Below are 915,021 nucleotides of genomic sequence, written 5' to 3' on the forward strand. Positions count from 1 at the left end.
TGGAGGCTGTACAGCACGTTCATGGAGCAGTGCTTGATGCCGTCCTCGTTGCCGGTGATGAGGCAACCGCCCACCTTGGGGTAGAACGCCCACTGGCCCTTGCTGTTCAGCTGGCCCGAATGGGCATACAACCGTTCAATGAGTTTCTTGGTCATGGAGGAGTTGTCCCCCAACCAGATGGGGCCGGCAATCACCACAATGTGGGCATCGCGGACTTCAGGGTAGATTTCCGGCCATTCGTCGGTCTTCCAGCCGTGCTCGCGCATGTCCGGGTAAACACCAGAGGCAATGTCATGGTCGACGGTCCGGATGAGCCGGGTGGAGACGCCCTGCTTCTCCATGATGTCCCGGCTGATCCTGATGAGGCCATCGGTGTTGCTCAGCTGCGGCGAAGGTTTCAGCGTCCCATTGAAGAAGACAGCCTTGAGGCCCTCATAGCCTTCCGGTTTGAGGTGTGTGTTCACTTTCGGCTCCTTCTGCTGGCGGGCGTGGAACGTGCAGTGAGACCCCGGCTCAGGAGACCTTGTGGAGGAAAGCCGAAGCGTGCGCCTCCAGGGCTTTGCCGCTGGCAGCGACGTCCCAACGCCACAGGAGGTTGCCGTCCACCAGGCCAAAGATCCGCGTAGCTGCCGTGTACTCCTTGGAGTGGCTTCCACGCATCACCATGTCGGTACTCAGCTGGATCTGGGGTCCCTTGATTTGGCCGTAGTAGAGCTCTGTAATTCCACCAGGGTGGGAAATCGATACCGAGATATCGAACCCGCCCTCCTTGTTACGCCGCTCCTCGACCTCGTCAGCCGTCTTCAGGACCGGGACAATGTCAGCGGGAATCAGGCCGGGGCCGCCATCGCCCTCTTCCAGCTTTCGCTCCAAGGCCCAGAACCCGGTCTCAACGGTCAGGGGCCGCAACTTCTCGCCGGCGTCATCACTGATCCACGTCTCGGCTCTGTACTGCAAGTACGGCAGACCGTTGTGGGTGAAGGAGACATGCTGGACGAAATGCTCCGAGTCCTCGTCTCCGCTGCCGAGCCGGCCGCGTCCTTCCCACTCACCAATGAGCCAGGAAAGAGGAACGAGTTCAGGCGTCAGATCTGTAGGGATCTCAATAGGCACAACGATTACCTCTGTTGGGCTGCAGGGGCAGAAGGTTTACTTCTGGCCCTTGAAAAGGCGGTAGACAACAAAACCCGCAAACCACGCCATGGCTACGCTGGCCAGGCCCAGGAGAACGAGGAAGAAGATTTCAAATGCGAGAACAGACATGATGCAATCCTAACCGTTAGTAGATGAGTAGTTTGTCTATGAAGTAAGCCATGGCCCCCACAGCCCAAACGGGTGCCACACCCATTCCGACCGCTGCCGGGATGTTCAGCCGCCCCCGGCGGAGGGTAGTCATCCGGCGGAAGCACACCAGGACTGATCCCACCACAACGCCCACCAAGGCTGCGGGAAGAACGGCGATGTCCGAGAAAACCAGCCCTGCCAGGGGGCCCATGAGTCCGGCCGTCACCACTCCGAGCGGAGCCACTATGCGGTCTGGCCAGCGAATGATCCCCACCAACAGCGCGGCTGCCGCACTAAGGCCGGCAACGAGGACCATTTCCTTGACGCCATTGAACCGCGCACTGGCGATCCACCCCGCGCCCAGGCAGTTCAGCAACACTCCGGCAGAGCAGCCAAGGGTTGACTCCAGGCGCTGCGCCTGCCCTGTGCCCCTGATCAGCTGGACCACGAACACGGCCATCACGCCCAGCGCCACAAAAGCCGGGGTGCCGTCAAGGAACCCAGGCGCCGGCATGTAGGCAGCAGCAACAGCCGAGCCCGCACCGGCAAGTCCAATAACCGCGGCCAACGTTTTCTTCGCCGGAACTGCCAGGAAGTGCGGCCAGCCGATCCCCACCGCCGCGGATGCCGCGATGCCTGCACCCACCATGGCCTCCCGGGAAACGAAGGTGCTGGCCACGATGGCTGCGAGCGCCACGAGTCCAAATACCCCGATGCTCCAAGACTTCACTGTGTGCCGACCTCAATCCGATGTGCCTTACGACCTCTCGACAATCCTGCCTTAACCCGGCCCAATATGTCGTAATTCCTGCTCTGGCCCGTCACGAATCCATGTGTCCCAAGGCACTGATGGGTATACTCAGACTTCAACAGCGCACTGCGTTTGCTGCGATCCCGTTACAACGGGGACGGCCGGCCATGCGTTGTGACCGACCGGTGAGACTCCGGTTTCGACGCCCGATGATGCGCGTACAGCCCATTGGAGGAACTATGTCGCACATCCTGCTCCTAACGAACAGCACCGGCTCTTCGGTGGACATTTTGCCTGCCTTGGAGTTGCTGAACCACCGCGTGCACATCCTCCCGGCAGAACCCACCGCATTACTGGAAACAGACCCCACGGACATCGTCTTCCTGGATGCCCGCAAGGATCTGGTGGGCGCCCGCTCACTGACCCAGTTGCTGAAGGCCACGGGCCTTAGCGCACCGCTCATGCTGATTCTTACTGAGGGCGGCATGGCAGCCGTCTCATCAGCGTGGGCCGTCGATGACATCGTGCTGGACTCTGCAGGTCCCGCGGAGGTCGAAGCCCGCATCAGGCTGGCCATGGCGCGCGCTGTACCCGGCGAAGAGGAAACCCAGACCGAAATCCGGGCGGCCGGCGTCGTGATTGACGAGGCAAGCTACACCGCCCGTGTCAGCGGCCAGCCCCTCAACCTGACGTTCAAGGAGTTCGAACTCCTGAAGTACCTGGCACAGCACCCGGGCCGGGTGTTCACCCGCCAGCAGTTGCTGACCGAGGTGTGGGGCTATGACTACTACGGAGGAACGCGGACCGTGGACGTCCACATCCGGCGGCTCCGTGCCAAGCTCGGCGTCGATCACGAGAACCTGATCAGCACGGTCCGAAACGTTGGCTACCGGCTGACCTTGGTGCGCCTTACGGACGAGGAGTTGTCCGAAGCCTGAACCTGCCTGCAGGGCAAGCCGGGGCAAAAACCCCAAGCAGAACAAAAAACCCAGGCAGAACAAAGAAGGCCAGGATCCACACGGATCCTGGCCTTCTTTGCTTCTTGGTGGAGGACATACGGGTCGAACGTATCGAGGCCACCCCACTGGTGGATCCCCCCTGCGCTGACTTACGGACAAACCGCAAAGCCGAACGAGATAACGAGACTACCTGCGATTTCCGGGGATTACAAATCACGCCGCTTGCACCGGACGTATAGCCTTGCATCATGAGTCACGCGCACCCGGAAAACTGGCCCGTACTGATCATCGAGGGCGCCTTGGACGCCGAGCTCCTCAGGGACGTCAAGGCACTGGCCGCTGCCGCCGGGGAGTCGGACGGGAATCCCCCGTTCTCCGAGCAGACCTTGGTCATGCTGCGCGGCGTTGACGCCGGGGACCACTCTCTTTTGTCCTTCATCCTGTATGCCCCGGATGAAGATTCCGATCCGGCCACCGCAGAAGACCTGGCGGGCGTCGCCGTCGTCGTCGGAAGTGAGGACGGAAGCGGCGTTCTGGAGCTGGCGGTCCATCCCGCCTACCGCAACCAGGGCGTAGCCGGAAGGCTGCTGGACGCGCTGCAGGGCAAGCGGGGCCTGAACGGACTCAGTGCTTGGTCGCACGGCAACCACGAGGCCGCCGCGGAGCTCGCCACGCGGTTCGGTTATGGGCCGGTGCGTGAACTGTGGAAGATGCGGCTGATGTCTTCAACCGCGGAACTGCCCGACGCCGGACTTCCGGACGGTGTTTCGCTCCGCGCGTTCGTGCCGGGCCAGGATGAGCAAGCATGGCTGTCAGCCAATAGGGCCGCTTTTTCCCACCACCCGGAACAGGGTTCCATGACGCTGGCGGACCTTGAGGCCCGTAAGGCTGAAGATTGGTTCGATCCCGAAGGCTTCCTGTTGGCTGTGGGTGCCGAAGGTGAACTCCTGGGATTCCACTGGACCAAGGTTCACCCGCAGCAAGGCCCGCACCCGGCGATCGGTGAGGTGTACGTAGTGGGCGTCACGCCCGAGGCGCAGGGCTTGGGGCTGGGCAAGGCACTCACCGTGGCAGGCATCAAGCACCTCCAGGGCCAAGGCCTGCATGCTGTGATGCTCTACGTGGATGCGGACAATGAGGCTGCAGTAGCTCTATATCAGAAGCTCGGATTTGTCCGCTGGGACACCGATGTCATGTATGGGTCTTTAACCAAAAATTAACCTGACGGGATCACTTGCCCGAAAGCACGTGACATCTTGGATTCGAGCGCCGTAATTGCTTGTAATGTGGGAGGAAACCCCGTCCTGAGCTTAGGAGAACCCCATGCAGCCGGACCCCGTCGGCACCGCCGGATCCACATCGAAGGGCGCAACACTGCCCCCACGCTTCGGATCATCGGAAGTGCCGGCCTCGCGAGCCACCCAGGACCGCATCGATATTCCGGAATTCGCCCCAAGCCTGGAGCCTGAAGGCGACATCTCGCCGGACCGGTTCCTGGACCGCGAACTGAGCTGGCTTGCGTTCAACTCCCGGGTGCTGGAACTGGCCGAGGATCCTGACCTTTTCCTGCTGGAGCGCGTCAACTTCCTGTCCATCTTCGCCTCCAACCTTGACGAGTTCTTCATGGTTCGGGTGGCTGGCCTCAAACGGCGAATCGCCACAGGGCTCGCCGTCCCCTCCCCTGCGGGCCTGAGCCCCATTGAGGTGCTGGAACAGATCAGCGAAGAGGCCCACAAGCTGCAGGAACGGCACGCACGGGTGTTCGCTGAGCAGATCCGTCCCGCCCTGGCCTACGAGCACATCCACATCATGCATTGGCATGAACTGGATGAGGATGCCCGCCACCGGATCAGCATCATGTTCCAGGAGAAGGTTTTCCCCATCCTGACGCCGCTGGCTGTGGACCCGGCGCACCCCTTCCCCTACATTTCAGGCCTGTCCCTGAACCTCGCGGTGATCGTCAGCAATCCGATCAGCGACAAGGAACTCTTCGCCCGTGTGAAGGTGCCGGACCAGCTGCCCCGCCTCATCTCCGTGGACGGACCGCGTGCGGGCGCCATCCCGGGCCGGGTGGCCAGGTTCATCGCCTTGGAAGAAGTCATTGCTGTCCACTTGGACAAGCTGTTCCCGGGCATGGAAGTCCTGGAGCACCACACCTTCCGCGTCACCCGCAACGAGGACCTGGAAGTGGAAGAGGACGACGCCGAGAACCTCCTTCAGGCCCTGGAGAAGGAACTCCTGCGGCGCCGTTTTGGCCCGCCGGTCCGCCTTGAAGTGACCACGGACATCAACCCCAACATCAAGGCATTGCTGATCCGCGAGCTTGGTGTTGAAGAGTCCGAGGTCTACTCCGTCCCTGCACCGTTGGATCTGCGTGGCTTGTCCGCAATCAGCGGCATCGACCGGGCGGACCTCCATTACCCCAAGCACGTGCCGCACACCTCGCGCTACCTCAACGAGTCTGAAACGTCCAAGGCGGCGAACGTCTTCGCGGCCATGCGCCGCCGTGACATCCTCCTTCACCACCCGTATGACTCCTTCTCCACCTCTGTTCAGGCCTTCCTGGAGCAGGCCGCAGCAGATCCCAAAGTGCAGGCCATCAAGCAGACCCTGTACCGGACGTCCGGCGACTCGCCCATTGTTGATGCCCTGATTGACGCTGCAGAGGCAGGCAAGCAGGTCCTGGCACTTGTGGAGATCAAGGCCCGTTTTGACGAGCAGGCCAACATTTCCTGGGCGCGGAAGCTTGAGCAGGCCGGTGTCCACGTGGTGTACGGCATTGTTGGCCTGAAAACCCACTGCAAGTTGTCCCTGGTGGTTCGCCAGGAAGTGGACGGCCTGCGCCGCTACTGCCACATCGGTACGGGTAACTACCATCCGCGCACCGCACGCTATTACGAGGACCTCGGTTTGCTGACCGCCAACGAGCAAGTGGGCGAGGACCTCTCCAAATTGTTCAACCAGCTCTCCGGCTACGCCCCCAAGTCAACGTTCAAGAGGTTGCTCGTGGCGCCCCGCTCGGTGCGCGCCGGTTTGGTGGACAGGATCGAAGCCGAAATCCGGAACGCCCGGGCCGGGGCTCCCGGATTGGTGCAGATCAAGGTCAATTCCATGGTTGACGAAGCCATCATTGACGCCCTGTACCGCGCCTCGCAGGCGGGTGTGAAGGTGGATGTGGTGGTCCGCGGCATCTGCTCGCTGCGCCCGGGAGTTCCGGGTCTTAGCGAGAACATCACGGTCCGGTCCGTGCTGGGCCGGTTCCTTGAGCACTCGCGCGTCTTTGCCTTTGGCAACGGTGGCGAACCCGTGGTGTACATCGGCTCCGCTGACATGATGCATCGGAACCTGGATCGCCGGGTTGAAGCTTTGGTTCAGCTGGCCAGCAAGGAAGACACAGCTACGGTCATGGACCTGATGCGGCGCTACGTTGACGACGGAACAGCCAGCTGGCACTTGGACAACAGCGGACATTGGACCAGGCACCACTTGGACGACGAGGGTAAGCCATTGCTGGACATGCAGTCCTGGCTCCTGGCTTCCCGCTCACGCCAGCGCGCTGCGGCCCGGCGGTAAGGACACAGTTGAACAGCGATACTCCCGTGGCGGATCAAACAGACCACCCCGGCGAGCCGGTGGCCGTAGTAGCCGCCGGCGCCATTCCATGGCGCGTCACCAAGGGCGCCCTTGAGGTCCTGCTGATCCATCGTCCCCGCTACGACGATTGGTCATGGCCCAAAGGAAAGCTCGACGCCGGGGAAACCGTTCCCGAGTGCGCGGCCCGTGAAGTGTGGGAAGAGATAGGCCTGCAGGCCCCGCTGGGCATACCTCTTCCGGCCATCCACTACCACGTCAGTGCCGGTTTGAAGGTGGTCAGGTACTGGGCAGTGAAGGTCAACGGGGCGCAGCTTCGTCCCGACGGCAAAGAAGTGGACAGCGTCATGTGGTGCAGTCCTGAGAGGGCAGCCAGCTTCCTGAGCAACCCAACGGATGCGGAGCCGCTGGAGTATCTGGCAAAAGCGCACGTCCGCGGTGAACTGGATACGTGGCCGCTGATACTGATCCGCCATGCCAAAGCGAAGCCGCGGTCCTCGTGGACCAAGGCCGAGGGCGATCGCCCTTTGGCCGCCACCGGCCAGAGGCAGGCAGTTGCTGTCCAGCGCCTGCTGGAGGTGTGGAAACCACAACGGGTTGTCACCAGCCCTTGGGCGCGTTGCGTTGCCACCATTGCCCCCTACGCAAAGGCCAGCGGAGCGAAAGTGAAGTTGGTGGAGGCGCTTACCGAGCACACCCATCAGCGCTCACCCAAGAAGACTGCCGCCGCGGTTGAGGCATTGTTCGACAAGCAGTTGCCGATCGCGGTGTGCACGCATCGGCCGGCTTTGCCTACGGCGTTGAAGCAGCTGGGCCAGCACATGCCACAGGCACTGCGCGCGCAGCTCCCCTCAACGGATCCTTTCCTCACTCCCGGTGAAGTGATCGTGTGCCAGGTAGCGCGGGGATCCGAGCGGAAGATTGTGTCCGTGGAGCAGCTCAAGCCGTTCGACGACTGAGACCAAACGTTTGACCCCCACATCTTTGTATCAGTAGATTGATACAAAAGATGTGGGGGTCTTGACGTGGTTGCTCTTCCAACAGTGTTTTTCCTGGGACCGGCAATCGGTGCCATCATCGTGTATCTGTTCCTGAGGATGCAGGTCTGGTCAAAGCCGGATGCCCAAGCCGTCGCCTCGCATGGCCTGTGGGTGGGCATTATTGGCTGGATGGCCAGTTCCCTGCAGGGTGCCATGAGCGCCGGAACCATCCGTGCCAACTCCATGGGATCGAACGCGCCGGTAACTCCGGACCAGATCGCCAACGCACTGGCTTGGCCGATCGTGGCCAGCCTCACCGTCCATGCACTTGGTCAGCTCAGCTACCCTGCGCCGAAGGCTCCACGACGATACGCAGAGCTCAAGATCCGAAGAATCCGGGACTTCCTGCCCCGCAAGCTGGCCTGGACCACGGCAGCGATTTTCGGATACGCCGCGTTGGCTGTTGCTTGGATCGCAGCGCTGCCCGCACACACGCCCGTCCCGCCCGCACCACCGCCGCCCCCGGGGCAGCCCACGGCACCATCAGGCCCCGGTCCCTTTCCCGGGCAGGACGGCCGGATTCCGGGAACCGAACTGGCTCTTTGGCTCGGTGGGGCCCTCTTGCTGCTGGCCGCGGGTACCTGGTTGGTGCTCCTCTTGATCGCCCGACGCCGGCAGCTGGAAACACTCGACGGCGACGACAACCGGATGCTCCGGACCATCGCCACCAACCGCTTGCTCCGAACAGTTTCAACCATCGCTGCGGGCCTGGCTGCCATCGCCGGCAACTTTGCATCTCAGCCGGCACCCGGTGCTGCGTGGCAATCGTCCTGGTTCAACGTACTGGCGCTCATCAACATGGCAGTTCTCGCAGCAATGTGGTGGTGGCGGGTTCCCGCACTTCCCTCCAGCCTCAAAGCCTCGCAAGCCACGAGCGCAAAAACACTACGCAATGACCCCCTCACCCATGGAGCCGTACGACTCAGCATCTCCCTCGGCACAGTACTGGGCCTGGTGGGCGGACTTGCAGTGGTGGCGGGTGTAGCGGTGATCCTCGCAGCTTCAAGCCCTCTGGACCCGCGGGCTTTTCCCCTTGTGACAGCCCTTGCCGCTACCGCCCTCCTCATTGTTATTGCGGCCGGCGAGCTGCTGATGGCGCGAAACTACGGCCGGCCGCATGCCCCGGCCCGCTGGCCCCGTCAACCTGTTTCGCGAGGCTTGCTCTCCTTCGCGATCGGAAGCGCCTCGATTCTCGCCGTGGCCGTGGCTTTCGCCGTGGCCGCGGAGACCCAGCCCTTCACCCCCAGGACATGGCCTGCGGCTCTCCTGCTCTCCGCGCTGGTTGCCGCTGCAGGTGCAGCTGCCGTCACTGCCGTGCGTCGCCGTCGTGGTATCCCGGAAAGCGAAGCTGAGTCCGGATTGGACGCCGCGCTGAGGGCCATCAGCCTCTACAGGATCGTGAGGACATTGGCAGCGTACTGCCTGGGCCAGTCAGCGGCACTGCTGATGATCACCGGCGATGCCTGGTACAGCGTATTTCCACCAGGAGACGGCGTGTATCCCTTGGCGCCCAGCCCGGCCGTTACCGTGGGCATGGTCTTGGCTGCCATTGCCGTGATCGTGGCGGTGGTACCGGTCCGCAGCCTGTTGGGCACCATCCCCCGGGGTGAACGCGCCAGCCTGGAGGGACGGGCTCAATGACTGCAGGGATCACGGTTGACCTCGCCGATCCTGTTCCACCGTACGAACAAATCCGCCGGCAACTCAGCTCTCTCATAGCCGTGGGCATGGTGGAACCCGGAAGCCGCCTGCCCACGGTCCGCAGCCTGGCCGCGGACCTGGGTATTGCGGCGGGTACGGTGGCACGCGCCTATAAGGAACTCGAACAGCAGGGATTGATTGAATCACGACGACGAAACGGGACTGTGGTGCTTGGCCCGCCTGACGCTCCGCGCGGGGCGAGCGGGGAGGCTGCGGTGATGGACGCCGTCGACGGTTTGATCCGGACGGCGCGGGCGGCCGGCATTCGTGACGACACTCTCATAGATCTGGTGCGGTGCAGGCTGAGCAGTAAGCTTGAGTCGTGATCCCCACACCTTATGAAGACCTCCTGCGCGACGTCATGGCCAACGGCACACACAAATCGGACCGCACCGGAACCGGAACGCGCAGCGTTTTCGGCCGCCAGTTGAGGTTCGATCTCGCCGGGAGCTTCCCGCTGATCACCACCAAGCGGGTCCATTTCAAATCCGTGGCAGTTGAACTGCTGTGGTTCCTCCGCGGCGACTCAAACGTGAAGTGGATGCAGGACCAGGGCGTCACCATCTGGGATGAGTGGGCCGATGCCGACGGCGAGCTGGGCCCCGTGTACGGCGTGCAGTGGCGAAGCTGGCCCACCCCCGACGGTGGACACATTGACCAGATCTCCGAGCTCATGACCAATCTGGCAGCCAACCCCGACTCCCGGCGCCACATTGTGTCCGCGTGGAACGTATCCGAGCTCAAGGACATGGCGTTGCCACCGTGCCATGCGTTCTTCCAGTTCTACGTGGCGGACGGCAAGCTTTCCTGCCAGCTGTACCAGCGCTCCGCGGACACGTTCCTGGGCGTCCCCTTCAACATTGCCTCCTACGCCCTGCTGACCCGCATGGTGGCGCAGCAGCTTGGGCTTGAGCCGGGTGAATTCGTGTGGACGGGCGGGGATGTCCATGTATACGACAACCACGTTGACCAGGTTGCCGAGCAGCTTAGCCGCGAGCCGTACGAGTACCCGCAGTTGAAGATCCTGCGTAAACCGGACTCGATTTTCGATTACACCCTGGATGACTTCGAGGTTGTTGGTTACCGCCACCACCCCACCATCAAGGCGCCGATCGCAGTATGAACACCCCCACTCCAGAGACCCCCTCGCAGCTTCCCGGCGTCATCTTTACCCAGGAGACCGCCGCCCGGATGACGGGCATCGGCATGGTCTGGGCACAGACCAAGTCCGGTGTGATCGGCAAAGACGGATCCATGCCGTGGCACCTGCCCGAGGACCTGAAGCACTTCAGCCAGCTCACCACCGGGCATCCCGTCATCATGGGCCGCAAGACGTGGCTTTCATTCCCCGAAAAGTACCGTCCGCTTCCGGGCCGCACCAATATTGTGGTGACCCGCAACGCTGAGTGGGCTTCCACGCCCGAGGCCGAGGGCGCCGTCGTGGTTTCCTCCCTTGACGCGGCCCTGCTGGAATCGCAGTTCGCACCCGGTGGCCAGAAAGTATGGATCATCGGTGGCGGAGAAATCTTTGAGCAGTCCATGGGCATCGCCAACCTGGCGGTCATCACCATCATTGACGCCGATGTGGACGGCGATACCTACGCCCCCGAACTCGGTGACGACTGGACCTTCGATGCCGTAGCCCCATCCGAAGGCTGGCTCACCGCCAAGAACGGCACCAACTACCGGTTCACCACATGGCGCCGGAACGCAAGCCAGAAAAGCCAGGAAGACTAAGCATGCTGAAAAAACCTGAAACCCTGTTCGTGCTGGGCTATATGCTGCTGCCGCTCTTCGCCCTGATCTCCGCCATTGTGGGACTGACCATGATCCTGGGCGGCAACAAAATCGCGGGAATCATTGTGCTGATCGTGGTCACGCAGGTGTTTACCTTCGGTGCGTTTTTCGCCCTGCGCAAGCGCAAGGCCCTCTTGCTCCAGGAACACGACGCCGGCACCCTCTAGAACCGCTTGAACAGCTGGCTGGATCCGTCCCCGGGCGAGTGCTGTTTGTGGTGCGTTGAATGCGTGACGTAACCAACAGCGGCACTTCGCTCCGAAAGTTTAGACTTGGTCAATGACTACAGCAGCTAATCCGTCCGTTGGACTGGTCGGTTGGCGTGGCATGGTCGGCTCCGTCCTGATGCAGCGCATGCAGGACGAGAACGACTTCGCCAACATCAACCCGGTATTTTTCTCCACCTCGAATGCAGGAGGTGCCGCCCCGTCCTTTGCTGAGGGGAGTGGCAAGCTCGAGGATGCGTTCGATCTTGAGACGCTGGCCAAGCTGCCCATTATTGTCACCGCCCAGGGTGGCGACTACACCAAGCAGGTCCACGGCGAACTCCGCAACCGCGGCTGGGACGGCCTGTGGATCGATGCTGCCTCCACCCTGCGGATGAACGACGATTCCATCATTGTGCTGGACCCCATCAACCGCGATGTCATTGATGCCGGCCTGTCCGGTGGCGTGAAGGATTTCATCGGCGGCAACTGCACGGTTTCCTGCATGCTGATGGGCCTCGGCGGCCTCTTCAAGAACAACCTGGTGGAGTGGGGCACCTCCATGACCTACCAGGCTGCCTCCGGTGGTGGCGCGCGGCACATGCGTGAACTCCTCAATCAGTTCGGCACCCTCAACAACGAGGTCAGCAGCGAACTGGAAGACCCGGCGTCGGCCATTCTCGAAATTGACCATAAGGTCCTCGCGGCACAGCGCACCGGCGTTGACGCCACCCAGTTCGGCGTGCCGCTGGCAGGCTCCCTCATTCCCTGGATCGATGCCGACCTCGGCAACGGCCAGTCCAAGGAAGAGTGGAAAGCCGGCGTGGAAACCAACAAAATCCTCGGTACCGGCAATGGCACTGCGGGCAAGGACCACATTGCCATGGACGGCCTGTGCATCCGCATCGGTGCCATGCGTTCACACTCCCAGGCCCTCACGCTCAAGCTGCGCGAAGACCTGTCCGTGACGGAAATCGAAAACCTCCTGGCCAAGGACAACGAGTGGGCCAAGGTTGTGCCCAACACCAAGGAAGCCTCCATGGCGGACCTGACCCCCGTGGCAGCATCCGGCACGCTGGACATCCCCGTGGGCCGCATCCGGAAGCTCGAAATGGGCCCGGAATACATCAGCGCCTTCACAGTGGGAGACCAGCTCCTGTGGGGTGCAGCCGAGCCGCTGCGCCGCATGCTGAACATTGTGACGGGCAAGCTCTAGTCCTGCCCATCCGGCTAAGTTCGTCTTCAACCCGCTCTTCCGTTGCTGCCCAGCGACGGAAGAGCGGGTTTTCGACGTTCCGGACGGGTCAAGGCGGCCTTCAGGCGGCGTTCCACCTCCCACGGCCGGCTGAGGTCAGCCCACTCAATGCGGATCACATTCCACCCCAGTGCCGTTAGCGCCTTCTCGCGGCGCCGTTCCTGGAACACCACCTCATCAGTGGGCGCGAAATCGAAATACTTGGACCGGCCATCGAACTCGAGAATAACCTTCGAGTCCGGCCAGCCGAAGTCTCCGCGGTAGCGTCCGTTGGGCGTATCAACTTCCAGTTGCGGCACTGCTCCCTTTATTCCCAGCTTTGTCAGCAGAGCACGCGCCCGGGTCTCCCCCACGGACTCGGACCTGCCATCAACGGCGTCCAGTACCCGCCGTAGTCGGCGCGCGCCCCTGATCACTCTGCCGGTGTCCACATAGCCCCGCATGAGAAGCGGATCAGCTCCCTTCCGAACCGCTTGGTCCGCAATTACCAGGGCGCTTTCAAATTCAAGCGTCCGGGCACAGTCCACAACCGTCCGCTCCAGACTGGTGATTTTGGTGGGTCGCCGCCAAGGAGCCAGGACCTCGGTGATCTCCGCACTCGCCAGCAGAGCACCATGCGCCACCACGTCCTCTCCGGAACTGGCTTGCGAAGGTGAGAACGGCGTAGTTATGTGCACCAGCGGCCCACCATTCCACGTGGAGCAACCATGGAGTCGTGCGGCACTGACGTGGCTGTAAGCGGCGCTGGAACGTGAGCTGAGCTGATGAGCTTGGATTCCCAGCAGGTCCTGCTCCCATGGCTTGAGGTGCCGCCAATCGTCAGTACGGGCATACACTCCGCGTCTTAGCCGTTTGAGCTTTCCAGAGCGCGCACCGGCTGTCAGCTCACGGTCCCCCAAGCCATTCGCCGCGAGATCCGATGTGACGGCAAGGATGGCATTTGGCCACTTGGCAGTGAGCAGGGAATCGAGTTTTTGTGATTGCATGCTTACGTCCCTGCCCCGCACACACGTCGCTGCCCAACAACGCGATAGCGGGCCAACCACGGAACTGTGGGCTCAGGCGGCCATGAACTTCAGGTAGGCGCGGCCCTGGGCTTGGAAAGACCGTTCAGCGGCCGGGCCCAGCTCCCCCGCGAACGGCTCCGGAGCAACCCCCACACTCTTTCCGTTCACTGTCCTGGCCCACGTTCCCACCACTTCGCCGCCGGAGACCATAATCCTCTTGAACACCCCGTTCTTACCCGGCACCACCAGTTCCGCGTGCTCAGGAGCCAGCACCAGGCCGCGGTCCTGGTAACCGAGCAGGAATTCGTCGAACCCCGGGAGCGCCAGCATAGGGCGGGAGCCGGGGACGGCGTCGTCGAGCATTGCTGCCGTTTCCGGCGAGAGCCAGTAGCTGCTGCTGCCGAACTCCAGCTCAACCAAACGGTCTTTCACCGCATGGAGAGCGGCACGGGCCTCGGTGAGGGGCACTTGGCTCCACCACGCAAAATCCCTGATGGTTGCCGGGCCATGACTGCGGACATAGCGGAACAGCAGCTCCGCAATCCCTTCCTCGCGGTCCAGGTCCCTAGAGTCCGGAATCCACTCGTCAAAGGGCACGAACAGTTGTTGCACACCCACTTTGCCGTTGCTCCCCGCCATGGGTCCTTGCACCAGCCAAGCACGCTGGCAAAGACTTCCCAACAGGTGGATGCCACGCTGGGCCTTGGTGGTTTGGCCCGCGTCTTCGAAAGCCTGAAACAGCTGTTCGCGGCTTGCTCCCGGCGCGCCCCCTGCTTTGAGTGCTTCTGTAGTTTTGAAAGCGATGTCCCGGCATTGGCTGATGTCCCCGGACGTGATGCCCAGCTCGCGGTGGCGTGCCGCTACCGATTTCATCAACCGTTCACCGGTGATACCCAGAATCCAGCGGAGATCTTCAGGGGCGAGTAAGTGAAGGGTGCCCCGCATGGGCCACGAGCGGACCACCGTCCCGGCGTCGAGTGCTGCCCTGACATCTGAAGCAGCAGTCCCTGGCACGCGCTGGCCCACCGCCCACAACGCTGAACCAAGGTCCTGCGCCTGCATGCAGGTCATCCAACGGACCGCATCAGCGACGGTAGCAAAGCCGCCGCCCAGCAGGCCCTGACTGGCCAGCCGCAACCGTCCCATGATGCGCGGAGTAAGAGTGGCTCTCTGGGAAGGCATGCTTCATCCTAAAAGCACCAGCCAGTACAGGGAACCTTGCCGCGCCTCCCAGCCGTCACCCAGCAGCAGATCCTAGGATGGGTTCATGCTTTTTGGTGATCTTGCTCCGTTCGTGCGGCCGATGAGCCGGTGGTTGGCTACCGCCGGCTGGTTCTGCACGCTCGCCGGGCTCGCCGCCGGGCTCATCGTGGCAGTTGGAACGGGTGTGAGCCTCTCCCCCGCAATGCAGGCGGTTCAGTCGGTCAGCCTGGTGGCCACCGCGGCCGCCGCAGTCCTCATAGGAACCGCCGCCGCCACCCAGCCCGTATCAGACCGCGACGACGACGCCCCCGAGACCTGGTTCTACCCGGCAGCGGCAGCGCAGGTCCGCAGCTTCCTCCTTGGAGCGATCGTCCTGCTCCTGGGGTTGGTGGGATTCGCCACGGCCGGGCTGTTCATGCCCAGCGGACCGTCGCCGCAAAGTATCGCCTTCAGCCAGATTTTCCTGTTGGGTGCCGTCAGTTGCGGGCTCACGTTCCTGCTGCTCAACAAGGTCCTGCCCATCGCGGAGCGGCGCACGCGCTGAGTTCGGCTATAACTTCACGCCGATCAGCAACGGTTCCGGGTGCAGTTCAATGCCAAACCGTTCGACGACGCCTGCACGCACCTCACGCGCGATGGCCACCATGTCCGAAGCCGATGCTGAACCCCTGTTGGTGATGGCAAGAGTGTGCTTGGTGGACAGGGAGGCCCGACCACCGGACACACTGGATTCTTCCAACCCGAAGCCCTTGCCGAAGCCCGCCTGATCAATCAGCCAGGCAGCGGAGAGTTTCACCAGGCCGTTGTCCCCTGCAGGGTACTTGGGCGCGTTCTCCGGAAGGGCGGAGGCGAGCTCCGCGGGGACTATCGGGTTGGTGAAAAATGATCCGGTGGAATAGGTATCCCTGTCAGCAGCATCGAGGACCATGCCCTTGGATGCGCGGAGCCTCAGGACTTCCCTGCGCACATCATTGGAGTAAGCACGCTTGCCGGCTTCCACGCCCAGCACACGGGCCAGTTCCGCATACCGGATAGGGGCACTCATTCGTCCCAGCGGCAACTGGAACTCCACAGTGAGCACCACGTAGCGCGGCGAGCCTTCAACGGTGGTTTGCTTCAGGATGGAGTCGCGGTATCCGAATTTGAGCTCGGAGTTGGTGAAGGTCTGCACCGCGTTGCGTTCACGGTCCCAAGTGCGCACAGCTGCAATGGTTTGGGAAACGTCCGCGCCGTAGGCTCCCACGTTCTGCACTGGGGTTGCGCAGGTGGCTCCCGGGATTCCGGACAACGCTTCCAGTCCGGACCAGGCGTGAAGCACCGCGTATTCCACCAGTGCGTCCCAGTTGTGTCCTGCCTGCACAACTACGGACACACCTCCGCAGCTGTCCTCCGAGTTCACGGTGAACCCCTCGGAGGCGATCTTCAGGACGGTCCCTGCGTAGCCGTCGTCGGAGATCAGCAGGTTGGATCCGCCGCCGATGATCAGGAGTTTTTCTCCTGCTGCATCGGCAGACCGGACGGCGTCAATGATCCCGGCCTCAGTGCGGGCCTCAATATAGTTACCCGCGGGGCCGCCAACAGCAGCAGTGGTCAGTTCGGAAAGCAGCGTTTGGGTCACCAATCAAGCCTAACGGGCTTCGTTGGGCTGTGCCGACTCCACCGTTTTCCGGCCGGCCAGCGGTGCCAGGAAGAAGCTGACCACCAGCAACACCAAAGGGGCCAGGAGGGAATGCAGGATTCCGAAGTGTTCAGCCAACAGGCCAAGCAGCGGAGGGCCGCACAGGAAAGCACCGTAACCAATGGTGGACACCACCGATACCCGGGCCGCGGCATGAACCGGATCATCGGCGGCTGCGGACATTCCTACGGGGAACCCCAGCGAAGCGCCCAGCCCCCACACCGCCAACGCCACGAACGCAAGCCACGGAACCGGAGAGAACACAAAAAGCGAAAGGCCCACGACGGCGGTGGCCGAGCACCAGCGCATCACCACCACACGCCCAAAGCGGTCAAGGATGACCGTTCCTGCGAAGCGGCCGATGGTCATGAACGTCACGAACAACCCGTAGCCCACAGCACCTGCAGCATCGGACTGGCCGTAGCCGTCAGCTAGTGCCAGCGCTACCCAGTCCCCCGCGGCTCCTTCGGCCAGTGCCAGGCCGAGGACCAGTACGCCGATCAACAGGGTCCGCCGGTCGCGCCAGGCAAGAGCCACCAGGCGCTTGTTGTCCAACGGAGCGGCAGCTTTGGATGAGTCCGCCTGGGCGCCGGCCGAGTCGGTGGTGATGATAGGAAGCGGACCTGTGGACGGATCCTGGAACGTATCGGTTTCCCGCGCACGGTAGCTCTGCGTAGCGGCAGCGGTTTTCTCAGCGCGGAACCAGAAGGTGGCGGTAACCACCGAGGACGTCACAACCACGCCCGAGATCAGGAAATGCCAGAACACCGGCATGTGGATGGCAGCCGCCCAGGCCCCAAAGCCGGCAGCGGCCACAGTTCCCAAACTGAAGGCCCCGTGCAGGTGAGGCATGATGTGCCGTTCCAACCCGCGCTCGAGCGAGGCACCTTCCACGTTGGATGCAGTGTTCCAACTGGCCGTACCCAGGCCCAGGATCACCAGACCTGCGGCCACCACCAATGGATTGGCCATCAGGGAGGTACCAACACCCACCGTGACCAGGCCTGCACCCACCATGCTGCTGCCGATCCTGGTGGTCAGTTTGGGGCCAAGCCGCAGCACAATCAGGCCCGAGGCCGAGATCGAGATGAAGGAGGCAACCGTCATGCACATGAGCAAGAGGCCGATGCCACCCGGCGTGAGGTTCAGGCCGTCGCGGATGGCGGGCAAGCGGGAAACCCACGTGGCGAAGGCGATGCCACTGGCGCCGTAGGAGGCAAGAACAGCGGCGCGCCACCGCGACATGTCTGTCGATGTGGCGCGCGGTTTGCTGCGGTCTTGGCTGGTGTTCGCTTGGTTCAAGAGACCTTCACAACTGCCTGTGACTTCATGAGGACCTTCTGGCCGCCCGCCACGACGGTGAGGTCGATGCGCGCGGTGCGGGCATCGGCGTCGAGCGCTCCTACAACACCGGTGACGTCAATAACAGCGCCGGGCTGATCGGTACCGGTGGTGTCCGTAACCAGGACGGGCTTGGTGAAGCGGGTCTGGTAATCAACGACGGCGGCGGGGTCGCCGGCCCAGTCGCTCACCAGCTGCACGGCCGCGCCCATGGTGAACATGCCGTGGGCGATGACCCCGGGAAGTTCCACGGAGGTGGCGAAAGCCTCGTTCCAGTGGATCGGGTTGAAGTCTCCCGATGCTCCGGCGTACTTGACCAGGTCCTGGCGGGTGACATCAATGCTGCGGGTGCCGATTTCCTGGCCGACCGTCAGTTCTTCGAATGCAGGGCTCATGGTTACTGTCCCTCTCCGCGGACCAGGATGGACGAAGTTGTGGTGGCCACCTTTTCGCCCTCTTCAGTGGAAATTTCGGAGCGGGTGGTGATCATGGCTCCCCCGCCCATGGCGCGGACGCCGTCGACGTGCAGCTCGGCAACAAGGCGGTCGCCGGCCACGATTGCACGGTGGTGCGTGAAACGCTGGTCAGCGTGGACCACCCGCGAGAAGTCGATGCCCGACTCCGGATCCTGAACCAACTGGGCGTCGGCACGCTGGGCGACGATGATGGCGAACGTTGGCGGGGCAACGAGGTCGCTGTGCCCCAGCGCCTTGGCTGCTTCAACATCGAAATGCGCCGGGTTGCTGGCTTTTACAGCGTGGGCGAATTCGCGGATCTTTTCACGACCGACGTCGTATACCTCTGCGGCAGGGTAGCTTCGGCCCTGCAGGTCCGGATTGATACTCATGCACCAACCCTATCGGCCCCGGGAGCCCGGATGCAGCGAGGGGCCCGGGTGAAGACGTTACTTCTTGTAGCTCTTGCGGATCTTCTGGCCCCGCACCACCAGTCCAGTGACGTGAAGCAGCAGGCCGGCACCGATGACTGGCAGCGAAGCCATGGCCAGGCCCTGGTTCCCGGAGGTGTTGCCCACAATGGACAGGACCAGCCCGATGGCGATCAACCCCATGGCGCTGAAAACCAGCACTTTGTACGACGTGGGGGCAGTAGCCCAAAATTGTTCCAGCACCGTTCCAGTCTACGGGGTGCGTTGCGGGGCCCGCTTTGCGCCCTCAAACCCGGGAATTGCCAGCAAAGCAGGCCTCACAACGTTAGAGGAGCCCGCAACGTGAGAAAAGCCCACAACGTCAGAAGAGGGAGTCCTGCAGCGCGGGGATCACGGTTGTGTGGGGGCCGAACTCGATCTTGCGGCCCTTCAACGCGCCAAGGTCTGCCACGAAGCTGCCCTCGACGTCGTTTCCTGTTGCGTCAGGGAGGCCGGCCAAGGTGATCGCCCCGGACAGTGAGCGGATCCGCAAACCGTGCCCGCCGCCGTCGAACGTTGCCGGGTAAGGATGGCGGCGACTCCCCTCGGCACCGGCACCACAGAGCCGCTCCGCCAAAGCCGGCCGGTCCCACTCTTCCTCAACAACGGCATAGCCGGTCATGGCCAAGCCACCGAGCAGCTCGCGCACCCGGCCGGCATGCTGACGGTTCAAAGCCAGGAGTTCGACGGCGGCACGCGGCTCCACGAGGCCCGCTGCCTTGGACGCGGAACGGACTTGTTGAACCAGGCCGAGCTCGCAAGTGACCATGTCCTCCAGGACACGAACAACGCGGCCATCTTCGGCGTGCGCAACATAGGAGGCATGAACAGCGCCCTGTTCAGCAAGCCGGTTCCATTTCCGCGGGGCCGAGGCCGTCCCCACTTTGGTGGCACAGTTGGCAAAGGTGGCCACATAAAGCCAGTGGGGCTGCATCAGGTAAGCACGCAGGCCTGCAGGAACTGATGTGCCACGGTGGAAGTCGTGCATCAGCCGGGAGTCGTCCCGGGCAAAGCAGGCCCCGCACTGCTTTCCACGCTCGGCAGGTGAAGACCCGGGGCAGGGAATATGCGTACGATCCCCAGGCCCGTGGACCTTCGTGTGTCCGAGGCACCACACACCGGGGATAACACGCAGGCCCAGGGCTGAGCCCAGGGCCAACGCAACATCAAGGAACTCAGCATCCGGCGTGAACAGCCGAAGCGAAGGGGAAGGGGAATCCCACGAGACTCCGTGGACAAGCATCCCTACCTGACCAGCGTGCATCTTCACCTGACCAGCATGCCTACAGGGAGGGCTGGACTCCGAAGGCCACTGCGAGCTTCATGATCTTCTCAGCACGGCCCAAACGCGGAAGGTCCGAGCCATCGCGGATCACGCGGCCGTTGGCTTCGAAGTCGCTCATGAAGTCCGTGGCCCAGGCAACGTCCGACGGTGTGGGGCTGATGACCTCGTTGATCACGGTGGTCTGATCGATTGCCAGGCACAGCTTGCCGGTCATGCCCATGGTCACCGTGATGCCCGTCTGCTCGCGCAGGATGGGGTGGTTGGTGCCCACGGTGGGACCGTCGATGGGGCCCGGGAGGTTACCAACGCGGCTGGCGACAACCAGCTTGGCGCGGGGGTAGGCCATGGCCTCCGGGGTGGCCGCCATGCCGGTGTCGCGGCGGAAATCGCCGGAACCGAACGCAAGGCGGAAAGCGCCCTGCGCACGCGCGATGTGGTTGGCTTCCTCGATGCCCAGAGCGGACTCGACGAGAGCAACAACGGGAGTCTTGCCGTCCATGCGGTGGTAGGACTCAGTGACTTGGTCAGCGGACTCGGTCTTGGCGAGCATGACGCCCAGCAGGCCCGGGGTGCCGCGGAGGCCAGCGAGGTCGTCCGCCCAGAACTTGCTGGTGGCGTCATTGATACGGACCCACGCCTTGCCGCCGGCAGTGAGCCAGTTGACCACGTTCTCGCGGGCCATGTCCTTCTGGGACGGGTCAACGGCGTCTTCAATATCAAGGATGATGGCGTCTGCCCGTGAACCCGCGGATTCGTCAAAAAGCTCCGTTTTCATGGCATTCACAAGGAGCCATGAGCGGGCGATGTCGGCGGGAATATTGCGGGTAGGCCGAACTGATTCGGCGGCGATGCTAGACGTCATGTATCTACCGTATCCGCCCTGCAGCCCGCACAGCGAAGAATTGCGCTCCGTTGTGAGGATCAATACGAACTAAACCCCATATGACTGTGGGGTCCGGCAGTATGAACGCCCGACGCCGGTACGCGCCAGTCATATCCGGCTCGCCTGTAGCTGTTGTTCACAGGGCTCAACACGGCGTCTTTGTGTCCCCGGGTTGCCGGGAATGGCCCCGGATTTCCTCCCGTTTCGGGCTGTTTCGCAGCGTTTCCGGGCGTTACCGCAGCACTTTCCACCCGGCGTCGGGATGGGCTTACATCGTTCCCAAGCCGTTGCACGGACATCCCAACAGATGCCCCTGCCGGCCACCCAACACATTGCAACCCATCGAAAGTAGCTCCCATGAAACTGCACCTGCCCCTGCTGAGCGTCGCGGCCGCCGTCGTACTAGCGCTGACGGTGTCCGGCTGCGGCGGTGCAGCTGAAGCCGGACAGGGCGGCCCGGCCGGCACCGAAGTGAAAGAGCTCCGGTACCAGGGCTCGGCCAACAACGTCACCTTTCCTGAACTTGCCGCGGACCTGGGATACCTCGGGGACCTGAAGTTGAACTGGGTGGGAAACACCACCAGCGGCCCCCAGGACATCCAGTCGGCAGCAACCAACCAAACGGACGTGGGCGGTGCCTTCTCCGGTGCGGTGGTCAAGCTCATTGAAGCCGGCGCACCGGTCAAGGCCGTCACCAACTACTACGGCTCTGATGAGAAGACGTTCAGCGGCTACTACGTCAAAGCTGACAGCTCCATCAAAGAACCCAGGGATCTGATCGGCAAGAAGATCGCGGTGAACACGCTCGGCGCGCACCACGAAGCCGTCATCAACACCTGGTTGACCAAGAACGGCCTCAGCCAGGACGAGATCAAGCAGGTCCAGTTGGTTCCGCTGGCACCGAACGACACTGAGGAAGCCATCCGTCGCGGCCAGGTGGATGCCGGGACACTGGGCGGGGTGCTGCAGGACCGGGCCATTGAGGCCGGTGGACTGAGATCGCTGTTCAGCGATGTGGAACTGTTCGGAACCTTTGCCGGCGGACAGATTGTGCTCCGCAATGACTTCATCGAGAAGAACCCGAACACCACCCGCACGTTCACCACCGGTGTTGCCAAGGCCATTAAGTGGGCTGCGGAAACACCCCGTGAGGAAGTCATTGCCCGCTTCACCAAAATCATCGAAAGCCGCGGACGCAACGAGAGCACGGCCAACCTGAAGTTCTGGAAGAGCCCGGGAGTCCCGGACGCAGGAGTGATCAAGGACGAGGATTTCACCCGTTGGGAGGCCTGGCTCAGTTCAGCGGGCATCGTCAAGGACAAGCTCACCCCGTCCAAGTACTACACGAACGAGTTCAACGAGCTCGCTGCAGCGAAGGGATAGCCATGACCGCCAAAATCAGCCTCCGGAACGTTACCAAGGAATTCACGGTCCGGGCCACCAAAACAGCCGCCGCCTCGCGGCTGACCGCCATCGATACCCTCAGCCTGGACGTCCGCGACGGCGAGTTCCTCACCCTGGTGGGGCCCAGCGGTTCAGGCAAGACCACCCTCCTGGACCTCCTCGCGGGCCTTTCCACTCCCACCTCCGGTGAAGTCCTGGTGGACGGCAAGGCCGTGACCGGGCCTGGTAAGGACCGGGCCGTGGTGTTCCAGCAGTATGCGTTGTTCCCATGGCGGACTGCCTCGGCAAATGTCTCGATCGGCCTTGAAGGCGTGGGGCCAGACGGCAGGAAGCTGAACCGGAGGGAACGGGCCGCGAAAGCCAGTGAATACCTGGCGTTGGTGGGACTGGCGGGCTTCGAGGACCGCTACCCGCACGAACTTTCCGGTGGCATGAAGCAGCGCGTGGCGATCGCCCGCAGCCTGGCTTACGAACCGGATGTGCTGCTGATGGACGAACCGTTCGCTGCCCTGGATGCCCAAACCCGCGAGCAATTGCAGGATGAGCTCCTCAGGATTTGGAAGGCCACGGGCAAGACGATCGTTTTCATCACGCACGGCATTGACGAAGCCGTGTACCTCGGCGAGCGCGTGGCCGTGCTGAGTGCGAGGCCGGGCAGGCTCAAGGAAATTGTGGACATCAACATCCCGGACCGCGACGGCGATGAGGACATCCGCTCCCACCCGGCGTTTGTTGAGCACCGCCATCAGGTGTGGACGCTCCTTCATGACGAGGTCCGCCGTGCCCAGGACGCCGGCCATCGCAAGATCCTGCCCGATGGCAGCGCACCGGACGAACCGGCAACCACCATTGAAAGGAGTGCCGCCTGATGAGCACCACGTTGACGCAAACAGAAGCCGCGCCCACGGCGGGCCATGCCCCGGAGCCCGGCGCCGCCGTCGAACGTTCCCTTACCCCGGCGGTAACCACAGAACGCACGACGCCGGCACCTGGCCTGGTGCGGAGAGTTACCGGGGCGGTGGGGTCCGGTTTGTGGAAGTCCGCAGCGATCCTGGCCTTCCTGGCGCTGTGGGAGCTGGGACCGACGTTCCTGGCCAGCCCCTCCACCCGGGTGTTCCTGCCGCCGCTGCACGAGGTACTCCTGGCGTGGGGGAAGCTCTTTGAAGCAGGCACCATTCAGGGCCACATTGCGGCCAGCCTTACCCGATCAGTCACAGGGTTTGGCGCGGCGTTGGTGGCAGGTGTCTCCCTTGGCCTGTTGATTGCCTGGTACGGACGCCTGAACTCGGTCCTGAACCCGCTGCTGGAGCTCTTCCGGAACACCGCAGCGTTGGCCCTCCTCCCAGTGTTCACGCTGCTGCTGGGCATCGGCGAGGAATCCAAGATCAGCATTGTGGCCTACGCCGCGTTCTTCCCGGTGCTGCTGAACACCATTGCCGGTGTGAAGACCGTGGATCCGCTACTGATCAGGGCAGCGAGGTCACTGGGTCTGAACAGCTTCAGGCTCTTCCAGAAGGTCATCCTGCCCTCGGCCGTGCCCACGATTTTTACCGGCATCCGGATGGCCGGCACCGCATCCATCCTGGTGTTGATTGCCGCTGAGATGGTGGGAGCCAAAGCCGGACTGGGATACCTGATTGTGAACGCGCAGAGCAGCTTCCTCATCCCGGACATGTATGCGGGCATCCTCACGGTGTCTTTGCTGGGGCTCGGCGTGAACTTCCTGCTGGTAGCCCTTGAACGGCATTTCTCCCGCTGGCGGACCGCTGTTGGCGCTGCCGCTTCCTGACCCACCCCGCGGCACCTGCCGCAACCAACACAACAAGATCCAACACAACAAGATCCAACACAGCAAGATCCATCACAACAAGATCCATCACAACAAGTAAGGAACATGTCATGACTGTCATTACAGAAACCAAGCTCGAGTTCGCCAAGCTGGGCTCACGCATCGGTGCCGAAATCCGTGGCCTGGATATCAGCGGTGACCTGAGCGAAGACACGGTGGCTCAGATCCGGGCAGCGCTCAACGAGCACAAGGCCTTGGTTTTCCGCGAGGCCAACATTCTCACTGACGAAGCCCAGGTGAAGTTCGCTTCGCATTTTGGTCCGCTCACCAAGGCACACCCCACGGTTGCTTCAGTGGACGGCGAAGAGAATGTCCTGCCCGTGGACAGCGAGAACGGCTCGGCCAACAACTGGCACACGGACGTCACTTTTGTGGTCAACCCGCCGCAGGCTTCCACCCTGCGCAGCATCGACCTCCCGGCCTATGGTGGCGAGACTTTGATCGCATCCTCCGCCGGGGCGTACAAGGACCTCCCTGACGAGCTGCGCAGCTTTGCGGACAACCTGTGGGCCATCCACACCAATGACTACGACTACTCGGTGCCCAAGAACCTTGAGCATTCAAACGCGGAGGAGCGTCGCAAGGAGTTCACCCGCCTGAAGTTCGAAACCGCCCACCCCGTGGTGCGGGTCCACCCTTTGACCGGCGAGCGCGGATTGTTTATTGGGGGCTTCGCGCAGCGGCTCAGGATTGTGGGCTTGTCCAACACCGAATCGAAGGACATCATCCGCCTGCTCCAGGCGTACGTGACCCGTCCGGAGAACGTGGTGCGGGTGAACTGGGAACCCAACCAGGTGGTGTTGTTCGACAACCGCATCACCCAGCACTACGCGCCGGATAACTACGACGGCCAGCCGCGCAAGCTGAACCGTGTGACCATTGCCGGGGATATTCCGGTAAGCATCGATGGCAAGCCCAGCCAGTCCTTGCAGGGTGATTCGAGCACCTACTCCGTGGTGGCACCGGTCAGCAACGCCTCGTAGGCGCACACCATGTGTTGCTGTCCTCACCCAACTGAGTCGCAGGTCAGGAACGTTTTGAGTCCTCAAAACGCCCTGTACTGCGACTCAGTTGGGTTAAAACCCGTGCTAGGGGATGTTGTTTCCCCTGGCTGCAACCCACAGCCCGTACCACTGCGCACGGGTCATGGTGGCAGCAACGGAGGCGGCGTCGGCGCACGCCTTAATGCGTTTGCCGTTGGTGGTTCCAATCACCGGGGAGATCCTGGCCGGGTGCTTCATGAGCCACCCCAGCAGTACTGATTCCGGCGTGGTGTCCTTCTCCGCCGCCAACTGTTCCAGCATGGCCGCGGTAGCCGCTTCAGCCGGCGACAACTCTTCGGGGTTTGCCCCGGTGTAGCGTCCTTGGGCCAGGGAACCATATGCCTGCAGTTCAATCCCCTGGGTCATGCAGTGCTCAAGAGTTCCATGCGGGAAGCTGTACTCCAGCCCCTCCGCGTGGTTGACCAGCACAGTGCTTTCCAGCCAGTCCCGCCGCAGCAGGCTCATTTCCAGCTGGTTTGCCACGATAGGCGTCTCCAGCTGGTTCTGAAGGTATTCGATCTGCGCAGCAGACATGTTGGATACACCCAACTGCCGCACTTTGCCTTCCGCCATCAACTTCCCGACGGCGTCCGCCACCTCGCGCGGGTCCAGCAGAGGATCGGGCCGGTGCAGGAGCAGCACGTCCACGTAATCCGTCTGGAGCCGCTTCAGGCTCTGGTTGACCCGTTCAAGAATGGCGTCCCGGCTGAGATCGTAATGGGTCTCGAGGCCGCGCTCACCCAGCCTGATCCCGCATTTGGTCTGCAGCAGGATTTTTTCGCGCAGACCCTGCGAACGGGCAAGGACTTCACCAAAGACGGCCTCGGACTTTCCGCTGCGGTAGATATCCGCGTGGTCGAAAAGCTCTACGCCAATTCCCTGCGCGGCTTCGATCACCGCAGCGGCATGATCGATCTCCGCGGCCCCATAGGATGTTCCGTCCCACGGACCGCCAAGTCCCATGCAGCCATAAATAAGGCGTCCCCGCCCGTTCGCACTGGTCATAATTCAGTATTGTCTGCCGCGTCAGTAACTTGCCGCAGCCGCTTAGGCGTTGCTGACAATCCAGGCGGTGGTGTCAGAGGGCAGCTTTCCGTCCTCCAACGGGCCACTGGATACCACCACGTTCCCTTCCGGGAGCTCCACGGGGCTGCTTCCGAAGTTGGTTACTGTGTGCCAGCCGCCGGGACGGCTGAAGTGCAGCACCTCCGGGTTGCCGGTTTCAACCCACTGCAGTTCCTCGTCCGTCTGGAGTTCGCTGCGCAGGCCCAGCGCCTTCCGGTAAAGCTCCAGGGTGGAACCTTCCGCCCCCTCCTGCTTGGACACCGCATAGTCCTTGAACCACGCCGGCTGCGGGAGGTGTGCTTTGCCCGCACCGAAGCCGAAGGACGGGCCTTCCTCGGTCCACGGCAGAGGCACACGGCACCCGTCCCGGCCAATCTCCACGCCCGGGTTGCGGAAGAAGGACGGGTCCTGGCGTTCGGAATCAGGAATTTCCGCGACTTCACGCAAACCGAGCTCTTCACCCTGGTAAAGGTAAGCAGAACCGGGGAGCGCCAGCAGCAAGAGCGTGGCGGCGCGTGCACGACGCAAGCCAAGTTGGACGTCGAGCTCTTCGGCCGGAGCACCGGCCAGCAGCCAGCCCTTGCCGTCCTGGCCCTTGGGTTCTCCCCCTGTGATGTCCTGCGCCGCATTGGTTCCCTGGGCTACGGAACCGCCCTTGGGAAGGCCGTAGCGGGTGGCGTGGCGCACCACATCGTGATTGGAGAAAACCCAGGTGGAGGAGGCGCCGGATTCTTTGGCCGCCACCAGGTTGTCCGTAATGATCTTCTTGAACGAGGCAGCATCGAAGTCGGACTGCAGGAGATCGAAGTTGAAGGCCTGTCCCAGTCCTTCGGGGCTGGCGTAGCGGGAGCGGCGGGACTCATGGACCCAGGCCTCGGCGACGGCGGTGCGCGGCGGGTTGTACTCGTTGAAGAGCTTGCGCCACTCAGCGTAGACCTCGTGAACTTCATCGCGGTCCCAGAACGGGTGGGAACCGTCGGTGAACCCATCGGTTCCATGGGCTTTGGCTTCCAAATCAGCCTTCATGGGCAGGGGCTCTGAAAGGTCCTTGGCCATTCCGTGGGCCACATCGATCCGGAAGCCGTCAACGCCACGGTCAGACCAGAAGCGAAGGGTCTTCAGGAAGTCCTCGCGGATCTCCGGATTCTCCCAGTTGAAGTCCGGCTGCTCCTTGGCGAAGATGTGCATGTACCACTGGCCCGGCGTGCCATCGGGCTCGGTGATCCGATCCCAGATAGGTCCACCGAAGACCGAGTCCCAGTCCGAGGGCGGCAACTCGCCGTTCTCTCCCCGGCCGTCGCGGAAGATGTAGCGCTCACGTGCTGCGGATCCCTTGGGTGAGGCCAGGGCTTCCTTGAACCACTCGTGCCGGTCCGAGGAATGGTTGGGGACGATGTCCACCACGATCTTGATCCCTGCGGCGTGCAGGGCTGCGGCCATCTCGTCGAAGTCCTCAAGGGTGCCCAGCTTCGGGTCAACGTTGCGGTAGTCATCGACGTCGTAGCCGCCGTCCGCGAGCGCCGAGGGGTAGAACGGACTCAGCCAGACGGCGTCGATCCCCAGCTCTTTGAGGTACGGAACCTTGGCCGTGATGCCCTTGATGTCTCCGAGGCCGTCACCGTTGGCGTCGTAGAAGCTGCGCGGGTAGATCTGGTAGACGGCCGCCTGGCGCCACCAGTTCGGATCGGCCATGCGGTCTGCGTCTGTACGGTCTGCCTGAGTGGCGGAAGTGCTCACGAAACTCCTTTGATTTAGAATCTAAATTTATCTCCGGGACCAGTATGAAACGCCGGTCCGCTGAAGGTCAACAATCCTCAGCCCTTTACAGCACCCTGTGTCACACCCGCCATGACCCACCGCTGGGTGAACAGGTACGCAACAATCGCCGGAGCCATGGCCATCAGGTAGGACGCGAATGAGACGTGGTAGTTGTTGCTGAACTGCGTCTGGAAAAGGTTCTGCCGAACAGGAAGCGTCTGCATGGCCGGATCGGAAATAATCAGCGACGGCATCATGAAGTCATTCCACGCATAAAGGAAAGCGAAAATACCAACTGTGGCACTCATGGGTGCCAGAAGCGGGAAGATCAGTTTCCAAAACGTTTGCCACGTGGTTGCGCCATCAATCCGGGCGCTCTCCTCCAACTCCATGGGAATGGAGCGCAGGAACGCGGTGAAGAGCAGCACGCTGAAGCTCAACTGGAACATGGTGGCCAGCAGGATGACGCCCAGGGGGTTATCCAGGCCCAGGCGTCCGGTGAGCTGGATCTGCGGCAGTGCAACAACGGGGAACGGAATGAACATGGCCCCCAGAAGGTAGAAGAACGAGTACCTGAACAACCGCCGCTCCCAGTTGCGAACGATCGCGTACGAGGCGAAAGCAGCCAGCACGATCGTGGCCAGGACGGTCCCCGCCGTCACCAGCAAAGACATGGCCGCACCTACGGGAAAGTTGGTTAAGGTCCATGCCTGAACAAAGCCGTCGAGGCTGAACGGGGCCGGAAAGGAAAAGGCGTTCCCGTCAACAGCCTGCCCCTGGGTCTTGAACGCCATGGAAACCGTGACGTAGAGGGGAAGGAGTACCGTCACCGCACACAGCACAAGAACAGTGGTTGCCGGCCAGTTGACGCGCTCTACGGTGTTGCCGGATTTTCTGGTGATGGATTTGTTGGTGGTGGGTTCGATGGTCATGGATTGGTTGGTCATTACAGTGCATTCCGTCCGCGAGTCAGCGAGAGCTGCAGGAGAGAGATCAGGATGGCCACCACAAAGAAGATGGTGGCGTTGGCCATTTGGTAGGCGTAGTCACCGCCGTTGAAGCCGGAGATGACGGTCATGGCGATACTCCTCGTCGAGGTCCCCGGTCCACCGTTGGTCAGTCCCACGATGATGTCGTAGGCGTTAAGGAAGCCCTTGAACCCAAGGATGATGTTGATGACCACATAACCGGCAACTAATGGCAGCGTGATCTTCACCAGCTGCTGGAATTTGCCCGCGCCATCAATTTCCGCGGCTTCGTAGACGTCTCCGGGCACCGCAACCAGGCCGGCAATGTAGATGAGCAGGGCCCCGGGCACTGCCTGCCAGGCCGTGACAAGCACAATTGCCACCCAGGCCAGGTCAGGGTTGGCGAGCAAGCTGCTTTCCAGCCACGGGATTCCTGCAGCAGTGCCCAGCGCGGGCAGCGAGTTCGAAAACAGGAAGTTGAAAACGTAGGCAATGATGATGCCGGATACCACCATGGGGATCACAAAAATGGTCCGCAGGGCTGACTTCATCCGGATGCGCGAGGTCAGTCCCACGGCCAGCAGGAAAGCCACCACGTTAACGGCAATCACCGTGACCAGGGAGAACCCGAAAGTGAAGAGGTAACTCTGCAGGATGGCCGGGTCACTGAATATTGCGATGTAGTTGGTCAGCCCAATGAACTTCCAGTCGCCAATGCCAATGGAGTCCGTGAAGCTGAAGAAGATGCCAATGATGCCCGGGATGGTGATGGCCAAGGTGAAAAGGATGAGGCTTGGCACAAGGAAGAAGTAGAAGATGGGCTCAACGCGCCGCTTTTTGTGCTGGCCTTTGGCGCTCCGATCTTGAGAGCTCCTGACCTGGCTTTTGCGCGGCTGGGGACTCTTTTGGCTGTTCTGCCCGGAGGTGGTTGAGGTGCTGATACTGGACATATGTCTGACTCCCTATGGCTGCACTACTGGCGGAAGGCCAGGCGCGCCCAATCTGCGTCGAGGGTGCGAAGGGTGGCTGCAGGGGACGCGCCGAACACGATTGCCTGCGTGTAGTTCATGATGGGGATGGTGCGGGGAACCAACACCGACGGCCCCTGATAGACCTTTGCCTCGTTGTAGTACTCCACCATCCCTTCAATGCGGGGATCGGGGACGTTCGCTGCATCCTTGGTTGGCGTGAAACCCAGCTGGGATTTGTTGTAGGCATCAATCACCTCAGGCCGGTACAGGTACTCGAGGAACCCACGGGCAGCATCCTTGTGCTTGGATGCCTCAGGAATCCACGCCGCGAGGTCCACGTTGACGCGGACGCGCAAGTCATCAGGGTCCTCGGTCATGGGCAACGGGAAGGTTCCGAGCTGTAGATCCGGGGCGGTCTTGGCGATCTCGCTGAAGGCCCACGGTCCCTGCAGATACATGGCAGCCTTGCCCTGCGAGAACGCCAGGTTGCCATCGCCGTACGCCCGGCTGGCAGCATCCTTGTTCACGTAACCCTTTGCCAGTGTCAACATCTTCTGGACGGGCTGGTCAAAGTCCTTCTGGAAAGATGCCGATGACTCCGGCCCCACATTCACCCCTTCGGCATCAAGTTTCCTGAAGAAGTCCAAGGTGTCCAGCTGCCCGCCCACGGAGTAGTCGAACCACCCTTGGGCGATGGTCCAATCGTCCTTCCATGTGGCATAGAACGGCGTCACACCGGCAGCTTTGAGCGCTTCACACGCTGCGATCAGTTCGCTCCAGGTTGTGGGCACTTTGATGTTGTTGGCCGCGAAAATCTCTTTGTTGTAGATCACCGAGGATGCCATGACGGAGTACGGAAGCGCACTGGTCCGGCCGGGGTAAGAACCGTACTGATCCATGAGCGGCTTAAGATCCTCCCGGATGCGGGACGAAGCAGCCGTTCCGGAGAGGTCGCTCAAGGCTCCGCGCTGTACGAACCTGGAGGTTTCCATGTTGTAGTTGGCCAGTGCAATGTCCGGCGGATTCCCGCGAACGAAGCTGGCGGACACCACGTCCACTCCGGAAGTGTCCAGGACTACCTCAGTGTCATCCTGCGAAGCGTTGTAATCGGCAACCAGTTTGGTCATGAACCCTATGGCTTCACGTTTGCTGAACGTGAAGCGGATGGTCTCTTTCCCCGGCTCCCCCGCGCCCGAATCCCCCGAGCCTGCATCTCCCGTGCAGCCGGAGAGAAGGCCAGCAATCAGCGCCAAGCCCAACCCCACAGCCGCGAAGTGTTTTCTGCGTGTCAATTTCACAGACACCGTAGCCCTTTCCTCTTGCGGACCTCAGTGGCCGCCTTTCATGGTGCAGCGGCATGGACAGCTGCACCTGAAGTTTAGATAGTCCATAAATTTATGACCTATCGTTAAACATGGTGAGTGATTCGCGCCACAGGGTCAAGCGTTCGGGGAAATGCGTCGTCATCTAAATTTATGCACTAAATTTAGAGAGACAGCTCTATCGTTCGGATGGGGCCTCTGGGAAGTGGGAGCCTCACATGCAGTCCGGGACGGCACCGTCAACACAACTGGTCCGCAGGGTCAATGCCGGCGCAATGCTCAAAGCGATGCGCGGCGCAGGCATCGTCACCGGTACTGAACTCATGGCCGCTACCGGGCTGTCCCGTGCCACCGTCATCTCCATCTGCGACGAACTCGTCCGGCTTGGCTGGCTTCAGGAATTGGAGAACCAGCGGGGAGCGGGCGACTACGTCAAGGGCAGGCCTGCACGGCGCTTTGTCTTTGATGACAGCGCCGCCAGTGTGATCGGGATCGACATTGGTGCCACCAAGATCACCGCGATCGTGGCCGATATGGCAGGCACTTCCTTGTCCCAGGTCACCATGCCTTTCCGCGCCTATAACGTCCCCGCCGATGAACGCGCCGACGTGCTGGACCGCATCGCCGCTGACGCCCTGGAGAAAGCCGGCGCCTCAGCGGATTCTGTTCTTGCCGTATCCGTGGGCGTGGCCGCCCCCGTGAGCCGTCAAGGCGAAGTCCTGAGGGCGCAGGAATTCTGGAAATCCTTTGATGTGCGCCGGATCGTATCCGAGCGCCACGGCTGGCACGTCCTTCTTGAGAACGATGCCAACCTCGCAGCCCTTGCAGAACGATGGCAGGGCAGCGCGCAAGGGGTGGATAACCTTGTTGTCATGCTTGCCGGCGATCGCCTGGGATCCGGCATTCTCGAATCAGGCCGCTTGCTCCACGGCCAGGTTGGTGGCTTTGGCGAACTGGGATACCTGGACACCGTGGACGGAGTGGGTGATACCTACGGGATCGCCCACTACGCTGCCCTGTGGGGCCGTGAGCTCCTGGACGCGGGTGCGGAAACTGCGCTGCGGACATTATGCGGCGGCAACCCTGAAGCCCTCACCGCCGAGATGGTTTTCCGGGCAGCAGCGGACGGCGACACTGCAGCCAGCGAGATCCTGGACCGCATGGCATTGCGCATGGCCCGGGTTGTTGGGTCCATCAGCACGTTGGTCAACCCTGAGTTGGTGGTCATTGCCGGAGCCGTGGCAGCATCCGCCCAGGCTTTGATCCCTGCCATGGAAAAGCAAGTGCCGGAGTTCACCTTCACTCCCCCGCGCCTGGCAACCTCCAAGCTCGGCGATGGCATTGTCTCACTCGGCGCAATTCGCCATGCCCTGGACTACGTGGAAGAACATGCGCTGGATCTCTACCCGGCGTCGCTGGCCAAGCAGGAGGAGCCGCTGCCCAAGCAGGAGGATCCGCTGGCCAGGAAGGTGACAGCAGGCTAGTCCGGCATGGACATGGTCCGCAGGTCCAATTGCCTCAGGACCCTGTCCGCTACCTCGGGATCGGTGCCCGGCTCGTTGCGGGCCGCCACTACCTCCTGGCGGGCGGCGTCCAAAGCAATGGTTTGCACGGCGATGGAGAGTTCCCGTCCGCGCTTGCGTTTCTGGGCAACGGATTCATTCTTGAGGGTGCCGTCCAACAGTTCCGCGTGGAGGCGGCGCATCTTCTCCTTGACCAGATTAACTTTCTCGGCAGGGAGTTCCTTCATGAGGTCATGTTCCTTAAGCGCAGCTACGGCAGCGGACTGGGCCCGCTTGGCCAGGACCTTTGCGGCATCCTGCTCATGTGATCCATCCTCTGTTGCATCCAAAACCCGCATGAGCCATGGCAGCGTAAGTCCGGGAAGGACCAGAGTGGCCAACAGCACCGCGCAGGCAATCACCAGGATCTCGTGGCGTGCCGGGAAGTCGCTGCCGTCCGGCAAGGTCATGGGCAGTGCCAAGGCCAAAGCCAACGTGGCCAGGCCGCGCATGCCGCACCAGGTGAGGATCAGTACTTCCTTGGGCGATGTTGGCTGCAGCAGGTTCCTGCGCTTGCGTGCAGTGAGCGCAAGCAACCCCAGCCACAGGAAACGCACCACGAACACCAGGACGCAGATCACCACAGCCATGCCGATCATGCCAAAAATGGCAGTGCCTTCATCGCGGATGACGTGACGGATTTCCAGGCCAACCAGGCCAAAGGCCAGCCCGGTTGCCAGTAGCTCCACAACGTCCCAGAAGGCGGTTCTGGTAATACGTTCAGCGGCATCCTGCGGCCGTGTATGGCGCTGCAGTTCCAAAGCGGTGACGACGACGGCCACCACACCTGAGGCGTGCAGCTCTTCGGCGAGGATGTAGGCGGCGAAGGGAACCACCAGGGTGACGGCACTGCGGGCAACCATGGATGTCACCAGCGTGGTGATGAACCTGGTAAACCAACCCATCGCGATGCCAATCACCACGGCCAGCGCAGCGCCAATGACAAACTGCGGAATGACCTCAGGGCCAACTTCCTTGCCGGACATGGTTGCCGCCACCGCGGCCTGGAAGATGACAATTGCCGCAGCGTCGTTGAAGAGTCCTTCGCTCTGGAGGACGGTGATAAGCCGGCGGGGCATATGCACGCGGCCCGCCACGGACTCCACAGCAACGGGATCCGGCGGGGCCACCATGGCACCCAGGGCGATCGCGGCGGGAATGCCGATTCCCGGAATCATGAGCCACGCAGCACCGGCCACCACCGCAGTGGAAACTACCACCAGTGCCACGGCCATCAGCAGCAGTGTCCGCCAGCGGACACGGAACACGGCCCAGGAACTCTTCTGCGCCGTTGCGAACAGCAGCGGCGGCAGGAAGATGGGCAGGATCAGTTCAGGCGAGATCTCAAACTCGGGGAAGCCCGGAATGAACGTGAGCCCAACGGCAAGGAGCAGCATCAGCACAGGGTAGGGAAGCCGGAGCCTGTCCCCCAGGCCCACTGCCACCACCGTGGCAAGCAGCAACCCGACAATGAGCGCCAACTGATCCATTTTCCTGCTTCCCCTGACGTTGCACGGCACACCCGTGCCCCGTGAAAAAGTTCCCTACCAACATATCCCGGCGGGATGGAAGCGCCCGGTCAGTCCTCAGTGAGGGCACTCACCACATCTTTGTTTCCGTCGGTGAATGCGATGGTCCGGTGAATGGTCCCCGGCAGTTCAAGCACGGCGGCTGTCACCAGTGCAACGTTGGCCCGGGAAGTGTCCGTGCCATTGCCGGGGTTCTCCGGGTCGGTCCGGATCAAACCTGTGGGAGGTTCATTGGTGAGGGTTCCCGGGCCCAGCACGGTCCAATCAAGCTCAGTAGCGCGCAGGTAGTCATCTGCAGCTGCCTTGGCCTCGGCGTAGGCGAAGAACGGGTTGTCCGCAGGCACTCCATGGTCCTTGGCAGCGCCGATGTAGGAAACCATCACGTACCGTTTGACTCCGGCCTGGGCTGCTGCGTCCATCGAACGGATTGCCGCGTCGCGGTCCACGGCGTAGGTCCGGTCAGGATTACCTCCACCCGCACCGGCTGACCAGACCACGGCGTCATGGCCCTTGAGCGCGTGGGCGAGTTCCGCCGTCGTCGAGTTCTCCACATCCAGCACCTCCGCCGAGGCGCCGGTCTCCGTGACATCTGCCACATGTTGGGGATTTCGAATGAAAGACGTGACGTCGTGACCTTCGCCACTCAGGATGCGGGACAGATGCAGGGCCACTTTCCCGTGGCCGCCAATGATTGCGATTCGGCTCATGGACCCATTCTGTCTTACGACATGAAAAAAGACCCCGCAGGCGAAAAGCTGCGGGGTCTTGCTCTGTAGCGGTGGGGAGGCTCGATCTCCCGACCTCACGATTATGAGTCGTGCGCTCTAACCAACTGAGCTACACCGCCACGAATGAGAAAAACCTGTGTCAAGCCGGTCAAAACCGCCTTGACACAGGCCCTCATTCAGAGCCCCCCACCGGAATCGATCCGGTGACCTCGTTCTTACCAAGAACGCGCTCTACCACTGAGCTAGGGGGGCAACGAGTAAATACTCTACCGGACGTTTTCAGAAGCTACAAATCGGCGAAAAAACGCGGAAAAGCGGCGCCGACACAATTTGCGAAGACGGGCATTCCTTGATCTATTTTTGGCCCGGAATCAGGAGGTTTCAGGGCAGCCGCAGCACCTGCCCGGGGTAGATCCGGTCAGGATTCGGCACGGTGTCCGCATTGGTTGCGATCAACGCTCCGAGGTCTACGCCGTACTGCGCAGCGATCCCGCTCATGGTGTCACCCTGCTCCACCACAACCTCCGTGACCCTCGGCGCCACCGGTCCTGGCTGCCCACTCCCTGCGGCAGCCTCAATGGCGGCTTCCTCGGCCTGTGGGCGGACTTCCGGGGCCTCCGGGTCCAGGCCCTCATTCGCGGCCTCCTGGGCCGCTGCAGCGTCCGCAGCCTCCTGCTGCCGGGCTGCCTGAGCAGCAGCAGTTTCCGCTGCAGCCCGCTCTGATGCAGAAACCTCGACGGCGGCTGCGTCCTGCGCTGCCTGGTTCACCGCGGTCCGGTCTACCGAAGTTGCTTCGCTTCCCTCGTCTGCGCCCTTGCCGCCGAAGCCCAAATTCTTCTTCACGTTGTCCAGCAATCCCATGGAGCACCCTCCTGCGTTCTGCTTGCGTTCAGCCGTCCCTCGATCGTACGGCGGGGCACGGTCCCACGGAACCCCGTTAAACACGTCAGGGGGCCGGCTCGAAAGCCGACCCCCTGACGGGAACTACTTAGTGATTACCACCAAGGAAGTGTTTACCACTTACCCTTGCGGTTGAAATCGCGGTGTCCGCCTTCGCCGCCACTGCGGGGCTTGCGTGCACCGTCGCCGTGACCGCCAAAGCGGGAACCGCTGGCCTGGCCGCGATCGCGGTCGCCAAAGCTGCCTGCAGTGCGCTCGGAGCGGTCGCTGTAGGAGCGGCCACCACGGTCAGCGGAGGTACGCTCGCCATCGGACTTGCGGAAGTCCTTCTTGAATCCGCCGGCACCCTTGAAGTTGCCGCCGCCACGGTTTTCGCGATCGCCGTAGCCACCACGTCCACCAGCGCCGCCACCTTGGTAGCTGCCACGGTCGCCACTGGGCCTGCGGCCGTTATCCAACTCGAGGTTGATCAGCTCGCCACCAATGCGGGTGCGGGACAGTGCGCGCAACTGATCGGCGCTCAGGTCTGCCGGGAGCTCCACCAGGGAGTGATCCGAGCGGATGTCAATGCCGCCGATCTGTGCGGAGGAAATGCCGCCTTCGTTGGCAATCGCGCCAACAATGGAGCCCGGCATGACGCGCTGGCGGCGTCCCACGGAGATCCGGTAGGTGGCGTTGCCCTCGGTCAGTGCACGGGTGGGGCCACGTGAACCGAAGCCATCCTTGGAGCGCTCGCGCTTCTGGTATTCCGGAGCGGCGGGCAGTTCCTTGACCAACAGCGGCTGTCCACCCTGGGCCATAACGGCCAAGGCTGCAGCGATTTCCGAAGCCGGAACGTTGTGCTCTTCCTCGTAAGAGGAGATGAGATCGCGGAATGCGGCAACATCCTCGGACGCGAGGGTCTCGGTGATTTTCTCAGCGAACTTGCCCAAGCGAAGCGTGTTCACGGTCTCAGCAGTGGGGAGGTGCATCTGCTCCACCGGCTGGCGCGTCGCCTTTTCAATGGAACGCAGCAAGTACTTCTCACGCGGGGTCATGAAGAGGATAGCGTCACCGGAACGGCCTGCACGGCCCGTACGGCCAATGCGGTGCACGTAGGACTCGGTGTCGTGGGGGATGTCGTAGTTGATCACGTGGCTGATGCGCTCAACGTCAAGGCCACGGGCCGCGACGTCGGTGGCCACGAGGATGTCAATGCGGCCTTCCTTCAGCGCGTCAACAGTGCGCTCGCGCTGCTGCTGCGGGATGTCGCCGTTAATGGCGGCAGCCTGGAAGCCGCGGGACTTCAGCTTGTCAGCGAGGTCCTCGGTAGCCATCTTGGTGCGAACGAAGGCGATGACGCCGTCGAACTCTTCAACCTCGAGGATGCGGGTGAGGGCATCGAGCTTGTGCGGGCCCATGACCTGAAGGTAGCGCTGCTTGGTGTTGGCGCCGGTGGTGGTCTTGGACTTCACCGAGATCTCAGCCGGGTTGTTCAGGTACTGCTTGGACATGCGGCGGATCTGGCCCGGCATGGTGGCAGAGAACAGTGCAACCTGACGGGTATCAGGGGTCTGCTGGAAGATCTGCTCCACGTCATCGGCAAAGCCCATGCGCAGCATCTCATCAGCTTCGTCCAAGACCAGGTACTGGAGCTCGGACAGGTCCAGGGAACCCTTGGCAATGTGGTCGATCACACGGCCGGGGGTACCCACTACAACCTGGGCGCCGCGGCGCAGGCCGGCCAGCTGCGGGCCGTATGCCGAGCCACCGTAAACGGGCAGAACGGTGAAATCGTCAATGTGCTTGGCGTAGGAGGTGAAGGCCTCCGCAACCTGGAGTGCCAGTTCACGCGTCGGAGCCAGGACCAGGGCCTGGGTCTTGCGGGACGGGCCGTTGAGGTCGTGAAGTTCAGCCAGGCGGGACAGCGCAGGAACAGCGAAAGCCGCGGTCTTGCCGGTACCGGTCTGGGCGAGGCCAACAACGTCGCGTCCTTCGAGGAGCAGCGGGATGGTGGCTGCCTGAATGGGGGACGGCTTCTCGTAGCCGACATCCTGGAGAGCGGCCAGAACGCGTCCATCGATGCCAAGATCGACGAACTTTACGCCTTCTTCTTCCTCAACGTCTGCCTTGGGAGCAGGAGCTTCGGTGAAGGCGGGGGCTGCAGTCTCAGCTGCAGGAGTCTCGACGGGGGCAGCGGCAGCAGCCGGTGCTTCAGCTTCGGCCGGAGCGGAGGTCTCTGCTACGTCAGCGGACGCTGCATCGGTGGTCTCGGCGTCGAAGTTTTCGTTGAGATTTTCGGTCATAGGGGGAAATTCCTCATCCATAGGGCAGTCGGCGCGGCCCGGTTGGGCTGGCCGCATTACTCGTCGCGAGAAACAGGAAAAGGTGCCCTGCTTTCGCAAGAAGTCCGGCGCTATCGCAATCCCATGGCAGGACTTCCCGCTGCATCTCTTGGCTGCTATCCCAGCAGTCTGTACAGCGTTTTCTTTAGCCGGCTCTCCCTATGAAAATGCCCGCACACATTTGCGGGCCCCAACACTTACCAGTCCTGCCTCAAGAATTGGGCAGGATAAAGGGATTTCCGGAGTGGGGGATATTTCAAGTGTAGGGCACAGAGGCCCATCAGCGCGACTTGGCAGAGGCACAAGCCCGGGTGAGCTTGTTCACACCCGCATCAGCCGACGCCTCGGCAGGGCTTTACAGCCCGTTTCTGCGCAGGACCTTCTCGAACACCGGGTGGTAGTCCTCCTGCAACCGGATCTCACCATCAGCCTCGGCATCGAGCAGGATCTGCACCAGTTCCGGGCTGGGTTCGCTGAACCATTGGCCCACGGTAACCCCGTGCTTGGGAACGAAGGTGCGGTGGACGTGGTCTCCCGCGGAAACGCTGCCGGTCTTGATGACCCGGAGGTAGGCACCAACCCTGCCTGCCTGCGTGAATCTCTTCACCCATTGCGGCTCACCGATCACCCGCTGGAAAGTGGCACACGGAACTCGGGGGGACGTGACTTCAAGTTCAACATCCAGGCCGATCCTCCAGCGTTCACCGATGACAGCCCCGGTGGTTTCGATTCCGGTGACCCGAAGGTTTTCGCCAAAAATCCCGGCTGGCATCTCCCGCTGCAGTTCACCGGACCAATAGTCCGCATCTGCCTGCGAATACGCGTACAGGGCTTGATCTTCGCCGCCGTGATCCACCCGGTTTGCCTGCACATCCCCGTGAAGCCCCAACTTGTGAACCTTGACAGGCCCCTCCACCGGACGCTTATCCATGCCGGTGACGCCCACGTTTCCCTGGGGGTCGGGCAGCAACTGATGCACACGGCAGACGGCAAGGAGAGAGGCTGTGTTCATGGACACCAGTGTACGGACGCGCGCGGCCAAGGCTAGGGATCGAAACGGTAGCCCATGCCCGCTTCAGTATGCAGGTGCCGGGGCTCGGCAGGATCGCGCTCCAGCTTCCGGCGCAACTGGGCAATGTAGACGCGCAAGTACTGTGTTTCCTTCGCGTACGCTTGCCCCCAAACCTGGGTGAGGATCTGCTGCTGGCTTACAAGCTTCCCCTTATTACGGACCAGCAACTCCAGAATGTTCCACTCCGTGGGTGTCAGGCGCACTTCCGCGCCGTCCTTGACGATCTTCTTACCCGCCAGGTCCACCATGAAGTCCGAGGTAGCCAACGTTGGTTCCTCAAGGCCGGTAACAATGCGGCGGGAGGCAACCCGAAGCCGCGCAAGCAGCTCATCCAAACCGAAAGGCTTGGTCACGTAGTCGTCCGCACCGGCGTCGAGCGCTTCAACCTTGTCCTCCGAGGCATGCCGGGCGGACAGCACAATGATGGGCATGCTGCTCCAACCGCGGATGCGCCGGATGATCTCAACCCCGTCCATATCCGGCAGGCCGAGGTCCAGCACCACAATCTCCACAGGTTGCTTGGCGGCTGCCTGCAAAGCGTCGGCACCGTTTCCCACAGTCAGCGCCTGGTATCCGTGGGCTTGCAGGGTGATCTGCATTGCCCTGGCAATACGGGCTTCGTCCTCCACTATGAGCACCAACGTCATTGCGGACCTCCTGTCCACAGCGGCAAGGTGACCACCATAGTCAGGCCGCCGCCCGGCGTCGGCTCCGCAGCGAGCCTGCCACCCATGGCCTCACTGAACCCCTTCGCGACCGCCAGCCCCAAACCGATCCCGCCGCCGGCGCCTGTTCCTCCGGACACCGGCGAGGACGAATCACCGAACCGCTGGAACGGCTGGAAAATATCCACCACTTCCTTGTGGCCAACTCCCCTGCCGTGATCGATGATTCTCAGTTGGCCGGCCGGCATGTCCCCCAAAGTAATCCCCTCACCCGCGCGGGCAGTCAGGACAACATCGGAGTCCGGCGCATATTTCAGGGCGTTCTCCACAATGTTGGCCACCACACGCTCCAACATCCCGGCATCGGCCTGCACCGGAGGAAGGTTGGGCGGCAGCTCATTGCGCAACCGGTCCTTCGGAACCCCCCGCAACGCCTGCGGCAACACCTCCGCCCACGCAATGCCCGTCAACAGCGGATTGACCGCGTCCGCCGTAATGCGGGACATATCCAGGAGGTTGTCCACCAAATGATCCAGGCGGTCCGCATACTCCTCAATGGTCTCCAGCAGCTCGCGTTCCACCTCCGGCGGGAAATTGACGTCCTCCTGGCGCAGGCTGCTGACCGCGAGCTTGATCCCGGCCAACGGGGTCCGCAGGTCATGCGAGACAGCACGCAGGATGGAGGTCCGCATCTTGTTGCCCTCCGCCAGGCGCACGTTGTCGCGCCGGCTCTCCACCAGCTGCTGCCGATCCCGGACAGCCACAACAAAAGCCCCGAACGCAGCCAGCATCCTCTGCTGTTGGCCTGACAACGGCCCGCCCCGCAGGAGCAAGGTGTAGTGAGGATCGACGACGGCGGCATGGTCTGCGGCGGCATGGGTCACCGGCGGGTTAGGCCCGGCACTGGCCAGCACACGCCACTCGGTTTGGGCACGTGCCGGACCCTGCGCTGATGGAGCCTGCGCAGATGGAGCCTGCGCTGATGCACCCAGGAGGGTCACCGCCTCCATGCCCAGGTTGCCGCGCACTTTCTCAAGAAACGATTCCAGGCTTCCATCCGAACTCAGGATGCGCAGGGCAAGCCCACTCAGGGCAGTAGCCTCCGCCCCGGAACGGGCCGCTTCCTGGGCCCTGCGGCTGGCAAGGCCCACCGCGAGCGCAACACCGCAGGCCACCGCCAGGAAAACCACCACCGTGAACAACGTGGTGGGATCGGCGATGGAAAGCGAACCCACGGGATCGGCTGAAAAGTAGTTGAGGAGGAAGCTGCCCAGCACCGCGGCAACCACGGCAGGCCACAACCCACCAATGGCCGCCACAGCAACAGCCACAGCCAGTTGCAGGAGCATGATGATCGCGAAATTCCGGAATCCAAGGACCGTGACCAGCAGTTCGATCCCGGGTGGCAGCAGGACAGCCAGGACCATGCCCGTGATGACCCGTCCGGTGCCGATGCCGCGGACCGGCGGGAGCCGCAGCAGCACGCCGTCGTCGCCGTAGCTGTTTGCCTCAGGTCCCGCCATGGCTACATCCTTACATGCTTCCGATCATGGGGAGTTATCCCCATTTACGGTTGCGGGCCGTGCCTGCGGGGCACGCAGCGACTAGGCTTGCTCTCAGTATTCTGGTCCGGCGTGGCGCCGGACACTTCAACGGTCTATCCAGGGGGATATACATGGGCCCGAAAGACAGCCCTGACGCAGCCGGTAATAACGGCGGCAGCAGGGATAACAACGGCGACTTCGCGGCGGGCAACAATCCGCCCAAGCCTCCTCCGTGGCAGGTGCCAAAACCCGAGCTCCACCCTGAGCTGTTCACTCCGGTTGAAAAAGAACCGGCCCCGGCACCGGGTGGCAAGCGAAAGCAAAAGCCCGCAGGAGCGCCCCAGGCAGCGCCGGCACCCCAGCCCGGCCAGCCCCTCCCGGTGATCGATCCCTTCGCCAAGGAACGCGAGCGCGGTGAGGCCGAGGCCGCCAAGAAGAAGAAGCGCTCGCATCGCCGCACACTGGTGGTGGGTCTGGGTGTAACTGCCCTCCTGGCCGGAACCATCACTGCGATTGTGGCCAGCAACAAGGATGAGGCTGAGTACGCGCAGGTCTGTTTCAACGAGGAAACCGGCGAGCGCGTTGATGACAACCAGTGTGACAACAGCAGTTCCGCGGGCCGCAGTTCAGGGGTTTACGCCTGGTACTTCTACTCCCGCGGGGCGAGTGTGCCTGCCGTGGGCCAAAACCGCAGCTCCTACCCGAGTTACACCAAAAATGTGCCCACGGATGCCAAAGCATCCAAGGGGTACAGCACCAAGGGCGGCACGGTCAGCCGCGGCGGCTTTGGCAGCAGCTCCAAAAGCGGCGGAAGCTCGGGAGGCTAGGCGTGCGTCGACTCCCCTCCGAGCCCAGGCCGGACTGGAAGCAGAAGATCGAAGAACAGGGCCTGGTATTTTCCACTACCACCATGCCCGATGGCCGGAACATCGAGTACTGGAACGAATCGGCCTACTACGAATTCACCGAAGACGAAGTGGAAACCCTCGAGAAAACCGCCGAGGACATGCACATCATGTGCCTGGAAGCCGCGAAGTACCTGGCCACCGGGGCCATGGGCGATATCGGCATCGGGCAGCAGGCTCTGGAACTGGCCGGGGAATCGCTGCAGGCCGGGGACATGGATATCTATGGCCGCTTCGACTTCATCTATGACGGCAAGGGTGGTCCGGCCAAGATGCTGGAGTACAACGCCGATACCCCTACAGGGCTGATCGAGGCATCGGTGGCCCAGTGGTTCTGGTTGCAGGACGTCTTCCCGGAGAAGGACCAGTGGAACGGAATCCATGAGGCCCTGATCCGCCAGTGGAAGAAGCTCCAGTTCCGCACCGGCATGAGTACTTTGCATGTTGCCCACTCCGAGGCGGAGGAATCCGGCGAGGACTGGATGACGGCGGCGTACATGCGCGACGTTGCGAGCCAGGGTGGTTGGACCACCATCGGGATCAATATGTCCGATATCGGATGGGACCCCAACCTGAACCGGTTCGTGGACCTGGACAACTTCATGATCAGCACCATGTTCAAGCTGTACCCGTGGGAGCTGATGATGAAGGAGCCTTTTGGGCACCGTCTCCTCCAGCGTGCCCACAACCCCCGCTGGGTTGAGCCGGCCTGGAAAATGCTGCTGTCCAACAAGGCATTGCTGGCTGCCCTCTGGCACCTCTACCCCAACCACGAGAACCTGCTGCCTGCCTACCTTGGCGATCCCGGTCCTCTTAAGGAGTGGGTGGCCAAGCCCCTGCATGGCCGCGAGGGAGACAACATCCGCATTCACGCCCCGGGCATCGAGATCCAACAGCCGGGTGGTTATGGTCGCGAAGGCTGGTGTTTCCAGCAGTACCACTCCCTCCCCGACTTCGACGGCAACCATCCAGTCCTGGGTTTGTGGGTAGTGGATGGCGAATCCGTGGGTTGTGGAATCCGCGAATCCGACGGACCCATCACGGACTACTTCTGCCGCTTTGTCCCCAACACCATTGACGCCCCGGCGCCCATCGCGCCCCCTGCTACTTCCTACGGAGCTGCACTATGAGCACAGAAACCTCGACGCCGGGTGGCGGCTCAGCGGGCGGCGACCGTACCGCCGTCGTACCTTCCAAAGGCCTCCACGCAGGGATCCTGGACCTGGGTGACTCGGTCATGCTCGGCCTTGCTTCCACAGCGCCGGTCTATTCCCTGGCCGCAACACTGGGGCTCATTGTTGCCGTCAACGGCAACTACACTCCCCTGATCCTTATCCTCGGGTTCATCCCCGTGCTGTTCATCGCCTATGCGTTCCGTGAGCTCAACAGCGCCATGCCGGATTGCGGCACCACGTTCTTCTGGGCCCGCAAAGCCTTCGGTCCGTGGGCTGGTTGGCTGGGCGGCTGGGGAGTGGCACTGGCGGGTGTGGTGGTGCTGGCCAACCTCGCGCAGATCGCGGGCAAGTATCTGTGGCTGCTGATCGGCGACGGTTCCCTGGCGGACAACACGTGGCTGGTGACCGCCACTGGTGTGCTGTTCATTCTGTTCATGACGTACGTGAACCACCGCGGCATCCGGTTGGGCGAGCATGTTCAGCGAACCCTGACCTACATCCAATACATTTCACTGGGCATCTTCGCGGTAGCCATTGTTTTCCGGATCGCCGGAGGGGCCCCTGAAGGGCAGGCCTTCGACTTCGAGTGGTTTAACCCTGCCGGCGCTTTTGCCGATCCCGGCGCCGTGGTGCACGGTGTGCTGCTGGCGCTGTTCATATACTGGGGCTGGGACACGTGCCTGGCGCTGAATGAGGAGACGGAGAACCCTGCCAAAACCCCCGGGCGCGGCGCTGTAATCTCGGCCACCGTCCTGCTGGCGATCTACGTCTCCGTGGCTCTCCTGGTGATGATGTACGCAACGATCGGTACTGACGGTATTGGCCTGGGCAACGAAGCCAACCAGGACGACGTCTTCCTGGCCATGAAGGATGTTGTGCTGGGACCTTGGGGCTGGCTGATCATTGTGGCTGTGCTTGCCTCCGTCCTGTCCTCCACACAAACCACCATCCTGCCCACTGCCCGCGGAACTCTTTCCATGGGTGTCCACGGCGCGCTTCCTCCCCGGTTCGGCAAGGTCCACGAGCGCTTCATGACTCCGGGCTTCTCCACCCAGATCATGGGTGCGGTAGCGGTGGTCTACTACGTTGCCATGAGCTTCCTGAGCGAGAACCTGCTCTCGGACTCCATCAGTGCCATCAGTTTGTTCATTGCGTTCTACTATTCGCTGACCGGTTTCTCCTGCGTGTGGTTCTTCCGTTCCACGCTCCGGGATTCGGCCCGTAATTTGTGGTTCCGTGGCATCCTGCCGTTCCTGGGCGCACTGTCTCTTGCCGCCGCGTTCTTCATCTCCGCAGTCCAGATGTGGGATCCGGCCTACGGGGACACCCAGATCTTTGGCATCGGTGGAGCGTTCGTCAGCGGCGTGCTGTTGTTGGCTTTGGGCGTTGTTTTGGCGGTCGTTTGCCGCTTCGCACCCTCCACCCGGGGTTACTTCACCGGTGAGCGGGCCGAGATTGGAGTGGTGCGCGGCGAGTAGGCCGCGCTCCTTCCCGGTTATGTGTCCCGAAAGGGCCGGAACCTCCGTGTGACACGGGCGTTTCCGGCCCTTTCGCGTGGGCGCGCCGGAACCAACCGGGGAGGAACGCAGCGTTGGCCGCTTAGGATGCTGGAATGAGCGATTCAACGGCGAACACCTCCGACGTCCTTGCCCTCGATTCCCTGCTGACCGGGGACGAGCTGGCCCTCCGCGAGCGGGTCCGGGACTACACCGTGCAGCGGATCCGTCCCAACATTGCCCGCTGGTACGAGGACGCTCATTTCCCGCGCGAGCTCGCAACGGAGTTGGGCGAGCTCGGCGTCCTCGGTATGCATTTGGAGGGCTATGGCTGCCCCGGCCGCACCGCCGTCGAATATGGTCTTGCAGCCATGGAACTGGAGGCCGGAGATTCGGGGATCCGCACTTTCGTCTCGGTTCAAGGTTCACTGGCCATGACGGCCATCCATAAGTGGGGATCTGAGGCGCAGAAGGAGCAGTGGCTGCCGCGGATGGCTGCCGGCGAACTGATCGGCTGTTTCGCCCTGACGGAACCGAGTGCCGGGTCTGATCCATCCTCCATGACAACCTTTGCCCGCGAGACGCCCGATGGCTGGGTTCTGGACGGCGCCAAACGCTGGATCGGCCTGGCATCCATGGCGGACGTCATGGTGGTGTGGGCAAACACTGAGGACGGCATCCGAGGTTTCCTGGTCCCCGCCGGAACATCCGGTGTGACCGCGACGCCCATTGAGCCAAAGCTCTCCATGCGCGCTTCCATTCAGTGCGATGTAAAATTCGACGCCGTGAGGTTGGGTCCTGAGGCGATCCTCCCGGGTGCTTTTGGGCTTCGGGGACCGTTCTCCTGCCTGAACGAGGCGCGCTACGGGATCGCGTGGGGCGCCATGGGCGCGGCCCGGGATTCCTATGAGGCTGCGTTGGAGTACGCCGGGAACAGGCTCCAGTTCGGCCGTCCGTTGGCCGGCTACCAACTGACGCAGGAGAAGCTGGTGAACATGCTGGTGGAGATCCAGAAGGGCACCCTGCTGGCTCTCCATCTGGGCCGGTTGAAGGACGCCGGCCAACTTCAGCCGCAGCAGATTTCACTGGGCAAGCTGAACAATGTCCGCGAGGCCATCAGGATTGCCCGGGAGGCCCGCACCATCCTGGGCGGTAACGGCGTCACGCTGGATTACTCGCCATTGCGGCACGCCAACAACCTGGAGTCGGTGCGGACGTATGAGGGCACCGATGAGGTCCACACGTTGATACTGGGCCAGCACATCACGGGCATCGGGGCCTTCCGCGGCTAGCCCGCCGGGCGCATTTCAGGCCGTTCTAAGCGCTCAGGACGGCCTGAGCTGCTACGTACTTGGGGGCTCGGGGAGGATCACCAGGTTGAAGTAGCCCCGCAGTCCCTTGACCACATCCACCTCGTCGGGAGCCAGCAGCCATTGGGTCTGCAGGCCGTCCCATAGGGCAACCAGGGACATGGCCGCCAGGTCAGGATCGACGCCGGGCCGCAGCCTGCCTTGGGCAGCCAGCTCGGCAAAGCGCAGTGCGTAACTCTTGCGCAGACGTTCAAACCGTTCAGTGAAGTAGACCCGCCCTGGGTGGGAATCGGTGACTGATTCGGCGCACAGAACGATGTACAGCTCAACAACGCCGGGAATGTTCTCGTTGAAGAGCGCCGTCCGGATCACTGAATCCACCAAGCCTTCTTCCATGTCATCAGGGAAGGCATCGCCGGTGATTTCGTCACGGCGCTCCAGGACTGCCATCAGCAGATCACGCTTGGACGGGAAGTAGTGCAACAGGCTGGTTTGGCTCAACCCCACTTTGTCCGCCACGCCTTGGAGTGAGCCCCCGCGGTAACCGTGGGCAGCAAACACCTCGTGGGCGGCATCAAGGATGGTCCGCCGCCGTTCCTCGGATTTTGCGTAGGGGCCCCGCCGCGCTGCGCGGCCCACGTCCTTTGTGGTCATGGCTAGCCAGTGTACATGCGTGCCAGGACTCAAAACTGAAATTCGAGTAACCACTCGAATTTTCTGTTACCGTGGTCACACTTGCCGCGGCGGGACCTTCGAATCCAAGCCTGCGTCATCGTCAACCTGACACGAAGAGGTGAAGGCTCATGACCCGATTCACGCGAAGACAACTCCTGGGCGCAGGCCTGGGAACAGCAGCCATGGGCCTGCTGACCGGGTGCGCAACTCCAGGAACACAGTCCGTCAACGCTGCACCCACCATCCCTGCCGCTGGTGCGCCCGTCCGGCTCACCTACTGGGCGTGGCTGAAGGATTTCCAGAACGTCGCTGACGTCTGGAATGCCCAAAACCCCAACATCCAAGTAGATGTGGTGTGGATTCCGGGCGGCAATGCCGGCGGTTACCAGAAGCTCTACTCCGCCCTCGCAGCTGGCGGCGGGCCTGACCTGGCACAGGTGGAGTTCCGGTCCATTCCGGAATTCATGCTGGTCAACGGGCTGGTGGACCTGAGCCGCTACGGCGCCAATGACCACGCCCATCTGTACGATCCCACGCTGTGGAAGCAAGTCAGTTACACCGGTGGCGTCTACGGGATCCCCCAGGACGCAGGCCCCATGGGGATGTTCTATCAGCCGGCCATCCTGGACAAAGTGGGCGGGTCCGTTCCGAAAACCTGGGACGAGTGGGCTGCCGTTGCCGCCGAGCTTCGCTCCGTGGACAGCTACCTGGACTGCTTCCCCATCAGTGACGCCTCTCCGTTTGCCGCTTTCGCCGGTCAAGCAGGAGCCCAATGGTTGCGCCCTGAGGCTGATGGCTGGGTCATCAACATGACCGACGACGCCACGCTCAACACCGCGCGCTTCTTCGACAAAGCGATCGACGACGACCTCGTCACCACCGCGTACGGGGCCTTCTCCCCCGGCTGGTTTGCAGCTGCTGCCAAGGGCGGTATTGCCTCCACCATTACCGGCAGCTGGGGCGATGCCCTGGTCCAGGGCGTCAGCGGTTCCGAAGGCAAATGGCGCGTCGCCCCCATGCCCACCTGGAACGGTACAGGGTTCGGATCGAGCTATCTTGGCGGCTCCACCGCTGCAGTCCTGGCCAACAGCAAGCACCCCAAGGAAGCACTCGAGTTTGCGGTGTGGCTGACCACAACCAAGGAGGGGATCGACGCCGGAATCAAGAACAGCGGCATTGGCTGGTCCCCCAATCCCGACTTCATCGGCACGGATCGGCAGCAGCCATCGGCGTTCTTTGGCGGCCAAAGCTACAACGAGGAAGTCTTTGTCCCCGCTACCCGGCAGCAGAACCCTGACTGGTCCTGGTGGCCGATTACCCAGCAGTCCTTCAACATCCTCAGCGACGGTTTCCGCAAGAAGGCCTTCGGCACCTCACTGGTTGACTCCGTTGCAGCTTCCGAGCAGCAGATCATGACCGTCTTCAGGAACAAGGGCCTGACCATTCGAAAGGAAACGGCATGACCACCACCCGCACCGCACCCACCGTGCAGCGCCCCGCCGCCCCGGCTGGCGGAGGCAAGCGTAACGGTGCTGCCGCCCGCGCCCCGTGGCTCCTTCTGGCACCGTTCCTGGGGCTCTTCGTCCTGACCTTCCTTTTACCCATCGTGGTGGCCATCATGTCCAGCTTCACCAAAGTGACCCGCAACGGGCTCTTCGGCGAGGCGGGCGTGACCAGCGAGTTTGCCGGTTTCAGCAACTACGCCCAGGCCTTGGCCGACGGCAGCTTCGTTGCCTCCATAGGCCGCATGCTGCTGTTCGGTGTAGTCCAGGTGCCTGTGATGATCGTCCTGTGCACGGCGCTGGCCCTCATGCTCGAATCGGCGTCGGCAAAATGGCCGGGCTTCTTTCGTGCCGCCTACTTCCTTCCCTATGGCGTCCCCGGCGTCATTGCCACCATCCTGTGGTCCTTCCTCTACGTGCCGGGGCTGAGCCCGCTGTTTGACGTGGCCAAGGTGGTTGGGCTGACCCCGGATTTCCTTGGCGCCAACAGCGTGCTGTGGTCAATCGCCAACATCGTCACGTGGAGTTACACGGGGTACAACATGCTGATCATCGTCGCGCAGCTCAAAGCCATCCCGGTGGAGCTCTACGAGGCAGCCAAAGTGGACGGCGCCTCCACGTGGCGCGTGGCCCGGAGCATCCAACTTCCGTTGATCCGCCCGGCCCTCATGCTCACCACGGTGTTCTCCATCATCGGAACCCTGCAGCTTTTCGCTGAGGCCCAAGTCCTCAAAACGGTGGCACCTGCAATCGACAGCCAGTACACGCCGAACCTCAGCGCCTACACAACAGCTTTTGCTTACAACGACTACAACGTCGCTGCAGCCCAGTCGGTCATCATTGCCGTGGCCGCGTTTGCCCTTTCCTTCGCCTTCCTTGCCCTGACGAACAGGAAGTCCTCATGACCGCCACAGCCACGAAGCCCACCTCCGCACCGGTCCGCAGCAAAGCTTCTGTGGGCCCGGACCGTTCAGCCGGACGACGCCGGTCATCCACCATCATTGTCACCGCACTGTTGGTGGTGGTTGCTTTGTACTTCCTGATACCCGTCTACTGGGTGTTCGTGGCGTCCACCAAGTCCACGGCCGATCTTTTTTCCACCAACGGTTTCTGGTTCGCCCCCACGTTCTCTTTGTGGGAGAACATCGGGCGCGTGCTCAGCTACGACAACGGCATTTTTGGCCGCTGGTTCCTGAACTCTGCAATTTATGCGGGAGTGGGCGCTCTTCTGGCCACCTACTTTGCCGCAGCCGGTGGCTATGCCTTGGCCAAGTACCAGTTCCGCGGCCGCAACCTGGTGTTCGGCACCATCCTGGGCGGCGTCCTTGTTCCCGGTACAGCCACTGCCTTGCCGCTCTTCCTGCTGTTCAGCCAGATGGGCCTGGCCAACACGTACTGGAGCGTGCTGCTGCCATCGCTGGTGTCCCCCTTCGGCCTGTTCCTTTGCAGGATCTACGCCCAGGCCACTGTGGACACCTCGCTGATAGAGGCCGCCAGGATTGACGGTGCGGGAGAGCTCCGGATCTTCCACACCATTGGCCTTAAAGTCCTGACTCCTGCTCTGGTGACAGTGTTCCTGTTCCAGTTGGTGGGCATCTGGAACAACTACTTCCTGCCGCTTGTGATGCTGTCCGATTCCGAGCTTTACCCCATCACGCTTGGCCTGAACAACTGGTTGAGCCAGGTTGACCGTTTGCCCGAATTCTATGAACTGACCACGGGCGGGGTGCTGCTTTCCATCATTCCGCTCAGCATCGCCATGGTTGTCCTGCAGCGCTTCTGGCGTGGCGGGCTGACAGAAGGAGCCGTTAAATAATGACCACGTCATTGGACGCCAGCTACATCACTGACACAGGTCCGGGCACCGGCAGGAGACTCCCGGCCCGCTCATGGTTGCACACAGATGCACCAACCCTGTCCTTGAACGGGCAGTGGCGCTTCCGACTCCTTCCGGGCGCTCCCGGTACACCCGGCGGCCGCGGTGTTCTTCCCCCGGGTGAGGCTATCGAAGGCGTGGGCGAAGAGACCTTGGACCACTCCGGCTGGGAGCAGATCCCGGTCCCAGCACACTGGGTCTTGCAGGGTGAAGGCCGCTACGGAAGCCCCATCTATACCAATGTGCAGTTCCCCTTCCCCACGGATGCGCCCCACGTCCCGGATGAGAACCCCACGGGGGATTACCGCCGAAGCTTTGATCTCCCCACGGATTTCAAGGACGCCGAACGTCTGGTGCTGAGGTTCGACGGCGTCGAATCCCGTTACAAGGTTTGGCTGAACGGCGTTGAGATCGGTGTGGGAACCGGTAGTCGCCTGGCCCAGGAATTCGACGTCACGGAGGTGGCGCGCCCAGGACATAACGTATTGGCTGTCAGGGTCCATCAATGGTCGGCCTCGAGCTACGTGGAGGACCAGGACCAGTGGTGGATGCCCGGCATCTTCCGCGACGTCACTCTGCAGGCCCGCCCGCGGAAGGGCATCGACGACGTCTGGTTGCGAACGTCCTACACCGACGGTTCAGGCATCATTGACCCTGAAATCACCGCAAATAACGCCGCCTACCCGGTTCGGCTGTCAGTTCCGGAACTGGACGTCGACGTCGTCTGGGACTCCCCTGCCGACGTCGCCCCGGTGGCGATCACCGGCGTCGAGCCCTGGTCCGCAGAGGTTCCGCGCCTTTACAACGCAACGGTGCAAAGCCAAGGCGAAACCATTTCGCTGCGTCTGGGTTTCCGCACGGTGGAGATCAAGGGCGATCAGTTCCTGGTGAATGGAAAGCGCGTGGTGTTCCATGGGGTGAACCGTCATGAGACGCATCCGGACCGCGGCCGGGTGTTTGATGAAGACTTTGCCCGTGCAGACCTCGCGCTGATGAAGCAGTTCAACGTCAACGCCATCCGCACCAGTCACTACCCGCCACATCCTCGTCTGCTGGATATCGCGGACGAGATGGGTTTCTGGGTGATCCTCGAGTGCGATCTTGAAACGCACGGCTTTGAGCGGCACGGCTGGGTAGGCAACCCCAGCAATGATCCCGCCTGGCGCGAAGCCTACGTGGACCGGATGGAGCGCACGGTGGAGCGGGACAAGAACCACCCCTCAATCGTCATGTGGTCCTTGGGCAACGAGTCCGGAACGGGCGCCAACCTCGCCGCGATGTCCGCATGGACCCACGCCAGGGACGCGGGCCGCCCGGTCCATTATGAGGGCGACTACACCGGCGCCTACACGGATGTTTACTCGCGCATGTACTCCTCTGTGCCTGAAACCGAGGCAATAGGCCGCGACGATTCCGGCTCGCTGCTGCTGGGCTGCTCCGCGGCCGAGTCCGCACGTCAGCGCACCAAGCCGTTCATCCTGTGCGAATATGTCCACGCCATGGGAAACGGGCCCGGCGCCATTGACCAGTACGAGGACCTGGTGGACCGCTACCCGCGGTTGCACGGCGGATTCGTCTGGGAATGGCGGGACCACGGCATCCGTACCACCACGGACGACGGCACAGAGTTCTTCGCCTATGGCGGTGACTTCGGCGAAGTAGTCCACGACGGCAATTTCGTGATGGACGGCATGGTCCTCTCCGATTCCACGCCCAGCCCGGGGCTTTTTGAGTACAAACAGATCGTCGCTCCCCTGCGCCTGGGCTTCACCACGGAAACCCACGACGACGACACTCGCCGCTTCGTCTCCGTCACCAACCTGCGGCACACCGCCGACGCCTCGGACGTGGTGCTTCGGTGGCGCACGGAGGTGGACGGCGTACCGGGTGCCTCCGGCGAACTCGACCTTGTCGCTGCCTCCGGAGAGCCGCTTCCCGCAGGGCATTCGGCGCTGATCGAGTTGCCGGAGCGTGCCGTTGCGGAAGTTGATGCATCGGGCGAGCACTGGCTGACCGTAGAGGTGGCGCTCCGCAAGGACGCACCATGGGCTGAGGCCGGGCACGTCATCTCTGCTGCGCAATTGCAGCTGGGCACAGCGCTTCCCCGTCGGAGCGCTCCTCGCCCCTTGTCTCCGGCCGGACGGGCGTCCTCCGCGGATTCGGGAACCATCACCCTGGGCACGGCGGTCTTTGAATCCGGCCGGCTGGTGTCCCTCGCAGGACTGCCCGTGTCCGGGCCGCGCCTGGAGTTGTGGCGCGCACCCACGGACAACGACGCCGGGGCAGGCCGCGGCAGCTACGACCTCGCCGATCCTTGGCTCAACAACGGCGATGGCGTTGCCGCGCCTTCCATGGAAAAGGTGTGGCGCGATGCCGGCCTGGACCGGATCACAGGCCGGGTGGAGGAGATAACCGCCAGCGATGCCGGCGTTGTGGTCCTGACGCGCTATGCCGCAGCTGACACCGCACTATGGGTCTCGGTAGAGGAGAAATGGCAACTGTCCGGTGAGGACTTGTGGCTCAGCCTGGACATTGTTCCCAGCTCCGGCTGGGACATCATCTGGCCCCGGGTGGGCGTGCGTTTCGACCTCCCCGGAACGGTGGATGGCGCCTCCTGGTTCGGCGCCGGACCCCGGGAGTCCTATCCGGACAGCATGCACGCAACGCTCGTTGGCCGTTACTCGGCGGGTATCGACGAACTTTCGGTGAACTACGCCAAACCACAGGAAACCGGGCACCGCAGCTCTGTCCGGTCCCTGGACCTTCAAACGGCCGGCGTCCCATGGCTGGGGCTGGAGGCCCTCCCGGACTCCCGCGGACGGCTTCCGGGTTTCACGCTCTCCAGGCACACGGCGCATGAGATCTCTTCCGCGGCGCACCCGCACGAGCTACCGGCAAGCACGGGCAGCTATCTGTACCTCGATGCCGCCCAGCACGGGCTCGGGTCCAGGGCTTGTGGGCCGGACGTCTGGCCGGACTACGCGCTGCGTCCTGAAGCACGGACGCTCACGTTCCGGATCACCGGAGCAGACTAACCCCTGCGTTGTGAGGCCCGCTTTGCGCCCTTCCACACAGGAATACCCCGCAGAGCGGGCCCCACAACACGCACCCCCTGCGTTGTGAGGCCCGCTTCGCGCGCTTCCACACCGGAAAACCCCGCAGAGCAGGCCCCACAACACTCACCCCCTTGCGTTGCGGGGCCCGCTTTGCGCCCTTCCACGCAGGAATACCCCGCAGAGCAGGCCCCACAACGATCACACGACCGGGACGGGTTCCTTTTTCACGGCGTCCTTGCGGATGGTTGCACTGATGACCGCAGCCACGGTGCACATGGCAGCCGCTCCCAGCCAGGCGTAGTTGTAGTGCCCGGTGGCGTCGCGGATGAACCCGGCCAGGAGTGCGGCCACTGCGGCTCCAAGTTGGTGGGCTGCGAACACCCAGCCGAACACCACAGAGCCGTCAGCGCCGAACACCGAACGGCAAATCGCCGCAGTAGGAGGGACGGTGGCAACCCAGTCCAGCCCATAGACCACCACGAAAATGATCATGCTCGGCTCCACGGACGAGCCCAGCAGCAACGGCAGCACCAGCAGGCCGATCCCCCTGAACTGGTAGTACACGGCCAGCAGGACTTTGGGATTGAACCGGTCCGTCAGCCACCCGGACGCAATGGTCCCCACGATGTCGAAGATCCCGACGACGGCCAACAGTCCTGCCGCCGTGGTTTCGGGCATGCCGTGATCGTGTGCAGACGGAATGAAGTGCGTGCCGATCAGTCCGTTGGTGGTTGCCCCACAAATCGCGAAACCCGCTGCCAAGGCCCAAAAAGTGCGGACCTTGCTGGCACGTTTGAGGACCTGCAAGGCGCGGATTGCCGCGTTCGGGGAATCCCCCGAGCCCGGCAACGTCACCACAGCGGCGGGTTTGCCTGGCGTCGTGCCGGTTGTCCCGCCGTCGGCCGCTGAAGCGGCAGTCTTCGGGGCCGCAGGTTCCGTGGCCGCAGCCTCCGTGGCGCCATAAGGCAACACCCCGACGTCGGCGGGCGAGTTCCGCAGCCACCGCAGCACCAGCGGGACTACGGCGAGCGCCCCTGCTGCGATAAGCAGCGAAGCACCACGCCACCCCGGGTTCTGGGCAAGCGCCGCAATGAAGGGCAGGAACACCAGTTGGCCGGCCGCACTGCCGGCGGTGAGGATGCCGATCACCAAGCCGCGGCTCTTGGCGAACCACGTGTTGGCGATGGTGGCGGCGAAGACGAGGGCCATGGAACCTGTGCCCAGGCCGATCAGCAGCCCCCACGTGAGCAGGATCTGCCAGGACTGATTGACGAAGACGGTCAGGGCGGAGCCGAGCCCGATCAGGCACAACGCCAGCGAGGTGACTTTGCGGATACCGAAGCGCTCCATCAGGGCGGCCGCGAACGGTGCTGTCAAGCCGAAAAGGACCAGGTTGATGCTCACGGCCAGGGACAGCACCGTGGTGGACCAGCCGAACTCCTGCTGCAGCGGGACCATGAGCACGCCCGGCGCCGCCCGGAATCCTGCCGCCCCCACCAAGGCCAGGAAGGCAACGGCTGCCACGATCCATGCCGGGTGGAGGCGGCGGGTCTTGCGTGTTTTGCTGCTGGGCGTCTTGGTGTCCTCGGGCGGTGTGCCTGTGACTTCGGCGGTCATGCGGGGATCTCCGTTTCACGGGGTGCGATTGCAGTCGGTACGGCTTCACGTGGTGCGATTTCACGTGGTGCGACAGCGAGTGGGACTGGGTGCCCGCTGCGTTTGAAGCTGTGCCAGCTGGTGTTGGCCGCCGTCAGCGGGGTGCCGCAGTGGGTGCACGTATCCGCCGAGAGTGTGGCTTGCCCGCAGTCGGTATGGATGACTTTCATGTGGGACACCTCGTTGGGGGCGTCCAGGTGTTTCTCGGCCCAGATGATGATGGCGTTGAGCACGGGAAGGGCGTCCTCCCCTTTAGGTGTGAGGACGTATTCCTGCCGTGTCCGGGCGCCATCCTGGTAGGGGCGCTGGGTGAGCAGCCCGGCGTCGAGTAGCCATCCGAGGCGTTTGCTGAGGACGGCATCGGCTACTTGGAGTCGTTGCTTGATGGAATCGAACCTGCCGTTGCCGAAGAAGATCTCGCGAAGGACCAAGCTCCCCCAGGGGTCGCCAAGGACATCCAAACCACGGGCAAGGCTGCACGTGCGGGCAGACCAGTCAGAACGAAGAGGCATGCGCCCAAAATTAGCTGACTTCTCTAAAGAAAGCCAGATGTTACTTCGAGCCCGCGGCAAGACACCCCCGCCGGTTTGCTTCGCTTTCATCCGTGGTTCACCGGGCATGCCTACGCTGTCCCAGTCGACTCAGACCACGAAAGGCACCCCTGAATGTCCCCGAATATCCCAGACATGGTGAATCGTTCTACCAACGGAAGCGACGGCCTCTCCCGTCGAGGCTTCCTGGGCACGGCAGCAGCAGCGACGGCGCTCGCGGCAGCCGGCTCGCTCCTTCCGCCATCAGTGCAAGCCGCAATGGCCAAGCCGGTCCCGCCCGGAAGCCTGCAGTCCATCAAGCACGTGATTGTCCTGATGCAGGAGAACCGATCCTTTGATCACTACTTCGGCGCGCTGCGTGGCATCCGGGGCTACGGCGACAAATCCGTAACCCGCCTGCCCAACGGCAAATCCATGTTCGAGCAGCCCCGGGCCACCGGTGAAACCGTCCTGCCCTTCTCCCTCCGCAAGGCCGCGGAACTCGCCGGCAGGCCGGGCTCGGACATCCAGTACCTGGGCGACCTGGACCACTCCTTCAACGGGACAACCACCGCCTGGAACAACGGTTGGTGTGATAAATGGATTCCGGCGAAGAGTGCCTCCACCATGACCTTCTACGAGCGCCAGGACATCCCTCTGCAGTACGAGCTGGCAGACACTTTCACCATCTGCGATGCCTACCACTGCTCGGTCAACGGCTCCACCAACCCCAACCGGAACTATCTTTGGAGCGGCACAACGGGCAACGAGCCTGGCAGCACCAAACGCGCCGTAACCAACGCCGCCTACAGCTATGATCACAGCGGCTACGACTGGACCACGTACCCCGAGCGTCTGGAGAAGTCCGGTGTGTCGTGGAAGATCTACCAGGACTGGGACAACTTCACCGACAACGCCGTGGAGTATTTCCAAACGTTCAAAGCCATTGGCCGTAAGATGCTGGAGGCGGTGGACGGGAACCTCAGGACCACCGAAGAGTTCTATGACCACCTCGCCGGGAAATCTGCCGCCGAGCAGGACCGTCTCCTCGCCCAGCTTGAGCAGGGCCGCGCCGCCCTCACAGAGGCGGAGCGCTCGCTGTTCGATAAAGCCATGTGGCGTGGCCGCCCGGACACTCTCTTGGAACGCCTCGGAGCGGACATTGCCGGGGGCACCTTGCCGAAGGTCAGCTGGCTGGTGCCGTCCGCAGCCGACTCCGAACACCCGGGCGCTTCCACGCCCTTGGGTAGCGCCAACTTTGTCTACCGGCTCCTGGACACCGTGGCCAGCAACCCTGACACTTGGGACAGCACCGCCATCTTCCTGAACTTTGACGAGAATGACGGCTACTTCGACCACGTCCCGCCACCTGTCCAGCCGCGTCCAGCGTCAGGCGAGTCCACCGAGTGGACCACAGCACGTCCCATCGGCCTGGGACCCCGGGTGCCCATGACCGTAGTTTCACCATGGACGGTGGGCGGCTACGTCAGCTCGGAAGTTTTCGACCACACCTCGGTGCTTCGGTTCCTGGAGCGCTGGACAGGAGTAGAGGAACCAAACATTTCCCCGTGGCGCCGTGAAGTGTGCGGCGATCTCACAGGTGTCTTCAACTTTGATTCCCCCGGCACGCCTCCGAGCCTTGAGCACCCCGCTGCAGTTCCGGCCAAGATCAGCCGCTGGCGGCCCATTCCCCCGGCCGTCCAGGAAACCCCGATCCAGGAACCCGGTAACCGCCCGGCCCGCCCGCTCCCCTACAGGCCCCGGGTCTCGGCCACGATGCAAGCCGGAAAGCTCGCCCTCACATTTGCCAACACGGGCAGCAGCTCCACCCACTTCACCGTGTATGGGTATGCCGGCGAAGTCACCGAGCCCCGGCACCTGGACGTCCTGGGCAAGCAGAACCTGGACCTTCCAGTCAGCTCGGGCACCTTCGACGTCGTCGTCACCGGTCCCAACCGGTACCAGTACGAGCTCAAAGGCACGACGGCGGGCGCGGCGTCCGGCGTCGACGTCGCCGTCAACGGTGCTCGCGGTAAGAGGGACGTTGAAGTGGAGCTGCGCAACACCGGCGCAGCAACGGTGACCCTGGCAATGAAGTCGTTGCAGTATTCAGATGCCAGGGAGACCGTGAAACTCAAACCGGGACACAGCAAAAAGATCGGTTGGGAGACTTTGAACGGCTGGTATGACCTGGAAATCACCTCCGCCGAAGATCCCACGTTCCGCCGGCGCCTGACCGGCCGCGAAGAGGACGGCCGAGAGGGAGTTTCCGGCTAGAGAGTCAGCACCGGCAGCAAAAATCCGGCTCTTGTTCGTCGCCCTCGCCGTAGAACGGTGAGGAGTGCGAACAAGAGCCGGATCCCTGTAGGTCCTAGCTGATCTTGGCGAAGGCCTGCTCGAGGTCTGCGATCAGGTCCTCAGCTTCTTCAATGCCGCACGACAGGCGCAGCAGGTTGACCGGGACGGCCAGCTCAGTGCCTTTCACCGATGCGTGGGTCATCTCGGACGGGTAGTTCATGAGGGACTCGATGCCGCCCAGGGATTCGGCCAACGTGAACACGGACGTCGATTCGGCAACGGTACGCGCCGCAGCCTCGCCGCCCTTGAACTGCACGGAGACCATGCCGCCGAACTTCTTCATCTGCTTGGCTGCGAGCTCGTGCCCAGGGTGGTCCGGCAGGCCTGGGTAAAGAACAGCTTCCACCTCGGGACGCTGCAGCAACCATTCAGCCACAGCCTGCCCATTCTCGCTGTGGCGGTCCATGCGAACGCCCAGGGTCTTCAGGCCGCGGGTGGTCAGGAAGGCATCCATCGGACCGGACACGGCACCCACCGCGAACTGGATGAAACCGATCTTCTCGGCAAGTTCGGCGTCTTTGACCACAATGGCACCGCCCACAACATCGGAGTGTCCGCCGATGTACTTGGTGGTGGAGTGGACCACAACATCGGCACCCAGGGCCAACGGGGTCTGCAAGTAGGGAGACGCGAAGGTGTTGTCCACTACCAGGAGGGCACCGGCGTCGTGCGCCACGGAGGCGAGAGCCTCAATGTCCGTGATTTTCATCATTGGGTTGGACGGCGTCTCCACCCACACCAGGCGCGTCTTGTTCGCAGCAACCGCAGCGGTCACGGCGTCGAGATCAGACATGTCCACCGGGGTGTTGCCGATGCCCCAGTCCCCCAGCACCCGGTTGATCAGGCGATAGGTACCACCGTAGGCGTCATTGCCCAGCACAATGTGGTCACCAGGCCGCGCAACCGCACGGATCAGTGAATCCTCTGCTGCCAGGCCAGAGCCGAACGAGAAAGCAGCGGTGCCACCTTCCAAGGCAGCGAGCTGCTCCTGCAGGGCGTCGCGGGTGGGGTTGCCACCACGGCCGTACTCGTAGCCTGAGCGGAGGTTGCCGATGCCGTCCTGGGCGTACGTGGTGCTGAAATGCAGCGGGGGCACCACGGCACCGGTCACCGGTTCGAAGGCCTGTCCGGCGTGGACGGCGCGCGTATTGAACCCGGCGTTGTTGCTGGCAGACATGGAAGCTCCTAAAGATTCGTTCAACGGATAGGTTCGTTCAGAAATTGCAGGGGTCAGCGCGTGACGCTCAGTTGCTCAGGTACGCCAGGAGGTCGTGGCGCGTCAGGATGCCCACGGGCGCTCCGGCGAAGGTCACCATGACGGTATCGACGTCGGACAGCAGCTCACGTGCGGCGGAAATGGATTCCAGGGATCCGATGACCGGAAGCCGTTCACCCATGTGTTCGGAGACCTTGTCCGCCAGCTTCGCTTCCCCGCGGAAGAGTTTGCTGGTGAGGCTGCGCTCGTCCACTGCCCCCAAGACTTCACCCATCACCACGGGTGGCTCCTGGGAAAGCACCGGGATGTGGGAGACGCCAAACTCGTTCATGATGTTGATGACGTCACGAACGGTTTCGTTCGGGTGGATGTGGACCAAATCCGGCATCTCGCCCGTCTTGGATTTGAGGACCTCACCCACGGAGGACTCTTCACCGCCGGAGAGGAAGCCGTAGGAACGCATCCATTGGTCATTGAAGATCTTTGCCAGGTAGCCGCGCCCGGAGTCCGGGAGGATCACCACCACCACGGCTGACTCGTCCAGGTCCTTGGCAGCGTGCAGCGCAGCCACCACGGCCATGCCGGAGGAACCGCCCACCAGGAGGCCTTCCTCACGGGCAAGGCGGCGGGTCATGGAGAAGGAGTCCGCATCAGATACGGCGATGACGTCATCCGGCACTGAGGGATCGTAGTTGCCGGGCCACATGTCCTCGCCCACCCCTTCGACGAAGTAGGGCCGGCCGGTTCCGCCTGAGTAGACCGAACCTTCCGGGTCTGCGCCGATGACCTTGACCAGCCCGCCGTCGGACTCTGCGCGGTCAGCCGAGACCTGCTTGAGGTAGCGGCCCGTACCGGTGATGGTGCCACCGGTGCCCGCACCGATGACCACATGGGTGACCCGGCCGTCGGTGTCCTGCCAGATTTCCGGGCCCGTGGACTCGAAGTGGCTACCGGGGGCTGCGGGGTTGGAGAACTGATCCGGTTTGAAGGCGCCCGGGATCTCCTTGACCAAGCGGTCGGAGACGCCGTAGTAGCTCTGCGGGCTGTCGGGTGCCACGGAAGTGGGCGTAACAACAACTTCGGCGCCGTATGCCTTAAGCACCGCGCGCTTATCCTCGCCCACCTTGTCCGGCACCACGAAAATGCACTTGTAGCCCTTTTGCTGGGCCACGAGCGCCAGTCCAACTCCGGTGTTGCCCGACGTCGGCTCAACGATGGTTCCGCCCGGCTTGAGCCGACCATCCCTTTCCGCGTCTTCGATCATCTTTACGGCGATCCGGTCCTTGATGGATCCGCCGGGATTGATGTATTCGAGCTTCACGAGGACGGTGGCTTTGATCCCCTCCGTGACGTGGTTGAGCTTGATGAGCGGCGTATTGCCGATGAGGTCCAACACGGACTGGGCATACTTCATGGATACAAAGTTACCGTCTGGTCGCCCCGGAGCCTGACGCGGGGCAGCGAGGGGTTAAGTCCCGGCAGAGGTGTCGTTTTGCCACACGCCCAAAATGTTGCCCTCGGTGTCCTTGAAGTAGGCGTACCAGCCCATGGTGGGTACGGCGTCCTTGGCCTGGACCACGGTGCCGCCGGCGGACTCGATCTGTGCCAGTGCGGCGTCAAGATCGTCAACATCGATGGTGAGGATGGGAGTCTTCAGATCATCCGTGCGCGGAAACAGGGCTCCGTTGATGGCACCTGGCTCGTTGGGGGCGCCTGTCTCTTCATTGGAGGGCGCGGTGATGGCCGCCGTGTACTCCATGCCTTCCATGGGGATCAGGCTCCAGCCGAAGGCAGTCTGGTAGAAAGTGTTGGCCCTGTCCTTGTTGTCCGTGGGAATCTCGAAATGCACTACGCCGGCCATGGTTCGCGCTCCTTGTTCCTGGAATTTGTTCCTTGGATGCGGCGCGGACCACCCACGCCACATCAGGGAGTCTAGCGGCGGGTGGTTGCTGCCGTAAGGGGTTCCGGCTGCAGATTGTCAGCAGCACGTGGGACCATAAAAACATGACCATCGCAGAAGCCCCGCCCCTTGTTGCGGCCGCGGCAGATGCGGCAGTCCGGTGGCATCCCGGGGCTTCGTTCCGCTTGGATCAGACCATGTTTCCGCTCATGCGCGGCAACGCGGATCCTTCTTTCGCGGCGCACACCAGCGGTTTCTGGTTGGCTTTCACTACCCCTTCGGGCCCGGTGACACTGCGGCTCTCGGGAGGCGGGCTGGGGGCCGATACTTTTGTGGATGCCCAGGCTTGGGGACCCGGGGCCGAGGATGCCGTGGCCGGCGTTCCGGGTTTGTTGGGAGCCAATGATGATTGGTCCGCCTTCGATGACCCCGGATTCCATGCCACCCTTCCGCGCCTGGTCACGGAATCACGACGCCGGAACCTGGCTCTGCGGCTGCCCTCCACCGGGCGGATGGTTGACTCACTGGTGCCCACCATTTTGGAGCAAAAGGTCACCACCCTGGAGGCAAGGCGCGGCTACCGCTACCTGATGTACCGCTATGGAACACCGGCACCGGGCAAGGCACCCGCAGGACTCTTGGTCCCTCCCACTGCCAGGCAGTGGCTTTCCATCCCATCGTGGGAATGGCACAAGGCCGGGGTGGGTCCACAGCGCTCGGCCACGGTAATGCGGGCGCTGCAGTCCGCCGTCGCGCTTGAACGGCTGGCGGATCTCAGCTCTTCGCAGGCTGGGGCCAAACTGCAAACCATTCCTGGCATCGGGGTGTGGACCGCAGCCGAAGTGGTCCAACGGACCCATGGCTGCCCGGACTCGATTTCCGTGGGCGACTACCATCTGGCTGCTTATGTGGGGTACGCACTGACAGGTCAAAAGACCGACGACGCGGGCATGATCGAACTGCTGGAACCGTGGCGCGGGCACCGGCAACGACTGGTCCGGATGCTGTACCTCAGTGGCTTCCGCAAACCTGCTTTTGGGCCCCGGATGACGGTTCAGGATCACCGGGGCCACTGAGTTTTCATTGCGGACGGGAGCTGTCCGCAGGGGCATGGACGCACCTTCATTCACGGGTATAGCGTGGCGCTTGGGAGACATCACCTGCCAGCCATGGAGTGACCGTGATCCACACCAACAAGCTCACTAAAACCTTCACTGTGAAGAAGGAAACCGTTGAAGCCGTCAAGGGCGTGGACATCCACGTGGACCCAGGCGAGCTGGTTGCCTTCCTTGGCCCGAACGGCGCAGGCAAGTCCACTACCCTTCGGATGCTCACCACCTTGTTGAAGCCCACGTCCGGCTCGGCAACGGTGGCCGGCGTTGACGTGGCCAAGGACCCGGCGGGAGTCCGGGCCAGGATCGGCTACATAGGCCAGGGAAACGGCGGCGGCCACAGCTACCGTGTGATTGACGAGCTCATCATGCAAGGCCGGTTCTACGGCATGAACACCACGGATGCGAAAGCCCGGGCCGAGACACTTATGGCATCCCTGGACCTGAGCGATCTCGCCAAGCGCACTGTGATCAAACTTTCCGGCGGGCAACGGCGCCGCATGGACGTGGCTTTGGGGCTGATGCACTCCCCTGGTTTGCTGTTCCTGGATGAGCCGTCCACCGGGATGGATCCCCAGAACCGGGCCAACCTCTGGGAGCACATCATGCGGATGCGCGAGGAACACGGGACCACCATTGTGCTGACCACCCACTACATGGATGAAGCGGATTCCATGTCCGAACGCGTCATTGTGATCGACCACGGCACCATCATTGCCGATGACACCGCTTCACGGCTCAAAGCGAACCTCGCCGGGGACCTCCTTGCCGTTGAGGTTGCCGCCGGTTCCGCGTCCGAGGTACGGGGCTTGCTGGGCCGCGCCGCTGCCGAGGGCGACGTGGAAGAAAATGCCTACGACGGCGTGGTCCGCTTCCGCCTTCGGCTGGCTCAGGGTGCCCAGCTGGCGCCGCGTTTGTTGAAGGAAATGCACGACGCCGGTGCTCCCGCCCAGTCTCTCGAATTGAAACCGCCCACGCTGGATGATGTCTTCCTGGAATTGACCGGACGCAGCCTGCGGGAAGGAGCTGAAGTCTGATGATTGAGCAATCCATTGCCCCGGGGGTGGGCCTGCAAGAACGTGGACCACGCAGCGTAGTCACTGATACGTGGTTTGTGTTCTGGCGTGAAATGTTGCTGCCGCTGCGGGATCCTTTCTCACTGATTTTCTCCCTCATCCAACCCCTGGTGTTCCTGGGTCTGTTCGGGCCACTGCTGGGCTCGGCCGTGGGCGCCCCGGCCTTCGGAGGCCAATCGACGCTGCAGTGGTTCCTGCCTGGAGTGGTGGTGATGATCGCTCTGTTCGGCACGTCCATGACCGGTTCCAACCTTCAGTACGAGCTCATGACCGGGTCCTATGAACGGATCCTGGCCACTCCGCTCTCCCGGTCTTCCCTCATGATTGGCCGGGCCTTGAAGGAATGGGCACCCTTGGTGTTGCAGGGCCTGCTGATTTCCGTGGTCTGTATTCCATTTGGTTTCGTTTTCTACCCGATGCACGTGGTGTTGGGCTTGGTCATCCTGGGCATCTTCGGCATCGGGCTGGGTGCTTTGTCCTACGCCCTTGCCTTGGTCTCGCAAAACAAGGAGTGGATCTTCTGGGGTGTGCAGCAAACCCTGTTGTTCCCGCTGATGATCCTGTCCGGCATCATGTTGCCCATTGAAGCCGGGCCTGGGTGGATGAAGGTGGCCAGTCTGTTCAATCCCCTGACTTACCTGGTCAATGCTGAACGCGAGTTGTTTGCCGGCCGCATAGGTGTGGACACCCTGTGGGGCCTTGTGGCCGCTGTGGTGACGGCCGCCGTCGGACTTGCAGTAGGAATCCGGACCATCAGCCGCAATACCAACTGACTACGTGCCCTGCGCTCCCAGGTGCAGCCGGGAGACCGCCTCCTGGCGCATGTCCACCTTCCGCACCTTTCCGGAGACGGTCATGGGGAACGACTCCCGGACATCGATGTAGCGCGGAATTTTGTAATGGGCCAGCTTCCCACGGCAGTAGTCAGCGAGGTCCTCGGCGGTCAGGGACGGTGCGCCGGGCTTGAGGATGATGCAGGCCATCAGCTCTTCGCCATACTTTTCGTCCGGAACCCCAATGACCTGCACGTCCTGAATGGAGGGGTGCGAGAACAGGAACTCCTCGATCTCACGCGGGTAGATGTTCTCCCCACCACGGATCACCATGTCCTTGATCCGGCCCTCGATCACCACGTAACCGTCTTCGTCCATCCGGGCAAGGTCGCCGGTGCGCATCCATCCCTCAGCATCGATTGCTTCAGCTGTTTTGTCCGGCTGACCCCAGTAGCCCTGCATCACCGAGTACCCGCGGGTGCAGAGCTCGCCGATCACGCCGCGCTCCACCACTTCCCCAGACCCCGGATCAATGATGCGGCTTTCCAAGTGCGGCATTGTCCGGCCTACTGTGCTGGTCCTTTGCTCCAAGGTGTCGCCCGCGCGGGTCATGGTGGACACGGGCGAAGTTTCTGTCATGCCGTAGCAAATGGCCACGTCAACCATGTGCATCTCATCAATCACCCGGCGCATCACCTCCATGGGACACAAGGAGCCCGCCATCACCCCTGTCCTGAGTGTGGAGAGGTCATAGGAGGTGAAGTCCTCCAGCGCGAGCTCGGCAATGAACATGGTGGGCACCCCGTACAGGGACGTCCCGCCAAAATCCTGCACCGCTTCCAACGCCGCCGAGGCACTGAACCCACGGCCCGGAATGATGGTGGCCGCACCGAAGCTCAGCGCATTCAGGTTACCGATCACCATGCCGAAGCAATGGTAGAACGGCACGGGGATCACCACTCGATCATGTTCGGTGTAGTTCAGGAGCCGCCCGATCGAGTGCCCGTTGTTGAGGATGTTGTGATGCGTCAACGTAGCTCCCTTGGGGAACCCCGTGGTCCCGGAGGTGTACTGCAGGTTGATGGCATCATGCGGGTCAAGTTCCGCCATGCGGTCCCGCAGCGCTGAAGGCCCGACGCCGTCCGCCCGGGTGAGGAGTTGACCGTACGTCAGCTCGTGGTTGGCTTCCGGGACACCCGTGATGAGCCCCAGCTCCGGCGCTCCCGGAAGGAAGACGATCTCCCGGAGATCGGGACAGTTGCGGGCGGCTTCCCTTGCCATGCCCACGTAGTCGCTGAACTTGTCCGTTGGTGCTGCCACCAACATCCGCATGCCGTTCTGCTTCACCACGAACTCCAGCTCGTGGCTGCGATACGCCGGGTTCACATTCACCAGCACCGCACCGATCTTGGCCGTGGCGTATTGGAGGATGGTCCACTCAGCGCAATTGGGGCTCCAAATGCCTATCCTTTCGCCTTTGATCACTCCCATGGCGAGCAACGCGCGGGCGAGGTGATCGACGTCGTCGTTAAGTTTTTGATAGCTCCAGCGGCGGGCATCACCACCGGGCGCGGCTGCGGCCTCAATCAGCGCATCCCGCAAGGGAAAGCGGGCCGCGATGCGCTCAAAATTGGCACCAATGGTCTCTTCAAGCAGCGGGACGTCAGTGTCTCCGGCAGTGTAGGACAACATGACGGAACGCTACCAAGGGACTGCGCGCAACAGAACCGTAACCGCCTCCAGCCACGGCGTGTCCTGCCGGTAGGGTTGGAGCCATGAGTGAACCCATCGACCTGCAGGCCACCTTCATCCCCAACGAAGGCGAATTCTTCCGCGTGAAGCTCGCTTTGGAAATCGCCATCGATGAGGTGGTCAACGAGCCCGGATGCATCCGCTACGAGCTGACCGAAGCCACCGAGGAAAAGCTCGTCCTCACTGAGCGTTGGGAATCCGATGAGGCCCTGGAGAAGCACTCCAAGGGCATCGCGGTTCAGGATCTCAACGAATCCCTGAGTGCACTGCTGGCCGAACCGGTCAAGCTTGAACGGATCTGATCGCGGCAGGACTGCGAACACGCCTTTAACACACCGAGGTCGCCGGAATTTTCCGGCGACCTCGGTGTTTTTCGGCGGTTTCGAAGCCGCCGGGTGGTCTTAGTTTTCCTGAGCCTCAGCGCGGGCCTTGGCAACGTGGGCGTGGACCTCTTCCATGTCCAAGCCCTTCACGGCCTCGATGACCTGCTCAAGCTGCGGACCGTTGAGGGCACCCGGCTGCGAGAAGACGAGGACCTTCTCACGGAAAGCCATGAGCGTGGGGATGGAGGTGATTCCGGCCTCAGCGGCGAGTTGCTGCTCAGCTTCGGTGTCAACCTTCGCGAACACCACGTCAGTGTGCTTCTCTGAAGCGGCCCCGTAGGTGGGGGCAAACTGGCGGCAGGGGGCGCACCAGGCCGCCCAGAAATCCACCAGGACAATGTCATTGTCCTCGATGGTCGATGCGAACTGTTCTCCAGTGATGTCAACTGTAGCCATGCTTCCACGGTACGCGACCCCGTTCGCGAAGTCCCGTGGAAGGGCGCCCTGTTCGCTCGCCGCGTCACCGGGAATAAACGCTGATCCAGCTGATTTCCGGGTAACAGGTCCACCCCCTTGTCCTGGGTTGAACAAGTGTTTAGTGTTTGAAACATGCGTTCAATCGCAGAGGATCTGACCACCCGGGCGCGCATCCGCGACGCCGCCATTGGGTTGTTCGGCCGTGAGGGCTTCGCCCGCGCCACAGTAAGGGCCGTGGCTACCGCCGCCGGCGTGAGTCCCGGCCTGGTCATCCATCATTTCGGCAGCAAAGCCGGGCTGCGTGAAGCGTGCGATCACCACGTCCTTTCCCGGACCGCTACCCAAGGCCGCGAGAAAACGGATCCTGGATCCACACGCCAGCTGATCCAGGACTACATGAACCACCCGGAGCAGTACGCGGACGAAATCACCTACATCCGACGCACCCTGAGCGACGAATCCGCGGCCGGCGATGCTTTCTTCGACGCCGTCGTGAAGCAAACCGAGGACATCATCCGCGCCGGGATGGAAGCAGGAACCATCCGGGAATTCGGAGACGTCCGGTCCACCGCCGTCGTCATCGCCTCCAACAGCCTCTCCATCCTCATGCTGGGCCGGCACCTCTCACGGACTTTGGGCGGTAGTGCGGCCGAATCCCAGGAAATCGGCCCCGATCTCCTCCGGCAACTGACCCTGCCCGCCTTGGAGATCTATACGCACGGCTTCTACACCGGCACACAGTTCCTGGACGCCGCCCGCGAGGCCTTAGAGCACAGCACCAACACCGGAAAGGAGCATGCCCCGTGAACCAGGCAATTGTGGTGGAGGGTCTGCGCAAAAAGTTCGGGTCCCGCGAGGTCCTGCACGGGCTAAACTTTGCAGTGGAACGGGGCACAGTGTTCGGCGTCATCGGGCCGAACGGAGCGGGCAAAACCACCACCATGCGCTGCTTGCTGGACATCATCCGGCCCAGCGCCGGGTCCGTTTCCGTTCTGGGACAGGACCCGCGCTCGGCGGGAACAGGGCTCCGCCGAAGAATCGGCTACCTGCCCGGCGAGCTCCATCTGGAAAACAGGACTACAGGCCGCCGCATGCTGGAGCATTTCGCAGCGATCAGCGGGCCCGTGGAGCCCAGGCACGTCAACGAACTGGCCGAACGGCTGAACCTTGATCTCGACCGTCAGACCCGGAAACTATCCAAGGGCAACAAGCAGAAACTCGGACTTTTGCAGGCCTTCATGCACAAACCCGAACTCCTGGTGCTGGACGAACCCACCAGCGGCCTGGATCCTTTGGTCCAGCAGGTGTTCCATGCGATGGTCCGCGAAGCCGTGGATGATGGCGCAACAGTGTTCCTCAGCTCGCACGTCCTCAGCGAAGTACAGCAAGCCGCCGACGCCGTGGCCATCCTCCGCGACGGCGAAATCGTCACCGTCTCCACGGTGGAAGCACTCAGGACCGCCGCGGTCCGGCAGTTGCGGTTCAACAGCACCGGAACGGAAGCGCACGACGTCGATGCACTGCTGGCCCGGGTGCCCGGCGTCGCCAACGTAGCGGTACGGGAGCTTAAGGCCGACGGGCACGCTGCTGGAACTGTGGAGGCCACAGCGACGCTCTCCGGCCATGTACAGCCCTTGATCCAGGAGCTGGCTACGTTGAAGCTCACGGAGCTGGTGCTCGAAGAGCCCGATCTTGAGGAAGCGGTTCTCAACCTCTATTCAGGTCAGTCGCCTCAGCTTGGCCGGCACGCGGAAGGAGCACACCGTGCCTAAGGTCCTCCCCCTGTTTACCAAGGCCCTCACCGACTCGTGGCGATCAACACTGGCGTGGGCTGCTGGATTGTCTGCGGCATGCATGTTGTATCTGCCGCTCTATCCATCGATCGGAGGAAGCGCGCAAATGCAGGATCTGATCAACGCGCTTCCTCCGGAAATGACCAAGGCCCTGAACTACGATCAAATCGCCTCGGGACCCGGCTACACCCAAGCCACCATGTTTGGGCTGATCGGATTCCTGCTGATGTCCATGGCCTCCGTGGGATGGGGTGCAGCGGCTGTGGGCGGGGACGAAGAATCCGGGTTGCTCGAGCTGACACTCGCCCATAGCGTCACCCGGGTGCAGGTAGTCCTTGAGCGCGCCCTGGCAATCGTGGTCCGCATAGCACTGTTGTCCCTGCTCGTCTTCGTGTTGGTGCTGGGACTGAACGGTCCCGCCCAACTGGGCATCGACGTCGGGCATCTGGCTGGAGCAGTGCTGCTGTTCGCCGCCCTGGCCCTGCTGAGCGGGACGGCCGCACTGTGCGCCGGCGCGCTCAGTGGCCGGAAGGTGTACGGGATCGCGGCGGGCGCTGCCGTGGCTGTCCTCGGGTATGTGTTCAATGCGGTGGGACGGCAGAGTCCGGATGTGGAGTGGCTGCTGAACCTTTCGCCGTACCACTGGGCTTACGGCAATTCCCCCGTGGCAAACGGCGCCGATGTGGCGGCCACTCTTGGACTGTACGGGATCTCGGCAGCACTCATTGTGCTGGGAGCGGTGGCCCTGCAGCGACGCGATGTGGGGGTCTAGTTCCAGAGGTGTGGTGCCGGACGCCGTGATCCTGGAAGCGCGTTGTTCTCGCGCCACTCGTGGATCCACTCCGGCAGCTCAAGCCCGGCCGGTGGCGCTCCAAATTCAGCGATGATCTCTTCCTGCGTAACCGGCCTGCCCTTGGTGACCAGGCGGGTGGCGATGTGAGCCCGCGCGTAGATTTCACCGTCCACCACCATCCGCTGTTCAAAGTAGATGGCCTTGGTGTCCAGCCCGATGATGCGGGTTTCGATGGTGTATTGCTGCCAGAGTTGCAGGGATTTGCGGAAGGCAATGGTCTCCCCGGCTGCCACCGGACTCCACCCGCGCTTGCGCATCCTCGTCCAGATGCCGCTACGGACCATGAGGTCGAAGCGACCAAGGTCCATCAGGGAGAAGTACATACCGTTATTGACATGCATGGCGATGTCGATGTCAGTGGGAAGAACCCGCAAGGGCAGCGAAGATTCTTCCCAGACGCCCAATGGCGAGCGGTTACGGGATGTGAACAGCAGCATGAGGGTACGGAGAAGCAGGTGCATGACTCAATGTTACCCGGCGGTAACTTTGAGCGGAATACTCCGACCGGATAGTGGACCCGGTTCCCGGCCTGCGCGCGTTTATGTCCAACGTTTGCACTAACGTTTACCGCCGGTTCACTAAAGACGTGCACAATATCTGAAACCCATATTGATGGAACGTACAAGGGGGACCCCATTGAGCACACTGCAAACCACCAGGCCGCAAGGCGACGTCTGGCCTGAACTTGCCCGCCACCAGCACGTGGTCCTCCGGGACGCCCGCGGCAACAGGATCGAGGGCACCATTGATGGCATGACCGAGGATCGCAGCACTCTGTGGATCCAGCTCAAGGGAGGCCTGGGACGCCAGCTCATCCACCACCTGGACGGATACTGGCTGGAAACCCCGCCCTCCTGAACCGGTTCATCCCCGGGGCCGGCGTGCACCATGGCTAGTATTCCCCCTATGACACAAGCGCGATACCGGGACCTCGTTGAATGGCCCCTCATGGCCACGGCACTGGTTTTCCTCACTGCCTACGCCTGGCAGGTCATCGGCCGGATCAGCGGGGACGAGGCGCTGCCCTTCGAGATTGTCCTATGGATCACCTGGGGAATTTTTGCCCTGGACTATTTCGTCAACCTCTGGCTTGCCGAAGACCGCACCCGATGGTTCTTCTGGAACTTGCATGAACTCCTGATCGTGGTGCTCCCCTTCTTCCGCCCCCTCCGACTGCTGCGGCTGGTCACTTTACTCTCAGTCCTGCAGCGCACCGTCGGCGAAACCCTGCGTGGCCGGGTGGCCACCTATGTGGCGGGAGCAGCGGCCATGCTCATCCTCATCGGCGCATTGGCGGTGTTGGATGTGGAGCAGAACGCCCCGGACGCCAAGATCACCACCTTCGGCGATGCCGCTTGGTGGGCCGTCACCACCATCACCACCGTGGGCTATGGAGACCTTTACCCCGTGACCCCCATAGGCAGGATCGTCGCGGCAGCCCTGATGATGAGCGGGATCGCGGTCCTGGGTATCGTCACGGCCTCCATTGCCTCCTGGCTCGTTCAGCGGATCGAGGAGAACGCCGAGGATGTGGCAGCGGCAGCCGAGGTCAAAGCCGCCAAGGCCGAGGAACCGGTTCGCGCCGAGATGGCGGACCTCGTCACGGAGATCGCGGCATTGCGGATGGAAATAGCTGAACTCCGGCAAGCCACGGAGACCAGACAAGCCACACAGATCAAGCAGGAGCGCGAGGCATAGTCCAGGAGTCGGACTCACTCCCGTGCCGTCACCACCTTCTTTGACCACGAATCAGGCGTGACGCGCCGGGGTTTGCGGCGTGTTGGCCGGCTTGCAGAATCAAAGTGGGTGGTAGCCGCACCCGCGCGACACCTGGATCGTGGCGTCGATGACGTGTTTGCGCGGGCCAAATGAATATGGGTGCCCCCAGGAACACAAAAAAATCCCCGGAACCAGTGGTTCCGGGGATTTTCCTTGGGTGGCAGATGAGGGATTCGAACCCCCGTAGGCGTTGCCAGCTGATTTACAGTCAGCCCCCTTTGGCCGCTCGGGTAATCTGCCGAACTTCAAAAGAAGATCACTTCCGGAGACCGTTTCTTTTAGATCCGGTAACCGAAGGCAGAGACAACCTTACAGAACTTTCTGCGAAGAATCTAATCGGGGCTGAACGCTTGGGATTTAGCGGGATTTCAGGCTTCCCCGAGGATCCGGCCGGCCAGTTTCGCTTCAAACTTCTCGGCCTGCTCGGCAGTGATCTGGTTCAGCTGTACAGCGCGCAACAAGTCCGCGTGCACTCCGTCCATCCGCGACGTGGCGTCAGGCACCGGGCTCAGGACGATCGATGCTGCCACAGCCGCGGCAGCTACGGCACTGGCTGCGGCAACGGCGGCCGTGCCAAGTGAACCTGCTGCCGCTGAGGCGGATTTGCTGATGGACTGGACGGCCTTGCTGTTCATGCTGATCCTCCGTGGATGCGTTCTTCCAACTGATACAACTCTCAACCAGCTGCCTCTGTTCCAACCCTGCATGCGCTGTGAGCGAACTGTGAAAGAACTCCCCCGTCCCAACCGTCGCCTTCCGTACTAGGCTGGATGCCAGACCAACCCGCCCTCACAGGGCCCCCAACCTAAGGAGAGTCATGGCAGGCGAATCAACATTCGACGTCGTAAGCAAAGTAGACAAGCAAGAGGTTGCCAACGCACTCAACCAGTCCCAGAAGGAAATCGCCCAGCGATACGACTTCAAGGGCGTCGGCGCTGAGATCGATTTCAGCGGTGAAAAGATCCTCATGAAGGCAAACTCCGAGGACCGCGTCCTGGCTGTTCTGGATGTCTTCCAGTCCAAGCTCATCAAGCGTGGCATTTCCCTGAAGTCGCTGGATCAGGGCGAGCCGTTCCCGTCCGGCAAGGAATTCCGCCTGGAGTGCACCATCAAGGAGGGCATTGCCCAGGACATCGCCAAGAAGATCAACAAGATCATCCGCGATGAAGCCCCCAAGTCGGTCAAATCCCAGATCCAGGGCGATGAGCTCCGCGTGACCTCCAAGTCGCGTGACGATCTTCAGGAGACCATGAACATCCTCAAGAAGTTCGAAGAGGCCGATCTGCAGTTTGTGAACTTCCGCAGCTAGCATCCCCGCAAAAAGCACCGAGGCAATCAACGGCCTCGAAGCCGGGACGCACGCTCACCAGGGCGCTGCGTCCCGGCTTTTGTTGCCCCCGCCTCCATCGATTGTCGTAATGAGCCAGCGCATTAGCACACGAACAGTTTGCGTAATAGTCAAGTCACAGTATTCTTCTTCCTTAGGTGAGCCTAAGTACGGCGCCCCTTAGCGAAAGAAAATCCATGACCGCCAACTTCTTGATCGGCCTGCGCGAAGGCCTTGAGGCATCACTGATCGTGGTGCTCCTGATGGCTTACCTGATCAAGACCGGCAGGCCGCACTTGATCCCCAGGGTATGGATGGGCGTTAGCCTGGCAATCGCCATATCGCTTGGCTTCGGTGCCTTGCTCACCTTTGGCCCCCGCGGTCTCACGTTCGAGGCCCAGGAAGCGATCGGCGGCGGACTGTCCATTGTGGCTGTTGCGCTGGTGACCTGGATGGTCTTTTGGATGGCACGTACCGCACGCAGCCTCGGCGGTGAACTCCGTTCGCAAGTGGATAAAGCGGCCGACGGCGCCGCCTGGGGCCTTGTGGTGGTTGCGGCACTCGCCGTGGGCCGGGAAGGCCTCGAAACCGCCCTGTTTATCTGGGCAGCAGCCCAAGCCACCGGCGAAACCACCCTCCCGCTGCTGGGCGCCCTCCTTGGCCTGCTGACGGCAGCCGGTTTGGGGTATCTGCTCCACCGGGGTGTGCTGAAGGTGAATCTTGGCCGCTTCTTCACCTGGACTGGCGTAGGCCTCATCATTATTGCCGGGGGCGTCCTGGCGTACGGAATCCACGATCTCCAGGAAGCCGGCATTCTTCCCGGCCTGAACAACCTGGCCTTCGACGTCTCAGCCGCCATCCCGCCGTCGTCCTGGTACGGAACCCTGCTGAAGGGAACCCTGAACTTCTCCCCCGCCACCACGTGGCTGGAGGCAGCCGCCTGGCTGCTCTATGTTGTCCCGGTGCTGTTCCTCTATATCCGGGCGAATCGTTCATCGTCACCCGCGAATTCCAGCACCACCGCGGCTTCCACTGTGGCAACGCAGGCTTAGGCCACCACCGTCATTCCGGGTAACTCCCGTCACGCCCTTCAACATAAGGACCCATCATGCTCGGATCCCCCAAACTTCGCAGGACCCTCGCCGTTATTGGCGCCGCCACAGCAGTGCCGCTGGTACTTGCCGGCTGCACGGACAACAGCAAAACCACCGGAGCCACAGACGGTCCCATCCAGGTGAGCAGCACCGCCACTGAATGCAAGGTGTCCACCGGAACCGCGCCGAGCGGCAACCTCACGTTTGCCGTGAAGAACGAAGGCACCGAGGTCACTGAGTTCTACCTCCTGGCCGAGGATGGCCTGCGCATCCTGGGCGAAGTGGAGAACATCGGCCCGGGTATCACCCGCAACCTGGTGGTCACCGCCCCGGCCGGCAAATACAACACCGCTTGCAAGCCGGGGATGCAGGGCGAAGGCATCCGTGCTTCGTTCGAGGTCACTGAGTCCGGAACCAAACCCAGTGTTGACGCCGACTTCCAGAAACTACTGGACAACGGATCCCAGCAGTACGCCGCCTACGTCAAGGACCAGACCGAGCAGCTCATTGTTGGCACCAAGACCTTCGCCGAGGCCTTCGCCGCAGGTGATGCCGCCAAGGCCCGGGAGCTTTACGCCTCCACCCGCATGCACTGGGAGCGGATCGAACCGGTAGCTGAGTCCTTCGGCGATCTGGACCCCAAGTTGGACGCCCGTGAGGCAGATCTCGAGCCCGGACAGGAATGGACAGGCTGGCACCGTGCCGAGAAGGACCTCTTCCCGCCGGCGGAGTACACGGCCATGACACCGGCCGAGCGCACGGCCATCTCCACGCAACTGGTGGCGGACACCGAGGACCTGGTGACCCGTACCCGCACGGTCGAACTCACACCGGACAAGCTCGGCAACGGTGCCAAGGAGCTCTTGGACGAAGTTGCCACCGGCAAGGTCACAGGCGAAGAGGAAATCTGGTCCCACACCGATCTCTGGGATTTCCAGGCCAATGTTGATGGTGCCCGCATTGCGTTCGAGAACCTGAGGCCGGCCCTGGAACAGAAGGACCCCGAGCTCGCCAAGTCCTTGGATGAGAAGTTCACGGCCCTGCAGGCCGAGCTCAAGAAGCACGCCAAGGGCGACGGTTTCGTGTACTACAACGAGTTGAGCCAGGACCAGGTCCAGCAGCTCGCTGCCTTGGTCGATTCGCTGGGTGAGCCCCTCTCCAAGCTCACCGCAGCCGTGGTGCTGTGAGCGGCTGCCCCTTCGGGCACACCGACGCGGACGCTGAGCGCCCAAGCGAGGCTGCCGCCGTCGTAAACTCCCGGGAAGCGGCCGACGGCGGTGCAGCGTCTACCGCTGAAAGTCGCCGCAGTGGCGTCTCCCTGAAAGGTGTCTCCCGACGGGGACTGCTCTCGCTCGCGGGAGTAGGCGGCGCGGGTGCGGTTGCTGGCTTGGCTGCCGGGTTCCTGGGACACGATGCACTAAATGCCGCTGCTGCTTCCGCCACGGACACCAGCACCGGCGAAGCGGTGGTCCCGTTCTTTGGCGAGCACCAGGCCGGCATCACCACCCCGGCCCAGGATCGCCTGCACATGGCCGCGTTTGATGTCACCACGGAAGACCGCAAGGAACTCATCAAGCTCCTCAAAGACTGGACTGCAGCAGCAGAATCCATGACAACCGGCCAGCCCACCGGCCGGACCGGTGCCGTGGATGGGCCGTACGATGCCCCGCCTGAAGACACCGGCGAAGCATTGGATTTGGCGGCTGCGAAGTTGACGCTGACGTTCGGTTTTGGCGTGGGGCTTTTCGAGAAAGACGGGAAGGCGCGCTTTGGTCTGGAGGGGCGCCGTCCGGAGGCCCTGATCGATCTTCCACATTTCCCCGGGGACGATCTTCAACCGGGCCGCACGGGTGGGGACATCGTCATCCAGGCTTGCGCTGATGACCCCCAAGTGGCAGTCCACGCTATCCGGAACCTTGCACGGATCGGCTTTGGCAAGGTCCGGGTCCGGTGGTCTCAGTTGGGCTTTGGACGTACGTCCTCCACGTCCCGGGCGCAGGTGACTCCGCGGAACCTGTTCGGTTTCAAGGACGGCACCAACAACCTCAAGGTCGAGGACAATGCGCTGCTGGATGAGCACGTGTGGGTAAGCTCCGGGCCCGCCGGCGAACAATGGATGACCGGCGGCAGCTACCTGGTGGCCCGCAGGATTCAGATGCACATTGAAATCTGGGACCGGACTTCCCTGCGCGAACAGGAAGGACTGATTGGCCGCACCAAGGGAGTTGGTGCTCCGTTGTCCGGCGGGGACGAATTCAGCACGCCTGATTTTGCCATGGCCGGCCGAAACGGCGATCCGCTGATTCCCATGGACGCCCATGTCCGTTTGGCCCATCCGGATCAGAACAATGGTGTGAGGATGTTGCGCCGGGGCTACAACTTCACGGACGGCTCGGACGGGCTGGGACACCTGGACGCCGGGCTGTTCTTCATTGCTTTCGTCAAGGATCCCCGGACCCACTACGTTCCCATGCAGCTGACGTTGGCCAAGAGCGACACCCTGTCCGTGGAGTACCTGAAGCACACCGGCTCCGGGCTCTTTGCGGTGCCCCCGGGTGTCCAGGCGGGCGGTTTCATCGGCGAAGGGTTGTTCGCCTAGGAGCGGTGGCCCGCACCGCCGTCGTGAAGCCGCTGATCCGTTGTTGGCCAACGACGGAACAGCGGGGATGCGACGTACTCAGCAGGAACTTAGGAAAGCGGGCGCCCGGCCATCCGTTCCAGCCGGCTGATCCGTTCCTTCATGGGCGGGTGCGTGGAAAACATGCGCCGCATGCCGCCTCCGCGGAACGGGTTGGCGATCATCAGGTGCGAAGCGTTGACCAGCCGCTGGTCCTGCGGGAGCGGCAACTGGCTCACCCCGGATTCGATCTTGCGCAGTGCTGAGGCGAGCGCCAAGGGGTCGCCGGTGAGCTCCGCGCCGTCCTCGTCGGCGTCGAATTCCCGGGTGCGGGAGATGGCCATCTGGATCAGTGAGGCCGCGAACGGCGCTAGCAATGCCATGGCGATGGTGGCCAGCGGGTTGGCGTTGCGCCGGTCGCCGCTGCCGAAGATCAGCAGCATCTGCCCCACGGAGGTGATGACACCGGCCACGGCTGCGGCAACGGAAGAAGTGAGGATGTCGCGGTTATATACGTGCATCAGCTCATGACCCAGGACGCCCCTGAGTTCGCGGGCGTCCAGCAGGTGGAGGATGCCCTCGGTGCAGCACACGGCAGCGTTCTTGGGATTGCGTCCTGTGGCGAAGGCGTTGGGCGTCATGGTGGGCGAAAGGTAAATCCGCGGCATGGGTTTGTTGGCCCGCACGGAAAGCTCCCGAACAATCTGGTAGAGCTGCGGCGCCTGGGCCTCGGTGACGGGGTAGGCAGCCATGGAACGGATGGCAATCTTGTCGCTGTTCCAATAGCCGTAAGCGGTTGTGCCAACACCTATCAACGCCATGATCCAGATGGGCGTGGTGCTGCGCGTTCCGGCTGCAATGATGGCGCCCAAACCCAACAACACCGCCCACAGCACACCAAAGAGCGCCGCGGTCTTGAGTCCATTGTTGTGTTTATGCACGGTTGTTCTCGTCGCTTTCCTCGTCTGTGGCAGGGGTTCTGTACGCGTTAACGCCGACGCCGCCCGTCGTGTTCCGTTGCCAGCCTACGTTGGCGCTGTGGCTGACACAGTTCAGGCGGGGTCAGGGCGCAGGGTGCTTGGCATCGTAGGCGACGAATCCGGGCTGCATTCGGGAGGCCACCCACGCCAGGACAATGCAAAGCAGTCCGCCAACGAGCAACACACCGCCTTCACTTAGGAACTGGGTGACTCCGCCGGCAAGCATGTCCCCCACCCTGGGACCTCCTGCCACCACCACAATGAACACACCCTGGAGCCGGCCCCGCATGTGGTCCGGCGTGGCTGACTGGAGGATGGTGGTGCGGAAGACGGCACTGATGGAGTCCGATATCCCGGCGAGGGCGCAGCAGAACGCTGCCGGGATCAACCAGGCTGTCACCCCCTCACGGCCTGAGTCACCGGCCAACAGCACCACCAGGCCAAAACCTGCAATGGAAGCACCCCAGCCAATAACGGACCACACCACGGCGCTGCCCTGCTTGCGAACCCTTCCCAAAGGCCCGGAAAAGAGCCCGGCCAGGAAAGCACCCACGGCTGTGGAGGCGAGCAGCACACCCACCGTGGTTTCGCCGCCACCGATCATCACCGCCCCGATGGCCGGCATCAAAGCTCGCGGTTGGGCGCAGATCATGGCGATGAGGTCAATGATGAACGTCATGCGAACATTGGGCCTGGTCCCCAGGAACCGAAAGCCCTCCACCACGGATTTCAGCCCCGGCCGCACGGCGTCCTTGGATGGCGGCAAGGGCGGGAGTTTGAAGAGACCCCACAGGGCGAAAGTGAAGCTGATGACATCAATGGTGTACGTCCACCCGAATCCTATGGTGGCCACCAGGACCCCTGCCAGGAGCGGACCGGCGGTCATGGACAGGCCAAACGTCAGCATGCTCAACGCGTTGGCCGCGGGCAGCAGGTCCTTGCGGACCAGGAGCGGGATGATGGCGCTGCGGGCCGGTCCGTTGATCCCTTGGGCGCCGCTTTGGATGGCCACCAGCGCGTAGAGGAGCCAGATATTGCCCACTTCCAGCCAAGCCTGCAGAGCCAAGGCTGCGGTGGTTGCCCAAAGGACCAGCGAGGCAATGAGGGCAACTTTACGGCGATCATAGGCATCAGAAACGGAGCCACCGTACAGACCGGCGATTACCAGGGGCACCAGGGCAAAGATGCCAAGGAGGCCAACGTAAAAACTCTCCTCCGTGAGCCGGTACACCTCCAGGCTGACGGCCACCAGGGTCAGTTGTGTGCCGACTGCAGCTACGGAACCTCCCAGCCAGAGCCGCCGAAAAGCGGGGCTCTCCTTCAAGGGGGTGATGTCTGCCAGTAGTTTCGCCACCGTCCTACCTTAACGACCATTGCAGCAAGCACCCGCAACTCTCCCTCCCCGCCGCTACGGCTTGGTAGGCTCACCCCGGGGAAGGAGTTGACATGGGCTTGGAGCGACGTTTGCTGTACCGTTCGGGGTTTTGGGAGATCGCCCGGCCACGCCACCCCCTCACGGCCGGGCACATTTTGATCCGGCTTTCCGATCCATCCACCGAGTTCGCGCAGGCTTCAGCGTCCGACTGGCTTTTTTGCCATAATCTTGTGCGCGCCGCCCTTCATGACGTCCTCGGGGCAACTCGCTTCGCGGTGATGTTCGCCCATCAATGGCACCCCATCGGCTCCGCAATCGGCGAGCCTGTTGCTGAGTCTTCAACCCCCACGTTTCACGTGTTCGGCCGCTGGGACGGAGAAACCACGACGCCGGGAGCGCAGCTTTCGTTGCCGGCCCACCGTCGGCCCGGGGAACCTGGTCATCCGATGGACGCTACCGACGCAGCCATCCGTGAGGCGCTGCAACGACGCCGGCCCGAGGCGGGGGTGAGTTCCGCGCCCGAGGCGGGTGACGCCGTCGGGCCTTCCGCTGCCTCAGCCCCGATGGTCCGGGCGGTGCAGGTGGGGCCGGTCCATACCGTGATTGAAACTCTCAGGCCTGTAGCCTCAATCCGTGACATCCTGCCCACGGAACTGCTGGCCATGGGTGCCACGTTGGCAGGGCTCCCCTTGAGCGGCGGCCTCAGCGGATTCAGTTGCCTTGCCCTGGAACGGGAGTCAGAGGATGGCCCGCTGCGTGTCCATGCGCTGGGCAGATCAGCCGCTGAAGCAGTCAATCCGCTGGAGGACCTGATTCGTTCACCGGAAGTTAGCCTTGCCTTATTGTGAACTCCTCAAAATAAGTGTTTCAATGAATGCATGACAGATCACACCGCCGAGCAAGCAGAATGGGCAGCCGCCCTGCATGCCCATGGCCGGCGTGTGACCAAACAGCGGCTGGCAGTGCTCGCCGCAGTCCAGCACCATCCGCATTCCCCGGCAGAAGGCATCCTTGCCGCTGCCCGCAAAGAGCTTCCTGAACTGACGGCGCAGTCCGTTTATGTGGTGCTTAGCGACCTCACGGACCTGCAGATGCTGCGCCGCTTTGAACCTCCGCACTCGCCGGCACTCTATGAGACCCGGGTGGGTGATAACCACCATCACGCCGTCTGCATCAGCTGCGGCAAGGTGGAGGACGTGGATTGCGCCGTGGGCCACGCACCGTGCCTCACCCCGCACTGGGATGAGAACTCCAAGCCCATGACCATCCAGATCGCCGATGTCCTTTACCAAGGCATCTGCCAGGACTGCCAGTCCAAACAACAGCTTCCCGTAACTTCCGTAAACCAGAAATAAGAAAAAGGAGAACAATGACTGCCATTTCAACAACTCAGTCAGGTGCCCCCGTAACCTCCGACGCGCACTCGAAGTCCGTCGGCGCTGACGGTGCCATCATCCTCACGGACCACTACCTGGTGGAAAAGCTCGCACAGTTCAACCGCGAGCGGGTCCCGGAGCGTGTAGTGCACGCCAAGGGTGGCGGCGCATTCGGTACGTTCAAGACCACCTCGGACGTTTCGGCCTACACCAAGGCAGCCTTCCTTCAGCCGGGCGTCGAGACGGACATGCTGATCCGTTTCTCCTCCGTTGCAGGCGAGAACGGTTCTCCCGATACCTGGCGCGACCCCCGCGGTTTCGCCGTGAAGTTCTACACCTCCGAGGGCAACTACGACCTCGTTGGCAACAACACCCCCGTCTTCTTCATCCGCGACGGCATCAAGTTCCCGGACTTCATCCACTCCCAGAAGCGCCTCCCGGGCAGCCACCTGCGTGACGCTGACATGCAGTGGGACTTCTGGACCCTCTCCCCCGAGTCCGCCCACCAGGTCACCTGGCTCATGGGCGACCGCGGCCTCCCGGCTTCCTGGCGTGAAATGCAGGGCTACGGCTCGCACACCTACCAGTGGATCAACGCCGCCGGCGAGCGTTTCTGGGTCAAGTACCACTTCAAGTCCAACCAGGGCGTCAAGACCATCACGGGCGACCAAGCTGAGCAGCTTGCAGGCTCGGACGCGGACTTCTACATCCGCGACCTCCAGGAGAACATTGCCGATGGCAACTTCCCCTCCTGGGAACTGCACGTCCAGGTCATGCCTTACGAGGACGCCAAGACGTACCGCTTCAACCCGTTCGACCTCACCAAGGTTTGGCCGCACTCTGACTACCCGCTGATCCACGTGGGCACCATGGAGCTGAACAAGAACCCGGAGAACTACTTCGCGCAGATCGAGCAGGCCACCTTCGCGCCGTCGAACTTCGTACCGGGCATTGCCGCTTCCCCGGACAAGATGCTGCAGGCCCGCATCTTCTCCTACGCCGACGCACACCGTTACCGCGTGGGCACCAACCACGCACAGATCCCGGTGAACCAGCCCAAGAACCAGGTCAACAACTACAGCCAGGACGGACAGGGTCGTTTCCTGTTCAACTCCCCCTCCACCCCGGTGTACGCACCGAACTCCGTTGGTGGCCCGGCTGCTGTTGAGCCCACCTCACCGGCCGGTGGCTGGGAGAACGACGGCGAGCTCACCCTCTCCGCCCACACCCTCCACGCTGAGGACGACGACTTCGGCCAGGCCGGTACCCTGTACCGCGAGGTTTACGACGACGCCGCCAAGGCCCGCCTCCTGGACACCATCACCGGTGCCGTTGGCGGCGTGAAGAACGCCGACATCAAGGAACGCGCCATCCAGTACTGGACCAACGTTGACTCCGAGCTTGGTGCCAAGCTCCGCGCCAACCTCGGTGCAGGCCAGACGCAGTCCGACGCCGAAGCAGCCAACAAGCTCTAAGCGTCTTTGCTCTCCAGCATTTCCAGGAACACCCCGTTGCGGATTTTTCCGCGGCGGGGTGTTCTTTGTTTTCCACATACGCTTCTTTGGCTATGGCTGGGCGGATCTTCGGGTCCCTAGGATCCTTTTATGAGCACATTCGAAGGTATCCCTACTGCCGCATTCCGCTTTTACGCCGAGCTTGAAGAGAACAACAACCGTGAGTGGTGGCTGGAACATAAAACAACGTACGACGCCGAGGTCAGGGAGCCGCTGACCGCTCTCCTTTCAGAGTTGGAGCCGCAGTTCGGGCCAGCCAAGATCTTTCGTCCCAACAGGGACATCCGGTTCTCCCAGGACAAGTCACCGTACAAGACCGCCCAAGGCGCCTTCGCAGCCAAACAGGAGGGCGTCGGCTTCTATCTCCAGATCAGCGCCGATGGGCTGCTGATCGGCGGCGGCTACCACTCGCACACTCCGGCGCAGCTGGGGCGTTTCCGGACCGCAGTGGATGCGCCTGGCAGCGGGGAAGAACTCCAAAGGATTGTTGAGGCTGTGGCGGCGGCAGGCTTCACCATTGAGGGCGAGAAACTCAAGACCGTTCCGAAGGGCTTTGATAAGGAGCATCCGCGCGGGGAGCTGCTCAAGCACAAGTCCCTCTCAGCGGGCATTGAGGTGGGACAGCCGGAGTGGTTGTCCCGTCCTTCAGCCAAGGACGAGATCGCTTCCCGTTGGGAGGTGCTGAGGCCGCTGGTGGAGTGGGTCGGTTTGCATGCAGCGCCGTAGAGACGCCGGCGTCCGGTGCACCACGCAAAAGCGCCCGGAAACCGATGGTTCCCGGGCGCTTCGTGGAGCTAAAGAGTGCAGCTGTCTGACAAGCTGCGCACATTGGTCTATACCTTGGTGTAGGTATCTTCGTCCTCATCGCCCTTGGGCTGGCGGATCCCGGAAGCGCCGTTTACCGAGGCCTTGGCTTCGGCGAACTTTTCATTGAGGCGCGAGTGGCGCTGGCCGTAGGCAAAGTAGATGGCCATGCCGATCACCAGCCAGATCGCGAAGAAGATCCAGGTCTCCACGGCCAGGTTGGTCATGAGGTAGAAGCAGAGAACGGCTGATACCCAGGGCAGGACCTTGCCGAACGGGACCCGGAAGGCGGGCTTGAGGTCCGGACGCTTCTTGCGGAGCACCAGGATGCCAAGGCTCACCATCACGAACGCTGACAGCGTTCCGATGTTGATCATTTCCTCGAGCAAGTCCACCTTGGTAACGCCTGCTACGAGGGCAACTGCTGCACCACAAATGATCTGCAGGCGCGCCGGCGTGGAACGCTTCTCGCTGGTCTTGGACAGCGAGCGCGGCAGGAGTCCGTCGCGGCTCATGGCGAGCACCACACGGGACAGGCCCATGAGCAACACCATGATCACGGTGGTCAGGCCCACCAGGGAGCCGAATGCGATGATCTTGGCAGCGTCCGTGTTGCCTACGGCCTCGAAGGCAGTAGTCAGAGTGGGGTTCTTCACCTCGGCCAGTTGCGTGTAGGAAACCATGCCCGTCAGAGCCAGGGAGACCAGGATGTATAGCAGCGTCACCACTGCGAGCCCGCCGAAGATACCGCGGGGAAGGGTCTTCTGCGGGTTCTTCACCTCTTCTGCGGAGGTTGCCACCACGTCAAAGCCGATGAAGGCGAAGAACACCAGGGCTGCACCGGCGAAGACACCCAGGGTCCCGTACTGGGCGGGAGCGGCGCCGGTGAGGAAGCCGAAGAAGGACTGCTTCATGACGTCGGCTACACCGGAGTCCGTGGGCTCGGAGGCAGGAATGAAGGGAGTGTAGTTGGAGAACTTCACATAGCTGAAGCCCACAACGATCACGAACAGCACCACGGCGATCTTGATCAGGGTGAAGACGTTGCCAACGCGTGCGGACAACTTTGTCCCCAGCACCAGCAGCACGGTGAAGATCGCGACAATGAGGAAGGCGCCCCAGTAGAGGTCAATTCCGGCCACCTGGATTGACGGTGGCATCTCCACGCCCATCAGGCCGAACACGGTACTGAGGTAGATGCCCCAGTACTTGGCAATCACGGCCGCGGCGGTGAAGAGCTCAAGGATGAGGTTCCAGCCGATGATCCAGGCCAGTACCTCGCCCATGGTGGCGTACGTGAAGACGTAGGCGGAGCCTGCCACAGGGATTGCCGTGGCGAACTCGGCGTAGCACATGATGGCCAGGGCACAGGTGACGGCGGCGATGGCAAAGGAGATGGTCACGGCGGGGCCGGCAAAGTTTGCGGCAGCCTTGGCGCCCACGGAGAAGATCCCGGCGCCGACAGCAACGGCGACGCCCATGATCATCAAGTCCCAGGTACTGAGGCTGCGCTTCAGCTTCCGCCCGGGCTCGTCGGCATCGGCGATCGACTGCTCGATCGACTTGGTCCTGAAAATGTTCATAATTTTGCCTCATTCTGGATGGGAGTGGTATAGGACTCATCAAGAATAGTGTCCGGCCCTTGGACGACCATATTTATCCCAGATAGTGAGACGAACCACGAAATGCTGTGACAGGTGTGACTGGTGGGACGGGCGCACGTAGCCCCCGTCACACCAGTCAGCTTCCGCTAAATGCTTGGCACGTCCCAGTCCATAAGGGTAGAGCGGATCAGGAACCGCTTGCCCTCAGGTGACTCCACCGAGAACCCGCTGCCGCGCCCCGGAACCACATCAACTGTGAGGTGCGTGTGCGACCAATAGTTGAATTGCTCCTTGGACATCCAGAACTCCAAGGGCTGGGATTGACCTGCATCGCCAATATCGAAACGTCCCAGCAGGACATCGGCGTCACCGGTCAGGAACTCCCCCGCCGGATAGCACATGGGAGCGGAGCCGTCGCAGCAGCCTCCGGACTGGTGGAACATGAGTGGCCCGTGCTGGTCCCAGAGCTTGCGGAGCAATTCCACGGACACCGCGGTGAGCGCCACCCGGGAGAAATCCTCTCCGGGCAGCGTCACCGCAGCTTCCAGGCTGATGTTGTTCATCAGAATTTCAGGACCACTCGGCCGTCGATCTTGGCGTGCTTCATTTCATCGAGGACCGCGTTGACTTCGGAGAGTTCCCGGGTGGAGACCGTTGGCTTGATCTTTCCCTGGGCGTAGAACTCCAGCGCTTCCTCGAGGTCCTGCCGTGTTCCCACGATCGAGCCACGGACGGTAAGGCCCTTGAGGACGATCTCGAAGATCGGCGCCGGGAAGTCTCCTGGCGGCAAGCCGTTGAACACGATCGTTCCGCCACGACGCGCCATGCCGATCGCCTGACCGAAAGCCGAGGGGTGTACGGCCGTTACCAGGACGCCGTGGCAGCCACCGGTTTCGCGTTGGATGACCTCCGCCGGATCTTCATGCAGGGCATTGACGGTAAGCTCGGCACCGTGTTCGCGGGCCAGGGCCAGTTTGTCATCGGCAATGTCCACTGCTGCTACCCGGAGTCCCATGGCCACCGCGTACTGGACTGCAATGTGTCCCAGGCCGCCGATGCCGGAGATGGTGACCCACTGCCCCGGCCTGGCCTCGGTCATCTTCAAGCCCTTGTAGACCGTGACGCCTGCGCACAGCACGGGCGCAACTTCCACCGGATCCGAACCTTCCGGAATCCGCGCAGCAAAACGGGTGTCCACCAGCATGTACTCCCCGAACGAGCCGTCAACGCTGTAGCCGCCGTTCTGCTGCGACTCACACAGGGTTTCCCAACCGGTCCGGCAGTACTGGCAGTCTCCGCAAGCGGACCACAGCCAGGCGTTTCCTACGAGGTCGCCCACTGCAACGTCCGTGACGCCCTCCCCCAATGCCACTACTTCGCCCACTCCCTCATGGCCGGGTATGAACGGCGGGGTGGGTTTGACCGGCCAGTCGCCTTCGGCGGCATGGAGGTCAGTGTGACATACCCCCGATGTAATGACGCGGACCAGCGCCTGCCCGGGACCCGGCGTCGGCCTTTCCACTTCCTTGATCTCGAGGTCGGTACCGAACTTCGTAACTACTGCTGCTTGCATGGTGGTCATGTGAGGATCTCCTTTGATCTGAACGAATGATGGGAGTTTTTGTACAGCTGATGCCCTTAAAACGGCTCCATCAGGGCATCTGCTGTACAAAAACTCCTAGAAGAAGCCGAGCTTGTTCTCGTTGTAGCTGACCAGGAGGTTCTTGGTCTGCTGGTAGTGGTCCAGCATCATGGCGTGGTTCTCACGGCCAATACCTGAGGACTTGTAGCCACCGAAGGCGGCCCCTGCCGGGTAGGCGTGGTAGTTGTTGACCCACACGCGGCCTGCCTGGATTTCCCGGCCGGCGCGGTAGGCCACATTTCCGTTGCGCGACCATACGCCGGCACCCAGCCCATAAAGGGTGTCGTTGGCGATGCCGATTGCGTCGTTGTAGTCGCTGAACCTGGTGACGGAGACCACCGGGCCAAAGATCTCCTCCTGGAAGATCCGCATCCGGTTGTGGCCTTCAAAAATGGTGGGCTGAACGTAGTAGCCGCCAGCCAATTCACCGGAGAGTTCTGCCCGGCCACCGCCGGTGAGCAGCTTGGCGCCTTCCTGCTTTCCGATGTCAATGTAGGACAGGATCTTTTCCAGCTGGTCATTCGAGGCCTGGGCGCCTATCTGGGTCTCGGTATCCAGCGGATTGCCCTGGATGATCTTGTTGGTCCGGGCCACAACGTCCGTCATGAAGGAGTCGTAAATGCCCTCTTGGACCAGAGCACGGGACGGGCAGGTGCAGACTTCGCCTTGGTTGAAGGCGAAAAGCGTGAAGCCTTCCTGTGCTTTGTCGTAGAAAGCATCGTTCTGCTCCGCAACATCGTCAAAGAAGATGTTGGGGCTCTTGCCGCCCAGTTCAAGTGTGACGGGAATGAGGTTGTTCGACGCGTACTGGCTGATCAAACGGCCAGTGGTGGTTTCACCCGTGAAAGCGATTTTGCGGATCCGGGAGCTGGACGCCAGCGGCTTGCCCGCCTCCACACCAAAGCCATTGACCACGTTCACTACACCGGCCGGGAGAAGGTCACCGATCAGTTCCATGAGGACCAGGATGGAGGTGGGCGTCTGCTCAGCCGGTTTGAGGACTACGGCATTGCCGGCCGCGAGCGCCGGAGCCAGCTTCCACACTGCCATGAGGATGGGGAAGTTCCACGGGATGATCTGGCCAACAACGCCCAGCGGCTCCTTGAAGTGGTAGGCGGTAGTGTCCTCATCCAGCTGGGAGAGGTGGCCTTCCTGCGCGCGGACGGCGGATGCGAAATAGCGGAAGTGGTCCGCCGCCAACGGGATATCGGCGTTGAGGGTTTCGCGGACGGGCTTGCCGTTGTCCCAGGTCTCAGCAACTGCAAGGAGTTCAACATTTTCATCAATGCGGTCCGCGATCTTGTTCAGAATGGCCGCGCGCTCCGTGGCGGAGGTCTTGCCCCAGGAGGGTGCAACCTTGTGTGCGGCGTCAAGCGCCAGCTCAATGTCCTCAGCGGTGCCGCGGGCTACCTCGCAGAAGGCCTTGCCCGTGACGGGGGTGATGTTCTCAAAGTAGGCACCCTTGACCGGGGCAACCCATTCGCCGCCGATCCAGTTTTCGTAGCGGTCCTTGAAAGTAACCTTCGAACCCTCGGCACCCGGCTGTGCGTAAACAGTCATTGCTAGCTCCTTTGCTGCGAATCACGGTGGCTGTCGCCATTGATCCGAGCCTAAGAGCGTGGAGGTTGCAGCTACGTTGCAACCATGTGAGTCAGCTCACGCTTTGAGCTCCGTTTCGATCCGCTCGAGATCCGCGACGACGGCGGCGCGCTTGGGCGAGCGCGGCGGCAGCAGCTTCAACACCGCAAGGCGGAGGTCGACGTCGTACTTCGCCTCGGGCAGCTCAGCGTACTTCAGGAGCGAATCAACGCTGCCGTCGCTAAGCAGCGCCTCACGCAGCAGATGCGAGACCCTTTCACGCAACTGCACGACGCCGGGAGCCTCCGATCGGGGCAACAGCCCACCTTTGTAGATTTCCAGGGCTATGCGGTGGGCACCGCGCTGAAGGCAACTCAGGACCTGGCCGGAATCCGGAAGGAGTTCAACCGGCAGACGATAAGGACGGGACCCGGGGACCGCATCCGGGCTGAGTTCCTGGATCACTTTGCGCAGGCGCACCATTTCGGCCCGAAGTGTCACGGCAGAGCCATCACCGGGATACAGCTGGTTGCAGAGGTCTTCAGCGCTGAGCCCGGCGGGGTGGCTGCTGAGGATGGCCAGGATTTCGCTGTGGCGGGCAGAGAGCGAAACCGTCCGCCCATCGATGCTGAGCAATGCCTGGTCGCGGCCCAACAGCTGCAGGCTGTTCCGGTACAGGGCCTGCCCGGACGTGGCCGCCCCGCTCCGGCGTCGAGGCTTATCCCTGACCGCGGCAGCAAGCGTGAGCCGTTCAATACGCAGCTGCGCCTGAGCTGCAGCAACCGTAGCCTCCACCAAGGAAAGGGTGTGTGCGGCAACCGCTGTTTCCGTCCCGGTGATATCCACAACCCCCAGAACCGCGCCGGAATCGGGGTCATGGAAGGGAACCGCCGTGCAACTCCACGGATGGACGGAACGTTTGAAATGCTCCGCACCGGAAATCTGGATGCTACGGTCCAAAGCCAACGCAGTCCCCGGAGCGCTGGTGCCCACCGAGGCTTCAGACCAGTCAGCGCCGGCCACGAACATCATGCCCTCCGCGCGGCGCTGCATCACGGGATCGCCATCAACCCAAAGGAGCCGGCCAACGTCGTCCCCCACTGCCACCAGGAGCCCACTGTCATGGCTGGGTTGAACCAGGAGCTTCTTGATCACAGGCATGATGGTGGCCAAGGGATGCTGCCGGCGGTACTCCTCCAGCTCATCTCGGTCCATGGCAAGAGGCGCTTCGGCAACATCAGGGTTTGCCTGCAGGCTCGCCGAACGCTGCCAGGACTCACGGACCAAGCGGCGCAACCCGATGATGTCCTCAGGCACCCCAAGACGCAAAGAATCCATGCGTTCATGGCCGGTGAGGGCACGCTTCTGCAACAACGCCGCGGCATCGCTGCCAGGAACGGGTGGATGGACTGGATTCCTCATCGAACTCCCTGATAGTCCGCAACAACAGTGCGCTGCACGTGTGGTGGGCGGGACAGTACCCAGCAGTCTAGTTCCAGGGCTGGAGTTTTTGTACAGGTAACGCCCTCATGGGCCCGGTTTAAGGGCGTTACCTGTACAAAAACTCACCCGTTAGCCGCGGGAGATCCGGATCATTTCCTCCCGCGGAACAACCTTGATGCGCTCGCGGACCACACCATCACCCTCGACGGCGGTGCCGTCACCGGACGTTTGGGCGGAAGTCCATGCCGCACCGAGGGCGGCTTCGTGGGCATCGAGCCTGTTCCAACCCTCCCACGTGGTGTACTCGATTCCACGTTCCTCAAGGAGGTCGATGATGGCCTGCGGATCCGGGTTCTCCGCCGGTGGCAGGTTCAGCCTGTCCTCCAAAAGGAAGCCAATGGTCTCCAAAGCATCGCCCTTGGTGTGCCCGATCAAACCGACAGGCCCGCGCTTGATCCAACCCGTGGCGTAGATTCCCGGCACCGGTTCGCCGTCGGCACCCAGGACGCGACCGCCGTCGTTCGGTATGACGCCACGGCGGGCGTCGTACTCCAGCTCCTCCAGCGGCGAACCGTGATAGCCGATTGCCCGGTAAACCGATTGGACCGGGTACTCGATGAACTCTCCAGTGCCCTTGACGTTGCCTGTTCCGTCCAGCTGCATTCGTTCGAACTTGATGCCGGAGGCCTTTCCGGGCGTCTCAGCTGAGTCAAGAATCTCCACCGGGCTGTGCAGGAAGTGCAAGTGCAGGCGGCGTGAGGAAGGCTGCTCCGATTCTGCATGCTCCTCCACCAGCCAGTTGGTCATAGTGTTGACCATGGTCTTGATCTGGTTGTTGGTTTTGATGGCTTCATCCGAGGCTTCGTCGAATTCGAAGTCCTCCGGGTACAGGACAATGTCCACATCTTTACAGTGGGACAGTTCGCGCAACTCCAACGGAGTGAACTTCACCTGCGCCGGGCCACGGCGGCCGAAAACATGGACGTCGGTGACCGGTGACTTCTTGAGCCCGGCATACACGTTGTCCGGGATCTCCGTGACCAGGAGTTCCTCCGGGTGTTTGACCAGCATCCGGGCCACATCCAGGGCGACGTTGCCGTTGCCGATCACGGCGATTTCCCTGGCATCAAGCGGCCAGTCGCGGGACACGTCCGGGTGTCCGTCGTACCAGGACACGAAGTCAGCCCCGCCGAAGGAGCCCTCCAGCTCGACGCCCGGAATGTTCAGGTCTGCGTCCTTGATGGCACCGGTGGAGAAGATCACGGCGTCGTAGAACGCACGGAAATCATGGAGCGTGAGATCCCGGCCGTAGGTCACGTTGCCAAGGAACCTGATATCACCGCGGTCCAAAACCTTGTGCAGGGCATTGACGATTCCCTTGATGCGCGGGTGATCGGGGGCCACCCCGTAGCGGATCAGGCCGTACGGTGCCGGATATGCCTCGAAGAGATCAATGCTGACCTCCACATGCCCGTCTTTGACCTCATTGGATTTAGTCAGAATGTCCGCGGCATAAACGCCTGCAGGTCCCGCACCAACAATGGCAACGCGAAGCGGACGATTGGGGGTTGTTGCGGCTGAGTTGGACACCGTTAGCCCTTCCGAAGCAGTGAGCCACGCCATTGTTGGGGCGCGCAGATTCCAATTCTAGATGTCAGTCCCACACCCGGCTGCTTATATGGCAGGAGTCACAGAAAATGATAAAGATTGCGGAATATTGCGGCTTCGGACGGTGTTGGCGACAATGTGTCGACTCCGGAACAGATAGCTGCCAACTTCCCCTCTTCAAACCAACCCACGACGACGGCGGGCGGCGGCGGTACCGGCGCTTCGGGCGGCTCCGGCAAACCGGGAGGCAAGCCCGTACGGAGCGAGTCGACGGCGGGAATTCTGTTTGGGATCGGGGCTTATGGCCTGTGGGGGCTGCTTCCCCTGTACTTCTTCGTCCTCATGCCCGCCAGTGCGATCGAAATCGTAGCCAACCGGATCGTCTGGTCCCTGCTCTTCTGCGCACTTCTCATCACCATCACGCGGGCCTGGCGGGTCTTTGGCGCTGCGGTCAAGGACCGCACGGTGTTCGGCCCCTTGGCCCTGGCCGCTGTGCTGATTGCCATCAACTGGCTCACCTACACCTTCGGCGTTACCACGGGCCATGCCGTTGAGACGTCCTTGGGGTACTTCATTAACCCGCTGGTCTCCGTTTTGCTCGGAGTTTTTGTCCTCAAGGAAAAACTGCGTCCCCTGCAATGGACTGCTGTTGGCATTGGGTTCGTTGCGGTGGGCGTCCTGACGTTCTCCTACGGGCAACTCCCCTGGATTGCGCTGATCCTCGCGTTCAGCTTTGGCCTCTACGGCTTCGTGAAAAAGCGCGTAGGCCCCAAGGTTGACGCCCTCACAAGCCTCAGCGTCGAAACGGTGGTGTTGGCTCCCTTTGCCGCCATCACCATGGTGGTCCTGGCCGTGACCGGCGTCGAAACTCTGACCACCCTGGGTGCGGGCCACTTCTGGCTGCTGGTGGCATCCGGCGTCATCACGGCTGTTCCGCTGCTGTTCTTCGGCGCATCAGCCCGCCGCTTGCCCATGACCACCATCGGCTTGCTGCAGTACTTCGCACCGGTGCTTCAGTTCATCGTGGCGCTGGCCGTGTTCAACGAGACCATGACCACCGCCCGCTGGATCGGCTTCTGCGTAGTGTGGTTGGCGCTGATACTGCTCACCATCGACATGCTTCGCACCACCAGGAAAAACTCGGTGCTCAAAAAGCAGGCTCAGCGCAAGGCAACGGCCGCCGCGTAGCACGTCCCGTTAAACGCGCAAGGAGGGCCGGGTCCACAAGTGAACCCGGCCCTCCTTGTGTGAAGCGGCAAAACTTACGCGTGAGCCTTGATGGCTGCGGCGAGGACCTCAAGGCCGTCGATCAGCAGTTCGTCGCTGATGACCAGCGGCGGGAGCAGGCGGATCACGTTGCCGTAGGTGCCACAGGTCAGGATGATGACGCCTTCCTTGAGGCAAGCGGCAGCAACGGCCTTGGTGAGCTCAGCGTTCGGCTCCTTGGAACCGGACTGGACCAGCTCGATGGCCAGCATGGCACCGCGGCCACGGATGTCGCCAACCACGGAAACTTCGCCGGCCAGCTCGCGGAGCTTGCCCACGGCGAGCTCTTCGATGTGGCGGGCACGGCCGTTGAGGTTGTGCTGTTCCATGGTGTCGATTGCTGCGAGTGCTGCTGCGCAAGCAACCGGGTTGCCACCGTAGGTGCCGCCGAGGCCGCCCGGGTGAACGGCGTCGAGAAGGTCTGCGCGGCCGGTGATGGCGGACAGCGGGAGGCCGCCGGCAATGCCCTTGGCCATGGTGATGATGTCCGGGACAACACCTTCGTGGTCAACGGCGAACCATTCGCCCGTGCGGCAGAAGCCGGACTGGACCTCGTCAGCGATGAAGACGATGCCCTTTTCCTTGGCCCATGCGGACAGTGCCGGGAGGAAGCCTTCGGCCGGAACAATGAAGCCACCTTCGCCCTGGATGGGTTCGATGATGATCGCGGCAACCTGGTCGCCACCGATCTGCTTCTCGATCATGGTGATGGCGCGCTTCGCGGCCTCGGCACCGGTGATTTCCGGGTTCTCTTCACGGAACGGGTAGCTCATGGGCATGCGGTAGACCTCGGGCGCGAACGGGCCGAAGTTGGTCTTGTACGGCATGGCCTTGGCAGTCAGTGCCATGGTCAGGTTGGTGCGGCCGTGGTATGCGTGGTCAAAAGCTACGACGGCGTCGCGGCCGGTTGCCAGGCGTGCAACCTTGACGGCGTTCTCCACAGCTTCGGCACCGGAGTTGAAGAGTACGGTGCGCTTGGCGTGGTCGCCCGGGGTGAGGCGGTTCAGCTGCTCGGCAACTGCAACGTAGCCCTCGTAGGGGGTGACCATGAAGCAGGTGTGCGTGAAGTGCGCGGCAGCTTCCTGGACAGCGGCAACGACGGCGGGGTCGGACGCGCCGACGCTTGTCACGGCGATGCCGGAGCCGAGGTCGATGAAGGAGTTGCCGTCAACGTCGCGGATGATGCCGCCGTCGGCGTCTTCAACGTAAACGGGCACGCCCGAGGCAACGCCGGCAGCAACGACGGCGGAGCGGCGCTCGGCCAGTGCCTGCGACTTGGGGCCGGGGAAGGCGCCGTTGATGTTGCGCTTCTGCTCGATGCGGTACGAGAGTTCGTTCGCGGTTGTAGTCATGGGAAATTAGCCTTTCTGGGAAGCTCTGGTGAAGGTACGGGTTACGCGGCTGCGTTATGCAACTGCGTTATGCATCAAGTGCGGACATCACGTGCTTGATGCGCGTGTAATCCTCAACGCCGTACATGGAGAGGTCCTTGCCGTAGCCGGACTGCTTGAACCCGCCGTGCGGCATCTCTGCCGTCAGGAGGATGTGGGTGTTGATCCAGACGGCACCGAAGTCAAGGTCGCGGCTCATGCGCATGGCCGTGCCGTGGTCGGTGGTCCAGACGCTGGACGCCAAGGCGTACTCGACGTCGTTGGCGAGTTCGAGCGCTTCTTCTTCAGTGCTGAACTTCTGGACGGTGATGACGGGGCCGAAGGTTTCCTTCTGCACGATGTCATCGGTCTGCTTGGCGCCGGAGATGATGGTGGGCTCGAAGAAGAAGCCCTTCTCTCCTGCGCGGTGGCCACCGGTTTCGATCTTGCAGTTGGCCGGCAGGTTTTCCACCACGGAGGTCACGGCGTTGAAGTGGTTCACGTTGTTCAACGGGCCGAAGTAGTTGTCTTCGTCGTTCTGCGAACCGGTGTGCAGGGTCTTGGTGTGTTCCACCATTGCCGCCACGACGTCGTCGTGAACGGAGTCTTCCACCAGCACGCGGGTGATGGCCGTGCAGTCCTGGCCAGCGTTGAAGAAGGCGAACTCGGCGATCGCCGCGGCGCTCTTCTTGATGTCGGCGTCCTTGAAGACGATTGCCGGTGCCTTGCCGCCAAGCTCCAGGTGGGCACGCTTGAGACCCTTGGCTGCGCCGCTGGCAACGGCGATGCCGGCGCGGACGGAACCAGTGATGGAAACGAGTCCGGGAACCTTGTGGTCAACCATCATGGCGCCGGTTTCGCCGGTGCCGAGGACAACGTTGAGGACGCCGGCCGGGAAGATCTCACCGGCGAGGCGTGCCAGGACCAGCGTGGATTCCGGGGTGGTGTCCGAGGGCTTCAGGACGATGGTGTTGCCTGCTGCCAGGGCAGGGCCGATCTTCCAGATGGCCATGAGGAACGGGTAGTTCCACGGAGCAACCTGGGCTACAACGCCGATCGGTTCGCGGCGAACGTAGGAGGTGTGGCCCTCAAAGTACTCCCCTGCGGACTTGCCTTCCATGATGCGTGCTGCACCGGCGAAGAAGCGAAGCTGGTCCGCGCCTGCAGCAACTTCCTCTGAAGCGATCAGGGAACGGACCTGTCCGGTGTTGCGGTGCTGGGCTTCGACGAGTTCATCGCTGTTGGCCTCTACGGCGTCGGCGAGCTTGAGGAGCATCAGCTGGCGCTGGCCGGGGGTGGCCTTCTTCCAGGACTTGAAGGCCTGGTTGGCCGCGGTCATGGCAGCGTCTACGTCGGCCTGCACCGAAATGGGCGACTTGGCAACGATTTCCCCGGTGGCGGGGTTCACGATGTCCAGAAGACCCGTACCTGCCGGCGTAACGAATTCGCCGTTGATGAAGTTCTGCAAGGTTTGAACCACGGTGTGCAACCCTCTTTCGGAGTCTGGGCATGGGTTTAGCTGATCAGAGCCTATGCCAGGCAGGGGGGTCAAGGAATAGCCAGCTGCACACAGAAGAACCTTCCGCTTAGTGCGCTTGACCAGTGCCGGGTTACGCTTTTAAGCATGGCAATGTCCCTCGCTTCGCTCGTCGCTGTCCCCTCCTTGAAACTCCGCCAGGCCGGTTTGGCGGAAACCACCTGGAACCAGGACATCAGCTGGGTTGCCGTGACTGAGCTGGAAGATCCACAGCGCTTCCTCAGCGGCGGAGAATTGGTCCTCACCACCGGACTGCGCCTCAAGAGCGCCGCGGACCAACGGCGCTTCGTCCGCCAAGCCCAGCGCGCCGGCGCCGTGGGGATCGGCTTCGGAATCGGGCTCACCCACGAGGCCGTCCCGGAAGCACTCATCGCCGAAGCCAACCGTTGGGGTTTGCCGCTGGTGGAAGTCCCTTACGAGATCCCCTTCATTGCAATCGGCAAACTCGTGGCCGAATCGCATTCGGCTGACCACTATTCCAATTTGGAGCGGCTCCTGGCCGGGCACCAGATCCTGGCGCGCTCACTCCTCACCGGCGGCGGCTTGAATGAGCTCCTCAAACAACTGGGCAGCATGCTCCGCACCGACGTGGTGCTTACCCAGTTCAGCGCGCAGCTTTATAACAGCGTGGCCGGGAAACCGGCCCCGACGGCGGAGGGCTGGGCTTCGTACCCGATTCCCACCGGCCGCAGGGACGCCTGCACGCTCTGGCTGCGGCAACCCTTTGTTGACTCCGGCATTGTCAGCTACGCCCAAAACCTCATCAGTGTTGAGCTCAACAACATGGTCAAACAACGCCAGGCGCAGCGGGCCATGGCCGGGCAGGTGCTGGACGACGTCATTCACGGCACGCTGGAAAGCATCGAAGCCGCCCGTCGACTGGCAGGGGTTGGCATCAACAGCACCCGGAAGAACGTGGTGCTCGTGGCGGAGTCTGCGGCCCACCACAAACAGCTGATCAGCATTTCCCTCCCCCAGGCGCTGGAAGCCGGCGTCAGCGCCGTCGTCGGGAAGGATCTGGTCACGGTCATCAGCGACGACGGAAGCTCGGCCACGGCTCTGGCCAAGAGCCTGAGCGATCATTTGCAGGAGGCCGGTATCCACGCCGTGATAGGCATCGGCGGCGCCTACACGAAGCCGAACGGACTGCGCTGGAGCTACTTTGAAGCGCGCGACGCCGTGGCGCACGGCTTGCCGGTCAACGAGCCGGAGCGCCTGAGCCTGACTTCCCTGTTGCTCGCCAGCGAGGACGTTCCCCTGGCGGACATGGCAAGCGAGTCGCTGACGCCGCTGCGGAAGTTCGATGCTGCCCACGGCGCCGAGTTGGTGGCCACCTTGGAGAGCTACCTGAACCACAACGGCTCGGTGGCTGCGGTGGCCGAAGCGCTGACCCTGCACAGGAATACGGTGCGCTACCGCCTGGCCCAGATCACTGAGCTAACCGGATACGACCCCTCCCAGACGCCGGACCGTGTACAGCTTTGGCTTGCTTTGGCCGTGCAAAGACTGGGTTCGCGCAACCCCCGCTAGGCCTCCCGCAAGTCCCTACTGTGAGTCCCTACTGGTAGCCCGTGCGGAGAGCTTCGCCACAAAACTCTGGACATTAGACGTCAAACGTCTAACCTTTAAACATGGCCGCGACGACTCCCCTTACCCCCAGCACCGGAAACATCCCTACTGTCAGCCCTGCCCAGGTGGCGCCAGCGCTTTCGGCAAGCCCGGCAGTTCCCAAGACGCGCGTCGTCGCCGTCGTCGGCATTATTGCCGTGGTGCTGATCGGCCTGAATCTGCGCGCGGGCATCACCAGCGCCGCAGCCCTGTTCCATGATCTGCAGCAGGTGCTGGGTTATGGCGCCCTGGTAGCGTCCATCCTGCCTTCCATTCCCCTGTTGTGCTTTGCGGTTGCAGGCATGGGAACGTCCTGGCTAACCCGCCGGGTGGGCGTGGAGAAGGCGATCGCCATCGCTTTGGCACTGCTGGCCGGCGGCTTGCTGGTGCGTGGCGTTCCGGTGACGGGCGCCCTCCTTGGAGGCACGGTGCTGGCAATGTCCGGCCTTGCCGTGTGCAACGTGGCCATGCCGTCCTTCATCCGTGAGCACTACTCAGAGCGCACCTCCATGATGACCGGCCTCTACACCTTCACCATGTCAGGCGGAGCCACCTTCGCCGCAGTGGTCAGCGTTCCCTTGGCTCAGGAACTCGGCTCGCCTTCCATTGGGCTGGCCGCCTGGGGCCTCCTGGGCGTCGCGGCTCTGTTGGGTTTCCTGCCGGTAGTCCTGCACACGCACCGGAAGGCCACCAAGACCGATCGTCCACGGGTCTCCATGTGGCCCCTGCTGCGCACCCGTTTGGGCCTTCTGATCACCGCGATCTTCACCTTCCAGGCATTCCTGGCTTATGCCGTGATGAGCTGGTTCGCCTACATCCTGACCTCCCAAGGACTCAGCGCCTCCGAAAGCGGCCTGCAGTTCGGCGTCATGCAGCTGGTCTCGGTTGCTGCCGGCATGATCCTTCTCGCGTTCGGTTCCCGGCCCGGCATGCTGCGGCCCGCCCTGTACCTCGCCAGCAGCTCCACCTTGCTGGCCATCGCCGCCATGGTGTGGCTCCCCACGTCATTGGCCGTTGTTCCGGCCGTGCTGTTCGGTTTCGGCCTGGGCATCTTCCCGCTGGTTCTGGTGATCATCAGCCGCAGCGGACGCTCGACGGCCGAAACCACCGCCCTGTCCACCATCGCCCAATCGCTGGGATACTTGATTGCGGCAATTGGCCCGTTTGGCATGGGGCTGCTCCACAGCGCCACCGGCGGCTGGGTGCTGCCCTTGAGCCTGCTGTCCATCGTGGCGGTGGCGCTCATGGTGACCTGCCACCTGCTGACCAGCAAGCGCACTGCTACCAAGACCGGACCGAGGACAGCATGACCCTGACCCCTTCGCATCGCCCGGCCCTTGCCGAGGAGATCACCGCCAAGCTGCGGGACATGATCAAATCCGGTGAATGGCCGCTTCAAGAGCGGATTCCTGCCGAGCCCGAGCTCATGTCCACCCTTGGAGTTTCGCGGGGAACCCTGCGCGAAGCCATTAAGGCGCTGGCACACTCGGGCATGTTGGAGGTCCGCCGGGGTGACGGCACCTATGTGCGGGCCAACAGTGAGATGTCCGGCGCGGCCCAACGCATGTACTTGGAGCACACGCAGGAGCACATTGTTGAGGTCCGTCTCGGCTTGGATACCCAGGCCGCCCGCCTGGCGACGAAGCACGCCACCGCAGAGGATCTGGCTGAAATGCGCCGCCTCCTCGCACTCCGACATGATGCCTGGCAGGCCGAGGACTACCCCACGTGGGCCAGCGCCGATTGGGAATTCCATGAGCGCGTTGCTTTGGCGTCCGGGAATCCGTTGCTGCACCAGCTCTATGTGTCGTTCGGCGGAGTGTTCCACAACGATCTGCTCCGGCAGCAGCGCAAGGGCGGTTTCAACGGCATTCCGCGCGAAGGCCACGATGAGCTGGTGGACGCACTGGAAGCACACGATCCCGATGCCGCCGTCCGCAGCGTCTACCGGAACCTTGACTACTGTTCGGATCAGGCGCCGCGGTAACGTCTGCGGGGCCATGACGTTGCGAACCCGCAACACCGTTGTTGCCCCACCACGGTTTAGCGGGGCGGCAACGTCTTACGGCACCGTTTCGATCCCGGCCCCGGCTGCGTCCTTGAATCTGGCGTTGATCAGCACCACATCGCGTCCGGCCCGGTCCAGCAGGCTGGCTGCGACACTCGCCCGGTATCCCGTGGCACAGTGAACCCAAATCTTCGTCTCCGGCAGTTCCGTGATCTTGCCGGGAAGCTCGTAAACGGGAATGTTGAGGGCTCCCTTGATGTGCGATGCCCCGAACTCCTCCGGGCGACGAACATCCAGCACCACGTCCCCAGGCGCACGGCCTTTGAGGAGCGCAGTCCACTCCCCGTACGGGTAGCTCGCCGGCGTAGACTCAGGCGACCACTCACCAGGTTGATGCCCGACGGCGGCATCCGGACTGTCGATGCCGATTCTCGCCAGGTCGCGGATCGCCTTTTCCACCTCTCCCCTGGGTCCCAGCAGTGTGAGTGGTTGATTCCAGGGGATCACCCAGCCGAGGTAGCTGGTGAAGTTATCGCCCTTCCCGTACTCGAAGCTCACGCTGCCCTTGAGGTGGCCGTCTGCGAAAGCCACTCTGTGCCGGAGGTCCACCACCCACTCCCCTGCGTCCAGGCGTCGGGTCAACTCTTCAGTATTGACGGAGTCCGGGACAGCAAGGGCTGCAGGTCCCACTCCTGCCGCATTGAGCGGGCTCATGTGGGCGTAGTACGCGGGATAAGCGGTGATGTTCGCCAACAACTCTGACACGAAGTGGTCCTCGTCGGGATCCGTCAGGGCGTGGTTGGACTTGGCCTGCTCGCCGATCGTTGATGATTCCTGGTGGCTTGCGGGGCCGATGGAACAGAACGATCCGAAGCCATGGGTCGGGTAGAGCGCCGCATCAGGATCCGCAGAGTCCACCAACCGGCGGACCGAGGAGTACTGGTCATGAGCCAGCGTCGCGGTGTCATCGGAAGAGACCAGGTCCGTCCGGCCCACCGAACCGTAGAGCAAGCTGCCGCCGGAAAACACGGCCTCAGCGCCGTCGTCGTGCGTGTCATCCCGGACCACGTACGAAAGGTGCGTATGAGTGTGGCCGGGCGTGGCAACCACTCGCACCACGAGCTGGCCAACGCGGATAACCTGCCCGTCCGTGACGGGCACCCGGGTAAATGCGAGGTGATCCTCGGCATTCACCAGGTACGCAGCACCGTGCTTCTCTGCCAGGACCAACCCGCCGGTGACGTAGTCGTTGTGGAGGTGCGTTTCGGCCACGTGGGTGATCCGAACTCCGGCTTCGCGGGCGGCAGCTTCAACCCGGTCAATATCGCGTTGAGGGTCAATCACCAGAGCCACATTGCCGTCGTGCACCAAGTAACTCCGGTCCCCCAACTGGGGCGTTTCAATGACAACGACGTCCATGACTCAGGGTACCGCCGGCAGTTAGACCTTAAGCAGCAGCGGGGCCACTCGAAAGGAGTGACCCCGCCTGCTGTGAAACGGAAGAAACTAGACCTGTGCGGCTACACCGTCACGGGAGATGTTGACCATGTCCTCGCGGGGAACAACCTTGATGCGCTCACGCTTGACCTCAACACCGTGGGAGGTGCCGGCCTCGGTTGCTGCTGCACCGAGTGCGAGCTCGTGGGCGTCCAGGGCCAGCCAGCCTTCCCAGCTGGTGAACTTCACGCCACGGGCGTCCAGGAGTTCCACTACGGCGTCGGCTGCGGGAACCTCGGCAACCGGCAGGTTCTCCCGGTCTTCAAGCAGGTACGTCACGGTTTCGAGGGCATCGCCCTTGGTGTGGCCAATGAGGCCAACCGGGCCGCGCTTGATCCAGCCCGTGGCGTAGAGGCCGGGTACGTGCTGGCCGTCGGCGTCCAGGACGCGACCGCCGTCGTTGGTGACGACGCCCTTCTTGTGGTCGAACTCGACGTCCGGCAGAGCCGAACCGAAGTAGCCGATGGAACGGTACACGGCCTGAACCGGGTAGTCGATGAACTCGCCGGTGCCGCGGGCGTTGCCCGTACCGTCCAGTTCGGTGCGCTCAAACTTGATGCCGGCAACCTTGCCCGGGGTGTCCGGGGAGTCCACGATCTCCACCGGGCTGTGCAGGAAGTGCAGGTGCAGGCGGCGGGAAGCGGTGAGCTCGGAGAGGTCCTCCGGCTGCTCGGCAATCCAGTTGGTGAGCGTACCCACCATGGTCTTGGTCTGGTTGTTGGTCTGGACCTGGCGGTCCGATTCTTCGTCGAACTCGAAATCCTCGGCGTAGAGGATGATGTCTACGTCCTTGGAGTGCGAGAGTTCGCGGAGTTCCAGCGGGGTGAACTTCACCTGTGCCGGACCACGGCGGCCGAAGACGTGAACGTCGGTGACCGGGGAGTTCTTCAGGCCGGCGTAGACGTTGTCCGGAATTTCGGTGACCAGGAGGTCATCGGCGTGCTTGGACAGGACACGAGCGACGTCGAGGGCCACGTTGCCGTTGCCGAGGACAGCGATCTCCTTCGCGTCCAGCGGCCATTCGCGCGGAACGTCCGGGTGACCGTCGTACCAGGAGACGAAGTCGGCGCCGCCGAAGGAGCCTTCAAGTTCGATGCCCGGGATGTTCAGGTCCGCATCCTTGATGGCGCCGGTGGCGAAGATCACGGCGTCGTAGTGCCTACGGAGGTCCTCAATGGAGATGTCCGTACCGTAGTCCACGTTGCCGAAGAAGCGGATGTCGCCACGGTCCAGGACCTTGTGCAGTGCGTTGACGATGCCCTTGATGCGGGGGTGGTCCGGTGCGACGCCGTAGCGGATGAGGCCGTACGGTGCCGGGTAACGGTCAAAGAGGTCGATGCTGACGTTGAGCTCGCCGCTCTTGACGGCCTCGCTCTTGGTCAGGATGTCCGCTGCGTACACGCCGGCCGGGCCGGAGCCGATGACGGCGACGCGAAGCGGACGGTCCGCAGAACCTACGGGGGTGCTAATTGACACGGCTGTGTTCCTTCTTCTTCTCAGTTACTGCGGACGCGGGGACGATTTGGGGTAATGGTGCTGTAATCAGCGGTCTTGAAATGCTGCGGTGCAAAGGGGCTGACGCGGACCACATCGCCGATCACAATGACCGCCGGGTTGGCCACGCCGACGGCTTCCGCCTGGTCCGCGATGGTGCCCAGAGTGCCGATGGTGACGCGCTGATCCGGCAAATACCCGTTCTCTACGATACCTACTGGCGTGTCCAAAGGCAGACCCGAGCCGGCCAGCGCAGCCGCGGAATCACGCAATTGAGCCACACCCATGAGCAACACCACAGTGTGATCGGGGCGTGCGGGGACCTCGGACAGCTCTTCATGGCCGGTTACTACGCTGAAGCCCTTGGCCAGGCCGCGGTGTGTCACGGGAATACCGGCAGCGGCCGGAACCGAGATCGCCGACGTTACGCCGGACACCACTTCAACCTCGACGCCGTTCTGCCGGCAGAATTCCGCTTCCTCGCCACCGCGACCCAGCACGTAGGGATCGCCGCCTTTGAGGCGGACCACGCGGTTGCCCTTGAGGGCTTCGTCCACGAGGATGCGGTTGATCTCGAGCTGCGGGACCGGGTGATGGCCGGGCGTCTTGCCCACCTCGATCACACGGACGTCCGGGGCAAGCTCCTTCAGCAGCTCACGCGGCCCCAGACGGTCAGCAACCACGACGTCGGCCTGGCCCAGCAGGCGCCGACCGCGGACAGTGATTAGTCCCGAGTCGCCAGGACCGCCACCCACGAGGGCCACGGAGCCGGCGGGCGTTGTGCCAGCGGCGTCCGGCTTACGGTGACGGCGAAGTGGAAGGTCGCCGGTTTCAAGTGCGGTGGCCACAGCATTACGAAGGGCCATGGCACGGCGGGGGTCGCCCCCGGCGTTGATGGCGATCTTCACGTCATCCACCACGGCAACGGCCGGTGTCCAAGCAGCTGATGCTTCATGGTCCGAGGCATTGACGCACCAGATGCGCTGCGCCTCGGCGTCGGCGGCTACTTGGGTGTCCACAGCGGCAGCGCCAGTGGCAGTCTGAACGAACCAGACGCCGTCGAGGTCTGAAGTGCGGTACCCGCGCTGTTCCAAAGTAAGCAGCCCGGAAGCGGCGAGTCCGTGGAGGTTTTCGGTGGCAACGGGCGCAACAACGGTGACTTTCGCACCGGCGTCGAGCAGTCCCTTGGCACGGCGTTCCGCAACGGGGCCGCCGCCCACCACCAGCACCGGGCGGCCAAGCAGCCGCAGCGCGGTGGGGTAAATGTCCTGTATTGCCATGAAAAAACTGTAGGGCCGCCCCGTAACATGCTTCAAAGGCTCAGAAACACCCGGTAACGCTGGGTAATCCAACGTCACATACTTCCCGGCCTAGCTCGGGGAAACCCTGTCTTTAAGCGTCAGGTAGTAGGCCCGCTGCTCCTTGCCCAGATGCTCGATCGCGTAACGTAACGCCGTCCGGGGCATGGTGGCGGCGTGGTCATCGAGGAAGGCCAACAAGCGTTCACGGCTGCTGCGCCCGGCGTCCCGAACCCAACCACCTACAGCTTTCTGGATGAGGTCTTCTTTGTCATGCAGCAGTATTTCGGCGATGGCGAAGGTGTCATCCAGTTGGCCTTCCCGGATGAACGCCGACGTGGCAACAATGGCGGTCCGACGCTCCCACATGTTTTCCGAACGGGCCAGTTGGTAGAGCGGATCCCGTGGCTTATCCATGAGCCAGCCACCCACTACCCTGCCGGCTCCGAGGTCCACCAGGTCCCAGTTATTGATGCGGTCGTGCCTGCGGAGATACAGCTCGTAGAGGCTTTGGCGCCTCTCATTGGTGGTCTTCTTCTTCTGAGCCTGCAAGGACATGATCTTCACGGCACCCGCCCGGGCCTCGTGGATGTCCTTCTCCAGCAGCGTCTCAATATCTTCCAAGGTCATGGCCGCAAATTCCTTGGCCAACGTGAAAACCTCGCCCATCCGGACGCCAAGGAAAAAGTCCCCCTCGGCGTAATCACCTCTGCCGGTCTTGAAATACCGCTGGTACTTTGCCTGCTCCACCACGGACTGCCGGATTTCCAGGCGCTCCAAAAATGCGACGGCGGTGGGTTGGGTTCCCGGCGCCGGCGCCGCAGGCTTGCGGTTCTTCGGGGCCTTTCCGTCTTTGGGCGTCATCCCTCCATCATCCGCCTAAAACACCGACCAGCCAGTACGTGTGGTGAATTCGTCCAGGGCGGCCACACCCGCCACGGAATTCCCGGACCGTCCCAAGCCAGGGCTCCACACGCTGATGGAGCACTTATTGGGAACCACAGCCACAATTCCCCCGCCCACTCCGCTCTTTCCCGGAAGGCCCACGCGGTAGGCAAATTCGCCCGCGGCATCGTATGTTCCGCAGGTGAGCATGACGGCGTTGATTCTCTTGGTCTGGGCTGGAGACAGCACCAGCGTCCCATCGGATCCCAGTCCATTGGAGGCGAGGAACCGGGTTGCCAGCGCCAGGTCTTCGCAGTTCATGGCCAAAGCGCACTGCTTGGCGTAGGAGTCCAGGACGTCATCCACCGGATTCTCCAGATTGCCGCAGCTTGCCAGGAAGTGGGCCAGCGAGGCATTGCGGTGTCCCTTGCCCAGTTCGGATGAGGCCACAACGTGATCGGTGTCGATGCTCTCCTTGCTGGTCTCCTGGCGCATCAGTTCCCGCACGGCCTTGGCTGCGTCGCCTGTGAGGCTTAGTAGCCGATCCGTCACCACGATTGCGCCGGCGTTGATGAAGGGGTTACGTGGGATACCCTCTTCGCTTTCCAACTGAACCAAGGAGTTGAAGGGGTTGCCTGAGGGTTCGCGGAAGACGCGCTTCCAAATGTGGTCGCCGTCCGCAGCCAGAACCAAAGCAAGGGCGAAGACCTTGGAGATGCTTTGAATGGAGAACTCCACATGGGCGTCCCCTGCCGAGAACACTTCCCCCTCCCGGGTCACCAGCGATATCCCAAACTGGTGAGGATCCACTGCCCCGAGTTGCGGGATGTAATCTGCTACTTTTCCCTGACCGACGTGGGGTTGAACTGCTCCAACGATGTCCTCGAGGAGGTTCTGGATGTCCATGGGCAACCTTTGCTCTCTGGGTGATTCCTGTCCTCATTGACGGGACTCACAAGTGCTCGCGCGCTCTTGACGCGAGAGCGCACAGCCAGCAACAATACCTGCCTTTCCTCGGCCGTGGGGTCCGTTACTTGGTCAGGGAGGCACTCCATCCGAAGGCCGGCGCAATGTGCTTGGCCACGTTCCCAAGCAGCTTGGCGTTGTAGTCCACTCCCAGTTGATTGGGCACCGTGAGCAGGACAGTGTCAGCTGCTTGCACGGCCGCGTCCTTCGCCAGCTCGTCCGCCAGTTGATCCGGCTCGCCGATGTAGCTCTTACCGAAACGGGACAACGCGCCGTCGAGAATTCCCACCTGGTCCTGGCTGTCCGCTTGGGCGCGGAGCCCGAAGTAGTGGTTGTCTTGGCTATCGACGATGGGTATGACGCTGCGGCTGACGGAGATCCGTGGCTCAAAGTCATGCCCGGCGGCGGTCCAGGCTTCGCGGAAAAGGCTGATCTGCTCCGCCTGTAGTTGATCGAAGGGCACGCCTGTGTCCTCAGTGAGGAGGGTTGAGCTCATCAGGTTCATCCCCTGCTCAGCAGCCCACACGGCCGTTTTCCGGGTTCCGGCACCCCACCAGATTCTTTGTGCGAGGCCAGGTGATTGGGGCTGGATGGGCAGTAGTCCCGTGGCGCCGCCCGCGTAATGGGGATCTGCCTCGGCTACGCCGTGCCCGGCGATGGCTTTGCGGAACAATGCAGTGTGGCGGCGGGCCATGTCGCCGCTGTCCTCACCGTCCTTGGGGACGTAGCCGAAGTTCGCCGCTCCGTTCCGTGCGGGTTCGGGTGAACCACGGCTCACTCCGAGCTGCAACCGCCCATCACTGATGAGGTCCGTGGCTGCTGCTTCCTCGGCCATGTAGAGGCTGTTTTCATATCTCATGTCGATCACGCCGGTGCCCATTTCGATTCTGCTGGTCCGTGCTGCGATAGCGCTCAGCAGTGGAAAGGGCGAGGCCTGCTGCCGGGCGAAGTGATGGACCCGGAAGAAGGCTCCATCGATGCCCAGTTCCTCAGCGGCCACAGCGAGGTCGATGCCCTGTTTCAGGGCATCCCCAGCCGTTGGCACGAGGGAACCCGGGACACGGGCCCAGTGCCCGAAGGAGAGGAAACCAATCCGTTTGTTGTGCATGTTCGGGACAACTCCGCGGGAGTCCGGAGAATTCCACGGACCCCTTGCCCACCACTCAGCGCTTTCCAAAGTGATTCAAAATTCGCCAAGCGCATTAGGTATAGTGGACCCGTGAGCAGTTTATCTATTTGATGGAGTAAAGTGAAATTCGACACGGGGGTTGCCGATCGTTTGATCGGTGCATGTCGAGACGCAGCGCGTACGCTACAAGATCAAAGCGGCGGACGGGAATCGATCTCGACTGCTGCTCTTACGGAATTTCGGGGCGTGTTCTCTGACTGTTTCCGGGAGAACGTTGCCGCTGAACGGGCGGCCCGCTCGGAGCTGGTCCGCATGTTGGAAGATGTTGCCCGTCAGGTCCACGAAGCGAAGGGCGCGGCGGAGGTTGAGCAGCGTCGCTTGGATGACGTGACGGAGTGGGCGCTTGCCTCCGGCTGGGTGCGTGCTGGCGGTGGTGTTGGAGTGAATGTGGGGCCGCGCCCGTCGATGGAGGCGACTGACCGTCCGGTGGTGAGCGTGGACACTGCGCGGCAGGGGTTTCGTGTCTGGGCGAGTGGAAGCACTGCTGGGGCGAGTTCCGCTGATCCGGACACCTTGGAATCCGCAGTGTCAACCTTCAGGATCCAGGACGGCTCAGACCGAGGCGCGGCCAACAGAGTCAGTGCAGCCGGGTCCGAGTTCGAGGACAAGTGCTCCTGGGTGCACTCTGATCTAGACGCTGTCCGTGGCGGGCTGCGACGGTTCCTGGAAGACAACCATCAGGACGCAGCCCGGCTTTCCGACATCGCGTCGACGTTCCGCGCTGCCGGTGGGAGCGGTGACCTCGGGCAGATAACGGTATCGAACGGCGTTCTGGTGCTTGCAACGGTGCCAACGACAATATCGGGTGCGGCGCTGCTGGGCTACTTGTCCACTGCCTCCGAGGCTGACGTGAAGGCATTGGCCACAATACCTGGATGGCAGCAGACCCTGCGAGGCATGGACCCATCGAAAATCGGGGCTTGGTGGGCGGGCATGAAAACGGGAGCCCACCCTGCAGTGAACGATTCCGGGTTCACGCCGGTGCAGGAGCTGCTGCTCGCTGCGGCTCCGGCCATATTCGGCGCTTTGGACGGGATGCCCGCACTGGCCAGGGTCCGGGCTAACCAGTTGAACGCGCCAAGCCTGCTCCGCGCGGCAGAGAAAGACCTGGAAACAGCCAAGAAGTTGTCGGGGATCGGGCAAGCACACCACGACCCGAACCGAACAAAGATGCTGGAAAATGAGGTGGCATACCTGAAGCAGGTGGAAGCCGGGGACGTACAGCTTTACCTCTATGACCGGGACCAGTCCCGGATCGTGGAAATGATCGGCACCCCGGGCCCCGACACACGGCACGTGATCACCTACGTTCCGGGGACGTTCACCGGAATGAACGTCTTCTACGAAGGCGGGGTCCAGCAGGTCTCGACATACCTTACTGGCGCTGTATCGGGGACGGTGGCTTTCGTCTACAAGGATGGGCGGTTCCCCGGAGAGGCGGACACCGCCGGCGGTCCCAACCTGGCGAGAATTGGTGAGGCGAACGATGAGAACCTTGCACGCACGTCAGGGCAGCAACTGGCAGGTTTCGAGGCCGGGATGCGCACTGACCCCTACCTGAACGGTGCCGAACAAACCGGCATCGGACACAGCTGGGGCCTGGCGAACCTCACCAGCTCCGAGGTCGCCGGAGCCCGATATGACAAGGTGATTTCCCTCGCCGGGGCCGGCATGCTCCCGGACTGGAAACCACAGGCAACCACGGAATACTCGAACCTGTACTACTATGATCTGCTCGTCCATGGCCAGGGAGTAACCAACCCCGTCACGAAAAAAGGTGTGGTGTGGGATGGAAATAACCCCATCCATCGCGAAGAGTTTGAACAGCACTACTACCGCGGCCCCCACGACGACCAACTTAGGGCGATCAACACCGTCGAAGAAGGGAACATCCTCATGGAAAACCACAACCTCATTGCCTCCAACAGCGAAGACAACGATAAGGCACTTCGGTACATGAAGAAGTTGGTGAATCAATGAAAGTGTCGACCCATGCTGTGTTGCTGCTGGCCGGTGCGATGGTGCTGGCCGGTTGTGCCGGAAGCCCTGGGGGGACACCGATCGAACCACCAGAGCCCACCGCAACAAAGACTCAGGAGGACCCGATGAATGGTGAACTGACGTGGCAGGAAGCGAAGGCCAAAGCCCAAGCCATGGAATTGGAGATCGCCGCCCTGATCCCACAAGACACGGTTGTCTCGATCGATCAAAAGACGAAGGGCGTGCTCCTGTCCTGCAACAAGACACAGCACAGATGGAAGGGCTCCACGACCATCACGGTAGCCGACGGAACCAAAATCGAGTCAATCGTGAAGGACGTCGAAGCCCACTACCGGGCGAATGGACTCAAGGTGTCCGTCGATATGGATATAGATGAAAAGCTTCTTGTCCAAATTGATCCACCTGCTCCCGGGGAGAATTACCTCGTCGGTGGAGGCGTTAAACCAAATGAGATTTGGATCGATTCGGGTTCGCCGTGCTTCACACTGCCCGAGGGCATCTACCCAGGCGGGGATTTCTAGATCCGATGAACAACCACAACCTCATCGCCTCAAACAGTGAAAACAACGAGCAAGTACTTAACGACATGCGCGGAATTGTGGCTCGATGAGGGCGCGTCGCGGTGCCATGGCGTTGTTGCTCGTGGCAGGTTCGATCGGGTTCGCCGCTTGTGCTGGAAACCCCAACACGGGTTCAATCCAGTCGACTGTGCCAACACCTACTAAAACACAAGAGGAACCGATGAAAGCTGAACTGACCTGGCAGGAGGCGAAAGCCCACACCCAAGCAATGGAATTGGAGATCGCTGCCCTGATCCCAAAAAATGCTGATATTTCCATTGATCAGAAAAAGAAGGGCATGCTTCTGTCCTGCAACAAGACCCAGCACAACTGGAAGGGTTTCACGACCATCACCGTTGCCGAAGGAACCGAAATCGAGCCGATCGCGAGAGCCATCGAGGCCCACTACCGGGCGAAAGGAACCAAAGTATCCGCCGATAGCAATCCAAACGAAGACTATCGAATCCAGATCGACCTGCCTGCGCCTGGGGAGAACTACATCGTCTCCGAAGGATTGGCCCCAAACCAGATTGACATCGATTCAGGCTCGCCGTGCTTCACCTTACCCGAGGGCATCTATCCGGGTGGGGATTTTTAAAACCGGAGTTTATGGGGATGGTTGGCGTTGTCATGATGCCTGCACATTCGTCAGACAGCCCGGCGATAGTGCATCGCCACGGCTCCGTTACTGAGCGGCTCGGCCGAGATCAGCTCAAGGCGCCGGGTGCTGGGCAGTCCGCCTTGGTACAGGGTGGGGCCGTGACCGGTGATCATGGGGTGGATGAGGAATTTGTACTCGTCGATCAAGCCCAGTCGGTCCAGCTCTGTTGCTAGTTTCCCGCTGCCGACAAGCACCCCCTTGGGAGTCCTGTCCTTGAGTTCCTGAACGGCCGCACCCAGTTCGCCGACCAACTGATGACTATTGGTCCAGGGGAAGTCGCTCCGCGTTGTGGAAACGACGTATTTGGGCATGGTTTCCAGTTCAAGGGCAAACTCAAGCAGCGACGGCGGGGCTTCAACCTCACCATTAGCCACCAAGGGCCAGTAGACCTCCATCATTTCGTAGGTAGTCCGGCCCCAGAGCATGGCGCCGCTCTTATCCAGAAGGCGGGTGAAGTGGGCGTGCGTCTCGTCGTCGGCGATGCCCTCCTGGTGGTCCACGCAACCATCGAGCGTGACGTTGATGCTGAACGTTAGAAGGCCCATTTGACGATTCTAGGCCGCGAGGCGCAAAGGCGCAGCGGAAAGCGGAGGATTGCCAAGGATAAGGAGTGCCGCCAGAAAATGAATCACTGGTAGATACCCTGCGGGGGTATACTGTCACCACTGGAAGGGACGAAGGTGGTGAAGCATCGTGAGCAAACTGCTGTCCCCTCAAGCTCTTGCCGCCTCCCTCGGGCGGGCGTTGCTTCTACTTCTGGTGACGGCCGTCATTGCGGGCATATTCGGAATGCACATCATCAGCGGTCCGCATGGGGCAGGGGGAACGCATGGGTCTCATGCGGCATCACCTGCAGTGAGCACCTCCTCATCCCTCCACGCGCACGGCCCTTCTCATGAGGTGAGCGGTGCCTCGGCTGCCGACGATCGCGGCACGGAGTTTGGAAGCTGCTCCTGCACTCAGGCTGCCAGTTGCATTCCATCCCTCACAACAGCTTCCCTGAGCGCTCCCCCGCCCGGCACGACAGGCGAAGTCACCCCTGCATCGTGGGAACTGCCCACCATTTTTCCGTCCTGGTCCTACCAACCCCACGGTCCTACACCCGGGCAACTATGCATCAGCCGTACGTGAGCACTGGATGGTCCGGTAACAGCCGGGACCGTACATCCATTCACCATCTGCTGACTACCGGGCGGCTGACTATCACCGCCGCCCGACATGCAAAGGACTTTTACTCATGAACAGAACTCACTTCACTGTGACCGGAGCGGCTCTCGCAGGTCTGCTTGCCCTGGCTGGTTGTGCTTCCAACTCCGGCTCCGGTTCCATGCCGGGCATGGACCATGGAAGTTCCGGCACTTCCATCAGCCCCTCTGCGAACAGCAGCGACGCCGGGCACAACGCCGCAGACACCATGTTCGCCCAAATGATGATCCCCCATCACTCCCAAGCAGTGGAGATGTCCGACGTCATGCTGGCAAAGGCTGACATCCCGCCCGCAATCACTGCCTTGGCCGTCAAGATCAAAAACGCGCAAGCACCCGAAATCGAGAAGATGACCGGTTGGCTGAAGAGCTGGAATGTGCCTGTCATGGGATCTTCCGGGCATGGCGACCACGGCATGGACGGCATGCTGAGCGAGGCGGACCTGCAGAAGCTCAGGGAAGCCCAAGGCGTGGAAGCGGCCAAGCTCTTCCTGACGCAGATGATCGCGCATCACGAAGGTGCCGTGACCATGGCCAAAGCCGAAGTAGACCAGGGCAAGAACCTTGAGGCTGTCCAGCTAGGCAAGGACATCGTCACGGCGCAGGAAGCAGAGATTCGGGAGATGCGGGATCTGCTGACGGGACTCTAACCTCACCGTCTGGTGACGCAAAGGCTCGACGGCGGGAGGTCGCCGTCGAGCCCTTGCGTGCCGTCCGGAAGTCGACGTTATGCAACGGTCGACGCTTAGTGCCGAGGGCCTAAAGCGTGTCTGGATCAACAACTGTCGTCGGGTATGGCTTGCCCGGATTTTCAGGGGCGATACTGCTGATCTTCCACGCGTCGCCGGTCCTCTCAAGCTCAACGGTTTGGTCGTATACGTACCCCTCGCCGGGGCCTTGCACGCCGTTCACCGGACCGTGTTCCAGCTGTGTCTGCTCCGAGATCTCAACCTTGGCGCCGGTTTTGGTGATGGTGAATTTCTTGATGGTGATCTCCGAGCCGGTGTCCGTCAAGAGGACTCCATAGGGAGCAAACGCGTCCCTGCGTTGGTGGAGTTTTCGGTACTCAAGCTCGACACCCTCAACTGCCGCCGGGACGAAATCCATACTGATTTCCTCCTTGGTGGAGGAGAACCCTGTGACAACTTGATGATTTCTACGGTCGATGGCCCGCTCGATAAGAGACTGAACAGCGGCCTTCGCTTCCGCGTCGGTCTGCGGTGCCGGCGCTGTACACGACGTGACGGCAAGCAGTGCAGCTACAGCGACCGACACCAGCATTCTTTGCTGCATGATCATGAGCTATCACCGTCCACACGATTCCCGGAATCGCCTCCCCCATACGCAAAGGCTGGTCGAGACGTAGCACTTCGTCCGGTCTGAAACCAGATCCGGCCGGGAAGGGCGAGTTTTTGTACACGTAATGCCCCTAAGAAGCACTCTAAAGGGCATTACGTGTACAAAAACTCCGAAGGGTTAGCGGCTGCTGCCCGCCAGCAAACCCCGGCGCTGCAGCAGGCGCTTCTCGATCGGCCCGAACACAAGAAGCTCGATCAGGATGCCCACGAACAGGATGAGCAGGATCGCGGACATCACAATGGTCATGTCGGACAGGAGTCGGCCCTGGTCCAGCAATGAACCCAAGCCGAAGCCGATGGTGCCGCCCACGGCGATGATTTCCGCGGCCATAAGTGAGCGCCACGAGAAAGCCCAGCCCTGCTTCAGGCCACCGATGTAGCCGGGAAGCGCGGCTGGGAGCACAATCTGCAACGCCATCTGAAGCCGGTTCGCACCAAGGACCGTGCCCACGCTGCGGTACTGCGGCGGGATCTGATCCACACCGGAAATGAGTCCGTTGATGATGGACGGTATGGCACCCATGAACACCACGAAGTAGACGGTGGCGTCGGTCAGGCCGAACCAGATGATGGCAGCCGGAACCCATGCCACGGATGGCAGCACCTGAAGGCCGGAGATCAAAGGCCCGAACGCACGGCGCAAGGGAGCTACCTGAGCCAGGATCAATCCAACAGGCGTGGCGATGACTACCGAGATCAGGAAGCCGATCACACCGCGCTGCAGCGAAGTCCACACCGCTTCCTGGACTTTGCCTTCACCCCACATGGTCACGAACTGGGTGAGGACGTCCAGCGGTCCGGGTACGAGGTCACGCCGTTTGAACTCGAGCGAAACGTAGAACTGCCACGCAAGGATCAGGTCCACCAAGGCGGCAACGGGCAGCAATACCCGGTTCCATTCGATGCCGGCTTTGCGTCCGCTGTCCGACTGCAGGTTGTCCAGGCCGGCTTCGAGGTCCCGGAGCTCTGAGGCGTTGCCCTTCAGCGACGGGGAGGTGATGTGCTCTTTGGATTCAGTCACGGGAAGGGTCCGCTCTTCGGTGGTGATGGGGTTACTTGGCATGGCGGCGGATCTCCTCGCGAAGACGGCGGGTGATAACTCCGGTCAGCTCCCCGGCGCGGCCGGCGTCGGTTCGGTGTTCCTCGGTGACATCCCATTCAGCCACCACACGGCCAGGACGCGAGGACAACAGGAGCACACGCTGGCCCAAGCGCACGGCCTCGCGGACGTTGTGAGTGACGAACACGATCGTGCGGCCGGTTTCCTTCCAGATCCGCTCAAGTTCGTCGTGCAGGAGGTCGCGGGTGATCGCATCAAGGGCAGCAAAAGGCTCATCCATCAACAAGAGCTGACGGTCCTGAGCCAAGGAACGGGCCAAAGCAACGCGCTGCCGCATACCGCCGGACAGTTCGTGGGGACGCTTATCCCCCGCGCCGCCCAGGTGCACCAGTTCCAGCAGTTCGGTGGCACGGGCACGCCGGCTCGCCTTGGTGCTGGACTTGTCCGCAAGCTGCAACGCCAGCTCGATGTTGCCGCGAGCCGTCAGCCACGGGAACAGGGCCGCATCCTGGAACATGAAGGCGGCACCGTCGCTGGGTACTTCAAGAGCGCCCGACGTCGGCGGTTCCAGTCCCGCCATAATGTTCAGCAGGGTGGACTTGCCGCAGCCGGAAGCACCGAGGAGGGCGACGAACTCGCCTTGCGCGATGGTGGCGTTGACGTCGTCCAGCACCGGGGCGCCGTCGCCGAAGCGTTTGCCCAGGTTCTCGAGTACGACTGGCATGGTCCCGTCCTTCGTGTTGATTGGTAGAGCTGATGTGGCCAAAGGCCGGCCCGCTCCCCCGGTCAATAGGAGGGAAGCGGACCAGCCTGCTAGTGCTTAATCCTGGCCGAGTCCTGCGGCTGAGGTTTTCTTGCCTTCTACCTCGTTCAGGGTGCGGAGGTCGAAGATGCCGTTGAGGTCGGCTTGCTTGGTGGTGCCTGCTTTGACGCCGTCTTCGAGGAGCTTGTTGTAGGTACCAGCCAGCGGATCGGTGGTGAACTTGATGTTCTGCAGCGCCCGTTCGATCACGTTCGCCGGGAGCGGCTTGCCGGCTGTGTCCTTCAGGACCGCGTTGATGGTGGTGGCCTTTTCAGCTGCGGAAGCGTTGTTGAGCCAGTTCACCGATTCGACGTGCCCTTTCAGGAGTGCCTTCACCGTTTCGGGGTGTTCAGCGGCGAACTTCTTGTTCACGATCAGGACGGTGGTGGTGAAGTCACCGTTCTCCCACAGGTCCTTTTCATCCACCAGGACCTTCGCCCCGGCTTCGAGCACCAGGCGGGAGGCCCACGGCTCGGGCAACCACGCGCCGTCGAGCTTTCCGTCTTGGAAGAGCTTCAGCGACTGGGCGTTCTCGGTGGGGTTGATGTTAACATCACCGCTGCCATCGGTGTTGGTCTTGAAACCCTGATCACCGAGCCAGGCGCGCAGGGCCACGTCCTGGGTCCCGCCGAGCTGCGGGGAGCTGAGGATCTTGCCTTTGAGGTCCGCGGCGGAGTTGATCTCCGGCTTGACCACCAACTGCGCACCGCCTGCAGCGGCCCCGGCGATGATGCTGATGGACTCGCCGTTGCTCTTGACGAAGGAGTTGATGGCCGGGTTCGGGCCGATGTACGTGGCATCGATCGCGCCGGCGTTCAACGCTTCAATCGCGGCGGGGCCGGCGTTGAAGACCTGGGTGCTGAGCTTGGTCTCGCCCAGTTCCTTGGCGATCAGGCCCTTGCTGGTGCCAACCAGCGCCGGGCCGTGGGTGACGTTGCTGAAGTAACCGAGCTTGAGCTCAGCAGCCGGCGTGGTGGTAGGGGCAGGTGCGGCCTGGTTGTTCTGCGAAACAGCCGAAGCAACAGCAGCACCTGCACCGATCAGCAACACCAGGCCAACGGCCAGGGCGATCTCTACGGTACGGCGGCGCTTGGGCTTGGGCGCGGTCTCACCAGCAACAATGCGGGTGGTGCCGGAGTTGGGCGACTCGGGAGTGTTGGCCATGAGAGTGGGTCCTTACGAAGGTGGGATGCGGGCGGGGCGAAGATCAGGCCCCGTGACATCGCCCGTCGAGGGCAAGCAAGGACCATTCCGGAGAGGTCATGCCTTCACAGTAGGGACTGTCATATTTCGGCTTCAATCCCGTAGAAATCAAGGTTCACGAAGGTTCACGTGGCGTCATATTCGCTGCCAGGCCTTCAATATCGCGCGGAGTTGTGCGGCAGCATCCACCTATGAGATGGGCGCCCCGGTCAAGCCATTCTGTTGCGTTTCCGGCCAAGGTTCCGTTGCCCTGAGTTCCCTCCGAAGGGCTCCAGGTTTTAGTCACGGCATCGTAGGTCTCCCCCGAATTCGGGTATGCCACCAGCGGCTTGTCCGAGGACTGCCGCAGTGTGGCCAGCGCATCCGTCACGAGTTCCAGCGGCACACAATTTACCCCGACGGCCGCCACCCGCGGTTCCGCGCTGAGCAGCGCAGCCATGTCCGCAAGGGGCGTTCCGTCACTGATGTGGCCGCTGTCCCGCAGCGTGAACGTAAACCAGGATTCGACGTCGAACTCCGCCACGAGCGTCAACAGCGCCTCCGCTTCGGCGAACGACGGCAGGGTCTCGCACGCCAGGAAATCCGCACCGGCGGCCACCAACGCGGCTATGCGTGGCCGGTGGAAATCCCGGAATTCCGCGGCGGAAAGCGTGTAATCGCCCCGATACTCTGAGCCGTCAGCGAGGTAGGCCCCGTATGGACCCACAGATCCGGCCACCAGGAGCGAGCCGTTCGCAGACCCCTCAGCCAAGGCTTCCTGCCGGGCCTCATCGGCCAGCCGGACACTCAATGCCACCAGCTCCAACGACTCTTCAACGGACAAACCACGCCGTGCAAAACCCTGGGGCGTGGCCTGGTAGCTGGCCGTGATGGCCACGGAGGCACCGGCGTCGAAATAGTCCCGGTGGACCTGCTTGATCAGGTGCGGCTGCTCCAGGAGTACCTTGGCGGACCATAGCGCGTCCTCAAGATCGCAGCCGTGGGCTTCCAGTTCCGTGGCCAACGCACCGTCCAGGACCAGGTCCTTGCCGGCGTTGAGGAGCGTGCTGAGCGTGGTGTTCTGTGGCATGGGTCCTTCCCCAAAAAGAAAACCGCAGCCTGTTCGAAATTCCCGCCGTACAACGTGAGGAGTCGCGAACAAGCTGCGGTTTTGTGACTACGTGTGACCCTAGATGACGTAACGTTCGTCTTCGTGATCGCCCGGGTGGTCCTTCACCAAACCGGCGGCAAGAGTGTTGCCGTCGATGGGATCGATCACCAGAAATGCGCCCGTGCGGCGGTGGTGCAGGTAGTTCTCCAGCGGCAACGGAGCGGAGAGGCGCAACTGTGCGTGGCCGATGTCGTTGAGCTCCAGGTTGGACGCAGGCTCCACGTTGAACGTGGCCAGGTCCAGTTTGCCGGTGACGTTGCGGACCAGTGCCTGGACCGTGCGCGTGCCGTGCTTCACCAGGACCTTCTGGCCTTCACGGAGCGGCTTGGGCGAAAGCCATGCCAGCGACGCGTACAAGTCAGCCGTGCTTTCACGGACCGTTCCGGCAGCGGCAATAGTGTCACCGCGGGCGATGTCGATCTCGTCAGCCAAGCGGACGGCTACCGACTGCGGAGCCGCAGCTTCTTCCAATGACTGGCCAGCGAAGTCGATGCCAATCACCGTGGTGGTGCGCGGCTCATGGCCCGGGCTGATGACGGAGACTTCGTCGCCAACCTTCACTGAACCTTCGGTGATCTGGCCCGCGTAAGCACGGTAATCGCGGTACGCCTCCACATCGAGCCCGGCAGCAACAGCATCCGGGGCCAGGGCACCCTGCGGACGGATCACCAGCTGAACCGGGAAGCGGAAGCTCTCCAGTTCGGCCTCAAGCTCGTCAGCAGCGGGGAGGGTTTCGAGGACCTCCAGCAATGCCGGGCCGGTGTACCAAGGGGTGCGCTCGGAGCGGTCCACCACGTTGTCGCCATCAAGGGCCGAGACCGGAACCACCAGCAGATCTGCTACGCCATCGGAACCAAGGCCAAGCTCGCGGGCAACCTTCTGCACGTCAGCTTCGATGTCGCGGAACACCTGCTCGCTGAAATCCACCAGGTCGATCTTGTTCACGGCCACAATCACGTGGGCAACGCGCAGCAACTGCAGCACGGACAGGTGCCGGCGGGTCTGCTCCAGCACACCCTTACGGGCGTCAATAAGTACGACGACGGCATCCGCAGTGGACGCGCCGGTCACCGTGTTCTTGGTGTACTGAACGTGGCCGGGGCAGTCCGCCAGGATGAAGCTGCGGCGGTCCGTGGCGAAGTAGCGGTATGCAACATCGATGGTGATGCCCTGCTCACGCTCGGCACGCAGGCCGTCGGTCAGGAGGGCGAGGTCGATCCCGCCCTTTTCGCCACCGAAGCCGCGGTCCGCAGAGGTGCGGGCAACGGCGTCGAGCGTGTCAGCAAGAATCGCCTTGGAGTCGTGAAGGAGACGGCCCACCAAAGTGGACTTGCCGTCGTCCACCGAGCCGGCGGTTGCAAAGCGGAAGAGTGTGGTGGGCAGGGCTGTTTCCAGCCCGGCAGCCAAAGTTTCGGTGCTCATTTAGAAGTAGCCGTCCTTCTTGCGGTCTTCCATGGCTGCCTCGGAGATGCGGTCATCTGCTCGGGTGGCGCCACGTTCGGTCAGGGTGGAGGCAGCGACTTCAACAACGACGTCGGCCACGGTGCGTGCGTCGGACTCGACGGCACCTGTGCAGGACATGTCTCCCACCGTGCGGTACCGGACCAGCTTGGTGATGACGTCCTCGTTAGGCAGCGGCTGGGAAACCTCACCCACTGCGCGCCACATGCCGTCTCGGGCGAAGACTTCACGTTCGTGGGCGTAGTACAGGCTGGGAAGCTCGATGTTCTCGCGCTCGATGTAGCGCCAGATGTCCAGCTCGGTCCAGTTGCTGATGGGGAACGCACGGACGTGCTGGCCCACGGTGTGGCGGCCGTTGTACAGGTTCCACAGTTCGGGGCGCTGGTTTCGCGGGTCCCACTGGCCGAACTCGTCACGGAGGCTCAGGATGCGTTCTTTGGCGCGGGCCTTGTCTTCGTCGCGACGGCCGCCGCCGAACACGGCGTCGAACTTGTTGCGCTGGATCGCGTCCAACAGCGGGACGGTCTGCAACGGGTTGCGGGTGCCATCGGCACGCTCAGCCAATTCGCCGCGGTCGATGAACTCCTGGACCGAGCCAACAACCAGCTTCAGGCCAAGGCGCTCAACAGTGCGGTCACGGAAGTCGATGACCTCCGGGAAGTTGTGGCCCGTGTCCACGTGAAGGACCGGAAACGGAACCTTGCCCGGCCAGAACGCCTTGGTGGCCAGGTGCAGCATGACCACGGAATCCTTACCGCCGGAGAACAGCAGCGCAGGCTTCTCGAACTCAGCAACAACCTCGCGGATGATGTGAATGGCTTCGGACTCGAGGGTGTCCAGTGAGCTCAGACGCTCGGCCGAGGATCCGCCGTGCCCGCTTCGCGATGCCCGCCACGCCGCGGCGGATTCCTCTGCCTCGCTCTGCAACTGGTTCAACTCGAGGTCCTCGCTGGTTGTAGAAGTGCTCATGTGTGTAGTCCGCATTCTGTCTTGTCGGATCCTGCCCAGCGGCCGGCGCGGGGGTCTTCACCCGGGGCCACTTTGCGCGTGCAGGGCTGGCAGCCGATGGACGGGTAGCCCTGGCTCAGGAGGGGGTTGACGGGAAGGATGTTGTCCTCGGAATACTCGATCAGCTGATCGAAGGTCCAGTCCACCATCGGGTTCACCTTGACCAGGCCAAAGCCTTCATCCCAGGTGACCACCGGCGTGTTGGTGCGGGTGGGGCCCTCGTCGCGTCGCACCCCGGTGAACCAGACTTCGTATCCGGTCAGCGAACGGCGCAGCGGCTGCACCTTACGCAGTGCACAGCACTGGGCGGGGTCGCGGGCGAACAAGTCCTTGCCCAGCAAACGATCCTGTTGTTCCACAGTGGTTTCGGGAAGGACATCCACCACGTTGACGCGGAGGTTCGCTGCGACTTCGTCGCGCGTCTCGTACGTTTCCTTGAAGTGGTAGCCGGTTTCCAGGAACAAGACGTCGACGCCGGGAAGCTGGTCCGCCACCAAGGCGGGCAGGACGGCGTCGGCCATGGAGCAGGCCACGGTTACGGTGGGCAGCTCGAAGTTACGGGCCACCCAGGCGATGATGTCCCGGGCAGGGGCGTTCCAGCCGAGCTCAGCGGCGCCTTGTTCAGCCAGGGCCTTGAGCTCTTCAGGAGAACGCAGCGCCGGACGCGCTGCCGCGCTGGCGAGGTTGGTGATAGTGACGGGATCTGTCATTGGAGATCTCCTTCATCTGCCGAGTGTGCCCACTCTGCGAAGGTCTGGCCTTCGGCGCCTACGGCGACGAACTTACGGACCACGCGCTCCACATAATCGGGCAGGTCTTCCACAGTGACTTTGAGGCCGCGGACGGTACGTCCCAAACCGGCTTCCTCGCGCTCGTTGTTCGCCAGCCCACCACCAAGGTGAACCTGGAAACCCGGGGTGGGGTCGCCGTCGGGCGTTGGCAGCATCATGCCCTTCAGGCCGATATCGGCCGTCTGGATACGTGCGCAGGAGTTCGGGCAACCGTTGATGTGGAGGGACAGTGCCGACGGCAGCTGCTTGGATTCCACGAGGTCGGCCAAGCGGCGCTCCAGCTCAGCGATGGCCGTAGCTGCCGTGACCTTGGTTTCCACGATGGCCAGCTTGCAGAACTCGATGCCCGTGCAAGCGATGGTGCCGCGGCGGAACACGGACGGACGGGCGGAAAGGCCCAAGGTGTCCAGTTCGGCGATGAGCGGCTCCACCTGCTCCTTGGCCACGTCGAGGATGACGAGCTTCTGGTGAGGAGTAGTGCGCAGGCGGTAACTGCCGTGCTTCTCCAACGTGTCCGCCAGCTGGACCAGTGCTTCGCCGGACGTGCGTCCAACAGTGGGGGTCACGCCGATGAAGAACTTGCCGTCCTTCTGCTCGTGAACGCCGATGTGGTCGCCGGGAGATGTGGGCTTGGGAGCAGCGGGGCCGTCCGGGAGCTTGAAGCCGAGGTACTCGTCTTCAAGGATCTGGCGGAACTTGGCCGGACCCCAGTCGTTCATGAGGAACTTCAGACGGGCCTTGGTGCGCATGCGGCGGTAGCCGTAGTCGCGGAAGATGCTGGTAACGCCGAGCCATACTTCAGCTGCCACATCCGCGGAGACGAACACGCCGAGGCGTTCGGCCAGGCGCGGGTTGGTGGACAAGCCGCCGCCAACCCAGAGGTCGTAACCGGCACCGAGCTCAGGGTGGACCACGCCCACCAAGGCGAAGTCGTTGATCTCGTGCACCACGTCCTGGGACGGGTGGCCCGTGATGGCGGTCTTGTACTTGCGCGGCAGGTTGGCCAGCTCGGGATCGCCAATGAAACGCTCGGCGAGCTCGTGGATCAGCGGAGTGGGATCAATGATCTCGTCCTTGGCGATGCCCGCAACCGGGGAGCCGAGGATAACGCGGGGAACGTCACCGCAAGCTTCAGTGGTGGACAGTCCAATGCCTTCAAGGCGGCGCCAGATCTCCGGCACGTCCTCAACGCGGATCCAGTGCAGCTGAATGTTCTGACGGTCCGTCAGGTCAGCCGAGCCGCGGGCGAAGTCCACGGAGATCTGGCCGATGACCCGGAGCTGCTCAGTGCTGAGTGCACCGCCGTCGATGCGCACGCGCAGCATGAAGTACTTGTCTTCGAGCTCGTGCGGTTCAAGCGTTGCGGTCTTACCGCCGTCGATCCCGGGCTTGCGCTGTGTGTAGAGGCCCCACCAACGGAAGCGGCCGTGAAGGTCCGTGCCGTCGATCGAATCGAAGCCTTCTTTGGAATAGACAGACTCAATGCGCTCACGGACGTTCAGCCCGTTGTCTTCCTGCTTCCAGGTTTCGTTGGCATTGAGGGGCTCGGTGCCGTCAACCTTCCACTGGCCGTGGGGCTTGGCGGCAGGGCGGGTGCGTGCCGGACGCTTGGTGGTCTCAGCCGACGCACCGGCTACAGCTGTATCTGTCATACATCGACTGTAGGTCTGGCCAGTTTTCGCCAGCAAAGGTCCGGAAACGCGAAGTCACCTAGGGAAACATTTCGTCACGAACACGCCAGCGGCCTTGTCCGAAGGCCCTGTTTTATGCAGGTCCGTTTTGTCCCATTTCCGCGTGAATAGAGGTTAGGAGAGCCTTTCCAGCACAGCGTCGTATCTTTCGAGCGCGATCTCGGCGAGCACCTTCGACGGCAGTAATGGAGCCGCAACAATGTCCGCGCCCGCTTTGCCCAGCTGGTCGTGGAAATAGCCGGTAGCCAAGAGGTACGAGGCAATGAAGACCCGGCCTGTCCCACCGTCTTCGGCGAGTTCGGCACGCAAGGAGGCGACGCCGTCGGGCACTGTTGGCTGGGCACTGGCGCCATAGGCGACGCGCACCTTGTTCGGCAGCAGCTCGGCGAGGAGTCGCGCCTGCTCTTCCGAGTCCACCGAACCGTCCGGCAGGGACGATCCCGCGGCAGCCAGCAGCACGCCGTCGTTCTCCTGCAACCCAGCCGCACGAAGGTGGGTGGCTAGCAGCTCAGCCAGCCGCGGGTCCGGCCCCAACGGCCTAGCGGCCACTACTTCGGGCCGGGGCTTGATGGCTTTTGGAACGTCCACTTTGATGTGGAAGCCGGTAGAGAGCAAAAGCGGTACGACGACGGCGGGAGTCCCCTCAGGCAGGCCCTCCACCACACCGCCCAGCTCGGGTTCCTGGACGTCCACGTAGGCCTCAACCACGCGCAACCCGGGGCGGAGTGCTTCGATTTCGGCCATGACGCGGCGGATGGCAGCTTGGCCTTCGGCGTTGCGGGTTCCGTGGGCGCAAGCGATCAAAACGGGGCTGTTCATGGGAGCTAGCGTAACGTTGAGCCAGCACCTGTTGTTAAGCGCGTTAAGAAAGAACCCGTCCACTTGATTTCCTTTGACATTGTTCTTCTTTGGCTTGACCTCATCGGCGTGTTCTTTTTTGCTGTGTCAGGCTCGTTGTTGGCGGCCCGGAAGCAGTTCGACTTCGTGGGATCCATACTTCTCGCGTCCATCGCGGCACTGGGCGGTGGCGTAATCCGTGACATCGTGATCAACGCCGGTCCCCCTATCGCTTTCACCAACCCCGCGTACCTGGCCCCGCCGTTGTTGGCTGCGCTGCTGGTTTACTACTTGTTTTCCTCCGTGCAGCGCTTCACCTCTCTGCTGACCCTGTTCGACGCCGGCGGGCTGGCGTTGTTCTGCATCACGGGCACGCTGAAGGCAATCGGCGCGGGCATGAATCCGGTGGCCGCGATCCTGCTGGGGGTCACCACTGCCGTGGGCGGTGGCCTGCTCCGTGACATCACCGCAAATGAAATCCCTACCTTGTTCAACAACCGCGACATTTATGCGCTGCCGGCCTTCGCGGGCGCCGGCTTGACCACGTTGTTATGGAACCTTGGCTTGTTCAACGGGATTACCGCCTGTGTCATCGCGGGCGTTGTTTTCGCTTTCCGGGTAACTGCATGGCGACGCAGTTGGTACGTGCCGTTGGCTGTGCGGGGATGGCATCGCGCAGGTACTCGCGGGGGCGCAATTTCAGGTCCCCGGGATTAGCTAGGATAAGAGCATGACTGACATGTTCCTCGAGAAGTTCCGCGCGCTGGTCCCAAAGTATCTCGAGGATGAATGGCAGGAAGAAGACGGCCTCACGCCGGCTGAGCTGGACGACGCCTTGGCCGATCACTCCTTCACCATCCCGCTGGTTCTGCGCGAGTTCTACCTTGCAATCGGTGGCTGCGAGGACCTCATGGAGGCTTACCACTACTTCTGGGACCCTGAGGAACTTGAGGTTGATGACGAAGGCTTCCTCATGTTCCTTGAGGACGAGGACGAGCAGTTCACGTGGGGCTTCCGCACTGCCGATCTCAGCATTCCGGACCCCATCGTCTGGCGCCGCAATAACGCCCGCGGCCAGTGGAAGAGCGAAGAAGGTACGTTCTCCGAGTTTGTGTTCGACATGTTCGAGTGGGCATTCAACGACGACGAAGACTAGCCCCCGCCCTTTTTCCGCAGCCCCTTCCCACCCATTCCGGGTTGGGTAGGGGCTGTTTTTTGTAGCCTGTGTGCGGCCACCACCCACATTGATTCCGGAACACCCCTGACACGCCCTTCGCGGGGCGTGTCGCCTGAGTCTTTCGGTCAAAGTTGGTGGTGGCGGTACCACCGTTAGGGGCTCACGACGGCGGAACCCACCCTGGTGCGTATCGTGCCGGAGCGTATCGGCCGACTTCCCTATTGAGCAGGACTGTCAGGACTTCGGCGACCATTCTCTCCGGATGGTGCACGACGTCCACGTAGTAATAGTGGAGCGTCAAAAGGCCTCCCCGCATGCCCGCGTTGTTCCTGTATTGGTCCTTCTTGACCTGTTTTCCCTCAAGGTGAGTCCCGCCGTCGAGTTCTACTATCAGGCATTCATTGATCAAACAGTCCACCTCTCCCACACCGGGCACGTCCACGTGCATACGGACTCGCAGACCTGCTCGCGTGAAGTGTGTATGGGCCAGCACCTCCAAGAGGGAATCGGCACGAGGTAGAACCAAGAGCAAGGTCTCCCGAACCTTACCGTTCCGGTTGCCGGGAAGCTTCGATCTCAGGAATTCCGCTGACAGGAGCGCCTGGCTAACTGCGCTCTGCACCATGACCAGTGCCTCAAGTTCAGGGAGGCATCTGAGGGCGTGGATCACCACATCGGCTACCCCGGCAACTGGTAGATACGGGTGGGCCGGGTGTAGGCGGTCTCCGTGGTGGACTACGCCCCGTCTCGCTAGTCCAGTACTGCAACTGAGATGAAGCGGCGCAGCTGCCGCGAGGGTCCACAGGCGATAGAAGCGCGCTGCCGAGATGCAGGTAATTAGTCCGTCGGATCGAAAGGCGGCCACGACGTCGGGATCTGATTCCTTGGACGTATAGACGCCACGATGAAGGCGGGTCACGCGGCCGTCCCTCACAGCATTTGCGAGCATTCGACGGGTAAAACCGGCAGTCAACAGGGTCTGAGTGATGGCTGCTCCGCTCCGGCTTCGGAGGAAATCTTCGATGTTCATACAGCCATGCTGGCTTTGGTGGGCAGTTTGCGGTTGCTGAGAAGTCCCGTATGTGGACAACTCCGTGTACCTCCACCACCCCCTTTGAACACTCAGAAGGCTGCAACACACCCTTAAATCGGCGTGTCCGTCGCTTCCGAAATTCGAAGTTGATGGCGAAGGACCGGCGATTGGCTGTAAATCGTGCTGCACCATCACGAAAACCGTTGACCTAGAGAGTTGCATATGTGACAGGATTGTCATAAGCTTTTCACGGATCCACTAAATGCCTCCGGTGGGTCTGATGCGAACGGAGATTGTGGTCCCGGTTCGGTGCAGCGTATGACTCGTAACGTTGCAGCGAGCCGGGGCCATTCCGTTTAAGCCCGGAGGTTGTGCGTCGAGCCGAGAACGCCCACCACCCACTTTGAATCCCCAAAGCACCCAACACGCCGTATCCGCCGGCGTGTCACCGCCCCCGGACGGTCAAAGCCGGTGGTGTAGGTACGCCCTCCCAGACCGGCTCGACTAGAACGTGGGCAACAAAAAAGCAGGCGCCCGGACTAAAAGAGTCCGGACGCCTGCGAAAGACCAGGAAAACCTAGCTGCTGCGGTCCACCACCGCATGGGCGAAGTTGGTCAGCGAGGACTTTACAACGCCCTCCGGCAGCGGATCCAGGGCCGCTACGGCTTCGGCGGACCACTGGCGGGCGATCTTCCAGGACTCGTTGGTGACGGGGTGCTCGCGGAGTCCGGCCACGGCCTCGGCAAGGGCAGCATCTGAGGACAAGTCGCCGTCGATCAGTTCCAAAAGGGCGGCAGCGGAGGCATCCCCCGCAGCAGCATCCCGGCGAAGCAGCAGGACGGGCAGAGTGGGTACGCCTTCGCGGAGGTCGGTGCCCGGGGACTTGCCGGACTTGACCTTCACACCGGTGACGTCAATGACGTCGTCGGCCAGCTGGAAGGCCACGCCAACTTTCTCACCGTATTCCACCAGCAGATCCTCGTAGGATTCGTCGGCACCGGCGAAGATCGCACCCAGCTGGCCGGATGCTGCAACCAGCGAGCCGGTCTTGTCGGCGATGACGGACAGGTAGTGCTCCACAGGATCTTCGTCTTCGCGCGGGCCCACGGTTTCGTGGAGTTGGCCCAGGCACAGCCGCTCGAAGGTACGCGCTTGAATACCCAGAGCACGGGAACCGAGCTCGGACACCAGGATGGAGGCGCGGGCAAAGATGAGGTCGCCGGTAAGGATGGCCACAGAGTTGCCCCATACTTCGTGGGCGGTGGGAGCACCGCGGCGGAAGGGAGCGGAATCCATCACATCGTCGTGATACAGGGTGGCAAGGTGCGTGAGCTCAACAACAACAGCGGCCTGAACAACCTCGGGACGTGAAGCATCACCAAGGTGCGCACACAGCAGGGTCAGCAGCGGACGAATCCGTTTGCCACCGGCCTCCACCAAGTGGCGGGACGTGGCGTCGGCCAGAGGGTCCGAGTTTGAGATGGCTTCACGCAGCTTCTTCTCAACCCGGGCGAGGTTGGTGGTGATGGCAGGGCCGAGCTCAGCATCGCCGGCAATGGCAGCGAAACCGGCGGGAAGCTGGAGTCCCGTTGCGATCGCGGTGGTGTTGGGAGCAGGCTCAACAGTCTGCGGCAAGCCGTGCCCGGCGTGCGTCCAGCTGTGTTCGGCAGAGTTCGTCACGGGTTAACCCTAACTAGTTGTTGCGGAAACCGCGGAGTCGGTGCCTGCCGGCGTAAGGGCGCGGGCAGAGGAAGTGTTTGATGTTGCCGGAACCAGCATCTCGAGGACCCTGATAACACGGTCTTCGAAGCCCTTCGCGGAGGGATCCGTGAGGTTCGCGAGCATTCGAACCACAAAGCGCATAAGCACAGGGATGGGCATTCCCGTGCGCAGTGCAAGCTTCATCACGGCAGGCTTCCCAATGAGCGAAGCAAAGAGACGGCCCAAGGTGAAGTGTGAACCCCACTGGTCCCGCACATAGTCCGCGTACCGCGAAAGGTGGGCATCGGCGTCGTGCGCTGACCAACCGGCCGAGGCCGAACGCGACGAAGCGTCAATCAGGAACTCGGCCGCGAACCGCGCTGATTCCATCGCGTAGGAGATGCCCTCGCCGTTGAAGGGTGAGACCATGCCGCCGGCGTCGCCCAGCAGGAGCAGCCCCGGAGAGTAGTGCGGCGTGCGGTTGAAGCCCATGGGCAGTGCTGCGCCGCGGATCTCCCCCACCTGATTTTCGGGCGTGAAGCCCCATTCGGACGGCATGCCGGCGGTCCATTCGCGCAGGACCTGCTTGTAGTCGAGCTTGCCGAATTCCTTGGACGAGTTCAGGATGCCAAGGCCCACGTTGGAGGTGCCGTCGCCAACGCCGAACACCCAGCCGTAGCCGGGCAGCGGCTTACCGGACTTGCCGGGAAGTTCCAGCCAGCCTTCCATCCAGTCATCCTCGTGCCTGGGCGAGGTGAAGTAGGTGCGCACAGCCACGCCCAGCGGACGGTCGTCGCGCTTGTGCATCCCCAGCGACACCGCGGTTCGCGTCGAGTTACCGTCAGCGGCGAGTACGACGTCGGCGTGGAAGTCGCGCGTTTCGCCCGTCTTGCGTCCGGACTCGTCCAGGATGGAGGCGCGGGCGCCAATGACACGGCCGTCGTCGGCAGTCAGCGCGGAGGTGACGCTGTGACGTTCAAGCACGACGGCGCCGGCGGACTCAGCGTGACGGGCGAGGGCTTCGTCGAAACCGAGCCGGGTCCGGATCAGGCCGTAGGTGGGAAAGTCTGAAACCTCGGGCCACGGCAATTCGATGGTGCGGCCGCCGGCAATGAGGCGAAGGCCCTTGTTCCGCCTCCAACCCTCCGAAACATCATGAGGCAGCCCGAGCTTCTGAATCTCGCGGACCGCACGAGGAGTCAGGCCATCACCGCACACCTTTTCACGGGGAAACGAAGTCTTTTCCAGCACCGTGACATCAATGCCCTGCTGGGCGAGGTAATACGCGGCGGTGGACCCGGCCGGGCCTGCGCCAACAATCAGTACTTTCACGACGTCCTAATCAACAGGCTGTGCTGGTTAGCCGGCTTGGTGGCGCGGCTTGATCTGGCGGCGAAGCTTAGCCACCGGAACACTTTCGCGGTGCTCGGCAGGCTTCTGCGCGCGGTGCACGGCAACAATGCCGCCACTGAGGTTGCGGTAGGTGACATCCGTCCAGCCGGCATCCTGAAGCCACTGGGCCAGGTGGTCCTGATCCGGCCAGGCACGGATGGACTCTGCGAGGTAAACGTAGGCGTCCGGGTTGGAGGAGACCTTGGTGGCGATGGCCGGAAGCGCACGCATCAGGTACTCGGTGTAAAGGTTCCGCCACAAGGGAACAACGGGGTGTGAGAACTCGGCAATGACCAAACGGCCTCCGGGCTTGGTGACCCGCAGCATCTCTTCGAGCGCCTTGCGGGGTTCCACCACGTTGCGGAGGCCGAAGGAGATGGTGGAGGCATCAAAGCTGTTGTCAGCGAAGGGCAGGTTGGTGGCATCACCGGCAATGAAATCGATGTCCGGGCGGCGGCGCTTGCCTACCTTGAGCATGCCCAGGGAGAAGTCGCAGGCCACTACGTCCACGCCGGCATCGGCGTAGGGTTCGCTGGATGTTCCCGTTCCGGCGGCAAGATCCAGGACTTTCTGACCCACCTTGACGTCCATGGCATCAACCACGATCCGGCGCCAACGCCGGGTCTGCCCCATGGACAGGACGTCATTGACGACGTCGTATTTTGGGGCGACATCATCAAACATCGTCGCAACTTCGTCCGGACGCTTTTCCAAGGATGCTCGGTTCACCTTGTAATTGTCTCAGACATTCAACCGACTTTGCTGCGCTGTAGAAGTCGGCTCAGATTCTGGCGGACCACGGGAGTACTGTTGTTCCATCATGACGAGCACGCTCCGCACCTTGACAGTCCCCCTCGATGTTGAATCATCCTCCGGGGGGCTGCCGTCATTTCTGGTGCGGGACGACGTCCTGTGCTGGTCCCGCCGCGAGGCCGGCCTGGTTGGCTATGGCGAACTGACCCGCTTCAATGCCACCGGTCCCGAGCGGTTCCTTGAGGCCGATATCTGGTGGCGGCACCTCATTCTTGAGGCGGAAATCACGGACCTGGTGGAGGTTCCGGGCACCGGTCCGGTGGCTTTCGGCTCCTTTGCCTTCTCCAAAACCTCCCCGCACGTCTCCCGCTTGATCCTTCCGGAGCTGGTGATCGGCATCCGCGACGGCCGTGCCTGGGCCACGCAGCTGACGTTCGACGACGCCCCCCTCACGCAGGAAGGCGTCCTCGCCTCAGTTGACCGCTGGCTCACTGAGCCCGAAGCCCTTGGCGAGGATTCCACGGCAGGAGGGCCCGACGTCGGACTCTCACCTGAGGTGATTGCCGCGGATGGTTCCGCCGGTCACCTGAGCAGTGGCTCCCTGAGTGAGGCCGCTTGGATGCAGGCAGTATCCAACGGTGTGGAGGAAATCCGCGCCGGAAAGCTGGAGAAGCTTGTGTTGGCTCGCGACGTCGTAGCTAACCTTCCGGAGGGCGTCAACGCCGCGGAGGTACTTCGCCAGCTTGCCGCGAGGTACCGCGAGTGCTGGACGTATGGCGTGGATGGGCTCGTGGGTGCTACGCCGGAGATGCTGATTCAGGTGGAGGGCCGCACGGCGCAGGCACGCGTGCTGGCAGGAACCCTGGATCGCCGCGACGCGGACGGCATGGACGGATCCCCCATGGAGTATGCCGAACGGGTATTGGCTGGTTCGGAAAAGCAGCGCCACGAGCACGAGATCGCCATTGATTCACTGACCCGGCAGTTGGCTCCCTTCTCGGAAGCCATGAATTCCCACAGCGAGCCGTTCATTCTTGAACTGCCTAACGTGTGGCACCTGGCCTCGGATGTGAAGGCTGAACTGGCCGATATTGAGGGGCACGTTCCTACCTGCCTTGCCCTGATCAACGCGTTGCATCCCACGGCGGCAGTCTGCGGAACGCCCACCTTGGTGGCCGGTGCCTTGATCCGCAAGCTCGAGCATCTGGATCGCGGCCCGTACGCCGGGCCGGTTGGTTGGCTGGACGCTGCCGGCAATGGCGAGTGGGGCATTGCACTGCGTGGGGCGGTCATTGAAGACGCCAACACGGTGCGCCTTTACGCCGGTTGCGGGATTGTCGAAGGCTCCGTGCCGGAAGCAGAACTGGCGGAGACGTGGGCGAAATTCCGGCCGATGCTGGAAGCCCTCGGTATTCGACGCTGAATCTGGGATCCCGGACTGATTGCCGCTTGCGCCGCTTGCCAAAACGCTAAAGTAGTTATCCAATAGTGAAACTTAGTTTCCTGTGATGCACATCTCAGGTTCGGCGCTACACTAAAACCGACTCAGTTCAGCATCCACCGCAACAAAAGGTAAACAACATGCAGATCTCCCGTTCGGTTCTGTCCGGCACCAAGATTGCCGCCGTGCTCGCAGCCGGCGCCCTGGCCTTGACCGCCTGTGGTGGTTCCTCCACCCCCGCTGCCACCAACGAATCGGGCCTCGCGCTCATCAACGCCGGCAAGCTCACGGTCTGCTCGGACGTTCCCTACGAGCCCTTCGAGTTCCAGAAAGACGGCAAGATCGTCGGCTTCGATATGGACATCGCCGCCGAGATCGCCAAGGACGTCAAGGCCGAACTCAACGTGGTGGACAGCTCCTTCGAAGCAATCGAAACCGGCACCGCGCTGACCGGTTGCGATGTTTCCATCTCCTCGATTTCCATCACCGACACCCGCAAGAACGTCATGGACTTCTCCACCCCCTACCTCGACGACGACCTGACCCTCGTGGCAACGTCCGCTTCCGGGATCACCAACCTTGACGGCGCAAAGGGCAAGAAGGTGGGCGTCCAGCAGGCAACCACCGGCGCCCAGTACGCCAAGGACAAGGGGATTGACGCCCAGCAGTTCGAAGACTCCGGCCTCCTGGTCCAGGCGCTCAAGGCCGGCACCATTGACGCCGCCGTGGGCAACCAGTCCGTCCTGGGCTACGCCATCAAGGACGACTCCAACCTCAAGCGCGTTGAAGACTACGCAACGGGCGAGAAGCTGGGTATCTCCATCAAGAAGGGCAACACGGCCATGGCCGACGCCGTGAACGCAACCCTCAAGCGCATCACCGATGACGGCACCCTGAAGAAGTTCGAGACCACCTGGTTCGGCGAAGCCACCAAGTAGTCCGGGCTCCGGCTCCCTAGATCACGCAGGCGGGCCCCGAAACGATCTGTTCAGGTCCTTTCGGGGCCCCACCTGCGCAACATGAATGTGAGAACCCCATGGCAATGACTGCACGTCAACGAGCCAAAGTCAGTTTGTACGTCCAGGCCGGAATCTTCGTCGTGGTTGTGGTCGCAGTGATCCTTGCTGTGGACTGGAAAACCATTGGCAACAGCGTCTTCAACTTCGCCAAGATCGGCCCGATGTTCCCGGATATCTTCCTGGTGGGCCTCAAGAACACCCTCATCTACACGGCCCTCGGATTTATTGTGGGCTTGTCCGGCGGCCTCCTGCTCGCCCTGATGAAGCTCTCCTCCTTCCCCTTGTACCGCTGGCTCGCCACCGGCTACATCGAATTCTTCCGCGGCGTTCCCGCCCTGCTGGTCTTCATCGCGTTCGGCTACGGCGTTCCCCTGGCCTTCGGAATCCAGTGGGACGTCAACATCATCGTCATGGTCTCGCTTGGTATGGTCGCTGCCGCATACATCGCTGAAACCCTCCGCGCCGGCCTCCAGGCCGTGCCCAAGGGCCAGATGGAAGCAGCCCGATCCCTGGGCATGCCGCACTGGCGCGCCATGATCTCAATCGTCATCCCGCAGGCTTTCAAGATTGTCCTGCCCCCGCTGACCAACGAGATCATCCTGCTCACCAAGGACTCCTCGCTGATCTACGTTCTGGGCCTCACCGCCTCCCAGTACGAGCTCACCAAGTTTGGCCGCGACGGCATCTCCAGCCTCGGCGCAGGCCTCACGCCTCTGCTCGTGGCCGGCGCTTTCTACCTGGTCATCACCATCCCCTTGAGCCTCCTGGCACGGAAGTTCGAAAGCCGCTCCGCGCGGACCAAGCGATAGGCAGGACAGTCATGAATAACTCCACCGGGAGCACGTCCACCGTTCAAGCCGCCGGCGTAAGCATCAAGGACCTGCGCAAGTCCTACGGCAGCAACGAGGTCCTCAAGGGCATATCGCTGACCGTGGAACCGGGCCAGGTTGTTTGCCTGATCGGCCCCTCAGGTTCGGGCAAGTCCACCCTCCTGCGCTGCGTCAATCTGCTCGAACAGCCCAACGGGGGCACCATCAACGTGGGTTCGTTTGAAGCCACTGACCCTGACGTGGACCTCAACAAGATGCGCCGGAACGTTGGAATGGTGTTCCAGCACTTCAACCTGTTCCCGCACCTGAGCGTCCTGGACAACTGCACCATCTCCCAGATGAAGGTCCTCAAGCGCTCCAAGTCCGAGGCCGGCCAGGTGGCACGCCGCAACCTTGAACGCGTTGGTTTGGGACACCTCGCTGACCGTTTCCCGGACCAGCTCTCCGGTGGCCAGCAGCAGCGTGTCGCCATTGCCCGCGCGCTGTCCATGGACCCTCAGCTGATGCTTTTCGATGAGCCCACCTCCGCGCTCGACCCCGAAACCGTGGGCGATGTCCTGGCCGTCATGCGCAAGCTGGCCCAGGAAGGCATGACCATGCTGGTGGTCACCCACGAGATGGGCTTCGCCCGCGAAGTTGCCGACCGCGTGGTCTTCATGGACGCCGGTGTTGTGGTGGAAGAAGGGCCGGCGGAGAACGTCATCAGCGCCCCCACCCAGCCGCGCACCAAGGAATTCCTGCGCCGCGTCCTGGACCCCACGCATATTGACGTGGTGGAAGACTAAAGCCTTTCCAGCGCATCCTCGTAGCGCCACTAACGGGAGGGTGACACCCATATTCGGGCGTCACTCTCCCGTTTTGCGTCATTTGGGTGTCCCAGGAACGCACGACGGCGGCGGCGCACCCTTTCACGCCCGGCGCACCCTTTGTTCACCCGCAGCGCACCCCTACGCGCCATCCGCACCAGAGGTTACGGGTGCGATCGGCGGGAACGGTAGCGATACCCCTTCCTACGCCGACCAACGAATCCGCGTGCCCAGTAACGCGCGACGGCGGCGGCGCACCCCTTCGCGCCCGGCGCACCACTCCTTCACCCGCAGCGCACCCCTACGCGCCATCCGCACCAGAGGTAACGGGCGCGATCGGCGGGAACAGTAGGGATACCCCCTCCTACGCCGACCAACGAATCCGGGTGTCCCAGTCAGGCACGACGGCGGCGGCGCACCCCTTCGCGCCCGGCGCACCACTCCTTCACCCGCAGCGCACCCCTACGCGCCATCCGCACCAGAGGTAACGGGCGCGATCGGCGGCAACGGTAGCGATACCCCCTCCTACGCCGACCAACGAATCCGGGTGTCCCAGGAACGCACGACGGCGGCGGCGCACCCTTTCACGCCCGGCGCACCACTCCTTCACCCGCAGCGCACCCCTTCGCGCCATCCGCACCAGAGGTAACGGGCGCGATCGGCGGGAACGGTAGCGATACCCCTTCCTACGCCGACCCACGAATCCGGGTGTCCCAGGAACGCACGACGGCGGCGGCGCACCCCCTCGCGCCCGGCGCACCACTCCTTCACCCGCAGCGCACCCCTTCGCGCCATCCGCACCAGAGGTTACGGGCGCGATCGGCGGCAACGGGTGCGGGTTGGGCGGAGCGGGGTCAACCTGCCGTCAGGACTTTCCCCACTGCGGCCGAGATTGCTTCTTTGATCCGGGCGTGGAGTGCACGGAGATCCGTCCGGTCCACGCGCACTTCCACAATGGTGCGGCCCTTCACCGGTGACTGAAGAGCCTTGGCGAGATCCGCCGTCGTGGTTACTGCTTGGTGTCCGACGCCGTATGCGGCCGTGAGTGCCGCAATGTCCACGGAGTGCGGGGTAGCGAAGAGTCGTTCGACGGCGGTGCCGTAAGCTCCGGAGTCTTCCACGGCACCGTGTTCGAGAAGGCTGAAGATGGCACCGCCGGAGTCGTTGAGCACCACGATCCGGAGGTCCGGCACGGGCTCTCCATGGCCCAGAAGGAGTCCACCGGCGTCGTGGAGGAAGGTGACGTCGCCAAGCAGGACAGTGGTTTCGCGGCCACTGCCCAAGGCGATTCCGGTAGCGGTAGCAATGGTTCCGTCGATGCCCGCCAAGCCGCGGTTGGCGTAAACCGTGGCGATGGGTTCGGTGTGGGGTTGGCCGGCGAGGTCCACGTCACGGATGCCATTGGAGGAACCGAGCACCAACTGCCCGCGGGTGTGCGCCCAGACGGTAGCACCCACCGATGGGCCGGTTGCGAGGTCCTCCCCCGCGAGCACGCCGTCAAGGCCATGTTGGGCTGCAGCGCCCGCGAGGAGCCAGGAATCCAGCCATTCGGCAGAGCCACAGCCAGCGAAATCGGCGAGTTCCGGCAGAGTTTCGAGGGGGGTTTCGCGGCGTCGGCCCGCCTCATACCAAGCAACGGGAACGGGCTGGTAAATGGCGGATTCAACAGACTCACGCGCCAACAAGGAAGCCACGGGGCGGGAGAGAGTCGCCCGACCGAACAGGACAACCCGCTCAATCGGCGCGGGAGAATCCGGACCGAAATGGGCCAGAAGGACCCTATACGGGCCAACGGCATTTGGACCAAAACGTGCGTTGGATGAAGGCTCCGCCAACAAGGGCAGTCCATGGGCGCGGGCGAATGCTTCAGCTACGGGTCCGGCGTCGTGGCCGGCGAGGACCACGGTGCGTCGCTCAGCAAGTTCGCTTGATGCTGCCGGGAGGTCCAATGCCTGGGGTCCGGCGTCGTAATGGAACACGCCACGGCCCGCTGCGGCGGGAAGGGCATCGCCCTCGGCCGGTACCAAGGGATCGCGGAAGGCGAGGTTCACCTGGACAGGACCGGGAGGGGTGTCTTCCAGGGCGCCAGTAGCCGCGTAGAGGGCAGTGGCAATCGCCTTTTGCGGATGGTCACCGGCAGGGACGTCGACGGCGAATCTCACGTGATCGCCGAAAAGGTCCAGTTGGATGGTGGTTTGGTTTGCCCCGGTGCCGTGAAGTTCTTCTGGACGGTCAGCGGAAATCACCACCACGGGGACAGCGGAATGATTGGCCTCCATGACAGCGGGTAGCAGGTTGCCCACCGCTGTCCCGGATGTGGTCACCACTGCCACGGGAGCTTGGGTGGAGAGGGCAAGTCCCAGGGCAGTGAATCCAGCATCCCGCTCGTCAATGCGAACGTGGAGCCGGACACGGCCTGCTGCTTCAGCTTCCGCCAGTGCGTACGCCATGGGTGCCGAACGTGAACCGGGCGCTACCACCACGTGCCGCACACCGCCGTCGAGCAGTGCCGTAACGGCGATCCGTGCGGCACCGATGGATGTCAGAGAGTCCTGGGAAGTCACCGTTCCAGTCTATTGGCGCAGCCAGACCCGTTCGCTCTCTCACATCACTAGCGCTTCCGGCCAACCGTCTCTCACCCAGGTGACGTTAGGCTTCCTTGACGTCCAGGACTACCTCGTTATGGCGGAGGAACCAGGGCTTGAAGGGAGGGCCAAACCGGGCGAACCTGGGTAGACCCGCCGATGTCAGTCCGGACAACAAACTCAAGAAATAGTCCTCATCCGCACCTCGACGTGAGAGAGGGATGGGCTTAAGCACGCGGGACGTGAGAGAAGGATGGGCTTAAGCATGCGGGACGTGAGAGAAGGATGGGCTTAAGCATGCGGGACGTGAGAGAAGGATGGGCTTAAGCAGGCGGGACGTGAGAGCGGGTGCGGAAACGAGAAACTCCCCCACCCGCCGCAGCGGGAGAGGGAGCATTCGTCAGTATTGGAGGAGCCAGCCGTTACTTGCGGAAGACCTGCACCACCGAGGGGCGAGGTGCCCGTGCTGCGCCGGCAGGAGGCGTGGTTCCGGCTGGAACGTAGTCCGGGAAGAAGGAGTTCTGGGCCGCGAACGAGCCGTCTTCACCGGGGTGCTGGACGGCGACGAACACTGTGCGCTCTTCGTCGTGGATGATGGGTCCGCAGGTTTCGGCATCACGCGGAACAGCGAGGAACTGCTCCACCTTGCCGCGCTCAGGACCTTCCAGGGTGACCTTGAACAGGCCGTCCGCGTAGCCGATGGTGCCAGGGGCGCCGTCGGTGGAGATCCAGAGGTTGCCCACGGAGTCGAAGGCCACGTTGTCCGGGCAGGAGATGGGCGAAACCTTATCCGCCGGGAACCCGGAGAAGTAGGTGGAGGTGTTCTTCGCGGGGTCACCGGCAACCAGCAGAAGGTTCCAGTTGAACTTGGTGCCTGTCTGCCCGGGTCCTTCGGTGATCTCCACAACGTGGCCGTCACGGTTCAGGTTGCGCGGGTTGACCTCGGTGGCGCTTTCCTTGCCCGGCTTGCCGCGGTCCGAGTTGTTGGTGCAGGCGACGTAAACCTTGCCCGTGCGGGGGTTCGGCTCTACGTCCTCGCAACGGTCCATCTTGGTGGGGCCAACCTTGTCAGCGGCCAGGCGGGTGTACACCAATACCTCCGGTACGGTCATGCCGGGCACAGCCGACGTTCCGTTGACCACCAGCGGAAGCCACTCGCCGGTGCCATCAAAGGCGCCGTCCGCGGGGAGCTTGCCGGTGCCGTCGATGTCCGCGGGAGAGTCGCCCGTGAAGCGGGCAACGTAAAGATCGCCTTCGGAAAGGAGGCTCATGTTGTTCTTGCGGGCTTCCTTGGAGTCACCGGCCTGGTACTTGCCCTTGGAAACAAACTTGTACAGGTAGTCAAAGCGTTCGTCGTCGCCCATGTAGGCCACTACATGACCTGACGGGGCAACAATCACGTTGGCGCCTTCGTGCTTGAAGCGGCCCATGGCGGAGTGCTTCTTAGGGGTGGAGGTGGGGTCGAAGGGGTCCACCTCAACGATCCAGCCAAAGCGGTTGGTCTCGTTGGCGTAACCGGCGTTGCGGGTATCGAAACGCGGCTCGTCGAGCTCCCACTTGCGGGTGGTCGCCTTGGCGGTGATGCCGTAGCGCTTGTCGCCGTCACTGGTGCCCGGGGCGGCGAAGTAGCCGTTGAAGTTCTCTTCACCGGAGAGGATGGTTCCCCACGGGGTGGTTCCACCTGCGCAGTTGCCCAGTGTGCCCTTGATCCAGCGCCCGGCGGGATCCTCAATGGTCTTGACCAGGTTGGTGCCGGCTGCGGGTCCGGTGAGTTCGTAGACAGTGTCTGTGAGGAAGCGTCGGTTCAGCGGTGCGCCCTGAACGTAGCTCCACGGCTTGTTCTTGTTCTTGCGCTCGAGTTCAACCACGGCCAAACCATGCCCGGCGCGACCGATTGCCCGCGCTTCGGCGGGGTCGAAACCCTCGGGGAGCATGATGTTCTCGTTGGTGTACTCATGGTTGCTGAACAGCACGGCACGGCGATCCTTGGAACCGGGAATCGGCAGGATATCCGTGTAGTCGTTGTTGTAGCCGAACTGGCGGGCCTGTGCTGCGGCGGTCTGGGCATTGAGGTCAAAGGCGGGCGAGTCAGCGAAGAGGGGATCTCCCCAGCGGATAATCGGCTTCCAGTCGAATCCCTCGGGCACGGTAAAGGCATCCACCGCTGCGTCCACGGGCTTGATCGCCGTGAACTTGAGCTTGGATTTCTCAAAGCCCTTCTTTGCAGCATCGGAAAGGCCATTACCCGAGTCGGCCACGGCGACGTCGCCACCATTTACAGCGCCACCGAGGACGATCGCCAGCGCCCCTGCGGCACCGAGCCCCAGGGCTGCGCGGCGGGACATGGCAGTTGAGGCGATATCGCGGAAGTATCCGTTGGCGCTGGTGTTGCAGACATCACCTGAACAGGCGTTGTCGCACTTCAAAGCACACGTGACGGCGCTGCGCTTGCCTTTGGTGTGGCCGAGCATGGGGAGCAGCGGAAGCGTGCGTCCGGTGGTTTCAGACATGGGGGTAGACCTTCCAGAGGGTGTACGAGGTTCCCGCTGAGCCTTTCAGCGGAACCCAAAATTGAGAGGTCTCTCTGGTTAAGACCCGGTGAACAAACCGTGCTGGTTTCGCACTAACACTGTGTGCACGCGGCGTAGCCGGTCCAGCCACCAGTCCCTGCGCTCCCCCGGTGCCGCGTACTGCTCAAGCAGTCCCGGATCGGCAACGGCCTCACGCAAGCCGATGGCGCCGTCGTCGGCCACTAAGGGGCGGAGCGTGATGTCAGAGGCGAAGAGTGAAACTGTGCCAAGGCCGCAGGCATAGGGAAGGGACGGCAGAGCCGCTGCGAGCGCCAATCCGGCACGGATTCCCACGGAAGTATCCAATGCGGAACTTACGACGGCGGGCAGCCCGGCCTGCTTCACAATGTCCAGCGCCCGGGCGACTCCCCCGAGAGGTGCCACCTTGACCACGATCAGGTCAGCCGCGCCGGCCCGTGCAACGCGAAGGGGGTCCTCTTCCTTACGGACGCTCTCATCCGCGGCGATGAGGACCGGCGTTCCCGCTTCACCTAACCGACGGCGGACTTCGGCCAGGCCCTCAATGGTGGGAACGGGTTGTTCTGCATATTCCAGGCCAACCGCGGAGAGTTTGCCAAGCGCTTCCACAGCCTGATCCATGTCCCATCCCCCGTTGGCGTCCACCCGGATGGCTGCCTCAGGCAAGGCATTGCGTACTGCATGTACTCGCGCGAGATCGTCCTCCAACGACTGTCCCCGCTCCGCGACTTTGATCTTGACGGCGTCAACCCGCCCGAACCGCGCCAGCACCTCAGGCACGCGGTCTGCTGGGACGGCGGGAACTGTGGCGTTGACCGGGATCGTGTCCCGCAATGGGGCGGGGAAACCAAGCCAGCCCGCTTCACAAGCTGAGGCCAGCCAGCGGGAGGATTCGTCGTCGTCGTACTCGGGGAAGGGACAGAACTCACCCCAGCCCAATGGTCCTCGCAAGAGGAGGGTCTCGCGCTCCATGATGCCGCGGAATTTCACGCGCATGGGCAGCGAGACTACATGGGCGGAATCGAGGAGTTCTTCAAGGGAGGGAAGTGCAGGCATATTGCCACTGTACCGGCGGCCTTCCACCTGGAATGCAGGGCAATTCGGCTATGTGGAAAAGTCACTCGTCCCAGTACTTCCGGACTCCTGCCAAGGCTTCAGCGAGCTGCTCCCAGGACAGGGAAAGGGTGCTTTCCGGTATTCCCAATGCCTGCCAGCGCACCACCAGCGTGGTGTCTTCCATTGGCAACGGCCACAACCAGTACCGTCCGGAGAACTGGACGAACTCGGAATTATTGCTTCCTCCGCCGCCTCCCAGAGTGGTCAATACGGGGCCGGTGACGTGGGCGTCGTTGAACGCTGACGGCCGGTGGATAGCTGCCACAGCACTGCGTCCGTCCGCGTAGGCCACACCCACTTCCAATCCTGTCCGGGTATCAAGGCTGGACCGGGGATGGTTGTAGCTCTCCTCCACCACCTCACGCCATTGCTGGTCCGATTCACTGCCCCGCTGCACTGACCACACCAAATCCAGCAGGCACCCTGTGGAGTAAACCTCCACAAGTTTCAGCACCACCACCATCTGCGGGCTCTTGTGCACAAACCCGCCAACGCGCGCTATGCCCGGCAGCTCGTCCGACGGCGGCCCGAACCATCCGGGCTGGGCCGGCTGCGGTTCGCGCGGCTGAGCGGGAGGCTCAGGGAGGTCATCGAAGAAGCTCATGGCTCCATCCTTACACCGCCATAAAAGGACCGGGAGGGTTTCATGGCAAGCGAGAGGCCGCAATCACGATATTCTCAGAACCACGACTCAATGCGGGGGAATAATGACTCAATCAATGCCAGGTTCCACGACGCCTCCGGGCTGGTACCCGGACCCTTCGGACCCACGTTTCGTCCGCTGGTGGGACGGACGGGCCTGGACAGCACAACAAGCGCCGGCCCAGTTCCAAGGACAGTTCCAGGGGCAGGGACAGTTTCAGCCACCTGTTCAGGTGCCCCGTCCCAAGCTCAGCCCGGAAACTCCCGTGTACAACCCTTTCATTTGGGCGATCACTTTGTTGCCTCTGCTCTCCGTGCTGCTCCTGCTGACCTGGCAGCCGGAATTCCGAATGATCACCACCCGGCAGGGCGTCACCACCATGGATCCTTTCTCCATGTACACCCCCGGCTACTTCCTGCTCATGGGCGCAGGCTTCCTGTCCTACGGCCTCTCTGTCTTGTTCGCTTTCCTGGACCGTCAGCGCCTGCTCAAGTCCGGCGTCGTCCGTCCGTTCCACTGGGCCTGGGCGTTCCTTAGCGCCGTTGTCTACTTAATCGGCCGCTCGGTGATCGTCAACAAGGTGGCTCCCAAGCGTGGACTGTGGCCTGTGTGGGCCACCATCGCTGTGTTTGTCATCAGCATGGTGATTACGGGCATTTGGATGTCCAACTTCATGCAATCCATGTACTCCCAGTTGGGCTACTCAGTTTCGACTTAGCCTGGGGGGTTGGTGACAGACCGCATCCTCACACGCGTTAGGTAGACTGCTGACTAATCGGCAGGAGAGGACAACACCATGAACCGCAAGGCCACCGCACTGGACGTCGCCAAGAAGGCGGGCGTCTCCAGGAGTGCGGTCTCGCTGGTTCTGAATGGACGCGGCGACGGCAATGTTGCCAAGGAAAGCCAGGACCGGATCCGGCAGGCTGCTCTGGAGTTGAACTACTCCCCCAACGCCATTGCCCTGAGTTTGAGGAACCAGCGGTCCCGCGTGATCGGGATCCTCTCCGACGAAGTGGTGGTCAGCCCCTTTGACGGCAACATTATTGGCGGCGCCGACGACGTCGCCCGCGCCCGTGGTTTCGTCACCGTGGTGATGGACACCGAGCGCGATGCCGCGAGGGATGCGAGCGCTATTGAAACTCTTTTGGACCGGCAGGTTGATGGGCTTATGTACGTCACTGTCGGCCTGAAACCTATCGAGATCCCGCACGGCATGCTCCGCGTCCCCTCGGTCCTGGCCAACTGCTACGACGACCAGCCCCAACCACAGCTGCATCACGTCATTCCGGACGAGGTCACGGGTGGAAGAGAAGCCACTGAGCACTTGTTGGAGCTGGGCCACCAGGACATTGCCCTGCTTGCCGGGTCAGAGGATTCGCCGGCAGCGCCACTGCGGGTTCAGGGCTACCGGGATGCGCACGCCGCGGCTGGCATCTCTGTGCGGAACGACAGGATCTTCATGGCCGGTTGGGACATCGACGCCGGCTTCGGCGGTGCCATGAAACTGCTCGACGGCGTGTCCCCGGTTGAGCGGCCCACGGCCATCATGTGCGCGAACGACCGCCTGGCAGTAGGGGTGACCCTCGCCGCAGCGCGCTTGGGGCTCCGTGTCCCTGAGGACCTGTCCGTCATGGGCTACGACGATGAAACCAGGATCGCCGACACCATGGTCCCCTCCCTCACAACCATGGCGTTGCCCCTTCGGGAAATTGGCCGCGCCGCCATGACCACGCTGCTGGACGCGATCGAGGGCACGGGCGAAGCAGGTAGTGGGACTCCTGTCGAAACGATGGTCCCCTGCCGTTTGGTGGTTCGCGAGTCCACCGGCCCCGTGCCGACTCGCTGATACCCACGTTGCGGGGCCCGCTCTGCGCCCCAAACCAAACCCCAAACCCGCAAAGCAGGCCCCACAACGCACCCCCACCCACGTTGCGAGGCCCACTCTGCGCCCCAAACCAAACCCCAAGCCCGCAAAGCAGGCCCCACAACGGAAGTACGACGCCGGCCTGCCGCCTACGCCGGGAGCGTCAACTCCCACACGTCGGCGGTCGCGCCCGTGGGCAAGGTGAGCTGCCAGCCCTCTCCCGGAGCGGGGTATGCCCTGAGGGTGGTGGCCACTGAACCCGAACGGTATACCTCTACCAGGGATGCATCGATGAAGATCCGCAATTCCTCGCCCGGAGCCACAGTCCCCGAGTAGACCACCTGGGAGTCGGCACCCAAACCAAGCACCAACTCCACGGACCTGGCACCGGCCCCGGGATCAGCACCAGCACCACCCCGCACCAGCACTTCAGCAAAGCCCGGAACCACCACGGAACCAGCGGAACCGGCAGCCACCGAAGCCCCACGATACGCCTCAACCTCGGGCGCAGGAGTCACCACCAGTGCCCCGTCAGCCACGGACAGAACGCGGGGATGGGTCAGCACACCGGACCACCCGGCGTCGTCGATTTCCTCCTGGGTCCGGCCCCGGCGGCCATCGCGCCCGGGACCTTCGTTGGCCCAACCCCACAGCAGCGCAGCAGGCTCAGCAGCGGCAGCATCAGGATCAGGATCATCAACATCAGCTGAACCATAAGCGAGCTGCACAATCTGCGGGGCGTAGAAGTCACGGCCGAAATCGGACTTCCCACCGGAGGAGGGCTCAAAAACCGGCAACCCGGTCTCAGGGTCTGCGGACAGGGAGCCGATCAGGTGCCCTACACCGTTGGCGTGCTCGTGGTCGTCGCCGGAGAGCCACAGGGAGAACATCATCACCCAGGCAGAGCCACCCGAAGCTGAGGGTACTTCCACCAGCTGCGGGCATTCCCAAATCTCAGCGGGCGTATGCTCGGCAGCAACAGGGTGGGCAGTGGTCAGCCAGATCCCCTTGTACTCCCAGGAATTCATGTAGGACACGGAGTACAGCAGCAAGGCGGCGCGTCCGTCGGCAAGACCCGCCCCCTGCATGGCGTAACGTGCACCGCCAAACAAGAAAATAAAAGGGTCCCGCACAGCCGTAACCATGGGATCCTCAGGCATTGACGCAGCAACGTGCCCGTCCTGCTCCCAGGAAACAAGATCGGCGGAGCCGCGGGCGATCACCACTTGCGAGTGCCCGCCGTGGTCCTGGACACCCGAATAGCACGCGGTGGGCACGCCATCATCCAAGGTCACCACGCCGGTCCAGCATCCGGCGGAGTCGGGCCCGCCAACCTGCGGCACAAGGGCCACAGGGTGCTCTTCCCAGCGCACCAGGTCAGGAGAGCTCACGTGCCCCCACTGGATTTGTGAGTGCCGCGCGGACAGGGGGTTGTACTGGAAGAACACGTGATAGCGGCCGTTGATGTAGCTGACGCCGTTGGGATCGTTGATCCAGCCTTGTGCCGGCCGCGGGTGGAAGCGTGGGAACGCAGGATCCGGGTGCATCGAAGCGGAGACAAGGGAGGAAGAGAGTGCAAGGTCCGTCAACGGAACCCCTTTCAAACGATGAGAAAGAAACTATTTGCCCGTGCCTGCGGTGAGCCCGTCCTGCAGCGCACGCTGGCCGAACATGAACACCACCAGCGCGGGAATCATGGACAGGACAACGCCGGCCAGGACTACGGAGATGCTTCCGGTCCCGAGGTTGCCTTGGAGTGAGACCAACCCCAGCGGCAGCGTGAAGTTCTGCTCGGAGATGGTCATGATCAGTGGCCTGAAGAACTCGTTCCAGTGGAAGTTGAACGCCAGGATGCCCACGATCGCCAGGCCCGGCATGGCCAGCGGCGCGTACACGGAACGGAACGTCCGCCAGGGTGATGCGCCGTCAATCGCGGCCGCTTCAGCGAGCTCACCGGGCAACCCCATGAAGTACTGGCGCATCAGAAAGGTGCCGAACGCCGTCGGGATGGCCGGAATGATCAGCGCCAGCAGTGTGTCAGAGAGCCCAACGCCGCGGATGAGCATGAACACGGGAACTATGGTGACCTGCGCGGGCACCATCATGGTGGCGAGCACAATCGAGAACAGTGCGCCGCGTCCGCGGAAGCGAAGGTGTGCAAAGGCGTAGCCGGCCAAGGCGGCCGTGATCATTTGCCCCACTGCGATCAGACCGGTTACCAGCGCGCTGTTCAGCACCAGCAGCACGATGTTGAGTTGCTTGAACACCTGCTCGTAAGAGGTGAAGTCCGGGTTCAGGGGAAGGAAGGCCGGCGGTAGTTGGAAGGATTCCGACGGCGGTCGCAGGGAGGTGGACAGCGTCCACAGCACCGGGCCCAGGATGAAGACGGACGCGATCAGCAAGACGACGATGCGGACGGCCACTGACCAGTCGCGCTTCTTCCGCTTCACTACAGGCGCCGTGGTAGTGACACGTTCTTGAATGGTAGTCATGGCGGGCCTTACTGGTAGAAGACGAATCGTTTGCTGAGCCGGAACTGCGCGGCGGTGATGGCCATGATGATCAGCGTCAGGATCACTCCAATGGCCGAGGCCTGGCCGAACTCGAGGCGCTGGAATGCGGACTCGAAGATGACCATCACGGCTGTGCGCGTTGAGTCTCCGGGTCCACCGCGTGTCAGCACGTAGGGCTGATCGAACACTTGCAGCGCGTTGATGATGGCCATGACCGAGGCCACCAACGTGGTGGGGCTCAGCAACGGCAGCGTGACGAACCAGTGCTTGCGCCAACCCGTGGCCCCATCAATGGACGCGGCCTCGTACGTCTCCACCGGAATGGAGGCAAGGCCACCGATGAACAGCAGGAATGAGAACCCGAAGTTCTGCCACACGTACACAAGAATCACGACGGCGGCGGACCCGGTTGGCGTTGTCAGCCAGGGAACCGCTGGGATGCCCACGATGGAAAGCAACCAGTTCACCACGCCGAATTGCTCGTTGAAGAGGTACCGCATGAAGATGGAGACCGACGCCGCGGAGAGGATCAGCGGGAAGAAGAATGCTGAACGGAAGAACACCCTGAGCCAGGCCGGGAGCTTCTCTTGGACCATGATCGCCAGGCCAAGTGCCAGTCCGAGCTGGAGGGCCACAGCTACCACCACAAACACGATGGTGTTCAGGAATGACACCCGGACGGTGGGGTCTTGTACTACCTCTGCAAAGTTGTCGAAACCCACGAATGTTGGCGCCGAGATGATGTCCCAGCGGAAGAATGCCAACGCGATCGAAGCGATGATCGGCAGCAGGGTGAAGATGCCCATGCCCACGATGGTGGGGGCAAGGAAGGCCCAGGGAAGCCAGCGTTGTTGCACGCGGCCGCGCTTGGATCCTTGCACGTTTTTGTGGACGGCCTGGCGACGGCCCGGCTCGCTCCCCGTTCCTGTTGGCGTACTGGTTGCGGTGCTCATGGCTGCCTCCTCAGGGCCAATTCAAGATCGCGCTGCATGGAACTGAGCGCGTCCTTGAGTTGACGCTCGTCTCCACTGACAGCCAGGCTTACGTTTTTCATCAGGGCGGTCTCGACGGCGGCCTGCTGGGGTGGCGCTGGAATGGGACCTGTGGTGGGGAACCTGTCCAGGGTGTCGTAGAAGACCTTCCAGTTACGCGGACCGGTGCCCGCATAGAGCTGCTCGTTGACCATGGACCGCCGGGCGGGCGTGGTGTTCGGCGTGGGGAACACAATCTGCATGGCTTCTCGGCTGGAGCTGAACTTAACCCATTCCCAGGCGGCGTCCTTGTCCTTGGCGGTCTTCATGATCGCGTAGCCAGCGGTGCCGAACTGGTGGCGCTGGCTCCTCCACTTCGGGAAGAACTGGACGTCAAAGTCGCTCTCTGTCATCCCCGCCTCGTGGAGACCTTGGACCCAATAGCCGCCCGCCGGCGTCGTACCTATCCTGTTGGAGGCGAACAGGCCGATCAGTGCGCTGCCGCCGCCTTCCTCAGGCCGGACACCCAATCCGTCCTTCACGAGTCCGCGGAGGTAGTCGAAGGATTCGAAAACCCTGGGATCATCGGCGTTGGGTTCCAGCCATTGGTAGCCGCCGGAGCGCAGGCCTCGTGAGGGGTCATTGGCGTAGAAGCCGTCCCACAGCCATTCGCCGCCCGGGGACTTGGTTTCCTTGAGGAAGCTGGTGTCGTTGGCGTAAAGCCACGGCACCACGCCGCCGAAGAGCCGGTTGGTCCAGTAGTAAGGGGTGAAGTCCTTGGGGTTGGCCTTCTTCATGGCGGCCAGGGTGTTGCGGAAGTCCGTGTGCGTCCAGTTGTCGGAGGGCCTTCCCAAGCCGGCTTTACTGAGCGCAGTGGTGTTGTAGTACATGTTGGCGGCGTTCCAGTCGATGGGGAGCTGGAACAGGCTGCCTTTGTACATGAACGCTTCCACCAGGCTGGGGTGGACGTCCGCGAAGTACTCACGCATATGGTCGGCGTCGCGGCGCAGATATTCATCCAACGGGTGGGCCAGTTTCTCGGCGAAGAGCTGGGCTCCTTCCGTGGCTACGTACACCACGTCCGGCGGGGTGCCTGCTGCAACCATGGTGAGGATCTTGGTGAAGAAGTCCTTCCAGTCCACTGCCTGGATCGCCTGGACCTTGACCTTGATTTCGGGGTGGACTTTGGCGAAAGCGTCGATGACCTTCTGGCGGGCGGCGGCGTCCGCGGCGGTGCCCATGATGGCGATGCTGAGGCTGTTGTCTCCGCGGCCTGGGATATCGGCCCCTGTCAGGCGCGGCCACGATGCCGCGGTGACTCCAACAATTCCTGCGCCGAGGGCTGTGAGGGCACTTCTACGTGTGAATTCACGCAAAGCTCCATTGGTTCCCGACATGTAGATTTCCTTCCCTAACACGTGTTAGGAAGCCTAAGCCTGCCACCTAACACGTGTCAAGCGTCACAGGAATGTTGCCGAGGTCTCACATTTGCCCGCCACGCTCAAGCCCGGCTCACACCGGCCTTCCAGAGAACTGTGGCAGTCTAGTCAGAATGAGTTCCCAGCAATTCCGCACCAGCGGGAGGTCGAGCAAACGGCCGCTTCAAGGACGCGACGCAGGCAGCGGCACAGGCTTTCTGTTCTGCCTCGCCACGATTGCCAGCGCCATCGGCTTGGCCGCAACGTACTACTTCTTTGTGCGGACCACTGCAGGCCAGTTCATCGACGAGTCCGCGCTGGTTGAAGCCACAGAGTTGGGCGGCACAGCGGGCAGGGCCTCCACTGAATTCCTGGACATGCTTCCCATGTTGTCGCTGGCCGTCGCAGCCATCATGGTGCTTTTTGTCACCGTAGCCCGCCGGCGCTGGACCGCCGCCGGAATCGCCGTGGCAGCCTGCATCGCCGCCAATGCCGCAACACAAATCCTCAAGCTACTCATTCCGGACAGGCCCGACCGCGGCGTCCAAACCCTGGAACTGAACTCACTCCCCTCCGGACACACCACGCTTGCAGCATCCGCCGCGGCCGCAGTGTTCCTCATGGTTTCTCCCCGCTGGCGCCCCCTTGCCGGCTTCCTTGGCAGCACCTTCGCCGTGGCCACCGGCGTTTCCACGCTCATCAACCAGTGGCACCGCCCGGCAGACGTCGTGGCAGCATTCCTGGTGGTGGCTGCCGTGATGCTCCCAGCCGGCTGGCTCATCCTCCGCACCGGCAACAGCTGGAATGTGTGGAAAGGGTACGGCGAACACTGGGCCTCTTCGCGCCTCTGGGTGTGGCTTACCTTTGTGGCACTGGTGATCGCGGTCCTCGTTGCGGGCTACTCGCTCATGCAGGTCCCAGGCCTCAGCACCGACAGCACCATCGACTACTTCTGGGCCGGCACCGCATTCATTGTCATTGCCGGATACCTCTCCGCGCTTGGCGGCACCTGGCTGTTTGGGTTGGCTGCGCGCAAGGGCTAAACGCGGGCTGGCGGGGTGCAACGTTCGGCGCACCCGTTTCCGCCCCACGCACCACTAACGCGACGGCGGCGCACCCGTTTCCGACCCACGCACCAGAGGTTACGGGTGCGAAGGGCGCAAAAGGGTGCGCAACCCCGGAAGCTTAGTCCGCCGGCCCCACGGAGTCGAAGAACCTGGGCTCTTCCGAGGGAGCAGATCCGCGGGCATGCGCCTGCTCCCGGATGAAGTGACGGTCCTCATCCGTAAGGTGCGTGCCACCGTGACCGTCCACGGCCTCGCTCTCCCCCGTTTCGCCATTGATGATCGCCGTGACGGTGCGCGGCACAATCATGGTTCCCGGGTTGTCGATCAGCCATTGCTGCGTGGCCGGAGAAAGCTGGTCCCAGAATTCTTTGATGTGCACAACGATCAGCACTGCCCTTCATTGGTGGGGGTGGATTCGCAAGATGCGGCATGTGTGCGCCGGGTGAAAACTCGGGTATTCGGAGTAGCCGTTCTTCTTCAAGGCTACGCCCGGACCTCCCCATAACAACACGGTTGTTCCAACCTTTTCTGAGGATGACGTCGACCCTCAACTCTTCATGCGTTACAGTTAATCCAATCGATGGATAAAGAGTGGCTAATGTCAGGAGATTCCATGTCGTCAACTTTCACTTCCGCCTCGCGCAGAGGCGCCAGTCCGCGTGCTGCTGTCCCCGCTTCCCGCGATCTTGTGGTGGACTTCATCCGCGTTGCCTGCATGTTTGCTGTGGTGGCCGTTCACCTGCTCATGATGGGAATCAGCGTTGACGAATCCGGCATTGGCGTAGGCAATCCCCTCACGTCCCTGAGCTGGTTTGCCCAGGGCACCTGGTTTGGGCAGGTCATGCCGTTGTTCTTCATCGTGGGCGGTTTCGCTTCGCTCACTTCGTGGCGGAGCCTGCAGCGCAAAGGCGGCGACGGCGGCGACTACCTGAGGAACCGGGTGCTGCGGTTGGTCAGGCCCACAGTGGCCCTTTACATCTTCCTCGCCATTGCCCTGTGGAGTGCGACGGCGGCTGGCGTGCCCGTCGATCTGCTCGCCGTTATCGCTGCGGGCGCCGGAGTTCAGCTATGGTTCCTCGCCGCGTACCTCATCTGCCAGGCAATGGTTCCCACCATGTCCAGGTTCCATGAGGCAGCGCCGTACCGGACCCTTGCAGCGCTGGCCGCGGGCGCCGTCGTCGTTGATGTTCTTCGCCTGGGTTTGGAGCGCAACCCTTGGGGTTTCGACTCGAACCCGATTGGTCTGCTGAACATGGTGTTCGTGTGGGGCCTCCTGCAACAGCTTGGGTTCTTCTACGCCGATGGGTTCTTTGACCGTTTCGCCAAGTGGAAGCTCGTTCTGGCCGCTGCCGGGTGTTACGCCGTGATGGTTCCGCTCACTCACGCCGGGCCGTATCCGGTTGACATGCTGACCAGCCAGAACCCGCCCATGTTTCCGCTGATCCTGGTGGGACTGGCGCACATTTTGTTGGTGAAGGCCGCGTACCCGGTGCTGCAGCGATGCGTCCAGGTTGGCTGGGTGCAGAAGGTGATGTTCGTGGTGGGCAGCCGGGCCATGACCATCTACTTGTGGCACCTGCCCTTGATCATTGCCATGTTTGGCATTGCGTTGGTCCTCCGCCTGCCGTTCCCCGAGCCTGCCGGCACCGAGTGGTGGCTCAGCCGGCCCCTGTTTTATGTAGCAGTCTGGGCCCTGGTGCTGCTGGTTTCCACCCCGCTGGTCCGGCTGGAACTTGCCAGCACCGCGCTGGCACCGGGTGCGGTCCGGCCCGCCATGTGGCGCATCGTCCTCGGAACCGTGTTGGCCATCATTCCGCCGTTCGTGGTGATGAGGTCGGCTCTGGATGTTGGGAACGCAACGTGGGGGTTGGTGCTCTTGGTGATCGCCGTGGCATTGGTGTCCGGGAAGGTTCCGGACCGGGCGTGGAAGACGCCCCGGGTTGTTGCGCCGGGGTCCGTGGCTTCCTGAGAGCAAACAAGTGCTAGTAGTTGCGCCGATGCTTCAGCCGCGGAATGGCGACGGCGAACACCGCTGCCGCCGCGAACCCCAGTACGCCTGTGGCCCAGACGCCGGCCGACAACGAGAATGCAGCCGTTAACCCGGAGAGCAGCACTGGTCCTCCCGTGCCACCCGAGTCCGCCATGAATCGCCAGATCCCCAGAAAGTGGCTCCGCCCGTTGTCCGGCGAGAAGTCAGCACCGAGCGTCATGATCAGCCCGGAACTGATGCCGTTGCCGAATCCGATGAGCAAAGCAACCAGAAGGAGCGGGACGAATCCGGCGGTGAACGGAACCAGAATCAGAGCGCTACCCATGATCAACGTTGACGGGATGGCAACCCACTGACGCCCCTTCCTGTCCATGAGTTTCCCGGCAGGGTAAAACACCAGCATGTCGATCGCTCCGGACAAGCCGAAAATCAGCGAAGCGTGGGTGGCGTCGAGTCCCAGATGATCGGCCCACAACGGGATGACAACCTGCCTCGATGCCCGCAGGGCACTGAGCAGGAGAATGCCGAAGCCCACCGTCAGGAACACCCCGGCATGGGAAACCGCCACGCTCCGCAGGGTGGACGCCGGGGGCCGGGGACCGCCGTCGGACGTTCCGGGGGCCACCAGGTCCGGGATGGTGAGCGACAAAACAGCCGCGGCCATCATGCCGCCAAACCCCACCCAATAAGCACCGCTGATGCCGGCGAACTGCATCACGCCTGCGCCCACGAAGGGCCCTATGAACAGGCCTATCCGGGTAACACCGCCCAGGGTTGAGAGGGCTCGCGCGCGGAACATGACGGGCACGGCCTCGGTGAGGAACTTCTGCCGGGCAAGGTTGAAGACGCTGGCCGACATTCCCACCAGGGTCATGGAGGCGGCCAGCAACCACAGTCCATGTTCCATTTGCGGGGCGAACGCTGCCGCACCAAGGGCAATGGCACCCACGGCTCCGGCCCCCACAATGGACCATCGCTCACCGAATTTCTCCGTGATGATCGACGCCGGGATGTTGAACAACCAGGAGCCCAAACCGATCAGCGTCACGATCAATGCCGATACGGCCACCGATGCGCCAAGGTCGCGTGCTGAGAGCGCAATGACCGGGAGGACAGCACCCTCCCCGATACAGAAGAGCACAGCTGGCCCGAATGCCGGTAGCGCTACGCTGCGGAGGCTGAAGTTCTTGTCTGCTTGGGTGGTGGTCATCCCTTTCATCCTATGACCGCCCTCGAGTGGTGGCGGGCGGTATGACGGTTCATGATTCTTGTCTGGGGTTTCTCTTTTCTGCGGTGCGCCCTTTTCCGCCTCGTGCTCCGTTTGTGGATGTGGATCGCACCCTTTCGCGCCATTCGCACCAGAGGTTACGGGGGCGATCGGCGGGTACGGGAGCGGCGGAGCTCGGGATCGGTCAATGAGGCGGTGCGCTCTGGCATGGGGCGTGTATTGGTGGGCTGGGCGTGTCTCGCGATCCCGTCGCGCACCCTTTTCCGCCTCGCGCTCCCCTCACGGTTCCGGGCCGCACCCTTTCGCGCCATTCGCACCAGAGGTTACCGGGGCGATCGGCGGGTACGGGCGCGGCGGAGCTCGGGATCGGTCAATGAGACGGTGCGCTCTGGCATGGGGCGTGTATCGGCGGGCTGGGCGTGTTTCGCGATCCCGTTGGGCACCCTTTTCCGCCTAGCGCTCCCCTCACGGTTCCGGATCGCACCCTTTCGCGCCATTCGCACCAGAGGTTACGGGGGGGGGCGATCGGCGGGTACGGGAGCGGCGGAGCTCGGGATCGCTCAATGAGACGGTGCGCTCCGGCATGGGGCGTGTGTTGGTGGTCTGGGCGTGTTTCGCGATCCCGTTGAGCACCCTTTCCCGCCTAGCGCTCCCCAAACGGTTCCGGATCGCACCCTTTCGCGCCATTCGCACCAGTAGTTACGGGAGCCATCGGCGGGTACGGGAGCGGAGGTTTGCTTGAACTGGGCCGCCCCTGCAGGGCGCGGGTGTTTGAGATCTGCGGGTTGGCGAGGGGCGGATGATGCTCGCAGTTGTTGCGGCTCCGGAAAGCCGGAGCCGCAACAACTACATGCGAAGTGAGATTACTTCCTTGGCCTAGCGACGGTTAGTTGCTGCCTTGCGGCGACCGACCAATGCAAGCACGAGCCCCATCAGGAGCAGGCCCCCTGCCAAAAGGATCCACTGACCGTTCAGACCGGTGTTGGCCAGCGTGTTGGCACTTACGACGGCGGTGGAGGCTGCCGCGGTCCATGCACCTTGCGTGGCACCCTGGGCCGTTACGTTGCTGGCTTGCGTGCTGGCGCCGGTGTTGGTCATGCCCGCTGCAGGCTGGTTAGCAGCCGGCGAGTTCACAACAGGCGGGTTCACAACCGGCGGGTTCACAACAGGCGGGTTCACAACCGGAGGATTCACAACAGGCGGGTTCACAACCGGAGGATTCACAACAGGCGGGTTCACAACCGGAGGATTCACAACAGGCGGGTTCACAACCGGCGGGTTCACCGTCGAGGTAGATCCCCCACCAATTCCAACCGAGGTGGAGCCCAGGCTGATCGGAGCCGTGATGGGGATGATCAGCTGCGTGCCTGAAAGGATTCCGTCGTTACCGGTGGTGGTGCTGCCGGACGTTGAGCCACCCGGAGCAGTACCGCCCGCGGTGCCAGTGTTCGTAGCCGAGGAATCACCCAACAGACCAGCCGAGGTGGAACCCAAGCTGATCGGAGCAGTAATCGGAGCAACAACCTGCGTACCCGAACCAACACCATCCGAACCGTTGGTGCTGCTGCCGGACGTTGAGCCACCCGGAGCAGAACCACCAGCGGTGCCAGTGTTCGTAGCCGAGGAATCACCCAACAAACCAGCCGAGGTGGAACCCAAGCTAATCGGAGCAGTAATCGGAGCAACAACCTGCGTACCCGAACCAACACCATCCGAACCGTTGGTGCTGCCACCCGACGTTGAACCAGCCGGAGCAGAACCACCAGCGGTGCCAGTGTTCGTAGCCGAGGAATCACCCAACAAACCAGCCGAGGTGGAACCCAAGCTAATCGGAGCGGTAATCGGAGCAACAACCTGCGTACCCGAACCAACACCATCCGAACCCGAAGTGCTGCCACCCGACGTTGAACCAGCCGGAGCAGAACCACCAGCGGTGCCAGTGTTCGTAGCCGAGGAATCACCCAACAAACCAGCCGAGGTGGAACCCAAGCTAATCGGAGCAGTAATCGGAGCAAGAACCTGCGTACCCGAACCAACGCCATCCGAACCGGAAGTGGAAGCACCCGAAGCAGAAGGAGCGGAAGGAGCAGTCCCACCGGTGGTACCCGTGCCGGACGTACCTGTGCCGGATGTGGCGGAGGAGTCCCCGCCCACACCCACGGCAGTGGCTCCGATGTTAACAGGGACCGAAATCGGAGCCACTACCTGAGCGCCGGACGCGATACCTTCTCCCCCCGACGTCGTTGCCTGCGCCGGAGCCGGGGCCGCTGCAGGAGCTGAGCCCTGGGCCGGAGCAGGAGTTGAGGATGTTGCAGCCGAGTCGCCCAGCACTCCCGCGGAAGTGGATCCAACAGTGATAGGAATCGTCACCGGGGCAACAACTTGGGTTCCGGAGGCGATGCCGTCGGAGCCGCTGGTGCCGGCCGCAGGCGCTGGAGCCGCGGGTGCGGCAGGTGCGGCTGAGCTCGCCGCAGTGGAGCCCCCCAGCAGACCCACTGACGACGAGCCCAGGTTTATGGGCACCGTTACCGGAGCAACTATCTGCGTTCCGGATCCGATGCCGTTGGATCCATTGGTGCTGGCAGCCGGAGCCGCGCTGGCAGCCTGAGCCGTGCCCGAACCTGCAGCAGGTGCCGGCGCGGACGTCGTAGCTGCTGAATCCCCCAACAGTCCAAGCGATGTGCCTCCGAGGCTGATCGGCGCTGTTACTGGCGCAACCACCTGCGTGCCGGAAAGGAGTCCATCCTTGCCGCTGGTGGTGTCCGCGGCGTTTGCCGCAGTCGCGCTGAGGACAATCATGCCCCCGGCAAAGCATGTGCCAATGAGGCACTTGCGTATGGTGGTGTTCATTGTGGTTCTCTCCTGAAGACGTTGTTCCCATGGGCGTCCGAGTGACGGATCGCCTGAATGACCGTCTGCCGCGAAGAGCTGCGCGGCTGGCTGGGGAACTAGTCAGGAGAGGAGCCGGGGTCGAAGCACACCGGCTTTGGATGTTGTACATCGCCGGCCGTTGCAAGGCCGGGAAGAGCGTCGACGGGAATGATCAAGGCGCCCTGCAGGAATGCTGCTGCGGGGCTGGGTGGACCGTTTTGGGAGTTCCCGGATCCGGCACCCGTCAGGCTACCGGGCACTGCTGCGGGGTCGGACGGAAGGTCTGCAGGTGTGGCGGGATCGGCGGGTGAGGAGGCGCCGCCGAGCACCGCGGTGATCCCCGTGGGACCGAAGTTTCGGGCCGGATTCAGGAGCGCTGATACACCGGCGTTCACCCCTGGCGGAGTGGCGCGGGACTGAAGCTCGGGAACTGTTGCGTCCGTGGAATGTACGACGCCGGTAGTCGCCGCAGTGCCAGCGTTCGCCGTCGCGCTGTCAACAGCAGCGTCGGTTCCGGTCACGCTGGGGGCCTCAACCGCGGGTGTTGTGACCGACGGTGCAAGCACCGGCGGAACTACCTCTGGCGCGACTGGAGGAACAACAGTTGGCGGAACCACCAGCGGTGGAGCCACCACCGGCGGAACGAGTGGTTCGACGGGTTCCAGCACGGTGTCCACTACGCCAACAATGGGATCCACAACCGGGGTTACCACGTTGGTAATGGGCTCGAGCCGGGCCGGTTCCAAAACTTGATTTACCGGCGGCACAACCACATTGACGGTGTGGTCCACGGTGTTGGTGACAGGAGCCACCACCGTGTTCACCACAGTCCCTGCCGTGTCCGGCGGAACCACCGTGTTCACCACCGGAACAGCTGAAACCACCTGATCAACGGTGCCGCCAACGTGTTCCACCAGGGGTGTCACTGTGGGCACGTGCACGCTGATCTGGTTGGTGGGTACCAGCCCTTTAACCACATTGGGCAGGGGCACGTTCGGCACCGGAATATTTACCGATGTTGAAGACGTGACACTGCCCAAAAGGTGGTTTTCGGTGGTTCCGGTTTCTGCACTCGCGGCTGTAGCGGAGAGTGCCATCCAGATTGCGGTTCCGGCGCCCGCGACCATGACAGAGCGGAGAATGCTGGCAGCACGCGGAAACACGCGTGAACCCTTCATCTCGACACCCCCAGGTAGTCGCGAACCATCGGTCGCCTTCATCCTAGGACGGCATCACGCGGTTAGTCCATGGCTGGGAGTAAACAAAATGACAAATTTGTAAGGAACCTTGTTTTACGAGGGATAAAAGCCGGTCTTATCCGGCCCAAAGTCCGGAGTGCCTAATGAAGGACGCCCGTGGGCGTTGGTTTCCTGGAGCCTCTTGATAAACCAGCGGGATTGTTCCGGCCCGTAAGGCAGAACAGGAATGGCCTTTGTGGCATCGGAAGGCATATCGCGAATGGACTGCGTTGCCTGCCTGACCGCCGTGCTCATGGTGTCAGCCATGGTCTTGACGAATTGATCGCTGACGGGTTCGCCGTGCCCGGGGACCAGGTATTCGTAGCGGTGGCGCAGTGCGGAAATGTGCCGCAGGGCATCCGCCCATTCCTCCGGATACGAGTCCTCGAATGACGGGTGAGCGCCCTGTTCCACGAGGTCGCCTACAAACAGGGTGGAGCTGGTGCCCACCAGGAGGTCGCCGTCCGTGTGTGCCCGGCCCAGGTAGAACAGCGTGGCGGTGATGCCGCCGAGGTCAACCAGGACAGGCTGATCGTGGACCAGGGCATTGGGGACAACGACGTCGACGGCGTCGCCCTCCCCCGCTGCCATCTCAGGTTCGTTGGTGGCCACGAAGCGTCGCTGAGTGTCTGCGTCGCGTTCGATAGTGGCAGCACAGTTGGCGTGCGCCCAAAACTCCGTGACGCCGTCGTCGGCAAATACTGCGTTCCCAAAGAAGTGGTCGTAGTGGGCGTGGGTGTTCACCACCACCAGCGGAAGCTGGGTCTTTTCGCGAACGGCAGCGAGGATCTCCCGGCCCTGGCGCGGGCCGCAGCCGGTGTCGATGACCATGGCGAGCTCTGAGCCCACCACAAGCCCGGTGTTGAGTAACGATCCCTCGGTTTTCAAGACGTAGTTGTCCGGTCCGAGTTCTAGCCAAGCTGACAATTCGTGCTCCGTATCCACTGCAATCCGGCGATGTTCAGGCCTCTACTCTACCCACCGAACCCGTGCGGATGCTGGAAGGAAACGGAAACGGCCCGGAAGCAATCAATGCTTCCGGGCCGTGTCATCAAGTGTTACAGGAAGGCGTTCATGGTGTTCCAGCCGACGCCAACCTGCTCGGAGTACAGCCACCAGCTGTAGCCGTTGCCGGCATACAGGACCAGTTCGCCGCTGCTGGTGCGCCCAAGAACGTCCACTTTGCCGTCGCCGTCAAAGTCGCCTGGCGCTTCAATGGCGTTGAAGATGTTCCAACCGGCACCCACCTGGCTGGCCGCAAGCCAGCCACCGGATCCGTTGCCCGGGTAGAGCAGCAGGGCTCCAGATCCGTTGCGGGCAATGACGTCAGCTTTGCCGTCGCCGTTGAAGTCTCCAACGCCGTCGATAGCTGTCATCACGTTCCAGCCGGCACCGATCTGGCGGGGCTGCAGCCAACCGCCGGTGCCGTTGCCGGGGTAAAGCCACAGAACGCCGTTGCCGTCACGGCCAATGACATCAGCAGTGGCATCGCCGTTGAAATCACCTGTGGACTTGATGGAGGTCATCACGTTCCAGCCGGCACCGATCTGGGTGCGTCCCAACAAGCCACCCCAGCCGTTGCCTGGGTACAGCCACAAAACGCCGTTGCCATCGCGGGCAATAACGTCCGCATAGCCGTCTCCGTTGAAGTCGCCGGGGGCTTCGACGGCGGTCATCATGTTCCAGCCGACGCCGATTTGGGTGCGGCCGCCCCTCCAGTTGCCGTAGCCGGTGCCCTTGTAGAGCCACAAAGCGCCATTGGAATCGCGGGCAACCACATCGCTGGTGCCATCACCATTGAAATCGGTGAGCTTTTGGTGCGGCGCGGGAAGTGGAGCGGCACCACCGAACTTCTTCAGCGCCGTGGTGGCGTCAACCAAACCCGCACCGCAGCCGGCGGCGCAACCGGCCGGAAGTGGCCGGGCCGATTCCTTGAGCTGCTGCTCCAGCAACTGGGGAGTCAGCGTGTTGCCTTCAGCGGCGAAGAGGAGAGCCGCGATTCCTGCCACATGGGGAGAAGCCATGGAGGTGCCCTGCATAAACGCGAACGCGGGCTCTTCCTGGGTGGTGGTTCCGTAGTTCAACGTGGACAAGATGCCATGGGTGACGTCATTTGTCATGTCGCCGCCGGGCGCTGTTATGTCGATGGCGGTTCCGTAGTTGGAGTACGGTGCCCGCGCACCGGCCTTGGTGCTTGCCCCCACGTTGATGACGTTCTCGCAGTTGCCGGGGCTGACGTCCGATGCAGGGCGGTTGGAGTTACCGGCGGAGACCACTACTGCCGCGCCTGCGTTGTAGGCGAAGTTGATGGCGTTTTGGTACGTGGCGGAGCAGGTTGCCACGCCGCCGAGGCTGACGTTGATCACCTTTGCCGGGTTGGGGTTGACGGGAAGGTCGGTCACCACGCCGCCCGCGGCCCACACGATTGAGTCAGCGATGTCCGAGGTGTACCCGCCACAAACGCCCAACGCCCGCACCGGGAGAATCTTGGACTTCGGCGCAACACCGCTGATGCCAATGTTGTTGTTTCCCACTGCGGCTACGATTCCCGCAACGTGGGTTCCGTGCCAGGAGGAACTTTCGGCGGGGCTGCCGGCCTCGCATTCTTCGGCAGGGACCCAGTCGCCCTGGTCAGTGGGGTCCGGATCGCGGCCGGTTCCGTCCCGCGCGTCAGCTGCGCTGGAGATCATGTCATATCCAGGCAACACATTCGCGCTGAGCTCGGGGTGGTTGGTGATGCCCGTGTCAACAACGGCCACCACCACGCCTTCGCCCTGGTTGTAGTTCCAGGCGCTGGGGGTGCGGACGCCGGAGAAGTTATCCCACAGGTTCCACTGCTCCGTGTAGCCGTAGTCTTTCGAATGAGCTGTGGGGTGCATGATGGCGTCGGGCTCAGCGTAGGCAACTGCGGGGTCAGCGCGAAGCGTCTCCACAAAAAGCTTGGCTTCGGAGGGCGTGAGTGCTTCGTCGAGCTTGATGACGTGGCCGCCCGTGGCGTTCACGCTAGCGCTTTCTGCCGAGACTCCGAGCTTGGTTGCTGCCTGGTCTGCCGCATTCTCTGCCTTCACCGCGGCCGCCTGTGCAGCGTTGTCGCGGATACCAACAATGAACTGGTCCGTAGCCGTCTCGGGTGTGGGCTGCAGCGCCTGCGGGGTGCTGGGCACGATGTCGTTGAGATCGGCGGCGGCTGCAGGCTGAACAGCCAGACCCCCGCTGATAAGAAGTGTGGTTACTGCTATGCCAATGGAACTCAGCGGGCGCAGTCGGAGGTTTTTCACCATATGCGGTCATCCTAGGGAAAGCGCGAGCAGCCTCAGTACGGCGGATCGCGGGCAACTGGAGACCACCAGCTGACCCCCAGGAAATTGTAAGCTGACTCTCGCCTGGAACGGGTACACAACGTGTTTGTGACATTTTGGACCGGCTGAACGCGGGGAGTGTCGATGCGTCAGACGCGGCCTTTGATGATCGCGGCGATCAGTTCTTTGCTGCAGCCCACGGCAGCAGCCAAGGCACCATAGGACCACCGTTGGGGATCTTCCTGGCGGGCACGGCGTATAAAAGCATCCCGCTGCTGCCGATGCCTTTCCGCGAGCGCAAGGGCATCGGCAGCGCGGCGGTGATGCTCGCGAGCCTGTTGAATGCTTGAGTCAGATGACACGGGCCGAAAAGTCGTTCAACAAAGTGGGCAATGATGCGTCGAAACCAGCAATGTCCAGCATGCCCGGGTCAGCAGGATCGGCAATGCTGAAGTCCGTGGACGTCAGTCCAACCACAGCCAGCCGGGCATCTATTCCTGACCAATCCCGGTACCTGCGCAAGGCCTCATGCGGGTGAATGCGGCCTGCCCAGGTCTCGTTGTCGGTGTAGATGACGAATGTGTCCACCTTTACCTTGTTTGCCGTAGCCCACAACATCGGCAGCGCACAGTCCGTCCCGCCGAAAGGCAACCCGGAGATTGTGCCCAGCACGTCATCCAGCCTCTGCCGGGGTGAGATTGGCAACGGCGAGATTCCGTCCATTGCCACCTTGCGCTGGAACAAACCCGTCCTGACGGCGCCCGAGTTGGACGTGAAGCCGAGGGTAGTGGTTTTGGGCTCCGTTGCAGCCGTGACCAAAGCCATCGCAGCCGAGACTTCCCGGGCCGTGATGGGCAAACCCGAAACGGGCATGGTCATGGAACCGGATACGTCCAGTGCGAGCAGAGTCCGCTTGTTGGCGGGCGTCACTGTTGCAAAGGAAGCGTAGAAGGCAGCATCCAGAGCATCCACCACCTGACTTACGGGTTCCCACGAGGACTTTCCGCGTGCGGAAGTGCCGGAAGCGTAGGTCCGCGCAGCCACCAGGACGTTGACCGGGTGCACCCTGGCCTTCTGCAGCCTGGTGCTGTCCGTGAGCTGGCGAGTGACGGCGTCGAGCGTTTCCGACATCGGCGCGAGCAGGCCAAGGCGCGTCAGCCGGGGCAGCTGCCGCATGAGTGCCGTCTGCGGGATGCCGTTGTCCAGGAGCTTTGACCAGACAGCGGGTTCCCGAAGGGCAGCATTGGGCAGCATTTCCCACGACAACTGCTGGTAGTCCTCCAAGAGGGCAACCCATTCAGCGGGCGTGGTGGCAGCCTGCACCTTCTCGAATCCCTCAATGAGCTGCGGCCCCTCAGTGCCGCGGCCACAGATCCAATCGAAGAGCTGCTTGCGCTTGGCTTCAGTTGTAGAGGGGTGTGCGAGGCGCAGAAGATCCTTGTGCGCCCAGCCGCCACGCTGCCTGTACTTCACAGCCTGGTAAGCCACCTCGTCCACTGGCTTGGAAACGTACCAGTCAGCAACTGCGCGGCGCAGACCACGGCCCCAACCACGGAACTGCTCAACGTAACCGGCAAAGAGGAACAAGTGCGTTCCGGTGCGCGCCACCTTGGGCAGCGCTGTCAGCGCGGCCTGCCGTCCGTCCAGGTCACCCAGAGCCGCGGCGGCGGCCAGGCAGAACAGCGCAGGGTTGTTCCGCGGCGCGCGCCCGGCATCGGAAATCGCGAGGACTTCGTTCACGAGTTCGGTGGTCCTTTCACGGGCCCACCCGAGTACGACGTCGGCGTTTTCCACCGTTAGCGCGTGTTCGGAGCTGTAGTACGTGCCGCCGTCGGTACCGAGCACCAGAAAGCGGCGCAGGCGTTCCAAAGGCGCCACAGTGAAGGCATGACCGCCAGCGTTGTTGGGAACCTGGCGGGAATCGGAGGGCTGCGACTGGGGCGTAGCCCGTAGGTTAATTGCGCTTAGTGCATCGGCCACAGTGGTCCTCCCATAAGTGAAAGTGGCGGCGGGCGTGTTTGTGAGGTCCGGGATGCCCAATGCTCTACCAATATGAGCTACCGGAGCGTACTCCGGGCGGGATTCGAACCCGCCACCTTTGGGTCCTTAACAGAGGTAACCGGATCTCTCCGGCCCGCCGCCACTTTCAGTTTCGTGTGCGTGGACGTATTTGATAACCGTCGGATCATCTCTTGCCGCCCCGATAACTCAAAGCAGCAAGGGCAGGGATCGAACCTGCTTTATACCAAGTAACCGACGGTTTTCGGCCCACTCACTATTTAGGAGTGTAATGCATTACACCCCCTACGCGAAAGGGTGTAATCCGAAAGTTTGGAAGGGCTTAGCCGACCCGCTCAAACACCATGGTGGCCTGGATCCGATCGCCCCCGCCGATCACGCCCTTGCTCCCACTACTGGCCGTGGTGATGGTGTGCAGCCGGTAACCTTTGGCGGCTTGATCGTTGATGGCCTTTTCCAGGGAGGGAAGATTCCCCGATCCGGCGCCCCACATCTTCTCTTTCAGGATCACTTGGAGAACAACGTACTGCTGCATTTGCGCCACTTCCTTCTGTTGCTGGACGGTTGCGTGCAAGGCTACTCGACGCCGACGGGTCCTCCATCGAGCTCGACGACTGCCACTCCGACAGGAACAAGCACGCCGTAAAAACCCCCAAAAAGCCACCGGCAAGCGGGCCAGAAAATCTGACCGCAATCCGTAAGCATTCTGCGGTGGGTTCGGTAGCATCGAATGACTGAAAGCCATTTGTTGCCGAAATCGATGAGGACGATCATGGGCAAAGTCGCTTGGGGTTTCACTTGTTCACTCGACGGCTTCATCGCGGGACCTGATCATGACATGAGCTGGCTGGCCGCTGCGGAGCCCCTGGCCGAGGGTGTCACTGAACGCTTAGCCGGGGAAGTCGCAGTCATCATCGCAGGAAGAAACGGCTACGACGCAGCACAAGCCCAACGCAACGAGCGGGACGAGATGACGTCCGAGGCATACGGCGGGGCATGGTCAGGAACCGAGATCATCCTTACCCACCGACCCCACGAGATAGCCCACGATCCTTCGATCGTCGCGATGAACTGCGGAATTGTTGAGGCGATAGATCGCGCTCAACAGATCGCCGGTGACCGGAACATACAAATCATCAGCGCGGACATCGCCCGCCAGGCCCTCGAGCACAACCTCATCGATGAGCTGCAGGTCTTCGTCGCGCCGGTGTTCCTCGGTGATGGCATCCGGATCTTCGAGGTATCTGGCGGATACCGGTACGACTGGGAACTCGCAGAAACTTACGAGGGGGCCGAACGCAGCTTCGGCCGGACATATCGCCCAAGACGCCACCGCCCGAGCTAGCGTTCAACGACCAACCTCGTAATTTCAGCGTTCATCGATTCAGCTGCCCGGACTAGCCCGACATACCGCTGAGCTTCGCATCCGATGGCTTCACTTGGCAGTAAGCCTTAGCCGAGAGCTTGTAGGCAGTTACTTTAAGTGCACTGGGATTCGTTTCGCCCTTATCCGCATAGATCTTCTTAATGACGTTGGTCTGGTCCCCGGACTTCATGGCGTTGAAGTCCTTGCAGTTGGTGTTGGCCCCAGGGGTCCCACACGATGTCAGCCCGGCAGCAAAAACCAAAGCTAGGGCCAGCAACCCAGCACGTTTGCTTGCCGATACTCCGGATTTCAACACAGAGATGCCGTTGGATTTGTGTGAAGTTTCCATGGCTGGATTCCCTTCGAATAGAAGAACCGCAATTGCGGAAGTGGTTCAAACTATGAATCCAGGAGGAGCCTTGGGAACCGCTGGAGAGCTGAGTGTCACCACAAATGGTGACCTCACCAAGGGCTCACACCTTCAAACCTTCAAAGTGATACTCCACTTCAGCCCGAGTCGTCTGCCGCAGCTCGAAGGCCGAACATATGCTGGCGTCAAAAGAGTCAGGCTGCATCGCGAGGGGGCTAAATTGAGGCGTCGTGTGGTGAGGGTGGGAGTGGTCGATGACCATGAAGCAGTTCGAATAGGGTTCGCAGCGGCTGCCTCGTTGGACGCTAAAACGGCCGAAGTGCCTGTTGTAGCCGTTCGCCTGGCCGACACTGTGAATTCACTTTTGTCTGGAGGCAATACTGTTTTTGACGTCGTTGCCTTGGACATGTCACTTGCAGATGGGTCACGCCCCAGGGAAAACGTCCGCAGGCTACTCGCGGCCGGTTATCCCGTGCTGGTGTTCAGCGTTGGGGACAGACAAGAGGATTTGCGGGAGGCACTGGCTGCTGGAGCTTCGGGGGTCTCCCGGAAGTCAGAAAATATACGTCAGACTCTGGAACTGATTCGGCAGGTTGCCTGTGGCAAGACCATTGACAACCAGGAACTGGCTGCGGCCATTGATGGTGACCGTGAGTTCGTCGCGGCTCAGCTAAGCGACCGAGAGCAGGAAACCCTCCGCCTGTACGCGGCCGGATTCACGCGATCCCAGACTGCATCGCGGATGAACGTGACCGCCAATACTGTGGGGACGAATATTCGGCGCATTCGCGAGAAATATGCGGCCGCCAACCGTCCGGCGACTTCCAAGCTTGAGCTCTATCATCGAGCGGTCGAGGACGGACTTTACACACCACAGAATGGCCTCGACTAGCCAGACCTTGCAAAGCATCCATGTCACCTGTTCTGATGACGAAAAGCTTGATGGGCGGATCCGCCCTGAAGTTTCTTCCGGCATCCGGATAGTCTTCCGACAATAGTTTGGAGGATCCGCGTTGAGCCAGACAAACGTCGAGAATAGCAACCAACCGTACTCCAGGGCGAACATCGAGTACCTTCTAGCCCGATGCTCAGGTTTGGCGGCCCTGGTTTTGTACTGCCTTGCTCTTCCGGAGATTGTGTCTCAAATACCGCTGCACTCGCCCCTCTGGGATCTGACATTCATGGCCGGGATCCCTATCGCCATTATCGGAACGCTGGTGAGTCGCCGGTCTCTGAAGCGGATCAAAGTCAGTGCCGGAATCGCGGCTGCATTGATCCTTTGCGGCTTCTCATTTTGGCATTTCGGCTTTATCGGAGACGGCAGTCAGGTTGAGTCCAGGCCTTGGTCAAACGGAGCAGCATCCATAGGTGTTGCTTTGGCGGCAGTCGCCGTCCGCCCCGCGGCAGCCACCATCTATAACGTCCTTTTCAGCATGATGCTTGTGCTGGTTCCAGCAACGGGATACGGCAACACCCGGGGTTGGTATGACTCAGCGCAGGATGGACTCCTGTCTCTGGCACTCGGAATTGTGATTGTCACACTGATGTGGGCTCTGCGTGACGCGGCGTCCGCGTCTGACCGTGCTGCAGTGAGAGCTGTCGAAAGATTTGGCCAAGTAGCTCGGTCAGAAGCCATAAGAACGGAAAGGGCGCGGCTCGACGGGCTCATCCACGACACGGTGATGGCCACGCTGATAGTCGCGGCCCAGGCCCGCTCCCAGGAAGTATTCGATGCAGCACGTAAAGCGGCGGCCTTAGCGTTGGCCGAGCTCGCTGCGATCATGTCGGGCCGTGAGGACGACAGCACGTCTATCAGTCGTCAAGAGTTTGTGAACAGACTTCAGGCTGCCACATCCGGCTACTCCCCTGTCTTTACCTGTGAGCCAGGACGAGATCCGATGATGTTCCTCCCACTGGGTTCCGCGCGTGCCATCATTCAAGCCGCCACAGAAGCCGTGCGAAACAGCTGCATGCATGCCCCCGGAACCCCGCCTCACATCGTGGTCCGTTTTGGTCCGTCGCAGCCGATGTCAGTCCGGGAAGTCACTGTGCAGATATCGGATCAGGGGCCGGGCTTCGAAGTATCCCATGTGTCGCCCCGCAGGCTGGGTGTCCGTGTTTCCATCATCCAGCGGATGACCGAGGCCGACGGCGAAGCCCAAATATCTTCCTCAAAACACGGAACAACGGTGCGGTTGACTTGGCGCGAAGGATGTGACGGCCGTGGATAGATCTCTATCAAGGCGTGTCATCCTGGCGTGCAGCATTCCCTATCCAGTTGTCCACATTATTCTCGGCCTTGCCAATCTACATCGAGTAAATTCAGCCGCACCGCCCCTGGCTGCCATGGCTATTTGTGTTGCCGTGATAGTCATCGTTTCCGTCTCGGACGCCCAGCGGCCGCTTGGCGTAGTTGCCGCCTGGGCTGCTACGGCCGGCGTCTTGACTATTGAGGTTCTGGCTAAGAGCGCGCTGCCCGTGGGTACGCATCCCGGCTACGCGGCTTGGCATTGCGGAGCAATCCAGATGCTATTGGTAACCGTTGCCCTCCGAGGCCGAAAAGTAATTGCCTGGTTTGGAATTGGCGTCTTCGCCGTGGTCGATTTCGTGGCTTCCCTTGCGCAGCAGCTGACTCTGAATGCGGCGCTGGCAATGGTAGTGACTCCGCTCCTGTGGATGGGTATGGCGACGGCCCTGAGTTTCATCCTCAGGCGTTGCGCGAGGCAAACCACCGCTTTCACTGAACAAGAACAGTCTTCGGCCAAGACCTTGGCCACCCAAAATGCACGCGACCTTGCTCAAAATGAATGGATGCGTGATCTCAGCAGGGCGGCACGGCCAATGCTGGAACGCATCGCCGAGGGCGCGATTGGGCCGGCTGAGCAGGAAGTTTGCGTCCTTCTCGAAGCCGAGCTGCGGGATCAAATTCGTGGGAGGTCCTTGGCCTCTTCGGCTGTATTGCATGCAGCCCGAGCCGCAAGAGCAAGAGGCGTCAGGGTAGATATTCTGGATGACCGTGCCACTGACCTTCCCGAAGAATTACTCTCAGAGGCGACCGCACAGTTACTCGGAGCCCTTAATCGCGCTGAGGACGGAGCTGTGAAATGCCGAGCCCTCCCTGAAGGCGCTGACGTCGCCGTCACAATCCTGGCCTTCAGCGAAGACGCGGACGAAGAGGCTCTGTTTATGGAAATCCGGCACGAATCGAAGGACGTAGTCAGTCACCAGTTGTAGTGACATTTACAGCTGACCGAGGGCTTGAACTACCTCAGGCACTTAGCCTTCAAGAAGCCAGAGTCAAACGATTCCGGAACGTCCGGTCATCGCCACTCTGAGATCAGAAGGTCGTGATCATCATGTCGGCACAGCCAATCCAGGTTTCTCCCCGACCGGGTACCAGCCATCATGCAGAACTCTCACCCCAAGCCGAGACCACTTTGGCCATGTTCGCCCATCTGAGTGGGCTCTTGGGCATTGTGGGGCCCTTAGTTGTATTTCTCGTTTTGCAGGAGAAATCGCAGTTCGCCCGCAAGCAAGCCCTGGAAGCGATCAACTTTCATATCACGGTGATCCTTGCAGTGCCGGTTGGCATTGCCTTCGTATTCGCAGGGAACCTCTTCGGCTCATACCAACCCATCACGGTCATTGTGGCTGCCGCCTTGATCTTCCCCATAGTGGCAGCGACCAACGCGGGAACCGGCCAGTTCTACCGGTACCCCTTGGCAATTCGCTTCATCAAGATCTGATTCAAGGCTCGAGAGAGAAAACCCATGCCTAAAAAATTTTCACGCACAGCGATCACCATGGTCACCCTCATCGGCCTTGCCTCGTTGACTGCTTGCGCGGCTCCGTCACCTGAGGTGGCCGAGCAACCCTTAGCTGAAGAGGCATCCTCGTCCAGCTATTCGGCGCCCGCTTCTCCAACAGCGACGCCAACGAAATCCATGTCAAGCACCCCTTCAGAGACTGGAACTGCCGCACCTTCTGGATCGGCCTCTGCAAGCCCCACGGCAACTTCCAGATCAACAACCACCACGTCTGGCTCCTACAGGCTTACCGATGTGGCGGCGGCAGCGTGGGGCAACGGTTTCAACACCGAGGATGGAGTGACCATCCAAACCACCAAGTTCGCTGAAGCAATTGTGGGCAGCTATCCTTCCAGCTCCACCAACAAAACGAACACGGCGTCGTGGGCCTTGAAGGGACTGTGTACGTCTTTTACGGTTTCCGTTGGTCAGGATGCTGCTTCCCCTGACGTTGGCGGAAGCACCCACTTCATCGTCTTTGTTGACGGAGCTGAGAAGGCCCAAGAATCAAAAGGCCCTTACGATCAGCCGACTGAGCTGACAGTCGATGTCACGGGCGGCAATCGTCTGGAGCTTCTGGACCTGCGAACCCATCAAGACGGTCATAACGTCTGGGGCAGCCCCCGGATTGCTTGCTCACAAAACCCATCCCCCAAGAAATGACTCCGGACAAGGTAAAGCTCATGGGCAACAAGCTTCTTTCCATACCAGTACTTGCTGCAGCCGTGGCACTTGCGGGGTGCTCAGGGGGTGCCCCTGCGGCAGGCCAACCCTTGCCAGCGTTTGAGTCGACCGCACGGCCAACCGCGGAGACTTCATCGGCGCCGCCACCTTCATCTACACCAACCATTGCCACGCCGCCTGAAGTAATCTCTCCAGCACCCCACACCATGGACTGGAAATTCGCCAACGACAGCGGTTACAGCTACACCATGTCAATCGGACTTTGGGACACTGTGACAGTTCCAGCTAGTGGACCTGTTGCTCACCCTGGGAAGAGTAGTTTCGTCTTGGGAGGCACCTGCACCTACGACCCTCAGCGGGATGCCGTTATTCCCGGCGCCCTTGTAGCCAAAGTGACCACCGAATCCTTTACAACAACAGTAAGTATGAAAGCCATCATTTCCAGTTTTGGGCTGGACCTCGAGAAGTATTCCGGAGCGGGGGTGGCACCGGCACGCGAGGATAAACGCATTCAAATTGCCCAGTCATTCAAATCAGGTCCGAGCTGCCAAGCATTCTCGAGCGAGAACTCTGTGGGCTACGGCGAAGCCGGTGGGTTTGGCGTGAAGTGGGCGGATCCTCAACCGCCGGGCACCACAATGTCGCACCATTTCTTCATCATCGTCAAGAACTACCGGAGTCCAGCTACACCCGCTGGAGACCAAGAACTTCTCAACGCCATTGGTATTCGTCCAATTTCCAGCGGCGACACTTCAGATGCCGCGAGCGTGTTCAAGGAAGTGGGAGAACCAACTCAGGGCAAACGCAGCTACCGAGGGCTAACACTCTCAGGCATGGTCACAAACGGTCCGTGACATGCGGCTCCAGTGGTCCTTCCCAGAAGGGGAAGAACCACTGGAGTGAGAGACCGTCCGGAAAAACCCCACGGGACGTGAGAGATGGTCACATGTCCGCGAGGGCGCCGCCTGGGTTTTCGATTGCGTCGGCTACGTACCGGAGGAAGCCGGCTGCGGTTTCGCCGTCGCATACCCGGTGATCGAATGCCAGGGTCAGCTCGGTGACCTTGCGGACGGCCAGCTGACCGTTGACCACCCAGGGCTTGTCGATGATGCGGCCCACTCCCAGCATGGCCACCTCGGGGTAGTTGATGATCGCTGCGGAACCGTCCACACCAAACACGCCGTAGTTGTTCAGGGTGAAGGTGCCGGAGCCCAGTTCGGCGGGGGTCGCCTTTCCATCACGTGCGACGGCGGTGAGTCGGCGGATCTCTGCGTCCAGTTCGCGGGCACTCAACTCGTGGGCGTTGCGCACGGACGGGACTACGAGTCCGCGGTCGGTCTGGGCAGCGAAGCCAAGGTTGATGCCGTCGAAGCCAACGATCTCCTGCGAACCGTCCGCAGCAGTTTCAAAGCGCGTGTTCAGCGCCGGGTACTTTTTTAACCCAGCCGTGACAAAACGGGCAATGAAAGCCAGCAGACCAGGAGTATCGTGCGGTGCGCGCTTCTTGAGCTCAGCCCGCATCTCCAGCAGCGCTGTTGCGTCCACGTCCACCCACACCGTGGCTTCGGGGATTTCCGAGCGGCTTCGGGTCATGTTGGCAGCGACGGCCTTGCGCACCCCACGGACGGGCGTCCGGGCAGAGACGGACAGACCGGTTCGGCTATCAACGGCACCCGCATCAGCAGAGGCAGCGACAGGCGCAGCAGCAACAGGCCCAGCAGCGGGAGCAGGAGCTTCAACAGAAGGAGCAGAAGGCGAAGCAATCACAGCTTCCACATCCCTGCGCATGATCAATCCGCTGGCACCGGAGCCCTCAATCGCGTCGAGGGAAACACCATGGTCGCGCGCCATCTTGCGGACCAGCGGCGAGATGACGGCACTGAGCTTGCCGGGGATACGCGTCCCGGCAACAGCCGGCTCCATCACCGGCACAGCAACAGGCTCAACAACCGAAGAAGCAACAGAAACACTCGCCTTCCGCGGACGGGTCCGGCCACCGGTCACTCCCCCGGGCGTTCCGTACCCAATGAGCACGTTGCCCGAGCCTGCCTTCTCCTCGGTCCGGTACGTCTCGGCGGCAGCTTCCACCGCGGAGGAAACGTCAAGACCGGAGGACACCGGCGACGGATCAACGGAACCAGCAGGAACCGGGGCCGCGGCAGCGGGCGCACCAGCGGAAGTACCAGCACGAGCGATCGAGATCAGCGGCTTGCCGACGTCGAGCGTTTGACCGGCTTCACCGTGCAGCTCGGCAACGGTGCCGGCGTACGGCGAGGGCACCTCAACCATGGACTTGGCGGTTTCAACCTCGGCGATGGGCTGGTCAACCACAATCTCGTCGCCCACGGCAACGAGCCAGTTCACCAGTTCGGCCTCGGTGAGGCCTTCACCAAGATCGGGCAGTTTGAAGACCTGCATATCTGAGCTCACGGTTAGTCCTCCCATTGAAGGTCGTCAACGGCGTCGAGGATGCGGTCGACGCTTGGCAGGTAGTAGTGCTCCAGCTTGGGAGACGGGAACGGGACGTCGAAGCCGGTCACACGGAGGATGGGCGCGGCGAGGTAGTGGAACGCGCGTTCCTGGACGCGGGCCACGATCTCCGAGGACACGGAGGCGAACCCGTGGGCTTCGGCGATCACGACGGCGCGTCCCGTCTTGCGTACTGACGCGCACACGGTCTCGTCGTCGAAGGGGACGAGGGTGCGGACGTCGATGACTTCCAGCGATCGGCCCTCTTCGGCGGCGGCAGCCGCAGCGGCGAGTGCGGTGGGAACGGACGGTCCGTAGGCGATCAGCGTGGCGTCCGTGCCGGGACGGGCAACAGCCGCGCGGCCCTCGGTGGAGGTGCCGGCGTCGTGCTCTGCCCGCAGCGCACCCAAGTCAACCTGGTCCTTGGACCAGTAGAGCTTCTTGGGTTCCATGAACATCACGGGGTCATCGGAATCGATTGCTTCGCGGAGCATGCGGTAGCCGTCGGCCACGGTGGCCGGGGTGTAGACCTTGAGCCCGGCGGTGTGGGCGTAGTAGGACTCGGAGGAGTCGCAGTGGTGCTCCACTCCCCCGATGCCGCCCGCATAGGGAACACGGATGACCATGGGCATTTTGAGTTTGCCCTTGGTGCGGTTGTGCATTTTGGCTACGTGGCTGACGATCTGTTCGAAGGCCGGGTAGGCGAAGGCGTCGAACTGCATTTCGATGACGGGTCGCATACCGTTGATGGCCATACCCACAGCCATGCCCACGATTCCGGATTCGGCCAGTGGGGTGTCAAAGCAGCGTTGTTCGCCGAATTCGGCCATGAGGCCGTCGGTGATGCGGAAGACGCCGCCCAGCATTCCCACGTCCTCGCCGAAGACCAGGACGGAAGAGTCGGCGCGCATGGCATCGGCCATGGCTGTGTTCAGCGCCTTGGCCATGGTGAGGCTTTGCGGGCCGGTGGCTTCGGCTGTGGCTGCTGCGGACGCGGCGGCGCTGGCGGTGGCTGCGCTGACGTTGCCGTTAGCGGTGGTGGTGACGGTCATTTTGCGCTCTCCGTTCCGGTGTTGTGGGTGGCACCGGCGCTTTCGGCGCGGGCGAGTTCGCTGGCCAGCAGCTCGGACTGTTCTTTCAGCTGCGGCGTTTGCTTGGCGAAGACGTACTTGAAGAGGTCAAGCGGCTGGACGGGGACATCCTCGCCCAGGCCTTCACGGAGCTGGGTGGCCACGGCTTCAGCGTGGGCAGCAATCCGCTCGTTCGCAGCAGAATCCAGCAGCCCCTTGTCCGTGAGGTATGACTTCATGCGTGCCAGTGGGTCCTTGGCCTGCCACTCGGCAACTTCACTGTCCGGACGGTAGCGGGTGGCGTCGTCGGCGTTGGTGTGTGCCTGCATGCGGTATGTGTGGGCTTCGATCAGCAGCGGGCCGGAGCCTTCGCGGGCCAGTTTCACGGCCCGGTCCATCACGGCGAGCAGCGCCACGAGGTCGTTGCCGTCAACGCGCTCACCGGCCATGCCGTAGCCAACAGCCTTGTGGGCCAGCGACGGAGCAACGGACTGGTGGCTGAGCGGTACGGAGATGGCGTACTTGTTGTTCTGCACGAAGAAGATCACGGGCAGGTGGAACACGGCGGCGAAGTTCAGGGCTTCGTGGAAGTCGCCTTCGCTGGTGGCGCCGTCGCCGCACATGGCCATGACCACGGTGTTTTCGCCGCGCAGTTTTGCTGCGTGGGCCACGCCGACGGCGTGCAGCAGTTGGGTGGTGAGCGGGGTGCACTGGATGCCCACGTTGTGCTCTTTGGGATCGTATCCGCCGTGCCAGTCGCCGCGGAAAATGGTCATCACCTCAACGGGGTCCACCCCGCGGGTCATGACAGCGACGGCGTCACGGTAGGTGGGGAACAGCCAGTCACCTTCGCTGAGGCACATGGCAGCTGCAACCTGGCAGGCTTCCTGGCCGTGGCTTGAGGGGTAGACGGCCATGCGGCCCTGCCGGACCAGCGCAGAGTTCTGATCGTTGACGCGACGTCCGACGACGAGCTGCTCGTACGCGGCCATCAGTTCGGAGTCGCCGGGTGTGGGGTATTCGTGGCCGGGTTCGGTGCCTTGCTCGTCATGGGAGCGGAGGGTGCCGTCCGGGTTCACCATTTGAATCTGGTGCCGGGCGGGGAGCATGTAGTCCTCAACGCTGATGCCGAATTTTGTCCGAACGTCAGCAGCTTGGTCCTCTACAGCCGTTTCCGGCGCAGAGTGATCTGCGTGGATCGTCATTGGTCCGTCCTTCTCTAGCCACTATGTGCTTCCAGTATGTTCCCCGGGCTTGTTTCGTATCCAGCTTTCGGCCAAATCATGGAAGCCCTTGCCTAAACTGGGTACTCTGAAAGACGAATTGCAATTGTGAGCTGGGTAACGTGCCCGTGCTGTAGACGAATTGGAGCCTGCTTTGAGTGAGACGGAGGCCGAGCAAACCACGGTGCCCCTGGACAGTGTGGACCGGGACATCATCCGCGAGCTGACCACTGACGGGCGCATGTCCATCACGCAGGTGGCGGAGAACGTCCACATCAGCCGCGCCCACGCTTACTCCAGGATCGCCCGGCTCACCGGTGAGGGCGTGCTGACCAAGTTCACGGCATTGGTGGATCCCATCAAGGCTGGCCTGCGGTCCTCCGCGTATGTGACGTTGAAGGTTCAGCAGCATTCGTGGCGCGAATTGAAGGAACAGCTGCGCGCCATCCCGGAGATCCATCACATTGCTTTGGTGGGCGGCGACTTCGACGTCATCCTTCTGGTCCGTGCCACGGACAACATTCACCTGCGCCGCGTGATCTTTGATCAACTGCAATCCATGGACGGGATCCTGGATACCCAAACTTTCCTGGTGTTCGAGGACGTAGACACCCGGTGACGGTCAAACGAAAGCTCGCCTGGACGCTGGTGGCCAGCGTCTTGGCGGCTCTGTTGTGGCTGATTGCTGCTTTCCAGCTCTTTCACAATCCGCCTCAGGCCACTCCCCAGAGGACCGATGCCATTGTGGTTCTGGGCGGTATGAGCAGCGAACGGCTCCCGGTTGGCCTCGCCTTGCGGGAGCAGCTGGGCATCAAGGACCTGGTGGTTGTCACCACTGGCTTGCCCGCCAACGCCGGCTCGGATGAGTTTTGTGAAGCGCACGACGGCGTTGCTCACCTTGACTGCTTCCGTCCGGATCCGCTGAACACCAGGGGCGAGGCCTCTAGGTTGCGGGATCTTGCCGCCGAGCGCGGATGGGAGTCCCTGACTGTTGTAACGTCCGATTATCACGTCCAACGGGCCGGCACTCTGATGAAGCAGTGCATCGCTGCCGACGTATATATGGTGGGCACCGAACCGGAGCTCTCCCCCGTGGGCTGGGTGCGGAGATTTGTGGTGGAAACCGGTGGTCTTTTGGACGTGTGGATCCGGCCTGAATGCTAAGTGTTCTGCGGCTGCTGGTAGGGCGAAAGCAAGTAGTGTCGTGTCCTTACTGAAGAAAAACGAGTACCCACTACTCTTACCCTCGTCTTGTCTAAAGGGCCAGCATGACAGGCATGACTACCTACATTGTTGAACCAGGCGCACTTGTCCACCGTTGCCAATGCTGCGGGGAACTCGCAGATCGGCTCTTTTGCGAAGATTGCCAGCCGCACGTCAGGAACAACGGCAAGGTCTAAGCACTAATTTTGCAATGCTCAGGTGTCTCCGATGCATATGCAAACTCACCCGGGCGTCAGGCCTTCCCGTCGACCCTCGCTGCATGACTGGGACAGAGGCCCCTAATCCGCGTCCTGAAACCAGCGGTTGTCCGTCAACCATTCGTCCCGGCATTCCTTCCGGATGCTGACCAAATCTCTGGAACGGCTCGACACACGGGCTCCCACGTGGCTGATCGGCTCGTAGCAAAGGCGTCTGATTCTGCCGAGGGAGCGATGCTCCGTTAGGATGACTTTGGTCTTTGCCTTACACCAGCTCGCTCTTTGGGGGATATATCGTGCACAGGATTATGCCAATTTTCGGCACCCGCCCGGAAGCCATCAAAATGGCTCCCATTGTCCGCGCTTTGCAGGAATCAGAGCATCTTCACTGTGTCGTCACGGTAACAGGTCAACACCGCGAGATGCTTGACCAGGTGAACGAACTCTTTGGAATCACGCCTGATCACGATCTTAACATTCTTCAGCCGGGCCAATCACTGACCGACATCATGACGCGAACAATGAGTGGCCTTGACACTCTATTCGCCCGCGAGAAGCCAGACGCAGTGGTTGTCCAAGGTGACACGACTACATCTACCGCAGGTGCTATCGCTGCCTTTTACCACGGCATTCCCGTAGTCCACGTGGAAGCAGGTCTGCGAAGCGGCAATCTCCTTTCCCCATTCCCAGAGGAGGCAAACCGTAAAATCACTAGTCAAATTGCCTCATTGCACCTCGCACCCACCAGCACCAGCCGCGCCAATCTCCTGGCTGAGGGCGTGCCCGCAGAAGACATCGTGGTGACAGGAAATTCCGTCATTGATGCATTGCTGACGACCGTCAATAAGAAGGTTCCTTTCTTGGACCCTAGCCTGGAAGAACTTGCAGATAGCGGGCAGAAAATCCTTCTGGTGACAACGCACCGACGCGAAAATCAAGGCGATGCCATGCGAGGCGTCGGCAGAGCGTTGGCCCGTATTGCCGACTCTAATCCAGACCTGGTTATCGTCCTTCCTGTGCACAAGAACCCACTTGTCCGCGAAGCCGTCCTACCAGCCATTTCAGCAAAGCAAAACGTGCTTGTCACAGAGCCTTTGGCTTACGGTGAGTTCACTCGCATGCTGTCCCTTGCCCACATCGTCCTAACCGACTCCGGCGGAGTGCAAGAAGAGGCTCCGAGTTTGGGCAAGCCGGTGCTTGTCATGAGAGACAACACAGAGCGCCCCGAAGCCGTCATAGCAGGCACAGTGTCTCTGATTGGTACTGATGAGGAACGTATCGTGAATGAAGTTTCGCGACTCTTGAAAGATCCTGAGCACTTTTTGGCCATGGCCAACGCTGTCAATCCTTACGGCGACGGTCGCGCGTCGGTCCGCACCGTCGCAGCTATAGCAGAGTTGCTGGGCGTTGGGCAACGAGTGGAAGAGTTCCGTATGTCCGTGGCGGTCTGAACACACTGGTCACGGCATCTCCGGCTTCCAATCACTCGCGCAACTTTGAGGATGACGACTTAGCTCGTCGATGCTATTCGCAAGCGTGCCCTCAACTGTCACCCTTGCGAATAGCAGCAGGCACATAAACTCGCGCCCCGTCCACCTATCCGGCCCTGTGTCTTCCTTTCGGTCGGGAAGCACAATACACGGCAACCAATAGCAAACTTCGGAGACATTCTGCCGCAACCACAATTCCCGCCATTTTGAAGGCGGTTACCTGACCGGCATATAGGACTCCCCCCAATATGGCAATCAGTTGCGTGGCGCTAATCCAAGCAAAAAAACGTTCCCGTCCGCTAAGCGAGAGAGCGCTGCCGACGGAACTGGTAAGAGCATTGACAAAGGAGGCAACGGTCAGCAGCAGGCTTGGCAGCCAAAGTGCGCTGTACTCGGGGCCCAGCACAGTACCAACCCACGCTGGGCCTGCCAGAACCAGTAAGATTGCCAGCACTCCAGGTATGAATGCAGATGCGACGGCGCTTGAAATGAGAAGGCTCAGGGTCTCCTTTCGACGGTGGGCCTGCAGGTTTGAAGACAGTTTTGGCATGACTGCCGTTGACACTGCACTAACGCTTACAGAACCAGCCGCTTGAAACCGCTGGGCAATGTCGTACTCTCCAGCCATCCGAGCCGATGCTGCGCCAACGAAGAAAATCGGTGATCTGACAGCAAGCGCGGTTAGCGATGAACCAATAGCGATGACAAAAGCTGACTTCCACCGAATCTTGGGCACAGCAACACGGCCCTTCATCACTGGGCGCAACGCAGATACACCGAAGAGCGCTGTTATCGACAGGACCGCTAACCCCTGACCGAGCAGAAACCCATCGGTGCTGTCACGGGGCGAGAGAACGGCGGCAACTATCCCAGCTGCAGGAAGGGCAAGAGACTCGCATATCTGTCCAAATAAAGAACGTCCTCGTGCTACCAAGCTGACGAACCACAATCTTTGAAGTGCCGAAGCTGCGCACGCAATTGCCAAAACAGGAAGTAACACGCCGGATGCACCCCAAGCTACGGTAGCGACTCCCCAGATCAAGACAGCAACCGAGGCTACAGAGCCCCAGATCGCTGTCAGAGCGCGCGTATCCCGTAACGCCACACTCGCTATAAAGGAACCCGAAAGATCACTGTTTGGGTCGGTTGAATCCTTAAGGCCTAAAACCTCAAGACCCAGCGGTCCGGCCACACGAAATATTACAATTGCGCTCCAGAAGATTCCGTTGATTCCTACAACTTCGAGCCCAAAAAGGTACGCCACTGTGGCCACTTGAAGAATTAGCAGCAATGCACCGCCTATGCGGATAGCGAAAAGGCCGGCGGCGCGCCCCAATAGGGAAGGTATTTTCATCCGCCGTCAGTGGCTTTGGAAGACTCAAGAGGTACGGCCAACGGCGCAATCATCGTAACCCCCGGCGCAACGTCTTTAACCACCAAGGCATTGGGGCCAATCTTTGCATCGTCCCCAACCCTGACCTTGCCAACGACCTTGGCACCAGGAAACAATTTGACCCGATTTCCAATGTTCGGAATAGCGCCTGCAACTGATCGCCCCCCTATAACGACCCCAGGGGAAATAAGGCAGTCATTCCCAATGACTGCGCTGGCGTGGACAACAACTCCAGAACCTCCGTAGGCCAATTTGGTACCCGAACCGATGGTGCAGGTGGAGGGAACATAGGCACCGAAAACCACTTGACCTAGCAACGTGCATATTTTAGGAAGAATTGGAATTCCGCGCCGATGGAAGGAGTTACCGAGTCTATAGAAAAGGAGATACATGATTTCAGCTTCCTAGCCTAAGACGACCACGAACGACGTAATAGATGAACTTGGCATTACCCACCAAGTAACGCCGCATCATGCGGCGCGGTTCCTGTAAGAGCCTAAAGAACCATTCGAGACCATAACGTTGCATCCAGATCGGTGCACGGGTCGTCTCTCCAGCCACGACGTCAAATGAGCCACCTACGCCAACGCAAAGCTTGACCCCAAGCCTGTGCAGATTGTCGGCGAGAAAGATTTCCTTGAACGGCGAAGGCACTGCGATGAACAAAATATCGGGAGTAGTTGCAGCAACTTCTTGGCAAATTTCCAAGTCCGATTTGGATTGGCGCCAGTATCCATCGTGATGGCCGACTACCTCCGCGCCGCGCTCTCGGAACGCATTAGCGGTCGCCTCTACCACGTGGCTCTTTGCACCCAGCAGGTAAATTCTAAGTCCGTGCTTCGCCGATTCGTCCACCAAGCGGTTCATGAAGTCGATGCCGGCAACCCTCTCTGGAAGAGCGTCGCCTAACAGCCTACTCGCCCAAACCACCGACTGACCATCAGCGTTGACTATAGAGCAACCGTTAATTGTGCTTCGGACCGCTTCATCCTCAACAGCGGCGACTACTTTTGCGGCATTTACAACAACATGCTGGTGGGGGCCTCCGCTTGCAATGAGCTCCAGCGCTCGTTCCACAGACTCGTCCATGCTTAGGCGATCGACTGTGAGCCCGAGCAAGTCAGCTCTACTAGTTTGATTCTGCAACAGCATCCCTCTTTGCTAGCTTGGCAAGAGCCAGGACTGCATGGCCCTGGTTCCATCTGAGAAAAAGTGGCCCGCGCGGTGAGGACCTGAAGGCACCATTACTGTCTTGTGTTGACAAAAGCACACGCAGTACGGACGGCCTTAATTCTGACAAACCCATTTCAGAGCCATAATCAGCAATAGCACCCAGCACGGTTGCATTGTTATGAATTTCACGGGTCGATGTGGTGTCCTCGGCAAAATACTTAGGCTCGCCGCTGTTGGTGAAGAACGACTCCTTCCAATGCCGAAGACCCCTGGTTGGGGCCTCGTCCACAAGAAACCCGCGACGCCCCAGTTCCGTTAAACTGTCGATGACATAGACAGTGTGAAAGCTGTCCTCCCATTCAAGCCCAGGCGCGTCCCCGTATGCCCAGCCACCATCCGGCCGCTGATGGCTGATGGTCTTCGTGATAGCTTTTTGGACCAAATCCTCATGAAGTCCCAACCGCCCCAAGGACTCTGCAGCCAGAAGGCTGCCATTGTGAACAAGCTTGTCGGATGTGTCGGTGTAGTAAAAGTACCCCCGCTTGTCGTAAAGGTTTCTTAACCATTCGCCAATTGCGGGAGAAACCTCATCTGTTCTACCTACGGAATCAATGGCACGTATCGCGAATGTTGTTGCCACAACGTTCGGAGTTCCTTGCGGATAGTAGGCCCATCGCGTCTGCACATCGAACTCATAGCCCCACGGGCGGCCCGATCCCATGTGCAGAAGGTCATCGACGAGAGAGTTAGCAAGATTGATGTCGCCCAGCTCCTTGGCAGCCATGGCGAACAGCGCCAGACTTTTTGCCATCCGAACAGGCTTAACACCGACCAAGCGCCGAGTTCTTTCGCCTGATCGCTTAAGGAGCTGTATCCAGGCTTGTCGTGTCAGTTTTGTGTTCAAGAGCTTAGCCAGCGGCGAAGATAATCCGTCATAGGGATCTGCGCTATAAAAGTCTTTATTGACTGCCAGCGCTAGACCTGCAGCAGCAGCTCTAGAGACTTCCATACTGCTATTGGTCATTATTGTACCGCCGATCGATTGCACTGCAGTATATTTTATCTAAGCTCCGGCGATAAGTTTCAATCGAGTAGGTGGTCTCCCAAGAACGTCGCGCGTTGAAGCGGATGCTGTCGGAAGCGGATTTTTCCCGAAATGCTTCTTCAATGGCTGCTGCCAAAAGCTCGGCATTATTTACCTCAACTATGATTCCATTACGTTTATGCGTGATGACCTCAGGAATGCTCCCCACTGGGGTCACAACCGGCATCGCTCCGTGCGCCATAGCATCCAGAAGCGACAGAGGCAGTCCTTCGGCATGCGAGGGAAGAGCAAATACGGCAGCTTCGGACATGAGCTCCCCAAGGCGTCTCTGGTCAACCCACCCATGCCATCGGACTGGGGCTGAGCTGTTCTCGATGGCTGCGACGATCTCCGAATCAGGACAATCGCCGGCCAGATCCAGAGACCAAGAGATATCTTCGGAGACAAGCTCTGCGGCACGAAGTAATTCTCGGATGCCCTTCGAAGATACGAGTTTTCCGGCAAAAAGGACACGGTTTTGACGTTCCCCAGGATTCAGGGTGGCCGGACCAGGCACAGCGTTGGGAAGAACACAAACAGCAGACGACTTGACCCCAAGGTCTGAAACAACGAAGTCCTCCCACACGCGACCTAGGACGATAACGAATGCAGCGCCCCGAAAGAAGCGACGGACGACCCATTTCAATGGACGAGGGAGCTTGGCATAGAAGCGCTGATAGCCTCCACCGTGCAAGTGGATGACATACGGAACCCGACGTAATTTAATGATTTCGGTTAGCAGAATCTTTCTAAGACTCGAACCAGAGGAGGCAACATTTACATGGGCGACGTCACAGCGGGGGTTTTTGATTAGCCCTGCGACACAGGCGAGGAAGGACTGCAGTCGACGCTTCCCGGATGCGCCGGTATCTATGAACCGTAACTGCGAGACCTCCGAATATGAAGATTGAACATGACTCATCATGACCCCGATTCCTCCAGCGGATCCTGGCAAGGGACCCAGAACTAGAGCACGAACGATCATTTTTTCACCGCGGATGGGATGTGCTGTTCGATCAGACGGATCTTGGCGTTGGGCGTCGGTGGCAGCGAGGCGACTGATGATGTGGTGAATTTGATCAGGTCGAGGCAGCTCTTTTGCAACTCTGACCCAAAGCCTTGAACATCCTCCGGAGTAGCACCGATCGCTGGAACCACAAGAACTTCGGCCTTGCCTGCCTCAAATTGGCGAATTCTGAATGCAAAAATCTTCTCATATATAGCCGAATGTAAGTTGAGCGCAGCAATAGAGACGGTTCCGCCCGACTCGGTTACCAGGTGCTCTTGAGCCCGCCTTCCACGGATGTCGCGGATTTCGAGGCCCCCAGTCGACACCTCGACCAGCTCGGCAGTGTCTCCAGTGTCATACCGAAGCAGCGGCATAGCTGTTAACCGCAGCCCCGTCGCAATGACTCGTCCTCGCTCACCTACCGCTACTGGACGATCTAAGTCGTCCAGAAGTTCAACGTATCCGTACAGAGGGTAGAACGAATACGTGTCCTTCTGCGGGTTGTACCGTGCCATGGCAACCCGCTCGCTCAGTCCATATGAGGGCAAGAATGTAGCGTTTGGGAATGCATTTTGGATCAAGGCTTGCTGATGGGGCAGCGTTCCCTCAGAGACCGGGAAGATACCCTGCACACTTAATCGAAAGTTGCTGTCGTCAGCTATAGCTGCCTTAGCTAAGGCAGCTATAGCTGACGGATAGCCATGAATGAAGCGAATGCGGTTCTGCTTAGTCAGCTCCCAGTAGTGAGCCGACGTTGCCTCATCCAACCCCATCGCCGAGAGCATTAGCTCCGAGGTTGCTCGCGACCGCTTCCATCTCCTAGGGGGACGCCCACCCAGATGGACTCCTCGGATAACTGTTCGCCAATTGCCCGGCTTGTAGCCTGATTCGCCCCAGGCATGACAAACATAGGCCCATTCTGAGGCAGCACGTCGGCGGTCAAGATAAAAAACAGCTGGCTCTCCCGATGAACCGCTTGTCGTGACCTTGTCAACCATGTCCAAGCCGGTCGCAAGAAACTCCTCGGGCCGGCCTCGGAAATCATCTTTATAGAGAATCGGGAGAGAAGCCAAGACCTTAGCGGGGTCATCGACAGAGGAATTGAGCATCGAGTAGCGAGGATCGGAGCTGTAGGCGGGCACATCACGAGCTCGCAGAAGAAGCGTCCTTAGCAGCTCCAACTGACTCGCGCGGGCGACTTGGGGAGAGCCGAGGGCCCTCGCGATTGACTCACTTGCCACCACGAAGTCTTGACCGTAACGAAGCTTAGGCGGCAGCCACTGAGCAACCAGCCCCAACATTTCTCTGAGTGCAGGCGAGCTGTGAGCGAGGTACTCGCGGATCCTACTCAACAATATGCAATCCCCCATGGTGAAAGTTAGAACCGACATAGAGCAGGTCCAGCATCAGTATCGTAGTAGATGTGGGAACCCGCAAAGAAATCCCTGCAAAAGCGTCGTCACCCGCCGGCTCTGGCGGTCATCGGGCCGAATTAAACGGCTGAATCTCGGATGCCGACCCGGCGGGCAGGGATCCCAGCCCAAATCTCGTAGTCACCTGTAGAGGACATCAGCACCGCATTTGCAGCGATGATCGTTCCATTTCCGATAGACGTTATCCCATCCCCAGCAAGCACCTTAGCGCCTGGAAAGATCACCACATCGTCGCCAACAATCAAACGTTCCATTTTGGACTGTGCGAGCGGCAGGTGTGCGTCTTTTCGACCTAGTGTGACCTGATGGTAAATACGAACATTTGTTCCGATTGTCGTCAACGGGTAGAAGACGGTACCCCGTCCACTGTGAACCAGACGCAAACCTTCACCTACCACCATCTGGGCTGGGCTATCGATACCGAAAACCAGAGACAGAATGGCACGGACAACCCTGAATCGCCGGAGGTAAACCAGTCGTTCTACAAGTGTCATGGGAACAGTTTAGGTGGACGTACACGGTGACCCTGACACTGGAGAGCCGGCCACGCTGAACCCCACGCTTCGACTAAGAAAAGTCGACCCCGCTCCGAAACTTACACAGTTGCTTCTCACGCTGGCGCGAGAAAGTTCAGTCGTTCTCGCCCGCCCTATCGTTGTGGAAGCAACCACATAACGTAGATTTACTCGAAGCGTTTGCGCTCCTCGCACCTTGCCTGTCAAAGTTAGCTTGAGTCATAAGGAGTGACAGAAGAGTCACTCTCCGCGTCACGGTTGGTCCCCGGCGCTTAGACTCACATGCACATTAGCCGTAGGTCTCAAAGCAACGTACGCCCGGGCAGGTTTTCTAGCGACCTGCGCGAGCGAGGTACCTCAGCCTTTGGACGATAGTCCGACGAGCGTCGAAACCGCCAAATCTTTAGCCAGTTCATTAACCAGAAGTATGGGGAGCATTGCGTTGAATACGATCAATCGCGTAGCAGTCATTGGTTTGGGTTACATCGGATTGCCGACCGCTGCCATTTTGGCGACGAATGGCATAGAAGTTATCGGAGTAGACGTCAACCAGCGGACAGTAGACGCTGTGAATGCCGGCCAGGTTCCGTTTGTGGAACCGGACCTGGGAGTTCACGTGGCTGGTGCCGTGAGCCACGGACACCTCACTGCCAGTATTTCGACTCCGAGGGCAGACGCCTACATTGTCGCCGTTCCCACACCGTTCAAAACGGACCGGTCAGCGGACTTGAGCTATATCGAAGCCGCTGCCGAGGGTATCGCACCGCAGCTGATCGGTGGCGAATTGCTGATCTTGGAGTCAACCTCTCCCCCCGGGGCCACAGAACACATGGCGCAGTACATCCTCGACCTTCGCCCGGACCTAAGTTTGGACGGTGCTGATTCCAAGCCTGCGATTCTCGTAGCACACTGCCCCGAACGCGTCCTGCCGGGCAGAGTTATGATCGAACTCGTCATCAACGACCGCATCGTTGGGGGCATTACTCCCGACGCAGCCGAAAAAGCCAAAAATCTATACTCGGTCTTTTGCAAGGGTGAGATTCTAACCACTGATGCTGTCACTGCCGAGATGGCCAAACTAGTAGAAAATTCGTACCGCGACGTCAACATTGCCTTTGCCAATGAACTCTCAGTAATCAGCGATAAACTTGGAATTGATGTTTGGGAGTTAATTCGCCTCGCCAATCACCACCCTCGGGTAAATATTCTTCAACCGGGCCCAGGCGTGGGTGGTCACTGCATTGCTGTGGACCCTTGGTTTATTGTTTCGGCCGCCCCAGAGGAAGCTCGCCTTATCCGCACCGCGCGAGAAGTTAATGACGCAAAGCCGGAATGGGTCTTCCAACAAGTACTGTCGGCCCTCGAACTTCTCCCTCCCGCCGCTGAAGTTTCGGTTCTGGGATTGGCCTTTAAAGCAAACATCGATGACCTACGAGAATCTCCCGCCATAGAAATCGCTGCACACCTAGCGGAGGCCCTTCCGAGTACACGATTCAATGTGGCCGAGCCCCACGTAGCCGAACTTCCCGCGCAACTCTTGGGCCGATCCAACGTGAAATTGGTGCCAATTGACGAGTCTGTCTCACGTTCCGATGTAATCGTCGTTTTGGTCGATCACGACGACGTCAAGGCGATTGAAATTGAGCAACTCGAAGGTAAGGTCGTGATAGACACGCGCGGCGCGCTGCGTCGCGAGCCCGTTCTAAACACACTTGATGCATAAGTTCTTCATTCCGACGACATGCCGTCGGGACGCTCTCCACATTTGCTAGGGGCGGTTCTCAAAGCATGAAAACTGCCCCTAACAAAAGTCTGCCATTCGTGGCTGCGTATAGGTGCACATTCACGCGCCACCGGAAGCCTGGCGCCAGACGTACGCCGGTGCCCTAAGTCGCGCTCCCTGAACCCCTTACCCTTCGGGCTAATGGTTGAAGGGTCATTCACTCCAGTCGCATCGTCCCAACCGAAGAGAGTTCCGAGTTGATTGACAAGATCCTTGGTGTCCACCGACGCCGCTGACTCGGCGTAAGTCTTGAAGGGCTTGGGCAGATGCTCATGCCTCTGCCTGCAGGCCTAATCAAACTAAGAACCGAGCTGCCCCCCAGATACATACTTTCGGCCTTGCAGGTAGTCATGATTGACTGAGGAGCGCAGCGAGCAGCAGCGCGCTCCAATCCCCTCAGTATGAGGGGCTGACGCTAACCACATTATGTACGCCTAGGAATAGCCGCTAGGGCACTATAGGCCTGTCCATCGAGCTGATACCGCCATCACCGGCGCACTCGAACCTGGCCCGCGGGGGGGGCTGTCGACGTCACGGCGTTGAAATCTACCTGTCGGACTAGCCTGCACCGTCAACTACTTCCGGTTCATAGGTGAGTCAAATCTTTGACTCACCCCTACTGTGTGATGGGCTGCCGCCAGTCGATGCGGTAGGCACATCAATTCGCTTCTGCCGAAGGCTAAGAGCTTGCTCCAAGGCGCGCGACGGGCTGCGAGTCCGCTATACCGCTCGGGGAAGAGCCGCCGTTTCAACAGTCCCACTGGCCTTTTGAGCGCGGCCGTGACCGGCAAGATTGGCCGAGTAAATGGCCATACCCCAAAAAACTGCGAGCCCAGGACGGTCGAGCAGAGTGTTGCTAAGGACCATTCCCGCCAGCGCAGCCGTTAGCGCCATCGACCCCACAGGTGACAACATGCGCCTCGTGGCGATTATGCATATGACGAAGAAAAGAAGCCCCACGAGACCAAACTCCATGATCAATGTCACCAGATCGGAGTGTGCGGACTTTTCTTCCCACCACCAAAGGGGTGTCACGCGGTAATCAGAGTAGGCGCCACCGCCGAATAACTGGAAGATAAAGCTCTCATTGAGGAAGATATGCAGCCGCTCATTCCAAGCATCAAGCCGCCCCGATCCCAGTGCGCCTGCGCCCAGTTGCCCCACAGTGCCACCCTCAACTGAGTTCTCATCTCTATAAAGTACCGAGCCTAAGACCATAAGCGAACATAACGCCACAATTAGCCAGCGGGGCCATTGTCTTCTATTTGCCACCCAAAAAATTGCAAAAACCCCAAGCATCAACATCTCGGTGGCACCACCGTAAGCTAGCAGCAAGGCGAAAGCCGTGCAAATAAATACTAGCTTGACTGGCCACCGCCAAGGGGACGTCCAAATGACTATCGCGAGAGCGCTGATGACAATCGCGGACGAATGGAATCCTTCTTCGCCGCCGACAAAGGCTCCTGCTCTTACCACGCCAGCGACTGTCACTCCGGGCGCAGTAATTGCCACAACAGAGGCATACATCAGAATAATGGCTGCTGCGCACGACAGAAGCCTCCTTATGTCGCCCAAGGGTAGGCGAATAAGCACAAACAATGCGGCCAGCGAGATGCAATATCTGGTCAATGCATCCATGTTCTGCGGTATACCTACCCAACTCATGGATAGCCCCATAAACAGCATAAAACCTAGCAGCAAGAGAACTGAGGTCATCTTTCTAGGACACAGCAGGCTGCCGAGCAGCAGGGAGGCAACGACACAGAGAGCCACTAAGCCAGACAAAGCCGGCCGCATCGCAACCAAGGTGTTGAACCCAACAGCGTAGGCGAAGGAGACGGCTACGGACACAACCCCAACAGCCTGCGCCAAAAAATCCGGCTTCACTGGAATGTAGGCGATAGTCGTCTGTGGTTGAGCCATCGAACGCCCTAGCAAGCTTGAGTTCCTGGTCATCAGGGCCTTTCATCGTCCACGAGTCGCTACGAGATCGACTACGTTCCCTCTGTCCTAAACTGGACATTCAAGCGCGACATTGACGCCGTTTGCTCGCCGTCGGGGGCTTAGCCAGGGATACTTTGGAAATTCATTGTGGGAGCCGAGACTTTGGAAATTTCGTGGGTGGCTGAAGCCGGTCGGCTGGAGCGTTCTGTGATGAACGTTTGGTCGTATCAACCGGCCCGAAGTTCCGAATCTCTGGTGACGCACCGTCCGAGTCTCCAGATTTATAACGTCTCTTGCTGATGGGCGCGTCTCGGCCGCTTCGACCGTCACGTGGAGATTCGCGACGTTCGTAGGAGTAGGAGTAAGCATCCGCGCCCTTAGACGGCAATTGGTTCAGAACGATACCAAGTATTTTCGTGTCAACGAGCTCGAGCGCCCCAAGGGAACGCTCAAGGTCGTGGCGCTTGGTGGAGTGAGCACCGACGACAACTATTACACCGTCTACATGTTGAGCAAGCACAGTCGCGTCGGTCACGGGAAGTACCGGCGGCGTATCAATGATGACGGTGTCGAAAGTGCCGGAAAGACGATTCAAGAGCTGCTTCATGTCCGCGGATCCCAAGAGTTCGCTTGGATTCGGTGGGATCTGTCCTGAAGCCAGCACATATAGATTTTCCTCGCCCCAGGGTTGCAGCAAGTCATTCAAATCCGCTGCGCCCAAAAGTGCAGTGGTCAAACCTGCATTGCGATCAAGTCCAAGATACTCACTGACCATCGGTCTCCGCAGGTCAGCGTCGACAATGCAAACGCTATGACCTGCCTGGGCCATTGCGATGGCTAGATTGGTTGCCGTCGTGCTCTTACCTTCACCGGGGAGGGATGAGGTCACCATTACAGTTCTTGCGTGGCCAGCAACGTTGGCAAACTGCAGATTCGTACGCAGCTGCCTGAACGTTTCTGCCCTCCGGCTTTGGAGAGGGGCCTGTGTTAGGAGAGGCTTCTTGACAGCGTCCTGATCAAAAGAAATACCGCCAAGCAAGGCCGTGCTAGTAAGAGCCCTGAGATCAGCCTCTCCACGAATGCGGTTGTCCGTCTTTGCACGAACGATGGCGATCGCCAACCCCAAGAGCAGCCCCGAAGACAGTCCAAGAAGCAAGTTCATACGCACGTTTGGTGCAGAGGGAGCGGAAGGTGCCTTTGCAGGAGCAATGACCGAGAGATTGACGGGTGAATTACCTCCCGTTTGAGGTTTCTCAAGCCAGGCAACCGTCGTGATCAAACTGTCAGCTACCGCTTGGGCGATCGCTGCAGCCTGCACGGCTGAGTTGTCAGTCACAGAGATTGTAATCAAAACCGTGTTCGGGTCCGCCGTAGCCTTGACTCGCGGAGCTAGTTGCTCTGGCGCCATGGACAAACCCAATACATCGATGGCAGGCTGCAGGACCTTCGGAGACTGAACAGTCCGGACGTACGATTGCACCCTTGCTTGAATGAAGGTATTGCCTTGCTGCAGTTCTTGTACAGAGCCGGAACTCTGGATTGCCACAAAAAGCTGCGTCTCGGCGGTATAGGTAGGCTTCGAGAGTAGTGATGCGCCCCCTCCTACAAGTAGACCTACCAACCCGACGGAGATGATGATCATCCAGTTGCGACGCAATATGCGTATGTACTCGTGAAGATCCAAACCGCGTCCCCTATTTCTCTGCACACCTGAAGCCCGCCGCTGCATAGGACGGTGGCGCACGATTGTGTTTTCTCAAGTGTAACGGGCGTGATCAAAGGTTCCGAGTGTCCGAAACGCCAGAACTAGCCGTATCACTACGAACTGAGAGGAGCTGCAGTACGCAGAACAGTGCACCGTTCCGTCACTGATTTTGGTTCTCGACCCAGCAGTAACAGTACACTCAGCCATATGAAAGTCTTGGTCACCGGAGGCGCCGGATATATCGGTTCACACACCGTCCTTTGCCTTCTCAATGATGGCCACGAAGTTGTCGTTCTAGATAACCTGCGGAACTCCAGCCCCGAATCATTGCTCCGAGTAGAAGAACTCGCAGCCAAACGTATCGATCTGCGTCGAATAGACATACTGGACGCCGCTGCCCTTGACCAGGTGCTGGCTCAAGGAGAATTTGAGGCAGTCATTCACTTTGCCGGTCTGAAGGCCGTTGGGGAGTCGGTCGAAAATCCGCTCAGTTACTATAGAAATAACGTTGTCGGCACGCTCAACTTGCTTGAAAGCATGGAAAGAGCTGGAGTAAAGAAGCTGGTCTTCAGTTCTTCGGCCACCGTTTATGGCGATTCGGAGCATGTTCCGCACGTCGAAAAGGCACCCCTTGACGCAACCAACCCGTACGGTAGAACCAAGGAGCAGATTGAGGACATCCTAACGGACCTGGGTGCAGCCAAACCTGAATGGGCCATTGCCCTGCTCCGCTACTTCAACCCCGTCGGAGCGCATGAGTCTGGCCTGATTGGCGAAGACCCTCGAGGCACTCCGAACAATCTTCTACCTTTTGTTTCACAAGTCGCGATCGGACGAAGAAAAAAAGTCACAGTGTTCGGCAATGATTACCCTACCCATGACGGGACCGGAGTCAGGGACTACATACACGTAATGGATCTGGCTTCCGGCCATCTGGCCGCCTTGAACTTTATCGCACCAGCAAATGGCGTGTACCGCTGGAATCTGGGAACTGGGCGCGGATCGTCAGTTCTAGATGTCATTGAAGCTTTCAGACTGGCGTCCGGCCGCTCAATTCCCTATGAGTTTGCGGCCAGAAGACCGGGTGATGTGGCAATCAGCTACGCCGACGCCTCAGCAGCCCTAGCCGATCTCGGATGGTCTGCTGGTAAGAACCTCTCGCAGATGTGCGAAGACCACTGGCGTTGGCAGAGCTTGAATCCGCTTGGATACTCCTAGTAATCGCTGATTTGTGATCATCGGTCGGCAATACCAGCATTCACCACCCGGCCTCTTCGCCTACGCGTAGTGAATGAGGGCTAGAGGATCCGCGGTCTGGATGCCGCCGCTACAAACCGAATTTGCTGCCCTTGTTTCGCATTATGACCTAAGACTCAATTAGGCGGGTACGTCCGCAAACTATCTTCGGTCTCCGCCGAAACAGACACGGCTGCAACAGAACACTGAAAGGAATATGCGTGGTCACCCTGGTCTCACGCCAGCGGAGGTCGCAGCGCGCTCTCTGGAAGACTCTTCGTAATCGAAGGCACCCGGCTCGTGACAATGCAGCATTGCGAATGCTTGCGTAGGCCCATGTATCCTTACGACGGGGTTCTTCCTACACGAACACATGCCTACACTTGGGGATTACACATTGGGGACCGAATCTGATTGGCGACCACGATCATCGCGTCTTCTCAGGTTTGCCGATGCTTTCGTCATAGTCTGGGCTGTTTCAGGTGCCTATGTCATTCGTTTTGGTCTCGAACCGAACTTTCTGGTGACGTCACAGGAGCCGAACTACGTCTGGCTATCAGTAGCGTTGGCCATCGCCTGGTGGCTCATGCTGGGCGCTTGGAACACTCGCCAGAGTCGGATCCTCGGCGCCGGGCCAGATGAATACAAGAGGGTTGCTGCCGCCTCGCTCTGGCTATTCGGACTGATTGCAATTTTCTCGTACGTCTTTCGCATCGAGACCGCACGTGGTTATGTTGGCATCGCTTTGCCAGTTGGCCTGCTAGGACTCCTTCTCGCCCGATGGCTGCTTCGGCAGCACCTTAGCGTTGCTCGACAAAAGGGCAGCAGCATGTCAAGGCTACTCCTTCTGGGCGGACCGAGTGCCGTTGCGCACCTAGCCAAGTCGCTTCACAGTGCCAAGCACGCCGGCTACCTTCCCGTTGCGGCCTTCACGCCAGGCGCGCGAGATCAGCCACGTATCGAACCCAACTCCGGGCTGCCCATATTGGGAAGTGGAACGGACACACGGGCCGTCCTAGAAGCCATCGATGAATGCCAAGCCGATGCGGTTGCTGTCTCCGCTGGTGTGCAGTTACACCCACAGACAATTAGGCACCTTGGCTGGGAGCTCGCCGCACGTAACGTGGGGTTGATTATGGCTCCGGCCTTGACTGATATCGCAGGGCCCCGTATCCATACACAGCAAGTTGCTGGGTTGCCGCTTATTCACGTGACCACACCGACCCTCGAAGGTGGGCAACGCGTTGCAAAGCGTTTGTTTGATGTCCTGGTCTCCGGCTTATTGATCATCTGCACCCTTCCTCTGATGTTGCTAATCGCCGGTTTAGTGAAGGTTGGAAGCAAAGGGCCGATCCTCTTCAGGCAGGATCGAGTTGGCAAGGAGGGAAAGCATTTTCAAATGCTGAAATTCCGGTCCATGGTCGTTGATGCCGAAGCCCGACTCTCAGAACTTGAACACCGGAACGAAGGTAAGGGCCTTCTATTCAAGATCAAAGATGACCCCCGAATCACGCGTATTGGGGGTATCCTCCGGAAGTACAGCTTGGACGAACTTCCGCAGTTATTCAACATACTCGCCGGCTCGATGAGCCTCGTGGGACCGCGTCCACCACTGCCTCGCGAAGTCGCTGAGTATGAGCACGACGTTCGGCGAAGGCTTTTGGTAAAACCAGGACTCACTGGTCTTTGGCAAGTTAGCGGCCGTTCCAACCTCTCTTGGCAGGATTCTGTACGGCTCGACCTTTACTATGTGGAAAACTGGTCTCTGGCCGGCGATCTAGTCATAATTCTCCGCACGGTAAGGGCGGTGTTTCAAAGCAGCGGCGCCTACTGAGCGTTCTGAGAGCGGCGCGCTCCCTGACCGATCAAGAAAACTGAATGAGGCTATAGCAGCAATGTCATCGAGATCTGGCACTACTCCAGTTCGCTCCACGCGCATCCTGCGGAAGCGCATTAAAATCATCAGCGTCTTCACTGCAGCAGCAGCTATTGTTCTGCTCGGAGCAGCAGCATGGATGAGCTCAATAGCAGCGACCATTAACTCGGAACTGCAGAGTGCCACGCGCCTAGTGCCAAACCTAAAGGCTCAGATAGCCGCAAACGATGCGGAAGGGGCAACCCAAACTGTTGAAGACCTAATCCGACACACTGGGGCAGCCCGGGATGCTGCTGATGACCCCGTATGGACTGCAGCCACAGCAGTGCCGTGGCTCGGCCCCAACGTGCAGACGGCCACTGAAGTTGCACGGTCCGCGGATGATGTAGCTCGCCTCGGGGCAGTTCCTTTGGTGAACGCCTTTCACTCCCTCAACTGGGCAACGCTGGCACCATCCCCCTCTGGTATGGATCTTGAACCACTCAAAGATGCGGCTCCACAAGTCGATGCAGCTGCTCACGCAGTTCGCGAGTCGTCTAATCGCTTAAATCAAATTGACACGCAAGGCCTGCTACCCTCCATCTCAAGTGCCCTGGTGGAAGCACGAACGGAGCTTTCGGGCCTAGGTGATCAACTCGACATTGCAGCCGACGCGGCAAGAATCGCACCCGCGATGATGGGTGCCGACACTCCACGACGATATCTGCTTCTCATGCAGAATAATGCGGAGTCGAGAGCGACAGGTGGTATCCCCGGCGCGTTGGCCGTCCTCGTCATCGATAAGGGCTCCATGAACTTGGCCTCCCAAACCAGCGCAACAGCCCTAGGGAGTTTCGTTCCGCCCCTACCCGTTGATGCAGAGCAGCAGGCAATATACTCGCCACGCATAGGACGCTTCATGCAGGACGTGAACCTCACTCCTGACTTCGCCACAAGCGCGGCCACTGCCCAAGCCATGTGGGAGGAGCGAACCGGCGAACAGGTAGATGGTGTACTCTCCCTTGATCCCGTTGCGCTTAGCTTCATACTTGAAGTCACCGGTCCCGTTAATATTTCGGACCCTCTGGTTCAGCAGGCTGGAGCGGGCTTGCCGACCGCACTGACTGGCGGGAACGTAGTCCAAACACTCCTGTCGGATGCGTACAAAGCGATCGAAGAACCGAAGCTCCAGGACGTCTACTTTGCGGGCGCCGCAAAAGAAGTTTTTGGTGCTTTGTCGTCAGGGAAAGCCGATCCCAAAAAACTCCTTACTTCACTCGCAAAAGGCGTCGAGGAACGGCGCATACTTCTTTGGTCCAGCGCTCCCGAAGAGCAGACGACATTAGACCGGTACCCACTGGGCGGAAGGATCGCTGGCGCAGCCGTAGCACCGGCCCAGTTCGGCATCTACTTCAACGACGGAACAGGCGCGAAAATGGACTACTGGGTAAAGCGCTCCGTAAAAGTAGTCAAAGACTGCACTCGTGATGGATACAGAGAAGTCACAGTGAAGGTCACGAGCACCAATACTGCCCCAGTTGACGCCCCGACGTCTCTGCCTAAGTACGTCACAGGAGCTGGAGCCTATGGTGTACCGCCAGGTTCCGTGCAGACAAATATTGTTGTCTACGGTCCTGCTCAATCGAATATTGACACTGTTGTCAAAGATGGAGAGAAGGTGGCATTCGCCGCTCAGAGCCACAGCAACCGAGCAGTAGGAACGTCCACGATCCGCCTCGCTCCCGGCGAAAGCACTTCTTTAGAGTTCAACTTTGGCCACATCGTTCAGCACTCAACGCCGGAAATCGTAGTCACACCCACAACCCAGCCAGCAAGTGATGTGATCCAAGCCACGAGCAAGTCTTCATGTGAATAGGACAGAGGAACTCATGAATCCTTTGTAACGGGTCTGGAATTTCTTTGCTGTCAGTGCACTTTGAATGGTAAGTTCTAAGTGGGCAGCACACTGAGATTTCGCTTACGTTCACGTAGGGTCTCGGAAATCTCCAACCACCACGTCGTAACCACATTAGGTCTCAGGGGGGACACACATGAGGAAATCTCTCGCAGCACTTACGCTTGCAGGATCCATCGCACTTCTCGGCGCAGTACCGGCCGTAGCTAACAATGCCAACTATCCGGCACCCAACACCAGCGTCGCTGTATCCGATGCCTCCGTTGCACCGGGTGAAGCTTTTGTTTTTAGCGGAACAGGCTTCATCCCAGGAGAAGGCATTACAATCACCGTGACTCCTACGGGTACTCCTGCGGCAAGCGCCGGCAGCGTTTCTGCTGGCAGCCTTGCCGTTTCGAGTCGCATACCGCTGGCACCATCCACATTGAGCGCAACGGCTGATGGAAACGGTGCATTCTCCACTCCGATCGTCATTAATGAACCTGGTGCCTATACCTTGACGGCAACCGGCAACTCCTCCGGAGTGACCGTTGGTCCCGTCACTGTAGTCGTCGGCGGCGCTGCCCTATCGAACGCTGGTGGAAACTCTGCCGCCGGCACGGGTACGGACTTGGCTAACACCGGCGGCGTCCCACTCGCCAACACCGGTGCTGACTCAAGCCTGATCCTGTGGTCCCTTGTGGGAGCAGGCGCGCTGGCCGCCGGCACCGCATCTGTTGTCGTTGCTCGTCGCCGGGCAAAAGGCACCGAGGCTTCTGCATAATTCGAGCTTTAAGTCTTTGAGGGTGGATGCCAGCTGAACACAAGCTGGCATCCACCCTCATTTATTGTCTTGGTTGTACCAACAAACGAAGCTTGTGGTATTCATAGAGACTATGGGGCGGCATTGGCGAAGAGGCAGGTGGCATATTGAAATGCATATGCCAGCATTACGCCTACGGTTACCTCCAAATTTTAAACAGTTCGTCCCCATAGTGCTACTAGCTGTTGCAGCAGTAGCGACGAGTGTCTGGGCCCTATTACGATCCTCATGAACACCCCTCATTCGGGACTTAGCGGTGCGCGCAGACCTTGCCGACTTCGGCACTTGAGCCACTAGTCTTATAAGGTGCGGCCCAGCATCGCACTGCTCTCCCACTCGTAATATAGCCAGAATGATGGCTCGTCCATCGAGAATTCTGCAGGCAGCTGACAGGTCTGGACCTGTTAGTCTCAATTGACATATAGGGACCGCTGGTCTTCGCAGAGGGTCGCTTCTCGACCCATCAGTCGTTCGTCACGAATGACCTTGTCTGTGTTTGTAAGGGCTTGTCTGTGTTTGTAAGGGCAAACTTACAATCCAGCTCGGGCGAGAGCCCTCGAGCAAGCAAGCCGGCTACCTGGTACCTTGACCTAAAGCCCCCTGAGGTGCATCCAACTCGGGAGTGCGGCATTGTGACAGAAACACCAAGTCATCGCGATATGGAAAACGGTGCACGTCAGCTTTCTGGATAAGGACCTACGATACGTCTTGCCCCGCGCCTTCGAGCGTCCGACGGCACCACGTACCCCGCCCCGGTCCGGTCCGGTCCGGAAACACCTTGTACTGCGGCTAGCCAGTCACCGGATGTTTAACTGAATCAATAATCGCGAACGTCCAATAATATTCGCACGGCATACGCATTCACCGCTTTCCTCGGAAGAGGCCGCCTCCCGAAGAGAGTACTCGACAGTTCAAGGTGATTCATAAACAAGAGGCACAAATGGAAAGCAGAATTATGATGATCAGGGTGGCACGCCCAAACTTATGTTGCCCAAACGGGCGTGCCGCTGCCAAGTAGTCTGGTTGCAGCACCACTGGCCTCCCGCCATCAGTCACGTTGACACCTTGAGGGGACCGTAAACCACTTGGCCTATAGACGTAAGCCGAAGTAGAACTGGCCCAAGTGAAGCTCACATCAGTCTTCCGGTTCTTCTAACCACAACGGCGACGATGGTGAACGTCGCCGTAGGCCACGCCCTCGGAGCGTAGTTGACCCTTCTCTGGTTCTGTCGCGTCAGCTGGTGGAGGAGCTTGCACCCTGGAGAGGGACAAAGTATTGCAATTGGGGAAGGTCGCTAGAATTCATCTACCTTCTTGCAACATAAGGCAACGAACCCCGAGACGGTGCCTGCGGTGTTGGGTCACGGTCCTACCTGTCAGCCATTTAGAATAGCCGGGACTCTTCCTGAGAGGACCTTACCCCGCCAATTGCGATGCAACTTTTTGACTTCACGCCGCTTATGCTGGATGCGGTTTGCGTACTACCGCGTGACCTGACGATAAATTCTTGGGGGAATCGTGGCCCTTAGCCGCCTCACTCGCCGCCGCCTCAAGCTGGCCGCCTTTAGTCTTGGAGCTGCTCTTGCCGTGGGGGCCGCCTCAATTCCGTTCTACTCAACCTCAGTCGCGATCCAATCGCAGCCTCCGGTGTCTGCACAGGTTGCCGACTATCTTGCGCAGTCAAAAGCGAAACCTTCGCCCCAGCCGATGAAAGTTATGGCCGTGCTCGGCGATTCATTCTCGTTGGACAAACCGGACTATTGGCACCGGCGCGCAGCTGCCTGCATCAACTATCAGCCCTTCGTGTCCGCAGTCGGAGGGTCCGGTTTCGCGCAGCCTGGACAACACCAGCAGCCATTCGACTTCTCAGAGCGCGTTGAGGCAGTGACCAAGAAGAAGCCAGACATCATCATCTTCGCCACGGCATTCAACGATGCTGCCTACACCGAGTGGCAGCCTGAATATGTCAGGACCAGGACACTAGAGACTATTGCGACTTATAAGTCGCAGCTGCCTGAAGCCAAGATCGTCATTATGGGTCCGTTCTGGGCTGTCGACCCCCTGCCGACTAAGATCACCAACAATAGGGACATTCTCGCGGCCGCTGCGAAGGAGGCTGGGGTGACCTATGTAGATTCCTCTACCTGGGTGCGCAAGAAGGAGGATCTGGCAGACAATGACGGCCAGCATCCAACGGCGTCGGGGCATCGGCTCATCGCGGATAACCTACTTGCCAAACTTCGCGAGTCCGGGCTGGTAAGTCCGAACGTCGAATGCGGCATCCTGTAAGCACCCGGGACGTTGGATTTCCCCGTCACAAGGTCAGCTCCGTTGTAATCACACACTCATCGATCCTGTACGGAACCCCAAGCTAGCTATCCCCGCCCAGCATCCGACTCCTTCCGCGACCTCCCCGTGCCCGTACGGTTGAGGTGGGGTCCCCGGGAGGGAAAAGACGGTGCCGTAAGTGACGCTCGAGGCTTGGCTGTGGTGCAGGTCGAGCCATCCGGGGCCTGCTCGTTCTCCGCCAACGGCAAATCCTATGGAAGGCCCGTGCCCAAGGTACACCCGAAGTTGTTATTTATGTGTCACCTCTCGTTCAGGTACGTGGCTGAGAGGGAGCTACGGTTGGTGAGCATCTGCTAACGCGCATAGACAATGTCGGTCGACTTTCTTCACTGCGGGCTCAGACGTCTGGTATGCAGAAAGGATACGTAACCGGCCCTATACGGACCTCGGTCAGTCCATGTGCTTCATCCCATCAGAAGCAAGGCATGTAAAGACTAACTTGCGCTGTCCCACCTCCTTGGAGCGAGACAGTTCCGTAATGGGTCTGAGGCTGCGAGTTATGTCGTCGCTTTCCGCTTTTTCCAACGCGGAGGGATCCACATGTGCGTTGCGAAGAACGAGGTCATGAACCAGCCGGGCAGGGAGTAGGCCCACTCAGGTTGGTAAATAGTGATGGGAGCGGAAAGCTCCGGATCCATAACTGTTACGTCGTATCCCATGGCGTAGCCATACAGGGTCAGTCCAACGCTGAAAATCAGACCGAGCATGGCAATCTCGCCATGATTGATCCACCAATGCCGAATTCTAGGTATTCGGCGCACGGGCCACCCGGCTAAGGACGTCAACACTATTGTCAGCGCGGGGAAGAAACCTAAAGCAAAAAGAACCCCAAGGGGACCGCCTCCGCCTCCGGCAGCCAGCACGACAAAAACTGGCGCAAGTACTGCGTAACCGAGCAGAACCCGACCGCCGCCCACCATCCAGTCGACTCGGGTTTCGTTCCGTCTGCTCATAGGGCGCGGACCCAGCTCCGCCGATTCACCAGTCGGAGTTGTCGGTTCTCGGAAGGATGTCATGGTCATAGAGAATCACACTGGTTGCTTTGCGACTGCACAAGTGAACGTTTCCCGAACTCACGGTCGCTTAGATAGCTCGCCCAGGAAGGTTGTCACGTCCTCTGCCACTCGCTCCGGACACTCCCAAAGAACCAGATGACCGGTGTCCTCGTAGATCTTCAATCGTGCGCCATTGATGCGGCAAGCCAGGGTTTCTTGATGCTGCCGCGGCACCAAGTGATCGAAGGCTCCACAGAGCATAAGGGTTGGAACGGAAATATCTCCGGCTTCGGTGGGAGGAACGGCCTCGTAGAAACCCCTCAGGGAAGCCTTCCAAATCGACGCCGGCATAGCGAGACCGTCTCTTACTCGATCATCGATGTAGGAAGTCGGCACAGGGTGAAGCAACCTGTACCAAGATAGAGACTCGCGCATCCACCTTTCCGAGATGGGCTCCGTGAGCAGCTCGACTTCGTCTGCAAATGGTGGCTTCCCATGCAGGCTCAGCGGTGCACCCACCAACGTCAGGGATGCAACAAGATTCGGACGATCGACAGCGAGTTGCTGGGCAACATAACCACCGCTGGACGAGCCCAGGACGTGAGCTTGTTTGACGCCTATGGCATTCATTAGAGCAAAGACGTCCTCAGCGATTTCGTGCAGCGAATAGCCGTTTGCCGGCTTGTCCGCACCACCATGACCTCGCAGGTCAGGAGCCACAATCACGAACGTCGGAAGTGAGTCAATAAGGCGATCGAAACTCCGCCAGGATTCGCCCCACGCATGCAATAGCAGCAGTGGCGCACCGCCGTCGTCGGCTGTTTGTTCAAGATTGCCTTGCACAAAACAGGGCACGCTGATCCCGGTGTTCAAGGAGACGGTCCTGATCTCGGACTCCATGGGCCCAGCGTACGCTCGCCCCGCCCCAGGCCGGAAGGTGCGTGCTAACCACGCACCCCCTCCCAATCCCTGAACCCATCCGCGACCTCATCCGCGTGCGTGTGGTGGAGGTAGTGCTCGCCGGGTAGAGGAACCACGGTGCCGTTGGTGACGCTCGCGGCCTGGCGGTGGTGCAGTTCGAGCCACTCCGGGGTCTGCTTGTTCTCCGCAACAACGAACAGCAGCAGCGGCAAGTCCTTCGGGAAGGTTGTGCCCAATGCGTTCTGGAAGTTGCTCTTGATATGGCCCATCTCGTTCAAGTAGGTGGGTGAAAGGGAGTTCCTGTTGGCGAGCATCTGCATCTGCTCACGGGCATGATCTGTGTAGGCCACGGTGTCGCTCGCGGAGGAGGCAGCAGTCATGAGTCGGAGCAGGCCCAGGTTCTTCGCTGCCAGCATCAGACCCGTGGGGTACTCGGTGTCCATGCCCGGCTGTCCGGGGACGGACGTATCGATACCCACGAACGCGGTCACCTCCTCCGGGTAGCGGGCGGCGTACTCGATGCCGTAGATGCCGGCGATGGAGTGACCCATCAGGGTGTAGCGGTCAACATCCAGCGCCTCGAGTGCACCGTGAACTTCCTGCACGATGTTCTCCGTGGTCCGTTCCTTCTCAGTGCCATCGCTCAGGCCATAACCGAAGGGCTCCACCACAATCACCCGATGGTCGGTGGCCAGATCCCGGACCAGCGGCCCGAAATCCAGCACCGGGGACGCGGTGCCAAACCCAGGCAGAAGCACCACGTTCTCCTGCCCCGCCCCGGTGATAAGGACATTCATCTTGCCGCCGTCCACAGCCACTCTTTGCCCGTAGGACTCGATCCGGTGACTCTCCCCCTCAGTCGCCACCGCATTCACAACGGTGGTGGTGCCTAACCCGATCGCCAGCACAGCACCAACCACGGTGATCCCCACGAGCAACTTCCTAACAGACTTCCTCAACCGTGCCTCTCCCAGGGCACACGTTGCGCCCCACGCATCCAGCCTCGCGTGTTTGGGGTTCCGTCCGCGTCACCCCCAGGTGGTCACTTGGGTAGTCCTTAGGCGGTACGTGCGGGTCATCCTTGCGATAACACTTCCCGGGTGAAGGAAACGCGATGCCGTCACGCTCCAGGTCGGCGGCATGTAAGACCAAGGAACGGCCGGATAGGCTGTGGCAATGAGTCCGACAACTACCTGGGCGGTTGCCATCGATTTGCAGCTGTTGCCGGACACCGGACGGCACCACCCTTTGCCCGGCGGCAGTTCACCAGAACGTAGATTCACTTACCGGCCGAACTGGGGTCTGCCAGGTTGGCCCGACGGTGAGCAGACTGCAGCTCCCGTGCTGGGCTTCTCTCGTGCAAACCTTCACCCAGGCGAGTCAGTGCGCGCAGTCATAGTGCCGCTCTTCCCGGAGGCCGTACCAGCGTGGTCTGAGGTTCTGCCCGATGATGAGCTCCGAATGTACGAGGGTCTCCGGCTCTGCGGCGTGGGAACCGTGCTCTGGGCCGAACAGGCGACCTTGCCGATGCCTGACGATGAACAGGAACAGCTGCTGTGCCGGCTCGCTGTCCCACAAAAAGGCGGACGGCCATGAAAGTCATATACAGCCCGTTCCTCACCCATGACGGACAAGGAACAAGAGACCCAGGTTCATGGTTGACGATCGACGCTGAATACCACGTGGTCTCGCTGCTTGCTCATCCGGGCCGCGGTGTTAATCTGCAGCTTCTGACCGATGACGGTCGTAGCCTTGCCTGGTTCGACTCAAGGGCCTTCATCACTGTGGATGGAAGTGTGCCGGAGACGTGGGAGGCCCGCATCCGTGAGGGTGGCACACTGGCATTCGCACCGCCCAGCTGGCTCGTGCCGGGCTTCTGGGAGGACTACTACGACGGTGATCCCGCGGCCGTGGAGATCGTCGATACAGAACTGAGCAAGATCACCGGAATCCCACGAGACCCCGGGCTCTCTGATCTCGTGGCGCCGATGGATTCACTCCAACTCCGGTTTGCAGCTCAACAGGTAGCCGACGCGCGTGGAACAGACCCGTGGAAAGGCTTGATGCTGGTGCTGCTGCACTTCATCAAAGAACTTTCTCCGCCAAAGGAACTAGAGCCGTTCATAGCCACAGTTGACGCCTACTGGACGTCCGGCAAGGGAACTCCGGCTACTCTGGAATCACTCAAGGAACGATGCTGGGATTATCTGGATCAGTTCGAGATGTCCACGCACTTGGAAAATTCCGGGACAAGATACGCGCGCACCCTGTTGTGCATTCTGGAACCGTTAGGCGATGAAGAAGCCAGTTCCAACACGGCGGACTGGTTCGCTGGGGTTGTTTGGGACATCTGGTGACTCGCTACGGGGATCAATCCGGTACTTACTCAGCCAACTCGCCGGCGGCGATTCGCTCTGCAGTCTGCCTGTAAGCCTCAGCGATGTAGTCTTCCACGTCGGTAACAGCAATACGCCACACGTTCCGGCCCCCAATCTGGATGCCCCGCAGGTCACCGGACTTGAGCGACGCCCTGATCTGGCTCACGGACACGTTGAGTTCCTCAGCCACCTGCTCAACGGTCAGGAAGCGAGGTCGCTTGATGTCCTCAGGCACGCTTTGCCAACAAAAGCTTGATCGCCTGGACCACAATCCCCACGATGAGAATCAGCATGAAGAGACCAGGGATCCGGCCGCTGGTGGTGGCGTAGTCGAACATGTTGACGGCAGTGAATGTCAGCGCCAAGCCTGAAAGGACAAGCGCGGCAATGAGCGGAAGCTTGGATGTGCTTCGTCGAGCAACAATGTTCCAGATTCCGACGCCAGCCAAGGCTAGGAAGTAGAGAATATTGAGAGCAATATAGCCCACCTGTTCTGATCGTTCAGCATCGGTGAGGGCTTCCAGCTCCGACCCATAAGTTGAGTAGAGCCAGACGAAACCCGCTGCAGTGACCACTGAAAATATAACGAGGCCGACGCCGATGGATGTTCGCGCTTTGCGGGTTTTACTTGGGTCGTGTTCCACGGAGACCGTGGATGCAGGCAGGTCGCCTGGGCGAGGTACTTGAAGGCTCATAAGGGCTCCAGTTCAGAGTGCAGTAGGAACTCTTGTGTGCCCCCATCGAGAATAATGTAGCAGTGCGCACCGTCACATCCAGCCATTCTCTTACTCCTGGTTTCTGCTTCCGTGGGGCGCTAACGTCTATGCGAAGTCGGTTGTGGGACGCTTTACGGGAACCCCGATTTTCAGGAACAGGAAACGAACCATGCCACCGCGCCAAAGCCCTGCCCAAAAATTGGCTGCCAAGCTCCTGCTTGGCGGCGAATGGGCGCCCGTGACCAACAGGATCGGGTTCGTTAAAAGGCCGGTGGACCAGGCCGCCGTCGAGTGGCGTAAGTGGGTCCAGCGCAGCAACCATCAGGCGCGTGACGGCATTGGCGTCACCGAGCATCAGGGCACTTTGACCGAGCTGCTCAGTAAGCTCTTGCCCCTAGGTTATGGGAAGCGGTGGCTGCTTCTGGAGACGGCAAACCCTGAGTGGACCGCTGTCATGCAAAACTCAATTCGTGACGAGCATTTTCATCACCCGCTGCGTCACCACCTTTCTGAGGCCAAGGGAATTCCCACCATTGAGGTCAACGACGAACCCAAGAACATGAAACGTATGGCCACCGAAATGGCCCGGGGACGTTGGGGAGGCCGTGATCTGACGGTCTACGATGAAGCCGGTTTTCGGAGGTCGCTGAGTCTCTATCACTCCGAACCATGGAAATTCAGTCACGGTGGAGAGCCCTACGACTTCGAAAACGTCGAGCAATATTCGGCGCCGCGGCCCCTGGATAGTTTCCCCCACGAGACGTTGGTTAACATCTGCCGCAACTTGGGACTGGATCCCTTCGAGGAGGACTTCTACGTCCCCAACGGACGGGCATTCATCGTGGAGCTACTTTTCGAAGGAAAGAGCTCGGACGAGAAGAAGTACACGCTGGCCGAGGCGAGGGCGGGACGTGAGGACATCAGTGTTCCCCGGGTTGAGGACCCCGTCATCGGCAATGCCCTCTACCCTTCGGGTTCTGCGAACCCAAACCCAGACGAGGTCTTCCCGGTGACAGGATTTGAGCCCTACACCAAGCCGACCCCGTGGGACCAGGCCGTGAAAGAGTTCGAAGAGTGTCTAAAGCGCTATAGCAGCTACCCAGTGCGCGCGTCCCTCAGTGAAGGCCTGGAAGAACTCGGTATCCTCGCCTCACCTACACACGCATCGGGTGGGACTGGCAGCACCAGCATCAGCGTTAGGGCGACGCCCACGTTGTTGGAATCACCATTGGCTGTCCGCGAATACACGGCAGCCTTCATGATCCTGCAATGGAGGCGGGCTGATGATTCGTCCGCTTATGAGTCCTTCTATCCCAACCGCAAGCAGATGGCGGCAATCCGACGGATCTACAAAGAGCAAGGCCTCTACCCCTTCGATGTGGATCCCAACGGCGTCTACTTCAATCTTGCAGTGGACAAGATGATCCGCACCGTTACCAGGCTGCGGCTGACAAAGGAACTCGTAGAGTGGGAGGCTTCCCTCCCGGCACCCGTCACTGAGGAAGCAGCAGCAAGGAGAAACAGATCCTGCGCGTGGGATATCCGGATGCACATTCAAGAGCACGAAGACCAAATCTGGAACTCCGAATTGGACGATCGCGTCCACACGCTCAGCACCATCTGAGGCCCCCTTGTTAGGGCGAAGGGGCCGGACAATTGTATTTGGGTACCTTGTCCGGCCCCGGCCCTGCGGTTCGTCCAACCGCCAACTATTGGGGGTTTATTGGAGGTCGTTCCTGAGCCGCTGAGATCAGTAAAGTCCAGCGCCTAGTGCCTGAACACGAGTAGTAGGTACTCGTCTTTCGGCCTTATCCGAGAGCCGGCTACTTGCTGCGTCGGCCTTTTTCCTTGTGATTCCGGGGTTGAATGCCGGAAGCCTACTGTTTCAGGACAACTGAGCCGGAAAATATTCAGCCAATAATTGGCCGCTCCTCCGGGAGTTGGAACAACCTCGGCCGTGATGCCAATGCGATGGCTGACGCAACGGTGATGGTGCCAATGCGGCCGGTGAACATCAAGGCCATCAGTACCCATTCGGCAGTGGGCGGCAGGTTGTACGTGATTCCCGTGCTCAGTCCCACTGTTCCGAACGCGGAGATGGTTTCGAAGAGCACTTTCTCAAGACTGTAATCGGTGGTGATCAGAAGCAGCATCGTCCCGAGGATCACGGCGCCGACGCCCAGCAGGGCAACGGTAAGAGCCTGGCGCTGGGTGGAGGAACTGATGGAACGGTGTGCAATGGTCACCTGCTCGCGTCCGCGGACTTCATTCCAAATGGCGAATCCCAGCACCAGGAAGGTGGTGATCTTGATGCCGCCAGCGGTTCCTGCGCTGCCGCCACCAATGAACATCAGAACGTTGGTGACCATGAGCGTCTCAGGCGTAGCTACACCGTAGTCGATGCTGTTGAAGCCAGCCGTCCTGGGAAACACACCACCAGCCAACGATCCCAGGATCTTTCCCCCGAAACTCAGCGGGCCGAGGGTCTCGGCACGGTTCCATTCAAAGGCGGCGAACAGCGCTATGCCCCCAGTCAGCAGCAGCAAAGAACCATAAACGGTCAGCCGGAGATGAATGGTCCAGTTCCTGAACCTCAGGGGGTCCCTCATCAATTGGATGATCACAGGGAAACCAAGACCACCGGCGATGATGGCTGCGCAGATGGGAACGATAATCCAGGGGTCCTCGGCGAAGCCGATAAGGTTGTCGCTATACAGCGCGAAACCTGCGTTGTTGAAGGCGGACACTGCATGGAACATGCCGTGCCAAAGAGCCGTCCCCAGGATGTTGTTGTCATAGGCCACCCAAAAACGTGCCGTGAGGACAAGCGCCGTCGCTGCCTCGAAGAAGACCATGATCTTCAGGACCCTGAACAGCACGGACTTAACGTCACCGAAGTTCAACGTGTGGGTCTCGGATTGAGCCACGAGTTGCCCACGCAGGCCAATTGTTTTGCGGACGAACAGGGCCAGCAGGGTTGCCAGGGACATGATCCCGAACCCTCCCACCTGGATAAGCCCCAGAATCACAGCGTGACCGAATGGAGTCCAGTATGTGGCAGTGTCCACGGTGATCAGGCCGGTGACGCAAACAGAGGAGACGGCTGTGAAGAAGGCCGTTGTGACAACATCTTCGCCCTCACCGGTTCGCGATATGGGCAGCATCAAAATGAGCGCGCCCAGGATAATCACGGCCAGGAACGCCAACGGGACTGAACGGACCGGGTGCAGCAGCGCAGTCTTCAGCCGTTCGCCTTCCCGGCCAATTGACTGCAGGACTGGGTTGTGGCGGAGCAGGGAACGTTCGGCTGCGGGCAGCTTTTCCGGGGCGCGCGTCATCTGACCTCCAGCCAAGGATGTCTGATCACTGGTTCCCTTTCCGGGCAGCCCTGTAGCGTCCCACCCGTGCCGAAATTAGCACCGCTGAGCTGCCGCCAGTGGGGAATGAGACATTTCTTGATGATTCCTTAACGCCGGCCGTTAAGAGCGCATCAAGATTTGGGTCGTAGGCATTAAGGAACCGTAAGGAAACGCTTTTCGCCGGGTTAGCAGGAGTTGACTGTCATCGGCCCTGAAAAGGGGCCCTGATGAAAGGACGTTCCAGTGGCCGACGTGGCTGTTGTGGTGATTCTTATGCTGAGCATGGGAATGGTGATGTGGGTTGCCCACCTCTTGGGCAAAATGGTGGACGGCGAAGGCCCGGTGAGTGGGCGATGAACGCCGATGCCATCATGTGGGTCAGCCTGTTCATTCTGGGTTTGGCCGTTGCCGGGTATCTGGTGGCCGTGCTGCTCAACCCGGAAAAGTGGTGACAGAGGGTGGTTTTCAGTACTGCATCTTTCATCACCCAGGTAGCCGTTCTGGTGCTGGCGCTGGCGCTGCTTCACAAGCCTTTGGGTTTGTACATGGCCCGGGTTTTCACCAACACCAAACACTCCAGGCCTGAAAAAATCCTCTACCGCCTTGCGGGTGTGGACTCGGGAACTGAGCAGAGCTGGTCTGTATATCTGCGCAGCGTTCTGCTCTTCTCCCTGATCTCCATCCTGGTGATCTTCGCCCTGCAGCGACTGCAGGGCGTATTGCCCGGCAGCAATTCCCTGCCCGGCGTGGATCCCTGGGTAGCCATGAACACGGCCATCTCCTTTGTCACCAACACCAACTGGCAAACGTACGTACCCGAGGCCACTGTGGGCATCTTCGTCCAGATGTGCCTGCTGGCCGTACAGAACTTCCTCTCCGCCGCCGTCGGAATTGTTGTGGTGGTGGCCTTGATCCGCGGTATTTCCCGCACCGCGACGGACCGCCTGGGCAACTTCTGGGTGGACCTTGCCCGGGCTTCGTTCCGTATCCTGCTCCCCATCGCAACGGTGGCCGCTATCGCCTTGGTGATTGGCGGCGTCGTGCAGAACTTCTGGTCCACAGAGGTCACCAACGCGGCCACGGGTGTCAGCCAGACGATTCCCGGCGGTCCCGTGGCCTCACAGGAAGCCATCAAAGTTCTTGGCACCAACGGCGGCGGCTACTTCAACGCCAACTCCGCGCACCCCTTGGAGAACCCGAACGTCTTCACCAGCCTGTTCCAGGTGTTCCTCATCCTCCTCATTCCCTCTGCCCTGCCCTACATGTACGGGCGAATGGTGGGAGACCAGCGCCAGGGATACACCGTTGCAGGCGTCATGGGCGCACTCTGGTTGACGTCCACGTGTTTGATGGCGTGGGCAGTGTCCTCCGCGCAAGGAGTGGCCACGGCAGAGGCCGGCGGATTGGGTGAAGGCTTTGAACAGCGGCTCGGCCCCGTGGCGAGTTCAATCTTCGCGGCCTCCACAACGCTGACGTCCACCGGCGCCGTCAACGTTGCCCACGATTCCCTGCCCCCGCTGGCCGGCGGCGTTGCCATGCTGAACATGATGCTCGGCGAAGTGGCTCCCGGCGGAACCGGCTCCGGCCTTTACGGAATGCTGATGCTGGCCATCATTGCAGTTTTCATCGCCGGGCTGATGGTGGGCAGGACGCCGGAATTCCTGGGGAAAAAGATCACCCCACGTGAAATGAAGCTCGCGGCCCTGTACATCCTGGTGACCCCCACCTTGGTGCTGGTGCTCGCCGGAATCTCAGCTCTCCTCCCGGACGTGATGGCAAACGCACCGGCCTCGGGACCGCACCAGTTCAGCGAGCTGCTGTATGCGTTCACCTCCGGCGCCAACAACAACGGCTCAGCATTCGGCGGCATCACCAGTTCCGGTCCCTACCTCTCCACGCTGCTGGGACTGGCCATGCTGTTGGGCCGCTTCCTCCCCATAGCTTTGGTCCTTGCCCTGGCAGGATCACTGGCGCGGCAACGGAGAGTGCCCGTTTCCTCCGGAACCGTACCCACCCACGGCCCGCTCTTCGGCTCGCTTCTCCTGGGCGTGACGGTGATCCTCACCGCCCTCAGCTACTTCCCCGCCCTTGCCCTGGGCCCCCTCGCAGAAGGACTCATCAAATGACCAACTCCAGCACGGCTCCGGCCGCGGAGTCCAAAGACCTCACTCACGGCGGCATCCCGTCAGGGGCACCTGAGGGTGTTCCTTCGCCGGAACCACACAAGCACCACAGCAAAGCACCGGCCAAACTCAATGCCGCCACCCTCAAGGCAGCACTCCCGGTGGCCTTCCAAAAGCTGGATCCACGGCAAATGGTCCACTCCCCCGTGATGTTCGTGGTCCTGGTGGGGGCAGCCGCGTGCACGATTATCAGCATTGTGAAACCGGACGTTTTCGGAATCGCCGTCACTGCCTGGCTATGGCTCACGGTCCTGTTCGGCACCCTCTCCGAGGCCATCGCCGAAGGCCGCGGAAAAGCTCAAGCAGACAGTCTCCGGGAAAGCCGCCAAGGCGTCACAGCAAAGCTCAGGTTGGAGGATGGAACCACCCGGGAAGTGCCGGGCACCGATCTGAGGCTCAACGATGTGGTTATATGCCAGGCCGGGGACGTCATCCCCTCCGACGGCGAAATCATTGAAGGCCTGGCCAGCGTGGACGAGTCCACCATCACCGGCGAATCAGCCCCGGTGATCAGGGAATCCGGCGGCGACCGATCATCCGTAACCGGCGGCACCAAGGTGCTCTCAGACAGGATCGTTGTCCGCATCACGGCCGAGCCCGGCGAAACGTTCATCGACAGGATGATCAAGCTGGTGGAAGGAGCCGTCCGCCAAAAGACCCCCAACGAGATCGCGCTCCACGTGTTGCTGGTTTCACTGACAATCGTGTTCCTGGTGGTCACCATGGCCCTGGCACCCTTCGCATCGCTGGCAGATGCCACGCCCTCCCCCATCGTTTTGGTGGCGCTGCTGGTCTGCCTGATACCCACCACCATTGGGGCCTTGGTACCGGCAATCGGGATCGCAGGCATGGACCGGCTGGTTCAACACAACGTCCTGGCAACCTCCGGCCGCGCAGTGGAAACAGCCGGCGACATCACCACTCTTTTGTTGGACAAGACCGGCACCATCACCTACGGAAACCGGCGGGCAGTCAACTTCTTCCCCGCCAACGGGGTGGAACAGGACCAGCTCATCGCCGCCGCCCGGCTCTCCAGTTTGGCCGACGAAACTCCGGAAGGCCGTTCCATTGTGGAGCTCGCCAGCGCCCGCGGCATGGATGGCCCTGACCTCGCCGGGCTCCGCGATACCTCCACGGACATCACCATTGTGGAGTTCACCGCCAGCACCCGCATGAGCGGCGTGGACCTGGACGGGCGCCTCATCCGCAAAGGTGCGGCGTCCGCCGTCGGGAACTTTGTCACCGACGCCGGAGGTCGCCTCCCCGCCGAAGTCCAGCGCCGCGTCCAGGAAATTTCAGCCCAAGGCGGCACGCCGCTGCTGGTAGCCGAGCACACGCACGACGGCGGCGCCCGGGTTTTGGGAACCGTGCACCTTGCCGATGTGGTGAAGCCCGGCATGAAGGACCGCTTCGCCGAGCTGCGCAAAATGGGTATCCGCACAGTGATGATCACCGGCGATAACCCGGTGACGGCCAAAGCGATCGCGGCCGAAGCCGGCGTGGACGACTTCGTGGCAGAAGCCACGCCCGAGGACAAGTTGGACGTCATCCGGCGGGAACAGGGTGAAGGGCGCCTGGTAGCCATGACCGGCGACGGCACCAACGATGCTCCGGCACTTGCAGCCGCGGACGTTGGAGTGGCCATGAACTCCGGGACGCCCGCAGCCAAAGAAGCTGCGAACATGGTGGACCTCGATTCTGATCCCACCAAACTGATCAACATAGTGGGGATCGGCAAGCAGCTGCTGATCACCCGCGGCGCCCTCACCACGTTCTCCGTAGCCAACGATGTTGCCAAGTACTTCGCCATTGTCCCGGCCCTTTTCACGGCAGCATTCCCGGGGCTCGGTTTGCTGAACATCATGGGGCTGGCCAGTCCGGCGTCGGCCATTCTGTCCGCCGTGATCTTCAATGCGCTCATCATCATTGTGTTGGTTCCCCTGGCACTGCGCGGCGTGAAATACCGGGCCGTGTCCGCCAATCAAGCCCTGGGCCGGAACCTACTGCTCTACGGATTGGGAGGACTCATAGCCCCCTTCCTCGGCATCAAACTCATTGACCTGGTGTTGTCACTCATCCCAGGAATCGGCTAGGAGCCACTCATGAACACCATTTCCGGATACCTCCGTCAGGCAGGCACCGCAGCACGGTTCCTGCTGCTGGCAACCATTGTGCTGGGGTTGCTCTACCCCCTGGCGGTGTTCGGCGCAGGACAGCTTGCCGCGCCGTTCCAAGCCAACGGATCCATAGTGAAAGACTCCTCCGGGCAGGCTGCGGCGTCCGCACTCATAGTGCAGGCGGCTGCGGACGACTCCGGAACGCAGAGCCCACAGTGGTTCCACGCCCGGCCATCAGCGGTCACATGGGACCCAAGCTCATCCTCCGCCAGCAACCTCGGACCCAACGATCCCAAACTCCTCGAAGCCGTAACCGGCAACCGTGCAGCAGTGGCGGCGTCGGAGGGCGTCAGCCCCGGCAAGGTTCCCGCCGATGCCCTCACCAGCAGCGGATCAGGACTGGATCCCCACATCTCCAAGGACTACGCAAACCTCCAAGTGCCGCGCGTCTCCACCGCGCATGGACTCAGCACCAGCGCCGTCCAGGACCTGGTGGACAAGCAGACCAGCACCGGTCTTGAAGCGTTTTTCGGCCAACCTTCAGTCAACGTGACACTGCTGAATCTTGACCTCGCGCACCTGGCCGCAGACCGCCGTTAGCAAAGGTTTCGGAGTGGAAGAATGAGGATATGGCGCGGGCAACACTGAGAATCTTTCTGGGGGCTGCACCAGGCGTAGGCAAAACCTACGCCATGCTCGAAGAAGCACACAGGCTCACCGGCCGCGGCGAAGATGTGGTGGTGGCGTTCGCCATGCACCACGGCCGCGCTGACACCCTTGAGCTGACCCACGGACTGGAGACGGTTCCGCCCCGGTCAATGGAATACCGGGAAAGCGTCTTCGAAGAGATGGACCTGGAAGCAGTATTGGCCAGGCGTCCCGGCACGGCGATCGTGGACGAATACGCCCACACCAACGTTCCCGGGAGCCGCAACCAGAAACGCTGGCAGGACGTAGAAGAACTGCTCAACGCCGGGATCAACGTCCTCTCCACCGTCAATGTTCAGCACCTGGCATCCCTGGGCGACGTTGTCAGTGCCATCACGGATGTGAAACAGGCCGAAACAGTCCCGGACGACGTAGTGCGGCGCGCCGATCAGATTCACCTGGTGGACATCTCCCCCGAGCTGCTCCGGCAACGCCTGGGCGATGGAAAGATCTACGAGGCGGACAAGATCGATGCCGCGCTGTCCAACTACTTCCGCATGGGAAACCTCACGGCACTCAGAGAACTGGCACTCCTCTGGCTTGCCGACCGCGTGGACGAAGGGCTGGCCCGCTACCGGGCGGAAAACCGCATCGAAGAAAGTTGGCCTGCCCGTGAGCGCATTGTCATCGGCCTTACAGGGGGTGCGGAGGGAGAAGTTCTGATCAGGCGGGCGGCCCGGATCCTCAAGCGGGTGAACGGCGGCGACCTCCTGGCCGTCCATGTCCGTGCGGCTGATGGGGTGGCCGCTGAGTCGCCGCAGGATTTGGAGGCCCAGCGCACCTTGCTTAAGGACCTGGGCGGCAGCTACCACACGGTGTCCGGTGAGGATCCTGCCAAGGCGCTGCTGGACTTCGCCAGAAGTGTTAACGCCACCCAGATTGTGGTGGGGGTTTCGCGGCACAAGTTCCCTGCCACGCTCATCGCAGGGGGTGTTGGGAGTCGTGTGGTCCGGGGGTCCGGTGATATTGACGTTCACATGGTCTCCCACCCTCTGGGTGGACGTGGCATGGGGCGCACGCGAAAGAGGGACCTTGGGCGTGGGCGGGTGTTCCTTGGATTCGCTATGGCCATAGTGGTTCCCGTGCTGCTGCAGTTGCTCCTTGCCGCTGCGCCGTCGCACAACATTGCTACGGCCGTTTTGGTCCAGCTCTCCGGCTCCGTTGCGGTGGCTTTGGTGGGCGGTTTGTGGCCTGCGCTTCTGGCTGCGGTGTGGAGCAGCCTCCTGGTGAACTATTTCTCCGTCCCACCGTTGGGGACCCTGACCATCAGTGATCCGCAGAACCTGCTCGCCATTTTGGTGTTTGCCGGCGTCTCCTGTGCTGTTGCCATGGTGGTGGACCTCTCTGCACGGCGGTCCAAGGAGGCAGCACGTGCCCGTTCGGAAGCAACCACTTTGGCTGAGCTCACGCGGGGAGCTTCCACAGCTGATGACCCCGTGCAGGATCTCTTGAAACAGGCACTTGAAGTTTTCCAGGTCCAGCGTGCGGCCCTCTATGTGTCCTCCGTTGGGGGCGAGCAGCAAGCTCGCCCGTCCTCGGCCCCGGCGGGCTGGCAGCTGGTGGCTGCGGCGGGCACTGCGGATTCCGTGACGGACACTGCGGGTTCCGTGCCGGACACTTCCGGTTCCGTGACAGGTGTCCCGCCGGAGGAGAACATTGAACAGGTGGATAGCCACACACGGCTGGTCCTTACCGGCCGTGTACTCCCGGCCAGCGACCGCCGGCTCCTGGGAGCCTTCGGCGCACACCTTTCCGCGCTGCTCGAACGCCGTCAACTGGCTGCTACCCGACGCGAAGTGACACGGCTGGCCGAGAGCAACACCATGCGCACTTCCATCCTCCGGGCTGTGTCCCATGACCTGCGTACACCGCTGGCGGGTATCAAGCTGGCCGTTGGAGGGTTGCGTCAGCCGGGTGCCCGCTACACGGAGCAAGAGGAAGAGGAACTCCTGGCCACCATTGATGAGTGTTCTGATCGTTTGGATGGCTTGGTGGGCAATCTCCTGGACATGTCCCGCATTACCTCGGATTCCGTCAACGCCCTGATCAAGCCTCTCCGTTGGTACAACGTCATACCAGCCGCCCTGCACGGCGTACCGGCTGGGCGGGTCCGGGTGGACCTGCCACCCAACATGCCAGAAGTAGACGCCGATTCTGGGATGCTCGAAAGGGTCATCGCCAACATCGTGGAAAACGCGGTGAAGTACGCCCCGGATTCTGAGGTGGTGATTGCCGGTGCCACGGGCGGCTTCAGCACAACAACGTTGGACGGCAGGCCCGCTGGTGAACTGCGCATCATCGACCATGGACAAGGGGTGCCGGCCAGCAACGTCCTGAGGATGTTCCAACCTTTTCAAAGGCTCGACGACGTCCCGGCAGCCGCGGGGGTAGGTTTGGGTCTGGCGGTTGCTCAAGGATTTACTGAGGCCATGGGTGGCACACTCACCGCTGAAGAAACACCAGGTGGTGGGCTTACCATGCTCATCCGGTTGCCCCTATCAACAGGTCCGGCTCGCTCCCCGGGAGCACCACTCTCCTCAGCACCAGCATCCAATGCGTCCCACCGTATTGCAGCACCTGCTTCTGCACTGCCAGCTCCGAAAGGCCCTTAGTGAACTCAATTTTGGTGGTGGATGACGATCCCCACATCGTCAGGGCTCTTGCCATTACCCTGAAGGCGCAGGGGTACGCGGTAGTGACAGCAAATGATGGAGCGTCAGCCCTTCGTGCGGCTGCACAGCGGCCCATCTCCGTGATGGTTTTGGATTTGGGGCTGCCGGACATGGACGGCACCTCAGTCATTGTGTCCTTGCGCGAATGGAGTTCCCTCCCCATCCTTGTACTGTCCGCCCGGCACGGCTCCGACGACAAAGTGGAGGCTTTGGATGCCGGGGCCGATGACTACATCACCAAGCCGTTCGGACTGGACGAACTCCTGGCACGGTTGCGTGTGTTGTTACGCCGGACCAGCGAACCCATGGACGAGGTCACCACGGTGGTAACCAGTTCTTTCTCCGTGGATCTGGCAAAAAGGCAGATCACAAAGTCCGGTCAGGATGTCCGGATGACTCCCACGGAATGGAACATTCTGGACATCCTGCTCCGAAATCCGGACAAGCTCATCACCCAACAGCAGCTCCTCACAGAGGTCTGGGGACCGGCGTACGCCAAGGAAGCCAACTATCTCCGGGTTTACATGGCTCAGCTTCGGCGCAAACTCGAAAGCGAGCCAGGCAACCCCCGGCACCTGATCACCGAGCCGGGCATGGGCTACCGGTTCGTGCCCTGACGCCACACCTTCATTGTCCGGCTCAGTTCTGAGTACATCTTTCGGTGAATACATCTGCGGATGTACTATCGAATTCATGGAAGCTCTCACCCAGGCACCCGTGCTGGCCCGTTTTGGCTACGCCATTTCTGATCCCACCCGAGCCCAGGTTCTGTTGACCCTTGCCGAATCGCCGTCCTACCCGTCTGATCTGGCGGATACCATGGGCGTATCCCGGCAGAGCATGTCCAATCACCTAACCTGCCTTCGCGGGTGCGGGCTGGTGGTTGCTGCCCCGGATGGCAGGCGCACCCGGTACGAGCTCGCGGACCCCCGGCTTGGTCACGCCATCAAGGACCTGATGGGCGTGGTCCTCGCTGTGGACCCCGCTTGCTGCGCACCTGACGGGACATGCCACGCATGAGCACCCTGATAAAGCCGGTCTCCCCCGGCCGACGGCTCCTGCTGATGCGCCGCATCCGAATCTTCGCGGCCGCCACCATCAGCTACAACGTCATTGAGGCTGCCGTGGCTTTATGGGCCGGCGGCGTTGCAGACTCGTCTGCGCTGATCGGGTTTGGACTCGATTCGATCATCGAAGTGACATCCGCGTTAGCCCTGTCCTGGCAGTTTTCGAGCAAAGACCCCGAGCGACGCGAGCACCTGACCCTGCGGATCATCGCCCTTTCATTCTTTGCCCTGGCCGCATTCGTAGCGTTCGACGCCGTCCGCTCCCTCACAGGAGCCGGAGAAGCCCAACACTCCACCCCCGGAATAATCATCGCCGCCCTGAGCCTGGCCATCATGCCCGTACTGTCCTGGGCACAGCGCAAGGCCGGACGCGAGCTCGGCTCAAGAACCGCCGTCGCCGATTCCAAGCAGACACTCCTTTGCACCTACCTGTCCGCCGTGCTGCTGATCGGCTTGGTGCTCAACAGCACGCTGGGCTGGTGGTGGGCCGACGCTGGAGCCGCTTTGGTGATAGCCGGCATCGCCATCCGTGAAGGCATCAACGCCTGGCGGGGCGAGACGTGCTGCGCACCCACCGACGTACCCAACACCTCAGCACTTGCGGTAACGCTAACCACCAAAGCTGAAAGCACGACGCCGGACGCCTGCTGTGCCGGATGTCGGCCGGTTTCCGCGGTGGCGGGTGTTGAAACGACGCCGGACGGCCGGCGGCTTTAGAGACGATGGCCGGCGGCAGCAACGCCGTCGTGCGCGCTCTTCCTGCCTTACGACCAGAAGTTCTGCGCGCGGGCGGCGGCAGCGCTGAAGTTGCGGCCGTCAATTGTTATGGAGCACTCCTCAATGCCGAGCCCCTTCCACTGCGCCAACAGCCGGATTTCCCCGTCAGGCGGCAGCGGCCAAAGCCACAGGTTGCCTGAGGCCGAGACTTCGTCGTCATTGCCGCTGCCACCACCACCGCGGAACGTCAGCGCTGGAGCTTTGGGCTGATGCTGGTGATTCATAAGAGCACCCCAGCCAAAAATGCCCGTCCTGGCGCTGGTGTGATCCGGGAGCTGAACGCCGAACAGCAACTGCACGTCCGCGCTGGTGGGTCCCATGCCGGGACCGTGCTGGAAAACCGATGCGTGAAGAGTGGTCCACTTTTCGTCGCTCTCCTCACCCCGCCGAATGATCCACGCCAGCTGGAACGAACAACCCGTGGCGTAAATTTCAGCGCTCTTGACCACAAGAACGCGTGTGGGACTGCGATATAGGAACTGCCCTATGTGCAACACAGCGGGCAGCTCGTCCTGCGGAGGGCCCATCCAAGGTGGCGGTACAAATTTTGGGCTCTTACCGCGTTCCGTGGGTTCGGGCTTGGGGAAGTCATCAAAGAAGTTCACTCCGTGTCCTCAGTTCGCTGCTGCGACCGACCAGCGGAACGGCGACAACAACTCGCACGGAATCCCCCAATCCGTCCTGACCCGCACAGTCTAGCCCCGTTCAATCCTTGCTTCCGGGACGGCCCTGGCATATTCACAGCGGTCATCCTCTACGACTAGATCACGGAGGTTGCTCCGGACTTGGCTACAGGCAGCCCCCTCGATTTTCCATTCGGTACTCGCCCAATTGAAGGCTATTTCGCCTGTACCGTTGAGCAATGACGATCAACTTTGAGGTGCGTAGTGCCGAGCCTGCCGACGCTTTCAGCATGGCCAGAGTTCACGTTGATACCTGGCGCGAAACGTACCGGGGTTTGATGGACGATGAGGTTCTGGACGATCCGGCGCTCCCTTCATGGCGTGAGAAATTCTGGACCGCAGCGCTGACCGATTCCCGGTATCAACAGAACAACGCCGCCGTCGCTATCCACGAAGACAACTTGATCGGCATCGCCATGTCGGGTCCCGTTTCCGACTCCGACGAAAAGACCCAGGAATTGTTTGTCCTTTACACGGACATCCGAATGGTTCGCAGCATCCAAGCCGTTGACGCCCGCTAGGTTTCGCTTAATCGTTTGGGGGGACAGTGAGTAATCGGCGACGTCTAGTTCTAAGCACTTTAGTTCTCTGTGTCGGAATGCTATCGATTCCTGCTTGCGCGCAACCAGGTGAACCAGCATGTGAAGCGCCTACGCTGGTCCCTTCGGCCAACTCCAATTCAGCCGTCGACGTGCCCGCACTCGCAACTGCTTCACCAAGCCCTTCACCTTCGGACACGTGTATGGACCACACACAAATATCCAAACCTAAGGGGATCCTTTGAGGAGGCGAAGAGGCACTTCCGCCAGGCTTCGGATGGCCCCCTCCACATACTCGTTGCCCGGATGCTCTTCAATGCCGGCACCGCGTCCGGAAAGGCCCTCCATGCGCCCTCGGCAGCTGGCTCCGGACTAGTCGCGACGAGGAACCGGCTGGGGCGGGACGGAAGGGTCCGATACGGGCAGACAGAATCTCAGTGAATCCTCCCAAGTTCCATTGACGATGCAGTACAAGGGCACCTCTTCGCCGTCCTTGTGATGGAGGATGGTGTCGTCTATGCCGTACTTGGAATCATTGAAGGTCAGCATGACTGTGCCATCCGGGGAGGTGCAGCGATAGGCCACATTCCACGGACTCAAGTCTTCGCAGGTGTTGAGTTTCCTGGATACTCCATTCCGATCCACGTACTCCCACAGTTTGTCTCTTTTCTCGCCCACCTGAATGGCCGAATTCGGGGTGGACCGGGCGTAGTCGCGGGTGAAGGGTCGCTCATTGCAGCTCGCTGCTGTCAGCGTCAGCAACGCAAGCATGGCTAAACCTATTCTTCTTCCACGTTTCATTCTGCTGTCCCCCAAAGCACGCATTAACTAATGATCTGCAGGAATGTCCGCACGGCCGGACGAATTCGGCTTCGGCGAACCCCGCAGCTTGCGTAGCTGCATCGCCCGGAATTCCTGGCGGGACAGAACCACCGCATACACGGTGAAGCCACCGGCCATGGCGGTAAGGAACAAACCACCCCACATAGGGCTTTGTCCCTGTCCCAGCGGGGCGAGCAAAATCATCACCGAAAGGACTGTCAAGAACGCGGCAACCACGGCGAGGATGCCCATACCCCACCAGGTGCTGACCTGGGCCTGCCCGGCGCCTGGCGTAAAACCGATCTCATCGGCTGGATAGCTGTGGAGTTCGCCTGTACTGGTGTTGCGGAGTACGCGTTTTTGACCGGCTGCGATAGCCGCCTTGTGTTCGGCATATACGGCATCATTGCGCCGCTCCTGATCGGAGGTCATAGTCACCTTTCATTTACTCGGTCCGGGCTTACAACGTGCTGGGACTTGCCGTGATCAGCCCTAGCAGTACCACTATGGGCAGTGTTGCCAGAATTGGGCCGGCTACCAGAATCCAGCTGGTGCCTGGGTACCGGGCGTACCCTTTGGCCCGCAGCTTAGCGGCCCAAAGAGCACCATAGACGATGCTGGCAATAACGTACGGAATTGTCAGTAGAACTGACCCCAAGGCTAGCCAAAGGGTTGCTTGAAGACCGTTGCGTCCGCCTGCACTGTACATATCGGCCGATCCAGATGTCGCTGTACCTACAAGAAGCACCAGCAGGAGAGCAAGAAGTCCAGCACCGAACAAGAGGACAGTCCGAAACGTCTTTGCCCATCCAGGTAGGAGCCGCCCTGGAGTTGCCCGGGCTGAGGCGGGAAATAGCTGGGAGGGTAGGGGTTCTGAGGTTCCACGATGCTCTCTTCTTGGTGAAATTCCTTGAGCGGTCAAGCCAGTAAATCACTTGCCGGGGTGGCACGTTAACATTGCCTAAGGGCAGTTGTGCCCATTGCGTCCCTTGCCCTTCCACCACATATGCGCAGGTGGAACCCTCTTTTTCGAAAGATTTTCTGTGGCCCCTGTAATCAGCGGCCCCTTGCCGGAAACAAGATGTATGAGCACATGAAGTGCTCCATCACTCCGTGGGGGAAGGAACCCAAGATGAAGTACAACCGATCCGGAACTGCAAAGTACGCCACTCTGGCAACATTGGCCGTGGCAATCACTGTGGCCGTCTGCGCACCGTCTGCCCCGGCGGACACTAATTCATTTACCGCTTCATCAGGAGAAGTAAGCCAGTTCCCTGCAGCGAGCGTTGCAGAGGCCCTTGCTGCACCGATTTCCGAGCAGGTCGCTCCGTCGCAGACCGCTCCCGCCCCTGCCGCCCAACAGGCGGAGGTCATTGTTCCGGTACCGGTTGTCATCACCCCAGCGCCTTCGGTTGCTGCTCCTGCTCCGGTTGTAACCGCTCCTGCTCCAGTTGTAACCGCTCCTGCTCCGGCGGCTCCTGCCGATGTGGAGCCTTTTATTCCCGCGCCGCCGGTTGTTCCCGCACCGCAGGCGACCATCCCGCCGTCGACCGTTGCTCCTGCCGCGCCGGAACCAGCGCCGATCACACCCACCGAACCCTCAACACCGCATGTCTCCCCCGACTTCCCGGTGAGCGGGTTGTACACCTTCCCTGATGGGCACATCTCCTTCCTGCTGCCGGCAGGCTGGACTGCGCAAACCGAAGTAATACCCATGGACTTCTATGGTGACGGCCGCCAAACTGTCGACGCCCATATCTACGACGAAACGGGCACCGAGGTTGCACTGATCGCCAGCGGTGTTTACGGCGGAGTGGTTGCCGGGCCCGTGAACCGCACCATCCTGGACTCCCAGCAGCTGACCAACTTCGACAACCGGGACGGAGTTTCCAATTTCGCCTTCTTCAAGGACGAATACCCGTTCGACCCCGCAGTAACCCGCTATTTCATGGGTGTGGTGACCAATGAATTCATGACTGAGGGCCCGGAGAGCGCCTCGGCCCACAGCTTCCTGATCATGGGCAACGGGGCTTCAATCGCCAGAGCCAACATGGAGGTTTCCATGACCGTGGAGAGCGCCGCTGCCTGGATGGAATCTGAGCAATACAGCAAGCTCAAGGCCCTCCTGACCAGCCTCCAGTACGCGGAATAGTTGATCAGCTATGACATCTTTCGATGCGCACGCCTTGGTGATGTCCGCCGTCCTGTTGGTTCACATCGTTGGCCTGATGATGGTTGCCGTTTCAGCAGTTGTGCTGTTGACGTTGCTGTCCGTAGTGGTTCTGGCCGTGCGCGGGGTCAAGATCACGTGGGCACTGGCCCGGCATGCTGGTGGTGGGGCGCGAGCCTCAGACCCGGTCCATATGCAGCTGCTGCAGCCGCCACTGGATGATCTCTCCGATGAGATCGGTGGGCAGCGGGGCGTTATGGGGCAACTGAACAAGGTGGTCCGTGGTTCCGTAGTGACTCAATTGCGCTGAGAAGTGCGCCATGGCGTCCGGAGTGGGATAAAAGCCTATGTGCTTCTTGGTCGCCGTAAAGAAGAACAAGGGCTCGGTGCCGAGTTTGAAGGTGGGCATGCGCCAACTAATGGACTCTTCAGCTTCGCTTGGCACAGCAGAACGGATCATTTGGTACACGGTCAACAGCCGTTGCCGAACCTCACCGTCATACTGGTGGATGTACTCAATGATGGAACCCGTTGTCATCTAGTCTCCTTTTCGCCGCAAGGCCGATCATATTCCAGCTGGCTGAGACCCTCGCAGTACAACCTTTGCGGTAGTTAAAGAAAGAGATGCAGTTTTGAAAAAGTCAATGTTCGTGACCCTGGTTGCCGCTGCCTCAACGCTGATTGTGGCCTCGGTTGCGTGGGTAACGCTTCTCATCATGCAGGGAGAAGCGCCAAACCCTCTGGTAGTTGCTCCCCTGTCCCTGGTGGGCCTTTTGGGAGGGGCCTTCATGGGCTCAAGGTTCTGGGACGACCGTCAGACGTTGCGTCAGCGTATGACTGAAGATCACGACGGCGTGCTGCCGGCTTCCGGGGATTAGTGCCGTTCGCAGGAGGTGATTGAGGCGCGGTCAGCTTACTACCATGTGGTTGGCTGGCCGTGCCTCGTCAGTTCCTGGATCTTGTGGCTCTGCATTCTGGTCAGCAGCCAGCTCTCCGCCTTTCCTATCCGGCGTCCCTTCAAGGACAGCAGGTCCACCGACACCAGCCAGTCCGTGTAAGGGTAGGCCTCCAGCTGTAACTCCACCAGCTGTCCGCTTCCTATCTGGTCCAAAATCAATTGCCTGGGCAGAGTGGCCCAACCTAAACCCGCTGACGCCATTTCGATGAGGGCGTCATAGTTATCGGCGCTCCAGACCTGCGTGGACTGCAGGTACTCAGTGGTTGGCAGACTGGCCGCATGTGCCGTGTAAACAATGTGCCGGTGCTCCCGTAAGTCATCAAAGCTCACGGTTCTTTTGGCGGCCAAGGGGTGCTCAGCGTGGGCGACGTGTGTGAGGATCAGTTTCCCCATTTGATGAAACTGGATTTCCCTGACATACCGCGGCTGGGCAAAGGCCACGCCCAACGCAGCTTCACCGCGTTGGACGAGGTTGGCCACATCCCCTTTTTCGGGGTTACGGATGATGATGTCCGTGTGCGGAAACTTCTCCGCGAAGTCGCACAGCACGGGCACCAGGTTCTTGTGCGGAATGCCGGCAGCGATGGTGAGGCTGGCCGGGTCACCCTCCGACATCGCATCGGCGTGACTTTCCAGGGCTTGGCACCGATCGTAAACGGCCAGTGCTTCAACCAGCATGGTTTCCCCGGCTGCGGTCAGGGTGGGGATGCGCGTCGACCTGTCAAAAAGCTCCAACCCGAGAGCTATTTCCAGATTGGCCACCGAGGCGCTGATGGTGGATTGGCTTCGCCCCAAGGCTCTGGCCGCTGCGGAGAAGGAGCCCCACTTGCAGCTCATCACAAAGGCTTCCACCTGATCCAGTGAATGCCGCATGCGGGAGCTCCCCTCGTATTCTAACTATCGGATATTCCGATAGTAAATGACTTTGTCCATTCACCGGCCCGGCATAACGTTGCAGCATCGCCACCGAATCACTGGAAGAAGGACCCGCATGAACAAGGATCTTGAACTGCTTCGCCGCGCGATTGCCGTATCAAACGAAGCACGGAACAACGGCAATCACCCCTTTGGCGCCATACTGGTGAACTCCGACGGCGAAATCGTCCTGGAGGCAGAAAACACCGTGATCACAGAGAATGACGTGACAAACCACGCCGAAACCAACCTCGTGCGTTTGGCCTCCCGTTCCATTCCCCACGATCAACTTCCCTCGCACACCCTGTACACCTCATGCGAGCCCTGCGCCATGTGCGCAGGGGCAATCTACTGGGCCGGCATAGGCCGAGTGGTTTACGGATTGGCGGAAACGGGACTGCTGGAAATCACGGGAAGCGGGCATCCGGAGAACCCTACGCTGACCCACCCCTGCCGCCTGGTCTTCGCCGCTGGAGGACGCCCCACCGAGGTCACCGGACCACTGCTCGAAGAAGAAGCAGCCAGGCCTCACGCGGGATTCTGGGCTTAGCAGTTAGAAGCTGCAAGTATTGCACCACCGGAAACCGCATGAACCAAACACCAAGGAGCCCTGTGCCGACTGACATCCCCTGGAACCGCGGCGAGTGGACCAACCAGCCGGCCGCCGTCGTAGAGCAGGAAGGCGATCTGCTGGTCACTGCAGCCGAAAGCAGCGACGCGTGGCGCATCACGTCCTACGGATTCGTCCACGACACCGAACACGCGCTGCTCACCCCCTTCCCGCAAGACAGCGCCATGGAAGTTGAGTTCACAGCCGCGTTCTCCCAACAGTTCGACCAAGCCGGCATCTTTGTCCGCATCAACGCCGAGCATTGGATCAAAGCTGGCGTGGAATACGCCGACGGCGCCGCTCAACTGGGCGCGGTTGTCACGGACCGCTTCTCGGACTGGTCCTTGGCGCCTGTTCCGGAATGGAACGGCGGCAGGGTGCGCATAAGGGTCAGCCGCTCCGGCGACGCCCTCACCATCCGTGCCGCGTCCGGAAGCAACCACCTGCAACTGGTGCGCGTGCTGCCCTTGGCCCCTGATGTGGAGGCCGCAGCCGGACCCTTCACCTGCGCGCCAACACGCTCAGGGCTGACGGTCCCCTTTCACTCATGGCGGGCCACACCGGCGGATAACCAACTCCACTAGGGCATCCGGGCCCGGCGAGCTTGCGGGCATCACCGTTCATGAGATTATGGAGTTTCCGGCAGCCTGGCATTGACAGTGCTGCAACTCAGTTGGCTCCATAACAAGCCTATGGGGGGCACATCACGGTGGAAGAAACTGCAAGTCTTTGGCGCACTGACCCTACAACGTTCCGCGACGTGGTGATCAACCGCCAAGCCGTGGAAGCTGCGCTGGAAGGCGATTGTCCACCCGTTGAACGAGTCAGGTATTTGGCACTACTCGGCCGGGACGCTGAAGCTTTGGACGAAGGTTTCAAGCTGCTGCCCACTTCACCTGACCGTCGTGAGCTGCTGCTGGTTCTCGCCCAGATCAATCAACGGCAATACCGCTGGCATGATGCCGCCGTGCTCCATGAAAAGGCCCTGCGAACAGTCCGGTCAGCCGAAGAGGAAGCCTACGTTCGCCATCACATCGGCCGGCGTCTCTTCGACGAAGCCCGCTTCCGTGCTGCCGCGGACGAATTTCAATGGGCAGCAGACCTCTACCGCGTGGCCGAGCAGCCTGAACTCGCCGAAGAAAACCGCCAAGCCATGCGCCATGCCCTGCACGTTCACAGTGCCGAGCGAGGTCCAGGGCGTTCAGCGTTCGACCTCTCCTAGCCGGGCGGGAATACGAAGCGAGGGCCCGCGGTTACAAAGTGCGCAAACAGCAACACACCGCACTTCTACAAGGGGGTTCACCACCATGGCCACCGATTACGACACTCCCCGAGCCTTGCCTGAAGAAGAACAGGCACTGCCCCTGGCCGAGCTGGCAACGGCCAAAAGCGCCGCGCGCACGGACACGATCGATTTGGACGAAGTGGACCTGGCGGATGCCTTTGAACTCCCAGGTGCCGACCTCTCCGGGGAAGAACTTCAAGTTGAGATCGTCCCCATCCAGAACGACGAGTTCACGTGCATGTCCTGCTTCCTGGTCCACCACCGCAGCCAACTCGCACGCGAAACCAACGGGCAAAAGTACTGCACCGAATGCGAGGGCTAAGAGCTTCACACGCCTGAGCGCTCAAGGCGGGTTCCGCCGTCGGGCCCTGCCGTGAACCCAGCACAACTGCCCAACATCCCTTAGCTCCCCAGGCCTGATGTAGCCTAGTAAGCAAGCTGACTATTTGTGAAAGCCTGGGGAGCCTGAATGCCTGATATGGACCGATGGCCAACAAGCCGGCTGCTGTCAACAGCAGCGCGGCTTGTGGAACTGGCATGGAACGATAAATTGCGGCCTCTGGGGCTGACCTATCCAGCGGTGCTTACCCTTGATGCCGTGGCGACGGCGGGACCAATCACCCCCGGGGATCTTGCCCGGAGCGTCCGCGTACAAGCCCAAACCATGGGCCCGCTACTGACCCGCCTGGAAGCACGCGGGTACATCCTCCGCCAGCCCAACCGCTTTGACCGCCGCAGCCAACTCATCTCCATTACCGACTTAGGCCTGACCCTGCTGGAGCAATCGCACCGCCAGGAGAACAACGTCCTCTCGGTGATCAATCTGGACTCCGAAGGCCTGCGCGAAGAGCTGCTGGCAATAGTGCGCCACGCAAACTTCAACTAGTGCCAAGTAACCCTGCATAGACGGAAGTCCTCCGCGCAAGGCAGTATGGAGGTATCCGCTGATGAAGTCCGGCGTTCAAGGGGAGGATTCTCTCCCCCACCAACACCGGGCAACAAGCACCAATGGTGATGCCCGGACGAGTAAAAGGGCAACATGAGTGATCTTCAGATAGGCGACAGCCTTCCAGTGGAACTCCTGAGTTTCCGCGCAGCCGAATGCCTCGTATCAACCGGCGTTTCGGAAGCAGAGCACGTCTGCGTGCTGGATGCAGGCCATACAGGCAATCATTTGGCTGCGGGTGCAGACATGGTGGTTCGGGCGGTCTGGAGCTAGACCGGTCAGCTGGCCGCTGGCGGCCCGGCCCGGCCGGGTTGTCAGCGCATCAGCGTCCCTTAAGTCCCGCAGAAGGTCCGGTACGGGCCAAAGCTCTCCGGCGCCGGCTCGGCGTACTTTTCCAAGCCGGGACGTTCCGTGAACGGGTCAGATACGGCCACAAGCAGTTGTTCCGTGGGCCCCATATCCCCCTCGGTTGCCGCAGCAAGAGCTCCCTCCACCAAATGGTTGCGTGGAATGTAGATCGGGTTAACCCGGTCCATGGCATCGGCGTCCGGGCTTGCCTCCCGCCACCGTTCCAGCCATGAATCAAACGCGGCCAAATCCAGGACCTGACGGCGTGCAGGTTCAGCCTCCCCGCGGGCAGCTTTGCTGAGGCTGCGGAAGAACGAGGTGTAGTCCGCGCGCGCCTCCTGGGCCAGCTGAAGGAGCTCATCCACCAACGGTGAGGAAACGGCGTCGTCAATATCCTCAGCCAGCCCAAGCTTGGCCTTCATACCGTTGAACCAAGTGGCGCTGTATTCCTTTCGGAACCCATTGAGCGCCTCCACGGCAAGCGTTACCGCCTGCTCCTCATCCTCATGGATCAGGGCCGCAATTGATTCGGCAAACCGGGCCAGGTTCCACTCAGCAATGAGCGGCTGGTTGCGGTAAGCGTAGCGGCCCATCTCATCAATGGAGCTGTACACCGCACCGGGATCGAAACCCTCCATGAAGGCACAGGGACCGTAGTCAATTGTCTCGCCGGAGATTGTCATGTTGTCCGTATTCATGACGCCGTGAACGAACCCCACCAGCATCCACTGCGCCAGAAGTTTCGCCTGGACCGAGATGACCGACTTCAGGAGTGCAAGGTAGCGGTTGCTTTCACCGTCCGACCCCCGGTGGTGGCGTTCGATTGCATGGTCAGCCAAGCGGCGCAGCAGATCCATGTCATTGCTGGCCCGGGCATATTGGAAACTACCCACCCTCAGGTGACTGCTGGCCACCCGGGTGAGAACAGCCCCCGGCAGCAGCGTCTCACGCTGAACCTGCCGCCCCGTTGCCACTACCGCAAGGGACCTGGTGGTGGGAATGTTCAGCGCATGCATCGCCTCACTGACAATGTACTCCCGCACCATAGGGCCCACCGCGGCCAAGCCATCCCCGTTCCGGGCAAACGGCGTCCGCCCCGAACCCTTGAGGTGGACATCGCGGAGCTCTCCGTCAGGTCCGGCAAGCTCTCCTAACAGGAGGGCACGCCCGTCACCCAAACGCGGAGAATAGAAACCGAACTGATGACCCGAATACCCCTGGGCCACTGGAGTGGCTTCCTCCGGGACGGCATTGCCAATCAGCAACCGCACGCCCTCCGGGCTCCGCAGAAAATCAGGATCAAAACCAAGCTCGACGGCGAGTGGCTGGTTGAGCACCAAAAGCTGCGGATCCGGAGCCTCCTCCGCACGCCAAGGAATGGCCAGCTCCGGGAGTTCCCGGGCGAAACGCCCCTCGAAGGCGATGGTGGAATGCGCGACTTCACTCATCTATCAAGGATATAGATGCCGTTCCCGACGAGAAAAGGGCGGTCCATCCCGGCTAGCATGTGAACACTGCCGTTTGGCGGGAGATCCATTGGGGGCGGTTTCGGCCGCGGGTATTATTCATCGAGCAGCGAGGGTCGCAGCGAATCGGCTGGAGAGTGAAGATGACCGCTGTAGATACTCTGAAATATGCAGCCCTTGGACAGCCTAGGCGCGTGAGTCGGTGGGACATCCCTCGTCTCGCTTGGATGCTTTCTTCTGCGCACACACATCGCTTCGGTTGGATTCTTGCGCCGTTCGTCTACCTTTCAAACGTAGAGGCGCTCCGGCAGCGCGCCAGCATTGGAGGAGTATGGCACAGCAACGCGAGACTGCTTTTGCTGGCGCTGCCCCTAGGCGGACCGAATCGCTCAAAAATGTCTCAGCCCTGGTGGTTGGGCATCGCCGTATTGGGCTCATTCGTTGTTGGCATGTTCGACAAAACACTCGGGGCATTCCTGCTGACGGCGTGTATTACTGTTTTAGTTTTCCTTACTGTGCCAACAATTTTCATGCTGCCCAGGCTGTGGTCCCCGGATGCACGTCGGGCTAACGCGGCTCTCAAAGAGTGGTCCGAGTCCTTTGAGTCACAAGCGTATGTTCTCTCATCGCTGGTAAAGGACAGCCGCGTTGAATGGGGAGTAGCGGTGCCGTTCGTAGAGGATGTCATCCGCGCAGCGAAACTGCCGCCCGGAACACCCTTGGCTGCGGTAGCCAACAACGCCAAGCAGGCTCGCTTCCTGCGGGCACTTGGCTTCCAGCCGCTTGAGCACGACGGCGTTACTACTCAAGCCATGGTTCGAAAGACCTGAGCCGATGCCTGCTTCAGGGACACTGCTCGTTGTACGGTGCCCGGGGAAGGGCAGGCAGTTCGTCTATGAGCTCATTCGCAGCGTGCGCCAGCAGGTCTCTCTGTAAGGCCGGCAGCGAGTGGGATGACTGCAGGTAGGCATCCACCTCGTATTCGCCCACCATCCCGCCAATGGAAAAATAGCGCAGCCACAAGTCTTCATCGGGAATTCCGGCGCTTTTCAGGGCTTTGCGCAGACCCTTGAGCTGGAGTTGCTCCTGAAGAGATAGCCCCTCGCAACTTCCCCGCTCAGGTTCCCTCATGGACTCTGTCCCTCCTCCCTCCGCCAAGGATTTCAGCGCTGACCGCTGCCAGCGACTTCTTCGATTCCTGGGACAGGTTCAGAAGCTCCCTGACCGCTTCTTCTTCCGTCAGGCCACGTTGCCCCATGAGGTAGCCCTGTGCGCGGCTTATGGAGTCGCGACTGTTAAGTGCCTCAACAAGCCCTTCGCTGAAGCGCTTTGGCGTCTCGGTGCTCTGAATGTTGTCCAAGAGGATGGCTGCCGAGGCGGCAAGCTTCTCCAGGGAACCGGCGGTGTTTTGGTCGTAGGCATCACCGGCAGCGGAGTAGAGCTTCATGGCTCCAAAACAGCGGGGCCCACGAATCAGAGGAGCACTGATCACTGAAGCGATGTTCAGTTCCCGCGCGGACTCGGCCCATGCCGGCCACCGGTCATCTGCCCCGGCATTGCTGACGATGACGGTCTGCTCGGTTGCCCACGCACTCAAACACGGGCCTTCTCCCAATCGGTACTGGGACTGATCGCCTTGGATCACCAAAGGGTCCGTTGCTCCGGCACTTGTCCTGTTGCCCTGCTCATCAATGAGCGAGACGCCCGCCCCCGCGCTGCCGGGGAAGGCATCGCGGACACCCTCCGCCAACAGTTGTACGGCCCTGTCTACCTTTTCTTCGGTCAGGAGCAATCCCCTGATCCGGGCGAGAGTGAGCGTTAGCTCATCGAGGGGAAGCTGCTGGGACATGATGAACGATTGACCTTCCACGGGATGACAAAACCCGCCGATAATTCCAGGCCGCTTGCTGAACCTGATCCAATCTCAGAATAGGCATAGCAGGATTCCCTTCGTCAACGGCCACGACGGCACTGAGCTGGCACTGAATGTTAGGCTCGGCTTCAGTTGCGCTGTCCGCGTTGCGGGGTCTTGGGGGGAACATGGGAAACTTTCGGTTATTTGCGGTGAAGGCCGCGGCATTCGGTGCCTTGTTGATGGGCTCGACGGCGGTTGGTGCCGCTCCCGCTGCAGCTAACACCCAGGACTGGGTTCCTCCCATGCTCGGCATGCCTTACGTTGGCTCGGAACTGACCATAGGCAAGGCCGACTACGGTCTACAGGACTGCCAACCAACGGCGGATGCACCGCACGGATTCGTCATGGAATGGTTGAGCAACGGTGAACCCTTACCAGCAGAGCGTCAGGGCGAATTCCTGAAGCTCCTTCCCGAGGACCAAGGCAACCGCATATCCTTCAACGTTCACGGCGTGTGCTCTGAATCTGAAGTGTTCCACAGCGGCGAGACCGCGCCCATCGCAGCCTCCACACGCTCCATGGGCTGGACCGGCCGGGGCAACTTTGAACTTTTGGGCCGCACCAATGACGGCAACCTGGTCCTCTACCCTCACGTTTACACCCCGGAGTACTCCATCTGCCCGTCCGGTGCCGGGTGCGTGAACTACACCCACACCTCGGAAGCACCACGGGTGATAGGCCGGGGCTTCAACATTTTTGACATCGTCTTCTCCACGGGCGACTTCGACGGCGACGGCAACAACGATCTCCTGGGACGCGATAGAAACGGAACCCTTCACATCTACCCGGGAGATGGCCGCGGCGGGTGGCTTCCACCGTCGCAAATCGGCTGGGGATGGAACATCTTTGACACCGTGGTGGGGCCTGGAGACTTTGACGGGGACGGCAACAATGATGTGCTCGCGCGGGACACCGCCGGAGACCTGTACCTCTACCCGGGTGACGGCGACGGCGGGTGGCTGGCTCCCTCACACGTAGGCACGGGGTGGGATGTCATGAACAAGTTGGTCACTCCCGGTGACACCGACGGCGATGGCGCCGTGGACATCTATGCCCGGGACCAAGCCGGCCTCCTGCACCAGTACCCGGCGGACGGCAACGGCGGATGGAAGGCACCATCCATTGCGGGCCATGGCTGGGAACTCATGGCTGAGATCAGCGGCGCCGGTGTCTACGAACGGATCTTCGGATTCCGCTACTCCGCCCTTAAACCCCTCAACGACATCGTTGCCATTGACGAAACGGGCGACCTCCGCCTCTTCAGCAACTCGGAGTACGGGGCCGGCCTCTTCGGCAATACCCACATTGGGACGGGCTGGGGAATCTTCAACACCCTGATCTAGGCATGGGTCAACGCTGAGTGATCCCCTGGGTGATCACCCAGGGTGGTCACCGCAGTGAAATCCGACGACGGCGGTCGGTTCCGCCGCGCAGGTCACGGTTGAGCCGGCGGTCGCCATGGTAAAGGATGGACTCCCAGTCCACCTCTTCGGGCGTCTTGGGAACCACCAGCGACTCCGGCTTGCCCTTGGGTTTCGGCGTGACGTAGAGCCAGTTCACTGCACCCAGAACAACATCCACCGTGGAATTCCACAGGCCTATGTACGCCTGGATACACCACATCGCCAATACTGCGTTGAGTGAGGCAAACGCAACGTTGCCCCAGTTGCCCTGCTGAGCGTCCCGCCACACCGTCAGGACGGAGAACGCGACGATTGCATAGGGAATCAGGACGTAGATGGCGGGGGCTGCTGTGCGGTCCTTGACCTTCGGTGTTCGAACAAAGGGAATCTTGTCCCCCGTGAGACCTTGCTGAAGTGATTTCAAAACACCGGCAAGGTTGACCGGCAGCAGGATGAGGTTGAAGCCATAGATGCGGAAAATATCGCTGAAACGGTGCCCACAATCGCGGAGGTCCGAGCCCATGCATAAAAAGTAAGGGAGGGCTGCGATGAAGACGGCCGGGCTGAGGAGCCTGCTGTCATATGGGTAGGCCAGGAGGAAAAGCAGACCGAAGCTGGCCCAGGTAATGGACGCCATGTAATTCACGCGCAGGAGAACCTCGCGGATAAGGATCCGCTGGCGTTGCATCCGCCGCTGCGAGAGCTGGTTCCACAGTTTGGGAAGAATCAGCAAACCACCATTGGCCCAGCGCCGGCGCTGAACTACCAGTGAACCGAAATCGGGTGGGGTGGCGCTGTAACTCAGGCGCTCCGGATAATTCACCAAGGTCCAGCCGTGGGAACCCAGGTCAATGCTGGATTCCGTGTCCTCAATGACGGTTCGGTCCTGGATGTAGGTACGGATTTCAAACCCGCCAACATTCTCCACTTCCACAATGTCCTCAATGGCACATTTGCGGATAATCGCGTTGGCTCCCACCCAGAAAGTGGCTCCGTAGAATGTCATTCCCTGGTGAAGAATGTGCTGAATGTCAGTGGTGGCCCCGGCGATCCTTTCGATCCGGGTTGGGGCGCCACGGAACGATGAATACGGAGTCTGCGTCACTGCCACACGCTCATTGCCCGCGGATTCCAGGAAATACACCAGGCGCAGGCAGTAGTCCCGCAACAGCAGGGAGTCCGCATCCAACGTCAGCAAATAGGTGCTGTCCGGAACCAGCAAATCATCATCGCGCGGAACCAGGGATGGGCGAAGCACCACGCTCCCCGCAGCCTCTTCCCGCCGCCACCGTTTACCCATGAGGGAAATGTAGGCATTCAGGTTCATGGCCTTATTGGCCTCGTGGGAAAGGCTCGCGTACCTCTTACGCTCAAAAGTCTCCGTGCGGACATTGAAAATCCATGTGAGTCTCAGGTAGAGCTGTTCCATCCGCTCCGGGGTGGGAGCCGTGTTCTGGGCCTTTGCTGCATTGAGCGCCAACAAGACAAGCCGGAGCTCACGCGCCAATCCCATGATGACCAGGTCCACAAAGAACTCGTCCACATGGTCTTCCACGGTCTCGGCCTCAGCCATCGCCTCCAACCACTCCACCGCTGCCTCGTACTCGGCGATGAGGAGTGCGAGCTCCCCTGTTTTCTCTGCCGAGTCCGGGTTGTCCTTTTGAGAAGGCAACCCGCGCCTCTCCCGGAAGCTTTGCAGGGCCCTGTTGGCGCGCTCCGCCGGGACGGATAAAGCATCTGCAATCTGCCCCGCCAAAGCCCTGGTCTGTTCAAGCCGGTGAATTTTCTCCGGCTCGGTAGGGTGTGGTGGATCGTCCAGCAGAAGCACCACCCGCAAATCCGGAAATTCCTGAAGCGCCGCAGACCACAGCGTGCCCCTGACCACCTGCGGCTCTTCGGCGTAGGAGGGCACCAGCACCGTCACGGCCTCTTTGTAGTTGGCGAAGTGAGTGTCCAGTTCCCCTCGAGGAACCCTGCGGTGTTCCTTGAACCGGTAAAGCGCCCCTTGCCGCGCCATCAGGTACATCAAGGCCGAGAACGTCAGGAACGTGACAACAATCAGGTAGGAAATTGACTCGAACCCGAATCGAAACCCGGAGTTCGGATTGTCAACAAACTGACGAATGATGGTGGAGACCACGTAATAAAGCCAAGCACCCACAGTGACGAGTATTGCCAGCCGGCCAAGAACAATCTTCCGGGAAGAGGGAGTGGGGTGAACAATGGCCAACGGCTCGGACCGCCGCTCAGACCCCCATTGCCGCTTTCGTCCCGCATTTTCCGGGCGGTCGCCAGGACGCTGTTCGGGATCCCGCGCCACATCGGATAAATCAACCATCTGGTCTGTCATTGTTCCCCATCAGACATGTGATCAGCCTCTTCCGGCCCGATAGCCGGTGAAGGTCAGCCTCCGTAGCAAAGGCGCCGCCGATTGCCCTTATAGTAATCGATACCAGAGTCTTACGTTTTCCGGCGTGGTCTACGGAAATTCCGGGCATAAATCCGGCCTTGTCATAGGGTCTTGCTTCTTCTCTCTGGAAATTTCGGCCTTAATATTGGGGGATTAATGTCCAACCGCTTTCCCGGGCGAAAGCTGTCCTGGATTCGGCTCTCCGTGCTGCTGGCAGTCATAGCGGCAGTTGTAGGGACCGGCGTCGTTTCCTGGCGTAATTACACAGATACCCGTGCCGCGGCAGCGCAACCATCGCACTTCATGGGATACGTGGATGTGACGGCAACACCCCGGTACGCCTTTGAACAGCCGGCTGGAGACAACACAAAAACAGTGGTGTTGTCATTCATCGTGGCTGATGCCAAGGACGGGTGCACACCCTCCTGGGGGTCCTTCTACAGCTTGGACGCCGCCGCGTCAGACCTTGATCTGGACCGCCGCATCGCCCGCCTCCGCCAGACCGGTGGCGAGATTGCGGTCTCCTTTGGCGGGTTATCCAACAAGGAGCTCGCCACCGCATGCACTGATGAGGTCCGGCTGCAGGAGGCCTACTCATCTGTGGTGAGCCGCTACCACCTCAACACCATTGATCTGGACATCGAAGGCAGCGCACTGGCTGACAAGTCCGCCCTTGAACGGCAAAGCAAAGCAATCGCCGCCCTGCAGAAAGCCAGGCAAGCTGACGGCAAGAGCCTCTCCGTCTGGCTGACCCTGCCCGTAGCTCCGGCGGGACTGACCGCAGACGGAACGGCCGCCGTCGAGCAGATGCTCGCAGCCGGAGTGGACCTGGCCGGGGTGAACATCATGACCATGGACTTCGGCGAAAGCCGGGTTGCCGGGCAGTCCATGCTGCAGGCCTCAACTGCGGCCGCCGAGGCAACCCATGCCCAACTGGGCGATGCCTATTCGGCGGCGCAGCAAAGCCTTGGCGCACAAACCCTATGGCGCAAGATCGGGCTGACTCCCATGATCGGCCAGAACGACATTGTGGCTGATGTGTTCACCATGGCTGACGCCCAAGGTTTACACGACTTCGCGCAAAGCAAGGGCGTGGGCAGGATGTCCATGTGGTCCTTGAACAGGGACGCCGAATGCGGCCCCAACTACCCCACTCTGACGGTGGTGTCCGACGCCTGCAGCGGTGTGCCGCAAGGTGCTTCGCGCTTCTCCGATGTCCTGGGCGCGGACATTGACACCACAGCCACCGCCTCCCCCAGCCCGTCGCTGCCCACAGGCACCACCACTGCCGCTGCCGTTGTGGACGATCCGGCAACCAGCCCCTACCCGATCTGGACGCCTGTGGCCACCTACGCGCAGTCGGACAGGATTGTGTGGCAGGGCAACGTTTACGAGGCCAAGTGGTGGACCAAGGATGATGTTCCCAACGATCCCGTTCCGGACCGGGCCGCGGCCCCGTGGAAATTGATCGGCCCCGTCCTCCCCGGCGACCGGCCCCAGCCGGAGGTCACGGTTCCCGCCGGCACCTACCCCGCGTGGTCGGCCACCACCGTGTACCGCAAGGGCGACCGGGTGATGCTGGACCAGCACGTTTTCGAAGCCAAATGGTGGGTTCAAACGCAGAGCCCGGAAGCTGCGTTGCAGGGATCCACAGATTCGGCATGGATGAAACTGACCAACGAGGAACTGACCAAGATTCTTGGCCGGTGAATCCTGCCCTTGTTCGCCCCACTCACCGAACTACCGTGAGATTGGCGGATAAGTGCGGGATTGGCGGAGACGAGCTGTATTCTCTATCTGAGCCACGTCTTGTTGGCCTTTTCTGGTTTGGAACTACGCCCCGCAGGTGCTGAACCATGGACGTTCCTGGGGGAACAATGATTCAGTCCCGCTCCTTGAGATTCCCTGCCCGCATTAAATCGGTGAAATGTGGAATCGCTGCCCTCACCGCCTCAATGTTGCTGTCTGGGTGCACCATGATTCCCCTTCCGGGAAAACCCGCGGCAACCACGCCGCCTTCCAGCCCGGCTCCAGTTGCTCGAAATACAGAAATCGCGACGGCGGCATGGGAAGTACCGCTCGAACCGATCGGTCAGCCTGTGGTTGCCGACGGCGTGGCTTTGGTTTACGCGAAAACTGCCACCGGGGTGAATGCCCATGCATTCTCTGTAGCTGACGGCAAACAGTTGTGGACACAGCCCGTTCATCCCGGATACGAGGCACCTTCGGTTCCCCTTGAACCCGTTATTACCAGGACAGCCTCAGGACGGAGCACCGCAATCTTCCTGCAGGCTGCTACCGCTCCGGCCGGTCTTGAAAGTGACGAAGCCTGGTGGACCGCTCCTGTTGCCTTTGATCTAAGCACCGGCAAGGAGCTGTACCGGGGCCAGCCTGAAGTTGTGAGCACCCGACCCTTCGCATGTGACGGGCTCTTGGACCTGTGCTTTGTTGCTTATGACCAAGAATCCCAATCGATTGAACATTGGGTTGATATCGATTCCGGCGAGGAAACCGGTGGTGCTGACGTCAACCCGCTCACCGGGGTTTTCCGGCCCATAGGAAAAGAGCTTTACTCAGTAGTTGAGGACGGGGTGGAAAAGCTGGCCCACGTCTCCTTCGGCGAAGTCTTGTGGGAAGTGGAAACTGAGAAAATCTTTGGTAAAGGGGCTTCCGCCGATTTTGGCGGGCGCTTCATTTACTCCGAAAAGCTGGATCTGTTCGTCGGCTCAATGTGGATCAACCCCACGAATGTTTCGCCGGACAAGTTTGCCGAGCAAACTTTCACCATGAACCTACGCGAAACCGCTAAGACAGTGGGTTTCCGGGCTTCCAGCGGGCGGGTGCTGTGGACGGCGGACGGCTCCACCCTTGATTGCTCACAAACAATGGGAACCGAGGCCACCACGTTGGAAGATGGCGATTCCTTTCCCCTCCGCTGCGAATTCACCGAGGGCCACATCGAGTTCCCGTCAGGCAAATACCGCAGCGCCAAATCGAAGCTGGTTGGCTACTACCCCCTCACCGGCGACGTCTCATGGGAGACCGAACCCGTGGACGTCGGCTGGAGCACCCGGGAACTCATTCCCACAGCAGGCCACGGCGATCATGCGATTGCAGGTGTCCCCAGAAGCCAAAATCTACTGGACACCAGAACTGGAAAATTCCGCGGCACAAGCTTCGAAGATGTCTTTATCTGTTTGGAACAGGCCATGTATCCCATGCCGCCAGGAGGCCCATACAAGGATGTTTCCGGTTCCGGCTCGTTCTGGGCATTCCCCTGTATGAAGAGTGGGTCCGCGGTTCCTGCACTCACCTACGGCGCCCTCATGGACGTGAGCACAGCCGACCAGGACACCGCAGTCATCTCCTTCGAAGGCAAAGTGGCCGGGTACAAGCTGCTGAAGGACTTTGTCTAAACGAACACCGGAGTAAAACCTGCCCTTGTCCGTCCTACCCAGCGCACTACTGCGAGTGGGGCGAACAAGGGCGGGATCCGGGGCATAATCCAGACTCACCCCTTGAAAACAGGCGCCCGCTTCTCTTGGAACGCACGGAAACCTTCGGCGTAGTCGTCGGTTTTGCACAGCCTTGCTTGCTCGGAGTTTTCCTCGGCCATGGAAGCCCACAGGCCAAGGCGCTGATCCCGAATGTGCGCCACGAGTTCCTTGGAAGCGTTGAAGGCACCAGTGGCTCCAAGAGCAACCCGCCCAACGATCTCCCGCGTCACTTGCAGCAGGGAGTCCGCTGGCATGGCGCGGCTGAACATCCCCTGTTCCACAGCTTCCGCCCCGGACATGAGATCTGCCGTGTAGATCAGGTCCAGGGTCCGGTGCATGCCCAAACGTTCCGTAAAGTACCAGTGACCGCCCGAGTCCAACGTGGCTCCAAGCTTGGCAAAAGGTGAGCCGAACTTGGCGTTGTCCGCCACATACACAACATCCGTGGCCAACAACAGTCCCAGCCCAACTCCGAGGCAGGCACCGTGAGCGGCGGCAAATGTGGGCGCCGGGAACGCAGCCATCTTCCTCAGCAGCGGCTCCACGAGTCCGCCGAGGTACGCCTGGGCATCATCGGTTTCCGGGGTTACCCCGGAAATGTCGCGGCCGGCACAGAAGGCGCGGCCTTCTCCGCGAAGCAGCAGCGCCCGCACTTCAGCGCGGGAGGCGGCGGCAGCAGCGTCGTCGTACGCTTTGTCCAGTTGGGCAAGCGCGTCCTCGTTCAGCGAGTTCAGCTTGTCCGGGTAGTTGAGGACGATTTCGGCAATGCCGTTGGCAATGGAGAGCTCGATCATGGGGGGCTCCTTAGACGTCGAAATCGACCGTGACTTCTTCGCTGGTGGGGTGGGACTGGCAGGTGAGGACGTAGCCCTTATCAAGCTCGTCCTGCTCAAGGGCGTAATTCTCATCCATGGTCACCGTACCGGTGATCAGCTTGGCGCGGCAGGTGCCACAGACGCCACCGGCGCACGCGAACGGAACGTCCGGCCGTACGCGCAAAGCCGCGTTGAGGATGGACTCCCGGGCGTGGGTGGGGCTGGCAACATCGCCGGTCAACCCGTCCAGGGTGAAGGTGATCTTGTACGTGTCCTGCGACTCGTCCTCCACAACCGGGCGGCCGGCGTTGCCCTCAGGACGGTCCGGACGGCCAGTGGTGAACAACTCAAAGCGCACATGCTCAGGCTCCACGCCGCGGGCAGCAAGGGTGTCGCGGCACAACTGGACCAGCTCGAACGGCCCGCACAGGAACCACTCGTCCACATCCTCGGCCCGGATGGCACTGCTGAGCAAGGCCTGCAGTTTCTCGGAATCAATACGCCCGGTCATCAGCGGCGCAATGCGCTGCTCACGGGACAACACGTGGTGCAACGCCAGGCGCGACGGGTACTTATCCTTCAGGTCCGCCAGCTCTTCAAGGAACATGACGTCCATGGCAGCCTTGTTGGCGTACACCAGGTCAAAGGTGGTTTCCGGATTGGCCGCCAGCAGCGTGCGTGCAATGGCGATCACCGGTGTGATGCCCGAACCCGCGGCGATCGCCACGAAGTTGCCCGGCTCCCCCGCCAGCTCCTCCGGGTGATTCATGGAGTTCATGACGTTGTGCTGAACCGAGGCGCCGTCCTTGCCATGCCGGGAAATGAACGCACCCTGCGGGCTCATGACATCCAGGACATCGCCGGCTTTGAGTTCTGCGTTTGCCCACGTGGAGAAGAGGCCGCCCAGGTCCTTTTTGATGGCCACACGGATCTCGCTGCTGCCATCCTCAAAGCTGCGCGGCTCTGCGCAAATGGAGTAACTGCGCCGAACCTCATGCGGCTCACCCTGTTCATCCGGCAACGTGGTGCGAAGGGCCACGTACTGGCCGGGCAAGTAGTCGTACTGACCGGCAAGCTCGGCCGGAACACCAAACGTGACCTCAATGGCATCGTCCGTCAGGCGCCGGACTTCAGAGACGGTCAGGTTATGGAAAGACGCACGACGGCGGCTGGCCGTCTGTGTTTCGGTGGTCATGGCTGCTTCCTTAGAGGACTTTGAAGTAGTCGAACGGTTCCTTGCAGTCCTGGCAGACGAACAACGCCTTGCAGGATGTGGAACCAAAGCGAGTGAGTTCCTTGGTGTTCAAGGAGTTGCACTGGGGACACTTGACGGCGAGGCTCAGCCGCACAGGACCGGAGTGGCCACCTGCGGCAGCCATGCCACTGGGCGGAGCGATCCCGTACTCCTCCAACTTGGCCTTGCCGGACTCGGTCATCCAGTCAGTGGTCCACGCCGGAGACAACACCAGGTTGACGTGCACACTCGCGTAGCCCTCCTTCACGAAGGCCGTCCGCAGATCGTCACCAATGGCGTCCATCGCCGGGCAACCCGAGTACGTGGGCGTGATGGTGACCTCGACGGCGGTACTTGAGGCGCCGCCGTCGTGCTGGCCTGCCGCTTGCGTCGGGAAGACGCGAACGCCGCGCAAGATACCCAGGTCCTCAATGGTGAGGACTGGGATCTCCGGATCACAGACCGTGGACGCGATGTCCCAGGCCCGCTGCTCCTCAGGCTCCAACTGCGTAACTGAAGCTGTTCGCGGCAAAGTAGTCATGCTCATCACCAGCTCGCACCGGGGTGCTCGCGGGCCAGGACCTGCATTTCAGCCAGGATGTAGCCCAGGAACTCGGAGTGCTTACCCCTGCGTCCGCCGCCCAAGGACTGCGGGACGCCGGGGATTTCCAGTTCGGCCTCGGCCATGATGTTGCCGGTGAGCCGATCAAATTCGGCACGGAGGCTGGAGGGCTGAACTGTAACGCCGGCCCCGGCAAGGCGCGTGGTGAGCTGATCGTCCTCGAACAGTTCGTCCACGTAAGGCCACACCAGTTTGAAGCCCTGGATGATGCGTGCACGGGACTCGTCAGTACCGCCGGCAAGCCGAAGCACCCACTGCGCACTGTGATCACGGTGGTAATCCACTTCCTTCACAGCCTTCGCGGAGATGGCTGCGATGGTGGCATCGGTGGACTCCATGAGCTTGGAGTAAAGCTCGTACTGGTAGAAGCTCACAATGAACTGCCGGGCGATAGTCACTGCGAAATCGCCATTGGGCTGCTCAAACAGGTGAGCGGAGCGGAACTCGTGCTCCCGGCGGAAGTACGCGAGGTCATCCTCTGACTTGCCCCAAGCTGCACCGGCGTAGGTCAGGAAGGATCGCGCGTGACCCAACTGGTCCAAGGCGATATTGCCCAAGGCAATGTCCTCCTCGAGCTCAGGGGCACGGGAAATCCAATGGCCCAGGCGCTGGGCGAGGATCAGGCCGTCGTCGCCAATGCGCAGCGCGAACTCTGCAACATCCTCGCTGGGCTTGACCTGCCCTCTTTGGATTTCGAGCGCGATGTCCTCCGGTCGCAGCGCATTGCCCGGGGTGATGCGGGTAGCGCTGGCCGAACCATCACCGGATGCGCCGGCGCCGTGGACGCCCACGGAGATATCGCCATGACCGTCAATTGCGAAGTCGGTGTCTTGAGCAGTCTCTTGAGTGCTCACGTCTTTGCTTGTCACAGGTGCTTCACGCCTTCGCTCTTGGTGTAGTACGTCGCGTGGCGGTAATCCTTGCCCTGCGGGGACTCGAAGAAGGAACCCTTGGAGTCCGGATCGCTGGAAGAAATCGCCTCGGCCGGGACAACCCAGATGGAGACGCCTTCATTGCGGCGCGTGTACAGATCGCGGGCATTCCGCAGCGCCATGGCCGCATCCGGCGCGTGCAAGGAACCGGCGTGCACGTGGGACAGGCCGCGGCTGGACCGGACGAAGACCTCCCAGAGGGACCACGGGGACTCTTCCGTTGCGGTGTGGGAGGTGACGGCAGGGCCTGAGGCGGGTGTCGACGTCGTGCTTTCCTTGTTGGTGGCCGCAACCTTGGGCGCCTCGCGGTTGATCTCGCTGGCGGCGCTGGCCGGTGCTTCCGGGTTACCGTGAGGAGCCATTATGCTGCGTTCTCTTTCTGTGCTTGCTTGCGGGCGTAGGCCACAGCGGCTTCGCGAACCCAGGCACCGTTTTCATGTGCCTCGCGGCGGCGCTCGACGCGCTGCGAGTTGCAGGGGCCGCGGCCTGCCAGGACTTCCTTGAACTCGTTCCAGTCCAAGGGTCCGTGCTCCCACTTCTTGGTTTCTTCGTTGAAACGGATGTCCTTATCAGGCAGGGTCAGGCCGAGGACACGGACCTGCTCCACCATCATGCCCACGAACCGGCTGCGCAGCTCGTCATTGCTGAAGCGCTTGATGTTCCAGGCCATGGACTGCTTGGAGTTGGGTGAATCGTCATCCGGCGGGCCGAACATCATCAGCGACGGCGCGTACCAGCGGTTCACTGCATCCTGGGCCATCTGCTTCTGCGCAGGCGTGCCGTTGGAGAGTTCAAGCAGGATCTCGAAACCCTGGCGCTGGTGGAATGATTCTTCCTTGCAGATGCGCACCATTGCGCGACCGTAAGGACCGTACGAGGCACGGCACAGGGGCACCTGGTTGCAGATGGCAGCGCCATCAACAAGCCAGCCAATGGCTCCCATGTCCGCCCAGGAGATGGTGGGGTAGTTGAAGATGGAGGAGTACCGGGCCTTGCCGGCGATCAGATCTTCCATCATCTGGTCCCGGGACTGGCCCAGGGTCTCAGCGGCCGAGTACAGGTACAGGCCGTGGCCGGCCTCGTCCTGAACCTTGGCCATGAGGATTGACTTGCGCTTCAAGCTCGGGGCCCTGGTGATCCAGTTGGCTTCCGGTTGCATGCCAATGATTTCCGAGTGGGCATGCTGCGAGATCTGGCGCAGCAAAGTCTTGCGGTACGCCGCCGGCATCCAGTCGCGCGGTTCGATGCGCGAGTCCTCCGAAATGATGCGATCAAAGTACGCCTGTCCGGCTGCCTCCCGCTCCTGCTCTTCCGGGGACAGCTCAGCGGGCACTGACTGCAGATTCTGCGATGCCATGGTTGCTCCTAATAAATTACCGACCGTTCGTTCAGAATATGCGGAGCGGATGATTTCAGTCAAGCGTTCGTGCCCTGATGCCGCAGATGATTGGAAGTGTTTGCGCGGCTCTGCGTTGTTGACAAGATCCGCGCTTCCGGCCGTGTTAACTTGGGGTGGGACCTCGGTTGTCCCCCTCACCGCCAGAAAAGAGCCTTACGTGGAATCGCCCCAGCCCTTCAGGATTCTCACCGTCTGCACAGGGAACATCTGCCGCTCCCCCGTGGCCGAACGGTTGCTGCAGGCCGGGCTGAACCAGGTAAGCCCCGGATCCTTCGAGGTCCGCAGCGCCGGGACCCGGGCCATGGTGGGTGAACCCATCCAGCCCCTCTCGGCACAGATCATCAGCACATTCCGCGGCAGCCCGGACGACTTCGCAGCCAGGCAACTAACTCCCCGGATACTCAAGGAAACCGATCTGGTGCTGGCCATGACCTCCAAGCACCGCGGAGAGGTCCTTCAACTGGACGCCTCCCTGTTGAAGCGCACCTTCACCGTCCGGGAATTCGCCCGCATGCTCTCCGTCCTGGAAAACCGTGGAGATACCACCCCTGCCGGCAACATCGCTGAGTTCTGGCGGGCACTCCCGGCCCGCGCGGCGTCCGTCCGCCACCTTGCGCTGCCCTCCGATCCTGCAGACAACGATGTGGTAGACCCCTACCGGCGAGCGGAAGAGGTCTACCACCAGATGGAGGATGAGCTGGCCCCGGCCATCCTGGGCATCCTCCGTTTTGCGCGCCTGACGGCGCCGGCCCAGGTTTCCTAGCCCCTAGTTGAGGGCAATCACCAGCATCTGGCTGGTACCAGGGATGCACGTCTGCAGAACCACTGCAGGGAATCCGCCAAAGACTGCTGCCACATCATTGGTGCTCCCCGGATTGGGCACCTGTCCCCTGCCCGTGGCCGTGAAAGTTCCGTAGCCCGGGATTGAGACGGTCTCGCCAACGGAGATTCCGGAGAACCGCCCCCAGCCTCCGCAGAAATCATGCTCGGTGATGAACGTGGCGTAGGCGTTGGTTGGGGTGTAATGAATGGGCCCAATGCAGGCGTCCACCATGGATTGCCCACCGGCTCCTGCAACGTAAATGGTCCGGACGGCAGGCGCAGGTGCGGGAGCCGGGGCCGGCGCGGGAGCGGGAGCCACGGCTGCGGGGGCGGCTGCGGCCTGGGCTTGCGCAGCCGGTGCGGCCGGAGCCGGTGCTGGCGCTGGAGCTGGGGCGGCCACCGCGATGGGCGGTCCGGTGAGCTTCAAAACCTGTCCGGGCACAATCACCGAGTAAGCGCTCAGACCATTGGCGGCCAGCATGGCCGTAACGTCCACGCCGTATCGCGCGGCAATGGAGCCCACAGTGTCCCCGGACACCACCGTGTAGAGGTTGGGATCCCCGGCAGGTGCAGCAGGGGCAGCCTCCACGGCGGCCGGCACTGGCACTGCAACCTCAGGGGCTGGTGCGGCTGGAGCCGGAGCGGGCGCATCTGCCACCGGTGCAGCTGCCGGAACTTCAGCGGCCGGCACGTCAGCTGGAACCGCGGCTTCTGCCTCCGCGTCCTGGACCGGCAAAGCTGCGGGCGCCTCAGCGCTATCGCCCTTGGAGAATTGTGCTTGCTCCTGGGAGGCATTCCGGTCAACGTCACCGGCAGGCTGAGTGGCCCAATTCACCACACCAAAAAACAAGGGGATCAACGCAAGTATGGCGATCACCGCGCCGGCAATCAGCAGTTTGGCTTTAGTGGACTGCGGCTGCCGAATATTGCTGCCGCTCTTGTTGGACAAGGAATTTTGAAGATCTACGTCGTTCATATTCATGGGAAACCCCGGACTCCATGGCTCTGGACCGCGCACCACGGGCCACTATTGGCCCGAACAAGAAAGCGCAGCTACGTATTGGGAGGAGCACCACCCACAAGTTGCGGGAGTGCAGTCCACCGCTGAGCCGGAGGAACGGAAAAGCAAAACCCCTACGAATTTCAATGGTAGGAAGGGGCCCCTTCCTGCCGCACGAGTAGGAACTACTCGACTTTCCTGCAGAGGGCCCTAACGGTTACTTGGGCATTACGCAGTTTCCAAAAATGAACTACTTGCTTCGGCCGGGCCAGTCCCCGCCGGCAGCCAGGAGTAGCCGATTCCGGGCATGGATCAAACGGATCAGCAATCGGCTTGCCCCTGCTCCGCCGCAGTACGTTGAGCCAAGCCCTCGCTGCTGCCAACGCCAAGGAACACATGACGCTCTCTTCCCATGCCCAAAACCCCTCCGCGGAGAAGGGGTCACGCCGTCAAAAGAGTGCAAAGAAGACCGCACGCAATGTCCTTCTTGGTTTCGCGGCTGCAGTTCTTGTGGTTGGCCTCATTGCCGGGGCGTACGTGTTCAATCTGGTGCAAACCTTCAACGCCGGTTCCACCACAATCGAGAACGCATTTCCCGAAGAATCCACACGCCCGCAGAAAGCCGAAAACAACACGGCAATGAACATTCTTGTGATGGGCAGCGATAGCCGCGGCGCCCAGCTGGAAGTGGAAGCCAATGCATCAAGTGACCAGCGCGCGGACACCTTGATGTTGGTGCACATTCCCGCAGACAGGAAAGAAGTCTACTCAATATCCCTGATGCGGGATCTGTGGATGGACATTCCAGGAAAGGGTGAATCAAAGATCAACTCCGCGCTTGCCTACGGCGGGGTCCCTCTGATGGTGCAGACCGTGGAATCGCTCTTTGACCAGCGCATCGACCACGTGGCCATGATCGACTTCGAGGGCTTCAAAGGCCTCACTGATGCCCTTGGCGGTGTTGAGGTTGACGTCCGGGTTCCCTTCGCGCCAAGCTCAGGACCCACGGCCGGACAGGTCTACAAGGCCGGCAAGCACACCCTCGATGGAGATCAAGCCCTCGCCTTTGTCCGAGAGCGCTGGGCGTTCAGTGATGGCGACTACCAACGGGTCAAGAACCAGCAGACCTACCTCCAAGCCGTGATTGGCAAGATCATTGCCCGAGAAACCCTGACCAATCCGGTGACTATCAGCAACATGGTCTCGGCCGTGTCCCCTTTTGTGGGCGTGGACGAGACCTTCGATGCTGCGGCAATCGGCAATCTGGCCCTCTCCCTGAAGGACGTGCGTGCCCAGGACACTGTCATGTTTACCCTGCCTACCCTTGGCACGGGCACCTCAACGGACGGGCAGTCGATTGTCCTGGCGGACACAGCTGCGATTGCTGACGTGGCAGCGGCACTTTCCACGGATCAGTTGGGCACGTACGTTGCTGCCCTCACCCGCTAAAGAGGTGTTCTCAGCCCCCATTTGCTCAGTGGGAGCACGAACCCGTCCACGCGGCCAATAATGTCTCCCCGGCCAACTGTTTTGGCGCAGCCCGCTGGTGACCCCTCGTTGCGGCAGGCAGTGACGGAATCCTGTGAGTCGGAGCGGTGATCGCCCATCAGCAGGTATTGATCCTCACCAAGGAGGATCGGCCCGAAGCAACGCGGTGACCTTACCGGCGTCGAGCAATCCGTTGTGCCGCTGATGAACGCCAAGTCCTGGAAGACGTATGGTTCCGCGACGGCTGCGCTGTTGACTATCACCTGGCCGGTAACTCCGCAGCATTCCACGGTGTCCCCGGGCAGGCCCACTACCCGTTTCACCAGATATTCGGTGTTGGCGGGGCCAATTCCGGTGAGCTCACCAAAGAAGCCCACACTGGTGCGAAGGACACCATGCTTGGGTGCGGGCCCCCATTGCGTTGGTTTTTTGAAAACTACTACGTCACCGTGTTCCGGGGCTGTTCCCGTGTAAGCGGTGCGGTTGACCAGCAGCCGGTCACCTACGTTCAGCGTCTGCTCCATGGACCCCGAAGGCACGGTGTACACCTTCACCAGGAAACCTTGAACGAGGGACACCACCGTGAGGGCGAGCAGAAGGTGAATCCATGGTGAGCGCAGCGGGCGACGACGGGTGGCGGCTTTTGCCGGCTTGGAACTCATGCTCTTTTTTCACTCATTGTGAGCCGACGTTACGATACCCGGGATGCACGGCAACAGCCGCTGCAGTCAAAAGGGCCAGGCCCGTTCGCGAAGGTTTCTAGCGCAGAACGGCCGTGAGCTTCTTGGCTGCTGCCAGGCCCGCCAAAGCTCCCAAGGTGTTGGCGAGAACGTCTGACAGAGCGGTCACCCTGCCAGGTACCAGCAGTTGGATAACTTCAATGGTCCCTGAAGACGCCGCGGCGAGAAGGGCTAGCGGCCACCAATTCCACAGCGTTGGTTTCAGCAGCCGGACCAACACCCCAAAAGGTACGAACATGACGATGTTGGCGATGAACTCCACGGCAACCCCGGCCGCATCGAAGGGAATGCCCAGCAGGGCAAGCCAGCCGGCAATCACGCCCACGAAGCCCGTCACGGTGCTGGCTTCGCGCGCGGGCAGGAAGACAACAAATGCGAGGGCAATCAAGTACGCCGTGAATAACGCCTTGAGCCATCCTGTGGAGAACTGCCGAGCAAGCACCATTGGCCTTCCTGACACTTCCGCGCCGTCCTGACATCAACCAACAACAACTATAGGAGCGAAGCCGCCGCCGCTTTATTGAACACCACACTTGGTCCATGGCGGTTCATAGTGTGTGATCTACCCCTCATGGAGCCTTTTTCGGCGTATGCTCTCCTCAGCGCAGGGTTAGAGGCGTTGTTCGCTTTTGGTGGGGCCACTTTCTAAGGCGGGGGTTCAGTGGCAGGAGTGAAGCACGGGGTTCTTCCCATGCGCTCAAAACTGCGGCAGGTTTTGCCGCTCTTTTTGGTGCCGGTTGCCGTCTGCATGGTTTTGCTGGTCTATGGTCTGGCGAGCGGTGCGGGGACCACGACGGCGCAACTCGCCGGCGACCTGGCAATCCTTCTGGCTGCGCTCACCGCGCTGACCACCCACACCCTTGCTGCCCGTAAACGCCGGGACAGCAATCCCGGCCGCTGGTTCATTGTGGCCGGGCTGGCCATCTGGAGCGCCGGGCAAATAGTGTGGACCATCAACGGCATCAGCTTGGACCATCAGTACCCGTTCCCGTCCTTCGCGGACATTGGCTTCGTCTGGTACGCGCTGCCCACTTCCATCGGCCTGGTCCTGCTGTTGAAAGGTCAAGGGCGGCGCATTCCCTTGCGCCGCACCATTTTGGACGCCGGAGTGGTGGCAAGCTCCACTTTCTTCATTGTGTGGAGCTCGGTGCTGGGTCCTTTGGCAGAGGCCACAGATCAGGACGCCTTTGCCCATGCAACGCAGATGGCCTATCCCATCGCCGACGTCTTCATGGTCTCCGTGGTGATCATCCTGACCATGCGGGCAGCCCGGGGCCGACGACTGCCCTGGCTGATCCTGGGAGCGGGCTTCTGGATTCTTGCCACCACAGACCTCGCGTACATGAGCTTCACGCTGCAGGGCATTACGGGAGTCACGGGATCTCCGTTGGCCCTGGGATGGGTACTTGCCTTCCTCCTGGTGGGTCTGAGCCCCCTGCTTCCGGAGGCAGGCACCACGCAGAAGGACGGGCGGGCTTACGCAGCTGCCCTTGAGCTGCTCCCCTACCTGCCCGTGTTCAGCGCAGTGTTCTTTTCCCGGACCCGCCCCATCGGGGAGGACCGCATTCTCCTGATCACCGGGCTTGCCGTGATTGTTTTCGTGATCGTGCGGCAGGTGCTGATCGTCGTCGAGAATGTAACGCTAACCCGCGATCTTGAATCCAAAGTGGCCGAACGCACCGCCGAGCTTCAGGGCATGGGGGCCATTGTGAACTCCTCCGGGGACGCCATCATCGGCGAAACCTCAGATGGCGTGATCACCAGTTGGAACCCCGGTGCTGAGCGCATCTTCGGGTATCCAGCCTCTGAAGCACTGGGCAGGAAAGGCGATTTCTTCGTTCCGCAGGACCTGCTGGAGAACGAACGAGCCGCTTTGCAGAGCACGGCACAAAGCGGTGCGGTGCAGAACTATGAAAGTCAACGCCGACGCAGCGATGGCGAGATCATTCCTGTGTCCGTCACCTTGTCCCCGGTGAGGGGTGAATCCGGCATCAGCGGTGTGGCCACCATCTCCCGGGACATCACCGAACGTAAAGCTGCCGAGAAGGAACTCCTCACGGCCCGCGAAGCAGCCTTGGAGGCCAGCCGCCTCAAGTCCGAGTTCCTGGCCACCATGAGTCATGAGATCCGGACACCGCTGAACGCGGTGATCGGCCTGACCTCGCTCATGATGGACACTCCCCTCAGCGAAGGGCAACGGCAATACGCCCAAGGAGTCAAAGGCGCCGGTGAAGTCCTGCTGACCCTCATCAACGACATCCTTGACTTCTCCAAGCTGGAAGCCGGAAAAGTGGATCTGGACATCAACGTCTTCGATCCCCGGGCCTTGGTGGAAGAAGTAGCCGGACTGGTGGTGGAAGCTGCGCAAGGGAAAAACCTGGAGCTCATCTCCTACTGCCACCCGGACGTTCCGGCCCGTCTGATGGGCGATTCCGGCCGTATCCGGCAGATCCTCCTGAACCTGTCATCCAACGCCGTGAAATTCACCCCCGCCGGCGAAGTGGAAGTCCAAGTCTCCGTCCTTGCCCAAGACCCTCACAACGCCTCATTGCGCTTCGAAGTCAGGGACACCGGCATTGGCATCAGCGCCCAAAACCATCAGCGGCTCTTCGAATCGTTCGCCCAAGCCGATGCCTCCACTACCCGCCGCTACGGAGGGACCGGACTGGGACTGGCCATCTCCCGGCGCCTCACGGAAGTCATGGGCGGCAAAATCGGCCTGGACAGTGAGCCCGGTGTGGGCAGCCGGTTCTGGTTTGACCTTGAACTGCCACTTGGCCCTGCCGACTCCGCCACGGAAACCTTGCCTGCCTCGCTGACCGGACGCAGGGTGCTGGTGGTGGACGACAACGCCACCAACCGCCTGGTCCTGGAAACACAATTGGCCAGTTGGGGCATGCTTCCCCTTTCGGTTGCCGACGCCGCCTCCGCCCTGGACGAATACCGTGCCGCGGCCCTGACCAGCCACCCGTACGAGATCGCCGTGGTGGACATGTGCATGCCCGACACCGACGGACTGCAACTTGCCCGCAACATCAAAAATGACGCCAGCGGCTCCGGGGGCCCGGGAATCATTTTGCTGACCTCCACCATGCAGGTGGAAAGAAGCGACCTCACCTCTGCCGGAATCCGCGAGTACCTCACCAAACCCGTCCGGAGCTCCGAGCTCTACAACCGGCTCTTACGTGTCCTGGCCACCAAGACCGCCGGTGCCCCCGCCCCGCCGGTACTCAGCGGTGCTGAACCGTCTTTCGAATCATCGGATCCCGCGCCACGGCTAGGGAAGCTTCTGGTGGCCGAAGACAACGAAGTGAACCAACTGGTGGCCCGCGGAATGGCCAACCGTCTCGGCTATGACGTACACATAGTGGAGGACGGGGAACAAGCCGTCTCCGCCGCTCTCTCCGGAAACTACGCAGCGGTGCTCATGGACTGTCACATGCCCGTCATGGACGGCTTCGACGCCACCCGCGCCATCCGTGCCAGCAAGGACCACTCCGCCCGCATCCCAATCATCGCCATGACCGCCGGGGCACTGGACGAGGACCGCGAGCGCTGCTTCGCCGCCGGGATGGACGACTACATCAGTAAGCCCGTGGATCTTGCCACCCTCGCTGAGGTCCTCTCACGTTGGGTGCCGCAGGAACAGACCCCGACGGCGGATGGCCGGGTTGGCGCTGTTGCTGCGGAAGACGCGGGGCGGGCCCCTGCGAGCGCGGCGGAAGCACCGCCGTCGAACTCTGTTGTCCTTGACCCGGAGCGATTGGAGATCCTGCGCCAGTTGGGCCCCTCCGACGGCCTGGGTTTGTTGCCTGAAGCCGTCAAGGCGTTCCGGCAGGATTCCCAAGGCGCCTTGGCGGCGATGCGCTCGGCGCTGGACACCGGAGACGCCGCAACTTTGGAAGCTGCAGCGCACAAGCTGGCCGGTGCCTCAGGAAACATCGGAGCCTCGGGAGCTGCGGCCCTGTGCAAGGAACTGGAATTGCTCGGACACCGTGAGGGAAAGGAACTTGAAGAGAAAGGACCGGTGTTGCTGGAGCAGTTGCACGCTGAACTGGCTCGTGTGGACGAAGCACTTGAACACTCACTCACGGGGGCACCAGTGCGGGGATCATCAGTGCGGGGATCATCATGAAAATCCTGATCGCGGACGACGACCAAATTTCCAGGATGATCACCAAGGCCGCCGTGGAGCAGTCCGGTCACGAGTGCATTGTGGCAGTGGACGGCGACTCCGCGTGGCAGCTCTACAAGGAGCACAGTCCCGAAGCGGTGGTGACCGATCTGATGATGCCCGGCCTCAACGGGCTGGACCTTTGCCGGGCTATCCGTGCAGGCGAAGAGGACAGCTATACCTACGTGATTCTGGTGACCTCCCACGGTTCGCGCGAAGACGTGCTGGCCGGAATGGAAGCCGGAGCAGATGACTACGTCACCAAACCCCTAGACCCCTTCAGCCTGCACATCAGGCTCCTGGCAGCCCAGCGGATTACCTCCCTGCACGCAGACCTGGCCCGGTACCGCTCTGCGCTGACCGAGCAAGCACGCACTGACCCCCTGACCAAGCTGCACAACCGGTTGAAGTTGGCGGAGGACCTCGGCAAGCTGCACACCGGCAAGGACCACGAATACTGCCTCGCCATGGTGGATGTGGACAATTTCAAAAGCTATAACGACATCTACGGCCACCAGGCGGGGGACGCCGCGCTGCTTGCAATAGCCACCACGTTGGCCGGCCAGGTCCGGAAGACCGATGGCGTCTACAGGTTTGGCGGCGAAGAGTTCCTGCTGGTCCTGCGCGATCAGCAAGCCGACGGCGCACGGTTGGTAATGGAACGTGTCCGATCTGCTGTCCAGGACTTGAGGATTGAACATCTGGGCGATCCCGACGGCGTCCTGACCATCAGTGCGGGCATCTCCGCCTTCACGGACGGTCACCGCGCAGGAACCGAGCAACTGTTGCGCGAAGCTGATCTGGCCCTCTACGCAGCCAAGGCCTCCGGCCGGAACCGGGTTTCGCTGGCCGGTGCCCACCGCTCAGATTGACGTGACGCGGACCATGGCTAGGTGACAAGGGCTTCGCAAGCAACGTTCTTGGCCAGAGTCAGCATGTTCCTGTCTGAATGGTGTTGTTCTGGTTGATGTTGCCGGTGCCGGGTGCGACGAAGATATTTCCGGCTGCACACGCCCTGTTGTTGGTGGCGACCACGTTCGTGATCGGACCATCTGCTATGTGCCCGGCAACGTCCGCGAAGTCATCATGCGCCCGTCATGAGCATGTCCAGGCACAAAGTACGTTTCCGGCTTCAGTGGAATCTCACCGCCAGGAAACAGGGCATCGGCCTGCGAAGCGTATTGCCTGATTCGGCGTGGTTTGCCCTCCATTCCGGAGTCCCACGTCCAAGGGACAAACCCCATCCCGGAGGTATGCGGCTCATCCGGCCCCGCGGCAAGGTTGTAGGGAAAATCCGAGTACATCACCACATGGCCGGGATGGCTCTGTCCCAACTCGCGGATAATGAGATGGTCCACATGTTTACCCACTCCCGCCGGGCAAAAGAGCAGCTCCGCCTTAGTGTGAGCCATCAGTTGGGCAACGCTGCTCCGGAGCTGGCGGATAAGACCCTGATCACCCCGGGAGATTCGTCCCAACGCGATATCGAACCGATAGGTGGGATAACGGTGCGTGAGCTCCGGGAGAAGCCTGTCCCACGCGCTGCTGCCCAGCAGCGCGGGCCTTTGCCGGCGTCGAAACAGCGCATCGACTTCGCCCAGATGGATGGATTGGACGCCCATGTCGTGAAGCACCGCACGGTCCTCCGCGCGTCTGGCCGCAAAAAGTTCGCCTGCGTCAGGGATAGTGCATTGGCGCATGAACGAACGGGCTGCCCGCGTAGAGGAAGTGGTGTTGGCTTCAGTAAAGACTGTGGCCACGATGATTTCACGGCCCTGCGCCTGCGCTTCAATGAGCGCGCCGCAGGAGAGCACTGCATCATCGAGGTGGGGCGAGAGGAACAGCCAGGGCGCGCCACCGGCCATGGACTTTTCGATTCTTGATTGGGGCTGCATTTCAAGCCCTTCCGGGGTAGGCGGCTTTTTGCCGCGCAATCTTGGGATCGTGGAGTTCAGCAAGTGCGGTGTTGTAGGCCTCCGCCTGCATACCGGCGAGGGAATCCCAGTTGTAAAGGGCGGCGAACTCCCGTCCTTGCTCAGCAACCTGACCCAAATCCGGTTGCTCGTAGCGAAGAGCAATTTCCTCGGCCATTGCCCGGACATCGAAGGCCTTCACAAGCCATCCAGTGCCCTTGGGAACGATTTCCCTGAGGCAGGGAATGTCAAAAGCTATGACAGGTGTGCCCGCTCCCATGGCATCAATGGCTACCAACCCGAATGTTTCGTGCCGTGAGGGCACCACTAAAAGGCGGGCATCGGCGATTGCCTGGTGCTTCTGCTCCCCCGAAAGCCATCCAAGCATTTTCACGCGCCCGGAAAGTCCCGCCGTGTGGATGGCCGAACGAAGCTTATCTTCGTCCTGGCCTGTACCGGCGATCAGCAAATTGCCCTCCACACGGTCGCAGCACAAGGCCCAAGCTTCCAAAAGGAGGTCCAAACCCTTGTGTCCGTACTCCAGGCGTCCTACGAAGAGGACATCGTTCCCGGCCCTGGGTTGGGTTTCCCATATGCCGGGATCCACACCATTGCCGATCAGGTCCAGGTGAAGGGCCGGATTCAGTTGAGTCAAACGATCACTGATGCCTTGGGAAACTGTGATGAGCCTGTGGTGTCTTCTGACACCCCACCGTTCTATCCAATGAAGCGGCAGCTTGTACTGCCGGGCCTTGTCCCTGGCATGAAGCCACTGCACCACTCCAATAGTTGGACGTTTGGTCCAGAGGGGCGCGGCCATGGTGGAAAAAGGGGCGAAGAAATCCTCCACCACCAAATCTGTTGACCCATGCCGACGTACCTCGAACGGCAGCCGTGCAATATAAGCCAACAACCTCGAGAGTCGATTGCTGCCCTGTCCCCAACCGATGGGGACGTACCGAACGCCGTCCTCCACGCGTTCCTGCCACCCCGGGTATCTGGTGGTCAGCACTGTGATGTCAAAACCTGCTGCCGCCAAGCGGCGGTTGATTTCGTGTGTCCTCACAGATCCGCCGCCCGCTCCGGGCATGCGGGGATCCTCAAAGCCCAAATGCAAAACTCTCATGTCTATTTTTCCGTCCCGAACTCTTTTGAAGGCTCGCCAATGCCGGCCGCCGCTGCTGCATCCAGGGCAACCGGGTCCACGTGCCAGATAGTGGTTTCACCGTTAGTGAGGCCCGGCGTTGTGACCACGGGGGTCGCGTGGTCCTTCAGCCAAGCCAGCATGGTGGGGTTTGCGTAGCCGTATCCTTGGCTGGTGGGTTTGGACTGCGTCAGGATGTAGCTGACACCGTTCTGTTGCATCAACGGCGCGGAAGGCCATATCCCAAACCGGGAATCATGCATATAGGCAAAATGACCAGTGCTGTTGGTGACGCTGATCCTGGCATCGGCGGGGAGGTTATCCCGCACCCAGTCATTAGCCCTGACAAAGCCGTTATCCACTGCGACGGCTGTGCGCAGCCCCAAAATAACGGTCAACACGACGTAGCAGACCGTGATCACAGTCAGGGTGTTGCGGGTTCTGGGGTATCTTTCCCGGATTTCCACCACCACCAGCACCGAACATATGGCTCCGGCCACCATCACGCCGTAACCGTACTGTTCCTCGAACGTGCCGAACACCGCGCTGTAAAGGCCTGCTGCGCCAAGGGCTGCACCTGCCAAGCCAATGAGGCGCCGGCCAGCGTGGTTGCTGAAGCACAAAAGCACGCCAACCACCGGGCATAGACCCAGCAGGAAGTAACTGGTCCCAAAGTGTCCGCTCTGTTCGATGAGCCTGGAAACGATGCTCGGCGAACCCTCGGAGGTAAAACCCGTGGACTTCTCCACGCCGGACATACGCACCAAGCCGTTGCTTTTTGCCCACACCCAACTTGGAAAGTGACCATGCGCAGCCACCACTAACAAGTAGACGACGTACGGCAAGAAGCCGAAGCCGGTAACCACCAGTCCACTCCGCCAAGGGAACGTCTTCTTCCACACCATCGCAGCCACCACCGGGGCCACGGTACAAATGAAGAAAAAGTCCTTGCAGAGAATGGAATACCCCAACAGCAGCCCTGCGGTGGCAACCCTCATAAAGGAATACCTCTTGTGATGAACATGCCCGGACGGGACCAGAAGCAGCAACCCGGCCAACCCCGGCACCATGGCCGTTGTTTCCAGGAAGGCATGGCTGTTATTCCTCAAGATGAACGGCTCGAACGCCAACAGCACCGCGGTCAGCCACGCTGCAGCAGGGGTGGCAAGTTTCCTCACCAGCAGGAAGCCGAGCCCCACCGTCACAGCACCCATCACCGCATTGAGCCAACGCAACTGAAGCGTCACTTCAATGATTTCACCGGTGATTCCAAAGATCTTCACCACCCCGGCTTCCAGGAGGAAGTATCCCGGGGGGTGCAGGAAGAACGGGCCATCAGGCAACGTTGGGAACTCGCCCGCAGCCACGGATTCGCCTAGCCGGACGTACAACATTTCGTCCACCCACAGCTCAAAACCCCGCTCAAGGCCGAGAGCCCTAACGGCGAACCCGGCGGCAACCACAGCGATGAATGCGGTCAGGTTGCTCGAGAACGCCCAGCGTATCCAAGGGATCACAGCACCATGGGACGCAAGCACAGGGCCAGGGGACGGCACTGCCGTCTTGGCTCGACGGCCGGAGGCTTTACTGCGCCTGCCAACCTGGCGTCGTCGGGAAATCCTGAAGTCATTCCTGTGCGGCAGGAGGCCGCGCTGGTGGGCGAGCACCGCAATGCCGCTCACGGCCGCCACTGCAAACCAGATCAAGGGCTGCAGTTGTGCCGTGACTGCGAGGACCACCATCAGGATGCATGCCAGCACAACGAACTCGCCGGCACTGCGTCCTGGGCGGGCCGTTGCCAGGACAGGCCACGCCAAAACTGACAGGACCACACCAGCTGCAAGGGCGCCAACGGCCGAACCAATGGCCATTCCCGTGACAGCGTTCAGCTGCCACCCCATCCACAGCCCGCCGATAACCAGGAGGCAGGCGCAGGCCAGACCAAGTTGGCAGCGGCGGTAGGCCCGCATGGCAAGGAGGATGGTGGAAAGCACCATCAGCACGGCATAGCCGAGACCGGAAGCCGCCAGCCATGGCAGGAGGTCAAGTGAGCCGTGGTATTTCTGCGGAACAATCAGCCCGGACATCAGGGGTGGTGCTGTAGCGATGATGGCGAAGGCCACCACAACAAGCTGCCCAAAGGAGGCAAAGGAGGCGCCCACCACCTCGCCCACCTTCACGCCGGGAGTCCGCAAAAGCGGAAATGCCACCAATGCCGTGCCCGCAGCTACATATACGGGGCCTTTGGCGATGGTTGCGAGCGCTTGGAATCCCGCTGCGTCCACTGAACCGCCATCCAGGAAGCCGACCACCACCACGTCAAGTCCCACCAGTACGGAGACCACACACAAAACAGACGCGATGTCACTGGTTTCAGCCCATCGCCACTTCTGTTGCAGAACCCGGGGCCTCCAGCGGAGGTCCCGGTAGAACCGCCACGGCACCACCAGCGGGGCCAGGCAACCTACCACGAAGCCCAGGACCGCTCCTCCAGCACCCCAGGCCATGACGATGACCAGCAGGCTGAAAATCAAACGCAGAACTACTTCGCCCATGGTGGACATGGCGTACCAGGTGAAGCGCAACTCGCCTTGAAGCCAGCCGGCAGGGGCATTCACCAGGAAAATAACAAAAGAGGCCAGAGCTACAATTGCGGCCAGATCAGGTGTGGCGATGGCAAGCGTCACGCTGCCTGTGATGATGGCGGCGGCCAGTCCAGCCAAACAAGAGACAAAGACCGAGAAGGCCAAGCCATTCTGCCGCTCATTGGACCCCTGCGGTTGCACGGCAACCACATGGGAGAGCGGAAGCGGTACCAGGGCGTTGGCAACGATTCCCACCACGCCAAGGATCATGGCGGCGGCCGCGAATTGTGTGTAGTCCGCGGTGTCCAGCATGTTGGCCATGAGCAGGGAGCAGGCGTAGCTCACCACGCCTACCAGCCCGGCACACACAGCCAGGAAGCCACTGTTTTGAGCTATATTGACGTCTTGATCCGGCGTACCTTTCCTGCCATCGGCTCTGGGTCTCCGGGTCTCTTCGGGGGTTACTGACTGTTCTATGACGACCACTGAGTAACTACCGTTGCGGTCCGTCAAGGGCATCAGCCGGTGCGAAGACGCTCCCGGGTCCGGCAAGCAGTGTGATGCGTCCTGCGGAGTGGATCTCCGCCGAAGCCACTCCGATGCTCTTCATGGCGGAAAAGGCCTCGAACTCATCGCGGCCCTTCATGAGGATGGAAACGTGACCGTCAGCCAGCGCATACTCGTCCGTTGGCCTCAGCGCTGTGGTGAAATCAAACGCGGAATCCTCAAGCCGGGCCGGTATTTCGAACTGGACCAACGTTGACAAATCCGAGTGGCAGGACCGGGGATCTCCCCCGTCCCGTCGCATCACGGTTTCTTCCAGGATCACGCCCGTGAGCAGCTTGGTGCTGCGGTCCCAGGTGAAGCAACGGGCCCATTCGCGGCACTCGCCTGAGACGATGATGGCAGCCTCGGGTGCAGCGAGCTCCTCGATTGCATCAGCTATTGCACCCCCCAATTCCGTGGGGCTGTCCACCAGCCATCCGGTACGGCCATCCACCACGGAATCCCGAATGCCGGGCACCCGCAAGGCCAGGCACGGCACTCCCCACGCTGCGGCTTCAATAACTGAACAACCCCAGCCTTCTGAGGCGGACGTGGACGCTGTCATCCACGCGCGACTCAGCAAGGAATCCCGCACCTGGTTTGGTTGGTACCCATGAAAAGTCACTGCGTGGTCCAATCCAAGGTCCATGGCCAGTTGCTGTAGCCGGGCCCGTTCAGGGCCGTCCCCGACGATGTCCATGCGCAGGTTGGGAAGCTTCCGCGCCGCAACAGCAAACTGGCCCAGGAGCAGGTCCAATCTCTTGTGGGGCACCAAGCGGCTCACGACGGCGATGGTTGGTTCAGTTGCCCTGGTGGCAACAGTGGGCGGGATGTCAATGGTTCCGTTGGGCACCACATGGATGGGGGCCGCGAACCCGAGCTACCGCAATTCCCTCCGGGTGGAAGGCGATACCGCCACCATTGCCCGCTGCCCGTATACCGTCTTGGCTCCGCTGCTCTCGAGAAAACGGCCCACGGCGGCCATGGGAGGGGAGAACCGGGTGCGGAACTGATCCTGGTGAACATGGTGCACCAGCTGGACGATGGGGATATTCCCGCGCACGAACAGCGGAGAGAAGAACGGGATTCCGTTTTGGCAATCCACCACGGCGTCGAACTGCCCGTTGGTGCGCAGGAGCCTCAGTGCGGCCTGCCCGTAGATGGAGAGGGTTCCGCCGCTGCGCAGGATGCGGATGCCGTCAATGACCTCCTCAGCCGCCTGACCGGCGTCGCGGCCTGTAAACCACGTGACACGAACCCCGTTGTTGACCCACCTGCGTGAAATCTCATGCATGTACTGCTCGGCACCGCCGGCTTGTGAATGCCGGACGTCCCGCCAGTTGAGAACCAGTACGTGCTTGCCGGCGAGCCTGGCGGGAGAATTCATGTCAATTGCGGCGTCAGTCATGATGCTGCTTTCTGGAGTTGAATCACCGATGCGAAGCTGGCCACTCCGTCCTGGAAAGGACGGAACGTGGACTCGGCGCCATCGGTCCATGCCACAGGCAACTCCACAATGCTGGCGTGGTTGTCCTGCAGCCGAAGGAGCAACTCAACATCGAAGGCGAAACCGGTGCTGCGGCACTGCACCATGGCAGCTGTGAGGGCGTCCCGTTCAAAAAACTTGAAGCCGCATTGGGTGTCCTGAATGCCCTTGACCTTGGATTTGGTGAGAACCCTGAACGCCGTGCCACCCATTCGTCGTCCGATGTGTTGGGGCACAACAAAGGTGGATCCTGGGGCATGACGGGATGCGATCACCGCCGCTGCCCCGCCTGCCAGGCGGGACATGGTTTCAGTGAGCGTCTCCAGGGGCGTAGCGAGGTCTGCGTCAAAGAAACCTGTGTACTTGGACGTGCCGCTCAGGAGTCCACGGCGAACAGCGGCCCCTTTGCCCCGACGCGAACATCCCACCAGGGAGATCGGCACAGCGTCTCCCTTTTCCCGGGAGATCCGGTGAACAACCGCTGCGGTGTCATCCACGCTGCCGTTATCCACCACAACAATGCGCGACGTCCATGGTTGTACTGCCAGGAAGTCCACTGTTTGAGTCAGTGTGTTGGAGATCCTTGCCGCCTCGTTATAGGCCGGGATGATGACTTCGAGGTCTACGTGGGAACGACGCAAGGAGACTGGATGTCGCCTTGCCTGAAGGCGACTCCTCCTGCCGGTCTGAACACTATGCGCGTAAAGCGGAACCATCTGAATCTCCAATATCCGGGAACGGGGCGAAAATTGTGCTCGCATATGTGCAGTGGACCTACTGCGCAAGTCATGACGCCGGACCAGGTGTTGTGTCCACAACATGGACTAATTCCGCAGCTTGCACACGCTCCGGCGGCTCTGAGCGAAATTGCTGGTTCTGTGTCAGAGCCCGTCTATAGAGTGGCCACATGAGCCACACTTCTTCCGCGCCAGCCTCTGCCAGGGAATCAACAATCCAGCCTCCTGTCGCCAAGCAGATACCTGTCCGCCGCGAGCATCACGGCGATGTTTTTGTGGACAACTATGAGTGGCTCAGGGACAAAGAATCTTCGGAGGTAGTGGAGCACCTCAAGGCGGAGAACGCCTACCAGGAGGCGGTCACGGCACACCAGGAACCGCTCCGTGAAGCCATGTTCCAGGAGATCAAGGGCCGCACGCAGGAGACTGATCTGTCCGTGCCCAGCCGAAAGGACGGCTGGTGGTATTACAGCCGTTCGGTGGAGGGCAAGGAGTACAGCATCCAGTGCCGTGTCCTGGCCAACAACACCGGTGATCCCGTGGCGGACTGGACTCCCCCGGCTGTTGAAGCGGGCGTCGGGCTTCCCGGCGAGCAGGTGCTCCTGGACGGCAACATCGAAGCAGAGGGCAAGCCGTTCTTCAGCGTGGGCGGCGCTGCCGTGACTGTTGACGGCAACCTTTACGCCTATGCAGTGGACAACTCCGGTGACGAGCGCTTCACCTTGCGGATCAAGGATCTGCGCACCGGTGAGCTCCTCCCGGATGTCATTGAGGACATCTTCTACGGGGTGGCCTTCTCCCCGGACGGCACCAGGCTCTTCTACACGGTGGTGGATGATTCGTGGCGGCCCTACCAGGTGAAGGCCCACGTGCTGGGCACCCCTGTGGCTGAGGACGAAGTGATCTACCAGGAGGACGACGTCGCCATGTGGCTCGGCTTCGATCTCTCCTCGGACCGTCGCCACTTGGTGCTGAGCATCGGATGCTCCGAGTTCAGCGAGACGCGGCTGCTCCGCTTCGACAACTACGACGCCGGCCTCAGTATGGTCATCCCGCGCTCCCACCACGTGCTCTACGAGGCCGAGCCTTTCCTGCTCGAGGGCAAGGAAACACTGCTCCTCACGCACAACAAGGACGCCGTCAACTCCATGGTGAGCCTGGTGGACCCGGAGGAACTTACCAAGCCGCTGTCCGAGCAGAACTGGCGGACCGTCGTCGGGCATTCCCGCGAAGTACGCGTCAACGGCGCGGGCGTCACGTCCACCCATGTGGTGGTGTCCGTCCGCAAGGACACCATTGAGCGTGTTCAGGTACTCCCGCTGCGGGGTTTGGGCACAGCGGCTCAAGGCGCCCCTGTGGAGCCGGAGTTCGCTGAAGAGCTCTACACCGCAGGGGTTTCCGGCTCTGACTATGAAGCACCCGTGATCCGCATTGGCTATACCTCGTACTTCACGCCGTCGCGCGTGTACGACTTCGTCCTGCCTACTGCCGAACTGCCCCGGGGTGAATTGCTGCTCCGCAAGGAAAGCCCGGTACTTGGCGGGTACTCGGCAGCTGATTACGTGGCCACCCGCGAATGGGCAACGGCCGACGACGGCACCCGGGTCCCGCTGTCAGTGCTGCGTCACGCTTCGGTGGCGCAGGACGGCACAGCTGCCGGGCTGGTCTACGGCTACGGCTCCTACGAAATGAGCATGGATCCGGGTTTCGGCGTGGCGCGTTTGTCCCTCCTGGACCGCGGAATCGTGATGGTCATCGCCCACATCCGTGGCGGTGGGGAACTGGGACGCACCTGGTACGAAGACGGCAAGAAACTCACCAAGAAGAACACCTTCACGGACTTCATTGCAGCAACGGACTGGTTGGCAGGCTCGGGCTGGGTTGATCCTTCGCGGATTGCTGCCATGGGCGGCTCGGCCGGCGGCCTGTTGATGGGGGCCGTGGCCAACATGGCGCCGGAAAAGTACGCTGCCGTGGTGGCGCAGGTGCCGTTTGTGGATGCTCTGACCACCATCCTGGATCCCGAGCTTCCGCTGTCCGCCTTGGAATGGGAGGAGTGGGGCAACCCCATCACGGACCCTGAGGCCTACGCCTATATGAAGTCCTACACTCCGTACGAGAATGTGAAGGCGGCGGCCTACCCCAAGATCGCTGCTGTGACGTCTTTCAATGACACCAGGGTGCTGTACGTGGAGCCTGCCAAGTGGGTTCAGGCGCTGCGCTCCGCATCCACAGGTTCCGAGCCGATCGTTATGAAGATCGAAATGGATGGTGGCCACGGCGGAGCATCGGGCCGGTACGTGCAATGGCGCGAGCGGGCATGGGACTACGCGTTCATTGCCGATTCCCTCGGCGCTACGGAACTGCTCCCCGGCGCCGGCCTCAAGTAGGAGTTTTTGTACAGCTGATGCCCTTATGGAGCCCCGTTAAGGGCATCAGCTGTACAAAAACTCTCAGCTTTGGCGAGTGCGGAGCAGCGCGTAATAGCCCGGGATGAGGTCCGGGGACGACGGATTGCTCAACGGCCGGGTTTCTATGCTCGTTGAGCCTTCCTCAACAAGGTTCCAATCCGCCGTCGGGAAGGCTCTGGCCCGTTGCACGGCTCCGAAACGCCCAGGCATGGGCAGTCCGCGGATGGCCCCTTCAAGCGGCGCGGGAATGGACTTGCGTGTGGCCCCGAGGTGACTGACGTAGTCCACGGGCGTGCCCGGGAAGTTGGTCTCGGCCAGGAAAACGCCACCGCGGCTCCCGACGACGGGTACCAGGTTTGCGGCCAAAGCGGCCTGGCCGCTGCGGTCCAATACGTGCAGAACGCCACGAATGAAAACGTTCGCGTTGCCCGTCCAGCCTGCAGCTTCAAGGGCCGTTGCCACGGTCCGCGCAGCGTCCGGTGCCGTCATGTCGCACACGGCGAATGACGCCGTCGTGATTCCCGCCGCTTCCTGCCGTGCGCGGTCCACTGCGTTGGCGGAGTAGTCGAGCCCCAGCGCATGCGGGAAATGTTGGGCCAACAGCCGGGTGAAGCTGCCGTTGCCGCAGCCAACATCCACTATAGGAAGAGTGGGATCCAGCTGCTTCAAGCGCGGAAGGTAGCCCGTCAGTTCGTTGGCGCTTCCCGAATCCCACAGGACATCGCCGGTGGCACCGGTTGAACGGACGTTGCCCCAGTAGCGGTCCCAGGCCGTGAGCGGGTCCTTGGGGGCAGCTGAGGAGAGCCTGATGAGCCGGGGGATCAACAGGTACTTTTTGAGCGCGGAGAACATCCTCCAAATATATGGGGCGCTACGCCTCCACCAGCCACTCCAACGCTTCCGTTTCGGATGTGAAGAACTTGGTAGGACAAGGCGGCTTCATGATTCCCAGGAAGAAGTTGGCAATGACCCTGTCCACCGGGGAGGAACCCCACAGGGCGATCCGGGAAGCCTGGCAGGGCTTGGCAAAGACTGATCGTGCGCCCCTGGTGACGTCGTCCGTGGTGGCCATGTCAACAATCATGGGGTGCCGGTTGGTTCCGCAGAGTTCGTTGACCTTGTCCATGGCCCGCTGGGCATCGGACTCCTTGATCCGGGCACCCCGCGGCCAGGTCAGCCGCAGGATCCCGGGCTCTTCGAGTTCCAGCTCGAAACTCACCTCTTGGTGGTCTTGCGGTGTAACTGGGTGGTCCACAATTCTCCTCGCGCATTCAGGACAGCTGCAGGGAAAACCGGATTGCATCCCCCACAGTCACTCCCTCAAGGCTGACTAATCCCCGAGCCAAAGTAAAGGTGTGTCCCACGACTCAAAAAGCCTATTTGCAGTTGGGCGGCCATTGGCTGCGATGCCGCTGATAGTGTGTTGCCACATCCTGCTTTACTGCAGAGACAATGGTGGAACGGAAGGGGCTCAGTGGGCGAGAGGGTTGCCGGGGAACAGCAAGCCTCGTGTTCGGCTGTCGTGGCGGACTCAGACCGTGACCGTTTGGCGGCCACCACGTCAGCGCTTGATGCTGCAGGTTTCCAGGTGTTTCCGGCCACAGATACCTCCTCCATGGCTTTGCAGCTTCAACAACACCGCCCTTCAGTGGTGGTGGCAGCGAAGTCCCTCACTCATGCACTGGGTAGCCCCGGGGTTCCAGTGCTGCTGCTTCTTGACGAGCAGGAATCCGTTGACCTGGAAGAAATGGAATCCTGGCGGGTTGCGGACTACGTCATCAGCCCCGTGCGTCCCGGGGAACTCGTCCACCGGGTTCAAACCCTGATTGGACGTGCACGGGAACGTGCAAGCTCCCGCGCGGAAATCGAAGCACTGAGGGAAAGCCTGCGGAACGTCTCATCAGAGATCCGGCAAACCAATGACCCGCAGCTGATCGCAGAGCACGTGGTTCGAGGATTCGGCCGGGCGTTGGGCATGGACCACGTGTGGTTCGCTACCTTCCGCGATGAACGCGTCCCCAGCATCCGCGCGCAATGGAACCGCCCGGGCCTTCCCCTGCTGCCCGCAAGGTTGGGCGACAGCGAAGGCGTGATCACCGAGACCGCCAACAGGCTGTGGGCCGACGCCGACGTCCTCGCCGTGACAGACCACAGGGAAGACCCCGATTCAGGAATCGCCATGGCGCTCAGGGAGTGGTCCGGCGAGCTCAACCCCGTCTCCACCGTGCTCCTGCCCGTTGGTGAGGGCGCTTCCGCCATGGGAATCATCCTCTTGTCCACGGTGCAGGAACCTCACAACTGGACCCGCCCCGAGATTGCCCTGATGCAACACGTCGCCGGGAACGTAGCCCACGGTCTCATCCAAGGCCACCTCATCAGCGCCCAGCAGCGGGTCCTGCACCAGCTAAGGCAACTCGATAAGGCCAAAACCGACTTCCTGGCCACCGTCAACCATGAGCTTCGGACACCCCTGACCTCCATCACCGCCTACCTGGACATGATCCAGGACGGTTCCGGGGGCCCGGTTCCTGATGGCATCAGGAAAATGCTGGAAGTCATAGCCCGGAACTCGGATCGCCTGCGCAGACTCATTGAGGACATGCTCACGGTCTCCATGCAGGACGGCAGCAACCTGGACCTCAAACCCGTTGACATCGATAAACTCCTCCAAGTGGTGGTGGCAACGCTCCGTCCACTGGCGGAATCGCGCCACGTGTCCGTGTCCTTCACCGAGGCCACCGAAGAAATTGAAGTCACCGCTGATGAAGCCAAGCTGGAACAGGTGTTCACCAACATTGTGGCCAACGCCATCAAGTTCACCCCCGAGGGCGGCCGGGTGGGCATCACCAGCGCCATGTCAGCCTCCGAGGATGGCGGCCCCGCAGCCTTGGTCCGGATTGCTGACAACGGGCTGGGCATCCCTGAGCACGATCTCCCTCACATCCTGACCAGGTTCTACCGCGCCTCCAACGCCACCTCGGCGGCTGTGCCCGGCAGCGGTCTTGGCCTGGCCATAGCCAACGACATCATCAGCCGCCACATGGGACGCATGGTCTTCGACTCCACGCTGGGATCCGGAACCACGGTGTCTGTGGAACTGCCGGTAGGCGGGCCATAGGACGGTGTGACAGCCCTGTCAATCCAGGACACCCAGGATTTGAGCTTGCGTCACTAATGCACGACATCCAACGAAACAAAACTGATGCCCCGGGCAGAAGCCCGGGGCATCAATTTAGCTCATGAGGCCTCGAGAGGCACTCCCCCATGTTTAGTTCGGCCACCAACCGATGCTGGTGGTGTTGGTCTTACCTGTGGTGGTGCTGTTTGGCCACCAGCCAATTGCCGTGCTGTCCTGCGTAGGCTCGGCGTTGGCCGGGGCAGCGAATCCGGTGACTGCCAGAACCGCCGCCATGAGCAGGGTTGCCGCAAATTTTTTCATCCGCTATGCCCTTTCGTACTGATGCGAATTTGTTGACCGTGACTTGAATAAAGTCACGGGGCAAACTATACGAGCTTTTCTTCCGTAATGACATGGATAATGGGCATATGCAAAGTCCCCACCTGGCCCCCCACCTTGTTGCCGGACTGAATGCACGTGCCAAATGGAAGGCCCGGGACTTTGATGAGGCCTTCAGGCTCGCTGTTGAGGCCGCTGAGCTGGCCCACGACGCCGGCGACGACACCGCTTGGTGGAACATGCGTTACTTGCAGGCCGAATGCCTCCGGGACCAAGGAAACATCGAGGAATACCTGGCACAGGCCTCCGCCCTGAATGATCACAGCCTTACCGCGTCCTCCCCCGAGCTTGGCGCCAAAGCCGGAACAATGGTGGCCATTGGGCTCCAAGGCCTCGGCCGGCTTGCAGAAGCTGCAACCATGGCCGCCGATGCTGCAAAACTGGCAGCCACGGACCCTGAACTCCTTTACGTGCAGGTCCTCGCCCAGCGCGCCTTGATCGCCGCTCTGGCCGAGAGCCGTCTGCTCGATGATGCCTGGCGGGAATGCCTTGTCCTGGAAACTTTGATTACCGATGACGTTGATGAGGACACGGCAGGAAAAGGTTACTGGGTGATAGGCAACGTGGCATTCCTGGCAGACCGGGTGGCTGATGGGGGCCGGTACCACGACCTGGCCGCCGAAAGGCTTTCACCCTCCAAGGACGTTGATTTATGGGCACGATTCAACCGTGCCTCAGCCGAAATGCGACTGCAGGCAAAACTCGCTGACGCTGCCACGCTTCGCTGCATTGAGAGAGCAGAGCTAGCAACGGATATTGTGGGCGGATCCGAGCGGGATCATCTGGAAATGTCCTTGGTCCGCGCCCATTGGAATTACCTCGCCGGAGATATGGAGGAAGCCTTGACGATCCTCGAACCCCTTTGCGCCCGCTCCTCCATTCTTGCCAAGCAAACCTCCGCCGAAGCACATTTCCTTTATGGGCGGACTTTGATGGCCACCCAACGAATTGATGAAAGCCTTGTTGCTTTCGAAGAAGCAGCAAAACTTTTCGAACAAGCGGCCTTGCCCGAGCGCAGCGCAGCCGTTCGCGAGCATCTGCGGCAGAGCGTCCGGCGCCGGGGCGGGCCGCACGGGGAGTGAGCATGCCTGACGCCGAATCGTATTCCGCGAACGACCCCCGGTTGGGGCTGCTCCTGGAGGGCATCGTCAGGCTTGCCGCGGGCGACCTGAACACGAGGATCCCAGTCTCTGATGCCCGCGATGAAATTGACGCCGTGATCATGGGCACCAACCTCCTGGCCGAAGATCTGCAGATCGTCTACGAAGAGCTGGAGCAGCGGGTGCAGGCCCGGACACAACAGCTCAATGAAGCTCACCTCGCCATGCAACACATGGCAATGACCGATCCCCTGACAGGCCTGAGCAACCGTTCCGCCTTCGCCACTGCCCTCAGCGAGGCCCAAGCGAACGGGGCGGAAGGCAACAAACGTCCGGCAATCCTTCTGCTGGATATGGACGGTTTCAAAGCGATCAACGATTCCCTCGGGCACACCATCGGCGACAAAGTCCTGGAGACGGTGGCCACCCGAATCAGCGGGGCAGTCCGTGAACAGGACATGGTGGCCCGCATGGGAGGCGACGAATTCGCCGTCCTGCTTCCGGGAGTCAGCCCCGCCGAGGCAAGTTCCATCGGAAGCCGGATCATCGCAGCCGTGTCCGGTGCCATGGAGATCGAGGGTCAGCATCTGCGCTGCGGCGTCAGCATGGGTCTCCGCATGGCCGACCCCGGGCAGCGGGCCGAAGAGCTCATGATGGAAGCGGACATCGCCATGTACGAGTCCAAGGCGGACGGACGCGGCAAGCTCAAGGTGTTTGAACCCGACATGCTGCTTGCCCGGCAAATGCGGAATCAGATGGTGGGCGAACTCAAAGAAGCGATCGCCGGTTCCCAACTGGTGCTCTACTACCAGCCCATCATCAGGCTGGACACTCGCGAAATTGAAGGCGTTGAAGCACTGGTCCGGTGGAACCACCCCACCCGCGGCATCATCATGCCGGACGAGTTCATCCCCATTGCCGAGGAAACGGGAATGATTTCCGATCTGGGCGGATGGGTGCTCCGCACCGCCGTCGAGCAGTTGAAAAAATGGCGCAGCGACCCCCTCACGGCGGGCCACGACTTCAGCATGCGCATCAATGTTTCCGCAGCGGATCTGCAGCGTTTGGAGTTCATCGAAGACGTACGCGAGGCCCTCGCTTCAGCGGGACTGGATCCATCGCTCCTGGTCCTGGAGCTGACCGAAAGCGCCGTCATCCAAGGCAACGATCTTGACCGTTATACGCTGAACAGCCTGCGGCGCCTTGGAGTGGGCCTGGAAATTGATGACTTCGGCACCGGTTACTCCTCCATCAGTTACTTGCGCCAGTTGCCGGTGGACACCGTCAAGGTGGACAGGACGCTGCTTTCGGCTTTGGGCAGCGACCCCGCCCAGCCGGCTCTGCTGGCTGCCGTCCTCCAGCTGATCCGAGCCTGCGGGTTGGCCGCAGTATGGGAGGGGATCGAAAGCGCAGAGCAGGCCGATTACCTGCTGAGCATCGGTTGCACCAGCGGGCAGGGGTACTACTTCAGCCGGCCGCTGCCTGAGCCTCAACTGACCGAACAGCTGAAGCACTACAAAACCTGGCCCGTCAGTTAATGGTCCGCGTCCACGGGTGATGCCGGGTGCGCCACTCCGAGTCCAGCATTGCGTAGATATTCTCGGTAGCCCACTGGCCTTTGTAGTTCCAGTTATCCACCAGGGTTGCTTCCAGCCGCATGCCCAAGCGCTTGCAGACACCGGCAGAACCGGTGTTCAGTGCGTCCAACTTGGCGTCGATCCGGTGAAAGGCCAGTTTCTCGAAGGCAAGCTTCATCACAGCCTCAGCAGCTTCGGTGGCAATCCCATGGCCGCGCGCCTCGGGGTGGAGGATCCAGCCCAGCTCCCCTTGGCCGGTCCCTTCCAGCCACTTCAACACCACCTCGCCCAAGAGCCCGGGCTGATCCTTGCGTTCAATGGCCAGGCACACCCAATCGCCCTCCTGCTTGAACTCAAAGTTGGCGTACCGGCCCAGGACTTCCATGGACCTGGTTCTGCTCAACTCATTGCGAAAAAGAAACCGGGCAGTTTCAGGAAGGGACTGGTAGCCATGGAAGCGATCAAGGTCCTCCGCTTCGAAGCGGCGCAGAACGAGTCGATCGGTGATGATGGGAAGCTCAATTTCGGGCATGGTTCCGAGGCTACTAGGTGCAGGCGATTCAAGGTCCAGTCCTGGGTCCAGTCTTGACACGTGGCGCGATCTGGGATTACCTAATGAACATTCGGTAAATAAAGCTGGAGGCAATGACGCATGGTTGAAACAACCCTCTCCGGTGCTTCGCACCACATCCTGACCAACGACTACGCGTCTGAATGGATGGGCATCGAGGTCCTCAAGCTCGACGACGGCCACGCCACCATCCGCATGCAGCTCCGCCAGGAGATGCTCAACGGATTCGGCATGGCCCACGGCGGAATGATCTTCGCCTTCGGTGACACAGCCTTCGCGCTGGCCTGCAACCCGGCCAACCCCACGCCCAAGCAAGCCGCCAACATCACGGTGGCCTCCGGCGTCGACATCAACTTCATCAAGCCCGCATTCCAGGGCCAGGTGATCACCGCCGTCGCAAACCGCCGCGCGAGCACTGGCCGAAGCGGCCTCTATGACATCCAGATTTATGCGGCCTCGCCCGACGCCCCTTCCTCCGCTGACACCGGACCCGGGGAACTCATTGCCGAGTTCCGTGGCCGCAGCCGCACCATCTCCAAGAAGTAGGAACCCCCATGACTCAGAACACCGTGGCCGCAGTTTCCACACCCGATGCAGCCGTGCTGGACCGCGAAGAAACCATCTCCCGCGACGAACTGGAGGCCCTGCAGCTCACCCGCCTCCAGCACACCGTGGCCTACGCCTACGATCGCGTTCCGCTGTACAAGCGGAAGTTTGACGAAACCGGCGTGCATCCTACCGACCTCCGCGAGTTGAGCGACCTCAGCAAATTCCCGTACACCACCAAAGAAGACCTCCGCCTGGAGTACCCCTTTGGGATGTTCGCCGTCCCACAGGACCAAGTGGCGCGCATCCATGCCAGCTCCGGCACCACAGGGCGCCCCACAGTGGTTGGCTACACCAAGCAGGACCTCGCCAACTGGGCCACCCTGGTGGCCCGGTCCTTCCGCGCCTCCGGCGTCCGCCCCGGCATGAAGGTCCACAACGCCTACGGCTATGGCCTGTTTACCGGCGGACTCGGTGCGCACGCCGGTGCTGAAGCACTCGGCTGCACTGTCATCCCCATGTCCGGCGGGCAGACCGAACGCCAGATCCAGCTCATCCAGGACTTCAAGCCGGACGCCATCCTGGCCACGCCCACCTACCTGCTGACCATTGCCGACGCCATGGCACACCAGGGCATAGACCCGCGGTCAACGTCGCTCAAATACGCCGTCCTGGGCGCCGAGCCATGGACCGAAGAAATGCGCCACGAGCTCGAAACCACCATGAACATCAAGGCCTCGGACATCTACGGACTCTCCGAAGTCATGGGCCCCGGCGTTGCCGGCGAAGCCGTGGAAACCCAGGATGGCTGCCACATCTGGGAGGATCACTTCCGCCCCGAAATCATCGACCCCTTCGATCACTCCACAGTGCTGGCAGACGGTGAACCCGGCGAGCTCGTCTTCACATCCCTGACCAAGGAAGCGCTGCCCATCATCCGCTACCGCACCAAAGACCTCACCCGCCTGCTCCCCGGCACCGCACGCCCCGCACACCGCCGCATGGGCCGCATCACCGGCCGCAGTGACGACATGATCATCCTGCGCGGCGTGAACCTCTTCCCGTCACAGATCGAGGAAATCGCCCTCCGCATCCCCGAGCTCAGCCCCCATTTCCAGCTCGAAATCACCCGCCCCGAGGGCAAGCGCATGGACTCGCTGACGGTCCGTATAGAGCGGCGCGAGGCTGTGTCTCCCGAGGCAAGCACGACGGCGGCCCACACCTTGCGTGAGCAGATCAAGATTCATGTGGGGTCATCTTGCGTGGTTGATGTTGTGGAGCCGGGTTCCCTTGAGCGGTCCAACGGCAAGCTTCGCCGGATCTACGACATGCGCCCCAAGGCCTGACCTTGGATGAGATCGTGAGAAAATGCCAGCATGCCTACTGAGACCACCACCAAGCGCGGACGGCCCGGTTATGACCAGCAGTCGGTGCTCCGCATCGCCGTCGACGTCTTCAACCGCCACGGGTACGACGCAACGTCCATGGGCATTCTGGCCGAAAACCTCGGGATCTCGAAGTCAGCCATCTACCACCACGTGCCGTCCAAGGGCGATCTTCTGAAGCTCGCCCTGGACCACGCTTTGGGCGGGTTGGAAGCAATTCTGGAGGAGCCCTCCGCCACGTCCGGGCCTGCCGATGCGCGGCTGGAGTTCGTGCTTCGGCAGACCATCGCTGTTCTGGTGGACAGGCTGCCGTTCGTCACGCTGCTGCTTCGCCTGCGGGGCAACACGGAGATTGAGCGCGACGCCCTGGAACGCCGGCGCGCCTTCGACCACAAGGTGGCCGAGCTGATCGCCGCTGCCAGGGAAGACGGATCGCTGCGCCAGGACATCGATCCGCGCACCGTCACACGCCTGCTGTTCGGCACCATCAACTCGATTGTGGAGTGGTACAAGCCGGGCGGCTCGCTGTCTCCGGAGAAGCTCGCCGACGACGTCATCACCATGGCCTTCGACGGACTCCACACCGCCGCCTGACCGTCTCTCACATCCCCAGGCCTTGAGCCGCATCCTCTCTCACATCCCCAGGCCCTTGAGCCGCACCCTCTCTCACATCCCCAGGCTTTGAGCCGCACCCTCTCTCACATCCCCAGGTGACGGGCGTGACGAACCCGGGTAACGCCGTCGTCGTTTGGTTCCTTTGACTGCCCTTAGCGGTAACGACGAAACGCCTTCCCGCAAGAAGCGGAAAGGCGTTTTGTCGTTCCTGCAAGAGGGTCCCGGCCGAACCCACGGGACGTGAGAGAGGGACCGGTTAGGCCCCGCGGGACGTGAGAGAGGGATCGGTTAAACCCCACGGGACGTGAGAGAGGGTTACTTCTCCACGAGGGTCAGGACGTCGTAGGTAGCCACGATTTCGTCGTTCTGGTTGGTCAGGACGGCATCCCAGGCCACCTCACCGTATTCGTCGGTTTCACGAGGCGTGATCTTCTTGGCTGTCAGAGTGACCCGGATGGAGTCGCCGGCGGCAACAGGGGTGATGAAGCGAAGGTTCTCCAGGCCGTAGTTGGCCAGGACTGGACCCGGAGCCGGCTCCACAAAGAGCCCGGCAGCCCAGCTCAGGAGCAAGTACCCGTGGGCCACAATGCCGGGGAAGAACGGGTTGGCCTCGGCGGCTTCCTGGTTGGTGTGCGCGTAGAACGTGTCCCCCGTGGAGTTCGCGAAAGCGGTGATGTCCTCAAGCTTGACCTCACGGAGTTCCGAACGGACGGCGTCGCCGATTCGCAGGGTGGACAGGTGCTTCCGGAAGGGGTGCTCCCCCTCGGTCTCCACGGTGAAGTTCCTGTCGGCGCCGGTGTGCCAAAGGCCCGTGACGGCGGTCAGCATGTTGGGCGAACCCTGGATGGCGGTGCGCTGCATGTGGTGCATCACCGAGCGGATGCCGCCCAATTCTTCGCCGCCGCCTGCACGGCCGGGACCGCCATGGACCAGGTGCGGGACCGGGGATCCGTGGCCTGTGGACGAGCGGGCGTCTTCACGGTTGAGCATGTGGACGCGTCCGTGGTGGGCAGCGATGCCGAGCACAAGCTCCTGCGCCACAGCGGGATCGTTGGTGCAGACCGATGCCACCAATGAGCCCGAGCCGCGGGCAGCCAGGCGGATGGCGTCGGAAAGGTCCGAGTATCCGATCACTGAGGAAACCGGCCCGAATGCCTCCAGCGAGTGCACTTCTTCGGCCTCAGCGTCGGCCCAGCTCAGGAGAACCGGGGACATGAACGCGCCGTCTTCTACCACGCCCACGTTGCCTCCAACAGAGGTGACCGACGGCGAATCGAGAGATCCGTACGCGAGCTCACCACCGGCGTCGAGCATTGATTGCACGGCGGCGCGGACGTCTGCGAGCTGTTCCAACGATGCCAAGGCGCCCATGGTGACGCCTTCGGCGCGGGGATCGCCCACCACCACACGTTCGTTGATACGGGCACCGATGGCGGCGGCCACCTCGGCGGTCAGTGACTGCGGGACTATGACGCGGCGGATGGCGGTGCACTTCTGGCCCGCCTTGACGGTCATCTCGGTGACCACGGCCTTGATGAAAGCGTCGAACTCGGGGGTGCCTGGAACGGCGTCGGGGCCCAGAATTGCTGCATTGAGGGAGTCCGTTTCCGAAGTGAAACGGACACCGCCCTGGACCACGTTTTTGTGGCCCTTCAGCGAGTTTGCAGTGGAAGCCGAGCCGGTGAAGGACACGAGGTCGCGGTAATCGAGCTCATCCAGGATGGTGCGGGCTGAACCGGAAATCAGCTGAAGCGAGCCCGCGGGGAGAATCCCGGACTCGATGATTGCCTTGACCGCTGCAGCCGCAACGTATCCCGTGGGCGTGGCCGGCTTCACGATGGTGGGGACGCCGGCAAGGAATGCGGGGGCGAATTTCTCCAGCATGCCCCACACCGGGAAGTTGAATGCGTTGATCTGTACTGCAACACCGGGAATGCGGGTGTAGATGTGCTCGGCCACGAACGATCCGTCCTTTGACAGCGTCTCCATGGGCCCATCCACAACAACCTGCGAGTTGGGCAGTTCGCGGCGGCCCTTGGAGCCGAACGTGAAGAGCACGCCGATGCCGCCGTCGATGTCGATCATGTTGTCGATCTTGGTGGCACCGCTCTGCGATGAGGATTCGTACAGCTCTTCGCGGCGCCCGTTGAGGTACATGGCCAGCTCTTTGAGTTTGAGCGCGCGCTGGTGGAACGTCAGCTTGCCAAGTTCTGTCTGCCCGGTGGTACGGCCGTAATGCACGACGGCGGCGAGGTCCAGTCCATCGGTGCTGACGTTGGCCAGCACTTCTCCGGTGCTGGCATCACGGACGGGGACTGTCTTGGCGTCGGGCGCCGGGGTCCACCAGGCGTCCTGGACGTAGCTGGGAACGGTTGCAACGGCTGTGGTTTCCGGGGCGACTGCTGTAGTGGTCATCGTCGACGGGTCCTTCCAAGGCACGTGAAATCGGCACGGTCCCTGCTGACTGGAGCCAACATTACTGACCGGCCGTTCGGTAATATATACAGGGTACATGAATGCCCCGTCGAGTACAGCAGGAATTTCCCCGCCCTAGCTCGGGCCGGCCACACCGAGCTTTGCCCGCACTGCCTCCAACTCCGGATCGGAGACACCATGGGCGCTCAGAAACCGCACGACGTCCAGCGATGCCAAGAACACACGCAAGCTCTCGCGCCGCCCGGCCAGCACTGCCCCAAGATCAACCTCCGACAGATACGGATCATGCGCATGCGGTGCCCCGTGGGTGCGATGCCGCTCGTTGATCCCCCGGGCAGCAAGCTCGTATCCCTGCACGATCTCCTCATCACCGGCACCCGCCAACCGCTGCAGCATCACCGCGATCACTCCACTGCGGTCCCTGCCCGCGGAGCAATGAACCACCACCTTGCCCGGCGAGGCGGCAATAACCTTGAAGACAGCCGCGATCCTGTCCGCGAACAGCTCCAGATAATCCCCATACTGGGCCGGGTCCTTGAGGTACGGGCCGAACAGCACGCTGAAGTCCCTATGGTCCGGATCTTCCGTTGGGCAATGTACGACGTCGATCCTCGCCTTCGCCTCGTCCGGCACCTCGGGATCGGTGTCGCGTTGCCGCCGCTCGCGCGAGGCGCGAAGATCGATCACGGTGCGGACGCCGTCGTCGTACATCTGCTGCCAGCCGGATTCGGTGACCCACTCATGGCGACCCATGCGGTACACACCCCCGGCGATACGCCAGGCGTTGACGGCGCCGTCCCAGTGGACATCTTGGTGAGCTGAAGTAGTCCCGTCCATAGGAAGTAGCTAAGCACACTGATGGCCTGCGGTGGGAGGTGATAGAGGGTCAGGCGGAAGCACGCGGGAAGTGATAGCGGGTCCGGGGGAAGCGCCCGGGAGGTGAGAGAGGGTGGGGACGGGCCTTGCGGAGTTGGAGTGACCCATGTCATACTCATTCTCGATGCGCATCGACGATACGTATCGATAAGCCGCAGGAACTGTTCAGCAGAGAGCACGAGGAGGTCAGGACATGCCCACCAGCAAGGACGTAGCCCAGGCCGCCGGAGTAGCTCAAAGCACAGTCTCCTACGTCCTGAGCGGCAAGCGCCCGATCTCCGAGAAGACCCGCAAAAAAGTTGAAGACGCCATTCAACAGCTGACCTATCAGCCCAATGCCGGCGCCCGTGCCCTCGCCAGCCGGAAGACCCGCGTGATTGGCCTGGTCATCCCGTTCATCCCCGAACTGCATATGGCTTCCATCATGGAATTCGTCTCCGTGATCGCCAACACCGCCCGACTCTATGATCACGACATCCTCCTGGTCACCGAGGACGAGGGTGCGCCCGGGTTGAAGCGCGTGGTGGGTCAGCAGATCTGCGATGGCCTGATCCTCATGCAGGTTGAAGGGGATGACGAACGCCTTCCGGTAGTCCGCAGCCTCAACGTTCCTGTGGTGCTGATCGGCATTCCCCACGACCCCTCCGGACTGGTCTGCATCGACGCGGACTTTGAAATGGCCGGGGAGCAATGCGTTCAGGACCTCGCCGCTGCCGGGCACAGGGTGATCTCCGTGATCGGCTGGCAGCCCGAAGTGGTGGAGCGCCACGTGAACTACGTTGAACGCTTCACGTCCGGCACCAACAAAGCAGGCCTGGACGCCGGCGTGAAGGTGTTGCACCTCCCCGGCGGCACCGATCGCGATGTCATTGCCGAATCCGTGGACAAGGCCTTGGCTGAAACTGACGGCGTTCCTGCGTTCATTGCACCTGACGGCACCGTTCAGGACGTTCTTCGCCGGGTATTGAACAGCCGTGGACTGACTCCGGGGCTGGACGTTTCCGTGATTGGCAGCGCCTCCCCTACCCTGGCCGAGCTCCAGCCCATTCCGCTTTCCACCATTGACCTCCGTTCGGCAGAAGTCTCCCGCCGCGCGGTGAAGATCATCTGCGACCTCCTCGAAGCCGAGAACCAGGGACCACACGAATCCCTGGAACTGGTACCCACGGTCATCACGCACCGTTCAAGTACGCTCCGTCCACCCCGCGGCAGCTAAGACCTCCTCTGCAACCACCTGCACTACCTTCGTTTCCGAACTCATCGATACGCATCGTCGATACGCATCGATAAATCGATCCCCAGAAAAAGGAACAGACAATGAAGTCAGCACAAAGGACATATCGTCCGCTCGCCCTGGCCGTAGCCGCCCTGGTGGGCCTGCCGTTGGCCCTCTCCGGCTGCGGTTCCACCACTGCCGCGTCATCCTCAGAGACCGCTACCGAGCTCTCCGTCATGGACTACTACAACAACGAGCCGGACAAGTCCTTTATTGGTGATGCCCTCTCCAAGTGCGGCACCCAACTGGGCGTTACCGTCAAGCGGGAAACTGTTCCAGGAAAATCTCTCATTTCCAAGGTTCTCCAGCAGTCATCCTCCAAGACGCTCCCGGACGTCCTCATGCTGGACAACCCGGATCTTCAGCAGATCGCAGCGACCGGCGCCCTGGCTCCCCTGGCCGATTTCAAAGTCAGCACCGAGAACTTCGCTGAAGGCGTGCTGAGCGCCGGCACCTACAAGGACAAGGTCTATGGGCTGGCGCCCACTGTGAACACCATTGCCCTGTTCTACAACAAGGACATTCTGGCCGCAGCCGGCGTCACTCCCCCCACCACGTGGGAAGAACTCAAGGCCGCTTCGGCGAAACTCACTGCCGGTGACCAGTACGGGCTCGCTTTCAATGCCAACCCCACCTACGAGGGCACATGGCAGTTCCTTCCCGTGATGTGGTCCAACGGCGGGGATGAGAAGAAGATCGACACCAAAGAGACGGAGCAGGCGCTGCAGCTCTGGACGGATCTGGTGAAGAGCGGCTCGGTGTCCTCATCCGCCCTCAACTGGACCCAGGCTGACGTCAAAGATCAGTTCCTGGCGGGCAAGGCAGCCATGATGGTCAACGGGCCCTGGCAGATCCCGGCCCTGGACAAGCAGCCCACGCTTCAATACGGCGTAGTGAAGATCCCCGTGAGGGAAGCCGGACAGACCTCCGTTGCACCGCTCGGCGGCGAAGTGTGGACTGTCCCGCAGACCGGCAACAAGGCCCGCCAGGCGAAAGCGGCAGAGATGGTTGCCTGCCTGAACAGTGACGAAAACCAACTCGCCATGGCTACCGCGCGCAACACCATCCCGTCCAAGACCACGCTCTCGGACAAATTCGCCAGCGACAACCCCAAGCTCGCAACATTTACGGAGCTGATCAAGACCGCCCGCGCACGCACCGGCCAGCTCGGAGAAGAATGGCCCGCCCAGGCCACCAAGATTTACACGGCCATCCAGACCTCGCTGACGGGTAACGCCTCACCGGCTGACGCCCTCAAGCAAGCCCAGGGTCAGTAGGCACCCCTGCCATGTCATTAGCAACGGACTTACCTCACTCAGAGGGGCGGGCTTCCGGCGAGGCCGCGAAGACTCCCGGTACCGGCGCCGAAAAGCCGGCACCCCGGCGTCGTTCCCGTCAACGCCGCGAGCGCCTCTTCCAGTGGCTGTTCCTGGTTCCCGCAGTGGTTTACATGACCCTGTTCTTCGGCTATCCGGTTGTGAAGAACGTGGTGATGAGCTTCCAGGAGTACACCACTTCCACATTCTTCACCGGAGAAGCCCCCTGGGTAGGGTTCACCAATTACGTGACTGTATTGCAGTCGTCGTTATTCTCCACGTCCCTGATCAACACTGCCCTGTTCACCATCGGATCGATTCTGGGCCAGTTTGTGATCGGGCTTGCGCTGGCCATCTTCTTCCAGCGCAAGTTCCCGCTCAACGGCATCCTGCGATCCCTGCTCCTGCTTCCCTGGCTGCTTCCCTTGATTGTTTCCAGTGCTGTGTGGCGCTGGATCCTGGATAAGGACAGCGGCGCGCTGAACCGCTTCCTGGGCGACCTCGGCATCATTGACACCGGCATCCCGTGGCTCACCAGCACCTCGCTGGCACTCATTGCCGTGGTGGGCGTGAACATTTGGATCGGCATCCCGTTCAACCTGACCATTCTCTACGGCGGTCTGCAGGAAATCCCGGATGAACTCTACGAGGCAGGGTCGCTGGACGGTGCCACCGGCTGGAAGGCGTTCCGGAACATCACCTGGCCCATGCTGCGGCCAGTGGTGAGCGTGGTCCTGGTCCTCGGTGTGGTGTACACACTCAAGGTGCTGGACATCATTCTGGGCCTGACCAACGGCGGACCGGCCAACTCCACCCAAACCATTGCCACGCAGTCCTACAACCTGTCCTTCCACGAATTCAAGTTCGGTGAAGGTGCTGCGCTGGGCAACGTACTGGTGATCATTTCCCTGGTGTTCGCGGTCCTGTACCTGCGGGCCAGCCGACGTGCCGTGGACGAGTGAGGAAACCATGACAACCGTACTGAAAGCACCCCCGCTCCGGCGTGCCGGAGGAAAAGCCACCGGCCCCAAAGTCACCGGACGCAAGAACTGGGGATACACGGCACTGGCCATCTTCTTCCTGGCCATCATGCTGTTCCCGGTCTACTGGATGGTCAACGCCTCCCTGCAACCCAACGGCACCACCCTGGAAACCTCGTGGTTCCCGGTGAAGCCCGACTTCACCGGGTACGCCACGGCCATCAACGAGCAAGCCGGCAATTTGGGAACCAGCCTCATCATTTCGCTGGGCAGCGTGGCGCTGAGCCTGGCCATTGCAGCACCGGCGGCCTACGCCTTGGCCTACTTCAAGGTCCGCGGTGCAGGGGTGGTCCTGTTCGCGATCCTCATCAGTCAGATGATTCCGGGGATTGTGGTGGCCAATGCCCTGTACACGGCCTACAACGATCTTGGCCTGCTCAACTCCATCCCGGGCTTGATCCTGGCCGACTCCGCCCACGGCATCCCGTTTGCCATCCTCATCATCCGGGCTTTCATGAACGGCATGCCGGCCTCGGTGATCGAGGCTGCACGCGTGGACGGTGCCGGGCACCTCCGGGCGTTCTGGTCGATCGTGCTTCCGTTGAGCCGGAACTCCCTGATCACCGCGGGGCTCTTCACGTTCCTGTTCGCCTGGAGCGACTTCCTCTTTGCCTTGACCCTCACCACCACCGAAGCCGTCCGGCCCGTCACGTTGGGCATCTTCCAGTACATCGGCGCCTACGTGAACGACTGGAGTTCGGTCATGGCAACGGCGGTACTTGCCTCCATCCCGGCAATCGTCCTTCTGGTCGCGGCCCAAAAATACATTGCCGCCGGCACCACCGGCGGTGCGGTCAAGTAGACCGCTTCCACACCTTCAAAGGAGCAATCATGACTGAAAGCAAGCCCATCCGCGTTACCGTGTGGTCCGAGAACCGCCACGAGAAGCGCGACGAACTGGTGGCCCGCCTCTACCCGGACGGCATGCACGGCGCCGTCAAGGCGGGCATCGAAGAGAACCTGGGGGCCGGCGTCGAGGTCCGTACCGCAACACTGGACGAACCCGAACACGGCCTCACCGAGGAAGTCCTCGCCAACACCGACGTCCTGACGTGGTGGGGCCACATGTCCCACGCAGACGTGGAGGATGAGGTTGTTGAGCGCGTCCACCGCCATGTCCTGGCCGGAATGGGCTTGATCGTGCTCCACTCGGGCCACTGGTCCAAGATCTTCACCAAGCTCATGGGCACCTCATGCACGCTGCGTTGGCGCTCGGAGCAGGACCGCGAACTCGTATGGACGGTGGATCCCACGCACCCCATCGCCAAGGGAATCCCGCACCCTATTGAAATCCCCCAGCAGGAAATGTACGGCGAATTCTTTGACATCCCCACTCCCGAGGAACTAGTGTTCATCAGCTCCTTCAGCGGCGGCGAAGTCTTCCGGTCCGGCTGCACGTTCCGCCGCGGCCACGGCAAAATCTTCTTCTTCAGCCCCGGCGACCAGGACTACCCCGTCTACCACCACAAGGACGTCCGGCGGGTGATTGCCAATGCTGTGGAATGGGCCGTCACCGATCGCCCGGAACGGGCCGTCCCCGAGCTGCTTCGCTACGAAACCAACGATTTCTTTAACGGCAAGAGCTACCAAGGAGCCAACGCGTGAACACCCCCTTCGCAACAATCCCCGACGACGGCACTCCCCTGCGCGTCATTGTTGTAGGCGCCGGGGGCATGGGCCGGGCGTGGCTTCGAACAGTGGAATCCTCACCGTTGGTTGAACTGGCGGGCATCGTGGACCTGGACCTTACAGTTGCCGCTGGCGCGGCGGCGTGGTTGGGCCGCCCTGATCTTCCGGTGGGTGCCGGGACCGCCCAGTTGGCGTCCGACGTCGGAGCCCAGGCAGTCATCAACGTCACCGTCCCTGCCGCGCATCATCCGGTCACCACCGAAGCCCTGGCAGTTGGCTTGCCAGTGCTCGGTGAGAAGCCAGTAGCTTCAACGGTGGCCCAGGGACTTTCCCTGGCAGCTGCGGCGGAGCTTCACGGTCAGCTGTTCATGGTCAGCCAATCCCGGCGGTACAACAGGCACCTGTTCTCAGCCAAGGGTCTCTCTTCCTCGCTGGGCTCCGTGGGGATTGTCTCTGCGGAGTTTTTCAAAGCCCCGCACTTCGGCGGATTCCGGGACGCCATGGATCACCCGCTGCTGCTGGACATGGCCATCCACCAGTTCGACATGGCCCGTTTCCTGCTCGACGCCGATCCTGTTTCCGTGTTCTGCGAGGAGTACAACCCCTCCTGGAGCTGGTACCGGGGGGACGCCGGATCCACGGCAATCTTTGAAATGACCGGCGGCGGGCGCTTCGTGTTCACCGGCAGCTGGTGCAGTCCCGGGCAGGAGACCTCGTGGAATGCGTCGTGGCGGATCAGCGGTGAGCACGGAACTGTCCTGTGGGACGGCGACAACGAACCGGTGTCCTCAGTTCCTGCTTCCGGGGATGCCTTGAACGCCGATGACCTGAACCCGGAGAATCCGGGCCAGGAAATCGCCGGGTCCCTGCGTGATTTTGTAGCTGCTGTGCGCACGGGAAGCACGCCCATGGGACGGGTCCACCAGAACATCATGAGCCTGGCCATGGTGGAGGCTGCCATTCTCAGCGCCTCCACCGGCGTCCGGGTGTCCGTCGATTCCTTATTGGAGGACTCGTACCAACAGGCCATCCTGGCCGAACGGGACCCCGCGGTTCTGGAAGTCCTGAAGTCCTGGACCTCGGTGCGGAGTGTCTTGACCGGGGAGAGCGTGGCGTTGGGTTAGCGCTTGGCCAGCTGGTTCAGCTTCACTGAAGAGAGCAGTGCCGACGCGTAGGCTTGGTGTCCGGCGTCGCTCGGGTGGAAGTTGGCGTCCGCCGCTGCCTGGGTCAGGTCCAGGACGATCCACGGATTATCGGAGTTCACCGCGTGCCCAAGGAACCTCTTGGTCACATCGATGAACACGGCGTTGGTCCCGCTGCTTGCCACCGCCGCTGCAATGGTTGCGTTGAGGGCATCAATAGCTTGATTGACCAGTATCTGGTTCTGGACCGGAACAATGGTGATCCCATTGATCACGATGTCCCCTTGGGATGGATCAAACAAGCGTGGATAGCCAAGGACTGCAATCACTGCATCGGGGGCGCTGGCCTCAATGGCTTGGTACGTGGTGGCCAAGGCGGTTTGGAGGGCTCCGGACTGCAGATTTGCAATGATGCCCGCAACTGTGGCCGCACACAGCTGGGTGTCCGGGGAAGCACAGGCCTGAAGCGCGAGCCCGCTTCCGGCGTCCACGGCACCGGCTGTGATGCTGATCAGCTCAGCACCGGCCAAGGCTTGCTGGCCCGCAGCGATCTGTTGGGCGATTGTGGGGGTCACAACGTCATAAAACGGGCTGGCATCGCTCAAGACGGCACCGTGGCAAGCCAGGTTAACCGTCAGGGTCACTTTCGGTGAGGCGTCAGCAAGGTCCACGTAACCGCCTGGGCTTTGCCAACAAGCAACGGGTGGCCTATACAGCCCGTCAGCTCCGGTCCCCGCCGTATACGAATCACCGAGCGCAACGTAGTCCACCGGTGGCGGTGGCGCTGCGGTTGCCGGACCTGCCGTAAATCCCAAGGTGAGCGCCAGCGCGGCGAGCCCGCCTGCCAAAGCCAGGTTCCGGCGTCGTGCTTGATGAGTTGCCATGATATTCCCCTCGGTACTGCTGGATGGGGCTCCGGCATTCCGCAGGGCGGATGTGCGGCTCGCCCACCATTCGGCCGCGTACCGGGGCAATGTGTGGCCAGATTACGCCTGCCGGTGCGCGGGGAAAAGACCCTGGAGACAGGTCAAGGCATTCGGGTGATCCTATGCGCTGTACTTCGCCAGCCGGAACTCCAGGCCGTTCCGGACCGCTGGCCATTCGTGTTCGAGGATGGAGAACACCACGGTGTCGCGGAGGGCTCCGTCCTCACTGCGTGAGTGGCTCCGGAGCACGCCGTCCTGCTTGGCCCCCAGCCGGGCGATTGCTTCGCGGGACTGCTGGTTCATCCAGTGCGTGCGGAATTCCACGGCAGGGCAGCCCAAAGTTTCAAAAGCATGGCGCAGGAGCAGCAGCTTGGAATCCGGGTTGGTCCCCGTGCCGTGGGCTGATGCAGCGTTCCAGGTTGAGCCGATTTCCAAGCGAGGCGTTTCGGAATCAATGTTCATGTACGTGGTCATGCCGATCAGCTCACCCGTTGCATTGGAGCGGGTAGCAAACGGCAGCATGGATCCTTCAGCCTGCAGGCGCAGGCGACGATCGATTTCAGCAGCCATGCCCTCAGGTGCTGGGACGGACGTGTACCAAAGCTTCCAAAGATCGCCGTCGCGTGCTGCATCCACCAGCCCGTCGTGGTGTTCCTGGCTCAACGGTTCCAGCGTTACGAACTGGCCGGTCAGGGTGATGGGTTCAATAGAAGTCACCCGGTTAGCCTAACGGCTAGTCATTCCACTCGAAGAAGCCCTTGCCTGACTTGCGTCCCAGTTCACCGCGGGCCACTTTATCCCGCAGGATCTGCGGCGGAGCGAAACGGTCACCGAGAGTGGAGTGCAGATACTCTGCGATTCCCAGCCGGACGTCCAAGCCCACAATGTCTGTGGTCTTCAACGGACCGGTGGGGTGCTTGTAGCCCAGGACCATGGCGGCATCGATGTCCTCCGCGGAAGCCACGCCTTCTTCCACCATGCGCATCGCTTCAAGGGCAATGGCGACGCCGAGCCTTGAGGAGGCAAAGCCCGGAGCGTCATTGACGACGACGGCGGTCTTGCCGAGTGCCTCCGTCCAGCTTTTCGCCGCTTCAGCGAGTTCGGGAGACGTTTCCTTGGCCAGCACCACTTCAATGAGGGTGGACGCGGGCACCGGGTTGAAGAAGTGCAGGCCCACGAAGTTGGCTGGACGGCGAAGTTCGTTGGCCAGGCCGGTCACGGACAAGGACGACGTGTTGGAGGCCAGGAATGCATCCGCGGAGAGGTGCTCTTCCACTGCCTTCAGGGCTGTGACCTTGAGATCGTAGTCTTCAGGCACGGCCTCCACTACGAGGCCGCAGTGGATGAAGGACTGGTAATCAGTGGAGGTGCTGAACCGGGACATCGCCGCGTCAGGGGTTTCATTGAGGGTGCCTCGGGCAGCGGACTTCGCCACGGCATCAGCAACGCGGCCCTGTGCTCCGCTTGCTGCCTCATGGTCACGTTCAACCACAATCACCGTGGCACCTTTGGTGAGGAACGCATGGGCTATTCCAGCACCCATCCGGCCACCACCAAGGACTCCTACAACGTGCGGGATGGCGGGGGCTTGGGTCATTTCCGGGTCCTGTCTTGCGTCTGTTCGGGAGTAGTTGAGGTGGCGTCTGTGTCTTGCGAAGCTTTGGCCGATTTCTTGTCCAGGAAAGCCTGCATACGGTCAAACTTCGCCTGGGACTCAAAGAGGATTCCCTGCGCCAGGGTATCGATCAGCGGGTGGGCCTCGGCCGGGGCGTGGAACACGGATTTGGTGATCCGCACGGCCAAGGGGTCCTGACGCGCAATCCGGTCCGCCAGCTTGTGTGCCGCGTCCATCAACTCGGGCGCTTCGTGGATTTCGGTGATGAGGCTGATGCGCAGGGCTTCCTCAGCGCGGAGCACAGCACCGGCCAAGAGAATTTCCTTGGCTTTCGGTTCGCCCACCAGTTCCTTCAGCCGCCAACTGGCACCGGCTGCGGCCAGGATCCCCAAGCCGGTTTCCGGGTTTCCGATCCGGACGCTGGGAGTTCCAATGCGGAAGTCCGCAGCGTAAGCGAGCTCGGCTCCCCCGCCAAGGCAGTAACCGTCCAAAGCGGCGATGACGGGCATGGGCAACTTGGCGATGCGCACAAAGATCGTGGAGTTGATCCCCTGCAAGGCATCATCCCGGCGGCGTTCGCGTAGCTGTCCAATGTCCGCACCCGAGGCAAAAACGCCCTCAGTTCCGGCGATGATCAGCACTTTAGGGTTTCGCTCAAGCTCCGCGCAGACCATGTGAAGCTCGTCCACCATGGTCTGATCGATCGCGTTCCGGACCTCGGGCCGGTTCAGCAGAACCGTAAGCCGGTCCTCGCGTTCCTCCAGCAGGAGGGTGGTGAAGTTTTCCGGATCCAGTGCCATTTAGACGCCCTCCAGCAGCATCGCAGTGCCCTGCCCCACGCCGATGCACATGGTTGCCAACCCGAGCTTAGGTCCGGTAGCTGAAGCGAGTTCCCGCTCCATGCGACCCAGCAGCGTGATGGCAATGCGTGAGCCGCTGGAACCGAGCGGGTGCCCCAAACTGATGGCACCGCCGTCGTTGTTCACGATCTCCGGGTTCAAACCCAGGCGGCGGATGGTGGCAAGTGACTGCGTGGCGAAAGCCTCGTTAAGTTCAACCGCGCCCAGTTGATCCACGGTGAGGCCGGTGCGGGCCAGGACCTTTTGTGTGGCTGGGACGGGACCGATGCCCATGATTTCCGGTTCGCATCCAGCCGAAGCGCCGTCGATGATGCGGGCGCGCGGCGTCAGGCCAAACTTGTTGATGGCGGCTTCGGAGGCCACGATGATGGCCGAGGCGCCGTCGTTCAGCGAGGAGGAGTTGCCTGCGGTGACCACTGATCCTCCCGGAACCACCGGCCGCAGCCCGGCTAGAACATCCATGGTGGTGCCTTCGCGGGGGCCTTCATCGGTATCCACCACGGTCTCTGACTTCCGCGTCTTCACGGTGACGGGAACGATCTCGTCTTTGAATCGCCCACCGGCAATTGCGGCAAGGGCGAGCTCGTGGGAGCGAACAGCAAAGGCGTCAGCGTCTTCACGGGAAATGTTGTCCACGCGGCCAACTTCCTCGGCCGTTTCCGGCATGGAGTACGTCATCTTGCCGTCGCGGGAGAGCTCACCCTTGGTGAACAGCGGATTGGCGAAGCGCCAGCCGATGGAGGTATCGAAGATCTGGCCCGGCTTGGCGAACGCCGTGGTGGGCTTCTCCTGCACCCACGGGGCACGGCTCATGGACTCCACACCGCCGGCCACTACGATGTCCGCAGCTCCGGACTTGATCATGTGGCTGGCCATGATGATTGCGCTCAGTCCCGAGGCGCACAGTCGGTTCACTGTGATACCCGGGATGTGCAGGGGAAGTCCGGCGAGCAGGGTTGCCATGCGGGCCACGTTCCGGTTTTCCTCGCCCGCACCGTTGGCGTTGCCGAGGATCACCTCATCAATGGAGTCAGGATCGACGCCGGCACGCGCCACCGCTTCCCGGACCACCAATGCTGCGAGATCGTCCGGGCGGACGGAGGACAGAGCCCCGCCGTAGCGACCTACAGGCGTGCGTGCGCCGCCAACAAGAAAAGCCTCGACCATGAGAACATCCTTCGCGAAGTGAAAGGGACCGGCCCGGAATAATATACCGACCGTTCGTTCTATAAAGATTACACGGCCCGGGGAGCCGGTCAACAGCTGAAGCGCTCAGTTACGGATCAGCAGAGACCGGCCCCAGCCCGAATCAGAGCACTCGAATTCCCAAATGTCCCGCCAACAGCGGTGCCATGAGGCTCAACTGGTAATCATCGATCACCACTCCGGCCAGCCCCGCCAAGCCGTTGATTCCGCGGAACTCCGAGGTCCGCAGATCCACATCCTTCAACTTGGCGCCCGTGACATCCAGTGTGCCAATGGTGCAGTTCTTCAAAGCCAACCGCGTACCCGTGCATCCACCCAGGTCCAGTTCATTGATGATGCAATCGGAAATCTGGATATCCATGAGCTTGGAACCACGCAGGTTCACATAGTCCAGCTTGCCGCCATCGATTCGGACGGAGCGCCAATTTCCCTCATAGAGTTCGGCCGATCCCCACCGGGGGTTGGAGATCTCCACGTCCTGCCAGGAAGTCCGCGCAGCCATGAAGACCGGGGCGTATGGCTCGGAGAAGATGCACTCGCGGAACGTCGCACCCCGCAGCTGAGCCTCGTTGAAGGAGACCCCGTTCAGCTCGCACTCAATGAAATCGGCGCCGCTCAGTTCCTCTCCGTCGGCAGAAACACGGGTGAGCCTGACGCCGTCGTACCGTTCGCCGCGCTGGAAGTCCGGGGCGTCGTCGTCGCGCAGTTCATCCAACCGCACCGGCGAAATCTTTGGCGCCGCCACCTTCGCTGCCGCCATCAGAGCGATTCCGCTTTGGCTGCGATCTCGGCCAGGTCCTTGCTCAGGGCCTTGCGGGTCATGTTCATACCTATCTTCCCGAACAGGGCCATACCCACCTTGCTGATGAACGAGGGATTGACCATCTCCGCGCCGAAAGTCAGGGTCAGATCCGTACCGCCATCGCGCTCGGTAAGGTTGAAGCGGCTGGTGTAGTCCGCCCCACCCTGAAGCGCCTTGACCGTAGTGCTGCGTGGAGGGTCCGTCTCGGAAACCCACATCTCGACGGTCTCCTGCTTACCCATCATGGTCCGCGTTTCCTTCCAGCGCGTTCCCTCCCCATAAGGGCCTTCGCTGAGCATCTGGATTGAGTTGATGCCGGAGAGCGTGGCGGCCGAGCCGGGAATGTCCGATATGACGGCCCAAACCTTCTCCGGGCTGGCCTTAATGTGCTGCGTGAGGGTGGTGGTGTGTTCCATACATCGAGCCTAGACCCGGGCACTGACACTCCCAACAAGCTCGCTCGTTGCGAGGCCCGCTCTGCGCCCCTCACGCCCGCCCAACCACGCACACCAGGCCCCACAACGCCCAGCCCCCTCCCGTTGCGAGGCCCGCTCTGCGCCCCTCACGCCCGCCCAACCACGCACACCAGGCCCCACAACGCCCAGCCCCCTCCCGTTGCGAGGCCCGCTCTGCGCCCCCCACGCCCCAAATAGCACGCACAACAGGCCCCACAACGCACAGGCGCCCAAACGCAAACGGCGCGTGCCCCCGAAAAGGAGGCACGCGCCGTCGTACGTTTGAAGCGTTTGAAGCGTTTGAAGCGTTAGCTGAACAGCTCGCTCTTGGGCTCGTTGTTCTTGACCTTCTGCCATCCGAGCCACAGCACCAGGGCGAAGAACGGGATGGTGGCAAGGGTCCACAGGCCCAGGAGGAAGACCTCGCCGGTTTCCTTGTCCGTGATGGAGTCGAAACCGATCAACACGGTGATGGCCAGCAGGGCAATGAGGCCCACCCAGCTGGTCCACGGCGAGCCGGGCATCGGCAGGGACGAGACGTTGCCGCGCTTCTTTCGCAGGGCAATCTGGCTGGCGAAGATGGAACCCCAGGTGAAGATCACGCCAATGGAGGCGGTGTTCAGGGCGAGATCGAATGCGTGCGAGCCACCGAGCCAGATGTTGAGGAGGATGCCCACGAGGTACACGCCGCCAATGGCCAGGATGGCCGCATACGGCACGTGGCGTGTGGACATCTTGGTGAGCCACTGCGGAGCGTGGCCGTTGTTGGCCATGGTGCGGAAGATGCGGCCGATCGAGTACAGGCCGGAGTTGCAGGAAGACAGCGCGGCGGTGATGACGATCATGTTCATCACGTCACCCATCCAGCCGAGGCCCATCTGGCCGAACACGGTAACGAACGGCGAGGTGCCGGCAACGTACTGATCGGACGGCAGCAGCATGGCCAGCAGGGTCACGGAACCTACGTAGAAGACCACAATACGGACCACGACGGCGCGGATCGCCTTGGGAACTTCACGTTCCGGGTTCTCCATCTCACCAGCAGTAATGCCGACGAGTTCAATGGCGTTGTAGGCGAAGATCACGGCGTTGAGGACCAGGATCATCACCAGGCCGCCCTTGGGGAACATGCCCCCGTCTTCGTGGAAGAGGTTGGCCACGGAAGCGTTGCCATCGCCCACCTTGGCGTTGGTGACAACCATGAACGTGCCGACAGCCAGGAAGATGACGATTGCCGCGACCTTGAGGCAGGATGCCCAGAACTCGAACTCGCCGAACGCCTTGACGCTGAACAGGTTCACGGCCACCAGCAGCACCAATGCTGCGATTGCGGACAGTTCAATGGGTACGTTGGGGAAGAAGAACTGGAAGTACAGGCCGATCGCGATCAGCTCGGCAATGCCCGTCATGGCCCAGTTGATGAAGTACATCCAACCTGAGAGGAAGGCGCCCTTCTTGCCGAACATCTCCCCGGCGTAGCTCACGAACGAGCCGGAGGTCTGGCGGTACATGATGAGTTCGCCGAGGGCGCGCATCAGCAGGTAAGCGATGACGCCGGCAATGGCGTAGGAGAAGATCAGGGCCGGGCCGGTGGAGGCCAGACGGCCACCGGCGCCCATGAACAGGCCGACGCCGATAGCGCCACCCATGGCGATCATGGTGACGTGACGGCGGCTCAGGGTCTTCTGATATCCCTCGGCGCTGAGGTTGGAGTCCGAGGCTGCAGATGAGGCCTTGGAGCTCTGGAGATCTGTGGGAGTACTTTGCGGCACAGCTGTTCCTTGTGGGTTGGGGTGTTGCTGTAGGTGTTACGCCAGTGCCGGAACACGGGCGGCTTTGGCACACAAAATTCGAGCTTTTCCTCTTTGGAGGTCCCGAAGTGTGACAAAGAACGCAGAACGCCGAAGCTTCGCGCAACCCGTCTATCTTACGGGATTAACCCCCATGCCCGTGACGCAGGCAACAAGGGGCTGTGGAGAAAGGCCTCCGCGCCTATGTAACAACCCTGGTTCCCAGGTACATGGAGCTACGATCCGAGCCCGTGATGTGATCGGCCAGGACAGCTGCCTGCTCCCACAATGGCGCCACCATCCCGTACACCTCGCCGCGGTGCTGGACGCACTCACCCACGGCGTAAATGTCCTCTTCATCCATCACTTTCAGGTGGTCATTCACCACAATTCCGCGCTCCACGGCCAAACCGCTGACGACGGCGAGGCCCACGTTCGGTCTGCTGCCTGCGGTGACCACCACCATCTGACAGTCAATGATGGGTTGGTTGGGTACGCTCACTCCCGTGATGTGGTGGGTCCCCAGGATCGCAACGGCCCCGCTGCCGGGGATCATCCGGACTTCCAGTCCCTGCATTTGCAGACCACGAGCTGCCTCGGGACCAACCGGGCCGCGACCGACCACAGCGGCGCGGTGGTGCTCCTTCTGCCGGGCGAACCCGGTCATCCTGCGCGCATCGTCCAGAGTGCGGAAGGTGAAAACTCCGTGCCGGAGGGTTCCGCTGGGGCTGGTGAGACCGCTCATGGGTGGCAGGTACGGGCTGCTGCCCGTTGCAATGATCAGGAGGTCGTACTCCACCACCCGGCCGTTGGAAGCGAAAACGTGGTGGCTGAACTTATCCACCCGTTCCACCCTGGCACCCGTATGGAGCGTGATGTCATTGTGCCGGTACCACTGCAGGGAGTTGATGACGAGGTCCGTTTCGGCGTCCTCCCCGGTCAGGACGCGGCCCAGCCTGGTCCTGTTGTAATTGCCGTAGGGCTCCTCGCCAAACATGGTGATCTGAAACATTTCCGCGCCGCCCCGGGCAAGGATCTCCTCAACGGCCCTTGCCCCGGCCATTCCATTGCCGATCACCACCAGCCGCTTCTGCATCAGTGCTCCACCATGCCCAGATCCACCACCACGTGTCCCCTGAGTCCGATCGGCGCAACAATGAAGAGCTCAATCACCGAACCTCCTTCGGTGTCCTCCACCACCCGCAACGGAATGTGGACATCACTCTTGGCTCCGATGGGGAAATACCGCATGGGGATTCGGTCACGCATCAGCACCACCGTGATCAATTCCGGGCTTGAGTTGCCTCCGCGGAAGTAGAGGGTCTGGTTGATCACGCCGTCGGGCACGAAGTGGGAGAGCTCGGCGTGGAGCGGAACCGGCTTATCCAGGCCTGCACCTTCAAAGTGGTAGATGCCCTGCAGGAAGAGATTCTGAATGATCACGGAAAGGTCCTTTCGCCTGCTTCCCTCTCCATGGTGCACGGCTGGTGTTTCAGGACGCTCGATTCCTTGTTTCGGCCTGCAGGCCACTGGGTAACCAACACTTTGCCAAGAGCTCACCACCGCTAAAACCGAGCTATACCGGAGCGAGCACTACAGCAATTGGCCGCCGCGCATCCCGTACCGCACCCACGAACCCGTGGCGGTGCGTGCATGGTTGGAAGCACTGTGATCGAACCACTCCCCCAGGGCGCGGTCGTGGCTGACGATCACCACTGTCCCCTCGAACGAGGCAAGCGCTGCCTCCAACTGCTCCACCAGCACCGGTGCCAGGTGGTTAGTGGGCTCGTCCACGATCATGGTGCGGTAACCACCCAGGAGGAGCCTGGCCAGGGCGAGCCGGCGCTGCTGACCGGCGGACAAGCCGCCCACTGGAACATGGAACTCGGCCGGCCGGAACAGCCCCAGCCGCAACAAGCCCTCAGCATGGTCATCGATGTTCCCGCCCAGCCCGGCGGCAAAAGCGGGGAGCAGACGCAGTCCCGGCCGCGCAGGTACGTCGAGTTCCTGCTGCAGGTAGCCCACCTTGCCGCTGACGGTTACCGTCCCCGCAGCCGGCTTCAGCGTCCCGGCAAGGACGGAAAGCAGCGTGGATTTACCGGCACCGTTGGGGCCGGTGATGAGCACTTTTTGTCCGGTTTCCACCCGAAAATCAGTGGGGTTGAGCCGCCCGGGGATGCTCACACCGCTGGCTTCCAATGCGGGAGCGGACGGGCTTTCCGTCACGGCCGCAGCCCGGAGCGGAGCGGCCAGTTTCAAAGGAACCGGGGGCCGGTCCACCGGGTTCTCTTCCAACCGGCGCAGCCGTTCCTGGGCGTTGCGGACCTTGCTGGCTGCCGCGCTTTGCCATGTTCCGGTCTTGAACCCGAAAGCCATCTTGTCGTTGTCGCGTTTACGGCCATATCCCATGCCGTCGGCCACAGTGGCTGCCTGGAGACGTTCGGCAGCCATAGCATCCAGCCATTGGTCATATTCCTGGATCCAGCGGGCCCGCTCGGCTGCTTTTTCGCGGAGGTAGCCCTCGTAGCCGTTCCCGTATCGATTCACGGTGCGTCGCTCAGCGTCCACTTCAATGATGGTGGTGGCCACTTTCCGCAGCAGCACACGATCATGGGAGACCACCACAACAGTGCCGCGGTGCGCCGCCAACCTGGACTCAAGCCAGGCTGTGCCATCGGCATCCAGATGGTTGGTGGGCTCGTCCAGCAGCAACGCTTCTGCGGGGTCGGCCAACAGGCAGGCCAGTGCCACCCGTTCCTGCTCACCACCTGATAAAGATCCAAGCGTTCGACGCCGGTCCAAGCCTCCCAGCCCCAGCTTGTCCAGCGCTGCTTCCACGCGGGATTCGGCGGCGTAGCCTTCACGAAGCTGGTACTCGGTGTGCAGGCTTCCGTAGAGATCCAACTCTTCGGCATCGGCGTCAGCGAGGCCTGACTCAAGCTCAGCAATGCGCGCCTCCAGGGAACGCAGCGAAGCCAGGGAAGTATCAATGGCGTCCCCCACGGTCTGCGACTCGGAGAAGCCGTGGGTTTGCGCGAGGTAGCCCACGCGGTAGCCGGGATGACCCAGCAATCCCGCCGTGCCGTCGTCGGGCGTCTCCACACCGGCCAGCAGGCGCAGCATGGTGGACTTGCCGGCGCCGTTCTCGCCAACTATGGCCACGTGTTCGCCGTGGCCGATGCTGAGGTCAACATTGTGGAGAAGTTCGCGGTCCCCGTAGCCGTGGGAAACGCCGGAAAGGTGCAGGTGGTCAGTCAAGAGGAATCCTCGCAAGTCCGCAGTGAGTGGCAGAAAGCCATGTGGGTACTGGGGATGCAGCCGATGGGAAGGGGCTGCGCTCAAGACTTCATGGCTCCAGCCTGACAACGGAAAACGGATGCGTCAAGCCGGACACCACCTATCACCAGCGGCCGGCCGCGTGACATTGCCATGACACCATAATGGCGTCACAATGGTGTCATGCAGCTCAACCAGTACATCAGTTCGGTGCAGCACCAGTTGGAAACCGCCGCCGAGGCCGGTGGGCCGGAAGCCCGCGCCCTCAGCGAGCGCCTCACCGCCGCCGTCGAATCAACGGTCCGGCTGGTTCTTCTGGAGGCACTGTCCGAGGCAGCGAGCCAGATCACCCTGGAACTTGCTCCGGGTTCTGTGGAGCTAAGGCTCCGCGGCCGCGATCCGGAGTTCGTTGTCAACATCCCCCAGAGCGGAGACTTCGAGGCACGGGTTGAGCAGTCCATCCACAGCGCCATAGCGGAGGATTTCGACGGCGGCAGCACCTCGCGCACCACCCTCCGGCTTCCGGATCAACTCAAACAGCACGTCGAGGAGGCTGCGGCCAAGGACGGATTGTCCGTGAACTCCTGGCTGGTCCGGGCAGTTTCCGAGTCTCTCCGAAGCGCATCCGGAAGAACCGATCGGGAACCCGGCCAGCAAACCTTCACGGGATGGGCACGCTGATGGTGACTTTCCAGACCCCCCAGCCGATCGCCGTCGTGGTTGACGTGTCAATCCGTGGCGAGATTTTGATAGTGGCCCGCGAGCATCACGATACCGAGGTGACGGTTACGGCCCGCAAGGCCAAGCGCAGCCTGGACGTCAAGATGGCTGAGCAAACCACCGTGGACTATGCAGACGGCCGCTTGAACATCAGGCTTCACCCGGGATTCCGCCACAGCTGGTTCAGCGATGGCGGCGCAGTTCAGATCACCGTGGCGGTGCCCGTGGGTAGCAGCCTGGAGCTGAAGACTGCCATGGGAGACATCAGCTGTGAAGGTGAATTCGGTGCTGCCGATCTCAGGACGGACCTGGGCCACATCCGCGTGGACCACTGCGGCGAGCTGCGCGCCCACACGGACATGGGGGACATTGCGGTGGAGCATGCCGCGGGCAGGTCCAAAATCAAGACCGGTTCAGGCAAGATCCGCATCCGCAGCATTGAAGGGGTTGCCACTGTAAAGAACGGCAACGGCAACACCTACATTGCCCAGGCATCCGGCGAACTGAGCGTCAGTGCAGCCAACGGCGACGTTTCGCTGGAGCGGACCGGCCTTTCCACCACCGTCAAAACATCCAGCGGGGACATCACTGTGGGCGAAGTGGTTGCCGGCAACCTCACGGTTCAGACTGCCGCGGGCACACTGACCGTGGGCGTGCGCGAAGGTACTGCTGCCTGGCTTGATCTGAACACCAAGTACGGACGTGTCCGCAACGGCCTTGAAGCCACCAGCGGACCGGGCGATACCAAGGACACAGTGGAGATCAGGGCCCGCAACGCATATGGCGACATCGCAGTGTCCCGCTCCCCCGTCACCGTGGTGTAGGCGGGCACTAGGCCGCGGCGACAGCCCTCTTGCGCCGGGCTTTGGCAAGCCGCGTACCTATCAATCCCTGCCGCGGGCTGAACAGGTACACCACCCCGAACACCACGCCCTGCGTCAGCACCACCATGGCTCCCGAGGCCGTATCAAGGTAGTAGCTGAGATAGATACCCGCTACGGAGCACACCACTGAAATGACGGGCGCAATGACCAGCATCCGGGAAAAACGATCGGTCAGCAGGTAGGCGGTGGCACCCGGGATGATCAGCATGGCCACCACCAGCACCACGCCCACGGTCTGCAGGGCAACCACGGAAGTCAGGGCCAGCAGGCCCAGGAGCAGGGCGCCGAGCCTGCGCGGGGAGAGTCCGATCGCGTGGGCGTGTGTTGAGTCAAAGGCATAAAGGGTGAGGTCACGGCGTTTGAGGATCAGGATGGCAAAGGCCACAACGCCCAGGACCACCACCTGAATGAGGTCCGGAACACTGACGCCCAAAAGGTTTCCGAAGATGATGTGGTTCAGGTCGGTCTGGCTCGGGGTGACGGATATCAGCACCAGCCCCAGGGCGAACAGGGACGTGAAGACGATCCCTATGGCCGCGTCTTCCTTCACCCGGCTGGTGTTGCGAACCACCCCGATCAACGTCACTGCGATCAGCGCGAACACCAGCGCCCCCAGCGCGAACGGCGCGCCCACAATGTAGGCGAGTACGACGCCGGGAAGCACCGCGTGCGAGACGGCGTCGCCCATGAGGGACCAGCCGATCAGGACGAGCCAACAGCTCAGGACAGCGCACACCACGGCAGCTATGGCAGTGGTGGCCAGGGCACGGACCATGAAGTCGTAGCTGAGGGGTTCGAGCAGGAATTCCACGGCCTAGCCCCTGTTCATCACGTCGAGGCCAAAGGCCATGGCAAGGTTCTCCGGCTGGAGCACGGTGTCCGGGCTTCCATGCATGAGCACCTTGCGCATCAGCAACACCGCTTCGTCGCAGAGCTGGGGCAGGGCGTGGAGATCGTGCGTGGAGATCAGGATGGTGGCACCGCTGTCCGCCAGCTCGCGGAGCAGCCTGGTGATGGTGGCCTCGGACCGCTTGTCCACGCCCGCGAAAGGTTCGTCCAGCAGCATCATGGTGGCACCTTGCGCTATGCCCCTGGCAACGAACGCCCGCTTTTTCTGCCCTCCGGACAGCTGGCCGATTTGCCGGTCCGCGTACTCGCTCAGCTCTACCCTTTCCAGAGCATGCTCGACGGCGTCCCGGTCCGCTTTGCGGGGCCGGCGCGTGAATCCCAGGTGCCCGTAACGGCCCATCATCACCACATCGCGAACGGACAGGGGAAAGGCCCAGTCGACGTCTTCGCTCTGGGGTACGTATCCGATTCCCGCGTCCTTGCGCATCTTCACCGGGGGTTCTCCGTGGATGAGCACCCTGCCCGAGTCCGGTTTGACCATGCCCATGATCACTTTGAACAGAGTGGACTTGCCGGAGCCATTCATGCCCACCAGGCCGCAGATCCGTGAATGTTCCAGGCTCAGTGACGCTGAGTCCAGTGCCAGGACTTCACCATAGTGAACGGTGACGTTCTCCACGGTGATCGCAGCTGAGCTCATGAGGTGCCTCCTGTCAGTGCCGAGGTGATGACTTTGGCATCGTGCCGTATCAGGTCCAGGTAGGTGGGGACGGGCCCGTCCGCTTCAGAAAGAGAATCGACGTACAGCACCCCACCGAAGGTGGCTTCGGTGGCCCCCACTACCTGTTGCATTGGGGCATCGGACACCGTGGATTCGCAGAACACCGCAGGAACTTGGTTGTCCTTGACGAACTCTATTGCCCGGGTGATCTGCTGTGGCGTGGCCTGCTGCTCCGCGTTCACTGCCCAGATGTATACCTCTTTGAGGCCGGCATCGCGGGCCAGGTAGGAAAATGCCCCTTCGCAGGTGACCAGGGCGCGCTGCTTCTCCGAAAGCACGGATAGTTTGGAGACCATCTCATCCTGGACGCTTTGAAGCTGGGTGTTGTAGGCCTTGGCATTGGCTTCGAACTCGGCGGCGTGGGAGGGGTCCAGCTTGGCGAATGCCTTGGCCATGTTGTTGGCGTAGATCTGAACGTTTTTGGGTGACATCCACGCGTGGGGGTTTGGCTTGCCCTGGTATGAGTCCTCGGCAATTGGCATCACGTCCACGCCATCACTGACAACTGCGTGCGGCACGTCCAGGTCTTCGACGAACTGCCCGAACCACGCCTCGAGGTTCAGCCCGTTGTCCAGGATCAAGTCCGCTTGGGCGGCTTTGCGGATATCACCCGGAGTGGGCTCGTAACCGTGGATCTCGGCCCCGGCCTTGGTGATTGATTCCACGCGCAGCTTGTCCCCGGCAACGTTCTTGGCGACGTCGGCCAGCACGGTGAACGTTGTGAGCACCACAGGCTTGTCATCCCCACTTGCCGGGGAGTTTCCGCCGCAGGCAGAGACTCCCAGGGCAAGGGCAATTGCGGTCAGGGCAGCAGCGAAACGGCGGACATCTTTGGCGCGCCGAAACGGAAAGTTAGGCATACCGAAAATTGTAGCCAAGCGGGGGCCGCCCGGCAAAGCTAGGCTGGTCACATGGGCACTCTTTCCACCACGGCATCTCCGTACAAGTTCACTGCCCTGGACGGCCTCGCCGTTGCCGTCTACCTGGGTTTTACCGCCTACTTCCTGCTGGCCGGCGAGACGCTCAACCAGTTGATGCTGCAGCTGTTCGCCAACCCGGCGACAGCGTCCTATGCCGTCAACGCGATCTTTTATGCCGGCGTCGGAATATTCGCTGTGGCATCAGCGTGGCGCGTAGCCGGACGCGACCTGAAGATCCTGGGAACCCGGCCCTGGTTCACGCTGGGCATGGTTCCACTGGCCATTGTGGTCATGCTGATAGTTACGGCCCTGCTGGTGGCGGCCTTCGGCGGCGCGCAAAGCTCTGAGAACCAGCTGGGCATCCAAGGCATGCTGCAACAGGTACCGGCGTGGTTGATGGTGCCGTTGCTGGTGATCCTTGGTCCGTTCGTGGAGGAGTACCTTTTCCGGCACCTGCTCATTGGCAAGTTGTCGCGGTACCTGAACATCTGGATCTGCTGCGTGATCTCCGTGGTGGTCTTCGCCTCCATCCATGTGGTGGGCCGCGAGGGCCTTGCCCTGCCCGCCCTGGCCCCGTATTTGGGGATGGCCGTGGTGTTGGTGGCCGTCTATGTGTGGACCGGCAAGAACCTGATGTTCTCCTACTTTGTCCACGCCGCAAAGAACCTCATGGCGGTAGTTCTCATCTACGCCGTACCCCCGGAACTCCTGCCCAGCTAAGTTGCCGGGTAGTTGGGTAACCCGGACGGAAGGTGACCGCAACGCCCTACCCAGGCAACCGCCGTCGGGATTAGTTTGTTGGCATGACGCTGAACATCCAGGTAGTAGTCGATTGCAAGAAGCTCCACGACCTCGCCGATTGGTGGGCTGAAACCCTCGAATGGACGGTGGAACCCCAGGACGAGGCGTTCATCCGGTCCATGATCGAACAGGGGTATGCCACCGAGGACCAGACCATCACCCACAACGGCAAGCTGGTCTGGGCAGAAGGCTGCGCCATTGTGCCGGCCGAGGACAAAGACCCCAAGACCGGCCGGCGGATCCTGTTCCAAACCGATCCGAACCAAAAGTCCGTCAAAAACCGTGTGCATTGGGACGTCCGGCTGGACGGCCGGGACAAGGATGAGGTGCGGAAACAGTTGGAAGCACGCGGCGCCAAACACCTGTGGACCGCAAACCAAGGACCCCACGAGTGGCACACCATGGCCGACCCCGAAGGCAACGAGTTCTGCATCAGCTAGGGCCATAACTAGACTCGGAGTGTGAACAACCAACTCCCTGCCAAGGTTTCCGACGTCTTTGACCCCTCACGCTGGCGCACCGTTTCCGGCTTCGACGACTTCAAGGACATGACGTACCACCGGCAGGTTGAGCGTTCAACAGACGGCACAGTCAAGGACCTCCCCACGGTGCGCATCGCCTTCAACCGCCCCGAGGTCCGCAACGCCTTCCGCCCGGGCACGGTGGACGAGCTCTACCGCGCCATGGACCATGCCCGCATGACCCCGGACGTCGCCACGGTGCTGCTCACCGGTAACGGGCCATCGGAAAAAGATGGCGGACACTCGTTCTGCTCAGGCGGAGACCAGCGGATCCGGGGACGCGACGGCTACCGCTACCAAGTAGAAGGTGCTGCTGGGGACTCCGCTGAATTTATCGACCCCGCCCGCGCGGGCCGGCTCCACATTCTGGAAGTCCAGCGGCTCATGCGCACCATGCCCAAGGTGGTCATCGCCGTCGTGAACGGTTGGGCGGCCGGCGGCGGCCACTCGCTGCACGTCGTCAGCGACCTCACCATCGCCTCCCGCGAGCACGGCAAGTTCAAGCAGACGGACGCAACGGTGGGAAGTTTCGACGCCGGATACGGCTCTGCGCTGCTGGCCCGCCAGATCGGCCAAAAAGCCGCGCGGGAGATCTTCTTCCTGGCCCGTGAGTACTCCGCCGAGGACATGGTCCGGATGGGCGCCGTGAATGAGGCCGTGGACCACGCCCGGTTGGAAGAAGTAGCCCTGGAGTACGCCGCGGACATCGCCCGCCAGTCACCGCAGGCAATCCGGATGCTCAAGTTTGCCTTCAACCTTGCCGACGACGGCCTCGCCGGGCAGCAGGTATTCGCCGGCGAAGCCACCCGCCTGGCGTACATGACGGACGAGGCCGTGGAGGGCAAAGAAGCGTTCCTCCAAAAGCGCGACCCCGACTGGTCCAACTTCCCGTACTACTTCTAGGACCTGTTGTGAACATCGATCCCGTACTCAAAGCCCTGATGGCTGCCCTCCATGGCGAGGGCCCCGCCGTCGAAATCGTGGTGGACGAAACCGGTGAGCCGCAGGCGGTCCCGGTGGAGACCGGCGTCGAGGAGGCAGCCGTGGTGGTCCGCACCTCCGGCTCCACGGGCACGCCCAAGGCAACCATCCTCACCGTTGACGCCCTCGCCGCGTCCTCGGTGTCCACCGCCATGGCACTGCGCGGCGAAGGCCAATGGCTGCTGGCACTCCCGCTGCAGTACGTGGCCGGCGTCCAGGTGCTGGTCCGCTCCCTCTACGCGGGCACACGCCCTTGGGTGGTGGACCAGTCCAACGGCTTCACGCCGGAAGCTTTCACCGCAGCTGCCGAGGAACTCACGGACAAGATCCGCTTCACCTCATTGGTTCCTACGCAGCTGCAACGGCTGTTGGACTCCCCCGCACCGGAAACCCTGGCAGTGCTGCGTCGCTTCGATGCGATTCTGCTGGGCGGCGCTCCCGCTTCTGCTGAACTCCTTGCCACCGCCCACGCCCAGGGTCTGAAGCTGGTGACCACCTACGGCTCCGCCGAGACCTGCGGCGGGTGCGTTTACGACGGCCAGCCGCTGGACGGCGTCGAGGTCCGGATTGGCGAGGGCGAGCTGGAAGGCCGCATCCTGCTGGGCGGAGACACCGTGGCCGCGGGTTACCTGGATGCTGCCCGGGCTTCCAAAGCCGCGTTCTTCGAAGAAGACGGGGTTCGCTGGTACGTCACCGGCGATCTCGGCGAGTTGTCCGACGACGGCAAACTCACCGTGCTGGGACGCGCTGACGACGTCATCATCACCGGCGGCGTCAAAGCCTCCGCCGCGTACATCCAAAGCAAGCTGGAAGAGCTCGACGGCGTCACTGCGGCTTTCGTAACCGGCGTACCGTCCCGCGAGTGGGGCCAGGCCGTGGCGGCCTACGTTGCCGTGACAGATCCTTCGCCCGAAGGCTTGAAGGGTTTCACAACCCGCCGCGAGGAAGCACTGGGTGTCCTGGCGCCCAAGACGGTGTTGGCTGATAAGGAGTTGCCCATGCTCCCCAACGGAAAACCGGACCGCATGGCCATGATTGACCTGCTTTCCAATCTGCATCAGGGACAATAGACAAGTTCTCCTCCCGAGCCTGACTAAAGATCAACCGCGAAATACACGAGGTACTGCACGTGGCGACAGCTGCACAATGGATTCAAGGAGCCCGGCTCCGCACACTGCCCGCGGCCATCGCGCCGGTCCTCATCGGTTCGGCAGCGGCGTACGAGCTCCAGGCTTTCCGGCTGCCCAATGCCATCCTGGCTGCACTTGTGGCGCTCCTGCTCCAGATCGGCGTGAACTACGCCAACGACTACTCCGATGGCATCCGCGGCACGGACGAGGACCGCGTAGGTCCCCTCCGTTTGGTTGGCTCCGGCGCGGCAAAACCGGAACAGGTCAAATGGGCAGCCTTCGCCTTGTTCGGGGCGGCGATGATTTGCGGCCTGATCCTGGTGATCATCACCCAGACCTGGTGGCTGATCCTGGTGGGCATCGGCTGTGTGCTGGCGGCATGGGGCTACACCGGCGGCAAGAATCCCTACGGTTACCTGGGCCTGGGTGACGTCTTCGTGTTCGTGTTCTTCGGACTGGTGGCCACGCTGGGAACTACCTACACCCAAGCCGGACAGGTCAGCCTCGCAGCGGTGGTTGGTGCGATTGGCACGGGGCTCATCGCGTGCGCATTGCTGATGGCCAACAACGTCCGGGACATCCCCACGGACGCTGCCGCCGGGAAGCGCACCCTGGCGGTGCGGCTTGGAGACCGGCACGCCCGTGAAAGCTACGTGCTGATGCTGGCCGTGGCCATTCTGCTGGTGATCGTCCTGGCGCCCACCAAACCGTGGATGCTCATTGTCCTGCTGCTGATCCCGGCATGCCTCATGCCCGCATGGCTCATGGTGAACGGCAAGAAGCGCAAGAGTCTCATTCCGGTACTCAAGCAGACGGGCCTGATCAACCTCGGCTACAGCGTGCTGTTCTCGCTGGGTCTGATCCTGAGCCGCGGCTTCTAAGCTCTACTCATCCGAGTTTTTGTACAGCTAACGCCCCTAAGAAGCCTTCTTGGGGGCGTTAGCTGTACAAAAACTCGTGCCGGAGACCTTAGACGGTGCCGGGGCGTTTGTCGTTGTTGACGGCGATGTCCGGGTTTTTCTCCACCAGGCCGTCCTCGGCAGCGGCGTCTTCAACCTCACCGGCGGTGCGGATGGGCTTGGCCCGCCCGGAGAAACGTTCGCGCATGGCCGCAGTGGCGGCATCGCGCTGTTTCTGGAAGAAAAGATAGCTGATAGCGAACGAGATGAGCCCGGCGAAGACCACGGCCAGGACCCATCCAACGCCCAAAAAGGCGAACAGCACGAACAATGGCACGAACAGCACCAGACGGATAAGGGAATACTTCAGGAAAGCCACCATCCAAGTTTAGCCGCCCGGATGGTTGCACTCTGATCACAGCCGGAGGAGGGCGTCCAGTGATTGGCTTACGGCGACTAGACTTGGTGCATGCTCCGGGTTGTAGGCGTCGTTATTGTTCTGGTCATCTTTGTCTATGCCCTGGTGGACGTCATCCGCACCGACGGACACCAGACACGCGGCATCTCCAAGCCCGCGTGGATCATAGTGATGATCGTCCTGCCGCTGCTGGGTGCAATCCTGTGGTTCATCTTCGGCCGGCCGTACAACAAACCCACGCCCAAACCCGTACGCCGCCAGCCCACGGCCCCGGATGACGACCCCGAATTTCTCCGCAATTTGGAGACCCGCCGCCGTAACCAGGCCGAAGACGAGCGCCTGAAGAAGCTCAAAGCTGAACTGGAAGCCAAGGAACGCGATTCCGGAGAGAAGCCTGCCGACGGCAGTGCTGAGCCCGAAAACAACGGATTCAAGTCCGGTGATGCCAAGCGCAACGAGCCGGATCCCCATGATACGGACGAGCTGAAGTAGGAAACATGGCCCAGCAAGCTGATGGATCACGGAAGACACCCCCCTCCACGCCATCAGTCAGCGGGCCCGCATCATCTTCCCCACCACCACCCCGCCCCGGCATTTCCCTCTCCACGCCCCCGCCCATAGCCGCGGTACCCAAACCTCCGGCACCCGCGAGGGTCTCCCGGTCCTTGTGGGTAGCGAGTTTCCTGGCCGGGATCGCCGTAGTGGCCACTGGCTTTCTGGGCCGTGACTCACACTTCGAACGCCTGAAGGGCGTTATAGGGGGTATGGTTCCTGACGGCGACGCCGACGCTCTGGAAGGGACCACCGCCGTCGTATTCCTGGGAAGTCTCACCATGCTGGCGCTGGTGATAGCCATGGAAGCGATCCTGCTGGCGGTCGTGTTCAAGCGCCGTGTCTGGGCCCGCTGGGCTCTGGCCCCACTGGTCCTCCTGCACGCCGTAGTCACCGTGATCACGGCCGACTTCGTGGTGGCGCCCGGAGCCGACGGCATCCTGACAACGGTGCTGTTGGCAGCCCAGTTCATCCTCGCCGCCGCCGGGCTGATCTTCTTGTTCCTTCCGGCAACCACCACCTGGCTGCTCAGCGAACGGGTGGCTTAGCGGCCGGGTTGTCTTTAAACTTTTATCTGCCGGCGGGAAGGGCCGAATAAGCAGCCAGTATGCCTTCGCAGCTGCGAAGGACCACGCGGCAGGCATCCAGCGCGGCCGGCTCCGTGAGCGGGTTCTCCGCCATCAGACGCCAGCGGTTCAAGCACAGCCGCGCCGCCTCAGTGATGTGTTCCGGGGTTGCCTCCGCATCCAAGCCCAAGCGAAGTGGGGCGGTGCTCCCCCGGCCGCCCACCAGTTGCTCGGCCTCCGCAGTCAGCTCCGGGGTCAAACTCAGGCCTCCCGTCCGGAGCGTTGCGAGGAGTTTCAGTTCCCGGAACTCGTGGGCGCTGGCTTGGAGTTTCTCCAAGTCTGCTTCCAGCGCCAAAGCGTGCTCCCGCGGCGAACCGCGCAACAAGGCTTCCAAACCCACGACGGCGGCACGAGCCTTGAGCGCGTCAGCCCGCGTTTGGAACAAGGAGCTGATATTGCTGAGCAACTGCCCGAGTCCACTGCGCCGTGCCAGCTCATGGGCCAGCTCCGTGGGATTGCTGATCCCGCCCCGGATCAGGGCAACTCCAAGACGGATGCCGAACAGTCCGAACCTTTGTACCAGCGACGCCTTGGCATCACTGCCAAGCCCGGCGGGCTCTGCTGCGCGGATAAAAAGGTTCGCTGAGAGCATCAGCCGCTCCCGTTGCTTCCTGTCCATCTGCGCCAGGACCTGCATGGCCTCAAAGTCCGTTTGCCGCATGGTCCGCGCGCTTTGCGCCAGCAGACCGGCAACCGGGACAACACCCAAGGCAAGCGGCCTGAGGTTCTGGTCCCGGCTGTACCTCTCGGCGATCACGGCTGCGGAGATGAGGGAATCGATCCTGCCTGCACCGATCTCGTCCGCCCTGGACAGGACCGCCAACGCATTCACGGTTCCGGATTTACCCGCAGCTGTGTCCTTGAAGGACTCCAGGAACCTGAGATCCGAGGCGTGAAGATGGCGCAGGAGGTAGATGACGGCGTCGGCCGCCATAGGGGTGTCTTCGGGGAGGAGGAATTCTGTGGACCGTCCTGAGACGTCCTGTGACAACGAGTCAATCCCCGGGGTGTCGATCAGCGTCAGATCCCTCAGACCGGCAGCCGGCCAATCAACCACCAGGCGTTCCACGTCCTCGGCCCGAACATCACCGAGGTTGAAGACCAGGCGTCCGTCCGCACGGGCAACGGGCAGCGCCTGCGGCTCTCCCAGGATGGGATGGAGCGTGATCCTTGGGGTGTGCCCGTGGCGGTACCAAGTGACTATCCGCGTGCATTCCCCGGCGTCAGTGGGGGCGATCTCCTCGCCGATGATTGCATTGAGCAGCGTGGATTTTCCGGCCTTCACCATTCCGGCCACGGCTATCCGTAAAGGCCCTTCCAACCTGCCCTGCAGATCATCCACCACTGCCAGCGCCGCTGCGTCGTGTTGGAAGACCTCCCTTGCTCGCCGGAGCAGCTGGGAGGCGCCTGCGATGCCCGGGTCCATCATCCTGCCGGGACCGCCGAGGACTTGGTGGGGGCTGCTTCCGGACTTGCGTGCGGATCCTGGTGCAGCTGCTGCGCGGCTTTGGCCAAAGCATCTACTGCTTTGAGCTGGTTCCGTATCTCCTTGATTCTCATGTCCCTTTCCACCGCGTAAGTGGCTGCGGCTTTCTGTGCAGCCGCCACGGATTCCGTGAGAGAACGGTGGTGTTCCTCAGCGATCTCCGTGAAGTGGTCCCGTGTGGCCCGCTGGACCATCCGCAGCCTGTCCTTGAGCTGCTTACCCACTTGGAACACAACATCGTCCACGTGTTTCCGGACCAGCACTTTGGCTTCTGATTGCCGCTGCTTCAGGCGCGCTTCTTTATCTTCCCTGTACGCTTTGCGTCCCAGCATCAGGCCGGCTCCCACGGACAGGGGGTTAATCAGGGCCATCCCAAAGATGCCTGTCAGCAGGCCAAACATCAGCACACCGCCGTAGGACCCTCGCATGCCGATCAGGATCTTCTGCATGGGCCCAAGCCTGCCGTCTTCCATGTGCTGGATGTCCGCTACGGGATCCAGAACACCGCCGGTATCTGCAACTTTCAGGGCGGGAAGGGCCACCACTTCTTCGGAGAAGTGCTCTGCAACCTGGGCGGCCAACCATTGGGAACGTTCGCTGGTCCACACGAAAGTGTCCGACACCGCCGCTGCCGTGCTCTGTTCCAGCCATTGCGTGAACTGCTCCCAGGCGGGTCCCGGATCACCTTGGTCTATGGCAATCTCGGCTTCGCGTTGGATCCTTCGCAACCTGTCCCTCAGGTCATACTCCATGTCTGCGATCAGGTCCCCGATGCCGTCGTTGAGTGTTATCTGCCAACGGGCGGAGCGTTTTCGCAGCGAGTCTGCGTCTTCCTTCGCTGCATTCAGGCCGGCGATCATCTGCGGTGTACCGGCCGGATTCTCCAGCGCTTCAAGTTCTGACTGAAGGGCCAACCTGAGGTTCTCGGAAACGGACAAGAGGTCGTTGCTGACAGATCTGCGCTGAATTCTTGCCGCGCCGCCCACAATGTTGTTCCTCAGGTGGGCGATCAGCGCAGGAAACCCTGATTCGGTATTCAGTTCCGGATCCTGCAAGCGTGCGGCGTGGAGCCGCAGTTCCGAGGACACCGGGAACAGCGGAATATCGGGGCCCACTCCAGCCAGGTGCCGTTGGTCCAGCTCAGCGATCTGGCGCCAGCTGGGATAGAGATCTGTTTTGGACAGTACGCACAGGACATTGGGGCTGATGCGCATGGCCTGCCGCAGGAACCGCATTTCAGGTTCGGTGTACTCCTGCGAGGCGTCGGAAACGAACACCATGGCGTGAGCTGATGGCAGGGCAGTCAACGTGGTCAGGGTGTGGGTTGAGCCCAGTCCCCCAACGCCCGGGGAATCAACTATTGTCAGTCCACCCGCCAGCAATTTCCGCGGCAACGCAACCTCGGCAGCCACAATGTTCTTCTTGTTGCCGGGGTTGCCCTTTTCCGACACGTACTCCGCGAGCTGATCCAGATGCACCGGGTGGCGTTCCAGCCTGCTCTCCGGCGCGTTCGTCTCTCCTTCGGTGGCCGACGCGCCGCTGTGCTGAACGGGAACCAGGACAACTGCCGACGCCGGATCCCCCTGCCGTACCACGGTGGGTACGGAGGTGGCGATGTCGTCATCCACGGGGCAGACCGGTGCGTTCACCAGGGCGTTGATGAGCTGGCTCTTACCCTGCTTGAACTCGCCCACCACCATCACCCGGACACTGGGATCGCTCAAGCGCGTGAGGGTATTTTCCAGTCGGCGCCGGAGGTCGTTCCTGTCCCCTGCCAGTGCCATTGCCTGCTCAACCAACGTAGTCATGGGTCCTGATTCGGTCACCGTTTGTCCTTTGTTCCGGCTGCCTCGGCGTTGAGGCCACGAAGTGCCCGGCAGACGTTGTGGCGTCTGCCGGGCACTGCTGGGGTGTTGGTCAACGCCGTGTCCTGGTGGTTACGACGTTCGGATTGTTCTGGTGCTAGTCGATTTCCACATCGTTCTTGGCCACCACGATCGAGTCGTCAATGTCGTTGTATTCGACCTCCACATCCAGCTCGTTGTCTGCAATGACGGTGTTGTCTTCAACGTTGGTGTACTCGACGTCCAGCTCGTTGTCCTGGATAACCGTGGAATCGTAATTGACCTGGACATCCTCGACGTCGAGGTTGGTGGAGTTGTCCACCTCCAATTCGTTGTCCTGAACCACAATGGAGTCGTTGATGAGCTGAACATCTTCGACATCCACATCCGTGGAGTTGTCATTGAAGGAGTCGGAGACGTTCACGGAGTTGTCGGAATTATCCGAGTTGTCGTTGAACGAATCCTCGAACTCTGCATCGACGTCCACATCAACATCCGTGGAGTTGTCCTGAGAGTTGTCGTTGAAGGAGTCGGTGATGCTGGTGTTGTTGGTAGTGGTGTGGGACGAGCTGTCCTCATTGAAGGAGTCCTCAATGTCAACATCCACGTCAACGTCCGTGTTGTAGGAGTCCTCGGTCACGGAGTGATCCGAGTAGTCGTTGCCGATGGCGATGTCGTTGTTGCCCCTGGCGTCCACGGTGACCGAGTTGTCCACCGAGTGATCATCGGTATTGGTTGTGGTGGTTGTGGTGGTGGTATTGCCCGCATTGCTGACGTCGTCGCCGGCAGCGATTGCACCGTCGCCCGAGGCAACCACAGCGTCCTGGTTGAAGAGCTGGGTGACATCGCCGTCAGCCCAGATGTTCTGGTTGACCGATTGGTCGGTGATCGTATCGCGGTCATCAATGGTGGTGGTGTAGGAGTAGTTGTTCACCACGTGTACCAGCTGCTGAACAGCATGTGCGTGGTCGTCCCAGTCGCCGCCGTCATGGCCGCCACCACCGTGGCCTCCGCCGTCATGGCCGCCCCAGTCGCCGCCGTCATGATCCCCACCGCCGTGGCCGCCGTGATCGTCGTCGTCGTCGTGACCACCCCAGCCACCACCGCCGCCGTGGCCGCCACCATGACCGTGGTCATCATCATCATGGTCCGGGCGTCCGCCGCCGCCACCGTGGCCGTGATCGTCATCATCGTCGTGGCCACCCCAACCGCCACCGCCGCCACTGGGGCGATCGTCGTCGTCGTGGCCGCCCCAGGCGCCACCGGTGGAGACGCTGTTTCCGCCCGTGTTGTATTCGCGGTCAAAGGATGAGCGGGCGTTGATGGGTGCGTAGTCGAGGACCACCGGGCGAACGGCGTCCACATCAGCCGAGGAGACGTCATGCAGGCCTGCTGCAGCGAGCGCAGCTTCGGGATCGCGGACGAACTCTTCAGCGGCATCGGGATCGTTGAACAGGCTCATCAGGAACTGCACGAGCTGTTGTGCGAGTGTTGGCATTGGAGTGCTCCCTCAAATTCTGTGATGGATGGTGATTCGCCTGGCACCTTTGCCTGGCTTGCAATCAACGTATTGCCGGCGCCGGTGACCGGGCATCGGGGGTGGTCCCCCTACCGTTCCGTCCACGGTTAGGGGATGGCGGGGTTTCCCATTAGGGGGTGCAGGGGCTTGCCCGCTACGGAGGCGGGTGCCCCTCCCCCAATGCAAGCCGCAGGCGGACCAGGAGTTCGGAGCGGTTTTCCGCCCCCAGGCGTCGACGCATGCGTGCAACGTGGTGTTCAGCCGTGCGGGGGGAGATGTAGATGGCCTCACCGATTTCCCGGTAGGTTTTGCCTTCAAGGATGAGCCGGCCCACTTCACGTTCCCGGGCGCTGAGTACTGAGGATTCAGGCGCACCGGGACCGGCGGCGTCGTGCGTCGCAGCCTGCGCGGGAGTGGCACTGCGGGGATTCTCATGGTGATGGGAGGTCCCGGACGATGGTGCCGTGCCTTGGGGGTGAATATCCCGGGCACACGCCAGCAGTTTCACCATGTCGCGTCGCTCATCCGCGTGCGCTGCGGCGTGGCCCGCCAGGCGCGCCCCCTCCCACGGCATCCCGACGGCGGCCAACCCACGGGCCGCTGTTTCGACGTCGGACGCTTCAAAACGGCCGGCCAGAACGGAGACCCAGGCCTTGCCGCCAGAGGCGAGCACGGAGGCCAAATGGCTGTGCTCAGAGGCGCGCACCAGGGCAGCTGCGTGCGGTGCAAGCCCGGCCGGGTCTTCGCTCAACAAGGCTGCCTGCACTGCAGCCCAATGCAAGGGCACCGACCACAGCGGCGGCTTTCCCAGCCTCCCCAGGAGGTCCCAGGCGTTGTGCAGGTAATGGCTGACCCGCCTGGATTCGCGGAGTCGCGCAGCGGTGATCATGAGTTCGCCCCACGGCAGGAGGCTGTAAAGATCCACGGACACATGCATCATCGCTTCGCGGGCCCTCTCCCACGCCAGCACGAGCTCGTGCACATCGCTCCCGCGCCGGGCAAGGCCCACTTCCAAGGCCGCCAATAAGAACCCGTCACGGGGTGCCAGCGGCCAGTGATTGGCTTTGACGGCCTCGTTGATGGCCAGGCGGGCGTCGTCGGCGTTGTCCTGCTGCATGGCGGACCACGCACGCAACAGGAAGAGCCGCGGACGGGCTGCGTCCCCGCCCTGGCCTGCAGTCAACGCGGCTTTGAGCACCGTGTCTGCCACTCCAGGTTCCCCGCAGTGGAGGGCACAGAGGGCAGCCAGGGCAGCGGGAGTTTCAGGCAACGGGATGGATGTTCCCGCTGCGTTCATCATGTCCGAGGCCCTGATGAGCTCCGGCAGTGCCAGTTCCGGCGCCGGTTCCAATGTTCGGCGGAGCCCCTCCTGGGTCAGGGACAAAGCCACCGCCAGGAGCGTCGGTGAACCGCCCGGCTGGGCCGCTGCCAGAAGCTCCTCGGCAGCCGCTGCGTTTCCCGAGCCAATCATGGCCACAGCAGCAAGCGGGGCCGAACCATCAACCCTGTCCGGGCCAAGCCAGCTGTAGGTATCCGAGCTGCGGGACAACATTCCACGGTGTGCCCAGACGGATGCAGCAACGTCCACCCCCAAGCGAAGATCCGGGGCTCCGGGATCCGCGAGAAGCCGGTCCACTATTCTGCCTGCCGCATCCAAGTCCCCGCTAGCCGCTGAAGCCTGGGCACGTTTGGCGGCCTTGGCACTTTCATCTCCCCCGGCCAAAAGTGCCTCGGCATACAGCTCTGCGGCCAAGCCGGGGTTCGCTTCCAACGCCTCATCAGCGCACTGTTGGAGCTCTGCAACAATGCGGGGATCCTTGTATCCAACCCTTGCGAGGTCACGGGCCAGCTCCCGTAGGGGATGGCCACCCTGAACGCATTTGTCCACCAGTTCCTTTTGCAGGGAACGGATCCGGGCAGGCTGCGTTTCCTTCAGCACGGCGTACCGGGCCGTCCCCGCCACAGTCCCGTCAGCAGAGAGCAGCCCGGCGTCCTTGGCCTCGGCAATCAGCAGTTCCAGTCCTTGGTGGCTATCCCCGCCTAGGTAGTCCTCCAAGCTATCCGGCAAAGGCGACGGGATGGAGAACCCCACGGACAAGGCAAGGAGCAGCTCGTGAACGCCCGCCGAGGGCACCGTGGGCCCGGGCTTATGGTCATGTCCCGTCATGGGTCAGACCGCCGAGATCAGCGCTGGATCCGCGGTAGGGCTGGTTTCGGAAGGTATTGGCGCCGGGTCAGGGACGGCTGGAGCTGTATTCTCCGGCGCCACACTCGGTTCAGGGGAAGGTGCCGGAGGGTCCTGGACCACGGTGGGTGCCGGCTCCGGCGATGGAGGCGGCGGTGGAGGCGGCGTCACGGGGTCCGTGGGTGTGGTGGGCGGCGTAGTGGGTTCACTGACAGGCGGAGTGGTGGGCTCGGCCGTGGGCGGCGGTGTGGTGGGCTGAGTATTCGGATCGGGCGTCGGTCCGCTCGCGGCACCCCCGGTGGGATCGGGCGCAGGAGTGGTTGGGGTTGAGGTGCCCGACCCCGGGGCTTGGGTGCCGGGGGCTTGGGTGCCGGGGGCTTGGGTGCCCGGAGCTTGAGCGCCGGGGGTTTGAGTGCCGGGGTTTTGAGTGCCTGGTGTGGTGGTGCCAGCCGCACCCACACCCGTTCCGGCGGCAGCCCCGGAACCTGAACCTGAACCGGCAGTGTTCCCGGAGCCGGTACCTGCACCACCGGAGCCTGAGTTGGTTCCGCCGGCGTTGCCGTTCTGCTTGGCTGGCGCCTTTCCAGTGGAGCCAGCCCTCGTGACCCCGGTCCTGGCGCTCGCTTGGAGCCCTGCCGCCGGGCCTCCGAGTACTGGGGTGGAACCGGCCGCTCCTCCTGCGCTGTTGCCCGGCTTTCCGTCCGCCTGTGCCCCGGCGGCTTGGGTTCCGCCGTCGCGCATGACGTCAGCCGCCTGGTTGCCGAACATGGTGGCCAGGAGTCCGGAACCGTCCGGACTCTGGGCCGCCGTGGCGGTAGCGATGGTCAGCACGGTGGCAGCTGCAGCGGCCGCAGCAGCCATCCGCACCCGGGACCGCGGAGCATGCCCGCCTGGTGCGGAAGGCCCGGATTTGGGGTGGCGTAGTGCAGGAGCCCGGCCCGGCACGTGAGGCCTGCCCAGCGCAGCGGCCGCACTCGTTTCCGCAGCCCCCGCCACAACTGAAGCGGCCAAGACTGATGCCGAGGGACCCGCCGTCGCGTCCACGGCGCCAGCAGCCGCGACCACTGCGTCCACCCCTTGGGAGCGCAGCCCAGCTACAGCGGCACCAAGGCAGATGGACGATTTTGGATCCGCGTCCACGGCGATCGGCCGGTCCAGTTCCACGGAAATCAGCTCTGCCACGAGGGGAATCCGGGAGGACCCGCCGATCAGCAGCACTGCACTGAGGTCCTGGGCTTCAAGGTTGATGCTGCGGAGGCTGCGTTCCAGAGCGTCCACGGTATCCCTGACAGGGGCCTCAATCATGGCTTCGAATTCGGAACGCACCAGCCTCACCGACAGCTGGGTGCCGGGCAGGGACACGGCCACGCTGGCTTCGCTGTCCAAGGACAGGGCCTCTTTGGCTTCCCGGCATTCCCGCCTCAACCGGGAAAGCGCCGCGAGGGTTTCGCCGGAAGTGGGATCCAAGGACGGGCCGTCACCAAGGTGTGCCATCACGTGGCGCAGGACAGCGGCGTCGAAATCGGCTCCGCCCAAGGTTTCAATGCCGTCAGGACGGCCCAGCAGTTCAAATTTTCCGGCTCCGGCTTTGCGGAGGACAGCGGTGTCGAAAGTGCCGCCGCCGAGGTCATAGACGGCAATGATGCTGCCGTCCTCCACCCGCGTTTGGGACGCGTAGTGGAGGGCTGCCGCTTCCGGCTCGCTGATCAGGCTGATGTCCTTCAAGCCTGCTGCGGTGAGCGCTGCAAGTACCAGGGAGGTGCGGTGCTGACCCCACGCTGCGGGGTGCGTCATGATGATCGACGACGGCGCGGCGCCCTCACGTTCCTGGGCCTTGTCCACCACCCACTGGGCCATGGCGGCGTACACGTCTTCGGGCGCCAACCAGCTCTCCCCAACAGCGAGGGGAACGGAGTCGCCTATGCGTCGTTTGAATTCCCGCACCATGCGCTGTGGATGGTCCAGTCCGCGGCGTTCGGCTGCTTCGCCTACCAGTACCCGGCCGTCGTCGGCGTAGAAAAGCACCGACGGCACGGCGCTGCCATGCAATCCCAGCGGCAGGATTTCAGGTGATGGAGTGGAGCCTTGATGGGGTTTGATGAGGGCTGCGGCGGTAAAACTCGTCCCGACGTCAATGGCGAGAACATAGCTCATGGTTACCTCGAAAAGAACACGGCGCGTCGCTAGCGGGCTGCATCACAAGCGGGTTCTGAACAAGTTAGCACCTGCCCCAGACGGGCAAAACCCTCAGGTGCTACACCAAATTGTCATAGTTGCTACACCAATTTGTCATATTCCAACACCGCTATACACCCCGAGGAGCGAAGCCCCTGTTCAGGACGCCAAGACCCCAACCCGGCCGTCATATTTAGAGGCCGGAGTATGAGTGCAGACCGTTGAAGACCGTGTTGACCAGCGTGAAGTTGATGATGACGCAGGCGTAGCCCACAATCGACAACCACGCTGCACGCGTTCCGGTCCAACCACGCGTGGCCCGTGCGTGCAGGTAGCCCGCGTAAACCACCCAAATCACAAAGGTCCATACTTCCTTGGGGTCCCAGCCCCAGAAGCGGCCCCACGCCTTTTCGGCCCAGATTGCACCGAACATGAGGGTGAAGGTCCAGCCAATGAAAGCGATGGCGTTGATCCGGTAGGAGAGGTTCTCAAGGCTCAGTGCGTTCGGAACCAGGCGCATGAATCCCAAATTGTCCTTGCGGCCCGCAGCGAGGTTCTTCTGGCGGTACGACTGCAGCAGCTGCAGCACGGACATGGCGAACGTCAGGGTGAACAGTGCAGAGGACAACACTGCAATGGAAACGTGGATGATCAGCCAGTAGCTCTGCAGAGCCGGAACCAAGTGGCCCACGGGAGTCCAGAAAGCAGCCGACGCGGCTACGAGCATGATGATGGCCAGGCCGATCACGAACGTGCCCAGGAAGCGCAGGTCACGGCGGATGAGGACAATCAGGAATACAGCCACAGCTACAAAGGCACCGGTGGTGAGGAACTCGTACATGTTGCCCCACGGCACGCGTCCGGCGCCGAAGGCACGGGTCACTACGCCCGCTCCGTGAATGAGGACGCCCAGTACGGTCAACGCCACTGCCACACGGGCGGGTGCGCGGCGTTCGCCCGCGTACTTCATGTCGCCGGCGGCGGTGCCGCCCTCAACGGTGAGGCCCGACGTCGGACGCTCGGCCCGGCCGGCCGGCCCACCGGCGTCGGCTCCTCCCAAACCAGCCGCAACGCGGCCCGCAGCAACGCTCACCTTGGGGTCGGCCGTGCTGGCCGCTGCCTTCTGGTCCACGGCACGGAGCATCTTGCTGCTCTTGGCCAGGTCCCAGGCGAAGGCGATGAACGCCACGGTATACGTGCCGGCGGCCAACAGCATGAACAGCTCGCTGTACTGGCCCAGGGTTTCGTTGATGACGGGCATTACTGGTCCTTCGAGGTTGAGGAAGATCCTGCAGTTTTTGAAGCGGTGTCCGGCGTCTCCGGGACATTCCATTCGCGGGCAAAGATTTCACGGAGGGCTGCTGCTTCGCCGGCGAGGCGGTGGTCTTCGCCGCGGGCCAGCAGGCCGTATTCCACCATGGTGCGGCCGTCCGCGTGGGTTCCGGTGCGGACCCAGACGCGGCGGCGGTTGATGTAAAGGGACATGACCAGGCCGGCGACTGCGAGGAAGCCGAAAATCAGGGCGTAAAGCTGGCCGGGGTTGTGGTGGATGTCCACGCCGATGTACTTCTTGACGCCATCGAACGTGATGCTGCCCTTGCCGTCAGGCAAGTCAACGGTGGCTCCAGGCGTCAACGTGATACCGCCGGCAGCGAGGTCGCGGGCATTGAGCGGTTTCAGGTTCTTGACGTCCAGCTCGAACACGTTCTGGGGCACGCCCTTGTCCAGGCCGAGGTCACCATAGAAGGAGTTCAGGCTGAGCTGCGGGTTGAAAAGTTCCGGCGAGGCGCTGAAGGACGTGCCATTCTCGCCGGAGAATGCCGTGGGAAGGAAGAAGCCCACAAAGCCCAGCTGGTCCGGCTTGGCGTCCGGGACCTTAATGACCACGGACGAGTAATAGTTATCGCCCTGGACCTTGGCAATGACCGGCCCTTCGAAGGAGACGTTTCCCTCTCCATCGCGCACGGTGACCATGGGGGCGTAGCCGTTTCCGGTGAGGTAGAGGCTGGTGCCGCCCAAAGAAACGGGGTCGTTGACCTTCAATATTTCTTTCTTGCCCGCTGAGTCCTTGGTTTCCTTGGTGGTCACTTCAGCGGTGTAATCGATGGGCTGGCCCGCCTTGCCAGGCGATTCACCGCGATCGAACGTGGCCTGGAACTTATCCAGTTGCATGGAGTAGGGCTGGAGCCAGCTGCTCTGGAAGTTGGTGCCCGGGGTGAACTGGTCATAGCCCACCAGGGTGTTGACGAAAGTATCGCCCTCTACCAGGATGCGCTGGCCGCTGTACCCGTACAGGCCCCCAATGGCCACGGACACCAGCACTCCGATCAAGGAGGTGTGGAACACCAGGTTGCCCACTTCCTTCAGGAAGCCACGCTCGGCACCCAAGGACGGCAGGGCGCCGTCGACGTCCCTGACTTCCACGCGGTAGCCGCGCTTCTTGAGCAGCCCGGCGGCATCGGCGATGGCCTTCGACGCCGGGATCCCGGCGTCGGCGGGCACTGCCAGGGTTCCGTACTCCGGCAGGCGCGACAAGCGCTTGGGGGTGCGCGGCGGCTGCGACTTCATGGCCTTGTAGTGGGCGATCGCGCGCGGAGTGACACAGCCGATCAGGGAAATGAACAGCAGGATGTAGATGGCCGAGAACCAGGCCGAGGAGTAGACGTCGAACATCTGGAGGGCATCCAGGAACGGACCCGTTGTGGGATTGTTCTTGATCCAGTCCGTTACCGTCACCGGGTTGGCCGGCCGCTGCGGGAACAAGGAACCCGGAACGGCGCCAACGGCAAGCAGGAGCAACAGGAAAAGAGCCGTGCGCATGCTGGTCAGTTGAGTCCATGCCCACCGGAGCATGCCTTTGAAACCAAGCGCGGGCAGTGCTGCCTCGGACTTGGCCTGCTGGAGTTTTCCTTCCGCTGTCCCGGGGGTTTCAGCGGCAGGTGACTTCTTCTTGGCTTTCACGGACTCGCTCATCAGATTGGCAACTTCACATCGTTTTGGAACCAGTACTGCAACTCGGTCACCCAGGTGCCCCACACGCCGGTGGCCATCAGGATGCCGAGCAAAATCAGAATGCCCCCGCCGATCCGCTGGATAGCCAGCCGATGCTTTCGGAAGAAGGACATGACCCCCATACCCCGGCGCACAGCCAAGGCAATCAAAAGGAACGGGATGCCCAGGCCAAGGCTGTAAACGAACGCCAGAAGAGCGCCCTTGGCCGCCGACGAACCGCCGGACAAACTCAGCAACTGTACCGCGGAGTACGTCGGGCCAATGCAGGGCGCCCAGCCCAGCCCGAACGTCAGGCCCAGAAGCGGCGCACCCCACAGGCCGGCCGGCGGCTTGGCATGGATCTTCGCATCACGCTGCAGCCAGCCGAAGCCGCCCATGAACACCACGCCCATGATGATCACCAGGACACCCAGCAGTTGCGTGATCCACGCGTTCTGCGGACCCGTCAGCAGTGTTCCGAGTTGCCCGAAGGCACCGCCCAGAAGAACAAAAATCACCGAGAACCCCAGGACGAACAGCCCTATCCCGGCCAGCATGCGGCCACGCCGCTGCTTTTGGAGATCGACGCCGGTCAGTCCCGTTACATAGCCAAGGTAACCGGGGACCAGCGGCAGCACGCACGGGGAAAGGAAAGAGACCAGCCCGGCCAGCAATGCCACCGGCACGGCCAGCAACAGTGATCCGTTGAGGATCGTCTCGGCGAAAGGACTGTTCATGGGTGCTACTCGGCCACTGCAGAGGTGATGAGGGCTTTCAGGGTGCTCTTCTCAATCTCGCCCAGCACGCGGGAGGCAACTTTGCCTTCTTTGTCCAGGACCAAGGTGGTGGGAACCGCCCCTGGAGGGACAATGCCGGATACGGACAGCAGCACTGCCCCGTCCTTGTCATTGAAGCTCGGGTACGTGATGTTGAAGGTCTTGTCGAAGGCCTCTGCAGTAGCTTTTTCGTCACGGAGGTTGACGCCGAAGAACTGAACTCCCTGATCCTTGAAGTCCTGGTGCAGGGCTTCGAGCTGGGGCGCTTCAATGCGGCACGGAGCGCAGGCGGCAAACCAGAAGTTCAGGACAGTGACTTTGCCCTGCAGGTCTTCGGGCTTGATGCTCTGTCCGTTGAAGAGGGTTCCCTTGAGCGCCACGGGAGCCGCACGGTCTGCCTTGGCGAACTCGGTCACCGAGCCGTCTCCGGCAACGTAGTTTTTGTTATCGCCGGCCTTGGCTTGCTTGGCCAGGGAGTCTTCCTGGGCGCAGGCGGACAAGCCCATGGTCAGTCCTGCCAGGAGGACGCCACCGGCGGTCAGCACGCCTCGGCGTGAAAGGTTGTTGTCCATGCTTCTATGCCCCCGGGGTGCTTGCCGCGCCGGGGAGCAGCACGGCAGCAGGCTCGGTGTATTCGACGCGAATGATCTTGCCGTCGCCGTCAAGAGTCAGGGATGTCAGGGAGGTCAGGGTGCACTCGCGCTTGCGGGGATCATGCGCCAGGCGGCGGCCCTCGGCAGTCAGCCGGGTAGACCAGATGGGAAGCTGGTGGCTCACCAGAATTGCTTCTGCGCCGTCGCCGCCGAGTTCGATCGCCTTTACGCGCGCGTCCTCAACTGCAGCCAGCATCCGGGCTGCCTGTTCCTTGTACGGCTCGCCCCAGGATGGCCGCAGAGGGTTGCGGAAATAGATCCAGTGCTTGGGCTTCAGGAATTCGCTCTTGGTGGGGTGGAGTCCCTCGAAGTGGTTCTCAGCTTCGATGATGCGCGGCTCCGTGGTGATCTCCAGATCCAGGGCCTCAGCCGTGGCCATGGCAGTCTCCTGGGCACGCGTAAGCGGCGAGGCTACAAGATGCACAATTTTGGCACCTTCGCTGACGCGGGCCTTGAAGTGGTCCGCCAGCATCCGGGCCATCTCCCGGCCACGCTCGGAGAGGTGGAATTCCGGCAGCCGGCCGTAGAGCACAGCGTCGGGATTGTGGACCTCGCCATGGCGAAGCAGATGGACAGTTGCTTGGGGCATGTTTACCAGTTTCTCAAAGAAGCGGGGCGATCCGAAATCTTCTACCGCTAGTAGAACTCAAAGTTTTCCCGAAATGTTCCGTGGAGTTGGAATAAAAGATGCATATGCATGTTTATACTGGATACGAAGCTCGGTTGACGCTTCAAGCAATGAACTCGACCTGGCAAGCAAGCAGTACCCACCACCAGATATAGGAGCAACACCATGATGACTCTCCCCGCTTCCGTCACCACCGGCACCTGGACCCTCGACGCTTCCCACAGCGAAATCGGCTTCACCGTCCGCCACGCAGGCATCAGCAAGGTCCGCGGCCAGTTCAAGGACGCCACGGCCACTTTGGAAGTTGGCGAAACCCTCACCGACTCCAAGGTCACCGCCACCATCCAGACCGCCAGCTTCGACTCCGGCGACGTCAACCGCGATGGCCACGTCAAGGGCGAAGACTTCTTCGACGTAGAGAAGTTCCCGGAAATCACCTTCGTGTCCCGCCACGTCAAGGCCAACGGAAACAGCTTCGACCTCGTGGGCGATCTCACAATCAAAGGCGTCACCAAGGAGGTTTCCATTGAGACCGAATTCAACGGTGTAGCAGTGGATCCCTTCGGCAACACCCGCGCCGGTGTTTCCGGTGAAACCACCATCAGCCGCAAGGACTTCGGCCTCACCTGGAACGCCGTCCTCGAAGCCGGCGGCGTCCTGGTCAGCGACAAGGTTGTCATCAACCTCGAGCTCGCGTTCATCGCACCGGCCGCCGCGTAGTTCAATTGCTCCTCGCCTGAGCCAGCGGATCCCGCTGCTGTTCGTCATCCCCACCGCAGAACGCAAAGGGTGACCAACAAGACACTGATGCATGGCCAAGCTCGCCAAACGGCGCCCTCCACAGTCCATGCTGTGGGGGCGCCGTTTCGCATATGCAGAAGTCACCCCGCAATTGTTCGGTGAAAAGCCTGTATTTAGCTGCGTGTTAGCTCCGAATTTCCTATGCATCCTTCAACCTGCGGTCTAAAGTGATGCCATGAGTACCCCAGACGAAACACCACAGCCACAGCAGCCCGGCGCCCAGCCACCGCAGCCCGGCAATGTTCCACCTGCGGGTCACCAAACACCGCAGCCCGGCAACACTCCACCGTCCGGCTACCAGCCGCCGCAAGGTTACCAGCCCCCGCAGGGCTACCAGCCGCCGTCGCAACCGGGCCAGTATTCACAGCCCGGACCGGCGCAGCCCACAGCCGGCCAGTCCGGATTCCACTTCGAAATGCCCACTGACGGCCCCCGGAACTTCAACGACGTCATGCCCCAAGGCGGATTCTCGGGAATGTTCAAAACCCAGGGCCTGCCCACCGAATTGAAGGTTTCCTACTTCATCTGGGTCATCTCCGGGCTCCTCGGGCTGTTGTTTGGGCTCATCGCATTCTTCGCCGTGATCGCCGCATTCGCCTTCGCCCCAGGATTCGCTGCCATCGCACTGATCCTCCTTCTGCTCACCTTGGCCGTGTCCGCCGCACAAGTAGTCCTGGCCATGAAAATGAAGGAAGGCAAGGAGTGGGCCCGCCTCGCGTTGACCATCCTTGCCGGCATTTCCCTCCTGCTGGCCATCTTCGGGGCAGCCAGTGGCGGCGGTTCCGGGATGGGCCTGGGCGGTAACTGGTTCGGCTTCCTTGTCAGCGCCGTTGCCGTGGTCTTGATGTGGCTCCCCAATTCACAGCTCTGGTTCAAGGCAGTAAAGGGTCACGCCTGAGACCTGCCCGAGTACCGTCGTCGAGCATTAACGGCGGAAATGCGTGCTGAAGGCCGCGGTTGAACCTCCGGGTTGCCGCGGCCTTCATCATGAAGGCGTAAGCCCACATGATGATTTTTCCTGCCAGCTTGAAATAACTGCGTGTGATCGTCTGCAGCGTCCGGACCCGGGATGTACGGTGGTAGCAGAACCACGCTGGGGGCAGGGTCAATTTGCTGATCCCGGCGGCCGCACCAGCAGTCGAACAAGCAAAGGAATGCCATGAGCAACCCTCCGTACCCGCCCTCAAACCCGGGCGATCCCAACCAGCCCGGGACCGACGGTTCCCAGCCATCTGCACCGCAGACCCCGGCACCGCAGTACGGTCAGCCCGCCGCCCCGCAGTACGGGCAGCAGTCCCCCGCCGCACCCCAGTACGGCCAGCCCGCCGCCCCCCAATACGGGCAGCAGTCCGCACCGCAGTATGGCCAGCAGCCTTCCCCCTATGGTCAGCCTCCCGCAGCTCCGCAGTACGGCCAGGACACCAACTGGCCAAGCCAGCAGCCCGGACCCACCACCGTGCCGCCCATGGTTAACTACGCGTTCTGGATGATCATCGCCGCCGGCATCCTTTCCGCCATCAGCTCCTTGCTCCTGGCCACCACCGGCGCCGACGTCTTCATTGACATGATGAATCAGCAGGCCGCTCAACAGGGCACGGATCTTCCGCCGGAAAGCATGGAAGGCATGCGTGGCATCATGGCCGTCAGCGCCATAGTCGGTGCCATCTTGAGCCTCGGCCTGTATGCATTGGTCGCTTTCCCGGTCCGGAAAGGCAAGAACTGGGCAAGGATCCTGGGCACAGTCTTCGCTGCCATCTCGGTACTTGGCCTCACGGGCCTGTTCCAGTTCGGTCCCACGTACGGCTTCATGCAGCTGATCGTGATTCTCCTGGGCGTTGCAGCAATCGTCATGCTCTACCTGCCGGCGTCGGCTCCGTACTTCCGCAAGGCGCAGCCGTTCGGCAATCCTTACCAGAACCCCTACGGCCGCTAAAAACGCAGGCTTTCAAGCACCCAACGCGGGCGCGGACCCCGGCAAAGGCTAAACAGCCTGGCCCGGTGTCTGCGCCCGTTGTGCGTGATAGGCCAGAATCTGTAGCTCGGTTGCCATGTCCACCTTCCGGAGGTTGACGTGGGGTGGAACCTGCAGCAATACCGGGGCGAAACTGAGGATGCTCCGGATCCCGGCGGCAATGACGCGGTCGCACACGGCCTGGGCCACGGTGGCGGGCAGCGCCAGGACCACCATGTTGGTGTGGGTTCGTTCAAGGACCCGCTCAAGTTCGGCCGAATCACTGACCCGCAACCAGCCCACCTCATTGCCGATCACCATGGGGTCGGCGTCGAAGATGGCAACTACGTCAAAGCCGCGTGATTCGAAACCGCCATACCGGGCGAGGGCTTTGCCGAGGTTACCGGCACCAACAATCGCCACTTTCCAGTCGTGGGTCAGGCCCAGAGCTGCCGCGATGTGGCGGCTCAGGTACTGGACCTCGTAGCCCACACCACGGGTCCCGTAAGAGCCAACGTAGGAGAGGTCCTTGCGGAGTGTGGATGAACTGACGCCTGAGGCTTCCGCCAGCGCTTCAGAGGAAACCCGTTCAACGCCCTCGGCCAAGAGCGAGTTGAGCGCGCGCAAATAGAGGGTCATCCGGGCCACAGCCGCGGGTGGGATCTGCTTGGCGGCAGGCTCGTTGTCTCCGGTTGTGGCTTCCGGGGACGGTTCCAGCGCAGTCACGGTATTCTCCATTGCGTCGCTTTGTTGTTCCACTCTATGACCCTCGCCCGGACTCAACAAAAGCCATTACCTGCGGGTAGATCCACCCTCAGCTCTCCAGGACTTTCTTCAAGGTCCGGGTGAGCCGCTCCTCGTCGATCTTCCAGAAATCGCGCTGGATGCCATTGACCAGAACTACTGGAATCTCCTCAGCGAAGCGCTCCTGAAGTTGGGGGTCGCTGTCAATCCTCTGTTCGGTCCACTGCACGCCAAGACTTTTTGTGACGCGCTCGACGGCGGCACGCGCCTCGGTGCAGAGGTGGCAGTCAGCTTTGGTGAGGAGGACGACGTCGGGAATAGCCATGTCTCAAAGGTACCGGCCCAACCATCTCTCACATCCCACCCCCCTCCCGCCCAACCCTCACTCACATCCCACCCCCTCCCGCCCAACCCTCACTCACATCCCACCCGAGGGTTGCCGGGAGTGCGCACCCAACGCGGGACCCGGTGATTGACTAGACTCAAGGCATGCCCGAGGAGAAGAACGCCGCCGTGGTCGCAGATGCCTTGGTGCAGCAGGATGCCGCACAGAGGGATGCGGCCAAAACGGACATCGCCCGGAAGTACGCCGGCGAGGCCGCTTTCTTTGACGTCGACAATACGTTGATGAAAGGTGCAAGCCTCTTCCACGTGGCACGCAAAATGTACGAGCGCAAAGCCTTCACACTTTCCCAGGCTGCTGGGTTCGCTTGGAAACAGTTCAAGTTCGTTATGCGCGGCGAGAACATGGAGGACGTCCATTCCGTGCGTGACTCCGCCTTGACACTGGCTGCGGGCATCACCGTGGAAGACATCAAGGCCTTGGGCGAAGAGGTCTACGACGAAATGATCGAGTCACGGATCTGGCCGGGGACCAAAGCGCTTGCCGAACAGCACCTTCGGGTTGGCCGGAAAGTGTGGCTTGTGACGGCCACGCCCATCGAGGTGGCTACGGTCATTTCCACCCGACTCGGCCTTACTGGTGCCCTGGGTACCGTGGGCGAAGTGGACGAAGGCATGTACACGGGAAAATTGGTTGGCGACATCCTGCACGGACCCGCCAAGGCGATCGCAGTCCAACTCGTGGCAGATCGCGAAGGGCTGGATTTGGACCATTGCTGGGCTTACAGCGACTCCGCCAATGACATCCCTTTGCTCACAATGGTGGGGCATCCTGTGGTCATAAACCCGGATGCAAAGCTGCGGCGGCACGCTCGCGAAAACAACTGGCCCGTTTACGACTTCCGTTCCGGACGCCGTGCCGCAACGCTTGGTCTCAAAGCCGCTACTGTCGGCGGAGCCGTCTACGGCCTATGGCGCGGGTTCTCGAAGTTCCGCGGTCCCCGCCTCTAACGCTCTCTCACATCCTGCCCGTTTAAACCCCACGCTCGCTCACATCCCACCCGCTTAAACGCAACGCTCTCTCACATCCCGCACGTCCCTCAGCAAGCCTGTGGATAACTTCGGATGCCTCGGACGGTTCTGGGCGAGAATGCCGGTATGCAGAATTCCACCGCCTTCCATCCACGACTGACTACTGCGCCCTTCACACTCGAGGAAGCCGGCGCAGCGGGCCTCAAGCCATCCCAGCTGTGGAACAGCGTCAAGATCAGCGGAGTCAGCCGAGGTCTCTACCGGCATACGGATTGGGATTTCGAATTGTCGGCGGCTGCAAGGTCGCTCTCGGCTGCAACTCCGGGTGCCTGGATTTCACATGTAACGGCCGCGAGGCTACATGGCTTTTCCCTTCCGCCGTGGCTATCAGATTCCAACGAACTGCACCTCAGCAAGCCTCGGCACCTTCCGTCCGTTCGCCGGAAAGGGGTAATCGGACACACGGTGATAGCCTCCGCAGATGAAGTCGAGTACGTCCGTGGCATCAGGATGAGCACCAGGTCACGGACGTGGTTGGATCTGGCACGACGCGTGACGGTCCCTGACCTCGTTTGCATGGGCGATGAGCTTATAAGGATTCCCCGGCCAGAGTTCGAAGAACGCGAAACGCCATTCACTACTCTTGAAGCCCTCCGCAAACTGGTAGATAGACATAAGAATTTGCAGGGTGTTGTTCGGGCACGGGAGGCACTGGATCTCATGCGCGTGGGCGCCGATTCCGCGCCCGAGTCCCTGCTCCGGTTGGCGATGCTCGACGCAGGCATCCCCGAACCCGATCTTCAGGTCAAGCTCCGGCCGAGTGATCCGTTCTCTCCCTCGGCGGATCTAGGGTTTCGGGCCCGGCGAGTGGCGCTACAGTACGACGGCGGTCATCACCAGGAGCGGGAACAGATATTTAGCGATCGGCGACGCGACAAAGCATTTGAGGCAGCAGGATGGACGGTCCTCAAATTTGGAAAAGAGGACCTGGCGGACAACTTCTCATCGGCCACAAAGAAGATAAAGAGCGCGCTGCGGTCAGCGTGGCAGGATCCTGCCGTCAGTTCAGGTTTTTCACCAGGGACGTGAGAGAGGGACCCACCAAACCCCACGGGACGTGAGAGAGGGACCCACCAAACCCCCACGGGACGTGAGAGAGGGTGCAAAAATGCCCGCCACCTCGAGAGGCAACGGGCATTCACGCTTGACGAAGTATCTCTACTTCTTATTGCGGCGCTGGTGGCGAGTCTTGCGAAGCAGCTTGCGGTGCTTCTTCTTGGCCATACGCTTGCGGCGCTTCTTAATAACTGAACCCACGAAAGTTCCTTACAAATTAGAAGTTCCTGCCGGTGTGGACCAACCCGCCGAGGCAGACAGTACAACTGACAGATTCTTACATTGACGTAAAACGTTCCTTAACAGAGTACCGCTTCAAAGGGGCTTCCCATGACCACGATCCAGGGGACGGACCCCGGCAGGTCTCAGGCGGTCTCGGATTGCCCGTCCACCACAGCACCTTTGAGGTACTGGGCAACAGCCTCTTCGGGAACCCGGAAGGAACGGCCGAACCTCACGGCGGGCATTTCCCCTGAGTGAACCAGGCGGTACACGGTCATTTTGGAAACACGCAGGACGTCGGCCACCTCGGCCACCGTCATGAAACGCGCATTCGAGAAGTTAGTCTCCGCGGACATTTCCCATATTCCTTTGCTCTCAGACAGTAGGACACCCCCAGTGGAACGGTGTGCCGATGCTGAGCCATCAAACAACCATGTGCTAGATACTCTAGAGGCTGATGGGGCCAATGTGAAAGAGCCCGCGACTGTGATCTCGCCATTCAGGCCACTCCCCGGCCAGCGGGCACGCTATGCCGCGACCACAGCCCGACGCTTCCGGGCGGACGCCGCAAGCTGCTCCAACACCGAGGCCGTAACATCCCACTCCATGCAGGCATCCGTGACGCTTTGGCCGTAAACAAGCTCCTGCTCCCCCGCAAGCTGCGCAGCCACATCCAGGTTCTGCGCGCCACCCACGAGGAAGCTCTCCAGCATGACACCGGCGATCGGCGAGCTCTCCCCTGCCTCAAGCTGCGCACCGATTTCCAGGGCAACCTCAGCCTGGCGGTGGTGACTCTTCCCACTGTTGGCGTGCGAAGCATCCACAATCAGTCGCGGGTTCAGTCCCTTGGCGGCCAGCTTGGACGACGCCGCTGCAACATCCTCGGCAGCGTAGTTGGGTCCCTTGCGTCCGCCGCGCAGGATCACGTGGGTGTCGGGGTTTCCGGAGGTCGCTACGAGAGCCGCGCGGCCGTCGTCGTCGATTCCCAGGAAGGCTTGCTCAGCGGCAGAGGCACCACAAGCGTCGATGGCTACCTGGAGATCGCCGTCGGTGCCGTTCTTGAAGCCGATTGGCATGGAGAGCCCGGACGCAAGTTGGCGGTGAATCTGGCTTTCCGTGGTGCGGGCGCCAATGGCACCCCACGAGACGAGATCGGCCATGTATTGCGGGCTGATGGGCTCCAGGAATTCGGTGGCAGTGGGCAGTCCCAGCGCGGTGATCTGCTTCAGGAATCCGCGGGCGGCACGGAGGCCTGCGGCGATGTCGTGGCTGCCGTCAAGGTGGGGATCGTTGATGAGGCCCTTCCAGCCAACGGTGGTGCGGGGCTTCTCGAAGTAGGTCCGCATGACAATCAGCAGGTCTTCCTTGTGCTTCTCGGCCTGGCTGACCAGGCGGCGGGCGTATTCGAGGCCGGCCTTGGGATCGTGGATGGAGCACGGGCCAACAATGACCAGGAGGCGGTCATCCACGCCGTCCATGATGGCGCGGACCTGGTCACGGCCGCGGTCGACGACGGCAGCGGAGCGGGCGTCCAGCGGCAACTCCGCGATGAGGTCCTGCGGGGCCGGAAGCGGCTCGAAGCGGGCAACCCGCAGGTTGGAGGTAGCGGGTTGAGCGGCGTCAGATGCTGAGTTGAGGGATTCTGCGGCGATGCTGGTCATTTCTGGGTCCTGTTCCGGGATGCGGAGCGGGCCCCTTTTCAGAACCCGCCGGATATGGCGAAGGGCAGAGAATAATCTCTGCCCTGTTGGCTCTGAAGGAAAGTTGGATGCGTGTCAGTTAGACGCGGGCCCCTCCAGAGCCAACGAAAAATACGCATACCAACGGTTTGTCATAGCCACACCATAACCGCGGTTCTTCACACCGGGCAAATCATGTCCGTCATGATGACAAAAGTTTGCGCAGGAACTGCAACTGCTTGATCCAGTGGTGTTCCTGCCCGCCTTCATGGTTGTTGAAGCGGTAAACCTCGATGTCCTTTTCCGGTGCTCCGCCACGTCCGCCGGAGCCTGTCCCGTAGTTGTTGAAGCTCGCGAACACCGTTGATGGCGGGCAGATATCGTCCATTTGGGCTGCGGAAAACAGTGCGGGCACCGTGGCTGCGCGGCCCAAGTGGACGCCGTCGAAGTAGTTGAGTACCGCCAGCATGGGCTCATATTTCTCGCGGTGACGGCCCAGGAATCCGGCGATTTCCGGGTAGGGGCCACGCGGGGTGATGTCGATGGCGCGCGGGAAGTCCTGCAGGAACGGGACATCGGGCAGCGCGGCGATCACGCCGTCGAGCCTTCCTGCGGTTAGTCCGGCAGCAGCTACAGTGATGCCGCCACCTTGGCTCACGCCGGTGAGCACCACTTTTGAGGGGTCGACGGCGGGATGGCTCTGCGCCGCTTCAACGGCACGGAAGGCGTCCACGTAGACGCGGCGGAAGTAGTAGTTGTCCTGGTGATCAGCGCCCCGGGTCATGAGGCCCGCGTAGTTGACGCCACCGGCTGATGGATGCGGATCCGGAGTGTCTCCGGAGACCCCGCCGTAACCTTGCCCGCGTGTATCCATGATGAAGTGCGCGTAGCCCGCCTGAGCCCACCGGGTGTTCTGGTTGGCCAGGCCGCGGCCACCGGAGTAGCCAATGTACTCAACCACCACGGGAAGCTGCTCCCCCGGGTCCGCATGTGCGGGCAGGTGCAGCCAACCCTTGATGCGGTCTCCTCTGAAGCCGGAGAACGTGAGATCGAAGGTGTTGATCACGCTGAGGTAGTTCTCAACGGGTTCAAACACGGCATTGAGCGGCAGTTCCCTGGCTTCGGCGATGCTGCGGTCCCAAAATTGGTCGAAATCGGTGGGTGCTGCTGCTGTGGAGGAATAGTGGCGGAGTTGGTCAAGGGGAAGGTCAAAGAGGGGCATGGTCCGTTCCGGTTCAGGTGGGTCTGGCTGGCTGGTTCGGTGGGAAGTATCCGTGGAGGGCCTACAAGAGGACATCCTACGTCATGGAAACCCCGAAAGGCTCGGATTTGAATCGTTACATTCTGGTGGTGATCAGGCTAAACTGGTCGAAGTTGAGCTGCGGGAAAGCGTTTGCTGAGGTGTAGCCTAAACCCGCTCGAATACTTTTGTGAATACCTGGACGACGGCGTCACGCGCCATCGTTGCCGCGCCGCCAGAGGAGAGTCATGGACACCGCTTCCACCGAGTCCGCCAGCAATCTTGCCCCTATCGCTGCTGCAGGGACCACTGACACCCTGCCCGCCAGGATCGCCCTGGTGGGTGTCCACGGCTTCGGCACACACCACCTCCACAACCTGGAACGGCTCAGCGCCCAGGGCCTGGTTGACCTTGTAGCCGTGGCTGATCCGAATCCGCCGGCCCCCGGAGCCCTGCCGAAGACCACGGCTGTCCATGCAAACCTTGACGAGCTCCTGGCCGGCAATCACAAACCTGACGTCATCATTGTGGCTACTCCCATTCAGACACATGCCCCCTTGGCGTTGTCCGTGCTCGCTTCCGAAGCGGACCTCTACTTGGAGAAGCCTCCTGTGGCGTCAATGAGCGATTTCCTGCGCCTTCAGGAAGCTGCAGCGAAGGCCGGCCGCAGTGTGCAGATCGGGTTCCAGAGCCTCGGCTCCCACGCCCTGACAGAGTTGGAGAAGTTGGCCGCCGGGGAAGCTGCGGACAAGTTGCCGCCAATCGGCACTGTAAAGGGCATCTCCGCAACCGGGCGTTGGGTCCGGGACCGCGCGTACTACAAGCGGTCCCGCTGGGCAGGCAAACGCAGCCTGGACGGTGTGGATGTTGTGGACGGCGTCGCCACCAATCCCCTGGCCCACGCGATCGCCACGGCACTGCGCATTGCCGGAGCACGGACGGCTGATGATCTGGCATCAGTGGAAACGGACCTCTACCGCGCCAACGACATCGAAGCGGACGACACCTCAGTGATCCGCCTGCGCACCACAAACGGCCTGCCCATCACGTGCGCCCTCACGCTCTGCGCCACCGAATCCGTGGAACCCTACGTCACACTGCACGGCTCCGGGGGCACGGCAATTTTCCACTACACCGAGGACAGGGTGACGGTCCGTACTGAAGCCGGCCAAACCACCCACACTTTTGGGCGCGATGACCTCACCGGGAACCTCCTCCAGCACCTGTCCCAAGGAACTGAGCTGCTCAGCCCTCTGGATCACAGCGGCGCGTTCATGCGTGTCCTGGAGGCCATTCGGACCGCAGAGGCACCGGCCCTGATCCCCACCGAATACGTGAACTGGGTGGGCATGGGCGATCAAGCACATGCAGTGATTCCCAACATCGAGGACATCCTGGAACGTGCCACCCGCGCCCACGCTACTTTCTCCGAGCTTGGGCTACCTTGGGCACGGCCCATTCCGGGTGTTGCCGAGGCACTCTTCACCGCCGACGCCGGCCAGGCGCATACTCCCAACGCAGTCCTCCGGAGTGGAAGCAACCTCGCGCCCGAACTCTCCCCGCGGCCCTACCTGCACCCGGTCACCACAGCAGCCGGGACCGTAGTGACGGACCATCTGCCCTCCGATCACGTGTGGCACCTGGGCGTAGGTTTTGCCCTGCAGGACGTCAACGGAAGCAATTTCTGGGGTGGCCGAAGCTACCGAAGGACAGCGGGAAAGTATGTGGATCTGCTGGATCACGGGAGGATTCAAACGGTGGATGTCTCCCGCGAGGCAGACCTCACCACGCTCCATCTCCGCTGGCTGGGGGCAGACGGCAGCGCCCTCCTCGAGGAACGACGCACCCTGACCCGCACGGTACTGGATGAGCGCACGTGGCGACTTGACGTCCAAACCCGGCTTACCGCCGTCGTGGATGTTTCCTTGGGCAGCCCCGGTTCACATGGCGCCGCGGGCAGCGGTTACGGCGGTTTCTTCTGGCGCCTTCCTGTCAACACTTCCCCGCGCGTCTTCTCCTCCACAGCGGAGGGTGAGCCTTCCGTGCACGGCTCGGTGACGCCGTGGCTGGCTTGGACAGCAGAGTTCGACGGCGGCCCTGCCACTTTGGTGTTCGGCGCACCTCCGGAGCGGGCGGACCCGTGGTTTGTGCGGTGCAGTGATTACCCCGCCGTGGGTTCTGCACTGGCGTGGGATGCAGCCGTTGAGTTGGCGGCAGGCGACTCACTCACCCGGACCAACAGGGTATGGATCAGCGACGGAATCCTGGATGCTGCGCGGATTCAAGCCCTGGTGGACGGCGTCGGCAGCTAAGTCCCGCGTTTGTTGGTCCTTCTCGCCGTTGAAAGGTGAGGAGGACCAAGAAGAGCCGGAGCTGAAGAAGGCTAGGCCCGGCGGCGTGCCGAATAGTGCGAATAGCGCCAGAGCAGAAAGCCGATGATGGCCGCGGACACCATGCCCAACGCTCCTGTGACCACCAACCCGGCCCGGACGCCAAAGTCCTCAGTGAGCCAACCGGCCAGCAGGCCCCCCAAGGCGTGACCGCCCAGGAGCAGCGGGAAGTACAGTGCCAGGACCCTGCCGCGCACACTGGCGCCGGCCTCAAGCTGCACGGCGGTTGCTGCGCTGGTGAGGAAAACAAGGGTCATGAAGCCCACCACAATGAGCATCACCACAAACCATTCCTGGGTGGGCATCACGGCTGCGAGCGCTTGCGTCAGCCCGAAAAGCCCTGCGCTGGCCACGATCCCTTTGCGCCCGAAACGCTTGATGCGGGTGGCCACCAACGCTCCTGCGAGTGCCCCCAATGCACTCACAGTGTTGAAGAGCCCAAAGCCTGCGGGACCGCTGTGCCACACGCCATCGGCGAATGCTGCGAGGACTACTGGGCCGTTCATTCCGAAGGCCCCCAGGAGTCCGGCGAGCAGCATGGTCAGCAGCAGCGGCGGCCGGGCTACGACGAAGCGGAATCCCGCCAGGATCTGACCGCGCCGGGCACCGGGCTCAGGCGCCTCCGGCGAATGGTGTAGTTCCCCCGGCCTGATGCAGGCGATCATCACCAGTACCGATACGCCAATCAGGGCGTTCGCAGCGAAGGCCGCTGCCGGACCTGATTGGGCAATGACTACACCTGCCAGAGCCGGTCCTGCCATGGCCCCCAGCTGCCCTATGGCACTGTTGAGCCCGATCGCGGCGGGGAGTCCGGCGTCGCCCACTACCTCGTTGACGAACACCTGCCGTGCCGGTCCATCAATTGCACTGGTAACCCCCAGAGCTATACAGGATGCATAAACCACCCACACGTCCGTGCCTCCCATGGCGTTCCAAACGGCCAGAGCTGCAGCGAGCAAAGCGGCCACGGATTGGCAAACCAGGAGTATGCGGCGTTTGGGGAAAAGGTCCACCAGCACACCGCTGAGCGGACCCACCACCAGCATGGGGAGGAATTGGAGGGCGACGGCCACGCCAACTGCTGCCGGGCTGCCGGTGAGTTGCAGCACCAGCCAATCCTGGGCGAGGCGTTGCATCCACACCCCGCCGCTCCCTACAAGGGAAAGGGTGACGAAGATCCGGTAGTTGTGGTGCCGCAGGGGGTAATGCCAGGTTTCCGTGGAGCGGGTTCGCGGTGGGTTGGACTTGGGGCGCAGTGGGAACGGGCGCGGCGACACGGAGTGTTCTGCTCGATTCAGCGGGTCGGGACGGATTCTTGTGGAGTTTTTGTACAGCTCATGCCCTTAAGGAGGCTCCTTAAGGGCATGAGCTGTACAAAAACTCAACGGTGGGAGCGGATTTTGATGGCGGCTGCGGCCAGGACCAGGGTTCCGGGAACAATCACGAACAAGGCCTGCAGCATCCACACAAACACCACGGCCATGAACACCGCAGCGAGCAACAGGAGCGAGCCGGTCCAGTCGCGCAGGGCGTCGGTTTTGGCTTCAGAGTAAGCAAGCGCCCACCGCTGCCGGCCCGGAACCTCTGCAGGCTCCTGGCCGGACTCGCCGCTCCAGTTCACCCCGCCGCTCCAGTTGGCGGCGATCCGCAGGAACAGCACTGCCCCCGCCGCCGCCAGGATCAGGGTGGCGGGCAGGATCACTCCCCGGCCGGGCAGTTGCCCCACCAGAGCGAGCAACAGGTTAAGGACAATCACGACGGCGGCTACCGCCGTCGTGATTCCCAGCTTCCAGCTGCCGGGAAGCGCCCGCCGGAAATTGCCCCACAGGCTTCGGAGGGAATCATCCCTGCCGCTGAGGTGCCTTTCCAGGTGCGCGACGCCGGCCGCGTAGGCCGCCGGCGCCGTCACCATGGGGATGGAAAGGAGGAGCACGATGACTCCCGCCAGGATGGTCTCGGCGAAGAGGGCAAAACGGTTGACCGGAATTCCGGGGTTTCCCGAAGCCTTGCCTGTGGCGTTCATAGTGCTCATTCCTTTGTTCCTTAACCCTTGAGGCCCTGCGTTGAAACGCCTTCTACGATGTAGCGCTGGAAGACCAGGAAGAACACCAGCACGGGCAGGAGGGCCAGCACGGACATGGCGATCATAGCCCCGTAGTCCGAGCTCTGGGTCTGGTCCACGAAGAGCCGAAGCGCCAGGGGCAGCGGGTATTTCTCCGGGGTGTTGAGGTAGAGCAACGGGCCCAGGAAGTCGTTCCAGCTCCAGATGAAGGAGAAAATGGAGGTGGAAATCAGGGCCGGCTTCATCAGCGGCAGCATGATGGATCCGAAGATCCGCACGTGGCCCGCGCCATCGATCCTTGCTGCTTCGTCAAGTTCGGCCGGCAGGCCACGCATGAACTGGACCATGAGGAACACGAAGAACGCATCCGCGGCGAGGAACTTGCCGATCAGCAGCGGCACATAGGTATCCACCAGGCCAAGCTGCTGGAACACGATGTACTGCGGGATGATCACCACGTGGAATGGCAGGAGCAAGGTGGCGATCATCATGCCGAAGAACAGGCCCCGGCCCGGGAAGTTGATCCGGGCGAAAGCGTAGGCGGAGATGGATGCCGAGAGAACTGTTCCCACCACGGCGCCGACGGCAAGGATCAAGGAGTTGGTGAAGAACGTCAGTGTGGAGACGCCGCCGATTCCTTCCATTGCCGTGACGAAGTTGTCGAAGCTGAAATTGTTGGACCAGAGCGCGTTGTTGGCGCCGCCGATCTCCGAGTTTGGCTTGAAGGACGCGGAAATCATCCAGATGGCCGGGTAGAGGACCATCGCCACCAGCGCCAGGGCAACAATGTGGAAAATGGCGCTCTTGACGCGCTTGGCGGCGGTGGACTCGGACTTCGGGTTGTAGACCGGTGCCGGCGCTTTCGTTGAGGATTGCGTGGGAGTTGCCATGGTTGTCATTTCGAATCACCGCTGTAGTGGACCCAGGACTTGGAGGTCTTGAAGAAGATCAGCGTGATGATGCCGACCACAACCACCAGGAGCCAGGCCATTGCCGAGGCGTAGCCCATCCGGAAGTCGCTGAAACCGCGCAAGTACAGGTAGAGGGTGTAGAAGAGGGTGGATCCGGCGGGGCCGCCTTCACCGTTGGAGATGATGTAGGCCGAAGCGAAGATCTGGAACGCGTGGATGGTTTCCATCAGCAGGTTGAAGAAGATCACCGGGGACAGCATGGGCCAGGTGATGTTCAGGAATTTCCGCACCGGGCCGGCACCGTCCATGGACGCAGCCTCGTAGAGGTCTGCCGGGATCTGCTTCAGGCCGGCCAGGAAGATCACCATGGGGGCACCGAACTGCCATACGGTCAGCAGGATCATCATGGGCATGGTCATGGAGGGGTTGCCCACCCAACCGCCCAGGTTGATCCCGAAGAAGGACAGGCCTTGGTCCACGGGGCCGGAATCGCCGAACATGGCTTTCCAGACGATCGCGATGGACACCGAGGCACCGATCAGGGACGGCGCGTAGAAGGCCGAGCGGTAGAAACCCTGGCCCTTGCGCTTGCTGTTGAGCAGCATGGCGATTGCCAAAGCGGCGGCGAGCTTCAGCGGAGTACCAAAGATGACGTAGTTCAGGGTCACTCCCACCGACTGCAGGAACCGTTCGTCCTGGAAGAGGGTGGCGTAGTTGTCAAAGCCGATCCATTTGGGGGCTTCGAACAGGTTGTAGTTGGTGAAGGAGAGGTACAGCGAGGAAATCATGGGGCCCACGGTCAGGGCGATGAATCCCAGCAACCAGGGCAACAGGAACGTGTAGCCGGCGCGGGCATCCGCCCCCCGGCGCCGCGATTTGCGCGGCTGCGGGGAAGCGGAGGGCGTCGAGCGCCTGCTCAGGGTTGGGCTTTGAGTCACGAGATCAGTCCGTCAGTAGGGGAAGCCGGTATCAGGGGCATCCTGATCAGGCGTTCTGCTTGATGAGGTCTTCGGCTTCCTTGAACCATGCATCTGCTGCGCCGTCCAGGGTCAACTTGCCGTAGTTCAGATCGGAACTGACCCGCTTGAACGAGGCTTCAAGCGTGCCGAAACCGACGATGGGAGGCTCAGGGGCGTCCTTAAGGTACTTCTCGATGGACTTCTCGTAATCCACCACGAGCTTGTCAGTTCCTTCGAAGGTGGTGCCGTCGCGCTGGGTCTTCGACGCCGGGACGCCGCGGGAGGTCTTGAAGATCTGGCCAACCTCGGGATCGTTGACCATGAAATCGATGAAGCGGGCAGCGGCATCCTTGTACTTGGTCTTGGCGCTGGCCACCATGAGCATGGAGGGCTTGAGGAAGAGGCCCAGGTTGTCCGGATCATCGGAGGGAACCGGCACCAGCTTCAGTTCCTTGGCTCCACTGTCGCCAAGGTAGCCAGCCATGAAGTTATCCCAGGTGACTTCGCTTGCGGTGACGTTTGACCCCATGGCGGACTTGGGGGCGAGCTGGGTAACACGCTCTTCAGGAACCAGTGCGGGGGTGCCGCGAAGCTCGGCTGTGGTGTTCCACCACTTCTTGAGGTCATCCTTGGTGAAGCCAAGCTTGCCGTCCTCGGTGAAGGCCTGAATGTTGTTCTGACGCAGCCAGATGTTGAACATCCACCACACACCGGTGTAATCGGTACCGCCGAAGAACGTCCCGTTGGCCTTTTGTCCTACCTCCAGCATGAAGGCGTTGAACTCCTTGTAGGTCCACTGGCCATCAGGCTCGGCAACGCCAAGGCTCTGGAGCTTGGCGGGATCGTAGTACACGGCGAAGGCGTTGGTGCTGGTGGGGATGCCGTAGGTCTTGCCGCGGATCTGTCCGGAGGGAAGCAGGGACTTGTCGAAGGCGTCGGTGTTGATTTTCACGGTGCTGAGGTCAAGGAGCTGGTTCCGCTGACCGTAATCACGCAGGTAGGAAAGGTCCCACTGCATGACGTCCGGCAGGCCGCCGCCGGCTGCTTCAGTGGCACGCTTCTGCCAGTATCCGGCGAAGTCGGTGAAGTTGCCGTTGACCTTGATGTCCGGGTTCTTGGACTCGAACAGTGCAATGGCCTTGCGGGTACGTTCTGCCCTGTCGTCGTTGCCCCACCAGGTGTAGTTGATGGTGACGGGGTTCTCCGCGGAACCGGTCTGTCCAGCGGATGAGGACTGGCCACACGCGGAGAGGAACGCGGCAGATGCAGTGCCGAGAGCCACCGTGGTGAGGAATTTCCTTCTATCGATCATGAGAGCCTCCTTGCTCAGTTGGTGCAAGCTTCCGAGTTCTCTACAACGTGGCAGTGATCTCGCTTACACTCGTTCTGAATCGATACAATATCCCTAATCCGAGATCTGGGCAAGCGTTTTCCAAAGAAGGTGTTTTCACCGATACGCTGCACCTATAGCCTCAGAACCAGCACGGCCAACCTGACGAAGGAGTCCACTTGACCTCCCCGCAAAGCCCCCACCGCCCACCCCTCTGGAACAAACTCCACGGCCTCGCCTACGGCGGCGACTACAACCCCGAACAGTGGCCGGAAGAGATTCGGCGTGAAGACATCGAGCTCATGAAGGAAGCAGGGGTGAACTTTCTGAGCGTTGGCATCTTCTCTTGGGGGCTCCTGGAACCCACCGAAGGAAACTACGATTTCGGCTGGCTGGACACCGTCATGGACAACCTCCACGAAGCCGGGATCAAGGTAGCCCTGGCAACCGCCACCGCCTCTCCACCTGCCTGGCTGGCCCGCAAATATCCCGAAATCCTGCCCGTCACCGCCGAAGGAGTCCGGCTGGAACGGGGCTCGCGACGCCACTACACGCCGTCGTCGTCCGTGTACCGCAAGTACGCCACCGCCATGACGCGCGTGATCGCCGAACGTTATAAAAACCACCCGGCTTTGGCGCTCTGGCATGTGGACAACGAACTTGGCTGCCACGTTGGTGAGTTCCACGGAGAAGAGGACGTCACCGCGTTCCGAGCATGGCTGCAGCGCCGGTACGGCACCATCGAAGAACTCAACGACGTCTGGGGAACGGCCTTCTGGTCCCAGCACTACGCCTCTTTCGAGGAAATCATTCCACCGGGCGCAGCGCCCACCACGCTGAACCCCGGCCAGCAGCTGGACTTCGCCCGCTTCAATTCATGGGTGTTCATTGACTTCTACCGTGAACTGCTGGCAGTGATCCGCGAGGTCACCCCGGACGTCCCGGCAACCACCAACTTCATGGTCTCAAGCGCAACCAAAGCCTTGGACTACTTCGATTGGTCCAAGGACATGGACGTGATCGCCAACGATCACTACCTTGTTGCCGCTGATCCGGAGCGGGAAATCGAACTGGCGTTCAGCGCGGACCTGACCCGCGGCGTTGCCGGCGGGGAGCCGTGGGTCCTCATGGAACACTCGACGTCGGCGGTCAACTGGCAGCCGCACAACCAGCCCAAGATGCCCGGCGAAATGCTCAGGAACTCGCTGGCTCATGTTGCCCGTGGCGCGGACGCCGTGATGTTCTTCCAGTGGCGGCAAAGCAAAGCCGGCTCGGAGAAGTTCCACTCCGCCATGGTCCCCCACGGCGGCCGCGATACCCAGGTATGGCGGAATGTTGTGGAGCTCGGTGACGCCTTGTCCAAACTGGAACCCGTCAAGGGCTCGCGCGTGGAATCGCGCGTTGCGATCGTTTTCGATTACGAAGCCTGGTGGGCCTCGGAGCTGGACTCGCACCCGAATAATTCACTGAAATACCTGGACACCATGCGCGCATTCCACCGCTCGCTGTACCTGCGCGGCATCACCGCGGACTTCGTCCATCCCTCGGCGGAGCTTTCCGGATATGACCTCATCCTGGTGTGCACTTTGTACGCCGTCACGGATGCGGCGGCCGCCTCCATTGCTGCCGCAGCGGAGGCAGGCGCTACGGTACTCATCAGCTACTTCAGCGGGATTGTTGACGAACGGGACCATGTCCGGCTGGGCGGCTACCCGGGCGCATTCCGGGAATTGCTGGGGATCCGGAGCGAGGAATTCCACCCGCTCTTCCCGGGCACCTCGCTCACCCTGGGAAACGGGGAGGTGTTCAACGCAGGAACAACCGGCACCGTATGGAGCGAGCACGTGCACGCCGGCGGGGATACCCAAGTTCTGGCAAGCTTCACCGACTACCCGCTGGCCGATGTCCCTGCCCTGACCCGGCGCAGCGTAGGCGCCGGCTCGGCCTGGTACCTGGCAACCCTTCCGGACTCCGATGGCATTGATGCACTGACCGCGCGGCTCGTGGCCGAGGCCGGGGTGACCGCCGTGACCGAGGCGACTGCCGGCGTCGAGCTTCTCCGGCGTCGCGGTGCTGACGGCAGCAGCTTCCTGTTCGCCATCAACCACAGCCGGGAAGAGGTCACGGTGAAGGCCGACGGCGGCGAGCTGCTCAGCGGCGAACGCTTCACCGGTGTTGTTCCCGCCGGAGCCGTGGCCGTGATTGCGGAAGACTGACGATCTGACTGGCAGTCAGTTGGGTGGGCTCACGCAAAACCGCGCCCCGGGCGGATCACGAATGATCCGTCCGGGGCGCGGTTGGTTGCTGGAGAAGCTAGCTGATGGCGGACTTCATTTCATCCACTGCTTTCTTTCCTGCTTCCTCCGCTGAAAGCCTGTTGAACATGACCTCGGAGGTGTAGCGCTTGATGATTTCCTGGATGGCGCCGGCGCCCTTCGGCGGGGCTGCCGGAGCCTCGCCGAGCTCTTCCTTGATGGCACCGATGAAGTCCACTACCTTGACGTCTGCCTTGGCGAGCTTGGGAGCAATGGCCTCACGGACTTCCGAGTTGGGGTAGACGCCGCGGTCTGCAAGGAGGATCTCGCCGGCCTTGACGTTGTTGGCGAGGAAGTCGATGAACTTGGCTGTCTCTTCAGGGTGCTTGGTGCGCGAAGAAGCGGACCAGAACTGTGAAGCCTTGTACCAGAGGCCGGCATCTTCAGCTTTACCGGTCTTGGACGGGAAGCGGAGAATCTGCAACTCGCCACCGGCCGCCTTCTCGAGGGCGGGAAGCTGGTTGGACCACCAGAACGCCATGCCGTTCTTACCCGTGGCCAGTCCGCTCTGATCCAGCGGGGCGGCCTCTGCCTCAACGATTTCCGAGGCCGTGGGTACGGCCTTGTTTTCGCTCATCTGCTTCAGTTTTTCCCAGTAGCCCTTGATGTCAGAGGGCTCAAAGCCAAGCTTGCCGTCCTGGGTGTAGAGCGACTTGCCATTCTGTCGCAGCCACACACCGAGGGAGGCTTCATCCGTGCCGTAGGCGGCCGCACCGTAGGTTCCCTTGGGGGACTTGGCGGTTACTTCTGCGGCAATACGCTCAAAGTCTTCCCACGTCCACGTCTTATCGTCAGGAAGAGGGACGCCTGCAGCCTGGAAGACCGCCGGGTTGGCCAGGATGGTGGCAGCGTTGATGCCCGCTGCAATGCCGGTCAGGCCGTCCTCACCCTTGCCGGCATTCAATGCCGCTTCATCCAACTTGGACGTATCGATCTTGTACTTTGACAGATCCAGCAGGGCACCGCGGGTGGAGTATTCGGTGATGTACTTTTCGTCCATCTGGATGATGTCCGGAGCATCGTTGGCAGCAACCTGGGTGGCCAGCTTGTCCCAGTAACCGCTCCAGTCGCCGTACTCCGGCTTGATTTTGATGTTGGGGTTTTCGGCTTCGAAAGCGGCAATTGCTTCCTGCGTCAGTTGTGCACGCTTGTCTCCACCCCACCACGAGAAGCGGAGTTCAACTTTGCCGTCGGCACTTTTTGCTTCCGACCCTCCGCCGCTGCCGCAGGCGGTGAGGGCGAGGACTGCAGCTGCCGTTGCTGCTACAAGTGCGGAGGCACGAAGCCTGCGCTTGGCCTTGGGCGCTGAGGGGCGGTTTGCTGCGGCGTGTGCGGGGGCGACTGCTTCACCCTTTGGGTTTACCGGCACTATGGTCTCCGATCTTCTTTGATCCTGATGCGAATTGAGAAAGCGTTTTCCCGTTGGGAATTATGATACAAGTCACATTCTTGTATTACAAGACACTAACTTGTTCTAGTTGTTTACTTGATGCCCGTGGTGGCGATGCCCTTGATGAGGAACCGCTGGCCGAAGAGGAACACCAGGAACACCGGGAGCAGGGACACGATGGACATAGCAAAGAGTGATCCCCAGCTGGTGGCCGACTGCGAGTCAACGAAGGCGCGCAGGGCTACCGGAACAGTGAACATGTCCGGGTCCGTGAGGTAGATCAGTGCGCCGAAGAAGTCGTTCCAGGTCCAGATGAACGTGAAGATGGTGGTGGTGGCAAGGGCCGGAACCATCAGCGGCAGGATCACGCGCAGGAAGATCCTGGGGTGGCCGGCGCCGTCGATGCGTGCTGCCTCATCCAGGTCCTTGGGAATACCGCGGATGAACTGAACCATGAGGAAGACGAAAAACGCATCCGTGGCCAGGAGCTTGGGCACAATCAGTGGCCAGAAGGTGTTCACCCAGCCGATCTGCGAGAACAGGATGTACTGCGGCACGATCACCACGTGGAACGGCAACATGATGGTAAGGAGCATGATGCCGAAGAAGATCTTCTTGCCGGTGAACTGCAGTCGGGCGAAGGCGTAGGCGGCCATGGAGCAGGAGATCAGGTTGCCAAGGATCGAGCCGAGGACCACGATCGCGGAGTTGACCATGTAGTGCCCGAACGGGTGGGTCAGGGCCGACCAGCCATCGGTGTAGTTGCTCATTTCCAGGCTCTCCAGCCAGAGGCCTGGTTCGCGGAAGATGAGGTCATTGGGCCGCAGCGAGGAAACCACCATCCACAGGAGCGGGTAGATCATCACCGCGCCAACGATGATCAGGATGGCGTGCTTGACCAGGCCTTTGATGCGGGCGCTGCGGCTGTAGGCGAGGCTGCCTCGTGATTCGCGGCGTCGGGGGCTTTTGCCCTCCTTGCCGTTCTTCCCTGCGGAGCTACCGGATGCGGCGGGGAGGGTCTGGAGTTTAGTCATCGTAGAACACCCAATACTTTGAAGCGATGAAGTTGATGGCGGTGAAGACACCGATGATGACCAGCAGGAACCAGGCCATCGCTGAGGCGTAGCCCATATCAAACTGGCCGAAGCCCTTTTGGTAGAGATACAGGGTGAAGAACATGGTGGAGTCGGACGGTCCGCCGTTGCCACCGGAGACGATGAACGCCTGGGTGAACGACTGGAAGGAGCCGATGATCTGAAGCACCAGGTTGAAGAAGATGATGGGGCTCAGCATGGGCAAGGTGATCCGCCAGAACTGCTGCAAAGTGGTGGCCCCGTCAACTTTGGCCGCCTCGTAGTACATCACGGGAATCTGGCGGAGGCCGGCCAGGAAGATGATCATGGGGCTGCCGAAGGTCCACACGTGCAGCAGGATGATGGAGCCAAGAGCTGTGTTGGGGTCCGAGATCCAGCCCGGTCCCTCAATGCCAACCATTGCCAGGATCTGGTTGACCAGGCCCGTGGTGCCGAAAATCTGCTTCCACAGGATGGCAACAGCTACGGACCCGCCCAGCAGGGACGGCAAGTAGAAGATGGAGCGGTAGAACGGAAGGCCACGCAGGCCCTTGTCCAGAACCAGTGCGATCAGCAGGGCCACTCCCAGCTGAAGCGGCACACCCACCAGAACGTACGTGAACGTCACGCGCAGGGAGTTGTGGAGGCGGGCATCGCCGAACATGCGGATGAAGTTATCCAGCCCCACCCATTCCGGCGGCTGCAGGAGGTTGTAGTCCGTGAAGGACAGGTACAAGGACATCAGCATGGGCCCCACGGTGATGGCCACAAGACCGATCAGCCATGGCAGAAGGAAGACATAGGCGGCCTTGTTGTCGCGGCCGTTCGCCTTCTTCTCTTCTTTGGTCATGGGACCCTTGCGCCGGGTCATTGAGGAGAGTTCGCCTATAGCGCTCATTGTGTCCCCCTTGCGGGAGCTCGAACGCCTTGCGGCGCCCCCGTGCGTAGTACAGCGGCCATGTGGTCTCCTTTGGTCATCGTGGCCATCCACGGAAGTAAAGAATCTGGTTGGTGCTTGCCGTCCGGGACGCCGTCCATCCAGTGGCGTTACCGGCTTGAATTGCCAGGATGGGGTCCGGACGTTCAGCGGCTCCGTATCAAAGTAAACGTTTTCTTGACCCTTGTACAGCCTTTTGCTAATTTTTGAGAAAGCGTTTTCTTGCGAAGCCGCCCGAACTCGTTTTCCACGCTGACGAAGCCCGGCGTGCACTGCAGCACACCCTCCGCATTCGATAAGGCAGGACACCATTGTTTCCCACCGACTCCGCCTGCCATGACCAGCGCTGACATGGCAGCAGCCCCCATCCGCCCCAGCGCCCTGGCTGGATACGAGGACTGGCCGGCCTACGCTGCCGGGCACCGGTTCCTTGCTGAAAACACCGAAGCCCGCCAGCTGGCTTGCACGCTTGGCGTGCCGGCCGTGACACCGGAGCTTCAGTACTCGGTGCTCTCCGATAGAGAGCACGACGGCGTCATCACCTCGCGTCTGCAGTGGCAGTTGGGCTTCGGCCCGGCCACGTCCGCGTGGTTCGTGCGGCCCGCCGGTGCCACCCGCCCGCTTCCCGGGTTGCTCGCACTGCATTGCCACGGAGGGATCAAGGCTTACGGTGCTGAGCGGCTTGTGCAGTTTCCGCACGGTGTGGATGATCCCGACGACGGCGCGCGCCTGGGCGTCCGGCCGGATGATTTCGCCTCGGGCACCATGGGTGCACCAACTGAGTTGCCGCCCCTCGGCATCAGGGCCAAACTCTACGGCGGCCGGGCACTGGCCACCTGGCTGGCTCAACAAGGCTTTGCCGTCCTTGCCCACGACACGTTCATGTGGGGAAGCCGCCGTTTCGGCCTCAATCCCCTTCCGTGGCGCGCTGCCAACGCTGTAAACGGCCAGCAGGCACTGAAGCGGGAGGCCGGCGTCGAACTTTCTGCGGCGGAACGTTACGACGCAGCTGCGGCCGCCCACGAGGAAACCGTGGCGAAAGCGGCCACTCTCATGGGCACCACCGTGGCCGGGACCGTTGCGCATGACGATCTCGCGGCGCTGCAGGTGCTCGCCTCGTTACCGGGCGTGGATGCGGATCGGCTCGGTTGCCTGGGCTTTTCGGGCGGTGGTGGTCGGGCCATGGTGCTCGGTGCCCTGAGTCCGCTGATTCGCAGCTACGTGGTCACGTGCATGATGACCACCTTCGGCTCGCTCCTGCCCGCACATGTGGACGCCCACTCCTGGTTGCTTCACTCCCCCGGCTTGGCCACTTTGGGCGATTGGCCGGATGTGGCCGTGCGTTCCACCGCCGAAAAGGTGCTGGTTCAGTACGCCCTGGAGGACCCGCTCTTCCCGAAGCAGGGAATGCGCGCGGCCCACCAGCATCTCCTGGAGACCATGCCAGCCCGCTATACAGGCAGTTTCTGGCAGGAACCCCACGTCTTCACCCGGGCCATGCGGGACGAGGCCGCCGCGTTCCTCACCTCCGCCCTGCAGCCACGCAACCCCAGCAAAACTCCCGCACTTGATCCCGCTAGGACAGCCTCATGACACAGCCTTTGACCGCCGGCACCACGGAGGCCCTCGCCCGGACCCCGCGCATCGCACTGGTGGGTGTGCACGGTTTTGGTGAACGGCACTTGGAAAACCTGGCCCGGCTCGGTGCCAAGGGCTCGCTGGAACTGGTGGCCGTGGCAGATCCGCTGCCCCCTGCAGAAGGAACACTCGGGGCAGAAGGAACACTCGGGCCGGAGGTGAAAGTGTTCGCTTCCCTCGATGAGCTCCTGGCATCAGGAATCGCACCGGACGTGGTGATCGTCTCCACCCCCATCCAGACCCACGCCCCCCTGGCCCTGGCTGCGCTCACTGCAGGGGCCAATGTGTACTTGGAAAAACCGCCTGTGGCGTCCATGGCGCAGTACGAGGAAGTCATGGCGGCGGCCGCGCGCGCCGGCCGCTTGGTGCAGGTAGGTTTCCAGAGCCTGGGTTCAGAGGCCCTTCCGGCGATTGAAGCCCTGGTGGCATCGGGCGAAATCGGCGACGTCCGGGGCATCAGTGCCACGGGCCTGTGGCTGCGGAGCAAGGCGTACTTCACGCGATCCCGTTGGGCCGGTAAGCGCAGCCTGAACGGAACGGACGTGGTGGATGGTGTGGCCACCAACGCCTTGGCCCACGCGGTGGCTACCGGGCTGCGGTTAGCTGGCGCCCGGACTGTGGCGGATGTTGAATCCGTGGATACGGACCTCTACCGGGCCAACGACACCGAAAGCGACGACACCTCTGTGGTGCGGGTCAAGACCACAGCCGGAAGTACCGGAGGGACAGTACTGACGTGTGCCCTCACGCTGTGCGCGCCCGTCCAGTCCGCACCGTCGGTCACGGTGTACGGGACGCTCGGGCAGCTCACGTTCTTCTACACGGAGGATCGATTGGAGATCAGCTCTGCTGAGGGCACGCGAACGGAGACCTTTGGACGAACCGACCTTCTGGAAAACCTGCTGGCAGCCCGCACGGAAGAGGATCTCCTCAGCCCACTGTCCGGATCCGGCGCCTACGTCTCGGTCCTGGAGGCGATCCGCACAGCCAAGGCGCCCCAGCAGATCCTCCCTGAATTCATCACCTGGGAAGGCGAAGGCGACGCCGCCCACCCCGTGGTTCATGGCATCGAAGCACTGATCCGCAGGGCGGCCCTTGGGCAGGCCACATTTGCTGAGCTTGGAGCGCCCTGGACAGGCTCCAACGGACCAGCCCTGAACGGACCGGCCTTCAGCGTTGACGGCGTCCCTGTGGCTGCTTTGCAGGATGGTTCGCAGGTCCGGCCAACATCATCCCCACGGCCTTATCTGCACCCAGTGCGCACCCTCGCCGGAACGGTGGTCACCGATCACGTCCCGGAAGACCACGTGTGGCATCTTGGAGCGGGCGTGGCCCTCCAGGACGTGGACGGCATCAACTTCTGGGGCGGGCGAACCTACACGCGCGACGCCGGAGCGTACCTCTGGCGCGAAGATCACGGCCGGATCATCACCGAGTCCGCAGAGTACGGTGATGGTCACAGGCGCGAACAGCTCAGCTGGCTCGGCCCCGACGGCACGCCCCTGCTCGGCGAACAGCGCGAGTGGCGCTGGGCCGGCGTCGGGAATTCAGCGTGGAAACTGACGCTGGACTTCAGGCTGGAGTCAGCCACGGGACGTCCGGTGCTGCTGGGCAGCCCGGGCTCCAATGGGCGGCCGCAGGGCGGTTACGGCGGCTTCTTCTGGCGGCTCCCCAAGGTTGGCGATGCCACTATCTGGACCCCGGACGCCCGGGGTGAGGACGCTGTGCACGGAAGCGTGGCGCCGTGGCTGGCCTGGTCCGGAACGTTCGACGCCGGAACCTCCGCGCCGGGGCACGTGACCGGCGATCCCGGGCTGGGGCACCCCGCTACCCTCGTTTTCCTCGCTTCACCCCAGGCACCGGACCCGTGGTTCGTGCGGCACTCGGGGTATCCCGGCGTCGGGCTGTCCCTGGCTTGGGACACCCCCGTGACCACCGGGCCGGGCCGCCCTGTCCACAGGACCGTCACGGTGATCGTCGCGGACGGCTTCCTGGCAACACAAGACATTGAACAACTCATCTCAACTTTGGGGGAACCGGCATGACCACTCAATTCACGGCCGATGTGACTGCATACAAGGCATCCGCAACAACCCGGACCGCGCCAGGGAACGTAGCCGACCGCGCAGTGAAGCGCCAGCGGGCACTGGACATCCTGGACGCCTCCGGCCGGGATTCTTTGTTACTCACGTCCAACACGGCCCTTACCTGGTACTTGGACGGCAGTCGGGTGCACATCAGCCTGGCCGGTGACCCCATAGCGGCTCTCCTGGTGGACCGCTCAGGCGATCATCTGGTGACGTTCAACAACGAGGCTGGCCGGATGGCGGCCGAGGAACTGCCGGACGGCGTGAACCTGCACACCGTCCCGTGGCATGGCCAATTGCATGCGGCCGCTGCGGATCTGGCCGTTGATGGGCACCCTTTGGTGGAGGCAGCAGTGACCACCGAGCTTCGCGCGGCCCGGCAGCAGCTCCTCCCAGCCGAAGCCGCCCGTTATGCTGAACTTTCCGCTGACGCCGCGGCAGCCATGACCGACGTCCTCACTGCTGCTACCCCGGAAACCACGGAATTCGAGCTCGTTTCCCAACTGGCCGCGAAGATTGTGGCAGTTGGCGCCGAACCTCTGGTGCTCCTGTGCAATGGGGCTTCCCGCAGCGAATTCCGTCACCCCCTGGCCACGCACTCCCCCATCGGCCGCCGGGCCATGGCCGTAGTGTGCGCCCGCCGGAACGGCCTGGTAGCCAACCTCACCCGTTGGGTGGCGTTCGACGCCGGTACTCCCCAGGAGCTCGACGCCGAGGCCCGCATCGCCGCCGTTGAGGCCGACATCTTCCGGGCCACCGTCCCCGGAGCCAGGCTCAACGAAGTCTTCACCGGGATCAAGCAGGCCTACGCCCGGCACGGCTTCGGCGAGGACCAGTGGACACTTCACCACCAGGGCGGACCCGCCGGCTATGCAGGCCGCGATCCCCGCGTCACAGCAGAGGTAACGGACACCATCGTCCTCAACCAACCCTTTACATGGAACCCGTCCGGCCCCGGCGTGAAGATCGAGGACACTGTGCTGCTCACGGATTCCGGTCTGCGCGTCCTGACCACCGACCACCGCTGGCCGGGCACCCAGGTGGATGGCCGTCGTCGTCCGCTGACCCTGCGCCCGTAAGCAAACGCAAAGGGGCGGGGTCACCGTAATGGTGACCCCGCCCCTTTTAGTGTGCGCTTACCCAGGAGATAAGGGGTGGATTAGCCGAGCGTCAGCACGCCATCCACGCGACGCGGAATGCCCAGCGGATTGGAGTCGTGCAGCGCCGGGTGCAGCACAGTCTCCGGTGCATCCTGGTAGGCCACCGGGCGCTGGAAGCGACGGACCGCAGTGGCACCTACGGAGGTGAACAGCGACGTCGTGGCCGGGTACGGGCCACCGTGCTGCTGCGCCCAATTCACGGCCACCCCTGTGGGCCACCCGTCAAAGAGGACCCGCCCGGCGAGGCCGCTGAGCTGCTCCACGAGCGCGGAAACGTCCTCACCCGGCTGGGCGTGGACCGTGCCGGTCAGGCTGCCGGGAACCTTGGCCAGGGCCGCGGCGAGCTCGTCCTGGTTGGCATATTCAATGAGCAACGTGGTGGGGCCAAAGCACTCCTCCAGCAATTCCTCGGGACGTTCCAGAACGTTCGCGGCACTGGTGGAGAACACCACGGGTGCGGCGCCGTCAGCCAGGCTGTCCTGCTGCACGGTTCCGCTGACGACGGCGACTCCCGGCTGGTCTGCGACGTTCCGCAGCCCATCCGGATAAGCCTCTGCGATCCTCTCAGTGAGCATGGCTGCCGTGGGCTTGTCCTTGCTGGCTTCAGCCAAATGAGCTGCGAAGTCCGTGCCTGCGGGGATGAACACGAGCCCCGGCTTGGTGCAGAACTGTCCGGCGCCCATGGTGAAGGAGCCCGCCAAACCGGCGGCGAGCTGCTGCCCACGCTCGGCGAGTGCATCCGCAGTGATCACCACCGGGTTCAGGCTCCCCAGCTCCCCGTAAAAGGGAATGGGCTCAGGGCGGGAGTTTGCGAGATCGAACAGCGCCCGCCCGCCAGGGATGGAACCGGTGAAGCCCACAGCCTTGATGGCCGGGTCCTGAACCAGTGCAGTGCCGGCCTCGCGTCCACTGACCAGCGCAAAAATGCCGTCCGGAGCTCCGGCCTTGGCCAAAGCTTCGCTGACAATCTCCGCCGTCCGCTCAGAGAGCCGGATATGTCCGGAGTGGGCTTTGACAACAACCGGGCAACCCACAGCCAGCGCCGAGGCGGTGTCGCCCCCGGCCACGGAGAAAGCGAACGGGAAGTTTGATGCCGAGAACACCGCTACCGGCCCAATGGGACGCAGGATGCGGCGCAAATCAGGCTTTGGCGGAGCAGACGTGGGATCAGCGTGATCAATGACGGCCTCAAGGTAGGAGCCCTCGGTGATCACCTTGGCGAACAACCGCAGCTGTCCGCTGGTCCGGGCTACCTCACCGGTAAGCCGGACGGTGCCAAGGCTCGTCTCGGAATCGGCAATGGCCACCAGTTCAGTGACGTTTGCGTCCAAGGCGTCGGCGACGGCGGTAAGCCAGGATGCGCGCTCAGCGTCGGAAGCTGCTGCGGTCACCTTCGCAGCTTCCGTGGCGGCTGCCGTGATGGCGGTCAGGTCAAGAGTTGCTGTACTCAATGCGGTTTCCTTTACTGTCAGGGACGGCGCCCTCGGCGATGGCACTTTCGTAGGCTGCGCCCGCAGGGGCGGGCTGCTTGTCAGTGAAGTCGAAGCCAAGCCCAAGCCGGCCCGTGCTGCTGAGCCGGCTTCTGCCGGAACCGGCACTGATCTTTACCGGGGAGGCTGCGGCAAGGAGTCCGAGTTGTTCGAAGGATGCATCTTCCACGTCCTCCACGCTTACTGCCTCGGCCAGGGTCAGAGCCAACTGCCCGGAGAGCTCCGGGAGCAGGTGCGGTGCCAGCCTGATGCTGTTGGCACGTGCCAATTCCACGATCCTGCGGAACGGGGTAATGCCGCCCACACGGACGATGTTGGGCTGGATGATGTCCACGGCTTCGGCCTCGATGAAGTCGCGGAACCGGTAAATGGTGTGGACGTTCTCCCCAAGGGCGATTGGCACGGGCGAATGTTTGCGCAAACGCCGGTAAGCCCAGAGGTCATCGGCGCGGAGGGGTTCTTCCAACCATTCCAGTCCGTACTCCCCCAGAACCTCTAAGGCACGGAACGTGTGGGCCAGGTCCCAGCGCTGGTTGGCGTCGATCATGAGCAAGCGGTCCGGCCCGATCACCTGCCGCACAGCGGCCACGCGTTCGGCATCTTCCCGGAGCTCCGGTTTACCCACCTTGATCTTCACTGCGTTATGCCCGGCTGCAACCCAACGCTGGGCCTGTTCCACCAACTGATCCAGGCTGTAATGCAGGTTCACGCCGGAGCCATACACTTCCACGGACTCGTGGCGCTGGCCAAGAAGGCCCGTGACGGATGTGCCTGCTTGCCGTGCTTTCAGGTCCCACAGGGCCAGGTCCACACCAGCCATGGCTATGGTGGTGAGGCCTCCCCCGCCCGCTTCGTGCAGCCTCTTCCAGAGCTGGTCCCACACCATTTCCGGGTTGGCTTCCAGCCCGGCCACAAAAGGCGCAATATCGTAATCCAGCAGGGCCTTCACTGCCTGGGGACCAATGGTGGGTGTCCACGAGAAACCGTGGCCAGTGCCGCCGTCGTCGTTGGTCAGTTCGGTGACAATCACGTGGTTCTCTGGCGCCTCAACACCCCAGCTGCGCAGCAGCGGGACCGTGATCAGCCGGGTGGTGAGGCCCGTGATGCGGGCCGGCATCAGCTGCCGGCCAGCTCGTGGCCCTTGGCCAGGATGGACTTGAGCTCCAACAGTTGTTCCTCGGAGGGGTCCACCAGGGGCGGACGAACCGGGCCCACCGGCAGGCCGGCGAGACGCAGCCCGGCCTTGATGAGGGAGACGCCGAAGCCCGGGGTCTGGTCGCGGAGCCGTACCAGCGGAGCGTAGAACCCTTCCAGCAGGGCATGGCGGCGCTCCTCGTCACCTGAGACGTAAGCGTCGTAGTACGCCTTGGCGATTTCCGGCGCCATGGCGAACGCAGCAGAGGAATACAGGGGAATTCCGAGTCCGCGGTACGCGCCCTGGGTCAGTTCGGCCGTAAGCAGGCCGTTGAAGAGCGCGAAGTCCGTGCGGCCGCTGGCGTTGATCGCGGAGACGATCTCCTGGGCCAGGCCAACATCTCCGATTCCGTCCTTGAAGCCCACAACCTTCGGGTTGGCGGTGAGGCGGGTGATGGCCTCCGCAGTGAACTTTGCGGTGCCGCGGTGGTACACGATCACCGGCAGGCTGCTCGCAGCGGCGATGGCCTCAACGTAGGCCACCACGCCATCGGTGGGACCGGTCACCAAGTACGGCGGGAGCACCAGGAGGGCATCCGCACCGGCCTCTTCAGCCGCCTTCGCGGCGGCAATAGCGTGACCCAAAGGCCCACCGGCGCCGGAAACAACCGGCACGGCTCCTGCAACAGCCTCGACGGCGGCAGTCACCACGGTGCGGATCTCCTCCAGCGAAAGTGCATGGAATTCCCCGGTACCGCACGCGGGAAACACCCCGCCCGGGCCGAAGGGAAGCCGGGAAGTGATGTGCTCCTTCAGCAACGCCACATCAACGGTGCCGTCTTCAGCGAAGGGAGTGACGGGGAAGAACAGTACGCCGTCAAAGTTCATGGTGTCTCCTTGTGTGCTCCCGCCGGGACCAGGCCGGCGTGGATCTCGTCATTGAGTGCTGCTTTTTCGCTTGCTGCTGTGTCTTCTGCTGCTGCTGCTGTGTCTTCGCCCTCGAATGGCGGCGTAAGCTCAGTGCGCCACGTGCGCTTCGGCTCCCAGCCGAGGAGCTCACGGGCTTTGTCGATGGAGAACGCCGGGCCGGTGCCCGTGAGGTGTTCGGTGAGGGGCGCGCTGCCGGGCAGGAACCGCGGGAATAGTTCAGCCAGGGGCGCCGTAGCCAGGGCATCCTTCGCACCTACAAAGAACACCTCGCCGTTGGGGATGGCATCCATCTTCTCCAGCAGCACGTCCAGGAACTCAGCTACATCCCGGGCGTCCACGTAATTGAACAGAGCCGGCGCGGAAAGTGCCGGATCCTGCAACCGCTCACGGACCGTGTGCCCTTGCTGCGTCAGCGCCCCTTCCCACTCCTCCGGGGAAATCACATAGCAGGGACGGAACGCCGCGTACCTGATCTTGTTGCCCTGCGCCGAAGCGAACATCTGCACGGTCTGCTCGGCGATCAACTTGGACAACGCATACGCGTTCCACGGCTTGGGCGGCGTCTGCTCGTCCAGAGGGAACGACGGCGGCAGCCACCCGGCCGGTGAACCATAGCCCAGGGCGGTGGGGCTGGACGCCGTCACAATCTTCGGTACACCGGCCTCGGTGGCCGCACTGACCACCGCAAAGGCGAGCCGGGTGTTCGTGCTGAAAATGACGTCCTCAGGTGCGCTGAAAGGTACCGCAATAGCAGCGAGGTGGATGACGGCGTCGGGCGCTGTTTCACGGATGAGCCGCTCAGCTTCGCCCGGAGCCAAAAGGTCAGCCGTGTGCTGTTCCGCTCCAGCCGGCAACTGCCCGGCCGGGATGGCATCACGGTCAACCGAGATCACCTTGTGCCCCGCCCCGGCGAGGCCCGCCACTACGCTGCGGCCGAGCCGGCCGGAACCGCCGGTGACAAAAATCCTGCTCATGGTCTCTTCCTTGCTCGGGTAGTGGAGGGTCAGGCCTGGCCGCGGCTGAGATCGACCCCAAGGCCAAGCTCACTGATGCGGACGGGAAGATCGGTATCCAAGGACTTGTTTCCAGCGATCCCTACAGACACCGAGCGAAGTCCATCAATGTAGCCGGACGGACGGCCCAGCGGATCTATGCCCGGGCCGTTGAAGAGATCCGATAGCAGCAGGTTGTCGCCGCCGCCATGGCCGCCCTCACCGTTGATGATCGGAACTTCGTAGGCAGCCTCCCAGTGGCGCTGAACCACCAGGCGCTCGCCGTTGCGGCGCACGGCGTCCTCTTCCTCGATGGGAGTGGCGCTGGGGTCCACCACGGTTTTCTTATCCGTGCTGGACTGGACTGCGGCGCGTTCCACCACTTCGAGTTCAGCCCGGCCTTCTGTGCCGTTGACGGTGACGCGGTAGCCTTCCCACGGGCTGTGGGCGTTCAGGGAGTAGCTCAAGGTGGAGCCGCCCTGATAATCCACTACCAGGGCGAGGTTGTCCTCAATGGTGATGCCCTCCCTGAAAACGTCCTGGTCCCGGATGTAGCCATCAAACTTCTCGTTGTCCAAGTACAGGGCCTTCAGTCGCTCGTCCTCGCGCATATCCAGGCGGAACGGATCGTGCCCAAGGCCGTCCACTGTGCCGCGCTCGGGACGGGCTCCCAAGCCGCGCTCGGCAGCATTCTTGTCCCCGTAGAAGCGCAGCCCGCCGGAGGCGAACACGCGCTCCGGGACATCGTTGATCCACCAGTTCACCAGATCGAAATGGTGGGAGGCTTTGTGGATGAGCAGGCCACCGGAGTTCTTCTTTTCACGGTGCCAGCGGCGGAAGTAGTCAGCACCGTGCACGGTATCAAGCACCCAGCTGAAGTCCACCGACGTGACCTTGCCGATCACCCCGTTCTGGATGATTTCCTTGAGCGCTGTGTTGCGGGGCGAGTAGCGGTAATTGAACGTCACCACAACGTTCCTGCCCGTCTTTGCAACAGCCTCGGTGATACGGCGGCAGCCCTCCACATCAATGGTCAGCGGCTTTTCAACCACGACGTCGGCACCCGCCTCGAGCGCTTCAACGATGTAGTCCGCGTGGGTGTAGTCAGGCGTGGTGACAATGACGCGCTCGATGCCGTTGGCCTGGATGAAGTCCGTAAGCTCCCCGGGTGCAAAAGAAGCTACAGGTTCCGTCCCGCCCAGTTCCTTGATCAGTTCCTGGTAGAAGTCCACCCGGCCCTGGTTGACGTCCGAGAGCGCGATCAGCTCGGCAACGTCCGCGTGCTGCCCGTAGATGGCCCGGATGTACATTTCAGAGCGGCCGCCGGTTCCGATCAGGGCAATGCGGGTCCGCGGGGAGGTCCGGGACGGGAGCGCGGTTTCGGCAGATGTGTTCCGGGTCTCGGCTGAGTCGACGTTGACCATGTTGGCCATGGGAGATGCCCCTTTCAGAAAGGCAGGAGTGAACCGCTTGACGGCCCGGCTTCGTATGGGAAGAATCATGAGAAAGCGTTTTCTCAGAGCGTTATAAGCTTTGTATCAAGACTCTGGTGGTCACGTCAACCATTGCTCCAACGACGGAGTGTGCGGCAGGCGACCAATGGGAAGGGGCCACATGGCACGCAGGAACACCAACAGGCGCGTCGGCATAGCCGATGTTGCAGAGAAGGCGGGCGTCTCACACGCCACGGTTTCGCGCGTCATGAACGGTAATGCCGCCGTGGATCCCGGCATTGCCGCACGGGTCCGGGCAGCTGCCGCGGAGCTGAAGTACCAGCCCAATCCGGTGGGACGCAGCCTCGCACTGGGCAAAACGGACACTATCGGAATTGTGGTTCCGGACCTTGCCAACCCCACGTTCCAGGCAATCCTGCGTGGGCTCAGCATCGCCGCGGCCCAGGATGGCTACCGCGTGCTCATTGCCGACTCCTCGGAAGTCACCAGCGAGGAAGCCATCCTTGCCGGCGAGGCCCGCCGCCGCTGCGATGGCGTAGTGCTCTGCGCTCCCCGCATGAGCGATGCCGAACTTGAAGAACTGGCCCCCACCCTGCACCCGCTGGTGCTGATCAACCGCACCACCATCGCCACCAACACTCCGAGCCTGAGCGTGGACTACGGACAGGGCATCCAGGAACTGGCCCAGCACCTGGTCACCCTTGGCCACCGCCGCCTGGTGTTCCTCTCCGGCCCCGAGCACAGCGCATCCAACCGCCAGCGGCTGGTGGGGCTGGACCAGTTCCGCAAGGAACACCCGGAAATCGAGCTCGACATGCTCTACGGAGGCTCCAATTTCGATTCCGGTCATGAATCCACCGAAGCCATCATTGCCAGCGGCGCCACCGGCATCCTGGCCTTCAATGACCTGGTGGCCATGGGCCTGCTCAGCGGGCTGCACGAGCGCGGCATCCGGGTTCCCGAGGACATCTCCGTGACCGGCTTCGACGACATCCCGTTCGCCAAATACACCACTCCGCCGCTGACCACTGCAGCGGTGCCCATCAACGAGCTGGGAAGCCTTGCCTGGCGAAGGATGCGCGAGCAGATCCAGCAGGCGGGGGACGCTTCCACCCAGGCGCAGGACGAGTTCTCCCCCCGGGTGGAAATCCGCAAGAGCACTGCGGCGCCGGCCCTCAAACCCGCGAGCTGACTCTCACCCCCATGGCTATGGGGGCGGTTATTGGGAGTTGGACCCTACGCCGGCCTCTTTGTAGAAGCCTTGGATGTGGGCGGCAACAAGTTCCGCTGCCTTGCCGCCGTCGTGGTTGTTTACTGCCGAGAGGATGGCGCGGTGCTCGGCACGAAGCCTGCTGGACGTCGCGTTCCAGTCGGGCAGATTTCCCGTCAGCTCGCCGGCGTAGTTCTCTATGGCACCCCGGAGCGAGGCCATCATGGCGCTGACCACCGAGTTCCCGGCCGCCTGAGCCAAGGCCACGTGAAAACGTGCGTCGAGCGCCAGGAAGGTATCGATGTCCGGCGCTGCATCCATCTGATCCAGGAGCTCAGCGGCTTCCTCCAAGGCCGGGACGCCAACGTGAGCCCGTTGGGCCGCCCAGGACTCCAGCAGGACGCGGGTCTCCACGATGTCCGCCACCGGCAGATGCCGTGTGGCCACGTGGAGCCGGAGGGTGGAACCGAGGGCGGAGCCAGGCTCGGCAATCACCACGGTGCCGGCATCCTTCCCCGAACCCACTCCTGCGCGGACCACGCCCATGGCCTCGAGTATCCGCACCGCTTCCCGGACGGAGGTCCGGGAAACGCTCAATTGCTCGGCCATGGCGCGCTCTCCCGGCAGCCGCCCACCCAGGGCGAGGTCTCCGTCAGACAGCTGCTTCTCGATCCATTGCAGGACCAACTCATGGGTACGCATAACGGAATACTAGTTGATGTGGTCCAACCACATGGCTTACAGTGTGGTTAGACCACAGAGGCAGGACCACAGAATTCAAGGGAGAACCGCATGACCGACACCCTCGACCCCAAGATCACAGCCGCGCCCGCCAATGCCGGCAGCGATCAGAACGTAACCCGGCCGCAACAGCCTGCACCCGCCGTCGTGATTCCACCGGCACTGAAGCGCCGGGTACCCAAGGTTTCTGACCTGGCGCCGCTGATGCAGTTCAAGAAGCCCGAATTCAGCAAGACCGCCCGCCTCAAGCGGGCCAGCACCATCTGGGAACTGCGGGATATGGCCAAGCGCCGCACACCGCAGGCACCCTTTGACTACACGGACGGTGCAGCCGAAGAAGAGATCACCCTCCGCCGGGCACGCCAGGCGTTCCAGGACATCGAGTTCCGTCCGGGCATCCTGCGCGACGTCTCAAAGATCGATCTCCGCACGGACATTCTGGGCAAGGAATCCCGGCTCCCGTTCGGCATTGCCCCCACCGGCTTCACGCGGATGATGCAATCCGAGGGTGAATATGCCGGCTCGCAGGCCGCTGAAGCCGCGGGCATCCCCTACACGCTCTCCACCATGGGCACCGCGTCAATCGAGGACGTTGCCACGGCCGCCCCGAACGGCCGCAACTGGTTCCAGCTGTACCTTTGGACGGACCGCCAACGTTCCCTGGAACTGATCGAACGCGCCGCCAAAGCCGGGAACGACACCCTCATGGTCACCGTGGACACCGCCGTCGCAGGTGCCCGCCTGCGCGATGTCCGCAACGGCATGACCATCCCGCCGGCGCTGACCATCAAGACCGTCCTTGACGCCTCCTACCGCCCCGCCTGGTGGTTCAACTTCCTCACCCACGAGCCCCTGACGTTCGCCTCGCTCTCGCGCTACACGGGCACTGTGGCGGACCTGATCAACTCCATGTTTGATCCCACCCTGACCTACGAGGACCTGGACTGGCTGCGCGAAACCTGGAAGGGCAAGCTGGTGGTCAAGGGCATCCAGACCGTGGAAGACGCCCGCAAAGTGGTGGATCATGGCGCCGATGGCATCATCCTGTCCAACCACGGCGGCCGCCAGCTGGACCGCGCACCCATCCCGTTCCACCTGCTGCCGGAGGTCACCTCGGCGCTGAAGGCGGACAACAGCAAGGCCGCGGTCATGCTGGACACGGGCATTATGAGCGGCGCGGACATTGTGGCCGCCCTGGCCCTGGGCGCAGACTTTGCCTTGATCGGCCGCGCGTACCTCTACGGACTCATGGCCGGTGGGCGCGAAGGCGTGGACCGTACCATCCAGATCCTGGAGAAGGACATGACGCGCACCATGGCACTGCTCGGAGTCAGCAAGGTGGCGGACCTGAACCCGGACCACGTGCGGCTGCTCCAGCGCTGACCGCACCCAAGTACGTAGCAGATCAGGTCGTTTTGAGCGCTCAAAACGACCTGATCTGCTATCCAGTTGGGCAGGGGCGCTAGATCAGGCCCTGGGCGAGCATGGCGTCAGCAACCTTGACGAAGCCACCAATATTGGCGCCCACCACGTAGTTTCCGGGCGCACCGTATTCCTCGGCAGTTTCGGCACAACGGTCATGGATGCCCACCATGATCTCTGTGAGGCGCTGTTCGGTGTGCTCGAAGGACCATGAGTCGCGGCTGGCGTTCTGCTGCATTTCCAGCGCAGAGGTAGCAACACCGCCGGCGTTGGCTGCCTTGCCCGGGCCAAACAGGATCCCGGCTTCCTGGAAGACCGATACAGCTGAACGGGTGGAGGGCATGTTGGCGCCCTCGGCTACCGCAATGAGGCCGTTGCTGACCAACTTCGCGGCAGCATCGCCGTCGAGTTCGTTCTGCGTGGCGCAAGGCAACGCCACAGTGCCGTTCACATCCCACACCGAGCCAGCGGAAACGTGGCTCGCTCCCGGACGGCGGGCAGCGTAATCGGTGAGGCGCCCGCGCTCCACTTCCTTGATCTGGCTCAGAAGCGCGACGTCAATCCCCGCCTCGTCCACGATGTAACCGGCAGAGTCCGAGCACGCCACAACATTGGCTCCGAGGGCCTGGGCTTTGGCAATCGCATGGATAGCCACGTTGCCCGAGCCGGAGACCACAACCCGCTGACCATCAAAGGACTGCCCGCGGGTCTTGAGCATCTCCTGGGCGAAGATCACCGTGCCGTAACCGGTGGCCTCGGGACGAACCAGGGAACCGCCCCATGAGATTCCCTTGCCCGTGAGGACGCCGGATTCGTAGCGGTTGGTGATGCGCTTGTACTGGCCGAACAGGTAGCCGATCTCGCGGCCGCCCACACCGATGTCTCCGGCAGGGACGTCGGTGTACTCGCCGATGTGGCGGTACAGCTCAGTCATGAAGGACTGGCAGAAGCGCATAATTTCGGCATCGGACCGTCCGCGGGGATCGAAGTCGGAGCCACCTTTGCCGCCACCGATGGGCATGCCAGTGAGTGCGTTCTTGAAGATCTGCTCGAAGCCAAGGAACTTCACGATTCCCAGATACACCGAAGGGTGGAAGCGGAGCCCGCCCTTGTACGGGCCCAGTGCGGAGTTGAATTCCACCCGGAAGCCGCGGTTTACATGGACGCGGCCGGCATCATCGGTCCAAGGCACGCGGAAGATGATCTGGCGTTCGGGTTCGCAGAGGCGTTCCAAGACGGCGCCTTCAAGGAATTCAGGGTGACGATCATGCACTGGGCCAAGGCTTTCGAAGACCTCGGTAACGGCCTGGTGGAATTCCTTCTCCCCCGGGTTCCGCGCCAACACGGTGTCGCGGACGGCTTCGAGCCTTGAATCCATGGGTCTTCCTATCCTCAGTGCGCCGGCGAGCGGCGAGACGGTCAGTCCCGCTCATGGTTGCACCGAGGGATATGGGATCTCCATCCGGGATCAATGTGACCCGGATCGCTGAGTTAATACAACTGTAGAAAATCGTTGAAAACTCAAGGAAAGCAAAGGTTAACAAAAACTCACAATGTGATGAGGATCACGTTAGATGGGGTACGTCTACCGTTTACGGCCGAACTTCGGAAGGTTGGGCAGGTTGGGTAGATTCGCCAAAAGATCAGCGGCCTTAGTAGCAGCACGGCCCACGGTGCGGCCTATCTGCTGGGGCACAGTATCGTCCGACGCCGGATCCAAGGCCACCGGCGTCCCACTCGCATGAACCTTTACAGCCTGCCCTACCGCATCCGCGCGGGTGGCAGGAACCTCGGGAGCGGGAGCTGCAGCCTCTGCCGCAGCAGGCTCAGCTTTGCGCTCCGTCGCAGGATCTCCTGCAGCGGCCGCTGTGGAAGGCGCGACGACGGCGGGAGCCGGGGTGCCGACGTCGAAGGTTTCCAGCCAGCTGGCGACGCCCGCCAGCGGCTTGGGATTGAGGGCATAGAAGCGCTTCTGGCCCTGAGCGCGCATGCTGACGAGATCCGCCTCGCGGAGCACTTTCAAGTGCTTGGAGATAGTGGGCTGGCTCGCAGCCAACTCCTCCACCAATTCGCCTACAGCTTTATCCCCAGAGCGGAGGGAGACCAGGATATCGCGCCTGGTTGCCTCAGCTATGACGGCAAATACGTCGTCAGTCACCATGCCTCCCACCCTAGCGACATATACGCCAATTGGCATCCCTGTTTCGTGGCGCTACAGGGTGGGCGGCGTCAACGCGCACTCGAACCAGGGAACGCTCAGTCGAACCAGGGATCCAGCCCGTACAGGGGAAAGATCTCCTTGCGTGTGGCTATGACGGTCCGGTCAACCTCGTCCGCGGGGTCGTAGCCCACTTCCCAGGAGCGCCACCAGACGTCCACGTCATCGCCCATGGACTCCGGGGCCCACACTCCGTACGTTTCTTTCACGTACGTCCGCCACGCTTCCGGCACCGGCGTGCGCAGCGGCACCGGGCGCTGGGTCACCATGCCAATCAGGTGGCTCCATGCCCTGGGCACAACGCCTGTGACGTCATAGCCGCCACCGCCTGTGGCGATCCAACGGTTGTCACAGTACCGGGCTGCAAGGCCGGCGACGGCGGAGGCCGCCTCACGCTGTCCGTCAACGCTGAGGTTCAGGTGCGTCAGGGGATCGTCCCGGTGGGAGTCGCACCCGTGCTGGCTGACAATGACTTCGGGCCCGAAGGCGCCAACAAGTTGCGGGACCACTGCGTGGAAAGCCCGCAACCAGGCGGCGTCCCCCGTGAAGGCAGGTAGCGCAATGTTGACCGCCGTACCCGGAGCCTTGGGCCCGCCGGTTTCATTGGCAAAGCCGGTCCCGGGGAAAAGGGTGAGGCCCGTTTCGTGCAGGCTGATGGTCATGACCCGGGGGTCGTTCCAGAAAATACTTTGCGTACCGTCGCCGTGATGGGCATCGACGTCAATTGCCACCACCCGCTGCACACCGCCGTCGAGCAGCCGTTGAATGGCCAGGGCGACGTCGTTGTAAACGCAAAAACCGCTGGCCCGCTCACGCGCAGCGTGGTGCATTCCGCCGCTGAAGTTCACAGCCCGGACAGCCTGCCCGCTCAGGATGGTCTCCGCCGCCACCAGCGAACCGCCGGCCAGGCGGGCACTTGCCTCGTGCATGCCGGCGAACGCGGGATCATCCTCGGTGCCCAGCCCGCGGTCCTCCTCAGGAGTGGAGGGGTCGGCGCTGACCCGCTGAACGGCCGCAACGTATTCGGGGCTGTGGACGGTAAAAAGTTCGACGTCGGTGGCTACCGTAGGTGCCTGGACGGCCACATGATGGTGGCTGAACAGGCCCAGGGATTCGGCGAGGCGCGCTGTCAGCTCAAGCCGCTGCGGCGCCATGGGATGTCCCGGACCAAAGTTGTAAGCAGTCATGGCTGGATCCCACACCACCGTCGTTGGCAGTGCGGACCGCGTAATGCTGGAAGCTGTTGTTCCAAGCCGTGAGTTCATCCAGAACAGGCTACCTGAGCCTGAAGGGCCCTTCCGCCCGGTTACGCCCCGGGAATAGTGGTTTACTACTCAGGAAAGCTTGTTCAACCGAGGAAGAGCGCCATGTCTCAAAGCCAGTCGCGGTCCACCAGCCCGACCAACTGGCAACCCAACCAGCAGGAGCGGGAAGGTCTGTGGATCTTCACGCGCGTGCGCGACTTTGTTGACAACATTGCCAACACCTCACCCGCGCGTTTGGCGTTGACCGTCTTTGCCGTGGTGATTCTGGTTTTCACCGGCTTGCTGTCCTTGCCTGCAGCTTCCGCCGCCGGCACGGTCACTCCCCTGCACCAGTCCATGTTTACCGCCGTCTCCGCCGTGTGCGTCACCGGCCTGACGGTTGTTTCCACCGCCACGCACTGGACCTTCTTTGGTCAGCTGGTCATTTTGGTAGGCATCTTTGTTGGCGGCCTTGGCACCTTGACCCTGGCCTCCCTGCTGGCCCTGATGGTCAGCAAACGGCTGGGCGTGCGCGGCAAGCTGATCGCCCAGGAAGCCATGAACAACGCCGGCAGGCTCGGCGAGGTTGGTACCCTGCTCCGGATCGTCATTGTCACCTCGGTGGTCATTGAAGCAGCGTTGGCAATCGCCCTGATCCCCCGTTTCATGGTGCTCGGCGAGAGCTTCTGGCAATCCGTATGGCACGGCGTCTTCTACTCCATCTCGGCGTTCAACAACGCCGGATTCACGCCCCACTCTGACGGCATCGTCCCCTACGAGACCGATCTTTGGATCCTCATCCCGTTGATGTTGGGCGTGTTCCTCGGCAGCCTCGGCTTCCCCGTGGTGATGGTGCTGCAGCAGAACGGGCTGAACTGGAAGAAGTGGAACCTCCACACCAAGCTCACCATCCAGGTCTCGTTCATCCTGCTGGCGGCGGGCACTGTGTTGTGGGCGTTGATGGAGTGGGACAACGTGCGGACCATCGGCCACATGGATATGGGCGATAAGGTGATCCATTCCCTGTTCGCGTCCGTCATGACCCGTTCGGGCGGCTTCAACCTGGTGGATCAGAACCACATGGAGTCCACCACCATGCTCCTCACCGATGCCCTCATGTTTGCCGGCGGTGGCTCCGCGTCCACGGCCGGCGGCATCAAAGTGACAACCATTGCGGTCATGTTCCTGGCAATCATGGCCGAAGCCCGCGGCGACGCCGACGTGAAGGTCTACGGACGCACCATTCCCCAAGGCACCATGCGCGTGGCCATCTCCGTGATCGTGGCCGGCGCCACCCTGGTGTCCGTGGCGGCATTCCTGCTGCTCTCCATCAGCGGCGCTTCACTGGACCGGGTGCTCTTTGAGTCCATTTCCGCCTTCGCCACCGTGGGACTGAGCACCAACCTCAGTGCCGAGCTGCCGCCGTCGGGCGTTTATGTCCTGACCGCCTTGATGTTCGCCGGCCGTGTGGGCACCGTAACCCTCGCAGCCGGATTGGCCCTTCGCCAACGCAGCCAGCTGTACCACTACCCGGAAGAGAGGCCAATCATTGGCTAGTAGCACAGGGGCAGCAAACCGCCCCGCCCACAATTCACCAGTGCTGGTTATTGGCCTTGGCCGGTTTGGATCCGCCACGGCTGAGCAGCTGGTCAAGCAGGGCCGCGAAGTCCTGGCCATTGAGCGGGACCGCACCCTCGTCCAGAAATGGGCGCCCGTCCTCACTCACGTGGTGGAAGCCGATGCCACCAACATTGATGCCCTGCGCCAGTTGGGAGCCCAGGAGTTCAGCTCAGCGGTGGTAGGTGTTGGTACCTCAATCGAGTCCTCCGTGCTCATCACCGTGAACCTGGTGGACCTGGGCATCCAACACCTGTGGGTCAAAGCCATCACGCCCTCGCATGGCAAGATCCTCACCCGGATCGGCGCAAACCATGTGATCTACCCGGAGGCCGACGCCGGTGTCCGCGCAGCCCACCTGGTGTCCGGGCGGATGCTGGACTTCATCGAGTTCGACGACGATTATGCGATCGTTAAAATGTACCCGCCCAAGGAAACCGTGGGTTTCACGCTGGAGGAATCGAAGGTCCGCTCCAAGTACGGCGTGACGATCGTGGGCGTGAAGACCCCCGGCGAGGACTTCACGTACGCCCGGCCGGAAACCAAGGTGTCCAGCCACGACATGTTGATTGTGTCCGGGCACGTGGACCTGCTGGAGCGCTTCGCAGCCCGTCCGTAACCCCTTGGAGTTTTTGTACAGATAACGCCCCTAAGAACCGCTCTTAGGGGCGTTATCTGTACACAAAATCAGCTGAGCTGTTTGGTGATCTCAGCTGCGCGGGCTGCTGCCGCACGCGCGCCGTCGGCAATGATCCTGGGGATGCCGCCGTCGTCGAAAGCCGCGATGGCACGCTCTGTGGTTCCGTTGGGGCTGGTGACGGCGATGCGCAGGGCGGAGGGGTCCGCGCCCGGTTCGGCCAGCATGAAACCGGCACCCGCAACAGTTTCGCGGGCCAGCATCACGGACAGCTCCTGGTCCAAACCAAGCTCGACGCCGGCCGCAGCCATGGCTTCTGCGAGGTAGAACGCGTAGGCCGGACCGGAGCCGCTGATGGCCGAGAGCGCATCAACCTGCTCTTCAGGGATCTCCACCACCGTGCCCGCGCCAGCCAATGCCTTCTTGGCCCTTTCGAGCTGTTCAGGGGTGCAGTGGGTACCCGCAGAAACGGAGACGACGCCGCGGCCCAGCCGTGCCGGCGTGTTGGGCATGGTGCGGATCACCGGTTGTCCGTCCGGCAGCGCCGCTTCCAGCTGGGCAATGGAAACTGCCGCTGCAACACTCACAACAATCGTCTCTTTTGCCAGTGCCGGGCTGATCTCCCGGGCCAGGTCCAGGATGCCTACCGGCTTAACGCCAAGGATGACCATGCTGGAGCCCTTGGTGGCCAACTTGTTGTTGTCCGGCTCCTCCTCGCCTGCAATGGCCATAACCCCGTGGCGCTGGGCAAGTTCATCGGCCCGTTCTGCACGGCGGACGGTGGCCACGATGTCTGACGGGTCCGTCCCGGCGGCAATAAGACCGCCCAGAATTGCCTCGTTCATGGATCCACAGCCAAGGAATGCGATTCGGTTGCTCATGGCTCCATCATTGCAGTTGGCCGTGGACGGGGTCTAACAGTTTACGGATTCACAGCTTGCTCCCAAGGTTATTGCAGGCAGCACTCATCCTTGGTCCGTAACTTAGTAGTTACCTCATTGAGGGTGCGAGTGATGAAGGCGGGCATGGGGATGTCCGCCAGCAGCACCGGTGGCCGGGCGGGTTTTCCCCCATTTCCCGATTCGGCCGCCGGTGCTTTCGCTTTTAACGCGGGGTTTCACGGGGCCAGCAGTGCGAATCCCGCACTTGTTCGCCTGACTCCCCCTTACAGGGCGGGTCAAACGAACAAGCGCGGGACCGGTGGACTAGTTGTCGACCGAACGCAGCATGGGAACACTGAGATGTTGCCGGGCAAACCGCAGGGTTTCAGCCAGCATCTCCTCGCGCTCCCCCGCCACCTTGGCCTTGCGGGTGGAAATTTCAGCCACAACCACGCCGTCGAACCCCGTGGCTGCCAGGTGCTGCAGGGCATCGGCACACTGCTGCGTTCCTGTGCCCGGCACCAAGTGCTCGTCCTTGCCCGAACCTGAGCCATCAGTGAGATGGACGTGGCGGAGCTTGTTTCCCAGCGCCTTGATGGCTTCCAGACTGTTGGCCCCGGCAGTGGCGGCGTGCGAGAAGTCCCACGTGACGTCGTCGTAATCCTGACCCAACGGGTCCCAGTGCGGCAGGTAGGCCACAGCCTCGCGCCCACGGACCCTCCAGGGGTACATGTTCTCCACGGCGATCCGCACCCGGTACCTTGCGGCGATTTCACGGACGCCTTCTACGAAGTTCTCCGCATAATTGGACTGCCAGCGGAATGGCGGGTGGACCACCACGGTGTCGCAACCGACGTCCGCGGCCATCTGGCAGGACTTCTCGATCTTGTTCCACGCCGTACCCCACACCTGCTGCGTCAACAACAAAGTGGGCGCATGGATGGAGACGATCTCCTGGTGGTACCGGTGGCTCAGCTGAATCAGGGCATCAGGGTTCTGGCTCACCGCGTTATTGGTGACCATCACCTCCACGCCCTCATAACCCAGGTCCTGCGCCACGGCGAAGGCGTCATGGACGCTCAGCGGGTACACGGACGCGCTGGACAGCGCCACGGGAATTTGGCGGTCATTCACTTCAGGTTCGACGTCGTTGCTCATCTCAGGAGGCCAGCCCGCCTGCCACTGGGGCTGGGATCGGTGTTGGGGACGGTGTGTTTACAGGGACCGGGAATTCTTTGAACCCCGGGTGGGGTTCTTCTTCTGCCGCGGGAGCCTTGGCGGCTTCTTTGGCTGCCTTTTTCTTGGACTTGTCCTTTTTGCGCTTCCCCACGTGGGGTGCCGGATCCAGCGCTTCCTCGAAGACCAACTGGTCCAGACGGCGCAGGATCAGGCCTTCGCGGAGGGCCCAGGGACAGATCTCCATCTTGGGGAATTCGAAGAGTTCCAGCGCCGCTTCGGCCACCAGTGCTCCTGCCAGTAGTTGGCGGGCACGGGCGTCCGAAACACCGGGAAGGTACAGCCGGTCCTCCACTGTCATGGCAGAAATCCGCTGTGCCCACAAACCCAGGTCTGCTGCATGAAGCTCGCGCTTAACGTACGGCCCCGCAGCACTGGGGGCTGCACCGGCGATGCGCGCCAAGGACCGGAAAGTCTTGGACGTGCCGGCAACCAGGTTGGCCCGGCCCAGGTCATGGAAGTCCCGGACTACGGGCTTCAGTGTTGAGCGGATGTAGCGGCGCAGTTCCTTCACGCTCTTGGCGCTGGGCGGATCGTCGTGGAGCCAATCCCGTGTCAGACGGCTGGCGCCCAAGGGAACGGACGTGGCGTACTCAGGAAGTTCATCCGTTCCATACGCCATTTCAAAGGAGCCGCCCCCAATGTCAAGGTCAAGAATGGGACCTGCACCCCACCCGTACCAACGGCGTACGGCAAAGAACGTCATGGAGGCTTCTTCACTGCCCGTGAGTTCCTGGAGAGTCACCGTGGTTTCGTGCTTGACCCGGGCCAGAACCTCCGGCCCGTTGGTTGCTTCACGAATGGCCGAGGTACAGAAGGCCAGGAGGTCCTCGGCTTTGTGGCTGGCCGCGAACTCCCAGGCCTCCAGGACAAACTCGATCAGCTCGTGCTGCCCGGCGTCATTGATGTTGCCATCGCCGTCCAGGTACTGCACCAGCGAGAGCGGGCGCTTGTGGGAAGCAAAAGCTACCGGGCGCGCGCCGGGGTGAGCGTCCACCAGCAGCAGGTGGACGGTGTTGGAGCCGATGTCTAGAACGCCAAGACGCATTCTGCCATTATTCACCGATTCGAAGCCTGCGAAGCAACTTGGCCGCGACGTTTCGCTGACGGAATGGTTACCAGCGGCTTGGGCAGCCGCTATTCGGCGGGCTCCCCGGCTTCGTCAGCACGCTTGAAGTCGCGGCGAATGTTCGCAATCCCCTCAGGATCAATTTCGAAGCCGAATTCGCTTCCGGGGTTGATCACCATGCCCAGTTCATCGCCGATGTTGCCCAGGATCGCTGAACCCATGGTGCCCAGGACGTGCGGGGCTGCCTCAAGGAAGCGCTCATCGACGCGGCTGGGGTGGCTGAACACAGCCAGAACGGGCTGGCCGTCGGCGTTGGAAAGCACCAAGGGCTCCACTGAGGAGTCAGGTCCGTCCACGGCTTCGGAGCTGACGAGGTAGACCTCATTGTTCAGGAAAGCGAGGATGACATCCACCGGGTTTGCGTCCGGCTGTTCGGCCGAGGCGAGCTTGGCCTCGAGGTCGTTCAAGGGTTCGTTGTCCGGTGAAACCGTCTGTTCAGTCATGGTTCTACTCGACCACGATGCCGGCCGGGACGCAATTCGCGAGTGCTGTCCCGGCCGTCATGGCTACTACTTTTTGGCTGCGGCCTTCTTCTTGGCCGGCGCCTTACGGGTGGTGGTCCGCTTCACAGGGCCCTTGGCCCGCTTTTCCGCCAAAAGCTCGACGGCGCGTTCCCGGGTCAGCTCCTCAAGGGACGTTGAGCGCGGCACAGTGATGTTGGTGACGCCATCGGTGATGTAAGGGCCGAAGCGGCCTTCCTTCACTACGATGTTCTTCTCAGAAACGGGGTCCGGGCCGAACTCAGCCAAAGGCGGTACGGCGGCACGGGCACCGCGCTGCTTGGGCTGCGAATAGATCTCCAACGCCTGCTCCAAGGTGATCGTGAAGATCTCCTCTTCCGATCCGATGGAGCGGGAGTCCGTACCCTTTTTCAGGTAAGGACCGAAGCGGCCGTTCTGCACCGTGATGGGGTTACCCTCGGCGTCCTCACCCAGAACCCGGGGCAAGCTCATCAGCGCAAGGGCTTCGTCCAAGGTGACTGTATCCACGGTCATGGACTTGAACAGTGAACCGGTACGCGGCTTGGCCTTCACCGGCTTCTTGGGAGGCTTGGGTTTGCCGTTCTTGTAATACTCCACTGGCTGGTTGGCCAGTTGTTCCTCGGTCATCTCCGGGATGATCTCGGTGACGTAGGCTCCGTACCGGCCGTTCTTGGCAACAATGGTGTGGCCGGTGTGCGGATCGGTTCCCAGCACCCGTTCCTCGGGTGCCGCGGTCTCCATGAGCTCTTTGGCTTTGTCCGCCGTGAGTTCATCCGGAGCCAGTTCCTCGGGAACGTTGGCACGGGCGGATTCAACTACTTCGCCGGTCTTCGCATCGAGGGTGGGGATGGAGCTTTCCAGGTACGGGCCAAATTTGCCCACGCGCAGGGTGATGCCTTCGGCAATCGGCACGGAGTTAATCTCGCGGGCATCGATTTCGCCAAGGTTGTTGACGATGCTCAGAAGGCCGGGATCTGCATCCTCACCGTAGTAGAAGTGCTTCAGCCAGGCAGCGCCCACTGCTTGGCCGTTGGCGATCTTGTCCAGATCGCCTTCCATGTCAGCGGTGAACTCGTAGTCCACATAGTCCGTGAAGTGCTGTTCCAGCAAACGGATCACGGAGAACGCGATCCAGCTGGGAACCAGGGCGGAGCCCTGCTTACGGACGTAGCCACGGTCCTGGATGGTGGAAATGGTGGATGCGTAGGTGGACGGGCGGCCGATGCCGCGCTTTTCCAGCTCAGCTGTCAGCGATGCTTCCGTGTAGCGCGGCGGCGGCGATGTTTCGTGGCCAACCGCCACAATGTCCGAAGCCGCCAGGGAATCATCCTTGGCAACGTTCGGCAGGCGGCGGGCTTCGTCCGACTCCTCATCCCCACGGCTTTCATCCTTGCCCTCTTCGTAGGCTGCAAGGAAGCCCGGGAAGGTGATGACCGTACCGGAGGCCGAGAATTCGGCGTCGCGTCCGTCAGCGGCCACTGCACCGAGCCGGATGGTGGCGGTGGAACCCTTGGCGTCAGCCATCTGGGATGCCACGGTGCGCTTCCAGATGAGCTCGTACAGCCGGAACTCGTCACCGCTCAGCTGCTTGGCAACCTGGGCAGGGGTGCGGAAGGAGTCGCCGGCGGGACGGATGGCCTCGTGGGCTTCCTGGGCGTTGGCGGCCTTCTTGGCGTAAACCCGGGGGCTCTGGGGCACGTACTCGGGACCATAAAGCTCCGAAGCCTGACGGCGGGCTGCCGTGAGTGCTTCGTCGCTCAAGGCGGACGAGTCCGTACGCATATAAGTGATGTAGCCGTTTTCATACAGGCGCTGGGCAACCTGCATGGTGCTCTTGGACGAGAAGCGAAGCTTACGCCCGGCTTCCTGCTGCAGCGTGGATGTAGTGAACGGTGCTGCCGGGCGGCGGGTGTAAGGCTTGGTGTCTACGGAGCGGACGCGGAAATCGGCATTCTCCAGGCCGGCCGCCAAGGACGTGGCAAGTTCCTCATTGAGGTGCACCACGTTGGAGGAAGTCAGTTGACCGTTGTCGTTGAAGTCCCGGCCACTGGCAACCTTGGAGCCGTCCACGGCGGCAAGCTTTGCCTTGAACGAACCCGAGTCCGAGCCGAACTGGCCTGTGAGGTCCCAGTACGATGCTGCGCGGAAGGCCATGCGTTCACGTTCGCGGTCCACCACCATGCGTGTCACCACGGACTGCACACGGCCGGCGGACAGCCCACGGGCCACCTTGCGCCACAGAACAGGCGAAATCTCATACCCGTACAGGCGGTCAAGGATACGGCGGGTCTCCTGGGCATCCACCAAGGCCGTGTCCACATCCCGGAGGTTGTCCATGGCGCGGTGGATGGCTTCCTTGGTGATTTCACCGAAGGTCATGCGGTAAACGGGAACCTTGGGTTTGAGGACCTCCAGGAGGTGCCACGCGATGGCTTCGCCTTCGCGGTCCCCATCGGTTGCGAGATAGAGCGCGTCAGCGTCTTTCAGCTGGGCCTTGAGCTCGGCAACCTTTTTCTTCTTGTCCGGAGAAACAACGTAGTACGGCTTGAAGTCGTTTTCGACGTCTACTGCGAACTTGCCCAACGAGGTCTTCTTCAGTTCGGCAGGGAGGTCCGACGGCTGCGGGAGATCCCGGATATGGCCGATCGAAGCCTCGACGATGAAGCCCTCGCCAAGATACTTGGCGATGGTCTTGCTCTTGGCGGGAGACTCCACGATCACGAGTTTCTTGCCGGTTTTTGCCTTGCTGGGCACGGTGCTCCTACAGAAAAAATGTGTAATTGGGCTGGTGCCCATATTGGCCTAGTTCACCATAGTTTGCAGAATCCTGCGTTTTGGTACGGAAACCAGGACGGGCATTCGAGGGCCCGGCGGCAGTTACTGACCGGGCGCTACGCGGTCATCCGGGATCATTGACCACAAGGTTGCCACACGTTCGGCACCTTCGGGTATCTGAGTGGGATCCTCAAGTTCGTACTCCCGCAGAACGGCGCGGATTCTGTCTAAAAGTTCCCTGCGCTGCGGGTTGGTCAGGTACAGCAGGTTGCTGGAAAGGACAACCGCTGCCGGTTCCTCAGCCGTTTCCCCGCGCTGCCGGCGTTCCCCCCGGGCCTTCGCGAAAGCAGAGGCCCTCCGCCGGAAGGCATCGAGCTCAAGATCCACCACTGCTATCTCCGGGCTGGCGACGCTGCCTCCAGAGATGGTGAAGTCCGTTCCGGCTGCCTTCCATCGGCGTTCCCTTGCGTCTCCCGCATTTTCCGCAGGCGCCACAATCCCCCACTTCTGCAGCGCGCGGAGGTGGTAGCTCATGGCACTGGGCGTCAGGCCTGTCCTGGCAGCGAGTTCGGTGGCTGTGTGGCTGACTTGGGTGGCGTAAAGCTCAGAGATCACTTCAAGCCGGGCAGCATGCGCCAAAGCACGGATGGCCTTGGGATCGGTAATCTCAACCGTCTTCTCGGCACGTTTCCGGCGAGGAACGTCTCCCGACGCTTGGGATGTCTCGTTGTTCACAGTCACTTCATCAGTGTAGTCAGGGTCACTTCCAGGAGGTCCGGCCATTGATGAGCGCGCCGTACCCCGGCTCATACGCTGACCTGCTCCGGGTCCGGAAGGAGGAACCCGTCCAGCACCAGATTGGTGACCTCCCGCAAGAGCCCATCACGGAATGCCTCCTCGTCGAAGTCCTCACCCCCGCCCAGGAGAGATACCAGGGCCGAGATGATCTGCCGAACGGACAGTTGGCCATCGCAAGCAGAGACAAAACCGGCGAGTTCAGTGCTGAGCAGATTGGTCCGGCGGAGGCCGGCGCCTTGCCTGAGGAGAATGACTCCCGGATGGGCAGCCCCCGGCCGCTGGTGGCGTTCCTCCGTGACATCCTCGGCAACCACCAGGTGCGCCGTCTCAACCGAATGTGCGGCCACCCAATCAGCGCGTTCCACAGCTGCGCCCACATGGGGTCCAATCGGTTGTTCGATCGGATAGGTAATTTCCTCGAAGCGATGGATCACCGGTCCGGACTCTTGCTCCGGGCGGCGAAGCCAAATCATTCCGAAGCCAATACCTTCAACGTTTCGGGACGCAAAATCATCCAAATAGGCAGCGTACGCTTCCTGGTATTGCCCATCCTCGCGGTTCTGCGAAGCGTCCTGGAGCCAGGTCTCCGCATACTGCTCGGGACCAACCTGCTCACGCTGAATGAACCAAACATCCAACCCTGAATCCCGGAGCCAGGCCTGAGGTCTGTCCTTCCAGTCCGCACCGGAGACCACTTCCCAGTTGCCGAGCATTTGCGCCATCCCACCCGGCTCCAGCACCTCCGCGAGGGACTGGACCAGTGAAGCCACGATCTCGTCCCCGGGTAGCCCTCCGTCACGGTAGGTGAACTGGTCCGACGCCGTTTCGCCGCCCGTCCGCGGGGTGATAACGAACGGTGGGTTCGATACCACCAACCCGAACTGCTCCCCCGCTACGGGCTCCAGGAGCGAGCCAAGCCGCAAGCTCACCCGGGCTTCCAGGTTCCGGGGGTCCAGCTCCAGTTCCGCAGCGTTCAACAGAAGATTGAAGCGTGTAAAGGCAAGTGCCCGCTCGGAAATGTCCGTGGCCGTCACGTGCTCGCAGTGATGGAGCAAGTGGAAAGTTTGGATTCCGCACCCGGTGCCCACATCCAGTGTCCGTTTGCTGTGCTTCCTGAACGTGGTTTGGACCAAGGTTGTTGAGGCCCTTCCGATTCCAAGGACATGATCATGCCTCAACACTCCGGGCTGCTGGTGGGCTGCGAGGTCGCTGGCCACCCAGAGTTCCGCGCCGCCACTGCCATCTGTGTTGGCGTCCCAGCCGTAAGGGCGAAGGTCTACTTTGGCCTGGACCATCCCGGACCCGATAGTGACCAGCCCCAACTCCGCCAGCCCTGCCGAACGTACGCCGGGGAGCGCAGAGTCTATGTCCGCCACGGACTGTGGGACGGCAAGCAGCCACAGGCGGATAACCGCCGCCAAAGACCGGAGAGCAGGGTCCTGCGAGTTCATGAGCCGCTCACTGGCCAACAGCGCGGGAATGAGTTGGTCCCGGCCCAGTGCCTCAGAAGCTGATGCGCCCAGAATCCCAGCGACGCCGTCCACTGTGTAGGAGAGGTTGCGAAGATCCGCAGCGAGTACCGTCAGCAGTTCGGGGAGGTCACTGCGAGGAGCGTCGGCTGTGTTGCCGGAAGTAAAGGAGGAAGCTGTGTCAGTCACCTTGCAAGTGTAGGGGCGCCGTGGGGTGCCCCGGGATGCCGGACTTGCCCTATGTGGACAATTGGGGCGGTGTGGGCAAAGACCCCGTTGGAACCCGGTAGCGTTGGAGGCATGCTCAACCCCTCCTCCACAAGGCGCCGCGCGGGCCTTGTTGCCATCACTGCTGCGGTCCTGCTGGGAGTCTGCGGCTGCCAAGCACCAGCCAACATTGAAGACGCCGACGTTCCGGCGTGGAAGGAAAAGGCCCTTCCCGCGGCGAGCGGGGTGGTGTTGGAGGATTCCGGCAAGATCCTCAACCGGGAACCCCTGGTCAAAGAGTCCCCCAACGTACCGGCCGGGAGCTACACGCTCACCATGGCATGCGACGGTGGCGGCAAAGCCTACTTTGCGGTTTCCTCGGGCGGCAGCAAAATCGCAGACGCGGCCGCAGCCTGCAACGGCAGCCTTGACGTAGTGAAGATCAAAGTGCCCGGGAGCGGTTCTCTCAGCATCTCAACGAGCAGCGTCGATGCCCCGTTGATCTTCGCCTATCACGTGGTGTCCGCGGCCGCTTAGGGCCGGACCAACACCTGTAGTTGGCAGCCCTTTGGCCAGAGTCTTTACGGGCGTAAAGTCAGTCCATGGGCAGCAAGGCAGCTCGCTCGGTGATGCCGCGACGGCCGGCGAGGACCGCCGTCGTGGTTTTCATTGCGCTGGGCTGCAGCCTGACGGCCTGCGAATACACCTATGACGACGCCGGAAGGCCAGCGGCCAGCCCCACTTCCACGTCCAACAATATTGTTCTGCCGCCCGATCCTGCCTTGGAGGACACGGTAAGTGGCGAGGCACTGGAAGAGTGGGCCAAATTGGCGTTGCCCGAGTCCCAGGGGCAGTCTTTCTACTCAAGCCACGGGTATCTGAACCCCGGCGAGTCGAAGACTGAGCAGACAGTGCAGCTGCCGGGCGGGACCTACGCAGTAACCCTGGCCTGCCGGGGGACACGACGCGTGACGTTCAGCGTCGCATCGGGTGAGGCCAAGCTCGTGGACCTGACTTTGGGGTGCGCCAATGCACGCGTGAGTGTGGTCCAGTTGGAAAAGGACGCCGTACTGTCCATCAGCGTGGGTTCACGATCGGACGCCAACTTCGCGTACCGGGTGAGCAGGCTCTGAACAGCCCTTAGGCGGCTTCGCAGCCACCGGGGCAACGGAGTGTTTCAGGGCTGGAGGCACATTCCTGGCAATACAGGGTCAGAGTCCGGCAGCTGAGGTTTGAGCAGTTCTCGAACTTGTTGGTGGGCGCAGCGCAGCGGACGCATTCACCGATGGTTTTGGCTTCATCGCTGAACTCCACATGCATGCGTTTGTCGAACACGTACAGGGAGCCTTCCCACAGGCCCTTGTCCTTGAACGTCTCGCCGTAGCGGACAATCCCGCCATCAAGCTGATACACCTCTTTGAAGCCCCTGTTGACCATCAGGCTGGACAACACTTCGCACCGGATCCCGCCCGTGCAGTACGTGACCACGGGCTTGTCCTTGAGGTCGTCGTACTTGCCGGACTCGAGCTCCTTGATGAAATCGTGGGTGGTGTCCACGTCCGGGACGATTGCGTCCTTGAACTTACCGATTTGGGCTTCGAAAGCGTTGCGGCCATCGAAGAACACCACGTCTTCGCCGTTGGTCTTCTTGGCGTCCACCAGTACATGAAGTTCCTCGGGCTGGAGGTGTTTACCGCCACCTACCACGCCGTTCGCATCCACTTTCAACTCACCCGGCGCTCCGAACGAGACAATCTCATCGCGGACCTTGACGCTGAGGCGCGGGAAATCCGCGGCACTTCCTTCGGACCATTTGAAGTCGATGTCATGGAAGCCCTTGTATTCCCGGGTGGTCTTCACGTACTGCTTCATGTTGTTCAGCTCGCCGCCCACCGTGGCGTTGATGCCATCCTTGGAGATAAGAATTCTGCCGGTGAGACCCAACTTTTCGCACAAGGCACGCTGCCAGAGACGCACGGCCTCGGGGTCGGCGATCGGGGTAAAGCCATAGAAGAGCACAATTCGGTTCAAAGCCACTATTAAAGGGTACTTGGTGCAGTAAAATCGTGGCCTCCCGCGCCGGGTTCCGGGCAGGCGTGCCCGCAGGGCCGCCAGCGGAAGTCACAATTGCATAAGCAACCATCGCCGGGCTGACATGGCTCTGTTGCTTCATGGTGTGCTGGCATACTCTCTCTACATGAGTCCAGACGCCTTGGTTGAAGACATTGCGCACCTCTTGGAAGTCTGGGTGGCCGGCTGGTCCGGCTGCCGCGGCTATGAGTTACGCCAAGAGGGCCGCTTCCCTGCCACACTTCGCGCCGATAAGACCGGTGACTGGGAGTATTTCGCCCACGATCCTTCAGATGATGAGTTCGCCGCCTTGGCCGACAAGACGGCAGAAGCTCCAACACGGATCCTGACGATCCTCACCAATGATGTCCAACGGTATAAATACCTCGCTGAACAGCGCGGGCTGACCGTGACCTCCGCGTCCCAGACCATGATGGTGGTGGACATGGAGACCCAGGATTCCGAGGATCCCTGGCTCCCGGACGACGACTTGGAGCTCGCTACCTCCGAATCCAACGGCGTCCACTATGCAGTGGTGCACTCCGGCGAGCAGGTGGCCGCCAGCGGCCGGGTGTACGTGGTCAACGGCACAGCGATCTTCGACAAGATCGTTACCGAACCGGATTTCCAACGCCGTGGCCTGGGTAGCTTCATCATGAAAGCCCTGGCTGCTCAAGCTTTCGCCCATGATGTGGAGAACGGTCTTCTCCTGGCCTCGCTGGATGGCCAAAAGCTCTACTCCCACCTTGGATGGGATGTGGTGTGCCACGTCCTCATGATGTCCAGTGGTTCCGAAGGATCAGACCTCTCAGGAGCATAGAAACTCCCGTATTAAAGCAATGCCCGACGGCGGCGCCCCAAGGTGCCGCCGTTGGCGTGCCCGCACAGTGACAGAATGATTCGGTGGCTGCACCGAATTCTTTGATCTCTTTGCTGGGCCGGACACCGGACCCTGAGCAGCTGCGCCATGTCCACACCATCCCCGCCCGGAAAGCAATCAACGAGCCCTGGCCGGGGTGGGTCCACCCGGATGTGGTGGCAGCCTACGGTGCACTGGGCATCCATGAACCCTACCGTCACCAGATCCAGGCGGCAGACCTCGCCCATTCCGGACAGCACGTGGTCATCGCCACGGGAACTGCTTCCGGAAAGTCGCTCGCTTACCAGTTGCCGGCCTTGGATGCGATTCACCGGTCCGAGCTGCGGGTCCTGTCAGATCCGGGCAAGATTCACGACGACGGCGCCGTCACGTTGTACTTGTCCCCTACCAAGGCCTTGGCTGCGGACCAGCTCGCGGCAATCCGTTCGCTGAAGTTGCCCACGGTGCGCGCCGAAACCTATGACGGCGATACTGATGTCTCCGCCAGGCGTTGGATCCGCGACCACGCCAACTTCATCCTTGCCAATCCGGACATGCTGCACTTCGGCATTCTTCCCAACCACTCATGGTGGGCACGGTTCTTCCGGCGGCTGCGCTACGTCATTGTGGACGAAGCACATAGTTACCGGGGTGTCTTCGGATCCCACGTGGCCAATCTGATGCGGCGCTTGCGCCGGATCTGCGCTTACTACGGCGCTGGGAGCTCCTTCCCTGAGCCGGTGTTCATTGCCGCTTCCGCCACAGCATCGGATCCAGGGGTTTCCTTCGGGCGGCTCATCGGTGCTCCCGTCCGGGAAGTCTCCGAAGACTGCTCGCCGCACGGTTCCACTACGGTGGCGTTCTGGGAGCCCGCGCTGACCGACGTCAAGGGTGAAAATGGTGCTAAGCAGCGCAGAACAGCAGTTGCCGAGACAGCGGATATTCTGGCCAATCTTGTCTCGTCGCGCGTCAGGACCATCGCGTTCATCAAGTCGCGTCGCGGTGCAGAGTCCATTGCCTCCATCACTAAGAGACTGCTTGACGATGTGGATCCCAGTCTTCCCGGGCGGGTAGCGGCGTACAGGTCCGGGTACTTGCCCGAGGAGCGGCGCGCCTTGGAACAGGCTTTGAGATCCGGCCAGCTGCTGGGGGTCTCCAGTACCTCCGCCCTGGAACTTGGTATCGATATTTCCGGACTTGATGCCGTCCTGGTGGCAGGGTGGCCTGGCACCCGGGCGTCTCTCTTCCAGCAGATCGGCCGCGCAGGTCGCGCAGGACAGGATGCCATTGCAGCTTTCGTGGCAAGCGATGATCCCTTGGATACGTACTTGGTGAACCACCCGGAAGCGATTTTTGACGTTTCCGTGGAGGCTACGGTCTTCGATCCCGGCAACCCGTACGTCCTTGGCCCGCACTTGTGCGCGGCAGCGGCCGAATTGCCGATCGGTCCGGCAGAGCTTGATCTGTTTGGTCTCACGGCCGAGGGTCTCCTTGATCGTTTGGTCATCCAGGGCTATCTGCGTAAGCGGCCTGCAGGATGGTTCTGGACGCATCCGGAGAGCGCCGCGGGGATGGTGAACCTCCGGGCCGACGGAGGTGGACCGGTGAGCATTGTGGACGCTGAAACGGGCTCGCTTCTGGGCACCATGGACTCGCCGCAAACTCACTATCAAGCCCACACGGGCGCCATCTATGTCCACCAAGGTGAGAGCTACCTGGTGGAGGAACTCAACGAAACCGATCACTGCGTCATGGTGCGCCGGGTCAACCCTGACTTTTACACCACGGCCAGGGATGTAACCCAGATTGAGGTCCTTGAAACTTCGCGCTCGGTTCAATGGGGCGATATCACTGTGCACTTTGGCGACGTCAAAGTAACTACCCAAGTGGTTTCCTTCCAACGTAAGGCTTTGATTTCCAACGAGATCCTCGGCGAAGAACCTCTCGATTTGGGTGCCAGGGACCTCTTCACCAAGGCCGTCTGGTTTGTGGTGGACAACCGTTCGCTGCACGGAGCCGGACTGGTGGAGGCTGAGTTCCCCGGGGCGCTGCATGCGGCTGAACATGCTGCAATTGGGCTCCTCCCCTTAGTGGCTTCAAGTGACCGCTGGGACATCGGCGGCGTCTCCACGGCTCTCCATGCCGACACAGGTGTGCCAACGATCTTCGTTTACGACGGTCATCCCGGTGGCGCCGGCTTTGCTGAGCGCGGTTTCGAGAAGGCCAAAATTTGGCTGACAGCCACCCGCGAAGCCATCAAAGCGTGCGAGTGCGATGCCGGCTGCCCGTCCTGTGTTCAGTCCCCTAAATGCGGGAACAAGAACAACCCGTTGGACAAAGCGGCCGCCATCACACTCCTGGACGTTTTGCTGAAGGACGCAAGATAGCGGGTCCGCGGAGCAGCGCCAGCGGGTGTGGCAGTGCCAGCGGGTGTGGCAGCGCCAGCAGGTGGAGCGCTTTGCCTCCTTAGGGAGGAGGTCCCGCCCGCGCGCGGCCAGTGGCGACGCCCCACTGGAAGGGCTGGGCCAGCTCGGTGCCAACCTCCACCACGTCCCCGCCGACCACCGTGCAGGACGTGATCTTTGCCGCGTGTTTCCCTGCCACTTCTGATGCAACGGCACAAGGATCCCCGGGGGTTAGCCCGCGTGCAGCATCGGCGGCGGCAAGAGCTGCAAGATCCGCTGCAGAGGCCGCCCGGGATGCCATTACACCGGCCTGCGCCAGTAAAAGCAGCCCCAGCAGCAGGGCTGTTACCACCGCACCCAAGGCCAGACCGAGAACGGTTCCAGCTCCGCGCTCATGCTGGTTCTCCGGCCGAACCCACTTCATGGGGTGGCCGCTTCTGCCCGGGCTGTTGCCGAGGCCTTCAGCGTCCACGGTATGAGCGGTCCCAAGGCTCCGCCTACTGGCGAGGACGCGGTCACAGTGACCCAGTCGCCGTCGTCGGTCAATGATGTTGTAACGCCCTCCCCGGCAAGTCGCTTGACGATTCCGTCCACCGAGCCGGAGGTTTCACCCCGAGCAGAGGCGCGCGCTCCGGCCCTCGCAGCATCTTCCAGCCGGAGTTGGGTGATCCCCGCTGCGCCGCCTGCCAGCAGGAATGCCAGGAGCAACACGACAGCCGGTAACGCTACTGCGAACTCCGCTGTCACAGCACCCCACTCCTTTTCCTTCCGGAAGGCTCTCCCACGGGCAGGCAGCGGACCGGTCATGGCAGGGACAACGCCGTACGGATCAAGTTGAGCAGGAAGCCGCGTACCTCTTCGCTCCGAAGAATGACCACCAGCAGCCCCGCGAGGCCCACGGCAGCAAGGGTGGCAATGGCGTACTCTGCCGTGGCCATGCCGGCCTCGGAGCCCATGAGCTTTGCCCGTGTGCTTACCCTTGCCAGGAAGCCCTCCTCTCTGCGGAAGCCATCCCGCGTCCGCAAACCCTCTTCCTCAAGTGGCCCGTGGTCGGACTGGGCAAGTTCCTCAAAGCCTGCTCCCAACTGCCAGGTTTCTTCCTCGAGATCGAATGACTCAAGATCGATTGGGTCAAGATCGATTGGCTCAGGAACGTTGTGGTCGAGCTCGTACTCAGAGAGTTCGTCGTACCGGGTGGCCTCTGGCTCCGTGGAAGAAGTTCCACGAACTTCACGGGACGCTTGCCGATCCCGTGGCATGTCCATGAGCAGGCCAGGAAGTGGAGTGGAGAGTGTTTTCACGGTGGGTTCCTTTCAAGAATCGCCGGCTCTTTGCCGGCACAACCGACTCTTCCGCGGTCCGGAGGAGCCCGGAAGAAGGCGATCTTCGCAAGTGGATAACCTGTGCCGTCCGGATGGCTGTGGAGGAATGGTGGTTGCTTCCTCCGCATTTCAACCCGGGCGTTCAGCCAGAAGGAAGCATGGCGATCAGGACAGGGATGATGCCCAGGCAGATAAATGCAGGCAGGGAACAGAGGCCCAGAGGAACCACGAGCTTTACGCCCAAAGCAGCGGCCCTCTTCTCTGCAGCGCGGAACTGCTCACGCCGTTCCCTCGCAGCCTGTGCATAGAGGATGGAAGCCGACGGCGCACCAGTCAGTGCTGCGAAAGCCAACGCATTCTTGAGGCGGACTACTTCAGGTGGGAGCTTGGAGGGTGTTTGCCAGGCAGACTCCCAGTCGGCACCGATGGCCAGTGCGGCAACAACGGGCCGAAGCGACTCCCTGATGGGCGGTGAGGCACACTTGGCGATTAGTTCAAGTGCCCGTCCGATTCCGGCTCCGGCGTCGAGCATCGATGCCACCAACTCCAGCATCATGGCCGTGTCCCGAAGCCCGTCTGCTGCCGGATCCACAAGGGTTGCTGCCGAGGACCTCTGAGTTGCTTCGGCCTCCCTCCCCGGGGGAAGCAACTGCACTCTTGTCCGTAGCGGCGCCACTCTTGTCTTCAGCGGTGCCGCGAAACTCAAGTATGCCGCCAGCACCAAAACCGCCGTCATCGCCCACACCGGAGCGTCGTGCATCAGGGCCTCCCGGTGGCGGACGCGACCAGCCGGGAGGACCAAACGCGGCCGGCTGCAGTAAGAAGGAGTCCAACCGCGAAAGTGGCAACACCCAGGAAGTTGTTCAACAGGATCCCCAGAGGATCCACACCCAGCGCCATTCCCAGCCCCAGCCCGAACACGGGCAGCCAGGACAACAGCCGAACCGTGGCTTTAGGACCTGCGAGCGCCGTTTGACGTGCGGCTTCGGAGTCTTCTTCGGCCTCCAATTGGGCTGCGAAGCGGGTGAGGAGGTCAGCCAACGGGCAGCCACTGGTCTCGGCGATATCCAGGCAGGCTGCCAACTCCATCCATATGCGGCGCTCAGAGCTACCCCGTTGCGGATACGCCTTCACGGAAGCGTCCCGGATGGCGTCGGCTGGAGAATTTCCCACTGTGGACGCTGCCCGCGCTGCTGCGAGAACCTGGAGTGACTGATTGGACAGCCCGCTGTTTCCCTGTTGTGCAGCGGAGCTCTTGGCACCCTCCACGGCCTGATGTGAACCATGGACAATCCATAGCTCTTCCCACAGCCGGAGGGCACCGCGCCCGCCACGTAAGAGGGCCGCGAGCTGTTGCACCAACACCCCGAGAGATAAAGGTGCGTGACGCTTTCGCCGCTCTGGCCGCCCCAGCCATACCGTTGGACGAACAGCGGGGTTCCTGTTCCGGTCCGCGGGTTGACCCAGGCTCAGGCGGAAACGCCGGATACCAAGCCGATGGCCCGTGAACTGCAGCCAAGCCGCGAGTGCCGTTATCAGGACGAATGCGACGATCATGGGCCGTCAACTGCTCGGTGCATACCCAAGTGACCGGACCCGGTTGGCGGGAGGCTACTTATCATCCGGGCCCGGCGCCGAGGGGATCCGGCTAGTGGTGCCGATTCCTCTGGTTCTGCTGGCCCCGATTGTTGTGACCGCCCGGCGTGAACCTGAACCTGCCCTACTTCCGTGGCCCACGGATCGAGAGAGAGCCGGGCGGAGAGCCCGGGCCATGCAGGGCCGGGCTCCATTCCTGTGGGGCGCCAGCTAAGGGCGGCCAGTACCTTTTGCCCCTCACGGGTATCTGTCACAACCCCAATGGACGCTACTTTCCGCCCTGATGCTGTTCGGTCCACGTGGATTACCACGTCAAGGGCGCTGGAGACCTGCAACCGCACGGCTTCGGCGTTCAATCCCGCCAAAGCACCAAGCGCCACCAACCGGGCCGGCACGGCTTCGGCGGTGTTGGCATGGATGGTACCCCCGCCACCTGTGTGGCCAGTGTTGAGTGCGGTGAGCAGTTCGCGGACTTCAGCACCACGGCATTCCCCTACTATCAACCTGTCCGGGCGCATTCGGAGGGCCTGGCGAACCAGTTCACCAAGGTCCAAGGCCCCGCCGCCTTCAAGGTTTCCGTGGCGTGATTCCAGGGTCACAACGTGTGGGTGAACGGGGTTGAGCTCTGCAGCGTCCTCGATCAGGACCAATCGTTCGGTGGGATGACTCAACCCAAGCATGGTGGAGAGCAGGGTAGTTTTTCCCGAGCCTGTTGCTCCGCTGATCAGAAAACTCAGTTTGTTCGCCATAACGGCCCGGAGAACCGACTCGACGTGTTCTGAAAACATGCCGCTTTTCCTCAACTCGGAGAGGGTAAACACCTCATCCCGTCGGATGCGGACGGACAGCAAGGTCCCGGCCGTTGAGATGGGCGCGAGCACTGCATGCACACGGTATCCGCCCTTGAGCCGAACGTCCACGCAGGGGGAACCATCGTCCAATCGCCTTCCTCCGGCTGAAACCAGGCGGGTAGCCAGGGACCTGATCTGTTGTTCGGTGTCGAAGCGCACAGAGGAACGCTCCAGGCCGTTCCCGCGGTCCAACCACACCGAATCCGGGCCGTTGACGAAGATGTCCGTGACAGCTGGATCCTGCGCGAGGGGTTGAAGAGGCCCCAGTCCGTTCAGCTCAGCGTTGATGGATTCAGCTGCCTCCAACGCTCCGGCTGTTCCCAATAATCTGCCGCTCGCCTGAACTGCTGCTGCAACAGTAGACGGCGTTACGGGGCCACTGTTTGCGAGCACGGATTCCCGTACCGTTTCCAGAAGAACCGAGTCCAACCTGCGTCCGTCCCTGCGGCGGTTTACCTCGACGGAGTGGCTCACTGGATTGCGGGTCACTGGATTCCTCCGTTCAGTTCCAGTACAGAACCTGCGAAGCGGCTCACTGCTTTCCGCCGGCCGAACTCCAGCAGCCGACCCATTTCCGTGCCGGCCGCAACACCGCGAATCTCCGGCAAGAGACCCAACAACGGCAATCCCAAGGACTCTGCAATCATGGCTGCATCCACGGACGTGGTGCCGCTTCCCCGGACCAGCAGACCGGCCTCGATGGGCGGGAGTTCGTTAAGAACACGAGTAGCTGCCACCGCGGATCTGAGGTGGGCCTGGGTCAGCAGCAGGATCTTGTCGCAATCCCACGCGAGCGTGGCAAGTCCCTCACCGCTGCGACCGATGTCCACGATGATGAGTTCGAAGCTCCGGCGTGCAGCGTCCACAACAGCAGATACGGCGTCAGCCGCAGGGACATGCACTTGTTCCCGGGTCCCGGGCCAGGACAGGTATGCGAAACCTCCGGCGACCGGAAGTGAGTCCCGGAACTGGGAAGGATCAATACTCCCCCGGGTTTCGGCGAAGTCCGGCCACCGAAGCCCGGGAATTTCCTGGGACGTCACTGCCAGCTCAAGGCCCCCACCCCAGCGGTCGCCATCAATGAGCACGGTGCTGATTCCCTGCCCGGCCGCGGCTTGGGCAAGCCAGATTGCAGTAGTGGTAGCTCCCGCCCCGCCGCTGCCTCCGATGATGCCCATGACTGTTCCTCCAGGGTCCGGGGACCCGGCCATGCTCAGGTGTTCAGCCAGCCAAGCGGCGGCCTCGGGAAGGACAGCAACCCGTTCAGCTCCCAGCGAGGCGGCCAGACGCCATAGGCCGTCACCTTCGGCGGCTTTGCCAAGCAACACGGTGGGAGCCCTTCGCCGGGGCGGTAGCTCGCGGACATCACTGCCCACCAGTACCACGTCAGCGGTGTCCCAGCCGTGGACGGCCCCGGCCACATCCACGGCCGTTCTCAGACTTCCCCCCGCGGCAGCGACTATGCGTTTGGCTTCTTCCTGCAGATAGGGGTCTGCGGAAACGAGCAGTATCCCAACGGCTTCGTGTGGAACCCAGGATGAGTCGGCGGATCCTTGTTCCGTTGGTTTGTTGGATTGCCCGTATCTTTCTGGGGCCTGCCGGCTACGTCGAGGTTGCCTGTGCCCACGATCTCGCTTGCTCATGGCATCCACACTGGTTCAATGGGCGGATCAGGGTAAGGTCCGAATGCCCGTATGTGCACAACCCGGTGAGGCCGGAGCTGTGGAGGAACGGTCACGTCCCCACAACAGCGCGCACACTACAACACTGGAAGCCACAGCACCCCTGTGCACAAGGCAGAATGGACACCATGTATTTGCTGCTCGCCGCCCACCCGGAAGGCGCAGCCATACAACGGATCTCCCCCACCGGCAGGGCAACTGCTGACGCGCGCGTCCTTACCCGTGGTGAGTTGCCAGGCGTCGTACGTGAATTGGAAGCCCAGCGGCCCCGCTGGGTGTGGCATCGCGCCCAGGATTGGTATCCGGAACTGCTGTCCCATGGCATAGAGCTGGAGCGTTGCCATGATCTTGCGCTCTGTGGGGCAATTCTGGCCCATTCGGAATTCACGGCCCACACGGACTACGCCAAGCACGCGGTCAAGCTCACGCAGGACGACGATTCAACACCGCCGCGCGCCCTTCAGCCTCCACCACCGCCGGCCGATCAAGGCGCTTTGTTCGAAGACCTGTCCCCGGCCAGCCCGAAGGCCGGGCTGGACGAACTCAAGGAGGAGTTCGCAGCTCAGCAGCACGCTGTGTCACAGGTCCCCGACCAGCAGAAACAGCGCCTCCAACTACTCCTGGCCGCTGAGTCCGCTTGCGCGATCATCGCCGTCGAGATGCAACACTCCGGTGTTCCCTGGCGCGAAGAGCTGCATCAGCAGATCCTTGCCGATGTTCTGGGTCCCCGCCCGCCGTCTGGCCACCGGCCCCCGGCACTCGAAGCCCTTTGCGCCGAGCTCAGGAGCATCCTCAACTCCCCTGGCCTGAATCCGGACTCCCCGCAGGATCTGATGCGCGCCCTGCACCGGAATGGAATCGAGGTCAAGAGCACGCGGCAGTGGGAACTTCAGGAATCAAAACATCCGGCTATCCAGCCCCTCCTGGCCTACAAAAAGCTATCCCGTCTGCACACCGCCAACGGTTGGTCCTGGCTGGACGCATGGGTGCGTGACGGGCGGTTCCATCCCGAGTACGTGGTGGGCGGCGTTGTGTCCGGCAGATGGGCTTCACGGGGTGGCGGCGCCCTTCAGATCCCGCGCAACATCCGGGCAGCAGTCCACGCTGATCCGGGCCACAAATTAATCGTCGCCGATGCCTCACAACTGGAGCCCCGGGTCCTCGTGGCGCTTGCCCAAGACACAAAAATGGCGGAGGCTGCCCGGGACAAGGACCTTTACGCAGGCATCGCCGCCCAAGGCTTTGGCGGTGATCGGGCCAAGGCGAAGATTGCCCTGCTGGGTGCCATTTACGGCGCCACCACGGGCGAGTCGGGCAGGCTCATGCCGCAGCTGACGCGAACCTACCCGCGCGCCGTCGGATTCGTAGAACAAGCAGCCCGCGAAGGCGAGGCGGGCCGAACGGTCACCACACGGTTGGGCAGGAGCAGCCCGCCACCGTCGGCCGGTTGGTTGCGGAGCCAGCAATCCACCACGGCCGAGGAACAGCGCCGAGCCGACAACCTGGCGCGGTCCCGGGGCAGGTTCACCCGCAACTTTGTGGTGCAGGGCTCGGCCGCTGAGTGGGCGGCTTGCTGGTTGGCGGAATTACGACGCCGGCTGCGAACCTTGCGCGCCGAGGGCTCACCCAGCGGCGAACTTGTGTTCTTTCTCCACGATGAAGTGATGATCCATGCTCCCGAGAATGCCGTGGACGCTTGTATCCGCGCCATCGAAGAAGCGGCGGCATCAGCAAAGGAACTCATGTTCGGGCGGATCCCTGTTGAATTTCCCGTGAGCCTGGCTGTGGTGGATTCCTATGACAAAGCGAAGTAGCCGGACCATAACGTGAAGCCACGGCACTATCCAGTCATATCTCGCCATATGAGCCTCAGTGACCGCACAGCACCGGGTACTGCCAAGTAACTTTAGTTCCTGCCCCGTTGTGGATAGCTTCACTATGTGGATGGTTATTCTGGTCCACCGCAGAATCACATCAGCATCACAAGGGGGAAGCATTCGATGGCTGGCAGGTTTGAAATTCTCAGGGACAACAACGACGGTTACAAGTTCCGGCTCACTGCGGCCGACGGAACGGTGGTTGCAGAGTCACCCACGTTTAAGCACCTGGAGGGTGTGGTGGCGGGCATCAACGCCGTGCGGGAAAACGCGGCAACCGGCCTGATAGTGGACCGCTCGGCCACGGCCCGCAAGGCAGCCTGAAAAGGGCCGCCTGAACACGGCCGCCTAGAGGTCAATATCCCGCAGTTTGGCCTTGTCCCACGGAACGGTCCAGCCGAGTTCGTCGAAAAGTCCGCTGAGGACCATGCCCGTGAAGCCCCATACCAGCACGCCGTTGATGGTGAAACCAGGGCTGGTGTAGGTGCGGCCGAACCGCGTGATGGTGGCGGTGACCCGATTGACGGGATCCAGGAGGTCGCGGACCGGCACCCTGAAGACCTGTGCGGATTCGGCGTAGTCCACCACGCGAACGGGCGATGGCGCATCCCACCATGCCAGCACCGGCGTTACCCGGAAGTTGCTCCGGATGAGGCCGAGTTCCGGTATGACCCCCAGAACCCGGACGCCACTGGCATCCAGCCCGGTTTCTTCCACGGCTTCCCTAAGCGCCGCAGCCACCACGGACTCATCTTCAGGATCCACGCTGCCGCCAGGGAACGCCACTTGCCCCGGGTGGTCGTCGAGGGTGTGTGCCCGTTCCAGCAAGAGAACATCAAGATCGGCCGGCGCTATGGGACGGCCTGACTCGGCAGGGACATTGTCCAGCACACCGAAAAGCATCAGGACTGCCGCTGCACGGTTGGTCTCGGGGGTCACGGGGAGCTTGTCCCAGAGTGCCGAGTGCTGTTGTTGGCCTTCTTCAAAGCGGGTGACCAGTGCGGACAGTTCCTCAAGCGCGGTCACCCGGGCCTCCTTTGCGATTCCATGCGGATCTCAGCAGCCCTGTGCGTCTCGGCCAGGAGTTTCTCAAGCAACGCTTCATTGCCCGGGGCGAGCTCATACTTCAGCAGCTTGGCGGCCTTGACGGGATCTGTTTCGCCCTCGCCATAACTCGGGCAAAGGCTCGCCACCGGGCAAGCACCGCAGGCGGGCTTCCTGGAATGGCAAACCCTGCGCCCGTGGAACACCACGCGGTGCGAGAGCATGGTCCAGTCACGCGGCTCAAACAATTCGGCGACGTCGAACTCGATCTTCACGGGATCATCCGAGGCCGTCCAGCCAAAACGGCGGGCCAGCCTGCCGAAGTGTGTGTCTACCGTGATCCCGGGAACACCGAAGGCATTGCCCAGAACCACGTTGGCGGTTTTGCGCCCGACCCCCGGGAGCGTCACCAAGTCTTCCAGACGTCCCGGGACCACGCCATCGTACTCGTCCACAAGCCTGGTACTGAGCGCCAAAACGTTCCGCGCTTTGGCCCGGAAGAAGCCCGTGGGCTGAAGTATGGTCTCCAGCTCAACGGGATCCGCCTCAGCCATGGCGCGGGCGTCCGGGTACCGGGCAAACAGGATCTTGGTGACCTGGTTGACCAGCACATCAGTGGTTTGGGCCGAGAGGACCGTGGCCACCACCAGCTCAAAGGGGTTGCTGAAGTCCAGTTCCGCGTGCGCGTAAGGATACTTCTCAGCAAGGACCCTGTTGATCTTGCGTGCCCGGCGTTTGAGCGCCAGCAGCGAACCAGCTTCAGCGATGGCCACGGAGTCCTGCTTAGCCGCGTTCGATGTTGCTCAGTTCCCGGAGAACGCCAACTTTGCCGTCGGTGTCCTGAACCAGGAACTCGTGGCCGCGGTCCTCCAGCGCCAGAACCCATCCACCGGGTTCGATGGTGAAGGCGGGGGCACCTGTGCGTTCGTCGTACGCAGTCCGCGGCTGGGCGACGGCGAACCAGAACGCCTCATACTGTGGTGAATCGGATTCTTCCGGACGGCTGGCCGGGTCCACGGTGGCGCCAATGGTGTCGCTCACCCTGCGGGTGTCGCCGGAGACTATGGGAGTTGCCATAGTGGCAGCCCACGGCTGCTGCGCCGCTGCTTGGCCGGCCTGTTGCGCAGCGTGCTGTGTGGTGGCAGGCTGCGCCGCATGCTGGGTGGTGGCAGGCTCTCCCAGGGAACCCTGAGCCGGGACGTGGGCGTCTTTAGCGCCGGACGTACCAACAGGTTCCGTCCTCTCCTGCGATGAGGACGCCGGAGAGGCTCCGGGTGCTTCCGCAGGCTTGGCATCAGCAGAGTGCACGACGGCGGACGCTTCGGTTGCCGGCGACGGCGTGGTTCCGTAGCTGGCCGGCGGAGCGAAGGGGCTTGCGCCCGTGGAGGCTGCTGCCGCGGCGGTACCCGAAACGTGTGACGCAGGGGCTTGGTATCCCGTTGCAGAAGCCTGGAATCCGGGAGTTGAAGCTGTGGCGTCGCTTGATTTCGCCGCCTTGGGGGCCTTCGGCGCTTTTGGAGCAGCCGGCTTGCGGCTGGGAACAGCTGCCTCGCGGGCAACAACGTGCGCCGGCTTTTCAGCGCGGCCCTTGAAATCAGCGGAGAGCCACGGAAGATGTGGGGCCAGAACCGTGGCGGCAAGCAGGCCTACAGAACCAACCAAACCCAGCAACACGCCGCCATTGAAAGAGTTGGCGATGGTCAGGAAGAACAACGGGAAGGCAAAAGAGGCAGCCACTGACGCGAACTGGTCAACGGACAGGGAACCAATGCGGACAATGGTCCCGGGCTGCAGCCTGCGGGCTACGAAGAGTGCCACCACCACCAGGGGCAGGAGGATTCCCAGCAGCAGGAAGAACAGGTTGCCCAGGTTCCAGAGGTTGTAGCGTTCCCCGAACATGGGCAGGAGCGAAGCTACGAACATCAGGAGCGTGGACCCAAAAACAGTGAGGTCCCGGATGGTGAACGGGCCGGCGACGGCGTCGTACGTGGCAGCGTCACTTTCAGCAGCGTCGTTCCGGGCAGCATCGCCAGACGTTACAGAGCCCTTCTTAAGAGGAGCTTCGGACGTACCCTTCGCAGGATTCCCGGCAGCGTTCCCACCTTCAGCGGTGGCCGTTCCAGCCGCGGTGTCCGGTCCGTTCGCTTGTGAGTCGTGCGGGCCTGGGCTCAGCTGGTTCATCTATTTCTCCTTCGTACGGCGGCGTCTTGGACAGTCCGGCCCGGCGACCTCTGCGGGATTCCGCAGAGAACCGGACACGCCAGAAGTGCGTCCCAAGACTTCTTCAGCCTATGTCACCCCACTGACAGGGTTCTAGCTGAAAACGGCCATCCCGCTTCGCCCACAGCAAACTCCAAGGTTCCTTACAGATCCCTGCCCGCAAATGCCCCGCGGGCAGCAACAGTCCGGGGCCGCCGTCGTGCGTCATGTAAACGGTTCCTCACCGCTGCTGCAACCATTCGTCGCTAAATCTGCGCCGCTCACGGCCGCATTTGTGACGACGCACACGTAGTACATCGCTAAGCGATAGTGTTGATGCCGGACAGCACTTTGCGGACCCTTGGAGGGACGCGCCCGACGCCGACGACGGCCCGGGCGGGAATCCCACGCAAGGATCCGCGCAGCAAAGATCGATGAATGATGAGGTTCACCATGTCCCAGGACACCACCGGATCCACGGCCACCGCTGCAGCGTCAACTGCTCAGAACGGTCCGGCCGCACATGTGGAGGCACTTGAAAACCTCCTCCACGAGAACCGCAGGTTCGCGCCATCGGCGGAGTTCGCCGCCAACGCTGTGACAAGCGCGGATGCCTACAGCGAGGCAGAAAAGGACCGTCCCGCGTTCTGGGCCAAGCAGGCGCGCGAGTTGCTGAGCTGGGACAAGGACTTCACCGAGGCCTTGGATTGGTCCAACCCGCCGTTCGCCAAATGGTTCGTGGGCGGTGAGATCAACGCGGCCTACAACGCCTTGGACCGCCACGTGGAGAACGGCTTGGGCGATCGCGTTGCCATCTACTTTGAGGGCGAGCCCGGAGACTCCCGCAGCTACACGTACGCGCAGCTGACCGAAGAGGTCAAGAAGGCCGCCAACGCTTTCGAATCCCTCGGCGTGGCCAAGGGCGACCGCGTGGCCGTTTACCTGCCCATGATCCCCGAGGCCGTCATCACCTTGCTGGCCTGCGCCAGGATCGGCGCCGTGCACTCTGTAGTGTTCGGCGGTTTCTCCGCTGATGCCCTGCGCTCCCGGATTGAGGACGCCGAGGCCAAGCTCGTGGTCACCGCCGATGGCACCTACCGCCGCGGCAAGCCCAGCGCCTTGAAGCCTGCCGTGGACGAAGCCCTGTCCAAAGAAGGTCATACAGTACAGAACGTGGTGGTGGTCAAGCGCAACGGCGAGGACGTCAACTGGGTTGAAGGCCGCGACCTTTGGTGGAGCGACACTGTAGACAGGGCAGATACAGAGCACACCGCCGTCGGACACGACTCCGAGCACCCGCTGTTCATCCTCTACACCTCCGGCACCACCGGTAAGCCCAAGGGCATCCTGCACACCACAGGCGGCTACCTCACCCAGGGCGCGTACACGCACAAGTCCGTGTTCGATCTCCACCCGGAAACGGACGTGTACTGGTGCACCGCCGACGTCGGATGGGTCACCGGCCACTCGTACGTCACCTACGCGCCGCTCGTCAACGGCGCCACCCAGGTCATGTACGAAGGCACCCCGGATTCCCCGCACCAGGGCCGTTGGTGGGAGATCGTGGAGAAGTACAAGGTCTCCATCCTGTACACCGCCCCTACTGCCATCCGGACGTTCATGAAGTGGGGCCGGGACATCCCGGACAAGTACGATCTCTCCTCCATCAGGGTGCTGGGCTCGGTGGGCGAATCCATCAACCCCGAGGCGTGGATGTGGTACCGCGACGTCATCGGTGCCAACGCCGGCAAGAACGGTGAAAAGAAGGAACACCCGGCCCCGATCGTGGACACCTGGTGGCAGACCGAAACCGGTGCGCAGATGATCGCCCCGCTGCCCGGTGTCACGGCTACCAAGCCCGGCTCGGCGCAGGTTCCGCTTCCCGGCATCGCCGTGGACGTAGTGGATGAGAACGGCCAGTCCGTGGCCAACGGCGAAGGCGGCTACCTGGTGGTCCGTGAACCGTGGCCGTCCATGCTGCGTGGCATCTGGGGTGACCCGGAACGCTTCAAGGACACCTATTGGTCCCGTTTCGAAGCCATGTACTTCGCCGGAGACGGGGCCAAGAAGGACGAGGACGGCGATGTCTGGCTCCTGGGCCGTGTGGACGACGTCATGAACGTTTCCGGACACCGCCTCTCCACCACGGAGATCGAGTCCGCACTGGTCAGCCACCCGTCAGTCGCTGAAGCGGCCGTTGTGGGTGCCGCTGACGAGACCACCGGACAGGCCGTCGTCGCGTTCGTCATCCTCCGCGGTGACGCCGTCAACAACGGTGACGAGACAGTCCTGGAACTGCGCAACCACGTGGGCAAGGAAATTGGTCCCATTGCCAAGCCCAAGCAGCTGCTGATCGTTCCGGAACTGCCCAAGACGCGCTCCGGAAAAATTGTCCGACGCCTGCTCAAGGACATCGCAGAAGGCCGCGATACCGGCGACGCCACCACACTGGCAGACCCCGGCATCATGCAACAGATTGCGGAATCGCTCCGCAAGTAGCGTCCCGCACAGTGGAATAACGACGGCGTCGCTCACCTTCGCAGGCGAGCGGCGCCGTCGCGCATGGCCTGCCGTGCTGCCGGTGCCCTGCGCCCTAGACTGGAGCCAGACTCAGCCCCATGTTTGACGAGGTTCCCAGAAAGGCACTGATGCTTCAGGCAGCACGCCACTCCGCCATCATTGACGCCGTCCAACGCGAACGCGTGGTGCGTGTCTCGGACCTCGCCCAACTCCTGGGCGTCTCCCCCATGACTGTGCGCCGTGACATCGAAGCACTCGAAGAAGCCGGCCGCGTTGAACGCATCCACGGCGGAGCGAAACTTCCCGGTGACGCCAGCACCCACGAGCCCGGATTCGAACTGAAATCCACGCAACTGCCTGCCGAAAAGCACGCCATAGCGGTGGAAGCAGCAGCCCTGGTCCAGGAAGGCATGGCTATTGGCCTGGGCGCCGGCACCACCACCTGGGCCTTGGCCAAGGAACTCGTCAACGGACCCCGCATCACCGTGGTCACCAACTCGGTACGCATCGCCGACCTCTTCCACCACGGCTCCTCATCAGGGCCCGCACGCTTCGGCTCCACCGTGATCCTGATCGGTGGAGAGCGGACCCCCTCTGATGCACTGGTGGGCCCCATAGCCACCTCATCGCTGAAGCAACTCCATTTGGACGTCCTGTTCCTGGGCGTCCACGGCATGGATGCGCACGCCGGATTCACCACGCCCAACCTGTTGGAGGCCGAAACCAACCGCGCTTTCATGACCTCCGCACGGAGCACAGTGATCCTGGCAGATCACAGCAAGTGGGGTGTGGTGGGCATAGCCTCGATCGCACGGTTGGAAGAAGCCGACGAGCTGATCACGGACTCGCTGCTAGGCGAGGACGCACGGCGCGTGCTGGCCGAGAACGTGGCAAAACTGCGGATCGCCGAAGCGTAGGAACTACGCTGCAGCCCCCACCCTGGACGAAATAGCCGATCCCAGCAGCAGAACCCTGAACGTACGCTCAGTGGCCTCCTGAAGGAGCATGGCACCCTCTGCTACAGCCCGGTTCAAGTCCATGGGAATGGGAATGATCCCGGCAATGGCATCGATTCCCGCAGCATGAACGTCAGCTGCGTCCTTGCCGATGGAACCGGCGAAGGCCAGCACCGGCACGCCGGCACGCTGTGCTCGCCTTGCTACCTCCGCCGGAACCTTGCCGCGGGGTGTTTGGAAATCTATGGCGCCCTCAGCCGTGACCACAAGATCCGCCTTGGCAATATGGGCATCGAGGTCTATCCCGGCCAGTCCGGAGTCCAGCAAGAGCTCGAACCGTGGCACCAGCCGCGCACCCACGGCTGCAAGACCAGCGCCAAGTCCACCGGATGCACCGGTTCCCTGCCCGTTCCTCAAGAACTCCTCCGGCATGCCAGTGGCCTCAGCCAGCAAACCGGCCCAACGGTCCAGTCCTTGGGACAACTCCTCCACCTGATCCGGCGTAGCCCCTTTTTGGGGACCGAACACCCGGGCAACTCCCTGCGGACCGCACAGGACATTGAACGGGTTCAGCGCCAGCTCCAGTTGGCAAGCGGCCAGCCGGGGATCCAGTCCGGAGAAGTCCACACTTCCTGCGTTGCACAGGGCGGCCCCACCTTCGGGAAGTTCCCTGCCGTGCGCGTCAAGGATCCGCACGCCCAAGGCACGCAAGGCGCCCGCACCGCCGTCGGACGTTCCGGAATCACCGCACCCCACCACGATCCTTTCCACGCCCTGATCCAGCGCCGCAAGGATCAACTCGCCCACACCAAAGGTGGTGGTCTTCCCCGGATTGCGCATGGTCCCCGGCACCAGGCGAAGGCCCGCAGCTGCTGCCATCTCAACTACTGCGGTGGGCCGGTCCACCCTGCCCAGGACGGCAAAGTGCGAATCCACCGGCTCCCCCACCGGCCCGGTAACCCGGGTACGGATGATCTTCCCCGCCGTAGCGCTGGCGAGCGCAGCGGCAGTGCCCTCGCCGCCATCGGCCATGGGTACTGCGTTGATGCTCACTCCCGGAATGACGCGGCGGATGCCGGCAGAGATTGCCGCTGCTACTTCCACGGCATCAAGGCTTTCTTTGAAACCGGAAGGAGCTACCAGAATCCGTTGCGGAATGGACATGACCATGAGGACACCTGTTTCTTATAGGAATGGCGAAGTTGTGGATTACGGCGAAGTGAAGAGCGGCAGACCAAGGAGCGGCCAGAGGAAAAAGCTGAACAGCAGAACCAGCACGGCACTCAACGGTGCCAACCAGGCCGAGAGCCGGAGCAGGTCAGCGGGCTCATAGTTGAGCCGGCCATCCGTTTCAGCGAAGATGGCCACTGGTTTGGCCGAGCTGGTAAGGGTGTGGCAGAAGCCCGCTGCTGCTGTGGATGCGAAGGCCACGGCCACGGGGTCCACTCCCATGGGAGCCGCTGTGGCCACCACCATAGGAATGAGTACCGCCGAGCGGGCCGAACGCGACTGGATCACCAAGTGGGCCGCTGTTGAAGCGAGCACCACCACCACCACAAAGACGTATGGCTTTGCCGCCCCGAAGACGGCAACAGGTCCTACCAGGGAAGCCGCTAACCAGCCCGCCGCCCCAGTGGTCACCAAGCTCGAACCCAGGGCCAGGGTGGCGGCCATGAAAATCAGCATGGACCACGGCACTTTCTTCAGGGCAGCTGCCAACGTGACGGACCCATAGGCGGGCAAGGACACCACCAGCGCGCCCATCAACGCCACCAGTGCCGGATCCAGTCCGTGGATGGGTTCGGTGCACCAGAGTGCCACCACGGCCGCCAGCAGCAACAACGAACGTTGCTCATTCAGGTCCAGCGGCCCGCTGATGCGCTGGGTGTTATCCGCCTGCAACTGGCTAAGCTTCACAGCCAACGGCTCGGCCCGGTCACTGCTGGAGCTAAAGAGCCGCAGCACCAGCTCAGTGGCCATGAAGGACGATGCCAGGGACAGGGGAAGGCCAAGCAGTAACCAGGATGCGAAGTCGAAGCCCGGGTAACCGGCCGATTGAAGGATTTGGCTGGTGATCAGATGTGCGCCTGCACCGAGGAAGGATCCCACTGCGGAAAGAAGTATGACCGTGGGAAACAACACCGCAAGCATCTTCACCAATGATGGCCGGTCCTTGAACACCTTCCGCAGCGTCAGGAAGATAGGCAACACCAGGGCCGCGCGTCCGGACGTGGCCGGAATGGCGAAAGCTGTGACCACCAGCCCGAGGCAGGACAAGTAGGCCAACTGCCTCACCGAACGCGCACCGGAGAGAATGAACGCCGCACCTCTGGCCGCCAGTCCGGTTGAAGCAACGGCACTGGCAATGACGAACGCCGCCATCAGCAGCCAAATGGAGTCCTCACCCAGCGCCGCAAAGAGACTCTCCGTGGGGAGCGTGCCGCTGATGACAAGCACGACGGCGGCGCCAAGGGCAACGTAGGTGTCCTCCACGGCGGAGAAAATCCAGAACCAGATGGCGGCCACAAAGACGCAGAGTGTCACGGCCGCATGACCATCCAGGCCCCAACCATTGACTGAGTTGACCGCCAGGGCCACCATCAAGGCGATTGCCACGAGCAAGGCTATGGCCGCTGAAGGACGGAAGATCCCAAGGACTCTCCGTGTTCCGTCCTGCTCGGATGGACCTTCCGGGGTCTGAGGCACGGAGCTGTAATAGACCTGACTCATGTCAATCGGTATCCCGCACCGCGGATGGTCTCCAGCCGCTCCGCCCCAATCTTTGCCCGGAGCGCCCGGACATAGACGTCCACCACATTTGATGCGGGATCGAAGTCCATGTTCCAGGCATGGGAGATCAGCTGTTCCCTGCTCAACACCTGGCCGGGGTGGCGAAGGAAAACTTCCAGGAGGGAGAACTCGCGGGCTGTGAGGTCGGCGCCGGCTTCACCCACGCGCACCCGGCGACTCCGTAGGTCCAGCACCATGTCCTCATGGGCAAGGGTCAGGACCGGGGCCGAGTCAGAGTCGTCATTCAGACGCAGGCGGATTCGCGCCAGGAGCTCGGCAAACTGGAACGGCTTTGTCATGTAATCATTGGCGCCGCTTTCCAGCCCGTACACGGTGTCCGCCACAGAATCACTGGCGGTCAGCACGATCACCGGCGTCTTGGACCCCTCACTGCGAAGGCGCTCCAATACTTCAAAGCCGCTGAGCATGGGAAGGCCAATGTCCAGGATGATCATGCCGAACTCGCCGGACCTCGCCAGCAGCAGAGCACTGGCTCCATCGTCCACGGTGAGGCAGGTGTAGCCTGCGGCCCTCAAGCCCTTCTCGATGAAATCGGAAATCCGCCGGTCATCCTCGGCAATCAGGATCCTGCTCACTTGTGGTGCTCCTTCAGTTGATCCAGGCGTTTGGTGACACTGCCGTCCACGGCTGCGGCGTCGGCGTCGCCGCTGGTGACGGGGTCGCTGCTGGTGACGTGGTCGCCGCTGGTGACGGGGTCGCTGCTGGTGACGTGGTCGCCGCTGGTGACGTGGTCACCGTTGGTGGCGGGGTCGCCGTCGAAAACCGGCGAGGGCACCGTGATGCCGAACGTGGCGCCGTTTCCCTGAGTACTGCGGACCCAGGCAGTACCGTGATGCGCCTCGGCGATGCTGCGAACAATTGCCAGACCCAATCCGGCACCAGGCCGGGCCCTATCAGCTTCCTGGGCTGCGTGGCCCCGATGGAACCGGCCAAAAATCCGGGCGGCTTCGTCCTCTTCAACGCCCCTGCCGTGATCTGAAACCCAGAGGGTAAAGCGACGGGAACTGCCCTCGCCTTCGAAGCGCGAGCCAAGGCTGACGGTGCTGTCCTCCGGGGAGTACTGGCAGGCATTGGTGGCCAATTGCAGCACGGCCTGGGTGATGCGTTGAGCGTCCACTGTGACGCTTCCCTCCGCGATTTCCAGGATGGGCCACCCCCTTGGACCAAGCACTTGGGCTTTGGCCTCGATATCAAGCAGGAGAGTGGCAGCGTCGGTACGCCGCGGTTGCGCGAAGCCGGGGCGGTCCACTTTCGCCAACAGCAGCAGGTCCGAGACAATCCGGCCCATTCTTGCGAGTTCATCGTCCACCAAGGTCAGGGTGCGGGCCCTGTCGGCTTCGTCATCCTCCATCAGTTCAAGGTGGCCGCGGATCACGGTGATGGGTGTGCGAAGTTCATGCGAAGCGTCATCCACGAATGCCCGTTGAGTTCGGTAAGCCGATTCAAGCCGGTCCAGCATGGTGTTGAAGGTCACGGCCAGCGCCGAAATGTCGTCGTTGCCCCGAACAGGGACCCGTGCGGTGAGGTCATTCTCCGAGATGTCCTCCGCCACCCTTCGGACTTCCCGGACAGGTGAGAGGATCTGTCCGGCCACCAGCCAGGCAATGCCCGCTGTCACGGCCAGGCCGCCAAGGGAGACGAAGAAAATGGTCAACACAGTTCCGGCTACCTGATCCTCCCGGGGTCCCATGTAGGTGCCCACAATGAGGTGCCCGGTTTCACTGCCCGAGACCACCGGGAGGCGAACCCAGTGCATTTCCCCCTCGCTGGTCCGGGCAATACCGGATGAGGCGTTGCCGGTCCGGATGGAGTCCATCAGTGCTTGGTCCCGGGGCAAGTCATGGCCGCCGGTCTGCGAGCTCAAGGCACCGGTAGGCGTATACAGGGTGCGTTGGCCCACGCTGCCAACAATGACTTCCCCTTGTGCGGCCGATTGGCGGCTGAGGAAGATCTCCAGCATCTTCTCTATGGAGCTGAAAGGCTTGGCCGTAGTGGGGTCAACGCCTTCAGCGGCGAACGCACGGAACTCCTGCAGTTCCTGGGTGATGTCCTGATGAGCCTGGGTCTGGGCGCCGTTCAAGAGCAATGACCGCATGGTGAGCATGACCGCCAGCAGCGTCAGCGCCGTGGTGAGCAGTATCCAGGCCGCGATCCGCCAACGGGCGGGAACCCTGGACCCAAGCCGGGCTCCCGGACCTTTGGTTCGGGGGTGCCGATCCGGGACGGCGGGCAGTGCGACCTGTTGGGATGGAGTGTCCGTCATTGTCATCAGTCCTCCACCTCGCCGGCGTCATCGTCGTCGTCAATGACCACCGGGGGCACCACCGGCACCGGGGCCGGCGGCTGTACCGGTGCTGGGGCCGGCGGGATAATCGGCGCCGGAGTTGCGGGCGGCGCCGGAGTTGCGGGCGTCTCCGGTGCTGGGGTTGCAGGCGGCGCTGTCGGTGCCGGCGTGGACGGCAAGGGATCCGGATCCGGCGTGGGTTCCAGGCCCGGCGCAGGCCGGCCGTCCGGACCTGGCCCCAGTTCGATCGGATTCGCATCCACCTCGGGTGGTCCCGATGGAGCCGCGAGCAGGGTTCCGGCCACCGCAAGGAGCACCGGAACCAGGAGCATCGCCCCCAACAGGAGAACTCGTCGCATCGTTTGCATGCATTCATCGTTACAGGCCTGCATGAGGCCTTCATGAAACGAGGATGAAGAAGTCTTCATGTACTGGCCGCGCATCTCATACCCCGGGTGGAGGCCCGCCCGCAGAGTTCAGCCGCGGGACTGACGCCCCGGCGCAGGGCCTGCAGGGATGCTGGATACATGAACGCCATCCTCCACGCCCAGCAGCTCACCAAGCACTACCCCGGCAGCATCGCCTTGGACAACGTCGACTTCACAGCAAGTGCCGGCCAGTCCATTGCGATCATCGGACCCTCAGGTTCCGGAAAGACCACACTTTTGCACTGCCTCGCCGGAATTTTGAGGCCCGACGCCGGAGCCATCACCTTGAACACTCCTTCCTCACCTTTGCGGCTGGATACCTTGGGAGATGCCGCGCTGTCCCGGCTGCGGCGCGAGGAATTTGGGTTTGTGTTCCAGCAGGGCATGCTTCTTCCGGAGTTAACTGCCTTGGAAAACGTGGCGCTGGCCCTGATGCTCAACGGCACAGACCGTGCTACTTCGGAGGCCAGGGCCGCCGAATGGTTGGCGGCTTTGGGATTGGCCGGAATGGAACAACGCCGGCTCGGTGAGCTCTCCGGTGGACAGGTGCAGCGCGTGGCCATCGCCCGTGCCCAAGTCACAGGCGCCCGGGTAGTGTTCGCGGACGAGCCCACCGGCGCTTTGGATTCTGCCACCTCCAAGGAAGTCCTGGACGTGCTCCTGCACTCCGTGGCCGCGAACGGCCGGACGCTTCTGGTGGTCACGCACGATCCCAACGTCGCGGCCCGCTGCGAGCGCGTTGTGGAGTTGCGCGATGGCAGGATCGTGGCAGACAGCGGCACAGTTCCGGCTCCCGGCCCGGCAGCGCCAGCCGCACAGGCAGTGCCAAACCCACCGGCAGCGCCGTCCGCCAACTTCAAGGGTGCCTTCAATGTCTAGTCTCTCCATGGCCCTGCGCCTCACCCCGTACCTCGCCCGAAGCAACGGAAGCAGCTTCCGGGAAGCCGGTCTTCGCGATTCCGGACTCCCCATCCTCGCTTTCGGGACGGTTACGGCCCTACTGCTCACCGTGGCCGGCGGTTCACAGGTTTTCTGGTCCTGGTCTGACGACATCGCCGGCACCTACCAAGCCTTGGCCGTGGTGGCCATGGTGCTGCTGATCATCCCATTGTTGACGCTCGGTGCCTCGGCCGCCCGACTCGCCGCCCGCCGTCGTGATGACCGTTTGGCATCCTTGCGGTTGCTGGGCGCCAACAGCGCCACGGTGGTCTGGATGACCGTCATAGAGTCAACCGTCCTCGCAGCCGTGGGAGCTGTGGCCGGGGCGGGGCTATACGCCTGCGCAGCACCGTTCCTGGGATTGATCCAGTTCCGGGGACAAGCAATCGGAACCCATGCGTGGTTGTCCGTTCCGTCCATCCTCGGCTGCGTGCTGGCCGTCTGTGTCCTTGCAGCGGCGAGTGCCGCGTTGGGGCTCCGGAAGGTTGTGGTGACGCCGTTGGGCGTCCGGACCCGGCAAACGGCCGACGGCGCGCACTGGGTTCGCGGACTCATCGCAGCTGTGGTGGTGGTCATCGGAGTGGTGGCGATGGGGATGCTCAGCAGCTTTGGCGCGTTCATTGTGATCATCGCGGTGATGGGCGGCTGCTTCGGTTTGGCCCTGCTGGCGTTGAACCTCATGGGACCGTGGATCCTGCGGCTGCGGGCCTCCTCGCAACTCAAGCACGCCAAGAAGCCTGAGCAACTGCTGGCAGCGCGGACCGTGCTGGAAAGCCCCAAGGAATCGTGGCGGCAGGTTGGGGGCGTCGCGATGACCAGTTTTGTGGGCGTGTTCGTGGGTGTGGGCATGGCGGTGGCGGACACCATGGGAACCGGCGCCGACGCCGAAACTACTCTGCTTGTCCGCGACATCAACACCGGTGTGATGATCACCCTGTTGGGCTCGTTCCTGATGGTCGCCTGCTCAGCGGGCGTCAACCAGGCTGCCGCAGTGCTGGACCGGGCTTCGACGCTGGTGGCCTTGGACAGGGTTGGCATGCCGCGGAAGCTCATGGTGGCGGCGAGGGTCAAGGCCGTGATGTCGCCGCTGTTCCTCGTGGCAGGCATCTCAGCTGCAGCGGCGGCCGTTCTGGTTCTGCCGCTGACCGGCGCTGCGCTGCTGACCCAGCCCGTGGTCATTTTGACCATCGGTGGCGTGTTCGCTGCCGGGTTCCTGCTGGTCCGGCTGGCTGTTGCCGCGGGTACCGCACAGATCGGCCAGGTCCTGGCCCGGCCCGAGCGCTACGCGAGCATGGATTCGTAGCCGGCCGCCCGCCGTCGTCCTTCCCGGGCTACTTGCAGCCGCAGGACTGACGGATGATCAACTCGGTGGGCAGGATCTGGTGTTGCAGCTCTTCTCCGCGGCCCTTGCCCACCAGTGCCTGCACGGCGGCTTCGGCCATCGCCTTGACCGGCTGCGCAACTGTGGTCAAGGCGGGCCAGCTGTATTCGGCGTCCAGCGATCCATCGAAAGATACCAACGCCATGTCATCGGGCACCCGAACGCCTGCCTCATGAAGCGCCCTGAGGATACCGATTGCCTGCATGTCGTTACTTGCAAAAATCGCTGTGGGCCGGTTGGCCATGGCCAGGAAGCGCTTACCTACCTCGTAGCCACCGGGACGGCTGAACGGGCCGTGAAGCATGGGCCCGTCCGGCAGTCCGGCGTCACGCAAAGTGGCCAGCCAGCCTACCTCGCGCCCGTCCAGCTGGTTCCCGGTATTGGTGCCGATCGCCAAGCCAATGTTGGTATGGCCGTGGCCGATCAGATGTTCCACGGCGGCACGGGCACCGGCTTCCAGATCAACACCCACGCTGTTGATTCCCGGCGGTGAGCCTGCGTTATTCAACAGAACGGAGGGGATTTCGGAAGCTTCGAGTTCCGTAACGTCGGGGTCGAACACACAACTGGCCAGGAACACCCCGTCCACCTGCCGGGCGGCGAGGGTGCGGATGTTCTTGCGTTCGCGGGTCAGGCTGCCGTCCGAGTTGGTGAGAACCATCCCGAAGCCCAGTTCCGCGGCAGCATCTTCCACGGCGTGGGCCAGCTGGGTGAAAAACGGGTTGGTGTTGTCCGGAACCACCACGCCAATGGTTTCGCTGGACCCCAGTTTGAGGGCACGGGCGGCAGCGTTGGGCCGGTATCCGAGGACACGGATGGCCTCCCGAACCTTGGCTTCCGTTGCCGGGGCCACGTTCTTGGGCCCACCGTTCACCACATAACTCACGACGGCGGTACTCACCCCGGCGTACCGGGCCACGTCTTTGCGTGTAACCGGGCCGCGCGAGGTTTGTACCGCCGAAGTTGTCATGAGGTAAATGCTAGCTACTCCACTGGAGCATCACCGAAGTCGCGGATGGGAAGGCGCTCCCCGCCACGGAGTGCGGACTCATGGGCTACGATTCCCGGCACCGTGAAGCGGGCCGCGACCCAGGCGTTAACGGGAGGAAGGCTGCGGTTGTTCACGGCGGTGACAAAGTCGTCCACCAGGAATTGGTGGCTTCCTTCATGCCCGTTGGGCGCTCCGAGGAATTCCTGGGGAAGCCTGGACTGGTCGTGTACCGGAGCCAGCCCGGAGATGAAGGCATCCCGCAGCTCCGGCGCAACGTCTGCCAGGGATGGGTCATCCAGGGACATGGTGGGCTTCGTTTCCACCTGCTCGGACACGTCTTCCACGGTGGACTTGTCCTGCCACACGGTGGTGGTGGCAAGTTGCTCAAAGCTGGCGTCGGTGCCGAAGAAACGGAAGCGGGACTCGCGGATATGGGAGGGGTACCCTACGCGGCGCATCTCGTTGGTGCGCATCGCACCGCCGTCGTTCATTTCGAACAGCGCCGTGGCGTTGGAGAAGTCGTTGGCGAACATGCTGACGTCTTTGTCGAAGACGCCGTCGCCCCGCTGGTCCTTGACGCCGATGCAGCTGACGCTGACGGCATGGCCGGGGACGGCGCCGAGGACCCCGCCTATGGCGTGGGTGGGGTAGAGCATGGGCGGGTAGCTGGCGGTTTCCTTCCACCGGTCTCCGCCGCTGTACTGATACGCCTCGTAGAACCCGAGGTCCATGTCGTGGACGTAATCGCCCTCTGTGTAGAAGATGCGGCCGAACTTGCCTGCCGCATGTTGTTGCCGGGCGAAGACCGTGGCGGGGTTGTAGTAGCTGGTCTCACCCATCGCGTAAACCAGTTTGGTCTCGCGCACGGCCTCAATGATCCGTTCAATTTCCTCTTCGGATATGGCCATGGGCACCGCTGAGTAGACGTGCTTTCCAGCGCGCAAGGCCCGCTCTACCAGTGGTCCGTGAGTCCAGCGCTGCGTGAAGATGGCCACGGCATCGACGTCGGAGTCCAGCAGCTCTTCAAAGCTGCCCATCACGCCGTCCAGTCCCCAGCGTTCCTGCGCCGCAGCGGCCCGCTCAGGGAGTTCATCTATTGCATAAACCGCGCTGACGCCCGGGTGGAGCTTGAACAGGTGGGCGAACTGGCTGCCGAACTGCCCGGCACCCACAACCCCGATCGAAAACGTCATTGTTTACCTTCCCTGGGACTGCCGAAGCAGCCTCCGCTGTGTCCTCATGTGACTGTCCTGTCGAGTTTTGCATTGGAATCTACTCGAGTCAACAAAAGCAACAAAATTGAACATTTTTCATCAAAAAATGGCGACAGCGCTTGCGTTCATCAAATCTACTCGTGTAGATTCATTCCCAGTTGTTACCCACATCACAGTCAGGAAAGGGTCGACGATGACCACGCTAACCAAGCAACCAGGCAATGCCTCGGGGCGTTCCGGGAGCCATAACGGCCGCAAGCCACAGCCTGCCAAACGGAGCATGACCAGCCGTCTCGGCGATCTCAGAATCGCCCTCTTCTTCATCTTCCCGGCCGTCATCGGCTTCGTTGCGTTCTTTCTGATCCCCACCATCCGCGGCATCTACCTCAGCTTCACCGAGTACAGCATCCTGGGCGAGCCAACGTGGATCGGCATCGATAACTACACGGCCATCTTTGCGGACGAACTCTTCTGGAACGCCATGGGCGTCACGCTCCAGTACGTGGGCCTGAACATCGGCTTCCAAACGGTCATTGCTCTGGGACTGGCGTTGCTGATGCACCGGGTGGCAAAGTCCACTTTCGTTCGCGGCGCACTCCTGCTGCCGTTCCTGGTGGCCAACGTCATTGTGGCCCTGCTCTGGTTCTGGATGCTCGACTACCAGCTGGGCATCGTCAACGAGGTCATGAGCTGGGTGGGGCTCCCCCGCGTCGCCTTCTTCGGCAGCGAACAGTGGGCCATCCCCACCATCGCCTTCGTGAACGTCTGGCGGCACATGGGCTACACGGCCCTGCTCATCTTCGCCGGCCTGCAATCCATCCCCAACCACCTCTACGAGGTAGCAAACCTCGACGGCGCGTCCCCCACACGGACGTTCTGGAGCGTCACCATGCCGCTGCTCCGCCCCGTGTTGGTGCTGGTCCTGGTGGTTACCGTCATTGGTTCCTTCCAGGTCTTCGACACCGTAGCCGTGACCACCAACGGTGGACCCGTCAACGCCTCCCGCGTGATCCAGATGTACATCTACCAAAAAGCCTTCGGCGAGTCCGACTTCGGCTACGCCTCCGCCCTGTCCGTGATCCTGTTCGTCATTCTCGCCCTGGTGGCCTTCGTGCAAATGAAGTTCCTCAAGGGCAACGAATCGGACCTGGACTAGGCCGGACAAGGACTAAGGAACCGCCATGACTACTTCAACCCTGCCTCGAAACAACCGCAAGAAGCCGCTCAACTGGCGACGCATCGGCGCCTGGGCGCTGGTGGCCGTCGCCCTCGCCGTGACCATTGCCCCGTTCCTGTGGATGCTGCGGACGGCGCTGTCCAGCAACAGTGCACTGGCGTCCAACGCCGGAAACCTGGTGCCGGCCGACTTCAGCTGGGGTGCCTTCAAGCGCGTCCTCGGGCTGCAAACCACCGAAGAGGCCATCGCCGACGGAGGCTCCGGTGCCGCCATCAACTTCTGGCTCTACCTCCGAAACTCCGTCATCTTCGCTACCATCACCACCGCCGGCCAGGTGTTCTTCAGCGCCATGGCTGCCTACGCCTTCGCCCGGTTGCGCTGGCCCGGCCGGAACAAAGTGTTCGCAGTCTTCCTGACCACCATGATGGTCCCGCCGATCTTCACGGCGCTGCCCAACTTCCTCATGATCAAGAACCTCGGCCTGCTCAACACCATGGCCGGCATGTCCCTGCCATTCCTGTTCATGACCCCGTTCGCCATCTTCTTCCTGCGCCAGTTCTTCCTCAGCATGTCCCGCGAGGTTGAGGAAGCGGCAATGCTCGACGGCGCCAAGCACCTGCGCATCTTCTTCCAGATAGTGCTTCCCAACGCCGCCGCCCCCATCGCCACCCTGGCGCTGCTGACCTTCATCGGCCAGTGGAACGAATACTTCTGGCCGTTGCTGGTGGGCCAGGACGAGAGCGTCCGGGTGCTCACCGTGGGCCTGAGCGTCTTCAAGTCCCAGTCCCCGCAAGGCGCCCTCGACTGGTCCGGACTCATGGCCGGAACCCTCGTGGCTGCTTTGCCGATCTTCCTGCTGTTCATCGCCTTCGGCAAGAAGGTAGTCAACTCCATCGGATTCTCCGGAATCAAATAACCCCGCTGTGAAAACACCCTGTTGAAAGAAACCCCGAAAGGTTCGCTATGAAGAAAACCCTCGGCGTCGCCGCTGCTGCCGCCGCCATCGCTTTGACCCTGTCCGCCTGCGGAGGCTCCTCCCCCGCCTCCACGGAGGCCAAAGGTGAAATCAACTACTGGCTCTGGGACGCCAACCAGCTCCCCGCCTATCAGCAATGCGCGGATGATTTCACCAAGGCCAACCCGGACATCAAGGTCAAGATCACCCAGCGCGGCTGGGACGACTACTGGACCACGCTGACCAACGGCTTCGTGGCCGGTACTGCACCGGACGTGTTCACCAACCACCTGTCCAAGTACCCGGAATACGCAGCCAAGAAGCAGTTGCTTTCCCTGGACGAGGCTGTGGAGAAGGACGGCATTAAGCTGGACGCCTACACCAAGGGCCTCCCCGAGCTCTGGGTGGGTCAGGACGGCAAACGCTACGGCCTCCCGAAGGACTGGGACACCGTGGGCCTGTTCTACAACAAGGCCATGACAGACGCTGCCGGAATCAGTGCAGATCAGATGGCCAACCTGGACTGGAACCCCAAGGATGGCGGCAGTTACGAGAAGACCATCGCGCACCTGACTGTGGACAAGAACGGCAAGCGCGGGGACGAAGCAGGCTTTGATAAGAACAACGTGGCCACCTATGGACTGGGCCTGACAGGTAGCGGTTCGGGACAGGGCCAGACGGAGTGGAGCTTCCTGACAGCAACCACCGGCTGGACCGCGACGGACAAGAACCCGTGGGGCAGCAAGTTCAACTACGACGACCCCCGTTTCCAGGAAACCATCGCCTGGTGGGCAGGACTGGTGGACAAGGGCTACATGCCCAAGCTGGAGACCACCGTGGGTGCCAGCATGCCGGACAGCTTCGGCGCTGGTAAGTCTGCCATCAACACCAACGGGGATTGGCTGATCGGCCAGTACAAGACCTACAAGGGGATCGAAACAGCTTTCGCTCCCACGCCCAAGGGCCCGGACGGCAAGCGCGCTTCCATGTTCAACGGCCTGGCCGACTCCATCTGGGCAGGCACCAAGAACCCCGGAGCAAGCGTCAAGTGGGTTGAATACCTGGGCTCCACGGCATGCCAGGACGTCGTAGCAAGCAAGGCTGTGGTCTTCCCGGCCATCACCAGCTCATCCGAGATCGCCGCGAAGGCCTTCGCGGATAAGGGCACAGACGTTACCGCCTTCACCACCCACGTGAAGGACGGCACCACGTTCCTCTTCCCGATCGCGGACAAAGCCGCCAAGGTTGACGGCATCATAAAGCCGGCCATGGATGCTGTGCTCTCCGGCAAGAAGCCCGCATCCTCGTTGACCGAAGCCAACAACCAGGTCAACAATCTCTTCAAGTAGCCCCACCCGCTTCAACTCACCCGTTGTGGGGCCCGCTCTGCGCTTTATTTTCCGCACGAAGCGCGCAGAGCGGGCCCCGCAACACCCCATGTCACTCTCCTCCCAATCCGAAAGCGACTTCATACATGCACCCGCTCCATCTCCGTTCCGCAGGTACCAGCCTGGTGATCGCCACCCACCGTGGAGAGGCTGAGATCATCCACTGGGGAGCCGACGTAGGAGATACGTTGCCGGACCTGGCCATCCTCAACGAGCCCATCCCGCCGTCCTCCATCGATGCAAACGTCCCCGCCGGGCTCCTCCCGCAGGCGTCGTCGTCGTGGCAGGGACGCCCGGGGCTTCGAGGCCACCGCATCACGGACGGCGTTCCCGGCTTCGATTTCTCAGTACGCCTGCGCGTGGCGAGTGCGACGGCGGATGGCGGCACAGCCGTGATTGTCCAGTCGGATCCCGACGCCGGCATCACCGTGACCAGCAACCTCACCTTGCACCGGGGCGGGCTTCTCGAACTGAAGCACACGGTCAGCAACCACGGTACGTCGCCTTTCCAGGTGGATGAATTGGCCACGATGCTCCCGGTGGCGCGGGACGCCGTCGAACTTTTGGACCTGACCGGCCGCTGGTGCCGGGAGCGGCACCCACAGCGGCGGGCCATTCAGCAAGGAACCTGGGTCCGCACGGGCCGGCACGGCCGCACCGGGCACGATTCCTCGCTGCTGCTGGCCGCAGGAACTGCGGGCTTCGGGAACCGGCACGGCAAGGTGTGGGCCACGCATCTGGCCTGGAGCGGGAATCACGAGCAATTCGCGGACAACGTTGCGGACGGCCGAACCATGATCGGCGGTTCCGAGCTCCTGGGGCCAGCCGAAGTAGTTCTGCAGCCCGGCGAAAGCTACACCACCCCTGCCCTGTTCGCCGCTTACTCAGACCGTGGGTTGGATGGAATTTCCGAGGCGTTCTACGCATGGTTCCGTGCACGCCCGCACCATGTGGGCGCGGTGTCCGGAAAGGCCCGCCCAGTGGTACTCAACACCTGGGAAGCGGTGTACTTCGACCATGATTTGGAGACGCTGATCGAACTCGCCGAGTCCGCTGCGGACCTGGGCGTTGAGCGTTTTGTGCTCGACGACGGCTGGTTCCGCGGGCGCCGCGACGACCACGCCGGGCTGGGTGACTGGTACGTGGATGAGACCGTCTGGCCTGACGGGCTGACTCCGTTGATTGATGCCGTGACCAGCCGCGGCATGGAGTTCGGGCTGTGGGTTGAGCCGGAAATGGTCAATATGGACTCCGACATCGCCAGGGCACACCCGGAGTGGATCGTGGGGCCCTCCGCTGCATCCCACAAGGACGGTGGCCGCCTGCCGCTCGCGTGGCGGCAGCAGCACGTGATCGATCTGGTCAATCCGGACGCCTGGCAGTACATTTACGACCGCATGGACACCCTGCTGCGTGAGAACAAGATCAGCTACCTCAAGTGGGATCAGAACCGCGACCTTCTGGAGCACGGGCATGCGGGGCGAGCTTCCGTGCATGAGCAAACCCTTGCGGCGTACCGGCTGTTCGACGCCCTTCGTGCAGCCCATCCGGGTGTCGAGATCGAAAGCTGCTCCTCCGGCGGCGCGCGTGTGGACCTCGGCATCCTGGAGCGCACGGACCGCATCTGGGCTTCGGACTGCAATGACGCCTTGGAGCGGCAAACCATCCAGCGATGGACCGGGATGGTGGTTCCGCCGGAGTTGGTCGGCGGGCACATCGGGCCCACTACTTCGCACACCACCGGGCGGACGCACGACCTCTCGTTCCGAGCCATCACGGCCCTGTTCGGTCACTTCGGCATGGAGTGGGACGTCCGCTCCGTCGCCGGAGAGGAGCGCGCAGAACTCAAGCGCTTCATAAGTCTCTACAAGGAACACCGTGGCCTCATCCACAGTGGCCGAATGGTGCGGGCCGATGTCCCGGACGAGTCACTGATGGTGCACGGCGTGGTTGCCGACGCTCCACCGGCCGGTGCAACCGCCGCCCTTTTCGCCGTGGTGAAGACCAGAACAGGCTTTGGCGAACAACCCGGACGGGTAACCATCCCGGGGCTGGATCCCACCCGTTCATACCGTGTGGAGGCGATCTTCCCTGCAGTCGGGGATGCCGACTACGGGCATACCTTCATCGAAGCAAAGCCGGCACCTTGGCTGGCGTCCGGGGCTGAAGCTACTGGACGGTTCCTGGGCGAGGTGGGCCTGCCCATGCCGGTCCTGAACCCGGAGCACGCCATCCTGCTGCGGCTCACGACCCTCTGACCCTCGCGCACATCCCTCGGGCTTGAGCCCAACCCTCTCGCACATCCCCCGGCCTTGAGCCCAACCCTCTCGCAGATGCCTCGGGCTTGAGCCCGACCCTCGCTCACGTCCAACAAAAAAAGCCGCCCCGGAGAACACCGGGGCGGCTTTTTCGTAGCTGTTTTAGCGTGAGCGCTGGCGCAGACGCTGCATGTCCAAGATGACCACAGCGCGGGCTTCCAGGCGGAGCCATCCGCGCTGGACGAACTCGGCCAGTGCCTTGTTCACGGTTTCGCGGGAAGCGCCCACCAGTTGGGCCAGTTCTTCCTGGGTGAGCTCGTGGGCAACCAGAACGCCGTCGGTAGCCGGGCGGCCGAAGCGGTCTGCGAGATCCAGGAGGGCCTTGGCAACACGGCCCGGGACGTCAGAGAAGACGAGGTCGGACAGGGAGTCATTGGTGCGGCGAAGGCGGCGGGCCAAAGCCTGCAACAGCTGCGCGGAAACCTCAGGACGCGTGCGGAGCAGAGCGTTAAGGCTCTCGTTCTTGAGTCCGGCCAAGCGGGTCTCCGAAACGGCGGTGGCCGTGGCGGTTCGCGGGCTGGGATCGAACAACGCCATTTCGCCGAAGAGCTCACCCGGGCCAAGAATGGCCAAGAGCGACTCGCGGCCGTCGGGGGACGTGCGTCCGAGCTTTACCTTGCCGGAAACGATGAAGTAGAGCTGGTCACCCTGGTCACCTTCGCGGAACACCGAAGCTCCACGTGAAAGGTCCACCTCGGTGAGTTCGTCCGTCAGCAAGCGGAATGCGTCGTCGTCAAGGGTGGCGAAGAGGGGTGCGCGGCGCAATACCTCGATGTCCATGAAATCTCCTGAATATAAGTTTCGGTCGTGGCGCTCAGGCCATTGTTTCAGAATTTTTAAGCTTCTGTGACGTACTTGGCACGTGAAACGCTGAAATGGCGCGGGTTTGGAGCTGCAGAGCCCCCTACTGACGCCGTTCGCGAGCGTATTGGGTAGTCCGTTTCGTGACCGGGCTAACGGTTAGTTGTCAGGGTGGGCACCTAGAATTGGCGCTACCCGGCTATGAGGAGCATTGGTGTTTGGCTTGACGATATTGGATTTGGCATTGATTTTGATGCTCCTGTCCTACCTGATCTATGGCCTCCGTAATGGCTTCATGGTCACACTTGGCGGAATTGCCGGATTTGTCGTCGGTGCCGTCGCCGCCTTCATGGCCGTTCCGCTCGTCAGCGGATGGGTGACCGATAGCGGCTGGAGGCTGACCGCTACGGTGGGAGCCGCCGTCGTGCTTATCGCTTTGGGGCACGGCCTGGGCACCATGATCGGGCGAAAAGTCCGCCATGCTGTGCGGATCAAGCCGTTGCATGCCGTGGATCGCTTGATTGGTGGCGCAGTCAGCGTGGTGGTGGCGGCGCTGGTGATGTCCATGCTGGCGTTCAGCATCAGTTCGCTGGGTGTGCCGTTCGTGTCACAGCAGTTGGCCGAGTCCCGCGTCATTCGCTACATCGACAACCTGACGCCGACGCCCGTCAAGAGCACCATGGCTCAGTTGCGGTCCACGGTGATCGGCGATGGCATTCCCAAGCTCATTGAGGGCATTGGTCCCGTGACTCCCGTGCCAGTTCCCAACGAGTCAACGGACACTCCAGCCCTGAACCAGGCCGCCGAGTCCGTCCTGAAGATCGCAGGCACCGCCTTTGAATGTGGTCAGAACCAGACAGGTTCCGGATTTGTTGTCTCGCCCGGGCGCGTCGTCACAAACGCGCACGTGGTGGCGGGCGTGTCGCAGCCCGTTGTGGAAGTCCCCGACGGCGGCGCGTTGCCGGGTCGGGTGGTTTACTTCGACTCCCAGCGGGACATCGCCGTCCTGGCCGTGGATGGGCTGCGGTCCAGCCCACTGCCGCTGAGCGCCGACCTCGCCGAAGGCAGTCCCGCAGCATTTGCCGGGTACCCGCACGGCGGACCCTTCCAATCCAAACCGGCCACCATCCAAGGCATTTCAACCATTCTGGTTCCGGATATTTACGGCAACAATCCCTCGCCTGCGCAGGTTTACAGGTTGGCCGGCGATGTTCAGCCCGGCAACTCCGGTGGCCCTTTGCTGACCATGCAGGGACAAGTGGCCGGGCTGATCTTTGCCAAGACAACCACTGATGCTGCCTTGGGCTTTGCGCTCACCATGGAGGACCTGGAACCGGTGGCAGCGCAGGCGCCCGGCCTCAGCAGCCCCGTCTCGGCCGGTCAGTGCACCCGTAAGTAGTCGACGCTCTCTCACATCACGCGGGTGCTGGAGCGTCGCTCTCTCACATCGTGACTGTTTTTGGGGCACCCTCGCTCACTTTGTGGGCGCAATTCCCGGACGCTCCTGCACCGCTATAGATTGGGAGCCATGACTGACGCTACTTCCGCCACCGAAACCGGCCGCGGCACCATCCTTGTGATCAATGGCCCCAATCTGAACCTTTTGGGCACCCGTGAACCAGAGAAGTACGGCACGTCCACTCTGGCTGACGTAGAGCAACTGGCCATGAGCGCGGCCGCCGCCCACGGCTTCACTGTTGACTGCGTACAGTCCAACCATGAGGGCGACCTCCTGGACGCCATCCACGCAGCGCGAGGCACCGCCGTCGGAATTGTGATCAACGCCGGCGCATACACTCATACGTCCGTGGCGCTCCGTGACGCCCTGGCGGCTGTGCAGCTGCCCGCCGTCGAGGTCCACATCACCAACGTGCACCAGCGGGAAGAGTTCCGCCACCATTCGTACCTGTCCGGAGTATGCAACGCGATCATTGTGGGCGCGGGTGTGTTGGGCTACAAACTGGCAATCGATTACTTGGCTGACTCGGTCTGACGTTTCCCGGGAAGTGATAGAGGGACCGGCTTTAGCCCCCGGGACGTGAGAGAGGAACCGGCATAAACCCCCGGGACGTGAGAGAGGGAGCGGGGTCAGCGTTCGCGCTGGGGTTCCCCGGCTACGGTGCGGGCGGCTTCGACCTCAAGCATCAGGATTCCGCCCTCGTCCACCAATTTCGCTTGGTACACGTGGGCTTTGCGCTTGTAGCTCAGGTAGGCGATGCAACCGTTGGCGTTAGCCATCTTTTCGAGCATGATCTCCGAGCCCGGCACCAGAAGCTGTCCGAGCTTGAGGCCCACAGTGTTTTCCTGGCCTATCTCGTCCCCGAGTGCTGAGGTGTCCCGGAGCGCGATGGCTTCGGCCGCGGTAACCCAGCGGCCCCACACCCCCTTGCTGCCCAGGATGCTCGGTTGCTGGTTCACCGGGACTGTGGCGGCGAAGTAGCGGGTGTTGAAACGGGCGTGCGCAAAGTCCGGGCTGAGCCAGTTCACCAGAGGCTTCAAAAGATCCGTGCGGAGGGACAGGCCTCGCTTGCTGAGCATCTCCGTGAAGGACTTCTCCTGGGCTGCCACGGCTTCGCGGGCTCGCATCCAGTCGACGGTGGAGTTGGCCTCAACAGTGGAAGAAGCGTCGGGGCCCGCGAGGAGGACACCCGTTTCTTCGAAGAGTTCGCGGATGGCGCCCACCACGTGACGGCGGGCGAGGCCGACGTCGTCCGTTCCCATCTGCTCAGCCCAATGCTGCGGCGTGGGGCCCAACCAACCTACGGGGTCGTCGTCGGATGGGTCCAAGGAACCACCCGGGAACGCCACAACGCCCAACGGCGAGGACCCTGGCCTGTATCCAAGCCAGGTTTCCAAGCCGGTGGGCGAATCGCGCAACAACACAACGGAGGAAGCGTAGCGGGCGGCCCTGGGGGTCCGCTCGCCAAGCTCAAGCCAGTTCCGTGCTGCCCCTTCGAGTTCCGGGGGCAGTACAAACAGGCGGCGGGCAATCTGCGGCAATTGAGTGAACCGGGTCCTTAGCTGAATTCAGCGATGAGCTCGACTTCAACAGGAGAGTCGAGCGGCAGGACAGAAACGCCGACGGCGGAGCGTGCGTGCTTGCCGGCGTCGCCGAATACTTGTCCGAGGAGTTCGGAGGCACCGTTGATCACGCCGGGCTGACCGGTGAACGTGGCCTCGGAGGACACGAAACCCACAACCTTGACGATCCGGGTAACGCGGTCAAGATCGCCAATGACGCTCTTGACGGCAGCCAAAGCGTTGATGGCGCAGATGGCCGCGTAACGCTTGGCGTCTTCCGGGTCGACGGTGGGCTCGTCGGACGCGGCCAACTCGCCGAGGGAAACCTTGCCCGTAGCTTCGAGTTTGCCGTTAATAAATGGCAGCTGCCCGGAGGTGTAGACGTAGTTGCCGGAGACGATTGCCGGGACGTAGTCAGCCACCGGAGCGGCTACCTCCGGGAGGGTCAATCCGAGCTCCGCCAGACGCTGCTCAACAGCAGACGTGGGGGCTCCGGATTCCGCGGCAGCTGTGGTTTCTGCGGGGGTTGTCATGATTACTGCTTCTCCCTCTTCAGGTATGCAACAAGGCCTTTGCCATCGGGTCCACCGACGACCTGGACGAGCTCCCAGCCGTCCTCGCCCCACTGGTCCAGGATCTGCTTCGTAGCGTGAATAATGAGCGGAATCGTGGCGTACTCCCATTTGGTCATGACAGAAAGCCTAGCCCTTGCCGGTAAAGTGGAAAACATGGTGACTCGCAAGAACCCACTATTCGACACTGCCACCACCCTCGGAAAGATTTTAGGCTTCCTTGGTGTGAGCGCGATTTGTGGCGTCCTCGTGGCGGGCCTTCTGGTCCCCGCAGCCGCCGTATCGGGCAGTGCCGCCAGTGGTTCAATTCAGTTCTTTGACACTCTGCCGGCAGAACTTCAGGTGGATCCGCCCAGCCAGAACACCACCATCCTGGCGAAGGACGGTACGCCGATCGCCTCGATCTACGCAGAGAACCGGACCAAGGTTCCGCTGGATCAAATGAGCCCGTTCATCAAGGACGCTGTCATTGCTATTGAGGACAGCCGTTTTTATGAGCACGGCGGCATTGACACCACCGGCATCATGCGAGCACTCGTGGCCACCGCCCGCGGCAACAAGCAGGGCGCGTCCACCATCACCCAGCAGTACGTGAACAACGTCATCAACGAATCCCTCGTAGCAGCTGACAGGGAAGAGGACGTCAAGCTCAACGGCGGCGGCAAGGGCGTTGGCGACAAACTCCGCGAAATGAAGCTTGCGATCGCCCTGGAGAAGAAGTTCTCCAAGGAGCAGATCCTTGAGGGCTACCTCAACATCGTGTTCTTCAACCGCGACGCTTACGGCATTGAAGCTGCCTCGAAGTTCTTCTTCAGCACCACCGCCAAGGACCTGACTCTTCCGCAGGCGGCGCTCTTGGCCGGCCTGGTGAACAGCCCTTCGGCCTTCGATCCCATTGCCAACCCTGACAGCTCCAAGGTCCGACGAGACCTGGTGCTCGCCTCCATGGTCAACCAGGGCAAGATCACCCAGGCACAGTACGAAGAAGCGGTTGCTACCCCCGTCACCACGCAGGTCACCCCCGCACGCCAGGGCTGCGCTTACGCCACCATGGCTCCGTACTTCTGTGACTATGTGCTCCACCTGCTCTTCAACAATCCTGCATACGGCGACACCCAGGAAGAGCGCATCAAGCGCGTCCAGCGTGGCGGCCTCACCATCCAGACCACCCTTGATCCCACAGCGCAGAACGTGGCCCAGCAGCAGGTTGATGCAACAGCTGGCGCCAACCCGGACAAGTGGGGCGCCTCGATCGTCTCCGTCCAGCCAGGTACAGGCCAGATCGTGAGCATGGCCCAAAACACTGTGTGGCTGCCTCAAGAGGGCAAATTCGATCAGACGCAGAACTTCAACGTGGACGTCCTGGATGCCGAAGGAAACGACCTCAACGGCATCGGCGGCTTCCAGCCCGGTTCAACCATGAAGCCCTTCACGTTCGCCCAGTGGCTGGAGGAGGGGAAGTCGATGAACCAAAACGTCAATGCGGCCGTTCGTAAATACGGGGTGAACTTCCCTTGGAAGAACACTTGTCCCACGCCAACTGACGGTTTCTACGACGCTAACGTTCAGGGAAGCTTCGACCTGCAGAACTCGGACGATGGCTACTACCGGAACATGACGGTGCTGTACGGCCTAAAGAACTCGATCAACACGGCCACGTTCGCCTCGGCAGCCCAAGTAGACCTTTGTGGAATCCAAAAGATAGTGGATGCAACCGGAATCCACGGCGGCCTTCCCGCCCGTGATGAAACCGGCAAGATTACGGACCCGAACCCTCAGGTTCAGATGACCCGTTTGTCCAACCTGATCGGTGCAACGCAGACCGCACCCCTGACCATGGCCTCGGCCTTCGCAACCTTCGCCGCTGACGGCAAGTACTGCGAGCCCATCGCTATAACGTCCGTCAAGGACCAGTCCGGGGCCGATCTTCCGGCGCAGTCCTCCAGCTGTAAGGATGCGGTTAAGCCCGAAGTCGCCCGCGGTGTTGCTTACGCCATGGGCAAGGTGCTGGACGAAGGTTCCGGCTCCCTGATCCGCCCGGCCCTTAACTCCAAGAACTTCCCGGTGGCGGCCAAGACCGGTACTAACGACTCCAACGGCTCCACCTGGGTTGTCGGCTACACCAGCGGTTTGGCAACGGCCTCTTGGTTCGGTGACCCTTTGGGTGATCAGCTTCGCCCGGGTCGTAACCTCACAGTTAATGGCCAGTTCTACAAAGCCATCGACGGTTACATGATCGCCGGCCCGCAGTTCACCAACTACATGCTGGCTGTGGCTCCTGCTTATGGCACCAACCCCTTCCAGCAGCCGCCGTCGAACCTGCTCGGCACGGCTCCCGCCCCGCAGCGCAACAACACGCCGTCCAGTAACCCCCCGGCCAATCCTGCACCGTCCACAGGAAACGGCAACAACGGGAACGGTAACAACGGCAACGGCAACAAGAACTGACCATGACGTTTAGTGATTCATTGGCAAACCGCGTCCGCACTGTCGGGCGCGGTTTCGCCGTCACTGCTGCCTTCGGAGCAGCAGCAGGCACAGCGGCCGCCGCTTACGGGTGGTGGGAGAAGGACCAGTTCGAGGTCCGTCACGAAACCCTGCCCATTCTCCCGGAGGGCTCCAGGCCGCTCCGTGTCCTGCACCTGAGCGATATCCACTTCGTCCCCGGTCAGGACAAGAAGACGCAGTGGCTGCAATCGCTGGCCGATCTCAAGCCTGACCTCGTGGTCAACACCGGCGATAACCTCAGCCACACCAAGGCCGTTGATCCCCTGATCCAGGCTCTGCGGCCCCTGCTGGAATTCCCGGGTGTTTTTGTTCCGGGTTCCAACGACTACTACGCTCCCCGGATCAAGAACCCGGTTGGCTACTTCCGTGGCCCTTCCCGGATGCGCACCGACCCCATTGCCTTGGATTGGCCGAAGCTCCGCTCGGCGTTCGGCATGGGCGGCTGGATAGACCTCACCAACCGAGCCCAGTCAGTGGTGCTGAACGGTTTGCGGTTCGACTTCTCCGGGGTTGATGATCCGCACCTGGGCCGTGAACGCTACGCCGGTTGGCCACGCGGCACCGTTAATCAGGACGCCCGCCCGCATCTGAAGGTAGCTGTCATTCACGCCCCGTATCAGCGCGTGCTGGACCACTTCACTGAGGCCGGAGCGGATCTGATCCTTGCCGGTCACACCCACGGCGGCCAAATCTGCGTCCCTGGTTTCGGTGCGCTCGTCTCCAACTGCGACCTCCCCAATTGGCGTGCCAAGGGCCTCCACGATTGGGAAAGCGATAGCTTCACGACGCCGGTGAACGTCTCAGGCGGCATCGGCACCTCCCGCTTCGCGCCGGTCCGCATCGCCTGCCGCCCGGAAGCAGTGCTGCTGACGCTCACGCCGCGCAGCTAGAGCCGCTCGATCGAAAGAGACGGGGATCATTACGTTTCTCAATAACTGGGTCAAACATTTCACCGGCGTTGCGTTGTCCTGTGAAACGAATCACGCCATGGCATAGGGTAGTTGCTACGGGAAACTACCTCCGCACCATCTGAAGATCCAGCTGTTGAGAAGCGGGCATGTCCAAGCAAACGTCTTTCTTTACCTCCGTCGGCCGCCTGTACCCTCATGTGCGGCCCATCCTCCCCCGACTATTCATGGGCCTGATCTGCGCCCTGCTGGCCAGCATTGTCGCGCTGACCATCCCGCAGGTGTTGCGTGTCTTGGTCAACAACTCGCTGCAGCCAGGCGGTTCCACGGACGCCGTCTGGATTGCCGCCGTCGTGATTCTTGCCTTGGGTATTGCCGAGGCGGGATTGGTGGCCTTGCGCCGGCAGTTCGTGATCAATCCGGCCACCACGGTTGAGACCCGTATGCGCGTGACCCTGTACGGCCACCTGCAGCAGCTCACGGTGGCTTTCCATGATCGCTGGGGTTCCGGCCAGCTGCTGTCCCGCGCCATGACGGACCTGAGCTTCCTGCGCCGCTGGATGGCGTTCGGCGCAATCATGTTGGTGGTCACCACGCTGACGGTGATCATCGGCGTCGGCGTGATGTTCTCCATGAGCTGGCAACTGGCGCTGATCTTCCTGGCAGCGGCCGTGCCGATCATGATCAACTCCTTCCGTTTCCGCCGCCGCTTCAGCTTGGTCACCCGCCTCAGCCAGGACCAAGCCGGGGATCTCGCCACCACCGTGGAGGAATCCGTCCACGGCATCCGCGTCCTGAAGGCTTTTGGTCGGAGCCGCGAAGCGCTGGAGAACTTCAACGGCCAGGCAGAGGAACTGCGCCAGACGGAGATCGCCAAGGCCAAGCAGCAAGCTGGCTTCACGCTGGTGGTGACGCTGCTGCCGGAGCTCGCGCTGGGCGTGGGGCTGGTGGTGGGCATCATGCTTGCTGCGAGCGGACAACTCAGCATCGGCGCTTTGGTGGCTTTCTTCGCAACAGCTGCTGTGGTGGCCACACCAGTGGAATTTTCCGGCATGCTCCTGGCCATGGCACTGACTGCCAAGACGGCCTTGGACCGCCACTTTGAGGTGATGGACACGGAGAACACCATCACCTCACCTGACCATCCGGTGGTTCCGGAAACAGTGAGGGGCGCCTTGCGCTTTGAGCACGCAGCTTTCGGTTTCGACGACGGCGGCACCCTCCTCCACGATGTCACCTTGGACATCCGCCCCGGTGAGACCATGGCTCTGGTAGGCATCACGGGCAGCGGCAAGAGCGCGCTGCTCCAACTGGTCCCCCGCCTGTATGACGTCACGTCCGGCGCGGTGACCATTGACGGCGTGGATGTCCGTGACTATGACATTGACGAACTCCGGAAGATCGTTGCCGTGGCGTTCGAGGACACTACCCTGTTCTCCAGTTCCGTGCGGGACAACGTCCTTCTGGGAGCCCCCGATCCCACGGATGCCGCCCTGGACGAGGCCTTGGACGTTGCCCAAGCACAGTTCGCGTACTCGTTGCCGGACGGCGTGGACACGTTGATCGGCGAGGAAGGTTTGAGCCTGTCCGGTGGTCAGCGGCAACGCATCGCGTTGGCCCGTGCCATCGCCGCGAAGCCCAAGGTTCTGATCCTCGACGATCCCCTGTCCGCCCTGGACGTCAATACGGAGGAACGCGTGGAAGCCCGTCTGCGCGAGGTCCTGCGCGAGACCACCACGCTGATCGTTGCGCACCGCCCGTCCACTGTGGCTTTGGCGGACCGGGTGGCATTGCTCCAAAACGGAACCATCACCGCCGTCGGGACCCATACGGAACTGTTGGCCGAAAACGATCATTACCGCTACGTCATCGCCAGCCTGGACGCCGGTCCCAAGGACCTGGACACCGAACTGGACGAGCTCGAAGAAGCTGAGGAGGCCCGCCGGTGAGTGCCGCAACATTTGGAACCGCCAACGAGGACAACACGCTCCTCAGCAAAGCAGACAGCAAAGCCGTACGACGCCGGTCGCTCACCTTGCTTGCCTCACTCATCCGTCCGGTGCGGTTGCGTTTCTGGCTGACCATTGTGATGGTGGTGATCTCGCAGCTCACCCGGGTTGCCGGGCCTGCACTGATCGCCTTCGGAATAGACAACGCTCTTCCCGCACTGCAGGCCGGCGACAACGGGCCTTTGGTGCTGGCAGGTTCCCTCTACCTGGCGGCTGCGATTGCTACGGCTGGAATGACTGCGCTGTACGTGACATCCACTGCCCGGCTCAGCCAGGCCATGCTGCTGGATCTGCGCCTGCGCGTCTTCCGGCACACCCAGCGGTTGAGCCTGGAATTCCACGAGAAGTACACGTCCGGACGCATCATTGCCCGGCAAACATCTGATCTGGAAGCGTTGCGCGAGCTGTTGGACTCGGGCGTGAGTTCCCTCGCGTCCGGGATGCTGTTCATGGTGTTCACTGCTGTGACCGTTTTCGCTTTGGACTGGCGCAGCGGTTTGATCGTCCTCGCCGCAGGCGTCCCCATGTTCTTCCTTGCCCGTTGGTACCAGAAGCATTCACAAATCGCCTTCCGTGAGTCCCGCGTGGTGTCCGCCCGGCTGATCGTCCACTTTGTGGAAACCATGACCGGTATCCGTGCAGTGAAAGCATTCCGCAAAGAGCGCGAGAACGCCTCCCGATACGGCGAGCTGGCCGAGGATTACCGCAAGAACACTGTCCGCTCCATCAACTTGAACGGCATCTTCCAGCCGGGCCTGGTGCTGATCGGCAACGTGTGCGTGGCCGTGGTCCTGCTCTTTGGCGGCTTCAGGGTGTTGAGCGGAGACCTGGCTGTTGGCGTTCTGCTGGCGCTCATCCTGTCCACCAAGCGCTTCTTCCAGCCAGTGGACCAGATGGCCATGTTCTACAACTCCTTCCAGAGCGCCCAGGCTGCACTGGAAAAGGTGTCCGGCCTCCTCGAAGAAGTACCCACGGTCCGCCCGCCAAAGAACCCCGTGGCGCTGAAGAGTTCCCGCGGAGAGATTGATTTCAAGGGCGTGGAGTTCGGTTACAACGACGGCGCCCTTGTGGTTCCCACGCTGGACCTGCACATTCCAGCAGGGCAAACCATTGCCTTGGTGGGCCAGACAGGTGCCGGAAAATCGACATTGGCCAAGCTGGTGGCGCGCTTCTACGACGTCACCTCCGGGGCCATCACCTTGGATGGCATCGACCTGAGGGACCTCTCCACCACGGACCTCCGGCGCGCCGTGGTGATGGTGACGCAGGAAGCCTTCCTCTTCAGCGGCTCCGTGGCGGACAACATTTCCCTCGGCAGACCCGAGGCTTCGCGGGCCGAAATCGAGGCCGCCGCCGCAGCAGTGGGAGCCCACGAGTTCATCATGAGCCTCCCCGAAGGTTACGACACGGACGTCAACAAGCGCGGCGGCCGGGTCTCATCCGGTCAACGCCAACTCATCGGTTTCGCCCGCGCCTTCCTGGCCGCCCCGGCTGTGCTGATACTGGACGAGGCAACGTCCTCCTTGGACATCCCCTCTGAACGCATGGTGCAGCAGGGACTGTCCAACCTGTTGGAGGGGGTGGCTGGTGGCAGGGGCGCCAGGACGGCGATCATCATTGCCCACCGGCTCTCCACCGTGGAGACGGCCGACAGGGTTCTGGTGGTCCATGACGGACGAATTGTGGAAGACGGAACGCCGGCAGAGTTGATCAGTGGTGGCGGTCGCTTTGCCCAGTTGCACGGGGCGTGGCGGGACTCGCTGGTATAGCTTCCTTTTGGCCGTCAACTGTGAGCAGCCACACCTGCGCCTCGATTTCGCATCACGGGACGTTTCGGCTATTCTTGAACAGTTGCTTTCGCAGCGGATCGGGATGTAGCGCAGCTTGGTAGCGCGCTTCGTTCGGGACGAAGAGGTCGCAGGTTCAAATCCTGTCATCCCGACCAAACACGAAAATGGCGTCGAGAAATCGGCGCCATTTTTGCTTTAAGCAGCTCACCGCGCCCGCAGTTATGCACATGTACCATCCCGGCGCTTGGCGTGCCTGCCGCTTATCACTAGGCTTTCAGTGACTTACCAAACCAGACACAAAGAAACCCCGGAGCATCGCTCGTCACGCTCCGGGGTTTCTTTTACTACAATTGTTTTACATAGGGTCAGGCCAGTTGCCGATGGACATTGTGGTGACCGTCGTTTCGGACTTGTCCTTCTTGGGCGTCGTTGTGGTGGACCGCATGGGGTCCGGCCAGTTACCAATGGCGCTTACTGTGTTGGAATCTGCCGCGGGAGCAGCAGAGACTACACCGGGAGCGGCAACCGCGAGCGTCAGTGCGCCCGCCACGGCCACTGAAGCAATGATTTTCTTGAACATGATGATGTACCCCAATGCGAGTCGGATTCGTTACGGAAATTGCACGGTCCCTGTTGACATACATTGTAAAATGTTTTCCACAGAGACTGTCAAGGTTTTGGTCAAAAGACACCTGTAGGAGGGACCCGTGGGAAACGGATTCGGCGAGAAGCTACGTGCCGAACGGCTCGAACGTGGGTTGACGCAGGCAGAGCTCGGCAAAAACCTGTACTCACCGAGCTATATTTCGCTGCTCGAGACCGGCCGCCGCGAGCCCACGGCCGAAGTCATTGAGGAACTCGCGCGCCGGCTGGAGCTGGCGCCAAAAGCACTTGAAGCGTGGAGCCAACCCGTTTCCGTGAGCGATGCCGAGTACGTCCTGGCCGGCCTGTATGCCCGGCAAGCCTGGGATCTTCGCGACTACCAACTTGCCGCCAGCCACGCAGCCACCGCAGCGCAGATCGCCCTTGAGGCCAAGAACAACAGCGCCTGGTGGAACATGACGTACATGCAGGCCGAGTGCGTGATGAAGCAAGGCCAACTCAAGGAATGCCAGCAGATTGTTGAGCATCTCCTGGAACACCCCATGGCCACTGAATCCGCCGGCCTGGGAGTGCGCGCCTGGCAGATGCTTGCCGCGGTGTGTCACGGACAAGGTCAGCTGGCCACCGCCGTCGAGCATGCAAAGCAAGCCGTAAAGCTCAGCGAACAACTGCCCAAGGGTTCCACGCTCATCATCGGCGCGCACCGCGCGCTGATCGGTGCCCTTGCCGAGAGCGGCAAGCTGGACGAGGCCTGGGAGTACTGCCTGGCCATGATCGAGCACATGGATGAGCACTCAATGTCGCAACTGGCTGGCGAAGTGGCCTGGGTTGTGGGCAACGTGGCCTTCATGCGCCACGACTATGTGGAGGGCATCAAACACCACGAGCGCGCGGCCAGCCTCCTCTCCCCCGCCAACGACATTGAACTTTGGGCCCGTTTTAACAAGGCCTCGGCGGCGGTTCGGCTGTCCTCCGGGATTGTGGAGCCGGAGACCCTGTCCGCCATTGAGCGTGCTGAACTCGCGCTGTCCATTGTGGGCGGCAACAAGACAGACCAGCTGGAGGTCGCCTTCATCCGCGCCCGCTGGCTGTACCTCACCGGGGACATCCCTGCAGCCGTGGAGAAACTCCGCGAGATCTACGCAGACCGCAAGGTGCTGGCCCGTCACACCGCCGGCGAAGTGTCCCTGTTGCTGGGCAAGTCCTTGAAAGCTGCCGGGGAAGCCACGGAGGCACTCCAATTCCTTGAAGAGGCCCAGCATGACTTCAGTGCAGCAGGAGCCTCGGACAGGGTTCAGCAGGCCATGGACGCAGTACTGGAGATCCGCCTGGCCGAGCGTCGCGCAGCGAAGGAACACTCGGAAGCCTAAGCCCCAGACACCAAACTGCCCCGGACCAGTGCGGTCCGGGGCAGTTTGCGTTATGGGCTAGGCGAAGGTGCGGCCCGTCAGTTTTTCGTATGCCTCGACGTAGCGGGCACGAGTGCGCTCCACAACCTCGGCGGGCAGTGCCGGCGGCGGGGTGTCCGAGGACTTGTCCCAGCCGGACTCGGCGGAGGTCAGCCAGTCACGGACATACTGCTTGTCATATGAGGGCTGTGACTGACCCGGCGCGTACGTGGACGCGTCCCAGAAGCGTGAAGAATCCGGGGTGAGGACCTCATCGCCCAGGGTGATTACGCCAGTGGCTGCATCGATGCCGAACTCCACCTTGGTGTCGGCCAGGATAATGCCGCGTTCGCGGGCGATCTCCTCGGCGCGGGTGTAGATCTTCAACGTCAGTTCGCTCAGGCGGGCTGCGATGTCGTCGCCCACCATGGCCACAACGTCGTCGTAGGTGATGTTGACATCGTGCTCGCCCACCTCGGCCTTGGCCGAGGGCGTAAACAGTGCCTTGTCCAGGCGTGAACCGTCCACCAGGCCTTGGGGCAGCGGGATCTCGCAGACCGTGCCGTGTTCCTTGTACTCCACCAGGCCTGAGCCGGTGAGGTAGCCGCGGGCGATGCACTCCACCGGGAACATGTCCAGCTTCTTGCAGATCATGGCCCGGCCCTCAACAGCAGCAGGAACGCCGCCCTCAACCGTGGACGCGAGCACGTGGTGCTCAACGTCCAACTGATCGAACCACCACAGGCTCAGCTGCGTCAGGACGCGGCCTTTGTCCGGGATTTCGCTGCTCAGCACGTGATCGTAGGCGCTGATGCGGTCGCTGGCTACGACCAGCACACATTCCTGGCCGATCTTTTCGGTGATGGCGTCGTCCGCCGGGATGTAAAGGTCACGGACCTTGCCGGAATAGACGTGCGTCCAGCCCGGGAGGTCCAGCGTCTCCGTTTCGAAGCCGCCCTCCGGAAGGAAATCAGTCATGCTCAGGCCTGCACTTTCGGGATGGTTCCGGTGGCCGTGTGCGGCACGCGGATTTCGCCTCGGGCGGCTTTGCCACCAATGTCCGTACGGAACTGTGAGCCCTCAAGCTGAACCAGCTCCACGCCGTCGTACGCTTTTTCGCGGGCCTCTACCAGATCAGAACCGAGCGCGACCACCGCGAGGACGCGGCCACCAGCGGAGACCACCTTGCCTTCGTCGTCCAGCTTGGTGCCGGCGTGGACCACGTGGACACCGTCCAGCTCGTCGACCTTCTTCAGGCCGCGGATGCGGTCACCGGTGCGGGGTGAGTCCGGGTAGTTTTCTGCAGCCACGACGACGGCGACTGCCGTGTCCTTGGACCAGCGCAGCTCTTCTGCGGTGTCCAGTTCGCCCTTGGCAGCTGCCAGCAGCAGCGCACCGAGCGGGGTCTTCAGGCGTGCCAGGACAGCCTGGGTCTCGGGGTCGCCGAAGCGGACGTTGAATTCGATGACGCGGGTGCCGCGGGATGTCAGGGCGAGGCCGCAGTACAGCACACCAATGAAGGGAGTGCCGCGGCGGGCCATCTCATCCACCACCGGCTGGGCCACGCGGTCAATGACTTCCTGAACCAGGCCCTCGGGAGCCCATTCAAGCGGGGTGTACGCGCCCATGCCACCGGTGTTGGGGCCTTCATCATTGTCGAAAATGCGCTTGAAGTCCTGCGCCGGGGACAACGGAACAGTAGTGCGGCCATCACAAAGGACGAACAGCGAAACTTCGGGGCCGTCAAGGAATTCCTCGATCACCACGGTTCCACCGGCGTCGAAGCAGGCCTGTGCGTGCGCCAATGCCTCCGCGCGGTCCCTGGTGACCACAACGCCCTTGCCTGCGGCCAGGCCATCGTCCTTTACAACGTACGGAGCGCCGAACGTATCAAGAGCGTCGGCAGCTTCCTCGGCGTTGGTGGCAACGCGGGCCATGGCCGTGGGAACGTTCGCTTCGGCCATGATCTGCTTGGCGAATGCCTTGGAAGCCTCCAGCTGGGCTGCTTCCTTGCTGGGACCGAACACCGGAATGCCTGCCTCGCGGATGGCGTCGGACACACCGGCAGCCAGTGGCGCCTCGGGTCCTACAACAACCAGGTCCACGCCCAGCTTGGTGGCGAGGGCGGACACGGCTTCCGGGTTGTTCCCGTCAATCGCGTGGGTGGGAACGAGTTTGCTGATGCCGGCGTTGCCCGGGGCCGCGTGGACCTCGGAAACGTTGGGATCTTCAAGCAGAGAGCGGACAATGGCGTGTTCGCGGCCGCCTGGGCCAATGACGAGTACCTTCACAGTCTTCAAGGGTACTTTGTGAAGGGCGAGCCGCCTAAGCTGTGTCATTCACCGGACCCCGCGCGCCCCTAGACTTGGCTGTATGCCCATAAGTTCGCATGAAACGTTCAACGTTGAGTCCGCGGTGGAACTGGCAGTGATCGAACGAAGTGGCTTTATTGAGTCCCGGCACATCGGCGCGGCAGTGGTTCTTGCCGGTGACGGCTCGGTGGTCACCCGTCTTGGTGACATTGATGCTCCCATCCTGGCCCGCTCCACCCTCAAACCTTTCCAGGCCCTGGCCTCCATGCAGTCCGGCGTGCCCCTGCGTGGCGCCCAGGTTGCTGTTGCCTGCGGCAGCCACACAGGGTCCCTGGACCACATGGACATTGTGGAGGGGATGCTCAAAGCCGCGGGCGTGAAGGAAGAAAACCTTCAGTGCCCCACCGCCTGGCCCCAGGACGAGACGGCCCGCAACTGGCTGGTCCGCTCCGAGCGCGGCCAATCCAGGCTGGCTTTCAATTGCTCCGGCAAACACGCAGCATTCCTGTGGGCCTGCACTGAAAACGGCTGGGATCTGCGCAGCTACCTTGAGCCCAATCACCCGCTCCAGCAGCGTGTTCGCTCGGTCATTGAGGAATACAGCGGCGAACCCATCTCCCACCTGGGCATAGACGGTTGCGGCGCACCTGTTGCCGCCATCTCACTGACCGGCCTCGCCCGCGCTTACTCCCGCCTGGCCAAGTCCCCCGGCGACAAATCCTCCAACGCCCGTGCCGCCACCATTGCCACCTCCATGCTGGACTATCCCTGGGCCGTCCAAGGCAAGGGTGAATCCAACACCATCGTCATGGAAGAACTGGATGTCCTGGCCAAAATCGGGGCTGAGGGCGTCCTGGTCCTGGCCACTCCCACCGGCGCAACCGTGGCCGTGAAAATGCTGGACGGGAACCTGCGGGCCACATCCCTGGTGGGGCTCACCCTCCTGGCCGTGAGTGGCGCCGTGGACATCCCGGCAGTTTCGAACGTCCTTGAGCGAGTAGTGGAACCCGTCCTCGGCGGCGGCCACGAGGTTGGCAAGATCAGGCTGGGCCACGCCGTCTCCGCCCTGCTGGACTAGTACTTCTGAGGAGAAATACCCATGGCTGTTGCACGTCGCCGCGTCAATGTTGAGGAAGGCCGCGCCGCGCTGGCAGCCTGGCAGGCCGCCGTCGAGCCTTCCGATGGTGAGCCGGGCGGCCCTGCCGGGCCACCGCCGTCGCGCTCTTTGATTGCGACGGCGGTGCGCTACTCCCTGGAGGAAGTCACCGCCCGCGCACCTGGCAACTCCGTGGAAGTCCGGGTGCCGCCGTTCGGTGTGACGCAGTGCGTGGAGGGGCCGCGCCACACGCGCGGGACTCCCCCGAATGTGATCGAGTGCGACGCCGCCACTTGGCTTTCGTTGGTGACCGGCAGGATTTCCTGGGCGGACGCGGTTTCCGAGCACAAGCTAACGGCATCCGGTTTGCGCGCGGACCTCTCGGACCTGCTCCCCCTCTAAAGAGTTTTTGTACAGCTAATGCCCCTAAGACGACGTCTTAAGGGCATTAGCTGTACAAAAACTATCCGGCTAGTCCGGGCAAATCGGTGTGGACGGTTGGCCTCGCTTGCTCATTTCAAACTGAGGGATGTCCTCGGCTGCCGGGCCGCCCCGGAACTTCGGTGAAGGCTCCTGGCCACCGCTGATGCGTTCGAGTTCCTGCTCCTCAAAGACTTCTTCCTTGCCGAGCATGATGGCGGAATCGTGGTTGGTGATCTCGCCGTTGAAAGCCCGGAGCATGACGCTGCGGTCGAACTGGCCCTCCCACTTGGCCACCACGAACGTCGCCACGCAGTTGCCCAACAGGTTCACCACTACGCGCATGGAGTCCATGAGGCGGTCGGCGCCAAGGAGGAGTGCGACGCCGGCCACCGGGAAGATGCCCAAAGCGGCGGCTGTTGCTGACAGCGCCAGGAAGGACGAGCCCGGAACGCCGGCCATGCCCTTGGACGTCAGGAGCAGCACACCCAGGGCGGCCAGCTGCTGGCCGAGGTCAAGGTTGTGGCCGAAGGCCTGCGCCAGGAACAGCAGCGAAATGGAAAGGTAGATCGCAGCGCCATCCAGGTTGAAGGAATAACCGGTGGGAACAACCAGCCCGGTGGTGGCTCGGGAGCAGCCGGCGTTGGTCAGCTTGGTCATGATGCGCGGCATCACCGCTTCCGTGGAAGCCGTGCCCAGTGCCAGCAGGAACTCTTCCCGCGTGTACTTAAGGAAGGACCACAGCGGAACCCGGGCGAAGCCCCAAGCCACCAGGAACAGCAGGCCGATGAAGATGATCGCTGCGCCGTAGCAGGCGGCTATCAGGAGCGCGTAGGTACTCAATGTGCCAAGTCCGTACTGGCCGATGATGAAAGCCATGGCGCCGAACGCGCCAATGGGAGCAACCTTCATGATCCAGGACATGATCTTGAAGATCAGTTCCAGCACGGTTTCCATGAGGCTGATGACCGGCAGGCACCGTTCGCGGCCAATGACAACTATGGCGGCACCGAAGAAGACTGAGAAAAACAGCACCTGAAGCAGGCTGTTGTTGGCAAAAGCACCGATCACGCTAACTGGAATGACATCCAGGATGAATGCTGCGGCGTCCTTGGGAGGCGCATTGCCGGTCTTGGCATTGAGCGCGTCCTGGGAAAGCGTAGCGGGGTCGATATTAAGGCCAGCACCAGGCTGAACGATATTTCCGACGATGAGCCCGAAGACGAGGGCGAAAAGAGTGGCGCCGGTGAAGTACAGGAGCGCTTTGACCCCGACCCTTCCGACCGCCTTGACGTCGCCCACTGCCGAGATGCCCGTGACAATCACGAGGAAAATCAGCGGAGCGATGATCATCTTGATGAGTTGAATGAATCCATCGCCCAGTGGCCGGAGGGCGGACCCAATGGTCGGCCAAAAATGGCCGATGAGTACACCTGCGACGACGGCGATCAGGATTTGAAAAAAGAGCGACTGGTACAGCCGCTTTTTCTTCTGCGGGGCCGAACTCGCCTTCAGCGCCGCGGAGTCTGGGATCTTCATTGTTCTGAACCAATCAGTTGTGAACAGCCTCACATTTTGTGGGGTTTTTCAAATGTAAGCCTGCTCACACCATTCCGCAAGGGGAAATTCAGTTTCCACAATACGGAAGTCACATTTGGTTTTTTGTACAGATAACGCCCCCATGGGCGACTCATGAGGGCCGGATCTGTACAAAAACTCACGGCCGCCAACCCTGCTTGCGGAGGGCTTGAACCACGCGGGCCACCACCCACTTCCTCCCGTGCTTCATGTCCACCTTGTTGATCTTGACCTGACGCCAGCCGGCCTCTGACACGCGTTGATCCCGGTAAGCATCCAGCGCTTGCTGCTCTGGAGAAAGGTGATGAAGACCCTCGTATTCAAGGCAGGTCCGATACTCCGGGCACCCGAGATCAGTCCACACCGGCCTGCCAAGGGCATCGTCAACCCTGCAGTTAGGGACGAAGACAGGCATTCCGGCATCTTCCAGCATCAAACGCAGCTTCGTTTCAGGAGGAGAATCAACGCCAACACGCAGGAGGTCCAACGCAACGCGGGCCTTGCGGACGCCATGGATACCGTTGGCCTTCTCAACGAAGAGTTGCAGCTCCGGCAAAGAAACCATGGGAACCCGAGGAGGCCCGAACGAGCGTTCGTGTTCGCTGACAATGGCATCGCCCACAACAACCAGATCGTCCAATGGCAGCATCGAGGCCAGATCCACCCATGTCCGCGCAACAGACGTGAGGACAGCGCCCTCCAGGTCTGTGAGATCACCATCCCTTATGGTTAGGCGATGTCCGGCCACTCCCCTGCGCCGAGGCAGCGATCCGTTCCTTGGCCGAGATAGATGGATGAATCGCCCCGGCTCCCTGAAGTGGGGTCCGCTTTTGGGCCCCCAAGGAATAGGCTCGACGACGGCGGTCACCGGGCCGCCGTCGTCGGGCTTGAACTGCGCCCAGGCAGGCAGCGGCAGCCCGAGCACCTCCGCGGCGCTGATATGGCTCAGGAAATCACCCTGCTGAAGGTCAAGATGTGGCCGGGCAACCTCCAGCAGCGTCTGCACTCGCCGCGGCAGGCGGAGTCCCCTGCTGGGCACCAGCAGGTCCGAGGCCCGCAGCCTCTTGGTGGCAACGCCGAGTTCTTCAGCTTCAGCCAAGGTAAAGGCGCGGTCAGAGAGTGCGGGAGGAAGAGAAGATAACGGACGCATGCCCCATTCAGTCATAACGACAGAGGCGTCGGAGAGTTATCCACAGAGCAAACGCTTCAGCCCGGAGTTTTTGTACAGCAAATGCCCCGAAAGGGCCGTTTTAAGGGCGTTATGTGTACAAAAACTCGCTAGCCGCGGCCCACGAACGGCATGCCCGCCGCCGTCACCACCAGTGAACCAACACTGGCCGACGCCGGCATGTTGGCCATCATCAGCACGGCACGCGCAGCGTCATCCACGGGGAACATGGGCTCTACCTTGCGGCTGCCGTCAGCCTGCAGCGCCCCGGATCCGACGCCGATGGTGTCCATGATCTCGGTGCGGGTATTGCCAATATCGATCTGCCCGCACGTGATCCCAAACTTCCGGCCATCCAGCTCGATGCTCTTGGTCAAGCCCGTCATTGCATGCTTGGTGACTGTATAGGCCACGGACCTGGGCCTGGGCGAATGCGCCGAAATGGAGCCGTTGTTGATGATGCGGCCACCCTGAGGCGCCTGGGCTTTCATAGTCCGCACAGCCTCCGCCGCACACAGCATGGAACCGGTGACGTTCACCCGAAGGGTCGCTTCCCACTCGTCCACGCTGATCTCGCCCACGTCCCCGGCCGGGCCGAAGATGCCGGCGTTGTTGAACAGCACATCAACCCGACCCCAGCGTTGGCGAACCTCCCCGAAAAGGCGGGCGACGTCGTCGGGCTCGGTAACATCGCACGGAACCGCCAGCGCGTCCGGGTGATCGCCCGCAGTTTCCAGCAGCTGCGCCTCACGGCGGCCGGCCAAGGCAACGCGGTAACCGTCCGCGAGCATCATCCGGGCAACGGCCCGGCCAATACCGGAACCAGCCCCGGTCACGACGGCGACCCTCGGGTGCGCGGGAGGGCTGGAGTCAGTCATGTGGTTGCCTTTCAAGGAAGTGCGTTTGGCTCGCTTCAGCGTGCGGCGTCAGCCGGCTGGACCGCCGGGGCTGCTGTGGCTTGGGCTGAACTTATCGGCCAGCCTATGACAGTCTTCGGACGCGGTGTGGCATATGTCCTGACCTTGGACGTGGACAATCCAAGGCGGACCAAGGATTCGGCAATGGTGACCGCCGCCGCCACACCGTCCACCACGGGGACGCCGGTGCGCTGGCGGATCTGCTCATCCAGCCCGGCCATGCCACCGCAACCCAGCACGATGACCTCAGCCTTGTCCTGGTGAACCGCCTGTTCGGCCTGGCTCACGATCGTTTCAACGGCACGCTCCGGGTATTCCTCAAGTTCCAGCACCGCCATGCCGCTGGCCCGCACCGAGGCACAGCGGGCGTCCAGGCCCGCAAGTTTGAGGCGGTCCTCGATCAGCGGAACCGCGCGGTCCAGGGTGGTGACCACCGAATACTTGTGGCCCAGGAACATGGCGGTGCTGGCTGCCGCCTCGGTGATGTCAACTACCGGGACGTCCAGGAGTTCCTGAAGGCCTTCACGCCCGTGTTCGCCATAACCGGCTTGGATCACGGCGTCGAACGGTTCCGGATAGTTCACCACCGCATCCATGACCGCGATGGCAGCAAGGTAGCTTTCAAAGTTGCCTTCACAGGAGTCGGCACCGAACCGCGGAGTGATGCCAATGATTTCAGTGCCGGGGGCAGCCGCCGCGCGGGCTTGGGCTGCGATGGAGTCCGTCATGGACTGGGTGGTGTTGACGTTTGCGACCAAGATGCGCATGGGTTTCCTCTCAACGGGCAGCGCCCGCCCTTCGCCGCCAACTCTGGATCCCCTGATGGCAATCAGGGTGAGATCCGGTTGGCTGGGAGGACGGGCAATGCCTTGACGTGTTGGTAAGTCAGTGGGTGCTGGCGACGGCGATCGGCTCGCCGGAGACGTCCTCGTGGACCTGCTTCTTGTCCGCAACAGCGAAGTACGTCAGGGCTGCGACGCCGGCGCCAATAAACCAGGCGAAGGGCGCAGCTGCTGCCAGTCCGGGGATGAAAGCGATGGCAATGGCGAGGCCGGCTGCAGGGATCATCGCGATGATGGCCTTCGGGTTCACGCCGCGCTTGTAGAAGTAGGCGCCCTTGGGATCCTCGGTGTAGAGCTCGGGGACGTTGACTTTGCCGCGGCGGACCAGCCAGTAATCTGCCATGACCACACCGAACAGCGGGCCGAGCAAAGCACCAAGGCCGCCGAGGAAGTACACGATGACGATGGGGTTGTTGTAGAGGTTCCACGGCAGGATGATCAGCCCGATGGTGCCGCTGACCCATGCTGCTTTGCGGAAGTTCAGGTGCCGCGGGAAGAGGTTGGTCAGGGCGTAGACGGGAGCTACGAAGTTGGCCATCAGGTTCACGGCGATGGTCAGAATCAAGAGTGCAAGGCAAGCCAGGACCAGCAGCAGCGTATTGGGGATGCTCTCCACGATGTCCGAGGGGCTCTCGATCACGGTGCCGTTGATCTTGTACTGACCGCCGGCCATCACCACCACAATGGCGCCGAAGAGGAGCATGTTGATGGGGATGCCCCAGAAGTTGCCCTTGACGATGGACTTCTTGGATGTGGAGGAGCGGGTGAAATCGCAGAAGTTCAGGACGAACGTTCCGTAGATGGAGACCCACAGCGCGCCGCCTGCAAAGATGGTCAGCCACATCTCTGTGCCTTCAAGGCCCTTGATGCCGCTCCACTGGATGGCACCCCCGGCTTCAATGAAGACCCACACGGCAATGGCGGCCATGGTCACCAGGATGACGGGACCGGCGAAGGCCTCGTACTTACGGATCATTTCCATGCCGAAGCTGACAATCACCAACTGCACAATCCAGAGCGCCACAAAGGAGAACCAGCCCAGGGTTGAGAGGCCAAGAATGGAGTTGCTGTCCAAGTCCTTCAGGCCCGGAGCCATGGCTACCAGCATGACGCGGAGAACAACCGAGGCCAGGTAAGTCTGGATGCCGAACCAAGCCACGGCAACGGCGCCGCGAACCAGGCTGGCAATTTGTGCTCCCCTGATGCCGAAGCTGATGCGGCTCATGACCGGGAAGGGGACGCCGGTTTTTTCACCCATGAACCCGGAGAAGTTCAGGAGGCCAAACAGGAGGATGGCACCGATGCCCAGTGCTACCAGGATCTGCCAACCACCCAGGCCCAGGGAGAACAGGCCGATGGCGAAGGCATAGTTACCCAGGCTGTGGACGTCATTGGCCCAGAGGGTAAAGATGCTGTAGCTGGTCCACTTGCGGCCTTTGGCCTTGGTGGGCGCAAGGTCGATGTTGTAGAGGCTGGGACTGATGGTACGGCCTGATGCTTCGGAAGCAATGGCGCAGAGGTCAGTGTTTCCCACAACCGGATGGTTGGGGCCACCTGCGCTTGGTTCTCCCGGAGTCTCAGTGACGCCGACTGATGAAGTCGTCTGCATCGTGGATCTCCACTTCGTACTGATTCCACATTGCGGAATCTAGTTATTGAATAGTGAAAGCACTCTATGACTCAGGTCACGTAACGTCAAGGATTCGGGGTGTATGCAGGGTCACATTCGGTTGCTTGAGCGACGCTTTGCCAGTTGACTGTTTTGGTTATGCATTCCGTGTTGACGCTGCCCATCCGCAGACGTAATCTCGAATTGCAGAATTTTATTCTCACAATACGAAATTCCTTGAGCGCCCCCACAGAGCAAGCGCCCAGACATTCAATGAAGAGAGGTTGGACGTGGCTGCAGGAGAAGAGACCTCACACATCCTCAGCGGGTTGACTGCCCAGCTGCCTGATCGTGATCCGGAAGAGACCGCGGAGTGGATTGAGTCCCTTGATGCGTTGATCGCGGAGCAGGGTACCGAGCGTGCCCAGTACATTATGCGTTCGTTGTTGCAGCGTGCCGGTGCGAGGTCGGTGGGTGTGCCGATGGTGACGACCACTGATTATGTGAACACGATCCCGGTGGACCAGGAAGCGGCGTTCCCGGGGAACGAGGAGTTCGAGCGCCGGTACCGGGCGTATATGCGGTGGAACGCTGCGGTGATGGTCCACCGTGCGCAGCGGGCCGATATTGGTGTGGGCGGGCATATTTCCACGTATGCCGGTGCTGCGACGTTGTATGAGGTGGGGTTCAACCACTTCTTCCGCGGCAAGGACCACCCTTCGGGCGGGGACCAGGTGTTTTTCCAGGGCCACGCCTCGCCGGGCATGTACGCCAGGGCGTTCATGGAAGGCCGCCTGACCGAGGAGGATCTGGACGGGTTCCGTCAGGAAAAGTCCAAGGAAGGCCACGCCCTGTCCTCGTACCCGCACCCGCGGCTGATGCCTGATTTCTGGGAATTCCCCACCGTGTCGATGGGTATCGGCCCGATGAACGCGATCTATCAGGCCCAGTCCAACCGGTACCTGCAGAACCGTGGCATCAAAGACACCAGTGACCAGCAGGTCTGGGCGTTCCTCGGTGACGGGGAAATGGACGAGCCCGAGTCCCGTGGCCTGCTCCAGCTCGCCGCGAACGAGAACCTGGACAACCTGAACTTCGTGATCAACTGCAACCTCCAGCGCCTGGACGGACCGGTCCGCGGCAACGGCAAGATCATGCAGGAACTCGAGGCGTTCTTCCGCGGTGCGGGCTGGAACGTGATCAAGGTCGTCTGGGGCCGTGAGTGGGACTCGCTCCTGGAAGCGGACAAGGACGGGGCGTTGGTGAAAATCATGAACGAAACCCCCGATGGTGACTACCAAACCTACAAGGCCGAGTCCGGCGGGTTCGTCCGTGAACACTTCTTCGGTAAATCCCCGCAGACCAAAGACATGGTCGCGGACCTGGACGACGAGCAGATCTGGGGCCTCAAACGCGGCGGCCACGACTACCGCAAGGTCTACGCCGCCTATAAGGCAGCGACCGAGTTCAAGGGCAAACCCACCGTCATCCTGGCCAAAACCGTCAAGGGCTACGGCCTGGGACCGCACTTCGAGGGCCGCAACGCGACCCACCAGATGAAGAAACTGACCATGGAAGACCTCAAAGCCTTCCGTGACCACCTCCGGATCCCCATCAGCGATGACCAGCTCGACGCTGACCTGTACCGTCCCCCGTACTACCACCCCGGCATGGACGCCCCGGAAATCAAATACCTCATGGAACGCCGCGCCGAGCTCGGCGGGTTCGTGCCCGAACGGCGCCGCACCCACACCCCCGTGACCCTCCCGGACGCCAAGTCCTACGAGGTAGCCAAACGCGGATCCGGGAAACAACAAGCCGCCACCACCATGGCCTTCGTGAGGCTCCTCAAAGACCTCATGCGGGACAAAAACTTCGGTGCCCGGTTCGTGCCCGTGGTCCCGGACGAATCCCGGACCTTCGGGATGGACGCGTTCTTCCCCACCGCGAAAATCTACAACCCCAAAGGCCAGAACTACCTCTCCGTGGACCGCGACCTCGTCCTGGCCTACAAAGAATCACCCGCCGGCCAACTGATCCACCCCGGCATCAACGAAGCCGGCGCCGTCGCAGCGTTCACCGCCGCCGGAACCGCCTACGCCACCCACGGCGAACCCCTGGTCCCGATCTACGTGTTCTACTCCATGTTCGGCTTCCAACGCACCGGGGACTCGTTCTGGGCCGCAGCAGACCAAATGACCCGCGGGTTCATCATCGGCGCCACCGCAGGACGGACCACCCTCACCGGCGAAGGACTCCAACACGCCGACGGGCACTCCCCCATCCTGGCCTCCACCAACCCCGCCGTGAAAACCTACGACCCCGCCTACGGCTACGAAATCGGCCACATCATCCGCCACGGCCTCGAACAAATGTACGGACCAGACGCTGACGATGACAGAAATGTCATGTACTACCTCACCGTCTACAACGAACCCATCACCCAACCCGCGGAACCGGAAAACCTCGACATCAACGGACTCCTCAAAGGCATCTACAAACTCGCAGAAGCCCCGCAAACCGGAAACACAGACGGTAACCGGCCCACCGCGAACATCCTCGCCTCCGGCGTTTCCGTGCCCTGGGCACTCGAAGCCGCCCGGATCCTGGCCGAAGACTGGAACGTCGCTGCGAACGTCTTCTCCGTGACCTCCTGGAACGAACTCCGACGCGACGGACTCGCCGCCGAAGAACACGCCTTCCTCAACCCCGGCCAACCCGCCCGCACCCCGTTCATCACCGAACAACTCGCAGGCACCACCGGACCCGTCATCGCCGTCTCGGACTACATGAAAGCCGTCCCCGACCAAATCCGCCAATTCATCCCCAACGACTTCGCATCCCTCGGAGCAGACGGCTTCGGCTTCTCCGACACCCGCCAAGCCGCACGCCGCTACTTCAAAAACGACACCCACTCCATCGTCGCCAAAACCCTCCAGTTGCTGGCGGCGAGAGGTGAAGTTGAGGAGGGCGCGCCGTCGTACGCCATTGACCGCTACAAGTTGCTGGACGTGAACGCCGGCACCACCGGCGGAGCAGGCGGCGACGCCTGACAGCACGCGTAACGAAGGTGGCGGCAGTGTTCGTGAAGAACACTGCCGCCACCTTTTTGCAGCTGCTGGCTTTGTTCACCGGGCCTAGGTGCCCAGGTTCCTTCTATCAACCACAAAGCCGGTTGCCGCATTCTCGCGGACTGCGTTGATACCTGCCACTACTGCCTTCAGACTGGGGAACTGCGGCGACACTGCCACAACCGTTCCATCCTCCGCGGTCAGCCGGAACCGGAATGAGTTGGTTCCTGCCTTGAGAATTTCAAAACTGCCAGCCATTTTCCCCTGTTCTTTCACGCGACGTTGCGTATCCGAGCTGACTTCATAACTCCCTCAAAGACCATAGCGGCCATTTCAGGCCGCCAAAAGCCCTACTGCGCGGTAATTTACAACCGATTTTGGTAGATCTCTTCGAAAGAACCCAAGGAGCTAGAGACCGCATGGATCGCCGCGCGTATGGTGAGGATATGACTGACACCGGCACTGCCCCCACCACGGGCGTGCTTCTTGCTGCGGGCGCAGGAACGCGGCTGGGTCGCGGCCCCAAGGCGCTGCTCCCCTTCCGGGGCAGGACCCTGGTGGAAGTTCTCGCCGACACACTGTTCGACGGCGGCTGCCGCGAGGTGGTGGTGGTACTCGGCGCTGATGCCGACCACGTCCGGAGGAGCACTGATTTGGGCCCTCATGTGGTGGTGGAAAACGAAAACTGGGCCAAGGGAATGGCCGGTTCCTTCCGTGCCGGAATCGAGGCCGCGGCCCCCGGGAACAGCATTATGGTGGCGCTGGTGGACCAGCCCGGGTTAACCCCGACGGCGGTGAGCAGGTTGCTGGGCAGCCACCGTCCCGGCCGGGTCACCGCGGCGGCCTACCCTGATGAGTCCGGCCATCTGAAGCGGAGGCACCCGGTGATTTTCGACGTCGCGCTCCGCTCCGAAGCGGCCGCGGCCGCTCATGGCGACACCGGTGCGCGCTCCTTCCTCAAAGCCCATCCCGGCTTGGTGGACCTGGTGGACTGCAGTGACCTCTGCTCCGGCGAGGACCTGGATACCAAAGCGCAACTGCACCTTTTGGACCACTAGGGGCGGGTAAATTTAGGGACATGATTCGCATTGCCCCTGATGATCCTGCACGCCCTGATGTCCATGCGCTTCTGAGCGAGCACCTGGCTGACATGTTCGCCACTTCCCCGGCAGAGAGCGTCCATGCGTTGGACCACTCGGCGTTGTCGCACGAGTCCATCACTTTCTGGACGGCCCGCGAGGACGGGGTGCTGCTGGGCTGTGGAGCGTTGAAAACGCTGTCCGCCGGGCACGCCGAGATCAAATCCATGCGCACCACTGCCAGTGCGCGCGGACGTGGTGTTGCCACGCTGATGCTTGAGCACATCGTGGCCGAAGCTGCGCGGCTGGGTTACGAACGCCTGAGCCTTGAGACGGGCACCGAGGACTACTTCGCTCCGGCCCGGCGGCTCTACGCCCGGCACGGATTCACGGAGTGCCCGCCCTTTGCCGACTACACCCTGGACCCCAACAGCGTGTTCATGGAGCTCGCCGTCTCAGCCAAGTAGATAGCGGATCAGGCCGTTCCCAAGGCTGGGAACGGCCTGATCTGCGACCCAGTTGGATCTAAACGGGGGCGGTGGTGCGATCCCGGAGCGCAAGGTAGATCTTGTCCCGCGCAATGGGCAGCTCGCCGAAACGGATGCCCGTGGCGTTGCGGATGGCGTTGGCCAGGGCTGGGGCCACGGGGTTGAACGGGCTCTCACTCATGGACTTCGCACCCAGCGGCCCGGTGGAGTCGTTGGTGGTGGCGAAGTACACCTCGCTCCGGGGCACGTCCGCGAACGACGGTATGTGGTACTGCCGCAGGATGTCCGTGGTGACGCGTCCGGCGTCGTCCACTTTCACTTCCTCATACAGCACCGCGCCGAGGGCCTGGGCAATACCGCCCTCGATCTGGCCCCGGCACTGCCGTGGGTTCACCACCACACCGGCGTCGGCAGCCTGAACACTTTGCAGGATCCGCAGCTCGCCTGTGCCAGTATTCACCGCAACCCGGAAGCCGTGGACGTTGAACGCCACAGACCTCGGCGTCCCTCCCCAGTTTCCATCCGTGGCGAGCCGAACGCCTTGCAGCCGGGCGGCGCTGACGATTTCGGTCAGCGGCACCGTACGGTTTCCACACTGCACAGCTCCGTCCACCAGCCGGCAATCGGTGATGGCGGCTCCGGTCAGCGAAGCGGCAACGGTCTGGATCCGGGTGGCAAGCTCCAGCGCCGCGCCGAGCGTCGCCTTGCCTGCCACTACGGTTCCGGCCGAACCAAACGCGCCGGTGTCGTGCTCCACGAGGTCGGTATCGGACTGCCGGACGGTCACTTGTGACGCTGTAGTGGCCAAGGCCGTTGCAGCCAGCTGCGCGTGGACGGTGGTGGTGCCGTTCCCGAATTCGGCCGTACCGACGTCGACGGCGAACCTTCCGTTCGCTTCCAGGCTCACCCGGGTGTGGGCAAAGTGGCCGCGGGGCGGAACGGTGTCGATCATGGACAGGGCAGAACCCTCACCCACCACCCAGTCCGGCCCGAGGTCATCAAGCCCGGCAGCCCGGTAGCGTTCCTTGCCGCGGTCCAAAGCATCCCGGACCAAGGAAACACACTGGTCCAGGCCGTAGCTTCCGTAATGGACGTCTTCCTCCGGCTCGGGCGTGGTGGAGAGCATGTGATCACCCGGGCGGACCATGTTCTTGAGCCGGAAGTCCAACGGATCCATGCCGATGCCAATAGCGAGCTCATCAATGGCCGATTCGATCGCGAAGATCATCTGGCTCAGCCCGTAGCCGCGGAAAGCACCCGCAGGAACGGTGTTGGTGTAAACGGCGTGGGCATCCACTTTCTTGTTCACGCACTTGTACACAGCCAGCGACTCACCACAACCGTGGAACATCACACCGGGAGCGTGGTTTCCGTAGGCCCCGGTGTTGGTGAGGACGTTCAACTGCAGCGCCGTGAGGGAACCATCGCGGCTTGCCCCAGCTTTGAGGTGGATGGTGAACGGGTGCCTGGTGGTGGTTGCCGTGAACTGCTCCGTGCGGGTGAATTCCAGCTGCACCGGCCTCCGCAGTGCCAAGGCAGCAAGTGCCACCAGGTCCTCGGTGAGGACTTCCTGCTTGCCGCCGAAGCCGCCGCCCACCCGGCCGGCCACCACGCGGATGCTCTCCGGCGCCAGGTTGAACACCCGGCTCAGGGTGCGCTTCACCAGGAAGGGAACCTGGGTGGAGGAACGGATCATCAACCGGCCCTGTTCATCCACCCACGCGATGGAAGCGTGGGTTTCCATGGCTACGTGCTGCACGCGCTGGGTTTGGTACGTGTGCTCGTGAATGAAATCCGAGGCAGCAAAGCCGTCTGCCACGCTGCCCAGCTCGGCATGGACCTCGGCTACTACGTTCTGGAGCGGCCGAGAAATGCGGGAGAAAACCCCGTCCTTCTCACCGTGGATAGCCGGAGCCCCGGGAAGGATGGCCTCTTGGGGGGTGAACACCGGCTGAAGGAGCTCGTATTGAACCTCCAACGCCCGGGCACCCGCTTCTGCTGCACCCACTGACTCGGCCACCACCGCGGCAACCCGCTGCCCGATGAAACGCACCACGTTGTCCAGCACGCGGGTATCGTCCGGGTCGTCGGTGTAATTCTCATGCTGGGCGCTGGAGAACAAGAGCTGGGGCGCATCCTCATGGGTGAAGACCGCCACCACGCCGGGAACCGCAAGAGCCGGTGCCTTGTTGATGGACACGATCCGGGCGTGCGCGTGCGGCGAACGCAAGAGCTTCATGTGCAGCAGGCCCGGAAGATCCTCGGCCGGAACATCAAGGGCGTAGCGGGCAGTTCCGGTGACCACGGCGTGGCCGGCGGGCGCGGGAACGTTGTCCCCGAGCTGGCCGGGAGTCGCTTCCACAGCGGCCGGTTTTCCTGCGGCTGGTGCATGCGCCCCCGAAACGTCAGCGCCGGCGTCGTGCTGGTGGTCGCCGCCATGACCGCAGACAGCGTCCGCAATGGAGCGGTAACCGGTGCAGCGGCACAGATTGCCCTTGAGGTTGCGGGGCAGGTTGGCGCGTTGCTCGTCGTCGAACGTTGCGGCGGTCATCATCATCCCGGCGGTGCAGAAGCCGCACTGGAAGCCCTGGGCCTCGAGGAACTGCTCCTGCACAGGGTGAAGACCGTCCGCGGAAGCGAGGCCCTCAATAGTGGTCACGGCCTTGCCCTCGGCGCGGACGGCCGGGTAGATGCAGCTGTGTACAGGTTGGCCGTCCACGTGCACGGTGCAGGCGCCGCAGTCACCCCCGTCGCAGCCCTTCTTGACGCCGAAGTTGCCTTCCTCGCGAAGGAAGGTCCGGAGGCATTGTCCGGGGCGGGGTGTGGCCTGCGAGGCAGAACCATTGATCTCAATTGCCATTGCGGGCCTCCTTCTGAAGGTTCGGGACGGCTGGTTGGGTGGAAGGCTGCGGCGAAGTGGCATGTGGGGGCCAGAAGTCGCCGGATATGGTGATGGATTCGCCCAGCAGCTCGGCCCGGATTTCCTCGGCCAGCTTGAACGTCATGTCCCGCCGCCAGGCACGAAGCCCGTGGATGTCATCGTGGTACAGCGGCCAGGGAATGGAATCGCCGACGGCGTCAGCCAGCATCCCGGCGTCGGGAACCTGCCCGGCGGGGAACCTCAGCTGTACCGGACGTTTGGTGGACGCGGTCACCGTGATGACCAGGCCGCCGTCGGGGTCCAGCCGCCCGATCAGCAGCACACCGGAGCGGCCAAGGTTGCTCAGGGACAAACGCCGGAAAGCGACGCGGGCGGACAGTGCTGACGCAGGCAAATGGATGCTGCGGAGCAACTCCCCCGGCGCGAGCGAGGTCTGCATGTCCCCCGTAACAACGTCCGCCACGGGGACCTCCCGGCTGCTGCCATCCGGGCTGAAGATGGTGGCCAGGCCGTCCAGTCCCGCGCACAGCGAAGTCATGGGCCCGGCGGGCAGGCCAGTGCAGATGTTGCCACCCACCGTGGACATGTTCCAAATCTTGAACGAGGCCACAAACGAGTCGCAGCACGGGCGGATCAGAGCCAATCCAGGCCATTCACGTTTGGCTGCTTCTGTGGATACGGGCAGGGCGTAGAGCTCGGCCACTGTGCACGTTGCGGCCAGTTCGATTCCGGCATCGGAGACAGTAGTGGCAGGCCATTCCGCTTGGCCAAGGTCAAGAAGCCGCTTCAAAACGGTGCTGCCGTAGGAGAAGAGGACAGTGCCTCCGGCGAGCCAGGCGTCGCCGTCGCGCCATTGTGCCGGGTCCGTAGTGGGGACCACGGCCTCGATCGTGTTCATGTCCATGGGTCCTCCTGAGTGAGGTGTTGGGTAGCCGTCGGGATCGGGGATGGATTAACCGGGGCTGGGTGAATCGGTCCGGTGCTGTCCCTGAGGGAAGGGAAGCCGGGGGCCTGGGAAGTATTGGGGCCGGAACCGCGCTCGGCGATGATTTCTGCCGCGATGGACACGGCTACCTCGGCCGGAGTCACTGCGCCAAGGTCCAGGCCGATGGGCGAATGAAGGCGCTCCAGGAACTCCAACGGCATGCCCGCCTCCAGCAAGGCGTCAACCCGTTGCCGATGGCTGCGCCGGGACCCCATGGCCCCAACGTAGGCCAGCTTCAATCCGAGGGCGCTCTGAAGCAAGGGAATATCAAACTTGGGGTCGTGCGTGAGAACGCACACTACTGTGCGGGCGTCGATGCGTCCCGCTGCGGACTCGGCTTCCAAATAGCGGTGCGGCCATTCGGTCACCACTTGATCCGCCCCGGCGAAACGGCTTTGCGAAGCGAACGCGGGCCGCGCATCGCACAGGGTGACGTTGTAGCCGAGGAGCTGCCCGGCAGGGAGTAACGCCGCCCCGAAGTCGTTGGCACCGAAGATCACCATCCGTGCGGCCGGCAAACGGCTCTCAATGAACAGGCTGATCGGTTCAGGCTGGACATCTTCGCGCGGGGGCAGAGCCAGCCTTTCCGTGGTGACCCAGCCGTCGATGCATCCCTCCGGTGGCGCCAGGCGGACCAGACCGGTGCGGCCGCCTTGGAGCAGTGGCTCCACCTGGGCAGCAGCGGCGAAGAGTGTGGAGGGGTGGTCGCCCAACAACCTGGCGAGCTCCTCCGATTCCATGGCCCGGAACCGCAGGGGATCATGGACCACCATGACGCCACCGTGGGAATCGAGCCGACGTATCAGGGCTGCAGGGCGCCGAGCTTCGGAGAACATGGAAAGTTCAGCCGAGCCGGCCTTGAGCGGCTGGATGTGGACTTCCAGTTCCCCTCCACAGGTGAGTCCCGCCGCGAAAGCGTCCTCGGAACTGTACCCGAACGACTCAAGGCGGGGGCCGCCGTCGCGGATTGCTTCCAGGGCGGCCTCCACCACGGCACCTTCAACGCAACCTCCGGACAGGCTGCCCAGGATTTCGCCGTTTTCGGAGACCATCATGGACGTCCCCAAGGGCCGGGGCACGGAACCGCCGGTCCCCACGATCGTGGCCACAGCACACAGTTGGCCGGAGACCGCAGGCCGCCAGCTGCCCAGTGAAGGCATCAGATCCAGCATGGCAACACATCCTTATTCCAGGTGTCCGGCCAGGTAGCCCGGCCGGAGCAGTGCGCGATCTTGCCTCATATTCTCATTTCCAGAGGATGTTGAGGGGTAGTCGCGGTTAATCAGTAAAAGTTCAATCAGTAAGAGTTCATAGGAACGGGGGCAAGGGCTTCATCTCCCTGCCCCCGTTCCCTGACGGAGCGCCCGGTCACCAGCCGCCGCCCGCCGTCGTGCCTTTTCCAGTCCGTATAGTTCGGGAAGGATCACGACGGCGGACGCCTATTCGTGCGGTGGGTACCGGCGGACCGCCGATCAGAGTGCCGGATAAGTACCCGCCGGCGCGGGATGCGGCTCCGGGCTAGACGCCCATCAGCGCGTTGATGGGGCCGCGGGCAAAGTAGATGATGAACCCCGCCGTGACAACCCACATAAGCGGGTGGACTTTCTTTGCCTTGCCCGACGCCGCACTGATCACTGCGAAGGAGATGAATCCCACGCCGATGCCGTTGGCGATGGAGTACGTCAGCGGCATGGTCACAATGGTCAGGAAGGCCGGGAGGGTGATGGAGAACTTGGTGAACTTGATCTCCCGGATCTGCGCCATCATCATTGCACCCACTACCACCAGGGCCGCTGCTGCAACTTCCAAGGGCACCACCGAAGTGAGCGGCGTGAAGAACATGGAGCCCAGGAACAGCAGGCCGGTAACCACCGAGGCCAGGCCGGTCCGTGCGCCTTCGCCAATTCCCGCAGCCGAATCGATGTACACGGTGTTGGACGAACCGGACGTTGCGCCACCCACCACTGCGCCCATGCCTTCAACAATGAAGGCAGACTTCAGCTTGGGGAACGTGCCGTCCTTGTGTGCCACGCCTGCGCTCTTGGCCAGGCCCGTCATGGTGCCCATGGCGTCGAAGAAGTTGGTGAACACCAGAGTGAAGACCAACATGGTGGCTGCCAATCCGCCGATCCTGGCGAAGGAGCCGAAGAGATCAAACTGGCCCACCAGGCTCAGATCCGGGACGGACACCAGCCGGCTGGAAAGGATAGGCACGTTGAGGTGCCAGCCGCCGGGGTTGTCCGCGGAGCCGGGGCCGATGCGGAACACGGCCTCGGCAACAGCGGCGAGGACAGTGGTGGCGACGATGCCGATCAGCAGGCCGCCCTGAATCTTGCGTGCCACGAGGATGCCCATGGTCAGCAGTCCAATGATGAAGACGAGGGTGGGGATGGAGGTGATGGAGCCGTTATCCCCGAGCTGGACCGGCGGGCCGGCCGTTGTTGCGCGAACGAACCCGGAATCCACAAAGCCGATGAAGGCAATGAACAAGCCGATGCCAACGGTGATGGCGGCCTTGAGCTCCTTGGGTACTGCTTTGAAGATTGCCGTCCGGGCACCGGTAGCACCGAAGAGGACAATCAGGATGCCGTTGATGACCACCAGGCCCATGGCTTCGGGCCATGTGACTTCCTGAATGACTGCCACGGCAAGGAAGGAATTGATGCCCAGACCGGCGGCGAGGCCAAAGGGAAGGTTGGCGATCAGGCCGAAAATGATGGTCATGACGCCGGCGGTCAGGCCTGTAACAGCACCTACCTGTGCAGCTGAAAGCCAGCCGCCAGCTACGTCTGTAGGGGCATTTTCCGCTGAGAAGCCACCCAGAATGAGTGGGTTGAGGATGACGATGTACGCCATGGTGAAGAAGGTGACCAGGCCGCCGCGGAATTCACGGGCCAGCGTTGAGCCACGCTTTGAGATCTGGAAGAACTTGTCCAGAAAGTTCGGGGGCTTGCCGTTACCGCCGGCAAGTCCGGTTGCTGTGTGCTTTGCCGCTGTGGGCTCTGCGCTGTCGCCTCCATGGGGGAAAAGCGCAGCCTGCTTCTCAGCGGCTGTCTGCATTTCTGCATTGTCCAGGGTATTCATGTCAGCCACCGGGCCCTAGTAATCAATCCTGGAATCAAGCGTGTTCCATGTGTTGAACGGCTGGAGGGCCTCCGGAGCCTGGGGGTCGCCCAGTTCCAGCTTGGCTACCGGCATCAGCGCGTCCCGGTTGTCGTTCTCGAAGTACTCGTAGAAGACGGCGTCGTCGAAGCCCACGGATGCGGCGTCGTGACGGTCTGCGGCGAAGAACACGCGGTCAACGCGTGCCCAGAGTGCGGAGGCCAGGCACATGGGGCATGGCTCGCAGCTGGTGTAGAGGGTTGCTCCGCTGAGATCGAAGGTTCCCAGTTCGCGGCAGGCGTTACGGATGGCCGTGACTTCTGCGTGTGCGGTGGGATCGTTCGTTGCGGTAACGCGGTTGACGCCTTCGAAGGCTCGTCCGTCCGCGGTGACAATGACGGCCCCGAACGGGCCCCCACTGTTGAGGACATTGGCTGTAGCCAGCTCAATGGATGTGGCCAGGAATTGCTCGGCCGTGACGGTTGTACTCATGTTGCGACTTCCTTAGTGCTGAGGAAGCCAGGTGACCTGTTTGGGGGCGCTACAGAGAGGAGCTCCAGTTAGCTTGGTTACCAGGCTTCAGCATGTGCGATGAAGGTTAAGTTGCGCCTGGTAGATAGCTTCCCGAGGTCCGGGTGCCCGCCTTTGGCAGTTAGAGCGTAGCACCGGGTTTGTGAGCCGCGCCATAGTTTTTTGAAAATTTAATTTCGTCATACGAAATTACTTATGGGGCGGGCTTGCGCCGGCCCTGGTGCCCGAATGTGACCGGAACCCGCCCGCAAGCGTTGACGGCCGCCGTCGACCATTTTACGCTTTTCGGACTGGGCCGCGTTCTGACGGTCCGGCAACCTGGATCAGCAGACAGGGCCTAACTGAGCTGGAACGCGTACACGCCGACCAGACAAGGAACCTGTCATGACCCCACTTTGGATCAAAAACCCGCTGGGTATCTTCACCGCAAACGAGCACGACGCCGGCGGCGGCCTGGTTGTTGCCGACGGCAAAATTCTGGAGCTGGTGCCTTCGGGCGGGCAGCCCTCTTCTCCCGCAACCGTCTTTGACGCGTCCGGCCATGTGGTGCTCCCCGGGCTCATCAACACCCACCACCACTTCTACCAAACCCTCACCCGCGCGTGGGGTCCCGTGGCCAACGCTCCCCTGTTTCCGTGGCTGCAAAACCTCTACCCTGTGTGGGCCCGGCTCACCCCGCGCAGCCTCGAACTCGCTGTGCAGGTGGCGCTGGCTGAGCTGTTGCTGTCCGGCTGCACCACCGCCGCCGACCACCACTACCTCTTCCCCGACGGCATGGAAGACGCAATCGACATAGAAGTAGCCGCCGTCCGCGCCATGGGAATGCGCGCCACGTTGACCCGCGGGTCCATGACCTTGGGAGAGGACGACGGCGGGCTGCCGCCCAGGACCACAGTCCAGTCACCTGAAGCGATCCTTGAGGACAGCGAACGGCTGATTCGTCAGTATCACCAGACCGGCGATGGGGCTGTTGTGCAAATCGCGCTGGCCCCCTGCTCACCCTTCTCCGTGACCAAGGAAATCATGGCCGAGAGCGCCGCCATGGCCGAACGATTCGACGTCCGGCTGCACACTCACCTTGCCGAAACCATTGACGAGGAAGACTTCTGCAAATCCATGTTTGGACTGCGGACCGTGGATTATTTGGAGTCCGTGGGCTGGTTGGGCAACCGGACGTGGCTTGGACACGGCATCCACTTCAACGACGACGAGATCGCCAGGCTGGGAGCCGCGGGCACCGCCGTCGCGCACTGCCCCACCTCCAACATGCGCCTCGCATCCGGCACCGCACGCGTCCTGGAACTTGAGGCAGCGGGCGTTCCCGTGGGGCTGGGAGTGGACGGTTCGGCGTCCAACGATGCCTCCAACATGATCCTCGAAGCACGGCAGGCCCTGTACCTGCAGCGACTCCGTTACGGCGCCTCCGTGCCCGTGGAGCGGGCACTGGGGTGGGCGACCCGTGGATCCGCCGCAGTTTTGGGGCGCTCGGACATCGGGCAGCTTGCCCCCGGCCTGCAGGCGGACCTGGCTCTGTTCAAGCCCGACGAGCTGCGCTTCTCCGGAAGCCACGATCCTGTTGCGGCCTTGTTGCTCTGCGGGGCGGACCGGGCAGACCGGGTCATGGTGGGCGGTGCTTGGCGGGTTGTTGACGGTGCCATTCCTGGGCTGGACGTTGCCGGGCTCATCGCGGAGCACTCAGCGGCGGCGCGGAAGCTGATTGCGGGGTAGCTGCCGGGTAAGGGCGGCGCCTGCCCGATTCGATGGCTTGCTGCGTATTAGACGGTACGAGCCGTCTAATACGCAGCGAGTCGTCTATCAGGGTTTGCTGAGAGCCCGGAGCACGCGCATCTTGAACTCTTGCTCGTGGAACAGATCCCGCCATTTGATGCGAAGGAACGTCCAGCCGAGCTCCATCAGGGCCTTTTCGCGCAGCCGTTCCCGAAAAATCACCTCGTCCACGGGCGCATAGTCGAAGTACTTGGTCCGCCCGTCAAACTCCAGAGCCACTTTCTTCGCGCGCCAGGCCATGTCAATACGGTGCCGCCCCTCAACGGTGTCCACTTCGACCTGGAGTTCCGGTGGCTGGATCCGCAGCCGTTGGAGCAGCTCCCGGCATAACGTCTCACCCGGAGATTCCGAGCGGGCATCGGCATTGTCCAGTGCACGCCGCAGCGCAAGTACTCCGTTTCTCCCGGCAAGCGCTTGGCACTTTTCCCACAGTTTGGCGGCGTCAACTCCATACCGAAGGGCGTGGTCCATCAGTATCAGCGACTGCCGGTAGTTCAGCATCAGGCAGCAGTCAACCACCGTACGTTCGAGAGACGTGCACGCCAGTCCGTCTGCTTGGATGACATCACCAACTCCGAGCAAAGTGGAATGAGCCACCACTCCGGCGGCATGGGAGACGGGTGAGGGCGTCTTCTCCTGAGTTACGTGCACTTGGTCATCCACGTCCCAGAGGAACAACCGGTGGAGGCGCGCAGCAGAGGTGTGGCTGTAGACCAACCCGCCACCCGACGTCGTGAGCGTTCCGTGGGCGTGGGCAGCGATGAGTTGCCGGCTGCGCACCCATGGTTTTTGGGCGGCCCAGATGCTGCCGCGGATGTAGCAACCGCGGCGGAGCCTTACCAGCAATCCTCCCCGCACCAGCGCGGCTATGGCCCGGGCATTGAATCCGGCCTCGTTGAGTTCGGAGGTACGCCACAAATCTTTGCCGGAGGGGAGCTCCCTAAGGTGTGTTTTGGTCATAAACCAAGCTTCGTCAAGCTCCCAGGCCCCGGACAGGTGTGCTCGTCCTTATGTGGAAAAGTCCGCATAGACGGCTTGCTGCGGGTTAGACGACTCCTGCCGTCCAAGGCGCAGCCAGCCGTCTAAACGGCGGGCGGGCAGCGGAAAGGCGGGCAACACCTCCCCAGGTGCTGCCCGCCTCGTTGGCTCTGTTGCGCAGAGTCCGCGCCCGTTGGATGCAGGAAAGATCCTAGGGGCGCTGCCGGCCGAACACCGGGAGTGCGCGCAGCCAACGGGAGAACCCGCCGGCCTTGCGGTCACAGTCGGCCGGAATGTAGAAGTCCGGATCTGTGGCACCGAAGGGCAGGTACAGCTCCTGACCCGGCGCCGGGAATTCCACGACGTTGTTCGTATCCTTCGAGTCCATCTGTTCCTCCTCTTTCTGGTGCACTCAGTTTTCCGTACTCCGGAAATCTTTTATTGTTATGTGGAAAGTGTAGGCAGGCCCGAAACGAGGCGTCAAGACCCCATGCGGAGCAAAGCGAGTTGCCGCGGTCACATTTGGATGCTTCATAACGATCCTTCGAAACCCGTATACACAAGACGAAATAGTGCGCTACTCTCGAATTAGTTCGTGGCGTAGGTCACGTAACCTGAGAGCAGCAGGCAGGGTCGTAATGAGCTGGCATCAATGGATGTCGGCTCTTTTTTGTTGGGTCGGCGCCACCAGAAACGCAGTGGAAACACGCGCTTAATTTCATTGATGGAACCTAGGTTCCACCTCACAGAAGTTGGGATATGACCATGAGCAACAACATCGTCCTCGGCGAAAACCAGTACGGCAAAGCAGAAGTCCGCGTCGTCAAGGTCACCCGGGATACGGACCGCCACCACATCGAAGACCTGAACGTCACCTCGCAGCTGCGCGGCGACTTCCAGGCCGCCCACCTCGAAGGCGACAACGGCCACGTTGTTGCCACCGATACCCAGAAGAACACCGTCTACGCATTCGCCCGTGAAGGCGTAGGCTCACCGGAGTCCTTCCTGCTTCGCCTCGCAGACCACTTCACCGGCGGGTTCGATTGGGTTACCGGCGGCCGCTGGGAAGCCGAAGCCTACAGCTGGGATCGCATCCAGGCCCACGGCGAGGGACACGATCACAGCTTCGTCCGCAACGGACAAGAGGTGCGTACCGCCGTCGTCGTCCGTGATGGCGCAACCACGCACCTGATTTCCGGTCTCAAGGACCTGACAGTCCTGAAGACCACGCAGTCCGGCTTTGTTGGCTACCCGCGCGACAAGTACACCACCTTGCCGGAGACCACCGACCGCATCCTGGCCACCGATGTATCCGCCCGCTGGCGTTACAACACCAACCTGGACTTTGCCGGCACGGACTTCAACAAGAGCTACGAGGACATCAAGGCCCTCCTGCTTGAAGGCTTCACGGAAAACTACTCCCACGCCCTGCAGCAGACGCTGTTCGACATGGGCAAGAAGGTCCTGGAAGCACACAGCGAAGTGGATGAGATCAAGTTCTCCATGCCCAACAAGCACCACTTCCTGGTTGACCTGAGCCCGTTCGGCCTGGACAACCCCAACGAGGTCTTCTTCGCCGCGGACCGTCCGTACGGCCTCATTGAAGCAACAGTCCAGCGCGAGAACATCGACGCTGCGCCGGTTGCCTGGAGCGGCATCGCCGGCTTCTGCTAAACCGCACTAAACCGCACTAAACCCGCATCACCCCAAGGTTTTGTGTGCAGGTCCCCCCAACGGCGCCCCGTAAAGGCCGGACCTGCACACAAAGCCAACCCCAAAACCAAAGATTTTGTTAGCCAGACACAGTTAGCCAGACGAAGACGTCTGCCATGAACCCAGAAAGTCTGCCATGAACATCAAGAAGAAATCCCGCCCTGCGAATACCACCTCCTCGCAGGCCCACAAGCCGGAACGGCCCGAGGATAAGCGTCTCTCCATTGGAAGCACCTTCGCTTACGGCTTCCAGCACGTCCTCACCATGTACGGCGGAATCATTGCACCCCCGCTGATCATTGGTGCAGCTGCCGGCATGTCCTCCCAGGACATCGGCCTCCTCATCGCCGCTTGTTTGTTCGTTGGCGGCCTGGCCACCATCCTGCAGACCGTTGGCATTCCGTGGTTCGGTTCGCAGTTGCCTCTGGTCCAGGGTGTTTCCTTCGCCGGTGTTTCCACCATGGTGGCGATCGTTCAAGGCGGCGGCGGGATCCAGGCGGTGTTCGGCTCGGTCATTGTGGCCTCGCTGATCGGCCTGGCCATCACTCCCCTGTTCTCCAAGATCATCAAATTCTTCCCACCGGTGGTCACAGGAACGGTCATCACCACCATCGGCCTGACACTGATGCCGGTGGCAGCGAACTGGGCCATGGGTGGCAACGCCAAGGCAGATAACTACGGCAGCATGGCCAACATCGGCCTCGCGGCAGCAACCATGGGTGTAGTCCTGCTCCTGAGCAAGGTTGGCAACGCTGCCATCTCCCGGCTTTCCATCCTGTTGGCCATGGTGATCGGCACCATCATCGCGTTCATCGCCGGCATGGCTGACTTCTCCAAGGTGGGCCAGGGCGACATCGTCGCATTCCCCACGCCGTTCGCTTTCGGCGCTCCCACCTTCGAAATCGCTGCGATCATCTCCATGCTGATCGTCATCCTGGTGACCTTGACCGAGACCTCGGCGGACATCATTGCAGTGGGCGAGATCGTTGACACCAAGGTTGACTCGCGCCGCATCGGCGACGGCCTCCGCGCAGACATGCTCTCCAGCGCCATCTCCCCGCTGTTCAACTCCTTCACCCAGAGCGCCTTCGCCCAGAACGTGGGACTTGTGGCCATCACGGGCATCAAGAGCCGGTTTGTGGTCAGCGCCGGCGGCCTCATCCTGGTGATCCTGGGCCTCCTTCCCATTCTGGGCCGCGTTGTGGCAGCGGTTCCGACGCCCGTGCTGGGCGGTGCCGGCGTGGTGCTTTTCGGTACGGTGGCAGCCAGCGGTATCCGTACCCTGGCCAAGGTTGAGTACAAGAACAACATGAACCTGATCATCGTGGCAGCATCCATCGGCTTCGGCATGATCCCCATCGCGGCACCGTCCTTCTACGACGCCTTCCCCTCCTGGTTCTCCACGATCTTCCACTCCGGCATCAGCTCGGCCGCCGTCATGGCAATCCTGCTGAACATCCTCTTCAACCACCTCAAGGCCGGCAACTCGGACAACCAGTCAGTGTTCGTTGCGGGCACTGACAGGATCGTCAGCGAAGAGGACATCAAGTGCCTCAGCGAAGGCGACCGCTTTGAGAACGGCAAACTGATTGATGCCGACGGCAAGGAAGTCCCGCTCAAAACCTCCAGCGCCTCAGAGCACTAACTCCAACAGGCGCAGGTAACAAAAGGCGGCAGTGGTTCCTTGGGGGACACTGCCGCCTTTTGTCGGCTCACAGGGCATGCGGACGCATGCGGTCGGCAGGAAATGTACGACGCCGGAACCCGGCCCCGCGGGCAGCTCACCGTCCCAGCCCGCTCACTTCAAGAGCAGGCCACCGTAGGATCAGGCCATGACCGAAGAGTCCAGGACCCAGCAAGCCGGAACCCCATCGACTGGAACACAGGAAGCGGGCACCCAGCCAGCTCCGTGCTTCCATTCACTGGCCTTCCGGGAGATCCCCAAGCCGGACTATGCGGACGTTTGCCTGGCCACGCTCCCGGACAGCGCAGGCACGGACACAGGCACGGACACAGACCCCACGGAATGGGCGGAGCGGCTGTTCTCCCTGGACTCCATGCCGCGTTGGGTTTCCGCCGCCATGGGTTTGCGCCAGGCACTGGTCCCTTTGATCGGCGTTCCCAAGGCACCACGGGACACCTTCAAAGTGACGGACCAGTCAGGTGAGGAAGCGCTGATCTACGTCCGGGACAAACACTTGAACTTCGCAGCGGCCGTGGGCGTGGACCCGGTGAGCCGGCTGATCCGGGTGACTACCGCCGTCGAGCTTAAAGGGTGGCGCGGGAAGCTGTACTTTGCCGTGGTGCAGCCGGTTCACCCGCTGGTGGTGAACGCGATGCTGAAGAAGGCCACGCGCTCAAAACCCGCGCCGAGGTAGCAGAAACGCCCATGTCCTGGGACATGGGCGTTAAGTGCCAACTGGGCGGAAGCGAACAGAAAAACTAGTTCTGGTTGAGCTCCGCGGAGATGGCCATGGCAGCCTCGCGCAGCATGGGCACGGCGCGGTCGGCGAAGCTCTGGTCCACACGGGTGATGGGTCCGGAGACGGAGATCGCGGTGGGAGTGGGCGCGTTGGGCACGGCCATGGCGAAGCAGCGGACGCCGAGCTCCTGCTCTTCCTCGTCAATGGAGTAGCCGCGTTCGCGGATGAGTTTGAGGTCTGCGAGCAGGGAGTCGATGTCCCCGATGCTCTTGGCCGTGGGGGTTGGCATGCCGGTACGGGCCACGATGCCGCGGACAACCTCGTCGTCCAGCTGGGCCAGGATGGCTTTGCCCACGCCGGTATCGTGCGTGTGGGCGCGGCGGCCCACCTCGGTGAACATGCGCATGGAGTGCATGGAGGGGACCTGGGCTACGTAGATGACCATGTCCGAGTCCAGCACGGCCATGTTGGAGGTTTCGCCGAGGCGTTCCACGAGGGTCTTCAGCTGCGGACGGGCCACGGCACCGAGCTGCTTGCTGGCACCTTCACCGAGCCGGATGAGCCGCGGCCCCAAGGCGTAGCGGCGGTTGGGCAGCTGACGGATGTAGCCCAGGGACACCAGAGTCCTCAAAAGGCGGTGAATAGTGGGCAAGGGCAGGTCAGTGGACGACGAAAGCTCGCTCAGCGTGACATCGCCGCCCGCGTCCGTGATCAGTTCCAGCAGTTCAAAGACGCGCTCAACGGACTGCACGCCTCCGGAGGCTTTTTCAGCCATTCCCTTGTCTCCAATGACTCAGATTCCGACAACTCTTATCCGCAGCGTGAAAAGAATTGCTTAGAACACCCAACATACAGCACAACCGGTACCTGCGCGATGACACCGAACATGACCAAGCAAGGGGTTGTGTTTCCACTTTGTAGATAATAATATCCATAATACGAAAACATTCAGTTTGGAACGGCGGCCCGGGAACGGGCCTTACAGGAGGAATTTCAATGGCGAATCCGAGCCCCGGAAACTCGATCACCCTGCGCGTCGCCGCACCGTCGAGCTTCACAGCTACCAGTGAACTGGCAGCAGCCGTCGGCGCAGCCGGTGCAGCGATCACCGCACTGGACGTCACGGAATCCCACCACGAGACGATCGTTGTTGACGTCACCTGCAACACCACGGACGACGACCACGCAGGCCGCGTGAAGGACGCCCTGAACGCCCTCGACGGCGTCACCGTCCAGCACGTCTCGGACCGCACCTTCCTCATGCACCTCGGTGGCAAGCTCGAAGTCGTCCCCAAAGTAGCCCTGCGCAACCGCGACGACCTCTCGCGTGCCTACACTCCCGGCGTCGCCCGCGTCTGCATGGCCATCGCCGAGGACCCGGCCGCAGCACGCAACCTGACGGTCAAGCGCAACACCATCGCCGTCCTCACCGACGGTTCGGCCGTCTTGGGCCTGGGCAACATCGGCCCCGCCGCTGCCCTTCCCGTGATGGAAGGCAAAGCTGCGCTGTTCAAGCAGTTCGCCAACGTTGACGCCTGGCCGGTCTGCCTGGACACCCAGGACACCGAAGAGATCATCATGATCGCCAAGGCCATGGCCCCCGTCTACGGCGGCATCAACCTTGAAGACATCGCTGCACCGCGCTGCTTCGAAATTGAGAACCGCCTCCGCGAAGAACTGGACATCCCGGTATTCCACGATGACCAGCACGGCACAGCGATCGTCACGCTCGCTGCCCTGGTCAACGCCCTGCGTGTTGTGGACAAGAAGCTCTCCGAGGTCAAGATTGTTGTCTCGGGCGTCGGCGCTGCCGGCTCGGCCATCATCCAGCTCCTCAAGGCCCAGGGTGCGCAGCACATCATCGCCGCCGGCCGCTCCGGCGCCATCCACTCCGGCGAAGAATACGGCGACGAGCACCGCAGCTGGATCGCCGCGAACACCAACGAAGAAGGCTTCTCCGGCACCCTGCATGACGCCCTCAAGGGAGCCGACGTCTTCATCGGCGTCTCCGCTCCGCACGTGATCGGCGAAGAGCAGGTTGCTTCCATGGCAGAGGACGCCATTGTGTTCGCCATGGCCAACCCCACCCCGGAGATCGACCCCGTGATCGCGTCCAAGCACGCAGCCGTGGTTGCTACCGGCCGCAGCGACTTCCCCAACCAGATCAACAACGTTCTGGCCTTCCCCGGTTTCTTCCGCGGCCTGCTGGACGCCGGAGCCTCGGACATCACGCCGAACATGCTGGTGGCCGCTGCCGAAGCAATCGCCAACCGGGTGGCTGACGATGAGCTCAACGCGAGTTACATTATCCCCAGCGTCTTCGATCCTCATGTTGCCGCCGACGTAGCGACCGCCGTAGCCAACGCTGCGCACGCCAACGCCGCCAGCGCCCTCTAGAACAAAGGAATCCGCTCACATGGCTATCACAGTCACTGATCCCCGGCCGATCGATCGCGCCGAGGAAATCCTTAGCCCCAAGGCACTGGCCTTCGTCGAGGAACTGCACAAGCGCTTCGCCGGCACCCGCAACGAGCTGCTGGAAGCCCGTCAGGTCAAGCGCCAGAAGGTTGCCGACACCTCCCGCCTGGACTTCCTCCCGGAGACCCAGGACATCCGCGACGGCGACTGGAAGGTCGCTGAGGCACCGGCAGCTTTGCAGGACCGCCGCGTTGAGATGACCGGCCCGGCAACCCCGGCCAAGATGGCCATCAACGCCCTCAACTCCGGCGCCAAGGTCTGGCTTGCGGACCTCGAAGACGCCAGCACTCCCACCTGGCCCAACGTTATTGACGCCATCCTGAACCTCCGCGACGCCGCCCAGGGAACCCTGAGCTACACCTCGCCCGAAGGCAAGGAATACCGTCTCCGCACCGACGCTCCCCTGGCCGTTGTGGTGGCCCGCCCCCGTGGCTGGCACATGGAGGAACGGCACCTGCTGATCGACGGCGAACCCGCCGTGGGTGCGCTGGTGGACTTCGGCCTGCACTTCTTCCACATCGCCAAGCAGCTCCTCCTCAACGGTCAGGGTCCGTACTACTACCTGCCCAAGATGGAGAGCCACCTGGAGGCCCGCCTCTGGAACGAGGTCTTCGTCTTCGCCCAGGACTTCCTCGGCATCCCGCAGGGCAGTGTCCGCGCCACGGTGCTCATCGAAACCATTCCGGCAGCATTCGAAATGGACGAGATCCTCTACGAACTGCGCGATCACGCCTCGGGCCTGAACGCCGGCCGCTGGGACTACCTCTTCAGCATCATCAAGTACTTCCGTGATGCCGGCGAGGAGTTTGTCCTCCCGGACCGCGCCACCGTTGCCATGACCGCTCCGTTCATGCGCGCCTACACCGAGCTTCTGGTCAAGACCTGCCACAAGCGCGGCGCCTTCGCCATGGGTGGCATGGCCGCCGTCATCCCCAACCGCAAGCAGCCGGACGTCACCGCCGCAGCCTTCGACAAGGTCCGCGCCGACAAGACCCGCGAAGCAAACGATGGCTTCGACGGCTCCTGGGTTGCCCACCCGGACCTGGTCTCCACCTGCCGCGAAGTGTTCGACTCCGTGCTGGGAGACCCTGCCAACGGCGGTAAGAAGAATCAGCTGGACAAGCAGCGCCCCGAGGTGGACGTCACCGCCGAGCAGCTCATCGACGTCGCCTCCGCCGAAGGCCACGTCACCGAAGCCGGCCTGCGCCTGAACCTGTACGTCGCGGTCGCCTACACCGGCGTTTGGATCTCCGGCAGCGGTGCGGTTGCCATCCACAACCTCATGGAAGACGCCGCAACCGCGGAAATCTCCCGCTCGCAGGTGTGGCAGCAGATCCGCAACAAGTCAGTCCTCGCAGACACCGGCAACACTGTGACCCGCGAACTGGTGACCCGGATCCTGGGCGAAGAAACCGAGCGCCTGCGGATCGAATTCGGCGACGAGAACTTCAAGAAGTACTACGAGCCCGCGTCCAAGCTGATTGAGGACATCTGTTTGTCCGACGATTACACGGACTTCCTCACCACCCCCGCGTACGAGCTGGTGGGCTGAGATGGGCTCATTCTCTTCCTCGGACCTGGCCCGCATCGAATCGCAGCTTGAGGCAACGGACCAGCTGCTGGACCGCAACTACCCCGGCGACGACGGCTCACGCCAGCCAATCCACACCGTCTACGTCCCGGCCGACCGCTTCACACCCTCCCTTGCGGCTGAGTGGGGCGAACAGGCACTGGCGACGGCGGAAGCTCACGGCGGCCTGGAAAAGCTCGGGCAGCTGTTGGGCCAGGAGCCTGATTTGGCTGCCGCTGTTGCCTCCCGGGTTGCAGCCAAACTGACCTCCGAACCGATCGAAGACCTCCGTTTGGACTTCGAAGACGGCTACGGAGACCGCGGCGATGAGGCAGAAGACGCCGACGCCGTTGCTGCCGCCAAGGCTGTTGCCACTGCGGTTGCGGCCGGCACGGCTCCGCCCTTCATCGGCATCCGTTTCAAGTGCTTCGAAGCACCCACACGGGCCCGTGGCCTGAAGACGCTGGACCGCTTTGTCTCCACGCTTGCTGAGGCCGGCGAACTCCCCGCCGGACTGATCCTCACCCTGCCCAAGGTCACCACGGTGGCCCAGGTGCAGGCCATGGACTTCGCAGTGTCCCGCCTTGAAGAAGTCCACGGGCTTCCCGCCGGCCGGCTCCGCTTCGAAGTGCAGGTGGAAACCCCGCAGCTCATCATTGGTGCTGACGGAACCTCCCCTGTGGCACAACTCCCCCACGTAGTTCCGGGCCGCATCAGCGCCTTGCACTACGGGACCTACGACTACAGCGCCTCACTCGGAATCTCCGCGGAATACCAGTCCATGGAGCACCCGGTGGCCGACTTCGCCAAGGAAGTCATGCAGCTCGCTGTCGCCGGAACGGGCATCCGTCTCTCCGACGGTTCCACCAACATCATCCCTGTGGGCGATGGCGTGGAAGACGCCTGGAAGCTGCACGGCCGCTTGGTTCGTCGCTCCCTGGAAAACGGCTACTACCAGGGTTGGGATCTCCACGCCGCCCAACTGCCCAGCCGTTTCTCGGCGTCGTACGCTTTCTACCGCGAAGGCCTGCCTGCCGCGGCCCTGCGCCTGCGCAACTACGTTGAACGCACCGAAGGCGGGGTCATGGATGAACCCGCCACCGCCCGTGCCCTCGCTGGCTTCGTCCTCCGCGGCGTCCAGTGCGGCGCAGTGGGGACCGACGAGGTCAAGGCGCTTGCCGGCGTCGAACTTTCACAGCTGACCGCACTGGCGCACCCGCGGCTCGCGCAACCGACTTCCCACTGATAGGAGCATTTCGCATGGGCAAGTACTACTACCCGCAAGGCGGCCTGCCGCCGCAGACCCACCTCACCACTGAGCGGGCAATCGTCACCGAGGCGTACACGGTGATCCCCAAGGGCGTCATGACGGACATCGTCACCAGCAACCTGCCGGGCTTCACCAACACCCGGTCGTGGATCATCGCGCGCCCCATCTCCGGCTTCGCCACCACGTTCTCCCAGCTGATCGTGGAAATCGCACCGGGCGGCGGGGCTCCCAAAGCCGAGTTCGAATCCGGCGTTGAAGGCGTCATCTTCGTCACCAAGGGCCAGGTCAACCTGACCCTCGACGGCGAGTTGCACCACCTCGAAGAGGGCGGCTACGCCTACCTTGCCGCGGGCGCCGAGTGGGGCCTGGAGAACGTCTCCGATGACATCGTTTCCTTCCACTGGATCCGCAAAGCCTACGAGCGCCTGGAAGGGTTCGAAGCCAAGTCCTTCGTCACCAACGAGAAGGACGTGGAGCCCACGTCCATGCCGGACACCAACGATGTTTGGAAGACCACCCGCTTCACGGACTCCAGCGACCTCGCGCACGACATGCAGGTCAACATCGTCACCTTCCAGCCCGGCGGCGTGATCCCCTTCCCGGAGACCCACGTCATGGAGCACGGCCTGTACGTCCTGGAGGGCAAGGCCATGTACTTGCTCAACAACGACTGGGTTGAGGTGGAAGCCGGCGACTTCATGTGGCTGCGCGCGTTCTGCCCGCAGGCTTGCTACGCCGGTGGTCCGGGCGAGTTCCGTTACCTGCTGTACAAGGACATGAACCGCCAGGTGAAGCTCACCTAGGCCTGTTGCTTGCGCCGAGATCGCCGGAAAGCTGCCAGTTCGCTGGAGCTATCCGGCGATTTCGTCGTTTTCCGGCGAACTCAGCGGCGGCGACCCATGGCGAGTCCGGCCCAGAACGCTAGGACCAGCAGCCCAAGGACCGTCACAGCCAGCCCAATCTGCGTGCCTTGGCTGACCATGACTGCACCGTCGGCCAGAAAGACCTTGTCACTCAGCGGTGCATAGGCGAACCAACCGAAGCTGGCGCTTTGGTTGGTCCAGGCCACCATCACCCCCACGATCACGGCGATCAAGCCAAGCAACGGCACGACGACGGCGGCCGCTTTCGGTGCAGGCTGCGGTGTGTTGTGTTCCACTGATGTGTTGTGTTCCCCCATGCGGCAGAGTCTAGCCTGCGTCCCCTAGTTGGGTTTGCGCGTGGCGCCGGCAATTCTGTACGACTCCTGCAGAAGCTCGTCGAGCTCTTCCACGTCCACGTTCTCCAACCGGATCAACATCAGTTGCGGTGATTGATCGTGATGCGGCGTCCAGAAGAACGTGTCCGGTCTCATGGCTGCGAGCGCTTCACGTTCGTGGGTCTTCACCGTGCCCACGCCTTCTTCCCACATGCGTGCCATGAGCGTCTTGGCGAACCACGCGGGCTGCCCCCAGCTGGGCCGCTCGGTCACTCCGGGCATAGCCAGGCAGATGCGCCTGACATCGTCTTCTGTGGCCATGGGTTCACTGTGGCATTTGTGCTCCGCCGAGGACAAGACATGTAAGGCAACTCGCGGCTAGGCTGGGCCGATGTTGACCATCGGCAGCACTGTCCTGGGTGTCAATGACATAGCCCGCGCAACGACCTTCTGGCACGAAGCGCTGGGCTATGTTCCCCGCGAGCCGGGGGACGACACCTGGGTGATCCTGGTTCCTGCGTCCGGCCCCGGCCCGCAGCTGGCCCTCATGCTGAGTGAGACACCTGTGCAGGAGCATCCCCGCATTCACCTGGACCTTTACGCGGACGATCAGGGCGCTGAGGTGGAACGGCTGATCGCCCTCGGTGCCCGGCACGTCGATTGGGACATGTATCCCGAGGAGCCGGACTTCGTGGTCCTCGCGGACCCTGACGGCAACCGCTTCTGCGTGATCGACAAGAGTCCGCGGTAGCAGCGCCGTCGGGGTCTATGCACCACCGCAGTCCCACGTCTCGGGAACGCTGCGAGATCGCTGGAGGTATCCGGGGGTATTGGCTCGTTTCCAGCGAACTCGGTGCCCGGCCCCACCGCCCGGCCCCTTCGGTAGAGTGCTCAGCATGGATGACAAAGCGACGTTGCACCGCTATTTGCAGCTCCGGAGGGCGGATCTGCTCGCGAAACTGGACGGACTGAGTGAGTACGACGCCCGGCGGCCCATGACGCCCACAGGCACCAGTCTGCTGGGCTTGGTGAAACATGTGGCAAGCGTGGAGCTGGACTATTTCGGGGTGACCTTCGGACGGCCAAGTGGCAGAGACTTGCCTTGGCTGGCGGACGACGCCGAGCCGGATTCCGATATGTGGGTCCCTGCTTCCGAGAGCCGGGAGGAGATCCTGGAGCTTCACCACTTTTCCGCCAAACACAGCGATGAGACCATCGAGTCCCTCCCGTTGGATGCGCCGGGCGTGGTGCCGTGGTGGTCTGAGGAGAAGAAGAACGTGACGCTCCACCAAATCCTGGTTCACATGTGCGTGGAGACCGCCCGCCATGCAGGGCATGCAGACATCATCAGGGAGCTCATTGACGGCTCCATAGGACAGAGGTCCGGGGATCCGAACATCCCCGGCCGGACCACGGAAGAATGGGCAGCCCACCGGGCACGCATTGAACAGGCGGCGTTGGCGGCCGGCAACAGGATCTAAACCTTCACAGCCCCCGCATATGTTGGGCAAACCTCCGGCGTAGCCTTGCTCCGTAGAAATGAGGAATGACTCCTCCACAGACTGAACACCGTAAGGGCGGCCGGACACGGCGCGCCGTGATTTCCGCCGTTCTGGCGGTCACTCTTTCTGCCGGTGGTGCTGCAGCTTGGGCCCTCGACCGGTTCGTGGTCCCGCACGCTGAGATCACCAACGTCTCCGAGTACGAGGCAAGCCAGACCGGAACCACCACAACCACGACGACGGACGAGAATTCCGCTGACACGTCGGCGAGCGCCGTGGTCACCGATACCTCGTACACCTCGGGCGACACGGGTGTCACCATCTCAACCGTGACCACCGGCAGCGGTGACGACACCGTCACCTACTACGTTGCCGACGTCGTGCTTGATGATGCCACCACGCTGAAGTCGGCGTTTGCCGAGGACACGTATGGCGGGAACATCACCGAGACCACGTCCGCGATCGCCGAGGACCACAACGCAATCTTTGCCATCAACGGCGACTACTACGGCTTCCGCGACACCGGCATCGTGATCCGCAACGGTGTGGTGTACAGGGATGAGGGTGCGCGGCAAGGGCTCGCCTTCTATAAGGACGGCACCGTCGAGGTGTACGACGAGACCACCACCACCGCCGACCAGCTCATCGCGGACGGCGTATGGAACACACTCTCCTTCGGGCCTTCGCTGCTGGACAACGGCCAGATCGCCTCGCGCATCGAGGACGTGGAGGTTGATACTAACTTCGGCAACCACTCCATCCAGGGCGAGCAGCCCCGCACGGCCGTGGGCGTGATCGATGAGAACCACTTGATGTTCGTGGTGGTGGACGGCCGCAGTCCCGGCTACAGCGCCGGCGTCACCATGACTGGTCTAGCACAGATTATGAAGGACCTGGGTGCCACCACCGCGTACAACATCGACGGCGGCGGTTCCTCCACCATGTACTTCAACGGTTCTATGGTGAACAACCCTCTTGGCGAGAACAAAGAGCGCGGCACCTCGGACATCCTCTACATCGCCCAGTCATGATCATCCTCATACCGGCGTACGAGCCGGACCACCAGCTCACGGCCCTTGTCCGCCAACTTCGGGAAGCCGATCCGTGGCTGATCATCGTGGTGGTGGACGATGGCTCCGGGCCTGACTACAAGGACACGTTCGACGACGCCGCGCGGCTTGGGTGCCAGGTGCTCAGTTACGCCGTGAACGGCGGCAAGGGCCACGCCCTGAAAAGCGGTTTCGCCTTCATCGCCGAGCGCTTCCCGGGCCATGACGTGGTCTGTGCCGACAGCGACGGCCAACACGGAGTGGCCGACATTATTGCCGTTGCCGACCGCGTCCGTCACGTCACGGCTGCAATGGTCCTGGGCTGCCGGAACTTCACCGAAAACGTCCCCGCCCGGAGCAGGTTCGGCAACACAGTAACGCGGGGTCTGTTCAGGCTCGCGACCGGTCAACGGATCACGGACACGCAAACGGGCCTCCGCGGTTACCGGGCGGATATGATCCCCTGGCTGCTGACCGTCCATGGGCAGCGATACGAGTACGAACTCAACCTGCTGCTGGAGGCGAAACAGGCCGGCTACGGCATCGAGAGTGTGGAAATAGCCACCGTCTATCTGGACCACAACTCGGGCTCGCACTTCCGTCCCGTGGCCGACTCGATCAGGATCTACGCACCGCTGCTGAAGTTCCTTGGCTCGTCCGTGTCCGCGTTCGCGGTGGACATGGTCATGTTCCTGCTCCTGAGCGCCGTGACGGACTCCCTTCTGCTGGCGGTGGTGGGGGCCCGGCTGGTGAGCGCCACGGTGAACTTCATGATCAACCGGCGCCTGGTGTTTGAGCACGGCAAGGACACTTCGTTGCGTGCCGCGGCTACAGGCTATGCAGCCCTGGTGCTCGTCCTGTTGTCCGCCAATTACGCCGCGATGTGGACCCTCACTTCACTGGCTATCCCGGATCTCCTGGCAAAGCTCGTCACCGAACTGACCCTGCTGGGCATCAGCTATGCCGTGCAGCAACGGTTCCTGTTCGTCCGGAAGGCGCGGGCCACGCCAACGGAAGCCACCGCCGTCGAAACACATATCCCAGCCTTGGTCCCGGCACAGTTTCAACACAGCCTCGCCGGGAAAAGTGGAGATCAATCCCCCAAGAGATTCCGGAGTAACTGATGAACACCATCATCCTCATAGCGGCAGACCTGGCCGCCATCACCATTTTGACGCTCGCCCTCTACCTCCGCCGGCACCGGCGCCGCGACCTGGTTGTTTCATACCTGGGCATGAACGTCGGCGTCCTGGCAGTCGCCACAGCATTGTCCGGTTCGGCCGCCGGCGTTGGCTTGGGACTGGGTTTGTTTGGTGTTCTCTCCATCATCCGCCTCCGGTCCACGGAACTCGCCCAGCACGAAGTTGCCTACTACTTCTCGGCGTTGGCGCTGGGACTGATCGCAGGCATCGGCGTCGAACCGCTCTGGCTGACCCTTTCCCTGATGGCCTTGGTTCTGCTGGTGATGTTCGTCGGCGACAACCCCCGGGTCCTCCCGGCCTACCGCCACCAGATCGTGGTGCTGGACCGGGCCATCAACAGCGAGCCCGAGCTCTACGCCCGGCTGGAGGAAGTCCTCAACGGGACGGTCCACTCGGCCACCATCCAAGAACTGGACATGGTCAACGACAAAACCATTGTTGACGTCCGGTACGCGGTCCGCCCCCTCCACCAGGACCTGTCCCAGCCGCGGCACTCACAGCTGGGCTTCAACCAGCCGGCCGGCGCGCTGACCCCGGCGCCGGAGGAACTGCCGGCCCAAGCCCCGCAGCCTGCATCGCAGCAAACCCGGCAGTCCGTACCCACCTCGGCCGGTGTCGCATGAGCCGCATCGACGCCCAAGCGATCATCCCGCAGCTGAGCGAGCTGCCCGCCGTCGGGCTTGAAGAACTCACCACGGAAGCCGCGCTGCTGACCCGGGTTGATCGCAAGTATCTGGTTCCATCGGCAACGGCACGCAAGGTCCTCAGCACCTTCAGCACCGAAGCCCGGGTCCTGGAAATGGACGGGAAGCGGACGTTCGATTACGACTCCGTCTACTTCGATACGCCCGGTTTGGACAGCTACATGCTCGCCGCACATGGCCGGCGCCGTCGGTTCAAGATCCGCACACGAACCTATGTGGACAGCGCCGTAAGCTTCCTGGAAGTCAAGACTGAAGGCGCCCGCGAGGCCACCGTCAAGGAGCGCATCCCCTATGAGCTGTGCGACCGCGACCGGTTGACCGAGGAGGGGCTGGCATACGTCAACGAGACACTCGCAGCAACCATCGGCGATGTTGCGTTCGGCCCGTTGGAGCCGGTCTTGTCCACCCGCTACGATCGCACCACCCTGTACCTCCCCGGATCCGGCAGCCGCGCCACCATCGACTCCGATGTCACGTGGCAGGCCCCCGACGGCCAGCCGTGGGTTTTGGACAATGCGGTGGTGGTGGAAACAAAATCCGGTTCCGCTCCCGGCCCCCTGGACAGGCACTTGTGGGCACACGGCGTCCGCCCCTGCCGGATCTCCAAGTTCGCCACCGGCATGGCCGCCCTCCATCCCGAACTCCCGGCCAATCGCTGGAACCAAACCCTTCGGCGCAGGATGCCCCTGCGTCCCCTGCACTGATCGTCCCCTGCTTTGGCCGCCCCTTCCACTGGCTTTCCCTCCACAGACCTAGGAATCCACCATGCGCTCCTTCCGCACTTCCCTTTCCGTTGCCGCCGTCGCCCTGGCCATCTCCTTCGCAGGCTGCTCCACCGCCGCCACGAGTTCCAACTCCACCGGCACCACGTCCACCGGCACCACCCAGCAGGCAGTCACCGCCGCCACCATTGAGGAAGACACCCACTACGACAGCGACGACCTCACGTGGGACGCCGCAACTGAAGTGGCAATCAGCCTGGCCGACGGCGGCAGCAAAGTGACGTCGTCGTCCTCCACCGGGGTGGCCGTTGACGGCAACACCGTCACCATCAGCGCCGCCGGAACGTACCGCCTCAGCGGCTCCCTCAGCGACGGGCAGATCGTGGTGGCAGCGGGAGAAGAAGATACGGTGCACATCATCCTGGACGGCGTGGAACTGGGCAACTCCACCGGCTCACCGTTCGTGGTGCAGAGCGCGGACGAAGCGATCGTGTATCTGGCGGACGGCAGCACCAACACGTTGACGGACGCCACTACCTACGCAGACCAAGGCGAGGATGCGCCCAACGCGGCCCTCTACTCCATGGCAGATCTGACCATCGCCGGGACCGGTTCCCTCACCGTTAACGGCAAGTCCAACGACGGCATCGTGTCCAAGGATGGCTTGGTGATGGCCGCGGGCAAGGTCACCGTGGGCGCCGTGGACGACGGCATCAGGGGCAAGGACTACACCGTGCTGCTGGACGGCGCCTACCAGGTGACCGCCGGCGGGGACGGAGTGAAGGCTGACAACGAAACCGACGAAGGCCGTGGCTGGCTCCTGGTCAGCGGCGGCTCGCTGACCGTCAACGCGGGCGACGACGGCGTGAAGGCTTTCAACACCCTCACCGTTTCCGGCGGAACAGTCAACGTGACTGAGTCCGAGGAAGGGCTGGAGGCGCAGCACATCGCCATTACCGGCGGCGAAGTTTCCGTCACGGCGAACGACGACGGCGTGAACGCCTCGGGTGGCTCGTCCAGCGGCACTTCCGCTGAGGCCGGTGGCGGACCCGGCGGTGGGGGCATGGGTGGCGGCGAAACGGTGGGCGACTACACCGTGGAGGTCTCCGGTGGAACACTCACCATCAACTCGGAGGGTGACGGCTTGGACTCCAACGGAAACGCCACCATCTCCGGCGGCACCGTGGTGGTGAACGGTCCCACCAATGACGGCAACGGAGCGCTGGACGTGAACGGTGAACTGACCGTGACCGGCGGCACCGTAGCTGCGGCAGGAAGTGCTGGAATGGCGGTGACTCCGGGTACCTCATCCACGCAGTCGGGTGTTCAGATGACGTTCGACTCGTCGGTCTCAGCCGGAACCCCGGTACATATTGTTGATTCCGCCGGTGCAGTGGTTGCGACGTTCGTGACCACCAAGACGATCGCATCCTTGGTGTACTCGTCCTCGGCCATCACCGACGGGGCCACATACACCGTGTACACCGGTGGCAGTGCGGATGCTGAGTCCGGGACGACAACGGGGTCCATCTCCGGCGCCGAGGAACAGGGCACAGTGACTGCGGGCCAGTACACCCAGGCTCAGGGTCCCGGCGGTGGTGGCGGCCGCCGCTAAGCCCACCCCCCACCATGCTCAACAGCGCCCGACGACGGCACTCGCCTGCCGCCGTCGGGCGCTTCCGTAGATGCCCTGCACCGTGCGCAAGCCTCCCCCGCAAACTTGATGCGAACTTGAGCCAATCGAAAAGCTTCCTTGATGTACCGGCGCCACGCTGGAAGTACGAAGCACCCATACCCAAGGGGTGCGGCAACGAATTTCAAGTATGAAACACAACGATGTGGGGGAAGCAATGGAACAGGCATCAGCACTCACCGAAGTGGTGGCCGTCAAGGGCATCATCCAGGACCAGCACCCCGTGGATTTCTACGCGTTGGGCGTTGCAGGATGCATCGACCGGCTTGCAGCGCCGCTTCGCCGGGCGGGCGTCACAGTGCAGTGGCACACTCCCCATCACGGCATTGAAATCTCTTCCTCGGCGGCTGCCCTGCTCTATCACGTGGCGCAGGAGACGTTCAGCAACACCCTCAACTATGCCAACGCCAGCCAGCTCACCGTCCGGCTCAACGCCGTCTACCACGGCATCCAGATCACCATCACGGACGATGGCGTGGGCTTCGAGATCCACGCCGCCCCAAGCGGCCGGCGGCACGGCTTTGGACTGCTCCTGATGTCCATAGCAGTACACGACGCCGGCGGGACAGTTGACATCGACTCCGCGGTTGGGCAGGGCACCAGTGTGAGGGTAACGCTGCCGCTGGATTGAGTCCTATTTGGGACCTTTTTTGGGCACCAGACCCGTAGCCGGACAGCCGCGCCGGACGTATTCTGTAGCTACTTTTCAGCCGGGTTATCCCTACGGATTGGCACGAAAATGGCGCGGAACAAGGGTCAAAAGATCGGTCTGGGCAGGGTCCTCTTGAGGATCTTCGGATTCTTCTTCGTGAGCGCGCTCTGCGGGGTGTTGATCATTGGATTCCTGGCACCCGTAGTTGCCTTCACCAGCACCACCGTGGGCGGGTCCGTGGGGTTTTACCAAAAGCTGCCCAGTGAGCTCAACGTCAATTCCCCTTCGCTGTCCAGCACCGTGGTCGCCGCGGACGGCACTCTCATCGCCACCTTTTTCGCGGAGAACCGTGTGAAAGTCCCGCTGGAGGAAATGTCCCCGTTCATTCGTGAGGCGATCATCGCGATCGAAGACAACCGCTTCTACGATCACGCAGGTGTGGACGCCCAAGGGATCATTCGCGCGCTGACTTCCAACCTGACCCAGGGCACCCGGCAAGGCGCTTCCACCCTGACCCAGCAATACGTCACCAATGTGCTCAACGAGTCGCGCCTGTCCGAGGGAAGGCCGGAAGATGTGGTGCTCAGCGGCCAGAAGACTGTGGGCGATAAGCTGCGTGAAATCAAGCTCGCCTTGGAACTGGAAAAGCGCTTCAGCAAGGACCAAATCCTTGAGGGATACCTGAACATCGTGTTCTTCAACCGGAACGCCTACGGGATCGAGGCAGCATCACGGTACTTCTTCAGCACCTCAGCCAGTGATCTGACGTTGCCACAGGCAGCACTGCTGGCCGGCCTGGTCAATGGTCCGAGCATCTATGACCCCTTTGCCTCCCCGGATGCTGCGCTCGCCCGACGCAACCTGGTACTGGACCGGATGCTGGAACAAGGCAAAATCACGCCCGTTGATCACGGAGTGGCAGTAGCCACGCCCATTGAACTGAACATCACACCCTCCCTGCAGGGATGCGCGGGAACAACCTTTGCCACCTATTTCTGCGACTACGTCTCCCACCTGATCCTTAACAACGAGGACTACGGGGCAACCCTGGAGGACCGTGAACGGCTCCTCTACCGGGGCGGCCTGACCATCACCACCACGTTGGACAGCCGGCTCCAGAACCTTGCCCAACAACAAGTGGACGCCTCAGCCGGAGCCAACCCGGACAAATGGGGTGCGGCCATGACAACCGTTCAGCCCGGCACCGGGAAAATCCTTGCCATGGCCCAGAACACGGTGTTCGTTCCTCAGGAAGGCAAATACGACACCCAGCTGAACTTCAACGTCGATGCCAAAGATGAGAACGGCTACGACCTCAATGGTGCCGGTGGATTCCAGCCGGGTTCCACCATGAAACCGTTCATCTATGCCGAGTGGCTCAACGAGGGCAAGAATCCCACAGCCGTTGTTGACGCATCACGCAGGGTATACCCCGTGGGCTTCCAGTGGCGTTCGAGCTGCGGCAAGGTCCTTGGCGGCTACAGCACCGCCCAGAAGGCCCAAAACCTGGGTGCAGATGACGATCTGCAAAACAACGACGACGGCTATTACCGTCCTATGCCCATCAACTACGGCCTGTACAACTCCATCAACACCGCCACTTTCGCCACCGCAGCGCAACTGGACTTCTGCGGGATCCAGAAGATGGTGGACGCCGTGGGCCTGCACAGCGGTTTGGACAACGCGCCCATCAACATGCACCAGATCGGCAACCTTCTTGGTTCCATTGGGGTGGCCCCCATGGTCCTGGCCAACGCCTACGCCACCTTCGCCAATGACGGCACCTACTGCAAGCCAATCGCCATAACCGGGATCAGCGACTCCCAAGGCCGGGAGTATGAGCCGCAAACTCCCGAATGCAGGGAAGCAGTAAAACCGGCTGTAGCCCGTGGCGTGAACGCCGTCCTCCAGGATGTCCTCAAGGTAGGTTCCGGTGTGTACATTGAGCCCAAGGTTCACACCAAGGCCCCCGTTGCAGCCAAGACCGGCACGTCCAACAACAACGGCGCCACCTGGATTGCCGGTTACACCACAAGCCTCGCTACGGCGTCGTTCTTCGGTGATACCTCAGCGGGACAGCAGCGGGCCGGGCAGAACATCACCATCAACGGCAAGTTCTACAAGTCCCTGGACGGGTACATGATTGCGGGTCCGCAGTGGGCCAATTACATGACGGAGGCAGTGGCGCTCTACCCGAGCGTGGCCTTCCCGGCACCGCCCGCTCCCCCGGCGCCCACGCCATCCGTACCGACGACGCCACAGCCCACACGCCGCTGACCCTGCGTTGCGGGGCCCGCTCTGCGCGCTGACCCTGCGTTGCGGGGCCCGCTCTGCGCGCTGATTCTTGACCAGAGCGCGCAAAGCGGGCCCCACAACGATCCCTAGAGGGCGTGCTCCACGTCCGCATGGGTCACGTCCGCTTGGGTGCTGTGTGCTTGGGTGCCTTCCGCTTGGGTGCCGTCGTCCTCGTAGCGCTCCACGCCAGCGAGATGACGGCCCGCGATGTACCCGAAGGTCAGCGCCGGGCCCAGATTGATTCCGCCCGCGGGGTAGTGCCCGCCCATGACGCTGGCCTGATCATTCCCGGCAACGTACAAGCCCTCGATCGGGCCGCCGTCGTGGTTCAGTGCCCTGCTGCGGCTATCGGTGTCCAGTCCGGCGAACGTCCCGAAGCTGCCGGGCACCACGCGCACCGCGTAGAACGGACCCTTCTCAATGGGCCCCAATGACGGGTTGGGCTTGGTGGTTGCGTCGCCGCCGTAGCGGTTGAAAGCGGTCTCGCCGCGGCCGAATTCGGGATCGACGCCGGCACGGGCATTTGCGTTGAACCGGGCCACGGTGCGGCGCAATTCCGTGGGGTCGATGCCGCATTTGCTCGCCAGTTCCTCCAGCGTTCGGCCTTTGACCAGGTACCCGGAGCGTAGGTAGGGCAGGAGCGGTACAGGGAGCGGCTTGGCCATTCCCAAGGGAAACCTGCGAACAAAACGGCTATCCGCAATCTGCCACGACTCCACAGTTTCGCCCTCAGGGGTAGCGGCCAGGAGTGCCTCCACGTAGTCGTAGTAGCCGTTGGCCTCGTTCACGAACCGCTTGCCATCCGCACGGACACCGATGCTTCCCGGCTTGGCGCGGTCCATGATGTGCGGGAACACCCCGGTCCTGCCGTTCCGGTACGGCACCAACGACACCGGGCACCACGCAGCCGGCGACTTCACGTCAGATCTGAAGCGGGCACCCACAGCCTGTGCCAGGTTGATGCCGTCACCGGTGGTTTCGCCCGGCGACAACGTCCAGTGCTCCCGGCCGGTGGGCGTCTTGGGAAAGAGTTCCTTGCGCCGCTGAACATCGTTGGGAAAACCGCCGGATGCCAGGACCACACCGCGGCGCGCCTTGATCTGCAACTCCCCTTCAGGAGAACGCACGACGGCGCCAGTCACCTTCCCATTCCCGTCCTTGAGCAACGCTGTGGCCGGGGTGGAGACGCGGATGTCCACGCCGAGATCGTCCGCGGATTTCATGAGCCTGGCCGTCAAGGCCGTGCCGTTGACCAGTTGCATGTTGCGGCGGTGCGTCAGCAGGTCCAGGAGGTGGAATCCGAAACGCCAACCCGCGTGAAACAAGCCCTTGGGGTTGCCTTGGGATGCTGACAGGAACTTGCTGAGGTCCGGGCCGGCCATAATGCCCATGCCAAGGAAGGAGGTCTCGTACAGCTGGTGCCGCATCTTCGCCCTGAGTCCGGGCTTGATGGTGCGGGCGTTCAGCGGTTTGGGGCCAACGGACCGGTTGCCCGTGCCTGCCCCCGGGAGCTCACCGTAGATGTCATTGATCTTGCTGCCCGGGACGAACTGCAGGGAGGTCTTGTCATGGAAGAAGCCCACCATATGCGGTGCCGCTTCGAGGAAGGCATCCACCCTGCTGACTTGGTACTGCCCGCCAAGAACTTCCCGAAGGTAGGTTCGGAAGGTTTCCTTGTCCTCGTTGACTCCTTCTTCCTTAGCCAGCGGATTGCCAGGCGCCCAGGCCCAACCTCCGGACCAGGAAGTGGCGCCTCCGCAAACATTTGCTTTCTCAACAACCATGACCTTCAGCCCGTGGAACGCAGCCGTGACAGCCGCGGACATTCCTCCGGCGCCGGAGCCGATGACCAGGACATCGCAGTCCACGGTGCGGAGGGTGTTGCCGTTCATTTGCTGCTCCTGGTGAGTGCTGTGTTGCTGAGTTCTGTGGTGTTCAGTGCTGTGTTGCTGAGTTCTGTGGTGTTGAGGACAGCATCTGCCGCCGCTTTGAGGTGTTTGGCCCACGCCAGTTCACCCATCTCCGCCACCCTTTTGTCAGATGGCGTCTCGATGCTGACCGGGGTTTCTGCCGGGAAGGCCGCAAGTATGCTGTGGAGGTCGAATCCGCCCGCCCCGGGAACACCCCGCTCCGAGCGTGACTCTGTGATGAGGGCTTCCCGGCTTCCCGGCGCAACAGCCGGACCGTCGCAGAGCTGGATCAGGGGAACCAGATGCGCAGCTGTTTCGAGCTCGTCCGCAGTGCCACCGAAGCGGTTGAAGTGGAGTGCGTCAACAACAACCTTGCAACCCGCCCGTTGGGCCAGCGTTACTGACTGAGGGATGGAACGAACCGATTGGTAGGCGATGGGTTCCAACGTGGGAATGATTCCGTAGGCCTGGCCATCCTGTGTCATCTGTGCGAGGTGGTCTCCAAAACGGTCAAGGTCCGGGTCTGCGCAGGCAACCGTCAGGGTTGATGCTCCCAAGGCTTGCCCGGCTTCCATCATGAGCAGCCAGGCTTCGCGCTGATCCTGTCCGTTTTGCAGCCCGGTTCCGTCCAGGAGCAGAAACTCGATGTCTTCCACCGTGATTCCTGTATCCGCCATCCTCTCCAGCGTCTCCTTGAGCATGGGAGAGCCAGGCTGGAGGTCATACGGCCGCTCTGTGGTGGTGACAGGACGGACGCGTGCTCCGATGAAGTCGAAGCCCGCCTGTGCCGCGATGGTCACCAAGTCCGGCGGTGCGGTTCCGACGAGGGAGAGCTGGGCAATTCCCAGCCGGCGATTTTGAGTGCTCACTTTCGGGCTCCGTTCAGGGTGAAGGCATGCTCTGTGTCCGCGAGGTCGCTGGAATGCTGCGAATTCGCCGGAACTGTCCGGCGGTCTGGCACCGTTCCCGCGAACTCGGCGGAGGGGGTGCCAAGGGTGTCGGCGGAGGGGGTGAGTGCCAGTGCCGTGGCAATGCGTTGGGCGGCGTCGTAACCACTCTTGACGGCGTTGGACACAATGGCCGGTGTTTTATCGATGACCGTCCCGGCGATTGCGACGGGAACGGCAGCGGAGAGGCTGAGTTGAGCTTCCCGTTCTTCGGCAGTGATCGCGCCATCCATCGGCAGTACCGAACGTGAGACCAGGAGATCGCCCGGAGCATCCAGCCATTCCTCCACACCGGAATGATTGACGCGCACCCGGGCACCGTCGAATTCCTCAATGGTGCTGGACAGGAAGATCCGCACCTTTGGATTGGCTTCGAGGCGCGGCACTGCAAGGATCTTGGCCCGCCGTCCGGATTCCGGAGCCATGGTTTCCTGCGGCCCCACAATCAACACCGCGGTTCCACGTGCTGCAAGAGTGTCAGCCACGCTCATAGCCACCGAGTCCGCACCCCAAATGGTCACAGCCTCCGGCACGCTGCCCGCGGAACCGGACGGCCCGCCGTCGGGGTCCTCCGGGTGCACGTCGAGCACTTCCGGATGTGCGGCGAGCCATTCCCGGATGTCGGAAACACGTGGCGAGTCCCCGCCCACGAACCCGGGAGCGGGACGTACGCCACCGGTTGCGATCACCACAGCATCTGCGCCGAACCCGCGGGCCAGCGCGCCGGCGTCGGACGTGTCAACGTGGGCCCCCAACCGAACCTCAACGCCCAAGCGCTCGTTTTCCGCGGTGGACCAGTCCGCAAAGCGGTGGAAGTCCGGCGTCGACTTCATGCGCTCAGCGAGCGCGAACTGCCCGCCCGGCCGCACGCCGTCGTCCATCAACGTGACCCTGGCACCGGCTTCGGCGAGTTCGCGGGCGGCGGTGAGTCCGGCGGGACCGGCACCGACCACAAGCACCTTGGAAGCAGGGCGAACAGCGGGAGTGGGGACCGGCACGCGGGAACGCCCAACGGCGGGGTTGACTGTGCAGGTGACTTGGCCAAGGCCAAGGTTGTCGATGCACACGTTGCACGCGATGCAGGGCCGGTAGCGGTCACCTCGCAGCACGCCACCAACGAATGCGGGATCGGCGTGGATGGCGCGGGCCAGGCTGACGAAATCGCAGGTTCCTTCGGAGAGCACTTCCTCAATGATCTCCGGGCTGTTGAGCCGGCCGGCCATCCCCAGCGGGAGCCCGAACCGGCGGTAGGCCTTGGCATAATCTGCAAGGATCCCGGGCTTCCACTCCCCGGATTGGACGATCCATTCGCCGGCGTCGTAGCTGCCTGCGGAGATGTCCAGGAAGTCGAGCTTTTCCAGATGGGCTTTGGCGATAATGCCCACTTGCTGCTCGGCGCTGATTCCGTCGGCCGGCCCCTCAACCACTGAGACGCGCATGCCCACGATCGCGTCCGGTACGGCATCCCGCACAGCATCGATGACCAGGTTCATGAAGAACTCCGGTGCCGCGAATTCGTCCGTGCGGTGGTTGGAAATCGGCGACATGAACTGGTGGATCAGGTACCCGTGGGCTCCGTGGAGGTTGATCACATCGAAACCTGCGGCAACCGCGCGGCGGGCGGCAACCGCGTAGGCGTCCACGAGTTCGTAGCACTCGGCTGCGGTGAGTTCCCTCGGAACTTCGCCACCCGCCGTCGGGCATGGAACCGGCGACGGCGCGAGGTTCTTGAACCCGGAAACTGCCGATTGCGCGGTGCGGCCGCCGTGGTTAAGTTCGACGGCGGCCAAGGCACCTTCTGCGTGCAGGGCGTCGGTGAGCCGGCGGAGACCGGGAATCATGGCATCGGTGTGCAGGCCGAGTTGGTGCGTGCGGCCCTTGCCGTCAGCCCGGACGTATGTGGCTTCTGTGGTGACCATGCCCAGTCCGGCTTTGGCGCGGGTCAGGAGGTAGTCGATGTATTGCTCGGTGATGAAGCCGTCCGTGGTGCCATAGTTGCGTTCCATCGGGGCCGAAGCGAGGCGGTTGCGGAGGGTCTTGGGAGTGCGGCCGTTGCGGCCCAAGGTCAGGGGTGATGCTGCAGCTGTTGAAGAAATCATGATTAGCCGGCCACTTTCTGGCGGATGCGTCGTTCCGGGATGGCTGTATGCGCGGGGTGACCGGGTGCGAAGCGGACGGGCGCTCCCGTCCGTGAGGATTCGTAAACGGCCAGCAGGATACGCAATGACTTCAGGGCGTCCTTGCCGGTGATGGCCGGTTCCGTCCTGTTTTCCAGGGCTTGCACGAAATCCTGGACCTGCAGTTTGTGGAACGGGATCAGCTGGCCATTGATGATGGACAGATCAACGTTGGGCTCCACTCCCTCCGGGTGGACGGGCTCGACGACGATTCGCTCCCCTACCGCCCACAGGTCCAGCCGGCCGTCGCTGCCTTCGGGGAACTCCGTGAGGGATGCCGAGGCGCCTGTTTCGCCGGTGATGCGGAGCTGAATTCCAAGATTGGGTGACACTGCGGTGGAGGCCTGCAGTGTTGCCATGGCCCCGGAGGTGAAGGTGATCACCGCAGTGGCGGAATCCTCTACCTCTATAAAGTCGCCGTGACGGTAGGTGTTGACCTTGCCGTAGACCTCGGCCACGTCGCCCAGGTACCACTGGAGGAGATCGATCTGGTGAACGGCCTGGGACATGAGGACCCCGCCGCCGTCGCTTTCCCAGGTGCCACGCCAAGCATCCCGGTTGTAGTAGTCCGGGGCACGGTGCAGCATCACCGAGCATTGGGCCATGATGGCGCGGCCCAACGTGCCGTCGTCGATCGCGGTGCGGATCTTTTGCGACGCCGGCCAGAAGCGGCGCTGGAAAAGTACCCCAAGCTGCACCCCGGCGTTCTCGCAGGCGGCCACCATGCGTTCGGCTGACTCGAGCTTGGTGGCAATCGGCTTCTCACAGAGGACGTTCACTCCCGCGGCAGCGGCTTGCAGCACCACTTCCTCGTGGGTGGGGTGGGGAGTGCAAACGGAGACGATGTCCAGGCCCAGGTTCAGGAGCTCCTCCACGCTGGTTACCGCGTTGGGGACGCCCCAGGCCTCTGCCGTGGCCCTGGCCCTTTCCTCATCCACGTCGCAGACACCCACGATCTTCACGTTCTTCAGGGCGTGGAAGGCTTCCAGGTGGTTGCGGGAAATGGCGCCGCAACCCGCGATTCCAACGCGGAAGGTGCGGGGTGCTGTTGCTGGCGAAGTCATGGGGTTGTCCAACTTTCGGGTCATACGTGGGGGCCAGGGGCGGGAGGCCGGGGATGGGCCCGGGCGGGAGGCCGGGGATGGTGCCGGGCGGCTGGGAGCCGCCGCCCGGCGTCGTGCATTATCGCTTTGCTAGCGCGAAGCGCGGGGTTTGCCGAGGTCCTCGAGCGGGACGTTGTAGGTTTCCCTTGCCGTCATGATGGCGATGGCTGAAGCCGCGAGGCAGAGGATGGTGAAGCCGGCCACCGGCCACCAACCGTTGGGTCCGGGCTGGGCCAGGAGCGTTGCGATTGCGGGCGCGAAGCCGGCCAGGATCAGGCCGATCTGGCTGCCGATCGCCATGCCGGAGTAGCGGACCGCTGCCGGGAACATCTCCGGGAAGAAGACGGTCCACACACCGTTCCAGCAGGAGTAGAACACTGTCATGTTCAGGAAGCCGAACAGGAAGATCATGAAGATGTTCTGCTCGCTGATGGCCCAGAAGTAGCCGATGGTGGTCAGCGCGCAGCCGAGGGCACCCACCAGCAGGACCTTTTTGCGGCCGATCCGGTCAGAGATCATGGCGGAGATGGGGATGGTCACCATGGACAGGCCAATGGTTACGGCGTTGACGGTGAGCATGAGCGTGCGGTCGATTCCCACGGCCGGTCCGGTGGCGTAGGCCAGGGCGTATACGGTGAACGTGGTTTGCATGACCGAGAACAGCATCACCACGCCGACGCGCAGGACGTCGCGCCACTGCGTCTTGAAAACTGCGACGGCGGGGATCGCCTTGGGCTTGTTGTGCTCCACGATTTCTTCGAACACGGGCGGTTCATCCAGGCGGGTCCGGATCCAGTAAGCGACCGCGAGGACCACTACTGAGAGCCAGAACGGAACGCGCCAACCCCAGCTGAGGAGGTGTTCCTCCGGCAATGCGGCCAGCGGAATGAAGACCACCGTGGACAGCACCATTCCGGAGGCATACCCGGTCATCACAAAGCTGGTGAAGAAGGCCCGGCGACCCTCCGGTGAGTGCTCCATGGTCAGTGTTGAGGCACCTGCAGCTTCGGCGCCGGCAGAGAAGCCCTGGGCCAAACGGCCTACCAGCAACAATGCCGTTGCCCAGTAGCCGATCTGACCGTACGTGGGCAGGAATCCGATGCCGATTGAGGCCACACCCATGATCACCAGAGTGATCATCAGGGCTTGCTTGCGGCCGATCTTGTCGCCGTAATGGCTCATCACCAAGCCACCCAACGGCCTGGCCAGGTACCCAACACCAAAGGTGGCCATCGCTCCGAGGAGCGCCACTACGGGGTCACCGCCTGGGAAGAAGATCTTGGGGAAAATCAGGGCGGCGGCGGTGCCGTAGATGAAGAAGTCGTAGTACTCCAGGGTGGATCCAAGGAAGGAAGCCAGGGCGGCCTTCTTGGGCGTTTTGACGTGTTCGGCCGGCGTTGCCGGGTTTACTTCCGAGGGCGAGTGCTGCTGCACGTTTCCCATACTGTCTCCTCATTGAGTGCGCGGGAAGTGGCACCGCCATGGTGCCTTGCCCGGCAAAGAATTAGATGAGTTAGAATCGCCGGCTGCCGCTTTGTTGGGCAGCCCATCCTGTGGCCGTTGATGACGAATTCAGGATGTGTGGTCCGGGTCACTGGCGGTTGTTTCTCTGAGATCGACTGTAGGACGCAAGTCACATGCCAAGGGGAAAGTTCCCGTTCAACGGGACAGGCGCCGAATGGATCCGGCGGGAGGTGAGTGGGCGGGGGCTGAGCAGCGCCGCGCGCTACTGGTCAGTGTTTCCGTGAGTCAGCCACGGACGGGATCCGTAAGGCCTACGCTCAGCGCCCATGGTCCGGGACAGGCCGCGGCCCGCGGCCACCAGTACCGGCAGAATCAGTCCGGCGTCCTCGTCAACGGAAGGCACGACGACGGAAATGGCACCTATGACTGCCTGGCCCTGGCCGAACACAGGCACGGAATAGGCAGTGTTCTCCTCCACGAGGACACCCACCAGCCGGGCGTATCCGCGCTCCCGGATCAGGGCAAGGTTGGCTCTGACTCTTGCGGGATCCGTTTCCGTAGCCGGAGTGGTTTTCTGCAGCTTCCCGGCCAGGAACCGGTCCTGAATCCACCCCGGCATATGCGCCATCATGGCCATCCCGGAGGAGGTGGTGTGGATGTCCAGGCGGCCTGCAACTTCGGCCAGGTTCATCACCGATCCATGCCGGTCCAGCCGTTCAAGGTAGAGCACGCTGTTGGTCTCCACGTCCGGGATGGACAACGCCACGTGTTCCCGCACGGCTGCATGGACGCCTTCCAGGAACGGCAGGCCTCGACGCCGGAACTCTTCCAGGGGGTTGCTGCGTGAGGCCAACTCCCACATTTTCATGCCAACACCAAACTCCCCTGCAGCGTTGCGCTCCAGGAGGCCGTTGGCTGCCAGGTCCATGGCCAGGCGATGCACGGTGCTGCTGGACATCCCGGTGATCCGAACCAGTTCCTTCAGCGGGAGCCACGGCTGGCCCTTGGAGAACGCATCCATGATTTTCACAACACGCTCAATGACGGACTCCCCCGACGCCGAGTTAGCCATGATGCCTCCTGATCGCTCCCGGACCTCCCGGACTTCCCGGACCTCCCGGATGCCAAACCCAATATAGCCTTGCACTTGACGCGGAAAATGTGGGAGGCAACGTGGAACTACGGCAGATCGAGGCCTTCCTGGCCGTGGCTGAGGAACTTCACTTCGGCCGGGCAGCTGAGCGCCTCCGCATGGCCCAATCGCCGCTGAGCCAGACCATCAAGAAGCTGGAAAAGGGCCTTGGTACTGCGCTGTTTGAACGCAACACACGCTCTGTCACGCTGACGGCGGCGGGTCATTCGCTGCTGCCGCACGCCCGGAAAATACTCGATGAAGTGGACTTGGCTCGCCGGGCAGTGAGTGCCGGCACCGAGACCGTGTACGGCAAGCTGGCCATTGGCTTCTCCGGGGCACTGAACCACACCACGCTGCCTCCATTGACGCGCGCGCTCCGCCAGCATTACCCCCAACTGGAAGTAACACTGCACGGTGGACTCCTCACCCAGGAAGCACTCCAGCTTCTGAGCAACAACACCTTGGATCTGGCTTTCATTGGCCTTCCCATCGATGCACCCGCTTTGGCCACCCGTCGTATTGCCACGGAGCGCCTGGGAGTTGCGGTGCCGGCGGACCACCCCCTTGCCGGGCGGGCTTCAGTGGCGATGTCCGAACTCGCCGCGGACCCGTTCATCACCATGCCGGCCGCGCAGGGGTCAACTCTCCGGGACGTCACGTTTGCAGCCTGTGCCGCCGCTGGATTCCGTCCGCGGATCAGCCAGGAAGTGGCCGACCCCTATACGGCCCTTTCCTTGGTTGCCGGCGGAGTGGGCATCACCCTGATGCCTGTATCCATCAAGGAAATCATGCCCGTGGGTACCGCATTCCTTTCCTTGGAAGGCGAGGATGTCCTGCTGTTTTCCGGGCTTGCCTGGAACCCGCAGGCCACGTCTCCGGCAATCCTTGCGGCGCTTCAGTTGGCCGAGGAGGTTCTCCCCACTCCCAAATGACTCGCAGTAGTTCCCAGCACTGGGAGCAACCACTACTGCCTGCCAGTTGGGTGATTATGTGTTTCTCACACATAGTCAGAGAGCAACTAAGTATTGGACAAGAGCTAATGAGTTGCCCAGCATTGAGGAAAGCCACCACCCACTCAATGAAGAGGACAACCTCATGGCCACTTTTGCTGTTACCTACGCGTACTCCCACTCAACATCCGCCGGCCGGGACAAGGTCCGCCCCGCTCACGTGGAATTCCTCAAATCCCAGTTCGACGGCGGCCGCCTCCTTAAGAGCGGACCTTTCGGGCCCGAGGAGTCACCCGGCGCCCTGTTGATCATTGCCGGGGATTCCAAAGCCGATGTTGAAGCCCTCATGGACCAGGATCCATTCCAGCAGGCCGGGCTGATCGAGGAGAGGAATGTGCGCCAGTGGAACATCTTCTTCGGCGCTGACCCCGCGGCGCAGAACTAGGGGGACCCCATGCTTTCCGCAGTCACTGTTTCCAAGCAAACCATTGAATTCCGGGACTCCCCCCAGCCCACCCTTCAACCGGGGTATGCTCTGGTCCGGGTCCACAACGTCACTCTCTGCGGCACCGATCTCCACATCTGGGAGGACGACTACCCCACAGAGTTGCCCCTGATCCAAGGTCACGAGTTCTCAGGGATCGTAGAGGCACTCGGAGACACGGAAGACCACGGCATCAGGATCGGCGAGCGCGTCGCCGTGAACCCCATCATTTACTGCGGCCAGTGCCGTCCTTGCCTCACAGGGCGCTACAACGTCTGCCAGAACGTGGGCTGCCTTGGGTGCTACTCGGACGGAGCCCTCAGTGAACTGATCAGTGTTCCCGTGGATAAGCTCTGCCGGGTGCCGGACGAGCTTCCCTTGGACATCGCGGCCATGGGCGAACCCGCATCCATCGCCATGCAGGCAGTCAACCGTGGCCGGCCGCAAGCCGGGGAAACCGCGCTGGTACTGGGAAGTGGCCCCATAGGTTTGTTGGCCACGTTGTATCTGACGGAGCTGGAAGTCAGGGTTGTTTGCGCCGATACCGAGCAGCACCGGCTTGATCTAGCCCTGGAGTTCGGTGCAACGGAGACCTTGCTGGTCACCCCTGGCACAGAGTTCCCTGATGCATACCAGGCTCCCCGACTGGATGCTTTGACTGATCACTGTGGGCCGGAACTGGTCATTGAGGCCACGGGCGTTCCCTCCTCGCTGGAGAACGCCATCCGGCTTGTGGCCAGTGCCGGACGCATAGTCCAGGTGGGCATCTCCCCGAGGCAAGCCGCCGTATCCATGAAGGACATCCCGTACAAGGAGCTGGACATTATGGGGAGCCGGATGAGCCTGAACCTCATCCCCGATGGCCTCGCGCTGCTGGCCCGTCACCCGGAGCAAGCCCATGCGCTCATGACCCATCGCTTCGCTTTTGCAGATCTGCAGCAGGCCTACCAACTCATGCAGGGACGCACGGAAAAGATCGGCAAAATCCTCATACAAATGCCTGCGGGGAGCGCCGCATGAGCACCCCCATCCTCACCGCAACAGAGCAGCTCAAGTCCCAGTACGACGTCGTGATCATGGGCAGTGGCGCCGCCGGGCTGGTAGCCGCCGTCCGCGCGGCCTACGCCGGGTTATCTGTCCTGGTTGTGGAAAAGGCGGCCCTGCTGGGCGGGACCACCGCTGCCGGCGGCGGGGTGATGTGGGCGCCGAACAACCATCTCGCCAAAGCTGCGGATTACCCGGACAGCCATGCCGACGGCGTCGCTTACCTTTCCGAGGCAGCAGGCCACGTGATGTCGGCTGAGGAGATCGAATGGTACGTGGCCACTGCGCCGCGGGCTGTGGAATTCCTCACCGTGAACACCAAAGTGTCCATGGTGCCCATTGCCCGCCCGGACTATCACATGGAGTGGAAGGGGGCGGCCAATGGCGGGAGGGGCTTGGACAACAACGCTTTCGATCCCCGGGATTACCCCGGCCTTTCGGAACTGATCCGGCCGTCGTCGTATTTCCCGCTGCTCACCATGACAGAACGGGATGAACTCAACGGCCGCGCCGCTGATCCGTTGCTGTTGGAACGCCGGTCCTCCGCAGGGATCAGGACCATGGGCGGCGCCCTCGTGGGGAGTCTGCTTGCCAGTGCCTTGGATCGCGGCGTGCAGATCGTAGCCTCCAGTCCTGTGGAGGACTTGTTGCGGATTGGGGACCGGTGGCAGGTAAGCCTCGGCGGTGTTTCCGCCGACGCGCGCGTGTCAGCCGCCGCCGTCGTACTTGCCTCAGGCGGGTTCGAATGGAACGCCCGGCTCCGCAACGCTTTCCTCCCACACCCGGTGACACCAATCAGCGCGCCGTCCAACGAAGGCGACGGCCTGGAACTTGGGCTCCGTGCTGGCGCCGCTGTGGAGGACATGACCGCCGTGTGGGGCGTTCCTGTCATTTCGACGTCGGCGCATCAGTACGATGGGCAGCGCTCGGGCCGCATGGGAAACGTGGAGATGACACTGCCGGGGTCCATCACCGTGAACAGCGACGGGAAGCGTTTCGTCAACGAAGCCCTCAACTATCACGATGCCAGCCGGGTTTTCGCGTCCATCAATCCGCACACCGGAAGGCAGCAGAACAACCCCGCATGGCTGGTTTTCGACGCGAAATACCTCGCCAAATACCCCGTGGCAGGCTCCACTCCTGGAGAGCCCGCCGAGTGGATGGTGTCCGCGCCGAGCCTTGAACTGTTGGCCAGGGAGGTGGGCATCAACGCGGATGGACTGGGCGCAACAGTGGCCCGGTTCAACGCCGACGCGGCCTTGGGTGTGGACACCGGGTTCGGTCGGGGCGCCACCCCGCAGGACCGTTTCCTGGGCGATGCCGGCAACACCCCCAACCCCTGCCTGGCACCGCTGCTGGCCGCCCCGTTCTATGCGGTCCCCATCCACGCCGGCGTACTGGGGACATCGGGCGGCCTGGCAACGGACTTCCACGGACGCGTACTCGATAGCAGGCAACAGCCCATTCCCGGGCTCTACGCGGCGGGCAACGTCTCAGCTGGGGTGTTCCGCAACAACTACCCTGGCGGGGGTGCCACCCTGGGCTCAGCAATCACGCGTGCCTTCGCCGTTGGGGAAGACCTGGCGGCCCGGCTCAAGTAGCCGGGGCCTTGTGGACTCAAACGCCCGACGGCGACTCCCGCCGTCGGGCGTTCGTGTTGCCCCCCTGCGTTGCGAGGCCCACACTGCGCCCTAATCCCTGCGCCAAGCCCGCAAACCAGGCCCCACAACAAACACACCACAACAAACACACCCCTGCGTTGCGAGGCCCACACTGCGCCCTAATCCCTGCGCGAGACCCGCAAAGCAGGCCCCACAACAAAAACCCCCCCGCGTTGCGAGGCCCACACTGCGCCCCAATTCCTGCGCGAGGGGCGCAAACCAGGCCCCACAACAAACACCCCCCGCGTTGCGAGGCCCACACTGCGCCCCAATTCCTGCGCGAGGGGCGCAAAGCAGGCCCCACAACAAACACACCACAACAAACACCCCCCGCGTTGCGAGGCCCACACTGCGCCCCATTCCGTGCGCCAGACCCGCAAACCAGGCCCCACAACAAACACACCTCAGACAAACACCCGCCCGCGTTGCGAGGCCCACTCTGCGCCCTAATCCCTGCGCGAAGGGCGCAAAGCAGGCCCCACAACAACACACCCCTGCGTTGCGAGGCCCACACTGCGCCCCAATTCCTGCGCGAGGGGCGCAAAGCAGGCCCCACAACGCGCGGGGGGGGGTTTAGCGGGCGTAGCGCTCCGTGAAGTTCCTCAGCACTCGCATGGGCTCCGTGACGGAAGACTGCCGGGCGGTGGCAACGAGTTCATCGGCGGCGTGAGGCGGGAAATACCCGGCGTTCTTGTAGATGTTGATGCGGGTGATCAGGCCCTCGGCGTCGAGTTCGGGGTGGAACTGTGTGGCGTAAAGGTTGTTCTTGATCCGGAACATATGCACCGGGCAGGCATCAGAACTGGCCAGCAGCACAGCGTGTTCAGGAAGTTTGCTGCACGCTTCCTTGTGCCCAACAAAGGCTTCGAAGGTGTGCGGGAGACCTTGAAGCATGGGATCGCGTTCCCCATCGGCGGTCAGGGTGATGCGGGTTGCCCCCACTGCTTCGCCGAATTGACGATCTATCACAGCGCCCTGGTGCACGCCCAGTGTGCCCACGCCGTAGCAAGCGCCCAGGAACGGGAAGTCCTCGGCCACGATTCGATCCAGCAGCGATGAGAGTTCCGTCTCAACCCGGATCTGGGCTGCGCTCTTTTCCTCCACAGGATCGCTGGAGGTGTAGGGGCTGCCGCCGACGATCACTCCGGAGTAGTCGGATAGTTCAAGGGCGGGCAAAGGCCCGGATTCCAGCCGTATGCGGACCAATTCTTCCGGTTTCAGACCGCAGTACCGGAGGTAGGCCTGGTACTCGTCATCGGCTGCGGCGTCTTCGGCCCGGGTGGCCAGCAAAAGGAAGGGCTTCACAGGCCAAGTGTGCGCGAGGAATGGCTGAGGGACAAAGTGTGTTGCTATGCAGAGGGGTTCTGTCAGAGACTCCCTTGCATCACTGTGGCTGCATAACGTTGTAGGAAACCCATGAACTAGCTCATGCCCATTCCAGAGGAGCCATCTTTGAAGCAGGACCCCGTGGTCGTCGGAACGCCATCATCCGAGGCGTCTCGTGCTGAAACTCAGCAGCCGAAAAAGATCCCGTGGGGAGGACTGTTGGTGCTGGCGGCTGCCGGTTTCACCGCAGTGACCACTGAGCTCCTACCCTCGGGTCTGCTCCCCCAAATCAGCCGCGATCTGGGTGTGGAAGAGTCCGCGGTGGGTTCGCTGACTGCGGTGTATGCAGCGATCATCGTTTTTACCGCACTGCCGCTTTCCCGGTTCCTCGCTGGACGGGTTCCCCGCAAGACGCTGCTGATCGCCACCGTGCTGGCGTTTGCCCTCAGTAACGTCCTCCTGGCCTTGAGCCCAACACTGGGTTGGGCTATCGGGGCACGACTCCTTGGCGGGATTGCCCACGGTATGTTGTGGTCCAGCATGGCCCCGTATGTAGCACGCATCGTTCCTGCCCATTCCGTGGGCAAAGCCATGGCTGTGGTCTTCAGCGGTAACAGCATAGCGTTGGCCGTGGGCGCTCCGATCGGAACTCTGATGGGTTCGCTGATGACGTGGCGGGCCTCCTTCCTGGTCCTGGCTGGAGTGGGTGTCCTGCTGGCAGTGCTGGCCTTCTGGCTCCTCCCTGGCGCCCACGACCAAGCCAGCCAGAAGACCCCTTCCCTGAAGGCAGCCATGAAACTGCCCGGAGTGGTGGCCATCGCCATCGCTTGGCCGCTCCTGTTGCTGGCTCATTTCACGCTTTTCACCTACGTGGCCCCGTTCCTCCTTGCCTCCGGGCTCCCCGAATCCGCCACCAGCATCTCGCTGTCCGTGGTGGGCATCGCCAGCTTGGTGGGTATTTGGATTGCCGGCATGACCGCTGACTCCCGCCCCCGCACCTCGGTGATTGCCGCCGTCGGACTCTTAACGCTTGCGTTCGCGTTGCTGCCTGCACTGGGCGGCACCTGGGTGGGCGCGTTCGGGTTGATGACTCTGTGGGGCATCGCGTTCGGCGCGGTGGGCATCTACAACCAGGCTGCGATCCTCCGCGCAGGTGGTGAGCAGAAAGACGCAGCCAATGGGCTCACCGTGGTGACCATCCAGCTGGGTATCGCCGTCGGTGCCGTCTATGGAGCCTTCGCCCTCACCACCGTTGGGGCCCAATTAGTGCCCTTGGCCGCGGCCCTGCCCACGGCCATTGCCTTGTTGATCATCATCGCCAGCCGCCGCGGAGGCTACCCCGCCGGGCCTCGTGAGAAGCGCCGTTAACATCCCGGAAACATGGCAGTGACGTGATCTTCACGAATCAGGGATTTCTGTAACTTAGCTGCAACTTAGCTCTTCTGAGTCCGAAACATAGCTCACCGAATATTGATCGGGGGGTTGGACTCAACGAGAAGGGAACGCAGGTGGAGATCTCTGCGCAACACGTCTGGATGATGTTGTCGGCGGCAATGGTGCTGTTCATGACCCCTGGCCTCGGCCTGTTCTACGGCGGCATGACCCGCGCCAAGGCAGCCCTGAACATGATCATGATGAGCTTCATCTCCGCGGGCATCGTTGGTGTGGTGTGGGTTCTCTGGGGCTACTCGATGACCACCGGCGACGGCTTCCTCGGCCTGTTCGGCAACCCCTTCGCCCACTTCGGCCTGCAGGACCTGATCGGTTCGCCGGATCTCATCAAGGCAGGCTTCGCCGCCACCTTCGCCATCATCACCGTTGCCCTGATCAGCGGAGCCATTGCCGATCGCGCCAAGTTCGGCGCCTGGGCCTTGTTCGTCCCGATCTGGATCACCGTGGTCTACTGCCCGCTGGCTTACATGATCTGGGGCGGCGGCCTCATGAGCGCCGGCGGTGCCGTGACCCAAATCTTCGGCCAGGTAATAGACTTCGCCGGCGGCGCAGTGGTTGAGGTCAGCTCCGGAACCGCCGCTTTTGTCCTCGCATTGATCGTGGGAAAGCGTCACGGATTCGCCAAAGACCCCAACCACCGCCCGCATAACGTCCCGTTCATCATGATCGGCGCGGCCATTCTCTGGTTCGGCTGGTTCGGATTCAACGGCGGCGCGGCATCCACCGCAGAGCAAGCCGGCCTCATCTGGATCAACACCTTGGTCACCCCGGCGGCCGCAATGCTGAGCTGGCTTGTTGTGGAGAAGATCCGTCACGGGCACCCCACCTCGCTGGGTGCCGCTTCCGGTGTTGTGGCCGGCCTGGTGGCCATCACACCTTCCTGCGCCAACATCACCCCGCTTGCTGCCCTGGGCTTGGGACTGGTTGCCGGCGCCGCCTGCGCTGTCTTCGTTGACCTGAAGTACAAGTTCGGCTTCGACGACTCCCTTGACGTGGTGGGCGTCCACTTCGGCGCCGGCGTCATCGGCACGCTCTCCTTGGGCTTCATCGCCTTCCCCGCCGAGGGCACATCTGGCGGTCTTCTGTACGGTGGCGGCCCGCAGCAGCTCATTGCCCAGACGGTTGCCGTGCTGATCACCATCGCCTTGTCCGGTGTGGGCACGCTGGTGATCGGCCGGGTCATTCACAAGACCATCGGATTCCGGGTTCCCCTGGAGCACGAAGTCACCGGGGTGGACCTCACCCAGCACGCCGAGTCCGCGTACGAATTCGGCCTCACCGCCCACGGCCACTTCCGTCAGCAGCAGGCGCACCTCTCCGCCCTGATCACGCGGAAGCCAGCTGCCGCTGCCCCTGAGACCAAGGAAGACAGCTTCGCCTAGAGGCTCCCGGACAAAACAGCAGCCGACGGCGGAACTTAGGTTTCGCCGTCGGATGCTGTTTGTGCGCGTTATTCTGCTGGATCACTCGGCAAGGTAAGCGCTCAGCCCGAGCCGTTCCAGAGCCGCTGCCACCATGTCCGCTTACCCGGCGGCTCGGGTTCGGGCTCCGGCGGAGCGGCCGCGGCCCTGCGTTCCCGCCACTTTTCCACGTCAGCATCCACATCACGGAGCTTGGTGATCACGGGAGGGCCGCCTTGTAGTTGCCGACGGGCTTCGATCACGCGTTTGTTGAAGTCCTCCAGAATGTCCCGGACTTGTTTCTCGGTGTATTGCTGATCCAGTTTGGCGTCGAGCTCCGAGTCCTCAATCCGCAGCAGGATGGCGGGCGGGCCGATCCCGCTGAGCCGTTCGCGCTGGATGAGGCCTTTGACCCACCAGTCGGGGTCGTAGTGCTCGCCCAGGCCGGGGATTGGTTTGCCGGCGTACTTGAGGTTGTCGAACTTGCCTTGGTTCATGGCATCGCGGATGAGGTACTCAACCCTGGCGGCGTCATCTACCTTGCGGCGTTTCTCGCGTTCTTCGGCATCTGCGGCCTCGAGCTCTGCGTCTTCCTCGGCGTTTCCGCCCCAGCCCCTGATGGCACGTAGTTCCGCGCCGCGCTCCAGCTTCCGCCGGAAGGCGTTGTTCTCGGCGTTCACGTTCCCGCCACCTCCTCACACGGCAGCCTTCGCCTGCCGGAATTCGTGGTTCTGAATCCAGTATTCCGCACGTTATCCCCCCGTACCCCCGGGGTGGATGGTTCAAACGCTGCGGAGTCCGTGCCGCCACCACCCACATTGACATTGATACAGCCCCGGCACGCCGCCAGAAGGGGTGTGCCGGGGCTGCTGGCGGCTCAAAGTGAGTGGTGGCCGTCCGTCAGCCGAATCAGGAACGGACCGCCATACTCGGATCCAACTGCTCAATCCCCTCCGGCGTCACCAGGACTACGCGCGCAGTGCAGATGTCATAGAACAGGCCGGTGGCCTGCACCTGACCGGACGCCAGGGCGGGGCCAGTAACCGGATGTTGTTCGAGCTTCCGGAGTTGGAGGGCAACGTTCACCATGCTCAATTGATCAAGCCGGCTGTACCCCTCAGCCGCAGCAGCAACCGCCACAGGGTGTTCAGAAAGCAAGGCGGAGTAGCTCGGCCGGGCGTGCCCCAGCCACGTATCGAACCCAGCGCCCATGTCAGGTGACGTGCCTTCAGCATCCGCGATGACGGCTTTCATCGCACCGCAGTTGGAGTGCCCACAGACGACGACCGAGTCCACGGACAGGCCCTTGACTGCAAAGGACAGTGCAGAGTCAATGGACGCGTCGCTGCTGTCACTGCACACCACGTTGCCGATGTTCCGCAGGGTGAGGAGGTCTCCGGGGCCGCTGCTGGTGATGAGGTTCGGATTCACCCGGGAGTCGACGCAGGCGACAAACAGAGTGTCCGGGTTCTGCCCTTCGGTGAGGTCCTGAACCAGCGGGCGGACCTTGTCAGCATGCCGCCGGTGGTACTTGTCGATGCCCAGGAGGATTGACCGCAGCGGCAGCCGCCCGCCGTCGTCGTCCGCTGGGGTGACCGCTCCGGAAGGCAACCAGGAAGTGCGGGGCGGCAGCGGGAATTCGCGGGGGTCCTGGCGCTGCGGGGCGTTGTCCTCGGCATCACTGAAGGCAGTGGTTCCGTGTTCTTCGAGGGTCACCGTCGCGCCGGTGTTGCGCTGCTGCTTGTGCCAGGCGATCAGGGCTTCGCGGAATGCATGGTCAAGGTAGTCGGCGTTCAGTTCAACCACCACGTCCTGGCCTTCGGGCACGGAATGGAGGACCCGGTTGAGCCTGGGCAGTGCGAAGAAGCTGCACGAGCCGGCGATGGTGACGCGCCATGGCAGCGTCTCAGCCGAGGGAGAATGTGCATGGATCTGTGCCCGAAGCACACGCCACAGCACGCAGAGGGCAGCCAGAGCGAGGCCGATGATGACGCCTTCCAGGAGATTCAGGGCCACCACGCAGACCAACGTGACGCTGTAGACCAGGAGGTCGCCGGTGCGAAGGCTGGTCCGGATATCCGCGACCTTGACGAGCTTGGCGCCGATCACCAGCAGGAGACCGGCGAGCACAGCCAACGGAATCAGTTGGATGAGTCCGGCGAAGAGGGCGGAAAACACCAGGACCCACACGCCGTGCAGGATGGCGGAATTGCGGCTCTTCGCTCCGGCTTCAACGTTGGTGGCGCTGCGGACAATTACACCGGTCACCGGCAGTCCGCCGAGCATTCCGGACACAACGTTCGCTGAGCCCTGGCCTACGAGTTCCCGGTTGAGGTTGGTCCGCGAACCGCCCATTTTGTCCACGGCCACGGCTGAAAGGAGTGATTCGATGCTCGCGATCAGGGCCACCGTGATGACGGCCATGGCAGCCGCGCGCCAGTTTCCGTCGGGAAGGCTGGGAAGAGCGATGGCATCAAAGATGGACCCGCTGAAGCTGATGCGCTCAACGCTTGGCGCGACTGCTACCGAGACTGCCGTCACTACGACGACGGCGGCAAGCGGCCCGGGGATTTTCCGCACCGGGGCGGGGAGGAACTTCCACGTCAGCAAAATGGCGACGACGGCCAGGCCCAGGAGCGCTGAATGCAGCTCAACGTTGGTGATGGCGGCGGGAAGACCGGTGAGGTTGTCTATGGCGGACCCAGCGGCTTGACCGCCGAGGAGCACGTGGAGTTGCTGCAGGATGATGGTGATGCCGATGCCCGCGAGCATCGCTTTGACCACCACGGGCGAGACCGCCAGCGCCGCCCGGCCAATGCGGCTGACGCCCATGAGCAGCTGCACGACGCCGGCAGCAGCGGTGATGGCGCACGTCACCTGCCAGCCGAACTCGTCTACAAGACCGGCAACGACGACGGTCAGTCCGGCGGCGGGGCCGCTCACCTGCAGTGGGGAGCCACCCAGACTGCCTGCGACGATGCCTCCGACGGCCGCGGCAATGAGACCGGCCATGATCGGAGCACCTGAGGCGGCGGCGATACCGAGGGAAAGCGGGAGTGCTACGAGGAAGACGACGAGCGATGCCGGAAGGTCTGCACCCAGGTTGCTCAGGAAGGAGGCCTTCCTTCCTGGCGGGCTGTGGGAGTCGGCTGGAACTGTGGCGGATTGATTGGGCTGCGGCATGGGTTCTCCTAGCTTGGACTGCTGACCCTTCCAAGCTACGGAACCTGTCACCGTTAATGACAACAGGATGTGACAAGCATGACAAAAGCTGTGAAGATGCGCTTCATGTTGAGACCAACGGGAACTTTGCCGGGGGTGGAGCGCGTTGGAGGCCTGGAGCTTTCGGCTGCCCCTGATCAAACATTGGGACCCAGCTCACAATCGGTGTGCGGCGAGCTGTAAACTTCGCTGGTTGAAGCGATAGTCGCGAATCGAATTATTGGGGGTTGAGCCTTGGCTGCTCAGGGTACATGCATGTCTTTTGTCGGTGCCACGGGGAGGCGTCTTGCTGCCGGGCTTCTTGTGCTGCTCACGGCGGCCAGCGTCCTCGTCGGAGTGGGAGCCGGGCCGGCGCAGGCTGACATCCTCACGGATCGAATCCCAGCAGCGAACGATGGTGAGCTGGTTTTCAACAGGGCGACTGACAATGTTTATGTCTCTCAATGGACGGGCACATCAGTAACTAAAGTGAACATCCGCACCAAGGTTGCGACAACCATTCCAGTGGCCGGCTATCCCGATGAAATGGCAGTAAATGAAAAAACCAACAAGGTCTACGTCACCCACTCGGGCCTCGGGCTGATCACTGTCATTGACGGTGCAACCAACGCAACAACAGAAATTGAGACTCCGAGATTACTAAAATCCATCGTGGTCAACGCGGAGACAAACAAGGTCTATGCCTCTCATGCCAACGGTATAACGATCATTGATGGTGCTACTAATTCGGCCACCACCGTGCCGATCGCAATCCCCCGTTTCGCCATATCAATGGCCCTGAATACGATCACCAACAAGGTGTACATCACTGGTGGGCAAGGGGAACTCATAGTCCTGGACGGTGCCACCATCGGAATGACTCACATCGACCTCGGAGACTACTTGGATTCAGTAGTGGTCAACGACTCAACGAACAAGGTCTATATCAGCAGCAAGGCAGCGGACACCATCACCGTCTTGAATGCGACGGACAACACGGTCCAAACTGTTCCAGTCGAGACCGGCACCAATCCAAGCATCATGGCAGTAAACCGCCAGACAAACCGCATCTATGCAGCCAGTCATTCCGGAACACACCTCACGATGCTCGATGGTGCAACAAATACGATCAAATACTTTCCCGTCGCCGAATATAGCTACTTCGCCGATATTGCGGTCAATGAGGCAACCAACAAGGTCTATGCCACCAGCGGAACGAGCAACTATGTCTCCGTCTTCAATGGCTTGACCGGCAGTGAAGGGAAAATTCAGGGCATCGGCTACCCTAGGGAAATTGCGATTGGCGAAGCTAACAATAAAGTTTACGTGGCTGCTGCGCAAGGTAACGTGACCATCATCGATGGCAAGAACGTCAGCCCAATACTAACTTCCGGTACACCCCCGACCAACGGCAGGGTGGGCGACCAATACAGGTTTAGGTTCACGGCGACCGGATCACTTACTCCGCAATTCAAAGTGGCAGAGGGATCCCTCCCCCCCAGGACTGACCTTGGAGTCGTGGAACCCGGACGGGTACCTTTCTGGTATTCCCACCACGGCAGGAGTTTTTACCTTCCGCATCGCAGCCACAAACACGTACGGGCCTGATGCTGTAAGTTCAGCTTTCACGATCACCGTCAGGCCTAAAGACATCACGCACGACTTCAACGGCGATAAGAAGCCGGATGTTCTTTCCCGCGATGGCTACGGAAACCTTTGGCTATACCCGGGACAGGGCAACGGTGGCTGGCTTCCACGAGTTCATGTGGGCCAGGGCTGGAATGCCATGACGTCCATTGTGGCCCCCGGAGACTTTAATGGTGACGGCACAGCGGATGTGTTGGCACGGGATGCCAACGGCGCGCTCTGGCTATACCCCGGCAACGGCAGAGGCGGCTTGTTCGGAAGAGTCCAAGTGGGCCAGGGATGGAACTCGATGAGCGCTATCGCGGCAGTGGGGGACCTCGACTTGGACGGGAATGCAGACCTGGTAACACGTGACGCGAACAGCTATCTCTGGGTCTACCGAGGCAACGGCAAAGGTGGCTGGCTGTCGCCGTTCAGGACCACCGCTGGGTGGCAAGTACTGACGACGATCGTGGGGCCCGGAGACTTCTCAAAAGACGGTGTTCCTGATCTTCTGGCCGTTGATGGGCCGGGAACTCTCCACCAATACGTTGGTTCGTCAATGCTGTACAGCGATTTCTACGGCCCCACCACCGTCGGCATTGGCTGGAACGCCATGACCGCAATCGTGGGTCCCGGTGACTTCAACGGCGACGGCAACGTGGACCTCCTGGCCCGCGACGCTGGTGGTGCCCTCTGGCTCTACCCCAGCAACGGCCAAGGAGGCTGGCTCCCCCGCGGGCTGGTCGGCTCCGGCTGGAACGCCATGAACCTGATCATCTAGCACCACAAAACAACGTAAAGCGAACGACGGCGGGAACCTCCCGCCGTCGTTCGTTTGCTTTCCGCACACATAACCTAAGGTCCCTTAGTTTAGGCTTGGCATCATGAGCTATTCCGAAGCCCGGCCCGTCCGCATCAGTTCAGAGCCTGCGCAACTGCAGGCCCTGGAACCCGTGCTCGAAAAAGTGCAGGCAGCAGTGGGCGACGTACCGGCCCTGCTGGCCATTGCCGAAGACATCGGACGGACGGCCCCGCAGCCCGGCGAGGGAAACACGGCAAAGCTCTGGGAGCTTCTGGCATCTGTCACCGCAGTGGATGTTGCTGCCGGAAGAATCCTGGAACCGCATCTGGACGCCTTGGCCATCCTCACCCAAGCCGGAGCCCAAACCGGCACCCAATCCGGAGATGTGAGGGAACCGCACGGAGCCTGGGGAGTCTTCGCAGCGGAAGGCCCCGGAATGAAGCTCGAGGCCAAACGCACCGCAAACGGTGGCTACGTCCTCAATGGCTCCAAGCCGTGGTGCTCTCTTGCCGCGCAATTGGATGGCGCAGTGATCACTGCGCACACTGAGGAAAACGGCAGAGCGGCCTTTGCGGTGAACCTGAAGCACCAGGGCGTTACGGCGGAAACACCCGCGTGGACCAGCCGCGGGCTGAAGGAAATTCCGAGCGGCACTGTTCACTTCGAGCACGTGGAAGCACAGCCCGTGAACCAAGGAAATTGGTATTTCAAGCGCCCGGGTTTCGCCTGGGGCGGCATGGGTGTAGCTGCCTGTTGGTTGGGCGGCGCGGTGGCCGTAGCGCGCGACTATGCGGATGCGCTGACGAAGGCCGCAGCCAATGGGCGCGAGCCGGACCAGATTGCGCTGGCTTCCCTGGGCGAGATCGACCGAATCCTTGCCACCACCACTGGATACCTCGCCCAGACGGCGGAACGCATCGACGCCGGGGATCTGGAGGGCTCGGATCCTGACAGCCCAAGTCCTTGGCCCGAAGCCCTGCGCATCCGCGGAACTGTTGCCGCCGCCGTCGAGCGTGTCCAAACGCTGGTCTCCCAGAACCTGGGCCCCGGCCCCTTGGCTTTCGACGAAGCGTACGGCAAGCGCATGGCGGACCTGGCCCTGTACATCAGGCAGCATCACGCGATGCGGGACGACGCCCAATTGGGTGCCTTGGCTTTGAAGGGGGACCGACGATGGTAGCTTTCTCGCACACGGACACCGGCACGTCGGAGTCCGAATGGGCAGCCAGCGGAGTGGCCGCCCTGCCGGAGCTGCCTCTGAGCGCGGAGGAGCTCACGGACATGGGCTTTGTAGTGCTGGCCGCCCACCCCGATGACGAAACCCTCGGCGCAGGCGGTTTTCTGGCCACACTTCATGCCGCGGGGGCCGCGGTAAAGGTTTTGCTGTGCACCGCAGGTGAGGCTTCGCATCCGGACTCTCAAACCACGACGCCGGAACAGCTTGCCGCTGTGAGGCTCGCGGAGTTTGGCACGGCTGTGTCCGGGCTGGCGAACAGGGCAGAGTGGCAGTTTTTGGAACTTCCCGATGGGCAACTTGCCGCTCACACGGAGGCCATTAAGGGGGCTGTCAGAAATGCGGTGGCATCCTTTGAGCGGCCTGCAGAGACTGTGACGATCGTTGCCCCGTATCGGAACGACGGACACACGGATCACGACACCCTGGGCAGTGCCGCGGCGGAGGTCGCAACGCAGGGCGGCCACGGGCTTCTTGAATATCCCATCTGGTACTGGCTCTGGGCCCGGCCGGAGGACAGCACCTGGAATGACTGGGTCCGTGTGCCCCTGAGTCGGAATGCCCAAGAGTCAAAGTCCCAGGCGATGCGCGCCCACACCTCCCAGACGGAGCCGTTGTCTGAGCGGCCCGGCGATGAGACGCTCCTTTCGGATACGTTCCTGGAGCACTTCACCCGGCCGTGGGAGACCTTTGCGTGGCATCCCTCCACGGCGGGCACCAACTCCGCGGCGGATGCGGAGCGCATCTTCGACGAAGTCCACACGCGTGAAGATGATCCCTGGGGCTACACCAGCAGCTGGTACGAGCGCCGCAAAAGGGCCCTGACTTTGGCCGCCCTTCCGGAGGAAAGCTACGAGTCCGGGCTGGAAATTGGGTGTTCCATAGGAACCTTGAGCGAGGAACTTGCCGGGCGCTGCCAGCGGTTTCTGGGAGTTGACGCCAGTAGTGCAGCCTTGGCCCAGGCATCGGAGCGGCTTTCACGATTCCCGGCAGCCGAGGTCCGCCACCTGACCATGCCGGGCCAGTGGCCTCAGGGCACTTTTGATCTTGTGGTGTTGTCCGAGACGGGCTACTACTTCTCGCCGGATGAACTTTCCACGCTGCTGGCACGGATCCAGGAGTCCGCCCGGCCCGGTGCCACATTGATCCTGTGCCACTGGCGCCACCCGATTTCGGGCTGGCAGCTGGACGCCGAAGCGGTCCATGCGAGGGCTCGTCACCAACTCGGCTGGCCAACACACGGGCTGTACCGGGAGAAGGACTTTATGCTTGAGGTCCTGCTCGCCCCGGAAGGGGCCCCGTAACCATGCCTGGGCCGGCGGAGATCAAGAGCATGGCGGTGGTGATGCCCGCTCATGACGAGGAGCACCATATAGGCAAGGCCTTGGTGGCGTTGAAAGTTGCCGCCGATGCACTCCACCGTGAATACCCGAACATGGAAGTCAGGATTGTGGTGGTGCTGGACAATTGCACCGACCGCTCCGGGGAGATCGCCGCAGCGCATACCTCCGCCGACAACCGGTTCAGCGTGGTCAACGTCAAGTTGCGAAGTACGGGAGCCAGCCGTGGTTACGGGTTCCGCAAAGCTCTGGAGCAGCTGCCGGCCGAAGATGCCGCCGGCATCTGGCTGGCCACAACAGACGCCGATTCCATGGTTCCCCGGCATTGGCTGACCCGTCAGGTGGAGTTGGCCAACGCCGGGGCGGATGCCCTTCTTGGGTCCGTGGAACCCGATCCTGCGGATATGGATCCCGCTGTTCATCGCCGCTGGCTGGAACTGCATCCGTTCCGTGAGGATCACCAGCACATTTACGGCGCCAACCTGGGCATCCGGGCCTCGGCCTACCTCAGTGCCGGCGGCTTCCCGGGGCTGCGCGCCCATGAGGACCGTGTCCTGGTGGAACGGCTTCGCTACCGCGGGTTCACCGTCACAGCTACGGACAGCGTGCGCGTTCTGACGTCGGGACGCACGCACGCACGCGCCCCGGAGGGTTTCGCGGCGTACCTGCGGTCCCTTGCAACCGAACTCCCGGCTGGGGAGCTTCCGGCAGCAGCAGGCAGCTGACCGGCAGCTATCCCGCCAGCGCCCCCTCCAACGCTGCAACAGCGGCTTTGGTGATGCTCTGGCGATCCCCCGATCCATCAAGGGAAAGCAGAATCCCGCGGTGCAAGTACGCAGTCAGCACCGGCTGGGTCTCGTCCCGGTAAAGCTCAAGCCGGCGTTGGATCACAGGTTCAGTATCGTCCCGGCGTCCTTGTTCCTTGGCCCGGAGAAGCATCCTGGCAAGCAACTCGTGGTCCGATGCTGTCAGCTCCAGGACAACTTCCAGGGTCTGTTGACGGTCAGCCAGCATCTCATCCAGGGCGCCAATCTGGATGACTGTCCTGGGGTAGCCGTCCAACAAAAAGCCTGAGGCGGCGTCGGCCTCTTCAAGCCGCGTCCTCAGCATGGCCGTGGTGACGTGATCCGGGACAAACTCGCCGCGGTCCATATACCCGCTGGCTTCGGTACCGAGTTCGGTTTTGTCCCGGACGTGGGCGCGGAACAGCTCACCGGTCGAAATGGCCGGGATCCCAAAATGCCGCGCAATGTGCTCCGCCTGCGTTCCCTTGCCGGAACCCGGAGGGCCCATGATGATCAGTCGCGCCATGTCACAGGTCCGTTTCGAGAGGCAGCCGGGACTTAACCATACGCCGACGACGACGGGAGGCACCCGCCGTCGTCGGCTTCTTTTTGCTGCTGGTTCAGGGGGTCAGGCGTTGGCTGGCTCCGACAGCACGGCATCGATCTGCTCAAGCGCCTCACGCATGCCGTCTTCCATGCCCATCTCGGCCATTTTCTGCATCTGCTCTTTGGAGTCGAAGGTGGACGTGATGGTCATCCGGGTGCGGTTTTCCAACGGTTCGAGTTTCACGGTGGCGTGAGTGACACCCAGGTCATCCACGGGCTCGCCTTGCTCGTCTGCAAAGCCGTCGTCGAACTCGAGGCGGTCCGGGGAGTTGATGGCGGTGAACTTCCACCAGCCCCGCGCCTTGGTGCCGTCAGGCCCGGTCATGTAGTAGGCGGCCTTCCCGCCCACAGTGAACTCATGCGTCTCAAAAGTGGCCGGCCACGTGGGCGGTCCCCACCAACGCTCCAGCTGCCGGGGGTCTTCCCAGATCCTCCAGACGCGCTGCACGTCGGCATCGAATTCTGAAACAATGCTGAAGCTCAGGGCCTCAACATCTTTGTTTACGCTGACAACAGTCATGGCAGATCCCTTTCATCATCTTGGGCGAGTATGTCCGCAATCCGGCCGGCGCGTTGCCGCCAGATCATTTCAAGTTGATCCAGCAGATGGCGGGCTTTCTGAAGTCCTTCATGGTTTCCCCGCACAATCTGCTCCCTCCCGCGCTTCTCCTTGGTCACCAGGGAGGCCCGTTCCAGGACCGCAACATGCTTCTGCACGGCCGCGAAACTCATGGTGTAGAGCGCAGCAAGCCCGGAGACCGAGTACTCCCCCGCCGTCACCCTCGCCACAATGTCCCTGCGCGTAGCATCGGCCAAAGCCTGAAAGAGCCGGTCAGTTTCGGCGTCAGAGAGATGGGTTCGGAGCTGATCTACAACCATATGGTTGTACGATATCGCCGACCTTCAGGGGTGTCAATGGCTTCGGGACAGCAAGCTCAGGAACTTGAGCGGGGATGCATGATGCGCATCTGGTCCCAGGTCCGCTCCGAAGCGGCGATGTTCTGATTGGATCGTTCGCGATCCAACGAGGCAAGCTCGACGGCGATCGCCTGGACCGCGGCAACGGCACCTGTCAGGGAAGGGAAGAAACCCGCACCTTCAGTGGGCACCACAATCCTGTGGTCGGCGTGCACTGCCACGGGCGAACCGGCGCTGTCCGTAATGGAAACGATGGGCGTGCCAAGATGATGGGCGATTTCCACGGCCCGCATCGTACTGTCGTAAACCCGCCAGAGGCTGATGGCGATCACCAGGTCTTCTGCACCAAGCCGTGCAATGGCATTGGTGAGGGCTGCGACGTCGGCATCAAGGAGCCGGACGTTGTATCCGGCAATGATGGCGTTGTGCTCCAAAGCTTTGCCGGGGATGGCGTAACTTCCCGCAGCAACGATGAAAGTCTGCCGCGCCCCGGAGATCGCCTTCGCAATGTCATGAAGAGCTTGCGCGTCAAGGCTGCGCTCAAAGTGGGCCAGATTCGCCCGGTCGGTGGACACCGCCGCCTGGGCGGGGCTACTGATGTGGCCATTGTGTTCAGCGGCGACTTCCACGGCGCTGAGCGATGCCAGGAAGCGTGAACGCAGCTCAAATTGAAAGTCCGCCCACCCCTTGAATCCCAGTGTTTGCGCGGTTCTGGTGACCGTGGAGGCGTTGGATGCGGCCACAGCGGCAATGTCGCTGACGGAGCCGTAGGAGGCAAGCCTGGGCTGGGACCGCAGGATGCCGATCACCTGCATTTGGCGCGCCGCGAGCTTCCGCCCCCGGACGCGGCTGTCCAGCCACTCAGTCAACGTTGACGAGTCGAAATCTTCTTCCACCTATTGACCTACCTCACACTTTGGCCTTAACTTCAATACATCGCATCTGCACAGACTTGTGCATATTCCTAAAAATGTACAACTCGGCCCACTTTGGCAGGAATCACCATGTCTCTCACAGCACGCTTGGATCGTCTGGCTCTCAGTCGACCACACTACAAGCTTCTCCTCATTGGAGGCCTCGGCTACTCGTTCGACGGTATGGACGGGGCAGTGGTTGCATTCCTGCTCCCCCGCATCCAGGAACTGTGGGGCCTGAGCACCGCCAGCCTCGGATTGGTTGGCTCGGCGGCCCCGTTCGGCTTCTTCTTCGGCGCAATTCTGGCAGGGTGGATGGGCGACCGCTTCGGCCGCAAGAAGGTCATGTTGTGGGCTCTGGCCTTCTACTGCCTCATGTCAGTGGTGGCAGCGATGGCCCCCAACTTCGAAATCTTCCTCATTGCACGGATCTTTGCGGGATTGGGAGCGGGCGCTGAAAGCGTGATCATCGCGCCCTTCCTGTCAGAGTTCATCCCCCCGAAGCGCCGCGGCTGGTTCATTGGAACACTGGCCGGCTTCTTCTCCTTCGGCTTCGTGGGCGCTGCACTCATCGGCCGTTTTGTTGTCCCGCTGGGCGAAGACGGCTGGCGCTGGGCGCAGGTCATCACCGCAGTCCCCATCCTCCTGCTCCTGTGGTGGCGGCGTAGCCTGCCGGAATCACCCCGGTACCTCATCAGCCGCGGCCGCATGGCGGAAGCCACGGACGTGGTGGAGCGATTTGAGCAGAGCGTCGTCAAAGCCACCGGAAAACCCCTTGCGCCTTTGCCGGCCGCCGAAGAAGAAATCACCAAGCACCAGCAGAAGATCAGCATCTGGAATGCACTCAAGTTCATGTGGTCAAAGGCAATGCGCCGCCGCACTGCGGTGATCTGGTTGATCTGGTTCGTGATCACGTTCTCCTACTACGGCTTCTTCTCCTGGATTCCTACACTGCTGGTGGGCCGCGGCATTACCATCACCAAGAGCTTCGAGTTCTCAATCCTGATTTACCTGGCTCAAATCCCCGGCTACTTCTCCGCCGCATGGTTGTGTGACCGGATCGATCGCAAGAACACCATTGCCCTCTACCTTGCAGGATCGGCCGTCAGCGCGTTCTGGCTGAGCCAATCCAACGATTCCGGCATGATCCTCTTGGCTGCCGCCACACTGTCCTTCTTCCTGAACGGCACCTATGCCGGCGTGTACGCCTACACTCCGGAACTCTTCCCCACCTGGATGCGAGCCACCGGTGTTGGCCTGGCCAGCGCTGTGGGCCGTATCGGCAGCATCCTCGCACCGTCCATCATCGGTATTTTCGCCGCGTCCCTGGGCTTCGGCGGAGTGTTCACCATGACTACGGTGGTGCTGACCATTGGCGTCCTGGGCGTGGTGATCTTCGGAGCGTCCACCGCGGGCAAATCGCTGGAGGACATCAACACCCGCGCCGAGCACGACCCCGCAGCGGCAGGGACCACCAGCAAATGAGCGGAAACTTCATGAAAACAGACACCACGTTCCAAGCGGCGTTCGATGCTCTGCAGCAAGAGCCCGGCGTCATCCTTTTCACCGCCCTCCAATGGATCCCGCAACGCTCCAGCCTCAAACGCCTCTTTACCAGCCACCCGGCCGAATATCCGGTGGGGGGCGAGAAAACCGTGGAGATCTCGCCGGGCTGGCTGGGTACGGTCATCGAGAAGAAGGAGCCGTTCCTGGCCCCCGATCTGGCTGCGCTGAGGGAAGTCTTTGCAGACTCCGAACTCATCCAGCAACTCGGGTGCGGAGCCGTCATCAACGTGCCGGTCCTGAACCAACAGCACAACGTGGTTGGCGTGCTGGCCCTCTTGGACGCGGAAGGCAAGTACACGCAGCAGAGTGTGGAAACCGCCGTCGACGTTATTGAGCAGAACCTCGCCAGCCTTGTTCAGGCCTTTGAAGCCCATCCCACAGAGACCACCCGCCCCGACGCCCCAGCGAAGGACACCGTTTAACGTGAGCACCACCCCAGAAACCACCCCACTGGTCATCCGCAACGCAAGCGTCCTGGACGTTGAGGCCGGCACCTACTCAACTGCCGACGTCGTAAGTGTTGACGGGAAGATCAGCAGCGTAGGGCCAGACGCCGAGGCGCCGTCCGGCGCTCAGGTCATCGATGGCACCGGCAAGTTTGTGATCCCGGGCCTGATCGATGCCCACGTCCACGTGGTGGCATCCAGCGCCGACTTCCGTTCGCTGACTTACACGCCCGCGTCTTATGTCTACGCCCAGACGGCCCGGATCATGGGACAGATGCTCCGCCGCGGCTTTACCACGGTCCGCGATCTGTCCGGCGCCGACTTCGGCCTGGCAATGGCGCAGCAGGAAGGCCTGCTGGAGGGTCCGAAGATCCATTTCTGCGGACACGCTCTCAGCCAGACCGGCGGCCATGGGGACATGCGCCTGCCCGGCGAAGACCACGATCCCAATGGTCGGGGCTGCTGCGGCATCGGCCGGGTGGCCGACGGTGTTGACGCTGTCCGCGCCGCCGCCCGCGACGAAATCCGCAAGGGCGCCCACCACATCAAGATCATGGCGTCCGGCGGCGTCTCCTCCCCCACTGACCGCATCGATTCCACCCAGTACTCCATGGAAGAAATGCGCGCAGCGGTGGAGGAGGCGCAGGCCGCCAACCGCTACGTTGCCGCCCACGCCTACACTGCCCGGGCCATCAACCGTGCGCTTGAAGCAGGTGTCCGCTCGATCGAACACGGCAACCTCCTGGACGACGAAAGCCTGAAGCTGTTCCTCGAAAAGGACGCCTTCCTGGTCCCCACACTCGTCACGTATTGGGCGCTGAAGGAAGAGGGCAAGGAGTTTGGCCTCACGGAGGAAATGTGGGCCAAGGTGGACTCCGTGCTCACCAGCGGCCTCGAAGCGATCGGCCGTGCCCACGAAGCCGGCGTGAAGATGGCTTTCGGCACCGACCTCCTGGGCGGGATGCACCGCCACCAGAATGAACAGTTCAGGCTGCTCGGCAAGGTCCAACCGGCTATTGACGCCATCCGTTCTGCAACCACGACGGCGGCCCTGCTGCTTGAGCGCGAAGGTGAACTTGGCGTGATCGCATCTGGCGCAGATGCCGACATGCTGGTCTTGGGCGCCGACCCTGTGGCGGACATTTCCGTGCTGGCGGACATCTCCGAGCACCTTGAGTACCTCATTCAGGACGGCCGGGTGATCTCCTAGCTTCTGTCCCGGCCGCGCAGTCCTTCCCACCCCCCCTTCCGACGCTCTCTCACCTAACGCGCCATTTCCGCCGACGATCTCTCACCCGGTGAGAGATCGTTGGGCGGAAGGGGCCGTTAGGTGAGAGAGCGTTGGGGCTTGTTGGGCCTGTCATTGCCCTGCTCCATGATCAATAATGTAAGTATGCTGATCAATACCGAGTAGGAGGACAGAGTGACCACCAAGGTAAACAAGACCATCATGGTCAACGTTCCGGTCAGTATGGCCTACAGGCAGTGGACCAGGTTCGAGGAATTTCCGCACTTCATGGGCGGAGTGGAACGAGTTACACGGCTCAGCGATGACCGCCTGGAATGGGTGGCTGAAATCGCCGGCGTCCACCGCCGCTGGGAAGCCAGGATCGTTCAACAGGACGTGGACCGCGCTGTGGCTTGGGCCGCAGTCGAGGGTGCCAGGAATGCAGGCTGGGTCGAGTTCAAAGAGGCCGGCCCCAGCCAGACGTCCTTGCACCTTTCCTTGGAATATGAACCCCATGGCGTCCTCGAATTCCTGGGCGACAAGTTGCACATTGTTGAAAGGCAGGCTGAGTCAGACTTGAAGAAGTTCAAGGAGTACATCGAGAAGCAGGCACCGGAGACCTCCGAGCCCACCGCAACTCCGGCCACCACCAGCGGACCGGCAGGCACCGGCGGAACAGCGGCCGCCGCCGTCGACCCTTCACCCGGAGCCTCGGACACAACGCCGATTGTCGATCCCATCACCCACCCCTTCGATCAGACAAACGGCCTGGCCGATCTGGACGGAGACTCGGACGAAACCGCTGACAGCGATACCCGCAGCGAAGCTGAGCGAAAGGCGGATGAGGGCCGCGGCGAAGGCTTCATCCCGCCGCTGGGCGGGCTGCCCGGACAGAGGTAAGCCCCACATATCGAAAAGCCGCCCGGGTCAACGCGACCCGGGCGGCTTTTCGTTAACCGGTGCTGCTACTTCTTGGTGCCGGTGTACTCGACGGCGGGAATAGCCGGTGCCTGCATGCCCTCGCCAATGAAGAAGCTGGGGTGCGGAGGCTGGTTGTAGGCTACGTTCTCGCGTGCCACGGCTGTGCGGTACACAGTGTCATGCATCAAGGTCCGCAAGCGCACCTCGGTGGGAGCGGTGGTGGTGTAAATCCGCAACTCAGTACTGTCTGTGGACGGCCAGGCGATCTCTTCGCGCCAGTCACCCAGGATGTCTGCCTGAATTGAAGGGTTGCCCTTGGTGGTGTTGTTGCTGCGTGCACCCTCTGCCGTCAGCAGCCGATCGCTGGACTCGGTTTCCCAGTTCCACTTGGAGATGGTGGGAACGCCGCGGGACAGGGTGGCGTCGTAGTCGTGATCCACCACTTCGCGGAGCAGGTCACCGTCCCACCATGCCAGGAAGTTCGCGGCCGGGATCTTCCCGGAAATCAGCTCGCCCTTGGCCGATACCAACTGGCCAACGGGTGAATCCCAGGCCGCCGTACCTCCAACAGCCCACCCTTCAGCCCCGGCATAGCGGGGATCAATGTCGCCTGCCGCACCGCGGCCGGTGTCCCGGGCTGCGGGGATGCTCCAGAGGACTTCACCGGTTGCGGCGTCGCGGAAGGTGGCGCCGCGGTTTCCGCTCTGGCTCATGCTCTCGTGAACGGCGAACGTCTCCAGCCCGGGCCTGGACGGATCAAGGTCGCTGGTGTGGATGGCATCGCCGTGGCCGAGCTTGGTGTTGTACAGCGGCTGGCCGTTGTCATCAATGGTCATGGAGCCAAAGACGAACTCATCCTTGCCGTCCTGGTCCACGTCGGCAACGGACAGGTTGTGATTGCCCTGTCCCTTGTATTCATCCCCGGCGAGGTTTGAATCGAAAGTCCAGCGCTTCACGAGCTTGCCGTTGACGAGGTCGTATGTGACCAGGACGGTGTGCGTGTAGTAGCCACGGCTGACCATCATGGACGGGTGCTCGCCGTCGAGGTAGGCCACGCCGGCCAGGAAGCGGTCCACTCGGTTTCCGTAGTTGTCGCCCCAGCTGGCTACAGAGCCGCGCGGGGGCTCGTAGGCCACGGTGTCCATGATGGTGCCTGCCTCGCCCTTGAAGACTGTAAGGAATTCGGGACCGGACAGAACGTAACCAGCACTGTTGCGGAAATCGGCGTCGGCGTTTCCAATGACCGTTCCTGCAGCATCGCGGGTGCCATCTGCTGTCTTGAGGGAAACCTCAGCCTTGCCGTCGCCGTCGAAGTCGTACGCCAAAACCTGCGTGTAATGGGCGCCTGCGCGGATGTTGCGGCCGAGGTCGATGCGCCACAGCTTGGTGCCGTCCAGCTTGTAGGCGTCAACATAGACGTTCCCTGTGTAACCGGATTGGGAGTTGTCCTTGGCGTTGGATGGCGCCCAGGTTTGGATGACCTCGTACTTCCCGTCGCCGTCGAGGTCCGCCACTGTGGCGTCGTTCGCCGAGTAGCTGTACGGCTTCCCATCAGGGGTGACTCCGTCGGCCGGCTTGTCCAACTTGATGGCCAGGTAGTTCTGCGCCAGCGGCGTGACCGCTTCGCTCAGCTTGTCCTGCCCCTGCCCGTTGCCTACGGTTTTGATGACGTAGCTGGATTCTGCGGTGCCCTCCGGGTCCACCAACATGGTGGCATTTCGGAGAGGTTCCGGGGTGATGTTGATGCCGTCGCGCAGGACCTGGAAGCCTATGCTGTCCTTGTCCAGGCCCAGCATGCGCCAGCTCACTGTGACGCCCTGGTCAGTCAGGACGGCCACCGGCGCCCGGTCCAGGTTCTCCACTTGCCGCTTGAGTGCGGATGGATCCTTCGTGGCAGGCACGACGCCGGGAAGTCCGGTTTGCGCTGCCTGCGCAGGTTGAGCGGGGGCTGCTTGAGCCAGCGGGACGCCCGTCAGGGCGATCGCCGCAGCGGCGAGTGACGCCGAGGCTGCCAGCGGGACGGCCTTCCATGCACGGCCACGGGTAGTGCGGTAGGAACATTTTGTGGGGTAAGCCAAAGAACATCTCCTTTGATGCAGGGCGGCAGTGGGTCTGCCATCCTTTTTTGGAACGTTTCAAGCAAACGCCTACAGGACTGCTTCCAAAAGGTGAAGTAGCTGGGCGGGTGCAAGAAAACGCTTTCCGCTCACAAGATTTACCAGTGTCTCGAGAGCTTGGTCAAGGGTTTTACGGGGATTGACTGTCCTTTTCCGTTGATAAATGTTCTGATTTGTTCCGTTGCCTCAACAACAACGGAGGCTGCAGAGTCATGTACACGGGTTGCTTGTGACGGTCCGTTTCGCTTGATTTCGCCGGATTTAGTCCGGTTGAGCGGGGTGACGGACCGGCTTTGGGCTCTGGGCCGGGCTCCGTAGTGTCGTGGCATGCCAAAGCCTCCCGTTACTCCCCTGTCCGTCCTTGACCTCAGCCCGGTGTCGGCCGGACAGACCCCCGGCGAGGCACTACGCAGCACCCTCAACCTCGCAGCGGCTGCCGAGGCTTCCGGCTACTCGCGATACTGGCTGGCCGAGCACCACCTCAACACCGGCGTTGCCGGGTCAGCCCCGCACATCCTTGCCGGGTTGGTGGCCTCGGCCACACAGACCATCCGGGTGGGAACTGCAGCCACCCTATTGGGGAACTACCGGCCCCTCCAGATTGCGGAGAGCATTGGAACACTGGCCGCCGTGTTCCCGGACCGCGTGGACCTGGGCTTTGGCCGCTCAGGTCCGCCAAAATCCCCCAGTGAGCCGGCTCCCGGAGTGGTCCCCGCAGCGGAGGCTGTCAGCGATCGCGTGGTCGACGGACTGCTGGTTCCTGCGCCGCGCCCCATCTTCGGCGCGGTCCTGCCCAGGAAGTTCCGGCTGCAGGGCGAACTGCTGGGCCGCTTCCCCGGAGACACGGACAACTTCGAGAACGACATCCAGGACATCATCGGATTTTTCACCGGCGAGTACAGGACCAAACACGGCGAGGAAGTCACGGCTACACCCGCCCTCGGCCAGGCGCCGCAGTTCTGGGTCCACGGGTCCACAGCCGGCCCCAGCGCCCGGCTGGCTGGCAAGTTGGGCCTCCCTTTCGGCGCGAACTATCACGTTGCGCCAGCAGGCGTGCTGGATTCCGTTGCCGAATACCGGGCTCACTTCCAACCCTCCGCGGCCTTGCGCGAACCGCAAGTGATCGTCTCAGCGGACGTGCTGGTAGCACCGGAGGAACGCCAGGCACAGCGCTTGGCCCGCGGCTACGCCCAGTGGGTTCACGGGATCCGCAGCGGACAGGGCGCCATCCCGTACCCGTCACCCGAGGATGCGCTGGAACTTTCCCTGGACGCCGACGCCCGGGACCTCGTCAAGGATCGCCTTGACACGCGGCTCGTCGGCGACCCCCACCAGGTCAGCGAGGGACTCCGCACGCTGCAACGAGCCACGGGCGCGCAGGAACTGCTCATCACCACCATTACCCATGATCCCGCCGACCGGCAGAACTCCTACCAGCTGCTGGCCGAGGTATGGGGCCTCTAGCTTTTCCGTTTTTCCAACCACCACCTACATAAGGAGCACCATGTCCATCGAAACAACGGTCCAGGAAGATGCAGTCCAGGAAGACAACCAGCTGATCACCGCTGAGGAAGCCGCCAAGCTCATCGAAGAAGGCGCCCTGCTGCTCGATGTTCGCAGCGAAGGCGGCCGCGCCAGCACAGGTACCGTCCCCGGCGCCGTAGTGGTCAACCGCGAGCATGTGGAGGAGGACTTCAGCCCGGAATCCGCCCACCGGCTTGGCCAGGTCAGCGGCACGGACCAGAAGATAGTGGTGTTCTGCGGCTCCGTGAACGGTTCACGGCCCGTCGCGCAGAAACTCAAGGTCCTCGGCTACGCCAACGCCGTTCACGTGGACGGCGGCTTCCCGGCGCTTCGCGACGTCGGCGTCCCCACCACGGGCCCGACGGCCCCACCGGCTTCCACAGCCCAGGCTTCCACCGATTCGGTGACTTCCGAACGCTGAGTACCTGCCGCCGTCCGGCCTTCCGGCGTCAGCACCACCGCCGTCGTCGCGGCTTCCTTTACGGAAGTCACGACGACGGCGCGTGTCTTGGTGCGGTCCCGCGCCTCGCGCAGCCAGTCGAGTCCGCCGGCGAGCAAGGCGACACCCAGCAGCACGCAGCACATGACGATGCCTTGGTGGAAGGCGTCCTTGGAGGCTGCACCGGTGGCCGCGCCGTGCGCTTGAAGGAACATTCCTGCTGCCGCGGCTGAGCAAAGCGCCGCAGCGAACCGCTGGCTGAGTTGGTAGAACCCTGCGGCCACTCCGGCGGCCCCCACGGGCGCATGGGCCAGGGTGAGTGTCTGGTTCGGTGCGACCACCAGGCCGGTTGCCACACCTTGGAGAAGCCCGACGGCGGCCACCGCAAGAGCCGCTGTTCCGCCGTCGAGCCCCTGCACAAAAAGGTCCTTGGCAATCAGGCAGGCCAGGCTGCCGAGAAGCGCGTACACGATCCCGGCCCGCCCATACCGGGCCACGAAACGCCAACTGAAACTGGACGCCAGCAGCATGCCGGCGGCTTGCGGCGCGAGGATGGCTGCCGCTGCCAACGGAGCCATCCCAGTCCCCGCCAGAAAATAGAACGCCGTCACAGCGGCCATTCCCGCCCCCACCCCGAACTGGCAAAGTGCCACCACGGTGCCCAAGGCGTAGCCCTTGGATCTCACCAGCGCGGCGCTGAGCAACGGTGTCCGGCCGCGCCGATGGTAGAGGATCTCCCATCCGGCGAAGGCGAGGAGCGCACCGGTACCGATCGCCAGCGACGTCACTGCAATGGCACCCGCACCGTAGATGGTGGGAATGAGCGAGGCGATCACCACTCCGCCCAGCAGCAGCGCGCCCAAGATGTCGATAGAGGGCTTGGCGTCCTCGGGGTGTTTGCCGGCCGGCCGCGGGAGGAGCCGGAAAGCAAGCGGCACCAGGATCAGCACCAAGGGAACGTTCGCCAAGAACAGGATCCGCCATCCGATGGAGGGCTCGCCCAATGAGAGGACCAGTCCCCCGATCAGCGGTCCGCACACAGCAGCGGAACCACCGGCGGCGGCGTAGGCGCCCAAGGCCTTCGCGCGGTCGTGTCCCTTGTAAATGTCCTGCAGGAGTCCGAGTACCTGCGGGTTCAGGGTGCCCGCACCAAGTCCTTGGAGGAGCCTGGCGATGATGACCAGCGACGGGTCGGTGGCCAGGCCGCCCACAAGACTGGATGCCCCGAAGACGGCAATGCCGGCGATGAAAAGCGTGCGCCTCCCGACAATGTCGCCCAGCCTGCCGGCGGGAACCAAAGCAACGCCGAACGCCAGCGAGTAGCTCGCCAGAATCCACTGCACGGACCCGGAATCGGCGTGCAGGGAGGCGGACATCGCGGGAACGGCAAGGACGAACATTGACTGGTCCAGCAGCGTGATGAATCCGGCGCCCAAGCAAAGCCAGAGGGCGGAACGTTTAGCGTGATTTCCATGGCCCATGATTCTGGACTCTAGGCGGGTTCTGCCGGGTTCCGGGCATCGCGAGACACCCGGTTAAGGTGGGTTAATCCGGGTTACCGCCGGTGACTCGTTTATGACTCTTTGGAGCTTGTTCGCCGGCGCTCCGGTCACGGAAGGACGTAACGGGAAACGCTCTTTTGTGTGGGGCGATGGCGGCGTCCTGGCGTGGCGGCACAACCGTGCATGAATCAATGCTGGAGGCAATCGGCGGCACCCCTGCCCCTCTCCCACATCCCACCCCACTTTTCCCGACGCTCCCCCACATCCCACCCCCTTCAACCGAACCCTCTCCCACATCCCACCCCCTTCAACCGAACCCTCTCCCACATCGAGAATGACGAAAGCATCGGGGGGACTGTCCGCTTATCGGCGGATCCGGGTGTCGACCGGGAATGCCGGCTGGCATGGCGACTGAAAGGAAAAGGGGACGTGAGAGAGCGTCCACAGCAACCCCACGGGACGTGAGAGAGCGTCCACAGCAACCCCACGGGACGTGAGAGAGCGTCAGGAAGCGTCGGCAAGCACCCGGGACCGGGCAGCGGCTTGGCCCGCCCGGAGCTCCTCAGCGGTGCGGCCCTGCTCCCGGCGCGCCACTTCCTGCTTCAACTGCGGGATGACGTGCCGGCCAAACTCAAGGGCATCCGGGACGAAGTCGTAGCCACGGAGGCCGAAGATCTCGAATCCGAGCTCGTGGTAGTCCAGGATCGCTTGGGTGACGGTGTCATAGCTGCCCACCAGCGCCGTCGCGCTTCCTCCCCCGCCGCCCGCCGCTTTGGCGAGGGCCGTCCAGAGGGCGCGGTCGTGGAGCTCTCCCCGTTCAGCAGCGGCGAGGAGGCGTTGGGTCCCGGCAGCTTCGGCCTTCTGGGTGTAGTGACGGACGGGATCAATCACCTCGCCGGCGGATCGTCGCGCCTCAAATGTGCCAAGGATGGCGCGTGCCTTCTCCCACGCCAATTCGTCGGTGGCAGCAACAATGGGCCGGAAAGCGATCTGCCAGCGCAATGGTTCAACCCTGCCCACCGCGGCGGCCCGCGCAAGGATCTGCTCCTGCTGCGAAGCGGCGTCGGCCAAGGGTTCACCGAACAAGGCATAGATGTCAGCTTCAGCGGCTCCCACCAACCACGCGGCTTCCGAGGAACCACCAAACGAGACACCCGGTCTTTTCCCGGCAAAGGGCCCCAAACCGGAGGCGAAGTCATCGAAGCGATAATGCTCGCTGTCCCAACTAAACGAATCCCCGGACCATGCCCGCCGCACGATCTGCATGTACTCCTGTGTCCGGCCGTATCGCGCATCCTTGGCCAGGTAATCGCCCTCGCGGGCCTGATCGGCCTGGCTTCCGCCGGTGATGAAGTGCACCGTCAGCCGCCCTTGCGCAATGTGGTCCAGTGTGAGGAAGGACCGGGCCGCGAACGTGGGATGTGAGACGTTGGGGCGGTGGGCCAAGCGCAATTGGATCCGCTCCGTGTTCGCAGCAACCCACGCTGCATGAACGGAGGGGTCCTGCGTGGTGGAGTTGTACGCGAACAGGACGTGGTCCCAGTTGTTGTCCTCGTGGATCCTCGCAATGCGCGCCGCGTAATGAGGATCGAAGAAGGGCGTGGTGGCTGGCGTAGTCTCGGTGGAGTCATTGCCAGCGCCCATGCCGAGGAACTCGATAGGCATTGGTTCTCCCTTCGGGAGCGTTTGGGCGGAAGAGTCAGCGGCGAAGGATGCGCTGGGCCAGGAAGTTACCCAGCAACTGCGCGGCCTGGACCATGACGATGATGATCAGGACGGTCACCAGGGTGACTTCCCAGTTGAACTGCTGGTAGCCGTACATGATGGCGAAGTTGCCCAGACCACCGCCGCCGATGTACCCGGCCATAGCGGACATGTCCACGATCGCAATGATCATGAACGTGTAGCCCAGGATCAGCGGCGCGAGCGACTCGGGAATCACCACAGCCCACAGGATGTGCAGTCGGCTGTCACCCATAGCCCGGGCGGCTTCCACCACGCCGGGATCGGAGGCCACCAAGTTTTGCTCCACCACCCGGCCAATCACCACACCGGCCATCAGAGCCATGGGCAGGATCGCCGCCGTCGTGCCAATAGTGGTGCCCATGATGATCAAGGTCAGCGGCGCAATGGCCGTGATGAAGATGATGAACGGGATGGGCCGGATGATGTTCACCAGGAAGTTCAGGAACGAGAACACGGCTTTATTGGCAAACAGGTTTCCGGGCCTGGTGGCGTAGAGGGTGACGCCCAACGCCAGCCCGGCGATGCCGCTGAGCAGGACGGTGATGACCACCATGTAGATGGTCTGTTGGAAGGATTCACCCAGAACGGGCAGGAGGGTGGTCCAGTCGGTCATGGCTTTTCTCCGGCGTTTGCGGGGACGGGAAGGTGCGGAACGGCACTGTCGGCTCGCGCCGCCGTCGGGAATTGACGTTCGACGGCGGTGACGTCGCCTAGCTCGGCGAGCGCGGCGTCAATCGCGGCGTCGCTGCCTGTGAGCTCGTAGGTGAGTGTGCCCAGGATCTTGTTCTGGATCTCGGTGACGCCGCCGAACACCACGCTGGAGCCCACGCCGTGGCGTTCGAACGTGGCCGCCACCAGTGGTGTGGGCGCTGCCTCGGAAATACCAATGGAGACAAGCTGTCCCGGGTGCGCGGCGGCGAGGCGGCTGACGGTGTCCGGCTCCGGTGTGCCGTGCACGGCCGTTGAGACAAAGCGCTGAGTGGAGTAGCTCTGGGGGTCGGCGAACACGGCGTAGGTGGGTCCGGCTTCCACTACCCGGCCGGATTCCATCATCACCACGGTGTCGCAGATTTCGCGGACCACGTGCATCTCGTGGGTGATCACCACAACGGTGGTGCCGAGTTCCTTGTTGATGCGCCGGAGCAGGCGGAGAACGTCGCGGGTGGTTTCGGGGTCCAGGGCGCTGGTTGCTTCGTCGGCGAGCAGGATGTCCGGGGCGTTCGCCAGCGCACGGGCAATGCCTACTCTTTGCTGCTGCCCGCCGGAAAGGCGCCGGGGGTAGGAACCGGATCTGTCCGCGATGCCCACGAACTCCAGGAGTTCTTCCACGCGCGGCTTGATCTTGTCCTTAGGCCAGCCAGCCACCTTCAAGGGATACGCCACGTTGCCGAACACGGTGCGGGACTTCAGGAGATTGAATTGCTGGAAGATCATGCCGATGCCGGCGCGGACTCTGCGGAGCTGGCCTTCCGGGAGCGATGAGATGTCCTGGCCTTTGACGAAGACCTGGCCCGCCGTGGGACGCTCCAGTCCGTTCAGCAGGCGGACCAGACTGGATTTCCCGGCACCGGAATATCCCACGATGCCCACCACCGTGCCCTCTTCAATATCCAAGGTGACCTCATCAACGGCGCGCACCGGTTCGGCGTTCCGGGCACGGCTTCCACCTTGGACCGGGAACACTTTGCTGACGCCGCGCAGCGAAACGATCGCGCTCACCGGAGCCTCCTTTGGGGTTGATTGGATGCCCATTCCAACAGCGTCCCGGCTCCCGAATCGAACCCAATGACCCCCTGTGACCTGCGGTTTCTTTCCTTGACGGTGCGCGTCGGAGTGTTGCGAAGGCGTTCGATTCCCACCATGGCAACTGCCTAGCGTGAGGCAGGGGGAACACCCCGTACCTTCCATTCGCATCAATACCCTTTGTACGGAGAAGCATCATGAAGAACCGCCTGTTAGTAGCCGCCGTCGGCCTGATCGCCGCCCTATCGCTCTCGGCATGCGGGGGTGCTTCAACTGGTTCGTCAACCTCCGCGAACACCAAGGTGGTCATCGGTGTGGACGACGGCGCCGAGGAACACTGGACCATCCTGAAGAACAAGCTCAAGGACCAGGGCATTGATCTTGAGGTCAAGAACTTCACTGATGGCGCGCAGATCAACACGGCCACCCAGCAGGGCCAGGTGGACATCAACCTGTTCCAGCACCTGAAGTACCTGTCCCAGTTCAACGTCAACAGCAACGGCACCCTGGTTCCGGTGGGCGCCACGGCCGTTTACCCGCTGGCGCTGTACTCGGAGAAGTTCAAGTCCGTGGAGGAGCTGCCGGCCGATGCAGAGGTTGCCATCCCCAACAACCCCACCAACCAAGCGCGTGCACTGTTGAACCTGCAGACCGCCGGCTTGCTGCAGCTGAAGGATGGCGGCAACTCGCTGTCCACGCCTGCTGAGATCACCTCGAGCAAGATCAAGGTTGTCCCGGTGGACAGCAACCAGACGGTGAACGCCCTCAAGGGCACCACGGATGCCGCGGTAGTGAACAACACGCAGGCCCAGAAGGGCGGCTTGGGTGACGAGAAGATCATCTTCAAGGAAGACCTGAACTCGGAGTCCCTTGCGCCGTATATCAACGGCTTTGTGGTGAAGGCGGACCGGAAGGACGATCCCACGTGGAAGAAGATCGTGGATGCCTATCACACCCCCGAAGTGGAGGCCTCAGTGACCAAGCTCAACGACGGCAACCTGCAGTTCAAGGCTGACTGGACCGCGGCCAAGCTGCAGGAAGTCCTTACCGCCGAAGAAGAAGCCATCAAGAAGACCAAGTAGCACTTGAGGGGCGGCGGCCCTGCGCCACAAAGTGCCGCCGCCCCTCAACCTCCCACCGGAAAAACAGCACCCAACGGAACCGAACAGCACCGAAACAGGCCCATGAACCAGACACTCATCCGTGAACGCCAGCAGATCCACTTCTTCGCCTACCTCGTGGGCACCGGCATCCATCTGGCTTCGTGGCGCCACGAGACCGCGTTTCCTCAGGCGAGCATCGACTTTTCCCACCAGGTGAAGCTCGCTGGCATCGCCGAAGAAGCCAGGTTCGACGCGATCTTCCTGGGCGACTCCCTTGCGATCGATGAGACGTCCAATCCTGGCATTCTTAACAGATTCGACCCCATCGGCCTGGTCACTGCCCTTGGCGCGGTGACCAGTAACATCGGCCTGATCGCCACGTCCTCCACGTCCTATGACGAGCCCTTCAATTTTGCCCGCGCAGCCCTCACGGCGGACCACATCAGCGGCGGCCGTGTTGGCTGGAACATCGTCACCACCCGGGATCTCACCAACAGCACGGCCGGCAACTTCAGTGCCGATGAGCACTTTGACCACAGCCTCCGCTACCGCCGCGCTGAAGAGTTTGTTGAAGTCACCCAAGGGCTCTGGAATTCCTGGGACCCGGACGCTTTCCTCTACAACAAAGTGCAAGGACGATTCTTTGACCGGCGCAAACTCAGCCGGCTGGACTACAAGGGCGAGTTCTTCCAAGTTTCCGGCCCCCTGAACATAGCGCCCTCTCCGCAACACTCCCCTTTGCTGGCCCAGGCAGGCACGTCCGTCCCGGGCCAAAGACTGGGGGCCCGCTTCGCCAACGCCCTTTTCGCAAGCCACCCCGACATTCCACAGGCACGGCAGTACCGCGAGTCCATTCGGGCACAAGCCAAAGCGTTCGGCCGAAATCCCGACGAGATCTACGTCTACCAGGCCATCTCGCCCGTGGTCGCGGACACCCGGGACGAAGCTTTCGAACGCATCCGGGAGTTGGACAGCCTCATCACCGACCAGCAGGTGCTGGACTTCCTGCAGGAGTACTTCGCCGGACAGCTGGATTTCACCGGGCTCGGAGCGGACGCCACGGTAGCCCAGTCAGGCATTCCCACCATCACCCAGCCCAGGACGGACTTCCGCTCCGCCGGGGAACAGATCCGCGGACGCGAGGACGAGGTCACGCTCAAGGACCTCTACTCGATCCTTACCGGTGACAAACGGAACCATGACTTCATAGGGACACCCCGCCACGTGGCCGATTCCTTGGAACGTTGGCATGCAGAAGGTGCCGCCGACGGCTTCAACCTCATGTTCTCCCTGCTTCCCCAGGACCTGGAGCGATTCGCTTCAGGGGTCATCCCCCTTCTCCAAGAGCGCGGCCTCGCCCGCCGAGAGTACTCGGGAACCACCTTAAAGTCGCACCTCGGACTCGGTCCGCAGCCGAAAGGACAACCATGACCACCAGAGTCGCCACCGCCACCTACGTGATTCGCCACGCCCGCCCCGAAGAGTACGACGCCGTGGGGCGGCTGACGTACGAAGGGTTCGGTCATCATCTTCCCGGCGCGCAGCAACCCGACGAGGAACGGCTGGGACTCTTGCTCGATGCCGGGGCCAGGGCCCGCGAAGGCGTACTGCTGGTGGCCGAGGACGTGGAAACCGGACACTTGATAGGCACCGCCAGCCTTTTGCCTTTCGGATCCCATCTCAGCAGGCAGGCACAGGAAGGCGAAGTGGAGCTCAGACTGTTGGCCGTGCTCCCGGAAGCCCGACGTACGGGCCTTGGACAACGACTCCTGGACGAATCCGCACGCCTTGCCGCGGCACGCGGTGCCGAGCGTGTGGTGCTGGACACCGCCGTCGACAATGAGACCTCGCAGCGTCTCTACCGCCGCTTGGGCTACGTGCGCCGACCGGAGCGGGAAAAGGAACGTCCAGCGCCCAAGGTGCAGCTGGTTGTCTACACACTGGACCTGCCTGCCCCGGGTTAAACGGAGTAACGAGCAACGTGTAATCGGTCACACTTAGCCGGAATCGCTTGTCAACCATGGTGGGCAGCATGAACCATGAATGAGGGAATTCGTTCCCATACAAGCTGAATCAGCAATCCTCACCGACGAGGATGCGGCCCCTGCGAAGAAGCTTGGGGCTGTTAACGGCCTGAGTGAAAGTACTGACAATGACGACACATACTGACTCCATCACGCTGAAAATCTGGGACAAATCGGCAATCGACCACACCCTCGATGCCGCCATTGAATCCCTCTCACACCGCGCTGCCGCCGAAAACTGCGGAATCGCCGTAACGCTCAGCGGTCCCAAGACCTTCACGGTCAGCCTGAACCGCTAAGCAGCTCAAGCACAACGCAAGAGGACGACGCCGGGACCTCCCGACGTCGTCCTCTTCCGTTTAAGCGCCTCCCGCCGTTGTTCGGCTCGTGATTCGAACAAGCGCGGGATATATGGCGATGTTTGGCATAAGTGTCCCTTGCACCGCATTCGTGACGCCATTCAGAAAGTCCTGATGGAACCTTGAGACTTCCTTGATGGTTTACCTCCCCTGATCTTGCGTTCGCGTTGGAACTCTAAGTGAGTCAACGCTTCAACGCACGAACGGAGGGATCACAATGCTTACGGAAACAATGGCCGCCACAGCTGCACCGGCCCCGGCCCACGCACCGGACACAGCCGTCAGGCGCCGCCGATCCCACCGTGCGGCAGGCGGGGTTGTCACCGTTCTGGTGCCGGCACACAACGAGTCCGCCGGTATTACCGAAACGCTGCATTCCTTGAACAACCAGACCCACCGCCCGGACCGCATCATTGTGGTGGCAGATAACTGCACCGATGACACTGAAGAACTCGCATTGGCCCAAGGCGCCGAAGTGATCCGGACCGTTGGCAATAAGGACAAGAAGGCCGGGGCACTGAACTTCGCCCTCAGCGAGCTGCTTCCTGACGCCGACCCCGAAGACCTGGTCCTGGTCCAGGACGCCGACTCACAGCTAGCCCTCAACTTCATTGAGAATGCCACCAAAAACCTCTTGGCCGACGAACTGCTGGGCGCAGTGGGTGGAGTGTTCAGCGGCGGACCCGGCGGTGGCTTTGTAGGCCACCTGCAGCGCAACGAATACGCCCGCTACGCACGGGACGTGAAGCGGCTCCATGGCAAGTGCTTGGTAGTGACCGGCACAGCGGCGCTCTTCCGCGTCAAAACACTGCGCGACGTCGTGGCCGCCCGGTTGGAGGGCACGCTCCCTCCCGGCAACGGTAAGGGCGGGGTCTACGACACCTCTGTCCTGACCGAAGACAATGAACTCTCCTTTGCCCTGTTGACCCTGGGCTACCGCATCGCATCACCATCAAACTGCACACTGGTCACCGAGGTCATGCCCACGTGGCGTGAGTTGTGGTCACAGCGCCTCCGGTGGAAGCGCGGTGCGGTGGAGAACTGCGTGCAATACGGATGGACCAAAGTAACCAGGCCTTACTGGGGACGCCAATTCCTCTCAATGATCGGCGTCGTAGTGACTCTGGCCTACTTCGGTTCCCTGCTGTTCGCATTGTTTTCCGGCATGGGCCTGAACCTTCAGCCCTTCTGGATAACCGTCACCGGCATTTTCATCCTGGAACGCATAGTTACTGTGCGTTTCCGGGGCTGGAGGTACATGCTCCTGGCCGCAACCATGTACGAAACAGTGATCGACATCTTCCTCCAGGCTGTTCACGCCAAGGCGTACCTGGATGCAGCATTCAACAGAAAGAAAGTTTGGTAATCGACTCATGTACAACAACCCAGTAGCCCCAGTAACCGGAGCGGTAGCAGCCGGAATGGGCTCCGGAACGCTCGCAATGACCGGAGCCGGGGACCTCTTCTGGTTCGCACTGGCAGCTTTCGCCATGCTGGCTCTCGGCCTCGCCGTCAAGAGGATCGTCCCGGTCCGGGCACAAAAGAACTGACAAGCCCGCCAAGCCCGCAGTTGTGTCGCTATTCCCCCAGCGCGACACAACTGCGGGTTTGGCGCATCCGGACTTCTTACCGGAAGGCCGGTGCCTTACGGAACCACTGCGGTGCTGGCCGAATACTTGGCCACTGTGGTGTACCCCGCTTTGGTACCGGTAACCCTCACGCTCATGGTGTCACCCTGATCAGCACTCACCAGCTTGTAATTCTTGGCTGTTGCACCGGCAACTGCCGCACCGGACCTGAACCACTGATAGGTCAAGGTGGTCCCGGATGTCCACGTTCCAGGGTTCGCCGTCAGCGTTGAACCCACTGCAAGCGTTCCCGTGATGGTGGGGGTTGGGGATACCAGAGTCCCTGCCACCACTGCTGCCGTGGGGGCGGATTCCCTGGTAGCTGTGGCATAGCCGGCCTTGGTTCCCGTCACGCGGACTGTCAGAGTGGCGCCCTGGTCTGCAGCAGCAAGGAGCCGGGTTGCACCGGTTGCACCGGCAATTGCCGTGCCGTTCCGGAACCACTGGTAACTCAGCGCGGTTCCTGTGGTCCACGTCCCCGGAGCCGCGGTGAGCGTAGAGCCAACAGCGGCCGTTCCTGAAATGGTGGGCGTAGGTGCCGTGAGCTGGCCCTGGTTTGCCGGTGTGAAGGAGAAGTCCCGAATGGTGACAGTTTCAGGTGCCACATGGGCAGCATCTCCGCCCCCACCGCCTGTCACCCAAAGATTGAAATGAATTTGTTCCTTGGCCGGAAGCGGGACCGTGGAACCCTCAAGAACAGTCCGCTTCAAAAGCGTTCCGGAGTAGCCCTCACCCGCAAACGTCTCGAAGGTAATTTTCCCCGGTTCCCACACCATCCGGTGAGTCAGGATCGGCGCGTTGGTGACATCAAAGGTGACGGTGTTGTTTCCCTGTCCCGGCGGCAGAGTTGCGTCGAACCAATACCCATGACCTTGCGTCACCGGCCAGTCTTCGCCATAAGCTGCACCCCCACCCCATGCGGAAGCTTCGCACAGATCAATTTCCGTATAACCGGGTACCGCATTGGGATCGTAGGTGAACAGGCATCCCCACACCACTTCCTTTTGGAGGGCACTGACGTCCTTTTCCACGGTGGTGCTGTACGTGCCGTACCCGAAACCTTCGCGCGTGGACTGGAATTCTGCTCCCTTCGGCGCCGATCCCGTGGGATTGCTGATGGAGAGCTTGACGTAACCATCGGCGTCCGGATTGCTCACATTGTTGGCATCCCAACTGGCGTTATACATTGGCGCCCCTCCCCAGAAGCGCTTCTGCCAGTTGAACCCTTTCCACGCAAAGCTGCCCACAGGGCCAGGATCCTCAGCCATGGGCGTGGTGTCCGCCGCATGTGAAGGTCCGATCCCGGTGAACATCGAAAACCCTACCGCCGCGATGACGGCCAACCCCATTGCTTTTCTTCCCCGACGTGGAAGGTGCCTCACTGACAATGCCATAGCTGTTTCCTCCTGCTGATGCGCCCAGACCCGTCAACGGCTGATGCCGCTGACCGCAACCGACGTTCCACCCCCGAAAAACGCCTGTCCTCGATTATCAAGTAGCAAGGCTCCTGCCGGAAGTTAACTGGAGGATTGAATTCCTCGCATTTAACATCGATTGGATAACGGGACCATATGCCGGAGTAGCCTTGACATGACCGCATTCTCTACGCCGGCATTTGACCTTTGGAGGGCACATCACCATTCGCAGCGCAGGGATCCTCCTCCACCGGCGAAACACGGCCGGACAATTGGAGCTCTGGATAGCTCATATGGGCGGACCGTTCTGGGCCCGCAAGGATGAACATGCCTGGTCCATTCCCAAGGGAGAATTCCCGGAGGATGAAGACCCTTTGGTTGCCGCACAGAGGGAATTCAGCGAAGAAATAGGCACACCTCCACCGCCTGCGGATTATCAGCTATTGGGCGTTTTCAGGCAGCCCTCCGGCAAATTGATCACTGCCTTCGCAGCAGAAGCCAGTGACTTCCAGCCTGAGCAAATCGTCAGCAACACCTTTCCCATGGAATGGCCAAAGGGCTCGGGTACCATCAGGGAGTTCCCGGAAATCGATGACGCCCGGTGGTTTGAGGAAACCGTGGCTCGGACCAAGCTCGTCAAAGGGCAATTGCCTATTGTGGACGCACTTGTCCGGCGCCTTGGTGAGAATTCCCTATAGAGCCGACCAACCGCCGTCGGACGCCAGAATGGCTCCGTTAACGTTGGTGCCGTCTTCACTGAGCAGGAAGGTGATGGAAGCCGCCAGCTGGGCTGCAGTTGCAGGGGTTGGAACCGTTGCTTGCATGAGGGGACCCAGGCGTTCGGCAGCGAGCTGCGAACCCCAGTTCGCCACAATGTTGGTGATAGTGGGACCCGGAGCAACAGCGTTGAACCGCAGTCCCTTGGGACCATACATGACTGCCGAATTCTTGGTGAGCCCAACCACCGCATGCTTGGACGCGGTGTAAGCAGCACCGGCAGCCGAACCGCGCAGGCCCGCCTCCGAGGCAACATTCACCACCGAACCAGTACCAGCCTCCAACATGAGCGGCACCACTGCGCGGGTCAGGCGCATGAGGGCAGTTACGTTGATGCGGAAAACGCGCTCCCAAAGCTCGTCATCCACTTCGTGAATGGGCGCAAAGTTGTCCATGATGCCGGCAACGTTAGCCAGGGCATCCACTCGGCCGCCCGCCGCAGCCACAACGGCCGAAACGGTTTCTTCCGTGGAAATATCACCGGCAACAGGCACAAGATCCAAGCCGCTGTTCTCTTCGACCAAGGCATCGAGTCTCTCTTTACTGATGTCCGCCGCGATGACTTTCCCGCCTTCCTTGGCGATTCTCAACGCGGTCGCCTGGCCGATGCCTGAAGCGGCACCCGTGACGATGATGGTCTTGCCGGCAAAGCGGCCAGAAGTAGTGGCCTCCTGCCATGAAGCGTCGTTGCCCATGATGTCCCTCCGATGATCTCGAGATGATTCCACCACTTTATGACACACTGTGTCATTATGGAAGAGGGAATACTGAAGGGATGACTTTGGAAGATGCCAAACCCCAACGGGGCAGCGGTCGGCCAGCCACCATCGACCCCGATGCCGTGGCCGGCCTGGCCCTGGACTTGTTCGCTGAGCATGGGTACGAGAACACCTCCATGGAGGACATAGCCCGAGCCGCCGGAATAGGGCGCAAGAGCCTCTACCGCTACTTCACCAGCAAGGCCGACCTCGTATGGGGTGGTACCGAACCCGTAGTTGAGGCCTCGACGCGGGCCTTTGACTCCTTCCACGGCCAGGGACGACCCGACGACGGCGTGCTGGCCGGGCTGCGCGAGGCAACCATTGCCGGGGTCGCCGTCATTCCGGACTTGGCGGTCACACGAGGTCGCCTTCGACTGATCGCCGAGCACGCCGAACTGACAAGCCGAAGTTATGAGTCTTTGGCGCCGCAGCGTGAAAAGGCTTTGGCCTTTCTCGTCGAGAGCGGCCTCACCGACGCCGCGGCGCGCTTCTTGAGCGCCGCATATCTTGCGGTGACTTTTGAGGCATGGCTGCAGTGGGCTGCCGGTTCGGAGCCGGACCCGGTACCTTACTTGATGGCCGCACTCGAGGTGTTGAACGTCGCCACTGGTTAGCCGCTCTTTCTGGCAATGAACTGCCGGATCCACTCAACCGTCTCAGGATGGTCCAGGTGCAGGCCGTGACCCGCTCCGGGCACACGCACCAGTACCGAGCCACGGATATGCTCCCGCAGAAGGAGCGCATTGGGCAAGGGCGTCAACGGATCTTCAGTACCGTGGAGGATCAGCGTCGGGGCTTGGATTTCGCTGAGCCGACTCCAAGCATCGTGCTCGCGGCTGGCCCTGAAGTGCCGCGCCTTGGCCCACGCCGATGCCCGGGAGTTGAAGAAGGTGTGTGTGGCTTGAGGATTGGCGTGGACCCACTCGGCAGCGAAGAATAGCGGTTCAAGCCGGGACATATCTCCGCTGGTCAATGCGTCCAACGCGGCTGGATTCGGCTGGGTTCCGGGCTCGGGCCACTTCCCCCCGCTCGTTGCGGCGAGGGTCAGGGTGCGGACTTTTTGCGGGTAGTCGATGGCCAGCCACTGGCCGATCCGCCCTCCCATGGAGTGCCCGTACACGTGTGCTAAATCCGCTCCGGCGGCGTCGAGAACGGTCACAGCATCCTCCGCGAGGAGCCTCGTGGTGTAACGCCCCGCTTCGCCCTTCCCACTCCGCCCAATCCCCCGGTGATCGAAGCGGATGACGCGGTAATAGCGGGACAGGAGTGCCGCCGTCGGGCCCCAACCGTCCATGGACGTGGCCTGTCCTGCAATGAGCAGCATTGGCTCGCCCTCGCCTTCTGAGGTCCAGGCGAGTTCAGTGCCGTCGGCGGCCTCAGCAAAGTTCACCGTGCCACAGTATCCGGGCAGCGCTCAAAGCGCTGCGGCGCAGGACACAACGCCTCAATCAGCGGCTCAATCAGCGATAAAGATGTCCTCGATGCTGCAGTCAAAGGTCCTGGCAATCTGGAACGCCAACGGAAGAGATGCATCAAACTTCTCCCTCTCGATGGAGATCACAGTCTGCCGGGAAACTCCGAGCACCGCAGCCAGATCCGCTTGTGTCCAGTGCCGTTCGGCGCGACGCTCCGCGAGGTTGTTCTTCATTTCAGCGGAAGCTTCACTTCAGCGCACGGTGGCGGATGGCCACGTATCGCAGGCCGGCATCAACCGCGCTCAAGGCAACAAGACCTAGAAGGACCGGAAGCGCATCGATCTCGAAGCGGCCGATTACTCATTTCTGAAGTAAAGCACCCTTTACATTGCAGGGCAATGGTCTTCCATCGCGTGAACCAGTTCGCCGGGCACACTAAGCTGGCGATGATGTATGAGCAGAAGCCCAGCTCGTCGCCGGCCATCAACTCCGTGTGGCGGGCCTTCGTTGAAGAACCAGATATCTATACGGACCCGGCCAACGAGTTCTGGGGCCTGGCCTTCACGCGTCACAGTGACGCAACGCTCCGAGCGGAGCTGATCGGCCCGTCATTGCAGCCGCGGGTTCTCGAGAGCATCCAAGGCGACAACTACTGGGGCGTTGAATTCCGGTCCCATGTGGTCATCGATGGCGCGTCGAAGCAAAGCATCCTCGGGGAAACCGTGGAGCTAGCGGTGGACGGAGACTTCTTCGAATTCCTCGGACGGCAGTACAGCATCCCGGAGTACGAAGGCCTGGAGGCTTTCGTTGGGCGCCTGCTCGACGACGGCGCAATCGTCAGTCGCGACGACGTCGGCAGGTCCCTGGCTGGCGACATCGGCGGATACTCGCCGCGCAGTTGGCAACGCCATATCCGTTGGGTCACCGGCCTGAGCCGTAAACAGATCGAACAGCTGGAACGCGCACGCGCCGCCTTCTTTCTGCTTCAGAGCGGGTACTCCGCGAGCTCAGCCGCCGCGGCTGCGGGATACGCGGACCAAGCCCATATGTCCCGCTCTTTGCGTCTGCTCCGATCTGAAACTCCAGCACAGATCATTGCCCGCCACGTCGCGGATTGAGATGGCGTTTTTCTTCAAGCCAACCAGCACAATACGTGGCTGACTTGTAGGTACCACTCACCAACGTCAAAGGGTCACCACTATGAGCATTCCCAAAGCCCCGGAGGGGTACAACACGGTCAACTCCTTCATCATCACTGAGGACGCGCCCGGGATGATCTCTTTCCTCACCACAGTCTTCAGGGCACAAGCGATACCCGAGGCCCACACCCTTGACGACGACGGTCTGATCCTCCATTCCGAACTCAAAGTAGGCGACTCAACGGTGATGGTGGCTGAGAGGAAACCGGACTGGCCGTTCACCCCCAGCCTTTTGCAGGTCTATGTGGATGATCTTGACGCGACACTGGCAAGTGCCATTGGTCTTGGAGCGACCGTGGTGACTGCTCCCACCGAATTCTTCGGCGATCGCCTTTCGCGCGTCGTGGACCCCTGGAGCAATTTGTGGTGGATCTACCAACACAGCGGGGAAGCGCCTGAATGGGTTGACAGTGCCACTGACTGGGGCGACGTGAGCCTTGACAATGAAGACGCCTCCTGGGCCGCAGAAGCCAGCCCGGAACTCGTGTACATCCACGACACCTTGCTCACCACAATGAAGGGCCTGGGGCGCTGATGGCGGTGCGCTCCCAGCCAGCTGGCGCTAGCGTTGGGGGATGACCGCTGACTACAGATACGACGTCGAGGTACTGCACCTTTTGGTATCGCCGTCCCACGCCTACTTTGGCCGCGCCCGTGAGGGTGCCGCGGACGTACCGACTACTGACGCGGATCAGGCAGAACTGGTCGCAGGCAAAGGGATTGTCGGTGACAGGTTCTTCGGCAAAGCCGCCCACATGGATGCCGCAGTGACCTTATTTGCGATGGAAGCCCTCGAATCCATCGCGGCTGAGCTGGGGGCTGGGCCCTTCGATCCTCTGTTGACGCGGCGGAACGTTGTCCTTCGCGGAGTGGAGCTGGCTCCCTTGCTGGGGCACGAGTTCACTCTTGAATCCAGCGGAGATGAGGTGCGTTTGAAGGCGGGGCGCCCGGCCCACCCCTGCGCCTGGATGGACGAAATGCTCGCCCCGGGCGCCCATAAAGCGATGCGAGGGCGTGGCGGCGTCCGATGCCAAGTGGTTGCTGGCGGGATCCTTCACCGCGGTCCGGCCGTCTTGGTCAGCCCTGTGCAGCTCGAGCCGGAAAAGGCCGGGGAGGCCAACGTGCTGCGGCCGTCGCGGTTGCCGTGACCTTGACGCTTACTTTGCTTACTTCCGTGCCTGGAACTCGTCCAGCCTTCGTACCGCCTCGGCCACAACGGTGTCTCGGTTTGCATGAAGCCAGGCCGCCGCACCATCCTCGTCGCTGAACAGACCGTCATCCTGGGCATCCCGGCTCTGCTCAATCACGAACTGCCACAGCCGTCCACGCGGGATGTCGGCGTCAGCCAGGGCGGCACCTTTCAGCAAGGTGGTGCCCACCATCCGCTCTTTGCCGAGCATCTCGGCCTTCGAGAGCCAGGTCGGCAAGTGATTGACGCCCTGCCGGGCCCCTGCCCCGCGTCCTTCTTTGTCCGCTTCCACCAGCCGAGCCCAGTCCTCCAGTGATGGTCCGCCGTTGGCGTGATCCAAGCGTCGAATCAGCCTGCGGACCGCCGAATCACTAATGGTTCCGTGGTGGCCTTCCGGGGTGTGGCACATGTGCTCCCGGATGAGTGGCAGGATCTTGTCTTCGTATCGTCCGGGCGCTCCAATCCTGTGCAGGAAACTCCGCGCCGGCTCAACACCAGTGACGTTGTGCCCGTTGGAGCTGATCCTGTCCTTGGCATCGATAATGGTGGATAGTGCTTTGCCGAGGTCGTGGGTGACGGCGGCCAGTACCAAGGTAGCTGTTCCGTGGGCATCCAGTTGCTCGCGCCTAGCGATGCGGGCTGCTTGGTCTCCGGCCAATCCGAGGTGGGTGTGCACGTCGCCCTCGGGGTGCCATTCTGGATCCTGTGGCACTCCGCGGGTGGCGGCCAGCTCGGGGAAATGTTCCTCCCAACCGGAAATGTGCAGGGTCTCCAGTGCCTTGGAGATGTAGGTGCCCTTGGAGGCCAGCTTGTAAAACTCACCCCAGATCCTCGCTTTGGGCAGGTCGGCAAAAACGGGCGCAAGGCTCCTGCACAACTGCGCAGTTTCCGGGACTAGTTCAAACCCAAAGCGACCGCTTAACTGCATGGCCCGCAGCACTCTGAGCGGGTCGTCTCCAAACGCCGTGCTGGTGTGGCGTAGCTGGCCCGCGGCCAGGTCACGTTGTCCCCCAAAGGGGTCCACAACGTCCCCGCTCCTGTCATCCCAGCCCATGGCATTGATGGTGAAGTCCCGGCGGGCAAAGGCCTCAGTCTCGGACTCTTGGCGAGGTAGTGACACGTCGAAGACTTGGCCACCCACCGTGGCGGAGACGATCCCGAAGTGCTGCCCCACTTCCATGACGTGACCAGGCAGTGCTGCCGTCACCTGAGCGGCGGTCAACCCATAGACCTCAATGTCGATGTCCTTCGAGTCCACCTCCACGCCGCGGGCGCGGGAGAGCAACGCGTCCCGGACGGACCCTCCAACGATGAGTGGACGGCCACCCGCAGTCCGCAGGCTTTCAAGTACTCGCCGGGCTTCGGGAGTGAGGTGGATGAGATCGTGAATGGTTGTGATGGTCTTTACGTCCTAACAACTCACAGTGTCGAAGGATGGGCCTGAGGCCAAGGCATCTCACAAATCTAGACCTCAGAGACGGGCGCCGCGAACTGTGCCTCGTACAACCGGGCGTACGCCCCACCCTCAGCAAGCAGCTCCGAGTGTGTCCCCTGTTCTACGATCTGGCCGGCTTCCATCACCAGGATGAGATTGGCGTCCCGGATGGTGGTCAGCCGGTGGGCGATCACAAAGCTCGTCCGGTCAGAGCGCAGGGCGTTCATGGCTTTCTGCACCAGGACCTCGGTCCGGGTATCCACTGAGCTCGTTGCTTCATCAAGGATCAGCACCGATGGGCGTGACAGGAACGCCCTGGCGATGGTGAGCAGTTGCTTCTCGCCCGCAGAAACGTTGCCGCCTTCATCGTCCAGCAGGGTGTCGTAGCCCTCGGGCAGCGACTTCACGAACCGGTCCACATACGTTGCCTGGGCAGCCTCCATAATTTCGGCTTCTGAGGCAGTTGGCCGACCATACGCAATGTTGTCTCGAATCGTCCCTCCGAACAGCCAGGTGTCCTGAAGGACCATGCCCATCCGCGAGCGCAGCTCCTGCCGCGAGAGCGAGGCAATGTCCACGCCGTCCAGGGTGATGCGTCCGGAGTCCAGCTCGTAGAAGCGCATCATGAGGTTCACCAGGGTGGTTTTGCCTGCACCGGTTGGCCCCACAATGGCGATGCTTTGGCCCGGTTCGGCAACCAGGTTCAGGTCCGTGATCAGGGGCTTGTCCGGCGAGTACCGGAAGGACACGTTCTCAAACACGAGCCGTCCGCGGGAGGGACCGGCCCCGGAGACAGCGGGCTCAGCGGATTCTTCTTCCTCATCCAGCAAGGCAAAAACGCGTTCAGAAGAGGCTACGCCGGATTGCAGCATGTTGGCCATCGATCCGAGTTGGGCCAGTGGCATGGTGAACTGCCGGGAGTACTGGATGAAAGCCTGGACGTCGCCCAATTGCATGGAACCGGCGGCCACCTGCAGGCCACCCACCACGGCGATCCCCACATATACGAGGTTTCCTATGAACGTCATGGCCGGCATGATCAGGCCACTCACGAACTGCGCGCCGAAGCTCGCCTGATACAGCTCACCGTTTTTCGCCCGGAATTTTTCCTGGACCTCGTTCTGCCGTCCGAACACCTTCACCAGCGCATGGCCCGTGTAGGTTTCTTCGATCTGGCCGTTGAGTTCGCCGGTGTTCTTCCACTGCGCCACGAACAGTTTTTGTGAACGCTTGGCGATCAGCAGCGTGGTTCCCAGCGTCAAAGGTATGGTCACCAACGCAATGAGGGCCAACAGCGGTGAGAGCAGGAACATCATCACCAGCACACCCAGCACGGTCAGCAGGGATGACACCACCTGGCTGATGGATTGCTGCAGGCTTTGGGAGATGTTGTCCACATCATTGGTCACCCGGCTCAGCAGTTCGCCGCGCTGAATGGTGTCGAAGTAGCGCAAGGGCAGCCGGTGGATTTTCGCTTCGATCCGCTCGCGGAGGCGGTACACGGTCCTCTGCACGACGCCGCTGAGTACGTACGCTTGCATCCAACCGAACGCTGAAGCCAGGACGTACAGCGCCAGCGCCCACAGCAGCACGGAGGCTAGCGCTGTGAAGTCGATTCCGACGCCGGGCGTGAGGGTCATGGCGCTCAGCATGTCCGCTTTGCTGTCATCGCCGGAGGCACGCAAACCGGCTATGACCTCCGCTTTAGAGACGCCTGCTGGCAGCTCTTTGGATACGACGCCGGCGAAGATCAGGTTGGTGCCTTCGCCCAGCAGCCTTGGCCCGATCACGGACAACGCAACGCTCACCACGGCGAAGGCCAGGACAAGGACCAGCCACATGCGTTCGGGCCGCAGTGTTCCCAGCAAACGCCGGGCCGAGGCCGAGAAGTTGGAAGCTTTCTCGGCAGGTATGTTCATACCGGCAAACGGCCCACCCCGTCCCGGGCCCATTGCCGGCCGCTGCGGCCCACGTGGACCAGCTGACACGGCGCTCATGCTGCCTCGGCCTCGAGCTGGGAGGACACGATTTCCCTATACGTTTCGGACGTTTCCAACAGCTCCCGGTGCGTTCCGCGCCCAACTATCCTGCCGTCGTCGAGCACTAGTATTTGGTCCGCGTCCATGATGCTGGAGACGCGCTGGGCAATGATCACCAGTGTGGCTCCGTTGGTGTGGCGTTTGAGGGCCTGCCGGAGCCTGGCGTCCGTGGCGGTGTCCAGGGCGGAGAAGGAGTCATCAAAGATGTAGAGTTCCGGCTGCTTGACCAGCGCCCGTGCAATTGCGAGCCGTTGCCGCTGGCCACCGGAGACGTTGGTCCCGCCCTGCGAAATCACAGCGTCCAGGCCACCCTCCATTTCCTCTACGAACTCGCGGGCCTGAGCTACTGAGAGCGCCTGCCACAGCTCGTCCTCAGTGGCGTCGGGCTTGCCGTATTGAAGGTTGCTGCGCACCGTCCCGGAGAACAGGTAGGGCCGCTGCGGCACCAACCCAATGTGGCCCCACAGCAGGTCCGGGTGCAGTTCGCGGACGTCCACGCCGTCCATGAGCACGGAGCCGGACGTGGCGTCGAACAAGCGCGGCATGAGGTTCACCAAGGTGGTTTTGCCCGCGCCGGTGCTGCCGATAATCGCGGTGGTCTCCCCTGCCCGGGCGGTGAAAGAAAGCCCGCTCAGCACCGGCTGCTCGGCACCCGGGTAGGCGAATCCGACGTCGCGCATTTCCAGTTCGCCGCGGCGGATACCGCCGGTGACAGGGTTCGACGGCGGCTGCACGCTTGAGTTGGTGTCCAGCACCTCGCCGATCCGGTCGGCAGAAACGGACGCGCGAGGAATCATCACCGCCATGAACGTTGCCATCATGACCGACATAAGAATCTGCATGAGGTAGCTCAGGAACGCGATCAGCGTGCCCACCTGCATGGAGCCGTCCTCAATCCTGAAGGACCCAAACCAGATCACCGCCACGGAGGAAACGTTCATCACCAACATGACCGCTGGGAACATGAGTGCCATCAGACGGCCTGCCCGAAGCGCAACGTCCGTGACGTCGTCGTTCGCTTTGCCGAACCGGGCGCTCTCCATGTCCTCGCGGACGAACGCCCGGACAACACGGATGCCGGTAAGTTGCTCTCGTAGAACGCGGTTCACTGCATCGATCCGGACCTGCATCTTGCGGAACAGCGGCACCATCCGCGTCACAATCAGCCCAACGGCCACCAGCAGCGCTGGCACGCTCACCGCGATCAACCACGACAATTGCACGTCCTGCCGCACGGCCATGATTACCCCGCCGATACTCAGCATGGGGGCTGCGACCATGAGCGTGCAGGACATGAGAACCAGTTGTTGCACCTGCTGAACGTCATTGGTAGACCGCGTGATCAGGGAAGGCGCCCCAAATTTGGTGACCTCCTGCTCCGAGAACTCCCCTACCCTGCTGAAAATGGCGTCCCGAAGGTCACGGCCCATCCCCATGGCGGCCTTCGCGCCGAAGTACACGGCCACCACCGCACAGGCGATCTGCAGCAAGGTGATGAGCAGCATGAGCCCGCCCATGCGCAGGATGTAGTCCGTGTCCCCGGTGGCCACGCCGTTGTCAATGATGTCCGCATTCAGCGTGGGCAGGTAAAGGGATGCGATGGACTGCGCCAACTGGAAGACGACGACGGCCAGCAGCAACCGCTGATGCGGCCGCAGAAAACGAACCAGAACCTTCCACAGCATGCGAACTCCGAGCCTGGACGTGGTGAACCGAAGGCCAGTTTACGTCTGGTTGCTGTGGGCAACTAGAGAATGTGAGGGGTAATGTCAGGGACTCCCTGAGCCTGCCGCGGCCCCATAACGTCGAAGTAACCAACCGGCCTGGAAACAGAGGAGAGCAACCATGGAAAAGCGCACACTTGGCACCGGAGGCCTGGAGGTATCGGCCATAGGCATGGGATGCATGAGCATGACCGGTGGGTACAGCGAACGGCCGGACCGCGCGGAGATGATCTCGCTCATCCGTACGGGAGTGGACCGTGGTGTGACGTTCTTTGACACCGCCGAGATCTACGGACCTTACGCCAATGAGGAACTTGTTGGCGAAGCATTGGCACCGTTCAAGGACGAGGTGGTCATCGCCACCAAGTTCGGCTGGGACATCGACCCCGCTGAGCGGAAGCCAAGCGGCAAGGTCACCAGCAGGCCCGAGGTCATCAAAGAAGTAGTTGAGGGATCCCTGCGGCGGCTCGGCGTGGACGCGCTGGACCTCTACTACCAGCATCGCGTCGATCCCGAGGTGCCAATCGAGGACGTGGCAGGTGCCGTCAAGGAATTGGTAGATGCCGGAAAGGTAAAGCACTTCGGTATGTCGGAGGCAGCCGCAGGGACCATCCGGAGGGCTCATGCAGTCCTCCCCGTGGCTGCGGTTCAGAGCGAGTACTCGTTGTGGTGGCGCCGCCCCGAGGAAGAAGTCCTGGACGTATGCGAAGAACTTGGAATCGGCTTCGTTCCCTTCAGCCCACTGGGCAAAGGCTTCCTTACCGGCACTATCAACGCTTCAACCAGCTTCGAGTCAGGCAACGACATCCGCAGCACCATCCCCCGGTTCACGCCCGAGGCGATGCAGAACAACCAGGCTGTGGTGGACCTCCTCGCCGGAATCGCTGAACAAAAAGGCGCGACGCCGGGCCAGATCGCCTTGGCATGGTTGCTGGCCCAGAAGCCCTGGATCGTGCCGATTCCCGGCACACGGAAACTGCACCGCCTCGAAGAAAACCTGGCCGCGGCCGACGTCGAACTTTCACCTGCTGAACTGGACGAGATCGAGGCGGCCGCCGCGAAAATTACGGTGGAGGGCGGCCGCTACAACGAGGCCGGCGAGCGGATGACCAACCTGTAGGGTCAGTCCCTTACCAACTCCAGTGCTTCGAGCTTTCCGGCAAACAGAAGCGCGGCGTCGCTGAGATCCGCTTCAGCGAGCCGCCTTGTGCCCTCGACGTCCGCGTTGAGCACGGTTGGGGCGAAGCGGATGTGCGTGGCGTCGCTGATCCCTACAAAGTTCAACCAGTCGGCGAAGAAGGTGCTGCTGAAATCGGAACCGAACGCTGCAGGAACTCCGTGAGCATAAACTCCGCTGGTGTGGATGGCTACCGCGTGCTTGCCCTGCATAAGTCCGGTGTAGCCCTGCTCCGGGTGGAATCCGAAGCTCCAGCCCGGCTGGGTGATGATGTCGATCCACTGCTTCAGCACGTAGGGCACGCCTGCGTTCCACATGGGAATGTTGAAAACGTAGGCGTCCGCGGCCGCAAACTGGTCGAACACAGCTCGAGCAGACTCCCAGGCTGCCATCTGTTCGGGCGATTGGTCCCGGCCGGTGAAGACCGCCATTTTCGCGGCCGCTGCGGTCCGGCCGAAAGCCGGCAACGCGCCGTCGTCGAACAGGTTCACAGTCTCCACCTCGAACGTCTCAGGGACGGCAGCTTGAACTGAGTCAAGGAAGTGGTGGGCGAGCCGCAGGGAATCGCTGTGCGCGTAGCGGGGCGAGGCATTGATGTGGAGGATGGAGGGCATGCTTTCCTTTCGATCCGGGGGACGCTTTGCCCCCCGGATCGATCCTCGCCCGGGTATGTAACCCAGCGTAAGAACGCACTTTATTGTGCCCAAGGCACCCCCGGGTGCCTGCGATGATGAGGGCATGACACTCACAGCTGACCAAAGCCGCGAGCGGGAACAGCACCGGTACAACGCCTCCCTGGAGTTCTGCCCTGCACGCCAACTGATGGAAGCCATCAGCAGTAAATGGGTGACGCTGGTGATGCTCGCCTTGGAGGAAGGGCCGCAACGGCACAGTGAACTGCGACGCCGAATTCCCGGCGCCAGCCAGAAAATGCTGACCTCAACACTCCGCACCCTGGAGCGTGACGGCCTCATCACCCGTGAGGTCACTGCATCCGTTCCGGTGCGGACTGACTATGAGCTCACGCACCGCGGACAATCTTTGCTGCCGGTGATTTTCCGCCTCAAGGAGTGGGCGGAGGACAACATGGATGCTGTGGCTGCCTCCCGCCAACACCATGACAGAGTCCGTGCCGGCGTCGCAGCAGGCCAGTAGGCTGGAAACGTTCGTGTTGAACCGCATCGAAGGGACTTGAGTTTTGGCTTACATCACCGTCGGAAACGAAAACAGCACTGAGATTGAGCTTTACTACGAGGACCATGGGACCGGCCAGGCAGTGGTCCTGATTCACGGCTACCCGTTGGACGGTTCTTCCTGGGAGAAGCAGACAGCCGCGTTGCTGGACGCCGGTTACCGCGTCATCACGTACGATCGCCGCGGTTTCGGCAAGTCCAGCCAGCCCACCGAGGGCTACGACTACGACACCTTCGCCGCAGACCTGAAGACCGTGCTGGACACGCTGGACCTGAACGATGCCGTCCTGGTGGGCTTCTCCATGGGCACCGGCGAAGTTGCGAGGTACATCAGCACGTACGGTTCGGCCCGTGTTGCCAAGGCTGTGTTCCTCGGTTCGTTGGAGCCGTTCCTGCTGAAGACCGATGACAACCCTGACGGCGTCCCGCAGGACGTCTTCGATGGCCTCGCCGAGGCCGTGAAGGCAGACCGCTACGCCTTCTTCACCGACTTCTTCAAGAACTTCTACAACACTGACACTTTCCTGGGCACCGACCGGCTCAGCCAGGATTCGGTGGATGCCAGCTGGAATCTTGCCAGCAAGTCCGGCGCGTTCGCCTCAGTTGCCGCCCAGCCCACCTGGCTGACGGACTTCCGTGCGGACATCCCCAAGATTGACGTCCCGGCTTTGATTGTTCACGGCACGGCTGACAACATTCTCCCGATCGACGTCACAGGGCGGCGGTTCAAGGACGCCCTGCCCAGCGCCGAGTACCTGGAAATCGAGGGCGCACCGCACGGTCTGCTCTGGACGCACGGCGCAGAGATCAACGAGGCATTGCTGGCGTTCCTCAAAAAGTAAGTCCCGGGAGTTTTTGTACAGCAGATGACCTTTAGAAGGCGTTTTAAGGGCATTTGCTGTACACAAACTCCTACTTCTTGAGGCGCAGCTTCCGCGCTTTCGTGCCCTTCTGCAGGTACTCCTGCTGCGTGGCTTCGGCAGCGGTGCGTTCCATCGCATGGAGCACTCCATACGTGAACGCACCGTTGCTGATCCCTGGCGCGGAACCCAGCTTCAGCAGTTCTTCACGCGCCATGACGCTGTCCTGATGGTCGCCGAGGATGGATTGGACGTTGTGCGCAGCGTTCCCCAGCTTCACAGCACGCTTACCGTGGATGCCTTCCACGGCTGCGGCGGCAAAGCGCAATTTCTTGGCTGCCTTCCGGACTTCGTGGAACGCTTTGTCGCGTTGAGGCCCGACGGCGGCACTCACCGCTTCGTCATGCCGTTTGCGGAGCCTTTTGCCCGCCTTGTTGACGAGCTTCGCGGTGGTCTTCAATGCCGGCGCCGAACCCTTTGCTGCCAGCGGCGGATGCTCAAGGAAGGCTTCCAGGTTGTCCAGCAAAGTGAAGTAGCGGGGGCTGTTCAAGCGGTTCCTCACCGCTGACATTGCCGTACCGGCCCTTACGCTCATGCGTTCTTCCAGCTCGTCCACCAGCTGACCCAGAACCAGCTTCCCGGGCAATTCATCCAGGCTGCCCTTCAACCGTTCGTGGAGCACCTCCACATCCCGGTACCGGCCCAGGGTTTTGGCAAGCGATTTCAATTCTCGTTCCAGGTCCTTCACGGCATCCGGTTCGAAAAGCGCACTGTACCCATGGAGCACGGCCCGGATCCTACGGATTTGGGACCTCATCTGATGGACCGAATCCTCGCGGTCAAGCCGGACGTGGGAGTCTTGGAGGAGCATCTCGGCCACTTGCTCGTCCAGATAATTGAGCACGGGAACCACCGCCGGGCCCTTGCCGCTGGGCTCCTCACGAACAGTACGTTTCGGAGCCGGCCAGGCCTCGCCCAATGCGGTAGCCAGCTTGGAGGTCCGCTCGCTCGGCTTCGCTCCAGCCTCTGAGAGCTGCCTCGTTATGGACCCCAGCAACGCATTCTCCGCCTCATCCGCGTCATCGGAGTCTGCCAACTCAACTTCCCATTCCCGCCATTGAAGCTCCCGAGGCTCCCGAGGCTCCCCAAGCATGGATTTGGCGCTGACGTGGTCATCCACGAAATCGGCCACGCGGTGACCATCGGTGCCGTACAGGGGGTAGCTGGTCCGTTCCGTGTTCAGTGTGGCGATGGCGCCCACTGCATGGCCACGGGTATAGGCGATTACGCGGTCCATGAGTTCAACGGGGACTGCATCGGCAGTACCCAAGGGTGCCTGGATCTCTGTCCTTCTTCCCGCACTGTGTGGAAGCTTCAGATGCCAGCCGGCGTCCGGACCACCGGTGCGGCGCCGCAACGTGATCCCGCGGGCGGCGAGGGCAAGGTGCCGCGTATCAAAGTAGATGGCTTCCAAGCTGTGGCTGGCCGGTTCTCCCACTTTTCCGATGCTCTCCAACTGGTCCAGAGGCGGCAGTGGGGTGGACGCGTCGGCGTCGAATTTCTGTTCAACTTCCACAGTGCCGGAGGTCGCCATGGCCGCAGGACTCCTATCCTCGGGGGTGCCGCGAGGGCCGGCCCGTTATAGTGGCCGGCCCTCGTTGGAGCTATTTCATTGCATCCATCTCCAGTGTGGGTCAGTTCAGTGCCCCACACCAGAGATCCCCCGCTAGAGGCCTGGTGCGCGTGGCTGCGGCGGTTCGGCCGGCCCTTCATTAGCGGCCGGCGCATTGGCACCGGGGGCATTTGCGGCGGGCGCCGAAAGGTCCGGATCAACAGGTGGGAACTCGGCCGTTGTTACTCCACTGCCAAAGGTCTCACCCGTGTCATCAACGTCTCCGCCGGACACCGTGCCGCGCCAGGCACCGGTTTCATGACCCTGGGCTTCGATGAATTTCTTGAACTTGTCCAGATCTGCACCAACTCGCAGGCTGTCCGCACCAAGGGCTGAACCTGCCTTTTCAGCAAGGCCCTCGGGCTCCCACACGATCTCAACGTTCACCCGCGTCCGGTCAGCGCCCAAGGGCTCGAAGCTCACCGTGCCGCCGTTTCGTGGGCCATCAACGCTGGCCCAGCTGATCAAGGAGTCCGGCACCTGCTCAACGATTTGCGCGTTGTACTCGCGCTTCACTCCGCCCACATTGGTGGAAAAGTGAAGGCCCGTCTCGTCAATTTGTTCTACGGCCTCCACTCCGTTCATGAACTGAGGGAAGGTCTCAAACTGTGTCCACTGGTTGTAGGCGACAGATACAGGGACATCTACTTCAACTGATTTATTGACCGTAGCCATAGGTTGCTCCTTCGATCGAGTCTCGGGTGCTCATGCTGTACTGCTGGGGCGCGCCAGCCGGCTGGCTGCTTAACCAGTGGCGCGCCTGTCTTAAGCGCGCCAGCCGAAGCTCTTAGCCGGCGTCGAAACTTTCTTCGTCATCGTCATTGGGAGCCTCTTCCTGCGGAAGATCGTTGCCGCTGCCGTCCGGCAGGCTGTCGTCATTGCCGTCGGGCAACGAGGACTGCTCGGCGTGGGCCTGCTCCTCGGTTCCGCCGAATCGGCCGGCACCGGGCTCGCCTGCGCTGTCTGAATCCTCCGGATCCAGGTGGCTGAGGTTTGGCGCTCCAGTGCCCTCGCCGAGGGAGGCTTCCTCGATGTCTTCTTCTACGCGGGGCTGCGCCTGGCCTCCGCCGGCTTCCTGCTCGGCGGTAGGAGTGCCGTAGCCTCCCACTTCCTCTTCCGGTGTGGCATTCTGCTTGTCCATGTGAACTGTCCTTTCCCTGAGCGGTGGAACGTGTTAATGGAACACTTCGAACCTATAAGGCCCCTTGGTGGCATGTCCATGCCTTTGACGATAATAGTCAGCAAACTTAGTAAAAGGCTATTCGAGGGCGTAGGGTGCTCCCCTGGGTCATCCCGCAGAGCATCGCCACGGGACGTCAAGTGACATGCGCAGCGGCGCGTGACTGGGCCGCCGTCATACTTCCCGCCAGGTCCACCGCAGGACTGCGGACAGACGGCAGGGGTTACTTACGAGGGTTGTGGAATCTCACAGCCACCTTGCGGATCCAAGCCCGTGTAATTGAGCGGGCCGGCAACAATATTCAACGCAATGGTGGCGATCTGCGAACACTGCGCGGGGGGAGATGTGAAATATCCCCGCTGACCGGCAGCAACGGCACCGATAATGAGCCACACCACCACGAACAACCCGATGATTGATCCAATTCGCATTCATTTCCCAATCGCTAAAGACAACCCAGCAATTAGCGGACAAACCGTGAAACCTGGCCTGCCACAAGAGCGCGGCCGCGTACTGGATTTCTCCTGTTCGCGGCCGCGCTGGTGCCCATCAATCCGTGGGATTGGTTTCGGTAGTCAGACCACGCGTATCCGCGGTCTTCTCGTCCTTTTCTTCTGCCGGTCCGGGCGGACTGGCCGATTCGCTGGGACCGGCATCGACGGCGTCGTCCGGACTTTCCGACGAAGCATCACCTACCGGCACCTGGCTACTTGACTCGGGCATTCCAGGGTCCCTGGGAATAGGGTGACCGGGAGTGGTGGTCCCATCGCGAACCTGGGCAAAACCGGCAACTTCGCTTGGGTCTGTCGTCATACGCGCGACCGGCCTCGGCCCACTACCCAGCCAATGAGGGCCAGCACCAGCAGGATGATTCCAACCCACAGCAGGAAGCTGAGAGCTTGATTGAATCCGCCCACCAAGAGCAAGATGATCGCAATTACACCGGCGATTATTAAGAGTGTATTCATTGAGCTACGCATCCCTTTCAATAACGGTTGTCTATTCAGGAAGGCGTCCGCTGGTACTTCATTTCTGAAGCGCCACCCATGCCAACGGGCACCGATCAGGGAATTTCTCCCCTATATCGCTTACGTACCCCCACGGAATTACTTCAAACGAACACTGGGTCCGCGAAGGGCACGTACATAGCATCATGATAGGCGTGCATTACGTCGTAGCGAAGTAGTTGGACAGGAAACTTGGAAGCCCTTTGAGGTGGACACCCTCAAGGTTCCACTCCTTTCCGGCCCCGATACCCGGCCACCCCCAGGTTGTGATCTACACCTCAACCGGCACAAGTGACGCCCTTCCTGCGTTGTACATGGAACGAGTTGTACAGATGACGAAGGGAGGGCACGTGCTTATTGTTCTGACGGGAATTGACGGATCAGGAAAAACGACGGCGGCCCGCGCCTTGGTCGATTCGGCTCGCGCTGAAGGACGAAGCGCACTGCTGCTGAGCAATCATGCTGCCCGCCGGAGGATGTCCATCCTTTCGGCACGATACGGGTGGACGCTGCCACCACGGGTTACTGACACTATTGAAACAGCCGTCCGGCTGTTCAACGTGCTGCTCAACCATGCACGGGCCCGGCAATTCCACGGCCTGGTAGTGATGGACCGTCACCTCCACTGCCAACTGGCCTTGCGCCGGACCGCCGGACTGGGACGCGGACGGCTGCTTCCGTGGCTGCTGAAGAAGCTCCCTGCAGCTGACCTGCACGTGCACTTCGACACCGACCCTGCCGTTGCTCATGCGCGGGTCATGGCGCGCGGTACAGATCAGGAGACAGTGGCCGATTTGCGGGCATTCCGGGACGCGTACCGTTCGCTGCCCGAATACAAAGACCTTGTTGAAGTGGACGCCAACGGCGAGCCCAGCGACGTCCTGGCCCAGCTGAACCGTGCGATCGCCGCCAGCGAAGAGGCAGCAGTCCCCCGCCCCTAGACCTGGCTTGACTTGTTCCCTGTCGCTTGCCGGGTATGCTCCCCCCATGCCAACTACGGCGTTCTTGGGGGAAGTTTATGAGTACCAAAACCAGACGCAGTCTGCTGATCTTCGTGTTCGGATTCAGGACGTACGCTTCATTGATGCGCCCAGTGGGTGCTGTTTATGCCCTGTTGATCGGCCTCGCTGTGGTTGCGGCTGTTCTGCATGTCGACAGGCTCGTGCAGTCGAAACGTGTGCAAAGGAGTTCTTTGCGCGAAATGCACGGTCTTGGGCGACGCTAAGGTTTCAAGACTGATTTCAGTAGTTAGGATCAGCCGCGGCTCGCAGCAGGTCATCGCAAGCGTCATGGGACTGGCTTGCGTCTTCGTCATCGTGACCGCCATTCCCAGCGGTGTGCTGCTGGTCAGCGCAGGGCTGGTTGCGGCCATTGCCCTCCTGACAGTCTCAGTACTTCACATCACGGTGACCGTTGAAGCCACAGAGCAGAACCTAACGGTCAGATGCCGTCCGTTCTACTCCAAGACGATCCCGCTGGAGGACATCCTTGATGCCTCCCCTGCGCCATCCAGTTCCATGATCGAAGGTTTCGGCGTCCGGTACTTGGGCCAGCGAACGTGGGGGCTGCTGGTCGGCGGTCCGGCCATCGCCCTGGAGACCCCCAGCCGCACCTGGCTGATCTCCACGCCAGACCCTGAGTCCACAGCCGCTTCCATCATGACCCAGGCCGGCAAACTGAGGGACAGCTAACGTCCCCGTTGGCTGTCCCTCAGTTGGAGCGCTTGCTATCCCCTGGTTGGGTGCGCATGTACGTTACTCCCGCGGTCGCATCAGCGGCGGGTTCAGGACCGCGCGCGTGGGCTGGCCCGGCGTCGGACGCGCCTCGGGGGCGAGCCGGAAAAGCGCAGCCGGCCTCCCGGCGTCGCCCGTTGTCATCCGTCCGACTTCTTCCAGGAAGCCGGGCGTCCCAGTAGCTTTTCTGTGGAAGTTCCGCGGATCCAGGCGCGTACCCCACACGGCTTCGTAAACGGTGCGGAGTTGGGCAATGGTGAACTCTTCCCCGCAGAACGCGGCGCCCAAGGGTGAGTACTCGAGCTTGGATTTGGCCCGTTCCAGGGCGTCGTCGAGGATGCGCGCATGGTCGAAGGCGAGCTCAAGCGTCCCGTCGAGGACTTCCCGCACCGGGTACCAGGCAGCCTGTTCGGCGTCGCTGCCGGCCGCCAACACTGGAAAGTCCGGCGCGAGCAGCAGGTGCGCCACAGTGAGGACGTCGCCGCGGGGATCGCGCCCCTTCGGGCCGTAACTCCCCAACTGCTCAAGGTGCCCGGGCAGATGTTCGACACCGGTTTCCTCCGCGAGTTCCCGGCCCGCCGCCTCGAGGAGGTTCTCCCCCGCGAGGACGAAGCCGCCGGGAAGCGCGAGTTTGCCGCGGAAGGGCTCGATGAGTCGGGTGATGAGCAGGACGTTCAGCTCGCCTTCGCGAACGGTGAGGGCGACGACGTCGACGGTCACCGGGAAGCGCTCGGGCGCCGGATGGGATGCAGGCATGCATCAATCGTAAGTAATTATCGTCATGTTGACAATAATGCTGAGCTGCCCCTACTGTAGAGTTATCGTCAAGTTGACGACAACAAATGAAAGCGAGAACACCATGGCCATCATCAAGCGCTACCCCTGGATCAGCCACTTCCTCGGCAGCCCCACCGGTTACGTCGTCCACCTGCAGAAAGGTGCAGTCAAGCACCAAGGAGTTGGACAGGCATTCTTCTTCCGCCCCGCGAACTCCGTCCTCAGCGAGGTCCCCGTCGACGACCAGGAACTGCCCACCCTCTTCCACGCCATCACCCGCGACCACCAGGATGTGAGCGTTCAGGCCAACGTTACGTACCGGTTCATTGATCCCGTGGCCGTGTCCACCCGACTCGACTTTGGACTCCAGACCGCCGGCAAGGCACCTGCAACCGGACGCGAGCAGGTGTCCACCATCATCGGCCAGCTCTGCCAGAGCCACGCGATCGACCAAATCGCCACCACCACACTGGCCGAAGCATTGGCACGCGGAGTCAGCCAACTCCGGCTGGTGCTCACGGAGGCCCTGCGGGCAGATGCCCGTCTCCAGTCCACAGGCATCGAAATCCTCGGCGTTCAGGTACTGGCCATCAGACCCGAGGCCGACGTCGAACGTGCGCTGCAGACTCCAGTGCGCGAACAACTCCAAGCCGAAGCGGACCGGGCCGTGTACGAGAGGCGGGCAGTCGCCGTCGAACGCGAACGCACTATTTCCGAGAACGAAATGGCGAGCCAGATTGAACTCGCCGTCCGGCGGGAGAACCTGGTGGCCCAAGAGGGCGCCAACGCCCGCCGCGCAGCCGAAGAGAAAGCCGCCGCGGGGCTCATCGAGGCACAAGGCTCCGCTGAACGAAAAGGTATTGGCGCAGCGGCCGAGGCCAACCAGATTCGACTCGTCGGTGAAGCCGCCGCAGCCCGCGAAGCCGCCACCATGGAGGTCTACCGGGGCATGGAGCAGGCCACGCTGATGGCGCTGGCACTCAAGGATGCCGCCGGCAGCCTGCCGAACATCGGGAACCTCACCATCACCCCGGACCTGCTCAGCGGAGCACTCGCCGGGCTATTCAAGGAACCCGCCGCCCCCGTTGAAACCGTCAAGTAAGGACCCATCATGGCAACTCCGCGAATCGTCATTGTCCACCGGCGAACCGAACTCCAGGAACTCCTGGACAGGCACGCCACCCGAGGCCAGGCCGAGTTTTTCCTCCGCACCCGTGGTCGCAGCATCCAGGACGTGCAGGACCGCCATGATCGCCTGGCTGACGCGCTGGCAACCATCAGGGCTTCCGTCCCCTCTGATTGGCGACAAGCCGAGGTGGAACGCGCAGACCTGAGCCGCTTCCTGCTCACTGCCGAGGACATCATTGCGGTGGTGGGGCAAGACGGATTGGTGGCCAACGTTGCCAAGTATCTGAACGGCCAGCCCGTTATCGGCATTGATCCGGAGCCCGGCGCCAACCCGGGAGTCCTCGTCCGGCACACGCCCGCAGCAGCAGCTGCCCTCCTCGCTTCCGCTGATGCGGGGCGGCTGCGCTGCCAAGACCTCACCACCGTGACGGCAACGCTCGACGACGGCCAGCAGCTTTCGGCGCTGAACGAAGTTTTCGCAGGGCACGCCTCCCATCAATCGGCGAAATACTCCATCACGGCCCCAAGTTTCACCCAGCCGGGCGGACAAACTGAGCGGCAATCGTCGTCGGGCCTCATCGTTTCCACCGGGACCGGAGCCACAGGCTGGTGCGCCTCCATTGCCTTGGAACGCGGCGGACGCGCCCTTCCCGCCCCCACCGATCCGCGGCTCGCATGGTTCGTCCGCGAAGCATGGCCCTCCCCCATCACCGGCGCCTCGCTGACTGAAGGTGTTCTGGAATCCGGGGAAGTCCTGCGGATTACCGTGGCTTCCGATCAGCTGGTGGTATTCGGGGACGGCATGGAAGATGACCGTCTTACCGCCTCATGGGGGCAGGAGATCACCGTTCAGTTGGGGCAGCGGCCTTTGCGGCTGGTTGTGTGAGCCGGGCTTGCGCCGCCACCACCTACTTTGGATCCCCAATCCGGCCGACACCCCGCTATGAGGCCGCGCCTTCCTGCGTCGCTCCTCAAAGTTGGTGGATGCGGTACGGCCGGAATTAATCCACTCGGTGTACTATTGGTGATCGGTCCACCCGACACGTGGGCGACTCGTCACTTTACTCACCCCGAGGAGCTTCCGTGAGCCATTCCGAGCCCGCAACGGAACAGAGCCATCGGCTGCCCCTGACGCGGCCAACCAAGGGCAGCGACGCCGCACGGGCTTGGCTGATTGGCCTCCTCGCCGGAGTTCTTGGGTTGTCCCCCTGGTGGATCACCGGCGCCCGGCTTCCCTTACAGAACCTCTGGGCCACACAGGTCTGGCCGGATCACATGCCCCTCGCCTTGCTGCCCCTCAGCCAATACGAACTGACAACCATCGTCGCGCTCCTCACTGTGGGTGGCGCAGCGGCAGGGCTCTCCATTCGCATCTGGTCACCGGCCCGACGTCGACTCGTCACCTGGTGCGGCGTCGGCGGCGTTTTCACCGTCCAACTCGTCGCCACCATCCAGTCGTTCTCGGTGCTCCACCAAGGCCTTGCGCCAGGGAGCATGTCCAGCCTCTACTTCGGCGGTCTTCTGGCCGGCGTCATCGGCTCCATGGTTGCAGCGCTCGTTGCACTTGTTCTTATCTCGTCCCGTTCAACAGTCAAGGCCACCATCGGATGTGGACTCATGGCTGTGCCCCTCACATCCTGGGCCGTTGAATGGGTGGTGGGTGTGATGGGTTACATCAACGTCCCCACTGCGGTGCCGTCCATCGCCCGATGGGTGCCGGCAATCCTGGCAGGTTGCGCTCTTGCCTGGTGCGGTTTCCTGCCTGCCCGGCGACTGGTTGCCTGGGTTCTCAACCTTGCCTTCTTGTGGGTGATTCCGGCCCTGTTCACCTCAGTGCAGTACGTCTTGGGAACCAGGGTCTCCGCTGGAGACCTTCCGGAGATGCTGCTGATGAGCCGGCAGATCCTCGCGGCAACGCTAGGTCCCGACGGCGGGGCCTTGCCAACACTGTTGCTTGCGGTTGTCATCGGGCTGCTTGGGGTGGGAGTCCGGGCCGTTGTGTCCCGCAGACGCTCACGGCAAGGCGTTGACAGCACGGGCCTTGCAGCTGACTCTTGACGCCGCACTTGCATTTTGCAAGTATGGCCCGCATGAGCCTCTTTATCACCTGCCCGGTTGAGAACGTCCAGCGTGCCACCGACTTCTACACCGCCCTCGGCTGGACCCTCAACACCGAAATGTCTGATCACAACGTGTCATGCTTCGCGATCGCACCCGAGCAGTACGTTATGCTCGGAAGCCGCGAAATGTATGCGAGTGTTGGAGCTTCCGAGGAACTGGTCGGTGGCCCCGACACTCCATCGAAGGTCACTGTGTCATTCGACCTTGGCAGCCGTGAGGCTGTGGACGAGCTCGTCGAACGTGCTGGTGCCGCCGGCGGACGAATCGGAGACACGGACGACTACCCGTTCATGTACCAGCGCCAGTTCGATGACCTGGACGGCTACCACTACTCGCCATTCTGGATGAAGCCGGACTCTGATCCCACCGCATGAGTGATCTCGCCGCCGCCCTTGAGGTTGTTGGGGCACGGTGGGCCCTGCTCATTGTGGAGCGTCTGCTCGACGGGCCACAGCGCTATGGTGATTTACAGCGCGAGCTCGGAGTGCCTACCAACATGCTCGCCACGCGTCTCCGCGAACTTGAGGCCGCCGGGGTCCTGTTCCGTTTGCCGCTCCGGCACAACACCAGGGCCTATGCACTGACCGATCGCGGGCTGGCTTTGCGCGAGACCGTCGCCGCCTTGGAGCGCTGGGGCAGCGAAGAATGGCGTGGGCGCGGCGACCAACCGCAATGAGTTTCAACGCAGCGCCTTACGCCCAATGCACCAGCATTTCAACCGTTGTTCCACACCTGGCCCCGCGATAGGGTGACCGGACCGTCCACCCACATCATCGTCTGGAACAACTCTGGGAGACACCATGACACATGTGCGACGTCAACTGGCTGCGGTTACGGCAGCCTTGGCACTGACTGCGACGAGCGGCGCGATGGCCAGTCCGGCCTTCGCAGACCCCCGCGAAACAGACAAGACAGCCACGGCCACCGGCTACGGCGGCGCCGTGAGCACCGTGGACCCTGAGGCTTCCGCAGCTGCCATCGAAGTACTCAGGAAGGGTGGCAACGCTGCCGACGCCGCCGTCGCCGCAGCAGCAACCCTGGGAGTTACCGAGCCCTACAGTGCCGGCATTGGAGGCGGCGGCTACTTCGTTTTCTATGACGCGAAGACCAAGCAAGTTGGAACTATTGACGGGCGCGAGACGGCTCCGGCGGGCATGCCGAACGATGCTTTCATCAATCCCGCGGACCCCGAAGGCAAGCCCTACAAGTTCACACCGGACCTTGTCACCAGCGGCGTCTCCGTCGGCGTCCCGGGCACACCCGCAACGTGGGAGCGGGCGCTGGAGCGCTGGGGAACACTGGACCTGGGTGAAGCCCTGAAACCTGCCATCAAGGTGGCGAACCGCGGCTTCGTAGTGGACCAGACCTTCAGGCAGCAGACGTTGGATAACAAGCTCCGCTTCGACGCCTTCACGTCCACTCAGGATCTGTTCCTTCCCGGCGGTGACGCTCCCGCCGTCGGAAGTGTTTTCAAGAACCCCGATCTCGCGGAGACTTACAGGCAACTGGCCAAGGAGGGCACGGACGCCTTCTATGGCGGCCCGCTCGCGGAGGAGATCGTCCAAACAGTCCAGGCTCCGCCCAAAACCGCCACAACCGCTCTTCCAGTGCCGGTAGGTTTCATGACCACACAGGACCTCGCCAACTACAAGGTGTTGGACCAGGACCCCACCGTGGTGGAGTACCGCGGCTACGACGTTTACGGCATGGCTCCTTCCAGCAGTGGCGGCACAACGGTGGGTGAGTCGCTGAACATCCTGGAAAACTACGACCTCAAGGGCATGACGCCTGTGGATGCCCTCCACCACTACATCGAGGCCAGCTCGCTGGCTTTCGCGGATCGTGGTGCCTACGTGGGCGATCCTGCTTTCGTCAATGTCCCCACCACCACGCTGCTGGACGACGTCTTTGCCAAGGAACGCTCGTGTGAGATTGATCCGACGGCGGCCGCTCCCAAGCCCGTAGCCCCCGGCAATGTAAAGGAGTACGACGGCGCGTGCCCGGCTGCCGTGGCGCCCCTCGCCAAGGACTCGGATACAGAGAACATTTCCACCACGAACCTCACGGTCGCCGACAAGTGGGGCAACGTGGTGGAATACACGCTGACGATCGAGCAGACCGGCGGTTCGGGAATCGTTGTCCCGGGCCGGGGCTTCCTGCTCAACAACGAGCTGACTGACTTCAGCACGGTGTATGACCCGAAGGATCCCAACCGGATTGAACCGAACAAGCGGCCGCGTTCTTCAATGTCGCCGACGATCATTCTTAAGGACCAGAAGCCGTTCCTGGCACTGGGCTCCCCCGGCGGATCCACCATCATCACCACGGTCCTGCAGACCATCCTGAACCGCGTCGACCTCGGGATGACAGTCTCGGAAGCCCTCGCTGCGCCACGTACTTCTCCGCGAAACGGTGCCACGGTGACTTCCGAGCCTGCCTTTATTGACGCCTACGGTCCGGCGCTGGAGTCCTTGGGCCACGATCTGATTCCGGCGGGTGACGCCTTTACCTCTGCAGCCGAGATCGGGGCAGCAACCGCCATTGAGTTCAACCCGGACGGATCGATGACCGCAGCCGCCGAGCCTGAACGCCGTGGCGGAGGTTCGGCGATGGTGGTGAAAGGGGCCAAGCCAGGCAAGTAGCGCCTGGATCAGCTCAGGGTTGGCGATTCTTCTTGACCTCCCGGATGAACCTCCACAATGCCACCAAGGACGCTCCCGCAATGACGATCCCGGAAAGGGTGGACCACCACGGTTGATCTGAAGTGGAGACGAAAATGGACACGGCATAGGCCCCAAGAACCAATGCCAAAAAGAGCCAAACCAACGGGCTGCGGTTCATTGCGTATTTCCTTTACTTGAAACTGAATAGATGTCAGGCCAGATCCCGCTTCAGGAACACCCCGAATGCAACCGCTGTAACTACTACAAGCCAGATCATGGCTCCTGTAAAAGAACCTGATGACGTTAAGTGGACAGCTGATTGCTCGGCCCAGTCACCGGCAAGGACAGGGAAGAAGAACTCTTTGACCCGGCCTAATGATCCGGGCAGGAGTTCAGGTACAACCAGGCTCAAGGGCACTACGAAGAGACTTACCAAGTGGCTGCGTATAAGGGATCCAATGGCGAAGCCCCACAGCGCCCCCATGGCGGCCATGCCGGCAAAGGACAGGACGGTTTGAGGAGTGACTCCCCATGCCCGGGCCACGAGTTCCCCAGACAGACCGGACAGGACCCCCACAGCTGCTCCGGAGAGAAGGGCCGTCAGGACAGTGCTGCCTGCCCGGGCAGTGAAGGCCGGTCCACGTTGGAACAGCAGCACCCTGCGTGTGAAGCACCCTGCCCTATAGTCCGATGTAAAGGAGAAGGACCCCACCACCGCAGCGGCCGTGAGCATGAGGGACAACCCTGCTTCCAGAAGAACCCCATCAAACCCCGGCGGCGTTTGGGGTTCCAGGCTTGCCATGCCAATGAGGATGCCCAGAAGCCCCAACACCAGCACGGCGCACATGGCTGATCCGAGCCACAACCAGGGGCGCCTCATGTCCGCGAGGAAAGCGGGAACTACGTGGATCACTGGAACTCCTTGCCTCTGAGAAGCCGTACCGCGCACAAGGCTGATGCGAGGACCCAAGCGAGCGACACAAGAAAAGCCGGCAGTGGGTCCAGGAGGCCATCGAAGGGCAGGGTTGCAATTCCCGCCAAAGCACCGGAGGGAAGCAATCGGGCCAGCTCGGGCGTGCTTACCAGGAGGGGCAGCTCGAGGGCCAGCGGAATGAGCAACGTCAGGATGGTGGTGGCGTAATAGTGCCGGATGATCCAGCCCAGGGAACAACCCCATAAGGCACCCATGGTTGAGGCCAGCAGCACGCCCGGCATGTGCTGCCATGACTCGGCGGTCAGCAGTTGGTCCCTTACAGCAGGGGTCAGCGTGAACGTCATGCTGAGGCCCCACAGCGCTATTCCGGTGATGACAGTGGCAACACCAACCAGCGCTGCGGCCACGTATTTGGCTGTCAGCACCCGCTTCAGCCCGGACATCACAACGCTGCGCCGAAGAGTTCCGTAATAGGACTCCCGGGTGACCAGATAGCTTCCAGCAAACGTTGCCACGGGTGCAATGCTCGCTGAAAGGGCCCAAAATGTTTGGACGTTATCTGCAGAAGTTAGCACTTCCGAATTACCGGGCCAACCCAGAAAATTGGCAACAAACCATGGAATCAGCGCGGTGAATGCCATGATGCCGAGTACTGAATAGCCGCTGACGAAGCGGAGGAGCTCTGAGCGCAGTCCATTGGCCAAGGAGCCTGCCACCCGGCTCATTGGGATCCCTCCAGGATCTTGAAGTACGCCGATTCCAAGCTGCCTCCGCCCAGAGCCTTGGCCTCCTTGAGGGTGCCTCGGAACAGGGTCTTTTGCTTGAGAATCACCACCTCATCGGCAACTTTCTCCAGTTCCATGAGTTGGTGGCTTGAAACCAGCGCGCTCCCTCCGGACGCCGCGAATTCCCGGAGGAACTTCCGCAGCCATTGGACGCCCTGAGGGTCAAGCCCGTTGGCGGGTTCATCAAGGACAAGCATTTCCGGGCTGCCCACCAAGGCGGAGGCAATTCCCAGGCGTTGGCGCATTCCCAGCGAGTAGTCCCGTACCTTCTTGTTCCCTTCGGCTGCGAGATCCACCAAGCCAAGGACCCGCTCTACATTTTCCTTGTCAGACCCGGCGGCCAGCTGACAGATCTGCAGATGGCGGCGGCCCGTCAGTCCAGGCTCCACATCCATGCCATCCAGGTTCACGCCCACTTTGGTGGCAGGTCTGGGGAGGGCCCTGTAGTCACAGCCGAAGACGGTTGCACGCCCGGACGTTGCTTCCACCAGACCCGTCAGCCCTGCGAGCGCGGTGCTCTTCCCCGCACCGTTGGGCCCAATCAGGCCCACCACACGCCCGGCAGGTACGTCAAAAGTAAGGTCTTCAACAGCGAACCGCGAGCCTCTTTTCTTACTGAACGCCTTGAAACTGGCGTGAATTGTCATAAGTGCCCTCTCGTGGCTTGGGTGGTTTGTCCGGGTTGGCCTGGCCATAGCGGCGAGTTCACGGCCGCATCCCAAAGCCATTCCCCCAGGCTCAGCTCGTGTTGGCTTGTCACTTCGGCGCGGCCGGAGGTGGACAGGTTCATCCCTGACTCCAACTCGCTGGGGTAGGCAACAACCGGCAAGGTATTGCCGGGCAGGTTGATGGGGGCGATGGTATCCAGCGGGGCCATGGAGTTCGACGGCGGCGCGTCGTCAATGGTGGCCCGGCCCAGGTTTTCGTGAATGATCATTCCCTGCGATTGCAGAGTGACGCGATCACCAGGTGCGAACGCTTTACCGGAAGCCTGCAAAGGTGCCACCACACGTAATTCGCCGTTTGCATAGGTGTATCCAGCTACGGTCACCGGCTTCACTGGTACCAGCGCAATGAGTGCCCCAGCAGCCACGGCTCCCCCGGTGACGGCGAGGATCCGTCTCCACAGTGGGCTTCCATTCCGCGCTGCCCTGCGGAAAAAGCGGATGACGCTCCGGGAAGCCATCACCAGCAACAAGCAAAGGACACCAAAAACAACGAGGTGCCCGGCGTAGCCCAGCTGCAAGAAGATGGGCACCAGCCGTTGGTAGCCGATCACCATGAAAGTAATGCCCGCTAAGAAGCTAGCCAGCCCGAACCACGGCAGAAGACGTTGGCCTGGCAACGCTCGCCGGGACCCCAGGATGCGTGAGCTGAAGACGTCTGCCAACGCATCGATCGATTTCTTGCGGAGGTGGGGAATGTCCAGTGCCGACATCAAAGCTACATAGCCATCCAATTTGATGAACGGAAATAGGTTCAGCACTGCCACGGCGTAGCAAATCATTCCGTAGAGGACAGCTGCATCCTTCACTGACGAGTCCGGAAGAAACACCTGCACCGTCATGGCAACGCTGCCCAGGGCTACGTGCACCATGGGTCCGGCAAGGGCGACCACCATCCGCTGCTTTGCGGAACTCAATCTCCAACCATCGGTAACGTCGCAGAAGAACGCGGGCGACAAGTAGAAGAGCATGATGCCGATCCGCCTCGGGGTACCCCCAAAGCAGGTGAGCGCCATGCCGTGGCCGAGTTCGTGCAGCAACGTGGACACGAACATCGCCGCCAGCACATACAGGTAGGCCTCCAAGGGAAGCGGTGTTGAGAGCAGACGCCACATACCGGGCCCCGCCAAGAACACGCCGATGAGTCCGCTGAGAAGAAGAAGAAGCAGGGCGATCACCGACCCGGCAGGACTCATCATGGCCGTTACTCCCGGACGGAACGCCTCCAACAGCCGCGTCGGGTTGAAAAGGGTGAACTGCACCGTGAAGGGCGGCCGGAACTGGACCCGCCGGGTCTCAGCCGGCCTCGCGCCGTCGTCGAAAATTCCTGTGTGCGCCAACTGGCGCACAATCCCTTCCACATCCGCCGGCGTCCAGAGGGGTCCCAGCTGCTGGGCAATCTGGGCCGGTTGCAGGTGGCCGTCCAGGGCTTTCAGGACATCGGCGACGTCGGAAGAGACGCGTGCTTTCGGCACACCGCTGATGGCAACTATCCACGGCCCGCCGTCCTGCAGCGGCGCGTCAACGGAAGCGGACGACGCAAGCCGCACCGGCCACTCGATCTCCCTCTGGGCTGTCTTCCCCAACCTGCTCATATCAAGGGGTGGGGGGTTGAAGGGCAGCCAGGCGTGACGAACAGTTCCTTGGTTTCATCCATGGTCAGCGGGACGGCCCCGGGGCAGATGGCCTTGCCGGCCACCCATCCCAGCTCCTGAATGGCCGGTGGAAGCCTGTGGGTGAGGCTGACCCAGTGAGAGCCGATGTTTCGCTGCGCCAAGTACTGCACCAGACTTTTCACCTCGGGCGCGGGGTTGCTCGCAGGGAAGCCGGACGGTTTGAAGGATCCAACCCACTGCCGCAACTCTGCGACCGCCGCTGCGGTTGTCCAGAAATCGGCGCGGGAGTCGTCGTCGATCACTGGCGTGTCCCTCACCGGGAAGGCTTGCCTGACAGACTCCGTGCAGGAGGAGGCGGCCCCGGCGGATTGTGCGCGGCTGAGGAAGAGCTCCCGGATTTGCAGTCCTTCCTGAAGCGCTCCTCTAAGGGCAGTGACCGGATCCGAGGCAGCCTTAAGTCCCACAGCGCCAAATTCCGTGCGTCCCGTGCTTTCAGTAATGATGCACACTGCGGTCAGCAGCGGACTCCCGTCGCCGTCCGGAATGAAGGCCAGGGTGGGCTCCACAGCTGCGGCCCGGGCAGCGACGAGGAGCAGGCTGAGTCCCCGGGCTTCCGGGCCCTGCCGCACTGCAACGGGCATGCTTTCGGCATCGAACTTCTCAAGTGGAATCCGCTGGCGCCATGCTCTCAGAAAGGCGTCCCTTTCCATGACTTCCGCAACGCCGGCAGCTTGCGCGAATTCTTCCGAGGGTCCGGACGCTGCACCGTTGGGTGATGGGTCAAAGTAGCCATCCCAGGAGTTCAGCTGGCTGTGTCCGGGGGTGTAGTCCACAAGAGGGGCGGGCACCAGTGTGGGCTCTCCAGTCAGCAAATCAGTGGCTCGGTACCAAGGAAGATCGCAGGCGAGCGCGGATGCGTGACCCAGTCCGGCGCCTGCAAAGTCGATGCGGGTGTTCAGGCCTCTATCCCGGGAGAGCAGGTGTTCTGAGTCCGACGGCACGGGAACCAACGCGAATCGTTCCACCGCTTCGCCCGCCCCTCTGGTCAGCGATGCCCGCTTAGTGATGTCAAAGGCTCCAACGGCCGAGCCGATCCGAGTACCCGGTGCACTGTTGGCTAGTCGTCCTACGGTTCGCCACAGCCCCACCTCATTGGGCACGTAAATAGAGGCTTCGGACACCAGCCCCAGTGAAGGCTGCAGCGTTCGTACGGCGTCAACGCTCATTTGCCGCACACCCATAGCTCCACATCGTCCAAACCAGGGCTCGGTGAGGCTATTCTTACGGGCCTGCGTTCCAGGATGGTCAGCCCTTCGGCAGTGATTTCTTCCTCCAGGAGGCTGTTGCTCAGAAAGGCGACATCGCTGGCATAGGCAGAAGACCTGTAGGTCCCGTCTACGCCGAAGCTGACATGGATCATGGTGACGTGACGCGCTCCGTTGGCGGGATCACGGCCTTCGGCAGTAATCAGGAAAGAGTCTTCACCCAGAGCTGAGACTGTACAACGCCCGTCATTGCTGGCGGGGGCCTGATGGTTGTCCGCGTTAAGAACCGTCAGCAGGAACTTTCCGTCCGGTGTAAGGCATTCGCGCACCCTGCGGAACAGATCCCAGCGGCCCGCCGGGTCAAGGAGAGTGATGGAACTGGCGCCGAGAACCACGCAACCGAAGCGGCCGTCCACATCAAAGCGGGACATGTCCGCCTCCAGCAATTCAAGCTGCACGCCGCGGGGGTTGAAGGCTTTGGTGGCGGCATTCTCCTTGAGCATTGCCAGCATTTCCGGCGACGAATCCACGGCGGTCAATGGACGGCCCAGGGCAAGGAGCGGACGCGTGATCCGCCCCGAACCTGATGCGAGTTCCAGGATGGGCCCCGAGGTTTTGCGCGCAGCAGCCAGGATTTCGGGAAGCTCAGTGAGATCGTTGGCGGTGATCTGGTCATAGAGGCGCGATCCGGAAACACTGTAAAGATCCTCGGGCGGATCCATGTGTCCAAGGATCCGCAAAATGGCGTCGACGGTCTCATCTGGTGCGGTGCTCATCAGCTCGTGTCCTCCGGGAGTTGGTGTTGTGGTGTGGGTTCACGCGGGTGGCGGCCAACATGGCACCACCCGCGTGAACTGGCTTAGGTGGCGGCGAGGCCGACGACGACGCCGGCAATGATGATGACGTCACCAACGCGGATGTACCACGGTGTATCGTCCGGGGTGTCGAGGTTCTCCAGCTCTTCGATGGTCAGCTGAAGGTTCGGGGTTGCGATCATGACTTCCTCCTTTCTTGCTTCTCAGGACGCGGGCGGAGCTCAGGGTTTTAGGTGATGCTGACGGCTATGACGCCGATTGCGACTCCCTGGGTCACCCCGATGAACCAGTTGTTGAAGTCCGGGGTATCCATCGACTCGATTTCCTGGATGGAGATATTGAGCTGATTTTGCATTCGTTTACACCTCCCCTCGGTGCAAGGTTTTCCCTGGTGGGCGCCGCGATCAGGTGATGGCCACCGCGATGCCCACCAATGCCAGTCCTGCCGTAATGCCCTTAATCCGTTCGTCCCAATCGTCCGGAACGTCCATGGCCTCCAGCTCCTGGATGTTGAGGTCCAAGGCCTTGAGTGCTGTGCTGTTCATGTATTCACCTCCTCTCTCTTGCCCGCTCGTAGATCGCCCGTGGGGCCTGACAAGGCGTGGCGTCCTCTTGCCGCAGCCATGAGGACGTGGTGGATCTGCGCGGCGTCAATGCCGCGCAGCATCGGAAGCGCTCCGCCCCAGCTGCGGAGGGCGGCTTGCGTGGTTAGAACCACCGTTTCTTCGCTGATGGCTTCGAGCCCGGAGATACCCCAGCTCCGCATCAGCCCGTTGATGCCGCGAGCCGGTTCAGGATCCAGGTTCGGCAACGTCTCGATCACCACAGACCAGAGTTGTTGGAGGCGCTGTGGATCTCCCCACGCTGCCGCGCCTAGGCCAATCTCTTCCCAGATGGGACCGATCACGGAGGCTGTCGCCGTCATCTTTCTGACACCTGTGGCGTAGGCGAGCTCGTTCGCGAGGTACCAGTGCCTGGCTCCGTAGGGATTGCGTCCCATGAGGGCCCATCCCGTGTGCGTCTCCATGCTGAGCCGCGCCGCGTTCAGCCGGAGTTCGGGCGAATCGTGGATTGTCAGTTGCTCTCCCAACCGGACTATCCGTTGGATAAGGACGTGGCCGTCGTCGTCAAAGATGCTCTGCCGGCTGCCCACCATGGTCCCGGCCACCCTCAAAAGAGCTTCGAGCAGGCCTTCAAGAACCAGGTGCCGGGGCAGGGTGGCGAGGTGCCCGGCGTCGAGCATGGCAACATCCCCTGCCAGGTTGCGGGAGGCTATCAGGCGGCGTCCGACGGCGGTGTCCAGGCACGCTACCGCGCTGACTTCGGCGCCGGTCCCCACAGTGGACGGCATGAGAATGGTTTTGGGTCGCTCTTTGGGGTTGGTGACGGGCGGCAACACCAACAGGCCTGAGCGTTTCGCGTGGCGTTCCGCAAATATGGTCAGAGCAGGGTCGGCCGTGAAGAGCGCAGCGAGCTTTACCGCGTCCAGGACTGAGCCGCCGCCTAGTCCCACCATGGTCTGAAGACCGTTTTCGCGGATGAAGCCCCCTACGTTCCGCAGCGTCTCCACCGTCACTGGTGCCGCGGTCAACTCCAACACGGCTGATCCTTTGAGGTCACAGGCCAAGAGTCGATCGCGGTGAACGGCAAGGCCGGCGTCCACTACCAAACCCGTCCTGCCGCGGGTGAGGCCACCCACGTACTTGGGTGCCATCCCGTCGTCGGAAATGATGCAGCGGGTCCTCAGCCCGTGGTCCGTAATCATTCGAAGACTCCGTCGCTTTCGGCCCTGCGCAGGCCGGTTTCCATTGCGGTGTGGAGTTCCACAAAGTTCTCCTCGGTGTAGGTCAGCGCGGGCAACAATTGGATGCGCCCGGGCCCCGGTTGAACGATTGCGCCGGCTTGATGGATGCTCCACACCACGGCCAGGACGTCCTCGGAAGAGAGCGGCATGCCGTTTCTGGAGTGGAGCTTGAGGCCACGCATGCAGCCGCGACCAGTGGAGTTGCCAACTCCCGGGATGCGTTGAAGATCCTCAATGAGCCTGTTGAGTCGCTCTGCAACCCGCCTGCTGAGGGTGTGGTGGTCCAGCCGTTTCATCTCAGCGATGGTGCTGAGTATTGCCGCGCACGTTGCCGGGGTTCCAGCCTGGGTTTCCCCGTGGATGAAGATCGACTCAGTGGAGTCAAAGCGTTGAGTTACCCGTTGGGCTATCAGGAGGGCTGCGCATGCGCTGGTGCCGTTGGTCAGACCCTTGGACGTGACAATGATGTCCGGCTGTTGGGGCCATTCATCCGAGGCGAACCAACCGCTCACCCGCCCGAAGCCTGTAGCAACCTCGTCCGCTACCAGCAGGAAACCGTGGTGGTCCCGGTGCTTGATGACCTCGTCGATGAAAGCATTCGGCACCGATTCCGCGCCTGAACCCAGAACAGGTTCCACAATGACCGCAGCTACCCTGTGGCCTTCCCTTTGCATGAGCCGAGTCAGTTCCGCGGCGTAATCGTCAAACCTGACGTGGCGGATGTTCCGCCGGTCCACGCCGTACAACCCCTGCCCCAGTTCGTCACCGCTCAGGGCCTGACTGCCATAGGTCAGGCCGTGATAACTGCCGCGCAATCCCACCACGAGCTTCCGCTCCGGTTGCCCGTTCAGCACGGCGTAGTGGCGGGCGAGCTTCATGGCTGCGTCATTGGCCGCTCCGCCGGAAGTGGAGAACAGCACACGCTGGAAGGTGTGTGCCGGCAGGCTCAGCAGGGCTCGTGAAGCCTCCAAGGCTTTCCGATGGGACGTGCGGAACAACGGAAGATAGGACGCGGTGTGGAGTTCCGTGGCGGTGGCCTCGGCTATCTGCCGGTTCCCGTAGCCAAGGTTGGTATTCCATAGCCCGCTCTTTGCGCAGATCCTTTGCCGGCCGTCCTCAAAGGTGACGTGGACGCCGTCGGCGGTGACAGCCGTGTAGCTCGAGTCATCAAAGCCATGCTGAGTGACCAGCGGTACCCAAAGTGGCCGGTCCATGTTTGGAGTCGCGGTCATCAGCGTGCACCCAAGAGAGGGATGCCGAGCTGCTCAAACTGCGTGACCACTGCTCTGGCGGCCCCTTCAGCCACAGCAGCTGAAACCTTGAGGGCTGGTGCCACCACCCTCGCGGCCGCCTTGATGTCCCTCATATTGGAGACGGCCTCAATGATGGCCGCAGCGTCCGCACCGATTTTGAAGAGCCTGCCTGTTCGAGTGTCCAGCAGATTGTGCTCTGCTGCCGTCTTGAGGATGAAAGGGGCGTTTGCTGGTGCCAGGCCATCGCTGGGATTGGCTCCGTAAAGGCTGATCCCGAATCCCACCAAGCTCGTGTTGGCCCTGTCTTCACGCGGTATGAACTTCCACGCGTCCAAAGCTGCAAGGTACCGCGGGATCCAGGGCTTGGCGGCGAGGGAGTCCTGGGTGTCCCAGGGGTAGTGCACAGCGGCGACGGCGGACTCCGGCCTCAAGGAAGCGGCCCGGACTCTGAGGTCAGCCAGCGAATCACTGACCGTACCGATTGTGGTTCCGTAGGGTCCTGTCCGGACCGCGCCATCCTGGGTGATGTGCAGCCGCGTCAGGAGCAGATTGTCCCTCGCCACCCCGCTCAAGAGTGCACGCTCCGCCAGGACTGCGTTGACTTCGGTGAGTTGCTGGACAAAGTGCCCAGAGAGCATGGCTTCCTCTGCGTCATCGAAAAACGCCTGCCAGTCCTCCTCGGTGGTGACGCGGACTACCGTGACGCCCACGAGGTTCACAAAAGGGATGGCCACATAATCCTGGATTTCCAAGCTGAGCGAGCCGTCCACCAGAAGCTCTTCCCCCGCGATATCGAAGGATCCGGATACCGCAACAATGCCGTCGTCGGCCTTGTCCCCGTTCAGAACCAGAACCGTGGAACCCTCTCCCGCGAGCGTCTTCGCATAGCCGGCGTGCACGGGATTCTCAACGAAAATGACATGGCCCGGTATCCGTCCAGGTACCCCCGTGATCCATTGATCCACAGCGGCGCCAATGCTCTGTTGCTGACTCAGCTTCAATTCCCCAACCCCAATGATTGTCCGAGTGCTTCGGCAGTGATCCCGGCAGTTGAACCGGGGCTGCGTTCTGAGAAGGACACTATGGGCGGGCTGATGTGCCACAGGGTGGAAAGGTGGAACTAGGTGGTGATTTGGCTCAATTTAGGGGTGATTTGGGTATACCTAGTGGGTGGTTGGAGGCGGACTAGGTGCTGGCTCTCCGCCTTCTTTTCCGGCGCACGCACCAAGCGCCCAGTAGCATGCCATATGGAATCATTCACGTGGGCAAAAACCTCTCAGGACGACCCGGGTAAAACCAAGGTGGCTGTTCTTCTTCCCGGTTCCGGATATCCGGTGGAGGGACCGGTCCTCTTCTGGGTTGGTGAAATGCTGGGATCCTTGGGCTGGCATGTTCAGGCTGTCCGGTGGACTCCAGACGATTCACCAGGTACTGCCCCTCATGAGTTTGCGGCTCATGCCGCCCAGACGGCGTTCGCTGCCGCACCCGATGCGGAGCAACGGTTGATTGTGGCCAAGTCATTCAGCACCTTGAGTATCCCTTGGGCCGAGGAAGCCCACATCCCAGGGATCTGGCTGACACCACTGCTCACAGATGAGAAGGTCCGGCACAGCATCAGTGCGTCGTCGAAGGATGACCTCTTTGTTGGCGGTTCACAGGACAAACTTTGGGACGGAGGCCGTAGATCGGAGTTGGCCGGGACCTTCGTCGAAGTACCGGGCGCGGATCACTCCTTGCAGATACCGGACGATTGGAGGGCTTCCCAGCAGGCTCAGGCTGATGTGTTCGCCCGGGTTGAGGACTTTGCTTTGGGGCTTGGCTCAGCCCCCGGGTCCGGGGCACAGCAAAGAGGTTGGACGGGCGCTGACCTGCGCCCTACCCAACCCCTTTGAAAGCTAGACGCCTCTACAGAACCGTGGTCCGCGACAGCGACAGGTCCTTGGTCTCCCGGAAGAACAGGACCACCACAACGGCCGACACCAGTGCCATGCCCATCAGGTAGAAGGCCGGGGCCAACGGCGAGCCGAAGCCCGCTACCAAACCGGTGGCAACAAAGGGAGCGGTTCCACCAAACAGCACGTAGGCCAACGTGTAACCAATGGCTGAGCCGGAGGCCCGAACCGACGACGGGAACATCTCCACCAGAGCCGGCACGTTGGATGTACCGATCACGGCCACCAATGCACCCAAGACGCTCGTCCCCAGGATCGCGAAACCGAGACCCAACGGCATGATCGAGAACGCCGGGATAGTCATCACAACGAAGCCAACACACGCCACCAGCAGCATTCGTTTGCGGCCGTACCTGTCACTGGCGCGAGCGGCCAGAGGACAGACTGCCGTGTACACCAGCATGGTGATCACACTGGTGATCATTGACTCCGCCGACGTGTATCCAAGGCTCGAGGTCATGTACGCGATCATGTAACTGCTCATCAGGTAGTAAGCGATGGCGTTGGTGATGCTGTAACCGAAGAGCGTAAAGATCTGTCGCGAGCACATGCGGATGGCGTCGCCCAAGGGCCGCTTGGCCACTTCGCCCTTATTCTCAAGGCCACGGAACACCGGGGTGTCGTCAACCTTTGACCGTATATACAGTCCGATCAGACCCAGGGGCGCCGCGAGCAGGAACGGGATTCGCCAGCCCCAGGCCTGCAAATCGGCAGGACTCAATGTCGCGGTGATCGCAGCACCCAGCAAAGCACCTGCAACCGAAGCCAGGCCAACAGTGGCCGGGATGATGCTGGCGTACGTGGCCCGCTTACCTTCCGGAGCGTACTCCACGATGAATGCGGACGAACCCGTGTACTCGCCACCAGTGGTAAAGCCCTGGACTGCACGGAACACGAACAGCAGGATGGGTGCCCAAATGCCGATCACCGCGAACGTCGGCAGGATACCTATGCAGAATGTCGCCGCGCTCATGATCAGCACACACAGGCCGAGCATCTTGTTACGGCCGATCCGGTCACCGTAGCGTCCAAAGAAAGCCGCCCCCAGCGGCCTGGCGATGAAGCCGCCGGCGAAGATCGCCCACACGGCCAGAAGGGACGCCGTCGTGGAGTAATCCGGGAAGAAGAGCTTCGCGATGGTGACGGACATGACCGCATAGGCCGCGGAGTCGAACCATTCAACGAAATTTCCGACGGCGGCTGCCGCGGCGACGCGCTTCAGGCTCCGGCGCGGAGAAGACTCGGTGTCAGCAACTTTCTGGGTCATCGTATTCATGATTGTTGTCCTTCGAGGCGGGGAGAGGCTACAACGTGTGGGAGTTCGCGGAGCTGGGCCCGCTGGACTTTTCCGGTGGCCGATTTCGGCAGCGCGGAGACGTATTCAATAAATCGGGGATACGCGAAGCGGGAGAAGTTCTCCTTCACGTGGGCCACGATGGCTTCGCTCAGTTCCGCTCCCCCAGGGTGACCGGGCATCAGTTCTATCCAGGCTTTGATGGACTGGCCGCGAAGCTCGTCCGGCACACCGGTGACGGACACGTCCCGCACGGGATCGAGTTCGCGGATGACTGCCTCCAGCTCGTAGGGTCCAACCCGGTATCCGGACGTTTTGATGACGTCGTCGGTCCTCCCCAGGAACCAGACATAGCCGTCGTCGTCCGCGTAGGCCTGGTCCTTGGTGTGGTACCAGCCGCCCCCGAATGCGGTTGCGGACGCCTCCGGCATGTTCCAGTATCCCAAGGGAAATTGAGGGTTGGATCGCGCACGGAGGCAGATCTCGCCGGTCTCGCCGGTGGGAACTTCCTGTTCGTTTTCGTCCAGCAGTCGGACTTCCCATCCAGGAAGTGGACGCCCCATGGACCCGGGCTTCACCGGCACATCCGGGTAGTTGCCCAGCAGCGGGTAGGACTCCGTGGAACCGTAGTAATCCAGCAGCGTCACCCCGTACTGCCCCTCGAACCAAGTGATCAGGTCCGGCGTTAGCGGCTCATTGGACGAGCAAACCGTCCGCAGGGACAGCGGGAAGCGAGCACCGGCGTCGGGCACATCTTCGCGCATCTTCCGCAGGAACGTCGGGTTGACCAGCGCGCTGGTGACGCGGTGGCGGCTCATGGAGTCCAGCAGGGCTGCGGGATCGAAGCCGCCGCTGGGCCTGAAAACCAAGTGCGTTGCACCAAGCCGGAGCGGGCCCATGAGCTTGGCCAACGACCATGCCCAATCCCCTGCTCCATAGAAGACATCGCCGTCGCCGATCTGGTGGCAATACTTGAACTCGTTGTGGCCCAGTAGCGTCCGGTGCGCGTGGACGATCCCCTTCGCCCGGCCGGTGGTGCCCGAGGTGTAGAAGATGAGGGCGGGGTCGTCGGCCTTGGTTTCGACGTCCTTGAATTCGGTGTCCGCTTCCTTGATGGCAGGCCCGTCGATGTCAATGAACGTGCCTTCGTAGTCCCCGAAGAGGTGCTTCGCGGACTCCTCGGCGATGATCGCTGACGCGCCGCTGTCTTCCAGCCGGAAACGGATCGGCTCAGCCGCCCAGAGCAGGGACATCGTCACAAGGATGGCGCCGGTCCGGAGCACACCGAGGTACGCGGCCGGAGTGTCGGAACGCTGAGGGAGGAGGACGGCGACGCGGTCGCCCTTCTTGATGCCGGCTTTTTGCAGGGTGGCAGCGATTTGCCGGGAGCGGTCCTGGATTTCGCCCCAGCTCACGTCGCGTTGACCTTCGACGGCGGACTCCAGGATGAGCGCGCGCTTGTCTCTTGGGTGCCGGTCGGCGACGTCGACGGCCATGTTGTAGAGCTCAGGCACCTCCCAGCGGTGGCTGTTCAGCAGTTCGGTATAGCGGTCTTGGGTTGCTGTGGTTGTCATGGTTTTGCCTCCTGCTTCTGCTTCGCGGGTTAGCGGCGGCCGGCGAGGAAGCGGGCCATCTCGCGCTGCGGTTCGCCGGTACCGTAGGCCTCTCGGTGGACGCGCTTGGCTTCTGCCATGGCATCAGTGAGTTCGTCGTCTTCCAGGCTTCGTAGCCGGTTCTTGGTCAAGCGGACCGCACCCGGAGGAAGGAGGCTCAAGCGCGAGGCGAGTTCCTTCGCGTAAGCCAGCACGCCGCCGTCGTCCGTCAAGTAATTAAGGAGGCCGAGCCGCTGAGCTTCGGCAGCGTCCACGAGCTCGCCGGTGAGGACGAACTGGGAGGTCTTGGACTTGCCGAGGATGCTCCACATGGCCCATATGCCCGTGATGCTGGGGATGCCGGAGAGGACTTCGGGTTGGCCCATGCGGACTTTGGAGTCGCCGACGCGGAGGTCCGCGAGCAGTGAGTACTGGAAACCGGAGCCGGCGGCAACGCCGTTGACCGCGGCGATGGTGATTTGGTCCAGGTCGCGGACTGCCCGGTAGAGGCGGTCGAATCCGTCGATCCAGGCTTCCGCTGACTCGTGATCCTCGGGGTTCATGGACGCGGTCTCGGCCAGGTCCTGTCCGGCGCAGAACGCGCGGCCGCTGCCGGTGAGGATGACCGTGCGGACTTCGTCGTTGCCCTTGAGGCCTTCCAGATAGTGGATGAGTTCGCTGCGCATCGCCTCGGTCCAGGCGTTGAGCTTGTCCGGGCGGTTGAGGGTGATGATGGCGGTGGGGCCGGTTTGTTCGAAGAGGACGTCCTGGGACATTGGGGAGTTTCCTTTGGCTCGTTGGGGCTTCTTGATTCCCATCTGACCATCAGCGAATGTGACCCGTCTAACATCAATATCTACTCGGCTTGATACCAAACTGATATGGTGCCGCGATGGACCTTCACCATCTCAAGTACTTCGTGGTGCTCTCCGAGGAGCTGCATTTCGGGCGTGCGGCGCAGCGTTTGCACATGGCCCAGCCGCCTCTTTCACAGCGCATCAAGGACTTGGAAAAAGAGCTCGGCGTCCTGCTGTTTCATCGTCGGCGCACCGGCGTGGAGCTGTCCGAAGCCGGAGCGTTGCTGCTGGAGCACGCGCGTGGGGTGCTGGATCACGTGGCCATGGCGCAGGAGTCGATGCGGCGGATCCGGCCCGGCGCTTCGGGCATCCTGCACGTGGCGGTACCGCCGGACACGAACCCGGTTGCCCTGTCCACGATGGTTTCATCGTTCAGCTCGCTTGCCCCTGATGTTCTACTCAACCTGCACGAGCTCACCACCGTTGAGCAGGTTGAGCGACTACGCGACGGCGAACTGGACGTTGCGGTGGTCCGTCACCCTTTGAGCAGTGTCGGTTTCGAGTCGGGGCCGTTGTACTCCCGGGCTCTGGGGGTGGTGCTGAATGCATCTCATCCGCTGGCTTCATTGGAGGCCGTGCGGCTGGGTGACCTGGCCGGGAGTCCGTTGATTATCTTCCCGCGTCACATGGCACCGACCCTGTACGACTCGTTCCTGCACACGTGCCGCGACGCCGGGTACTTGCCCGCGGCGATTGTGCACGCAAGGAATCAGCACTTCACGCACGGGCTGATCATGGCCGGCCGCGGGGTTCACTTCAATGAGGAGCCGTGGACACCGTTGCCTTCGGGGATTGTGTGGCGGCCGTTAGTTGGTGATCCGTTGGCTTGGCGGACGTCGGCCTTGTGGTTGAAGAGTAGGCGATCAGCTGAAACAGACGCGTTTGTGGCCGCCGTGGGGGCGGGGTTGGAGGCAGGTGGGCACGGTAACGGACCGCGTTTGCAGTCCACCCCTTGAAGGTGGTCGCTGCTAAAGCTAACCTGCACACACAAGTAATAGGTACTGCAGGTTCGCTAGGAGCACGGCATGAATTTGCTGAGCCAAGTACTCGCGGGGGCCACCGGCCTTGCGCTAATAAGCGTTGGCGTCCTGGAGATCTTCTTCCATGGCGATCAACGCTTTCACCGGATCTTTCTGATCCGACCCGACGACGTGCGGGCAGTGCGGATGTGGGCCATGAACGTTGGCGCCTACAACATAACCTTTGGCATTGGAATCGCAGTGGGCCTGTGGCTGGTGAACTTCTCCGGCACCCCTGCGAGCGGGACGGCTATAGTCATCTTCTGCTGCGCCTGCCACGTCTTCCTTGGTTTCTGGCTATGGGTCACGGAGAAGCGGCTTCTGTTCAGCGCTATCGGCCAAGCACTCTTTCCCCTGCTCGTGATCGTTTTCTACGTCGTCTTGCACTAGAACGGGGTCGAATGTATCGGGAGCCCTAAGACTCAATCGCGGTAAAGGCTAGCCATGGCCTCGTTTGCGGGACCTGCCATCGTCGACGGACGCAATCCATCGCCAGGAAGTCTGGCGGTAGTGGCCGTCCAAACGAGACCCCAGAATGTCTCGTCGTCCAGGTCGTCATTGGGCGGGCGTCGAATGAACCAATCGAATCCGCGGGGTCTCGGCGGGATACCCGCCTCGGCCAGATAGATATCAATGTCATCGTCGACAGATGCCTGGTCGGCTTCAGTCAGCCTGAACGGCTGTCTTTGTTCTGCACCCCCTGGTAGGCGATGGACAATCAAACCAAAACGGTCAGGCGATGCTCGGTGTACCCTCGCAACGTTGCTGGGGCCAGCAGCCCAGATCACCAAAGCGCCCCAGCCGTTCTCGGTCGCAAGTATCCAGTCCTGAGGAGCTTCCGACAACTCAGCGCACTCCCACGAATCACGTGTCATGCTCACCCCTTTCACTGCTAATCAAAGCTGGCAATACTGTGTCCGGTAAAGGATGGCTTGCGGACAGTAGCGGTTGTAAACACCCTCTGCGAGTTCTAGAGCTGGGACTCGCGAACTGCGTCTTGGCCACGGGAGGGGCCAAACTGTCGGAAGTATCTAATAGATGCTGGCATCCACATCAGCACGGAACCGGCAAACGTCAAGATCAGGACCCCTACTGTTAGGGGCGTCAGGACGACATTGAAAACTCCACCGAGAGCCAAAACAGCCAAGATGGAAAGAACTACCCTCGCCCAGCGTTGACCTCGAAGAAGTCCCAATGCTGCCCGGATCTGAATAACCGTGAATAGAAGGAGGATCAGACCGCCAAGGAACAATACGATGCTTGCCTCCCGCGTGACAATCAAGACGACTGGCTGAATGCAAGCTAGGATCGCGCTTGCCAGCCAGAGGTAACTTGATGTTCGAAGGACCTTTGGGACGCTGCCTGCTGTCCTGTGGGCGACAGGATGGACCATCTTCGCTTCCCTCAATCTTCAGTAGCATGTGGAGACGGCTGAGCCGCAAGGTTTCCAGAGTATATGCGAGCGACTATGTGTGCTTATTCGTTAGGCGGTGCAGTGAGCCACGCAGCGAACCGTTCTTCTTCCTCAGTCTGTAGAGGCAACGTCGTCGGTTCTGTCCAAATGACGGCGCCTTTCCCGCAGATTCGGAGGCCAGGTTAATTCCAAGCGCCAAGGTATTAGTCGGATTCATAGGCACACCTTTTGTACGGGACCACCACAACTTGAACGTCGTCCTCATAAAGAACCACGCCCGGATCGCTTGAGTAGACCGCACTGCAGGGAACGTCATGCCGGCGCAGGAGATCGGTATAGAAATCAATTCTGCCTACCAAGTGGGCGGCTGTGAGTTTGAACCACGCCTGTGCGCCCGGAGCTGCGTAGAATGACGCTCCAGGAGTTACATAAGCCTCGCCATAGAAGTCGTTGGCGCTACGCCATTGACGCCAATCTTCGGGGCTGAGGCTGCCCTCCTTTGCCAATCGGTTCGCGAGGGCGAAGATCCCAAGGTGTCGCCCTTTGGCGTCAGGGGTGGTCGACTGGTAGCGCACAAAGCGTTGTTCCATGCTGCCTAGCCAACCAGCAATGTTGCCGGATCACAGGGATTGACATTGCGGCGTCATCATCAGCCCGAGAGTCCTCCAGCCATTCCGCCCTCCGGACGTTGACGCAGGGACATCAAGGCGAGGGCGTACAGAAGACCGCGGGCCACGCCGAATAACCACGGGAACGGTAAATCGAAACCCAACCAAAACACTGCTTCCACAGGGAGAAGGGCCAACCCGAGTATCAACCCCGACCTGCGCCCCTTCCACGCGAGCCAAGCCGCCCACGCCGCTAAAAGAATTACAACGAGAAACACCATGAGCAGCGACACGAAGGCCCAGCTTCGCAGTCCGTCCCATGGCCCCGCGTACATCGGGAACAGGTCCATGAACATCGGCAGGTACCCGTTTTGCAGGAGATGGATGCTGACGGGGATCGCTGGAATTCCGAACGCAGCAGAGTAGATCCAGGTCAGCACTGCCGCCACACGCGCCTTCTGCATTGCCTTCCTCGATTCGGCAATTTGGGATGATCCGGCTCCGGATAAGTCCAGTGTGGAACAGAGCATTCACCGGCGGAAGTGGCTAATGCTCTAGAGAAGTGCCGCGACCTTCTGGGCAGTTGCCTTGGCTGATCCCGGATTCTGGCCGGTGACCAGGTTTCCGTCCGCAATGGCGTAGGAGACGAACGGGAGCAGGGCTTTCTCATAGAGTGCTCCGCGGCCTTTCATCTCTTCCTCCGCGTTGTAAGGCACCAGCTTGTCGACGCGCGCCAATACTTCTTCCTGCCACGCGAAGCCGGTCACCTTGCGGTCCTTAACCAGGAGGCTGCCGTCCGAAAGCCTGGTGTTCAGAAGGCCGCAGTACCCATGGCAGACCGAGGACACAATGCCGCCTCGTTCCCAGATTTCGCGGGTGATCCTCTGCAATCCTTCGCTGTCAGGGAAGTCGTACATCACCGCATGGCCGCCGGTGAAGTAGATGGCGTCGTAGTCGGCCGAGTTGATGCTTCCCGGAGAAGCGGTGTTTTCGAGCAGGGCCATTCGCACTGGGTTGTTGTGCCACGATTTGGCCGCTTTGTCGTAGCTGGGGAATTTTAGTGAGCGCGGTTCCAACGGGGCCCGTCCGCCTTGCGGGCTGACAATGTCCTGTTCGAAGCCACGCTCCTGGAACACTTCCCAGGCGTGAACCAGCTCGGACAACCATAGTCCGGTCTGGTGTGAAGGGTCCTCGTAGTGGCTGACATTGGTGACGACGTGAAGGATGCGTTTTGTCATGCTCGTTCTCCTGAGGGTGGTGGCCGGATCGGGACTAGCCGCCCGATTTGTTGTTGTTCAGTGCGAAGAGCGCCCCAACCGCGGACTTCACGCGGGCTGCAACGTCGTCGCTGGTTTGAGGCCGTAACTTGCCGTCGAGGTGGAGGAACGCCAGCCCGTGCGCCACGCTCCACAGCGCGATGGATAAGTTGGAGTTGTTCGCGTCCGGGAAAAGGCTCCCTATCGCTTGGTTCAACATATGGTGAAGCTGCTCCGAGGCGTGCACGCGTTCGCTGTCCTCCTCGTCGCATTCGTTGCCGAACATCAACCGGAACACGGCGGGTCGTCTCAGAGCGAACCCAACGTAGGCCACTCCGAGTGCCGTAATCACGTCTTCGGGCGCCGCGGATTCATCGGACCCAGCAAGCTCCGCCGAGCCTTTCAAGCCCGCCAACGCCGCCTGGAGGTCCGCTCTCAGGTCGCGGAATCCCTCGATCGCCACCGCACTGTCCAGCGCTTCCCGGTCCGCGAAGTGCCGGTATGGCGCGGTGGGTGACACGCCCGCGCGTCGGGCAACAGCCCGCAACGAGAATGGCTCGCCCGCTTCCAGGCTCTCAATCGCCGCAGCGAGCAGGGTGGCCCGAAGGTCCCCATGGTGATACGGCTTGCTGGATGTTGACACTGCTAACTTCGCCTCCTACGCTGATGTAAGCAGTGCAAACATATCGCATTGCGAATCCAATGTCACCCGCTAAAGCAAAGGTTGAAATGCAGACCATACTCGGCGCCAATGGCCAGATCGCCGTGGAATTAGCCCGCGAGCTACACCGCTCATACACCTCCGATCTCCGGCTGGTGAGCCGCAACCCACGCAAGGTGAGCGAGTCCGACGTCGTCATAAGTGCGGACCTGCTCGACGCCGGGCAGGCGGCTGCCGCTGTTGAGGGCAGCGACGTTGTGTATTTCACCGCGGGGCTGCCGGCGAAGACTGAACTATGGGAGGCGCAGTTCCCTACGATGCTCCGGAACGCGCTGGATGCGACGCGTCAGGCCGGGGCCAAATTCGTCTACTTCGACAACACCTATATGTATCCCCAGGACGATCGCATCCAGACTGAAGAGACACCGTTCGCTTCCAACGGAAGAAAAGGCAAGGTCCGCGCCGAGATGGCCACCATGGTGCTGGAAGAGATGGCGCGGGGTGACATTCAGGTGCTCATCGCCCGGGCTCCGGAGTTCTACGGGCCGGGGAGGACGCAGAGTTTCACCAACACCCTGATCATCGAGCCACTTAAGGCGGGCAAGAAGCCCCGCGTCCCGGTACGCGATGACCGACTCCGCACACTCATTTGGACCCCGGACGCCAGCCGTGCCCTGGCCCTGTTGGGCAACACACCGGACGCGTATGGCCAGACGTGGCATCTTCCGGTGGCTGAAGAACGGCTGACTTACCGGGAATTCGCCACCATGGCCAGCGAAGCGTTCGGCCAGGAGCCCGGCTACACGGTTGTTCCCCGATGGGTCCTCAGCGCGGCCGGGCTATTCTCTGCGCAGGTACGGGAACTGCGGGAACTTCTGCCGCGCTACGAGCACCACAACCGCTTCGACTCCACGAAGTTCAGCTCGCGATTCCCGGAGTTCGCAGTCACCTCGTATCGCGATGGACTCTCCATCATCTAGCAGGCCTAGAACACAGCATCAGGCTCGGGACACCCTGGACGGGCTAACCCTCGAACCACCCCCGCGCCGGGTTGGACACCTCCGGAGCATCACGGAAAACGCCGGGCTGAGCAACCCAACCCACACCGTTGGCGATGACTTTCTGGATCTGCGGCTGGTGGTACACCGGGTATTCCTGGTCGCCGGGGCTGAAGTAGAAGATCCGGCCCTTGCCGCGGGAGAACGTCACGCCGGAGCGGAACACCTCTCCCCCGGTGAATGAGCTGATGAAGATCAGGTCGTCGGGTTCCGGGATGTCGAACAGTTCGCCGTACATTTCCTGCTGCGGAATGACGATTGGGCTCTCAATTCCAGCCGCGATCGGGTGTGAAGGCTTCACCGTCCACACGAGTTCGCGTTCGCCTTCATTGCGCCACTTCAGCGAGCACGTGGTGCCCAACAATCGAGTGAAAATCTTGGCGAAGTGCCCGGAGTGCAGCACCACCAAGCCCATGCCGCCGAGGACGTGGCGCTGCACGCGCTCCACTACTTCGTCGGAGACCTCCTCGTGAGCAATGTGCCCCCACCAGAGCAGTACGTCGGTTTGCGCCAGGACCTCCTCGGAAAGTCCATGCTCCGGGTCGGCCAAGGTGGCTGTGGTGATGTCGGAGTCCGGGTAAAAGCCGCGGAGACCTGCGGCGATTGCGCCGTGGATCCCCTCCGGGTACATCTCGCCGATGGTCGCGGGCTCGTTGCGGGCCTCGTGAACGGCTTCGTTCCAGACAACAATCTTCAATTTGGAATCAGACATTTCAGAGCACCACTTCACGTTGTTCTAGGGCGGATTTGTAGCAGGCGTCGAGCACCAGGGCGCGGCTGAGGGCCAGTGACCCGTCATGGCTTCCCCACACAGTTTCGCCACCGCGCACGGCGGCAATGAAATCGTCGACGACGGACTGGTGGGCTCGCCCGGGTTCGGCCACCACCTCGAAGTCGGCGTTTTCGCCGTCCTTCTCGGTGAAGACGTGAACATCAGCCACCGGGTTCTCGGAGGCGCCTACTGAGCGCAAGTCCGCTCCGCCGTCGGTCCCGTAAACGGTGAAGTCCATGAGGTCCCGCTCGTCCCGGTACGTGGCCCACCCCGCTTCAAGGATCAAGGTACCGCCGCCTTCCAAACGGATAAACGCTGATGCGAAGTCTTCCACTTCAAATTTATGGCTGGAATTCGAGGCTGTGTAGCGGGCGTTGCCGCCGAGGCCGCGCGGGCCAAGTTCGGAGTGGGTGGACGCGGAGACGGCCAGGACTTTCGGCTCGCCGAGGAGGTGCAGCGAGTAGTCCAGCACGTGGACACCGATATCAGCCAGTGGACCGCCGCCGGCGAGTTCGGGGTTGGTGAACCAGCTGCCCAGCATCGGAATGCCCTGCCTGCGGAGCCAGGATGCTTTGGCGTAGTACGGGCGACCCAGCGTACCGGCGTCGATCACTTCCTTCAGCGCCTGAATGTCACCGCGGCGGCGGTGATTGAACGCGACGTCCAGCACGCGGCCGGCCTTGCGGGCTGCGTCCACCATCTGTTGACCCTCGACGGCGTTGCGCGCCAACGGCTTTTCGCTCAGCACGTGCAGTCCCCGCTCGAGCGACGCAATGGCAATGGGCGCGTGCAGGAACGTGGGCACGGCGACGCTGACGGCGTCGAGACCTTCAAGCTCGATCATGTCTTCCCAGCGGGCGAAGGCATGCGGAATGCTGTATTCCTCCTTCAGCTGGGCAAGGAGCTCGGCCTCCATGCCTGCGACGGCCACAATTTCGACGCCGGGAATGTTGCTGTATGCCTTGAGGTGCTGCTGGCCGGCCCAACCGATGCCCACAACTCCCACCTTGAGGGTTGCGGACGAGGCCTGCTGCTGAATTCTCACGTTGTTCCTGTTCTTTCTGGGTTTACTAGGTTTGGGGTTAGCCCTTGACGGCGCCGGCCGTCATGCCGGAAACGATGCGCTTCTGGCACACGAGCACCAGGATCACCAGCGGGATGGTGATGATCACCGATGCGGCGCTGATGGTGCCCAGGGGTTGGTCGAACTCGCTGGTGCCGCTGAAGAACGCAATCGCGACCGGCACGGGCCGGGCTTCGGGCGAGGTAGTCAGCGTGACGGCCAGAAGGAATTCGTTCCAGACCGAGATGAACACCAGGATCGCGGTCGTCGCCAAGCCCGGGACGGCCAGCGGCAGGATCACCTTGCGGAAGGCGACAAACGGTGTGGCGCCGTCCATGTACGCGGATTCCTCCAGCTCACGCGGGATCTCCTTGAAGAACGACGTCAGCGTGTAAATGGCCAACGGCAAAGCGAATGTCAGCTTCGGGATGATGAGGCCCAGCAAAGTGTCGTACAGGCCGATCTCGCGCCAGATGGAGAACATCGGGGCCGCGATGGCGATGGCCGGGAACGTGGTGACCGAGAGGATCAGCGTCAGGATCATCGCCTTGCGGCGCATCTTCAGCCGGGCCAGCGCATAGGCGGCGAAGGACGCGAACACCAGCGCCACGGTTGTAGTCACGACGGCGATAATCACCGAGTTGCGCAAGGCCAGGAGGAACTCGAGGTTCTGAAAGACCACCAGATAGTTCTCCAGGGTCGGCTGGCTCGGGAAGAGCTCGCCTTGGGACAGGCTCGCTCCCTTCTTAAGGGAGGTGTTCACCAGCCAGTAGAACGGGATGAGCGAGAAAGCCATGACGGCCACCACGAACACCCATACCAGGGGGTGCAGTTTCGATTCCCCACGCAAGCGACGCTTAGGTGCCTTGCCCGCAGTGGCGAGTTCCGGCGTCGGGCGTTCTGCAATCAGTGTGCTCATTGTTCCTCCTTCGCGACGTCGCGGATGTTGCCGCCGGCGAAGCGGACGTAGATGACCGAGACCACCATGACGGTGAGGAAGGTCAGGATGGACAGCGCCGAGCCTTCGCCCACCAGCCGGTTTTCGCGCAGTTGCGTGTAGGCGAGCATGGACATGGATTCGGTGCCGTTGGCGCCGCGGGTGAGGACGAACGGGAGGTCGAAGACGCGTAGGGCGTCCATGGTGCGGAAGATCGCGGCGAGGACGATCGCCGGGCGCAGCAGCGGCAAGGTGATGTTCACGAAGGTCTGCCATTTGCTGGCGCCGTCGAGCTCCGCGGCCTCGTACGTTTCAGCGGAGATGACCTGCAGGCCGGCCAGGATGATGAGCGCCGCGAAGGGCGTGGTCTTCCAGACGTCGGCCATGACGATCACGGCCATCGCGTAGCCGTGCTCACCGAGCCAGACGACGTCGCCGCCCGGCAGGCCCAAGATGGAGAGAACGTTGGTGACCAGGCCCATGTTGGGCTGGAACATCGTTTGCCAGGTGATGGCGCTGACCACGGTGATGATCGCGTACGGCAGCAGAACCACTGTGCGCAGGACGGCGCGGCCCTTGAACGCGAGGTTGAGCAGCAACGCCATGGCCGTGCCGAGGATGAGTTCCAAGCTGACGGAGAGACCCGCGAAGAGGAAGGTCTGGCCGAACGCTGCCCACCACTCTTGGCTTGCCAGGGCGTTGATGTAGTTTTCCAGTCCGACAAAGCGGGACAGGCCGGCGGTGCGGACGCTGTACTGGTTCAGGGAGAGCCAGATCGCGTAGCCGATGGGGACCGCCGCAACCAGGGCCATGATCACCAGCGACGGGGCGGTCATGCGGAACGCGAGCTTGCGCTCGGCGCGGTCGCGGCCGCTTGACTTCGCTGGGCCGCGGCTTGGCGGGATTGTTTTTATGGCCATGACTAGAAGCTCGCCTTGGCGGTGGTGATTTCCTCGGCCATCTTCTGCACGGCTTCCTCAGTGGTGGCGGTGCCGGAGAGGACGGCGTAGACGTTCTTGTAGATCGCCTGCGAGATCTGCGGGTAGACCGGCGAGATCGGGCGCGGCTTGGCACCCTTCACTGAGGCGAGGAGTTCCGTGGCGAACGGCATCTTCTGGAGCACCGCGGCGTCAGAGTAGGCAGCTTCGTTTACGGGTGCCTGGGAGTAGTCCATGGCCACGTGCTTCTGCCAGTCCGGGGTGGTGGCGAAGTCGATGAACGCGACAGCTCCAGCCTGGTTGGTGGAGTGGGCCGAGATCGCCAGGTTCCAGCCGCCCAGCACGCCGGAGGCCTTGCCGCCTTCCCACGCCGGCAGCGGCGCGACCGCGAAGCTGGACGCCAGCGGTGTCGCGTTCAACAACCGGTACACGTGCGGCCAGTTGCGCTGGTATCCGAAGTCTCCGGACTCGTAGGCCAGGCGGGCCGGGTCTTCGTTGTAGGTGAGGACGGCGCGGTCGGCTGAGCCGTTCTTGAGGCCGTCGCTCATGAAGTTCAGGACGTCGCGGGTTTCCTTGGAGTCGATCTTGACGTCGCCCTGTTCGTTGAGCACTTCGCCGCCTGCGCTGTAGAGCATTTCGAGGAAGTTCACTGTGAGGCCCTCGTACTGCTTGCCCTGGTAGACAAAGCCGTTGCCGGGAGCCTTGGCGGCTTCCGCGTAGAGCTGCTGCCAGGACTCGGGCTTGGCCACTTTGTCCTTCTGGTAGTAGATCAATCCGGCGTTGGTGAAGAACGGCGAGCCCCAGTACTTGTCCTGGTACTTGGTGGTTTCCACAGTGGAGGGAATGAGCCGATCCTTGTTGGCCTCCACCAGTTTGGTCTGGTCCAGCAGCCAGCCCTGGGAGGCAAACTCGGAGGTCCAGATCACGTCCGTGATGAAGAGGTCGCACTCCGTGGACTTGCCCTCGAGCCGCTGCACAATCTGCGTGCGGGCTTCATCCGTGGTGGCGCCGATCTCCGTGTACTTGGCCGTGACCTTGCCGTTCGCTTTGGTGAACGCTTCCGCGGTGCCCTTGTAGATGCCGCTCGCGTCCTTGACGCCGCAGATGTTCACGGAACCGCTGGCATTAGCTCCCGACGCCGGATCGGCAGCTGCCGCTTGTTCCGCACCTTGGGGTGCTGCTCCCCCGCCGCACGCGGTAAGGAGGAGGGCTGCTGCTACTGCTGTTGCGGCTCCGAGGCCCTTGCGGTTTCGGGTGGCTTTGTTCTGGAGCGGGAGAGCAGGTCGGTTCAAGTCCACAAGTGGCTCCTTTGGGGTCTGTGGCGGGTGGCGTTCAGTGCGCGATTTGGCTGTCCCGCGCGCTGAGGGTGGCTTCGTTGCCGGTTGTTCTTTTTGGTTCGTGGAATCGATTCCAAACTTGATCAAAAGAATCGGCCTTGCGGCCGTGGAATCGATTCCAAAGTAGTGTGACAGGGACCACTGAAGGCTGTCAACCCTCTTTATTTCGTGGAGTCTCGAATGACGAGTTCGTGCGGGAGGAAGGCTCTTCCCTTGCGATGTGAGCCCTCGACGGTCATTCGTTCGAGGAGTTCAGCGAAGGCCACGAGGCCCATTTCGTACGCCGGCTGGCGGACCGTGGTTAGCTCCGGGACGCACATTTCCGCCTGGGCCGAGTCATCGAAACCGGCCACGGCAATGTCCTCCGGCACCCTTAAGCCCGCGTCCGTGATTTCCCGAACGCAGCCCGCGGCGACCACGTCGGTTCCGCAGAAGATCGCGTCCGGGAGGTCCCTTGTTTCGAGGAGCTTCTTCGTGAGATCACGGCCAGCATGGAATCCGAAGTTGCCTTCGCCGAACAGGACTTGGTCTTCCTTTAAGCCCGCTTCCTTGAGCGCTTGGCGGAACCCTTCTTCGCGCAACCGGCCCGAGCGAGCTCCCCTGTGGGCGAGCATGGCCAGCTTCTTAGCACCGGTGTTGATCAGGTGTTTGGTGATGTCGTAGGCGGCCTGGCGGTCGTCGATCGACACCCCGAATGCTGCCTCGGCGTCGACGATTTCACAGACCTGGACGACGCTCATCTGCTCGGCAACGGTGTTTACGTCGTCGTCCGGCATCGTTGGTGAGAAGATCACCAGTCCGTCCACGGAGCCGTTCCTCAGCATGTCCACGAGCTGCTGCTCGCGATCCAGATCGCCGTCGGTTGCCGCGATGAGGCTGACGTACCCCGAGTCCGCTGCAGCGTCGCCGACACCGCGGAAGACTTCACTGATCACCAACGAGTCCAGGTTTTTAGCGAGGGCGAGGACACGCATTGTGCGGTCTCTTCTTAGGTCTCGCGCCGAGGCCAGAGGACGATAGCTGAGCTGCTTTATGGCGGCGTTGACCTTTTCCTTGGCCGCCTCACTGACAGCAGGGCTCCCGTTCAAAACGCGCGAAACCGTCCCCACGGACACACCCGCCGTTCGGGCGACGTCCTGAACTGTCGGCCGAGCCATTCGATTGTCCTTCCGCGGATGGCGCCTGCCGCCATACTTCTGCCATACCCACCGGCGCTCCTCAGCTTAGCCGGAGTATGGAAACCGACCAGGACTGACGACCGGTCACAGTTCCACCGCTGGTGGGATCGCCGAAAGCAGCCTATGAGTACCAACCTATTGATTGGCTCGGGCCGCGCCAATCAATAGGCGTCATCACGAGTGAACATGCTCCCAATGTCTCGCTAAAGGCGTGAACTCATCCACATTAAGAAAGTCACAATGAGGAAGCTTGCTTGGAAGTCACAAACCCCGGTACAGAATCTTACGGATTCACCGAGGCCTTACGAGAGGCGTCGCGTTAAAGGATACTTTCGCGGGATGGCATTGGCCACGGGCGCCTGCGGTCTATGCGAGTTGCCGGAGGTCCGGAGTCAGCTGCCCCACACAGCGAATGGCTATCAGCAGAACAGAGCCGGCGTGGTGAAAGTCAGCAAACTCCGGGTCTAGGTCGAGCTCTCGAAACCATTGCCCAGATAGATACGCGTCAAGCCCGCGACGTCACGGGCTAACATCGCCCTGACCGGGGTAGTTCAAGTCTCCTGGGGCGGCAACAAGATCCATGTCGTACCAGCCCCAGCCGGCCTGGACCCTGCTGCTTCAGGCACCAGTCCCTTGGTCCGCAGCAACGACGGCGGCTTGCTCTTACGCGCGGGCATCGGTTGCTCCGACATCCGAAGAATCAGGGAGAAGCCAGACCGGATCAGCTTCTCATCGTCAACAAGTACTATCCGAAGCTTGCCGGGCCTCGGAGACGCGTTGAACGGCCGCGTTCGCCAAGCCTTATAGTGGGCCGGCCGAAAACGGACTGTCGACGGCATAAACGTCACCTCCATGCATATGAAGGCGCCACGCCTGTCCCTAAGGTATGTTACGTCCCAAGTAAGAGATGGGCGACTGCGGATATGGTCCGACCGATCCATTGAATGGATATGTACAAGACAAGGTGGAGCGCAATGGCAAACACGGTGGGTTCTGACCGAGACAAAAGGAAAATCTTTGTGGTGCACGGCCGGGACCTTGCTCTACGCGATCAGTTGATAGGTTTTCTGCGCTACATTGACACTTCCCCCATAGGTTGGACTGAGGCTCGCTTCAAGACAGGCCGCCCCTCACCGACAACGCTTGAAATCGTAACCACCGGCCTCAAACTTGCCCAAGCAGTTATCGTCCTGTTCAGCCCGGACGACGAGGCGAAATTGAAAGACGAATATTTGGCGCCTCATGATGGACCAGACGAGCGGCAGCTGACGGGTCAACCCAGACAGAACGTTCTCCTCGAAGCAGGTATGGCGTGGGCTATAGCACCCGAGCGCACAGTGATGGTCCGCGCTGGTCATCCACGTCACATCTCCGACATCGACGGTATTAACTGGATCAACCTCAATAACGACTTTGACAGTCGGAGGAGCTTGGTCGACGCACTAATTAATGCCGAAGTAGACGTCAATGATCGGCTCGACTTGCTTCATCCAGCCAGTGGTAGATTTGACTCAAAAGCAAAACACCCGCAAATTAATTTCGTCTGGGCTTTCAGTTGGCAAAAGAACATGGGCAGATTAGTTTACCGCGGCATTCAGCCGATAACTGACATTCGTGTCCGTTACCACGCTCACGGAGCAAACCATCCCATAGAACAGGAAAGATTAGAACCAGGTGAAAGTATTTCATTACCGCACTTTATTCGTGAAAAGCTGGGTGATGATGTCGAGGAAGACGTTTGGATTTCTTGGTCTGATTCATCCGGACAAGTCCAATATGATTCGGTCAGAGGAACCGTCTAGAAGAGTCGAGGGTACAGCGTCCACGTCCGTGTCGCTCACGTCCTGACTAAAAGGGGTACCGGGGGTGTTATCCATCCGAAGCATGGAGCACCCTTGCTCAGACGATTGGCTAGGGCGTAACCGTAGACGCTGGCCCGGCTGTCCCACATCGGCGAGGCACTCGTGGTTACCACACAAGGCAGCGCCCATGATTTCTATCGCTGCAAAATCGAAGAGCAAGAGTAAAACGCTTCCGGTCCTCAACGACTCCGCAGCCGCTCGCGCTGTGCCGTAAGAAGATCCCGGTCGTTAAGACATCCACGACCAGAGTATCTTGCTTAAGTTCTTGGCACGAGTCGTGAACTCCGGTGCCTAGCACCACGTGCGCTCGACTACAACTGGGAAATCTCGTACCGTGATGTTCGTGACGACAACTTCTAATATGCGCATCATATGGGTACGACGCGATGGTAGTCAGACTCTGCCAGATTCGGCTTTACGCAGACGTGTAGGAGTCGAAGACAATGCCGTCGAAGTCGAGACGAAGACCGTTGGCAGGTGGGGCGATGTCTCCATTGCCGCGGGCGCCCGCGATGAGTTTGGTTCGGTTCTCCCCCTGCTGATCTTGGGATACGAGGTGCTCCCGCCCGAAGGTAAGGTCTTTCTGCTGGAAAATCACTAATCACCCGGTTCATCCCGCTCACACGCCTTCGGACAAGAGGCCCGTACGGACGAATCCGACGTTTCCGCAGCTCACGTCTGGTTTTTGTCGAACAGCAATGTCTTCGCATCGTCGGCTGGAACTCGCACCGGGATCCCTTGCAACTGTAGGTTTTGTGCATCTTTATGCATGATTCTCCTAGTTAGGCTGGCAGGGAGTGGAAACGAGTGCCCGAAGCAAGGTGCACTCGACCAGATAAGATTTCACGCATGGTCGTAAATGTCGTTCGAGGTACTAACAGCAAGCCCGTAGCGAGCGATGCTCTCGTGGCATCCTTTTTGGAGCAGCCTCAGCTCGAAGGTGAGCTGATGATTGGTTTTCCAATTTTGGGAGCATCATCAGGTCCATTCTCTGTTGACGCGCTTTACCTGTCGCTGCAGTATGGCCTCATCATTTTCGACCTCATCGAGGGGCCTGACCTCGGCCCATACCAAGACCGGCAGGACGACGCCGTTCGCCTTCTCAGTTCCAAGCTCTTGCAGCACAAGAACCTGGCCAAGAAGAACCGACTGAGAATCGACATTGAAGCGATCTCTTTCGCTCCTGGCGTGCCACGGCTTGGGCTCAGCGGACTGGATTCCGAATATGCCGTAACCGACGGCACCGACTTACTGCAGGTTGTACAGGAGCTTGACCAGGAACAGATCGACGAAGACCTCTTCTTGGCGACTCTCTCCGCCATCCAGAACATTTCATCACTTCGTCGTTCTCGGAGCCCTCGGATTGTGAAGTCCTCAACTTCTCGGGGCGCAAAGCTGCAGGTTTTGGAAAGCTCCATTGCCACGTTGGATAACATCCAAAATCGCGCCGTCCGGGAGACCATAGAAGGAGTCCAAAGAATACGAGGACTAGCTGGTTCCGGCAAAACCATCGTCCTCGCTTTGAAGGCGGCGTACCTCCACGCCCAGCATCCGGACTGGCGCATCGCAGTTACCTTCAACACCAGATCGCTCAAGGATCAATTCACTCGCCTCATTACAGGTTTCGTAATCGAGCAGACCGGTGAGGAACCAATTTGGGATAACCTACGGATCGTGAACTCGTGGGGCGGCCGAGGTGGACCAGAGCGCTCAGGTATCTACTTCGAATTCTGCGAAGCAAACAAGATTGAATACTGGGACTTTCAGTCGGCAAAACGCGCGTATGGTGCCGACAGCGCCTTTGATGGTGTCTGCACCGCTGCGCTGGCCAATACTGAGACGCCTAAGTCGATGTATGACGCCATACTCGTTGACGAAGCCCAGGATCTACCTCCGAATTTCCTGAAACTCTGCTACTTTTCCTTGACTGAGCCCAGGAGGTTGGTCTACGCGTACGACGAACTACAGAGCCTGTCAGGCTCCGGCCTTCCCTCACCTATAGAAATCTTTGGATTGGACGAGCGTGGAATGCCACGGGTCGACTTTGATGTCGAAGACACGACTATTGGAGCCCGACGAGACATCGTGCTAGAGAAGTGCTACCGAAATTCTCGGCCTGTTCTTGTTACCGCACACGCCCTCGGCTTCGGAATATATCGCCGACCTGCGTCAGATGCCGGAACAGGACTGGTTCAGATGTTTGACCAGCCGCGCCTATGGGAGGACATCGGTTATGAAGTTGTAGACGGGAACCTTCAAGCCGGGACGCAGGTAGCACTACGAAGGACGGAGGAATCGAGCCCGCTATTCCTCGAAAGACACTCACCCCTAGAGGACTTGATTCAATTTCATAACTTCAAGAGCCAAGAGGCGCAAGATACTTGGGTTGCAAATGAAATATCCAAAAATATTAATGAGGATGAGCTGCGTTATGAAGACATCATTGTTATAAATCCAAACCCTCGAACTTCAAGATCCAATCTAAGCCCACTCAGGGCGCGGCTACTGAAAATGGGTATCAACAATCATCTTGCTGGTGTTGATACGTCTCAAGATATATTTTTTAACCATGGAGCCCAATCCATAACCTTCACGGGTATATATCGTGCCAAGGGTAATGAAGCTGGGATGATCTACATAGTAAATGCGCATGAAGGTGACTCTTCCGGTCCCAACTTAGCACTCGTAAGAAACCGGCTCTTTACTGCTATCACCCGGAGCAAGGCATGGGTTAGGGTGATTGGCTTCGGCGACAAAATGGATGACTTGATCAGGGAGTTCGAAATGACAAGGCGAGAGAATTTTAAGCTCCGATTTAAGTATCCGACTGCCGCAGAGCGTGAAGAGTTGAGGATCGTCCACCGGGAGGTAAGCATTGCCGAGGAAACACAAATCAACAGCCGTCGGGAATCAATCAGCGGTTTAATTGATGACCTAGAACGAGGCAGTCTCTACCTACAGGATCTCGACCCTTCCGATCTTGCCAGGTTGTCCAAGCTGCTTGGCAACAATTCTGATGCCAACTGAGCTCGACTCCCGCGAAATTGTGCGGGAAATTAATCGCCTCACCACGGATCTTGTCGCCACGGGGTTGCTCGATGACCAAAACTGGCCGACAGCTAAAACTCACCAAGGCATCGATTACGTGTCTGTGCCAACAAGCGTGGGCAGTGCCGTACTGAAGTACAAGAGCTACGCGAATCTTTACTCAGAGGTTCGCGAAGGCCGAGCCTTCAATTTGCTCTTTCTAGACGGTGCCATGTTGCAGATGGACTATGAGTTTCGAGGAAGCAACATAGTTCGACACCGACTCAGCTTCTTTCCTTCGCCTGACCTGCTCGAATACCAGACGGCCCCTGACACGTATTTCAATGAGCAGCTTTTCTCCGATATCGTGGGCCCTCAGGTTCATCCGGTGGCCCTGCGTTTAGATTTTGATGCCCGTGAAGGGGTATCTCAAAACATACTGCATCCAACGTCGCATATGACACTTGGGCAGTACAGCAACTGCAGAATCCCCATAACGGGCCCCGTCTCTCCCGGCGTCTTTCTTGATTTTATTGTCCGTAGCTTCTATTGGACTCCTTCAGTTACTACTCCGGTCATCATCTCGGATAGTGTCTTCGCCTCTGGCGCCACAATTACTGAAGATGAGCGAAGGGTGCTGCACATCGCTCTTCCCTAATCGGAGCTGAGGTGACTTGCCGCGAATCCGTGGGCTTTTCATGGCTGGGACAACGCGCCCGCGGTTCGAACCATCACCAGCCGGCCGAAGTCACAAGCAAATGAAGCCCAAAGGTGGCCAGCCACACGAGCCCTTCGACTACAGAACCGATGTTTGACGCAGTACGTGCCACTCACCGAAGCCTCGAAGACAGGCACGGACGGCCTTCATAGGATGGCTGGGTGGAAGGTCAAGAGCCAGCACGCTCACGTCCGAATCCCAAACGCGCGACCAGGCACCATCTCCGCGCCCATCCGTCCGGCCTTGGACCGAGCCAAGATCACGCGGTTCAATGTCGCGGCATGCCTCGGAGCACTGGTAACTCCAAGTCCGCCTCGCTTCTTCGACCGCCTTCCAGCGAGCCGTCCACTTCTCCGAGCCTTTGTTCCAGCAGTCGTTGCTTGGAGTCCACAATTGCCAGTTAGTCCCGGCGACAGACGATTGCAAGCGCAGCTTGGGTCTCAGCTTTCCCGATGTTGCTCACTCTCATAGTGGACGGGATGCGATAACAGGACGCAGTATGGAGCCATGAGTTCTCTCGTCGCATTCCTGAAACAGGTCAGCCTCGCAGCCAAAGATACCGAGCTAATAGCCACATTCAACGTCGATGGCAATGTTCCCGCCTCGGGAGCTTACGTTGTAGGTCTTGTCATGGCTACCCCTGATCACTCCCATCAGAGTCGAATAGGAATCGAGTTCATTAACGGGGAAGCAGTTTCCTTCTACTGCTTCCCACATGACGGCTCCGAGGAAAACTTCGATCTGAGCGGTGTTGAGCATTCGGGAAGCTCCATCACCGGGCGGTTTCCTTTGAGTGCAGTCATGGGTACAGGAGAGGGACACCTCGTCACTGCCTTCAGCGAAGCTGACGGGCGAGACTTCCAAGCCAATGTGCCTGTAGAACAATCGTTATGGCCTGAAGGCGACTCATCCCCTCGGTAGGAGGGACTTGAACTAAGGTCGGATGGATCTCAACTGTGTCCAAATCATCCCTGCAGCCGCTTCAGATAACGTCAACGTGGCGGCACCTATAGACCGATCCTCGACTCAAAAGTTCGTAGTTGCTACAGCCTCTGAGTCCTTCAGAAGGTTGCTCCAGGACCCAGCAGACTGCACATCGTTTTGGTAGCAGATGACATAGCCCCAGTTGCTTCCCTTCCAGTCATCGGATTGAGAAAGAATGTTTACCATCTGTCCAGCTGCTTTGCGTTTCGTTTGTACCTTGTCATCAGTCCTGCCACGTTCGTCCTTGCCTTCGATGATCCACGTTATTCCAGCCCGGTCTTGTGCTACAAAGTCCGGGAAGTAAGATTGCCGAGTTGCATATTCGATAGAAGCGCCTTCGTGTAAATACAGGCGCTTCCACCACAGGATGTCGTCGTTGACGTCGAGCAATCGAGCAATCTTCATCTCGGTCCGGAATGCGTCGAAGCTGGCAGCGTCGAACATACCGCGGTTCCAGCCGGAGTAATGCTGGCCACGAACAAAGTTCGACTCTGTAACATCTGTATGATTCAGGAGCTGTTCACCTATTTCCAGCGGGTAGACGGTGTGCTTGGGGAGCTGTAACTTGGTGATTACAAGCTTGGCAGATGCCGAATTTGCCACCTTGCTAGATTCAAGCAACACGAGGGCTCGCAACTTCTCAGCAGCTGACTTCATACGTCGTACTGTCCATTCTCCACCCGCGTACGTGGCAAACCGCCGGGCTAGGTGCTCCGCTTGAGGAAAGTTCTCCTGGCGGCTAGGACCGGACATAACTCGAGGTATAGACCGGATAACTTGCGTGAGGTTCTCTATGACGCTTTCCGCAGTCTGGGGAAAATCATCGACGTCCGCTTGAGTGACTGGGACAAGATCTACCCGCCCTTTGTCGTCCCTAATAATTAGCCGCTCCCGTGTAAGAACGGCGGTATATCGATCCTTCACATCACGTGCGACGTTCCGAACATCGCGGTCGTCGATGCTTGCAAGGTGGAGGACTGGAGTATCCAAGTGCATCGTTGTCTTCGGGAACTCGAAAGTTCCGTTCCTTACCTGCTTGACCGAAACTGGTTGAGGAGTTTCTACTTCATCGGGGTCACCCAGCGCCCGTACCCTACCTCCCATCCCAGCGACCGCGTCCACCACTGACTCGGTCCCCTCTGAGGACGTAGGGTTAAGCGGTAGAAGTTGCTGGTTGTCCCCCACAACGGAGAAGCTCTGGTTGTTACCTCGGTCCAAGGGGCTATCGGGCGGGTTGATGCGGCTTTCTGACGAAATGTCTAGGGAATCTTGGGCGTCCGCGCTAACCTCGTCCATGTCTCTGCCCGTGTCGAGCCCATGTTGGCGTAAAGCTGCCTCTATCGATTCGTGGCTAAGAATATCCAGCTGATCAACCCACTCTCGATTGGTTATCCTTCCAAAAGGTAGCCGTAGCCCGCGACCGATCATCTGCTGCGTTAAGGTCCCCGATTCAAGCGCGCGCAGGGGGACGATGACTGCGATGTTGCGTACATCCCAGCCCTCGGAAAGCATGGCGACCTGCACAACGGCCCGGACCGGTGATTCAGCCTCCTGCACAGCTTCCAAAGCAGCCTCATCTGAAGCCGACATAGTTTTAGAGTCCACCTGTAGGACCGCCGTATCTGAACCAAAGAAGCTTGAGCTGCGTAGCAATTCAGAAATTTGGGTTGCATGCTCTACGTCCCGACACGTGACCAACATGATTGGGTTAACCTGTGCGGCTTCCGGGTTTTGAGACCTGTGCAGTGCGTACTCGAATGCCTTGCGCTCGAGAAGCTTCTTGGCGTCAGCTAGCTGGCCTCGTTCCGGGTCTCCCTCGTATCCTCCAGGTCGAAGCGCTACAACTGGGATCTTGACGTGTCCTTCATCCACCGCCTGCCTCAAGGTATAGGTGTAGACCACTCTGTCGTTCTTCGCTGGGGTTGCCGTCAATCCGACGCGCGCCGCTGGTTGGAGCCGCTTTAGGGCAGCGTTGTAGACCTTTGCGGAAGGCGAATACAAGTGGGATTCGTCGCAAACCATGAAAAGATCTTTAGCGTCGGTCAGGTATTTCAAGAGCGAAGCACCCAGGGTTTCCTGAGGGCGGGCAGTCTTCAAGGAACGCGCCTTCGCCGACCCCGGGGGCACGTATTCGTCGGTGTCTACGCTGGTGAGAAGATCGATGTTGAGGAGGAACAGCTTAACCCTGTCGGCGTCGCCCAAAGCCTGACCTGTTTCAGAATCATCAAAATTAAAGGGGGTGACAAGATACTTCTCGATTTCACCGCCCTCGATATAGCCTGATGCACCAGGGGTGAAGTTGTTAATTGTCTTGGACCTTACGGTCCGTCCGGGAAGGACAACGAGTAGGTTTCGTACCTCTTGAGCGGCGGCATACTCCAAAAGAGCGGCCATTAGATAGGTCTTTCCTACCCCTGTCGCCATATCGAGCACCAACTCAGAGCTGTCCTCTTGAGTTTCCAGCTCCTGTATGACCTTCCTGAGACCGATCTTATTTGGATCTCGGAGGTCGAAGCGAGCTGCGATGTCAGCCAGTTGGCGCCCGTCGTAATCAATAAGCGGCATGCCTTAAGCCTCCTGCGGGTTGAACTTGAAGAGATCGTGAGGGACGAGCAGAATCCGACTCCCCGGGGAACGGCGTCTTAATTCACGATCTACGCCTGGATCAGTGTCGTAGCAGGCGAGCGTTCCGGTGTCACCCTCGGGGATGTTGAAAAGAAGTTCTTCCAACTTCGGCATTGTAAGGATTCCTTCCACGACGGCGAGGCGACTTCTGCCTTTGACTCCAACGAACCATGGATCATCGGGCGTGAGCCTGTAGCGAAGATGGGCAGCAATAGATCGTGCCAGAACATCCCCTGAAGCCTGTGGCGTAGTGAACATGTCTAAACGTCCATATTCATCTGTCTCCACCTCCACCCATTCCGGAGACAGACGTGCGACATCGAAACCGCCGCCGCCATGCCAGACTTGGGTTCGGATAGTCCTCGTTCTCGTTAATTCACGCATGGCTTCGACAGACGATTGGTCAAAGGAGATTCCCTCTTCCGCCGCGATTCTGAGTAGTCGTCCCAAGACAAGGTTGAAACTTCGGGCCTCCTTGAGCGTTGTATTGCCAGGCAGCGGAACCTCTTTTGTATGGGTTTCTAGAATTGTTGCACCCCCCATATCCGTACCGGCTATAACCTTTTCCAGCCGAGGACGGATGTGCTTTTCAACCGTGGAGTCGAGGAGCTCACAAGTAACCCAGCGACGACCGAGCTTATGTGCAACGGAAGCGGTAGTTCCCGATCCGCCAAAACAATCAAGAACTATTTCTCCGGGTTCAGTGGCTACACGAATAATCCGCGCCAGGAGGCGCTCTGGCTTCGGCGTAGGAAAAGCTGGTTCGCCTGGGAAGAGTGCTTTGACTTCTGCTTTTGCCTCACGATTATGGCCAACTTCTTCGTTGGTCCACCAGGTGCGCGGGTTGCTGCCTTGTAGAGGAATATAGGCTTTGCGGCCTAGCGTTCCGCCTTGACGGATGATGATCTCGGGCCAGCTGCCCGCAGCTCGTCTTTCTTCGACTTTTATGCGGGCCTCTTCCAACGGGACGTCCAGGACGAGAGCGTACACGTCATCACTTGTTTTCTCAGGGGGCACACCCTCATGTTTTGCCCGATACTCAGCGTCATGGAGGTTCTCCTTCCGATAAGGAGCCCATTCATTTAGCGAGGCTAAGATCCTATCCTGGCTGTACCTCCAGCTTGCGCTGGTGCCGGGACGAACGAGCTCTCCAGTTATTGGGTTTTGAATGGCGTAGCACATCCCACCCTTGCCATCCCCGTGATTAGCTGTTGGATTGTCATCCCACCAAGGACCATCCGGATCGTTGTCTGGATTGGTGAAGCGCTCGTTGTCCTCGTCGGTACGCTCAGAGCGCTTCGGTGCGAATGCGGCGGTTTTTCCGTATACAAGGATGACGTCCTGGTCCGTCGAAAACCCGGTGCCCCGTCGGGGAGAATCGGACTTTTGCCACACAACCTCTGCTGCGAATTTGTCGGCCCCGAAAACCTCATCGAGAAGGCACCGCATTCTATGATTCTCGTCATAATTCAAATGCACCCAAATTGAGCCGTCATCACTCAACAGTGTGCGGAGCATAGTCAACCGATCTCGCATCATGGTCAACCAGACCGAATGCTCAAGGTTGTCCTCGTAGTGGGAGAAGGACTTCTCAGTGTTGAAAGGCGGATCTATATATACGCACTTGACCTTCCGAACGTAACGCTCGGCGAGTTCAGGCACCCGTGTCAAAGCCTCCAAAACATCTCCGGACTCTCCCCTGACAAGTAGGTTGTCATGAACGCCACCGTCACTGCGGTCACCCACGTGTTCCTCGTCGATCAGGTAGTGGGTCTGGCACGCCCGAGGATCTGCGCGGTCCACCCATGTGTAGCTGTACTTGCCAGTCTCAGCTGGAATGAGCGCCCGGTCCTTGTTCCACCATGTCAGTTCGAGTCGTCCCGCCATCTAGGGCGCAGCTCCTTCCGGCGGGCGCCGAAAGCTGCCCGTTAGTGTGTGAGAGAGTAACCATTGAATTCTTCCATGGCGGAACCAGTGTATCGACGCGCCCTAAGATGCCCCTTGGATGGGGCGACGTGCCAGCCGTGACCGCGACAGGGAAGGGTAACGGCGAGCGGGCTATCAGGCTGGTTGCGAGCGGCTGAGCAGAGTGCTGCGGCGGCGAGGTCAGCGACTGGGCCTGCTCTGGCGTGTGGGGTTAATTGGATTTGTTGTTTGCCTACCTAGCGGCAACCTGTTCTGGTCAGAATAGGGGAGGTCATGCTGATACCTTTCGGAGAACAATGAAGCTGCACACGGCGACTGCGCGCATTCCACGAAGGCATCCCCCAGAATCCATGAGCGGTGATCATTTCAGTCAACCGGCAATGATTTCATTGAGGGGCTCTAATGATTCAGGAACAGTTATGACGCTGGCGTCACTTCAGAGGATTTGAGCGATTCTGCCACCACCCTTGCCCTGCCCGATCGAGACTAAACCAAGACCAGCGCTCACGTCGGTATGACTAGAAAGCCGATAAAAACGCATATGTCGTGTAAGAGCCTGGGCACCTCAGCAGGGGGAGCAGCGCGAGGGGCTTGATTCAGGGCTGGCGGGTGGAGTTTCTTGGTCAGTGGGCCGATGCCCAAAACAGCGCAAGGCTCGCCAGTCCCGCGCGTCCTCTACTCCCGACAAGCAGGCGGGCCGCTCGGCCGCGACAGGACGACCAGCCTCTAACTCGAACTCGTCCGGGACAGAGGCAAGCGCAGCGAACAGTTCCTCGCGCTCCTCTGCCTCAATGGAGGGGGACCGTCCGTCAAGCCGGTTGAAGGCTTTAGCGCAATTACGCCCGACGTCCTCCAGACGCCCCCAGAGATGGACTCGCCTGCCTGGGCGGAGAATGCTTCGAGCACCTCGCTTCGTGTCTTCTTGAATTGCGCCACAGCTTTCTTGAACAGACCAGAACTAATGTGCTCGCGCCCGTCCCAGACGCGGCGCGGATTCTGAGGGTGCTTTGAACGACTGAAACGAAGACCCGCCAGCAGTGCGGCTACATACGTGTAGTACACCAGCTTGGTATCCCAAACCCCCACCTCCCCACCCGCCCCCTTGACTCGCACCCCCACCTTCCCTAAACTTTTCATAAAGCAGAATCTAAATTCCACAAAGCGGAAACTGACGCCAAGCACCAAGGCAGCAGCCAAGCAACCGGAAGATAGATCAAAGCCCCTCCTCGGAAGGACCTACGATGACGTACACAGTGAACTGCTCCATCCTCCTGACGGAGCTGCCCTTGCTCGAGCGCCCCGCCGCCGCGAAGGCAGCCGGTTTTGACGCCGTCGAGTTCTGGTGGCCCTTCGAGACCTCCGTCCCCACCGACGCACAAGTAACAGAGTTTGAAACCGCCATCAAGGACGCCGGTGTTCAGCTCACGGGCCTGAACTTCAACGCTGGCAACATGCCCGGCGGCGACCGCGGCCTGGTTTCCTGGAAGGGACGTTGCTCCGAGTTCAAGGACAACATCGACGTCGTAGCCGGCATCGGTGAGCGCCTGGGATGCAAGGCCTTCAACGCCCTCTACGGCAACCGCCAGGACGAGTTCACCCCTGAAGAGCAGGACGAACTCGCCGCCAAGAACCTCGCCGCAGCAGCAGAAGGCGTCGCCCGCATCGGCGGCACCGTCCTCCTCGAACCGGTCAGCGGCGCACCCAAGTACCCGCTCCTCACCGCCGAAGACGCACTCAAGGTCATCGCCCGCGTCAAGGCAGAATCCGGTGCGCAGAACATCAAGCTCCTCGCCGACTTCTACCACCTGGCAGTCAACGGCGACGACGTCGAATCCGTCATCGAGAACCACGCCAAGGACTTCGGCCACATCCAGATCGCCGACAACCCCGGCCGCGGTGCTCCCGGAACCGGCACGCTCCCCCTCGGCGAATGGATCGCCCGCAGCCGCGAACTCGGCTACGACGGCTACATCGGCCTGGAGTACAAGGAACCGCGGGAATCGGCTTTCAGCTGGGCCATCCGCCAGCGCGCCAACGCCAACTAGCATCCAGCACACCTGAGCTAAAAAAGACTTTCAGAAAGAGAACCACAATGAGCAACGTTGCAGTCATCGGCCTCGGAATCATGGGCCTCCCCATGGCCATCAACCTCGTCAAGGCCGGCCACACGGTCACCGGTTTCAACCGCAGCCAGGACAAGATCGACAAGCTCGTCTCCGAGGGCGGCCAGGGTGCCACGAGCATCGCGGACGCAGTGAAGGACGCCGACGTCGTCATCACCATGGTCCCGGACTCCCCCGATGTTGAGGGTGTAGTCAGCGGCAAGGACGGAGTCTTCGCCAACGCGAAGAAGGGCACCCTCTGGATCGATGCATCCAGCATCCGCCCGGATGTCGCCAAGCGCCTCTCCGACGACGCCGTAGCAGCAGGCATCCGCCCGCTCGACGCTCCCGTCTCCGGTGGCGAACAGGGCGCCATCGACGCCGTCCTGTCCATCATGGTCGGCGGCGAAGCAGCAGACTTCGAGGCAGCACAGGATGTCCTCAACGCAGTGGGCAAGACCATCGTCCACGTCGGCCCGTCCGGCTCCGGCCAGACCGTCAAGGCAGCCAACCAGCTGATCGTAGCCGTCAACATCCAGGTCCTCGGCGAGGCCATCGCCTTCCTCGAGGCCTACGGCGTAGACACCGACGCAGCATTGAAGGTCCTGGGCGGCGGCTTGGCCGGCTCCAAGGTCCTCGACCAGAAGGGTCAGAAGATGCTCGACCGCAACTTCGACCCCGGCTTCCGCCTGGCCCTCCACCACAAGGACCTCGGCATCGTCACCTCCGCAGCCCGCGAAGCCAACGTCGCTGTCCCGCTCGGCGCAGTCGTCGCCCAGCTCGTCGCCGCAACAGTCAACCAGGGCGACGGCGGCCTCGACCACTCGGGCCTCTTCAAGCAGGTCCTCCAGCTCAGCGGCCGCAAGTAAGCACCCCGGCAAAAAGCCGGCAAAGCAACACAAGTAGAGAACCCGCCGTCGTACATAAACGACGGCGGCTCCCTCGCCACACCCAAAAACACCACAGACTTCGCCCGAAAGGGCAAAAAACAAGGAGTACACCATGGCAAAGATGCGCACCGTTGATGCGGCCGTAGCCATCCTGGAAAAGGAAGGCGCAACCGAAGCTTTCGGTCTGCCCGGCGCAGCGATCAACCCCTTCTACTCAGCAATGCGTGCCCACGGCGGCATCCGCCACACGCTGGCCCGCCACGTAGAAGGCGCCAGCCACATGGCCGACGGCTACAGCCGCGCAGCTGATGGCAACATCGGCATCTGCATCGGCACGTCGGGCCCCGCAGGCACGGACATGATCACCGGACTGTACGCAGCCCAGGCTGATTCCATCCCCATGCTCTGCATCACCGGCCAGGCACCCGTTGCCAAGCTGCACAAGGAAGACTTCCAGGCCGTGGACATCGAGTCCATCGCCAAGCCGTTGACCAAGTTCGCCATGACCATTTTGGAGCCGGGCCAGGTTCCCGGCGCGTTCCAGAAGGCCTTCCAGCTGATGCGTTCGGGTCGTCCGGGCCCGGTTCTGTTGGACCTGCCCATCGACGTTCAGATGGCCGAGATCGAGTTCGACATCGACGCCTACGAGCCCCTGCCCATCGAGAAGCCCAAGGCTTCCCGTAAACAGCTGGAAAAGGCACTGGACCTGCTGACCGCAGCCAAGCACCCGCTGATCGTTGCCGGTGGCGGCATCATCAACGCTGGCGCTTCGGCACAGCTGGTTGAGCTGGCCGAGATCCTGAACGTTCCCGTGATCCCCACCCTGATGGGCTGGGGCGCCATCCCGGACGACCACCAGCTGATGGCCGGCATGGTTGGCCTGCAGACCTCGCACCGCTACGGCAACGAGACGTTCCTGCAGAGCGACTTCGTGATCGGCATCGGCAACCGTTGGGCCAACCGCCACACCGGCGGACTGGACACCTACACGGCCGGCCGCAAGTTCGTGCACATCGACATCGAGCCGACGCAGATCGGTCGCGTTTTCTCCCCGGACTTGGGCATTGCGTCCGACGCCGGTGCGGCGCTGGACGGTCTGTTGGAGCTGGCTCGCGAACGCCAGGCTGCAAAGACCCTGCCGGACTACTCGGGTTGGGTTGCCGAGTGCCAGGAGCGCAAGGGCTCCCTGCACCGCAAGACCAACTTCGACAACGTGCCCATCAAGCCGCAGCGCGTGTACCAGGAGATGAACAAGGCCTTCGGCCGCGACACCACCTACGTGTCCACCATCGGCCTCTCGCAGATCGCCGGCGCACAGATGCTGCACGTGTTCGGTGCCCGCAAGTGGATCAACGCAGGCCAGGCCGGCCCGCTGGGTTGGACCGCTCCGGCAGCACTCGGTGTAGTGAGGGGAACCCCGGACGCCACCGTTGTTGCCCTGTCCGGTGACTACGACTTCCAGTTCATGATCGAGGAATTGGCCGTTGGCGCACAGTTCAACCTGCCGTACATCCACGTTGTGGTGAACAACAGCTACCTGGGCCTGATCCGTCAGAGCCAGCGCGGCTTCAACATGGAACAGAACGTTTCCTTGGCCTTCGAGAACATCAACTCCCCGGAGACCAACGGCTACGGCGTTGACCACATCAAGGTTGCCGAGGGCTTGGGCGTCAAAGCCATCCGCGTTGAGGACCCGAACGACCTGCCTGCCGCTTTCGACAAGGCCAAGGCACTGATGGGCGAGTTCAAGGTTCCCGTGGTTGTTGAAGTGATCCTGGAAAAGATCACCAACATCTCCATGGGCGTTGAGATCAACGGCGTGAACGAGTTCGAAGAGCTGGCAGAGACCGCGGCGGACGCACCCACCGCGATCCTGACCAAAGCGTAAGTAAGTAAAGAAGGGAGGCACCGGAATGCGTGTTGTCATCGCCCCGGACAAATTCAAGGGCTCTCTGTCCGCGCCCGACGTCGCCAAGCACCTGGCAACAGGCCTGCAGGCGGGGTTCGGCCAGGGCATTGAAGCAACACGCATTCCGGTGGCCGACGGCGGCGAAGGAACCATCGACGCCGCCATCGGCTCCGGCTTCACCCGCCGGACCACCACCGTCACCGGCCCGCTCGGCGAGCCTGTGAAGGCCGACTTCGCAGTGCGGGACCAGGAAGCTGTCATCGAAATGGCGGCGGCTTCCGGTCTCGCCCTCCTCCCGGACGGCCCCACGTCGGAAACAGCCAGGACCGCAACCAGCATCGGCACGGGCGAACTCATCCGGGCCGCGCTGGACCTTGGCTGCCGCAAGATCATCCTGGGTGTCGGCGGCAGCGCCAACACCGATGCCGGCGCAGGAGTCCTGCAGGGCCTCGGCGCCGTCTTCCTGGACGAGAACGGCAACGAGCTCCCCGGCGGCGGTGCCGCCTTGGCACAGCTGAACAGCATCGACTTCTCCAACTTCGACGTCCGCGTTGAGGCCACGGAGTTCGTGTTGGCGTCCGACGTCGACAATCCCCTTTTGGGGGCCAGCGGAGCCCCAGCCATCTTCGGTCCGCAGAAGGGCGCGACGCCGGACGACGTCACCTCGCTCGATGCGGCACTGAGCCACTTCGTCGACGTCCTTGCAGCCACAACCGGGCAACATGCCAAGTTCGCGGCCAAGGCAGAAGGCGCAGGAGCAGCAGGCGGCGTTGGCTACATTGCCATCGCGGCGCTGAAGGCAGAGCGGCGGCCGGGCATCGACGTCGTGCTTGAATTCACTGAACTCGAGCAGCGGCTCAAGGGCGCCGATCTGGTGATCACCGGAGAAGGCAGCCTGGACGAGCAAAGCCTGCTCGGCAAGACGCCCATGGGAGTTTCGCGTGCGGCGCAACGGAACGGGGTTCCCGTGATCGCAGTGTGCGGCCGGAGTACCCTGAGCCGGGAACAACTCACGGATGCCGGCTTCCACACGGTCCACGCACTGACCGATCTGGAAAAAGATGTCCAAAAATGTATCGCTGAAGCAGGTCCGTTGCTTGAACAATTAGGTAGGCACATAGGCGTGTACCTGGCAGAACGGACCGAAAACAAGGAGTACCTCAATGTCTGAAGCAATCGGCGCCTATGACCTCGTTATCCGGGGCCAGCGCATCCTGACCACCGCCGGGCTCGCAGCACGCGAAGTTGGCATCCGCGACGGCGTGATCGTCGCAATCGAACCCCTGGGCAACGGCCTCACGGGCAACGAGGTCATTGAACTCGCAGACGACGAAACCCTCATCCCCGGCCTGGTGGACACCCACGTCCACGTCAATGAGCCCGGCCGCACCGAGTGGGAAGGCTTCGCCTCCGCCACCCGTGCCGCAGCTGCCGGTGGCGTGACCACCATCATCGACATGCCGCTGAACTCCATCCCGCCCACCACCACCGTGGACGGCCTGGAGCAAAAGCGCGTAGTCGCTAAGGACCAGGCGTTCGTGGACGTCGGATTCTGGGGCGGTGCCATCCCGGGCAACAAGAGCGATCTCCGCCCGCTGCATGACGAAGGCGTGTTCGGCTTCAAGTGCTTCCTGCTGCACTCCGGCGTGGACGAGTTCCCGCACCTTGATGCAGATGAGATGGAAGAGGACATGAAGGAGCTCAAATCCTTCGACTCCCTCATGATCGTCCACGCTGAGGACTCCCACGCGATCGATCGCGCCCCGCACCCCGGCGGCGACCACTACGAAACCTTCCTCGCTTCCCGCCCCCGCGGCGCCGAGAACAAGGCAATCGCCGAGGTCATCGAGCGCGCCCGCTGGACCGGCGCCCGCGCCCACATCCTGCACCTCTCCTCCTCCGACGCACTGCCGATGATCGCCTCGGCAAAGCGCGACGGCGTCAACCTCACCGTTGAGACGTGCCCGCACTACCTGACGCTCATGGCCGAAGAAATCCCCGACGGCGCCACGGCCTACAAGTGCTGCCCGCCCATCCGTGAGGCCTCCAACCGCGAGCTCCTCTGGAAGGGCCTGCAGGACGGCACCATCGACTGCATCGTCTCGGACCACTCCCCCTCCACACTGGATTTGAAGGACTTGGAAAACGGTGACTTCGCCGTTGCTTGGGGCGGCGTTTCCTCGCTGCAGCTGGGCCTGTCCCTGATCTGGACCGAAGCCCGCCACCGCGGCATCCCGCTGGAGCAGGTCGTGTCCTGGATGGCCGAGAAGCCCGCCGCACTGGCCCGCCTGCACAACAAGGGCCAGCTCGCCCTGGGCTACGACGCCGACTTCTCCATCTTCGCCCCGGACGAGGCCTTTGTTGTGGACGTCACCAAGCTCAAGCACAAGAACCCCATCACCCCGTACGACGGCCGTCCGCTGGCAGGCGTCGTCCGCAAGACCTACCTGCGCGGAACCCCCATCGACGGCCAGAACCCCGGCGGCAAGCTGCTCCGCCGCGGCAACGTTTAGGTCAACCGTCATGGCAGTCAATGCCTACGGGCCACCGCCGTCGCGAGGACCTTCCGCGCGTCGGCCCGGTCTCACCGCACACGGCCTGGCTCTTTGGGTCAACCCCGCCGAGGGTGACGAGATGGATCCTGAGGTTTGGGAGCGGGCAGCACGGCTTGTGCTGGCCCGCGCCATGAAACTTGCCCCGGAGGCGGAAGTCCGCATCTGGCCCGCCACCGGGGCAGAGCACTCCGGCGTCGGCGATACTTCCTGGGGCGGCACTCCGCAGGAAGCCGCCGACGCCGGTACCAACGGCCGTTCTCCCGGCACGGTAACGCTCGCCGACGCCCTCGCTGAGGCGCGTTCGGCGAACCGTACGGCCGGGCAGGACGGCAGCGAAGAGGGCGGCAGCACCGCCGTCGAGCCCGTAACGTTGGCCAGCCGCCGCAGCCAACTTGCGGTGGACCTCGCCGCTGAAGTAGTGCTGCTGGACGGCGAGCCCGTTTCCTTTACCGGCATGGAATACAAGCTCCTGCGATACCTCGTGGTGAACTGCTCAAGGGCCATCAGCCGTGAAGAATTGCAACGTTTTTTGGAGTCATTTGACCTCCCCGGCGCGGCATTTCGCTCGATCGACGTTTATGTTGGAAGGGTGCGGCGGAAGCTTGGCTCCGCCCGACACACCGTCGCCACCGTCCGTGGTGGCGGCTACCAGTTCGTGCCAGGGCCCTATGCCACAGTGCGCGGACCTGCGGAATACAGCATCTGATTTGGCTGTTCTGTCTAGAAGACAATCCGTTTTTTGAATGATGAATGCCGGCTGTTTGCCGGTGAAACGTAAAGGATCGCCATGACCCAGAAACTCCTCGTCGGAACGCAAGCACCTGATTTCGCGCTTCTCGACGCCGACGGCACCAAGGTCTCGCTGTCCGATTACCGCGGACGCAACGTCATTGTGTACTTCTACCCGAAGGCAGCCACCCCCGGCTGCACTACCGAAGCCTGCGATTTCCGCGACAACCTGGCCAGCCTCCAGGGCCTCGGCTACGAAGTGATCGGTATCTCCCCGGACGCTCCGGAAGCCCTCGCCAAATTCACCGGTGAATTCGCGCTGACCTTCCCGCTGCTCTCCGACGAAGACCACAAAGTGGCCCTCGCCTACGGCGCGTGGGGCGAGAAGCTGGTTGACGGCGAAATCGTGGAAGGCCTGGTCCGCTCCACCGTTGTCCTGGACGGCGAAGGCACCGTGAAGCTTACCCAGTACCAGGTATCCGCACAGGGCCACGTGCAGGCGCTGAAGGAAGAGCTCCTGGGCGTCTGACCCTCTCTCACATCCCGCGTGCCTGAGGGAATCCCTCTCTCATATAACTCCACAAATCGTGTAACGCCCGCCCACTTTTGTGAGCGGGCGTTTCATGTGTCGTGACTAAACGTGACAAATACCCAGCATCATTAGTTAATGGAGCCATGGTCTCAACCTCGTCCCCTCGCCATGCTGTCGTCGTCGAAGATGACGCTGACATCCGTGGCCTCCTCGTCCTCGTTCTGGAGCAGCTCGACTTTGTGGTGACCGAAGCACCGGACGGTCTCTCCGGCGTCGAGGCTGTCCGCAAAACCAACGCCGAACTGGTCACGCTGGACATCAACCTCCCGGACATCGATGGCATGGAAGTCTGCCGCCGTCTGCGCGAATTCTCGGACGCATACATCCTGATGCTCACTGCCCGGGCGGACGAGATCGACCGACTCAACGGCCTGGACACCGGCGCGGACGACTACATCAACAAACCGTTCAGCCCCAAAGAACTCCAGGCCCGCATCCGCGCCCTCTTCCGCCGGGCCCGCACACCTGCCGCCCCCGCCGAGGACACCGGCCAAAGCGACGAGCTCGCCCGCGCCGCAGTGGTCCAGCAGAGCCTGCTGCCACGCGAGACGGTCCGCCTCGAAGGATACGACGTCGCAGGTGCTTTCCGTCCGTCCCGCAGCGTGGGAGGGGACTTCTACGACTGGTACCAGACCCACGACGGCATGCACCTGACCTTCGCGGACGCCATGGGCAAGGGCATGGGGGCTGCACTCATTGCAGCAACCGTCCGCGCCGTGATGCGTTCCGTGGCAGACACCCCAGCGATAGACGCCGCGTTCGGCTCGGCCAGCGCCACCATCACTTCTGACCTGGACCAGTCAGGCTCCTTCGTCACCATGTTCCATGCGCGGCTGGACAGCGCGTCCGGCACCCTCAGTTATATCGACGCCGGACACGGCCTTGCGCTGCACGTCCCCGCTGATGGGGCCGCTCGCCGCCTGGTTTCCGCGGGTCCGCCCGTTGGGATCCTGGACGGCCAACTGTGGCCTGCTTCGGAGCTGGAACTGGAACCGGGCGATTCTTTGGTGATCGTCAGCGACGGCGTCCTGGACGCCCACGATTCCTTGGAGGAGTTCCAACGGAACGTTGAGAAGGTGGCGCGCAGCGGAGCTACCTCGGACGATGTGTGCGCCGCCCTGCTCGAGTTGGCGCCGGCGTCAACCGCTGAAGATGACGTAACCGCCGTCGTTGTTCGCCGGAAACCAAACACAGCACTGTAAGAAGTAAAAGGGGGGATTTTGTGACACGTTTCTGGACTCGGCTGATTGTTCTTCTCACGGTCATTTTGGGCGTTAACTATGTGGCATGGCGCTGGATGGCCTCGCTGAACTGGGAGGCCTGGTGGATCGCCGTTCCGTTGGTGATCGCCGAAACGTACAGCCTCATTGACGTGATGCTGTTCGGGCTGACGGTGTGGAACATCAAATTCCGGAAACCGCCGCCCCCGCCCCCGGCCGATGCCACCGTGGACGTTTTCATCACCACGTACAACGAGCCCCTGGACCTGGTGATGACCACGGCCCTGGCTGCCAAAAACATCACCTGGCCGCACAGTACCTGGATACTCGACGACGGCGACCGCGCCGAGATGCGCCAACTCGCCGAGACCCACGGGATCGGCTACGTCACGCGCGGCGATGACTGGACCCCGGACATGCCGCGGCACGCCAAAGCCGGCAACCTGAACAACGCGCTCATGGTCACCTCGGGCGAGTACCTGTTGATTCTCGACGCCGACCAGATCCCCGAGCCGGACATCCTGGACAAGACGCTGGGCTACTTCAACGACGACAAAGTGGCGCTGGTCCAGACCCCCCAGTACTTCATCAACGTCCCGGCCGACGATCCCCTGGGCAGCCAGGCTCCCCTGTTCTACGGCCCCATCCAGCAGGGCAAGGACGGCTGGAACGCTGCGTTCTTCTGTGGCTCCAACGCCATCCTCCGCCGCGAAGCCCTGATGCAGCTGGGCTTGGTGGGCTACGTCAAAGCCACTGAGAAGAGCGTCCGGCGCGCCCTCGCCGCGTCCCGCACCGCCATCAAAAAGGCGCGGCGGTCGCCCGAGGCGGAGAACCCCCTGGTGGAGCAGATGCTCAACGAGGTGGAAGCCGCTACGGAAGCCGCGCAACAGGAACTCGAAGCCGGGGCGTCCCTGAGCGAGATCACCTACCGTGTTCGCCGCCAAGTGGACGAGGCCGTGCGGACCCTGGTGGCTGCCGACTTCTCAGCGCTTCAATCCGACCTCGAAGAGATCGCCGCCATGGAACTCGCCCACGTCGGAGAGTCGGGCGTAACCACTGTGGCGAGCGACGCCGTCGACCGTATGTCCGGACGCGACTGGTCCCCGCTGGGTGCCCTCGAATCGGTCCACGCCGTGCTGGATGCCATCTCCGTGGAACGCACTGACGAAGCACAGCCCATCATGCCGCTGGCCACCATCTCGGTCACCGAGGACATGGCCACGTCCATGCGCCTGCACGGCCTCGGCTGGAAGAGCGTGTATCACCACGAAATCCTTGCCAACGGGCTGGCCCCGGAGGACGTCAAGACCATGCTGACCCAGCGCCTCCGCTGGGCCCAGGGCACCATGCAGGTTCTGCTGCGCGAGAACCCGCTGGTTCAGCGCCGCATGTCCTGGGGCCAAAGGCTCATGTACTTCTCCACCATGTGGACCTACCTGAGCGGTTTCGCGGCAGTGATCTACTTCGCGGCGCCCATCATCTACCTGACGCTGGGCATCCTTCCGGTGAGCAGCCTCAGCTGGGACTTCTTCATCCGCTTCATCCCGTTCATGGTGGTAAACCAGTTGCTGTTCCTGGTGGCCGGGCATGGCATACCCACCTGGCGCGGCCAGCAGTACAGCCTTGCGCTGTTCCCCACCTGGATCAAGGCATGTACGACGGCGGCCCGGAACGTTTGGTTCGGACGTCCCCTCGGGTTTGCCGTCACCCCCAAAGCGCGGCAGAGCGGCGGGCCGAGTTGGAGCCTCATCCGGCCCCAGATCATTGTGGCGGTACTGCTTGCCATCGCCTTGGTTGTTGGGGTGATCCGGCTGCTCGCAGGAATGTCCGAGCCTCTTGGCACACTGGTGAACGTGGCCTGGGTTGCGTTTGACCTTGTGGTCCTGAGCGTGTTGGTCAAGGCAGTTTTGTACAAGGGTTTTGAGCCTGAAGGTGATGCACCTGAAGCCATAGGCCCGGACGATGTTGGGCCGCAGCGCCCCGAAGAGAGGAATGCAGATGCAGTTTAGCTATGAAGTCAACGACTCCTACGCGGAGGTGAAGAGCGTGGGCCGGCTGAACATGGTTGCCGCTCCCAAGCTGCGCGAAGTTGTGAACGAGGTTGTGGCCGGAGGCTCCAGCCGTGTTGTGGTGAACCTGGCAGAAACCGACTTCATGGATTCCTCTGGGCTCGGCGCACTCATCGGCTGCCTCAAAGCCGCCCGCCAAGCCGGCGGGGACCTCAGGATCGCCGGCGTTCAACCGCAGGTCAAGATGGTCCTGGAGTTGACCAACATGGACCGTGTACTTACCGCTTACCCCACCGCCGAAGCTGCCTTCGGCGATGACTGAGGTCATCGCCCACCGGGGCTTCCACGGGCCATCCAACGACGAAGCAATCGAAGCAATCCACAACGAGCTGGACGCCCTGTGGCACGATGCTTCCTTTGTGCCGGACATGGACCGGATGACCTTCGCTACGGCCGTCATCGAGGCTGCCGCCAACATCGTCCAGCACGCACTTCCTGTGGCGGAGAAACCGGTGGAGATTGACGTGGACATCAGCGTCCGCACCAGCCGGCTGGTGGCACGGGTGAGCGCGTTCAACGCCCGCGAGCCCTTCGCGGGCGACATGCAGGCCTCCATGCCGGATGAAGACGCGGAGTCCGGCCGTGGTTTGGCGCTCATAGAGGCCCTGGTGACCACGGTGACGTTCGAGCGGCAGGACGGCACCAACACGTGGATCCTGACCCGCAACACCTGACCCTCTCTCACATCCCACCTGCTCGAACCGATCCCTCTCTCACATCCCACCGGCCCAAACCGGTCCCTCTCTCACATCCCACCTGCTTGAGCGCACAAGGGGTGGTTCTCCCCATCGCCAAGCGCAAGGCTGCGTGACAGCATTCGGTGAGAACCGCCGTCGAGCACTAATGAAATTGGGGAGCGAAATGAACCGCCGCATGCACCGTACGGTTTGGGCGCTGGCTGCTGCCCTCGCGGTGGTATCTGTTGCTGCAGGCTGCAGCGACACCCCCGACGGACCACAACGGGAACCCAGTCAGCCTCCAGCCGTCACGTCCGAGCCAGCGTCCGTTCCTGAAAGCGCGGCGAAATACAACGCCCTGACCACCGAGCTTGTCGCCGCACTTGAAGCGAAGATGCCGGACATTACCTGGACGGTGGATGACCCGGCGCGCTTGAGTCGAGCCCAAGACGGCAGATGCATATTGGCCCCGCGCAGCATGAAAAGCAGCGCTGACATCGTGAAGCCTTCAAAGCACTTTGAGGACGTCTTCGCTGTGGCGGATCCTGTCCTGGAAAAGCACGGTTTTCCTGCTTTCGATGGAACCGATCCCGTGCCTGGTGGATGGGTGGTTACCCGCAGCACTGATGCCACAGGGGCTACCGTCACCATCGAATCCAAAAGCCCGGCCTACCTGCGGATGACCGTCCCGGTGCAGTCGGATACCTGCGATAGCAACGAAATTCCTCAGGGGGACAAATAATGGCTGGATTTTACGGAGCTGATATTGCCCAATTGCGGGCGCTCGCCAAGACCATGTCGCGCCATTCGGAGCGGATGACCTCGCTGTCCGTGGAGCTGGGACATCTGATCAACAACGCCCCCTGGGATGGCCGCGATGCCGTCATGTTCAAGGCGAAGTGGGATTCCGAGCACCGCCCCATGCTCAAAAAGGTCTCCAATGAGCTGCAAAACCAAGCCAAAGAGCTGATTCGCAATGCCGACGAGCAGGACAAGTCCAGCTCCGGTTCTTCGGGCTCTGATCGCTCGGGGCGGGGAGATTCGAACCCTCCCGGTGACCCCGGTCCGCTGGATCCTGACAAGCCCGACGTCGATGTGCCCGGCGATGTCCGAAAGGACCCCGACGCCGGCGACCCCAGCGATATCAACCAGGGGCAGATCGGCGACTGCTGGCTGTTGGCTGGAATTGGTTCGGTGGCCCAGGTGCTGGAGCGGGAGGGCAAACTCGACGAGTTCCTAGAAGAACACATGCGTCCGGTGGGCGACCCTCCAACCCATTGGGTGGTCACTCTTTACGAAGACGGCGAACCCGTGGAAGTCACTGTGGAGGCCAAGTCCGTTGACGGTGGAGTCCGTGGCGCCGATGGCGAACCCAACTGGCTTTCCATCTACGAACGCGCAGCAGCCGAGCACCGTGGCGGGTCCTACGACGACATCGACGGCGGGTTCAGCAACGAGGCCATGGAACTCATGACCGGGCAGTCTGCGGACAAGGACGGCGAACTGAACTTCGATGACATTGAGGACAAACTTTCGGACGGCCAAGCCATTTCCGTGGGCACCGAGGACGTCAAGGACGACGACTTCGACTGGGTCTGGGAATCCGATGAGGTCAACCGAACCGACGTCGTACCCAACCACGCCTACGTAGTGGTTGATGTGAAAACCAACGACGACGGCGAGAAAGTCATTGTGCTGGCCAACCCCTGGGGACCTTCCGGCGGTTACATGGAAGGCGACGACGACCTCAAGTCCGGCACACTGGAACTGACCGAGGACGAGTACAAGGAAAACTTTGACTCCGTATACTCCGTGGACGTGAAGTAAGGATGGTCGTGGAACAGCTGGTAACAGTGAAGCAAGGCATGCAGCCCACCTTCGACGGCGTCAAAGTGGGAGTGGTCAAGATCGGCATCGCGGACGGTGCCCCCGCCATCCAATTCTGGATCCGGACCGCCGAACAGCAGCGCAAACAAGCATTCCGCGAAGGCCAGTCGATCGCCCTTCCGGGCGCCGGACTGTTGACGGTCACCTCGATTCGGCCCGCTGACGACAGCTCCGCGGCCTCCGCAACGTTGACGTACGACGGCGGTCACGTCGCCGATTGAGCGTTTGCGCCTCGCCCGGTGATAGAGGGATCACCGAAAGGCCGCGGGACGTGAGAGAGGGTCAGGCGTTGGCGATGGCCTCTTTGAGCGCACCCAGCACCAGGGTCACGGAAGCGCTGTTGGCGTTGGGGCCCATCATGCCGATCCTCCAAACAGTGTCCGCGAACTCCCCCACACCTGAGCCAATCTCCATACTGAAGTTCTTCAAAAGGTAAGCGCGGACCGCGGCCGAGTTGACGCCGTCGGGCACTTTCACCGTGGTGAGGCTAGGCAACCGGGAGCCTTCGGCGGCGAACAGTTCCAGTCCCATGTCCTGAAGCCCGTCCTGCAACGCGGTTCCAGCAGCACGATGCCGGGCCTGCACAACGTCCAGCCCCTCGGCGAGGATGCGGTCCAGCGCGGCTTCGAGGCCGGCGATCATGGTGACCGGCGCGGTGTGGTGATATGTGCGGGCACCGCTGGCCGCGCCGACGTACCCGCCCAGCAGCCCGATGTCGAGGTACCAGGAGCGTGGGTCCTTGATGCGGCGCTCGAAGGCGCGATCGGACACTGTGAACGGCGACAGTCCCGGCGGCACCCCCAGACATTTCTGGGTACCGGCGTATCCGACGTCGATCCCCCAGTCGTCTGCCCGGAGCTCCAGTCCGCCGATGGACGTGACGGCGTCGGTGATCAGCAGCGCGTCACCCTTGCCTGCGCCGAGGGCCGCGATGTCGGAGAGTACGCCCACGGAAGTTTCTGCGTGGACGGCCGCGATCACCTTAGGGTGCGGGTGCGCCGCGAGCACACGCTCGGCATCAACGGGCTGGCCCCATTCGTGATCCACCCGGACCACAGTGGCCCCGCAACGCCGTGCCACCTCGCACATCCGCTCTCCGAAGAGTCCGTTGACAGCGATCACGGCTACGTCGCCGTCGGACACGGTGTTCACAAAAGCGGCTTCCATGCCGCCAGAACCGGTGGCACTCAACGGAAGTGTGCGGGCATTGGAAGTCCCCCAAACTGTCCGCAGGCCCTGGCAGGTGTGGTCCAGCCGTTCGATGAACACGGGATCGAGGTGGCCGAGCACGGGGTAGGCCAGCGCGGCCATGGCTTCCGGGTAGCAATTGCTGGGGCCGGGACCGAACAGGAACCTGGACGTCAGAATGTGCGGCATGTGCGAACTCCTTCAGCTGGTTGAGGTCATTCTGCCCCACCCAACGTTGCGGGGCCCACTCTGCGCGCCAAAACATCCGTAGAGGGCGTAGAGCGGGCCCCGCAACGTTTCCGGCCGATCACCCAGGAACCCGCTCAGCCCAAACTGCTAAGGTTACTCACCATACTGAGGCCGCCACGGATAGGGGACGAGAGTGACGACTGAAGGAAAGACCGACGGAAACGGGACGCCAGAGCAAGGCGTTACCGGCGAGGTAAGCCAGGACCGGTTCGTCGCCGGGCAGGACCTGACGCGTTGGAAATCCCCGGCTGGCCGGGTGCTGGCCGGAGGCGCTGAAAAAGTCACCTCCCTGTTGGGCCCCTATGCGGCACTGATCATCACCCTGGTAGCGGGGCTGGCCATTGCCCTTTCACTGGCCCTGGTATTCGGCGAGGTCTATGAGTCCGTCACAGAAGCGGACGGCGTGGCCGGGCTGGACGATCCCGTGTTGGCAGCCGCCAAGTCCGTGCGCTCCCCCGGGCTGGACATGACAACCACCGCCTATACCAACATCGGCGGCACGGTGGGCATGCCCATCCTTGCCGTGGGAATCATGGTTTTCCTTGCCACGCGAAGGCGTTCGTGGACTCCGGTCATCCTGATGCTCGCAGCCGGGCTGGGTTCGCTGGTGATCACCATCCTGGGCAAGCCGATCTTTGGCCGGAGCCGCCCGGACATTGCCGACGCCATTCCGCCCTATGAACACTCGGCGTCATTCCCCAGCGGGCACTCCCTGAACTCGATTGTGATCGCGGGAATTGTGGCCTACCTGATCATTCTCCGGTTGAAGACCACCAAGGCCAGGGTCATCACGGTCCTCGTGGCGGCAGTGTTCGCTTTCACCATGGGCCTGAGCCGGGTCTACCTGGGCCATCACTGGTTGACGGACGTTCTGGCGGCTTGGGCAATCGGCATTGCCTGGCTGGCGCTGGTCATAACCGCCCACCGCCTCTATCTGACGGTGAGAACACGCCGTCACAGCGCGGTAGCCTCTTGACACCGGGCCGCTCACTCCGCTTAACTAAATTACGTATGCTGAAATAACAGTTCCATGATGCGGAAGCTTGAAGCACGGGCTTCCTCCTGCACCCGCAGGAGTTCCGCATAGCCCACACCATGGATGCCAGCATTTTGCATGAGGATGACACAAGCATGGAGCTTGCAGTATTCAACAGTGTTGACCGGGACGAGGCCATCAGGACGCTCACCCCTTGCCTGGATATCAGCCGCTGGGTTGAGTCCATCGTGGACGCGCGCCCCTACGCCAGCGTCGACGAGCTGCTGGGGCAAGCCCAGCGTGCCGCTGAGCCGTTCACCGCGGCCGAGGTGGAATCCGCCATGGCGCACCACCCCCGGATCGGCGAACGTCCCAAGGCCCAGACCACCGAGGCGGCCATGTCGCGTTCGGAGCAGGCAGGCGTTGATCCCGGCGACAGCCAGGTAACTGCCGCCCTCGCCGAGGGAAACCGGGCGTATGAGGAGAAGTTCGGCAGGGTTTTCCTGATTCGCGCCGCAGGCCGCAGCGCACAGGAAATGCTCGCCGCCCTCCAGGAACGCCTCACCCACACCCCCCAGGAAGAAGACACAATCGTGGCCGGCCAGCTCCGGGAGATCGCACTGCTGCGCCTCTCCGGACTGATCAGCGAAGGAGTCAACGCATGAGCGTTTCACAAGTAACAACCCATATTCTGGACACAGGTTCCGGACGCCCGGCGGCGGGTGTCGCCGTCGTACTTTACGTCCGCGAAGGCGATGACTGGACCCTGGTGGCGAAAGGCGAAACCGACGCCGATGGCCGCATCAAGACCCTTGGCCCGGAACGCATTCCCGGTGGCGCCTACCGCCTTAACTTCGCTACGGGTGCCTACTACGAAGGGCTGGGAACAGAGACGTTCTTCCCCGAAGTGGACTTGAACTTCACAGTTTCGGACGCCGGCGAGCATTATCACGTGCCCCTCCTGCTGAGCCCGTTCGCGTTCTCTACGTACCGCGGCAGCTAACCTCGGGAGTTTTTGTACAGATAATGCCCCTAAAGAGTCGCTTTAGGGGCATTATCTGTACACAAACGCGGAACGGTACGCTTGAAGGCATGGCTTCAGAGGACACCACCCCCAACTCCGCCCGCCGCGAGATCACGGTCCGCCGGGCACCCAAGTTTGTACCCTTCATGATTTTGGGAGCCGTGGTCGGTGCAATCGTGGCCGCAATCATCGCCTACGGCCGCCAAGCCGACCCCGCTTTCGACGCCGGCACCGTGTTCGGCTTCTTCCTGATCGTCTGCGCGGGCGGCGGCGTCATTCTCTTCTCGATCCTTGCCCTGATTCTGGACCGCATCAGCGTCAAGCGCACCCAGCGCGCCGTGGTGGAGCCCGTTCCGGACTCGGTTCCGGACGAAGGACCAGAGAACGACGACGTCCGCTAAGTCAGGCGCCCGGCCCACCCCTTGACCGGGGTACTTAGTGTGAGACACACCGCATTTTTGTGGGAACACGCCAATTCTGCGCCCATTCGGCGGGTCACATAGGCTGCGGGGGAACGTACCACGCCTACATCATGAGACAATCGACCAGTGGCACGTGGCGACGGAAAACTTTCTCATGATCTTCTCCCCGGCGAAAAAGGCCCTCAGGACGCTTGTGGCGTCTTTGGGGTTTGGGCTCCCGGTGAAGAAGTAGCAAAACTCACCTATTACGGGCTGTATGCGCTGCAGCACCGCGGACAAGAATCGGCTGGTATAGCTACCAGTGACGGCAAGCGCATCAACGTCTATAAGGACATGGGCCTTGTGTCCCAGGTCTTCGATGAGACAACCCTGAACACCCTTACCGGGCACCTGGCCGTTGGCCACTGCCGGTACTCCACCACCGGCGCAAGCCACTGGGCCAACGCGCAGCCAACCCTGGGCGCAACAGCAACCGGCACGGTTGCCTTGGCCCACAACGGCAACCTGACCAACACCGCTGAACTCCGGGAAATGATCCTTGAGCGCAACGATGGCCAGCTGACCGGTGAGATGAAGCAGGGCAACACCTCGGACACCGCACTGGTCACAGCCCTCCTTGAAGGCGAAGAGGGCAAGACCCTGGAGCAGACCGCCCTGGAGCTGCTGCCCAAGATCAAGGGCGGCTTCTGCTTCGTCTTCATGGATGAAGGAACCCTCTACGCAGCCCGCGATACCTACGGCATCCGCCCGCTGTGCCTGGGCCGTCTGGATCGCGGCTGGGTTGTTGCCTCCGAGCAGGCCGGCCTGGCCACCGTTGGCGCGAGCTTCATCCGCGAGATCGAGCCCGGCGAGTTCATTGCAATCGATGAGGACGGCGTCCGTTCTCAGCGCTTCGCCGAGGCAACCCCCGCAGGCTGCGTCTTCGAATACGTTTACCTTGCCCGCCCGGACGCAGCCATTGCCGGCCGCTCCGTGTACGAGGCACGTGTTGAGATGGGCCGCCAGTTGGCCCGCGAAAACACGCACGAGGCAGACCTCGTCATCCCTGTACCCGAGTCCGGCACACCCGCCGCTGTTGGCTACGCAGAGCAGTCCGGAATCCCGTTCGCCCATGGTTTCGTAAAGAACGCCTACGTGGGCCGCACGTTCATCCAGCCCTCGCAGACGCTGCGCCAGCTGGGTATCCGGCTCAAGCTCAACGCCTTGGAATCGGTGATCCGCGGCAAGCGCATTGTTGTGGTGGATGACTCGATCGTCCGTGGCAACACCCAGCGCGCCATTGTCCGGATGCTCCGCGAAGCCGGCGCCGCCGCAGTGCACGTCAAGATTTCTTCTCCCCCGGTCCAGTGGCCTTGCTTCTATGGCATCGACTTCGCCTCCCGCGCGGAATTGATCGCCAACGGTGCCACCATCGAGGAAATCTCCACGGCCATTGGCGCTGACTCGCTGGCCTACATCTCCGAAGACGGCATGATCGGCGCTACCCAGCAGCCGCGCGAACGCCTCTGCACCGCCTGCTTCACCGGCAAGTACCCCATCGAGCTGCCGCACGCGGACAAGCTGGGCAAGAACCTGCTGGAGCGCACGGACCTTGGTGGCCTTGAACCGGCCGCTCAGTCCGGGTCTGTGGACGATTCCGAGGATCCTGCCGAGAAGCCGGGTGCCACGGGGTGCGATCCCGGGCCCGATGCCGAATTTGAAAACCTGCTTACCGACGCTGATCGTTTGACCGACGCCGACAAGAAAGAGTCTGTATGAGCTCCGCAACACCCGCCGCTGAGAATAACTCCGGTATCACCTACGCCTCCGCGGGTGTGGACGTAGAAGCGGGAGACCGCGCAGTTGAACTCATGAAGGGTGCCATCAAGGCCACCCACAACTCATCGGTGATTGGCGGCGTCGGCGGTTTCGCTGGCCTGTACGACGTCTCGAAGCTGCTGACCTACAAGAAGCCGCTGCTGGCGACGTCCACTGACGGTGTTGGAACCAAGGTTGCCATCGCGCAGGCCATGGACATCCACGACACCATCGGTTTCGACCTCGTGGGCATGGTGGTGGACGACATCGTTGTGGTTGGCGCTGAGCCGCTCTACATGACCGACTACATCGCCTGCGGCAAGGTTGTCCCGGAGCGCATCGCTGACATCGTCCGCGGTATTGCTGCTGCGTGCTCCGTTGCCGGCACCGCCCTGGTGGGTGGCGAAACCGCTGAACACCCGGGCCTCCTGGGTGAGCACGAATACGATGTTGCAGGTGCCGCAACCGGCATCGTCGAGGCCGACGCGCTGCTCGGCCCGGACCGTGTCCGCGCCGGCGACGTCGTGATCGGCATGGCTTCCTCCGGCCTGCACTCCAACGGCTACTCCCTGGTCCGCCGCGTCATCAACCACGCCGGCTGGGCCCTGGACCGCCAGGTATCCGAGCTCGGACGCACCCTGGGTGAAGAACTCCTGGAGCCCACCCGCGTTTACGCAGCTGACTGCCTGGACCTGGCCCGCACCTTCCCCGTGCACTCGGCCAACGCTGTTCACGGCTTCAGCCACGTCACCGGCGGCGGACTGGCAGCCAACCTGGCCCGCGTCCTCCCGCAGGGCCTCGTGGCCACGGTGGACCGCAACAGCTGGGAACTTCCCGCCATCTTCAAGCTGGTGTCAGAGCTGGGCAACGTCCCGCTGGCAGACCTCGAGCGCACGCTGAACCTCGGCGTGGGCATGGTTGCCATCGTTTCCGCCGAAGCAGCCGACGCCGCAGTTGCCCGCCTCAACGACCGCGGCCTGCCGTCTTGGGTTATGGGTACCGTTTCGGCTGACAGCGACTCGATCGACAAGACCGGCCCGGACTACGTCCAGGGTGCCAAGGGAGTCGACGGCGGCGCTGTCCGTTTGGTAAACGCCTACGCCTAAGCGGATTTCTGCCTTCTAAAGCAACATCAAGAGAGCGGCCGGGCTGATTGCCCGGCCGCTCTTATTTCTCCAACCCTAGACCTGGATCAGGCTCAGCACGCCGCCCTGCGGATCCTGCACGGTGGCCAACGACCCCGTTTCGGGTTTGTCCTCCGGTTCCACCAGAAGCTCTCCTCCCCCGGCAATGGCCGCTTCGGCTGCTTTGCGCAGGTCCGCAACGCCAAAGTAAATCTGCCAGCCGGCTTCATCGCCCTCGTCGGCAGGAACTATGCCAGCCACTTCCTCACCCTTGACCATCAGCGTGCTGTAGCTCCCGCCGTCGTCCTGGGGATATTCGGTGACGTCATGGCTGAAAAGCTGCTGGAAAAATGCGACGGCGGCCTGCGGCTCAGGCGTCAACAGTTCAGCCCACGCCAAAGCTCCGGGCTCATTGAACAGGTGACTGCCCGTGTGGGTTCCGGCTTGCCAAATGCCCGTGGTGCCGCCGCCCGGTGGCTCGATGAAGGCCAGGACGCCTGTATCCGCTACAGCCTCAGGGCCAAATTGAAGCTTCCCGCCTGCGTGGACCGTTTCTTCGGCGATTTCCTCCGTGTCAGTGGCCGATAAATAGATGTTCCACTGACCATGCGTTCCGGCGGCCTCCTGCATGGGGTTTTGGGGAGCGATCACGGCCACCAATTGGTCCTTCACGAACGCCTGCGCATAACTGCGGCCATCCGGCGTGGGCAGGTCCTTGAAAGTCCAACCGAACACCTGCCCGTAGAAGGTCTTGGCTGCCGCAACATCCCGTGTCTGGAGGTCCGCCCAGCAAGGCTCACCACTGGCGTAGTGCTTGCGGGCGGTCATGCTGCGAGGCCTGACATGATGCTGAACGCTGCGCCTGCCGGGTCCATCAGCACGGCCATCCGCCCAACTCCTGGAACATCAAAAGGTGGGGCGATCACGTGGCTCCTCAAATCGACGGCTTGCTCCACTGTTGCGTCAATATCCAGCACGTTGAAGTACGTCATCCAAAACGGCGACAACCCTTCAATAGGCAACTTCAGCGCACCGGCAATCCGCTTCCCGTCCACCAGCAGGCTCGTGTATTCCTGCAAGTCACCGGCCGGTTCCGTTTCGCTGCTGCAACCAGTCACGGCCTCATAAAAAGCCACGGCCTTGGGGACGTCATTGGTCTGCAGTTCATTCCAAATCATGGTTCCGGGCTCGTTCACCAGACCCGCCCCCGGATGATTGCCGGCCTCCCAGAAACCGATCTGCGCACCAGTGGGATCTGTGGCGAAGAACATACGCCCGCTGCCGTTGGGAACAGAGTCAGGAGGGAAAAGAACGGTACCTCCAGCGGCCTCCACACGCCTGGCAGTCTCATCTGCGGAATCAACGGCAAGGTAGTTCGCCCAATAGGACGGCATTCCCGGCGGGGAATCAGGTGTTTGCTGCATCATTCCCGCCACGTACCGGCCCTTCAGTTTGGCCATGTAGTAGGTCATGCCATTTCCGGCGTCCATGGCGTCCAGTTCCCACCCGAAGAGGTGACGGTAGAACTCCTTGGAAACGTCAATGTCGGTGGAGGACAGGTCCACCCAACACGGTGTTCCCTGCTGATAACTCTGGACCTCCGGCATGGATTACCCTTTCGACGCGCTCGAACTCCAGCCTACGCAAAAAAGGGCCCTCAGGGTACGCCAATGAAAGGCGTGGCCTGAAGGCCCTTTTTCAAAAGATATACGGCATCCGGAAATGCACGATGACCTGATGTACGACGGCGGTCCGCAACTCAGTGCCAAGGGCACCTGTTGATTGCGACAGCTATCCGATCCGACGGGTGTCTACCTCGTCGTCGTCATCTTCCGCGTACTTGTCCTCGTAGGCCGAATAATCCGGCTCCGGGGGATCGTCCGGGAAGTGGCTCTTTACACGACTGGACGGACCCGTGAGCTCCCGCTCAAGTGCCGAATAGTCAGTGTTCGGGGAGTAGTACTTGATGTCCCGAGCCTGCTTGGTAGCTTTTGCCTTTTGACGGCCGCGCCCCATGGCGTGACCCCCTTTTGTACTTGGACCGGAGGTGGTCACCTTGGCTATCGGTGAGGCCCCGGAATGTTTGGTCAATTTGTCGTATGTCTAGATTACATGCTTTCGGGAGTGCCTGTGCGCCACCTGGCCCCTGCGTCCGGGTCAACTACAGTGGAAACCTCGCCTGCAGACCTCCAAGAGAGACGAAAATTGGGTAGAGTCTGCCTCAATGCGGCTCCACAGCAGGAAGGCATACCCCGGAATATGAGCCAGGACAACACTTCACCCCGTGACGGTTCACCACGCGAGCAAGGCGAGGATGGAGTACCTTCCGCGCCACAGACACCGCCGGCGCCGGGCCAGCAACCGCCGGCAGCTCCTTGGACGCCTCCCTCAGGACTGCAACCGGACCCCGCCCCGGACCTCGACCCCGACTTCGTTTCCAACCCGGCGGAGCAGCCGGACCCCACACTGCCGCCTGCGGACTCAGCATCCGGCGGGAACCCAGCATCCGTCGAGAACGCTGGTACGCCCGTTCATGTGGGATCTCCAACACATGGAGGGCAGCAGCCGTACGTCAGCCAGCAGCCTTATGCGGGGCCGCAGGCCTACCTGGGCTCGCAGCCATACCCCGGGCAACAGCCTTACGCAGGCGAGCAACCGTACCCGGGCCAGCAGCCCTACCCCGGCCAGGAATGGCCGCCGGGGCCCAACGGACAGCCTGAACCCCACGGGGACCCGGTCAAGCGGCAGCGGCTGGTCATCGGCGGAATCGTGGTGGGCGTCCTGATACTTATTGGCGTTGTAATCTGGGTCCTCCTCAACCTGCTGGGGACCCGGCCTGAAGCATCCGTAGCTTCACCCAGCGCAGCTCCTACGGCCGGCCCTCTCCCCCGCGACGCGGATGCAACGGACTTCCAAGTTGGGGACTGCTTCGCCGACTTTGACGCCAACGCATCAAAAGCCAGAGCTGTAGCTTGCGATACCGAGCACTCGGCCCAACTTGGCGCCGTTTTCAGCTACGGTGCTGACGAATCCTTCCCCGGAACCAATGCCCTGAAGGAGAAAGGCCGCGAGGTTTGCAAAGACGTGAAGCTCAACGATGCGGCCGATAACTACATTCTGCTCCAGCAGAACGTTTACCCGAGCACCTCAAGTTGGGACCAGGGCGACCGCCGCGTTGATTGCTTCATCGTGGTGGATTCAGGCAACACCATCAAGGAGGATCTCCTCAGGAAGTAGCCTGGACGCTACTTCCTGCGGACTGTCAGGCCCGAACCCACCAGCATGCCGCCGCCGGGACCTTCCATGGATTCCAGCCCTTCGATGGTGAGTTCCTCAACGTCAGTCGAGGTGTCCACCAGCACGGTGTCACCGTCCGTGATCTCACCGGCCAGGATCTCCTTGGCCAGGCGGTCGCCAATCTCCCGCTGCACGAGCCGGCGCAAGGGCCGGGCGCCATAAGCGGGGTCGAAGCCGGACATAGCCAACCACGCACGTGCGCCGTCAGTGACTTCAAGCGTCAGGCGGCGATCACGGAGACGGTTGCCCAACTCGGCCACGTGCAGCTCCACGATCCGGGCGAGTTCCTCTACGTTCAGTGGATCGAAGAGGACGATCTCGTCCAGGCGGTTGAGGAACTCCGGCTTGAACGAGGCTTGCACCACCGCCATCACCGCGTCCCTCTTGGCCTTTGCGTCCAAGGACTGGTCCACAAGGAACTGGCTTCCCGAGTTGGAGGTCAGCACAAGAATGGTGTTGCGGAAGTCCACGGTGCGGCCCTGGCCGTCGGTGAGTCGCCCATCATCCAGGACCTGCAGGAGGATGTCGAAGACCTCAGGGTGGGCCTTCTCCACCTCGTCCAGCAGCACCACGGAGTAGGGCCTGCGACGCACAGCCTCCGTTAGCTGGCCGCCTTCCTCGTAGCCCACGTATCCCGGAGGGGCACCCACCAGGCGTGCCACCGAGTGCTTTTCGCTGTACTCGGACATGTCGATCCGGATCATGGCGCGTTCGTCGTCAAAGAGGAAGTCCGCCAAGGCCTTGGCCAGTTCCGTCTTACCCACACCCGTGGGCCCCAGGAACAGGAACGAACCCGTGGGGCGGTTGGGGTCGCTGATTCCGGCACGGGCACGGCGTACGGCGTCGGACACGGCTTGAACGGCCTTGGTCTGACCGATGAGACGTTTGCCGAGTTCCTCTTCCATGTGCAGCAGCTTCTGCGATTCACCCTGAAGCATGCGGCCGGCAGGAATCCCCGTCCATGCCGAGATGACTTCGGCAATGTCATCTGCCGTGACATCCTCGGCAACCATGAGTTCGGGCTTGGAGTCGCTCCGGGCTGATTCTTCCTCGGCAGCAGCGCTCAGCTCCCGCTCCAGTGCCGGCAGTTCCCCGTAGAGAATGCGCGACGCCGACTCAAGATCACCTTCGCGTTGGGACTTATCAGCAGCCGAACGCAGCTCGTCGATCTTCGCCTTCAGATCACCTACCCGGTTGAGTCCGGCCTTCTCAGCCTCCCAGCGCGCGTTCAGGGCACTCAGTTCCTCGTTCTTGTCAGCCTTGTCCGCACGGAGCGCTGCCAGCCGTTCCACCGAGGCCGGATCAGTCTCACCTTGAAGGGCCAGCTCTTCCATGGTCAACCGGTCTACGGCACGGCGCAGTTGGTCTATTTCCTCGGGAGCAGAGTCGATCTCCATACGGAGCCGTGAAGCAGCCTCGTCCACGAGGTCAATGGCTTTGTCCGGAAGCTGCCTGCCTGAGATGTAGCGGTTGGACAGCGTTGCGGCTGCCACCAATGCGGAGTCGGCAATGGCTACCTTGTGGTGTGCCTCGTAGCGTTCCTTCAGGCCACGAAGGATACCGATGGTGTCCTCCACGCTGGGCTCGCCGACGTAGACCTGCTGGAAACGCCGTTCCAGGGCAGGATCCTTTTCGATGTTCTCGCGGTACTCGTCCAAAGTGGTGGCACCGATCAGACGCAGCTCACCGCGGGCCAGCATGGGCTTGAGCATGTTTCCGGCATCCATGGCGCTTTCGCCGGTGGCACCGGCACCCACAACCGTGTGGATCTCATCGATGAACGTGACGATCTGGCCGTTGGAGTTCTTGATTTCCTCCAGGACAGCCTTCAGACGTTCCTCGAACTCGCCACGGTACTTGGCGCCGGCCACCATGGACGCAAGGTCCAACGCGATAAGGGTTTTGCCGCGCAGGCTTTCGGGAACGTCTCCAGCCACCATGCGCTGGGCGAGGCCTTCCACCACAGCGGTCTTGCCTACGCCCGGTTCACCAATCAGTACGGGGTTGTTCTTGGTGCGTCGGCTCAGGACCTGGACAACACGACGGATTTCGCTGTCGCGTCCAATCACGGGATCCAGCTTGCCGGAACGGGCCACGGCCGTGAGGTCCGTGCCGAACTTCTCCAAGGCCTGGAAGGTGTTCTCCGGATCCGGCGAGTTGACGTTCCTGTCGCCCCGGACACCAGGCAGGGCGGCGAGCAGCGCCTCATGGGAGGCACCGGCGTCGCGCATTAACTTGCCTACGGCGTCGCTTCCGGCAGAGAGCCCCAGCAGCAAATGTTCCGTGGAAACAAAGGAGTCGCCGAGTTTGTCGGCCTCGTTCTGGGCAGCCTGGATGGCCTGCATGGACTGGCGGGACAGCTGTGCTTGCTGGACCGAGCTGCCCGAGGATGATGGAAGGGCCTTGATGGCCGAGCTGGCCTGTACGCTCACCGCATCCGGGTCAGCGCCGGTGGCACGCAGAAGGGCCACAGCAACACCCTCGCGCTGGTCCATGAGGGCCTTCAAGAGGTGGGCGGGCTCAAGCTGCGGGTTGCCTGCAGTTGAGGCATTCATGGCGGCCGCAGAAAGGGCCTCCTGGCTTTTGGTGGTGAATTTGACGTCCAAAGAGTGCTCCCTTTCTGGAGTGATGCCTGTGATTACAAAGTTGAGTCTACTACGCTCAACTTTGCTGTGGGGTCCTCTGGCTTCCATGTTTGCCCACGGCGAAACTGCTGTCCAGAGTCCGCCGAAATCAGGGGAAAGTAGGCTGGGGCCATGGAGACCATCTCAACCGCAGAAGAACTCGAAGAACTCATCGGATTGCCCCTCGACCGCACCAGGAAGAAAGTGCGTGCATCCCTCAGTGACTTCGACCGCCAATGGTTGGCAGCAAGCCCCTTCTGCGTGGTCTCCACCACCGACGCTCAAGGGCGGGTGGATGCCTCACCCAAAGGTGATCCTGCCGGCTTCATCCAGGTCCTGGACGATCACACCATCGCCATCCCGGAGCGCCCGGGAAACAAGTTGGCCTTCGGCTTCCACAACATCCTGGAAAACCCGAACGTCGGCATCCTGTCTATAGTCCCCGGCCGCACGGACACCCTGCGGATCAACGGAACGGCAACGATCGTCCGGGACGCCCAGTTCTTCGACCACATGGTGGTCAAAGGGCACCGGCCCCGCGCCGCCATTGTGGTGGCTGTGGAGGAAGTGTTCACCCATTGCGGCAAGGCATTCATGCGGAGCGGACTGTGGGAACCGGAGACCTGGGGCCCCGACGCGCTACCGAGCATCGCCCTACTGGCACAGCGCTACACGCAGCCCGAAGCCCAGCTCGCGGACCTTGAGTCCTACTACGGACCCTCGTACAGGGAACGCATGTACCGGGAGTAGCATCAGGCCGGGTACACCGAGACCATTGCAGACTTGACCACAAACCTGACATCCATGCCAGGCACCAGACCAAGATCCGCGGAAGCGGCCGGAGTGATATCAGCCCACAAAGCCTGAGCCGACGGCCCGCTGCGGGCGCGGACGCGGATCTGATCCCCGTATGGTTCCAGGTCCGTGATGGTCACAGGGAAGGAATTGCGTGGACTTCCGTGGACGTCGCCCAGGAAGACGGAAACGCTCGACGGCGGGAAGGCGGCCACGCCTGCCTGCCCGGGCACCGGTGACCAGTTCGGATCGTGTTGGCCAGCGAAAAGCCGGCCATCCGGCGTCGTTATTCCGTCCCCAGAGATGGTCCCGGCAACGAGGTTCAGCCCTGCGAGGCCGGCGGCAAAGTGGCTTCGTGGCCGCTCGAGAACCTGGCGCGTGGGTCCTTCTTCGGTGATGCGCCCGTTCTCCACCACAATGACGCGGTGGGCGAGCATATAGGCGTCCAGGATGTCGTGCGTGACGATGATGGCTTTACGGTCCTTCAAGACGCGTTTGAGAACACGGCGGAGCAAGGGCGCTGCGTGGATGTCCAGTGCTGCCATTGGCTCATCCAGCAGCAGGAGCTCTGGCTCAGCGGCCAAAGCGCGGGCCACGGCAACACGTTGGGCCTGCCCGCCGGACAACTGGGCGGGTTTACGGCCTGCCAGCTCCAGCGCATCCACTTCGCCCAGCCAGTGGTGTGCGGATTTCAGCGCTGCCGGCTTGGACGCACCCGCACTGCGCGGTCCGAACGCCACGTTGTTCAAGGCGTTCAGGTGCGGGAAGAGGAGCGCCTCCTGGGCCAGAAGGGCAGTCCCCCGGAGGTGAGGAGGGCTCCAAAAGTGGGTGCCGGCGTCGAGCGTGAACAGCTCCCTGCCGCCGATCCGCGCCCGGCCGGAATCGGGCCGCAGCAAACCCGCAATCACGCTCAGCAACGTGGACTTTCCAGCACCGTTTGGCCCCAGAATGGCCAGTGTTTCCCCGTCCGCCAAACTCACCGACATTTCAAAGTTTCTGTCGCGGAGACTGGCCTGCAGCTCGAAACTCATGGGCGAACCTCCGCTGGGATGCTGCGTCGGCGGCCATAACTCAGCCCAACCACCGCAACTGCTACCGCCACCAGCACCAAGGAAAGCGCCACGGCAGCGTCGGGGTCGGTTTCGCGCTGCAAATAGATCTCCAGCGGAAGGGTGCGGGTGATGCCCTCCAGGCTCCCTGCAAAGGTCAACGTAGCGCCGAACTCACCCAAACTCCGAGCGAAGGACAACACTGCCCCGGATCCGAGTCCCGGCAGAACCAGCGGCAGGGTGACCCTCCGCAGGACCGTGGTGGGCCGGGCGCCGAGGGTTGCCGCCACAGCCTCGTATCGGCTTCCTGCCGATCGGAGGGCGCCCTCCAGGCTGACCACCAGGAACGGCAGAGCAACAAAAGTCTGGGCCAGGACCACGGCGGCAGTGGAGAACGCGATCTGGATGCCGGCCAGTTCAAGGGATTTTCCGAGGAGGCCTTGCCGGCCGAAGGTATACAGCAGGGCGAGGCCGCCAACCACCGGCGGCAGCACCAGCGGCAACAGGACGAACGAACGGAGAAGCCTCTGTCCGGGGAACTCCCCACGGGCCAGCACCAACGCCAGAGGAACTCCCAGCACAATGCACAGGACGGTGCTGGCCGCAGAGGTCCTCAAACTCAGGCCCAGCGCGGCGACGGATGAGTCCGAGGTGATCAGCGGAATGAACTGTGGCCAGTTCACCCGCAGGAGCATGGCCGCCAAGGGAAGCACCATGAGGAGTCCGCCCATAGCGGCGATCAGGTAGATCCAGCGCGGAATACCGTGGTAGCCGCCGCGCTTGATCACGCCCGCGTAGCCTCCGCTACGGCGTTCCGAAGCCGGCATCTCTAAGGACCTTCTTGCCCGCTTCACTGGTGACGTTGGCTATGAAAGCCGCCGCGAGTTCCTTGTTCTTGCTGGGGCCAACAGTGGCGATCGGGTAAGTATTGACGGCCTTGTCCGACTCCGGGAAAGGTATGCCAACAACCTTGTCACCGGCGCCCCTGACGTCCGTGACGTACACCAGGCCCGCGTCAGCTTCGCCCGAGGTCACTTTGCCCAGGACATCGGTCACGGACGATTCCTCGCTGACCGGCTTCAGCGTTGTCCCCGCAGCCTTCTCAACGGCCTCCGTTGCGGCACCGCAGGGAACCTGGCTGGCGCAGGTCACCACTTTGACGCCGGGCTTGGCGAGGTCCGCGAAGGAAGAGATCGACGCCGGATTGCCGGGCGGGACCGCGATCTCCAGGACGTTGGTGGCAAAGTTGGTTGCCGCACTCTCCACGAGGCCCTGATCAGCGAGCTTGTTCATGTTCTTCGCGTCCGCCGAGGCGAAAACGTCCGCGGGAGCGCCCTGGGTGATCTGCGTGACAAGGTCTGACGAGCCGGCGAAGCTCAGCGTCACTTTGGTGCCAGGGTGCTGGACTTCAAAATCCTTGGCCAGCTGGGTGAAGGTGGTTTTCAGGGAAGCCGCCGCAAAGACCGTGATTTCTCCGGACATGGAGGACCCCGGGCTGGGCGAGCCGGTGGCCGGACGCGTCGTTCCGGATGCGCAGGCCGTAAAGCTACCTGCCAGGCCTATGGCCAAAGCGCCCGCCACCACCGAGTTTGTGACGCGATTCCGGAAGTTCCTCATATGATGCTCTTTCCCTGCGGTGTTTCGATGATGACAGTGGTGGCCTTGACCACGGCGGTGGCTACCGAGCCCAGTTCCAGCCCGAGCTCCCGGACAGCTTCGCTGCTCATCAGCGACACCACGCGGAACGGCCCGCACTGAAGTTCCACTTGGGCCATGACCTTGTCCGCGGTGATGCCGGTGACCAGGCCGACGAAGCGGTTCCGTGCTGAGCTTGCTGCCCGGGACGGATTGTCCGGGAGGTGCGATTGATCGCGGGCAAGCGTGGCCAGTTCCAATCCGTCCACAGCCAAGCGCCCGGCTGCGTCCTTTCCGGCTGTTAGCGTTCCGTTTTCAGTCCAGCGCCTCACGGTGTCGTCGCTGACACCCAGGAAGCGGGCGGCTTCGGAAATTCGTATTTGCGGCATGGTTTCATCATAGTGCCGCATATGCGGTTGCTTTGCTCGTATGTAGTTGCAAGCGAAACATGACTCTATGGGTGGGGGTGTTTACGTCCGCACCCTTTACCGCCGTGTGCACCCCTTTGGCGTCACTCGTGCACCCCGTGCCGCACGACGCACCCGTAAACTCTGGTGCGCCTGGCGGAAAGTGGTGCGCCGCCGTCGTCGTTCGCCGTTATGCTCTAGCCCCAAGGGACCCGCAGCCGTACCCTGTTCATGGGGAGAGTCTTAGGCGCGGAGGAGCGTCCCATGGAATGGATTCGACCGGACAGTCCCAGCTATGACGACGCCCGGAAACTCTTCAACGCAATGATTGATCGCCGGCCCGCCGTCATTGCCAAATGCTCTGATCCTGGCGAAGTAGCCGAGGCACTGCACTATGCGCACAACCACAATCTGGACGTCGCGGTTCGCTCGGGCGGGCACTCGGTGGCGGGGATGTCCACCAATGAGGGCGGCCTGGTGGTGGACGTCCGTCCCATGAAGTCCATCAGCATAGACCGCGGGATGAAGACTGCCACGGCGGGTGCCGGACTCACTTGGGGTGAGTTCGATCGCGCAACACAGCAATATGGGCTGGCGGTCACTGGCGGACGCGCATCCACTACGGGAGTCTCGGGGTTTACCTTGGGTGGGGGCTCAGGATGGCTGGAACGGGCTTACGGATTCGCCTGCGACAACCTCCTTTCGGTGGACCTGGTCACGGCATCCGGGGATCGGGTGACCGCCAGCCCGGGCGAGAATCCGGAGCTGTTCTGGGCTCTTCACGGAGGAGGCGGGAACTTCGGCGTCGCAACATCGCTGACGTTCAAACTGCACGATCTTGGGCCTTCCGTCATGGCCGGACTCATGCTTTTCCCCGGCGAGGACGCCGCCGGCTTGTCCCGGGCCTACCGGCAGATCGCGTTTGACGCTCCCGACGCCGTAGGTACAGCCCTCGTGTACCTCACCGCTCCCTCGGAAGAGTTCGTTCCGGAAGAGATGGTGGGCAAACTCGCCGTGGGGATGGCCTACATCTACGCCGGCGACGTAGAGTCCGGCGCGGAGCACGCCACGCCGTTCAAGGATCTGGGCCCCTCCGTGGATCTGGTCTCACCCATGGCCTATGCGGACTTCCAGTGCATGATTGATGATCCCCCGGACCTCTATAACTACTGGAGCGCCGACTACCACAACGATCTTTCCGATGATGCCCTGGATCTGCTGGTTGACTCAGCGCAGCGCCTTCCAGGACCGCACTCGCAGCAGTTGGTGGCACGCTGGGGCGGAGCAGTTTCCGGGCCGGCCGCTGCAAACACACCCCTTCAGCACCGGGGAGCCTCGTGGGTCAGCCACCCGTTCGGCCTGGCCGAAACTCCGGAAGGCGGCCAGGAGGCAAAAGCCTGGGTCAAACAATTCCGGCAGGACATCGCCCCGCACACCACGGGAGGCGTATGGCTGAACTTCATCGGCGACGAAGGGCAGGACCGGATCATGGCAGCTTATGGAGAACAGAACTACCGGAGGCTGTCCCTGGTGAAACGCGAATTTGATCCGGACAACGTCTTCCGCGGTAACCAGAACATCCTGCCGGCGCAGCACTGAGTTTCCTGCACTCCTTCCCAGTTGCCGTGATCAGCGCGGGCAGTGAAGCCTGTACTTCCGGGACGGCAGCACGGCGGTAGACGTCCCGATGGCCGGCAACTGGGAAGGATCACATGGGTACACTTTGGCAATGGCCATCTACCTCGATCCGCCCTTGTGGCCAGCGCATGGAACAGTGTTTTCGCATCTGGTTTCGGACTCGTCGTTGGATGAGCTGCACGCATTCGCGGCCGCCGCCGGAGTTCCCGGGCGGGCCTTCGACGGCGACCACTACGACGTCCCAGAACGCCGCTACAACGACCTCGTTTCTGCGGGTGCCATCCCAGTGGAGGCCCGCATCCTGGTCCGCAAGCTCATTGCCAGCGGACTACGTATCCCGGCTCGTGAACGGAGCAAGGCCTTGACAGTACCGTTGATGGAACGTTGGAACAGCACCTACCCAGGGCATGAGGAGCTGGGCCTTGAGTTGCTGGAACGCTGGGGCGAGGAACGCCGGAAGTATCACAGCAGGACACATCTCCTGGCCGTCCTCGAAGCCTTGGATGTGCTGGCGGAACCGGAACAACCCGCCAGAACAGTTGTGCTTGCCGCCTGGTTTCACGATGCCGTCTACGAAGGGGTCGCCGGGAAGGACGAAGAAGAATCCGCACGCCTTGCCGAAGAACGTCTCACGGCCGCTGGTTTGGCTCCGCACGAGGTGGCCGAGGTGGCCCGGCTTGTCCGGCTCACGGCCACGCACAGCCCAAAGACAGGTGACTACGCCGGGGCGCTCCTTTGCGATGCCGATCTCTCCGTGCTCGGCGGTGACCCCCAGTCCTATGCCAGGTACCTTGCCGCCGTCCGCGAAGACTACGCCCACGTCAGCGACGAGGACTTCGCGAACGGCCGCGCCGCCGTCGTACGTCAGCTCCTCAGGCTGGACCCGCTGTTCCACGGCGAACGCGCCAAAGCACTCTGGTTAACGGCTGCGCGACGGAACCTCACCGGCGAACTCGGGTGAGCAGTTCCCCCAAGCCTTCCCCGCTTAGACGACGAGCTGCAGGGTAGACGGCAGGAATCGTCTACCCTGCAGCGAACCGTCTAAATGGGGTGCGGCGGTCTAGCGGTAGGTGCTCACGAACGGCTGGCTGGTGGGCACAATCTGCTTGCCCAAGGGCATCAGCGAGACGGGGATCAGCTTCAGGTTGGCGATGGCCAGCGGGATTCCAATGATGGTGATGGCCATGGCAACCGCCGTGACCACGTGACCGATCGCAATCCAGATGCCCGCAACCAGCAGCCAGATCACGTTGCCCAGGGTAGCGAAGACCCCGGCACCGCCCGGCTTCTCAACCACCATCTGGCCGAAGGGCCACAGGCAGTAAGCCCCGATCCGGAAGGACGCGATGCCCCACGGGATGGTCACAATGAGCACGCAGCAAATGATGCCTGCCGCGAAGTAGCCCAAAGCCAGCCAGAACCCACCGAAGACAAGCCAGATGATGTTAAGGAGCGTTTTCATAGTCCTCATTCTGCCCTGCCGGACCGGCAAAAAGGCTAGGGGTCTGCCCTGAATCTTCCCTGACTTCCAGCTTTACGCACCAGAGCGGGATTACACGCAACGGGCCACGGCTTAGCCAGCCAGGACGCCGTCCAGCTTGTCGAACGAGGTACCCCACCCGTCGCGGGTCATCTCTACCCACTCCTCGGACGCAAACGGCCCCTGCGTGAGAGTCATCCGGGTGCGTCCGTTGAGGTCTTCAAATTCGAGGTGCATTTCCTCGAACTCGTGGTCAGCGTCCGGGGCAGCTTTGGCTTGGGCCACCAAAAGAGCAGGGCTGTCCAGTTCCTTGATGGTGGCTTCAATGGGAGCCGACTGTTCGCCGTTCTCATCCGACCACACCATAACTACTTGCCACACGCCGCCAACGCGGGGTTCAACAATGATCTGATCCCGGGGAGCTTCAACCTCCACGGGCCCGAACCACTGGGTGAGTTTGTCCGGCTCCATCCATGCCTCAAAAACCTTCTCGCGGGGAGCATCGAATTCGCGGCTCATGGTCAGGGTGTGCTGTTCGGTGCTCATTGCTATTACTCCCGGGGTGTCGGTAATGCTCGATGTCCAAGTAGTGATGCGTTGATGATAAATGACGTCAGGCTTTAGCGGCCTCGACGAACGCGCGGATCTTGGCCAGGTCCTTCACACCGCGGGATGCCTCCACACCGGAAGACACGTCCACTCCCCAAGCCCCGGCTGCTGCTGCGGCGAAAGCTACGTTCCCGGTTTCGAGACCGCCGGCCAGGAGCCATTGCCGGCCGTCGAGGTCCTTTGCGCGCACTGAGGCGTAGTCCCAGGACTCCCCTGAACCGGGAACAGCAGCATCGATCAGGAACATGTCTTCGCCCAGATCAGCGAACTCGTCCTGCGAGGCACCCATGGTGACGGCCCGGATGAGCCGCATCCCGGCGTCGTGCACTGTTGTGACGTCCTCAGCCGTCCGGTGACCGTGCAATTGCACCCATTCCAGGCCCGCGGCACGTGCCGTAGCCACGGCGTCGGCTGCGTCCTCGTGCCGGAAAACACCCACAGCGTGAACACCCTCGGGCACCAGCGGCAGCAGGATGCGCACCTGATCGGGGCTGACTTCGCGGGGGCTGGCAGTGAGTACAAAGCCAACCGCGTCCGCGCCGGCGTCCGTCGCTTCACGCACGGATTCGGGCGTGCTCAAGCCACATACTTTGACGAACATTCCCGCGCCTCCAGCTGAACTCGCAACGTTTTCCACATATGACGTTAGCAAGCCGCCAAGCCAACGCAGAAGCCGTGTCCACCACTAGGCTGGTCGAATGGAGATTATCCGCTTTGCCGAGATCCGTCCCGAACCGTGGCGCAACGGAGGCGGGGTGACGCGCGAACTCGCCAGCCACCCGAAGGCCGCCTCAGCACAGGATGGTGCCTGGGATTGGAGAGTCAGCATTGCGGACGTTTCCAAAGCCGGGGAGTTTTCCGCGTTTCCGGGCATGGAGCGTGTCATCACCATCATCGAGGGCGAGCTGCTCCTCCTCACCGTTGACGGTGCCGAGCACCCGCTGGAGAAGTACCGTCCGTTCCGTTTCTCCGGTGAAGCTGCTTCGTCGGCAACCCTGCCCACCGGCGACATCCGGGATCTGAACGTCATCGCGCGCACCGGTGCTTTCAAGGGCTACACCTCCATTGTGGAGATCTCCAAGAAACGCGCGCACCCGGTCTTCGAAGGCCAGTTGGCCGTGCTGCTTGAGGGTAAGGCCACGGTGGCGCCCGGGGCCGCTGTTGACGGGCAGGCTTCCGTGGAAGAAGAGTCCGACGGCGGCAACCCGGCACCCAGCGTCGGCGAGCCTGTGGAGCTGTCCCGTTACGACGCCGTGGTTGGCTCGGATACCCGCAGTCCGGAGATCTCAGGCCGGGGCTTCATAGCCGTGATCTCCATAGATCATGTGGAACCGCAGCACGCCTGAGCTGGTGACGTTAACCACCAGAAGTGGCCACCCCGAGCAGGAGTTGCTAGCCTGAAATGAAGGTTCCGCTCTGGAACCTCCGGACGACGGTTCAGTACCCGGCACGCGACAAGACTGGCCAAAGGAAATGTCATGTCGTGGTTAATTCTCATTTTCTCCGGAGCACTTGAAGCTGTGTGGGCTGCAGCTCTCCACCGCTCCAAGGGTTTCCGCAAACCAGTACCCACCATTGTGTTCCTGGTATCGGTCATCGCCAGCATGGCTGGACTGGCCATTGCGATGCAATCCATTCCCACCGGCACGGCTTACGCCGTGTGGGTTGGCGTAGGCGTGGTTCTCACAGCCACCTACGCCATGGTTACCAAAGTTGAACCCGCGACGACGGCCAGGCTGCTCCTTCTGGCGGGCATTGGCGCGTGCGTAGTTGGCCTGAAGGTGGTGGCATAGCCATGAGTGAGAATACTTCCAACAGCCGGAAGGCCGGCAACGGAATCTTCTGGATCATCCTCCTGGCTTCGGCACTGCTCGAAGCCGTCTGGGCTACGGCCTTGGGCCTGTCCAACGGATTTACCCAGCTCCTGCCCACCGTGGTTTTCGCAATTACCGCCGTGCTGAGCATGCTCGGACTGGGTATCGCGGTGAAACGAATCCCCCTCGGCACTGCCTACGCGGTGTGGGTGGGCATCGGCGCTGCACTGACCGTTGGCTGGGCCATGGTCACGGGAGTGGAATCCGCCAGTCCGCTGAAGCTGCTCTTCATCGCGGGAATCGTGGGATGTGCTGCCGGTTTGAAGGCCCTGCCCGCTGGGAAGCCTGTAGCCAAGGCCGAGTAGCAGGCATTCCCCCGCGGCCCTTCCCGCGTATGCCCCTGTGGCTGCGCGCCCGCTGGGGCATGCCCTCCATTTCGATGGTTCCCTGCGAGACATGCCGTGCGCCCGGCACTTCTGGCAGGGAACCCTCGAAATGGACAGCAAGGCGGGCTAGGCAGGGCCGGGCAAGGACAAGCGCAGGAATACCCGTGCAGACCTCCGGGTTCACCCTTCAAGAGCACCCAAACGCGCATTGGAGAAGTTCATGACTGCAGTTCAGCTCGGCGACGGCCTCAACGTCAGCCCCCTCGGTTTTGGCGGAATGGCCCTGACCCCGGTTTATGGGGGAATCGATCCCGAGGAAGGTCTGCAAACCCTCAGGCATGCCGTGGATGCAGGCATCACGTTCATCGACACTGCGGATGTGTACGGCGCAGGCAGCAACGAGGAACTCGTGGGCAGGCTCCTCAAGGAACGCCGCGACGACATCCAGGTGGCCACAAAGTTTGGAATTGAGGGCAACCCCGCGGACGGGTACACGGGAGTCCGCGGGGATGCGCCCTACATCAGGCAGGCGGTGGAAGCGAGCCTCCGCCGCCTGGACACTGATGTGATTGACCTCTACTACATGCACCGCCGTGACCTCCGCGTTCCGATAGTGGAAACCGTGGAGGCAATGGCAGAGCTGGTCCGAGAGGGCAAGGTCCGGCACCTCGGTTTGTCTGAAGTGACAGCCGAGGAGCTCAGGCAGGCCAACGCCGTCCATCCCATTGCCGCGATCCAGAGTGAATGGTCAATCTGGAGCAGGGATGTTGAGCTCAACGTTGTTCCTGCAGCCAAGGAACTTGGCGTAGGGTTTGTGCCTTATTCGCCGCTGGGCCGTGGCTTCCTTACGGGAACGGTCAGCGCGAACGATCTCGGCGAAAATGACTTCCGCCATAAGATCCCCCGGTTTGGTGACGAGGCACTTGATGCGAACCAGGCCGTGGTGGCCGCAATTCGCGAGGTAGCCAGTGAGCTGGATGCAACTCCGGCCCAGGTAGCCCTGGCTTGGCTGTTTACCCAAGGTCAGCGCCTCGGGATTTCTGTGGTCCCTATCCCCGGCACGCGCAAACCGCACCGGATCGACGAGAACCTGGGGGCACTGTCCCTGCAACTGGGGACAGCACAACTTGAGATGCTTGACCAAGCCGCTGCCGCCGTCGTGGGTTCACGATCCTCCGACCCCAACTGGGTCTCCGAGGGCCGTGAAGCCGGCAACGTAGGCTGAACGAATGGACTCGCTCATTCATTCACTCCGTGACATCACCATCCGCAGTATCTCGGTCAGCGAGATGAACAACAACGTGTACCTGTTGACTTCGAAGTCAACAGGCGCACAGTTGTTGATCGACGCCGCCGACGACCTCCCGGCCATTCAGCAACTTCTGGACGACGCCGCCGCAGATACTGCCGCAGCGCCGAAACTGGCAAGGATCGCCACCACCCACCAGCACTGGGACCACGTCCGTGCTCTGGCTGAACTGGTGGAAGTCACCGGAGCGAGCACCTCAGCGGGAGCGGACGACGCCGATGCGTTGCCCGTTCCAGTGGATGTCCGGCTTGGTCACGGCGACGTAGAGCGTCTCGATGGCTTCGAGGTTACGGCGGTCCACCTGCGCGGACACACCCCTGGCTCGATCGCATTTGTGTACCAGGATCCTGACGGGCCAGCCCACATTTTCAGTGGAGACTCGTTGTTTCCGGGTGGCGTCGGCAACACACAGAACGATCCTTCACGTTTCACTTCTCTGTTGAACGACGTGCAGGAGCGGCTGTTCGACGCTTATCCGGATGAAACCCTGGTGCACCCGGGCCATGGACTGCCCACAACCCTCGGCGCCGAGCGGCCACACCTTGAAGAGTGGCGCGCCCGAGGCTGGTGACTTGCGGGGCCTGCTCTGCGTCCTAAACCCAAGGAATAGCGCGCAGAGCGGGCCTCACAACGGTGCGGCCTGGAGTTGCGGGGCCTGCTCTGCGTCCCAAACCCAAGGAATAGCGCGCAGAACGGGCCTCACAACGCGAGGTTAGCGGCCGCGACGCTCGTTCGAAGCCGGAGCCGATGCACGACGCGGGCCGCTGCGTGCCGGACGACCTGCGCCCGAGCCACCGCGACCGGAGTTGCCGGAAGCACCTGAACCGTAGGATCCGCCGGACGTTGCACCCGTTGCGGAAGACCAAACAGCCTTGTTTCCGCCGGTACGGGTGCTCGTGGTTGATGCCGTGCGAGGAGCCGAAGCTGAGCGCTGGCCGGTAGCCGGACGTCCGCTGCGGCCGTTCTGGCCCTGCGAGCCGGGAACGTCATTGCGGTGAGTAGCGCCGGACTTGCCGCGACCGCGGGGGCTGCGGGCGACGTCGTCGTTCATTGCTGCACGGCGATCGGCACGGTTGGTGTCCGTACGAACCGGCTCAGCCCCAACCTTGCCGCGACCGTTGCGACCACCACGGCCACCAGCGGTGGGAGCAGCCTGCGTGGAACGGCGTGCGCGCTTGCGCTGGGCGTTGGCGCCGGTGGACGTGCCGCCACCCTGCTGGGTTTTCGCGGCGAGGAGGGCCGCACGGGTGCGGGGATCCACCTTGTCAGCGATGTCGCCCACCAGTTTGGAGACCAGAGGTGAGTTGGCCGTCACGCGCTCGAAGCTAACGTCAACGCCGGCAGCCTTCATGAGCTTCTTGACGTCGGTCTGCTGCTCGGGGAGCGTCAGCGTTACCACGGTGCCATCGGAACCGGCGCGGGCTGTACGGCCTGAGCGGTGCAGGTATGCCTTGTGCTCTGTGGGCGGGTCCACGTGGATGACGAGTTCGACGTCGTCAACGTGCACGCCGCGGGCCGCGACGTCGGTGGCCACCAGGACGCGGACGTCGCCGTTGGAGAACTCGGCAAGGTTGCGGTCGCGGGCGTTCTGCGACAGGTTGCCGTGAAGATCGACGGCGGGGATGCCGGCGTCCGTGAGGGTCTTGGCAAGCTTGCGGGCGTGGTGCTTGGTCCGCATGAAGAGGACGCGGCGGCCGGCGCCGGAGGCCAGTTCAACAATGAGCTGCTTCTTGACGGTCTGATCGTTGACCACCAGGACGTGGTGTTCCATGGTGGTGACAGCGGCCTGGGGATCGTCCACGGAGTGCGTCAGCGGGTTGGAAAGGTAACGGTTGACCAGCTTGTCAACACCGTTGTCCAACGTGGCGGAGAAGAGCAGGCGCTGACCCTGGGTGGGGGTCATGTCCATGAGCTTCTTGACTACCGGGAGGAAGCCGAGGTCAGCCATGTGGTCTGCCTCGTCCAGCACGGTGACCTCAACGGCTTCGAGGGTCAGGATCCGCTGGCGGATCAGGTCTTCGAGGCGGCCCGGGCAGGCGATGACGATGTCGACGCCGGCGCGCAGCGCCTTTTCCTGGCGTGCCTGGGAGATGCCGCCGTAGATGACCGTGGTGTTCAGGCCCATGGCCTTGGCCAGCGGCTCGATGGTTGCGTTGATCTGGGTTGCCAGTTCACGCGTCGGCGCAAGGACCAGGCCCATGGGGCGGCCGGGCTTGCGGAAGTGCTTTGCTTCGCGCTCGGCCAAGCGGGCCACGAGCGGGATGGCGAAAGCGATGGTCTTACCGGAACCGGTGCGGCCACGGCCCAGGACGTCGCGGCCTGCGAGCGTATCCGGGAGGGTCTTGACCTGAATGGGGAATGCCTCTTCGATGCCATCTGCGGCGAGGGATTCAGCAATGGGCTTGGGCGTGCCAAGGGCAGCAAAAGTAGTCATAAACTTCATGTCTTTCGGGCGGTGTCCACGTGCGGACATCGGCCCCCGACGCCGGTTGGGCCAGGGGTTCGCCGAGGAAAAGTCAGGTGGTCTACCGATTCGCTTCAACAGCGGTGGCCGGGACCAAATAGAACGCGTTCATCGACGCAGGATGTGCCTCTCACATGAAAAATGCCCCGTCGCGCAGCCTGTCAGGCCACCTGCTTCAGGGCGTCACCGCACATCAAGTGTTCCTAGCTTAGCAGTGTTTCTGTTGCGGGCCTGCATCGGGGCTGCTCAGACCCTCGTTGCGGGGCCCGCTTTGCGCGGCTCACGCCTCTTGAAACACGCAGAGCAGGCCCCACAACTCACCCCCCTCGCGTTGCGGGGCCCGCTTGGCGTGGCTCACGCCTCGCGAAACACGCAGAACAGGCCCCACAACGGGTCAGGAGTGGTGGGTGAGTTCGGGTTGCGCATCCGGGGCGCCCATTCCCGCGCCCGGAGAAGCTGCGCGCGCGGCCACTCGGGGCGCAATGACAACCCCGACGACGGCGATGATCGCGGTCAGCGCGAAGACCGCAGCGAAGGGGCTGGCAGTGAAGGCTGCAAAAACGAGTCCCGTAGCGGCCAGAGACAACGCCCCGCCGAGGGAGTCGGAGATGGACATGGCCGCGCTGTTGAAGCCTTGGTTTTCCTCGGTGGACAGCGCCAGCGTCATCACGGAGAGCCGCGGGTACATCAGCCCCATGCCACCACCAGCGAGGATCCACCCGGCAATGGCCACGGCCGCGGGCAGACTCAACGCCGCTGTCACCAGGGTGGAGATCACCGCTATCAGGACCATAATGGCGCCGATTTTCACAGCGAGATCGTCCGCCAGCCGGGCACCGAGCCGCCCCTGAATGGCCGACGCCCCGGCCCAGGCCAGCGCGGCACCAGTCAGTGTCAGCCCGGCGAAGGTGGGCGTGAACGCGTAGCGCTCGGTCAGCAGGTACGGAAGGTACACCTCGGCCCCGAAGAACGCCGCCGACGCCAATCCCCGCACCAGGATCACGCTGGGCAGCCCGCGCCGGGCGGTGAGGGTTCCCCGCGGAACCAGCGGCTTCACCGCGATCAGGGCAATGACAAGCGCGACGACGGCGATCACCCCGCCGAAACCCGGCACCTCTGCGGACAGGTTCAGTCCGAGGACAGCGACGGCGGCGAGCGCTGCCCATCCCATGCGTCCGAAGGCCCACGGAACAGGCTCAGCTGGGACGGGCTCGGCAGCGGGCTCGGAGTCCATGCCGCGTACGGCCGGGACCACCATCAGCAGTGCCGGAACAACCAGTCCCACAACGCCGAGGAACACCCAGTGCCAGCTGCTGAGCTGGGCTACTACACCTGCGGCGAACGGTCCAACGAGGGATGGAACCACCCAGGAGGCTGCGAATGCGGCGAAGATTTTGGGGTGCAACGCCGGCGGGTAGACGCGGGCCACCAGCACGTAGAGGGCAACGGTCATGGCACCTCCGCCGAGTCCTTGGACCAGCCGTCCCAGCACCAGCATTTCCATGGTTCCGGCCGTACCGGCGATGAGCAGGCCAAGAACGAACAACGCAACCGAGGAGTACAGGGGTGCCGCAGGACCGCGACGATCTGACCAGTTACCCGCAGCCACCATGCCCATGACTCCCGTAGCCAGCGGGCCGGCGAAGGCCAGTGCGTAGAGGCTGGCTCCGTCGAGGTCGCGGCTGACGAGCGGCATGATGGTGGTCACCGCGAGGGACTCGAACGCGCTCAGGAAAACGAGTGCGCACGCTCCCACGGTGGCCAGCAGGTATGGGCGGCGCAGTATCCCTGCCGTTGAGGTGTCAGAGGTCATGGACGCCAGCCTAGAACCTCAACTAATGTTGAGGTCAATCCGCACACAGACCACCGAAAGCAGCACCATGCCGCCAGTCGAAACGCACCGGCCCCTCACCATTGGCGAGCTGTCTGAACGGAGTGGAGTATCGGCGTCGGCCCTTCATTTTTACGAACGCAACGGGCTGATCGAAGCGGAGCGCACAGCCGGCAACCAGCGCCGGTACAGGCGGGACACGCTACGGCGGGTGGCCTTCATCAAGACCTCCCAGCGGGTGGGTTTGCCGCTGAAGGACATCCGCGAGGCATTGGATTCCCTGCCCGATGGCCGCACCCCCACCAAGCGTGACTGGGCCACGTTGTCGTTGCGGTGGCGCAAGGAGCTGGATGAACGCATCGCCGCGCTGCAGCATCTGCGGAACGACCTCGATGGGTGCATCGGCTGCGGCTGCTTGAGCCTGAAATCCTGCACGCTGCAGAACCCATCGGACGAGCTCGGCGCGTCCGGCGCCGGCGCGCAACGGTGGACTTTGCCGGAATAGCAACAGGCATTGCCTTTGGACGCGGCGCCACGGCACGCTTGGTTTATGACTGAACACGCGCACGACGCCGCCACTCACCAGCACGGTCAACACACCCATGAAGGGGCTCAGCAGAGCGGATTGAACCTCCACGAGGATGCGGCCAACGCTGTGGACATGTGGGATGGGATGTACCGTGAACGCACCAAAATTTGGAGTGGCAACCCGAATCCGCAGCTCGTTGCCGAGGTCACTGGCCTGAAGCCGGGAAAGGCACTGGACCTGGGCTGCGGGGAAGGCGGCGATGCCATCTGGTTAGCCCAGCAGGGCTGGACCGTCACCGCCATGGACGTGTCCGCCGTCGCGCTTGAGCGGGCAGCTGCCCATGCAGCGGAAACCGGGCAGGCGGAACGGATCACGTGGCAGCAACAGGACCTCACCGAATGGGATCCCGAGCCGGTCTTCGATCTGGTCTCCGCCCAGTTCCTTCACTCCCCGCTCCTTCCGTGGCGTGATTCGGTGGCTTCGGCCGCTGCGGCCGTGGCACCCGGCGGAACATTGCTGGTGGTGGGACATCACCCGCATGGCCTCCCCTCGTGGAGCCACCACCACGATTCCGGCATGTTCTTCACTCCTGAACAATTGGCGGGTGCTCTGCGGCTGGATCGTGAGCCGTGGTTTGTCAACGTCCTCACTGACCGCGCACGGACCGTCACTGGCCCGAACGGCGAGTCCGGCACCACCCTGGACACGGTCCTGAGGGCGAGGAAGCACGCCTAAACACCCTGGGGCAACAGCTCCCCGTACGGCGCCACAACTGTCCCTGTGGCGGTGGAGTTCGGATTCAGCATCCATCCCACCCGTTTTGCCGTGTTCAGCATGACCACGCTTTCCACCAGTTCGATGCCCGGGATCCGCTGTTGAATGGTGAGCTCCATTTCCATGACGTCGGCCAGCGAGCGCAGCCACATGATCATGGTGAAGTTGGTCCGGCCTGTGGTGGATGCGGCGAAACGGACATTGCGGATGGCGCGCATTTCCGTGGCTGCGGCTTGGTGCTCTCCTGCGGGAACGTTGGCGAACCATTGGACGGTGATGGGGAAGCCGGAGAATTGTTGGGCAACTTCGCAGCGGAAGGACAGCATGCGGCTGTTCAGGACCCTGCCCAGTTGACGTTGGACGGTGGCGGGGTTTCTGCCCAAGGCCCGGGCGATTTCCGCTGCCGTGGCGCGGCCGTCCCTGGCCAGGAACGGGATGAGCGCCAAGTGGTTTTCGGGGAGCGGGAGTACCGGGGCGTCGTGGGCTGATTGTGTTGATTCGGCTCCGGCGAACGCCCTGATCGCTTGCTGTTCGGCTTTGCTGAGGACGTTGAGCCGCCAGGCGTAACCGCTGGTGTGGATCCGCGTGCAGAGGGACGTGTGGTACTTGGTGAGCCCCCTGATTTCCTTGAGTTTGGGCAATACTTCGGTGCTGAACTGTCCCAGGTCCCGGGTGATGACGGTCAGCGTGAGGTCACGGTTGCTGGCCGCTTCTTCAACGGTGATGACCTCCGGGAGCTGGGCCACTGCGGAGGTGACGTCCGGTCTGAGGTGCATTTCGCAATCGATGTCCACCATGGCCAGGCACATGTCTTTGGGGTCGCCCATGAGGTGGGCGGTGGTCCATGCGGCGCCGGCTCCTTTGAGGCGTTCCCATCGGGAGGCCAGTGTGGTGGCGTGAACGCCCAGGACGTCGCCGGCGTCGGACCAGCTGATCCGGGGTGAGATCTGCAGGGTGTTGACCAGACGGAGATCTTCCTCGCTGAGTTCCATAGCTACAGTCTGTCAGATTGATGCATGATTGCTGCTTGCAAATAGACATTCATGCATATTTCCAGTTGTTTCTGAGCTTGTGAAGCACGTCACCTCAGAATGGCATTAGCAACCAGTCGCCTCGGAAAGACCAGGAGAACTCATGACTATCGCCGCTGATGCCAAGGAACTTCAGGAGGACATCGTCCGCCTGCGCCACGATCTTCACCGCGAACCGGAAATCGGCCTGCAGCTCCCCCGCACGCAGGAAAAAGTGCTCAAGGCGCTGGACGGTCTGCCCTACGAGATCACGCTCGGCAAGGAAACGACGTCGGTCACAGCAGTCCTGCGCGGCGGTGCGGCTCATTCAACAGCTGAGAAGCCTGTGGTGTTGCTGCGCGCAGACATGGACGGACTTCCGGTGCAGGAAACCACAGGCGTGGACTACACCTCCCGTGTGGACGGGGCGATGCATGCCTGCGGCCATGACCTCCACACCGCCATGCTGGCCGGCGCCGCCACGTTGCTGGCGGAGCGTAAGGACCAGTTGGCAGGGGACGTCATCCTCATGTTCCAGCCCGGCGAGGAAGGCTTCGACGGCGCGAGCTACATGATCAAGGAAGGCGTCCTGGATGCAGCGGGCCGCCGCGCGGACACTGCCTACGGAATGCACGTGTTCTCCGCGCTGGAACCCCACGGCCAGTTCGTCACCAAACCGGGCGTCATGCTCAGTTCCTCAGCCGGCCTGGTTGTCACAGTACTGGGCGCAGGCGGCCACGGCTCAGCCCCGCACTCCGCCAAAGACCCCGTCACGGCCGCTGCCGAGATGGTCACTGCACTTCAGGTGATGGTCACGCGTCAGTTCAACGTGTTCGATCCCGTGGTCCTCACCGTCGGCGTCCTGCACGCGGGCACCAAGCGGAACGTCATTCCTGAGACCGCACGGATCGAAGCCACCATCAGGACCTTCTCAGAGGAGTCGCGGCGGAAGATGATGGAAGCAGTACCCAGGCTGCTCCACGGCATCGCCGCAGCCCATGGTTTGGAGGCGGATGTGCACTACCAGGAGGAGTACCCCCTCACCATCAACAACGAGGATGAGACCACCACCGCGGAGAAGGTCATCGCCGGAATGTTCGGCGAATCCAGGCACAGCCGGATGGCCACTCCCCTGGGCGGCTCCGAGGACTTCTCCCGCGTCCTGGCTGAAGTCCCCGGCACTTTTGTGGGGCTCAGTGCTGTTGCCCCCGGTGCCGACCATACGACGTCGCCGTTCAACCACTCGCCGTACGCAATGTTCGACGACGGCGTCCTCACCGACGGCGCGGCGCTGTACGCCGAACTCGCCGTATCCCGTATAGCCACCCTCGCCGGCAACTAACTCCCAGCCCCTCCCCATCTTGGAGAATGACATGACCACCACAGTAGGAACGTCCAGCGACGTCAAAGTCCACAAGTCGCACGTGCGTACGCTGGTTGGCACCGGCATCGGCAACGCCGTTGAATGGTACGACTGGGCGATCTACGCAACTTTTTCGCCGTTCATCGCGAGCGCGTTGTTCAGCAGCGCCGACCCCACGTCCGCCATGCTGTCCACCTTGGCGATCTTCGCCGTCGGGTTCGTTGCCCGTCCGTTCGGTGGGTTCGTATTCGGTTGGATCGGCGACAGGGTGGGGCGCAAGACGTCCATGACCGTAGCTGTGGCATTGGGCGCGGTGGGCAGCCTGCTGATTGGCATTGCCCCCACGTTTGAGTCCGTAGGCGTTTTCGCATCGGTAATGCTGCTGATTGCCCGGCTCATCCAGGGCCTTGCCCACGGTGGTGAGCTGCCGTCGTCGCAAACCTATTTGTCCGAGATGGCACCCAAGGAACACCGCGGGTTCTGGGCGACCCTCATCTACACCTCCGGAACGGCCGGGATCCTGGCGGGCACCCTGCTGGGCGCCATCCTTTCCGCGACCCTCAGCAAGGACGACATGAGCAGCTGGGGTTGGCGCATCCCGTTCCTCATTGGTGGCGCACTGGGTGTCTACGCACTGTTCATGCGGGCCAAGATGAAGGAAACCGAGGCGTTCGAGGCCGAGACGCCCAACGAGAAACGCCTGCCGATCCTGCCCCAGATCATCAAGTACCGCAAGCAGGCCCTGCAGGTTATTGGACTCACGGTTGGCCTGACGGTTGTTTACTACATCTGGGGTGTTGTGGCCCCCAGCTACGCCGCGACCTCACTGAAAATGGACCGCGGTGAGGCACTCTGGGCAGGCGTGGTGGCCAACGTGGTGTTCATTGCCGCCCTGCCGTTCTGGGGAAAACTGTCAGACCGCATCGGCCGCAAGCCGGTGATCATCGCTTCAGCCGCAGGCGCCGCACTCCTGCACTTCCCCATGACGTGGCTGCTCAAGGACTCACCATGGCAGCTGGCAGTGTCCATGTCCGTGATGCTGTTCTTCATCGCAGGCAGTGCAGCAATTGTTCCGGCCGTATACGCCGAGCTGTTCCCCACGCATATCCGTACCATCGGCGTCGGTGTTCCGTACTCCCTTTGCGTCGCTGCCTTCGGTGGCACTGCTCCTTACCTGCAGACGTGGCTCGGCAGCATCGGGCAGGCGCAACTGTTCAACGTCTACGCAGTGATCCTGCTGCTGGTGGGCATCGTCTTCGCCTTCACCATCCCGGAGACCAAGGGCAAGGACCTGACCGTCTAGGCTCTCTTTCGTTGCGAGGCCCGCTCTGCGCTCTTCCCTGGGGTTTTGGGACGCAGAGTGGGCCTCACAACGTTAAACGAAGCGGTCCCGGCCTGCCCGGTATCCGAAGAATGCGGCCAAGGATCCGACCACCAGGAACAGGATTCCAGCCGCCGCGAATCCGCCCGTGGCCTGATGAAGTTGCCCCACCATCAGTGTGCCCAGCGAACCTACCCCGTAGCCGACGCCCTGCATCATTCCGGACAGGTGCGCGGCAGTGTGGGCGTCTCGCGTGCGGACCATGATCATGGTGAGAGCCACGGCAGTGAGGGACCCCTGCCCCAGCCCGTTGAGCCCGGTCCAGACCCAGATGAGTTCCGTGGGGCCAAAAATGGTGAGCGCAAAACCGCCCCCGGTCATCAGCGCCACCACCATGTTGATGATCCGCTGGTCCTTGAAGCGCGTGGCCAAGGCAGGGGCAAAGAGGGAGCCCAGCATCTGCAACACGATCGACACCGAAACGATCAGCCCGGCCGTTCCGCCGTCGATCCCCCGGTCACGCAGGATGGGCGCCATCCATGCGAACACGCTGAACGACATCATGGCCTGCAGCACCATGAACATGGTCACCTGCCACGCCACTGAAGACCGCCACACGTTCACACCGCCGTGAACCGCTTGATGTTTCACGGCTGGCTGGCGGATTGCCAACGGCAGGAACAGCAAAAGTACGACGCCGGCAGGAACCGCCCAGAACCACAGCGCCGAGGTCCAGTGGCCGGTTGCCGTAAAGACCGGATAGGTAAAGCCCGCGCCGAGAGCAGCAGACGCACAGATCGCCGTGGTGTAAAGACCACCCATGAGGCCCAAACGGTGCGGAAAATCCCGTTTGACGACGCCCGGGAGAAGGACGTTGCACAGCGCAATTGCGGCACCACACGCAGCTGTTCCGGCCAGCAGTGCGGGCAGGTGACCCATTCCCGGGACCTCAAAGGGCCGCAGGAGCAAGCCCGCCGTGAGGACTGCCATGGCCCCGAGGAGCACACGCTCAGCGCCGAATCTGCGTGCCAGGATGGGGGCGAGTGGTGCGAAGACCCCAAGCAGTGTCACAGGCACGGTTGTCAGGACCACCAGCGACCAGCCCGGCAGAGCGGCGTCGGACGTTATTTCCGGGAGCACCGCGGAGAAGCTGGAGAAGACTGTGCGCAGGTTCAGTCCGATCAAAACCAGACAGATGCCGAGGTACACGAGACCCCTCTTGCCGCGGAGTTGTGTGGGGTCCGGTGCGGGCTCTTCGTCAATCTCAGCGTCCACTGCTATTGCTGGGAGGACTGACTTCTCTGGGTAGCCGGGGGTCTTGGAGGAGGTCACACGTCCTATTCTGTCAGTGCGGCGTGATCAGTGCCCGCTCGGCTGGATATGACCAGTGAGCGTTATATGGCGAGGGGTACATGACCAGCTGCCTTCGCAGAGTTATCCACATAGGAACGGTTTACCCTGCCTCTGCAGCATCGCGATCCATAGCGTTGAAGGCATGGACAAGACCCTGGACCCTTCACCACATTCCACTGCTTCCGAGCTTCCTCTGCCGGCTTGTCAGAAGTCGGACCCAGGAAATTCGCGCCCGCCGGGGTTGAAGGTAAGCATTTGGAGTTTGGCACTGGCCATGGGGGTGCCCATTGTCTTCATGATGGTCTACCCCGTGGGGATGTTCTTCATGTTCGGCGCTGAGTCACCCCCGTACGCAATTGCTGCGCAAACCATTCTCCTGGTCCCCACCGGAGCTTGCTGGCTCGGGGCGGCGGTCTGTGGCCTGACCTGTCTCAGGCTGGCCAAAGACCGCGACGCCGATGGGCAGCGGACCATCGCGTGGATGTTTGGGATCTTCGGGCTTTGTATTGCAGGACTCGAAGGGCTGGTGTTGCTCTTGATGGTGCTTCGCAACTGAACCCCGGCCTAACTACCCCTCCCAACCCAAGTATTCTGGAAGTGATGAGTGAAACCCCAGATTCCCCGCGCCCCGTCACGCCCGGCAGCCAAGCCTCCTTCGGCACCTACGGCGGCCGACCGGTCAGTTTCGTGCGCCGCGGCACCCGTTTGCAGGGACGCCGGCAGGCAGCCTGGGAAGAGCACGCCGAGCGCTGGGCCATTCAAGTCCCGCGCCATGTTGCCAACACCTCCGTCCACCCTGACTACACTTTCGACGCCGAGGCAGTCTTTGGGCGCAAGGCACCCTTGATCGTGGAAATCGGCTCCGGCCTGGGAGATGCTGTGGTTCACGCCGCGGAGCAAAACCCGGACAAGGACTTCCTCGCAGTAGAGGTCTACACCCCGGGCCTGGCCAACACCATCATCAAGATCAACAGCCGCGGTCTGACCAACGTGCGCGTAGTGGAAGCCAACGCCCCCGAGGTCCTGGAGTCCATGCTCCCGGAGGGCTCGGTCAGTGAACTTTGGGTGTTCTTCCCGGACCCATGGCACAAGGCGCGCCACCACAAGCGCCGCCTCATCCAGCCTGCCTTCGCTTCGGTAGCTGCAAAGGCACTCCGAAAGGGCGGCTACTGGCGCATCGCCACCGACTGGTCCAACTACGCAGTGCACGTCCGCGAAGTGCTCGCAGGATCCACTGAGTTCGAGAACATGCACGAAGGCGAGCGCAGCGGCGAGGAGAGCCCGCTGACGCAAGTGTGGCAGTCCGGCGTCGAGTCCGTCGTTGGCGGGGCACCCGTCAGGGAAGGCCGCGCCCCCGTGAGTACCGAGCACACCGGGCCGAACCAGGGCGTGGATGAGGAAGGCGGCTGGGCTCCGCGGTTCGATGGCAGGATCCGGACAAGCTTTGAAAATAAAGCGCATGAGGCCGGGCGCATGATCTTCGATCTCACGTATCGCAAGCTTTAGCCAACGGACTTTGGGGGAATTATGAGCTATCAGCCACCGATCGGGCATTATCAACCGCCGCAACGTCTGGGCAATCCCGGGCTGGGTGCCGGTATCACGAGCATCATCGCAGCCGTGCTCGCTCCCATCGCCGCGGTGGTCAGCATTCCTTTGGGCATCGCCGCCGTGGCATCCGCCATGAGCCGTTACAACGAGGGCAATGACTCGTGGTGGTTTGGTGCGCTGATCCTGGCGGGGATTTCGGTGGTGCTGGCGATCGTTGCTGTGGTGAGTGGGTTGATCGCCGTCTTCCGGGCCGGACGCATGAACGCCGGGCGCATTACGGGGATCATCGGTTTAGCCATCATGGCGGTCAACATCTTTGGCATTGTCTTCATGGTGTTCCTGGTGCTCGGCTCAGGTCAGGGGTTCTAAATGCCACAGGTACGTGCCGAACGATTCATCCGGCTGGATCCGGAGACCGCCTTCGCTCTCTCCCAGACCACCGGGGCGTTCCGGCTGAAATGGGACCCATTCATTTCCGCCCAGGCCTTTCTGGACGGAGCCACTGCGGCTGGCAAAGGCGTCAGGACGCGAACGGTCTCCCGCATGGGCCTGAAAATGGTGAGCGAATACGTTTCCTACATGCCTCCCAGGAATGTGGGCATGACCATGGTTTCAGGGCCGTGGTTCTTTGAGACCTTCGGAGGTGGTTGGAGGTTCACACCGGACAACGGAGGCACGCGGGCAGTCTGGAAGTACACCTTTTCCTGCCGTCCGGCCCTGCTGAAACCCGTGGCCGAAAGGATTGGAAGCTGGGTGCTCGGCCGGGAGATTGAACGCCGGATTGAGGCGTTTGCTCGGGCTTGCGAGGATCCTGCACTCGTGGCAGAACTCCGCTCGCAAGGCGAAAGCGTTCCCGGCACTTGAGTCACAGAGCACTAAGCAATCTACGGCACCGAAATTGAGGCCACAGTCTTTTGGGTTTCATCGCGAAGTTCAACACCAGCGATGCCAGCCAACTGCACCGGTGTGGCGCCCGTGATCTTGATCCGGCCGCTGGCTGTGGCCGTCCATCCGCACGTGCGCTCTTCTGCCCCGTCCCGGCCCTTCACCCAAAGGTAAAGCGTCCCTTCGAGCGGCATGGAGCGTCCCTCCACCTCCAGCTCCGTGCCCCAGTTTTTCTTCACCATGCCCACGGTCAGTTCCAGCCCGTCTCCTGATTGGACCGAGTAGCTGGCATCAGGTTTGGGAGGTTGATTCAGCAGCGGCCCTGCGAGGAAACCAACAGCAAGGCAGGCAGCGGCAACGGTGCCCACCAAAGCTGCCCACCGGCGTCGTGATTTCCGTCGGCGGACGGACAAGTCCACCAGGACCTTTTCGGGTAGCAGTTCCGGTTTCGGATCCAAGGGAGAGAGCGGGTTCGCGCTTCCGGCGACGGCGAGCGCTACTGCGTCAGCGGCGGGGACAGAGTCGAGCAAAGCCGGGAGGCTCTCAAGTTGCTCCAACTCGTGGCGACAATCAGCACAGGTGGCGAGGTGGTCTTCAAACGTGCGCACTTCCTGGAGCTCCAGCCCACCCAGCAGGTAGGCGCCCAGCAACTGGTGGACGGAGTTGCCGTTCATCGTTCCACCTCCATTTCATCGAGGATTGTTCGGAGGGCTTTCACCGCGTAGAAAGCCCGGGATTTCACGGTTCCGGCAGGGATGTTCAGCTGGAGTGCCGCCTCACTGACGGTAAACCTTTGATAGTGAAGGGCCACCAGAACCTGACGGTGCTCGCGACTAAGCCGGAGCAAGGCCTCTTCCATAAGCACCCGGTTCAGAAGTTCATCAACTCGCTCGGTTGCGGGGTGGTCCGGGAGGTCCTGCTCGCCTGATTCGGAGGGCCGGCGTTGGGATTTCCTGTAGTTGTCGATGATGACGTTGCGAGCCGTCCGGAACAGGTAGCTCCGCAGGCTCCCCGTGATCTGCGGGGCGTGCTGCCACACCTTGAGGATGGTTTCCTGAACGACGTCGTCAGCCTGATGAGCATCGGAGGTGCAGCTGAGAACAAAGCGCTTCAGAGCTGTGCCGTGGTCGCGGTAAATCGCTGCCACCACGTCTTCGTCCAACGGCATAGTCACCTCCTTCTTCTGCCTCTCGCTTATACGACGACGCACGCATCGAAAAGGTTCAGCCCTCCAGTCGCCAAAAACGCGCCAAGCCTGCGAATAAGCATCCTGGCACAGTCAAAGTCTGTGCGCTGCAGCGTCGTCGCCCGCAAACCCTGGTGCAAGGCCCGGGCTAGGATCGGGAGATGAGCGAGACTTCTCATGCTAAGGCGGCCAAGACCTGGCAAACCATGGTGGACAGCAATCAGGCGTTGCTTCTGCGCAAGACCGGGAGGGACGTTCACTGGTGGGCAGCAGAGGGCCGAGCCAGAGGCCTGAAGAACGACGCCGAACTCCGGGACTGGATGCGCGAGGACCACGGCGTCACCGGCTACGCACAGTACGCGGTCTCGTGGGAGATGTTCGGCTATCCCGGGTTCATGCTCCGGGATGCCGACGAACTAATCGACGGACAATACGTCAACCACCCGCAGCTGCGTCCCATAGCCGACGCACTGCTGGCCTGGTCCGCCGAAACTGAAGGCGTGGAGATTCAAATGCGAAAAGGCTACGTATCGCTCCACAGCCCTCGTCGGAAGTTCGCCCAAGTCACCCGGGCCAACAACACCACCGTTGATGTGGTCCTCCGCCTGGATGCTCCAGCCGAAGGCAGACTTGAAGCAGTGAAGGTCCGTGAGGGAGACTTCTTCGACCGCCGCGTGCGGCTGAGATCAATGGACGACGTCGACGACGAGCTGCTCGGGTACCTCGCCAAGGCGCTGGATCAGAACAGCTAGACTGCAAGCCACTCATTGGGGGAGAGAACATGGCAGAGAAAACAACAACCAAGAACCCGCCGAACCTGGGGTTCCTCGCGCTGCAAGAAGTTGCGTGGGCTTTGGGCCTGACGGCCATGGTCATCAATGCAACAAGCCGCGGTGTGGACTGGATCTGGATTGGCCTTCTTGCCGGTTGGCAAGTGTCCATCATTTGGGGCTTCGTGAAGCTCCGCCGCGCCAAAACGGCCTAGCCGAGCCCGCCGGGGGTGCCCAGATCGCCGGAACGCGTCCAGATCGCTGGAGTTATCCGGCGATCCTGCAGCGTTCCGGCGATCCCGGCGGTGAGAAGGCTTACGCGTCGGCGAATTCCTCGGACTCTTCGAACTCGACGGCCGCGATGATTTCCTTGGTCTCCGGGTGGATCATGAAGGCCTCGTCGTCGTCCTCGATCATGAGGTAGTCGCCGTGGTCGGTGGAGAAGTGCCAGGCGAGGGTCTTGACGCCGTCGTGCTCGTAGTTGGGGTCGCCCATGGTGATCTTTTCGAGGGCGTAGCCGGCCACGTCGCAGAGTTCGCGGATGATGACCTCGAACTCGGGGGCGTTGGCGAGGGCTTCTTCGTCGGCTTCGGCCTGACGCTCGGCCAGGTCAGGGATCTGGGCGACGCGCTGGGCGATGTGCTCTTCGATTTCTTCGTCGGAGAGAACCAGCAGGGCGGACTGATCGCGCAGGTATGCGGCGCTGAGTTCGATGATGTCCTCTTCTTCCAGCAGCGCTTCAAACTCGCCGTCGAGCTCGTCCAGGGCGACCACGGAAGCTGGCGGAGTTTCGGACTCGTCCAGTTCGCCGTCGAGGTAGGCCTCGGCTTCGTCGCCGCTCAACGTATCAAAGGCAGCTGCGGTGCGGTTGAACAGATCAAGGTGGCGGACGGCGCCCATTCCCTCAAGCCCTGCCCGCACGAAAGCGTCCACTTCTTCACGCTCCGGCGCGGTGAAGACGTACTGGGCGAAGCCGCCTGACAAAGCCTGGGTGAGGTAGAAATCCACGAAGTAGCTGTTGAGCGCTGCGGTGGCGATTTCGTCGCTGTTGAGGAGCTCTTGGTACATGTGGTTCACCACGTTGACATTGGAATCCACCACATCCGCGTTGCCGGCTTCGAAGCTGGTCTTGTTCAGGACAACGGCGTACTCGTTGGTAGTCATGGGAAATCCTCACTGCTGAAAGCTGATGGTGCTCCGGACCCTTTCAACGTACGCGCGGGAGCGGCGCAGCAATCGAGGATGAGGTTAACGGAGGGCGAAGTTTGGGAGCCGTTTTCTGCTGACTAAGATTGAACAGATATCCTCCTGCCGAAAGTAGCCCTGCGCATGCCGTCCCACACAGACGAAAACTGGGAACTGGCCATTCAGACTCCTGCCATCACGGACCGCTCGCTCGCGGCCGGACTGGCTTATGCCATGGGCAGCCGCGTGAACGGGATTTCTTTCGACGCGGCCACGGGCCTCCTGATGGGCAAGGTTCGCGGCACCGGTCCGCAGCCGTATTCGACGTCGGCAAAACTGGTTCGCAAGCCCAGCGGCTGGAGCTGCACTGTGGGTATTTGCAGCTGCCCGGTCCGTAAGGACTGCAAGCATGTGGCCGCGCTGCTCTTCACGGCGGAGGACCACCCCACTATCCGCGCCCAGCTCCTCTCCCAAGCCCCTGGGATCCAGACCTCACGCGCAGGTTCGGGGCAACAGGGCAGTGCCGCCCGTCCTGCCTGGGAACAAGCCCTCAACAGGCTGATCACCAAGCCCGGCACGGCTCCCAGTGCTGCGGGCATCCAGTTGGCGCTTCAGTTCGAGATTGAGGAGCCGGCGGCCCACTTCTCCTACACAGGCCGACGCGATCCCATGCGCAGTGTCCGCCAGCTCAAAGCGCGCCCGGTCATGATGGGTGCCAAGGGTAAATGGATCCGCGGCGACGTCTCCTGGAACAACCTCAGCTACGTCAGCTTCCGGCGTGAATTCAACGAGGTCCACGTCGAATGGCTTCAGACTTTCCTGGCTGCCCACGGTTCAAGCAACGGCCGGCAGCAACCCTCCGGAGCCATGTGGCTGAGCCTGAACGATTTCGCGGCCAAGAACCTCTGGACCCTCCTCGCCGAGGCCACCAAAGCCGGCATCCCGCTCATTCATTCCGCTGGTAGCGAGCCTGTCCGCGTCGAGACGCAACCCGCCGTCGTCGGACTCAGTTTGGCGCGCCTGGCCACCGATCCGGACACCGCAAAGCATGAAGCGCCCGACGGCGGCCTGCAGCTCGCGCCGTCAGTCACCCTGGGTGGGGAAGCCGTGGATCCCGGATCCGTGGGTTTTCTGGGCAAGCCGGCCAACGGAATTTTCTTCACGCACTCCGGAGAAACCCTGCCGGGCGTGCCCCAGCAGAAGAACCTCATCACCCTCGCCCCTATGGAAGGGGGCATCAGTGATGAGTTGCTGGAGTTCGTCATGGATGGCGACACACTTCAGATCCCGGCCGAGGATGAGAGCCGGTTCCTGACCTCGTTCTACCCGAAGCTGCGGCAATCCACGCCCGTGCAGGCCGCGGATGAATCGGTGGAGCTGCCCACGCTGGCTGTGCCCACCCTGTCCCTGCTGGCCAACTACGGCACGGACCACAAGGTCCGGCTGCACTGGGAATGGCACTACAAATCGGGCACCCTTGTCACCGCCCAGCCCTTGTGGAGGCACCCGGACGATCGCGGCTACCGCGATGACCTTGAAGAAGCCCGGATTCTGGAGTCGCTGGGGAGGCCGTGGGACGTGGTGCCCGCGCTCGCCGAATCGGCGACAGGCGGCTGGGGTGCGCCCCGCATCGCTGCCACCGCGGAGCTCAGTGGCCTGGATACATTGGCGTTCACCGAAGAGGTGCTGCCAGCACTCAAGGACCTGCCCGACGTGGTGGTGGAAACCTCCGGCGACATCGCCGACTACCGTGAGGCCGCCGAAGCGCCCGTGGTGTCCATCTCCACCAAGGAAACGGCAAGCGGCGACTGGTTCGACCTCGGCATCGTGATCACCCTCGAAGGCGAACCTGTTTCCTTCGCCGCCGTGTTCTCCGCGCTCGCCGCCGGGATGAGCCGCATGCTGCTGCCCAGCGGCGCCTACTTCTCACTGGATCTTCCCGAGTTGCACCAACTCCGGGCGCTGATTGACGAAGCCCGGTCCTTGCAGGACAACCCGGACAACAAGGACGGCACACTGCAGATCAGCCGCTTCCAGGCCGGTCTCTGGGACGAGCTCGCCCAGCTGGGGATCGTGGACGAACAGGCCGCCGCGTGGCGCGAGGCCGTTGGTGGACTGCTCGACGACGGCGTGACCGGGCTTCCGCTCCCAGCGGGACTTAACGCTGAGCTGCGTCCGTACCAGCTTGAGGGTTTCAACTGGCTCAGCTTCCTGTACAAGCACAGCCTCGGGGGTGTGCTGGCTGACGACATGGGCTTGGGTAAGACCGTGCAGGCCATCGCGCTAATCTGTGCGGCCAAGGACCTGGCTGCGGAAACGGCTGCGGCCGCTCAGGGTGATTCTTCCGAGGTGACCCCGCGGGCACCATTCCTTGTAGTGGCCCCCACCAGTGTGGTGAGCAACTGGGCAGCTGAAGCGCAGCGTTTTGCCCCGGGACTGGTGGTGCGGACCGTCGGTGAAACCTTCGCCAAGAGCGGCCTGTCCCCTGCCGAAGCGTTGGCGGGTGCCGACGTCGTTATTACCTCCTATGCCCTCTTCCGCATTGACTACGATGCCTACGCGTCCTTCCAATGGGCGGGGCTGATGCTCGATGAGGCGCAGTTCGTGAAGAATCACCAGTCCAAGGCCTACCAATGCGCTCGCAAGCTGCCGGCGCGGTTCAAGCTGGCGATCACGGGCACGCCTCTGGAGAACAACCTCATGGAGTTCTGGGCGCTGACCTCCATTGTGGCGCCGGGACTGTTCCCGAGCCCCAAACGGTTCGCGGAGAACTACCAAAAGCCGGTGGAAAAGAACGGCGATTCCGCACAGCTGGGCAAGCTCCGGCGTCGTGTGCGTCCGCTCATGATGCGCCGCACCAAAGAGCAAGTCATCAAGGACCTGCCGCCCAAGCAGGAACAGATCCTTGAAGTGGTGCTGAACCCGCGGCACCAGAAGGTTTACCAGACGCATCTGCAGCGCGAACGGCAGAAGATCCTGGGCTTGATCGATGATGTGAACAAGAACCGGTTCACCATCTTCCAATCGCTGACGTTGCTACGGCAGCTGAGCTTGGATGCGTCGTTGGTGGATTCGTCGCTATCCGGAGTGCGGTCTTCCAAGCTGGACGTGCTGTTCGAACAACTGGAGGACCTCATTTCCGAGGGACACCGGGCACTGATTTTCAGCCAGTTCACCGGGTTCCTGGGCAAGGTTCGCGAGCGTTTGGATGCCGAAGGCGTGGAATATTGCTACCTCGATGGCAGCACCCGCAACCGCGGCGACGTCGTCAGTGAATTCAAGAACGGTGCCGCTCCGGTGTTCCTGATTTCGCTGAAGGCCGGTGGGTTCGGACTCAACCTGACCGAGGCAGATTACGTGTTCCTGCTGGATCCCTGGTGGAACCCGGCGTCCGAAGCCCAGGCCGTGGACCGCACCCACCGTATTGGGCAGGCCAGGAACGTGATGGTCTACCGGCTGGTGGCCAAGGACACCATCGAAGAGAAGGTCATGGCGTTGAAGACCAAGAAATCACAGCTGTTCGCGGACGTGATGGAAGGCGATGCCCTGGCCGGTGGCTCGTTGACGGCGGACGACCTGGCGGCGCTGTTCGCGGAGTAGCTCGACCAACAGCGCCGCGAGGTTCAGATGGCTCGTGAGGAAGCGGACTGAATGACCTTGGCGAGGTCGCCGGGCCGGCTCCACATAGGCCAATGCCCCGTCGGGAGGTCAATGACCTCGAGATGCTCGATGTTCGCGACTTCGGCAAACATGGCATGGCCTGCATGGGCCAACTCCAGCAACTGCGTGCCAGGGATCGAGCAGCACACCAGGGTGGTGCGGACCTTGCGGCGGGCATCGTTTGTCAGCTCGACCGGCTGGCGAAGCACGGGTCCGGGTTCAGGGACTGCACGGGCGCGAAAACGCTCGAGGACCTCTGCGCTCAGGCCTTCGAGGCTGGCCTGCTGTGCGAGGACATCAAGGGACGGCAGCGGAAGCTCCTCCACCCCTTCGGGAAGATCCGGGGCGAAGACGCTCCCTGCGGCCACGGGGCCGGAGTCCACCCACACCACCTGATCAACAAGCTCAGGATGTCGGTCAAGAACAAGGCTGACGGGGGCGTTCGCCCCACTGTGGGCGACGATAGTCGCAGGCTGCTCGTCGGAAACGCCGTGTCGGGCAAAGATGTCCAGGACCGCTGCAGCTTGATCGTCGAGGGTCTTAGTCGCCCGTTCAGGATCATCCCTATCCAGACCAGGGAGCGTCACTGCGACTGCACGGGAGTGGTCGGTTTCCAGGTGTTCAAGGACTTCATCCCACGCCCACGCGCCCAGCCAGTGGCCGGCGATGAGGATGATGGGCTGACTGCTCGTAGTAGTTGTCATTTCCCTACTCTCGTAGCTCTTACGGGCAGGTGTATGTCACTATTTATGTCATGAATTTTGTGGGCCCTGAACGGTGAAGCGAGCAGAACGACTTCTTGCCCTCTCCGAGATGCTGCGTCGTCACGGATCCCGGGGGTGCTCCGCCGATCGGCTGGCCCGAGAGTTCAGCGTTTCCGTGCGCACCATCAAGAGGGATCTCGCTGCGCTCGAAAGCAGCGGTGCGCCCCTTTGGTCGCGCCCGGGACCTGGTGGCGGCTATGGATTGGCCGCCAGCGCTACCCTGCCGCCTGTCAGCCTGTCCCCAGCGCAGGCCGTAGCGCTCATGGCAGCCGTGTCCGCTGCACCTGATGCCCCCTATGCCGATCTGGCAGCAGCCGGGATCCGGAAGATCGTGGATGTCCTCGATCCCAGGACCCGGACCAGAGCCGAGGAATTGGCTGGCCGCGTCTGGGTCAATACGGCTCCACCCTCATCGCGGACCATCAGATCGGCCCTGGAAGAGGCGATGTCCGAGCAGCGGGTAGTGCGTATCCGCTACACATCGGGAGATGGGAACACGAGCACCCGCGACGTCGAGCCCGTGCTGTTCGCCTCAACAAACGGCCAGTGGTATTTGGTGGGATGGTGCCGACTACGCGACGCCATCCGATGGTTCATCGTGTCGCGCATCGAACGAGCCACCGTAACCAAGGCGGCTTGCTGCGGCCATACCATCCACGAGGTAGGAGAGCCCCCGGCGAACGCCAGACCTGTTCATGGTGGGGGCCTGTGAGCCGCTCAATCACAATCTCAGGCGCAAGCCCTCTCACTGGCTCAAGCACTCTCCCTGGTCGGCGCAGTTAGTCGTCCAGCCGCACACCCCTCAGCAGCAACATGGTTCCGCCCACGGCAACTGCGGAGGCCAGGAACACGCCCGCCGCGCCCAGGCCCACCGCCACTACGCCAATTGCACTGGGCAGGACCACTTGCCCCACCCTGTTTCCCGCCAACCTTAAGGCCAGTGCACGCCCGCGTTGGCCTTCGGGGGCTTGGGCCGAGAGCCAGGACATGGTGAGCGGCTGACCGATTCCCAGGCCCAAACCGAGGAACGCCATCACCACGAAGAGCAACCACTCGGGCATCGGAATAGCAGCCACACCTAGCGCCACGGTGGAGATGGCAAGGCTCAGGATCAACAGCCTCATGCGCCCCAGCCTGCGGGATACGGTGCCGAGGCCCAGCCTGGACACCATGGAAAACACCGCGCGGACGGTCAGCATGAGACCCACGGTTGCTGCGGTCAGGCCCCGCTCCGCCCCGAGCGCCGGCAGGTACACCACGGTCAGGTCCACCACGGCCAGGACGGTGGCGCTGGTGGCCAACGCCCGGGCCACGCCGGGGGTCCTCAGCAGCGCCAGCGAACCACCCTTGGCGGCTTCGCCCTTCACTGCGCGTTTCCGTCGGCTGGCCTTTGCGGACATCAGGAACGTGGTCAGGAACATCACCAGGCTCATGGCGGTGGCGAGCAGGAAGATCGCCTGCGTATTCGGACGAATGGAAGCGCCGCCCACCACTGAAATAGCCAACGGTCCGAGGGCTTGGCCCAGCGACGCAGCAAAAGTCAGGTACCCGAAAGCGGAGTCCAACTTCGACGACGCCGCGTTGTTGGCCACCACCGCTTGCTGCCCCACCACACACGCCAACTGCCCGGCGCCCAGAAGCGCCGTTCCGGCCACCAGAGCCGGGACTGACGTCCCCCAGAACAGCAGAAAAGCGGAACAACCCAGTACGACGGCGGCCCCGATCGCCATGAGCCTGCGCTCACCCAGGCGGTCCACCAGTCCGCCGATGGGCAGGGCAAGCAAAAGGGGAAACACTGCGTAGCTGGCGGCGAGAAGACCCAGCGCGAACCCGGGGACGTCCAATTCAAGTGCGCGGTAGGTGGTGGCTGGCCGGACCAGGAACGTGACAGCTTGGATGAGGGTCGAGTGGACAAGGAGTGCTGTGGCCGAACGCCGTCCGAGTTCGCCGATCATTCGACCGCGAGGCCGGACGCCGAGATCACGCGCAGGGTCTCGTCCCGGGCACCGATCACATGGTCGAAGGCGACCTTGGCTGCCTTCTCCTCATCCTTGGAAGCGATGGCCTCGACCAAAAGCCGATGGTTGGCGAGCGCTTCATCGCGACGTTCGGGGGCGTTGTTAGTGAAGTAGCGGTAGCGCTCCACTTGGCTGGCGATTTGCCCGTGGAAGCGTTGAGCCCAGGAGTTTCCTGCGATTCTGGCGATGGCTGCGTGCAGGGCAACCCCGTATTTCATGGCTTCATCAGCGAACTCCACCATGGCAGCGTTGCGGGCCAGGATTCCGCGGAGTTCTTCAAGGTCGGCAGCGGTGGCGTTGGCGCAGGCCTCCCGGGCCATCAGGGATTCCAAGGCGGCGCGGACGTCATACAGCTCGGAGATCACTTTCTCGTCCAATTCCGGAACCAGGACTCCGCCGGTGGGCAGTTGTTCGAGAAGGCTCTCGGAGATGAGACGGCGGATGGCTTCCCGGAGGGGTGTGCGGCTGACCTGCAGGGCCGTGGCCATGGCGGGTTCGTAGATGCGCTCGCCGGGTTTCAGATCGAGGCTGAGGATCCGGCGCTTCAGCTCTCCGTAGACGAGGTGGGCCCCCGTGTTGCGTGGTTCTTCTGCCATACCGTGCTGCTTTCGCGAAAGTGTACTTGTATACATCTATACAGCTAAGTCGAGAGGAAAGGCAAAGTCAGTACAGCTATGACCACTTCTGACTGACCCGGATCGAGCCTGTTCGAGTCCCTTGTTGCTGTCCCGGACGCCTCGTAGGGTCGCTTGTGCCTGGCCTTTCCCGAAGCCGGACACAGCACCCACAACAACCCCGACGATGAGGTTCACCCATGGCGTTTACCGCTCGAAGAATCCGAAGGCCAGTGGCCGTCCTGGCAGCAGCTGTGACTGCTGCCACCAGCTTGGCGCTCATGCCGGCCACCACTCCGCAAGCCCACGCAGCCGATGCAACGGCGGTCACCATCACCCCGAACCCCGCCAGCCGTGGCGAAGCGTTCGAGGGATGGGGAACCAGCCTGGTGTGGTTCGCTAATGCGACGGCGGGATACTCCCCCGAGCTGCGTGAGGAGTTGTACCAGAAGGTCTTCGGCGAAAATGGGCTGAACCTCAACATCGCCCGATACAACGTGGGCGGCGGCAACGCCTCGGACGTCGCCGACTACCTCAATGACGGCAGCGCTGTGGAGGGATGGTGGAAGCCGGTCACTAAAGCGCAACCCGGCCAGCCGGCGTCGAACCTTTACAACCCGGACGGTTCCGTCGACAAGACCCAAGCCAACAAGCTCGCCTTCCTCAATGCCTGGAACCCGGACGACCCCGCGTCCTACAACCCCGACGCCGATCAAAACCAGCGCTGGTGGGTGGAGCGCCTCGCCGCAGACCAGCAAATCACCCACTGGGAAGCCTTCAGCAACTCCCCGCCGTGGTTCATGACCAAGAGCGGCTACGTTTCGGGGCAAGTGAACACCGCCAAGGGCGAGAACCTGCTGCCCGAAGCGGAAGCGAAGTTCGCCGCTTACATGAGGAACGCCGTCGAGCTCCTCGAAAAGGGAAGCGGCATCACGGTGGACACCATCGATCCGTTCAACGAGCCGAACTCGGGCTACTGGGGTACGGACATTGACGCCGCCACCGGCAAACCACCTACCTCGTACACGCAGAAGCAGGAGGGCGCCCTGATCTACCCGGCTGCCCAGGACCGCGTGACCAAGCTGCTGGCCGCAGAACTGGAAAAGGGCAGCACGGACGCCGTCATCTCCGCGATGGACGAGACGGATCCCAGCAAATTCATGACCAACTGGAACGGCTACAGCCAGGAGGCAAAAGATGCGGTAGCCCAGCTCAACGTCCACACCTACGGCACCAATGATCGCCGCAGGGTCCGCGACCTCGCCAACTCCACTGACAAGCCCTTGTGGATGAGCGAGGTTGGGGGCTTCTGGACGGGCAACCCGGCGCTCGGCGACTCCACCAGCGGCTGGGACCGCTCCAACATCACCAACGGCTTGGGGATCGCGGGCCGCATGGTCAACGATCTCCGCGAGCTCGAACCGGACGCATGGGTCTTCTGGCAGCCTGTGGAGGACACGTACAAGCAGGAGAAAGCCGACAAAGGCTGGGGCTCCATCTACGTGGACTTCGACTGCAACTACGAGGGCCGCGAAGGCTTCTCCAACCGCCGCATCAACGACGGCGCATCCCAGGAACAAGCCAAGTGCAAGGTCCTGACCAACCAGAAGTACAACACCACCCGGAACTTCACCCATTACATCCGGCCCGGCGACTTCCTTATCCAGAATGACAACGCCAAGACCGCCAGCGCCCTCCGCGCAGACGGCAACGGTGCCACGTTGGTCCACTTCAATGACACCCCGACGCCGGAAAAGGTCACCATCGATCTCAGCCGGTTCGCCGAAATCGCACCCGGCGCCAAGGTCACTCCCGTGGTGACCACCAAGTCGCCGCTGGATGACATCGAGAAGAACGCGCTCGTCAAGGGTGCGCCGGTGGCAGTGGATGCAACAGCCAAGTCCGCCACGCTGGAGGTTCCTGCCGCATCAGTGGTGACATTCGTCGTCGACGGCGTCAGTGGAGTTTCGGAGGACGCCGCGCCTGTGCAGGACGGCCACAGCTTCCACCTCAGCGGTGAAGCGAGTGGCAAGTACCTGACGGCGCGAGCTAACGGCACGGCCTCCATTGAAGAATTGGGCACCGACGCCGCTGGTGTGGCTCCGCAAATGTGGACGTTCAACGCCGTGTCCACGGAAGATGAATTCGCGAACGATCGTCGCTGGGTTCTGACGAACAAGGACGGCCGAGTGCTCACAGGCAACGGTGGGGTGCTGAACGGCAGCCAGAGCGGTGCGGCTTCGCTGTCTTCACTGACGTTGGAACAGGCCAAGACCACTCCTTCTGCACAGTGGATAGTGACCACGGAGAACGGCAAACAGTGGTCCCTGGTGAACGCTGGCGCCGCGATTGCCCTGCAGGTTTCGGGCAACCAGACAGCGGCGGGTACGTCCGTGGCCTTGGCATCCTCAACCGGAACCACTGCGACAGCCCTGGCCAATCCACACCAGGCATGGGCCTTCACGGACATTGCAGATCTCAAGCTCCTGGGTGTTTCCCCTGGTGAGCTGAGCACCCCCGTAGGGACAGCGCCAGTCCTGCCAGCCACGGTCACGCCCGTTTACGAGGCAGGCCCCGGCAAGCAGTTGGCCGTCACCTGGGCACCGATGGATCCTTCCTCATGGCAGAAAGCCGGCAAAGTAACGGTCTACGGTTCAGGGGTTGACCCGTACGGTCAAACCTTCGAAGCAGTTCTCACAGTCACGGTGGGCTCCTACATCGGCACGGACCCTGTTTCCGTGACCGTCGGCACCGGATCATCGATGGCCTCCCTACAGGCCTTGGCTCCGACCAGCGTTCCTGGACAGATCGCCGACGGTCCCGCCCGGAACCCGCTGGCCGTCACCTGGGACTGGTCCGCAGTGGCAGAATCAACTCTGCACAACCCGGGAACTGTCACGGTGCCCGGAACCGCCAACGGTCTCCCGGCCACACTGACCATCATTGTGGTGGAACGCGTTCCAGTAGCCAACATCTGCAAGGACGACCCCGCCACCACGGCCACCGCAAGCTACACCGAGGGCTCCTACATCGCGAAGAACACCTGCGATGCCAACTCCTCCACGCGCTGGTCCAACTGGGTGAGCGGCGGCCGTGCCGGTGACAGCCTGAGCTACGCCTTCAGCCGCGACTACACCGTTTCCTCCGTGACCGTCACGTCCGCGGAAAAGGCTGCGGCAAGCCTGAGAGTCCAGTACCAGGACGCCTCCGGAACATGGAAGGACACCTCCGCGGGAACCATTACGGGACTCTCCATCTCTTCACCCACCACCGTCCGTTTCGATCCCGTCACCACCCGTGGGATCAGGGTTTCGTTCGTGACCACGGCGTCGTACACGAAGATCGCTGAGGTGGCCATCGCCGGTTCCCGCTTGGCCGACGCCGGACTTGCAGACCTCGGCCGGCTCCTCGTTAACCAGGCCTCGGTAGTGGGCTTCGACCCGGCGAGCACCGACTACCGGGCGCTGACCGCAACGGCGACTCCCGCCGTCGTCGGCTACCCGCTGGACACCAACGCCAAGGTGACGGTTCAGCAGCCCACCGTTGAGAACCCGACGGCGGTAATCACCGTGACGGCGCCGGACGGCACCACAAAGGCCTACCGCGTGACAGTGGCATCGGGCAAGGAAGCGTGCAAGAACGATGGCTGGACGACGAGCCCATCGCCCGTGTTCAAGAACCAAGGACAGTGCGTGAGCAGCTTCGCGGCTGGAAAATAAGGAGATTCTGAGTTAGTGCGGCCCCTCGGGATTTTGATTCTGAGGGGCTTTGCTGTGGCTTTACCGACGCGGGAGGTCCGTGCAAATGAACAGCTAATTGCTGGTAGCTGTTATTTAGAGGATAAAATAACAATAAAGAACACCTTACTAGGCTTTGGAGGCCCTCTTGCCAGCGTGGCCAGCGCATGGAAACAAGGCAATGCCCTGGAAATCATCAGGTCGTCCCCCACGGGAGGACCGCATGTTCACCGAAGTCGAAGTTTCACTTCCGCCCAAAATTGCCGGGCTTTGGTTCGAACCCGGCCGGGAAACGATGGTGGCACTCGAAGAGGCCGCTGTTGCTGTCGCATCGTTGGACGTGTCGGCGGGTTCTCGCATGGCTGCCATCAGCGGCTTTCTGCTGCGAAGCGAAGCGGTTTCCTCTTCAAAGATCGAGCATGTGGACGCCAACCGCAACGATTACGCCCGGGCCATGATCGGTCTGAAGGCCACCGATCAAGCGAGATCCATGGTCGCAGCAGCGGAAGCCGTGCAGAGCATGATCAGCGATGCAGGGGACACTGGCGAGGTCCGTTTGGAGGCTCTGCTTAAGGCCCACAAGGCCCTGATGAAAGACGACCCAATGGACGGGCACAACGCCGGCTCATTCCGGAATGTGCAGAATTGGATCGGCGGAAGTGACTATTCACCTCGAGGAGCCATCCACGTTCCCCCTCCCCCGGCGCTGGTACCCGAACTCATGGACGACCTCATGGCATTCTGTGCCCGGAAGGACGTCCCAATCATGGCGCAGGCGGCCATTGCCCATGCCCACTTTGAGTCCATCCACCCTTTTACCGACGGTAATGGCCGCATAGGACGTGCTCTGATCGGTTCAATTTCACGTCGTAGAAGACTGACCAAGAACACGGTCACGCCCATAGCCTCTGCGATGGTAGCGGACGTGGAGACCTACTTTTCCTTGCTCAACAATTACCGCAATGGTGACGTGGATCCGTTCGTCCTCTATCTGGCAAAGTCAGCTATGCGTGCTTCCCAAGCCGCCAGTGAATCGGTGGCGGCTCTCGATGAGCTCCCGGCATTGTGGACCGACTTACTCCGCCCCAGGAAAAACTCTGCGGAAGCAAAGCTCATCCCTTGGCTGCTTGAACAGCCCGTTTTCGAAGCGCACCGGGCAGCGTATATCGCAGGTGTTGAGGAAACGTCCATCTACAAAACCCTGAACCGAATGACCGAAGCCGGCGTACTGTCCTTGGTCTCGCAATCACAGCGGAATCGCGCTTGGGCCGCGATGGAAGTCTTGGATGAGGTAGATCGGCTGAACAGGCGGTTGGCCGCCAAAGCCGTGTGAGCTCTTAGCCACGCACCCAGCGGTACGGCGTTGTGGTGGAGACCTTGAGCAGGCCGGAGCGTTCCAGGATGGACCGCGAGAATTCGGTGGAATCACTGTGGATGAGGGTCTTTCCCATCTCGAGTGCCGCCTGTGCGCGACGGGCTGTCAAAGCCCGGTAAATTCCCCGGCCACGCCATTCCTCCCTCGTGGCGCCGCCCCAGATACCGGCGAAGTCCGTGCCGGGAACGGGCTCCAAGCGTCCTGCGCTGACAATCCGACCTTCAGCCTCCGCCACCCAGAGCTGCATGCCGTCATTAAGGGAGAGTCTGCGCAACAGGGCATCAGCCATCTCATCTGAGACCGGCTCGCCGAAGACCTCGTCCTGCATGGCGCTCATGGCCCGCACGTCGGCTTCCTCCGTCACTTGCCGGAGGGTCACGCCGTCGGGAAGGGGAACATCCACGGCGAGGGCCCGGGCCTCGCCGATCATGATCGATTCCGGGTCATCCTGAATGAAGCCGTTGCGGATGAGGGCCTCGTGCAAACCCGGGGCGTGGTCGTGCCCGCGGGATTTCCACTCCACCCTGGTGATTTCAGGTTCAGCACGGTAGTAGGCCACTGAATCAGCCACGAGCCGCGTGACGGTTTGCGCATCCGCACCACCGAGGTCCTGGTACGTGACGAAGCCGCGGCCCTTCATGAAAGTCACCCAGCGCAGGGGCCCGTGCCGGGTCACCTTGAGGGCACTCGGTGTCTCAGCGTCGGTGCGCAGGTTGGCGTCGTAGGCTGCAAGGAAACGTGCGCGGTCTTCGCTGTGGCTCATTCCGCGAGCCTACTGCAGCCTGGCTTGGCGCCCGATTCGATGGTTCCCTGCGCACCATGCCGTGCGCGCGGCACGTTCAGCAGCTAAGCATCGAAACGGGCGAGCTGATCCCCGGAGAGGCGCGCGCCGTCAGGGAATTCGAAGTGGCCTTCCCCTTCCCCGGCAACAAACGAGACACCCGCATCCGGCGAAGCACCTCCCGCACCGGCGAGGATCACGACGGCGGCGTAGTCGCCGTCGTGCGCGGCGCCCGAGGTTCCCACCCATGGAATGGTGAGCGCCGAGCCCATCGGGTGGGCACCGGGGCGGGCGAATGTCCCGGACGAGTCCAGAGCCACACCGAATCCCGGCACGGGAAGCACCGAGCTGGCCATTGAGGAGGCAGCGTCCACCGGCCAGCCACCAATCCTTAGCGGGGCCGCAGAACCCCCAGCACCCGAAACGCGCACCAACCTCAGCTCAACGGCACCCCGCGTCACAGAAACCACCGTCACCGAAGGGCCAGGCGTTGCAGTGCCGGCCACCCCGCTGCCGTGATCGGGGCCGGCGTCGGGATCGGGTTCGATCCAGTGTGCCGTGAACCGGGACGCCCCCACCTGGAAGCCGCCTTCGGAGAACGAACCGAGGTGCTCAAAACCCGCCCGATGCGTCAGCCGGCCAGAGGAATCAACAAGCGCCACCGCATTGTCCACGGACTCAGGTGCCAGGTCCGGGAACGTGTGCGTCGAGTACCCGAGCCGTGCGTACAAGGGCGAGTCAGCCACCACAGCCCCAACAACAGCGTGATCCGTGGCGTGGTTCCGGATCCGGACCACGCCGTCGGCACGAGTCCCATCAACCTGCCAACCCGGCGCCACGATCAGTCGCTGAGTGTCGGCAACCTCCACGGGCAGAGGCGCCTCAACGGAGGTCCACGCCGCGTGATCCGCCGGCAAGGCCAACCCCAGCATGCCCTTCGCCGCCCAATAGGGCGAGCCCGCACCGGAGTAGGCCTGCTTCATGCCTGCAAATTCTCCGTGCCAGCCGATAGACAGGAGCCCGTCCTCGGTGATCGCCCCGTGCCGGGCAAAGTAGTGGAGCATCCCGGACGCTGCCCGGCGCGCCATTCCCGGCGCCAAACGCGTGTGCCCGGACAACTCCCCCACCCAGAACGGTGCCGCAGCCGCGAACCTGTAGATCAAGCTCCGGCCTTGGATCAGCGGAGCTCCGTTCGCGCCGACGAGGAACGCGGCGTCGTCCAGAAAGTCAGCCAGCCGATCGCCGTCGAGCTTCTTGCGTTCGGCAACGCGGGGATCGTTGGGCGCCATCAGCGCCCAGAGCTGCGGATACACCTGGAACGCCCAGCCAACGTAGTGGTCGTAAGCGCGCTCGGGCCCGTCAGCGAACCAGCCACCGCCCCGGTACAGCGAATCGTGGATTGCGAGTCCGCCGTCGATGTCCTCGTCCGAGTATCGGCCGCCAACGGATGCCAGGAACGTCTCCACCACAATCTGGAACCACACCCAGTTGATAGGCGGGTACTCCTCGCCGATCACCGTCTCGAACCAGGCAATGAGCTGCTCCTGGACGCGCTCCGGCAGCTTGTCCCACAGCACATCGCGGGTCAACGCCAGGCCAACAGCCAACGACGCCGCCTCAACCTTCGCCTGCCCCAGCTCACCTGGCGTGGGCCACCGGTCAGGGTTGGCGGGGTTGGTCCCGGCGTCGAGGCCAGCGGCATACCACTCGGCGATCCACCCGGTGTTGGCTGGATCGCCGGCAATCCGGAACGAAGCCAGCAGGAACGTCCGGGCGAAGGCCTCCAGTGAGTCACTTCGCGGGCCGTACCGGCTGTTGGCTCCGGGCAGGTGGATGTTGGCGTGATCGTCAGTGGCATAGCGGTGGGCGGAGCGCAGGAGGTGATCCGCATATCCGCACCAGTGCTCACGGGTCAGGCCGGTGAACGGGGAAAGTTTGTGGTCCAGGGGCGGCAACAGCATCAGAGCGAGTCCTCCAACGCAACTCCGGCGAGACCCCGCGGCGCACCCAACGACGAATCGCGCACAATCAGCTCGGGGTTCAAATCAATACGATGCACAGGGCGCATCCTTCCTTCGGCCAGGCGGGCAGCCATCAGCTGCACCGCTACCTTGCCGACGTAGCTTTTGGGCGGCCGAACCGCCGAGATTGCGGGTTCGGCGAGGTAGGCCACTTCATCGTCGTATCCAACGATCGCCATGCTTCCGGGAACATCTACGCCACGGTCCACGCAGTGCTGCACGAACGCCACGGCCTGGGTATCGGAGTGCACCAGCATGGCCGTGGTCCCTGATGAACGGCAGAGCTCCAGGACTCGATCAAAGTGCTTGGCCCGGTCACCGTTGTCCAGTTTGGCCGAGTCCTCATGGATGGACTTTTCCAGCGGAATCTTCAGTGCAGCAAGGGCCTGCTTCCAACCGCGGACCACGTGGGGACTGGTAGGGCTCGTGGAATCAGTGAGGCATCCGATCATCCGGTGCCCCTCCTGCCACAAGTGCCGCACGGCCATCCCGGCACCGAAGGAATGATCCGTGGCCACCCACTCCAAACGGTGGGACGGGATCTCGGACGGTGCCCGACGCTCAGCCATGATCACCGGAATGGGCAGGGCGTTCAGCCAGCGGAGAAGTTCCTTGCCGTGCTCTCCACCCATATCCGGGGCCACAATCAGGCCGTCAATGTTCTGCGTATCCAAGAGAGCCTGGACCTGGCGGCGGTTATCGGCAGCGTCATAGGCGGAACCCCGGACCAGGATACGGAGATTCTGCACCTCGGCCTCTCCACGCGCCCCGGAAATCACCTGCGGCCAGTAATAATCCAACGACGGAACCACCATGCCGATTGAGTAGCTGTGAGCCGACGGCCTCCCCACAGCCGCCGATCGATCCAACGGGCTGGGCAACGTGGCACCGCCGTGAACGCGTGACACCAGGCCTTCATCGGCGAGCGTGTTCACGTCGCGGCGGATGGTCAGCTCGCTGACGCCCAGCTTCGCGGCGATGTCGCGCACGGTAATGGCGCCATGCGCACGCAGCTCCTCCATGAGCCGCTCACGGCGTTGCAACGAAAACAACGACTTCCCGGGTTCCGGGCTTGATTCGTTAGTCATGTGTTGCCTCCACTGTGAGGGTGAACGCGCCGGAAGCGCGGGTGTCTGCGGGCATTCGGAAACGGAGCCTGGTGAGCTTTTCGCCCCAGATATCGCTGAGGAGCGGATCGTCGAGGTGCCATTCGTCAACGAGCACGACGGCGGTGGCCGGCTTCCAGCGAAGATGAAGGCCCTTGGTGGTTTCCGCAGCCGGAACCCCCTCAGGCGTGATGGTGGCCGTCGCGTCTGTACCGACGCTGACGGTGCCGGCAACCAGATAGGCGATGTCGACGTCGTGCGTTCCGTCCGGCGAGTGCGTTCCGTCCGGCGAGTGCGTTCCGTCCGTTTGGTGTGCCGGCAGGTTCCATCGATCGTCAATCACCACGGATCCCTGCTCCCGGTTCATCAAGGAGGTTCGGATCCATTGCTCGGCGTGGCCCAGACCGTAGGCAGCCCCGAGACCCAACGCCAGGGTGGGCTCCTCCGGGGTGGGTTCCTGGAGAACAGTCGCCGCGAATTCCGCGCCGGTCCCCTGTTCCAGCCCGAACGGCGCGGGCACGCTGTGCCAGGCACTCTGCATGGCCCGAATCTGGTAGCGATCAGGTCCGAACGTCTGAGCGGTGTAGGTTGGCTGGCCGGCGTCGACCAGCAGGGGCACACCGTCCACGGCAACAACCACGGAACCGACGTCGCGGTGGTTGTGGTGCTCGCCGTTGTGCCCGCCCTTGGCCGCGAGCGTGAGCCCGTCCGATGAACCCGGGGTTTGCCGCGCCACCATGATCTGGACCGACGGCAGGTACGTCCCCCAACTGGGTAGCAGATCAGGTGATTCTGAGGGCTCACAACGACCTGATCTGCTACCCAGTTGGGTGCGGGAGGCGAGTTGGGTGAGGACGCGGCCCAGCCCGGCGGCTGCGTTGGGTTCAGGCTCGACGGCGGCAAAGGTTACGGCATGCGCTGCCGCCTCAGAGTCCCCCAGCCGGACGGCCCAACGGTGCAGCATTCCCCACGGCAGTCCTTTGTGGGCGCGGGCGGGGCCGTCGGCGACGTTCAGGAACCACCGGTGACCCAGGTGCATGCGGTGCGGGAAGGCCACCAGCGCACGGATCACGGGCAGGTCCGGATTCAGGACACCGCCGCTTGCTTCCTCCAACAGGGCCAGGCCTTCCAGTGCCCGCCCGGCACCATTCCACCAATAGGCGAATCCTTCGTCTATTGCACCGTCGGCCGGGATGGAAGCCAGGAAACGGTCCAAGCCCTCGATGCACCGGGCAATAACCTCCGCCTGCACCTGAGGATCCTCAACCAGCAGCAGCGCAGCCACCATGATGTTGGAGTGGATCCACGGGTTCCAGTTGTGGACGTCCCCGTCGAGGCCCAGCCAGTGCCAGTCGAGCCGGTCCAGGAATGGCCGGATCACCCGTTGGTTCGCTTCCGCACGTATCCGCCCGCGCAGGCCGGGTGCACGCTCATCAAGCGCGTCGCCCAGCACCAGGTCCAGCCAGGCGAGCTGCGCCACCACCTCACCTGCGCCCAGATCCAAGTACGGCCGGGAAAGATCCGGGACCACGTGGCCGCTGCGGGTGAACACGTCATCGTGCGCTGCCCAACTCCACGAGCTTTGCTCACACAGGAGGTACGCGCCATCAATTACTTCGTCGAGCCAGCCGTCACCAGAGGGTCCACCCAAGGCGGCCATCACGACGGCGCGTGTCAGCCGCTGCTGTCGGCTCGCCACAAGTCCCTCGTAGGCAGTGCGGTTGCCGTCGCGGAAGTAGCGCGCGTAGTGGGATACCAAGGGTTGTGGCCACGGGGTTCGCTTCTCCGCTTCCGCCTGGGCGCATAGCTCCGAGACGCGCAGTTCCGAAGGGGAGCGGGCAGCAGCGAGCTGCCATCCGGCGTCGGACGCTGGACGTGACGCTGGGCGAATAGTGAGGCGATCACGGGCGCCGCGGAGTGACTCCATCAAGGAGGAGGCGTCGGCGCTGGAACCCCAGGCACTCAGGAGGGGTGGCGCTTGAACGGCGGCGGTGCCGGTTGCCATAGGAAATTTCTCCCATTTGTTCGAGTTTGAACGTTTCAGATCAAGCACGATTGAGTTGAATGAACTGTCTTGTTTATGAGTATGTACTGATTATTAGATGTGATGCAACACATAAACCATGGTCGAACAGGCCGCTGTTTGCTTCGAAAGGAGGATCCCCTCAATGTCGCTCAAGCCCCAGGCACTGCTGGTCATGAATAGCGGAACCTTTGCTGACCAGTTCGATTCCACGCGACTGGAGCGGCTGGCGGGAATGGTGGATCTCGGTGATCAGCCGTGGACGGATTCCTTGGACGCCCCGGACCTGACGGGCCGTTTGGAAGAGGTGGAAATCCTCCTCACCAGCTGGGGAGTTCCGCAGCTCAACGCAGAGCGTTTGGAGCGCATGCCCAAACTCCGGGCAGTTTTCCACTGTGCAGGAACAGTGCGCAGCTTCGTCAGCGAGGAACTCTGGGATCGTGGCATCACCGTCACCAACGGTGCCGACGCCAACGCGATCCCGGTAGCCGAGTTCACGTTCGCTTCGATAGTCCTGGCCGGCAAGAAGGCCCACGTGTTGGCCAACGACGCCCGCGTATCCAGGGATGACTGGAGCTATATAGCTAACCGGGGCGAGCTGGGCAACATCGGACGGGTCATCGGCGTCATCGGGTTCTCCCGCATCGGCCGCCGGGTGGTCCAGCTGGTTCAGCAACTCCAGGACGTCACGTGCCTGGTGAGCGATCCCCATGCCGATCCACTTGAAGTCGCAGCCCTGGGCGGCAAGCTGGTCACGCTCGGAGAGCTTCTGCCAGTGTCCGACGTCGTCACCATTCACGCACCTGCCCTGCCGGAAACCCGCAACATGATCAGCACCGCCGAGCTGCAGTCCATGAAGGACCATGCCACGCTTATCAACACCGCCCGCGGTTCACTCGTTGACACCGAAGCCCTCGAAAAAGAGTGCGCCACCGGACGGATCACTGCCCTGTTGGATGTCACCGAACCCGAGCCGCTGCCCGCGGAATCCGCCCTGTACAACCTCCCCAACGTCATCATCACCCCGCACATCGCTGGTTCGCTCGGCACGGAAACCAGGCGGATGTCCGATGCCGCATTGGATGACCTGGAGCGCTACCTCGCAGGCAAGGACCTCCAGGCCCAGGTAGTCCACGCAGACCTCGGCCTCAGCGCCTAAACCCCCAAAAGAACACCAAGCCGCACCTACGGCAAACTTGAAACCCAGTACTAAAGGAGAACGCAATGAAGCGCACAACCCTCGCCGCAATCGCCCTTGCGGTGACTGCAGGGCTCGGACTCACCGGCTGCGCCGGCGCTGCCGGTCCCGCCGAACCGCAGGCGGCCGAAGGCAAGACCCGGCTGACCGTCTCGGTGTGGAACTACGAGGGCACCCCGGAGTTCAAGGCCCTCTTTGACAGCTACGAGGCCGCCAACCCCACCGTGGACATTGAACCCGTGGACATCCTCGCTGATGACTACCCCCAGAAGGTCACCACCATGCTTGCCGGCGGCGACACCACGGACGTGCTGACCATGAAGAACGTGATCGACTACTCCCGCTACGCCAATAATGGCCAGCTCCAGGAAATCAACAGCGTGGTGGACAAGCTGGGTAAAGACAACCTTGCGGGCACTGACGCGTTCAACATTGACGGCAAGTACTATGCGGCCCCCTACCGCCAGGACTTTTGGCTCCTGTATTACAACAAGGACCTGTTCAAGGCTGCCGGAATTGAAGATCCCAAGGACCTGACGTGGGAGAAGTACACCGAGATCGCCAAGAAGCTCTCCACCGAGGCCGGCGGCAAGAAGACCTACGGCACCTACCACCACATCTGGCGTTCAACGGTCCAGGCAATCGCAGCAGCCCAGAACGGTGCTGACCAGAACAGCGGCGACTACGGCTTTATGGAGGACCAGTACAACACCGCGCTGGACCTGCAGAAGTCCGGCGCCACCTTGGACTTCGGCACCGCCAAGAGCCAGAAGACCAGCTACCGCACCATGTTCGAGTCCGGGCAGGCAGCCATGATGCCCATGGGCACCTGGTACATCGCCGGCATCCTCCAGGCCAAGAAGGACGGCAAGACCAACGTCAACTGGGGCTTGGCTCCCATGCCGCAGAAGAACGACGACGGCAAGGTCACCACGTTCGGTTCGCCCACGGCATTCGCCGTGAACAAGAACGCAACGCACTCCGATGAGGCCAAGAAGTTCATCGAGTGGGCTGCCGGTGAAGAAGGCGCCAAGGCGATCTCCAAGATCGGCGTGGTCCCTGCCCTGCAGAACGATTCCATCACCGCTGAGTACTTCAAGCTCGATGGCATGCCCACGGACGATCTGTCCAAGAAGGCCTTCACGCCGGACACCACCGAGCTGGAAATGCCCGTAAGCGACAAGTCAGCCGCTACGGACAAGATCCTCAACCAGGAGCACGACCTCATCATGGTGGGCGAACGCTCCGTCAGCGATGGCATCGCCGAGATGGGCAAGCGCGTCACGAGCGAAGTGCTGGGCAAGTAGCTCCCAGTACCACTCCCCCGGTTCCGGTACCAGCGTCCCCGAGGCGCGGTACCGGAACCGGATCTGAACTCTCCGGATCCTGAAATGGAGGAACGCCCCCGCCCCGGGAGCGGTCATCATGACTACAGAAACAATCCCCCAGGCCCCTGCCCCCGTGCAGAGCCGCGGCAACAGGAAGCAAGCCAGGCGTAACACGCTGATTGGCTGGACGTTCATTCTTCCGAACTTCCTTGGCTTCCTGGCCTTCACCCTCATTCCAGTCGTGGCCGCTTTCGCGCTCTCCTTCATGGAATGGACCTCGTTCAGCGCCCCCAAATGGATTGGCTTGGCCAACTTTGAGCGCATGTTCGCATCGGACTCCTTCTGGATCGCCCTGCGGAACACTGTTGTTTACGCCTTGGGTCACGTCCCGCTGACCATGGCCCTGGCGCTGCTCCTGGCCATGCTGCTGAACCGTAAGCTCAAGGGCATCGGCTTCTTCCGGGTTGCCATCTTCTTCCCGTACATCACCTCTTTGGTTGCTGTTGCAGTGGTGTGGAACATGCTGTTCAGCCCGGACAACGGCCCCATCAACCAGTTCCTTGGCGCTATCGGCATCGCCAACCCTCCCGGCTGGACCTCCAGCTCCGACTGGGCCATGCCGGCAGTGATCATCACCAGCGTGTGGCGCGACATGGGCTACTACATGGTCCTGTACTTGGCCGGTCTGCAGGCGATCCCCACGGAGCTGTACGAAGCGGCCGAAGTGGACGGTGCCAGCGCCTGGCAGCGTTTCTGGAACGTCACCATCCCGTCCCTGCGGCCCACCACGTTCTTTGTGGTGGTCATGCTGACGGTCTCCAGTTTCAAGGTGTTCGACCTCATTGTGGTCATGACCAACGGTGGCCCCGGACGGTCCACCACGGTGCTGTCCCAGCTGATCTACCAGGAAGGCATCGGCGAAGGTAAGTTCGGCTACTCCTCGGCCATCTCGCTGGTCCTGTTCATCATCGTGCTGACGGTCACCGTCCTGCAGTTCAAGATCCAACAGCGGAGGGAACGCTGATGACCAACATGGCCGAAGACCTCAAAGCCACTCATATAACGGACGCAACCCCGTCCCCGTCAGGGGCGCCCAGCGCGGAAGACCGCCGTCGTACTGACCGCAAGCGCTCCCCACGCGAGGCGAAAAAGCGCACCGCGAACATGGTGATCTACGGCGTTCTGGTGGTCCTGGTGGTGGCGCTCATGGTGCCGTTCATCTGGATGCTCTCTTCCTCGCTGAAGGAGAACAACCAGGTCCTCACAGTCCCTATCCAGTGGATCCCGCAGGAGTTCGTGTGGAGCAACTACACGGACATCTGGACCCGCATTCCCATGATGGGCTACCTGCAGAACTCGCTCTACCTCGCTGTGATCATCACGTGCCTCCAGGTCCTGACGGGCTCACTGGCTGCCTACGGTTTCTCCAAGGTCCGTTTCCCGGGCCGCGACGTGTTGTTCCTTGCCTACATCGGTACCATCGCCGTTCCGTGGCAGGCCTACATGGTGCCGCAGTACATCATGATGCAGAACCTTGGACTGACCAACAGCTTCAACGCCCTGATCCTGCTCCAGGCCTTCGGCGCGTTCGGTGTGTTCCTGATGCGTCAGTACTACATGACCATCCCGGACGAGCTCTGCGAAGCCGCCCGCATTGATGGGCTCAGCGAATACGGCATCTGGGCCCGCGTGATCCTGCCTCTGTCCAAGCCGGCCCTCGCCAGCCTGGCTCTGCTCACGTTCGTGAATACCTGGAACGACTACATGGGTCCCTTCATCTACCTCACGTCCAACCGCCTCTGGACTGTCCAGTTGGGCCTGCGTTCCTTCGTGGGCCAGTTCGACGCCGAGTACGCCATGATCATGACCGGCTCGGTGATCTCCGTGATCCCCATCCTCATCATCTTCCTCATTGGCCAGCGTTACTTCATCCAGGGCATCGCGACCAGCGGGATGAAAGGATGAGCATTGTGAGCGCTAAACCGCGGCGGTGGGCCGGGCCAGGATTCGAGACCTTCGGGAGCATTTTCGGGTTCATCTACACCTTCCTGGCCGGGAACGTCCTGCTCGCAGCGGCCAACGCCCCCTTGGTCCTCAGCCTTTCGCTGGTGGCCGACCCCGCTGCCTCCTGGCCGTTCTTCCTGGCGCTCTCGGTCACCATTGCGCCGTCGCTCGCCGGCATCTTCGCCGCCTTCAAGGCCTTGAACGACGACGGCGGCGCGGTCAAGCCGGTTGCTGGGTTCCTTCGCGGATACAAGCGCAGTTTCGCCAAGGCCGCGCTGCTGGGCGTGGGGGCAGCGGCCATGCTGATGTTCCTCGGCGTGGACCTGGCCGTCATCCAGAACAACTCCGCCTCCCTTCCGGGTGCAGCGCTTCTGGTGCCGCTGATCGTCGTAGCAGCCGCCGTAACGGTGACCCTTTCGGTCACGGCGATTGCCGGCGTCGTACTCCTGCCTGAAGCGAGGCTGAAAAGCGTCCTCAAGGCCGCGCTGTACCTCGCCGTTCAGCGCTGGTACCTCAGCCTGGCCATGCTGATCCTGCTGGGCATCATCGTCTCCGCCGCCGTGATGCAACCGGTCCTGGGCATCGCACTGGCCCCGGCCCCGCTGCTGTTCGTGATCTGGAGCAACGCCTCGTACGCTTTCCACGCCGTGCTCCGTACCCCGTAAAACTGTTAGGACCTTTCTTGGACACGTTCACCATTGGCGATCAGGACTTCCTCCTGAACGATCGGCCTTTCCGGATCCTCTCCGGGGCCATCCACTATTTCCGGGTTCACCCGGACCTGTGGGCTGACCGGATCCGCAAGGCACGGCTCATGGGCTTGAACACCATTGAGACGTACGTGCCGTGGAACGAGCACTCGCCTGTTCCCGGTTCTTTTGTTGCCGAGGGCGGACTGGATCTCGGGCGGTTCCTTGATCTGGTGGCCGATTCCGGGATGCACGCGATTGTCCGCCCGGGCCCCTACATTTGCGCCGAATGGGACAGCGGTGGGTTGCCCGCATGGCTGTTCTCGGACCCCACCGTGGGCGTGCGCAGCAGCGAGCCCGGCTACTTGGCCGCCGTCTCTGCTTATATGGAGGCCGTGCTGGCTTTGGTGGTGCCACGCCAGATCTCGCGGGGCGGGCCCGTGATCATGTTCCAGATAGAGAACGAATACGGTGCTTACGGCAGCGACAAGGCCTACTTGCAGCACCTGGTTGACCTGTCCAAGCGCTTGGGGGTGGATGTTCCGCTGTTCACCTGCGATCAGCCGTTCGGGACCATGATCGAGGACGGCTCCCTGCCTGAGCTGCACAAAACCGGGACCTTTGGGTCGCGTGCTGACGAGCGGCTTGCCTTCCTGCGGGAACGGCAACCCACTGGCCCACTGATGTGCGCCGAGTTCTGGAACGGCTGGTTCGACAACTGGGGAACGCACCATCACACCACCGACGCCGCTGTTTCCGCCGCCGAACTGGATGCGCTGCTGACCGCCGGGGCTTCCGTGAACATCTACATGTTCCATGGGGGCACCAACTTCGGGTTCAGCAACGGGGCGAACGACAAGGGTATTTACGAGCCCACCATCACCTCGTACGACTACGACGCGCCGCTCTCCGAAGACGGACAGCCCACGGCCAAGTACTTTGCCTTCCGGGACGTCATTGCCAAGCACTTCCCGGTTCCTTCCGAGGTACCTGCCGCGCGGCCGTCGCTGACGTCTTCCGTAGTGTCCGTCTCCGGGTCCACGCCATTGCTGTCCATCCCGCCTGCTACGCAACTGGTTCCCGGCCCGGTTCCGCCGGTGGAAATCACCGGGCATTACCGAGGCTTCTACCTCTACGAAGTGATGCTGCAGGGCGGCGGAGTCTTGTCCTTCTCAGAGGTCCGGGACCGGGCACAGTTCTTCCTGGACGGAGTGCCTGTGGGGGTACTGAGCCGGGAAGCGGGCGAGCGCGCGGTAGTCATCCCCCATGGTGGCCGCCTTCAGGTTCTTCTGGAAGACCAAGGCCGGGTGAACTACGGGCAGAGGATCGGCGAGGCCAAAGGGCTGATCGGACCCGCGTTGCTCAACGGCGTGGAGGTAGTGGACTGGGAAATAGGCGCTGTTGACCTGAAGTCCCTGGATGCCTTCCGTGATGCCGCGCTGCCGTTTCCGGACGGCCACCCCGCCCACGCTGGAGTGGCCGGACCTTCCCTCTCCTTCGCCACCTTTGAAGCCGACGGCCCCGGCGACCGGTTCCTCCGCCTGGACGGCTGGACCAAGGGCAATGCCTTCATCAACGGCTTCAACATTGGCAGATATTGGAGTCGCGGTCCGCAGCGCACCCTCTATGTGCCCGGTCCGCTGATCCGCGAAGGCGCCAACGAGCTCGCCATCCTGGAACTTCACGGAAGCGCGACGCGTGAGGTGAGTTTCGCCGTCGGGCCTGACGTGGGCCCCGACGAAAAGTAACCCTCTCACATCCCTCGGGCCACCCACCAACCTTCTCTCACATCCCCTCCCCCTTTCCCCGATCCCCTCTCACTGCCCTGAAGAAAGTGATAGACGGTCCCGGAAAAGGGAATGGGAAGTGATAGACGGTCCCGGCTAAAGCAACGGGACGTGATAGACGGTCCCGGCTAAAGCAACGGGAAGTGATAGAGGGTGCAAAAAGGGGGCCGGCTAATGAGCCGCGGCAGAGCTCGACGTACTTGGTGCCGGCTTCCTCGAACTCCACGGAAGCGCCACGCGTGAGGTGAGCTTCGCCGTCGGGTCCCCACCAACCTTCTCTCACATCCCCTCCCCCTTTCACCGATCCCCTCTCACTGCCCTGAAGAAAGTGATAGACGGTCCCGGCTAGAGCAACGGGACGTGATAGACGGTCCCGGAAAAGGGAATGGGAAGTGATAGAGGGTGCAAAAAGGGGCCGGCTGATGGGCCGCGGCAGAGCTCGACGTACTTGGTGCCGGCTTCCTCGAACTCCACGGAAGCGCCACGCGTGAGGTGAGCTTCGCCGTCGGGCCTGACCTGGGCCCCGACGAAAAGTAACCCTCTCTCACATCCCCTCCCCCTTTCACCGATCCCCTCTCACTGCCCTGAAGAAAGTGATAGACGGTCCCGGCTAAAGCAATGGGAAGTGATAGAGGGTGCAAAAAGGGACCGGCTGATGAGCCGGTCCCTTTTGTGCGTGTCAGATGCAGTCAGCGCGCGGGCGTCATTAGCCGCGGCAGAGCTCGCCGTACTTGGTGCCGGCTTCCTGGTATGCCTGGCCGAGCTCGCCAAGCTTCGCCTCGTCCGGGGTTTCCTTGGACTGCTCATCCATGTACTCCAGGATGGCGGTGACAACCGGCTTCATTTCGTCCGATGCAACGACTTCGATGGGCCGGATAGCGTTGGCCACACGGTTGGTGGCGGTCTTGCTCGCGTTCTGGGGAATGCTGGAGGCGGCCACACCAACGCGGTCGCAGGTTTCAGCCGTGGTGAGCTGCTGCTGGGCGGAACAGGCGGATGCCGAGGCGATGAGCCCGGCAGCGATCAGGACAGTGGTGAGTTTCTTCATGATTCCCTCAGTGGTCGACGTCCCTTTGATTGTAAACAGAGCAGCGGCCGCATCACGCATTAGGTCGGGCTTGCCCACAGCTGAACCCGTTACAGCGCTGGCGTCCGGGGCGGAGAAGTGCGCCGCGAACCTGTGGCTTCGAAGGCGGCAGCCAACGCCAGCAGAGCAGTATCGTCATAGGCGCGGCCGGCGAAGGTCAGGCCCACGGGCATGCCGATATCCGCCATGGTTCCCATCGGCACAGTCACCGTGGGGATTCCCAGGTGCCTCGGGACGAGGTTGCCGTTGGCCACCCACACCCCGTTGCGCCAGCCGAGGTCCGCCGAATCAGGGTTGACGTCCATGTCCGCCGGCCCCACATCCGCTACGGCCGGGAACAGGACGGCATCCAAACCCAGCCCGTCCATCCACTCCTCAAGGTCCACTCGCCGCGTTTCTTCGAGCCCGCGGAGTCCATGTTCCAGTTCAGGGATCTCAGTAAGATGCGAAACCCCGCGCTCACGGACGTGCTCCGGATAGTCCGCAATGTCGTCGTCGAATCCGGTGTAGCGGTCTGCAAGCGCGCCCTTCGGGTGAGGGAAAATCGCTGCACCATCCACATCGGCAAGCGTGTTGAGTGCGGGGTCGCCGTTGGCACGGAGGAAGTCGTCCCACGCCCAAGCCGACAGGTCCTCGATTTCACGCTTGAGGTACTCAGGGGTGACAAGGCCCCGGGTGGCGATAGTGGGAGCGCCCGGTCGGTCGCCTTCATAGTTTGTGACCACCGGGAAGTCCACCAGCACAACCTCGGCCCCGGCCTCTTCCAGGTCCCGCTTCGCGGCCTCCCACAAGTCAATAATGGAGGCCCGCGTCTCGATCTTCTGCCCGGTGGGACCGCCGATGCCCGGATTGGCGCTGGTGCCGGCTTCGGCGTCGGCGTTGATGTACATGCGCGGCACTCCGAAGCGTTTGCCCCGCAAAGCCAGCGGTCCGTCGTCGGACTTTTCCGGTGACAGCGCGAGGTAGGACTCCGGGCACACCTCGGAAGCTTTGGGGATCTGAACCCAGGGCTGGACGCGCCAGAAGTCGCCGCGGGTCTCGGAGTCGTCGGCCACGATCACGTCCAGCAACTCCAACATGTCCGCCATGGTCCGCGTATGCGGGACCACTACGTCCATGGTGGGGACCAGCGGCCAGTTGCCGCGCACGGAGATGACGCCGCGGGAGGGCGTGTAGGCGCACAGAGCATTGTTCGACGCCGGTGCGCGGCCACTTGACCAGGTTTCCTCACCCAGGCCGAAGGCGGCGAAGCTGGCGGCAGTTGCGGTGCCGGAACCGTTGGAGGAACCGGAGCCGAACGCGGCCGTGAGGAAATCGGCGTTGTAGGGGCTTTCGGCCCGCCCGTAGACACCGCGCTGCATGCCGCCGTTGGCCATGGGCGGCATGTTGGTCAGGCCGATCAGCACGGCACCGGCCTCCCTGAGGCGTTCGATGGTGAAGGCGTCCCGCTGCGCAACAAGGTGCTCGAAGGCAGGCGAACCGGCTGCGGCAGTGAGACCTTTGGCGAGGTAGCTGTCCTTGGCCGTGTAGGGGATGCCATCCAACGGACCCCGGACAGTCCCCCGCGCCCGTCGCTCATCCGATGCCCGGGCATCTGCCAAAGCACTGGGGTTCATGACCACCAGAGCGTTGAGTTTGATGCCGTTGTGGTCGTAAGCCTCAATCCGGTCAAGATACGCCCGGGTGAGCTGTTCGCTGGTCACCTCCCCGGTTTCCAGCGCTGCACGCAATTGGGCGATGGAGGCTTCAACGACGTCGAAGGGAGCCATTACGCTGCACCCCCGGTGAGCTGGGCTTCGCCAAGACGCGGCTGCTGCTGGGTGATGCAGTGGATGCCGCCGCCCCGGGCAAGGATGGGACGGGCGTCTATGGTGACCACGCGGCGGCCAGGGTAGGCCTCGCCCAGGATTTCTGCTGCGAGCGAGTCCGCACGTTCTTCCCCGTACCCACAAGCGATCACGCCGCCGTTGACCACGAGGTGGTTCACGTAGCTCCAGTCCACAAAGCCGTCTTCGTCGCGAAGCGTTTCCGGCGCGGGCAGCGGAACAACGTCGAAAGGCTTGCCCTTCGCGTCGGTCTGGGTTTCCAGGAATGAGTGCAGTGTGCGGCTGACCTCGTAGTCCGGGTGTTCCGGGTTGGTCTGGGAGTGCAGCAGGATCCGGCCGGGAGCCGGGAGGGTTGCCACCATGTCGATGTGGCCCCGCGTGCCAAAGTCCTCGTAGTCGCGGGTTAGGCCGCGGGGAACCCAGATGACCTTGCTGGCGCCAATGGTGCGGGCCAGTTCAGCCTCCACTGCCGCCTTGTCCGCGTAGGGGTTCCGATTTGGATCGAGCTGGACCGTTTCGGTGATCAGCACCGTTCCTTCACCGTCAACATGGATGGCGCCGCCCTCGTTTACCAGGAGGGAGCTGACCAGTTCGGCGCCGGACTTTTCGGCAACAAAACGGCCCAGACGGGCGCTCCTCTGCCATTCGGACCAGGCGGGCGCACCCCAGCCGTTGAAGATCCAGTCCACTGCGCCAAGCACCTCGGGACGTTCATCATCGAGCACAAAGGTGGGTCCGACGTCGCGCATCCAGAACTCATCCAACGGCGCCTCGATCTGCTCGATGCCACTGCCCAGCATGCGGGCGGCACGATCACGCTCGCTGGGGTCCACCACCATGGTGACCGGCTCGAATTCGGCCACGGCGTGAGCCACGGCTGTCCAGGCCGCGTAAGCCTCTTCGGCGGAGGCAGCGTCCTCGCCCAGGGTCACGCCGGTACGGGGAAACGCCATCCAAGTGCGCTCATGCTGTGCGGTTTCGGCCGGCATTCTCCAAGCCATGGGTGACTCCTTCGTCTTAGTGCAGGTTCTTGTTGATCACTCGATCAACAATGATGAAAAGGTAATCTAGACTGGTCCTTGATGTCAAGCACTCCACAGAAGCGCGCGGTCCGGAAGTCTCCCGCAGAGCGCGCCGCAGAAATCACCGAAGCCGCCCGCGAGATCGCTCTCGAGGCCGGGCTCACAGCCCTCACACTGCGAAATGTTGCTGCCCGCGTGGGGGTTGCGTCGGGTCTGGTGGCCCACTATCAGCCCACAATGGACGCACTGGTCTCCACCACGTTCGCCACCATCGTGGCCGCGGAAACGCAGGAAGTTTCAAGCCTGCTGAGCCAGCAGCCCGGCCCGTCCGAACGCTTGGGCGTCCTGGTGGAAACGCTGCTGGACAACAGCCGGCTGGACGTCACGGCGATCTGGGTGGAAGCGTGGACGCTGGGGCGCCGCAATGAAACTCTGGCAACCGCTGTCCGCGAGCAAATGGATGCCTGGCAGAGGGTTTTCCAGGACGTAGTGGAGGAGGGACACGCCACCGGGGCCTTCAACGTTACCGATCCCGCCGCCGTAGCATGGCAGATTCTTGGCATGGTGGACGGCCTGAACGCCCAGGCCCTGGTGCGCTGGGACGGCGTCAACAACCGCGGCACGCATCTTGCCCACGCTGTGGAGGGCATGGTGGGCGCCGCACGAGGCTCACTGGTGACCAAACCGGACGCCTAGGGACGCCTGGTCTTCGGCAGCTTGCAACCCCTGCCCTAGGCTGGGGAGCATGGCGATCATTTACAAGGCAACCCTGTCCCCGTCCAAGCTCGAACTCATCGCTGACTACCTCCCCAAGCAGCCCTGGTTCATCCAGGATGGTTCCCCGGAGCTCATTGGCGCCTACCGCTTTGATGATCCCGACGGCGAGGTGGGCCTCGAGACGCACGTTGTCGCGGCCGGCGAGCGCGTCTACCACGTTCCCCTGAGCTACCGCGGCTACGAACTTGCCGGTGCTGGGGAGTGGCTCATCGGAACCATGGATCACTCGGTCCTGGGTAAGCGCTGGGTTTACGACGCCTGCGCGGATCCCGTCTACGTCAAAGCCCTCGCCACCGCTATTTTGACCGGCCAGGAAGAGGCCACGCAGTTTGTGGACGGCGAACCGGAGCCCCGGCCCAGCACCGTTACGGTGAAGGGCAGCGGAAAGCTCGACGGCGGCGTCCCCGCTTTGAGTGCCTCGGCGCCTGTGACAGGCAGCGGTGTGACCATCATTGATGCCGGCGAGCTGCGCTTGAAGGTAACCCGGGTTCTGGACGTGGCCGCAGATGCTTCGGCCAACACTGCTGCAGCTCCCGAGCTCCACGGGGACCTTATTCTCAACGGACAGTGGGCCGGGCTGGAGGAGCCGGTGGAGTTGGCCTCGGTAGTGCGGAACTGACCTCAAACGCCGGGCATCTGTTGGCCACAGATGCTGCAGCGTAGGCTGGCAAGAGATCGTGTCACTACGTGAGGAGTTCAGCATGTACAGAACGCAAAGCATCATTCCCGCCGCGCAGGATCTTGCCCGTGAGTGGGTAACGCATGCGACGGAGGGCACCTCCGCGCAGACAGATGCAGTGGTGAGGTGGGCTTTGGCCCGGATCAATCACGCCGACGTTCCCTCTGTGGTCCACGGCGTAATGCTCACCTTGACCGGCAACAAAAAGGCCGCCAAGGAAGCTAAGCGCACCGCTGCCAGGGCAGTCAGGAAAGCCACCCAGGCACTCAGCCGGAAGACCACACAGCGCAGCTCCGGCCGTGCCATATGGTTCACTGCCATTGCCGCTGCCTTGGTGGGAGCGGGCGCAGTGTTTGCCTGGCGTACCATGCTGCCGCCGGGCGAACCTGATCCGGTCAAGCAGCCAGAGACCCCCGTTAAACCGCCGGTGCCCCCCGTTCCCTAGTTAACACTCTCCCTGGGAAGCACCCTTCCCTGGGGACCGCCTTCTACAACCGAGGCTCAGGGGGCGGGGTGGTCGTTGTGCCGTTGTATCCGCCTGCGCAGTGACCACACGGCCATGAGCCAATACGCTCCGCCGCTGGCCAGCAGGAATCCCACTACGCCCAGAATGACCAGCTGGGTAATGATCCCGGCAATGACCATGACGAAGCCGGCCAGAACCGCCGTGATGCCAAGAACTGTGCGCGCCACGGCTCCGCGCAGGCGTCCGGACTTCAGCTCATAGGCGAGGTCCGGATCGGTTGAAGCGAGATCCCGCTCCAGCTCCTCCAAGCTCCTGCGTTCTTCGTCCGACAAGGACATCGGAGTTCCTCACCACATGAGCAATCGGTGCTCAGTCCACCAGCACGTGCGCTGCATGCCGTGCCATGCCTTCATTATCTTCCCGTTGAAGCAATTCAGCTACAGGCAGGAAGCCCGGCGTACCGTGCGGCCTGGCCAGATTGTTTGGGTGTTTCAACCTGCTGAAGTGACCGCCGCCGTCGCGGTCAGTTCCACCTTCATGCCCGGGATGCCGAGTTGATTGACACCCAAGGCGCAGCGAACCGGGCGCGGGGCCGAAAAGTACTCACGGTAGAGCTCGTTGAAGACGGCCCGTTCGGTCATATCAGTGAAGTAGATGGTCATATGCATCACGTGATCAAGGCAGCTTCCCGCCCGCTCGAGCGCATAACGCAGGTTGTCCAGCACCTGCCTGGACTGCGCCTCAATACCGTCCGGCATGGTGCCGTCGGGGCTCGTCGGGATCTGGGTGGTCCAGACTACCCCGCCAGCTGTTGCGGTATCTGAGTAGAGGGCAGCTTCCGGATCTGCACCCGGCTCCGGAATGAACGTGACTGCTTGCTGTGCCAGAGCCATTAGCTCGTGTGCGCTTTCGACTCGGTGATCTTGGCGCTCTCAAGGCCCCACTTGGCGAAAATCTCGCTGTACTTCCCGTCAGCGATCAACTTGTTGAAAGCTGCCTGGAACGCGCTGGAGAGCTTGCTTCCCTTGGGCAACGCGATGCCGCCCTCAACCGTGTGGAAGACTTTGCCCGCGGTCTTGAGCTTTCCTTTGGACTGCTGGGCCACGTAGCCGGCAACCTCTGCGCCCATGCCGGTTGCATCGGCACGTCCACTGGTGACTGCCAGGGTTGCCTGGTCCTGCGTCTTGTAGCCTTGGATCTGCACTGCCGGCTTGCCGGCCTTTTCGCATTCCTTGCCTGCGTCTTCGGCATAGGTCATTTCGTATGAGCCGCTCTGCAGGGCTACTGACCGTCCGCAGAGATCGGCAAAGCTGTCGATTGCGCCCTTGCTGTCATCGCCGCGGACCAAGTACTGCGAGCCGCTCTGGAAGAAGGACACCATGTCTACTGCCTTGGTGCGTTCCTCGGTGATCCAGAAACCGGCGAAGCTCGCTTGGTACCGCTGCGACTGAAATGCGGGAACGATCGCGTCGAACGCCACTGTGGTTGGCTTGATGGTGACTCCCATCAGCTCACCGGCGGCGGTCCACATCTCGGGTTCAATGCCCACCATCTTGTCGCCCTCCATGAAGTCCATGGGAGGGTAGGCGGAGTCGACCGCGATCTCGATGGTGCCGCCCTTCTTGAGTTCTTCAGGAAGGAGCGCCTGGATATCGGCGTTTGCCTTGACCTCGGAATTGGCTGCCGGAGCTGCGGCGCCATTGCCGCATGCTGACAGCAGACCGATGGTCAGGAGTGCTGAAGCTGCCGCCATTGGCTTCTTCAGGGCATGACGGGGCTGGGAAATGGCTTTCATGATCTTCCTTCTTGGGGTGGGGGTAAATGCGGGGTGGACCTCTCAGAGGACCTTTGAAAGAAAAGCCTGTGTTCGGGGGTGTTGGGGATTGTTCAAAACGTCGCGTGGGTTGCCGCTTTCAATGACGGCACCGCCGTCCATGAAGACCAGGGAGTTGCCTACTTCCTTGGCGAACGCCATCTCGTGCGTAATAACCGCCATGGTCATTCCTGATGCCGCCAGCTCCCGCATAACGTCCAGTACTTCGCCCACCAACTCGGGATCCAGCGCAGAGGTGGGTTCGTCAAACAACATCACTTTGGGCCGCATCGCCAGAGCCCGGGCAATGGCGACGCGCTGCTGCTGACCGCCGGAGAGCTGACCCGGGTAGTTACCGGCCTTGTTGCCCAATCCAACGCGCTCCAACAGCTCCAAAGCTTCGGACCGAACGTCGGCGCGCTTCCGGCCACGAACTTGCATGGGTGCTTCCATGATGTTTTCGAGCGCGGTCATGTGGGCGAACAGGTTGAACTTTTGAAAGACCATTCCGACGTCAGCGCGCTGCCTGCATACGTCTTTGTCTTTCATTTCGTGCAGATTGCCGTTGCGCTCGCGGTACCCCACGAGTTCACCGTCTACGTGAATGGTGCCGGCGTCGATCTTTTCCAGGTGGTTGATGAAGCGCAGCATGGTGGACTTACCGGAGCCGGAGGGCCCCACTACGCACATCACCTCACCTGCGTTGAGTGCAAGGTTGATGCCGTTGAGGACGTGGAAATCGCCGTAGTGCTTATGGACATCGCTGACCTGGACCATGGGAAGGGTGTTCATCGGTTGCCTGCCTTCAAGAGACGCCGCATAGTGAACAGCTGCGTGAGTTTGTTTCCCTGGCCGGAGATCTGCTGATCGCTGCGGCCGAACTTGCGCTCCAATCGTGACTGCCCCACGGACAGCACGGACGTGGCCAGGAGGTACCAGAGGCTGGCCACTATGAGTAGCGGAATGGTCTGGAACGTTTGGGCGGAGATGAGGTTGACCTGGTACATCAGGTCCGCCACTGCCACGACGCTCACCAACGACGTGCTCTTGAGCATGGTGATGGTTTCGTTGCCAGCAGGCGGGATCATTACCCGGGATGCCTGCGGAAGGATGATCCGGCGAAGTGTCTTTGCCCGGTTCATTCCCAGAGCACTTGCTGCTTCCACTTGGCCCTTGTCCACGGCTGTGATGCCGGAGCGGACGATTTCGGCCATGTAGGCGGCTTCGTTGAGCACCAGCCCCAAGAGGCTGGCGACAATCGGAGTGATGATCTTGTTGGCGTCCAGGCTGGCGAAGACCGGACCTCCGAACGGGATGCCCAAGTTGATGGACGGGAACAGCACAGCGAGGTTGTACCAAAACACCAACTGCACCAGCAGAGGCGTTCCGCGGAAGAACCAAACAAAGGCCCATGCCGTGTAGGAGGCCACCGGGTTGGATGACAACCGCATGATTGCCAGCACCACTCCCAGGGCGATGCCTAGCACCATGGCCACTACAGTGAGCCAAAGTGTCAGCCACAAGCCTTGCATGATGGGCGGGGCGAAAATGTAGCTTGCCACCACCTCCCATTCGAAGTTGGGGTTGGTGAAGAGGACAAGGATGCCTTGGGCTACCAGGACCAGGATGATGATGGCGAACACGATCCGGCCGGGGCGTCGAAGCGGAATGACCTTGCGCGGGGCTGAAGTTCCCAATGGCTTGGTGGTTGATACGGCGCTCATGCCATGACCTCGCTATACAGACGCATCCAGTTTCCGCCCATGACGGCAGACACTTCTGAAGTGTTGAGTCCGCGTCCGGCCAAGCCATCGGCGATTCCAGCGAAAGACTCCATGGACGTGAACCATTGGGGGTCGTCATCGCCAGGGGACACGGCTGAAGCGGCGCCGTAGTTTTCCAGGAGGGTCCAGCGGCCCTGTCGCATCCAAGCCAGGTCAGCGTCCGTGGTGCTGCCACCAAGGTCGGATCCGATCCCTACATGGTCAATGCCCGCGATGTCCGCGGTTTTGAGGACCATGTCGCACCAAGCATCCAGCGACGCACTGTATTCGGGACCGGCAAGGTTGGGGTACAGCGCACAGCCGATTACACCGCCGCGTGCTGACAGTTCCTTGATGGTGCTGTCTGAAACGTTGCGGGGGTGCGAATACAAGCTCGCAGCGTTGGCGTGGGTGATGGCCACCGGCTTGGAGGAAGCGGCAATTGCGTCTTTGCACGTCCGCTCCCCCACATGCGACAGGTCCACCAAAATACCGTTCTTGTTGAGCTCGCCCACCACTTCGTAGCCAAACCTCGTGAGTCCTGCATCGCCGGGCTCGTAACAGCTGGAGCCGACGTCGTTCTGGTTGTTGTAGGTCAGCTGGAAGATGCGTACGCCGAGCTCGGCGAACAGCCGGACAAAGCGAATGCGGCCCTGCAGCGAGGACGTGTTCTGGAATCCGAGGAGGACTGCGGTGCGGTTCTCAGCCCGGAGCCGGCGGATATCGTCGGTATTCCGCGCGATACCCACCACGTCGCTGTTTTCTTCGATGAATTCACGCCATCGTGCGATGGAGTCCAGGGACTCTACGGCGTCATCCCAAAAACCGCACGTGACCGTAATGCAGTCGACGTCACCGGACCGGATGGTCCTCAGCGTCTCGGACGTGAAGTTTCCGCTTTCCATCCCGTCGACGTATAAAGTGTCGGGTGTTTTCATGGTGTGGTAGTTCCTCTGGCTTGTACTAGTTGGCTGGATGCCACAGCGCATGGAGATTGTCGGCGCCGGCTTTGAGCCTGCGGGCGACGTCCTCGATGTCCAGGCGATCCTCGGGTCCAAGGACCCCGAGTGCTGCAACGCAGTAGCCGCGATCGTCCATCAGGGGGACGGCTACTGCCGTGATCATGTCTTCGTCATCGGGCTCGCGCGCTGAAACGGCATAGCCGTTGCGGCGGACACGGGCCAGTTCGGTTTGTGTTGGGAGTTTCGCGCCGGTCGCCCGGAGTTCATCGACGACGGCGGGATCGGCGAACGCCACCAGCGCGCGTCCCGAGGCACTATCGTCCAAGGCCCAGCTCATTTCTGCGCTGATGTCAGCACGGATACGACGGCGTGGTTCCATACGCTCGACAATGTGGGCAGCATCGCCGTCGAGAATCGCCAGGAATGTGGATTCCCGGGTGGCTTCGGTGAGTTGGCGCATGAGGGGCAGGACCCGCTCCCCGATGCTCGATTGCTCCATGGCTGCCCTGCCCACACGGCTCGCCCTCATGGATAAGCGGTATGAGCCGTCCTCCAGTTGCTCCAGCCATCCTGCACTCACGAACGTGACGAGGTGTTGGTGCAAGGTAGCCCTCGACCAGCCCAGTTGGCGCGACAAAGTGGGTGGCTTGACGGGTCGTCGGTGCTCCGCGATTGCTTCGAGCAGGCCAAGGGCCCGGCTGGCTGAGCTAAGGGTCCGGGTTGCGGACTTCTGAGCGGACTGATCTTCGAGGGCTGATGTCTTTTCCATTTGTCAGGAGCATACGTGTGCTGCGACACAGATACAAGACCTCGATTTCTTAAATGAATATTTTTGCCAAAATCCGCTCTATCGCTGGATTTTGTGTATGTGTATGCTGAACACTGTCACGTATGCGTAGACGTACGCTCAGAATCTCGCCCACACATCCGGGCACACCATGAAGCCATTGAATGGAGCAGGAATGATGCAATTGAGGGATCCGGGGGTCGTCATGACACCCGACGCGCTGGGTGCGCTGCAGCCCACGCGCTTCAGCGCCAGCCGAACGCTGGTCAACAAGATGGTCCAGGAGCGCTGGGTCATCTCCCGGGCAGAATTCAATATCGATGCCTCAGGCCAAGGGAACGCCCGCTATCACGTGGCAGTCAATGATGACTGGTCTTTTGAGTTCGTGGTGTTCTCCAACGCACCGAAGGAGGGCGTTGAGCGGACTGACCGGATCATCGGCAGTCACTGGGACATGATGGGCGCACTCATCGAGGGTGCCGCTGGCGACGAACGCATTGAGCAGACCAAGCGCGAACTGCCCAAACTTTACGGCGGACGAGCCGCGCCAGGAACTTTGATCTGGTGCCGGGCCAACCGCAGCATGCGGGCCTTCGACCTCACTGTTGAGGCCTTGTCCCGCGGCGAACAGCCTCCGGCACGAGTGCTTGGTGCTGTTTGCTACCTCATGCGCAACACCGGATTGGACGGGAACGGCACTTTCGGCACGCGTTCGTTCGCTGCCTACGAGTCAGATCACCCCCTGCGGACGCCGTACCACGCACAGATGCTGACGTCGTATCTCATGCGTGAGTTCAGTCTGGATCTCGCGGAACACATGGCTGCGGCCCGGAGCCACGATGCCGCCACACTGAGCCACGATTTCCGCCGCTTCCTTGGCCTGGGCAACGCCTCCGGTCTCGGCCTCGTGCTCTTCGCCAAGAACCACCCACAGATGGTGGACCGCTGGATTACGCTGCGGGAAGCAAGCCTGGCCGAGGCGCGGGACCTGATTCTGGCCCCGGACGCACCCGAATTGGACCGCTTGGACTCACTGTTGGAACGCGCCGTCAGCTACAAGGCCAAAGACCGCATGCGGTACACCTATCAGCCCGCTGCAGAATTGGTCAGTTCCGAGCTCGCTCAACTCCGCTCCCGACTGGCCGGATTGAGGGCAACGGCGGGAGAACCAGGCAACTTGCTCGACTCCATCTACAAGGCATCTTCAGGGCTAACGTCCGAAACCCGGGAGATCCTCGCTGCATTGCTGCTGGAACTGCTCCCGGCGCCGGAAGACATGGCGAGTCTGATCACCGTTGAAGAGTATGCCCCGGCGTCGCCGGCCACGCCAGTGGGCGAGCTCCTGGACATCATCGCCAAGGACTACGCGTGGGCAACGGGCGTGGATCTGGACGACCCCTCGGCACTCCATTTCGGTTGGTACAAATCCGCGAATGCTGAAGAACCCCGCCGCGGGCCGCTCAAGGACCTCCCTTCAGGCTTCGACGACATGACTCTGGACCTGCCGCAGAAGTTGCAGCACCTGGTCCCTCTTCTGCGCGACATGGATCGCTCCACGACCGCCGGATCCGTGTCGCGCAAGTTCCCGGAGTACCGCGCCACCATTGAACGCCTTCTTGCTTTGCGGGATACCGGCTATCACACCGTCCGCGCCAACACGCGCGATGAGCACTTCAATCCAGCCCACATCATCAGGCTCTTCAACAGCGCCTTCTACGGACTGGACAAGACCAAGGAAGACGGGCCAGTGGGTGTTGTGGGCGTCCTGTTCCACGGCGCCCCCACACCCGCAGAAATTGCCGACGGAACCGGCCATGATTGGCTGTTCCCCGCAGAACCGGAGGACTAAACAATGAGCGATTCCAAACTGACACCCCCGCCGGGCAAAGCTGCCATGTCGGTGCGCGAATGCAGGCTGATCCTGGAGCGTCTTCTGGTGGCATCCGGCGCCCTGCCAGGAGAAGTACCTGCCGCCCGCGACGCCCTCTTGGCTGCCGAGGTTCATGGTCTCGGTCTGCTCCAACTCATCCACGCGCAGCCGCTCACTCTCCCCAGCAAGCCTGTGCGTTACGACGAAGCCGGGCCCATCGTCGTCGTTGATGGCTCGGGCAGACTTTCTGCACTCCTGATTCCGGCTCTGCGGGACATCATCCTTGAACGTGGCACGGTGGAAATTTCCGTATCCAACGTCACGGCCCCTGAGTTGCTGCAGGCGTTGGATACTGTTCCTGAGCTCGATTCCCGCCGAATCTCTGTGTCCGTCCAAGATTCCAACACTGTGGTGGTCAGTGCAGAGCCAGCAAACGACACCGAGGCGGCCAAACGCCGCGCCGCGCGTACCCGGCGCATCACCGACGCTCACTTGAACGGCCTTCCGGTACCGGGAGTGGTCTGGCTTGAGCTGTACCAGCGGTCCAACGCGGCCCTGCTGAGCGAATCGGCGGAAACCCGCAGTCACGCAGGGTACAAGGATGTGGACGAGACAGGCCGGATCGTGAAGCAGATGGACGACGACGTCGATGTCGAGTTCGCGCTGCAGCAACTGGCCGGCTGAGGTACTTCACACGCCCTTACGCCCCTGGTTCCCGAAGATGGGAATCGGGGGCGGAGGCATTCGCGGATGAAGCGGGCGGAATCGCAACTTACCAATGGATCTAAGCATGCTTACCATGGTGGGGCAGGACTCTGACGCACCATGAGCACGGACCCCACCGCCGACTGGAAAGTTGATCTCCCATGGCACGACGAAGCGCCACCCAAGCAGCAAACCTCCCTGGACCCGTTTCCAAACGCCGCGGACCCGGACGGGCCATCTGGCTCATCGCCGCAGGTCTCGTCGCGGGAATAGCGGGCGGGATTTTCGGTTTCCGGATGCTGGTACCACCAGGCGAGCCTGAACCGGCAAAGGACCGGCGGCGCCAACCGGATCTCCGCCAAGCAACGGGAGCATCCCGGGTGGAAGCAGCCCCGGCTTCACCACCCCACGTGGAGCAGCCGGCGGAAATCCTGGTACCGGAAGAGCCTGTGGAGATCTCCACGAGGATGCGCCCGGGTGAATGGACTGAAGAATCGCTGCTGGAGCATGTGGAGGACTACAAGCAGCAGATCCGGGAAATGGGTGCCAAGGAGTCGCAGATTGTGGTCAACGTGGAGCGGACCGAGGCTGGCGCTGCCAGGGTTGTGGTCAGCTGGGACAGGACACTGCCCTAGCCCGGGAACCTGAAGCCTAAGTCCTGGAACCGGAACCTTACAGGTTCTCGCCTTGCCGCGGCCGCCACACCACAACGGCCTGCGACCTCGCACGGGGTCGCTGCCCACGGGCAAGGCTGACGACGTCGCCCGCAGCACCTGCCGCGAAAATCCGGGCATCCACCGGTGAACGGCGGCGCGACAACTCCTCCGTCAGCTCAGCCACCCGGTACTGCAGGGCAGCTACCTGGTTTTCGAGGTCCAGAATGCGCTTGATTCCCTCAAGGGAGACGCCGGACTGCGAGAGGCGCTGGACCTCCCGCAGTTTGTTGACGTCGTTCTGCGAATAGCGGCGGGACTTGCCGGGCGCGCGACTGGGCGAGACGATGCCCAAGCGGTCGTACTGGCGCAACGTCTGCGGATGCATGTCGGCAAGCTCCGCTGCGACGGAGATGACAAAGATCGGCTGGTTGACGTCGATTGCCATGATCGCCTCCTTACAACCGGGCCTTCGCGGCCAGGTCCTGACGCGGGTTCGCGTCCGTGGTGGCGGCGGCGAAGGCCTTCACGGCTTCCTCCGCTTCCTTGTTCAGGTTCTGCGGAACTGCGACGTCGATTGTGACCAGAAGATCGCCGGTGGACTTGGACGTCTTCACGCCGCGGCCCTTCACACGGAGGGTACGGCCTGATGGGGTTCCGGCCGGAACACGCACCTTGACGGTATCGCCGTCGAGCGTTGGCACCTCAATGGTGGCGCCGAGCGCCGCCTCCGCAAACGTGACGGGCACGTGGATGCGGATGTTGTCGCCATCGCGGTGGAAGAAGTCATGCGGCTTCACGCTCACCGTGATGATGAGGTCTCCATTACCCGCAGGACCGGCGTTGCCCTTGCCCCGCTGGCGGACTTTCTGACCGTCCTTGATGCCAGCGGGAATCTTGACGTCGATCACGTTGCCATTGCTCTCCCGCAGGCTCACAGTGGTGCCCTTGATGGAACCGGCAAAGGAAATGGACGTAGTGGCCGTCCGGTCCGAGCCCTTCTGCGGTGCACGCTGGAACCCGGTGGGTGCGCCACCAAAGCCGCCGCCGAACAGGTCCGCGAACTCCGGAGGAATGCCTCCGCCCGCAGGCTGACGGGCACCCGGTCCGCCACCGAACAGACCGCCAAAGAGGTCCTCGAACCCGCCATTGGCTCCGGCGCCACCCCGGCCGGCGCCGGCACCCGGAGCAAACCGGGCACCACCCATGGCACGGATGGCATCGTACTGTTGACGGTCCTCAGGATTGGACAACACCGAGTAAGCCTCGGAGATGTCCTTGAACTTCTTCTCCGCAGCAGCATCGCCCGAGTTCGTATCAGGGTGATGCTCCCGGGCTAGCTTGCGGTAAGCCTTCTTGATATCCGCGTCGGACGCGTCCTTGGCAATACCAAGGATCGCGTAAAAATCCTTTTCAACCCAGTCCTGGCTGGCCAAGAGCGTTTCCTTTCTAAAACAAACAAAGCGTACGGCGAGACTACCTCGAAGCCGCAGCGGATGAGGGGGCCCGGGAGTGGCATCGGGCCTGCCGGAGCGTGGCGGCTAAGTCCGTAGGACTAAAGCCGCCACGCGAAGGGGCGGGGCCCCCTCATCCGCGAAGGCGGAAGGTGAGACTACGCCGGAACCGCGACGATCACTTGGGCTGCACGCAGGACCCGCTCGCCTGAGCGATATCCGGAGCGCAGCACCTGGCTGACGGTGTCAACCTCGATGTCTTCGCCGGGCTGCTGGATGAGTGCCTCGTGGATGGTGGGGTCGAATTCGACTCCGGTGTCCGCGATGCGTTCCAGTCCGTACGTCTTCAGCGCGTTCTCCAGCTTGGTGGCGATGGCGGCAAAGGGGCCGTCCTCGAGGTCACCGTGCTGGCGGGCGGCATCGACGTCGTCCAGTACCGGGAGCAGGGAGTTCAGGACGCCGATGACGGCCATCTCTCCTGCTACGGCGCGGTCGCGTTCGACGCGCTTGCGGTAGTTGACGTACTCAGCCTGAAGGCGAAGGAGGTCGTTGCGGAGCTCCGCTGCCTGGGCTTCAGCCGCGGCACCGGAGGCTACCGATTCCTCGGCCGGCACCTCTACCCCGTTGAGGATTTCCTCAGCCTGGGAGAGGGCGTCGCCGTCCGTGGGAGCGGCGTTGCCTTCGGTGGGAGCCGCAGCCTCGTTATCGGGGTGGCGGGCCGCGCCGGTCTCCGGGTCAACCTTGCGGTTGTCCCGGATGACAGGCTTGCGCGGCTCGTTGCCTTCTGAGTGCTCTGCTTCGTTGCCGTGGTGAGGCATGGCTACTTCTTCGCTTCGTCTTCGTCGATGATTTCGGCGTCGACGATGTCCTCGTCAGCCTTCTCACCGGCAGGGGCACCTTCAGCACCGGCACCCGGAGCGTCAGCTGCGGCGGCCTGCGAGTAGATGGCTTCGCCAAGCTTGGTCTGGGAGGCCTGGAGCTTCTCGAACGCAGTCTTCACGGCGGCGTCGTCGGTGCCTTCCAGCGCGGACTTGAGGGCGTCGACGTCGGCCTTGACCTCGGTCTTGACTTCCTCAGGCAGCTTGTCGTCGTTGTCGGCGATCAGCTTGTCCACCGAGTAGGCGAGCTGCTCTGCGGAGTTACGGGTGTCCGTAGCTTCGCGGCGGGCCTTGTCCTCTGCAGCGTGCTCTTCGGCTTCACGGACCATGCGGTCGATGTCGTCCTTGGACAGTGCCGTGCCACCGGTGATGGTCATGGACTGTTCCTTGCCGGTGCCCTTGTCCTTGGCGGACACGTGGACAATGCCGTTGGCGTCGATGTCGAAGGTGACCTCAACCTGCGGAACACCACGCGGTGCCGGAGCGATGCCGGTCAGTTCGAACGTGCCCAGCGGCTTGTTGTCGCGGGTGAATTCACGCTCGCCCTGGAAGACCTGGATGGCCACGGACGGCTGGTTGTCGTCAGCGGTGGTGAAGGTCTCCGAACGCTTGGTGGGGATAGCGGTGTTGCGCTCGATGAGGTGCGTCATGACACCACCCTTGGTTTCGATGCCGAGGGACAGCGGGGTGACGTCGATGAGGAGAACGTCTTTGCGCTCACCCTTCAGGACACCGGCCTGCAGTGCGGCACCAACGGCCACAACTTCGTCCGGGTTGACGCCCTTGTTGGGCTCCTTGCCGCCGGCGAGTTCCTTGACGAGCTCGGAGACAGCAGGCATACGGGTGGAGCCACCAACGAGCACAATGTGGTCGATGTCCGAAACCTTGATGCCGGCTTCAGCGATGACGTCCTGGAACGGCTTCTTGGTGCGGTCCAGCAGGTCCTTGGTGAGGTCCTGGAACTTGGCACGGGTGAGCTGCTCATCCAGGTGAACCGGGCCGTCGGGGGTGACGGAGAGGTACTGGAGGGAGATGTTGGTGCTGGTGGAGGAGGACAGTTCCTTCTTGGCCTGCTCTGCAGCTTCGCGGAGACGCTGGAGGGCAATCTTGTCCTTGGAGAGGTCGATGCCCTTGACCTTGAGCTGGCTCAGGAGCCACTCGACGACGCGGTTGTCCCAGTCGTCGCCACCGAGGCGGTTGTCACCGGCGGTTGCGCGGACCTGGATGGTGGAGAAGTTGTCTTCGTCCTTGCCAACCTCGAGGAGGGAGACGTCGAAGGTACCGCCACCGAGGTCGAAGACCAGGATGAGTTCGTCTTCCTTGCCCTTGTCCAGGCCGTATGCCAGTGCGGCCGCGGTGGGCTCGTTGACAATGCGGAGGACGTTGAGGCCTGCGATTTCGCCGGCTTCCTTGGTGGACTGGCGCTCGGCGTCGTTGAAGTAGGCCGGAACGGTGATCACAGCGTCGGTAACCTTTTCGCCCAGGTAGCTCTCGGCGTCGTTCTTGAGCTTCATGAGGATACGCGCGGAGATTTCCTGCGGCGTGTACTTCTTGTCATCGATGGCGACGTTCCAGTCGGTGCCCATGTGGCGCTTGACCGAAGCGATGGTGCGATCGATGTTGTTGACGGCCTGGCGCTTGGCGATTTCGCCAACCAGGACTTCGCCGGACTTGGAGAACGCAACGACGGACGGCGTGGTGCGGCCGCCTTCTGCGTTGGCGATGACGGTGGGCTCGCCACCTTCGAGAACAGAGACCACGGAGTTGGTGGTTCCGAGGTCGATACCTACTGCACGTGACATATCTTGTTTCCTTTCAATGGCCGATGTTGGAGATTGCCCTTGGCAGCGGTCCGCAGGGCGGTCTCCGTGCCGGAAGCCTGCTCAACAATCGGCTAGTTGAGCGTTCTGCACTCAACTGTACTCAGCCTCAGATTTAAGTCAATCCAAAGTTGAGTGAGGTACGCTCAACTTTGCATGGAGGCCGCCAGGAATCCCCGGAATCACGCGGCCCAAGGGCTGGTTTCGCCCACGGTGAACTGACAGACTGGCGCGATGGAGATCACTGGATACCTGGCTCCGGACGAGTTCTGGGCCATGCATGACCGCCTGGATCAAGAGGTCCGCGACGGCGCACACCAGCTCCCGCTGTTCCACTTCGCAGACTGGAACGGACCGGTGATGCTGGGCAGTTGGCAGATGGACGGCAGCGAAGGCGGAGTGATTCATGCCCATCGCAACCCGCCTCCACCGGAAGCCGTCCGTCTAAGCCGGGTGTCCGACGTCGAACCCTTGCTTCAGGCCCGGCGCGCTGCCCTCAAAGCGATACGCGGCGAAGTCTAGCCACCTCAGCAGGAGCGTCAAGCGGCTCCGGCTTGTACACCCACGCCACCAGCACCACGGAGATGATCATCAGCAGGAACCATGCCAGAAGTTTGTCAATGGAGACCGCCTGCCAGCCCTCCAGCTGGTTCGGATACAGCCATGCCCGGGACCACGTGCCGATGTTCTCCGCAAACCAGATGAACAGCGCCACCAGCAGGAACGAGACCAGGATGGGCATCTTGAAACGACGCCGGAACACCCGGAAGTGCATCACGCACCGCCCGTAGACAAGCACGACGGCGGCCAGCAGCACCCAGCGCGCGTCAAAGATGTAGTGGTGCGAGAAGAAGTTGATGTAAATCGCAGCAGCAACAAGGGCCGTGATCCAGCGGCGCGGGTACCGGTCAAAGCGAAGGTCGAACAGCCGGAACACCCGCACCATATAGGACCCCACGGCGGCATACATGAAGCCGCTGAACAGTGGAACAGCCCCGATCCGCAGGACACCTTCCGCCTCGTACGCCCAGGATCCGACGTCCGTCTTGAACAGCTCCATCACTGTCCCCACCACATGGAAGAGCAGGATCACCCGCAATTCCCGCAGCGTCTCCAGCCTGAAAGAGATCATCAGAACCTGGATAACGACGGCAGCGAGGGTGAGGAAGTCGTTCCGGGCAAGGCCCGCGTTGTCCGGATACCAAAGCCGGGCCGCGATAATCACCGCGAGCAACGCCGCCCCGAACACGCACGCCCACGCCTGCTTCAGCCCGAAGACCACAAACTCGGTCAGCCCGGCCCGCAGACGGCCACCGCGAGTGCGGTCCAGGTAGCGGTGAGCGGCGTCGTCAATGGACTGCTCAACCGAGGTGAAGTTACGCATGGGGCGCCTCGGGCTTAATGTGGCTTAGGTAGTAGTCTTTGGGCCAGTGCCGGAGCCGTTGCGGCAGCCGCGGATACACGCGTCCCACCAAACGCATGGTCTGCTCGAAGCGCCGTGCCTGACCTGGGCCCCAGGTGAATCCGAAACCCTCACGCACGTGCTCCGGCAATAGGCCGGCCGTGAGGAAGCGCGCCAGCGGCATGGCCAAGCGCATCAGTGCCGGGCCCGCGGAAGGGTGCAGCAAATCTCCGGCGATTTTGCGGGCTTTCTCGTCGGGCTGCAGTCTGGACACGTGCGCGTCCCAGTATTCTGCAAAGGCAGCGCGATCAGCAGGCCACTTGTCCGGTGGAAGCTGCAGCGCTGTCCCGATCCGCGCATAGTCCCTATACATAGCATCGGCAGTTTCGTCGTCGAGCGGTCCGTGAACTTGCTCGTAGACGGTAACGGCGGTGTCATACAGGGTGGCGACCACCCACAGCTGCGAATCGGCATCGAAGGCGTTGTACCCTTTGGAATTGCCGTGCGGACCGCGGCGTACCGGCGCGTGGGCGCGGTTGACCGCCCGGCGCACTGCCGCAACTTGGGCTTCGGTGCCGTACACCACTGCGTAGACGTAGCTCAGCGTGGCCCGGAGCCGGTCCTGCGGCCTCTCGGCAAAATTGCTGTGGTCCGCAACGCCATGGCCAACCCTTGGGTCGGCGATTTGCAGGAGAATTGCGCGGCCCGCACCGGCAAGAAGAACACCTTCCGCACCAATGTCTGCCAGTCCACGAACCATCTGAATACTGTAGCGCCCTAGCCTTGGAGCCCGGCGACGCCCTGCAGCACGCCCAACTGATGCTCAAAAAGCTCATCGCGGGCCTTGAAAGTCTCCGGCCCGTACTGCCCGAAAACCTCAAAACTGATAGCCCCGAACACTGACGTCCACACCAGGACACCGCGCGCCAACGACGCGTCAGGGGCCGCGAGATTCATCTCGGCGCGAATGGCCGCCAGGTCTTCAGCCAACGCCGGGGGAATCACGACGGCGGGAGTCACCTCTGCGGACAGGGCACCCGCGCGGTAGGCGGCATCAAAGATCCCGACGAGGCGGACAATGACACGCGTTCCGGGCACAGTGGTGCGCTCCCCCGGCGCCTGATATCCAGGGACGGGGCTGCCAAAAAGCAAGGCGTAGCTGGCAGGCTCACGGATTGCCCAGGCACGGACGGCATTACTCAGTGCCCGGAACTGCCCGGGGAAGTCATCCCCGGGGACGGCGTCTACCGCAGCATCCACTTCGTCACCGAGCTCGTTATATGCGTCGATGAGCAGGAGGGTGAGGAGCTCGTCGCGGTTCTCGACGTACCGATACACGGCAGAAGATACGACGCCCAGGTCCCTCGCCACGGCGCGCAGGGAAAGAGCGGCTGCGCCGTGGACCGCAAGGTGTTCACGGCCCAGCCGGATGATGTCCGCGATGGTTTGCGTGCGCGCCCGTTCCCGCGGCGTTGGTGGCTTGGCCTTGGTCTTAGCTGCGGCGGGTTCGGCAGTCGTCATGCCACCAGCTTGCCATAACAGAGAGCGCTGTGAACAAACGAGAGCAGTGCTCTTGACATTGGCTCTGATGATGGTCATTCTTGATTGAGAGAGCACTGCTCTTGTTTAGCTTTCCAGATAACGAACGCGGGAGAAGGATCATCATGTACGTCGTCACAGGAGCAGGGCCCGTGGGATACACGGTCGCCGAACAACTGGCCGAGCAGGGTCACCAAGTACGCATTTTGACTCGCTCAGGCAGCGGACCGGACCACCCCCTGGTGGAGCGCATGCGCGTGGATGCCGCCGATCCCGCGCGGCTCACTGAAGCAGTGGCAGGTGCCGCGGCGGTATTCCACTGCATCCACGGATCGGCCTACCGTGCAGCGTCATGGGCCGCCGAACTCCCCCGGGCCGAGCAAGTGGTGATGGATGCCGCGGCAGCCGCGGGCGCCGTCGTCGTCTTCCCCGAAAGTCTCTACTCGTACAGCGAGCCTGACCGCGTGATGACCGAAGCAAGTCCCCGGACAGCCACGGGCGGGAAGCGCGGCATCCGGACCGCCTTGCTGGCAGCACGGCAGGCGCATGCCGCCAACACCGTCAGCGTTGTTGCCGGCGACTTCTTCGGACCCCACGTGAAGATGGCACATGCCGGGGAGCGGATGGTGACACCCATCCTGGCAGGCAAGGCAGTGCAGTTCATTGGGTCCATCAACCAGCCGCACTCCTTCACGTACGTCCCGGACCTGGCCGCCGCCATGATCGCAGCAGCCCGGCAGCCCGAGCTGTGGAACACTGTGCTGCACGCCCCCACAGGCCCGGCCGTCACGCAGCGGGACATGGCCGCAGCGCATGCGGAGGCCGCCGGCGTTGCTGCACCCAAGGTGAGCACCGTGCCCGGATGGGTGTTGCGGGTGGCGGGTATTTTTTCCACGGATATGCGCGAGCTCGCCGAATTGCTGTACCAGTTTGAGCGCCCATTCGTGATGGATTCCTCGCAGAGCCAGAAGCTCCTGGGTCTCCAGCCGACTCCCTTAGCGGAAGCTGCTGCCGCCACGGTGGCCTGGTGGCGAGGCGGTGTCCCTCTCAGGCGGTAATCCCGGACGGTCCGCGCTGATGGAGCCCGCCGACAGCGTGCTGATCCTGCGGACCACCACACGTGGGATGTCTGAAAATGTTCGAATCATGGATTTCCTGATGGCTGGCTGAAACGCTGGATGGAGTGCACAGGACGCCTCCGGAAACGTCCCCACAGCACGAATAACACTCTTGGAAACGCCCCACGGGACACTCAATGAGGAGATCTTCCATGTCCACTTTCGCCATCAATCGTCGTCAATTGCTGCAGACCGGGGGTATCGGCGGACTGGCCGCAGCCTTGTCGGCAATGTCCTCTGGAGCCGCCCAAGCCGCGCCAGGCAGGCAGACCACAGGCGCCCCGCAGATTACCGACCTCGGACCCGCCGTCGTTCAGTTTTCCCTCATGAGCTCGCTGCTGGTGGGCGACACCGTCTACATCGGGTCCCGCAACCTGAACCCGGTACGGGTGATTGGATACCACCTCCCCACCGGCACCATCACGTCACGGACAGACCTCGGCTCGGGGTACAGCATCCAGGCTTTGGCCGCCGACTCCACCGGCCGCTACCTGTACGCAGGTGTTCTGCGCGATGGAATCGATGGAAAGCCGAACCTGTACCGCTGGGACCTCAGCACGCCCAACGCACCGGCAGTGGGCGTGGGCGAAACCGGAGACCGCGACATCCGGGCACTGGCCGTGGCCCCTGACGGAAAGGTCTACCTTGCCGGCGGAGGGCTAACCACCAATGCACCCTCCCTGTGGGAATTCGATCCCGCCACGAATGCCATGACCAGCTGGGGCATACCGGACCCCGGAGCCACCATTGCCCAAGCTGTGGCGGCCACTGCCAGCCACGTGTATTTCGGCACGGGCAGCACGCTGGGAGGCGGCAACGGATCAAGTCCCGGCCGCCTGTTCGCCTTCGACCGGACCACGAAGACGTCAACCAACATCCTGCCGGCAGAAGTGGCAACCGGGGTCTCGGTCACCTCCCTCAGCGTGCTGAACGGGCAGCTCGGAGTGGGGGTCAAGGGCCCCGGTAAGTCCGTGCTGATCAACCTTGCCAACCACGCCCAGTACACCATCATCGCCAAGACGGGCGTCATGTTCAGGCAACTGGGCAACGACGTGTTCTTCGTCAAGGAACCGGGCGTGTGGTCTTACAACATGGTCACCAAGAAGATCACTCAAATCCTCACGGAAGATGTGGGCGCCATGTGGGGCTTGGACGTCTACGGCAGCAAGGCGCTCACAGTGTCTTCCTACGACGTCATTGAGATCGATCCCGTGGCGAAGACCGCCGTCAAGCATGACCTCCAACAGGCCGGGGCGCCGGGCGGACCCCAGCTATGCATGGGTCTCGCAGCGGGCGCCGGGGACGTCTATGTGGGCGGCACCGGAACCATTGCCCGGCACCAACTGGCCACGGAACAGGTGTCCTATCTCCGGGCAACAGGTGAAGCCAAGGACGCCGTGATGGTAGGCGGTGTCCTCTACACGGGCCAGTACAACTCGCGAGGAATCTACGCCTACGATCCCGCCACCGGGCAACTGCCCTACCAAGTGGCCGCGTTGCCCGCCGGGCAGAACCGCCCCTTGGATGTCTGCTGGGACGCAGTCAACGGGCTGGTCATTGCCGGAGCCCAGAACGACACCGGAGGTGGCGGCTGCTTCGCCGCCTACAAGCCTTCCACCACGCAGGTCATCACCAAGGTCAACCCGATCGATGCCCTCCAGATGGTCCGTGCCGTGGCGACCAAGGACGGAGTGGCCTACCTGGGTGGCGACAACATCTACGCCACCGGTCCCCGCAGCACCGTAGTGGCCTGGGACCCCGTGGCGAACCAGGAGTTGTGGCGCCTGGATCCAGGACAGCCCCAGGGCATTGCGGCCATGGCGATCCATGGCAAATTCCTTTACGGCATGTCCCGCAAGGCTGCCGGCCTGTTCGTGATCGATCTGGATACCCGGCAGGTGGTTCATCGGGGTGACCTGAGCGCGGTGTGCACGGACTTCGGCGCTCTTCAGGTCAGCCGCGGGATGGTTTACGGCGTCTCCGACACCACGGTTTTCCGCATAGATCCGATCACTTTCGCCGCCTCTGTTGTTGTTGCTGACATCAACGGCGGTTGGTACAGCGGACCGCACATCACGGCGGATGAAGACGGCTTGCTGTATACGCTGCGCGGCCCGAACCTTGTCCGGATTGACGATCAGCAGGCCATGCAAACCATGCGGCGTTAGCCCCATGCAAGTAGCAGCAGATGCCGTTCTGAACCCTCAAAACCACATCTGCTGCTACCCAGTTGGGCTGGCTGTGAACAAGCCAGCCAGCACCGAGCACGCAGCACCCCGCGCCAGGGCCACAGGATCTGCGATGGCTGCATCAAAGAGTGGAGGCGGAGTGTTGGCGTGAAGGTACTGACTCATAAACGCGTGCTTGGTCTGCTCGGCAAACGTCCCCAGATTAGCTTCGGGCGCGAAGCCCACCACCACCTGCTCGGGCCCGAGGACCTTGGCGGCGTTCGCCATGCCAATACCCAGGTGCAAGGCGGCGTCGGCAATCAGGCTGGAATCGACGTCGGGGTCTATGTGCCGGTTCTGGCCGCTTCGCTCCAGCTCCTGCTGCATGCCCCACAGGCTGCCGCGGGTTTCACAGCAATCTTCGGCTCCGCAGTGGCACGGCCTGGCCGGCCCGGGTCCGGTGATCGCACGCGAATGGGCGAAGCCGCCAGCCGCGCCGTTGAAGCCGCGCTGGATACGGCCTTCAATCACGACGGCGGCCCCCAAGCTGGTGCCGACGCTGAAGATGAGCATTTCGCGACCCTTGAAAACGTCGTCGAACAGCAGACCGCGTGCGTAGGCGTTGACGAAACTGTCCACAACGACGGCTTGGCCCACAGCCTCTTCAAGAAGCATTTGGAATTTGATGTCAGTCCAGCCCATCGCCCCGCTATGCCGCACCAGACCGCCGGCCTGATCCACCACGCCGGAAACGGCTGCGCCCACCCCGATCAGCCTGGACTCCATCTGCCCTGCCGCAGATCGAACAGCCCGGGCAGCGGCCGCTGCCGCCTCGCCAGGCTCGGTGGATGCCAACGGCTCGCTGTGCGTTGCCACCACGTCGCCGCGCAAATCGACCACGACGGCGTGCGCCTCCGTGGCGGACAGCCTCACCCCAGCTGCGAAGACGCCTTCGCGCCCCAGCTCCAGGAGACGCGCCGGACGGCCACCCGTGCTGGGCGCAATCTCGGTCTCCACCAGCAGCCCGGAGTGGACCAGCTTGCCGGTGATCCCGGTGACGCTGGCAGCGCTCAAACCGGTTTGGACCGTGATTTTAGCGCGGGATACCGGCGCCTGTGTGCGGACGATGTCCAGCACCAGGGCCTCGTTGATCTCGCGGATCAGGGCCTTGCTGCCTGCGCGTGGCTTCATAGCTCGTGGCTCCTGTTGTTGCGTCGCAAGGGATCTCCCCCATTCTGGCATCCGCGGTCCGGATGTCTTCACACTGTCCATTGTACTTACTTTAGTCATTGACAAAAGATATTGAAGCTGGCAATCTCGGTCACATGAACATCAACAAAGGCGTTGCATCACCCTCCTCGCCCCCCACAGCACTCCGGCTGCGGATCCTGCTGAGCATCCCGGACGCCGAACGGGCAGCGTTCATCTCTCCCGAAACCCGCACTGCCCTCAGCGAGCTGGGCGACATCACTGAAATCGCCCCCGCCGAGCTCCAGTCCTTGGATGCTTTCGCGGCCGCTGCCGCAGACAAGGACGCATTCATCACCGCTTGGGGATTCCCCCGTCTCGACGCCGAACACTTGGCAGCGGCGCCGAACCTCAAGTGCGTCGTCCATGCAGCGTCTTCGCTGCACGCCCTGGTCAGCGACACCTTCTGGGCCGCCGGCATCCCCATCTCCCAGGCGGGCGCAGCCATGGCACCGGCCGTCGCAGAACTATCGCTGACATTCACGCTAAATTTGCTGCGCCGTGTGCACCTGCTCGATCACAGCCTCCGGACGGGTGCCAGTTGGGACGACGCCCGCAACGTCAGCAGGGCCCGCGAAATCTCCGGGGCCCGCATCGGAGTAGTTGGAGCGTCCAGGACAGGACGCCGCTACATCGACGCCTGCCTGGCACTCGGCGCCAAAGTGTCCGTCTGTGACCCCTACATTCCCGCGGGAGATCCCCTCGCAGCCCACTCAGCAACCCTGCACGATCTGCTGGCTGGCAGCGATGTGGTGGCTATCCATGCACCGGCCACTCCGGAAACCGAAGGTCTCATTGGCGCTGCCGAACTAGCCCTGCTTCCGGACGGGGCCGCGTTGGTGAACACTGCCCGCTCCACCATCGTGGACATGGAAGCCCTCTACAAAGAGGTCCACTCGGGCCGGATTGATGCAGCGCTGGACGTCTTCGACCAAGAGCCCCTGCCCACGGACAACCCCTGGCGTTCGCTGCCCAACGTGCTCCTCACGCCCCACCTCGGAGGGGCCACCGTGGACTCCCGACGCCGGGCCGGCGCCATTGTGGTTGACGAACTCCGCCGCTACATCAGCGGCGAACCCCTGGAACACGCCCTCACCCGCACCGACCTCGAACGAATGGGCTGAAAATGCGCAACATCCTCCTGATCCATTGCCACGATCTGGGCCGCTTCCTGGGCACCTATGGAGTGGAGACCGTCTCCACACCCAATCTGGACGCCCTGGCAGATGAATCCACCCTCTTCGAACAGGCCTTCGCCACGGCCCCGCACTGCAGCCCTGCCCGCGCCTCACTGTTCACCGGGACGTATCCGCAGAGCAACGGCGTCCTGGGCCTCACCCACGAGCCGTTCGGCTGGGACCTGAACGAACCCTCCCAGCACATCGCCTACAGGTTGAAGTCGGCCGGCTATCAGACCGAGCTGGTTGGTGTGCACCATGAATCCCGGGTTCTGGCCGACGATGTAGTGGCCAGCAGGCTTGGTTTCGACCGCGCCCGTACGGGAGGTGCGCGGGACGTCGTCGTGCATCGCGCCACTGACGCACTGCGTCGGATGTCCGGCAGCGACCGTCCTTTTTACCTGCAGGTGGGCTTCACGGAACCGCATCGGGTGCCGTCCGAGCGGGACCGCCCAGGCGTCATGGGGTTCCTGGCCGACGGCGTGAACCCGGACGTCTCGCGGGGGCATACAGTCCCTGCCCACCTGGTGGACAACGATGGCGCCCGCGAGGAAATCGCCGAACTGCAGGGCGCTGTGAAGCACATGGACGAAGGCGTGGGCAGCATTCTCGCGGAACTCGATTCCTTGGGCCTCCGAGACCAGACACTGGTGCTGTTCACCACCGACCACGGCCTTGCGTTGCCCCGCGCCAAATGCACCCTGTACGACGCCGGACTGGGCGTTGCGCTGATGCTTCGCCACCCCGGCAACGCGGCATGGTCCGGGAAACGCGTGACGGACATCGTCAGCCACGTGGACGTCCTGCCCACCTTGCTGGAGCTGGCCGGACTGCCCGTCCCGGAAGGCCTGGCCGGGACCAGCCTGCGTCCGGCCGTCGAAGCAGGGGAGGCTCCGCGAAGCCACTGCTTCAGCCAGTTGAGTTACCACACGTATTACGACCCCAAACGATCAGTGCGGACATCCACGCACAAGCTGATCGTCAACTTCTCCAACGCACCACGCGCCATGGATCCCACCCAATCCTGGATTCACCGCAGCCTGCCGGCAGACCTTGGCGGGCCAACCATCGGCACCAGCCCGGCGCTGGAACTCTACGACCTCACCGTGGATCCAGAAGAACTGGACAACATCGCAGGCCAGCCGGAGCAGTCGGAAATCCTCAGGGATCTCTCCGCAACCCTCTTCGACTGGATGCGGGAATGCGGCGATCCCCTCCTTACCGCCCCCGTAGCAGCCAGCCGCCACAAGCTCGCCCTCGACGCGATCCACGAAGCCACCCTCACCCGAAAGTAGCCACCATGTTTACTCGAAAAATGCGCACCGCCACTTTGGCCACAGCCGTCGTCGTTACCGCTGCTTTAACGCTCACCGCCTGCGGTTCATCTGGTTCGTCAACGTCCGACGGCGGCCAGGCCACCGGCAAGGTGACGCTCTGGATGTACCCCGTCATCAAGGACGAGACCGCCAGCAAGAAGTTCTGGCAGGACACTGAGGCAAGCTTCGAGACGGCCAACCCCGGAATCGACCTGACCATCGAGCTCCAGACGTTCGACAAGCGGGACGCCCAGATCTCGGCGGCACTTGCCGCAGGCTCGGGACCCGACGTCGTACTTATTACGCCTGACCAAGCAGCCACGTACCGTAACGTCCGCGGCCTGCTGCCAGTAGATAAGGCGGTTGAGCAGGACAAGGACAGCTTCTATCCCGGTACGCTGGAGGCCGCGACGTTCGACGACGAAGTATTCGGCGTTCCGTTGTTCCAGAACATCAACACCACCGCTTACAACACCAAGATCTTCGCGGACGCAGGAGTACCGCTGCCCAAGACCTGGGATGACCTGCGCAGCGCGGCGCCGGTTCTGGTGAAGAAGGGCGTCGCCGTGATGGACTACGCCGGAAGCCCCGAGCAGACGCTCAACCTGTCCTTCTATCCGCTGCTGTGGCAGGCCGGCGGAACGGTTTTCACCGATGACGCCAAGGACATCGCCTTCGACTCCGAGGCCGGTGTTTCGGCACTCCAGTTACTGATTGACCTGAAGAAGCTCGGCGGGCTTCCCGCGGATGCGGCCACCGATGGACCCAAGGTTGAAGGTGCTCCGATCGCCACCGGCAAGGCCGCGATGCGAGCCACCACGTCGTTGCCGGAATTGAAGCAAATGCGTGCCGCGCTCGGAGCCGAAAACGTTGCACTGGGCGCTCCGTTGCAAGGCAAAGTCCAGGCGACCTACGGCAACCCAGGTTTGCTGGCACTGACCTCCATCAACAAGAAGGAAAACCGGGAAGCCGCCTACAAGGTGATGAGCTACTTGAGCTCGGCCGAGTCCCAGAAGGCCCTCAATGCCGCCGCGGGAAACCTCCCCACCCGGACCGACGCCGCGGCCTTGGGCACAGACCCGGACTCCCTGGCCATGGCAGAAGCTTTGAAGACCGCCAACCCCGGCGAATCCTCACCTGTTGCACGCCAGGTCATGGGTGCCCTCGCTCCCAACATCCAGGCCGCCCTCCGCGGTGATGTCACCGCCAAAGAAGCCCTTGACCGTGCAGCCACGGAAGCCCGCGGCATCCTGCAGCGCTCGGCATCCTAAGCCCGGCCCCACCACCGATTGGTCACCCCATGTCCATAAACACCCGAACCAGAAACACGCTGGCCGGCCGACATCCCGAGTTGACGGCCCCACAGCTCAAGCCTTTCGGGGCCAAGAAAGCCCGCAGCCGCGAGGCGCTGGCCGGCATCCTGTTCGTCCTTCCCACGCTGATCATTTTTGGCCTCTTCAAATTCCTCCCCATCTTTGGGGCCGGAGCCATGAGCCTGACCGAGTACAGCCTCAACGGTGATTTCGAGTTCCTGGGCGCAGATAATTACGTGCGCCTGGCCGAGGACCCCAACTTCTGGCAAAGCTTGCGCGTGACATTCCTGTACGTGGCGATTTTTGTTCCGTTCATCATCGCCGTGTCACTGGCCGGCGCCGTCCTCCTGGACAAACTGGTCCGGTTCACCGGCACCTTCCGGGCGCTGCTGTTCATTCCGTACCTGAGCTCGTTCGTGATGGCCGGCATCATCTGGACCTGGATCTTCTCCACCGACGGCCCGCTCAATGCCGCACTGGGCGGCCTGGGCATGGGACCCGTTCCCTTCACCTCAGGCCCTCAACTGCTGGTCCTCTTGTCCCTGGCCGTGGTCTCAGTGTGGAAAGGCTTCGGCTACTCCATGTTGATCTTTCTGGCCGGCCTTAAAGCCCAGCCCGCTGAAGTCCACGAAGCCGCCCGCATTGACGGGGCCGGCGCGTGGAAATCGTTCTGGTACGTGACGTTGCCGCTCCTGAAGCCCGTGGTGTTCTTTGTCCTGGTCATCGAGACAATCGTCGGCTTCCAGGTCTTCGACACCATCTACGTGATGACCGGCGGCGGACCCGCCCGGGCCAGCCACAGCCTCATCTACTTCCTGTTCGATGAAGGCTTCAAGTTCTTCGACTTCGGCTACGCATCGGCAATCGGCGTGGTGCTGTTCGTCATTGTGCTCATCCTCTCGCTCATCCAGCAGCGCTTCTTCGAAGGTAAGGACTCCAAGTGACCGCCACCCTTTCCACTCCAGCTGGTGGGCGTCACCCCGCCGGACGTCCCGCCCAAAGCCCCGCCGGGCACAGCCCAAGGCGCAATACCGAGAAGCGCCGCCAGCGCACCCTGACCTGGGTGTTGGCAGTAATCTCGCTTTTCACCGTTGCACCGCTCATTGCCGTTGCAGTGCTGGCGCTCTCCCCCGCCGACGCCCCCACGTTGCCGTATGCGCTGCCGTCGTCGCTGACGTTGGACAACATTGTCCGCATCTTTAACGTGGGCGAGTTTCCTCTCTGGCTCTGGAACTCGTTCCTGTACTCGGCTGTGTCCGTGGTGGTTGTGTTGCTCACGGCATCCATGGCCGCCTACGCGTTGGCCCGCAAGAGGTTCCCGGGACGGAACGCGCTGCTGTGGGCCATCATCGCCACCATGATGGTGCCCGTCCAAGCCACCCTGATCCCCACGTTCATCCTCATCTCCAAAATGGGCGGGGTGAACACCCTCTGGGGGCTGATCCTGCCCACGCTGGCTAACGCCCAGGCGATCTTCCTCATCCGGCAGTTCGTGCGGGACATGCCCGAGGAACTGTTCGATGCCGCCCGCATTGACGGCGCCGGTGAATGGCGGACGTTCTGGCAGATCGTCCTGCCGCTGATCCGCCCCGTGCTGGCGACTCTGGCAATCTTCGTCTTCCTGTGGCACTGGAATGATCTCCTGTGGCCCTTGGTGGTGGGCCAGTCGGACGCGGCCAGAACACTCACGGTGGGCTTGGCAACGTTGAACACAGAGACCGCCTCCACGTCCAACGTCATGGCAGCAACGCTAGTCAGCTTCATACCGTGCCTGGTGATCTTCGCCCTCCTGCAAAAGCACATCGTCGCCAGCATCACGCATAGCGGGGTCAAAGGATGACGTCTGCCGCACCTATCCGTTTTGGGCTCATCGGTGTCGACTCCCCGCACGCGCCGTCCTTTACGCGCCTCTTCGGCAATGGCGTGGACGGTGTGGTCCCCGGCGGCACGGTGACGCACGCTTGGAAGGGGGAACCGGCGTCGGACTTTCCGTTAAGCCTCCACCGCATCGACGCCTTCGCGGACGAAGTCAGCGGACTTGGCGTCACCCTGTGCGACTCCCCCGAAGCTGTGGCCGAGGCATGCGACGCGCTCTTGATCGTGGCCTCGGATGCACGCACCCACCCGGAGTACTTCAGGCGGGTTGCCCGGTACGGAAAGCCTGTTTACGTCGATACCCGTTTTGCGCCGTCCCTTGCTGAGGCGCGGAGCATGTTGGCTTGGGCCGAAGCCTCGGGTTCGTTGGTACTGGCGGGTTCGCCGAAGCGCTTTGCGCGCGAATTCCAGACGGCGCTAGGGGCTGCCGACGCGCACCGGGTATCGCTCACTGGACCGCTACCCACTCAGCCTGGCCATCCCGGCTTCTCGTGGTACGGGGTGCATTTAGTGGACCTCGCCGTCGCGTCGCTGGGTTCGCTCGCCACCCGCTCCGGAAAAGTGACGGTCGACGCCGGGCGGTCTGAACCCGCTGCAGGCCAGGTTTCCGTGACGGTCGACTGGGGCGACGGCCGGGTGGCGACCATGAGCGGCGAATCTGAATGGACCCCGCACACGCTGGGCCGGATTGAAACCACCGAGGGTCTGGCCACTTTCTGGATTGAAGCCGGCCCCCCGATGCTGGTGGGCCTCCTTGAGGACATCGTGGAATCGTGCCGCAGCGGCAGGCCCAATGTGCCGCTGCCCGAAATCCTCAGCATCGTGGCCATCGTGGAAGCAACCAACAGGAGCCTCGAAACGGGAGTCCCCGTGACAGTAGGCAGCTAGTTACGCACCCAAAATGTTAGGAAACCCATGGCAGAAATCATCATTGTCCGCGACCAGGCCGAGGCCGGCTCCCTCGCCGCTTCCATCATCATTGGAAAGATCAGTTCGAACCCCGCTACCGTGCTGGGCCTGGCGACGGGTTCCACCCCACTGTCCACGTACGCAGCGGTGGCGCAGGCCGTCCGTGACCATCGGATCGATGTTTCCGGCGTACGTGGCTTTGCCCTGGACGAGTACCTCGGGGTCCCCCCGCAGCACCCGGAAAGCTACCGCTCGGTCATCACCCGCGAAGTGGTTGAGCCGTTGGGATTGAATCCGGATCAGGTCTTCACACCGCGCGGAACTGGCGAACACATTGGCCAGGCCGGGGCGGAGTACGAAGCGTTGATTGCCGGGGCCGGTGGCATCGACCTCCAGATTTTGGGCATCGGTTCCAACGGACACATCGCCTTCAACGAACCGGGCTCCTCATTGGCTTCACCCACCCGGATCAAGGCCCTGGCGGAGCAGACCCGCAGGGACAACGCCCGATTTTTCGGCAACCCTGACGAGGTTCCAACGCATTGCATCACCCAAGGGCTGGGGACCATCCTCCGCGCCAGGCAATTGGTCCTCCTGGCCTTCGGGGCGAACAAGGCCCAGGCCGTTGCAGCTGCCTTGGAAGGACCTGTCTCCTCGGTCGTGCCTGGCTCGGTGGTTCAGCAGCATCCCCACGCCACGGTCATCATCGATGAAGAGGCCGCGTCCACGCTGGCGCACGCCGAGTATTACCGGCACGCCTGGCGATCGGCGCAGGAGCTGGATGCAGTAGGTTTTTAGCGGGGGCAAACGCATCCCGCATTCCATAAAAAGGGGACCGTACATGGGGCAGGACGCACGCACATCCGGCTGGAAAGCATTCTGGAACCGGGGCGGGTGGTGGCGGTCCATTCTCCTGGTGGTGCTCTACATGGCCTTCTATCTGGGCGCCGGCCTGCTGATCGGTGCGATCGCGGGAGACCAGATAGACACGGAGGACATCTTCCGCACGCCTCAGAGTGTGTTCTTCGGCATCACGTTCCCGCTGATTGTTGGCAGCGTGGTGCTGCTGGCCTTCTTGTCCTCCACAGGCTGGCTCAGGCCACTCTTCGCGCCGCAGCCCATCAAGGGGAAGTGGTGGATGTGGGTGGCGCCGCTCTTCTTGGTGGCAGCCATCGTCCTTCGCTTCCTCGGCATCGATTACGGCAGCTATGAGGCCTCGGTGGTGGTGGTCACCCTCCTCACTGGCTTGTTAGTCGGCTTCGCCGAAGAGGTGCTGACGCGTGGCATCGTAGTGAAAATGCTGCGGGACTCAGGGAAGTCCGAGTGGGTGGTCATGGTGCTTTCATCGCTGATCTTCGCCCTCCTGCACGCAGCCAACGCCCTTTCCGGACAACCGATCGTCACAGTCCTGGTGACTGTTGGTTTCACCTTCGGGTTCGGAATCTGCATGTACCTGACCCTGCGCGTCACCGGCAACCTGATCTGGCCCATCATCCTTCACGCACTGTACGATCCCACCCTGTTCCTCGCCACAGGCGGCATTGACCAGGCAGCCGCCGGTCCCCAGAGCCCCTTCCTGGTGCTAGCCGGGCCGGCCAACATGATTTACATCCTGATCGCTTTGGTCGCATTGATTGTGGTTCGTGGAAAGGTACAGCGCGCGCCTTTGTCCGAACCTGTGTTGAGCTAGTTCCACGAAACCGAAGCGTTCGACGGCGGATTGCCACCCGCCGTCGAACGCTTCTGTTGTGCTTGCAGTACTTGGTGCGCTGTTAGGCCTGGCTGATGTCGATGCCTGTGACCGGAGCGCCGACCTCCGAACTCCACCCCTCACCCAGACCTACGGAGAGCAGTACCTGAACTACAAACACAATGTCCGCGGGTGGTGGCCGCGGTTCACGCCGTGGCGGGGGTGACCGCAATTGTTGCCGTACCGCCTAAGTGGGCTCGGCCTGTCCCTCGTCAGGTTCTGCCCACTCGAGGGCAGCGACCAGGTGCCCTTCGGTGGGCAGGGCCTTTTGTTCGGAAGCGGGGAGCTTGTCGTACGTGTAGGCAGCGACTGCCATCGGTGAGGTAGAGCGCCCGAGGCTGTACCTGACGCTGCGGTCGTTCTTGGTGCCGCAGATCAGAATGCCAATCGTTTCGTTGTGATGCTCACGGCGAAGCATGTCATCGACGAGGGTGTGGAAGAACAGCATGTCAACGAAGTCATCGTCGCCTTCGACATCGAAGTGAACCTGCCGACCAACGAACGAGAAACCCGGCCCGAGTTCCCGGAGGGTTTCGGTGATTCGGTGAGTCAGGGCCTGTTCCAGATCCCGTTCGGCAAGTCCCCCGACAAGCCGAGAAACTCGAAATCTTTCCCGTGTCCGGTTCATGATCATGTTCAGCAGGACATTGCGGGACCATCCGTACTCAACTGCGGCACCGGCATACCCAATCCCGATGCTGTCGAGTGTTTGCCTTGTCCAAAAGAACGGTGATATGACCCCACGGCAATTGTGCAACAGCTTGTTGCACAATTGGGTCCGGCCATGCGGTGGCAAAGGCCCGCATGTAAAAGAGCGGCTCCCCCTACTCCACGTCCTCCCCCGGCACGGTGGACTCCCGGATGATCAGTTTCGGGGCCAGGCTCACCCGGCGGAGGGCTGGCGAAACCGCAGAGCCGGTCTTTCCGGCAAGACGTTCCATGCACATGGCGACGGCGGCGTGGCCTACGTCCCGCTTCGGCGGGGCGATGGAGGTCAGGGGCACGGGGGCGAGGTCCGCCACCTCGTCGTCGTAGGCCACGATCGCCAGGTCCTCCGGGACGTCAAGCCCTGCTTCCTCGGCGAGGTTAATCAACGTGATGGCTTCCTCGTCCGGAAGCACCAGGGCCGCGTGCGTCTCAGTGCGACGGCAGTCTCTGAGGAATTTCGCGAACTCTTTTTGGTTGTTGCCTGCACCCACCACTGAACGAACGTATTCCATGATGGGCGCATCAGTTTCGAGCCCCAGCTTGGCCACCATGCGCTCGTGGCTTTCACGGAGCCACGGCGCTGTGGGGCTGGTGGCGATGGCAAGCCCTATCCTGCGGTGGCCCAGGGATGCGAGGTGCTCAAGGGCAAGCTCGGCACCATAGCTGTGATCGGACATCACGGATTCAAACACGCGGCTTGAACGTTCCACGAGCACTACGGGGATTCGCAGCCCGGACAGCAGCTCGAACGTTGGAGATCCGGGTTCAAGGGATCCGGCGGTTGCCAACAGTATCCCGTCCACGGAGTTGGCCACCATGCGTTGGAGCTGCCGGTGTTCGTCCTCCGCGGAGTAGTTGCTGACCCCCAGAATCAGCCGGGCGTTCAGTTCCCTGGCGGCTGATTCCGCGCCGCGGATGACCTCCGGAAAGTAGTAGCCCGTGGTCGGGACAATAAGGCCCAGGGTTGCGAGCGGCTGGCGGGATCTCCTGTGAACGGTGTCGCCTTGCCGTTCGGAGGGGACGGGAACGGCACCGCCGTGGACTCGGCGCAGCAGCCCTTGGGCAGCAAGCTGCGTCAGGTCCCGGCGGATGGTCATGGTGGACAGGCCGGTCTTCTCCGCGAACCCATTGACGGTCAGGGATCCCCGCATTTCAAGCTCGCGCAGAATCTTCTCGTGGCGTTCGCCGCTAAGCATGCCCACCCTCTCCGGAATTCAGATGTTCAAACAAGCATAGGTGACCGTATGCACGTGCGTTGCGGGGCCCGCTCTGCGCGGTAAATACTCGCCAGAGAGCGCAAAACAGGCCCCGCAACGCCGGGCACCTACCGCCGTGGGTGGTCGTTGATCCGCACGAGGTTCCGGCCCCGCATGGTGTAGAGGTAGCCGTCCTCGTCGTTGTTAATGTGCGAGCCGCTGTACCAAGCGCCGTCGATGTCGGCCACCACGGTGGCAACCTCGAAGGTCTTCGGGTCGAAGCGGAAGACGTGGGTGTTGGAAACGCCATACACCGCGCCGCGGTTGGTCACCAGGGCCGCAAAGCCGTAGCTGACTGAGGTGATATCGGCTTGGTGCACCACCTTGCGCTGGGGAAGGTCGATAACGAACACCGTGCCCTTGCGGGACACTCCATAGAGGTACTTTCCCTGCACTGCCAGGGCAGCGACTCCGGAATTCTGTCCGGGATCGATCCTCCACAGTTCCTTGCCTTTCACGGGGTCGAAGGCAACCACGGTCCCCGCCCCTCCAAGGTCGGGGAGCCCGCCGCCCAAGTAGGCCACGCCGTCGCGGCTTGCAACGGCACGAACCAGCTGGGTCTCATCCACCGGGTTGACGAAGAAGCCCTTCTTGCCGGTGCGCGGGTCATACGTCCACAGCGAGCCTCCGCCCTCGGTGTCCGCCTGTGCGACTACCAGGACAAGCTTATTGCTGTCGTCCCAGCAGACGTCCAGGGGCCGGTTTTGCTCCTTGGGAAAGTCGGCCACCTGCGTAATCGGCTTACCGTTCCGGGGGTCGTAACTCCAGATGCCCTGACCGCTGTACTGGCCTGTATAAAGGGCACCATCCACCACGATCGCGTCCTTCGCCTCGCCGGGTGCCCTCATGTTCGTGACTTGGCCATCCTTCAGCGAACGCCGGGCGATGACGCCATTGCCACCTACGTAGACGTAGCCCGCGCCTGCCGCGATCCCCATCACCGATTGAGGATCAGAGGGTGCGCCGGCTTCGCCAAGGTCGGTGGTCTTGGTGGTGCCGGTTACGGGGTCGATCTCGGCGATGAAGCCGTAACCAGAGGTGACCAACAGCTTGCCGCCCAAGACGTCGACGCCCCAGATCTCTCCCAGCGAAGGCCCTTGGTACGGCACCGCCGCGATCGTGTTCGATGCCAGCGAGTAGGCGAGCAGTCCGGTCTCGTTGGCGAAATAGACGTTGTCCCCCATCACCGCGAAACTCTTGGCCACCTTGCCTTCCGAGATCGTCAGTGCGTACGACGAGTGGTTGGCCAGACTGAGAGCGGCCATCTTGGCGTTCTCCAACGATCCTGCGGAACTGACCACAAGCTTGTCCCCCACCACTGCGAGGTCGCGGATGCTGGGATCTGGCAGGATTTCGGACGGAGTCACGTTGGTGAACTTCCTGGATGCTGTGTCGTAGGCGTAGAGGCAGGCCCGGCTGGCGCCGCTTCCGCCGTTGAGCGTGCTGCCCGCGCCGAAGAACACCGTGGCGTCCGTCGCGGCCACGGCGCGGGCCAAGGTTGCTCCCGCGTCCGGGATGCCAAGGCTCGCTACCTGGCCGGTGGCGGGGTTGTATTCCCAGAGTGCCGGCGCGGTGCTGCTTCCGCCGCCAACTGCATAAAGCCGGCCATTGGGTGCAACGCTGATGTCCCGGACATCCCGGTCTCCGATGTAGCCGATCGCCGTAGCCTTGGTGCCGAGACTGTTGAGGTCCCAGCGGAACAGGTTCGGCAGTGTGCCGGTGGACTTCTGGAGGACACCGGCGTAGAGGTACCGGCCTGAAGGATCGGCGGCCAACGTCTGGATGGAGTGGCCGTTGCTGAGTTCGGTTTGGCCAATGACCTTGCCCGTGGGGACGTGGAAGGCAATGATCCGGACCGGCTCCAGGTTGCGGGAACCGATGTACAGAACATCGCCAACCAGCAGGCCGCTCATCAGGGAGAACTGTACGACGGCGGGACCCAGGTCCAGGATTTCCGTCGCCTTCGGCTTGGAGCCCAGAAGGGCGGACGCCGACGCCGGTTGGCCGGCTGCCAGCCCGATGGCCGCGGCGAGCGACGCTGCTCCGCCAACTTGTAGGACTGACCGTCTGCTGATGTTCGATTTCTCCATTGGAATCCCTGTTCTTAGGTAATGGCTTTTCAGTAGTCGCCGTTTCGGGTGTCCAGAATTCATAGCAGCGTGAAGCTGACAGCGTCCAGCTTTTCTGTTCGTTCAAACAGAACTGGCAGTGAGGTTCACAGCCAAGGTCGCCATAAACCTTTGAGTTCGTCACGCGGCAATGTTTGAAAATGTTTGAAATCTTGTAGATGTTCGAAGCAGGGCGGTTACATGGATTCACCTCATGTGGTCCCAACCACACAAACTTTCTTCGCATCGCAAGTCTTCAAAGGAGAACACCATGAAGCGTCGTCATCTCTTTGCCGGAGTAGCTGGCTTGGCCGCCAGCACTCTGTTGCTGGCCGCCTGCGGTACTGGCCCCACCCCAGCGGCAGCGCCCACCCCCACGGAAGATCCCACAGGATCCATCACCTTCTGGTCCTCGTTGGCAGGCATGGACAAAGTGGCCGAAGCGTTCAACGCCAGCCAGGACAAGATCAAGGTCAGCTTCGAAACCATCCCCAACGGTGCCAACGGTGGCTACGCAAAACTCTCCACCGCCATCACGGCAGGCAACGGCCCGGACGTCGCCACCATCGAATATCCGCAGCTGCCGCAGTTCGTCAGCAACAGCCAGGTGATCCCGCTCGATGGCCTGATCAACAAGGCCGAGACCGTGGACAAGCTCACGGACGAGACCAAGGCTTTGGTCCAGTTCGGTGAGAAAACCTACGCACTTCCGTACGACGCAGCCCCCATGCTCATGTGGTACCGCCAAGACATGCTGGCGAAGGTCGGCGTCGAGGTCCCCAAAACCTGGGATGAATTCGAAGAGGCCGGCAAAAAGCTCAAGGCCGTGGCACCTGACTCCTACCTGGCCAGCTTCAACCCCAACGAGGTAGCGGCGAGCGCCGGGTTGGCCTGGCAGGCAGGTGCCAAGTGGTTCGGTACCGAGGGTGACAGTTGGAAAGTGGGCGTCAATGACGAGGCCACGCAGAAGGTTGCCTCTTACTGGCAGAAGCTCATTGACCAGAAGATCGTCAAGGTCAGCCAGGCCTACAGTGACGAGTGGAGCCTGGACCTGGCCAACAGCAACGTAGTTGGCGTGCTGGGTGCCAACTGGAGCGCCACGGGCATCCAGAAGCGCACCGAGGCCAGCGGCCAGAAGGGCCAGTGGATCGCTGCGGAACTGCCGACGTGGGGCAACGAGTCCGGCGCCTTCTATGGCGGATCCAGCTTCAACGTGACCAAGACCAGCAAGAATCCGGCCGCGGCCGCCAAGTTCGTCGAGTTCCTCACCACCAGCCAGGAAGCCATCAAGGCCCGCGGCAACACCGGCTCCGCTTTCCTTGCCTTCCCGGGCCTGACGCCGGTGGCGCAGAAGGCGTATGACGCCAGCTACTTCGGCAACGACATCTACGAGGTCTTCACCAAGGCGTACGGCACCATCACCCCGGGCTGGCAGTGGGGTCCCAACTGGGACATCACCAACACTGCGCTCAAGGATGCCTACGGCAAGCTGACCACCGGCGGCACCATCCATGAAGCCGTGGATACTGCCCAGGACGCCACCGTGGCAAGCCTGAAGCAGGCCGGCCTTTCCGTCAAAGAGTAACTCCGTCACCGAATAGCCACACAGGCAGGGGGCCTCGTGATGAGGCCCCCTCCAAGCTAGGAGAATCCCATGGCCACCCAGGCCCTCACCACCACAGTGCGCCGCCGAGGCCGTGCACTGGCGGGAACCGGCGGAAGGACTGCCGCGCTGTTCCTGGTTCCCTTCTTCGCGGTCTTCGCGATCGCCATGATCGCACCGGTGATCTACTCCCTGGTGCTGAGTTTCCACTCGCAGCAGAAGTCCGGGCTGGGCTTCGGGGAAGCCAAGACGGTCTTCGTTGGACTTGAGAACTATGTGCAGGTCTTCCAGTCCGAAACGTTTGTGGAAGGCATCGCCCGCCTTGGCTTGTACTGCCTGATCTACATTCCCTGCATGGTGGGCGGCGCAGTGGTCTTCGCTCTCCTCCTGGATGCAACGGTGGCCAAGGCGCGCAAGCTCTTCCAGCTCCTGGTGTTCCTTCCCCACGCAGTGCCCGGCGTCATCGCCGCCCTCATTTGGGCCTACCTCTACACCCCGGGTATCAGTCCGCTGGTCCAGGCTCTCCAAGGCGGCGGGATCCAGATCAACTTCCTCGACGCGCACTTGGTTCTACCGTCCATCGTGAACATCGGCGTCTGGGAGTGGACCGGTTACAACGTCATCATTCTGTTCACCGCTTTGCAGGCTGTTCCCCGGGAAATCCTGGAAGCTGCCCGCGTGGACGGTGCCGGCGAAATCCGCGCGGCCATCAGCATCAAATTTCCGCTGATCCTTCCGGCGCTGAGCGTGATCATGCTCTTCACCATCATCGGCACCCTGCAACTGTTCACGGAACCGTCCATCATCTCCAAGGCCACCGCATCAGTCACCAGTACTTGGGTTCCCAACCTCTGGGCCTATGACGCGGCCTTCATCCGTCACAACCTCAACCAGGCCGCAGCTGCCTCCATCATCATCGCCGGACTGGCCGCAGTCCTGTCCCTGGCCGTCACCCGCCTTAGCTCCAGGATGAACAAATCATGAGCGCCTCAACTCTCCCCCGCCCCCGCACCACCCCGGACACAGCAACTCCCCGCCGCGCCGGATCCCGTTCCAACCGCGCCGGATCCAGCTCCAACCGCGGCGGTGGCTTCGCCAGCAAGCTCACCGTCAACGGTCTCCTGATCATCGGCTCCGCCTACATGGTGGTACCGGTTCTGTGGCTGGTGTTCGCCTCCACCAAGAACGCTGCAGACCTGTACGGCACCAGCGCCTACGCCTTGGGGAACTTCTCCTTGTTCGAGAACATCGCCAACGTGGCCAAGCAGGACGGCGGCCTGTTCTTCCGCTGGCTGGGTAACTCCGTGATGTATGCCGGTGTTGGCGCTGTCCTGGGCAGCCTGATTTCGGTGATGGCCGGGTATGCGTTCGACAAGTTCCAGTTCCGTTGGAAAGACTCGCTCTTCGGTTTCGTCCTGGTGGGCGTCCTGATTCCCAACACGGCCACGGTGCTGCCCATGTACCTTCTGGCCTCCCTGGTGGGCATGACCAACACCATCTGGGCTGTCCTCATCCCGGTCCTGTGCAATCCCTTCGGTGTGTACCTGGCGCGGGTTTACTCCGCCAGCTACGTTCCTGCCGAAACCCTTGAAGCCGCACGCATGGACGGCGCCGGACCCATCCGGTCCTTCTTCTCCTTGGGCCTGCCCATGATGATGCCGGGCTACATCACCATTGCCCTGTTCCAGTTCGTGGGGGTGTGGAACAACTTCATGCTTCCCCTGGTGATGCTCCAGGACCAGCAATTGCTGCCGGTCAGCGTCGGCATCTCCATCTGGCAGGGCTACTCGGTACCGCAGCCTGAATTCACACCAATGGTCATCACGGGTTCTCTGCTGTCCATCATTCCGCTGCTGGTGGCCTTCATCATGCTGCAGCGTTTCTGGAAGTCCGGCCTCACTGCAGGGAGCGTCAAATGACCACAACATCACTGAACGTCGCACTGGCCATGGGTCCCGGCGTCGTAAATCGGGTCTTTCCGTCCCGCAGGCTGGAGGCCCTGGGTCCGGGGCTGCGGCTGCTCAGCCCGACGCCCATGGAAGACTTCACCTCGCCGCGTTCGCTGGAACTCCTTGCGGAGACGGACATCCTCATCACCGGCTGGGGATGCCCGAAACTGGACGCCGTTGCCCTGGCCGCGGCCCCGCGCTTGACCCATGTCCTCCATGCCGGAGGCACGGTAAGGCATCACGTGGGCGAGGAATGCTGGGAAAGGGGCATTGAAATCAGCACGGCTGCCGATGCCAACTCCATTCCGGTTGCCGAATACACGGTGGCCATGATCCTGTTGGCCAACAAGAGAGTCCTGCAGATCGCCCGCAAGCTCCACACAGAGAGGGCGGAAATCGAGCCGGACCAGGTGTTTCCGGACATGGGCAACTTCGGCAAGCGGGTGGGCATCATTGGCGCCTCAAGGATCGGCAAGCACGTCATCCGCCTCCTGAAGTCCTACGACGTTAGGGTCTTCGTCTCCGACCCCTTCCTGGACCAGGCCGCGGCGGCCGCGCTCGGCGTCGAACGTCTTAGTCTGGAAGAGCTGGTGGCCACGTGCGATGTGGTCAGCCTCCACGCGCCGTCGCTCCCGTCCACCTACAATCTGATCCACCGGGCGCTGGTGGCGAGCTTCAAACCGGGAGCCACCTTCATCAACACCGCCCGCGGCGAACTGGTTGATCAGGATGCGTTACTCGGGCGCATCGAACAAGGCGACCTCTACGCAGTCCTGGACGTCACTACGCCGTGGGTGCTGCCCGCGGACTCAGGCTTCTATACCCATCCCAACGTGCTGCTCACACCGCACCTGGCTGGTTCACTGGGCATGGAACTGGAGCGCATGGCGGTCAGCACCATCGAGGAAGCGCGCCGGATCTCCCGCAGCGAACCTCTCCTCCACAGGCTCAACGCCAAAGACCTCGCCTTTACCGCCTAACAGCCACGCCAGCCGGACAGCGACAGCCGACGACGACGACAGCGACTTAATGCCGCGCGGCTGGCATACTCATTCCCATCGCACGGCCTGTCCGATGACAATCCCTGAAGCGACCCAAACAACGGGGGAATGAGTGGAACTCGAGAAGGATCAAGCAGGGGAAGTCGTCCGGCAAAAGACGGACTCCACGCAAGGACTGAGTACCGCCGAGGTTGCCGAGAGGGTGGCAGCCGGGCAGACCAACGCCTTCGTCCAGGACACCAGCCGCAGCGTGTGGAGCATCGTCCGCGCCAATGTGCTCACCCTGTTCAACGGCATCATCCTTGCCTGCTTCATTGTTCTGTTCGCGATCGGCCGCTGGCAGGATGCGCTCTTCGGCTTCAGCGCCATCGCGAACGCGGTGATCGGCAGCGTCCAGGAATATCGTGCCAAGAGGGCCTTGGACCGGCTGGCCTTGCTGAACGCGCCGCACGCCCGCGTCTTGCGGGACGGAGCAGAAGCAGAAATCGACCTCGACGATGTTGTCCTGGACGACGCCCTTGTCCTGAGGGCCGGTGACCAAGTGCCGGCGGACGGAGTAGTCACCGCTTCACACGGGCTCCAGGTGGACGAGTCCATGCTCACTGGTGAGTCGGACGCCGTGGAGAAGGCAGAAGGGGATCGGGTGTTGTCCGGCTCAGTGGTGGTGGCCGGCGAGGGCACTGCCGTGGTGGACCGGGTGGGCGCGGATTCCTTCGCCAACTCCCTCGCTGCCGAGGCCAGGAAGTTCTCTTTGGTGGCCTCCGAACTTCGCTCCTCCATTGACCGCGTCCTCAAATGGGTCACCTGGTTTGTTGGCCCGGTTGCGCTGTTGGTTTTGAACGCGCAAATGCTGGCACAGGGCGGGTGGGCCGAAGCCTCGGCGAGTGGAGCGTGGCGTGACGCAGCGACCGCCACGATTGCCGCCGTCGTCGCCATGGTCCCTTTGGGACTGGTGCTGATGACCAGCATTACCTTCGCAGTGGGTGCGGTGAAGCTGGCCCGGCAGCAGGTGCTGGTGCAGGAGCTTCCCGCGGTGGAGGGCCTGGCCCGCGTGGACATCATCTGCCTGGACAAGACCGGAACCCTCACCCAGGGCGACATTGTTTTTGACGCCGCCCATCCCCTGACCGACCGCGCCGGTTGGGAGTCCGTGCTCTCCTGGTACGGAATTCAGAACGACGCCAACGCCACGGCTCGCAGCCTCAACAGCCACTTCACGCAACCACCCGCAGAGGATCCGCTTGACCGGGTGCCCTTCTCCTCCGCCCGTAAGTGGAGCGCGGTGATGTTCGACGACGATATGTGGATCCTTGGCGGCCCTGAAATGGTGTTTCCCGCCCGTGACGCCGCTGATCCCGTGCAGCAGCAACTTGCCAGCCAAGCTGCGGACCTCGCAGCCACTGGCCGCCGCACCCTGGTCCTGGCACATGGCACCCCCACGGACGACGAAACCGTTCCGGTAGATGCCGTGCCCGTGGTGCTCCTGACGTTCAAGGAGAACATCCGCCCCGATGCTGCCGAGACGCTCTCCTATTTCGCCGCCCAGGATGTTGACGTCCGGATCATTTCCGGCGACAACCCTCAGACGGTGGCTGCGATTGCCCGGGAAGTCGGGCTGGATGCACCGCACGGCTTTGATGCCCGCGAGCTGCCGGAGGATGACCGGGAATTTCTGGAGATCATCAACAACAATGTGGTCTTTGGCCGTGTGACACCTGATCAGAAGAAACGGATCGTGGTGGCATTGAAAGCTGCCGGCCGCACAGTGGCCATGACCGGCGACGGCGTAAACGACGCCCTGGCCATCAAGGAAGCGGACATCGGGGTGGCCATGAATTCAGGCGCGGCCGCTACGAAGGCGGTAGCCCGGCTGGTCCTTCTGGACGGCAAATTCTCGCACCTGCCCAGCGTGGTTGCAGAAGGCCGGCAGGTCATAGCCAACATTGAGCGCGTCTCCATGCTGTTCCTCACCAAGACCGCCTACGCCACTTTCCTGGCCATCGCTTTCGGCATCCTGTTGCTGCCCTTCCCGTTCCTTCCGCGACAGCTCTCCGTGACTGATGGACTGACCATCGGCATACCTGCGTTCTTCCTGGCACTGCTACCCAACGCCCAGCGTTACATTCCGGGCTTCCTCCGGCGGTCCCTCACCTTCGCGGTGCCCGCTGGTGTTTCCGTAACGCTGGGCCTGGCCTCCTATGCCCGGCTGGCGGCGAACCTGCAGATCCCGGAAGCTGAAATAAGGACCGGGTCAACGCTGATCCTCACCATCATCGGCATCTGGATCCTGGTGGTGCTTTCGCGGCCGGTCACCCGGTTCAAGGGCATGGTGATCGGGGCGATGATGATCGGGCTGATACTGGTCTATTCCGTGCCGATTGCCCGCGACTTCCTGCAGTTCAAAGATCCCACGCTGCCCACGGCACTGCTGATCCTGGGAACCTCCGTGGCGTGTATCGCGCTGATTGAGGTGGTCCGCTTCGTTCACCGCCGCGTGGCCTACAGGGACGCCCAGGATGCGCTGCGTCACCGGGTTTCGAAGTAGCGGCGACCACGTCCGGTCCACAGCGGAAGCACCACGGCCACCGTTGCAATCGACTGCGAAATCACAGCAGACCAATCATTGTCCGCGGCAATGATGAGGTCCAGCACGGCAAAAGCCAGCCCCAGCAGCATGACCGCCGTGGCACCCCTGCGGGCCGCTTCGCTTCCCCGCGCAACCCCGGAGGCCAGGCTGATGACCAGAAGGCCGAACAGGATCATGCCTGCGCCCAGCAAAGTGATGGGGAGGGCAATGCCGCCGGATTGGGCTTCAGGGGTGTAGCGCAGGAAGATCGTCAGGATCCCCAGAATGATTTGAGCGATCCCCCCGATGTACATGAGCACCACCGAGAACGTCACCGCACCGGGCCTCTTAGGGCTCTCCCGCGTCGTCATGAACTGAGCATAGACGAGCCCCCGGGACTGCCGGCACTGCATCAGGGGCGCTCAACACCCTTTGTCACATAATTAACCATCCATTCACGCTGCTATTGAACCCCGTCAACTAAGGCTTCTTAGTGTCGGCACTATGGAAAACATCTCCCGTAGATCCCTCATCTCAGCCGGCATCGGGGCCGGGCTCGTCGCCGCGTTGCCTGGCACCGCCGTCGCCAGTCCCGCCGTCGCCACGTCAACAGCGGACGACGCCGGTCTCCGCACCGATCCGTTCACGCTGGGCATCGCGTCGGGCGAACCGTGGCCCGACGGCTTCGTCATCTGGACCCGCCTGGCGGTGAACCCCGTGGCCGAGGATGGCCTGGGCAGCATGCCCTCCCGCAACGTCGCCGTCGCCTGGGAGGTGGCAGAAGACCCTGCGATGCGCCGGGTAGTAGCCCGCGGCGTCGAACATGCGAGGATCGAAACCGCCCACTCAGTGCACGTCGAGCTGAGAGGGCTCAGGCCTGGCCGCGAATACTTCTACCGTTTCCGCACCGGACGGCACCTGAGCGCGGTTGGCCGCACGCTGACGAGCCCGGCCCCTGGTGAGACGCCCGCTGCCTTGGCCATGGCATTCGCCAGCTGCGCCCAGTACGAGCACGGCTACTTCACTGCGTACAAGCGGTTGGCCGAGGACCACCCGGACCTGGTGCTGCACCTGGGCGACTACCTCTATGAATACAAGAAGGACAGCTACGTGATCGGCGGCGGCAACCCCCGCGATCACGAAGGCCCGGAAACTGTCAGCCTGGCGGGCTACCGTCAACGGCACGCCCAGTACAAGTCCGACGCCGATCTGCAGGCCGCGCACGCGATCGCACCATGGCTGGTGGTGTGGGATGACCACGAGGTGGACAACAACTGGGCGGACGAGATCCCGGAGAACAACGATCCCGCCCAGCTCAATGACACCACGGAGCATTTCCGGCAGCGCCGTTCGGCGGCCTTCCAGGCGTACTACGAGAACATGCCCCTGCGCCGGTCATCCGTTCCCGCCGGGTTCGACATGAAGATCTACCGCACCATTCAGTGGGGCCAGCTGGCCAACTTCCACATGATGGACACCCGGCAGTACCGGGATGATCAGCTCGCAGGTGACGGCTGGCGGAAGAACGTGGCCGGGCGCTTGGCCGAAAACCGCACCATCACCGGCGCCGAGCAGGAGAAATGGCTACTGGACGGCTTCAAGAACTCCACGCAGCGCTGGGACATCCTGGGCCAACAGGTTTTCTTCGCCGAGCGGGACCGGGACAAGGCGCCGGACATCGACGACGTCTCCATGGACGGCTGGGACGGTTACGCTTCCTCCCGCCGCCGCATCACCCAGGGTTGGGTGGACGCGAAGGTGCGCAACGCCGTCGTACTCACCGGCGACGTTCACCGCCACTGGGCCACCGACCTCAAGGTGGACTACAAAGACCCGGCGGCGCCAGTGGTCGGCTCCGAACTGGTGTGCTCGTCCATTACCTCCACCGGCGACGGCACCGGCTCCATCACCGACCCCACCATGGCGTGGAACCCGCACCTGAAGTTCTACAACGACAACCGCGGCTACGTGAACACGCGCATCACCAATGACGCCATGACCGCCGACTTCCGCGTGCTGGACTACGTCACCACGCCGGGCGCTCCGGTCAGCACGAAGAAGTCGTTCACCATCGAAGACGGCGTACCGGGCCTCGCCTGAGTTTTTGTACAGATAATGCCCTCCTCAGGCGGCTTTAGGGGCATTATCTGTACAAAAACCCGGCCGTGCGCCGTGCACTACGGGCATCTGCGGGAGTAGCCTTGTTCCAGTTGATGTAGTTGATCTCCGTCCGGCTGGGGTTCTGCCGTGGGCCATGTGCGTTCGTCGCTGTCCGATCTCCTGGGGGTACTTTCCGACGCCGTCACCCCGCAGCATGTGAGGTTCGACGACGGGTCCCCCACCGCGGTCGTACCGCCGCCTGACGCTCCGGTCACGGTACGGGCCGTCACGCTCAGCCGCGTGGGAAGGTCCCGGAACGAAGGGCCAGTCCTGGACCTTGAGCTGAAAGTGGCCGTGGAGTGCCATGGCCCTGAGCAGCTGGACAACATGGAACAACTCCTCCTCGCGGTGGAACTCCACAGCCAATACTCGGTGATCTCCAACGGTGAACTCCAGTTCGAGGAGTACTCCGCAGCGATCGAACAGGGGCTGGGTTTCTTGGTGCGCATCCCTGTATCCCTTCCTTTCGAGGAACCCTCGCAGCTGCCCGCCCCGTCTGAAACGGGCACGTCCGGAACCGTGCGGCGCATCCGGGGAAGACTGGTGGACGGCCACAACAAAGGCATCCCGGACGCCTACATCCATGCCCACTCCTCCGCCAACGCCGTGGTCAGTGACGCAACGGGACACTTCGAGGTACTGACCTCCTCGGAGGAACTTCAGCACTTCGCTGTTGCTGTGGACGGCACGGAGCGGGAGATTTCCGCCAGCACCAAACGCCAACCGGTGATTATTCGCTGGCCCTGATTCCGGACTGATTTACCCGGGCAGGCCGGTGACATGAAAAGATCAACCATGCGTCCGATGCAGCACTCCAGCAAACTCCAGAATGTCCGCTACGAACTCCGTGGGCCCATCCTCCAAGCGGCCAAGGCCATGGAGGCCGAAGGGCACCGTATCCTCAAGATGAACCTCGGAGACACCGCGCCATTTGGGCTTGAAGCTCCGGAGTCCGTAGTGGTGGACATGATCCACCACCTTCGAGGTGCGCAGGGGTACAGCGATTCGAAGGGCATTTTCTCCGCCCGCACCGCCATCTCGCAGTACTACCAAACCCGCGGACTGATGACGATCGGCGTCGAGGACGTGTTTGTTGGCAACGGCGTCAGTGAGCTCATCTCCATGACCCTGCAGGCATTCATGGAGAACGGCGACGAAATCCTCATCCCGGCACCCGATTACCCCTTGTGGACCGCGGCAGTGACCCTGACGGGCGGCAACCCCGTTCACTACCTGTGTGATGAGGAGGAGAACTGGTGGCCGGACATGGCCGATGTTGAAGCCAGGATCACCCCGCGCACCAAGGGCATAGTGATCATCAACCCGAACAACCCCACCGGTGCCGTCTACCCCCGCCACATTCTGGAGCAGTTCGCAGCGCTCGCCAGGAAGCACGATCTTGTGCTGTTCTCGGATGAGATCTACGAGAAGATCCGGTACGTGGACGCGCCCCATATCCATACTGCGGCTGTTGCGGAGGACGTCTGCGTGCTGACGTTCAGCGGCTTGTCCAAGGCCTACCGCATGCCCGGATACCGGGCCGGCTGGGTTGCCGTCACCGGCCCCCGGACCGTAACTGCCGCATACCGGGAGTCGTTGGAACTGCTGGCCTCGCTGCGCCTGTGCGCCAACGTTCCGGCCCAACACGCCATCCAGACCTGCCTTGGCGGGTATCAGAGCATCGAAGCGCTCATCCGGCCCGGCGGCCGGCTCCGCGAGCAGCGGGACCTGGCATGGAAGTTGTTGACCGCCATTCCGGGCGTTTCCTGCGTCCCGGCAGCCGGTGCCATGTACCTCTTCCCCAAGCTGGATCCGGAGATCTACCCCATCGCCTCGGATGAGAAGTTCGTCCTCCAACTCCTGCAGGAGCAGAAGATCCTGGTCTCGCATGGAACAGCATTCAACTGGCCCACGCCGGACCACTTCCGCTTTGTGATCCTGCCGGCCGTTGAGGACATCGAAGAGGCAGTACGCCGGATTTCCACCTACCTCGCGGCGTACCGGAACCGCCCGGCGGACGCACCCAACTAAGCAGCACTCCGCTGGGTGGGGAAGCAGTTACAGCGCGGGGTCCACCATGGTCATGCCAGCGGGATTGGCCTTATCAAAACCGGGCAGCAGCACCGCAGCTTCCTCCAAACCAATGGTGCGTTCGATCAGCAGCTGTGGCTGGAGCGCACCCTGCTCAATGAGCGCCATCATGCCCGGATAGTCCACAGCAGCCATGCCGTGACTGCCCAGGAGGTCCAGTTCCCAACCGATCACGCGGGCCATGGGTACCTGCGGGTTGCCGTCGATGGACGGCAGCAAACCGATCTGGACGTGCCGGCCACGCCTGCGAAGGCTCAGGATCGCGTCCGCGCAGGTTTGTTCACTTCCGACGGCGTCTACCGCAACATGGCTGCCTCCACCGGAGAGTCCGTGGATTGCGGCCGGAATGTCAGCACCATCGGCAAGCACAGTATGGTCCGCCCCCAAACGCGCGGCCACAGCCAGGGCTTCGGGGTTGCGGTCCACGGCAACAACCCGTGCTCCCATGGCCTTGGCAATCATCACAGAGCTCAGCCCCACACCGCCGGCGCCCACAACAGTTACCCACTCGCCAGCCTTGACCTGCGCCCGCGCTGCCATCGCACGGTAAGCCGTGGCGAAGCGGCAGCCGAGGCTTGCCGCCGTCGTAAATTCAACGCCGTCAGGGATGGCAACCAAGTTGCTGTCAGCAGCGTGCAGAGCCACAAATTCAGCGAACGAACCCCAGTGCGTGAAGCCGGGCTGCTGCTGGTCCGGGCAGACCTGCGCCTCGCCGGCCAGGCACCATTCGCAGGTGCCGCACCCGCAGACGAACGGGACGGTGACGCGCTGGCCCACTTTCCAATGCTGAACGCCTTCCCCCACGGAGTCGATCACGCCGGCGAGCTCGTGGCCCGGCACATGGGTCATGGCAATGTCATCATGCCCGGCCCAGGCATGCCAGTCGCTGCGGCACATGCCTGTTGCCAACACTTTCACCACCACACCTCCCGCGGGAGCCTGGGGTTTGGCCACTTCCCTGACGTCGGGCTGGGTCCGGACCTCATCAAAAACTACTGCGCGCACGCCACTGACTCTAACAATCCCTGTCACACTTCCGGCGTCCTTTACGACACCCCTGGTGTAAGGCTCCATCACTGAAGGGAAACATCATGCCCCGCATCAACATCGGCCGCAGCAACAAGCTGGGCTACGCCGCTGTCATCGGACTGGAAGGTTACGCCCGCACGTCCGTGGATCCGGACCTGTATGAACTCATCAAGCTTCGCGCCTCCATCCTCAACGGCTGCGGCTTCTGCGTGGATATGCACGCCACCGACGGACGAAAGCGCGGCATACCTTCCCGCAAGCTGCACGCAGTTGCGGCATGGCAGCACTCGAAAGTGTTCTTCGATGCCCGCGAACAGGCCGTACTCGCCCTCACTGATGCATTGACCCAGCTCGGCCCGGACACTGTCACCGATGAAATCTGGAACGCTGCGGCCATGCATTTTGATGACAGCCAAATGGGCGGCTTGATCCTAGCCATCTCCACCATCAACGTGTGGAACAGAATCGCCATCAGCACGCAAATGGAGCCGCCGTTGGATGAGAAGAATCCGCTGGTCTGAACGGTAGCGTTGGCAGCATGAGTCTTGCGGTGTCGGCCACTTCGGCGTGGCTGAGTGAACGGAATCGCCTCCTGGGGATCGCCTACAGAATGCTGGGCGACTTCGGGCATGCGGAGGATGTGGTTTCCGAGGTGGCGATCGATGCTGTGCAGAGGGAACGGAACGCGGACCCCGTGGATTCCTGGCCGGCCTGGCTGACAACCGTGTGTGTGCGGCGCTCAGTTGACCGGGTCCGCCAGCTCGCCGCCGTGCGTGAGGATTACACCGGCCCGTGGCTGCCCGAGCCGGTTGACACCTCCAAGCTCCCGGACGAAGCGGTGGCCAACCGCGAACTCCTGTCCTTGACCCTGTTGCACTTGGCCGAACAACTGGCTCCAGAGGCGCGGGCAGCTTTGGTTCTGCACAGGGCTTTCGGGATGTCCGCCCCGGAAATAGGAGACATTCTCGAAAAGACCCCGGCTGCGGTACGCCAAATGATTTCCCGTGCCGGGCGTCGTTTGGACATCGACCCTGAGGCGCCCGCTCCCCGGGCGAGGGATCGAGTGGCCTTGGAGAAGCTGGTGCGGGCCATCGAACAGGGAGACATTGACACGGTTGTAGCCATGCTGGATGGGGATGCTGTTCTGTGGGCCGATGGCGGCGGCAAGGTCAAGAGCGCCATGAATCCGTTGTTCGGGGCAGCCAGGATTGCGCGCTTCTTCGCGGGCATCCTCGGCAAAGCGGTGGTTTTCGATCCTGTGCAGCCGGTGAGCGTTGGGATCATGGGGGTCAATGGCGAGGCGGCCATGGTGCTCAGGCATCATGGCCGCTCCGACATCCTGGTGATCAACACCGGCCCGGATGGGAGCATCCGGGAACTGCGCCAAGTGTCCAACCCGGACAAACTGACTCGGGTTTCGCTGGAAGGTTAGATCAGGGGTCGTTTCCAGGTGTTTGCTGGGGCAAAGAGGGTCAGAAAGCCACAGCTGCTGCCACCCTTTGCGAGCGCCGAAGGCGAGCCACCAGCGTGGCGGCAAGCAACGCCGTCGTGATTTCCAGTCCGATCACCAGCAACAGTTGCGCTGCCCCGGACGTATCAACAGCGCTCGACGCCGGTCCCCCGCCGTGGGCGTGTCCGGAACCGCCTGCTCCCAGCAGCAGGACGGCATGAAGTCCCACCATCGCCAGGGCTGAGATGGTCACCTGATGGAGTGCGCCCACGCGACTGTGGCGCCAAATGTGGACCGTGCAGGGGACGCAGACGGCGGCCAACGCGATCATGAGGATTCCCAGCCAGGCGTCGTGGTGTCCTGAAGCGGCGAGCCACAGGTGCACCAGGCAAGAGACTGCGGTGAGGGCCGCGCAGATCCGGGGATGGAGGACGGGCCCGGCTAACCGGACCCGTCCCGCCGTCGTGGTCATGGTGTGTCCCGGAGCGGTTCTAGTGGCAGTGCCCGGCGGGTTCGCCGTGCTCGCCGTGTTCACCGGCAGCGGCGCTGTGGCAGCTCGACCCCGAGACGTTGGCGGGCACATCCAGAACCGGGCTGCGATCGAAGAACCCTTCGGGGCGGAGCTTGAAGCCTACGGTGTCCACCGGCATGATCGGCCAGTCCTCCACGCGCGGGAAGTGCGTGAGGCCGAAGGTGTGCCAGAGGACGATATCCTGGCCGTCAATGTCGCGGTCTTGGGCAACGTAGGCCGGCAGCCCGGCACCTCCGGAGTGTTGGTTCACAAAGTCGCCCGTGGGGTAACGCTCCTCGTCGGAGTAGCGGGTGACCCACACGTCCTTGGTGGCGAAAGCCGCGCGCTTGGCAATGGATGAGCCGGGATCGGCCAGCAGCGTGGGCTGGTTCTCTGAGTGGAGCTTGTAGCCGACCGGTTCGCCAAGACGGTTCTTCGACTCCGGGTTGGAAATGATCCACGTCCTTCCCGCGCGGGCGTCTGCCTCACGGACTGCCTCCGACTCCTTGGTCAGGACTGTCCGCTTGCGGGAGAACGCATTGCCGCGCTCGTTGCCTTCACCCATGGCCTGGCGGACCACGTCCTCTTCTTCCACGCGGTTGGTGAAGCCGTCAATGGCCATGTCCAGGCGGGCGCTGAACAGGTGCTGGTGGAAGGGCGCGCCGAGCCCCGGGGCGAGCTGGGAGATGTTGTCCGAGCCGCCCTCCGGGAAGGCACTGGTGAAGACGACGCCGGTTGCCTTTGCTTCGAATTCGATGGTGCCGTCCAAGTAGAGGTACCAGTAGAAGCCGTAATCGTAGTTGCCGATGGTGGTGAAGAAGGAGATCACCAGGCGGCGGTTGCGGCGGGTGTAGTTGATGCCGGTCCAGAGGTCGGAGTGCTTGGACAGGATGCCCCAGTCTTCCTCGTGCATGCAGATGCCGTTGCGGATTTCGCGGGGGTTGCCGAAAGCGTCGCTGATGACCGGGCTGAGGTAGGTGATGTCGCCCAGGCAATCGCAGCCCAACTCCAGGGAGTTGGCGTATTGGCCCACCAGGTATTCGCCGGTGTCGAAGTAGTTCTGCCAGGACCGGATGGGTGAGGGATCGCCGTAGGGAACCACCATTTCGGCGATGGAGGCGCGGTTGATGATGGGGCGCTTTGTCTCGCCGTCCTGGAAGGCCAGGTTGTGGAGGACAACGCCTTCGCGGACGTCGAAGCCCACGTCAACGCTCCACTTTTCCCACTCAATGTGGTTCCCGCCAGTGACAGTGAAGCTTGGTCCTTCCGGCTGCGTGATGCTGATGGGCTTCTGGGTGGTGCGGAGCGGGCCGGTGAGTTCAGGGTCCGTGTAGTTTCCGTGCTCTGCCGGAATCGGCATGACGCCGAGGTCGATGACTTGTGTGACTTCCTTGTTGACCACGTCCACGTAGGCTACGAGTCCATCCACGGGGTGCGCCCAGGCGCTGTCCTCGGGGAAGTCCTGCACAAACGCGAGCCCACGGAGGATGCGCCGGCCCCTTTCGTCGTCATATTCAAAGACGCCGGCGGACAACGGAGCAACACGGACCTTCTCCACGTCCAGATCCCGGGCCGCGAGGGCAGCGAGCCAACGCTCATCGGTGGCGAGGAGCGTCTCCACAACCTCGAATTCTTCCTCTAACACCGGGAGTTCACCGGACACTTTGGTGTCCAGTTTTGTTGAGGAGAGGATCTCGCCGCGGGTTACAGAGACAAGGACATCGGTGGGTGCGCCGCCGGAGATGTCGTGGAGGAAGACCCGGAAACGGCGGTCCTGCTCTGACTGGCCCCGGGCCGGGTCCACCAGCCCCAAATAGGCGATGCGTTTCCCGGCACCAAGGTGGCCGGCGGCCTGCAGGATTCCCTGCACCTGGGAGATTTCGGCGCCCGTTGCCAGGGCGTACTGTGATTCCTCAATGGCGGTGGCGTCGGTTGCTGTCTCAGTTGCTGTGGGCGTCATGGCTGCCTCTTGTCCGGGACCTGTGATGGGTCAGGATTTATTTTCTATAGGTGTAGAGAATAACCAAAACGTAAGATGGGTCACAAGACCTGTCCGCCATTTATTTTTCCGGGAGCCCCTTCAGTGCCAAAGATTGTGGACCACGATCAACGACGCCTCGAACTGGTGGACGCTACCTGGCGCATCATCGCAAAGCTGGGCATGGAAGGTGCCACCATGCGGGAGATCGCGGAGGAGGCCGGCTTCGCCAACGGCGCCCTGAAGCCCTACTTCCCTACCAAAGACTTGCTGCTGACGTCCGCATTCGGCCACGTTTTCAACCGCACCAACCAACGCATCGCCACCATGACCGAGGGACTCTCAGGCCTCGCCGCCCTCCGCGCCTTCTGCGCAGAAGTTCTCCCGCTGGATGAGGAACGCGTCAACGAAGCCCGCATTGTCATTCCGTTCTGGCAGAAGGCGCTCAACGACCCGGACATGGCAGCCCTTCACAGCGAGTCCATGAGCCAATGGCACACCACCATTGCGGCGCATTGCGCAGCAGCCCGCGCGGCAGGCGAGATAAAAGCGCCAATCAGGGACGCCGCCGTCGCCGATCACCTGCTGAACATGATGCTGGGCGCGCAGGTTGTTGTGGCCCTGTCCCCCGCCGAGCATTTCTCGCAGGATCTTTCGGGGCAGCTGGAGAACTACCTGGCGATGCTGGCGGCCTAGCTGGTGGCGCCGGCCTGACCCAATCCCGGATTACATATTCATAGCGATAACGCTAGGATTACGAAATGCCGCTAAGTATCCCAGAACTGGCGAAGCGCCTCAACGTCAACGAGAGCCGGGTAAGGCAGCTCGTCCATTCCGGACGTATACGTGGCCAGCGAATCGGGGGACGCTGGATTATTGAAGAGTCCGACGCCGCCCAGTACCGGCCGGGCAAGCCCGCCGGTCGGCCGCTGTCCGAGCGAAGTGCCTGGCAGCTCGTGTCATGCTTCTGGGATGACCCCCAGCTTCACTCTGCCCTTGATTACTTTGAACCGTCGCCCCTTGAGAAACACCGCCTGAACGAACGCATCAGCCGGCTGCAGAACTCCCCCGGCCCGCTGGAGCTGCTGTCGGCATGGCTGGCTAATCGCGCCGAGAAGTTTGAGTTCTCCTCCAGCCCGGCAGACATCGCCGAGCTTCGGGAGGACAACCGAGTCCGTCCCTCCGGAGTCTCACACCCACGGTCAGGGCTGCTGGCCAACTCAGAACTGGAGGCCTACGTGCGCCGCGACGAACTCAAAGACATCGTCAGGGACTGGCTGCTGGTTGAGCCCGCCCCAGGCAAGAAACCGAATGTCATCCTCAGGGCAGCCGAGCACATCCCGGACGAACTTCCTCCCCTCTTGGTCGCGGCAGACTTGGCCGAACGGCCCGGTGTCCGTGAACAGCAAGCCGCACGCGAAATTCTTTGGAGCATCCATGCCCATCAAGCTTCCCGCGATGTTGGCCGAACAGCAGGAAGCATGGCAAGCCGTCTTCGAAATCCATAGTGCGATGCCAAAGGGCTGGGTTCTGGTGGGAGGCCAGGCCGTCTACTTGCACGCTGTTGAGCGGGGCGCCCCGTTCGTACGGGCTACCAAGGACGCCGATATGGCGCTGGACATCCGCGCATACCCGAATATGCTGCACGACTTCACTGAACTCCTCGTGAAGCTTGGCTTCGAATCCTTGGGCGAATCCCCGGAAGGCTACCAGCATCGCTGGCAGCGTGGCAATGCCCTGTTGGACATCCTCATCCCCCGCCACCTGGGTGACCGGGCCGAGAAGCGACGAGGAGTCACAGGCGGAACCACAATTGCGGCCCCAGCCAGCCAACAAGCGCTCGACCGCTCCGAAACCGTCGACGTTCAAGCTGGTGCATCATCAGGCCGCGTGAACCGACCCACGATCCTTGGCAGCCTCATAGGTAAGGCAGGGGCTCTTACCATTATCAATGACCCCCTGCGGCAGCGGCACATAGACGACTTCCTCACCCTGACCTCTGTTATCCGGGCTTCCGACCTCCGTGGCGTCTCCTTCAAGCGCGCTGAAAAAGATCACTTGGCCAACATGCTTGGTCGCCTTGCAAATGAGCCACAGTTGATGGAACAGGTACCAGAAGGAGTCGAGGGCGTGGAACGTCTGCGTATCTCGCTGAATTAGAGGCTTAGCTGGTGGCGCCTGATGCCACCACGCCCACGCCCAGTCCGGCAATCACGCCGCTGCTGACATGCTCGACGACGGTGCCCACCTTGGGGCGCTTGAGCCACCTCATCGCTTTGAACGCCACCACGGCGATCATGGACAGGTATGCGAAGGCGATCACGGCTACCACCACGCCCAGAATGAGCGAGGTGCCCATGGTGTCCCCGCCGTGGGGAATGAACTGCGGGACCACCGCCAAGTAGAACAGCCCTACCTTGGGGTTGAGCAGCGTGGACATTGCGCCGGCCCCCAGTGCGGAGAGTCGGCTGTACGGCAGCGGCGCATTCGCAGTGGCACCGGCTGCAGTGGCGGCCTTTGCTGCCTTCGCCGTCTTCCGGGATTTGATGAACGAGGAAACACCCAAATACAGCAAGTACAGGCCGCCCGCGATCTTGACCCAGCGGAACAATTCCGCGGACTGCTCAAGAATCGCGGCGAGGCCAACCCCCACCAGTGCTGCCCAGGCGATCGCGCCAAGGGCAGAGCCTGCCGCTGCGGCAATTCCAGCGCTGGGACGGTTCAGCGCGATGCGCAGTACCAGAAAAGTGTCCGGGCCAGGCGTCACGGACAGAACCAGGCAGAGGCCGGCGAAAGCTGCGAGGGATGCAAGAGTCACAGGCTCGATTATCAGGCACGGACGCCGCTTCTGAAAGCGTTCGCTTCCCGTCAAGGGGTGTTCGTGCAAAGACAAGGGACCGATGCGTGAGGCCCACCACACTGGAAACATCGCCGCGCGCCTCACTGGCCGCCAAGACTTACTACCCGAGCGGAGTACCAATGGAGACTTACGACGCCCTCCTGACCTCGATCACCCCGGCCCCCGGCCAGGACAGCCGCACCATTCTGGACCCAGCAACGGGCCAGGCCGTGGGCGAAGCACCTGTTCACACGGTGGAAGACCTCGAAGCCGCCATCGCCGCCGCCACCACTGCGCAGCCGGCCTGGGCTGCCTTGGGCCACGACGCCAGGTCCGCTGCGCTCATGAAAGCAGCCGACGCCGTCGAACGCTCTGCCGAAGAACTCGCCCAACTCCTCTCCCGCGAGCAGGGCAAACCGCTCAACGGGCCGAACGCGCGCTTCGAAGTGGGCGCCTGCGCCGCCTGGCTCCGCGCCACGGCCGCCACTGCCCTTGATCCCGAAACCGTAGTGGATGACGGCGAAACCCGGGCAGAACTGCACTACCGGCCCATCGGTGTGGTGGGTGCAATCGGTCCGTGGAACTGGCCCATGATGATCACCGTGTGGCAGATCGCGCCAGCGCTGCGCATGGGTAACGCCGTGGTGGTCAAGCCCTCCGAATACACCCCACTCTCCGTGCTGGCACTGGCCTCGATCATCAACCAGGAACTGCCCGAAGGCTTGTTGTCAGTGGTCTCCGGCGGCCGCGACGTCGGCGAAGCATTGGCTGCACACGAGGCAATCGGCAAGGTCATGTTCACGGGCTCAACCGCTACAGGCAAGGCGATCATTCGTTCTTCGGCTGACACCGTCAAACGGCTCACGCTTGAACTTGGCGGCAACGACGCCGGCATTGTCCTGCCCGATTCCGATCCCAAAGCAATTGCAGAGGGCCTGTTCTGGGGCGCTTTCATCAACACCGGCCAGACCTGCGCTGCCCTGAAACGCCTGTACGTGCACGAGTCCCAGTACGAGGCTGTTTGCTCCGAGCTTGCTGCCGTGGCGGCTGCGATGCCCATGGGTAACGGCTTGGACGAGAACAACGTCCTTGGCCCGCTGCAGAACCGGCAGCAGTACGAGATCGTGGCCCGGCTGGTAGAAGCCGCCCGCGATTCCGGCGCACGCATCCTGGTAGGCGGAAACCCCGACGCCGAGGCACCGGGCTACTTCTACCCCACCACGCTGGTGGCCGACATCGACAACGACAACCCGTTGGTGGCTGAGGAACAGTTCGGCCCGGCCCTGCCCATCATCAAGTACAGCACCATTGACGAGGCAGTGGCCAAGGCGAACGGACTCGACGTCGGACTGGGCGCCTCAGTCTGGTCCTCGGACCTGAACGCGGCACGCGAAGTGGCCTCCCGCATTCAAGCCGGCACTGTGTGGATCAACAAGCACGGAGCAGTGGATCCCCGCATCCCGTTCGGCGGCGCCAAGCAGTCCGGCTACGGCTTGGAGTTCGGCGCCGAAGGCCTCAAAGCCCTGGGAGTTCCGCAGATCATCAACGGCTGACGCCCCTCCCACCTGACTGGCATTAGTGGCTGTTATGACTTCTCATTCCAGCCACTAATGCCAGTCAGGTGGGTTCTTCGGGCGTATGGCGAGCGCCATCGCGAGGATGATCAGGCCAACTCCCGCGACGGCCACGCCGGCCAAGGAGTGTTCATACTTGGCAACGATTGCTGCGCATATGGCGAGGACTCCCGCTCCTGCAAGGAAAGGCCGCCGGGCACTGGCACCCCACGCGAGGACCGCGACGCCGAAGTACGGGCTGTAGTTGAAACCCAAAGCCACATCAGCGAAAAAGAACGCCACGGCCACAAAGCACAGAAGTCCGGCCGCGCTGGTCCTGTAATTGAGAGCCCTGCAATAGAAAAAGACAATCAGCGCTGACACCAGGCTCAAGCTGAGGGTGGCCACTTGCAACGGTCCTGCTGCCAGAATGTGGCCGCCCACATCAGCCAAAAGCAGGAACGCCCAAAGGAGCGTAAACACTCCAATGATCACGCCTGCAAACCGTGCAACCCGCTGTTCTTTGACGTGGTCCGGCTTGTTCCCTTGAAACGTCGCTGCCGTGGTCATCGGCTGCCCCCAATCCTTCCTGCGAACCTAGAGTCACTGCCTCCCACTTGTCCAGTCACAGGGTGGACCCGGTTGGGAGGCCGGGGGCGTTGCGTGTAACTATGAGCAGCATGTCCCAGAAGATTGCGTACCAAGGTGAGCCCGGAGCCAACTCGGATCTGGCGTGCAAGGAAATGTTCCCCGAGCTGGAAAGCGTTCCGTGCGCAAGCTTTGAGGATGCCTTTGAGCTGGTTTCCACTGGAGAAGTGGATCTGGCCATGATCCCGATTGAGAACTCCATTGCCGGACGCGTGGCAGATATCCACGTTCTTCTCCCGCAGTCCAAGCTTCAGATTGTTGGCGAGTTCTTCCTCCCGATCCACTTCGACCTTTTGGGGATCCCGGGAAGCACCATTGAGGGAGCCACGGAGGTGCACAGCCATATCCACGCTCTGGGGCAGTGCCGCAGGATCATTCGGGAAGCGGGCCTCAAACCCGTGATCGCCGGTGACACAGCAGGCTCAGCGCGCGAAGTCAGGGACTGGAACGATCCGCGCAAACTGTCTCTCGCCCCGCCGCTCGCCGCCGGACTGTACGGCCTTGAGGTCCTGGCATCGGCGGTGGAGGACGATCCTTCCAACACCACGCGATTTGTTGTTCTGGCCCGGGAACGCGAACTTCCCAGCAAGGAAGAACTGCCAGGTCCTGCAATCACCAGCTTCGTCTTCCGGGTCCGCAACGTCCCTTCGGCCCTCTATAAGGCACTGGGCGGTTTTGCGACCAACGGCCTGAACATGACGCGACTGGAAAGCTACATGGTGGGCGACGAGTTCGCTGCCACCATGTTCCTTTCGGATGTCGAGGGCCACCCCGAAGACGCTCGCCTCCGCCGGGCGTTGGAGGAGCTGGAGTTCTTCACCACCGAAGTGCGGATACTCGGCGTTTATGCCGCCGACGGCTACCGCGAACGGAACCCCGTGAGCGTTTGATCAGCTTGACGGCGGAGCCAACTGGACGCCGGAGCGGCCGTGAGCCAAGCCCGTAGGGATGCCCAGGAGTACCGGTTCCGGAGCCGGGCAGCAACCATTGGGCTCTGCCTCCGGGGCTGAAGCAGCAGCAGGAACCTCGCAGCTTGTCCCTGCGTCGGAGGAGCACACCCCTGTCTCCGGCAGTTCAAGGTGAACGGCATCCGCCGCGAGCTGATCCCCCGCAAGGGCGGCAGCCACGGAGCGGACTTGCTCATAGCCGGTTGCCAAAAGGAAGGTGGGTGCCCGCCCGTAGGATTTCATTCCGACGATGTAGAAGTCCTTCTCGGGGTGAGCGAGGACCTTGGCTCCGTGCGGCGGGACGGTGCCGCAGGAGTGGAACTCGGGATCGATCAGCGGGCCGAGCTCTGTGGGCGCTTCAACAGCCGGGTCCAGGTTCAATCGCAGCTCCCGGAGCATGCCCAGGTCCGGCCGGAAACCGGTGCAAGGCACGACGACGTCCGTCACCAGGGTGCGGCCGTCACCGGAGATGACGGTGAGGCCACGTTCAGAGTCCGCCAGCGAGGCAATACCGAAGCCGGTGTGCAGTTGGATCGTCCCGGAGTCAACGAGCCTGCGCAGCCGTGAGCCGAGCTGGCCGCGGGCAGGAAGGCCGTCAGCATCACCGCCTCCGTAGACTTTCTCCGCGGAAGCCCCCCTGATGGCCCAGAGAATCCTGGTGCCTGGCTCCTCCTTGGCCAGCTGGGCGAGGTTGATCAACGTGTTCGCAGCTGAGTGGCCTGCGCCAACCACCAAAACCCGCTGACCGGCGAAAGCGTCTCTGTCCTGGCCCGTGACATCGGGCAGGGGCGAAGAGATGCGGGCTCCTGCACGCTCTTCACCGATGGCGGCCAAGCCCGAGGTTCCCAACGGGTTCCGGGTGGACCACGTGCCCGAGGCATCGATGACAGCTGAAACCGCGACATCGCTCACCTCACCGGCCACGTCTTCAACGCGGACCACGAATGGGGCGGCATCGCGGTTGCGAACATGGGTTTTGTCCAGTCCGGCACGGGTGACTGCGGTAACACGGGCCCCGGTGTGCAGGCGGGAGGCAATGGCCGGGAGTTCCGCCAGAGGGGTGAGGTAGTTATCAACGAGCTCCCCACCGTAGGGCAGGGCTGTGGGCCGGGGCGATGTCCAGCCCGTGGGTTCGAGCAGCCGGACAGCTGCGGCGTCAATGTTGAACCTCCATGGCGAGAACAGGCGAATGTGGCGCCACTGTTCGAGGGCCGCCCCTGCAGAAGCACCTGCTTCAAAGATGACCGGCTCCAGGCCGCGTTCGAGCAGATGAGCTGCAGCCGCGAGTCCAACGGGGCCAGCGCCGATTACTGCGACGGGGAGGTGCTTTTCCATGGTTGCTAGTGTCTTCCGTGGTTGAGATTCAGAAGTGCGTGGGCTCTTCGACCAACGCGGTGGCAATGCTGTGGGCGTCGTCCAAGGCAGCCAGATAACGCTCAGCGTCCAAAGCCGCAGCGCAGCCGGTGCCGGCCGCTGTGATGGCTTGGCGGTAGCGGTGGTCCACGGCGTCCCCGCAGGCAAAGACGCCCGACAGGTTGGTGCAGGTGGTGGGTGAGTCCACCTTGATGTAGCCCTCGGGATCGAGGTCAACCTGTCCTTCCACCAGTTCCGTCCGTGGCAAGTGTCCTATGGCAACGAAGATTCCGGTGGCCGCCTGCTCACGGGTTTCGCCGGTTCGGGTGTCCGTGAGGGTTACACCGGTGACCTTGGTGTCGCCGTGGATCCTGGTGATGGCCGAATTCCAGGCGAAGCTGATTTTAGGGTTGTCCTTGGCGCGCTGGGCCATGATCCGCGAGGCGCGCAGCTCATCTTTCCGGACCACCACCGTGACGGACTTACCGAAGCGCGTCAGGAAAGTGGCCTCTTCCATGGCGGAGTCTCCGCCGCCTACAACGATGATGTCCTGCTCGCGGAAGAAGAAGCCATCACAGGTGGCACACCAGGAAACGCCGTGTCCGCTGAGTTTTTTCTCTTCCGGAAGACCCAGTTCTTTGTAGGCAGATCCGGTGGCGAGGATGACGGCCGGCGCCTGATGTGTCTCGCCCCCTCCAGTGACCACGCGCTTGAGGTGACCCTTGAGCTCAACCTCAGTGACGTCGTCGAACACTATCCGCGCACCGAATTTCTCCGCCTGCTCCTGAAGTCCATCCATCAGCTCCGGGCCCTGGATCCCGCCCGGGAAGCCCGGAAAATTCTCTACTTCCGTGGTGTTCATGAGGGCGCCGCCGGCAGTAACGGAACCGGCCAGGACCAGAGGGCTCAGGCCTGCGCGCGCAGCATAGATGGCGGCTGTGTAGCCGGCAGGGCCGGATCCGATGATGATCAGCTGTTCGGTGCTCACGGTATCTCCTTGGAAGGGTGTGGAAACGGGCTGAAAAGTGGGTTACTGGGCGTCAGCGTGCCGGGCCGGCAAGAGTTCTGTCACGAGGTTTTCAATGCGGGTCCTGATCTCGTCCCTGATGGGACGGACAGCGTCAACGCCCTGCCCTGCGGGGTCCTCAAGAACCCAGTCCTCATAGCGTTTGCCGGGGAAATACGGGCACTCATCCCCGCAACCCATGGTGATCACCACATCGGAGTCCTTGACGGCTTCTGTGGTGAGGACCTTGGGGATTTCAGCAGACATGTCGATCCCGAGCTCAGCCATCGCTTCAACGGCCGCGGGGTTGACTTTGTCCGCCGGCTGCGAGCCAGCGGACCGAACCTCAATGGCACCTTTTGAAAGCGTTGTGAGGAAAGCTGCGGCCATCTGCGAGCGCCCTGCGTTATGCACGCAGACGAACAGAACGGAGGGCTTCTTGGCGGTTTCGGTGCTCACGGGGTTTCTCCTGTGTGGGTTGGGTTGGTCTGGCTGGGATCATTCCGCACCAATGCCGCGATGAGTAATATTGATGTCCATCGATGCATTGAGTATCCGCCTATAGATTGATGATTGTCAATATGTTGAAGTCCCGGTTTAAGCTGCGGTCAGCCGGGGTGCTAAATCATGGACGCGGCGTGAAAGATCGGCGAAGGCATCCTCAAATGCCTCCGGATTGCCGAGCCGCACGGGATCGGGAACGGACCAGTGGATACCTCGAAAATCCGGAAGTTCTTCGTGGGCGTTGTCACAAACAGTGATGACCAAGTCCTGCTCGCTCAAGGCTTGGTCCAGCAGGCAAGGTTTCGCGCCCGTAAGGTCCAAGCCGTGGCGGCGGGCGACGTCCACGGCGCCGGGAGCCACACGCTCAGCCGGATGGGTTCCGGCCGACGCCGAGGGGATGTGGCTCGCGGTTCGCCACAGAGCCGTTGCAAGCTGCGAGCGGGCGCTGTTGCGGGTGCAGACGAACAAAACCCGCCGGGCTCCGTGTTCTTTCCCGGGAGTGAGTCCCTCCAGTGCGCCGGGAGCCAGCCGGACATAGCTGCGCCGCTTGTCACCTTCAGATCTGTGCCGGACCGCCAACCCTGCATCCTCCATGGAGCGTAGATGATGCGACAGCAGATTGGCCGGCATGCCTAGTTCCACCTGCAACTCCGTGGGCGACAAATCACCGAGGGTGAGGAGGTCCCCAATCCGCAGACGCGCAGGATCGGCAAGGGCGGCATACTTGGCGGCCCGCTCCAAAAGGCTCGAATTTTGATCAATGTTCATTGATTCAATTTTGACTGAACTAGTTTCATAGGTCAAGCTGTTTGCCATGACAACTCACTCACCCCGGTTGTGGCGCCGCGGTCTCGCTGAAGCCTTGGGAAGCTGCTTGCTTGTTGCCGTAGTAGTAGGCTCCGGCATCGCAGCACAGCAGCTCTCCCCCAACGACGTGGGCCTGCAGTTGCTCCAGAACAGCACTGCCACGGTGTTCGGACTGACGGTGCTCATAGTCATCTTTGGACCCATCAGCGGCGCTCACTTCAACCCGGCTGTGTCCTTGGCGGACTGGTTCCTGGGCAGGCGAATGGGTGGGGGCTTGTCTCTGAAAGAACTTGGCACCTGCGTCGCATCCCAGACTCTGGGGGCCATAGGCGGCAGCGTGCTGGCGAACGCCATGTTTGACGTCGGCACGTCAATCTCCAGCAAGGAACGTGTAACTCCTGGCCATCTGCTGGGTGAAATCGTGGCAACGGCCGGACTTGTATTGCTGATTTTCTCCCTTGCTGCCACCAAGCGGAGCTCCCTGGCAGCCCCTGCCGTGGGCGCCTACATCGGGGCAGCGTACTGGTTCACTTCCTCAACGTCCTTCGCAAACCCCGCGGTAACAGCAGGGCGGATCTTCAGTGACACCTTTGCGGGCATCGCACCTGGCTCCGCGCCCGCGTTCGTCGCGGCACAACTGATCGGCGCCGCCGCCGGAGTGGGCCTTCTGGTGCTGCTTTTTCCAACAGATTCGCGCGCAGCTCAGGACGTCGTGGTGCCGCAGACAGCGGACAAGCGGGCCTGATCTACGCTTAAGGCCATGGGGGGAAGCGCAGAAGTGAAGAGCAAAAAGAAGAACGGGCGTCGCAGCGAACAGATAATCAATGTGCTGACAGCCGCCGTGATGACGGCAGTGTTCTTTGCCATGGCCCGGGAGTCACTCCCCTGGGCATCAGTCATCTTCACTGTTGCGGCTTGCTACACATTCCTCATGTTTCGAGTGGTCGTCCAGTCGGGCCGCGCATCGGCGGTGATGTTCATCACCATGTTCCTAATATTCTTTTCTCTGATTCACGTTGAGGATCAACTAGGGATCCCCGCGCCGGGATCGTGGTTCCTGGGCCTCTTCGTCGGCGGCATTGTGGGCATCAACAAGTGGACCGGGACGCCCGCCAAGACCAGATCCAGCCGGAAGCCCACGGGCACCAGCAAAGATGGCCTGAAGTTCACCGGCGGGCCGCGACTCGCACTCATCAATGCCATCTGCGCAGCTGTTCTGCTGGGAATAGGCGGCGCGCACTTCGCTCTTCAAACGCCCACGGCGGCAGTTGGGACAGTGTTCGCCGGGGCCTCACTGGGCGGTTGGGCCCTTTTCCACTTCCCCTTATCCCTGAAGCTCAGGAACCTCCTCCTCTGGGTGATACCGGTGGAGTTCTTCCTGCTCCTCTTCCTGGCAGGCAATACGGGTCAAACGGCTCTTCCCTTTGTGTGGGCATACGGGGCCCTCCTCGGCATACTCCTGGGCGGGCGGTACTGGCGCGGGCCCCGGCTCGGCGAACCAAGGCCCCCGTTCAACGCACGTGCCACCACCGGACGGAAACAGAAACGAAAACGCACGCCCCAGCCGAAACCAAAGCAAAAGCAAAAACAATAAGGCCCGTCCTTCTACCCGGGGTTAGCTCTGCAGTGACGAAAACAGACACGTGGCCCGGCCCAAAGTTTTTTGCCATCATGCTGGTAATACCTATGGCCGCTTATGTATGAATGGCCCGCAATTCCCTGCTCGCTGCATCGCCGTTCTTCCTAGCAGGAAGCGGCACCTGACGTCATAACTGGGTAGATTGATGACCGTCAATATAGGCGCATAATGGGTACATGACTGCATCGCCCATACTCAAGCCCGCCATGGCGCAGGACTGCTCCCCGCTGACGGGCCAGCCCTTCCTGAGCGCCGAGGAAGCCAAGCGGAAAGCAACGGTTTTCAAAGCCCTCGCGGACCCTAACCGGCTGCGGCTTCTGTCCATGGTCAAAGCTGAAGATTCGGGCGAGTCCTGTGTCTGTGACCTCACTGAACCGCTCGGCCTGGGCCAGCCGACAGTTTCGCACCACTTGAAGATCCTGGTGGAGGCAGGGCTGCTGCACCGGGAGAAGCGCGGCACGTGGGCCTACTATTCCCTGGTCCCTGGCGCATTGGATCACGTCGCCGGCATACTCGACGCCCTGTGACGGTGACGCTGAGGGCAATGGTGCCGGAAGACTGGCCCACCGCCCGGGAGATTTTTCAGGAGGGCATCGATACCGGTTTCGCCACGTTCGAAGCAGCCGCCCCCGAGTGGGCCAGCTTCAACAGCTCCAAACTTACGGACCACCGGCTAGTGGCGGTCAATAGTGAGGGGATCGTCCTCGGTTGGACTGCTGTCTCGCCCGTTTCCGCACGACCCGCGTACTCCGGCGTGGTTGAACACTCCATTTATGTTGCCGCCCACGCGCGAGGCCAGGGAATCGGGGGCAGGCTTCTGGACGCACTCTCCGCATCCACTGAGGAGAAGGGAATCTGGACCATCCAGTCCAGCATCTTCCCGGAAAACGAGGCCAGCCTGCGTCTGCATTTGGCTCACGGCTTTGCCGTTGTTGGACGGCGGGACCGGATAGCTCGTGTGAGCACCGGCCCCGCCGCCGGGCAATGGCGCGACACCCTGCTGCTGGAGCGCCGCTCGCCCGTCATCGGTTGACGGCTACCGTCCCACCGACGCTTCTTCCTCCTCGCGGGGTGCTGCCGCAGGCAACGAAGATTCACGCGCCAGCTTCCCCGGCCACCAGATCTTGCTGCCAATGTCGTAGGCAAGGGCGGGAACCAACAGCGAGCGCACCAGTACGGTATCCAGCAGCACGCCGAAGGCCACAATGAAGGCCAGCTGCACCAGGAACATGATGGGGATGACACCAAGCGCGGCGAAGGTAGCGGCCAGCACCACCCCGGCCGAGGTAATAACGCCGCCGGTGACGGCCAATCCCCGCAGGATTCCCGGACGCGTCCCATGTTTCAGCGACTCTTCACGGACACGGCTCATCAGGAAGATGTTGTAGTCCACGCCCAGGGCCACCAGGAACACAAAGCCGAACAGCGGCACTGTGGCGTCGGCGCCGGAGAATCCGAAGACGCCGTTGAACACCCAGGCGGAGACACCCATGGCGGCCCCGTAGGAGAGCACAACGGAGAGGACCAGCAGCACCGGTGCCACTACCGATCGCAGCAGGAGCATAAGGATGAAGAGGATGACCACCAGCACGATCGGGATGATCACCACCAGGTCGCGTTGGGCAGTGGTGTTGGTATCCAACGCGGTGGCTGTGACGCCACCCACCAGAGCGCCGGCATCGACCTCTTTGACGGCTACCCGCAGCGACTTCACCGCTTCTTCGGCTTCAATCGAGTCAGCGGCGGAGTTCAGGGTCGCATTAATCAACACCCGGCCTTCGCGAACGGCAGGCTCAGCGGGAGTGCCGGGGGCGCCGGTGATGGGAACGTTTCCGTCAGCAAGCAGGTAGGCGTCACCCACGCCGTCGGCCGCTTTGACCTTGTCCAGCACCTGCTGCGCGGAACCTTCCGAGGCCACCACGACGGCGGGGCTGCCGCTGCCGGCGTCGAAGTGCCGCGCCAGCGCATCCTGGCCGTCTACGGCGTCGGACGCGGAAAGAATGACGTCCGTTTGCGGGACCCCGTTGGCCTTCAACTGCATCAGGCCGGTGGAAGCTGCAAGAAGGAGCAGGACCGAAGCCACCCACACAACGCGCGGCCGCTTGGAGACCAGACGACCCGTGGCGCGCCACAGACCCTTCTGCCCCTCAAGGCCGGTGAGAATCTCAGGTTCGCGTTCGTCGTCGGGCAGCAGCTTGGGCCGGAAGGGCCAGAAGGCGGCGCGGCCCAGCAACGCCATGAAGGCCGGCAACAAGGTCAGCGCCGCAAACAGCGAGCAAACAATACCGGCCGCGGCTACCGGCCCCAGCGCCTTGTTGGAATTCAGATCGGAAAACAGCAGGCAGAGCAGGGCAATGATAACGGTGGCGCCGGAGGCGAGGATCGGCTCGAAGGATGCCTTCCATGCCGTCATCACAGCCTGCGTGCGGTTGGTGGTGTGCGTGAGCGCCTCCCGGAACCGGGCCACGTACAGCAGGGCGTAATCGGTGGCGGCACCGATTACCAGGATGGAGAGGATGCCTTGGCTCTGGCCGTTCAGCTGGATCCAGCCGGCCTTGGCCATTCCGAACACCAACAAAATCGCGGCACACAGGGCGAAAACCGAGGTCAACAGCACCGCCAAGGGCAATACCACTGAACGGTAGACCAGCAGAAGAATTACGAACACGGCTCCGAGGGCAACCAGCAACAGGATGCCGTCAATCCCGCCGAAGGCGTTGACGAGGTCGGCGGTCAAGCCTGCCGGACCCGTGACAAAGGCCTTCATGCCATCAGGTGCGCCGGGCTGCACTACATCGCGCAGCTCCTGGACTTTCTCGCGCAACTCATCCGAGGACGCCATGGGAACCACAAACTGAACGGCCTTGCCGTCTTCGGACGGGATGGGTCCGACGACGGCGCTGCCCAGCTTAAGCGCCTCAATCCCGGTTTTCAGCTGGGCTGCTTCGCCCAGCTGCGCAGGGGTGAAGGGAGAGTCGCTCTCAACGATGACGATTGCCGGAATCTCTTCAGAGTCCCGGAACTTCGCCTGCCAATCCCCGGCTTCCGTGGCTTCAGCGCCGGCTGGAAGGAAAGAGGCTTGATCGTTGGAAGAAACCTCTTCCAATCGACCGAACGTGGGGCCGCCGATTCCTGCGATGCCCAGCCATGTGATGACCAGTACCACGGGTATCAGCCAGCGCAGCCAGAACGGTACCTTCTGCGAGTTCATGAGTCCTTCTTCTGTGGGGATGCTTGACGGCCTTCATTCCATCATAGATTATCTCTATGATGGAACTATTCCACTGCAGAATCAATACTGATGCCGGAATCCGCTACTGCTGGGAGTAATATCCGGAGGGCAGTAATCCCAAGACAACGCTGGCAGGAGGGCGGAGATGTCCAAACCCACAGACCCGCGCCCCGGCGGATACCCCGGAGGCCGCCCGAACAACGCCGCTCCGCAAGAACTCGTGCGCCTCCTCCAGGACTTCACCCTCGAAGCCAACCACTATGTGGACGCAGCGGGCGGCCGTAATGACATGCACCGCACGGACCTGAACGCGCTGGCCGTGATCATGCGCCATACTGCTGCGGGCAAGGTGGTCACACCGGGCGTCCTACGCTCCGAACTCAGGCTCAGCTCCCCCGCCACCACCGCACTGGTTGACCGCCTGCACGCGTCCGGACACGTGGTCCGCGAACGGCTCGGCTCGGACCGGCGCCAGGTCCAGTTGCAGATGACACCCAAGGCGTACCGGGACGGAAGCGCCATGTTCATGCCGCTCGCCATGCGCATGGGCAAAGCGATGGCCGCATACAGTGCCGAGGAACTGGAGCTTGTGACGCGCTTCATGACGGACATGGTGGAGGCAACCCTCGCCGCCCGCGAGGAAGCCACCCAAAGCGGCACACCGCATTCCACCTGATTTCAGCTTCCGGGTTGTAGCGTTTCCCTATGAACGCGCAGCAGCCTGAAGATGTCTACACCCATGGACACCACGAGTCGGTTGTCCGGGCCCACGCCTCACGGACGGTGGAAAATTCCGCCGCGTTCGTGATTCCGCATCTCACCCCGGGGACCTCAGTGCTCGACGTCGGGTGCGGACCGGGCAGTATCACCTGCGACTTCGCGGGGCTGGTTGCGCCCGGGCAAGTGATCGGCTTGGACCGGTCCGCGGACATCATCGCGCAAGCCACCGAGCTGGCTACCGATCGCGGCGTAGACAACGTGACGTTCCAGACCGGCAACATCTACGACCTCGATTTTGAGGACGAGTCCTTTGACCTCGTTCACGCGCACCAAGTACTCCAGCACCTGACGGACCCCGTGGCGGCCCTGCGGGAAATGCGCCGGGTGGCCAAGCCGGGGGCTATAGTTGCCGTTCGCGACGCAGACTTCCACGGCATGAGCTGGTACCCCGAAATCCCCGAGCTGGATGACTGGATGGAGCTTTACCAGAAGATCGCCCGCCGCAACGGTGCAGAACCCGACGCCGGACGTCGCCTGGTGTCGTGGGCCCACCAGGCGGGCTTCACCCAGGTGGCGCCCACCAGCAGCAACTGGCTCTACGCCACAGCCCAACAGCGCGCATGGCAATCCCGGGTGTGGAGCGAACGAGTGCTGCACTCAGCCTTCGCGGAGCAAGCTCTTGAGTACGGCTTCGCCAACGAGGCGGACCTCGCACGGATCGCCGCAGGCTGGCACCGTTGGGGAGCCACAGAGGACGGCTTCTTCCTCATTCCCAATGGCGAGGTGATCGCCCGGGCCTAGTCCCAAAAAAGTTTGCCCCACCATGTAGAAAAGCCCGCCGCAGTTCCGACCCAACAGTGAAAGCACCCACAAAGGGCGCCCCTCACAAGGAGTTTGAGATGAAGTACATGATCATGATGTTCGGATCGGCCGAGGGCATGATGGAGACCGCAGACCCCGCATGGATCCAGGAAATGATCGGGTTCATGATCCAGATCGACAAGGACCTCACCGAGTCCGGGGAAATGGTGTTCAACGCCGGTCTGGCCGACGGCAGCACCGCGAAGCTGGTCAAGCAGACCCCCGACGGTGTGATCACCACGGACGGGCCGTTCGCCGAATCGAAGGAATCGCTGGTGGGTTACTGGGTGGTTGATGTGGCCAGCGAGGAGCGCGCGGTGGAGATTTGTTCCAGCATTGTGAAGTACGCGCAGGTGGTTGAGCTCCGTGCAGTCCAGGAAGCGCCGCCGCAGGAAGCCCTGCCGGAGGTTTAGCTGGACCCGTCACCGGCCACACGCATCGAGGACCTGCTGCGCAGTTTGGCGCCGCAGGTCCTTGGCGTGCTGGCCAGGACGCACGGTCAATTCGATGCTTGCGAGGACGCAGTCCAGGAAGCACTCCTTGAGGCCTCCGTTCAGTGGCCAACCTCCATGCCGGACAACCCGAGGGCTTGGTTGATGACGGTGGCCAACCGCCGCTTGGTGGACATGTTTCGCAGCGAAAGGGCCCGACGATCCCGTGAGGAACGCGTCATGGCCATGGACCTCCAGGCCGGCCCGGCCGCGGAGGCAGACGACACCCTCACCCTCATGTTCCTCTGCTGCCACCCTGCACTGTCAGCGGCTTCGCAACTGGCCTTGACGCTCCGCGCAGTTGGAGGACTCACGACGGCGGAAATCGCCTCCGCTTTCATGGTCCCCGAAGCCACCATGGGACAACGCATCAGCCGCGCTAAACAGGGGATCCAGAAAGCCGGAGCCACCTTCAGCATGCCGCCGCCTTCCGAGCGCAAGGCGAGGCTCGGCGTCGTACTTCACGTCCTGTACCTGATTTTCAACGAAGGTTACGCGGCAAGCTCGGGTCCGTCCCTGCAGCGCGAGGAGCTCACCACTGAGGCCATCCGCGTGGCGCGTCTGTTGGTGGCCGTCGCGCCGCGTGAGCTCGAAGCCGCCGGCCTGCTGGCTCTGATGCTGCTCACCGATTCCCGGCGCGCAGCCCGGACACTGCCGGACGGGACACCGGTGCCGTTGGCAGAGCAGGACCGGAGCCTGTGGAATCGGGGACAAATCCAAGAGGGCATCGCGCTGTTGTCCTCCGTTCTGGGGCGTGGAGCGGCAGGGCCGTATCAACTGCAGGCAGCCATCGCCGCTGTGCATGCGGAGGCGACCTCCGGCGACGAGACCGATTGGCCACAGATACTCGCGCTGTACACAGTCCTTGAAGCCGTGGCACCCAGCCCCGTGGTAACCCTCAACCGCGCGGTTGCCGTGGCCATGGCGCAGGGGCCGGCCGAGGGTCTGGAGTTGCTGGCTGGACTGGATTCTGCGCTCGGGAGGTCGCACCGCCTGGACGCCGTGCGAGGCCACTTACTGGAAATGTCCGGCTCCTTCGCCGAAGCCCGCGCAGCGTACCTTTCCGCCGCCAAAAAAACCGGAAGCCTGCCGGAACGGAAGTACCTCATGGGAAAAGTAGCGCTGATGGATCAGCCATAACCCCATATAGTCGAATCCATGGAACAGCGCATACTTGGCAAGACCGGCCGGCCCGTCTCCACCATCGGACTTGGCACATGGCAACTCGGAGCCGATTGGGGTTCCGTCACGGAAGAGGACGCTTTTGCCGTTCTTGAAGCCTCGGTGGAAGGCGGCGTGACTTTCTTCGACACCGCGGACGTCTACGGTGACGGCCGCAGCGAGCAGTTCATTGGACGCTTCCTCCGCGCCCACCCGGACCTGAACATCACCGTGGCCACCAAGATGGGCCGCCGCGTGGATCAAGTCCACGAGAATTACACCCTTAAGAACTTCCGGGAATGGACCGACCGTTCCCGGCGCAACCTCCAGCAGGACACCCTGGATCTGGTCCAGCTGCACTGCCCTCCCACGTCCGTCTACAGCAACGACGAAGTCTACGATGCCCTGGACACCCTGGTCAGCGAGGGCGCCATCCGCAACTACGGCGTCAGCGTCGAGCGGACCGATGAAGCCCTCGAAGCCATCAAGCGCGGGAACACCGCATCCGTGCAGATCATCCTCAACGCCTTCCGGCTTAAACCCCTGGACGAGGTTCTGCCCGCAGCCAAGGAAGCAAACGTAGGGATCATTGCCCGGGTTCCATTGGCCTCCGGTTTGCTGTCCGGAAAGTACGCCCCGGACACCGAGTTCCCCGAAGACGACCACCGCAACTACAACCGGGATGGTTCCTCCTTCGACGTCGGCGAGACGTTCTCGGGCGTGGACTTCGCAACCGGGGTGAAGGCCGCGCAGGAGTTCAGCGGTTTAGTGCCCGACGGCGTCAGCACCGCCCAAGCGGCCCTCGCCTGGGTGATCGCCCAAGACGGTGTCACCTCGGTCATTCCCGGTGCGCGCTCCGCCTCACAGGCAGCGGCGAACGCCGAGGCGGGTGGGCTGCAATCCGTAGGAGCAGACCTGGCCGGCGGGGTGCGGGACATCTATGACAGCTACTTCCGCGAAGCGATCCACCCGCGCTGGTAGCTGCCGGGCCGCCGTCGGGCGTTCTGCTCTTACCAGCCGCTGCGCGTGGGCGTGTGTCCCTTGCGGGCTTCCTCGGGCATGGGCATTTCTGCACGCAAACCGAGAAGCCGGATAGGGCGATCCGGTTCGATTTTTCCGGTGAGTTCCAAGGCCTGCGCGAGGACCTCTTCCCTGTTGAATGACTCGGGAATCTTCCTCGCGTAGGTTTTGGTCAGAAAGGGTGCGTAGCGGACTTTCAGGGTCAAACCGATCACCGGACGGCCCTCCGCTGCCACATCCTCAAGGACGTGAGCCGTCAATTCCTTCACGGCATCCTGGATTTGGGAGGGCTCGGTGAGGTTCTCCTGGTAGGTGGTCTCGCGGCTGTGTCCGCGGGCCACCCAAGGCGTATCGTCCACCACGCTGGCACCATCTCCCCGCCCCAGTTCCGCGTACCAGGGGCCCATCTTGGGGCCGAACTCCGGGACAAGATCCTGGGGATTGCATGCGGCCAGTTCAGCAACAGTGGTGATGTGGTGCTTCGCCAACCGTTGCGACACTTTGCTTCCAACGCCCCACAGCTCCCTGGTGGGCTTGCTGCCCATGACGTCCAGCCAGTTCTCCTTGGTCAGCCGAAAGATGCCGGCCGGTTTCCCAAAATCCGTAGCATTCTTAGCCCGGACCAAAGTGTCCCCAATTCCAACGCTGCAGTGCAGCCGGGTTTGCTCAAGGACAGCTTTCTGTATCTGCCGGGCAAAGGCTTCCGGGTCCTCCGTTGTCACGCCGACGAAGGCCTCATCCCAACCAAGGACCTGAACCGTGGCCCCCGGCTGCGCGCGAAGGGTGGCCATCACGGTTTCGGATGCTGCAAGATACGCCTCTTGGTCCACCGGCAGAATGATGGCATCGGGCACTCTGCGGGCCGCGATCCTCAGCGGCATTCCGGAGCCGACGCCGAACGCCCGCGCTTCGTAGGAGGCGGTGGACACCACAGCCCGTTCGGTGGGATCTCCCCTGCCGCCCACAATGATGGGCTTGCCCGCGAGTTCAGGCCGACGAAGGACCTCGACGGCCGCAATGAACTGGTCCAGATCAACGTGAAGTACCCAAGGGATTCCGCTCACGGCACCAGTTTGCCCCATGGCGTTGCGTCCGCTGTACCTTCCCCACCTACTTTGAGCTCCTGGAGCACTGGAAACAACCTATTTCGGGTGCATTCAGGTAGGTCAGCCGCCAAAGAGGGTGGTGAAGGCGCGCGTCCAGAGCACCCACCTCACGGGCATAAGCTGAGATGTGCAGTTTTCACTTTGGCTGGCCTTGGTTGGTGCCGGCACCCTGATCAGTTTCACTCCCGGCGCCGGCGCCATCTTCACCATGAGCAACTCGCTCAATTCCGGATTTCGGCGCTCCATCTGGGGCATCCTGGGCCAACAGGTAGCGTTGGTCATCCACATTGTGATCGTCGCTTTAGGCGTGGGCGTGCTGGTGTCCAACTCGCCGGTGATCTTCAACGTTATTCGCTACGCGGGCGCCGCGTACTTGGTGTACCTCGGCATCCGGCAGTTCCTGCACAAGCCGGACCTGGACAAAGAGAAGGTGGACAGCCAAAAGAACGAGTCGGCCTTGTCCATGTTCCAGCGAGGCATCTGGGTAAACCTGCTGAATCCGAAGGCAATCGTCTTCTTCCTGGCGTTCATGCCGCAGTTCATCAGGCCGGACCAGCCGTTGCTTCAGCAATATGCCGTGCTGACAGCCACGGTGCTGTTCATCGACATCATGGTGATGTGGTTCTTCTTCGCCCTTGCCGCCCGGTCCTTCCAGCGGTTTACCCACGACCAGCGCGGCCAAACCATCCTCAACCGCATCTTTGGCTGCCTGTTCGTCCTTGTGGGCATCCTGCTGGCAGTCATCCACTAACTGGCTGTCAGCCACCAAGCAGCCATCAGCCAAGCAACCATCAGCCAAGCGGGCTTCTAGCTAAGCGACGTAGATCCCCGCACCACAAGAGTGCTCTCCAGCGTCACGTGCGGTTCCTCCAGCGGCAGGCCTTCCATGAGTCCCCGGAGCTGCTCCCCCGCCTTGCGTCCCAGGGGCGTCGCGGGCAGGTGCACGCTGGTGAGGCTGGGGTTGCTGGTGGCCGAGTAGGGAAGATCATCGAATCCTGCCACAGCCAGCTCTTCAGGAATCCGGACACCTTCTACGCGGGCTTCCTGCAGCACGCCGTAGGCATGCGTATCGGTACCGCAGACGACGGCGGTCACTCCCTGGCGCTGCCACTGCGGCCACGCTTCGGCGAAGGCGGCGGCGGCGGCACCAACGTCGATTGGGGTGCTGATGACGTGCCCGTCAGCCACCGAGAGTCCACATGTGGCAGCCTCGGCCAAGAATGCTTCGCGTCGCAGCTGGAAGGTTGTTGTGCCAGTGACGCCGTCCATGTAAGCCGCCTTGCTATGACCGGAAGCGGCCAGATGCCGGGCAAGTTCCCGCGCGCCCTGGGCAACATCGAGGTTCACCGAGGGAGCGTAGGACTCCAGGCCCGGGGCATCCAGCAGCACCAGGGGTCCCGCTGCAGACAAATCTTCCAGGAACTCGGCACTGGGGGCGCCCACCAGCAGGCCGGCCGGGCGGAGTGCCAGCAACTTGCGGACGTCATGGGCCTGGGGTGATTCACCGGCGTCGGTCACGGAAAGCAGCAGCTGATACTGGGAGCCAAGGGACTCCCGGACGCCCGCAATAACGTTGGCAAAGAATGGATTGGATACGTCCGGGGTTACCAAAATGACAATGGAGCTGACACCCCGGGCCAAGGAACTTCCAATGCTGTCCACCACATAACCGAGCTCGGCAATGGCAGACCGCACCCGGGAAATGTTGTCATCAGACACGCGGCCCTGGGTTTTGCCATTGGCAACCAGGGAGACGGTGGCCGTGGAAACCCCTGCGCGGGCAGCCACCATCGCGGCCGTCACGCGAGGCGAACGGGGCGCGCGGCCGCGGCGCTGATCCAGGGATTCCATGCATCGATCGTAGCGGTCCGGCACCGCCTTGACCTGCGGGAAGACATCAAGCGCTTGACGCGAGCATGCAATCCGGGCCACTTGGAGAACGTTAAGCGTTTGACGTAGCCCACAAAGCAGTGCCAGAATTCCTCTGAATGCTTAGCGCCCTGCCCCGGGCAAGTACCTGGCAGGCCCCAATGACGTGGAGAGAAACGTGGATCCCAACACCATGACACCGGCACGCAAGAAGATCATTCTTGACTGCGACCCTGGCCATGACGACGCCGTGGCATTGCTGCTGGCACACGGCAACCCGGACATCGAGCTGCTCGCCGTGACCACCGTGGTGGGCAACCAGACCCTGGAAAAGGTCACCCGCAACGCCCTTTCAGTGGCCACGATTGCCGGCATCACCGGCGTCCCCTTCGCCGCAGGTTGCGACCGCCCCTTGGTCCGCACCATCGAAACAGCCCCCAGCATCCACGGTGATTCCGGCATGGACGGCCCGGAGCAGCCCGAGTCTGCAATCGAGCTGGACCCGCGCCACGCCGTCGACCTCATCATTGAAACCGTCATGGCACACGAGCCGGGCACGGTTACCCTGGTCCCCACAGCGGGCCTGACCAACATTGCGATGGCCGCCCGCAAGGAACCCCGCATTGTGGAGCGCGTGAAGGAAGTTGTCCTCATGGGCGGCGGTTACCACGTGGGTAACTGGAGCGCCGTAGCCGAGTTCAACATCATCATTGACCCCGAAGCCGCTCACATCGTTTTCAACGAGAAGTGGCCCGTGGTGATGGTGGGTCTGGACCTGACGCACCAGGCGCTGGCCACTGATGAAGTCGTCCAGCGGATCGCAAAAATCGGCACCAAGCCGGCCAAGTTCGTCATGGAACTCATGGACTTCTTCCAGAAGACGTACAAGGACGCCCAGGGCTTCGACTTCCCGCCGGTGCACGATCCCTGCGCTGTTGCCTATGTGATAGATCCCACCGTCATGACCACCCGCAAGGTCCCCGTGGACATCGAACTCCAAGGCAAGCTCACGCTCGGCATGACCGTGGCCGACTTCCGCGCGCCCGCGCCGGACGACTGCCACACCTCCGTGGCTGTGGACCTGGACCACAAGAAGTTCTGGGATCTGGTCACCGATGCTCTTGAACGGATCGGCGAACCAACGCTCGACGGCGGCGCTGACGCCACCGCTGTTGCAGAGACCGTTCTGGTTGGAGAGGCCAAATAATGTCCACTCCCGTTACTGATACCAAATCCACCCGCGGCAACGTCACCGCCCTTATGGTTGCCCTGCTGGCAGCCTGCGTGGCCTTCCAGCTCAACGCCTCCATGCTCAGCCCTGCGCTGGTCACCATGGGCAACGAGCTGAACACGGATCAGGCCACCATCGGCCTGTCACAGACCTGGTTCTTCACGGCCGCTGCCTTGTTCTCCCTCTTCCTCCCGCGCCTGAGCGACATTGTGGGCCGCAAGAAGATCCTCGTCGGCATGATGCTGCTCATGGCCGTCGGCTCCGTCATCGCCGCGATGGCCCCGGACGTTACCTGGCTCTTTGTGGGCCGGATCATCCAGGGCGTCAGTGGCCCCACGGTTCCGCTCTGCCTGATCATGCTCCGCTCCGCGGTCAGCAACCCGCGAAAGTACGGCACGCTCATGGGCCTCATCACGGCAGTCAACGGCGGCGTGGCCGGCGTGGACTCCTTCGTGGGCGGCTACTTCGCTGAGAACTTCGGTTTCCGCAGCATCTTCTGGCTCATGGTGGCACTGGCACTCATCGCTACCGTCCTGATCGCGGTCCTGGCCTGCGAAAGCAAGCCTGCCGCCGGCACCACCATGGACTGGCTGGGCGTGTTCTTCATTGTCATCGCTGTGGGCGCCCTGCTGACGGCCCTGAACGAGGGCGCCAAACTGGCCACGGCCTTCGACGTCGGAACCTTGACCCTCGCGGTCGTGCTCACGGTGGTTGCCGTCGTCGCGTTCTTTGCGTTCTGGACTGTTGAGAAGCGTGCCAAGCAGCCCATGGTGGAAACCGTGCACCTGCGCCAGCGCTCCACCTGGGCGCCACTGTTGACCACCACCCTGACCATGACTGGCATCTTCGCAGTCATCAACGGAATCGTCCCCGCCTATGTCCAGGCAGCCGATCCCGGCTTCGGCGTTGGCCCCACCGAGATGTCGCTGATCATCCTTACCCCGTACGCCCTCCTTGGTTGGCTGTTCGGACCCATCAGCGGACGTCTGGCACCTGTCCTCGGTTACACCAAGGTCCTGCGCATCGGCCTGATCGGCAGCCTGGTGGCCTTGGCGATCATTGCGTTCTTCGGCCTGAACAACCTGCCCATGATGATTGCGGGCACGGCCTTGCTGGGCATCATGTACGCCGGTACCGTCAACATCATGCTGAACGGACTGGGCGTGGTGCTTTCCCCGCAGGGCAACCCAGGCTTCCTTCCGGGCATGAACGCCGGCGCCTTCAACCTCGGTGCCGGACTGAGCTTCCTTGTCCTTCCGGCGGTCCTGGTGGCCACGGCCTCGCTCAATGATGCCAAGGCTTCCTACCTGACCGTTGTGGTGGTGGGCCTTGCCATTACGTTCGCTGCCTTCGCCGCTTCGCTCCTCATACCCAAGCCGGTGGACGCCGAAGTGAGCGAGACCGAAAAGGTGAACGCATGACCAACGCACCCAAGGCGGGAATCGTCGTCGTCGGCTCCCTCAATGCAGACCTCACCATCTACTGCGACCGCCTCCCCCAGCCCGGCGAGACAGTCCACGGCAACGGTTTCGCGGTGAATCCGGGAGGCAAGAGCGCCAACCAGGCCGTGGCTGCGAGCAAACTGGGCGGCCAGGTCAGCTTGATCGGCGCCGTGGGCGATGACCCCAACGGCACCATGCTGCTGGACTCAACGGCCAGCGCCGGCGTGGACGTTTCGCGCGTCCTCCGAACGGACGTTGCCACAGGTGTGGCAGTCATTTCGGTGGACTCCACGGGCGAGAACAGCATCATCATCTCGGCCGGAGCAAATGGCACGCTCAGGCCTGCGGCCGTCACGCCGGACGCTTTCAAGGACGCGGCTGTGGTGTGCCTCTGCCTTGAGGTGGGGATCGACACTGTGATTGCGGCCGCCCAAGCAGGGCACGACGCCGGAGCCACAGTTCTGCTCAACCTCTCGCCTTACGCGGAGGTACCGGAGCGTTTGGCCAGGTTGAGTGATGTGTTGCTGGTGAACGCGCACGAGGCGTCATTTTTCCTCGGGACGGAGTCCCGCGTGCCGGACCCTGAGGCCATTGCGGAGGCGTGGGAGCCGGTGCGGAGCCAGTTCGCTGACAGGGGCCTGCAAAGGGTTTTGGTGACCCTCGGTGCACACGGCTCCGTGGTGCTCGATTCCTTGGCCCGTGGCACCGAAGACCAGATCACCCGTATTGCCCCGACCCGGGTTTCGGCGGTTGACACCACCGGTGCCGGCGACGCCTTCACCGGTGCTGTGGCTGCGCGCTTGGCCGCCGGCGATTCCCTTGCCGATGCAGCGTCCTTCGCTTCAGTAGCCGCCGCATTGGCTGCAACCAAGAAGGGCACGCAGGCCGCGTACCCGAGCACCGCCGACGTCGAGCAGTTACGGGACGCCTAGCCCCGGCGGGCGGCCCGCTGGGCGGCGCGCTCCACTGCTTTGCGGGTCAGGACGCCGTGGCCGGCCATGAGACGCGGAACCACGACGTAGACGGCAGCGGGCACCACCAGCGCAGTGAGCAACAGGGCGCGGAGTACCGGGTGGAGCGGCTCCATGATGGGCCCCAGGAGCAGCATGCCGATGGACACCAAAGGGAAGATGGCGAGCCAGGTAATGAGGGCACGCATGTGAACGGAAGGTCCCTGCGGGCGGGCTACCGGCGCTGCGGATTCAACGGCGGTTTGGGAGGTTGACGGTGTCGACATGGCATTCTCCAACTAAACGGTTGCTTTTGGCTTGAGATCACCATAACCCCAGCCATCCGGAATTACAACCAACCAGTTGGAAACTGGTAATATGACTCCTATGGCATGGGACACAGAACGAACCAAATCGCTGCTGCTTGAGGCGGCAACGAGTGAGTTTTGCACCCGCGGCCTGGCCGGTGCCCGCATTGACCGGATCGCTGCAGAGGCCGGGGTCAACAAGGAACGGATCTACCAGTACTTCGGCAACAAGAACGCGCTGTTCGACGCCGTAATTGTCACTGCGCTGAGCTCCCTCATGGATGAAGTTCCCATCGAAGGCCGCGGTCCCGAAGCCATGGCGGACTACGCCGGCAGACTTTTCGATCACCACCAGAAGGACGCCACGGCACCACGGCTGCTGTTCTGGGAAGGACTGGAACGCGGCACGGAAGTTGTTGGACTGCCCAAGCGCATGGCCAACTGCGCGTCCAAGGTCAACAGCACCATCGCTGCCTTGCCAGGTATCTCACGGGAAGACGCCGGGGATCTCCTCATCACCATCGTGAGCTTGTGCGATGCTGCTCCGGTGCTCCCTGCTCTGGACGGACTCATGGCCGGCAATGACCCCGGCCGCGTGGAAAGGCGACGCGCCGCCGTCGTACGGACCGTCTATTTGGCGGCCGCAGCGCTGGCCACCGAGGCGCAGAAACCCGCCGCCGCGCAGGCTTAGGAGCCCGCTCCCCCAACGCACCGTGACAGCTTTGACAGGATAAGTGACTCACTTGTGAAGTTGCCCCTAGCCAAGAGGGGGCGCCATGAACCATGCTTGCTGCATGTACTCAACGACGAGCCCATACCGCATCATCACGGTCTGCACCGGAAACATCTGCCGCTCGCCCATGGCAGCGCTCATGCTGACCGAAGCCTTCGAAGCGGAAGGGCTCGGCGAACTCGTTGTGGTGGACTCCGCGGGCACAACGGGGTACGAGGTTGGGCATCCAATCGACCCCCGCGCCGCACGGGTCCTCACGGCCCAGCACCTCGCCTCCGAGGACCACGTTGCCCGCGAATGGCGCCGGGAATGGTACGCCGAACGGGACCTGATCCTCGCCCTGGACGTTGACCATTTCGGCTGGCTCCAGGAAGGGGCCTCGGATCACACCGCCCTCCGCAAAGTGAGGATGCTCCGCAGCTTCGATCCCCACATGGCGGGCCGCAGCTCCCTGGACCTGGGCATCGAAGACCCCTGGTACGGCGGCCACACAGACTTCGACAACACCTGGACACTGATCAAGGCCGCCATCCCCGGGATTGTGCAGCACGTCAAAGCAGCCATCACAGCGTCACAGAACGCACAAGCCGACGAGCCCCAGCAGGTAACCTCTATGACATGACCCCTGCACCCGTGATCATCGCTGTTGACGGCAGGTCCGGCGCAGGAAAAACCACACTGGCCGTTGAGCTGGCGGCCCGGCTGAGGCAACACCACAAGGTTTCGCTGTTCCATCTGGAGGACATCTACCCCGGCTGGAACGGCCTCATGCCCGGCATCGAGCGCTACGTTGGCACGGTCCTGAAACCGCTCAGCGAAGGCATGGCCGCAGAGTGGACAAGTTGGGACTGGGACAAGCATTACGACGGCAGCCTGAACGTTACGCTGCCCGCCGAGATTGTGATTGTTGAAGGGGTAGGAGCGGCAGCGGCGCCGGCCCGTTCCATGCTGAACGCCGTGGTGTGGGTGGAGTCCCCGGGCGAGGACCGCCGTCGTCGTGCTTTGACCCGCGACGGAAGCACCTACGAACCGTACTGGGAAAGCTGGGCCGCCCAGGAAGACGAGTGGCTTTCCAGCGACGAGGTGGTCACCGCCGCCGACGTTCGGGTGCAGAACCCCGCTGACGGCAGCGCACCGGATGACGTCCTGCGCGCTCTGATGTATCTGCCCTCCATTGCTTCGGTTTTGTCGCCCGAACTCAGTGCGCGGCGGGGGTTGCAATTGCGTTCCGAGCGCCTGGAGGCGACCCCCGACGCTGCGCTCCTGTTCGAGTCCCTCTACGGCCAGTCCACCAATGCGGTGTGGCTGGATTCTTCCAACGCCTCCGCGGTGGCCGGCCGCTCCCAGGCCGCCGCGCGCAGCCGGTTCAGCATTTTGGCTGACGACGGCGGCACGTTTGGACAGTCGGTACTGCACCGGTCCGGGACTACTCAAGTAACCGCCGGATCCGCGACCGTCAGCACCTCCGGGCCGTTCTTCCGTTGGCTCGATTCGGTGTGGGGCCGCCGGGCCGTCCGTGCTCCCCGCGGGTACGACGGCCAATTCACCCTGGGCTGGCTCGGCTACCTCGGCTATGAACTCAAGCGCGAAACCGGCGGGAATGATGTCCCCTCTCCCACCCCGGACGCGGCCCTGCTCTTCGCCGGGCGGGCCGTGGTGCTGGACCACCGCGAACAGACCGTCTGGCTGCTGGCCTTGGACGCGCCCGACGCCGGGGACTGGCTCCGCGAAGCCCGCACCGCCGTCGAAGCTGCTGCGGGCGGGACCGCCGCCCCCACGGCGAGCGCTTCCGGAACCGTTCCCGAGTTCGTCAGCCGGGACTCCGCCACGGATTACAAACGCAAGATTGCGGACTCGCAGCACCAAATCAGTGAGGGCAACTCCTACGAAATCTGCTTGACCACCACATTGGAAGCCTCCGCTGGCAACCTGGATCCCTGGGCGAGCTACCTGGCCCTGCGCAGCCGGAACCCTGCACCCTTCGCCAGCTACCTCCGGTTCGGGGATCTGGCGGTGGCCAGCACCTCGCCCGAGCGGTTCCTCCGGATCATGTCCGACGGCGGCATGCGCGCCGAGCCGATCAAGGGCACCCGTGGCCGGTCTGCTGACCCTGACGAGGATGCTGCTTTGCGGCGCGACCTCGAGACCTCGCTCAAGGACCGTGCTGAAAACATCATGATCGTGGACCTGTTGCGCAACGACCTCAGCCACTTCGCCATCCCCGGATCCGTCACCGTCAGCAGGCTGTGTGCGATCGAAAGCTACGCCACGGTCCACCAAATGGTGAGCACCATAGATGCGCATCTTCGGCCGGGCGCCCCGCGGGCAGAAGCCTTGGCCGCGGCCTTTCCTGCCGGGTCCATGACGGGCGCGCCGAAAATCAGCACCATGGACATCCTGGACCAGCTGGAATCCGGACCGCGGGGCATCTACTCCGGGGCTATCGGCTACTTCTCCATGAATGCCGCCACGGACCTCGCCGTGGTGATCCGGACGCTGGTGGTGAACCCTGATGGTGCAGGCGGGCGAACCCTGTCCCTGGGGGTGGGCGGAGCCATCACTGCAGATTCCGTGGCCGAGGACGAGTACCAGGAAATCCGGACCAAGGCCTTCGGTGTGCTGTCCACGCTGGGCGCCGACTTCCCGGGCTGAGTTTTTGCACAGCTACCGCCCCTAAAAACGTCTCTAAAGGGCATTAGCTGTACACAAACTACTGGAGCGTGGCGGTCAATCTGGCTACGTTATCCACATACTTGGCCAATGGGGGTCTATCCATCCAGTCCTCCAGCATAAGCTCACGGGATACCTCCCGGTAAGTGGACTCCACGGCCCGCATGAGGTTCACCGTCTCGGCGCCCAGGAGCATCACCGAGACTTCCATGTTCAGTGAGAAGGAGCGCATGTCCATGTTGCTGGAACCAAGAACGGCCACTTCGTCGTCAATAGTGAAGTGCTTGGCGTGGAGGACATACGGCGCCCGGTACAGGTAGATCCGCACGCCGGCATTCAGCAAGGCCTCGTAGTAGGAGCGCTGGGCGTGGTGAACCAGGAACTGGTCGCCCTTCTCGGAGACGAAGAGTTCCACATCGACGCCTCGTTGCGCGGCGGTGGTGATGGCGTAGAGAAGGGAATCGTCGGGAACAAAGTACGGGCTGCAGATTGAGATCCTGTGCTGCGCTGAATAGATCAGGGTGTTGAACAAGCGGAGGTTATTTTCCGTGGCGAACCCTGGTCCACTGGGCACAACCTGGGCCGTCACGCGGCCCGGAGACGGCTGGGACGGCAATCGCAGCTGGTCCTCAAGGGACTCGTCAGTTTCGCTGAGCCAGTCCGTGGCGAAGACCACGTTAAGGGTGGCCACAATGGGCCCTTCGAGCCGGGACATGAGCTCAACCCATTTACGGCCCACCTTGTGGTGCTTGGGATTGTTGTACGAGGGTTCAATCAGGTTCTGGGAGCCCGTGAAGGCGATCTCGCCGTCAATGACCATGATCTTGCGGTGGTTCCTGAGGTCCGGACGCCTCCATTGACCATGGATGGGCAGCAGGGGAAGCATCCGCTTCCATTGGATCTTGCCTGCCTTGAGCCTCCGGATCAGGCGGCGGTAGCCCTTAACCCGCAGCGTTCCAATGTGGTCAAAGAGCAACCGGACAGTAACGCCCCGTTCGGCAGCTTTCTCCAGTTCAGTGAGGAGTTCGTCCGTCACGGAGTCGCTGCTCATGATGTAGAACTCGGCGTTGATGTAGCTCTTGGCGCCCTTGACCGCTTCGGCCATGGCTTTGATGGATTCGTGGTACCCGGGGATCAGCTCAACCTTGTTGCCATCAACCATGGGCAGTGAGCCGAGGCGGTGATTGAGCTCACCGGCCGATTTCACCCATTCCGGGCCCGAGTAGACGCTCACCGGATCGGCAAGATCGCTCGTCACGGCCCGGACGCGTCGATTCACTTCTTCCTGCTGCTCACGCCTGCGCTTGGACAGCTTGAAATTGCCGAAAAGAAGGAAGAGGACAAACCCTACCGAGGGGATGAGGAACACAGCCAAAAGCCACGCCATGGCGGTGGTAGGCCGCCTATTGCCGGGAATGATGCCCAGAAGGACAATCCGCATGACCACTTCCGCGATGGCCCACGCGCCCAGCAGCCAGGTCCACTCCTGGCCGAACGGAAAAGGAAAGAGCACCCTACAAACCCCCACGCTCCACGATCAACAGTGACCTCAGCCTATCCGCCAAAGTCATCGGCAATGGCACCGCACTAAGCTGGGACCATGACTTCACCTGCTCCCACGGTCCTTGTTTTCCTGGACCCCGCCTTCGAAAACGGACGCATTGCCGATTCCAGCCAGCCCCAACTCATGGCTACGGACCTTGGTGCCACCCGAGGTGATGGCGTGTTCGAATCACTCCTCGCCGTCCAAGGACGCGCCCGCAAGGTGCAGGCCCACCTGAACCGCTTGAGCAGTTCCGCGGCAGCTTTGGACCTGGTGCTGCCGGAGCAGGACGCCTGGCGCAAGGCGATCGATACCGCAATCAACGAGTTTCGCGAGACCCACCCTGCCCCCACACCTGAGGAGGACGAGGTGGTGGTGAAACTGATCGTCACCCGTGGCGTGGAGGGCGCAGCGAGCCCCACCTGCTGGGTGCAGGCTTCGGCTTCCCCCGCGGGCAGTCGCCGACAACGCGAGACGGGCATCGACGTCGTACTTCTGGACCGTGGCTTCGATACCGAAGCCGGAGAGCGCGCGCCGTGGCTGTTGCTGGGCGCCAAGACGCTGTCCTATGCCGTGAACATGGCTGCGCTGCGCTTTGCCCACAAGCAAGGTGCAGATGACGCCATCTTCACCTCCACGGACGGCCGCGTCCTGGAGGGGCCCACGTCCACAGTTTTGCTGGCGCACCTGGAAACAGAGGACGACGGCGAAGGTTCAGTCAGGACTGTACGTCGCCTCATCACGCCGCAGCACGACAGCGGAATTTTGCCCGGCACCTCGCAGGGGGCGCTGTTCGCAGCGGCCAAAGCTGCGGGCTGGGAACTCGGATACGGGCCGCTGGTGCCGCAGGACTTGTTCGATGCCGACGCCGTTTGGCTCATTTCGAGTATCCGCTTGATCGCGCCGGTGAATCACATCAACGGCAAGGAAATCGGCACACCGGCTGTCCGGAAGCAGCTCACGGCCGAGCTCAACGCGTTGTTCGCGGGCATCGAGTAAATCACCGGGCTTCTAAAATTTTCACTTGCGTTGCTCCGCTAGGAACCTAACAGATAGCAAGTAGAGTAATCGCTCGCATGACCCATTGATTAGAACCTCTTGCCCTCAATCATGAGTGGCGTGCGCGTTGAATCGCGTTTCTTAGGCTCCTTGAAATGGTCATTCGTCATGTGATGAATCTTGTTCTCGTGTTAGTTGGATCACGTCCGGCTGGTACTACTTCAGACTTTGCTGGCTAAACTTCCCGGAGGGAATATGGGACTCAGCTCCCCCACAGAAGCCGACGCATCGGCAACCGAGGCGCAGTCGCAGACTGGCGCCTCACACACAGGACTCCGCCGGTCCATGGAGGCCCGGCACCTGGTCATGATCGCCATGGGTGGCGTGATCGGCTCGGGCCTGTTCGTTAGTTCCGGATACACCATCTCCACCGCTGGGCCCTTGGGTGCGGTCCTTGCCTTCCTTATTGGCGCCGTGGTTGTCTACCTGGTGATGGCATGCCTCGGGGAGCTCGCTGTTGCGTTCCCAGTCTCGGGTGCCTTCCACATATATGCCGCACGCACCATCGGGCCCGCCACCGGCTTTGCCACAGCCTGGCTGTACTGGCTCTGCTGGGCTGTTGCCCTGGGCTCCGAGTTCACCGCTGCGGGCCTTCTTATGCAACGTTGGTTCCCGGGCGTCGACGTCTGGATCTGGTGCTTCATCTTCGCCACTGTCCTGTTCACTTTGAACGCCATCTCATCGCGCGTCTTTGGTGAATCAGAGTTCTGGTTCGCGCTCATCAAGGTCGCCGCCGTCGTCGGCCTCATCATCCTCGGCGGTGCCGCGCTGGCGGGTTTCCACCCCCTGGCCCCCGGCGAGTTCCCCGCTTTTGGTGAGAATTTCAATACACCGGACGGGTTGTTCCCCAACGGATTCACCGGCGTGTTCGTCACCTGCCTGGCAGTCTTCTACGCCTTTTCAGGGTCCGAACTGATCGGTGTTGCCGCCGGCGAAACCGCCAACCCGGGCGCCAACATCCCCAAGGCAATGCGGACCACGGTCATCCGGCTCATGATCTTCTTTGTTGGTGCAATTGTGGTCATCGCAGCAACCATTCCGTACGAACAAGTCAGCGTGGACGAGAGCCCCTTTGTCACCGTCTTCTCCATGCTGGGCATCCCGTACGCCGCGGACATCATGAACTTTGTGATCATCACGGCCCTGCTCTCCGCCGGCAACTGCGGTCTGTTCTCCTGTGCCCGCATGCTCTTCTCGCTGGCCGATGAAGGGCACGCACCCAAGGCTTTCCGTAAGCTGACCAAACGCGGAATCCCCATGGTGGCTCTCTGCGTCAGCATGCTGGGTGGCCTGGCTTCACTGATCAGCAGTGTGGTGGCCGCGGAAACCGTCTACCTGGTGCTGGTGTCCGTGGCCGGTTTCGCCACCGTTGGCGTGTGGATGTCCATTGTGGCTTCGCACTTCATCTACCGGCGAACCTTCATCAAGAACGGTGGCGACCTCAGCACCCTGCCCTACAAGGCTCCGCTGTTCCCGCTGGTTCCCATCCTCGCGTTCGCGCTCTGCCTGGTGTCGCTGGTGGGCATTGCGTTCGATCCCAACCAGGTGGCAGCACTGTTCTTCGGCGTTCCATTCGTGGGCGCCTGCTACGCCATCTTCTACTTCAAGTACGGGCGGCGCCGTTCGCTCAAGAAAGCAGTAAGTGGTTCTGCGGCTTCCTGACCCTCTTTGGATGCAGATCAGCCCTTGGGCAACCTTTCCCGGTTGCTCAAGGGCTGATTTCGCTTCAAACAGGGTCAGGGCGCTGGGCCAGGCGGGCCTCCACCACCCACTTTGACATCCAAACCTCCCCGACACGCCAGTCAGGGGGTGTGTCGGCGAGCTCCCGCCGCCAAAGCAGGTGGATGTCGCACGCCCTTTCAGCGGTTGGACCTACTTCTTGGCCACGCGGACCGGGTGCTCGCTCAAAATGGACAGCCGGTTGAAGGCGTTGATCCCAATGGCGGCCATGCACAGCACGCTGATTTGCTCATCGCTGTAGTGCCGGCGCGCCTGGTCAAAGAGCTCCGGGCTGGGCCTCGATGAGCTCATACGTGTGATCTGCTCCGCAATCTCCATGGCCACGGCCTCAGCGGGCTCGAACAACTGCACTTCCTTGTACACGGCAACGAGAGACAGCCGTTGTTCCGTCTCGCCATACTTCAGGGCCCGGCGATGGTGAAGGTCCAGGCAGAAGGCGCAGCCATTGATCTGCGAGCACAAGTAGTTGACGAGTTCCAGGGTGCGGCGCGGAATGCCAAGCCGGTCAGCTTCGTCCACCAGTTGCTGTGAGTAGTGGCTTAGGGTTGCGTAAAGATCCGGCTGCTGCTTGTCCAGATAGCCGGCCAGACGTGGTTTTGTTTCCTGTTCGGGCATGCTTGGAGCCTAGCGCAAGGGAGATGTGCACCCTTAGTGAGAGACGGTCCGGCCCAAACCCGCGGGACGTGAGAGACGGTCCGCGCCAAACCCGCGGGACGTGAGAGAGGCTCCTACTCGCGGGCGGCAGGGGTGTCTGCGGCGAGCCGGATGCCGTGCTCTGCCAGCCACACCGGGTTGAAGGCCTTGCTCATGTAGTTCGTTCCGGCGTCGGGGGCTATGGCTACCACCACGGAACCGTGGGCCGCCGCGCGAGCGACTCGAATGGCCGCTGCGACGGCGAGCCCGGACGACGGACCCAGCGCGAGCCCTTCTTCATCGAGAAGCCGGTGCACGGTGGTGTAGACCTCGTCGTTGGGGATGCGGAGGAAACGGTCCACAATGGCGCGGTTGAATGCTTTGGGCCATTCAGGCTCCGGCCAGGAGTTGCCCACGCCGTCCACCAGGATTTCGCCGGGATGCCCGCCACTGTAGGCCGAGCCGTAGGGGTCGGCGCCAACAACCTCCACATGACCGCCGGGGCGCCGGGCCGCCTGTTCCTTCAAGAATCGGCCGTTCCCGCTGATGGTCCCGCCGGTTCCAATGCCCGCAACAAAATGTGTCACCAGGCCACCTGTCTGTTCCCAGATTTCCGGTCCGGTTGTTTCGTAATGCGCGGCGGGGTTGGCAGGGTTGTCGAACTGCATGGGCCGCCAAGCACCGGCAGTCTCAGCGGTTATCCGTGCTGCCACAGCACGCGCGTTCTCAGGTGACTCAGATGGCGCGTTCCAGTCCGTCAGGATCACGCGGGCGCCATAGTTGTGCAGCGCGGCGAGCTTTTCTTCGGAGATCGTGTCGCCCGTTACCACCACTACCGGGTGACCGGTCAGGTGCCCGATGAGCGCCAACCCGATCCCGGTGTTACCGGATGTGCTCTCCACAATGGTGGCCCCCGGTTTTAGTTCCCCGGATTTTTCGGCCGCCCGGACCATGCTGAGCGCCGTGCGGTCCTTGATGGAGCCACCCGGGTTCTCGGATTCGAGCTTGATATGGATGGTGCTGCCCAGGCCGCGGCCGAGCGCCTCCAACTTCACCAGTGGCGTGTTGCCCACTTTGTCCAGAACTGAGGCGTCCAGCCCGTCAGTCACCGGCTCGGCCGCGTGCACTCCATGTTTCCGGATCCCGGTAGTCATCCCCGGTCCCCTCCCATCACTTCCGGGACCACCACACGCAGTTCACGCCGGGCCCTCTTCACCAGTTCCGGCGCTGACGGCCGGTCCGCCAACACATCGGCCAGGCGGCCCACCACCACGCCGGTCCCCTTTCCGAGCGGCTGCGCGGCTCCGGCTTCGAGCAAAAGATACGACGCCGTCAGCGCCTCGATCACCAGTAGCTTCTCAGCGGCCTCCACCGACTTTTCGAGTTGCTGCAAAGCAAGCGGGGCCAGCGTTGAATGGTCCTCGACGTCGGCAGAGAGGGTTGGTGCGCCCAGCGTCGCCGGTGCTGCCAGGAACTTCAGCTCGGCCAACAGCCCGGCGGCGGAGTACCAGAGCAGTCCGGGCAACTCCTCCTGCACAAGGCCCTCACCGGCGGACGCCGATTGCAAATGACGGGCGCGGATAGCCCGCTGCGGGGGATACAGCTTGGCAATGCGACGCTCACTGGAAATTCCCACGTGCGCCAACGCCAGCCGCAGGCCTTCAAAAGCAAGTGCCAGTTGCATCGGCTGGAAGTTTCCGCCCGACACCATGGCCCCGGACGCAACATCAACCAGCGGATTGTCGCCGCGGCCATTGAGCTCCACTTCCAAGGCACCGCTGAGTTGGGTCACGAGGGCCCTGAAGGCCCCATGGGTCTGCGGCGCGGCCCTAAAGGACAACGCGTCCTGGACAGAGACCTCGGGGCGAACGTCTTCCAACCACCCGCCACGCAGCAGGTGACGCACGGCAGCTGCCGAGTCGCGCTGCCCGTCCACCGCCTTTGCCGCCTGGATGGCCGGCGAAAACGGGCTGAGGTTCCCGCCGCCGTCGTACCTGGCGATTGTCTCCAGTGAGAGGGAAAGCACGACGTCGGCCAGCTCGGCCAGGTGCTGCAGCCGGAGCAATGCGAGGGTTCCGGCGCCCACCGAGTAGGCGTTGGCGCTGACCAGTGCGAGGGCCTCACCGGGCGCGAGGACGAGCGGTGTGAGACCGGCGTCGGCGAGCGCTTTGGCGCCGGAGATCAGGGTGCCGTCCGCGCTGAACGCTTCGCCCTCCCCCATGGCAACAGCGGCGACGGCGGCAAGGTGGGTCAGGTCCGAGGACCCCATGGAGCCTTCGCTTGGGATGGCGGGAAAAACATCATTGTTGAGCATGTGGGCATAGAAAGTTGCGGTTTCGGGCCGCACCCCGGAGCCGCCGCGGCTGAAACCGATGAGCCGGGTGAGGATCACAGCACGCGCAGCGGCGCGGTCCAGATACGAGCCAACCCCGCTGTTGTGATACCTGACAACCTGCACCTGATAGGCATGGAGCGAGTTCTCCTCCACAGCGGTATCCCGGCCGGATCCCAAGAGGGTGTTCAGTCCGTAAACGCGCTGTCCGGAGGCTGCTGTCTGCTCTACGATCTCCCGAGACCGTCCGAGCAAAGACAACGCATCCGGGTTGAGTTCCACGTGAAATCCCGCGTCCTGGGCGGCACGCGCGACGTCGGCGGCACGAACGGGGGCGGCACCGATGACGAGAGTTTTGGATGCTCCCTGCACCATCAGAAGTCCAAGAGGTTCTGCCGGAACCCGCCGTTGCCGTAACTCTTCCTCAACAGGCCGCGTCGCCGCAGTTCCGGTGTGAGTTTGTCCAGAACGCTGTGCACCGTCACCGGGTCCACAAAGCCGGAGAAAAGAAATCCGTCACCACCTACGGCCGAACCGGTTTCCTCGAGGTAATCGGCGATTTCGCCGGCAGTGCCAATGATCGAGTCGCCCGCGCCACCGCTGCGCGCCTGCAAGATCTGGCGAAGCGTTGAACCCGGCGGGGCCGCTTTGGCGAAGTGCTCCAGCGTGCCCTGGTTGCTGTTGGTACTCAGTTCGGGCAGCGGTGCGTCGAGGTCGAACTTCTTGAAGTCGATCACCGAGAGGTAGGAGATGGAGTTCAGCTGGCTGTCGATGTCGCGCTGGCTCAGTTCCCGCCGCTGGGCCCGCAACTCCTCGGCCTCAGCGGGGGAACCCACAACAGTTGGCTTCAGGACGAAAAGTACCTTGACGTCGTCCGGGTTGCGCCCGGCCTTTGCAGCTTCCGCGCGGATCGAATCCCGGTAGGACTTCATGCCGTCCACGCCACGGGCCAAGGCAATGGCTACATCAGCATTGCCGCCGGCAAAGGCCTTACCCCGGGGAGAGGCACCGGCCTGCACCAACACTGGCTCTTCGGGTAGAGGCGCGGTGTTCAGGGGTCCCCGGACTTTGAAGAACTCGCCGTCGTGGTTGATCGGGTGCACTTTGCTGTGGTCCGCGAACACCCCGGCTTCAACATCCTCAAGCACGGCGCCCGGTTCCCAGCTGCGCCAAAGCTTCCTGACGACGTCCACGAATTCCTCCGCTTTCCCGTACCGGAGATCATGCTCAATCTGCTGGTCCAGCCCATAGTTCTGCGCGGCGAGGTCGCTGCCGGAGGTCACAACGTTCCAGCCGAGCTGCCCTTCGGAAAAGTGCTGCAGCGTGGCCAGGAGCCGGGCGGCTGTGAATGGCGGGTAGAAGGAGGCACTGACTGTCGGGACGATCCCAAGGTGCTCGGTGGCTGAGAGAAGGTACGGGACCAGCGCCAACGGATCATGCTTAGGGGCGAAAGAGGCATGAGCCAAGGAAACCTCTGCCGTGCCGCCATAGGTGTCCGGAACGGTGAGGGAATCTTCAATGATGAACAGGTCCAACCCGGACTGCTCGAAGGCCCGCACAGCGTCCTGATACAGGGCGGGTTTCTTCCAGTCGTAGCCCAGAGCATAGCCGGGAGTCCCCCAGCCCTGGACACCGAACCCGTGGCCCACAAACCATCCAAAATGCAGCATGGGCTTGAGTGTAGAACCGCTATGTCCGTTCACCGCGACCTGATTTCATGCGAAGTTACAGGGGGTCGTACTGGGTCAATTATGCTCCCGGGACGTCATATTTGGGCCTGACTCCTGACGGTTGGGATTTTCCACATAAGGGGTCCGCCTTGTTCCGCAAACAGCACCGGTCCGGAATGATCTCTGTATGACCTCAGCCACCCGCACCTCTGCCAAGGACCGTCTCGGGGACATCTGGGCGCTCAAAGGGTACAAGCTCGAATGGTTGCGGCATGATGCCGTGGCGGGTGCTGCTCTCTTTGCCTTGCTGGTTCCCGCCGGGATGGCTTACGCCCAGGCGGCGGGCCTTCCACCCGTCACTGGGCTCTACGCCACCATTGTCCCGTTGCTGGTTTACGCCATGGTGGGCCCTTCCCGCATTCTGGTTTTGGGGCCGGATTCCTCCCTTGCGCCCATGATCGCTGCCGCTATTGTGCCGCTCGCGGCCGGGAACAGTGAAAGGGCGGTGGCCCTCGCCGGGCTGTTGGCTGTGTTGATGGGGATCATCATGATCGCCGGCTCAGCGCTGAAACTGGGCGCCATCACCGGGCTGCTGTCCAAACCCATCAGGCTCGGGTACCTGAATGGAATCGCGTTGCTGGTGGCGTTATCGCAGCTTCCGGCGTTTCTGGGGATAGAGGCCGACGGCGATATCTGGCAGAAGCTTGCAAAGGTCACCACCGGATTGCTGGGCGGGGAGGTCAACATCGCTGCGCTGCTGTTGGGCGTCGGTTCACTTGCCCTCATTTGGATCCCGCGACTCCTGAAATGGAAAGTGCCGGGCGTCCTGCTGGCGGTGGTTGGCTCGTGCGTTGCCACAGCTGTTTTGGGCCTGGACGACGACGTCAAGGTCACCGGCGTCCTGCCTCAGGGGCTTCCAATGCCGGCGCTCGGAGGAATCGGCTGGGCGGATGCTCTGGCGCTGCTTCCCGCAGCCGCAGGCATTGCCCTTATGGCCTTCGCGGACACCGGTGTCCTGTCCCAGTCGCTGGCAGCCAAGGAAGGAAAGAAAGTCTCGGGCAACAGGGAGATGGCTGCGCTGGGGGCAGCCAACACGGCCACCGGACTGCTGGGCGGATTCCCCATCTCCGGCAGCACCTCCCGCACCCCTGTGGCGGTGGACGCCGGTGCCAAATCCCAGATGACCGGGGTGGTTGGTGCCGTGCTGGTCCTTGCCTTCATGCTCCTGGCACCCGGGGTTACCGGATACCTGCCTTCGGCAACGCTGGCCGCGGTGGTCATTGCCGCTGCTATTGCCTTGGCTGACCCTTCCGGCGTCAGACGGCTCCTCAGCCTGAGCCGCAGCGAATCAGTGGTGATGCTGGCGGCATTCTTGGGAGTCCTTACCGTCGGTGTGCTGCAGGGAATCGTGGTGGCCATAGCCTTGGCACTTCTGGACTTTGTCCGCAGGGCCTGGGATCCGTACCGGACAGAACTCGGAGCTGAAGACGGGCTCCCCGGGTACCACGACCTCGAGCGGCATCCTGATGGCGCCCGCATCCCCGGACTCCTGATCCTCCGCTTTGATGCGCCTCTCTTCTTCGGCAACGGGCAGGTTCTGGCCGCCTTCGTCCGCGAACAGTTTGACGAAGCCCCGGAGGGGAATTCAGCACCGGTTACCCACGTTATTCTCGCCGCAGAGCCCATTACCGGGATTGATACCACGGCACTGGATGACCTCGTCACGCTGGACGAGTGGCTGGCCAGCAAAGGTGTGGACCTCGTGTTCGCCGAACTGAAGGGACCGGTCAAGGACAAGTTGATCCGGCTTGGCACAGCCGCCCGTTTCACGCCCGACCATTTCTTCCCCACGGTGGGTGCCGCCGTCCGTGAGTTGAAGGACAAAGTATGAAGAAGCCGCCGGTTACGCAACATGACGGCCGGACAACAGCCCGCAAGTGCAGCCCGAGGCCCGTGGATGTTACGTTTTTCTTGAGTAATGAGTACCAGCGCAAAGCCCTGACTTGCTGGTCGGCAACCCTCTCTCCGGCGGGGTGCCTCAGGTGACTACTCGGCGTATCGACAACTCGAACTGCAAGCGTGACTGAGGAGCACCAGCTATGCCTGAACCCACTGAAGAAAAACTTTCCTATCGCCTGATCACAGGCCCTGACACCCGTGATTTCTGTGAGCGGATCCACAACGCCCTGGCCGAGGGCTACGTGCTCCATGGCAGCCCCGCAGCCACCTTCAATGGCACGGACGTCATTGTGGCCCAAGCGATCGTGCTGCCCGCCGCAATCGCCAATGCCGATGCCGCTGTGGCCAGTGCAGTTGACCAGCTTGAGAACTACGAAGACAACGAAGCATTCGAGGGCCACGCATGAGCTACGCAGGTGACCTGACCCCGCACGATGCGTGGGCCAAGCTCGAACAGGGCGCCATCCTGGTGGATGTCCGCACCGAGGGTGAATGGGCCCACATCGGAATCCCGGACACCAAAGCCACGGAAAACGATCCCTTGTTCATCCAGTGGAACCTCGCCGGCGGCATCCCCAACTCCCGTTTCATCGAGGACTTGCGGCAGCAGGCACCCGAGGACGATTCAGTTGAACTTGTGTTCCTGTGCCGTTCCGGCCAGCGCTCCATCTCCGCCGCGATTGCCGCAACGCAGGCCGGCTATACCTCCTACAACGTCCTGGAAGGTTTTGAAGGCGAACCGGACCGCTACGGCGAACGCACGGTCAACGGCTGGAAGAACCGTGGCCTGCCTACGAATCTGGGGACCGAGTAAGTGACCTTCAATCCTGACGCCGCCGGCTGGAGCCCTGACACCCAGGCCGTCCGCGGTGGCCTTGACCGTACCAACTTCCAGGAAACGTCCGAACCCGTTTTCCTGAACTCAGGCTTCGTTTATGAATCCGCCGCTGCGGCCGAGCGTGCCTTCACCGGTGAGGACGAGCGCTTCGTCTACTCCCGTTACGGCAACCCGTCCGTCGCAACGTTCCAGGAGCGGCTGCGGCTGCTCGAGGGAACCGAGGCATGCTTTGCCACGGCCTCAGGGATGTCTGCGGTCTTCACCGCCTTGGGCGCTCTCCTGGCTGCCGGCGACCGCGTGGTAGCTGCCCGGTCCTTGTTCGGATCCTGCTTTGTGATCCTCAATGAGATCCTGCCCCGCTGGGGCGTCCATACGGTGTTCGTGGACGGCCCGGACCTGGACCAGTGGCGCGAAGCCCTCTCCGAGCCCACTACTGCGGTCTTTTTCGAGTCACCTTCCAACCCCATGCAGGAGATCGTGGACATCGCCGCGGTCAGTGATCTGGCGCATGCCGCCGGGGCCACCGTGGTGGTGGACAACGTATTCGCCACTCCCCTGCTGCAACGCTGCGGTGAGCTGGGCGCCGATGTGATCGTGTACTCCGGTACCAAGCACATCGACGGCCAGGGACGTGTCCTGGGCGGCGCGATCCTGGGCACCAAGGAATTCATTGATGGTCCGGTCAAGCAACTCATGCGGCACACCGGCCCCTCGTTGTCCGCGTTCAATGCCTGGGTGCTGACCAAGGGCCTTGAGACAATAGGGCTGCGCGTAAACCACAGCTCGGCGTCCGCCTTGAAGATCGCAGAGTGGCTCGAGCAGCAGCCTGCCATCAGCTGGGTCAAGTACCCGTTGCTCAAGTCCCACCCGCAGTACGAGCTTGCTGCGAAGCAGATGAAGGCGGGCGGCACGGTGCTGACATTCGAACTGTCCCCCTCGGCCGGGCGGTCAGCAAAAGAGGCTGCGTTCGCCTTGCTCGACGGCCTCCGCGTCATCGACATCTCCAACAACCTGGGCGATTCCAAGTCACTCATCACCCACCCCGCCACCACCACCCACAGGGCCATGGGGCCTGAAGGTCGGGCGGCGATCGGGCTTTCCGATGGCGTGGTCCGCCTCTCCGTGGGACTTGAAGACGTGGAGGATCTCATCTCGGATCTGGAGAAGGCCCTCAAACAGGTCTAACCTTGCTGCCATGAGCGGGAACCATCCCTATCGCCGTGCCGGAGCAGTCATTGTTGCCGGCACGGTGGTGTGGTTCGTCGGCATCTCGCCCGTCTCACGGGTTTACATCACCCCCGACGACGCCGAGCGCCTCCGTATGCTGCAGGCAGGGCATCGCGGCTGGATCACGGGGCAGCACCTTACCGCTGCCGGAACCGCCGCAGTGCCTGTGGGATTCGCAGCGTTCGCCCGCTCCATTCCGGACTCGGGCACCTCAGGCAGGAGGGCGAAGAAGTGGGCTTTCGCCGCTGCGGCCGCACTGCTGGCAGGTGCCCCGCTTTTCGTCTCCAGCCTTGCCCGGCGGGCGTTTGATATTGAGGGCTTTGCCTACCGCCGTGGATCCAACGCCCCGTTCCTGACGTATTCCGGGCTGCATGTTGTGGCTTTGGCAGCGCTCGGCGGCAGCCTGCTTTCCTTGCCTGCCAAACGATGGATAGGAATCACGGCCGCGGCCTCCGCACCCATTTACGGCGCCATCCTGGTAGCCAAGAAGGACATTCCGCCGTTCGCTTTCTACCTGGTTGAGGGGCTTGCGGGAGCATATTTGATGGCGTGGGAGGAGCCGGAAGAAAGCTACGGTCTCCGGACCCGGGACAGTAAGGGCGAACGGTCCTGATGCGCCCCGGCCGCACCCCCGCGGACCGTCACTTTCGCAGCATGCCCAACCACGGCGGCCAATGCTTCGTTGCTCGGAGGACTTCCCGGCTGCCTCTGCCCGTCGCCACGCCTTGTGTTGTAACGGTCCGCGGCTTCCCGTTGCTCTCGCGCACCGTTTCCCCGCTGCAGTAGCTCCGAGATCCCTTCTTTGACCAGCTCCAGCTCCCCTTGGTCGTCCAGGACGGGGCTCAGGTAATCAACCAACGCCCACACCACCTCGGCTGCTGGCTGAGGCAGGAAGTCGCCAAAGTCAAGGAGATCTCCGCGCAGACCTGAGTTGCTGGCCTGCCAGCTGGCCATCCGCAGGATCGCCGTGGGCACCGCGGTGGGTTCCACGCCGTCGAGCATTTCCAGTGAAGCCGTCTCCACCAAGGCCCGCACCAGCACCGCTATCAGTGCCGCGTCCTCAGCACGAAGGCAGACGTCAGCGACCCGGACTTCAACGGTGGGGTGGTCCCGGGAGATGCGGGCGTCAAAGTAGATCATGCCCTCGTCCAGGATCACGCCCGTATCCAAGAGACGTTTGACGAGGCGTCGATACGCCGTCAGCGAGCCGAAAATGGTTGACGGGCCGGATGTCGGCCAGCGGTTCCAGGCTTGCGTCCGGTAACTGTCAAATCCGGTGGGCAGGCCCCGCCAGTAGGGTGAGTTGGCGGTCAGTGCCGTCAGCACAGCGAGTTTGTCCCGGATGTGGTCCAGGACCACCACCCCTTCCTCCGGCGACTCCACGGAGACGTGCACGTGGAATCCACACGTCAATTGCTCCGTGGCTATGATGCCGAAGCGGTCCAGCATCTCCGCATACCGTGGGTCCGGAGTGGTGTGCGTGTTCGAAGCCAAGGGCGAGGTGGCCATCGCAGCAATGCGTGCTCCGTGCCGGCGGGCAGCCTCGTTGGCCATGGAACGGCCACGGCGGATCTGCTCCAGGAGTTCACTGTGACTGTGGCACGGGCGGGTTTGGGTTTCAATTTGCTCCAGCTTGAGCTCGTGGCCAAGACCGGTTGTGGTTGCCGGTTCATGGTGACCGGCCAGCAGCGCGTCCGCGAGGGCCAGTGGCTCACCCGTCACAGGATCGACAATGAGCAGCTCTTCCTCAACCCCGACAGTCCGCATGCTTCATTCTGCGTCAGGAGTCCCGGCCAGGACAGGGCAGGGCCAGAGTCCTCGCGCGGGGACGTCCTCAAGAACAGGACCGGCCGCACTTTGGCCGAACCTAGTCCTGGAAGTACTCGATCTTCGCGCCGATGGTGTTCAAACGTTCGGCAAGGTCCTCGTAGCCGCGCTCAATCACATAGATATTCCGGAGCTCGGACGTGCCACGGGCAGCAAGCATGGCAAGGAGCAGGCAAGCAGCCGGGCGAAGTGCCGGCGGGCAACCGATCTCCGCGGCACGCCATTTGGTGGGTCCGTTGACGTAAATCCGGTGCGGATCCAGCAACTGCACCTGGGCGCCCAGCTTGTTCAGTTCCGTCAGGTAGATGGCACGGTTCTCATAAACCCAGTCGTGGATCATGGTCTGGCCCTCGGCGTTGCCTGCGATCACGGCGAAGAACGGCAGGTTGTCAATGTTCAGCCCCGGGAACGGCATGGGGTGGATCTTGTCCTGCGGCGCGTGGAGTTCCGAAGGCTTGGTGGTGACGTCCACCAGCCGGGTGCGTCCGTTGCGTGCCATGTATTCGCCGGAAATTTCGAGCTTCTGGCCCATCTGCTCCAGGGTGGCCAGTTCGATTTCCATGAACTCGATGGGCACCCTGCGGATGGTGACCTCGGAGTTGGTGACGATCCCCGCGGTGATCAGGCTCATGGCCTCAATGGGGTCCTCAGACGGGAAGTATTCAATGTCCACGTCAATGGCGGAGCGTCCGGTGATCTTCAACGTGGTGGTGCCGACGCCCTCGATCTCCACGCCGAGTCCCTGCAAGTAGAAGCAAAGGTCCTGCACCATGTAGTTGGGGCTGGCGTTGCGAATAATGGTGGTGCCCTCGCGGTGGGCGGCCGCCATGATGGCGTTCTCCGTGACGGTATCGCCGCGTTCGGTGAGGACAAAGGAGCGGTTGAGATCGTCGGCGGGAGGGGCAGTCACGGAGTAGAAACCGGACTTCGCCTCTACCTCAAGGCCGAACTGGCGAAGCGCCTGCATGTGGGGTTCCACGGTGCGCGTTCCGAGGTCACAGCCACCGGCATAGGGAAGGAGGTATTCGCTGGTTTCATCCAGGAGCGGACCCAGCAGCATGATGACGCTGCGGGTGCGCCGGGCAGCGTCCACGTCCATGGACTCCAGATCCAGGACCTCGGGGCGTCGGATGCGGAGGTCGCTGCCGTTGAGCCAAGTGCATTCCATACCGATGGAGGTCAGGACTTCAACGATCCTGTTGACTTCCTCAATCCGTGCCAGCCGACGCAGGGTGGTGGTGCCACGGTTGATGAGGCTTGCACACAAGAGGGCCACGCCGGCATTCTTGCTGCTGTTAACGTCCACTTCACCGGAGAGGGTGCGGCCACCCTCCACACGGAGGTGGGTCATTTGCGGCTTACCCACTTTGACGATGGAACGCCCAAAAATAGCTTCGAGGCGTTCGATCATCCGGAGGCTGAGATTCTGCTTTCCCTGTTCCATCCGGGCGATTGCGCTCTGGCTGGTTCCCAGCTCAGTAGCCAGCTGCCCCTGCGTCCAGCCCTTTTCGCCACGGGCGTCGCGGAGCAGGAGGCCTACATTTTCGGCGGTAGGTTGCGTCATACCAAAAAAATATCACAAGTGAGTTAGAAGTGAAGGGCAAATCGCTGATTCAGCGGTCTACATCACACGGTACCCGTTCTGTGCGATATAAAGCACGACGCCGGCTGCTCACCTTGAGCGAACGCTTTCCCTCAGTTTTCCACAAGGGCAGAGCTCCCCATTGTGCCCGCATTGGAGTTGGCGAAGGATGGACGGGAAAGCTCAGGGGGAAATATGCCTTTCTACGGCGCCGACGTCGATCAGCTCAAAGCACTCTCAAATACCCTTGCCAGCGGGGCCTCGCTGCTGACAACCCGCGCCCGGGAACTCGACTCCTTGATTGCGCAGGGTGGCTACTGGCACGGACAGGACGCCAAACGCTTCGCCTCCGAATGGCAGGGCCACTTACGTCCGCTTCTTGAAAGGACCTCGCGAGGGATAGAAGAAGCGTCCAAGTCTGTGCTCACCAACGCGGACGAGCAGTCGAGCGCGTCCACAGGGAGCGGGAGCGGCAGCGGGAGCGGCGGCAGCGGCGGCTCAGGCAGCGGCGGCTCAGGGAATTCCGGCGACACTGCCAAACCGGCGAATGATCCCACAACAAAGGCCACAGACCCCGCCCAGCCCACACCCCAGGAAATCCTGGAGCAGTACCAAGTCAGCGATGCCGAGACCACCAACTGGCCCGGCGATTGGGATCCGTTGCGGTTCGTGACGGATCAGAGGGTGGTTACCGAGAAGGAAGCGGAACTGCTGAACGGCCTGGGCCCCTTTGAGCTGAACGCTTTTAAGGGCATCCACGACGACGCCTTCAGTGTTGCCGATGAGCGCTTCCCCAGCGAAGACCGCAACGATGACCAGAACGACGCTTTCCGCCACGCCTACTGGAACGCCCTCATGGTCAAGGAGTTCGGCGCTGACTGGGCTGAGGACTACGCCACAGCCCACGAGCAACTCCCCGGAAACCCCGCTCCACGCGAAGCAATGGATCTGTACAACAATGAGGTTGGTCGCAATGTGGCCATCGCCAACCCGGATGCCAGTGCTGAGGAGCTTGCAGACTTGATCGAGGAAGCCGTCAATAACGGAGACACTGTGGTGGTGGGGCCGGACCTGTTGCCGCACCCGTCAAACCAGATCCCTGCGGACCAGACGGGCGACGCCGGCAATGCCGAGCCCGCGCCTGGCGAAGATCCGGAGTTCAACGACGAGTCCAGGACTACTTCGTGAGTCTTCCTTCCGCCAAGAACTTACGACGCCGCCCCAAGACCGGGGCGCCCCGCGTCACCTTGACCAGCTTGCTCATCTTGGTTCTGGCCTGCGCCTTGGCCGCCTGTTCCCTCGGAGGATCCGTCATGCCCGAAACGAACGACCACCTCAACAATCAGGTTTTGGAGTCCGCTACGAACGGCACTGCGCTCAAGCTGGCCGATGCCACGGACTTTGACTGGGACCAAGCAGGTTTTGTCACGTCAGGAACCCCGGCAAAGGACATTGAGGAAGCTTTTGGTGAGCCCCTCACCAAGGAGAGCCGCTACACCGCGTCACCGGCACTCTTCGTCTTCTTGAAGGACGGCAAAGTCACCAAAGCGGTCCGCATCGTCCCTGACGCCTTCTCCGGGGCTGACGCCAGGAAGAAGTATGGACGCGACGTGGTGCTGACGCCGCCGGAGGGGCAAAAGGGCTTCCTTAGCTGGCGCGAATAACCGGCGGAGCGCTAGACCCTCCAGTATCCCAACGCATCAATCCGGTGCTTGTCCACGCCCAGTTCTTTCCTCAGGTGCTTGACGATTGCGCGCGTGCTGGATGCTTCGCTGGCAATCCAGAAGAAGTCCCCTCCAACGGAGACGGTCTCTGCCGTCAGCGCAGCGCAGACTTCCTCCACCAGCGCGGCCCCGTCGCGTTTGCGCGGAAGCCAGGTGACGACGTCGGAATCGGCAGCACGCACCTCAAGGGAGGGATCGGCGTCGTGCTGGTATTCAAGCCACGCCGTCACGGGAGCGGCACCTTTAGCAACACGCTGCCTCTCGTCCAGCAGTGAATTGATGGCCGGGATGGAAGCGGGATCGCCTACCACCCAGATCCGCCGCGGGGCCGGCTGCGGGAAAGCGAAGGAGCTGCCTTGGACAGTGGCATCGATGGTGTCGCCGGGCTGCACTGAGCGGGCCCAATCGGCAGCCACACCCTGGTGCATCGCGAAGTCCATGCTGAACGTTCCCTCAGAAGGGGAGGCATTGGCCAAGGTGTAGGCGCGTTGATGAGCCTTCCCGGAATCGTTGAACCAGAGCCGGATCCACATGGTGGGATGCAGGCCGCTGCGCTCCAGGAGTCCGCCGTCACGCACGTGCACACGGAGGAAGTCCGGAGTGATCTCCTCGCTTCCGGTGACCTCAAGGGTGAAATCCTTGGCGCCCATGACTTTGAGGACGACGCCTTCCCAATTGCGCTTCAAGCAACACTCCTTCACGAATGTCCACGATTTGTGAACGGGGCCAAAGCCATTTATCTTGAGCTTAAGTAAGCCTAACCTAAGCTTGAAAGCGGCCTGAGATTATGACGCCTGCCCCAACGCAGCAACCCGCCCCGGCAGGCGGCCCCGGAACCTACCGGGATCAGTGGGGAATCCCGCAATTGTGGGCTGATTCAACCGACGAACTCGCCTTTCTGCAAGGTATGAATGCCGCGGCGGACCGCTCCTGGCAGATCGAGTTGGAGCGCTGGCGATCTGAAGGCCGCACAGCCGAAGTGCTGGGGCCCGACGCCGTTCCCTGGGACCGCTTCGCCCGCCAAGCACGGCTGGATGACACTGCGCGTCGCTGCTTTGAAAACCTCGACGCCGGCACTCAGCACTGGTGTGCCCAATACGTGGCGGGCGTCAACCAGGCGCTGGAAGACGGGCTCCGCGGCGGCCCGGAGTTCAGCGAATCCGGCTGCGAACCCGAGCCGTGGAATCCGTGGACCCCGCTGGGTGTTTTCCTGGTCCACCACATCCTGTTCTCCACGTTCCCCAACAAACTCTTCAGGGCACACGTGGCACGGACCCTTGGCGAGGACGCCGTGAGCCTGTTCAGTATTGAAGCCCCCGTTTGGTCGGGCAGTAACGCGTGGGCCGCCCACGGCTCCACCACTGCCAGCGGCCTGCCATTGATAGCCGGCGACCCCCACCGGCTCATGGAACTGCCCGGCGTCTACCAGCAAATACGTTTGGCCTGCCCCGAGTTCGACGCCATCGGTTTCGCGTTCCCCGGAGTTCCCGGCCTGCCCCATTTCGCCCAGACCGGCAACACCGCTTGGGCCATCACCAACGCCATGGCCGACTACCAGGACCTCTTCATCGAGGAGCTGCGCCGGATCACCGACACCTCAGGCGAGCGCATCGAGGCACGGGGAGCCGAAACCTGGGAACCCGTCGCTGTCAGTTCCGAGACCATAACGGTCCGCGGCGGCGCGGATGTCTCCGTTGAGATTCTTGAAACCGCCCGCGGCCCGGTCATCTCTGAAACGCCCGACGGCGGCGCCCTGAGTTTGCGTTTCCCGGCCAGGGTTGAGGGGCGGCTGGGTTTCGAGGCCCTCCTGCCGCTGTTGCGCAGCCGGAGCGTCTCCGAGGTTGAGGCTGCGTTCGATGCGTGGGTGGAGCCGGTCAACAGTGTGGTGGCCGCGGACGCGGGCGGGTCTGTCCGGCATTTTGTTGCCGGACTGGTTCCGCAGCGGAATCCGGCCAACAGGCGCTTGCCCGCTCCGGCTTTCTCCGCCCGCCACGACTGGGAGGGCCAGTATGTGATCCTGCCCCGCGCCGAAGTCCGGACGTTGGCAGTGAGCGCTAACGATCGACAGGCAGGGGGCGGTGACGCTGTGGCCATGGAGTTTGCCCCTCCACACCGCGCGCTGCGCATCAGGGAGTTGCTGGAGACGGCTCCGGGCCCCTTGTCCGTGGACACCATGCAGGCTATCCACACCGATACTTTGCTGGGTCCGTGGCCTCTGTTCCGGTCAGTTCTCCTGGCCATGGACACTGGGGACCTGTCCGGGGAAGCGAAGGGCCTGCGGTCTGTGTTGCTCTCCTGGGACGGCCGGATGGACGCCGACAGCCACCCAGCGGCGGTCTTTGCAGCTTGGCGTGGTGCCGTGGTCCAGCGCCTGGCCCGGCACTCCGCGCTGGCTCCCCTGACTGAACCCACCGGCTACTCGCCGTTGTTCGGGCCATGGTTGTCCGTGGCATCCCGCATCGGTTTCGCTGTGGAGACCCTGCTGGTTCGCGGCGCCGAACTTGGAATCACCATTGACGTGGAAGCTGCGGCTGCGCTCGAGGTGGTTGCGCTGGAGGAGGTGCTGCTCAACGGAGCCCTGTGGGGTGAGCGGCACAAGCTCCTGCCCGTACATGTGCTTCCCGGGCCGCTCGCATCAGCTGCGCCCAGTGCTGAACTCAGTGGCGACACCGGCTGCGTTCTATGCACTGAGAGCCTCCCCGGTGTTGATGACCGAAGCTTCCGCGGCCCCGTAGCCCGGTACGTCTGGGACCTGTCCGATCGGCGCAACAGCCGTTGGATTGTGCCTTTCGGCGCTTCCGGTGCGCCGGGTCACCAGCACTTCTCCGATCAGCTCGCGCTCTGGACTGCAGGGCAACTCGCCCCGGTAGTCACTGACTGGCCCGAACTGACCAAAGACATTCCCTGATCCACCCCGACCCCCAGCGAACCCGCAATACTCCGCACAGCCCGCATCAGCCCCGATCAGCCCGCATCAGCCCCGAAGGAAGCCATGACCACCACCACCCAGGACTTCTCCGTCCGCACCACCGTCTACTCCGAAGACCTCGAAGGATGGGGCGCCCTGCGGCTTGTTCCGCTGGTCCCCGGCGAGGACATTGAGCTCATCTACCAATGGGTTACCCAGCCCCGGGCCAAGTTCTGGGGCATGACCGAACACACCCGGGAACACGTGCAGGAAATCTACGAGTTCCTTGACTCGTTGGACACCCACCACGCGTTCCTGGCCGTCCTTGATGGAGAACCGCTGGCTCTGTTCCAGACCTACGAGCCCTTGCACGATCCTGTGGGCGAGGCCTACCCCGCCCGCGAAGCAGATATCGGCATGCACCTGCTCCTGGCCCCCGCCACCCGGCCCATTCCGCATTTCACTCCGCGGCTGGGCACATCCCTGATCAAATACATGTTCTCCCTGCCCGGCAAGGATCGGATTGTGGTGGAGCCGGATTCCCGCAACGCCAAAGCTCTCCGGCGCCTGGAAGCCACCTGCTTTGAGTTGGGCCCCATCATTCAGCTCGCGGAGAAGGAAGCCCAGTTGGGGTTCCTCACGCGTGCGGGCTTTGACGAGATTCAACAGCAGCAAGCACAGTAGCCAGGCATAGCATGCCGCCGGCACCCCCAATCGGCCGGCGGCACGCTGGCGCCGGGGCACACCGCGCTGCATGAAGCCTTAGCGCCAGACGAAGCTCCAGGTTCCCGCCCCTACGGCCGTCAGCACTGCGCCCGCTGCGATGACCGCTCCGCCCAGGAGCACCCACGCATCCAGCATTGAGTACGTGGATTCACGGGCCCAAGTCCTTTGTCCGCCGCCGAAACCGCGCGCTTCCATGGTCACTGCCAGCCGGGAAGCCCTCCTAACCGCCTGAACCAGGAGACCGAAGCTCTGGCCGAGGGTTGCTTTGATCCGTTGGAACGGGGTTCCCCGGGAACCCACCCCACGGGCGCGTCGGGCCATGCCGATTGTCTGCCATTCCTCAGCCATGAGCCCCACCAGCCTCATCGCAGCGAGGGAGCCCAGCACAAAGCGATGCGGCAGCTTTGCCTTCTGTGCCAAAGCATCAGCCAAGTCGGTGGGATCCGTGCAGGTCATGAGCAGAATCGCGGGCAGGGCGATCGCCAAGCCGCGCAGCATGAAACCCAGCCCCAGCTCAAGGGAACCTTCGCTGATGGACCAGAGTCCGACGTCGAGCACTACAGCCCCGCTGTCCGCCGCAACTATTGCGGTGCTCCAGCCGCCAATGGCTGCCGCGATGATCAGAGGCCACGCGCGCTGCCACAAGAGCCTCAGGGTGAGCCCTGCCAACGGAAAGATCGCAAGTTCGGCAAGGAGCGCCGTGGAAGCCGATACCCAGTCGATGGATAAGGCCAGCACCAGGGAAATCAGGAAGACTGACACGAACTTGGCCAACGGATTGGCCTTGGTCAGGAGTGCATGGTTTCCGCGCAGATTCACAGCGTCCCTCATGCTGCACCCGCTTCCTGATGCGTTGCTTCACCCTGTTGGACCGGGCCCATCTGCAACTCGGTTCCACCCAGAACAGCACTGAACTCCTGGTCGTGGGTCACCGATACCACCGCGGTTCCGGCGTCCAGCAACTCTGAAAGGAACGACGCCAACTCTGCCCAGGTATTGGCATCCTGACCGAACGTGGGCTCGTCCAGGACAAGCACTTTCGGATGGGCCGCGAGGACCGTGGCCACCGAAAGCCGCCGCTTCTCACCACCGGACAAGGTGTACGGGTTGGCATCCACCAGATGTGTCAGCCGCAGGCGCTCCAGCAGTTCGTCCACACGGTCCTCGCCATGGCCCAGATGCTTGGGACCGAACATGAGCTCATCCATGACGTTCCCTGTAACAAACTGGTGCTCAGGTTCCTGAAACACCGTGCCGATTCGGGAGATAAGCTGCTCGGCTTTCCATTTGTACGGGTCAATACCGGCGCCCTCGGAAAGCTCGACGGCGGCACTGACCTTGCCGTCCACCGGTGCCAGAAGGCCGGCCAACGTGAGCGCGAAAGTGGACTTGCCGGCACCGTTCGGCCCCGTGATGGTCAACGCCTGGCCAGCCCTGACCTGTGCCGTGATGCCCGTTTGAACCGGCACCGGCGGGACGGTCTTGAAGCCTTTGCGTCGTGGCTTTTCCCGGGAAACCGCCAGGTCCTGTGCCGCGAGGAGGAGCTGGGCGGAAGGGGGTTCATTCCGGCGTTGCCGGGTTGCCGGGACGTACCCCGGCACCCAGACGCCAGCAGAGATCAGCATGGTGCGGGCTTCTGATAGAACTTGATCCGGCGGCCCGTCCAAGAGGACACCGCCGTTTGCCACGCTGCCCGTTCCCGCCGCATTTGCGGAGCCTGGCTGCAGGACCACGATCCTGTCCACCAGGTCCTTCCACACGGACACGCGGTGTTCCACCACAACCAGTGTGGCGCCGGTCTTATCCAGACACCTGCCAACGGCGTCGCGGACCTCCAATACCCCGGCCGGATCCAGGTTGGCCGTTGGTTCGTCCAGCAGGATCAGCCCGGGTCGCATCGCCAAAATACCTGCCAGCGCAAGGCGCTGCTTCTGGCCACCGGAGAGTGCCGCCGTCGGGTGATCCAACGCCAAACCGCCGCCTGCAGCGGTACGCAACCCTACGTCGTCGAGCGCTTCATGGACGCGCTCCCAGATCTCCTCCCGCGGGACGGCAAGGTTTTCTGCGCCAAAGGCAACATCGTCCCCCACCCTGGACAGGACCACCTGCGTTTCCGGGTCCTGCTGCATCAGCCCGGCGCGGCCTCGCTGCTCACGGGGAGCAACGCCGTCGATCAGCAGGGAGCCGGTCTCATCCGAGTCGTCTTCCTCGTCCCCCAGCACACCCGCGAGGGCATGCAGGAGCGTGGATTTGCCGGCACCGGAAGGACCCAGGAGCAGCACACGTTCCCCCGGTTCAATCCGGAGATCGAGGCCCTGAACGGCAGCCTGGGCCCGGCCGGCATGCCGCCACCCCCAGCCCTCAGCTGTGATGGCAGCAGGCCGCACCGTGCCGCTATGCGTGGCGGACATCAGCTGAAAACGGGCTCCGAAGCGGCCTTACGTGAGGCAAAGGAGCTCAGCACGCCGGTCTTGGCAAGGCCTCGGGTCGCAACCCAGGAGAGCGCGCCGGCGATGATCGCACCGGAAATCGTGGTGAAGGTGATGTACGCCAACTTGTCCACGGCTTCGTAGGCGATGTTCCAGCCCCACGGCAGGAAGGAATCGTTCAAACCGCAGAAGAGGCCTGCGCCGGCGCCCGCGAGGAGCGCTGTGGGCAGGTTGAACTTCCTGTACCGGAAAGCGGCGAAGATCAGCTCGGCGCCCAGGCCCTGCAGAACGCCGGAAATGAGAACCGTGGTGCCGTATTGCGAGCCCATGATGAGTTCGCCCGTGGCTGCCACAGCTTCGCAGAACAAGGCCGCGCCCGGCTTGCGGATGATGAGCATTCCAAGAACAGCGGGGATCATCCAGCCGCCGGCGATCAGGCCGGTGAGCGGCGGATACGTCGCGTTCATGGGGATGGAAACCAAGGCCGCGCCCTGGGACCATGCCCAGAAAATCACGCCGCCCGCAATGGCGATCAAGGCCGCCACAACAATGTCTACAACACGCCAGTTATAACTGGCCTTCTTCACGTTTACCGTGGTCATTTTTCTGCCTCCTGAGGTTACAGGAGGGGAAAGTGCTCCCCGGAACCCGTTGGCCTTCGCCGTCCGGATCCGGACACTCTGAGAAGCTCGACTCCCTTGCGCCGGTACTAACCGGATCAGGTTCGAGGGTCTGCGGCTGTCCGCACTCTCAGCGCCCTCGCGTCTTCTGCATCTCTGCAGAGTCCGACGGCGGCGCTCCCCTGTCGTTATCAAATCTGCCCTGATGGGCTGGTTCAGTTTACACCTGCGGGTGTTGCGGGTGCTGATTGATTGCCGGGGGCCGGTCACAATCGGACGTGCCGGGGGCTGCGGGGTGCGTTGCGAGGCCCACTCTGCGCCCTTCCCCTACGTTTTGGCACGCACACCAGGCCCCACAACGGCTGCGGGGTGCGTTGCGAGGCCCACTCTGCGCCCCAAACCCACGTTTTGGCACGCACACCAGGCCCCACAACGAGAACGGGGTGCGTTGCGAGGCCCACTCTGCGCCCCAAACCCACGTTTTGGCACGCACACCAGGCCCCACAACGAGGACGCGGTGCGTTGCGAGGCCCACTCTGCGCCCTTCCCCTACGTTTTGGCACGCACACCAGGCCCCACAACGAGCACGAGGTGCGTTGCGAGGCCCACTCTGCGCCCTATCCCCGCGTCCTGACACGCACACCAGGCCCCACAACGGGACCTGAGAGAATGAACCAGCAGACTTCACCGCGGCAAAGGGGCACATTTCATGACCGACCTTCCCACTACTGACGGCACTGCGCCCCAACCGCGTTTGGCCGCGAGCGTCATCCTGCTCCGTGATGCGACGGGCGGGCTCGAAGCCTTCGTCCAGCACAGGGTCAGCACCATGGATTTCGCTGCCGGCATGGTGGTCTTCCCCGGCGGACGTGTGGATCCCGCCGATGCTTCCGGGTGGGATTACTCCGAGGAACTGCTCCAACGTCACGCAGCCGACTGGAACCAGAGCTCCATCAGCGCGGAGCCGGCCGAAGCAACCAGAAACGCCGGGACAGTACTCACTGCAGCAATACGCGAGGTTCAGGAGGAGGCCGGCCTGAACATCAAGGCGGAGCAGCTCCGCCCGTGGGCCAACTGGATCACCCCCACAGACATGCCCAAGCGATTCGACACCTACTTTTACGTTGCCAAGCCCTCCCCCGGTGCCGAACCCCAGCATCAAACCACCGAGGCCTGGCAATCACTGTGGATGCCTGTGGCGGAAATTCTTGCAGCGGAAGCGGCCGGCACCCTGAAGCTGATGCCACCCACGTATTACCTGCTCAAGGAAATCGCCGGGTTCCGAACAGTGGACCAAGTGTGGTCTGCCGATCACCAGGTTGTTCCGGTACTGGCTCCGGTTGGTTCAATGGCCGCTTTCCTCAAGGAACGGGAAAACCGCCGCTGACACTTGGGAGGGGCCGCAGACGGCTAGGCTGGGGGCATGAACCTCTTCTTCAAGCTGATCGGTGCCGGAGTGAGCCTCGGAGCAGGCTTCGTGGGCACCAAACTCGTGAACAAAGGCTGGGAAAAGGCCACCGGCAACAAGCCACCCCTGGGTAATGACGACATGGAGGCCAGCCTGCGTTCGGCCTTGACCTTTGCGTTGATCTCCGCCTTCGTCAGCACGCTCATCCAGGTTCTGGCGAGCCGGGGCACGCAACGTGCCATCGCGCGCTTCGCCAAAAGCCACGACATCGTCTAGGCCTACTTAAGACAACAGCGACGAGGTCATCCTCCCGGGTGACCTCGTCGCTGTGTTGACTCGTCAGTTAGTTGCTGTTCCCGGGTTCCTGGCCGGCAGCAGCCCTTTGGACCACGGCCTCCAGTTCATCCTTGGTGAGCTTTTCGCGGTGACCATGCTTGGTTCTGTATGCAGAGCGGCCCACCATGTGGGCGGACACGGGGGCCGTGAGGAGCTGGAAAATCCACGCCACCAGCAGAACCGGCCACACCCACCAGGTCCGCATCTGGAGTCCGATTGCAGCCAGCATGAGGAACAGCCCCAGGACCTGCGGTTTAGTGGCTGCGTGCATGCGGCTCATGAGGTCCGGGAATCTCAGCAGTCCGATGGCGGCGCCAAGGGACATCAGGGCTCCCACTATGAGGAACACAGCGGTGACAACATCGATCACGGCGTCAAGGCCGGTGGCTTCAGGACTCATTGCTCTGTTCCCTCCGCTCGGCCACGAATCGGGCAACCGTCACCGAGCCGATAAACCCGATGACGGCCAGCGCTACCAGCAGCATCAGGTTGTTAAGGTGCTTGTTCATGGCCATGTCGATTGCCAGAGCAGCACCGAGGATTGCCAGCAAGACATCCGATGCCAGAACGCGGTCAAGGAGCGACGGACCGATGGCGATTCGGATGATCGCACCCGCGGCGGCGAGGCTGAGGATCACGGCGGTAACCACCAGGATTACTTCTTTCACAGCGCTGCCCCTTCCAGCCCGGGCCGTTGCTCAGCTTTGAGAGCCTCGACTTCTTCACGCGTGCCCATAATGCGGATCAGTCCTGCTTCAATGGCTTGGGTTTCCTGACGGATCTTGTCAATATCCGCCTCTTCGTAAATGTTCAGGGCGTGCAGGTACAACGTGGACGTGGAGCGGTCCACCTCCACCACCAAGGACCCCGGGATCAGCGAGATCACGTGGCCGGTAGCGGTGACCATGAGATCGGAATGACTCCGCAACGGAACGGCGACGACGGCGCTGCGAACCTTGGGGCCCTTGGCTACAGCCAGGTACAGCACCAGGAAGCTCGCTGCCACTACTTTGGCCAGGAACATCAGCGCGAAGGGTATGGCGCGCAGGACGTTGAACCTGCCGCTGAGCTCTACGGGCGGAAGGTAGAAGAACTTAGCCACCAAGACGGCAATCAGGGCACCGAACAGGAGGTTGCCCGGGCTGAAGTCCCGCCACAGCGCACCCCACACAATGACCAACCAAATGAGCAGCGGCAGTTCGGTGCGGAATGAGATCGGTTTACGGCTCATTTGGCATCACCGGTCCGCGCATCTTCCGTTGCAGGTTGATCCTGTTGTTTCTCCTCGGGCTGTGCCACTGGCGGCACAACAACGGAATCTCCCAGGACCGAGTGAATGAAAGCGGAACGGTCCAACATGATTTCGGCCGAGCCGTCAGCAACCTTGAACAGTGGGCCAGCGAACACCGTCAGTGCAACGCCGAACACCACCAGTCCAGCCGTGGATCCGACCATGGTCCGGGGAAGTACTCCTACGTTCCCGGGAGTTTTCAGTACGGGGTCCGGATACTCGGCGTCTTCGGGCTTGCGCCAGAAGGCCCTGTTCCAAACCCGGGCGATAGCCAGCAGGGTCAGCAGGCTGGTCACAACGCCACCTACAACAAGTGTTATTGCCAGCGGAGTGCCCAGCTCCACACCTGCTTGCAGCAGCCCAAGTTTGCCAAGGAAACCGGAGAACGGTGGAATGCCCGCCAGGTTCATCGCGGGAACAAAGAACAGCAATGCCAGCAACGGCGAGAGCTTGGCCAAACCGCCCAAACGGTCAATGGAGGAGCTTCCACCACGCCGCTCTATGAGGCCGGTAACCAGGAACAGGCTGGTTTGGACGGTGATGTGGTGGGCAACGTAGAAGACTGCGGCGCCCAGACCAGCTACGGAGCTCATGGCCAGTCCAAACACCATGTAGCCGATGTGGCTTACCAAGGTAAAGGACAGGAGACGTTTGATGTCGCTCTGGGCCAAGGCGCCCAGAATTCCCACAATCATGGTCAGTAGCGCCACCACCATCAGCGGGACGTTGAGAGTGTCCCCCGGGAAGAGGAGCGTTTCTGTGCGGACCAGGGCGTAGACGCCCACTTTGGTCAGCAAGCCGGCGAACACGGCGGTCACTGGAGCGGGGGCGGTGGGATACGAGTCCGGAAGCCAGAAGGACAAGGGGAACACGGCGGCCTTGATCCCGAACGCTACCAACAGCATCACGTGCAGAAGGTTCTGGGTGCCTTGATCCAGTTCAGCCAACTTGATGGCCAGGTCCGCCATGGTGATGGTTCCGGTGGCCCCGTAGATCATGGCAATCGCTATGAGGAACAGCACTGAGGAGACCACGGAAACCACCACGTAGGTGACTCCGGCACGGATCCGTGGCCCCGTTCCGCCGAGCGTCATCAACACGTAGCTCGCGGTCAGCAGGATTTCGAAACCGACGTAGAGGTTGAAAAGGTCGCCGGTCAAGAACGCGTTGGAGACACCCGCGACCAGGATCAGGTAGGTGGGGTGGAAGATCGAGACAGGGGCTTCCTGGTCGCCGTCGGCCATACCCTGCCCGGTTGCGTAGATCAACACCGCAAGGCTCACCACGGTGGAGACCACCAGCATGAGCGAGGAGAACTGGTCCACCACAAGGACCACACCCCACGGCGGCAACCAGCCGCCCAAAGTGACCGAGGTGGTCCCTCCGTCCCAAACGGAGACCAGGAGCAGGCATTCGAGCAGGAGGGTTGCACTGAGAATGACAATGCTGACCACCCGTTGGGCGCTGTGGTGGCGGATCAGCAGGAACGCCAGGGCAGCGCCCAGGATTGGCAGGAGGACAGCTAGCGGCGACAGGTTTGCGAGGTTCACGCGCTGCCTCCTTCCCGGGTTGGTGCCGTGTTGGGGGTCTCTGTGGCATCGGGTTTATCGCGATCCGCCGGGCTTGCCGGGGTGACTGCGAATTCCGAGGTTTCCAGCGGAACAATGGCGTCGTCTTCGGCATCGAAGCTCGGGGTCTTGGCCACGCGTACGTCTTCGAGGTCATCCTGGATCTCGTCCTGGCGGGCCAGGACCCACGTGCGGTAGATGATCCCCAGCATGAAGGCCGTCACCGCGAAGGAAATGACGATCGACGTCAGGATCAGCGCCTGGGGCAGGGGATCGTTGTAGGTCTCCGGGTCCGTTTCCTTGCTGAACAGCGGTGCCAGGCCGGCATAACCTCCGGTGCTCAGGATCAAGATGTTGGTGGCGTTGGCCAGCAACATCAAACCCAACAACACACGCGTCAAGCTGCGTTCAAGGATCAGGTAGATGCCGCAGGCGTACAGGACGCCCATGACGATCAACAAGGTCAGGTTGATGCTCATGAGTTACCCTTCCCGAGCGCAGCGGACTCGGCGGCTTCGTGGGCAAGTTCCGGATGCTCGGCGGCATCTTCCTCCGCAAGCGGGGCGCCCTTACCTTCAAAGTGCTCGTCAATTTCGGCACCGAGACTGCGGAGGACGTCCAGCGCCAACCCCACCACCACGATGTACACACCGATGTCGAAAATGGTGGACGTGACAAACTTGACGTCGCCAAAGACGGGCAGCCAGAACTCGATGATCGCGCTTTGGAATACCTGACCGCCAAGGAAGAGCGGAACCACTCCTGACGCCGCCGCCGTTGCAAGCCCGGTCCCCAGCAGCGTGCCCGCACTGATGGTGGCTGCCTCGCTCAACTCGAAGCGGCCTCCGGCAAGATAGCGAATGGTAAGGGCCAGGCCGGCAGTGAGGCCTCCTGCGAATCCCCCACCTGGCAGGTTATGGCCGGCCAGGAGGAGGTAGATGGAGAAGACGATCATCGAGTGGAAGATCAGCCTGGTCACCACTTCGAAAATGATGGAGCGGCGCTCGGGCGCGAGTGTTCGTCCGGCCACCAGCCACGCGTCACGGGTGACGTCAGTGAACTTTTTGGCAACAGCCAGCGTGGCGCCGTCGTGCGAATCGCGGTCGACGCCGGTGCGGCGCCCCACGCTGCCTTCCGGCACAGCCTCCGAAGTCTTGATGCGATCGCCGCGGCTGCGGACGAATATCAAGCTGGCGACACCCGTGGCCGCAATGGCCAGCACGGAAATCTCGCCAAAGGTATCCCAGGCGCGGATATCCACGAGGGTCACGTTGACCACGTTCAGACCACCGCCGCCTTCATAGGCCAAGCGGGGGAAATCAAGGGAAATGGGAGTGGCTACGCGTGCGCCCATGGCGTAGATCGCCACAAAGATCATGGTGATACCGAACGCCGCCCCGATGATCACCCGGATCACCCTGAGCCGACCTCCGGTCCTGTCCCTGAGCTCTGCGGGCAGACTGCGCATGGCCAGCACAAACGCCACCAGCACAATGGTTTCCACCAGCATCTGGGTGAGGGCAAGATCCGGCGCACCCTGCAGAGCGAACATCAGGGCAATGCCATAGCCGGTGACGGACACCATCAGAACGGCGAGGAAACGCTTGTTGGCACGGACTGCGGCCAAGGCACCCACCACGATTCCGGCTCCAGCCACCAACTGCAACGGGGAGTTCGGGTCAATGACGTAGATACCGTCCGGCAGTGGCTTGTTGGCCATGATCAAGGCGGTCGCCGGCACAGCGAACGCGACCGTCAGAATGACTGCCAGGTAGAAGTACAGCGAACCACGCTGGGTGCGGCCCGTGACCCAAACCGCTACATCGTCCAAGGCGCCGATGGTGTTCTGGTAGGCGCGGTCGCCGTCCACCCAGTCAGGGACCAAGCTTTGGGCCCGGGAGACGAGGTTGCGTCCATAGAACATCGCAGCGCCGGCCGCAAAAGTTATTGCTGTCAGCCCCAGCGCAGGGGTGATGCCGTGCCACAAAGCCAGGTGTCCGGCGTCGACGGCGTCCGGGCCGTCAGCGAACAGCGCCGCGTAAGGCTGGATCCAGGTGTCGACGGGAACCGGCCATACGCCGTAGGCGATGGTCAGCAGGCTCAGGATGGCCGGGGCGGCAAGGAAGGCAGGCTTGATGGGTTTGAAAGGTGTGGGTTCCACGCCCGGCTTCACGGCAAACGCGCCCCACATGAAGCGAGCGCTGTAGGCGAAAGTGAGGATGGAACCGATGACAAGCCCGATCAGGATCCAGATGCCCCAGGCCGGAGCGTGATCGCCGGTGCCGTAGTGGACAAAAGCTTCGAAGACCGACTCCTTGGCCACAAATCCTGCCAGTGGCGGCACGCCTGCCATGGACGCTGCGGCAATACCGGCCACCACTCCGAGGGCCCGGGATGAACGGAAGACTCCGGACAGCTTGCGGATGTCGCGTGTACCGGATTGGTGGTCGATGATCCCCACCACCAGGAACAGTGCCGCCTTGAACAAGCCGTGGGCGAGCAGCAGGCCCAGCCCGGCCAAGGCAGCGTCCGGCTTACCCAGCCCCACCACCATGGTGAGGAAACCGAGTTGGCTGACGGTGCCATAAGCGAGGATGAGCTTGATGTCGGTTTGGCGAAGCGCCCGGTAGCCACCAACCAGCATGGTGGCCAGGCCCAGCCCGAGAACCACCGGCAGCCAGAATTCGGACGTCGAAAAACCCGGAGCCAGGCGCGCAACGATGTAGATGCCGGCCTTTACCATCGCCGCTGCATGCAAGTAAGCGCTGACGGGCGTGGGAGCGGCCATGGCGCCCGGGAGCCAGAAGTGGAACGGAACAAGCGCCGACTTGGTCACCGCACCGGAAAGGACAAGTACGACGGCGGCGGCCACCGCGCCTTGCATAGGTCCGCTCATGAGCGTCCCGGCTTGATCCAGGATTGCCGAAATCCGGTACGTTCCTGCAGCCTGACCCAGGATGATGAGGCCTACGAGCATGGCCAAACCACCAGCGGTGGTGACCATGAGCGCTTGGAGCGCCGAACGGCGGGCAGCCAACCGGGTGCGCGCATAGCCGATCAACAGATAGAACAGGATGGTGGTGAGCTCCCAGAAGATGAACAGCATCAGGAGGTCGTCGGAAGTCACCAAACCGAACATGGCTCCGGCAAAGGCCAGGAGTTGGGCTCCGAAACCGCCAAGGCCTGAGTCTTTGTTCTTGAAGTAACGGGCACAATAAACCAGGACCAGGGACCCAACGCCAAGGATCAGAAGTGACATGATCCAAGCCAATGGATCCATCCGGAAGGCGAGTTCGAGCTTTAGGGTGGGGATCCAAGGGAGAGTTTCTTCTATGCCTCCACCGGAATATACGGCGTCATACTGAAGGACCAGCCATATGAAAGCGCCTGCGGGAACCGCGGCGAGGGCGTAGAACGCGTTTCTTCCGAGTTTGCTGAAGATCAAGGGCGCCACAGTTGCCGCAACAAAGGTGATGGCGAGAACTGTGATCACTGTTTATCTCCGCAAAGTCAGGAACATGTTGTCAAAAGTTGGAGCAGGCGGTCATACGTTGGGTTCGGTTTACCTAGTTTATCAATGGGTTCGGACAGTTTTAGGCATGGGAACCCGAGTGCGCGCACGGCTTAAAGCCACGTTGTCCACATACGGGGCTGTCATGTGCCCACCGATATCCGCGCCGCTATAGCATTCAAGTTATGAACGCGGCCGCAGTTCCCGAAGCCTCCCACCCGACGTCCGAGCTTGCCTCAGGACCCGTTGCCTCCAAGAAGGCGCAGATACTGGCTTGGGCTTCCTGGGACTGGGGCTCGGCTGCCTTCCAAGCGGTGATGACCACCTTCGTTTTCACCGTCTATTTGACGTCCAACGCCTTCGGTGGAGAGGACGCCGCCTCGGCAGCCCTCGGGGCCGCTTTGGCCATTGCAGGTCTCGCCATTGCCTTGCTTGCCCCGGTCACCGGCCAGCGGTCAGACGCCGGAGGGCGCCGCAAGCTGTGGCTTGGCGTCAACACCGCTGCCACCGCTGTCCTCACCGCTCTATGCTTCTTTGTTTTCCCGCAACCTGAGTTTCTGCTCCTCGGAGTTTGCCTGATCGCCCTGGGCAACATCTTCTTCGAATTCGCCGGCGTGAACTACAACGCCATGCTCGCCCAGATCTCCACCCCCAAAAACATCGGCAGGGTCAGCGGCTTCGGATGGGCCATGGGGTACCTCGGAGGAATCGTGGCGCTTCTCCTGGTCCTGCAATTATTTGTTCAGCCCTCCTTTGACTGGTTCGGGTCGTCCACGCAGGACTCGCTGAATATCCGGCTCGTTGCCGTTTTCTCAGCACTATGGTTCTTCATCTTCGCCCTACCCGTCATGTTCGCCGTGCCGGAAGTGTCCGTGAAAAAAGACACCGCATCCTTGGGTTTTGCAGCCTCCTACAGGTTGCTGTTCCGCCGCATCAGGGCGATCTACAAAACCAGCCCCCACACCATCTACTTCCTGCTGTCCAGCGCTATCTTCCGCGACGGCCTGGCGGCCGTGTTTACCTTCGGCGGTGTCATCGCCGCCGGCACCTTCGGCTTCGAACTCAAGGACGTCATCTTCTTTGCGATCTTCGGCAACGTAGTAGCGGCCGTGGGGGCCATCATCGGCGGCTTCCTCGACGACAGAATCGGGCCCAAAGCCGTCATCATCATTTCCTTGATAGGCCTTTTGATCGCAGGCACCGCAATCCTGGTCCTCGGTAACGGTGACTACGTCATATTCGGAAATGCCTGGCCCGGAACCTCAACCTTCTGGGTCTTCGGCCTGTTGCTCTGCTTGTTCGTTGGACCAGCACAGTCCTCCTCCCGGGCCTATCTGGCAAGGCTTGCCCCCGCCGGGGAATCCGGTGAACTCTTCGGGCTCTACGCAACCACGGGCCGGGCAGTCAGCTTCCTCGCACCCACGCTTTTCACTTTGTGCATCACCATCGCCTCGCCATTGGTTGCAGAAGGTGAAGCTCAACGATGGGGCATCCTGGGAATCATGGTGGTGCTCCTTGCAGGCCTCCTGGTGATACTTCCCGTAAAACCACCGGCCAAGGTGGAAATAGCCGTGGTCCCGCAGCGTTAACTACATAGGACTGGTTGAGCATGAACGCCATACCGGACCTGAACAACAGAGTTAGGGTGGAGCTATGAACGTGGATGAGACTGAACTCCCGGGCCTCGGGATCCGCAAGGATTTCGTCACGGCCTCGGGCCGTCGCATCGGTGTGGTGGAACTTCGTGAGGGCGAGACGGAACTTTTTGTCTCCACCTGGGACGATCCCGACACCTGCCAGGCCTCCATCCCGTTGACAGCCGATGAAGCATCCACATTGGGGAACCTCCTCGGCGGCCAACACATTGCCATGCGCCTGGCCGAGGAACACCGTGAGATCCCGGGCATCGTCACCCGCCAGTTCTCCATCACCCCTGAATCACCCTTTGTGAACCAACCCATGGGTAAGGCGCAGATCCGAACCCGCAGCGGCGTGTCCATCGTGGCGATCATGCGCGAAGGTGAGGTGGTTCCGTCGCCGGCACCCGACGTCGTACTTCACACCGGTGATTTGCTCGTAGCGGTCGGCACACAGGAAGGTCTTGACTCGGCAGCCGACATCCTCCGCAACGGCTGACCGGAATGGATCCGCTCGCATTAGCCCTCGTTGAACTGGGGGCCGTCGTCTTCTGCCTCGGTCTCCTCGCTCGATTAGCGGGCCGAATAGGCATGTCCCCCATCCCTCTCTACTTGGTGGGGGGTTTGGCCTTCGGAGCCGGCGGGTTCGTCAAGCTCGATGGCATGCACGAGTTCGCCCATCTCTCAGGAGAGATCGGTGTGATCCTCCTGTTGTTGATGCTCGGACTGGAATATACGGCCTCAGAGCTCGTCACCGGCCTGCGCCGATCCTGGCAGGCCGGCGTCATGGATTTCGTCCTCAACTTCCTCCCGGGTGCCGGTTTAGCCGTGCTCCTGGGCTGGGGGCTTGTGGGCGCAATAGTGATGGGCGGCGTCACCTACATTTCGTCATCCGGCATCGCCGCCAAAGTGATCACCGACCTCGGCCGGATCGGTAACCGCGAAACTCCCGTGGTCCTTTCCATCCTGGTCTTCGAAGACCTCGCAATGGCCATCTACCTTCCCATCCTCACGGCCATCCTTGCCGGCGTGGGTTTCCTGGGCGGACTGCAGACTGTGGGAATTGCACTGGCCGTGGTCACTGTGGTGCTGGTCATCGCGCTCAAGCACGGGCACAGGGTCTCCCAAGCAGTCCATAGTGAGAACTCGGAAGTTTTCCTCCTCAATGTGCTCGGCCTGGCACTTCTGGTGGCCGGCATAGCGTCTGCCCTGCAGGTATCCGCCGCAGTGGGTGCGTTCATGCTGGGAATCGCCATCTCCGGGGCAACGGCCCACAACGCCACCAGGATCCTCGAGCCCTTGCGGGATCTCTTTGCTGCCATCTTCTTCGTGGCGTTCGGGCTCAACACGGACCCAACGTCCATTCCGCCCGTCCTCGGTTGGGCGCTGGTGCTGGCCGTCATCACCGCAGCAACCAAAATGCTCACCGGAATTTGGGCCGCCAAGCGTGCAGGTATCGCTGTGCCGGGCCGCTTCCGCGCAGGAGCGGCCTTGATCGCCCGTGGTGAATTCTCCATAGTCATTGCGGGGCTGGCCGTTGCTTCGGGCGCAGTGCCCGACGAACTCGCGGCACTCGCTACCGCCTACGTGCTCATCATGGCTATCCTGGGTCCGCTTGCGGCCCGCTTTGTGGAGCCGGTGGTCAAGGCCATCCGAAAGGCGCCGGGATCCCCACCGCGCACCCAAGAGCGTGCACCCGCGTAGCAAACACGATCCGGGCCAATCGAGGGCGGGATCTCAGCCCTAGGACACCCCCAAAGCGCCGAGAGCTAACCCCTCGATGCCCACCCACCACGGATAAGGGCTTCCTTGATGCGGCGGACAACTCCGTCGTAGCCTCGCTCCCGGACCTGCTCCGCCGTGATGACGATGGAGATCCAGCCGTTCGCCGCGAGCAGAGCCTCCCGTCGTATGTCGGATTCTTTCTGCGCTGCGCTGAGGTGATGGCCGCCGTCGTAATTGATCACGACTTTGAACGCCGGGAAGGCGAGGTCGGGCCACACCAGCTCGCGGCCGGATAAGTCGCACACCACGTAGCTCAGGATTGGCTCGGGCAGGAGAGCCCGGCCCATCGCGAGACGCACCTTGGTCTCAGGTACCGAATCTGCCCCTACCCGGGCCAGTTCCAATGCTTCGCGTGCCTTCCGAATACCTCGTGTGCCCACATGCCTTTCAACTTGGCTCCTCAAATCCTCCAGCGAGCAGAGGGGAATCCGGTTGTGTCCGAAGCTCCTGGTCTGGCTACAGATGAAATGGTCGGCTGCGGCGACCAAATCCTCGAACGGCAGCACTGCAGCAAGATCGAGCCAAGTCCGCGCGGCGCTGGTGACTGGAATGCCGTTAACGGAGCCGATGTCAGCCGATGTCAGGATCATCCGGTGCCCGCGGACTCCCCGGCGCTGGGGTCGAAACGTTCCGTCCGTACGGGTCAGATGTACTAAAAAATCCTGTTGCGCGTCCCGAGGCAAGGGACATCCCCATAGCATCGCGGCTGTTTCACGGCAGCAAACAGTTCCTTCGCTCACCTGCGCGAGGAGCCGGGCCGTGTGCGCAGGGTCCTGTTCGCGGCCCCACGGTACCCGGATCCCTCTGCTGGCAACGTGAAGGTCGCTGTTCCATGCCCTGTGGTCGGGCAGACCTGCGGCTCGTTGCTCTGCAAGCGAGAACGAACGGCCCTGGAGCTCGATCGGAAGCGGTGAAGGAATCCTCATCAGCCATTGTTGGCATGGATGGGGACGCCCCCAGAGGTTACCCACAGTGTGGAGGAGTAGTGGGGACGATTCGGGCCAATCGAGGGGCGGGATCTCAGCCCTAAGACACCCCCAAAGCCCCGAGAACTAACACCTCGGCAACAAGCACACAGGTGAGTTACGGCAGACTCAAATCGAGGGGCGGGATCTCAGCCCTAAGACACCCCCGAAGCGCCGAGAGCTAACCCCTCGGCGCCACCGGGGAAGAGGCTAGATGGACGTCCGGTGGAAATTCTGGTGGCTGCGGCTCGCGGTGGGTCCACGCTGGCCTTGGTAGCGGTTGCCGTATTCGCCCGAACCGTAGGGATGCTCCGCCGAGGACGTCAGGCGGAAGAAGCACAGCTGGCCGATCTTCATTCCGGGCCACAGCTTGATGGGCAACGTGGCCACGTTGGAAAGCTCCAGGGTCACGTGGCCCGAGAATCCGGGGTCAATGAAGCCGGCCGTAGAGTGAGTCAGCAGCCCGAGACGGCCCAAGGATGACTTCCCCTCAAGGCGTGCAGCGATGTCGTCTGCCAGGCTCACAGTCTCGTAGGTGGAGCCGAGCACGAATTCCCCGGGATGCAGAATGAACGGCTCGTCACCCTCAACTTCCACCAGACGGGTCAGCTCAGGCTGTTCCTCGGCGGGGTCAATGTGGGCGTATTTATGGTTGTCGAAGAGCCGGAAAAACCGGTCAATCCGCACGTCCACGGAAGACGGCTGAACCATCGCGGGGTCGTACGGTTCAAGAACAATCCGTTGGGAGTCTATTTCGGCACGAATATCGCGGTCAGAGATCAGCACAGCATCAAAAATACCCCATGCATTGTCCATGCCGCCCCATGGGACTATAGTTCCCGGACATGTAGAACCGCGCCCGTACTTGGGGGCAACGAGCATTCGCGGGGTAATTGTGAGAAAACTGGCTGCGCCTGCTGCCATTGTGCTGGCTTGCACCCTGGCGTTGGGGGTGGCGGCTTCCAGCCAGATTCTTCCCTCAACACAGACCATTCCCGGCCCCACTGCCACCCCGTCGGCCAACGCCCCGTCAGCGCTCACGGCACCGACGGAAACCTCGACGGCGGAGCCGGCACCTTCCGCTCCGCTCCCCGCAGCCGGCACGGCGTCCCAGCCCACCTTTGAGCCTGCACCGGATTCGGGGACTTCGGAACCCACACCGGATGCCTCAACGAGCGAGGGCTCAAACGGCGGACCTGTCGCAGTGGATCCCGTCTTTGAAACTCCTCCGCCCCTGCCCAGCATTGGTCCATCATGGGGTCCGGATAATCCCTCAGACCCAGGTGCCAGCGGACCACCCGCAACCGAACCAAATCCACAAACCACCGCCGGCTCGGTACCGAGCGAAGCTCCGCCGAGCGCCCCGGCCGCAGGACCGGACCCGTCGGACTCCCAGGACAACACAGGCTCCTCCACCGAACCGGCAGAGCCCACCATGCCTTCGTCTCCGGCACCAAGCGAACCCGCAGCAACCCAACCGGCACCATCCCAACCCGCACCATCCGAACCCGCAGCAAGCGAACCGGCGCCATCTGAACCCGTCACATCCCCACCACCCCCAACGGCCTCAGACCCAGCACCCGCCACGCCGTTCCCCGGAAAGACCCCCAGCGGCGACATCAACCCGGACAACGGCGCGCTGGCTCTCCTCCCCGACAGCAATACGGCAGCGATCCTGACAGTGTTCAACGCCATCAACAGCTACCGCGCATCCCTTGGCCTGGCGCCGGTGAAGTACCACGCAACGGTGGCTAGCCTGGCCCAGGACTGGTCCAACAACATCGCAACCCGTGAGGTGATCCAGCACCGCGCCAATTTCTGGACAGATCCCCGGGCGCTCAATCCGAACAACGGCGCGGGTGAGGTCATTGCCGTGCGTTGGGACCGGGACGCGGCGCAGCTTGTGGAGTGGTGGAAGGGCTCACCTGGCCATGACGCGCTTTTGCGTGATCCCCGGTTCAACGTCATGGGGATCGGTATTACGTACACGGACGGTAACTGGCAGACCACTCCCAATCGCTTCACTCTCTGGGGTGTGGTGAATTTCTTCGGCTACACGTCCCTGCCCGCGGGGACCACCACCAGCCCCGGAGGAACGGTTCCACCGCCAACGGACCCTGTGGCAGTCTGCGAGCCAGGCAGCAAGCACCAACCGCCCACCCTCAACCTGAGCGCGGCGTCGATCAGCAGCGCAGCAGATCTCGTCTCGATCGCCGGCGACGGTTCCGTGGTGGCGTACCCCTCATGGGGTGGCGGCCGGTACGGAGGCGGCAAGAGAATCGGGCTCGGGTTCACCGGTTTGAAGGATCTTTTCGTCACGGACTGGGACCGGGACGGGGTGTTTGATCTGATCTCCCAAAGGCTGGACGGTGCCCTCTTGTTGTATCCCGGTCTTCAGGGTGGGGGCTTTAAGGATCCAGTGGCACTGGGGCAGGGTTGGGGGACGCTGAACATTGCCGTGGGCACGTGGTGCGCCAATAACCGTCTTCCGCAAATAGTTGCCATGGACGCGGGCGGAAACCTGTACCTGTACAAGAACGCAGGCCCTGCCTACATTCGTTCGCAGGCAGCGATCGGCCCGGGTTTCCCTGCGATCAGGATCAGCATGGTGGATTACAACGCCGATGGCTTCCAGGACCTGCTCACCACGGAGGCCAACGGAACCCTCCGCCTGTACAGGGGCAGCGGTTTGGGCACGCCCAAGCAGGAATCCCGTCCGGTAGTGGGCGCGGAGTGGACGGACTACACGGGGTTGCGCGCGCTGCGTGGAGTGACGGGCGCCGATTCCACTGGCATCGCGGGACTGAACCGCAGCGGTTTTGTTGAGTATTGGGATCTCAATACCGGTCGGCTCACCACGCCGGTGACCATTGGCAACGGCTGGGGTGGGCTGAAGTTCGCCCAGTAGGAAGCTAAGCGCGCCGCCTGACCTGAGTGTCGGCGTCGTACGCCCAACAGCGGCGACCAGCAAACGGCGGTGACTAGCCTTCGGAGTGGGCTTCGATGGCCACTTTGAGCTGTTCCAGCTGCGCTACTTCGCCTTCCAGCGCTTTCTGGATGACGCCGTTCATGAGCTTCCGCAGACCCTTTGGGTGGTACTCAAGGGCGAACCGGAGGCGGGTGGTGTTGCCTTCGGTGCTGAGGTAGAAGCCCCCGGTGGGCCGTGCCGGTCCAGTCACCACGGCGTAGCGGACTTCGGCTCCGGGACGGGCGTCGGTGATCCTGAAGTCAGCAGCGACGGGGCGGCCGCCGGGGCCGGTGACCGTTTGCTGGTAGAGGGCACCTTTTTGGCCGCGAACACCGGAGCGGAGCGCGATGCTGCGCACACCTGTCCGCCACAGCGGGTTGTTCATTCCGTCCATGAGGAATCCGTAAACGGTCATGGCGTCCCTGCTGATCACCACTTCGTTGGCTGCGAATGCCATGGGAACCTCTTTCGGCGTACGGTCGATTGTTCGTAGCCCGGTTCCCCATACGCTGCAGCTAACACCTTCAGAATAGTCAGCGGCGAGCCGCCCGCCACATATGACGGCCGAGCCTTGACCGAATGGTTATCTGCCATTTTTTCGAGTCACTGCTGACATGCGACCGCCAGCCGGGTAGAGTGCCTGCGGCTGGCTACGAGCAAATTGGGGGCGTTATGCGAGAAAAAGACATGTGGGGTTCCGTGAGGAACGCACGACGGCGACGTGCAGTTTGCGCTGCGATCTTCAGTTTGGCGGTGGCTGGCGGCGTTATGGCCGGGGCTCCTGCTAAGGCGGCTCAGCTCCCTGCCACGGCGGCTCAGGCTTCCTCAACGACGGCAGCAGTTCATACCGCTGTCCCCACCGCCGCGAATCCGCTGCCGAGCGTCGATCCTGTGGGCGACCCCGCGAATTTCTCTGTCCTGGTCAACAAGTCCCGGCCCCTGAATCCCGTGAGCTACGCGCCAGGCGATCTTGTCAACGCCCGCGGTTCCGGGCAGTACCTTCGGGCCGAGGCTGCGGCCTGGTTGAACGGCCTGTTCCAGGGTGCGGCTGATGCCGGCACGGGCGGGCTGGCGGTGGTGAGCGGCTACCGTTCCTACGCCCAGCAGCAGCAGGTTTATTCCTATTACGTCAGCATTTACGGCCAAGCCCAGGCGGACCTCATATCGGCGCGCCCGGGCCACAGCGAACATCAGACCGGATTGGCCGTGGATGTGGGCAATGCCAACGGTTCGTGCGGGCTCAGCACCTGTTTCGGGGATACGCCTGCCGGCATCTGGGTTGCCGCCAACGCGCATAAATACGGCTTCATTGTCCGCTACCCCAACGGCTACACGAACATCACCGGCTACAGCTACGAGCCCTGGCACCTGCGTTATGTCGGCGTGGATCTTGCCACCGATATGAAACGCCGGGGCTTCCCCACCATGGAGCAGTACTTTGCTGGCAACCCCAGCGTTTATGCCAGCATCACGTCCGGCGCGGACCTGGTGGCTGCTGACTCTTCCGGCAGGCTCCTTCGCTACCCTGCACACGGTGGTGGCGGCTATGGCGTTCCCACGGTGATCGGCTCCAATTGGCATGGCTTGAAGCAGGCCTTCGTAGTGGACTGGGATTCTGATGGCGTCTACGACATCCTGGCTCAATGGGACAACGGCACGTTGGGCTTGTTCACGGGCTGGCCTGGCGGAGCTTTCTCCACTCAGATCGTGGTGGGAACGGGTGACTGGGACAAGATGACCATCACCGTGGGCAAATGGTCCGCCGCGGAGCGCTTCCCAGGGGTGGTTGGCTATTTCCCGGATGGCGGGCTGCGCTACTACCCCAACACCATGGGCAGGTCGTTGATCTACCGCGTGGACATTGGAAGCGGCTGGGCTGGGATGGGCCTGACCATGGCGGATTGGAACGCTGATGGCGCCAACGACATCCTGGCCACCACAACGTCCGGGCACTTGCTGAGCTACCCCGGAAATGGCAATGGCGGTTTTGCAGGCCTGCCGCTCACTGTGGGTTCCGGTTGGGGGACCATGAAGGCGTTGGTTCCCAGCTTCGGATTGTCCGGGCCGGGAACGCGCAGCATCACTGCCCACACGGTGGACGGGTACCTCGTGGATTACGGCCTGGGAGCCGGGGCCTGGGGTGCCCAGCGCCAGGTGGGCAACGGTTGGAACGGCATGAAGCTGTTCAAATAAGGCCCATGGCGGCACGCGGTGCGCCGGTCATGAGGAGTCCTTGAACTGCGCTAAGCTAGGACTCGCTCGGGGGATTTTTCCCGGGCAATGCGGGCGTAGCTCAATGGTAGAGCGCTAGCTTCCCAAGCTCGATACGCGGGTTCGATTCCCGTCGCCCGCTCCAGGAAAACCCCGGATCCAACGATCCGGGGTTTCTTTTTGCCCCCAAACCGTCACCCATACACAGTGACTCCGGCCACTGCGGCTTCCGGGGAGGTGTATCGTCAGGAGTCAGGAGCCATCGCGGCTCCGCTCTAAGGGAGCCATCATGGGCGACAAATCACCGCGCCAAACTGCATCAAAGAAATCCAGCAAATCCATCAAGGAAAAACGCGCGGATAAGCGGGCTTCCGAGTCTTCCGCCACCGAGGCTGCCAAGCCTTCCACCGGCAACAAGAAGTGACCGTACCCACCGGCCAGCTGAGCGTTGGCGTCCTCGCTTCCTCGCTGAAGCCCAATGAGCGCCGCTTGCCGATCCACCCGCAGCATTTGGAGCGCATCGCCCCTGATGTCCGCCGGCAACTCCACTTCGAGCATGGCTATGGCGAACCCTTTGGTGTCCCGGACAGCGCCATTGAACCTTTGGTGGGCGGACTCGGGACGCGCGAGGAGTTGATCGCCAACAGCGATGTCATCCTGCTCCCAAAGCCGCAGGCCCAGGATCTGGCCGATCTTCGCGACGGTCAAACACTGTGGGGCTGGCCGCACTGTGTGCAGGACCGGGCCATCACCCAGCTGGCCATCGATAAGAAGCTCACGCTCATCGCCTTTGAGGCCATGAATCACTGGGCGGGCGACGGCGGCTTCGGCTTGCACGTCTTCCACAAGAACAACGAACTCGCCGGATACTGCTCCGTGCTCCATGCCTTGGCGCTTACGGGTTCCACTGGCGATTACGGCCGCCGGCTCAGCGCCGTCGTCATTGGCTTCGGTGCCACGGCCCGCGGCGCTGTTACAGCACTGAATGCCCACGGCATCCACGACGTCCAGGTCCTGACCAACCGGGGCGTCGCCGCCGTCGGGTCTCCGATCCATTCAGTACGGATTGTGCAATTCGACCATGACAGCGAGGCGCCGTTCCTCAGCGAAGTCATCACGGACAAGGGGCGGAAACCTTTGGCTCCGTTCCTGGCCGCGGCGGACATCGTGGTCAACTGCACCCTGCAGGATCCGAATGCCCCTTTGACCTATCTCCGCACTGAGGACCTGGCGGAATTCCAGCCGGACAGCCTGATTGTGGATGTTTCCTGCGACGAGGGCATGGGCTTCGAATGGGCACGGACCACCACGTTTGACGAGCCCATGTTCCGCGTGGGCGGGCACGTCAACTACTACGCGGTGGACCACAGTCCGTCCTACCTGTGGAACTCGGCCAGTTGGGAAATCAGCGAGGCGCTGCTTCCGTTCCTGGACACCGTGGTGGCAGGACCGGACGGGTGGGATGCCAACGACACCATCACCCGCGCAATCGAAATTCGCGATGGTGTGATCCGCAATCCGGACGTCCTGGAATTCCAGGGACGTTCAGCGGAGTACCCTCACCTGCCCGCGTCCTAGCTCGAACGCCGCACACCATGAAGCGCCCCTGGTCCACCAGGGGCGCTTCAGGTTTTCAGGCCGTTTGCGGTTCCTGCACAATTTGCAGCACCCGTCGTCGATCCCGCAGGTCCACCTTGATGTGCAGGGATGACTTCCGGGCGAGTACGACGGCGACCACCACCGCCGCGACGGCCGGCACACCACCGGAGATCAGGACGGCCAGGTGGGGGCCGAGGTGCTCGGCCAGCCAGCCCATCATGGGTCCGCCGATTGCCTGCCCACCGATCAACACCACCAGGTAGAGGCTCATGACGCGGCCGCGGATGCTCATGTTGGAGCTGGTCTGCACCATTTGGTTGGCGGCGGTGAGGAACATGAGGCACCAGAACCCGGCGAGGACCATGGTGACGCTGAACCACACCATGGTTGGCATCAGCGAGGACACACAGAGCATCAGGCCATACAGCCCGGCAGAGGTCACCACCGAGCGCAACCGCAGTTGACGACGGCGGGTGGACGCCACTGCGCCGGTCAGCGCACCGAGCGCAACCATCGCGTTCAGCAGGCCGTAGCCTCCGGCACCGGCGTCGTACACGTGGTCCGCGAAGGCGGCCAGCAGCACGGGCAGGCTCATGGCGAAAACTGCCACGAAGCCGGCCATCAACCAGGGCCAGTAAATGGTGGGCTTGCTGAGTGCGTAGTTGAGGCCTTCGCGGAGCATTCCCTTTTTGCGGGGAGTCGGTTGGCTCAGGTGCAGCTGGTCCTTGCGAAGAATCAGCAGCATGGCCACGGTGGAGCAGCAGGCCACGGCATTAGCGGCGAAAGCCCAGCCGGCACCTACTGCGGTGAGCAAAACACCGGCAAGCGCGGGACCTATGAGGCCGCCGAGCTGGAAAGTGGTGGAGTTCACGCTGATGGCATTCCGCAGGTACTTGGGGCCTACGAGCTCGTTGACGAACACTTGCCGGGCCGGCTGGTCCAGGACCGTCACGAAGCCCAGGACCAAGGCAATAACGTAAACGTGCCAGACCTCCACACGCTGGCTCAGCGAGAGCACCGCGAGCAGGGCAGCGAGTACGGCCGCCGCCGACTGGCAGATGATGAGGATCTTTCGCTTGGCGAAGCGGTCGGCAATCATGCCGCCCCATGGGCCGAGGAAAAGTGACGGCATGAACTGCAATGCCACGGTAATGCCGACGGCGGTGACGGAACCGGACAGCTGCAGCACCATCCAGTCCTGGGCGATGCGCTGCATCCAGATAGCGATCACGGCAATGAAGTGGCCAATCGCGAAGATCCGGAAGTTGGGAACCTTCAAGGAGATGAAGGTATGCCGCCAGGGCAGCTTTTCGCTCACGACGGCGAGTGGCTGGGTGACGGTGTCCGCGGGCGGAGGTGCGGACAGGGAATCGATGACGGGCTGGCTGACGTTTGCCGCTGAAGGCGGTGGGGGTGCCAAAAGTAGTCCTCGGATGGAGAGTTTCGGTGGGATGCGTTTAACGCTAGGGTTGCGAGCATCAATTATGGAAGCGTATTGCGCCTATAACTAGCATTGCGGAACGCAATGGCCCACTTGCGGCCCCGGGAAAAGGCGCAGTACTCCGGCCCGGCGCTGACCTGCGCTTTAGGAGTTCCGCGTGTTCGAACCTGTCCAGCTCCGCTCCTTTTTAGCTGTTGCTGAAACACTGAGTTTCACCAAAGCCGCCGAGCGCCTTGGGCTCGCGCAACCCACCGTCAGCCAGCATGTCCGCAAACTTGAGGCCTCGGCCAAAAGGGTGCTGGTTGCACGTGATACGCGCGAAGTCCGGCTTACGGACAACGGCGATGCCATGGCCGGTTTTGCCCGCAACATCCTTGCCGCCCACGACTCCGCCGCCCGCTACTTTTCCGGATCGGCCATGCGCGGGCGACTCCGCTTCGGAACCGCCGACGACCTCGCTATCACCGGCCTCCCCCGCATCCTCCGCGAGTTCCGTCAGCTATACCCGCAGATCAACCTGGAACTCACCGTCAGCCAAAGCGACCAGCTCTACAAACGACTCAACGCCGGTCAACTGGACCTGGTGTTCGTCAAATGGGTGGCCGGTGCCAAGGAGGGCACGGTGGTCCGGCATGACAACTTCGCGTGGGTGGGCGTGGAGCAGACCGTACTGGAACCCGGAGCGCCGGTCCCCCTCATCGCGTACCCGGCACCCAGCCTGAGCCGGAAACTGGCTATCGACGCTTTGGAGGCCGAGGGCCGGACCTGGCGGATCACGTGCAGCACCAAGCAGATCAGCGGAGTGCTCGCCGCCGTGCGGGCAGGCATCGGAGTGGCCGTCATGCCCGCTTCGCTGGTTCCGGAGGACCTGAAGGTAATCACCCAGAGGTTTGGTCTGCCGCCGGTGGGCGATGTTGATTTCACGCTGATCCGCAACCCGCTGGCCAACGCTGAAGTGATCGACGCCCTGACCCAAGCCATCATGGGCAGAACGTTGAGCAAGACGAACTAGTGCGCTTGGCCCGGCTTCGCGCCGCGGCGTCGCCCTGACCACCAGCGGACCAGCCGGAGGTCATTGAGCCCGAAACGCCCCTCGGGAAGTGCCGCCCTGATCCGGTGGTCATCAAAAGGCAGCACGGGACGCAGCTCCTCGGGAAGCCCGGGCGCATAAGGGACGGGCTCACTGACTCCTTCGGCGAGCATTTGAGCTTGCGCTTTCGCCACCAGTGGCACCACCATAATCCACTCCGTTAGCTGGGCGAGCACCCGGATTGCCCACACCGGCGCGCGAAAGTAAACAGGATTCCCGCCCGCAAGCCGTGCGATCCTGCGTACAGCGGCTCCCAGCTCAAGTTCCTCGGCTCCAAGGACAGCAACAGTCGAGCCGGGAATCCGTCCCTCAATGGCGGCCACCAACACGTTGACGGCTTCTTCCACCGGCACCGGACGCACTGTCCGTTCGCGACAACCTACTGTCGCGAAGATGGGAAACGTGCGCACCGCACGGGTCACATGGTCCACCATGTGATCCCCCGGCCCGTAGATCATCCCCGCTTTGAGTATGGTGTGCTCCATGCCGGACTGCCGCACAAGCTCTTCGGCGGCCCATTTGGTCTCATGGTAGGGCGAACCACAGTCAGGCCGGGCCCGGAGGAAGCTCAGCATGACAATCCGCTGCACTCCTGCCCGCTGTGCCGCCTCAATGACGGCCCGGGTGCCATCGACGTGGACACGGTTGAAAGTCTGCTTGCCGATCTCCCGATTGATCCCGGCGCAATGAACCACAACCTCGCAGCCGTCAAAGGCAGCTGCCAAGGCATTCACGTCGTCGATCTCCACGCCCGTCCGCCGGGAGATGACCACTGTGTCCGGGTTGCCGAGTCGTTCTGCCAGGTGACGTCCCACAAAACCGGTCCCGCCTGTAATGGCTACACGCATTATCTTGCTCCTTCGCTTATTAGCAATGAAGCTAAACCGTATATTGCAATTGTGCTATATTGCAAACATGGCAGATACAGCATCCGACATCTTCGCCGCCCTGGCGCACCCCACCCGGCGGCAGATTCTGCAGGACCTTAAGGATGGCGAGCTGGCTGCCGGTGAGATCGCTGCGCGGTTCAGTGCCACCGGCCCCACCATTTCCCGTCACTTGAGCGTGCTCCGCCAAGCCGGCCTGGTGGCAGAACGGCGCGAAGCCAATCGCATCCTGTATTCACTGGTGGGCGAGCGTCTTGCCCTCTCAGTGGGCAACTTCCTCTCCACTGTGTGCCCCGAGCAGATAGTGCTCCGAGAGGTCCGAAAGCGCACTACCTCCCGCCCATCAACCAGCACGTCCGAGGCCTGAGGCGCTGACGTAGTAGGCTCGCCGGATGATTGACGCGCAGCTCACCCCGCCGTCCGCCAGCTTCCATGCCTCCTGGCTGGAAAGTTACGAGGAGTGGGGAACCCTGGATCAGGATGGTGCAGCAGCTTTTGTGGCTGCCAGATACGATCTTGATCTCCACAACAACGGCGACTTCGCCCAGTGGGTCCATGTGTTGCATCAATTGGCCAAGGACGATTTTCAGCCTCCGGAAGGCCTGGCCAACCAGAGCACCATCTGGGTGGTCCGGAATGATGAGTATCTGGGTGCCGTCAGCCTCAGGCACTCCTTGATGAACGAGTATCTGAGCGAGGTGGGGGGCCACGTCGGCTACGGGATACGGCCCAGCGCAAGAGGTCAGGGACTCGCTAAGTTCGCACTCAGGGGCGCCTTGGACCATGCCCGGGAACTGGGGATGGAACGCGTGCTTGTCACCTGCGAACAGCCCAACGTAGCATCCGCCCGCACCATCGAGGCGTGCGGCGGCGTCCTGGAACAAGTCCGCCCTCCGGAAAGCTTCGCCCCGGGTCTGGGCATCACCGAGGCCATCCGTCGGTACTGGATAGATCTCTAGGGCACGGAGGCGCGCGGTCCAGGTCATCACTGACTTGGCCCGTTACACCGCACCCTTTTCCGCCATTCGCACCAGTAACCTCTGGTGCGCACGGCGGGAACGGGTGCGGCGCTGGTGCTTAAGGGGCGCGCGCGGCGGGAACGGGCGCGGCGCTGGTGCTTAAGGGGCGCGCGCGGCGGGAACGGGCGCGGCGCTGGTGCTTAAGGGGCGCGCGCGGCGGGAACGGGCGCGGCGCTGGTGCCGACCACGCCCACACCTAGGCCACCCCATCCTTCGGCAGGGGTTCCAGGCAGCACCCTTTTCCGCCATTCGCACCACTACCCTCTGGTGCGCACGGCGGGAACGGGCGCGGCGCTGGTGCTTAAGGGGCGCGCCCGGCGGGAACGGGTGCGGCGCTGGTGCCGAAGGGGCGCGCACGGCGGAAGCGGGCGCGGATGTGTTCAACAGGCGATACTCCCTTACCGGGTAAGCGCATTCCCGGTATCCTGTGAAGATGATCGACCTCACCACGCTGGCTGACCTCACGCCGGGAATTTGTTCCGTCACTCTTCGCTCGAAAGGGATTGACGAGGTGGTTCACATTTCTTCGGATGCAGGACTGGCAGGCATCGAGTGGGGTACTGACGTCCATGTCAGTGATGCTGATTCAGCCGCGCACGCCAGGAATGCAACTGAAGCAGCCGGGCTCAGCGTGCTCTCGCTCGGCTCGTACTACCGGTGCGGGCAATTCGCGGACTTCGGGCGGGTCCTGGACCTCGCCTCAGAGCTTGGTGCGCCGAGGATCCGCGTGTGGGCCGGGGAACAAGGATCAGCCGAAACCAGTGAAGATCACTGGGACGCGGTGGTGGATGACGCCCGGCGCATTGCTGATCTGGCTGAACACCGTGGCATAGGCATCGCTTTTGAGTACCACGGCAACACTCTCACCGACTCCCCTGCCACCACTTTGGACCTTCTGAACCGGGTGAATCACTCCAACGTGGGCACCTACTGGCAACCCGCCGTCGGGCTTTCAGACCAGCAGACGCTGGACTCGCTCCACCAGGTCCTGCCGCATGTAGTGGGCGTGCATTGTTTCTCCTGGGGGCCGGAGGCCGAGCGCTTCCCGCTGCGGAACCGGAAGTTGCTGTGGCAGACCGTTGCGGATGTTCTGCGTGGCAACCGCAAGGACATGGACATCATGCTGGAGTTTGTTCAGGACGACCTCCCGGAAAATGTTCTCAACGACGCCGCTTTCCTGCACACCATCACCTTGGGCGAGGACTAACTCCAGCCCATCCGGCGGAGCCAGGCGGCACACAGCGCGGTCCACTGCTCGGCTCCCGGAGCTCCGGAAGCCAAACCAAGCCCATGGGTTCCGCTCGGGAACACGTGCAACTCTACTGGAACACCCGCCCGGCTTAGTGCCCCTGCATAGCCAAGGCTGTGGCTGACGGGGACTGAGTGGTCGTCCGCGGTGTGCCACAGGAAAGCGGGCGGCGTGGCAGCTGTGACATGAACTTCCGCGGACAACTTCCGCAGAATCTCGGGCCCTGCACCCGCTCCGGCGAGATTGTCCACGGACCCCTGATGCGCGGAGTCCACAAAGGAAATCACCGGATAGCAGAGGATGCTGAGGTTCGGCGCTGCCCCGGCGATGTCCAGTGCAGGATCGCCCGCGGGCACCTGCACAGACAGAGTAGCGGCAAGATGCCCGCCCGCCGAGAACCCGAGGACACCCACACGCGAGGGATCGACCTTCAGCCCATGCTCTCCGTAGCGGATCCAGATCATGGCTTGCTTCGCGGCGGCTAACGGCGCCGGGTGCCGATGCGGTGCCACTGGATATCGCAGCACGAACGCGTGGATCCCCAGCGCAGCGAGCCACTCGGCCACAGGTTCGGCTTCGTGGTCTGCCGTTTTCGCGTAGCCTCCGCCGGGCAGAACCAGGACTGCGGGCGCCGCCAGACCGGAAGGCCCGACGGCGGGAATCACCGTGAGCGCCCGGGGCGCCTGAGACTCCGCTGAGGTCATACCTGCGAGTCCACCGGTGTTTCGGTGCTGCGGCGGAGCTTGACCGCGCCGCTGACAGGCGGGGTGTCAGGGTCTCCTGCGGCGAGGCGGCCGATGTCCTCGAGCGGCAAATGCACCGTGGACAGGGCGGGCCGAAAGTCGCGCAGGGTCTCAATGTCATCAAAACCGGCGATGGTGGCATCCCGCGGAATCCAGATGCCTTCAGGTCGGAGCGCGGCGGTGACACCAATGGCCATGACATCGTTGACGGCGAAGATGCAGAGCCGTTCTTTGGAGGCCCTGATCCGCGCGGCCAGAGCCGGGCCGGCGTCGTATCCTCCCGCGCGGTTGAAGCCGGTTCGAACAATCTCGGCGGCGGGCCTGCCTGCCTCAGCGAGTCCGCGCTGGAAGCCGCGGACCCTGTCGTCGGAGGTGTAGAGCCCTTCGGGGCCGGCGACGATCAGGAATTCGCCGCGGTGCGTTGCGGCCAGTTCGGCGGCCAGGCCGGCAGCAAGTTCCTCGTTGGGGACCTGCACCACGTGGTACCCCTCAGTGGTGGAGGCCCCAACCACAGGGTGGCCCACCACTCCCACGTGGCCGCCGTTGCGGCAGTACCGGTCCAATTCTGCGGCGAGTTCGGCGTTCCCCTGCTTGTCCTCGGCGCGGACGGAGCGGGAGCCGGCGATCACGATGGAGTCTGCACGACGGGCAGCGAAAGCAGCTACTGCTTCCTTCTCGTCATGCGGAGCTCCGGACGTGCTGGCCAGCAGGACCATGCGGTTTTGCTGGCGGGCTGCTTCCTGGACCCCGCGGGCTATGGCGGAAAAGTAGGGGTCCGCGATGTCGTGAACAATGAGGCCGATCAACCCTGAACTGGACTTTGCGAGCGCCTGCGCCTGCGCATTGGGAACATAACCCAGCTTGTCGGCGGCTTCGCGGACGCGCTCAGCGATGTCCTCGGCCGGCTTGCGGGCGGAGCCGTTAAGGACCCGGGATGCCGTAGCCAGGGAGACCCCGGCCAAACGGGCAACTTCACTCAGTGTGCTGGCGGCCACGGGGCCCTCCTTTTCTGCAAGCGTCGGGACTGGCGCTAAGGAAATTATGGCAGTCTTCGGCGAATTTTGGGAAAGCGCTTGCCAACGCGGCGAGTCATGGTGCATGATCGAATGCAACGGGAATGCGCTTTCCCACACGAAACAGTAAGCACCGGCAACCGCAGAGCGACCGGCACCCAAGGCACTGGAGAAAACATGGGCTACGAAACAAAGACGATCCGCATCGCCATGAACGGCATCACCGGCCGTATGGGCTACCGCCAGCACCTGCTGCGGTCCATCCTCCCCATCCGCGACGCCGGCGGCTTCACCCTTGAGGACGGCACCAAGGTTCAGGTTGAACCCATCTTGGTTGGCCGCAACGAAGCCAAGATCCGCGAACTGGCCGAGCTCCACAAAGTTTCCGAGTGGACCACTGACCTGGACGCCGTGATCGCCGATCCCACTGTGGACATCATCTTTGACGCCTCCATGACCAGCCTCCGCGCTGCCACCCTGAAAAAGGCAATGCGCGCCGGGAAGCACATCTTCACCGAGAAGCCCACGGCCGAAACCCTCCAGGAGGCAATTGAGCTGGCACAGATCGGCAAAGAAGCCGGCGTCACCGCAGGCGTTGTACATGACAAGCTGTACCTCCCCGGCCTGGTGAAACTCCGCCGCCTGGTGGACGAAGGATTCTTCGGGCGCATCCTCTCCATCCGCGGCGAATTCGGCTACTGGGTGTTCGAAGGCGATGTCCAGGCTGCACAGCGCCCGTCCTGGAACTACCGCAAGGAAGACGGCGGCGGAATGACCACGGACATGTTCTGCCACTGGAACTACGTCCTTGAAGGCATCATCGGCAAGGTCAAGAGCGTCAACGCCAAGACCGCCACGCACATCCCCGCACGCTGGGACGAGGCCGGCAAGGAATACAAGGCCACCGCCGACGACGCTTCCTACGGCATCTTCGAACTCGAAACCCCCGGCGGCGACGACGTCATCGGCCAGATCAACTCCTCCTGGGCCGTGCGCGTTTACCGCGACGAACTGGTGGAGTTCCAGATCGACGGCACGCACGGTTCCGCCGTCGCCGGTTTGAACAAGTGCGTTGCGCAGCAGCGCGCCCACACCCCCAAGCCCGTCTGGAACCCGGACCTGCCGGTCACCGAATCTTTCCGCAGCCAGTGGCAGGAAGTCCCCGCCAACGCCGAGCTGGACAACGGCTTCAAGCTGCAGTGGGAAGAATTCCTGCGCGACGTCGTTGCCGGCCGTGAGCACCGCTTCGGCCTGCTCTCGGCAGCACGCGGCGTGCAGCTGGCCGAGCTCGGCCTCCAGTCCTCTGCCGAGCGCCGCACCATCGACATCCCGGAGATCACCCTCTAATGACGTCACTGATTCTTCCCACCAACGACGGCGGCACCCGCGAGTACCGCCTTCAGGCAGCCACCTCGTGGGCCAAGCCGACCGTTCCTTTGACGGCCCGCCGCGCCTACGCAGCCGCTCACGTCATTCCCGAAGTGGCCGCGGACAACACGCCCGGCGCGCCGGCCCAGCTCGACTGGGACGCCACGCTGGCCTACCGGCACGAGCTGTGGTCCTATGGCTTGGGCGTTGCTGACGCCATGGACACCGCCCAGCGCGGCATGGGCTTGGACTGGGCAGCTACGCAGCAGCTCATCAAGCGCACCGGCGCTGAAGCTGCATCCGTTGTTGCAGCAGGAAACGCCGCTGTTGCGGGCAAGTCAGTCCGCGACCTCGTCTCCTGCGGCGCAGGCACCGATCAGCTGGATATCGCAGCACTCCCCGAGGGCGCAGCGGGCATCCAGGCCGTGATCGACGCTTACCGCGAGCAGATCGCCGTGGTCAGCGAAGCCGGTCCCAAGGTCATCCTCATGGCCTCCCGCGCGCTGGCCAAGGTTGCCAACGGAGCCGATGATTACCTGCACGTCTACTCCACGCTCCTTCAGGAAGTGGACCAGCCCGTCATCCTGCACTGGCTGGGGACCATGTTCGACCCCGCACTGGCCGGATACTGGGGCTCCGACGACGTTTCCGTGGCCACTGAAACGTTCCTCAGCCTGATCCGCGAGCACTCGGACAAGGTTGACGGCGTAAAGGTTTCGCTGTTGGATGCCTCGCATGAGGTGGCCCTCCGCGCCAACCTCCCGGAAGGCGTCCGCCTCTACACCGGCGACGACTTCAACTACCCGGAACTGATCGACGGCGACCAAACCCACCACTCGGACGCCCTGCTGGGCATCTTCGCTGCCATCTACCCGGCCGCTTCGGTCGCGTTGCAGAAGTACGACGCCGGCCAAGGTGCTGAAGGGCGCGCCATCCTGGACTCCACCCGCGAGCTTGGAAAGCACATCTTCAGCGCACCCACGTTCTACTACAAAACCGGCATCGCGTTCATGTCCTGGCTCAACGGTAAGCAGCCGGGCTTCCAGATGGTGGGCGGCCTGCACTCCGGCCGTTCGGTCCTGCACCTGGCCAAGACCTTCGAGCTGGCGGACCAGGCCGGTTTGTTGAGGGATCCGTCGCTGGCTGCGTTCCGCATGTCCGATTTCCTGCGGATCAACGGGGTGGGCGCATGAGCGCGGACTTCTCCCGGCTCTCGCTGAACAGCGCCACTACCAAAAAGTGGACGCTTGCCGAAGCCGTTGACGGTTGTGCACGTGCCGGCATCCCCGCGATCGGACCGTGGCGTGACCGCGTTGCCGAGGCCGGACTGGACAAGGCAGCCAAGCTCATCAAGGACGCCGGACTCCGCGTCTCCTCGTTGTGCCGCGGCGGCTTCCTGACGGCGGCCGATCCTGAGGGACAGGCCGCAGCATTGGCAGACAACTTCGAAGCCGTCCGCGAAGCAGTTGCCCTGGACACCCAGGAACTGTTCCTGGTGGTTGGCGGGCTTGCTCCGGGTGAGAAGGACGTCGTGGCCGCTCGCCAACGCGTGGCGGACCGGCTTGAGGAACTGGTTCCGTTTGCTTCAGAGAACGGCATCCGCTTGGTGCTCGAACCCCTGCACCCCATGTACGCCGCTGACCGCGCACTCATCTCCACCCTTGGCCAGGCACTGGATCTCGCAGCGCCGTACGACGCAAAGGCCGTTGGCGTCGCCGTCGACACCTTCCACGTCTGGTGGGATCCGGAACTGCAGGCGCAGATTGAACGCGCCGGCCGCGAAAACCGCATTGCCTCCTATCAGGTGTGCGACTTCAACCTGCCCATCGCTGCGGACGCGCTGTTGTCCCGCGGGATGATGGGCGACGGCGTCATCGACTTCGCCACCATCGGCACCTGGGTCAGGGACGCCGGATACACCGGAGACATCGAGGTTGAAATCTTCAATCAGGAAATCTGGGACGCCGATGGGGACAGCGTCCTGGAAACAATGAAGCAGCGCTACGCGGAGCTCGTGCTCCCGTTCGCATAAGAACGTGATCCTCCCGCGGATGCCCTAAGCTCCGCGGGAGGATCGCTCCAAAACCAGCGGGTCCCTGCCAAGGTCACGGCAGGGGCCCGCTTTTGTGTCAGCGCCACCCATTCTTCAGCTTTGCTGGCTCGGGACTGTGCGGTCACCACCTACTTTGATTTCTGGCATCGGCGGACACGCCGCATTCTGGGTGTGTCGAGAGGCTTTGAGTTTCGAAGAAGGTGGTGACCGCACGCTCGTCTTTTGTGTCAGTTATACGTCGTCGAACGCGCAGGTGAGATAAGTGGTACACAGCCGAAACATTGCGTCGATGCGAGGAAACAATGGCCACCTACGCTGGTTTTACCTGGACAAAGACGTCCACGAAACCACTGAAAGGACACCACCATGATGCTCTTGAAGACCCTCAGCTTTTTCCTCGATGCCAGCGGCCACCAGAACGGCCCCGCCGGCGAATCCAACCCAGACCACTCCCCCGCCATTGCTACCGAACGCCTGACCTCCAGCGCTTGGGAGGGCTGGTGGGATGACGCCGATCAGGGCTTCCCCGCCGAAGCCTGAGATCGCTCAAGAAGCCCGCGCCGTCAGCTGCAGGCGGGCTGTCGGCAGACCAATAAGGGTGACCGATCCGCCGTCGTGGGCTTGCAGTTCCAGGCCGATGTTCCGCGAGCCGTCCTGCGGCATGACGGCTCGGACCTGAAAAACCTCGCCGCCGATCCGGACGTTGTCGCCGCCCTTGATGGCTTTGAGCTTCTTGTGCATCTCAGCGGCCACTGCGGCGATCTCCACGATCTTCCTGCTCGGCCCCGGCACCGTGGTTCTCACGGATTTCTTCGCCGTCCTTAATGACTTCCTCTTCCTTCTCCTGCATCTTGTCGCTCTTCTTGGTATCGCGAGGCGGCAGCTGGATGCTCTCTTCGGCCTCGATGCCGCCCTGAAGTTGGCGTCCACGTTCCATCTCGGCGTCGAACTCCGCACCAAACAGGAGGGACATGTTCAGGATCCAGAGCCACAGCAGCATGATGATCACGCCGGCCAGGGCGCCATAGGTCTTGTTGTAGTTGCTGAAGTTGGCCACGTAGAAGCCAAAGCCCAGAGATGCCAGGGCGAAAATCACCAGGGCAATCAACGAACCCATGCTCATCCAACGGAACTTTGGCTGCTTCACGTTGGGGGTGAAGTAATAGAGCACAGCGATGATTGCGACAACGATGATGATGAGGACCGGCCACTTGGCGATGTTCCAAACGGTGAGGGCGGTCTCCGACAATCCGATAGCACCTCCGATGGCCTCAGCCACCGGCCCGCTCAGGACCAGCATGGCTGCGGCGAGTGCTGCGCCCACCACTGCCACTACGGTGACGGCGAGCATGGTGCCCCGCAGCTTGACGAATCCGCGGCCCTCATCAACTTCGTAGACCCTGTTCATGGCCCGGCTGAAGGCCGTGGTGTAGCCGGAGGCGGACCACAGTGCCACGAGAATACCGATGATCAGCGTGAATCCGGCGGCGTTGGACTGCGTCAGTTCCTCAATGGGCTGCCGCATGGCATCCACACCCGGTCCGGGCGCGAACTGCTGGACTATGTCCAGAAGGGCGGTGGTGGTTTTTCCGGCATCGCCGAAGATACCGATCAGGGAAACCAGCGCCAGAAGGGCTGGAAACAGGGAGAGCACGGCGTAGTAGGTCAGGCCGGCGGCGGCGTCCGGGCACTGGTCCTTGGTAAATTCGCGCAGAGTCCGCTTGGCGATGTACATCCACGTAGGCTTGACCAGATCATTTGGACTGTCCGGCTTACGCGAGTCTTCCGGGGAAGGGGCGGTCTGCGCTTTGGCTGTGCTGGTGTGGGCTGAGTCTTGTGTAGTCATGGGGCACTCGTCCGTGGGGGTAGTTTTCGCGAACAACTGACCCATCAATAGTAAGCATGCTGATGATTACTTCGGAAGAACCCACGCCGAATTAACGCCGGCAAAGCTGCAAATCGCTGACCCGCTGACCCGCTCAGGCCAGCTTACTGGCCAGCAGGAACTCGAATGGCGACTCAATCACGGACCGGATCACTTGGCCCGCAGCGCCGAGAAGCGTTCCGGAATGCTCCAGGCTGGACACCGTCAGATTCTCCGGATGCAGCAAACCAGGGGCGTAACGCGCCAAACTGCCCAGCAGGGCGGGCCGGAGCCATTCCGCCAGCACGGCAAAGTGTCCGCCAAGTACAACGGCTTCAATATCCATCAACCGGGCAGAAGAGGCGAGCGCAACGCCCAAGTACCTCCCGGCGTCGTGAACTGCCTGAGTAGCCTGCGGCTCCCCGGCCGCCAGCGCCGCCAGGAGCAACTGCGTGCGCACTCCGAGCGAGCCCTCAGGGATGCCGGCTGCCTCGAAAATGGCCTCCTGGCCGGCAAAGGTTTCCAGGCAGCCAGTGCCCCCGCAGGAGCAGGACGGCCCGTCCGGATGGACAACGATGTGGCCGAGTTCGCCCGCAGAGCCACCCGGCCCGGTATAAAGCTCCGAGCCGATAATGACACCCCCGCCCACTCCAACCTCCCCTGAAACATAGAGGAAATCGGGTTGCCCATGGCCGTACCAAAGCTCTCCGAGTGCGGCACTGTTTGCCTCGTTGGACAACCTGACGCCAAGCGGGGCGCCTTCGAGCAGGGCCCGGGGATTCAGCTCCTCATGCTCCCAGTGCAGGTTAGGCGCGGAAAGGACAAGGTTGCGCTGCTCATCCACGAGCCCCGGCACCGCCAGTCCGCCGCCCAGAATGGAAATGTCCGCTGCAGCCGCCGCGGCGATGGCCTCGGCTGCCAGGCCGGCCAAGCGTTCCATGACCTTTTCGGGCGCAAGCCCCCTGTTGCGCGATTCAACGGTGGAGTGGAAGCGGAGGTTGCCGCCCAGGTCCACAAGGCCAACTGCCAGGTAGTCCACGTTGATTTCCATGCCCACCACACCACGACGCGAGCTCAGTTCCAGGCCCTGTCCGGGGCGCCCCCGCTCGCCATCGCGGTAGAGGCCAACCTCGGAGACCAGCCCGGACTCCACAAGATCGGCAACCAGGCTGGAGACCGCAGCTTTGGTAAGACCCGTTCCCGCGGCCAATTGCGCACGGCTGGGTTTGGCATCACCGGTCCGCGCGATGGAGTCCATCACCAGGGAAAGATTCCGACGGCGGACGTCGCCTACGCGCCCGGGCGCGGCTTGATCGTTCACTGGCATGGACCTCCCTGCTTCTTCGAAAAATCTTTTCGACTTCCATTGACCATGATCCATCATCCCCCATATAGTTCAGATTGAAAACTAATTGGAATGCACTTCTCCAAGTTCTTCCCCCAGTGCTTTGCAAAGGAGCAAAAATGACCCCGCAGCCCACCCCGCAGGACCGCTTCACCTTTGGCCTCTGGACCGTTGGCTGGACCGGTGCCGACCCCTTCGGCGTAGCCACCCGTCCGGCGTTGGACCCCGTTGAAGCAGTTCACAAGCTCAGTGAGCTGGGCGCCTACGGCATCACGTTCCACGACAATGACTTGATCCCCTTTGACGCCACAGCATCTGAGCGCGAGCTCATCCTGAAGAACTTCAAAGCAGCCTTGGCCGAGACCGGCTTGAAGACTCCCATGGTCACCACCAACCTGTTCAGCCACCCGGTCTTCAAGGATGGCGGATTCACCTCGAATGACCGCTCCATCCGCCGCTTTGCCCTCAGCAAGATCCTCCGCAACATTGATCTCGCCGCTGAACTGGGTGCCGAGACCTTTGTCATGTGGGGCGGCCGCGAAGGCAGCGAATACGACGGTTCCAAGGACCTCTCCGCAGCACTGGACCGCATGAAGGAAGGCGTGGACACCGCGGCCGGCTACATCAAGGAGAAGGGCTACGGCCTGCGCATCGCCCTCGAGCCCAAGCCGAACGAACCCCGCGGCGACATCTTCCTGCCCACGGTGGGCCACGGCTTGGCCTTCATTGCGCAGCTCGAACACGGGGACATTGTGGGCCTCAACCCGGAAACCGGCCACGAGCAGATGGCGGGGCTGAACTTCACCCACGGCATCGCCCAGGCTCTGTGGGCGGGGAAGCTTTTCCACATCGACCTCAACGGCCAGCGCGGCATCAAGTACGACCAAGACCTCGTTTTCGGCCACGGCGACCTCACCAGCGCCTTCTTTACGGTTGACCTGCTGGAGAACGGCTTCCCCAACGGCGGGCCCAAGTACGACGGTCCGCGCCACTTCGACTACAAGCCCTCGCGAACTGACGGTTACGACGGCGTGTGGGAATCGGCCAAGTCCAACATGTCCATGTACCTCCTGCTGAAGGAACGCGCCTTGGCTTTCCGTGCAGACCCGGACGTCCAGGAAGCACTTGCCACGTCAGGCGTGTTCGAACTCGGCGAGCCAACACTGAACGCCGGAGAGACCACGGCCGACCTGCTGGCTGATGCCTCCGCCTTCGATAATTTCGACGCCGATCACGCCGCCGAGCGCTCGTTCGCCTTTGTCCGCCTCAACCAGCTGGCCATCGAGCACCTGCTCGGCGCCCGCTAGATCTCTCCCACCCACAGCAACCCCGCCGCCGGGCCCCGGGGCGCCTCCTTTACTGAGGTTCCCGGCTCACCCGGCGGCGGTCCCCTAAAGGAACAAACGCATGCCTCTCGTAGCCGGGATAGACAGCTCCACCCAGTCCTGCAAAGTGGTCATCCGGGATTCAGTTACTGGCGCTTTGGTGCGCCAGGGCAGGGCCTCCCATCCGGAGGGCACAGAGGTCCACCCGGATCATTGGTGGACAGCCCTGCAGGACGCGATCACCCAGGCAGGCGGCCTTGACGACGTCGATGCCGTGTCCATCGGTGGACAGCAGCACGGCATGGTGTGCTTGGACGAATCCGGCAACGTCGTCCGGCCGGCCCTGCTGTGGAACGACACCCGTTCGGCGCCCGACGCGGAGGAGTTAATCCTTGAAGCCGGTGGTGGCGATGCCGCTGCCGGAGCCTCATATTGGGCCTCCACCACAGGCACAGTGCCAGTAGCATCGCTGACTGCAACCAAGCTCCGTTGGTTGGCGCGGAACGAACCCGCGAACGCCCAACGGACAGCAGCCGTGTGCCTGCCCCATGATTGGTTGTCCTGGCGCCTCGCCGGGCATGGACCCGGAAGCGGGCCAACGTCCCTGGAACTCCTCCGCACAGACCGCTCGGATGCTTCCGGCACGGGGTACTTCTCAGCTTCCAGTGGCCAATACCTGCCTGAGGTCCTCAAGGACACCCTCGGCCACGTTCCCGTGCTTCCAGTAGTGGCGGGACCTTTGGAAGCAGCCGGCAAGACGCCGGGCGGGGCGCTCATTGGCCCGGGCGCGGGAGACAACGCTGCAGCGGGGCTGGGCGTGAGCGCCGCCGTCGGTGATGTTGTTATTTCGATTGGAACATCGGGGACGGTCTTCGCGGTGTCGGATGTTCCAGCGTCGGACGCAAGCGGGCTCGTAGCCGGCTTCGCGGACGCTACCGGCAACTACCTGCCACTGGCCTGCACACTGAATGCAACCCGGATCTTCGACGCCACGGCTGCACTGCTCGGTGTGACCCTCACCGAACTCGGAAGACTGGCCCTGTCCGCCCCGGAAGGCGCGGAAGGCCTGACCCTCGTCCCGTATTTCGAGGGCGAACGGACCCCGAACCTGCCGGATGCCACGGGTTCACTCCACGGCATTACGGTTTCCAACTACACTCCCGCCAACATGGCACGCGCCGCCGTAGAGGCCGTTTTGTGCTCCTTGGCTGACGGGCTGGCTGCCCTGCAGGCGCAGGGTGTGTCCGCCCAGCGCATCATCCTGGTGGGCGGGGGTGCTCAATCAACGGCAGTCCAGCAGATCGCAGCCGCCGCGTTCGGGGTGCCCGTGTTCGTCCCGGAACCTGGAGAATACGTAGCGGACGGAGCGGCCAGGCAAGCCGCAGGCATCCTCACGGGAAAGCTGCCGTCATGGCCGCTTGAGGGTATTGAGGTTCCTCACGCAAATGACACCGGGCATCCGGACTTCCTGACGAGGTACCGCCATTACGCCGCCAAGGTGGCCAAAGGCTGATCAACGGAGCGGGTGCTCTATCGTGACAGGGTGAGCACTGAACAATCCGCATCCACCCGGCCTCCCGTGATGGAGGACGTTGCCCGCGTGGCAGGTGTCTCCCACCAGACCGTCTCCCGGGTGTTGAACAACCACCCCAATGTGAGCTCCAAGACCCGTGAGCGCGTGGAACAGGCCATCACCGAGCTGGGCTACCGCAGGAACACTGCTGCGCGAAGCCTGGTCACCCGTCGGTCCCAGACCGTTGGCGTGCTCGGCAGCGAAATGGCACAGTACGGGCCCTCGCACACTCTCCTCGGAGTCCAGCAGGCTGCGAGGGAGGCGGGCTATTTTGTCAGCATCGCCGCCTTGCGGGAAGTAACACCGGAGACCATCAAGGACGCCATGGCGCACTTCATGGACCAGGGCGTTGACGGCGTCGTTGTCACCGTGCCCCACCCGGGGACCTTTGAGGTTCTCAAGGACATCACAGCGCAGGTACCTTTGGTAGCCGTTGGGTCCATCGGCGATGAGCACCTCAACGGCGCCACCGTGGACCAGCGTCAGGGTGCCCGGCTCGCCGTCGAGCATCTCCTGGAACTGGGTCACCAGCGGATCGGACACCTGTCCGGACCCGCTGATTGGATTGACGCCGCCGCGCGCATCGAGGGCTGGCGGGACGCTTTGGCGGAGGCAGGGATCGAACCGGAGACCCTGATCGAGGGCGACTGGAGTGCTGAATGCGGGTACCGCGAAGGTTTGAAAATCGCCGCGGACCGATCCGTGACGGCCCTGTTCGTCGCCAATGACCAGATGGCCCTCGGCGTTCTCCGTGCCCTGAACGAACTTGGCGTCCGGGTTCCTGAGGACATCAGCGTTGTGGGATTTGACGACCAACCGGAGGCTGCGTACTTCATACCGCCTTTGACCACAGTGGCGCAGGACTTTGAGGAGCTCGGGCAACGCTGCATCGGCCTGCTGTTGGATCGGTTGGAGAGCGGCAGCACCGGCGTGCCAGTGACGGTGGCACCCCGGCTGGTTGTCCGCTCCACCACGGCCCCCGTGGCAAACTAAGCGCCCCCTCCCCCAAGTAAGCAGCAGATCAGGTCGTTTGAAGGGCTTGATACGGCCTGAGCTGCTGCCCGCTTGGGTGCGCCTGCCAAGAACCCGCGTCATGAGCCTCCCTTTCGGACTGCACGCTCTTGACATCAAAGTTGTGAGCGCTAACAATTGCATCAGACCTTCTTCAGTTTTCCACCCCGACCCCCGGCAATGAGGCCTTGGCCAGCCGGATGGAGACCCCATGAATACCTCTGAAAACCTCCCGCTCGACGAACAGTTCGTCATTGGCGTGGACTACGGCACCTTGTCCGGCCGCGCAGTTGCTGTGCGCGTATCCGACGGCGCCGAGATCGGCAGCGGCGTGTTCGAGTACCCGCACGCAGTGGTCTCGGACCGCCTCCCCGGCAGTGGCCAGCGCCTTCCGGCCGACTGGGCACTCCAAGTACCCAACGACTACCGCGACGTTCTGCGCAACGCTGTACCGGCCGCCGTCGCCGACGCCGGCATCAACCCCGAACATGTGGTGGGCATTGCCACGGACTTCACCGCGTGCACCATGGTTCCGACGACGGCGGACGGCACGCCGCTGAACGAGCTGGAACGCTTTGCTGACCGTCCGCACGCGTTCGTCAAGCTGTGGCGTCACCACGCAGCCCAGCCGCAGGCGGACCGGATCAACCAGCTGGCCGAAGAACGCGGCGAATCCTGGCTTCCCCGCTACGGCGGCCTGATCTCCTCCGAGTGGGAATTCGCCAAGGGGCTGCAGCTCCTCGAGGAAGATCCTGAAGTCTACGGCGCCATGGATCATTGGGTTGAGGCCGCCGACTGGATTGTCTGGCAGCTCTGCGGCAAGTACGTCCGCAACGCCTGCACCGCCGGCTACAAGGGCATCTACCAGGACGGAAAGTACCCGTCCGAGGACTTCCTGGCAGCACTGAACCCTGAGTTCAAAGGCTTCGTCTCCGAAAAATTGGAGCACACGATCGGCCGCCTGGGAGACGCCGCCGGTTATCTCACCGAAGAGGCCGCAGCATGGACGGGGCTTCCGGCGGGGATCGCGGTGGCGGTAGGCAACGTTGACGCCCACGTCAGCGCGCCGGCTGCAAACGCTGTTGAACCCGGACAACTCGTAGCGATCATGGGCACATCCACCTGTCATGTGATGAACGGCGACGTCCTGCGCGAAGTCCCGGGCATGTGCGGAGTAGTGGACGGCGGGATTGTGGATGGCCTCTGGGGTTACGAGGCCGGCCAATCCGGTGTGGGAGACATCTTCGGCTGGTTCACCAAGAACGGTGTGCCGCCGGAATACCACCAGGCCGCCAAGGACAAGGGCCTGGGCATCCACGAATACCTCACCGAACTCGCAGAGAAGCAGGCCATTGGCGAGCACGGACTGATCGCTTTGGACTGGCACTCGGGCAACCGCTCAGTGTTGGTGGACCACGAGCTTTCCGGCGTGGTGGTTGGTCAGACATTGGCCACCAAGCCAGAGGACACGTACCGCGCACTGCTGGAGGCCACGGCCTTCGGCACCCGCACTATTGTGGATGCTTTCCGCGATTCCGGTGTTCCGGTTAAGGAGTTCATTGTTGCCGGCGGTCTGCTGAAGAACAAGTTCCTCATGCAGGTCTACGCCGACATCACAGGCCTGCAGCTCTCCACGATCGGATCCGAGCAGGGTCCTGCGCTGGGCTCGGCAATCCACGCAGCCGTAGCGGCCGGTAAGTACAAGGACATCCGTGAAGCGGCCGCCTCCATGGCAGCAGCTCCCGGCGCTGTTTACACCCCCATCCCGGAAAATGCGGCCGCCTACGAGGTCCTTTTCCAGGAATACAAAGCCCTTCACGACTACTTTGGCCGCGGCACCAACAACGTCATGCACCGCCTGAAGGCTATCCAGCGCGCCGCAATTCAGGGCTCGGCAAACGGAGCCACCGTCCTGGAAGGAGCTACAGCGTGAGCGCACTTTTGGAATCCATCGCCAAAGTCCGGAGGGAAGTCTGCGAACTTCACGCCGAGCTGACCCGCTACCAGCTGGTGGTGTGGACTGCCGGCAACGTCTCGGGCCGGGTCCCGGGGCACGATCTCATGGTGATCAAGCCTTCGGGCGTTTCCTATGATGACCTCACTCCCGAACTCATGGTGGTCACCGATCTTTATGGCACACCTGTGCGGGGAATGAACACTGGCAGCGCAGGCACCGTGGACTGGGGCAACCCGGACCTCTCCCCCTCTTCTGACACCGCAGCGCATGCGTACGTGTACCGTCACATGCCAGAAGTAGGCGGAGTGGTCCACACCCATTCCACCTACGCCACGGCCTGGGCTGCACGGGGCGAAGAAATCCCCTGCGTGCTGACCATGATGGGCGATGAATTCGGCGGATCCATTCCCGTGGGACCGTTCGCGCTGATCGGAGACGACTCCATCGGCCAGGGCATTGTGGAGACGCTCAAAGGTTCCAACTCCCCCGCGGTACTCATGCAGAACCACGGGCCCTTCACCATCGGCAAGGACGCCCGCAACGCAGTCAAAGCCGCAGTGATGTGCGAGGAAGTGGCAAGGACGGTACACATCTCCCGCCAACTGGGAGAGCCGCTGCCCATTGACCCCGCGAAAATCGAGTCCCTCTTTGACCGATACCAGAACGTGTACGGCCGCTAACGCGTCCAGTCGGCCGCCGACGCAGCCAACCCGCCATTTACGCAGCCAGCCCGCCCCCGCGAACGCAACAAGCTACTCAGAACCCAGAAAAACCAGGAGCCACCACAATGCCCAGCGCCAACAACTCTTCCGCCAACTCCACCTCGCTGGGGCAGTACGAGGTCTGGTTCCTCACCGGCAGCCAGCACCTTTACGGTGAGGACGTCCTCAAGCAGGTGGCAGCGCAGTCGCAGGAGATCGCCAACGCCCTGAACGCCAGCAGCGATGTTCCCGTCAAGATCGTATGGAAGCCTGTCCTCACGGATTCGGACTCCATCCGCCGCACCGCGTTGGAAGCAAACTATGACGACGCCGTGATCGGTGTGACCGCATGGATGCACACGTTCAGCCCCGCCAAAATGTGGATCCAGGGCCTGGACGCCTTGCGCAAACCCCTCCTTCACCTGCACACGCAGGCCAACAGGGACCTTCCCTGGGCTGACATTGATTTCGACTTCATGAACCTCAATCAGGCTGCCCACGGCGACCGCGAGTTCGGGTACATCCAGTCGCGCCTCGGCGTGCCGCGGAAGACCGTCGTCGGGCATGTCAGCAACCCTGAGGTTGCCCGCCAGGTGGGCGCCTGGCAGCGCGCTTCGGCTGGTTGGGCCGCCGTCCGCACGCTGAAGCTGACCCGCTTTGGTGACAACATGCGCAACGTGGCCGTCACTGAGGGCGACAAGACTGAAGCGGAGCTGCGCTTCGGAGTCTCCGTGAACACCTGGTCCGTCAACGAGCTCGCCGATGCTGTCCATGCGTCCGCAGAGTCCGACGTCGACGCTTTGGTTGCCGAGTACGAGCGCCTTTACGAGGTGGCTGATGAGCTGAAGGCAGGTGGCGCCCGCCACGAGTCGCTGCGGTACAGCGCCAAGATCGAGCTGGGGCTCCGCAGCTTCCTCGAAGCCAACGGTTCTGCAGCGTTCACCACGTCCTTCGAGGACCTGGGGGCGCTGCGCCAACTGCCGGGAATGGCCGTTCAGCGCCTCATGGCTGACGGTTACGGCTTTGGCGCCGAGGGCGACTGGAAGACTGCCATTCTGGTGCGCGCCGCCAAGGTGATGGGCGGCGACCTGCCAGGCGGTGCCTCGCTGATGGAGGACTACACGTACCACATGGAACCGGGCAGCGAGAAGATCCTCGGTGCGCACATGCTGGAGGTTTGCCCGTCCCTGACCGCCAGGAAGCCTCGCGTGGAGATCCACCCGCTGGGCATCGGCGGCAAGGAAGACCCCGTCCGCATGGTGTTCGATACCGACGCCGGCCCCGGCATTGTGGTGGCTCTGTCCGACATGCGTGACCGGTTCCGCCTGGTGGCCAACGTAGTGGACGTCGTTGATCTCGACCAGCCGCTCCCCAACCTGCCGGTTGCCCGTGCCCTCTGGGAGCCTAAGCCCAACTTTGCCACTTCCGCCGCCGCGTGGCTCACTGCCGGCGCCGCGCACCACACGGTACTGTCCACGCAGGTGGGCCTTGAGGTGTTCGAGGACTTCGCCGAAATTGCCAAGACCGAACTCCTCACCATCGACGAAGGCACCACCATCAAACAGTTCAAGAAAGAGCTCAACTGGAACGCGGCCTACTACAAGCTGGCCGGCGGCCTGTGAGCACCGAATTCACGCTGAGCGCGGGCGGTTACACGGCAGTTGTGAGCGCCCGCGCTGCCGCGATTCGCGTCCTGCAGTTTGAGGGCCGGGACCTTGTGGTCCCGTTTCCCCAGGGTGGTCCCATCCCGGACTACCGCGGTGTGATTGCCGCGCCGTGGCCCAACAGGATCGCGGACGGCACGTACACGTTCGACGGCGTGGAACACCGCGTGCCTATCAACGAGCCGGAGCGGGCAACGGCCTTGCACGGGCTCGCCTTTCCGCTTGACTGGACCCTGAAAGAGTCCGACGCCGGTGCACTCACCTTGACGTGCACGGTGGGGCCCACGGCGGGCTATCCGTTTGTGCTGGAGCTTTCGGCGCGCTTCACCTTGGACGAGGCCGGGCTGCACACGTCGGTCACGGCCCGGAACGCCGGCAGCATCGCGGCGCCCTATGGGGTCTGCCCGCACCCGTATCTGGTGGCGGGATCTTCTCCGTTGGATGAGTGGATCCTTGAGTTCGCTGCTGACTCTTTCCTTGAGGTCACCCCGGACCGCCTCCTGCCTGTGGGCCTGGCGCCAACAGAGGGCCACCTCTTCGACTTCCGTTCCCCGCGCGCCATCGGCAGCACCGAGATCGACCACGCCTTCACAGGAATAACGTTCGACGGCGGGCTGGCGCGGCTTTCCGTGCGGGACCCGGCGGGCACCGGCGTCGGAGGGTCCGGCGTCGGGATGTCCTGGGACGAAAGCTGCCAGTGGCTGCAGATCCATACGGCTGATAAGCCGGCACCGATTCCGGGAAGGCTTGGCCTGGCCGTTGAGCCCATGACCTGCCCGCCGGACGCCTTCAACAGTGGAACAGACCTGATCCGTCTGGAACCCGGGGCCGAGCACACAGCATCCTGGAGCATCTACACCCTGTAGCCCGCGTTCCTGCCCAGTAGCCGAGGCCGCTGGGGCAAGAAGCCCGGGTTTCCGCGAAACTGCTCGCGGAAACCCGGGCTTTTTGGGGACTAACAGGGCAGGAGCGCAGCTAAGCGCCGGCTGTGCTTTGGCGGACCACCAGCTCGGGGGTGAACACCACAGCCCTGTGCTTGGTTCCGCCGCTCTCCTGTTCTTCCGCGAGCAGCTCGATCGCGGTCCGGCCCAGCGCCTCGGTGGGCTGGCGGATGGAAGATAGCGGGACAACTGCTGAGATGGCGAAGTCGATGTCGTCATAGCCAATGAGCGCGATGTCCTCCGGAATCCGGACGGTCCGCAGCATGGTCAAGGACTGCATGACGCCCAGCGCCAGAAGGTCATTGGAACAGAACACGGCTTCAGGCCGCTCTTCGGGCGCGCGTTCCACCAGGGTGTTGCCCACTTGCCTGCCAGCCAGGACGGTCTGGCCTGCGGAGTCCACGACTTCAACGCTGGCCCCGGATACCTCGGAGACAGCACGCTGCGCGCCCTTGAGTCGGCTGGCCACCTGACGGATGGACGGCGTACCAACAAAGGCCAGACGACGGCGGCCCAGGTCCAGCAGGTGTTTGGCGGCCAGATAGCCACCTTCCTGGTCATCCACGGAGACCGAGCTGCAGCGATCAGTGTCCGCAAGTTCGTCCACCAGAACCGTGGGCACGCCACGTTCGCGGAGCGTATCAATGCGCCCTGAAACATCACCTACGGGAGAGATCAACAGGCCTTGCACGCGCTGCTCTTGGAAAAGGTCCATGTAGTGCGCTTCGCGGGAGGAGTCCTGACCGCTGTCCCCCACCAGCACCACGCTGCCCAGGGCCGCCGCCGCATCTTCCGCCGCGCGAGCCACGGAGGAGAAGAAGGGGTTCCCAACGTCCAGGACAATCAGCCCGATGGTGCGGCTCTGGCCGGCGCGGAGCTGCCGGGCGGCGTCGTTGCGGACGAAGCCCAGCTCAGCAATGGATTTCAGGACGCGTTCCTTGGTCCGCGGCGAGACCCGGTCCGGATAATTCAGCACATTGGAAACAGTTCCCACTGCTACCTGGGCATGGGTGGCAACGTCTTTGATGCTGGCTGTCTGGGACATGCTTTCCGATCTCCGCTGGCTGACGTCAATGTTTTGGAAACGCCTTGACACCCTCCCGTTTGCGAGGGTAATTTGAATCGTAACAAATGAAACGATTCAAAGACGAGTAACCCTGGAGATCCGCACATGAGGGTTTGTTTCCGCTCTTCAGTCCAGCCTGAACTGATGGCCGAGTACAAGCAGCGCCACGCCGCAGTGTGGCCGGAGATGCTGTCCGCACTGAAGAACGCAGGGTGGAACAACTACTCCCTTTTCCTCGCACCGGATGGTCAACTGATCGGCTACCTGGAATGCGAAGACTACGAGGCAGCCCAGGCCCGCATGGCAGTCACTGAGGTTAACGCCCGCTGGCAGGCCGAGATGGCAACCTTGTTCGCCAACAGTGACCTCCCACCAGACCAGGGCTTCGAAATCGTCGAGGAAGTTTTCAACCTTGAGGATCAGCTCGCCGCAGCAGGCGTCACAGATGCCGCCGGCCCCACACACATCAATAAGCACGCCGCCCACGAATACCAAAAGGAACAAGCATGAACACCACAGAATCGGCCCTGGGCCGTCTAGGGGAACTGGCCATTGAAGTGCCGTCCTGGGCCTACGGAAATTCCGGAACCCGGTTCAAGGTCTTCGGCACCCCGGGTACTCCGCGCACCGTTCAGGAAAAGATCGCCGACGCCGCCAAGGTTCACGAACTCACGGGGCTCGCTCCTACTGTGGCGCTGCACATTCCCTGGGACAAAGTGGATGACTACGCTGCGCTCCGCGAGTACGCCGCAGGGTTGGGCGTAGGCCTGGGAACCATCAACTCCAACACTTTCCAGGATGACGAGTACAAGTTCGGCTCCTTGACGTCCTCCAACGAGTCAGTGCGTCGCCGTGCCATCGACCACCACCTTGAATGCATCGAGATCATGCACGCCACCGGGTCCAAGGACCTGAAGATCTGGCTTGCTGATGGCACCAACTACCCCGGCCAGGATGACATGCGCGGCCGCCAGGACCGCTTGGCCGAGTCCCTCCAGGAGATCTACGCGGGCCTCGGCGACGAGCAGCGCCTTGTACTGGAGTACAAGTTCTTCGAGCCCGCTTTCTACCACACCGATGTTCCGGACTGGGGAACCTCGTACGCTCAAACCCTTGCACTCGGCGAGAAGGCTTTCGTCTGCCTGGATACCGGCCACCACGCCCCGGGCACCAACATCGAGTTCATCGTCATGCAGCTCCTGCGTCTGGGCAAGCTGGGTTCCTTCGACTTCAACTCCCGCTTCTACGCCGACGATGACCTGATTGTTGGCGCCGCTGATCCGTTCCAGCTGTTCCGCATCATGCACGAAGTCATCCGGGGTGGCGGCTTCGGCAAGGACTCCGGTGTCGCGCTGATGTTGGACCAGTGCCACAACCTCGAAGAAAAGATCCCCGGCCAGATCCGCTCGGTCCTCAACGTCCAGGAAATGACCGCCCGCGCCCTGCTGGTGGACACCGCAGCACTCTCCGAAGCACAGCGTGCCGGGGATGTCCTGGCCGCCAACGGCATCTTCAACGATGCTTTCTACACCGATGTCCGCCCGGTCCTGGCTGAGTGGCGCGAATCCCGCGGCCTGCCCGCCGACCCGATGGCCGCGTACAAGGCCAGCGGATACCAGAAGAAGATCAACGAGGACCGCGCAGGCGGCCAGCAAGCCGGATGGGGCGCATAAGCATGACCAGCAAGACTGTTGAAGAGCTGATTTCCCGTTCCAACCGCCTCGGCGCGGACAAGCGGAACACCAACTTCGCCGGCGGCAACACCTCCGCCAAGGGCACCGAGAAGGATCCTGTCACTGGCCAGGACGTCGAACTCCTCTGGGTCAAGGGCTCCGGCGGCGACCTCGGCACCCTGAAGGCTGAGAACCTGGCAGTACTCCGGCTGGACCGCTTGCAGGCACTGAAGTCCGTTTACCCCGGCGTCGAGCGTGAAGACGAAATGGTGGCCGCGTTCGATTACTGCCTGCACGGCAAGGGCGGCGCGGCTCCCTCGATCGATACCGCCATGCACGGACTCGTGGACGCTGCCCACGTTGACCACCTGCACCCGGACTCGGGCATCGCCATCGCCACCGCGGTGGACGGCGAAGCCCTGACCTCCAAGGTCTTCGGCGACAAAGTGGTGTGGGTTCCCTGGCGCCGCCCCGGATTCCAGCTCGGCTTGGACATCGCGGCGATCAAGGAAGCCAACCCGCAGGCCATCGGCACCATCCTGGGTGGCCACGGCATCACCGCGTGGGGCGCCACCAGCGAAGAGGCTGAGGCCAACTCGCTCTGGATCATTGATCAGGCCGAGAGCTACATCAAGGAAAACGGCAAGGCCGAGCCCTTCGGTGCCAAGCTCCCCGGCTACGGCGCCCTCCCCGACGCTGAGCGCCGTGCAAAAGCTGCCGCTCTGGCACCGGTGATCCGCGGCTTGGCTTCCACGGACAAGCCGCAGCTGGGGCACTTCAGTGATGACGCCGTGGTGCTTGAATTCCTCGAGTCCGCCGAACACCCGCGCCTCGGCGCGCTGGGTACCTCCTGCCCGGACCACTTCCTGCGCACCAAGGTCAAGCCCTTGGTCCTGGACCTCCCGGCCGGGGCCTCGATCGAAGACTCGGTCAACCGCCTCAAGGAACTGCACGCCGCGTACCGCGAGGACTACCAGGCGTACTACGACCGTCATGCTGACGAGAACAGCCCGGCGCTTCGCGGCGCGGACCCGGCAATCGTGCTAATCCCCGGCGTGGGTATGTTCTCCTTCGGCAAGGACAAGCAGACCGCCCGCGTGGCCGGCGAGTTCTACATCAACGCCATCAACGTGATGCGTGGCGCTGAGGCCATTTCCACCTACGCGCCTATCGAGGAATCGGAGAAATTCCGTATCGAGTACTGGGCACTGGAAGAAGCCAAGCTGGCCCGCATGCCCAAGCCGAAGTCCCATGCCACCCGCATCGCGCTGGTGACCGGAGCGGCGTCGGGCATTGGCAAGGCGATCGCCACCCGTCTGGCGTCCGACGGCGCGTGCGTAGTTATTGCCGATCTAAACCTTGAGAACGCGCAAAAGGTGGCCGAGGAACTGGGCGGTTCGGACGTAGCCATCGGCGTCCAGGCCGATGTGACTGACGAAGCGCAGATTGCCGCCGCGATTGCCGAAGCCGTGCTCGCGTTCGGCGGCCTTGACCTGGTGGTCAACAACGCCGGCCTGTCCATCTCCAAGCCGCTGCTGGAAACCACAGAGAAGGACTGGGACCTCCAGCACAACGTCATGGCCAAGGGCTCATTCCTGGTATCCAAGGCCGCGGCCAAGGTCATGATCGATCAGGGTCTGGGCGGGGACATCATCTACATCTCCTCCAAAAACTCCGTGTTCGCCGGGCCCAACAACATCGCCTACTCCGCCACCAAGGCTGACCAGGCGCATCAGGTCCGCCTGCTCGCCGCTGAACTGGGCGAGTACGGTGTCCGCGTCAACGGCATCAACCCCGATGGCGTGGTCCGCGGCTCCGGCATCTTCGCCGGCGGCTGGGGCGCAAAGCGCGCCGCGGTATACGGCGTGGACGAGCAGGAACTAGGCAAGTACTACGCCCAGCGCACGCTCCTCAAGCGCGAAGTCCTCCCGGAACACGTGGCCAACGCCGCGTCCGTGCTCACCAGCAACGAGCTCTCCCACACCACCGGCCTTCACATCCCCGTGGACGCCGGCGTGGCAGCAGCCTTCCTCCGCTAGGACCCACAGTGACCAACGGAACCACCACGAGCACCGCCCCGGTTCAGGCCGGGGCGGTGCCCGCTGCTGACAACAAAACAGTGTTTGCAGCCATCGACATTGGCGCCTCTTCCGGCCGTGTGATGCTGGGCCGCGTTTCCCCAGCATCCGGAGTGGCCCTCCAGACCATCCACCGCTTCCCCAACGGGGTGGTAGAGCTCGACGGCGGCCTCCGCTGGGACTTCGACGCCCTGTTCGCTGAGGTACTCAAGGGTCTGGCGGCTGCCGCTGACGTGGCACGCGGGAACGGCGAGCGCATTGTGAGCATCGGCATCGACACCTGGGCTGTGGACTACGGCCTGGTGAACGATGCCGGCGAACTCACCACGGTTCCGTTCAGCTACCGGGACGAGCGCAGCCGTGCCACTGTGGAGCGGGTCCATGCGGTTATTCCCTCGGAGAAGATGTACGCCACCACGGGCTTGCAGTATCTGCAGTTCAACACCGTGTATCAGCTCGCTTCCGAACCGAATCTGGACGGTGTGCAGGCACTGCTCATCCCGGACCTGATTGCGTTCCTGCTCACGGGTCAGCGGCGTACCGAGGCCACCAATGCCTCCACCACCGGGCTGTTCGATGCTGTTGAGGGCAAGTGGGCCACGGATTTCCTGGACGCTCTGGGCCTGCCCCGCAACATCTTCCCGCCTCTTATCCAGCCCGGAGAAACCGTGGGCACACTGTTGCCGACGATCCTTGAGCAGACGGGCCTGCCCGCAGACACCGCAGTGGTGGCCGTGGGCTCACATGACACAGCCTCGGCGGTAGCAGCCGTTCCCGCGCAGGAACAGCACTTTGCCTACATCTCGTCCGGCACATGGTCGCTGGTGGGCGTGGAACTGAACAAGCCCGTGCTCACTGAACCGAGCCGGAAGGCCAACTTCACCAACGAACGCGGCGTGGACGGCACCATCCGGTACCTCCGCAATGTGGGTGGCCTGTGGTTGCTCAGCGAATGCCAACGCGCGTGGGCCGCCCAAGGATTCACCCAGTCCCTACCGGCCCTGCTGGACTCAGCTGCGGCACTTCCGGCTGGTGGTCCGCAGATCAACGCCGACGATCCCGCTTTCACAGCCCCGGACCACATGCCGGACCGTATCCGCGCTGCCGTGCGCAACACCGGTGCCGTGCTCCCGGACCGGCCCGCCGCCGTCGTGCGTTGCATCATGGACAGCCTCGCGGCCGGTTACGCGCGGACGCTGGCCGATGCCGAGCGTCTAACGGGCCTCAGCACCGGAGTGGTGCACATTGTGGGCGGAGGTTCGCAGAACCGGCTCCTCTGCCAGCTGACTGCGGATGCCACCGGCAAAACCGTGATCGCGGGACCCGTTGAGGCGACCGCGCAGGGCAATGTCCTGGTCCAAGCACGCGCTGCGGGCGTGGTGACCGGCGGGCTGGCCGAGCTGCGCGCGCTGGTGGTGGCAGGCGAAGAACTGGTGCGCTACGAGCCAGCCCAGGAGGTCAGCGACGTGGCATCCTGACCGCGAACGTCTGGTACGTCACAGCGCCGGGCGAGGGTGCCGCGCTAAACTGATCGCATTATGATCCGCACAATGTTCAAGTCCAAGATCCACCGCGCAACGGTGACCCATGCCGACCTCCACTACGTCGGTTCCGTCACCGTAGACCTGGACCTCCTGGACGCGGCCGACATCCTTCCCGGCGAGCTCGTCTCCATTGTGGACGTCACCAACGGTGCCCGGCTGGAGACGTACACCATTGCCGGCGAGCGCGGTTCCGGCGTGATCGGGATCAACGGCGCGGCGGCCCACATGGTCCATGTTGGAGACACTGTCATCCTCATCACCTATGCCGAGATGACCACCGAAGAAGCCCGGGCTTACGAGCCCCGGGTGGTCCATGTAGGCAAGGACAACAAGATCCTGCAGCTCGGCAACGACCCCGCCGAGGGCCACACTCCCGGGCTCATGCGCCCGCCCCACGCGCTCAGTAACGCAGCGCACCTCAGCTAAAGATCCACAGCAACGCTCGACGTCGGCACTCACTTAGGTGCCGACGTCGAGCGCGTTCTGGGCTGATTTATACCGCGACTTCAGACGGCCGCGACGCGGGCCTTGAGGTGCAATCCGGCATCATTGCCGAGTGCGGATGCTGTTTGGCGGGCAGCGTCGAGGCCGCTCTCAATGGCACCGTCAATGAAGCCTCCCCACCCGTTGGCGATGTCAGATCCCGCGAGCCGGATCCTGCCCTCCGGCTGCTGGAGTTCGGCCAGATACCGGGTGAGGAAGCCGGTGTAATGCATGGGCCAGGTGGAGCGCGCGTATTCATCGGCCACCCAGTTGTGTCCGGCAACCTCAAGCACTTTCAATCCCGGGACCAGGGCGTCGATGTGCTGTTGAGCGGCCCTGACATCGGCGGTGTCCACTGCCCCGGCGTCGGGACCAAAACAGACCAGGGTGGTGGTCTCTTGATCGATGTACTCGGCCTGGACGAAGTTCAAGGCGGCGGCCTCGGGCCCGAAGGCCACAAACCTTTCCTGATGACCTTCCACCTTGACCCACAATTTTGCCCCGCGGCCTGCCTGTCCCCTTGCTGCCGCTTCCCTCTTGCCGGGAGAGAACGCCGGTTGGACGTCAATGTCATTGAGTGTACTGAGCGGGATGGCGAGCACGAGCTGACGAGCCGAGTACTGCTTCCCCGCTTTGGTGGTCACCAGGACTCTCTCGCCATCCTGGACAATGGACGCCACCACTTGGTTCAGCCGCAGCTGGGCCGTTGAGTCATCAAGGATCGCTTGGGCGAGGCGGCGGGTGCCCCCGTCGATCTTGAAACTGGCGCACGCCTCAAACATCAGCTGCCAGTCGCCGCTGGCCACCGCACACCAGCGCAACGCCTGGGTATAGGCCGCCTGATCCAGCCTGCCGTTGAAATTCAAGGTCCAGAACGATCTGAGGAGTTGACGCTGGTCCTCGGGAAGGCCCAGCTGGTCAATGGCTTCGGCAAGTGTGAGCTGATCAATGTCCGCAATATCAGGGTTTTCCAAAGGCGCCCACGGCATGGGAAAGTAGCGTCGGGAGTCAGCCAAGAGCATCCGGTTGGGGCCATCAAGCAACTCCAGCAAACTTTCTGCAGTGCCTTCGTGCCTCTGGCCGCCCACCGTCCAGAAGGCTTTGGTGAACTCTGGTCCGGCCAGTGCCTTGATACCGTACCGGCCCATTTCTGCCCAAACATACGGTTGGGTCCAGTGCACCCAGGTACCGCCAAGTTCCAGGTTCCGGCCAAGACGTTCGTCCAGATGGGTGCGCCCGGCGATCCGGTCTTTTGCTTCCAGCAAGATGGTGCCGTAGCCACTGCGGGACAATTCCCTTGCCGCTGTGAGGCCGGCAAAGCCAGCGCCTATGACAATGACGTCGGAGGTTTCCACGTGCCCAATCCTCAGCTGTAGACGAAGAATTCGAGGGTGGGCTCCAACACCGTCCAGCGGGTCATGGCGCCCTTGGACAGTGAAGCCATGGAACCTTCCGTCAGCTCCAGGACGCTTCCGCCCTTTACCTCGATGCGGAGGTGGCCGGAGACGATGTAAATGGTTTCATCCTGGTCAATGGGAAGGTCGAAAGGTTCCGGCGCTTCCTCCGGCGAGACTTTCCAGATGCCGCCGCTCAGCACCTCATTTCCGTTCTCCCCCGGACGCCGAAGCCACTGAACGGTTCCGAGGGCAAAGGGTTCAAACGCTGCATGGTCGAGGTGGGCGTGGAAGACCTGGGACATGGGTAGCTCCTCTGGGGTGGTGGGTTGTGCGTGTCAGTGCTTGTGGGTGTCAGTGCTTGTGGGTGTCTTGGGGGTAGCTCGTGGCGTTGAGGACGGTGAGCCTGGAATTGAACGGCAAGGTGACTGGTTGCGCGGCAGGATTGTCCCAACCGAACATCCGGCCGATGGAGCGCTGTTCGCGAAGATCGATCAAAAGCACGGCCTCAACGGTCATCACCTGTTCGGTCCAGAAGAAGATGTACAAATCCTCCGCGACAGCCCATGTCATGCATCGGTCAGTATCAGCCAGTCCCGCCTCCCCTCCCCGGACGCAGTGCCACGTGAAGGTTCCTTGATTCAGGTAAATGTGCTCATAAGACTCGACGTCGCTGTAACGGTAGAAGATGCGCTTGCCCACAAGATCTGCAGACCTCTGGTGCACCGTCGCTTGGCCGCTGGCATTTGAGTGCGTGAAGTGGGTAGTTCCCCGCACCTTTCCATCCGAGACGACGAATCCGGAGACGGCGGTGGTCACGGCACCCGTGGTTTGATCCAGGATGATGGTGACGTTTTGGGCGTCGGCGTCCTTACCGTCCCCCTGCCCACGGACGAAATCGATGATGAAGATTCCCGGGCGGGCCTCAATGGCCTTGTAGTGAGCGGTTCCGGTGGCAGTGCCCTCGGCCCACGCGAGTTCTGAAGAAGTGAGGAAGCTGTACTCAACAGGAGTGCCGTCAGTTGCAACAAGGGCGATCTTTGTGGCGGCCAGTGCTGGAGACGCAGGCAGGGTCTGATCTCCGAAGCCGTCCAGCATGGTGGAAACAGGCGGCCATTCTTCCTCGGGAACGTAGTCCTGCAGTTCAGTGGTAGTCATGAATCAGGTCCTTTATGTGGATAGTTGGTTCAGTATGTGAACAGTTCACGTCAGAGAATTTCTGCGGCGTAATTGATGGCTGGCTTTTGATTTCCCCGAATCAGACCGGCCAAAAAGATCAGCGGGATGCCAAGGAGGAGCCACCGCGCCACCCCTCCTGCACCGCCGAGCAGGACGTCATAGTTCTCCAGGGTCAGGTAACCCACCACCACAAACGCCAGGAAAGAAAGAGCCGGCGCAATCACGGTGACCCAGAGGTTGTCCCGGGTCCCGGATCTGGCGAAGTAGACCAGGACTGCCGCTGAAGTCAGCAGCAGGATGGAGATGAAGCCTGCCGTCCCCAGAGCCACAAACCACGCGAAGACTGTGGCGATCGGGTCCGCTCCTGCCAGGAGGAAGGCGCTGATCACTGCCAGGACAGCCAAGGAATTGACCAAGCCGGCAAAGGACGGGGCGCCCGTTGCGGAAACGGAAGACAACTTGGCCGGGAGAGCACCCGCCCTGCCGAGAGCAAAGAGGTAGCGGGAAAACATGTTGGACAGGCCCAGGAGCATCGCGATGAAGCTCGTCACAACCAGCACCTGCATGGCGATGCTCAGCCAGGCCCCGGCGCTGGATTCCGCGAGCTCGAAGATCATCCCGGAGGGGTTCTCAGTGGCAACGGCCTGAATCCCATCAATGCCCACGGCACCGCTGATGGCCCATGTGGAGACCATATAGAAGACTCCGATGAAAGCGATGACAAGATACGCGGCACGCGGGATGGTACGCCGGGGTTCTTTGGCTTCTTCGGCGAAGACCACTGTGGCCTCGAAGCTGGTGAAGCAGGCAAAAGCGAACAGCAACGAGATCCCCAGACCGGGCCCAAAAATGCTCTCTCCCGTGAACCCGGCCAACGTGAAGATCCCCAAACCCTTCTGCGCCACCAGGGAGATGACAAGCGCGGCCACTACCAACGTTTCGCCGAGGATGAGGACTCCCAGCACTTTCAGGCTGGCATCGACGCCCTTCATGGTCAGCACCGTGGTGATGGCCATAACAACCACAATCCAGAAATAGACCGGCAGCCCAAGGCCGGTGAGGCTTTCGATGAGCTGTTGGGCAAAAACGCCGAATTGGGACCACAATCCGATTTGAAGGCTGAGATAGGTAAGAATGGCGATTCCCGCACCGCCAGTGGCCCATTTGTTGCCTAAGCCCTTGGCAATGTAGGCAACGAATCCGCCGGCGTTGGTGATGTGTTGACTCATCCTGAGGTATCCCACGGAAAACAGAGCTACCAACAGGGCCGCAATCACATAGATCACCGGAGTTCCAGGACCGCTCGCGGAGAAGATGACGGGGCTGGCCCCCACAACAGCGGCCATGGGCGCAGCTGCGGCAATGGCGAAGAAAGCTATGGCCACGACGCCGAGTTTGTTGGCCCTGAGCCGGACGCCACCGGGCACGGCGCCGGCGTTCTGGAGACCGGCATTCTGGGGGTCGGCATCGAGGGGGCCGGAATTGAGGGGTGCAGCGCCCGGCTGACCGAGTGGGGCCGAGGTCTGACTGGATTCGTTCATGAGGCTGTTCTTTCCGAAATGCAGCGGCGCCATCGCCACTGCGGAGGGATAGGGTGCCCCGCGGCCCGACTCGAGGGTCCGGGAGGCGAAGCTGAAGCTGCTCTGGGTTTCGGGTGCTCTGGGTTTCAGGTGATCCGGGTGGCGGGTGATCCGGGCCACACTCAGAACTATACGTTTGTATAGTTTGACGTGTCAATGGGCTCCGTCCCCCGATTTATTCACCGCTAGACTCGCTGTATGAGCCAGGAAGCACGCAAGCTGCCCTACGGAGACGGCAGAGATGCGCTGTTGGCCGCCGTGCTTGAAGTCGTGGCCGAAAAAGGTCTGCGTGGGGCGACCTACAGATCCGTGGCCTCGCGAGCCGGGGTCAACCACGCACTGGTCACTCACCATTTCGGCTCCATGGAAGGACTCCTTGCCGCCACCATGGAATGGTCCGTCCAGCGGTCCATTGACGAAACCGGACTATCCGGCATTGCGGACTTCGACGGACACTTCGCCGACACCCTCATCGCTACAGTCTCCGCAGAACCTGAACTGCAGCTGTTCCAGTTCGAGATGATCCTCGAGTCCAGGCGAAATCCCAGGATCCGGGAAATGGTGGAGCGCCTTTACGCCAACTACGTCAGCACAGTGGAAGAAGCCTTGGCGCGGCGCGGACTGGACACCCGCAACGAAGCGTCCCTCGCCGTCTTCGCCGCGCTCGACGGCCTCATGCTTCAATTCCTCACCATCAGCGATCCAGACCGGATCCGGTCCGCCGTCAATCAGGTGGGACGCTTACTCTCCGCCCTGGAGAAGGCGGATGGCACCTCAGGAGAGACAACCCGGGCATAGGACCCGACGCCGGCACTGACCGAAGTGCCGACGTCGAGCGCGTTGTGGGTCCACATAACGGAACTTCCGCCTGAAAACGCTTACTCGGGAGGCGATTCTGGCTAGGCTGGGAACCGTGATCCACCGAAACCCCACCCGCACGCTGCCATGATCGGCGTCCTGTCCGGGTTCTTCGTGGTGTGGGCCATCATTCTGGTGGGCATGTTTGTTGGTCGGCGGAACATCCTGGGTGAGAACGCCCGGTCCGTGCTGAGTTCGCTGACGTTCTTCGTGGCCAGCCCCGCGCTCCTGTTTGAAACGTTGAGCAAAGCGAAGCTGCACGACGTTTTCGCCGCGCCCCTCCTGGTCACCGCCGTGGGTGCCGTAGCGACGGGCCTGCTGTTCTTCCTGTTGGTGAAGTTCTGGCTCAAGCGCAGCCTGCCGGAATCGCTCATGTCATCCATGAGCGCATCCCTGGCAAACTCAGCCAACCTCGGCATCCCCATCGCGGTGTTCGTCCTGGGCGACGCCAGCTATGTGGCACCGCTGCTGATCTTCCAGCTGGCGTTCTTCACCCCGATGTACCTCATGGCCCTCGATGCCAGCACCAGCTCACACCGCACCACTCCCCTGCGGTTCCTGCTGATGATCGTGAAGAACCCCATGATCGTGGGCTCAGCACTGGGGTTGCTGGTGGCAGGCACGGGATTCCAGGTGCCCGCGCTCATACTGGAGCCGATTCATTTGATTGGCGGCGCGGCGATTCCGGCCATGCTGATGTCCTTCGGCATGAGCCTGAACGGATCCAAGCCACTGCAAAAAGCCGCGGGACGCCGCCTGGATACCCTGCTGGCGAGCGGATTCAAGCTGATTGTGCACCCCTTGATCGCGTACGTGTTCGCTCGCTTCGCGTTGGGCATGGACGGGCACGCACTGTTTGCCGTGGTGGTCACCTCAGCTCTGCCTACCGCGCAAAACGTGTTCGTTGCGGCGAACCGTTACCAAGCAGGAATCACCGTGGCCAAGGACACCGTTCTGATCACCACCATCGTGGCGGTCCCGGCCATGATCGCCGTCGCGTTGCTGCTCGCCTAGCGCCCCCTCGCCCAAGTACTTAATTGGGCTACTCCACGTCGGCGCTGGCCAGGTAATAGTCCAGGAGCTGGGCGCAGCGGATGAAACCCAGATGCGAGTAGGCCTGAGGGTGGTTTCCCAGATGTGTTTCCGTGCCGGGATCGTATTCCTCCGGCAGCAGGCCCGTGGGTCCGAACAATGCCACCAACTGGTTGAACAACTCCAAAGCATCATCAAGGCGGCCAACAGCAAGGTACGCCTCAATCAACCAGGTGGTGCAAATGTGGAAGCCGCCCTCCAAACCCGGCAGACCGTCGTCGTACCTATACCGGAAAACGGTGGGTCCCACGCGCAACTCGCGCTCAACCGCAGTGACGGTATCCAGGAAGCGCTGGTCCTGAACATCCAACAGACCCGAGAGCCCAATGTGGAGGACCGCGGCGTCCAAGTCAGGGCTGTCGTAAGCCACAGTGTAAGAAGCCGCGGAGGAATCCCATCCCTCGTGCAGGACTTCCTCGCGGATGGTTGAGGCAGTCCCAGCCCACTCAGCGTGAGGGGTACGCCCATGCAAAGCGGCCGCCCGGAGGGCCCTGTCCAGGGTGACCCAGCACATCACTTTTGTGTACACGTGGTGCCTCGGGGGTCGCCGTGCTTCCCAAATCCCGTGATCAGGTTCGTGCCAGCGAGCCAGCACCGCATGGGCCATCTGTTCCATCAGGAACCAGTGTTCGTCCGGAAGGTACCCGCGGCGCTCGGCAAGATCGTGGATGAGCTCGGCGATGGGGCCGAACACGTCCAGCTGAACCTGATGATCTGCCGCATTCCCAATCCGGACGGGCCTGGAACCTGCATAACCGGGCAGGCTTTCCACGATTGCTTCCGTGGAGAGCGGCGCCCCGGTCACCGAATAGAGGGGGTGCAGCCACTCCGGCCCCGGCGCATTCTCCAGGATGCGGTCCAGCCAGGCCAGGAATCCATCGGCTTCCTGAGTGGAGCCCAAGGACACCAACGCATTAACAGTCATGGACCCGTCCCGCAGCCAGCAGTAGCGGTAATCCCAGTTCCGGGTCCCGCCGATGCCCTCCGGCAGTGAGGTGGTGGGCGCGGCCAACACCGCCCCGGTGGGCTCGTGAACCAGCGATTTCAGCACCAAAGCCGAGCGGCGCACCAAGGATGTTTTGATGGTGGGCAGCTGAAGTGCCTTGATCCAGTCGCGCGAAGACTGCCCGACGGCGGTGCGCCGGTGAGGTTCGCCGGCCGGGTCTGCCGGTGGCGGCTCGGTGTCACCGCAGCGAAGGTTCAACACCACCGGGCCTTGATTGAGCGGAACTTCCGCCGTGGCCGTGGCATATTTGCCGTCGCTGGTGATCCGGAAAGATACCCCCGGGGCGGAGAGGATGATGGGGTCCGAGGTGCCCATGATGTGAACCTCGTCGCCACGGATCTCCATGCTGAAGGGGGCGTTGGCGTAGTCCGGCCTGGGGGCAAAGACCACCCGCGCAGTGCCCGTCCCTGAGAGCACCCTCACCAGGCTGGTGATGCCTTCGGGTGCTGGTTCCAGGTAGTCGGTCACCGTGACATCAGCCCAGCGCGTCTCCACAATCATGGTGTTATCCACATAGCGCTGAGCCAGCACCTGCGATGGCTTGACCGGCTCTATGCTGAAGTGACCGGCGGGTTCACCGCCAAGTATGTGGGCAAATATGGATCCGGAATCCGGTAAGGGGTGGCTCATCCAGCAGACTTTTGCGTCCGGGGTCAGCAATGCCGTGGAGCTGCCGTTACCGATCATCGAATGCCGTTCCAGCCCTACCGCATCTTCGCCGAACAACCATGCCCGGCGGAGCTCGAACAACAAAGCCAGCACACGCGCAAAGGCTTCCGGGTCCGCAACGGTGTGCGCCGCCGTCGTATCTCCTGGCCCCACATGCAAACCAAGGTCCGGTCCGCGGAGGGTGGCGATCGCTTTCTCGTCACTCTCGGCGTCACCTGCGTACAGGGCCGCGCTCACCCCGAGCCGTGTGCGGAGCTGCTCCAGCGCCAAGCCTTTGGCCGGCTCCTCCACGGTGAGATCGAGGACGGAGCCGTCCACAATGAAATAGAGCCCGCATTCGATGGCGATCTGCTGCGCACGGAAAATGACGCGGTCCACAACTTCCTGCGTTGCCGGGCGGGTATGCACCGCCACGCCCACCGGCTTACGGACAATGCTGATGCCCTTCTCGAAGCCCACCGCCTCGGTCAATAACGTAGCCGCGTGCTGAAGCAGCTGTTCGGTGGCCAGTGAGAGCGTGTACGCGTAGCCCATATCAAACTCCACCCCGTGCGATCCCACCAGGTGAACCTCGGCCGGTAACCGGGAGACCGCCGCGAGGTCACGCAGTGAGCGCCCGGAAATGATGGCCGTATGGGTGTTGGGAAGGGCTGCGAGGGCGCGCAAAGCCACAGCGGCGCTGTCCAAGGGCAGCGTCTCGGTGGAAACCCCCTCGGCGGAGCAAAGTGTTCCGCCGTAGTTGCAGGCCACCAGCAACCCCGGGACCCGAGCGAGAGCCCGCAGTTCCGAGAACAACTGCGGCGTGATGCCGTGCTCCGCGTCAGACTGCAGGACGGTGCGAAGGAGGCCAAGCGGGAGTGATTTCATGAGCAGTGCGGAGTCGGCTACTGCTTGGTTCAAGTGCGTAGGCATGGCGAATCCTTCCGAAGCGGATAGTTACAGTTTCCGCCCGAACGGTTTCGCTTGACTACCTAGTAGATTGCAAACGCGTAAAGCTTTTCCATGGATTTATACCGAGGCTTAAAACCGGGCAGATCCCGCCCCCATATGCCACCTACCGGCTCGGGGAACGGGACCTGCCGCGGTACAGCTACCGCGCGAACGTATCCGCTATATCCAGGACCTCGTCCAGAACGGCCAGCCCCGTACGGGCATCCTCAACACTGATATTGCAAGGCGGAACAACGTGGATACGGTTGAAGTTGGCGAACGGGATGAGCCCACGGGACTTGCAGGCGGCCACGAGTTGGTTCATCTCAGGGCTGGAAGAACCGTACGGAGCCAGGGGTTCGCGGGTGGTGCGGTCCTTGACGAGCTCGATGGCCCAGAAAACACCCCTGCCCCGCACTTCGCCCACGGAACGGTGACGCTCTGCGAATCCGGCGAGCGCCGGGCCAATCACGTCGGCGCCAAGGCTTGCAGCGTGCTGCACCATGCCTTCACGTTCCATGGCGTTGATGGTAGCCACAGCAGCAGCAGTGGCCAGCGGGTGGCCGGAGTAGGTCAGCCCGCCGGGGTAGGCGCGCGTACCAAAGGTGGCTGCAATCTCAGGGCTGATGGCCACACCTCCAAGCGGAACGTAGCCGGAGTTCACGCCTTTCGCGAAAGTGATCAAGTCCGGCACAACATCAAAATGCTCCACGGCGAACCACTTCCCTGTCCGCCCGAAGCCTGCCATGACCTCGTCCGCGATCAGGACGATGCCGTGCTTGGTGCACAGCTCCCGCACGCCCTGCATGTAGTCAACCGGTGGAACGTAGATCCCGGCCGTCCCGGGGATGCTTTCCAACATGATGGCCGCGATGCTGGATGGGCCTTCGAACTCGATGAGCTGCTCAAGGTGTTCCAAGGCCCGTTGGGCTTCCTCGGCTTCGGTGGTGGAGTGGAACGCCGTGCGGTAGAGGTAGGGCGGGAAGAAATGGAGGGTGCCTGTGGAGGCGTTGTCGCTGGCCCAGCGCCGGGGGTCGCCGGTGATGTTGACGGCCAAGTGCGTTCCGCCATGGTAGGAACGGTAGGCGGAAAGGACCTTGTGGCGGCCGGTGTGGAGCCTGGCCATCCGGACAGCGTGCTCATTGGCGTCCGCGCCGCCGTTGGTGAAGAAGATCCGGTTCAGCTCCCCCGGGGTCCGCTCGGCGATCAACCGTGCGGCCTCGGATCGTGCGTCGTTGACGTAGCTGGGAGCAATGGTGCACAGCTTGGCTGCCTGCGCGGCGATTGCTGCAACCACCGCCGGGTGCTGGTGCCCGATGTTGGTGTTGACCAGCTGTGAAGAAAAGTCCAGGTACTTGTTGCCCTCACCGTCCCATACGTGTGAACCCTCGGCGGCTGTGATCACCATGGGGTCCAAAGTGTCCTGCGCGGACCAGGAGTGGAAGACGTGTTTCCGGTCCAGCTCGTAGGCGCGGAGCGCTGCGTCACGGTCCGTCTGTGGTGGTTCAAGGATGGCAGTCATAGTGATTGTCCTGACGTTGGCACTGACAATTTTTCTGGCGCTTAGGAGTTCTGCGGGAAGCCGAGGTTGATCCCACCGTGGCTGGGATCGAGCCAGCGCGTGGTGACGGCTTTGCCCCGGGTGAAGAAGCCCACGCCTTCAGAACCGTGGGCGTGGGTATCGCCGAACAGGGAGTTCTTCCATCCGCCGAACGAGTAGTACGCCATGGGCACCGGGACGGGGACGTTGATGCCTACCATTCCCACCTCAACCTCATTTTCGAAGCGGCGGGCCGCACCGCCGTCGTTCGTGAAAATCGCGGTGCCGTTGCCGTATGGGTTGGCGTTGATGGTGGCCAGGGCGTCGTCGTAGCTGTCCACCCGGACCACCGAGAGGACGGGGCCGAAGATCTCTTCCTGGTAGATGGACATGTCCGTGGTGACGTGATCAAAGAGGGTGGGGCCAACAAAGAAGCCGTCGCCTTCAGCGTCCGGAACTACGCCGCGACCATCGACGACGAGCGTGGCACCCGCCGCTTCACCGGCGTCGACGTATCCGGAAACCTTGTCCCTGTGCTGGGATGTCACCAGTGGGCCCATATCGCAACCGCGCATTCCGTCGCCGGTACGCAGGGTGCGGGCACGATCCGCGATTTTCTCCACCAAGGAATCGGCAATGTCACCCACGGCCAGCAGCGCTGAGACCGCCATGCACCGTTCGCCGGCTGAACCGAACCCGGCGTTGATGGCGGCGTCGGCAGCGAGGTCAAGATCGGCGTCGGGCAGGACAATCATGTGGTTCTTCGCGCCGCCCAAGGCTTGGACCCGTTTGCCGTGCGCGGTGGCGGTTTCATAGACGTACTTGGCGATCGGGGTGGAACCTACAAAGGAGACGGCTTTGATGTCTGGGTGGGTCAGCAGGGTATCCACCGCCACTTTGTCACCGTGGAGGACGTTGAAAACACCATCCGGCAGGCCGGCTTCCTTCCAGAGCTCGGCCACCCAGTTGACGGCCGTGGGGTCCTTCTCGCTTGGCTTGATGATCACCGTGTTGCCTGCCGCGATTGCGATGGGGAAAAACCACATGGGGACCATTGCCGGGAAGTTGAACGGGCTGATGATTGCCACGGGGCCAAGTGCTTGGCGGATGGAGTGGATGTCCACCTTGGTGGAGGCGTTTTCGGTGTAACTGCCCTTGAGCAGGTGCGGGATGCCGCAGGCGAACTCCACCACTTCCTGGCCACGGCTTACCTCGCCCAGAGCGTCGTCCAGAACCTTGCCGTGCTCGGAGGTGATGATGGCAGCGAGCTCATCCTTGCGGGAGTTCAGCAGCTCACGGAAGGCGAACAGGACCTGGGTGCGGCGGGCCAGCGAGGTGTCCCGCCATGCGGGGAAGGCAGCTTTCGCGGCGGCGACGGCGGCGTTGCCGTCCTCCACGCTGGCCAAGGCAACCTGCCCGGTGACCTTCCCCGTGGCCGGGTTGGTGACAGGAGCGGTGCGCTCTCCGGCCGGGACGTAGCTGCCGTTGATCCAGTGCTCGATGGTGTTCAAGAGTTCTCCTTGGTGCGGGTGCTTGGTGGTCTGGATTCAGTCTGTCCGCCGTCGGCCAAGCACAGAAGAGCCATGGTGTAAATGAATAGGATGTGAGCCTTACACTGTGTAAATGCTGCCCACCGTCCGCGCCATCCTTGACCTTCCCGTGCTGCGGGCCGCCTCGCCCACGGTGCTGGGTGGTGCGCAACGCCTGGACACACCTGTCCGCTGGGTGCACGTCAGCGAAATTCTCGACGTCGGCAACCTGCTGTCAGGCGGGGAACTGGTGCTCACCACAGGACTGGAGCTGGAGAAGTTCCCGGAAGAGTCGGCGTCGTTCATTTCCTCACTGGAGGCCGCCGGAGCCGCCGGGCTGATGGTGGAACTCATAGGCCAGCGCCCCCGCAGCCGTCAGGCTTTGGAAAAAGCGGCCCGTTCCGCCTCCATGCCCGTGGTGATGGTGGAGCAGCGGGTGCGCTTTGTCCAGGTCACCGAAATCGTGCACAGGATGATCGTGGCTGAACAACTGGAGCGGGTGGAGCGGGCCCGGGATGTCCACGAAGCCTTCACCGTGCTGAGCTTGGAAAGCGCTGACACCCAACGCGTGGTGGAGCAAGCGGCTGCAATGATCGGCGCTTCTGTGGTGCTGGAGGACCTTTCCCACCTGGTTCTGGCCTATGCCGGCCAGCGGGTGTCCACCACTGAACTTCTCCAGGACTGGGAGCGCCGATCCCGGACCACACCCTTCCCCGCACACACTGCCAGGTCCGGACCGGAACAATGGCTCCAGGCAGCGGTGGGGGTACGTCAGCAGGTCTGGGGCAGGCTGGTGGTGCCCATGCCACCGGCGGCCCTCGATGCCGATGAGGACATGGCCATCATGGTTCTGGAACGTGCGGCCCAGACGTTGGCCATCAATCGGCTGGCAGACCGGGATCAACGCGAGCTCAGCCACCATGCACAAGCCGGACTCCTGAACGCACTACGCCAACCCCGTGGACTCAGCGAAGCGGAGGCCCTGGCACGCGCCGGATCCCTCGGGTTGAAGCGCTCGTCCTACTACGTCCCGCTGGTCTTCAGGTCCGCACTCCCGGCATGGGGCTCGCCCATCCTGCCCGTCGATCCCTTCGCCGGGCAGCAGGACGAGCGCGAACTCCTGGAACGGCTGGCCAAAGGGTTGAAGTCCAGCGCGGGGACGGCCCTGGCGGCAAGCATCCAATCCGGTTCAGTGGGGATGATTCTGGCGCTCCCCGCCCGGCAACAGGAGGAAACCACCCTGCAGGTCCTGGCCGGGGCTGCCGCGGGGCAGTCGGCGGAAGTGACGCCCGCATGGATCATTGGAGTTGGCCGTATGCAGGCAACGCTCCTTGAGGCCGCAGCAGGCATCGACGAAGCAGCGCATGTGGCCGAAAGCGCCGCCACACTCCGGAATACGGGCAAGCTGTACTTCCGGGCTACGGATGTGCGCCTTCGCGGGCTCCTGGCCCTTTTACGCAAGGATCCGCGTGTTCAGCAATTCGTGGAGTCGGAGTTGTCCGCCGTTCTGCAAGCAGACGCCGAGGGCAAGGGCGAATACCTGGAACTGCTGGGACTCTACCTCGGGTCCGGCGGCAACAAGGCAGCCATGGCACGCAGCGGCTACCTGAGCAGGCCCACCCTGTATGCCCGCCTCAGGAAACTCGAGGATCTGCTGGGCGTGGACCTGGAGGACGCGGAATCACGGACCTCACTGCATGTGGCGCTCCTGGCGCACCTTATCCGGGGGCAGTGACTGGGCATTATTGGTGGCACCATGGACGGATGGCCAAGCCCTTCACCCTCACGCAGCTGCGGTACTTTGCCGTGGTGGCCGAGCTCGAGAACATGACAGCTGCCGCCCAGCGGCTGATGGTGACGCAGTCCGCCTTGTCGGCTGCGATGGCACAGCTGGAATCGAGCCTGGCTACGCAGCTGTTCGTTCGCCACAAGTCCCGCGGTTTGCGGTTGACGCAGAGCGGCCGGCAATTCGCCCAGGACATCAAGTCCTTCCTGGAGCAGGCAGATTCGCTGTATGAGTCGGCGCGGGGTCTTTCCACCACCTTGGTAGGTGAGTTGAAGGTGGGCGTCTTTGCCCCCTTGGCACCTTTCCGTCTTCCCGCCATCCTGCAGACCTTCGAAACCCGGCATCCCGGCGTCGAGGTTTCCATTCTGGAGGCGGACCTGGCCACGCTGCAGGACGCGCTGATGGACGGCCGCTGCGATGTCGCCCTGACCTATGGGCTGGGCCTGGGCAAGGGGTTCGCCTACAAGGTGGTGGAGCGGGTTCCGCCGCACATCCTGGTCCACGAAAGTCATCCGGCGGCGGGCCGCCCTGAGCGCGAAATTTCCCTGAAGGAGCTCGACGGCGAGCCTTCGGTGGTGTTGGACCTTCCACACAGCCGGGAGTACTACGAGCAGCTGTATGCCACTGCCGGAGTGGTCCAGAATGTCCGCCACCGGTTTGCCGGCTACGAGACGGTCCGCTCGTTTGTTGCCAAGGGCCACGGCTACGCCATCCTCAATCAGCGGCTGCACAGCGATGTCACATACTCGGGTGGCAAGGTGGTCCCCTTGGCGTTGACGGATGCATTCCCGCCGATCGAGGTGATGTTGGTCAGGCCCGAGGGCGTTCAGGCCACCAAGCGCGTTCTCGCGTTCGAGGAAACCTGTTTGACCCTGTACGGGGCTGTACGCGACTAGATTTTGCTGCGGTTGTCATCAAAGAAGTCGATCGCAGAATCAAAAACAATCAATTGGACAGATGTGACATGGGTCACCGATGGTTGAACAAGTCCGGCATCTGCCGCATACGCAGGAGACCCCCAGGTCCCCGCCGCTGCAGGAAAGTCGCCCTGGCCGGACCCCGGTTTGCCATCTTGATCAGAGGAGATTCGATGGTGCAGAACAGCGTCGAAAATGTCCGCGCGGTTTCCCCGCATGGCCCCGTCCGCAATAACCAGGCAATATTCGCCCACATCAATTCCCACAGCCGAAACACTGAATCGGCAGCAGGAAACCTGAGCAACCTAGCGTGGCAGTCATGACCCTCAACAAGCTCGCCGAACACGATTCGGCCCAGGATCCGGCGGCCTCATCGCCCTCTGCCAATGACAAGTCCACCACCATGCAGAAGCGTGTTCTGGCAGGCGGCAGCGTCGGTCAGTTCATCGAGTTCTACGACTTCACCCTCTATGGCCTTACAGCTGTAGTGTTCTCTCAACTCTTCTTCCCCGGCAGCAACCCGCTGACGGCCATGCTTGCCACGTTCGCTACCTTCGGCGTAGCTTTTGTGGTCCGGCCCCTCGGAGGCCTGTTCTTCGGCGCACTGGGTGACCGGATCGGCAGGCGCCGCGTCCTCACCATCACCCTCATTGCGATCGGCGGAGCCACGGCCCTTATGGGACTGCTCCCCACCTACGCTCAAATTGGCGCCTGGGCGCCGGCCCTCCTGGTGCTGTGCCGGCTCATCCAAGGATTCTCCGCGGGTGGCGAATCCGTTGGTGCGCCATCCTTCGTGTTCGAACACGCTCCCGTCAGCAAACGGGGTTTCTGGCTCAACATCACCATCGCAGCAACAGCGCTGCCCTCGGTGGTGGCCGGCTCCATGATCCTGATTCTCAGCCAGTCCATGCCCAACTCAGCATTCATGGAATGGGGATGGCGCCTGCCATTCCTGCTGGCCCTCCCGCTTGCCTTGTTTGGAGTGTGGATTCGCAGCCGCACCGAAGAAAGCGACGTCTTCAAAAAGGCGCAATCCGGTCAAACCAAGGAATTCAGCCCCATCCGCGAAGCCTTCCGCGAAAACAAACTCCGCATGCTGCAGGTCATCTTCGTCATGGGCCTGACAGCCATGGGCTTCTACTTCCTTTCGGCCTACTTCGTCTCATACGTGCAGACCACAGGAAAGCTCAGCCGCGAGCAGTCACTCATGGTCAACGCCGCGGCCCTGGCACTCTATGCCGTACTCCTGCCGATCGGCGGCCGGCTCGGGGACCGTTTCGGCCGCAAGCCAATGTTGATCGCTGGTTCCGCTGCCTTGGCGTTGCTGTCCATCCCGAGCTTCATGCTGGTCACCAGCGGCAGCCTGCCCCTTGCACTGCTCGGCCAGTCAATCTTTGTGGTGGCGCTCTGCATCTACGGCGGAGGCTGCTACACATTCTTCGTCGAAATCTTCACCACCAAAACACGCTTCACCTCCGCAGCGGTCAGTTACAACGGCGCCTATGCAATATTCGGCGGCACCGCTCCACTCATCGGCACAGCACTGGTAGGCGCTACCGGAGTACCGCATGCGCCAGGCCTCTACATGGCGGCAGCTGCCGCCGTCGTACTTCTCCTGATCCTCTTCACCAAGGTGCCTGAGACCCGCGGCCGAATGGGCTGACACCCAGCTCACCCACCTCATTCCACAGCACCCTAAGGACCTTCATGACTTCCTCAGCTTTTCTTCAGGACTTCCACCATGTGGCCACCATCGGTGCCACAGCCAACAACGGCGTGGACCGCCAAGCCGCAACGCCGGACGATGCAAAGACCCGCGCATGGTTCGGGCAGTGGATTCACGACGCCGGATGGCAGCTTCAGGTGGATGGCATCGGCAATATGTTCGGGCTGCTTGAGTGGACGCCCGGGGCGCCCTTCATCCTGATTGGCTCCCACTTGGACAGCCAACCCCTGGGCGGCCGGTTTGACGGCGCCTACGGCGTGATTGCCGCGCTCCATGCGGCCCGGGCCATTGACCTGGACGTCAGGTCTACGGGCACCGCGCCCCGCTTCAACCTGGCCGTGGTCAACTGGTTCAACGAGGAAGGCGGCAGGTTCGCACCTTCGGTGATGGGCAGCTCTGTTTTCACGGGGCTCTTTGACCGTGAAGAGATGTTGTCCGTGAAAGATCTCCAAGGCGTCTCAGTCCGTGAAGCCCTGGAAGGCATCGGGTACCTCGGCACGGACACAGGACCGAAGGCCGCAGGGTACGCCGAAATCCACATCGAGCAGGGCCGGATCCTGGAGCGGGAAGGGATCAGCATCGGGCTCGTGGACAGCAGCTGGTACACGCAGAAACTGGATATTGAAGTGCTGGGCGAACAGTCCCACACCGGCGCCACAGCCATGGCAGACCGCCACGATGCGCTGGTAGCTGCATCGAAAATCATCCTGATGGTCCACCAGGTCACCAAGGAATTTGCAGAGGAGGCCCTGGTCTCCTCCGTAGGCCAGCTGACCTTGGAGCCCAACTCTCCAATCGTTGTGGCACGCCGTGTGCACTTGGTGGCGGACCTGAGATCCGGTGACCCGGAAATCGTGAAGTCCGCCCGGGCCAGGTTACTGGCTGATATTGCGGCGCTGGCCGCTGAGCATGACATCAAGGTCAACGTTAAAGACTTCGATATCCGCCCCATCCGCCGTTTTCCGGAGGCCGGGCTGGAGCTGTCCGCCAAGGTCGCTGCCAATCTTGGGCTCTCTTCCCGCCGCATCCAGACCATGGCGGGACATGATTCCGTGGCCATGAACACTGCTGTTCCCTCGGTAATGCTGTTTGTCCCCAGTGTGGACGGCGTGTCCCACTGCGAGCGCGAATTCACCACGGATGAGGACATGGTGACGGGTGTTCAGATGCTGACGGGGGTTACCCGGGAGCTGGTGCAGGGAGAATTGGCATGACCGAATTGCACTACCTCGATGCCAGTACGGCCCTGGGCTTGTTCCGACGCCGTGAGCTCTCCCCGGTGGAGCTCCTGCAATCGCTGATCCACCGCATTGAGGAAGTGAACGGAGGCATCAATGCGTTGACGGAGACGCTCTTCGAGGACGCTCTTCCGGCCGCGAAGAAGGCCGCCGTCCGGTATGCCCGCGGACGCGATGTCACTCCCCTTCTGGGTTTGCCGGTGGCCGCAAAGGAAAAGCACGGGCTTCAAGGCCGCACACTCTCCCAAGGCCTCGTGGCGAGGAGGGACACTCTTGCAGCGGCCAACCATCCTGTGATCGAGAGGATTCAACGGGCAGGCGGGATCATCCACGCCCGAACCACCACACCGGAATTGAGTTGCGCCACGGTAACGCACAGCCCGCTCTGGGGTGTCACCCGAAACCCTTGGAATCAGAGATTCTCCCCCGGCGGGTCATCGGGAGGTTCCGGTGCGGCATTGGCTGCAGGCTTCGCGCCACTGGCCACGGCATCAGACATCGCAGGATCAACACGTCTGCCGGCATCGTTCACAGGAACAGTGGGCTACAAGGCCCCCTACGGAAGGATTCCAGGTTTAGCCCCCTTGTCAGCTGACCACTACCGTGGCGATGGGCCCATGGCACGTACCGTGGCGGACACCGCGTTGCTGGCCAACGTTATGTCCGGGCGGCACCCCGGTGATCACACCACAGTGGCAGACGCGGCGCCCATGGCTCCCGATCCTGCATTGGTGGCCGGTTTACGGGTTGCGCTGTGCATACGCCTGGGCAATTACCCCGTAGCACCCGATGTTGAGGCCAACACCCGGCGAGTGGCGGAAGCGCTGACGGCGGCTGGGGCAGTGGTTGAGGAGATCGTCCTCCCGTGGACCGTCGAGGAGATCAGCAGGACCATGTTTACGCATTTCGGATATCTGCTGGGCCCTGCGATGGAGGACGAGACGGCCGGGAGTGAGCCTCAGCTCGCCGCCTACACCCGGCGTTTCATGGCTGATGCCCGCGCGGCAGCCGAGGCCAACCGTTATGTGGACGGGCTGCGGGCCGAGACCCTCCTGCAAGGACAGCTGGCAGAGGCCATGACCGGGTTCGACGCGCTGCTGTGTCCGGCGTCGGCTGTTCCAGCTTTGGATGCCGATGCCCACTATCTCGACGGAATTGACGCCAATGGCCAGTACCTTGGCCATTACTGGCAGGCGCATATGACGGCACCGTTCAACATTGCCAACCGTTGCCCGGTTCTGGCCGTTCCCAGTGGCATGGCTGACTGCGGGATACCCACAGGGGTGCAGATTGTGGGACACCCGTTTGATGACGCCACCGTTTTCCACCTTGGGGCGGCCGTGGAATCCGCGCTCCCGTGGGCTGATCGCCATCCCATGGCTCCCGAATTCGCGGGGCACGCGGGGATTTGAGGCCCTACGCGCTCACAAGCCCCGCAACTTCGGCCACGAGTTCCACGGACCGCAGGCGCTCTTCGGTACCGATGCTCTGGTGCGCCACGATCAGTTCATCGGCGTCGGCGAACGCTGCGAACTCGTCCAGGTAATCGCGCACTACATCCTTGGTTCCCACCGCGGAGAACTTCATCATTTGGGCGATGTGCTGGCCTTGGGGGGAATCAAGCACCATGTCCGCCTCGTCATCGGTGAACTCCCTGCCGCCACCGAAGAAGAGTGAAACGCGGGCGCGCTTCACTGCCAGGTGGATGGCCTGTGCCTCGGCGTTGGAATCAGCGGCTGTAGCGTTCACCCCGGCGATCACATGCGGCTCGGACAACTGATCCGAGGGCTTGAATTCACGGCGGTAGATGGCCACGGCGTCCTGGAGAGCGGCGGGCGCAAAGTGTGAAGCGAAAGCATAGGGAAGGCCCAGCTGGGCGGCAAGTTGCGCGCCGAACAGCGAGGATCCAAGGATGTACAGCGGCACGTTGGTGCCCTTCCCCGGAGTCGCTTCAACACCCTGGATGCGGGTGGGGCCGGTGAGGTAGCCCTGCAGTTCCAGGACGTCCTGCGGGAATCGGTCCGAGGACGTGTGGTCGCGCCGGAGGGCGCGCATGGTGTTCTGGTCGCTTCCGGGGGCACGCCCCAGGCCGAGGTCGATCCGTCCCGGGTGCAGCGTCTCCAGGGTTCCGAACTGCTCGGCGATGGTCAGGGGCGAGTGGTTGGGAAGCATCACACCGCCGGCGCCGAGGCGGATGGTGTTGGTGTGGGCAGCGACGTGGGCGATCAGCACGCTGGTAGCAGAGGAGGCAATCGCGGACATGTTGTGGTGCTCGGCGTACCAGACGCGGCGGTACCCCAGCTCTTCGGCTTTCTGCGCCATGGCCACGCTGCCCGCGAGGCTTTCCGCCACCGTCTGGCCCTTCCCGATGGTTGCCAGGTCGAGGATGGAAAGAGGAACAGTCACAAGAAGGCCTTTCGGTACGTTTTGTGCCCACACGGCTGGTTCCCGGGCACTCTATGGACAACCACCACTCCCCCCGGCTTATTTCTGTGAGTTGCGTCGCGCGGTTCTCCAGCAGAGTTTCCTGACTGTTTTTATGACCCCGTTCGACGCCCGATTAACTGCCGTGAACCCCTGTATCCCCGCGTTTCAGAGCGCTTTGACCCAATCCTTGGAGCTGCCGGATAGTTGCAGCCACACGTACGCATCAGACCTCCCTGTCACTATGACCAGGGGAATCCCAAGGAGAAACAATGGCACGCTTTGCTCTCAAGACCGGCGTCACTGCGGCGCTGGCCGCTACGGCGTTACTGGGGCTGGCTGCCTGCTCCGATCCCGGGGCGACGGCGGCAACGGGGGCCACTGCCCCGCAGGGATCGGCAAGCGCGAACGCTTCATCGAGCTCGTCCACCAAAGAGTTCAACCTGACCCCGCAGCAGGACCGCATCAAGGTGACGGTGGACTCCGCCGCAGCCGCCCTGGTTCCTGACGCCATCAAGGCCGACGGCAAGCTGACCGTGGTGACCACGGGCGGCACTCCCCCGTTGAGTACCTTCGCCACGGACAACAAAACCCTCATTGGCAGCGAAGTGGACATTGCCTACGCAGTGGGCGAGAGCCTGGGCCTGCAGGTTGAGGTGCTGCCGGTAGCTTGGGCAGACTGGCCGTTGGGTGTGGAGTCCGGCAAGTACGAGGCCGTCCTCTCCAACGTCACCGTTACCGAGGCGCGCAAGGAGAAGTTCGACTTCGCCACCTACCGCAATGACCTTTTGGGTTTCTATGCCAAGTCCGACTCGGACATCGGTTCCATCAAAGAGGCCAAGGATGTAGCCGGCAAACGCATTGTTGTTGGCTCGGGCACCAACCAGGAAGCCATCCTGGTGCGCTGGGACGAGGAGAACAAGAAGAGCGGTTTGAAGCCGGTTGAGTTCCAGTATTACGACGACGACTCCGCCTCCCAGCTCGCCCTCCAGTCAGGCCGTGCGGACCTGACGTTCGGACCGAACGCCTCCGCTGCGTACAAGGCTGCGAAGGACGGGAAGACCAAGGAAGTGGGCACGCTGGAAGGCGGCTGGCCGCTGAAGGCTGAGATTGCTTTCACTACCCAGAAGGGCAATGGCCTGGCCGTGGCTGCCCAGGCTGCACTGAACACGCTCATCAAGGACGGAAGCTACGCCAAGATCCTGGACCGTTGGGGCCTCTCATCCGAGGCAATCCCCGCGTCCGAGCTGAACCCGGCAGGTCTGCCCAAGAAGTAGGCTCCGCTATGGCAGGGCAGCCTGCCGACGCCGAATCCCCGCCGGATATCAACCGGCGGGGATTCTTGCTTGCGGCCCGCTTGGCTGTGGTTAGAAGTGCGCGGGATCGGTGTTGGCCCCGCAGAGCACCACCGCCACCGTTTCACCTTCGTGCGGGGTGTACGCGCCGGAGAGCAACGCCGCATAGGCAGCAGCCGCACCGTGCTCCACCACAATCCGGTGCTTCTCCCAAAGAGTTCGCCGGGCGTCCACAATGTCCTCATCGCTGACAAGGACGCTCTGAACACCGGTGCGTCGGGCAACTCCGAAGCCGATCTCCCCGATCCGCCGGGCTCCGAGCGAATCCGCGGCGATGCCGGAAACGGCCACATCCACCGGCTCTCCCGCGGCCAACGCGGTGTGCAGCGTGGGGACGGTCTCCGGCTCAACGCCCACCACCTGCGCCCTGCCCTCCGTGGCTGCGGCGATGCCGCCCATCAACCCGCCGCCGCCTACGGCAACGAGGATAGTGTCGACGTCGGGCAGTTCATCCAGCAGTTCAAGGCCAACACCTCCTGCACCGGCCACGATCTCGGGCTGATCATATGCGTGGCAGTAAACAGCGCCCTTTTCCTCGGCGAAGCTGATCGCGGCGGCATAGGCTTCTGCATACTCCGCGCCGCCTTGGACCACCGTGGCGCCAATGGCGTACAGCTTATGGACCTTGTTTGCCGGCGCCGACTCAGGAACAAAGACCGTGGCAGGGACCCCCAGCTTGGCAGCCGCGTAGGCATTGGCCAGTCCAGCATTGCCACCGGAAGCCACCACGATCCCCACCTCCGGGTTGAGCTCGCCGTTCTCCTTGGCCGTCAGGAGCCTGTTGAAAGCACCACGCGCTTTGAACGAACCGGTGTGCTGCATGTACTCGCATTTGAACCAGAGATGGTAGCTTTCCTGGTCGCCGCTCTCCGCCAGCGGGGTATGGCGAACCCAACCTGCCGTCCTTGAGTACGCTGCTTCTACTTCTTCGCGTGTGACCATCGTGGCTGCACCTTTCCGTCCGTTTCATCCTATGGTTCGCTCGGGCGGCCCCCGGATGTTTCGGCGGGCAGGTGTCCTGGCACGCGGCTGCCCCGGGCTGCTTCATGGAACACATTGCCGTGGTGCAGAACGGCCAAGATCCCTCCAGGACCACCGCATGGCGCGAGCACATTACCGACGCCGAATACAACGGCCGCCAGCAGCATCATAGGCTTGTCCCCATGTCCGTTGATTTCGTCCTCCGCCCCACCGTAGCCACCGATGCCGCGTGGATTGCCGAGCTGCGGGCCGTGGTGATGCGGCCGGACCTTGAACGGTTGCAGCGCTTCGATCCTGTTCGGGTCCGCGAGCGCTTCCTGAACGGTTTCCAGCCCGAGCACACGTACATCATTCATTCCGATGGCGTGGACGCAGGAGTGATCGCGGTCCGCCCTGAGCCGGACAGCCGTTGGATCGAGCATTTTTATGTGGCTCCCGCGCATCAGGGCAAAGGGCTGGGCAGTGCCGTGCTGCGCCACGTGATGTCAGCGTCGGTGGATGAGCGGCCGTTCCGGCTGAACGTGTTGCAGGGAAGCCCTGCGCGCAACCTCTATGAGCGCCACGGCTTCGTTGTGGAGTCCGAGGACCCAGTTGATGTGTTCATGATGGCCCCCGCCAACCCTTTAACCACAGCCCACTGACTAGTGCCCCTGACCCGTACCCCCTGACCCGGAGGTGGGATGTGCGGTAACCTCAGCACACACCACGCGGCTATGACGCGATACTTCCGGGGGGAAATATGGGGATCTTCAAGGCGCGCTCTTTCAGGCGGGCAACCACTACCGCACTTGCACTTGGACTGTTGGGTTCCGGCCTGTTGGCTGCTGGTCCAGCCACTGCAACGTCCCAACCGACGCCGTACATTGATGGAGTCCCGTATGTGGGTTCCGAGATGAGGCGGCAGTACAACTACGACTATTGGGGCTGCCGGAATCCGGACGGTTCCGGGGATGCCATCACGTTGGAATGGTTGCGCGACGGTGTTCCTCTCCCGGCTGAGCGTCAGGGGGAAACGTTGCGTGTCCTCCCTGAAGACCAGGGCAGCCGTATTTCCTTAAGGGTTTATCCGCTGACGCCCGGCGAACCAGGATGCCCTACGGGAACCCAGCTCAGTGCCGAGACCAAACCCATCAAGGCTTCCAGCCGGGCCATGGGTTGGACGGGGCGCGGTAATTTTGAGCCCCTGGCGCGCACCCCTGACGGCAGGCTCGTCCTATACCCGCGCACGTACACCTATTACAAAGGCATGTGTGAGGGCCCTTGCCCGGTTTACTTCGGCTCCTGGGATGAGCCCCGGCAGGTGGGTGCCGGCTGGAACATGTTCAACACGGTGTTCTCACCCGGAGATTTCGATGGCGACGGGTTCAATGACCTCCTGGCCAGGAACGCGTCCGGCCAGCTCTTCCTGTACCCCGGTGACGGCGATGGCGGATGGCTTCCCACCCGCCAAGTGGGCTCCGGCTGGAATGTGTTCGACTCCATTGTGGGTCCCGGGGATTTCAACGGCGACGGCACCAACGACGTCCTGGCCAGAAATGCTGCCGGTGAGCTGTTCCTCTACCCGGGAAACGGAACCGGTGGGTGGCTCGCCCCATCCAAGGTGGGTTGGGGCTGGCAGGTCATGAACAAGATCATCCCGGGTGGCGACATGAACGGTGACGGCACGGTGGAGGTCTTCGGGCGGGACTACAGCGGCGGCCTCCAGCTGTATTCAGCCGACGGCCAAGGCGGCTGGGCCACTCAAGCGTTCATGGGTGGTGGCTGGAACGAGTTCCTTGATGTGGCGGGCCTGGGCAGTTTCGCTCATCAGAAATACAACAATCTCTTCGCCATCAACAGCAACGGCGACCTCGTCACCTACTCCACCGGCGCTGCTACCACAAGCCTTTATGGCCCGTACGGGCCTGTTGGCAACGGATGGAACGTGTTCAGGGAACTGCTGTAGTTCCCTGAACCGGACTACAGCGGCTGCCCTTGGACCGTCAGTTGCAAGGTGACCGTTCCGCGCGAAACGTCGACGACGGCGGCACTCGAGTCGCCGCCGTCGGGGGCTGCTCCGCGTTGGCCCGGCTGGTAGCCGAGCCAACGCAGCAACGTCTTCAGCAGGTGACCTGGCTTCATCAGACCTGCGCCGGATCTTCGGAGCGCGCAGGCGTCTCCAAACCCAGGTTTTCGCGCAGCGTACTGCCCCGGTATTCCGTGGGATACACGCCGCGTTCCTGAAGCTCAGGTACCAGGTGGTTCACAATCTCGTCCAGGCCTGTGGGGATGAGCCACGGTGAAATGTTGAAGCCATCCACTGCCCCAACACGCGCATATTGGGCGAGGTGATCCGCAACGGCGGTGTAGGAGCCGGTGAACGTGGAGTCGATGCGTGCCGTTTTGGATATGACGAACTGGCGGATGGACAGGCCCTTGTCCTTGGCTTCAGCCCTCCACTGGTCCGCGAGCTGACGGGCCTTCGCACCGTGGAAGCCGCTGCCGCGGGTTTCCGAGGTTTCCTCCACCACGGGGTCGATCTCCGGGAGGGGGCCATCGGGATCGTAGGAGGAAAGTTCCCGGCCCCAGAACTGTTCCAGGTAGGCGATTGCCTGCTGCGGGCCGATCTGCAGGCTCCGGACCCAGGCCTTCTTTTCCTGTGCTTCCTGATCCGTGGCACCCAGAATGAACTCGCTGGCGGGCATGATCTGCACTGCGTTGGCACCCCGACCGGCGGCGATGGAGCGGGCTACGATGTCGCGCCGGAACTCCACGGCGGCATCGAACTTGGGGTGGGCGGAGAAGATCACGTCAGCCTGGCGGGCTGCGAAGTCGCGGCCGTCCGGGGAATCACCGGCTTGGAAAAGCACCGGACGGTATTGGGCGCTGCGCGGCAGGCGCGGGGTGACGTCAACGGTGTAGTGCTGGCCTTCGTGGAAGACCCTCCGGGCCGGCCCAACAGCAGTTTCCCACGAGTCCCAAATACGTTTGGCCGTCTCGACAAAGGCTTCTGCGTGCTTGTAACGGTCAGCATGGTCCAGGTATCCACCGCGGCGGAAGTTGGCACCCGTCCAGGCGTTGTCCGTGGTGACGATGTTCCAGGCGGCGCGGCCACCGGAGATCAGGTCCAGTGAGGACAAACGGTGTGCCAGGTCCGCGGGGTCGTTGTACGTGGTGTTTTGAGTGGCTACCAAGCCGATGTTCCTGGTCACGGCGGCGAGGGCGGCCAGCATGGTCTGGGCATCAGGCCTGCCAACCACGTCCAGGGCATGGGGACGGCCGAGGTGCTCACGTAAGCGCAGCCCTTCACCCAGGAAGAAGGCTGCGAACTTGCCTCGCTCTGCGGTTTGGGCGATGTGGCGGAACGATTCGAAATCCGTCTGCGAACCGGATTCGGCTGCTTTCCAGATGGTCCCGGAGTTGACGCCTTGGAAGAAGATCCCGAACTGGATCTGTCCGCTCGGCTGGAAAATTTCGCGTGTCATGGTGTTCCTACTTTCCGGCGGCCACGGTGGCTGCGGCGGTGGTCGAAAAACGGTTCTCTGCCGGAGCCAGCCCCAGCACAGCGCGGAAGGTGCCGTCTTGGACAGGAGCCCGCAAGGCACCGCGGCGGCGGAGTTCGGGGAGGACCAGCCGTGAAAGTTCTTCCAGATCCACGTCCAGGACAGCCGGGTGGAGCCGTACTCCGTCGGCATCTTGGAGCAGCGAGTCCAGCAATTCGGTGAGGGCGGTTGCAGAGCCAACAAACCGCGCATGTCCGCTCTCACTCGGCGGCACCTGCCGGGAAGCTGCGCTTTGCCCACGCGAGTCCAGTACGACGTCGAGCTCGGCAACAATCGCCACGGACGCACCAAGCCTGGACCTCACGTCAACGATCTCGGCAGAGAGCAGTTCCGGCGTCGGAGCGGACACCAGAACGGCATCCACAGCATCGGCGGGCACCAGTCCCTCGCCTACCAATGACGCAGCAGCCAATACCGGCAACTGCCCTTGGAGGGGCCTTGGAATGATGGAGGGGCCCTTCACCGAATAGGCGGTTCCGGCAAAGCCGGCAGGAGTTTCGTAGTCCGCATAGTGCAGCTTGTCCACATCGATGTACCGTCCGGTGGCGACGTCGCGGATCACAGCGTCGTCCTCCCAGGAGTCCCACAAACGCCGGCCAACCTCAATGGACGCGGCAGCCTCTTGGGCCAGCGCCTCACCTTGAGCGAAGGAACGTCCGACGGCGGCGGCAGCCTCGGGCGACTCCGCTGCGGTAGCGATCCACCCGGCCCGGCCTCCGGAGACGTAGTCCAAGCTGGCCAGTTGGGTGGAAACGTGGAAAGGCTCTGTGTAGACGGTGTCCACCTCGGGAACCACAGCAATGGTGCGGGTCAGAGGCCCGGCAAAGGCTGCACGTTGCAGCGCGTTGGTCCGGCCTGCCTCCGGCGTGTCCTTGAATGATGCCGCATGGAAACCGGCGGACTCGGCTGCGAGGACGGCAGTGGCAAGATTTTCATGGCCTGCGCCGTCCAGTTCAATGGCAAGGAACCCGGCCTTGCGTGCTTCGGAAGTACTCACTGCTGGTCCTGACGTTCGTAGGGAATCTTTTCCCCGGCTTCAACGGCCACCGGAAGCCGGTTTTCGGCGGGCGGCAACGGGCAGGTGGCGAGGTCTGTGTACGCGCAGGGCAGGTTCACTGCCCGGTTGAAGTCGAGCTGGACGGAGCCATCGGCGGCAGGGACCACGGAGAGCGAGCGGTTGGCAGCATAGGTGGTCTTGCCGGAGGTCTGGTCAGTGAACAGTACGGACAGCGAGCCCGGCGCGTAGCCATTGAATGCTGTCAGTGCCAGCTCCTTACCGGCCAACTTGAAGCGAATCTCACCCGGGGCCTCGTAGACGTGCTGGATGCCCTCGACGGCGGCACCCACCGTGGTGGGGCGCGGGGCCTCGAAGGGGACGAACCTGCCGGCCACGGCAAACGCGGCATTCGGGGCGTACGCGGGTGTGCCCCGGTACTCCTGCAAGAGTGTGTTGGACGGGTTCCGGGGCCGCACAATGTACTCGCCGCCGCGCTTGGCAACCTCTACCACTGTGTCCCCGGAAACGAGGTTGATCCCACCGCGCTCCTCTATGGGCCCCAGCTCCAGCGTCTTGCCCGGGTCTGTGTTCAGTTCCACGCCGTCCCGTTGCAGGCTTTCGCCCGGTTCCAGGACAACACGCACGACGTCGGCATCCACGCTCCATGTGCCCGGCGCACCTTCCAGCCGGGTTGCTTCGCTGCCGAGCCAGTGCAGGTGGGTCACGGCGAGGAAGCCATGCGGATGGGCGCGGTGACGCTCATGGGCGTCGTGCCATTCGTGCCATTCCTCGTTGAAGGTTTCGAGTGCTGTTTCAGTGCGGGTCGTGGTTTCAGTGTGCGTAGACAAGAGCGTTATCCGTCCTGTTGAAGGCGTGGTCTGCTGCAACGGTTGCTGCTGCGTCCGGTTCAGTGGCTCCGGCGAATTCGGGTCGGCCTCCGAAGGGATCGCTGGATTCCCAGAGGGTGGTGGGCGCCGACGCGCGGACGGCGGGGATGACCTCCAGCGCGAAGCGTTCCAGGATCTCCAGCTGCTGTTCGAAGGGCAGCGTGGTGGGCAAGGAAATGGATTGAAGATCGTGGTTGTACAGCGAGTGGTAGCTGAGAATCTTGTGGATCACCTGCTCCGGGCTTCCTACCAGGGCCGGTCCCTCGGCAACGGCGTGCTGGATGTCCCGGAACGGCGAGTTGTTGCCGGGGACGTTGCGGTTGGCGGTCAAACCCTCGTACACCGGGCCGTACTGACGGATGGCTTCCTGCGTGGTGTCCGCGATGAACACACCTCCAGCACCACTTCCCGAGCCAAGGTACTGGTGCCGTGGATCGTGCCCGTGGCGCTCGTACTCTTCGCGGTAGTGGTCGATCAGGACCTTGTAGTTCTCCCGGGGCTGGATGGCGTTGGCCGTGAACAGCGGGTCTCCCCACTTGGCGGCGAGCGCAGCTGACGTCAGGGTTGTAGCAGAGCCGTGCCAAATCCGGGGCGAACCGGCAAAGGGGCGCGGCGTTGTGGTGGTCGGTTCGGTGAGGGCGGGCCTGAAGCGGCCGGACCAGGTGACGCTTTCCTTGCGCCACAGGGTGCGGAGCAGGGCGTACTTTTCGGCCAGGAGATCCCATTGATCGTCCAAGGACAGGCCGAACAGCGGGTATTGAAGGACTTCATTGCCTTTTCCGATTACCAGCTCCAGGCGGCCACGGCTCAGTTGGTCGATGGTGGCGTAGTCCTCGGCCACGCGCACAGGGTCCAGGACGGAGAGCACGGTGACGCCGGTTTGGAGGCGGATGCGGCTGGTGACGGAGGCAATTGCGGCGAGGACCGTCGTCGGGGATGAAGAGACGAACTCGCCGGCGTGGCGTTCCCCCACGGAGAAGCTGTCGAACCCGAGTTCCTCGGCACGACGGGCCGTCTCCACCACTTGGTTCAGTCGATCAGCGGTGGAGACGATCTCTCCCGTCACCGGGTTTTTCAGGTGGGGGATGATGTCCAGGACCTGGAACTTCATTTGGTGGTCCCTGCCGGGGTGACGAACGTGGCTTCGGTGACCGTCTTGGATTCCGGGATGGCTTCCTCGGAGAGCCCCCAGCGTTCCAGGACCTTGCCGTAGGAGCCGTCCTTGATGGTGGAGTTCAGGGCGTCGGTGATGGCCGGGGCCAGTCCGTTGCCTTTCAGGGTGGTGGCGGCCACCAGTGTTTCTGCGGGCCAGCCGGCGTTGACCTTGCCAACCACCTTGAGGTCGTCGCGGGTGTTTTCGCGGTAGGTCACGGATGGGAAGGGTGCCAGGTTCAGGTCGGTGCGGCCTGAGGAGAGCGCCAGGATGGTGTCCGCGTCTGAGGAGTAGTACTGGAGGGCGGCCGGCGCCTTGCCCTTTTCCTCAAGTTCCTTGTTCCAGGCCAGCAGGATCTTCTCCTGGTTGGTGCCCGAGCCCACGGAGATCTTCAAGCCGGAAATGTCGTCCGAGCCCTTGATGTCATAGGTGGAGCTCTTCTTCGCTTCGAAACCCATGTAGGCGGCACGGTAGGTGGAGAAGTCGAACAGCTTCACGCGCGCGGCGTTGATGCCCACGTTGGAGAACACTGCCTCAAAATCGCCGGACTGGGTTTTGAGCGGCCAGTTTTCCCAGGATGTCACCTGCAGGTCCAGTTCCAGCCCGAGCTTGTCCGCTACGAGCTGGGCAATGTCCACCTCCACACCAATGGGTGTTTTGTCATCCGTGGCGTGGAAGGACAGCGGGATGGAACCGGCCGTGGTGGCTACGGTGAGCTTGCCGTCCTTGGCTATGGCTGCGGGTACGTTGGCGGCCGCGGCTGCGTCCTTTTCGCCGCGGATACGGTTCTGGTCAACCGAGGTGTTGTAGACAATGCCATTCTTGGCAGCCTCGGACTCCGGCTGGGCTGCCGATGCTCCAGGATCGGAGCACCCGGCCAGCACGGGAAGCACGACGGCGGGAAGTACAGCGAGTGCCAGCAGCCTGCCCTTAATTGAGCGCAGTTTTGGTTCATCAGCGGCGAAGCCGTGGGTGGTGCGAGGCATGGTGTGTCCTAGATGTTGAAGGCTGGTTCGATGACTTTGGAGAAGAAGCTGCGGGTGCGCTCTTCGCGGGGGTTGGCGAAAATTTCCTGCGGGGTGCCGGACTCCACAATCTGGCCCTGGTCCATGAACACCACGGTGTCCGCCACGTCCCGGGCAAAGCCCATCTCGTGCGTCACCACAATCAGAGTGGTGCCGGACTTGGCGAGCTCACGGATGACATCCAGGACCTCATTGACCAGTTCCGGGTCCAGTGCCGAAGTTGGCTCGTCAAACAGGAGAATCTTGGGGTCCAGGGCAAGTGCGCGGGCAATCGCAACGCGCTGCTGCTGGCCACCGGAAAGCTGGCGCGGGTAGGCGTCGGCACGGTCCTTCAAGCCCACCCTTTCCAGCAGTTCCAGGCCGCGCTTCCTGGCTTCGGCCTTGGACCGCTTCTGCGCCACGATGGGCGCCTCAATGACGTTCTCCAAAGCGGTCAGGTGCGGGAACAGGTTGAAGCTCTGGAACACCATGCCAATGTGGGTGCGCTGCTTGAGGATGTCCTTTTCACGCAGCTCGTGAAGTTTATTGCCCCGGACCTCGTAGCCCACCAGTTCGCCGTCGATGGTGATGTAACCGCCGTCCACCTTTTCCAAGTGGTTGATGGTGCGCAGCAAGGTGGACTTTCCTGAGCCGGACGGGCCCACAATCACGGCCACGCCACCCGGCGGCACGGACAGGGAGACGCCCTTGAGGACCTCCGTGGCACCGAAAGACTTCCGGACATTGATGATGTCCACCTGGCCGCGGGTGGCCACCGGCGCTGTGCCGGCCGAATCGCGAACCGGACGTTCAACGGCAGGCTGTGCCGCCGTCGTCGTTTCTTCCTTGCGTGCAGCGGTGAGGCTCATCGGGCGTCCTTCGTGGGAGAGGCAGCAACGTGGGTGGTGAAGAATTTCCGGGCCCTCTGCAACGGTGTGAGGGGCAGGGTCCGCAGGGCGCCCTTGGAGAAGTGGCGCTCAATGTAGTACTGGAAGACGCTCAACACCGAGGTGATCACCACGTACCAAAGCGTGGCCACCAGCAGCAGCGGAAGCACTTGCTGGGTCCGGTTGTAGATGACCTGGACCGTGTAGAACAGCTCGGAGTAGGCCAGGACGTAAACAATGGAGGTGCCCTTGACCAGGCCGATGATCTCGTTGAACGCGTTGGGCAGGATGGCGCGCATGGCTTGCGGCAGCACAATCCTGGTGGACCGCTTCCATGCCGGGATGCCCAGGGCCGAAGCGGCTTCGAGCTGGCCTTGGTCAACGGAGAGGATGCCGCCGCGGATGATTTCGGCAGAGTAGGCGGCCTGGTTCAGGGTGAGCCCCAGCACGGCGGCAGCAAACTGGCTGATCAGCGTGGTGGTCTGCGCCTCGAAGAAGCGGACGTCCGTGAAGGGAATGCCAAGGCTGATCTTCTCGTACAGGTAGCCCAGGTTGTACCAGAGCAGGAGCTGGACCAGCAGCGGCGTGGACCGGAAAATCCAGGAGAACGTCCAGGACACCGAGACCAGCAGTGGGGACGAAGAGAGCCGCATCAGGGCCAGGATGAACCCGAGCACAAAGCCAAGGACGCCGGAAATGGCTGTGAGCTTGAGCGTCTCAAGCAACCCGTTGACTACCGATTGCGCACTGAACCATTCGGCCACCACACCCCACTCCCAGCGCGGGTTGGTAACCAGGGACCACGCAATGGCTGCCACGCCGGCAGCTACCAGCACGGTGCCTACCCAGCGCCACGGGTGCCGGGCCGGAACCAGCTGGTAGTTGGAGTAATCCGGGGTGGGCGGTGCAGTTTCCGCCGTGGCAGGCGGTGCGATTGCACTCATGCGCCACCTCATTTCAGATCGGTTGTTCTCTATCGGATGGCTGCCAATCTAGGTGCGCGCGAAAGCCCGCAGCAAGGCGGAAATTTGCACTTCTTCACTGGACTTCGCGGGGCTTCGCAGGAGTTCGCACGGCGTCACAATGGCCGTCACCAGAGGCCATATGCGTCGGGATTTTGCGCTCGTTAACGCTGCGTGACGTGTGGTGAACGGCGGTTACCGCCGCCTCGACCAGCAGCCCCAATCGTCCTTAGATTGGGCATCACAAACCACTGCTTCAGGAGATCCCATGCCGTCACGAGTACCCGCCATCGCCTTCATCGGCGGCGGCCCGCGCACGGCCGGCGTTCTTGAGCGGCTCGCTGCCAACCGTCCCGCGCTGTTTGCCGGGCCCTTGGAGATTCATGTCATCGAACCCCATGAACCCGGTTCCGGGAGGATCTGGCGCTATGACCAGGATCCCGGGCTGCTGCTGAACTCCACCGCCGCAGACGTCACCATGTTCACCGATGCCTCAGTGGCGTGCGAGGGCCCACCCGTTGAGGGACCAGGGCTGTCCACATGGGCGGCAGGGGTACTGGATGGCAGTATCCGCGATGTCCCGGCGTTGGAGCCGCACCTGCTGGACCAGCTCCGCGCACTGACCCCTTCGTCCTTTCCCACACGGCAATTGCAAAGCAAGTACCTTGAATGGTTCTACCGCCGGGCAGTCAGCAACCTTGGCCCGGATGCGAAAGTGACTGTTCACCGCGACACCGCCACCGGCGTCGTGCGTTCTTCCGCGGACAGCGGCGCGGCCTCAACTGAAACGCACGACGACGCCCCTCACCATGTGCAGCTGGCCTCCGGCACCGAGGTGGTTGCCGACGTCGTGGTGTACGCGCTGGGCCACACCGACTCTGTTCCCGATCCCGAATCCGCCCGCCTCAGCGAGTTCGCTGCCCGGCACGGCGGGTTCCATGCGCCGCCGTCGTACACCACGGACGTGGACTACTCCGCGATTGAGCCCGGGCAGGACGTGATCGTTTCCGGCATGGGGCTCGCGTTCGTGGACCTGATGGTGCTGCTGTTCGAGGGGCGCGGCGGCCGCTTTGAGGAAAGGCCCGACGGCGGCCTGGACTACGTGCCTTCCGGCGCCGAGCCCCGGGTCTGGGCAGGTTCGCGACGCGGAGTGCCGTACCACTCCAAGATCTCCTCCGTTCTGCGGGGCGAACCTGTTGCCCGTCCGCGGTACTTCACGGCGTTCGCCATTGATGCTCTGTTGGCCACGCACCAGGAACTCGATTTCCGTACCCACCTGTGGCCCTTGATCGCCAAAGACGCCGGCTACGCCTACTACCGCGAGCTGTTCACCGGCTACCCGTCGCGGGTGGTGGGTACGTGGGCCAGCTTCGAGGCCAGGTTCGACGCCGTTGACTGGTACAGCGCTGAACGGGAAGAACTGGCGGCGTTCTCCGTGCGGGATCCCGCACTGCTTCTGGACCTCGAGAAACTGGACCACCCCCTGAGCGGCTGCGCTTTTGCGGACCATGAGACCGTCCAGCGCTCCGTGGCCGCCTACATCCAGCACGATCTGAACCTCAGGACCAGTCCGGACCATTCCGAGACCCTCGCCCTGTTCACCGCCTTGTTGTACGTGTACATGGACTTGGGGCGGTTGGTCCCGCAGGAGCGGCTCAACGCGCGTTCCCAACAAACCATCCACGGTTGGTGGCACGGCTTCTTCAGCTTTGTGGACTCCGGGCCGCCCGCGCACCGGTTACGGGAAATGCTGGCACTGCACAGGGCCGGGCTCCTGAAGTTCCTGGGCCCTGGCATGTGGGTCCGCACGGACGATTCCATGGGCAGGTTCGTGGCCGGGACGTTCCAGTCCCCCGTTGTGGTGGATGCGTCCGCGTACATTGAGGCGCGGCTTCCCTCTGCCTCAGTGGAACGTTCTGCGAATCCCGCGCTATTGGACCTGCACCACGCCGGATGGGGCACCGAGCAAAGGCTCCTCACCTCCGAAGGCTCCCATTCAACCGGCAAACTGCTGGTCTCCGGGAATCACCAGGTTCTCTCTCCTGTTGCAACTGCTCAGAAGGGCCTGTTCGCGGTGGGGCCGTGGACGTCCGGATGGGGCGCGGGAGCGTTTGCCCGCCCCAACACCAATGCAGCACCCTTCCGGGAAAACGACGCCCTGGCACGCCGGATCCTGTCCACAGTTGCCGCCACCCGCCCAGCTGCGTCGCAATTAACGTCGTTGTGAGCCCTCACTCGACGCGACTTACTACGTTCTTGGGATCCACCTACGAAAGGCCTGACATGACCACAACGCCAACCCTGCCGACGTCGGGCCTCACCGTCCTCAAACTGCCCATGCGCGATCCCCGCGTTCGTCCGCTCCTTGACGAGCTCGCGGTCGAATACAACACCCGCTACGGGGACCTGTTCAGCAGCGAAGGGGCAGCGGAAGAACTGAACCGTTACCCGGCCGAGGAATTCGAAGCCCCGCACGGCGCGCTGATCATCATCCAGGAAAACGGCGAGTCCGTGGCTGGCGGCGCGTTCCGGCGCTACGACCAGCACACCGCTGAACTGAAGCGGATCTGGACGCATTCGGCCCATCGCCGGCGCGGTTTGGCCCGGAGGGTGCTCACGGAACTGGAAAATGAAGCTCGACGCCGGGGCTACCGGAAGCTCTACCTCACCACCGGGCCGCGCCAGCCGGAGGCCAAGAACCTCTACCTCGCCACCGGCTACAAAGCGCTGTTCGACCTCGCCGCGGACCCCGAAGACATCAAGCACTTGGCCTTCAGCAAGGATCTTCCCGTGCAGAGCTAAGCTATGCGCATGGCCAAGAAGACGACTGCCGAAAAACTCGCCACTATCGCCCAGGGGTACACCCTTGAAGGTGCCACCATCGAGCTGGGAGCGGCGATCGTTGACGGCGAGATCCACAAGGAAGCGCAGGTCCGGCTGCCCCTGGCCATGATGAACCGGCACGGGCTGGTGGCCGGCGCTACCGGTACCGGCAAGACGGTCACCCTGCACATGATCGCCGAGCAGTTATCCACCGCGGGTGTTCCGGTTTTCCTCGCGGACATCAAAGGTGATCTGTCCGGCCTGGCGACTCCCGCCACCGGTAGCGAAAAGCTGACCGCACGCACGCAGGCGCTTGGGCAGGACTGGCAGGCCAAAAACTTTCCGGTTGAGTTCCTCTCGCTGGGCGGCGACGGGCACGGGATCCCCGTCCGGGCAACCATCACCTCGTTCGGCCCCATCCTGCTCTCCCGCATCATGGACCTCAACGACACCCAGGAATCCAGCCTCCAGCTCATCTTCCATTTCGCGGACAAGAACAACCTGGAACTGGTTGACCTCAAAGACCTGAGGGCGGTCATCCAGTTCCTCACCTCGGACGAAGGCAAAGCCGAGCTCGCAGACCTTGGTGGACTGTCCAAAGCCACAGCCGGGGTGATCCTGCGCGAGCTGGTTGGTTTGGAAGCCCAAGGCATGGAGAAGTTCTTCGGCGAGCCGGAGTTCGACACCGCTGAGCTCCTCCGCACCGCACCGGACGGCCGCGGGGTCATCAGCTGCCTCGAGCTGCCCACCCTGCAAACCAAACCGCTGCTGTTCTCCACGTTCCTCATGTGGCTCCTGGCCGATCTCTTCGAGGACCTGCCCGAGGCCGGGGACCTTGATAAGCCCAAGCTCGTCTTCTTCCTTGACGAGGCACACCTGCTCTTCAACGGCGCCTCCAAAGCCTTCCTTGAAGCCATCACCACCACGGTGCGCCTCATCCGCTCCAAAGGCGTGGGCATCTTCTTTGTTACCCAGACCCCCAAGGACGTTCCGGCCGACGTCCTCGGCCAGCTGGCCAACCGCGTCCAGCACGCCCTGCGCGCCTTCACCCCGGAAGATGCCAAGGCCCTCAAAGCCACGGTGTCCACCTTCCCGGTCAGCGATTACGATCTCGAAGAGACACTCACCTCCGCGGGCATCGGCGAGGCCGTCATCACCGTGATGAACGAGAAAGGCGCACCCACGCCCGTCGCCCTGACCCGGCTCCGTGCACCCGAGTCCGTGATGGGTCCCAGCACTGATGAACTCATTCAGAGCACCGTTGCTGCGTCCTCCTTACTGGTCAAGTACGGCACCGCCGTGGACAACCTCTCCGCGTACGAAAAACTCACGGGCCAGGCAGCCGCACCTACCGGAGACGCCGCGCCCGGGCTGCCCCCGGTGCCGTCCACTTCCGGGGCTTCTGCGGGTTCACCGGCTTCGCAGGCGGACATCGATGCCGAGGCACGCCGGATCGAAGAAGAAATCCTCGGCCGCCCCAGCTCACGGTCCTCCTCACCGGAGCCCTTCCCCGCACCGTCTGCTCCTCCCGTCCCGGCTCCGGCACCACAGCAATCTCCACAGGACGGAATGTTCGGCGACATCGCCGGCGCCCTCGGTGGAGCGCTTGGTGGAGCGCTGGGCGGCGGGCTCAAAAGCATGGTCCGGTCCATGGGCACACAGCTTGGCCGCGACCTCATGCGCGGGGTCTTCGGCACGTCCTCGAGGCGTCGCCGCTAGTCTTGTTTGACGGCCGGAACCACGACGCCGGGTAGCAGCAGCGGTTGCTGCCACCCGCCGTCGCGCCTTCTCCAATCGGTGGATATAAGTCGTTCGGACGTCTTCCTGCACGGTGTTGGCTGCCGTGGCAGGTAACGTAAAGGGCGTGCAGTTGAGTCAAGCGTTCGTCAAGACCGCAGCCGGATGGCTGCTCGGTCTGATGCTTGCTGCCGCCGGAGCCATCGTGTGCATCAACTTGGTGAGCTCCTCCGTGGCCAGTCCTCAACAGCCCGTCAAGGAATATCTGGATGCCCTGCAACACGGCGAGGGCGAGCAAGCATTGGGCTTGCTGCGGGCAAAAGTTCCCAATGCCAACGCCGCCATGCTGGATGGCACGGCACTCCAGACTGCCGCCTCCAAGATGTCCGATATCAAGGTGGGAAACCCGGAACCCCGGGGTAACAACCGCATGGCCGTGCCGGTGGACTACACCCTGGACGGCAGCCGTCTCCACACCGAATTCCTCATGGAACGGACCGGGACGCAGTGGCTGTTCTTCGCCAAATGGGCCTTTGTCCCCACCACTCTGCCCACTATAGAAGTGACCGTTGTCAACGCCAGCGAGGCCACCCTCAACGGCGTACCCGTGAACATGCCCAACGGCCGCAACAACTTTGCCGTTTTCTTCCCCGGCAAGTACGAGGCAAGCCTGAACGGCACCTACTTCGAAGCCCCTCCAGCTTCGGCACTTGTTTCAACGCGCGACGGCGGCCAGGCTCCCTTGAACCTGCAGACGCGGTCCACCAAAGCCATGAACGAAGCTGTGGCCGGAAAGGTCCGGGAGTTCCTGGACAGCTGCGCAGCGCAAGCCACCGAACAACAACGGCTGCAACCGGACTGCCCGTTCTATCACGCCAGCAACGCCAGGGTGGTGGACGGAACCATCAAGTGGGCCATCAGCGAGTACCCCAAGATCACCATTGAGCCGTTCGGCGGCAAATGGGTAGTGGCCCCGCTCAACGGCAAGGCCACACTGACCGCCAGGGAGATCAACCTCTTCACCGGGTTCGTCAATGACCTCAACGTGGAGCACGATTTCAGCTTCACCACACAGTTGGACGTGGGCCCTGACACCGTGACGGTCACCCCGATGCTGACTTTCTAGGCCCTGGCTTCCCGACTTGGCCCTTTGCGTCACGCCCCGCAACTTATTGGCCGCGCTTGCACCCCAGTTCCTTGGATTCCCGCGGGTGCGCTTCTCCTGACCAGGCAATAACTTGCTCAGCGTGACGGCCTCTTGTGCGGTTTCCCTCGTGCCAGCACCGCCAAGACCTCCTGAACCATCTTTTCAGGGCGATGGACAACGTCGGAGTAGTAGTAGCGGAGCACTGTGTAGCCCTTCACAGCTGAGACATTCCCTCGGCGATGGTCCTTTTTGACCTGGGCCCAGTCAGAGTGGTGACTACCATCAAGCTCCACCAGCAACCAGCCCTCCAGGATCAGATCCACATAGCCCACTCCCTCCAGGTAGAACTGTGTTTCCACCCTGATCCCTGCCTGCCGGAAATGGGTTCTGGCCAACGTCTCCAACAGCGATTCCGCTCCGCGGTCCACCCATGCAAGGACAGCCCGGGCTTTGCCGTTCCTTCTGCCCTCAAGGCGTCGCAGCAGGAAGTCCACTGTCATGTCGCCCCGGCGCACGGCGCACTCCACCATCACCAAGGCCCCGGTCCACGGCAGGCAGCGCAAAGCATGTATCAGCACATCGGCCAGGGAAGCTACGGGGCGGTATGGGTGGGCAGGCAACAGCAGCCCACGGTGAAGAATTGCTGTGCCCCCGGCATCTCCACGGGCCTGGTGCACATGCACGGAATCACTGCTCCCCAGCACCCAAAGGTTGTAGAAACCAGCCGCGCTCATGCACGTGAGCAACTGGCGGTTAACAACCAGGCCGATCTGGGCGGCATCAGCCGAGGCCAAGGCATACACCCCTCGCGCGGGCTGGAGAACGCCTCTGCGGGTGGCGCGTCTCAATTCCGCGTCGGTGACGCCGAGGTTGGTTATGGCCGGCCGACGAGCCACGCCACCCAATCGTCGCAGCGCTTCCTCTGGTTCCATCCCTCCAGCCTGCGGTGCCAGCCATGGGGACGGCACGGCCACAATGAGCTATGTGGACAACCCGGATCCTCCGTCAGCCCACGTTTCAGGGCTCCTTGGGCGCAAAAAGGCCCGGGCAGACCTCCTGGGAGGTCAGCCCGGGCCAATCCAGCTGTGAATTTTTGGTCCAAGCCGAGTGTTTAGTCCAAGCCGAGTGTTTAGTCCATGCAGAGTGTTTAGTCCATGCCGCGCAGGTCCAGCACCAGCTCGGACTCACCATCGGCCTGCAGGATCACGGGAATGCCCCAGTCCTGCTGGTAGAGGTGGCAGGCCGCGTGGTCCGGAATCTCGCCGTCCTCAGTTTCGGGACCATCGCATGCGGCCGCGCGGGCCGTGATGTGAAGGATGCCCTCTGGAACATCAGCAGAGAGTTCAAGGGTACGGAGCAAGCCCACAGAGGTGCCGCCGCCGGAAACCAGGAGTTCCGGAGGGGTGGAAGAGATCTTCAGCTGCGTAGGATCACCCCAACGGTCATCCAGTTTCTGTCCTGTAGGAGCTTTGAAACGCACCGCGAGCTCCAGGGTACCGGGGGTCACCGGGCTCTTGGGACGGTGCGTCTGCGAGGCTCCCTCATCCACTTGCAGGGCTTCCTTGGGAATGGGAACCAGGACCAGTTGGTGCTTGTTGGACTCAACAACCACCAGCAGCGGATCGCTGCCTTCAACCTGGACCACGACGACGTCGCTCGGCTCAGCGAGGCCCCTGGCCAAGGTGGAAACAGACTTTGTGGCGGGGTCGTAGCGGCGTACGGCACCGTTGTAGGTATCGGCAATGGCTACCGAATTGTCCGGTAGAACCGTGACGCCCAAGGGGTGCTGCAGGCGTGCTTCATCGGCCTTGCCATCGCGGAACCCGAAATCGAACAGGCCCTTGCCCACGGCCGTTTCCACGGTCACGCCCGAATCATTGACCACTAAGCGACGCAAGGAGGAGGTCTCCGAGTCAGCAACCCAGATGTTGTCTTCGCCATCGATCGCCAAGCCGGACGACTGGGCGAACCAGGCTTCCTCGGCTTTGCCATCCAGCAGGCCCTCGAGTCCGGAACCGGCGAGGATGGAAACCTCGTTGGCCAAGGGGTCAAAGGCGAAGATCTGGTGGGTTCCTGCCATGGCGATCACTACGCGTTGAAGCTTTTCGCTCCACACAACGTCCCACGGGGAGGACAGTGAAACTTCGGTGCCCAAACCCAGCGCACCGACGTCGATCGCGTCGGCAGCGAAGTCAGCCGGACCGCCGTCGTGATGTTCAGACCACGTTCCGGCACCGGTGTCCGTCACCCGCGCGGGACCGGCGTCGAGCAAACGCTGAACGCCGTTGCCTGCGAGGGTCTGCACGTAGCCGGAACTCAGCGTGACGCCACGCAGGCGATGGTTGACAGTATCGGCAACAACGGCGTCGTAGCCAAGCTTCTCCGCCAATTCCGCCGGCAGAAGAGTCACGCCCTGGGGTTCGTTGAACTGGGCGATCTCCGATTCTCCGTCCAGGAAGCCCTTGGTGCCGGAGCCAATAAGGCGCTCAACCGTTTCAAGGTCGGGACGGAGCTCTACCAGGCGGTGATGGCCGGAATCCACCACAAGGTAGTTGCCGTTGGGCAGCTGGGTGGCCTTCCCGGGGAACCGCAAAGTGCCCGACGTCGGCTCCGGAGCCACGTATGGTCCGTTGCCGCGGTGGAGGGTGCCCTTGGCCTCGTGCTCAGCCACGAGTTCCTCCAGGAGGACGGCAAGACCGCCCGCATGGCCCTCGCCGGAGAGGTGGGCCACGATGTAGCCCTCGGGGTCAATGACCACCAAGGTTGGCCATGCACGGGCGGTGTACGCCTTCCACGTTGCCAGCTCGGGGTCATCCAGCACCGGGTGGTGGATTTCGTAGCGCTCAACGGCAGACGCCAGCGCAACGGGATCTGCCTCGTGTTCGAACTTGGGCGAGTGCACGCCTACGGTCACCAATACGTCCGAGTACTTTTCCTCAAGCGGGCGCAGCTCGTCCAGCACGTGCAGGCAGTTGATGCAGCAGAAGGTCCAGAAATCCAGCAGCACGATCTTGCCGCGCAGGGACTCGAGGTCCAAGGATTTCCCACCCGTGTTGAGCCAGCCGCGGCCCTCCAGTTCGGAGGCCCGGACCCGGTGTTGGGTACGTACGGTTTCGCTCATCAGCGTCCTTCCAGCTTGGTGTTCGGTTCGGCCTGCCCGGCAGGGTCCATGGTGGTGCGTTCGGCGTTGCTGCGTTCGGCCTGGGTAGCCGTGGATGCCTGGGTGGCTGTGGATGCCTGGGGCGTCCTGGCTGCCTGGGTATTTCGATTCGACATCTTGGCATCACGGTCAGCGAGCCGGGCAAACATATCGTTATAAGCACTGAGATCGGCGTCGTTATTCCTGTCGGCGGCCCGATCCACCCGGCGGGTCTCCCGTTCGTCCGAGCGGGACCACATGACAGCGACGCCGATTGCCACCAGCAAAGTGGGGACCTCGCCGATACCCCAGGCCACTGCACCACCCATTTGCTGGTCCCCGATGGCCGACGGGCCCCAGGTCCTGCCGAGGTTTCCAAAGTAGTCAGCAGCCAGCAGTCCGGTGCCGCCCATGATGGCCACGCCGAAGAATGCGTGGAAGCCCATGGTTGCCAGCAGAAGCAGCAGGCGCATGGGGTAGGGCGCGCGGCGCGGCAGAGGATCGCTGCCGATCATGCTCAACACAAAGATGTAGCCGGTCAGCAGGAAGTGCACGTTCATGAGTTCGTGGCCCACGTGCTCGCGCATTGCCAGGCTGAACAGGTCTGAGTAGTAGAACAGGACGATCGAGCCCGCAAAGTTGGCAGCGGCGAACAACGGGTGTGTCACGATCTGCGAGAACTTTGAGTGCACAAACAGCAGCAGCCATTCGCGCAGCCCCCGTGATCCGTGGGCACCTTCGCCTCGGGCCGGCAGTGCCCGCAAAGCAAGGGTTACGGGGGAACCAAGGACCAGGAAGATAGGAGCCACCATGGTCAGGGCCATGTGATCCACCATGTGGGCGGAGAACAGCACGCGTCCGTAGACGGCGGGCGGACCGGAGGTGATGTAGGTGAGCACCACCAGACCGATCAGCCAGTTAGTAGTCCGGAACCACGACCATTTGTCGCCACGCTTACGGACCTTGATGATGCCGAGGATGTAGGAAACAGCTCCGAACAGGGCTACGCCCACCCACAGCCAGTCAAGGCGCCATTCAGTCAACCAGCGTTCCGGGGTGAGCTCAGGCGGGAGTTCGTAGCCGGAGAGAATGAACGACGGTGAAGCATCGGGCGCGTACGTGGTGGGCTGAGGCGGTGCCGAACGTCCGAGGGCAACGGCGAGTCCCGACGTCGCGCCCATCACCAGCAGCTCAACCAGTACCAGCTGCCACAGCACGCGGCGGGCTGACATGGAACCGTTCTTGCCAAGCTGGGGGATAACCCACTGGCGGTGCATGAATCCGATCCCGCCCAGCACCAGCGTGGCCAAGGACTTCGCAATAATGAGCTGGCCATAGGCCGAGCCGAAGAGATCAGCGGGGTTCGTCACCCGGATGGCGGCGTTGATGACACCCGAAGCGAATACCAGGACAAAGGCGAACCCGGCCAGTGCAGAGAAGCGGCGCAGGGTTTGCTCGGTGATGTCCGGTGTTCCCTTGTTCCTGGAACCCGTAAGAATGCCGGAGAGCACCGCAAGCATGATGATGCCGCCCACCCACGTTGAAACACCCACCAGGTGGAGGCCCAGGGAATTGATGGCACCCTCATGGTCACTTGAACTGGAGGAGTGACCTATCAGTGCTGTGGGAATCAGGCCGATCAGTGCCAGCAGGAGGGTGAAGGCCAAACCTGTCAGGGACCGCACTCCGAACAGGGCTGTGGTGACGACGGCGGCGATGATGGTGACCGCGAGCCATGCCTTGCCGGTCTCGATGTCCGTCATGAAGTAGACCAGGGAGCGCGTGAACTCAGCGTCCCCGGAGAGCCCTTGCCCTGCTACGTCTGCGTACGTCAGAACGAGGACCGCGACGGCGGACAGCGTCCAGGCTGCGCCGGCTGCAGCCGCTACCGCCAAGGCCTTGGCAAAAGCGGGGTGTTCCGGCGCGTCAATGTCCTTTTCACGGGACCGGGATCCGCCGATGTTTTTGGGCAGGATCCCTACGGCAAAGATCAGTCCGCCAACAACCGTTGCCACTGACACGTTGTGGATGGCCTTGGCAATGGGAAGGCCCCAACGGACCAGTTCACCGGGGTCCGAGACCTGCCGGGCAGCTGAGGCACCGGAGAAGATGAGGGCCGCCGCGAGGGCCAGGAACAACGCCGCCAGACCCGCCAGTTGCCATGGCAGGGAAATGCCCGCGTCTGTAGTGCCTCCCCGCGCTCCCGGTTTGGGAACAGGCGAAGGGGCAGTAGCGGAGCTTCTTGCTGATGGCACTTATCCATTGTCCGCTACCTGCCGCCGGGCTGCGAATCGGAAGAGGTGCTATGTGCATTAACTAACAAAAGGGACGGCAACCAGTTGGTTGCCGTCCCTTCAAAGGCGTTCGCCGAAGAGTAGTTACTTCTTCTTGGCGACAGCAGCCTTCAGCTTGGAGCCAGCGGTCAGCTTGACGCTGTGGCCAGCTGCGATCTGGATGGTTTCGCCGGTCTGCGGGTTGCGGCCGGTGCGGGCTGCACGGTCGGTGCGCTCAACTGCGAGCCAGCCCGGGATGGTGATCTTTTCGCCAGCGGCAACAGAAGTCTCGAAAACTTCGAACAGTGCATCGAGCACGGAGTTGACTGCTGCCTGGCTGGTGCCAGCCTTGCCTGCTACCTCTGCAACGAGTTCACTACGGTTCTTAGCCATTTACGTCCTCCTGGACTCATACGTTTTTGAGCTTTCAAGCGGAATGCGAGCAAGCCACTGTTCGAAAACTTACCAGCTTGGGCTGGCATGGCCAGCAAATTCCGCGTGTTTCCGCGCCTTTTTGACCAAAATCACCGGATTTTCAGGGTTTTTAGGACTGCTTTACGCCCTTGGCGTACCCTACGGCGTTGGGATGGGCACTTCGCTGGCCGCCGTGCGGCGCCCCGGTTAGAACAGAATGCGTTGGAACAACACGTGGTCCTGCCATTCGCCGGCTATCTGAAGATAGGACGGCGCCACCCCTATCTGCTGGAAAGCCGACTTCCTCAGCACTGCTTGAGAGGCCGCGTTGTGGGGAAGGGTTGCGGCCTGGATTCGATGCAGGTTCAGTTCTTTGGTGGCCATACTCACGACGGCGGCGACCGCACCTGCCGCGAGGCCGTTGCCGGTGCATGCCTGGTCAATCCAGTAGCCGAGGTTGGCACTCAAGAATGGTCCCCGGACAATTCCGGAGAGCGTGACCATCCCGGCTATTCCCCGTGGAGTGGTCACAACCCACGGTACTTCCGTGCCCAGTTGATACTGCTTCAGCTTGGCTTGTATTACCGCTTCCTGCCCCGCGGCGGTGAAGAACTCCTCGGGTCTGGCTGGTTCCCAGGGTGCCAGGTGCTGACGGTTCCGCCGGTAAGCAGCGGCCACGGCGGACGCGTCTGAGAGTTCAACCGGGCGCAGGAGACACTGACGGTCGTCCTCGCCAGGCGATACGCCCAGCGATGAATTGTCCAGGTTGCGCATGAGACTCATCTCTGGACTCTATCGGTGTCCCACGCCGACGATTGCGCACACTTCAACCCAGTGATAGCTTTTCGATGATCGTGATTATTCAACAGGAGGTGAGTCCCATGAACGCTGTATCCACAATGGGCGCTCCCCTGTCCACGATCCCGCGGCTGAGATAGCCGCCACCGGGAGCGCCGAACACGCAATTCGCGAAAGGCGACTCCCATGAACAACACTTCTTCTTCACACTTCACTGACCTCACTGAGTCCCCGGGTTTCAAGCAATCGGGGCTGCACCGCAGCCAAGGAACAGTGGACGCCTCAAACAGGGTGCCAACCGGCCGGCGGGCGCTGATCCTCGGCGGCGGCGGGTCCACGGGCAATGCTTGGCTGATCGGCATTGTCGCCGGCCTTTTCGACGCCGGATTGGACGTCACCACTGCAGACCTCACCGTTGGCACTTCGGCCGGTTCGACGGCGGCGGCCCAGTTGGCGGGTGCAACTCCCGCTCAGCTTTTTGATGACATCCTCGCCACGGCGCCGCAGGCAGCTACAGGCGTGAATGGTTCCGCTTCCGGCTCGGCCGTTCCGCGTGTTGACCGGCACAGCGGATCCCGGGTCGTATCCGACCATATGGAACGAACCCGCACCGTCATTGAGGACTCTACGGACATGGCAGATATGCGGCGACGGTTGGGGAACGCGGCGATGGAGATGGCCGCGGCTATGGAGGGCTGCAGTGCCCGCTGGCGCGCCACCGTCACGGCCAGACTGCCAAGGCAGGAGTGGCCGGAGCGACCGGTGCTGCTCACCGCCGTGGACGCGGCCACCGGCGAACCCGTGGTTTTCGATCGCCACAGTGGAGTGGCCTTGGTTGACGCTGTGGCCGCCAGCTGCGCCAGTGGCTTCGCCTACACGATCAGCAACAATCATTATGTCGACGGCGGCTACCGCACCAATGCCGAGAATGCTGACCTCGCGGCCGGGTACAGCCGCGTTCTTGTGCTCTCACCGTTTGGGGGACGGACGAGGACGCCCGCGGAGTGGGGCATGGAATTATCTGCACAAGTAGACGAACTGCGCCGCAGCGGCAGCCAGGTTGAGACAGTCTTCCCGGACAGTACAGCGGAGCACATGTTCGGCGCCAACGCCATGGATCTCTCGCTGCGACCTGCAGCGGCCCAGGCAGGCTTCCATCAAGGCAGGGAACTGGTCGGTCCGCTCAGCCGGTTCTGGTCATGAGCCGTTAAAGCTCCGGTCTGACCGGTTAAATGCAGAAGGGCCCCGACCTGGTGGTCGGGGCCTTTCTGTAATGGTTGTCCGGCGGTGTCCTACTCTCCCACACCCTCCCGGGTGCAGTACCATCGGCGCTGTGGGTCTTAGCTTCCGGGTTCGGAATGGGACCGGGCGTTTCCCCCACGCTATGACCGCCGTAACTCTGTTACCCGACCCCGTGGGGTGGGAAATCTTTGGTTACAACTGTGGTGTTGTTATTCAGTTGTTGGTTCCTGGAACATTGGTTGTTGTTCGGGAACCACATAGTGGACGCGTGCAGTGTGTTGTGTGGTGTAAGTTGTTGGCCTATTAGTACCGGTCAGCTTCACGAGTCTTTAGTCCTCGCTTCCACATCCGGCCTATCAACCCAGTGGTCTGGCTGGGGGCCTCTCACACATAATGTGTATGGAAATCTCATCTTGAAGCGAGCTTCCCGCTTAGATGCTTTCAGCGGTTATCCCATCCGAACGTAGCTAATCAGCGATGCACTTGGCAGTACAACTGACACACCAGAGGTTCGTCCGTCCCGGTCCTCTCGTACTAAGGACAGCCCTTCTCAAATTTCCTGCGCGCGCAGCGGATAGGGACCGAACTGTCTCACGACGTTCTAAACCCAGCTCGCGTACCGCTTTAATGGGCGAACAGCCCAACCCTTGGGACCTACTCCAGCCCCAGGATGCGACGAGCCGACATCGAGGTGCCAAACCATGCCGTCGATATGGACTCTTGGGCAAGATCAGCCTGTTATCCCCGAGGTACCTTTTATCCGTTGAGCGACGGCCATTCCACAATGTACCGCCGGATCACTAGTCCCGACTTTCGTCCCTGCTTGAGATGTCTCTCTCACAGTCAAGCTCCCTTGTGCACTTACACTCGACACCTGATTGCCAACCAGGCTGAGGGAACCTTTGGGCGCCTCCGTTACTTTTTAGGAGGCAACCGCCCCAGTTAAACTACCCATCAGGCACTGTCCCTGACCCGGATCACGGGCCGAAGTTAGATGTCCAAAGTGACCAGAGTGGTATTTCAACGATGACTCCACCCGAACTGGCGTCCGGGTTTCAACGTCTCCCACCTATCCTACACAAGCCACTCCGAACACCAATACCAAACTATAGTAAAGGTCTCGGGGTCTTTCCGTCCTGCTGCGCGTAACGAGCATCTTTACTCGTACTGCAATTTCGCCGAGTTTATGGTTGAGACAGCGGGGAAGTCGTTACTCCATTCGTGCAGGTCGGAACTTACCCGACAAGGAATTTCGCTACCTTAGGATGGTTATAGTTACCACCGCCGTTTACTGGGGCTTAAATTCTCAGCTTCGCCCGTAAGGGCTAACCGGTCCTCTTAACCTTCCAGCACCGGGCAGGAGTCAGTCCGTATACATCGTCTTGCGACTTCGCACGGACCTGTGTTTTTAGTAAACAGTCGCTTCCCCCTGGTCTCTGCGGCCCACACCCGCTCACGGAGAGCAAGTCTCCATCACGGGGCAGGCCCCCCTTCTCCCGAAGTTACGGGGGCATTTTGCCGAGTTCCTTAACCATAATTCTCTCGATCGCCTTGGTATTCTCTACCTGATCACCTGTGTCGGTTTGGGGTACGGGCGGCTAAAACCTCGCGTCGATGCTTTTCTTGGCAGCATAGGATCACCGGATCCCCCCATACGGGGGTCCCATCAGATCTCAGGATCGTGCTCGAAGCACACAGGAACGGATTTGCCTATCCCTGACCCTACATCCTTAGACCGGGGCAACCATCGCCCGGCCCGGCTACCTTCCTGCGTCACACCTGTTAATACGCTTACCTCCCGGGATCAGGTCCCGCGCTCGGCCAAAACCCACACACCACAAGGGTGGGCGGGCAGGCTCCGGGCGGTTAGTATCCCCCGCTTGGCATGGGCGGTTTTTCGCCGGTACGGGAATATCAACCCGTTGTCCATCGACTACGCCTGTCGGCCTCGCCTTAGGTCCCGACTTACCCAGGGCAGATTAGCTTGACCCTGGAACCCTTGATCATTCGGCGGACGGGTTTCTCACCCGTCTTTCGCTACTCATGCCTGCATTCTCACTCGTGTAGGCTCCACCGCTGGTTTCCACCGCGACTTCACTGCCCACACGACGCTCCCCTACCACTCCACACCCCTGAACCACGAAGGCTAGGGCATTATGTGAAATCCACAACTTCGGCGGTGTACTTGAGCCCCGCTACATTGTCGGCGCGGAATCACTTGACCAGTGAGCTATTACGCACTCTTTCAAGGATGGCTGCTTCTAAGCCAACCTCCTGGTTGTCTTCGCAACTCCACATCCTTTCCCACTTAGCACACGCTTAGGGGCCTTAGTTGGTGGTCTGGGCTGTTTCCCTCTCGACTATGAAGCTTATCCCCCACAGTCTCACTGCTGCGCTCTGACTTACCGGCATTCGGAGTTTGGCTGACGTCAGTAACCTTGTAGGGCCCATCGGCCATCCAGTAGCTCTACCTCCGGCAAGAAACACGCAACGCTGCACCTAAATGCATTTCGGGGAGAACCAGCTATCACGGAGTTTGATTGGCCTTTCACCCCTACCCACAGCTCATCCCCTCCATTTTCAACTGAAGTGGGTTCGGTCCTCCACGACGTCTTACCGTCGCTTCAACCTGGCCATGGGTAGATCACTCCGCTTCGGGTCTAGATCACGCCACTACACTCGCCCTATTCAGACTCGCTTTCGCTACGGCTACCCCACACGGGTTAACCTCGCGACGTAACACTAACTCGCAGGCTCATTCTTCAAAAGGCACGCCGTCACAGTTACTTGTGATTACTCACGACTGCTCCGACGGATTGTAAGCACACGGTTTCAGGTACTGTTTCACTCCCCTCCCGGGGTACTTTTCACCTTTCCCTCACGGTACTGGTCCGCTATCGGTCATTAGGAAGTATTTAGGCTTATCAGGTGGTCCTGACAGATTCGCACGGGATTTCTCGGGCCCCGTGCTACTTGGGATACTCCCCAGGCCGTGCACAACATTACGGTTACGGGGCTCACACCCTCTCTGGCCGGCCTTTCAAGACCGTTCACCTATGCCTGCACCTCACCTCACTGGTCCGGCAGAACCAGAACGGAAAGTCCCACAACCCCGCCCATGCAACGCCCGCCGGCTATCACACATGGAAACGGTTTAGCCTGATCCGCGTTCGCTCGCCACTACTAACGGAATCACTATTGTTTTCTCTTCCTGCGGGTACTGAGATGTTTCACTTCCCCGCGTTCCCCCCACGCACCCTATGTGTTCAGATGCGGGTCACACAATCACCATGACAGCGTTGTGCGGGGTTTCCCCATTCGGACATCCTGGGATCAACGCTCGGTTATCAACTCCCCCAGGCTTATCGCAGATTCCTACGTCCTTCTTCGGCTCCTAATGCCAAGGCATCCACCGTGTGCCCTTAAAAACTTGACCACACAAGATCAAAAACTTACTCGAGAGAACCATGACCACAAGGGCCAGGTTCATTCATAAGAAATTGCTGTAGAAACACACACCAAAAAGGCGTGTGTTTCAGATGCTCGCGTCCACTATGTAGTTCTCAAACAACAACCCCGTCAACCACACCCCCAACCACCACAACCACCCCAACAAAAGGAGTAGCCGCTCAACGGTGACCAGAGGAACCGGCCGCAGGAACAAAAGAAACACCAGAAGTGCCCCCATGCATTGCTGCAAAAAGGTCCTGTTGCCTCAGGACCCAACAGTGCGCCAAACACAACCCCCACAAACCACGCCCCGGCAGCGTTCCACACAACCCACACCCCCACCAAAGCAGGAACACAGGAAGCCGTACTAACACCAGGACACAACCAGGAAAGGCCATGCCAAAGAAACTTTGATTTGTTGATATTCCACCCATGAGCACCCACCGCAGAACATACGCCTGCGCAATGGGCAACACTGACAACCACCACCACACCCATACAGGCACAGCAACCAGTTGTTAGCAGCTCCTTAGAAAGGAGGTGATCCAGCCGCACCTTCCGGTACGGCTACCTTGTTACGACTTAGTCCCAATCGCCGGTCCCACCTTCGACGGCTCCCCCCACAAGGGTTAGGCCACCGGCTTCGGGTGTTACCAACTTTCGTGACTTGACGGGCGGTGTGTACAAGGCCCGGGAACGTATTCACCGCAGCGTTGCTGATCTGCGATTACTAGCGACTCCGACTTCATGGGGTCGAGTTGCAGACCCCAATCCGAACTGAGACCGGCTTTTTGGGATTAGCTCCACCTCACAGTATCGCAACCCTTTGTACCGGCCATTGTAGCATGCGTGAAGCCCAAGACATAAGGGGCATGATGATTTGACGTCGTCCCCACCTTCCTCCGAGTTGACCCCGGCAGTCTCCTATGAGTCCCCGCCATAACGCGCTGGCAACATAGAACGAGGGTTGCGCTCGTTGCGGGACTTAACCCAACATCTCACGACACGAGCTGACGACAACCATGCACCACCTGTAAACCGACCGCAAGCGGGGCACCTGTTTCCAGGTCTTTCCGGTTCATGTCAAGCCTTGGTAAGGTTCTTCGCGTTGCATCGAATTAATCCGCATGCTCCGCCGCTTGTGCGGGCCCCCGTCAATTCCTTTGAGTTTTAGCCTTGCGGCCGTACTCCCCAGGCGGGGCACTTAATGCGTTAGCTACGGCGCGGAAAACGTGGAATGTCCCCCACACCTAGTGCCCAACGTTTACGGCATGGACTACCAGGGTATCTAATCCTGTTCGCTCCCCATGCTTTCGCTCCTCAGCGTCAGTTACAGCCCAGAGACCTGCCTTCGCCATCGGTGTTCCTCCTGATATCTGCGCATTTCACCGCTACACCAGGAATTCCAGTCTCCCCTACTGCACTCTAGTCTGCCCGTACCCACTGCAGAACCGGAGTTGAGCCCCGGTCTTTCACAGCAGACGCGACAAACCGCCTACGAGCTCTTTACGCCCAATAATTCCGGATAACGCTTGCGCCCTACGTATTACCGCGGCTGCTGGCACGTAGTTAGCCGGCGCTTCTTCTGCAGGTACCGTCACTTTCGCTTCTTCCCTACTGAAAGAGGTTTACAACCCGAAGGCCGTCATCCCTCACGCGGCGTCGCTGCATCAGGCTTGCGCCCATTGTGCAATATTCCCCACTGCTGCCTCCCGTAGGAGTCTGGGCCGTGTCTCAGTCCCAGTGTGGCCGGTCACCCTCTCAGGCCGGCTACCCGTCGTCGCCTTGGTAGGCCATTACCCCACCAACAAGCTGATAGGCCGCGAGTCCATCCAAAACCACAAAAAGCTTTCCACCACCATGACATGCGCCAGATGGTCATATCCGGTATTAGACCCAGTTTCCCAGGCTTATCCCAGAGTCAAGGGCAGGTTACTCACGTGTTACTCACCCGTTCGCCACTAATCCCCCAGCAAGCTGGGATCATCGTTCGACTTGCATGTGTTAAGCACGCCGCCAGCGTTCATCCTGAGCCAGGATCAAACTCTCCGTTGAAGTAAAACAAATCAAACAGACACAACCACACCCACCGGAAATAACGGCAAGACACGGCTGCACAAAATTCGAAACCAGCTGAAAACCAGACCACCACACACGGGGGTGCGCGACAATCCGGCCATAATTTCAACCAATCAATAAAACAATCGGCATCAACAAACTTGGCACACTATTGAGTTCTCAAACAACAGACACACCCGGCACCACTCAACCCCCACAAAGGGGCCAAGATCGCTCCGGAGCAACTTTTCAAACTTACCCGATCAACCAGATCTTTGCAAACCGGCGTTTCCGCGGTTTCCGATACAGGTTCCGGCCCCACCCGAAGCAGACGCACTCGGAAGCGCACCGTTTTTCAGGCTGTTATCAAGGGGGTTGGCCTCCGCGGCTCTCAGCTCCAGGCTGTCTCACTCGCGGCGACTCAGAAGACATTACACGGCTACGGACCGCGGCACAAATCCAGCCCCGCACCACCCAAAACCCCCGCAAACACGGGGCGAACAGCACCACCACTGCTCCAATCAACGCAAAACCAGCCAAAATCAGTGCGCGTGAAGCCCGTCACACCAGCAATCATCCCCCCAATCCGACGCCCCGCACCCACCCGACCACCGCCGTCGAATATTCCACTCGAGCGAGCGTCCGGCAAAAACCCGAGGGAATTGAGAGACGGTCCGGCAAGAACCCGAGTGAAGTGAGCGAGCATCCGGCGAAAACCCCCGGGAAGTGAGAGACGGTCCGGTAAACCCATGCTTAAACACAAAAAAGCCGGCAACCATAACGGTTGCCGGCCTTTTCAGAGCTTCGTGATTACCAGGAAGACTTGGTGATGCCCGGGAGCTCACCGCGGTGAGCCATGTCGCGGAAGCGAACACGGGAGATACCGAACTTCTGGAGCGTACCGCGGGGACGGCCGTCGATCTGGTCGCGGTTACGCAGACGGATCGGGGAGGCGTTGCGGGGCAGCTTCTGCAGGCCGAGGCGTGCAGCTTCGCGTGCTTCGTCAGTCGCGTTGGGGTCAACCAGGGTCTTCTTCAGTTCGAGACGCTTGGCAGCGTAACGCTCAACAATGACCTTGCGCTGCTCGTTGCGAGCAATCTTTGACTTCTTTGCCATGTGTTTAGCGCTCCTCTCGGAATTCGACGTGCTGGCGGATCTTGGGGTCGTACTTCTTCAAGACCAGACGGTCAGGATCGTTACGACGGTTCTTGCGGGTTACGTAGGTGTAACCGGTGCCCGCAGTGGACTTCAGCTTGATGATCGGACGTACGTCCTTGTCCTTTGCCATTAGAGCTTTACTCCTCGTGCCAGGATGTCAGCAACGACTGAGTCGATGCCGCGTACGTCGATTGTCTTGATGCCACGGGCTGACAGGGTCAGCGTGACGTTACGGCGCAGGGACGGAACCCAGTAGCGCTTCTTCTGAATGTTCGGGTCGAACCGACGCTTGTTGCGACGGTGCGAGTGCGAAATGCTGTGTCCAAAGCCCGGCTCGGCTCCGGTCACTTGGCAGTGTGCTGCCATGACTCTCCTCCAAAGATTGAATGTAACGGCGTGCAGATGTTCCTGCGTTACCGTGCGACAGGCAGCGTCCGCATCCGGGTCCAAACCATTTCGGTAGTTTCCGCAGCAAGTGCGGCGAAGAAGGTTGGCCTCAGGACCGGACAGTGAAAATCACTGAAACAGATCCTGGGATACCGGGCGAATACAGGAATGCACGCAACTTGAGCCCCTAACTACCGGCCACCGGGACGTCAGTAAAACCAACAGTCACCACCAACCGGAGCAATTGCACACGATCCGCACTACCTAGCGCCTAACTATTCTACGGGTCAGGCCAAATTAAGACCAATCCGGCATGATAAGCCCTGCGCAGCCGGAATTAAAGCGGCCGGATCAGCTCTGGGTATTTCGGGCTCAAGCCATCACCGGACGAGACTCCCCGCACCCGTCGGGCAACCCACGGTGCTGCGGACTCCCGGAACCAGCGGGCGTTGGCTTTCAGGGTCTCCACCCGATTCATCAAACGGACCGGCGCCAGTTCCGGAACCTCAATGACATGCTCATGCTCAAGGACGTCCAGGACGCGCTTGGCCATGTTGACATGGCCGGCAGTGGACATGTGCATGCGGTCCTCGCCCCAAAGACGCCAATCGTCGTACTCGTCGAACCGCCAATAATCCACCAGCAGGGCACCATGGTTTTCGGCGATTTCACGCACCAGCTCGTTGTAGATCGCGGTGCGGCCGCGCATGGCACTGAAAACCTTGGAGCCCTTGGCATCGAAGCCTGTAAAGAGCACAACAGTGGCTCCGGACGCACTCAACTTGGCAATGCCGGCGTCGTACTCTTCCAAAAGCGAGTCAATATCAATCTTGGGCCGCAGGATGTCGTTGGCGCCCGCGTACAGCGTTACCAGCGTCGGCTTCATGGCGACTGCGGCATCAACCTGCTCAGCCATGATTTGCCGGAGTTTCCGGCCGCGGATGGCCAGGTTGGCGTACCCGAAGTCCGTGTTGCTGTGGGCAAGTTGGCCGGCCACGACGTCAGCCCAGCCGCGAACCCCGTTGGGGCGGGTGGGGTCCTCATCTCCAACACCCTCAGTGAACGAGTCCCCCAAGGCAACATAACGGGCAGAAAAATCCATGCCGTCAGTCTGCCACTTCAGCTCGGGAGGCCACAAAGCACGCCTGGAACGGGTCAGGAGTCACGGAGTATCCAGTGGTTGTTGTCCAGGCGGGCCACGATTTTTTCACCGATGCGGGCAAGATCAGCGACGTCGTCGGGGCTGAGGGAATCGAGCATGAGCGTCCGCACGGATTCCACGTGTCCCGGGGCGAGGGACACAATGGTGGACATGCCGGCGTCGGTCAGGTGCGCCACGGTTACCCGGGCATCGCCGGGGTGCGCCTGCCGTTCCACCCAACCGCGTTTCTGCAGCTTGGTGACAACGTGGGAAAGGCGCGACAAGGAGGCACTCGTACGCGCGGCGAGCTCACTCATGGGAAGGTACCGGCCCTCTGTTTCAGAGAGCATTGCGAGCACGTTGTAGTCGAACAAGGACAATTTGCCGGCGGATTGAAGCTGGGTGTCCAACGCCGAGGGGAGCAAGGTGTTGATGCTCAGCAGGGCCAGCCAAGCACGGCGTTCGTCGGCATTCAGCCAGCGGGGTTGAGTCATGTCTCCATCTTATGAGAATCCGCTGCTTCCATAGCTCCAGTGGGCGGCTCTGACGATAGGCTGGCGGCATGTTCGTAGTCTCCTTGACCTACAAAGTTCCCGACGAAATTGTCGACTTCCACCGGCCCGGTCACATGGCTTGGCTTAAGGAAGCGTTCGACGCCGGAACCTTCCTTGCGTCCGGACGTCGCGTCCCAGCCACGGGCGGCGTACTGCTGTCCAAAGTGGACAGGGCAACGCTGGATGCGTCGCTGGCGAAGGACCCGTTCTACAGCAACGGAGTGGCTGAGTTCGAAATCATCGAATTCACTGCCACCAGCGTCGCTGAGGGTTACGAAAACCTGCTCGATACCTGAGGTATCCGGGGTTGTGAGCCCAACTGCTCGGGCAACACTACCGGCATCAGATCGGGCCAGCGTGCCGTGATGTCCTCGCCGCTCGATGTCCCGCGGAGACGCCGCGAAAGCCAAGGTCCGACGTCGCGCTGATCTGTTCCATCACTTCAGTGCCTCTTCCATCAGCTTTTTCAGCCCGCCCTTCCGGGGGACCTTCACGGGTTGGGGCCAGCGCGGGCTGAGGGCATCTCCCAGGGTGACGCCCCTGAGCTTGCGGCCGAAGAGCGGCACCACCCAGTCGTTGACCCAACGGCGCTGCCGGCGTTCCCATTCGCGGAGGGTCAGGCGGGAGGGCGGATCCCATTGCTTGGGCGAGATCTTGTGGGGGACGTTGAGGTGGTCGAGGACCTGCGCCGCCAAATACTTGTGGCCCGCTTTGGACATATGAAGCCGGTCCGGGGCCCACATCCTCTTGTCCTTGTAAGCATCAAAGCACCAGTAGTCCACCAGGACCGCACCATATTTTGCGGCAACCTCGCGGACTCTCTGGTTATAGAGGGTGTTGCGCTTCTTGAACGGCTCCAGGACGGCCGAGACCTTCACGTCGAACCCGGTGAACAGAACCAAAGTGGCCCCGGTTTCACTCAGCCGGGCCACCAGCAATTCATAGTCATTGAGGAGCGCATCCATGTCAGTGCCGAAATCGAGGATGTCGTTGCCGCCTGCGTAGAGCGTAATGAGCGTCGGCTCCATAGCGAGGGCCGGCTCGAGCTGTTCGCCAATGATGTGCCGGAGCCTCTTACTGCGAACAGCCAGGTTGGCGTACTCCCAACCCGGCTGGTCCTTAGCCAATTTCTCAGCGACCCTGTCCGCCCAGCCGCGCACCCCATTGGGCAGGACATTGCTGGGGTCCCCCACGCCTTCGGTGAAGGAATCCCCCAAGGCGACAAACCGCCGTCGAACCTTGTTCCGGTCCCCGAGTTCCTCCCGCACCCACCCGACGCTACCCGCCCCCGGTTACACCCGAGCCAACCCCAAGTGAACTCCCCAAACAAGAGGGAAGTGAGAGACCGTCGGCCCAAAGCCCAGAGGAAGTGAGAGAGCGTCGGCCAAAAACCCGAGGGAAGTGAGAGAGCGTCGGAAGGTGAGGCGCACGGACGGTTGGCGGGTATCCGGCAGCGTGCGTCAAAGCGACGAAGGAGCAGCACGCCGAAGATGGCCGCCAACCGCCCACCCGGCGCTTCTGCGGACTAACGCAAGGGGCTTAGCCTTCGGCTTTGCCCCGGCGCCAGTAACCCATGAACGCAACTTGCTTACGGTCGATGCCAACGTCCCGAACCAGGTACCGCCGCATTTCCTTGATCACGAACGCTTCACCGGCGATCCATGCATAGAACGGCAATGCACCGGCGGGCAGGGTGGGGTTCTTGCTGGCTTCGATGGCCGCGGTGTCCATGCGCTGCGGGGTTTCCCAGAGGATGTCCTGGTCCACGTTAACGTCTTCAGGTTCGGGGCCGGCCGCGGTTTCGGTGCCTTTGATCCCTACCCAGCCCGGCACGGGAATGGCCTTGGCTACGGCTTCTTTGAGGAGTTCACCGTGTGGACGTGAGCGCCCGATGGCTGCACCGCGTGCCAGCCAGGTGATTTCGATGTCCGCTGCCGTGGTGATGTCCTGGAAGTCGCCGGCCTCGGGTACTTCGAGGAAGGCGTGGCCGGTCATATCGGCGGGCAGGCTTTCGAGGATGGCGCTGATGGCGGGGACTGCGGTTTCGTCGCCGGCCAGGAGCACGCGCTGGGCAAGGCCCGGGCGCCATTCGATGCCGCCGTAGGCTCCGGCAGTGGTGCACTGCGCTGCCCTGTTGTTGGGGCCAATGATGGTGAGGGAGTCCCCGGGCCTGGCGGCTTTGGCCCAGTTGGCCGCGGGTCCGCCGTGGCCGGCGTCGTCGAAGTGCATGACGAAGTCGATGTCGATCTCCGGGTACACGGCATCCAGACGCTCGGAGCGGACCGTGTAAGTGCGCATGTCACCGCGGACGGAGGGATCCATGGCCAACCATTCCTGGTACCAGCCGGCTTCTTCCATCTTAAAGACAGGCAGCGGAATGATGTTGCCGGATGCGTCGCGGGACGGGATCATCAGCTTCACGCGCAGGTCCAGGGTGTCGCCCGCTACGCCGAAGTCCCGCAGGGAGTATCCACCGAAGGTGATCCGGCGGAAGTTGGGGCTGAGCTCCTGCACGGCCGTCACGGTGACGTCGAAGGCGAGGGTCATGGGCTCCACGGCGGCACTTGCTTTTGCCTGTGTTGGTTGTGCACTCATGAGGCGATCTCCAGTTCGTTGGTTGAAGCGGTGCGTGCGTGGTGGCGTCCGATGGGGACGATCAGCGGTGTGCCTGAAATGGGGTCCGGAACCACACGGGATTCCAGGCCAAAAACGTTGAAGACCAATTCCTCGGTGACTACCACTGGTGCGGGACCTTCGGCCACGATGCACCCGCCCTTCATGGCGATCACATGGTCTGCGTAGCGGGCTGCGAGGTTGAGATCGTGCAGCACAATTGCCACGGTGGTGCCGCGGCTGCGGTTGAGGTCAGTGACGAGGTCCAGGACTTCCACCTGATGGGCGAGGTCCAGGTACGTGGTTGGTTCATCCAGCAGCAGGACGTCGGTTTCCTGCGCGAGGGCCATGGCAATCCAGACCCGCTGGCGTTGTCCACCGGACAGTGCATCGATGCTGCGCTCAGCCAGTTGCAAGGTGTCGGTGGCGTCGAGCGCGCGCTGCACCGCGGCGTCGTCGGCGGCGCTCCAGCTGCGGAAGAAGCCTTGGTGCGGGTAACGGCCGCGGCCCACGAGGTCCCGGACGGTGATGCCGTCCGGAGCGGCGGGGTGCTGGGGCAGGAGGCCGAGCGTGCGGGCGAGTTCGCGGGCGGGACGGGTGTGGATGTCCTTGCCGTCCAGCGTCACGGAACCGCCGCTGGGCTTGAGCAGGCGTGACAAACCACGCAGTAGCGTGGACTTGCCGCAGGCGTTGGCGCCCACAATCATGGTCACTTTGCCTTCGGGGATCTCAGTGGTGAGCCCTTCCACCACCTTGCGTGCCTCGTATTGGAGCGTGAGGTCCTTGGCATTAAGGATGGCCATGTCAGGCCTCCTTTCGGTTGGAGGTAACCAGCAGCCACAACAGGAAGGGAGCACCGAGGGCGCCGGTAATGACGCCCACCGGAAGGACCGTTCCGTCAAGGATGACGGGAGCGATGTTGGAAGCGAAGAAGTCTGCGAGCAACACGATCAGGGCACCGGTAAGGGCCGACGCCGGGAGGCTGGGTTTGCGGACAACGCGGCGGGCAATGGGGCCTGCAAGGAAAGCGACGAACGCTACCGGACCGGCAGCGGCCGTGGCAACGGCGGCAAGTCCGACGGCGGTGAGCACCAGTCCCAGCCGGGCGGCGTTGACCTTGATTCCGAGGCCGGCTGCGGCGTCGTCACCGAGTTCGAGGATGCGCAACGGACCAGCGAGGGCTATGACGGCCGGGATCAGGATGAGAAGAGAGACTGCGAGGACCCCTGCGCGGTCCCACGTGGAGGAGTTCAGGGAGCCGTTGAGCCAGATGAGGGCGTCGGCTGCGGTGCGGATGTCCGCGCGGGTCATGAGGAAGTTGACCACCGCGTGCAGTGCCGCTGCGATGCCCACTCCGGCAAGGATGAGGCGGTTGCCTGCAGCGTTGCCGCGGCTGCCTCCACCCGCGCCGGTACCGCCACGGGAGATTGCGTAGATGATGGCGGCGACGCCGAGCGCTCCACCGAGTGCTGCCCCGGAGACCACGGCTCCGGAAGCGCCGAAAATCACGATTGCCGTCACGGCTGCCGCGCTGGCACCGTAACTGATACCGATGATGTCCGGGCTGGCCAGCGGATTGCGGAGCATGGTCTGGAACAATGCGCCGGCCAAGCCGAAGGCGATGCCGATCATGGTGCCCACCACTGCGCGCGGCAGCTTGTGCTCCATGACAATGAAGCTGGCTCCGGGGATTTTCTCACCGCCGGTGAGGTGGTTGATCACGATGGTGAAGAAGTCGGCGATGGTCACGGTGTAGCTGCCCAGGAGCACGTACACGGCGAACATGACAATGACTGCCAGTCCCAGGAAGAACGTGGGGCTCAGCACGCGCCGAAGAGTCGTTTGTTGATGGTGCTTCGGGGAAACATTGGCGCTGACTGCCAACTCGGTGGGGAGTTTATGGACAGTGGTCACAGCCCGGCCCCCTTTCCGCGGCGGATGAGCCAGACGAAGACGGGGGCGCCGATGATGGCGGTCATGATGCCTGCAGGGACTTCGCCGGGGAGAAGGATCACGCGGCCAACGATGTCGGCGCTGATCAGCAGGATCGGGGCCACAGCTGCGGAAAACGGCAGGATCCACCGGTAGTCCGGGCCGGTCAAGGAGCGGACGGCGTGCGGTATGACCAAACCGAGGAAGGCAATGGGCCCGGCCACGGCCGTAGCGGATCCGCACAAGAGGACGATGCCCAGTCCGGTGATGCTGCGGGCCAGCGTGACGTTTTGGCCGAGGCCGCGTGCAATGTCGTCGCCCAGGGCAAGGCTGTTCAGGATTCGTCCGCCGGCAAGAACAATCAGCGCCCCGACCGCGAGGAACGGCAGTGCAGGCAACAGGACGGACCAGTCACGTCCGCCTATGGTGCCTACCTGCCAGAAGCGGAAGCGGTCAAAGGTGTCCTGGCTCGAAACCAGGATGACGTTCATCAGGGAGAACAGACCGGCGCTCAGGGCGGCACCTGCCAGCGCGAGCTTGACCGGTGTGGCACCGTCACGTCCGATCGACGCGATGGCGTAAACCACGACGGCGGCCGCGGCGGCACCGATGAAGGCGAACCAAATGTAGCCGGACAACGAGCCGATGCCGAAAACATAGATTCCGACCACCACCGCCAAGGCTGCACCGGCGTTGAGTCCCAGAATCCCGGGATCTGCCAACGGGTTGCGGGCAACACCCTGCATGGCTGCGCCGGCGAGACCCAGTGCGGCACCGGCAAGAAGGCCCAGCACGGTCCTGGGGATCCGGGCGATGACCACAGCGTGGTTACCGTCCTCCGGATTGAAGTTGGTGAGTGCTTCCCAGACGGTGTTAAGGGGAAGGCCGCGTGCGCCGATCGCCAAGGATGCGGCGCACACTGCGGCGAGTACGACGACGGCTACCAGCAGCCAGGCGGTGCGCTTTCCTGCTGTCCGCCTGTCTGCTGTGCCTTCGGAACCGGTTCCCCCGCCGGTCGCCGTGGCCTCAGGGGCGATGCCTCCCGGGCCAGCCGACACCAAAGTGCCGCTGCCCCGCCCCTGAAGTGCCGTCGTCGTACTCAGTTTCATTGCAGTTACTTGCCTGCTGCGTCTGCTGCTTTACCCAGCTGCGGCAGGAAGGTATCCAGTGCCCACGGAAGGCTCAGCGGCGAAGAGGCGGAGATGGAGAGCGTCAGGGTCTGATCCGAATCAGCAACCAGTGCGCCCTTTTTGATGGCCGGGATCTGGCCCAACAGCGGGTCAGCCTTGATGGCATCTGCCGTGGTGGAGTCCGGAACCCAGGTCACGAAAACATCGGATTCGAGCTCGTTGGCCTTCTCAGCGGACCACGGGATGAAGAATTCCGTGTTGCTCTTGGTGTTCTCAGTAACCACCGGGGCCAGCTTCATGCCGATTTCGGAAAGGAAGCGGGGGCGGTTGTCGATTGCCGTGTACACGTTGGCGCCGTCACCCTTGGCGGGCTCGAGGTTGCCGTAGATGAAGGTCTTGTCCTTGATCTGCGGGAACTCGGACACCTTTTCCTTGACGGTGTTTTCCGTATCTTCAATCAGCTTCTTGGCTTCGGCTTCCTTGCCGAGAGCCTTGCCGATCAAGGTGGTGCTTTCCTGCCACGGGGTGCCGTAGGCGAGTTCCGGCTGAGCAACCACGGGAGCAATTTCGGTGAGCTTCTTGTAGTCAGCTTCTTCCAGGCCCGAGTAAGCGGCCAGGATAACGTCCGGGCTGAGCTTGGCGATCTCGGTGAAGTTGATGCCGTCTGCCTCGGAGTACTGAACCGGAGCCTTCTCGGTGCCGAAGCCGGCGCCGAGCTTCTCCAGTGCGGCGTCCTTCCAAGGGGTTGAGCCCTTGTCGTTGTTGCCCCATTCGTTCTTGGGAACACCAACGGGAACAACACCCAGGGCGATCGCGACGTCGTCGTTGACCCACGAGATGGTGACTACGCGCTTGGGCTGTTCCTTGATGGTGGTCTCACCAAAGACGTTCTTGATGGTGACCGGGAAGGCCGAGGATGCTGCCTGCTCAGTGGCGGGAGCGGATGTTGCCGGGCCAGTGGAGCAGCCGGTGAGGGTGAGGGCGACGGCGGCCAATGCGGCCGTCGCGGTTCCTGCTGTCTTCAGCAGGGCGCGGCGTGGGAGAAGGGAAGCCACGGTACTCCTTAAGTAAGTGATGCGAACCTAAGTAAGGCTAGCCTAGCCTGCTGATAATTAAGAAACGTTTGCGTCACCTAATCCGCCACAATAGCGGAATGCGACGCAGATCACACCCCTTCCCGCCGCACCCTCTCTCACATCCCGAGCCCTTCCCACCGCACCCTCTCTCACATCCCGAGCCTTCCCGCCGCACCCCCTCTCACATCCCGAGCCCTTCCGCCGCACCCCCTCTCACATCCCGAGCCTTCCGCCGCACCCCCTCTCACATCCCGAGCCTTCCCACCGCACCCTCTCTCAGTGGACATCGGCCCGGAAGATTTGAAAGTATAGGCGGCAGCGGACTACCGCTTCTTAAGGAATGGAACGAGGGGATGAGCATGCGCACTGGTTCAGTTGCCGCAGCCATGGTGAGCGAGGTGGCCGCTTTGGCCTGCTTGGCACTCCCCCGCACGTCGGCATCCCTCTAGCCGCCATTTCGGGCCTCTTGTATTTTGAGGCCCTTTGCTGCGCCTGCTTTTCTCCGATGACCGACGCCTCCTGCCATTTTCCGCGCGCCCAAGATTCGCGCGGACGTCGACCATTTCCGAAAGAAGCTTTGCCATGCAGAAAATTACTGCCCAACAAATCCGATCATCGTTCATCAACGCCAGCCGCTCCGAGGCCGCCAGGCTGAATCTCCCGCGGGACTTTGAAACCATCGACTGGGAAAACCTGGAGTTCCTGGGCTGGCGGGACGACAAGATGCCCCAGCGTGGCTACCTTGTGGTTCCGCATCGGGGAAAGCTCACCGGGATCATGCTCCGTGCACCTGAAGGCGGATCCGGAAAGAGGCGCGTGGTCCTCTGTGAACTGTGCCGCGACGTGTTCTCGAAGGACGACGTCTACTTGTGGGTGGCCAAGAAAGCCGGCCAATCCGGTAGGGACGGGAACACCGTGGGGACGCTCATTTGCGCGGAGTTCGGCTGCAGCGCCAACGTGCGTAAGGAACCGCCCGCCAACGAGATCAACCCGGACCCGGCCGCCGTCGTTGTTCGACAGATCGCCGGACTGGAGGCTAGGACTGAACAGTTCCTGGACCGCGTCAGGGCCAAGTAGCGCAAAGTAGCTGGCAGTAGTGGTTGTTGTGAGGCCTTCGAACAACCACTACTGCCAGTCAGCTCGAGCCAGAGTTACGCACTTTCCTTAACCAATCTGACGACCTCATCCGGAACAACCCAGCGGTTAGCCGTCGGCCCGAAATCGTATGCGGGCAAGAGCAACCCCCGCACGCCAGGGGGAACCTTGCCTTCCTTTTGCAGCATTCTGGTGTGCCTCGCAACCGGCTTTGTGAAGCCTCGGAGCATCCTCGTCGGCTCAAACTCACAAATCTCGTAGACAGATTCCCGAGAAATAGAGCCATCGTTGGCGACTGCCGCAGCAATTACGGCAGCCTGCTTCGAGCCTTGGTATTCCAGGCTTGCAATTACGGCTTCGTACCCTTCAAGGGTCCACTCCGAACGGCCTGTATCAGCAACCATTTGTTCTGGCTCGGAACCGACAAGTGGATCGTCAGAGGTCAGCTCATCGTCCTGAGAACCAGCATCAAATGCGTCCTCAGGAAGCTGGGTGTGGTTGAGCTCTGCAAAGAGGCGCAAGAAGTCCTGAGGAGTCATCAAGTAGACCTGACCGCCAGATCGTCCGTTGAACTCCTCTACAAGGTCACGGTTCGGCCCCAGGAAAGCGCCTTTCTCGCGCCACCACCAGTCCTCTTTCTGATCGCGAGTGATGACAACCAGCGGTGTGCTCGCCTCACATGCGATGTCACACGCCTGAGACCAGACAAGGTAGTCCCCAGCCACTTTCTCTGGCAAATGCTCTTTATCTGCCGCTTTTTCCTTGAAGCCTGGAGCTATTCCGGCCCCGTGTCGTCGAATTCCCTCCGACACTCGCTTGGACCACTCACTGGCCGCCAGCGGTCCAACTACTCGACCTTCTAGCACTGATTCCAGTTCCTGGAGTATGGGATCCTCGGAAGGCGCCGGATAGTTCTCTGTGTCATCGACATGGAATGACGAAACCAAGTCGCGGCTGCCTTCAACGAAAGACTCCAAAAGCTTAACTATTTCTGCCATATCGGTCTCGGGCATCTGGGTGCGGTTACCCCACTGCCTAAATGCCTGACGCAGCGTCTGATTAGCGCTCCCCAGAGCCCGTTCGATATCGAGCTTGGCCTTTGTTCTGTCTTCCAAGACCGATGTGCGATTTCGCCAAAACTCCCTCATAGCTTGGTGAGTGACGAAAAGCCTGTTATTGAGCCAGCGAAGGGCCACCATCATGTTAGACGTGTAAGCGTCGGAACCTCGGTAGAGGTCGAGCATAACGTTAGCGTCGACGGTGACCGATGCCTTTTCGAGTGCAGATTTGAGCTCAGCCCTATCAGGCACCCGATAGTGCCCAAAGTCAGTGTAAATACCAGCCATGATTCCCCCAAAGCGTGAATGTCCGGACCTGTCCCGGCTGCACAAATGTAGCACTCGAATTTGCTGCGCCACCCGAGTGTCACCAACCTAATGGCCGGTACATCTACCGCAGCACGATGTCCACCGGGTTGGCCTCGGAGCGCCACGCTCCGGGCTCGCCCGGTCCGGCAATGACCGGCGCCGTGAGCACGCCCGAGCGGTTTGTGCGCTTGTCGCGGAGGATTTCCGTGACGGATCCGAGGTGCCGGGACAGGTCGATCACGTTTTCGGGAGCCGCGAGCAGCAACTGGAACCCGAATTCGTGAAGCGCCTTGATGCCGGCGCCAGCGAATTCTTCCGAAGCCAACACGAACGCCTCGTCCATCATCACTGTGCCGTACGTTGTGAACCCCTGCTCGGCGATGCCCAGCTGGTAGCTCAACGCCGCGGCCATGATGAACGCCGTGAACCGCTGGCGCTCACCGCCGGACATGGAGCCGGTATCGGCGTGCATGAAGACTTCGGTCTTCTTCTTGCCGGAGCCGCTGGAGCCGCCTGCCTTGCCCGACTTCGAAGCCACCTCGCGGTGCTCCTTGCACTGGATAAACAGGTGCCCACGAACATCGAGTACCTCGGCACGCCAACGCCGGTCCTCCGGTGTCTGCGAACCCAGCCGCTTCACCAGGGTTTCCAAGGACTTGTAACGCGCGGTGAGCTCGGCGTCGTCGTCCACTTCCGTTGCGGAAGAAGCAGCAGCAGAGCCGCGGGAGGGCCGGGTGTGCTTCGCCTTCAGCGCGTTCTGAATGGCGTCCTTGAACTGCTTGGCCGTGGCCGGCAGTGTCTGTTTGATATCCAGTTCCAGGAAGCTGCCCTCATGGAAGTTGACCTGGGAGAGGATCCCGTTGAGGGGCAGGATGCGGCTGGTGATACTGCGGCGTTCCTCGTCCAGCAGGTGCAGGAGCGTGCTGAACGATTCGTGTGTCCTCTGGTTGAAGAACAGCCGGAACTCGGCCTCCTGAGCAGGCAAACCGTCACTGACGATCGCGTGGTACCGGGATTCGAAGTCCCCGGCGGCGCCGATCGACGTGCCGTGATCGGCGCTGATGGCGCTGCCCCAGTCGCGCACGAACGCTTCAAACATGCGGGTCAGGCGCTCGGCCGTCGCCTGTCCCCGCGATTCCGCCGCATGCAGCTCGTCTAGCAGCTTATTACGGACACTGTTGGCCAGGTTGTCCAACTCGTACAGTTCAGAAACCTCGGCGACGCCGTCGAAGTACGGCTCCAGCGCGGTGACAGTAGAGGCCGACGGCGGTGCTTGCTCCAGCTTGAGCCTCGCCGCATCCAGCAGGCCGTCCGCCGTGGTCATCTTGTGGTCCAGCGCTTTGTATTCGCTCTGCAGCACAGCGGCCGAGCCTGTGGAGGACTGGTGCTTCTCCCGGACAGTTTCGATGCTGGCCCGCAGCGGTTCCAAGTCCGCCTGAGCGGCCAACGCATCGGTCAGGCGCTGCTCGATCCTGGTAAGTTCCTCCGCCGCGACCGCTGCGGAGACCTGCTCCCAAGGCCGTTCATCTTCAGCCACACGGCGCAGTGCCTCGAGCTGCCGGGCCATTCCCTGGTGCGAGTCCTCACGGCTTTGTGCAAGTTCCGCGGCCTTCACGAGCTCGTTTTCCAGCTCCCCCACACGGGCCGCAACGAGCTCGAGCTTGGACGCATTATCGAATCCGAGCACGTAATCCTGGCGGCTCGTGAAGCGATCGTCCTTCTCCACTGTGTGCCGGTTGCGCTTGACCACGCCGCCCAAGCTGAGGCCCTTGTCCATCGAGGCAAGCTCGTCCGGGTCCTCCACGCACGGATAGGCGAAGTCCAAGGCGATCCGCTCCCGAATCCACTCCCCCGCTTCTGCATTGGCGCCTGAGGTGAGGATGCTCAACTTCGTCAAGAGGTCGCCGTCGGACACGTCCTCCACAGCCAGGGCGCCGCCGGCAAGCGGCTTTGAGACATCCACGGCGCGAAGAGCGCCACGGACAGTGTTGTCGTTCAAATAACGGGTGACCGCTGCGAAGTGCTCGCCGGGTACCAGCAAGGTGGTGGCAAGGTTACGCAGCGCACGCTCCGCGGCAGGCCGCCATTGATCCTGCCCCTCGGCCAGATCCATCAACTCGCCGCCAAAGGGCATGCGATCTTCCGGAACCCCGGTAGCCGCTGCGATGGCCGCCCGGTTTTCAATGCTCGACGGCGGCAGCAGGGACTTGCGCGACCGCAACGAAAGCAGCTCTTGCTGGGCCGCAGCGAGCTCACGTTTTTTGGTTGCATGCCCGTCAAAAGCCTCGAACCGCAGTTCCTTGAGCGCTTCCGAATCGTCCTTCAACTCGGCCGAGCGTGCCGCTGCCTGCTCATGCGCCTGGTCCCAGCCCTCGGCCGACCATTCCAGGTTCAGTCCGGCGTCGGCCAAAGCCTTCTTCGCTGAATCCTCAACCTGCTGACGCAGCTTGAGGCCCACCCGCGCGTTTTCCAACGACTGCTCAATGGCCGAAATGGCGTTGCCACCCCGGTTGTTGTAATCCAGTTCAAGGTCCCGGAGCTCCTTGGCCAAAGCGTCCCGCACCGTGCGTTCTGCCGCCAATTCCTGGGCTTTGGCCTGTGCAAGTTCCTTGAAACGGGCCAGCGTCTTGGCGTGGACCGTGACGGCAAGCTGCTGCTTGTAGGCCTCAAACTCCTCGCCGGCCAGCTCACGGAGACGGTTCGCGTCCAGCAGCGCCTGCGCATACTCCTTATTCAACCCCGGAACCGGCGCCAGTTGATCGCGCTGCTGCCGGACATCCTCCAACCGCTGCCGGATGGACATCAGGTTGCTGAATTCCTCCACCACATCATCGGCCGCAGCCAACGTGGCAGGAGCGTCCAACACCTGGTCACGGAAGAACGTATTCACGCTGCCACCCAGACCCTTGCCGGCCTGGATCACGCGAAGCAACGGAAGGGCTTGGTCCGAGTTGATGCCCAGCAAACGCCGGAAACGCTCAGCGAACGCCTTATGCACATCGAAGACCTGGCCCTCAGGGAAGATCCCTTCCAGCGCACCCTTGGTGAACCGCTTCTGGGCAATGCCCTCGATCGCCTCAAGGTCCAACGGTTTGCTGTCGATCACATAGAAGCGCCCAACACTGGACTCCGTGCCGTTCTTGGGGAGGTCGAACAGCGCTGACACCGTCACCTTCGTGCCGGCGGCGTTATCAAACGTCAGGGCGACGGCGGACCATGTGGCACCAGGGCGCTGGAAGGCACTGGCCGAGCTATCACCCACCGCCTTATCACCAACCTTGCCGCGCATATAGGTGAACGTGGTTCTCTTGTCCTCCACAGCACCACCGGACCGCTGTGCAGCAGCCTCGTTCGAGCGCGGACGGGCATCAAAAACACGGAGCATCGCGTCAAAAAGAGTGGACTTACCGACGCCCGAGTTACCCGTCAGGAGGGTGCCCTTACGGTCCACGTGCATGGTGTGAGCGCCATGGAACGTGCCCCAGTTGACCACCTGCACCAATGCCAAACGCATCTGGCCGGGGTTCGTCAGCTCGCCGAGCGGGAGCATGCTTGCGATGGTCACTTGGCTGGCTCCTCTGTTGTTGGGTCGCCGTCCGCTGCGGGGGCAGCATCGGCGTCGTCGTCGGCATCTTCCGGACTCGGGTCGGAGTCCAGGTCCAGGAGGGGTTCTGTTCCGGATTCGTCGGCTGCCACTGCTATCAGGGCCTCTATTTGGGCCGGGATGTCGCCGATGTTTTCGAAGGGAAGGGCAAGCGGGAGGGCGTTGCTGATGGTGTAGGTGTCATCCAGCGGGGTGGGGAGGATAAGTTGGCGGGCCAGGAGTTTGGTGATGGTCCGGGTGACGACGTCCGAGTCACGGAGGGCATCCTGTTGGCCTGCCGGGGTGTAGTTGGCCACGAGGTCCGAGATCTCTTCGCGGGTGATGGTGGGGTCCGTTTGGGCTGTGACGTGGCGGTCCAGCAGGAGACGCAGGCGCAGCAGGACGATGGTTTCCACACGGCTCAGGGCCCGCTGCTGACGCAGGATGCTTGAGCGCGAGCTGGCGCCGACAACCTCCGGATCGACGGGTCGGAGCACGGCGATTTTGCGGTCGTGATCAAGCTGGAGAGTGAGGAACAGTTCGGAGAGGCGGCTGCGAAGGATCAGCTGGTTGTCCAGCAGCGTGGTCCACAACTTCTCGTCACGGCCCCCGTCAATGTACGGGCCTTTCAGCAGCTTCACCAGCGCATGCCGCACTTTCATGGGCAACACTCCGGTGTCTCCTGGGAAGAGCGCGGCGCCGTCCACAAACGTGTCCCGCGGCGTGACCCGGAAGGGGTCAGCGTGGGCAACTTCAGGAGCCGCCTCAAGCCCGGCGTCAGTCCCATCCTCGGCGCGCTGGTCCGCTTCGGTGAGTTCCGTCGTCGTGGTTTCTTCAGTCATCAGAATCCTCATTTAGCGTGACCACCGGCAGGTACGCTGCGCGGGTACTGCCGTCAATTTGTTCGAAGTCGATGTGTTCCCAGGCAGCCCTGTCAAAGGCCGCGCCGGTCTGCAGCGCCATGGAAAGCAGCGTGCGCACGGTGTTGATGTGGCGTTCCTCGGCGGGCAGGTTTTCCCAGGCATCGCCAAGCGTGGTGGCCCCTGCCATGGCGGCCCGGATAACAGCGGGTTTGGCCTTTCCGGTCCGGGCCGACCTTACGCGGTCCGAGTCGCTGAACGCGATGGGGTCAGCCAGGCGTGGGGGCGTGGCAAATTCATCGGGGTCGAAGAGTTTGACCATCGCCAAGGACTCAAACCCTGCGTTGTAAAGCACGGGCCCGCGGACCAAGCCCGGGCGGTCGCGTTCATACGGCATGGATCGGATGGCTTGCTCTGCCTCGGCCAACACCTTCCGGAGGCTGACGGACTGCCTGACGTCATCGCTCTGAATGTAGGTGTTGAGGCTTTCGGAGAGTTTGCCGTAGATCCTCTGGATGTGGCTGTGCTGGGTGCGCAGTTCCGCCACCAGGTTTTTCAGCGTCTCGCGGTCCTCGTGGGAGAGATCGTCAGCGAATTGACGGCTCAACACCTCGCCGATTGCCGAGCGGAACCGGACTTGCTGCTGCGGATCCTCCAGGAACGCGGTGAAGGAACGGAAGGTGCGGCCTTCCGGGCTTTGGCGCAGGCGTTTGTCCGCCTCCAAAACCTGGGCCATGGTGGCGCCTTTGCTCAGGGATTCCTCGATGATCTGGTTGCGGAGCTCGCCCACCAGCTCTTCAATCCGGTCACGCATCTTCTTGTAATCGGCGGGCAGGCTGGCGGCGAGATCAAGAATGTTGCCGGCCGCTTCAACTGCTTCCTCATCATCAAGGAGTCCATCGAACTCCCCTGAGCTGATGTCCTCCACCAGTTGCTGGCGTTCCTGAATTTCTTCTTCGAGGGCTTCCAGGCGCGCGCTCTGGTCAGGGTTGGTCTCGTTGGCGAGCTTTTCAACATCGCCCAGCAGCGTGCCGAGCCGCGATCCGTTCAGTGTGGAACGCTCGCTGGAAAGACTGTCCAGGAACGCGAGCACGCGGGCAGCAGGTTCGGTAACTTCGTAAACGATCTGACCTGACTGGTTGCGCCGGGTCAGGAACTGCTTCCGGGTCCATTCGTCGCCAAAGAGCTTGCCGTTTTGCTGACCACCCAAGGCTGGGTCCTGGCGGCGGAGCTGCTCCAGGAAAGCGTCGACGTCGGCGTGGAACTCTTCGAGCGGAAGCTGCGGCCGGGTGCGGGTAAAGGAGGCCTGCAGCACCGCGATCACCCACGGCGCGGACCGCGTCAGAGCCCAGGCGGGGCCCTTGGTCAGTTGCTCAAGATCACGGAGCCGGGCACTGATGGCATCCGCGGAGGACATGGCTGAACGGGACAACTACTCTCCTTCAGCTGCTGCGAAACCTGGCTGGCAGCGAAAACTGCCCCGTACAAGGTTAACGCAGAGCGTCGCCGGGACGACCGCCGGCCTCAAGTGCCGCCGTCGAGCCCGCTGCCGTGCCGCCGTCGAGCCGGTCCCCTGCCGCTGGCCGCAACCATTCCGTAACCTACCGTCCGGTATGGTTTCGATCCCATATCAACGCTGCCACTTACCGCTTCTGCTCTGGCTGGAAACCGCGCCCGCCCCTAATGTCAGAGCATCGACGCAGCCACGCCGCGCCGACCCACGCACCGTCGCCCCGGGGGGAACCATGAATTTCGACTTCACTGCGTTAGATACTGCAACTTACGTATTCATTGGAACACTGGTGTTCGCTGCAATTCTGGTGGCATTTATTGCCGCGGCAGCACTGGCAACGATCGTTCTTATCGGAGCAATGGGCATTGCCTGGTATGCCGTTAAGTCGGTGCTGGGCGGCCTCGTTCACGGCATTAATTTCGCGTGGGACCGCGTGGTTCACCATGCCGGACAAGTGGAAATTCCCGCCGAATTCCAGCCCCAGGTTTCCCCTAGCACAGGTAGCTACTCACGGGTAGCATTGAGGGACAGCTGAAGGGTTCGCACCCAAGGCGGACCCTGGCTCCATCCGGCACCACCGGCTAGAGGAGTTTTCCCATGACGTCCGCCACTGACAACAGTCTCGCCGCAGCAAGCGTCAACGCCAGCGCAGAAGAAGCCCGGGCCGTAGCCGAAGCCGCACGGGAAACTGAATGGAACCGGCCCAGCTTCGCCAAAGGCCTGTACCTGGGCAGCTTTGACCTCAGCCTGATCCACCCTTGGCCACAAGCCAAAACGGACGATGTCCAGCGGGGCGAAGAGTTCATGGCCAGCCTGCTGAGCTTTGCCAAGACCATGTCCGGACGCGTGATTGAGCGCGACGCCAGGATTCCCGACGAATACCTCAAAGGACTCGCCGATCTTGGCGTCTTCGGCATGAAGATTCCGCGCGAATACGGGGGCTTGGGCCTGTCCTTGGTCTATTACGGCCGCGCACTTGCACTGCTGGGATCGGTACATCCGAGCCTCGGCGCCCTGATTTCCGCCCACCAATCCATCGGCGTTCCGGAACCGGTGAAAGAGTTCGGCACAGCCGAACAGAAGCAGGAGTACCTGCCGCGTTGCGCCGCCGGCGCCATTACTGCGTTCCTGCTGACAGAGCCCGACGTCGGCAGCGACCCCGCCCGCATGGGCGCCACAGCAGTCCTGTCCGACGACGGCGAGTCCTACCTTCTGGACGGCGTGAAGCTCTGGACCACCAACGGGGTGATCGCCGAACTCGTGGTGGTCATGGCAAGGGTCCCCCAACATACCGACCCTGACGGCACAGAACACAAGGGCGGCATCTCAGCGTTCGTTGTGGAAATGGACTCCCCCGGCATCACCGTGGAAAACCGCAACGCCTTCATGGGCCTGCGCGGAATCGAGAACGGGGTAACCCGTTTCCACCAGGTCCGCGTCCCCGCAGCCAACCGGCTGGGACGTGAAGGGCAAGGGCTCAAAATCGCCCTCACCACCCTTAATACAGGACGGCTTTCCATCCCCGGCCTGTGCGTGGCCGCCGGAAAGTGGAGCCTGAAGATCTCCCGCGAATGGTCCAATGCCCGGACCCAATGGGGACGGCCGGTAGGCAAGCACGAGGCCGTGGGCAAGAAGATCGCCTTCATCGCCGCCACCACTTTCGCTCTGGAAGCGGTGTTCGAACTCTCCGCCGAGATGGCTGATGCCGGCCAAAAAGACGTTCGCATCGAAGCTGCCCTGGCCAAGCTGTGGTCCACGGAACTGAGTTGCAGGATCGCGGACGAACTCGTGCAGATCCGGGGAGGCCGCGGATTCGAAACGGCCGACTCCCTGGAAGCCCGGGGCGAACGTGCCGTGGCTGCCGAGCAACTCCTCCGCGACCTCCGCATCAACCGGATCTTCGAGGGCTCCAGCGAGATCATGAAGCTCCTGATTGCCCGCGAAGCCGTTGACGCCCACCTTGCCGCCGCGGGCGACCTCGCCTCAGCGGACGCGAGCCTGCAGGATAAGGCGAGGGCCGCCGTCGGGGCCTCCGGCTTCTATGCCCGCTGGTTGCCTAAACTTGTGGCCGGCGCCGGTATGGACCCGCGGTCCTACGCAGAATTCGGACGCTTGGGCAAGCAGCTGCGCTTCGTGGAGAGATCATCGCGCCGGCTGGCCCGTCAAACCTTTTACGGTATGGGCAGGTGGCAGGCCAAGCTTGAGCACAAGCAGGCGTTCCTGGGCAGGATCGTGGACATCGGCGCTGAGCTGTTCGCCATGGCAGCGTGCTGCTCCCGGGCCGAAATGCTGCTCCGCACCCACCCCGGGCAAGGAGCCGCGGCCTTCGAGCTGGCCGAGGCGTACTGCGAGCAAGCCCGGGTGCGGGTGGACGAGTACTTCGATCAGCTGTGGAGGAATACTGACGACGGCGATCACGACCTTTCGCGCAAAGTCCTCGCCGGGGACTACGCCTGGTTGGAGGCCGGCGTCCTGGATCAATCCGAAGGAACCGGCCCCTGGATTGGCGATGCCTCCCCGGGCGCTTCAATCAAGGAGAACCTGCACCGCAGCTATCGGTGAGAGTTTCCTGCTGCGTTCCTTCCCGGTTAGTGCGGGGAAGACCGGTTATTGCCGCCGGCAACGTGGAGGCAAGTGGGAAGGAGCGCGCTCAACAAACGTCCCCGTCCACGTAGAACCAACGCTTGTCTTCCCGGACGAAGCGGCTGATTTCGCGCTGGACGCCGCGTTCGCCGTCGAGCCTGTAGTGCGCAGCGAATTCCACCGTCCCGGTGGTGTCCAAGGGGCCGCCATTGGTGGTGGAAACGATGTCCAACCTGCGCCACTGCATGTCCGGGTCCAAGTCCATGGATTCCGGCCGGGTGGAGGGGTGCCAGGTGCGCAGGAGGTAGGCGGGCTCCAGGACCACGAACGCCGAATATCTGGAGCGCATCAATTGCTCAGCGGTTGGCGCGTGGGCATCGCCACGGTGGAAGCGTCCGCAGCAATCGAGGTACTGCTCACCGGAAAGGCACGGGCAGGCGCCGTTGCGAAGACGGGCTGAATCAGGGGTCACGGGATCCCAATCTGAGGCTGAAAATGAGAGCTGGGCAACATATTTTCCCACGCCGTATAACAGCTTCGAAACAACCCTGCCGGAGGGTGGGGCGGGACGTGATTCCGTCGGTGCTGGACCTTAGGCTATATATGCAAGCTGGGTGGGCATTGGGCGCATCACAAAACGACGGCCAGGGGAGGCTAACGTGGAGGATCCGACAACACTCGCCATCAACCTGACGTATTTGGGGACACTGGGACTCGCTGTCGTCATGTTCCTGGGTCTCATGTTGATCGTCATCATCACTCTGGTGATCGCTGGAGTTGGACGGCTGCTGTCCATCATCCTCTTGGCCCTGGTGGGAATCTTCCCCAAGAAGGCCAACACCCCCATAGTTCACCTGCCCCAGCACCCTGGGCGGGCGCCTGATCTGGCGGCCGAGGACGACCTCGCACCTGTTGCTGTTGCCGAGCCGGCTGCTGATGCCGAGCCGGCCGCTGCTGGCGCATCGGCTGCTGTTGCCGCGCCGGCTGCCGCTCCAAAGCGAGACTTTTTCGGTGGCACCCGGCGACGGATCTCGGGTGCGTCTTCTGCGCTTAAGGACGGCGCATGGAAGGCCAAAGTAGACCCCCGAAATCTGCCCAAACCTGCTGAGGTCAAATCAGTGGTGGAACATCAGACCGCCCACCACCCGATTGTTGTTGCAGCCGCCAAGGAACCACCCGTCCTCTCCAAGGACTGGGCTGATGCTGTGGCACAAGCGGACGAAAGGGCGGCCGCACGCGCCAAAGCGCAACAACCTCCGGCCATCAAGGTCACTGTCCGCGACCTCGACGAGCCCACTCCGCCTCCCCATGGAAAAACTCCGGCACCCAAGCGTCCCGACGTCCCGCCCAAGCGGCCGGACCACGGACCAGCACAGGCCGGCGATTCCAAGAACCCGGCCTTGGGGAATGGGGCTAAGAAATCGGGCCCGGACACTTCCAAGAATGGAAAGTCTCCGAGCCCGATTCGAAAAGGTTCACTCAGCGGAGCCAGCCGCAACTCCTAAGTCAGCTCCGCGTACCTAAGCCGCCCACGCAACTACGCTGCCAGTGGCCTACGCTGCGAGCTGCCTGAAAGCCGCGCCGTGGTAGATCAAGGGCTTGGTTTCAAGGTTGATGGTGGTGGCCTTGACCTCGAGAACAACAATGGCGTGATCTCCGGCCGGGGTCTCGGAAACAACTTCGCATTCAAAACCCAGCACTGCGCCGTCGATCAACACTGCTCCTGAGTCGCTCACGCTGGTGTCCAGCCCGGCGAAACGGTCGCGCGTCTTGGAGGCCAGCTGGAGCGCCGCAGCTTCCTGGCCCTCCGCGAGCACCGAAACTCCCAGGCGCTGGGCTTGGCGGAGCTTCGGCCAGGTGGTGGAGGAATTCTGCACGGCGAACATCACCAGTGGCGGTTCAAGTGAAACGCCAACCGTGAAGGACGATGCCACCAGGGCCTCCGGCGTGAAATCCACCATGGCGCTGAAGGCTGCAACTCCAGACGGGAATTGCGCGAATGCCGCCTTGATGGCCGCCGTTTCTTCCACTGTGGTCTGTGTCATTCCGGTGTCCCCTAAATCGTGCGTTGCCTGAGTTCCTTTTCCATGATTCACCTGCATCCTGGAACGGCAATATTTGTTGATTCGAAAGACATTTGTGTTGCCGCGTGTCAAGAAATATCGCGAAGTATGGCCTCTTCCATTACCTCGCAAGACGAAAAACGAAGAACTTCTACCATTTGCGTTTATGCCTCCGGTGGCCGTGTGTAGCCTCGATTGAACATCCGCACCGTTTCACCACAGGAAGCCGACATGAGCCTCAACGAGCTACGAACGCTTGGACGCACTGGCGCCCTGATTAGCCCCCTCACACTGGGCACGCTGAATTTCGGCACCGGCGCCGCGCCAACGGGTCCTGCCGAGAGCATCCGCATCATCAAAGCTGCCCTCGACGCCGGTATCACCAGCGTTGACACCGCAGACATCTACTCGCAGGGCGAAGCCGAAACCGTGGTTGGGCAGGCCATCCACAGCCGTCGCGACGACGTTTTCCTGGCCACCAAGTTCCACGGCCAGATGGGCTCCAACCCGGCACACGCGGGCAACTCACGCCGGTGGATCGTCAGGGCTGTGGAGGACAGCTTGCGGCGCCTGAACACGGACAGGATTGACCTCTACCAAGCGCATCGTCCGGACTACAACACGGATTTGCTGGAGACCATCACAGCCCTTAACGACCTCATCCGGCAGGGCAAGATCCTGTACTACGGCACGTCCGTGTTCAGTCCTGCCCAGCTTGTGGAGGCGCAGTGGATCGCGAACACCAACCACTTGACCCCGCCCGTGGTGGACCAGGTTCCCTACTCACTGTTGGTGCGTGCCAACGAACGGGACGTTTTCCCCATCACCCAGCAGTACGGCGTCGGGGTTTTGAGTTACGGACCGCTCGACGGCGGGTGGCTGGCCGGCGGTTACCGTGTGGGCGGGGGCCAGCCGGAGAGTTCGCGTTTCTCCGCCGTTCCTGGTCGCTTTGATGTGAATGCACCGTTCAATCAGGGCAAACTGCATGCAGCCGACGCCCTTGCGCAGCTTGCTGCCCGGCATGGGCTGACGTTGGTTCAGCTTGCCGTTGCTTTCGCTCTGAATCATCCCGCGGTGACCAGCGTGGTCATCGGGCCGCGAACAGAGGATCACCTCACCGACTATTTGAAGGCCGCGGATGTGGTGCTCAGCGAGTCCATTTTGGATGAGATCGATGACATCGTGGCACCGGCCGTGAACTTCCTGGAGCGCGACGCTGGCACTGTTGCCCCCCACCTTGAGTACCCGGAACTACGACGCCGGTAACCCCCTTCCGTTGTGAGTCCCGCTTTGCGCCCCGCGTCCCCGTGTTGGCGCGCAAAGCAGGCCCCACAACGGGCTATTGACGCAGCTCCGGCCGCGGCGTGATCCTTGACCTAAGTGCTGCGGCGCTCCGCAGCGTTTAGCTTCCAGTAGAACGCCGCCGTCCCATGTCCAAACACCACGTCAAACAAAGAGCAACGCAGGACGCCAACCCCGGGCAGCCGACCCAAGGTCCGCTGACCCACGAAGAACTGCAACTCTCCGGGCGCAATCACTCCATGCCGCTTGAAGCCCTGCAGGACGACATCACGCCGGCCGGGCTGCATTACCTGCTCATCCACTTCGACATCCCGCATGTCTCCGCCGATACCTGGCGGCTGCGACTGGGCGGCGCTGTTAATCGGAGCCTCGAATTGAGTCTCGAGGACATCAAAGCCCGGCCCGCCGTCACCATGCCCGTCACCCTTGAATGCGCAGGAAACGGGCGCTCACTGCTAAAGCCCCGTCCCGTCAGCCAACCCTGGGTGCTCGGCGCTGTAGGCACGGCGGAGTGGACCGGAACCCCGCTGGCACCCCTGCTGGAGGAAGCAGGTCTGGCAAGTGACGCCGTCGAGCTTGTCTTTACCGGTGCCGACGCCGGCATTCAGGGCGGCGTCGAAGAGCCCTATGCGCGAAGCCTTTCGGTGGCCGAAGCGATGCACCCCGAAGTCATGCTGGTCTACGCCATGAACGGCAGCCCGTTGCCAATCCAGCACGGGTTCCCCCTCAGACTGCTGGTTCCGGGGTGGTATGGCATGGCGAGCGTGAAGTGGTTGACGTCGATCGAGGCTGTGACGTCAAGGTTCATGGGTTTCCAACAGGCGGTCGCGTACCACTATCTTCAGGGACCAGACGGGCCGGGGATTCCCGTCTCCCACATTCGCGTGCGCTCCCTGATGATTCCGCCCGGAATTCCGGACTTCTATACCCGACGACGCGTGGTGGATGCCGGTCCCGTGATGTTGCACGGCCGCGCATGGTCCGGGCACGGCGAGGTGGAGCGCGTGGAGGTGGGGATCGACGGCGAGTGGATGCCCGCACATCTTGAACCTGCTCTGGGCGACTTTGCCTGGCGGGCGTGGTCCATGGTGTGGGTGGCAAGTCCCGGCGAGCACGTTCTCCGGTGCCGGGCCATGGATACCTCGGGCGCGCTGCAGCCCACTGACCAGGTGTGGAACTACCAGGGCATCGGGAACAACATGGCGCAGGTGGTGCAGGTGACGGTGCGGTAGTTCCTGGGCGCGCCAGTTCCTTGGGCGGGCCCAGATCGCTGGAACGGTGCGTGTTCGCCGGAAGTCTCCAGCGATTTCGGTGGCTTCCCCGCGTTCTCGCAGGCTTCCAGGTTCCTCGCCAGCCTGCCCCGCCCCGATTAGACTCGTTCCAATCATGAGTATCCCGTCTTCATCCCCAGCCAACGTCCGAGTCGACGCCTGGCTGTGGGCGATCCGTGCTTACAAAACCCGCTCCGCTGCCACGGCCGCCTGCCGTGCAGGGCATATCCGCATCAACGGAAACCCGGTCAAGGCCTCGCAAAGCGTGATCATCGGCGACACCATCCGCGTCCGGGAATCCGGCTGGGAACGGATCCTGGAGGTCCGGCGGCTCATCGCCAAGCGCGTCGGCGCCGAAGCGGCCTCGCACTGCTTCACTGACCACACTCCCCCGCGTCCGGTTGCTCCCAAGTTGGGGCTCCCTCAACGCGACCGCGGGGCCGGCCGACCCACCAAGAAGGACCGCCGGGATATGGAGAAACTGCGGGGCTAGCCTCCTGGTGCCCGCGACGACACTTATCCACAGGGCCCCGATTCTGACGTGATTCCTCCATGGCCCTCTGCTTAGACTGGCCGCCACACCGCCAAGCAGCTTCCGGGGAGCCTGTCATGTCACGCCTTTCGTTTGCCCATTCTCGTACCGTTCACGTCCGGACGGCTGCCTTCGGCCTTGCGGCCGTGGTCCTTCTCAGTGGTTGCCAGGCCGCCTCGGCACCGGGCGGCTCCCCGTCAGAAACAAGCTCGACGACGGCGTCGCCCACCTCGAGCGCTTCGGCTCCGGAGGCCTCGGCTACTCCGGTTGCCCCGCCCGCCGTCTACAAGCCCGCCGACGCGTCCGGTAAAGCCCAGAACGTGCCCGTTCCCGTGATGCCGGAGCTGGCGAAAGAGAACTCGAAGGCGGGGCTGGAGGCGTTTATCGGGTACTGGTATGCGGTCAAGAATTACGCAAATCAAACTGGTGAGCTCTCGGTTCTCTCTACGCTCAGCTCAACAGGATGCCAACTATGTGGCCACATGCAGAAAGCAGCAGTCGATAGTTATCGAGACGGTCGTTGGATAGCTGGCGGAACCTTACACCTAGCAACCGTTGAAATGGATTGGGATGCTGACACTAGCCCCCACCTGTCAAGGGCCCAAGTGATACAGGATGCGATTAGTTACTACAACGCGGACGGTACAGAAGGGCGGCCCTCAGACGCAGCCACCAACGACACTTTCGTGATCCTTGCTGAGTTCGAAACCGCGTGGAAGGTTGTGGACACCGGTGTCATTCGCTGACCGAACGCGCCTGTACGCGTTCTCTTTCCCGCTTACAGCCTTACTCGTTTTGACCATTTCCAGCACGAGTGTTGCCGCGACCAACGATGAGTGGATTAGTTTGAACGACTCGAATGGCAGCGTCGACTTGGAGGCGAACTGGTCATTTGATCCGGTAACCGGGAAGTCGACTCCAACCCTCGGGGGTACTTCCGCAGCCGAGGATCCCTATCAGTACAAGCCTGACCTTCGTTGCACCCTTGGCGGTCCGGGTGCTCGGGAGATGGGGTGTCTGGCGCTTGAGTGTCCGCCAACAACACCTGATGGCGAGAAGGGTTCACCGGTCATCTGGATGCAAGCACCGAAGGGCATTACCAACCCGACGTTCACCGATTGGCAGCCTGTCGACGGCAAGCCAGCGTGTCTGTATGACCCCGAGCCCGGGAACGTGCTCGAAGACATCGCCGCCCGGGTCCTCACCGACTTCCAACAACTCCCGGTCAACCCCGGAACCCTCCAAGCCCAACCATTCCCCCACACCCTCAAAGGCGGACCCACCAACTTCTACACCACCACCGGGGAACAAACCTTCGACCTCACCGTCCTCGGCCAAAAGGTCCACCTCACCGCCACACCCACCAACTACACCTACGCCTTCGGAGACGGCACCACCTTGGGACCAACACCCGCCGCCGGTTACTCCATCCCACAAACCGAATGGCTCACCAACCAAACCCGCACCAGCCACAACTACACAAACACCGGCAACTACCCGGCCACCGTCACCACCAGCTTCACCGGCACCTACTCCGTCAACAACGGACCACCACTACCCATCAACGGAAACCTCAACATCACCACACCACCAACAACCATCCACGTCTGGAAAACCGAAAAAGCACTCGTCGCCGACACCTGCCAGGAAAACCCCAACTCCTGGGGCTGCCCCGGAGCAGAGACCGGATAGCCGGACGGCCTCACGTACCGCCACCACCCACTTCGAAGGCGGATCGCCCGGCGGACACCACGCAGGCGGCGAGTCCAGGCCCTTCAAGATTCAAAGTGGGTGGTGGAGGCTCATGAAGTCAGGGATCCATCGCCTTAAGTGGAGAAAGCACCAGTTCCGAAGAACCGATGCTTTCCACCGATTGAAGCTTAGGAGAACCAGGTACCTGGAGGGCCCATGAACAACAGGAAGCTGAAGACGGCGCCCACGGCAACGAGGGTGACAACTACGGCAAGAATCGGGTTCCGAAGAACCCAGGCCTGGGCTTTCTCGAAGCCGCCCCGGGGTTCCTCCCCTCCAGCAGCCAGGCGCCAGTCGCCAGCCAGGAGTCCTCGGCGGTCGAGCGACTTCTCCGTGGGGATGGTGGCGTAGGGGATAACGGCTGAACCGATGGCGAGCAGGCCCGTCCGGGTGGACCACTTCTGGTTGATCCAAGTGAACGCAGCCGTCGCGGCATAGCAAAGGAAGACGAAACCGTGGATGCCACCGGCAATGCTCACACCAACATCGGTGGTGCGGGTGACGTACTTGAGGAACAGTCCGATCAACAGCAGCGTCCATGTCACGGCCTCGGCGAAAGCAACGGTACGGAACAAGGTGCGGGGCTGCATGGAAGTCCTCAGGTAGAGAGCGGGAGTCTCCTCCAATTTACCGTGACTGTAGAAATTCCCTGGTGTCAGGCCATGCAACCTTTAGAAGCAGCTGTGGTGGCCGCGACCCGAGAAGCCGCGGAAGACCGTCGTCGTGCGGGCCAAAAGATTGTCGGGCGTGACGCAGCAACCGCAGCAACCGCAGTGTCACGGCAGCGGGAGCGCCTCCCGGTTCCGGATCTGCGAGTCTCCGAATTCGATGGCCACTGGATCGATCTCCATCTCCGGCTCGTGGCGGGTGCGAGCCTTGCCCACCGCGATGTGGGGCAACCACCGGGGTGACCTGTAGCCGAGTGCCGGTGAGCTGAGAATGAAGTCGTCAATGTTGTCCAGGCCAAGATCATCAAGGAGTACGTGGAGGCCTTGAACCAACAGCGCCTGGTAGTCGTGAACCTCCTGCGGCACGTCCACCTCAAGTCCCATCAGACGGCCGCCACCCAGAGGGATCAGCTTGTCCGACTTCCCAAGAAAACCCTGCAGCACCGGCAACTCGGTCAACCAACTGGCGATCTCCGGAAGTGTCTTCTCCGACGGCGACAACCCCTTGGTCCAGGCAGCAATGTCCCTGCCCAGGTCATCCAGAATGCCAATGTGCAGCAAGGTCATATGCAATCCCTGGGGCTTTCGCAGGGATTGGACGAACCGGTTCAGTCCCTCGTAGTCCGAAGGCCCAGCCCCTACGCGAAGGACGGGCACCTCCACAGTGATGCGGGCTTCATGAGGTTTGCTTCCATGGGAGACAACGGCCGTCATGGTTGCCATTATGCGCCGAACGCACAGCGAGCGGGAGGCCGACGGAGGCACTCGGCTTCCGCCGTCGTACTGCTTGTAGCCGGCGCCGGGTTTACTTCTTTGTGCGGGCCTGAACAAGGTTGGCGAACGGAAGGCGTCCATGGGCGGCCACGAAGCCGGCGTGATAGGCGGCCTCGGCTGCGTTGACCTCGGAAGCCGGGAATTCCTTCCACGCGATGATCAGATCCGAAGCGTCGCGGAGTTGCCAGATGAGCCGCGCATCCCACACCACAGTGGGCCGTCCGCGGCCGTAGTCAAGGAACTCCTGGATCTGTTTGCGGAGCCCGCGGTTGCCTTGGCTTCCAGCGCTGGCTTTGCCGATGTACAGCACCGAAGCTTCGGGCACCCATTCGGATTCCAGGGCGTCGCGTTTGAGCGAGGGGTCCTTTTTCTTGAACGTGCCGGCAGCGCTCTTGCTGAGGAACACGGGCTCAAACTCGGCGGGGCGAAGGATCGCGAAGACGCCGGGGCCTTGGGGAATCCTCATGGGATCGAGTTCGTCGAGGGGCCGGAATCCGGTGAACCCGTCCTCGGTGAGGGACTTTTTGGTGAAGAGCATGAATATAAGGACTAACCCTTTTCAACTACGGAATCGGCAGATGCCGGGTCATTTTCTGCATGGGCGTTTCTGCGGCCTTCGATGCCCTGCGCCACTTGGAGAATTCGGTCCTCAATGCCTCCACCGATTGCCTTGGGAGCAGCGGCGACGCCACCGGCAGCCGCAGTAACCGCCCCTGCTACCGCCTGGCCGGCCTGTTGTCCCAGGCTAAGTACAGATTGGTTCCATTTCGATCGCTCAACGGCGCTCATTTCCGGCATGCCAAAGTTGGCGGCAAACACGGCCAAGAGCCTCTGCAGCTCCTCGACGGCGCCATATAGCTTGGGCATGTCAATGGGATTTGCGACCCGTGTAAGGGCGCTGACATTCACAGCTTTGGCGGCAACATCGGCAAGTCGCTGAAGCTTCGAACGGGTCATTTCCAGACGTGTGTCCTTGGCGGCGAACACATGTTTCACATGCGCCGTGTCCTTGAGCGTCGTTTCAGCGTGGACGATCTCCAATGAATCCAGCCGCACCGCATTCGTCAAAGTGACCGCCGTGATAATAAGCCAATGCTGAAGGTCTCCGTTGGCCGCTTTCTTGGCATTGGCCAGACGGACACTAAAATCCTTGGCGTCAAGCTCATCAGTGAGCGAATCGATGTGGTTGAGTGCAACAGCGTGGGCCTGGGCAAGACTTACTGCTTGGCCAGCCACCTGATCCCACAATGTACTGGTAATTGTGCCCGTTTCCTCAAAATATCCGAACGCCTTATCGAGGATTTGTGTAGTACCTTGAATGTTGCCCATGGCCTCATGGCGGTTGTCACGGATGAGCACATCCACCTTGGCGTCAACCGACTCCATCAACGTCTCAAGACTGTGAATGGCCGTGCGGATGGCGAGGCACGCCGCGAGCACGGGAAGGTTTCCTCCGGCTAAGGATTTGAGGGGCGAAGTCTTCACGAACTCCAGAACGGTGTCTATGCGACCGTCGGATGTACGAGCCAACCCCGCCACCACGCCGGGCTTACTTGCAGTTTGGCCGGCTAGTTCAATATAGCGCTGGAACGACTCTGAAGTCATCGTGAACGCGTTGCCAGATAGTGCAGACGGTCCCGCTTCCTTCGCACCAGCCAAGCCTGAAGCTGCAGCCAACATGTCTGCGACAGCAGAGCCCAACTTTGAGGTGGACGTCTCCGGGACGTCGATAACGCGGAACAACTCGGCGATCGCCGTGGGGTCACCCGCCACGAGGGCGGACTCTCCATCAACGCATATGGCGATTTCCGGGGCTTTTTCTTCCATAGCCACATCTTCACATATAGGTCTGACAGGACTGGTGCCTCTGCACTCGGTTACCTCGATCGCGCCATTCTTGACGCGCTCACGGCGTAGCAATGAGGGAGAGCTTGCAGTTTCAAGTAATCTACATTTTCATCACTCTAAGTATTCGCATAAATAGGGGGACTATTTGCGTACCCAATTCCGGCTGCCCCACAGCCACCGTCCAACTCACGCTACTTCCACGAAAGGCTCTACACCGTGCGGAAGCTAGCAATTGCCGCGGCCACTTCGGTGGTACTCGCGGCCACATCCTGGGCCGTCGCCACGGCAGCTAACGCCGATTCGGGAACTGTCGTTCGGGTGATTGACGGGGACACCGTCGTCGTGTCCATTAACAACATCGATCAGACCATCCGTCTTTTGAACATCAATACGCCGGAAACCAAGGATCCGAACAAGCCCACGGAATGCCTGGGCCCAGAGGCGACGGACCATCTGGAAGAAGTCCTTCCGGTGGGCAGTAAGGTTCGCCTGGAGTTCGACGTCGAGCGCCATGACAAATACGGCAGAACTCTGGCAGGGGTCTTCAATGCCAGTAACAAGCTCGTCAATGCCGAAATCGCCCGCCGAGGGCTTGGCGTTCCAATGGTGGTAGGCGACAACCGAAAGTTCCTCCCTCCGGTTGAGGCCGCTTATCAGGAAGCCCGAACCGCCAAAGCCGGGCTGTTCGCCGAGACCATTGAATGCACACTCCCGGCACAGCTGGCGGCAGCATCGGAAGCACTGACGGCCGCCGAAAACGCCGCGCCAGCAACCACCTCCGCAGCAGCTGGCACCACCGCAACAGGCTTGGCGGCCGCTCTTGTCACGGCCAAAGCCGCTCGCGATCTACTTTCCGCAGCCAGGGATACCGAGCAATCAATCGTCTGGGCGGCCTACGAGTCAGTTGAGGCAGGGTCAAAACTGGCCGCCCTGACAACACGGATCACTCAAGCAGAAAACACGTTGACCAAGGTGAAGGATCAGCAAACATCACTCGCGGCTGCGGAAAAGAAGGCCGAGGAGGAGCGCGTGGCCGCTGCCGCCCGGGCTGAAGCTGACAGGAAGGCCGCTGAGGAAGCCGCAGCAGCTGCAAAAAAGGCTGCCGACGAAGCTGCCGCAGCAGAGCAGGCACGGGCCGCTGCAGCAGCAGCCGAAGCTGAGCGGATCCGCAACATCCCGGCTGCACCGCCAGTTCAGCAGTATGCTCCGCCGGCGCAGCAGTACGTGCCACCGGCCCCGGTAGCTCCGGCGAACCCAGCGCCCGGCTACACCGGCCCCCGGTGCTACGCGCCTGGAGGGAAAACCTGGCGTCCCTGCTGACGCCCTCAAGCAAGCCCGGCACCGCAGATCTGCCGTGCCGGGCTTGCTTCGCACGAGAGTCAGTGAGTGTCCGCCCCTGCCACTAAACTCGCATGAGTGATCACAGGTGAAATTAAGTCCCAAGTAGACAAAGTCTGGAATACGTTCTGGAGCGGCGGTATCTCTAACCCTCTGGAAGTCATCGAACAGATCACCTACCTCTTGTTCCTCAAGCGCCTCGACGAGAACCACACACGGGCAGAGGCACAGGCCAACCTCCTGGGCGAGCCGATTGAGAACGCGATGTTCCCCGAAGGCGTCGATCCTCAGGGCCGCCCCTACTCGGACCTGCGATGGTCGAAGTTCAAAGATTTCGGCCAAACAGAGATGTTTACAGTCTTCCAGCAGAGCATCTTCCCGTTCCTCCGCACTGAGCTGACCAAACAGTCCAATGGGGAGGACTCCACGTACAGCCATCACATGAAGGATGCGCAGTTCAAGATCCCGAACGCGGGTGTCTTGAAGCAGGTGGTGGATGTCATTGACTCCATCAACATGGAGGGTCGCGACACCAAGGGCGATCTCTACGAGTACATGTTGTCGAAGCTGGCGTCGGCGGGTACCAACGGACAATTCCGAACCCCGCGGCACATCATCGACCTCATGGTCGCGATGACAGCACCCCAGCCGCTCGAAGCCATCTGTGACCCAGCCGCCGGCACCTGCGGCTTCCTGGTTCAGGCCGGCGAATACCTCCGCACGAACAACGCCAACCTCCTCACCAATGACGAGACGAGCAAGTTCTTCCACCACGAGCAGTTCCACGGTTTCGACTTCGACTCCACCATGCTTCGGATCGGTTCCATGAACATGCTCCTCCACGGGGTCGAGAACCCGGACGTCTCCTACCGCGATTCACTTGCCGACCTGCACTCCATCGAGGAAGAAAAATACAACGTCATCCTCGCCAATCCGCCATTCGCCGGCAGCTTGGACTACGAGAATGTGTCGAAGGAGCTGCTGAACGTCGTCAAAACGAAGAAGACCGAACTCCTCTTCCTGGCACTGTTCATCAAGCTGCTCAAGCCAGGCGGCCGGGCCGCAGTTATCGTTCCTGACGGCGTCCTCTTCGGCTCCACCGGCGCACACAAGTCCCTTCGCAAGACACTGGTGGAGGGACACAAGCTCGACGCCGTCGTCAAACTTCCGTCCGGCGTCTTCAAGCCCTACGCCGGTGTCTCCACGGCCATCCTCTTCTTCACAAAGACCAACTCCGGCGGCACGGACAACGTCTGGTTCTACGACGTAAAGTCCGACGGCTTCAGCCTCGACGACAAACGCACGCCGCTCGGCTCTTCCGACCTTGAGGACGTCCTCTCACGCTGGAATCAGCGCACGACGGCGGAACTTGAGCGGGCGCGCACGGAGCAGTCCTTCTGTGTTCCGCTTTCGGAGATCGTGGCGAACGACTACGACCTTTCACTCAACAGGTACAAGGAGATCGAGTACGAAGAGGTCGCCCATGCTGCCCCGGAGGAAATCTTGGCAGCGCTCGATGAGCTCGAGGCCGAGATCACTGAGGGAATGAACGAGCTGCGGGAGCTGCTGAAGTGAAGGCCGCGAAGCTAGCCGATGTCTGCGACATCATTATTGGCAGAACGCCGTCGCGAAGTGAGCCACGGTTCTGGGCAGGCGACCTGCCATGGCTATCAATTGCAGACATGAATCAGGGCAGAAACCTCCTACGCACCAAAGAACGAGTTACATCTGATGCGATGCAGGAATGCAAACTTCGAATAGTTGAGGCCGGGACGGTACTCATGAGTTTCAAACTGTCCATCGGTAAAGTCGGGATAGCCCGAACCCGCATGGCAACCAATGAAGCCATCGCAGCTCTTCCTGTGAAGGACTCCTCTCGCCTGGATTCTACGTACCTCTCTCGTGTTTTGGAGTCAATGGATCATACGGGCGCAGCAAATCGCGCTGCGATGGGTGGGACCCTCAACAAGGCGTCGCTGGCGGCCATCAGGATTCCAATTCCTCCACTAGAGGAGCAACGGCGGATTGCGGCGGTTTTGGACAAGGCCGACGAACTTCGCGCCAAGCGCCGCCGCGCCATCGCCCACCTGGATGCGCTCATCCAGTCGATCTTCCATTCCATGTTCGGAGACCCCAGCAAAGCTGAAGATGGTCAGCGGCTGGAGGAACTTTTGGCGTCGATCGATAGCGGAACCAGCCCGGTCTCGGAAGACCGTCCTGCCACCCCCGATGAATGGGGCATTCTCAAGGTTAGCGCTGTCACAAGCCAGACCTACATCGATTCCGAAAATAAAGCTCTGATCAGTTCGAAACCGAAAACCGCTAACGAGGTTTGTCCGGGGGACGTGCTGTTCACTAGAAAGAACACGCCGAAGCTGGTTGCGGCCGTGGCCATAGTCCGTCGCACACGACCTAGGCTCCTTATTCCGGATCTTGTGTTTAGGTTGAACATCCGAGACCGGACACAGCTTGACCCTGAGTACCTTCAATCCGTGATGGCTTACCCAACTCAAAGAGCATCCGTTCAGCGTCTGGCCGGTGGATCCGCTGCTTCAATGTCAAACATTTCTAAGAGCAAGCTGGCAACTGTCAAAATCCCAGTCCCCCCACTCGAACTGCAGCAGACCTTCGCAACCCGAGTTGCCGCCGTCGAGCGTTTGAAGGAAACTCACCGCAAGCACCTGGCGGAACTGGACGCGCTCTTCGCGTCGCTCCAAAACCGCGCGTTCAAAGGAGAACTCTAGTGACCGAATCAGCGGCCCAGGCGCCCTCGACCGAGGTGCCGATTTGGCCAGCGCTCATCGTGCCCGTTCTCCAAGCCCTATCTGGTGGACAGACGCTTCACCGGAAGGAGCTCTTCCATCAAGCTGCGGATCAAGCCGGTCTGTCGGAAGGCGCTCGCGAGGAGACCCTGAACTCTGGCGGACTACGTTACGAGCAACGTATGGGCTGGGTCCTAAGCCACCTGACACGGGCAAGCTGGATCGACCGTCCCGTAAAGGGGTATTACTGCATCACGGATGCAGGCAGGCAGTGGCTTCTGGACAATCCTCAGGGAATCAACTACAGCCAGGCACACACGATCTTTGCGCAGTATTGGCCGAAAGCCGATGGTCAAGTCGCACCCACGCAGGTTGCGCAAGAGACCGGCCTCGCAGCTACGGACGAACTGGAACCAGTGGAGCAGATCGAGGACGCGATAAATCGCATCCAAGACGAAGTGGGAGCATCGCTGCTCAGACGGCTGCACGAAGAACATCCGGACTTCTTCGAAGACGCTGTGGTGAAGCTGCTGCTGAAGATGGGATACGGGGGTGCTGAGCAGCGGGGTCGACGTATCGGTGGCACCGGTGACGGTGGCGTTGACGGGGTTATAGACCAAGATGCGCTTGGGTTGGATCGCGTCTACATCCAGGCCAAACGATACAGCCCAGACAACGCCGTTGGCCGCGAAGCCATCCAAGCATTCGTAGGGGCGCTCCACGGCTTTTCTGCTTCCAAGGGCGTCTTCATCACCACCAGCAGGTTTTCACAAGGCGCGAAGGATTATGCAGGCAGTGTTGGCACCCGGACAATTCTGATTGACGGCGCTCGCCTTGTCAGTCTCATGATCAAGTACCGGGTCGGAGTGCAGGTGAAGCAGAGCTACGACGTCGTGGAACTGGACGAAGACTTCTTCGAATAAATCAAACACTGTCGCCGTACGGCAACACATGCTAAAGTCGGCGTACGGCGACATTCGCAGAAGTTGCCGTACGGCGACAGGAGCTTCCATTGCGCACAGTCCGCGAGGCCGGGCCCCTTGTACGTGAGCTGCGCGAAGAGCGAGGTTGGTCTCAAGCCGAGTTGGCCCGCCGCGCCAGCGTCTCACGCACCTTTGTCATCGACCTTGAATCCGGTAAGGCGTCGGTGGAGACGTCGAAGTTCATGGACGTTTTCCAAGCTCTCGGTTTCGAGATCGCCATACGTGACAGCGAAACGGGCGCGATACGTTGGTGAATACCCGAGCTCTTGATGTCTTTATGGACGGGACGCTCTGCGGCCGCGTTGAACAGTCGCCGTCCGGAAATCTGACATTCCGCTACGACCCCGAGTATCAGGCGGTCGCGAATTCAACCCCGCTTTCGCTGTCCATGCCGCTGGCAGCCACCCTCCATAAGAAGCGCAGCGTGCTCCCCTTCCTGCAGGGACTCCTGCCCGACAGTGAAGGTGCCCTCCAGACCATTGCCCGACGGTTCCGGGTGTCTCCCTCGAACCCCTTCGCAATCCTCGAACATATTGGTGCCGATGTAGCTGGTGCGCTGCAATTCATGACGCCCGGTGCCGGCTCTTCTGATGGCACCCTCTCAAGAGGAGCTGTGCAGCCGGTTTCGGATGCAGACGTGGCGGAGATGCTGGATCATGTGGTGACTGAATACAAGGACGGCACGCCCTACGATGACTCAGCAGGACGTTTCAGCCTTGCCGGGGCACAGCCAAAAATTGCCTTGCATCAACTTCCGAACGGCAAATGGGCCGTACCCGAAGACGCCACTCCCACCACGCACATCCTAAAACCGGCGGCAGGCACCTTCAGTCGCTTGGACGTGGTGGAACAGCTGACCATGAGGGCAGCAGCTTTCCTGGGGCTCGGAGTGGCCAAGTCCGAACTCGCCCGCATCGGTGAATGGGACGTATTTGTGACACGTCGCTATGACCGCCAGGAAGTGGACGGAACGTGGCGCCGCATCCATCAAGAGGACTTTTGCCAGGCGTTGAGCGTTTCTCCAGCCAAGAAATACCAGCACCGTGACGGCGGGCCGGGGGCGAGCGATATGGCCGCCCTTGTCCGATCGCTTCCTTTTGAAGCGGACCGCCGGGCAGCAGGCGAAGGGCTGTACCGGGCCTTCGTTTTCAACACCGTGGCCGGTTGCACCGACGCACACGCCAAAAACTACTCCGTGCTCCTCAACGGCAGCAGGGCCCAACTGTCCCCGCTCTACGACCTCGCTACCTACGCCCCGTATTGGGATGCGGCGTCGAACATCGACTTAGCCATGAGTGTAAAAGGCGAGTACACGCTACAGAAAATCAGCAAGCAGATGCTGGTATCAACTGGCACGCAATTCGGCGTTGATGCAGAAGCGGCCAGGGAAATAGTTGAACACTATTGTGGGGGCATCGTGGAGGCATTTGAAGCTGCCGGGGAAGAGCTGAAATCCCAGCTGGGATCTCTGCCGAAAGTCGCCGAAGACACTCTTACGAAAGTACAACTGCTGCCACTGGTCGAAGCCACCAATCTGAAATGAAGCTTAAACAGTCACAGTCTCATGATTGACTACTTCCAGGACATCGGAACAACGGATCGGAGACGGCTGCATGGGGGCAGTTACCAGCAACTTTGGGTTCATGCTGGGCGAGTGGCCGGAGTTGGCCCAGCAAGCACGCCGGGCCGAACAATTTGCCCGGGTGGATCCCCGCGCTTCCGTGTTCTACGCCCGCTACACCATCGAACGCATTGTTGAGTGGCTGTACCAAGTGGAGCCAGGGTTGGTGACCCCCTACAAGGATGACCTCAACGCCCTCCTGAACGAGCCCACCTTCAAGAATCTTGTGGGCGGCCCCATAGCCAACAAGCTCACGATCATTCGCAAAGCCGGCAACAATGCGGTCCACAATTCCGTTGGCCCCACCATCCAAGGCGCTGAGCTCGTGCTCCGCGAGCTGCACCACGTTTGCTATTGGCTCGCCAGAAATTACGCCAAAACCGGTAGCCAGCTGCCGCCATCGTTGGTTTTCGATGCCGCAGCCCTGGCACCGAAGCCAAAAGCTCCGGTCCAGCAGCAGTCACCCGAAGAGCTCCAGGCACTCGAAAGCCAGCTCAAGGCAAAAGACGAGGCGTTGGCGCAAGCAGCTGCCGACTCCGCGGAACTCAAGGCCCAGCTGGAGATTCTGCAGGCCGAAGTTGCCGAGGCCAAGAAGCAGAACCAGACGGTCCCCGACCACCACGACTATGACGAAGCCCTGACCCGCAGGCACCTCATTGATCTGGAACTCAACGAGGCGGGATGGCCGCTCAGTAACACAGAGGACCGCGAGTTCAAGGTCGACACGATGCCCACGACTAGCGGCACCCTCAACGGCGTCGGATACGTGGATTACGTACTGTGGGGCGCTGACGGACTGCCTCTAGCTGTGGTCGAAGCGAAGCGGACCACTAAGGATCCACATGTGGGAAAGCAACAGGCCAAGCTGTACGCCGACAGCCTGGAACGTCGCTACGGCCGCCGCCCCGTCATCTATTACACCTCCGGTTACGAGACATGGATTTGGGACGACACCATGTACCCGGAGCGCGCGGTGCAGGGATTCCACACACGCGATCAGCTCCAACTTCTCGTCAACCGCAGGCAGAGCCGAAAGCCCCTGGCTGAACAGGCAATCGACAACTCGATTGTCGAACGTCCGTACCAGCACAACGCTATCCGGGCCGTCACGGAAGCCTACGAGAAAGACTTCGAGCGCAAGGCTCTAGTAGTCATGGCGACCGGCACGGGCAAGACGCGCACCGTCGTCGCACTCGCCAAGCTCATGCAGGAAGCCAACTGGGCCAAGCGGGTTTTGTTCTTGGCGGACCGGGTAGCCCTGGTCAAGCAAGCAGCGAATGCCTTCAAGGCCCACCTGCCGGGTTCCAGCCCTGTCATTCTGGGCTCAGGTGATGAAGCGGACAGCCGCATTCACGTGGCTACATATCCGACCATGATGAACCTCATCAACGTAACCGAAGGAAAGCTGGGCCAGCGGACCTTTGGCATTGGCCACTACGACCTCATCATCGTCGACGAAGCCCACCGCTCGATCTACCAAAAGTACAGGGCCATCTTCCAGTACTTTGATTCACTCCTCATCGGGCTGACAGCCACGCCACAGTCAGAAGTGGACCGCAACACCTACACCCTTTTCGGCATCGAAGACAATGTTCCCACGTTCGCCTACGAGCTCAGCGAGGCCATCGAGGCCGGATATCTCGTGCCGCCGCGAGTTGTGCCGGTTCCGCTGAAATTTCCCGACCAAGGCATCTCGTACGAGGACCTCCCAGAGGCTGAGAAAGAACAGTGGGACGAGCTCGAATGGGACGAAGACGGCGAGATCCCGGACTCGGTCGATTCAAGCGTCATCAATACATGGCTCTTCAACGCAGACACAGTGGATAAGGCGCTGGAAGTCCTCATGACGCGTGGTCACAAGGTTGCCGGCGGGGATCGCTTAGGCAAGACCATCATCTTCGCCAAGAACAACCGGCACGCGGAGTACATCGCCAAACGCTTCGACAAGAACTACCCGGCGTACAAAGGCCAGTTTGCTCGCGTCATCACCTATCAGGTGAACTACGCGCAGAATCTCATCGACCAGTTTTCGACTACCGAGAGCAACCCCCAAATCGCAATCTCGGTGGACATGCTGGACACCGGCGTGGACGTCCCGGACGTCGTCAATCTGGTGTTCTTCAAAATGGTCAGATCCAAGACCAAGTTCTGGCAGATGGTGGGACGCGGTACCCGTCTTCGCCCGGAACTGTACGGGCCGGGCGAAGACAAGAAAGACTTTTTCATCTTCGACCTCTGCCGCAATGCCGAGTTTTTCAACGCTGGTATGCCCAGCAACGAAGGGTCTTTGGGCAAGTCACTCGCAGAGACCACTTTTGCGGCGCGCGTGCAGCTCCTGCAGACTTTCACCGACCTCCAATGGGATCCTCAAGCGCCTGTGGTTGCCGACCTTCGGAATACCCTGAAGCACACAGTTGACCGGCTTCCACTCGACAACTTCCTCGTCAAGCCGGCCCGCAAATGGGTAGACCGGTTCACCGAGGAAGCAACGTGGACATCCCTGGCTGCTGAGGACTACCAAGCTTTGCAAACCGAGATCGCCAGGCTCGCTTCCATCGGTGCACCCACTGACACGGAAGAGGCTAAGCGCTTCGACTACCTCATGCTCCAAACAGAGTTGGCATCGCTGCAAGGGTCGGCGGTGGGGCCGTTCCGGATAAAGATCCAAACAATCGCCTCCGCCCTCCAAGACCAACAGAGCATCCCAGCCATTGCCGCTCAATTGCCGTTGCTGGATACCATCCTCCATGACGACGAATGGGAATCAGTTTCTTTGGAATGGCTGGAAGAAATTCGACGCCGGCTCCGGGGATTGGTCCATCTCATCGAGAAGCGGAAACGCAAGGTGGTCTACACAAACTTCCAGGACGAGCTCGGCGTGCTTGAAGAAGTCGAACTGGCTGGGGCAACAAATGGCTTCGTGAATCTCCCTCGTTACAAAGAGAAAATGCGTTCGTACTTGGCGCAATATGAGGAACACGCAACCATCCAACGACTCCGGCGTAACAAGCAACTCACGGCCTTGGACCTCGCCGAGCTTGAACGCATTCTCCTGGAAAGCGGCTTGGGTTCACTCGAAGACTTGAACCGTGCCGCCAATGACGGACTCGGTCTCTTTGTCCGTTCCCTGGTTGGTTTGGACCGCGAAGCCGTTGAGGAAGCGTTGTCAGAGTTTGTGGCTGGTACTACGCTCACGGCCCAGCAGCTTAACTTCCTCAAGGTTCTGACCAGTCACCTGATGGAAAACGGAAAGGTCAGCCCTAAAGCCTTGTTCAAGTCCCCGTATGACGAGCTGGCCCCGTCCGGCCCGGGTGCGCTGTTCGGTGGTGAAAAGATCGGGCAGTTGATCAGCATTCTCCGCTCCATTGAGAACCACGCGAGGGTTGGCTGATGTCCGTCACACTGGCCCACGTCCTGGCCGGCGTGGGGGCTGAGCTGGCTCCGCCAGTTTCCCTGGATGATATCCACGTGATACGCCACTCATTCAGGCCGAATGACGAGGCAGCGCTCCGCGGACCTGAGGACCTGACGGATGAGCGCGTCGCGGCTTACACACGAGAACAAGACATCTCTTCTCGTCGCTTCCCGGCTGATCCTCCACGGCTCTGGGTGATACTCATCGCCGACGGAAAGAATCGATCGCGGCTCTGGGGAACCTTTGAAAACCACGGAGAACTGGTGCATGAGCGCACGGAAGCATGCCGGTACTTCGATCTGAGACCGGTCGAATTCCTGGCTCCTCTCAAAGACCGCCTCGTCATTGACTGGGATAACCCCCGCAGTTGGCACCGGAGCGCCAGTTCAGAGAGCGCAGCCAGGATGCAGGTGGTTGAGATCGCGGACCGCGATAAGGTCCCGTTCCCCGGTTTTGACGGCGTGCTGCTCACACATCACCAACTGCAAGAGATGGTCATCGATCCGCGCTACACGGACTGGCGGGCAGCCCTTGCCGAGGTCCAGGGAATTTACCTGATCACCGACTCCAGTAATGGGAAACAGTATGTAGGCAAGGCCGACGGCTCCGAGCGGATTCTTGGCCGTTGGACGAGCTATGCCCGCGACGGTCACGGCGGGAACGTGGCGCTCCGTGAGCTGGCGTATGAAAGCGTAGGCGAAGCAAAGAGGGTCAAGACAGACCATGCGCGTCACTTCGTTTTCAGCCTTCTCCGTGTGTTTGGGCCCAGTACGCCTTCGTCCGAGGTGAACACAGCCGAGTCGCATTACAAGGCTGCCCTCATGACTCGAAAATTTGGGCTCAACCGAAACTGACATGACGCCAAAGCGTGAAGCGACTCTTTCAGCGTTGACACGCACTTGTGACCCGTGCCATATTCAAAGCGTGAACCTGTCAGACAGCCGGACAGCCGGACAGCAAGGACCCCAGGGTGGGCATACGCCTATCTCACGCATCTCCGCAGCCGAAGCCGTCTTCGCGGCCTTGAGGCGCGCGATCGAGGGCGGCCAGTTCGACATCGGCACCAAGCTGATCTCCGAAGCCACACTCGCCGGTCAGTACGGCGTCAGCCGCTCCGTCATCAGGGAGGCGCTACGGTCCTGCAACACCCTGGGCCTCACCGTCACCAAAACCGGCAAGGGCACTTTCATTGTGGCCAACAAGGTTGCTAATGACCTTACCTTGGGTCAGTACAGTGCGCGTGATCTCAACGAAGCACGTCCCCATATCGAAATCCCGGCCGCCGGCCTCGCCGCCCAAAGAAGGACCGAGGAAGAGCTGGAGCACCTCAAGGAAATCGTCCAGGAGATGCTCACCGAGACCGATCCCGAAGCGTGGGTGAACCTGGATGCCAGCTTCCATTCAGCAGTGGCCCGTGCCAGCGGAAACCGCGTGTTTGCCAGCGTCGTCTCGGATATCCGTGAGGCATTGGCCCACCAATCCGAAACCTTGAACCTCGTTGCAGACCGGCAACACCGCTCGGATGAGGAACACGTAGCCGTTCTCAATGCCATTGAAGCCGGCGACTCTGAAGCCGCAAGCAAAGCGATGGCCGCCCATCTTCAGGCCGTCAGCGTTGCGCTGGACACGATCCTCAGCAAATGACCCACCCCAAGGACAACACCATGCCCGCCGCAACAGCCGCCCCCGCAGCGCAGAGCCTGAAAACACCCCAGCACGTCCCGCTCGTAGAGGTAACCCGGGATGGCCTGGTGGAGAGCATCCACTACGGCTCACTGATTGCCCTCAAAGCAGACGGTACGTCAGCGTCACAGGCCGGCGAACCCGACGCCCCCATGTATCCCCGCTCCAGCCTGAAGCCCTTGCAGGCTGTTGCGCTCCTGAAGGCCGGCCTGGACATCCCCCAGGACCTCCTCGCACTGACCTCTGCAAGCCACTCCGGCAGCAAAAGACACCGCGACGGCGCCACCGAAATCCTGAAACTGCACGGCCTCACCGAAGCGGCCCTGGGCAACAGCACGGACCTCCCCTATGGAGTGAAGGAGCGCGAAGAATGGCTCCGCGCCGGCAACGGCCCTACCCAAATCGCACAGAACTGCTCCGGCAAGCACGCTTCCATGACCGCCGTTTGCGTCATCAACGGCTGGCCTGTGGAGGGATACTTGCACCCCGAGCACCCGCTGCAGGTCCTGGTCCGGGAGACCATCACGGAGCTGACCGGCGAGGATGCTGCTGCAGTCAGCACGGACGGCTGCGGAACGCCTCTTTTCGCTCATTCCCTTCACGGAATGGCACGCGCTTACGGCCGCCTGGCCGCAGCGGATGAAAGCACGGACGAGGGCAAGGTTGCCTACGCCATGCGCCGATTCCCGGAGATGGTGGCCGGTGAGGGCCGCGACGTCACTGCCCTCATGCGCGCCGTCCCGGGTTTGCTGGCGAAGGACGGCTTCGAAGGCCTCCAGCTGGTGGGCCTTCCGGACGGCACCGGCCTTGCAGTGAAGATTTCCGACGGCGGCGATCGCGCCCGCATGCCCTTCACCGTTGAGGTTCTTCGCCGTTTGGGCGTCGACGGCGGCAGCCTGGACACGCTTCAGAGCCCACCTGTGCTGGGTGGCGGCCTTCCGGTCGGCGAACTTCGCGCAGCCCAAATTTTCAGCAACTAAACCAAGGACAGCTATGACCACCGTCGATCAGGCGATCCCCCTCCGTTCCGAACACGACCTTTTGGGGGACCGCAATGTACCCGCGGACGCCTACTGGGGCGTTCACACCCTCCGCGCCATAGAGAACTTCCCCATCACCGGGCAGCCCCTCTCCACCAACAAGCACCTGGTGAGGGGCCTGGCCGCCGTGAAGCAGGCAGCCGCACGCACCAACCACGAGCTCGGCCTGTTGGATGCCGAAAAGGCCGGTGCCATTGAGCAGGCCTGCCAGGACATCCTGGACGGCAAGCTGCACGAGCAGTTCATGGTGGATGTGATCCAGGGCGGCGCGGGAACCAGTTCCAACATGAACGCCAACGAGGTGATCGCCAACCGTGCCCTGGAAATTCTGGGCCACCCCAAGGGCGACTACTCCAAGCTTCACCCGAATGACCACGTGAACCTGAGCCAGTCCACCAATGACGTCTACCCGACGGCGGTGAACCTCGCCACGATCTTCTCCGTGAAGGAGCTCTTGGAAGCCCTCGAAGAACTCGAGCTGGCTTTCGCTGAGAAGGGCCGCGAGTTCCGGACAGTAGTAAAGATGGGCCGTACGCAGTTGCAGGACGCGGTTCCCATGACCCTGGGCCAGGAGTTCGGCGGGTACGCGGTAACCATCGGCGAGGACCGCGCGCGCCTGGACGAGTCCCACATGCTGATCCACGAGATCAACCTCGGGGCCACCGCGATTGGTACGGGCTTGAATGCCCCGGCGGGCTACGCAGAAGCTGCGTGCCGTCACCTGGCCGACGTTACCGGCCTTCCCCTCCTCACTGCTGCTGACCTCATTGAGGCCACCCAGGACGTTGGCGCGTTCGTGCACCTGTCCGGTGTGTTGAAGCGCGTGGCAGTGAAACTCTCCAAGATTTGTAACGATCTCCGCTTGCTGTCCTCAGGACCGCGTGCGGGTTTGGGCGAGATCAACCTTCCGGCCGTGCAGTCCGGTTCGTCGATCATGCCCGGCAAGATCAATCCGGTGATCCCGGAAGTGGTCAGCCAGGTGGCATATGAAGTCATCGGCAACGATGTCACCGTCACCATGGCCGCGGAGGCCGGCCAGCTTCAGCTGAACGCCTTCGAACCGATCATTGTGCACAGCCTGCACAAGAGCATCTCCCACCTGGAAGCAGCGTGCCGCACCCTTACGGCGCGCTGCGTCCGGGGCATCACTGCAAACACCGAGCGGCTACGGCTTACCGTGGAGCAGTCGATCGGTCTCGTCACGGCATTGAACCCCCATATCGGTTACGCCTCGGCCACCGCTATCGCCCAGGAGGCGCTGGCAACGGGTAAGGGCGTCGCGGAACTCGTGTTGGAGCATGGTCTCCTGACCGCTGCCCAGCTTGAAGAACTGCTGAGCCCCGAACGTCTGGCAAATCTGAGCAAATAGGCCGAAACTGGCCTAAGCGCTTCACCCAGCCGTCCCGCCCCATGAGGCATACCCCCACGAGGCCTTGTTCTGCGTGCCCGGATTCCCTGCCGGACGCGCCCAGGACACCCCCAACAGGACACCCCTAAGGATTCAAATGACCAATCCCATCACGGACCACACGGTCCCGGCCCAAGCGCACGCCAGCGAGAAAGCCCTCCACAAGGAGGACTCCGGCTACCACAAGGACCTCAAGCCCCGCCAGATCCAGATGATCGCGATCGGCGGCGCGATCGGCACCGGCCTGTTCCTGGGCGCCGGCGGCCGACTCAACGCAGCGGGCCCTTCCCTCGTTATCGCCTATGCAGTCTGTGGCTTCTTCGCTTTCCTGATCCTCCGCGCACTGGGTGAACTGGTTCTGCACCGCCCGTCGTCGGGTTCCTTCGTTTCTTATGCCCGCGAGTTCTACGGTGAGAAGGCCGCTTTCGTTTCGGGCTGGTTCTACTGGATCAACTGGGCCACCACCACCATCGTGGACATCACTGCGGCGGCTCTCTACATGGAGTTCTTCGGCAAGTACGTTGCCTGGATAGGTGCCGTTCCGCAGTGGGCGTGGGCGCTTATTGCCCTGGTAGTAGTGCTTGGCCTGAACCTGGTCTCCGTGAAGGTCTTCGGTGAGATGGAGTTCTGGTTCGCGCTGATCAAGGTGGCCGCGCTGGTGGCCTTCCTCTTGGTGGGCACCTACTTCGTCATCTTCGGCACCCCGGTGGAGGGCCAGGAAGTCGGCTTCAGCCTGATAGCAGACAACGGCGGAGTCTTCCCCAACGGCGTCCTGCCCATGATCATCCTCATGCAGGGTGTGCTGTTCGCCTACGCATCCATTGAACTGATCGGAACCGCGGCCGGCGAAACTGCCAACCCGGAGAAGATCATGCCCAAGGCCATCAATTCCGTGGTCATCCGGATCGCTCTCTTCTACGTTGGCTCCGTCATTCTGCTGGCGCTGCTCCTCCCTTACACCTCTTATGAGAAGGGTGTCAGCCCGTTCGTGACGTTCTTCGGCTCAATCGGGGTTGAGGGCGTGGACGTGATCATGAACCTCGTTGTCCTCACCGCGGCGTTGTCCTCGCTGAACGCCGGGCTCTACTCCACCGGCCGTATCCTCCGTTCCATGTCGGTGGCCGGTTCTGCACCGAAGTTCGCCCAGCGCATGAACAAGGCAGGCGTCCCTTACGGTGGCATTGCCATCACCGCGGGCGTTTCCCTCCTGGGTGTTCCGCTGAACTACCTTGTTCCGTCCGACGCTTTCGAGATCGTCCTGAACGTCGCTTCCGTGGGCATCATCGTCACGTGGGCCACCATTGTCCTGTGCCAAATGCAGCTCAAACGCTGGGCTGACAAGGGTTGGCTGAAGCGCCCGTCCTTCCGGATGTTCGGCGCCCCTTACACCGGCTGGTTGTCCTTGATCTTCCTGGCGGCCGTGCTGATCATGGTGTTCATCGAGTCGCCGCTGACCATGCTGGTCACCGCCATTGCCTGCGGGCTCATGGTGTGGGGCTGGTTCCTGTGCCGCAAGCAGATTCATGAGCTTGCCGCCACCCGCGATGGCTACACCGGCAGCGCGCCGGTCATCGCCAACCGCCCCATGCCCGGCGGCGATAAGTAACAGCGCCAAGACCCGCCGCTAGTTCACGACGGCGGCACCACCGGTTCCGTAACAATCGGAGCCGAGGTGCCGCCGTCGTGCGTTAACGCCCCCAACTGCGACGCAAATGGGTGGGGACGCGGGTGGAGACAGACATCGGATCATTCGTGGCTACTATTGGTCCATGGCTGTCACAGACGAGGCGATCAGCAAGATCAAAGACATGCTGATCCGCGGCGAACTCAAGGCCGGCGATCGACTTCCGCCGGAAAAGGAACTGAGCGAACGGCTCGGCCTGTCAAGGAGTTCGCTGCGTGAAGCGGTGAAAGCCCTCGAGTTGATCCGTGTGTTGGATGTTCGCCGCGGAGATGGCACCTACGTGACCAGTCTTGATGCGAAACTCCTCAACGAGGCCGTGGCGTTCGTGGTGGATCTGCACCAGGACCGATCCATCCTGGAACTCTTTGAGGTCCGACGAATCCTGGAGCCCGCAACCGCGCACTTGGCGGCGGGCAAAATCACCCCTGATGAGCTCGTGGCCCTGCGAAGCACCATGGACGGCATTGACGAGACCACAGACGTAGAAGAACTCGTGGCCCATGACCTCCACTTTCACAGCATCATCACCGAAGCCGCGGGCAACGACTACCTGGGCAGCCTGCTGGAGGCCCTGTCCAGCAGCACCGTGCGGGCCAGGATCTGGCGTGGCCTGACACAGGAGAAAGCCGTGGCGCACACCTTGGCAGAGCACCGGGCCATCACGGATGCCCTGGAACGCGGCGACGCCGAACTGGTGCGGGCCCTGGTGACCGTGCACATCAGCGGCGTGGAGAACTGGCTGAGGCAGGCGCTCTAACCCTCGGCAAGAGGAGTGACAGCCAAACCGTATGTCCTGATGGCCGTCTCCTCAAGCACGGCATCCTGCTCTGGGGGACTCAGGGTGGAGACAAGTTCCAACAGCACATCAAGAGTCCGGCCGTAAGGTGCGCCCATTGTGCTCACGGGCCAGTCGCAGCCGATCATCAGACGCTCCGGCCCGAAGGCTTCCACCGCGGACTCGAACAGTGGGCGCAGCGCATCCGCGGTGTACTGAACTCCCGGCAGATGCAGCCCGGAGAGCTTGGCCACCGTATTTGGTTCCTGCCCCAGTGCCTGGAAATCGGCGCTCCACAGCTTCATAAGATCAGGATCTGCCAGCGGCGGCTTGCCCAGATGATCCAGCACCACGGTGAGTTCCGGGATCTCCCGGGCAAGCCGCACCGCAGAACCCAGATGCCGCGGAAAGGCATCGGGGATATCCACGGTGAGGCCATGCTGTGCCACCAATGCCAAGGATTCCCGAACGGCCGGAAGATCCAGGAAGTCACCCCGCGGGTCATCGTGGATCAGGTGCCGCACACCTTTGAAGACCGGATGAGCCGTGAAGCGGTGCAACTGTTCGGCCGCTTCCGCCGGCGAGTCCAGCCGAATCCACCCCACAACACCAAACACCCACGGATTCCGTATCCGCAACGGAATCGTCAGCCTGGACCAGCACGGCTCCCCTGACCCCCGCAGCGTCCAGCGTCTCGCGGGCCTCGTCCTCCCCAAAACTGCGGAAGAGCGCACCATGCTGGGGACCAAGCCACGAATAGTGCCGCACACCACCGGCGACGAAAGTGTCCAGGGTCCACAGATGCAGGTGCGAATCAATCACCGCCCGACTCCCTCCAAAGCCTCCCATAGCTCCTCGGGCACGGGCGCGTCCATCCGTGCCGCGTTCGTGGCCACCTGTTCAGGAGAAGTGGCCCCGGCTGTCACATTCACCACAGCCGGATGCCGCAGCGGGAACTGAAGTGCCGCCGTCGGAAGTTCCACGCCATACTCACGGCAGACGGCCGCCAGCGTCCGCGCACGCTCCAGCACCTCCGGCGGGGCCTGATCGTAGTTGTAGTGCGCATCGTCCGGAACGTCGGCCCGGGCCAGGAGCCCGGAGTTGTAAGCGCCAACACTTACGACGCCGGTGCTGCGCTCCACACAGCGTTCCAGCAGCGGGACGTCGGGCTGCTCAAGCAGCGTGTACCGTCCGGCGAGCATCACCAGGTCCAGCTCCGCGGCTTCCACGCATTCCAGCGCTGCCTCGGCGGAGTTGATGCCCACACCGATAGCTTTGACAACACCTTCGGAGCGCAGCTTTTCCAATGCTGGAAGGCCTTGGGAGATTCCGGCCTGAAGATCGTGGACATCGGGATCGTGGAGATACGCGATGTCCACATGGTCCAGGCCGAGCCGTTCCAGTGAGTCCTCGATGCTGCGCCGGATGCCCTTTTCGGAGAAGTCCCACACCCGCCGCGTGGTGGCAGGAACATCGAAGCCCTCCGGGTCCTGGCCGCCGTTGGGGCTGGGTTCCAGCAGCCTGCCCACTTTGGTGGAGATGACGAACTGGTCCCGCGGTTCGTCACGGAGTACCGCGCCCAGCCTCTGCTCGGACAGGCCCAGGCCGTAGTGCGGTGCGGTATCGAAGTATCGGATGCCGGCGTCCCAGGCAGCGAGGACCGTGGCGAGTGCTTCGCCGTCGGGGATGGCCCGGTAAAGGTTGCCGATGCCGGCTCCCCCGAAGCCGAGTTTGCCGTAATTGCCGAGGTCAAGTGAGGTCATGCCAGCTCCCATACTTTGTGGATACCCGTATCCTCCCCTGAGTAATCGTCCTGGACCTCCAAAAGTTCAGCCATTCGCGCTTGCCACGGCACATTGGCCGGATGATCGGCGAGCGCATGCCGCATTGCCTGGTAGTCATCTACGTCCACTACATGGAAGAGATCGAGCCCGCTCCGCCAGATCCGCCAGTTGCGCACACCGGCGTCTTTGAGCGCTGCCACCAGTTCCGGGGGAATGTTGGCGTGGGCGTCAGCGTACTCTTCCTCCGTCCCCGGTTTGAGTTTGGTGTGGAGCGCGATGCTTTCAGGCACCGGCTTCCTCCTTGAGGAACAGCTCCAGCACGGGAACCGCTACGTCCGGCCGTTGAACGGGTAGTTTCACGGTCAGTGTTCCGGCTGGCTGTCCTCCAGGGATGGTGTTGAAGGCTTCCTGGTGGGGGTCTACTTCTTTGAGGAATACCTCGGATGCGTCGTTGAGGAGTTGTGCGTACTCCACCTTCCCTGCCAGGCCGGGGAGGTGGATGTATTCGAACGGCCAGGCGAACAAGTGCACGTAGAGCCTGTTTCCACGCTGGGTGTACCGGGCATCCTGTGGCGCTGTGAGTGTTGAGGGGCCGGCTCCGTAGATGGCGCGGGAGTGCAGTTTCATCCATTCGCCGATGCCCTCGAGGGAGGCCAGGGCGCGGGGATCGATGCTGCCGCGTCCTGTGGGGCCGATGTTGAGCAGCAGGTTCCCGCCGTTGGAGACCCCATCCACCAGCATGCGGATGAGCAGGTCCACGGACTTGTAGTTGAGGTTGTCCCGGTGGTACCCCCAGCTCCCGTTCAGAGTTTGGCACGCCTCCCAGATGACCGGCTCACCGTGGAGCATCATGGGTTCGGTGGGTTGGTACTGCTCGGGCGTGGCTACGTCGCCGGGGATGCCCAGGCGGTCGTTGACCACAATCCCGGGCTGGAGTTCCCGCACCATCGCCAGGAGTTTTTCGGAGTCCCAGTCATCGCTTCCCTTGCCGCCCCAGAATTCGGCGATTTTGGTGTCGGCGTAGGAGAAGTCGAAGAACAGGTAGTCGATTGTTCCGTAGTTGCTCAGAAGCTCCCGCACCTGGCCGTGCAGGTACTCGCGGTAGCTTGCCATATCGCGCCCGGCGTTCAGGCTTTCGACGTCGGCGCTGTTGCGTTGCGGATGTACCCCGTCAATGGTGAAGTCCGGGTGGTGCCAGTCGATCAGCGAGAAATAGAAGCCAACTTTCAGTCCCTCGGCCCGGAGTGCCTCCACGTACGGCGCAATCAGATCCCTGCCTGCGGGCGTGTTGGTTGCTTTGTAGTCCGTCAGTGCCGAGTCCCAGAGGCAGAAGCCGTCGTGGTGTTTGGCAGTGAGGACCACGTATTTCATTCCGGCAGCCTTTGCGGCGCGGGCCCATTCGCGGGGATCATAGAGGTCCGGGTCAAAGCGCCGGAAATACTTGGAGTACTCCTCCACTGTGATCTCTTCCTGGTTCATCACCCACTCGTGGCGTGCCGGAAGGGCGTAGATGCCCCAGTGCACGAACATGCCAAGGCGTGCTTCTTCAAACCAGGGTGCGTGCTGAATCAACGCGATTCCTTCCAGACGGGGCCGTTGGGGAAGCTGTATGCGGCCAGTGTTTCACGGAGCATTTCGTTTCCGGCGCCAGGATTCGACGGCGGCCAGTACGCGCCGCTGTGGACGTCCACGGGCGTGATGAAGTGTTGGTGGAGGTGGTCCACGAATTCGATGGTCCTGTTCTCCTTGGTTCCGGAGATGGCGATGAAGTCCAGCATGGACAGGTGCTGCACGGCTTCGCACAGTCCCACCCCGCCGGCGTGCGGGCAAACCCGCACACCGAACTTGGCGGCAAGCAGGAGGATCGCGATGTTCTCGTTCACCCCTGCCACGCGGGCCGCGTCAATCTGGAGGACCTGCAGTGAGCCGGCCTGCAGCATCTGTTTGAACACCACCCGGTTCTGGACGTGCTCACCGGTGGCTACGGGGATTGGCGCTACCCCGCGGGCTATGGCGGCGTGGCCGAGGATGTCATCCGGGCTGGTTGGTTCCTCGATCCAGGCAATGTCATAGGGAGCAAGGTGGGCCATCCAGTCGATTGCTTCCTGAACGTCCCAGCGCTGATTGGCGTCAACGGCGATCCTGATGTCCGGCCCCACGGCGGCACGGGCAGCCTTGACGCGGCGGATGTCGTCCTCCAAGGACGCGCCGACCTTCAACTTGATCTGGGTAAATCCGTCAGCCACGGCTTCCTTGGCCAGACGCGTCAGCTTCTGGTCGCTGTATCCCAGCCATCCCGGCGTCGTGGTGTACGCGGGGTAACCTTCGGCGCGGAGTGCCGCCTTCCGCGCTTCCCTGCCGGGCTCGGCGGCGCGGAGGATCTCCAGCGCTTCCTGCGGGGTGAGGGCATCCGTGAGGTAGCGGAAGTCCACCAGTGATACGAGCTCTTCGGGCGTCATTGCGCTGAGCAACTCCCAGAGGGGCAGGCCTGCACGTTTTGCTTTCAGGTCCCACAGCGCATTGACCACGGCACCGATTGCCATGTGCATGACGCCTTTCTCCGGCCCAAGCCACCTGAGCTGCGAATCATGTGCCAGCAGCTTCCAGGTGGCGCCCATGTCTGCCAGCAGCGCCTCAGCGTCAGCGCCAAGGATGTGCCCGCGGAGTGCCTCGATCGCCGCCGTTTCCACCTCGTTGCCGCGCCCGATGGTGAACACAAAGCCATGGCCCTCATGTCCGTCTTCGGCGTCCGTGCGGATGATCAGGTAGGCCGCTGAATAGTCCGGGTCCGGATTCATGGCGTCAGAACCGTCCAGTTCCAGGGACGTGGGAAAACGGATGTCAAAGGTTTCCATTGCGGTGATGATGCTCATGCGGCTCCTGAGGTGAGTCCCGGTTTCTCCACCCGACACTAAACATCGGATGTCTACCTTGTCAATGGGTCACATTTACGTATTATGGGTGAGAACACCACACTAGAGCTCGGATGTTAGTACCGAACGCACGGAGGAAGCCATGACCTTGAAATTCGCCAGGCTGGGTACGGCCGGAAACGAACAACCGGCCGTCATCGCCCACGACGCCCACGGCGCTGAGAAGTACTTCAGCCTCGCGGCCCTGACCCATGACATCGACGGCGGTTTCCTCGCCTCGGACGGCATCGAACGCACCCGTGAAGCCCTTGGCAAAGGGGAACTTCCCGAAATTTCCCCGGAAGGCCTTCGCATCGGCGCACCCGTTGCCCGCCCGGGCGCTGTGGTAGCCATCGGCCTGAACTACACCGCACACGCAGCCGAATCCGGAGCGACCCCTCCTGAGGTCCCCGTGGTTTTCCTCAAGCCCACCAACACCATCGCAGGCCCTTTTGACGCTGCGCCCATCCCGCCGTCGTCGGAAAAGTACGACTGGGAAGTGGAACTGGCCATTGTGATCGGCAAGGAAGCGTCATACCTTTCCTCCGTCTCCGACGCCCAAGACTGCATCGCGGGCTACGCCGTGGCCAACGACCTCTCCGAGCGTGACTACCAGATTCCCGGCGCTGCAGGTCAGTGGACCAAGGGCAAATCCCTCCCCGGTTCCACTCCCCTTGGCCCGTGGCTGGTTCCGGCGGGGGACATCGATCCAGGAGACCTCCGCCTCCAGACCCTGGTCAACGGTGAAGCCCGCCAGGATTCCACCACTGCGGACATGATCTTTGATCCCGCCACAATCGTCCACCACCTCAGCCAATACATGGTGCTGGAACCGGGCGATGTGATCGTCACCGGAACCCCTGAGGGCGTGGCGTTGTCCGGCCGTTTCCCCTTCATCCAGCCCGGCGACGTGGTGGAACTGGAAATTGAAGGGCTCGGCCGCCAGCGGCAGGAGTACTTCCGGGCCCAGGCCAGCTCCGGCAACCGGTCCGGCTCCGGCAACCGGTCCGGCTCCCGCAACCAGTCCGGGGCATCGGCTCCCGTCAGCATCAACGCCTGAGTCCGTCATGGCAACCTCTGTGGGCAACGAGTTCCAGGGCCTGACAGCACTCGTTACCGGAGGCGCCTCCGGAATCGGGGCCGCCATCGCGGACCGCCTCGCCGCGGCCGGCGCCCAGGTTGCGGTCCTGGACCTTTCGCCGGACGCCAGCCCGCACTTCGGAGTCCAGTGCAACGTGGCCGATGACGCATCGGTGCGTGCCGCCGTCGAGCACGTAATTCAGCAGTTCGGTGGCCTGGACATCGTGATCAACAACGCCGGGATCGGTGCGCAAGGCGATATATCCGCCAATAACGACGACGAATGGCTGCGTGTCCTCAACGTCAATGTGGTGGGCATCGCGCGCGTCAGCAGGGCGGCCCTGCCGTATCTGCGCCAGTCCCAGGCGGCCGCGATTGTGAACACCTGTTCCATCGCGGCCACCGCCGGGCTTCCGCAGCGTGCCCTGTACTCGGCGTCCAAAGGTGCGGTGTTCTCGCTGACCCTTGCCATGGCGGCGGACCACGTCCGTGAAGGCATCCGTGTGAACTGCGTAAACCCCGGCACGGTGGACACCCCCTGGGTTGGCCGTTTGCTCGATTCAGCGGCTGACCCCGCCGGCGAGCGCGCAGCCCTCAACGCCCGGCAACCGCACGGCCGCATGGTTGACCCCGCAGAGGTGGCCGGTGCGGTTGCCTACCTGGCCAGCCCGCTGTCCGGTTCCACCACGGGAACCTCATTGGCGGTGGACGGCGGCATGCAGGGGCTGCGGCTTCGTCCCGTTCAGTAGCCGCGTCTTCAGCGGGCGTAACGCAACGGGCCCGCAACCTCCTGCAGCGGTGCTTCGCCTATGCTCAACTCCAAGAGATCAACGGCGATTCACTTAGCACTCAGGAGACACAGCCATGAGCAACTGGCGCATCAGGGACTTCCACTCGTCCGATCTGGACGGCATCCTGCACCTTTGGGAGTCACTCAAGGCCGACGGTGTTGAGCCCGTGTACGCGTTGTCCGAGGTCCTGGCGTCCTGCGAGAAGGACCATGCCGTGGTGGCTGTGCAGGGCGAGCAGGTGGTGGGTGCCGCCGTCGGACGTGCCGCACACGATCAAGGCTGGATCGTTTTCCTGGCCACGCTCACTGAGTTCCGCGGCCGTGGGATCGGCACTTCGCTGCTGTCCGCCGTCGAGAACCGCATGGCCCCGCACGGCCTCAACAAGTTGTCCGCGCTGATGCCGGAAACCGAAACGCGCGTGGAAGCGTTCCTCGGCCGCGGCTTCGTGGTGAAGAAGAACCTGCGTTACTTCGAGCGGACCATCCCCGTTCAGCGGCAGGAGCTTGGCGCCTTGGGGCTGCTGGGTGGCCGCATCCTTGCCCGCGATCTGTGGGAGAACGTGGCCGGCATGCGTCGGGAGAAGGAACTGCTGGAGCGTCGCCTGGTCCTGCCCTTGGCCGAGGCCGATCTCGCCGACGAATACGGCGTGGTTCCCCCGCGCGCCGTAGTGCTGTTCGGCCCTCCCGGCACCGGCAAAACCACGTTCGCCAAAGCCATCGCCTCCCGCCTGGAATGGCCATTCGTGGAGGTCTTCCCCTCCCGCCTGGCCGCTGACCCCAAGGGCCTGGCGGGAGCACTGCGCGAGACCTTCCTGGAAATCGCCGAGCTGGAACACGCCGTGGTGTTCATCGACGAAGTGGAGGAGATCGCATCGCAGCGTGCCGGGGACCCGCCGTCGCCGCTGCAGGGCGTAACCAACGAACTCCTCAAGATCATTCCGGCGTTCCGCGAACAACCCGGCCGCTTGCTGGTGTGCGCCACCAACTTCATCCGTGCCCTGGACACTGCTTTCCTGCGCCACGGCCGGTTCGACTACGTCATTCCCATTGGCCTGCCCGATGTCCACGCCCGCGAAGCCATGTGGCAACGGTTCATCCCCGCCTCCGTGGTGGACTCGGTGGACATCGCCCAGCTGGTGGAAAGGACCGAGGGGTTCTCCCCCGCGGACATTGAGTTCGCTGCGCGCAGCGCCTCCCAGCGGGCCTTGGAAAAGGCCGTGTACGACGACGACGACGCTGCTTTGGGCGGTTCAGCGGGCGTTGCGTCCAACGGGCGGAAGGGGCCGGTCACCCAGGACTACCTCGACGCAATCGGGGATACACGGACCACTGTCAGCCCCGAGGTGCATCAGGATTTCCTGGAAGACATTGACGTGCTGGGGCGCGTGTAGCTTTCTCTCTCCGCGAGTTCGCCGGAACAGTGCCAGATCGCCGGAAGTATCCAGCGATCTCGACGCATTCCGGCGGTCTCGGCGAGGAGACATGGTCACCGGTAATCTTTGTGCCATGTCCTCGAATCCCCTTCGCCATGCCCTGTCGCGCATGGGCGGCCGCGATCCCCACGAAAAGCACCGCACAGCAACTCCGCTGGAGCTCTTCTTCGACCTGACCTTCGTCATCGCCTTCGGTGTGGCCGGCAACCAGTTCGCCCACGCCGTGGCAGAGGCGCATTTCTGGCCTGGACTCCTCGCGTTCTCCTTCGCCATGTTTGCGGTGATCTGGGCGTGGATCAACTTCACCTGGTTTGCCAGCGCCTACGACACCGACGACTGGGTGTTCCGCGTAGTCACCATGCTGCAGATGGTGGGCGTCCTCATCCTGGCCATGGGCGTCGAGCCGGTGTTCCACTCCATCATTGAAGGCAAGCACGTGGACAACTTCACCATGGTGCTGGGCTACATCGTCATGCGGGTGGCCCTGATCTTCCAATGGCTCCGCGCCGCCCGTCAAGATCCCGAACGCCGCGAAACCTGTTTGCGTTATGCCAAGTACGTGGCGATCGTCCAAGTGGGCTGGGTTGTTGTGCTGCTGGTGGACGCGAGCGTCCTGAACACCTTCCTCATGGCCGCTCCACTGTTCGTCATGGAAATGGCGGCACCCTACTTCGCCGAACGGAACATCCGTACCCCTTGGCATGCCCATCACATCGCGGAACGGTACGGGCTCCTGGCCATCATTGCCCTGGGTGAATGTTTGATTGGCGCCATTGAAACCCTGCGTGCCATTGTGGCCACCCATCAGTGGTCCATGGATGCAGCGCTGGTTGGATTGAGCGGCACCGGGTTGGCCTTTGCCATGTGGTGGATCTACTTCATCCTGCCCTCAGGCCCGGCTCTCCACGTTCAACGGCACCGTTCATGGGTGTTCGGCTACGGGCACATGCCCATCTTCGCCGCGATTGCCGCTACCGGCGCGGGATTGCACGTTGCTGCCTACTACATTGACCATGAAGCCCACATTCCCGCGGCCGCCGCCGTGGCTTCAATTGCCATCCCCATCATTGTGTTCAAGGTTTCGCTCAGCAGCCTGTACGGGATCATGCTCGGCATGGATCGGGAGCATTTCTGGAGCACCGCGCTGGTGGTCCTGGGCTTGGCGTCAAGCATTGCCCTGGCAGCAGCCGGCGCTTCCGTGCCCGCTTGCATGCTGGCCATGATGCTGGTTCTGGGCCTATCCATCGCTTACGACGAACGACGCGGGCACAAGGGCCGGGCTGCGGCACTCCGTCGCCTGGAAACCGCCGCGGGCTGAGGCATTCCCCCTCGCGTTGCGGGGCCCACTATGCGCCCCAAAACCCCCATCAACCACGCAGAGCAGGCCTCACAACTCAGCCCACTCGCGTTGCGGGGCCCACTACGCGCCCCAAAACCCCCGCCAAACACGCAGAACGGGCCTCACAACTCAGCCCACTCGCGTTGCGGGGCCCACTATGCGCCCCAAAACCCCCATCAACCACGCAGAACGGGCCTCACAACGGGTGGGTTCGGGGCTACTCGGGGACGATTTCGTCAAGCTCTCGGAGCAGGAAAGGGTTGATCCGCTCCAGGATCATCCGGACCTCCTCGCGCGGAACGGCCGTGTACAGCACCGGACGGGCATCGGCGTGTCGGGTTACAGGGGGCTTATCCGGCCACTTTTCCGCGAGCGCCTTGACTCTCTCCGGCAAGGAATTGTGGGCGTTGTCCGCGATCTTCACCAACGTGGCGTCGTGGTCCTCCGCAACAAAACGGATGCCGGCGTCGTAATCATCCGGGTCGTCATGGAAGCGGCGGGTGACGCGCTCGATGATGTCCACCGCCCGCTCCGACACTCCCATTTCCAGCAGGGCTTGCCGGGTGATGGGGGTGTCTTCGGCGATGTCGTGAAGGTAACCGGCGATCTGGATGTCTTCATCAAAATCAGCCAGGGCATCGCCCACGGCCAGGACATGCTCCCGGTACGGCCGTTTGAGCTTGTCCTTTTGCCGGTTGTGAGCCACCTCGGCCAAAACCTGGGCAGTCTCTACGGTAAAGCGTGGTTCGGTCATGCTGGCCTCCGGCTTGAAGAGGGACCGACGGGGATCGATCCTCCCCTTCAGGCTATCCGGTGCAACCGGCACCCAAACACCGGCCCCGGGCCGCGTTTACCAGTCCTGAACTGCGCGCGCGGCGATGGCTACGGTCACGGCCCTCGGCAGACGCTGGGCAACTCCGGCGGTGACGCGGTTGAGCCAACCGGAAACGACGCTGCCGGGAGTGTCCTTGCGATCGAGTGCCTTAAGGGCGGTTGCCACTACTTGCTCAGAGGTTTGCATCTTGCCAACCGCTGCCGTCTCGCCGCCGAGGACTTCGAAGAACTCGGTGCGCGTTGCACCGGGGCACAGGGCCAGAACGTTGAGTCCGGAGTTTTTGGTTTCGTGGGCCACGGCTTCGGTGAAGCTCAGGACGAAGGCCTTGGTGGCACCGTAAACAGCCATGCCGGGAATGGGTTGGAAAGCGGCCGTGCTGGCAACGTTGAGCAGTGCGCCCTTCCCGGAGGCGAGAAGACCCGGAAGGAAGGCCCTGGTGATGTCCACGAGGGCTGCCACATTCAGGGAAATCTCTGCGGCTATGGTGTCCGGGTTCTCCTCAGCCAACGGACCGTGAGTGGCGAACCCGGCGTTGTTGATCAGTGTATCCACGGTGATTCCGCGGCCGGACAACTCGTCAAAGAGCTCACGGCCAACCCCTGGACGACCGAGGTCCATGGGCAACACCGTCACTGTGACACCGTGGCGTGAGCGCAGATCCCGGGCCAGGTCCTCCATACGGTCTGCACGCCTGGCCACCAGGACAAGGTTGGAACCCCTGGCGGCGAATTGACCAGCGAACTCGGCGCCAAGGCCGGAGCTGGCGCCGGTGATGAGTGCAGTGGTCCCTGCGTATGTCATGGTCATGGCTGAATCCAATCGGTTGAGGCGTACCTGATGTAGTCGCTGTCTACATGGTAGGCAGTGTCTACTTTGTTGTCAATGACTACATTGGCCTAGACTTGTTCAATGACTGATCAGCCCTACCACCATGGCAAACTCCGGGAAGCACTTCTGGAACGAGCCATGGAAACAATCGAGGAAGCCGGCGTGGAGGGCCTCTCCCTCAGGCAGTTGGCCCGGGATGTGAACGTCAGCCACGGCGCACCGGCCAAGCATTTCCGCGACAAGCAGGCCCTGATTGACGCCGTGGCACTGGCCGGCTTTGAGTCAATGAACCGGCGTATCCGGGATGCGGCCCAGTCCGGCGCAGACCTGCGTGGGCGGTTCGTCGGCGTCGCCCGGGCATACGTCCACTTCGCCGTTGAGCACCCGGCCTTGCTGACGGTGATGTACTCCACCAAACACCACCCTGATTCCAGCGAAGAACTGCGAAACACCGGGGT

At 62.1% G+C, this 915,021-nt stretch carries 842 protein-coding genes, 5 tRNA genes, 3 rRNA genes, 2 pseudogenes and 3 riboswitches (2 of these 855 only partly in view); of the genes and pseudogenes, 414 read left to right on the plus strand and 438 right to left on the minus strand.

Going from position 1 to position 915,021, the window contains the following annotated elements; translation table 11 throughout:
- The 3 genes from ABI796_RS14075 to ABI796_RS14085 form a co-directional block, all read right to left on the minus strand.
- On the minus strand, positions 1-464 hold the 5' portion of the coding sequence (locus tag ABI796_RS14075; protein WP_141281667.1) for a flavodoxin family protein. 259 nt of this gene lie to the left of the window's left edge; 464 of the gene's 723 nt are visible here — the first part of the coding sequence; the start codon lies at positions 462-464; its stop codon lies off the left edge, out of view.
- 49 nt (positions 465-513) lie between these two features.
- A complete protein-coding gene (locus ABI796_RS14080; RefSeq protein ID WP_105690105.1) occupies positions 514-1,113 on the minus strand; it encodes an FABP family protein in 600 nt (199 codons plus the stop codon).
- A 166-nt stretch (positions 1,114-1,279) separates the two neighbouring features.
- On the minus strand, positions 1,280-2,014 hold the full coding sequence (locus ABI796_RS14085) for a permease (protein WP_141281669.1): 735 nt from the start codon (positions 2,012-2,014) through the stop codon (positions 1,280-1,282).
- Between the two features lie 260 nt (positions 2,015-2,274).
- Here ABI796_RS14085 and ABI796_RS14090 point away from each other — a divergent pair, with 260 nt between their 5' ends.
- From ABI796_RS14090 to asd, 10 genes are all read left to right on the plus strand, one after another.
- Positions 2,275-2,973 (plus strand): response regulator transcription factor, encoded by a 699-nt coding sequence (locus tag ABI796_RS14090; protein WP_141281671.1) that lies wholly within the window; start codon positions 2,275-2,277, stop codon positions 2,971-2,973.
- A gap of 269 nt (positions 2,974-3,242) precedes the next feature.
- Positions 3,243-4,214, plus strand: coding sequence for a mycothiol synthase (mshD, locus tag ABI796_RS14095; RefSeq protein ID WP_141281673.1), 972 nt, complete (start codon positions 3,243-3,245; stop codon positions 4,212-4,214).
- A 103-nt stretch (positions 4,215-4,317) separates the two neighbouring features.
- Entirely contained in the window at positions 4,318-6,567 is a 2,250-nt protein-coding gene (locus ABI796_RS14100) for an RNA degradosome polyphosphate kinase (RefSeq protein WP_141281675.1), read from the plus strand.
- Between the two features lie 8 nt (positions 6,568-6,575).
- A complete protein-coding gene (locus ABI796_RS14105; protein ID WP_141281678.1) occupies positions 6,576-7,544 on the plus strand; it encodes an NUDIX hydrolase in 969 nt (322 codons plus the stop codon).
- A gap of 66 nt (positions 7,545-7,610) precedes the next feature.
- The gene (locus tag ABI796_RS14110) at positions 7,611-9,266 is read left to right on the plus strand and encodes a hypothetical protein (protein WP_141281680.1); all 1,656 of its coding nucleotides are present in this window, start codon (positions 7,611-7,613) and stop codon (positions 9,264-9,266) included.
- Positions 9,263-9,652: a GntR family transcriptional regulator gene (locus ABI796_RS14115; RefSeq protein ID WP_141281682.1), complete on the plus strand. Its 390-nt coding sequence runs from the start codon at positions 9,263-9,265 to the stop codon at positions 9,650-9,652. The genes ABI796_RS14110 and ABI796_RS14115 overlap by 4 nt, the downstream gene beginning before the upstream one ends.
- Before the next feature lie 35 nt (positions 9,653-9,687).
- The gene (locus tag ABI796_RS14120; RefSeq protein ID WP_246095685.1) at positions 9,688-10,449 is read left to right on the plus strand and encodes a thymidylate synthase; all 762 of its coding nucleotides are present in this window, start codon (positions 9,688-9,690) and stop codon (positions 10,447-10,449) included.
- Positions 10,446-11,063, plus strand: coding sequence for a dihydrofolate reductase (locus tag ABI796_RS14125; RefSeq protein ID WP_141281686.1), 618 nt, complete (start codon positions 10,446-10,448; stop codon positions 11,061-11,063). The genes ABI796_RS14120 and ABI796_RS14125 overlap by 4 nt, the downstream gene beginning before the upstream one ends.
- Positions 11,064-11,065: 2 nt before the next feature.
- Positions 11,066-11,290: an NF038396 family protein gene (locus ABI796_RS14130; RefSeq protein WP_141281688.1), complete on the plus strand. Its 225-nt coding sequence runs from the start codon at positions 11,066-11,068 to the stop codon at positions 11,288-11,290.
- 112 nt (positions 11,291-11,402) lie between these two features.
- Positions 11,403-12,545 carry an aspartate-semialdehyde dehydrogenase gene (gene asd, locus ABI796_RS14135; RefSeq protein WP_141281690.1) on the plus strand — a complete coding sequence of 381 codons (1,143 nt, stop codon included), beginning with the start codon at positions 11,403-11,405 and terminating at the stop codon, positions 12,543-12,545.
- A 26-nt stretch (positions 12,546-12,571) separates the two neighbouring features.
- Here the strand turns inward: asd and ABI796_RS14140 are convergent, their stop codons facing one another.
- Entirely contained in the window at positions 12,572-13,570 is a 999-nt protein-coding gene (locus tag ABI796_RS14140) for a hypothetical protein (RefSeq protein ID WP_141281693.1), read from the minus strand.
- Positions 13,571-13,642: 72 nt separating this feature from the next.
- Complete coding sequence (locus ABI796_RS14145; RefSeq protein WP_141281695.1) at positions 13,643-14,773, minus strand: winged helix DNA-binding domain-containing protein; 1,131 nt, start codon at positions 14,771-14,773, stop codon at positions 13,643-13,645.
- A gap of 85 nt (positions 14,774-14,858) precedes the next feature.
- Here ABI796_RS14145 and ABI796_RS14150 point away from each other — a divergent pair, with 85 nt between their 5' ends.
- On the plus strand, positions 14,859-15,338 hold the full coding sequence (locus tag ABI796_RS14150; protein ID WP_141281697.1) for a hypothetical protein: 480 nt from the start codon (positions 14,859-14,861) through the stop codon (positions 15,336-15,338).
- 6 nt (positions 15,339-15,344) lie between these two features.
- Here ABI796_RS14150 and ABI796_RS14155 read toward each other — a convergent pair whose 3' ends face one another.
- The 7 genes from ABI796_RS14155 to ABI796_RS14185 all read right to left on the minus strand — a co-directional run bounded on the left by ABI796_RS14155 (position 15,345) and on the right by ABI796_RS14185 (position 20,885).
- Complete coding sequence (locus tag ABI796_RS14155; protein ID WP_141281699.1) at positions 15,345-16,412, minus strand: UDP-N-acetylmuramate dehydrogenase; 1,068 nt, start codon at positions 16,410-16,412, stop codon at positions 15,345-15,347.
- Between the two features lie 9 nt (positions 16,413-16,421).
- Positions 16,422-17,717, minus strand: a complete 1,296-nt coding sequence (locus tag ABI796_RS14160) for a sugar MFS transporter (RefSeq protein WP_174754474.1) — start codon at positions 17,715-17,717, stop codon at positions 16,422-16,424.
- Between the two features lie 53 nt (positions 17,718-17,770).
- Entirely contained in the window at positions 17,771-18,208 is a 438-nt protein-coding gene (locus ABI796_RS14165) for a MaoC family dehydratase (RefSeq protein WP_141281702.1), read from the minus strand.
- 2 nt (positions 18,209-18,210) lie between these two features.
- The gene (locus ABI796_RS14170) at positions 18,211-18,660 is read right to left on the minus strand and encodes a MaoC family dehydratase N-terminal domain-containing protein (protein WP_141281703.1); all 450 of its coding nucleotides are present in this window, start codon (positions 18,658-18,660) and stop codon (positions 18,211-18,213) included.
- Positions 18,661-18,717: 57 nt separating this feature from the next.
- Entirely contained in the window at positions 18,718-18,942 is a 225-nt protein-coding gene (locus tag ABI796_RS14175; protein WP_141281705.1) for a DUF3188 domain-containing protein, read from the minus strand.
- A 118-nt stretch (positions 18,943-19,060) separates the two neighbouring features.
- Complete coding sequence (locus tag ABI796_RS14180) at positions 19,061-19,981, minus strand: DUF2797 domain-containing protein (protein WP_141281902.1); 921 nt, start codon at positions 19,979-19,981, stop codon at positions 19,061-19,063.
- 40 nt (positions 19,982-20,021) lie between these two features.
- Positions 20,022-20,885 (minus strand): HpcH/HpaI aldolase/citrate lyase family protein, encoded by an 864-nt coding sequence (locus ABI796_RS14185; RefSeq protein ID WP_141281707.1) that lies wholly within the window; start codon positions 20,883-20,885, stop codon positions 20,022-20,024.
- A 378-nt stretch (positions 20,886-21,263) separates the two neighbouring features.
- Between ABI796_RS14185 and ABI796_RS14190 the strand changes: the two genes are divergently transcribed.
- The 4 genes from ABI796_RS14190 (at position 21,264) to ABI796_RS14205 (ending at position 25,142) form a co-directional block, all read left to right on the plus strand.
- Positions 21,264-22,289: an ABC transporter substrate-binding protein gene (locus ABI796_RS14190; protein ID WP_141281709.1), complete on the plus strand. Its 1,026-nt coding sequence runs from the start codon at positions 21,264-21,266 to the stop codon at positions 22,287-22,289.
- 2 nt (positions 22,290-22,291) lie between these two features.
- A complete protein-coding gene (locus ABI796_RS14195) occupies positions 22,292-23,179 on the plus strand; it encodes an ABC transporter ATP-binding protein (protein WP_141281711.1) in 888 nt (295 codons plus the stop codon).
- Positions 23,179-24,099, plus strand: coding sequence for an ABC transporter permease (locus tag ABI796_RS14200; protein ID WP_141281713.1), 921 nt, complete (start codon positions 23,179-23,181; stop codon positions 24,097-24,099). The genes ABI796_RS14195 and ABI796_RS14200 overlap by 1 nt, the downstream gene beginning before the upstream one ends.
- A 110-nt stretch (positions 24,100-24,209) precedes the next feature.
- Complete coding sequence (locus tag ABI796_RS14205) at positions 24,210-25,142, plus strand: TauD/TfdA family dioxygenase (RefSeq protein WP_141281715.1); 933 nt, start codon at positions 24,210-24,212, stop codon at positions 25,140-25,142.
- A 105-nt stretch (positions 25,143-25,247) separates the two neighbouring features.
- Here ABI796_RS14205 and ABI796_RS14210 read toward each other — a convergent pair whose 3' ends face one another.
- The 5 genes from ABI796_RS14210 to ABI796_RS14230 all read right to left on the minus strand — a co-directional run bounded on the left by ABI796_RS14210 (position 25,248) and on the right by ABI796_RS14230 (position 31,268).
- A complete protein-coding gene (locus ABI796_RS14210) occupies positions 25,248-26,207 on the minus strand; it encodes an aldo/keto reductase family oxidoreductase (protein ID WP_141281717.1) in 960 nt (319 codons plus the stop codon).
- 42 nt (positions 26,208-26,249) lie between these two features.
- Positions 26,250-28,004 (minus strand): glycoside hydrolase family 13 protein, encoded by a 1,755-nt coding sequence (locus ABI796_RS14215; RefSeq protein WP_141281719.1) that lies wholly within the window; start codon positions 28,002-28,004, stop codon positions 26,250-26,252.
- Between the two features lie 77 nt (positions 28,005-28,081).
- Positions 28,082-28,957, minus strand: a complete 876-nt coding sequence (locus ABI796_RS14220; RefSeq protein ID WP_373092990.1) for a carbohydrate ABC transporter permease — start codon at positions 28,955-28,957, stop codon at positions 28,082-28,084.
- A 14-nt stretch (positions 28,958-28,971) separates the two neighbouring features.
- Positions 28,972-29,943, minus strand: coding sequence for a carbohydrate ABC transporter permease (locus ABI796_RS14225; protein WP_174754475.1), 972 nt, complete (start codon positions 29,941-29,943; stop codon positions 28,972-28,974).
- 23 nt (positions 29,944-29,966) lie between these two features.
- Positions 29,967-31,268 (minus strand): ABC transporter substrate-binding protein, encoded by a 1,302-nt coding sequence (locus ABI796_RS14230; protein ID WP_141281723.1) that lies wholly within the window; start codon positions 31,266-31,268, stop codon positions 29,967-29,969.
- Positions 31,269-31,504: 236 nt separating this feature from the next.
- Here ABI796_RS14230 and ABI796_RS14235 point away from each other — a divergent pair, with 236 nt between their 5' ends.
- The gene (locus tag ABI796_RS14235; protein ID WP_141281725.1) at positions 31,505-32,770 is read left to right on the plus strand and encodes an ROK family protein; all 1,266 of its coding nucleotides are present in this window, start codon (positions 31,505-31,507) and stop codon (positions 32,768-32,770) included.
- Here ABI796_RS14235 and ABI796_RS14240 read toward each other — a convergent pair.
- From ABI796_RS14240 to ABI796_RS14280, 9 genes are all read right to left on the minus strand, one after another.
- Positions 32,767-34,338 (minus strand): Na+/H+ antiporter, encoded by a 1,572-nt coding sequence (locus ABI796_RS14240; protein WP_141281727.1) that lies wholly within the window; start codon positions 34,336-34,338, stop codon positions 32,767-32,769. The genes ABI796_RS14235 and ABI796_RS14240 overlap by 4 nt on opposite strands.
- Positions 34,339-34,427: 89 nt before the next feature.
- Positions 34,428-35,084, minus strand: a complete 657-nt coding sequence (locus tag ABI796_RS14245) for an NAD(P)-binding oxidoreductase (protein ID WP_141281729.1) — start codon at positions 35,082-35,084, stop codon at positions 34,428-34,430.
- Between the two features lie 66 nt (positions 35,085-35,150).
- Positions 35,151-35,224, minus strand: a tRNA-Met gene (locus ABI796_RS14250).
- A 61-nt stretch (positions 35,225-35,285) separates the two neighbouring features.
- Positions 35,286-35,357 (minus strand) — tRNA-Thr (locus ABI796_RS14255).
- Positions 35,358-35,486: 129 nt separating this feature from the next.
- Positions 35,487-35,966, minus strand: a complete 480-nt coding sequence (locus ABI796_RS14260; protein WP_141281731.1) for a LysM domain-containing protein — start codon at positions 35,964-35,966, stop codon at positions 35,487-35,489.
- A gap of 152 nt (positions 35,967-36,118) precedes the next feature.
- Positions 36,119-38,290: a DEAD/DEAH box helicase gene (locus ABI796_RS14265; protein ID WP_141281733.1), complete on the minus strand. Its 2,172-nt coding sequence runs from the start codon at positions 38,288-38,290 to the stop codon at positions 36,119-36,121.
- Between the two features lie 394 nt (positions 38,291-38,684).
- Entirely contained in the window at positions 38,685-39,341 is a 657-nt protein-coding gene (locus tag ABI796_RS14270) for an MOSC domain-containing protein (RefSeq protein WP_141281735.1), read from the minus strand.
- Between the two features lie 32 nt (positions 39,342-39,373).
- Entirely contained in the window at positions 39,374-40,048 is a 675-nt protein-coding gene (locus ABI796_RS14275; protein WP_141281737.1) for a response regulator, read from the minus strand.
- A complete protein-coding gene (locus tag ABI796_RS14280) occupies positions 40,045-41,589 on the minus strand; it encodes an ATP-binding protein (protein ID WP_141281739.1) in 1,545 nt (514 codons plus the stop codon). The genes ABI796_RS14275 and ABI796_RS14280 overlap by 4 nt, the downstream gene beginning before the upstream one ends.
- Positions 41,590-41,741: 152 nt before the next feature.
- Here ABI796_RS14280 and ABI796_RS14285 point away from each other — a divergent pair, with 152 nt between their 5' ends.
- The 4 genes from ABI796_RS14285 (at position 41,742) to ABI796_RS14300 (ending at position 46,478) form a co-directional block, all read left to right on the plus strand.
- Positions 41,742-42,437 carry a Tat pathway signal protein gene (locus ABI796_RS14285; protein ID WP_141281741.1) on the plus strand — a complete coding sequence of 232 codons (696 nt, stop codon included), beginning with the start codon at positions 41,742-41,744 and terminating at the stop codon, positions 42,435-42,437.
- Between the two features lie 2 nt (positions 42,438-42,439).
- Positions 42,440-43,645, plus strand: a complete 1,206-nt coding sequence (locus tag ABI796_RS14290; RefSeq protein WP_141281743.1) for a glutathionylspermidine synthase family protein — start codon at positions 42,440-42,442, stop codon at positions 43,643-43,645.
- Complete coding sequence (locus ABI796_RS14295) at positions 43,642-45,168, plus strand: APC family permease (protein WP_141281745.1); 1,527 nt, start codon at positions 43,642-43,644, stop codon at positions 45,166-45,168. The genes ABI796_RS14290 and ABI796_RS14295 overlap by 4 nt, the downstream gene beginning before the upstream one ends.
- Positions 45,169-45,302: 134 nt before the next feature.
- Complete coding sequence (locus tag ABI796_RS14300; RefSeq protein WP_141281747.1) at positions 45,303-46,478, plus strand: acyl-CoA dehydrogenase family protein; 1,176 nt, start codon at positions 45,303-45,305, stop codon at positions 46,476-46,478.
- A 51-nt stretch (positions 46,479-46,529) separates the two neighbouring features.
- Here ABI796_RS14300 and ABI796_RS14305 read toward each other — a convergent pair whose 3' ends face one another.
- On the minus strand, positions 46,530-47,150 hold the full coding sequence (locus tag ABI796_RS14305; protein ID WP_141281749.1) for a TetR/AcrR family transcriptional regulator: 621 nt from the start codon (positions 47,148-47,150) through the stop codon (positions 46,530-46,532).
- A gap of 149 nt (positions 47,151-47,299) precedes the next feature.
- On the opposite strand from ABI796_RS14305, the gene ABI796_RS14310 reads away from it, so the two are divergent.
- From ABI796_RS14310 to ABI796_RS14325, 4 genes are read left to right on the plus strand one after another with little or no spacing between them, the layout of a single operon-like run.
- Positions 47,300-48,634: an ABC transporter substrate-binding protein gene (locus ABI796_RS14310; protein ID WP_141281751.1), complete on the plus strand. Its 1,335-nt coding sequence runs from the start codon at positions 47,300-47,302 to the stop codon at positions 48,632-48,634.
- Positions 48,631-49,578 carry a carbohydrate ABC transporter permease gene (locus ABI796_RS14315; RefSeq protein WP_141281753.1) on the plus strand — a complete coding sequence of 316 codons (948 nt, stop codon included), beginning with the start codon at positions 48,631-48,633 and terminating at the stop codon, positions 49,576-49,578. Before ABI796_RS14310 ends, ABI796_RS14315 begins: the two co-directional genes overlap by 4 nt.
- A complete protein-coding gene (locus ABI796_RS14320; protein ID WP_141281755.1) occupies positions 49,575-50,489 on the plus strand; it encodes a carbohydrate ABC transporter permease in 915 nt (304 codons plus the stop codon). The genes ABI796_RS14315 and ABI796_RS14320 overlap by 4 nt, the downstream gene beginning before the upstream one ends.
- Positions 50,489-53,584, plus strand: a complete 3,096-nt coding sequence (locus ABI796_RS14325) for a glycoside hydrolase family 2 TIM barrel-domain containing protein (RefSeq protein ID WP_141281757.1) — start codon at positions 50,489-50,491, stop codon at positions 53,582-53,584. Before ABI796_RS14320 ends, ABI796_RS14325 begins: the two co-directional genes overlap by 1 nt.
- A gap of 219 nt (positions 53,585-53,803) precedes the next feature.
- Here the strand turns inward: ABI796_RS14325 and ABI796_RS14330 are convergent, their stop codons facing one another.
- Together ABI796_RS14330 and ABI796_RS14335 are read right to left on the minus strand one after the other, a co-directional pair.
- A complete protein-coding gene (locus ABI796_RS14330; protein WP_141281759.1) occupies positions 53,804-55,222 on the minus strand; it encodes an MFS transporter in 1,419 nt (472 codons plus the stop codon).
- Positions 55,219-55,773 (minus strand): winged helix-turn-helix transcriptional regulator, encoded by a 555-nt coding sequence (locus tag ABI796_RS14335; protein WP_246095682.1) that lies wholly within the window; start codon positions 55,771-55,773, stop codon positions 55,219-55,221. The genes ABI796_RS14330 and ABI796_RS14335 overlap by 4 nt, the downstream gene beginning before the upstream one ends.
- A 174-nt stretch (positions 55,774-55,947) precedes the next feature.
- Here ABI796_RS14335 and ABI796_RS14340 point away from each other — a divergent pair, with 174 nt between their 5' ends.
- Positions 55,948-58,068, plus strand: coding sequence for a phosphocholine-specific phospholipase C (locus ABI796_RS14340; RefSeq protein ID WP_246095683.1), 2,121 nt, complete (start codon positions 55,948-55,950; stop codon positions 58,066-58,068).
- Between the two features lie 94 nt (positions 58,069-58,162).
- Here the strand turns inward: ABI796_RS14340 and ABI796_RS14345 are convergent, their stop codons facing one another.
- From ABI796_RS14345 to ABI796_RS14355, 3 genes are all read right to left on the minus strand, one after another.
- Entirely contained in the window at positions 58,163-59,326 is a 1,164-nt protein-coding gene (locus ABI796_RS14345) for a cystathionine gamma-synthase (RefSeq protein ID WP_141281763.1), read from the minus strand.
- A gap of 67 nt (positions 59,327-59,393) precedes the next feature.
- Positions 59,394-60,779: a cystathionine beta-synthase gene (locus tag ABI796_RS14350; protein ID WP_141281765.1), complete on the minus strand. Its 1,386-nt coding sequence runs from the start codon at positions 60,777-60,779 to the stop codon at positions 59,394-59,396.
- A 54-nt stretch (positions 60,780-60,833) separates the two neighbouring features.
- Positions 60,834-61,226, minus strand: a complete 393-nt coding sequence (locus tag ABI796_RS14355) for a VOC family protein (RefSeq protein WP_141281767.1) — start codon at positions 61,224-61,226, stop codon at positions 60,834-60,836.
- A gap of 143 nt (positions 61,227-61,369) precedes the next feature.
- On the opposite strand from ABI796_RS14355, the gene ABI796_RS14360 reads away from it, so the two are divergent.
- The 3 genes from ABI796_RS14360 (at position 61,370) to ABI796_RS14370 (ending at position 64,226) form a co-directional block, all read left to right on the plus strand.
- Entirely contained in the window at positions 61,370-62,341 is a 972-nt protein-coding gene (locus tag ABI796_RS14360) for a DNA-3-methyladenine glycosylase (protein WP_141281769.1), read from the plus strand.
- 104 nt (positions 62,342-62,445) lie between these two features.
- Positions 62,446-63,414 carry an ATP-binding cassette domain-containing protein gene (locus ABI796_RS14365; RefSeq protein ID WP_174754476.1) on the plus strand — a complete coding sequence of 323 codons (969 nt, stop codon included), beginning with the start codon at positions 62,446-62,448 and terminating at the stop codon, positions 63,412-63,414.
- Positions 63,414-64,226, plus strand: coding sequence for an ABC transporter permease (locus ABI796_RS14370; RefSeq protein ID WP_141281773.1), 813 nt, complete (start codon positions 63,414-63,416; stop codon positions 64,224-64,226). Before ABI796_RS14365 ends, ABI796_RS14370 begins: the two co-directional genes overlap by 1 nt.
- Here the strand turns inward: ABI796_RS14370 and ABI796_RS14375 are convergent, their stop codons facing one another.
- Complete coding sequence (locus ABI796_RS14375) at positions 64,227-65,918, minus strand: AMP-binding protein (RefSeq protein ID WP_141281775.1); 1,692 nt, start codon at positions 65,916-65,918, stop codon at positions 64,227-64,229.
- 83 nt (positions 65,919-66,001) lie between these two features.
- Between ABI796_RS14375 and ABI796_RS14380 the strand changes: the two genes are divergently transcribed.
- Positions 66,002-66,280 (plus strand): putative quinol monooxygenase, encoded by a 279-nt coding sequence (locus tag ABI796_RS14380; protein WP_141281777.1) that lies wholly within the window; start codon positions 66,002-66,004, stop codon positions 66,278-66,280.
- A 99-nt stretch (positions 66,281-66,379) separates the two neighbouring features.
- Here ABI796_RS14380 and ABI796_RS14385 read toward each other — a convergent pair whose 3' ends face one another.
- Complete coding sequence (locus tag ABI796_RS14385; RefSeq protein WP_091469153.1) at positions 66,380-66,757, minus strand: co-chaperone YbbN; 378 nt, start codon at positions 66,755-66,757, stop codon at positions 66,380-66,382.
- A 153-nt stretch (positions 66,758-66,910) separates the two neighbouring features.
- On the opposite strand from ABI796_RS14385, the gene ABI796_RS14390 reads away from it, so the two are divergent.
- The 3 genes from ABI796_RS14390 to ABI796_RS14400 are packed head-to-tail and all read left to right on the plus strand — an operon-like array spanning position 66,911 to position 69,343.
- Entirely contained in the window at positions 66,911-67,585 is a 675-nt protein-coding gene (locus ABI796_RS14390) for a TetR family transcriptional regulator (protein WP_141281779.1), read from the plus strand.
- Entirely contained in the window at positions 67,582-68,550 is a 969-nt protein-coding gene (locus ABI796_RS14395) for an ABC transporter ATP-binding protein (protein ID WP_141281781.1), read from the plus strand. Before ABI796_RS14390 ends, ABI796_RS14395 begins: the two co-directional genes overlap by 4 nt.
- The gene (locus ABI796_RS14400) at positions 68,543-69,343 is read left to right on the plus strand and encodes an ABC transporter permease subunit (protein WP_141281783.1); all 801 of its coding nucleotides are present in this window, start codon (positions 68,543-68,545) and stop codon (positions 69,341-69,343) included. Before ABI796_RS14395 ends, ABI796_RS14400 begins: the two co-directional genes overlap by 8 nt.
- Here the strand turns inward: ABI796_RS14400 and ABI796_RS14405 are convergent.
- Positions 69,340-69,885 (minus strand): thioesterase family protein, encoded by a 546-nt coding sequence (locus ABI796_RS14405; protein WP_141281785.1) that lies wholly within the window; start codon positions 69,883-69,885, stop codon positions 69,340-69,342. The two genes, ABI796_RS14400 and ABI796_RS14405, sit on opposite strands and share 4 nt — an antisense overlap.
- A gap of 175 nt (positions 69,886-70,060) precedes the next feature.
- Between ABI796_RS14405 and ABI796_RS14410 the strand changes: the two genes are divergently transcribed.
- Together ABI796_RS14410 and ABI796_RS14415 are read left to right on the plus strand one after the other, a co-directional pair.
- Positions 70,061-70,282 carry a hypothetical protein gene (locus ABI796_RS14410; RefSeq protein ID WP_141281787.1) on the plus strand — a complete coding sequence of 74 codons (222 nt, stop codon included), beginning with the start codon at positions 70,061-70,063 and terminating at the stop codon, positions 70,280-70,282.
- 48 nt (positions 70,283-70,330) lie between these two features.
- A complete protein-coding gene (locus ABI796_RS14415; RefSeq protein ID WP_141281789.1) occupies positions 70,331-71,122 on the plus strand; it encodes a potassium channel family protein in 792 nt (263 codons plus the stop codon).
- Positions 71,123-71,361: 239 nt separating this feature from the next.
- Here ABI796_RS14415 and ABI796_RS14420 read toward each other — a convergent pair.
- A tRNA-Tyr gene (locus ABI796_RS14420) sits at positions 71,362-71,443 on the minus strand.
- 128 nt (positions 71,444-71,571) lie between these two features.
- On the minus strand, positions 71,572-71,838 hold the full coding sequence (locus ABI796_RS14425; RefSeq protein WP_141281791.1) for a hypothetical protein: 267 nt from the start codon (positions 71,836-71,838) through the stop codon (positions 71,572-71,574).
- A gap of 182 nt (positions 71,839-72,020) precedes the next feature.
- Here ABI796_RS14425 and ABI796_RS14430 point away from each other — a divergent pair, with 182 nt between their 5' ends.
- The 4 genes from ABI796_RS14430 (at position 72,021) to efeB (ending at position 76,223) form a co-directional block, all read left to right on the plus strand.
- Positions 72,021-72,512 (plus strand): YajQ family cyclic di-GMP-binding protein, encoded by a 492-nt coding sequence (locus tag ABI796_RS14430; RefSeq protein ID WP_017200185.1) that lies wholly within the window; start codon positions 72,021-72,023, stop codon positions 72,510-72,512.
- A gap of 215 nt (positions 72,513-72,727) precedes the next feature.
- Positions 72,728-73,582 (plus strand): iron uptake transporter permease EfeU, encoded by an 855-nt coding sequence (gene efeU / locus ABI796_RS14435; RefSeq protein ID WP_141281793.1) that lies wholly within the window; start codon positions 72,728-72,730, stop codon positions 73,580-73,582.
- Between the two features lie 56 nt (positions 73,583-73,638).
- Positions 73,639-74,811 carry an iron uptake system protein EfeO gene (efeO, locus tag ABI796_RS14440; protein ID WP_141281795.1) on the plus strand — a complete coding sequence of 391 codons (1,173 nt, stop codon included), beginning with the start codon at positions 73,639-73,641 and terminating at the stop codon, positions 74,809-74,811.
- A complete protein-coding gene (gene efeB / locus ABI796_RS14445; protein WP_141281797.1) occupies positions 74,808-76,223 on the plus strand; it encodes an iron uptake transporter deferrochelatase/peroxidase subunit in 1,416 nt (471 codons plus the stop codon). The genes efeO and efeB overlap by 4 nt, the downstream gene beginning before the upstream one ends.
- An 89-nt stretch (positions 76,224-76,312) precedes the next feature.
- Here efeB and htpX read toward each other — a convergent pair whose 3' ends face one another.
- Positions 76,313-77,182 (minus strand): zinc metalloprotease HtpX, encoded by an 870-nt coding sequence (htpX, locus tag ABI796_RS14450; protein WP_062073338.1) that lies wholly within the window; start codon positions 77,180-77,182, stop codon positions 76,313-76,315.
- 121 nt (positions 77,183-77,303) lie between these two features.
- The gene (locus ABI796_RS14455) at positions 77,304-78,575 is read right to left on the minus strand and encodes an MFS transporter (protein WP_141281799.1); all 1,272 of its coding nucleotides are present in this window, start codon (positions 78,573-78,575) and stop codon (positions 77,304-77,306) included.
- 92 nt (positions 78,576-78,667) lie between these two features.
- Between ABI796_RS14455 and ABI796_RS14460 the strand changes: the two genes are divergently transcribed.
- The 4 genes from ABI796_RS14460 to ABI796_RS14475 all read left to right on the plus strand — a co-directional run bounded on the left by ABI796_RS14460 (position 78,668) and on the right by ABI796_RS14475 (position 82,212).
- The gene (locus tag ABI796_RS14460; protein WP_141281801.1) at positions 78,668-79,444 is read left to right on the plus strand and encodes a hypothetical protein; all 777 of its coding nucleotides are present in this window, start codon (positions 78,668-78,670) and stop codon (positions 79,442-79,444) included.
- Between the two features lie 30 nt (positions 79,445-79,474).
- The gene (locus ABI796_RS14465; RefSeq protein ID WP_062073344.1) at positions 79,475-79,951 is read left to right on the plus strand and encodes a Fur family transcriptional regulator; all 477 of its coding nucleotides are present in this window, start codon (positions 79,475-79,477) and stop codon (positions 79,949-79,951) included.
- 14 nt (positions 79,952-79,965) lie between these two features.
- Complete coding sequence (locus ABI796_RS14470) at positions 79,966-81,447, plus strand: catalase (RefSeq protein ID WP_141281803.1); 1,482 nt, start codon at positions 79,966-79,968, stop codon at positions 81,445-81,447.
- Between the two features lie 129 nt (positions 81,448-81,576).
- Positions 81,577-82,212, plus strand: coding sequence for a DUF2461 domain-containing protein (locus ABI796_RS14475; RefSeq protein ID WP_141281805.1), 636 nt, complete (start codon positions 81,577-81,579; stop codon positions 82,210-82,212).
- A 107-nt stretch (positions 82,213-82,319) separates the two neighbouring features.
- On the opposite strand, the gene ABI796_RS14480 is transcribed toward ABI796_RS14475, so the two are convergent.
- From ABI796_RS14480 to ABI796_RS14505, 6 genes are all read right to left on the minus strand, one after another.
- The gene (locus tag ABI796_RS14480) at positions 82,320-83,873 is read right to left on the minus strand and encodes an APC family permease (RefSeq protein ID WP_141281807.1); all 1,554 of its coding nucleotides are present in this window, start codon (positions 83,871-83,873) and stop codon (positions 82,320-82,322) included.
- Positions 83,874-84,040: 167 nt separating this feature from the next.
- Positions 84,041-84,457 (minus strand): DUF779 domain-containing protein, encoded by a 417-nt coding sequence (locus ABI796_RS14485; protein WP_141281809.1) that lies wholly within the window; start codon positions 84,455-84,457, stop codon positions 84,041-84,043.
- On the minus strand, positions 84,457-85,467 hold the full coding sequence (gene adhP, locus ABI796_RS14490) for an alcohol dehydrogenase AdhP (protein WP_141281906.1): 1,011 nt from the start codon (positions 85,465-85,467) through the stop codon (positions 84,457-84,459). The genes ABI796_RS14485 and adhP overlap by 1 nt, the downstream gene beginning before the upstream one ends.
- A gap of 105 nt (positions 85,468-85,572) precedes the next feature.
- Positions 85,573-87,096 (minus strand): aldehyde dehydrogenase family protein, encoded by a 1,524-nt coding sequence (locus ABI796_RS14495; protein WP_141281811.1) that lies wholly within the window; start codon positions 87,094-87,096, stop codon positions 85,573-85,575.
- Between the two features lie 96 nt (positions 87,097-87,192).
- Entirely contained in the window at positions 87,193-88,536 is a 1,344-nt protein-coding gene (locus ABI796_RS14500; RefSeq protein ID WP_141281813.1) for a GAF domain-containing protein, read from the minus strand.
- A 150-nt stretch (positions 88,537-88,686) separates the two neighbouring features.
- Positions 88,687-90,147, minus strand: coding sequence for an FAD-dependent oxidoreductase (locus ABI796_RS14505; RefSeq protein WP_141281815.1), 1,461 nt, complete (start codon positions 90,145-90,147; stop codon positions 88,687-88,689).
- Positions 90,148-90,264: 117 nt separating this feature from the next.
- On the opposite strand from ABI796_RS14505, the gene rarD reads away from it, so the two are divergent.
- Positions 90,265-91,353 (plus strand): EamA family transporter RarD, encoded by a 1,089-nt coding sequence (rarD, locus tag ABI796_RS14510; protein ID WP_141281817.1) that lies wholly within the window; start codon positions 90,265-90,267, stop codon positions 91,351-91,353.
- A 74-nt stretch (positions 91,354-91,427) separates the two neighbouring features.
- On the opposite strand, the gene gabT is transcribed toward rarD, so the two are convergent.
- Complete coding sequence (gene gabT / locus ABI796_RS14515; RefSeq protein WP_141281819.1) at positions 91,428-92,783, minus strand: 4-aminobutyrate--2-oxoglutarate transaminase; 1,356 nt, start codon at positions 92,781-92,783, stop codon at positions 91,428-91,430.
- A 67-nt stretch (positions 92,784-92,850) separates the two neighbouring features.
- A complete protein-coding gene (locus ABI796_RS14520) occupies positions 92,851-94,281 on the minus strand; it encodes a gamma-aminobutyraldehyde dehydrogenase (RefSeq protein WP_026005257.1) in 1,431 nt (476 codons plus the stop codon).
- 144 nt (positions 94,282-94,425) lie between these two features.
- Here ABI796_RS14520 and ABI796_RS14525 point away from each other — a divergent pair, with 144 nt between their 5' ends.
- From ABI796_RS14525 to ABI796_RS14535, 3 genes are all read left to right on the plus strand, one after another.
- The gene (locus ABI796_RS14525) at positions 94,426-95,868 is read left to right on the plus strand and encodes a PucR family transcriptional regulator (protein WP_141281822.1); all 1,443 of its coding nucleotides are present in this window, start codon (positions 94,426-94,428) and stop codon (positions 95,866-95,868) included.
- A gap of 101 nt (positions 95,869-95,969) precedes the next feature.
- Complete coding sequence (locus ABI796_RS14530) at positions 95,970-97,256, plus strand: MFS transporter (RefSeq protein WP_141281824.1); 1,287 nt, start codon at positions 95,970-95,972, stop codon at positions 97,254-97,256.
- Positions 97,253-97,933: a FadR/GntR family transcriptional regulator gene (locus tag ABI796_RS14535; RefSeq protein ID WP_141281826.1), complete on the plus strand. Its 681-nt coding sequence runs from the start codon at positions 97,253-97,255 to the stop codon at positions 97,931-97,933. Before ABI796_RS14530 ends, ABI796_RS14535 begins: the two co-directional genes overlap by 4 nt.
- A 75-nt stretch (positions 97,934-98,008) precedes the next feature.
- Here the strand turns inward: ABI796_RS14535 and ABI796_RS14540 are convergent, their stop codons facing one another.
- From ABI796_RS14540 to ABI796_RS14565, 6 genes are all read right to left on the minus strand, one after another.
- Complete coding sequence (locus tag ABI796_RS14540) at positions 98,009-99,373, minus strand: MBL fold metallo-hydrolase (RefSeq protein ID WP_141281828.1); 1,365 nt, start codon at positions 99,371-99,373, stop codon at positions 98,009-98,011.
- Between the two features lie 87 nt (positions 99,374-99,460).
- Positions 99,461-100,927, minus strand: coding sequence for an FAD-dependent oxidoreductase (locus ABI796_RS14545; RefSeq protein ID WP_141281830.1), 1,467 nt, complete (start codon positions 100,925-100,927; stop codon positions 99,461-99,463).
- A gap of 20 nt (positions 100,928-100,947) precedes the next feature.
- Positions 100,948-102,225: a uroporphyrinogen-III C-methyltransferase gene (cobA, locus tag ABI796_RS14550; protein ID WP_141281832.1), complete on the minus strand. Its 1,278-nt coding sequence runs from the start codon at positions 102,223-102,225 to the stop codon at positions 100,948-100,950.
- Between the two features lie 90 nt (positions 102,226-102,315).
- Positions 102,316-103,107 carry a DNA alkylation repair protein gene (locus ABI796_RS14555; RefSeq protein ID WP_141281834.1) on the minus strand — a complete coding sequence of 264 codons (792 nt, stop codon included), beginning with the start codon at positions 103,105-103,107 and terminating at the stop codon, positions 102,316-102,318.
- A 15-nt stretch (positions 103,108-103,122) separates the two neighbouring features.
- Positions 103,123-104,034, minus strand: a complete 912-nt coding sequence (locus ABI796_RS14560; RefSeq protein ID WP_141281836.1) for a glutaminase — start codon at positions 104,032-104,034, stop codon at positions 103,123-103,125.
- Positions 104,035-104,158: 124 nt separating this feature from the next.
- Positions 104,159-105,202 carry an LLM class flavin-dependent oxidoreductase gene (locus ABI796_RS14565; protein WP_141281838.1) on the minus strand — a complete coding sequence of 348 codons (1,044 nt, stop codon included), beginning with the start codon at positions 105,200-105,202 and terminating at the stop codon, positions 104,159-104,161.
- A gap of 267 nt (positions 105,203-105,469) precedes the next feature.
- Between ABI796_RS14565 and ABI796_RS14570 the strand changes: the two genes are divergently transcribed.
- The 3 genes from ABI796_RS14570 (at position 105,470) to ABI796_RS14580 (ending at position 108,442) form a co-directional block, all read left to right on the plus strand.
- Complete coding sequence (locus ABI796_RS14570) at positions 105,470-107,263, plus strand: hypothetical protein (protein WP_141281840.1); 1,794 nt, start codon at positions 105,470-105,472, stop codon at positions 107,261-107,263.
- Positions 107,260-107,805 (plus strand): hypothetical protein, encoded by a 546-nt coding sequence (locus tag ABI796_RS14575; protein WP_141281842.1) that lies wholly within the window; start codon positions 107,260-107,262, stop codon positions 107,803-107,805. The genes ABI796_RS14570 and ABI796_RS14575 overlap by 4 nt, the downstream gene beginning before the upstream one ends.
- Positions 107,806-108,025: 220 nt before the next feature.
- On the plus strand, positions 108,026-108,442 hold the full coding sequence (locus ABI796_RS14580) for a hypothetical protein (protein ID WP_141281844.1): 417 nt from the start codon (positions 108,026-108,028) through the stop codon (positions 108,440-108,442).
- A 50-nt stretch (positions 108,443-108,492) separates the two neighbouring features.
- On the opposite strand, the gene ABI796_RS14585 is transcribed toward ABI796_RS14580, so the two are convergent.
- Complete coding sequence (locus ABI796_RS14585) at positions 108,493-109,050, minus strand: dihydrofolate reductase family protein (RefSeq protein WP_091326526.1); 558 nt, start codon at positions 109,048-109,050, stop codon at positions 108,493-108,495.
- Between the two features lie 692 nt (positions 109,051-109,742).
- On the opposite strand from ABI796_RS14585, the gene ABI796_RS14590 reads away from it, so the two are divergent.
- A complete protein-coding gene (locus ABI796_RS14590; RefSeq protein ID WP_141281846.1) occupies positions 109,743-110,360 on the plus strand; it encodes a DUF305 domain-containing protein in 618 nt (205 codons plus the stop codon).
- 109 nt (positions 110,361-110,469) lie between these two features.
- Here the strand turns inward: ABI796_RS14590 and ABI796_RS14595 are convergent, their stop codons facing one another.
- The 10 genes from ABI796_RS14595 to ABI796_RS14640 form a co-directional block, all read right to left on the minus strand.
- A complete protein-coding gene (locus ABI796_RS14595; RefSeq protein WP_141281848.1) occupies positions 110,470-111,009 on the minus strand; it encodes a hypothetical protein in 540 nt (179 codons plus the stop codon).
- A gap of 177 nt (positions 111,010-111,186) precedes the next feature.
- Positions 111,187-112,131 (minus strand): ABC transporter permease, encoded by a 945-nt coding sequence (locus tag ABI796_RS14600; RefSeq protein ID WP_141281850.1) that lies wholly within the window; start codon positions 112,129-112,131, stop codon positions 111,187-111,189.
- On the minus strand, positions 112,121-112,852 hold the full coding sequence (locus ABI796_RS14605) for an ABC transporter ATP-binding protein (RefSeq protein ID WP_089595922.1): 732 nt from the start codon (positions 112,850-112,852) through the stop codon (positions 112,121-112,123). The genes ABI796_RS14600 and ABI796_RS14605 overlap by 11 nt, the downstream gene beginning before the upstream one ends.
- 96 nt (positions 112,853-112,948) lie before the next feature.
- On the minus strand, positions 112,949-114,094 hold the full coding sequence (locus ABI796_RS14610) for an ABC transporter substrate-binding protein (protein ID WP_141281852.1): 1,146 nt from the start codon (positions 114,092-114,094) through the stop codon (positions 112,949-112,951).
- A 154-nt stretch (positions 114,095-114,248) separates the two neighbouring features.
- Positions 114,249-115,202, minus strand: a complete 954-nt coding sequence (mmuM, locus tag ABI796_RS14615) for a homocysteine S-methyltransferase (protein WP_141281854.1) — start codon at positions 115,200-115,202, stop codon at positions 114,249-114,251.
- 99 nt (positions 115,203-115,301) lie between these two features.
- Positions 115,302-116,705, minus strand: a complete 1,404-nt coding sequence (locus tag ABI796_RS14620; protein WP_090817197.1) for a sulfate adenylyltransferase subunit 1 — start codon at positions 116,703-116,705, stop codon at positions 115,302-115,304.
- Positions 116,706-117,713 (minus strand): sulfate adenylyltransferase subunit CysD, encoded by a 1,008-nt coding sequence (cysD, locus tag ABI796_RS14625; protein ID WP_141281856.1) that lies wholly within the window; start codon positions 117,711-117,713, stop codon positions 116,706-116,708. It abuts the gene before it with no gap.
- Complete coding sequence (locus ABI796_RS14630; protein WP_141281858.1) at positions 117,710-118,462, minus strand: phosphoadenylyl-sulfate reductase; 753 nt, start codon at positions 118,460-118,462, stop codon at positions 117,710-117,712. Before ABI796_RS14630 ends, cysD begins: the two co-directional genes overlap by 4 nt.
- Complete coding sequence (locus ABI796_RS14635; protein ID WP_141281860.1) at positions 118,459-120,195, minus strand: nitrite/sulfite reductase; 1,737 nt, start codon at positions 120,193-120,195, stop codon at positions 118,459-118,461. Before ABI796_RS14635 ends, ABI796_RS14630 begins: the two co-directional genes overlap by 4 nt.
- Positions 120,196-120,348: 153 nt before the next feature.
- Complete coding sequence (locus tag ABI796_RS14640) at positions 120,349-121,116, minus strand: sirohydrochlorin chelatase (RefSeq protein WP_141281862.1); 768 nt, start codon at positions 121,114-121,116, stop codon at positions 120,349-120,351.
- Here ABI796_RS14640 and ABI796_RS14645 point away from each other — a divergent pair, their 5' ends adjacent.
- Both ABI796_RS14645 and ABI796_RS14650 read left to right on the plus strand, forming a co-directional pair.
- Complete coding sequence (locus tag ABI796_RS14645) at positions 121,117-121,788, plus strand: trimeric intracellular cation channel family protein (protein ID WP_141281864.1); 672 nt, start codon at positions 121,117-121,119, stop codon at positions 121,786-121,788. It abuts the gene before it with no gap.
- Positions 121,789-121,801: 13 nt separating this feature from the next.
- Positions 121,802-122,227: a hypothetical protein gene (locus ABI796_RS14650; protein ID WP_062073394.1), complete on the plus strand. Its 426-nt coding sequence runs from the start codon at positions 121,802-121,804 to the stop codon at positions 122,225-122,227.
- Positions 122,228-122,408: 181 nt separating this feature from the next.
- Here ABI796_RS14650 and ABI796_RS14655 read toward each other — a convergent pair whose 3' ends face one another.
- The 4 genes from ABI796_RS14655 to ABI796_RS14670 form a co-directional block, all read right to left on the minus strand.
- Positions 122,409-123,278 carry a type IV toxin-antitoxin system AbiEi family antitoxin domain-containing protein gene (locus tag ABI796_RS14655; RefSeq protein ID WP_141281866.1) on the minus strand — a complete coding sequence of 290 codons (870 nt, stop codon included), beginning with the start codon at positions 123,276-123,278 and terminating at the stop codon, positions 122,409-122,411.
- 580 nt (positions 123,279-123,858) lie between these two features.
- On the minus strand, positions 123,859-124,962 hold the full coding sequence (locus tag ABI796_RS14660) for a polyprenyl synthetase family protein (protein WP_141281868.1): 1,104 nt from the start codon (positions 124,960-124,962) through the stop codon (positions 123,859-123,861).
- A gap of 9 nt (positions 124,963-124,971) precedes the next feature.
- Positions 124,972-126,315 (minus strand): geranylgeranyl reductase family protein, encoded by a 1,344-nt coding sequence (locus ABI796_RS14665; RefSeq protein ID WP_141281870.1) that lies wholly within the window; start codon positions 126,313-126,315, stop codon positions 124,972-124,974.
- 27 nt (positions 126,316-126,342) lie between these two features.
- Positions 126,343-127,104: a demethylmenaquinone methyltransferase gene (locus tag ABI796_RS14670; RefSeq protein ID WP_141281872.1), complete on the minus strand. Its 762-nt coding sequence runs from the start codon at positions 127,102-127,104 to the stop codon at positions 126,343-126,345.
- Positions 127,105-127,195: 91 nt separating this feature from the next.
- Between ABI796_RS14670 and ABI796_RS14675 the strand changes: the two genes are divergently transcribed.
- The 4 genes from ABI796_RS14675 to ABI796_RS14690 all read left to right on the plus strand — a co-directional run bounded on the left by ABI796_RS14675 (position 127,196) and on the right by ABI796_RS14690 (position 131,203).
- Positions 127,196-128,551, plus strand: coding sequence for an isochorismate synthase MenF (locus ABI796_RS14675; protein ID WP_141281874.1), 1,356 nt, complete (start codon positions 127,196-127,198; stop codon positions 128,549-128,551).
- A gap of 158 nt (positions 128,552-128,709) precedes the next feature.
- Complete coding sequence (locus tag ABI796_RS14680) at positions 128,710-129,507, plus strand: ABC transporter substrate-binding protein (RefSeq protein ID WP_141281876.1); 798 nt, start codon at positions 128,710-128,712, stop codon at positions 129,505-129,507.
- 98 nt (positions 129,508-129,605) lie between these two features.
- Positions 129,606-130,397, plus strand: a complete 792-nt coding sequence (locus tag ABI796_RS14685) for an amino acid ABC transporter permease (RefSeq protein ID WP_141281878.1) — start codon at positions 129,606-129,608, stop codon at positions 130,395-130,397.
- A gap of 11 nt (positions 130,398-130,408) precedes the next feature.
- A complete protein-coding gene (locus ABI796_RS14690; RefSeq protein WP_141281880.1) occupies positions 130,409-131,203 on the plus strand; it encodes an amino acid ABC transporter ATP-binding protein in 795 nt (264 codons plus the stop codon).
- 875 nt (positions 131,204-132,078) lie between these two features.
- Here ABI796_RS14690 and menD read toward each other — a convergent pair.
- The 5 genes and pseudogenes from menD to ABI796_RS14715 form a co-directional block, all read right to left on the minus strand.
- Entirely contained in the window at positions 132,079-133,788 is a 1,710-nt protein-coding gene (gene menD / locus ABI796_RS14695; RefSeq protein ID WP_141286559.1) for a 2-succinyl-5-enolpyruvyl-6-hydroxy-3-cyclohexene-1-carboxylic-acid synthase, read from the minus strand.
- 85 nt (positions 133,789-133,873) lie between these two features.
- A pseudogene (locus ABI796_RS14700) lies at positions 133,874-133,984 on the minus strand (heme-binding protein); the annotation flags it as partial.
- A gap of 247 nt (positions 133,985-134,231) precedes the next feature.
- Positions 134,232-136,319, minus strand: a complete 2,088-nt coding sequence (locus tag ABI796_RS14705) for a PhoX family protein (RefSeq protein WP_141286561.1) — start codon at positions 136,317-136,319, stop codon at positions 134,232-134,234.
- Positions 136,320-136,397: 78 nt separating this feature from the next.
- The gene (locus ABI796_RS14710) at positions 136,398-137,414 is read right to left on the minus strand and encodes an o-succinylbenzoate synthase (RefSeq protein ID WP_141286564.1); all 1,017 of its coding nucleotides are present in this window, start codon (positions 137,412-137,414) and stop codon (positions 136,398-136,400) included.
- 61 nt (positions 137,415-137,475) lie between these two features.
- Complete coding sequence (locus tag ABI796_RS14715; RefSeq protein WP_246095908.1) at positions 137,476-138,078, minus strand: hypothetical protein; 603 nt, start codon at positions 138,076-138,078, stop codon at positions 137,476-137,478.
- 115 nt (positions 138,079-138,193) lie between these two features.
- Here ABI796_RS14715 and ABI796_RS14720 point away from each other — a divergent pair, with 115 nt between their 5' ends.
- Both ABI796_RS14720 and ABI796_RS14725 read left to right on the plus strand, forming a co-directional pair.
- Complete coding sequence (locus tag ABI796_RS14720) at positions 138,194-138,835, plus strand: DUF2510 domain-containing protein (RefSeq protein WP_246095909.1); 642 nt, start codon at positions 138,194-138,196, stop codon at positions 138,833-138,835.
- Between the two features lie 78 nt (positions 138,836-138,913).
- The gene (locus tag ABI796_RS14725) at positions 138,914-139,966 is read left to right on the plus strand and encodes a LacI family DNA-binding transcriptional regulator (RefSeq protein ID WP_141286568.1); all 1,053 of its coding nucleotides are present in this window, start codon (positions 138,914-138,916) and stop codon (positions 139,964-139,966) included.
- Positions 139,967-140,133: 167 nt separating this feature from the next.
- On the opposite strand, the gene ABI796_RS14730 is transcribed toward ABI796_RS14725, so the two are convergent.
- The 4 genes from ABI796_RS14730 to ABI796_RS14745 are packed head-to-tail and all read right to left on the minus strand — an operon-like array spanning position 140,134 to position 144,865.
- The gene (locus ABI796_RS14730) at positions 140,134-141,573 is read right to left on the minus strand and encodes a glycoside hydrolase family 32 protein (RefSeq protein WP_141286570.1); all 1,440 of its coding nucleotides are present in this window, start codon (positions 141,571-141,573) and stop codon (positions 140,134-140,136) included.
- 30 nt (positions 141,574-141,603) lie between these two features.
- Positions 141,604-142,476, minus strand: a complete 873-nt coding sequence (locus tag ABI796_RS14735; RefSeq protein WP_141286572.1) for a carbohydrate ABC transporter permease — start codon at positions 142,474-142,476, stop codon at positions 141,604-141,606.
- Between the two features lie 8 nt (positions 142,477-142,484).
- Positions 142,485-143,450 (minus strand): carbohydrate ABC transporter permease, encoded by a 966-nt coding sequence (locus ABI796_RS14740; RefSeq protein WP_141286574.1) that lies wholly within the window; start codon positions 143,448-143,450, stop codon positions 142,485-142,487.
- On the minus strand, positions 143,447-144,865 hold the full coding sequence (locus ABI796_RS14745; protein ID WP_141286576.1) for a sugar ABC transporter substrate-binding protein: 1,419 nt from the start codon (positions 144,863-144,865) through the stop codon (positions 143,447-143,449). Before ABI796_RS14745 ends, ABI796_RS14740 begins: the two co-directional genes overlap by 4 nt.
- Positions 144,866-144,918: 53 nt before the next feature.
- Here ABI796_RS14745 and ABI796_RS14750 point away from each other — a divergent pair, with 53 nt between their 5' ends.
- Entirely contained in the window at positions 144,919-145,929 is a 1,011-nt protein-coding gene (locus ABI796_RS14750) for a phosphatase PAP2 family protein (protein ID WP_141286578.1), read from the plus strand.
- Positions 145,930-146,071: 142 nt separating this feature from the next.
- On the opposite strand, the gene ABI796_RS14755 is transcribed toward ABI796_RS14750, so the two are convergent.
- Positions 146,072-146,344: a hypothetical protein gene (locus ABI796_RS14755; protein ID WP_141286580.1), complete on the minus strand. Its 273-nt coding sequence runs from the start codon at positions 146,342-146,344 to the stop codon at positions 146,072-146,074.
- Between the two features lie 222 nt (positions 146,345-146,566).
- On the opposite strand from ABI796_RS14755, the gene ABI796_RS14760 reads away from it, so the two are divergent.
- Positions 146,567-147,922 (plus strand): acyltransferase, encoded by a 1,356-nt coding sequence (locus tag ABI796_RS14760; RefSeq protein WP_141286582.1) that lies wholly within the window; start codon positions 146,567-146,569, stop codon positions 147,920-147,922.
- 13 nt (positions 147,923-147,935) lie between these two features.
- Here ABI796_RS14760 and ABI796_RS14765 read toward each other — a convergent pair whose 3' ends face one another.
- The 5 genes from ABI796_RS14765 to ABI796_RS14785 all read right to left on the minus strand — a co-directional run bounded on the left by ABI796_RS14765 (position 147,936) and on the right by ABI796_RS14785 (position 156,561).
- A complete protein-coding gene (locus ABI796_RS14765; RefSeq protein ID WP_141286584.1) occupies positions 147,936-149,153 on the minus strand; it encodes an MFS transporter in 1,218 nt (405 codons plus the stop codon).
- An 894-nt stretch (positions 149,154-150,047) separates the two neighbouring features.
- Positions 150,048-152,021: a cell wall anchor protein gene (locus ABI796_RS14770; RefSeq protein ID WP_303446761.1), complete on the minus strand. Its 1,974-nt coding sequence runs from the start codon at positions 152,019-152,021 to the stop codon at positions 150,048-150,050.
- A gap of 98 nt (positions 152,022-152,119) precedes the next feature.
- Positions 152,120-153,205 carry a hypothetical protein gene (locus ABI796_RS14775; RefSeq protein ID WP_246095674.1) on the minus strand — a complete coding sequence of 362 codons (1,086 nt, stop codon included), beginning with the start codon at positions 153,203-153,205 and terminating at the stop codon, positions 152,120-152,122.
- A gap of 129 nt (positions 153,206-153,334) precedes the next feature.
- Entirely contained in the window at positions 153,335-154,207 is an 873-nt protein-coding gene (locus tag ABI796_RS14780; protein ID WP_246095673.1) for an MBL fold metallo-hydrolase, read from the minus strand.
- A 131-nt stretch (positions 154,208-154,338) separates the two neighbouring features.
- On the minus strand, positions 154,339-156,561 hold the full coding sequence (locus tag ABI796_RS14785; protein WP_141281470.1) for a S8 family serine peptidase: 2,223 nt from the start codon (positions 156,559-156,561) through the stop codon (positions 154,339-154,341).
- Positions 156,562-156,695: 134 nt separating this feature from the next.
- Between ABI796_RS14785 and ABI796_RS14790 the strand changes: the two genes are divergently transcribed.
- Positions 156,696-156,929: a hypothetical protein gene (locus ABI796_RS14790; RefSeq protein WP_170224861.1), complete on the plus strand. Its 234-nt coding sequence runs from the start codon at positions 156,696-156,698 to the stop codon at positions 156,927-156,929.
- A gap of 1 nt (position 156,930) precedes the next feature.
- Here the strand turns inward: ABI796_RS14790 and ABI796_RS14795 are convergent, their stop codons facing one another.
- Together ABI796_RS14795 and ABI796_RS14800 are read right to left on the minus strand one after the other, a co-directional pair.
- Positions 156,931-158,559, minus strand: a complete 1,629-nt coding sequence (locus ABI796_RS14795; protein ID WP_141281466.1) for a TROVE domain-containing protein — start codon at positions 158,557-158,559, stop codon at positions 156,931-156,933.
- Between the two features lie 361 nt (positions 158,560-158,920).
- Positions 158,921-159,133, minus strand: coding sequence for a DUF4177 domain-containing protein (locus tag ABI796_RS14800; RefSeq protein WP_024817767.1), 213 nt, complete (start codon positions 159,131-159,133; stop codon positions 158,921-158,923).
- A gap of 237 nt (positions 159,134-159,370) precedes the next feature.
- On the opposite strand from ABI796_RS14800, the gene ABI796_RS14805 reads away from it, so the two are divergent.
- The gene (locus ABI796_RS14805) at positions 159,371-159,943 is read left to right on the plus strand and encodes a dihydrofolate reductase family protein (protein WP_141281464.1); all 573 of its coding nucleotides are present in this window, start codon (positions 159,371-159,373) and stop codon (positions 159,941-159,943) included.
- 52 nt (positions 159,944-159,995) lie between these two features.
- Here the strand turns inward: ABI796_RS14805 and ABI796_RS14810 are convergent, their stop codons facing one another.
- Positions 159,996-160,313 (minus strand): hypothetical protein, encoded by a 318-nt coding sequence (locus ABI796_RS14810; protein WP_141281462.1) that lies wholly within the window; start codon positions 160,311-160,313, stop codon positions 159,996-159,998.
- A 70-nt stretch (positions 160,314-160,383) separates the two neighbouring features.
- On the opposite strand from ABI796_RS14810, the gene ABI796_RS14815 reads away from it, so the two are divergent.
- From ABI796_RS14815 to ABI796_RS14830, 4 genes are all read left to right on the plus strand, one after another.
- Positions 160,384-161,226 (plus strand): response regulator transcription factor, encoded by an 843-nt coding sequence (locus ABI796_RS14815; protein WP_246095672.1) that lies wholly within the window; start codon positions 160,384-160,386, stop codon positions 161,224-161,226.
- A gap of 289 nt (positions 161,227-161,515) precedes the next feature.
- Positions 161,516-162,565: an ATP-binding protein gene (locus ABI796_RS14820; protein WP_141281460.1), complete on the plus strand. Its 1,050-nt coding sequence runs from the start codon at positions 161,516-161,518 to the stop codon at positions 162,563-162,565.
- A gap of 115 nt (positions 162,566-162,680) precedes the next feature.
- On the plus strand, positions 162,681-163,568 hold the full coding sequence (locus ABI796_RS14825) for a hypothetical protein (protein ID WP_141281458.1): 888 nt from the start codon (positions 162,681-162,683) through the stop codon (positions 163,566-163,568).
- A gap of 122 nt (positions 163,569-163,690) precedes the next feature.
- Positions 163,691-164,080 carry a DUF4870 domain-containing protein gene (locus ABI796_RS14830; protein WP_141281456.1) on the plus strand — a complete coding sequence of 130 codons (390 nt, stop codon included), beginning with the start codon at positions 163,691-163,693 and terminating at the stop codon, positions 164,078-164,080.
- A gap of 155 nt (positions 164,081-164,235) precedes the next feature.
- Here the strand turns inward: ABI796_RS14830 and ABI796_RS14835 are convergent, their stop codons facing one another.
- Positions 164,236-164,370: a hypothetical protein gene (locus ABI796_RS14835; RefSeq protein ID WP_281283968.1), complete on the minus strand. Its 135-nt coding sequence runs from the start codon at positions 164,368-164,370 to the stop codon at positions 164,236-164,238.
- Positions 164,371-164,395: 25 nt separating this feature from the next.
- Here ABI796_RS14835 and ABI796_RS14840 point away from each other — a divergent pair, with 25 nt between their 5' ends.
- Together ABI796_RS14840 and ABI796_RS14845 are read left to right on the plus strand one after the other, a co-directional pair.
- Positions 164,396-164,803 carry an NPCBM/NEW2 domain-containing protein gene (locus ABI796_RS14840; RefSeq protein ID WP_170224860.1) on the plus strand — a complete coding sequence of 136 codons (408 nt, stop codon included), beginning with the start codon at positions 164,396-164,398 and terminating at the stop codon, positions 164,801-164,803.
- A 227-nt stretch (positions 164,804-165,030) separates the two neighbouring features.
- Entirely contained in the window at positions 165,031-165,678 is a 648-nt protein-coding gene (locus ABI796_RS14845; RefSeq protein WP_141281452.1) for a hypothetical protein, read from the plus strand.
- An 88-nt stretch (positions 165,679-165,766) separates the two neighbouring features.
- On the opposite strand, the gene ABI796_RS14850 is transcribed toward ABI796_RS14845, so the two are convergent.
- The 3 genes from ABI796_RS14850 to pdhA are packed head-to-tail and all read right to left on the minus strand — an operon-like array spanning position 165,767 to position 169,568.
- Complete coding sequence (locus ABI796_RS14850; RefSeq protein WP_141281450.1) at positions 165,767-167,269, minus strand: dihydrolipoamide acetyltransferase family protein; 1,503 nt, start codon at positions 167,267-167,269, stop codon at positions 165,767-165,769.
- On the minus strand, positions 167,257-168,345 hold the full coding sequence (locus tag ABI796_RS14855; protein WP_141281448.1) for an alpha-ketoacid dehydrogenase subunit beta: 1,089 nt from the start codon (positions 168,343-168,345) through the stop codon (positions 167,257-167,259). Before ABI796_RS14855 ends, ABI796_RS14850 begins: the two co-directional genes overlap by 13 nt.
- Positions 168,342-169,568 (minus strand): pyruvate dehydrogenase (acetyl-transferring) E1 component subunit alpha, encoded by a 1,227-nt coding sequence (pdhA, locus tag ABI796_RS14860; RefSeq protein WP_141281446.1) that lies wholly within the window; start codon positions 169,566-169,568, stop codon positions 168,342-168,344. The genes ABI796_RS14855 and pdhA overlap by 4 nt, the downstream gene beginning before the upstream one ends.
- Positions 169,569-169,740: 172 nt before the next feature.
- On the opposite strand from pdhA, the gene ABI796_RS14865 reads away from it, so the two are divergent.
- The 3 genes from ABI796_RS14865 to wecB all read left to right on the plus strand — a co-directional run bounded on the left by ABI796_RS14865 (position 169,741) and on the right by wecB (position 172,458).
- Entirely contained in the window at positions 169,741-170,205 is a 465-nt protein-coding gene (locus ABI796_RS14865; protein ID WP_141281438.1) for an Lrp/AsnC family transcriptional regulator, read from the plus strand.
- Positions 170,202-170,750: a YdcF family protein gene (locus tag ABI796_RS14870; RefSeq protein ID WP_141281436.1), complete on the plus strand. Its 549-nt coding sequence runs from the start codon at positions 170,202-170,204 to the stop codon at positions 170,748-170,750. Before ABI796_RS14865 ends, ABI796_RS14870 begins: the two co-directional genes overlap by 4 nt.
- Positions 170,751-171,315: 565 nt before the next feature.
- On the plus strand, positions 171,316-172,458 hold the full coding sequence (gene wecB / locus ABI796_RS14875; protein ID WP_174754466.1) for a non-hydrolyzing UDP-N-acetylglucosamine 2-epimerase: 1,143 nt from the start codon (positions 171,316-171,318) through the stop codon (positions 172,456-172,458).
- 1,389 nt (positions 172,459-173,847) lie between these two features.
- On the opposite strand, the gene ABI796_RS14880 is transcribed toward wecB, so the two are convergent.
- From ABI796_RS14880 to ABI796_RS14905, 6 genes are all read right to left on the minus strand, one after another.
- Positions 173,848-174,282, minus strand: a complete 435-nt coding sequence (locus tag ABI796_RS14880; RefSeq protein ID WP_141281434.1) for a serine O-acetyltransferase — start codon at positions 174,280-174,282, stop codon at positions 173,848-173,850.
- A gap of 4 nt (positions 174,283-174,286) precedes the next feature.
- Positions 174,287-175,042 carry a WecB/TagA/CpsF family glycosyltransferase gene (locus ABI796_RS14885; protein WP_141281432.1) on the minus strand — a complete coding sequence of 252 codons (756 nt, stop codon included), beginning with the start codon at positions 175,040-175,042 and terminating at the stop codon, positions 174,287-174,289.
- Positions 175,020-176,111 carry a terpene cyclase/mutase family protein gene (locus ABI796_RS14890; protein WP_141281430.1) on the minus strand — a complete coding sequence of 364 codons (1,092 nt, stop codon included), beginning with the start codon at positions 176,109-176,111 and terminating at the stop codon, positions 175,020-175,022. Before ABI796_RS14890 ends, ABI796_RS14885 begins: the two co-directional genes overlap by 23 nt.
- Positions 176,077-177,072, minus strand: a complete 996-nt coding sequence (locus ABI796_RS14895) for a glycosyltransferase family 4 protein (protein WP_170224859.1) — start codon at positions 177,070-177,072, stop codon at positions 176,077-176,079. The genes ABI796_RS14890 and ABI796_RS14895 overlap by 35 nt, the downstream gene beginning before the upstream one ends.
- A 56-nt stretch (positions 177,073-177,128) precedes the next feature.
- A complete protein-coding gene (locus tag ABI796_RS14900; RefSeq protein WP_141281426.1) occupies positions 177,129-177,929 on the minus strand; it encodes a hypothetical protein in 801 nt (266 codons plus the stop codon).
- A gap of 719 nt (positions 177,930-178,648) precedes the next feature.
- Positions 178,649-179,083: a hypothetical protein gene (locus ABI796_RS14905; protein ID WP_141281424.1), complete on the minus strand. Its 435-nt coding sequence runs from the start codon at positions 179,081-179,083 to the stop codon at positions 178,649-178,651.
- A gap of 448 nt (positions 179,084-179,531) precedes the next feature.
- Between ABI796_RS14905 and wecC the strand changes: the two genes are divergently transcribed.
- On the plus strand, positions 179,532-180,827 hold the full coding sequence (gene wecC, locus ABI796_RS14910; RefSeq protein ID WP_303409156.1) for a UDP-N-acetyl-D-mannosamine dehydrogenase: 1,296 nt from the start codon (positions 179,532-179,534) through the stop codon (positions 180,825-180,827).
- Between the two features lie 780 nt (positions 180,828-181,607).
- Here wecC and ABI796_RS14915 read toward each other — a convergent pair.
- Together ABI796_RS14915 and ABI796_RS14920 are read right to left on the minus strand one after the other, a co-directional pair.
- Positions 181,608-182,843: an O-antigen ligase gene (locus ABI796_RS14915; protein WP_141281420.1), complete on the minus strand. Its 1,236-nt coding sequence runs from the start codon at positions 182,841-182,843 to the stop codon at positions 181,608-181,610.
- 130 nt (positions 182,844-182,973) lie between these two features.
- Positions 182,974-184,560 (minus strand): polysaccharide biosynthesis tyrosine autokinase, encoded by a 1,587-nt coding sequence (locus tag ABI796_RS14920; RefSeq protein ID WP_409347503.1) that lies wholly within the window; start codon positions 184,558-184,560, stop codon positions 182,974-182,976.
- 183 nt (positions 184,561-184,743) lie between these two features.
- Here ABI796_RS14920 and galE point away from each other — a divergent pair, with 183 nt between their 5' ends.
- The 5 genes from galE to ABI796_RS14945 all read left to right on the plus strand — a co-directional run bounded on the left by galE (position 184,744) and on the right by ABI796_RS14945 (position 192,633).
- The gene (gene galE, locus ABI796_RS14925) at positions 184,744-185,754 is read left to right on the plus strand and encodes a UDP-glucose 4-epimerase GalE (protein ID WP_141281416.1); all 1,011 of its coding nucleotides are present in this window, start codon (positions 184,744-184,746) and stop codon (positions 185,752-185,754) included.
- Between the two features lie 391 nt (positions 185,755-186,145).
- Positions 186,146-187,606 carry a sugar transferase gene (locus ABI796_RS14930; protein ID WP_141281414.1) on the plus strand — a complete coding sequence of 487 codons (1,461 nt, stop codon included), beginning with the start codon at positions 186,146-186,148 and terminating at the stop codon, positions 187,604-187,606.
- Positions 187,607-188,243: 637 nt separating this feature from the next.
- Positions 188,244-189,503, plus strand: coding sequence for a DUF4012 domain-containing protein (locus ABI796_RS14935; RefSeq protein ID WP_246095668.1), 1,260 nt, complete (start codon positions 188,244-188,246; stop codon positions 189,501-189,503).
- A 175-nt stretch (positions 189,504-189,678) separates the two neighbouring features.
- On the plus strand, positions 189,679-190,305 hold the full coding sequence (locus ABI796_RS14940) for an LPXTG cell wall anchor domain-containing protein (protein ID WP_141281410.1): 627 nt from the start codon (positions 189,679-189,681) through the stop codon (positions 190,303-190,305).
- 1,557 nt (positions 190,306-191,862) lie between these two features.
- A complete protein-coding gene (locus ABI796_RS14945; RefSeq protein WP_141281408.1) occupies positions 191,863-192,633 on the plus strand; it encodes an SGNH/GDSL hydrolase family protein in 771 nt (256 codons plus the stop codon).
- A 557-nt stretch (positions 192,634-193,190) separates the two neighbouring features.
- Here the strand turns inward: ABI796_RS14945 and ABI796_RS14950 are convergent.
- The 3 genes from ABI796_RS14950 to ABI796_RS14960 all read right to left on the minus strand — a co-directional run bounded on the left by ABI796_RS14950 (position 193,191) and on the right by ABI796_RS14960 (position 195,541).
- Positions 193,191-193,400: a hypothetical protein gene (locus tag ABI796_RS14950; protein WP_141281406.1), complete on the minus strand. Its 210-nt coding sequence runs from the start codon at positions 193,398-193,400 to the stop codon at positions 193,191-193,193.
- 366 nt (positions 193,401-193,766) lie between these two features.
- The gene (locus ABI796_RS14955) at positions 193,767-194,588 is read right to left on the minus strand and encodes an alpha/beta fold hydrolase (RefSeq protein WP_141281404.1); all 822 of its coding nucleotides are present in this window, start codon (positions 194,586-194,588) and stop codon (positions 193,767-193,769) included.
- Positions 194,589-194,632: 44 nt separating this feature from the next.
- Positions 194,633-195,541 (minus strand): alpha/beta fold hydrolase, encoded by a 909-nt coding sequence (locus ABI796_RS14960; RefSeq protein ID WP_141281402.1) that lies wholly within the window; start codon positions 195,539-195,541, stop codon positions 194,633-194,635.
- A 244-nt stretch (positions 195,542-195,785) separates the two neighbouring features.
- Here ABI796_RS14960 and ABI796_RS14965 point away from each other — a divergent pair, with 244 nt between their 5' ends.
- The gene (locus tag ABI796_RS14965) at positions 195,786-196,205 is read left to right on the plus strand and encodes a hypothetical protein (RefSeq protein ID WP_141281400.1); all 420 of its coding nucleotides are present in this window, start codon (positions 195,786-195,788) and stop codon (positions 196,203-196,205) included.
- Positions 196,202-196,966, plus strand: coding sequence for a hypothetical protein (locus ABI796_RS14970; RefSeq protein WP_141281398.1), 765 nt, complete (start codon positions 196,202-196,204; stop codon positions 196,964-196,966). The genes ABI796_RS14965 and ABI796_RS14970 overlap by 4 nt, the downstream gene beginning before the upstream one ends.
- A gap of 25 nt (positions 196,967-196,991) precedes the next feature.
- On the opposite strand, the gene ABI796_RS14975 is transcribed toward ABI796_RS14970, so the two are convergent.
- Together ABI796_RS14975 and ABI796_RS14980 are read right to left on the minus strand one after the other, a co-directional pair.
- Positions 196,992-197,222: a helix-turn-helix domain-containing protein gene (locus ABI796_RS14975; protein WP_141281396.1), complete on the minus strand. Its 231-nt coding sequence runs from the start codon at positions 197,220-197,222 to the stop codon at positions 196,992-196,994.
- Entirely contained in the window at positions 197,215-197,682 is a 468-nt protein-coding gene (locus ABI796_RS14980; protein ID WP_141281394.1) for a hypothetical protein, read from the minus strand. Before ABI796_RS14980 ends, ABI796_RS14975 begins: the two co-directional genes overlap by 8 nt.
- A 190-nt stretch (positions 197,683-197,872) precedes the next feature.
- Between ABI796_RS14980 and ABI796_RS14985 the strand changes: the two genes are divergently transcribed.
- On the plus strand, positions 197,873-199,327 hold the full coding sequence (locus ABI796_RS14985) for a hypothetical protein (RefSeq protein ID WP_141281392.1): 1,455 nt from the start codon (positions 197,873-197,875) through the stop codon (positions 199,325-199,327).
- A 286-nt stretch (positions 199,328-199,613) separates the two neighbouring features.
- Here the strand turns inward: ABI796_RS14985 and ABI796_RS14990 are convergent, their stop codons facing one another.
- Positions 199,614-201,041, minus strand: a complete 1,428-nt coding sequence (locus ABI796_RS14990; protein WP_141281390.1) for a TrkH family potassium uptake protein — start codon at positions 201,039-201,041, stop codon at positions 199,614-199,616.
- Between the two features lie 374 nt (positions 201,042-201,415).
- Between ABI796_RS14990 and ABI796_RS14995 the strand changes: the two genes are divergently transcribed.
- From ABI796_RS14995 to ABI796_RS15030, 8 genes are all read left to right on the plus strand, one after another.
- Positions 201,416-201,514 (plus strand): potassium-transporting ATPase subunit F, encoded by a 99-nt coding sequence (locus ABI796_RS14995; RefSeq protein ID WP_141281388.1) that lies wholly within the window; start codon positions 201,416-201,418, stop codon positions 201,512-201,514.
- 6 nt (positions 201,515-201,520) lie between these two features.
- On the plus strand, positions 201,521-203,188 hold the full coding sequence (gene kdpA, locus ABI796_RS15000) for a potassium-transporting ATPase subunit KdpA (protein ID WP_141281386.1): 1,668 nt from the start codon (positions 201,521-201,523) through the stop codon (positions 203,186-203,188).
- The gene (gene kdpB / locus ABI796_RS15005; RefSeq protein ID WP_141281384.1) at positions 203,185-205,338 is read left to right on the plus strand and encodes a potassium-transporting ATPase subunit KdpB; all 2,154 of its coding nucleotides are present in this window, start codon (positions 203,185-203,187) and stop codon (positions 205,336-205,338) included. The genes kdpA and kdpB overlap by 4 nt, the downstream gene beginning before the upstream one ends.
- A 9-nt stretch (positions 205,339-205,347) precedes the next feature.
- Complete coding sequence (locus ABI796_RS15010; RefSeq protein WP_141281382.1) at positions 205,348-205,962, plus strand: potassium-transporting ATPase subunit C; 615 nt, start codon at positions 205,348-205,350, stop codon at positions 205,960-205,962.
- Between the two features lie 29 nt (positions 205,963-205,991).
- Complete coding sequence (locus tag ABI796_RS15015) at positions 205,992-208,682, plus strand: DUF4118 domain-containing protein (protein ID WP_141281380.1); 2,691 nt, start codon at positions 205,992-205,994, stop codon at positions 208,680-208,682.
- A complete protein-coding gene (locus ABI796_RS15020) occupies positions 208,682-209,359 on the plus strand; it encodes a response regulator (RefSeq protein WP_141281378.1) in 678 nt (225 codons plus the stop codon). The genes ABI796_RS15015 and ABI796_RS15020 overlap by 1 nt, the downstream gene beginning before the upstream one ends.
- Positions 209,360-209,435: 76 nt before the next feature.
- Positions 209,436-209,762, plus strand: coding sequence for a helix-turn-helix transcriptional regulator (locus ABI796_RS15025; protein ID WP_141281376.1), 327 nt, complete (start codon positions 209,436-209,438; stop codon positions 209,760-209,762).
- Positions 209,759-210,526 (plus strand): cation transporter, encoded by a 768-nt coding sequence (locus tag ABI796_RS15030; protein WP_141281374.1) that lies wholly within the window; start codon positions 209,759-209,761, stop codon positions 210,524-210,526. Before ABI796_RS15025 ends, ABI796_RS15030 begins: the two co-directional genes overlap by 4 nt.
- Before the next feature lie 47 nt (positions 210,527-210,573).
- On the opposite strand, the gene ABI796_RS15035 is transcribed toward ABI796_RS15030, so the two are convergent.
- Positions 210,574-211,191, minus strand: coding sequence for a hypothetical protein (locus ABI796_RS15035; RefSeq protein ID WP_141281372.1), 618 nt, complete (start codon positions 211,189-211,191; stop codon positions 210,574-210,576).
- A 257-nt stretch (positions 211,192-211,448) separates the two neighbouring features.
- Here ABI796_RS15035 and ABI796_RS15040 point away from each other — a divergent pair, with 257 nt between their 5' ends.
- The gene (locus ABI796_RS15040) at positions 211,449-211,790 is read left to right on the plus strand and encodes a hypothetical protein (RefSeq protein WP_141281371.1); all 342 of its coding nucleotides are present in this window, start codon (positions 211,449-211,451) and stop codon (positions 211,788-211,790) included.
- Between the two features lie 390 nt (positions 211,791-212,180).
- Here the strand turns inward: ABI796_RS15040 and ABI796_RS15045 are convergent, their stop codons facing one another.
- Both ABI796_RS15045 and ABI796_RS15050 read right to left on the minus strand, forming a co-directional pair.
- Complete coding sequence (locus ABI796_RS15045) at positions 212,181-212,579, minus strand: hypothetical protein (RefSeq protein WP_141281369.1); 399 nt, start codon at positions 212,577-212,579, stop codon at positions 212,181-212,183.
- A gap of 57 nt (positions 212,580-212,636) precedes the next feature.
- Positions 212,637-213,062, minus strand: a complete 426-nt coding sequence (locus tag ABI796_RS15050) for a hypothetical protein (protein WP_141281367.1) — start codon at positions 213,060-213,062, stop codon at positions 212,637-212,639.
- Positions 213,063-213,762: 700 nt separating this feature from the next.
- Between ABI796_RS15050 and ABI796_RS15055 the strand changes: the two genes are divergently transcribed.
- Entirely contained in the window at positions 213,763-214,782 is a 1,020-nt protein-coding gene (locus tag ABI796_RS15055) for a hypothetical protein (RefSeq protein ID WP_246095677.1), read from the plus strand.
- A gap of 196 nt (positions 214,783-214,978) precedes the next feature.
- On the opposite strand, the gene ABI796_RS15060 is transcribed toward ABI796_RS15055, so the two are convergent.
- Positions 214,979-215,338, minus strand: coding sequence for an iron chaperone (locus ABI796_RS15060; RefSeq protein WP_141281365.1), 360 nt, complete (start codon positions 215,336-215,338; stop codon positions 214,979-214,981).
- A 106-nt stretch (positions 215,339-215,444) separates the two neighbouring features.
- Between ABI796_RS15060 and ABI796_RS15065 the strand changes: the two genes are divergently transcribed.
- The gene (locus ABI796_RS15065) at positions 215,445-215,678 is read left to right on the plus strand and encodes a hypothetical protein (protein WP_141281363.1); all 234 of its coding nucleotides are present in this window, start codon (positions 215,445-215,447) and stop codon (positions 215,676-215,678) included.
- Positions 215,679-215,716: 38 nt separating this feature from the next.
- Here ABI796_RS15065 and ABI796_RS15070 read toward each other — a convergent pair whose 3' ends face one another.
- Positions 215,717-216,631, minus strand: coding sequence for a LysR family transcriptional regulator (locus ABI796_RS15070; protein ID WP_141281361.1), 915 nt, complete (start codon positions 216,629-216,631; stop codon positions 215,717-215,719).
- Between the two features lie 118 nt (positions 216,632-216,749).
- Here ABI796_RS15070 and ABI796_RS15075 point away from each other — a divergent pair, with 118 nt between their 5' ends.
- The 6 genes from ABI796_RS15075 to ABI796_RS15100 all read left to right on the plus strand — a co-directional run bounded on the left by ABI796_RS15075 (position 216,750) and on the right by ABI796_RS15100 (position 219,787).
- Positions 216,750-217,223 carry a nucleoside deaminase gene (locus ABI796_RS15075; RefSeq protein WP_141281359.1) on the plus strand — a complete coding sequence of 158 codons (474 nt, stop codon included), beginning with the start codon at positions 216,750-216,752 and terminating at the stop codon, positions 217,221-217,223.
- 62 nt (positions 217,224-217,285) lie between these two features.
- The gene (locus ABI796_RS15080; protein WP_141281357.1) at positions 217,286-217,867 is read left to right on the plus strand and encodes a DUF1349 domain-containing protein; all 582 of its coding nucleotides are present in this window, start codon (positions 217,286-217,288) and stop codon (positions 217,865-217,867) included.
- Between the two features lie 125 nt (positions 217,868-217,992).
- Positions 217,993-218,505, plus strand: coding sequence for a hypothetical protein (locus ABI796_RS15085; RefSeq protein WP_141281355.1), 513 nt, complete (start codon positions 217,993-217,995; stop codon positions 218,503-218,505).
- An 85-nt stretch (positions 218,506-218,590) separates the two neighbouring features.
- Entirely contained in the window at positions 218,591-218,890 is a 300-nt protein-coding gene (locus ABI796_RS15090) for a DUF4193 domain-containing protein (RefSeq protein WP_141281353.1), read from the plus strand.
- Between the two features lie 147 nt (positions 218,891-219,037).
- Positions 219,038-219,454, plus strand: coding sequence for a MarR family winged helix-turn-helix transcriptional regulator (locus ABI796_RS15095; protein ID WP_141281351.1), 417 nt, complete (start codon positions 219,038-219,040; stop codon positions 219,452-219,454).
- Positions 219,455-219,607: 153 nt separating this feature from the next.
- Positions 219,608-219,787: a hypothetical protein gene (locus ABI796_RS15100; RefSeq protein ID WP_141281349.1), complete on the plus strand. Its 180-nt coding sequence runs from the start codon at positions 219,608-219,610 to the stop codon at positions 219,785-219,787.
- Positions 219,788-219,846: 59 nt separating this feature from the next.
- Here the strand turns inward: ABI796_RS15100 and ABI796_RS15105 are convergent, their stop codons facing one another.
- The gene (locus ABI796_RS15105; protein ID WP_141281347.1) at positions 219,847-221,310 is read right to left on the minus strand and encodes a protein adenylyltransferase SelO; all 1,464 of its coding nucleotides are present in this window, start codon (positions 221,308-221,310) and stop codon (positions 219,847-219,849) included.
- Positions 221,311-221,723: 413 nt separating this feature from the next.
- Between ABI796_RS15105 and ABI796_RS15110 the strand changes: the two genes are divergently transcribed.
- On the plus strand, positions 221,724-222,158 hold the full coding sequence (locus ABI796_RS15110; protein ID WP_141281344.1) for a hypothetical protein: 435 nt from the start codon (positions 221,724-221,726) through the stop codon (positions 222,156-222,158).
- A gap of 13 nt (positions 222,159-222,171) precedes the next feature.
- Here ABI796_RS15110 and ABI796_RS15115 read toward each other — a convergent pair whose 3' ends face one another.
- Both ABI796_RS15115 and ABI796_RS15120 read right to left on the minus strand, forming a co-directional pair.
- A complete protein-coding gene (locus tag ABI796_RS15115) occupies positions 222,172-222,459 on the minus strand; it encodes a hypothetical protein (protein ID WP_246095667.1) in 288 nt (95 codons plus the stop codon).
- Positions 222,446-223,198, minus strand: coding sequence for a GAF and ANTAR domain-containing protein (locus tag ABI796_RS15120; protein WP_303409154.1), 753 nt, complete (start codon positions 223,196-223,198; stop codon positions 222,446-222,448). The genes ABI796_RS15115 and ABI796_RS15120 overlap by 14 nt, the downstream gene beginning before the upstream one ends.
- Before the next feature lie 170 nt (positions 223,199-223,368).
- Here ABI796_RS15120 and ABI796_RS15125 point away from each other — a divergent pair, with 170 nt between their 5' ends.
- Positions 223,369-224,586 (plus strand): VCBS repeat-containing protein, encoded by a 1,218-nt coding sequence (locus ABI796_RS15125; RefSeq protein WP_141281342.1) that lies wholly within the window; start codon positions 223,369-223,371, stop codon positions 224,584-224,586.
- A 46-nt stretch (positions 224,587-224,632) separates the two neighbouring features.
- Here the strand turns inward: ABI796_RS15125 and ABI796_RS15130 are convergent, their stop codons facing one another.
- Positions 224,633-226,996, minus strand: coding sequence for a glycosyltransferase family 2 protein (locus ABI796_RS15130; protein ID WP_246095666.1), 2,364 nt, complete (start codon positions 226,994-226,996; stop codon positions 224,633-224,635).
- Positions 226,997-227,212: 216 nt separating this feature from the next.
- Between ABI796_RS15130 and ABI796_RS15135 the strand changes: the two genes are divergently transcribed.
- Positions 227,213-228,766, plus strand: a complete 1,554-nt coding sequence (locus ABI796_RS15135) for a chitinase (protein ID WP_141281340.1) — start codon at positions 227,213-227,215, stop codon at positions 228,764-228,766.
- A gap of 266 nt (positions 228,767-229,032) precedes the next feature.
- A complete protein-coding gene (locus tag ABI796_RS15140; RefSeq protein WP_246095665.1) occupies positions 229,033-230,472 on the plus strand; it encodes a PQQ-like beta-propeller repeat protein in 1,440 nt (479 codons plus the stop codon).
- A gap of 95 nt (positions 230,473-230,567) precedes the next feature.
- Here the strand turns inward: ABI796_RS15140 and ABI796_RS15145 are convergent, their stop codons facing one another.
- From ABI796_RS15145 to paaA, 6 genes are read right to left on the minus strand one after another with little or no spacing between them, the layout of a single operon-like run.
- The gene (locus ABI796_RS15145; protein WP_141281338.1) at positions 230,568-231,347 is read right to left on the minus strand and encodes an enoyl-CoA hydratase/isomerase family protein; all 780 of its coding nucleotides are present in this window, start codon (positions 231,345-231,347) and stop codon (positions 230,568-230,570) included.
- Between the two features lie 10 nt (positions 231,348-231,357).
- The gene (paaE, locus tag ABI796_RS15150; protein WP_091470592.1) at positions 231,358-232,563 is read right to left on the minus strand and encodes a 1,2-phenylacetyl-CoA epoxidase subunit PaaE; all 1,206 of its coding nucleotides are present in this window, start codon (positions 232,561-232,563) and stop codon (positions 231,358-231,360) included.
- A gap of 10 nt (positions 232,564-232,573) precedes the next feature.
- Entirely contained in the window at positions 232,574-233,143 is a 570-nt protein-coding gene (gene paaD, locus ABI796_RS15155; protein ID WP_174754464.1) for a 1,2-phenylacetyl-CoA epoxidase subunit PaaD, read from the minus strand.
- Positions 233,144-233,148: 5 nt separating this feature from the next.
- Positions 233,149-234,078 (minus strand): 1,2-phenylacetyl-CoA epoxidase subunit PaaC, encoded by a 930-nt coding sequence (gene paaC, locus ABI796_RS15160; protein ID WP_141281334.1) that lies wholly within the window; start codon positions 234,076-234,078, stop codon positions 233,149-233,151.
- 11 nt (positions 234,079-234,089) lie between these two features.
- Positions 234,090-234,518 carry a 1,2-phenylacetyl-CoA epoxidase subunit PaaB gene (paaB, locus tag ABI796_RS15165; protein WP_141281332.1) on the minus strand — a complete coding sequence of 143 codons (429 nt, stop codon included), beginning with the start codon at positions 234,516-234,518 and terminating at the stop codon, positions 234,090-234,092.
- Positions 234,518-235,513, minus strand: a complete 996-nt coding sequence (gene paaA, locus ABI796_RS15170; protein WP_024817856.1) for a 1,2-phenylacetyl-CoA epoxidase subunit PaaA — start codon at positions 235,511-235,513, stop codon at positions 234,518-234,520. The genes paaB and paaA overlap by 1 nt, the downstream gene beginning before the upstream one ends.
- A gap of 199 nt (positions 235,514-235,712) precedes the next feature.
- Between paaA and ABI796_RS15175 the strand changes: the two genes are divergently transcribed.
- On the plus strand, positions 235,713-236,318 hold the full coding sequence (locus ABI796_RS15175) for a low molecular weight phosphatase family protein (RefSeq protein WP_141281330.1): 606 nt from the start codon (positions 235,713-235,715) through the stop codon (positions 236,316-236,318).
- A 3-nt stretch (positions 236,319-236,321) separates the two neighbouring features.
- On the opposite strand, the gene ABI796_RS15180 is transcribed toward ABI796_RS15175, so the two are convergent.
- A complete protein-coding gene (locus tag ABI796_RS15180) occupies positions 236,322-237,359 on the minus strand; it encodes a LysM domain-containing protein (protein ID WP_141281328.1) in 1,038 nt (345 codons plus the stop codon).
- A 414-nt stretch (positions 237,360-237,773) separates the two neighbouring features.
- Between ABI796_RS15180 and ABI796_RS15185 the strand changes: the two genes are divergently transcribed.
- A complete protein-coding gene (locus tag ABI796_RS15185; RefSeq protein WP_170224855.1) occupies positions 237,774-238,826 on the plus strand; it encodes an LCP family protein in 1,053 nt (350 codons plus the stop codon).
- Here ABI796_RS15185 and lepB read toward each other — a convergent pair.
- Together lepB and ABI796_RS15195 are read right to left on the minus strand one after the other, a co-directional pair.
- The gene (gene lepB, locus ABI796_RS15190; protein WP_141281324.1) at positions 238,823-239,527 is read right to left on the minus strand and encodes a signal peptidase I; all 705 of its coding nucleotides are present in this window, start codon (positions 239,525-239,527) and stop codon (positions 238,823-238,825) included. The two genes, ABI796_RS15185 and lepB, sit on opposite strands and share 4 nt — an antisense overlap.
- A gap of 97 nt (positions 239,528-239,624) precedes the next feature.
- Complete coding sequence (locus ABI796_RS15195; protein WP_246095664.1) at positions 239,625-240,050, minus strand: VanZ family protein; 426 nt, start codon at positions 240,048-240,050, stop codon at positions 239,625-239,627.
- 246 nt (positions 240,051-240,296) lie between these two features.
- On the opposite strand from ABI796_RS15195, the gene ABI796_RS15200 reads away from it, so the two are divergent.
- Together ABI796_RS15200 and ABI796_RS15205 are read left to right on the plus strand one after the other, a co-directional pair.
- Positions 240,297-243,740 carry a response regulator gene (locus ABI796_RS15200; protein ID WP_303409155.1) on the plus strand — a complete coding sequence of 1,148 codons (3,444 nt, stop codon included), beginning with the start codon at positions 240,297-240,299 and terminating at the stop codon, positions 243,738-243,740.
- Entirely contained in the window at positions 243,737-244,651 is a 915-nt protein-coding gene (locus ABI796_RS15205) for a diguanylate cyclase (protein ID WP_141281320.1), read from the plus strand. The genes ABI796_RS15200 and ABI796_RS15205 overlap by 4 nt, the downstream gene beginning before the upstream one ends.
- Positions 244,652-244,834: 183 nt before the next feature.
- Here the strand turns inward: ABI796_RS15205 and ABI796_RS15210 are convergent, their stop codons facing one another.
- Genes ABI796_RS15210 through ABI796_RS15235 form a run of 6 tightly spaced genes read right to left on the minus strand, consistent with a single transcriptional unit; the run spans position 244,835 to position 252,094 of the window.
- Complete coding sequence (locus tag ABI796_RS15210) at positions 244,835-245,674, minus strand: PIG-L deacetylase family protein (RefSeq protein ID WP_246095662.1); 840 nt, start codon at positions 245,672-245,674, stop codon at positions 244,835-244,837.
- 1 nt (position 245,675) lies between these two features.
- The gene (locus tag ABI796_RS15215) at positions 245,676-246,818 is read right to left on the minus strand and encodes a glycosyltransferase family 4 protein (RefSeq protein WP_246095661.1); all 1,143 of its coding nucleotides are present in this window, start codon (positions 246,816-246,818) and stop codon (positions 245,676-245,678) included.
- A 2-nt stretch (positions 246,819-246,820) separates the two neighbouring features.
- Positions 246,821-249,940: an oligosaccharide flippase family protein gene (locus ABI796_RS15220; RefSeq protein ID WP_141281318.1), complete on the minus strand. Its 3,120-nt coding sequence runs from the start codon at positions 249,938-249,940 to the stop codon at positions 246,821-246,823.
- The gene (locus tag ABI796_RS15225) at positions 249,915-250,820 is read right to left on the minus strand and encodes a glycosyltransferase (protein ID WP_246095660.1); all 906 of its coding nucleotides are present in this window, start codon (positions 250,818-250,820) and stop codon (positions 249,915-249,917) included. The genes ABI796_RS15220 and ABI796_RS15225 overlap by 26 nt, the downstream gene beginning before the upstream one ends.
- A gap of 27 nt (positions 250,821-250,847) precedes the next feature.
- Positions 250,848-251,375, minus strand: a complete 528-nt coding sequence (locus tag ABI796_RS15230) for a glycosyltransferase family 4 protein (RefSeq protein WP_246095659.1) — start codon at positions 251,373-251,375, stop codon at positions 250,848-250,850.
- The gene (locus ABI796_RS15235) at positions 251,372-252,094 is read right to left on the minus strand and encodes a glycosyltransferase (RefSeq protein ID WP_170224854.1); all 723 of its coding nucleotides are present in this window, start codon (positions 252,092-252,094) and stop codon (positions 251,372-251,374) included. Before ABI796_RS15235 ends, ABI796_RS15230 begins: the two co-directional genes overlap by 4 nt.
- A gap of 266 nt (positions 252,095-252,360) precedes the next feature.
- On the opposite strand from ABI796_RS15235, the gene ABI796_RS15240 reads away from it, so the two are divergent.
- Complete coding sequence (locus ABI796_RS15240; RefSeq protein WP_141281314.1) at positions 252,361-254,580, plus strand: S9 family peptidase; 2,220 nt, start codon at positions 252,361-252,363, stop codon at positions 254,578-254,580.
- A gap of 63 nt (positions 254,581-254,643) precedes the next feature.
- Here the strand turns inward: ABI796_RS15240 and ABI796_RS15245 are convergent, their stop codons facing one another.
- Together ABI796_RS15245 and ABI796_RS15250 are read right to left on the minus strand one after the other, a co-directional pair.
- On the minus strand, positions 254,644-255,453 hold the full coding sequence (locus ABI796_RS15245; RefSeq protein WP_141281312.1) for a class I SAM-dependent methyltransferase: 810 nt from the start codon (positions 255,451-255,453) through the stop codon (positions 254,644-254,646).
- A gap of 19 nt (positions 255,454-255,472) precedes the next feature.
- Entirely contained in the window at positions 255,473-255,856 is a 384-nt protein-coding gene (locus ABI796_RS15250) for an STAS/SEC14 domain-containing protein (RefSeq protein ID WP_141281310.1), read from the minus strand.
- 219 nt (positions 255,857-256,075) lie between these two features.
- Here ABI796_RS15250 and ABI796_RS15255 point away from each other — a divergent pair, with 219 nt between their 5' ends.
- Positions 256,076-257,719: an ATP-binding protein gene (locus ABI796_RS15255; RefSeq protein ID WP_141281308.1), complete on the plus strand. Its 1,644-nt coding sequence runs from the start codon at positions 256,076-256,078 to the stop codon at positions 257,717-257,719.
- Between the two features lie 150 nt (positions 257,720-257,869).
- On the opposite strand, the gene ABI796_RS15260 is transcribed toward ABI796_RS15255, so the two are convergent.
- The gene (locus tag ABI796_RS15260; RefSeq protein WP_017199100.1) at positions 257,870-258,040 is read right to left on the minus strand and encodes a hypothetical protein; all 171 of its coding nucleotides are present in this window, start codon (positions 258,038-258,040) and stop codon (positions 257,870-257,872) included.
- Positions 258,041-258,147: 107 nt separating this feature from the next.
- On the opposite strand from ABI796_RS15260, the gene ABI796_RS15265 reads away from it, so the two are divergent.
- On the plus strand, positions 258,148-259,200 hold the full coding sequence (locus ABI796_RS15265) for a hypothetical protein (RefSeq protein WP_141281306.1): 1,053 nt from the start codon (positions 258,148-258,150) through the stop codon (positions 259,198-259,200).
- 2 nt (positions 259,201-259,202) lie between these two features.
- Entirely contained in the window at positions 259,203-260,756 is a 1,554-nt protein-coding gene (locus tag ABI796_RS15270; protein ID WP_141281304.1) for a bifunctional diguanylate cyclase/phosphodiesterase, read from the plus strand.
- Here ABI796_RS15270 and ABI796_RS15275 read toward each other — a convergent pair.
- Positions 260,749-261,327: a GNAT family N-acetyltransferase gene (locus ABI796_RS15275; RefSeq protein ID WP_141281302.1), complete on the minus strand. Its 579-nt coding sequence runs from the start codon at positions 261,325-261,327 to the stop codon at positions 260,749-260,751. The two genes, ABI796_RS15270 and ABI796_RS15275, sit on opposite strands and share 8 nt — an antisense overlap.
- Positions 261,328-261,447: 120 nt before the next feature.
- Between ABI796_RS15275 and ABI796_RS15280 the strand changes: the two genes are divergently transcribed.
- Genes ABI796_RS15280 through ABI796_RS15290 form a run of 3 tightly spaced genes read left to right on the plus strand, consistent with a single transcriptional unit; the run spans position 261,448 to position 263,891 of the window.
- Entirely contained in the window at positions 261,448-261,912 is a 465-nt protein-coding gene (locus tag ABI796_RS15280) for a hotdog fold thioesterase (RefSeq protein WP_141281300.1), read from the plus strand.
- 8 nt (positions 261,913-261,920) lie between these two features.
- Positions 261,921-263,258 (plus strand): phenylacetate--CoA ligase PaaK, encoded by a 1,338-nt coding sequence (paaK, locus tag ABI796_RS15285; protein ID WP_141281298.1) that lies wholly within the window; start codon positions 261,921-261,923, stop codon positions 263,256-263,258.
- A gap of 30 nt (positions 263,259-263,288) precedes the next feature.
- On the plus strand, positions 263,289-263,891 hold the full coding sequence (locus ABI796_RS15290; protein WP_014922600.1) for a TetR/AcrR family transcriptional regulator: 603 nt from the start codon (positions 263,289-263,291) through the stop codon (positions 263,889-263,891).
- Between the two features lie 336 nt (positions 263,892-264,227).
- On the opposite strand, the gene paaZ is transcribed toward ABI796_RS15290, so the two are convergent.
- Both paaZ and ABI796_RS15300 read right to left on the minus strand, forming a co-directional pair.
- Complete coding sequence (gene paaZ / locus ABI796_RS15295) at positions 264,228-266,327, minus strand: phenylacetic acid degradation bifunctional protein PaaZ (RefSeq protein ID WP_141281296.1); 2,100 nt, start codon at positions 266,325-266,327, stop codon at positions 264,228-264,230.
- A 135-nt stretch (positions 266,328-266,462) separates the two neighbouring features.
- Positions 266,463-267,185 (minus strand): tyrosine-protein phosphatase, encoded by a 723-nt coding sequence (locus ABI796_RS15300; protein ID WP_141281294.1) that lies wholly within the window; start codon positions 267,183-267,185, stop codon positions 266,463-266,465.
- A 232-nt stretch (positions 267,186-267,417) separates the two neighbouring features.
- Between ABI796_RS15300 and ABI796_RS15305 the strand changes: the two genes are divergently transcribed.
- From ABI796_RS15305 to ABI796_RS15330, 6 genes are all read left to right on the plus strand, one after another.
- The gene (locus tag ABI796_RS15305; protein WP_141281292.1) at positions 267,418-268,440 is read left to right on the plus strand and encodes a LacI family DNA-binding transcriptional regulator; all 1,023 of its coding nucleotides are present in this window, start codon (positions 267,418-267,420) and stop codon (positions 268,438-268,440) included.
- Between the two features lie 101 nt (positions 268,441-268,541).
- Positions 268,542-269,777 (plus strand): extracellular solute-binding protein, encoded by a 1,236-nt coding sequence (locus ABI796_RS15310; RefSeq protein ID WP_141281290.1) that lies wholly within the window; start codon positions 268,542-268,544, stop codon positions 269,775-269,777.
- 11 nt (positions 269,778-269,788) lie between these two features.
- The gene (locus ABI796_RS15315) at positions 269,789-270,778 is read left to right on the plus strand and encodes a carbohydrate ABC transporter permease (RefSeq protein ID WP_141281288.1); all 990 of its coding nucleotides are present in this window, start codon (positions 269,789-269,791) and stop codon (positions 270,776-270,778) included.
- Between the two features lie 7 nt (positions 270,779-270,785).
- Entirely contained in the window at positions 270,786-271,658 is an 873-nt protein-coding gene (locus ABI796_RS15320) for a carbohydrate ABC transporter permease (protein WP_141281286.1), read from the plus strand.
- A 29-nt stretch (positions 271,659-271,687) separates the two neighbouring features.
- Positions 271,688-272,461: a ThuA domain-containing protein gene (locus ABI796_RS15325; RefSeq protein ID WP_141281284.1), complete on the plus strand. Its 774-nt coding sequence runs from the start codon at positions 271,688-271,690 to the stop codon at positions 272,459-272,461.
- The gene (locus ABI796_RS15330) at positions 272,458-273,609 is read left to right on the plus strand and encodes a Gfo/Idh/MocA family protein (protein ID WP_141281282.1); all 1,152 of its coding nucleotides are present in this window, start codon (positions 272,458-272,460) and stop codon (positions 273,607-273,609) included. The genes ABI796_RS15325 and ABI796_RS15330 overlap by 4 nt, the downstream gene beginning before the upstream one ends.
- Here ABI796_RS15330 and ABI796_RS15335 read toward each other — a convergent pair.
- From ABI796_RS15335 to ABI796_RS15385, 11 genes are all read right to left on the minus strand, one after another.
- On the minus strand, positions 273,606-274,511 hold the full coding sequence (locus ABI796_RS15335; protein ID WP_141281280.1) for an SGNH/GDSL hydrolase family protein: 906 nt from the start codon (positions 274,509-274,511) through the stop codon (positions 273,606-273,608). The genes ABI796_RS15330 and ABI796_RS15335 overlap by 4 nt on opposite strands.
- A 162-nt stretch (positions 274,512-274,673) precedes the next feature.
- Positions 274,674-275,270 (minus strand): GNAT family N-acetyltransferase, encoded by a 597-nt coding sequence (locus ABI796_RS15340; RefSeq protein WP_141281278.1) that lies wholly within the window; start codon positions 275,268-275,270, stop codon positions 274,674-274,676.
- 16 nt (positions 275,271-275,286) lie between these two features.
- On the minus strand, positions 275,287-276,150 hold the full coding sequence (locus tag ABI796_RS15345; protein ID WP_141281276.1) for a 3-hydroxyacyl-CoA dehydrogenase family protein: 864 nt from the start codon (positions 276,148-276,150) through the stop codon (positions 275,287-275,289).
- Positions 276,147-276,968, minus strand: a complete 822-nt coding sequence (locus ABI796_RS15350) for an enoyl-CoA hydratase/isomerase family protein (RefSeq protein ID WP_141281274.1) — start codon at positions 276,966-276,968, stop codon at positions 276,147-276,149. Before ABI796_RS15350 ends, ABI796_RS15345 begins: the two co-directional genes overlap by 4 nt.
- Positions 276,969-278,195 (minus strand): acetyl-CoA C-acyltransferase, encoded by a 1,227-nt coding sequence (locus ABI796_RS15355; RefSeq protein ID WP_141281272.1) that lies wholly within the window; start codon positions 278,193-278,195, stop codon positions 276,969-276,971. It lies immediately after the preceding gene.
- A 142-nt stretch (positions 278,196-278,337) separates the two neighbouring features.
- Entirely contained in the window at positions 278,338-278,994 is a 657-nt protein-coding gene (locus ABI796_RS15360; protein WP_141281271.1) for a pentapeptide repeat-containing protein, read from the minus strand.
- Positions 278,994-279,452 (minus strand): SRPBCC family protein, encoded by a 459-nt coding sequence (locus ABI796_RS15365; RefSeq protein ID WP_141281269.1) that lies wholly within the window; start codon positions 279,450-279,452, stop codon positions 278,994-278,996. Before ABI796_RS15365 ends, ABI796_RS15360 begins: the two co-directional genes overlap by 1 nt.
- 347 nt (positions 279,453-279,799) lie before the next feature.
- Positions 279,800-281,263 (minus strand): amino acid permease, encoded by a 1,464-nt coding sequence (locus tag ABI796_RS15370; protein ID WP_141281267.1) that lies wholly within the window; start codon positions 281,261-281,263, stop codon positions 279,800-279,802.
- A gap of 220 nt (positions 281,264-281,483) precedes the next feature.
- Positions 281,484-282,377: an NAD(P)/FAD-dependent oxidoreductase gene (locus ABI796_RS15375; protein WP_141281265.1), complete on the minus strand. Its 894-nt coding sequence runs from the start codon at positions 282,375-282,377 to the stop codon at positions 281,484-281,486.
- A complete protein-coding gene (locus ABI796_RS15380; protein ID WP_141281263.1) occupies positions 282,377-282,724 on the minus strand; it encodes a molybdopterin oxidoreductase in 348 nt (115 codons plus the stop codon). Before ABI796_RS15380 ends, ABI796_RS15375 begins: the two co-directional genes overlap by 1 nt.
- A gap of 150 nt (positions 282,725-282,874) precedes the next feature.
- The gene (locus tag ABI796_RS15385) at positions 282,875-284,539 is read right to left on the minus strand and encodes an ABC-F family ATP-binding cassette domain-containing protein (RefSeq protein WP_141281261.1); all 1,665 of its coding nucleotides are present in this window, start codon (positions 284,537-284,539) and stop codon (positions 282,875-282,877) included.
- Between the two features lie 201 nt (positions 284,540-284,740).
- Here ABI796_RS15385 and ABI796_RS15390 point away from each other — a divergent pair, with 201 nt between their 5' ends.
- Both ABI796_RS15390 and ABI796_RS15395 read left to right on the plus strand, forming a co-directional pair.
- Positions 284,741-285,238: a histidine kinase gene (locus ABI796_RS15390; RefSeq protein ID WP_141281259.1), complete on the plus strand. Its 498-nt coding sequence runs from the start codon at positions 284,741-284,743 to the stop codon at positions 285,236-285,238.
- Positions 285,226-286,101, plus strand: a complete 876-nt coding sequence (locus ABI796_RS15395; protein ID WP_246095658.1) for a DUF4097 family beta strand repeat-containing protein — start codon at positions 285,226-285,228, stop codon at positions 286,099-286,101. The genes ABI796_RS15390 and ABI796_RS15395 overlap by 13 nt, the downstream gene beginning before the upstream one ends.
- 7 nt (positions 286,102-286,108) lie before the next feature.
- Here ABI796_RS15395 and ABI796_RS15400 read toward each other — a convergent pair whose 3' ends face one another.
- The 3 genes from ABI796_RS15400 to ABI796_RS15410 are packed head-to-tail and all read right to left on the minus strand — an operon-like array spanning position 286,109 to position 288,651.
- Complete coding sequence (locus tag ABI796_RS15400) at positions 286,109-286,972, minus strand: metal ABC transporter permease (protein WP_246095657.1); 864 nt, start codon at positions 286,970-286,972, stop codon at positions 286,109-286,111.
- A gap of 3 nt (positions 286,973-286,975) precedes the next feature.
- Entirely contained in the window at positions 286,976-287,710 is a 735-nt protein-coding gene (locus tag ABI796_RS15405) for a metal ABC transporter ATP-binding protein (protein WP_141281257.1), read from the minus strand.
- Entirely contained in the window at positions 287,707-288,651 is a 945-nt protein-coding gene (locus ABI796_RS15410) for a metal ABC transporter substrate-binding protein (protein ID WP_141281255.1), read from the minus strand. The genes ABI796_RS15405 and ABI796_RS15410 overlap by 4 nt, the downstream gene beginning before the upstream one ends.
- A gap of 51 nt (positions 288,652-288,702) precedes the next feature.
- Between ABI796_RS15410 and ABI796_RS15415 the strand changes: the two genes are divergently transcribed.
- The 5 genes from ABI796_RS15415 to ABI796_RS15435 all read left to right on the plus strand — a co-directional run bounded on the left by ABI796_RS15415 (position 288,703) and on the right by ABI796_RS15435 (position 293,025).
- On the plus strand, positions 288,703-289,431 hold the full coding sequence (locus tag ABI796_RS15415; RefSeq protein ID WP_141281253.1) for a CPBP family intramembrane glutamic endopeptidase: 729 nt from the start codon (positions 288,703-288,705) through the stop codon (positions 289,429-289,431).
- A gap of 83 nt (positions 289,432-289,514) precedes the next feature.
- The gene (locus ABI796_RS15420; RefSeq protein WP_141281251.1) at positions 289,515-289,952 is read left to right on the plus strand and encodes a VOC family protein; all 438 of its coding nucleotides are present in this window, start codon (positions 289,515-289,517) and stop codon (positions 289,950-289,952) included.
- 21 nt (positions 289,953-289,973) lie between these two features.
- Positions 289,974-290,936, plus strand: a complete 963-nt coding sequence (locus tag ABI796_RS15425; RefSeq protein WP_141281249.1) for a 1,4-dihydroxy-2-naphthoyl-CoA synthase — start codon at positions 289,974-289,976, stop codon at positions 290,934-290,936.
- A gap of 8 nt (positions 290,937-290,944) precedes the next feature.
- Positions 290,945-292,084, plus strand: coding sequence for an AMP-binding protein (locus tag ABI796_RS15430; protein WP_141281247.1), 1,140 nt, complete (start codon positions 290,945-290,947; stop codon positions 292,082-292,084).
- 59 nt (positions 292,085-292,143) lie between these two features.
- Positions 292,144-293,025 carry a 1,4-dihydroxy-2-naphthoate polyprenyltransferase gene (locus ABI796_RS15435; protein ID WP_141281245.1) on the plus strand — a complete coding sequence of 294 codons (882 nt, stop codon included), beginning with the start codon at positions 292,144-292,146 and terminating at the stop codon, positions 293,023-293,025.
- Between the two features lie 88 nt (positions 293,026-293,113).
- On the opposite strand, the gene ABI796_RS15440 is transcribed toward ABI796_RS15435, so the two are convergent.
- Entirely contained in the window at positions 293,114-293,425 is a 312-nt protein-coding gene (locus ABI796_RS15440; protein ID WP_141281243.1) for a DUF4229 domain-containing protein, read from the minus strand.
- A gap of 87 nt (positions 293,426-293,512) precedes the next feature.
- Here ABI796_RS15440 and ABI796_RS15445 point away from each other — a divergent pair, with 87 nt between their 5' ends.
- A complete protein-coding gene (locus tag ABI796_RS15445; RefSeq protein WP_141281241.1) occupies positions 293,513-293,953 on the plus strand; it encodes a PLD nuclease N-terminal domain-containing protein in 441 nt (146 codons plus the stop codon).
- Between the two features lie 5 nt (positions 293,954-293,958).
- The gene (locus ABI796_RS15450) at positions 293,959-294,561 is read left to right on the plus strand and encodes a hypothetical protein (RefSeq protein WP_141281239.1); all 603 of its coding nucleotides are present in this window, start codon (positions 293,959-293,961) and stop codon (positions 294,559-294,561) included.
- 22 nt (positions 294,562-294,583) lie between these two features.
- Here ABI796_RS15450 and ABI796_RS15455 read toward each other — a convergent pair whose 3' ends face one another.
- The 10 genes from ABI796_RS15455 to ABI796_RS15500 all read right to left on the minus strand — a co-directional run bounded on the left by ABI796_RS15455 (position 294,584) and on the right by ABI796_RS15500 (position 308,857).
- Positions 294,584-296,068, minus strand: coding sequence for a dynamin family protein (locus ABI796_RS15455; RefSeq protein WP_141281237.1), 1,485 nt, complete (start codon positions 296,066-296,068; stop codon positions 294,584-294,586).
- On the minus strand, positions 296,065-297,933 hold the full coding sequence (locus ABI796_RS15460; RefSeq protein WP_246095656.1) for a dynamin family protein: 1,869 nt from the start codon (positions 297,931-297,933) through the stop codon (positions 296,065-296,067). Before ABI796_RS15460 ends, ABI796_RS15455 begins: the two co-directional genes overlap by 4 nt.
- A gap of 154 nt (positions 297,934-298,087) precedes the next feature.
- Positions 298,088-299,467 (minus strand): IniB N-terminal domain-containing protein, encoded by a 1,380-nt coding sequence (locus tag ABI796_RS15465; protein WP_141281232.1) that lies wholly within the window; start codon positions 299,465-299,467, stop codon positions 298,088-298,090.
- A gap of 175 nt (positions 299,468-299,642) precedes the next feature.
- A complete protein-coding gene (locus tag ABI796_RS15470; RefSeq protein ID WP_141281230.1) occupies positions 299,643-301,655 on the minus strand; it encodes a LuxR C-terminal-related transcriptional regulator in 2,013 nt (670 codons plus the stop codon).
- Between the two features lie 3 nt (positions 301,656-301,658).
- Complete coding sequence (locus ABI796_RS15475) at positions 301,659-303,827, minus strand: Hsp70 family protein (RefSeq protein ID WP_141281228.1); 2,169 nt, start codon at positions 303,825-303,827, stop codon at positions 301,659-301,661.
- A gap of 214 nt (positions 303,828-304,041) precedes the next feature.
- Positions 304,042-305,109 carry a c-type cytochrome biogenesis protein CcsB gene (ccsB, locus tag ABI796_RS15480; protein ID WP_141281226.1) on the minus strand — a complete coding sequence of 356 codons (1,068 nt, stop codon included), beginning with the start codon at positions 305,107-305,109 and terminating at the stop codon, positions 304,042-304,044.
- On the minus strand, positions 305,109-306,821 hold the full coding sequence (locus ABI796_RS15485) for a cytochrome c biogenesis protein ResB (RefSeq protein WP_141281224.1): 1,713 nt from the start codon (positions 306,819-306,821) through the stop codon (positions 305,109-305,111). Before ABI796_RS15485 ends, ccsB begins: the two co-directional genes overlap by 1 nt.
- Positions 306,821-307,576, minus strand: coding sequence for a cytochrome c biogenesis CcdA family protein (locus tag ABI796_RS15490; RefSeq protein ID WP_141281222.1), 756 nt, complete (start codon positions 307,574-307,576; stop codon positions 306,821-306,823). Before ABI796_RS15490 ends, ABI796_RS15485 begins: the two co-directional genes overlap by 1 nt.
- A 5-nt stretch (positions 307,577-307,581) precedes the next feature.
- The gene (locus ABI796_RS15495) at positions 307,582-308,187 is read right to left on the minus strand and encodes a TlpA family protein disulfide reductase (RefSeq protein ID WP_141281220.1); all 606 of its coding nucleotides are present in this window, start codon (positions 308,185-308,187) and stop codon (positions 307,582-307,584) included.
- Positions 308,188-308,191: 4 nt separating this feature from the next.
- Entirely contained in the window at positions 308,192-308,857 is a 666-nt protein-coding gene (locus ABI796_RS15500; protein ID WP_141281218.1) for a histidine phosphatase family protein, read from the minus strand.
- Between the two features lie 207 nt (positions 308,858-309,064).
- Here ABI796_RS15500 and ABI796_RS15505 point away from each other — a divergent pair, with 207 nt between their 5' ends.
- The 3 genes from ABI796_RS15505 to ABI796_RS15515 all read left to right on the plus strand — a co-directional run bounded on the left by ABI796_RS15505 (position 309,065) and on the right by ABI796_RS15515 (position 311,630).
- A complete protein-coding gene (locus ABI796_RS15505) occupies positions 309,065-309,616 on the plus strand; it encodes a YceI family protein (protein ID WP_024817916.1) in 552 nt (183 codons plus the stop codon).
- A gap of 256 nt (positions 309,617-309,872) precedes the next feature.
- Positions 309,873-310,595, plus strand: coding sequence for a hypothetical protein (locus ABI796_RS15510; protein WP_170224853.1), 723 nt, complete (start codon positions 309,873-309,875; stop codon positions 310,593-310,595).
- A 261-nt stretch (positions 310,596-310,856) separates the two neighbouring features.
- Complete coding sequence (locus ABI796_RS15515; RefSeq protein WP_141281216.1) at positions 310,857-311,630, plus strand: hypothetical protein; 774 nt, start codon at positions 310,857-310,859, stop codon at positions 311,628-311,630.
- 48 nt (positions 311,631-311,678) lie between these two features.
- Here ABI796_RS15515 and ABI796_RS15520 read toward each other — a convergent pair whose 3' ends face one another.
- Complete coding sequence (locus ABI796_RS15520) at positions 311,679-312,386, minus strand: redox-sensing transcriptional repressor Rex (RefSeq protein ID WP_141281215.1); 708 nt, start codon at positions 312,384-312,386, stop codon at positions 311,679-311,681.
- A 76-nt stretch (positions 312,387-312,462) separates the two neighbouring features.
- The gene (locus tag ABI796_RS15525) at positions 312,463-312,717 is read right to left on the minus strand and encodes a glutaredoxin family protein (protein WP_141281213.1); all 255 of its coding nucleotides are present in this window, start codon (positions 312,715-312,717) and stop codon (positions 312,463-312,465) included.
- A 164-nt stretch (positions 312,718-312,881) separates the two neighbouring features.
- On the opposite strand from ABI796_RS15525, the gene ABI796_RS15530 reads away from it, so the two are divergent.
- Both ABI796_RS15530 and ABI796_RS15535 read left to right on the plus strand, forming a co-directional pair.
- A complete protein-coding gene (locus tag ABI796_RS15530) occupies positions 312,882-313,745 on the plus strand; it encodes an HAD family phosphatase (protein ID WP_141281211.1) in 864 nt (287 codons plus the stop codon).
- A 147-nt stretch (positions 313,746-313,892) separates the two neighbouring features.
- Complete coding sequence (locus tag ABI796_RS15535) at positions 313,893-314,855, plus strand: DUF559 domain-containing protein (RefSeq protein WP_174754462.1); 963 nt, start codon at positions 313,893-313,895, stop codon at positions 314,853-314,855.
- A 129-nt stretch (positions 314,856-314,984) separates the two neighbouring features.
- On the opposite strand, the gene ABI796_RS15540 is transcribed toward ABI796_RS15535, so the two are convergent.
- The 4 genes from ABI796_RS15540 to ABI796_RS15555 form a co-directional block, all read right to left on the minus strand.
- The gene (locus ABI796_RS15540; protein ID WP_003792170.1) at positions 314,985-315,083 is read right to left on the minus strand and encodes a 30S ribosomal protein bS22; all 99 of its coding nucleotides are present in this window, start codon (positions 315,081-315,083) and stop codon (positions 314,985-314,987) included.
- Between the two features lie 164 nt (positions 315,084-315,247).
- The gene (locus ABI796_RS15545; RefSeq protein WP_017199160.1) at positions 315,248-315,460 is read right to left on the minus strand and encodes a helix-turn-helix domain-containing protein; all 213 of its coding nucleotides are present in this window, start codon (positions 315,458-315,460) and stop codon (positions 315,248-315,250) included.
- Between the two features lie 171 nt (positions 315,461-315,631).
- A complete protein-coding gene (locus ABI796_RS15550) occupies positions 315,632-316,765 on the minus strand; it encodes a 3-deoxy-7-phosphoheptulonate synthase (protein WP_141281207.1) in 1,134 nt (377 codons plus the stop codon).
- A 220-nt stretch (positions 316,766-316,985) separates the two neighbouring features.
- Entirely contained in the window at positions 316,986-318,005 is a 1,020-nt protein-coding gene (locus ABI796_RS15555; RefSeq protein WP_141281205.1) for an acetylxylan esterase, read from the minus strand.
- 266 nt (positions 318,006-318,271) lie between these two features.
- Between ABI796_RS15555 and ABI796_RS15560 the strand changes: the two genes are divergently transcribed.
- On the plus strand, positions 318,272-320,335 hold the full coding sequence (locus ABI796_RS15560; RefSeq protein ID WP_141281203.1) for a DUF6807 family protein: 2,064 nt from the start codon (positions 318,272-318,274) through the stop codon (positions 320,333-320,335).
- A gap of 71 nt (positions 320,336-320,406) precedes the next feature.
- Here the strand turns inward: ABI796_RS15560 and ABI796_RS15565 are convergent, their stop codons facing one another.
- From ABI796_RS15565 to ABI796_RS15585, 5 genes are all read right to left on the minus strand, one after another.
- The gene (locus ABI796_RS15565; RefSeq protein ID WP_141281201.1) at positions 320,407-321,690 is read right to left on the minus strand and encodes an MFS transporter; all 1,284 of its coding nucleotides are present in this window, start codon (positions 321,688-321,690) and stop codon (positions 320,407-320,409) included.
- Between the two features lie 104 nt (positions 321,691-321,794).
- The gene (locus ABI796_RS15570) at positions 321,795-322,436 is read right to left on the minus strand and encodes a Poxvirus protein I5 (RefSeq protein ID WP_141281493.1); all 642 of its coding nucleotides are present in this window, start codon (positions 322,434-322,436) and stop codon (positions 321,795-321,797) included.
- Positions 322,437-322,456: 20 nt separating this feature from the next.
- Positions 322,457-323,374 carry a carbohydrate ABC transporter permease gene (locus ABI796_RS15575; RefSeq protein ID WP_141281199.1) on the minus strand — a complete coding sequence of 306 codons (918 nt, stop codon included), beginning with the start codon at positions 323,372-323,374 and terminating at the stop codon, positions 322,457-322,459.
- A complete protein-coding gene (locus ABI796_RS15580) occupies positions 323,371-324,324 on the minus strand; it encodes a carbohydrate ABC transporter permease (RefSeq protein ID WP_141281197.1) in 954 nt (317 codons plus the stop codon). Before ABI796_RS15580 ends, ABI796_RS15575 begins: the two co-directional genes overlap by 4 nt.
- 46 nt (positions 324,325-324,370) lie before the next feature.
- Entirely contained in the window at positions 324,371-325,657 is a 1,287-nt protein-coding gene (locus ABI796_RS15585; protein WP_141281195.1) for an ABC transporter substrate-binding protein, read from the minus strand.
- A gap of 197 nt (positions 325,658-325,854) precedes the next feature.
- Here ABI796_RS15585 and ABI796_RS15590 point away from each other — a divergent pair, with 197 nt between their 5' ends.
- Complete coding sequence (locus ABI796_RS15590) at positions 325,855-327,891, plus strand: beta-galactosidase (protein WP_141281193.1); 2,037 nt, start codon at positions 325,855-325,857, stop codon at positions 327,889-327,891.
- Positions 327,892-327,988: 97 nt separating this feature from the next.
- On the opposite strand, the gene ABI796_RS15595 is transcribed toward ABI796_RS15590, so the two are convergent.
- From ABI796_RS15595 to ABI796_RS15605, 3 genes are all read right to left on the minus strand, one after another.
- Positions 327,989-329,359: an ABC transporter substrate-binding protein gene (locus tag ABI796_RS15595; protein WP_141281191.1), complete on the minus strand. Its 1,371-nt coding sequence runs from the start codon at positions 329,357-329,359 to the stop codon at positions 327,989-327,991.
- 113 nt (positions 329,360-329,472) lie between these two features.
- Complete coding sequence (locus ABI796_RS15600; RefSeq protein WP_141281189.1) at positions 329,473-330,414, minus strand: carbohydrate ABC transporter permease; 942 nt, start codon at positions 330,412-330,414, stop codon at positions 329,473-329,475.
- Positions 330,407-331,351 (minus strand): carbohydrate ABC transporter permease, encoded by a 945-nt coding sequence (locus ABI796_RS15605; RefSeq protein WP_141281187.1) that lies wholly within the window; start codon positions 331,349-331,351, stop codon positions 330,407-330,409. The genes ABI796_RS15600 and ABI796_RS15605 overlap by 8 nt, the downstream gene beginning before the upstream one ends.
- A 375-nt stretch (positions 331,352-331,726) precedes the next feature.
- Between ABI796_RS15605 and ABI796_RS15610 the strand changes: the two genes are divergently transcribed.
- The 3 genes from ABI796_RS15610 to ABI796_RS15620 are packed head-to-tail and all read left to right on the plus strand — an operon-like array spanning position 331,727 to position 336,194.
- On the plus strand, positions 331,727-332,983 hold the full coding sequence (locus ABI796_RS15610) for an acetylxylan esterase (RefSeq protein ID WP_170224852.1): 1,257 nt from the start codon (positions 331,727-331,729) through the stop codon (positions 332,981-332,983).
- On the plus strand, positions 332,980-335,073 hold the full coding sequence (locus ABI796_RS15615) for a DUF6807 family protein (RefSeq protein ID WP_141281185.1): 2,094 nt from the start codon (positions 332,980-332,982) through the stop codon (positions 335,071-335,073). Before ABI796_RS15610 ends, ABI796_RS15615 begins: the two co-directional genes overlap by 4 nt.
- Positions 335,070-336,194: a Xaa-Pro peptidase family protein gene (locus ABI796_RS15620; protein WP_141281183.1), complete on the plus strand. Its 1,125-nt coding sequence runs from the start codon at positions 335,070-335,072 to the stop codon at positions 336,192-336,194. The genes ABI796_RS15615 and ABI796_RS15620 overlap by 4 nt, the downstream gene beginning before the upstream one ends.
- A gap of 80 nt (positions 336,195-336,274) precedes the next feature.
- Here ABI796_RS15620 and ABI796_RS15625 read toward each other — a convergent pair whose 3' ends face one another.
- The 5 genes from ABI796_RS15625 to ABI796_RS15645 are packed head-to-tail and all read right to left on the minus strand — an operon-like array spanning position 336,275 to position 342,245.
- Entirely contained in the window at positions 336,275-337,726 is a 1,452-nt protein-coding gene (locus ABI796_RS15625) for an aldehyde dehydrogenase (NADP(+)) (RefSeq protein ID WP_141281181.1), read from the minus strand.
- The gene (locus ABI796_RS15630) at positions 337,707-338,882 is read right to left on the minus strand and encodes a mandelate racemase/muconate lactonizing enzyme family protein (RefSeq protein ID WP_141281179.1); all 1,176 of its coding nucleotides are present in this window, start codon (positions 338,880-338,882) and stop codon (positions 337,707-337,709) included. The genes ABI796_RS15625 and ABI796_RS15630 overlap by 20 nt, the downstream gene beginning before the upstream one ends.
- Complete coding sequence (locus ABI796_RS15635) at positions 338,882-339,787, minus strand: 5-dehydro-4-deoxyglucarate dehydratase (protein WP_141281177.1); 906 nt, start codon at positions 339,785-339,787, stop codon at positions 338,882-338,884. The genes ABI796_RS15630 and ABI796_RS15635 overlap by 1 nt, the downstream gene beginning before the upstream one ends.
- Entirely contained in the window at positions 339,784-340,803 is a 1,020-nt protein-coding gene (locus tag ABI796_RS15640; RefSeq protein WP_141281175.1) for an NAD-dependent epimerase/dehydratase family protein, read from the minus strand. The genes ABI796_RS15635 and ABI796_RS15640 overlap by 4 nt, the downstream gene beginning before the upstream one ends.
- A 29-nt stretch (positions 340,804-340,832) precedes the next feature.
- On the minus strand, positions 340,833-342,245 hold the full coding sequence (locus ABI796_RS15645; RefSeq protein ID WP_141281491.1) for a Gfo/Idh/MocA family protein: 1,413 nt from the start codon (positions 342,243-342,245) through the stop codon (positions 340,833-340,835).
- Between the two features lie 190 nt (positions 342,246-342,435).
- Between ABI796_RS15645 and ABI796_RS15650 the strand changes: the two genes are divergently transcribed.
- Complete coding sequence (locus tag ABI796_RS15650; protein WP_141281173.1) at positions 342,436-343,467, plus strand: LacI family DNA-binding transcriptional regulator; 1,032 nt, start codon at positions 342,436-342,438, stop codon at positions 343,465-343,467.
- Positions 343,468-343,494: 27 nt separating this feature from the next.
- Here the strand turns inward: ABI796_RS15650 and ABI796_RS15655 are convergent, their stop codons facing one another.
- Positions 343,495-344,187, minus strand: coding sequence for a FadR/GntR family transcriptional regulator (locus ABI796_RS15655; protein ID WP_141281171.1), 693 nt, complete (start codon positions 344,185-344,187; stop codon positions 343,495-343,497).
- A gap of 90 nt (positions 344,188-344,277) precedes the next feature.
- Here ABI796_RS15655 and ABI796_RS15660 point away from each other — a divergent pair, with 90 nt between their 5' ends.
- A complete protein-coding gene (locus ABI796_RS15660) occupies positions 344,278-345,609 on the plus strand; it encodes an alpha-hydroxy acid oxidase (protein ID WP_141281169.1) in 1,332 nt (443 codons plus the stop codon).
- 79 nt (positions 345,610-345,688) lie between these two features.
- Here the strand turns inward: ABI796_RS15660 and gdhA are convergent, their stop codons facing one another.
- The 3 genes from gdhA to ABI796_RS15675 all read right to left on the minus strand — a co-directional run bounded on the left by gdhA (position 345,689) and on the right by ABI796_RS15675 (position 349,131).
- Positions 345,689-347,026, minus strand: coding sequence for an NADP-specific glutamate dehydrogenase (gene gdhA / locus ABI796_RS15665; RefSeq protein ID WP_141281167.1), 1,338 nt, complete (start codon positions 347,024-347,026; stop codon positions 345,689-345,691).
- Positions 347,027-347,233: 207 nt separating this feature from the next.
- Positions 347,234-347,809: a helix-turn-helix transcriptional regulator gene (locus ABI796_RS15670; RefSeq protein WP_141281165.1), complete on the minus strand. Its 576-nt coding sequence runs from the start codon at positions 347,807-347,809 to the stop codon at positions 347,234-347,236.
- Between the two features lie 95 nt (positions 347,810-347,904).
- Positions 347,905-349,131: an acetoin utilization protein AcuC gene (locus tag ABI796_RS15675; protein ID WP_141281163.1), complete on the minus strand. Its 1,227-nt coding sequence runs from the start codon at positions 349,129-349,131 to the stop codon at positions 347,905-347,907.
- Between the two features lie 102 nt (positions 349,132-349,233).
- Between ABI796_RS15675 and ABI796_RS15680 the strand changes: the two genes are divergently transcribed.
- Complete coding sequence (locus ABI796_RS15680; RefSeq protein ID WP_141281161.1) at positions 349,234-350,667, plus strand: TrkH family potassium uptake protein; 1,434 nt, start codon at positions 349,234-349,236, stop codon at positions 350,665-350,667.
- Between the two features lie 40 nt (positions 350,668-350,707).
- Entirely contained in the window at positions 350,708-351,346 is a 639-nt protein-coding gene (locus tag ABI796_RS15685; RefSeq protein WP_174754461.1) for a TrkA family potassium uptake protein, read from the plus strand.
- Positions 351,347-351,414: 68 nt separating this feature from the next.
- On the opposite strand, the gene proC is transcribed toward ABI796_RS15685, so the two are convergent.
- The 7 genes from proC to ABI796_RS15720 form a co-directional block, all read right to left on the minus strand.
- Positions 351,415-352,245, minus strand: coding sequence for a pyrroline-5-carboxylate reductase (gene proC, locus ABI796_RS15690; protein ID WP_141281158.1), 831 nt, complete (start codon positions 352,243-352,245; stop codon positions 351,415-351,417).
- 324 nt (positions 352,246-352,569) lie between these two features.
- Positions 352,570-353,403: a sugar phosphate isomerase/epimerase family protein gene (locus tag ABI796_RS15695; RefSeq protein ID WP_141281156.1), complete on the minus strand. Its 834-nt coding sequence runs from the start codon at positions 353,401-353,403 to the stop codon at positions 352,570-352,572.
- Between the two features lies 1 nt (position 353,404).
- Positions 353,405-354,529: a Ppx/GppA phosphatase family protein gene (locus ABI796_RS15700; RefSeq protein WP_141281154.1), complete on the minus strand. Its 1,125-nt coding sequence runs from the start codon at positions 354,527-354,529 to the stop codon at positions 353,405-353,407.
- An 89-nt stretch (positions 354,530-354,618) separates the two neighbouring features.
- Positions 354,619-355,053, minus strand: a complete 435-nt coding sequence (locus tag ABI796_RS15705) for an SseB family protein (RefSeq protein WP_141281152.1) — start codon at positions 355,051-355,053, stop codon at positions 354,619-354,621.
- Positions 355,054-355,119: 66 nt separating this feature from the next.
- Positions 355,120-357,846: a type I DNA topoisomerase gene (gene topA, locus ABI796_RS15710; RefSeq protein ID WP_141281150.1), complete on the minus strand. Its 2,727-nt coding sequence runs from the start codon at positions 357,844-357,846 to the stop codon at positions 355,120-355,122.
- Positions 357,847-357,969: 123 nt separating this feature from the next.
- Positions 357,970-358,677 carry a helix-turn-helix transcriptional regulator gene (locus ABI796_RS15715; protein ID WP_141281148.1) on the minus strand — a complete coding sequence of 236 codons (708 nt, stop codon included), beginning with the start codon at positions 358,675-358,677 and terminating at the stop codon, positions 357,970-357,972.
- Positions 358,674-360,323 (minus strand): methyltransferase, encoded by a 1,650-nt coding sequence (locus tag ABI796_RS15720; RefSeq protein WP_141281146.1) that lies wholly within the window; start codon positions 360,321-360,323, stop codon positions 358,674-358,676. Before ABI796_RS15720 ends, ABI796_RS15715 begins: the two co-directional genes overlap by 4 nt.
- A 111-nt stretch (positions 360,324-360,434) precedes the next feature.
- On the opposite strand from ABI796_RS15720, the gene ABI796_RS15725 reads away from it, so the two are divergent.
- Together ABI796_RS15725 and ABI796_RS15730 are read left to right on the plus strand one after the other, a co-directional pair.
- Positions 360,435-360,878 (plus strand): hypothetical protein, encoded by a 444-nt coding sequence (locus ABI796_RS15725; protein ID WP_246095654.1) that lies wholly within the window; start codon positions 360,435-360,437, stop codon positions 360,876-360,878.
- Positions 360,879-360,943: 65 nt separating this feature from the next.
- Positions 360,944-361,474 carry a hypothetical protein gene (locus ABI796_RS15730; RefSeq protein ID WP_141281142.1) on the plus strand — a complete coding sequence of 177 codons (531 nt, stop codon included), beginning with the start codon at positions 360,944-360,946 and terminating at the stop codon, positions 361,472-361,474.
- Positions 361,475-361,481: 7 nt separating this feature from the next.
- On the opposite strand, the gene ABI796_RS15735 is transcribed toward ABI796_RS15730, so the two are convergent.
- Complete coding sequence (locus ABI796_RS15735) at positions 361,482-362,378, minus strand: rhodanese-related sulfurtransferase (protein WP_141281140.1); 897 nt, start codon at positions 362,376-362,378, stop codon at positions 361,482-361,484.
- A 160-nt stretch (positions 362,379-362,538) separates the two neighbouring features.
- Here ABI796_RS15735 and ABI796_RS15740 point away from each other — a divergent pair, with 160 nt between their 5' ends.
- Positions 362,539-363,231 (plus strand): GNAT family N-acetyltransferase, encoded by a 693-nt coding sequence (locus tag ABI796_RS15740; protein WP_246095653.1) that lies wholly within the window; start codon positions 362,539-362,541, stop codon positions 363,229-363,231.
- Positions 363,232-363,314: 83 nt separating this feature from the next.
- Entirely contained in the window at positions 363,315-365,657 is a 2,343-nt protein-coding gene (locus tag ABI796_RS15745; RefSeq protein WP_141281136.1) for a DEAD/DEAH box helicase, read from the plus strand.
- Positions 365,658-365,736: 79 nt separating this feature from the next.
- Here ABI796_RS15745 and ABI796_RS15750 read toward each other — a convergent pair whose 3' ends face one another.
- From ABI796_RS15750 to ssd, 7 genes and pseudogenes are all read right to left on the minus strand, one after another.
- On the minus strand, positions 365,737-366,099 hold the full coding sequence (locus ABI796_RS15750; RefSeq protein WP_141281134.1) for an Rv3654c family TadE-like protein: 363 nt from the start codon (positions 366,097-366,099) through the stop codon (positions 365,737-365,739).
- Positions 366,096-366,422, minus strand: coding sequence for a TadE family type IV pilus minor pilin (locus ABI796_RS15755; protein ID WP_246095652.1), 327 nt, complete (start codon positions 366,420-366,422; stop codon positions 366,096-366,098). The genes ABI796_RS15750 and ABI796_RS15755 overlap by 4 nt, the downstream gene beginning before the upstream one ends.
- Before the next feature lie 56 nt (positions 366,423-366,478).
- Positions 366,479-366,637: pseudogene (locus tag ABI796_RS15760) on the minus strand (DUF4244 domain-containing protein); the annotation flags it as partial.
- Positions 366,638-367,139: 502 nt separating this feature from the next.
- Positions 367,140-367,757 carry a type II secretion system F family protein gene (locus ABI796_RS15765; RefSeq protein ID WP_246095651.1) on the minus strand — a complete coding sequence of 206 codons (618 nt, stop codon included), beginning with the start codon at positions 367,755-367,757 and terminating at the stop codon, positions 367,140-367,142.
- Positions 367,757-368,554 (minus strand): type II secretion system F family protein, encoded by a 798-nt coding sequence (locus ABI796_RS15770; RefSeq protein ID WP_141281128.1) that lies wholly within the window; start codon positions 368,552-368,554, stop codon positions 367,757-367,759. The genes ABI796_RS15765 and ABI796_RS15770 overlap by 1 nt, the downstream gene beginning before the upstream one ends.
- A complete protein-coding gene (locus ABI796_RS15775; protein ID WP_246095676.1) occupies positions 368,551-369,918 on the minus strand; it encodes a TadA family conjugal transfer-associated ATPase in 1,368 nt (455 codons plus the stop codon). The genes ABI796_RS15770 and ABI796_RS15775 overlap by 4 nt, the downstream gene beginning before the upstream one ends.
- Positions 369,919-369,929: 11 nt before the next feature.
- Entirely contained in the window at positions 369,930-370,955 is a 1,026-nt protein-coding gene (gene ssd / locus ABI796_RS15780; protein ID WP_246095675.1) for a septum site-determining protein Ssd, read from the minus strand.
- Positions 370,956-371,254: 299 nt separating this feature from the next.
- On the opposite strand from ssd, the gene ABI796_RS15785 reads away from it, so the two are divergent.
- Positions 371,255-372,940, plus strand: coding sequence for a bifunctional 3'-5' exonuclease/DNA polymerase (locus tag ABI796_RS15785; protein WP_141281487.1), 1,686 nt, complete (start codon positions 371,255-371,257; stop codon positions 372,938-372,940).
- Positions 372,941-373,126: 186 nt separating this feature from the next.
- A complete protein-coding gene (locus ABI796_RS15790; protein ID WP_141281126.1) occupies positions 373,127-373,327 on the plus strand; it encodes a DUF1508 domain-containing protein in 201 nt (66 codons plus the stop codon).
- A 24-nt stretch (positions 373,328-373,351) separates the two neighbouring features.
- On the opposite strand, the gene ABI796_RS15795 is transcribed toward ABI796_RS15790, so the two are convergent.
- Genes ABI796_RS15795 through ABI796_RS15805 form a run of 3 tightly spaced genes read right to left on the minus strand, consistent with a single transcriptional unit; the run spans position 373,352 to position 376,228 of the window.
- Positions 373,352-374,029 carry a CoA pyrophosphatase gene (locus tag ABI796_RS15795; protein WP_141281124.1) on the minus strand — a complete coding sequence of 226 codons (678 nt, stop codon included), beginning with the start codon at positions 374,027-374,029 and terminating at the stop codon, positions 373,352-373,354.
- On the minus strand, positions 374,026-374,820 hold the full coding sequence (nth, locus tag ABI796_RS15800) for an endonuclease III (RefSeq protein WP_141281122.1): 795 nt from the start codon (positions 374,818-374,820) through the stop codon (positions 374,026-374,028). Before nth ends, ABI796_RS15795 begins: the two co-directional genes overlap by 4 nt.
- Positions 374,821-374,830: 10 nt before the next feature.
- On the minus strand, positions 374,831-376,228 hold the full coding sequence (locus tag ABI796_RS15805) for a hypothetical protein (RefSeq protein ID WP_141281120.1): 1,398 nt from the start codon (positions 376,226-376,228) through the stop codon (positions 374,831-374,833).
- Positions 376,229-376,699: 471 nt separating this feature from the next.
- On the opposite strand from ABI796_RS15805, the gene acs reads away from it, so the two are divergent.
- Positions 376,700-378,745, plus strand: coding sequence for an acetate--CoA ligase (gene acs / locus ABI796_RS15810; protein ID WP_141281485.1), 2,046 nt, complete (start codon positions 376,700-376,702; stop codon positions 378,743-378,745).
- A gap of 149 nt (positions 378,746-378,894) precedes the next feature.
- Entirely contained in the window at positions 378,895-379,683 is a 789-nt protein-coding gene (locus ABI796_RS15815; protein WP_141281483.1) for a DeoR/GlpR family DNA-binding transcription regulator, read from the plus strand.
- A gap of 3 nt (positions 379,684-379,686) precedes the next feature.
- On the opposite strand, the gene ABI796_RS15820 is transcribed toward ABI796_RS15815, so the two are convergent.
- The 5 genes from ABI796_RS15820 to ABI796_RS15840 are packed head-to-tail and all read right to left on the minus strand — an operon-like array spanning position 379,687 to position 385,185.
- Positions 379,687-380,892, minus strand: coding sequence for a glycerate kinase (locus ABI796_RS15820; RefSeq protein ID WP_141281118.1), 1,206 nt, complete (start codon positions 380,890-380,892; stop codon positions 379,687-379,689).
- Positions 380,893-380,931: 39 nt separating this feature from the next.
- Positions 380,932-382,452 carry an SLC13 family permease gene (locus ABI796_RS15825; RefSeq protein WP_141281116.1) on the minus strand — a complete coding sequence of 507 codons (1,521 nt, stop codon included), beginning with the start codon at positions 382,450-382,452 and terminating at the stop codon, positions 380,932-380,934.
- Entirely contained in the window at positions 382,449-383,108 is a 660-nt protein-coding gene (locus tag ABI796_RS15830) for a response regulator transcription factor (RefSeq protein WP_141281114.1), read from the minus strand. Before ABI796_RS15830 ends, ABI796_RS15825 begins: the two co-directional genes overlap by 4 nt.
- A complete protein-coding gene (locus tag ABI796_RS15835) occupies positions 383,105-384,796 on the minus strand; it encodes a cell wall metabolism sensor histidine kinase WalK (protein WP_176587448.1) in 1,692 nt (563 codons plus the stop codon). The genes ABI796_RS15830 and ABI796_RS15835 overlap by 4 nt, the downstream gene beginning before the upstream one ends.
- 5 nt (positions 384,797-384,801) lie before the next feature.
- Positions 384,802-385,185, minus strand: a complete 384-nt coding sequence (locus ABI796_RS15840; RefSeq protein WP_141281112.1) for a hypothetical protein — start codon at positions 385,183-385,185, stop codon at positions 384,802-384,804.
- Positions 385,186-385,344: 159 nt separating this feature from the next.
- Between ABI796_RS15840 and ABI796_RS15845 the strand changes: the two genes are divergently transcribed.
- Both ABI796_RS15845 and ABI796_RS15850 read left to right on the plus strand, forming a co-directional pair.
- Entirely contained in the window at positions 385,345-386,124 is a 780-nt protein-coding gene (locus ABI796_RS15845; RefSeq protein ID WP_141281110.1) for an ABC transporter ATP-binding protein, read from the plus strand.
- The gene (locus tag ABI796_RS15850) at positions 386,117-387,487 is read left to right on the plus strand and encodes an FtsX-like permease family protein (protein WP_246095650.1); all 1,371 of its coding nucleotides are present in this window, start codon (positions 386,117-386,119) and stop codon (positions 387,485-387,487) included. Before ABI796_RS15845 ends, ABI796_RS15850 begins: the two co-directional genes overlap by 8 nt.
- A gap of 28 nt (positions 387,488-387,515) precedes the next feature.
- Here the strand turns inward: ABI796_RS15850 and ABI796_RS15855 are convergent, their stop codons facing one another.
- Positions 387,516-388,535: a LacI family DNA-binding transcriptional regulator gene (locus tag ABI796_RS15855; protein WP_141281108.1), complete on the minus strand. Its 1,020-nt coding sequence runs from the start codon at positions 388,533-388,535 to the stop codon at positions 387,516-387,518.
- Positions 388,536-388,549: 14 nt separating this feature from the next.
- On the minus strand, positions 388,550-389,749 hold the full coding sequence (locus tag ABI796_RS15860) for a Gfo/Idh/MocA family protein (protein WP_141281106.1): 1,200 nt from the start codon (positions 389,747-389,749) through the stop codon (positions 388,550-388,552).
- A 214-nt stretch (positions 389,750-389,963) separates the two neighbouring features.
- Between ABI796_RS15860 and ABI796_RS15865 the strand changes: the two genes are divergently transcribed.
- The 4 genes from ABI796_RS15865 (at position 389,964) to ABI796_RS15880 (ending at position 395,548) form a co-directional block, all read left to right on the plus strand.
- A complete protein-coding gene (locus ABI796_RS15865) occupies positions 389,964-390,926 on the plus strand; it encodes a carbohydrate ABC transporter permease (RefSeq protein ID WP_141281104.1) in 963 nt (320 codons plus the stop codon).
- Between the two features lie 25 nt (positions 390,927-390,951).
- On the plus strand, positions 390,952-391,863 hold the full coding sequence (locus ABI796_RS15870; RefSeq protein ID WP_141281102.1) for a carbohydrate ABC transporter permease: 912 nt from the start codon (positions 390,952-390,954) through the stop codon (positions 391,861-391,863).
- A gap of 47 nt (positions 391,864-391,910) precedes the next feature.
- Positions 391,911-393,251, plus strand: coding sequence for a sugar ABC transporter substrate-binding protein (locus ABI796_RS15875; protein ID WP_141281100.1), 1,341 nt, complete (start codon positions 391,911-391,913; stop codon positions 393,249-393,251).
- Positions 393,252-393,376: 125 nt separating this feature from the next.
- Positions 393,377-395,548, plus strand: a complete 2,172-nt coding sequence (locus ABI796_RS15880; RefSeq protein WP_141281098.1) for an alpha-galactosidase — start codon at positions 393,377-393,379, stop codon at positions 395,546-395,548.
- 162 nt (positions 395,549-395,710) lie between these two features.
- Here the strand turns inward: ABI796_RS15880 and ABI796_RS15885 are convergent, their stop codons facing one another.
- Entirely contained in the window at positions 395,711-396,388 is a 678-nt protein-coding gene (locus ABI796_RS15885; protein WP_011775987.1) for a Crp/Fnr family transcriptional regulator, read from the minus strand.
- 235 nt (positions 396,389-396,623) lie between these two features.
- Between ABI796_RS15885 and ABI796_RS15890 the strand changes: the two genes are divergently transcribed.
- Positions 396,624-397,808 carry a MarP family serine protease gene (locus ABI796_RS15890; RefSeq protein WP_141281096.1) on the plus strand — a complete coding sequence of 395 codons (1,185 nt, stop codon included), beginning with the start codon at positions 396,624-396,626 and terminating at the stop codon, positions 397,806-397,808.
- 129 nt (positions 397,809-397,937) lie between these two features.
- A complete protein-coding gene (gene aroQ, locus ABI796_RS15895) occupies positions 397,938-398,402 on the plus strand; it encodes a type II 3-dehydroquinate dehydratase (protein ID WP_141281094.1) in 465 nt (154 codons plus the stop codon).
- Positions 398,403-398,497: 95 nt separating this feature from the next.
- Here the strand turns inward: aroQ and ABI796_RS15900 are convergent, their stop codons facing one another.
- The 3 genes from ABI796_RS15900 to ABI796_RS15910 are packed head-to-tail and all read right to left on the minus strand — an operon-like array spanning position 398,498 to position 400,121.
- A complete protein-coding gene (locus tag ABI796_RS15900; protein WP_141281092.1) occupies positions 398,498-399,409 on the minus strand; it encodes an NUDIX hydrolase in 912 nt (303 codons plus the stop codon).
- A 17-nt stretch (positions 399,410-399,426) separates the two neighbouring features.
- Positions 399,427-399,963: a RidA family protein gene (locus tag ABI796_RS15905; protein ID WP_141281090.1), complete on the minus strand. Its 537-nt coding sequence runs from the start codon at positions 399,961-399,963 to the stop codon at positions 399,427-399,429.
- A gap of 2 nt (positions 399,964-399,965) precedes the next feature.
- Positions 399,966-400,121 (minus strand): DUF4177 domain-containing protein, encoded by a 156-nt coding sequence (locus tag ABI796_RS15910; protein WP_011775990.1) that lies wholly within the window; start codon positions 400,119-400,121, stop codon positions 399,966-399,968.
- Between the two features lie 37 nt (positions 400,122-400,158).
- Here ABI796_RS15910 and ABI796_RS15915 point away from each other — a divergent pair, with 37 nt between their 5' ends.
- From ABI796_RS15915 to ABI796_RS15935, 5 genes are all read left to right on the plus strand, one after another.
- Positions 400,159-402,450, plus strand: a complete 2,292-nt coding sequence (locus tag ABI796_RS15915; RefSeq protein WP_303542502.1) for a transglycosylase domain-containing protein — start codon at positions 400,159-400,161, stop codon at positions 402,448-402,450.
- Positions 402,451-402,452: 2 nt separating this feature from the next.
- Positions 402,453-403,400: a metallophosphoesterase gene (locus ABI796_RS15920; RefSeq protein ID WP_141281086.1), complete on the plus strand. Its 948-nt coding sequence runs from the start codon at positions 402,453-402,455 to the stop codon at positions 403,398-403,400.
- A 167-nt stretch (positions 403,401-403,567) separates the two neighbouring features.
- A complete protein-coding gene (locus ABI796_RS15925; RefSeq protein ID WP_141281084.1) occupies positions 403,568-405,367 on the plus strand; it encodes an ABC transporter ATP-binding protein in 1,800 nt (599 codons plus the stop codon).
- Positions 405,364-407,196 carry an ABC transporter ATP-binding protein gene (locus ABI796_RS15930; RefSeq protein ID WP_141281082.1) on the plus strand — a complete coding sequence of 611 codons (1,833 nt, stop codon included), beginning with the start codon at positions 405,364-405,366 and terminating at the stop codon, positions 407,194-407,196. The genes ABI796_RS15925 and ABI796_RS15930 overlap by 4 nt, the downstream gene beginning before the upstream one ends.
- 99 nt (positions 407,197-407,295) lie before the next feature.
- A tRNA-Pro gene (locus ABI796_RS15935) sits at positions 407,296-407,372 on the plus strand.
- Positions 407,373-407,572: 200 nt separating this feature from the next.
- Here the strand turns inward: ABI796_RS15935 and ABI796_RS15940 are convergent.
- Entirely contained in the window at positions 407,573-407,797 is a 225-nt protein-coding gene (locus tag ABI796_RS15940) for a hypothetical protein (RefSeq protein WP_141281080.1), read from the minus strand.
- Positions 407,798-407,924: 127 nt separating this feature from the next.
- Between ABI796_RS15940 and ABI796_RS15945 the strand changes: the two genes are divergently transcribed.
- Complete coding sequence (locus tag ABI796_RS15945) at positions 407,925-409,190, plus strand: helix-turn-helix transcriptional regulator (RefSeq protein WP_303409143.1); 1,266 nt, start codon at positions 407,925-407,927, stop codon at positions 409,188-409,190.
- Positions 409,191-409,247: 57 nt separating this feature from the next.
- Here ABI796_RS15945 and ABI796_RS15950 read toward each other — a convergent pair whose 3' ends face one another.
- Positions 409,248-410,186 (minus strand): phosphoribosylaminoimidazolesuccinocarboxamide synthase, encoded by a 939-nt coding sequence (locus tag ABI796_RS15950; protein WP_141281076.1) that lies wholly within the window; start codon positions 410,184-410,186, stop codon positions 409,248-409,250.
- 2 nt (positions 410,187-410,188) lie between these two features.
- Positions 410,189-411,499 (minus strand): phosphoribosylamine--glycine ligase, encoded by a 1,311-nt coding sequence (purD, locus tag ABI796_RS15955; protein WP_141281479.1) that lies wholly within the window; start codon positions 411,497-411,499, stop codon positions 410,189-410,191.
- A gap of 82 nt (positions 411,500-411,581) precedes the next feature.
- Between purD and ABI796_RS15960 the strand changes: the two genes are divergently transcribed.
- Together ABI796_RS15960 and ABI796_RS15965 are read left to right on the plus strand one after the other, a co-directional pair.
- On the plus strand, positions 411,582-412,598 hold the full coding sequence (locus tag ABI796_RS15960) for an asparaginase (protein WP_141281074.1): 1,017 nt from the start codon (positions 411,582-411,584) through the stop codon (positions 412,596-412,598).
- Between the two features lie 21 nt (positions 412,599-412,619).
- Positions 412,620-413,018: a sterol carrier family protein gene (locus tag ABI796_RS15965; protein WP_141281072.1), complete on the plus strand. Its 399-nt coding sequence runs from the start codon at positions 412,620-412,622 to the stop codon at positions 413,016-413,018.
- A gap of 69 nt (positions 413,019-413,087) precedes the next feature.
- Here ABI796_RS15965 and ABI796_RS15970 read toward each other — a convergent pair whose 3' ends face one another.
- From ABI796_RS15970 to ABI796_RS15990, 5 genes are all read right to left on the minus strand, one after another.
- Positions 413,088-414,575 carry a cation:dicarboxylate symporter family transporter gene (locus ABI796_RS15970; protein WP_141281070.1) on the minus strand — a complete coding sequence of 496 codons (1,488 nt, stop codon included), beginning with the start codon at positions 414,573-414,575 and terminating at the stop codon, positions 413,088-413,090.
- A gap of 178 nt (positions 414,576-414,753) precedes the next feature.
- Positions 414,754-415,779 (minus strand): endonuclease domain-containing protein, encoded by a 1,026-nt coding sequence (locus tag ABI796_RS15975; protein ID WP_246095649.1) that lies wholly within the window; start codon positions 415,777-415,779, stop codon positions 414,754-414,756.
- A 113-nt stretch (positions 415,780-415,892) separates the two neighbouring features.
- Positions 415,893-416,660, minus strand: a complete 768-nt coding sequence (locus tag ABI796_RS15980) for an SDR family oxidoreductase (protein ID WP_141281068.1) — start codon at positions 416,658-416,660, stop codon at positions 415,893-415,895.
- Positions 416,661-416,695: 35 nt separating this feature from the next.
- Positions 416,696-417,466, minus strand: a complete 771-nt coding sequence (locus ABI796_RS15985; protein ID WP_141281066.1) for an aspartate/glutamate racemase family protein — start codon at positions 417,464-417,466, stop codon at positions 416,696-416,698.
- A gap of 118 nt (positions 417,467-417,584) precedes the next feature.
- Positions 417,585-419,150 carry an NCS1 family nucleobase:cation symporter-1 gene (locus ABI796_RS15990; protein WP_141281064.1) on the minus strand — a complete coding sequence of 522 codons (1,566 nt, stop codon included), beginning with the start codon at positions 419,148-419,150 and terminating at the stop codon, positions 417,585-417,587.
- 290 nt (positions 419,151-419,440) lie between these two features.
- Here ABI796_RS15990 and aceE point away from each other — a divergent pair, with 290 nt between their 5' ends.
- A complete protein-coding gene (aceE, locus tag ABI796_RS15995) occupies positions 419,441-422,203 on the plus strand; it encodes a pyruvate dehydrogenase (acetyl-transferring), homodimeric type (RefSeq protein WP_373091717.1) in 2,763 nt (920 codons plus the stop codon).
- An 84-nt stretch (positions 422,204-422,287) separates the two neighbouring features.
- Here the strand turns inward: aceE and ABI796_RS16000 are convergent, their stop codons facing one another.
- A complete protein-coding gene (locus ABI796_RS16000) occupies positions 422,288-422,479 on the minus strand; it encodes a DUF1508 domain-containing protein (RefSeq protein ID WP_024818015.1) in 192 nt (63 codons plus the stop codon).
- A 161-nt stretch (positions 422,480-422,640) separates the two neighbouring features.
- Between ABI796_RS16000 and nboR the strand changes: the two genes are divergently transcribed.
- Together nboR and ABI796_RS16010 are read left to right on the plus strand one after the other, a co-directional pair.
- On the plus strand, positions 422,641-423,279 hold the full coding sequence (gene nboR / locus ABI796_RS16005; RefSeq protein ID WP_141281023.1) for a nicotine blue oxidoreductase: 639 nt from the start codon (positions 422,641-422,643) through the stop codon (positions 423,277-423,279).
- A gap of 20 nt (positions 423,280-423,299) precedes the next feature.
- On the plus strand, positions 423,300-423,767 hold the full coding sequence (locus tag ABI796_RS16010; RefSeq protein ID WP_141281021.1) for a GNAT family N-acetyltransferase: 468 nt from the start codon (positions 423,300-423,302) through the stop codon (positions 423,765-423,767).
- A gap of 58 nt (positions 423,768-423,825) precedes the next feature.
- On the opposite strand, the gene ABI796_RS16015 is transcribed toward ABI796_RS16010, so the two are convergent.
- The 5 genes from ABI796_RS16015 to ABI796_RS16035 form a co-directional block, all read right to left on the minus strand.
- Positions 423,826-426,648: a molybdopterin-dependent oxidoreductase gene (locus tag ABI796_RS16015; protein ID WP_141281019.1), complete on the minus strand. Its 2,823-nt coding sequence runs from the start codon at positions 426,646-426,648 to the stop codon at positions 423,826-423,828.
- On the minus strand, positions 426,638-427,573 hold the full coding sequence (locus ABI796_RS16020) for an FAD binding domain-containing protein (protein ID WP_141281017.1): 936 nt from the start codon (positions 427,571-427,573) through the stop codon (positions 426,638-426,640). The genes ABI796_RS16015 and ABI796_RS16020 overlap by 11 nt, the downstream gene beginning before the upstream one ends.
- Positions 427,564-428,826 carry an XdhC family protein gene (locus tag ABI796_RS16025; protein WP_141281015.1) on the minus strand — a complete coding sequence of 421 codons (1,263 nt, stop codon included), beginning with the start codon at positions 428,824-428,826 and terminating at the stop codon, positions 427,564-427,566. Before ABI796_RS16025 ends, ABI796_RS16020 begins: the two co-directional genes overlap by 10 nt.
- Before the next feature lie 346 nt (positions 428,827-429,172).
- Positions 429,173-430,747 (minus strand): NCS2 family permease, encoded by a 1,575-nt coding sequence (locus tag ABI796_RS16030; RefSeq protein ID WP_141281013.1) that lies wholly within the window; start codon positions 430,745-430,747, stop codon positions 429,173-429,175.
- Between the two features lie 6 nt (positions 430,748-430,753).
- Positions 430,754-431,248 carry a nucleoside deaminase gene (locus ABI796_RS16035; RefSeq protein ID WP_011776019.1) on the minus strand — a complete coding sequence of 165 codons (495 nt, stop codon included), beginning with the start codon at positions 431,246-431,248 and terminating at the stop codon, positions 430,754-430,756.
- A 423-nt stretch (positions 431,249-431,671) separates the two neighbouring features.
- Here ABI796_RS16035 and ABI796_RS16040 point away from each other — a divergent pair, with 423 nt between their 5' ends.
- Positions 431,672-433,015: an 8-oxoguanine deaminase gene (locus tag ABI796_RS16040; RefSeq protein WP_141281011.1), complete on the plus strand. Its 1,344-nt coding sequence runs from the start codon at positions 431,672-431,674 to the stop codon at positions 433,013-433,015.
- Between the two features lie 87 nt (positions 433,016-433,102).
- Here ABI796_RS16040 and ABI796_RS16045 read toward each other — a convergent pair whose 3' ends face one another.
- Positions 433,103-434,035, minus strand: a complete 933-nt coding sequence (locus ABI796_RS16045; RefSeq protein WP_141281009.1) for a type IV toxin-antitoxin system AbiEi family antitoxin domain-containing protein — start codon at positions 434,033-434,035, stop codon at positions 433,103-433,105.
- 229 nt (positions 434,036-434,264) lie between these two features.
- Positions 434,265-434,441, minus strand: coding sequence for a hypothetical protein (locus ABI796_RS16050; RefSeq protein WP_014922716.1), 177 nt, complete (start codon positions 434,439-434,441; stop codon positions 434,265-434,267).
- 371 nt (positions 434,442-434,812) lie between these two features.
- Here ABI796_RS16050 and pucL point away from each other — a divergent pair, with 371 nt between their 5' ends.
- From pucL to ABI796_RS16065, 3 genes are all read left to right on the plus strand, one after another.
- Entirely contained in the window at positions 434,813-435,727 is a 915-nt protein-coding gene (gene pucL / locus ABI796_RS16055) for a factor-independent urate hydroxylase (RefSeq protein ID WP_174754456.1), read from the plus strand.
- Positions 435,728-435,902: 175 nt separating this feature from the next.
- Positions 435,903-437,411: a nucleobase:cation symporter-2 family protein gene (locus tag ABI796_RS16060; protein WP_141281007.1), complete on the plus strand. Its 1,509-nt coding sequence runs from the start codon at positions 435,903-435,905 to the stop codon at positions 437,409-437,411.
- A gap of 187 nt (positions 437,412-437,598) precedes the next feature.
- Positions 437,599-438,144 carry a DUF2867 domain-containing protein gene (locus ABI796_RS16065; RefSeq protein WP_141281005.1) on the plus strand — a complete coding sequence of 182 codons (546 nt, stop codon included), beginning with the start codon at positions 437,599-437,601 and terminating at the stop codon, positions 438,142-438,144.
- A 64-nt stretch (positions 438,145-438,208) separates the two neighbouring features.
- On the opposite strand, the gene ABI796_RS16070 is transcribed toward ABI796_RS16065, so the two are convergent.
- The gene (locus ABI796_RS16070; RefSeq protein WP_011776026.1) at positions 438,209-438,964 is read right to left on the minus strand and encodes an IclR family transcriptional regulator; all 756 of its coding nucleotides are present in this window, start codon (positions 438,962-438,964) and stop codon (positions 438,209-438,211) included.
- A gap of 221 nt (positions 438,965-439,185) precedes the next feature.
- Here ABI796_RS16070 and ABI796_RS16075 point away from each other — a divergent pair, with 221 nt between their 5' ends.
- The 4 genes from ABI796_RS16075 to ABI796_RS16090 are packed head-to-tail and all read left to right on the plus strand — an operon-like array spanning position 439,186 to position 444,310.
- Positions 439,186-440,586, plus strand: coding sequence for an NAD-dependent malic enzyme (locus tag ABI796_RS16075; protein ID WP_141281003.1), 1,401 nt, complete (start codon positions 439,186-439,188; stop codon positions 440,584-440,586).
- Positions 440,587-440,605: 19 nt separating this feature from the next.
- On the plus strand, positions 440,606-442,219 hold the full coding sequence (gene aceB / locus ABI796_RS16080; protein ID WP_141281001.1) for a malate synthase A: 1,614 nt from the start codon (positions 440,606-440,608) through the stop codon (positions 442,217-442,219).
- A 1-nt stretch (position 442,220) separates the two neighbouring features.
- Complete coding sequence (locus ABI796_RS16085; RefSeq protein WP_141280999.1) at positions 442,221-443,483, plus strand: DUF6986 family protein; 1,263 nt, start codon at positions 442,221-442,223, stop codon at positions 443,481-443,483.
- Positions 443,484-443,497: 14 nt separating this feature from the next.
- Positions 443,498-444,310, plus strand: coding sequence for a bifunctional allantoicase/(S)-ureidoglycine aminohydrolase (locus ABI796_RS16090; RefSeq protein ID WP_141280997.1), 813 nt, complete (start codon positions 443,498-443,500; stop codon positions 444,308-444,310).
- 80 nt (positions 444,311-444,390) lie between these two features.
- On the opposite strand, the gene ABI796_RS16095 is transcribed toward ABI796_RS16090, so the two are convergent.
- Complete coding sequence (locus tag ABI796_RS16095; RefSeq protein ID WP_141280995.1) at positions 444,391-444,687, minus strand: hypothetical protein; 297 nt, start codon at positions 444,685-444,687, stop codon at positions 444,391-444,393.
- A 24-nt stretch (positions 444,688-444,711) separates the two neighbouring features.
- On the minus strand, positions 444,712-445,026 hold the full coding sequence (locus tag ABI796_RS16100; protein ID WP_141280993.1) for an MmcQ/YjbR family DNA-binding protein: 315 nt from the start codon (positions 445,024-445,026) through the stop codon (positions 444,712-444,714).
- 70 nt (positions 445,027-445,096) lie between these two features.
- Here ABI796_RS16100 and ABI796_RS16105 point away from each other — a divergent pair, with 70 nt between their 5' ends.
- From ABI796_RS16105 to ABI796_RS16145, 9 genes are all read left to right on the plus strand, one after another.
- Positions 445,097-445,456, plus strand: a complete 360-nt coding sequence (locus tag ABI796_RS16105; protein ID WP_141280991.1) for a VOC family protein — start codon at positions 445,097-445,099, stop codon at positions 445,454-445,456.
- 145 nt (positions 445,457-445,601) lie between these two features.
- The gene (locus tag ABI796_RS16110; protein ID WP_141280989.1) at positions 445,602-446,186 is read left to right on the plus strand and encodes a DinB family protein; all 585 of its coding nucleotides are present in this window, start codon (positions 445,602-445,604) and stop codon (positions 446,184-446,186) included.
- Between the two features lie 65 nt (positions 446,187-446,251).
- Positions 446,252-447,238, plus strand: a complete 987-nt coding sequence (locus ABI796_RS16115) for a phosphodiester glycosidase family protein (RefSeq protein ID WP_141280987.1) — start codon at positions 446,252-446,254, stop codon at positions 447,236-447,238.
- Entirely contained in the window at positions 447,235-448,380 is a 1,146-nt protein-coding gene (locus ABI796_RS16120) for a bifunctional glycosyltransferase family 2/GtrA family protein (RefSeq protein WP_141280985.1), read from the plus strand. The genes ABI796_RS16115 and ABI796_RS16120 overlap by 4 nt, the downstream gene beginning before the upstream one ends.
- Positions 448,380-449,081, plus strand: a complete 702-nt coding sequence (locus ABI796_RS16125) for a DUF4956 domain-containing protein (RefSeq protein ID WP_141280983.1) — start codon at positions 448,380-448,382, stop codon at positions 449,079-449,081. Before ABI796_RS16120 ends, ABI796_RS16125 begins: the two co-directional genes overlap by 1 nt.
- Complete coding sequence (locus ABI796_RS16130; RefSeq protein ID WP_141280981.1) at positions 449,078-449,866, plus strand: polyphosphate polymerase domain-containing protein; 789 nt, start codon at positions 449,078-449,080, stop codon at positions 449,864-449,866. Before ABI796_RS16125 ends, ABI796_RS16130 begins: the two co-directional genes overlap by 4 nt.
- Before the next feature lie 61 nt (positions 449,867-449,927).
- Positions 449,928-451,499 carry a carbohydrate-binding domain-containing protein gene (locus tag ABI796_RS16135; protein WP_141280979.1) on the plus strand — a complete coding sequence of 524 codons (1,572 nt, stop codon included), beginning with the start codon at positions 449,928-449,930 and terminating at the stop codon, positions 451,497-451,499.
- 208 nt (positions 451,500-451,707) lie between these two features.
- Positions 451,708-452,208 (plus strand): sensor histidine kinase, encoded by a 501-nt coding sequence (locus ABI796_RS16140; protein WP_170224848.1) that lies wholly within the window; start codon positions 451,708-451,710, stop codon positions 452,206-452,208.
- A gap of 108 nt (positions 452,209-452,316) precedes the next feature.
- Positions 452,317-454,506, plus strand: a complete 2,190-nt coding sequence (locus ABI796_RS16145; protein WP_141280977.1) for a transglycosylase domain-containing protein — start codon at positions 452,317-452,319, stop codon at positions 454,504-454,506.
- Between the two features lie 104 nt (positions 454,507-454,610).
- Here the strand turns inward: ABI796_RS16145 and ABI796_RS16150 are convergent, their stop codons facing one another.
- The 6 genes from ABI796_RS16150 to ABI796_RS16175 all read right to left on the minus strand — a co-directional run bounded on the left by ABI796_RS16150 (position 454,611) and on the right by ABI796_RS16175 (position 463,197).
- On the minus strand, positions 454,611-456,416 hold the full coding sequence (locus tag ABI796_RS16150; RefSeq protein WP_141280975.1) for an FAD-dependent oxidoreductase: 1,806 nt from the start codon (positions 456,414-456,416) through the stop codon (positions 454,611-454,613).
- Positions 456,413-457,303, minus strand: a complete 891-nt coding sequence (locus ABI796_RS16155) for a sugar phosphate isomerase/epimerase (protein WP_141280973.1) — start codon at positions 457,301-457,303, stop codon at positions 456,413-456,415. Before ABI796_RS16155 ends, ABI796_RS16150 begins: the two co-directional genes overlap by 4 nt.
- A complete protein-coding gene (locus tag ABI796_RS16160; RefSeq protein ID WP_141280971.1) occupies positions 457,300-459,480 on the minus strand; it encodes an FAD-dependent oxidoreductase in 2,181 nt (726 codons plus the stop codon). Before ABI796_RS16160 ends, ABI796_RS16155 begins: the two co-directional genes overlap by 4 nt.
- Before the next feature lie 2 nt (positions 459,481-459,482).
- Positions 459,483-460,622 carry a Gfo/Idh/MocA family protein gene (locus tag ABI796_RS16165; protein ID WP_141280969.1) on the minus strand — a complete coding sequence of 380 codons (1,140 nt, stop codon included), beginning with the start codon at positions 460,620-460,622 and terminating at the stop codon, positions 459,483-459,485.
- Between the two features lie 129 nt (positions 460,623-460,751).
- Complete coding sequence (locus ABI796_RS16170) at positions 460,752-462,104, minus strand: MFS transporter (protein WP_141280967.1); 1,353 nt, start codon at positions 462,102-462,104, stop codon at positions 460,752-460,754.
- A gap of 283 nt (positions 462,105-462,387) precedes the next feature.
- Positions 462,388-463,197, minus strand: a complete 810-nt coding sequence (locus ABI796_RS16175; RefSeq protein ID WP_141280965.1) for an IclR family transcriptional regulator — start codon at positions 463,195-463,197, stop codon at positions 462,388-462,390.
- Positions 463,198-463,298: 101 nt separating this feature from the next.
- Between ABI796_RS16175 and ABI796_RS16180 the strand changes: the two genes are divergently transcribed.
- The 4 genes from ABI796_RS16180 to ABI796_RS16195 all read left to right on the plus strand — a co-directional run bounded on the left by ABI796_RS16180 (position 463,299) and on the right by ABI796_RS16195 (position 467,339).
- Entirely contained in the window at positions 463,299-464,192 is an 894-nt protein-coding gene (locus tag ABI796_RS16180) for a LysR substrate-binding domain-containing protein (RefSeq protein ID WP_141280963.1), read from the plus strand.
- A 163-nt stretch (positions 464,193-464,355) separates the two neighbouring features.
- A complete protein-coding gene (locus ABI796_RS16185) occupies positions 464,356-464,655 on the plus strand; it encodes a YciI family protein (protein ID WP_141280961.1) in 300 nt (99 codons plus the stop codon).
- Positions 464,656-464,664: 9 nt separating this feature from the next.
- Entirely contained in the window at positions 464,665-465,714 is a 1,050-nt protein-coding gene (locus tag ABI796_RS16190) for an alcohol dehydrogenase catalytic domain-containing protein (RefSeq protein WP_141280959.1), read from the plus strand.
- Complete coding sequence (locus ABI796_RS16195; protein WP_141280957.1) at positions 465,711-467,339, plus strand: FAD-dependent oxidoreductase; 1,629 nt, start codon at positions 465,711-465,713, stop codon at positions 467,337-467,339. Before ABI796_RS16190 ends, ABI796_RS16195 begins: the two co-directional genes overlap by 4 nt.
- Positions 467,340-467,972: 633 nt before the next feature.
- On the opposite strand, the gene ABI796_RS16200 is transcribed toward ABI796_RS16195, so the two are convergent.
- Positions 467,973-468,704, minus strand: coding sequence for a glutamine amidotransferase (locus ABI796_RS16200; RefSeq protein ID WP_141280955.1), 732 nt, complete (start codon positions 468,702-468,704; stop codon positions 467,973-467,975).
- 162 nt (positions 468,705-468,866) lie between these two features.
- Here ABI796_RS16200 and ABI796_RS16205 point away from each other — a divergent pair, with 162 nt between their 5' ends.
- Complete coding sequence (locus tag ABI796_RS16205) at positions 468,867-470,093, plus strand: MFS transporter (protein ID WP_141281059.1); 1,227 nt, start codon at positions 468,867-468,869, stop codon at positions 470,091-470,093.
- A 140-nt stretch (positions 470,094-470,233) separates the two neighbouring features.
- Positions 470,234-471,559, plus strand: coding sequence for an ammonium transporter (locus ABI796_RS16210; RefSeq protein WP_141280953.1), 1,326 nt, complete (start codon positions 470,234-470,236; stop codon positions 471,557-471,559).
- Between the two features lie 101 nt (positions 471,560-471,660).
- On the opposite strand, the gene ABI796_RS16215 is transcribed toward ABI796_RS16210, so the two are convergent.
- On the minus strand, positions 471,661-472,257 hold the full coding sequence (locus ABI796_RS16215; RefSeq protein ID WP_141280951.1) for a DUF1992 domain-containing protein: 597 nt from the start codon (positions 472,255-472,257) through the stop codon (positions 471,661-471,663).
- A 229-nt stretch (positions 472,258-472,486) separates the two neighbouring features.
- Complete coding sequence (locus tag ABI796_RS16220) at positions 472,487-474,760, minus strand: SulP family inorganic anion transporter (RefSeq protein ID WP_141280949.1); 2,274 nt, start codon at positions 474,758-474,760, stop codon at positions 472,487-472,489.
- A 294-nt stretch (positions 474,761-475,054) separates the two neighbouring features.
- Between ABI796_RS16220 and ABI796_RS16225 the strand changes: the two genes are divergently transcribed.
- From ABI796_RS16225 to ABI796_RS16245, 5 genes are all read left to right on the plus strand, one after another.
- Positions 475,055-476,386 carry a YncE family protein gene (locus ABI796_RS16225; protein WP_141280947.1) on the plus strand — a complete coding sequence of 444 codons (1,332 nt, stop codon included), beginning with the start codon at positions 475,055-475,057 and terminating at the stop codon, positions 476,384-476,386.
- A complete protein-coding gene (locus ABI796_RS16230; RefSeq protein WP_141280945.1) occupies positions 476,289-477,188 on the plus strand; it encodes an FG-GAP repeat domain-containing protein in 900 nt (299 codons plus the stop codon). The genes ABI796_RS16225 and ABI796_RS16230 overlap by 98 nt, the downstream gene beginning before the upstream one ends.
- A 103-nt stretch (positions 477,189-477,291) precedes the next feature.
- Positions 477,292-478,389 (plus strand): acyl-CoA dehydrogenase family protein, encoded by a 1,098-nt coding sequence (locus ABI796_RS16235; RefSeq protein WP_141280943.1) that lies wholly within the window; start codon positions 477,292-477,294, stop codon positions 478,387-478,389.
- Positions 478,383-479,747 (plus strand): bifunctional PIG-L family deacetylase/class I SAM-dependent methyltransferase, encoded by a 1,365-nt coding sequence (locus tag ABI796_RS16240; RefSeq protein ID WP_141280941.1) that lies wholly within the window; start codon positions 478,383-478,385, stop codon positions 479,745-479,747. The genes ABI796_RS16235 and ABI796_RS16240 overlap by 7 nt, the downstream gene beginning before the upstream one ends.
- 2 nt (positions 479,748-479,749) lie before the next feature.
- Complete coding sequence (locus ABI796_RS16245; RefSeq protein ID WP_141280939.1) at positions 479,750-480,508, plus strand: glycosyltransferase family 2 protein; 759 nt, start codon at positions 479,750-479,752, stop codon at positions 480,506-480,508.
- A gap of 7 nt (positions 480,509-480,515) precedes the next feature.
- On the opposite strand, the gene ABI796_RS16250 is transcribed toward ABI796_RS16245, so the two are convergent.
- The 4 genes from ABI796_RS16250 to ABI796_RS16265 form a co-directional block, all read right to left on the minus strand.
- Entirely contained in the window at positions 480,516-481,094 is a 579-nt protein-coding gene (locus ABI796_RS16250) for an adenylate kinase (protein WP_141280937.1), read from the minus strand.
- Positions 481,095-481,196: 102 nt separating this feature from the next.
- Positions 481,197-481,694: an SRPBCC domain-containing protein gene (locus ABI796_RS16255; protein WP_141280935.1), complete on the minus strand. Its 498-nt coding sequence runs from the start codon at positions 481,692-481,694 to the stop codon at positions 481,197-481,199.
- Complete coding sequence (locus ABI796_RS16260; RefSeq protein ID WP_141280933.1) at positions 481,691-482,053, minus strand: metalloregulator ArsR/SmtB family transcription factor; 363 nt, start codon at positions 482,051-482,053, stop codon at positions 481,691-481,693. Before ABI796_RS16260 ends, ABI796_RS16255 begins: the two co-directional genes overlap by 4 nt.
- Positions 482,054-482,109: 56 nt before the next feature.
- A complete protein-coding gene (locus ABI796_RS16265; RefSeq protein ID WP_141280931.1) occupies positions 482,110-482,988 on the minus strand; it encodes a MurR/RpiR family transcriptional regulator in 879 nt (292 codons plus the stop codon).
- 108 nt (positions 482,989-483,096) lie between these two features.
- Between ABI796_RS16265 and ABI796_RS16270 the strand changes: the two genes are divergently transcribed.
- The 4 genes from ABI796_RS16270 to ABI796_RS16285 all read left to right on the plus strand — a co-directional run bounded on the left by ABI796_RS16270 (position 483,097) and on the right by ABI796_RS16285 (position 487,146).
- On the plus strand, positions 483,097-484,491 hold the full coding sequence (locus ABI796_RS16270; RefSeq protein WP_141280929.1) for an MFS transporter: 1,395 nt from the start codon (positions 483,097-483,099) through the stop codon (positions 484,489-484,491).
- Between the two features lie 11 nt (positions 484,492-484,502).
- A complete protein-coding gene (locus tag ABI796_RS16275) occupies positions 484,503-484,994 on the plus strand; it encodes a GAF domain-containing protein (protein WP_141280927.1) in 492 nt (163 codons plus the stop codon).
- A 1-nt stretch (position 484,995) separates the two neighbouring features.
- Entirely contained in the window at positions 484,996-486,228 is a 1,233-nt protein-coding gene (locus tag ABI796_RS16280; RefSeq protein ID WP_141280925.1) for an amidohydrolase family protein, read from the plus strand.
- Between the two features lie 213 nt (positions 486,229-486,441).
- The gene (locus ABI796_RS16285) at positions 486,442-487,146 is read left to right on the plus strand and encodes an SRPBCC family protein (protein WP_141280923.1); all 705 of its coding nucleotides are present in this window, start codon (positions 486,442-486,444) and stop codon (positions 487,144-487,146) included.
- A 65-nt stretch (positions 487,147-487,211) separates the two neighbouring features.
- Here ABI796_RS16285 and ABI796_RS16290 read toward each other — a convergent pair whose 3' ends face one another.
- Positions 487,212-489,245 carry a rhamnogalacturonan lyase gene (locus tag ABI796_RS16290; protein WP_141280921.1) on the minus strand — a complete coding sequence of 678 codons (2,034 nt, stop codon included), beginning with the start codon at positions 489,243-489,245 and terminating at the stop codon, positions 487,212-487,214.
- A 366-nt stretch (positions 489,246-489,611) separates the two neighbouring features.
- Between ABI796_RS16290 and ABI796_RS16295 the strand changes: the two genes are divergently transcribed.
- Both ABI796_RS16295 and ABI796_RS16300 read left to right on the plus strand, forming a co-directional pair.
- Complete coding sequence (locus tag ABI796_RS16295) at positions 489,612-490,748, plus strand: LLM class flavin-dependent oxidoreductase (protein ID WP_141280919.1); 1,137 nt, start codon at positions 489,612-489,614, stop codon at positions 490,746-490,748.
- Between the two features lie 40 nt (positions 490,749-490,788).
- Positions 490,789-491,229, plus strand: coding sequence for a rhodanese-like domain-containing protein (locus ABI796_RS16300; protein WP_141280917.1), 441 nt, complete (start codon positions 490,789-490,791; stop codon positions 491,227-491,229).
- On the opposite strand, the gene ABI796_RS16305 is transcribed toward ABI796_RS16300, so the two are convergent.
- The 4 genes from ABI796_RS16305 to ABI796_RS16320 form a co-directional block, all read right to left on the minus strand.
- Positions 491,112-492,728, minus strand: a complete 1,617-nt coding sequence (locus tag ABI796_RS16305; RefSeq protein WP_246095647.1) for an MFS transporter — start codon at positions 492,726-492,728, stop codon at positions 491,112-491,114. The genes ABI796_RS16300 and ABI796_RS16305 overlap by 118 nt on opposite strands.
- A 525-nt stretch (positions 492,729-493,253) precedes the next feature.
- Positions 493,254-494,414: an LLM class flavin-dependent oxidoreductase gene (locus tag ABI796_RS16310; RefSeq protein ID WP_141280916.1), complete on the minus strand. Its 1,161-nt coding sequence runs from the start codon at positions 494,412-494,414 to the stop codon at positions 493,254-493,256.
- Positions 494,415-494,448: 34 nt separating this feature from the next.
- Entirely contained in the window at positions 494,449-495,108 is a 660-nt protein-coding gene (locus tag ABI796_RS16315) for a methionine ABC transporter permease (protein WP_090823323.1), read from the minus strand.
- Positions 495,105-496,214, minus strand: coding sequence for a methionine ABC transporter ATP-binding protein (locus tag ABI796_RS16320; RefSeq protein WP_174754455.1), 1,110 nt, complete (start codon positions 496,212-496,214; stop codon positions 495,105-495,107). Before ABI796_RS16320 ends, ABI796_RS16315 begins: the two co-directional genes overlap by 4 nt.
- Positions 496,215-496,435: 221 nt before the next feature.
- On the opposite strand from ABI796_RS16320, the gene ABI796_RS16325 reads away from it, so the two are divergent.
- From ABI796_RS16325 to ABI796_RS16350, 6 genes are all read left to right on the plus strand, one after another.
- Entirely contained in the window at positions 496,436-497,320 is an 885-nt protein-coding gene (locus ABI796_RS16325) for a MetQ/NlpA family ABC transporter substrate-binding protein (protein ID WP_141280912.1), read from the plus strand.
- A 102-nt stretch (positions 497,321-497,422) separates the two neighbouring features.
- On the plus strand, positions 497,423-498,772 hold the full coding sequence (locus ABI796_RS16330) for an LLM class flavin-dependent oxidoreductase (RefSeq protein ID WP_141280910.1): 1,350 nt from the start codon (positions 497,423-497,425) through the stop codon (positions 498,770-498,772).
- Complete coding sequence (locus ABI796_RS16335; protein WP_141280908.1) at positions 498,769-499,305, plus strand: GNAT family N-acetyltransferase; 537 nt, start codon at positions 498,769-498,771, stop codon at positions 499,303-499,305. The genes ABI796_RS16330 and ABI796_RS16335 overlap by 4 nt, the downstream gene beginning before the upstream one ends.
- A 188-nt stretch (positions 499,306-499,493) precedes the next feature.
- Positions 499,494-499,664 carry a hypothetical protein gene (locus ABI796_RS16340; protein WP_174754454.1) on the plus strand — a complete coding sequence of 57 codons (171 nt, stop codon included), beginning with the start codon at positions 499,494-499,496 and terminating at the stop codon, positions 499,662-499,664.
- A gap of 277 nt (positions 499,665-499,941) precedes the next feature.
- Positions 499,942-501,090 (plus strand): glycosyltransferase family 2 protein, encoded by a 1,149-nt coding sequence (locus tag ABI796_RS16345; RefSeq protein ID WP_246095646.1) that lies wholly within the window; start codon positions 499,942-499,944, stop codon positions 501,088-501,090.
- Between the two features lie 7 nt (positions 501,091-501,097).
- Complete coding sequence (locus tag ABI796_RS16350; RefSeq protein WP_170224846.1) at positions 501,098-501,274, plus strand: hypothetical protein; 177 nt, start codon at positions 501,098-501,100, stop codon at positions 501,272-501,274.
- A gap of 95 nt (positions 501,275-501,369) precedes the next feature.
- Here the strand turns inward: ABI796_RS16350 and ABI796_RS16355 are convergent, their stop codons facing one another.
- Positions 501,370-502,665, minus strand: coding sequence for a hypothetical protein (locus tag ABI796_RS16355; protein WP_141280904.1), 1,296 nt, complete (start codon positions 502,663-502,665; stop codon positions 501,370-501,372).
- Between the two features lie 320 nt (positions 502,666-502,985).
- On the opposite strand from ABI796_RS16355, the gene ABI796_RS16360 reads away from it, so the two are divergent.
- The gene (locus ABI796_RS16360) at positions 502,986-503,465 is read left to right on the plus strand and encodes an NUDIX domain-containing protein (RefSeq protein ID WP_141281055.1); all 480 of its coding nucleotides are present in this window, start codon (positions 502,986-502,988) and stop codon (positions 503,463-503,465) included.
- Here the strand turns inward: ABI796_RS16360 and ABI796_RS16365 are convergent.
- Entirely contained in the window at positions 503,460-504,239 is a 780-nt protein-coding gene (locus ABI796_RS16365) for an SDR family NAD(P)-dependent oxidoreductase (protein WP_141280903.1), read from the minus strand. The genes ABI796_RS16360 and ABI796_RS16365 overlap by 6 nt on opposite strands.
- Positions 504,240-504,319: 80 nt before the next feature.
- Between ABI796_RS16365 and ABI796_RS16370 the strand changes: the two genes are divergently transcribed.
- Positions 504,320-504,919 carry a TetR family transcriptional regulator gene (locus ABI796_RS16370; RefSeq protein WP_141280901.1) on the plus strand — a complete coding sequence of 200 codons (600 nt, stop codon included), beginning with the start codon at positions 504,320-504,322 and terminating at the stop codon, positions 504,917-504,919.
- Here the strand turns inward: ABI796_RS16370 and ABI796_RS16375 are convergent.
- Both ABI796_RS16375 and ABI796_RS16380 read right to left on the minus strand, forming a co-directional pair.
- Positions 504,916-505,695, minus strand: coding sequence for an alpha/beta fold hydrolase (locus tag ABI796_RS16375; protein WP_141280899.1), 780 nt, complete (start codon positions 505,693-505,695; stop codon positions 504,916-504,918). The genes ABI796_RS16370 and ABI796_RS16375 overlap by 4 nt on opposite strands.
- Before the next feature lie 66 nt (positions 505,696-505,761).
- Complete coding sequence (locus tag ABI796_RS16380; RefSeq protein WP_141280897.1) at positions 505,762-505,953, minus strand: helix-turn-helix transcriptional regulator; 192 nt, start codon at positions 505,951-505,953, stop codon at positions 505,762-505,764.
- A 165-nt stretch (positions 505,954-506,118) separates the two neighbouring features.
- Between ABI796_RS16380 and ABI796_RS16385 the strand changes: the two genes are divergently transcribed.
- From ABI796_RS16385 to ABI796_RS16395, 3 genes are all read left to right on the plus strand, one after another.
- Entirely contained in the window at positions 506,119-506,838 is a 720-nt protein-coding gene (locus tag ABI796_RS16385) for a helix-turn-helix domain-containing protein (protein ID WP_141280895.1), read from the plus strand.
- 82 nt (positions 506,839-506,920) lie between these two features.
- The gene (locus ABI796_RS16390) at positions 506,921-507,454 is read left to right on the plus strand and encodes a glyoxalase/bleomycin resistance/extradiol dioxygenase family protein (RefSeq protein ID WP_141280893.1); all 534 of its coding nucleotides are present in this window, start codon (positions 506,921-506,923) and stop codon (positions 507,452-507,454) included.
- 40 nt (positions 507,455-507,494) lie between these two features.
- On the plus strand, positions 507,495-508,067 hold the full coding sequence (locus ABI796_RS16395) for an MOSC domain-containing protein (protein ID WP_141280891.1): 573 nt from the start codon (positions 507,495-507,497) through the stop codon (positions 508,065-508,067).
- Between the two features lie 18 nt (positions 508,068-508,085).
- Here the strand turns inward: ABI796_RS16395 and ABI796_RS16400 are convergent, their stop codons facing one another.
- The 3 genes from ABI796_RS16400 to ABI796_RS16410 form a co-directional block, all read right to left on the minus strand.
- On the minus strand, positions 508,086-509,507 hold the full coding sequence (locus ABI796_RS16400; protein ID WP_141280888.1) for a CCA tRNA nucleotidyltransferase: 1,422 nt from the start codon (positions 509,505-509,507) through the stop codon (positions 508,086-508,088).
- A gap of 65 nt (positions 509,508-509,572) precedes the next feature.
- On the minus strand, positions 509,573-511,540 hold the full coding sequence (locus tag ABI796_RS16405; protein WP_141280886.1) for an ABC transporter ATP-binding protein: 1,968 nt from the start codon (positions 511,538-511,540) through the stop codon (positions 509,573-509,575).
- Positions 511,537-513,267, minus strand: a complete 1,731-nt coding sequence (locus ABI796_RS16410; RefSeq protein WP_141280884.1) for an ABC transporter ATP-binding protein — start codon at positions 513,265-513,267, stop codon at positions 511,537-511,539. The genes ABI796_RS16405 and ABI796_RS16410 overlap by 4 nt, the downstream gene beginning before the upstream one ends.
- Before the next feature lie 160 nt (positions 513,268-513,427).
- On the opposite strand from ABI796_RS16410, the gene ABI796_RS16415 reads away from it, so the two are divergent.
- Entirely contained in the window at positions 513,428-514,426 is a 999-nt protein-coding gene (locus ABI796_RS16415) for an aldo/keto reductase (protein WP_141280882.1), read from the plus strand.
- A gap of 2 nt (positions 514,427-514,428) precedes the next feature.
- Here the strand turns inward: ABI796_RS16415 and ABI796_RS16420 are convergent, their stop codons facing one another.
- On the minus strand, positions 514,429-515,097 hold the full coding sequence (locus tag ABI796_RS16420) for an FMN-dependent NADH-azoreductase (protein ID WP_141280880.1): 669 nt from the start codon (positions 515,095-515,097) through the stop codon (positions 514,429-514,431).
- 124 nt (positions 515,098-515,221) lie between these two features.
- Here ABI796_RS16420 and ABI796_RS16425 point away from each other — a divergent pair, with 124 nt between their 5' ends.
- Together ABI796_RS16425 and ABI796_RS16430 are read left to right on the plus strand one after the other, a co-directional pair.
- Positions 515,222-515,638 carry a helix-turn-helix domain-containing protein gene (locus ABI796_RS16425; RefSeq protein ID WP_141280878.1) on the plus strand — a complete coding sequence of 139 codons (417 nt, stop codon included), beginning with the start codon at positions 515,222-515,224 and terminating at the stop codon, positions 515,636-515,638.
- Positions 515,639-515,681: 43 nt separating this feature from the next.
- Complete coding sequence (locus ABI796_RS16430; RefSeq protein ID WP_141280876.1) at positions 515,682-516,518, plus strand: alpha/beta fold hydrolase; 837 nt, start codon at positions 515,682-515,684, stop codon at positions 516,516-516,518.
- A gap of 70 nt (positions 516,519-516,588) precedes the next feature.
- On the opposite strand, the gene ABI796_RS16435 is transcribed toward ABI796_RS16430, so the two are convergent.
- The 6 genes from ABI796_RS16435 to ABI796_RS16460 form a co-directional block, all read right to left on the minus strand.
- Positions 516,589-518,130: a CYTH and CHAD domain-containing protein gene (locus ABI796_RS16435; RefSeq protein WP_141280874.1), complete on the minus strand. Its 1,542-nt coding sequence runs from the start codon at positions 518,128-518,130 to the stop codon at positions 516,589-516,591.
- 132 nt (positions 518,131-518,262) lie between these two features.
- The gene (locus tag ABI796_RS16440; RefSeq protein ID WP_141280872.1) at positions 518,263-518,883 is read right to left on the minus strand and encodes an SRPBCC family protein; all 621 of its coding nucleotides are present in this window, start codon (positions 518,881-518,883) and stop codon (positions 518,263-518,265) included.
- Between the two features lie 112 nt (positions 518,884-518,995).
- The gene (locus ABI796_RS16445) at positions 518,996-519,349 is read right to left on the minus strand and encodes a hypothetical protein (RefSeq protein WP_170224845.1); all 354 of its coding nucleotides are present in this window, start codon (positions 519,347-519,349) and stop codon (positions 518,996-518,998) included.
- 266 nt (positions 519,350-519,615) lie between these two features.
- The gene (locus ABI796_RS16450) at positions 519,616-519,819 is read right to left on the minus strand and encodes a hypothetical protein (RefSeq protein WP_141280870.1); all 204 of its coding nucleotides are present in this window, start codon (positions 519,817-519,819) and stop codon (positions 519,616-519,618) included.
- A 118-nt stretch (positions 519,820-519,937) separates the two neighbouring features.
- Entirely contained in the window at positions 519,938-520,201 is a 264-nt protein-coding gene (locus tag ABI796_RS16455; protein ID WP_141280868.1) for a hypothetical protein, read from the minus strand.
- Positions 520,198-520,356, minus strand: coding sequence for a hypothetical protein (locus tag ABI796_RS16460; protein ID WP_018778776.1), 159 nt, complete (start codon positions 520,354-520,356; stop codon positions 520,198-520,200). Before ABI796_RS16460 ends, ABI796_RS16455 begins: the two co-directional genes overlap by 4 nt.
- Positions 520,357-520,745: 389 nt before the next feature.
- Here ABI796_RS16460 and ABI796_RS16465 point away from each other — a divergent pair, with 389 nt between their 5' ends.
- Positions 520,746-521,336: an AAA family ATPase gene (locus ABI796_RS16465; protein WP_141280866.1), complete on the plus strand. Its 591-nt coding sequence runs from the start codon at positions 520,746-520,748 to the stop codon at positions 521,334-521,336.
- 137 nt (positions 521,337-521,473) lie between these two features.
- Here the strand turns inward: ABI796_RS16465 and ABI796_RS16470 are convergent, their stop codons facing one another.
- Entirely contained in the window at positions 521,474-521,710 is a 237-nt protein-coding gene (locus tag ABI796_RS16470) for a hypothetical protein (protein ID WP_170224839.1), read from the minus strand.
- A gap of 1 nt (position 521,711) precedes the next feature.
- Here ABI796_RS16470 and ABI796_RS16475 point away from each other — a divergent pair, with 1 nt between their 5' ends.
- A complete protein-coding gene (locus tag ABI796_RS16475) occupies positions 521,712-522,086 on the plus strand; it encodes a hypothetical protein (RefSeq protein ID WP_246095644.1) in 375 nt (124 codons plus the stop codon).
- A gap of 63 nt (positions 522,087-522,149) precedes the next feature.
- Here ABI796_RS16475 and ABI796_RS16480 read toward each other — a convergent pair whose 3' ends face one another.
- Entirely contained in the window at positions 522,150-522,884 is a 735-nt protein-coding gene (locus ABI796_RS16480; protein WP_141280864.1) for an NUDIX domain-containing protein, read from the minus strand.
- A 103-nt stretch (positions 522,885-522,987) separates the two neighbouring features.
- Between ABI796_RS16480 and ABI796_RS16485 the strand changes: the two genes are divergently transcribed.
- From ABI796_RS16485 to ggt, 6 genes are all read left to right on the plus strand, one after another.
- The gene (locus tag ABI796_RS16485) at positions 522,988-524,007 is read left to right on the plus strand and encodes an SPFH domain-containing protein (protein WP_141281051.1); all 1,020 of its coding nucleotides are present in this window, start codon (positions 522,988-522,990) and stop codon (positions 524,005-524,007) included.
- Between the two features lie 9 nt (positions 524,008-524,016).
- The gene (locus ABI796_RS16490) at positions 524,017-524,919 is read left to right on the plus strand and encodes an NAD(+)/NADH kinase (protein WP_141280862.1); all 903 of its coding nucleotides are present in this window, start codon (positions 524,017-524,019) and stop codon (positions 524,917-524,919) included.
- Positions 524,920-525,116: 197 nt separating this feature from the next.
- Positions 525,117-526,091 (plus strand): hypothetical protein, encoded by a 975-nt coding sequence (locus tag ABI796_RS16495; protein WP_246095642.1) that lies wholly within the window; start codon positions 525,117-525,119, stop codon positions 526,089-526,091.
- Positions 526,092-526,123: 32 nt separating this feature from the next.
- Positions 526,124-526,528, plus strand: coding sequence for a VOC family protein (locus ABI796_RS16500; protein ID WP_141280860.1), 405 nt, complete (start codon positions 526,124-526,126; stop codon positions 526,526-526,528).
- Positions 526,525-526,830 carry a helix-turn-helix domain-containing protein gene (locus ABI796_RS16505; RefSeq protein WP_141280858.1) on the plus strand — a complete coding sequence of 102 codons (306 nt, stop codon included), beginning with the start codon at positions 526,525-526,527 and terminating at the stop codon, positions 526,828-526,830. Before ABI796_RS16500 ends, ABI796_RS16505 begins: the two co-directional genes overlap by 4 nt.
- A gap of 124 nt (positions 526,831-526,954) precedes the next feature.
- Positions 526,955-528,796 (plus strand): gamma-glutamyltransferase, encoded by a 1,842-nt coding sequence (gene ggt, locus ABI796_RS16510; protein ID WP_141280856.1) that lies wholly within the window; start codon positions 526,955-526,957, stop codon positions 528,794-528,796.
- Between the two features lie 13 nt (positions 528,797-528,809).
- Here ggt and ABI796_RS16515 read toward each other — a convergent pair whose 3' ends face one another.
- From ABI796_RS16515 to mpaB, 13 genes are all read right to left on the minus strand, one after another.
- The gene (locus tag ABI796_RS16515; RefSeq protein ID WP_141280854.1) at positions 528,810-528,995 is read right to left on the minus strand and encodes a hypothetical protein; all 186 of its coding nucleotides are present in this window, start codon (positions 528,993-528,995) and stop codon (positions 528,810-528,812) included.
- A gap of 33 nt (positions 528,996-529,028) precedes the next feature.
- Positions 529,029-529,730, minus strand: coding sequence for a hypothetical protein (locus ABI796_RS16520; RefSeq protein ID WP_141280852.1), 702 nt, complete (start codon positions 529,728-529,730; stop codon positions 529,029-529,031).
- Positions 529,727-530,476: a hypothetical protein gene (locus ABI796_RS16525; RefSeq protein WP_141280850.1), complete on the minus strand. Its 750-nt coding sequence runs from the start codon at positions 530,474-530,476 to the stop codon at positions 529,727-529,729. Before ABI796_RS16525 ends, ABI796_RS16520 begins: the two co-directional genes overlap by 4 nt.
- Positions 530,473-531,183, minus strand: coding sequence for an ABC transporter ATP-binding protein (locus tag ABI796_RS16530; RefSeq protein WP_141280848.1), 711 nt, complete (start codon positions 531,181-531,183; stop codon positions 530,473-530,475). Before ABI796_RS16530 ends, ABI796_RS16525 begins: the two co-directional genes overlap by 4 nt.
- Positions 531,180-532,847, minus strand: a complete 1,668-nt coding sequence (gene mpaP, locus ABI796_RS16535) for a daptide biosynthesis intramembrane metalloprotease (protein ID WP_373091770.1) — start codon at positions 532,845-532,847, stop codon at positions 531,180-531,182. The genes ABI796_RS16530 and mpaP overlap by 4 nt, the downstream gene beginning before the upstream one ends.
- Positions 532,848-532,852: 5 nt before the next feature.
- Positions 532,853-534,103: a YcaO-like family protein gene (locus tag ABI796_RS16540; RefSeq protein WP_303409144.1), complete on the minus strand. Its 1,251-nt coding sequence runs from the start codon at positions 534,101-534,103 to the stop codon at positions 532,853-532,855.
- The gene (gene mpaM / locus ABI796_RS16545; RefSeq protein WP_141280846.1) at positions 534,100-534,918 is read right to left on the minus strand and encodes a daptide-type RiPP biosynthesis methyltransferase; all 819 of its coding nucleotides are present in this window, start codon (positions 534,916-534,918) and stop codon (positions 534,100-534,102) included. The genes ABI796_RS16540 and mpaM overlap by 4 nt, the downstream gene beginning before the upstream one ends.
- An 83-nt stretch (positions 534,919-535,001) precedes the next feature.
- Positions 535,002-535,139 (minus strand): daptide-type RiPP, encoded by a 138-nt coding sequence (locus ABI796_RS16550; RefSeq protein ID WP_170224844.1) that lies wholly within the window; start codon positions 535,137-535,139, stop codon positions 535,002-535,004.
- Positions 535,140-535,186: 47 nt separating this feature from the next.
- Positions 535,187-535,312, minus strand: a complete 126-nt coding sequence (locus tag ABI796_RS16555) for a daptide-type RiPP (RefSeq protein ID WP_268891908.1) — start codon at positions 535,310-535,312, stop codon at positions 535,187-535,189.
- 49 nt (positions 535,313-535,361) lie between these two features.
- Entirely contained in the window at positions 535,362-535,502 is a 141-nt protein-coding gene (locus ABI796_RS16560; RefSeq protein WP_160147628.1) for a daptide-type RiPP, read from the minus strand.
- A complete protein-coding gene (mpaC, locus tag ABI796_RS16565; RefSeq protein WP_141280844.1) occupies positions 535,499-536,722 on the minus strand; it encodes a daptide-type RiPP biosynthesis dehydogenase in 1,224 nt (407 codons plus the stop codon). The genes ABI796_RS16560 and mpaC overlap by 4 nt, the downstream gene beginning before the upstream one ends.
- On the minus strand, positions 536,719-537,993 hold the full coding sequence (gene mpaD / locus ABI796_RS16570) for a daptide-type RiPP biosynthesis aminotransferase (protein WP_141280842.1): 1,275 nt from the start codon (positions 537,991-537,993) through the stop codon (positions 536,719-536,721). Before mpaD ends, mpaC begins: the two co-directional genes overlap by 4 nt.
- Complete coding sequence (gene mpaB, locus ABI796_RS16575; RefSeq protein WP_141280840.1) at positions 537,993-539,015, minus strand: daptide biosynthesis RiPP recognition protein; 1,023 nt, start codon at positions 539,013-539,015, stop codon at positions 537,993-537,995. Before mpaB ends, mpaD begins: the two co-directional genes overlap by 1 nt.
- Positions 539,016-539,261: 246 nt before the next feature.
- Between mpaB and ABI796_RS16580 the strand changes: the two genes are divergently transcribed.
- Positions 539,262-539,906, plus strand: coding sequence for a hypothetical protein (locus ABI796_RS16580; RefSeq protein ID WP_246095640.1), 645 nt, complete (start codon positions 539,262-539,264; stop codon positions 539,904-539,906).
- Between the two features lie 13 nt (positions 539,907-539,919).
- On the opposite strand, the gene ABI796_RS16585 is transcribed toward ABI796_RS16580, so the two are convergent.
- Genes ABI796_RS16585 through ABI796_RS16595 form a run of 3 tightly spaced genes read right to left on the minus strand, consistent with a single transcriptional unit; the run spans position 539,920 to position 543,628 of the window.
- Complete coding sequence (locus tag ABI796_RS16585; RefSeq protein WP_141280838.1) at positions 539,920-541,242, minus strand: MFS transporter; 1,323 nt, start codon at positions 541,240-541,242, stop codon at positions 539,920-539,922.
- Positions 541,239-542,834, minus strand: a complete 1,596-nt coding sequence (locus ABI796_RS16590) for an acyl-CoA synthetase (protein WP_141280836.1) — start codon at positions 542,832-542,834, stop codon at positions 541,239-541,241. Before ABI796_RS16590 ends, ABI796_RS16585 begins: the two co-directional genes overlap by 4 nt.
- Positions 542,835-542,863: 29 nt before the next feature.
- Positions 542,864-543,628 (minus strand): enoyl-CoA hydratase/isomerase family protein, encoded by a 765-nt coding sequence (locus tag ABI796_RS16595; RefSeq protein ID WP_141280834.1) that lies wholly within the window; start codon positions 543,626-543,628, stop codon positions 542,864-542,866.
- Between the two features lie 116 nt (positions 543,629-543,744).
- Between ABI796_RS16595 and ABI796_RS16600 the strand changes: the two genes are divergently transcribed.
- Both ABI796_RS16600 and ABI796_RS16605 read left to right on the plus strand, forming a co-directional pair.
- Complete coding sequence (locus ABI796_RS16600; protein ID WP_141280832.1) at positions 543,745-544,665, plus strand: LysR substrate-binding domain-containing protein; 921 nt, start codon at positions 543,745-543,747, stop codon at positions 544,663-544,665.
- Between the two features lie 69 nt (positions 544,666-544,734).
- Entirely contained in the window at positions 544,735-545,118 is a 384-nt protein-coding gene (locus ABI796_RS16605; protein ID WP_141280830.1) for a DUF1304 family protein, read from the plus strand.
- 32 nt (positions 545,119-545,150) lie between these two features.
- Here the strand turns inward: ABI796_RS16605 and ABI796_RS16610 are convergent, their stop codons facing one another.
- The 5 genes from ABI796_RS16610 to ABI796_RS16630 all read right to left on the minus strand — a co-directional run bounded on the left by ABI796_RS16610 (position 545,151) and on the right by ABI796_RS16630 (position 548,649).
- Positions 545,151-545,603 (minus strand): DUF5956 family protein, encoded by a 453-nt coding sequence (locus ABI796_RS16610; RefSeq protein WP_141280828.1) that lies wholly within the window; start codon positions 545,601-545,603, stop codon positions 545,151-545,153.
- 742 nt (positions 545,604-546,345) lie between these two features.
- Entirely contained in the window at positions 546,346-546,732 is a 387-nt protein-coding gene (locus ABI796_RS16615; RefSeq protein ID WP_170224843.1) for a hypothetical protein, read from the minus strand.
- A 59-nt stretch (positions 546,733-546,791) separates the two neighbouring features.
- Positions 546,792-547,214 carry a hypothetical protein gene (locus ABI796_RS16620; protein WP_141280826.1) on the minus strand — a complete coding sequence of 141 codons (423 nt, stop codon included), beginning with the start codon at positions 547,212-547,214 and terminating at the stop codon, positions 546,792-546,794.
- A 90-nt stretch (positions 547,215-547,304) separates the two neighbouring features.
- Complete coding sequence (locus ABI796_RS16625) at positions 547,305-547,988, minus strand: type 1 glutamine amidotransferase domain-containing protein (protein ID WP_141280824.1); 684 nt, start codon at positions 547,986-547,988, stop codon at positions 547,305-547,307.
- A gap of 34 nt (positions 547,989-548,022) precedes the next feature.
- The gene (locus ABI796_RS16630) at positions 548,023-548,649 is read right to left on the minus strand and encodes a TetR/AcrR family transcriptional regulator (protein WP_141280822.1); all 627 of its coding nucleotides are present in this window, start codon (positions 548,647-548,649) and stop codon (positions 548,023-548,025) included.
- Between the two features lie 86 nt (positions 548,650-548,735).
- Here ABI796_RS16630 and ABI796_RS16635 point away from each other — a divergent pair, with 86 nt between their 5' ends.
- A complete protein-coding gene (locus ABI796_RS16635) occupies positions 548,736-549,647 on the plus strand; it encodes an NAD-dependent epimerase/dehydratase family protein (protein WP_141280820.1) in 912 nt (303 codons plus the stop codon).
- A gap of 43 nt (positions 549,648-549,690) precedes the next feature.
- On the opposite strand, the gene ABI796_RS16640 is transcribed toward ABI796_RS16635, so the two are convergent.
- The 6 genes from ABI796_RS16640 to ABI796_RS16665 all read right to left on the minus strand — a co-directional run bounded on the left by ABI796_RS16640 (position 549,691) and on the right by ABI796_RS16665 (position 555,929).
- On the minus strand, positions 549,691-550,437 hold the full coding sequence (locus tag ABI796_RS16640) for a ThuA domain-containing protein (protein ID WP_141280818.1): 747 nt from the start codon (positions 550,435-550,437) through the stop codon (positions 549,691-549,693).
- Position 550,438: 1 nt separating this feature from the next.
- A complete protein-coding gene (locus ABI796_RS16645) occupies positions 550,439-551,542 on the minus strand; it encodes a Gfo/Idh/MocA family protein (RefSeq protein WP_141280816.1) in 1,104 nt (367 codons plus the stop codon).
- Positions 551,543-551,579: 37 nt separating this feature from the next.
- Positions 551,580-552,479 carry a carbohydrate ABC transporter permease gene (locus ABI796_RS16650; protein WP_141280814.1) on the minus strand — a complete coding sequence of 300 codons (900 nt, stop codon included), beginning with the start codon at positions 552,477-552,479 and terminating at the stop codon, positions 551,580-551,582.
- Positions 552,476-553,417 (minus strand): carbohydrate ABC transporter permease, encoded by a 942-nt coding sequence (locus ABI796_RS16655; RefSeq protein ID WP_141280812.1) that lies wholly within the window; start codon positions 553,415-553,417, stop codon positions 552,476-552,478. Before ABI796_RS16655 ends, ABI796_RS16650 begins: the two co-directional genes overlap by 4 nt.
- Positions 553,418-553,419: 2 nt before the next feature.
- The gene (locus ABI796_RS16660) at positions 553,420-554,733 is read right to left on the minus strand and encodes an ABC transporter substrate-binding protein (RefSeq protein ID WP_141280810.1); all 1,314 of its coding nucleotides are present in this window, start codon (positions 554,731-554,733) and stop codon (positions 553,420-553,422) included.
- A gap of 200 nt (positions 554,734-554,933) precedes the next feature.
- A complete protein-coding gene (locus ABI796_RS16665) occupies positions 554,934-555,929 on the minus strand; it encodes a LacI family DNA-binding transcriptional regulator (protein ID WP_141280808.1) in 996 nt (331 codons plus the stop codon).
- A 995-nt stretch (positions 555,930-556,924) separates the two neighbouring features.
- Here ABI796_RS16665 and ABI796_RS16670 point away from each other — a divergent pair.
- Complete coding sequence (locus tag ABI796_RS16670; RefSeq protein ID WP_170224842.1) at positions 556,925-557,752, plus strand: TIR domain-containing protein; 828 nt, start codon at positions 556,925-556,927, stop codon at positions 557,750-557,752.
- Positions 557,753-558,227: 475 nt separating this feature from the next.
- Here ABI796_RS16670 and ABI796_RS16675 read toward each other — a convergent pair whose 3' ends face one another.
- Positions 558,228-558,410: a hypothetical protein gene (locus ABI796_RS16675; RefSeq protein ID WP_141280804.1), complete on the minus strand. Its 183-nt coding sequence runs from the start codon at positions 558,408-558,410 to the stop codon at positions 558,228-558,230.
- 251 nt (positions 558,411-558,661) lie between these two features.
- Between ABI796_RS16675 and ABI796_RS16680 the strand changes: the two genes are divergently transcribed.
- From ABI796_RS16680 to ABI796_RS16690, 3 genes are all read left to right on the plus strand, one after another.
- Complete coding sequence (locus ABI796_RS16680; RefSeq protein ID WP_141280802.1) at positions 558,662-560,839, plus strand: DEAD/DEAH box helicase; 2,178 nt, start codon at positions 558,662-558,664, stop codon at positions 560,837-560,839.
- Positions 560,814-561,497 carry a DUF2290 domain-containing protein gene (locus tag ABI796_RS16685; RefSeq protein WP_141280800.1) on the plus strand — a complete coding sequence of 228 codons (684 nt, stop codon included), beginning with the start codon at positions 560,814-560,816 and terminating at the stop codon, positions 561,495-561,497. Before ABI796_RS16680 ends, ABI796_RS16685 begins: the two co-directional genes overlap by 26 nt.
- Before the next feature lie 567 nt (positions 561,498-562,064).
- Positions 562,065-562,478, plus strand: a complete 414-nt coding sequence (locus ABI796_RS16690; protein WP_141280798.1) for a hypothetical protein — start codon at positions 562,065-562,067, stop codon at positions 562,476-562,478.
- A gap of 105 nt (positions 562,479-562,583) precedes the next feature.
- Here the strand turns inward: ABI796_RS16690 and ABI796_RS16695 are convergent, their stop codons facing one another.
- Positions 562,584-565,106, minus strand: coding sequence for a DEAD/DEAH box helicase (locus tag ABI796_RS16695; protein WP_141280796.1), 2,523 nt, complete (start codon positions 565,104-565,106; stop codon positions 562,584-562,586).
- 3 nt (positions 565,107-565,109) lie between these two features.
- The gene (locus ABI796_RS16700; protein WP_141280794.1) at positions 565,110-567,053 is read right to left on the minus strand and encodes a site-specific DNA-methyltransferase; all 1,944 of its coding nucleotides are present in this window, start codon (positions 567,051-567,053) and stop codon (positions 565,110-565,112) included.
- 1,280 nt (positions 567,054-568,333) lie between these two features.
- Here ABI796_RS16700 and ABI796_RS16705 point away from each other — a divergent pair.
- The 14 genes from ABI796_RS16705 (at position 568,334) to ABI796_RS16770 (ending at position 581,943) form a co-directional block, all read left to right on the plus strand.
- Positions 568,334-569,137, plus strand: a complete 804-nt coding sequence (locus tag ABI796_RS16705; RefSeq protein ID WP_141280792.1) for a hydroxypyruvate isomerase family protein — start codon at positions 568,334-568,336, stop codon at positions 569,135-569,137.
- Positions 569,023-570,063 (plus strand): 2-hydroxy-3-oxopropionate reductase, encoded by a 1,041-nt coding sequence (locus ABI796_RS16710; protein ID WP_281283966.1) that lies wholly within the window; start codon positions 569,023-569,025, stop codon positions 570,061-570,063. The genes ABI796_RS16705 and ABI796_RS16710 overlap by 115 nt, the downstream gene beginning before the upstream one ends.
- 133 nt (positions 570,064-570,196) lie before the next feature.
- Positions 570,197-571,972 carry a glyoxylate carboligase gene (gene gcl, locus ABI796_RS16715; RefSeq protein WP_141280790.1) on the plus strand — a complete coding sequence of 592 codons (1,776 nt, stop codon included), beginning with the start codon at positions 570,197-570,199 and terminating at the stop codon, positions 571,970-571,972.
- 25 nt (positions 571,973-571,997) lie between these two features.
- A complete protein-coding gene (locus ABI796_RS16720) occupies positions 571,998-573,164 on the plus strand; it encodes a glycerate kinase (protein WP_141280788.1) in 1,167 nt (388 codons plus the stop codon).
- The gene (gene allB / locus ABI796_RS16725) at positions 573,157-574,506 is read left to right on the plus strand and encodes an allantoinase AllB (RefSeq protein WP_091324862.1); all 1,350 of its coding nucleotides are present in this window, start codon (positions 573,157-573,159) and stop codon (positions 574,504-574,506) included. Before ABI796_RS16720 ends, allB begins: the two co-directional genes overlap by 8 nt.
- A gap of 10 nt (positions 574,507-574,516) precedes the next feature.
- On the plus strand, positions 574,517-575,254 hold the full coding sequence (locus tag ABI796_RS16730; protein ID WP_141280786.1) for a winged helix-turn-helix domain-containing protein: 738 nt from the start codon (positions 574,517-574,519) through the stop codon (positions 575,252-575,254).
- A gap of 81 nt (positions 575,255-575,335) precedes the next feature.
- Entirely contained in the window at positions 575,336-575,806 is a 471-nt protein-coding gene (gene bcp, locus ABI796_RS16735; protein ID WP_141280784.1) for a thioredoxin-dependent thiol peroxidase, read from the plus strand.
- A gap of 146 nt (positions 575,807-575,952) precedes the next feature.
- Positions 575,953-577,071, plus strand: a complete 1,119-nt coding sequence (locus ABI796_RS16740) for a PP2C family protein-serine/threonine phosphatase (RefSeq protein ID WP_141280782.1) — start codon at positions 575,953-575,955, stop codon at positions 577,069-577,071.
- Positions 577,072-577,091: 20 nt separating this feature from the next.
- On the plus strand, positions 577,092-579,098 hold the full coding sequence (locus ABI796_RS16745) for a glycosyltransferase family 2 protein (protein ID WP_141280780.1): 2,007 nt from the start codon (positions 577,092-577,094) through the stop codon (positions 579,096-579,098).
- Complete coding sequence (locus ABI796_RS16750; RefSeq protein ID WP_105692061.1) at positions 579,088-579,420, plus strand: STAS domain-containing protein; 333 nt, start codon at positions 579,088-579,090, stop codon at positions 579,418-579,420. Before ABI796_RS16745 ends, ABI796_RS16750 begins: the two co-directional genes overlap by 11 nt.
- Positions 579,413-579,832 (plus strand): ATP-binding protein, encoded by a 420-nt coding sequence (locus ABI796_RS16755; RefSeq protein WP_141280778.1) that lies wholly within the window; start codon positions 579,413-579,415, stop codon positions 579,830-579,832. The genes ABI796_RS16750 and ABI796_RS16755 overlap by 8 nt, the downstream gene beginning before the upstream one ends.
- A gap of 199 nt (positions 579,833-580,031) precedes the next feature.
- Positions 580,032-580,577: a hypothetical protein gene (locus ABI796_RS16760; protein ID WP_246095639.1), complete on the plus strand. Its 546-nt coding sequence runs from the start codon at positions 580,032-580,034 to the stop codon at positions 580,575-580,577.
- Positions 580,577-581,662, plus strand: coding sequence for a C2 family cysteine protease (locus ABI796_RS16765; RefSeq protein ID WP_141280774.1), 1,086 nt, complete (start codon positions 580,577-580,579; stop codon positions 581,660-581,662). Before ABI796_RS16760 ends, ABI796_RS16765 begins: the two co-directional genes overlap by 1 nt.
- 8 nt (positions 581,663-581,670) lie before the next feature.
- Positions 581,671-581,943: a hypothetical protein gene (locus tag ABI796_RS16770; protein WP_141280772.1), complete on the plus strand. Its 273-nt coding sequence runs from the start codon at positions 581,671-581,673 to the stop codon at positions 581,941-581,943.
- Between the two features lie 61 nt (positions 581,944-582,004).
- Here the strand turns inward: ABI796_RS16770 and ABI796_RS16775 are convergent, their stop codons facing one another.
- Positions 582,005-583,099, minus strand: coding sequence for an alanine--glyoxylate aminotransferase family protein (locus tag ABI796_RS16775; protein ID WP_141280770.1), 1,095 nt, complete (start codon positions 583,097-583,099; stop codon positions 582,005-582,007).
- Positions 583,100-583,292: 193 nt separating this feature from the next.
- Between ABI796_RS16775 and ABI796_RS16780 the strand changes: the two genes are divergently transcribed.
- The 6 genes from ABI796_RS16780 to purM all read left to right on the plus strand — a co-directional run bounded on the left by ABI796_RS16780 (position 583,293) and on the right by purM (position 588,484).
- Complete coding sequence (locus ABI796_RS16780) at positions 583,293-584,135, plus strand: phosphatase PAP2 family protein (RefSeq protein ID WP_141280768.1); 843 nt, start codon at positions 583,293-583,295, stop codon at positions 584,133-584,135.
- Positions 584,136-584,290: 155 nt separating this feature from the next.
- Positions 584,291-584,800 (plus strand): 2-oxo-4-hydroxy-4-carboxy-5-ureidoimidazoline decarboxylase, encoded by a 510-nt coding sequence (gene uraD, locus ABI796_RS16785; RefSeq protein ID WP_176587447.1) that lies wholly within the window; start codon positions 584,291-584,293, stop codon positions 584,798-584,800.
- Entirely contained in the window at positions 584,797-585,138 is a 342-nt protein-coding gene (gene uraH / locus ABI796_RS16790) for a hydroxyisourate hydrolase (RefSeq protein WP_017199951.1), read from the plus strand. The genes uraD and uraH overlap by 4 nt, the downstream gene beginning before the upstream one ends.
- An 89-nt stretch (positions 585,139-585,227) precedes the next feature.
- Positions 585,228-585,560, plus strand: a complete 333-nt coding sequence (locus ABI796_RS16795) for a hypothetical protein (protein WP_062068088.1) — start codon at positions 585,228-585,230, stop codon at positions 585,558-585,560.
- Positions 585,561-585,707: 147 nt separating this feature from the next.
- A complete protein-coding gene (gene purF, locus ABI796_RS16800) occupies positions 585,708-587,339 on the plus strand; it encodes an amidophosphoribosyltransferase (protein WP_141280764.1) in 1,632 nt (543 codons plus the stop codon).
- A complete protein-coding gene (gene purM / locus ABI796_RS16805) occupies positions 587,336-588,484 on the plus strand; it encodes a phosphoribosylformylglycinamidine cyclo-ligase (RefSeq protein WP_141280762.1) in 1,149 nt (382 codons plus the stop codon). Before purF ends, purM begins: the two co-directional genes overlap by 4 nt.
- Before the next feature lie 75 nt (positions 588,485-588,559).
- Here the strand turns inward: purM and ABI796_RS16810 are convergent, their stop codons facing one another.
- The 3 genes from ABI796_RS16810 to ABI796_RS16820 form a co-directional block, all read right to left on the minus strand.
- A complete protein-coding gene (locus tag ABI796_RS16810) occupies positions 588,560-589,330 on the minus strand; it encodes a VOC family protein (RefSeq protein WP_141280760.1) in 771 nt (256 codons plus the stop codon).
- Entirely contained in the window at positions 589,327-590,109 is a 783-nt protein-coding gene (locus ABI796_RS16815; protein WP_174754453.1) for a VOC family protein, read from the minus strand. The genes ABI796_RS16810 and ABI796_RS16815 overlap by 4 nt, the downstream gene beginning before the upstream one ends.
- A gap of 184 nt (positions 590,110-590,293) precedes the next feature.
- Complete coding sequence (locus ABI796_RS16820; RefSeq protein ID WP_011776148.1) at positions 590,294-590,518, minus strand: DUF3073 domain-containing protein; 225 nt, start codon at positions 590,516-590,518, stop codon at positions 590,294-590,296.
- 243 nt (positions 590,519-590,761) lie between these two features.
- On the opposite strand from ABI796_RS16820, the gene ABI796_RS16825 reads away from it, so the two are divergent.
- Positions 590,762-591,739, plus strand: a complete 978-nt coding sequence (locus tag ABI796_RS16825; protein WP_246095638.1) for a septum formation family protein — start codon at positions 590,762-590,764, stop codon at positions 591,737-591,739.
- Positions 591,740-591,747: 8 nt separating this feature from the next.
- Here ABI796_RS16825 and clpB read toward each other — a convergent pair whose 3' ends face one another.
- Positions 591,748-594,405 (minus strand): ATP-dependent chaperone ClpB, encoded by a 2,658-nt coding sequence (gene clpB, locus ABI796_RS16830; protein WP_141280756.1) that lies wholly within the window; start codon positions 594,403-594,405, stop codon positions 591,748-591,750.
- Between the two features lie 150 nt (positions 594,406-594,555).
- On the opposite strand from clpB, the gene ABI796_RS16835 reads away from it, so the two are divergent.
- The gene (locus tag ABI796_RS16835) at positions 594,556-595,173 is read left to right on the plus strand and encodes a pyridoxamine 5'-phosphate oxidase family protein (protein WP_141280754.1); all 618 of its coding nucleotides are present in this window, start codon (positions 594,556-594,558) and stop codon (positions 595,171-595,173) included.
- Between the two features lie 2 nt (positions 595,174-595,175).
- Here ABI796_RS16835 and ABI796_RS16840 read toward each other — a convergent pair whose 3' ends face one another.
- Genes ABI796_RS16840 through ABI796_RS16855 form a run of 4 tightly spaced genes read right to left on the minus strand, consistent with a single transcriptional unit; the run spans position 595,176 to position 598,291 of the window.
- The gene (locus ABI796_RS16840; RefSeq protein ID WP_141280752.1) at positions 595,176-596,249 is read right to left on the minus strand and encodes a sulfate/molybdate ABC transporter ATP-binding protein; all 1,074 of its coding nucleotides are present in this window, start codon (positions 596,247-596,249) and stop codon (positions 595,176-595,178) included.
- Entirely contained in the window at positions 596,246-597,094 is an 849-nt protein-coding gene (locus ABI796_RS16845) for an ABC transporter permease (RefSeq protein WP_141280750.1), read from the minus strand. The genes ABI796_RS16840 and ABI796_RS16845 overlap by 4 nt, the downstream gene beginning before the upstream one ends.
- Positions 597,072-597,884 (minus strand): molybdate ABC transporter substrate-binding protein, encoded by an 813-nt coding sequence (modA, locus tag ABI796_RS16850; protein WP_141280748.1) that lies wholly within the window; start codon positions 597,882-597,884, stop codon positions 597,072-597,074. Before modA ends, ABI796_RS16845 begins: the two co-directional genes overlap by 23 nt.
- On the minus strand, positions 597,881-598,291 hold the full coding sequence (locus ABI796_RS16855) for a molybdopterin-binding protein (RefSeq protein WP_141280747.1): 411 nt from the start codon (positions 598,289-598,291) through the stop codon (positions 597,881-597,883). Before ABI796_RS16855 ends, modA begins: the two co-directional genes overlap by 4 nt.
- 282 nt (positions 598,292-598,573) lie before the next feature.
- Here ABI796_RS16855 and ABI796_RS16860 point away from each other — a divergent pair, with 282 nt between their 5' ends.
- Together ABI796_RS16860 and ABI796_RS16865 are read left to right on the plus strand one after the other, a co-directional pair.
- Entirely contained in the window at positions 598,574-599,908 is a 1,335-nt protein-coding gene (locus ABI796_RS16860) for an FAD-binding oxidoreductase (RefSeq protein WP_141280745.1), read from the plus strand.
- A 130-nt stretch (positions 599,909-600,038) separates the two neighbouring features.
- Positions 600,039-600,908, plus strand: a complete 870-nt coding sequence (locus ABI796_RS16865) for a DUF4031 domain-containing protein (RefSeq protein ID WP_141280743.1) — start codon at positions 600,039-600,041, stop codon at positions 600,906-600,908.
- A gap of 99 nt (positions 600,909-601,007) precedes the next feature.
- Here the strand turns inward: ABI796_RS16865 and ABI796_RS16870 are convergent, their stop codons facing one another.
- The 3 genes from ABI796_RS16870 to ABI796_RS16880 form a co-directional block, all read right to left on the minus strand.
- Positions 601,008-601,409: a YccF domain-containing protein gene (locus ABI796_RS16870; protein ID WP_141280741.1), complete on the minus strand. Its 402-nt coding sequence runs from the start codon at positions 601,407-601,409 to the stop codon at positions 601,008-601,010.
- A 111-nt stretch (positions 601,410-601,520) separates the two neighbouring features.
- The gene (locus ABI796_RS16875; RefSeq protein ID WP_141280739.1) at positions 601,521-601,973 is read right to left on the minus strand and encodes an SRPBCC domain-containing protein; all 453 of its coding nucleotides are present in this window, start codon (positions 601,971-601,973) and stop codon (positions 601,521-601,523) included.
- A gap of 67 nt (positions 601,974-602,040) precedes the next feature.
- On the minus strand, positions 602,041-602,637 hold the full coding sequence (locus tag ABI796_RS16880) for a phosphoribosylanthranilate isomerase (RefSeq protein ID WP_141280737.1): 597 nt from the start codon (positions 602,635-602,637) through the stop codon (positions 602,041-602,043).
- 97 nt (positions 602,638-602,734) lie between these two features.
- On the opposite strand from ABI796_RS16880, the gene ABI796_RS16885 reads away from it, so the two are divergent.
- From ABI796_RS16885 to ABI796_RS16905, 5 genes are all read left to right on the plus strand, one after another.
- Positions 602,735-603,382 (plus strand): HutD family protein, encoded by a 648-nt coding sequence (locus tag ABI796_RS16885; RefSeq protein ID WP_141280735.1) that lies wholly within the window; start codon positions 602,735-602,737, stop codon positions 603,380-603,382.
- Positions 603,383-603,439: 57 nt separating this feature from the next.
- A riboswitch (guanidine-III (ykkC-III) riboswitch) is annotated at positions 603,440-603,505 on the plus strand.
- 9 nt (positions 603,506-603,514) lie between these two features.
- Entirely contained in the window at positions 603,515-603,829 is a 315-nt protein-coding gene (locus ABI796_RS16890; RefSeq protein ID WP_141280733.1) for a multidrug efflux SMR transporter, read from the plus strand.
- A gap of 2 nt (positions 603,830-603,831) precedes the next feature.
- Positions 603,832-604,215: a multidrug efflux SMR transporter gene (locus tag ABI796_RS16895; protein ID WP_141280731.1), complete on the plus strand. Its 384-nt coding sequence runs from the start codon at positions 603,832-603,834 to the stop codon at positions 604,213-604,215.
- A gap of 241 nt (positions 604,216-604,456) precedes the next feature.
- Positions 604,457-605,461, plus strand: coding sequence for an aldo/keto reductase (locus tag ABI796_RS16900; protein ID WP_141280729.1), 1,005 nt, complete (start codon positions 604,457-604,459; stop codon positions 605,459-605,461).
- A gap of 4 nt (positions 605,462-605,465) precedes the next feature.
- Entirely contained in the window at positions 605,466-606,116 is a 651-nt protein-coding gene (locus tag ABI796_RS16905; RefSeq protein WP_141280727.1) for an MBL fold metallo-hydrolase, read from the plus strand.
- A 141-nt stretch (positions 606,117-606,257) separates the two neighbouring features.
- On the opposite strand, the gene ABI796_RS16910 is transcribed toward ABI796_RS16905, so the two are convergent.
- Together ABI796_RS16910 and ABI796_RS16915 are read right to left on the minus strand one after the other, a co-directional pair.
- The gene (locus tag ABI796_RS16910; RefSeq protein ID WP_174754452.1) at positions 606,258-607,979 is read right to left on the minus strand and encodes a DEAD/DEAH box helicase; all 1,722 of its coding nucleotides are present in this window, start codon (positions 607,977-607,979) and stop codon (positions 606,258-606,260) included.
- Positions 607,980-608,403: 424 nt separating this feature from the next.
- Positions 608,404-609,822, minus strand: coding sequence for an MFS transporter (locus ABI796_RS16915; protein ID WP_141280723.1), 1,419 nt, complete (start codon positions 609,820-609,822; stop codon positions 608,404-608,406).
- Between ABI796_RS16915 and soxR the strand changes: the two genes are divergently transcribed.
- Together soxR and ABI796_RS16925 are read left to right on the plus strand one after the other, a co-directional pair.
- The gene (gene soxR, locus ABI796_RS16920; protein ID WP_141280721.1) at positions 609,821-610,345 is read left to right on the plus strand and encodes a redox-sensitive transcriptional activator SoxR; all 525 of its coding nucleotides are present in this window, start codon (positions 609,821-609,823) and stop codon (positions 610,343-610,345) included. The genes ABI796_RS16915 and soxR overlap by 2 nt on opposite strands.
- 45 nt (positions 610,346-610,390) lie before the next feature.
- Positions 610,391-611,104 carry a cyclopropane-fatty-acyl-phospholipid synthase family protein gene (locus ABI796_RS16925; RefSeq protein ID WP_373091806.1) on the plus strand — a complete coding sequence of 238 codons (714 nt, stop codon included), beginning with the start codon at positions 610,391-610,393 and terminating at the stop codon, positions 611,102-611,104.
- On the opposite strand, the gene ABI796_RS16930 is transcribed toward ABI796_RS16925, so the two are convergent.
- Positions 611,101-612,135, minus strand: a complete 1,035-nt coding sequence (locus ABI796_RS16930; RefSeq protein ID WP_141280717.1) for an Lrp/AsnC family transcriptional regulator — start codon at positions 612,133-612,135, stop codon at positions 611,101-611,103. The two genes, ABI796_RS16925 and ABI796_RS16930, sit on opposite strands and share 4 nt — an antisense overlap.
- 142 nt (positions 612,136-612,277) lie before the next feature.
- Between ABI796_RS16930 and ABI796_RS16935 the strand changes: the two genes are divergently transcribed.
- A complete protein-coding gene (locus tag ABI796_RS16935; RefSeq protein WP_141280715.1) occupies positions 612,278-613,495 on the plus strand; it encodes a M20 family metallopeptidase in 1,218 nt (405 codons plus the stop codon).
- 31 nt (positions 613,496-613,526) lie between these two features.
- On the plus strand, positions 613,527-614,819 hold the full coding sequence (locus tag ABI796_RS16940; protein ID WP_141280713.1) for an MFS transporter: 1,293 nt from the start codon (positions 613,527-613,529) through the stop codon (positions 614,817-614,819).
- A 72-nt stretch (positions 614,820-614,891) separates the two neighbouring features.
- Here the strand turns inward: ABI796_RS16940 and ABI796_RS16945 are convergent, their stop codons facing one another.
- A complete protein-coding gene (locus ABI796_RS16945) occupies positions 614,892-616,169 on the minus strand; it encodes a CynX/NimT family MFS transporter (RefSeq protein ID WP_141280711.1) in 1,278 nt (425 codons plus the stop codon).
- Positions 616,170-616,464: 295 nt separating this feature from the next.
- Here ABI796_RS16945 and ABI796_RS16950 point away from each other — a divergent pair, with 295 nt between their 5' ends.
- From ABI796_RS16950 to ABI796_RS16965, 4 genes are read left to right on the plus strand one after another with little or no spacing between them, the layout of a single operon-like run.
- Entirely contained in the window at positions 616,465-616,746 is a 282-nt protein-coding gene (locus ABI796_RS16950) for a hypothetical protein (protein ID WP_246095637.1), read from the plus strand.
- A 44-nt stretch (positions 616,747-616,790) separates the two neighbouring features.
- Complete coding sequence (trmB, locus tag ABI796_RS16955) at positions 616,791-617,696, plus strand: tRNA (guanosine(46)-N7)-methyltransferase TrmB (protein ID WP_141280707.1); 906 nt, start codon at positions 616,791-616,793, stop codon at positions 617,694-617,696.
- 21 nt (positions 617,697-617,717) lie between these two features.
- Positions 617,718-618,110 (plus strand): hypothetical protein, encoded by a 393-nt coding sequence (locus ABI796_RS16960; RefSeq protein WP_141280705.1) that lies wholly within the window; start codon positions 617,718-617,720, stop codon positions 618,108-618,110.
- Entirely contained in the window at positions 618,111-618,605 is a 495-nt protein-coding gene (locus tag ABI796_RS16965; protein WP_141280704.1) for a type II toxin-antitoxin system RatA family toxin, read from the plus strand. It abuts the gene before it with no gap.
- A 20-nt stretch (positions 618,606-618,625) separates the two neighbouring features.
- Here ABI796_RS16965 and ABI796_RS16970 read toward each other — a convergent pair whose 3' ends face one another.
- Positions 618,626-619,300: an anti-sigma factor gene (locus tag ABI796_RS16970; protein WP_141280702.1), complete on the minus strand. Its 675-nt coding sequence runs from the start codon at positions 619,298-619,300 to the stop codon at positions 618,626-618,628.
- Entirely contained in the window at positions 619,297-619,794 is a 498-nt protein-coding gene (locus ABI796_RS16975) for a sigma-70 family RNA polymerase sigma factor (RefSeq protein ID WP_141280700.1), read from the minus strand. The genes ABI796_RS16970 and ABI796_RS16975 overlap by 4 nt, the downstream gene beginning before the upstream one ends.
- A gap of 179 nt (positions 619,795-619,973) precedes the next feature.
- On the opposite strand from ABI796_RS16975, the gene ABI796_RS16980 reads away from it, so the two are divergent.
- Positions 619,974-620,564, plus strand: coding sequence for a DUF5655 domain-containing protein (locus tag ABI796_RS16980; protein ID WP_246095636.1), 591 nt, complete (start codon positions 619,974-619,976; stop codon positions 620,562-620,564).
- A 29-nt stretch (positions 620,565-620,593) separates the two neighbouring features.
- Positions 620,594-620,797, plus strand: coding sequence for a hypothetical protein (locus ABI796_RS16985; protein ID WP_141280698.1), 204 nt, complete (start codon positions 620,594-620,596; stop codon positions 620,795-620,797).
- A gap of 100 nt (positions 620,798-620,897) precedes the next feature.
- Here ABI796_RS16985 and ABI796_RS16990 read toward each other — a convergent pair whose 3' ends face one another.
- Entirely contained in the window at positions 620,898-621,746 is an 849-nt protein-coding gene (locus ABI796_RS16990) for a hypothetical protein (RefSeq protein ID WP_141280696.1), read from the minus strand.
- Positions 621,747-621,911: 165 nt separating this feature from the next.
- Here ABI796_RS16990 and ABI796_RS16995 point away from each other — a divergent pair, with 165 nt between their 5' ends.
- Positions 621,912-625,367, plus strand: coding sequence for a DEAD/DEAH box helicase (locus ABI796_RS16995; RefSeq protein WP_141280694.1), 3,456 nt, complete (start codon positions 621,912-621,914; stop codon positions 625,365-625,367).
- Positions 625,368-625,390: 23 nt separating this feature from the next.
- Here ABI796_RS16995 and ABI796_RS17000 read toward each other — a convergent pair whose 3' ends face one another.
- Positions 625,391-626,131, minus strand: coding sequence for an alpha/beta fold hydrolase (locus tag ABI796_RS17000; protein WP_141280692.1), 741 nt, complete (start codon positions 626,129-626,131; stop codon positions 625,391-625,393).
- Positions 626,132-626,204: 73 nt separating this feature from the next.
- Between ABI796_RS17000 and ABI796_RS17005 the strand changes: the two genes are divergently transcribed.
- Complete coding sequence (locus ABI796_RS17005; RefSeq protein ID WP_141280690.1) at positions 626,205-626,903, plus strand: YafY family protein; 699 nt, start codon at positions 626,205-626,207, stop codon at positions 626,901-626,903.
- A 67-nt stretch (positions 626,904-626,970) separates the two neighbouring features.
- Here the strand turns inward: ABI796_RS17005 and ABI796_RS17010 are convergent, their stop codons facing one another.
- Positions 626,971-628,146, minus strand: a complete 1,176-nt coding sequence (locus ABI796_RS17010) for an MFS transporter (protein ID WP_141280688.1) — start codon at positions 628,144-628,146, stop codon at positions 626,971-626,973.
- Complete coding sequence (locus ABI796_RS17015; RefSeq protein ID WP_141280686.1) at positions 628,143-628,805, minus strand: GntR family transcriptional regulator; 663 nt, start codon at positions 628,803-628,805, stop codon at positions 628,143-628,145. Before ABI796_RS17015 ends, ABI796_RS17010 begins: the two co-directional genes overlap by 4 nt.
- Before the next feature lie 218 nt (positions 628,806-629,023).
- Between ABI796_RS17015 and ABI796_RS17020 the strand changes: the two genes are divergently transcribed.
- Positions 629,024-632,542, plus strand: coding sequence for a discoidin domain-containing protein (locus tag ABI796_RS17020; protein ID WP_141280685.1), 3,519 nt, complete (start codon positions 629,024-629,026; stop codon positions 632,540-632,542).
- Between the two features lie 241 nt (positions 632,543-632,783).
- On the plus strand, positions 632,784-633,893 hold the full coding sequence (locus tag ABI796_RS17025; protein WP_246095635.1) for a Fic family protein: 1,110 nt from the start codon (positions 632,784-632,786) through the stop codon (positions 633,891-633,893).
- A gap of 4 nt (positions 633,894-633,897) precedes the next feature.
- On the opposite strand, the gene ABI796_RS17030 is transcribed toward ABI796_RS17025, so the two are convergent.
- From ABI796_RS17030 to ABI796_RS17045, 4 genes are all read right to left on the minus strand, one after another.
- The gene (locus tag ABI796_RS17030; protein WP_141280681.1) at positions 633,898-634,698 is read right to left on the minus strand and encodes a GNAT family N-acetyltransferase; all 801 of its coding nucleotides are present in this window, start codon (positions 634,696-634,698) and stop codon (positions 633,898-633,900) included.
- 83 nt (positions 634,699-634,781) lie between these two features.
- A complete protein-coding gene (locus tag ABI796_RS17035) occupies positions 634,782-636,677 on the minus strand; it encodes a DUF2264 domain-containing protein (protein ID WP_141280679.1) in 1,896 nt (631 codons plus the stop codon).
- Positions 636,677-637,825 carry a LacI family DNA-binding transcriptional regulator gene (locus tag ABI796_RS17040; protein WP_141280677.1) on the minus strand — a complete coding sequence of 383 codons (1,149 nt, stop codon included), beginning with the start codon at positions 637,823-637,825 and terminating at the stop codon, positions 636,677-636,679. Before ABI796_RS17040 ends, ABI796_RS17035 begins: the two co-directional genes overlap by 1 nt.
- Positions 637,818-639,848 carry a heparinase II/III family protein gene (locus ABI796_RS17045; protein ID WP_246095634.1) on the minus strand — a complete coding sequence of 677 codons (2,031 nt, stop codon included), beginning with the start codon at positions 639,846-639,848 and terminating at the stop codon, positions 637,818-637,820. The genes ABI796_RS17040 and ABI796_RS17045 overlap by 8 nt, the downstream gene beginning before the upstream one ends.
- 163 nt (positions 639,849-640,011) lie before the next feature.
- Here ABI796_RS17045 and ABI796_RS17050 point away from each other — a divergent pair, with 163 nt between their 5' ends.
- The 6 genes from ABI796_RS17050 to ABI796_RS17075 all read left to right on the plus strand — a co-directional run bounded on the left by ABI796_RS17050 (position 640,012) and on the right by ABI796_RS17075 (position 646,833).
- Complete coding sequence (locus tag ABI796_RS17050; RefSeq protein WP_141280675.1) at positions 640,012-641,025, plus strand: hydroxyacid dehydrogenase; 1,014 nt, start codon at positions 640,012-640,014, stop codon at positions 641,023-641,025.
- A 65-nt stretch (positions 641,026-641,090) separates the two neighbouring features.
- Positions 641,091-642,371 carry an ABC transporter substrate-binding protein gene (locus tag ABI796_RS17055; protein ID WP_141280673.1) on the plus strand — a complete coding sequence of 427 codons (1,281 nt, stop codon included), beginning with the start codon at positions 641,091-641,093 and terminating at the stop codon, positions 642,369-642,371.
- A gap of 118 nt (positions 642,372-642,489) precedes the next feature.
- Entirely contained in the window at positions 642,490-643,416 is a 927-nt protein-coding gene (locus ABI796_RS17060) for a carbohydrate ABC transporter permease (RefSeq protein WP_141280671.1), read from the plus strand.
- Entirely contained in the window at positions 643,416-644,357 is a 942-nt protein-coding gene (locus ABI796_RS17065; RefSeq protein ID WP_141280669.1) for a carbohydrate ABC transporter permease, read from the plus strand. The genes ABI796_RS17060 and ABI796_RS17065 overlap by 1 nt, the downstream gene beginning before the upstream one ends.
- A gap of 5 nt (positions 644,358-644,362) precedes the next feature.
- The gene (locus ABI796_RS17070) at positions 644,363-645,061 is read left to right on the plus strand and encodes a DUF624 domain-containing protein (protein WP_246095633.1); all 699 of its coding nucleotides are present in this window, start codon (positions 644,363-644,365) and stop codon (positions 645,059-645,061) included.
- A gap of 17 nt (positions 645,062-645,078) precedes the next feature.
- The gene (locus ABI796_RS17075; protein WP_141280667.1) at positions 645,079-646,833 is read left to right on the plus strand and encodes a glycoside hydrolase family 35 protein; all 1,755 of its coding nucleotides are present in this window, start codon (positions 645,079-645,081) and stop codon (positions 646,831-646,833) included.
- Between the two features lie 745 nt (positions 646,834-647,578).
- On the opposite strand, the gene ABI796_RS17080 is transcribed toward ABI796_RS17075, so the two are convergent.
- From ABI796_RS17080 to ABI796_RS17090, 3 genes are all read right to left on the minus strand, one after another.
- Complete coding sequence (locus ABI796_RS17080; protein ID WP_141280665.1) at positions 647,579-647,920, minus strand: hypothetical protein; 342 nt, start codon at positions 647,918-647,920, stop codon at positions 647,579-647,581.
- Positions 647,921-648,009: 89 nt separating this feature from the next.
- On the minus strand, positions 648,010-649,728 hold the full coding sequence (locus tag ABI796_RS17085) for an amidase (protein ID WP_141280664.1): 1,719 nt from the start codon (positions 649,726-649,728) through the stop codon (positions 648,010-648,012).
- Positions 649,728-650,786 (minus strand): agmatine/peptidylarginine deiminase, encoded by a 1,059-nt coding sequence (locus ABI796_RS17090; RefSeq protein ID WP_141280662.1) that lies wholly within the window; start codon positions 650,784-650,786, stop codon positions 649,728-649,730. The genes ABI796_RS17085 and ABI796_RS17090 overlap by 1 nt, the downstream gene beginning before the upstream one ends.
- An 81-nt stretch (positions 650,787-650,867) precedes the next feature.
- On the opposite strand from ABI796_RS17090, the gene ABI796_RS17095 reads away from it, so the two are divergent.
- The 3 genes from ABI796_RS17095 to ABI796_RS17105 all read left to right on the plus strand — a co-directional run bounded on the left by ABI796_RS17095 (position 650,868) and on the right by ABI796_RS17105 (position 652,708).
- Entirely contained in the window at positions 650,868-651,503 is a 636-nt protein-coding gene (locus tag ABI796_RS17095; RefSeq protein ID WP_141280660.1) for a TetR/AcrR family transcriptional regulator, read from the plus strand.
- 49 nt (positions 651,504-651,552) lie between these two features.
- A complete protein-coding gene (locus ABI796_RS17100; RefSeq protein ID WP_141280658.1) occupies positions 651,553-652,203 on the plus strand; it encodes a CG0192-related protein in 651 nt (216 codons plus the stop codon).
- A gap of 82 nt (positions 652,204-652,285) precedes the next feature.
- The gene (locus ABI796_RS17105; protein ID WP_141280656.1) at positions 652,286-652,708 is read left to right on the plus strand and encodes a hypothetical protein; all 423 of its coding nucleotides are present in this window, start codon (positions 652,286-652,288) and stop codon (positions 652,706-652,708) included.
- A 56-nt stretch (positions 652,709-652,764) separates the two neighbouring features.
- On the opposite strand, the gene ABI796_RS17110 is transcribed toward ABI796_RS17105, so the two are convergent.
- The 7 genes from ABI796_RS17110 to ABI796_RS17140 all read right to left on the minus strand — a co-directional run bounded on the left by ABI796_RS17110 (position 652,765) and on the right by ABI796_RS17140 (position 658,036).
- Positions 652,765-653,067 carry a DUF3040 domain-containing protein gene (locus ABI796_RS17110; protein WP_141280654.1) on the minus strand — a complete coding sequence of 101 codons (303 nt, stop codon included), beginning with the start codon at positions 653,065-653,067 and terminating at the stop codon, positions 652,765-652,767.
- A gap of 153 nt (positions 653,068-653,220) precedes the next feature.
- Positions 653,221-653,616 carry a RidA family protein gene (locus ABI796_RS17115; protein ID WP_141281037.1) on the minus strand — a complete coding sequence of 132 codons (396 nt, stop codon included), beginning with the start codon at positions 653,614-653,616 and terminating at the stop codon, positions 653,221-653,223.
- A gap of 5 nt (positions 653,617-653,621) precedes the next feature.
- Positions 653,622-654,524, minus strand: coding sequence for an ABC transporter substrate-binding protein (locus ABI796_RS17120; protein WP_141280653.1), 903 nt, complete (start codon positions 654,522-654,524; stop codon positions 653,622-653,624).
- 42 nt (positions 654,525-654,566) lie between these two features.
- Positions 654,567-655,334, minus strand: a complete 768-nt coding sequence (locus ABI796_RS17125; protein WP_141280651.1) for an amino acid ABC transporter ATP-binding protein — start codon at positions 655,332-655,334, stop codon at positions 654,567-654,569.
- Positions 655,331-656,266 (minus strand): amino acid ABC transporter permease, encoded by a 936-nt coding sequence (locus ABI796_RS17130; protein ID WP_141280649.1) that lies wholly within the window; start codon positions 656,264-656,266, stop codon positions 655,331-655,333. The genes ABI796_RS17125 and ABI796_RS17130 overlap by 4 nt, the downstream gene beginning before the upstream one ends.
- Positions 656,263-657,243 (minus strand): membrane dipeptidase, encoded by a 981-nt coding sequence (locus ABI796_RS17135; RefSeq protein ID WP_141280647.1) that lies wholly within the window; start codon positions 657,241-657,243, stop codon positions 656,263-656,265. Before ABI796_RS17135 ends, ABI796_RS17130 begins: the two co-directional genes overlap by 4 nt.
- Before the next feature lie 25 nt (positions 657,244-657,268).
- Entirely contained in the window at positions 657,269-658,036 is a 768-nt protein-coding gene (locus ABI796_RS17140; RefSeq protein ID WP_141280645.1) for an IclR family transcriptional regulator, read from the minus strand.
- A gap of 223 nt (positions 658,037-658,259) precedes the next feature.
- On the opposite strand from ABI796_RS17140, the gene ABI796_RS17145 reads away from it, so the two are divergent.
- The 3 genes from ABI796_RS17145 to ABI796_RS17155 all read left to right on the plus strand — a co-directional run bounded on the left by ABI796_RS17145 (position 658,260) and on the right by ABI796_RS17155 (position 661,264).
- The gene (locus tag ABI796_RS17145) at positions 658,260-659,903 is read left to right on the plus strand and encodes a hypothetical protein (RefSeq protein WP_141280643.1); all 1,644 of its coding nucleotides are present in this window, start codon (positions 658,260-658,262) and stop codon (positions 659,901-659,903) included.
- Between the two features lie 3 nt (positions 659,904-659,906).
- The gene (locus tag ABI796_RS17150; RefSeq protein ID WP_141280641.1) at positions 659,907-660,608 is read left to right on the plus strand and encodes a hypothetical protein; all 702 of its coding nucleotides are present in this window, start codon (positions 659,907-659,909) and stop codon (positions 660,606-660,608) included.
- Positions 660,609-660,790: 182 nt separating this feature from the next.
- Positions 660,791-661,264: a hypothetical protein gene (locus ABI796_RS17155; RefSeq protein ID WP_246095631.1), complete on the plus strand. Its 474-nt coding sequence runs from the start codon at positions 660,791-660,793 to the stop codon at positions 661,262-661,264.
- Between the two features lie 37 nt (positions 661,265-661,301).
- Here the strand turns inward: ABI796_RS17155 and ABI796_RS17160 are convergent, their stop codons facing one another.
- The 4 genes from ABI796_RS17160 to dnaK form a co-directional block, all read right to left on the minus strand.
- Entirely contained in the window at positions 661,302-661,730 is a 429-nt protein-coding gene (locus tag ABI796_RS17160) for a heat shock protein transcriptional repressor HspR (protein WP_141280640.1), read from the minus strand.
- A gap of 10 nt (positions 661,731-661,740) precedes the next feature.
- Positions 661,741-662,718: a DnaJ C-terminal domain-containing protein gene (locus ABI796_RS17165; RefSeq protein WP_141280638.1), complete on the minus strand. Its 978-nt coding sequence runs from the start codon at positions 662,716-662,718 to the stop codon at positions 661,741-661,743.
- A 176-nt stretch (positions 662,719-662,894) separates the two neighbouring features.
- Complete coding sequence (locus ABI796_RS17170) at positions 662,895-663,554, minus strand: nucleotide exchange factor GrpE (RefSeq protein ID WP_141280636.1); 660 nt, start codon at positions 663,552-663,554, stop codon at positions 662,895-662,897.
- A gap of 2 nt (positions 663,555-663,556) precedes the next feature.
- Entirely contained in the window at positions 663,557-665,416 is a 1,860-nt protein-coding gene (dnaK, locus tag ABI796_RS17175) for a molecular chaperone DnaK (RefSeq protein WP_141280635.1), read from the minus strand.
- A gap of 252 nt (positions 665,417-665,668) precedes the next feature.
- On the opposite strand from dnaK, the gene ABI796_RS17180 reads away from it, so the two are divergent.
- Entirely contained in the window at positions 665,669-665,956 is a 288-nt protein-coding gene (locus ABI796_RS17180) for a hypothetical protein (protein ID WP_141280633.1), read from the plus strand.
- Here the strand turns inward: ABI796_RS17180 and ABI796_RS17185 are convergent.
- Genes ABI796_RS17185 through ABI796_RS17195 form a run of 3 tightly spaced genes read right to left on the minus strand, consistent with a single transcriptional unit; the run spans position 665,931 to position 668,357 of the window.
- Positions 665,931-666,818: a DUF817 domain-containing protein gene (locus ABI796_RS17185; protein WP_141280631.1), complete on the minus strand. Its 888-nt coding sequence runs from the start codon at positions 666,816-666,818 to the stop codon at positions 665,931-665,933. The two genes, ABI796_RS17180 and ABI796_RS17185, sit on opposite strands and share 26 nt — an antisense overlap.
- A complete protein-coding gene (locus tag ABI796_RS17190) occupies positions 666,811-667,596 on the minus strand; it encodes an oxygenase MpaB family protein (RefSeq protein WP_141280629.1) in 786 nt (261 codons plus the stop codon). The genes ABI796_RS17185 and ABI796_RS17190 overlap by 8 nt, the downstream gene beginning before the upstream one ends.
- A 17-nt stretch (positions 667,597-667,613) precedes the next feature.
- Complete coding sequence (locus ABI796_RS17195) at positions 667,614-668,357, minus strand: TetR/AcrR family transcriptional regulator (RefSeq protein ID WP_141280627.1); 744 nt, start codon at positions 668,355-668,357, stop codon at positions 667,614-667,616.
- 143 nt (positions 668,358-668,500) lie between these two features.
- Between ABI796_RS17195 and ABI796_RS17200 the strand changes: the two genes are divergently transcribed.
- Entirely contained in the window at positions 668,501-669,433 is a 933-nt protein-coding gene (locus ABI796_RS17200; RefSeq protein WP_141280625.1) for an NAD-dependent epimerase/dehydratase family protein, read from the plus strand.
- Between the two features lie 212 nt (positions 669,434-669,645).
- Positions 669,646-671,661, plus strand: a complete 2,016-nt coding sequence (locus tag ABI796_RS17205) for a hypothetical protein (protein WP_141280623.1) — start codon at positions 669,646-669,648, stop codon at positions 671,659-671,661.
- A gap of 54 nt (positions 671,662-671,715) precedes the next feature.
- Here the strand turns inward: ABI796_RS17205 and ABI796_RS17210 are convergent, their stop codons facing one another.
- The gene (locus ABI796_RS17210; RefSeq protein WP_141280621.1) at positions 671,716-672,852 is read right to left on the minus strand and encodes an ROK family transcriptional regulator; all 1,137 of its coding nucleotides are present in this window, start codon (positions 672,850-672,852) and stop codon (positions 671,716-671,718) included.
- Between the two features lie 134 nt (positions 672,853-672,986).
- Between ABI796_RS17210 and ABI796_RS17215 the strand changes: the two genes are divergently transcribed.
- Genes ABI796_RS17215 through ABI796_RS17250 form a run of 8 tightly spaced genes read left to right on the plus strand, consistent with a single transcriptional unit; the run spans position 672,987 to position 681,190 of the window.
- The gene (locus ABI796_RS17215; protein ID WP_141280619.1) at positions 672,987-674,033 is read left to right on the plus strand and encodes a hydroxyacid dehydrogenase; all 1,047 of its coding nucleotides are present in this window, start codon (positions 672,987-672,989) and stop codon (positions 674,031-674,033) included.
- 2 nt (positions 674,034-674,035) lie between these two features.
- Positions 674,036-675,382 (plus strand): sulfatase, encoded by a 1,347-nt coding sequence (locus ABI796_RS17220; protein ID WP_141280617.1) that lies wholly within the window; start codon positions 674,036-674,038, stop codon positions 675,380-675,382.
- A 20-nt stretch (positions 675,383-675,402) separates the two neighbouring features.
- Positions 675,403-676,674, plus strand: a complete 1,272-nt coding sequence (locus tag ABI796_RS17225) for an extracellular solute-binding protein (protein ID WP_141280615.1) — start codon at positions 675,403-675,405, stop codon at positions 676,672-676,674.
- 29 nt (positions 676,675-676,703) lie between these two features.
- On the plus strand, positions 676,704-677,660 hold the full coding sequence (locus ABI796_RS17230; protein WP_017200048.1) for a carbohydrate ABC transporter permease: 957 nt from the start codon (positions 676,704-676,706) through the stop codon (positions 677,658-677,660).
- Complete coding sequence (locus ABI796_RS17235) at positions 677,657-678,556, plus strand: carbohydrate ABC transporter permease (RefSeq protein ID WP_246095630.1); 900 nt, start codon at positions 677,657-677,659, stop codon at positions 678,554-678,556. The genes ABI796_RS17230 and ABI796_RS17235 overlap by 4 nt, the downstream gene beginning before the upstream one ends.
- Positions 678,553-679,479 carry a Gfo/Idh/MocA family protein gene (locus tag ABI796_RS17240; protein ID WP_141280613.1) on the plus strand — a complete coding sequence of 309 codons (927 nt, stop codon included), beginning with the start codon at positions 678,553-678,555 and terminating at the stop codon, positions 679,477-679,479. The genes ABI796_RS17235 and ABI796_RS17240 overlap by 4 nt, the downstream gene beginning before the upstream one ends.
- Before the next feature lie 27 nt (positions 679,480-679,506).
- Complete coding sequence (locus tag ABI796_RS17245; RefSeq protein WP_141280611.1) at positions 679,507-680,298, plus strand: glucosamine-6-phosphate deaminase; 792 nt, start codon at positions 679,507-679,509, stop codon at positions 680,296-680,298.
- Between the two features lie 43 nt (positions 680,299-680,341).
- Positions 680,342-681,190, plus strand: coding sequence for a CPBP family intramembrane glutamic endopeptidase (locus ABI796_RS17250; protein WP_141280608.1), 849 nt, complete (start codon positions 680,342-680,344; stop codon positions 681,188-681,190).
- 247 nt (positions 681,191-681,437) lie between these two features.
- On the opposite strand, the gene ABI796_RS17255 is transcribed toward ABI796_RS17250, so the two are convergent.
- Positions 681,438-681,803, minus strand: coding sequence for a PDDEXK nuclease domain-containing protein (locus ABI796_RS17255; RefSeq protein WP_373093002.1), 366 nt, complete (start codon positions 681,801-681,803; stop codon positions 681,438-681,440).
- Between ABI796_RS17255 and ABI796_RS17260 the strand changes: the two genes are divergently transcribed.
- Positions 681,684-681,983, plus strand: coding sequence for a hypothetical protein (locus ABI796_RS17260; RefSeq protein WP_373093024.1), 300 nt, complete (start codon positions 681,684-681,686; stop codon positions 681,981-681,983). The two genes, ABI796_RS17255 and ABI796_RS17260, sit on opposite strands and share 120 nt — an antisense overlap.
- On the opposite strand, the gene ABI796_RS17265 is transcribed toward ABI796_RS17260, so the two are convergent.
- From ABI796_RS17265 to ABI796_RS17275, 3 genes are all read right to left on the minus strand, one after another.
- Complete coding sequence (locus tag ABI796_RS17265; protein WP_373091839.1) at positions 681,916-682,056, minus strand: hypothetical protein; 141 nt, start codon at positions 682,054-682,056, stop codon at positions 681,916-681,918. The two genes, ABI796_RS17260 and ABI796_RS17265, sit on opposite strands and share 68 nt — an antisense overlap.
- Before the next feature lie 18 nt (positions 682,057-682,074).
- Positions 682,075-683,154, minus strand: a complete 1,080-nt coding sequence (locus tag ABI796_RS17270) for a substrate-binding domain-containing protein (protein ID WP_246095629.1) — start codon at positions 683,152-683,154, stop codon at positions 682,075-682,077.
- A gap of 128 nt (positions 683,155-683,282) precedes the next feature.
- Positions 683,283-685,304 carry a PQQ-binding-like beta-propeller repeat protein gene (locus tag ABI796_RS17275; RefSeq protein WP_141280604.1) on the minus strand — a complete coding sequence of 674 codons (2,022 nt, stop codon included), beginning with the start codon at positions 685,302-685,304 and terminating at the stop codon, positions 683,283-683,285.
- 289 nt (positions 685,305-685,593) lie between these two features.
- On the opposite strand from ABI796_RS17275, the gene ABI796_RS17280 reads away from it, so the two are divergent.
- The 5 genes from ABI796_RS17280 (at position 685,594) to ABI796_RS17300 (ending at position 692,420) form a co-directional block, all read left to right on the plus strand.
- On the plus strand, positions 685,594-686,907 hold the full coding sequence (locus tag ABI796_RS17280; protein ID WP_141280602.1) for an ABC transporter substrate-binding protein: 1,314 nt from the start codon (positions 685,594-685,596) through the stop codon (positions 686,905-686,907).
- A gap of 69 nt (positions 686,908-686,976) precedes the next feature.
- Positions 686,977-687,909, plus strand: a complete 933-nt coding sequence (locus ABI796_RS17285; RefSeq protein ID WP_024818284.1) for a carbohydrate ABC transporter permease — start codon at positions 686,977-686,979, stop codon at positions 687,907-687,909.
- Positions 687,906-688,844 (plus strand): carbohydrate ABC transporter permease, encoded by a 939-nt coding sequence (locus ABI796_RS17290; RefSeq protein WP_141280600.1) that lies wholly within the window; start codon positions 687,906-687,908, stop codon positions 688,842-688,844. The genes ABI796_RS17285 and ABI796_RS17290 overlap by 4 nt, the downstream gene beginning before the upstream one ends.
- The gene (locus ABI796_RS17295) at positions 688,841-689,854 is read left to right on the plus strand and encodes a hydroxyacid dehydrogenase (RefSeq protein WP_141280598.1); all 1,014 of its coding nucleotides are present in this window, start codon (positions 688,841-688,843) and stop codon (positions 689,852-689,854) included. The genes ABI796_RS17290 and ABI796_RS17295 overlap by 4 nt, the downstream gene beginning before the upstream one ends.
- A gap of 133 nt (positions 689,855-689,987) precedes the next feature.
- The gene (locus tag ABI796_RS17300; RefSeq protein WP_141280596.1) at positions 689,988-692,420 is read left to right on the plus strand and encodes an HAD-IC family P-type ATPase; all 2,433 of its coding nucleotides are present in this window, start codon (positions 689,988-689,990) and stop codon (positions 692,418-692,420) included.
- Here ABI796_RS17300 and ABI796_RS17305 read toward each other — a convergent pair.
- On the minus strand, positions 692,402-692,812 hold the full coding sequence (locus ABI796_RS17305) for a hypothetical protein (RefSeq protein ID WP_246095628.1): 411 nt from the start codon (positions 692,810-692,812) through the stop codon (positions 692,402-692,404). The genes ABI796_RS17300 and ABI796_RS17305 overlap by 19 nt on opposite strands.
- A gap of 133 nt (positions 692,813-692,945) precedes the next feature.
- On the opposite strand from ABI796_RS17305, the gene ABI796_RS17310 reads away from it, so the two are divergent.
- The 3 genes from ABI796_RS17310 (at position 692,946) to ABI796_RS17320 (ending at position 696,632) form a co-directional block, all read left to right on the plus strand.
- Complete coding sequence (locus tag ABI796_RS17310; RefSeq protein ID WP_141280594.1) at positions 692,946-694,541, plus strand: alkaline phosphatase; 1,596 nt, start codon at positions 692,946-692,948, stop codon at positions 694,539-694,541.
- 147 nt (positions 694,542-694,688) lie between these two features.
- The gene (locus ABI796_RS17315; RefSeq protein ID WP_246095627.1) at positions 694,689-695,348 is read left to right on the plus strand and encodes a hypothetical protein; all 660 of its coding nucleotides are present in this window, start codon (positions 694,689-694,691) and stop codon (positions 695,346-695,348) included.
- Positions 695,349-695,396: 48 nt separating this feature from the next.
- Complete coding sequence (locus ABI796_RS17320; RefSeq protein WP_141281029.1) at positions 695,397-696,632, plus strand: pyridoxal phosphate-dependent aminotransferase; 1,236 nt, start codon at positions 695,397-695,399, stop codon at positions 696,630-696,632.
- Positions 696,633-696,659: 27 nt separating this feature from the next.
- Here ABI796_RS17320 and ABI796_RS17325 read toward each other — a convergent pair whose 3' ends face one another.
- Positions 696,660-697,697, minus strand: a complete 1,038-nt coding sequence (locus tag ABI796_RS17325; protein WP_141280592.1) for a zinc-binding dehydrogenase — start codon at positions 697,695-697,697, stop codon at positions 696,660-696,662.
- Positions 697,698-697,783: 86 nt separating this feature from the next.
- On the opposite strand from ABI796_RS17325, the gene ABI796_RS17330 reads away from it, so the two are divergent.
- Positions 697,784-698,242, plus strand: coding sequence for a carboxymuconolactone decarboxylase family protein (locus ABI796_RS17330; protein WP_141280590.1), 459 nt, complete (start codon positions 697,784-697,786; stop codon positions 698,240-698,242).
- 17 nt (positions 698,243-698,259) lie between these two features.
- Entirely contained in the window at positions 698,260-699,153 is an 894-nt protein-coding gene (locus tag ABI796_RS17335) for a sigma-70 family RNA polymerase sigma factor (RefSeq protein WP_141280588.1), read from the plus strand.
- A gap of 40 nt (positions 699,154-699,193) precedes the next feature.
- On the opposite strand, the gene ABI796_RS17340 is transcribed toward ABI796_RS17335, so the two are convergent.
- On the minus strand, positions 699,194-699,643 hold the full coding sequence (locus ABI796_RS17340) for a hypothetical protein (protein WP_141280586.1): 450 nt from the start codon (positions 699,641-699,643) through the stop codon (positions 699,194-699,196).
- Between the two features lie 19 nt (positions 699,644-699,662).
- Positions 699,663-701,642 (minus strand): primary-amine oxidase, encoded by a 1,980-nt coding sequence (locus ABI796_RS17345; RefSeq protein ID WP_141280584.1) that lies wholly within the window; start codon positions 701,640-701,642, stop codon positions 699,663-699,665.
- Positions 701,643-701,765: 123 nt separating this feature from the next.
- On the opposite strand from ABI796_RS17345, the gene ABI796_RS17350 reads away from it, so the two are divergent.
- The 3 genes from ABI796_RS17350 (at position 701,766) to ABI796_RS17360 (ending at position 703,820) form a co-directional block, all read left to right on the plus strand.
- Positions 701,766-702,356, plus strand: coding sequence for a TetR/AcrR family transcriptional regulator (locus ABI796_RS17350; RefSeq protein WP_141280582.1), 591 nt, complete (start codon positions 701,766-701,768; stop codon positions 702,354-702,356).
- A gap of 65 nt (positions 702,357-702,421) precedes the next feature.
- Positions 702,422-703,168 carry a helix-turn-helix domain-containing protein gene (locus tag ABI796_RS17355; protein ID WP_141280580.1) on the plus strand — a complete coding sequence of 249 codons (747 nt, stop codon included), beginning with the start codon at positions 702,422-702,424 and terminating at the stop codon, positions 703,166-703,168.
- Positions 703,098-703,820 carry a hypothetical protein gene (locus tag ABI796_RS17360; protein ID WP_141280578.1) on the plus strand — a complete coding sequence of 241 codons (723 nt, stop codon included), beginning with the start codon at positions 703,098-703,100 and terminating at the stop codon, positions 703,818-703,820. The genes ABI796_RS17355 and ABI796_RS17360 overlap by 71 nt, the downstream gene beginning before the upstream one ends.
- A gap of 4 nt (positions 703,821-703,824) precedes the next feature.
- On the opposite strand, the gene ABI796_RS17365 is transcribed toward ABI796_RS17360, so the two are convergent.
- Positions 703,825-704,478: a LysE family translocator gene (locus ABI796_RS17365; protein WP_141280576.1), complete on the minus strand. Its 654-nt coding sequence runs from the start codon at positions 704,476-704,478 to the stop codon at positions 703,825-703,827.
- Between the two features lie 161 nt (positions 704,479-704,639).
- On the opposite strand from ABI796_RS17365, the gene ABI796_RS17370 reads away from it, so the two are divergent.
- Positions 704,640-706,052, plus strand: a complete 1,413-nt coding sequence (locus tag ABI796_RS17370; protein WP_141281027.1) for an aldehyde dehydrogenase family protein — start codon at positions 704,640-704,642, stop codon at positions 706,050-706,052.
- A gap of 54 nt (positions 706,053-706,106) precedes the next feature.
- Here ABI796_RS17370 and ABI796_RS17375 read toward each other — a convergent pair whose 3' ends face one another.
- Positions 706,107-706,622 carry a hypothetical protein gene (locus ABI796_RS17375; RefSeq protein WP_141280574.1) on the minus strand — a complete coding sequence of 172 codons (516 nt, stop codon included), beginning with the start codon at positions 706,620-706,622 and terminating at the stop codon, positions 706,107-706,109.
- 110 nt (positions 706,623-706,732) lie between these two features.
- Here ABI796_RS17375 and ABI796_RS17380 point away from each other — a divergent pair, with 110 nt between their 5' ends.
- Positions 706,733-707,590, plus strand: coding sequence for a prephenate dehydratase (locus ABI796_RS17380; protein WP_141280572.1), 858 nt, complete (start codon positions 706,733-706,735; stop codon positions 707,588-707,590).
- Here ABI796_RS17380 and ABI796_RS17385 read toward each other — a convergent pair whose 3' ends face one another.
- From ABI796_RS17385 to ABI796_RS17400, 4 genes are all read right to left on the minus strand, one after another.
- Positions 707,591-708,982 carry an NAD(P)-binding domain-containing protein gene (locus ABI796_RS17385; protein WP_141280570.1) on the minus strand — a complete coding sequence of 464 codons (1,392 nt, stop codon included), beginning with the start codon at positions 708,980-708,982 and terminating at the stop codon, positions 707,591-707,593.
- A 28-nt stretch (positions 708,983-709,010) separates the two neighbouring features.
- Positions 709,011-709,988 (minus strand): thioredoxin-disulfide reductase, encoded by a 978-nt coding sequence (trxB, locus tag ABI796_RS17390; protein ID WP_141280568.1) that lies wholly within the window; start codon positions 709,986-709,988, stop codon positions 709,011-709,013.
- A 42-nt stretch (positions 709,989-710,030) separates the two neighbouring features.
- On the minus strand, positions 710,031-710,465 hold the full coding sequence (locus ABI796_RS17395; protein ID WP_141280566.1) for an arsenate reductase ArsC: 435 nt from the start codon (positions 710,463-710,465) through the stop codon (positions 710,031-710,033).
- 138 nt (positions 710,466-710,603) lie between these two features.
- On the minus strand, positions 710,604-711,278 hold the full coding sequence (locus tag ABI796_RS17400; RefSeq protein WP_373091853.1) for a helix-turn-helix domain-containing protein: 675 nt from the start codon (positions 711,276-711,278) through the stop codon (positions 710,604-710,606).
- A gap of 46 nt (positions 711,279-711,324) precedes the next feature.
- Between ABI796_RS17400 and ABI796_RS17405 the strand changes: the two genes are divergently transcribed.
- The 4 genes from ABI796_RS17405 to ABI796_RS17420 all read left to right on the plus strand — a co-directional run bounded on the left by ABI796_RS17405 (position 711,325) and on the right by ABI796_RS17420 (position 713,989).
- Positions 711,325-712,062 carry an MIP/aquaporin family protein gene (locus tag ABI796_RS17405; protein ID WP_141280562.1) on the plus strand — a complete coding sequence of 246 codons (738 nt, stop codon included), beginning with the start codon at positions 711,325-711,327 and terminating at the stop codon, positions 712,060-712,062.
- Between the two features lie 15 nt (positions 712,063-712,077).
- Positions 712,078-712,911 carry a hypothetical protein gene (locus tag ABI796_RS17410; protein ID WP_141280560.1) on the plus strand — a complete coding sequence of 278 codons (834 nt, stop codon included), beginning with the start codon at positions 712,078-712,080 and terminating at the stop codon, positions 712,909-712,911.
- A gap of 221 nt (positions 712,912-713,132) precedes the next feature.
- Positions 713,133-713,483: a metalloregulator ArsR/SmtB family transcription factor gene (locus ABI796_RS17415; protein ID WP_141280558.1), complete on the plus strand. Its 351-nt coding sequence runs from the start codon at positions 713,133-713,135 to the stop codon at positions 713,481-713,483.
- Complete coding sequence (locus tag ABI796_RS17420; RefSeq protein ID WP_141280556.1) at positions 713,480-713,989, plus strand: GNAT family N-acetyltransferase; 510 nt, start codon at positions 713,480-713,482, stop codon at positions 713,987-713,989. Before ABI796_RS17415 ends, ABI796_RS17420 begins: the two co-directional genes overlap by 4 nt.
- 3 nt (positions 713,990-713,992) lie before the next feature.
- On the opposite strand, the gene ABI796_RS17425 is transcribed toward ABI796_RS17420, so the two are convergent.
- Complete coding sequence (locus tag ABI796_RS17425; RefSeq protein WP_141280554.1) at positions 713,993-716,167, minus strand: MMPL family transporter; 2,175 nt, start codon at positions 716,165-716,167, stop codon at positions 713,993-713,995.
- 166 nt (positions 716,168-716,333) lie between these two features.
- Here ABI796_RS17425 and ABI796_RS17430 point away from each other — a divergent pair, with 166 nt between their 5' ends.
- The 5 genes from ABI796_RS17430 (at position 716,334) to ABI796_RS17450 (ending at position 720,402) form a co-directional block, all read left to right on the plus strand.
- The gene (locus ABI796_RS17430) at positions 716,334-716,864 is read left to right on the plus strand and encodes a MarR family winged helix-turn-helix transcriptional regulator (protein ID WP_141280552.1); all 531 of its coding nucleotides are present in this window, start codon (positions 716,334-716,336) and stop codon (positions 716,862-716,864) included.
- Positions 716,865-716,893: 29 nt separating this feature from the next.
- Positions 716,894-717,709, plus strand: a complete 816-nt coding sequence (locus ABI796_RS17435; RefSeq protein ID WP_141280550.1) for a methyltransferase domain-containing protein — start codon at positions 716,894-716,896, stop codon at positions 717,707-717,709.
- A gap of 98 nt (positions 717,710-717,807) precedes the next feature.
- A complete protein-coding gene (locus tag ABI796_RS17440; RefSeq protein ID WP_141280548.1) occupies positions 717,808-718,182 on the plus strand; it encodes a YciI family protein in 375 nt (124 codons plus the stop codon).
- A complete protein-coding gene (locus tag ABI796_RS17445; protein ID WP_174754457.1) occupies positions 718,183-719,400 on the plus strand; it encodes an RNA polymerase sigma factor in 1,218 nt (405 codons plus the stop codon).
- A gap of 18 nt (positions 719,401-719,418) precedes the next feature.
- Positions 719,419-720,402, plus strand: a complete 984-nt coding sequence (locus tag ABI796_RS17450; RefSeq protein ID WP_141280544.1) for an aldo/keto reductase — start codon at positions 719,419-719,421, stop codon at positions 720,400-720,402.
- Between the two features lie 29 nt (positions 720,403-720,431).
- Here ABI796_RS17450 and ABI796_RS17455 read toward each other — a convergent pair whose 3' ends face one another.
- A complete protein-coding gene (locus tag ABI796_RS17455) occupies positions 720,432-721,523 on the minus strand; it encodes a DNA polymerase IV (protein WP_141280543.1) in 1,092 nt (363 codons plus the stop codon).
- A 151-nt stretch (positions 721,524-721,674) separates the two neighbouring features.
- On the opposite strand from ABI796_RS17455, the gene ABI796_RS17460 reads away from it, so the two are divergent.
- Positions 721,675-722,298 (plus strand): LysE family transporter, encoded by a 624-nt coding sequence (locus ABI796_RS17460; protein ID WP_141280541.1) that lies wholly within the window; start codon positions 721,675-721,677, stop codon positions 722,296-722,298.
- A gap of 56 nt (positions 722,299-722,354) precedes the next feature.
- On the opposite strand, the gene ABI796_RS17465 is transcribed toward ABI796_RS17460, so the two are convergent.
- Entirely contained in the window at positions 722,355-723,398 is a 1,044-nt protein-coding gene (locus tag ABI796_RS17465; RefSeq protein WP_141280539.1) for a LacI family DNA-binding transcriptional regulator, read from the minus strand.
- Positions 723,399-723,609: 211 nt separating this feature from the next.
- Here ABI796_RS17465 and ABI796_RS17470 point away from each other — a divergent pair, with 211 nt between their 5' ends.
- The 3 genes from ABI796_RS17470 to ABI796_RS17480 are packed head-to-tail and all read left to right on the plus strand — an operon-like array spanning position 723,610 to position 727,021.
- Entirely contained in the window at positions 723,610-724,623 is a 1,014-nt protein-coding gene (locus ABI796_RS17470) for a nucleoside hydrolase (protein ID WP_141281025.1), read from the plus strand.
- Positions 724,623-726,068 (plus strand): MFS transporter, encoded by a 1,446-nt coding sequence (locus tag ABI796_RS17475; RefSeq protein ID WP_141280537.1) that lies wholly within the window; start codon positions 724,623-724,625, stop codon positions 726,066-726,068. The genes ABI796_RS17470 and ABI796_RS17475 overlap by 1 nt, the downstream gene beginning before the upstream one ends.
- Positions 726,065-727,021 (plus strand): ribokinase, encoded by a 957-nt coding sequence (locus ABI796_RS17480; protein WP_141280535.1) that lies wholly within the window; start codon positions 726,065-726,067, stop codon positions 727,019-727,021. Before ABI796_RS17475 ends, ABI796_RS17480 begins: the two co-directional genes overlap by 4 nt.
- Here the strand turns inward: ABI796_RS17480 and ABI796_RS17485 are convergent.
- Positions 727,018-727,326, minus strand: coding sequence for a hypothetical protein (locus tag ABI796_RS17485; RefSeq protein WP_141280533.1), 309 nt, complete (start codon positions 727,324-727,326; stop codon positions 727,018-727,020). The two genes, ABI796_RS17480 and ABI796_RS17485, sit on opposite strands and share 4 nt — an antisense overlap.
- 100 nt (positions 727,327-727,426) lie before the next feature.
- Here ABI796_RS17485 and ABI796_RS17490 point away from each other — a divergent pair, with 100 nt between their 5' ends.
- From ABI796_RS17490 to pabB, 3 genes are all read left to right on the plus strand, one after another.
- Positions 727,427-728,038 carry a TetR/AcrR family transcriptional regulator gene (locus ABI796_RS17490; protein ID WP_141280531.1) on the plus strand — a complete coding sequence of 204 codons (612 nt, stop codon included), beginning with the start codon at positions 727,427-727,429 and terminating at the stop codon, positions 728,036-728,038.
- A gap of 103 nt (positions 728,039-728,141) precedes the next feature.
- The gene (locus tag ABI796_RS17495; protein ID WP_141280529.1) at positions 728,142-728,702 is read left to right on the plus strand and encodes a low molecular weight protein-tyrosine-phosphatase; all 561 of its coding nucleotides are present in this window, start codon (positions 728,142-728,144) and stop codon (positions 728,700-728,702) included.
- Positions 728,699-730,732 (plus strand): aminodeoxychorismate synthase component I, encoded by a 2,034-nt coding sequence (pabB, locus tag ABI796_RS17500; protein WP_141280527.1) that lies wholly within the window; start codon positions 728,699-728,701, stop codon positions 730,730-730,732. Before ABI796_RS17495 ends, pabB begins: the two co-directional genes overlap by 4 nt.
- A gap of 58 nt (positions 730,733-730,790) precedes the next feature.
- On the opposite strand, the gene cls is transcribed toward pabB, so the two are convergent.
- Positions 730,791-732,263, minus strand: coding sequence for a cardiolipin synthase (gene cls, locus ABI796_RS17505; protein ID WP_141280525.1), 1,473 nt, complete (start codon positions 732,261-732,263; stop codon positions 730,791-730,793).
- 87 nt (positions 732,264-732,350) lie between these two features.
- On the opposite strand from cls, the gene ABI796_RS17510 reads away from it, so the two are divergent.
- Both ABI796_RS17510 and ABI796_RS17515 read left to right on the plus strand, forming a co-directional pair.
- On the plus strand, positions 732,351-733,292 hold the full coding sequence (locus ABI796_RS17510) for an aminodeoxychorismate lyase (RefSeq protein WP_141280524.1): 942 nt from the start codon (positions 732,351-732,353) through the stop codon (positions 733,290-733,292).
- A 255-nt stretch (positions 733,293-733,547) separates the two neighbouring features.
- Positions 733,548-735,014, plus strand: coding sequence for an amino acid permease (locus tag ABI796_RS17515; RefSeq protein ID WP_141280523.1), 1,467 nt, complete (start codon positions 733,548-733,550; stop codon positions 735,012-735,014).
- A gap of 210 nt (positions 735,015-735,224) precedes the next feature.
- Here the strand turns inward: ABI796_RS17515 and ABI796_RS17520 are convergent, their stop codons facing one another.
- The 4 genes from ABI796_RS17520 to ABI796_RS17535 all read right to left on the minus strand — a co-directional run bounded on the left by ABI796_RS17520 (position 735,225) and on the right by ABI796_RS17535 (position 739,760).
- Positions 735,225-735,707 carry a carboxymuconolactone decarboxylase family protein gene (locus ABI796_RS17520; protein WP_141280522.1) on the minus strand — a complete coding sequence of 161 codons (483 nt, stop codon included), beginning with the start codon at positions 735,705-735,707 and terminating at the stop codon, positions 735,225-735,227.
- A gap of 113 nt (positions 735,708-735,820) precedes the next feature.
- Positions 735,821-736,879, minus strand: coding sequence for a PLP-dependent cysteine synthase family protein (locus ABI796_RS17525; RefSeq protein ID WP_141280520.1), 1,059 nt, complete (start codon positions 736,877-736,879; stop codon positions 735,821-735,823).
- Positions 736,876-738,432: an aromatic amino acid ammonia-lyase gene (locus tag ABI796_RS17530; protein ID WP_141280518.1), complete on the minus strand. Its 1,557-nt coding sequence runs from the start codon at positions 738,430-738,432 to the stop codon at positions 736,876-736,878. The genes ABI796_RS17525 and ABI796_RS17530 overlap by 4 nt, the downstream gene beginning before the upstream one ends.
- Complete coding sequence (locus tag ABI796_RS17535) at positions 738,432-739,760, minus strand: NtaA/DmoA family FMN-dependent monooxygenase (RefSeq protein WP_141280516.1); 1,329 nt, start codon at positions 739,758-739,760, stop codon at positions 738,432-738,434. Before ABI796_RS17535 ends, ABI796_RS17530 begins: the two co-directional genes overlap by 1 nt.
- A gap of 154 nt (positions 739,761-739,914) precedes the next feature.
- On the opposite strand from ABI796_RS17535, the gene ABI796_RS17540 reads away from it, so the two are divergent.
- The 5 genes from ABI796_RS17540 (at position 739,915) to ABI796_RS17560 (ending at position 744,364) form a co-directional block, all read left to right on the plus strand.
- A complete protein-coding gene (locus ABI796_RS17540; protein ID WP_141280514.1) occupies positions 739,915-741,618 on the plus strand; it encodes a SulP family inorganic anion transporter in 1,704 nt (567 codons plus the stop codon).
- Positions 741,619-741,701: 83 nt separating this feature from the next.
- Positions 741,702-741,813, plus strand: a riboswitch (SAM riboswitch).
- A gap of 13 nt (positions 741,814-741,826) precedes the next feature.
- A complete protein-coding gene (locus ABI796_RS17545) occupies positions 741,827-742,093 on the plus strand; it encodes a DUF1737 domain-containing protein (protein WP_141280513.1) in 267 nt (88 codons plus the stop codon).
- Positions 742,090-742,500 (plus strand): rhodanese-like domain-containing protein, encoded by a 411-nt coding sequence (locus ABI796_RS17550; RefSeq protein WP_141280511.1) that lies wholly within the window; start codon positions 742,090-742,092, stop codon positions 742,498-742,500. Before ABI796_RS17545 ends, ABI796_RS17550 begins: the two co-directional genes overlap by 4 nt.
- Positions 742,501-743,709, plus strand: a complete 1,209-nt coding sequence (locus ABI796_RS17555) for an O-succinylhomoserine sulfhydrylase (RefSeq protein ID WP_141280509.1) — start codon at positions 742,501-742,503, stop codon at positions 743,707-743,709.
- A 10-nt stretch (positions 743,710-743,719) separates the two neighbouring features.
- Complete coding sequence (locus ABI796_RS17560; protein ID WP_141280507.1) at positions 743,720-744,364, plus strand: hypothetical protein; 645 nt, start codon at positions 743,720-743,722, stop codon at positions 744,362-744,364.
- Here the strand turns inward: ABI796_RS17560 and ABI796_RS17565 are convergent.
- Both ABI796_RS17565 and ABI796_RS17570 read right to left on the minus strand, forming a co-directional pair.
- The gene (locus ABI796_RS17565) at positions 744,322-745,518 is read right to left on the minus strand and encodes a glutamate--cysteine ligase (protein ID WP_141280505.1); all 1,197 of its coding nucleotides are present in this window, start codon (positions 745,516-745,518) and stop codon (positions 744,322-744,324) included. The genes ABI796_RS17560 and ABI796_RS17565 overlap by 43 nt on opposite strands.
- A gap of 100 nt (positions 745,519-745,618) precedes the next feature.
- Positions 745,619-747,142: a UDP-N-acetylglucosamine 1-carboxyvinyltransferase gene (locus tag ABI796_RS17570; protein WP_141280503.1), complete on the minus strand. Its 1,524-nt coding sequence runs from the start codon at positions 747,140-747,142 to the stop codon at positions 745,619-745,621.
- Between the two features lie 213 nt (positions 747,143-747,355).
- Between ABI796_RS17570 and ABI796_RS17575 the strand changes: the two genes are divergently transcribed.
- Entirely contained in the window at positions 747,356-748,348 is a 993-nt protein-coding gene (locus ABI796_RS17575) for a WXG100 family type VII secretion target (protein WP_170224840.1), read from the plus strand.
- A 125-nt stretch (positions 748,349-748,473) separates the two neighbouring features.
- Positions 748,474-748,824 carry a hypothetical protein gene (locus tag ABI796_RS17580; protein WP_141280501.1) on the plus strand — a complete coding sequence of 117 codons (351 nt, stop codon included), beginning with the start codon at positions 748,474-748,476 and terminating at the stop codon, positions 748,822-748,824.
- An 11-nt stretch (positions 748,825-748,835) separates the two neighbouring features.
- Here the strand turns inward: ABI796_RS17580 and ABI796_RS17585 are convergent, their stop codons facing one another.
- On the minus strand, positions 748,836-749,570 hold the full coding sequence (locus tag ABI796_RS17585) for a siderophore-interacting protein (protein WP_141280499.1): 735 nt from the start codon (positions 749,568-749,570) through the stop codon (positions 748,836-748,838).
- Between the two features lie 101 nt (positions 749,571-749,671).
- Between ABI796_RS17585 and ABI796_RS17590 the strand changes: the two genes are divergently transcribed.
- Together ABI796_RS17590 and ABI796_RS17595 are read left to right on the plus strand one after the other, a co-directional pair.
- Positions 749,672-751,792, plus strand: a complete 2,121-nt coding sequence (locus tag ABI796_RS17590) for a penicillin acylase family protein (RefSeq protein ID WP_141280497.1) — start codon at positions 749,672-749,674, stop codon at positions 751,790-751,792.
- Between the two features lie 84 nt (positions 751,793-751,876).
- Entirely contained in the window at positions 751,877-752,476 is a 600-nt protein-coding gene (locus tag ABI796_RS17595; protein WP_141280495.1) for a GNAT family N-acetyltransferase, read from the plus strand.
- Between the two features lie 78 nt (positions 752,477-752,554).
- On the opposite strand, the gene ABI796_RS17600 is transcribed toward ABI796_RS17595, so the two are convergent.
- Genes ABI796_RS17600 through ABI796_RS17610 form a run of 3 tightly spaced genes read right to left on the minus strand, consistent with a single transcriptional unit; the run spans position 752,555 to position 755,549 of the window.
- Positions 752,555-753,349, minus strand: coding sequence for an energy-coupling factor transporter transmembrane protein EcfT (locus tag ABI796_RS17600; RefSeq protein ID WP_141280493.1), 795 nt, complete (start codon positions 753,347-753,349; stop codon positions 752,555-752,557).
- Positions 753,346-754,929: an ABC transporter ATP-binding protein gene (locus tag ABI796_RS17605; protein WP_141280492.1), complete on the minus strand. Its 1,584-nt coding sequence runs from the start codon at positions 754,927-754,929 to the stop codon at positions 753,346-753,348. Before ABI796_RS17605 ends, ABI796_RS17600 begins: the two co-directional genes overlap by 4 nt.
- Positions 754,929-755,549 (minus strand): ECF transporter S component, encoded by a 621-nt coding sequence (locus ABI796_RS17610; RefSeq protein ID WP_141280490.1) that lies wholly within the window; start codon positions 755,547-755,549, stop codon positions 754,929-754,931. Before ABI796_RS17610 ends, ABI796_RS17605 begins: the two co-directional genes overlap by 1 nt.
- Before the next feature lie 75 nt (positions 755,550-755,624).
- Positions 755,625-755,761, minus strand: a riboswitch (TPP riboswitch).
- A 515-nt stretch (positions 755,762-756,276) separates the two neighbouring features.
- On the opposite strand from ABI796_RS17610, the gene ABI796_RS17615 reads away from it, so the two are divergent.
- Positions 756,277-756,954, plus strand: a complete 678-nt coding sequence (locus ABI796_RS17615; RefSeq protein WP_141284994.1) for an NUDIX hydrolase — start codon at positions 756,277-756,279, stop codon at positions 756,952-756,954.
- Between the two features lie 36 nt (positions 756,955-756,990).
- A complete protein-coding gene (locus tag ABI796_RS17620) occupies positions 756,991-757,251 on the plus strand; it encodes a DUF4235 domain-containing protein (protein ID WP_141284992.1) in 261 nt (86 codons plus the stop codon).
- A 67-nt stretch (positions 757,252-757,318) separates the two neighbouring features.
- On the opposite strand, the gene mnhG is transcribed toward ABI796_RS17620, so the two are convergent.
- Genes mnhG through ABI796_RS17650 form a run of 6 tightly spaced genes read right to left on the minus strand, consistent with a single transcriptional unit; the run spans position 757,319 to position 763,663 of the window.
- Positions 757,319-757,711 carry a monovalent cation/H(+) antiporter subunit G gene (gene mnhG / locus ABI796_RS17625; protein ID WP_141284990.1) on the minus strand — a complete coding sequence of 131 codons (393 nt, stop codon included), beginning with the start codon at positions 757,709-757,711 and terminating at the stop codon, positions 757,319-757,321.
- Complete coding sequence (locus ABI796_RS17630) at positions 757,701-757,979, minus strand: monovalent cation/H+ antiporter complex subunit F (RefSeq protein ID WP_141284988.1); 279 nt, start codon at positions 757,977-757,979, stop codon at positions 757,701-757,703. The genes mnhG and ABI796_RS17630 overlap by 11 nt, the downstream gene beginning before the upstream one ends.
- Positions 757,976-758,542, minus strand: a complete 567-nt coding sequence (locus tag ABI796_RS17635) for a Na+/H+ antiporter subunit E (RefSeq protein ID WP_141284986.1) — start codon at positions 758,540-758,542, stop codon at positions 757,976-757,978. Before ABI796_RS17635 ends, ABI796_RS17630 begins: the two co-directional genes overlap by 4 nt.
- Complete coding sequence (locus ABI796_RS17640; RefSeq protein WP_141284984.1) at positions 758,539-760,152, minus strand: Na+/H+ antiporter subunit D; 1,614 nt, start codon at positions 760,150-760,152, stop codon at positions 758,539-758,541. Before ABI796_RS17640 ends, ABI796_RS17635 begins: the two co-directional genes overlap by 4 nt.
- Complete coding sequence (locus ABI796_RS17645) at positions 760,149-760,649, minus strand: Na(+)/H(+) antiporter subunit C (RefSeq protein ID WP_141284982.1); 501 nt, start codon at positions 760,647-760,649, stop codon at positions 760,149-760,151. Before ABI796_RS17645 ends, ABI796_RS17640 begins: the two co-directional genes overlap by 4 nt.
- Positions 760,646-763,663, minus strand: a complete 3,018-nt coding sequence (locus tag ABI796_RS17650) for a Na+/H+ antiporter subunit A (RefSeq protein ID WP_141284980.1) — start codon at positions 763,661-763,663, stop codon at positions 760,646-760,648. The genes ABI796_RS17645 and ABI796_RS17650 overlap by 4 nt, the downstream gene beginning before the upstream one ends.
- 203 nt (positions 763,664-763,866) lie before the next feature.
- Here ABI796_RS17650 and ABI796_RS17655 point away from each other — a divergent pair, with 203 nt between their 5' ends.
- The 3 genes from ABI796_RS17655 to ABI796_RS17665 all read left to right on the plus strand — a co-directional run bounded on the left by ABI796_RS17655 (position 763,867) and on the right by ABI796_RS17665 (position 767,022).
- Positions 763,867-765,270: an MFS transporter gene (locus ABI796_RS17655; RefSeq protein ID WP_141284978.1), complete on the plus strand. Its 1,404-nt coding sequence runs from the start codon at positions 763,867-763,869 to the stop codon at positions 765,268-765,270.
- A 64-nt stretch (positions 765,271-765,334) separates the two neighbouring features.
- The gene (locus ABI796_RS17660) at positions 765,335-765,817 is read left to right on the plus strand and encodes a cation:proton antiporter regulatory subunit (protein WP_141284976.1); all 483 of its coding nucleotides are present in this window, start codon (positions 765,335-765,337) and stop codon (positions 765,815-765,817) included.
- A 5-nt stretch (positions 765,818-765,822) separates the two neighbouring features.
- Positions 765,823-767,022, plus strand: a complete 1,200-nt coding sequence (locus ABI796_RS17665; protein ID WP_141284974.1) for a cation:proton antiporter — start codon at positions 765,823-765,825, stop codon at positions 767,020-767,022.
- A 65-nt stretch (positions 767,023-767,087) separates the two neighbouring features.
- Here ABI796_RS17665 and ABI796_RS17670 read toward each other — a convergent pair whose 3' ends face one another.
- Both ABI796_RS17670 and dcd read right to left on the minus strand, forming a co-directional pair.
- The gene (locus ABI796_RS17670) at positions 767,088-767,693 is read right to left on the minus strand and encodes an endonuclease domain-containing protein (protein WP_246095853.1); all 606 of its coding nucleotides are present in this window, start codon (positions 767,691-767,693) and stop codon (positions 767,088-767,090) included.
- Between the two features lie 585 nt (positions 767,694-768,278).
- A complete protein-coding gene (dcd, locus tag ABI796_RS17675; RefSeq protein ID WP_011776299.1) occupies positions 768,279-768,854 on the minus strand; it encodes a dCTP deaminase in 576 nt (191 codons plus the stop codon).
- 109 nt (positions 768,855-768,963) lie between these two features.
- Between dcd and ABI796_RS17680 the strand changes: the two genes are divergently transcribed.
- Complete coding sequence (locus ABI796_RS17680) at positions 768,964-770,976, plus strand: CAP domain-containing protein (protein ID WP_246095852.1); 2,013 nt, start codon at positions 768,964-768,966, stop codon at positions 770,974-770,976.
- 73 nt (positions 770,977-771,049) lie between these two features.
- Here the strand turns inward: ABI796_RS17680 and ABI796_RS17685 are convergent, their stop codons facing one another.
- The gene (locus ABI796_RS17685; RefSeq protein WP_141284970.1) at positions 771,050-771,493 is read right to left on the minus strand and encodes an SRPBCC family protein; all 444 of its coding nucleotides are present in this window, start codon (positions 771,491-771,493) and stop codon (positions 771,050-771,052) included.
- A 296-nt stretch (positions 771,494-771,789) separates the two neighbouring features.
- Between ABI796_RS17685 and ABI796_RS17690 the strand changes: the two genes are divergently transcribed.
- The 4 genes from ABI796_RS17690 (at position 771,790) to ABI796_RS17705 (ending at position 774,825) form a co-directional block, all read left to right on the plus strand.
- A complete protein-coding gene (locus ABI796_RS17690; protein WP_246095851.1) occupies positions 771,790-773,229 on the plus strand; it encodes a D-alanyl-D-alanine carboxypeptidase family protein in 1,440 nt (479 codons plus the stop codon).
- Positions 773,230-773,318: 89 nt separating this feature from the next.
- Positions 773,319-773,392: transfer RNA gene (locus tag ABI796_RS17695), tRNA-Gly, on the plus strand.
- Positions 773,393-773,536: 144 nt separating this feature from the next.
- Positions 773,537-773,671, plus strand: coding sequence for a hypothetical protein (locus ABI796_RS17700; RefSeq protein ID WP_011776304.1), 135 nt, complete (start codon positions 773,537-773,539; stop codon positions 773,669-773,671).
- Positions 773,668-774,825, plus strand: coding sequence for a N(5)-(carboxyethyl)ornithine synthase (locus ABI796_RS17705; protein ID WP_141284966.1), 1,158 nt, complete (start codon positions 773,668-773,670; stop codon positions 774,823-774,825). The genes ABI796_RS17700 and ABI796_RS17705 overlap by 4 nt, the downstream gene beginning before the upstream one ends.
- A 55-nt stretch (positions 774,826-774,880) precedes the next feature.
- Here the strand turns inward: ABI796_RS17705 and ABI796_RS17710 are convergent, their stop codons facing one another.
- Complete coding sequence (locus tag ABI796_RS17710; RefSeq protein WP_141284964.1) at positions 774,881-776,266, minus strand: MFS transporter; 1,386 nt, start codon at positions 776,264-776,266, stop codon at positions 774,881-774,883.
- A 178-nt stretch (positions 776,267-776,444) separates the two neighbouring features.
- Here ABI796_RS17710 and ABI796_RS17715 point away from each other — a divergent pair, with 178 nt between their 5' ends.
- Entirely contained in the window at positions 776,445-777,299 is an 855-nt protein-coding gene (locus ABI796_RS17715; RefSeq protein WP_141284962.1) for a LysR substrate-binding domain-containing protein, read from the plus strand.
- Here the strand turns inward: ABI796_RS17715 and ABI796_RS17720 are convergent.
- A complete protein-coding gene (locus ABI796_RS17720) occupies positions 777,296-778,225 on the minus strand; it encodes an NAD-dependent epimerase/dehydratase family protein (protein WP_141284960.1) in 930 nt (309 codons plus the stop codon). The genes ABI796_RS17715 and ABI796_RS17720 overlap by 4 nt on opposite strands.
- A gap of 67 nt (positions 778,226-778,292) precedes the next feature.
- Here ABI796_RS17720 and ABI796_RS17725 point away from each other — a divergent pair, with 67 nt between their 5' ends.
- The 3 genes from ABI796_RS17725 (at position 778,293) to ABI796_RS17735 (ending at position 780,490) form a co-directional block, all read left to right on the plus strand.
- The gene (locus tag ABI796_RS17725; RefSeq protein ID WP_141284958.1) at positions 778,293-778,631 is read left to right on the plus strand and encodes a metalloregulator ArsR/SmtB family transcription factor; all 339 of its coding nucleotides are present in this window, start codon (positions 778,293-778,295) and stop codon (positions 778,629-778,631) included.
- Between the two features lie 25 nt (positions 778,632-778,656).
- A complete protein-coding gene (locus tag ABI796_RS17730) occupies positions 778,657-779,223 on the plus strand; it encodes a GNAT family N-acetyltransferase (RefSeq protein WP_141284956.1) in 567 nt (188 codons plus the stop codon).
- Positions 779,224-779,716: 493 nt separating this feature from the next.
- Entirely contained in the window at positions 779,717-780,490 is a 774-nt protein-coding gene (locus ABI796_RS17735; RefSeq protein ID WP_141284954.1) for a sugar phosphate isomerase/epimerase, read from the plus strand.
- Here ABI796_RS17735 and ABI796_RS17740 read toward each other — a convergent pair.
- A complete protein-coding gene (locus tag ABI796_RS17740) occupies positions 780,487-781,236 on the minus strand; it encodes an alpha/beta hydrolase (protein ID WP_141284952.1) in 750 nt (249 codons plus the stop codon). The genes ABI796_RS17735 and ABI796_RS17740 overlap by 4 nt on opposite strands.
- Positions 781,233-782,270, minus strand: coding sequence for a LacI family DNA-binding transcriptional regulator (locus ABI796_RS17745; RefSeq protein ID WP_141284950.1), 1,038 nt, complete (start codon positions 782,268-782,270; stop codon positions 781,233-781,235). The genes ABI796_RS17740 and ABI796_RS17745 overlap by 4 nt, the downstream gene beginning before the upstream one ends.
- Before the next feature lie 195 nt (positions 782,271-782,465).
- Here ABI796_RS17745 and ABI796_RS17750 point away from each other — a divergent pair, with 195 nt between their 5' ends.
- From ABI796_RS17750 to ABI796_RS17765, 4 genes are all read left to right on the plus strand, one after another.
- On the plus strand, positions 782,466-783,635 hold the full coding sequence (locus tag ABI796_RS17750) for a Gfo/Idh/MocA family protein (protein ID WP_141284948.1): 1,170 nt from the start codon (positions 782,466-782,468) through the stop codon (positions 783,633-783,635).
- A complete protein-coding gene (locus tag ABI796_RS17755) occupies positions 783,635-784,849 on the plus strand; it encodes a dihydrodipicolinate synthase family protein (protein ID WP_141284946.1) in 1,215 nt (404 codons plus the stop codon). The genes ABI796_RS17750 and ABI796_RS17755 overlap by 1 nt, the downstream gene beginning before the upstream one ends.
- Positions 784,846-785,688: a sugar phosphate isomerase/epimerase gene (locus ABI796_RS17760; protein ID WP_141284944.1), complete on the plus strand. Its 843-nt coding sequence runs from the start codon at positions 784,846-784,848 to the stop codon at positions 785,686-785,688. Before ABI796_RS17755 ends, ABI796_RS17760 begins: the two co-directional genes overlap by 4 nt.
- Positions 785,689-786,075: 387 nt before the next feature.
- Positions 786,076-786,249, plus strand: coding sequence for a hypothetical protein (locus ABI796_RS17765; protein WP_170224956.1), 174 nt, complete (start codon positions 786,076-786,078; stop codon positions 786,247-786,249).
- Positions 786,250-786,255: 6 nt separating this feature from the next.
- Here the strand turns inward: ABI796_RS17765 and ABI796_RS17770 are convergent, their stop codons facing one another.
- The 3 genes from ABI796_RS17770 to ABI796_RS17780 form a co-directional block, all read right to left on the minus strand.
- On the minus strand, positions 786,256-786,477 hold the full coding sequence (locus tag ABI796_RS17770; RefSeq protein ID WP_246095850.1) for a hypothetical protein: 222 nt from the start codon (positions 786,475-786,477) through the stop codon (positions 786,256-786,258).
- Entirely contained in the window at positions 786,452-787,555 is a 1,104-nt protein-coding gene (locus tag ABI796_RS17775) for a YihY/virulence factor BrkB family protein (RefSeq protein ID WP_141284942.1), read from the minus strand. The genes ABI796_RS17770 and ABI796_RS17775 overlap by 26 nt, the downstream gene beginning before the upstream one ends.
- Positions 787,556-787,688: 133 nt before the next feature.
- Positions 787,689-788,954, minus strand: coding sequence for an ROK family transcriptional regulator (locus tag ABI796_RS17780; RefSeq protein ID WP_141285002.1), 1,266 nt, complete (start codon positions 788,952-788,954; stop codon positions 787,689-787,691).
- 83 nt (positions 788,955-789,037) lie between these two features.
- Here ABI796_RS17780 and xylA point away from each other — a divergent pair, with 83 nt between their 5' ends.
- From xylA to ABI796_RS17815, 7 genes are all read left to right on the plus strand, one after another.
- A complete protein-coding gene (gene xylA / locus ABI796_RS17785) occupies positions 789,038-790,225 on the plus strand; it encodes a xylose isomerase (protein ID WP_141284940.1) in 1,188 nt (395 codons plus the stop codon).
- A 100-nt stretch (positions 790,226-790,325) separates the two neighbouring features.
- Positions 790,326-791,756 carry a xylulokinase gene (locus tag ABI796_RS17790; protein WP_141284938.1) on the plus strand — a complete coding sequence of 477 codons (1,431 nt, stop codon included), beginning with the start codon at positions 790,326-790,328 and terminating at the stop codon, positions 791,754-791,756.
- Positions 791,757-791,825: 69 nt separating this feature from the next.
- The gene (locus ABI796_RS17795; protein ID WP_141285000.1) at positions 791,826-792,809 is read left to right on the plus strand and encodes a LacI family DNA-binding transcriptional regulator; all 984 of its coding nucleotides are present in this window, start codon (positions 791,826-791,828) and stop codon (positions 792,807-792,809) included.
- Between the two features lie 229 nt (positions 792,810-793,038).
- The gene (gene araB / locus ABI796_RS17800) at positions 793,039-794,760 is read left to right on the plus strand and encodes a ribulokinase (protein ID WP_141284936.1); all 1,722 of its coding nucleotides are present in this window, start codon (positions 793,039-793,041) and stop codon (positions 794,758-794,760) included.
- The gene (locus ABI796_RS17805) at positions 794,757-795,464 is read left to right on the plus strand and encodes an L-ribulose-5-phosphate 4-epimerase (RefSeq protein ID WP_141284934.1); all 708 of its coding nucleotides are present in this window, start codon (positions 794,757-794,759) and stop codon (positions 795,462-795,464) included. The genes araB and ABI796_RS17805 overlap by 4 nt, the downstream gene beginning before the upstream one ends.
- Before the next feature lie 107 nt (positions 795,465-795,571).
- Complete coding sequence (gene araA / locus ABI796_RS17810; RefSeq protein WP_141284932.1) at positions 795,572-797,107, plus strand: L-arabinose isomerase; 1,536 nt, start codon at positions 795,572-795,574, stop codon at positions 797,105-797,107.
- Positions 797,104-798,015 carry an aldose 1-epimerase family protein gene (locus tag ABI796_RS17815; RefSeq protein WP_141284930.1) on the plus strand — a complete coding sequence of 304 codons (912 nt, stop codon included), beginning with the start codon at positions 797,104-797,106 and terminating at the stop codon, positions 798,013-798,015. The genes araA and ABI796_RS17815 overlap by 4 nt, the downstream gene beginning before the upstream one ends.
- A 109-nt stretch (positions 798,016-798,124) precedes the next feature.
- On the opposite strand, the gene ABI796_RS17820 is transcribed toward ABI796_RS17815, so the two are convergent.
- Positions 798,125-799,135, minus strand: coding sequence for a LacI family DNA-binding transcriptional regulator (locus ABI796_RS17820; protein WP_141284928.1), 1,011 nt, complete (start codon positions 799,133-799,135; stop codon positions 798,125-798,127).
- A gap of 126 nt (positions 799,136-799,261) precedes the next feature.
- Here ABI796_RS17820 and ABI796_RS17825 point away from each other — a divergent pair, with 126 nt between their 5' ends.
- The 5 genes from ABI796_RS17825 to panD are packed head-to-tail and all read left to right on the plus strand — an operon-like array spanning position 799,262 to position 804,877.
- Positions 799,262-799,666: an L-rhamnose mutarotase gene (locus ABI796_RS17825; protein ID WP_141284926.1), complete on the plus strand. Its 405-nt coding sequence runs from the start codon at positions 799,262-799,264 to the stop codon at positions 799,664-799,666.
- Positions 799,663-800,829 carry an L-rhamnose isomerase gene (gene rhaI / locus ABI796_RS17830; protein ID WP_141284924.1) on the plus strand — a complete coding sequence of 389 codons (1,167 nt, stop codon included), beginning with the start codon at positions 799,663-799,665 and terminating at the stop codon, positions 800,827-800,829. The genes ABI796_RS17825 and rhaI overlap by 4 nt, the downstream gene beginning before the upstream one ends.
- A 2-nt stretch (positions 800,830-800,831) precedes the next feature.
- Positions 800,832-802,868, plus strand: a complete 2,037-nt coding sequence (locus ABI796_RS17835; RefSeq protein WP_170224955.1) for a bifunctional aldolase/short-chain dehydrogenase — start codon at positions 800,832-800,834, stop codon at positions 802,866-802,868.
- An 8-nt stretch (positions 802,869-802,876) separates the two neighbouring features.
- Positions 802,877-804,385, plus strand: a complete 1,509-nt coding sequence (locus ABI796_RS17840) for a rhamnulokinase family protein (RefSeq protein ID WP_141284920.1) — start codon at positions 802,877-802,879, stop codon at positions 804,383-804,385.
- A gap of 60 nt (positions 804,386-804,445) precedes the next feature.
- Positions 804,446-804,877, plus strand: a complete 432-nt coding sequence (panD, locus tag ABI796_RS17845) for an aspartate 1-decarboxylase (RefSeq protein ID WP_026267226.1) — start codon at positions 804,446-804,448, stop codon at positions 804,875-804,877.
- An 80-nt stretch (positions 804,878-804,957) separates the two neighbouring features.
- Here the strand turns inward: panD and ABI796_RS17850 are convergent, their stop codons facing one another.
- Genes ABI796_RS17850 through ABI796_RS17865 form a run of 4 tightly spaced genes read right to left on the minus strand, consistent with a single transcriptional unit; the run spans position 804,958 to position 809,048 of the window.
- Positions 804,958-806,289 carry an NAD(P)/FAD-dependent oxidoreductase gene (locus tag ABI796_RS17850; RefSeq protein WP_141284918.1) on the minus strand — a complete coding sequence of 444 codons (1,332 nt, stop codon included), beginning with the start codon at positions 806,287-806,289 and terminating at the stop codon, positions 804,958-804,960.
- 11 nt (positions 806,290-806,300) lie between these two features.
- The gene (locus ABI796_RS17855) at positions 806,301-806,633 is read right to left on the minus strand and encodes a cupin domain-containing protein (RefSeq protein ID WP_141284917.1); all 333 of its coding nucleotides are present in this window, start codon (positions 806,631-806,633) and stop codon (positions 806,301-806,303) included.
- A gap of 49 nt (positions 806,634-806,682) precedes the next feature.
- Positions 806,683-807,486 carry a MoaF C-terminal domain-containing protein gene (locus ABI796_RS17860; RefSeq protein ID WP_141284915.1) on the minus strand — a complete coding sequence of 268 codons (804 nt, stop codon included), beginning with the start codon at positions 807,484-807,486 and terminating at the stop codon, positions 806,683-806,685.
- Between the two features lie 50 nt (positions 807,487-807,536).
- The gene (locus tag ABI796_RS17865) at positions 807,537-809,048 is read right to left on the minus strand and encodes an APC family permease (RefSeq protein ID WP_141284913.1); all 1,512 of its coding nucleotides are present in this window, start codon (positions 809,046-809,048) and stop codon (positions 807,537-807,539) included.
- Positions 809,049-809,285: 237 nt separating this feature from the next.
- Here ABI796_RS17865 and ABI796_RS17870 point away from each other — a divergent pair, with 237 nt between their 5' ends.
- Positions 809,286-809,885, plus strand: a complete 600-nt coding sequence (locus tag ABI796_RS17870; protein WP_141284911.1) for a TetR/AcrR family transcriptional regulator — start codon at positions 809,286-809,288, stop codon at positions 809,883-809,885.
- Positions 809,886-810,032: 147 nt separating this feature from the next.
- Entirely contained in the window at positions 810,033-810,959 is a 927-nt protein-coding gene (locus ABI796_RS17875) for an AEC family transporter (protein WP_141284909.1), read from the plus strand.
- A 28-nt stretch (positions 810,960-810,987) separates the two neighbouring features.
- Here ABI796_RS17875 and ABI796_RS17880 read toward each other — a convergent pair whose 3' ends face one another.
- From ABI796_RS17880 to ABI796_RS17890, 3 genes are all read right to left on the minus strand, one after another.
- The gene (locus tag ABI796_RS17880) at positions 810,988-813,624 is read right to left on the minus strand and encodes a trehalase-like domain-containing protein (protein ID WP_141284907.1); all 2,637 of its coding nucleotides are present in this window, start codon (positions 813,622-813,624) and stop codon (positions 810,988-810,990) included.
- Positions 813,625-813,802: 178 nt separating this feature from the next.
- Positions 813,803-815,164: an aspartate aminotransferase family protein gene (locus tag ABI796_RS17885; RefSeq protein WP_141284905.1), complete on the minus strand. Its 1,362-nt coding sequence runs from the start codon at positions 815,162-815,164 to the stop codon at positions 813,803-813,805.
- Between the two features lie 41 nt (positions 815,165-815,205).
- Positions 815,206-816,693, minus strand: coding sequence for a CoA-acylating methylmalonate-semialdehyde dehydrogenase (locus ABI796_RS17890; protein WP_141284903.1), 1,488 nt, complete (start codon positions 816,691-816,693; stop codon positions 815,206-815,208).
- A gap of 112 nt (positions 816,694-816,805) precedes the next feature.
- On the opposite strand from ABI796_RS17890, the gene ABI796_RS17895 reads away from it, so the two are divergent.
- Together ABI796_RS17895 and ABI796_RS17900 are read left to right on the plus strand one after the other, a co-directional pair.
- The gene (locus ABI796_RS17895; protein WP_141284901.1) at positions 816,806-818,446 is read left to right on the plus strand and encodes a PucR family transcriptional regulator; all 1,641 of its coding nucleotides are present in this window, start codon (positions 816,806-816,808) and stop codon (positions 818,444-818,446) included.
- Between the two features lie 29 nt (positions 818,447-818,475).
- The gene (locus ABI796_RS17900) at positions 818,476-819,393 is read left to right on the plus strand and encodes a LysR family transcriptional regulator (protein WP_141284899.1); all 918 of its coding nucleotides are present in this window, start codon (positions 818,476-818,478) and stop codon (positions 819,391-819,393) included.
- Here the strand turns inward: ABI796_RS17900 and ABI796_RS17905 are convergent.
- On the minus strand, positions 819,390-819,680 hold the full coding sequence (locus ABI796_RS17905) for a hypothetical protein (RefSeq protein WP_141284897.1): 291 nt from the start codon (positions 819,678-819,680) through the stop codon (positions 819,390-819,392). The genes ABI796_RS17900 and ABI796_RS17905 overlap by 4 nt on opposite strands.
- Positions 819,681-819,733: 53 nt before the next feature.
- Here ABI796_RS17905 and ABI796_RS17910 point away from each other — a divergent pair, with 53 nt between their 5' ends.
- From ABI796_RS17910 to ABI796_RS17920, 3 genes are read left to right on the plus strand one after another with little or no spacing between them, the layout of a single operon-like run.
- Positions 819,734-821,077 carry an MFS transporter gene (locus ABI796_RS17910; RefSeq protein ID WP_141284895.1) on the plus strand — a complete coding sequence of 448 codons (1,344 nt, stop codon included), beginning with the start codon at positions 819,734-819,736 and terminating at the stop codon, positions 821,075-821,077.
- Positions 821,078-821,121: 44 nt separating this feature from the next.
- Positions 821,122-822,354 carry a M20 family metallo-hydrolase gene (locus ABI796_RS17915; RefSeq protein ID WP_141284893.1) on the plus strand — a complete coding sequence of 411 codons (1,233 nt, stop codon included), beginning with the start codon at positions 821,122-821,124 and terminating at the stop codon, positions 822,352-822,354.
- Positions 822,351-823,790: an amidase gene (locus tag ABI796_RS17920; RefSeq protein ID WP_141284891.1), complete on the plus strand. Its 1,440-nt coding sequence runs from the start codon at positions 822,351-822,353 to the stop codon at positions 823,788-823,790. The genes ABI796_RS17915 and ABI796_RS17920 overlap by 4 nt, the downstream gene beginning before the upstream one ends.
- A 4-nt stretch (positions 823,791-823,794) precedes the next feature.
- On the opposite strand, the gene ABI796_RS17925 is transcribed toward ABI796_RS17920, so the two are convergent.
- Entirely contained in the window at positions 823,795-824,784 is a 990-nt protein-coding gene (locus tag ABI796_RS17925) for an LLM class flavin-dependent oxidoreductase (RefSeq protein WP_141284889.1), read from the minus strand.
- A gap of 290 nt (positions 824,785-825,074) precedes the next feature.
- Here ABI796_RS17925 and ABI796_RS17930 point away from each other — a divergent pair, with 290 nt between their 5' ends.
- A complete protein-coding gene (locus ABI796_RS17930; RefSeq protein WP_141284887.1) occupies positions 825,075-826,079 on the plus strand; it encodes an ABC transporter substrate-binding protein in 1,005 nt (334 codons plus the stop codon).
- Positions 826,080-826,169: 90 nt separating this feature from the next.
- Here ABI796_RS17930 and ABI796_RS17935 read toward each other — a convergent pair whose 3' ends face one another.
- A complete protein-coding gene (locus ABI796_RS17935) occupies positions 826,170-827,099 on the minus strand; it encodes a threonine/serine dehydratase (protein ID WP_141284885.1) in 930 nt (309 codons plus the stop codon).
- Positions 827,100-827,203: 104 nt separating this feature from the next.
- Here ABI796_RS17935 and ABI796_RS17940 point away from each other — a divergent pair, with 104 nt between their 5' ends.
- Complete coding sequence (locus ABI796_RS17940) at positions 827,204-827,779, plus strand: GNAT family N-acetyltransferase (protein WP_141284883.1); 576 nt, start codon at positions 827,204-827,206, stop codon at positions 827,777-827,779.
- A 98-nt stretch (positions 827,780-827,877) separates the two neighbouring features.
- Positions 827,878-829,083, plus strand: coding sequence for a VCBS repeat-containing protein (locus ABI796_RS17945; RefSeq protein ID WP_141284881.1), 1,206 nt, complete (start codon positions 827,878-827,880; stop codon positions 829,081-829,083).
- Between the two features lie 14 nt (positions 829,084-829,097).
- On the opposite strand, the gene ABI796_RS17950 is transcribed toward ABI796_RS17945, so the two are convergent.
- The 8 genes from ABI796_RS17950 to ABI796_RS17985 are packed head-to-tail and all read right to left on the minus strand — an operon-like array spanning position 829,098 to position 836,552.
- Positions 829,098-829,259, minus strand: a complete 162-nt coding sequence (locus ABI796_RS17950; RefSeq protein ID WP_170224954.1) for a hypothetical protein — start codon at positions 829,257-829,259, stop codon at positions 829,098-829,100.
- Positions 829,259-830,602 carry an NtaA/DmoA family FMN-dependent monooxygenase gene (locus ABI796_RS17955; protein ID WP_141284879.1) on the minus strand — a complete coding sequence of 448 codons (1,344 nt, stop codon included), beginning with the start codon at positions 830,600-830,602 and terminating at the stop codon, positions 829,259-829,261. Before ABI796_RS17955 ends, ABI796_RS17950 begins: the two co-directional genes overlap by 1 nt.
- Before the next feature lie 7 nt (positions 830,603-830,609).
- Positions 830,610-831,677, minus strand: coding sequence for an LLM class flavin-dependent oxidoreductase (locus ABI796_RS17960; RefSeq protein WP_141284877.1), 1,068 nt, complete (start codon positions 831,675-831,677; stop codon positions 830,610-830,612).
- Positions 831,674-832,525, minus strand: a complete 852-nt coding sequence (locus ABI796_RS17965) for a DUF1684 domain-containing protein (protein WP_141284875.1) — start codon at positions 832,523-832,525, stop codon at positions 831,674-831,676. Before ABI796_RS17965 ends, ABI796_RS17960 begins: the two co-directional genes overlap by 4 nt.
- Complete coding sequence (locus tag ABI796_RS17970) at positions 832,509-833,675, minus strand: LLM class flavin-dependent oxidoreductase (RefSeq protein ID WP_141284873.1); 1,167 nt, start codon at positions 833,673-833,675, stop codon at positions 832,509-832,511. Before ABI796_RS17970 ends, ABI796_RS17965 begins: the two co-directional genes overlap by 17 nt.
- On the minus strand, positions 833,672-834,703 hold the full coding sequence (locus tag ABI796_RS17975; protein WP_141284871.1) for an ABC transporter substrate-binding protein: 1,032 nt from the start codon (positions 834,701-834,703) through the stop codon (positions 833,672-833,674). The genes ABI796_RS17970 and ABI796_RS17975 overlap by 4 nt, the downstream gene beginning before the upstream one ends.
- Before the next feature lie 8 nt (positions 834,704-834,711).
- Positions 834,712-835,590 carry an amino acid ABC transporter ATP-binding protein gene (locus ABI796_RS17980; protein ID WP_246095849.1) on the minus strand — a complete coding sequence of 293 codons (879 nt, stop codon included), beginning with the start codon at positions 835,588-835,590 and terminating at the stop codon, positions 834,712-834,714.
- Positions 835,587-836,552, minus strand: coding sequence for an amino acid ABC transporter permease (locus ABI796_RS17985; protein WP_174754574.1), 966 nt, complete (start codon positions 836,550-836,552; stop codon positions 835,587-835,589). Before ABI796_RS17985 ends, ABI796_RS17980 begins: the two co-directional genes overlap by 4 nt.
- Before the next feature lie 286 nt (positions 836,553-836,838).
- On the opposite strand from ABI796_RS17985, the gene ABI796_RS17990 reads away from it, so the two are divergent.
- The 4 genes from ABI796_RS17990 to ABI796_RS18005 all read left to right on the plus strand — a co-directional run bounded on the left by ABI796_RS17990 (position 836,839) and on the right by ABI796_RS18005 (position 842,256).
- On the plus strand, positions 836,839-838,797 hold the full coding sequence (locus tag ABI796_RS17990) for an FAD/NAD(P)-binding domain-containing protein (RefSeq protein ID WP_141284867.1): 1,959 nt from the start codon (positions 836,839-836,841) through the stop codon (positions 838,795-838,797).
- A 56-nt stretch (positions 838,798-838,853) separates the two neighbouring features.
- The gene (locus tag ABI796_RS17995; protein WP_141284865.1) at positions 838,854-839,372 is read left to right on the plus strand and encodes a GNAT family N-acetyltransferase; all 519 of its coding nucleotides are present in this window, start codon (positions 838,854-838,856) and stop codon (positions 839,370-839,372) included.
- Positions 839,373-839,381: 9 nt separating this feature from the next.
- Complete coding sequence (locus tag ABI796_RS18000; RefSeq protein WP_174754573.1) at positions 839,382-841,112, plus strand: helicase HerA-like domain-containing protein; 1,731 nt, start codon at positions 839,382-839,384, stop codon at positions 841,110-841,112.
- A gap of 115 nt (positions 841,113-841,227) precedes the next feature.
- Positions 841,228-842,256 (plus strand): hypothetical protein, encoded by a 1,029-nt coding sequence (locus ABI796_RS18005; RefSeq protein ID WP_141284861.1) that lies wholly within the window; start codon positions 841,228-841,230, stop codon positions 842,254-842,256.
- A gap of 116 nt (positions 842,257-842,372) precedes the next feature.
- On the opposite strand, the gene ABI796_RS18010 is transcribed toward ABI796_RS18005, so the two are convergent.
- The 5 genes from ABI796_RS18010 to ABI796_RS18030 form a co-directional block, all read right to left on the minus strand.
- Entirely contained in the window at positions 842,373-843,209 is an 837-nt protein-coding gene (locus ABI796_RS18010; protein WP_141284859.1) for a type IV toxin-antitoxin system AbiEi family antitoxin domain-containing protein, read from the minus strand.
- Positions 843,210-843,424: 215 nt separating this feature from the next.
- Positions 843,425-845,398 carry an NHL domain-containing thioredoxin family protein gene (locus ABI796_RS18015; RefSeq protein WP_141284857.1) on the minus strand — a complete coding sequence of 658 codons (1,974 nt, stop codon included), beginning with the start codon at positions 845,396-845,398 and terminating at the stop codon, positions 843,425-843,427.
- The gene (locus ABI796_RS18020; protein ID WP_373091912.1) at positions 845,398-847,671 is read right to left on the minus strand and encodes a cytochrome c oxidase assembly protein; all 2,274 of its coding nucleotides are present in this window, start codon (positions 847,669-847,671) and stop codon (positions 845,398-845,400) included. The genes ABI796_RS18015 and ABI796_RS18020 overlap by 1 nt, the downstream gene beginning before the upstream one ends.
- Before the next feature lie 123 nt (positions 847,672-847,794).
- Positions 847,795-848,082 carry an HU family DNA-binding protein gene (locus tag ABI796_RS18025; RefSeq protein ID WP_011776355.1) on the minus strand — a complete coding sequence of 96 codons (288 nt, stop codon included), beginning with the start codon at positions 848,080-848,082 and terminating at the stop codon, positions 847,795-847,797.
- Between the two features lie 228 nt (positions 848,083-848,310).
- The gene (locus ABI796_RS18030; protein ID WP_141284855.1) at positions 848,311-848,886 is read right to left on the minus strand and encodes a GNAT family N-acetyltransferase; all 576 of its coding nucleotides are present in this window, start codon (positions 848,884-848,886) and stop codon (positions 848,311-848,313) included.
- Between the two features lie 201 nt (positions 848,887-849,087).
- Here ABI796_RS18030 and ABI796_RS18035 point away from each other — a divergent pair, with 201 nt between their 5' ends.
- The gene (locus ABI796_RS18035) at positions 849,088-850,104 is read left to right on the plus strand and encodes a patatin-like phospholipase family protein (RefSeq protein WP_141284853.1); all 1,017 of its coding nucleotides are present in this window, start codon (positions 849,088-849,090) and stop codon (positions 850,102-850,104) included.
- A 76-nt stretch (positions 850,105-850,180) separates the two neighbouring features.
- Here the strand turns inward: ABI796_RS18035 and rrf are convergent.
- The 8 genes from rrf to ABI796_RS18075 all read right to left on the minus strand — a co-directional run bounded on the left by rrf (position 850,181) and on the right by ABI796_RS18075 (position 858,831).
- A 5S ribosomal RNA gene (rrf, locus tag ABI796_RS18040) occupies positions 850,181-850,297 on the minus strand.
- A 128-nt stretch (positions 850,298-850,425) separates the two neighbouring features.
- A 23S ribosomal RNA gene (locus ABI796_RS18045) occupies positions 850,426-853,579 on the minus strand.
- Between the two features lie 547 nt (positions 853,580-854,126).
- A 16S ribosomal RNA gene (locus ABI796_RS18050) occupies positions 854,127-855,648 on the minus strand.
- Together the 16S, 23S and 5S rRNA genes form the textbook arrangement of a ribosomal RNA operon.
- 813 nt (positions 855,649-856,461) lie before the next feature.
- Positions 856,462-856,767: a 30S ribosomal protein S14 gene (rpsN, locus tag ABI796_RS18055; RefSeq protein ID WP_011776360.1), complete on the minus strand. Its 306-nt coding sequence runs from the start codon at positions 856,765-856,767 to the stop codon at positions 856,462-856,464.
- A gap of 4 nt (positions 856,768-856,771) precedes the next feature.
- On the minus strand, positions 856,772-856,939 hold the full coding sequence (rpmG, locus tag ABI796_RS18060; protein WP_003798558.1) for a 50S ribosomal protein L33: 168 nt from the start codon (positions 856,937-856,939) through the stop codon (positions 856,772-856,774).
- Complete coding sequence (gene rpmB, locus ABI796_RS18065; protein WP_011776361.1) at positions 856,939-857,175, minus strand: 50S ribosomal protein L28; 237 nt, start codon at positions 857,173-857,175, stop codon at positions 856,939-856,941. Before rpmB ends, rpmG begins: the two co-directional genes overlap by 1 nt.
- A gap of 358 nt (positions 857,176-857,533) precedes the next feature.
- Complete coding sequence (locus tag ABI796_RS18070) at positions 857,534-858,298, minus strand: SGNH/GDSL hydrolase family protein (RefSeq protein WP_141286369.1); 765 nt, start codon at positions 858,296-858,298, stop codon at positions 857,534-857,536.
- Between the two features lie 53 nt (positions 858,299-858,351).
- The gene (locus ABI796_RS18075) at positions 858,352-858,831 is read right to left on the minus strand and encodes a MarR family winged helix-turn-helix transcriptional regulator (RefSeq protein WP_017198795.1); all 480 of its coding nucleotides are present in this window, start codon (positions 858,829-858,831) and stop codon (positions 858,352-858,354) included.
- 68 nt (positions 858,832-858,899) lie between these two features.
- Between ABI796_RS18075 and ABI796_RS18080 the strand changes: the two genes are divergently transcribed.
- Complete coding sequence (locus ABI796_RS18080; RefSeq protein WP_141286367.1) at positions 858,900-859,187, plus strand: YciI family protein; 288 nt, start codon at positions 858,900-858,902, stop codon at positions 859,185-859,187.
- Between the two features lie 141 nt (positions 859,188-859,328).
- Here ABI796_RS18080 and ABI796_RS18085 read toward each other — a convergent pair whose 3' ends face one another.
- The 6 genes from ABI796_RS18085 to ABI796_RS18110 all read right to left on the minus strand — a co-directional run bounded on the left by ABI796_RS18085 (position 859,329) and on the right by ABI796_RS18110 (position 865,621).
- Positions 859,329-860,159: an SGNH/GDSL hydrolase family protein gene (locus ABI796_RS18085; RefSeq protein ID WP_141286365.1), complete on the minus strand. Its 831-nt coding sequence runs from the start codon at positions 860,157-860,159 to the stop codon at positions 859,329-859,331.
- A gap of 271 nt (positions 860,160-860,430) precedes the next feature.
- A complete protein-coding gene (locus tag ABI796_RS18090) occupies positions 860,431-861,486 on the minus strand; it encodes a siderophore-interacting protein (protein ID WP_141286363.1) in 1,056 nt (351 codons plus the stop codon).
- Positions 861,483-862,307 (minus strand): ABC transporter ATP-binding protein, encoded by an 825-nt coding sequence (locus ABI796_RS18095; protein ID WP_141286361.1) that lies wholly within the window; start codon positions 862,305-862,307, stop codon positions 861,483-861,485. The genes ABI796_RS18090 and ABI796_RS18095 overlap by 4 nt, the downstream gene beginning before the upstream one ends.
- A gap of 1 nt (position 862,308) precedes the next feature.
- Entirely contained in the window at positions 862,309-863,418 is a 1,110-nt protein-coding gene (locus ABI796_RS18100; protein WP_141286359.1) for an iron chelate uptake ABC transporter family permease subunit, read from the minus strand.
- Positions 863,415-864,545: an iron ABC transporter permease gene (locus ABI796_RS18105; protein ID WP_141286357.1), complete on the minus strand. Its 1,131-nt coding sequence runs from the start codon at positions 864,543-864,545 to the stop codon at positions 863,415-863,417. The genes ABI796_RS18100 and ABI796_RS18105 overlap by 4 nt, the downstream gene beginning before the upstream one ends.
- A gap of 5 nt (positions 864,546-864,550) precedes the next feature.
- The gene (locus ABI796_RS18110) at positions 864,551-865,621 is read right to left on the minus strand and encodes an iron-siderophore ABC transporter substrate-binding protein (RefSeq protein WP_141286355.1); all 1,071 of its coding nucleotides are present in this window, start codon (positions 865,619-865,621) and stop codon (positions 864,551-864,553) included.
- A 603-nt stretch (positions 865,622-866,224) separates the two neighbouring features.
- On the opposite strand from ABI796_RS18110, the gene ABI796_RS18115 reads away from it, so the two are divergent.
- Entirely contained in the window at positions 866,225-866,719 is a 495-nt protein-coding gene (locus tag ABI796_RS18115) for an FBP domain-containing protein (protein ID WP_141286353.1), read from the plus strand.
- Positions 866,720-866,793: 74 nt separating this feature from the next.
- Here ABI796_RS18115 and ABI796_RS18120 read toward each other — a convergent pair whose 3' ends face one another.
- From ABI796_RS18120 to ABI796_RS18135, 4 genes are all read right to left on the minus strand, one after another.
- The gene (locus ABI796_RS18120; RefSeq protein ID WP_141286351.1) at positions 866,794-868,083 is read right to left on the minus strand and encodes a PIN-like domain-containing protein; all 1,290 of its coding nucleotides are present in this window, start codon (positions 868,081-868,083) and stop codon (positions 866,794-866,796) included.
- A 103-nt stretch (positions 868,084-868,186) separates the two neighbouring features.
- Positions 868,187-871,669, minus strand: a complete 3,483-nt coding sequence (locus ABI796_RS18125; RefSeq protein WP_141286349.1) for an ATP-binding protein — start codon at positions 871,667-871,669, stop codon at positions 868,187-868,189.
- A complete protein-coding gene (locus tag ABI796_RS18130; RefSeq protein ID WP_141286347.1) occupies positions 871,666-872,529 on the minus strand; it encodes a DUF4194 domain-containing protein in 864 nt (287 codons plus the stop codon). Before ABI796_RS18130 ends, ABI796_RS18125 begins: the two co-directional genes overlap by 4 nt.
- Positions 872,522-873,979 carry a DUF3375 family protein gene (locus ABI796_RS18135; RefSeq protein ID WP_141286345.1) on the minus strand — a complete coding sequence of 486 codons (1,458 nt, stop codon included), beginning with the start codon at positions 873,977-873,979 and terminating at the stop codon, positions 872,522-872,524. The genes ABI796_RS18130 and ABI796_RS18135 overlap by 8 nt, the downstream gene beginning before the upstream one ends.
- A gap of 313 nt (positions 873,980-874,292) precedes the next feature.
- On the opposite strand from ABI796_RS18135, the gene ABI796_RS18140 reads away from it, so the two are divergent.
- Positions 874,293-874,595 (plus strand): hypothetical protein, encoded by a 303-nt coding sequence (locus ABI796_RS18140; protein ID WP_141286343.1) that lies wholly within the window; start codon positions 874,293-874,295, stop codon positions 874,593-874,595.
- 62 nt (positions 874,596-874,657) lie between these two features.
- Positions 874,658-876,622, plus strand: coding sequence for an acyl-CoA dehydrogenase family protein (locus ABI796_RS18145; protein WP_141286341.1), 1,965 nt, complete (start codon positions 874,658-874,660; stop codon positions 876,620-876,622).
- An 88-nt stretch (positions 876,623-876,710) separates the two neighbouring features.
- Here ABI796_RS18145 and ABI796_RS18150 read toward each other — a convergent pair whose 3' ends face one another.
- A complete protein-coding gene (locus ABI796_RS18150) occupies positions 876,711-877,115 on the minus strand; it encodes a YchJ family protein (RefSeq protein ID WP_246095898.1) in 405 nt (134 codons plus the stop codon).
- 187 nt (positions 877,116-877,302) lie between these two features.
- On the opposite strand from ABI796_RS18150, the gene ABI796_RS18155 reads away from it, so the two are divergent.
- Entirely contained in the window at positions 877,303-878,148 is an 846-nt protein-coding gene (locus ABI796_RS18155) for a hypothetical protein (RefSeq protein ID WP_141286337.1), read from the plus strand.
- A 48-nt stretch (positions 878,149-878,196) separates the two neighbouring features.
- On the opposite strand, the gene ABI796_RS18160 is transcribed toward ABI796_RS18155, so the two are convergent.
- Complete coding sequence (locus ABI796_RS18160; RefSeq protein WP_141286334.1) at positions 878,197-878,688, minus strand: flavin reductase family protein; 492 nt, start codon at positions 878,686-878,688, stop codon at positions 878,197-878,199.
- Positions 878,689-878,937: 249 nt separating this feature from the next.
- Here ABI796_RS18160 and ABI796_RS18165 point away from each other — a divergent pair, with 249 nt between their 5' ends.
- The 5 genes from ABI796_RS18165 (at position 878,938) to ABI796_RS18185 (ending at position 883,503) form a co-directional block, all read left to right on the plus strand.
- A complete protein-coding gene (locus ABI796_RS18165) occupies positions 878,938-879,972 on the plus strand; it encodes an aldo/keto reductase (RefSeq protein WP_141286326.1) in 1,035 nt (344 codons plus the stop codon).
- A 164-nt stretch (positions 879,973-880,136) separates the two neighbouring features.
- Complete coding sequence (locus ABI796_RS18170; RefSeq protein WP_141286324.1) at positions 880,137-881,240, plus strand: sulfite oxidase; 1,104 nt, start codon at positions 880,137-880,139, stop codon at positions 881,238-881,240.
- A 154-nt stretch (positions 881,241-881,394) separates the two neighbouring features.
- A complete protein-coding gene (locus ABI796_RS18175; RefSeq protein ID WP_018779945.1) occupies positions 881,395-881,772 on the plus strand; it encodes an RNA-binding S4 domain-containing protein in 378 nt (125 codons plus the stop codon).
- Between the two features lie 116 nt (positions 881,773-881,888).
- Positions 881,889-882,557 carry a DUF6318 family protein gene (locus tag ABI796_RS18180; protein WP_170224983.1) on the plus strand — a complete coding sequence of 223 codons (669 nt, stop codon included), beginning with the start codon at positions 881,889-881,891 and terminating at the stop codon, positions 882,555-882,557.
- Between the two features lie 331 nt (positions 882,558-882,888).
- Entirely contained in the window at positions 882,889-883,503 is a 615-nt protein-coding gene (locus tag ABI796_RS18185) for a hypothetical protein (protein ID WP_303446782.1), read from the plus strand.
- Between the two features lie 188 nt (positions 883,504-883,691).
- On the opposite strand, the gene ABI796_RS18190 is transcribed toward ABI796_RS18185, so the two are convergent.
- The 4 genes from ABI796_RS18190 to ABI796_RS18205 all read right to left on the minus strand — a co-directional run bounded on the left by ABI796_RS18190 (position 883,692) and on the right by ABI796_RS18205 (position 886,832).
- On the minus strand, positions 883,692-884,153 hold the full coding sequence (locus tag ABI796_RS18190) for a DUF3817 domain-containing protein (RefSeq protein ID WP_141285986.1): 462 nt from the start codon (positions 884,151-884,153) through the stop codon (positions 883,692-883,694).
- A 186-nt stretch (positions 884,154-884,339) separates the two neighbouring features.
- Positions 884,340-884,945: a hypothetical protein gene (locus ABI796_RS18195; protein ID WP_246095884.1), complete on the minus strand. Its 606-nt coding sequence runs from the start codon at positions 884,943-884,945 to the stop codon at positions 884,340-884,342.
- Between the two features lie 91 nt (positions 884,946-885,036).
- The gene (locus tag ABI796_RS18200; protein WP_141285990.1) at positions 885,037-885,543 is read right to left on the minus strand and encodes a hypothetical protein; all 507 of its coding nucleotides are present in this window, start codon (positions 885,541-885,543) and stop codon (positions 885,037-885,039) included.
- A gap of 11 nt (positions 885,544-885,554) precedes the next feature.
- A complete protein-coding gene (locus ABI796_RS18205) occupies positions 885,555-886,832 on the minus strand; it encodes a hypothetical protein (RefSeq protein ID WP_141285992.1) in 1,278 nt (425 codons plus the stop codon).
- 237 nt (positions 886,833-887,069) lie between these two features.
- Between ABI796_RS18205 and ABI796_RS18210 the strand changes: the two genes are divergently transcribed.
- From ABI796_RS18210 to ABI796_RS18270, 13 genes are all read left to right on the plus strand, one after another.
- Positions 887,070-888,173 carry a thermonuclease family protein gene (locus ABI796_RS18210; RefSeq protein WP_170224977.1) on the plus strand — a complete coding sequence of 368 codons (1,104 nt, stop codon included), beginning with the start codon at positions 887,070-887,072 and terminating at the stop codon, positions 888,171-888,173.
- 96 nt (positions 888,174-888,269) lie between these two features.
- Positions 888,270-889,766, plus strand: a complete 1,497-nt coding sequence (locus tag ABI796_RS18215; RefSeq protein ID WP_141285996.1) for a class I SAM-dependent DNA methyltransferase — start codon at positions 888,270-888,272, stop codon at positions 889,764-889,766.
- A complete protein-coding gene (locus ABI796_RS18220; protein WP_170224978.1) occupies positions 889,763-890,935 on the plus strand; it encodes a restriction endonuclease subunit S in 1,173 nt (390 codons plus the stop codon). Before ABI796_RS18215 ends, ABI796_RS18220 begins: the two co-directional genes overlap by 4 nt.
- Positions 890,935-891,876: a restriction endonuclease gene (locus ABI796_RS18225; RefSeq protein WP_218028025.1), complete on the plus strand. Its 942-nt coding sequence runs from the start codon at positions 890,935-890,937 to the stop codon at positions 891,874-891,876. Before ABI796_RS18220 ends, ABI796_RS18225 begins: the two co-directional genes overlap by 1 nt.
- 89 nt (positions 891,877-891,965) lie before the next feature.
- The gene (locus ABI796_RS18230) at positions 891,966-892,190 is read left to right on the plus strand and encodes a helix-turn-helix domain-containing protein (RefSeq protein ID WP_141285998.1); all 225 of its coding nucleotides are present in this window, start codon (positions 891,966-891,968) and stop codon (positions 892,188-892,190) included.
- Positions 892,191-892,213: 23 nt separating this feature from the next.
- Positions 892,214-893,479, plus strand: coding sequence for a type II toxin-antitoxin system HipA family toxin (locus ABI796_RS18235; RefSeq protein ID WP_170224979.1), 1,266 nt, complete (start codon positions 892,214-892,216; stop codon positions 893,477-893,479).
- Positions 893,480-893,504: 25 nt separating this feature from the next.
- Positions 893,505-896,948 (plus strand): DEAD/DEAH box helicase family protein, encoded by a 3,444-nt coding sequence (locus ABI796_RS18240; protein WP_303409148.1) that lies wholly within the window; start codon positions 893,505-893,507, stop codon positions 896,946-896,948.
- Entirely contained in the window at positions 896,948-897,826 is an 879-nt protein-coding gene (locus tag ABI796_RS18245; protein WP_141286002.1) for a GIY-YIG nuclease family protein, read from the plus strand. Before ABI796_RS18240 ends, ABI796_RS18245 begins: the two co-directional genes overlap by 1 nt.
- 70 nt (positions 897,827-897,896) lie before the next feature.
- The gene (locus ABI796_RS18250) at positions 897,897-898,616 is read left to right on the plus strand and encodes a FadR/GntR family transcriptional regulator (protein ID WP_141286004.1); all 720 of its coding nucleotides are present in this window, start codon (positions 897,897-897,899) and stop codon (positions 898,614-898,616) included.
- Positions 898,613-899,635, plus strand: coding sequence for an asparaginase (locus ABI796_RS18255; protein WP_141286006.1), 1,023 nt, complete (start codon positions 898,613-898,615; stop codon positions 899,633-899,635). The genes ABI796_RS18250 and ABI796_RS18255 overlap by 4 nt, the downstream gene beginning before the upstream one ends.
- 13 nt (positions 899,636-899,648) lie before the next feature.
- Positions 899,649-901,064 (plus strand): aspartate ammonia-lyase, encoded by a 1,416-nt coding sequence (gene aspA / locus ABI796_RS18260; RefSeq protein WP_141286008.1) that lies wholly within the window; start codon positions 899,649-899,651, stop codon positions 901,062-901,064.
- A gap of 136 nt (positions 901,065-901,200) precedes the next feature.
- Positions 901,201-902,709 carry an amino acid permease gene (locus ABI796_RS18265; protein ID WP_141286011.1) on the plus strand — a complete coding sequence of 503 codons (1,509 nt, stop codon included), beginning with the start codon at positions 901,201-901,203 and terminating at the stop codon, positions 902,707-902,709.
- A 163-nt stretch (positions 902,710-902,872) separates the two neighbouring features.
- Positions 902,873-903,544 (plus strand): FadR/GntR family transcriptional regulator, encoded by a 672-nt coding sequence (locus ABI796_RS18270; RefSeq protein WP_141286013.1) that lies wholly within the window; start codon positions 902,873-902,875, stop codon positions 903,542-903,544.
- Here the strand turns inward: ABI796_RS18270 and ABI796_RS18275 are convergent.
- The 5 genes from ABI796_RS18275 to ABI796_RS18295 all read right to left on the minus strand — a co-directional run bounded on the left by ABI796_RS18275 (position 903,541) and on the right by ABI796_RS18295 (position 908,219).
- Positions 903,541-904,167 (minus strand): amidohydrolase, encoded by a 627-nt coding sequence (locus tag ABI796_RS18275; RefSeq protein ID WP_246095885.1) that lies wholly within the window; start codon positions 904,165-904,167, stop codon positions 903,541-903,543. The genes ABI796_RS18270 and ABI796_RS18275 overlap by 4 nt on opposite strands.
- Before the next feature lie 213 nt (positions 904,168-904,380).
- Entirely contained in the window at positions 904,381-905,337 is a 957-nt protein-coding gene (locus ABI796_RS18280; protein ID WP_141286015.1) for an aldo/keto reductase, read from the minus strand.
- Positions 905,322-905,636, minus strand: a complete 315-nt coding sequence (locus ABI796_RS18285; RefSeq protein ID WP_141286017.1) for an L-rhamnose mutarotase — start codon at positions 905,634-905,636, stop codon at positions 905,322-905,324. Before ABI796_RS18285 ends, ABI796_RS18280 begins: the two co-directional genes overlap by 16 nt.
- Positions 905,629-906,918, minus strand: coding sequence for an alpha-L-fucosidase (locus tag ABI796_RS18290; RefSeq protein WP_141286019.1), 1,290 nt, complete (start codon positions 906,916-906,918; stop codon positions 905,629-905,631). The genes ABI796_RS18285 and ABI796_RS18290 overlap by 8 nt, the downstream gene beginning before the upstream one ends.
- Complete coding sequence (locus ABI796_RS18295; protein ID WP_141286021.1) at positions 906,915-908,219, minus strand: L-fuconate dehydratase; 1,305 nt, start codon at positions 908,217-908,219, stop codon at positions 906,915-906,917. The genes ABI796_RS18290 and ABI796_RS18295 overlap by 4 nt, the downstream gene beginning before the upstream one ends.
- Positions 908,220-908,361: 142 nt before the next feature.
- Between ABI796_RS18295 and ABI796_RS18300 the strand changes: the two genes are divergently transcribed.
- The 4 genes from ABI796_RS18300 to ABI796_RS18315 all read left to right on the plus strand — a co-directional run bounded on the left by ABI796_RS18300 (position 908,362) and on the right by ABI796_RS18315 (position 912,879).
- Positions 908,362-909,318: a fumarylacetoacetate hydrolase family protein gene (locus ABI796_RS18300; protein ID WP_141286024.1), complete on the plus strand. Its 957-nt coding sequence runs from the start codon at positions 908,362-908,364 to the stop codon at positions 909,316-909,318.
- Between the two features lie 7 nt (positions 909,319-909,325).
- Positions 909,326-910,087 (plus strand): SDR family NAD(P)-dependent oxidoreductase, encoded by a 762-nt coding sequence (locus ABI796_RS18305; RefSeq protein WP_141286026.1) that lies wholly within the window; start codon positions 909,326-909,328, stop codon positions 910,085-910,087.
- Positions 910,088-910,202: 115 nt separating this feature from the next.
- Positions 910,203-911,519, plus strand: a complete 1,317-nt coding sequence (locus ABI796_RS18310) for an ATP-binding protein (protein WP_141286028.1) — start codon at positions 910,203-910,205, stop codon at positions 911,517-911,519.
- A 115-nt stretch (positions 911,520-911,634) separates the two neighbouring features.
- On the plus strand, positions 911,635-912,879 hold the full coding sequence (locus ABI796_RS18315; RefSeq protein WP_141286030.1) for a low temperature requirement protein A: 1,245 nt from the start codon (positions 911,635-911,637) through the stop codon (positions 912,877-912,879).
- A 238-nt stretch (positions 912,880-913,117) separates the two neighbouring features.
- Here the strand turns inward: ABI796_RS18315 and ABI796_RS18320 are convergent, their stop codons facing one another.
- Positions 913,118-913,654, minus strand: coding sequence for an HD domain-containing protein (locus ABI796_RS18320; RefSeq protein ID WP_141286032.1), 537 nt, complete (start codon positions 913,652-913,654; stop codon positions 913,118-913,120).
- Between the two features lie 96 nt (positions 913,655-913,750).
- Entirely contained in the window at positions 913,751-914,542 is a 792-nt protein-coding gene (locus ABI796_RS18325) for an SDR family oxidoreductase (RefSeq protein WP_141286034.1), read from the minus strand.
- Between the two features lie 102 nt (positions 914,543-914,644).
- Here ABI796_RS18325 and ABI796_RS18330 point away from each other — a divergent pair, with 102 nt between their 5' ends.
- Positions 914,645-915,021: the 5' portion of a TetR/AcrR family transcriptional regulator gene (locus ABI796_RS18330; RefSeq protein WP_141286036.1), read on the plus strand. It continues 241 nt past the right edge of the window; only the first 377 of its 618 coding nucleotides appear in the window; the start codon lies at positions 914,645-914,647; its stop codon lies off the right edge, out of view.

The sequence above is a fragment of the Paenarthrobacter aurescens genome (assembly GCF_041549525.1).
Lineage (GTDB): Bacteria > Actinomycetota > Actinomycetes > Actinomycetales > Micrococcaceae > Arthrobacter > Arthrobacter aurescens.

Excerpts from the sequence above, each read along its gene's own strand:
- ABI796_RS14685 (WP_141281878.1), top strand. The coding sequence starts at position 129,606 with ATGGCAATGACTGCACGTCAACGAGCCAAAGTCAGTTTGTACGTCCAG.
- mshD (WP_141281673.1), top strand. The coding sequence starts at position 3,243 with ATGAGTCACGCGCACCCGGAAAACTGGCCCGTACTGATCATCGAGGGC.
- ABI796_RS18120 (WP_141286351.1), bottom strand. The coding sequence starts at position 868,083 with ATGGCTGGTATTTACACTGACTTTGGGCACTATCGGGTGCCTGATAGG.
- ABI796_RS17685 (WP_141284970.1), bottom strand. The coding sequence starts at position 771,493 with ATGGCATTCGCAGCCAACGAAGTGGTGATCAGCAGGGACGCCATGACC.
- ABI796_RS17030 (WP_141280681.1), bottom strand. The coding sequence starts at position 634,698 with ATGAGCCACAGCGAAGACCGCGCACGTTTCCTTGCAGCCTACGACGCC.
- ABI796_RS14150 (WP_141281697.1), top strand. The coding sequence starts at position 14,859 with ATGCTTTTTGGTGATCTTGCTCCGTTCGTGCGGCCGATGAGCCGGTGG.
- ABI796_RS18310 (WP_141286028.1), top strand. The coding sequence starts at position 910,203 with ATGAGCAACTGGCGCATCAGGGACTTCCACTCGTCCGATCTGGACGGC.
- ABI796_RS15200 (WP_303409155.1), top strand. The coding sequence starts at position 240,297 with ATGCGCTCAAAACTGCGGCAGGTTTTGCCGCTCTTTTTGGTGCCGGTT.
- ABI796_RS17470 (WP_141281025.1), top strand. The coding sequence starts at position 723,610 with ATGACACCGGCACGCAAGAAGATCATTCTTGACTGCGACCCTGGCCAT.
- aspA (WP_141286008.1), top strand. The coding sequence starts at position 899,649 with ATGACCACCGTCGATCAGGCGATCCCCCTCCGTTCCGAACACGACCTT.
- ABI796_RS16250 (WP_141280937.1), bottom strand. The coding sequence starts at position 481,094 with ATGGCGCGACTGATCATCATGGGCCCTCCGGGTTCCGGCAAGGGAACG.
- ABI796_RS17125 (WP_141280651.1), bottom strand. The coding sequence starts at position 655,334 with ATGAACACCCTTCCCATGGTCCAGGTCAGCGATGTCCATAAGCACTAC.
- ABI796_RS16840 (WP_141280752.1), bottom strand. The coding sequence starts at position 596,249 with ATGAGTTTCGAGCTGCAGGCCAGTCTCCGCGACAGAAACTTTGAAATG.
- mpaD (WP_141280842.1), bottom strand. The coding sequence starts at position 537,993 with ATGACCGCGACTCCAAACATGGACCGGCCACTTTGGGTACCGCTGGTC.
- ABI796_RS16820 (WP_011776148.1), bottom strand. The coding sequence starts at position 590,518 with ATGGGGCGCGGCCGTCAAAAGGCAAAAGCTACCAAGCAGGCTCGGGAC.
- lepB (WP_141281324.1), bottom strand. The coding sequence starts at position 239,527 with ATGAGTTCCAAGCCGGCAAAAGCCGCCACCCGTCGTCGCCCGCTGCGC.
- ABI796_RS15560 (WP_141281203.1), top strand. The coding sequence starts at position 318,272 with ATGGACACCGCTTCCACCGAGTCCGCCAGCAATCTTGCCCCTATCGCT.
- ABI796_RS14955 (WP_141281404.1), bottom strand. The coding sequence starts at position 194,588 with ATGGAGTCCGAGATCAGGACCGTCTCCTTGAACACCGGGATCAGCGTG.
- araA (WP_141284932.1), top strand. The coding sequence starts at position 795,572 with ATGCCCAGCGCCAACAACTCTTCCGCCAACTCCACCTCGCTGGGGCAG.
- ABI796_RS17540 (WP_141280514.1), top strand. The coding sequence starts at position 739,915 with ATGACCTCAGCCACCCGCACCTCTGCCAAGGACCGTCTCGGGGACATC.
- ABI796_RS15445 (WP_141281241.1), top strand. The coding sequence starts at position 293,513 with ATGCTCCGGGTTGTAGGCGTCGTTATTGTTCTGGTCATCTTTGTCTAT.
- ABI796_RS16875 (WP_141280739.1), bottom strand. The coding sequence starts at position 601,973 with ATGAGCACCGAACAGCACACCCTGACCATGAGCCGCGAATTCGATGCT.
- ABI796_RS15475 (WP_141281228.1), bottom strand. The coding sequence starts at position 303,827 with ATGAGCTATGTTCTCGCCATTGACGTCGGGACGAGTTTTACCGCCGCA.
- ABI796_RS16125 (WP_141280983.1), top strand. The coding sequence starts at position 448,380 with ATGAACACCATCATCCTCATAGCGGCAGACCTGGCCGCCATCACCATT.
- ABI796_RS14500 (WP_141281813.1), bottom strand. The coding sequence starts at position 88,536 with ATGAGGAATCCAGTCCATCCACCCGTTCCTGGCAGCGATGCCGCGGCG.
- ABI796_RS15705 (WP_141281152.1), bottom strand. The coding sequence starts at position 355,053 with ATGACTGAACAGACGGTTTCACCGGACAACGAACCCTTGAACGACCTC.
- ABI796_RS17615 (WP_141284994.1), top strand. The coding sequence starts at position 756,277 with ATGACCGACCTTCCCACTACTGACGGCACTGCGCCCCAACCGCGTTTG.
- ABI796_RS17275 (WP_141280604.1), bottom strand. The coding sequence starts at position 685,304 with ATGGAGAAATCGAACATCAGCAGACGGTCAGTCCTACAAGTTGGCGGA.
- ABI796_RS14465 (WP_062073344.1), top strand. The coding sequence starts at position 79,475 with ATGACAGATCACACCGCCGAGCAAGCAGAATGGGCAGCCGCCCTGCAT.
- ABI796_RS15695 (WP_141281156.1), bottom strand. The coding sequence starts at position 353,403 with ATGAGCAACGACGTCGAACCTGAAGTGAATGACCGCCAAATTCCCGTG.
- ABI796_RS15990 (WP_141281064.1), bottom strand. The coding sequence starts at position 419,150 with ATGCAGACGACTTCATCAGTCGGCGTCACTGAGACTCCGGGAGAACCA.
- ABI796_RS18190 (WP_141285986.1), bottom strand. The coding sequence starts at position 884,153 with ATGCAGCCCCGCACCTTGTTCCGTACCGTTGCTTTCGCCGAGGCCGTG.
- ABI796_RS16350 (WP_170224846.1), top strand. The coding sequence starts at position 501,098 with ATGTACAACAACCCAGTAGCCCCAGTAACCGGAGCGGTAGCAGCCGGA.
- ABI796_RS15730 (WP_141281142.1), top strand. The coding sequence starts at position 360,944 with ATGGGCAGCAAGGCAGCTCGCTCGGTGATGCCGCGACGGCCGGCGAGG.
- ABI796_RS16190 (WP_141280959.1), top strand. The coding sequence starts at position 464,665 with ATGCTTTCCGCAGTCACTGTTTCCAAGCAAACCATTGAATTCCGGGAC.
- ABI796_RS16365 (WP_141280903.1), bottom strand. The coding sequence starts at position 504,239 with ATGGGCAACGACGCTTCATGGCAGGAGGCCACTACTTCTGGCCGCTTT.
- ABI796_RS15520 (WP_141281215.1), bottom strand. The coding sequence starts at position 312,386 with ATGGAGAATACCGTGACTGCGCTGGAACCGTCCCCGGAAGCCACAACC.
- ABI796_RS16900 (WP_141280729.1), top strand. The coding sequence starts at position 604,457 with ATGACTGCAGTTCAGCTCGGCGACGGCCTCAACGTCAGCCCCCTCGGT.
- ABI796_RS17375 (WP_141280574.1), bottom strand. The coding sequence starts at position 706,622 with ATGACCACGGCAGCGACGTTTCAAGGGAACAAGCCGGACCACGTCAAA.
- ABI796_RS15875 (WP_141281100.1), top strand. The coding sequence starts at position 391,911 with ATGAAGAAAACCCTCGGCGTCGCCGCTGCTGCCGCCGCCATCGCTTTG.
- ABI796_RS16925 (WP_373091806.1), top strand. The coding sequence starts at position 610,391 with ATGACTGAACACGCGCACGACGCCGCCACTCACCAGCACGGTCAACAC.
- ABI796_RS17900 (WP_141284899.1), top strand. The coding sequence starts at position 818,476 with ATGGCCAAGCCCTTCACCCTCACGCAGCTGCGGTACTTTGCCGTGGTG.
- ABI796_RS14735 (WP_141286572.1), bottom strand. The coding sequence starts at position 142,476 with ATGACTACCATTCAAGAACGTGTCACTACCACGGCGCCTGTAGTGAAG.
- ABI796_RS16140 (WP_170224848.1), top strand. The coding sequence starts at position 451,708 with ATGAAACACAACGATGTGGGGGAAGCAATGGAACAGGCATCAGCACTC.
- ABI796_RS16775 (WP_141280770.1), bottom strand. The coding sequence starts at position 583,099 with ATGCCGCACATTCTGACGTCCAGGTTCCTGTTCGGTCCCGGCCCCAGC.
- ABI796_RS17865 (WP_141284913.1), bottom strand. The coding sequence starts at position 809,048 with ATGAACGAATCCAGTCAGACCTCGGCCCCACTCGGTCAGCCGGGCGCT.
- ABI796_RS16740 (WP_141280782.1), top strand. The coding sequence starts at position 575,953 with ATGGTCTCAACCTCGTCCCCTCGCCATGCTGTCGTCGTCGAAGATGAC.
- ABI796_RS15100 (WP_141281349.1), top strand. The coding sequence starts at position 219,608 with ATGAGTGATCTTCAGATAGGCGACAGCCTTCCAGTGGAACTCCTGAGT.
- ABI796_RS17220 (WP_141280617.1), top strand. The coding sequence starts at position 674,036 with ATGCGCAACATCCTCCTGATCCATTGCCACGATCTGGGCCGCTTCCTG.
- ABI796_RS15065 (WP_141281363.1), top strand. The coding sequence starts at position 215,445 with ATGTTCGTGACCCTGGTTGCCGCTGCCTCAACGCTGATTGTGGCCTCG.
- ABI796_RS17915 (WP_141284893.1), top strand. The coding sequence starts at position 821,122 with ATGACTTCCTCAGCTTTTCTTCAGGACTTCCACCATGTGGCCACCATC.
- ABI796_RS15855 (WP_141281108.1), bottom strand. The coding sequence starts at position 388,535 with ATGACAACTTCGGCGGTACAAACCTCGCGCGGCCCGGTTACACGCAAA.
- ABI796_RS14830 (WP_141281456.1), top strand. The coding sequence starts at position 163,691 with ATGTCGGCACAGCCAATCCAGGTTTCTCCCCGACCGGGTACCAGCCAT.
- ABI796_RS14430 (WP_017200185.1), top strand. The coding sequence starts at position 72,021 with ATGGCAGGCGAATCAACATTCGACGTCGTAAGCAAAGTAGACAAGCAA.
- ABI796_RS16655 (WP_141280812.1), bottom strand. The coding sequence starts at position 553,417 with ATGGCCATAAAAACAATCCCGCCAAGCCGCGGCCCAGCGAAGTCAAGC.
- ABI796_RS14990 (WP_141281390.1), bottom strand. The coding sequence starts at position 201,041 with ATGACGCGCGCCCCGGAAAAGCTGCCCGCAGCCGAACGTTCCCTGCTC.
- ABI796_RS14920 (WP_409347503.1), bottom strand. The coding sequence starts at position 184,560 with ATGCAGCGGCGGGCTTCAGGTGTGCAGAGAAATAGGGGACGCGGTTTG.
- rpmG (WP_003798558.1), bottom strand. The coding sequence starts at position 856,939 with ATGGCAAAGGACAAGGACGTACGTCCGATCATCAAGCTGAAGTCCACT.
- ABI796_RS14220 (WP_373092990.1), bottom strand. The coding sequence starts at position 28,957 with ATGACCATCGAACCCACCACCAACAAATCCATCACCAGAAAATCCGGC.
- ABI796_RS15025 (WP_141281376.1), top strand. The coding sequence starts at position 209,436 with ATGGAAGCTCTCACCCAGGCACCCGTGCTGGCCCGTTTTGGCTACGCC.
- ABI796_RS16395 (WP_141280891.1), top strand. The coding sequence starts at position 507,495 with ATGACCGCTGACTACAGATACGACGTCGAGGTACTGCACCTTTTGGTA.
- ABI796_RS15770 (WP_141281128.1), bottom strand. The coding sequence starts at position 368,554 with ATGATCGTCGCATTCGTCCTGATAACGGCACTCGCGGCTTGGCTGCAG.
- ABI796_RS17550 (WP_141280511.1), top strand. The coding sequence starts at position 742,090 with ATGAGCTACGCAGGTGACCTGACCCCGCACGATGCGTGGGCCAAGCTC.
- ABI796_RS14355 (WP_141281767.1), bottom strand. The coding sequence starts at position 61,226 with ATGGCCGGCGTAGTGCATTTCGAGATTCCCACGGACAACAAGGACAGG.
- ABI796_RS16620 (WP_141280826.1), bottom strand. The coding sequence starts at position 547,214 with ATGCAGAAGGCGCGTGTGGCGGCAGTGCTGACCTGGATCTACTCTGCT.
- ABI796_RS14745 (WP_141286576.1), bottom strand. The coding sequence starts at position 144,865 with ATGTCGGGAACCAATGGAGCTTTGCGTGAATTCACACGTAGAAGTGCC.
- ABI796_RS14225 (WP_174754475.1), bottom strand. The coding sequence starts at position 29,943 with ATGTCCAGTATCAGCACCTCAACCACCTCCGGGCAGAACAGCCAAAAG.
- ABI796_RS15460 (WP_246095656.1), bottom strand. The coding sequence starts at position 297,933 with ATGACTACGTTGGTTGAGCAGGCAATGGCACTGGCAGGGGACAGGAAC.
- ABI796_RS14915 (WP_141281420.1), bottom strand. The coding sequence starts at position 182,843 with ATGACCAGGAACTCAAGCTTGCTAGGGCGTTCGATGGCTCAACCACAG.
- ABI796_RS18295 (WP_141286021.1), bottom strand. The coding sequence starts at position 908,219 with ATGAGCATCATCACCGCAATGGAAACCTTTGACATCCGTTTTCCCACG.
- ABI796_RS18200 (WP_141285990.1), bottom strand. The coding sequence starts at position 885,543 with ATGCTCTTCACCAAAAAGTCCCTCACCGAGGACGGGTTCACCGGATTC.
- ABI796_RS17560 (WP_141280507.1), top strand. The coding sequence starts at position 743,720 with ATGAGCGGGAACCATCCCTATCGCCGTGCCGGAGCAGTCATTGTTGCC.
- ABI796_RS17355 (WP_141280580.1), top strand. The coding sequence starts at position 702,422 with ATGCCGCTAAGTATCCCAGAACTGGCGAAGCGCCTCAACGTCAACGAG.
- ABI796_RS17015 (WP_141280686.1), bottom strand. The coding sequence starts at position 628,805 with ATGGCAGAAGAACCACGCAACACGGGGGCCCACCTCGTCTACGGAGAG.
- ABI796_RS17330 (WP_141280590.1), top strand. The coding sequence starts at position 697,784 with ATGCCCCGCATCAACATCGGCCGCAGCAACAAGCTGGGCTACGCCGCT.
- ABI796_RS17880 (WP_141284907.1), bottom strand. The coding sequence starts at position 813,624 with ATGCCTACGCACTTGAACCAAGCAGTAGCCGACTCCGCACTGCTCATG.
- ABI796_RS16170 (WP_141280967.1), bottom strand. The coding sequence starts at position 462,104 with ATGGGAAACGTGCAGCAGCACTCGCCCTCGGAAGTAAACCCGGCAACG.
- ABI796_RS16550 (WP_170224844.1), bottom strand. The coding sequence starts at position 535,139 with ATGATCGCAACCCCGAACCTTCAGCTGACCATCGAAGAGCTGGAGAAC.
- ABI796_RS16025 (WP_141281015.1), bottom strand. The coding sequence starts at position 428,826 with ATGCTGGATCTGATGCCTTCACTGGGCAGCTGGCGGCCTGCGGTCTCC.
- ABI796_RS18300 (WP_141286024.1), top strand. The coding sequence starts at position 908,362 with ATGACCTTGAAATTCGCCAGGCTGGGTACGGCCGGAAACGAACAACCG.
- ABI796_RS16380 (WP_141280897.1), bottom strand. The coding sequence starts at position 505,953 with ATGAAGAACAACCTCGCGGAGCGTCGCGCCGAACGGCACTGGACACAA.
- ABI796_RS15805 (WP_141281120.1), bottom strand. The coding sequence starts at position 376,228 with ATGAACCAGCTGAGCCCAGGCCCGCACGACTCACAAGCGAACGGACCG.
- ABI796_RS14675 (WP_141281874.1), top strand. The coding sequence starts at position 127,196 with ATGACGAGCACGCTCCGCACCTTGACAGTCCCCCTCGATGTTGAATCA.
- ABI796_RS16750 (WP_105692061.1), top strand. The coding sequence starts at position 579,088 with ATGCAGTTTAGCTATGAAGTCAACGACTCCTACGCGGAGGTGAAGAGC.
- ABI796_RS15320 (WP_141281286.1), top strand. The coding sequence starts at position 270,786 with ATGACAACCGTACTGAAAGCACCCCCGCTCCGGCGTGCCGGAGGAAAA.
- ABI796_RS16600 (WP_141280832.1), top strand. The coding sequence starts at position 543,745 with ATGGACCTTCACCATCTCAAGTACTTCGTGGTGCTCTCCGAGGAGCTG.
- ABI796_RS17080 (WP_141280665.1), bottom strand. The coding sequence starts at position 647,920 with ATGAAGAAACTCACCACTGTCCTGATCGCTGCCGGGCTCATCGCCTCG.
- ABI796_RS14895 (WP_170224859.1), bottom strand. The coding sequence starts at position 177,072 with ATGATGAGTCATGTTCAATCTTCATATTCGGAGGTCTCGCAGTTACGG.
- ABI796_RS14950 (WP_141281406.1), bottom strand. The coding sequence starts at position 193,400 with ATGCTCGGTCTGATTTTCAGCGTTGGACTGACCCTGTATGGCTACGCC.
- ABI796_RS14635 (WP_141281860.1), bottom strand. The coding sequence starts at position 120,195 with ATGACAGATACAGCTGTAGCCGGTGCGTCGGCTGAGACCACCAAGCGT.
- ABI796_RS17185 (WP_141280631.1), bottom strand. The coding sequence starts at position 666,818 with ATGCGTAACTTCACCTCGGTTGAGCAGTCCATTGACGACGCCGCTCAC.
- ABI796_RS15515 (WP_141281216.1), top strand. The coding sequence starts at position 310,857 with ATGAGCAACCCTCCGTACCCGCCCTCAAACCCGGGCGATCCCAACCAG.
- ABI796_RS17020 (WP_141280685.1), top strand. The coding sequence starts at position 629,024 with ATGGCGTTTACCGCTCGAAGAATCCGAAGGCCAGTGGCCGTCCTGGCA.
- ABI796_RS17380 (WP_141280572.1), top strand. The coding sequence starts at position 706,733 with ATGTCCCAGAAGATTGCGTACCAAGGTGAGCCCGGAGCCAACTCGGAT.
- ABI796_RS14930 (WP_141281414.1), top strand. The coding sequence starts at position 186,146 with ATGCCTACACTTGGGGATTACACATTGGGGACCGAATCTGATTGGCGA.
- ABI796_RS14940 (WP_141281410.1), top strand. The coding sequence starts at position 189,679 with ATGAGGAAATCTCTCGCAGCACTTACGCTTGCAGGATCCATCGCACTT.
- wecB (WP_174754466.1), top strand. The coding sequence starts at position 171,316 with ATGCCAATTTTCGGCACCCGCCCGGAAGCCATCAAAATGGCTCCCATT.
- ABI796_RS15880 (WP_141281098.1), top strand. The coding sequence starts at position 393,377 with ATGCACCCGCTCCATCTCCGTTCCGCAGGTACCAGCCTGGTGATCGCC.
- ABI796_RS16890 (WP_141280733.1), top strand. The coding sequence starts at position 603,515 with ATGTCGTGGTTAATTCTCATTTTCTCCGGAGCACTTGAAGCTGTGTGG.
- galE (WP_141281416.1), top strand. The coding sequence starts at position 184,744 with ATGAAAGTCTTGGTCACCGGAGGCGCCGGATATATCGGTTCACACACC.
- paaB (WP_141281332.1), bottom strand. The coding sequence starts at position 234,518 with ATGGCTCCTCACGGTAACCCGGAAGCACCGGCCAGCGCCGCCAGCGAG.
- ABI796_RS15215 (WP_246095661.1), bottom strand. The coding sequence starts at position 246,818 with ATGAGAGTTTTGCATTTGGGCTTTGAGGATCCCCGCATGCCCGGAGCG.
- ABI796_RS17035 (WP_141280679.1), bottom strand. The coding sequence starts at position 636,677 with ATGCTGTTGCCGCCCCTGGACCACAAACTTTCCCCGTTCACCGGCCTG.
- ABI796_RS15345 (WP_141281276.1), bottom strand. The coding sequence starts at position 276,150 with ATGACCCAAGCCCCCGCCATCCCGCACGTTGTAGGAGTCCTTGGTGGT.
- ABI796_RS17570 (WP_141280503.1), bottom strand. The coding sequence starts at position 747,142 with ATGACGCAACCTACCGCCGAAAATGTAGGCCTCCTGCTCCGCGACGCC.
- ABI796_RS16940 (WP_141280713.1), top strand. The coding sequence starts at position 613,527 with ATGACCACCACAGTAGGAACGTCCAGCGACGTCAAAGTCCACAAGTCG.
- ABI796_RS15975 (WP_246095649.1), bottom strand. The coding sequence starts at position 415,779 with ATGACTGAATGGGGCATGCGTCCGTTATCTTCTCTTCCTCCCGCACTC.
- ABI796_RS16700 (WP_141280794.1), bottom strand. The coding sequence starts at position 567,053 with ATGGCGGGACGACTCGAACTGACATGGTGGAACAAGGACCGGGCGCTC.
- ABI796_RS16595 (WP_141280834.1), bottom strand. The coding sequence starts at position 543,628 with ATGTCCCAGGACGTCCTCTTCGAACAAACCGGCCCCACCGCCATCATC.
- acs (WP_141281485.1), top strand. The coding sequence starts at position 376,700 with ATGTCCCAGGACACCACCGGATCCACGGCCACCGCTGCAGCGTCAACT.
- uraH (WP_017199951.1), top strand. The coding sequence starts at position 584,797 with ATGAGCGTTTCACAAGTAACAACCCATATTCTGGACACAGGTTCCGGA.
- ABI796_RS18255 (WP_141286006.1), top strand. The coding sequence starts at position 898,613 with ATGACCCACCCCAAGGACAACACCATGCCCGCCGCAACAGCCGCCCCC.
- ABI796_RS14160 (WP_174754474.1), bottom strand. The coding sequence starts at position 17,717 with ATGTCGCGGTGGCGCGCCGCTGTTCTTGCCTCCTACGGCGCCAGTGGC.
- ABI796_RS15105 (WP_141281347.1), bottom strand. The coding sequence starts at position 221,310 with ATGAGTGAAGTCGCGCATTCCACCATCGCCTTCGAGGGGCGTTTCGCC.
- ABI796_RS17110 (WP_141280654.1), bottom strand. The coding sequence starts at position 653,067 with ATGTCCTTGTCGGACGAAGAACGCAGGAGCTTGGAGGAGCTGGAGCGG.
- ABI796_RS17655 (WP_141284978.1), top strand. The coding sequence starts at position 763,867 with ATGAACGCGGCCGCAGTTCCCGAAGCCTCCCACCCGACGTCCGAGCTT.
- ABI796_RS16865 (WP_141280743.1), top strand. The coding sequence starts at position 600,039 with ATGGCCATCTACCTCGATCCGCCCTTGTGGCCAGCGCATGGAACAGTG.
- ABI796_RS17195 (WP_141280627.1), bottom strand. The coding sequence starts at position 668,357 with ATGACGACTGCCGAACCCGCCGCAGCTAAGACCAAGGCCAAGCCACCA.
- ABI796_RS17025 (WP_246095635.1), top strand. The coding sequence starts at position 632,784 with ATGTTCACCGAAGTCGAAGTTTCACTTCCGCCCAAAATTGCCGGGCTT.
- ABI796_RS16095 (WP_141280995.1), bottom strand. The coding sequence starts at position 444,687 with ATGGGGGAACACAACACATCAGTGGAACACAACACACCGCAGCCTGCA.
- ABI796_RS15545 (WP_017199160.1), bottom strand. The coding sequence starts at position 315,460 with ATGTCCGCGGAGACTAACTTCTCGAATGCGCGTTTCATGACGGTGGCC.
- modA (WP_141280748.1), bottom strand. The coding sequence starts at position 597,884 with ATGAGGAACTTCCGGAATCGCGTCACAAACTCGGTGGTGGCGGGCGCT.
- ABI796_RS16710 (WP_281283966.1), top strand. The coding sequence starts at position 569,023 with ATGGATCGCCCGCAGCCGCGAACTCGGCTACGACGGCTACATCGGCCT.
- ABI796_RS18095 (WP_141286361.1), bottom strand. The coding sequence starts at position 862,307 with ATGGCCATCCTTAATGCCAAGGACCTCACGCTCCAATACGAGGCACGC.
- ABI796_RS17455 (WP_141280543.1), bottom strand. The coding sequence starts at position 721,523 with ATGGGGCAAACTGGTGCCGTGAGCGGAATCCCTTGGGTACTTCACGTT.
- ABI796_RS14240 (WP_141281727.1), bottom strand. The coding sequence starts at position 34,338 with ATGGATCAGTTGGCGCTCATTGTCGGGTTGCTGCTTGCCACGGTGGTG.
- ABI796_RS15740 (WP_246095653.1), top strand. The coding sequence starts at position 362,539 with ATGAGTCCAGACGCCTTGGTTGAAGACATTGCGCACCTCTTGGAAGTC.
- ABI796_RS14970 (WP_141281398.1), top strand. The coding sequence starts at position 196,202 with ATGAAAGTCATATACAGCCCGTTCCTCACCCATGACGGACAAGGAACA.
- ABI796_RS17510 (WP_141280524.1), top strand. The coding sequence starts at position 732,351 with ATGACTTCACCTGCTCCCACGGTCCTTGTTTTCCTGGACCCCGCCTTC.
- ABI796_RS16885 (WP_141280735.1), top strand. The coding sequence starts at position 602,735 with ATGGAGATTATCCGCTTTGCCGAGATCCGTCCCGAACCGTGGCGCAAC.
- ABI796_RS17065 (WP_141280669.1), top strand. The coding sequence starts at position 643,416 with ATGACCAACATGGCCGAAGACCTCAAAGCCACTCATATAACGGACGCA.
- ABI796_RS17670 (WP_246095853.1), bottom strand. The coding sequence starts at position 767,693 with ATGATCCTGACATCGGCTGACATCGGCTCCGTTAACGGCATTCCAGTC.
- ABI796_RS14380 (WP_141281777.1), top strand. The coding sequence starts at position 66,002 with ATGAGTGAACCCATCGACCTGCAGGCCACCTTCATCCCCAACGAAGGC.
- ABI796_RS18195 (WP_246095884.1), bottom strand. The coding sequence starts at position 884,945 with ATGACGGCCGTTGTCTCCCATGGAAGCAAACCTCATGAAGCCCGCATC.
- ABI796_RS14495 (WP_141281811.1), bottom strand. The coding sequence starts at position 87,096 with ATGACTGTTTACGCACAGCCGGGTGCCGAGGGTTCGAAGGTTACTTTC.
- ABI796_RS14785 (WP_141281470.1), bottom strand. The coding sequence starts at position 156,561 with ATGGTGAAAAACCTCCGACTGCGCCCGCTGAGTTCCATTGGCATAGCA.
- ABI796_RS17210 (WP_141280621.1), bottom strand. The coding sequence starts at position 672,852 with ATGAAGCCACGCGCAGGCAGCAAGGCCCTGATCCGCGAGATCAACGAG.
- ABI796_RS17600 (WP_141280493.1), bottom strand. The coding sequence starts at position 753,349 with ATGAGGGACGCTGTGAATCTGCGCGGAAACCATGCACTCCTGACCAAG.
- ABI796_RS14100 (WP_141281675.1), top strand. The coding sequence starts at position 4,318 with ATGCAGCCGGACCCCGTCGGCACCGCCGGATCCACATCGAAGGGCGCA.
- ABI796_RS17430 (WP_141280552.1), top strand. The coding sequence starts at position 716,334 with ATGTCCAAACCCACAGACCCGCGCCCCGGCGGATACCCCGGAGGCCGC.
- ABI796_RS17320 (WP_141281029.1), top strand. The coding sequence starts at position 695,397 with ATGCGTCCGATGCAGCACTCCAGCAAACTCCAGAATGTCCGCTACGAA.
- ABI796_RS18080 (WP_141286367.1), top strand. The coding sequence starts at position 858,900 with ATGTTCGTAGTCTCCTTGACCTACAAAGTTCCCGACGAAATTGTCGAC.
- ABI796_RS16755 (WP_141280778.1), top strand. The coding sequence starts at position 579,413 with ATGACTGAGGTCATCGCCCACCGGGGCTTCCACGGGCCATCCAACGAC.
- ABI796_RS18185 (WP_303446782.1), top strand. The coding sequence starts at position 882,889 with ATGCAAGCACCGAAGGGCATTACCAACCCGACGTTCACCGATTGGCAG.
- ABI796_RS15610 (WP_170224852.1), top strand. The coding sequence starts at position 331,727 with ATGACCAGCGCTGACATGGCAGCAGCCCCCATCCGCCCCAGCGCCCTG.
- ABI796_RS14275 (WP_141281737.1), bottom strand. The coding sequence starts at position 40,048 with ATGACGTTGGTGCTCATAGTGGAGGACGAAGCCCGTATTGCCAGGGCA.
- ABI796_RS14715 (WP_246095908.1), bottom strand. The coding sequence starts at position 138,078 with ATGAGCTTCTTCGATGACCTCCCTGAGCCTCCCGCTCAGCCGCGCGAA.
- ABI796_RS18245 (WP_141286002.1), top strand. The coding sequence starts at position 896,948 with ATGTCCGTCACACTGGCCCACGTCCTGGCCGGCGTGGGGGCTGAGCTG.
- ABI796_RS15985 (WP_141281066.1), bottom strand. The coding sequence starts at position 417,466 with ATGCGCATCTTGGTCGCAAACGTCAACACCACCCAGTCCATGACGGAC.
- ABI796_RS15915 (WP_303542502.1), top strand. The coding sequence starts at position 400,159 with ATGGTGACTCGCAAGAACCCACTATTCGACACTGCCACCACCCTCGGA.
- ABI796_RS17360 (WP_141280578.1), top strand. The coding sequence starts at position 703,098 with ATGCCCATCAAGCTTCCCGCGATGTTGGCCGAACAGCAGGAAGCATGG.
- ABI796_RS17725 (WP_141284958.1), top strand. The coding sequence starts at position 778,293 with ATGGCAGATACAGCATCCGACATCTTCGCCGCCCTGGCGCACCCCACC.
- ABI796_RS14200 (WP_141281713.1), top strand. The coding sequence starts at position 23,179 with ATGAGCACCACGTTGACGCAAACAGAAGCCGCGCCCACGGCGGGCCAT.
- ABI796_RS16540 (WP_303409144.1), bottom strand. The coding sequence starts at position 534,103 with ATGAGCGTTGACGCCGTACGAACGCTGCAGCCTTCACTGGGGCTGGTG.
- ABI796_RS14475 (WP_141281805.1), top strand. The coding sequence starts at position 81,577 with ATGAGCACATTCGAAGGTATCCCTACTGCCGCATTCCGCTTTTACGCC.
- ABI796_RS14725 (WP_141286568.1), top strand. The coding sequence starts at position 138,914 with ATGAACCGCAAGGCCACCGCACTGGACGTCGCCAAGAAGGCGGGCGTC.
- ABI796_RS17860 (WP_141284915.1), bottom strand. The coding sequence starts at position 807,486 with ATGACTACCACTGAACTGCAGGACTACGTTCCCGAGGAAGAATGGCCG.
- ABI796_RS17200 (WP_141280625.1), top strand. The coding sequence starts at position 668,501 with ATGTACGTCGTCACAGGAGCAGGGCCCGTGGGATACACGGTCGCCGAA.
- ABI796_RS14375 (WP_141281775.1), bottom strand. The coding sequence starts at position 65,918 with ATGTTGTCCTACACTGCCGGAGACACTGACGTCCCGCTGCTTGAAGAG.
- ABI796_RS17590 (WP_141280497.1), top strand. The coding sequence starts at position 749,672 with ATGACGCCTGCCCCAACGCAGCAACCCGCCCCGGCAGGCGGCCCCGGA.
- ABI796_RS17160 (WP_141280640.1), bottom strand. The coding sequence starts at position 661,730 with ATGGCAATCGACGTCAACCAGCCGATCTTTGTCATCTCCGTCGCAGCG.
- ABI796_RS14825 (WP_141281458.1), top strand. The coding sequence starts at position 162,681 with ATGGCTATTTGTGTTGCCGTGATAGTCATCGTTTCCGTCTCGGACGCC.
- ABI796_RS15260 (WP_017199100.1), bottom strand. The coding sequence starts at position 258,040 with ATGAAAAAATTTGCGGCAACCCTGCTCATGGCGGCGGTTCTGGCAGTC.
- ABI796_RS17040 (WP_141280677.1), bottom strand. The coding sequence starts at position 637,825 with ATGACTAACGAATCAAGCCCGGAACCCGGGAAGTCGTTGTTTTCGTTG.
- ABI796_RS16085 (WP_141280999.1), top strand. The coding sequence starts at position 442,221 with ATGGGCTCATTCTCTTCCTCGGACCTGGCCCGCATCGAATCGCAGCTT.
- ABI796_RS16015 (WP_141281019.1), bottom strand. The coding sequence starts at position 426,648 with ATGGCAATTGAGATCAATGGTTCTGCCTCGCAGGCCACACCCCGCCCC.
- ABI796_RS15670 (WP_141281165.1), bottom strand. The coding sequence starts at position 347,809 with ATGGTGACTGACGACGTATTTGCCGTCATAGCTGAGGCAACCAGGCGC.
- ABI796_RS15130 (WP_246095666.1), bottom strand. The coding sequence starts at position 226,996 with ATGACAGACCAGATGGTTGATTTATCCGATGTGGCGCGGGATCCCGAA.
- ABI796_RS14760 (WP_141286582.1), top strand. The coding sequence starts at position 146,567 with ATGTCGTCAACTTTCACTTCCGCCTCGCGCAGAGGCGCCAGTCCGCGT.
- mnhG (WP_141284990.1), bottom strand. The coding sequence starts at position 757,711 with ATGAGTCCTGAAGCCACCGGCCTTGACGCCGTGATCGATGTTGTCACC.
- ABI796_RS18010 (WP_141284859.1), bottom strand. The coding sequence starts at position 843,209 with ATGGAACCAGAGGAAGCGCTGCGACGATTGGGTGGCGTGGCTCGTCGG.
- ABI796_RS16670 (WP_170224842.1), top strand. The coding sequence starts at position 556,925 with ATGGCAAACACGGTGGGTTCTGACCGAGACAAAAGGAAAATCTTTGTG.
- ABI796_RS14185 (WP_141281707.1), bottom strand. The coding sequence starts at position 20,885 with ATGACGTCTAGCATCGCCGCCGAATCAGTTCGGCCTACCCGCAATATT.
- ABI796_RS16220 (WP_141280949.1), bottom strand. The coding sequence starts at position 474,760 with ATGCCGCAGCCCAATCAATCCGCCACAGTTCCAGCCGACTCCCACAGC.
- ABI796_RS16580 (WP_246095640.1), top strand. The coding sequence starts at position 539,262 with ATGGAATCATTCACGTGGGCAAAAACCTCTCAGGACGACCCGGGTAAA.
- ABI796_RS15365 (WP_141281269.1), bottom strand. The coding sequence starts at position 279,452 with ATGGAACACACCACCACCCTCACGCAGCACATTAAGGCCAGCCCGGAG.
- ABI796_RS16315 (WP_090823323.1), bottom strand. The coding sequence starts at position 495,108 with ATGACCGACTGGACCACCCTCCTGCCCGTTCTGGGTGAATCCTTCCAA.
- ABI796_RS17605 (WP_141280492.1), bottom strand. The coding sequence starts at position 754,929 with ATGTCCGCCACGCATAGCGGCACGGTGCGGCCTGCTGCCATCACAGCT.
- ABI796_RS16410 (WP_141280884.1), bottom strand. The coding sequence starts at position 513,267 with ATGCTGTGGAAGGTTCTGGTTCGTTTTCTGCGGCCGCATCAGCGGTTG.
- ABI796_RS15115 (WP_246095667.1), bottom strand. The coding sequence starts at position 222,459 with ATGAGGGAACCTGAGCGGGGAAGTTGCGAGGGGCTATCTCTTCAGGAG.
- ABI796_RS16680 (WP_141280802.1), top strand. The coding sequence starts at position 558,662 with ATGGTCGTAAATGTCGTTCGAGGTACTAACAGCAAGCCCGTAGCGAGC.
- ABI796_RS15450 (WP_141281239.1), top strand. The coding sequence starts at position 293,959 with ATGGCCCAGCAAGCTGATGGATCACGGAAGACACCCCCCTCCACGCCA.
- ABI796_RS16160 (WP_141280971.1), bottom strand. The coding sequence starts at position 459,480 with ATGATTTCTTCAACAGCTGCAGCATCACCCCTGACCTTGGGCCGCAAC.
- ABI796_RS15070 (WP_141281361.1), bottom strand. The coding sequence starts at position 216,631 with ATGCGGCATTCACTGGATCAGGTGGAAGCCTTTGTGATGAGCTGCAAG.
- ABI796_RS14170 (WP_141281703.1), bottom strand. The coding sequence starts at position 18,660 with ATGAGTATCAATCCGGACCTGCAGGGCCGAAGCTACCCTGCCGCAGAG.
- ABI796_RS18025 (WP_011776355.1), bottom strand. The coding sequence starts at position 848,082 with ATGGCTAAGAACCGTAGTGAACTCGTTGCAGAGGTAGCAGGCAAGGCT.
- ABI796_RS17635 (WP_141284986.1), bottom strand. The coding sequence starts at position 758,542 with ATGAGCCGTAAACCGATCTCATTCCGCACCGAACTGCCGCTGCTCATT.
- ABI796_RS17620 (WP_141284992.1), top strand. The coding sequence starts at position 756,991 with ATGAACCTCTTCTTCAAGCTGATCGGTGCCGGAGTGAGCCTCGGAGCA.
- ABI796_RS17340 (WP_141280586.1), bottom strand. The coding sequence starts at position 699,643 with ATGACCACGACGGCGGGACGGGTCCGGTTAGCCGGGCCCGTCCTCCAT.
- ABI796_RS15135 (WP_141281340.1), top strand. The coding sequence starts at position 227,213 with ATGTCCAACCGCTTTCCCGGGCGAAAGCTGTCCTGGATTCGGCTCTCC.
- ABI796_RS17885 (WP_141284905.1), bottom strand. The coding sequence starts at position 815,164 with ATGACTGCCATCCTTGAACCACCACAGACGGACCGTGACGCAGCGCTC.
- ABI796_RS16165 (WP_141280969.1), bottom strand. The coding sequence starts at position 460,622 with ATGACTTCGCCAGCAACAGCACCCCGCACCTTCCGCGTTGGAATCGCG.
- ABI796_RS15605 (WP_141281187.1), bottom strand. The coding sequence starts at position 331,351 with ATGAGCGCTATAGGCGAACTCTCCTCAATGACCCGGCGCAAGGGTCCC.
- ABI796_RS16730 (WP_141280786.1), top strand. The coding sequence starts at position 574,517 with ATGGCAGTCAATGCCTACGGGCCACCGCCGTCGCGAGGACCTTCCGCG.
- ABI796_RS16090 (WP_141280997.1), top strand. The coding sequence starts at position 443,498 with ATGGGCAAGTACTACTACCCGCAAGGCGGCCTGCCGCCGCAGACCCAC.
- ABI796_RS17205 (WP_141280623.1), top strand. The coding sequence starts at position 669,646 with ATGTCCACTTTCGCCATCAATCGTCGTCAATTGCTGCAGACCGGGGGT.
- ABI796_RS14335 (WP_246095682.1), bottom strand. The coding sequence starts at position 55,773 with ATGCCTCTTCGTTCTGACTGGTCTGCCCGCACGTGCAGCCTTGCCCGT.
- ABI796_RS17400 (WP_373091853.1), bottom strand. The coding sequence starts at position 711,278 with ATGAACATTGATCAAAATTCGAGCCTTTTGGAGCGGGCCGCCAAGTAT.
- ABI796_RS16970 (WP_141280702.1), bottom strand. The coding sequence starts at position 619,300 with ATGAACGGCAACTCCGTCCACCAGTTGCTGGGCGCCTACCTGCTGGGT.
- ABI796_RS16525 (WP_141280850.1), bottom strand. The coding sequence starts at position 530,476 with ATGAGCCGGGTGGCAGGCTCCTTGGCCAATGGACTGCGCTCAGAGCTC.
- ABI796_RS15485 (WP_141281224.1), bottom strand. The coding sequence starts at position 306,821 with ATGAGCGAGTCCGTGAAAGCCAAGAAGAAGTCACCTGCCGCTGAAACC.
- ABI796_RS14630 (WP_141281858.1), bottom strand. The coding sequence starts at position 118,462 with ATGACAGATCCCGTCACTATCACCAACCTCGCCAGCGCGGCAGCGCGT.
- ABI796_RS17345 (WP_141280584.1), bottom strand. The coding sequence starts at position 701,642 with ATGACGCCCACAGCAACTGAGACAGCAACCGACGCCACCGCCATTGAG.
- ABI796_RS16305 (WP_246095647.1), bottom strand. The coding sequence starts at position 492,728 with ATGGGCCATGGAAATCACGCTAAACGTTCCGCCCTCTGGCTTTGCTTG.
- ABI796_RS15980 (WP_141281068.1), bottom strand. The coding sequence starts at position 416,660 with ATGACTGACTCCAGCCCTCCCGCGCACCCGAGGGTCGCCGTCGTGACC.
- ABI796_RS16415 (WP_141280882.1), top strand. The coding sequence starts at position 513,428 with ATGGAAAAGCGCACACTTGGCACCGGAGGCCTGGAGGTATCGGCCATA.
- ABI796_RS17580 (WP_141280501.1), top strand. The coding sequence starts at position 748,474 with ATGCCCGAAACGAACGACCACCTCAACAATCAGGTTTTGGAGTCCGCT.
- ABI796_RS14620 (WP_090817197.1), bottom strand. The coding sequence starts at position 116,705 with ATGAGCACCGAAACTTTGGCTGCCGGGCTGGAAACAGCCCTGCCCACC.
- ABI796_RS14340 (WP_246095683.1), top strand. The coding sequence starts at position 55,948 with ATGGTGAATCGTTCTACCAACGGAAGCGACGGCCTCTCCCGTCGAGGC.
- ABI796_RS17215 (WP_141280619.1), top strand. The coding sequence starts at position 672,987 with ATGAACATCAACAAAGGCGTTGCATCACCCTCCTCGCCCCCCACAGCA.
- ABI796_RS14385 (WP_091469153.1), bottom strand. The coding sequence starts at position 66,757 with ATGGCTACAGTTGACATCACTGGAGAACAGTTCGCATCGACCATCGAG.
- ABI796_RS14850 (WP_141281450.1), bottom strand. The coding sequence starts at position 167,269 with ATGGGAGGACTAACCGTGAGCTCAGATATGCAGGTCTTCAAACTGCCC.
- ABI796_RS14125 (WP_141281686.1), top strand. The coding sequence starts at position 10,446 with ATGAACACCCCCACTCCAGAGACCCCCTCGCAGCTTCCCGGCGTCATC.
- ABI796_RS15600 (WP_141281189.1), bottom strand. The coding sequence starts at position 330,414 with ATGACTAAACTCCAGACCCTCCCCGCCGCATCCGGTAGCTCCGCAGGG.
- ABI796_RS15835 (WP_176587448.1), bottom strand. The coding sequence starts at position 384,796 with ATGACGGACACTCCATCCCAACAGGTCGCACTGCCCGCCGTCCCGGAT.
- ABI796_RS15555 (WP_141281205.1), bottom strand. The coding sequence starts at position 318,005 with ATGCCCCTCTTTGACCTTCCCCTTGACCAACTCCGCCACTATTCCTCC.
- ABI796_RS15925 (WP_141281084.1), top strand. The coding sequence starts at position 403,568 with ATGTCCAAGCAAACGTCTTTCTTTACCTCCGTCGGCCGCCTGTACCCT.
- ABI796_RS15585 (WP_141281195.1), bottom strand. The coding sequence starts at position 325,657 with ATGATCGATAGAAGGAAATTCCTCACCACGGTGGCTCTCGGCACTGCA.
- ABI796_RS15750 (WP_141281134.1), bottom strand. The coding sequence starts at position 366,099 with ATGAAGTGGGTTCGGCCGGAGAACCAGCATGAGCGCGGAGCTGGAACC.
- ABI796_RS16860 (WP_141280745.1), top strand. The coding sequence starts at position 598,574 with ATGGAATGGATTCGACCGGACAGTCCCAGCTATGACGACGCCCGGAAA.
- ABI796_RS16135 (WP_141280979.1), top strand. The coding sequence starts at position 449,928 with ATGCGCTCCTTCCGCACTTCCCTTTCCGTTGCCGCCGTCGCCCTGGCC.
- ABI796_RS15660 (WP_141281169.1), top strand. The coding sequence starts at position 344,278 with ATGACCGACACCCTCGACCCCAAGATCACAGCCGCGCCCGCCAATGCC.
- ABI796_RS14320 (WP_141281755.1), top strand. The coding sequence starts at position 49,575 with ATGACCGCCACAGCCACGAAGCCCACCTCCGCACCGGTCCGCAGCAAA.
- ABI796_RS14315 (WP_141281753.1), top strand. The coding sequence starts at position 48,631 with ATGACCACCACCCGCACCGCACCCACCGTGCAGCGCCCCGCCGCCCCG.
- ABI796_RS15050 (WP_141281367.1), bottom strand. The coding sequence starts at position 213,062 with ATGACCTCCGATCAGGAGCGGCGCAATGATGCCGTATATGCCGAACAC.
- ABI796_RS14190 (WP_141281709.1), top strand. The coding sequence starts at position 21,264 with ATGAAACTGCACCTGCCCCTGCTGAGCGTCGCGGCCGCCGTCGTACTA.
- ABI796_RS16690 (WP_141280798.1), top strand. The coding sequence starts at position 562,065 with ATGAGTTCTCTCGTCGCATTCCTGAAACAGGTCAGCCTCGCAGCCAAA.
- nboR (WP_141281023.1), top strand. The coding sequence starts at position 422,641 with ATGGATCGCCGCGCGTATGGTGAGGATATGACTGACACCGGCACTGCC.
- ABI796_RS15840 (WP_141281112.1), bottom strand. The coding sequence starts at position 385,185 with ATGCAAACGATGCGACGAGTTCTCCTGTTGGGGGCGATGCTCCTGGTT.
- ABI796_RS16450 (WP_141280870.1), bottom strand. The coding sequence starts at position 519,819 with ATGCGAATTGGATCAATCATCGGGTTGTTCGTGGTGGTGTGGCTCATT.
- ABI796_RS14800 (WP_024817767.1), bottom strand. The coding sequence starts at position 159,133 with ATGCAGCAGTACGTTGTTCTCCAAGTGATCCTGAAAGAGAAGATGTGG.
- ABI796_RS16500 (WP_141280860.1), top strand. The coding sequence starts at position 526,124 with ATGAGCCTCTTTATCACCTGCCCGGTTGAGAACGTCCAGCGTGCCACC.
- ABI796_RS17085 (WP_141280664.1), bottom strand. The coding sequence starts at position 649,728 with ATGGCTCCCTTCGACGTCGTTGAAGCCTCCATCGCCCAATTGCGTGCA.
- ABI796_RS14845 (WP_141281452.1), top strand. The coding sequence starts at position 165,031 with ATGGACTGGAAATTCGCCAACGACAGCGGTTACAGCTACACCATGTCA.
- ABI796_RS15210 (WP_246095662.1), bottom strand. The coding sequence starts at position 245,674 with ATGCAGCCCCAATCAAGAATCGAAAAGTCCATGGCCGGTGGCGCGCCC.
- ABI796_RS14300 (WP_141281747.1), top strand. The coding sequence starts at position 45,303 with ATGAGCGATTCAACGGCGAACACCTCCGACGTCCTTGCCCTCGATTCC.
- ABI796_RS14260 (WP_141281731.1), bottom strand. The coding sequence starts at position 35,966 with ATGGGATTGCTGGACAACGTGAAGAAGAATTTGGGCTTCGGCGGCAAG.
- ABI796_RS16995 (WP_141280694.1), top strand. The coding sequence starts at position 621,912 with ATGCCGTCCCACACAGACGAAAACTGGGAACTGGCCATTCAGACTCCT.
- ABI796_RS17920 (WP_141284891.1), top strand. The coding sequence starts at position 822,351 with ATGACCGAATTGCACTACCTCGATGCCAGTACGGCCCTGGGCTTGTTC.
- ABI796_RS16835 (WP_141280754.1), top strand. The coding sequence starts at position 594,556 with ATGGAGACCATCTCAACCGCAGAAGAACTCGAAGAACTCATCGGATTG.
- ABI796_RS15110 (WP_141281344.1), top strand. The coding sequence starts at position 221,724 with ATGTCTCAGCCCTGGTGGTTGGGCATCGCCGTATTGGGCTCATTCGTT.
- ABI796_RS14305 (WP_141281749.1), bottom strand. The coding sequence starts at position 47,150 with ATGACCACAAAGGACGTGGGCCGCGCAGCGCGGCGGGGCCCCTACGCA.
- ABI796_RS14580 (WP_141281844.1), top strand. The coding sequence starts at position 108,026 with ATGAAAGCTGAACTGACCTGGCAGGAGGCGAAAGCCCACACCCAAGCA.
- ABI796_RS18015 (WP_141284857.1), bottom strand. The coding sequence starts at position 845,398 with ATGAGCGAAACCGTACGTACCCAACACCGGGTCCGGGCCTCCGAACTG.
- cobA (WP_141281832.1), bottom strand. The coding sequence starts at position 102,225 with ATGGCAATACAGGACATTTACCCCACCGCGCTGCGGCTGCTTGGCCGC.
- ABI796_RS17720 (WP_141284960.1), bottom strand. The coding sequence starts at position 778,225 with ATGCGTGTAGCCATTACAGGCGGGACCGGTTTTGTGGGACGTCACCTG.
- ABI796_RS14600 (WP_141281850.1), bottom strand. The coding sequence starts at position 112,131 with ATGCCAAGTAACCCCATCACCACCGAAGAGCGGACCCTTCCCGTGACT.
- ABI796_RS15870 (WP_141281102.1), top strand. The coding sequence starts at position 390,952 with ATGACTACTTCAACCCTGCCTCGAAACAACCGCAAGAAGCCGCTCAAC.
- ABI796_RS18160 (WP_141286334.1), bottom strand. The coding sequence starts at position 878,688 with ATGACACAGACCACAGTGGAAGAAACGGCGGCCATCAAGGCGGCATTC.
- ABI796_RS16405 (WP_141280886.1), bottom strand. The coding sequence starts at position 511,540 with ATGAGCGCCGTGTCAGCTGGTCCACGTGGGCCGCAGCGGCCGGCAATG.
- ABI796_RS15860 (WP_141281106.1), bottom strand. The coding sequence starts at position 389,749 with ATGACGTTTTCGATCGGGGTTGTGGGTGCCGGGCAGTTCGGCAGCCAG.
- mpaM (WP_141280846.1), bottom strand. The coding sequence starts at position 534,918 with ATGAGCACCGCACCAGATGAGACCGTCGACGCCATTTTGCGGATCCTT.
- trmB (WP_141280707.1), top strand. The coding sequence starts at position 616,791 with ATGAGTGAAACCCCAGATTCCCCGCGCCCCGTCACGCCCGGCAGCCAA.
- ABI796_RS16050 (WP_014922716.1), bottom strand. The coding sequence starts at position 434,441 with ATGGACTCGAAGGATACGAACAACGTCGTGGAATTCCCGGCGCCGGGT.
- paaZ (WP_141281296.1), bottom strand. The coding sequence starts at position 266,327 with ATGACCACTACAGCAGTCGCCCCGGAAACCACAGCCGTTGCAACCGTT.
- ABI796_RS17950 (WP_170224954.1), bottom strand. The coding sequence starts at position 829,259 with ATGAAGCCAGGTCACCTGCTGAAGACGTTGCTGCGTTGGCTCGGCTAC.
- ABI796_RS14285 (WP_141281741.1), top strand. The coding sequence starts at position 41,742 with ATGGGCCCGAAAGACAGCCCTGACGCAGCCGGTAATAACGGCGGCAGC.
- ABI796_RS15270 (WP_141281304.1), top strand. The coding sequence starts at position 259,203 with ATGCCTGACGCCGAATCGTATTCCGCGAACGACCCCCGGTTGGGGCTG.
- ABI796_RS17095 (WP_141280660.1), top strand. The coding sequence starts at position 650,868 with ATGTCAAGCACTCCACAGAAGCGCGCGGTCCGGAAGTCTCCCGCAGAG.
- ABI796_RS16485 (WP_141281051.1), top strand. The coding sequence starts at position 522,988 with ATGGCCATCATCAAGCGCTACCCCTGGATCAGCCACTTCCTCGGCAGC.
- mmuM (WP_141281854.1), bottom strand. The coding sequence starts at position 115,202 with ATGCCACAGAACACCACGCTCAGCACGCTCCTCAACGCCGGCAAGGAC.
- ABI796_RS14710 (WP_141286564.1), bottom strand. The coding sequence starts at position 137,414 with ATGCCTGCACTTCCCTCCCTTGAAGAACTCCTCGATTCCGCCCATGTA.
- ABI796_RS17735 (WP_141284954.1), top strand. The coding sequence starts at position 779,717 with ATGATCGACCTCACCACGCTGGCTGACCTCACGCCGGGAATTTGTTCC.
- ABI796_RS18280 (WP_141286015.1), bottom strand. The coding sequence starts at position 905,337 with ATGGGAGCTGGCATGACCTCACTTGACCTCGGCAATTACGGCAAACTC.
- ABI796_RS17980 (WP_246095849.1), bottom strand. The coding sequence starts at position 835,590 with ATGAGCCTCACCGCTGCACGCAAGGAAGAAACGACGACGGCGGCACAG.
- ABI796_RS17105 (WP_141280656.1), top strand. The coding sequence starts at position 652,286 with ATGTACAGAACGCAAAGCATCATTCCCGCCGCGCAGGATCTTGCCCGT.
- ABI796_RS14180 (WP_141281902.1), bottom strand. The coding sequence starts at position 19,981 with ATGCTTGTCCACGGAGTCTCGTGGGATTCCCCTTCCCCTTCGCTTCGG.
- ABI796_RS15040 (WP_141281371.1), top strand. The coding sequence starts at position 211,449 with ATGACGATCAACTTTGAGGTGCGTAGTGCCGAGCCTGCCGACGCTTTC.
- ABI796_RS17150 (WP_141280641.1), top strand. The coding sequence starts at position 659,907 with ATGAGCGATTCCAAACTGACACCCCCGCCGGGCAAAGCTGCCATGTCG.
- ABI796_RS14265 (WP_141281733.1), bottom strand. The coding sequence starts at position 38,290 with ATGACCGAAAATCTCAACGAAAACTTCGACGCCGAGACCACCGATGCA.
- ggt (WP_141280856.1), top strand. The coding sequence starts at position 526,955 with ATGACACATGTGCGACGTCAACTGGCTGCGGTTACGGCAGCCTTGGCA.
- rpmB (WP_011776361.1), bottom strand. The coding sequence starts at position 857,175 with ATGGCAGCACACTGCCAAGTGACCGGAGCCGAGCCGGGCTTTGGACAC.
- ABI796_RS14130 (WP_141281688.1), top strand. The coding sequence starts at position 11,066 with ATGCTGAAAAAACCTGAAACCCTGTTCGTGCTGGGCTATATGCTGCTG.
- ABI796_RS17055 (WP_141280673.1), top strand. The coding sequence starts at position 641,091 with ATGAAGCGCACAACCCTCGCCGCAATCGCCCTTGCGGTGACTGCAGGG.
- ABI796_RS16115 (WP_141280987.1), top strand. The coding sequence starts at position 446,252 with ATGACTCCTCCACAGACTGAACACCGTAAGGGCGGCCGGACACGGCGC.
- ABI796_RS17310 (WP_141280594.1), top strand. The coding sequence starts at position 692,946 with ATGGAAAACATCTCCCGTAGATCCCTCATCTCAGCCGGCATCGGGGCC.
- ABI796_RS14680 (WP_141281876.1), top strand. The coding sequence starts at position 128,710 with ATGCAGATCTCCCGTTCGGTTCTGTCCGGCACCAAGATTGCCGCCGTG.
- dnaK (WP_141280635.1), bottom strand. The coding sequence starts at position 665,416 with ATGTCACGTGCAGTAGGTATCGACCTCGGAACCACCAACTCCGTGGTC.
- ABI796_RS15490 (WP_141281222.1), bottom strand. The coding sequence starts at position 307,576 with ATGAACAGTCCTTTCGCCGAGACGATCCTCAACGGATCACTGTTGCTG.
- ABI796_RS16795 (WP_062068088.1), top strand. The coding sequence starts at position 585,228 with ATGGCTTCAGAGGACACCACCCCCAACTCCGCCCGCCGCGAGATCACG.
- ABI796_RS14995 (WP_141281388.1), top strand. The coding sequence starts at position 201,416 with ATGAACGCCGATGCCATCATGTGGGTCAGCCTGTTCATTCTGGGTTTG.
- ABI796_RS16325 (WP_141280912.1), top strand. The coding sequence starts at position 496,436 with ATGAAGAACCGCCTGTTAGTAGCCGCCGTCGGCCTGATCGCCGCCCTA.
- ABI796_RS18000 (WP_174754573.1), top strand. The coding sequence starts at position 839,382 with ATGGCCAAGAAGACGACTGCCGAAAAACTCGCCACTATCGCCCAGGGG.
- ABI796_RS15325 (WP_141281284.1), top strand. The coding sequence starts at position 271,688 with ATGACTGAAAGCAAGCCCATCCGCGTTACCGTGTGGTCCGAGAACCGC.
- ABI796_RS14470 (WP_141281803.1), top strand. The coding sequence starts at position 79,966 with ATGACTGCCATTTCAACAACTCAGTCAGGTGCCCCCGTAACCTCCGAC.
- pucL (WP_174754456.1), top strand. The coding sequence starts at position 434,813 with ATGACCATGAGCAACAACATCGTCCTCGGCGAAAACCAGTACGGCAAA.
- ABI796_RS17665 (WP_141284974.1), top strand. The coding sequence starts at position 765,823 with ATGGATCCGCTCGCATTAGCCCTCGTTGAACTGGGGGCCGTCGTCTTC.
- ABI796_RS16235 (WP_141280943.1), top strand. The coding sequence starts at position 477,292 with ATGAGCTATTCCGAAGCCCGGCCCGTCCGCATCAGTTCAGAGCCTGCG.
- ABI796_RS14330 (WP_141281759.1), bottom strand. The coding sequence starts at position 55,222 with ATGACCGCCGAAGTCACAGGCACACCGCCCGAGGACACCAAGACGCCC.
- ABI796_RS18320 (WP_141286032.1), bottom strand. The coding sequence starts at position 913,654 with ATGACCGAACCACGCTTTACCGTAGAGACTGCCCAGGTTTTGGCCGAG.
- ABI796_RS16355 (WP_141280904.1), bottom strand. The coding sequence starts at position 502,665 with ATGTTCACCGGGATCGGACCTTCACATGCGGCGGACACCACGCCCATG.
- ABI796_RS16225 (WP_141280947.1), top strand. The coding sequence starts at position 475,055 with ATGTCTTTTGTCGGTGCCACGGGGAGGCGTCTTGCTGCCGGGCTTCTT.
- ABI796_RS17385 (WP_141280570.1), bottom strand. The coding sequence starts at position 708,982 with ATGGAAAAGCACCTCCCCGTCGCAGTAATCGGCGCTGGCCCCGTTGGA.
- ABI796_RS17120 (WP_141280653.1), bottom strand. The coding sequence starts at position 654,524 with ATGAAAGCCATTTCCCAGCCCCGTCATGCCCTGAAGAAGCCAATGGCG.
- ABI796_RS14310 (WP_141281751.1), top strand. The coding sequence starts at position 47,300 with ATGACCCGATTCACGCGAAGACAACTCCTGGGCGCAGGCCTGGGAACA.
- ABI796_RS17565 (WP_141280505.1), bottom strand. The coding sequence starts at position 745,518 with ATGCGGACTGTCGGGGTTGAGGAAGAGCTGCTCATTGTCGATCCTGTG.
- ABI796_RS17435 (WP_141280550.1), top strand. The coding sequence starts at position 716,894 with ATGAACGCGCAGCAGCCTGAAGATGTCTACACCCATGGACACCACGAG.
- ABI796_RS16555 (WP_268891908.1), bottom strand. The coding sequence starts at position 535,312 with ATGCAAAATCAGCTCAATATCTCCATCCAGGAAATCGAGTCGATGGAT.
- ABI796_RS17265 (WP_373091839.1), bottom strand. The coding sequence starts at position 682,056 with ATGCGGGCCTTTGCCACCGCATGGCCGGACCCAATTGTGCAACAAGCT.
- ABI796_RS14235 (WP_141281725.1), top strand. The coding sequence starts at position 31,505 with ATGCAGTCCGGGACGGCACCGTCAACACAACTGGTCCGCAGGGTCAAT.
- ABI796_RS16000 (WP_024818015.1), bottom strand. The coding sequence starts at position 422,479 with ATGGCTGGCAGTTTTGAAATTCTCAAGGCAGGAACCAACTCATTCCGG.
- ABI796_RS17645 (WP_141284982.1), bottom strand. The coding sequence starts at position 760,649 with ATGAGCATCAACCTGACCTTGTTGATCGTCATGGGCGTCCTGTACGCC.
- ABI796_RS15550 (WP_141281207.1), bottom strand. The coding sequence starts at position 316,765 with ATGACCAGCATCGCCGCAGAATCCCTCAACTCAGCATCTGACGCCGCT.
- ABI796_RS17910 (WP_141284895.1), top strand. The coding sequence starts at position 819,734 with ATGACCCTCAACAAGCTCGCCGAACACGATTCGGCCCAGGATCCGGCG.
- ABI796_RS16585 (WP_141280838.1), bottom strand. The coding sequence starts at position 541,242 with ATGAATACGATGACCCAGAAAGTTGCTGACACCGAGTCTTCTCCGCGC.
- ABI796_RS16965 (WP_141280704.1), top strand. The coding sequence starts at position 618,111 with ATGCCACAGGTACGTGCCGAACGATTCATCCGGCTGGATCCGGAGACC.
- ABI796_RS15375 (WP_141281265.1), bottom strand. The coding sequence starts at position 282,377 with ATGCAGAAGCGGCTGGTGGTGATCGGCAATGGAATGGCCGGGGCAAGG.
- ABI796_RS18180 (WP_170224983.1), top strand. The coding sequence starts at position 881,889 with ATGTCACGCCTTTCGTTTGCCCATTCTCGTACCGTTCACGTCCGGACG.
- ABI796_RS15630 (WP_141281179.1), bottom strand. The coding sequence starts at position 338,882 with ATGCCGGCCCGCATCACGGGCCTCACCACCCGGCTGATCACGGTCCCG.
- ABI796_RS15465 (WP_141281232.1), bottom strand. The coding sequence starts at position 299,467 with ATGCCAACACTCGCACAACAGCTCGTGCAGTTCCTGATGAGCCTGTTC.
- ABI796_RS14690 (WP_141281880.1), top strand. The coding sequence starts at position 130,409 with ATGAATAACTCCACCGGGAGCACGTCCACCGTTCAAGCCGCCGGCGTA.
- ABI796_RS14575 (WP_141281842.1), top strand. The coding sequence starts at position 107,260 with ATGAAAGTGTCGACCCATGCTGTGTTGCTGCTGGCCGGTGCGATGGTG.
- ABI796_RS16460 (WP_018778776.1), bottom strand. The coding sequence starts at position 520,356 with ATGAATACACTCTTAATAATCGCCGGTGTAATTGCGATCATCTTGCTC.
- ABI796_RS16695 (WP_141280796.1), bottom strand. The coding sequence starts at position 565,106 with ATGCCGCTTATTGATTACGACGGGCGCCAACTGGCTGACATCGCAGCT.
- ABI796_RS14810 (WP_141281462.1), bottom strand. The coding sequence starts at position 160,313 with ATGGAAACTTCACACAAATCCAACGGCATCTCTGTGTTGAAATCCGGA.
- ABI796_RS15970 (WP_141281070.1), bottom strand. The coding sequence starts at position 414,575 with ATGAAGATCCCAGACTCCGCGGCGCTGAAGGCGAGTTCGGCCCCGCAG.
- paaA (WP_024817856.1), bottom strand. The coding sequence starts at position 235,513 with ATGGCATCGCAGAATCTGCAGTCAGTGCCCGCTGAGCTGTCCCCGGAA.
- ABI796_RS17045 (WP_246095634.1), bottom strand. The coding sequence starts at position 639,848 with ATGGCAACCGGCACCGCCGCCGTTCAAGCGCCACCCCTCCTGAGTGCC.
- ABI796_RS17610 (WP_141280490.1), bottom strand. The coding sequence starts at position 755,549 with ATGACCACGGTAAACGTGAAGAAGGCCAGTTATAACTGGCGTGTTGTA.
- ABI796_RS14555 (WP_141281834.1), bottom strand. The coding sequence starts at position 103,107 with ATGACGCCCAAAGACGGAAAGGCCCCGAAGAACCGCAAGCCTGCGGCG.
- ABI796_RS14540 (WP_141281828.1), bottom strand. The coding sequence starts at position 99,373 with ATGGACGTCGTTGTCATTGAAACGCCCCAGTTGGGGGACCGGAGTTAC.
- ABI796_RS17755 (WP_141284946.1), top strand. The coding sequence starts at position 783,635 with ATGACGTCACTGATTCTTCCCACCAACGACGGCGGCACCCGCGAGTAC.
- ABI796_RS16345 (WP_246095646.1), top strand. The coding sequence starts at position 499,942 with ATGCTTACGGAAACAATGGCCGCCACAGCTGCACCGGCCCCGGCCCAC.
- ABI796_RS15845 (WP_141281110.1), top strand. The coding sequence starts at position 385,345 with ATGAACGCCATCCTCCACGCCCAGCAGCTCACCAAGCACTACCCCGGC.
- ABI796_RS18175 (WP_018779945.1), top strand. The coding sequence starts at position 881,395 with ATGAGTATCCCGTCTTCATCCCCAGCCAACGTCCGAGTCGACGCCTGG.
- ABI796_RS14765 (WP_141286584.1), bottom strand. The coding sequence starts at position 149,153 with ATGACCACCACCCAAGCAGACAAGAACTTCAGCCTCCGCAGCGTAGCG.
- ABI796_RS17520 (WP_141280522.1), bottom strand. The coding sequence starts at position 735,707 with ATGCCCGAACAGGAAACAAAACCACGTCTGGCCGGCTATCTGGACAAG.
- ABI796_RS17050 (WP_141280675.1), top strand. The coding sequence starts at position 640,012 with ATGTCGCTCAAGCCCCAGGCACTGCTGGTCATGAATAGCGGAACCTTT.
- ABI796_RS16445 (WP_170224845.1), bottom strand. The coding sequence starts at position 519,349 with ATGGACAAGCAGAATGCCACACCGGAAGAGGAAGTGGGAGGCTACGGC.
- ABI796_RS17410 (WP_141280560.1), top strand. The coding sequence starts at position 712,078 with ATGGGGGGAAGCGCAGAAGTGAAGAGCAAAAAGAAGAACGGGCGTCGC.
- ABI796_RS15195 (WP_246095664.1), bottom strand. The coding sequence starts at position 240,050 with ATGGTGCTTGCTCGGCAGTTCTCCACAGGATGGCTCAAGGCGTTATTC.
- ABI796_RS17930 (WP_141284887.1), top strand. The coding sequence starts at position 825,075 with ATGGCACGCTTTGCTCTCAAGACCGGCGTCACTGCGGCGCTGGCCGCT.
- ABI796_RS16420 (WP_141280880.1), bottom strand. The coding sequence starts at position 515,097 with ATGCCCTCCATCCTCCACATCAATGCCTCGCCCCGCTACGCGCACAGC.
- proC (WP_141281158.1), bottom strand. The coding sequence starts at position 352,245 with ATGAGCAACCGAATCGCATTCCTTGGCTGTGGATCCATGAACGAGGCA.
- ABI796_RS18305 (WP_141286026.1), top strand. The coding sequence starts at position 909,326 with ATGGCAACCTCTGTGGGCAACGAGTTCCAGGGCCTGACAGCACTCGTT.
- ABI796_RS18315 (WP_141286030.1), top strand. The coding sequence starts at position 911,635 with ATGTCCTCGAATCCCCTTCGCCATGCCCTGTCGCGCATGGGCGGCCGC.
- ABI796_RS14565 (WP_141281838.1), bottom strand. The coding sequence starts at position 105,202 with ATGCACAACAAACGGATTGGTTTCCTCTCCTTCGGGCACTGGGCCCGT.
- ABI796_RS14705 (WP_141286561.1), bottom strand. The coding sequence starts at position 136,319 with ATGTCTGAAACCACCGGACGCACGCTTCCGCTGCTCCCCATGCTCGGC.
- ABI796_RS14295 (WP_141281745.1), top strand. The coding sequence starts at position 43,642 with ATGAGCACAGAAACCTCGACGCCGGGTGGCGGCTCAGCGGGCGGCGAC.
- ABI796_RS15055 (WP_246095677.1), top strand. The coding sequence starts at position 213,763 with ATGAAGTACAACCGATCCGGAACTGCAAAGTACGCCACTCTGGCAACA.
- ABI796_RS16455 (WP_141280868.1), bottom strand. The coding sequence starts at position 520,201 with ATGACGACAGACCCAAGCGAAGTTGCCGGTTTTGCCCAGGTTCGCGAT.
- soxR (WP_141280721.1), top strand. The coding sequence starts at position 609,821 with ATGGACGCCAGCCTAGAACCTCAACTAATGTTGAGGTCAATCCGCACA.
- ABI796_RS15815 (WP_141281483.1), top strand. The coding sequence starts at position 378,895 with ATGCTTCAGGCAGCACGCCACTCCGCCATCATTGACGCCGTCCAACGC.
- ABI796_RS15635 (WP_141281177.1), bottom strand. The coding sequence starts at position 339,787 with ATGAACTTTGACGGCGTACTGTTCTTCCCCGTCACTCCCTTCGCTGAA.
- ABI796_RS17465 (WP_141280539.1), bottom strand. The coding sequence starts at position 723,398 with ATGGAATCCCTGGATCAGCGCCGCGGCCGCGCGCCCCGTTCGCCTCGC.
- ABI796_RS16145 (WP_141280977.1), top strand. The coding sequence starts at position 452,317 with ATGGCGCGGAACAAGGGTCAAAAGATCGGTCTGGGCAGGGTCCTCTTG.
- ABI796_RS16195 (WP_141280957.1), top strand. The coding sequence starts at position 465,711 with ATGAGCACCCCCATCCTCACCGCAACAGAGCAGCTCAAGTCCCAGTAC.
- ABI796_RS17370 (WP_141281027.1), top strand. The coding sequence starts at position 704,640 with ATGGAGACTTACGACGCCCTCCTGACCTCGATCACCCCGGCCCCCGGC.
- ABI796_RS14560 (WP_141281836.1), bottom strand. The coding sequence starts at position 104,034 with ATGGACATCCAGAACCTCCTCGAGGACATCGTTGGAGCAGTTCAACCC.
- ABI796_RS17180 (WP_141280633.1), top strand. The coding sequence starts at position 665,669 with ATGGAGATCACTGGATACCTGGCTCCGGACGAGTTCTGGGCCATGCAT.
- ABI796_RS14535 (WP_141281826.1), top strand. The coding sequence starts at position 97,253 with ATGACCCTGACCCCTTCGCATCGCCCGGCCCTTGCCGAGGAGATCACC.
- ABI796_RS18165 (WP_141286326.1), top strand. The coding sequence starts at position 878,938 with ATGAGCCTCAACGAGCTACGAACGCTTGGACGCACTGGCGCCCTGATT.
- ABI796_RS14980 (WP_141281394.1), bottom strand. The coding sequence starts at position 197,682 with ATGAGCCTTCAAGTACCTCGCCCAGGCGACCTGCCTGCATCCACGGTC.
- ABI796_RS15230 (WP_246095659.1), bottom strand. The coding sequence starts at position 251,375 with ATGACTGACGCCGCAATTGACATGAATTCTCCCGCCAGGCTCGCCGGC.
- ABI796_RS14425 (WP_141281791.1), bottom strand. The coding sequence starts at position 71,838 with ATGAACAGCAAGGCCGTCCAGTCCATCAGCAAATCCGCCTCAGCGGCA.
- ABI796_RS17285 (WP_024818284.1), top strand. The coding sequence starts at position 686,977 with ATGGCCACCCAGGCCCTCACCACCACAGTGCGCCGCCGAGGCCGTGCA.
- ABI796_RS16370 (WP_141280901.1), top strand. The coding sequence starts at position 504,320 with ATGACTTTGGAAGATGCCAAACCCCAACGGGGCAGCGGTCGGCCAGCC.
- ABI796_RS15185 (WP_170224855.1), top strand. The coding sequence starts at position 237,774 with ATGACGCTCTCTTCCCATGCCCAAAACCCCTCCGCGGAGAAGGGGTCA.
- ABI796_RS15010 (WP_141281382.1), top strand. The coding sequence starts at position 205,348 with ATGAACACCATTTCCGGATACCTCCGTCAGGCAGGCACCGCAGCACGG.
- ABI796_RS15245 (WP_141281312.1), bottom strand. The coding sequence starts at position 255,453 with ATGTTCTCCGCGCTCAAAAAGTACCTGTTGATCCCCCGGCTCATCAGG.
- ABI796_RS16975 (WP_141280700.1), bottom strand. The coding sequence starts at position 619,794 with ATGCCGTTGGACGAAGACGTGGTGGCAGCGATTTACCGCGACCACGGC.
- ABI796_RS18145 (WP_141286341.1), top strand. The coding sequence starts at position 874,658 with ATGACGTCCGCCACTGACAACAGTCTCGCCGCAGCAAGCGTCAACGCC.
- ABI796_RS14205 (WP_141281715.1), top strand. The coding sequence starts at position 24,210 with ATGACTGTCATTACAGAAACCAAGCTCGAGTTCGCCAAGCTGGGCTCA.
- ABI796_RS15505 (WP_024817916.1), top strand. The coding sequence starts at position 309,065 with ATGACTCTCCCCGCTTCCGTCACCACCGGCACCTGGACCCTCGACGCT.
- cysD (WP_141281856.1), bottom strand. The coding sequence starts at position 117,713 with ATGAGCACTTCTACAACCAGCGAGGACCTCGAGTTGAACCAGTTGCAG.
- ABI796_RS17145 (WP_141280643.1), top strand. The coding sequence starts at position 658,260 with ATGACACCCGACGCGCTGGGTGCGCTGCAGCCCACGCGCTTCAGCGCC.
- ABI796_RS17225 (WP_141280615.1), top strand. The coding sequence starts at position 675,403 with ATGCGCACCGCCACTTTGGCCACAGCCGTCGTCGTTACCGCTGCTTTA.
- ABI796_RS17440 (WP_141280548.1), top strand. The coding sequence starts at position 717,808 with ATGAAGTACATGATCATGATGTTCGGATCGGCCGAGGGCATGATGGAG.
- ABI796_RS17875 (WP_141284909.1), top strand. The coding sequence starts at position 810,033 with ATGATCGGCGTCCTGTCCGGGTTCTTCGTGGTGTGGGCCATCATTCTG.
- ABI796_RS16060 (WP_141281007.1), top strand. The coding sequence starts at position 435,903 with ATGAACATCAAGAAGAAATCCCGCCCTGCGAATACCACCTCCTCGCAG.
- ABI796_RS16635 (WP_141280820.1), top strand. The coding sequence starts at position 548,736 with ATGCAGACCATACTCGGCGCCAATGGCCAGATCGCCGTGGAATTAGCC.
- ABI796_RS17700 (WP_011776304.1), top strand. The coding sequence starts at position 773,537 with ATGGGCGACAAATCACCGCGCCAAACTGCATCAAAGAAATCCAGCAAA.
- ABI796_RS17270 (WP_246095629.1), bottom strand. The coding sequence starts at position 683,154 with ATGCTTAGCGGCGAACGCCACGAGAAGATTCTGCGCGAGCTTGAAATG.
- ABI796_RS16260 (WP_141280933.1), bottom strand. The coding sequence starts at position 482,053 with ATGGTTGTAGATCAGCTCCGAACCCATCTCTCTGACGCCGAAACTGAC.
- gabT (WP_141281819.1), bottom strand. The coding sequence starts at position 92,783 with ATGACTACAACCGCGAACGAACTCTCGTACCGCATCGAGCAGAAGCGC.
- ABI796_RS14140 (WP_141281693.1), bottom strand. The coding sequence starts at position 13,570 with ATGCAATCACAAAAACTCGATTCCCTGCTCACTGCCAAGTGGCCAAAT.
- ABI796_RS16070 (WP_011776026.1), bottom strand. The coding sequence starts at position 438,964 with ATGGCTGAAAAAGCCTCCGGAGGCGTGCAGTCCGTTGAGCGCGTCTTT.
- ABI796_RS16515 (WP_141280854.1), bottom strand. The coding sequence starts at position 528,995 with ATGAACCGCAGCCCGTTGGTTTGGCTCTTTTTGGCATTGGTTCTTGGG.
- ABI796_RS16720 (WP_141280788.1), top strand. The coding sequence starts at position 571,998 with ATGCGTGTTGTCATCGCCCCGGACAAATTCAAGGGCTCTCTGTCCGCG.
- ABI796_RS17760 (WP_141284944.1), top strand. The coding sequence starts at position 784,846 with ATGAGCGCGGACTTCTCCCGGCTCTCGCTGAACAGCGCCACTACCAAA.
- ABI796_RS14595 (WP_141281848.1), bottom strand. The coding sequence starts at position 111,009 with ATGATCATGCAGCAAAGAATGCTGGTGTCGGTCGCTGTAGCTGCACTG.
- ABI796_RS15920 (WP_141281086.1), top strand. The coding sequence starts at position 402,453 with ATGACGTTTAGTGATTCATTGGCAAACCGCGTCCGCACTGTCGGGCGC.
- ABI796_RS15530 (WP_141281211.1), top strand. The coding sequence starts at position 312,882 with ATGCCCGAGGAGAAGAACGCCGCCGTGGTCGCAGATGCCTTGGTGCAG.
- ABI796_RS17935 (WP_141284885.1), bottom strand. The coding sequence starts at position 827,099 with ATGGTCACACGCGAAGAAGTAGAAGCAGCGTACTCAAGGACGGCAGGT.
- paaE (WP_091470592.1), bottom strand. The coding sequence starts at position 232,563 with ATGACCACCGAAACACAGACGGCCAGCCGCCGTCGTGCGTCTTTCCAT.
- ABI796_RS17955 (WP_141284879.1), bottom strand. The coding sequence starts at position 830,602 with ATGACACGCGAAATTTTCCAGCCGAGCGGACAGATCCAGTTCGGGATC.
- ABI796_RS15950 (WP_141281076.1), bottom strand. The coding sequence starts at position 410,186 with ATGACTGATTTCCTTCCGGAGGGCGGCTTCGAAACGGAGACGCTGGAC.
- ABI796_RS15615 (WP_141281185.1), top strand. The coding sequence starts at position 332,980 with ATGACACAGCCTTTGACCGCCGGCACCACGGAGGCCCTCGCCCGGACC.
- ABI796_RS17775 (WP_141284942.1), bottom strand. The coding sequence starts at position 787,555 with ATGACTACACAAGACTCAGCCCACACCAGCACAGCCAAAGCGCAGACC.
- ABI796_RS15510 (WP_170224853.1), top strand. The coding sequence starts at position 309,873 with ATGAGTACCCCAGACGAAACACCACAGCCACAGCAGCCCGGCGCCCAG.
- ABI796_RS15420 (WP_141281251.1), top strand. The coding sequence starts at position 289,515 with ATGACGCTGAACATCCAGGTAGTAGTCGATTGCAAGAAGCTCCACGAC.
- ABI796_RS17480 (WP_141280535.1), top strand. The coding sequence starts at position 726,065 with ATGACCAACGCACCCAAGGCGGGAATCGTCGTCGTCGGCTCCCTCAAT.
- ABI796_RS17475 (WP_141280537.1), top strand. The coding sequence starts at position 724,623 with ATGTCCACTCCCGTTACTGATACCAAATCCACCCGCGGCAACGTCACC.
- ABI796_RS16870 (WP_141280741.1), bottom strand. The coding sequence starts at position 601,409 with ATGAAAACGCTCCTTAACATCATCTGGCTTGTCTTCGGTGGGTTCTGG.
- ABI796_RS14965 (WP_141281400.1), top strand. The coding sequence starts at position 195,786 with ATGAGTCCGACAACTACCTGGGCGGTTGCCATCGATTTGCAGCTGTTG.
- ABI796_RS16270 (WP_141280929.1), top strand. The coding sequence starts at position 483,097 with ATGTCTCTCACAGCACGCTTGGATCGTCTGGCTCTCAGTCGACCACAC.
- ABI796_RS14770 (WP_303446761.1), bottom strand. The coding sequence starts at position 152,021 with ATGAACACCACCATACGCAAGTGCCTCATTGGCACATGCTTTGCCGGG.
- ABI796_RS16610 (WP_141280828.1), bottom strand. The coding sequence starts at position 545,603 with ATGACACGTGATTCGTGGGAGTGCGCTGAGTTGTCGGAAGCTCCTCAG.
- ABI796_RS17825 (WP_141284926.1), top strand. The coding sequence starts at position 799,262 with ATGAGGGTTTGTTTCCGCTCTTCAGTCCAGCCTGAACTGATGGCCGAG.
- ABI796_RS15095 (WP_141281351.1), top strand. The coding sequence starts at position 219,038 with ATGCCTGATATGGACCGATGGCCAACAAGCCGGCTGCTGTCAACAGCA.
- ABI796_RS17525 (WP_141280520.1), bottom strand. The coding sequence starts at position 736,879 with ATGACTACCGGGATCCGGAAACATGGAGTGCACGCGGCCGAGCCGGTG.
- ABI796_RS15360 (WP_141281271.1), bottom strand. The coding sequence starts at position 278,994 with ATGGCGGCAGCGAAGGTGGCGGCGCCAAAGATTTCGCCGGTGCGGTTG.
- ABI796_RS16650 (WP_141280814.1), bottom strand. The coding sequence starts at position 552,479 with ATGAGCACACTGATTGCAGAACGCCCGACGCCGGAACTCGCCACTGCG.
- ABI796_RS15030 (WP_141281374.1), top strand. The coding sequence starts at position 209,759 with ATGAGCACCCTGATAAAGCCGGTCTCCCCCGGCCGACGGCTCCTGCTG.
- ABI796_RS18030 (WP_141284855.1), bottom strand. The coding sequence starts at position 848,886 with ATGAGTCTCATGCGCAACCTGGACAATTCATCGCTGGGCGTATCGCCT.
- ABI796_RS15220 (WP_141281318.1), bottom strand. The coding sequence starts at position 249,940 with ATGCCCTTGACGGACCGCAACGGTAGTTACTCAGTGGTCGTCATAGAA.
- ABI796_RS15335 (WP_141281280.1), bottom strand. The coding sequence starts at position 274,511 with ATGGCAACTCATCAAGCACGACGCCGGAACCTGGCTTTGGCAGGCGGG.
- ABI796_RS18265 (WP_141286011.1), top strand. The coding sequence starts at position 901,201 with ATGACCAATCCCATCACGGACCACACGGTCCCGGCCCAAGCGCACGCC.
- ABI796_RS14650 (WP_062073394.1), top strand. The coding sequence starts at position 121,802 with ATGACTGACATGTTCCTCGAGAAGTTCCGCGCGCTGGTCCCAAAGTAT.
- ABI796_RS16950 (WP_246095637.1), top strand. The coding sequence starts at position 616,465 with ATGGGGGTGCCCATTGTCTTCATGATGGTCTACCCCGTGGGGATGTTC.
- ABI796_RS16010 (WP_141281021.1), top strand. The coding sequence starts at position 423,300 with ATGATTCGCATTGCCCCTGATGATCCTGCACGCCCTGATGTCCATGCG.
- ABI796_RS15140 (WP_246095665.1), top strand. The coding sequence starts at position 229,033 with ATGATTCCCCTTCCGGGAAAACCCGCGGCAACCACGCCGCCTTCCAGC.
- ABI796_RS14210 (WP_141281717.1), bottom strand. The coding sequence starts at position 26,207 with ATGACCAGTGCGAACGGGCGGGGACGCCTTATTTATGGCTGCATGGGA.
- ABI796_RS17010 (WP_141280688.1), bottom strand. The coding sequence starts at position 628,146 with ATGATCGGCGAACTCGGACGGCGTTCGGCCACAGCACTCCTTGTCCAC.
- ABI796_RS14880 (WP_141281434.1), bottom strand. The coding sequence starts at position 174,282 with ATGTATCTCCTTTTCTATAGACTCGGTAACTCCTTCCATCGGCGCGGA.
- ABI796_RS15680 (WP_141281161.1), top strand. The coding sequence starts at position 349,234 with ATGTCTCAAAGCCAGTCGCGGTCCACCAGCCCGACCAACTGGCAACCC.
- ABI796_RS17290 (WP_141280600.1), top strand. The coding sequence starts at position 687,906 with ATGAGCGCCTCAACTCTCCCCCGCCCCCGCACCACCCCGGACACAGCA.
- ABI796_RS15470 (WP_141281230.1), bottom strand. The coding sequence starts at position 301,655 with ATGACGGGACATGACCATAAGCCCGGGCCCACGGTGCCCTCGGCGGGC.
- ABI796_RS15240 (WP_141281314.1), top strand. The coding sequence starts at position 252,361 with ATGAGCCACACTTCTTCCGCGCCAGCCTCTGCCAGGGAATCAACAATC.
- ABI796_RS15700 (WP_141281154.1), bottom strand. The coding sequence starts at position 354,529 with ATGCGTCTTGGCGTTCTAGACATCGGCTCCAACACCGTCCACCTGCTG.
- ABI796_RS14720 (WP_246095909.1), top strand. The coding sequence starts at position 138,194 with ATGCCAGGTTCCACGACGCCTCCGGGCTGGTACCCGGACCCTTCGGAC.
- ABI796_RS14415 (WP_141281789.1), top strand. The coding sequence starts at position 70,331 with ATGACACAAGCGCGATACCGGGACCTCGTTGAATGGCCCCTCATGGCC.
- ABI796_RS15075 (WP_141281359.1), top strand. The coding sequence starts at position 216,750 with ATGAACAAGGATCTTGAACTGCTTCGCCGCGCGATTGCCGTATCAAAC.
- ABI796_RS16075 (WP_141281003.1), top strand. The coding sequence starts at position 439,186 with ATGGCGAATCCGAGCCCCGGAAACTCGATCACCCTGCGCGTCGCCGCA.
- ABI796_RS15395 (WP_246095658.1), top strand. The coding sequence starts at position 285,226 with ATGGGCACGCTGATGGTGACTTTCCAGACCCCCCAGCCGATCGCCGTC.
- ABI796_RS17000 (WP_141280692.1), bottom strand. The coding sequence starts at position 626,131 with ATGACAACTACTACGAGCAGTCAGCCCATCATCCTCATCGCCGGCCAC.
- ABI796_RS16385 (WP_141280895.1), top strand. The coding sequence starts at position 506,119 with ATGGTCTTCCATCGCGTGAACCAGTTCGCCGGGCACACTAAGCTGGCG.
- ABI796_RS17575 (WP_170224840.1), top strand. The coding sequence starts at position 747,356 with ATGCCTTTCTACGGCGCCGACGTCGATCAGCTCAAAGCACTCTCAAAT.
- ABI796_RS16045 (WP_141281009.1), bottom strand. The coding sequence starts at position 434,035 with ATGACCAAAACACACCTTAGGGAGCTCCCCTCCGGCAAAGATTTGTGG.
- ABI796_RS14270 (WP_141281735.1), bottom strand. The coding sequence starts at position 39,341 with ATGAACACAGCCTCTCTCCTTGCCGTCTGCCGTGTGCATCAGTTGCTG.
- panD (WP_026267226.1), top strand. The coding sequence starts at position 804,446 with ATGATCCGCACAATGTTCAAGTCCAAGATCCACCGCGCAACGGTGACC.
- ABI796_RS16020 (WP_141281017.1), bottom strand. The coding sequence starts at position 427,573 with ATGGACATGAACACGATCGAGGCCGTGGTCCCCACTACGGACCCGGCA.
- gcl (WP_141280790.1), top strand. The coding sequence starts at position 570,197 with ATGGCAAAGATGCGCACCGTTGATGCGGCCGTAGCCATCCTGGAAAAG.
- ABI796_RS16560 (WP_160147628.1), bottom strand. The coding sequence starts at position 535,502 with ATGAACAGCACAGCACTCAAGGCCTTGGACCTCAACATCCAGGAGCTG.
- ABI796_RS16640 (WP_141280818.1), bottom strand. The coding sequence starts at position 550,437 with ATGTCTGATTCCAAATTGAAGATTGTTGTCTGGAACGAAGCCGTTCAC.
- ABI796_RS17250 (WP_141280608.1), top strand. The coding sequence starts at position 680,342 with ATGGGGCAGGACGCACGCACATCCGGCTGGAAAGCATTCTGGAACCGG.
- ABI796_RS14405 (WP_141281785.1), bottom strand. The coding sequence starts at position 69,885 with ATGCACCTGCTTCTCCGTACCCTCATGCTGCTGTTCACATCCCGTAAC.
- ABI796_RS18170 (WP_141286324.1), top strand. The coding sequence starts at position 880,137 with ATGTCCAAACACCACGTCAAACAAAGAGCAACGCAGGACGCCAACCCC.
- ABI796_RS14885 (WP_141281432.1), bottom strand. The coding sequence starts at position 175,042 with ATGCTGTTGCAGAATCAAACTAGTAGAGCTGACTTGCTCGGGCTCACA.
- ABI796_RS16985 (WP_141280698.1), top strand. The coding sequence starts at position 620,594 with ATGGCAGAGAAAACAACAACCAAGAACCCGCCGAACCTGGGGTTCCTC.
- ABI796_RS14820 (WP_141281460.1), top strand. The coding sequence starts at position 161,516 with ATGGCCGGGATCCCTATCGCCATTATCGGAACGCTGGTGAGTCGCCGG.
- ABI796_RS17280 (WP_141280602.1), top strand. The coding sequence starts at position 685,594 with ATGAAGCGTCGTCATCTCTTTGCCGGAGTAGCTGGCTTGGCCGCCAGC.
- ABI796_RS16110 (WP_141280989.1), top strand. The coding sequence starts at position 445,602 with ATGGATGACAAAGCGACGTTGCACCGCTATTTGCAGCTCCGGAGGGCG.
- ABI796_RS16245 (WP_141280939.1), top strand. The coding sequence starts at position 479,750 with ATGCCTGGGCCGGCGGAGATCAAGAGCATGGCGGTGGTGATGCCCGCT.
- rpsN (WP_011776360.1), bottom strand. The coding sequence starts at position 856,767 with ATGGCAAAGAAGTCAAAGATTGCTCGCAACGAGCAGCGCAAGGTCATT.
- ABI796_RS15850 (WP_246095650.1), top strand. The coding sequence starts at position 386,117 with ATGTCTAGTCTCTCCATGGCCCTGCGCCTCACCCCGTACCTCGCCCGA.
- ABI796_RS17740 (WP_141284952.1), bottom strand. The coding sequence starts at position 781,236 with ATGACCTCAGCGGAGTCTCAGGCGCCCCGGGCGCTCACGGTGATTCCC.
- ABI796_RS15205 (WP_141281320.1), top strand. The coding sequence starts at position 243,737 with ATGAAAATCCTGATCGCGGACGACGACCAAATTTCCAGGATGATCACC.
- ABI796_RS16615 (WP_170224843.1), bottom strand. The coding sequence starts at position 546,732 with ATGGAACAACGCTTTGTGCGCTACCAGTCGACCACCCCTGACGCCAAA.
- ABI796_RS15415 (WP_141281253.1), top strand. The coding sequence starts at position 288,703 with ATGGGCACTCTTTCCACCACGGCATCTCCGTACAAGTTCACTGCCCTG.
- ABI796_RS17515 (WP_141280523.1), top strand. The coding sequence starts at position 733,548 with ATGGGACTCAGCTCCCCCACAGAAGCCGACGCATCGGCAACCGAGGCG.
- ABI796_RS15145 (WP_141281338.1), bottom strand. The coding sequence starts at position 231,347 with ATGATCGAGCTCTCCATTGCCAACGGCATTGCCGAAATCGTCCTCAAC.
- paaK (WP_141281298.1), top strand. The coding sequence starts at position 261,921 with ATGACTCAGAACACCGTGGCCGCAGTTTCCACACCCGATGCAGCCGTG.
- ABI796_RS17295 (WP_141280598.1), top strand. The coding sequence starts at position 688,841 with ATGACCACAACATCACTGAACGTCGCACTGGCCATGGGTCCCGGCGTC.
- ABI796_RS14590 (WP_141281846.1), top strand. The coding sequence starts at position 109,743 with ATGAACAGAACTCACTTCACTGTGACCGGAGCGGCTCTCGCAGGTCTG.
- ABI796_RS17495 (WP_141280529.1), top strand. The coding sequence starts at position 728,142 with ATGTACTCAACGACGAGCCCATACCGCATCATCACGGTCTGCACCGGA.
- ABI796_RS17765 (WP_170224956.1), top strand. The coding sequence starts at position 786,076 with ATGATGCTCTTGAAGACCCTCAGCTTTTTCCTCGATGCCAGCGGCCAC.
- ABI796_RS15790 (WP_141281126.1), top strand. The coding sequence starts at position 373,127 with ATGGCTGGCAGGTTTGAAATTCTCAGGGACAACAACGACGGTTACAAG.
- ABI796_RS17990 (WP_141284867.1), top strand. The coding sequence starts at position 836,839 with ATGCCGTCACGAGTACCCGCCATCGCCTTCATCGGCGGCGGCCCGCGC.
- ABI796_RS17855 (WP_141284917.1), bottom strand. The coding sequence starts at position 806,633 with ATGTCCCAGGTCTTCCACGCCCACCTCGACCATGCAGCGTTTGAACCC.
- ABI796_RS14360 (WP_141281769.1), top strand. The coding sequence starts at position 61,370 with ATGACCATCGCAGAAGCCCCGCCCCTTGTTGCGGCCGCGGCAGATGCG.
- ABI796_RS14905 (WP_141281424.1), bottom strand. The coding sequence starts at position 179,083 with ATGACACTTGTAGAACGACTGGTTTACCTCCGGCGATTCAGGGTTGTC.
- ABI796_RS15090 (WP_141281353.1), top strand. The coding sequence starts at position 218,591 with ATGGCCACCGATTACGACACTCCCCGAGCCTTGCCTGAAGAAGAACAG.
- ABI796_RS17060 (WP_141280671.1), top strand. The coding sequence starts at position 642,490 with ATGACTACAGAAACAATCCCCCAGGCCCCTGCCCCCGTGCAGAGCCGC.
- ABI796_RS17780 (WP_141285002.1), bottom strand. The coding sequence starts at position 788,954 with ATGGATCATGGTCAATGGAAGTCGAAAAGATTTTTCGAAGAAGCAGGG.
- ABI796_RS15300 (WP_141281294.1), bottom strand. The coding sequence starts at position 267,185 with ATGGACGGGACTACTTCAGCTCACCAAGATGTCCACTGGGACGGCGCC.
- ABI796_RS16930 (WP_141280717.1), bottom strand. The coding sequence starts at position 612,135 with ATGGAACTCAGCGAGGAAGATCTCCGTCTGGTCAACACCCTGCAGATC.
- ABI796_RS16915 (WP_141280723.1), bottom strand. The coding sequence starts at position 609,822 with ATGACCTCTGACACCTCAACGGCAGGGATACTGCGCCGCCCATACCTG.
- ABI796_RS18090 (WP_141286363.1), bottom strand. The coding sequence starts at position 861,486 with ATGAGTGCACAACCAACACAGGCAAAAGCAAGTGCCGCCGTGGAGCCC.
- ABI796_RS16530 (WP_141280848.1), bottom strand. The coding sequence starts at position 531,183 with ATGACAATTCACGCCAGTTTCAAGGCGTTCAGTAAGAAAAGAGGCTCG.
- adhP (WP_141281906.1), bottom strand. The coding sequence starts at position 85,467 with ATGCAAGCAGCAGTAGTTACGAAGTTCGGTACCGACCTCGAGATCAAG.
- ABI796_RS16330 (WP_141280910.1), top strand. The coding sequence starts at position 497,423 with ATGAACCAGACACTCATCCGTGAACGCCAGCAGATCCACTTCTTCGCC.
- ABI796_RS14370 (WP_141281773.1), top strand. The coding sequence starts at position 63,414 with ATGATTGAGCAATCCATTGCCCCGGGGGTGGGCCTGCAAGAACGTGGA.
- ABI796_RS15060 (WP_141281365.1), bottom strand. The coding sequence starts at position 215,338 with ATGACAACGGGTTCCATCATTGAGTACATCCACCAGTATGACGGTGAG.
- ABI796_RS15785 (WP_141281487.1), top strand. The coding sequence starts at position 371,255 with ATGTATTTGCTGCTCGCCGCCCACCCGGAAGGCGCAGCCATACAACGG.
- ABI796_RS17485 (WP_141280533.1), bottom strand. The coding sequence starts at position 727,326 with ATGTCGACACCGTCAACCTCCCAAACCGCCGTTGAATCCGCAGCGCCG.
- ABI796_RS15645 (WP_141281491.1), bottom strand. The coding sequence starts at position 342,245 with ATGGTCAACGTCGACTCAGCCGAGACCCGGAACACATCTGCCGAAACC.
- ABI796_RS15180 (WP_141281328.1), bottom strand. The coding sequence starts at position 237,359 with ATGAATATGAACGACGTAGATCTTCAAAATTCCTTGTCCAACAAGAGC.
- ABI796_RS16665 (WP_141280808.1), bottom strand. The coding sequence starts at position 555,929 with ATGGCTCGGCCGACAGTTCAGGACGTCGCCCGAACGGCGGGTGTGTCC.
- ABI796_RS15275 (WP_141281302.1), bottom strand. The coding sequence starts at position 261,327 with ATGCCCGAAATTGAGCTTCCCATCATCACCGATCGACTCGTTCTGCGC.
- ABI796_RS18235 (WP_170224979.1), top strand. The coding sequence starts at position 892,214 with ATGGACGGGACGCTCTGCGGCCGCGTTGAACAGTCGCCGTCCGGAAAT.
- ABI796_RS15390 (WP_141281259.1), top strand. The coding sequence starts at position 284,741 with ATGCAGCTCAACCAGTACATCAGTTCGGTGCAGCACCAGTTGGAAACC.
- ABI796_RS14485 (WP_141281809.1), bottom strand. The coding sequence starts at position 84,457 with ATGAACAACATCAGCCTGGAAGCTGCGGTGACGCTGCCCGGAGAGGAT.
- ABI796_RS14390 (WP_141281779.1), top strand. The coding sequence starts at position 66,911 with ATGCGTTCAATCGCAGAGGATCTGACCACCCGGGCGCGCATCCGCGAC.
- ABI796_RS16470 (WP_170224839.1), bottom strand. The coding sequence starts at position 521,710 with ATGACGAAGACGCAAGCCAGTCCCATGACGCTTGCGATGACCTGCTGC.
- ABI796_RS17895 (WP_141284901.1), top strand. The coding sequence starts at position 816,806 with ATGCTGCCCACCGTCCGCGCCATCCTTGACCTTCCCGTGCTGCGGGCC.
- ABI796_RS14345 (WP_141281763.1), bottom strand. The coding sequence starts at position 59,326 with ATGTCTGCCAGCAACAACGCCGGGTTCAATACGCGCGCCGTCCACGCC.
- aroQ (WP_141281094.1), top strand. The coding sequence starts at position 397,938 with ATGACTGACGCTACTTCCGCCACCGAAACCGGCCGCGGCACCATCCTT.
- ABI796_RS15825 (WP_141281116.1), bottom strand. The coding sequence starts at position 382,452 with ATGAGTCAGGTCTATTACAGCTCCGTGCCTCAGACCCCGGAAGGTCCA.
- ABI796_RS17940 (WP_141284883.1), top strand. The coding sequence starts at position 827,204 with ATGGAACACATTGCCGTGGTGCAGAACGGCCAAGATCCCTCCAGGACC.
- ABI796_RS14610 (WP_141281852.1), bottom strand. The coding sequence starts at position 114,094 with ATGGCCAACACTCCCGAGTCGCCCAACTCCGGCACCACCCGCATTGTT.
- ABI796_RS15410 (WP_141281255.1), bottom strand. The coding sequence starts at position 288,651 with ATGCCTAACTTTCCGTTTCGGCGCGCCAAAGATGTCCGCCGTTTCGCT.
- ABI796_RS15280 (WP_141281300.1), top strand. The coding sequence starts at position 261,448 with ATGGTTGAAACAACCCTCTCCGGTGCTTCGCACCACATCCTGACCAAC.
- ABI796_RS15575 (WP_141281199.1), bottom strand. The coding sequence starts at position 323,374 with ATGACAACCATGGCAACTCCCACGCAATCCTCAACGAAAGCGCCGGCA.
- ABI796_RS16855 (WP_141280747.1), bottom strand. The coding sequence starts at position 598,291 with ATGCCGCAAATACGAATTTCCGAAGCCGCCCGCTTCCTGGGTGTCAGC.
- ABI796_RS16275 (WP_141280927.1), top strand. The coding sequence starts at position 484,503 with ATGAAAACAGACACCACGTTCCAAGCGGCGTTCGATGCTCTGCAGCAA.
- ABI796_RS14585 (WP_091326526.1), bottom strand. The coding sequence starts at position 109,050 with ATGGGCCTTCTAACGTTCAGCATCAACGTCACGCTCGATGGTTGCGTG.
- ABI796_RS17090 (WP_141280662.1), bottom strand. The coding sequence starts at position 650,786 with ATGGCTTGGAGAATGCCGGCCGAAACCGCACAGCATGAGCGCACTTGG.
- ABI796_RS18035 (WP_141284853.1), top strand. The coding sequence starts at position 849,088 with ATGAACAACACTTCTTCTTCACACTTCACTGACCTCACTGAGTCCCCG.
- ABI796_RS18070 (WP_141286369.1), bottom strand. The coding sequence starts at position 858,298 with ATGGATTTTTCTGCCCGTTATGTTGCCTTGGGGGACTCGTTCACTGAG.
- ABI796_RS14530 (WP_141281824.1), top strand. The coding sequence starts at position 95,970 with ATGGCCGCGACGACTCCCCTTACCCCCAGCACCGGAAACATCCCTACT.
- ABI796_RS18270 (WP_141286013.1), top strand. The coding sequence starts at position 902,873 with ATGGCTGTCACAGACGAGGCGATCAGCAAGATCAAAGACATGCTGATC.
- ABI796_RS14655 (WP_141281866.1), bottom strand. The coding sequence starts at position 123,278 with ATGAACATCGAAGATTTCCTCCGAAGCCGGAGCGGAGCAGCCATCACT.
- ABI796_RS15905 (WP_141281090.1), bottom strand. The coding sequence starts at position 399,963 with ATGACAACCCCCGCAGAAACCACAGCTGCCGCGGAATCCGGAGCCCCC.
- ABI796_RS17155 (WP_246095631.1), top strand. The coding sequence starts at position 660,791 with ATGGCACGACGAAGCGCCACCCAAGCAGCAAACCTCCCTGGACCCGTT.
- ABI796_RS16765 (WP_141280774.1), top strand. The coding sequence starts at position 580,577 with ATGGCTGGATTTTACGGAGCTGATATTGCCCAATTGCGGGCGCTCGCC.
- ABI796_RS15885 (WP_011775987.1), bottom strand. The coding sequence starts at position 396,388 with ATGGACATCGAGGTATTGCGCCGCGCACCCCTCTTCGCCACCCTTGAC.
- allB (WP_091324862.1), top strand. The coding sequence starts at position 573,157 with ATGTCTGAAGCAATCGGCGCCTATGACCTCGTTATCCGGGGCCAGCGC.
- ABI796_RS17970 (WP_141284873.1), bottom strand. The coding sequence starts at position 833,675 with ATGAAGTTCCAGGTCCTGGACATCATCCCCCACCTGAAAAACCCGGTG.
- ABI796_RS15405 (WP_141281257.1), bottom strand. The coding sequence starts at position 287,710 with ATGAGCTCAGCTGCGATCACCGTGGAGAACGTCACCGTTCACTATGGT.
- ABI796_RS15715 (WP_141281148.1), bottom strand. The coding sequence starts at position 358,677 with ATGAGCCGGGGTACGGCGCGCTCATCAATGGCCGGACCTCCTGGAAGT.
- ABI796_RS15015 (WP_141281380.1), top strand. The coding sequence starts at position 205,992 with ATGGCGCGGGCAACACTGAGAATCTTTCTGGGGGCTGCACCAGGCGTA.
- ABI796_RS16705 (WP_141280792.1), top strand. The coding sequence starts at position 568,334 with ATGACGTACACAGTGAACTGCTCCATCCTCCTGACGGAGCTGCCCTTG.
- ABI796_RS16480 (WP_141280864.1), bottom strand. The coding sequence starts at position 522,884 with ATGCCTGCATCCCATCCGGCGCCCGAGCGCTTCCCGGTGACCGTCGAC.
- ABI796_RS16035 (WP_011776019.1), bottom strand. The coding sequence starts at position 431,248 with ATGAGTACAACCGTCACGGCCGAGCAATTCCTGGCCACATCCATTGAG.
- ABI796_RS17530 (WP_141280518.1), bottom strand. The coding sequence starts at position 738,432 with ATGGTGCAGGGAGCATCCAAAACTCTCGTCATCGGTGCCGCCCCCGTT.
- ABI796_RS16435 (WP_141280874.1), bottom strand. The coding sequence starts at position 518,130 with ATGGCGACCTCCGGCACTGTGGAAGTTGAACAGAAATTCGACGCCGAC.
- ABI796_RS15865 (WP_141281104.1), top strand. The coding sequence starts at position 389,964 with ATGACCACGCTAACCAAGCAACCAGGCAATGCCTCGGGGCGTTCCGGG.
- ABI796_RS16810 (WP_141280760.1), bottom strand. The coding sequence starts at position 589,330 with ATGACCGCCCGCAAGCACTACGCCAGTGGTGAGCCTTGCTGGGCGGAC.
- ABI796_RS18205 (WP_141285992.1), bottom strand. The coding sequence starts at position 886,832 with ATGGAAGAAAAAGCCCCGGAAATCGCCATATGCGTTGATGGAGAGTCC.
- xylA (WP_141284940.1), top strand. The coding sequence starts at position 789,038 with ATGACCCCGCAGCCCACCCCGCAGGACCGCTTCACCTTTGGCCTCTGG.
- ABI796_RS15290 (WP_014922600.1), top strand. The coding sequence starts at position 263,289 with ATGCCTACTGAGACCACCACCAAGCGCGGACGGCCCGGTTATGACCAG.
- ABI796_RS16300 (WP_141280917.1), top strand. The coding sequence starts at position 490,789 with ATGTCCATCGAAACAACGGTCCAGGAAGATGCAGTCCAGGAAGACAAC.
- ABI796_RS16910 (WP_174754452.1), bottom strand. The coding sequence starts at position 607,979 with ATGACTACTTTTGCTGCCCTTGGCACGCCCAAGCCCATTGCTGAATCC.
- ABI796_RS16105 (WP_141280991.1), top strand. The coding sequence starts at position 445,097 with ATGTTGACCATCGGCAGCACTGTCCTGGGTGTCAATGACATAGCCCGC.
- ABI796_RS14525 (WP_141281822.1), top strand. The coding sequence starts at position 94,426 with ATGGCAATGTCCCTCGCTTCGCTCGTCGCTGTCCCCTCCTTGAAACTC.
- ABI796_RS14900 (WP_141281426.1), bottom strand. The coding sequence starts at position 177,929 with ATGGGGTTGGATGAGGCAACGTCGGCTCACTACTGGGAGCTGACTAAG.
- ABI796_RS15910 (WP_011775990.1), bottom strand. The coding sequence starts at position 400,121 with ATGACCAAATGGGAGTACGCCACGATTCCGCTCATTATTCACGCTACG.
- ABI796_RS17190 (WP_141280629.1), bottom strand. The coding sequence starts at position 667,596 with ATGGTTCGTGGACTGGCAGACATTGGTGCGGAAGGTGTTCTTCTTGCC.
- ABI796_RS15650 (WP_141281173.1), top strand. The coding sequence starts at position 342,436 with ATGGCACGCAGGAACACCAACAGGCGCGTCGGCATAGCCGATGTTGCA.
- ABI796_RS17140 (WP_141280645.1), bottom strand. The coding sequence starts at position 658,036 with ATGGAAAAGACATCAGCCCTCGAAGATCAGTCCGCTCAGAAGTCCGCA.
- ABI796_RS17450 (WP_141280544.1), top strand. The coding sequence starts at position 719,419 with ATGGAACAGCGCATACTTGGCAAGACCGGCCGGCCCGTCTCCACCATC.
- ABI796_RS15940 (WP_141281080.1), bottom strand. The coding sequence starts at position 407,797 with ATGTTCAAGAAAATCATTGCTTCAGTGGCCGTGGCGGGCGCACTGACG.
- ABI796_RS17795 (WP_141285000.1), top strand. The coding sequence starts at position 791,826 with ATGGAGGACGTTGCCCGCGTGGCAGGTGTCTCCCACCAGACCGTCTCC.
- purM (WP_141280762.1), top strand. The coding sequence starts at position 587,336 with ATGAGCTCCGCAACACCCGCCGCTGAGAATAACTCCGGTATCACCTAC.
- ABI796_RS17100 (WP_141280658.1), top strand. The coding sequence starts at position 651,553 with ATGGCGATCATTTACAAGGCAACCCTGTCCCCGTCCAAGCTCGAACTC.
- ccsB (WP_141281226.1), bottom strand. The coding sequence starts at position 305,109 with ATGCCCGTCATCAACGAAACCCTGGGCCAGTACAGCGAGCTGTTCATG.
- kdpB (WP_141281384.1), top strand. The coding sequence starts at position 203,185 with ATGACCAACTCCAGCACGGCTCCGGCCGCGGAGTCCAAAGACCTCACT.
- mpaC (WP_141280844.1), bottom strand. The coding sequence starts at position 536,722 with ATGATTACGGACCACGGGCTGAGGACCCGCTGCATCATTTCCGACGAC.
- ABI796_RS16255 (WP_141280935.1), bottom strand. The coding sequence starts at position 481,694 with ATGACTGTTGTCAGCGTAAACAAAGATGTTGAGGCCCTGAGCTTCAGC.
- pabB (WP_141280527.1), top strand. The coding sequence starts at position 728,699 with ATGACCCCTGCACCCGTGATCATCGCTGTTGACGGCAGGTCCGGCGCA.
- ABI796_RS16335 (WP_141280908.1), top strand. The coding sequence starts at position 498,769 with ATGACCACCAGAGTCGCCACCGCCACCTACGTGATTCGCCACGCCCGC.
- ABI796_RS15675 (WP_141281163.1), bottom strand. The coding sequence starts at position 349,131 with ATGAACTCACGGCTTGGAACAACAGCTTCCAGCATTACGCGGTCCGCA.
- ABI796_RS14090 (WP_141281671.1), top strand. The coding sequence starts at position 2,275 with ATGTCGCACATCCTGCTCCTAACGAACAGCACCGGCTCTTCGGTGGAC.
- ABI796_RS17995 (WP_141284865.1), top strand. The coding sequence starts at position 838,854 with ATGACCACAACGCCAACCCTGCCGACGTCGGGCCTCACCGTCCTCAAA.
- ABI796_RS16880 (WP_141280737.1), bottom strand. The coding sequence starts at position 602,637 with ATGTTCGTCAAAGTATGTGGCTTGAGCACGCCCGAATCCGTGCGTGAA.
- ABI796_RS17230 (WP_017200048.1), top strand. The coding sequence starts at position 676,704 with ATGTCCATAAACACCCGAACCAGAAACACGCTGGCCGGCCGACATCCC.
- ABI796_RS14325 (WP_141281757.1), top strand. The coding sequence starts at position 50,489 with ATGACCACGTCATTGGACGCCAGCTACATCACTGACACAGGTCCGGGC.
- ABI796_RS17135 (WP_141280647.1), bottom strand. The coding sequence starts at position 657,243 with ATGAAAACACCCGACACTTTATACGTCGACGGGATGGAAAGCGGAAAC.
- ABI796_RS16505 (WP_141280858.1), top strand. The coding sequence starts at position 526,525 with ATGAGTGATCTCGCCGCCGCCCTTGAGGTTGTTGGGGCACGGTGGGCC.
- wecC (WP_303409156.1), top strand. The coding sequence starts at position 179,532 with ATGGGGAGCATTGCGTTGAATACGATCAATCGCGTAGCAGTCATTGGT.
- ABI796_RS18130 (WP_141286347.1), bottom strand. The coding sequence starts at position 872,529 with ATGACTGAAGAAACCACGACGACGGAACTCACCGAAGCGGACCAGCGC.
- ABI796_RS16490 (WP_141280862.1), top strand. The coding sequence starts at position 524,017 with ATGGCAACTCCGCGAATCGTCATTGTCCACCGGCGAACCGAACTCCAG.
- ABI796_RS14280 (WP_141281739.1), bottom strand. The coding sequence starts at position 41,589 with ATGGCGGGACCTGAGGCAAACAGCTACGGCGACGACGGCGTGCTGCTG.
- ABI796_RS15960 (WP_141281074.1), top strand. The coding sequence starts at position 411,582 with ATGCCCATAAGTTCGCATGAAACGTTCAACGTTGAGTCCGCGGTGGAA.
- ABI796_RS17975 (WP_141284871.1), bottom strand. The coding sequence starts at position 834,703 with ATGCCTCGCACCACCCACGGCTTCGCCGCTGATGAACCAAAACTGCGC.
- ABI796_RS16590 (WP_141280836.1), bottom strand. The coding sequence starts at position 542,834 with ATGACAACCACAGCAACCCAAGACCGCTATACCGAACTGCTGAACAGC.
- ABI796_RS16825 (WP_246095638.1), top strand. The coding sequence starts at position 590,762 with ATGAGCCAGGACAACACTTCACCCCGTGACGGTTCACCACGCGAGCAA.
- ABI796_RS18115 (WP_141286353.1), top strand. The coding sequence starts at position 866,225 with ATGCAGAAAATTACTGCCCAACAAATCCGATCATCGTTCATCAACGCC.
- ABI796_RS16040 (WP_141281011.1), top strand. The coding sequence starts at position 431,672 with ATGACCCCACTTTGGATCAAAAACCCGCTGGGTATCTTCACCGCAAAC.
- ABI796_RS16390 (WP_141280893.1), top strand. The coding sequence starts at position 506,921 with ATGAGCATTCCCAAAGCCCCGGAGGGGTACAACACGGTCAACTCCTTC.
- ABI796_RS15355 (WP_141281272.1), bottom strand. The coding sequence starts at position 278,195 with ATGGTCGAGGCTTTTCTTGTTGGCGGCGCACGCACGCCTGTAGGTCGC.
- efeU (WP_141281793.1), top strand. The coding sequence starts at position 72,728 with ATGACCGCCAACTTCTTGATCGGCCTGCGCGAAGGCCTTGAGGCATCA.
- ABI796_RS17595 (WP_141280495.1), top strand. The coding sequence starts at position 751,877 with ATGACCACCACCACCCAGGACTTCTCCGTCCGCACCACCGTCTACTCC.
- ABI796_RS15045 (WP_141281369.1), bottom strand. The coding sequence starts at position 212,579 with ATGCTTGCGTTGCTGACGCTGACAGCAGCGAGCTGCAATGAGCGACCC.
- ABI796_RS17335 (WP_141280588.1), top strand. The coding sequence starts at position 698,260 with ATGAGTCTTGCGGTGTCGGCCACTTCGGCGTGGCTGAGTGAACGGAAT.
- ABI796_RS16240 (WP_141280941.1), top strand. The coding sequence starts at position 478,383 with ATGGTAGCTTTCTCGCACACGGACACCGGCACGTCGGAGTCCGAATGG.
- ABI796_RS17415 (WP_141280558.1), top strand. The coding sequence starts at position 713,133 with ATGACTGCATCGCCCATACTCAAGCCCGCCATGGCGCAGGACTGCTCC.
- ABI796_RS16845 (WP_141280750.1), bottom strand. The coding sequence starts at position 597,094 with ATGCCGGCTTCGGAACGCCGTAGCGGAGGCTACGCGGGCGTGATCAAG.
- ABI796_RS15495 (WP_141281220.1), bottom strand. The coding sequence starts at position 308,187 with ATGGACAACAACCTTTCACGCCGAGGCGTGCTGACCGCCGGTGGCGTC.
- ABI796_RS16295 (WP_141280919.1), top strand. The coding sequence starts at position 489,612 with ATGCCAAAGCCTCCCGTTACTCCCCTGTCCGTCCTTGACCTCAGCCCG.
- ABI796_RS15620 (WP_141281183.1), top strand. The coding sequence starts at position 335,070 with ATGACCACTCAATTCACGGCCGATGTGACTGCATACAAGGCATCCGCA.
- ABI796_RS18105 (WP_141286357.1), bottom strand. The coding sequence starts at position 864,545 with ATGAAACTGAGTACGACGACGGCACTTCAGGGGCGGGGCAGCGGCACT.
- ABI796_RS16150 (WP_141280975.1), bottom strand. The coding sequence starts at position 456,416 with ATGAACGGCAACACCCTCCGCACCGTGGACTGCGATGTCCTGGTCATC.
- pdhA (WP_141281446.1), bottom strand. The coding sequence starts at position 169,568 with ATGACGATCCACGCAGATCACTCTGCGCCGGAAACGGCTGTAGAGGAC.
- ABI796_RS16760 (WP_246095639.1), top strand. The coding sequence starts at position 580,032 with ATGCACCGTACGGTTTGGGCGCTGGCTGCTGCCCTCGCGGTGGTATCT.
- ABI796_RS17305 (WP_246095628.1), bottom strand. The coding sequence starts at position 692,812 with ATGACGACGCGGGAGAGCCCTAAGAGGCCCGGTGCGGTGACGTTCTCG.
- ABI796_RS17835 (WP_170224955.1), top strand. The coding sequence starts at position 800,832 with ATGACCAGCAAGACTGTTGAAGAGCTGATTTCCCGTTCCAACCGCCTC.
- ABI796_RS14195 (WP_141281711.1), top strand. The coding sequence starts at position 22,292 with ATGACCGCCAAAATCAGCCTCCGGAACGTTACCAAGGAATTCACGGTC.
- ABI796_RS17490 (WP_141280531.1), top strand. The coding sequence starts at position 727,427 with ATGGCATGGGACACAGAACGAACCAAATCGCTGCTGCTTGAGGCGGCA.
- ABI796_RS18075 (WP_017198795.1), bottom strand. The coding sequence starts at position 858,831 with ATGACTCAACCCCGCTGGCTGAATGCCGACGAACGCCGTGCTTGGCTG.
- ABI796_RS16425 (WP_141280878.1), top strand. The coding sequence starts at position 515,222 with ATGACACTCACAGCTGACCAAAGCCGCGAGCGGGAACAGCACCGGTAC.
- ABI796_RS18140 (WP_141286343.1), top strand. The coding sequence starts at position 874,293 with ATGAATTTCGACTTCACTGCGTTAGATACTGCAACTTACGTATTCATT.
- ABI796_RS17425 (WP_141280554.1), bottom strand. The coding sequence starts at position 716,167 with ATGAACTCGCAGAAGGTACCGTTCTGGCTGCGCTGGCTGATACCCGTG.
- ABI796_RS16130 (WP_141280981.1), top strand. The coding sequence starts at position 449,078 with ATGAGCCGCATCGACGCCCAAGCGATCATCCCGCAGCTGAGCGAGCTG.
- ABI796_RS14115 (WP_141281682.1), top strand. The coding sequence starts at position 9,263 with ATGACTGCAGGGATCACGGTTGACCTCGCCGATCCTGTTCCACCGTAC.
- ABI796_RS16935 (WP_141280715.1), top strand. The coding sequence starts at position 612,278 with ATGACTATCGCCGCTGATGCCAAGGAACTTCAGGAGGACATCGTCCGC.
- ABI796_RS15350 (WP_141281274.1), bottom strand. The coding sequence starts at position 276,968 with ATGGCACTGGATCCGGAAAACTTCACCACCCTCCTGCTGGAGGAACGC.
- ABI796_RS15765 (WP_246095651.1), bottom strand. The coding sequence starts at position 367,757 with ATGCACGACGCTCCGGTGTGGGCGATGACGGCGGTTTTGGTGCTGGCG.
- uraD (WP_176587447.1), top strand. The coding sequence starts at position 584,291 with ATGGAGCTTGCAGTATTCAACAGTGTTGACCGGGACGAGGCCATCAGG.
- ABI796_RS15315 (WP_141281288.1), top strand. The coding sequence starts at position 269,789 with ATGTCATTAGCAACGGACTTACCTCACTCAGAGGGGCGGGCTTCCGGC.
- ABI796_RS15655 (WP_141281171.1), bottom strand. The coding sequence starts at position 344,187 with ATGCGTACCCATGAGTTGGTCCTGCAATGGATCGAGAAGCAGCTGTCT.
- ABI796_RS17660 (WP_141284976.1), top strand. The coding sequence starts at position 765,335 with ATGAACGTGGATGAGACTGAACTCCCGGGCCTCGGGATCCGCAAGGAT.
- ABI796_RS14740 (WP_141286574.1), bottom strand. The coding sequence starts at position 143,450 with ATGAGCACCGCAACCAGTACGCCAACAGGAACGGGGAGCGAGCCGGGC.
- ABI796_RS14480 (WP_141281807.1), bottom strand. The coding sequence starts at position 83,873 with ATGAACATTTTCAGGACCAAGTCGATCGAGCAGTCGATCGCCGATGCC.
- ABI796_RS16960 (WP_141280705.1), top strand. The coding sequence starts at position 617,718 with ATGAGCTATCAGCCACCGATCGGGCATTATCAACCGCCGCAACGTCTG.
- ABI796_RS15965 (WP_141281072.1), top strand. The coding sequence starts at position 412,620 with ATGGCTGTTGCACGTCGCCGCGTCAATGTTGAGGAAGGCCGCGCCGCG.
- ABI796_RS17870 (WP_141284911.1), top strand. The coding sequence starts at position 809,286 with ATGAGCCAGGAAGCACGCAAGCTGCCCTACGGAGACGGCAGAGATGCG.
- gdhA (WP_141281167.1), bottom strand. The coding sequence starts at position 347,026 with ATGGATTCAAGGCTCGAAGCCGTCCGCGACACCGTGTTGGCGCGGAAC.
- ABI796_RS17240 (WP_141280613.1), top strand. The coding sequence starts at position 678,553 with ATGACGTCTGCCGCACCTATCCGTTTTGGGCTCATCGGTGTCGACTCC.
- ABI796_RS17245 (WP_141280611.1), top strand. The coding sequence starts at position 679,507 with ATGGCAGAAATCATCATTGTCCGCGACCAGGCCGAGGCCGGCTCCCTC.
- ABI796_RS17750 (WP_141284948.1), top strand. The coding sequence starts at position 782,466 with ATGGGCTACGAAACAAAGACGATCCGCATCGCCATGAACGGCATCACC.
- ABI796_RS17405 (WP_141280562.1), top strand. The coding sequence starts at position 711,325 with ATGACAACTCACTCACCCCGGTTGTGGCGCCGCGGTCTCGCTGAAGCC.
- ABI796_RS16310 (WP_141280916.1), bottom strand. The coding sequence starts at position 494,414 with ATGCCTATCGAGTTCCTCGGCATGGGCGCTGGCAATGACTCCACCGAG.
- ABI796_RS16990 (WP_141280696.1), bottom strand. The coding sequence starts at position 621,746 with ATGACTACCAACGAGTACGCCGTTGTCCTGAACAAGACCAGCTTCGAA.
- ABI796_RS16605 (WP_141280830.1), top strand. The coding sequence starts at position 544,735 with ATGAATTTGCTGAGCCAAGTACTCGCGGGGGCCACCGGCCTTGCGCTA.
- ABI796_RS17945 (WP_141284881.1), top strand. The coding sequence starts at position 827,878 with ATGGGGATCTTCAAGGCGCGCTCTTTCAGGCGGGCAACCACTACCGCA.
- ABI796_RS15525 (WP_141281213.1), bottom strand. The coding sequence starts at position 312,717 with ATGGCTATTCCCGACGTCGTCCTCCTCACCAAAGCTGACTGCCACCTC.
- ABI796_RS17545 (WP_141280513.1), top strand. The coding sequence starts at position 741,827 with ATGCCTGAACCCACTGAAGAAAAACTTTCCTATCGCCTGATCACAGGC.
- ABI796_RS15305 (WP_141281292.1), top strand. The coding sequence starts at position 267,418 with ATGCCCACCAGCAAGGACGTAGCCCAGGCCGCCGGAGTAGCTCAAAGC.
- ABI796_RS15310 (WP_141281290.1), top strand. The coding sequence starts at position 268,542 with ATGAAGTCAGCACAAAGGACATATCGTCCGCTCGCCCTGGCCGTAGCC.
- ABI796_RS17820 (WP_141284928.1), bottom strand. The coding sequence starts at position 799,135 with ATGTCCCAGACAGCCAGCATCAAAGACGTTGCCACCCATGCCCAGGTA.
- ABI796_RS14350 (WP_141281765.1), bottom strand. The coding sequence starts at position 60,779 with ATGAAGTATGCCCAGTCCGTGTTGGACCTCATCGGCAATACGCCGCTC.
- ABI796_RS14460 (WP_141281801.1), top strand. The coding sequence starts at position 78,668 with ATGGGCTTGGAGCGACGTTTGCTGTACCGTTCGGGGTTTTGGGAGATC.
- ABI796_RS15265 (WP_141281306.1), top strand. The coding sequence starts at position 258,148 with ATGCAAAGTCCCCACCTGGCCCCCCACCTTGTTGCCGGACTGAATGCA.
- paaD (WP_174754464.1), bottom strand. The coding sequence starts at position 233,143 with ATGACTACTTTGCCGCGAACAGCTTCAGTTACGCAGTTGGAGCCTGAG.
- ABI796_RS16340 (WP_174754454.1), top strand. The coding sequence starts at position 499,494 with ATGACGACACATACTGACTCCATCACGCTGAAAATCTGGGACAAATCG.
- ABI796_RS14120 (WP_246095685.1), top strand. The coding sequence starts at position 9,688 with ATGGCCAACGGCACACACAAATCGGACCGCACCGGAACCGGAACGCGC.
- ABI796_RS16815 (WP_174754453.1), bottom strand. The coding sequence starts at position 590,109 with ATGCCGGAGGTCCAGAGTTATCAGCAGGGAACACCGTGTTGGGTGGAC.
- ABI796_RS14985 (WP_141281392.1), top strand. The coding sequence starts at position 197,873 with ATGCCACCGCGCCAAAGCCCTGCCCAAAAATTGGCTGCCAAGCTCCTG.
- ABI796_RS16440 (WP_141280872.1), bottom strand. The coding sequence starts at position 518,883 with ATGGCTACGGTCAATAAATCAGTTGAAGTAGATGTCCCTGTATCTGTC.
- efeO (WP_141281795.1), top strand. The coding sequence starts at position 73,639 with ATGCTCGGATCCCCCAAACTTCGCAGGACCCTCGCCGTTATTGGCGCC.
- ABI796_RS14605 (WP_089595922.1), bottom strand. The coding sequence starts at position 112,852 with ATGCCAGTCGTACTCGAGAACCTGGGCAAACGCTTCGGCGACGGCGCC.
- ABI796_RS16175 (WP_141280965.1), bottom strand. The coding sequence starts at position 463,197 with ATGGCTAACTCGGCGTCGGGGGAGTCCGTCATTGAGCGTGTTGTGAAA.
- ABI796_RS15640 (WP_141281175.1), bottom strand. The coding sequence starts at position 340,803 with ATGAGCAGGATTTTTGTCACCGGCGGTTCCGGCCGGCTCGGCCGCAGC.
- ABI796_RS16895 (WP_141280731.1), top strand. The coding sequence starts at position 603,832 with ATGAGTGAGAATACTTCCAACAGCCGGAAGGCCGGCAACGGAATCTTC.
- ABI796_RS14805 (WP_141281464.1), top strand. The coding sequence starts at position 159,371 with ATGGGCAAAGTCGCTTGGGGTTTCACTTGTTCACTCGACGGCTTCATC.
- ABI796_RS15570 (WP_141281493.1), bottom strand. The coding sequence starts at position 322,436 with ATGAACGCCACAGGCAAGGCTTCGGGAAACCCCGGAATTCCGGTCAAC.
- ABI796_RS14145 (WP_141281695.1), bottom strand. The coding sequence starts at position 14,773 with ATGCCTTCCCAGAGAGCCACTCTTACTCCGCGCATCATGGGACGGTTG.
- ABI796_RS15725 (WP_246095654.1), top strand. The coding sequence starts at position 360,435 with ATGCTCAACCCCTCCTCCACAAGGCGCCGCGCGGGCCTTGTTGCCATC.
- ABI796_RS17130 (WP_141280649.1), bottom strand. The coding sequence starts at position 656,266 with ATGAGCGCCGTATCAACCACCAAGCCATTGGGAACTTCAGCCCCGCGC.
- ABI796_RS15500 (WP_141281218.1), bottom strand. The coding sequence starts at position 308,857 with ATGCCCCAAGCAACTGTCCATCTGCTTCGCCATGGCGAGGTCCACAAT.
- ABI796_RS14165 (WP_141281702.1), bottom strand. The coding sequence starts at position 18,208 with ATGAGCCCTGCATTCGAAGAACTGACGGTCGGCCAGGAAATCGGCACC.
- ABI796_RS17790 (WP_141284938.1), top strand. The coding sequence starts at position 790,326 with ATGCCTCTCGTAGCCGGGATAGACAGCTCCACCCAGTCCTGCAAAGTG.
- ABI796_RS16120 (WP_141280985.1), top strand. The coding sequence starts at position 447,235 with ATGATCATCCTCATACCGGCGTACGAGCCGGACCACCAGCTCACGGCC.
- ABI796_RS14245 (WP_141281729.1), bottom strand. The coding sequence starts at position 35,084 with ATGAGCCGAATCGCAATCATTGGCGGCCACGGGAAAGTGGCCCTGCAT.
- ABI796_RS15125 (WP_141281342.1), top strand. The coding sequence starts at position 223,369 with ATGGGAAACTTTCGGTTATTTGCGGTGAAGGCCGCGGCATTCGGTGCC.
- ABI796_RS16065 (WP_141281005.1), top strand. The coding sequence starts at position 437,599 with ATGACCGAAGAGTCCAGGACCCAGCAAGCCGGAACCCCATCGACTGGA.
- ABI796_RS17730 (WP_141284956.1), top strand. The coding sequence starts at position 778,657 with ATGATTGACGCGCAGCTCACCCCGCCGTCCGCCAGCTTCCATGCCTCC.
- ABI796_RS16980 (WP_246095636.1), top strand. The coding sequence starts at position 619,974 with ATGAGCGAGACTTCTCATGCTAAGGCGGCCAAGACCTGGCAAACCATG.
- ABI796_RS16185 (WP_141280961.1), top strand. The coding sequence starts at position 464,356 with ATGGCCACTTTTGCTGTTACCTACGCGTACTCCCACTCAACATCCGCC.
- ABI796_RS18325 (WP_141286034.1), bottom strand. The coding sequence starts at position 914,542 with ATGACCATGACATACGCAGGGACCACTGCACTCATCACCGGCGCCAGC.
- ABI796_RS14855 (WP_141281448.1), bottom strand. The coding sequence starts at position 168,345 with ATGACCGTCACCACCACCGCTAACGGCAACGTCAGCGCAGCCACCGCC.
- ABI796_RS15455 (WP_141281237.1), bottom strand. The coding sequence starts at position 296,068 with ATGATGGACCCGGGCATCGCAGGCGCCTCCCAGCTGCTCCGGCGAGCA.
- ABI796_RS16625 (WP_141280824.1), bottom strand. The coding sequence starts at position 547,988 with ATGACAAAACGCATCCTTCACGTCGTCACCAATGTCAGCCACTACGAG.
- ABI796_RS15440 (WP_141281243.1), bottom strand. The coding sequence starts at position 293,425 with ATGGTGGCTTTCCTGAAGTATTCCCTTATCCGTCTGGTGCTGTTCGTG.
- ABI796_RS17985 (WP_174754574.1), bottom strand. The coding sequence starts at position 836,552 with ATGAGTGCAATCGCACCGCCTGCCACGGCGGAAACTGCACCGCCCACC.
- bcp (WP_141280784.1), top strand. The coding sequence starts at position 575,336 with ATGACCCAGAAACTCCTCGTCGGAACGCAAGCACCTGATTTCGCGCTT.
- aceB (WP_141281001.1), top strand. The coding sequence starts at position 440,606 with ATGGCTATCACAGTCACTGATCCCCGGCCGATCGATCGCGCCGAGGAA.
- ABI796_RS15820 (WP_141281118.1), bottom strand. The coding sequence starts at position 380,892 with ATGGTCATGTCCATTCCGCAACGGATTCTGGTAGCTCCTTCCGGTTTC.
- asd (WP_141281690.1), top strand. The coding sequence starts at position 11,403 with ATGACTACAGCAGCTAATCCGTCCGTTGGACTGGTCGGTTGGCGTGGC.
- rhaI (WP_141284924.1), top strand. The coding sequence starts at position 799,663 with ATGAACACCACAGAATCGGCCCTGGGCCGTCTAGGGGAACTGGCCATT.
- ABI796_RS15535 (WP_174754462.1), top strand. The coding sequence starts at position 313,893 with ATGCAGAATTCCACCGCCTTCCATCCACGACTGACTACTGCGCCCTTC.
- araB (WP_141284936.1), top strand. The coding sequence starts at position 793,039 with ATGAATACCTCTGAAAACCTCCCGCTCGACGAACAGTTCGTCATTGGC.
- ABI796_RS16100 (WP_141280993.1), bottom strand. The coding sequence starts at position 445,026 with ATGGCCACAGAAGACGATGTCAGGCGCATCTGCCTGGCTATGCCCGGA.
- ABI796_RS17170 (WP_141280636.1), bottom strand. The coding sequence starts at position 663,554 with ATGCCTCACCACGGCAACGAAGCAGAGCACTCAGAAGGCAACGAGCCG.
- ABI796_RS16905 (WP_141280727.1), top strand. The coding sequence starts at position 605,466 with ATGGACTCGCTCATTCATTCACTCCGTGACATCACCATCCGCAGTATC.